Raw genomic sequence first — 922746 nt, 5'->3', positions numbered from 1 at the left:
TTTAAGTCATTGGGAATATATGTGAAATCACCACCCACTTCTTCGAAACCACATTCTTCCAAGTGTTTCTGAATTGCTGCGTAGCTCTTCGGATCACCATAGATGGTGATAGTTCCTTCTTCTTCATCTTCGTCGAACTCATCCTCTACATTATAGTCAATCAAATCCAGGATCAGTTCTTCCATATCCATTCCCTCTTTCTTCTTGAAAGTAAATACACATTTATGGTCGAACAAGAAAGCTAAGGAACCGGTAGTACCCAAGTTTCCACCGAATTTGTTGAATACTGAACGCACATCTGCTACGGTACGGGTAGTGTTGTCTGTCAATGTATCAACAAATACAGCTACTCCGTGAGGACCATATCCTTCGTAAGTCATACCTTTGTAGTCACTGGTATCTTTACCCATTGCATTCTTAATGGCGCGTTCAATGTTATCCTTCGGCATGTTTTCACGCTTACAAGTAGCGATCACACCACGTAGGGTCGGGTTATTTTCGGGTTCCGGACCACCTGCTTTTACAGCTATAGCGATTTGTTTACCCAGTCTTGTAAATGTTTTGGCCATGTGGCCCCATCTTTTCAGCTTTGTAGCTTTTCTATATTCAAATGCTCTTCCCATTGGATTGTAGTTTTATAATGGTTATTTTTATTATTATCTTAGTTTTGCACCTAGTTTGTTTTCTAGGTTAGCAATCAGTTTGGACATGATCTTGTCAATCTGTTTGTCGTTCAGTGTTGCGCTTTCATCCTGTAACAAGAAGCTCACTGCATAACTTTTTTTATCCGGTTCCAGATTCTTGCCTTCATAAACATCAAACAATTCTACTTCTTTCAGCAGTTTCTTTTCAGTCTCATAGGCTATTTTTTCGATTTCTGCAAACTGTATGTTCTTGTCAATCAACAAAGCCAAGTCACGTTTCACAGCCGGGAACTTGGAAAGTTCTTTAAAGTTGACTTTAGCCGACTTGATGGCTTTCATCAGTTCTTTCCAGTTGATTTCTGCATAATATACCTCATTGTCTATATCGAATGCTTTTTGAATCTTCTTGCTGATGATGCCGAAGGTGGCCAATAACTTGCCGCCACGTGTGTGTACGCTGATGGCTGTTGAATAGATATCGTTGGTCAGGTTACCGAATACCACGTTGCCGAAATTCAATCCCAAACGGGTAAAGATGTTCAGCACGTATGCTTTTAATTCGTAAACACTGCTGTTTTCATCGGGATGGGCCCATGAATTGCTGACGCGTTTGCCGGTTACCCACAATCCTAAATGATATTCTTCAGCATAAGCCGCAAGCACTTTTTCCGGGTTTTTCTTTTCTGCGTTATAAAAATAGCAGTTACCGAATTCAAAGAATTTCAAATCGGCGTTCTTGCGATTGGCATTGTGCTGGATGCTTTCCAAACCACCGAATAATAAAGTTTGACGCATCACGTTCAAATCGTTACTCAATGGGTTCATCAAGTAAACCAAATTTTCGTTCTTGTATGTTTCCAATCCTTCGTAATAGGAAGCGGCGGTCAGTGAATTGTTCAGTATTTCATTGAAACCACAACCTACCAGTTGCTCTGAAATCAGATTTTGTAATTTCTGGGAGTAATCCACTTCACCTTTGGTGGTCAGGCTGGATTTCAAGGTAGTAGGAATCTCCACATTATTATATCCGTAGATACGGAGAATGTCTTCTACTACATCGCAATCACGTTGCACATCCACACGATAGGGGGGAACTTGTAAAGTCAAGCCTCCGGGTGTTTCGTTCACAATCTTCATTTCAAGACTGGTGACAATGCTCTTTATGGTTTCCACTGGTATGGTTTTTCCTATCAGTGAGTGGACTTTCTCATAATTCAGCTCTACTGTAAAATCGGCTATCGGGGCAGGGTAGTTGTCTTTAATTTCAGAAGAAATAGTACCTCCTGCAAGTTCTTGAACCAGTAAAGCCGCTTCTTTCAATGCATAAATAGTTCCGTTGGGGTCAATACCACGTTCGAAACGGAAAGAAGAGTCTGTACTCAATCCATGGCGACGGGCTGTTTTACGTACCCAAGTCGGGTTGAAATAAGCGCTTTCCAAAAATACATCTACTGTCTGCTCGGTTGTTCCCGAATCCAGACCACCGAATACGCCGGCAATGCACATCGGTTCTTCTGTGTTGCATATCATCAGGTCCTTGTCGGATAATTTGCGTTCCACTTCGTCCAAAGTAACGAATGTAGTACCTTCGGCAACAGTCTTCACTACAATCTTACCACCTTTAATCTTATCTGCATCAAAACAGTGCAGGGGCTGGCCGTATGCGTGAAGGATGTAGTTGGTGATATCCACGATATTATTGATAGGACGTACTCCAATCAGGCGTAATTTGTTTTGCAGCCATTCGGGACTCTCTTTTACAGTTACCCCTTTTATGGAAACTCCGGCATAACGCGGACATGCTTCCGTATTCTCTACTTCAATGGCGATGTCCATATCATGGTTATCCACTTTAAACGCTTCTACAGACGGACGTTTTAAAGTGGCTTGTTTGCCGTTTTGAATCAGGTAGGCATACAGATCTCGGGCCACGCCGTAATGTGAGCAGGCGTCCGCACGGTTCGGGGTGATATCCACTTCCAGTACGTATTCGCTTTTGATATTGAAATAATCTTTAGCGGGAGTACCCGGAACAGCATCCGCCGGCAGTACGATGATACCTTCGTGGCTGTTTCCGATACCGATTTCGTCTTCGGCACAGATCATACCCATAGATTCAATTCCGCGGAGCTTTGATTTCTTGATGGTAAAACATTCTTCGCCATCGTATAGCTTGGTGCCCAATGTGGCAACCACCACTTTCTGTCCGGCAGCTACGTTAGCGGCTCCACAGACAATCTGTACCGGTTCGCCTTGTCCCAAATTCACAGTAGTAACATGCATGTGGTCTGAATTGGGATGAGGTTCGCAAGTCAGCACTTCGCCGATGACAATACCTTCCAGACCACCTTTAATTGTTTGGACTTCTTCTACGCCTCCGGTTTCCAAACCGATGGAAGTCAGCGCTTCGGCCACTTCATCCGGTGTCAAATCGAAGTTGACGTATTCTTTCAGCCAATTATAAGAGATATTCATATATGATATTTTTTATGTATTTCAAAATGACCTGCAAATTTAGTAATTATTTTCTTTTATCCTGTTATTTATCCATCACAGATTACTCAGATTAACACAGATTTTTCTTTGAGGGAAATAATCCGTGTTAATTCTGTGAGGGATAAATAAATGTCAGAACGGTAAAGGTCCTTCGGAAATAGGGGCTCCGAACGGATTATTGTCGGCAGGTGCGGCATCAGGAGATGGGGGAGGTACACTGTTGCCGCCACCGTTCATTTTGGAACGGATAATACCCGGTGCCTCACCCGGCATAGGCACGATAACATCATCGTCCGGATTCTGGAAGCGGGCGAATTCGCCACGGAAACGCAGCAGTACATCACCTACGGCACCGTTACGGTGCTTGGCGATAATGATTTCTGCCATACCGTGCAGGTCGTTCCCTTTTTCATCCGAGTAAATTTTATAGTATTCCGGGCGGTGGATAAAGCATACCATATCGGCATCCTGCTCAATAGCTCCGGATTCACGGAGGTCACTGAGCTGGGGACGTTTTCCGTCAATACCCTCACGACTTTCCACACCACGGTTCAGCTGGCTCAGTGCGATGATGGGGATGTTCAGTTCTTTGGCTAACCCCTTCAGTGAACGTGAAATGGTACTGACCTCTTCCTGACGGCTACCGAATGACATTCCGCTGGCATTCATTAACTGAAGGTAGTCAATGATAATGATTTTTACTCCATGCTCGCGTACAAGCCGTCGTGCTTTGGTGCGTAATTCAAAGACGGACAAGGATGGTGTGTCATCCACATACATCGGAGCATCGTATAATTCTTTTATTTTATAATCCAATTGTCCCCATTCATACGGAGCCAACTGGCCACTCTTGATTTTCTCACCCGGAATTTCGCACACGTTGACAATCATACGGTTGACCAACTGTACGTTGGACATTTCAAGAGAGAACAAAGCCACAGGGATTTTCGCATTTACCGCCATGTTCTTTGCCATGGAAAGCACAAAAGCCGTTTTACCCATAGCGGGGCGGGCGGCAATAATCACCAGGTCGGAATTTTGCCAGCCCGAGGTCATTTTGTCCAATGCATGGAAACCGCTTTCCAGACCACTCAGCCCGTCCGTTCGTGCCGCTGCTTTTTGAAGCATCTCATACGCTTCCTGAATGACAGGGTTGATTTGCGTATAATCCTTCTTCATGTTCTGTTGCGAGATTTCGAACAGTTTTCCTTCCGCTTCCTGCATCAGGTCGTCCACGTCTTGGGTTTCGTCGAAAGCCTTTGTCTGGATGTTGCTGGTAAAGGTAATCAGTTCGCGTGCAAGAAACTTCTGCGCGATGATACGTGCGTGATATTCTATGTGTGCGGAAGAGGCTACCTTGCCGCTTAGCTGTGTTATGTAAAAAGGACCGCCTGCATCTTCCAGTTCACCGGTGCTGCGTAATTGTTCGGCCACAGTCAAGATATCGACTGGTTGCTGGCGTAAAGCCAAAGAGGTAATAGCCGAATAAATAAGTTGGTGACGGCGTTCATAAAAAGATTCGGGACGAAGAATCTCACTTACTAATGAGTAAGCATCTTTTTCTATCATTAAGGCTCCCAATACAGCTTCCTCCAGCTCAGGTGCCTGGGGCTGTAAATGTCCGTATTCGTCAACAGGCTTTGCTTTCGAAGTTTTGGGAGTACGTGTCATTTTTCTCGTTTCTGCCATTGTCGTCTGTTTAAAGTAGGGCAAAGATAGAACTTTTTGCTGAGTTGGACACTCGTCCATTCCCAAAAATAATAAAAGAAATATGAACCTGAATCTACGGAGAAATGAACAATCTGGACAGTAAATGGTTTTTTTATATGGTAAAATGAAAAGTTTGTTCTATATTTGGCGCTCTGTCCGGATAAAAGATGGCGTGCATCTTTGTAGAACGGGCAACAATCTAACGAAACACACTAAAAATAACTATTTAAAGAACAGAATATGATTACATTTCCTAATGCAAAGATTAATTTGGGACTTAATATTGTAGAAAAGCGCCCGGATGGATACCACAATCTGGAAACCATATTTTATCCGATAAACCTGCAAGACGCTCTGGAAGTGACGCGGCGGGAAAACAATGACAAAGAATACACTTTACACATAAGCGGATCTCCTTTGGAGGGTGAACCCGAAGATAATCTGGTAGTAAAAGCCTATAAGTTATTAAAAAAAGACTATCCCGGACTGTTGCCGGTAGATATACACATGTACAAGCATATACCGGCGGGTGCCGGACTAGGTGGCGGATCATCAGATGCCGCTTGTATGATAAAGCTTCTGAATGATAAATTTTCATTGGGACTCAGTACGGAACGGATGGAGGAATATGCTGCAAAACTAGGGGCAGACTGTGCTTTTTTCATTCGGAACAAACCTGTTTTCGCTACCGGAATAGGGAATCTGTTCGAGCCTGTGGAATTGTCATTAAAGGGATACCACATAATTTTGATTAAACCTGATATCTTTGTGTCCACCCGGGATGCGTTTGCCGAAATAAAGCCTGTGCGTCCGGCTGTTTCTTTGAAAGAAATTGTAAAGCAACCTATAGAAACATGGAAAAGCAGTATGAAGAATGATTTTGAAGATAGTGTCTTCAAAAAGTTCCCTGAGATTGCTGCTATAAAAGATGAATTGTATGATTTGGGGGCAGTGTATGCTGCCATGAGTGGCTCTGGGTCTTCCGTCTATGGTATTTTCGAAGCACCGATAGAGAATGTGGAAGATAAATTCTGTGGATGTTTTTGCAGGCAGAGAGCGTTGGAATAGTGTGGCAGATCAGTGGTTAGTGATTAGTGGACTGCGCTGTCATGCCGCAGGTATTAACCACTAATCACTATAGTCTATCTTTTACATAGTGCCTTGAAATCACAATAGGTACATTTTTCTATGATTTCTGTTTGGGTAAATGATTTTTCCGGATTAAATATTTCTTCTAATAATCCTTGAAGTCGTTCACGGTATTCTTTTTCATATTTACTGAAATCTTCCACAGCCTCTTTGGGCTTTCGTGACTCGCCCATTTGTATAACGGGAGAATAGGTTTCTGTAGCGGCCCGATGAATATAGAGAAGGGCCGGAGCTATCTTCATCGTTGGTTGCTTGCGGCACATGATGGCGGCATACAGGAACGTTTGGAATACATAGTTGGAACGTTTCTTGTCTGGAATAAACAGAGATTCCACATGGGGTGGGGTGTCTGCATCGCCACCTGTCTTGTAGTCCACAATACGAAGTGTGCCATCCTTGCTGTCCATACGGTCAATAATTCCTCCGATACGTGATTTTATGACTCCTTTGGGTGTTTGTATGTCGATGGGTTCATCCACTTCCATTTCCGATGCAATAAAAGTGAAGGGAGCGTAACGTAAATCATTTTGTAAAAGTTGTTTTAAATATCTTGCAATAACGGCAGAGTTGATAAGTTGTACGCCGTTATATTCCGGTTTCTCGTTTTGCGGAACATTAAAGAATAATTTCTTGAATGCTGTATCCACATAATCTTGCAGCTTCACTTCATTGCGTAGCAACGTTTCCAATGCTTCCTTATTAATGACTTTGCCATGAGTGGTCAGGTCTTTATAAATATGTTCGGCTGCGTAATGGAAAATACTTCCGAATGTGGCGGAATCTATTTCTGCACTCACTTCATCGGGGGCGGAGAGGCCGGCTACATACCTATAATAAAATTTTAAAGGACAATCCAGATAATAATTCAAGGCTGATGGAGAAAATTTTGCTTTGGGATTGGCACGGACATCAAACAGGCTTTGCATCCGGCGCATGACATCCGGGGTCTTTTCTACAGTGATAGACGAGGTGCCTTGAGGGGACTGTCCGGCCTCCAGAAACTGACGTGTGATGGGGTGAGGCCATTCAATAAGGAATTGCAGCATGAAACGGCTCCATTCGCCGCGGTTCAGTCCGTCCGAACTGGTATTGTAAATTAAGGTAATCCTTTCTGCCCGTTGCAGCAGACGATAGAAATAGTATGCATATACGGCAATTTTATGCTCTATAGTAGTCATTCCGAAAGCTTTGCGCAGGTTGTAAGGAATAAAGGAAGAGTCTCCTCCCGATTTGGGAAGCTGCCCTTCATTGACCGATAGTAATACCAAGTGGCGGAAATCCAGGTTACGTGTTTCCAATACCCCCATGACCTGCATACCAATGGCCGGTTCGCCGTGGAATGGAATATTAGTCGTTGATAAGACCTTGACCAGCAATCGCCGGAATGTTTCGCTTTGTACGGTTAATTCATCTTCTTCTATCAGTGTGCGGAACCGGTTGATGGTGGTATAGGCTTTGAAAAGCGATTCCCGATAAAGTTGGTTGAATGCATCTGTGTCCTCGGTACCGGAAGTGTTTGCCTGGTAAATGCTTGCCACTTGCTGCAAAGTTTCGGACAGGCGTATGCACAGATTCAGGTTTCCGGAAAGCGGAGTGAAAAGCTGGGTAAGGAATTCATCTTTGCCCAATTCGCCGGGTAACGGATAGAAACGGTTGTTTCGGGTCAGTTCTTTCTCCAACAATTCGGCTTGACCGGTGAGTTGGCGGGTATAGGGGTGTTTTAACAGTGTAACAACTGATTGAAACGTGTAGCGGCCGCTTTTGAAATTAAATCCGTGGGTATGCAACTCCAGTAAGGCGATGAGGAAACTATATACAGGAGTTTGCGATAACGGAAATCCCATGGTGATATTGACATGTTTTACTTCTGCCGGCAATGAATGGAGGACCGGTTGAAGCAATGCTTCGTTACACAATACGACTGCGGTTTCCTTTTCCGGTGTAGTCAGATTGTTTCGTATCCATTGAGGCAGGTAACGGGCTTGTGCATTTTCAGTGGAAGATGCGATGTAGTGTACCTCTTTAGGTTTCGAGAGATTTTTGAATAACTCACCGGACAAAGGAGAAGGAAAGTCGCGTAAGTTCCGGCGGATAAACTCTCCGGCTTCATGGGTGACGGCTTGTCTGTTTTCCTTCATATAAAATTCGTCGTAATCCCAATAAAAAACAGCTTTTCCGGCATCTTTCAATTGGGTGAACAACGTATGTTCCACTTTGTTCAGCACATTAAATCCTACAAAAATATATTTCTCGTATGGAAGTTTGTCCACATCCAGATGCTCTATGACGTGACGGTACATCATTCCTTCGTAGGCAATGTTTTGAGAAGCTAAGGATTCACGGAACCCTTTGTAGATGTTCCCCAATACGTTCCATAAAGAGATAAACCGTTCTTTCAGCGCTGTTCTCCGTTCGATGGAGAAGTTCTGGAAGAACTGCCGGATAGCTTCTTCCTGCTCATCATCAATGAAGGTGTAGTCGTCCATTATGTTGCGCAGATCCTGTAAATTGGAAAACAGTTTGTCGGTATCCACTCTATTTTTGTCGGCATCGTCAAAATCACTGATCAGCATTTCTCCCCAAAAATAGAAATCATCCAGTGTTTCCGTACTTTGAGTTTCCCGTCGGAATATCTTATAAAGTTCGCATACCAGTTTTACCGGATCACCCACTTCCCATGGAGAAAGACTACGGAACAATTCGCTGATGCTGACGTATGCGGGCGACCAAATAGGTGAGTCCGACTCTTGGGCGAGATACTCATTAAAGAAAAGTCCGGCACGTTTGTTAGGAAAAACCACGGCTGTATGTGCCAGGTTTCCTTCCGTATGTTTATATAAATCGGCTGCTACCAGTTTCAAAAAGCTTTCCATTATTCTATTTCCTCCAGTTCGTTGTTAAATACATACCATAAATAGCCACGGATATGCTCATATCCCATGTCTGATAATAAATCCATATATTCTTTCACCTGCTTGTTGTAAGCCTTCCGCTTTTTACCGAATTTAAAGTCCACCACAATCACCTCTCCGTCTTTCATCATCACGCGGTCCGGACGGCGGGTTTGCAGGACTCCTTTTTCCCGATAAATAATGGCACACTCATTGTATAGTTCCCAGCGGCCCGAATACCATTCTTTGACCAGCGGATGCCTCAAAGCCCATTCGGTGAGTTTTCGTATTTGTTCCTCTTGTTGTGCCGACTCTATGATTCCTTCGAAACGCAGGCGTTCTATGGCGGGAGGCACATCGTCCGTGGTACGGATTACGGAGAATAGATTATGCAACAACTGTCCTTGCCGGATGTATTTGTCTTCCGTTTCCTCTTCTCCCCGGATAAATTCGGCAGAACGGTTGGACTGTTTGAATTCGATGTTGGTTTCCAGCGTTTCCAGATGGATAGGCAAACGTCGGGCTACAGTCAGCAGCTTGTTGCCGGACACTTGTTTTTCCTCTTCGTGAGATGAGAGATAGAGCGTTCCCAGTTCGTATATTTCTTCTCCGGTGGCATAGCTCTTTCCGGTCATGTCGGATAAGGCATTTCCTAACAATTCGGATACCGTTCCTTTCTGTTCCGCCTTTCCATATATAATCAAGTTCTTTTTGGCACGGGTAAATGCCACATAAAGCAGGTTCAGATTATCCACCCATAATTGCAAGCGTTCATTCAGGAACTCTTCCCGATAAATGGATTGCTGCATGGCTGTGGAATAGTTGATGGGAACAATGTCAAGATCGCTAAACGGAGCTTGCCGGGGAGCACACCATACCAGATGGTTGTAAGTCTCATTCTCCATTTTCCAGTCGCAGAAGGGTAGCAGTACGGTATGGTATTCCAAGCCTTTGGACTTGTGGATGGAGAGAATGCGAATTCCTTCCACCTCGCCGGAAGGGATGGTCTTGCTGCCTAGTTTTTCTTCCCAGTAGGTGATAAAAGCGGATAATTCGGAAGAATTGCTTTGCAAATATTCCGTCACGGCATCAAAGAAGGCGCACAGATAGGCATCCTGTTGTTTGATGCAGGACATCTGAAACAGATTGAAAAGTTTTTCCATCAGTTCATACAGTGGCATGAGGCGAAGCTGTTCCGCTTCTTTTATGAAATCGAATGGCAGATAATCATCTATTTCGTTCAGCAATAGAGTGTTGAGATCTATTCCTTTATGTAATACTTCATTCTGATAAGCAGCAGCCAGTTGCGCTTTGGCAATCCGGTTTCCGGGTTGTGACAAGTAGCGCAGGCTATCCATTATCATACATACCGCCAGTGAGGCATCCAGTCGGAATGCCTCATCGGATACGATTTTGTAAGAGGTGTTCTTGTCGAAGTAATCGGCTATTAAAGGAATGCTTCTGTTCTTGCGCACCAGGATGGCAATATCTTTCAGTTGCACGCCCTGCGCCACAAGCAGCTCCACTTCTTCTCCTAGGTGGTACAGGGTGTTTTCCATATAGGTCATGTCTTCCGTATCCGATAGAAATTCCACTTTGACATACCCTTTTCCGGGATCTTTGTATGTTTCCTGACACACGTCGTTGTAGGCTTCCTTCAGTTCCTTGCATTCCTTTTTTTGTTCTTCCTTATAAATGTTGTTCAACACCTCGCAGGCGGCTGTAAACACTTCGTTGTTGAAGTGAATGATGTTTGCAGCGCTCCGGCGGTTGGTGGTCAGTGTCTTTACTTTGACGGGAAAGGCTTCGATGTTTGTTTTCAGTCCGTTCAGTATGCCCCAGTCACCGTTTCTCCAGCGGTAGATGGATTGTTTCACGTCTCCTACAATCAAGCTGTCTGCTCCCTGAGACAAACCTTCGAGCAGCAACAGACGGAAATTGTCCCATTGCATACGCGAAGTATCCTGAAATTCATCAATCATTACGTTGCGTATGGTTGTTCCTATCTTTTCGAATACAAACGAGGAATCTCCTTCTTTTACCAGGTTATGAAGCAACGCGTTGGTATCCGACAGCAGGAAGCGATTGTTCTCATGGTTCAATTCGCGTACCTCTTCGTCTATATTGGCCAGCAGACGGATATTGTTTACGTGGCGCAGGGAGAGTTGGCAGGAATTGGCCAGCATATTGTTCCGGCTTCTATATTTTTCCGATTCATTCAGCAGGGGAATCAGTTCTTTTTCTGCCAGACCTAGGATAGCGTTGCGTATGGGGGAGGTTTTTTTCACCCATTCGTCGGGGCAGTCCAGACATTTTTCCACTGTTACATTGCGGACGCTGTCATCCAGTTTGCCCGATTGTAGTTTATTAAAATAGCCGGCTATACCTCGGGAACCGTTTTTCAAATCTTCTACTTTCACCCCGTTTGTATCCAATATTCCGAAGAATTGGTCGGCAAATCCTTTCATTTGTTCCTGCACCTCTTCCAAAATGGCTTGCAGCGTCTTGCGGTAATTCTTGATACAGTCTTTGTCCCGTAATTTTTCCCGTAGCCCATTTCCTTTTTCTATATATCCTTCATCGAAGATGTTTCGTCCGAAATTCTTTATCTCACCGGAAACATTCCACCTCTTGTCATCGGCAATTCTTTCTTCTATGTATTCCAACAGCCAATAGAGTACGGGAGATTGTCGGTCCAGCTTTTCTATCATGGAGTCCACGGCATCACTCAGTACCTCCATATTGTTCAGTTCGATATTCAGATTGGCACCCAATTCCAGCTCCCGTGCCAAATTGCGCATCACCGACTGGAAGAATGAGTCAATGGTTTCCACCCGGAAGCGGCTGTAATCGTGTATCATGTAGTGCAGTGCCGTACCGGCGGCTGTCCTTATGTCTTCTGGGGGCATTTCCAGTTCTTCTGTGATTTTCTGTAAATAGGGATCAGAATCCTTATCCTTTATCCATATTCCGTATAGCTGGCTCAGAATCCGCTCTTTCATTTCGGTAGTGGCCTTGTTGGTAAAAGTCACAGCCAGTATATTACGGTATGCCCGTGGGTTCTGTATCAGCAGCTTTATATATTCCACGGCCAGTGTGAATGTTTTTCCCGAACCGGCAGAGGCTTTATAAACTAATAATTCAGGAGAATGTTTCATTTTAAATAATTTGCTAATTTGCTAATGGCTGCGCTGTGTACCGGATGGTAATTGGCTGACACATTAGCACATTTTTATTTTTAATTAAAAACCAGTACAAAAACAGTGGCCTGTCCCTTTTCCTTGTAAGGCAGCAGGGTCAGTGTGCCACCGCTCAGCCTCATGATTTGTTTGCTTAGACTCAGTCCGATGCCGCTTCCTTCCTCTTTGGTCGTGAAGAAAGGTACAAAAATTTGTCCGGCTGCATCGGGAGGAATAGCGGGACCGTTGTTGGCTATCTCTATACGGATACTTTCTTGCGGATCACAATAAGCTTTCAAGGTGATCTTTCCGTCGGGAGCATTACCTATGGCTTGAATCGCATTTTTCAGCAGATTCGTAACCACTTGGGCTATCAGGTTCTCGTCGGCAAAGACTATCAGGTCTTCCCGGGCTTCGAGGATGGAAAGAGTGATGTTGGGGCATGGATGCTGGTGCTGTGCCAGTCGGATCATCCGTTCCAGGAAAGGACGGACATAGAACAGCGATGGTTCAGGTGATGGCAGTCGTGTCAGTTTGCGATAAGACATGACAAAATTTATCAATCCTTTACCTGTAGAGTGAATCGTTTCCAGCCCTTGTTTCATTTCTTCATTTTCTGCTCCGGGAAGAGCCAGTAGTGTTTCGCTGAGGGAAGTCACCGGAGTGAGTGAATTCATTATTTCATGAGTCAGTACGCGGGTGAGGCGTATCCATGAATCTATTTCCCGTTCATCCAGCTCCCGATTGATATCACTCAAGGCAATAATGCGGAGTTCCTCGTCTTTGATACGGATGCCGGACACCCGTAAGGCAAGATGTACTGTTCCCCGTTCTGTGTTGAACTGAATTTGCAGCTTGTCACCCGGAACTGCTTTTTCCAAAGCAATCATCAGTTCATCCGAGATGCGGGAGAGTTGTTTGACATGAGTCAAAACATCCAGCCCCAACAGATTCATGGCCTCTTTATTCTTTTGATAAACGGAGCCTTTGCTGTTCAGCACCACAATGCCGGTTTCTACAAAGTCCATGATGAGCTCATAATATTTCTCTCGTTGTGCCGTTTCCTGTTTTACATTGTACAAAATACGTGCGATGCGGTTCAGCATGACATTGACCATGGAAGAATCGCCAGGGGAGGCATGTTCATAAAAACGAACAGCGGGGTCGTCGTTTTCGATGGCGTCGAGCAGAAAGGCTATCTTCCGGGTATTAAAAGTGTACAGGCGGTAAAACCAGCCTATGGAAACAAGGAATGAAGGTACGGCTATGCATAGCCACAGCCAATTGCGCTGCTGGATTAGTAAGGTGCAGGCAATACCTAGGAACAGTACAGTGAAAAAACGGAAGAAGAATTGTTTCACAGCTTGATTATTTATTGTTTCGTTGATGCTTCTTTAGAGTCTGTTTAAAATTTGGTTGTAGTGAGGAAGGACATGAGAAAATGGTCATAATCCGAATTTTTTCATCTTGTTATAAAGCGTCTGACGGGTAATTCCCAACTGTGCCGCTACAGCTGAGAGGTTTCCGTTGCATTTCTCTATCGCCTTCTGAATCATTTGCAATTCCATCTCCTCCAGAGTTGAGACACTTGTTTCTGTCGCAGGAGCCGCTACTTTTCGGGGGAAATGAAAATGTTCCTCACTCAATATACCATCTTCATTGATAATGACCGCTTTCTCTACGGCATGTTCCAATTCGCGTATGTTTCCATACCACGGATATGTCCGTAACTTTTCTTGCGCATCGGTAGAAAGAAGGATATTTCCTTTGTCATATTGTTTGCAGAACCGGTCTATAAAGCGTTGGGCCAAAGGGATAATATCTTCTTTGCGTTCCCGCAGAGGGGGAATCTCGATGTGGATGGTATTGATGCGGTAAAGCAAATCCTCGCGGAATTTGCCTTTGGCCACCATCTCTTCCAAATCACAATTGGTGGCGCAAATCAAACGTATGTTGACCGGTATCGGTTCGTTGCTTCCTACTCGCACCACGCTTCGGCTTTGAATGGCGGTGAGTAGTTTGGATTGCAGGTGATAGGGCAGGTTGCCTATTTCGTCCAGAAACAAAGTCCCTTCATGGGCGGCTTCGAATTTACCTGCACGGTCGGTATGGGCATCGGTAAACGAGCCTTTTTTATGGCCGAACAGTTCGCTTTCGAACAGGGATTCGGTAATGGCACCCATATCCACCGTTATCATATCCCGTCGGTATCGGGCAGACAAAGCGTGTATTTCCCGTGCCAGCATTTCTTTTCCTGTGCCGTTCTCTCCTGTAATCAGAATATTGGCATCCGTTTGCGCCACTTTCTCTATCAGCGTCCGCAGTTGCTTCATGGCATTGCTTTCTCCCCAATACATAGAAGATACGGTTTTAGGGACTTCCGCTCTCTTCTTGTTCTTGGAGGAATTGCGGCAGGCAGACAGCAAGGTTTCTATCAGCCGGGCATTGTCCCAAGGCTTGACGATGAAGTCTGTTGCTCCTTCCTTGATGCCGCGCACTGCCAGGTCTATGTCAGCATAGGCTGTGAAAAGTACTACGGGCAGGGAGGGGTGTATTTTCTTTATCTCGTGTAACCAGTACAGACCTTCATTCCCGGTATTCAGTCCGCTGCTGAAATTCATATCCAGCAGCACTACTTGCGCGTTTTCTTCACGTAGCGCAGCGGGCAGTGTGATGGGTGAGGGCAGTGTGACGATATGTTCGAAATGATTTTTCAGCAATAGCTTTACTGCCGACAGCACTCCTTTGTTATCATCTACTACTATGATGGTTCCTTGTTTGCTCATAAATATCTTCTGTTCTTTTTCAGAAGAACAAAGATAACAATTTTCTCTCGTCAATCTTTTCTTTCAGAGAAAACTTTTCAAGTTCATGAATTGTTCTATTATAAAATAGCATTTCAAATGAAGACATTTATATTAAGCATAATTGTAACCATGATCACATCGGTAGCTGGTGCACAGCAAAAAAGTTTTTATGACTTTACGGTCAAGGCTATTGACGGGAAGGACTTGCCACTTTCCACGTTCAAAGGTAAGAAAGTATTGGTAGTCAATGTGGCATCTAAATGCGGTTTCACTCCCCAGTACGCCAAGTTGGAGGAATTGTATGAGAAATATGGAAAAGATGATTTTGTCGTTATCGGATTTCCTGCCAATAATTTCCTACATCAGGAACCCGGCACGAATGAAGAAATCAAGGAGTTTTGTACGTTGAATTATGGAGTTACTTTTCCTATGATGGCTAAAATATCTGTAAAGGGGAAAGATATAGCTCCCCTTTATCAATGGCTTACGCATAAAAGTGAAAACGGGGTTTCGGATGCTAAGATAGGGTGGAACTTTCATAAGTTTCTGATTGATGAAAATGGTAGATGGGTTGCCTCAATCGGCTCTACTACTAGTCCGCTTTCACAAGAAATTGTAGAATGGATTGAAGAATAAAATGACCAGAAGATAAATAATGCCATATTGTTATTGCACCAGCTTTCCGTTTTTCAGTTCCGACATCAGTTGACATTTAAAGAGACATCACTAAAAATAGCGGAATATATTTTCGTCCTATTTATTAAATTGCTATCTTTGCCACGTTTTCCACGCCGGTACTTCCGCAAGGAAGTTAGGGAGGTGGGAAATATACATATATAGAAAAGACGTTTACTTGACGTTTTGTTCTTGGCTCTACAGAACTTCGCAAATTCTAAAATCCAGCCAAAACAAAGCAACAGTAGGTGTCTGCGGGGTATGTTTATATCCTTGGTGCGCCTTTGCCGGTCAAAGGTGCATTCAAGTGTCATTATACATATCGGCGTGGGCTTCTGCGTTGCTCGTTCAGACTGGATTGGGCAATGCGAAGGCCTTGTAGGGCGGGACGAGTAACAGGTACAGATTCCCGCGCTTTTTTTATATATAGGTATTACAATTCTGATTTAACACATAAGAACCGTCCGGTTCGGGAATCTGCGGAAGGTCATTGGTTGACCCGACAGGCTGCATCTACATTGTGCGGATTCCCATCCTCCATTTGTTGAAATAGCTTTTCTCCGGTCAGCTTAATCACAAGAGGCCGATTCCTCTTGTATTTTACGAAACTTCTCGTAATTGATTGAATTACAGATAGATATCTGTAATTCAAAGCTCCATGACTATGTTCTCAAGTGAAAAAATGCAATGGTTTGCCATGCGTGCCACTTATCGCCGGGGGATGCAGATCAAGGCTTTGTTGGATAAAGAAGGAATCAACAATTTCATCCCCATGCGTTACGAAGTTCGTATAAGGAACGGGCGCAAGAGGCGTGAGCTGGTTCCCGTTATCAGTGATCTGATATTTGTTCATGCCGTCCAGTCCGAACTTCAGAAGGTGAAGTTTAAACTTCCGTATTTTCAATATATGATTGATATCCGCAACGGGCAGAAAATCATTGTGCCCGATGATCAGATGAGGCAGTTTATCGCTGTGGCTGGAACGTATGACGAGCATCTTATTTTTTTCAGTCCCGACGAGGTGAACTTACGGCGCGGTACGAAAGTCCGTATCACAGGTGGTGACTTCGAGGGCTACGAGGGGGTGTTTGTAAAGGTAAAAGGTGCTAGAGACCGTCGTGTGGTTATCAGTCTGCAAGGGGTGATAGCTATGGCCATGGCGACTATTTCGTCGGACTTAATAGAAGTGATAGAAGAGCCGAAGAAGAAATAATTTCATTTGCTACGTTAAACATTGTTATTCCCTGATTAATGGGAAAGTAAACGATCTGATTATATAAATCTTATATATAATAATGTGTAGAACCACATTTATGCCGTCAGGCATCCGGCTCCAGCAGCTGATTCAGAATCAGCATAAGGAAATCTTAGCCAGGGAAAAGAATAATGATAAATTCATTCATCTGTATGACATTGGTGCGTATTGGGCGGCCTTTGAGCGTTCCGCCTGTAGGTTGAGCGGCTTGTTTTCTGAAAATGAACTGACTTTGTTTTGTGTCCCGGATTGTGTGGAATATGTGGTGATGGCTTCCGTTCCTGCCGATGAGGCAGAGAGCTATTTCCGTGAGTACATCATTTTGCACGATGGAATTTACCGGAAAGTGTGGTCGGAGCATTCTTTGCTGATGGGGGATTATCGTCACTGGCATGAGACGGCTGTGAGGTCTGTTTTGTTGTAAAGAAAAGTATGCGGACTTCGTGGACCAAGTAAGTGGTGTTACTTTGCTTGGGAACATATCTTACTTTGTTTACGAAGATATCTTACTTTTTTTCAATGGAATATGGTCATTCGTCATGCTCTATAGGGAATACCCTGAAAAATCCTTCAAAAGCTTCAGCCTGCTCGCAAACGCCCTGTTCATGGGCATTCCGGCTGAAGGATTGGGTTCAGGAATCCTTCAGCTGGGGGTTGGAATGTTTCAGCCGAACTGATCTTCCTCCGATTCTTAGGGAATCGTTTTTCTGAAGGATATTTTCCGGCTGAAACATTTCGTGAGGTATATCCTTCAGCCGGAATGCCGACAGGCAGGGTGTTTGCGGAGTGGCTGAAAGATTTGAAGGAAAAGTAAGGCGTTTCGGCATGTAGATACCGTTATGGAAAAAACAACAGGTCAAATTTTTAAAAGCTCTTGTTCTTTTTTTTAAAGACCTTGTTCTTTTCGGAAAAGAACAGGACGTTTGAAAGGTTAGTAATGTGCGTGCCGGAAGATTAGTAATGTGTGGGGTGACACATTACTAATGTGTGGGCTGTAAGCTTAGTAATGTTACAGGTGGAAGATATATATCTTTCAAGTGATTTGAGTATATTAATAGAATCAGGATACATATTACGGGACTTGTCTATTATAGACATAATATTTTAATGTGCTTTTTTATAATTGAAAATGTCTGCTTTATCTCAGCAAAATAATAAAAGAATAGCTAAAAATACTCTATTACTTTATTTTCGTATGCTTTTCAGTATGGGAATAGGTTTGTTTACAAGTCGTATTGTACTTGAAAGTTTGGGAATAGAGGATTATGGCATATACAATCTTGTTGGTGGTATTGTTACAATATTTGCTTTCTTAAATTCGGCTATGATTGCAACTTCACAACGTTTTATTTCATATGAGTTAGGAAAGGGAAATTTACATAAACTTAAAGATGTTTTTTGTACGACTTTAACTATACACATAGCTATTGCGTTTATTATTGTTGTTTTATCGGAAGTAATAGGAGTTTGGTTCCTCAATACCAAACTGAATATTCCATCAGATAGAATGATGGCTGCCAATTGGACACTCCAATTATCTATATTCGTATTTGCTGTGAATGTAATCAGTGTTCCTTATAATGCTTCTATTGTGGCACACGAAAAAATGAGCGCATTTGCATATATTAGTATCTTCGAAGTTAGTTTGAAGTTAGCAATAGCCTATTTGCTGTTATTTATATCTTATGATAAATTGATTGTATATTCAATTTTGGTATTTTGCGTTGCATTGCTTTTACGTTCCTTATATTGCTTTTATTGTAAAAGGCATTTTGAGGAGTGTCATTATACTTTTAGCTTTAATATTGAACAATTTAGGGAAATGTTTGCCTTTGCTGGTTGGAGTTTGGTTGGGAATTTAGGATTTTCTTTTAAAGATCAATTATCTAATATTCTCTTGAATCTATTTTTTGGTACAGTTGTTAATGCTGCACGCGGAATATCAGTTCAGGTAGGTTCGCTAATAAATAGTTTTTCTGCTAATTTTATGATGGCGATGAATCCACAAATAACAAAATCGTATGCAGTAGGAGACTTATACAGATCTAAAGAGTTAGTATATGCAGGTTGTAGATTTTCATTTTATTTGTTAGCTGTCATTTCCCTGCCTATAATGATTAATATTACCTATATATTAAATTTATGGTTGGTAGAAGTTCCACAATATACGGATATTTTTCTGATATTAACGATTGTATGCAATCTTTTGTATGCTATATCTAGTCCATTAACAACAGCCATGCAAGCCACGGGAAGAATCAAATGGTTTCAAGTAATAATTTGTATTGTTATGCTGACAGAATTACCGATAGCTTATTTATTGTTATCAATTGGATATCCGCCATATTCAGTTCTCTATGCATCATTATTTGTTACATTATTGGGGGTACTTATTCGGATAGTTTTAATAAGTAGAATCTTGCCCATCTATGAAATTAGATACTATGTGACACATATTTTCAGCAAAAATATACTTATTGTGTTTATCACCTATTGTATAGCTTATATCTTACATAAAAAGATGGAACAGGATAGTTTTTTTACAGCTGTTCTTTCAAGTTTTATATTAGAACTTATTTTATTTTCTCTTGCCTATTTATGCGGTCTTTCATCAACAGAAAGATATGTGGTAAACCAAAAGTTAGTGACCATTTTAGAATCAAAGCGGAGAAAAAATAAACAAAAAAATATTTAGTTTGTATTAGTGCGTATGGAAATAGAAATTAATTATTCTTTTATAATACCTCATAGGAATGTACCACATCTTCTTCAACGATGTATTGATTCAATTCCCAAACGTGATGATATCCAAATAATTATAGTTGATGATAATAGTGATCCTAAGATCGTGAATTTTGAGTGTTTTCCAGGCTTAAATGAAAAATGTGTTGAGGTTTATTTTACAAAAGAAGGGAAGGGAGCGGGATATGCCAGGAATATAGGATTGACTTATGCAAAGGGAAAATGGTTTTTGTTTCCTGATGCAGATGATCATTATACAACAGATTTAATGAACGTTTTGGATAAATATGTGAATAGTAATTATGATATAATTTATTTTGCCTGTGATCATATCATAGAAAAGACCATGGAACATTGTGATAACATTATCTCTATACAAATAAAATCTTATCTAGAAGGACATAAAGACATGATAAATAATATACGGTATTATTTATGGGCTCCATGGAATAAAATGATAAAAAAGGAACTTATTTGTGAGGATGTAGAATTTGAGGAAATTGAAAAGGGAAATGATGCTTTATTTTCTGTAAGAGTTGGATATAGATCAACTAATATAAAAGTTATTAAAAATAAAATATATGTTTATTATACACGGGAAGGAAACATATCTACATCTAAACTAACATTTGATAAAATGTATAGTCTATTTACTAGTAGGTATAGAATTTACCAATATTTGTGCTATGGTAAAATAAGAAGATATAATACTGCACTTTGGAGTTGTTTCCGATTAGCTTTAAATAATAGGGATATTCTTTTTGCAATTTTTTTTGTGCTGTCAATTCCCTTGTATAGATTCAATCCTGTAAAAGAGAAAAAAAAGGCCTATTCTATGTTCCTAATAGACAATAAATAATAAAAGATGCCATCTGTTCTTCTATTCATCTACTTTTGTTTCGTTCTTCTTAAAGATGTGAAAAAAGGTATCATACAAATAGTTGTTATTTTGCAGATATTCATATATTTAACTCTGTGGAATACTAGTCTTCGCCTGATTTATCCGACATCTGTTGTGGCTATTTGTATTTTTGTTTATCGGAAATGCAGAAAAAGAAGATTAGTTATATATAGATCAAAAAAAGGAAAATATCCCATATCGTTAATTCTTATTTCAGTCTTAACTTCAATCAGCTATTTAATTTCTAATTATTTGGCATTATATCCTCCTGATAACATGCTGACCTTTGCTAACATATATTTCTTTTTCATTTTACCCGTGTTTTTATGGTATTCATTGGATTCTAGAAAATATATGATATATTGTTTGCAACTTCTTAGTGGATGTATGTTATTTGCCTGTGTTTATTCTATTATAGAAGTTCTTTTTAATAAGAATATTATTCAGGACGTATTGCTGAGCTTATTTGATGTACATGGATATATAGCCCAAGGTGCGGAAAGATATGGTTTTAAACGAAGTAATTCTATATTTTCTTATTATCAGCCTTTTGCTTTATATTGTTGTATGTGTTTTTATCTTTACTTTTTTTGTAGTCGGTATTATAATTATCCATTGAATAAAAATAAAGTAACAAAGCTATTATATTTCCTTCCATTATGCACTATTCTTACAGGGACTAGGGCTGGGTATGTTGCCATTCTTATTGGTATACTGCCTTATTTATTGAGTGTAAATATTTTTAGGTATAAAGTTTTTTATAGAATAGTAGGTGTGTTTTTAGTATCATGTTTGTTTTTTTGGAAATTCTATTTTACTCTTATTTATTCTACTTTATTTGCTAACAAAATGGACGTAGGTAGTAGCAGTGGTATGAGACTAGAGCAATGGGGATCTATTTTATGGGCTTTTGAGCAAAATGAATTATGGGGAAATGGGAGCTCATATTTGTGGAATGTTGCCACACAGAATAATTATGAAATATTAGGTGCTGAAAGTATTTGGTTTTCTTTATTGATAGATTATGGAATAATGGGTGGCTTAATGTTTATTTTTCTTGTATTAGTATGTTGTTTTTTGATTTATAAATGTCAGAAAACTGCTGTGCTTTTTCCTGTTATATATTTTGTTTTTTTATCTCTATCTGCTCCGATTGATGAAAATATAAATATTCTGATGACTTTTGTTGTTATCTTTTTAAGAATGGACTATTGGAGTCGAGATTCTGAATTAAAGTGGTGTAATATAGTTATATCATCTACTCATAGGTGAACAAATGGAAGTATTGAAATGAAATTTTTTGTTTTTGGTGGAGGATTAGGTAACCAACTTTTCCAGTATAGTTATTATAGATATTTGAAGAAGAAATATCCTTCAGAAAGAATTTTGGGAATATATCCTGATAGTTTAAAGGCACATAATGGGATAGAGATTGATAAATGGTTTGATATAGAATTACCTCCAACTTCTTATTTATATAATAAATTGGGCATTCTTCTATATCGTGTGAATCGCTTTTTATATAATCATGGCTATAGATTGTTATTTTGTAATAGGGTTTATCCTCAATCTATGAAACATTTTTTTCAATGGGGAGATTGGCAAGATTATTCTATTATAAAACAAATAAATATTTTTGAATTTCGCTCGGAACTTCCTATAGGAAAGGAAAACATGGAATTTCTTAAAAAAATGGAGACCTGTAATTCAATCTCAGTGCATATTCGTCGTGGCGATTATTTGAAAACAGATTTAATACATATTTATGGTGGTATATGTACATCGAAATATTATCGGGAAGCAATTAAATTCATGGAACAAGAGGTGGAAGAGCCGTTTTTTTTCTTTTTCTCTGATGATTGTTTATATGTGGAAACAGAATTTGCTGATATAAGAAATAAAATAATCATATCACATAATAGAGATGATCGCAGCTTCTTTGATATGTACCTGATGGCTCATGCTAAAAATATGATTTTGGCAAATAGTACCTTTTCATGTTGGGCAGCTTATTTAAATAGGACAGCAAAAATAATTATAACTCCAGACCGATGGGTGAATACTGATTTTTCAAAATTAGAAGCTTTGCCAAATGAATGGATAAAAATTCGTGTATAATTTATAGGTAATGTTCAAATGCTCTAAGTAACATATTAATAGGTTTTTATATTAAATATTCATTGTACAATTCAATATATGATAAAATTATCATCTATAACAGCGCATATATTAGATATTTGGCATCGCCGAAACAGCAGATCGTACATTGCTCATCTGCGTTCACTGGGTATAAGAATTGGTGATGGTTGCATTTTTAGAGATCCGCTGACTACGAGAATCGATGTTTCAAGGCCAGCCTTGGTTTCCATTGGTAGTAATGTTGATATGAATACATATTTCCAGATATTGACGCATGATTGGGCTAGCTTTGTTTTTAGGAATAAATATCATGATTTTGTGAATTCTTCAGGAAGAGTGGAAATAGGTTCGAATATTTATATTGGCACAAATGTCATTGTATTACGTGGTGTTACTATTGGTGATAACTGTGTTATAGGTGCTGGCAGTGTTGTAACACATGATATCCCTGCCAATAGTGTAGCGGTAGGAGCTCCTTGTCGTGTAGTGTGTTCATTAGATGAATATTATCAAAAACGGAAAGTCAAAGGATTGCAGGAAGCTGTGGAACATGTTAAGGCTTTTCAAAAGAATTTTGGTCGAGATCCTTTGCCTCATGAATTATATGAAGAATTCATCTATTTTGTAGATGCCTCAAATGTAGAGGAATATGAACGTCAAGGTGTGCCTGTTCGGTCTCAGTTAAGTATAGCTTATGGTGATTGGTTATCTACTCATAAGGCGAAATTTTCGTCTTATGATGATTTTATTCAATATGTAAATCAAAAAATGAATGAAACAGCCGAAAGTTAGTATAATAGTCCCTGTTTATAATGTGGAGAAATATCTTGATCGTTGCATGCAATCGCTTCTTGGGCAAACGCTGAAAGAATTAGAAATTATTCTAGTGGATGACGGTTCACCGGATAATAGTCCTGCATTATGTGATAATTATGAATCAGCGTCAGATAATTTGCATTGGCCGATTATCAAGGTGATTCATAAAATTAATGAAGGTCTTGGCTTTGCCCGTAATTCGGGGTTGGAGATAGCTACTGGTGAATATATAGCATTTCTGGATTCCGATGATTTTGTAGATGTGAATATGTATGAACAGTTATATTTAAAAGCAAAGGCCAAGGATATTGATGTTGTTTATTGTAATTGCAATATTTATAAAGATAAAAAGCATATTTATCCTCGAAAAGATGTAGAGGAGGAGGTTGTCTTCAGAGGGCGTGAAGCTGTTGATGATTTTTTGCTTGATATGATAGCTCCATTGCCTGAATATCATCATGATGTTCGCTATATGATGTCGGTGTGGCATGCTATATATCGTCATAGCATTTTTATGGAGCATAGAGTACAGTTTGTGTCTGAACGTGAATTTGTGAGCGAGGATATTATTTTTGATATTGATTTTCTTTCACATGTAAGGAGTGTATGTTATCTGCCTGATTGTTTGCACTATTATGTTGTAAATCCATATTCGCTTTCTCATACTTATGATGATGCCAAATACCATAAAATGGTAAATTTATCTCGGATAATAAAAGAGCGATTGGCAAAAATTTACTCTGAAGAGAAATATTATTTGCATTATCTTCGCTCGGTATTTTTTCTTCTTCGTAATACTGTAATGCGTATGGTGTTAGCTGGTGAAACAGATCAGAAGATCAAAAGAATATTAGAAGAAAAACTATATCAAGAATTATTGTCTAATTATCCTTATCAACGAATGGATTTAAAGCATAGAATAGTATTTTTTTTATTGAAATATAAATGCATTTTATTATTAAAGATGCTGTTTAAATCTGGTAAATCTTAGTCAGAACCCCAAATATTAATCAGCGAGATTTCCCTATTTATTAGGGTCTCTAATCAATTGAGGCTTATATATGGATCATAAATTGAAATATATATTAAAACATGATTGTGTATCTTTTGACATATTTGATACGTTAGTAAAAAGATATGTTTCCTTGCCTACAGATGTGTTTGATATAGTTGAATTGAGGTATAACAGTTTACATGGTACCAGTAATGAGAAAATAAGAGGTTTTAAGGAATTGAGGATAAATGCCGAACTTAAGGCTAGAAAAAAAATAATAGAAGAAGTTTCAATCGATGAAATTTATAATTTTATAGAATTTAGTCCAGCTATAAATGAAGAATTGAAAAACCTAGAATTGAAGACGGAGTACGAAGTTTGTATTCCCAATAAATCTATTGTCGGTCTTTTTAATGAATGCCTTAAGAATGGAAAAAAAGTAATAATAACATCAGATATGTATCTTCCTGAAGATATAATAAAGGATATTTTAAGTCATTGTGGCATTACAGGTTATGAAAAACTTTATCTTTCTTCATCTATAAAAAGAACTAAAAGAACAGGGGCTTTGTTTCGTTATATCTTAGATAAAGAAAATCTAAAACCTTGTCAATTAGTTCATATTGGAGACACACTAAAGTCTGATTTTATTAGACCAAAGATAATGGGTATACATACAACTATGATAACTCTTACAAAGTCAAAAGTAGATAATACAAGCTATTTATCCCTATTAAATAATGTCATTGATTATATGTGTCAAACAAAAGAGGATTATTTTAAATATTTGGGCTATAGATGTTTGGGCCCTTTATTATGGGGATATATTCATTGGCTAATTAAAAATTTTCAAAAAGAAGATCTTAATAAGATTTATTTTTTTGCTCGTGATGGGCTTATCATGAAAAAAGCATTCGATATTGTTAACAAAGATGAGAGGCTGAAAAGTTATTATCTAGAAGTATCGAGAAGGAGTTTGCGAGTACCCATTTTGTGGAATGATCCATCATTTATTAATTTATTGACCATGCTGTCACCTTCCAAAAGGATATCATTGAAGTCAATATTTGATGGAGTTGGATTAAATATTATTGATCATATAGCTTTAGTTAGAAAATATGGATATGATTTAAATTCTTATTTCTATAGAAATACCATATTGGAAGAAAATAGATTAATGCTTTTATATAATGAGTTGCAGAATGAGATTATTTTAAACTCAAAAAAAGAATTTGTCTTAATGTGTGAATATATGAAGCAAATGCACGTTGAAGGACGTTTTGCAGTTGTGGATATAGGGTGGTCAGGTGGTATGCAGAGATTTCTTCAAAAGTCACTGGGAATAATAGGTATAGAAAATGAAATTTTAGGTTATTATACAGGGGTAGCTGATTATTATAAACGAAATATGAATGATGGAAAACTATCATTACATGGATATTTGTTCGATTTTTATAATAATGTAAACAGTGTGGATAAACGAAGTCCGTTTGTTGGACTTTATGAAACATTGTTTTTAGAGCAAAAAGGATCTGTAAAAAACTATATTCGTGACAAAAATGAATGGCTTGTGGCAGAGAGATATGATTATGAATATCAAATGAATGGCGAATTACAAGAGGAGTATTATATTGTAGAAAAAATTCAGTCAGCAGCTCTAGATTTCATTAATGATATAGAAGCAATAGAGTTTGTAAAATATATTCCTTTCACTCCGGATGTGTTGTTTGCGAATTTAAAAGCAGTGGGATTATCTCCTTCTCGAAAGGATTTAAAGATGTTGGCAAAATTTAGATTTTTTGATGAGGGAGAGACTTTTTCATTAGTTTCTAGTAAGTCGTTTATTTATTATGTGTTTAATCCTCAATGTTTAAAAAATGATTTATTGTCTAGTAAATGGAAAATAGGTTTTTTAAAATGCTTGCTTAAAATTCCTTTTCCATACTTTAAACTTTATAAAATATTGAAAAACAGAAACTAAAATGACAAGAATACTTGTTGAGAATTTAAATGGTTTGGATCTAGGTGGCATAACTACTCATATATTCAATTATATTTCAGTCTTACAGCGAAGCAGTGATTATAAAATTGATATAGTGGTAACGGTACAAGAAAACAATGATGTTATAGATAAATTCAAGTCTCTAGGGTGTGGAATCATTCATTTGCCACATCGGCAGAAGCAATTATTTCGTTATATAATGGCATTATGTCGCATAATGTATAAAGGAAGTTATGACATTGTTCATATACATGGAAACAGTGCTACAGCTGTTTTGGAATTACAAATTGCAAAATGGTTAGGTATAAAGGCAAGAATTATACATAATCATTCTAGTTGTTGCCAACATAAAATTTTAAATAAATTATTGTTGCCTGGATATAGGCGTTCGTTCACTCAGGCTATAGCTTGTTCTATTGAAGCTGGTGAATGGCTTTATGGTGAAACACAATTTACTATTTTGCGTAATGCTATCAAAGTGGAACCTTTTATATTCAATGTAGATAAAAGAAAGACAATGCGGTGTGTCTTTGGTTTTAAAGATGATGAATATGTGGTAGGCCATATCGGTATATTCATGGAAGCAAAAAATCACTCCTTTCTTATTGAAGTGTTTGCCAAATATCATGCTTTACAGCCAAAGTCAAAATTATTGCTAATTGGTGATGGTGAACTGCGCCATCTTGTAGAAGCGGCAATAGATAAAAATAAAGTCAATGATTGTGTAATATTGGCTGGATTGCGTTCTGATATCTCAGATGTGTTACAAGCAATAGATATTTTTCTTTTTCCTTCTATTTATGAAGGTATGCCATTATCTGTGGTAGAAGCACAGGCATCAGGTCTACCATGCATTATTTCGGATGCTGTAACTAAAATGGTAAACATAGGTGAAGATGTAATTCAATTACCTTTAAGTAAAGGTGCTGACTATTGGGCGGAATATCTCGGTAATGTTAAATACGAATTGTCTCGTCAAGAACGTTGCGAAAGAAATACTGAACTTATCACTAAAGCGGGTTATAATATAGAAACGGAGGCGGAAAACCTCATGAAAATTTACAAAAACTTGTAGTATAAAATATGACATCCCTCTTAGTCAATCACATTTTGCAAACAGAGAAATGGACGTCTCCCGAACTTTTCGAAACGAAAAACAGAATTTACACCTTTCTCAACCCCGTATCTTACCTCATAGCTTTAGAAAACAAATCCCTATTTGAACAATTCGATGGTATTTTTGCCGATGGCTCTTTACTGGTTTCTGCCATAAGATTAGTATACGGAAAGCGAGTGACCAGACGTAGTTTTGATATGACCTCCCTTGCTCCCGAATTGTTGAATTACCTCATGGAAAGCCGTAAAACGCTCTATATCGTAGCCTCGGGTCAAGAACAAGTGGAGTGTTCTGTGAGGATATTTCAAGAGCAGTATCCGAAGTTACGCATTGCAGGGTTCAGGAACGGATATTTCTCTTCGGATGCTGAAATGAATAAGGAAGCTTCTCATATAGTCGAATTAAATCCGGATTTTCTGATAGTAGGTATGGGGGCCTTGATGCAGGAAAAGTTTCTGCTTAAGGTAAAAAAGATGGGTTACCAAGGCATCGGCTTTACGTGTGGTGGCTTTGTTCACCAAACGGCAATGAATAGGATGCACTATTATCCGGACTGGGTTGATAAGATGAATTTGCGTTTCGTTTATAGAATGTATAAGGAGAAACATACACGTACAAGATATCTGCAAGCTGCATTCTTGTTTCCGGTACGCTTTATCGGGGAAAGAATTTTCGGATGAAAGAGCAGACTTTGCTTATTGCCATGTAAATAATGGAGAATGGCAACAACAGGACGAAGATAGCAGTAGGAATAATTTTTCCGAGTATTTTTAATACATCTGTTTTCATGCTGCAAATATAAATTAAAATTCATAGAATAGTGAAATTAAGAACTCTAATATTTCTGGGGGGACTCTTTGGAGGAATGAATGTTATCAAAGGGCAGGCTTTTTATGGTACTACAGGACTACTTCATGCACCTACTGCCGTTATGCAGAAAGATAAAACCGTTATGCTGGGAGGAAATATGCTGGATGTAAATATACTTTCCCGATATTGGGTGAGAAGTGAATATCATCCCTATACCTATAACTATTATATAAATTGTACTCTGTTTCCTTGGCTGGAAGTAGCATATACTTGTACGTTGGTAAAGGGGATACATGGTTCTTCTTATTGGCCTCAGCAAACTTGGGGCAGGTTTACCAATCAGGACAGATCGTTTCATTTCCGGTTGAGGGCATGGAAAGAAGGCTGGTGGAAGGCTTGGACGCCTCAGGTAGTGATTGGTGCGAATGATCCGGGAAGCCATTCTTCAAATGGAGGTGGAGACATAGATTGGGGGGGCGGTGGTAGCGGAAACCACAATTACTTGACACGTTATTATCTGGCGGCAACGAAACATGTTGAATTTAGTGGAATAGGTACAGTGGGGGTTCATGTAGCTTGGGTTATCGGTAAAGCTATGAGTGATGTGCATTATAGCCGTCCTGCTGCAGGGGTAAACTTTCATTTTGGCATGAAGGGCGAAGGTTTCTGGCAGAAAGCTCTGAATGGATTTAATCTGATGGTGGAAGTGTGTCCCGGACATGCGGAAGATCTGCATACAGCAACTTATACTGTGAATGTGGGTGGAACTTATTCAATATGGAAAGACCATATCAATCTTATTGCTGAACTGAATGACGGTAAATATTTTAGCGGAGGTATATTCTTTAAATTACATCTCAAATAACTGACTTGATTTCTAGTGGATGAAGCATTATAAGAATAGCCGGAATCACTTGGAAAGAGTAGTTCTGGCTATTCTTATATAACGATATTTGTATGTCCTGTTTTTATTATCCTACAATGTATTTAGCATTCTTGCCGCTTATTTTACGAATGAATACCACAAGCAGCCACGATACGCCAAATGCCACGACTGCGGCAGCGGGAATTTGTAAAGGCACGGGAACACCGATATTGCGCATCAGGACTACACCCGGACCTGTGAAAAAATAATGTATCATATAGATGCCAAAACCACATACGGTCAAGTTTGCCAGCATACGCTGGATCAGTTCTGAGCGTACTTTTACTTTCTTGGCTATGAGGAAGAAAGGGATAGTCATCATAATCACATTCAAAGAATTATAGGTGAAGAACAGTTCTAACATTTCATCACTGCATTGTGGTAATGCGGTCATGTGGCGGAAACCGAAGAATGTGACCATGTAACCTGCCAGAAACATGGGGATACAGACCGACAGTGTCTTACTCCATGACCAGTCGTGGTTGCGCAGATAGTGTCCCAATAGCAAGTACCCGTTGAATCCGGCAAAATAATAGAGCATATTGAATGAGTTCCACGCACAGCCTCCCCAAATGTATGGGGATACGAACTGATAATAATAAGGTAACAAACCAGTTATTCCCCATGCGACAAGAAACCATAGTTTGGCTTTCTCCGAGGCCTTTTCTACCCATGCGGAGAAAATAGGAAGGTATAGATATAATCCGATAAGCAGATAGATATACCACATATGTACGTCTAATAAAGAGAAATTGAGAGGCATTTTTGCTATATAACCCAATGATACGTTGAGTGACTGACGGGCGGCTTCTTCACCGCTATAAGGGAAAAAGTCAAGAATTATTTCGGGATTAAGTCCCAGCAATCCTGTAAACCAAGGAAATAAATTATAAATGACACTCCAGATAAGGAACGGCCAAAATACACGGCTGATTCTTTTTTTGTAGAAAGCGGATATTTCGCCACGTACGGGAAGCAGCAATGCTCCTGTAATCATGACAAACAGTGGGACACACGGACGGAGAAAGGCTCCGTAGGCGGCTCCCCAGAATTTGATTTCATCAATGTTGGCTGGCGGTTCGCCGGGGTAAAAGTTGAACGGGTCTGCACTATGGCAGCAAACTACGGTGAACATGGCTACCAAACGAACGACATCCAGCCATACCACATGTTTTCTTGTGGTGTTCATAGCAATAGGTTGATTCATAATTTAATTTTTGATTTGACAGGCATAAAGGTACGCTTTCTCTGAGGATTATTTCTTGCTTTGGAACAAAAAATAAAAAGAACTATCCGCAATCATACTACGAAATGAGAATCCTCCCACTGCAAGAATCACAATCATTTGTCTTTCGCAGGGGGAGGAATTCTATTTTGGGTTAGAGGGTTATTTTAGTCCTCTGTTCTTCAACAAGGGATCAATACCGGGTTCTTTGCCGCGGAAATTGACATACATGTCCATCGCATCGTCAATGCAGCCGGGAGTGAGGATATATTTGCGGAACTTACCGGCCACTTCCTGATTGAAAATATCGCCCGTTTCCTTGTATGCCTCGTATGCGTCACAATCCAGCACTTCCGCCCAAATATAACTATAGTAACCGGCAGTATATCCACCACCCATGGTATGGTTGAAATAAGTGGTGCGGTAGCGTGACGGAATTTGTTTCAGCAATCCGCGCTTACCTAATGTTTCTGTTTCGAACTGCATAACGTCCATATCATTGGGAATTTCTTTTAATACATGATAATCCATATCCAGCAGGGAAGCAGCTAAATATTCAGCCGTAGCGAAGCCTTGTCCGTATTTGCCACTCTTGTCCATTTTTTCAACCAGTCCGGCAGGAATAACTTCACCTGTCTGATAATGTTTGGCATATACATTCAATACCTCCGGTTCAAAAGCCCAATGCTCATCTATCTGTGACGGCAGTTCTACAAAATCACGCGGAACACTAGCCACACCATAATAATGTACATCTTTGAAAAGATTATGTAAAGCATGTCCGAATTCGTGGAACAAGGTATTCGCTTCGTCTGCACTGAGCAAAGCGGGTTGTCCGGCTGCCGGTTTGGTAAAGTTGCATACCACGGTTACTACAGGAGCCACTTTCTTGCCGTCCTTGTAGGTCTGTGAACGATAGCTTCCGCACCATGCGCCACCTTTCTTGCTGGCACGCGGAAAGAAGTCCATATAGAGTACACCTAGATGAGAACCGTCTTTGTCCTTACATTCGAATGCCTGTGCATCGGGATGAGGGAGGGGAAGATTGTCCAGCTGGGTGAAAGTGATACCGTATAGTTTGTTGGCAACATAGAACACACCGTTACGTACGTTTTCCAGTTTCAGATAAGGACGTACCTGATTTTCATCCAAGTCGAATTTGGCTTTCTTGGCCCGGTCTGCATAATAACGCCAGTCCCAACCTTCGGCTGTGAAGGTTTTTCCGTCTTTCTTTATTTCGGCATTGATATCTGCCAGTTCTTCTTTGGCTTTGGACAGAGTAGGTGTCCAAATCTGGTCTAATAATTTATATACGGCATCCGGTGTTTTCGCCATACGTTCTTCCAGTGCAAAGGAAGCATAGTTTTCATATCCCATCAGCTTGGCTTTTTCCAGACGGGCTTTGAGCAGTTTGCGTACCACTTCCTTGTTGTCGTATTCATTTCCGTTATTTCCTCTGTTAATGTATCCTTTGAATATCTTTTCGCGCAGGTTTCGGTTGTCGGCATATTGCAGGAAAGGCATGACGCTGGGATTATGCAGGGTGAAAATCCATTTGCCTTCCATGCCTGCTTCTTTAGCTGTTTCGGCAGCACTGGCAATCAGGTTTTGGGGTAATCCGGCTAAGTCTTCTTCTTTGTCCACGATCAATTGGAAAGCATTGGTTTCCTTCTGCATATTTTGGCCGAAGGTGAGCTGCAACATGGAAATCTCACTATTTAATTCACGCAATTTTTTTTGACTTTCGGCATCCAGGTTGGCACCTCCACGTACAAAATCTTTATAGGTTTCTTCCAACAACTTCTTTTGCTCTTTGTCCAAATTGCCGGGATTTTCATAGACAGCTTTGATACGTGCAAAAAGTTTTTCATTTAAGGCGATGTCATCGCTGTGTTTTGATTGTAGTGGAGAGAGTTCACGGCTCAGTGCATCCATTTCATCATTGGTATTGGCGCTTTTCAGTCCGTAGAATACGGTGCTGACTTTACGAAGTAACGTTCCGCTTTGATCCAGTGCTGCAATGGTATTCTGGAAAGTGGCGGGTTCGGGGTTGTTTACTATAGCGTCAATCTCTTTCTGTTGTTCTTCCATGCCCTGCAAAAAGGCGGGTTTGTAATGTTCCATCTTGATTTGGTCGAAAGGAGGAACCTGGAAGGGAGTTGTGTACTCCGAAAGGAATGGATTTCCGGTAGGGGCTGCCTGTTTCCCTTGCGAACCGCAACCGCTTAATATGGCAACCGCACAGGCTGCCAAAAGAATGTGTTTCATAATAATTTGTTTTATATAGGTGATAATGCAAAGATAGTAAAATAAGGCAAATTCCAATAAGTTTGAAGCGTAGAACTATTTGTTTGTTTTTATAGTTTGTCTAATTATCATACATCATTGTCTAATAATTAGACAGACTGTTTCTTTTTGTTCTTTTGCAATATGTTGTTAATCAGTTGTTTGTTTGCGTGGCACGGTTTTAGCATTTCTATTATAGAGAACGAATTATAGAAACTTTAGTTTCTTATACACTTTATGGGAAGTAACGTTGTGAAACGGGACTTCTCTCTTTCAAAATAATAATGATTAAAAACACGAAATATGAAACAGATTTATTATGTCATTCAGGCTTTGATACATGGACGAAGTTCTAATATAATAAAAGTCGTCTCGTTAGGCTTGGGCCTGACTATGAGTATTTTGCTTTTCTCAAGAGTTGTGTATGAGCAGAGTTTTGATACTTGTTTTAAGGATCATGATAAATTATACCAATTGTGGAATATATGGACAGTAAATGGGGAACCTCTTCCTCCTAGTGAATATATTATCGGTGCAGCTGCCGGAGGCATACTGGATGCAATGCCGGAAATTGTGGAATCGGCGGCAAGTGCGGGGATATGGCCGGTATCATCACCTGTTTACAACGGAAGTGTCCGTTTTGATGATTTTAAAGTTGCTGCTGATTCATTGTTTTTTCAGACAATGGGTATTGAGGTCTTGAGTGGTGATCCGGTACGCGAATTGCAGCAAAAAGATGTAATTTTCCTGAGTAAAGATTTGGCGGATAAAATGTTTGGCGGTGAGAACCCGATTGGTAAAATAATTAGTTTCAATAAGGAAATTGAGTTGACAGTCAAAGGAACGTATGCTGCTTTACCTGAGAATTGTACTATGCGACCGAAGGCCGTCATTTCCTTGCCTTCTATCTGGAGCCGCCGGATAGGAAATTATTCATGGAACGGTGGGGACAGCTGGAAAGAATATATCCGGTTGAAGCAGGATATTGATTTGGATGAATTGAACAAGCGTATTGATATGGTAGTACAGCAACATATTCCCAGAAGTGATAAGTTTGGAATCACTGTCATGGCAAAACCTGTTCGGGATACGTACCGTGGATATGATGAAGTGAAAAGAATGCGTAATATTATGCTTATTTTAGGTATATCTATTTTGTTTATCACGACATTGAATTATGTGTTGATTTCTATTTCTTCATTGAGCCGGCGTGCCAAAAGTATTGGTGTTCATAAATGCAGCGGAGCGGGGACGGGTACTGTTTTTGGTATGTTTATGTGGGAAACAGGTATTATTATTTTGCTTTCATTGTTTTTGATGGTTTTTTTAATGTTTAATTTCCGGGAGTTTGTGGAAGATACTACAGCTGCTAAACTGGAGTCCCTTTTTGCGGTGGAACGTATTTGGGTGCCTTTGGGAGTGACTGCTGTCTTATTCCTCATTGGTGGTGTGCTGCCGGGACGAATTTTTTCAAAGATACCGGTCACACAGGTTTTCCGGCGTTATACAGAGGGTAAAAAAGGATGGAAACGTCCGTTATTGTTTATCCAATTTGCAGGAGTGGCTTTTATATGTGGATTGATGTGTGTAGTGATGCTCCAGTATCATTATGTTATTAATAAAGATCCGGGTTATAATCCTGAGCGGGTAGTGATTGGTATTAATAATGCACCGGATGCTGAAGCTCGGCTTGCTGCCCGTCACTTTTATGAAGGGCTTCCATACGTGGAAGCATTGACCTCAGCAACTAGCTATCCGTCTAATGGATATAGCGGGCAGATGATACCGGATGAGAAAGGAACGAGCCTTTTTTCCAGTCGCTATGATTTTACTCAGGAGAATTATGTCGCTTTTATGGGAATGGCCATACAGCAAGGGCGTGTACCGCGTGAATCCGGTGAGGTGGCTGTCAATGAGGAATTTGTGCGGAGAATGCATTGGGGAAAAGATGTTTTAGGTAAGAGTATTCAGACAGAAGAAGGACGTGTCAAAATAGTAGGTGTGATTAAAGATTTTAATATTGACGGATTCTACTCAGAGCTGAAACCATTTGTTCTGCACCATCATCCCAGAGATTTGGCTGATCTTGTTTATCTCCGTCTGAAGGAACCCTTTGGTGAGAATCTTCAGAAACTGAACCGTGATGCTGCCGAAGCTTTTCCGAATCAAACAGTCGGTTTTGAAAGCTTGGAACAAAAAATGGCGGATAGTTATAATTCCGTTCGTGTATTTCGTAATGCGACTTTATTGGCGGCAATTGCCATCTTGTTTATTACTTTGATGGGACTGATAGGCTATATTAATGATGAATTACAGCGACGTTCGAAAGAAATTGCTATTCGTAAAGTGAATGGAGCTGAGTCATTTGCGATATTGGAAATGTTGGTGCAAGATGTTCTTTGGATTTCTTTCCCGGCTGTAGTCGCAGGTACATTAGGAGCATGGTATGTAGGTGGTTTATGGATGGAACAGTTTGCTGTGACTGTAGGTTCGCTTGTTCCTTATTATGTATGTGTAGCTATTGTGGTCTTGATATTGATTGTCAGTTGTGTCATTTCCAAAACATGGCGCATTGCCAATGAGAATCCAGTAAAGAGTATTAAATCAGAATAAGGATCAATAGAACAAACAATTAAAATTTATTATTATGATACAGATTGAAAATTTAAGTAAGGTATTTCGTACTTCAGAAGTAGAAACAATTGCGTTGAATCATGTAAATATAGAGGTGAAAGAAGGAGAGTTTGTAGCTATTATGGGACCATCAGGTTGTGGAAAATCCACGTTGTTGAACATTCTCGGATTATTGGATAATCCTTCGGAGGGTAGTTATAAACTGATAGGAAAAGAGGTGGCCAATCTAAAAGAGAAGGAACGTACCCGTTTGCGCAAGGGTGTGATAGGTTTCGTGTTCCAGAGTTTTAATCTGATAGACGAACTGAATGTTTTTGAAAATGTGGAGTTACCGTTGACTTATCTTGGAATCAAGGCCAGTGAGCGTAAGGAGCGTGTTCTGGAAATTTTAAAGCGAATGAATTTGAGTCATCGTGCCAAGCATTTTCCGCAACAGCTTTCCGGTGGTCAACAACAGCGTGTGGCTATTGCCCGTGCTGTGGTTACTAATCCTAAATTGATCCTCGCCGATGAGCCTACTGGTAATTTGGACTCAAAGAACGGTGCTGAAGTAATGAATCTATTGACCGAACTTAACAAGGAGGGGACTAGTATTGTTATGGTAACTCACTCTCAGCATGATGCCGGATTTGCTCATCGTGTCATTCATTTGTTTGATGGTAGCGTAGTGGCGAACATTAAAGAATAATTAATGAAAGGAGGGTTGTTATGAAACAAATCTATTATGCAATACAATCGATATTACACGGCCGTGGAAGCAACGTGACGAAAGTCATATCGCTTTCATTAGGTCTGACTATTGGTATTTTGCTTTTTTCACAAATAGCATTTGAACTCAATTATGAGAAATGTTACCCTGAGGCCGACCGATTGGTATTGGTACGTGGAGGGGGAGAGAATGTGAAGACTGGAGAGAAAGGAGAAGGATATGATGATAGCTTGTTTGCTCCGATGGCAGAAGCGTTCCGCAGTGATTTGTCACAATGGATTGAAAATGCTACAGTCATTTTCAATTTTGAGACATTAAATGTATTCAAGGATGGTCATAAGCTGAAAGATGTAAATTACGCTTATGTAGATACTTGCTATTTCCGTACTTTCGGCATCAAAGTATTGAAAGGAAATCCTGAGGAATTACAAAGGGCGGGGAGTATATTTGTTTCTGAAACTTTTGTTCGTGATGCTTTTGGTGGGCAGGACCCTGTGGGACAAAAATTGTCCTTGGATAAACAGCATGAACTGACAGTCCGTGGTGTTTATCAGGATACTCCGGAAAATACTGCCTATCATTTTGATTTTGTAGCTCCCATTTATGCCGGAGGTGGCTATATAGGGGGTGGAACATGGGGACGTAATGACATTTATTATACTATTCTCCGTTTGCGCGATGGGGTGGACAGAGAAGAAATCAATCGTCAGATATACAAGGCTATGCAAAAATATTATCCTGATTCTGCTGATGATGAATGGAGAAGCTTTTATGATGCACAGCCATTGCCCGAAATTCATCTGGATGACTCAAATACCCGCACTCGCCTTTACATTTATGGTTTTTTGGGCTTTGCTATATTTTTTGTGGCGATCATGAACTATGTATTAGTAGCTATTGCTACCATGAGCCGCAGAGCAAAAAGCATAGGTGTGCATAAGTGTAGTGGTGCCAGTGCAATCAACATTTTCAGTATGTTCCTTTTTGAGACAGGGATTGTGGTATTAATTTCCGTTATAGTGGCCCTCTTTATTATTTTCAATACCAAAGATCTGATAGAAGATTTACTTTCGGTGCAGTTATCTTCACTCTTTACATTGGAAACTCTATGGGTTCCGATGCTCATTGTTTTTGTACTGTTCATGGTAGCCGGAGTGTTACCGGGAAGATTGTTTTCACGCATTCCTGTCACTCAAGTTTTTCGTCGTTACACAGATGGGAAAAAAGGGTGGAAGCGTTCTCTTTTATTTGTACAATTTATGGGAGTATCTTTTGTAATGGGGATTTTGTTAGTATCTTTGATGCAGTATCATCATTTGATTAATAGTGATATGGGTATCCGTACTCCAGGATTGGTGGAGGCGGAGACATGGATGTCACCCGAAGAAGCTGAGAATATGGTTAGCGATCTTCGTCGTCAACCCATGGTGGAAAATGCCACCCGTTCTATGCATGGGGTTCTGGGAGAGTATTGGACTCGTGGGCTGATTGATAATAGTGGCAAGAGAATAGAAACCTTGATGTATAATCCTTGTGATAAAAATTATGCTGAAACCATGGGGATTACTATTATTGAAGGGAAAGATATGCAGAATGAGGGGGATGTATTGGTCAACGAAGAAGTAGTGCGGCTGATGAAATGGACAGATGGGGCAGTAGGCAAACGATTGAATGATTTTGATAAAGCTGGCACCATTGTTGGTGTATTCCGTAATGTGCGCAATACGTCTTTTCTCTATAAGCAGTTTCCCGTAGCTTTAGTTTATAGTCATAATACTAGCCACACTTTTGATGTACGTTTAAGGCAGCCATACGATGAGAGTTTGAAAAAACTGAACGAATACATGGAGCAGGTGCATTCCACTAAGGCATTGGAATTTATTCCGATAGATACCATGCTGAAGGAAATCTATCGTAATGTATACCGTTTTCGTAATTCTGTATGGATTACTTCTACTTTTATTTTGCTTATTGTTGTTATGGGGTTGATAGGCTATGTGAATGATGAAACACAACGTCGCAGTAAGGAAATAGCCATCCGTAAGGTGAATGGTGCCGAAGCTTCGACTATTCTCCGGTTGCTGTCCCGTGATATATTGTATGTTGCTGTTCCATCGGTTTTGATAGGAATTGTTGTATCATACTTTACAGGAAAAGCCTGGTTGGATCAATTTGCCGAAACGATAGACATGAATGCGTTGTATTTTGTCGGAACAGCATTGGTGATTATCGCTCTGATAGTGGTGTGTGTCGTTGTTAGAGCTTGGCGTATCGCTAATGAGAATCCAGTAAATAGCATTAAGAGTGAGTAGTATATTGGGAAAAAGGAGAGCGGGATGATATGTGTTGGGTGTCATCCCGCTTTTTTCGAGGCTGTAATTTAAACTGTGTCAGCAAAGCAAACAAATAAAGTATTAACTTTGCTAACACAGTTTTTTTATGAGTGAAGAATTTGATTTTGAAAGGATCAAGAACAAGGCAATCGAGCAGCTCAAGGCTGGCAAGCCCTTGTTGGGTAAGGACGGAGCTTTTGCCCCGTTATTGGAGAGCATTTTAAATGCAGCTTTAGAAGGTGAGATGGATGCCCATCTTTCCGAGGATGAACGCATGAGTGGCAACCGTCGTAATGGCAAGATGCAGAAGCAGGTGCAAACTTCTATGGGTGAGGTGACCGTTTCTACCCCCCGTGATCGTAATTCCACCTTCGATCCTCAGTTTATAAAGAAGCGGGAGACCATTCTCGCGGAAGGTGTTGCTGACCGCATAATCGGCCTTTATGCCCTTGGTAATAGTACACGTGAAATAAGCGATTGGATGGAAGAGAATCTTGGTAACCGTGTGTCTGCCGAAACAATCAGTTCCATCACTGACCGGGTACTTCCGGAAATAAAAGCGTGGCGTTCGCGTAGCCTGGATTATATTTATCCGATAGTCTGGATGGATGCCATTCATTATAAAGTCATGGATGAGAGAGGCTGTGCCATTACCCATGCAATCTACAACGTATTGGCTATAGATAAGGACGGTCGTAAGGATTTGCTTGGGATGTACATCTCTAAGAATGAGGGGGCAAACTTCTGGTTGAATGTGCTGACCGATTTACAGAACCGTGGTGTACACGACATTCTCATAGCTTGTGTCGATGGTCTGAGGGGCTTCCCGGATGCCATCCAAAGCGTATTCCCTGATACCATAGTGCAACTTTGTATCGTCCATCAGATACGTAACTCCATCAAATACGTCGGCAGTAAACACCAGAAGGAGTTTCTTAAAGATCTGAAACGGGTTTACGGTGCAGTCAGCAAGGATGCCGCTGAAACGGAGCTTCTTGATTTAGATCAGAAATGGGGAGAGAAATATCCTATCGTCATCAAGTCGTGGCAGGACAACTGGGAAAAGCTCACTGAATACTTCCAGTTCACATCCGATATACGTCGTATGATTTATACGACGAATACCGTTGAAGGCTACCACCGGCAAATACGGAAAGTTACAAAAAACAAGGGTGTGTTCCCTAATGACACCGCCCTTGAGAAGCTTGTCTACCTCGCTTATCGCAACATACGCAAGAAATGGACTATGCCACTGGCTAATTGGGGCACCATTGCCCAACAACTGGCGATAAAGTTTGGAGATAGATTTAAGTTGTTGTAATTTTACGCTCGTCGGGAGTGCTGGTGCACCCCCTTGGCGCTGGCCGATCCCCGACCGATGAGCTTGAAAGAAAAACAGCGCATGACACAGTTTATTTTACGCCCCCCTTTTTTCTTTTTACCTGATTCCTGTGAAATTTACATTAATACCATCCAATGAGCCTTTTAAGAAGTTTCCGGCTAGCCATACATTTTCAAAATATGAAACGTCACTGGGACCGTAAACCATACGGATGCATGTCTGTGAACTGTTATCCCATCTCCATTCAAAATTGTACCTGTCTTCGGTTACATAGCCGTTCCGATGTTCTATTCGTATGATGTCTGTGCCTGTTCTATTTTCGTAAAAGTCTAGTCGTTGTGTGTAGTATTCACCGTCTTGTTCCCAAGTTTCCTGCCAGGTCCGGCTGCATAGTTCCCGAGTGGTTCTGTAATATATTTCGCTGTAATCATCATCATCGTACCAACTTTCTATGGATACTTCACAGGAGGTTAGGTTAACCATTATTATCAGTACAACTACCATTCCGAAGTATTTCAGTATTTTTGTTCTCATATCCGTTAATTTTAAAATTTGTTTTTCTTATGTCACAAAGATAAGTGGAGGGAATGATACAATAAACGGAATATTCCTATTTGTAAAGGAGAGTTTCCCTATTTGTAATAGGAAAATTCCTATGGTGAGGAGAGGGGAATAAGGTCTGTCTTATTTCTTTTACTATTAAACTGTAAGTTACAAAAAGAGGCTGTCCATTGGTGAAACAGCCCCGATAATTTCTGAAAAATGATAATAGGATATTTCTATATATTTTTAATTATCCTTGTTTGGGTATTATCTGCGTTTTTTTGAAGAAAGAAGTGGTGCTTCCTGTACTTGCTTCATTACTCTCAAGAGATTACCTCCCCAAATCTTCCTTAAGTCTTCTTCTGTATATCCTTTTTCAATCATTTTTATGGTCAGATTAATCAAGTCATTATCTCCATTGCATCCTTGCAAACCACCACCGCCGTCAAAGTCCGTACCTATTCCTACATGGTCTATGCCGGCTACTTTAATCATGTGGTCTAAATGTTCGACTGCATCACAAACGGATGCGGCTTTTGGGGTTTTATTGATATAGGTATCGAGGAGACATAACTGTGCCACTCCGCCATTTTTCGCTAGGGCACGGAGTTGTTCGTCTGTTAGATTACGGTCATGGTCGCATAAAGTCCTTGACGAGGAATGAGAGGCGATGATAGGTTGTGTACTATATTTTATAACATCCCAGAAAGTACCTTCACTGGCATGTGATATATCTATCATAATACCTAACCGGTTCATTTCCTTCACTACCTCACGACCAAACTGTGTCAGTCCTTGAGTAGCATCTTCCGTATGAGTGGACGAATGGCAAATATCGTTATCGTAAGAATGGCAGAGAGTTATATAATTGACTCCCATCTGTTTGTATTTTTTTATATTCTTGAGGTCCTTGCCGATGGCGTAACCATTCTCGATCCCTATAAAGAAAGCTTTCTTGCCTTCATTCTTTAAACGTACCAAATCCTTTTCCGTAAGGGCGATGCCACAAAAATCTTTGTATTTCGCTACTTCGTCATAAATGGATTGAATCAACAGGGTGGTGCTTTCTACGGCTTTTTGTGAAGATACGTCATCTCGTTTTCCCTGCCATATAAATGCGGCTAGAAACTGTGCATCCAATTTACCTTCCTCCATTTTTTGGATGCTGACCATGTTGTCTTTTCTCAAGCCTACGCTGTAACCGTTTTTAAACCAAAGAGGAGTATCTGTATGAGTGTCAATGGATAGAATACGGCTATGAATTTTTTTAGCTAGATGGAATGTATCAGCCTTGTTCACTAGGAATTTAAATAATTTATGCATGGTGGTATCTCCGGCTGCTGTAAATATTTCCGGATGAAATTGTACACCTATCATTTGTCGTATGGGATAAGCTTCTATAGCTTCCGCTATACTGTCGGGCGCCCAAGCCGTGATTTTGAATCCCGGTGCTAATTTCCGGATAGCCTGATGATGGAATGTATTGACTTGCAGCACTTCTTGTCCTGTAATTTCTGCCAACTTGCTTTCCTTTATGATGGATATCGGATGGGTGGGGGTAGTGCCGGATTCTTCTTGGCGATGGTTGACACTTGAGGAATGTTGTGTGGGCAGATCCTGATATAAAGTTCCACCGAAAGCTACATTCATTAATTGCAGTCCCCTGCAAATTCCTAATATGGGAATATTCCGGTCTGCGGCCATTTTTAGCACCATTAAGTCGAAGGTATCCCGGGCGGGGCTTACTTCTTCCAGTTTTTCATAAGGAAGGTCACCATAATATATCGGTTGGATATCTTCTCCACCTGTAAAGACAATTCCGTCCAGCTGGGATACAATTTGACGCAGTATCTCTACATTATCCGTTACAGGTATCATATAAGGAATTCCTCCAGAGAGAATGACTGACTGTACATATGCCGTGTTTACGGCTGTCCGTTTCGGACTTATATCTGTAGAAATTCCAATCAGGGGAGACCTTTTTATTCCGGGAATCAGTTCGGAATCCACTTTTTGATTCAATTGGACGAGTGCTTCGGGCAAAGGATTCTTTTGACTTTTTTGTGCTTGTACATGGCAACATCCCAAAGCTAATAGTAATACAAAGAGGCATTTGTTTTTCATATGAGTATAGATTTTGTCTTGTAGACAAATGTATAAACTATGTTTTTCTTAAAAAAATAAAATGCCATAAAAATAGAGTAGGAGGTACTTGTTCTAAGTATCTCCTACTTTTATATTCAGAAAATAATCAATTTATTTCATATCTTCCACAGCCGCCTGCGCCACTTTCATATACGATTATTCCCCAATAGGTTACATTGCCGGTGTATGTGAAGTGTATGCGCTTTGGTATGACTTTTTTCTAAAGCTGCTACTTTCTTAGCATTATTATTCTATCGCAGCTTGCGCCTCTCCAATACATATCTGTATTTCAACAAGATGCAATATTTGTGTATGTAATCTGTATGCATCTTGATACAATGCTTGGAACAGTTGCAATAGATATTAAGGATGAATGATTTGACCTCTCTGTAACGAGATGACGCATTCATTTAAATTTCAGTATTGTTTATTCCCTATCTTTCAATAGTTCAATAATCACGTCCTTATCCTTCAGGTTTGAATCAAGACGTAAAATCTGTGAGTTCAGACTCTCTATTTGCTCTTTCAGAAGCTTGATTGTTTCCCTCAGGTTCTCTGTTTCTTTCTTTTCGCTGGATAACTGCACGGCCAGTTCTGCATCACCTATCAGATTATTTGCATTACCGTCCAATGATACGGCTGCAAGGTGTGCCGAAATATGATGCTGTTTCGGACAGAAAAGGGAAAAGAAATTGAAGTCCAATGCTTCGCTGACTTTAATAAGCCTGCTTGTCTCCATTGTTTCCCTCTCTAATATTCGGTTTATGTGCTGCTGCGGTACACCGATTTTACGTCCAAGCTCAGATTTGCTCAATCCAAGCTCGTTGCGTCTTTTGTCGATAGCCTGACCTACATGCACGTGTTTTATGTCATTATCCATGCGATTCCTTCAATAAATACATCTTAAACAATAAATCATCAAACAAATATTTGGTTATATAAACCATTTTATGTTACTTTGTAGTGTAATCTATTCATTTGGTGATTACAAAGTTAAACATTAAATATTAAACATCCAACAATTATGTCTGAAAACTTAGAAAAAATCCGTCCGGCACTTGTTGCCCTTGAAGTAGGTGAATCCGTTTCATTCCCCATTTCACGTTTGAAAAGCGTCCGTACCCAGGCTTCAGAGCTTGGTGCCATCTACAACCGCCAGTTCAAGACCAGGACTGACAGGGAAAACCATATCATTACGGTCAAGCGAACAGTATAGAAACCAAATCAGGTTTATATGAAGATATTACAGTTTCTGGACCATCTTATACCATACGAAACATTCCTGAATGACCTCTCCTCCAGAATTGTCAGGCAATTGAAAGCCGACAAGGATGATCCTGAATTCATCAGCCAGAGGAAGGCATACGAACTGTTTGGCCGCAGGAATGTAGAACGGTGGAAACGTCAGGGAAAGGTGGTTTCCTATAAAAGACCCGGTAAGGTGGAATACCGCACGGCAGACCTCAGGCTTCTCCAGCGTACCACCCAGGACTATTTTGATGAAAGTCAGCCGAAACAGGCAGAAAAACCGGTCAAGAAAGATAAATGATAAACATATTATGGCTAATATTCTAATATTGATAAACTTTATTTGTTTAGTTTAGCCGTGATACTCTATGAAATATAAAGAAAGCAATTATAGTAGGTACAGGAATGTGCGTCAGTAACCTTTGTTCACCAGCTTATAGCTTTACCACTTAACGATAAAGCCGGACAGGTCTCTTTTATCGCACATTCATAATGATTTTATAATAATGAAAGAAATCAGACCAGCGTGCGATCCAAACGGTGTCTATTCAGTCAAGCGCACCTGTGCAGAACTCGGTATCAGCAACAAGACACTCAAAAAATACAGAGATAACGGATATATCCAACCGCTCAATCCTAATAATGTCAGCCGTCCGAAATACTCCGGCCAGTCAATAATCGATTGTTGGAATTTACTGAGGACGATATGATAAGCGAAACAACCATACAGAAAGTGAGGGAACTTGCCATAGAAGACGTACTCAGTCCTTATGTCAGACTGTCCAGAAAAGGTTCAACCCTGATGGGACTTTGTCCTTTTCATACTGAGAAGACCGGTTCCTTTGCCGTCACTCCCAGCAGGAATCTCTTCCACTGTTTCAGCTGTAACCGTGGTGGTGATTCCATTACGTTTATAATGGAAAAGGAAAACCTTTCCTTCAGTGCCGCAGTGGAATTTATTGCCAGAAACCATAATATTCCGGTAAAATACATCAGTGAAGAGCGCAGTGAGGAACAGATGTCCGAAGCCAGGCACAGGGAATCACTTCTGACAGTTCTCGATGCAGTCCAGACCTTCTTCCTACAAAATTTAAAAGCAACAGACAAGGAAGAGAGCCTTGATGCCAGGGCCTACGCATACGGCCGGTGGCATGAGGAGTTCTGTGCCTTTGCCGGAATAGGCTATGCACCGAAGGACGGTCAGGCCTTTATGGATTTTTGCAGAAACAAGGCTTTGAACGAAGAACTGCTGTACGAACTCGGTATGTTCAAGCGTGGTGAGGACGGAAACACATACGCCATGTTCCGCCAGCGTATCATGATTCCTGTGAGAAACAGATGGGGACGCATCATTGCCTATACAGCCAGATACATCGGAGACAATAGGAAAGCTCCCAAGTATATCAACTCGGCAACAAGCATGATTTACTCCAAGGGAGAAACAGTATTCGGTATTGACCGTGCCGCCAGACTGCGTGATGCCGACTATTATATCATTGTGGAAGGTGCTCCTGATGTACTGAGAATGCAGTCGATTGGATATGACAATACAGTAGCGTCACTTGGAACAGCCTGGAGTGACAGCCAGTTCGAGCAGCTGAAGAAGTATGTATCCTCACTCTGTTTCATTCCAGATTCAGATATTGCGGAGGGCAAGCCATACGGACCGGGATTTGAGGCGGTGATGACCAATGGGGCTGCAGCCATAAGAAAAGGATTCCATGTGACAGTAAGAGAACTTCCTTTCGCTGAAATACCGTCAGAAGCAGAAGGAGAAGTACAATATTCCAAGAATGATGCCGACAGCTATATCCGCAGCAGGGAAGATTATACTTCACTGCCTGAAAAGCATTTCATCATCTGGCTTGCACAGAAACGTTTCCTGGTAGCCAGTTCCATGGTAGAGGAAAGAAAGTGTGTAGCGGAAATAGCAGACCTGCTGCGTTATATAAAGGACCAGCTGGTGTATGACCAGTGCATAGAGCAGTTGTCCAGACTGTACGGCAAGGTAAAACTTTGGCGTGATGCAGTTACCCAGGCACGTGGAGAGGCCAGGAGAAGGAACGACAAGCCGGCGGCCATGAACGAGATGCAGCGTGAAGCTGAACTGCTGCGCCAGTTCGGACTGTTCGTGAGGGAAAACTGTTACTACTCCATCGGTGAAGATGATGATGAACCGTCAAGAATCTCCAACTTCATCATGGAACCACTATTCCATATCGAGGATGAGATAAACGGAACCAGAATCTTCCGTATGAGGAATATGTACAATGTATGCAGGGTCATAGAACTGAAAGAGTCGGAACTCTGCTCACTAAGCAACTTTCAGCAGAAGGTCGGCTCACTGGGCAATTATGTATGGCTCGCCAAGATAGACAAACTCAACCGTGTAAAGGAATACCTGTATTCAAAGACCGATACGGCAGAACGTATCAGAAAACTCGGCTGGAATGCGGCTGAAGGATTCTTCGCTTTCGGTAACGGAATATTTTTTGCAGGTACATTCAATACCGTTGATGATTTGGGTATAGTCCGTAGTATAAACGGCAAGGCCTTCTATATACCGGCCACTTCAAAAATATATCTTAACAACCCGGAGATATTCCAGTTTGAGAGACTTATGGTACATGAGAACCGCAACGGAATAAAGCTGTATGACTACGTAAAAAGACTGATGGAAGTGTTCGGTGAGAATGCAAGCGTAGCCTTCTGTTACCTGCTTGCCACCCTCTTCCGTGACATAATATTCAGACGTACCCGTCACTTCCCCATCCTGAATCTTTTCGGTGAAAAGGGAACCGGTAAAACAACCCTGGCTGTTTCCCTCCAGTCCTTTTTCCTGCACGGAGTAGATCCGCCCAATCTCGGTGTAACTTCCGTACCGGCCATGAACGATCGTGTATCACAGGCTGTCAATACACTTGCTGTGCTTGATGAATACAAGAATGACCTCGACATACGCAAGATAGCCTATCTGAAAGGACTCTGGGGCGGTGGCGGTCAGACCAAGAAGAATACAAACACAGACGGTATGGCAGCCCAGACCATTGTCACAACAGGTGTTGCCCTTTGCGGCCAGGACAAGCCTACTCAGGATATGGCACTCTATACCCGTGTCATTTTCCTTGCCTTTTCAAAGACATCATTCAACCAGAATGAGAAAAGGGCTTATGAAGACCTTGTATCAGTCTGCAATATGGGACTAACCCACCTCACCCTGGAGATATTGGGACACCGGGAACTGTTTGAGAAGAACTTTCCGGAAATATATTCCATCACCAAGCGTGAACTGGCTGCAAAACTGGAGAATGAAACCATCCATGACCGTATATTCGGTAACTGGGTTATTCCACTGGCCACCTTCAGGACACTGGAGACAGTCATTGACGTGCCTTTCAGCTATGCGGAACTGTTTGATACAGCAATCAAAGGAATACGAAATCAGAATGAACTGGCTCAGGAAAGTTCAGAGATAGCGGACTTCTGGAGTATGCTTCAGGGATTCCAGACTTCAGGGAAATGTATCGAGAAGGCACATTACCGTATAAGGTATATGAAATCCTTCCGTCCGTTGTCTGTCAAGGAAGATATAGAATTTAAGGAAGCACGTCCTATTCTCTATCTGAACACGGCAGCCGTAGCATCACTGTTCAACAGCCGGAATGCAGGTTCCACCTCCAACCGCTCGAACTGGTCCACTATCATGTCGTACCTGAAATCCCATACTTCATACCTTGGACTGAAACAGGACAGATTCACCATACTTCTGCCTAGCGGACTTCCTGACTATACCATTGACATTGTAAATGGTGAACAGGTAAAGAAGGTAAAGGTAAACCGACCGAAGGCACTGTGCTTTGATTATCTGCAGTTGAAGGAAACTTTTGGGCTGGATCTTGAAACTGAAGTGGTGGCTGAAGTACAGGACATGCAGGAAGAAGTGATAACAGAAATGCAACACACTTTCAAACAGAATGAATTTGATTTTACATAAATGATTAATCTGAACTCTGATGATGAAAGAAGTAAAGGGTTTAATACAAATCAAAAATATAATTGTAGTATTAAAAGACTTCTCCTAGTTTTTTTGGTGAAATCACCAAGTTCTTAGATAAAAAAGCATAAATATTTAGCAATTTTTAATGATAGAGTTGACTATTTGACGGGAACAAAGTATTTTTGTACATCAATAATTTTATAACCATATTACGATGGCAAATGCAGACCAAATATTATCTCTGATACGCAATCATTTAAACAATGATGATGCACAATTCAGAAAGGTTGCCTTACAGATTTCAGCTGTAGAGGCAAAGAATGGTCATGCTGTATTGGCGAGAACTATCCAGGAATTGTTAAGCCAGAAAAAGACCTCTTTTAGCAATTTAAAAATTATTCCACGCAATAAGGATGTTGACGATTTGTTGCTTCAGACTGAAACATATGACAGTTTGAATGATCTGGTTACAGATAAGTCTGTAAAGGAGAAGCTGGAAAGGGTAATAAAGGAATATACAAGAAGAGAAGAACTTCAGAAATATGGCCTTGCAAATCGCCGTAAGCTGTTACTCTATGGTATGTCTGGTACAGGTAAGACTATGACATCAGGGGTATTGGCAAAGGAACTTAATCTTCCTTTCTTTATTGTAAGAACAGAAAAGATTATCACTAAATTCATGGGTGAAACAGGTCAGAAACTTAGCCGTATCTTTGATTTTATAGATGAAGTTCCTGCCGTTTATCTCTTTGATGAGTTTGACGCTATAGGTGCACAACGTGGAATGGAAAATGAGGTCGGTGAACAACGCAGAATACTTAATACATTCCTGCAGTTGTTGGAGCGTGATTCTTCTGATAGTTTTATTGTTGCAGCTACAAATGCAATAGAGTCCATCGACAAGGCAATGTTCCGGCGTTTTGATGATGTCATTGAATACAGAATGCCGGATGCAGAACAACGTTTGTTGTTGTTGCGTGAATATTTATATACAGCAAAAAATCTGGATTTCTCTCAGGCTGAACCTTTATTTATGGGAATGAGCCATGCAGAGATAAAAATGGTATGCTCCGACATATTCAAAGAATCACTGTTAAATGATTTGCCTATAGATATGGAAATGGTGAAAATGATTGTTGACAAACGAAATCAACTGTGCCGTGAAATAGGTTGAATATGTAGGTAATATGCAAAAGAAACATTTTTTCTTAGGAAATAAGATAGCAGAAGATCGTTCTTTTACACCAAGAACCAGGTCTGTACAACCGCCAACCATGCCTGAAAGAAACAGACAGGAACATGCGGCTTATATAAAAGAAATTTATAATACAGCTATTGATAAGGCAATAGAAACTTTGTCACAACGGTCAGAAAGAGGATTACCTGTTGCAGATGGTGTTTATATGAACTTTGATATGGTTTCAGGTTTTGTTCCTCAGGCATTGGCAAAAAGAAGTGGAGCATCAATTCTAAAAATTTCAGAAGATAAAGGTGAAGGAAATGTTGATGTTACCATATATATCAAAAAAGAAAAAAAAGATTGGTTGGATAAAAAGGCTAATGAGTATGCAAATGAAGAAATTTGCACAATAAATGGAAACCCTAAGAATGCAACTCTTATTGAGCCCATCAATTCTATTGAACAAGCTGATATTCATAGTCTTTATACTTCTGCAGAAGATTTTGATATGCTACCAGATAATCACCTGCAGACATTTGAAATATGGGTAACTAAAGGTGATGATTATAATCTAGAGGAACTTACTAAAACTTTAGACAGTCTTGGCCTTATATCGGCTGGTAAAAATATCCTGGACTTTGACGGAGTTGCTGTTCTGCTAATCAAAGCAACAAAACAACAATTATGTGAGTTACCCTTATCTGTTGGTTATATAGAGGGAATACGTCCTTATAAACAGCCTTCAATACTTGTAAAATCCCACAATGAAAGCAGGGAGTGGAGTGAACTTATTAAAGATGAAATTGAGATTTCAATAAACAGTGACAGTGTAAGGGTCGGCTTGTTGGATTCGGGTGTAAACAATGCTCATGAATTGATAGCTCCATTCTTATCGGATGATATGATGAAAAGTGCAATAGGTGTTTCTGACACTATTGATCACAGCTTCCATGGAACGGACATGGCTGGCCTTATCCTATATGGTGATATGACAGATTTAATTTATGGGCATAAGAAATCTGTTGCAATTGAAAACAACTTGGCATCAGTGAAAATATATGAATCCGGATATGAAACTGATTCTGATTTTTATGGTGCTGTTATAGAGGATGCTATACAGCAAGCTCATGAAATGGGAGCATCTATACAATGTATGGCTGTTACTGATGACATTTCGTATGACTGCAAATCCACGTCAAGTTCTGCTGCTTTAGATGAAAGTATATACAATGGAGGGAATTGTGATCGTCTGGTAGTCGTTTCTGCGGGAAATATTGAAACTACAGAAATAGACGCTTCAGATTATATAGAATCGTGTAAAGCTAATGTTATTAAAAGTCCGGCACAAGCTTGGAATGCACTGACCGTAGGAGCTTATACTGAGAAGACTGTTGTTACTGATGATAGATATAAGCCTCTGGCTGCACCTGGAGGAATCTCTCCGATGTCAAGAACCTCCTGGAGTTGGAGAAATGGTCTTAATAAGCCCGAGATTGTTATGGAAGGCGGTAATGTAGCTGATCATCCTGTTCTGCAGACTACAACAACTCCTGATTTGAGCCTGATTTCGACCAGTGCAGATCTGGCAGAATCATTGGAACCATTTTATGCAACCAGTGCAGCCACAGCGTTGGCTGCACGTATGGCAGCAAAAATCAAGACAGTGAATCCTGATCTTTCTTTGTTGTCTGTACGTGGTATGATGGTACATTCTGCGAGATGGACTGAAGAAATGAAGCGTATAGGAAGTATCAATGATATCATGTCAATATGTGGTTATGGCATTCCAGATGAAAAAATTGCTTTATTTAGCAATGAAAGATATGCTACATACATCTTTGAAAATGAATTGATACCATATGTACGTAAAGATGGTTCAAATACATATAATCAACTGCATTTTTATGATCTCCCATGGCCTGTTGAATTACTTGAGCAGATGGGAGCAGAAAAAGTAAAGATAAGAATTACACTTTCCTATTATATAAAGCCTTCTCCTGGTTATGCCGGTAGAAGAAATAAATATCGTTATCCTTCAGCAACTTTGCATTTTGACTTGAAGAGTCCACATGAAAATGTTGAAGAATTTTTATGTAGAAGGAATAAGAATGAAGGAGATAAAACAACGGATAATGATACTCAAAGATGGACAATCAAGCAAAATCGCCGTGAACAAGGTACTGTTCAGTCGGACTGGTTTGAGTGTACAGCAGCTGAATTAGCAGGTTGTGGTCATATAGTTGTTTATCCAGGACCAGGTTGGTGGAAAGAGAGAAAACTGGCTAATGTTGACAATGTTATAAAGTATTCTCTAATAATATCTATAAAAACAAGTGAAACAGAAATATATAATGCTGTAGAGACTGAAATCAACAACAAGATAGGTATACCAATAATGCAGGAAGTATAAACCTATCATTTTAAGTTTAAATCATTGTTTTAAATATAATAGTTGCGGTTTGGATTACTCCAAACCGCTTTTGTTTAAAAAAGGAGTGGTTAGCTACCTGCAATGCCATCACTAACCATGAAGCTCCAAGCTTTAATCTTAGTTACTGTTTCCTTATCTATTGAATGGCATTAGCCAATTGTGCAGAATCAATGGAAAAGGCTAAAAGGGATTGGTACTACGAGTACCATGGGATAAAAGCTGAAATATCATGAATAACAGTCATGACCTTGCCTTTATCAACTCCCTTTCGTGATATCCATTGAATTATTAACTCTGTACTATCTTTTGCCAATGACATACTGCTTGCTGCAGGGATTCCAAGAATCCCTAGTACATCTAATCCTACAGATAACAAATTACTAATAACCTATCCTTTCGGACATTTGATTGTGGCATGAACCTTCACCAAAGGTTCTACTGCCTAAAAAAAAATTTTTCCCATTTTCTTCAGGATTAAAAATTTTGAGTTTTTAATTGTAGAGCTTAGCTCCATAGTGGCAAATGATGGTATCGAACCATAAACTTATGAGCTTTACCTGGACATTTACCATAGTTTTACTTAAAAGATTACAAAAATAGCGATTAATCTTAATATTGAATATTATTATTACCATATTTTTAAATTAAATACTTGTTCCCGGTATGTCGGTGGGGTTCCCGGTATGTCCAATTTCCTGAAACAGCTTAATACTTGGATTTTCCGCATCGGTAACTTTAACTTTCTAATTGAAATATAGGATTTCTCCATAGGTTCGTCAAGTTACAAGAAGCATGTAATGTAATCAAATGACGTACCCCCCCTATATCTTCTATCTTTTAATGTTGGAAATGTTGATTTATATAAGTTTTTTGTTTAAATAATCAGGATTGTACCATTGATACCTTCATTGTTATAGTTGTATTTTTGATAAAAAGATGTGTGGATTCTGATTGTATTTTTATCCGTATTGGATTAAACTTTATAGAAGTTTTATACGGTTAAATTTCTGATTGTCAAAATATTTTCGTATATTAGTATAGCAAAAAAGATTATAAACAAAGGTATAACAAATAAATCCTATGATTATGGCAAGAACATTTACTATTACCAGTTATGGCAAGACTAAGGAATATCCAGAGAGCCAGCGTAAGAAAATGATTAAGGAGTTTGAGACGGCTATGCTTTGCTGTGATGGCAGTGAAGCTGAACGTTACAGGAATATATATGGTGACCTGGTTGCCGGTGAGAAGGAGTGTATGGACACAGAACGTCCATTGAGTCCTGAGCTTGAAGCAATGATTGAGCGAATGTTTACTACTCAAAAGTAAAATTCTACAATTGCAGATTTCTATGTTGCATACCTGTTTCTGATACGTCCAATCTTCTGAAGCAGTTTCATTCTCAGCTTTTCCGGAAAAGTAATTTCCACCTTATCGCCAAGAGCCAGGATTTCATCCACCAGCTCGTCAGTAACAAGAAGTGTGTAATCAAATGACGTGAAAGTCCCCATATCATTCCTTTCTACCTGAGAATGGTGGAAAGGATGCTTCCTCAGATAATCGGCAAATGGACCGTAAGCCCTTAGAGTAACCTCTTCCGGCTTCTGTCCGGTCGGGGCTACAACACCAATGGAGTCCGAAAGACGTCTGGCAAGGGAAAATTTGTAGTCAGTATCAAATCTCTTGCCGCTAAGGTAAATTTTGGTCAGTGCATCAAGAGGAACGGTACAGAACTCTGATCCGTTCCTGTACCCGAGCAGATACCAGCGGTTATGGAACAGTTTCAAACCTTCCGGTCTGAAACGGCCTTCCACTTCATAGCCCTTGCCCTTGTCATTCGTGTAGAATATGTACAGTTCATGCCCATCGCTGATACATTCCGATATATCCGACAGGTATTCAATACCACCTGACATGTCAGGCAGTACAACACGATGGAACAGGCACGGACTGCTTTTCAGGGCCACATCAATGATACGGCTGTTGAACAACCAGTTCTGGCAGCTGTCACCGAGTATTTCATCCAGATTCTGGATATAGTATGTATAGTCCTTTCTGTTGCACGCAATAACTATATCAAAATTCTCCTCAATCATTTTCCGGTGATGATGGAATGTGCGCAGACTCAGCGGTTTTCCATTGTATAGGAAATGGTGCTTCCAAATATCACAAAGCCTTTCAAAAGTGACCTTTCTTTCCTGATAGACCGTATGCAGCAGCCAAATGTAGCGGTTGTAGATATTGTTCATAAAACTACCTCTTATAGCTTGTTTAACTATCTAAATATAAGCATTATAAATGAGATATGCAAGAAATTTGCATATCAGTTTTGTACAATATTTTCAATATAATCCGGACTGGGTTTCAGTACAGATTTACTATGTCCATGCCTTTCTTCAGTGCCTCCCTGCAGGTATAGAATGTCCCACCATAAGGCTTGCCGTCATAAAAGGCAATCACTCCACATGAATGCTCCAGCATGAAGTCATTGCGCCTTAGAAGACATCCTTTGAAATAGTATTCACTCAATACGATAACCCGGTCTGCCTGGGAAATTATTTTCTGATAACGTTCCTTTTCAATTGAAGGCCATCGGCAGTTCTGTCTTCTGAAAGGAACAACGGCAATTAGCCGTATATCCGGATACCTTCCCTTCAGTGAAAATACTGTTTCAGCGGCCATCAGGTCGAATCCCATGGCCATGCCTGAATAGAAGCAGGTTATACCCGATTTGCAGGCGACGGACACAGCTTCAACAAGCCGTGCCCTTATTTCATCCTGCCTTTCTACGGGAACAGTTCTGTGTCCCGTGAAAGCCAGTGACTTTGATTTTTCTGATAATATTCCGTTCATAGTTCTATACTTTATAATGGGTTCTTGCAAGGAAGATACCTTCAATGACATTCGCTCCGAGACTCTCCAGCTGATTCGCATATATACCGAAACTGATTCCGCGTGTTATTACATCATCGAAGACTATGACTGCCTTTCCTCTGAACCACTCTTCATCAAACTCGATGATGCTCACCTTTCTGATTTCCTTTTCAGCCTTACGGTTTTCATGAATAGCAAGTCTTTCTCCGCATACCCTTACATGGTCATATCCGTTTATTGCTCCGGTGAGTTCACATACCCTTTTGCAGAAGTCCATATACCGGATTTCATTCTTTCTTACCGATGATGCCGGAACCGGAATGAATACCAACTGTGAGCATCTGCTGCCGTGCTCTTCAATCATTCTTGCTGCCGTCATCTGTGCCACCGCTTCATGAGACCTTCCGTCCTTGAAGTCATAAACCAACTGTCTGTCGGCGATTTCCTTCTCGCCCACATTCTGAATACGTTTGGGAAAATACTTGCAGAACCATGTCTGTGGCTTTTCCAACTGCTTTCTGATGCTTTCGTCCATCTGTACCATACGCTCTGATTTTTTCCCTTCTGTCAGCAAGTTTTTCAGCTTGCCCGAAGGATATTTTTTGCAGTTCTCAGAAGCGCAGGTATTCAATAAGGCAAACTTCAAGGAAAGCTGAAAATACGCTTAACCCCGTTTGAGGAAGATTTTCAGCCCTGTGTTTGACGTTTGCAATGCCAGAGATACCTTTGCAAAAAAATATCTGCAGAGGCATGCTGAACAAACCTGTGGATGTAATGGTACATTAGGATAACCTGTATCCCTTTCGCATCAGATATTTTCAGATAATAAAATGCACCCGTTTCAGGGGTGACAGTGTTGACAGAAAGTATCTGTCAGTGTATCAGATACTTCATATAGAAATCATGCGTTGACAAACGTTGACAGGCGTAGCCATAATTTTCAGTCAGCTAAAAATCCATAGCCAAACGTTGACACATTATAATACCCTATTTTTTATAAGTAAAATAAGAAAGAATATAACATACTGTATTACAGAAACTTCCCAGACAGACTTTATACCGGATTTTCATTGGATTTGCTGTCAACGCTGTCAACCATCAAATATATGCCTTCCTGATTTCCGTAAAACAGATTCGTTATCAATCGCCTTACCCCAGCCGTATTGAATATGACAGGTAACACATAATCCATACAAATCCCACAATCTCCGGAATAATCCCATATTTGACGTATTGACAGCTAATAATCAGTTGTTTACCTTTACGGTATCCAATAAACGAAAAGATTAACCAGCATGAGATATAATGAAAGTCGTTCCGGAAAAGACATATTCAGTAAAGGAGGCAGCACGCTACCTGGGTGTTCACCGCTGTACCATCTATGCCTATATCCGTTATCTGGAAAAGCCGCTGGCTTTCCTGAAGATTCCTGATAAGGCAAAAAGGGTGTTCAGAGGAACTGACCTGATAGCCTACAAGGAAACCGGTCTGCCCAAACGTGGCCGCAAGCGTAAGAAACACCGTTAGTTCAGTCTGTCCCATGGAATGGTATCCAAAAGATTACATTTAGCATTCATAGCTGCAAGTTCAAGAGCCAGCAGCCTTGCCTTTAGCCTGACATCCTCCATGTCAGCCACGGCCTGAAGGAACTCCGACGGCTCCATTGCTCCTGACTGAATCATCCATTCCCTTGCACATTGTTCAGGAACAGCGGCACTGACGAAAGAGAATATTTCTTTTGCTATGCAGCCGGCTGTACCGTCACCGGCTTCAATGGTAAAGCAGAATGGTACACCGCTCGGAGTCTTCCTCTTGAAATTGAGAAACCGGATTCCATCCATGTCTTCCATAGAAACGCTCCACCCATGCCGGGCAGAAATATTAAAAATATTACGACAATTTTCCATTTACCATACAATTATAGTTTTGTTTTCATTTACCTGCTATAATAAGCAGCCGGTCTTGTCCGTGACGGATAGGACCGGCCACTTCTGTTTTCATACAGCCTATTCAAACCTTGCAAGAAAGTCCTGAAGCCTGCTGTCCTGAATCTGTTTCAGCGGAACCGGCTTAAAGTTCTGCTGCTGTCTTACCTGAAGCTTGCCAAGTCCCTGAGCACTCAGGTCAAGCTCCACATCCGAAAGCTCATTGAGGGAAACATACCCGTATTCATCCTCCATGAGTCCGACTACGATACCGAATAGAATCACATCATTATCCTCCCTGTTTCCTTCAAGGATAAACCACCTTACAGCACCAAGAGCAAAAACCGCACGGCAAACAGCCTCTTTTCCCTTGCCGTCCTGGGAATAGAGCGGATAACCCTCCAGAGCTTCCGCCAGTTGTGTCGTCATCAATCTGCACATATCAGTAAAAAATTAAAAGATTGTTTGATACTCATTCTTCATGCTCGCATAACATTTGAATTTTGAAGTTCCGATTCTTTTCCCTTTGGTAAAGCTCATTGAGCTTCATGGCCGGGAAAAACCGTTTTATGTGCATTTGTGACTGCGGACCAAAGGGAGAAAAAGACAAGTGTGAAGTCAGAGAATGCAGACGGAATACCCAAATTTTTGAGGCATGAGAAAATTTGCGGAAGGCTGCCGTCAAGTCCTCCGACTGAAAGCGCAAGCGTCACTTGGCGTTTCTCCAGTCCGCAGTACCTTTGCACATAAGAAACGGCTCCGGCTATGACGCACCAATGATTTCCTGATATTCAGTATTCAAAGATTTCTGAAGAGTATAGTATCCGTTTTCAGACAAACCACCGGTAACCGGTTGCCAATGTCAGAGCCTTTGAAGTGAAGAGTAGCGCAACTTTAAAGGCTCTGTCTTTGGCAACTGCCCTGATTTATCTGCATGATGGGATGAACCTATCGGCTGAAACTTGCCTGGTATTGTAGATACGAAGCAAGTCAGCCGGTAAGTTTCCGTAGTATAAGGCAAGTTGTTCCGGCATCGCATGAAATACGAACAGTCGGAACAGCTTGCCGGTATTTTAAGACGAGTATTCAGGGATATAGGACGTTCCGGCATTGCAAGCTTTAGCCTGCATCATCGGAACGGCCTGCTTGTTTTCGTTTTCAGACATGTTATCGATAATCAGTTGCCAATGTCATAGTCTTTGAAGTGAAGAGTAGCGCAACCTTAATGGTTCTGTCTTTGGCAACTGTCCTGATTTATCTGTATGGTTGTATAAACCTGTCGGCTGAAACTTGCCTGGTATTGTAGATACGAAGCAAGTCATCCGGTAGTTTTCACATTGAATAAATAAAGTACTTTGGTAATATTAAATTCAAGCAGAAGTTAGAAGATTTATAGTATTAAATTTTTTATTATTGGCAGAATTATATAAGTTTGCGTGTTAGTTTAATAAATAAAAGATATATGAGCAACCTTAATAGAATTAAAGTAGTTCTGGTAGAACAAAAAAAAACAGGTAAATGGTTGGCAGATCAGTTAGGAAAGTCTACGTGCACAGTAAGTAAGTGGTGTCAGAATACTACTCAACCAGATTTACTGACATTGGAACAAATTGCACAACTTTTAGAGGTTGATATTAGAGACCTGCTTGTTGGTACAAAACTAACAACCACATCAAAATATTGATGTTATGGCAAATACGTTCATTATAACTTGTTATGGCAAGACAAATACATATCCTGAAAGTCTGCAAAAAAAATGACCAAAGAGTTCAAAATGGATATGTTTTGCTGTGATGGTAGTTAGGCTAGAGATATAGTATATTTATCAAGATTAGACAGTTGGCGAGAAGGTGTGTATGGATACAGATCACTCGTTGACTCATGAACTTGAAACTATGCTTGCAAAAATGTTTGCTACTACGCAATATTAATGAACTATACAATGTATAAGTTGGCGTTTATGCCATAATTTTTTAGTATGTAAAATAAAGAAATAAATGAATCAAAATAAGAATTATAAGTTTATAGATTTATTTGCTGGAGCTGGTGGCTTGTCTGAAGGTTTTATTAGAGCTGGCTTTGAACCGATAGCTCATATAGAAATGGATCATTATGCATGTGATACCTTAAAAACACGTGCTGCGTACCATTACTTAAAAGCAAATAATAAACTATCAATATATGAACAATATTTAAGGACAAAGAAAGAAAAAACTGATGGCGCTTGGTTGTGGAATCAAGTGCCAAAAGAAGTTATTGACACAGTTATTCAAGAAGCAATAGGTAAAGAAACTATTGATGGGATTTTTAAAAAAGTTGATAGACTGTGCAAAGGCCAAAAGGTCGATATTATAATTGGAGGTCCCCCTTGTCAAGCATATTCGATTGCCGGACGAGCTAGACTAGGAAAAAAAATTGAAGATGATCCACGAAATGATTTATATAAATTTTATGTGGAATTTCTGAAGCGATACAGTCCGGAAATGTTTGTTTTTGAAAATGTTCTTGGAATTAAAACAGCCAAAAAAGGTGAACCGTTCAGAGACTTACAGAGACTGGTCAATGACCTTGGATATAAAATGGAACCGGTTGAACAAATTGCGTCTGAGCATGGTGTCTTACAAAAAAGACATAGGATTATCATTGTTGGTTGGAAAATAAATCGTTCAGGAAGCGATATTCCTACAACTTATAACTATCCAACCCTTGAAAAAGGAGATATGCCATATTCTATAATGAAGGATTTGTTTTGTGATCTTCCTGAAAGAAAAGCTGGAGAAGGTGAATTATGTGGTATTGTTGAATATACAAAACCCTTGGAGGAAATGGAGTATCTTAGGAAAACAGCAATAAGAGGTGTTCTTAATTTTACGACTCAACATATTGCAAGACCAACAAATGATAATGATAGGGAAATATATAGGCAAGCTGTATTGATGTGGAAAACAGGTAAAAGGCTTAATTATGCAAAACTCGATCCAGCCTTACAAAAACATAAAAATAAAGAATCTTTTTGTAATCGTTTTTGTGTCGTTGATCCCAATGGAGTTTGTCATACCGTTGTGGCTCACATTGCGATGGATGGACATTACTATATATATCCCAACGAAACTCCTACTTTAGAGAATGTTCGTTCAATAACAATAAGAGAAGCAGCTAGAATACAATCGTTTCCTGATGATTTCTTCTTTGAGGGAAGCCGAAGTGCAGCTTTTAAGCAAATAGGAAATGCTGTACCTGTTGTATTAGCAGAAAAAATTGGCCTGAAAATAAAAAAGTTATTGAAAAATGAGGATAGATTACGATAGTCTTAGAACTGCGAATGCAATACCATGTGCCGCTTCAATGATTGAAACATTTAGAGCAATAGGGTACAATATCGAAACTGCAGTAGCAGATATTATAGATAATTCAATATCTGCAAATGCGAAAAATGTGTGGGTCACAAGACATTGGCATGGAGATAAATCTTTCATAACAATTAAAGATGATGGATGCGGCATGAATAGTCAAGAAATAATTGATGCAATGCGTCCTGGAAGCCATAGCCCATTAGAAGAACGCTCTAAAACAGATCTTGGTAGATTTGGATTAGGTCTGAAAACAGCATCATTTTCACAATGTAGAAAATTAACTGTCCTTAGTAAAAAATCCGGATACCATAGTGCATACTGGACTTGGGACTTGGATTATGTAGCACAAACCAATGAATGGACTCTTTTACAATGGATTCCTGAATATTTGGACGAATCTGTAGATGATATTGAACATGGAACTCTTGTAATATGGTCAGATTTAGATAAAGTCGTTAGAAAAGGAACTTCCGAAAATGATATAAATGCAAAGGAAAAGTTTTCCAATTCTTTAGACCGTGTCCGTCAACATATTGCAATGACCTTTCACAGATTTCTTGAAGAAAAATCTTTAAAGATATTTTGGTGTGGTCATGAAATAGATCCTTGGAATCCCTTTTGTATAAGTGAATCTAAAACTCAGTCAAGACCTACAGAAGGAATCGTTGGAGGTATTAAATTGAAGGGATATGTATTGCCACATAAAAGTGCCTTTTCTTCAGAGAAGGCTTATAATGTGGCAGAAGGCATTAACGGCTGGCCAGCTCAACAAGGATTTTATGTATATAGAGGGAAACGTTTATTGTTAGCTGGGGATTGGCTTGGACTATTCAGAAAAGAAGAGCATTATAAATTAGTCCGCATTCAGGTAGATATTCCTAATACATTAGATAGTGAATGGCAGATTGATATTAAAAAATCAAAGGCGTATCCTCCTATACAATGCCAGAATCAACTTGAAGCATATGCAAAGGATGTGAGGAAAATAGGATGTGAGGTTTATCGTCATAGAGGAAAGATACTGAAACAACGTGCAGGTCAAAGTTTTCAGCCGCTGTGGAATGAGAAAAGGAAAGACAATAAATGGTCTTTTGTTATAAATCGAGATAATGCTATGATTCAGCAATTAAAAGATATGGCTCACACAGATTCCGATAAAGCCTTTAATTATTTATTACGTCTTATAGAGGAAACTATACCTGTTAAGACAATTTATATCAACGAAGCTAAAGGTGAAGAATCTCATAAAGAACCATTTGAAGGTTCAGATACTTCTGTAGTGAAAGATATGATTACAAGAATGTATCAGAATCTAATGGCTTCCAATATGACTTCAGAACAAGCTAAAGCATATATAATGACTATTGAGCCATTAAATTCATTTGAAGAACTCATTGAACAATTGTGATATGGAAGAATTATATAATAAAGCCTTAAATATTTGCCGTTTATTCATTGGTGCAATACCTGTTGTAACTGATGAACAGATTAATACCGCTATAGAGCAAGTCTCTTTTATGCCAGATTTTAAAATGTTGGATAAACACATATTAAAAAAGAAACTACTTGCCCATTATGGTGTAAGAATTCAAGATTTTCAAATATTGGAAGGAAACGACAGACGTTTACCTTGGCTTAAAGAATTTAAAGCAAATAAAATATCTAATTGGAACTTTTGGACAAGATACAAGTTATATCTTTCAGAGCAGAAAGGGTATGCTCCGGCAGTTATAAATCAATTAGATGAAATCACTGATAGAATATTAGATAACTTGTTTAATCCTCAACAAGTTAATATCTCAATAGATAAAAAAGGGCTTGTTGTAGGGCAAGTGCAGTCAGGGAAGACAGCAAATTATACAGGTTTGATTTGTAAAGCTGCTGATGCAGGTTTTAATTTTATCATCGTATTAGCAGGTATTCATAATAATCTAAGAAGTCAGACACAAAGTCGAATTGATGAAGGATTTTTAGGTTTTGATACACAATACGAGCGAGCATACTCAATAAACTCAACAACTAAGATAGGTGTTGGTCTTATTCCTGGATTTGATTCAGCAATTGCAAATTCATATACGACAAGTATTGATAAAGGAGACTTTAATAGTAGGGCTGCAAATACGGCTGGATTTAATTTTAATGCACCACAGCCTATTATCTTGGTTGTGAAAAAAAATGCATCTGTACTTAAACGTCTTTATAAATGGCTTTGTGCACAAACTTCTGGTAAGAAACAAATATCAAATAAATCTCTTTTGTTAATTGATGATGAAGCTGATAATGCGTCCATTAATACAAAAAAAGATAAGGATACAGATCCAACCGCCATAAATGATAATATTCGTAAGATTATACAACTGTTCAATCGCTCTGCATATGTAGGATATACAGCAACTCCATTTGCGAATATATTTATAGCACAGGACGAAACAGACTTATTTCCAAGGGACTTTATAATAAATTTGCCAGCTCCAGATAATTATATTGGGCCAAATAAGGTTTTTGGCACATATTCTGAAACTTCTGAAGAAGAGGATGATGTATTGCCTATTGTCATTCCTATTGATGATTATAAGGCTTTTATACCTGATGGACATAAAAAGGATGATAAAAAACCAACAAAAAGTGATATTCCTGAGTCTTTGAAGCTTGCTATTAAATGTTTTATTTTAACATGCGCAATTAGAAGAGCCAGAGGACAGGAGAACAAGCATAATTCCATGCTAATACATGTGTCAAGATATCAGGTTTGGCAAAATGAAATTCGGGATATTGTGAACGAACAGTTCAGGTACTATAAACAAGAAATAGAAGCTAATGATCCCGCTGTTTTAGCCGAGTTTCGGGCTTTATTAGAAGGAAATGTAAACGGGTGTCCATCGTATAAACAGATAACAGAAAAAATTAAGGGGTCTCCTTCTCTTTCAAAGATTGATCAGGACTTAACAGTTCATAAATGGGATGAAATAAAGCCATTATTATACCAAGCAGTTCAAAAAATTGAAGTAAAATCTATTAATGGTTCCTCTGGTGATGTTGTTGACTACCAATTAAATTCTAAAACCGGTATTTCAGTTATTGCAATTGGTGGAGATAAGTTATCTAGAGGCTTAACGTTAGAAGGTTTATCGGTAAGTTATTTTCTAAGAGCTTCGAAGATGTATGATACTCTTATGCAGATGGGAAGATGGTTTGGTTATCGTCCTAGCTATGTTGATTTGTGCCGTTTGTTTACTAGTAGCGAACTTAATGAATGGTATAGGCATATTGCTGTAGCTTCATCTGAGCTACTTGATGAATTTGATTATTTAGCGGAATCAAGAAGTACTCCAGAAACTTATGGTTTAAGAGTTCGTACTCATCCAGGTTGTCTTCAAATTACTGCTCTAAATAAAATGCGTAATTCACATGAAATTCAGGTATCATGGGCTGAAAGACTTATTGAAACATATCAGTTACCACTGAATGAGGATTTAAAGAATAAGAATCTTGTTGAAACAGATAATTTTCTCAGTAAGTTAGGTAAGCCTTTAATAAAAAACGAGAATTATCTGTGGACTAATGTTTCTCCGGTTGATGTCTGTGAGTATTTCAGTAATTTCAGTGTAGCTGAGGGACTTAGAAAAGTCAACATGGAGTTAATTTGTGAATATATTCAAGAATTAGTATCTAAAGGAGAACTTACAAAGTGGAGCGTTGTATTAATGAATAAGACAACACGGTCGAATGCTAGAGAAACTATAAAGAAGCATACTTTTTGTGGCTCTTATTCTGTATCATGTTTTAATCGTAGCCGTGCTGTAGATTCCAGCAATTATAAAACATACTTCATAAGAAAGAATCATATTGTCGGAAATCCTAGCGATGAATTAATAGATCTTGATGATGATTTATTAAATGAAGCTTTAAAAGAAACAATCGAACTTAATAAAAAGAAAGGGATTGAATGGAAACACACATATCCACAGCCAATAGTTGTTAGGTCGAAGTTTAGACCAATAAATCAACCGTTACTAATTATTTACCCACTTAATCCTGAATATGCAAATGTTAAGGATGAAAATGGTAATATTGTGCCAGGTACAACTATATTTACAGCGGAAGATGATCCTTTTGTCGGATTTGCCATTTCATTCCCTCACACCAATACAAATTGTGCAGTTTCATACAAGGTAAATATGGTGGCAGAGTATGCTGACATTGAAGATAATTTTGATAATGAAAACGACAACACATATGGCGACTAATATACCAATACAAGTAATATGGAATAGTCTGAAGTCAAATAAGACTTATGGTTTGGTCAAGCAATTGTATAACAGTAATTTAAGTGCAAATATATATGCAATATATAAGTATCCTGAAAATCTTCATGGTATAAGTGTGTCATTTAATCGTAATATAAAATTAGATATATCTTCATTTTCAGGACTAAAGGAGTTGGATATTTCAATAATAAATGATGCCTCATTACCACAGAATCAGATGTTATGCATACAGTTAATAGATTCAGGTAATTTGTTTGTTTTTGCTACCTTATGCGAAGATTTGATCTCATCTATTGGTAATATATCTGACGAAAAAATTTTAGTTAGGTCAATTCTTTGTCAATTAGAAAAATGGCGAAATCTTTTTGAATGTTCAAGAAAGAAAGAATTGTCAGAGAGTGAACAATTAGGACTTTTTGGAGAATTGACATTCTTGCAATATATGTTACAGGTTTTACCCACAAGACAGTTAGATGTTTTGCATACATGGATGGGAGTTGAGAAATCAAATAAAGATTTTCAGGGGAATGAGTGGGCAGTAGAAGTAAAGTCATCCATAAGCAGGAAAAATAAGGTGACGATAAATGGGGAAACTCAGTTGGATAGTAATATTTTTAAACACCTGATATTGTGCCATTATTCTATTGAGAGAAATAATGCCAATGGCTTAACATTACCTCAATTAATTGATGGAATTGAGAACTTGCTAAAATATGATCAAATGATTCTTAACTATTTTCGGGCAAGATTAATGTTGGCCGGGTATATGCCGGAAGACAGGACTAAATATGAATTAAGACACTATAATATAAAGAAAAGGGATTTTTATAGTGTGACATCAGATTTCCCAAGAATCGTTCAAGATGATTTAAGAAAGGGAGTACATGATGTAACATATACAATAATGCTTGATGTATGTGGGTCTTTTTTAATATCTGAAAATAAATTATTACAAATAATAAAGCAACTATGAATTTGTTAGATAAATTTTATTCATCATTTATGCAGGAGATTGTTTCCAGACAGCTTGCAAATGAAGATGGAGAAACTCAGGAACAGGCATTTACACGTTATGTCTTAGACCTATTATCAGAAGCTGGGGAGACAGAGAATGCAGCAGTAGCTTTTGATGAGAAAGCTTTGGGAACCTCGAAGCAACACAAAATCAATGGTTTTGCAATATCTGACAATTATGAAACCATTGATTTGTTTATATCTATCTATGAAGTAGAAGAGCAAGTATATACAGTTCAGAAAAGTGAAGTTACAAGAGCAGCAACTCGCATTACAAATTTTTTTAGAAAAGCTGTTTATGATGATTATGTTAATGAAGTAGCTGAATCTTCTGAAATATTTGAGTTTGCACATACTCTGGCTAATTATGGAGAATTAAAAGACAACTTAATTCGTGTAAATGTAAGTATATTAACTAATGGTGAATATAAAGGAGATATACCGGATAATACAGAAATATGTGGATATAAAATCTTTTATAGAGTTGTTGATATTAAATACATTTATCAGATTTCTGAAGAATCTCATGTTCCAATTGAAATTGACTTTAAGGAAGAAGGTTTTCTTGTTCCTTGTTTGCCAGCATCATCTGATAATGAAGATTATCAGTCTTTTATCGCCATCATTCCTGGTATTTGTTTAGCTAATTTATATGAGCGCTATGGTGCTAGATTGCTAGAACAGAATGTGCGTTCATTCTTACAATTTTCAGGAAAAATAAATAAAGGTATAAGAGATACTATAAAAAAAGAGCCACATATGTTTCTGGCATTCAACAATGGTCTGGCTGCTACTGCTGACCATATTGAATTGGATGAAGATAATAGATATATAACAAAAATCTCTAATCTTCAGATTGTTAATGGTGGACAGACAACAGCGTCTATTTATCATACATTCAAGAAAGATAAAGCAGATATATCTAAAATTTTTGTTCAGGCAAAAGTTTCTGTTATTAAACGGATTGAAGAGTATAGTAATATAGTATCTCGCATATCCCGGTATGCCAATACTCAGAATAAGGTAAATGATGCTGACTTTACTGCGAATAATCCGTATTTAGTTGCACTTGAGAAACTGTCCCGCTGTGTTTTGACTCCGAGAACCGAAAACTCAGTCAATCAAACATATTGGTTTTTTGAACGTGCAAGAGGTCAGTATAAGAATCTTCGTATGAAAGAAGGATTTACAAAAGTACGTCAAAAGGCTTTTGATCTTAAATATCCTAAAAATCAAATGTTTACTAAAGTTGAATTAGCTAAATATATTAATGCCTATTCTGAAGTGTATGAAGGTAAAAAGCTTGTTATTGGACCACATGTTGTTGTAAAAGGTAATGAGAAAAACTTCGCAAAGTTTATAAATAATAATTTACCAAGTGCACTTAGTAAAATTAATAATATATACTACGAGGATACTATTGCTAAAGCTATATTGTTTAGAGCCATGGATAAACTTTATGGTACAAAGAAATCTGAAACAAATATAGGCGAGTTAAAACAGGTTGTAGTACCATATACAATATCATTGCTTACTATTCTGACAAATAATCGTTTAAATCTTTATAAGATTTGGAAAGAGCAGTCAATTTCAGAGCAACTATCTTCTTTTTTATATGATTTAATGAAACAAGTAAATAATTTCATATTAAAGGAATCACCTGTTTCTCATTATATAGAATGGTCTAAGAAAGAAGAATGTTGGGAAAAGATTAAGCAGCATACTTGGGCCTATAATATATTAGACATAGAAAAAGATTTAGTTGATGATTCTCAACCGATAATTCGTAAGGAAATTTTTTTCGGAGACAAACAAGATAATACTGTAGAACATGATATGGAGATAATTACATCCATACCTCATCAGTTATGGTCTAAAATTTCAGAATGGGGGCGGGATACAGATAGTTTATCCATTAACTATCAATCTACAGCGATGGATATTGCACATAAACTTAAATTTAATCGTAAGTTTAGTGATAATGATCGGCAAAGAGCAATGGCTATTTATGATATAGTATGTGAAAAAAATATTGAATTATTATTAGAAGCAGACGAACTAGCAAATGTTGAAGCTCCACAGAAAACGCCAACAACTGAAGAAAGTCAAATACTTGAGCTCATAACTATTGAATTAGTTCAAAAGATGGTAGATTGGGATAGACGTAAACGGGTATTAAAGGATTGGCAATGGAAGGTTATGGATGATGTTGTCAAAGGAAAAAGGCAGCTTGATGACCGGATGAAATATGGCTTTTATTCCAATTTAAAGCGATTGCGTAGTAAAGGGTTTCCAGAATAAAAGTTTATGTTGACATGGTAATATGACATAATAATATTACTAGTACTTAGTACCTTGGATTAAAGATTATCAAGTTGTTGATAAATCAATATTTATCTAGATTGCTAGTATTATGGATGTCTACAGTAGTTAGTGTGATTTTAATAGAAGTATGTTTAAAAGATTCATGATAAGTAGATGTCAGATAGATTAACAAAAGAGCAAAGACATAAGAATATGTCTGCTATACATGGCAAGAATACAAAGCCGGAATTACTGGTCCGTAAGTTCTTGTTCAGCAGGGGCTTCCGCTACCGGCTGAACCATCCTCGTTTGCCAGGGCATCCTGATCTTGTATTACGGAAATACAGAACTGTAATATTTGTAAATGGATGTTTCTGGCATGGTCATGACGGATGCAAGTATTTTGTACTACCAAAAACAAACTCAGAGTTTTGGAAGGACAAAATCCAGAAAAATAAGGAACGTGATATTAAAGAGCAAAAAGAGCTGGCCTCTATGGGATGGCATTGTATTACAGTATGGGAATGCCAACTGAAACCAGCACTTCGTGAACAGACTTTTAAATCACTGGAGTATACGCTTAATCATATTTATCTTGAAGATCGTATAATAAAATCATACGCTATATTGGAGGAAGAAAAACAATTGGTAGCAGAGTCTAAAATAGACAGTTATCACTTATAAAAATTGAAAATTAAATAGACCCGAATTATGATAAAGAATTAAAAACACATGAAAGAGGATATTCTATCTACAGAAGAATATTTATCACAATTGGATGAAAGTAATGTGATTTTATTCTTCAAAGAACATATAGAGAATTTATGTCATACTGTATTTAAGTTGATACATCAGCTCAGATCTTATTGGAAGTATAATCAAAAGACTGTCTCAGAAAGTGACTGTATAGCGCAATGTATGCTGCAAATGGGATTGTTGAGAACTAAATCAATCTTAAATTTATTAAAAGGACAAAGTTTATTGGAAAATAGTAATTTACTTATTCAAGATATACCATCCATATTATCTGTCCTAAGAAGCTATTATGAATTATGCTTTACATTTCATAACATATTTATAACGCAACAAAGTGATGCTGAAAGAGAAATAGTTTTATCAATATGGGAAATTCGAGGTTTTCAGAACAGACAGGGACTTAATAATGTTCCAGAAGAGTATAAGGAGAAAGAAGCAAAGGAAAAAAATGAAATAGAAAATTTGAAAAATAAAGTGTCTGTACTTTTACTACAATTAAAAGTACCTGATAATGTAATTAAGGATTGTAAGAAGATTTTAGATTACAAAGGTACATCGTTAAAAGGATATTATTTTGTTAAGTCAAATGGTGAAATTACGGGCATAAAAGGCATTCATGTGGATAACGGAATCAATCAGATTATATGTGATGATGATGCTAAAAATCTATATAGGATTACATCATCTCATATACATTCATCATTTCTGAGTGTGTTGCAATTTGGTCAAATGTTCAATGATAATATAAATAGCTATGTTAAAACAATAATAAAATCTACATATATTCTTTTAGCAACCATCTTGTATGATTTCTGCTGTTATTCAAATGATGCACATATCATACTTAACCAGATAGATAAGGACGCATTTGAAATACTATCATACATCCTTAAAGAAAATAAACATGATTATATAAACTGCATTAGAAAATAAAATGGATAAACACGAAATTATAACACGACTAAATGAAATAACATCATACTTTTCATTTGGAAGAATTTTGGGATACATCTCTTTCTTTGAAACCGTGGGAATAGAAAGTCAATTAAAACATGGACAAGAGTCAAATCGTGATAGACTTCTTTCAACAGAGATAGACTTTTTATGTGGCCTTTGGTTGCAGAATGTTAATCTTGCGAAGAATTGGGATATTATTAAGGATGAGGAAATTCGTAAAGAAGTATATGGCTTAATGGATGATCTTCATAACCTATATAGAGATTCTCAGGATTTTGGTGATTTGTTTGTTGAAAATTACTTTTATGAAGGTGACCTTGCTTATAATTGGCAATATATAAAATTTGCAAAAGAAAAATACAATGAACAAATATTATCATTCAAATTGAGAGAAGAGTATGAGTTTGATACAACTGTAATTGAATCAACGTTCAATAAAATCATAACAACTCTAGAGAATCAAATAAGGAAACGAATTAATGAAAAACGGCGTAAGAATGAATATGTTTGTCCTTTAAATCTATTTACTATAAAACCGAACAAAATAAGAAAAATCTTCTCTCCAGAAGAGCAGAATATCTTAAAAAGAATGTCATACAAATTAGGAGATAAACTTCCGGATAAAATTTGTGATATAACAGACTACAATTATTTTAAACAATATCCAATAATTAAATTACCTGATGATAGAGGATTGTTCATTGTAAATACGAACTCTTTGGCTGCTGCAATTAATGAAACGCCATATTACTGGCTTTCAGAAGATAAGTCTTTTCATAAGAAATTAGCAGATTTAAGAGGAAGGACAGCGGAAGATATTGTATATAAGATCATTAAGAGAAGATTCCACATAAGTTCATACAATCACATCCTTATTAAAAGAAGTAAATCTTCAGATCCTATTACTGACATTGATGCTATGTTATGTAATAATGAAATGGGAATTGTTTTCCAGGTTAAGAGTAAAAGATTGACTGAATTATCAAAGCGAGGGTGCGTAACCTCAATCAAAGAAGATTATCAAAAGGCCGTTACAGAGGCATTCAATCAAGGCCTAAAATGTATAGAATGTCTTAATCATGCATCTGAATATTATTCATTAAGAAAAGCTGATATGACATTTGCCGAAAATCTCAAACTGCTTAATGTATGTATAACTCTAGATTCTTTTCCCGGCATGTCTTCATTGAATTATCTAAATCAGCCAAAGGACAGCAAGGTTCCGGTTATTGCTATGTCTGTTTATGAACTTGATATTATATTTTATCTATTTCAATCAGATTCTATTATGGATTATTTTAAATTCAGATCAAAATGCGCTCAGTATGGTATTTATGGGCTTAATGAGATTTACTATATAGGTGCTTACATAAGCGATTACCTTGGTGAAGGGATTAAACTTCAGGGAAATAAGATTTGTAGAGAATATGCTTTGTATGTAGACTATTTAGTAAAAAAAGCTAAGCACGGTAGCTATTGTAACAAAGATATTGATTGTGATATTCACAGTCTTGTAAATCAATACCCAATAAACTCTCCTATAACATGTAAGTAATGTAACGGAGCAAGCTATTACAGTTTGCTCCGCTTAATATTTACAATCCGATTTTCAGCTTCATAAAAGTGGAATTTCAAATGACCTGATTACACATTGCGCTTCCTTATCCATAATAAACCAGTATTCAGAGCAGTACGGTTTCCCGTCAGAATCAGTGGCTTCATATTCAACCTTCACTTTCCAACCGCTGAACGGCTTGCATTCCTGACTAATTTCATCACCTGTAGATTTCAGTTCACCGGAAAGCATCAGAGAACGGAGTACCGTCATGGCATCCATCTGACATTTCATCTGCCCTGACATCCCGTGACATTCTGAATCTGGATTATCAAAATCCGTATTCTCCATAAACCTGCGGCTGATTTTCATCATGGCCATAGAAAGAGCCATCTTCTCCTTCATTGTAACATACTCACGGCCAAATACAGAATCCGGTTTGCTGATACCGACAATCTTTACGGATTCCGGATTGTCCACCAAAGCCATCAGTGCCTTTCTGGCCATATCCTGTGCCTTATTCTCGCTGTTGTCGGAACAGCCGGTTCCCATTCCGAGCAGAACTGCCACTGCAGGCAGTATCAGTAGTTTCTTTCCCTGTTTCATATCTTTACGATTTGAAGTTTGTCCGGAGCAAGACCGAGGCGTTTGCGGTAAATGGAACCGTCCTCCCGGTACATCTCCAGTTCGGATGAAGTAATGTTCTTCTCACAAAGTTCCTTCGCCTCTTCCAGTGTCAGCTGATGGCCTCCTATATTCCTCCATATGGCGAATGAACACGGTGCTTCCTGATTGCTGTAGTTGGAACAGTTGAAAGCCCTTGTCCCCACACGTACCTCGCCGCTGCAGTGCGGACACCTGCCGATAACGGACTGCATATTGACTGCACCGTCATCAGCAAGTTCCAGCACTGTCGGGAAAGTCTTGCCATCCTTGGTGGAGAATCCGTCCAAAAGAATTCGGCGTTTCTCCAGAAATTCGGCAATCTCCCCGTCATTCATTTTCCGGTTGCCGATGATGGCATTGATGTTGAGCACACAAGAAGGATGCTCACCTGTGTTGTTTTCGCAGCGATACCCCTTACAGGTCTTCACCACGTTGCCGCCGCAGAACGGACAGCATCCTATAATCTTCTTTTCTGAATCCATATTCCTGATAAATTACAATGTTTGAATTAATTGAATGAGAACCCCCGGTTCCAGTCCGCAACGATTCCTCCTATGATGTTCTTGCCGGACATCACGCTTGCCCATCCTTCCGGGTCAAGAGAGAACCAGAGGTCGTTCCATGAGAGTGTGCGTACCTGCCATGCCAGGATAAAGAGGTCGGTATTGACAGCCTCCAGTCTGGTCAGTACCTCGTTTGCAATGTAGTACCGCTCGGAAGAACTGAGCAGGTTTACCTTGTGCTTCTCCTTGCTTCCGTCAGAACCGTCTGTGTCATAGCTTCCGGAAGTCACCAGCTGCTTCATGAACGGATAAAGCGCAGCCATCTGGGTTGCGGCATCAGCCAGCTCGTCCGAGACGATTGCAGCAATGGCCGTTCCCTTCAGGTTACTGCCGACCGATTTGAGCAGCAGGCTGCAGTTCTGAGGTATCTCCGTGGCCACCAGTTCCCCGGCACGCTTAATCTGATAGAGATTCTGCATGGCACCCTGTGCATTGGAAAGATATTCCAGCATCTTGTCCTCCACACTGTGTACCCTGTCGAGTGCAACCGTTACGGCAGTCTCGGCAGCAATGATTTTCTCGTGTGCCTTTTGGCGTTTGTCATAGATATTCTTCAGAGTGGAAGTCTGTGCAAAGACAGCACCCGTCAGAGTCGGGTCTGTCTGTTGTGCAAAAGTGTCCGTACCTTTCAGCATAAAAACCGCCAAAGCAGTCACTACCGTTATTCTTAACTTGATTCTGTTCATATCATTCAGATTTTACGTCCTTTATTCCTTTGTTCGCTCAGATTCTGTTCACGTTCCTCTTTGTGTGGTGAAATCACCGGCTCCATCGGCCTGTTCAGCAGGCAGTCGTTCCAGTCCTTGAAAACCTTCGGAGGAAGCCACTGTCCCATGCGGTACCGGATATTCAGCTGCCTGGCAACCTGAGCCAGTAGGGGACGCTCCATGTCAGGCTCGAATACCTTTCCTTTCGCTTCAATCCGGATACCGCCGTCAGTCCTGCTTATCTTCATCTGAATACCTTCCTGCAGAGCCATCATGCGCAGTCCGTATATCCTCCCGGCCAGGTCGTTGTCAAAACAGTCGAAGGCACGTGCATTAGGAAAGCGTTCCATGACTCCGGTTATCTGCCTGTCAGAGAATGTACCGCCCAGTGAAACCAGAGCCGCACTGTCCCCAATCTGTATCCGGTTCATCTGGTAGAAGGCCATGGCATCAAATGCAGATTCACAGAAGAACACGCTTCTTACATTGTCCGGACTGATACCCGAAGGAACAGCCACCCATGCCGAGGATGACGAATCCGTACCGGCAGCCTTCGACTTGTAACCGCCATGTCCTCTGATTTCATACCCCCTGACTTCATTTCCCTTTCCGTCAGTATATGGGAATCCGATATTGTAGCCTTCAAACTTTCCGTTGTTCCTGTCCCTTATAAGGGAAATAAAGGGTGAAAGAGCCGTTACGGTCGCTTTGGACAGTCCGCGCCGGGAAAACAGTCCCGGTATTTTACCTGTATCAACCGGCTTCACCTCATATCTGGAAACGTCAAACACACCGCATGATTTTCCTGCCGATTTAACATACTCCCTGTCCTCCCTGTATTCCGGTTCCGGCATGTTGGCAAAGCGTGCCATGACCTTGGCTATCTTCTGCCATTCATCCTTTCCCGAAACGGTAAAGGAAGACAGATTCTCACGTATGAGTGTCACCACATCGCCCTTGGAACCGTCACGGCGGAAGAAGGTCTGTGCCGCCTTGTCGTTCGGATGGCTGACAATCAGCGTATCCCTTTTGTTACCGCCTTCACCGAGTACTAGCTCGATGTAACGTCCGATACCGGCTTTCCTGTCCAGACGGTATCCCAGAGCATATGCAATGTCATCAATCCCCACACGGGATTTCATTTCCCTGAAATTAACCTTGTAGTCACTCATGCTTTCCGATTTAAGATGTTATACAGATTTCATATACCAAGTCCTGTACCGGCATTTCGGTTCCTACTCATCATAGTAATCTCCGGTTCGTATGTCTTCCGTGCCGTCATGTTCAGGAAAGCCTCCTTGTCCTTCCAGTCCGTAAGCTGGAAGAATGTTTTGGCCGTTTCCTTGGAAACCTTCTTCAGCCCCAGCTCCACACCATCGTATGACGCACGGATGGCATAGTCTCCGGAACGGGTCTTGACAATGGCCGCATTCTTGAAAGATTTCTCTTCGTCAGCACTCATTGAAGTCAGCGGGTCATTCTTTGCCAGATAAGGCTGTTCGCCGAGAGCCAGACGCTGTTTATCCACATGGTCAAGAATCAGGTCGGAAGCTTTGTTCACGTCAGCCATGACTGATACGATAAACTTCGGTTCCTGTTTCAGTACACCAATCCATGAGTCCAGATAGGCAGCCGAGTTGTCCGTTATCCTGGAATCAAAGCCCATGGAATGGCTGATCATGGCAGCCGTAAGTTCCGCCACCAGCTCCTCCTTGGCATATTTCGGGTCACCGAACCTGCCGCCCATCTCCCTGTTCAGACGCTCCGGTGTCATGGTGGAGTGAGTCATTTCATGGAGCATAGTAGAATAATACTCCATTCCACCACGGTAGGTTTCTTCCGGAGAATCACCGATATTGAACTGCGCCTTCATGGGCAGCACTACAATATCCTTTGAGGGAGAATAATAGGCACCGTTCTCACGCTTATCGGCACGTATCGGACATAGCCACTGCTGCGTCTCTACCATACGGTCGAGTGCGGCATGGGTGTACATACCTTCCGTATCCCGAAGTTCCGGAACCTTGAACCTGTCCATGAGCTTCTGCATCCTCTCCGGCTGTACTTCTGCCAGATTGGTCTGAGCCACATTGTACACCGGGAATGACTTGATGAAAGGAATGACATCCATATCCTTCTTCTCTTCCTTGCTCATTGCACGGTATTCCTCCGTGCTTATCCTCTTGCCGTGACTGTCCTTTATCATCATATCCCAGTACACTACCGGGAAGGCCTTTTCACCCCTCAGGACATGAGCCTTCAGGTTATGTGCCTGCTTGAAGGTCAGATATACCGGAAGCTGGTAGTTCATGGCTGCGGTATGCATCTGAAGAAAGAAGGAATTTGAACCGGAATAGTTGCGGCCACCCACATTCTGCGGCAGTCCGGCATAACCTGATGCGCCGCCAATCCATCCCTGTTTCCATCCGGTATCCTTCATCTGCTGCATACGCTCAATCATCATTGCAGCGAAGCGGTCTATGGCCGCCTGTCCGCTGTTTCCCTGAGAGTCAGTTCCAAATGCCATAGCTGTCGTCATCCATTACCTGACGGTCCATCTGCTCGATGTCCGTCTGTTCCACATAGAACTCAGCCGATTCATCCGAAGGGTCTGTACCGTGTGAACGGCACCATTCCAGATAATCATCTGCATTCTCACTGTCCATAACAAAGCGGAGGAAACCGATTTTGCCCTCCTGCAGAAGCTCCACAAGCTCCTCATGATTCTTTTTAGCTGACATATAACTTGTATTTTAGTTTTCTGATTATGTTACATTTTCATAGAAGCCGTTTTCTCCACCTTTGCGGTATTGGCGGCAAGCATACCGGTTATCTCCGTATTCAGATATTTGGCTGCAATCTGTTCCCTTGTGGCCGTCTTGGTCTTGAAAAGCGAATAGCCGTCATCGAAGGAGATTTCATGCCGGGAAGTCTGTCCTTTCTCTCCGAGGTCAACCGATACCTTCCACTTGTTGTCATTCCTGTCCTTGGCTACACGTACACCCTTGGGGTCAACACCTTCAGGAAGCTGATACTTCTCGTATGCGGATTTCAGATGCAGACGTTCCCCGAAGTTCTTTTCAATAAGCTGGTTTGGAGTGGCCACCCTGTCAAAGTAGGCATTCAGGTCCTGGCGTGAAGCCACGGCTGACATGTTCGTATCTCCAACCTGAACATAGAACTTGTATTTCCCAAAGTCAGGACGCTGCTCGTCCTTCTCCTTATAGACATTAAACTTGTTTACGGTTATAGAACCGTCTGGTCCTGCAATCTCCATTGGCATACGGAAGGCTTCCTCAGATACCTTCGGCATCAGCTTTGTCGGATAGTAGCGTTCCATCAGCTGCGGCACCGTCATTTCCTTGTTCTGATAGGCCGCAAGGTCGGCTGCTTCCATCTTCTGGGGTTTGAGCTGCTGTCCGTCAATCTTTGCGGTAAAGTACCAGTCGGCAGGATTGGTGGCACTCTGGTAGGCATGACCATGAGTAACCTTTTGACCGTTGGCCGTCACCATCTGCGGCTCACGGGGCTTGCGTTCCTGGGCTGTCTCCGTTTTCTGTTCGTCCTTCTTTTCGGTCTTTACCTCATTATCCGTCCCGGTCTCAGCTTTGGCCTTCGACTTCTTTTCCCTTGCAGGTTTTACATCGACAGTGTTCTCCACTGTTCTGTCAGGAACTTCCTGCGCACCCTGTTCCTTTTTCTTCTTTCCCATATCTGTATTGTTTTGAATGGTTCTGTCATTATTTTCAGCCTTGTCCTGTCTGGCCTTCTTCTTCAAAGGATTGTCCAAGGCATCACAGATTGCAACCCTTATTCCAGAACGTATTAGTCTGGGCAGATAAATGTCCAGTGCTGATTGAGGGAATGATGCAACCTTTACCGGTTTCTTGTAATCAGGCAGAATCCTATCTGCAATTTCGATGGCAAGCACTGCGGCAGCCTTTACGGCATCCTGCTTATAGAGTTCATAGAAACTGTTCCGTCTGAACAGTAGCATGGCATCCGGATGCTTCTTCTTCAGTTCGTTGAACTGCCGGATGATACCGTTATCATTATCTGAATCTGTCTTTGGGGCCATAAGAATCAGTATTAGAGTTTAAGGCTGTTTGCTTTTGTTTCCTTCCAGGATGGAGAGAGTGAAATGGCACGCTCAACGGACTGTTTGTCCACCACCTTCTGATACTCCCAACGGTTCTTGTCAGTCATGACAAGACCAAGATATTCAGGATGAATCTCGTCATAGCGGAGCTTCTGCTGTCTTTCCCATTCCTTCATGTCACCCTTGATAAGCTTGAATCCCTGTTGCTCCTTCAGGTCAATGCCGACTGAAACCTTCTCGCCGCCCACATTCAGTTCAACAGGTTTTCCCTCCCGTACCTGCTGCTTCTGCTGCATACCCAGTTCAATGTCGTTTACCTTCTCCATGTCCTTCAGACGCTGCTCCAGCTTGATGTCAGTGACACGCTTGTGAATGACGGATTTCGTTTCGGGATCAAGCTGCAGATACTGCTGAGTCTTTTCACCGTTCACATTGATCGCCTTCTGAATTACCTCACCTCTGGCCAGGCGTTCAGCCTCCTGCTGAGTGAGATTGAGAACCTTGTTGCGTTCCCGGTCCAGTTCGGCACGTACCGGATAGGCAATAAGAGCCGGAGCACCGTTTTTGTCTGTAGTCATCTGTAGCTTCATCGGCATGGTGATGATGCTGCCGTTCCTGGCGTTGATGGATACCTGCATGATGGGAGTCACTTCACCTGCCATCAGCTTCTCCTTCACTTCCATGGGTAAACTATCCGCCTTTTCACGGTCGATACCCAGTATTGCCAGTTTTTCGTATGGCAACAAACCGGACTGATTTCTGTTGTGCATTTCCATATTACTGTAATTAAGCTGTTATATTTGCGGTTCTAATCGCCTGAATGCCACAAATGTATTCACGGCAATCTCCTGAAAAAGAAATGCACAACACTATTCTGATTTCACTGCTGTTAATGCTGCTGCCGGTAAGCGTATCGGCACAGTTCTATACGATAACCAGAGATTCGGAAATTCTGCCAACAGAAAGACAAAAAGAGGCTTATAACCATGCTGGAAAGGATGTTACAGAAGGCAAAAAGAATAAGATGATGGTAAAGGATACCCTGATTGTCGGACCGGACAATAAGAAAAAATTGGAAAATATTAGCCGGAATAGTGACAAGAAAGCATCCCTAAAAACAGAACTGCAAAAGAAAACAGATGATATTACTAAATCAGAAAATCATTTTCCTGAACTTACCATCCCCAACCTTTATAAAGAAATCATAAGAAACGGAATCCTATATCCTAAAATCGTATTGGCTCAGGCTATACTGGAAACCGGATGGTTCCATTCTTCAGTATGCCGGAACAAACACAATCTTTTCGGACTTACCAATCCACGTACAGGGAAATACTATGAATTCAATCATTGGACGGAAAGTGTCCAGGCTTATTATACTAAAGTGCAATACAAGTATAAAGGGGGTAACTATCTGCTTTGGCTTGAAGAAATTGGGTATGCAGAAAATCCTATGTATAAAAAAGCCATATATTGTATACTAAAAAGCCTTTGAAATAAGTCAAAAGAATTTGCTGTTCTGATCGATATAAATAACTTTGTAAAAGGAATACAAATTTGATTATTATGAGTTTAGATATAGAGCAATTTCAAAAAAAAATAAATGAAGCTTCTCCATTAGAGGTACCATTCCTTTTAATGCAGTTAGAACAATATGACTGTGAATCTGCGCAGGATATGCTTGAACGAATCAATAAGGATTTTCAAAAAGAAGACATGATTAACAATGTGGTTACTCCTGTAATGACATCAATTGTTGACTCTTTATTAATGCTACCGATTTTTAAAGGATTTACACGTAAACTAGGTTTGAACGCAAACCGTGTGATGTTGGAATGTCGTACTTTTAATTATGACGGACAAGCAATATATCTATTGCCAGATACTTTTGTTGAAAATTACAACCAGGAAAATATCAACAAAAAATGGGGTATTAATAATCGCCCTAACTATAATCGAACGATATACGAAAATCCTAGCGAAATGGGGCGCTACAAGAAGAAAAGAGTTGAAGATGCTGGAACTGTTAAAAATTTAACGGATGAATATACAGGTGAAAAAAATATTACTGCTAAAAAGAATAACCCTGATTTGAGGAGGAATGATCCCAATAATTTGTATAATGCAGAAACTGACCATATTGTACCATTAAAGCAGATTTTTGATCAACTCCAAAATAATGCCGGTCTCAGTGATGGTGATATAAAACGAATTGCAAATTCAGAGGATAATTTGGCTATTACAGGACGAAGAATCAATAATCCTAAAAGAGACATGTCCAACAGCAAATTTATTGAGCAACAAGAAATACTAAAATCCCAAGGAAAAGATTATATTGAATTAACACCAGAGCAGAAGGCTAATATGATTAGAATGGAACAGGAAGCAAAACAGGCCTTGGAAAATGGTATAAATAAAACAGTTATTAAGAATCTATTGGGGCAGGGACAAGCTGATAGAGATAAACGGAAGGAATCATACCAGCAGAAAGAAAAAGAATTAGGGCGTAAATTAACTAAAGATGAGAGAGAAACATTAGACAAGGAACTGGCACATGGGAAAGCTTATGAAATTCATAAGGAGAACTTAGCAAATGCAGGTAATCAAACTATGATGTACGCAATGGGATCTGCTATTCTTTTTATGATAAAACCTCTTTATTTTGAAATGAAAGATTCCATACTAAATGGTTTTATAGAAGGCGTAAATGCTTACACCTATAAAGATGCATTCTCTATTCGGTTTGGTCGAGTTAAAGAGTATGTATGGAACCAGATTTCAGATCTCGGTAATGCATTCTCTTCCATAATGGATAATTTGAAGAATCTTATTTCTGCTATTCTTGAAGGAATTTTAGGAATGTTTGTTGGTATTTTCAAACATGCTTTTAGAATAATTAAGGAGGGAATTAAGATTATGATGCAATCTTACAGCGTACTATTTGGAGAAAATGCCAATAAATCTACACCGGCAGAAAAAGGTGATGCTATACTTAAAATTTTTGGAGCCAGCGCAGCAGCATTTTGTGGTATTTGGATTGATTCTATGCTCGAAAAATTACCTGTCATACCCGAAAGTTTACGAGGATCTATATCAACGTTGCTTTCTGGGTTAGCTTCGATGCTGGTATTTTATCTTTTAGATAAAGCTGATGTTTTTAATGTAAAAGCAGAAAAAAGAAATACAAGAATAAAAGAATTATTTGATGAAAGAATTAATGATATTCAGCAAGCCACAAATAACATGAATGAAATCGTTATTGAAAAAATGAGACAATACAGTCTTGAATCACGTCAGATTTTAAACAGATTTTCAGAAGCAATTGAAAACTCAGATTATTCAACAGCAAGCAAAGAAACTTTAGCCTTAGCAAGATTTTTAAAGATAGACTTGGGTTACAATAATTTTTATGAGTTTAACGAGCAAAGAAAAAAAGGAACTATAAATTGGGATATGTAATGAAAACAATAGATTCAGAAATTAGAAACATTATTAAATATACCGTATCGTCATCATATGCTTCAACGATTATCTTAAATAATGATAATGTAAAACTAATAATGAAGTATGGTAATAATGTGAATGACCTTAAGAAGGATAAGGATTTTCTTTCAAAGTCTATTCAAACGCAAAATTGGATTCTAGCTTCTATGTATCCGGGGGCTCGCTATATTAATTGTGTCCCCAATATACCTAATGCAATTTTAGATGTAGTATGGGATATTATTTCTGATTTTATTTTCCCTGGAAAGAAACTTGCGAAGATAAGAAAAAACATAACAGAATATATCAAAACAGCTAAAAAAGAATATATAAATTATGTTGAGAGCCATGAAAAGTATATCTGTGATGTCCAGGCACAAATAGATATAATAAATAAACGTAAACCTATTATGAAAGACTATATACTTCAGAAAGTGGTAAACAAACTATGTGAACTTGGTATAGATAGTCAGCTTGGTGATTACCCTATGGAGTTTATAGATTATAGAATATTCAAAATGAATGAGGAATTCAGTTATATAAATAAAGAATTCCAATTAATACAGAATGACCAATATGCACAAATATTGGAATATATTCCTATGATACCAGTATTCCCTTATATATTAACGCCAATTCTTGTGAAAAAGAAAATAAAACAATTAGAAGAAAAATTTTCTCAAATACAAAAACAATCAAGATTAGTATTTGAAAAGATGAATAGTGACAATCAAAAAATTAAAAATCTTTCAATAGCTTTAAATAATATTGCTAATATATACACAGATATTAATTCAAAGTTTATTCCAACTATTGAAAACATCCTAAACATAATTTCTGTAAAATATTATAACAATATTAAAGAAATACCTGATGACCTTTTATACTTATTACGAACTACTACTAAATTTCTTAAAGAATTGGCAGAACGTAGAATAATACCAAAAGGTAATTCAAGTGACATAGTAGATTCTGTTATAGAAGCAAGTAATGATATTTCTGTAACATATGAAAATTTAAGAAATGAATTTTATAAAGCTGCATAAATGATTGTTTCAATTCATTGATATAAATAATAGATGTACAGGGTAAAAAGCATAGAAACCATATTTAGCTATGCTTCCCTGCACAAATCCTCTTGTTCCATTATATACATAAAGAATCATGCAGGCCATTACAGCACCAATAACCCCATAGTGTATCACCAAAGCAAATGTGCAAAAAAATTGCATATCTCTGCTATATGTGAAAGAGTGACCATATCCATTAAAAAGATAAGAGGCAACAATTATCAGAATCCCTCTCCACTCATAATCCACTCCAAGCCATGAAGCGAGTCCGGCCATGCCAAGTGTCCAAAGAAATCCCAGTACCAGACTACGTTGCAGAAGATTTTCAAGAACCATGAGTGTGGCCAGGCCCAAAGCCAGTGTAAACATCACATTATATGTCCCGTCAGCACCATTCAGCAGATACCAGGGTATTTCACTGATTACGGCAAAGCCCAGCAGAGTAAAGAAATACCTGTACCTGCTTCTTGTATGGATAAATCCTTCTGCTATCAGGAAGGCAAACACAGGAAAAGCGATGCGCCCGATACAGCGCATCGTTTCGTATAATACGGTACCGTGCTCCAACAGATAGAGAGCAATATGGTCTATCACCATGGAAATCATGGCAATGACTTTCAGGGCACTGCCGCTAAGTCCGAATGCCGGTTTTAAGGTCATATTCATAAATTAAATATTTAACTGATACCGAGAAGTTCCTTTACCATATCCTCCACTTCCTGGTTCACACGCTTGAAGTTACGGTTGAGCAGGATTTCCTTCTCTTTGTCGTTCTTGAACTCATAGATTTTGGGTAGAGCCACATAGTGTTTTTCCTCGTCCTTAATCTTTTTCATATCAAAGTGTGTCTTGCAGAAATACTTGGTAGTCTTGAACTCTTCCGACTGCTCGATGTCAAAATGGTCAAGCATACTGTCATCAGTAGCCGTAAAGTCACGTGCAGCCTGCCCGGCCAGCCAGCCGGTAGCCATATCCGCAATCTTGGCTGCGGGAACCAGAAAGTCCATCTTCTCAGATATTGTGGTTGATACCTTGTGGTCATTGATGGAAATGGAGCGTGAAGTCTGCTTTGCCTTTCCGAATACATCATTCTGTGCCCACTCCAGCGTCTCCTTGTTACGTGCCGCACCCATGAAGATATTACCGCAGGTGGTGATAATCTTCTGCATACCGACCTTACCGTAGTCAGCTTCCAGCTGTGGAAGCTCCTGGAAACCTAAAGTTACGGCAACCTTGTTGGAACGAGCCGTACCGATAAGACGGTCTATCTTGTGAAAGTACAGTGTCGGAAGCTCGTCCACGATGATGCTCACCGGTATATTGCCCTTTGAGTTTACCCTTGTAATCAGTCGGTTCAGTACCAGGGCATTGAGCGAGCCGATAACCTGTTCCTTTTCCGGGTCATTGGCAATTACAAGATAACTCGGATTTACCCTGTCAGAAATCTTCAGGTCGAAATCATCCCCGGTGAATACCCAGTATGCTTCCGGAGATACAAGGCGTGCAGCATTCACACGTAGCGTACCGACCATACCTTCCAGCTGGTCATTCGCCTTGTTTTCGTAAGCACTCTTGAACGGAGCCATCAGTGAAGCAATCCTGTCATCCTGCATCAGGATATTGAATACCTGGTCGTATGGTCTTCCAAGAAATGAAAGCACATGCGGCATATCCGAGAACTCTCCGGTTACGGTATCCGGTTCCACCTCATTGCCATGCTCATCCTCATACCAGCACCTTTGAATCAGAATCTTCCTGCTGGTCCTGTCCTTATAGCTGTATCCGTTCAGGTCAACAAACATACGGTCCTCGTCAGTCGATACGTCATTGCCGTTCTCATCCACGAAATCAAGCACCACATTGCCGTCCTTGTCGATGGCATTGAAGTCATCCCAGTTGCGTATGACAATCTCCAGCTTCTTTCCCTCCAGTGATATGAAGCGTCTAAGCTTCTTCCCGTTCCTGAACCCGACCGGATGGAAGTTCACAAAGAAATATATGATGGCAGCCAGGAAGTTTTCCGCAGAGTTGGTAAAGAAAGCTTCCGAACCGCCCTTCTTCTCTCCACCTCCCTTGTTGAGTGAGGCCAAAAGAGTAGCCGCCGTTTCAGAAGCGGCAGCCAGATCCGGGATATATTTCCGCTGAATCGGATTGATACGGTTGGAGTATTCCACATCGGTAAAATTTACTATACGGAATCCGCAGTTCTGAGGCAGTTTACCGACTTTCCTGTTCTTGCAGTACTGATAGAAAAGCGTCTGTGCAAGTGTCGGAAACTTGAAGTCATATACCATCATGGCAAAGCCCTTTGCAGAGTGCTGCCTGATGAACGGGTCAATGATACCGAAAGACTTACCCGAACCCGGCGTACCCAGTACAATCGTACCACGGAACGGATTGATGATATTGATCCATCCTTTGTGCATCTTCTTTTTCCAGTAGTATATCATCGGAATGTTCACTGAGTAATCATTGCTGACCAGCGTTTCCGACTGCTGGAACGATTCGTTCTCAAAGTTGAAACGGTCCTCACCAACCTTATAGTTGTAATACTTGGCTATGCCGTCCAGTCCCTGATGCACCAGCATGGTACCCACCACCGAACATACCGCATACAGAAGACGGTTGGCAGGAAATCCCATCCAGTTGAATCCAAAACTCATGCCATGGAATACAAAACAAAGTCCTACAAGTGTCAGACCGGCCAGTACCGGATAGATGACCATTGTCCTTACATTGAACTTCAGGGACTTTTCAGCCTTTGTGCCGATACAGACAATACAGATGCATATCAGTTCGGTCACCTTGCATCCCGATACGGAATTGAATACCCTGAACCGTGCCAGCAGGTCGAGTACGAACTGAGTAACCCTGTTGTCTGCCGTAACAGGCAGGTTCATGATGATTTCAATAATCAGAAAGATATAGATGCAGCTCCTGAAGTAGTTGTACATCTGCTGCTGTTCCCTTGTCTCCTCAAATGCCATACGCCGTAAGATTTATATTGTCAGAAAGGAATCTTTATACCCAGCAGCAGACCGTTGCGAAAGGTATCCCCATGCAGGAAGTTCACATTGTTCTTCTGGATTATTGAAAACTCCAGTCCGCTGCGGAACACATAGCTGTATTCAAATCCGGCCTCCAGCCCGAAGAAGAACTTCTTCTGTACTGCACCAAACTGAGACCCCAGACGAAGGCGCATCATGCCGTTCTTGTACCGTGCCAGACGGTGCTTGTAAACCATACCTCCATCCCAGAAATATCCTTTCCAGAAATTGTGACATACCGGCTTCTGCCAGTGATTCCCGACCTCACCATATACTTCGACCGCATTTCCGTATGAAAGCGGATACTCATAACCCAAAGTGGCATTCAGCGTACTTGGAAAAAGGAATCCGGCATTGACGGAAACCTTTCCGGTCTGTGCCGATGCACCGATGGATGCAACCGAGCAAAACAGAATGAACAGAATCTTCTTCATGGCCTATCTTTTTATGGAATGATCAATATAATAGTAGGGGTAATAGTCGGCATCGTCCAGAATATCCGAGTCGAAACCGTCCGCATTGAGAATGTCCTCATACTCGATGGTGAGTACCACCACACGTCCGCTAATCTGGTTCTCGGAAATCTCCAGACGAAGCACCTTCTCTTCAGGGAAAGTCAGTTTCGGAATCACAAGCACGTTCCTGTAGTCCTTCCTGAACTTACTGGTGTTGTTCATGGAAAATACAGGAGTAAGCTCTATGGTCTGTGAGTTGGTTGCCTTTGTTTCCTTTTTGTCAGTAAGTTTTACCCTTATCTCCTCAATGTCGTATGCAATCCTGGTCCTGTTCTTCAGCGTATAGTCCAGAAAGAAATAGTCACCGATGGAATAGATATTGTTGATGTATGCCCTGATTCCGTTTTTGTCTGATACAATCTGGTTGAACTTTCTCCTGCTTCCATAGACAGCCCAGGCATATCGTGCAATCTCGGCCATCGGCATGGAAACCTCCGGATTGATATAGGACTGTGTCTCATTGTAGGATACATTGTAGATGGTAGAAGCATATTTGGGTGATTCGGTATATAGGATGTCATACTGGGCGATATGACGCTCACCGATAATGGTGAGTGTACCCAGCAGTTCATTTTCGCTGTAACCTTCAGACGATATGGAATCATTCTCCAGATAAGGCTTGATGCGGACTATATTGTCTGTACACTGGTTGCCTATAATTTTAGTAGTGGAAATATCCACCATTTTAATGTTCTCCGGCATTACAATGTGCGTGGTCACTTCCCGGTTGATGTATATCTTCTCGTTGGCCGACAGATGTACGGCTATGCCTGTGATAAGGCATATTATCAGAATAATTCTGGTTTTCATATTGGAATATTAAAATGTTACTATAATTTTCTTTGCTGTATTCAGATATATCAGCGTGCATCTTCCGAGTTTATCAGATAAACGATGGTATTGTACTTGATTTTTGCCTTGTTCTTTCTGATATTGGAAGATATGGCAGAAGTTGCAGAGTTATACATGTTCTGCAGTGACTGAAGTGCAATAGCTTCCGTGGAAATCCCAGTACCGTAACCGTCACTGGATTCAAAACTGATATTCTGTTGTACCGTATTGGAACCTGCATCCTTCATAAAATCTCTGAAAGCCGATTCAGGAACATAGAAGCCTTCCATACCGTCATTGTCAAAAACCGAAAGCTTAACCTTTATGAATCTGTCGCCGACAAGAATACTGGTTATGGAAGCCCTGACACGCTGCTGTCCGAAACCGGTTACCGTTCCATAGAGGTAAGTTCCCTTCTTTAGCCTTGTGCCGCTTACCGTCACATCATCCAGAAGCTTGAACCGCAGACGTGTACCTTCATGCGCCTTTGTAGTCTGGTCAATCATGGCACGTATCAGCTTGTTCTCGGCAAATTCATCCGGAGCAGTAACCGTATTGAACCTGTCGGCATTGGTGTCATCAGACTTGATTACCAGACTCGGACGGTTGCGTTCCCTTTCCTCCTGACGCACTTTAGCTATGGAATCAGCCTTGTGCTTTCTTTCCGCTTCTTCTGCTTCCGGGTTTTTGATACCCAGTCCGCTTTCAATGGCTTTCTGCCGTTCATAGCTCCTTCGCTGAATCTCTTCAAGGTCACGTGCAAACTCGTCCTGTGAGGAATATCCCATACCTCCGTAACCTGTTTCACTGTTTCCCGAAGGACCGTTTCCGTAAGCATATGCATTGATATGCTTTCTTGATTCGGCAAGGGAACGCTCCAGTTCTTCAAGTTCCCTCTGCTGCCGCTGTCTTTCAGCTTCAGCAGCATCCAGACGGTTCAATTCCTCCTCGCTGTACCCGTGTTCCAGTTCCTCCTTCTTCTGTTCTTCTTCTCCGATACCGCTGACAGCTGTGAAGGCATCCTCGTCACCGAAACGTCTGGACATCTCATACATCTTGTCTCCGGCTTCCTCTGCATTGGCCTGGGGAAGTTCCATGTTGATACGGTCTGTAGCTACCGTTCCGGCAGTCTCCTCACCGCCGGAGAAGGTCTGCATCACAAAGTATACCAGTGCGCACAGCGGAACGAATATGACCAGCGGAAAGATATACTTGGGCTGTTTGAAATTAATCTTAATCATGGGTTATCATTGTTTTTAATGGATTTGACTATATTTTCCAGCTGCCGGTATTTGAGGATGATCCGCAAGGAATCCTCACGGCTCTTTACAGGTATGGCAATCATGGAGTCCAGTTCATGATGCAGTAACTGTCCCTTTACCGTCATGTCCGTCAATGCACTGCGGTGAATGTCCTTGTTTGCCTGGATGGTACGGAATCCCTGAAACACCGGTTCCATATTGGTAATCGAACTGACATCCGGTTCACTCTGTTTCCCGTTGCCGGAATCTATGGCAAAAGTACTGACAAGTAGCAGAAGCAGCGTTCCCGCTACACCTGCGAATGTCGTTTTCGGATGTTTAGCCGCCCATCTGTTGGCCAGTCTGATTCTTGCGGCCAGACGGTATCTTGTTCCGATGACACCCAGTTTGGGCTGCAACCACGACCTGACAAGCAGATGTGTTTTCAGACGGCTTTCCTGTATCTTTTTTCTGAATGATTTCATAATATCCGTATATCAATAGTCCAAATCCCTGTTTTCAAGAGTCCTCCAGCCGGTAATGAGCAGACCGTGGGGATTGTTCCTTGTTCTCGGTACGGACTCGATGTAACCTGTTGTCACCATCGAGCGTCTGATATCCCTGGTCCTGCGCTTGATAAGCTGCGTACCGTAATAGGTAAACTTCCGTTCATGTTCGTCAAACTGAATGGAGTCACACATGATGGTACAGACAGCCGAAGAGGAAATGATGTCCGAGTAGAAACCGTTCTCGTCCATGGCCTGTTTCTGTTTCAGCGCAGTCCCGTCAGCCATATACATTGCTTTCCCTACCGTCCATTTGATATAGTCGTTGTCGGGCGGCAGATTGAAGAAATACTGGTGGAATAACTGTATGTGCGCCTTGGCCTCCATGGTGAAGTTGGCTTCCAGCCGTGCACGCTCGGCAAGAAACGGAATGTCTCCGTCAAGTACATAAATCTGCTGCCTTTCCTCATTGACAAGGGAAATGCAGCACCAGACCGTAAAGGCACAGATGACGGTGCAGCCTCCGATTACCGCAAATACCGTCATCATGGCCAGTCTGGTTTTCTGTGCAAGTGATTCGATAAGCATATAATGAAAGATTTTAAGTTATTTGACCAATGACCTGACAGCTGAACCCGTTCCTTTCATGGCAGAACCTGCCATACTTCCGGCCATACCACCTGCAGCCGAAGTGATGCCCATTGCAGCCGAACCGGCAACGGAACCCGTACCCGAACTTACACCTCCCGGAATCAGCCATGAAGCCACTTCAGGAACGAAGCGTATGATATAGGCACCCACGAGCATACCCATGGCATACATACAGTTGGAGCCTATTCCCTGCAGTCCCAGTGCGCCAATCTGTTCCCAGGAGTTTACCGAGCCATGAAGCAGATGGTCGTATGCCACCAGATCCTGCTGCAGGTTATAAAGAAGGATGAAGTCTATATAATAGATACACATGTAGGTCACGAATCCCCATAATGAGAGGGAAAGGAACTTGGACATCCATTGACTCCAGGCCGAGTTCCATGGCGGTGCCAGCGAGAGGGCAAACATGATCGGACAGAATATCATCATGATGGCCATGAAAATCCTCTGTGCCACGAGCATCCCGTAATACGACATCTGGAAAATCAGTTCCCCGACAAAGCGTATTACATCGTTTATCCATTCACTGACCTTCGTCTCAGCCGCCACGGCAGCCCTCTGGGCGTAGTTGTTGATGGTCGAGCCTAGATTCTCCACATTATATATCAGCTTGTCCCACCAGGCAGCATCCTGACCGATTTCGGCCACCTGCTTTGCCGTGGCTATGGAGTCCTGTACGGTTCTCAGCCTGTCGAGATATTCACTCTGTTTCTGTGCCACCTTCAGCTCGAAGGCCGCCACTTCCTTGTTCTTTGCCTTGGCCATAGCCCATGTAGCGGACTCCAGACTCTTTCCCGGAATCTGCAAAGCCGAGCATATCCATGAAGAGGATGAAATACACAGGGAAATGCCGATGATGCGCAACAGCTTCATGACATCCATACCACGCCTTCCGAGCATCATCATCCAGCATTCGTATGAACCGACACACAGGGCCAGGCACAGACCGAGAGCCTTTGCCATTGAAACGGCATCACCAAGAACAGCCACATTGGGAAATGTCTCCATGGCCGTCAGCAGCTTTTCCAGACTTTCGTCAATGGCCGGAAGTCCTATTGTCAGCGGAATAAACAATAAATCCATATCTTAAAATGTTATTTGTTTTTACTTGTTTTTCAATAATGCGTAGCGGCAACGGCACAAAGGTGTGCAGTCCTGTTGACCAGTTCTGCCATCCTGGATTTGGCTTCCTCATATGCCTTCTGCCGCTTGGCGTTCTCCAGTCCATAGCCGACACCGGTTTTGTGTATATAGGCTATATCCGCACAGAGTATCTCATTCTGGCGGCTCAGCTCGTCCACCTGATAGCGGAGCTTGCCGTCACTCTTCTGCATACAATAGAGCAGTCCGTCCGTGATACAGTCCTGCATACGGTTGAACTCGTCCTTGTAAGTGGCATACATCAGGTCAACATTTCTGTCAGCCTCCCTTGCCAGTTCTTCCTTATACAGTTCCTCGATATATTTGCGCTCACTCTCCACTTTTTTGATTTTCTGTCTCTGCGTCTCTTCGGCAGTCACACGCACCGGCATGATACGTTTTACATCAGACTTTGGTTCCTTGAAACGGACACGGAATCCGGAGTTGAACCAGTCCCATTTCCAGTACATTTCCGCACCTGAGTATTTCTTGTGCAGGAAAAAGTAATACCAGTCCGGAGCAAAATCCCACGGACCGTTCTCCATTGACTTCCACTGCTTCTGCTTTTCACTGTCACTGACTATGCTTTGAGCATTGGCAACAGTGACTGTACCTGAAACTGCCATACAGAACAGGCACAATAACATAATTCTAACCTGCATATCCCTGATTCCATTTGTTGATTACACGCTCAGCTATCTCATTCTTCACATTGGAGTTCAGTATCTCCCAGATATAGTCCGGCTTCCATCCGCAGTCCGTGACAAGGAAACAGTACAGATTGGCATTGTCTATGATGTACCTTGCCCTGTCGATGGAAGCCTTCAGTGTCATTACCAGATTCAGCTTCTCATCCATGGAAGCCTTCATCAGATTTATACCCGAAGCGGCCACGGTTGCATACAGTCTGTAGCAGTGTTGTATCTCCCTTGATATTGCTACGTTGGCATCGGCATAATACCAGGCCACGAAAGGCTTCTTCGATACATGGCTGAAAGTATTACCGGTAAAGTCCTTGTATTCCGTTACCAGCTGATACAGTGAGTTGGCCGTTGAAGAAATGGCACCGGCCAGCACCAGGTATGAATAGGCATTGTTCAGCCTTGTATCCAGAGTGGTCCGGACATCATTGAACTTTTCCGCACCCTTCTCAATGAGCGACTGCTCGCCATAGCTTGTGACCACTCTTGTCAGAGCCTTGTCCTCGTCCTTCTTTATGGCCTTGTGCAGGGCTATGAGTGCTTCGATGGTCGGCAGGTCTTTGGGTATGATGAAAGCAGAAGCCTTTACAGGCAGCAACAGCATTATAATACCGGCTGATATGATACTTATATTCCTGATTTTCATAACAAATTCATACATATGAAAGGTTAATAATTTGAAGCAACCAGTCCGTTCCAGTCCTGTACAAGATTTCCCACATGATTCTTCATGGTTACCACATTTGCCCATCCTTCAGGGTCAATGGCAAAGAAGAGGTCGTTTGCAGTGGCATACTGTGCCATCAGAACCATCCCTTCCACCTTGTAGCGTATCCTGTTCAGGTCAGTATAGATGCTGTTGGCCAGTGTCAGCCTTTCATACCTGTCCAGCAGGTTGTAGCCGTCATCCTTTTTTTCGGCAGTGGCCTGTCCCTGCAACGGATTGGGAATCCTGGCATTGTTCACGATATTGACGAAGTTGCCGACCAGCTGCTGTGTTTCCGCTACAAGATTGCCGAGTTCGTTCAGACAGAGCAATTTGTTTGAAAATTTGGCCTTGTTTACCGTGCTGACAAGTACCGGAACATTTCGCAGAATATCCAGAGCACACAGGCCTATTTCCTTATAATAAAGACTTTCAGTCCCGAAACCGGATATGTTCTCCATGCTCAGCTTGTATAGTTCCTTCATGGTAGCCATGCTTACCGTATAGAGTTCCACCTTCTGCTTCTTTGCTGCAATGGTATCCACACGCTGGTTGTGCTGTTCCTCGATAACTTTCTGTGAAGCGGTATTGGCCATGACAATCTTCAGACAGTTGCGGTCGAATACGATTCTCCATGCAGCAGACATATTGGCTGATGCCGATACCAGCAGTATAGCAATCAGCATAAATCTGAATTTTACCATAGTGACATAACTTTTTGATGTTGGTTGACTTTTCTTGCAAACTCCAGATACAGAAGCCCTCCGTCAGCCTTGCGGTCTTCCTCAATACGGGTGATGGCCTCCTGCAGCGTACCGTACCGGGCAAGATAAATCTTCAGTGCCTCCTTCTCGGTACGTTCTGTAGTATATGCCCAGTAACATTCCGGTGCTTCCTCCACACCATACACATCCGAGTGCTGTCCCCGGCAAATCCACACTTCTTTGAAGTAACTTCTTCCCTCATGGTTGTTCAGCGCATTGATGGTGAAAATCTGCTGACGCTGTATGTCAGTGAGTCCCAGAATGGCTGCAATATCCTCATACCTGTCCTTGAACTTGGTCTGGTCAAGCAGAATCTTCACATCCGAGTTGTTGATGATGGCCTCCTTCACAATAGGGGAATCAATCACGTCATTAAGCTCCTGAGTAACCACACCGGCTATTCCGTGGAACTTTCTGACGGTCTTATGTAGGCTAAGCACCCGGCGCCTTATCATATTTCTATGGCAGGTTTCCAAATGCTCGCCCCCGAACCGGACTTACACCTCTCAGCGTATCCGGCTCTCCACTAATTTCAGTCTATCTTTCCGTCATGTATCTTCTTATGACAACTCCTGCACACTGCAATCGTCTTGCGTTTGCGGGCAATCATGTGTCGTTCCCAGCTTTCCTTTCCCTGCAAGTTCTTTAGCTTCCTTACATGGTGCATAACAAGGTCGTCTGTCGCTCCACATAGTTCACACTCACGGGCTTTCAGCCTTTCAACAAGACTTGTCCGTCCCGCAGTATAAATTGTTCGTGGCATAGTGTCACATTCCGATTTATAGGTGGGTTTCTTTCGTTTGAAGCCACCATCGTAAAAGAATCTTTCCTTTACACCTGTTTTAGTCATGTGTTTTATGATAAACCTACCGTTCTTACGATATTTTTTGTTTACCTCACGTGTACGGCATTTATATTTGCCTGCAAACGTTTTGTACATGCTGTATTCCATGATGTACTTGAAATTATTCAAGGCATGGGCGCAGTTGTTGGCTATGGAGTAATAGTTATAGAAACCCACGATTTCTCGATTATAACTATCAAGGATTTCAAGGTCATCATTGAATATCAGTCCCGATTTACATTTCGGTTTCCATATTTCCTTTCCGTTACGGTTTGTCAGTTCTAAGACTCCCAAATTGAAAAGTTTTTTACGGACAGTTTCCATACTGACATTTAAGCAGACCCTTTTACCATAGGTTCTTCTTAATCTACCCCGTTTATCCCTTTTTTGGTCGTTGGACTTTCTTACAGTGATTTCATATCCGAGAAATTTGGCTGGTCTTTCCGTGTGAGTGACAAGTGTCTTTTCATCGGACAGCTCCAATGCCAGTTTATCAGCAAGGAAGTTTTTAATATCTTCCTTTATCTGTTGTGCATCTTGCTTGCTTCCGATAATTCCCACAAGAAAATCATCTGCATATCTTGCATATTTCATTCTTCTGTAATCGGCGTCCATTTCTTCGCCGTTGGGATATTTAGCCCGTCCTTTTTCTATTGCTTTCAGTTCAAGGATTAGCTTTGTCCTTTGCCTTTCATCTTTTACGGATTTCAATTTTCGCACAATACGTTTTCTTGCATTGCCAAAGTCCATACTTTCTCTACTGAATCTTCGTTTCTTCCCTTTGTCGAATTTGGCTATGTATTCCTTTATATACTTATCCAGCTTGTCAAGGTATATATTAGCCAATATCGGGCTGATGATACCCCCTTGCGGTGTGCCACTGTAAGTATTGTGGAATTGCCACTCCTCGACATATCCAGCTTTCAAAAACTTGCGTATCAGTCGGATGAATCGTTCATCCGCAATGCGCTCCGAGAGAATGTTTATCAATACATCATGGTTTATATTGTCAAAGAAGCCTTTTATATCTCCCTCTACAAACCATTTTGCACCGCTAAACTCCTTTTGGATATGAGTTAATGCAGTATGGCAGCTTCGATTGGGACGAAACCCATGCGAGGTATATTCAAAACTTCCCTCGTATATGGCTTCCAATACCATTCTTACCACTTCCTGTATCAACTTGTCATTGAAAGTCGGCACGCCAAGAGGTCTTTTCTTACCGTTTTTCTTCGGTATGTACACTCTCTTTGACGGTTGGGGTTGATACGTTTCGTCTTTTAACGTATCAATCAACTTTTCAATTCGTTTCAGGCTCATGTTGTCAATGGTCTGACCGTCCGAACCTTTAGTCATGTTACCTTCTTTAGCGTAAATACGCTGATAGGCAACATAGAACATTTCCTCATTGAACAAAATTCTGTAAAGACGTTCAAACTTATAGCTTGCATCCTTACTGTGTTCTGATAGACTGTTTAATACTCTTTCTGGACTTCTCATAATGTCTCTCACATTTTCCGTTAATTGTATTAATAATTAGCTGCTTCCCTTCGCCATGTACAAGGCGTTACCTTGCTCAAACTACTATGGAAGCTCCGTTACCACTCCGAATTTTCATAGGTCGAACCTAATAGCCTTTCGGCACTTCGGGATAGGTAATCCCCGTTTATCACATCGTAACTGTTGGCATGATAGATTGTCGGATACGACTTCCGTCCTTTACTCGCTTACTGCGGTTGTGTCGTGATAAGTTCTTGCTACATTCATACCTATTCACTGAAGTAGTATCACGATATGGCGGTTGATAGTTACCTTACGCCATAGCCTCAAGGGGGACCACTCAGACTATCGTTCAATCAATTCGGACTTTATCCTCATATCTATCTTTTCATCTCGCCATTCAGTCGCAGTTTGGTAACTAACTGACTTATGACTTTTCCGACATGCTACACTCCCTGCTCGGTTAAGTTTTCCCGAAACAGATAAGTCGGCTGATGATAGGTTATTTTCAAAGAACACGTTCCTAATCTCTTGCCAAAGAGATATTTACGATGCAATCTTTACGGGCGCACACAAATACTTTATATATTCTGCCATGGTAGGTGAAGCGATTGCCTTCCATGCCTCTTCAATGATAAGAGCCTTCCGTCCCTTCTTGATACGCATCTTCTGCAGGAACACGTCCATGATAATAAGCACCACAATCGGAAAAAGCACCGGATCATCCTTTATTTTATCTATTTCGAACACAATGAAACGCTCGTCAAACAGATTAATGTCGAGGTCGGAGTTCAGCGTCATCTCCAGTTCGCCGCCACGGTAGAACTGTTTCAGTATGGCCGCAAAGTCATGTATATTGAAACTGATTTTCTCTAGCTGTGTAATCTGCGGAATGCGCTCCAGGGCAAACTCATAGTAGGAATTGAACGATAGTTCCTGAACCTTCAGCCTGCGCTTCTGTTCCTCCATGTGGTCAATCTGCCTGTCTATCTTAATCAGCATGGAATTGTTATAAAGTTCCCTCTTATATTTTTCTATGATGGCAAGTGCACGTTCCTTTTCCGATTCTGTGGCCGCTTCATCATTAATCAGAGCAGTCAGTGAACGGCACTGTCGTATCAGCTTCAGACGGCGTACTTCAGAAGGCAGCAGCAGGGCACGGCTTTCAGCCTTCTCCTGAACCTCTTCCGTGTTTATCTGCCTGTCGATGTCCTCCATGCTGTGCGTGTACTGTTCATAGTCATCCTCCATCTTGGCGGCGACCAGCAGTTTCTGCCTCAATGCCTCACGCTCACTGTCACTGAACCCTTCAAAAGGATTGAAATAGGCCTCGTAATATTCTACGATGGTCTGGTTTATCAGCATGTCCTCAATCTTTGTTGGAAATGCGTTACCCTTGAATATCAGGAATATCAGCGATTTGAGAAAGTTCTTCTTCTCCCCGAAATTAAGCTCATATTCCTCCTTCGTGACCTTGAATGGATTCATGGAAATGGGCTTCTCCTTCGAGTAGGCTATGTATGTACCCTTGTAATATCCACATATGCCTTCGTATGAATCACCCGTATCCACCATGACCACATCCGTATTCTGTTCCAGAAGCTGACGTACCACATTGTTCATGTGGAACGACTTGCCGGAACCGGAAGGGCCGATACAGAAGAAGTTGGCATTGTCCGTCATTTTCTTCTTGCCTTCCTTGCCGGTAATGTCGATACATACAGGTAACCCCTGACGGTCGGTGTAGTATGTGGTCAGCGGTGTATCCTCAGACTCCTTCAGATGCTCCTTGAAGAAAAAGCACAGGGCAGCATCCGAAAGCGTCAGGAACAGGTCATAGTCCGGGTTGAAAGCATAGCCGTTACCGGGAAAACTGTCCATGAAAAGCTCCAGCTGATTGTAGGCTGTTCTTGACGGCATGATGCCGCACTCATACAGCTTTGTCTCCAGAAAGGAAGTTACAGGAGTTACTTTGTCAGGGGGACAGCTCACCAGAATGTTGAAGTTGCAGTACACAAGCATGGTACTGTCAACGGCCAGCCTGTCCAGCACTTCCTCAATGTCAGCCTTGGCAATACGGTTGCTCGGGTCCGGCATGGAACCGTGACGCTTCGCTTTGGCCTGAAGCTTACGCAGCAGCTTCCTCTGTCCTGGTATTTGAATGACCTGGTTGAACACCACACAGTCCGAGTAGGGGACGCCGGTAAGGAAAGAAAGCAGGTCTGTAGCAATTCCGTATCCGTTGATGTTCATCTGCGTGTACGGCTTTACCATGGAAGGCAGGTTTATCTCGTCAATATCCACCAGCGGATAGGAACGGATGATACGGTCACCAGTCCTGAGATATTCGTCCGAAGCCTTGAAGTTGGTCATTGAGAACGGTCCGTGCCGGAACTGGAATGCCATGAAACGGTGACAGTACTCGCTGACTTCCTCCTTGCCGAGCTTTCTGTGCCGGATATGCTTTTCGGTCAGAATATCATCCGTCTTTGATACCTTGGAATGGAAATCGAGCCATCTCTTCGGGTCGTACTGGATGAACTGGTTCTTCTGAGCCTCCTGGGTAAGGATAAGAAAAGTCCTTATCTCTGTGAACTCCCTTCCCTCGAAGTATCTGAAATAGCTCCTTGTCAGGAACTCCGCATCGTCCGGTACGTCATGATGATATGCCTGTCTGCACAGAATGTCCTGCTTCTGCAGTGCATATCCCTCACCGATGGTCTGAAGGATATTGGATAGCACGTCATGAAACAGCATGTACTGCTGCGCATCCGTACAGAGCTGCTGGACCGGATTGGTTATTTCGAAGATAACGGACGGCTCGCCTCTGGCCGAGAACAGCACGACATTGCCGTCCGTCTCCTCCAGCTGCGCATAGAGTCCGTCAAAAATTCTTTTCCTTTTGTGTGCCATACTGTATAAAGTGATTTACTGTTCTTTTCTCAGGCTTCTGTAGATATAGATGCCTCTTGCCCTTTTCTTGTTGTGGAGTCCTCCACGCTGCTTGATGTAGATGGTTATCAGTCCCACCAGTGCCATGACCATCATGGCTATGAAACCTGCAACCTTCCCCAAGGCGATTGAGAAACCGATGAAGCCTACGAATGATACGCCTATGGCTGCCGCTGCCAGAGTAAGGAAACGGCCGCGTATGCCCATAAACTCCAGCGGTTTCTGCAATCCCTTGAACACAGGGTATCCTTCCTGATTCATTGTCATGCCGGGTAAGGATTACTGGAAGAACAGCGGAAGAGCTTCCGAAAGTGCGATGAATGCGATACAGCCTCCGATGGTAAGCATGATGGTCTTCTTCACATCCTGGTCTCCGTTCTGCATCTTGAAATAGACGTTGAAGGCACCGACCAGGACGATAACGGCTGCAATGGCCTTCATCAGGTTCGATACCGGAGTCTGGTAGGAACTGACTTCCTGAGTGGCCTTGGTAAAACCAGCTGCACCCTTGCTTCCTGCCATTGCATTGGATGTGGAAATAACAAGTGCAATTGCCGCCACCACACACTTCTGTCCAAAACTTGAACCGATGAAACGTTCCGTAAGATTCCGGGCACTTTTCTTTATTATCTGCATTTCTGAATAATGTTAAATGATTTCATCGCCAAAGAAACAGATGTCACTAAAGGAACGGTATATAATATCAGGCATTCTCACAGCTGAAGATAACGGCACCGAGGTCACTTGTACCGGTCTCTGCCAGTCTGTTTATTTCCTGAATGATATTCTCAACCAGAATGCCGTCAGTCATGATGGCCTCCCGGTAAACGTGTCTGGAAGATTCTGATTTGGATGCAGATTTCTCTGTACCGTCAGAATCAGTATTTTCATTCTCAGGTTCGGGATTCCCTGTATTATTCTGTTCTGAACTTTCTTCTTTGGAATCAGGTTCATCCCGGTTTATTCTTATCGGTCTGAAGCTTCGTGCCTCTTCCGATATGTCAATGTCCTCTTCATTATGGCTGTCCTGCTCGGCATTCTGTGCGGCCTTTGCCCTCTGGAAGTCCATGAAAATCATTGCCGCATAGTAGAATACCATTGCCACGAAGAGAAGGAATACTATCTGTCCGTACTGCATGGCTGTTGTAATATGATGTTGGATGAAAAAGCGGAACAGTCCTCCGGAAACGGAAGGATATGCAGTCCCAGTCTGATACCCCGGCTTTCCAGACGTTCCCTGCGTTCCGTAGTGCCGGTATAATAAATCACGTTGTGTTCCTCACTGATGATGTATCCGTTTGACTTCATGTTTGAGCGCACCCTTACCTTCGCCCTGTTTGAAATGACACGGATACCGGTTATGGGTTCCAGTCCGAAGACGATACGCCGTCTTTCCCTCTTTACCATCTGGGTACGGATACGTGAGGAAATCAGGTGTTTCTCTTCACTGCTGCGTTTCAGTCCGAGTGCAGCGGCTATGCGTCCGACACTCATCCGGGTAATGCCGAGAGCTTTCCCTATCTCAGAGAAGGAACACTCCTGAAAGTGGTTCCTGATATAGTCGGCACGCTCCATCCATCTGGATTTGGCCATTTTTACAAGTCCAAGTTCACGGGCTTTCTGCTTGACGGTCGATTCGCTCAGATTAAGAACGGCAGCGGTATAGGCTGTGGTCTCTACCGGATACAGCTCGACAAGAGCGGCCAGCATCCTGTCAGTCCAGTCTGTCTTTTTCATATCCTACAGATTATAACTGTTAAACAAAGATTTCTTTTCCCTTCTGTATTCTGCCAGACGTAGCAGGTATGACTTGAAGAATGCCCTTACGATGGCATTCACCAGGTCAGAGCGACATCTGCCATGTATATCGCAGTCGTCCAGTGAATCCGCAAGGTCACGGTCAAGCTTGCAGACAAGCCTTTCAGTTTTGTCCGTTCCCGAACCGTCCGATTGAAGGAATTCCATGAAGTCATCCCAGCATCCTGTATCCGAAAAGGAAACAGCAGTATCCTTTTCCTGTGTTTCATTATTATTTTCTCTTTGCTCAACCTGTGTTTCTACGGTATCTTCCGTCAATATAAGTTCTGAATCATTGATGCCTCTTGTCAGGTCATCTATTTCCGGTATATCCTTACTCATAGTGCTATGGTTATTGAAGTTTACTGATTATTCTGGTTCTTTATTCTGATTTTCGTTACTGTCCTGTGAAGCTTCATCAGACTGCTGTGCCTTCTTTTTCTTCTTAGGTTTGGGATTCAGATTTTCCGTCAGCTGTATGCCTTTGAGTTCTTTTTCCCTTATCGGTTGAAGTGTATCGAAGATACTCTGATAGACCTTGTCAAAGACCGGTGTAACGATAGCGGCCTGCATATCCAGTGCCGCCATGGTGCTGAACCGTTCCATATCCGCACGTTTGGGAATCTTCGCAGTGACGTATCCATAGTTGGAGAAGGTATCCCTTGCATTGTCCCAGATAAGCAGTTCTGAACGCTTGCCGATTCTTCCGTCGTTCAAATTGGGAATGATGAAGAGTCTGGCCTTCATCCTTTCACCGACAGCTTTTTTCAGCCGGTCAACAAACATGAGGAAACTAGCCGTGGACGGAACGGTTATCAGATCATAGTGAAATGGAACAATAATGATATCCGAGTTGACGAATATGGGTATCAGCCCTTCCGCTTTCAGACTGCCGGGAGAATCCATAAGTACAACGTCGATTTCAGGATCGTTGTGCAGCTTCTCCATAAGGGAAGTCATCATCGCCTTGTCGTTGGCTTCATATGCCCATACCTCGTATGGCATTTCCTGTTCGCCATATTTTCTGATGTCAGCCTTACGGCATTTCATGATGGAGTGCTGGAAGTCGCAGTCAATCACTACAACCCTTACACCATTTGTCACCAGATAGTTGGCAAAGGTTACGCAAAGGGTAGTTTTTCCTACACCTCCTTTTTGATTGGCAAATGTCACTATAACCGGAGTCTGTATCATTTCAAGTATTGATTGATTTTGTGACAAATGTATTAACCAAGATTTTCAGGTAAGAAATGTGCAACACATTTGTGATTTGGGATGGATAAACCGGAATATTCAGATAGATGAAATTTGAATAGCATGTTTTATTTAACTATAAAAGTTACAATAGTACATTACATTGTACAATAGTTGTTTATGTCGTGTGATTTCGTGTAACAATACTCATACATTGTACAAATATAAACTTGTCACTTTTTGGACATTTAATTAACTTTGTACCCAAAATAAATAACAATGGATAAATTCATTAAAAATCTCATAGAAGGCAATAATTTCCCACCAAAAGGTTCTGTTGCTTTCACCTCTTCAGATCACGTAAGATTTCAAAATAATCAAGATATATCTGGCCATAACTATGGAGCAAACAGAAGATTAGTCATAGAAAAAAATATTGAAGATGGAGAAGGATATACAGTCACTATGTTTAACTTAGACGGTATACATCCTTTGTGGCAGAACAATATACAGATGTCTCCAAAACGTATGCGCATTACTAATGTTAGCGACAATATAGTTCAACTTCGTGGTTATGGGTATGATAGCATGGGAACTTCATTTGCGGATTATGGCGTAGTTTTACTTATTGAAAATGAAGAAATTATACGTGCTCAATTAAATATGTACGACCGAAACATAAGTATAGTTTATCTAAAATAAAATAATATGGCTGAATTAGATAGAACATTCACGGAAGAATTATTTACAGAGGTATTGGAGTCAACACCATGTATTATTGTATACTCTCAACAAGCCTTTGAGTGTAGCAAGAATTATCTTAAATCTACAACTCAGACAGCAAAAGAAATCTTCGAATCTATTCTTGGTGTCCATCAATGCAAAATTATTTATAAAGGAAAGAACAAGAAAGACTTTCGAAAATATCAGTTTATTATCGAAGAATTGAAGTTATCTATATATGTTACGCCAAGACAAAATCTAACTGAATTCTCGTTAAACTATATCTCAGACGAGGAATTTGTTGTCCCAACTGATTCTTCTGAATATAAGAGCATGAATCTGAAATTCATGGCTGAAGAATATATTAATCACAATCTAATGGATTTCCTCGATCGCAATGACCTTATGACATCATATCGTGAAATCAAGGATTTCTGTACTAGTCTTCTTTCCTTGAAAGAACCAGTAAGAGAGATAAATAGAGAACAATCTCGAAAAATGTGGAAAGCATATATTGATGGTGAAAGAGCTTTAAATACAGATAAGAAGGAATTATTTATTGTAGAAGAAGTCGGAAGCATAGAGAAAGAGCACTATAATGACCGCACGTATAATACATTAACATTAAAAGTTAAAGCTCCAACTCTTCAGGAAAGATTGACTTCAGCTATAAAAAGTGTTCAAGCTACAAAATACCGTAATCCTAATATAGATTTTGTAACAAATAATAAAGGAGAAATATCATTTGTCGGTTACGTTGATATAACAGAAGAAATTCTTGAAGAGTTATCAAATGTAGCTGCTGATAACTGCTATAAAGTAGCTGAAGATGTAAAGCATATTCTTTCTGGTAGTTTAACACTTAAGTCGTCAGAAAATCTTGATGATTTGTTGGAGAGTATAAATTCAAACCTAAATGATTATGATCCGAACTATAGCTATGCAGATGGGGTATATACCTTTAACAATGATAGTCAAGCGTTATATCTAGAAGAATTAATAAAATCTGATTATCCTGAAACATTGACAACTGAACGCAGGACTGTTATAGTCGCATCGTTTAAAAGCAACCAAAATATAGCTTCAATTATATCTGAGATTAAAGAAATGCCAGGAGTGATAGATGTACTTGATTCTGTTAGTGGTCAACTACTTATAAAAACTCAGGGAAAAAGTTATCTTAACTTTAACTCTCAAGCAATACAAAGTATAAGAATTGCTGCTTGCAGAGCTATCTTTACACCTACAGATTTTAGACCAGATGTGCAAATTGAAGGTCTTTCTGTAAGTGGGAATTCATATATTTTTACTTCTAATGATTCTTATTCTTTTTTCAACACTGCATACGAGATGCACCAGAAGGTTATTGCTGCATATGATAATAAGACCTTCATAAAAAAAGAATACGACTATGGCTGTTTTGTAATTCCGAATAAGGGATTGTTGCGTGAAATGCAGTTAAAATTTGTTTCTAACAAACGGATTAGAGTTAAAGCAGCATCAGGATTGGTTGAATTTTATCCAGCTGATTATAACAACTATATAGAATTACTTTCTCAAGTTCGCCAACATTGTGGTGAATCTTTAAGTATTCAAGAACCGGAATATCATCCTTCTGTTGCTATCAAATTATTAAGTGATGATATTAGCTATTGTAAGAAAGTTTATAAGGAGGTAGCGGAAAAAATAACTGAGATTGCTCCTTCTTTTACAGCCTCTTTTGAAAATGATGAAACATGTCAGGTTCTCAATTACACTATTGAGTATACTGAGTTGGAAGAATTAGCTTCATTTCATGATGCTATCAACTCTAGTATAACTTTATACCCATCTTTGCTTACAAATGAATATGATTTAAATGATGAAGGTAAAACTATATTGTCTTTTGAGTTTGACCATCAATTAAATATAAAATTTGAAAAGAATCTTAGAAATGGTTATATAAATGAGAACGTAAATCTCATCAAGGCTAATGAATATGATGCTATTAATGAAGCGATAGATTTGGCATATGAGGAAGAGTATCAGGATTATGATGAAATTAAAGAACTGAGAAATAACAGAACTCAAATGCTGAAAAATGCTTTGAAGCTAGGAAAATGCATTGGAAGAAAACTCAATAGTATTAAATTTGAAATTAGCTCAGAATTTATTGAATACATGGAGGATCGCAATGCCCAAGGACGAGTTGAGAGATTTATACATGTTGGAGACTACTTGCAATTTCCAATGGTTGGCAAATCTTCTGAGTTACAAAGATTGGCCGATTCAATGTTGCGAATTACCAATCCAAACCAGTTCTATCCACATTCAAAAACTAAAAGGATTCCTGCACCTGCTAATCCAAGATTATGTGACTTCCTATTTGATCCCAGATATGCAGGTGAATTTGATGAGAATCTTGAAGAGGTTAAGAAACGAATAACAGAAACAAAAATTGAAAAGTTCCTTAATGATAAGCAATTGGAGGCTGTAGCAAAAGCTGTTTCTGCTCCTGATATTGCAATTATTCAAGGCCCTCCTGGTACAGGTAAGACAACTGTTATTGCAGAGATTATATGGCAACAAATACTTAAGAAACCTGATTCGAAGATTCTTCTAACTTCACAAACTAACCTTGCAGTTGACAATGCTCTTGAAAGATTGCAGGGGCGTAGAGGTATTAGACCTGTACGAATCCAGAATGCATCAACGGAGAAAGAAATCGGAATAGAAGCAAAAAGGTACATGTTGGACTTTATGGAAGATTGGTGTATTAAACCAAGTGCTGAGAATGAAGACAATGGTACAAACATTTGGATAGACTCCATTCTTAAAGGCATGACAGATGATACTAAGTATGCATCTGTTATAAATCAATGGAAGAGGGATCTTACTGTCAGAGATCGCAATACAAGAGAGTATTTCTATGAAGCATATAAGAGTAATGTAAATCTTGTTGCTGCCACTTGTAGTATATGTGGCTCCAAACAACTTCAAGAAATATATAAATATTTGTTTGGTAACAATGAGAATGCTTTTGATGTTGTTATTATGGATGAAGCAAGTAAGGCTACACCATTGGAGATGTCTGTACCTATGGTATGGGGAAAGAAAATCATCATCATAGGTGACCATAAACAGCTTCCACCGATGATGAATGAAAATAACATCATAACATCCTTGAAAAAGGCAAATCAAAAAGTATTGGCAGAAACCATCGAAAGCTTCAAGGAGTCACAATTTGAAATATTATTTAGAACAGCATTCAAACTCAAACCATCAATAGTCGCAACTTTGGATACACAATACCGAATGCATAAAAAGATTATGGATACGATTGGTCATTTCTATAGTGAAGAACTTGAAGAAGGTCTGAAATGTGGACTTGCTGATGAAGACATGGATAATGAACAATATAATGCTAGAGGAAGTCGTTATCATGGACTTACTATTCCTGGGTTTATTGAACCACAAACACATGCTATTTGGGTTAATGTAAATACATATGAAAGCCAGCCGAGTGGCTCTACATCATATGTAAATTACGGTGAACTAGATGCTATTAAAACAGTCATTAAAGCCTTGCAAAAAGCAGACGGTTTCCAAAAGTTTATGGATTCTCAAGAAAAACCAGAAGATAAAGAAATAGGTATAATAACTTTCTATGGAGCACAATATGGTAAAATTAAAGAAATGTACAAGGATGGAAAAATTGACAAGTCACTTCCTTGTAGAATTAATGTAGTGGACAAGTTCCAAGGTATGGAGCGTAACATAATCATAATTTCAACCGTGAGAAGCAATAAAGAGAAGCATTACGGATTTGCTGAAGATATTAGGCGTATAAATGTCGGTTTCTCTCGTGCAAGAAGACTTCTAATTGTCATTGGGAATAGAGACTTCTTTAGAGAAAATGCTCATTATAAAAAATCAATTGATGAGATGGACCATTTTGATATTAAACAACTTCAACATTTGGTAAGATGAAACAAAATACATATAACAAGGGACGAAACAAAAATTTTACCCCAAAGTCTAAGAAGTTTAAGTCACAACCTCTAAAAGAGGATTTTGACAAAAAGGAAACTATTGAAGAGACGTTGGATCAACGCCTCAATAATGTCATTGATAAAAATAAAGCAATATCTGAACTCATTATCGGATATATACCATATACTATTAAATTTGTAGCTCAGTTATATAAAGGAGTTACAAACAAACCGGAAAAAATTTCAGCATTTGAGAAAGCCATTGTTGGAATAATTAGTATTGACGGACAAACATCACTTTCCAATATTGGCAAAATATTAGGATTGGATATAGAGCATGACATTGCTGAACAAAAGATGATTCGTAATGCTATTGACTCTATGATTCGATACAATCTTGTGACGGGCGACGAGTCCGCATATTTTATCACGGAACAGGGACAAGAATTTGCCTCTCATGGTGAGAGAATGAAATCATTTAGTTCCGATTTTGAACTTTGGTATTTAAATAATAATCATTCTTTTGCAGGATTACGTGACTGTATCCCATCTGATGATATTCAACTTATCAATGAATCAGATTTCTTAAAAGAGGAAGAATCTTTAACCCCTCTAAGCTTTGAAGAAATAAAAGCGCTTTCTGAGATACAAGCATCAAATATGCAGAGTTCAAAGGGAAGATTTATTCTTCAGAATGCAGACCCACAAAATCACAATTTTTATAAGTACGAATTGATAGTTTGTTTTGTTCAGAGCATTAGAACAAAACAAGTCAGGGCTATTGTTTATGACGATATTACACAGAGTGTTTTGCCTCAGTTATCTCAATTAATTGAAGATGATGGAGATTTAAAACAGACTTTGTTTTCCAAAATGCTTCAAGCTGCAAGTGAGAGTGAAGACCTTACGATTTACAATGATTTAGACCTTGCCAAGTCTGATCCTTTGGTAAAGGAAGATGTGGCAAATATTATTACGGCAGAAAAGAAACTTATTGAGCAAGAGGATAAGCAATCTATAGCAAATGAAGAAAATAAAAAGACAGAGGAGGTTAATTCTAATGACCTTTCAGAAAGGCTTCATAAACGTGCATTATATGATACTATTGCATTTGAATCCGAATTGCATAATATCTTCCAAACTGACAAACCTGATGAAATTTGGTTATCCAGTCCATGGGTAGCAGATGGTACATTTATGCGCAATAGGCTTCCTTTAATCAAGAATTATCTTAAACAAGGAGGTAAAGTATTCATATCATACTCTTCTCCAGATGAAGGGCTTGATAGCCACAAGGATAAAATGGTAGGAAACCAATCCCAAAAAGCACTTGAAACTTTGGAAACTGAATACGGTAGGCAGTTCTTTCATGTTGAGCTTCCTGCATTCCATAAGAAGAATGTTATTGAAGTAAAAAATGGTCAATGTGTATTGTTTACAGGGAGTTTTAACGTTCTATCATTTTCTGTGACACCTAAAAATATCACTCATGTTAGAACAGAAGAGATGTGTCTAGCTCATTATCAAGCTGCAATTAATCAATATCATTTATCAAAGAAACAATTTGCAGAAAAGTACATTGAAAAAGCATTGCAAGAGATTTCCAAATTGCCTTCAGGTGATGTACAAAACTACAAAAATGAGAAGATTGAGTATTTTAGAAAAGATGCTAACCTTGAGGAATTATTTATTGATTACGATAATATTCTTGAGGAACGTAGAGCACTGGCAAAATCTGAACTGCTTACAAAAGAGATAGAGGCATTAAAGAATGAAATTGAGAGTAAAATGTCAAATGGCCTATCTCAAAAAGAGGTTGGTTTTTATAGGGCAAAATTGTTTAAATTATCATCTGCATGTGATGGTTCTATCATAAGTGATGATATTCAAAATGTAATTATTCACTTACAGAAGCTAATTAATTCATCTACAATGAAGTCAAAGGTGAATAATGCAAGTGATTCATATAATCCTAAAAAGAAGAATGATGTAGGTAATACAGAATCCTATGATAGGATTTTATCTTTAACAATGTCCTTCTATGAACTAGAGCCCACAGATTCAATATCTATTATAAAACATCTCACAGCTCTCTTTTACTTGTCGTCATACGATAATGCTATAAAAGCAAATATTGGGGACAAGTGGAAGGATAAGTTGATTGCTTTATTGAGCAGCTCAGAATTAAGGAAACTATTCAAATACAACATATTAAAAGATAAACAAGAAGGAGCTTCTCGTGTATTTATAGCTATAGATGAAAAGTTGTATGCTTTTTATAATATCAGATTAGGTAATAAATTGGTAAAGCAATTGCTTCCAGATAAAATCTTTTTGAATAAAGATGATTACCATGATCCATTAAAAAATATTGAAGAATTGTTATTTTCATTATAATTATGTCAAGATTTGAATCATCTAGGTTTGTACGAAACCCTCAAATAATGAATGCTAATGTTTTAATGGCTGCATGTGAGACGTTAGGATGGAAGTATTCTTTGCAAAACAATATATTATTGGTTACTGAAGTTGGAAATGATTCTAACTTCAATGGTGAGTTTGCCTTGAGATTAGATGTGTCAACTAACGAGGTTACTTACAATACTTATTATATGCCAAATGCATATGTAAAAGTAGAAGAATTAAAGGAAAAGTTTCAAGAGCTCAATGCTGAATACTCGAAAAATGCTTTAATCTCTGAATTTGAAAAATACGGATTTACCTATAGATCGAATTATACTTTTACACCTACAGAAGAAGAAAGGTTTAGTTTTTATATGGAGGCAAAATCGTATGACCCACTAGAAGATGAACCTTTTGCCTCTATTAAATTTACTATACTAAAAGACGGGACCATTATAACAGATTCTGACTATTTACCAAATGATATAAACGAAAAGGCTCATGAAGCTATGGATATATTGGAGCAGCATTTAGGTAACAAACGTGTAATGACAAAAAAGCCTGTTCCTGCCAAATATTTAAGTAAAATGAAGCCTCGTAGAACAATTAATTTAAATCAAAATTCATAATAGTATGGAAGATGTTTTTCAGAAACTTATCCTAATGATTAGGGCATACTACCCTGTATTATATCTTCATAGTTACGAATACTACAGAACGAAACAAAAGATTAAAGGTATTGTAGAGCTGTTGCGTAGAGAAGGTAAGAAAGTAAATTACTATCAATGGGATTGTGTATATGGACTTGTTCAGATATTACCTGATAAAACAGAGAAAAGAATTGAGCGTATGCAAAACCCTCTTGAAGTGTTAGCTTATATTCTTAACTCAAAAAAGTCTGGGGAGAAAAATATATTTGTTCTTGATGATATAAATAATCATATTGAAAGGGATGAAGTTAAATTGATGTTCCGTAAAATTGCAGAAGCAACAAATAACAATACCCATGCAATTATTCTATCGTCAATTTACAGACTTCCTGCTGAATTGGAAAAGTATATTACTGTATTACAAATACCACTTCCTAAACGTAATGAATTGGGAGAAGTTTTGGATATAGTGGCGAAGCAGTCAAAAGTTGAACTCAAAACAAACCTAAGAAATAGACTGATAGATGCTGCGTTAGGAATGACATCAATGGAGGCAGATTTAGCTTACTGCCTTGCCTCTGTTAAGGATGGCTTTGACGATAAGTCTCCTTTTACTGTATCTTCTGAAAAGGAGCAGATTATTAGGAAATCGGGCATTTTGGATTACTTTCCCAAAAATGAAAGTCTAAAAGATGTCGGAGGTATGGAAAATTTAAAGGAGTGGCTTAAAAAAAGGCAGTTAGCATATGACAAGGAAGCTCGTGATTGGGGATTAAAAGAGCCTAAGGGCTTGCTTTTGTTGGGTGTCCCAGGATGCGGAAAGAGCTTAATAGCTAAAAGTATTGCTTCTAGTTGGAATATGCCTTTACTTCGGTTAGATGTAGGAAAAGTCTTTCAGGGTATTGTAGGGTCGAGTGAAGATAATATTCGAAAAGCAATTGCAACTGCCGAAGCTGTTGCTCCATGTGTATTATGGATTGACGAAATAGAAAAAGGTCTTAGCGGTGTACAATCAAGTGGAGCTACAGATGGTGGTGTGACTTCTAGAATATTTTCTACAATATTAACATGGATGCAGGAAAAGACAGCACCTGTATTCGTTGTGGCAACTGCTAATAATATTAATCAACTACCTCCAGAACTACTTAGAAAAGGCAGATTTGACGAAATCTTTTTTGTGGATCTTCCAAGTCAGAAAGAAAAAGAGAATATTTTTTCCATACATTTGCAAAAAAATCGTCAAAATGTATCTTCATTTGCTTTAGATATTTTAGCCCAAAAAGCTGAAGGATTTAATGGAGCAGAAATTGAAGAATGTGTAAAGGAAGCTATGTTTACTGCATATGTAGAATCACAAGAATCTAATATTGCTCCCAAATTACAGATGATACATATTTTGGATGCTATCAAAAATACCGTACCTCTTTCTAAGACTATGGAGAAACAGATAACTGATCTTAGAAAATTTGCTGTTTCAAGAGCTAAAAATGCTTCTAAAGAGATTGTCTTAGAAAATAGAATGGAAATGCCAATTCTGCTAACTCGTCCAGAATTGGAACTGGAACGCTCATTCGATTCGGGGTTTTCTGAGAAAGATAGTAAAAGTAACAATATATAATTAGGCGTTAACAAAACGTTGTCCCACCTCTTCCCATTCCGAACAGAGAAGTGAAATGCGTTTATGCTGATGGTACTGCAAATGCGGGAGAGTAAGTGAATGCCAGCCCGGAAGCAAACAGGGATGATAACATGTGATGCACTAACTATCAAATTTTACAGAATTATGTTCGATAAATTTTATTTTTTGAACAATGGTGATGTATAGTTTGAGCAGTCTCGCAACAAAGGGGCTGCTCCTAAAAAGACATCTCCTTTTGGGGAAGAGTTTTAGAAACAATTGGGTAAGCGACTCGCTGATTTAATTTGGGTATCAATTATGATACTTCTGATATCTCTTCTCTAAGCAGACCTCCTGAGCATGAGGGTAAAAGGCTCATTTATAATATATGCTTGAATTAGAACTAAAATAATACAGTAGTGATATCTGTGTATTATACCAATGGAAGTTGCTTTATACTTGACCTTCTATAGAAGGCTCTTGCCACGTATGGATATCAGTATCACTATCGCAATGAATATTTTTTGCGAACCATGGTCAACTTTAATATAATTGACATAATGAGGGAGATCAGATAAGTAACGTCTCTATGCTTTTGTTTGATTTGTTTAAAGAAATGAAATTAAATAAACTAATCAAAACAGATGGACGGATTTAATTTCTCAAATAATATTCCGTCTGAATTAGACGAAACTAACGACAGAGTAGTAAATCAATATAATATCGAAACTTAAACATAACATTATGTTATTTGGAAATAGGATTAGAGAACTCAGAGATAAGCAGGGCGTGTTGCAACGACAATTGGCAGCACTATTGGAGATAGACACACCTATGTTCAGTAAGATTGAACGAGGTGATAGGCGAGCAAAGCGTGAACAGGTGATTAAGCTTGCAGAATACTTGCATCAAGACGTGAAAGAGATGTTGACATTGTGGTTAGCAGATAAAGTTCTTGATGCGGTAGGCGCTGAAGATGAAATAAGTTATGATGCAATAACAGTTGCACAAAAACATGTCCAAAAGTAATGGGTTGAGTGGTAAGGTCTTTCCTATTGTCACTTAATATAATGTTATCTTTTTCATTGAATTACCATCATCGATATCATCATAGCTACCTTTCTGTCCAACTTCCCACTCACGTTTCTCGCTATGACTGCCACCACCTACATCACGCAGCTTGGTCTTGCCAGAGAAATGTGAAGTCGACTTTGTTTGTTGCTGGTATTTTTGCCGTTCAATTTGCTTCACAGACTGTTTCTTTAGCCGTTCAAGATTGAAGTTTTCTTCAGTAAGATTTATAATGATATGCTGCCCGAAATTTATGGCATAAGTTGTATCTTCCTCCTGACGGACAGTAAAACCTTCTTCATATAGTTTACTCCTGACGGATGAAATAGTTTCATCATTGAATATCTCACGTAGACGGTTCACTGCATCTGTGTAGTAGTGTGTTCTTTCCGGAGATATATCTACCAGATCTGTCCGGGAAACATTAAAAATTATACAAAGCAAATCCCGTTCAGCCTCAGTAGCCGGGTTGAACATTTCAACCATGTCTATACGGTTATTACGGTCGATAGCTTCTGCCATAAAAGGTTTCAACGATCGGCTTTGGCCATCAAAATAGATGATGCCTTTCTTGATATAGGCACGCTGTTTCTTGATTTTACTGTATATTTCACTCTGGGTAATTTTGGGGTTAAGTGTCAGTAATCGGTCAATATAGTCCTCTATCCGATTGAACCGCTCTTCAGGAGTAGTGAAGTCCAGGAGTTCCTCTACAGCCAGCACTCTTGCACCATGAATGACGGTCTTGTTTGCATGATCAACAAGCATATACCCGTATGGCGCATCCTTCTTGCCGAAGAATACAATGTCAATGCCGAACTTCGTTTTCAGTTCCTTCTGTAGTTCCTCCTTGTTGGAACTTACGTCACGGTACTTCTTTAATATACTTCTGAGCTGACGGCAACGTGTCCTTTCCCGATAACCGCTCTTGAAAAGACTTTCTATTTCAGTAAAAGGGATTTCCTTCTGAACCTTTCCACCATGCTTGACGAATACATTTCCATCTTTCTGATAGACTTCATATCCCATGGAAACCATTATAGACTTGAATTGGGCAAATGAAGAGAAAGTGTACTGCTTGGCCAAATTAATGTCATCTTCCGTTTTCTTCTTCCTGTCGTTACCAAGAATACGGTCAATGACTTCTTGAGAACGTCTGCGCTCATGACTGTGCTGAATCTTTCTTCCATCAGGTGCCACTCTTGAAGTGACAATATGAAGATGGGTATTCTCTGTGTCATAATGGGAGTAAACAAGCAATGGCTGACCGGATTCTCCGTATCCCATTTCCTTGAGATACTGGTGTGCAAAATCCAGCAACTCATCTTCCGACATTTCGTGACCTTTACATGATATGGCCACATGAAACTGCGGTTTCCTGATTCTGCTGTTCTGTGAACTGTACTTCTGGAGATAACCGACCAACTCACTTGGGGTAGGTTTGTGAAAAGTTCCGAGTGAACCGAAATTCTGAATCTCGATAAGCCGTGCAATACCTTTCGATACCTTATATTCATTGTAACCGACAGCATGGAAGTTCGTGCTTCCCGGTAATATGGTTGCTATCATATTGAATCTTTATTTATCAAGGTTTAAGTGACTGAGTAACCGAAATACTTCAAGCTCATTAATCTACGGTTACGCAATAATAATATCTGAAATGATTGAATATCGTGTAGTCTGCAATTCAGATTCTGACAGCTTTCTGTGTCAGAGAATCAAGGTCTTTCTTTATTCGGTTCAATGTTTCCTGAGTTTCAAGAATAACCGGTAACAGAACTTCCTGAATATAGCTGGGTGTGAGTAAACCGGCTACCGCAAGCTCATTGGCACGTTTAACCGACTGATTAAGGTTTCCTCCAGCCCAGGAAAGTTCATTCTGATATTTCCGGTAAAACAAACCCAAATCATTCATCAGTTCGAGCTGCCTTTTGGTACCAATATTTGAATACTCTGCCAATGCCGAGCGTATATAATGGCTCACAGATGAATAGGTGGCAGATTTCTCCTTAAACTGTTGTACTTCCTCCGGTGTCATTCTTACCTTGATGTACTTGTTTCTCTGATTCTTCATGCTTGAATACAAAGGTGGTTAGGTTTCCCGGACCATCTTTCGCCATGCGAAACAGCGGCCTGCCGCTCCGATGCGCCAGCATTCGGCAAGTTACTTTTGTGAGTACGAAACGGAGTTTTGTGGCCACAAAAGTACAACTTGCTTGGAAAACTCTGCACGTCAGAACAATACCTTCCGGGAATGATTATTACACCCAAATTTACCAGAGAAAGCCGTTGCAAACCGAAATCAACAACACAATTCTTTGGAGGCATATTCCTGTTAACCATGTGCTGTAGCATCCGGTTGTCTTGGAATATCCATATAGCGGAATATTGTTGTATAGAGTCCTAAAACTTATCAAACTAATTTTCGTGTATTCAGAAATAGATGCTATAAGTATTATTCAATTTTAGAACAATACGAATCTCAGTAATCAGAAAATAATGTTGCGATATATATGGTTTGATAAACCAAAGTTTCAAAAACACAGAAGATGTAGTTATCTGGGATAAATGGCTATTGTTCTCATAAAACCTATATCCAATATAATATGTAGTCCCGATACCATGATAGCATGATAAAAGTAACCTGCTTATCTAAGTTATTGGAATCCCAATAAAAGGGAAAATATAATTATGTAGCTAATTCAGCTGATGAAATGGCTATCAGGAAATCTTATTTTATCTGAACTGTATTGCAGAAACATTCAGGTAGAATAACCCTGTAATCAGAGTCTGAAGATACCTTGTTATCATGGTGATATAACACAGATAATCAGTAAAAAATCTACTCGAATAACAAGAAAATAGTGTTGTGCAATTTTCTGTATCTCATTGATTTTTAGTATATTTATATAATTAATAAGCTCTTATACTCATAAATATTACACATTATGTTTGAACTGCTGTTGATTATATATCTGCTGCCGGTACTTATTATCGGTATACTGCTCCTGAAGTTGATATTCTGGCTTTTGAGGATTGCCATACGTCTGGCTGTATGGCTGGTTAAGAAAACCTTTATACTTATATGGAAGCTCATCGTACTTGTCTTTGCTATAATTATAGGCCGTGAAATTATGCCCTGGAATCAACCGGACAAATAGAAAGAACCGCACCAATATGAGAAATGGTACGGTTCTGATAAAGATAAGTAGAATCCTCCCTTTGTGTTAATTGCTTGTTCAGTTTTGCCGATTACATGAAACCTTTTCCCTTGCTTCTTTCATATACAACTTCCTTCTTGGAATCACAATTCATAAGACGGAACTGAACCATACATCCGGTAGGAATATCCTTGGGTAACTGTTCAACCAGTCTGTCGATAACTTGGTCCACATTACTGAAACCAATGTCTGTTATTTCACCGATTACGTCACCTTTGAAATATGCACGGCCATAGATCATCATCTTCTTTGTGATGCGGAACATCTTGTCTGCCGGTGTCTCGAAGTCACGTGCCTTGCCTTGCTTGCTCTTCTTGCTGCTGAAGAAAATGAAGTCAATCACTTTGGCATTTAGTTCCCAGGCAGGAGTGAAGTCTATCTTAACATAGCCTCTTGTTATATTCAGTCCATGACTGTGATTCATGCCGAAAGCAACTTCATACAGATTGGCATCACAGTCATTTTGGGCAATTGTAGCCCATGTATGACGGAAAGTATAATAACAGTAGTAATCCTCCTTCTTCATTCCCATATCGGCACATATCTTTCTGATTCCAATGTTTACGTTGGCATTGAAACTGTCCGGATTGCTGTAACGTTTATGGAATTTGAAAAGATATTCATCATTCTCGTCTGAAAGATACTTGTCAAATGTGGCCTGAATGAACGGTTCCACACGCATTTCAATATAGGCTTCGTCTTTCCGGCTGTGCTTTGTCTTAGCTCTTTTATATCCGATAACTCCATCCTTATAGTTTTCTTTTTTAAGCTCAAAAATATCTACGGTGTTTATTCCGCCCAAACACAAGGATAGAAGTGCCACGTCTCTGCCCAGTTCCGGAAGAGAGGAAATCATTTTGGTTTCCGGTAGGGGACGATTGAAAAACTCTCTACACGCCTCTGCACTGATGGCTCTTTGAACTGTACTGTCAGATTTTGGAATGGATACTTTTAACCAAGGATTGTATTTGATTCGCATGATACCACGTTCTTCATCGTTCAGTTCTATAAGTGCCCTTTTGAATATCTGTCTTAAACAAGTAGGGTACATTTCTTTCGCCCTGTTCGTTAACGAAAGGCTATTAATCCATCTTGTCAAAACAGAAGATGACAAGTAGGTAAACATTACTCTGGTTGTTCCCAAATATCTTTCGAGGTGGTTTACAGCCAGGCGATAGTTTTTAGCATTACGTTCATGTCCTTCAGAGGCCATACGGTTAATGAATTTTGTAGCATAGTCACTAAAACATATTTCTTCATCTGAATGGATAAGGAATTCAATTAGTTCAGCAACAGAATAATTTGAGACATCCTTACGGTTTATCATATCGCTATAACGTAGGATTTCTCGTGAACAATATTCGTTGACCACAATATCCTTGATTTCGCCATTCTTGGTGATTTGCTTGTCCGTAATGAGTTTATCGGTTTTAATATAACCCATTCTTGAACGGTGGACAACACGAATGTACACTGGATAAAATCCGTCAGCTCTCTTTTTTCTTACGACTACTTTAAATGTTGCCATATCAGATTGATTTATAAGTTATTAAATGGTGTATGCGTTGGTGTATGCGCCACTGTTCAAAAGTGTATGCGTGGTGTATGCAAGTACCGTTTATTTGGCTCATTTTTTGCGGACAAATGCACGAACCGCCTAAAAACAACTTAGGCTGTAACGCCTGATAAACAGTTCGTTACAGCCTAAATCAAATATTATCCTATATTGCTTATGCTTCCTCAATAGCAGCCTGGGCAGCAGCAAGTCTGGCGATAGGTACGCGGAATGGAGAACAAGATACATAATTCAAACCAACTTTGTGACAGAATTTCACTGATGAAGGTTCACCACCATGTTCACCGCAGATACCGCATTTCAAATCAGGACGAACTGAACGACCTTTATCTACAGCCATTTCAATCAGCTGACCTACACCATTTTGATCGAGTACTTGGAACGGGTCTACTTTCAGAATCTTCTTTTCCAGATATACCGGCAAGAATGAAGCGATATCGTCACGGGAATAACCGAAGGTCATCTGAGTCAAGTCATTGGTACCGAATGAGAAGTATTCTGCACGGCTGGCAATGCGGTTGGCTGTCAATGCAGCACGCGGAATTTCAATCATGGTACCTACCTTGAACGGAATTTCCATACCTTCTTTTTCAAATAATGCTGCTGCTGCATCACGGATTACCTTTTCCTGAGCTTCGAATTCATACAGGATACCGGTCAAGGGAACCATAATTTCGGGATGCGGATCATATCCTTCTTTCTTCAGTTCAATTGCAGCACCTAGAATCGCTTGAGTCTGCATCTCTGTGATTTCGGGATAGGTGTTACCCAAACGACAGCCGCGGTGGCCTAACATCGGATTGTGTTCACACAGACTTTCCACACGTTTTTTGATTTCCTGTACAGTTACGCCCATTGCTTTAGCCATTTCTTCCTGACCTTTTGCATCGTGGGGAACGAACTCATGCAAAGGAGGATCGAGCAGACGAACATTAACCGGACATCCATCCATAGCCTTAAAGATGCCTTTGAAGTCGGCTTTCTGATAAGGAAGCAATTTGGCTAGAGCTTTTCTGCGTCCTTCTACATCCGGTGATAGGATCATTTCACGCATAGCGACAATCTTTTCAGCATCAAAGAACATGTGTTCTGTACGGCAAAGACCGATACCTGAAGCACCAAAGGCGCGAGCTACTTCCGCATCATGCGGAGTATCAGCGTTGGTGCGGACATTCAGCTTGGTGTATTTGTTGCAAAGATCCATCAATGCGGCGAAATCGCCTGAAACTTCGGCTGCTTTGGTTTCCACTTTACCTTTATATACTTCACCGGTAGTACCGTTCAGAGAGATGAAATCACCTTCTTTTAATGTAATACCTTCAATTTCTACGGTACGTGTCTTATAATCCACATTGATAGCACCAGCACCGGATACGCAGCATTTACCCATACCACGGGCCACAACTGCAGCGTGAGAAGTCATGCCGCCACGTGCGGTCAGGATGCCTTCGGCGACAGCCATACCTGCCAAGTCTTCCGGAGAAGTCTCTATACGTACCATTACTACTTTCTTACCATCGGCGGCCCATTTAGCTGCATCATCGGCGAAGAACACAATCTGACCGGTAGCAGCACCCGGAGAAGCGGGCAAACCACGAGTCAAAACTTTTGCTTCTTTCAAAGCTTTCTTATCGAACACAGGGTGGAGAAGTTCGTCTAATTTATTAGGTTCGCAACGCTCCAACGCTGTTTTTTCATCAATCATTCCCTGACGCAACAAGTCCATGGCGATTTTTACCATAGCTGCTCCGGTACGTTTACCGTTGCGAGTCTGCAAAAACCATAATTTCCCTTCCTGTACAGTAAATTCCATATCCTGCATATCGCGATAGTGGTTTTCCAATTTGGTCTGCAGGGCATCCAGTTCTTTGTAGATTTCCGGCATGGCTTCTTCCATAGAGGGATATTTGGCTATGCGTTCTTCTTCAGAAATACCGGCACGTTCTGCCCAACGCTGAGAACCGATTTTTGTGATTTGTTGCGGGGTACGGATACCGGCTACAACATCTTCACCTTGTGCGTTGATCAAATATTCGCCATTAAACAAATCCTCACCGTTACCAGCGTCACGAGAGAAGCAAACACCGGTAGCTGAAGTGTCACCCATGTTACCGAATACCATGGCTTGTACACTTACAGCAGTACCCCATTCGGCAGGAATACCTTCCATCTTGCGGTAAAGAATGGCGCGTTCGTTCATCCAACTACGGAATACAGCACAGATGGCACCCCAAAGTTGCTCGTATGCACAGGTCGGAAAATCTTGTCCGGTTTGTTCTTTTACAGCGACTTTAAAGCGTTTAACCAGTTCTTTAAGGTCTTCCACTTCTAATTCGTTGTCTAGCTTCACACCTTTTTCTTCCTTTACTTTTTCGATGATTTCCTCGAAAGGGTCGATGTCTTCCTTATTTACCGGCTTCATACCCAATACTACGTCACCATACATTTGTACGAAACGACGGTAAGAATCCCATGCGAAACGAGGACGTCCGGTCTTGCGGCTCAAGCCTTCCACCACTTCGTCATTTAAACCTAAATTAAGGATTGTATCCATCATTCCAGGCATGGAAGCACGAGCACCTGAACGTACGGAAACCAATAACGGATTTTCTATATCACCGAATTTAGAGTTCATCAGACTTTCAATGTTGGCGATGGCTTTCTCAACATCCGCTTTCAGCAGTTCTACTACTTTATCTCTACCTAACTCATAATATTCGCTACAAACTTCTGTGGTGATTGTAAATCCCGGAGGTACGGGAACACCGATTAGATTCATTTCAGCCAGGTTAGCGCCTTTTCCACCAAGCAGATTTCTCATATCTGCTTTTCCTTCAGCTTGTCCATTACCAAAGGTGTAAACTCTTTTTTTATCCATAATAATGTATTTAAAGTTAACTCGCTCAAAAAATGTAATCGCAAAACTATACATATTTTATTTATCTCCAAACTATTTACTGAAAAAAATTAGCAGAAATTGTAATTTCTACTTTACAATTTTAATATCTTTCGATTTATGGGGGTATATTCGGGGAAAATGCTTAAATTTGTCCCCAAATTAACTTATTCGGAAAAGTGGCTAGAAAGAAGAAAGAACTTCCATTATTAGAGAAGGTAACGATAACAGATGTAGCTGCCGAAGGAAAAGCTTTGGCGAAAGTGAATGACTTGGTAGTGTTTGTGCCTTATGTAGTACCCGGTGATGTGGTAGACTTGCAGGTAAAACGTAAGAAAAATCATTATGCAGAAGCTGTGGCAGTGAAATTCCATGAGTATTCTCCTGTGCGTGCAGTACCCTTCTGTCAGCATTATGGTGTATGTGGTGGTTGTAAGTGGCAGTGTCTGCCATACACAGAACAAATAAAGTATAAGCAAAAGCAGGTGACGGATAACCTGACCCGTATCGGCAAGATTGAATTGCCGGAAATTTCACCTATCATGGGGTCGGAAAAAACGGAATTTTATCGCAACAAATTGGAATTTACGTTTTCTAACAAACGTTGGCTGACAGAGGAAGAGGTAAAGGAAGATGTGAAGTACGATCAGATGAATGCCGTAGGTTTCCACATTCCCGGTGCATTTGACAAGGTGCTGGCTATAGACAAGTGCTGGTTACAGGATGATATCAGCAACCAGATACGCAATGCGATTCGTGACTATGCATACGAACACAATTATTCTTTCTTTAATCTGCGTTCTCAAGAAGGAATGCTTCGCAACTTGATGATTCGTACCTCAAGTACGGGTGAGCTTATGGTGTTGCTGCAATGCAAGATTGTAGAAGAGGGTGAATTGGATTTAATGAAGCGGTTACTGACTTTTGTTGCAGAACGTTTTCCGCAAATCACTTCCTTGTTATATGTAGTCAATAATAAGTGTAATGATACCATTAACGATCTGGATGTGATGGTGTTTAAAGGGAATGACCATATTTTTGAGGAAATGGAAGGCTTGCGATTCAAGATAGGAGCGAAATCATTTTATCAAACTAATTCCGGACAGGCGTATAATCTTTATAAGGTGGCCCGTAATTTTGCCGGATTGACTGGTAATGAGTTGGTGTATGATCTTTATACGGGGACTGGAACCATAGCCAACTTCGTTTCACGTCAGGCAAAGAAAGTGATTGGTATCGAATATGTGCCTGAAGCGATAGAAGATGCCAAAGTGAATTCGGCAATCAATGGCATTGACAATACCTTATTTTATGCCGGTGACATGAAGGATATCCTGACTCAAGAGTTCATCAGTCAACATGGTCGTCCTGATGTTATCATCACTGATCCTCCCCGTGCCGGAATGCACGATGATGTGATTAATACAATCCTTTTTGCTGAGCCTCAGCGGATTGTGTATGTTAGCTGTAATCCAGCCACTCAGGCACGTGATTTGTCTTTGTTAGATGCCAAATACAAGGTGATGGCCGTGCAACCCGTAGATATGTTCCCCCATACACATCATGTGGAAAATGTAGTGTTGCTGGAAAAAAGAGGATAATCCGAATGGCTCAATTATAAATTGTTTAAACAGTAAATAGAATTATGTCAAGAGGTAAAAAAAATGATTCCGGCAGACCAAAGGCGAAAAGCGTTGCCCGATATACTATATATAATGTGACGGAGTCCGCTGAGCTGATGGATTTCCTGATGCGGAAAATGGCGGGAATCAGTCGTAGCAAGGTAAAGGCGTTGCTTGCCAACCGTGTGATTTTGGTAGATAATGTGATTACTACTCAATATAACTTCGCGTTGAAACCAGGTATGAAAGTGCAGATGTCTAAGGCGAAGAATAACCGTGAGTTTAAACATCCGATGCTGAAACTGGTATACGAGGATGCTTATATCTTGGTGGTGGAGAAGAAGGAAGGGTTGCTTTCTGTCAGCACAGAACGTCAGAAGGAACGTACTGCACAACATATTTTGAATGAGTATGTAAAGCGCTCACATCGTTTCAACCGCGTATTTGTAGTACATCGTCTGGACCGTGAAACTTCGGGATTGATGATGTATGCCAAGGATGAAAAAACCCAGAATACTTTACGTGATAATTGGCATGATATTGTGACGGACCGTCGTTATGTGTCCATCGTTTCTGGTGATATGGAGAAGGATTACGGTACAGTAGAGTCTTGGTTGACCGACCGGAAATTGTATGTTAGTTCCAGTCCTGTGGATGATGGGGAAGGTAAGTTTGCGGTTACTCATTATAAAACAATAAAGCGAGCCAATGGATATTCTTTGGTGGAGTTGGATTTGGAAACAGGACGTAAGAATCAGATTCGTGTGCATATGTCGGATTTAGGTCATCCTGTTATTGGTGACCGGCGTTATGGCAGTGAGTGTGATCCTTTAGGACGATTGGCGTTACATGCCTTCAAGTTATGCTTCTATCATCCGGTAACCAGAGAGTTGATGGAGTTTGAAACTCCTTATCCTACGGCATTTAAAGGATTAATGCAGAAAAAATAAGAAGTTTCGTCTGTTAAAATTAAATAAAAGACGTCTTCGCTTTTATTTTGAGCAGAGATTGAGAATAAAAGTAAGACAATATCCATCCGTCTACATTTTGGTAGGTGGATGGATATTGTTGTTTTGGATATAATAAGATACTATCATACTGGGATAAAAAAATGATACCGACTTATCACAAGCCGGTATCACGAAAAAATAATCACTTTATTATTTTGTAATCATCCAGCTTTGTGCGCTCACAAAGCACGGGGAATAAAAAGTTATTTATATACTAACACTGTAAACAACTACTTTCACAAGCTATTGTTTACTTACCTAATAAAAGGTAGCTTAACAAATATCACTTAATGTTCATTTTTTTTGTTTGACCTTACAAAGGTAACACAAAAATTGAGAATTATACTATATAGTTCTAATAACGGATAATATTGCGGTAATTTAGGCGCTATTTAAGCCATTTATCTAACCAGTTAAAGAATGTGCGTTGCCATAACACTCCATTTTGCGGTTTCAAGACCCAATGATTCTCATCCGGATATAATAAAAGTTCGGCCGGAACACCGCGCAACACAGCCGCATTGAATGCCGACATACCTTGTGAAGCGAGAATTCTATAATCTTTTTCACCATGAATGCAGAGAATAGGAGTGTCCCATTTGTCAACGAAGCGATGGGGAGAGTTGGCAAAGGTACGTTGGGCTGTTGCATTGTTTTTGTCCCAATATGCACCACCCATATCCCAGTTGGCGAACCACATTTCTTCTGTCTCCAGATATTGCTGTTCCATATTGAATATACCATCGTGTGCAATAAATGCTTTAAAACGTTTGTTATGGTGTCCCGCCAGCCAATAGACGGAGAATCCGCCGAAGCTGGCACCTACGCATCCTAAACGGTCGGTATCTACATATGGTTCTTTCGAAATATCATCTATGGCGGATAAATAGTCTTTCATACATTGACCTCCGTAGTCACCGCTAATTTGTTCCAACCATTCCATGCCGAATCCGGGCAGACCGCGACGATTCGGAGCGATGATAATATAATCGTTGGCTGCCATAATCTGGAAGTTCCAGCGGTAGCTCCAGAATTGGCTAACGGGACTTTGTGGCCCACCTTCACAGAATAACAAAGTAGGATACTTCTTGTTTGCGTCAAAATTAGTGGGATAGATCACCCATGAGAGCATTTGCTTGCCGTCAGTAGTCTTGGTCCATCTTTCCTCTACTTTGCCCAATTTCAGTTGTTTAAAGATGTGGTCATTCTCGTGTGAGAGTTGTGCCACTTGTCCGTCGGCAGGAGTGAGAGTGTAGATTTCATCAGCAGCACTGATAGAATGACGTTTGGTAATTATTTTGTCGCCTGCCATGGCTACTGATCCGTAGTCATACATGCCGTCAGTCAGTTTTTTTATATCACCATTCAGATTGGTACTGTATACCATGCTGGTTCCATGCCATACACCGATAAAATACAGACTTTGTGAATCATAGTTCCAGCAGTAGTCATCTACGCCCGATTCGAAACTTTCGGTGACAAATGTCTTTTGGCCGTTATTCAAATTGTAGACGCACAGGCGGTTTCGGTCGCTTTCGTAACCATCGCGCTCCATGCTTTGCCATGCAATGTATTTGCCATCGGGACTGAATTTCGGATTAGTGTCATATCCTCTCATCTCATCTGTTCCATTCGAATCTTGTCCATTCAGTTTGCACAGGTTCAGTGTTGTGCCTTTTTCTATATTATATAGGTATATATCTGAGTCGGTAGATACTGCGTATGCCAATCCTTGCTTCTTTCGGCTGGTGTAAGCTATTTGTTTAGAGTCGTTGCTCCAAGCCAGTTGCTCGATACCTCCGAAAGGTTTCATTGGAGCTTCAAACGGTTCACCTTCCATGATATCGGTGGCTGCTCCCATCATGTCACCATTAAAATCAGCGATAAAAGGATGCGGAATACTTTCTACCCATTCGTCCCAATGTTTATACATCAGGTCGTTTACAATGATACCACTGGCTTTGGGTAGGTCAGGGTAGAGGTCTACGGTGCGTTGGCCGTATTTTATTTGTGAGATGAAAAGAATCTTTTTGCCGTCCGGTGAAAAAGAGAATCCTTCTATGTCTCCTTTGAAATCGGAAATAATACGGCGTTCCGTACCGTCAGGATTCATCTCCCAAATCTGGCTGCCACCACTTTCATTGCATAAGAATGCGATTTTTGTTCCGCCTTTTATCCATTGAGGTTCGCTTTCATTCCAGGCTGTTTGAGTAAGCAGGGTGTTGTTCTTTCCATCGGTATTCATTACGTAAATTACATGATGGCTTTTGTTCTCGGAAACACTATAATAGGCTACAGTGTAGGCTATCTTTTTGCCGTCGGGGGAAATACTCAGACTGCCTATACGTCCCATTGCCCACAGGGCTTCGGGGGTGAGACGGCCATCTTTGATGGTGATTTCTTGCTTACCTATAATGGGTTCGTAGCCCTGTCCTTTCTGCTTTACTTCGGTACAGGAAGAAGCTAGCATAAGTGCTGCTGCCATGATGGTTGCGCTTGATTTATTCATATCTAAAAATTGTTTTTGATGATTAATTGACTGCAAAAATACGTATAAAAGCCGGTGATGTGAAATGTTCCTGCATATTTGTTTTGTTTCTTTGTGTGCTTATGGATGGTATCTTTGCTGAGAGGAATAAATATAGAAGTAGCTATCGTATTATTACAGAACAGCGAAGACCGCTATTCTGTAATAATACGGCGGCCTTCGCTGTCTTTTTAAGGGAGTGTAAACTCGTTATTTTTTTCCTTTATTCATTCTTTCTTGTTGCAGACGCTCCTGCTCCTTTTGCAAAGCCTCCAGTTTGGCCATTAGTCCGCCACCACCTGGTTTGCCGCCATTCTTTTGGCTTTTCTTTTCTTTCCGTGCTTCCAGCATGGCAAGGAGTTTCTTTTCATCAGTTGTTTTGCGCAGAATCACCATAGTGAGGATACCAATCAGTCCGGAAATGAAGTAATAATAATTCAAACCGGAAGAATAACCGTTGAAGATGAAAATAAACATGACTGGCATGATATACATCATTAGTTTCATACCCGGCATTTGCTGTTGTCCCATATCCTGCTGTTTCATGGTGTACATGGTATTCAGAATATTAGTGATACTGAACAACAAACAGAAGAGGCTTAAATGATTGCCCAGCAAAGGAATGTTGGTTCCCCAGTTGATAATATCATCATAAGTGGATAAGTCCGGGGCCCATAAGAAACTTTGTTGACGCAACTCAATAGCGTTAGGCACGAAGAAGAATAAAGCCATGAATACCGGCATTTGTATCAGCATAGGCAAGCAACCTCCCATGGGGCTTACTCCGTATTTGCTGTAAAGTGCCATCGTTTCCTGTTGCTTTTTTAAAGCATCCTCTTTCTTGGGATATTTTGCATTAATCTCGTTGATATACGGTTTCAGGACGCGCATCTTGGCAGAAGACATATATGATTTGTAGGTAGCCGGATAAACTAACACTTTGACGATAATTGTCATCAGCAGCAATACGACACCCATGCTCAGTCCCCAACCCGAGAGCCAATCAAACAAATTAATAGTGAACCAGCGGTTTACCCAGCGGATAATGGGCCATCCCAAATAAACCAGATCTTCTAGTTCCAAGTCTTTTTGGGAAAGGCTTAGATCATTGCTGTTCAGCAAAGTCTTGAAATGGTTCGGACCGAAGTAGAACTGCATATTGGTAGACTGCTTTCCGGTAGGATCAAAGAAAGTTGTCATGTCTGCGGTATAGTTCTTCATATATCCGCTTCCTTCCTGTTGGGGGGTAGAGGTTAGGGAGGCTTTGTCAAAATCTTGATCGGCAATAAGTACGCTTGAGAAGAACTGATTTTTGAAAGCAATCCAGTCCAAACGATCAGTTACATCTTCTTTTGCTTCTTTCATTTCGTTCAGATAATCTGAACTTTTTTCTACTGGCTTGTAGGTGAGCGAGGTATAGCGCTGCTCGAAGCTGAAACCTTTTTCAAGTTGACGTGCCCGTTGACGCCAGTTTATATTGACAGTGTTCAGGGCAGGAGGGAAGAAATTCTGCATGCCATTTGCGCGAATTGTGAAATTCACCATGTAAGCATCCGGCAAAAGTTTGTAATCGAAATCTATATAGCCTCCATTGTTTGCTGCCAGACGCATGGTTACAGTGCTGTCTGTTACGTTGGTAGGCTGGAAATACATATCCTCGGTCAAAATGTTTTCATTCTTTCCTTCGAAAGCGAAATTCATGCCCGAATCTTTTTCATCAAACAGCATCAAAGGCTTGCCGTCCTGTCCATTATAGTCTTTTAATATGGCTGCACATACCCGTCCACCTTTATTGGTGAAAGTCAGTTTTACTACATTATTTTCCAGTGTCGTTAGCTGTTCCGCACCTTGGCTTGCGCCATAGAACATAGAGGTAGAGTCTAAATGCAATGTTGCATTCTGGCTCTGTGTCGTGGCAGCCTGTGCCTGTCGTTCGGCCTCTTTTTGGGCTATCGCCTGAATGGAATCCTGATAATGTTTGGCACGTGCCATTTCTTCCTGGCTAGGACGGTTGTAGATGCTGAAGCCTATCACAACTGCACCAATCAGGGCGAATCCCACTAAAGTGTTTTTGTCCATTTTTACTTGTTTACCTTATTATATTATAATTCTCGTTTCTTATTTGTCTATTGCCGCTTTGATAAATGACAGGAACAAAGGATGTGGTTTCAATACTGTACTGCTGTACTCGGGATGGAACTGGACTCCGATGAACCATTTTAATGTTGGAATTTCAATTATTTCCACTAAATCGGATTCTGGATTGGTACCCACACATTTCATACCCGCCTTTTCGTACTCCTGCTTATAGTCATTGTTGAATTCGTAGCGGTGACGGTGGCGTTCCTGTATATGTTCGCTTTTATAGGCTTCGAAAGTCTTTGAGTGTTGGTCAAGGATACATTCATAGGCCCCTAGGCGCATAGTGCCGCCCATGTTGGTAATAGCTTTCTGTTCTTCCATAATGTCTATCACGTTGTGTGGCGTTTTTTCATCCATTTCACGGCTATTGGCATCTGTATAACCTAGCACGTTACGGGCAAACTCAATAGCCATGCACTGCATACCTAGACAGATACCAAAAGTGGGTACATTGTGTGTACGTGCATATTTAATAGCGACGAACTTACCTTCTATGCCACGTTGTCCGAATCCTGGACAGATGATGATACCATCCATTTCCTTAATTTGCTCTTCTACATTGGCATCTGTCAGTTTCTCGCTATTGATGAAGTGGATATCCGCTTTACGGTCATTGTAAGTGGCTGCTTGTGACAAAGCTTCAAGGATAGATTTATATGCGTCTTGTAAATCGTATTTACCAACTAATCCAATTTTTACTTTTTTAGTTGCTTTGTGACGACGATCTAGAAAATCTCTCCATGGGCCGAGGGTTGGAGTTTCACCCACGGGCAATCCCATTTTTTGAAGGATGGTTACATCCAGTCCTTGTTCCTGCATACGCAAAGGTACTTCATAAATAGTGGGCATATCGATGGACTGCACCACAGCATTTTCATCTACGTTACAGAATAGAGCAACTTTCTTTTTCAAATTAGTGCTCAATTCGTGCTCGGTACGCAATACCAATATGTCTGGCTGAATACCTACGGATTGCAATTCTTTTACAGAGTGTTGGGTAGGTTTGGTCTTCAATTCGCCTGCTGCCGCCAGATAAGGAACATAAGTAAGGTGTACGCACAACGCATTACGTCCCATTTCCCATTTCAATTGGCGGATACTTTCCAAATAAGGAAGTGATTCAATATCACCTACAGTACCACCAATTTCGGTAATGACAAAATCAAATTTATATTTGCTTCCCAATAATTTTACATTGCGTTTGATCTCGTCGGTAATATGGGGGATAACCTGAATAGTTTTTCCCAAATAGTCACCGCGGCGTTCTTTGTCAATAACACTTTTGTAAATACGTCCTGTTGTAATGTTATTGGCTTTAGTTGTCTGGATGCCCAAAAAACGTTCGTAATGTCCCAAATCGAGGTCGGCTTCGTGTCCGTCTACCGTTACATAACATTCACCATGTTCATAAGGATTCAAAGTTCCCGGATCGATATTGATGTACGGATCGAACTTTTGAATTGTCACATTGTAGCCTCTGGCTTGCAGTAATTTACCTATTGATGATGAAATAATACCTTTACCTAATGAGGAGGCAACACCACCAGTTACGAAGATATACTTAGTTTCTCCCACTACTTAATATTTTTAAATGTTATTTTCTTAATTATCAATATCGCAATATTTATCAAAGTTGCAAAATTACAAAATCTTTTTCAATATCGTCGGATATGCTTTAAAAAATCATTTGATGAAATTGAATTTATCATTCGTTATTATATAAAGGAAACAGTTTTTTGGGAAAAGGAAAATTAAGTGTATTTTTGCACAAAACTAAAAATAGTATGAGAAAAAGTATATGTTTGACTATAGTGCTTGCTGTATTCTGTATGGGAGAGGCATCGGCACAGAAAGTAACCAAGACGAAAGAAGATCCGGCTGTGAAAGCCTTTTCTGATTCATTATCAGCTTTGAGCGCATCTTATTTTGCTTATTTCAGACTGTGGGATGATTTGAATATCCCGGCTCCCCGGTGGGTACGTCCTAATCCGGCTTTTTATAAGTTGTTTGTTCCGCCCACTTATTATGAAGCTCCTATAAAAGAAATTTTTGAAATAAAATGGAGTCCGGATACGAAAATAATGACGGCTGTTGATTCGCTGTATATGGGGAAACGCGACTCTGTATCTGCTGCTATATATCAGCTGCCCGATTTGGAAACCTTGGCCGCTGCAGACCGTTGGTCGAATAATATATTAAGGAATTATTATTTGCAATATCCGGGCAGACTGGTGAATAACGAACTTTATTTGGCCGACCTGAAACCACTGGAAAATAATCAGATAGTAAAAAGACCAAGGAAAGAGAAAATCAAAAGTTTCCTTCAACCGGAAACACCGGTGGAAAGCTTGACTACGGATAATGAATTGTTGGTGGTACGTCCTAACTTTTGGACGCATAAGGGGAATGGATATGTTCAGTTCACACAACATTATATTTCAGATAACTGGTATAAAGGTGGTGAAAGTACTAATGCGCTATTGTCTGGCTTGGTGCTGGAAGCTAATTTTGATGACCGCCAGCGTATAGAGTTTGAAAATAAGCTGGAAATAAAATTGGGTTTTGTTACAGCACCGTCAGATACAGTGCATAAATATAAGACGAATGCCGACTTGTTTCGTTTAAACAGTAAACTGGGTGTGAAAGCGTTCAAAAACTGGTATTATACTTTGGCGGGCGAGTTCAAGACCCAGTTTTTTGGGAATTATAAGACGAATACGAATGATATGATTTCTAATTTTCTGTCTCCCGCCCAATTGGATATAACCCTCGGTATGGACTTTAAGCAGAATAAGAAGAATTATTCATTGTCTTTGTTAGGATCTCCACTGGCGTATACTTTTATGTATATCAGTAATGATAAGATAACTGATCCGGGTGCTTTTAATGTGGATCCGGGGCATAAAACAGCAAATCTTTTCGGTTCGAAATTTACAGGTAATCTGACTTGGAAAATTATTCCCAGTATTGTGTGGGAATCTAAATTAGAGTACTTTACAACTTATGACACCGTAATTGCCAGTTGGGAAAATACATTCAATTTTGTATTGAACCGCTATTTGTCTACTAAGTTGTTTGTTCATGCGCGTTATGATGACGGTGTGACATTGACTGAGGATAACAAGAGTTATTTCCAGTTGCAGGAATTGCTTAGTTTTGGTTTGAATTATACTTGGTAAAGAGGAGAGTGTAAGTGATATTGATAGAAAATCAATAAAAACACGGATGCCGCAGAATACCAAATCCTGCGGCATCCGTGTTTTTATCTGAGAATGGTTTTCTATTTTATTTATGTTCATCCAGCAACGTTTGCACAATTCTTTCTGCAGTGTGTCCATCCCAGCGTTCCGGTAAAAGCCCCTTTTGCCATTCTCCTTTATTCAGCATGTCAAGGGCGTTTGCTAAGATTTCAGGGTCTTCCCCCACTAGCCGGTTTGTGCCGATTGTCACTGTTTCGGGATGTTCTGCATACGTACTTAATGTCATACAGGGGATTCCTAAAAAAGTAGCTTCTTCCGCTACGTTACCCGAATCTGTAATGAGACCCTGGGCATGGCTCACTAAATAACCGAATGACAAATAAGGTTGCGGTGGTAATATATATAACCTTTCAGAAGTAATATCTAAAACAGACAGCTTGTTTTTTACATACGTGTGGAGCGGTGCCACGATCGGCTTGTCTGTTTTTTCCAGTATAGTGCGGAAGATAGCTTTCAGTGCAGTATCATTGTTTAGCAATGAATGCTTGTTCAAGGTTAGCAAGAGGTATTCTTTTTCTTTCAGTCCCATAATAGAAAATGCTACCGGGCGCTGTAAGCGAGTACGGTTATAACGCAGCGTATCAATCAGAATGTTTCCTACAAAATGTACATGTGCTTGTTCGGTTCCTGTTTGATTCAGATTGCGGTTGGCTACCATTCCGGCCGTGAATAGATAATCAGACAAGCCATCTGTTATCATACTGTTTACTTCTTTTGGCATATCCATATCGAAAGAACGGGTTCCGGCCACTAGATGAGCAACTTTTATCCCCTTCTTTTTAGCCACGATAGAACACGCCATAGTAGGAGTTAGGTCATCCACTACAAGTACTACCTGTGCAGGATGTTGTTCCAGTTCGCGGGCGAAAGCTACCAATATACCTGCCATTCGCTGGAAAAAATCTGTATTATCCACATGCAGATACACATCGGGACGCGGCATATCTAGGTCTGTAAACAGAGAAGGTTCCAAACTTTTATCTTCGTCCGAACCTGTGTAGACCAGGCGGGCAGTGATATTTTTTCCTGCTGCCTTTGCAGCTTTGATAGCACGCATTAATGGGGCTATTTTCATGAAATTGGGACGTGCACCGGCGATAATTGTTACTTTCATCTTATTTTAAGCTATTTTCTGAACACAAAAATACATTTTCTTATCGAATTTATTCGTTACTTTGCAGACAAATAACAACCATTATGCTAACATTTGTTCAAGTTTTAGATTTTATAGGTACGTTTGCCTTTGCCATCAGCGGTATCAGATTGGCGTCTGCCAAACAGTTTGACTGGTTTGGTGCGTATGTAGTGGGTTTGGCGACGGCTATCGGAGGAGGTACTATCCGTGATGTGCTTCTAGATGTGACTCCGGGTTGGATGACTGACCCTATATATTTAATATGTACAGGACTTGCATTGTTTTGGGTAATTGCTTTCGGCAAGTATTTGATTCATATGCATAACACTTTCTTCCTGTTCGACAGCATCGGCCTGGCACTATTTACAGTAGTGGGGGTAGGTAAAAGTATTGCTCTCGGATATCCTTTTTGGGTAGCTATAATCATGGGTAGTATCACTGGGGCCGCAGGTGGTGTGCTCCGCGATGTTTTTATTAATGAAATTCCGCTTATTTTTCGTAAAGAAATTTATGCAATGGCCTGTGTGGTGGGGGGATTAGCCTATTGGATATGTGATCTGTTTGGTCTGGAAGCCTTTATTTGCCAGATAATAGGAGGTAGTACTGTGTTTTTGGCGCGTATTTTAGCTGTTAAATATAGCATCTGTTTACCAATTTTAAAGGGGGAACAACGCTAAACAGCACCTGAAAACTATCAAAATAGGGGGTAAAAACTGATAAATGACGGTTTTTACCCCCTATTTTAATAGTTTTTTCTTTGACACCTATTTAAAATGCGCTATCCTTGCATTACCGAGAGCATGGAAAAAGAATATGAACCTAAACTGAAAGATTTATGAATAGCGTTAGTTTTAAAAAGAACCTGCTGGGTGTGCAAGAAGAATTACTTCGGTTTGCATACAAACTCACAGCCGACCGTGAGGAGGCTAATGACCTGCTACAAGAAACTTCATTGAAAGCGCTGGATAATGAAGACAAGTATATCCCCGATACAAACTTTAAGGGATGGATGTATACCATTATGCGTAACATCTTTATAAACAATTATAGGAAAATAGTGCGTGACCAGACATTTGTGGACCATACAGACAATCTCTACCATTTAAGTATGTCTCAGGATTCCGGCTTTGATAGTACCGAGGGAGCTTATGACATGAAAGAAATACATCGTATAGTCGGCTTGCTTCCCAAAGAATACCGTATTCCATTCGCTATGCATGTGTCGGGATTCAAATATCGTGAGATTGCCGAAAAGTTGGGATTGCCGTTGGGTACTGTAAAAAGCAGAATCTTTTTTACCAGACAACGCTTGCAAGGGCAACTCCGTGATTTTGTATAATCCAAAGGGAAAAATTATCAAAAAGGTAGAGTGAAATTCTTTTGCTCTGCCTTTTTGTTTTTATTGGTTTACAATATGATATTAAACATGTTTTTGGAAGCTAAAAAATAGATTCGAATATTAACTTTATTTTTATTCATTTGTTATATTTGCAAAAGGACAAGACACCTTTAAATCAAGTAATAATTATGAAAAAAGAAATCAAATTCAGTTTGGTCTACCGCGATATGTGGCAGTCATCAGGGAAGTACCAGCCCAGAGCTGATCAGTTAGCCAAAATTGCTCCTCTAATCGTTGAAATGGGGTGTTTTGCCCGAGTGGAAACTAATGGAGGTGCTTTTGAACAAGTGAACTTACTGTATGGTGAGAATCCTAACAAGGCAGTGCGTACATTTACCAAACCTTTACGTGAGGCGGGTATTCAGACGCATATGTTGGACCGCGGTTTAAATGCATTGCGAATGTATCCTGTTCCAGCTGATGTACGTCGGTTGATGTATAAGGTAAAACATGCGCAAGGCGTGGATATTACTCGTATATTTTGTGGCTTGAATGAAGTTCGTAATATTATTCCTTCCATAAAATATGCTAAAGAAGCGGGGATGATTCCTCAAGCCACTCTTTGCATCACTTATTCTCCTGTACATACGGTGGATTATTATTCTTATATTGCTGACCAGTTAATAGAAGCGGGGGCACCCGAAATCTGTTTGAAAGATATGGCAGGTATCGGCCGTCCTGAAATGTTAGGGCAGTTGGTGAGAAACATCAAAGATAAACATCCTGAAGTCATTGTACAATATCATGGACATTCCGGTCCCGGGTTATCTATGGCATCTATTTTGGAAGTTTGTGAGAATGGTGCGGATATCATTGATGTCGCTATGGAGCCCTTATCATGGGGAAAAGTGCATCCTGACGTAATTTCTGTACAGGCTATGTTGAAAAATGCAGGTTTTCAGGTACCTGAAATCAATATGAAGGCTTATATGAAAGCACGTAGCATGACGCAGGAGTTTATTGATGATTTTTTGGGGTATTTTATTGATTCTACCAATAAGCACATGTCTTCCTTGCTGTTAGGTTGTGGACTTCCCGGTGGTATGATGGGATCTATGATGGCCGATTTGAAAGGTGTACATTCAGGTATAAATCTACTTTTGAAAGGACAGGGAAAGGAACCTATGAGTTTGGATGATTTGGTAGTGATGCTGTTTGAAGAAGTGGAATATGTATGGCCGAAATTGGGATATCCTCCTTTAGTAACACCGTTCAGCCAATATGTGAAGAATGTGGCTTTGATGAATGTCATGCAATTGGTGAAAGGAGAGGAGAGATGGACGATGATTGATAACCATACATGGGATATGATTCTGGGAAAAAGTGGAAAGTTGCCGGGTGCGTTGGCTCCTGAAATAATTGAACTGGCGAAAAGTAAAGGTTACGAGTTTACTGACGAGGATCCTCAGATGAACTATCCTGATGAGCTGGACAAGTACCGTAAGGAGATGGATGATAATGGCTGGGAATATGGTGAAGATGAGGAAGAGTTGTTTGAACTGGCTATGCATGACCGGCAATACCGTGATTATAAATCGGGTGTAGCCAAGAAACGTTTTATGGATGATTTACAACGTGCTCAGGATGCGGCTATGGTAAAAAGTGGCTTTGATGAGGAAACAATTCGAAAATATAAGCGTACTAAGGCTGATCCTATTATTGCGCCGGATAAGGGACAGATTTTATGGGAAGTTTCCGTGGAAGGTCCTTCTATAGCACCGTTTGTCGGACGGAAATACCAGCATGATGAAGTGTTTTGTTATATTTCCACTCCGTGGGGAGAGTATGAAAAGATCTTTGCTAATTTTACGGGACGCATTGTAGAAGTTTGCGCCCAACAGGGAGCTGTAGTTAATAAAGGTGATGTTATAGCTTATTTGGAAAGAACAGAGTTTACTGCATGATTTGAAGGTAAAATATAGTTTTTTTATCCGCTGTGGCAGGTTTGAATTTGTCATGGCGGATGTTTTTATCTTTTCATTCTTTTAAAATTTGCATTCATTCAGTTATGTGTTATCTTTGTTGCCATGCAGAAAAAACAGGTAGATAAGAAAAAATATATGAGAAAACTGTATTCGTGGTTGCTGGGAATAATTTTAGGAGTAATGCCCTGTATTGTTTCAGCATCAGAAAATGACAGTATAAAAGTCGAGAGTCTGCTTCAAAAAGCTGCCCGATTGCCGGCCGATAGCTGTAAGATATTGTTTTTTGCCCAAAATCTATTAGGAGTTCCATACGTAGCGAATACATTGGATGGGACAGATGAAGAAACCTTAGTTGTGCATTTGGATAAGGTGGATTGTACCACGTTAGTTGAAACAGTACTTGCATTGAGCCTTACTGATAAGTATGGGAAAAGTGACTTTGAAAGTTACAAAAAAGCGTTGCGGTGTATCCGCTATCGGAATGGGAAACAAGCCGGTTATGTCTCGCGTTTGCATTACTTCAGTGATTGGATTAAGGATAATGAACAAAAAGGAATTGTACATGAACGCACGGGGGAATTAGGGTTTGCTGCATCACAAGTTTTGAATTTGGATTTTATGTCCACACATTCTGACAGTTATCATCGGTTGAAAAATAATCCTTCCATGATATCCCAGATGATTGAAATAGAGAAAAAATGGAAAAATGTTCCTGTTTCTTATATTCCTAAAACAAGTCTGAATGTTTCTTCTGAGGAATTGGATATAAAGAATGGGGATATCATAGCGATTACCACCAATATAAAAGGGCTGGATGTGGTACATACAGGATTTGCTTGTTGGGTGGATGGTAAATTGCATTTGCTTCATGCTTCATCGGTCATGAAGAAAGTTATTCTAGATTCGCAGACTCTCTTTGAATACTCTAAAAATAAGAAAGCCCACACGGGGGTGCGGGTTATTTCTTTTTCTTCTTTGAAACCGTAGAAGGTGTATCTTGTTGGGGTGGAAATATAGGGACGCATTTCATAAGATAAAGGATCTTCTTTTGTCTTTTGAGCATGTAGTTGCCAGGTCTGCTTGAATTGAACTTGCGAGGATTGGGAAGGCTGGCTGCAATTAGTGCACATTCTTCCGGTGTCAGTTTGCTGGCATTCTTGTGAAAGTGTTCACGAGCTACTGCTTCGGCACCATAGATACCATTTCCCATTTCTATAGAGTTCAGATAGACTTCCATAATCCGTTCCTTATTCCAAAATAGTTCTATCAAAGTGGTGAAATACACTTCAAGTCCTTTTCTGATCCAAGAAGAAGCAGGCCACAAAAAAATGTTTTTGGCTGTCTGTTGGCTGATAGTACTGGCACCTCGAGGACGTTTTCGGTTCTTGTTTTCTTCTAAAGCTTTCTCTATTTCTTTGAAGTCAAAACCATTATGCTCGGCAAAGCGATTGTCTTCAGAAGCAATAACAGCCATAGGCAGATGAGGGGATATGTTTTCTTTAGGTATCCAAGAGTGTTTCCACTTTATATCTTCGCCATGAATGATTTGTTGGGTAGTTCGGATAAACATCAACGGGGTAAAGTAAACCGGAATAAAGCGTAAAACGATAACTGCGAGAATGGAAGAACCAAAGAAAAAAAGCAGCAGATTGCGAATGAATTTTAAAATCTTTTTTTTCATGCTTGTGTATTAAAATCAATTTCGGGCAGAAATAACCTGTCCGAAATTGATTTATTTTATATGTTATCCAAAGTTGTGACCGTTGGTTCGGGCGTATTGGATACGCTCTATGATAACGTCATTGATATCATTTCAGTGTACCTGCTTCCGCTTGCTGAATCATCTGTTGGCTGGCATACATATATACTTCTACACGACGATTCTGCTGGCGTCCTTCGGCTGTGTCATTATTACCTATCGGGTCTGCTTGACCCAAACCTTCTACAGACTTGATCTGAGAATTACTTACACCGCAACCTAGCAAATAACTAGCCACACTTTGAGCGCGTTCTTGTGACAGATTGAGGTTCTTTTGGATGCTTTGTTCGGCTGTACTGTTTCTCCAGCCCTGATTGTCTGTATATCCATAAATGGATACGTCCATATCTCTGTTCTGGTTCAATACGTTGTTTGCAAATTTACTTAAGGCTGATTTCGCTTGTGCACTCAAGGCTGCATTTCCTGTATTGAAGAGAATACCGGAATCAAAAGTAACTTTTACAGCCTGAAGACCGTTGTTATCTGTTACCTGTTCTACCTGTGCTCCTTGGATTTGAGCCGCTTCTTCTGCCGCTTTATCCATTTTTTTTCCAATTAACACGCCGGCGCCTGTACCTACTGCCGCACCTACTGCCGCACCAATAGCCGCACCTTTACCATGTCCGGCTATTCCGCCGATAATTGCTCCCAAAGCTGCGCCACCACCGCCACCGATCAGACCGCCTTTAGCGGTATTATTCATGTTACCACATCCACTGAATACTAGTGTTGCACTCAGTAATAAAGCCATAATTTTAGTCTTTTTCATAATCATGTTCATTTTAATATATTAATGACTTAATGCAAAAATTGTTCATTAAACAGCCTGATAATTTAAAGCTTTCTTCTTGATAAGTATAAACCAGATCAGACAAATAATTCCTTTCATAGTGCTAGTGATGCTTATGCTCCACCAAATACCCGGCAAACCCCAGCCCCATGATACAAACAATAATGCCATCGGGATGCGCAGATAGTTACAGGTGACACTGATTACGGCAGGAGGCATGGTGCGCCCCATTCCATAAAAAACGCCCTGTATGGTAATTTCCAGCATCATAAATAGTTGCGAGTATCCGTCGATACGTAGAAATACGCCACCGGTTTCATACGCCGCTTTTTCAGGAACAAAGATAGAAAATATTTCGTTTCCGTAACATATAAAAAGAAATGTGCAGAAAGATCCGAATATAAATGTCATCCATAAAGTGGTGCGATAGGCTTTCAGTACACGGGAGATTTGCCGTGCTGCATAGTTCTGAGCTACAAAAGCACTGAGAGCTGTAGAAAATCCTTGGGAGGTGTTCCAGGTGATAGCTTCGATTTGTCCTCCGGTAGTGAGTGCCATCAGCCCTAAATGACCACCTTGCTCTGTTGCGGTCCTTCCGAGAAACATATTGACGAAAGCGAATAATGTATTGAGTACCGCTACTGGTAATCCTATTTTCAAGATGTGGTGTGTATATTGTTTTTTTAGTGTAGTAAATAACCGAAAGTCATCCCATAATATTTTCTTTTGTTTCAATTGATAGATAAACAGTATGCATACCGTAGCTTCGGCCAGCCAAGTGGCAATTGCGGCTCCCGTAGTTCCCCAGTTTAAACCAAAGATAAAAAGAGGATCTAGTATCATATTTGTAATCAGTCCGATACCGTTAATGGAAAAAGGTATTTTGCTTCGTCCGGCGGCATTGAATATCCCTGTAAAGGCAGCTGATAAAAAGACGAATGGAAAGGCAGTTGCTATAATCCGTAGATATTCCACAGCCATCTTGGCTATATGAGGTTCCAGTTCATAGATACTGATAATAGGGGTGGCAAAGATAAATAACAATGCTCCCCAGCTTAATGATATAAGTAAGGACAAGGTAAGATTATGTGATGCGAACGCACGGGTAGCTTGTTCGTTTTGTGCCCCGATGGCTTGTCCTACGCTGACTTCCGAACCAACTTTGTTCAGCAGGGAGATAGATGTGGACATCCATGTAAGAATACCCACTGAACCTACAGCGGCTATTGCCTCACTTCCTATTCTTCCTACCCAGGCCATGTCGGTCAGGCTATATGCCATCTGTATGAATGAAGTGGCCATAATGGGCATTGCCAAAGTAAACAATTGCTTCAGGATAGGGCCTTGAGTCAGATTCTTAGTTCCTTTCATTCGTCATTAACGGATAAATTGTCTGCAAAGGTAGAAATTTATACTGATTTCTGTGGGGACTGCTGATAAAAATACTTTTCTATTACTCTTTTTAAATGGTCTGGATGTTTCATAAAAAAACTTTGAAGTTCTTGAAGAAGGATAAAGCTTTTTCAAAAAACTCCAAAGTTTTTTATGAGTATATTGATAGAAGTCGTTAATTAGTAAGCGAAAATAGGATATTTCTTCATTGTTTCGTTTACGCGTGCACGAACTTGTGCAATCACTTCTTCATTGTCTACGTTTGAAAGAACAGTTTCAATCATTTCGGCGATTTCCAACATCAAGTCTTCTTTTGCGCCACGAGTTGTGATGGCAGGAGTTCCCAAACGGATACCTGAAGTTTGGAAAGCAGAACGGCTGTCAAATGGGACCATATTCTTGTTTACAGTGATATCAGCAGCAACCAATGCTTTTTCTGCTACTTTGCCTGTCAGATCAGGGTATTTGGTGCGAAGGTCTACCAGCATGGAGTGGTTGTCTGTACCACCAGAAACGATCGTAAAACCACGGTCAATCAGAGCCTGTGCCAATACGGCTGCATTCTTTTTTACTTGTGTTTGATATTCTTTGTATTCCGGCTGTAAACATTCACCGAATGCAACAGCTTTGGCTGCAATGACATGTTCCAACGGACCACCTTGTATACCAGGGAATACAGCAGAATCCAAAAGTTGTGACATCATCTTGATTTCGCCTTTCGGAGTTTTCTTGCCCCATGGATTAGGGAAATCTTTGCCCATCATGATAACACCGCCACGAGGACCGCGAAGGGTCTTATGCGTTGTTGAAGTAACGATATGAGCGTATTTAACCGGATTATCCAGCAGTCCGGCAGCAATCAGACCTGCAGGATGAGCCATATCGATCATCAGGATAGCTCCTATTTTATCTGCGATTTCGCGCATACGTTTGTAGTCCCATTCACGAGAATATGCTGAACCGCCACCAATAATCATTTTCGGTTTTTCACGTAATGCGATTTCTTCCATCTGGTCGTAATCCACACGTCCTGTTTCCTTGTTCAGATTGTATTCACATGGAGTATAAATAATGCCGGATGTGTTAACCAATGAACCATGTGACAGGTGGCCACCATGAGCCAGATTTAATCCCATGAATTTATCACCCGGATTTAAAACGGCCAAGAATACGGCAGCATTAGCCTGTGCTCCTGAGTGAGGTTGTACGTTAGCCCATTCTGCGCCGAAGATTTGTTTCAGTCTGTCGATAGCGATTTGTTCGCTCTGGTCTACCACTTCGCAACCGCCATAGTAGCGCTTGCCGGGATACCCTTCAGCATACTTGTTGGTAAGGCAAGAACCCATAGCTTGCATTACTTGGTCACTAACAAAGTTTTCGGATGCGATCAGCTCGATACCTTTGAGCTGGCGTTGATGCTCTTTTTCGATAATGTCGAAAATCAAATCGTCTCTTTTCATTTCTTTTTATAATAAGTTTATGTGCGATATTCGATTCTGAGTTCACAAAGTTAAGTAATTTTAGAATATAAGGAAATTATTTAGAAGAAAATCTTTAGTGGAATTACAGAAAAAACACGTGTGACTTTCTTTTTGTCGTTTCATAGGAAGTCAAATGCCGGAAATAGTTGATCCTCAGTTCTATTCTTTGGTGGAAAACTCTTCAGAATGTAATATTATGATAGATGTCGGAATTCTTACGGAGGAGTATGACTGCTTAAAAAATAACTCCTAGAGAGAAACTTAATACATTGCGATGACGATTGATGAAGATACCTTTTTCCTGAAATATGACTCCATCTATATTCTTTTCGTAAGTGATTGATTTGGATATATTGGTTAGTCCGATTTCATACCGGAAATCGAAGAATATATTTGCAATATTCACGCCTAATCCGATAACGGAACTTATATTGATAGGGCGTAATTCTTCTTTTATGCCGGAATGCCCGAACCCTTCAAACTCTTCATCAGTCTTATGTTTCCATACATATTCTAATTTGGGGCCGATAAAAAGTGCCATGCCATAAGGACGGCTTTTTACAAAACTATAGCCATATAGTATAGGTAATTCCAAAGAATGAATTGTGCTGTTCAGTTTGGCAAACTCGGGAAGGGTATTTTCATTATTCTGATTCTTATTGAAAGCTATTTCACCTTTATAGACATTATACATCATTTCGGGTTGGATGAAGTGTCTTTTCATGTGTACCCGGAAAAATAGGGCGACGAAATAGCCTACCTTATAATTATTTTGCACATCTTCCATACGTTCTCCGTCTAATTCCAGCCTGCTGGTAAAGTACATGGAAGAATTGAAGCCTCCTTTTATTCCCACATTGATTTTAGGCTCTTCTTGCAAACCTTTCTTCTCTCCTCGTACCGGAACGGATAAGGTGAGGAGCAATAAAGCGATCAATAAAAGGAGTTTCTTCATGAGGTGTTTTTAGGCTTTTTCTTTGGTCCGCATCCTGTTCTTTTCTACAGACCAGCCGAACTTTCCGATTTTCGGTCCCAGTTCAAAATAGCCGCCATGAACATATACCAGCGGATTAGCTTGGGATAATTCGAATTTTCCTGTTTCTCCGTTCAGGTATTTGTCATCAGCTTTCACATTTACCACATCGGCAATAAACATATCATGAGATCCTAGTGAGATAATTTCTTTTACCCTACATTCTATACAGAGTGGAGATTCCTCAATAATAGGAGCATTGACTATTTTCGCTTTTCCCGGAGTCAGCTTCATTTCTTCGAATTTATTATAATCTTTGCCTGAACGCACTCCGCACCAGTCGGTGGCAAATGCCATCTCTTTAGTTGTAAGATTGATGACGAATTCCATGTTTCGTTTCAAGATGGGATAGGAATGACGCTCCGGACGTACGGATATATAACACATGGCGGGGTTGGTACAAATAGTACCTGCCCATGCCACTGTGATAATGTTATATTCTTCTTCCGTACTCCCACAACTGACCAATAGGGCCGGAAGAGGATAAATCATTGTTCCCGGTTTCCAGTCTTGTTTCATAATGATTAAATCAGCTTAATACCTTCCTTGCTTTGTTCCTTCTCGCAATAGTGGCATTTTAAAATGCCGTGTTCCTTGTCGATTACATGGAATAAAGTGATCATCGGTTCATTATTGGTGATACACTTGGGATTGGCACATTTTACAATGCCACGTAATTCCTGAGGCATCAGGACTTGTTTCTTTTCTACCACCTCATAGTCACGGATAATGTTCAGTTTCACATTCGGGGCTACTACGGAGAGGCGGCTTATTTCCTCATCAGTAAAAAAGCGGTCGGCCACCTTGATAATTCCTTTTTTACCTAGCTTTTTGCTCTCGAAGTTGTTTCCAATGGTTATGTTAGAGTCTGAATCCTGTAATCCCAATAGGGCGACTACAGTAAACAATTTATCGGAAGGTATATGGTCTATAACAGTGCCGTTTTTCAAAGCGGCTACCTGCAATGCTTGTTTATTATCGCTCATCTTCATTTTTGTTTTTTACTTTTTTGCATCTTCTATAACATCGTCCAAGGTTATGCCCAATACATCACAAAGGATGGCCTGGCGCGCATAAAGTCCGTTTTGTGCCTGCTGGAAATAGTAAGCTTTCGGATTCTCATCCACATCGTAAGCTATTTCGTTGACGCGGGGCAGAGGGTGCAGGATACGCAGATTGGGGCGGGTATGCTCCAGCATCTTATTCCTTAATATATATACATCTTTTACACGTTCATATTCCATCAGGTCGGTGAAACGTTCGCGCTGTACGCGGGTCATGTAAAGAATATCGGCATCTGCGATCGTTTCTTCGTTAAAGTCTGTATATTCTTTGTATTTAATATTGTGCTCCTTGCAGTATATTTTATATTCTTCCGGCATTTTCAGCTCTTCAGGAGCAATGAAGTGGAAAGTGGGATTGAAGTGACGCATAGCCATCAGCAGAGAATGGACGGTGCGTCCGTATTTCAAGTCGCCTACCAAATAAATGTTCAGATTCTCAAGCGTTCCCTGTGTTTTGTATATGGAGTAGAGGTCTAGCATAGTTTGTGACGGATGTTGATTAGCTCCGTCTCCGGCATTGACTATAGGTACCGGGGCAACTTCACTGGCATATCTTGCAGCACCTTCCAAAAAATGGCGCATTACAATAATGTCAGCGTAATTGCTTACCATCATGATCGTATCTTTTAATGTTTCTCCTTTTGAGGAACTGGTCACTTTAGGATCGGTAAATCCAATGACGCGTGCTCCCAATCTGTTTGCTGCGGTTTCAAAACTGAGTCGTGTACGGGTGGAGGGTTCGAAGAAAAGAGTGGCGACTACTCTGCCATCCAAAATTTTACGGTTAGGCTTCTTTTCAAACTCTTTTGCCATCTCCAGGAGGTAGAGGATTTTCTCTTTCGAGTGTTCGGCAATAGTAACTAAACTTCTATTTTCCATTTTGGCTTGTATTTATAATTACAACTTATACGGAGTGTAAAGGTATGAAAAAAAAATAAATGAGCGAAGATTTAAAAGATATTTCGTTGAACTTTGTTAGAAACACATTCTATCTCAAAGTTTTTCCTTACTTTTGCATCGTTAATTACTAGAAAACGTCATGAGGAAGAAATTTATATATGTGCTTTGGGCTCTTGTAGTCGGCATACTGTTGGTTATAGCGTTCATATTCACCGCGATAGCAAAAGGATGGATTGGATATGTCCCCCCCATTGAAGAGTTGGAAAATCCGAATTTAAAGTTTGCAACCGAGATTATATCCGATGATGGCAAGATGCTGGGCACTTGGTCACTTAGTAAGGAGAACCGCGTATTTGTGGGTTATGACCAGCTTTCACCGAATCTGATTCATGCACTGATTGCTACCGAAGATGAACGTTTTGCAGAACATTCCGGCATTGACGCCCGTGCGTTTATCCGCGCTTTGGTGAAACGGGGGGTGATGATGCAGAAGAATGCCGGTGGGGGTAGCACCATCACTCAGCAGTTGGCAAAGCAGTTCTATTCACCTACGGCGGATAATGTGATGGAGCGTTTGTTGCAGAAACCTATCGAATGGGTGATTGCTGTTCAGTTGGAACGTTATTATACAAAAGAAGAGATTCTGACCATGTATCTTAATAAATTTGATTTTCTGAATAATGCAGTCGGTATCAAGACAGCTGCCAATACATATTTTTCAAAAGAGCCGAAAGACCTGAGCATTGAGGAAGCGGCTACCTTGGTAGGTATGTGTAAGAATCCTTCACTTTATAATCCGAAACGTTTTAATGAACGTTCACGCGGACGTCGGAATGTTGTTCTTGACCAGATGCGCAAAGCAGGTTACCTGACTGATGCGGAAGCTGATTCATTAAAGGCATTGCCATTGGTCTTGAAATATCGTCGTGTAGATCATAAGGAAGGACTGGCTACTTACTTCCGCGAATATCTGCGTGGAGTGATGACGGCTAAAGAACCGAAAAAGAGTGACTACCGCGGATGGCAGATGCAGAAATATTATGAGGATTCATTGGCTTGGAAGACAAATCCTCTTTTCGGCTGGTGTGCTAAAAACAAGAAGAAAGATGGTACTAATTATAATATCTATACGGATGGTCTTAAGATTTATACCACTATCAACTCACGTATGCAAAAATATGCTGAGGAAGCTGTTTACGAACATGTGGCGCAGTATTTGCAACCCCGTTTCTTCAAGGAAAAACGGAAAAAGAAAACGGCTCCGTTTACGAATCAGCTGACAGAGGCAGAAGTGAATTCTATCATGACCAGGGCCATGAAGCAGACTGACCGTTATCGTATCATGAAAGAGGCAGGGTGTTCGGAAGCAGAAATAAAGAAAGCGTTCAATACTAAATATGAAATGTCCGTATTCTCATACGAGGGGGAAAAGGATACCATTATGACTCCGATGGATTCTTTGAAATACTATAAGTTCTTCCTTAGAGCGGGATTCATGTCTATGGATCCGTTGACCGGTCATGTAAAAGCATATGTGGGAGGACCCAACTATAATTATTTCCAGTATGATATGGCGATGGTAGGCCGTCGTCAGGTGGGTTCTACTATTAAACCTTATGTATATACTTTAGCTATGGAGAATGGTTTTTCTCCCTGTGACCAGGTGCGCCATGTAGAGCAGACCTTGATAGATGAAAATGGCCGTCCATGGTCACCGCGTAATGCCAGCAAGAAGCGTTACGGAGAGATGGTTACCATCAAATGGGGCTTGGCAAATTCTGATAACTGGGTAACGGCTTATTTGATGGGGAAACTGAATCCTTATCAGCTAGTTCGTCTGATTCATTCATTTGGTGTACAAAATAAACAGATAGATCCGGTGGTTTCACTTTGTTTAGGCCCTTGTGAGATTTCTGTAGGAGAAATGGTCAGTGCTTATTCGGCATTTGCTAATCGGGGTATTCGTACAGCGCCTGTTTTTGTAACCCGTATTGAGGATAATGAAGGAAATGTGTTGGCGAATTTCACTCCACAAATGGATGAGGTGATTAGTGAAACAAGTGCTTATAAAATGTTGGTCATGCTGCGTGCGGTCATCAATGAAGGTACGGGTGGGCGTGTACGCCGTCTATATGGTATTACTGCCGATATGGGAGGAAAGACAGGTACAACCAACCGTAATTCTGACGGTTGGTTCATGGGATTCACCCCTTCATTGGTATCTGGTGTATGGGTAGGTGGTGAAGAGCGTGATATTCACTTTGATACGATGGTGGACGGGCAGGGGGCTGCTATGGCACTTCCTATCTGGGGGCTTTATATGCAGAAAGTCTATAAGGACAAGAGCTTGGGATACTCTCAGGACGAGAAATTCAATATTCCTGATGACTTTGATCCTTGCAAGGATACTTTGATAGATGAAACTTCGGTAGAAGAAACCGGAGGATTGGACAATATATTTGAGTAATTAGAAGATTAGATTTATAAGTACAAAGTCTGTTTGCAAGAAGGAAAGCAAGCAGACTTTTTTCTATATATACTTTTATGAACTATTACTTTTCCTGTTCACACGGCAGTTTATATTATAGAAAATAATTTATGTAAAAATGGTGAAAATCCTTGTCCTTTCATCGAAAAATGCTATATTTACGAAAAGAAAATCTTTACCTTATAAAGATAGGAGGTAACTATGGATAGAGATGTAACCCTATATCAGATCACTAGCGTTATGGCCGAGAGAGTTTTTCAAAAGATAGACAACTTCAATAAAGGCCGTAGAGAAGATGCGGGATTTTATGCAATCAGTGTTTCCACTCCTTATCGTTCGTATTATGCTTTATGGCGTATATTTCCGGATAATACTTACTCTCCTCTGTTTATTCAGTCGTTGGCAGTTACATTTAATGATGCGGCAGAGCGTGCTTTTCAGTATTTGCAGAATTGCAATGTCCTGCTGAAAGTGAAGGATAACACTTTCTTTGAACCTTATTATGGTCTGTCCGAAGATATAGTTGCATTTGGGAAGTATCGTGGAAAAAGGTTGGCGGAAGTATATTATATTGATCCTAACTATGTGCTTTGGTTGGCACATAAGTTTGAAGCCCGTAACCCCAGAGACAAAAAGTTAGCAGTATTGGCAAAGGCTTTTGCCACAGTTCATTATGAAACGGTCATCAGAAAACATCATTTGCCGGCTGGGAGTCGTTTTATCGGTCAGCCGGGAGAAAGGCTGACCGATTTACATCTGGAAGTCCTGGGGACAAGATTACAACTAGATGCTTATAAAACGACTGGATACTATGTAGATCAGAGTGTACTTGCTGCTGATGCTGAATGGTAATCGTTATACTTTTATCATAAAGGCAGCTGCTTCCAGTATGTCACCGGAGATGCTGAGCTGCTATACAAAGAAAATCAATCCTCATGAAAGTCTATATATTAAATCGGCCAAAGTCCTTTCTCATTATGAGAGTAAAGGAATTAAATATACTCGCATAGGATACTTGAAATTTAAATAATGATCAGATTTGTTGGGATAGTGATGGTAAAATTACTGCCCTTGCCTTCTATAGAGGTTACGTTGATTTCTCCCTGCATGTGCTCAATGATGGTTTTGCAGATAGAAAGCCCTAAGCCTGCTCCCGGTTTGAATGAGTCCATTTTATAAAAACGTTCGAATATATGTGCGAGTTTCTCTTGTGGCATACCCATACCGGTATCTTTTACATAAATATCAATTGTACCGTTTTGCAATATCTTGCTTCCCAGCGTGATATGGCCATACATTGTAAATTTAATGGCATTGTTTATTAAATTATTAATCACCTGTTTGAATCGGGTGGTATCAATCATTATTTCAGTATCTTCTTCCGGTAATTCCAATCTGAATTCTATTTTGGAGGGAATATTCAATGACTGGCATTGATAAATCTCAGATAGAATTTGATGGAGCGATTGTTTTTGTATCTTGAATTCGATAGAATTGGATTCTATCTTTGACATATCAATGATATCCGAGATTAATACCAACAGTTGCTCACAGTTTTGATTGATGATGGAAACAAATTCTTTGCTTTCCTCGCCATCCATTTCTTCGCTGACAAGCAGATTTGAGAAACCTATTATAGCATTTAACGGAGTTCGAATTTCATGGCTCATGTTAGCAAGAAAGGCACTTTTCAATTTATCGCTTTGTTCTGCTTTGTCACGGGCAAACATCAGTTTCTCCTCTGCGTTTTTATGCTCCTGTATGCTTTGGCAGGCTCCGATTATTCTATAAGGAGCACCTTCTATTTGTTCCAGATATAAAGATTGTTCTTCAAACCATTCCCAACTGCCGTCACTCTGTTTCAGCCTGTAGGTAAATGCTTCGGTATTGAGATTTCCGGCTATTTGGTTAGTCAGAGCATTCATCAATGTATCGCGATCATCCGGATGCAGATAGGCTGCAAACTCTTCTTCGGTTAATGTATAGTCTTTGGTTGGTATATTAAGATACTTGAACCAACGCGCGTCAATAATCAGTTTCTTTTTTTCCATATCATAAAACCAAGGATAAATCTTTGTCAGGCTGAGTGCCATGTTTATGATATGCTGTTGGGTTAGTTCTCCTTCTATGTTACGGAAGGAGAGAATCATCTGAGAAAGTTTCTTTTTGGTGAATACACTGGCTATTCGTCTTTCAGCAATGAAACGTATGTTCTGCAATTCACTTTTTATGAAGGTTGCTTTGGGGAAGTCTATGATTTTCTCTTCGTGCTTTAACGCTTCAATCAGCTCGGGAATGATATTTTGATGGTTCCGTAAGATGGATATGATTTGGGAAATGTTTTCTCCTTTTATATCCCTATCTCCCAATTCCAATTCATGGATAGCCTCATCGTTGATGCGCTCGATAGTACCATTTGCATCCATAAATATAAGGGCGGATGGTAAGATATTCAATATCTGTTTGGATAAGACTAATTGTCCTTTTATATAACTCATACTTTCCATATTTCGGGCTTTATTGTTTTTTTCGGGGAATTCTGTATAGATATTGTGTACGTTTCTTCTTATTCTATCAGATTGGGAAAGACTTTTATTGTTCTGAACTTTCTAGGTGACATTCCGGTAATTCGTTTAAAGAAACGGGTGAATGAGGATGGAGTGGAAAAGTTCAGTTCATAACAAATTTCCTGAACCGTCAGATTGGTGGAGATAAGTAAAGCTTTAGCTTCGATAATAACATAATTATCAATCCAGTCTCCTGCCAGCTTTCCGGAAACTTCCTTGATAGTGGAAGATAAATATTTAGGGGTGAGACAAAGCTTTTCCGCATAAAAAGAGATATCTCTTTCTTTATAGTGATACGTTTCAACCATTTTCAAGAATCGCTTGAATATCTCTTCTTTATGCGGCATATTTCTTTTTTCAATTTCAATATGCTTCAGCAAAAGTTGGCATACTTCATAGAATGTGGCTTGTATCAAGTATTGTATAGTGAAGTTACGGAACATATTGTTCTGTTCGCTGATTTTTTTATAGAGCAGCACATGATATGCTTTCAATAAATCGGTTTCTGCGAGGCTTAAATCGGCACAAGGGTGGTTTTTCAAAGGAATCAAAAGAGAGGCCATTTTATAGAAATTATCACGGGTATCAAAATACTTATTGGATATCATGATGAGGTACGCTTTGTAATCATTACTGACTTCATAGTATTTTACTGTCTGATTAGGCATCATTACCAACAATGTATTTTGTTTGATAGTGTACTTTACCGAATCTATTTCTATTTCAGAAAAACCACTTAGACAAAGTATAAACGAAGTATAAGTTGTTTTGTATGAATGGTTATGGAACAAAGTACGGACGAGCTTGTTATAGGTGAACTCTTTCCCTGTATTATGGTAAATGATGAAATCATCGGAAAAGTAATCTGCATTAACGAAGAAATCAGTATTCCAAATATCTATGTCAGTATGTCCTTTTATCATTCTTGATGTTATTTACTGTAAAAGAATAAATAAAATGGGTACGAAACAACCTTATCCGACTATTTGCTAACTATAAGCGACATTAGGGAAATTATTAGTTTCGTAATGTCTGGAAAACAAATTCCCCCGCCTTTGGATTGGCGAGGGAACGTTTTTTATTATCCGTTTACCTTTTTATAATCGGCCAGGAATTTTTCTAATCCTATATCTGTCAATGGATGGTTTAGAAGGCCTTTAATGGCGGATAACGGGCAGGTTACTACATCTGCTCCCACTTCCGCACATTGTAATATATGTAAGGTGTTTCGGATGGAGGCGGCAAGAACTTGTGTCTTGTAGTCATAAGTTTGGTACAATTCTACAATTTGTGCAACCAGTCCTACACCGTCATTACAAATATCATCCAGTCTGCCGACAAATGGAGATACATAGGTAGCCCCCGCCTTTGCCGCAAGTAATGCCTATCCGGCAGAGAAAACCAGTGTACAATTAGTGCGGATTCCTTTATTACTGAAATATTTGATAGCTTTGATGCCGTCCTCAATACAAGGAACTTTTACTACAATGTGTGGGTTAAGGGCGGCAAGTTCTTCGCCTTCACGAATCATTCCTTCATAATCGGTAGCAATCACTTCGGCACTGACATCTCCATCCACTATATTACATATTTCAATGTAATGTTTATGTTGGTTCTCAACTCCTTTAATGCCTTCTTTGGCCATTAAAGACGGATTTGTGGTTACACCATCCAGTACGCCCAATGCATTTGCTTCGCGGATTTGTGCCAGGTTGGCTGTGTCAATAAAGAATTTCATAACTTTTTTCTTTTAGATAATTAAAAATCAGGTTAGCAACAGATTGCTAAGCTACTGATATTAACAATGATAAACAAGTAAATGTTCCGATTTATCTGTTATGAATTCTTTTTGTAGCTGAATACCGCCCAACCGTTCAAAGCGATGGCCATAAGGAACAAGGCGATAAATTGCATAATCAGGTCACTGAATCCGCTTCCTTTCAGGTAAACCATACGTGTTACCTGTATGAAGTACTTCAAAGGATTGGCAATGGTTATGGTTTGTGCCCATTCGGGCATACTGTTGATGGGAGTAAACAACCCGCTCATCAGCATGATGATAATCACAAAGAAAAACATGACAAACATGGCCTGCTGCATGGTTTGGGAATAGTTGGAAACTACCAGCCCCATGCCCGAGATAACGATAATGAATAATAATGCAAAGAAATAAAGCAGCCATAAATGACCGGCCGGAACCAGACCATAAACTAACCATGCCAGAATGATACCGATTGTGAGGATCAGTATGCCGGCTATCCAGTAAGGAATCAGCTTGGCCAGAATGAAAGTGAATTTGCTTACAGGAGTCACATTGATTTGTTCGATGGTTCCGAATTCTTTTTCACTCACAATATTAAGAGCAGGCAGAAAGCCGCATAACATCATCAACAATTGTGCCATCAGTGCCGGAACCATAAATACCTTATAATCCAGATAGGGGTTGAAACGTCCTTGGGTATCTATACTTATCACCGGGGAGGGAGAAATAGAGCCGGAATGGGAAGCCCGGATTTCAGTGGCATAGGCATTCACTATATTACTGAGGTAGGAACTTCCTAAAGTTCCTTTCGTTCCGTTTACGGTGTTGGCTGAAACCAGTACTTTTGCTACACCGGTTTTCAGCAAATCGCGTTCGAAGTGTGGCGGGATTTCCAAAATGAGGTCAGCATCTCCTTTTTCAATGCATTGCATCGCTTCCTGGTAACTGTTTGAAACATCTACCAGATGAAAATATTCGGAAGCTCCCACCTTCTGAACCAGTCGGGTGGAATAGGGACTGCGGTCATTATCCACTACGCTGAGATTCATATTCTTGATTTCAAAGTTTGCGGCCCAAGGCAACACCAGCAGGATGATGCAGGGAAATACGAGCAGTATCCGCGGAAGCATCGGGTTGCGCAGCAGTTGCTTGAATTCTTTTTCTAATAAATACTTTATCATATCTTCCGGAACTTATTCTAATCGTTTGTTAAACTTTTTTAGGCTGATGAGTAAAAGGACAACAGCCATCAGCATAAGTATACCCATTTCTCCCTGTGCATAACTGATACTCAATCCTTCAATCATGATTTTCTTGATTCCGACAATATACCATCTGGCAGGGATGACATTTGAAATCAGCTGTAAAGGAAGAGGCATATTCTCGATGGGGAATATCATGCCGGAAAGTAGAACGGTAGGCATCATCAGTACCATTCCCGAAAACAGCATGGCTTCCACTTGGGTACGGGCGATAGTGGAAACCAATAATCCCAACAGCAGAGATACTACGATGAAGATCCATGAGAGCAAAGCCAACGAAAAAAGACTGCCTGCTACCGGAACATGTAATACATAAACAGACAGCAGCAGAATTGTGACCAGATTGACGCATGACAGCACAAAGTAAGGTACCATTTTGGCTATAATCATCCATAGCGGACGTACGGGAGATACCAGCAATACTTCCATCGTACCGGTTTCTTTTTCACGGACAATAGAGATGGAAGTCATCATGGCGCATATCAACATTAAAATCAATCCCATTACTCCCGGCACAAAATTGTAGGCACTTTGCATACCCGGATTGTACAATAACTTTATTTGGGGGATAATCTGTATGGGTGATTGTTGTTGCATGATCCGGCTTTGCTGATAATCTGCAATAATATTGGATGCGTAAGAGGTCAGTATGGTAGCATTGTTGGGATCGGTGGCATCGGCTATCAGTTGTACTCGGGCTTTACCGGTATGCCGCAGATTGTTATCGAAACCGGCCTCAAACACAATGACCAGGTCTGAACTGCTTTTCCGGAGTGTTTCCTCTATCTCGTCGTTGTCATATAGCATCTTGTTGACATTGAAATAGTCACTGGCATCCAGTTTGTCGATGATTTGCCGGGTGGATACATCTTTTGAGAAATCCAGCACGGCTACTTTTACATTCTTTACTTCGGTGGTGATGGCAAAACCGAAAAGAATAATTTGTACGACAGGCATACCTAGTAATATCAGCATCGTCCGGCGGTCCCGGAAAATGTGATAGAATTCTTTTCGCACAAATGATATAAATTGTTTCATTCTCTTTTTCTCTATCTCTTTTTCAACTTCTTACGGCCTTGCGTGCCAATTGTCTGAATACTTCATCCATATCTTGGGCATGGAACCGTTCTTTTAACCGTTGTGGGGTGTCCAGCGCTTCGATTTTTCCATCCACCATCATTGAAATCCGGTTACAGTATTCCGCTTCATCCATATAGTGGGTGGTAACGAAGACGGTGATTCCCCGTTCTGCCGCCTGATAAATCAATTCCCAGAACTGCCGGCGTGTGGCAGGGTCTACCCCTCCTGTCGGTTCATCCAGAAAAACGATCTTCGGCTCATGGAAAATAGCTACCGAGAAAGCCAGCTTTTGTTTCCATCCCAAGGGAAGTGACCGAACCAATGTGTTTTTCTCATTCAAGAGTCCTAATTGTTCCAGCACCTTGTCTGTTTTCTCAGCGATCTCCTTGTCGCTCATTCCATAAATCCCTGCATATAGCCGGATGTTTTCCCATACTTTTAAATCTTCATACAGTGAGAACTTCTGGCTCATATATCCGATCTTCTTTTTAACCTGCTCGTATTGCGTGGCTATGTCAAAGCCCGCTACTGTACCTTTTCCCCCGGTAGGTTGTGATAAACCGCATAACATGCGCATGGCTGTTGTTTTTCCGGCGCCATTAGCACCTAGGAAACCAAAAATCTCTCCCTGTTTCACTTTGAATGAGATATGGTCCACTGCAGTGAAGTTGCCGAATTGTTTGGTCAAGCCTTCTACCTCTATGGCGTATCGTCCGGTGACTTGCGGTTCATTAAAAGACAGCCCTTCAGGAGAAAGGATCGAACTGAACTGTTGAAGAATACGGTCCGGAGTGTCAATGCCTTGAATCTTTCCTTCACGAATAAATGCAATACGGTCACAGCATTTCATCTCGTTCAGGTAAGGCGTTGCCGCAATGATGGTAAGACCTTCTTGTTTCAATTTCAGCAGCATGTCCCAGAACTCCTTTCTGGATACAGGGTCCACACCGGTGGTAGGTTCGTCCAAGAACAGAATGGAAGGCCTGTGAATCAGTGCACAACTCAGAGCCAGTTTTTGTTTCATACCGCCGGATAGTTTTCCGGCACGCCGGTGTTTGAAAGGTTCTATTTGTTGGTAGATATCCTTTACCAATGCGTAGTTCTCCCGGATAGTGGTATTGAAAAGCGTGGCAAAGAAAGTGAGATTCTCTTCTACGGACAAATCCTGGTATAAGGAAAAACGTCCCGGCATATATCCTGCCTGCCGGCGTATCTCTTTGTAATTCTTCACCACATCCTGCCCGCAGACTTCCGCTTTCCCTTCATCGGCTAGCACCAGTGTGGTGAGAATGCGGAAAAGAGTAGTCTTTCCTGCACCGTCCGGTCCGATAAGCCCGAAGATTTCTCCCGGTTTCACCTCAAAGCATACATCTTTCAGGGCTTGAACTTCACCGTAACTTTTGCTAACTCCTTTGACAGAAACGATATAATCCATTGTCTTATTTATTTCTTCATTTCTCCGTACATGCCTATCTTGATGTATCCGTCATTCTTTACTGCTATTTTTGTGGCGTATACCAGATTGGCGCGTTCGTCACGTGTCTGGATTGTTTTAGGGGTGAATTCCGATTTGTCTGAAATCCAGGTGATTGTCCCTTCGTATTCCCGGCGGTCATCTTCTCCTAAATCAGAAAACACTTTTACTTTATCTCCTAATTTCAGTTGAGATAATTGATCGGCGGTGATATAGGCGCGTAAAAAAAGATGTTGCACATCCGCCACTTTAAATAAAGGTTTTCCTTGCGTGGCCAGTTCCCCGGCTTCGGCATATTTGGCCAGTACTGTTCCGCAAATCGGACTGGTAATGTGACATTTGCGAAGCTGGTCATCCAGTTGGGCTACTTGTATTTCGTAGGCCGAGCTTTCTTCTGTGATACTGGCATTGCCGCGTTGAAGCGTAGAGATCTGTGCTTCCAACTGTTTTTTCAGAACGGCAATCTGGGAGTCAATATCATCTATTTGCTTTTGGGTGGCGGCATTTTCCTTCAGCAAGTTTTCTGTGCGTTTTCTTTCATATTCGGCTTTGCCGATTTGTTCTTTTGTGGCAGCTATCTGTTTATTGATGTCCGTGCTTTTGCTGGCTATCGCTTTACCGCTGGCCAGTAACTGCATCTTTTTTAAATAGAGTTGTAAGGTATCTATACACCCCACTTCTTCATCGGCCTTTAATAACTGTCCTTCTTCTATATTGAATTGCATGATCTTGCCATTGGCTTCGGAGGATACAATTACTTCGGTAGCTTCAAATGTGCCTGATGCATCATAGTCGCCTTTCTTGTTTCCGCAAGAGGATAAACCGAACAGAGTGGCGGCAAGCAAGATATATTTATTTGTTCTCATATTGGTTTGTTGTATATTTTAATTCGTAAATGGCTGATAATAAATGAATTTCATGCAGAATCTTATTCTGCCTGGCAATGTTCTCGGCTGTTACTTCACGTAGCATTTCTGTAACGGTCAGTGTTCCGTTGGCGACTTTTGCTTGGGCTGATTTTTTAATGTTGTTACGTAGGGTGATAATCTCCTCATCGTTCTTCATCAGTTCCGTCAGTTTTTTAATTTCACTGTTGTTTTGAGTGATTTCCAGATGAGTGTTAAACAAAAACGTTTCTTTCTGTACGTTCACATCTTGTTGATTCAGTATTAATTGGCGAGATTCATTCTTACGAGTATATAGGTTACTGAAGTTCCAGGAAAGGCGTACGCCTGCTACGTAATAGGCCGAAAATTCATTTTTCAGCATATTCAGTCCCGGGTTGCCGTATGCTCCTTGTACAAATACGCCTAACCTAGGCAGGTTCTTGGCGGTAAGTTGTTTACGTTGCGCCTCCAGTTGCTGATTCTGTGCCGCAAACAAGTTAAGTTCCGGACGTCGGATGAATTCTGCAGAATAGGCTTCTCCTTTATATAATAAGGCATTTACATCTGGTTTCTTTAGTGTGTTCCCGGTTAAAGGAGTAGGGTGGTTAATCATGATCTTCAACATCTCGCTGTAAGCACGATATGTGGCTTCCAGAGTATGACGTTGCTGTATGTTGTTCAATTGTTCCACTTTTACAGCATCCAAATCAGCTTGATTGGCAATACCATTCTTTACATACGCTGTAACGTTGTCATAATTCCTTTGTAATTCTTCCTGCATAAGCTGGTTTTGCTTCAATTGCTCTTTCAATAACAGGATACCAAAAAAAAGTTGGTTTACCCGTTCGTTGATGGCATACATGTCCACTTCCAGTTTCTGTTTGTCCACTTCGGATGTGGCACGGGTTACCTCTTTCCGTGCCCGGATGTTACCACCGTCCCATACTACTTGGTCCAGTTGCAGCATAGCCTGGTATTGATCCTTGCGCATACCGCGAATATCAATTCCGGGTAGGTCAACGGGTATTTCCGTTACATCCGATTGATAACTGGCTTTGGCGGATAATGAAACTTGCGGCAGATAACCCTTGTCAGCGTTAGAGATATTGTATTCTTTCGTCTTTTCAATCAGCCCGTATCGTTTAATCAGCGGATAATGTGCCCGGGCTTGCTGCTGACACTCTTCCAGCGTGAGTTCCTGTGCATTCAAACAAATGGGACTGATGCCAAGAAGAAAGGTTGTGAGAATGAATAACCTTTTCATTTTCTTAATCTGCTTAATATGATTTCTACATTTTCTTGTTTTCTGCGTTCCATATATTGATGATATTCTTCACCTTTTTCTTCGACAAACAATTGTATCAGTGGGTTTGCCACAAAGACGAAGATATTGAGTGAAATGGCGCTGACCATTAAATCTTCCGCTTTGACGGGGCGTACTGTGCCTTTCTTTATTTCCTCTTGCAGTGACCGGTCGAGCAGACTGATTGCTAACCGGAAATTAGGGAACAAGGTTTTACGGCAAATTTCTTTTCCGCATTCATTGGTCAGAATCTCCCTGTATATAAATAAAGGTAGTTCGGGATTAGCAGTCAAAAGGTCGAAGTGTGCTTCAATGAAACATTTTATTTTCTCCAAAAAAGGCAATGATTCATCTACACGAGAAAGGAATGTATCGGCCAGTTGCTTGGCTTTTTCTTCAAATACTTTGTTGAACAGATTCTCTTTTGTACGGAAATAATAATGCAGCATGGCATGGGTTACACCAGCCTCCTTAGCTATTTCTGTTGTCTTGCTTCCGGAGAATCCTTTCTTAAGGAATTCTTTTTCAGCGGCTTTTAGTATGGATTGTTCTGTATTGCTCGTTTCTTCTTTCATATTATCATATTTGTTTAACAGAGTTGTTAGTAAACGCAAATGTATAAGGAATCATTGGAAACAACAAACAGATGAAGTGAAAAAAATGTGTTCTTTAGTTTTTATTAAATGTTTTTTCAAGGAAGGCTAACCTCTTTTTCTTGGCAGGTTAAGGCTTTTTTCCCTGTTGTGTTCTATCTCCAAAGCTTATGGAGTTAACTCCAAAGGCTGCGGAGATAACTCCAAAGGTTATGGAGATAACTCCAAAGCCTATGGAGATAGAAATAGAACGGCCGGAAAGCCTTAGCCTTCCTGGTAGAAAGCCTTAGGTCTGCCAATGAAGATACTTAGCTGTTTTCCCACCTGTCAGGCTGGCCCTTTCAGTAACACTATCGTTTGCTGTAGGGGGATATGGAGGCGGGTTATCACAAGGTGAATAATAATTAATATATAAAAGGTATAAATTCTAAAAAAGCACAGACATTCCACGGCGGATATATTCTCTTTCCATATCTTCCGGTTTTAATATCTTATTGTCAAAGACCAGTAGGTCAATATCCAGTTTTACTACTCCTTGAGCCTTGTCTTCAGGAATCCGTCCGCAGCGTCGTTCCAATTCTTTAAACAAATCATGAACAGAATCGGGTGAAAGCGTTGTGCTGAATTTGGCCAGTTGATTGCTGAAAGGGGAGTGAAAGCCGCTGCCAACAGCTTCCGTTTCCATCATCTCGCCGAAATGAATATCAGGAAATGTGGCACGTAATGCTTCCCGTGCAACCGAGAGTTGCGCGTAACGGTTTGTATTAGAGCCCATACAAAGCAAACAATGGTGTTCGTCCATAACATTTATTGCATTAATGGTGCAAATGTATGAAATGTTTTTGTTACTTTTGCATGAATATATAAAAGAAATGGTACCATGAAATTTATTGGAATTATTCCTGCGAGATATGCCTCAACACGTTTTCCGGCCAAACCTTTGGCCATCTTGGGAGGCAAGCCTGTGATTCAGAGAGTCTATGAACAAGTAGCCGGTATATTGGATGAAGCATACGTAGCGACGGACGATGAACGCATTGAATCCGCCGTAAAAGCTTTTGGCGGAAAAGTGGTCATGACCTCCGTTCACCATAAAAGTGGCACAGACCGTTGTTATGAAGCGTATACCAAAGTAGGACAAGGATATGATGTGGTTGTAAATATTCAAGGTGATGAACCTTTTATTCAAAGATCACAGCTTGAAGCTGTGAAAGCTTGCTTTGAAGATTCGGCTACACAGATTGCGACTTTGGTGAAACCTTTCACTCCCGAAGACGGGTTTGAAGCTTTGGAGAATGTAAATTCTCCGAAAGTGGTGGTTAATAAGAATATGAATGCTTTGTATTTCAGCCGTTCCGTCATTCCTTTCCAACGTAACGCGGAGAAGGAAGGCTGGCTGAAAGAGCATACTTACTATAAACATATCGGTCTGTATGCTTATCGGGCCGATGTACTGAAAGAAATAACTTCGCTTCCACAATCTTCGCTGGAGCTGGCTGAATCGTTGGAGCAGCTTCGTTGGCTGGAAAATGGTTATACTATTAAGGTGGGAATCAGTGAAGTGGAGACAATAGGCATTGATACGCCTCAGGATCTGGCACGTGCCGAAGCATTTTTAAAACAGAGGGAGGGGAAGTAAATGCTGGACAGAACCACCCCACCGCCAATCCGCCAACTAAGCGAATTCAGTATAACCCGTCCTGACAGGAGGACGATGAAGAATGGGATGCCTCTGAATATCATTCATGCGGGAACCGAGGATGTTGTACGTTTTGATCTTCTGATAGGAGGCGGACAATGGAATCAGGAACAGCCGTTGCAGGCTATGTTCGCCAACAGGATGCTGCGTGAGGGAGCTGGAAATTTAACGTCTTCACAGATTGCGGAGCGATTGGATTATTACGGAGCCTGGCTGGAGTTATCTTCTTCCGTGAACTATGGATTCATAACACTTTACTCTCTGAATAAATATTTTGCCCGCACGCTGGCCGTCATATCCGAGATGATAAAGGCTCCTACGTTTCCGGCAAAGGAACTTTCCGTGGTGGCCGATACGAACAAACAGCAATTTCTGGTGAACAGCACCCGGGTGGAAATGATTGCCCGAAAGCAGTTGAATACAGCCTTGTTCGGTCCGGAGCATCCTTTCGGGCGCTATGCGGTAGCGGAGGATTATGACCGGATTACCCCGGAGGTGCTCCGTTCGTTTTATCGGAAATATTATCATTCGGGTAATTGTTCGGTATATATTTCGGGAAAGGTCACATCGGAAATTATCCGTTGTATAGAAGATAACTTGGGAAGTGGACAATGGGGGGAAGTGACGGAAAAAGCAAAGACAACGCTTGTTCCTCCGGTTACCACCAAAGAAAAGCGTATCTTTATAGAACGTGAGGATGCACTTCAAAGTTCCTTGAAAATGGGATGTTTCGTAATGGACCGTCATCATCCGGACTTTTTGAAGGCACGTGTCATGGTCACTTTGTTCGGAGGGTATTTCGGAAGCCGTCTGATGTCCAATATCCGTGAAGACAAGGGATATACATACGGTATCGGCGCAGGCATTGTGTCCTATCCGGGAACGGGAATACTGACTGTCAGTACCGAGGCGGCCAATGAATATGTGAATTCTATCATAACAGAAGTTTATCGGGAGATGGACAAATTGTGTAATGATCTCGTTCCTCAAGAAGAATTGGAAATGGTGAAGAACTATATGCTGGGCGATTTATGCCGGTCGTACGAGGGACCTTTTTCTTTGTCTGATGCCTGGATTTATATAGAAACGGCAGGGCTGGACGAACGCTTCTTTATCCGTTCGCTGGATGCCATCCGGGGAATCACCAGAGAAGAAATACGCATATTGGCTCAAAAGTATTTCTGCAAAGAAAACTTAATAGAGGTCATTGCGGGTAAAAAAGTGTAATAACCTATCATGTCCAAAGATAGAAAATCGTATCTTTGGCGTAAATCTTATCTATTATAAGTAACGAACCAATGAAGAAATACGTATATATATTATTGCTTTTGGCATCGGTCAGTACATTGGCCACCGCTCAGATAAAAATCGGGAATTATACTTTTAAAGACGGGGGCGAATATACCGGAGAGCTGAAAGGTAGAAAACCAAACGGTAAAGGAAAAACAATCTACAAGAACGGAAATACCTACGAAGGGGAATATATAAAAGGTAAACGCGAGGGGAACGGGACATATACGTTTCACGATGGAGAAAAGTATGTGGGGCAATGGTTCCAGGATCAGCAACACGGCAGCGGAACCTATTATTTTATGAATAATAACCGGTATGAAGGTATGTGGTTTGCCGACTATCAGCAGGGTGAAGGCACTATGTATTATTATAACGGAGATGTTTATATAGGTAACTGGTTTCAGGACAAACGTAGCGGAAAGGGTACTTATACCTGGAAAGCAGGAGCCAAATATGAGGGCGAATGGAAAGAAGACAAGAAAAACGGACAGGGCGTTATGGTATGGCCCGACCAGTCAAAATATGAAGGTGAGTGGAAAGATGACGCACGTGACGGAAAGGGGACATTTTACTATGTCAACGGTGACAAGTATGTGGGCGACTGGAAGGATGACGTGCAGCATGGTAAAGGTATTTATTACTTTAATAGCGGTGACCGTTACGAAGGTGACTACGTAAACGGTGAACGTACCGGGCAGGGAATTTATGTACACAAGAATGGCGACAAGTATGTAGGGCAGTTCAAGAACGGCGAGCAGCATGGGACCGGAACCTTTACATGGGCCAACGGTGCTGTGTATGAAGGGCAGTGGGTGAATAACCAGCGCAGCGGTAAAGGACACTATATCTGGGCGAACGGCGATGACTATGAAGGTGAATGGAAAAACAACATGGCCGACGGTGAAGGCACTTTGCGCACGGCTGACGGAACCAAATATAAGGGCCATTTCGTAAAAGGAAAGGAAGACGGCAAAGGCGTGCTTGAAGATAAGAACGGAGTACGCTATGACGGATTTTTCAAACAAGGGAAGAAACACGGCGCTTTTGTGGAGACTGACAAGAATGGAAATGTAATCCGTAAAGGTGTTTATAAGTTTGGAACGCTGGATGCGGAACAAAAATAAGAATATAATGTTGGATTTAGAGAAGATAACGTTGAAAGTACGTGAAATAGCACTCCGGGCGGGTGCTTTTCTTCGTAAAGAGCGTAGCGGTTTTGACCGTAGCAAGGTAGAGAAGAAAAATGCTCACGACTATGTATCGTATGTAGATAAAGAATCGGAACGCCGTATTGTGGCTCAACTTCGGGAATTGCTTCCCGAAGCAGGATTCATTGCCGAAGAAGGTTCGGGCAGCCTGACTACGGAAAACTATTGCTGGCTGGTAGACCCGCTGGACGGAACCACCAATTTTATCCATAATAATGCTCCTTATTGTGTGAGTATCGCCCTTCGTAGTAAAGAAGAACTGCTGGTTGGAGTGGTGTATGAAGTATGCCGCGATGAACTTTACTGGACTTATAAAGGAGCGCCTTCTTATCTGAACAACAAAGAAATACATGTATCAGATGTTTCTGATATGGACGAAGCGTTTGTGGCGTTAGGCTTTCCATACGATTCGCAAAAGTATAAGCCATTGGCGGAGCATATTGTGCACGAGTTGTATGGAAATGTGGGAGGTATGCGCCTGCAAGGAGCAGCTGCGGCAGAACTTTGCTATGTAGCTGCCGGTCGCTTTGAAGCCCGTATAGAAGGACTGCTGGGACCGTGGGATATTGCGGCCGGTTCGATAATCTTGATGAATGCCGGTGGAAAAGTGACAGATTACAGCGGAGGGGGAGATTTCTATTCCGGTCATGAAGTGTTGGCTACCAATGGAAAGCTGCATGATGGGTTTCTCAAGGTCTTGGGAAAAAAATAAATACTTCGCTTTTTTCTAGTTCGTTACAAATATATTTTGTAAGTTTGTCAAGTGAACACATGAACATAATGTAACATGGATGTATCTGTTATCTTTCAATTTTTAAAAAACCTGGCCACAAACAATAATCGGGAGTGGTTTCAGGAGCATAAGGATGAATATCTGAAAGCTCAAAAAGAGTTTGAGGAATTACTGACAGCAATCATCGCCCGTATTTCGTTGTTTGACGAAAGTATTGTCGGTATTCAAGCTAAGGACTGTACATACCGAATTTATCGTGACACGCGTTTTTCTAGTGATAAGACTCCTTATAAAATACACTTGGGCGGCTATATCAACGCCCGTGGAAAGAAATCAGAACATTGTGGATATTATGTTCATATAGAGCATGATAACTGTATGCTTGCTGGTGGAAGCTGGTGTCTGGAATCTAAAGTGCTGAAAGCTGTCCGCCAGTCCATTTATGACAACATAGATGAATACAGAGAAATTGTGGAAGATCCTGCGTTCAAGCAATACTTTCCTGTTATCGGAGAAAATCACTTAAAAACGGCTCCTAAAGGATTTCCGAAAGATTTTGAATATATTGATTATTTAAAATGTAAGGATTATACCTGTGCTTATATGGTGCCTGATGCGTTTTTCCTTGCCCCTGACCTGTTGGACAAAGTAGAGGATGTTTTCAAGCAACTGAAGCGTTTTGCTGATTTTACAAATTTCACAATAGACGACTTTGAATGATAAAAGCAATATTTTAACCATTAAAATGAAATAATTATGGTAGTAGACAGATTAGAAAACTTAGAAAAGTACGCTTCATTGAATCCTTTGTTCGCTAAAGCAATGGAATATCTGAAGGCTACAGACTTGAACGCTCAGGAATTAGGAAAAGTAAAATTACAGGGTGATGATCTGGTAGTAAACTTTTCTCAGACCAAGCCTAAAACTAAAGAAGAAGCAAAATTAGAAACTCATAATCAGTTTATTGATATACAGATTCCTCTGTCAGGGGTGGAAGTGATGGGTTATACAGCCCGTGAAGATCTTCCCGAAGCAGACTATGATGCAGATAAGGATATCTCGTTCTATCCGGGACTTGCCGAAAGCTATATTCCTGTAAAGCCGGGAATGTTTGCCATCTTTTTTCCACAGGATGCTCATGCTCCGGGAGTGTCTCCTGACGGCGTGAAAAAAGTGATCGTTAAAGTTTTGGTTTGAAAGAGAATAACTAACAAGTAATCATATTATGGAAAATACCACTCCTAAATTAGGCATAATAGAAAGTGATCCTTGGCTGGAACCGTATTCGGCAGCGATTGAAGGACGCCATCAGCATGCATTGGACAAAGAATTGGAACTGACCGGAGGCAAAGGAACTTTGTCGGACTTTGCCACCGGATATTTATATTTCGGCTTGCATCGTACCAGAAGAGGGTGGGTGTTCCGTGAATGGGCTCCGAATGCGAAGGAAATTTATCTTATCGGAGATTTCAACGACTGGAAAGAGCATGGCGATTATAGGATGTACCATGTAAAGAACTCTCCTGGCGTATGGGAGGTGGAATTACAAAGCGGTGCTATAAAGCATGGTGATTTGTATAAACTGAAAGTCCGTTGGAATGGCGGTGAAGGAGAACGTATACCAGCATGGGCTAACCGTGTGGTACAGGATGATCAGACAAAGATATTCAGCGCACAGGTTTGGGAGCCGGAGAATCCTTACCGGTTTAGAAAGAAGGTGTTCCGTGCAAAGACTGATCCTTTGATGATTTATGAATGTCATATCGGTATGGCTCAGGAAGAAGAAAGGGTAGGCACTTATAATGAGTTCCGTGAGAAAATATTGCCGCGTATAGCGGAAGCCGGATATAATTGTATTCAGATTATGGCTATTCAGGAGCATCCTTATTATGGGAGTTTCGGGTATCATGTTTCCAGCTTTTTCGCTCCGTCATCCCGTTTCGGTACACCGGATGAATTGAAGGAATTGATTGATACGGCGCATAGAATGGGAATTGCCGTCATTATGGATATTGTTCACTCTCATGCCGTGAAGAATGAAGTGGAGGGACTTGGCAATTTTGCCGGTGATCCTAATCAATACTTCTATCCGGGCGGCCGGCGTGAACATCCGGCATGGGATTCCTTATGCTTTGATTATGGTAAGAATGAAGTGATTCATTTCTTGCTGTCCAATTGTAAGTATTGGATGGATGAGTTCCGTTTTGACGGTTTTCGTTTTGACGGTGTGACATCTATGTTGTATTATAGCCACGGCTTGGGAGAGGCTTTCTGTAATTATGGGGATTACTTTAACGGGAATCAGGATGATAATGCGATTTGTTATTTGACATTGGCCAACAAGTTGATTCATCAGGTAAATTCCAAAGCGATTACCATTGCGGAAGAAGTTTCGGGTATGCCCGGGTTGGCAGCACCGATTCAAAATGGTGGATATGGGTTTGATTACCGTATGGCCATGAATATTCCGGATTATTGGATTAAAACAATCAAGGAGAAGATTGATGAAGACTGGAAACCGAGCAGCATGTTCTGGGAAGTGACCAACAGACGTAAGGACGAGAAGACTATTTCGTATGCCGAAAGCCATGACCAGGCATTGGTGGGCGATAAGACTATTATTTTCCGTCTGATAGATGCTGATATGTATTGGCATTTCCAGAAAGGGGATGAAAATTATACAGTGCATCGTGGCATCGCATTGCATAAGATGATTCGTTTGCTTACTGCCTCTACCATCAATGGAGGATATTTGAACTTTATGGGTAATGAATTCGGGCATCCCGAATGGATTGATTTTCCACGTGAAGGTAACGGATGGTCGCATAAATATGCCCGTCGTCAGTGGGGACTTTTTGATAATAAGAACCTGTGTTACCATTACTTGGGCGATTTTGATTCAGCTATGGTCCACCTCATTGAAAGTGTGAAAAATATTCAGGATACTCCAGTGATTGAGGTATGGCATAACGATGGTGACCAAGTGTTGGCTTACCGGCGTAAGAATTTGATTTTTGTATTTAATTTCAATCCTACCAAGTCATTTACAGACTATGGTTTCCTAGTGCCTGTCGGGGCGTATGATGTGGTACTGAATACGGATGCGACAGCTTTCGGAGGCAATGGTCTGGCTGATGACAGTATACGTCATTTCACTAATTTCGACCCTCTTTATAAGAAGGATAAAAAGGAATGGCTGAAACTGTATCTGCCTGCCCGTTCGGCTGTGGTATTGAAAAAAGTGAAAGAGTAATTTATGAGCAGCAACAACAGCTTATCCTATAAAAGAGCCGCCCGCATCCTCACGGTTGCGTGCGGTCTTCTTTTCTCTATTTTTAGTATTGTCTATCTTTTTGTGCTTCAGAAAGATGTCGTAGGTGCATTGCATTATTCATTGTCACAAGGAAAGACACATTATTCTCCGTTGGCAGGAGCTATCATCATTACAGTGGTTTTATTGGTATTCCGTTGGGGAATCAATGGATTGATGGGATTAAAAGGCCCTGTGCGAACACTTTCTTATTTCCCGTCTTGTCTGTTGCTGGGAGTGCTGACGGATGTGGACCGGACTATTTTCCACGGAGGAAACATAGAGGATAAATGGTTTTGGCTGCTGCCGTTGCTTTTGCTTATATATATAGGTGTGGTCTATACTTTACGGCGTGTGTTTCGTTCCTGGTTGAATCAAGAGGGTTCTATATTGGGCTTAATAAACTCTAACTTAGCAATTTTGACACTTTTATGCCTGATGACGGTAGGTATAGGAAATACGAATGTGAATTTTCATCATGAACTGGCTGTGGAGCAGGCTATCCGTAATCATCATTATGAAGCTGCACGGATGATAGGAGCAAAGTCTTTGGAAACAACCCGTACATTGACAGTGCTTAGAGCCTATGCTATGTCTTTGGAAGGTACCATGGGGGAGCATTTGTTTGAATACCCTCAATATTATGGTGCGGAAGGGCTTTTGTTTGCGCCTCATTCTCAGGAAACTTTGCGCTTGAATGCCGATAGCTTGTATGCTCATCTTGGTGTAAGACCACATGTTGCAGAAGAGACAGTAGACTTTTTGGCCCGTATCTGTCGTGATGAAATAGGTAGACATACCGCTTTGAATTATTATATGAGTGCATTGCTGCTGGATAAGAAATTGGATAAATTTGTATCGGCGGTTGATATGTATTGTTTCGAGCAAGATACATTGCCGCGTTATTATCGTGAGGCATTGGTGCTTTATAAACGGACTCATCCTGGATATGGAAGAGAAGTTAAAGACACGCTGATGGTGCGGCGTTTGGATGAGTTTCTTAACCGTCAGAAGGAATTTTCATCACCAGTGGAAGAGAAAAACCGTATGCGGCGGGAATATGGTGATACCTATTGGTGGTATTATCGTTATCAATAAGTTATTTTTATATTTTTCGACTCTATATTTTTGCTAAATCATTAGTACTTTCCCATGCTTTTTTACTAATTTTGCAAACTCTTAAAAAGGAAAAACAAAAATAACGATATAGCATGGCAGTAGAATTGAAAGAACTTACCAAAAGAAGCGAGAATTATTCTCAGTGGTATAATGACTTGGTGGTGAAGGCCGATTTGGCTGAACAATCACCTGTGCGTGGATGTATGGTTATCAAGCCTTACGGATACGCCATTTGGGAGAAAATGCAGCGTCAGTTGGACGATATGTTTAAGGAAACCGGTCACGTAAATGCCTATTTCCCGTTGCTTATCCCGAAATCTTACCTTAGCCGTGAAGCTGAGCACGTAGAAGGATTTGCCAAAGAGTGTGCTGTAGTTACTCACTATCGTCTGAAGAATGCAGAGGACGGTTCGGGTGTTATCGTAGATCCGGCTGCCAAACTGGAAGAAGAATTGATTATCCGCCCTACATCTGAAACAATCATTTGGAGTACATATAAGAACTGGATTAATTCCTATCGTGACCTGCCTATCTTGTGCAACCAATGGGCAAATGTTATGCGGTGGGAGATGCGTACCCGTTTGTTCCTGCGTACTGCGGAGTTCTTGTGGCAGGAAGGTCATACGGCTCATGCGACCCGCGAGGAAGCAGAAGCGGAAGCACAGAAAATGTTGCATGTGTATGGTGACTTCGCCGAGAAGTATATGGCTGTCCCGGTAATCAAAGGGGTAAAATCGGCTAATGAACGTTTCGCGGGTGCGTTGGATACTTACACCATCGAAGGTTTGATGCAGGATGGAAAGGCATTGCAATGTGGTACTTCTCACTTCTTGGGACAGAATTTTGCGAAAGCGTTCAATGTACAGTTTGTTGACAAAAACAATAAGCTGGATTATGTTTGGGCTACTTCCTGGGGAGTATCTACCCGTTTGATGGGTGCATTGATAATGACTCACTCTGATGATAACGGATTGGTGTTGCCACCACATTTGGCTCCTATTCAGGTAGTTATCGTTCCTATTTATAAGAATGATGAAATGCTGAAGAAGATTGATGCAAAAGTAGAAGGCATTGTCAACAAGTTGAAAGCAATGGGTATTTCTGTGAAATATGATAATGCAGACAATAAGCGTCCGGGATTCAAGTTTGCAGATTACGAACTGAAAGGTGTGCCTGTTCGCTTGGTAATGGGTGGCCGTGATCTTGAAAACAATACAATGGAAGTGATGCGTCGTGATACATTGGAAAAAGAAACTCGTTCTTGCGACGGAATCGAAGAATATGTACAACAATTGTTGGAGGATATTCAGAACAATATTTATCAGAAGGCATTGAACTATCGTAACGAACATATCGTGAAAGTGGATTCATACGATGATTTCAAGGAACAGATAGAGAAAGGTGGCTTTATTCTGGCTCATTGGGATGGAACCCCGGAAACGGAAGACCGGATTAAAGAGGATACCAAGGCAACAATTCGTTGTCTTCCTTTTGATGCTGATGAAGAGAGCCTGACTCCGGGCAAGTGTATGGTAACCGGAAAACCATCTGCTCGCCGTGTTCTCTTTGCGAGAGCATATTAAACTTCGACACATTTATTTTATTTTTAATACATTATGTGGAGTCGGCAGCAGTGAATGCTCCCGACTCTTTTTGTTTTAATGTGATGATTAATATAGAAAATATATCTATAAGTTTTGGTAATCTGACTCTTTTCAGAGGACTTGACCTGCAAGTTCATTACGGAGAAAGTGTATGCATTTGTGGTGGTTCCGGCAGTGGAAAATCTTCATTGCTGAAAGCTGTTTTGGGCTTTGTTCCTTTAAGTGAAGGGACAATAAGGGTGGACGGCACACTGCTGGCACCTAAGACGGCGGATCATATCCGAAAGAAAATAGCATGGATTCCCCAGGAGTTGGCTCTTCCTTTGGAATGGGTCAGTGAAATGGTGCGGATGCCTTTTGAACTGAAGGCAAATCGTGAGGCGGGATTCAGCAAAGAGCGGCTGATGGATTATTTCGTATCATTAGGATTGGAAGAGAAACTTTATGATAAACGGGTAAATGAAGTGTCGGGTGGTCAGCGTCAGCGTATCATGTTGGCAGTGACAGCCTTGCTTGACAAACCTTTACTGGTAGTGGACGAACCGACTTCGGCACTTGATCCGGAATCGTGTTTACGGGTGATTAACTTCTTTAAATCCTTATGCAGTAAAGGAATGACTATATTGTCTGTTTCGCATGACAAACAGTTTGCTGCCGGATGCGACAAGGTATTTACTTTATAATCTGACTGATGGGAACAATTGATATAGACTATGGCAGTTTGGGAGTAGGATTGCTGCTGATGCTTATTCCGGTTTATTTTTTATGGCGTTTCAAGACGGGCTTGCTTAAACCGGTTCTGATAGGCACAGTACGTATGATTATACAGTTGTTTTTGATTGGGGCTTATCTTCGTTTTCTGTTTGAATGGAACAATCCGTTTATTAATTTTTTGTGGGTGATCATCATGGTTGGGGTGGCTGCTGAAACGGCTTTGACGCGTACGCGGTTAAAACGCGGAATTTTGATGATTCCTATTTCTATCGGTTTTTTTGTAACAGTGGTGCTTGTCGGACTTTATTTCCTTGGCTTTGTATTAAAGTTGGATAACATCTTCAGTGCCCAGTATTTTATTCCGGTTTTTGGTATAATCATGGGGAATATGTTGGGAGTGAATGTGATAGGATTAAATACTTACTATGCCGGATTGCGTAGGGAACAGCAACTTTATTATTTTCTGTTGGGGAATGGCGCTACCCGTAATGAGGCGATAGCTCCATTTGTGCGTCAGGCTCTTATTAAAGCGTTCAGTCCGGGCATTGCCAATATGGCAGTAACAGGGCTTGTTGCATTGCCGGGAACTATGATTGGGCAGATATTGGGAGGAAGTTCGCCACATGTGGCTATCAAATATCAGATTATGATTGTAGTTATAACTGTGGTGGCATCTATGCTTTCACTAATGATGACCATTTTTCTGGCTTCACGGAAATCATTCGACAGTTATGGCCGGTTGTTACGAGTTCATAAGGATACCAAACGGAAGTAGGGTCTTTCCTTGCTTTGTATACATTATATATTTCTTTCAATAAAATAGAAAAACATGAATGAGCAAATTTGGAAATATATAGCAGAATTATCAACTCCCGGTTTCTTTGTCACTGCGGATATAATGTATGAAGGAGAGGAATTTCCTGTAGATATTAAAGCATTTATCATTGATAAACTAGCTTTGATAGAAACAGGAATATCAGCCCGCAAATTTACGTTTCATTCGGGCGGATGGCGTATTCATCTTACTTTTTTTCCGACAGACCGTGTTGTTGACGAACGTTATGCTTTGAAAAATAAAATGATAAAGTGGGGAAAGTATAAAAAATAGCTTGGTTGCTTTTTAAATTCAAATGGATTGATTATCTTTGCGATCAAATTTTCGCGAACGAATGAAAATTAAGGAAATAGTAAGTGCCCTTGAAAGGTTCGCGCCTCTGCCTTTGCAAGACGGATTTGATAATGCCGGATTGCAAGTTGGACTGACAGAAGCGGAAGCAACAGGGGCTTTGTTGTGTCTGGACGTTACTGAAGCTGTTGTGGATGAAGCTGTCATGTTGGGATACAACCTGATTATATCACATCATCCACTTATATTTAAAGGTTATAAATCTATTATTGGTCGGGATTACATTGAACGGTGTGTTTTGAAAGCCATTAAAAATGATATTGTCATTTATTCGGCACATACCAATCTGGATAATGCACCCGGAGGTGTCAATTATAAAATAGCTGAAAAGATAGGTCTCAGAAATGTACGCATATTAGACCCGAAAGAAGAATATTTATTGAAGCTTGTAACTTTTGTGCCGGATGCACAGGCTGATAGAGTGAGAAAAGCTTTATTTGAAGCCGGTTGTGGTTGCATAGGTAATTATGATTCATGCAGCTATAATTTGGAAGGTGAGGGGACTTTCCGTGCGCAGAAAGGAGCCAGTCCGTTCTGTGGAGAAATAGGCGAATTGCATAAGGAGTCCGAGGTGCGTATAGAAACGATTCTTCCGGCTTTTAAAAAGGCTATGGCGGTAAAAGCATTATTGGCAACACATCCTTATGAAGAACCGGTTTTTGATTTTTATCCGTTGAAAAATACTTGGACACAAGTAGGTTCGGGGGTGATCGGAGAATTGGAAGAACCTGAAACCGAACTGGATTTCTTGAAACGCATCAAGAAGACGTTCGAAGTGGGCTGTCTGCGACATACTCGTTTATCTGGTCGTTTGATACAGAAAGTAGCGTTATGCGGTGGTGCTGGAGCATTTTTATTGCCTAAAGCGGTAAGTGCCGATGCTGATGTATTTATCACGGGTGAAGTGAAATATCATGATTATTTCAATTACGAGAATAATATTCTGGTAGCTGAAGTAGGTCATTATGAGAGTGAGCAGTATACAAAAGAAATATTTTATTCAATCATGCAGGAGATGTTTCCGGAACTGGAAGTCCAGATAACCCGGGTAAATACAAATCCTATTAAATATTTGTAAGAAAAAACTATGGCTAGAGAAGCAAAGAAAGACCCGAGCGAATTAACAGTGGAAGAAAAGCTGAAGGCTTTGTATCAGTTGCAGACCATGTTGTCTGAAATCGATAAGATTAAGACCCTGAGAGGGGAACTTCCTCTTGAAGTTCAAGACCTTGAAGATGAGGTCGCCGGTTTGAGTACTCGTATCGAGAAAATTAAAGCTGATATCGAGGAACTGAAATCAAACATTGCGACTAAGAAAATTGAAATTGAGACAGCTAAGACTTCTGTTGAAAAATATAAAGCTCAGCAGGATAATGTGCGTAATAATCGCGAATATGATGTGTTGACAAAGGAAATTGAATTCCAGTCATTGGAAATCGAGCTTTGCGAGAAACGCATAAAGGAATATATTGCAGCGGAAAAAGCAAAGAGCGAGGAGATAGAGCACAGTAATCAAGACTTGGATGAAAGAAAGAAGGACTTGGAAGCGAAGAAATCCGAATTGGAAGAAATTGTTTCTGAAACCAAGCAGGAAGAAGAAAAGCTGAGAGAGAAAGCAAAAGTATTGGAAACAACTATCGAACCGCGTCTGTTGCAGGCGTTTAAACGTATCCGTAAAAATTCTCGAAATGGGTTGGGAATTGTGTATGTTCAGCGTGATGCATGTGGTGGTTGTTTTAACAAGATTCCGCCCCAGAAACAGCTTGATATCCGTATGCGTAAGAAAATTATCGTATGTGAATATTGTGGTCGTATCATGATTGATCCTGAATTGGCAGGTGTGATTGCTGAACAGCACTTGGAAACTGTCAAGAGATAATATCGCCTGAAGCAGTATCTTTTTCTTTGTGGAAAAAGAATTTCATCACATTCTGAGCAAGATCTTGTAAGGAGATGTTGCTTAGAATGTTTTTTATATATCTACAGTTCTGAATAGTGGGGAATCTCTGGTAGAAAAAGATATGTTTTTGTATTGTAATCAATATGGCAGCAGTAATGATTCAATCCGTTGCTGACAATCAGATAATCAACTTTCAGAACCATGTTATACCTGGTTATCTGATCAAATACTGTTTGTGTGATTTCTATATGTGGAGCTTTGTACTCCACAATCAGTTTGGCACTTAGATCTTTGTTGTAGAGCACAGTATCACAACGTTTTTTTGTTCCGTTTAAGTCTAGTTGTATTTCGTTGGCCAGTAATCCCTTCGGATATCCTTTATAATCCGTCAGGTAATGAACAAAATGTTGTCTTACCCATTCTTCCGGAGTAAGGGCGACATATCTCTTGCGGAGCATATCGAAAATAACATTTTTTCCATTTCGCTCCGCGATTTTAATTTCGTAGGATGGTAAGTTTAATGATAACATTTAGTAAATTTGCATAAGTGTAACTCGGTAATAACCGATGCAAAAATACAAAAGATTATGAAAACAAAAGAGGAAATTGTAGCAAACTGGCTTCCCCGCTACACAAAAAGAAGCTTGAATGATTTCGGAGAATACATCCTTCTGACCAATTTCAATAAATATGTGGAACTTTTTGCCGACAAATTTAATGTGCCGGTATTAGGACGTGATGCCAATATGACTTCGGCACATGCGGAAGGAATCACTATTATTAATTTTGGCATGGGAAGTCCCAATGCTGCTATCATTATGGATTTGCTAGGGGCCATCCAGCCTAAAGCATGTTTGTTTTTAGGTAAATGTGGGGGCATAGATAGGAAAAATAAGTTGGGAGATCTGATTCTGCCCATTGCAGCTATTCGTGGAGAAGGAACATCCAATGATTATTATCCGCCTGAGGTACCTGCGTTACCTGCATTTATGTTGCAGCGTGCCGTCTCGTCGGCTATCCGCGACCATGCCCGCGATTATTGGACCGGAACGGTATATACTACCAACCGCCGTATATGGGAGCATGATGAGGGGTTTAAAAAGTATCTCCTTAAAACGCGTGCCATGTGTGTGGATATGGAAACGGCTACGCTGTTTACTACCGGTTTTTACAATCATATTCCTACTGGAGCATTACTTCTGGTATCCGACCAGCCGATGATTCCTGAAGGGGTGAAGACGGAGAAAAGCGACAGTATTGTAACGCAGCAATATGTAGAGGAGCATGTGGAGATTGGTATTGCTTCATTACAAATGATTATTGAGGAAAAGAAAACAGTCAAGCACTTAAAATTTGACTGGTAATTTTACTGTGTATGGCAAAAGAAACAACATACGAAGAAATAGCCCGTGAACTGAAAAACCGTATCTATAAGCCTGTTTATTATCTAATGGGTGAAGAATCTTATTATATAGATCGGATATCTGAGTATATAGCACAAACGGTGTTAAATGAAAATGAAAAAGAATTCAATCAGACTATTGTCTATGGGGCTGATACAGATATCGCGACTGTTATCAATGCAGCCAAGCGTTATCCCATGATGTCCAAATATCAAGTTGTAATAGTAAAAGAAGCTCAGAATATAAAGAATATTGAAGAGCTTGCTTATTATCTCCAGAAACCTTTGGATTCTACAATTCTGGTGTTATGCCATAAACATGGTACATTGGATAGAAGAAAAAAATTGGCAGCTGAAATAGAGAAAGTAGGTGTCCTTTTCGAATCGAAAAAGATTAAGGATGCTCAGCTTCCTGGCTTTATATCTTCTTACTTGAAACGTCGTTCAGTAGAAATAGAGCCTAAGGCTTCAGAAATGATGGCGGAATTTGTTGGAGCAGATTTAAGCCGTATGGCCGGAGAGTTGGAAAAATTAATTATCACGCTTCCAAGAGAGCAAAAGCGGATTACTCCTGAACAAATAGAACGTAACATTGGCATAAGTAAGGATTATAATAATTTTGAACTTAGGAATGCTTTGGTGGCAAAGGATGTTTTCAAGGCTAATCAGATAATAAAATATTTTGAGGAGAACCCCAAAACAAATCCTTTGCAAATGACCTTGTCTGTGTTATTCAATTTCTTCTCTAATTTGATGCTTGCATATTATGCTCCTGATAAGTCAGAGCAGGGTATAGCCAATCAGCTGGGGCTTAAATCACCATGGCAATCTAAAGACTATATGGCTGCTATGAGAAAATATAGCGGAGTAAAGGTGATGCAAATTATTGGTGAGATTCGTTACTGTGATGCAAAATCAAAAGGAGTGGGTAATCCATCTTTGGAGGATGGAGATTTGCTGCGAGAACTTGTATACAAAATTCTTCATTAACTAACGAGGTCAAACAAGATTCCGCTATCCCGATGCTTTTGTTTTTTTAAGTGTCGGGATTCTTTTTATCCTTTCTCTTAGCAGAAATCCTGTTGATGACTCAATTGAGAATAATATTTTACATTCATACTTTTATTATTACCTCATTTAATGCTACAGTTATGTTTTTGTTCTCTATTTTTCTAGATGATGAGAGATGGATGATGAGAAAAATAGTATTAACTTGCTTATTCCTAGATTGATAGACCATTTTTCGCCTTCTTAGAATCGCGTATTTTAAAGGGAATGTCTGTTTGTACATGAATAATGGCAGTATTTAGCCTTTTCGGAGTAAAATGAATAAGAAGAATGGAAAGAATGCAGATGAAGCAAGTAAACAGCGACAATTTATTTTTTGTAAATTCATACGTTAGTTTAAATTTTGAATCCATACTTTGTTTTCTTATCGTGTATTCTATGATTCTCATTATCTTATGAATCCCATAAAGCGAAAATGGGCTAAAACTTGGATGGGGAGTTCTTGTCTTTACCATGAAAAATACATTGATACTTGTAAAATAGGAAAACAAAATATTCATAGGATCAAGCTGGAGCGTAAAACAGAGAAAATTCACTTTTAGAAATAATTATAATTTAATTTTGTAATCTTACATCTGTAAACTTTCCTAATACAGGAGATATTATAAGCTTTGCAGGTTTAACAATGAAAATAATACAAATGTAAACAAGGTAGTAGTCAAGAGTGAAGATTACATATATAAATGTATATGAATAATTATTTATCTCTTATTTTATTGCGATAATATGCTTGAAACCAGTGTTTTATATCTTGTCGATAAAGTGGTTAATAACTTGTATGCATTTTATTTACTTATATAATCATATTTATTTGTAAATATATCATTTTTGTTGTGTATATATTATAGATAATCAGTATTTTATATAGTCATGCATAAAGTGATAATTATAGTATTTTTAGGAGCGGTTTACGTGTGTAAATCTTAATTTATTTCCAATAATATACTCATACTTTACTTTTGTAAGATGTACATTTCCATATTGTAAATTTGCATTTATGAATTATATTAATTACTTTTGTATCTGTAAATTTTGCCTTATACTTTTGTAAATGAAGGAAAGAATCGCTCAAATAATCCAGAAAGAAGATATGACTGCAGCTCAATTTGCAGAGAAGATTGGAATTTCACCTTCCTCTCTTTCCCATATTCTTAGTGGTAGGAATAATCCTAGCTTGGAAGTCGTCATGAAAATACACAAAGCGTGTGACTATATCAGTTTAGACTGGTTACTCTATGGTGAAGGACAAATGGAAACGGATGTTGATTCAGACAATAACATTCATTATACGCCTTCTTTGTTTGATGAGAATTCATTATTTACGCCCGAACGTCCAGTTTCTCCGGAATATCGCAAGGAAAATGAGGTTAAAACACCACTTTATTCTCCTAAAGAGATTGTGCGTGAGGAAATTAAGTATGTGGAAATACCTGCCAAAAAAATCACTGAAATAAGAATATTCTTTGATAATGGGACTTATGAAACGTTCAAGCCTGAAAATTAGGGTGGGAATCCACTAAAATGCCGGTTAGCAGAATAAGATTTGGGTAAATTCGTGTATCTTTGCATAGAAAATGAATTTACCCAATTTTATTTCATGAAAAAATATATTTTAGACCTTGTGGTTACACAGAACATAAAATTGCATGCCAATTATGTTCTGATAAAATTGACTCATGCCAACCCATTGCCCGAGATGCTGCCGGGTCAGTTTGCTGAGATACGTATTGACGGTTCCAATACAACTTTTCTCCGCCGTCCTATTTCTATTAATTATGTGGATAAAACAACCAATGAAGTTTGGTTCCTGGTGCAATTAGTTGGCGATGGCACTCGCAAACTAGCCACTGTGAAACAAGGAGATATTGTTAATGTGGTGATGCCTCTCGGCAATGGATTTACAATGCCCCGGAATGTGACAAAGGTAAAGCCGCTACTGGTTGGCGGTGGTGTGGGTACCGCCCCGATGTTGATGCTCGGTGCTGAGTTAGTGAAAATGGGATGTACGCCTGCTTTCCTGCTAGGCGCACGTTCATCCAAAGATCTGTTGCAGCTGGAGTATTTTGAGAAATTAGGTAAGGTGTATACAACAACTGAAGATGGAAGTATGGGCGAGAAAGGCTATGTGACACAGCATAGCATCTTGCATACAGATCGGTTTGATATGATATACACCTGTGGTCCAAAACCCATGATGATTTCGGTAGCTAAATACGCCAAAGTTCATGGAATAGAATGTGAGGTTTCACTGGAAAATAGGATGGCTTGTGGTGTCGGTGCATGCTTATGCTGTGTGGAGAACACGGACGAAGGGCATTTGTGTGTTTGTAAAGAGGGTCCTGTATTTAATATAAAGAAACTATTATGGCAGATTTAAGTGTAAATATCGGCGATTTAAAGCTTTGTAACCCGGTTATGACAGCATCGGGTACCTTTGGATACGGAAAAGAATTTGAGGACTTTGTAGACCTCGAAAAAATTGGTGGCATCATTGTAAAAGGGACTACCCTTCATCATCGTGAGGGTAATCCTTACCCACGTATGGCAGAGACCCCTATGGGGATGCTTAATGCGGTAGGGTTACAGAATAAAGGGGTGGATTATTTTGTTGAACATATCTATCCACAGATAAGGGATATCCATACTAATATGATCGTTAATGTATCCGGATCTGCTGTAGAGGATTATGTGAAGACTGCCGAAATCATCAATGATCTGGATAATATTCCCGCTATAGAATTGAATATCTCATGCCCTAATGTAAAGCAGGGCGGTATGGCCTTCGGGGTTTCCGCATGCGGGTGTTCCGAGGTTGTAAAAGCTGTACGTAATGTGTATAAAAAGACGCTGATCGTAAAATTATCTCCCAATGTGACAGATATCACAGAAATAGCACGTGCGGCCGAGGCTTCCGGTGCGGACAGTGTATCTCTGATCAATACCCTGCTGGGGATGGCTGTCGATGCTGAAAAGCGTCGGCCTGTACTTTCCACTATTACCGGAGGCATGAGTGGTGCAGCTGTGAAACCAATCGCATTGCGTATGGTATGGCAAGTCGCTAAAGCAGTAAATATTCCTGTCATTGGACTAGGGGGTATCATGGGCTGGAAGGATGCTGTGGAGTTTATGTTGGCAGGTGCCACCGCAATACAGATAGGTACTGCCAACTTCATAGACCCAGCTATTACTGTCAAAGTTTCAGAAGGAATAAATGACTATTTGGAACGTCATGGATATACATCTGTAAAAGATATAATAGGCGCTTTAGAAATCTGAAAATTTTATCTTTTAAATTATAGCCCTGCGAGAGTGTAGATGAATAAATTGAAGCATTTCTTGCAGGGTCTTTTTTATAACCTTCTCTAGATAGAACGAGTATAAAAATGGTTGTTGTTACAACTTATTGCATGGGTATAAAATGATAACTTCAATTATTTTTTTTCGATGAAATGGCTTGTTTTTGAAAAAATGGAGTAGAAAAACACTTGAAAAAGCTTTATCAATATATAAGGAAAAGGAAGATGGACTTAGGTTATATTAAAGAGAGAACATCTTTTCAGGTATGATATAAACAAAAGCAAAGAGGTAAAAGCCATGTTCATCATAAGGCTTTTATCTCTTTATTTTTTATATATATTTTTTATTTTAGCAAATCGGGTCTTAGCCGCTGTGTTCTTTCTAATGACTGCTGAAGCTCCCATTCTTTAATCTTTGCCTCGTGTCCGGATAACAACACATCGGGAACTTGCCATCCTTTGTATTCTGCAGGACGGGTATATACAGGAGCTGCTAACAGATTATCTTGAAAAGAATCGGACAATGCCGATTGTTCGTCAGAAATGACCCCGGGAATAATACGAACTACGGCATCGGCGATAACGGCGGCAGCCAACTCCCCACCTGTCAAAACATAGTCACCGATACTGATTTCTTTCGTAATGAAATGTTCACGTATTCTATAGTCTATACCCTTAAAATGACCACATAGAATAATTAAATTCTTTGCGAGTGAAAGTGAGTTGGCCATCGGCTGGTTAAACTGTTCTCCATCTGGAGATGTAAATATAATTTCATCGTACTCGCGTTCTGCTTTCAAAGCTGAGATGCATCGGTCTATTGGTTCAATCTTCATCACCATACCGGCAAATCCACCGAAGGGATAATCATCTACTTTGCGATAACGGTCGTATGCATAATCGCGTAAATTATGTATATGTATTTCTGCAATTCCTTTTTTCTGCGCACGGCTCATGATAGAGCAGTTGAAGAAGCTTTCCAGCATCTCGGGTAAAACGGTAATGATGTCTATTCTCATATTCGGTTATTTTTTGCAAAAGTAGCAAATTCCTCTTTGCCGGAAGGTGTTTTTCATTCAAAAAATAGCTATTTTTGCGGGAAAACTACCTTTATATATATGACAGAAATAGAAAGAATAGACCAATTGCGCGAGGAGCTTCATCGACATAACTATAATTATTATGTATTGAATGCGCCTGAGATTACAGACCAGGAGTTTGACAAGCTGATGCGTGAACTTCAGGATCTGGAAGAAAAACATCCGGAACATAGAGATGAGAACTCGCCCAGTATGCGTGTGGGAAGTGATATAAACAAAAACTTCATGCAGGTGGTACATAAATATCCCATGCTTTCATTGACTAACACCTATTCGGAAACGGAAGTAACCGAGTTTTATGACAGGGTAAAGAAGTCCTTGAACGAAGATTTTGAGATTTGTTGTGAAATGAAATACGATGGTACTTCTATTTCGCTGACTTACGAGAACGGGAAATTGTTGCGTGCTGTGACGCGTGGTGATGGCGTGCAAGGAGATGATGTGACAGGCAATGTGAAGACCATCCGCAGTATCCCTTTGGTGTTGCATGGAAAGGGGTATCCTGAAGCATTTGAAATTCGTGGGGAGATTTTGATGCCTTGGGTGGTGTTTGAGGAATTGAACAAAGAACGAGAAGCCCGCGAAGAACCGTTGTTCGCTAATCCCCGCAACGCAGCTTCGGGAACATTGAAGTTGCAGAATTCTGCCATTGTGGCATCCCGCAAGCTGGATGCATACCTTTATTATTTGCTTGGAGATAATTTGCCGTGCGACGGTCATTATGAAAATTTGAAAGAAGCGGAGAAATGGGGATTTAAAATTTCTGATCTTACTCGCAAATGCAAAACATTGCAGGAAGTATTTGATTTCATCAAATACTGGGATGTGGAGCGTAAGAATCTGCCTGTAGCTACGGACGGAATAGTACTGAAAGTGAATTCTTTGCGACAGCAGCGTAATTTGGGTTTTACGGCAAAATCACCCCGATGGGCCATTGCATACAAGTTTCAGGCCGAACAGGCACTTACCCGTTTGAACAAGGTGACCTATCAAGTGGGAAGAACAGGTGCTGTGACTCCGGTGGCCAATCTGGATCCCGTACAGCTATCCGGAACCGTGGTAAAGCGTGCTTCGCTCCATAATGCAGACATCATAGAAGGGCTGGATTTGCATATCGGCGATATGGTTTATGTAGAAAAAGGGGGCGAGATTATTCCAAAAATTGTAGGTGTGGACAAGAACGCCCGTATTATGATAGGTGATAAAGTAAAGTTTATTACTTATTGCCCCGAGTGTGGCAGTAAATTGGTGCGCTATGAAGGTGAAGCTGCTTATTATTGTACCAATGATGCCGCTTGCCCCCCACAGATCAAGGGAAAAATAGAACATTTTATCAGCCGTAGGGCTATGGATATTGATGGACTCGGTCCGGAAACGGTAGATCAGTTTTACCAGGAAGGATTGATACGTGATGTTGCCGATCTGTATACTTTAAAAACATCGGATATCATCAACCTGGAACGTATGGGAGAAAAATCCGCCGAGAATATAATAAAAGGTATAGAGCAGTCCAAAGAAGTGCCGTTTGAAAGGGTGCTCTTTGCATTGGGTATCCGTTTTGTGGGTGAAACTGTGGCGAAGAAGGTGGCGAAATCCTTTAAGTCGATGGATGCTTTGGCAGACGCGAGTTTAGATGATTTGATTCATGTCGATGAAATCGGAGAAAAAATAGCACAGAGTATCTTGTTGTACTTTGCTAATCCGAAGAATCGTGACATTATAGAGCGTCTTCGTGTGGCGGGTGTGAGATTGGAAGCCGATGAGGAGGATACTTCGGGACACACTGACAAATTGGCAGGGAAATCTGTTGTGATTAGTGGGGTTTTCGCCCATCATTCGCGTGACGAATATAAGGAGTTAATTGAAAAGCATGGTGGTAAGAATGTGGGAAGTATTTCGTCCAAGACCAGCTTTGTTCTGGCGGGTGACAATATGGGGCCCAGTAAACTGGAGAAAGCGCAGAAACTGGGTGTGACCATTGTGAGCGAAGAGGAGTTTCTGCAAATGATAGAGTGACTTTTTAGCGAGTATAAACTAAAAATAGTGTGATTTTTATCGCTAAAAGAGAAAATATTCGTACTTTTGTAGGCTATTAAATAAGAATTTATAATTCATTTATGATACAGACAAGATTAAAAGGCATGGGAGTAGCGTTGATTACTCCTTTCAAGGAAGATGACAGCGTTGATTATGATGCGTTACTTCGTCTGGTTGATTACCAGCTTCAAAATGGAACAGATTTTTTGTGCGTGTTGGGAACCACGGCTGAAACCCCGACTTTGACTAAAGAAGAAAAAGACAAGATAAAACGTTTGATAATCGAAAGAGTGAATGGACGTATCCCTATTCTGCTGGGAGTTAGCAGCAACTGTACCCGTGCTGTTGTGGAAACGCTGAAAAATGATGATATGACAGGAGTTGATGCCGTACTTGTTGCTGTACCTTATTATAACAAACCTTCCCAGGAAGGTATTTACCAACACTATAAAGCGATTGCTGAAGCGACGGATCTTCCTGTGGTTCTTTATAATGTACCGGGACGTACCGGTGTGAACATGACTGCTGAGACCACCTTGCGTCTGGCACGCGATTTCAAGAATATTATCGCTATCAAGGAGGCATCGGGTAATATTACTCAGATGGATGATATCATCAAGAATAAACCGGCTAATTTTGATGTGATTTCGGGTGATGATGGTATTACATTTCCTTTGATTACTTTGGGTGCTGTAGGGGTTATCTCGGTTATCGGTAATGCATTTCCGCGTGAATTCAGTCGTATGACTCGTTTGGCATTACAGGGTGATTTTGCAAATGCATTGACTATTCATCATAGGTTTACGGAATTATTCAGCCTGTTGTTCGTAGATGGTAATCCTGCCGGGGTGAAGGCTATGTTGAATGTAATGGGGCTGATTGAAAATAAATTACGTTTGCCGCTTGTACCGACTCGTATCACAACATTTGAAAAGATGCGTGCTATTTTGGATGAATTGAAAATTAAATGCTGATAAAGGAATTTTTTTAATTAGATAAGACTGGTGTTTCGTCATTAAAAACACCAGTCTTTTTTTATGCCTGTCTGTTCGTTCTTTGATATATTATACCTGTAAGATTCTATATCTTTCACGCGTAACATTACTAATCTTTCACCTGATACATTAGTAACGTGTTACCCGACACGTTACTAACCTGTCGGTCTGTATGTTAGTAACCTTTGAAACGCCTTGTTTTTTAAAAAAGAACAAGCGCTTGTTTAAAGATGAACTGTTCTTTTCAGGTGTGTGAGAAGTTGTGTTGGTCGTCATTGTTTCGTTGGAGAAGGTGTAGGCGTGATTGGGGATAATTTCAATGCTTCCAAGAAGCGTTCCCAAGTTCTTCTAAACCATAATGCTTCTTTTTTATATGCTGCAAAGATATAAGAACGGAAAAATGGTAGACCTGTAGAAGCGCGGAGGTGCTTAACAGGGGATTTTCCCCCAAGAATTACAACTGAGCTATTTAAATTTAAAAAAAGAGAGAAAATACAAGAAAAGACCATCAGAAAAGATGGCCTTCTTTGTGATCGCGACAGGATTCAAACCTGTAACCGGCTGATCCGTAGTCAGCTACTCTATTCAGTTGAGCTACGCGACCATTGTTTAATATTTTTAGTAGTGACCGCGACAGGATTCAAACCTGTAACCGGCTGATCCGTAGTCAGCTACTCTATTCAGTTGAGCTACGCGGCCATTGCAAAACTAATCGAACTTCTTTTGGTAGTGACCGCGACAGGATTCAAACCTGTAACCGGCTGATCCGTAGTCAGCTACTCTATTCAGTTGAGCTACGCGGCCATTATTTATTGTTCTTTTGTTTTAACGGGTGCAAAGATACGGACTTTTTTTGAAAATGCAAGCGTTTTACTAAAACTTTTTTCTAAAAATTATTCGATGAAACGGGAGTTAAACAACTGCCAGCCCAGTGTTAAACCTACATTCCAATCGTTAGACGGTGAACTATAGTGGTTTACATAAGCACTGATAGAACCGAACGATAATTGAAAAACTAATGAGATTTCTCCAAGATATTCGAATTTTGTGAAAGCTTTCCCGTAATATGCTTGTCCATATTCATCTTTCTTAATAGGAAAGATGGGTACAAATCCATAAAATTCTCCGCGTAATTGAAAAGACTCGCTTAACTGGTAGATGGGCATGGCGCCGACTCCGGCATATTGATTAGCACGGAAAGCCTCATTATAGGTTACTTTGCTATGGGCTGTCGGAGTGAATTCTCCTGCCTGCATTAATGTAGCCGTATAATTATTGGAGAAATTTCGGGATGAGTAATACGCCTCTAGATACGCTCCCAAGGTAAACTTAGGACTTACCTTATGGTATGTTTCGTTCTGATATGAAACTTGAAGCCAGGATTGTACCTTTTTATAAGGCTCCGGTGTGTCTTTAGTCACTTTGGATGCACCTGATCTGAAATGTTCTGTGCCGGTGAAAATTTGTGCAGCCATTTTTTCACGACTTCCTTGTGTGGCAAACTGGCGGGCATTCAAGGTGCTTCCTTCCAATACGATAGAGCCTCCGAAGATAGAATAAGTGCTTTTATCATGTTTTGTCTCGCTGAAGTCGATGATATTGGTTTGGAAGTACCTGTCTTCCATACGGGCTATACCTACACCGAATTCAGCTTTCTTACGGCTTAGAAACGGTAATGACACCTTCAATTTTACAAACTCTTCTCTTTTCTTGTTGAAAGCCGGATTGTCTTTATTGGAAAAGAATTTGGCTTCTTTGAAATAATCGAAGGTGGAGATCGAGGCTATGAATTTATAAGATGTAGGCAGCTTGGTTGGAAAATCAATTCGTGCTGCAAGTTGCACATTATTGTAGACCCGACCTAACTGTCCGTCAAAATTAAATTCTTTTGAATAATAGTTCAAGTTTTGATAGGAAGCACCAAAATAGACTTGATTGGAGCCACTGGAAGACACGTTTCCACCGACACGAACGGAGAGATTGGCCTCCATTTTGACTTGGAGGTTCAAGTCGTAGGTTTGGTCTTTCTCATTATAAACGGCATGAGGAATGATTTCGGATATAATATTATCGGACAACAAACGGAAATATGCTCGTTTGATATCCTCCATAGTGAAAACATCGAGGTCGTTTTCATGGAACTCTTTTTGTATATATTGCTTTTGTCGTTCGTTGGCACCAGTTATATTTACTCTTTTGAAACGGAAATCCGGTAAATTGCTCTTATAGGCCAGTCGTTTAACTTTCACTTGTTCGGGGGTGATTCTTCGATGAATTCGGCTTTTTATGGAGTCCATCATTTCTATGGCACGTTTATAACCAATGTCATGCAACTCGTCAAAGCGCTGGAAGTCCATTAAATTGACATCATCATATTTAAAAGTCATGAGGATGCCGAGGGAATCGGGTAAAGAGTAATCTGTCTTTTGCATAATCATATTTTCCAGTTGCCCCATAATGTCACCTTCCTTGGGTTTGCCCGGATTGGCGGATACGGCACTTCCTATAATGATATCCGGATGGAAGGTGTCACGCATTACATTCACTGGAAAATTATTGTAAATGCCACCGTCGTATGCCAGTATCGAGTCTATTTCGATAGGCTTGAACATGGCAGGAAAACTCATGGAGGCACGTACGGCATCTCCCAGATCTCCTTTTTTCAATATCAGTGGTCTTTTGTTGTACACATCCGAAGCTATACAGCGGAAGGGAATATACAGGCTGTCAAAATTGGCCTTGCTTGCAGCTGTTGCCTGACCGAATAATTGCAGAAATACAATATTCATCTGAATGGGATCTACAATGCTGGTAGGCAAAAACTGAGGTTTGACATTCTTCAGCGAGTCTTTCAGGGAGATACGGATGTTGATAAATTCGGGTGTTGGAGGATTTTTCTTGAAATAATAGATGTATTTCTCTTCCACATTACCTGAATACCAGCGTTTGAAGTCATCGGATTTGAGTAAAGCCTCCATTTCATCGGGAGAATAGCCCATAGCATAAAGTGAACCGACAATGGCTCCCATGGATGTGCCTGCAATATAATCTATGGGGATACCGTTTTCTTCTAATGCGCGGATAATGCCGATATGGGTTAGGCCTTTGGCACCTCCTCCGCTCAGTACCAGTCCCACTTTCTGTGCATGGATGGGAGGAAGCAGTAAAAAGAGAAGAAAAAGTATATATAGATAATGTTTCATGGATGTCGAATCTTTGTATGTGTTGCTCCAAATATAGAAAGAAATCTTCGTTTCCAATCGTTTTTTAGAATAAAAAAGCGCCGGAAATGAACTTCCCGACGCTTTTGATAGCAAAATGTGATAGATTTGTTAAATCAGTTCGATACTGCGTTTTACAAAGTTTGTCAAAGCTTCGCCTTTCAACATATTATTTTGTAACAGAGCAAGGTCAATCAATTGGCGGATTACTTTGTTACCACCTGCGTATTCACCTAAAACAGCTTCTTTCTTGGTCTTTTCATCGGCCAACTTTTTCTCAACATCACTTAATTCATCTTTTTCTGCTTGAGGTATTTCATCGGCTTTTTTACCTTCCTGTGCTTTGTGAAGTTCGTCGTGACGTTTATTCAGACTGGTCATTTCAGTTTCGATAGGTTCAAGAGCAGCTTTACAAGAGTTGTCCGCATCATTCAAAACTTGTTTCACCAGTTTGTGGTCGACATTCAGAACCAAGTTAAACATATCCGGCATTTCTCCATAAAAACTCATACCTGCCTGGATATTGGCCATTTCTTTCATACGGCGCATATATTCGCTTTGGGTAATCATGATAGGAGTTCCTGTCTCGCCTAAAGATTGTGTTTCTACATTGAACTCCACTTTCTTCATCTGTGGCAACTGACTGCGGAATATGGAAGATAGAATATCGCGTTGGCCGGCTTCCAGACTGGCATCTTTGCGCTCTTCTTTAGCAATCAGGCGGTCAATTACATCACTGTCCACACGGGTGAAGCGGCTCTTTTCAAATTTTTGCTCAAGCATACTTACCATAGCTACATCCAGCTGACCATCCATTAACAATACGTTGTAGCCTTTGTTCTTGGCCGCATCAATGTAGCTGTATTGTTCGTCTGCATGGGTAGCATACAGATAAATCAAGTTGCCGTCCTTATCTGTTTGATTATCTTTGATCAAGCTTTGGTATTCTTCATAAGTATAATATTTGTCATCTGTGTCTTTCAGCAGAGCAAATTTATTAGCCTTTTCGTAGAACTCTTCTTGGGTTAACATGCCGTAGTTGATGAAAATTTTCAAATCATCCCATTTCTCCTCGAATTCTTTGCGGTCATTCTTAAAAATGGCTTGCAGGCGGTCTGATACTTTCTTAGAAATATAAGTGGAGATTTTCTTCACGTTGGAATCGCTCTGCAAGTAAGAACGGGATACGTTCAACGGGATGTCTGGTGAGTCAATCACTCCGTGTAACAGGGTCAGGAAGTCTGGAACAATACCTTCTACCGAGTCGGTGACATAGACCTGGTTACAGTAAAGTTGGATTTTGTTTTTTTGTAATTCAATGTTGCTCTTTACTTTCGGAAAGTACAGAATACCTGTCAGATTGAACGGATAATCCACATTCAGATGGATCCAGAACAAAGGTTCGTCTGCCATGGGATATAATTCCCGATAGAATTTCTTATAATCTTCGTCTTTCAGTTCTACCGGTTTGCGTGTCCATAAAGGATAGGTTTCGTTGATTACATTGTCTTCATTTGTTTCAACCTGCTTTCCATCTTTCCATTCTTTCTTTTTGCCGAATGCAATGGGGATAGGAAGGAAGCGGCAATATTTAGTCAGCAATGAAGAAATACGTGTTTCTTCCAGAAATTCTTTGCAGTCATCATCTATATAAAGGATAATATCCGATCCGCGGCTTTCTTTTTCAACATTTTCGATAGTAAACTCAGGGCTTCCGTCGCAAGTCCATTTCACAGCTTGTGCTCCTTCTTGGTGGGATTTTGTGATGATTTCCACTTTTTTGGCTACCATGAAGGCAGAATAGAATCCCAGACCAAAGTGTCCGATGATGGCATTGGCATCATCTTTATATTTTTCAAGGAAGTCGTTAGCGCCTGAAAAAGCTATCTGATTGATATATTTGTCGATCTCTTCGGCTGTAAGTCCGATACCCCGGTCGGAAATGGTGATGGTATCTTTTCCTAAACTTACTTTAATAGTAAGATCTCCCATCTCTCCTTTGAATTCACCTTTAGATGCAAGGGTTTTCAGTTTCTGTGTGGCATCTACTGCATTAGAAACTAATTCACGGAGGAATATTTCATGATCACTGTATAAGAACTTTTTGATGATGGGGAAAATGTTCTCAGTGGTTACCCCAATATTTCCTTTTTGCATACTATTTATGGTTTTAAGTTATTATGTTATATATACGTTTGAATTGTCTTTTTGTTGGATGATGGGCAAAAAAAATGCCAGATACAATGATATCTGACATTTTGTCTGTTATTTTTTGAAGAACTTTGGACTCTTTACTTTTCCACAGTCATGACAATGATGTCTTTTTCTTTGTCATAGCTTACCTTGATCGTGTCACCAGTCGCCATTTCTGATCCAAGTATCAGCTCGGAGATTCCATCCTCCAAATTGTTTTGGATGGCACGTTTTAATGGGCGTGCTCCGAACTGTACATCGTAACCTTTGGTGGCTACAAACTTTTTGGCATCTTCGTCGATAACAAGCTTATAACCAATGTGTTCCACACGACTGTAAAGACCCTTAAGTTCAATATCGATAATCCGAGTCAGTGCATTCAGGTCGAGTTGGTCGAAAGTTATTATTTCGTCCAGACGATTGATGAATTCGGGCGCAAAAGACTTATTCAAAGCTTTTGTAATCACGCTGCGCGAGTATTCTTTGTCATCTGTACGGATTTGGGCGGCAAATCCGATTCCTTTTCCGAATTCTTTAAGTTGGCGGGTTCCAATATTGGATGTCATGATAACTATGGTATTTTTAAAGTCTACAGTTCTGCCATAACTGTCAGTCAACCGACCTTCATCCATCACTTGCAACAGTATGTTGAATACATCGGGATGCGCTTTTTCAATTTCATCCAATAAAACGATGGAGTAGGGTTTACGTCTTACTTTCTCCGTCAGCTGTCCGCCTTCTTCATAACCTACATATCCGGGAGGTGCTCCTACCAGACGGGATACGGTGAATTTTTCCATATATTCACTCATGTCAATGCGGATAAGTGCATCTGCCGAACCGAACATTAGTTTCGCTAACTCCTTAGCCAGATGAGTCTTGCCGACACCTGTCGGACCTAGAAACATGAATGTACCAATCGGTTTATTAGGATCTTTCAGACCTACACGGCTTCTTTGAATAGCTTTTACCAGTGTGGCGATTGCTTTGTCTTGACCGATAACTTTAGAAAGCAGATCGTCTTTCATTCCTAATAATTTCATTCCTTCAGCCTGTGCCATTCTTTGCACAGGTACGCCTGACATCATGGAAACGACTTCGGCTATTTGTTCGTCATCTACCGTTTCCCGATTTTCCTTCAGGCTTTTTTCCCATTCTTCCTTCAGAGTATCAAGCTGGTTCGTATATTCTTTCTCTTTGTCACGATAACTGGCGGCTAGTTCGAAATTTTGTAACCTGACAGCTTCATTTTTAAGAGATTTCATCTCATCAATCAGTTTTTCCTGTTCTTCAATTTCTTTGGGAGCAGTGATATTAGTAAGATGTACGCGCGAACCGGCTTCATCTAAAGCATCTATCGCTTTATCAGGGAAGTTACGGTCTGTGATATATTGGTCTGTCAGTTTTACACAGGCTTCAAGGGCCGCATCTGTATAGTTCACATTATGATGATCCTCGTATTTATCTTTGATATTTTTCAAAATCTGAAGTGTTTCTTCTGCAGTTGTTGGTTCTACAATAACCTTTTGGAACCGGCGTTCCAATGCACCGTCTTTTTCAATATTTTGGCGGTATTCGTCCAATGTCGTCGCTCCGATGCATTGAATTTCACCTCTGGCCAATGCAGGTTTCAACATATTGGCTGCATCCATTGAGCCTGCTGCAGAACCTGCTCCCACAATAGTGTGGATTTCATCGATGAAAAGAATGATGTTAGGATTCTTCTTCAACTCGTTCAAAATGGAACGAATACGTTCCTCGAATTGTCCACGATATTTAGTGCCTGCGACAACGGCAGTCATATCAAGAGCTATCACGCGTTTATCAAATAAAATACGTGATACTTTCTTTTCCACAATCCGTAATGCAAGTCCCTCAACAATGGCAGATTTGCCGACTCCCGGTTCGCCAATCAAAATAGGGTTGTTCTTCTTGCGGCGGCTCAATATTTGTGCCAGTCGCTCTATTTCCTTCACCCGGCCAACTACAGGATCCAGTTTTCCTTCTTCGGCAGCTCTTGTCATATCTGTGCCAAAATTGTCGAGTACAGGAGTGTCATTAGCTGGCTTTTTTTGTGCCGGACGTGCCTGTTGTTGTGCTGCATTTGATTTATTGCTACTTGGATTCTGACGTATATCTTCGTCTTCATCCTCGTCCTCACTGAACCCCAGACCTGCATGGGGATCTGGCTGTAAAGTGAGTTTAATTTTTTCGTATGTTACGCCATTGCTTTCCAAGACGTGGAAAGCTGTATTATCCTTGACCTTCATAATTGCTAATAAAATATGTTCGGAGTCAGCTGCAATGTTTCTCAATAACTTAGCTTCCAGAATACATAACTTTAACACTTTGGATGCTTTGTCATTAAAGCTAATATTCTCGTCATAGGTGGTGTCATTTTCCACATTGTTTTTCACAATGGTTTCCAACTGATTTTTTATGTCCTGTAAGTTTATTTGTAAATTAAATAAGATCTCGATAGCTTTTCCTTCACCTTCACGTATCAGTCCCAACAACAAGTGTTCGGGACCAATATAGCTATTCCGCAGCCTGTTGGCTTCTTCCTTGCTATACATGATGATATCGGACACTCTTTGTGTAAATTGATTGTTCATAAATTTATCGTCCTCCTAAAGTATAGTGTTTATTTCCCAGTGTGCAAAGATACACATAATAACAATGCATACCATTGTTTTCTTATTTATATTAGCATAACAAAATGTATGCCAAGCTTTGACAGACTAAATGGATTAAACAAAAATAAGGGTTATAGCAAACTATTCACAAAGTAAATGAGAAGTGGGAGTGATAATCACTATATACTATAGAATAAGGTATAGGGATACTTTTTACTTATATAAGTAAAAACATTTAATGGACTTAACTTTTTTATGGGTTTTGTTTCGTATGTCGTATAAAAGTAGTACTTTAGCGTGGTTTTTGGTAAACCAAAAAGATGTATAATTAATATTTGTTTAAATGCTAGAACAAGACAGAATTATAAAGATTAACATCGAAGAGGAAATGAAGTCGTCGTACATTGATTACTCAATGTCAGTAATTGTTGCGCGCGCCCTCCCGGATGTTCGCGACGGCTTTAAACCGGTTCATAGACGTATCTTATATGGTATGATTGAGCTGGGTAATACCTCCGATAAAGCTTATAAGAAATCAGCAAGAATTGTAGGTGAAGTTTTGGGTAAATATCACCCGCATGGTGACTCTTCCGTGTATGGAGCTTTGGTCAGGATGGCTCAGGACTGGGCTATGAGATATCCGTTGGTAGATGGTCAAGGTAACTTCGGCTCTGTTGATGGTGACAGCCCTGCTGCCATGCGTTATACGGAAGCAAGATTAAAGAAAATAGGTGAAGAGATGATGCAGGATCTTTATAAGGAAACTGTTGATTTTCAGAATAATTTTGATGACACGTTGCAGGAACCTACTGTCATGCCGACACGGATTCCTAACTTGTTGGTAAATGGAGCATCCGGTATTGCAGTAGGTATGGCAACCAATATGCCTACTCATAATCTTTCTGAAGTAATCGATGCATGTATTGCTTACATTGATAATAATGATATTGATATTGAAGGACTTATGCAATATGTAAAAGCACCGGATTTCCCTACAGGTGGATATATATATGGTATAAGCGGGGTACGTGATGCTTACGAAACCGGACGTGGTAGAGTGGTGATGCGTGCTAAGGCTGAGATAGAAACTCATACTACACATGATAAGATCATAGTTAATGAAATTCCTTATAATGTAAATAAGAAGGAATTGATTGAAAATATCGCATCTTTAGTTAATGACAAGAAGATTGATGGTATTTCGTATGTAAATGATGAATCCGACCGTGAAGGTATGCGCATCGTTATTGATGTTAAACGTGATGCAAATGCTAGTGTGGTGCTGAACAAATTGTTCAAAATGACAGCTTTGCAAACTTCATTTGGCGTAAATAATATCGCTTTGGTCCATGGTCGCCCCAAAATGTTGAATCTGAAAGATTTAATCAGATATTTTGTAGAACATCGTCATGATGTGGTAATTCGTCGTACTCAGTATGATTTACGGAAGGCACAGGAGCGTGCTCATATTCTTGAAGGGTTGATTATAGCTTCTGATAATATTGATGAAGTTATCCGTATTATTCGTGCTGCAAAAACCCCTAATGATGCTATAGCAGGGTTAATAGAACGTTTTAATCTGAGTGAAATTCAGGCACGTGCTATTGTAGAAATGCGTTTGCGCCAATTAACAGGTCTGATGCAAGATCAGCTTCACGCAGAATATGAAGAAGTGATGAAACAGATTGCTTATTATGAAGAAATTCTTTCAAATGATGAACTTTGTAAAAAAGTAATCAAAGATGAGTTGATAGAAGTAAAAGAGAAATACGGGGATGCCCGTCGGTCTGAAATAGTTTATTCTTCAGAAGAATTTAATCCAGAAGATTTTTATGCTGATGATCAGATGGTTATCACGATATCCCATATGGGATATATCAAGCGTACTCCTTTATCAGAATTCCGTGCCCAAAATAGAGGTGGGGTAGGATCAAAAGGAAGTGAAACCCGTGATGAAGACTTTGTAGAGCATATTTATCCGGCTACAATGCACAATACTATGATGTTCTTCACTCAGAAAGGTAAGTGCTATTGGTTGAAAGTTTACGAAATTCCCGAAGGAACTAAAAATGCCAAAGGACGCGCTATTCAGAATTTGCTGAATATTGATTCCGATGATGTGGTTACAGCATATTTACGTGTGAAAAACCTTAATGATACCGAGTTTATTAATAGTCATTATGTGCTGTTCTGTACAAAGAATGGTGTCATTAAAAAGACTTTGTTGGAACAATACTCACGGCCTCGCCAGAATGGTGTTAATGCGATAACTATTCGTGAGGATGATAAAGTGATCGAAGTTCGTATGACTAACGGTGATAATGAAATCATTATTGCTAACCGTAATGGTCGTGCAATTCGCTTCCACGAAAGTGCGGTTCGTGTTATGGGACGTACGGCTACAGGAGTGCGTGGTATGACTTTGGATGAAGATGGTGGCGATGAAGTTATCGGTATGATTTGTATAAAAGATCCTGAAGCTGAATCAATCATGGTAGTTTCTGAACAAGGATACGGTAAACGTTCTGATATCGAAGATTATCGTAAAACCAATCGTGGCGGTAAGGGTGTAAAAACGTTGAATATTACAGATAAAACAGGTAAATTGGTGGCTATCAAGTCTGTTACAGATGGGAATGACTTGATGATTATTAATAAATCTGGTATAACAATTCGTTTGAAAGTCGCTGAGGTCCGCATTATGGGACGTGCAACGCAAGGTGTACGATTGATAAATTTGGAGAAACGTAATGACCAAATAGGTTCTGTATGTAAGGTGACATCTGAAGAAGAGGAGATTACAGATGAAAATTCAAATGCAGATTTTGAAAATATAACTGAAGGAGAGGGTGGTAGTATCACTAATCCAGATTTAATTGCCGAAGCAAATAGTGAAGAATAAAATAAATTGTATTATTAAATCCACAAAATCATGAGAAAAGTATTATTTACAGTGGCTTTATTGTTAACAGCTTGCTTTGTGTCTGCACAAGTAAGTGTTGTTAAGGAGGCTAAATCCTTGAAAAGCAAACCTGAAGAAGCTGCAAAAGCTATCGAACCGGCTTTAACTAATCCTGAAACTGCTAATGATCCGGAAACATGGAAATTAGCAGGAGATTTTCAGAAAGCAATTTATGATGAAGAAAACATGAAACTTTATTTACCTGGAGGCCAAGCAGATACAACTAAGCTTTATAACAGCTTAGCTAAGATGTATGACTTCTACTTGAAATGCGATGAAATAGAGCAGGCTAAAGTTCAAAGTGGCGAGTTAAAGAAACCCAAATTCAGAAAGAAGAATGCAGATGCTTTGAAGACTTTGCGTTTAAACCTGGTTAATGGTGGTGGTGATGCTTACAATAAAGGAGATTATGCTGATGCTTTAAAGTATTTTGGGTTATTTGTTGATGTAGTAAACGAACCTATGTTTGCTGATGATGATGAGTTGAAGACTGATACTTTGAATGCATTATATGCTTGCTATGCAACTTTAGCTGCTAATATGCTGAAAGATAATCAGGCTGTCATCAAATATGGTAATATAGGTAAGAATCATAAAGAAGAAGGTTATAGAGCATTAATGTGCTTGGCTGAAACATATGGTCAGAAAGAAGGTGGTGATTCTGCAAAATGGCTTGAAGTAATCAAAGAAGGTACTGAATTGTTCCCTAAGCAAGAATACTTTGTTGGTAATATTATGGATTATTACATTCAAAAAGGTATGGTTGATGAGGGTCTGGTTCAAATTAATAAATTGCTTGCTACGAGTGAAACTCCGTACTATCTTTATGTAAAAGGTATCTTATTATATGAGAAAAAGCAGTATGATGATGCAATTGCTACATTTAATAAAATTATTTCAAATAACGGAGATTTAGTTGCTGAAGCATATTCAAAGATTGGTGACTGTTATTTTTTCCCAGCTCAGATTATTGTTGAGGAAAATGCGAAGCTAGCTATTGATGATCCCAAATACAATGAAAACGAAAGTAAGATTAAAGAGTTGTATGAGAAAGCTAAACCATACTATGAGAAGGCAAAAGAATTAAAGCCTGACAATAAGGCTTTGTGGGGGAATTATTTGCTGAATATTTATTGGAAGTTAAATAGAGCTGAATATGATTCTTTGGAAAAAGAATTAGGATATTAATAAAAACACTGATTTTAAAATAATAAAGAGGTTGTGTTAAAATTCTGGCACAACCTCTCTTTTTATGCCAAAAGACTTTCCCAAGCCCGGGTTTTGTTATTACCTAAAGTTTTATGTATCTTTAAAAGTTTACCCATTACATACATCCGTTTACGAGAACCATTTTTGATATATAATCAATATTATGTTTAATTTATATTGATCTCTTTTTTATTGGGTAGATATTAATATGTTAAAGAGTAACAAAATATTGCGATTTGCTTGTGCTACCCTTCTTGATTCTTTATTTTATTACTAATATAGGTGTATTAGCATGAAATATCATTTTTCTTGCTATGCTAGGATTAAACAATCTAGCAAATATGTTTCGTTTATAGTTTGTGATACAAATTACGTCTATATTTTCTTCTTTTACATATTTGTCCAAATTGCTCAGTATGTTATCTTCTTTCACTACATTATAATGTAGTTCCAATTTTGAGTATTGTTTTTGAAAATAATCTTTAATACCTGCTAGTTTTATTTCATGCCATGCATCATTATCTGTACTTAAATGAACGAAGGAAACGGCAAAATGAAACGATTTAAAAACATTTATCAAGGAGTCAAAAGCTATTAGATCCCTTTGGTCAAAATTGGTCACAAAAGCTACTTTTTTTATGTCATTGAATGTTTTTAATGGTGTATGTTCTGGAATAGCATATACAAAGGATTGGCTTCTTTCTATGACTTCGGCCGTAACGCTGCCAATCAAGTCTATATCTTTTTGACTTCTTCCTCTTGTTCCCATTATAATTATCTGAGGATTATATTCTTTAGCATATCGTAAGATTTCTTCTTCGGGAATGCCATCACGCAAAATACAAGTATATTTTATATTGGGAAACTCTCCTGACTCAACTTTCTTTTTAATTGTATCGGAAAGTTTGTTCAACTCGTTGTGCACTGTTTCTATCATACTTTTTACAGATTCTTCTCTTTCGATCTGAAAATTGAAATTATCAGTTCCATAAGGAATTGTAGGCACATAAATAGGACTGAAATAAGCATGTAAAAGCACAACTTCTGAATTAATAGCATTAGCAAAAGAGAAACCAAATTGGCAGGCTTTAAGGGAATAGTTTGAAAAATCTACCGGGATAAGTACTTTTCTTTTTTCTTTGTTTTTTTCCGAGCTACTCTCCTTCCCTTTGATTATATCTTCTGAAAGCCATGCAGAACTTTCTATAATTTGCAAAGCATGGGGCAGATCGCTTTCTTTAATTCTTAGTCTTACCCCAGAAGATATAACAGGTTGAATAAGATTCACATTGTGAATGTACGCTTCAATTCCCTCATTCTCAAGCACATTCTTTAAAATCTGAGCTTTAGCGTAAGTGAGGATTGCTAAGGTTACCAATTTATCTTCCATAATTCTATATTTTAAGTGATTTTCAGGTTAAACAAAAAATCCCAATTGAATGTTGCAATTCAACCGGGATTTTATATTACACTTCTTGCGTTATTTTTTCTTCAGTTTCTCTCAATATTTGAAGGGCTTTTTCAAGAACTGTTGTATCATCTAGCATTACTAGTCCCCCATCTGGTCCCGGTTCCAAATGAATTCCAACACTTTTACCATTCTTGAAATTGTGTCCACCAAAAAAGTTACGTACAGTTTCTACGGTCATATTGAGTTCATCTGCGATTCTGTGCATACTCCCACTAGGTAATGAATCTTTGATTCTGCGCAGTTCATTAAATGTTATTGTTCTCATGATGTATTAAATTTAGTTATAAAAGTGAGTACTTAAATCATGGTATAAACTTAATCAAAAAAATGCATAAAACAAATCTTTTTGTGCTATTTTTGACTATATGTAAATTTATAATGGTTAATTTGCTGATTATAGATTGAGTGTATGAGTCACAATCATACCTGCTATAATAATGAAGAAATAAGTAGAAATGAGAATTATGTAGAATAAATTAATATCACTAATCAAATAACCGCTGGCAGTGTATTGATTAGAAATGCAACGTGGTTTATAAAAGATTTTTTTTTGAATAAATTTATAAAGGAGATAAATCAAATATCCTATGAAACAACCTTCTATAGCACCAAAAAGAATATCTCCCGGATAATGCACTCCTAAGTAGATTCTAGAATAGGAATTGAGTACGGCCCAAAAAAGAAGCATAAAAGTAAGAGATTTCCTTTTAATTAGTAAAGATAAAAAGACAGAAATAGCAAATGTGTTGGCAGCATGACTGGATATGAAGCCAAATCGTCCTCCTCTATATCCGTTTACAATATCAACCATATACATAATATTGGGGTCTTGTGTTGGACGGAAACGTGCGAAAAACGGTTTGCATAAACCAGAAGCTATTTGATCTGCTAAAGTTATGACTAAGGCAATCATAACGATAGTCAATAATGCTTCTTGAATTTTGTTATTTTTAATTATGATATATAACAGCATAGCAGCTACAGGTACCCATACAATTGTACTGGTAGCTACCCACATGAATCCGTCCCAAAATAAGGATTGGCTTCCGTTCAAATTCAGTAGTAATTCTTTATCTGCTGCTATGTACTGTTGTATATCCATTGATTATGTTTTAAATGATTTCAATAACATTGGTAGGTACCCATCCCACATTACCGTCTTCCAGTTTAATTTCTTTCCACTCCTTCATCGTATTATCTTTAATTATTACTTTCCTACCTTCATGAAGAATAAATAAGTCTGTTCCACTTTGGTTAGGAGTACTTTTGACTGTAACGCTAGGAGCCATTATAATAGCGTTATCATGATTAATTAATTCAGATTTTTGTTCTGAGGCAAATATATTTGCTAAAATGGTCACTAGAAAGAAAAAGATTGCTGAAATAAATCCTACTTTCTTCAAGACTACTCGTTTTCCGAAAATAAATAAAGACAGTGCCAATATCATCAGAATAAACATGATAATGCCTGTATGTGCCCATGCCTTTTCACTCATTGTATTAATAAGTGATTGAGTCCAGGTAACAAAAAACATTTTACTAGAAGGGATTACCTTGTCTACAGTTTTGCTTCGAGCCAGTTCTAGGTTGAAACGAATATCACTATTTCCTGGGTTTAGCAACAAGGCACGTTCGTAATTAAGGACAGCTTTGGCAATGTTATTCATTTTATAATAGCTGTTACCTAAATTATAATAAATATCGGAAGATTCCCCCTCGTTTTTTAATATATTCTCATACATCTCTACAGAAGCTGCAAAGTCGTTTCTTATATATGCACTATCGGCTTCTGTCTTTGTTGGGAAAGTTTGCACAGCAGCACTTTGTGGCATTTCTGTTTGGGCGGTAACCTGTGCAGAGTCTGATTCATTCTGTGCGTAGACTGTGACAAAACTTATCAGGAATATCAAAATGAAATATATTTTTGTCATTGTTATAATCTCCTTTGATTTAGTGTTTTATACTATTCTCCATTTTGCTGATGACCTCAACAGCCGAAGAATATACTTTATCCATAGCTTCATTCTGATTACCCGGAGCATAGCGGGCGAACTCGCATTCATTCAATGTTCCGATGAAATCTTTAATCAGTTCGGGGGCAACACCATATTTGGTCAATTCGTCCTCGATATTATCTTTAGACAATTGAGAAACCGGGATATTCAACTTATCACTGATGTATCCCCAAAGTGCTTTCAACACCTCATCATAGAATGCTTCTTGTTTGTTTTCAGCTAATAATCTGCCTGCATTTTTCATGCGTTTGGCAGCCACTTTATTCGCTTTTTTAGTACGTACTTTTGCTACATTTGCATTTTCAATAGCTTTTTTACGATAGACAATTACGAAAACAACGAAGAGAACCAATGGAATGATATACCATAGATAATATGTTGTTGAGCCAAAGAAGAAATCTCCCTTACGAGTTAAACTAGTTTCCCCCATTTTGATGTAACGGATGTCTTGTCCCAATACTTTCAAATCTTCCTTGTTGGTAAAGTCTGCAATAACTTGATCTGCATTTCCTGCACCTTTTTCCACTTTTAGGTTGTAAGCTTCTGTTTTTATTGTTTTATAGCTATTGCTTTTTAAGTCAAAATAGGAAAATTCGACAGGCGGAATAGTGAAATTGCCGGCATGTCTTGGAATTGCTAGATATTCTATCACCTTATTGCCTGACAAACCTTCGCGAGTTAATGTAAATTTATTGTCAATCTTGGGGTCGTATACTTCAAAATCCTTTGGGAAAGCTACTTCCGGAGTATTGACCAATTTCAAATTACCTGTACCAGAAATGACTAACTTAATGGTTACAGCATCATTTGTTTTCAGTTCTTTTGTACTTATAGACGAACTGATAGTAAACTCTCCTACTCCTCCGGAGAAATTAATTGGTTTGCCATCGGGCAATGCTTTTACGTTGATGGTCAGCTTAGGAGTAACAATGTTTTTCTTTACTTCCACATAGTTACTTCCACCATTAAAGAAAGCATCAAAAGGATCGTCTGAGGCAACTTGTTGAGCTATAACCCCTTCAAAGGTAATAGCCGGAATTTCTATTTTTCCCGATTGCTGGGGGAAAAGTACATACTGACTCCACACAGTAGTGTTATAGTTTCTTCCGTTATAATGTTCCAAAGAGAATGTCTTTTGTTGGGGAAGTTCCACTTCTTGTACATAAATGTTGGTTAGTTTAGGCATGTCACCACGCAGTTGGCGCAAGTTTACCAAAGTATAGACCTTGTATGTCAACAAGATGGCTTCCTGTTCATAAACAGTAGTCTTACTTGCTGTTGCGGTAATAAACAAATCTTGATTGGTTATTTTGCTTCCGGCAACCTGACTGCGTGAAGAAGTTCTTCCACCGCTATTGTTTCCACCTCCAACACCATTTGTTTGATCAGGCGGTAATACTTTGATTTGTACGGAATTTGAAGTTTTGTTTTGTCCGTCTGCCACAATAGTAGCACCAGGAATGGTGTAAGTTCCTTCTTTATCAGCCATCAAAATATAAGTAAAAGTAATGGAGCTGGTAGAAGTAACATTACCATTTATAATCTGTGTACTACTCTGCTGTGAACGGCTTGGTCCCATTAAGACATCGAACCCCTTGATATTAGGTGCACGAAAATCCCTGACTTTCTGAGTGTTGACCGTATAAGTCAGCCGGAACTGATCCCCGCTTACTACTACATCAGGCGCAGAAGCGGTAAACGTCACATTTCCGTCTGCCCATGCTCCGAGCACCGATGTTATTAATATGAATAAGAGAATTACTTTCCTCATTGCTATCTAATTATTTTTTTATTTGCCAAAATTAAGAAATTACCAGTCTTTATCCAACTTCTTTCCTTGAATTTGCAGTTGTTTTTTAACTTTATCTTGCACATTCTTTTCATCTTGCATCACAGCATTCAATAATTGTTGGGCATTTTCTTTGGACATTTCATCCTTATTTTGCTGCTGTTGTTGCTGATTTTGATTTTGTTGGTCTTTCTTATCCTGTTCTTGCTGGTCTTTGTTCTGATCCTTTTTGTCGTCTTTCTGATTTTGTTTTTGATCTTGATTCTTATCCTGATTCTGGTCTTGATTTTGCTGTTGGTCTTTCAACAGCTTTTGTGCCAAAGCCAAGTTGTAACGAGTTTCATCATCTTTCGGGTTATTCCGTAAAGATTCCTTATAAGCCTCTATACACTGTGGATACTGCTTGGACGACTGAAGGATAACTCCCATGTTATGATAAATCTGTGCTAGTTTATCTCTATCCTTTTCTACTTTTGAAGCAGATTCAAACTGTTCCATCGCTTCCTTTGCTTTTTGCTGCATCAAGAGCGAGTTTCCCAAATTGAACATAGCATCTGTTGATTTCGGGTTAATTTCCAATGCCTTACGATAATCTACCTCCGCTTTGATAAACAAACTGTCGTTATACAGCTTGTTTCCACTGCGCAGATAATCTCTTTCTGTTTTTTGGGCGAAGGCACAGCTTGCCACAAGTAAGAATAACAGAGTGATATAGGTTTTTTGTAACATAAGCATTCCTTATTTAAATAGTCTGACATTTTTGAAAAGCGGATTCTTCCGTTCCAAAATAAGCATTTCTACCACCAGCAGGATAAGCACCAGCCATGCCAAAGCCTGGAACTGTTCATCGAATTCAGTATAAACCTGACTTTCTACATCAGCTTTTGACAATTTAGCAATTTCATTGTTCAACACCTTTTCGGCAGAGTTGGTATTATCTACGCGGATATACATTCCATTGCCTGCCTTGGCTATTTCCTGGCACATTTGCTCATTCAAGCGGGTGACGATGACATTTCCATCTTTATCGCGACGAAAATTGTTGCTACCATTCTCAGCTGGAATTGGAGAACCATCCGGTGAACCTACCCCTAGTACAAATACCTGCATACCTTTTTCGGCTGCTTCCTGGGCTGCTTCTACTGCCCCACCTTCATGATTCTCACCATCGGTAATGACAATAATCGCACGTCCCACTCCTTCTTGTGGAGTAAAACTCTTCATTGCCAGGCGGATGGCCGTACCGATATCCGTACCTTGTGTGGTTATTAATGACGGGTTAATGGTTTCCAAAAACATCTTGGCAGAAACATAATCGCTTGTAATAGGCAATTGCGTGAAAGCATCACCTGCAAAAACAATCAATCCTACTTTATCATTATTGAACGTATCTACCAGTCTGGATATCAATTTCTTTGATTTGTCCAAACGACTGGGAGTCACATCTTCTGCCAGCATAGAGTTTGAAATGTCTAATGCAATAACAGCTTCCACTCCACTTCGTTTCACCGTTTCCATCTTTGAGCCGAACTGTGGACGGGCCAACATCAGTATAACCAATGTCAACGCAGCAAAAGTCAGCCAAAACTTGATGTCAGGACGATACTTGGAAATAGTCGGCATAAGCCCTTTCAGCAATGCCGGATCACCATATTTGCGAATATTTTGGCGGCGGTGATAATTGGAATACAAATACAGCGCCACCAAAAACGGCAATAGGATGAGTAAATATAAAAAGTTCGGGTCTGCAAATCGAAACATGACTTTCTTTTTTTAAGGTATTTTCTTTAATACTGAGTTACGCAACAAAAGTTCAAGCAAAATGCAGAAGAAAGCAATCCAGGCGAATACCTGATATTCTTCTTCGCGTTTGCTGAATTCTTTCACGTTCAACTTCGTTTTCTCCAGTTTGTCAATCTCCTGATAGACTTCCTTCAGCTTGGAATTGCTGGTGGCACGGAAATAATTTCCGTTCGTTGTACCTGCAATCTCGGTCAAAGTCTTTTCGTCTATCTCGACGGGGACATTCACATATTGCGTCCCTGCGTAGGTCTGCATCGGATAAGGAGCAGTTCCGTTTGTACCGACACCAATAGTGTAGATCCTGATTCCGAACTGTTTAGCTATCTCGGCTGCCGTCAGTGGAGAAATATCTCCACGGTTATTACTACCATCCGTCAGCAGAATAATCACTTTCGATTTAGCCTTGCTGTCCTTCAGACGGGTCACCGCATTGGCAATGCCCATACCGATGGCAGTACCATCTTCAATCAGTCCGCGCTGGGCGATATCGCCTTTAATGCTGTTGAACAGATTCAGCAGTACCCCATGGTCTACCGTTAGCGGACATTGGGTAAAACTCTCACCGGCAAAGATGGTCAGACCGATATTATCATTGGGGCGGCCGTTGATAAACTCGGAAGCTACTTGTTTGGCGGCTTCCAAGCGGTTGGGTTTCAAGTCTTCGGCCAACATACTGGTAGAAACGTCTACTGCTAGCATGATGTCGATTCCTTCTATTTCGGTATTCTGCCAATTGTCTGTGGTCTGAGGGCGTGCCAAGATCAGGATTACCATGATGATAGCCACCGTACGGAGTACGAACGGAGCATGCAGCAAGTAAATCTTCCAGCTTTTGGGTGCCTTCATGTACATGCGTGTGGTAGAAACCTGAAGCGTAGGCTCGGTTTTCTTCCGCTTCATGACGTACCATATTATATAAGGTATGAGCAGAATCAGCAGAAATAGATATTCAATATTTGCAAAAATCATTGTTCCTAGTATTTATTTGTTAAAACCAGAGGTTATATACACCACTCAGCACCTTATATAGAATTACCACAATCGCAATAACAATGATGCTGATGCTGCCCAGCAGAATCATTCTGCCCTGTTTGCTTCGCTTTTCCTCCACGGTGATTTCCGTAGGTTCGGGCTTTGCATTCGGGTCTGGTTCCACTTTTGTATTATTGATAAAGTCTACTGCGTTTACCAGATTCATATCGTTTTCATTCATCAACGGAGAATGTTTGGCGAATTTCACCAAGTCGGCAGTCTGGAACAAATACATCAAATCCTTGATAGACTCTTTGTCGTTGATTTCCTGTAGCTTATCAATAATTTCGGATGAAGTCATCTCCATAGCGTTAAAGCCGAATCGTTCTTCCATATAAGTACGGAGTACATCCGTCAGCTCGGTATAATAGGTCTTCGGATCGGCTGTACGCAAGGTTTTGTCTCCCTTGATACGCTCTATTTCCTTCAACGCCTGCTGGTGTGGCGGCAACTTCGGTTCAATCTTGATCTTCTTGATGATAGGCTTGTTATCTTTGTAGCGTACAAACAGGTAGTAAGCTAGTCCGCCCAAAGCAAGCATCAGCAAGGTAAGCCATACGATGGCCGATACGTCATCCCAGGTGATAGGTACTTCGCGAACGGTCTTCGGTCCGAAGAATTGTTCGGGATGCAGCGTATCTACCGGAATGGAATATACTTTTACGGCCAATGCTTTGGACCGGTAAGACTCTCCGTTTACCATCACCTCGAATGGGGGAAGATAGTAAAGTGCCGAGTCAAAAGAAGTTATTGTATATTCCTGTTTTATCAGCATACGCTTTCCATCGTTCAGCATCTGGGTATCAGGCTTGGCTATATCCAATATCTCCACTCCTTTTACCAATGTATCGCGTAGGAACGGAAGTTGCAGTTTTTGCTTGGCATCCATGCTGATTTCCAGCTTCACTTTAGCCTGTTCGCCAATGAGAAGTTGCAGCGAGTCAATGCTGGCGTCTACCGTAACCTGCTGTGCCTGTGCCTGTCCGGCTGTTATCAGCATAATTGCACAAACTCCAGCTTTCAAGAACTTTTTGCTAGTATTCAGTATATTCATATTCTTTAATTTCGTTTAGCAAATAAGTTAAGCAACGATTTCACATAATCCTGATCCGTGCGGATAGATACAGAGTCCACATTACTTTTAGTAAATGTTTCATTCAATACTCCCTGACGCTGTATCCACCAGTCATTATGTGCGCGACGCAAAGCTCGTGACGAGGTGTCAATCCATTGCTCGTGGCCGGTTTCGGCATCGCGTACTTTCATCAGTCCCACATCAGGTAACTCTGCCATGCGGCGGTCGTATACCTGAATAGCTACGATATCATGTTTCCGGTTGGCAATGGTCAAAGCATTGCGGAAGTCGTTTTCATCTATAAAGTCGCTTATCATAAAGGTGGTGCAACGTTTTTTGATTACGTTGGTCAGATATTCCACAGCCGTTTTTATATCTGTACGCTTGCTCTCGGGCTTGAAATCAAGCAGTTCACGGATGATATAAAGAATATGTTTACGGCCTTTTTTAGGCGGAATGAATTTCTCAATCCGGTCTGAAAAGAAAATAACTCCGATTTTATCGTTATTTTGAATGGCCGAGAATGCCAATGTAGCGGCAATCTCGGTCACCATATCCTTCTTCAACTGCTTCACCGTACCGAAATCCAAGCTGTTCGAAACATCAATCAAGAGCATAACCGTCAATTCGCGCTCTTCTTCAAACACCTTGACAAAAGGTTTGTTGTAGCGGGCGGTTACGTTCCAATCAATGTCACGTACGTCGTCACCATACTGATATTCACGTACTTCCGAGAATGACATACCTTTGCCCTTGAATGCAGAGTGATACTGTCCGGCAAAGATATTGTTCGAAAGTCCGCGTGTCTTGATTTCAATCTGGCGAACCCGTTTTAATAAATCACTTGTTTCCATACTGTTCGTACTATGTTGTTTATTTATCCGGCGCATCGGTTTCTGTTTTTTCTCCTATCGAGAATGGTTTTTCAAACGGATGCATTTGGTGTTCCACCCATGTGGGATGGTGGTCCCACATAGATGAAACGGGAGTTCCACATGGGTGGAATGACAGTCCCACCCATGTGGAACTCTGTACTCAACCTTTTGTTTCCAGGGTTTCTTCCTAATTGTCAAGCAATTAAGAACTGCCTCAGAACACAATCCTTAGGGTACTTCCACTTTATTCAGGATTTTGCTTACAATTTCATCAGAAGACATATTCATAGCCTCTGCTTCGTAAGTCAAGCCGATACGGTGGCGAAGCACATCGTGAGCAACTGCACGAACATCTTCGGGAATTACGTAACCACGACGTTTGATGAACGCATAACTGCGTGCTGCCAATGCCAAATTGATAGATGCACGCGGTGAACCACCGAAACCAATCATGTCTTTCAGTTCTTTCAAGTCATATTTTTCAGGGAAACGGGTTGCGAATACGATATCAGCGATGTATTGCTCTATCTTTTCGTCCAGATAGACTTGGCGCACCACTTTGCGGGCTTCCATAATATCTGTTGCTTTCAGAATGGGACGAACTTCGATTTTCTCTCCAGTAATATTTTGGCGGATGATTTTCTTTTCTTCTTCCAGTTTCGGATAGTCGATAATAACTTTCAGCATAAAACGGTCTACCTGGGCTTCGGGAAGCGGATAGGTACCTTCCTGTTCAATCGGGTTCTGAGTAGCCATTACAAGGAAAGGTTCGGGTAGCATAAAGGTTTCCTTGCTCAGTGTGACTTGACGTTCCTGCATGGCTTCCAGCAAAGCACTCTGTACTTTAGCCGGGGCACGGTTAATTTCATCGGCTAATACGAAATTTGCAAAAATCGGACCTTTCTTTGCTATGAATTGTTCGTCTTTCTGACTATAAATCATGGTACCGATAACGTCGGCGGGCAGCAAGTCTGGAGTAAACTGGATTCGGCTGTACTTGGCATCAATCAAAGATGCAAGCGTTTTGATCGCCAGAGTCTTTGCCAGACCCGGAACACCTTCCAACAGGATATGACCATCGGACAGTAAACCGATAAGTAATGATTCTACCAAATGTTTCTGACCTACAATAACCTGGTCCATACCAGTCATTAAGTTGGTTACGAACGCACTTTGTCTTTCAATTCGTTCGTTTAGTTCGCGAATGTCAATTGCTTCAGCCATAATTTTGTTTATTTAGTTGTTTCTTTATTGATCTAATAACGGGCTTGTAAATAGCCTTGTTCATTTAACGCAGCCAAAATTACGGTAATTAATTAACAGCGGCAACTAATTTTTATTAAAAAAGTAAAGTGCATCTCTACTTTTTAAAGGTTATTGGGCTAAAGAATTTTAAAATACAAAGATAAGGTTTGTAGAGTGAGAATATCAGTTGAGCGCACTTTTTTTACTTCTTGTATTTTGCCTGCTTTATTTAAGTCGAAAGCAGGCAAAATACAAGAAGTCTTATTTTTTAGGAGTTAATTCAGGAATACGCAGAGTAGTCCCTATGGGTACTCTGTCGGCATCTTTAATGATGTTTTTATTATGTTTCACGATATAGGGCCATAGCTTTTTTGTACCATAGAATTTCACAGCTAATTTTACCAGGCTCTCTCCTTCTCGTAATGTGTAATTAGTTTTAGTCCCTGTTATGTCATATTCTACAGTGTCGGCTAAAGTTTCTTTTTCAACATTTGCAGTTACAGCAACGCCAGAACTCTTTTTCGTACTAGGAGATACAGCCTGTTGTGATTGACTGATGGTTTCTTTTCTAGTAACATCCGTCCATATGTTTGCGGTATCTTTACCTTGCATTAATGAGTCATTAACCGGAATTGCAGGAATATCCTCTTCCAATTGTTCTTGGGTGTTTTTTATTGTAGCCGGCGATTGTAAATCCGAAGTTTTATCTGATTGCAAATACCAATATATGCCACCTGTGATGCAGACAATCAAAATGATAACAAGAATAATTCCCCGGGAAACTCTGTTCTTTTTCTCTCCTGAGATTTCTTGTGCTTCTGTTGTTTCCTCTATCTTCTGTTCTTTTTCAAAATTAGAAGTAACAGTTACCGTTTTTTCTGACGGGGTTGCCTCTTGTGGCACTATTATTTCCAAAGATGTTTTTTCTTCACAAGCTTTATGAGCAGCCAGTATGGCTGCATCGGCAATAGTCATAACTTCTTCTTGAGGTTTGTCTGTTACCTTGTTTCCTTCTATTGTTTCTGCTAAAGGAGAAACCGTTTGGGGAACAGCCGTTTCAACAACAATATCCTTTTCTGCTTCAGTGACAATATCTTCCGAGGCAATGGGATTCTCATTTGGAGAATCTTCTGTATTTTCCGTTTCTATGAGTTCAACCTCTTTAGCCGCAACTGTTTGTTTAGGCTTAGGCGCGTTTTCGTCAACGGTATCTTCCTCCTCTCCTTCTATTTCTGTTTCGGTATCTTCCAATTTGGTATTCTCATTTAATATAACCGTTTCAAAATGAGCAAATGGCTTATTTATTAAATCTTTCATGCTGGAATCCGGAGTAAAAGATATTTTTGTATGACCCTGTATTTCAATTCTTTCCCCCGTATTTACGTTTACACTTTCACGACTCTCCACCTCTGTGAGTTTAAACGTACCTAGTCCTTTAACCTTTACATACTTTTCAGTAGCTAGAGCTTCCTCTATCAGTTCAAACATTCCTTTGACAAAGATTTCAGCATCTTTTTTAGTCATGCTGTGTTTCTCAGCCAAAAGTTCGATGATATCTTGTATGGTTACTTTCTCGCTCATGATAATATTATAAATAAGGGCTATTTTATTTAAACTTTTCTTTTAAGGTTACACTGGGTTTGTAAGTCAGCACTAACTTGGGGGGAATCAGCATACGTTGTTGAGTAGCCGGGTTAATAGAAATTCTTTCCAATTTTTTCTTAACCTCAAACGTACCAAATCCCTGAATTACAATGTTGTTGCCATCTTGCAATTCTTGGGTCATAACACCAATGACTGAGGATACCAATTGTGATGTATCTTTATTTGTATATCCTAGTTTACGTGATAATTCAGATATAAATTCTTTGTTATTCAAAGCTTAAAGTGTTAATTTGGTTGCTATATTAGTAAAAAAACAAACATTATCCAAACTTTATATGGGAAAAAGCCTATAAAATGCTGGCGTATAGGTCAAAATCATCGGCGGCTGTAATTTTCACTTTATAGAATTCACCTATTTTTAAGTACTCGTCATCAGCTTTTATCAAGACCTCAGGATCTACCTCAGGAGAGTCAAACTGGGTTCTGCCTATGTAGTAATCTCCTTCCTTCCGGTCTATAATGACTTTGAATTCTTTACCTATTTTCGTTTGGCTCAGTTCGCCGGCTATTTCCTGCTGAAGTGCCATTAATTCATCCAAGCGCTGTTGTTTCACTTCATGAGAAATGGAATCTTCGTATTCTTTAGCGGCGAATGTTCCTTCTTCTTCTGAGTATGCAAAGGCCCCCATCCGGTCAAATCGTACTTTTTTGACGAATTCTTTTAATTCTTCAAAATCTTCTTCAGCCTCGCCGGGATGTCCTACCATTAATGTTGTACGTAAGTGAATACCGGGTACTTCCCGACGAAATTTTTCGATTAATTCGTAGGTTTCCGCTTTACTTACGTGTCGGCGCATTTTATTCAGCATATTGTCACTAATGTGTTGCAGGGCGATATCCATATATTTGCATACATTATCGTGTTCGCGCATAACACGGAATAATTCTTCCGGGAAATGCGCCGGATATGCATAGTGTAAACGTATCCATTCTACACCGGGAACATTAGCAATTCTTTCGATGAGTTCGGGCAATTTCTGACTTTTATATAGATCTACGCCGTAGTAAGTCAATTCTTGGGCTATAATTTGGAACTCCTTTACTCCTTCGGATACAAGTAGTTTCACTTCATCAATAATCTCCTCCATCGGACGTGAAATGTGGCGTCCTGTAATAATAGGAATGGCACAATAAGAACATTTACGGTCACAGCCTTCTGATATTTTCAGATAAGCATAGTGATGAGGAGTGGTTAATGTCCGTTCAATGGCAAATTCCGCCTTGTATGCTTTGCCTAAATCTGCCAGTAACTCATTCCAATTAAACTTACCATAGAATTTGTCTACTTGAGGAATTTCCAATGCCAATTCTTTTAGATATCTTTCTGAAAGGCAACCCATTACATATAGTTTTTTGAGTTTCCCTTCTTCTTTGGCCTGACAAAATTCCAATATCATATTGATCGATTCCTCTTTGGCATCGCCGATAAAACCACATGTATTAATAACTGCGATTTCTCCTTGCGGTTTATCGGAATCATGAGTTACTTTATAACCGTTTGCTTCCAGCTGACGCATCAGCTTTTCTGAGTCTACTAAGTTTTTGGAACACCCTAAGGTGATGATATCTATTGTGTTACGTTTCATTTATTATTCAGTCTCTCCAAATAGTGAGTCTACAAATTCTTTTTTGCGGAATACCTGCATGTCTTCAATACCTTCGCCCAATCCAATATATTTTACGGGAATTTTGAACTGCTCTGAGATGCCAATTACAACGCCCCCCTTGGCTGTTCCGTCCAATTTGGTAATTGCCATAGCAGTAACTTCTGTAGCCAAAGTAAACTGTTTTGCTTGTTCAAATGCGTTTTGACCGGTAGAACCGTCTAAAACCAGCAATACTTCGTGAGGTGCGTCCGCAACAACTTTCTTCATCACATTCTTGATTTTAGTAAGCTCGTTCATCAAACCTACTTTATTGTGAAGACGACCTGCGGTATCAATAATTACTACATCTGCATTATTAGCTACGGCAGAGCTTAAGGTATCAAAAGCTACGGATGCGGGATCTGATCCCATTTTCTGTTTAATAACAGGCACTCCTACTCTTTCTCCCCAAATATCCAATTGTTCTACGGCGGCAGCACGGAATGTATCAGCGGCACCCAAATAGACGGATTTGCCCGCCTTCTTAAATTGATATGCCAATTTGCCAATGGTTGTAGTTTTACCCACACCGTTTACACCTACCACCATGATGACATAGGGCTTCTTACCTTCCGGAACAGTGAAATCATCCGAATCCACCGTGTTATTTTCAGTCAATAATGCCGCTATCTCTTCACGGAGAATCTTGTTCAGTTCCTGAGTGTTTACATATTTATCTTTGGCAACTCTTTCTTCAATGCGTTTAATAATATTTAGAGTTGTTTCAACGCCTACATCCGAAGTAATAAGCACTTCTTCCAGATTATCCAATACTTCATCGTCTACTTTTGATTTACCAGCTACGGCACGGGCAATCTTACTAAATACACTTTCTTTGGTTTTGGACAATCCTTTGTCTAAAGTTTCCTTCTTTTCTTTCGAGAAAAAATTAAAAAATCCCATATTGGAGTCTGATTTATCTGTTTATGCTACAAAGATATAACTAATCTCTTACACGGACAAAAAAAAGTGTCACAATGATTGGTCATAATGTATTATGATGATAACATTGTGGTATAAAAAAAGTTCCTTCCATAATATATGAAAGGAACTTTCCATTAGTCTTCCGACTGAATTATTTCTTGAAAAAGTCTTGAACTTTTTCGTTAGGTACCATTTGCTCATCGAAGATGTAAGCTCCTGTTTTCGGAGATTTAACCATCTTGATAACCTTAGTATAAGAACGTCCTTCTTTACCTGTCTGAAGGGTTGCGACTGTTTTCTTTGCCATGGGTTATAATTATTTAATTTCTTTGTGAACTGTTACTCTTTTCAAAATAGGATTGTACTTCTTAAGTTCCAATCTTTCAGTGGTATTTTTTCTATTTTTTGTTGTAATGTAACGAGAAGTTCCCGGCATACCACTATCCTTCATTTCTGTGCATTCAAGGATTACCTGTACTCTATTACCTTTAGCCTTCTTTGCCATAGTCTATCTCTCCTTTTTAATTAACCAATAATTTTGATGCTTTTCCAATCACAATAGCCTTTGGTTACCGCTTCATTCAGCGCTGCATCCAAGCCTTTTTTATTAATCACACGTAAGCCGTTAGCGCAGATATTCAGGCTAATCCAGCAATCTTGTTCTACATAGTAGAATTTCTTAGTAAACAAGTTCACATCAAAAGTTCTTTTGGTTCTTCTCTTAGAGTGTGAAACATTGTTGCCAATCATGGCTTTCTTTCCGGTAATTTGACAAATCTTCGACATTGCTATCTTATTTTTATAGTTTTTTTCAATACTTATTTCAAACGGAGTGCAAAATAAGCACTTTTATTTGTATAAAACAAGAGTTTTTGCAAATAATTCTGCAATTACTGCTCATTTTCTTCGTTTTGGAACAACTTTCGGAGCAGTTGCAGTGCATTTTGGGTTGCATTTGCAATGTTTTTGTTTCTTCCTTCGTCGCCTTCCAATTTCAGTGTAATCACTTTGTCTTTACATCCGGCAGCAATCCAAATGGTACCTACCGGCTTGTCGGGGGTACCTCCTGTGGGCCCTGCGATACCTGAAGTTGCTACAGCACAATCAGAATTCATCGATTTCATCGCCCCTTTTACCATTTCGATAACGGTTTCTTCACTTACAGCCCCATGAGTTTCTAAAGTTCCGTGGTTTACCCCCAACAGATTTTCCTTTATTTCGTTGGAATAGGCGATAATTCCACCTTTAAAGAAGTGTGAACTTCCGGCAACGGCTGTAATAGCGGCCGCCACACTTCCTGCCGTGCAACTCTCGGCAGTAACGAGTGTCAGGCCTTCTCTCCAAAACAAATCGTTAATCTCTTTACTTAAAAATTTACCTTCTACTGACATGTTGAAAACGGTTTTTAAATATTTAAATAGTTACCCGTGAATAAGCGGGCTTGTCTATAGTGCAAAAATCATTGTCCAGGTACTTGTAATAACCGGTAATTGCGATCATTGCAGCATTATCCGTAGTAAAGCTGAACTTCGGGATATAGATATTCCAACCATATTTCCCGGCATGTTCGCGGAATGAGTTACGAAGCCCGTTATTGGCTGATACCCCTCCGGCTACTGCCACTTCATTTATTTTGAGATTTTTGGCTGCTTTTCTCAGCTTATCCATTAAAATATCTACAATAGTCGCTTCTAATGAAGCAGCCAAGTCGTTTTTATGATGCTCGATGAAATCGGGATCTTCTTTCAACCAGTCACGCAAAGAGTATAGGAAAGAAGTCTTTAGTCCACTGAAGCTATAGTTATAGTCCGGAATATGTGGTTTACTGAAAGTGAACGCTTTGGGATTGCCTTGACGTGCCAGTTTATCAATGATAGGACCTCCGGGATAACCTAAGCCCATTACTTTAGAACATTTGTCGATAGCTTCTCCTGCTGCATCGTCAATAGTTTGTCCCAAAACTTCCATATTATTATAGGCCTTTACCAATATTATCTGTGAGTTTCCTCCTGACACCAGCAGGCACAAGAAAGGGAATTTAGGTTGGTTGTTGTCTTCTTCCGATTCTTTAATGAAATGGGCTAACACATGGGCTTGCAGGTGGTTAACATCAATCATTGGTATATTTAATGAACGTGCGAAACCTTTCGCAAAAGATACTCCGACCAGTAATGATCCCATCAAGCCGGGTCCTCGGGTGAATGCAACGGCGCTTAGTTGCTCCTTGGTAACTCCTGCCCTTTTTAAGGCTTCGTGCACCACCGGTACAATGTTTTGTTGATGGGCACGTGACGCCAATTCGGGAACCACCCCTCCGTAAGCTTCGTGAACAGCCTGGCTGGACACTACGTTGGACAACAATACGCCATTCTTGATAACTGCGGCTGATGTGTCGTCACAGGAAGATTCTATACCTAATATAATTGTATCCATATTTCTATACCTTAATTATATATATTAATGTGTCAGAATTTCAAGTCCGTTATCTGTCATAACGAAAGTATGTTCCCACTGTGCAGACGGCTGTTCGTCTTCGGTGACTACAGTCCAGCCATCTTCCTCATCAATGAAGACTTCCCATGTTCCCATATTGATCATTGGTTCAATGGTAAAAACCATTCCCGGGACCAATAGCATACCAGTTCCTTTTTTTCCAAAATGTTCTACATCCGGTTCTTCATGAAACTCTATGCCTACTCCGTGTCCGCAGAGATCACGCACTACTGAGAATCCATTTTTTTTAGCATGTTTTTCAATGGTATGTCCTATGTCTCCCACAAAACCAAATGGTTTTGCAGCTTCCATGCCTATCTCCAAACATTCTTTAGCTACTCGTACCAGTTTCTCTTTCTGAGGTGTGGTTTTTCCAATGGTAAACATACGCGATGCGTCGGCATAATAACCATCAAGAATGGTAGTACAATCCACATTGATAATATCTCCTTCTTCCAGAATGTCGAATTCATTAGGAATACCGTGACAAACAACCTCATTGATAGAGGTGCAGCAACTTTTTGGAAAACCTTCATAGCCTAAGGTTGCAGGAATGCCGCCATGATCTTTAGTGTATTCATAAACTAGTTTGTCTATTTCCAATGTGCTCATGCCTGCATGGATCTCGCGTTCTACAAGGTCTAGCACTCCGGTATTGATAATACCGCTACGGCGTATTCCTTCAATCTGTTCTGGTGTCTTAATCAGTTCACGTGAAGGCACCAAATGACCTCTATCTTGATAATAGAGAACCTTTTTATCTAACTCTGTGAGTTCCATACCTTTGGGCACTCTCCAGTTTATTTTATTTCTTTTCATATCAAAGGATTAATTGACTTACAAAGTTAGAGGAAATATTTGTAAAAATGGCTCATCCGGCAATAAATATCTTCATAAAAAGAGAATTTACATGAAATTTGACAGAAACAAATGTTAAATAATCATGTCTTTTACATGAATTTTATGTAGGAGAGTCTATTTTATTTTAATAAAAGGTTATATTTACCGCAAAAAACTAAGCATTCTATTATTAACTTCTTTAATTGAACATCAAAATGGATAAACATCAAATTGGAGTAAACGCAGGAAAAGTTTGGAAACTGCTGAATGACAATAAACGGTGGAGTTATTGTGATTTAAAAAGAGCTTCAGAGTTGTCTGACAGAGATTTGAATGCAGCTATAGGTTGGCTGGCCAGAGAGAATAAAATAGACTTTGAATGTTCTAACGGAGACGATTGCCTGTTTCTGAGCGTCAATGTTTATATTGGCTGAATACGAGAAACAGATAATTATGTGGGGCCAAAACTTTCATAATTATCTGTTCTCTTTTTTTAATCAACTTTTCTAATCACTTTGGCTGGATTACCTACAGCAACGGAATTGTCGGGAATGTCTTTAGTTACGACACTTCCAGCTCCGATAATACAGCGATGACCTATTTTTACTCCGGGACAAAGAATAGCTCCTCCTCCTATCCAGCAATCTTCTCCGATAGTTACGGGATATGCATACTCTTTGGGTTCGCGTCGGGTTATGTAATCTACCGGATGATGTGGAGTATAGATCTGTACATTGGGTCCTATCAATGTATGTGCTCCTATGGTGATATATCCACCGTCTAAAAATGTACAGTTGGCATTCACAAAGACATGCTCTCCTAAGCGGATGCCGTGTCCATGATCACAGTAAAATGGTGGACAGATGACAGAAGTGGAAGGGATACCCGGCACTAATTCTTCCAGCACTTCCCTAAAACCATCATCGTATGTACTCATCATCCGTAATTGGGCCACTAGTTTTTTGGCGTGTATGAAACTGGCCTGTATTTCCGGTTTCTCCATATCGGCCAGCTGACTGTTACGCATTTTGTCTATCTCGTTCATAATTAAAGGGCTTTAAGATTTCGCCTCAAATGTAGGATTTGTTTTCCGTTCTGCCAAATATACACCACACAAGATAAGAAAACAGCCGGTAAGGGCTATCCAAGTTATCTTTTCATTAATAATGACCGCTGAAGTAAGAAGAGTTACCAAAGGGATGATATAAATATAGTTTGTACTTTTTACGGCTCCCAATTCCTTGACACATGCATTCCAGGCTATGAAGCAGAGCATGGAGGCGACAAATCCCAAAAAGAGAAGATTTCCAAACACGATGGGTTGCATCATCAAGACATTGTCCCAATTTAACGGACGGAATAAAAACATGGGCAGAATGGTCAGCACTCCGTAGAAGAATACTTTACGGGTAATGAATACGATAGAATAATGATTATCCAATTGTTTGAGAATAAGGCAATAAAATGCCCACATCAATGCAGCGGTCAGTGAAAGAATATCTCCCAAAGGATTAATTTTCAGAATGAAACTGCCGTTGAAAACAACTAGCCCCACTCCTATCAAAGCCATGATCGATCCGTAAACAAGATGGCGGGTGAAAGGTTCTTTTCTTCTGAACAAATAAGAAAGTAGTGTGGTCAGAACAGGTGATGTGCATACTATCAGAGACACGTTGGAGGCTAATGTGATACCGAGAGCCGTATTTTCAGTAATGAAATAAATAGTTCCTCCACATAATCCGGCCAATAAAAGTAACAATTCATCTTTTATTCTATTGGCAAATAGTTTTTTATAAGAAATACACCACATGCAAAGATAGGCCAGAGTGAAACGATAAAAGAAGATGTCGGAAGGACTTAATCCATGTTGGATTAGAATCTTAGTAGAAACAAAAGTAGTCCCCCAGATAGCTACAGTGATTATTGCCATTAAGTGATAGACGAACTTTGATTTGATTACATTCATAATTTATATGTGTTTTATTATGTTGCAAAGATAGGTTTTGTTTTCGAGAAACTTATCAAAATATATGGCATAGTTGAGCTGATACAAAGTTCGTTTGTTTTCTCACTTACCTTGGGCGCGGCCCTCAAGGTAAGTGAGATATTTCTATTTCTGGGGAATCCAGGAATCTACCAGCTCCTGATGTTCTTTTACCCATTTTTCCGCTCCTTCTTTTTCATTATATTCATTTTGTGATACATCATCCAGCAAGCTGCTGATTTCTTCGGTGCTCAGATGTATGTTTTCTATCAGTTTTACCACAAACGGGTGTTGCTCACCAAATCCTTTGCAGGCAATGGCTGTAATTGTTTCCGCTTTACCAAAAATGCCTTTCGGGTCTTCTAAAAATTTTAATTTAAAGCGGGTGAACATCCAATGGGGAGTCCATCCCGTCACCACAATCCATTGATGTTCGTCAATGGCTCTTTTTAGTACTGCGGTCATAGCCGGTCCGCTAGACTCCAGCAATTTGTAATCCAGATTGTATTTTTCTATGGCCATATCTGCAGCATGCATAATCCCTGCGCCGGCATCAATGCCGATAATCTCGCCTCCGAATTTTTCTTTGTTGGCATTTAATTGGTCAATAGAATGAATGTCCACATAATCGGGGACTACCAGACCGATACGGGCATCTGGATAGATCTTGCCTAAGATTTCCAGATTCTTTCCGTATTGTTTCATATAATCGGCCTGTGTGGCTGGTAACCAAGCATCCATCAGCAAATCTACTTTGCCACGGGCCATTGTTGCATAGATAGGAGCTGGATCAGCATTCTTTAAAATGACATGATAACCTTGTTGTTCAAGAATCACTTCCGTTAAATAGGTCAGAGCGATGCCATCGTCCCAGTTTATGTATCCAATGCTTATTGTCTTATCATCTTTTTTCCCGCTGCAAGAGGTAAGCAACAGGAGGAAAGACAAAAAATATAGTATTTTCTTCATGCTTATTTCCCTTTCTTTTGTTTTCCAAGTCCTTGTGTTATTCTATCCAGAATGATGGCTAGGATGACTACTGCGATACCGCCTTCGAAACCTAAACCTATTTTCATCTGCGTGATACCTTTCAATACGATTTCCCCTAACCCTCCGGCTGCAATCATAGCGGCAATGACCACCATGGAGAGCGACATTAGGATTGTCTGGTTTATACCGGTCATGATGGTGGGCAATGCCAGCGGTAATTGTACCTTGAATAATAATTGCATAGGTGTCGCACCAAAAGAGCGCGAAGCTTCTATAACATTCTTCGGTACTTGCTTGATACCCAGGCTGGTCAGACGCACTACGGGAGGCATGGCAAAAATAATGGTGGCAAAAGCTCCCGGAACGGTTCCCAGCCCGAAAAAGAGTACGGCAGGAATCAGATAGACGAAAGCAGGCATCGTTTGCATCAGGTCGAGGATAGGATGCAGAATTTTATCACATCGTTTGCTGTTTGCGCTCCATATTCCCAATGGAAGTCCCATGATAAGAGCGATGATGGTAGACGAAAGCACCAATGCTAAAGTCTGCATGGTTTCGTTCCAAAATCCCATTCCCCAAATCAGTAATAATCCTAAAATGGTAAAAATGCTGACTCCTTTTCCCGATTTATACCAAGCCAGGATGGCCAGCAATGCTATTGTTACATAAAAAGGTATCCACATCAATATGTTTTGGAACCCATCTATGAACCCGCCTATTCCAACATTGATGGCGTCGAAAAGAGGGGCAAAGTTTTCTGTGAGCCAGTTGATGGCTGTTTCTATATATTTTCCTATGTTTATCATAATTCGATAGCGTTTTGAATAAGTTCATTAATTTCTTCTTTATCTTTTCCGGTCATCTCTACTACGATGGACGATAGAGGAACCAAGCCTTTCAGTTCGCGTTCTTCATTTACCACATAAATGGGAGAATTGGTTTTCGTAATTAAGGGAAGCAGATCCTCAATCTTTGTGTCCTCCGTAACGGAATGTACTTCACTTTGTACGGCTTCCTTGATTGATTTTATACCTTTATGCCGAAGAATGGCGGCACTTTCCAATGTAATCTCTCCTATCAGCTTGTCATTTTCATCTATCACAGGAAGCACGGTAATATCTCTTTCTTTCATCTTTCTGATCAGAACCTCGGGACCTTCTTTACGCAGACGGGCTACGGCGGGACGGGTTATCATAATACTTCCTGCCGTTATGATTTTGCTCCGGTCCACATTTTCTACAAATCTTGCCACATAGTCATTGGCTGGTTCTGTTAAAATTTCTTCTGAAGTTCCGACTTGCACCACTTCTCCGTCTCTCATAATGGCAATGCGGTCACCCAGTTTAATTGCTTCGCTCAAATCATGCGTGATAAAGACGATGGTCTTTTTCATTTTGGATTGCAGCGCCAGCATTTCATCTTGCATTTGTACGCGGATCAATGGGTCCAAAGCGGAAAAGGCTTCATCCATCAGTAATATTTCCGGATCATTTGCCAAAGCGCGTGCCAACCCGACACGTTGCTGCATTCCGCCGGAAAGTTGTCCGACCATCTGATTCTGATGTCCTTTCAGCCCGACTATTTCCATACTCTTCATGGCTTTTTTCTCACGTTCTTGTTTGGGAACTCCTTGGAGTTCAAGACCGAATGCAATATTGCTTAAAACACTGCGATGAGGTAACAAACCAAAATTTTGGAACACCATAGCTATCTCCCGGCGACGCATTTCCAACAATTCCTTATCAGATGCGGCAGTAATATCTGTTCCATTAATCAGTACTTGTCCTTTTGTGGGTTTGATTAATCGGTTTATGCAGCGCAATAAAGTTGATTTGCCACTACCCGATAGCCCCATGATTACGAAGAACTCTCCTTCTTTGATTGTCAGATTGGCGTTTTTAACTGCTACAGTACAATTAGTCGCCTTTAAAATTTCATTTTTTCTTTTTCTTTCTTTCAACATCCGGAACGCTTTCTGCTTTTCCGGACCGAAAACAAGATATAAGTCTTTTATTTCTATTTTGTTCATAGTCTATAATAGTTTAAATTAATTAAGAATAGGGAGGAATTGACGGAAGTAAATTGAGATGTCATCCGGTATATTTAACGAAACAAAATATAAAAAGGTTCATTATAAGATGAGTTTAATTGATCAGTAAATATGTTTCTTACAGCTTGTTATTGTTTACTCCCTACGGGAGTGGTTCAGAAAATCCGAGATTAAAAAAGATAATCAGAAAGCGTTTTCTATAAAACAGAAATTAAGTATTATCCTTTTGTCGAGCGTTCATTTTATTCTATCTTTGTCCCGCAAAACAGAATAAATATATGGATAGTATTTTAATTATTGATGATGAACCGCAAATACGCAAACTTCTTTCGCGTATGATGGAATTGGAAGGTTACGAAGTATTCCAGGCAGCCGATTGCCAGTCTACATTGAAACAACTTAAGTTACATAATCCCCAAGTGGTGTTGTGTGATGTGTTTTTGCCGGACGGCAATGGAGTGGATATGGTTACAACCATCAAAAAACTCTATCCAGAATTGGAGGTGATACTTTTGACCGCCCACGGTAATATTCCGGATGGTGTGCAGGCAATCAAGAATGGAGCCTTTGATTATATCACCAAAGGGGATGATAATAATAAAATTATTCCGTTAATCAGCCGGGCTATGGCTCAGGCTAAAAAGAATGTAGGGGAAAAAGTGAAAACAGAAGAAACCCAAAGTTTCTCTTTTGACGCTATAAAAGGGAAGTCGGAGGGTATGCAACAAGCCGTAGCATTGGCCCGAAAGGTTTCGGCAACGGATGTTACAGTCTTGCTGACCGGAGAAACAGGCACGGGGAAAGAAGTCTTTGCACAAGCCATCCATCGCAACAGTCTTCGCAAAGAGAATGCTTTTGTGGCTGTAAACTGTTCTGCTTTTAGCAAAGATCTGCTTGAAAGCGAGATATTCGGTCATAAAGCCGGTTCGTTTACCGGAGCGATGAAAGATAAGAAGGGGCTGTTCGAAGTGGCCGATAACGGAACCATCTTTTTGGATGAAATAGGTGAAATGGCTTTCGAGCTGCAGGCCAAATTGCTTCGTGTGCTCGAAGCGGGAGAGTACATCAAGATAGGCGACACGAAACCGACGAAAGTGAATGTCCGCGTTATCTCCGCCACCAATCGGGACCTGAAAAAAGAAATAGAACAAGGTAATTTCCGTGAAGATCTTTATTATCGTCTTTCTGTTTTTCAGATACACCTCCCTCCTCTTCGTGAGCGCAAAGAAGACATCGAACTTTTGGCGGGAAGCTTTATCCAACTCTTTTCAAAAAAACTGGGGAAACAAGTGGAAGGGATGGCTCCGGAGTTCTTGAATGCTTTGAAAGCTGCCGACTGGAGAGGAAATATCCGTGAATTGCGAAACGTGATAGAACGCAGCATGATTGTCTGCGACAAACAGCTTACCTTACAAGATCTTCCTATTGAAATACAGAATACCCGACAGGAAGATTATTCCGGCAAGAATTATTCGGAGTTTGAACTGGCCGCTATGGAAAAACGTCATATTGCTAAAGTTCTGCAACATACTAAAGGAAACAAGACTGAGGCTTCACGTTTATTGAAAATAGGTTTGACTACTTTATATAGAAAAATAGAGGAATACGGTATTTAGTTATTGAGTACCATTGATTAAGCCGTTTCCTCCTTATGGCTAAGCCCACTCTTATGGTTTGCTGCTACAGTTTCTTCCGGTGGACTGTACGGAGCGATGCCGGCGACTATAGTATGTAACCGTAAGAATGGGCTTAACCATAAGGAAGAAAGAGCTTAGTATCAGGTATGAAAGACCATACGGTAGCGTTTCACAAGCTGGAACACTTACTACACTCTTCTGTCCGTCACAGTTTCAGCAAAGATGGAAATGGAATCGGTATAGTACGGATTTTAGAAATCCCCCGTGGCTTTCCTCAGCAAGACAGGAGCTCTCGATATACTTCAGCATCTTCTTCCGAGAAACAGCATACAATCACTTCTCCTTCATAGCCATGTGCCATTTCTTCCCCGATGGCATTCAATGCGATACGTGCCGCTTCTTCCTTGGGATAATGATATACGCCGGTACTGATACAGGGGAATGCAATGCTTTGGATGCCGTTTTCTCTCGCTAGTATAAAACTGGTACGATAACATGATGCAAGTTTTTCGGCTTCTCCATGCGTTCCCCCATGCCATACGGGCCCTACAGTATGAATTACTTTCCTGCATGGCAGGTTGTATGCATCGGTTATCTTGCTTTCCCCTGTCGGACAACCGCCCAATGTTTTGCATTCCGCTAACAACGCCGGACCTGCAGCCCGATGGATAGCTCCATCTACACCGCCACCACCCAGCAACGAACTGTTGGCTGCATTTACAATGGCGTCGACTTTTAAAGTAGTGATATCGGCTACGGTAACATTTATCTTTTTCATTTTTCCTTTCTGTTTTTCTGTATTAAAACCTCTATACAAAGCTATATAATAAATTGGGGAATTATGCAGTTTGGCAGCAAATAAATCAATTATTCTCCTGTTTTGATATCCTTCCCTTTTCATTTTGAAAAGATCTTCTTTTGCTCCCTCTTTTTTCTTGTTGTTATATCTGTATATAAATCAATTACTTATCTCCTGTTTGCCAGTAATGGCACACTATTGGCATATAGCGTGGCAGTTAACAATAGTATTAATTTAAAAAAAGGAATTATGGATTTATTTTCAATCGGATTTGCGGTTTGTACCTTGAGCGGCATAGCTTGCTTTTGGCTTTTCTTTAAATGTATAGACTGGTTCGAGAAGATCTAAAAAAAGAAAGGAGAAACAAGTTATGTACACAGCATTATTTGTAGTTAGTTTGATTATGTTCGGCTATATGATGTATGTTCTTATCAAGCCGGAGAAGTTTTAAAAAAGTAAGTTAAGAAATAAAGAGTTATGAATACTGAAGTTTTAGGTGTTATAGCGCAAATTGTCTTATTGATAGTGCTTAGCTATCCTTTGGGCAAATATATCGCTAAAGTTTATAAAGGTGAAAAGACTTGGTCGGATTTTATGAAGCCCGTTGAACGGGTTATGTTCAAACTGAGTGGTATCAATCCCAATGAGGAGATGAACTGGAAACAGTTTTTGAGAGCCTTGCTGGTGGTAAATCTATTTTGGTTCCTTTGGGGGATGGTACTGTTGGTTACACAAGGTGTGCTGCCGCTTAACCCGGATGGAAATGCCGGTCAGACTGCGCATCAGGCATTCAATACTTGTATCAGTTTCATGGTGAACTGTAACTTGCAACATTATAGCGGTGAAAGTGGGCTGACTTATTTTACTCAGCTATTCGTCATCATGCTCTTTCAGTTTATTACTGCCGCTACCGGTATGGCTGCCATGGCAGGTATAATGAAAGCGCTGGCTGCAAAGACTACTCAGACTATTGGCAATTTCTGGAACTATTTGGTATTAAGTTGTACCCGTGTCCTGTTGCCTCTTTCATTGATCGTAGGTTTTATCCTGATTGTGCAAGGCACTCCGATGGGCTTTGACGGAAAAATGAAGGTGACCACCATGGAAGGAACTACACAATATGTATCACAAGGCCCTACGGCGGCTATTGTCCCTATCAAACAATTGGGTACTAATGGGGGTGGTTATTTTGGTGTAAACTCTTCTCATCCCTTGGAGAACCCTACCTATTTTGCTAATATGGTGGAATGTTGGTCTATCCTTATCATACCTATGGCGATGGCATTTGCATTCGGTTTCTATCTGAAACGTAAAAAATTGGGTTATAGTATATATGGTGTCATGCTGTTTGCTTATCTGGTAGGAGTTTGTATCAATGTCAGTCAGGAGATGGGTGGTAATCCACGTATTGATGAGATGGGGATAGCGCAGGATAATGGCGCGATGGAAGGTAAAGAAATACGTTTGGGCTCGGCCGCCACTGCTTTGTGGAGTATTACTACTACGGTTACTTCCAATGGTTCTGTCAATGGTATGCACGATTCAACAATGCCGCTTTCGGGTATGATGGAAATGCTGAACATGCAGATCAACACATGGTTTGGCGGTGTAGGTGTGGGATGGATGAACTACTTTACATTTATTATTATCGCCGTGTTCATCAGTGGGTTGATGGTAGGCCGTACACCGGAGTTTCTTGGTCATAAAGTAGAAGCACGTGAAATGAAGATTGCTTCCATTGTAGCACTACTTCATCCGTTTATCATTTTAGTTGGTACAGCATTGGCTGCTTATCTGTTTGTTCATGCGCCTGCATTTGTGGAAAGTGAAGGTGGCTGGTTGAACAATCCCGGATATCATGGTCTGAGTGAAATGCTTTATGAATACACCTCGTGTGCCGCCAATAATGGTTCCGGTTTTGAAGGACTGGGTGATAACACATGGTTTTGGAACTACTCTTGTGGTATTGTGCTGATATTAGGACGTTTTGTCCCGATTGTAGGTCAAGTGGCCATAGCAGGTATTCTGGCTAAGAAAAAATTTATTCCCGAAAGCGCCGGCACATTGCAAACCGATACAGTGACATTCGGTGTGATGACATTTGCGGTTATTTTTATTGTTGCCGCACTATCATTCTTCCCGGTACATGCATTAAGCACTATTGCCGAGCACTTGAGTTTATAATTCTGATAACAGACAACGATATTAATAGAAGATATGAAAGATAATAAATCAGCTTCTTTATTTCAGAAGGAGCAAGTTATTGACAGCATAAAACAATCATTCGTGAAGTTGAATCCGCGAGTGATGATTAAGAATCCGATTATGTTCACGGTAGAGGTTTGTACAGCTATTATGTTCTTGGTGATGCTCTACTCTATCGTTAATGATTCACAAGGCTCATTTATTTATAATTTATGGGTTTTCGTAATTCTGTTCATCACCTTGTTATTTGCTAATTTTGCTGAAGCTATTGCCGAAGCGCGCGGAAAAGCACAAGCCGATAGCCTGAGGAAGACTCGTGAGGAGACTCCTGCCAAATTGATTGTGAACGGGACTTTGAAAACTGTCAGTAGTTCCCAGTTAAAGAAAGGTGATATTTTTGTATGTGAGGCAGGAGATGTTATTCCTGCCGATGGCGAGATCATCGAAGGACTGGCGTCTATTGACGAAAGTGCCATCACAGGCGAATCCGCTCCTGTAATCCGTGAAGCAGGCGGTGACAAGAGTTCAGTAACAGGAGGTACAAAAGTATTGTCCGATCAGATAAAAGTAATGGTAAGCACCCAGCCGGGTGAAAGTTTCTTGGATAAGATGATTGCATTGGTGGAAGGCGCATCCCGCCAGAAAACACCGAATGAAATTGCATTGACTATCCTGTTGGCAGCATTTACATTGGTCTTTGTCATTGTGTGTATCACCCTTAAACCGTTTGCCGATTATACGGGAACTGTCATTACCATTGCTTCTTTTCTGTCCTTGTTTGTCTGCCTCATTCCCACCACTATCGGAGGATTGCTTTCGGCTATCGGTATCGCCGGGATGGATCGTGCTCTGCGTGCCAACGTCATAACCAAATCGGGTAAAGCAGTGGAAACAGCCGGAGATATAGATACTTTGCTTCTTGATAAAACAGGAACAATAACTATAGGAAACCGTAAAGCTACTCGTTTTTATCCGGCTCAGGGAGTGGATGAACATGCTTTCATCGAAGCCTGCCTACTCTCATCTGTATCTGATGATACTCCGGAAGGTAAATCTATTATTGAACTGGGACGTGAATCGGGTTTACGGATGCGTAATTTGAATACCGATGGTGCTCATATGATAAAATTTACCGCCGAAACCAAATGCTCGGGTATTAACTTGAAGGATGGAACAGAAATCCGTAAAGGTGCATTTGATGCTATCCGCAAGATAGCTTTGTCTGCCGGAAACCCTTTCCCAAAAGAAACGGAAGATATCATTCAAACCATTACAAGTAATGGAGGTACTCCATTGGTGGTGAGTGTCAATAAGAAAATTGCCGGAGTTATAGAATTGCAGGATATCATAAAACCGGGTATTCAGGAACGTTTTGAACGTTTACGCAAGATGGGGGTAAAAACAGTCATGGTGACGGGAGATAACCCTTTGACCGCCAAATATATTGCAGAGAAAGCCGGAGTAGACGACTTCATAGCCGAAGCTAAACCGGAGGATAAGATGGAGTATATCAAGAAAGAGCAGGCTGCCGGCAAACTGGTTGCCATGATGGGTGACGGAACAAATGATGCTCCTGCCCTTGCCCAAGCTAATGTGGGGGTTGCCATGAATAGCGGTACACAGGCTGCCAAGGAAGCAGGGAATATGGTGGATTTGGATAATGATCCTACCAAGCTGATAGAAATTGTTGAGATAGGTAAACAATTGCTGATGACACGTGGTACACTGACCACTTTCTCCATAGCCAATGATGTGGCCAAATATTTTGCCATTGTTCCTGCATTGTTCATGCTTTCCATTCCAGAACTGGCTGCATTGAATATTATGGGGTTGCATAGCCCTGAGAGTGCTATCTTATCTGCAGTTATATTCAATGCCATCATTATTCCTATTCTGATTCCGCTGGCATTGAAAGGAGTTCAATACAAACCGATAGGAGCTTCCGCCTTGCTTCGTCGTAATCTTTTGATATATGGCATAGGTGGTGTTATTGCTCCTTTTGTGGGTATTAAATTAATAGATTTAGTAGTAGGATTATTCTTTTAACAAGTAAATAACAATGAAAAATTTTATAAAGTCATTCAGACTTACTTTAGTCTTTTGTGTGTTTTTCTCAGTATGCTATATACTAGTCTTATGGATTTTCGCTCAATTTGCCGGACCTAATTCCGGCAATGCCGAGGTTGTGGAACTTAACGGAAAAGTGGTAGGTGCAGCCAATGTGGGACAATTATTTACAGAAGATATCTATTTCTGGGGACGTCCTTCATGTGCTGGTGAAGGTTATGATGCGGCTAGTTCGGCCGGTAGCAATAAAGGTCCTACCAATGAGGAGTATCTGGCTGAAGTAGAAGCTCGGATTGATACATTTTTAAAGCATCATCCTTACTTGAGCCGTAAGGAAGTACCTGCCGAAATGGTAACAGCCAGCGGTTCCGGATTGGATCCTGACATCACTCCGGCCTGCGCATACGTGCAGGTACAACGTGTGGCTAAAGCTCGCGGAATGAGTGAGGAAACTGTAAAAGCTATTGTAGATAAAGCTGTGGAAAAACCGTTTATGGGCATGTTCGGTACAGAGAAGGTGAATGTGTTAAAACTGAATGCTGCTTTAGAAAAGGCAAAATAATAAAAATATATAGTCATTAAATTAGGAAGATGTGCGTCATGAAAAAGAGAAGTTTCCTGGATACCGAGAGCCTGTCGGCTCTAGAAGCTGTGGCTATCATTGTATTGTTCTTTGCTTTGATAACATGGATTCTTGATCTTTGACGTGCATCACCATTGAATGATGCATCTTGATTCAGAAAAACTCAAAATGGATATTTCCTTTCAGACAATAAGAAGGAAATAGTAGAAATATGTAAAACACGAATATTAATTAGTTTAATTTTTTAAGATGAAAAGGAATTTGAAAAAAGTGGTCTTGGTGTTGGCTTTACTGTTGCCTGGAGTGATAAAAGCACAAGAATTTAACGTAACGGCTAAGGCAGATTTTGTAAGTGATTACATTTGGCGTGGCGCTTACCAGAATTCAGGATTTTCTGTACAGCCTACATTAGGATTATCTTACGGCAACCTTTCTTTATCTGCTTGGGGGAGTCAGAGCCTGACCAAGACAGACGGTGCACAAGAGTTTGACATCAATTTAAGCTATACTATTGGCGGTTTAGGTATTACAGTAACCGACTATTGGTGGAATGGCATCACCATGCCCTACGGGGATTATAAACATGATCATCATTTTGAAGGAACATTAGCTTATAATTTCGGCGAGAACTTTCCTCTGACCTTGAGTTGGTCTACTATGTTTGCGGGAGGAGACGATAACAAAGACGGTGATCGTGCTTATTCCACTTATATCAATGCTTCTTATAATATTGCTTGCCCGGCAGAAATTACGCTCACTCCTTCCGTTGGTTTCACTCCTTGGAAAGGAATGTATGATGCTGATGGTGCTGCTTTTACAGATATTGCTTTAAAAGCTTCCAAGAACATTAATATTACAGATAATTTTTCTTTGCCTTTGTTTGTACAGGCTATTGTTTCGCCCTCATTTGACAAAACTTATCTGATAGCCGGATTAAGTATTGGGTTTTAAATGTGTGATTTTTTTGATGAAAAGGAGAAATGCTTTGCATTTCTCCTTTTTGTTGTATTAGAGTGACTTATCTTTTTTTTGATTCTTGCCAGATGTGGTATTTTTGTTCAAAGAGTTGCCACGTGGAGAATGGAATATGGCAAAAACTAAAGATAGTTTTGTATCTCTTTAATGTTATTCAACTTAATAAAGTGGGAGTGCGTTACTTCTCCTTCACATTGTTCGTGTGCCCAAGTGATATGATGAGGTACATAGGCTGCATAACCTCCGAGTTCCAATATGGGAATAATATCTGACTTTATTGAGTTTCCTATCATCAGTAAATTTTCTGCCTTACACCCTAAATTATCAAGCAATCTTTTATAATCCGCATTCTTCTTGTCGCTCATTATTTCTATGTGGCAAAAACATTCTTGTAGTCCGGACGCAGAAATCTTTCTTTTTTGATCGAACAGATCACCTTTGGTGGCCAATACTAATTTATAATTTTCGCACAAGGCTGATATGACTTCTTGCACACCGTCCAATAATATGATTGGCCTTTGCAGAAGTTCCTGGCCTGATCGGAGGATTTCTTTTACGAGATTGAGATCTCCTTCTCCATTAGTAACTTTGCAAATGGTTTCAATCATGCAAAGCAGCATTCCTTTCAGTCCATAACCATAGATATGCAGATTTTTTATTTCTGTTTTGAACAGTTCTTCTGATATGGAAGGAGCTGGTAAATATTTCCTCAGAAGATGACAAAATTTGTGTTCCAACTCTTGAAAATAAAGTTCATTTTCCCAAAGAGTGTCATCGGCATCAAAAGCGATAAATTCTATTTTATTTTTCATGTTTTATTATTAGAATAGGAAGAGGGAGCAATCATATCATAATGTATTGTTTTGTCCGTCTTTTAAGTTCTGTATAAATTCGGCAACATTTCGTCCATCCACCAAGCCATGGTGGACACTGATGGATATAGGGAGCAAAAGTTTCTTTTTTTCTTGTATCAGCTTACCTGTAGAAATTTTGGGTATAGAATCTCCTGTTTGAATTGAACCGGCATGTTTCATCTCGGAAAAGGCAAACCAAGGTAGAGCCGAATAACGGATGACATCTGCTCTTGCAGTGTCCTTGGAAAAAGAAAGTCCGGCACTGTTTTTTACTCTATGTATTTCCTTTTCTGCATTTTCAATAAATAAGGAAAGATCTGTGTCATACTCAAAAAATCCAAAGCCAAAAGTTCCGTCCTCTCTTCCGATAGTGGGCGAAATATTGATTTTATCATATTCTACTACTTCTCCGTTTTCTATACGTAATTTGAATGCAGTAGTTGCATTGATACATTTCAATAGGAAGTACACAGAATAAAGAAAAAAAGAAACCTCCATATTTTTACTTTGTTGATATACGCTTGTGAAATCAACAGTCGTAGTAATTCCCCAAAAAGGGTCATCGAGAGCCGAGAAGAATTTAAAATGCTCTTTTCTATTCCAATTGTCCAGGTTAATAACTCGCTTCATTTTCTATTTACTCTGTTTTTCTTTTATGTGTATTATTTCTGTTGCAACTATTTTAACGATAAAACATATTGTTGCAAATATACAAAAAGTATTTTAACAGAGATGTTCTTTGTTTGCTTTAAATCCATTTTATTATTTCCTGTTCTGTGCTAAAGTTAAGAATGGATAACAGCAACTATTTTAAAAGGTTATTCAGGACTGATAATCAACTATATGTCTATTTTTGTTTATAAGGGAAAGAATTCTATTAAATTCATAAGTCAGATTTTTGTATGGATAACAATTTAGGTGATAGAATTGGCAATAAAGTACAAATCGCTATAAGGATAAAATAATGTTTTATTTAATCAAAAACAAAAGCAACAAATACCTTGTCGGACGAATTGTTGCTTCTGTTTACTCAGGAAGGTCACATAACAAAAGAGTCTTGTAATTGAGTTTGCTTTATTACATCAAATTTCTCTGATGGAATATCTAGAAAGGCTTTGCACAGTGTCACTAATGCCTTTTCTCTATCTTGTTCCCGTACCAGCACTGAAAGATTGTGAGTGCTGCTACCGTATGAAATCATGCATACCGGCATTTCTTTCAGTGTTTCTATAATTCTGGCTTCCAACCCTGTATGCTTTTCCCAATTTAGATCTCCAATAACGCTGACCACAGACATTTCTGTTTCCATTCCTATTTCCGCATACTTATGTAATTCACGATATATCAGGCGTAATGTGTCGTTGCTACATTTCACAGCCAATGAAACACTTACATTAGAGGAAGTCGCTAAATAGACAGGAACCTTATATTTCTCGAACACATCAAATACTTTTCCAATAAATAGATAAGAAGTAAGAATCCCCAACGAACGAAGTTTGACAAAGACCACACCTCTGCGTGAAACAGCAGCTTTTACTTTTGTTCCTGTTTTTTCTGATGATATTCGTAATGTATCTTTCGGCGTTTTTATCAATACAATAGCCATACCGGCGGTGCGCGCCAGCGGAATACATTCCGGATGAAGCAATGCAATGCCGCTATCAATAAAATTCTCGGCTTCACCGTATGTAAGAGTTCGAGTATGTTCCATACCTCGGAAACAAATTTCATCAGAATGTAAGGATGTTATAATTTCATCCGCATGGAATACAGCCCCGATAACAGTGGCATAATACTCATTTCCTATTTGTGGGAAGAAATCCACTTCATCATATACATTTTTACACAAACGGCTTTGGGTAATAAGAATGTGAACATCGGGACAGTCTTTCATCAGTTCTTCTACATTCTTTTTCACATACTTTATATCCGGTTTTCGATCAAGCCCTAGTCGCATGAAATGACATGAGTTCAAGATGAAGTTCTTTTTTGTACATTCTTCTAAATAATGTGACAGAATAAGAGAGGATATCATTGCTCCGTGAGCCATGATCTCATGATCGTCAATGATGTTCAGATTTTCATTACATAAACGGGAAATTTGATCGATGTGTACTTTTATTTCTTTGGCAGCTTCTGCTTTCTGTATTTCGGAGGAAAGAAGATTGTCCAGCCAATTTCTACAATCATTCTCAAAATCCTGCAATTGACTCATAACCTCTTCGATATCGACATGGAATAAAGAAATAGAAACAGCTTGCAGCTTTTGGGCAATGCTGGTAAAAGTGTCGAGCACTATAATAGAACGTTCGTTCATGTTAATTACTTCAGTCCAATGTTTCAGTTCGGTGGCAGATTTAATATTTTCTAAATTATATACTTTCATTTTTTTATTGCATTTTATTCTTTTGGAGTTTCTTTTTCATTTTAACAGGCAAATTTCCATATTGGAAAGCTATGTTTTTACTAGTTTCATCTTTATTAGTTTGTTAATCAGTTATTTCTTATTGTTTGCTCGCTACCTTTTCTATAAGTTGATAGCGTTATACTCCATATAAATCAAAATCGATGCCATTACAAAAATTGCACTTTTATCTTTCAGCTATTTCATTTCCCATTTTAGAAAAAAGGCTTTCATATTGAAAAAGTATAAACTAATCAATAAACATATATCATGTTGATAATAAGATGTTTAAATTAGTGGTATGACTTTTGTCATCTAATTGAAAAAAAGAATTATATAAAAATGAAATTGTATATCATATCAAACAGACTGCCCGTGAAGGCTGTCGCAGAAAAAGATACCTTTGTTTTCTCACGTAGTGAAGGAGGTCTGACAACGGGACTAAATTCCCTACAGGGCAATTACGAGAAACATTGGGTGGGGTGGCCCGGAATCTGTACAGACAAAGAGGAAGAAAAACAGGATATCTGTCACCGGTTGGAGGAAATGAATCTCCATCCCATATTTTTATCCGATGAGCAATATAAGAACTATTATGAGGGATACAGTAACAGTACCCTGTGGCCTTTATGTCACTATTTCTTTGCCTATACATTATATAGAAAAAGTTTCTGGCAATCTTACCAAGAGGTTAACGCTTTGTTTTGTCGGGAAATTATCCGCCTTGTGGAACCGGATGATTGGGTCTGGGTACAAGATTATCAGTTGATGTTACTTCCGGAAATGCTTCGCCAAGAGCTTCCCCAGTTGCATATCGGTTATTTCCATCATATTCCGTTTCCATCTTATGAGTTATTCCGAATTCTACCTGAACGTGCCGAAATACTGAAAGGATTGTTAGGAGCCGATTTTATCGCATTTCATACACATGACTATATGCGTCATTTCATCAGTGCGGCCGAACGGGTACTCCATATAGATTTCAGTTTGGATGAAACCCGGATAGGCAGTCGCATTGTGCGCGTTGATGCACTTCCGATGGGGATAAATTATGACCTTTACCACAATGTGTCACAACAAAAAAATGTTTGGAAGGCTATAGAACGAACCCGTCTCTTGTTTGGCAAACATAAACTTATCCTATCGGTAGACCGTTTGGATTATAGTAAAGGTATTTTGCACCGCCTTTATGGATTTGCCTCTTTTTTGGAACACCATCCCGAATATCATGGCAAGGTAACACTGGCTATGGTCATAGTTCCTTCACGTGATCATGTAGGCAGTTATGCCGAATTGAAAACCCGGATTGACGAGGAAATAGGTTCTATCAACGGACGATATTCTACAATGAACTGGACTCCGGTCTGCTATTTTTATCATGGTTTTTCATTCGAAGAATTGGCTGCTATGTATTTTATAGCTGATATTGCATTAGTAACTCCTTTGCGTGACGGAATGAACTTGGTTGCCAAAGAGTATGTTGCTGTCAAGCAAGACAATCCCGGTGTATTGGTTTTAAGTGAAATGGCCGGTGCCGCTGTGGAACTGACCGACGCCTTGCTGGTTAATCCCAATGATACGGAGCAGATAGAAAATGCCATTTGCCGGGCATTGGAAATGCCGTTTGAAGAACAGCAAGAACGGATGCACCGTATGCAGTCTATTGTATCCGTACAGACTGTCAATAAATGGGCTGCCGATTTTGTAAATGAATGGCAGGAAGTGGCACACAAAAACAAAACCATGCTTTTTAAGAAAATAGGATCACAGAATATGCAGGAAATTCAGCATCAATACTTACATGCTAAAAAGCGTTTGATTTTGTTGGATTATGACGGGACACTGGTCCCTTTTCAGAAAAGGCCGGAAGATGCCTCTCCTACTCCACAATTGCTGGATACATTGCAGAAACTGACCGCCGACCCCTTGAATCATGTGGTAATAAACAGCGGACGTGACCATTTTACTTTAGAGAAGTGGTTGGGTGCACTGCCTCTTTCCTTTGCAGCCGAACATGGGGCCTTTTATAAAGAGAATGGTGTATGGCACAAGAATGTACACGGGCAGGAATGGAGCCCCGGATTGCTTTCTATATTAAAATTATTTGTCAGCAAGACTCCTCGCTCCCATCTTGAAGTCAAAGAAACGGCACTTGCCTGGCATTATCGTGAAGCCGATGCATGGTTGGGCAGATTACGTGCGCAACAGTTGGTCAATTCCTTGATATCTATTTGCTTGAAACAGAATTTGCAAATCATGCAGGGTAATAAGGTAATAGAAATAAAATCTCCCGAATTTACCAAAGGTTCAGAAGTAAACAGGCTTTTGCTTGCCACCCGATATGATTTTATCTTGGCAATAGGAGATGATACTACGGATGATGATATGTTTAAAGCCGTACCTGTTACTGCTGTGACTGTAAAGATTGGTACAGCATCCGAGAGTGCACGTTACAATCTGCCCGTACAGACAGACACCTTGCCGTTTTTACAACGGCTGACAGATGAAGGCATGGTGAAAGCAGCCTTGAAAAGTGGTTTGAAAGGGCAGTTATCATCGGCTATAGATTTTTTTAAACGGATAATAAACCACTAACATTACAAAAAAAATAACCATGGATAATTTGAATTACGGTGTAATCGGTAATTGCTGCACAGCCGCACTGATTTCCGAAAAAGGAAGTATTGAATGGCTATGTTTTCCAAATTTTGATTCACCTTCTATTTTTGCAGCTCTTCTAGATCGTGAAAAAGGCGGGACTTTTGGTTTTGAAGTTTCAGAAGACTATCACACCATCCAATCGTATGTTCCCCATACCAATATTCTTTCCACTACTTTTGTGTCAGAACAAGACGAATTTGCGGTAGTCGACTTTATGCCTTGTTATGAGTTATATGATAATAAGGAATATTATCGTCCAGCTGAGGTCTATCGTTATATCCGCTGGATTAAAGGTCGTCCTCGCATTAAAGTCAATTACCATCCGGCTCCCGATTATGCTCGTGGAAAAGCGTTTTTTAATGTAACTTCCCGGTATATTGAAACCTATTCTTCTTCTAACAACAAGGACAGACAATATCTGTATTCCTCTTTGCCGTTGCAAGGTATTGTAAACCATCAGGAATTTATATTAGAGAAAGATGAATTTTTTCTTCTTTCATACAATGAAAAGGTGATTCCTGTTGATATAGAGCGTGAGAAACTGGAGTATTGCCGCACGTTGGTTTATTGGTTGAACTGGACGGATCGTACAAGAAAGTTCACTATTTACAACGATATAATAGAGCGTAGCTTACTCACCCTGAAGATGATGTCCTTTTATAATGGCGCGGTATTAGCCTCTCTTACTACCAGCCTGCCCGAAGCTGTGGGAGAAGTACGCAATTGGGATTACCGTTTTTGTTGGTTGCGAGATGCCTCCATGTCCATAGAGACCCTTTTCAAAATAGGTCATGCCGATGCAGCCCGCAAATTCATGAAATTCATACAATCTACTTTTGTTGCCGAGCATGACACTTATCAAATAATGTATGGCATTCGTGGGGAAAGGAAATTGACTGAAGTTATACTCGACCATCTTTCAGGATATAAAAACTCCAAACCGGTGCGTATCGGCAATGATGCTTATCATCAAAGGCAGAATGATTCGTTCGGCTATTTGATGGATTTGATTTACCAATATTACCGGTTGATGCCAGGTACATTGGATGAAATAGAAGATATGTGGGAAATGGTGAAAAGCATTATGATGACTGTGGTGGAAGATTGGAGAAAGCCTGATAAAGGAATTTGGGAGATACGGGGTGAAGGACAGCATTTCGTTTCGTCCAAAGTGATGTGTTGGGTTGCTTTGGACAGAGGAGCCCGCATAGCTCGTATTCTGAATAAATATGAGAATAGCCGACGTTGGGAAGAAGAAGCTGATGCAATTAAAGCTGATGTTATGAGAAACGGCTGGAAGGAAGAAATACAAAGTTTTTCACAAGCATACGGCAATCTGGATTTGGATTCTTCTTTACTGTTAATGGAACCTTATGGATTTATAGATGCTGATGATATTCGTTATCATAAAACAGTGAAAGCCGTCAAGAAATCCCTGTTACACAAAGGGTTGATGTACCGTTATAATACTCATGATGATTTTGGCTGTCCTTCTTCGGCCTTTACCATCTGTACTTTCTGGCTGATCCGTGCACTTTATGTCATCGGGGAAAAAGACGAAGCACGCTGTCTGTTCGATGAAATTTTGCAATATTCAAACCATTTGGGTCTGTTCAGTGAAGATATTGATTTCGAAACAAAAGAACAATTGGGTAATTTCCCACAAGCTTATTCTCATCTGGCACTGGTAAATACTGCTGTGTTATTTGCAGAAGAAGATAAAAGGCTAATCTTTAAATAAGGAAAAGCCTTGCCGAAAAACAAAAAACAGAGAAACAGCATTTCCTATTCTAGGTGCTTTGGAGCCTGTTACAGCTTTATTCTTCGGAGTACTGATTTTTGGAGAGCAGCTGACACCGCGCATTATTCTGGGCATTTTGATGGTGATTACTGCCGTAACTCTAATTATAGGAGGAAAAACATTGCTGAAAAAAAGCAAGATTCGGTTAAGGCATACTGGCAAATAAGATCGGATTTTGTATCTTTGCCCTTGTAATTATAAATTTTCCACTATGAAAAAACAACTGATGCAATGGGCAGGAGTGGGAATGTGGATGGTATTTGGTCTGTCCGCATGTTCTCCTACAAAAACAGAAATCGGAAACCTGAATGTCATTCCGCAGCCCCAAGAAGTAAGTCAAGACATTCAAGCCCACCCTTTTGTTATTAATCCGCAAACCGGTATTGTCTATCCGGAAGGCAATGAAAAGTTGCAACGGACGGCAGAATTTTTAGCTTCTTATATTAAAGAGGCTACGGGAATTACCGTCCGGACAACAACTGAAGCCGTAAAGAAGAATTCCATAATCTTGGCGGTTGACAGTTCCATTACCAACAAAGAGGGGTATCAACTGGAGGTAACTTCTGAAAACATTCATTTGAATGGAGGAAGTGAGTCTGGGGTCTTTTATGGAATACAAACGCTCTATAAGGCTTTGCCATTGACCAAAAACAAACAGGTATCCGCTGCCATCCCGGTGGGAACTGTTAATGACTATCCTCGTTTCGGTTATCGCGGTTTTATGGTAGACGTGGGCCGCCATTATTTCCCGGTTTCTTATCTGAAACAAATCATTGATATGCTGGCATTGCACAATATCAATTATTTTCATTGGCATCTGACTGAAGACCAAGGTTGGAGAATTGAAATCAAGAAATATCCCAAACTTACGGAAATAGGTTCGATACGTCCACGTACGTTGATTGACCGTGAAACCCAGATCTATGATGAAACTCCTCATAGCGGTTTTTATACACAGGAAGAAGCAAAAGAGATTGTCAAGTATGCCGCTGACCGTTTTATTACTGTAATTCCCGAAGTTGACCTTCCGGGACATATGATGGGAGCTTTGGTTTCCTATCCGGAATTAGGTTGTACGGGAGGTCCATACGAGATTCCTTGTAAATGGGGGGTATTCCCTGATGTGCTTTGTGGAGGAAACGACCGGGCTTTACAGTTTGCTAAAGATGTATTGAATGAAATTATGGACATCTTTCCATCTCCTTATATCCATATTGGTGGGGATGAATGTCCGAAAGTACGTTGGGAAAAATGCCCTGCATGTCAAGCTAAAATTCGGGAACTGGGTTTGAAAGATACACCAAAACACAGCAAGGAGAATCAATTACAGACCTATTTCATGTCCGAGGTAGGCAAAGTTATTAATGACAGAGGGCGTAAAATGCTGGGCTGGGATGAGATGTTGGAGGGAGGATTGGCTCCAGGTGCCACAGTAATGTCATGGACTGGTGTCAAAGGTGGTATCGAAGCCGCCCGTCTGCACCATGATGCAATTATGACTCCTATTCAGTTTCTTTATTTCAGCAATCCTACTTACAATCGGATAAAAGGGACTAAAAGCCTTGAACGTGTCTATACATTTGAACCTGTTTCTAATGAATTGGCAGAGGATGAACGAAAATATATCATCGGTACTCAAGGATGTATCTGGACAGAATGGACGCGTGACAGTTTGAAGATGGAATGGCAAATTCTTCCTCGTATGGCTGCCTTGTCCGAGATTCAATGGACGGAACCGTTACATAAAAATTTCGACAGTTTTTTGAAACGTTTACCAGCTCTGCTGGCTATTTACCGGGATAGAGGTTATGATTTTCGTCAGGATATTTATGATGTGAACATTGATATCGTTCCGGCTCCCGATGAAGGAAAAGCCAAGATTGCTTTTCAGACTTTTGATGATGCGGAAATACATTATACATTGGATGGCAGCGTTCCCGATGTGCAATCCCCATTGTATACCGACACTATACAAGTGGATAAAGATGTTATCATACAAGCCATTGCAGTTCGTCCGCAGGGTACTAGTCAGATAAGTAAGGAGGAAATACATTTTAATGCAGCCACAATGAGACCGGTTACCTTGAATACCATTCCTCATAAATCATATACTTTTAAAGGAGGAAGTACCTTGATAGACGGATTATATGGGGATATGAATTATCGCTCAGGACGTTGGATTGGTTTCTACGGGACAGATATGAATGTGACCCTTGATTTACTTGAGCCTAAGGAAGTATCTTCAGTTTTTGTAAACACAATGTTGAACACAGGCGATGCTATCTTTGGTGCAACAGGTCTGAAGGTGGAAGTTTCTGAGGACGGGAAAAATTTCCGCAGGGTAGCCTCCGAAAATTTTCCCGTTGTGGAAAAAGGAACTAAAATGCAAAGCCGCAAAGACTCTGTTTCCTTTGATAAAGTAAAAGCCCGCTATATTAAAATCATAGCAGAAGTTACTCCGAAACTTCCCGCATGGCATTCCATGCCTGGCGAAAAAGCTTTTCTGTTTGTTGACGAAATAGGAGTGGAGTAAATTCGCCTTCGGAGCAATAGCTTTCTAAAGAACAAATACTAAACAAGAAACGGACATTCTGACAAAACAGATGTCCGTTTCCTTATCAATAACCCTTTCATGTATTTTCAAACTAGAAAGCTGTTCAAGAAAAAAATGGCGATAGAGTGAATCTCTATCGCCATCATGTGACATGGAATGTCTAATTCCTTATGCTTTAGGAAGTGCTTCTTTTACAACCATAGTACGGTTTACATATTCTGCACCGTTCAATTGCTTGATAGCTTCTTTAGCTTCGCCATCATTAGGCATTTCTACAAAAGCAAAACCTTTAGAACGACGTGTTTCACGATCAGTAATAAGTTTTACTGAAGCTACTGTTCCATACTCTTCCATTACACCTCTCAAATCACCTTCCCTAACATTATAGTTAAGGTTTCCAATATACAAATTCATAAAATAAAAATTGATAAATAAATAATTAAGTAAACTTTGAATTTAAAAATTTAGTTAGAAGAATAGAAACGGTTCAAGTGTGAGATGAATTGAGTCAATCGAAAAAACTATCTTTTTATATTCCGTTGTCAAAGGAACGATAAATAATTGGATTATCCACTATATTTCTCTTTTTATTTTGATATTTTTTTAACCGGTGACTCTTTTTATACTTTTTAGGCTTAAAGCAAGAGCCTTATATCATTCATATTCACTAATTTTGTATTAATAGCTAACTTATAACTAAGATTTATATGATATTGAATGAAAGAGAAAGCCGCCATGAACATGTTCTGCATGTGGCCCGACAAATGATGACAGCAGCGCGTACTGCTCCCAAAGGAAAAGGTGTTGATATTATTGAAATAGCCATGGTGACGGATGGTAATATCAATATTTTATCGGAAATGATGGTGAAAATGGTTGCGGAGCATGGAATGAAATTCTTCCTGCGCGATGCGGAAAATATTCTGAATGCAGAATGTGTCCTGTTAATAGGTACACACGAACAGGCGCAAGGATTGAATTGTGGTCATTGTGGATATGCCACTTGTGTGTCTCGCAAAGAAGGAGTGCCATGTGCTATCAATAGTGTTGATGTGGGCATTGCTATCGGATCAGCTTGTGCTACAGCAGCAGACAACAGGGTGGACACACGGGTCATGTTCTCGGCCGGATTAGCAGCACAGCGTCTGAACTGGCTGGAAGGATGCACCCAGGTTTATGCCATCCCTGTCAGCGCATCCTCTAAAAATCCTTTCTTTGACCGGAAACCTAAAGAATAAATTTCTCTACTACCGCGGCTACACCATCTTCTTCATTAGAAAGGGTGATGTAGTCGGCGTTTTGACGGACTATTTCTTGAGCATTGGCCATTGCTACCCCCAATCCGGCATATTGTATCATAGAAAGATCGTTAAAACCATCACCAACGGCAATCATTTCTTCTTTTGTCATACCGATTTCTTTTAACAATACGGCCAGTGATTGTGCTTTATCAATACCTTTAGGAACCAATTCCAAAAAATAAGGTTCGGAACGGAATACCCCCATACGATCTTTCAAATGTTCGTACATTTCTTTTTCAAGCACTGCAAGCCGCGTAGGTTCACCTACAATCAGACATTTGGCAATAGGAAATTTTATTGCCTCCAGAAAATGATCCACTTTCTTGGGAGTCATCACATTCAGAATAGCTTCTTTCAATACATATTCATCTTCCGGATATTCAGTCAATACATATTTTCCATCGTAAGTGACGATAGCAAAATGGTTGTCGGTGGCACATTTATACAGGTAAGGTAATATATCCGGATCGAGCACATTCTCGTACATCATCTCACCGGTTTTCCAGTCTATGATCTCACCTCCGTTATACGAAAGTATATAACCTTCGTATTTCTGCAGCTCTAAGATCTCAGCCAGTGGAGCCACACCGTATGTGGGACGTCCCGATGCCAAAACAATTTTTACTCCGCGCTTTTGCGCTTCGATAAGTGTACGACGTGTGTGTTCCGTTACCTCTTTCTTTTTATTGGTCAACGTTCCGTCTAGGTCTAAAACTAATAATTTATACTTCATATACTATTTAATGGAGTGCTTTTGCCAAATTCGCTGCAAATATAACGATTAAATTCATGGCTTTTTGCTACATTTGCTCAAAATAAACAAGAATCATGACAGAAATTTTATTAACCGTAATTATTATCCTGCTGATAATTAATATTGTAATCGCACTTACTAAAAACAATCGTCTGCAAACCGAACGTCTGGAAGGATTGCTACGCGAAGAAATGAAAGAAAACCGGGACGAACTGGGAAAAAATATTCGCGAACTTCGTAACGAACTGAATCAAACCTTGAATTATTCTATCCGTAATATGCAGGATACTTTGCATAAAAACCTGCTGACCGGTAATGAAATGCAACGGGAAAAATTTGAAGCAATGGGCAAGCAACAGGAAGCTTTGGTGAAAAGTACGGAAAAACGATTGGATGACATGCGGCAAATGGTAGAAGAAAAATTACAGAAAACATTGAATGAACGTATAGGACAATCCTTTGAGATAGTACGTTCGCAGCTGGAGAATGTACAAAAAGGATTGGGAGAGATGAAGGGTCTGGCACAGGATGTAGGAGGATTGAAAAAAGTTTTAAGTAATGTGAAGACACGGGGTACATTCGGAGAAGTACAATTAGGTGCCTTATTGGATCAGATGCTGAGTCCGGAACAATATGAGGCGAATGTCAAAACCAAGAAAAATGCAACGGAATTTGTGGAGTTCGCCATTAAACTTCCGGGAAAGGAAAATAATAATGATACTGTATATTTACCTGTGGATGCCAAATTTCCCAAAGATGTATATGAACAATATCAGGATGCATACGAAGCCGGAGATGCCGCATTGATTGAAACTTCATCCCGTCAACTGGAAATCACAATTAAAAAAATGGCAAAGGATATTCACGATAAATATGTAGACCCACCTTTTACAACAGATTTTGCCATTATGTTTCTGCCATTCGAAAACATCTATGCAGAAGTGATCCGCCGGACCGCGTTGGTGGAAATGTTGCAGAAAGACTGGAAGATAGTGGTTACAGGTCCTACCACCCTGGGAGCTATCCTGAATAGTTTGCAAATGGGATTCCGTACGCTGGCCATTCAAAAACGAACAAGCGAAGTATGGAATGTGTTAGGGGCAGTAAAGACCGAATTCGGAAAGTTTGGAGGATTGCTGGAAAAGGTACAGAAAAATCTACAGAATGCAGGAGACCAGTTAGAGGAAGTTATGGGGAAACGTACTCGTGCCATAGAACGTAAATTACGCCAGGTAGAAGCCCTTCCGGCAGAAGACAGCCAACGAATGTTGAGTTTGCCCGAACTGACTGATGATGAAGACGATGAATAAAAGGAGGATTTCAATATGAGCATGACGTGGGATTTTATTTTGAGATTGTTTGTGGCAGGCGCTTTGGGTACTGTTATTGGTCTGGATAGGGAATATCGTGCTAAAGAAGCCGGTTACCGTACCCATTTTCTAGTATCACTGGGAAGTGCTCTCATTATGATTGTATCACAATATGGTTTTATGGAAGTAGTGAAGATGGAGGGGATAGACTTGGACCCGAGTCGTGTGGCCGCACAGGTTGTCAGTGGTATCGGTTTTATTGGAGCGGGTACTATTATTTTTCAAAAACAAATCGTGCGCGGACTTACTACCGCTGCCGGAATTTGGGCTACTTCGGGCATCGGTCTGGCCATTGGAGCCGGTATGTACTGGCTGGGAATCTCAGCAACAATCCTTACGCTGATTGGTCTTGAGGCACTTAGCTATCTTTTTAAAAGTATAGGTATGAAAAGTTCCATGGTAGAGTTCTCTACAGACAATAAAGAAACACTGAACCGTATGGCCAAGAAATTCAATTCCAAGGAATACAATATTGTTTCCTATCAATTGGACGAAAAGAGGTTGGGAGAAGTAACAACCTATTATGTTACAATGGTTATAAAATCTAAGAAATACAATGATGAAGGTATGTTACTGACATTATTACAAGATTTTAGCGATATTACCGTTCACAGGTTGGAGTAAACTTTTCCGGCTTGGTTCAAAAGCAGCGAGGCTGTAATTTAAACTGTGTCAGCAAAGCAAACAAATAAAGTATTAACTTTGCTAACACAGTTTTTTTATGAGTGAAGAATTTGATTTTGAAAGGATCAAGAACAAGGCAATCGAGCAGCTCAAGGCTGGCAAGCCCTTGTTGGGTAAGGACGGAGCTTTTGCCCCGTTATTGGAGAGCATTTTAAATGCAGCTTTAGAAGGTGAGATGGATGCCCATCTTTCCGAGGATGAACGCATGAGTGGCAACCGTCGTAATGGCAAGATGCAGAAGCAGGTGCAAACTTCTATGGGTGAGGTGACCGTTTCTACCCCCCGTGATCGTAATTCCACCTTCGATCCTCAGTTTATAAAGAAGCGGGAGACCATTCTCGCGGAAGGTGTTGCTGACCGCATAATCGGCCTTTATGCCCTTGGTAATAGTACACGTGAAATAAGCGATTGGATGGAAGAGAATCTTGGTAACCGTGTGTCTGCCGAAACAATCAGTTCCATCACTGACCGGGTACTTCCGGAAATAAAAGCGTGGCGTTCGCGTAGCCTGGATTATATTTATCCGATAGTCTGGATGGATGCCATTCATTATAAAGTCATGGATGAGAGAGGCTGTGCCATTACCCATGCAATCTACAACGTATTGGCTATAGATAAGGACGGTCGTAAGGATTTGCTTGGGATGTACATCTCTAAGAATGAGGGGGCAAACTTCTGGTTGAATGTGCTGACCGATTTACAGAACCGTGGTGTACACGACATTCTCATAGCTTGTGTCGATGGTCTGAGGGGCTTCCCGGATGCCATCCAAAGCGTATTCCCTGATACCATAGTGCAACTTTGTATCGTCCATCAGATACGTAACTCCATCAAATACGTCGGCAGTAAACACCAGAAGGAGTTTCTTAAAGATCTGAAACGGGTTTACGGTGCAGTCAGCAAGGATGCCGCTGAAACGGAGCTTCTTGATTTAGATCAGAAATGGGGAGAGAAATATCCTATCGTCATCAAGTCGTGGCAGGACAACTGGGAAAAGCTCACTGAATACTTCCAGTTCACATCCGATATACGTCGTATGATTTATACGACGAATACCGTTGAAGGCTACCACCGGCAAATACGGAAAGTTACAAAAAACAAGGGTGTGTTCCCTAATGACACCGCCCTTGAGAAGCTTGTCTACCTCGCTTATCGCAACATACGCAAGAAATGGACTATGCCACTGGCTAATTGGGGCACCATTGCCCAACAACTGGCGATAAAGTTTGGAGATAGATTTAAGTTGTTGTAATTTTACGCTCGTCGGGAGTGCTGGTGCACCCCCTTGGCGCTGGCCGATCCCCGACCGATGAGCTTGAAAGAAAAACAGCGCATGACACAGTTTATTTTACGCCCCCAAAGCAGCGGGGGAGAGCTCTTATTGAAAGATTCTCTCCCCTGTGCTGTGATCATGCTTTTAATCGCATAACAAACATACTTCCTTCTCCCAGCTTACTGTCTACTGTAAGAGTACCATTATGGGCCTCGACAAAATCTCGGGAAATAGACAGGCCTAAACCGCTTCCTTGTACTTTAGTTCCGGGAACCCGGAAATAATGGTCAAAGATGCTTTTATGATAACGTGGATCAATCCCTTTCCCGAAATCCCGTACAAACATCTCAATGAATCCATCATCTGTTTGACGTGCCCCTATTACCACACGACCGTTTTCCGGTGAATACCGGATGGCATTGGAAAGAAGGTTGGTTAGAACCCAAGCTATCTTCTCACTGTCGACAAACAGTTTACCTATTTTGTCTTCAGGGTATTCCACTTCTATTTGAATATTAAATTTTTCAGCTTGTACACGATTGGCCTTTATTGCATATTCTATCAACTCTATAGGTTTGGTTATCTTAGGCTTCAACTGTAGTTTTCCTGATTCTACCTGGGTCATATTCAGCAACTCGCCGGTGATATTAAGCAGCCGTTCGCTATTTTCTTTGATACTGTTTGCCAAATCTTCCTGTTCTTCATTTAAAGCTCCGATACGCTGGTCTTCTAATAATTGCAGACTCATCATAATAGCCGAGATAGGAGTCTTCAATTCATGTGAGATTGTAGAGATAAACGTAGTCTTGGCCGAATCCAGTTCCTTAAATTCGGTTATATTCTTCAACATAATGACATATCCTTTTTTTTCCATAGTAACCCCATCTTTCCCCGGTTGGGAAATACTCATGTATTTTACTTGGAAAAAACTCTCTTTATTGTCCGCATAAATCTTCAGAGGTTCTTTCTTTTCTTTTTCCTTGTCTCTGACTGGTTCCCCAGGAATTTCCACCAATTCACGAATCAGGCGACGCAACAAATCATTGCGCAGGGAAATATCCTGTGCAGAGTGTTTAATAACTTCTTCACGCTTCAGGTTGATCACATTCAATGCTTCATCATTGATGAAAAGGATTTCCATATCATTATTTAAACCAATGATAGGCTCGTTGATACTGTTGATGATAGTCTCCATATACTTTTTAGATGCCATCATATCGGATAAAGCACTTGCATGATAATCTTCCAGACGTTTGGCCATGCGGTTGAAATTTTTAGATACTTCAGAAAATTCTTCACTATTGCTTAATTCCAAACGTTTTTTATAATTATGGTTCGCAATTTCCTGTATAGCGTTGGTCAATTCTTTAATAGGATTATCAATCGATGCAGGAAGACGCAGCCACATACCAATACCAATACATATACATGCGGCACCAACAACATATATCCACAATAAAGCCCGCTGTAATCCGGGACCTGCTGCCGGACTGTCAGGTTCCGTGGCGGTCAATATTTGCAAATTCACAACAGAAAGTACAACCAATAGTACAATCATTGCCACCAATACCCCTATGGCAAGGGTTAGTTTCGACTTTATATTCATAACTTTTATTTTTTATGCAAGTATAATCAAATCTATGTCTATTTCAGCTAAAGAGTTTAGAAATTTTCGATATTTGGAAAGACTGAATAATGCACCTGGCATTTTGAAAGTAGGATGCCCCATACAGACGGTTGTAATTCCACGTTGACGACAAGTTTTAATTATTTCTCCCATAATATCGGAAGATGAAACTTGGATAACTTCACCGCCTAACTCGGTAACCAGTTTAAAATGGTTAAGTAAATGCCGCTGTGTTGCCAATGGAATACGTTCCGTACTCTCGGCAGGTGTCTGTACATAGAGGGCAAAAAAGACCGTATTGTACCGGGAAGCAAGCCGTGCCGCTTTACGGATAATATGTCGGGGAGTCCGTTCATTACTACTGATACATGCCAAAAACTTCTCGTGCCGGATGCCCTTTTCACCTGTTACAATTTCATTTTCAACTTTCTTCTCGACTCGAAAGGCCACTTCTTTTAGTGCCAGTTCACGTAACTGAAGAATATTCTCTGTCTTAAAAAAATTATTCAGTGCCAACTGAATCTTTTCAGGACGATAGATTTTCCCGGCTTTCAACCGGTTTATCAGTTCTTCGGCGGTAAGGTCTATATTTACCACTTCATCCGCATCCTGCAGCACCTTATCCGGAATCCGTTCTTTAACTTCTATACCTGCTATACCTTTTACGTCCTCATTCAAACTTTCTATATGCTGGATGTTAACTGCAGAAATTACGTTTATACCGGCATCCAACAATTCCATTACATCTTGCCAACGTTTCTCATTCCGGCTGCCCTCGATATTGGTATGTGCCAATTCATCTACTATAACTAGTTCGGGATGTAACTGAAGAATGGCATCAAGATCCATTTCTTCCACTTCCTTACCTTTGTAAAATATCTTTTTCCGAGAGATAACAGGCAATCCTTCCAACATAGCAACGGTTCCTGCACGTCCGTGCGTTTCAATATAACCTATCTGTACATCTACCCCGTTCTCCAACATTTCGTGAGCTTCTTGCAGCATACGATAACTCTTCCCTACACCGGCTATCATTCCGATATAGATTTTAAACTTTCCACGCCGTGAACGTTTAATCAAATCTAAAAAATGCTGTACACTTTCTTCTCTGTCTTCCATTTGTTACTTTATCATATTAGTGTAAATATAACAATTTTCCGCATATTTAATATCAGTCCTTTTATAACAGACAAAGAATATACCAATAAAACAAACGGCTTAGTTACAATGCCATAAGCGTGTCATTAAAAACTAAAGCTTACCAAAATGAAAAGGAACTCTTTCAAAATGAAACACTTTCTTAATCACTATAATTATTGCTGTTAGATCCCCTAGAATAGTTTATTCCTGCTTTTCTAGCTTGTGTATGTTGAAATTGGCGGGCTATTTTATATTCACGTTCTCCTTTTAGTAATCTGTATCCAGTTTGTTTAAACCAAAAGCTAATATTATTTTCTATACATTGCCGACGAATGTCCAATACCCAGTCATAATTACATATGCGCGCTTCTTTACCTGATTCTCCACCTACCACAATCTGTTCTACCCATGTACCAAGTTCTCCCTTGAAGTTTATAGCGGACAACAATGGTTCACAGATAATGATTTTATGCTTTACAGGAGCTGCTTTATAAAGAGGAAGACGGTAATCCACTCTTTCTTGATTTTCCATGGTGCAACAAATGGTAACATTATCATACCCGTCCCCCCAATCCGGAGGCAGACATTGGCTGAGCCGGTCTATACGTTTAGTTATAAACAAGAAATGAAGATCGTATCGTTCCCGCATCATTTTCCATGCTTCTATACGCCATTCATCGGCTTCTTCTATCAGAAAATCAGAGGTAAAACAAGTATAGACGAGATTTCTGGAAGGGATCTTGTAAGTCTTATCCTTTTTCCGCCTCACGGGCAGATTGAATTGTCCGGTTTTGGTTATTATGGAACTGTCTTTCCCATGTTTACTATCTCCGCGATATACATAACAATGCCGGCAACCTGTACTTAGCTTATGGCAGCCATGCCAAGGATTCCATAGAGAAGACTCCGGACTTATTCTATTTTCCATTCTGTTTGAATAAAATTTATCATTTTATTATTGTCTGCAAAGTTAGCTAAAGTCTTTTCATCATTTACATAATTCATTCCTGAATTTCTTCAAAAAGAATGGGAGTGTTATAGTTAATGCAAATGGATTAATGTACCTTTGCCGATATAATCAATTAAGCCACTAACAAGAATAAATTTTATAATGTAGAGTATAAAACAAAAAACTTATTATATGAACACAGACGATAGAAAATGGGAGATTATTGAAAGTGAATATCTTATCCGCCGCCCTTGGCTGACCGCACGCCGTGATCGGGTTAAATTACCTACAGGAGTTGAAATTCCTGAATATTATATTTTGGAATATCCTGATTGGGTAAATGTAATTGCTATCACCAAAGAGGGTAAATTCGTATTAGTACGCCAATACCGTCACGGAATAAAAGAAACACGTTATGAAATTTGTGCCGGAGTTTGTGAAACCGGAGAAGAACCTTTGCTTTCTGCCCAACGCGAATTGTACGAAGAAACAGGGTATGGTAATGGAAATTGGACAAAACTTATGACCGTCTCTGCAAATGCCAGCACCATGACAAATATCACTCATTGTTATCTGGCTACGGAGGTAGAACGAATCTCCACCCAGCATTTGGAAGAAACTGAAGATTTGACAGTGCATTTGCTGAGTGAAGAAGAAATAAAAGCGTTGTTATTGAATGATGAAGTAAAACAATCATTGATGGCAGCACCGCTTTGGAAGTATTTTGCTTTATATTCTCATTCATAGTTCAATCACCCAAATACATTTTCAGGGAGGATTTTGCCCTCTCTGAAAATGTTTTTTGGCTTAAAGGATAAAGTAATCTAGAACCACTTTGCCCATAAAATATTGGACTTCTCCGGAGAATTGATTTTGACAGGTTATTCTAAATGTCTTTTTATCTGTTCCTTATCATTTCAACAAAGGTAATTGATTTAACATTTCTTTAATTCTGATAGCAATCCGTGGCATCGGTTCGGCAACGGTTAGACCTACTATTTCTTTTTCTTTGGCAATATCATTAATAACGCGGACCACTTCTGCCAATTTCATTCCATCGGGAACTACCCCTACGGCTGCTATAATTTCGGCAGGGTCGAGCACATCCATATCAAAATGAATTAACACGCGGGATGCTCCACATGATTTTAACCATTCATATATAGCATTACTATTTTGTGCTACATCTTCCGGAGTAAGATGTTTTATACCATATTGTTTCTGGCGGACTTTTATTTCATCACGTTCCCAATCACGCAATCCTACGAGCAGAATCTTTGAGGGGGCTATTTGGGCCGGTAGCTTGGAAAGGATTTCCTTGTCGCCTTTCCCCATGCAGGCAGTAACAGCCATGGCATGGAATCCGCTGTACATATCTCCGGGAAGTGTTATATCAGGATGGGCATCAATCCAAATCATTGCCACATCATCTTTATATTTCTCTGCAAGGTAGGTAAACGGAACGACACTGACAGAACATTCTCCTCCAAGAGTTACTATTTTATCAGGATCACTGATACGCAACAAGTCAAGAGCAGCTTTAGTCTGTTTCACAATAATGTCGCGGTCTAGTACACCGTCCTTTTTTCTACGTTCTGTAATTTCTGTTGAAATGGGAACTGTCAGTGTTTCTTGACTGCTGTCGGGAGCCAAGAAGTTAAGCAATTCTGCCCCTAAGAAGTATCCCTTTGATGCTGCTTCGGGATCTTTTATTTCAGTAATCCACCGAGCAATATCACCTCCTTGCCATTGCGGATAAATCAAACGAATTGTTTTTGTTTTCTTTTCCATACTTTGATTATTAATTGAATTTTTCTGTTGTGCATTAATAGAAATCACATTAACAGCCAGTAATATTATCAGAGATAACCACTTTTTCATTATATCATTATTATATATCCCATTATTCCTATATCTGAATCTGTCTGCAAATTTATAATTACCCGATGGTTTGCGCAAGTAGGGATAAATTAATCAGTATATGAATAATTTATCCCTATAACATGAAAAGAGTAGAAGCTATTCTTTCTATGTTATTTCAATATGATTAATTTTGCAGAAAAAAGAAGATTTATGTACAGAAAGAAAATACCTTTTGATATAAACTGCGGTGTGAAAATAGCGATGGAAGTGATTGGTGGAAAATGGAAAAGCTGCATTATTCAAGAATTGGACAAAGGCCCGAAGCGCCCGAGTGAACTTCATCGTTACTTTGATGATGCCAGCCCAAGGGTAATCAACCAACAACTGAAAGAACTGGAGATTCATGGCATGATACAGAAAAAGATTTTTTCGGAACTTCCTCCCCATACAGAATATTCCATTACAGAGCAAGGTAGAACACTGCTTCCCATTATTGAACAATTAGAAAAATGGGGAGATGGATTCCGACCGCAAATGAAGAAAATATTAGGAATGGAAGACTAAGTTCAACAAGATATGATTCTTTATCAATTCGGTTTTCTGATTGAAAATGAATTACTTTGTCAATTAGAAAACGTTTTAAAAAGAGGGTAATTAAAACTATTATCATAAAACAATTTAAAGCCTTATGGGCTGTAAAATTCCATTCATTAAAACGCCCACAAGAATATGCTTTGCTGCTCAATGTCTCATCTGTTTATCTGAATGAGGCGGTGAAAAAGACGACTGGGTATAAGTGCCTATGTACTGAAAAGCGCTTTAATGGAAATGCTTGATATATAAAAAAGCGAGTGCAGATACTCCTTGAACAGAATGTCTGCACTACTTGAATATGTTTTAGAAGGTCACTTTACTCTTCTTTCCACTAACCTTGAAAGGGATTTATTTTCTTTGCTATAAAAAATGCATATCCATAGTATTCTTTATACTTACTATATAATTCAGCTTCATGGCAGATGGATGCCATCAGTTTTTCAGCTGTTTTATTCCCTGCATACTTCTTGATAAACATTTCTTTGGCTTTGGCCTGCGGAACATAATAATGTTCTGTCCAGCAATTCTCCGGAAGAATGAACGTAGCAACGGGAATATATCCCGCTTTTTGTATTTGTACTACTTTATTAGGAATTGTATCTATTTCCGTGTAAGCATTCATCCAGAAATCATGAATCTCTGCCGGACGGTGATCGGTAAACCAGACACTTTCAGAAACGGCAAGGTATCCTCCCGGTTTCAAATAATTGCGCCACTCGTTCAATCCTCGTTCAAAACCGATATTATAAATAGCTCCTTCCGACCAAATCAAGTCTAGGGATTCTTTTTCAAAAGAAAGGGCATCCATTGAGCCGACTACACCTTTTACTCTATCCTGTAAATTTAACTTTTCGGCATTCCTGTTGAAGCATTCAATAAATTCCGGAAAGAAGTCGAGTCCTGTAATACTTCCCGGTGTATGTTGTGCCAATACCATTGTCTGACCTCCTGTCCCACAACCGAGATCGGCGATAAGGGATTGAACAGTGAGATTATTTATAAAGCTTAGTGCTTTTAAGGTTGCTTCGGGACTTCCGGGACCTTGCCGGTTTGTATTTAAAAAGAAATCACAGATTAAATTTACGTCGAACTCTTGGATTGTATTATGATTATTATCGTTATTCATTATTGTAAAACATTGAGGGCATACAATCCCATTATTTGTATGCGGATTAAAAGATCAATTATAAATAATATAAAATTGCTCTCAAAAGACATTCTGAGAGTAAAAACGACTGGACAATCTATTCTATAAAAACAGATTGTTTACGACACCAAATCCGATATATGAGTTTTTAACATATTGCAAAGATACATTTATTTTATTGAATTGTAAATAGATTATTCATAAAAAGAATTATTCTTCTGTCCGATTCATTGAAAGTGATAGAAAATAATGTTTAAATTTAGTAAGGATTTGATCGTTTCCACTCTTTTAAAACCCTATTTTACGTTTCAAATAAATCATATCTTTTAGTAAAACCCCATTGTCAATGATAGGATGATCGTAATTCTCCGTGAAAAAATCTTTTATACAATGAGAATATTCAAAACCGCAACTTTTATAAAATGCAAGAGTGCCGGGAACGTCTCCCGTTCCCACCATCATCTGAGTATATTCTTTTGAGTAATGGTTTATCAGGTAATTTATTAGTTTTCTACCATATCCTTGTCGTTGGGCACTAGGGGTAACCGCTATATTCTTCAATTCACAAATTTTCGGACCTTCTTTTGTTACAACACAAACAGCTTTTATCCCGTTATCTTCCAATACAAACAAGTCACCGCGCTCCAAATATCGGTCTATCATTATTTCCTGTTCATCCCCAAGCAATAATAAATCCAGATATTGCTTTTTATTTCTAGATATTTTAACGATGTGATAATCCATAATATTATATTTATGACATTCTTGTCTTTATTTTCATAGACAGTACAAAATAGCACTATTTTAACGATTCCTGGCATATCGGTAAATAGCAGCCGAAATATCAGAGATGATCTTAGTATTCGTTTCCATATTTTCTTTTGAGTCTTTGACAAATACGGCTACTACGTATCGGTTCCCATCAGGTAGAATTACAAAACCAATGTCATTGATGCCAATGTATTCCCCCCGTTCATTCTTATCGGAAGTTCCTGTCTTATGTCCTATCTTGACTTCACTTTCGGGAAGGGGAGCAGGTAGTCTGTCTTTACCTGTCTCACACTCTATCATAATATGTTTTAGAAAATTTGTATATTCATTTTTCATGGAATCTTGAGTCATAAAAAGTTCCAATAGATTGGCTGCTTCCATTGGTGTTGTCCAGTTTTTGTAACAATCATCCATGTCTTGATGCATCTCATCTTCGGTAGTAGTTATAGAAACATCGTTTATTCCCAATGAATGAATGTATTCATCCACCACGTTTACACCACCTATATAATCGAATAAAATATCACAGGCTACATTGTCACTTAACTGCATTGTATAAGCTAAAAGTTCACTAATCGGAAGTTCCAAATTACCTTGGGGATATTTATCACGCAAAGGGCTGTATGTATCCGGTTTGAAATACCTTTTATCAAGATATAGGGAAGTGGAAAGTGGAATATGCCGTTTTTGCAGGTAATCACATACAGCCAATGCCTGATGAAACTTATAAACGCTCATCATGGGATATTTTTCGGCATTATTTACGGCCAGCGTATCTTCTCCGTCTAGTATCAGAGCCACTCCTATAGTTGCTTTCTTATCTTTAATAATATGTCGAATCTCTGTTTTTAACGGTTCTAAAGGGTTTTGGGCCTTCCTCTGAATGCATCCACACAGTGCTCCACAGAATATACAGATATATAAGAGTTCTTTTTTTATTAAAGAACTAAAAGAAGACATGGGTTTACAAATCTTTATTATATTCATAGCTCTTCTTAAATAGTATTTTATCATTCTATAACTTTCATATCATCATGTCCGGTCGCAGGCAACCATACAGTGAGGATATCCTCCATTTTAATTTTCAAACTACAAGTATTGGTGCAAGGGTGACAACCTATATAAGTCACATTCATCAAACCCTTATCTATTAAAAGCTGTACTCTTTTTTCTTTATCATAAATAAGGCTTAATACACTGACAGCACCCGGATAAGTATGAAGTAACCTTTCCATGTCTTCTGCAGAAGCAAAAGAAAGATGTGGGCTGCCGATTTGCCTTGCAACATTTTTTGCCGATAGCTTCTTATCGGCAGGAAGCATTAACATAAAATATTCTTGCCTTTTGTTGCATAAGAACAGATTTTTGCATGAAGTACTGCCTAGTTTATATGCTATTTCACTTCCTTCTTTCATCGTTATTATAGGAGAATGTTCCAGCTTTTCATAACCGATGCCTAAACGGCTCAATAATTCAAAAATGGTATTCTGTACATAACCTTTATCCATAACTATGTTCTTTATATCTCTATCCATGCTATATTCTTGGATATATCTACAAATATAACAAAAAACAGAGAACAGCAGTGGGTGTGGAGCCAATGTAGTGTATGGCCTTTGTCATAGTCACCAACGAAATAACAGTAGGAAAAACAGCCAGTGAAATTGCGTTTACCCATAACAAGGGTGTAGGGATAAGCTGCAATCCCGTACAGAACTTCAATCGCACCACATAAACAGACAGACCGAAAAGCAGGACATAGAAAGTAAGCTTGGCTATAGGCATATCCTTCAGGGAAGAACGGTTTACACCAACTATATAGATAGCATAAGCTAAGGATGATAAAAAGACAAAAGTAATCCCGACCAAGCTGAGTGTCTGTCCTCCCGGACTTTTACAAAGCAAGGAAATTCCCACAAAGGCCAGCGCTATGGAAAACATAGTGACCGGCGATACTTTTTCCTTAAATACTACAGCCATAATAATAGCTACCAGTACCGGGTAGACAAACAATATGGTGGATGCGATACCGGCATCCATGTAGTTATAACTCATAAAGAGAAACAGGGAAGAGAATGAGAACAGCAACCCCATGATGCAAAGTGGCAGCACATCCGCTTTCTTAATGGCAAAAGATTGTTTCTGCATCTTCATCATGATACCTAGTACAACTATAGCCAGTGCATAGCGATAAAATAATACCGAGTCTACGCTCATTCCTGCACTATAAAGAGGAAGGGTGAACAGTGGGTTCATGCCGTAGCTGGCTGCTGCGATTGCCCCAAGGAGAAATCCTTTAGTCTTGTTGTTAATCATCGTTTTTATTACACGCTTTAAAATCGGCGCGAAATTAGATATTTGTTAGCAATAAACAAAGGAAAAGTGCTTTATTCTTTCAATCTAACATCTATTTATTTAGATTATACCTAATCAACAAATATAAAAGAATTTATATCACCTGTAGCTGCTGAAAAAATTATATGAAATGAACGGACACGGACAGAGAGGGAAAATGCAGGTTTGTTCTTCTGTCCGTGTTCTATATTGATCAGCTCAGTTTATGAATAACCAATCCCGAACGAAGTTTCGGTTCAAACCAAGTTGTTTTGGGCGGCATAATATTACCGGTATCGGCAATATCCATTAATTGTTTCATAGAAACAGGATAAAGGGCCAAAGCCACTTTCATTTCACCGCTGTCCACACGCTTCTTTAATTCCTCCAAGCCACGGATACCACCTACAAAGTCAATCCGTTTGTCGGAACGAAGATCCTTGATTCCCAATATTTCATCCAATATCAAGTTGGAAGAAATAGTCACGTCTAATACTCCGATAGGATCATTGTCATCGTATGTGCCCGGTTTTGCTGTCAAGCTGTACCATTTACCGTCCAGATAGAGAGAGAAATTGTGAAGAGCCTGCGGTTTATAAACCTCAATACCTTTCTCTTCTACTACAAAATTCTTGCTGACAGCGGTCAGGAATTGTTCCGGAGACAGCCCGTTCAAGTCTTTTACAACACGATTGTAATCAATAATAGTCAGCTGGTTGGCCGGGAAACATACAGCCATAAAGTAATTGTATTCCTCATTTCCCTGATGGTTTGCATTTTGCTGCGCTTTTTCGGCACCTACCAAGGCGGCAGCAGCCGAGCGATGATGGCCATCGGCAATATAAAGAGCCGGCATAGCTTTGAAAGCTTTTGTGATAGCTGTTATATCTTCTTCTTTGTCGATCACCCAGAATGAATGTCCGAAACCGTCACCCAGAGCGATAAAATCATATTCCGGCTGTTGTGAAGTATATTTCTTAACGATAGCATCTAATTCCGCATTATCCGGGTAAGCAAAGAATACCGGTTCTATATTGGCATTATTTACGCGGACATGTTTCATGCGGTCTTCCTCCTTATCACGACGGGTCAGTTCATGTTTTTTGATGACCCCGTTCATATAATCGGGAACATACGCTCCTACCACCAACCCATATTGGGTTTTGCCATTCATGGTTTGTGCATATACATAATAATTTTCTTTTCCGTCTTGCACCAACCAGCCCTTGTCCTGAAACATCTGGAAATTTTCGGCAGCCTTCTCATATACTTTAGGATCGTGTTCGTCTGTTCCGGCAGGGAAATCAATTTCCGGTTTAATAATATGATAAAGTGACTTTTCATTACCTTTCGCTTCCTCACGTGCTTCTTCAGAATTCAGTACGTCGTATGGGCGTGAAGCTACTTGTTCTACCAATTCTTTCGGAGGGCGGATGCCTTTGAAGGGTTTTATTATTGCCATAAAAATAAAGGTATTAGATTTTACTTGCAGGGGCGAATTGCATTCGCCCGAAAACATAAGCTATATGCATTCGGTCGGATTCAATCCGCCCCTGCGGTTATTGGATTACTTATTTACTCTGAACTTTTCACAACCATCTTTCAGGAAGCCTACAATTTGTCTGGCAGCAGCAATACCTGCGTTGATATTTGCTTCAGCCGTCTGGGCTCCCATCTTTTTCGGTGTAGAGAAATAGCGGCCGGCAAATTTTTCTGAGAACTCAGCATGGGCAACCGGCATGATATCAGTAACATACTTTAAGTCGGTTCGTTCTTCCATCAGTTTGATTAATTCCGCTTCATTGATCACTTCCTTACGGGCAGTATTTACCAATACTCCTCCTTTAGGCATCTTGTTAACCAATTCATAGTTGATGGAATTTTTAGTTTCAGCCGTAGCAGGAATATGCAGGGACACTACATTACAAGCAGCATACAGTTCCTCAGCAGAAGAAACAGCTTTCACACCATCTTTTTCAATTACTTCTTTCGGGCAGAAAGCGTCAAAAGCATAAATATCCATGCCAAAACCTTTAGCAATACGAGCCACATTGCGACCTACATTACCGTATGCATGGATACCTAACTTCTTGCCCATCAGTTCAGTACCCGAAGTCCCGTTATAGAAATTGCGGACAGCCATCACCATCATGCCAAAAGCCAGTTCGGCTACTGCATTGGAATTCTGTCCCGGAGTATTCATAACACATACATTGTGTGCCGTAGCAGCCGCCAAATCCACGTTATCATAACCTGCTCCTGCACGTACTACGATTTTCAGTTCTTTTGCCGCATCCAATACTTCGGCATCAATAATATCACTTCGGATAATGATGGCGTTAACGTCCTTTACAGCTTCCAGTAATTTGGCTTTTTCACCATATTTTTCCAGCAATACAAGTTCATAACCTGCTGCTTCTATTTCTTTACGGATACCGTCTACTGCAACTTTTGCAAACGGCTTGTCTGTTGCTACTAATACTTTCATGGTCTTATTGTATTAAAAAGATTCACCACAGATTAGCACGGATTATCACAGATTCCATTTATTGTTCCTATCTGTGTAATTCGTATAATCTGTGGTGAACATAATTATTAATGAAGTTTCTCAAATTCCTGCATGCAGTCAATCAAAGCCTGAACGCTTTCCTTCGGCATGGCGTTGTAGCAAGATGCACGGAAACCACCTACAGAACGGTGTCCCTTAATACCCACCATACCTCTTTCTGTGGCAAATTTCATGAAATCGGCTTCCAGCTCTTTGTATTCGTCATTCATCACAAAGCAAATGTTCATATAAGAACGGTCGGCTTTATCCGTTACTGTGCCACGGAACATTTTGTTACGGTCTATTTCAGCATACAACATGTCTGCTTTCTCTTTAGCACGTTTCTGCATTTCTGCTACACCACCGTTAGCTTTTATCCAGCGTAAAGTCTGCAAAGCGGCATAAATAGGAAGTACAGGAGGTGTGTTGAACATAGAGCCGCCGTCAATGTGAGTCTGATAATTCAGCATAGTAGGGATATAGCGTGATACCTTGCCCACAGCATCGTTCTTTACAATAACGAAAGTAACACCGGCTGGAGCCAAATTCTTCTGCGCACCGCCATAGATACAAATATATCTAGAAACGTCAATAGGACGAGAGAAAATATCAGATGACATATCAGCAATCATAGGAACCGGAGAATCCAGGTCTTCATGAAGTTCTGTTCCATAGATTGTGTTATTAGTTGTGACGTGGAAATAATCTGCATCAGCGGGAACCGTATAATCTTTGGGAATATAGGTATAGGTCGCTTCAGCGGAAGATGCTACTTCTACTACCTCACCGAAAGCCTTGGCTTCTTTCATCGCTTTCTTAGCCCATACGCCTGTATTCAGGTAAGCAGCTTTTTTTTCGAGGAAATTGAAAGGTATCATACAGAATTCCAAGCTGGCTCCACCTCCCAAGAATAGTACCGAGTACCCTTCCGGGATGTTCAACAGTTCCTTAAACAAAGCAACAGCTTCGTCTACTACAGGCTGAAAATCTTTAGCACGGTGACTGATTTCCATGATGGAAAGACCAGAACCATTAAAATCAAGAACGGCTTGTGCTGTTTTCTCAATTACCTCGCGAGGCAAGATAGATGGTCCCGCATTGAAATTATGCTTTTTCATTTGAAGTTTGTTTTGGTTATACAATTTGTTTATATCTTACATTGGGCGAAATTACACATTATTTTCAGTTTTCCAAAAAAATCGCTAATAAATTTACGAATTTCCGCATAATTTTCTTTCAAATTAGTTAAATCTGAATTTTTATGCTTTCATTTTGTAACTACATCCCTAGTAAACAATGATCTAAAGCATAAAAAAAATATCTTTTTGAATTATTCTTTAATCATTTCATTTCGAGAATTGACAAATTGTCATTATTTGGCTTCTTCAATAAGTGTTTTTATGCCCTTTATCTTCTCGTTTCGTATTAAATTCAAAGTTTGTTTTATCTTTTTGCGAGATACGGCTGCAAAAGAATAGTGGTCCTTTACATCAATCCGTCCTATTTCGTCTTTATTCAAGTTACCTTTTTTAAAGAGAAAGCCCACAATATCTATCTTATTGATTTTATCTTTTTTGCCTTTCCCTATATATAATGTTACGTATTCGGGCAAGGACGGCTTGGGAGGCACTTGGGGCAATATGAATTCTTCCGGCTCATCGGCTATATATCCGGGCAGTGTTTCTTCAGCATGAAGAATAACGTATGAATTTCCTTCGGCTTCCCAACGGGCGGTACGTCCGTTACGATGGATATAACCGTCCTCATTGGCAGGTAGATGATAATGTACCACGTTCTCTATTTCGGGGATATCCAGTCCGCGAGCGGCCAGATCGGTAGAAATAAGCACATGGCAACTTCCGTTGCGGAATTTATATAGGGAGCGTTCACGGTCATCCTGTTCCATGCCGCCATGAAAAATGCCACATTGAAACTTCTTGGATTGAAGATACTTTCCTACCCTTTCCACACTTTCACGGTGATTACAGAAAACCAATGTCGATTGGCTTCCCAAGGTACAAAGTAGTTTATACAAGGTTTCAAGTTTGTCTTTTTCCGGAGATAGTACCTTATATAAATGCAGTCGCTGGGTAAGCTGCTCTTCCGGATTTAAAAAATTCAATTTAATGGTCTTGTTCAGCCCCGTAAACTGCGGAATCTCTTCCGCATCGGTGGCCGACAACAGAAAACGGCGTTGCAGACCGGGTAACTGTCCTATGACAGTCGCCATCTCTTCCTGAAAACCGAATTCCAGACATTTATCAAATTCATCTATTATCAAAATGGAAACCGTGTCTGCATCAAAATTCTGTTTGGAAAGATGGTCATTCATACGGCCCGGTGTACCGATGATAACTGATGGCTGCACCCCTTTGATGGTACGGTGCTCTTCCATGGCAGGTCGTCCACCATAGCAACTTACAGCCTTGAATGGCGTATTCATGGATTTGAATACCTGATCTATTTGTAAAGCCAGCTCCCGGGAAGGAACCAGCACTATAGCCTGTACGCCTGTTATACCAGGCTTCAAACTCTGCACCAAAGGCAACAGATAAGCTAACGTCTTGCCGGATCCCGTAGGAGACAATAATATTAAGTCTTTTCCCTCTTTCCAAGCATCAATGGACGCCTCTTGCATCGGGTTCAGTCGCTCAATTTTCAAATTGGCTAGTATGTTCTCTATCATATTTATTTTCGTTTTATACAAAAGTAAAGAAAAAGCCCGATAAAAGTTCACTTTTACCGGGCTTATTTTCATTATTAATAAAAGGAGATCCTGATATTATCCTCCGAAGTTATCGTACATGATAGAAGAAGGTTCAACACCCAGACTATCCAGCATCTTAACGACTGCATTAGACATCGGACCGGGACCACACATGTAGTATTCAATATCTTCGGGAGCTTCGTGATCCTTCAGATAAGTTTCATACATCACATTGTGAACGAAACCTGCGGTATACTTCACGCCTGCTGCATCGGCTGCGGGATCCGGACGGTCCAAAGCCAGATGGAAGTGGAAGTTCGGGAAGTCTTTTTCCAATTGCTGGAAATCTTGCAGATAGAATACTTCATTCAATGCACGCGCACCATAGAAATAGTGAAGTTCACGGTCGGTAGTGTGCAGTGTCTTGGTCATGTGCATAATCTGCGCACGCAATGGAGCCATACCGGCACCACCACCTACCCAAATCATTTCCTTCTTAGAATCGAAGATCGGGTGGAAGTCTCCGTAAGGACCACTCATCGTTACCTTGTCACCCGGTTTCAGCGTGAAAATGTAAGATGAAGCGATACCCGGATTCACATCCATAAAGCCGGGACCCTGATCTTTCGGTTTGAACGGAGGAGTAGCGATACGTACTGTCAGCATGATACGGTCGCCCTCGGCAGGATAGTTGGCCATAGAGTAAGCACGGATTGTTTCTTCCGTATTCTTGCATTTCAAGCCGAACAGGCCGAATTTTTCCCATGCGGGCAGATACTCCGGACCGATAAGGTCTTTGTCAATATCCTTGTTGTAGTCCATTTCAAATTTAGGAATCTTAATCTGGGCGTATGAACCCGGAACAAAGTCCATGTGTTCACCTTTCGGCAAAGCCACAATAAACTCTTTGATGAAAGTGGCAACGTTCTTGTTGCTGATTACTTCGCATTCCCATTCCTTAACACCCATTACAGATTCATCAATCTTGATGCCCAGGTCTCCTTTTACTTTCACCTGGCAACCCAGACGCCAATGATCCTGTTGTTGTTTACGGCTGAAATGTCCTTTTTCAGAAGGAAGAATCTCACCACCGCCTTCTACAACCTGGCATTTACATTGACCGCAAGAACCTTTACCACCACAAGCCGATGACAGGTATATACCATTAACAGACAGGGTGTTCAGCAAAGTTGAACCTTGTTCTACTTCCAGTTCTTTCTCTCCATTGATAGTTATCTTTACTTTGCCGCTCGGAGTAAGATACTGCTTAGCTACCAGCAAAATAACAACGAGCAGAAGGATAATTCCAAGGAATACTCCAATACTAGCTAATATTAAATTCATATCCATTGTCTTATTCCTTTCCTTTTAGATTTTCAAACCAGAGAAACACATAAATGCCATTGCCATCAAACCTACAGTGATGAAAGTGATACCCAGACCTTTCAAAGGAGCGGGAACATCAGAGTAAGCCATTTTTTCACGGATAGCAGCCAGACCGATAATAGCCAGTGCCCAACCGATACCTGAGCCCAAAGCGTAAGTTGTTGCCTCGCCAATGTTGATGAAATGACGTTGCTGCATAAACAGTGAAGCACCCATGATAGCACAGTTTACAGCAATCAGCGGAAGGAAGATACCCAATGAAGCATAGAGTGACGGGCTGAAACGTTCAACCGCCATTTCCACCAACTGAACGATACCGGCGATAACGGCAATAAACAGGATAAAGCTCAAGAAACTGAGGTCTACTCCTTCTACCAGCGCATTAGGTGCCAGTACGTAATTTTCCAGCATATAGTTCACCGGCAAAGTTACAATCAACACGAAAGTAACGGCTGCACCCAGACCTACGGCTGTCTTTACGTTCTTCGATACTGCCAGGTAAGAACACATCCCCAGGAAGTATGCGAAAATCATATTGTCCACAAAGATGGACTTTACAAACAAACTTAAATATTCCATATTCTTTTCGTTTTATAGCGGGGATTAATTATTACTTTCCTGCAATTCTTTGTGTTTTGCACGTTGGTACCAGATGATACAAGCGCAGATAATCAACGCCATAGGAGGCATCAACATCAAGCCGTTGTTCAAGTAGCCCAAGTCATAAACAGCCTGCGGGATAACTTGGAAGCCGAACAGTGTACCTGCACCCAGCAGTTCACGGAAGAATGCCACGATAATCAGGATTTTGGCATAACCCAATCCGTTACCGATACCATCCAGGAATGATTCCCAAGGACCGTTCATCATAGCAAACGCTTCCAGACGTCCCATCAGGATACAGTTTGTAATAATCAAACCTACATATACAGAAAGCTGTACGCTTACATCGTATGCGAATGCTTTCAAAATTTCACTAACGATAGTCACCAATGCAGCAACAACCACCAACTGAACGATGATACGGATACGGTTGGGAATGGTGTTACGCAACAAGGAGATAACGAAGTTTGAGAAGGCTGTAATAATGGTTACAGAAAGCCCCATTACGATAGCCGGTTCCAACTGAGCCGTTACAGCCAGTGCAGAACAGATACCGAGCACCTGTACGGTGACAGGGTTATTCAAACCCAGCGGGGTTAAAAGAACTTCTCTATTCTTTTTAGAAAATAATGCGCTCATATTCTATTTACCCTCCTCTTATTTATTAGTTAAAAATGAATTGTACATGCTCAGGCAATCCTTAATCATCGCATCTACACCCTTAGAAGTGATAGTACCTCCTGAGATACCGTCTACCTGATAGTCAGGTTTTGCCACCTTGCCATGTTTCTCAACGCCTAAAGCTACAATACCGTTTTCCAACACATGTTTGCCAAGGAATTGGTCTTGAAACTTAACTGTCGTGATTTCCGCACCCAGACCCGGAGTCTCACCGGCGTGTGAGAAATAAACGCCATATACGGTGTCTTTATCTTGGTCTAATGCAATGTATCCCCATACAGGACCCCAAAGTCCGGCACCGTAAACAGGAAGGATGTATTTGGTCTGACCATCTACATTACATTCGAAAACGTGCAGACGGTTGTTTGCTATTTCACCCTTATAAGAAGTCTGGAACGCTCCGTCGTTAGGAGCCAATGTTCCGTCCGGCTGAACCAGCATGTCCTTAATCTCATATTTTGTAAATTCTGCATCGACATCCTTTACATCATAAACGTTCAGAGCAGCCAGAATTTGTTTCTTGGTGTCCATTTCCACGTTCTTATACTGTGTTTCTTTCAAAGAAGAAGAAACGAATGCCAGCAGGAATGCTACGACAACAACCATTATCGAAGCATAGATGATAGTATAACTATTACTATTGGTATTCATAATGTCCGATATTTTAGTTGTTAGTTGATTTTAATCTGTTTTCGCGGGCTGTGATGTTCTTCTGTACGATACAGTAGTCAATCAGCGGAGCGAAGATGTTCATCAGCAGGATGGCAAGCATCATACCTTCAGGATAACCCGGATTCAACACACGGATTACAATGGCCATCACACCGATCAGGAAACCATAGATAAACTTACCTTTTTCCGTACGTGCGGAAGTTACAGGGTCGGTAGCCATGAACACAGCACCGAAGCAGAAACCGCCCAATACGATGTGTTCGTACCAAGGCAACTGAGCCATCATGTTATCTGTAGAACCGAACACATTGAAGATCAATCCCATCACGATACCACCGGCAAAGACTGAGAACATCGTCTTCCAACTTGCCACACCTGTCCACAGCAGGATGATAGCGCCCAGTGCGATAGCGATAACGCTGGTTTCACCGATAGAACCCGGAATCAAACCTACAACCATATCCCACATGGTAGCGGGAGTACCGTTCACATTAATCAGTTCGCTTGCACCCGGAGCGGCTGTAGCAGCCTGTCCCAACATCGTAGCACCGGTAAAACCGTCCACTACCTGTCCGCCGCCAATGCCGAAAATGCTGTCAGTGCTTACCCAAACGGCATCACCGGACATCTTGGTAGGATAGGCGAAGAACAAGAAAGCACGGGTAATCAAAGCAGGGTTGAAGATATTCATACCTGTACCACCGAATACTTCCTTAGCGAAGATAACGGAGAACGCAGTAGCAACAGCCAGAATCCACAACGGACATTCCACAGGAACGATCATCGGGATCAACAGACCGGATACCAGGAAGCCTTCTTGAATTTCTTCATTCTTCCATTGTGCCACCACAAATTCGATTCCCAGACCTACTACGTATGATACAATAATCTTAGGCAGAACTGCCAGGAAACCATAAATAAACTTTTCAAAGAAACCTGCCTCCTGGCCTACTGCCAGAAAGTGCTGGTAACCTACGTTGTACATACCGAACAACAGGGCCGGTATCAACGCAATAACCACCATTGACATGATACGCTTGCTGTCAATCGCATCATGAATGTGAACTCCTGTTTTCGAAGTGCTGTTGGGTACGAACAAGAATGTTTCGAAACCGTCGAACACCGAACGAAACGCGTGGAGTTTGCCGCCCTCTTCAAAGTTTGGCTTTATCTTGTCGAGATAATTTCTTAACGCTTTCATTAACTTTTAATTCTTAGTTTTTAATTATTTAGCACATTTCCTTGCGAAGCATATCCAGACCTTGACGTACGATGCGTTGCAATTCCAATTTGGAAGAGTCAACAAATTCGCATACAGCGAAGTCTTCGGGAGCCACTTCGTAAATACCAAGTGCTTCCATGCGGTCAATATCGCCGGCAATGATAGCTTTAATTAAATATTCGGGGAAAATGCTCATCGGGAATACCTTGTCATATTCACCGGACATGATCATGTGACGTTCGCCACCTTTGATACGGGCATCCAGTGTATATTCCTTGTTACCGCACAACCAACTGAAATAACTGCGGTTGGCACTGTACTGATCGGTACGCGGCATGATAAAGCCCAAGAATTCGTGCTGGTCATCTCCTTCGGGAATTACAGTGAGGCTTGTAGCGTGTGCGCCCAGGAATCCGTTAGGTTTCACCAAAGTTCCGGTCAGCACGTTACCGTTAATGTAGCGTAAGTTTTTACCTCCGTTCACACGTCCTGCAAAAAGATCTGTCAGCAGGGCTCCTACTTTCAGCTTGCAATACGCCGGTTTCTTTACTTCCGAACCGGTCAGGGCGATAGTACGGGTAAGGTCTACGCGACCCGTGTTGAACAGACGTCCGATGAAGATCACTTCTTCCGCACGGAGCGTCCAAACAGTTTCGCCTTTGTTAATAGGACTGATGTGGTTAATCTGAACGCCTACGTTTCCGGCGGGGTTAGGACCGTCGAAGGCAGTTACAGTTACATTTTTGGCGTTGGTCAGTGCAGGACTCTTCTGCTCTACGCTGATATTCAGATACGTCTTTGCCATCTTTGCCAGTGCGTCCAGACCTGTCTGGAAATCTTTTTCCTGGCCTTTCAGAATAAATTCGAAATCAGCAGCCAATGGGTTAGTGTCAAATGCAGAAACGAAGATGCCTTTTGGTTGGGCATTCGGATCAGCCACCACGATGTATGGGCGCTGAATGATGAATGAAAAGAGTCCGGCTTCCAGCAGAGCAGCTTTTACCTGTTCTCCTGTCAGAGTTGAAACATCTTTCTTTCCAAACTCTTCATAGTCCTGCTCCTTTGCTGCTGCAATGGAGATGCTTAGGACTTTACGACGCTCGCCTCTCTCCACGCTGGTAACGACACCGCTTACCGGAGATACGAACTTCACTTCGGGGTGGTTCTTGTCAACAAACAATGTTCCCCCGGCCATCACATATTCCTGTTCCTTGACCACGACTTTCGGAGTCACGCCATGAAAATCATCGGGCACTATCGCATAGATGTCCGGCTGCTTCACGTCAAAGAACTCCTGAACGGGTTTTCCTTTCAGGTTGATGTTCAAGCCTTTGTGTAATTTAATCACATTTGCCATATTGGGTTATAAAAAATGGTTTTTAAATTTGAGCGCAAAAGTACAGAAAAAAAATGTGAAAAAAGAAAGAATTGGCGCTTATTATGGAAAAAATTCTGTAATAATAGAAACCTTTCTGAATGTATGTGCAAACTCAGGCAGATACTCACTTTTTTTTTAGAACACAAATGACGGGAATGGCATAAATTTATCTTGATTTTTAATTTATGTCATTCTCGTCATTTGTGTTTCATTCCGGAAACACTTACAGTTTGACGGTCTTCACTTTGCCGGGAATGATGGTCAGGTGTACCGTGCCGTTGTTTTCTATATCCACCTTCTGGTAGCAGGCTTCCACCATCACTTTCCCGTCCAGTGCCATCACCCCCCACCGGCAGGCGCTCTCTTCAAAAGCACAATAAACGCCCACAGGAGGAAGAATCTTTCTGTATTTGGGAGGAACGATGATACGTTCCCCCAGTTTCAAGCCCCATTTCATGCCCATACGGTACGGAAGGGCATCTCTTATCTCCTCCAGCCTCTTCCGCCTTTTCGCTTCCTCGTTCCTTCTCTTCTGCCGGTCCGTTTCCTCCGCCCGCTGTCCGGCTTCCTCTTTCAGCTTCTTTACAGCCGTGTCGAAGTCCTGCTCACCGGGTCTGGGAAGGTTAGTGGCAATGTACCGCTTCCTCTTTCCTTTTTCCACATGGTAATACCTTCCAGCCCCGTCCATCACCACGATGCTCCGGTCGGCCAGACGGCCGCAGCACCAATAAACTTCCTCGTCATCCCCTGCCAACAAGCAGGCGAACACATCAAACACCGTGGACCATACGGAATCCACCAGCTTGCAGGACTTCGGTACGCGATAATCCGGTATCTTCAAGTAATATTCATAAAAGCAGATGCTGTCTTTATGCAACCCGTTCATGGAGGCGTATGCTTTTTTTGTACGGCTATGGAAAGTCTCCCCTACCCTCAGCAATTCCACACCGCCGTAGGAAAACACCACCGGCTTCTCCCGGTAAGTGCGGCCTGTTTTCATGTCCATGTAGGAAACCGTGCCGGCAGTATCCGTAACAGCCAGCAGTTCCTCTTTCAGGAACTTCAATCTCCGACAATACCCGAGTATCATTTCCGGCTCCCCGGAGGCACTCACCACTCCTGCCTGTCCATCTTTCAAACGGACTGCCACACGGTTTCCCTGAATGTCAAAGACTTGCAGATAACGGGGAGACACTGTTATCTTGTTTCCACGCTTCAGCCCCCACAGGCTACTCCGCCGGTCGGGATAAGATTTCAAGGCGGCTTGTGATTCCTTTCCCTCTTCTGCTTCCTCCCGATTCCGGATGGCTTCCAGCAACCGGTCGTGAGTCATAACAATCTCCCATACCTCCTCCTGCCCGCCACTGTCCGTCAATGACAAAGCAGGCAGGTACAATCCGCCTTCCGTCCGTGCCCGGGACAGCGCGTTGCCAATCATCCGTCCCTCGAACATCGCCGCCCAGTCATGGTTCCGGGCAGGCAGACCGAAGATGCGGTACAGACCCACATTGTCTATCAGCATACAGGACTCCTTGTTTGCCGATCTCCTCAACCCACGTCCTACCTGTTGCAGGTATTTCGCCAGGGAAAGCGTGGGACGTGCCAGCTGCACGAACTCCACATCGGGACAGTCGAAGCCTTCGGAGAAGATATCCACATTGACCAGCACTTTAACCTTTCCCCGTCTGAAATCATCCACCAGTTCCTTGCGTTCCGAAGCCGGAGTCCTGCTGTCGATAGCAACAGACTCCAGCCCGTGTGCGCTATAACAAGCCGCTATCCGGCGGGCATGGGCGATGCTGACAGCATATACGATTCCTTTCTTTCCGTGGGCATATCGTTCCACGCTCTCATACAGCCGGCTGATACTTGTCTCCCGGTTCAGTACCTCGTTCATCTCCTTTACCTGGTAGTCCCCGTCCGCACCCCGTTTCTTCAGCGAGTCTATCAACCGCTGTTCCCTGCTGTTCGCACGGATGGACACATAGTCAAAGGATGACAACCACCCTTTTCCGATGAATTCCGCGACAGTCCACGAGGTGATCAGGCTGTCGAACAAGTCCATGAATCCCTTGCCGTTCAGCCGGCAGGGAGTGGCAGTCATGCCCAGTTTCCTTGCCTCCGGATATTTCTCCCAAAGTATCCGGTAGGTTTCCGCCAGGGCGTGATGCGCCTCGTCGATAACGATCAAGTCCGGTTCTTCGTACATATCCTTCCGGTTTCGTGACAACCACTGGATGGACATCACCCTCACCCTTCCGTCCTCTTTGCTCATCCCGTGCCGGGACACGGTTTCCTCTATCTGATCCACCAGCTCCCGGCGGTGCGCCACAATCCATACCCGGCTGCCGGAACCACGCAGGAATTCCCTCACTATGGCGGCCAGCAGATGCGTCTTTCCCGTACCGGTGGGCATCTGCACCATCACATTCCGATGAAACTCCCACTCCTCAAAGAGGCGGAGCTTCATCTCCTGCTGGTAATCACGAAGAGTGTCGTTTGGGTAATACATAAGCGGATGCCGGCCACCACCGGCAATAAACCCCCCATGGGGCGATGAACTACGTACAAATGGTCTATGATTCCCACAGCAACAGTGCGGATAATAAGAAAAATCATCCCGGCAAAGGCGTGGAACGTTCCGGCAAGGAGCCGGTACGAGCTTGTTTCCTCTCGTAGGACGAGGAAACGTTGATACGGAGGAAGATAAAAATTGAGAATTTAAAGATGGCAGTTCACACCGGCTCTCCCAAGCAGGGACAGTGGGGACAGCAGGGACAGACTCCAAATTTCTCACACACGCACGCGCGATATAATTAGGTGGGAAAATCATCTTTCCCCCTGCCTTCCCACAGGATTATGTCCGGCCGGAACTTCTGAAAAAAACGCACGACAGGGAGGATAACCGAAAGCACCGTCCTCCTTTGGGCAAACGTTTCACCAAATAAGAGGTACCGGTAAGTGTGGACGGCAAGGGAATATATCACCCAACTTATCCTCCCTTTATAGGTACACGCATACGTGTGTGAGGAAAAAAGGGGGTGTCCCCACTGTCCCCGTGTCCCCGTAAACTCCCTGCAATCCGCCAAGGGGTCAGAAGAGATCACGCCGCACGGACATGAAGTTATCTTTGCAATGTCCAAAGGAACTAGCCGCCACCCGTCACAAGATTACAAAAACTTTGGTACAAGATTCCGCGGATCTTGTACCAAGTTTCACCGGATATTGCAGCAGTGTGCACCTCTTTTCTTCGGACTCTATTTTTTTTCTATATTTTCATTCTTCTACTATCCACTTTTCGATATTGCGGGTTTCAGCGCTGAAGTTCACCCCTATTTTAAAGAGCTTCCGTCCGTTCGAAGCAAAAGGAAGCGCGTAATGCTTGTCATGAATCTGTTGCAAAGCCTCCTCGGCCGTGCCGTCCAGCTTGAATTCTATCACATAGATAAACTTGTCAGTTTGCAGGACAAGGTCAATGCGTCCTTTGCTTGTATGATATTTCACTTGGGTGTAAAAGCCGATAAGCTTGAATACGATGAAAAGCACATTCTCGTAATGTAGTTCCTGTTCGCGGATCGCTTCGTAGGTAGTATCCGCAAAAAAACTTTGCAGACGGAGGAAGAAGGAGTCATAATCACCGGAACGCACCTCACGGACAAATTTCTGAATCTCAAAGGGAGATTCCACCTTATTTACGTTCGCGTAAAAAGGGAGCAGGAAACGTACAAACCCCTCTTCCACTTCCCGGTTCGGAAAACCTAAACGGTACATTCCAAATTCTTTATCATATCCCTTTATAGTGAGGTATCCGCTCTGATAGAGCAGAGGAATAGGATTGGTGGATTCCGAATCTATACTGTTCAGCACCTGGGAGTCCATTTCCTCGTGGGCCATCCGTTCCAAGTCGTAATGATGCTTCTTCAGCAGTTTCACCAGATAGGTAGGAGTACCCGTCTCGAACCAATAATTGCCGAATTCCTTATATTTGAACGCATTGAGCAAACTAAACGGATTGTACATGCCGATGGAATGATGTGTAAAGTGATAGCCGTCATAATATGCTTTCAAATCGTCACAAAGCTTGTCGTATTCATCCACCAGAATGGCCACACGCCGCCCAGTCTTCTCGCAGGCACGCTGGATGATACCGGCAAAGCGCAGAGAGAAAGAGGTTTCGGACGGACGGGCTCCGTACAGGCTTTCCCAATATACCAGATTATCATTCAGAATCTTATCCAGACTCTCCGGAGTATCATACTTCTCGATGTTCAGATCCAGATGCAGAACAGGATATTTGATCCAATCCTTTTCCAGCTTCTCCATTGCCAGACCTTCAAACAACTCCTTCTTACCTTGAAAGTAAGCTTCCAAGGTAGAGATGAGAGGCTCTTTCCGAAACGTCGCGGACGGCTCAGGAAGTAGTAACTTCCGGTCTTTACCATCTGGTACACCAAGGCCGTTTTATCAATGAAATAACCGTCCCGACGGATTTTCTCGAAATTCTGGATTCCGATGGGATATATTTTATTGCTCATACATTTTTCAATGGTTTATCATGATATTTGCAAAGAAACAAAATCTATTCGTAAAATCCTAGTTGGGTATCTTTTTAACCACAGAGTTCAGCCAAGAAACAGCATCCTGCAATGTCAGAGTCGGATGCTTCTCCTACTAATACCACAGACACTTCCGGAAGCTATAGATATCACTTCACCATTCATTATCATTTTTTTTGCTGTAGCGTTCTGAATAAGTCTTTTTTCCGAATGAGCACTGCTTTATAAAGAAATTCGTGCACGCCGTTACAGCTTATCAATTTCTTCCGGCGAGAGTCCGGCAATCCGGACAATATCCGCTATGGAAAAGTCGTTGTCTTTCAGTTTACGGGCGATCTCCAAACGTCCCTTCAAACGTCCTTCCGCCTCTCCTTCCGCTTTTCCTATTACTTTTCTTTCCGCGACAGCCTGTTCACGGATATTATTTTCCACAATACGGCTCACGTTATAACGGTCCACCGCCTTATCATAAGCGATACGGTCACCCTCAGACAGGTGAGCCTTGGCGGCAAGGCGGTCAAGATGGCTGAAAACCTGTTCTTTCAGCGCATCGGGCATTCTGTTCCAGTTGTTCATATTCTTCAGTGTATACATTAGTTTATCGGATAAAGTAGAACATTCGGCCAGATCCTTCGTAAAATAAGGAAACTGGAGATAAATCTGACGAAAATTACGGTTCACCACACGGCCGCTGTCACGGTCGGAAAGCACCGTGTCGGTACGGAACTTACTTTCCAGACCAGCCTCCTTGAAATTCATCAGGAAAACACCGTACACGGCAGGAAGCCTGTAACGCAGACCGTAAGAGACCTCCTCCTCCATGAGCATAACGGAATCCCCCTCCAGAGGAGTATCGGGAACACGCACCTCACTGGAGGAAGGATTCTCCATCTGGCGGCTCACCGCACGGCACACATAATAAAGCGTACGGTCCAGAAAATGGCTGTGCCAACGGTTCTGCATCTCCACGATGATGTACTCGCCCGCAGAGGTACGGCAATAAAGGTCATAGATGATTCCCTTGTCGTGAATATTCTCTGAACGGTCCTCCTTGTCCAGGAACGTCAGGTCTTCAATGTGGTGCTCGCCGGACAGCAGTTCGTTAAGCAGGATTATCAGCAGGGCCTTGCTGGCAGGCTGGCCGAAGATGATCTTGAAGCCGAGATCCGTGAAAGGGTTTACAAAGCGGGATGACATAATAAAGATGATTTTATGGTTTCTGACCGCAAAGAAACGAATTCTATCCGGAAAATACTATGAATGAACGATTTTTATTATTTTAAATGGATTTTGAAATAAATGCCGCCGGAGAAGTATTTCCCGTCATTCAATTCGGCAATCAGGTTGATGTGGTCTTTCCATAGCTGGTAGTGTGCCCCGATGTTCACTGTGCGGGCATCGTATTCGGCCATTAAGTTCAGTCCGTTTAAGGCTTTTACCGCCAGGTTATCTTCCGGCAAGAGGTTGAATTTGAAATCCACCCCTGCGGCAGTTCTCCTGTAATGAGGAAACCAACAGGCACGGTAATCCACGTATGCGGCGTGAACACCCAGTGTCCCTACCCCGGTGAAACTGAAATGCTTGGTTGCCGCCAGATAATATCGTGTAAAATGATTGTTCTGCATACCGTCCTCATCGAACTTGATAGCCCCACCGCCGTAGGATTCGTGCGAGGCGGGATCATCCAGACCAAGGACTACCTGCGGAGTCCAGGGCTTCCACCAGCCTTCTTTCCACAACCGCAGACGGGCATTGAAGGCGCGGTCCTGATTGGTGTACTTTCCCCAAGACTGCTCCGGAAAATAAGTGGAGCCATGATTTGCATAATTGATGGTACAGGTGTATCCTACTTCGAGCCAAGGGAAGATGGTTATGTTCAGATAATAATTGAATGTGTATTTTATCTCATTGGTGGTGAGATACTGCAATGGGACAAGATGCAACACATTCCCGCCCACCATAAATGTTTTGTCTCTTTGCATCTCGGCAGTGGGGGCATGAAGAAGTCCCGTTGTGCCATATAATGCCTGTGCCTGACTCTGTAACGAGCTAATCGCAATAAGGCATATTAAAATTAATTGTATTTTTCTACCCATTATCCCTCTTCATCTCTTCCTTAATCAGTCTAGGTAAGGTCTTTATGAAATTCCAATATCGGGGAACATTTTTCTTCGGGTCTTCAAAAGCACGATGCAACCACTCCAGTTTAAGTTTCAACATCCAATCCGGAGCACGCTTTACATTTCCTACTCCTGCATTGAAATTGAATATAGCTCCAAAGCCAAACATCACTCCACGATGTAAATAAGGCTGTAAACGGTTCATGAACATTTCCTGTTTCGGAGCCCCCAAAGAAACCCAAATAATATCCGGTTTATCCTCATTTATCATCTGCGCAATGCCCTGATAGTCAAATTCATCCACTTTTCTGAAAGGCAAGGTCTCAAAACGCATATTTTTTATTTCTGGATCTATTTTTGAAAGATTATCTTTCAGTCCGGAAAGTACTTCCGGAGTATTACCCAAAAAGAACTGGCGATATCGGCACATCCGCACATATTTTATAAAAATATCAGCTCCTATATACGATTCTAAAGGCTTGTGATGAATATACCCCAATATTTTGGCAAGCACAGATCCATCACAATTATTGACTAAGGCTCCATTCAACACGTTCAAAAACTCAGGATTATTATTAGCAACAGTCAAATTATTGCTTTCAACCGAACAAACATATCCTACTGTTCCCTCTTCTATAGCGTTTTCTATGGTTTGCTCTAATTTTCTCTTATCGAACTCTAAACGGACATTAAAATATCTCTTCTCTTTCATAAAGCTACTCCTATAGTAATAAATTTCATCACCGAACAGGCTTGCAGGCTATGCCTGTAACCTGCCGGAATCAACAGATACGTCCCAGCCTTACAGATATACTTTTCATTAACTATCATCATAAGCCCTTCTCCTTCCATAAAATAATAGTGTTCATCCATGGTAGGATGCACATGAGTATCCACAAAATCACCTTTATGTAACTCTGTAATTGCTATTTGAGTAAGAGAAGAAGAAGTTTCCTGTGAAGAAAGAAGAACGGTTTTCAAACCGACATGATGGGAAGTAGAAACGGGAAGAATATCTGAAAATTCCTTTTGAATTATTGATTGCATCCGCTTTTTTCAATTTGGGATTTCACCCATTCATATTGCTGCCTCAAGCCATCCTCCAAAGCCACTTTAGGTTCCCAACCTAATATTGTTTTTGCTTTGGTATAGTCCGCGCTGCGTGCCTTGTCTCCTTCCGGCTTGGTCGTATCATAAACTATTTCAATATTCTTGCCGGATATTTTCACGATGGTCTCAGCTATCTCTTTAATGGAAGTACATACGGAAGGACCTATCTGAATATAACCATGCTCCCATCCCTTTTCCAAAGCCAGACAAAGAGCTTCAACAATATCATCCACATGGATGAAGGCACGTCCCTGCGAACCACTTCCCCATACATTGAACGGCTCTTTAGGATAGTTAACTGCTTTACGGATTAAAGCAGGAATCACCTGGCTTCTTTCTCCATAATCACAAGGAGAACCATATACATTATGAAACATCAAAGTACAACAGGGAATCCCCGTTTCCTTTTCTAAAAAACCAAGTTCAATCTGTCCCATCAATTTACTCCAACCATAAGCCGATTCAGGAAGAGCCGGAAAAAGTTCCTCTTCTTTTAAAGGAACCACATCCAAAGAATTCTGGCGTGTCAAAGGAAAGCTACAAGCCGTTCCTACGTATATCAATCCTTTTACACGGTCTTTTCCCGCTTTTCGTACAGAATTGAACACATGGGTATTGATTAGATTATTCAACCTGAACAATTCACCTTGATTGCCAAAAACGTAATCAATTCCGGCAACGATATCGGCCAAATGAATGACATAATCCACATTAAAAACAACACGGTCGCATTCATTTCCTACAGACAAATCAATGTTAAAGAAATGAGTATCCAAATCAATGACAGGCTTGCCCGTTTCATCATTCAAATACTCTAATTTACCGCGCCATAGATTATCTATAACATAGACATCATTACCTTCTTTTACAAGACGTTTTACTAAGTTGGAGCCTATCATGCCACAACCGCCTGTTACTAAAATTCTATTTCCCATTATTAACCTAAAAATTAAATAAGTATTTCATTACCAGCGAAATACTTTATAAAAATATTTCAAATAAAGTAAAATGATATACAGGTTTATATGCTATTAACCAATCATTCCCATCTAGTAAAATACCAATCATCCCGTGAATATAAACTCAGTGTATTTCTTGGTTTTCCAAATAGGGATGAATGTTATCATTCCACGACTCATTTTTGAATATATCATAATCTAGTTTACGAACATCACCAATGATTTTTGCAGGAACACCCGCCACAATAGCATATTGAGGAACACTTTTAGTAACTACACAATTAGGGGCGATAATAACATTATCATCAATGACAACGGGACCTTGTATGACAGCTCCAGGGCCTATATACACATGGTTACCTATTATCGGGGCATTTTTATAAGGACCTTGGCCCACTATCGAACAGTTGTTACCTATTTTCGTGTTTTCTCCAATACTTACATGCGGATTAATTAGCACCCCCATTCCTGCATGATTAAAAAAACTACCTTTCCCTATATTTGCTTTATATGGTATATTACAATTGTACACTATAAAAATAACCAACTGTATAAACTTAGGGAGAATAGGTATGTGATGAAGATATAGCCATCTGGCAATCCGATAAAAATGAATAGCATTAATCATGACAATAATCTATTAATAAAAGAAGTAAGTCCCCTATTTTATGACTTATAAATTGGTATATAATATTTTTCTACGATATAAACCCAATTAAACTTCTTTTTTAATTTGAAATTTGTAAAGCCTATCGAATTGACGAGTGTGATATCTTTGGATAATTTCATAAAAAGTTCTTCCAAATCATCTGAATTATTGAAATAAAATCCATTCACCTCTTCTTTGATTATATCTTCGGCAATACCAACTTTGCGCGTTAATATGCATTTACCTAATACAAAAGGCTCCACAATACACAAACCATAAGTCTCTACGTTTGTTGGAATAACAGCTACATTACATAACCTTTCTAATTCGCATAATGTATTCCGTGTACAATACCCCGGAAAATAAACTCTATCGGCAATACCTAAAGTCTTTGCCAATGATTTCATTTCATCTAATAATGGTCCATCACCTGGCAGAAAAAGAGAAGAATTTTGATCTTTACTTCTTACAATAAAATGAGCAAAAGCTTTAATTATCAAATCCTGATTTTTTCCTTTTCGAAATATTGCAGGAAATATCAAATGTAATCCCCTATCTGGTAAAGACAAAGGTTCTTTCATAAACAAATCAGGAACACCTATTGGAACTAAAAACATTTTATAGCTTAAAAATGAAAATTTCCGATATAGGAAATTGCAAGTATAAATAACCCTATTAGCCAACAAGAACAATAATATTCCAATAATTACGCGTGCAAAAAAAACTTTTTTAGGATCATTATGTCTATAGGCATGAATAGTATACGTTATTGACAGTCGCTTCCTGAACAGTAAAAAGAATCGGACTACTGATATCAACATCAATTGCCAATTAGTTTGCACATGTACATAATTTATTTCATTATTCTGTATATAAGAACTCAAAGCAAAAATATGTTTCCACATATTTTTGTGACGTTCAAGTCCCGATAATAAAATCATTGGAATACCGGCTTCTCGCATAGATTGTATTAAACCTGGTTCCAATTCTTTCGAACTAACCACAGCAAAAATGTCAACACCGGCTTTCTTCAAAGCAATAGCATGATCTACGTGGTAGCCTATTACCCCGACACTGCAATCCGTAAAAAGTAAAATTTTCATGAAATATTTATTTTGTTCTTGTTATCTATGAGATAAATGAAGACAGCTAAATAAGAAAGGACTAAAGGGCTGGTATATGCGTGTCCTCCATAACAGGCATGACCTATAAACATGAATAGCGCTATGACAGACCAATAATCCAAAATGTTATGTTTCTTAAAAAATCCCTTGATGCAGGAAAACAATTTCTTTATCGGAATATATAAAATAAAAAAAGAAAATATAATTCCAGATTGTCCTATTAAATCTATAGGGTCAACTTCTGCCTCTTTGGGAGCTTCAAAATGTAAGTAGCGTTGATTTTCTATTAAAAAAAGATTTCCTTTACCGAAAAACCAATCAAAGACATTAAAGTTGCCAATTGTCCGAACAGCAGCATCTATCAAACGGTCCCTTCCGGATGCAGATAAGAACACTTCCATTATATCTGCATATTTTCTTGACAAAAACGAGTCTTCTTGAATAATCGTAATTATTTTAATTACCAGAAAATTAAATATAACAAATAGAAAAAGCACTACTATGATTTTCAATGTGCGAGAACTTTTATAATCCTCAAAGTCCATGAACAATACACTTATTGCAAAAGAAAGTAATATAAATGCTGTGCCAAAAAAGCATGCCATACTACCAACCAAACAAGCTCCACCAGACATCACTAACGAAGCCAATAAATAATTATTATTTTTAGTTTTTTGAAAAGAATAGCATGCTAATATATTAAGTAATAGGATTGTCAATCCCACATCATTCATTGCCACAAAAAAACCTTTCGTCCCAAAAGTTTCATCCGTATAAGATCCATATCCCACCTTAAAAACAAAACAATAAATTAAGATAAAAGCAGCAATTACTCCATACCATATTGCAGACCTCACCACCTGAGTATAAGACGAGAAATACTTACACCCCAATAAAAGACTTATGACAAAATAAAAATTTAGAATTTTTATTAGCATCATAAATGTTCTACTTGAAAATCCCCCTATAATAAGTTGATAAACGGATAGGAAAACAGCTGATAAAAGTAAAACTTTAATATAATTGGAATATCTTGTGCGAAACAAGTAAAAACAAGAAAAGAGAATAATTATTCCACGATATAAAATCCCTAATAGACTATCTCCACTACCATCTGTTCCTTTCAGATAACCGTTAATTATATCTACTATTACAGGAAAGGTTAATAACAAAAAAGGAAATATCTTATTTAATCGTATATATATCATTATTTTACAAGAAATACTCAGGAGATAAATATCTCAATTTTTCCACATTAGATAACAATTTTATATCATCATCCAACTTCAACGATACACCAGAGAATAGAGACTTACCAGATCTTATGTATTCTTTTATAATATTGATGTCAACATTTCCATTTTTATCAAAAATCTTATAAGAATGACAATCTAAAGAATGAGCATAGGATTGCAACTTATTTGCAACAAACAATTCATCTCCTAACCATGAGTGATGATAGCCTTTTATACCATCCAAACACTTTACATTATTTAATAATTTTGACTGTTCACCCATTTTTCTCAAATAGTCTGAATCACCATAATAATACTTCCTGAGATAATCTCCTTTCACTATAAATATCCGATATGAATAATCAGAAGGACCACTCCAATTTGGACAAAACAAATTGAAATAAAACATTGTAAAATAGACTCTTATAGTAATTATACCATAATAATCCACCGCATTAATAATTTCATTCGCATACTTACTGTCAATAATTTCATCTATATCTGATAGAATTAACGTATCATCATCTTGATAATTACTATTCCACAACGAGTAGTTACGTGATACTCCATCATTATACCAAGCTGTGTCTCTTATAATTTTCTTCATCCAACGACTTATAGGATGAAGAAAAAAATGAGGAATGAATGCACGTGGCTTTTTATATAATTTTGATGCATCCATTGGGTGATAATAGACCTTTTCATTCCTATTATGAAAACAATGCTCGTGTAACTTATATTTAAACGACTTATCAAATTCGGTTACATGAATCTCGTCAACCCATTTACTTGCTTCTTCGATATTTAAATTAGCTATTAAATTTTCATTAAAAAACGGGCAACACAAAATTATTTTACTCATAAAATTAATATATAATATTATAAGCATCTATTAAAAATAGACACGGTTAATAATCAGATAGGCTCTGTTCACTAAACACCATATAGATCTTTGATCATCTTCTCTTTGTCGAACGAAGTTACCAAAGAGATATTATCGTCTTATGAAATTCCAAGAATATGAAAAATATCGTATACACCACACTTCAATATCGTATCGTGCTTCCATAAAGAAATAAGAATACATACCATAAAAATAAAACCAGTTATCTATTTAGATATATTCTTCTGAGCATTAGTGATTTTATCTAGATTTATATCCTATCCTTTAAAAGTTTATGCGTATCACACAGAATAGCAATAATAAATATGATCCAACAAATTATTAAAATAAAAAGCATCGTATTCAATCCATAATTATTCACAACATACGGAACAAATAAGAATACAATACAACTAAATAGTATATAACCGGTAATTAATATATTCAATCTATTAATAGCATTATGCAATAATGAAGCATTATCAAAGAGAAGCTTTGCCATAAAAAATAGCCCTATTAATATAAATAGAGATGAATGAGCCTCATATTCTGCTCCAGCAATTGCATGCATTATATAGTTTCTAAATAAGCTACACAGTAAAACAGTCAAACTAAATATGACAATTGTCGATATTAAACTTCTATTTATGATAATTTTACAATCTGAATATCTTCTTTTAAAAAAGTTGAGAGATAAAGAACTCCACATAGGATTAAATATGCTCTGATAAATCCCAGTAAGAAACATATATACCTTTTGAATAACATTTACATTAGCTGCAATAGAAAGTCCTAACATCGAACCGGAATAAACAGTAAGAACATTAGTAATAAAACTACTTGATAATTGTATACCTAGAAACTTTATACCTATAGGTAACATCATACACATATTAGAACAAATCTTACGATAAGATAAGTTCACTGAATACCATTTTCTTTTATGTATAAATAATAAAGTACCATACAATGACAATAGCATATTGCATATAAAATACAATATAGAAATAATATAAATTTCCACATGATTAACAGACAATAAAAATACAATAATAAAAGAGATAACTGCTTGAACTATTGATATAATAGAATAAAAATTAGTTTCCCCATAAGAAAAAAATAAAGGAGTTCCCAATCCAAAAGGTATTCCTAAAAGAAACACTATTTGTACGACTATAAAAATAGACCTTCCTTGTTCTTTTAATACTATATTATCTGTTTTAAAAAGTGTTTCATAGGGAATGTATGGACTAATAAAAATAATCAACACAGAGAAAATTATTGCAAAAAATAAGAATGAGAAGAATGCTGAATAAAAAAGCTCCTTAGACTTTAAGTCCCCTTCTGCACCATTCACTATCTCTTTACTTAATAAATTTCTCAATACATTTACAATACCAAAATCACCTGTCATGATAACCGCAGCTAAAGAAGTAATACTAGCCCATAATCCAAACTCTTCTTGTGTATAAAAACGAATAAGTATGAAAATAAGAAGAAAACGTAGTACACTAGCAATAGATGTTGCTATAAATATCCATGATATTCCCCTAAACAGTGGAGATGAGAAAGTTTTTCTATACATTATAATACAATATTAAAATACCAAGCTATTTTCTGCAAAATTTTATCCTTTATAGAATATTGCATTGGATGAATACTACTACTACTTTCTTTTCTGAAAAGGAGAGAAGCATCTATGTTTTCAATAATATGAGATATGATTGAAAACATGTTATATTTATTCATCACCATTTCTTTTGCCTCTGCAATAGCGCTTATAGAGTCTTCATACTTAGTAGAAGAAAGTATTGATTTTAATTGCATCAGGGTTGAATCAAAATTCAATATGTCAATAACATCCAAAGAAGATTTAGAAAAATAATCATGTATATTTGTGCACCCATAATAGACCGGATAACATCCAGCTATAAAACAATCGGCCAATTTTTCCGTCCAATAATTAGGATATGAACAATTTTCTATAACAATGGAATATTTGTATTGAGAAAGTATATCTAATTTATCAGAAATCGGGTTATACCCATTTCCATAAACATCTACTAAATTCGGATATTCTTTTAGAATTCGTTCTGCAAAACAAACCCTATTACGATGTCCTCTAGTAAAGGTTTTATTAGATGTAATTAAACAAAACTTATTCAAACGGGTAGATACTATTTTGCTATCTTTAAAATCTGAAAAGGTATGATATTTTTCACTATTACAAATGTGAGTGTTTTCTTGTAATCTACATCCTAACATCCATGGCAATAATGGAATAGAGGTTTCAGAAACTCCTTTTCTTATCAATTGCTCTTGACACCCATATATATGCCCAAACTGTTTTATGAATTTTTTATTATAAATCTTAACATACGGAGCTTCCCCTAAAAATAATATTCTCCTTTCTATCGGACATAGTGTTTTTATTTCCTCTTTTATACTATCAACAACTACAATATAATCATAATTGTCATTTTCTTGAAAAACAAATTCACAGTTTCCCCATACCGTTTTTTCTTGATTGGGAAACTGCCTCTGTATCGGAATGTTGAACGGTCCTGGAATATAAACTTTAATCATCTCATGTACAAATTGAGTAACCGTAAAATATATTTAGGAAAGAAATTAGTAAATGAATATTTATAAAAAAGGAATAAAACCTCTTTTCTATAGGGAATTCTTTTTGTCTTCAGCTGTAAATCACGTAGATAATTATAAATATTATAAAGACGCATATTTAATAATAAGCCTTTATCCTCCACGAGTGTTGCTAAATATTTTATCAATGATAAATATTGGGCAAATTCGTGATGTTGACTATCCTGATTAGGAGATATAAAATAATACATACAGCACTGAGGTAAATATGCGACCCCTCCACTATTAGCAATAGTGACAATAAATGAGCAATCACAATATTTTCCTCCTTTATTCCAATCCATTGAAATTCCAAAGACCTTTGACTTTCGATACATAAAAGAAGGAAAAGGGGCGATGCGACCTACAGCATATCTCTTTATTATTTCTTCACCGTTTTCAAAAGTATCTATATTCTGAGAAATAAACGCCTTCTTTTTCGTGTTCTTGCCTCTAACATTAAAATAGGCGTTGCAAGCCACTGCACACAAATTCTTATGAGTAAACAAATATTCATATAATGTGCTCACCATAGATGGTAACATTTCATCATCATCATGAAACAACATGAAATACTCAAATGAATTAGTCTTTAATATATAATTAAAATGTGCATTACTTGATGAACACTCTATGCCCCTTTTTTCATAACAGACTCTTCGATCTTTCCTTGTAATATCTTTTAATAATTCAGTAGTTTCATCATTATCAGAATTATCGGATACAATTATCTTTAAGTTACAATAATCCTGTTCTCTAACTGAATTTAAAGATCTTAGGATTACATCTGGTCTATTATGTGTTAATATATAAACACAAATTTCTTGATTCATATAATGTTTTTATTCGCAAACAAATAGTACTTTCAAATACATCAATGCCTGCAGGTATCTTGATATGAAAAAGATGGAAGCAACTCTTGAAAATGCCTGGATGATGCGTGCTCCGAAAGAATAGTCTATGGATTTATCCACCCTTAATTTTTAAGCTATATTCAATATGAAAGCGTACATTACTACAAATTCATCATTTTGAATGCTAAAAACTATAAGATTATAATACTAAGTTGGCTAATTTTCTTAAATATGCCTGTGAACCAGAAACGGAATAAAATTTATCATCAATAGCTATACGTTTAATTCGAGGATAATATGGTATTTCACTCCGTGAATACATATCATTTATAACTTCTATTATTGCAGAACCTACTCCACAGCTTTTTTGATGTTCTTCCAAGACGCAAATATCCGGATATTGTATTGCCAATTCATGCAGCTGTTCAATATTTAATGGTTTAACAAATGGAATGCTATAAACATCTGACAAATCATTAAATTCTCTTATACGATTGACTGCATAATCTAATATTGAGCCACTAACCAATAGAGCTTTATTTGCATTTGGCTTTCTAATAACAGGGATAAGGTCACCGATTTTTAAATTTTCAATCAATGATTGATGGACGATTACTTCACCCGCCTTTCCCAATCGTAAATACATGGGACCCTCATAATTGGCAGAAACAGTAGAGATGACCTGTGCTTCAACGGGGTCTCCAGGCGAACAAATCACCATATTAGGAATTGTGCGCATCATCCCCAATTCTTCTGTCGCATGATGTGATGCTCCTAAAGAACCATAAGCATATCCAGCACCCACTGAAACAATCTTCACATTCAAATTATGGTACGCGACGTCATAACGGATTTGTTCCATGCACCGTAATGTTGGAAAGTTTCCAATAGAATAGACGTAAACATTATATCCTTCTTTTGCCAATCCTGCAGCCACTCCAATCATATTCTGTTCTGCAATGCCTGCATTCAAAAAACGTTCTGGATATTTTTCCGCAAACATCTCTACCACACTATACCCCAAATCACCTACGATTAAAAATATCTTATCATTTATTGCAGCTTCTTCAACAAGCTGCTTAATAAACGCTGTCCTCATCCTTCAATCTCTTTTATCGCTTGTTTATACTGTTCTTCATCTGGTGACTTGTAATGCCATACCAAATTATTCTCCATAAAAGATACACCTTTTCCCTTTATAGTATTTGCTATTATAACTGTAGGTATATCTTTTTGATGTTTGAAAACATCAAAAGCACGCAACAATTCATCATGATCATGTCCGTCAATACTGATCACGTTCCAATTAAAAGCCTTCAATTTATCAATTAACGGTTCAAGACGTAGAACATCATTAGTATTACCAAAACTTTGAATCTTATTATAGTCAATAATGGCACACAGATTGGATAATTTATGATGCGCTCCAAAAAGAAAGGCTTCCCAATTTGATCCTTCATCCATTTCCCCATCACCTAAAATAACATAAGTATTGAAATTCTCTTTCTTTATTTTTGCACCTAACGCAATGCCACAAGCAATAGAGAATCCATGCCCCAAGCTACCTGCTGAAATTTCAATACCTGATACATGATGTGTTGTATGACATAAAAAAGAAGAACCGTCCTGTGCATAAGAATTAAGTTCACTTATGGGATAAAATCCCGCAAGTGCTAGGGCTGCATAGAACGATACACAAGCATGCCCTTTTGAAAGTAAACAGCGATCACGTTTTTCCCAATCAGGATTGTTTACATCATAATTAAGAACATCACTATAAAGTACAGCCAAAATATCGGCCATTGACAATGCTCCTCCTATATGAGAAGCATGGGCTTTATACACCATGGCAACAGAAATTTTTCGAATATTCTTTGCCATTTCTAAACTTTTCACACTCATCTTATTTTAATGATTCTATCGTATTATTTAATGCAAAATCAAAATCGGTATGAGGAATAGGGCCAAAAGAGTTTTCAAATTTCTCCACCCGTCCGTCCATCAACATAATCTGACCACCTGCATAGGGAATTGCACCGAAATTAAATTGAATATCAGCATGCATTTTTTCTTTTATACATCTCAATATATATCGGTTGCTATGCACTTCTTGAGGTTGACTTAAATTGTATATTCCGGATTTTCCTCTCGCTCCAAGTACAAGACATAAAGCTTTGGCAAAATCGAATGCATAGAGATATGAATATTGTTGATCGCCTTTAGTAGTATCAAATACTCTATCTCCACTTTTACATTTATCAATGACCAATTTTATTAATCCTCCTGTTTGTTTCTCACCAAACACTGTGAAAATCCTAATCCATTGCCATTCAATACCCTTAGATTTACAATATTTCTTTAAATATTCACTACACAACTTCTTTGCATAAGCATATTCTATTGATGGGCGCAACACATGATTTTCATCCACTGGACCATGATAAAAACCATATTCCGCTTGGCTACCAATAGCAATAATCTGTTTATAAGGATAAAGTTCGAACATCTGCACAGACATGGCCAAGCTTTCATTCTGAATTTCTCTACTATTTCGTGCAGCCCCTCTTACTCCACCCCATGCAGCATGAAGTAAAACATCTGGTTGAAAAGAATCTACCATCTCTTTCAAATTTGAATCCTCAAGGTTTACCCATCTTATTTTTTCTTCTACAAGTGGTTCAAACAGAGATTTAGATATAGTTCTCCGCAAACAAAGGACTTCGTGTCCTTCATTGACTGCAACATTCACAAAATGAAAGCCTAAAAAGCCAGTTGCGCCGGTAACAAAGATTTTCATTGTTTCAAGTATCTTTCTAGATGTTCTACACAGAGCTGATATACGTTCTCTACTTTATATTTCTTGTACCAATCTACGGTCAATGCAATACATTGCAGAATATTCATCCTTGGTTCCCAACCCAATTGAAATTTTGCCTTACTGATATCCAGCATCAGCAACTTTGCCTCATGCAAAGCATCCGGAGCAGAAAGGTCTTTCAATTCACCGCTTCCGTAATTCTCTATCACCATAGAGGCTACATCCCACACATTGGTGATGCTTTCAGCCTTCGGACCGAAATTCCATCCTTCGCAATATTTCACAGGTTCATTCCACATCTTTTGCGCAAGAAGCATATAGCCGCTAAGCGGTTCAAGCACATGTTGCCAGGGGCGGATTGCTTTAGGACTACGGATTTCTATTGGTTTGCCTGCCTCCAACGCCTTGATGCAATCGGGAATGATTCTATCCAAAGCCCAGTCGCCACCGCCTATCACATTTCCGGCTCTTACACTGGCAATGCTCTTGCCGTGTTTTTCATACGCTCCGGGTTGAAAGAAGCTCCGACGCCAGGAGGCTATGGCTATTTCAGCCGCACCTTTACTACTGGAATAAGGATCGTATCCGCCCATCGGTTCGTTCTCCCGATATCCCCAGATCTGTTCCCTGTTCTCGTAGCATTTATCGGTGGTTATCATCACGCCCACTTTTACACTGTCTGTAAAACGGATAGCTTCAAGAATATGGATAGTCCCCATCACGTTGGTCTGATAGGTCTCTACAGGAATGTCATAACTCAGACGTACCAAAGGCTGGGCTGCCAGATGGAACACAATCTCGGGCTGATACTGCCGGAAGATTTCTTTGATACGTTCACCGTCACGGATGTCGGCACGGATATCTGCCTTTATTCTCTGCCCGATACCGGAAAGCACAAAGTTGTCACGCTCCGTAAAAGGGTCTTGAGCCACACCGATAACTTCGGCGCCCAGCTCGTGCAGCCAGATGGAAAGCCAGCTACCTTTGAAACCGGTATGACCGGTGACAAGCACACGCTTCCCGCGATAGAAATCATGGAAAATGTCTATCATGTTGATTTTTATAAATAGAAATAGTTAAATGATTATTCTAATTTAGAACGTAAATCTTGGAAATAATCATGGAAAGTTGTCTGTATCTGATAAAAATCAGTTGTTCGTCTGGAAAGAATCATAGAAGCGAAATAAGAATCATCCTCCACATCTATCACTTCCGAGACAAATACCAGATCATCCAAGGAAGCATACCGTTTAAACCAGATTTTAAACTTCCGGTCACGAGCCGCCTGATCCTTGTCACTGGTATCACAAATATAAACTAATATATTGGAAGGGTTACGAAAAAATGAATGAACGATGGATGAAACTGTCCGCCCGATCTTCACATCCGTACCGATATGTATTCCGTTTCTTTTTTTTATAATAAACAACTGATAGGCACGCTGAATTCCTATATTTGTTTCTTCAATGAAACCGACAAGATATTCACTGCCGTCATCTGTTATGAAATAGACGGTGTCTTCTTTGTATGCAAAAACTTCATAAGGAGATGTCTCATTGATATGGACTAAAGAATATAGCATCAGCCGGGCAGCAGTTAGCTGAGGACATCGGTCAACTTTGCTATTTTAATACCCCGGTCTTTCAAATCGGACAAAGGACGACCCGCACGGATACAATCAGCAACCGCCTGCTTGTCTTCAATCATTCTCCGAAAGAACTTTTTTATATCGTCCTTGGTCTTGATTTCTTCCGCTATGTTCTTTTCCTTGTCCATTCTGTATCTTTTGTTTCTGCAAATAACGCTATTTATTTTTGATTATACAAACAATCCACGACTTTGTCACCAAACTTTCCAAGGAGCAGTTCCTTTGTCCCACATCTCATTCAGTTCCGTATTGTCTCGCAGGGTATCCATCGGCTTCCAGAATCCTGTATGGCGGTAGGCGTGCATCTTACCGTCTTTTGCCAATTGTTCCAGAGGCTTGCGCTCAAATATCACCGTGTCATCATTTTCCGGTATATAGTCGAACACTTCCGGCTCGCACACGAAATAGCCGGCATTGATCCAGTTGCGGTCACCGTCCGGTTTCTCCTGAAAGGACAAGACCTTGTCACTTTCCAGATCGATCTGCAGGGCTCCGAACTTGCCACCCGGCTTGTAGGCTGTCAGTGAAACGGCACAACCGGAGGCTTCATGTGCTTTGATGCTTTCCGCTATATTGATATCGGAAACGCCGTCTCCGTAGGTCAGCAGAAAACGCTCGTTGCCGATATATTTCTGTATGCGTTTCAGGCGGCCTCCGGTCTGGGTATGTAGCCCGGTATCTACCATGGTGACTTTCCAGTTCTCCGAATGGTTGTCGTGTATATTCACCGTATTGTTGGATAAATCTACCGTCATATCGCAATTATGACGGAAATAGTTGGCAAAATATTCTTTGATGACATATTGTTTGTAGCCGCAGCAGATGACGAATTCATTGATACCGTAGTGGCTGTAAGTTTTCATGATATGCCACAGGATGGGCTTTCCTCCGATTTCAACCATCGGTTTGGGTATCAGATTGGTGGCTTCGCTCAGACGTGTACCGAAACCACCGGCAAATAGTACCGCTTTCATGTCTTGTTTATTTTGAATTTTACTTATGAGAAGCTACAAACTCCTTGATGGTGGAGATCATGTATTGCAGCATTTCTTCCGTCATGCCCGGATAGACACCGATCCAGAAGGTATTGGTCATCACAAAGTCTGTATTTTTCAATTCACCGACAATGCGGAAACCTTTGCCGGTAGAGCGCATCTCATCGAATGCAGGATGTTTCACCAGATTGCCGGCAAAGAGATTACGGGTCTGGATTTTCTTGCTTTCCAGATATTCACTAAGCTGGTTACGGGTAAAACCGGCATCGGATTTTACTGATATGAGGAAGCCAAACCAACTGGGATCGGAGTTTTTTATCGGTTCGGGAAGTATCAGGCCTTCGGTTCCCTCCAGTCCTTCACGCAGTATCTTGAAATTGCGACGACGGGCTTCTACGATATAATCCAGTTTCTCAAGCTGGGCGCAACCGATAGCCGCCTGCATATCCGTCACTTTCAGATTAAAGCCAAAATGGCTATATACATATTTGTGGTCGTAACCTGCAGGCAGTTCACCAAACTTGCCTGTGAAACGGCATTTGCATGTATTATCCACACCGCCTATGCACCAGCAGTCGCGCCCCCAGTCACGGAAAGAACGGACTATCTTGTCTAGTTCGGCGTCATCTGTATAGACTGCACCGCCCTCGCCCATGGTCATGTGGTGGGGAGGATAAAACGAACTGGTTCCGATATGTCCCCATGTACCTGTCTTTTTCGTCACTCCGTCAATGGTATATTCAGATCCTAAGGCGTCACAATTGTCTTCTACCAGCCATAGTCCGTGTTTGTCACAGAATGCTTTGACTGCTTCAAGATTGAAAGGATTTCCCAATGAATGGGCGATCATTACGGCCTTTGTCTTGTCTGAAAAGGCTTCTTCCAGCCGGGTGACGTCAATATCGTACTCTGGAATCGTGATATCCACAAAAACAGGAACCGCACCATATTGTATAATAGGAGTTACCGTGGTAGGAAAGCCGCAAGCGACTGTGATTACTTCATCACCTTTCTTTATTCTCTTGTCTCCTAATTTTGGGGAAGTCAGTGTATAGAATGCCAATAGGTTGGCACTGGAACCGGAGTTGGTAAGCGCACAATGTTTTACCCCCAGCCATTTTGCCAGACGGGTTTCGAACTTATGGGCCCAAGGACCGGCAGTGAGCCAGAAATCGAGTGACGAGTCAACGAGGTTTACCATTTCTTCATCATTGAAGTAACGGCCGCCATAATTAACAAAGCTTTTGCCCGGCTCAAACACTTTTGAAGTTTTATGAACTTCGTTATAATATTCACGTGTCAACTGAAGTATTTGTCGCTTCAGTTCTTCTTTCTTACTCATACTAATTGGTATATATTCTATTATTGAAATAAGAGATAGATTTATAAAAACTAGTCCACTTTCTCGAACGGAAAAGCATGAAGATAGCTGATAGCTACCGTCATATTTCCAAAAGCGAACACTAACCTTGTATTGCGATGCAGCCGCATAATGCACCCCTCCTTACCATGAAAAATACCACCGGTAATGCGAATACGTTGCTTCTTCTGAAGATAAGCCTCCAAAGGACGGTTCAACAGTTCAATGTTGTAGGGCATGGATTCATATAGATAGATGAATTCCTCCATCTGACACTGGGGAATGACCGCAGCACGATGGGTAACGTAGTCCGTTACCAGATATTGGCGGGGGAGCATGGCAGACAAGATGCGCTGAAGTTGCTCCAAAGGAGCGCACACAAATAACCAACCGCTACTTTGTACTTCCTTTTCATCTGTCAGGGCATTGAGTTGTGAGGCAGAACCGGTGGAAAAGGCTTCCTTCACGATTCTGGCGGATTCACGGCGAGCAGCATACTCTTGTTTAGTATAATCACACTGTTCGAAACGTTTCCGATGACCTGCCTCGGTATAAGAAAATACTTTGAAACAGAAGTAACATTCCTCGGTTATCCCTTCCGAAGTACGGAGCTTTACTGCTTTTCTGCCACTGAAGACTGCAATATAACGCTTCAGTTCCTTATAGGAAAGATACATATAGTACCACGAGAGTTCAGGGTGTTCTTTCCCTATTCCAGCCTGTGGCTTGGTTACTGCATTTGACCCCGGGTCTGAAGCAGAAGCGATTGAACTGCAGAGCAGTAACTTAGGCGCTTCGCTCGTTATGTCTTGATTATCATTCGTTGTTCCCATCAAAACATTACATTTTATCATACCTTTATTTGAAAAAGAGGAACAGATTTGCTATCAGATATCCTCTATATTTTGGGGTTCTCTTCGTAAGAGAACCCCAAAGTCAAGTTAGATCTCTGATAATTGAATATTTACTGGTTTTGTCGTATGCTGTTTTTATAAACGAGATGCGCCTGTTTGCAACTTTTTCTTATTTTTCTAGAACAAAAAATTGCGTTTAAAGCAAATATGGGCTATATTTGCACAAAAATGGGGTTCTCTTACGAAGAGATTCCCATTTTTTATTATACCTAAATATGCAAGAAACACCTTTCTGCAAGCCCATTATACAATAACTCATCACTGCAACAAACCTATTTTCCCTATTATGTTTCTTTTTACAAGAGAGAAGTTAAAAAGAAGTAAAAATGGCAGACATACACAATGCCTTAGAATAAAAAACGGACTGTACAGTCTTTCTTTTCTGTACAGTCCACTTAAATTATATACAATGTAAAGAGATGACGCTTATTCTTCGTCAGCAAACATCGGGTCCCATGCCGGAAGACGGATAGGTTTCTGTTTTAAAATATCCAGTACCTTGGCAGGAACATATTTCTTTTCTGCCACTACACGGAACATATATTCATCAAACCACTTATCTGTCATGATAAGGTGTCCTCTGTATCCGCTGGCACTGCCCCAACTGTTTTCCACCATCCATTTTTTCGATTTTCCCGCTTTATCCAAGTCCACCGCCATCAAGGTCATAGCATGGCTGCTGCCACTGGAGAAAGTTTGGATACGTTGTTTCTTGTCCATGCCGAAGGTGGTTCCCATCAATGATTCGTAATCATAATTATCAGGATCTAACAGGCCACGTTTGCTGTCGAGGAACTTGCCTACATCGCAAGAAAAGTACATCATGGTACTGTCCTTGATGGAAGCAATGGCTATTTCTTTGATATCTTCTATCGGCAGATTGACGTAGGTCCAGTTTTTGCCATCATAACGGTGACGGTCAAAGTCTATTTCATAGCATTTATAGAATTCGCGGCTGGGGTCATTCATCAGCATCACGTAGTTGTTGGTCAGATCATTTCCCAAGAACTCTCTATAGAAAGATATCGGAGTGTATTCTTTCGCTTCTCCACCCTTCAGACTCCATGTAAAGGTGGAAACAGGTTCGCCAAGGGTCAACACCAGCATACGATAAACCGTTCCCAGCATTTCTGTCTTTTTCTTTTCCAGTTCGACCGGCTTCACTCCGGCAGCGGCAGCTTCTCGTAGTTGTAAACCAAATTCCTTCAGTTTTAATCCTATCAGGTTACTCATCTTTCCGGTATTCTCACTGCTGAAAGTTTCCACCATTGCACTCTTGGGGACCAGTCCGTATTTCTCTATAATATCCGAAACTCCTGTGAATTGTCCTCCATCGCTTAAAGGATGCTTGAACAGCCATTCCACCATTTTGTCGTCCATGGGCTTTCCACTGGTATCAATGATTCCCTGTAAGAATAAGTTTGCTTTTTCTAATTGGTCGTAGAAAAAACAATAGTTCTGTGAGAACTCCATCTCATCCAGTCCGTATTTGGCAATCATCTGGCTGCGGAGCACGTTCAGTCCGGTAAAAAGCCAGCAACGACCGGAAGATTGTTGGTCGGTTATCCCCTTGGATAGCACCTTGTGTGAAAATTCCGTATCAAAATCGGCACGGTTCTCTTGGTTCAATGCCAACGTGTTGATACTTGTTCCGCCTAAGGCGTTACGGATGGCTTTGTCGGCAGGGGTTGCCTTATAACTTTGTTTGATTTGATTCAGCATTTCACCTGAAATGCCTCCCTGCTGTGCCTGGGCTGTCAATGCAGCCGCAAACAGAAGAGCGAATGTGATGTGTTTCTTCATATTATTGTAAAAATATAAAATGATTTATTAGGGTGGATAAATGTACAAGTTATTTTTGAACCCTGCTAATCTTTCACGTGAAAGATATATAATCATCAGATCCTATCATTATTATGACAGGCCCGGCTGTTCTGCTTTTTTCTTTATCTTATATCCCAGTATAGCAATTGTGATACTCATCAAGGGACTGATGATGTTAAAGAAGGCGTAAGGCAGATACACAATGGTGGGAACACTAAGGATAGTAGCCTGTGTCATACCGCATGTATTCCAGGGTATCAATGGCGAAGTGACTGTAACAGAATCTTCCGTCGTACGGCTCAGCAGTTTGCTTTCATAACCGTTTGCACTATAGATGTCTTTAAACATATTACCCGTCAGGATAATGGATATATATTGATCTGCTGTAGCAAGATTCAGGAACAAGCCCGATGCAACTGTGGATGACACCATTCCTACCCGCTTTTTCGTAAAACGTACAAAGACAGAAGTGATACTGCCGAGCATTCCTCCGGCTGTCATCGCCCCTCCGAAACACATGGCGCAGATAATCAACCAGATGGTATTCATCATACCTGCCATTCCGCGAGTGGATATCAGTTCGTTTATTTCCGCATTACCGGTTTCCAATTGGGTTCCACCATAAAGCATTCCCATTCCTCCTTTGAACAAGGCGGCAATCCCTTCGGCTCCTTGTCCGGCGATTTCGCATAATAGTCCGGGCTGGAAAATCAAGGCAAAGACGGTAGCCAGAGCCGTAGAAACAAATAGAGTGATGATGGAAGGCACTTTACGTGCAATCAGTATCGCTGTGACAACGGGGACAATCATCAACCACCATGAAATATGGAACTTATCACTCAATATACGGGTGTATTCGGCGATATGACCGGTATCAGTAGCTTCATGTGACAATCCGGCTATGGTAAAGATTATCAAAGTGATGACAAGTGATGGAACGGTGGTAATCATCAAGTAACGGATGTGAGTGAACAGCGGTGTATCCGTTACGGAAGATGCCAGAATGGTGGTATCCGAAAGCGGAGAAACTTTATCACCAAAATAGGCTCCGGAGATAATCGCACCTGCAATCCAACCTTCACTGAAACCTTGCGCCTTCCCTATTCCCATCAGTGCGATGCCGATAGTGGCGATGGTAGTCCATGAACTGCCTGTCATGACAGATACTACCGCACAAATAATGCAAGTGGATACCAGGAAAAAATGAGGATGAATAACCTGTATGCCGTAATATATTAATGTAGGGACTACACCGCTGACCATCCATGCTCCGGACAAAGCTCCGATGATCAGCAAGATAATAAGTGCGGTACTTACCCCGGCTATATTATTGGTGATAGCCAGTTCGAAGTCCTTCCATGGACGATGGAATCCCGCCATACCTGTCAGCACACAAACTGCTGTAGCCACTAACAGACAGACTTGGCTGCCACCGGACAAGGCATCGCTTCCAAATGTACAGATAGTGACAAACAATAATAAAATAAGTACGAATACGGGTAAAAGGGATACTAACGGTGAAGGGATTTTGTTATCTTTCATTCTTTTTTTATTCATTTTTTTATTCAAAATGTAAATAGAACTATCAATTTAGTTTTCAGCGTGCAAAGTTCGGAATATTTTTTGAGTTCTAAAAGTCAATCGGCGGTATTTAAAGACTTTTTTTGTATTTGTAGGTAAACCTTTTTGCAAAGGGGACGTTATTAGTTCAAATTATAACCTAAAACTTAACAAATATGAATGAATTAGTTGGTGGCTTAGGCTACGCTGTAAAAAATTGGTGGATGTCCCTGTTGCTGGGCTTGCTCTACATTGCGGTAGCACTATGTTTATTGTTCGCTCCTGTGAGCAGTTATGTGGCACTGAGTGTCATCTTCAGTATCTCGATTCTGGTCAGTGGCATTCTGGAAATCTTTTTTGCTGCCGGAAACAAAAAAACAATCAGCAGTTGGGGATGGTATCTTGCCGGAGGTATTATTGATTTACTGATAGGTATTTATCTGGTATTCTATCCGTTGGTCAGCATGGAGCTGATTCCGTTTATTGTCGCTTTTTGGTTGATGTTCAGAGGGTTTACATTGTGTGGCTATTCCACAGATTTGAAACGCTATGGCACGAAGGACTGGGGATGGTATCTGGTGTTTGGCATTCTGGCCATTCTTTGCTCTATGGCTATCATCTGGCAACCCGGACTTGGCGCTGTCACCGTGCTCTACATGCTGTCCATCACTTTCCTTATTATCGGATGTTTCCGTGTCATTTTCTCCTTCGAGTTGAAAAGATTGCATAAAAACAAGTAAAAAAAATCGTTTATTTTGGGCTACGTCGTACGTTATTCGTATTTTTGTTAGCCCAAAATAAACAATGATTTCTAGTAAGAGTCTTAAGTACACTGTGCGTATTCTGCTAGGTACACTGATTGGTGTCTACCTGGGAATAATTGTGCTGCTGAACATACCGTATGTTCAGGGCAAATTATCTGTTTTTGTAACTAAGGAATTAAAAAACATACTGAATACGGAGGTTTCTATAGGACGGATTGATATGGGTTTGCTGAACCGCATCATTGTGGAAGATGTCCTTTTGCATGACCGGAAGAATCAGGAGATGCTGAAAGTAGCCCGCTTGTCGGCAAAATTCGATCTTCTTCCTTTACTGAACGGTAAAGTCACCATCAGCAGTGTCCAGCTTTTTGGATTTACGGTCAATTTGAACCGGGAAACTCCAGAATCTGCCCCTAATTTCCAGTTTGTGTTAGACGCTTTCGCATCCAAAGATACGGTTAAAACAAAATCTAATTTGGATTTACGAATTAATTCCGTGTTGATAAGGCGTGGCAGAGTGACATACGATATATTATCGGAACCGGAAACTCCCGGAAAGTTCAATGCCCATCATCTATCGGTAAAAAATCTCGCTGCGACGCTTTCACTGAAAGCATTGCGCAGCGACTCGTTGAATGCTGCCATCCGGCGAGTCAGCTTTGACGAACAATGTGGTTTTTCATTGCAGAAATTTGCCATGAAAGTTACAGCCAACAATAAACGTTTGGATATTAAGGATTTTGGTGTGGAACTTTCAAATACCGCTTTAAAGATAGATAGTCTGACCTTGAAGTATGACAGCCTGCTCGAATTGCCCCAAATGACAGAAAATGTAAGATACGATGGCTCTTTGAAGGCTTCAGTTATACTGAAAGATTTGGCTCCTTTTGTGCCTGCCTTGTCACGTTTTGAAGAACCGTTGGATCTAAATCTTGTTTTCTCCGGTCACGGCAAGCATTTGGACTGCCCCACCCTGCAGCTGGCTAACCACCACGGATTGATGATTGCAGGGGAAGCGGCCCTGAGTAACTGGGATGCAGGCATGGATATGTACATTTACGGCAAACTGGGTAACCTGATCATGACGAAAGAGGGCATAAACGTTCTGATGACGAACCTGACGGGAAAGGTTCCTCCCATTTTGCAACGTTTGGACTATATTCGTTTTAACGGGGAAGCGGCGGGCTATCTGCATGATCTCACACTGACAGGCTTGTTCTATACAGGGGCAGGCATGGTGAAAACGGACGTGATGATGAGCATTGATGAACAAAGCATGAGCAGAACCTATTCGGGTAGTGTGGCAAGTGCTGACCTGGATTTGGGAAAATTACTTAATCAGGAAAAGAAATTCGGCAAGGTGGATTTCAATGTGGAACTGAAAGGTTTCAACTATAAGAACCGGTATCCGGAGTCATACATCAAAGGAATCATATCTTCTTTTGAATATAGTCAATATCAATATGAAAATATCATGTTGGATGGCGTATATAAGGATGGAGGCTTTAACGGGCGCTTGTCCATGGACGACGCAAACGGTTCTGTCCAGATAGACGGTAATTTCAATGTTGCCAAAACAATCCCTGACTTTAATCTGAAGGCATCCGTAAAGAACCTGCGCCCCCACGACCTCCATTTGTCGGACAAATATGAGAATGCCAGTATATCGCTGGGACTCACGGCCGATTTCACCGGCAAATCCATTGACGACATGAACGGGCGTATTTCATTGGACAGCCTGCAATTAAACGCTCCCGATGAAAGAGGGTGTTTTCTTGACAATCTGACTATTACAGCCGGACAGGTAAGCGGTGAAAAAGAGTTGCGCATAAATTCATCCTTCATGACAGCAGTGATACGCGGTGACTATTCCTACCACACCATTCCGGCCAGCGTGGTAAAGACGGTACAACGCTATATTCCGTCCTTACTGACAATAAAGGATAATATGCCCGAGCCTCATAATAACTTCCAGTTTGATATCTGCTTGGAGAATACCGAAGTGCTATCCAAATTATTTCAGATTCCATTGGAATTATATTTGCCGGCATCTTTAAAAGGATATTTTAACGATGGCGAGGAGAAGTTGCACGTAGAAGGACATTTTCCGGAATTCAGATACAATGGAACACGTTATGATTCAGGCGTTTTATTTTGTGAGAATCCTTCCGACCGGTTCAAATGCTCACTGCGAGGCGGTATGTTAATGAAAAGTGGTGCAATGCTTAACTTCTCAGTGGAAGCCAATGCTAAAAACGATTATTTGGAAACAACAATTAACTGGGGAAACAATACTGATGTGACTTACGGTGGTAAATTTGCCGCCGATACCCGTTTCTTCAAAACGGAAGGCCCCCATCCTATTCTTCAGGCAGATATAAACATACAGCCCACAAAAGTAGTGCTAAATGATACGGTATGGAACATTCATCCTTCGCATATCGCCATAGATTCGGGACGCGTATTCATTAATAATTTCCTGTTTGAACATGAAGACCAATATTTAAGGATAGATGGTAAACTGACCAAGAAAGAAAGTGATTCCTGCCGGGTGGATTTGAGAAATATCAAGCTGGACTATGTACTGGATATCGTGCAGTTTGACGATGTAGAGTTTGGCGGACTTGTAACTGGAAAGGTTCATTTGAAAAGTGTTATGAAGAACCCCGTGATGCGAACCCGTCTAAATGTGCACAATTTCTGTCTGAACCGTTCTTTATTAGGAGAAGCCGATATTACAGGTGTATGGGATAAGGAATTGGGCGGAGTACGACTGGATGCCCAAATAGCGGAAAAAGGAATTTCCTCCACTCATGTGACAGGGTATGTCTCTCCCAAGTTAAAAGGTCTTGACCTGTTGATTCGGGCAGATAGTACGAATCTGGGATTCTTACAACCTTTTATAGAAGGAATTTTCAGTGAAATAAATGGTCGTGTCAACGGGAATGTCCGTTTATATGGTGATTTCAAGCATTTGGATCTGGAAGGTGAAGTGCGGGCCAAAATGGATGCTAAAATTGATGTGTTGAACACCTATTTCCAAATCCGGGATGACTCCATACATATATCTTCGGGCAGTCTGGATTTCAGGAATGTAAAAGTCTATGACCGTGAGGGACATGACGGACTGGTAAATGGTTATCTGCATCACACAAAGCTGAAAAATCTAATGTACCATTTCAATATACGAGGAAACAACCTGTTGATGTACAATACCTACGAAGCCGGGAATATGCCTTTTTACGGAAAAGTATATGGTACAGGAAATGTGGTGCTGGATGGTGGAAATAATGCGATGACAGTGGACGCTTCACTGACTACAGGCAGCAATACCAGCTTCACTTATATAACCGGAGTGACCACGGAAGCAGCGAGCAACCAGTTTATTACTTTTGTAGACAAAACTCCCAAGCGCATTCACGATGATGTGGAAACCGATCTTTACCACCACTCTAATGTGCGTAAGACTAAAGAGGAAGACGGACCTCCTATGGATCTCCGCATCAATATGTTGATAGAAGCAACTCCCAACGCTACCATGAAAATTATCATGGATCCTGTAGCGGGAGATAATATTACAGCAACCGGAAATGGAAATCTGCAAGTGAATTTTTTCAATAAAGGTGACTTTCGTATGTTTGGTAGTTATGTTATAGATCAAGGTATGTATAAACTAAGCATGCAGGAAGTAATACGCAAGGACTTTATCTTGAAATCGGGTGGTACGGTGACTTTCTCAGGTGATCCTTATCAAGCAAATCTTGATTTACAGGCGGTGTACACGGTTAATTCAGCTTCTTTAAGTGATTTGGTAGTAGATCCCTCGCGTAACCAAGGTACGGTGAAGGTAAACTGTCTGATGAATCTGACAGGAAATTTATCCAATCCGGATATTAAATTCGATTTGGAACTGCCCACTGTAAGCGAGGAAGACCGGGAATTGGTACGTAGTGCTACCAGTACGGAAGAACAAATGAATACACAGATTATTTATTTGCTGGGAATTGGTAAGTTCTACACCTATGATTATGCCAATAATGACCAATCCTCTAATGCGACCAGTTCTTTAGCCTTCAGTACACTTTCCGGTCAGCTGAATAATATGTTGTCCCAATGGATGGGCAATAAAAACTGGAACATAGGTGCCAACTTAAGCACCGGTGAAAAAGGTTGGACAGATGTGGAAGCAGAAGCTATGTTGTCCGGCAGGTTATTGAATAACAGGCTAATGATAAATGGAAACTTCGGCTATAAGGAGAATGTGATGGCAAATAGCAATTTCGTAGGAGACTTTGAAGCGATATGGTTATTGACAAAAAACGGAGATTTCCGTTTGAGAGGATATAATCAGACTAATGACCGCTATTTTACTAAATCTACCCTGACCACTCAAGGAGTAGGTCTCATGTATAAAAAAGATTTCAATACTTGGGACGAACTGTTCCGCTGGTTCTTATGGAAAAGAAGGAAAGGTTCGTTACAAAAACGAAGCGATGACTAATCAACCTATAAAGTTTATTTCATATCTTTGCGAAGTAAATTTAAAAATATGAATATGTCCTATTTACCTGCCGAATGGCATAAACAAAGTTTGATTCAACTAACGTGGCCCCATAAAGACACAGACTGGGCATGCATGTTGGAAGAAGTGAATACCTGTTTTCTTAAGATAGCTTATGAGGTTTTGAAACGTCAGAATTTGTTGATTGTGGCTCCAGACCCCGATTCCATAAGAAATAGTATAGATAATTATGGAGCTGATATCCAAAAACTCATCACATCAAAAATCAACACAAACGATACTTGGGCACGCGATCATGCTTTTATCACCTTGTTGAAAGAAGACGCTACTCCCCTACTACTGGATTTCTGTTTTAATGGTTGGGGAATGAAGTTTGCCGCAAATTATGATAACCAGATTAATAACGAACTATATTTTCACCATCCTGTTCTGAAAGGTGAATATGTTTTCTGCCGGAATTTTATTTTAGAAGGAGGTTCCATAGAAAGTGATGGGAAAGGAAGCCTGCTGACTACAGAGCAATGCTTGCTGGCTAAAAACAGAAATGAAATGAACCGACAGGAAGTGGAGGATTTTCTAAAAGAAACATTCAACTTAAAACAGGTCCTATGGTTGAAACATGGTTATCTGGCAGGTGATGATACAGACAGCCATGTGGACACATTGGCACGTTTCTGTCCGGATGATACCATTGTGTATGTAAAGTGCACCAATGAAAAAGATGAACACTATAAGGAACTGGCAATGATGGAAGAAGAACTAAAAGCGTTCCGTACTTTGAACGGCAGGCCATACCGCCTGCTTCCGCTGCCTATGGCGAGTGCTGTTTATGATGAGGAACATCATCGCTTGCCGGCAACTTATGCCAATTTCCTGATAATGAATGAAGCTGTACTCTATCCTACTTATGCTGATTTTGTAAATGATATGCGCGCTAAAGAAGTATTGGCGGAAGCATTTCCCGGAAGAGAAATAGTAGGTATTGACTGCACTGCTTTGATAAAGCAACATGGCTCGTTGCATTGCGTCACCATGCAATATCCCGAAGGTGTATATTAATAAATATATGTATGAAAAGAACGATTAAAATAGGAATTATCCAACAGACATGCACAAATGATATCCGTCATAATTTGAGCAAACTGCATCGCAATATAGAACAGGTGGCGGCGGCAGGTGCACAGCTGGTTGTATTGCAAGAGTTGCACAACACCTCTTACTTCTGTCAGACAGAAGATACGGATATGTTTGATTTGGCAGAACCGGTTCCCGGTCCTTCTACCGGTTTCTACAGTGAGTTGGCTGCCGGATACGGCATTGTACTGGTTACTTCGTTATTCGAGAAGCGTGCTCCGGGACTGTATCACAATACAGCCGTCGTTTTTGACAAAGATGGCAGTATAGCAGGAAAATACCGCAAAATGCATATTCCCGATGATCCCGCTTATTATGAGAAATTTTATTTTACTCCCGGTGACCTAGGATTTGAACCCATTCAGACGTCACTGGGAAAACTAGGTGTACAAGTCTGCTGGGACCAATGGTATCCCGAAGGTGCACGGCTGATGGCACTGAAAGGTGCTGAAATTCTTATATATCCTACAGCTATAGGTTGGGAAAGCACAGACACTCAAGAAGAGAAAATCCGGCAACTAGATGCATGGGTAACTGTGCAGCGTGGCCATGCCGTGGCAAACGGTCTGCCGGTTATCGCCGTGAACCGCGTAGGACATGAGCCCGATCCTTCCGGTCAGACAAATGGTATCCAATTTTGGGGTAATAGCTTCGTGGCAGGTCCTCAAGGAGAAATACTGGTACAAGCCAGCAATATGGATGAAGAAAATATGGTAGTGGAACTGGATATGACCCGTAGCGAGAATGTTCGTCGCTGGTGGCCTTTTCTCCGTGACCGGCGTATTGATAAGTTTGAAAATCTAACCCGACGCTTTATAGATTAAATACAAACGTTATCGTTATATAAATTCACATATTCGTTAAACAATTCATGGTTAAAGCTGTTTTAGTTATCAGAATATTCAAAAGATATTATTGATTTACTAAACAGCTTAATTATGAAAAAAGTATTATTTTTAGCCGCATTGTTACTCGTTTGCTTCAGCGGAGTAACAAATGCACAAACCAGAAAACAAAGAGAAGACGCTAAACGTGAAGCATGGAAGAAAGAACGTCAGGAAAAGAAAGCCTTGGAAGCTCAGCAGGACTCTGTATCCTACGTCCAAGCAATTAATGCTTTAAAAAACGGTTCTTTTGTATTAGAAGCTGATAACGTTGTATTCCGTAATGGAATAATGCGTTTTGTTTCCTCTAACACGAATTATGTGGAAGTAAACGATGGGCAAGGTATTATTCAGACCGCCTTTACTAATTTTGTGTATAACTGGAGCCCGAACGGCTTGGGAGGTGTCACGGTTCAGGGAAATGTGAACGGAATAAGTATGCGCCAGGATAAAGACGGTAATGTGTACTATAATTATGGAATTAATGGTATTGCCGTTTCGGCCACCGTTTCCATTGTACTGACTGGCGGAACCAATCAGGCTAGTGTTACTATAAATCCAAATTTCTCGGGCAACACGCTGACAATGAACGGGTATCTGGTTCCTTATAACGAAAGTAGTGTATTCCAAGGAACAACATGGTAATTCATTAAGAAGATATGATAAAAAGGAATGGGCATTTTCATCACCCATTCCTTTTTATTTATTATTACAGCATTGGAAATGTTTCTTGTCTGTTCATAACATTAACCGAGGTTGTGATTCCAATTCCAATAAAAACTTTTTAGCGGACAGTCCGCCTCCATATCCCGTCAGCGAGTGGTCACTACCGATCACACGATGGCAAGGTGCAAAGATTGATATGGAATTTGCACCATTAGCATTGGCTACCGCACGAACTGCTTGGGGCCTCCCGATATGCTTGGCCATTTCACCGTAAGAAATTGTTTTGCCGAACGGTATCTTTAGCAGTTCATTCCATACTGTTTTCTGAAAATCCGTGCCCACAAAAAGAAGCGGCACATTAAATTCTTTGCGTTGTCCTGCAAAATACTCGTTGAGTTGCTCTATTGCTTCTTCGATTATTTCTGACGTACTTATTTCAAATTCGGCACACAATATCCGCTTCAACCGTTGGTTCACACGATCGCAGTGTTTTTCCACCTGCCAGTCACACAGGCAGAGTTTTTCGCCAAACGAACCGAGCAGCAACACTCCGCAGGGTGATTTATAACGCTTTATCTTGATCGTATTTTTCTCTTTCATACGCTTGATTTTTATATGCTTCCTTCATTTGTTTGTAATCTGTTTCAGCTTATCGGACTACTTTAAATCAAAAAGATAAAGCGTAACGAATTAGCTGAAACAGTATTCGCTACGCTATGTTCGGATCCCCCGTTATCGGTCTTTTATACAAGACTCTATAAAAGCAGACAAAACTTACTTTTCCTCTTTTATATCAACGACCAGATTCAACTCATCCAATTGTGATTGATCCAAAGCAGCGGGAGCATCCAACATCACATCGCGCCCACTATTGTTTTTAGGGAATGCTATGCAGTCACGAATACTATCAAGTCCTGCAAACAAAGAAACCCAGCGATCAAGGCCATATGCCAAACCACCATGAGGAGGTGCTCCGTATTTGAATGCATTCATCAGGAAGCCGAATTGTTCCTGTGCTCTTTCCGGAGTAAAACCCAAAATCTCAAACATCTTGGCCTGTAATTGTGAATCATGGATACGAATTGAACCGCCTCCTACTTCCACACCATTTACTACCATATCGTAAGCATCGGCACGAACAGCAGCCGGATCTGTATCCAACAAAGGAATATCTTCTTCTTTCGGATGAGTGAACGGATGGTGCATGGCCATCAGACGGCCTTCTTCTTCACTCCACTCAAACATCGGGAAATCAACTACCCACAGACAAGCAAATTCATTCTTGTCACGTAGTCCCAGCTGACGTCCCACTTCCAGACGAAGTTCGCATAACTGCTTGCGAGTCTTCATGGCATCAGGACCGCTCAGAATCAGGATCAAGTCACCCGGCTTGGCACCGAACGCTTCCTTCATCTGCTGAAGGACTTCCTGTGAATAGAATTTGTCTACACTGGATTTTACATTGCCATCAGCTTCCACACGGGCGTAAACCATACCTTTCGCACCGATCTGAGGTCTCTTGACAAATTCGGTTAATTGGTCTAACTGTTTACGGGTATAACTTGCAGCCCCTTCCGCACAGATACCACCAATATATGCTGCATCATCAAAAACAGAGAAACCATGACCTTTCATGATATCCATCAACTCCACAAACTTCATGCCGAAACGCAAATCTGGTTTGTCACTACCATAATATTTCATGGCATCTGCCCATGTCATACGCAGAAACGGTTCGCTCAGTTCGACTCCACGTAACTCCTTGAACAAATGTTTTGCCATTCCTTCGAAAGTGGAAATAATATCTTCTTGTTCAACAAAGCTCATCTCACAGTCTATCTGAGTAAACTCAGGCTGACGATCTGCACGAAGATCTTCATCACGGAAACACTTTACAATCTGGAAGTAACGATCAAAGCCGGAAACCATCAGCAATTGCTTCAGTGTTTGCGGAGACTGCGGTAGTGCATAAAACTGTCCCGGGTTCATACGTGAAGGAACAACAAAATCACGAGCTCCTTCAGGAGTAGAACCTACCAACATAGGAGTTTCCACTTCCAGAAACCCTTTGCTGTCCAAATATCGACGCACCTCCATTGTCATTCTATGACGGAGTTCCAAATTTTTACGCACACAATTACGGCGTAAATCCAAATAACGGAATTTCATACGGATATCATCACCTCCGTCACTATTATCTTCTATCGTGAAAGGAGGAGTTACCGCTGAATTAAGTACATTCAATTCCGATACGATGATTTCAATTTCACCTGTGGGAATATTCATATTCTTATTTGAACGTTCGTTCACTTCACCGGTTATTTGAATAACAAATTCACGCCCCAAGTGATTGGCACGTTCACAAAGTTCGGCATTCACCGCTTCGTTGAATACCAATTGGGTAATACCGTAACGGTCACGAAGATCGACAAACGTCATCCCTCCCATTTTACGTGCACGCTGTACCCAACCTGCCAACGTTACACTTTTGCCTGCATCGGAAAGTCTGAGCTCTCCGCAAGTATGACTTCTGAACATATATTCTTTAATATTTAATCAAATGTTTGGCAAAGGTACGATATGTTTTTCATTGTACAAAACCGCCTACAAGAAAAAAAGTCCCGTAGCTGCATACCAACGGAACTTTTTTAATCCATACGGATGTATGGATCTCAACTCTTAAACATTTCAATGACATCTCTTAATTCTCCCGGGAATAGTTTGCCTGTTTTTTCCCACAATACCTTGTCCTTACGTTGGAGGACAAAGCTGGGGGCTATTTCTATTTCATAAGTATCGGCTACCTTCCGATTGACTTCTATATTGACTCTCACAATGTTAACCCGCTTTTCAAATTCATGTACCAACGGTTCAATCCATTCATAATGAGGAGACCAATCTGCATAGAACACCAGCAGCAACAATGAATCCGACCGTTTCGCCTCTTCAATTTGTTCAGTTATACCCATCACTGTATCCAACTTTAAATTACCCTCTACTCCCCAAACTGTTCACATCTGGATTCAACTCTTTTACCGCTGCTTTCACCTGTTTCTTGGTAGGCTTACCAGTATTGGACACTTGTTCAACAGGAAACCGCTGACCACTATTCGTCAGCTCATTCTTTTGTTCCATCTTTTTCTTTTTTTCTTTATCCATATCTTCTCATTTTTAAGGTTTATGCTAATAATGCAACAAAATAGATATAAAGATGGTTCACATAAAAAGTGAAAAAGGATGCCTGAGAATTATTCAGACATCCCTTTACTACTACATTTAAAACTACGTGAAATTGAGATTATTGTACTTTACGTTCGCAATAACGTTTGCATTGTGCACAAATATCATACCCCAGCATAGCTCCAAGAATAAAATCCTGCTCGGGTGACAGTTTGTTCAGTGGCTGAGTCACTAGGAAACGAATGGCATTAATGCATTCTTTTCTACCGAAAAACAGGTTTATCTTATCATTCCCCACAGGCTGGATTATGTAATTAATCTTTTGATTGGTCAGCCGTTTTACAGCAAAATCTTCATACTTCCTATTGGTAGTATAGAGTACCATCTGACGTACTCCTTTTTTAAATTCATAAATATGATTCAGAAATACTTTCAATTCTACCGGGTTAATGTCTGAAGCTATCATAAGGCAATTGTCAAAATTACAAGTTCTTCTTTATTTCTTCAATCCAATTGTTTATACGTTCTTCGGTCTTGCCACTTTCGTTCACGTCATCAAGAGCCAAACCTACAAATTTTCCATCGATTACCGCTATCGAAGATGAATATGAATACTCATCGGCAGGAACTGCTCCTACAAAAGTGCAACCGGAATTCTTTAACTGGTCATATATAACTCCCATACCGTCACAAAATGTATCACAATAGGACTCTGAATCTCCACAACCAAAGAGAGCAACGATTTTACCATTCAGATCTGCAGTCTTCACCGTTTTAATAGCATCATACCAATCGTCTTGCAATTCACCGTCCCCCCAAGTAGAAGTCCCTAATAATAAGATATCATAACCTCCCACTTTTTCTGTGGTAATTTTGCTTGCATCAATTACATCAACTGATGCCACACCTAATTTTTCAGCTATTGTCTGTGCGATGCTTTCACAAGTTCCAGTAGAGGAACCATAAATTATACCCATTTTTTTCATACAGCAAATCATTTAATTTGTTTGCTGCAAAGTAAAAGGTTTGAAAGAGATTCTGAAATACCTAGAAATAGTGATTTTAATAAAGTTCAAGAGACAGACAGTGTATAGAACTGATCTGCTTCTTGATATGTTTTTAGAACTGGTATGCAGTTCCGAAATTAATAATTCCTTGGTCAAAATCATCAATCAATTGGTATCCGAATTCAACATTCATAGTCCAGTTACGTCCCAAAGCGAGTTCCTCCCCGACTCCGAGACTAACCCCGATACGGAATTCACTATGGTTACCCCCATATTAACATGAACATGTTCTCCATCCCAGTCAACATCCAGATCATGCATATCAAACATCCAATTGGACATGGTCAGACCGAACAGCGGATAAAGTTTAACACTTTGAGCTACCCAACGTTTCTATCTTCCGTTTTTCAAGAACTTTGGCATCAATACACTATCTGCTTAATGATAAAACGACCGATTAAATATATCAGAATAGCGACAAATATATCCTTACCTACATCCATCCCAAAATCTACCATTTTTTCCAGTACCTGCTCAATTTCACTACCTGAGGCTGCATTCAATAATAACAAATTTATATTCCTGTTCGTTTAACAAATAAAAATTAATCAGCTTGTCACTGCCATATTGTAAATGTGCCAGCCCATCTTGATAGTATAGTTTTGCAATGTTTCAATAAATAAATCATCCGATATGTTTTTACATTTCCTAATAGTAGGAAATGTAAAGTTGCAAAGATATCATATATAATTGATAAAACTAAACTTGTCACTTAAAAGAGGGACCTAAGGCCTGTATTAAATATACGATTCCAAGACAATATAAATATACAATATTTAATTTTAATCATTCAGTAAAATTGTCGAAACATTGATGAAAGACCTTATACCAAGTGAAAAAAGGTACGGCATGAGATAAAACTAATCAAAAATATTCAGTAAGCAATGTAAAATCAGCCAACAAACTCACACTTAAAGTTCCATATTAGTTTACTTTTTTGTTTTTAGGCGTTTTTCGTAAATAAAATTTAAAAGCAAGAAAGAGAGAAATATCCTAACAAGAATATAGCTAAAGTACAAAACTTTCAGAGATTCACTCTACCTTTTTTGGGGGACAGAATTCGACATTTTTGAAGAAATATCGCAAGAATTCTAATGAGAGTAAACTTGGAAAATTTTATTCCGTTGACGAAGTAACTCACTTCCATTAAAAACATTACTTACATGCTGTACCACAGAAAGACAACCGATATATCATAATATCTTCTGATTTTTCTTCTAAATTTTACTTCATATCTTTCATACGGTTAATTCACTATATAATAACGAGATAGTAAACTGCTATAAGGGAAAACAATATTTTCCAAGTAAACATTTACAATATTTTTTTAAGATATTTGTAGACTCTGATAAAATCAATACCTTTGCATTTTCAATTTATGCATAAACAATGTCGAAATGCAAATTGAAATATTGCAGATAACAAAAAAATGACAAAGAAATATGAGACTTATAAAAGTGACAGGTGGGTTGGGAAATCAAATGTTTATTTATGCTTTTTATTTGCGGATGAAAAAGTACTATCCAAAGGTGCGCATAGACCTTTCGGACATGATGCATTATAAAGTGCACTACGGATATGAAATGCATCGTGTATTCAAGCTGCCCCATACAGAATTTTGTATAAACCAGCCTCTGAAAAAAATTATCGAATTTCTTTTCTTCAAAAAAATATATGAACGGAAACAAGCCCCCAATAGTTTAAGGGCTTTTGAAAAGAAATACTTTTGGCCTTTACTTTATTTTAAAGGGTTTTATCAGTCGGAACGTTTCTTTGCAGATATAAAGGATGAGGTCAGGGAAGCTTTCACTTTTGACAGAAGCAAAGCCAACAGTAGAAGTCTTGATATGCTTGACATTTTGGATAAGGATGAAAACGCAGTTTCTCTACACATTCGTCGTGGAGATTATTTGCAACCCAAACATTGGGCTACTACTGGAAGTGTATGCCAGTTACCTTACTATCAAAACGCAATAGCGGAAATGAGCAAAAGGGTTACCTCTCCGTCCTACTATATTTTTTCGGATGACATTGTTTGGGTAAGAGAAAATCTTCCATTGCAAAATGCGGTATATATTGATTGGAATACAGGTGAAGACAGTTGGCAGGATATGATGCTTATGAGTCATTGCAAGCATCACATCATCTGCAACAGTACATTCAGCTGGTGGGGAGCATGGTTAAATCCTAGTATAGACAAAACAGTAATTGTGCCTAGCCGTTGGTTTCAGTATTCCGAAACCCCGGATATCTATCCTACGGGATGGATAAAAGTGCCAGTGGATTAATATATAGAGCTCATAAGTACGCGTTATCTGAAAAACGGATTTTATTCGGTCAAGAGTATTAAAACCGTGAATTCCAATCAAAACATCGCTTTGCTTCAGAATACAAAAATACAGTAATGTATGCAAAAAATTGAAAGCAGACGGATTGAGTTGTGTATTCACAACAGTATGACGGTTACAGGAGTAGTTTTGAGATCCAACTAATCCCAAATCTTGGGTATATATTGGGAACTAATAACAAGCAAGACACAAAGAAGTCAAAATTATTATTTATAACTTATTTATTTTCCGAGTTGTTAATCAATGAAATGAAGTCCTCTTTGGAAGCAGGAGGAAGTATAGATTCGATTTTGCCACACAAATAAATGATAATTAAAAGTCGTTTTTTTATTGATCAAATGGAACGGTTGAACTGGAAGCAGTATAAAAATCAGTAGCCCCAACAGCTTCCATAAAACAGAGCACCTGCAAGATGTAGGAAGTGTAGTGGAGCAGTGTTTTTCTGTGGTACAAAGCACGCTTTTGTACGAGTTATACATCCACATGTACAAAATTATAGATACGTAGTGAGCCTAAAGGATACTTGCATCCCCCAATCCTTTGTACTCATCAGATGGGCAATTTTGACATCTTTTGGAAGTTCCTTCTCTATAATTTCGAGATAATCGTTTATTTCACCCACTACTTCATTGGCATTGGAACCTGCCGTTTGAAATATCATGCAAGTGGCTGCCGGATGCCCGTCTATCTGTCCGTTGATAACATAGTTTTGTGCACCCAGCTTAATGGTTGCCACATCTTTTAACCGGAGAACTTCTCCGTTGGGTAACGACCGGATAACCATGTTTCCAAACTCTTCGGTTTTTTCAAGCCGCCCTTTGTATTTCATTGTGTATTGGTGTACGTTTTTGGAATTTTCCTCCAACGAGCCGGTTGCGACCTCCAAACTCTGTTCTCCCAATAAAAAGGACTCCAATAACCGGAAAATCCCCGCCACCAATAAGGTGAAGCGGTGTATCCCACAAAATGGTAGGTACTGGTGTAATCCCAAGTCGGCCTTCTCCTTGCTTGCTGCACGACTGTAACCCCGTTCCTGCATGTTATGGTGACAGGTGTTCAAGATTTGTCAAGATATTGTAATATCTTATCTTGTCCGATAAACAGAATACTGTCTGCCAGATAATATGACCGGAACTGACTGAAATCCGTTTCCGGATCATAATCAGTCATTACGCGGTAGTCGGCATCCAGTTTATTCACTTCTTCATCTTTTTGGCAGGAGTATAGGGTTCCTGCCAGGAGCATGAATACCCCTATGTACAATTTAGCTGTCATACTTTTCTTGGTTAGTTTGTTTAATGATCAGAAAGTTGTTCCTTTAAATACGGAACTTTCCTTGAACGGAACCAGTTGCCCGTCCAATGTAACATTGAGAGAATTGAAATTGGGGATAATCGTTGCTGTGGCACGGTTGTCCGAAGGACTGAGTGTCACTGTAACTTGTGCCGATATACCATTTCCGGTGACATTCATGGAAAGACGGGTGATGCCTTTCTTGTCTGTTTCCATTTTCAATCCGGTCGGAGTGCCTTCCACTGTGATACCACCCACGCCGTTGGGACCGCCGCCTGATTGGAACGGTGAGATTTGCACGGTCGCTCTCCCGTCATGCAAGGCAATGAAGTTGGTGGTAGAATTTACATATCCATGTTCACCATGCTTTAGTGTCAGTTCGTCACTTTCCAGTACAAACTCTTTCCTTTGCAAAGCATTTTCGGCCTTTATATGGACAATCGAATCCATCAAGTGTCGTTCCTGTCTGGCTATTAAACGTGCATTCTCAATGAAATCTTTCCATTGTTGCAATTCACTTTTCTTTCCTTCCTGGGCATTGGCCTGTATCGCTCCTGTTATAAAAAGAAGGAGCAAGATTTTTTTAAAACATTTTGCTACCATATATCATCAAATATTAAATTGTTTACGGTAGCAAAAGTCGTCATTTCGGACAATTAGCTCTTGTCTGTAAATGTCAAAGCCATTTGCCTTTAGAAGTCTATGACCATAGAATATTTCAGGGTCACTGATTCCTGAACTCTTTTGGGGTCATTCCCACATACTGGTGGAATACGCGGGAGAAGAATGAAGGGTTCGGGTAATTCAATTTTTCCGATATTTCGGTAATACTGATGGTCGTTGAACGTAATAACAGCTTGGCTTCACGCATAATAAACTCAATTACCCAAAAATGAAAAGTCTGTCCAGTGGATTTCTTCAGTACACGCATCAGATACTTATCCGATATATATAATTTATCGGCGTAAAATGAAACAGACCGTTCTTTCTTGTAATGCTGATGGAGTAGAAAGAAGAAATGATCTGTCAATTCGTCTTGTCGTGTATTCGATACCGACACATTTTTACCGGAATATAACCTGCTGATTTCAAGAATAAAGGAAAACAGCAATCCTTTGGTAATGGCAATGTACTCATTGCTTTCCTGATAACGTTCAGCTATCAGGTCATAGTATTTCTTCACCAGTTGCCTCTCTTTATCTTTTAACTGTAAGCAAGGATTTTTTCCTACATATTCTGAAATATCTGCCTTTAGTAATAAAGGAAAATCCGAGAGGAATTCAAACTCGAACCAAAGATATTCAAGTAGCAAATCTTCTGTATGAGATATTTGTCTGACCAGATGGTTTGGATACAGATATATCAATGTCCCGGTATATATTAAATGGTTCTTCCCGTCAATTTCAATCATGGCTCCACCTTGTAAGACTATAGCGAGAAAAATCTTATTTGAGGGAGTACGTTCCGCTTCCTTTTCCGGAAATAATACGGATAAATGTCCGGTGGAAGGACATATTCCAAACTTGTTTGTCATATCTTTATTAATTGGCATCGAATATAATACAAGTAAGTTCATACAAATATAAAAGGATTTTACGGATTATTGTTTATCTGCTTGCAAATATCACGAAATGGACAATAACAAATTTGTCTCTCAGCTTCAAAGCCGTTTACAGGAGAAAGTCAGACTAAAATAGATTTCTCTAATCAACATTTGGTTACTATCCGGACAATCCAGACATGGAAATGGACAAAAGGATGTGACAGAATGTTATGAACTTTGCAGCAGAAAATAAAAGTATAAATAAATTATGATGAAAGAAACTTTAAACTCAAAACTGTATATCCTGGTTGTTATCGGGATTGTTTCAGCTTTTGGTCCGTTTGTGACCGACTTTTACCTGCCAGCCCTTCCGGTGCTGGCCGGATATTTTGATACTACGGCATCGCTCGTACAGCTTAGCCTGACTTTTAGTATGGTTGGACTGGCCGTCGGGCAGTTGGTTATCGGGCCGTTGAGTGACAAGTATGGACGTAAAAAAACATTAATGGCCTCCCTTGTCCTGTTTTGTATATCTACAATAGGTTGTTTATACGCTTCGGATATATATGTATTTATCTTCTTCCGATTACTACAAGGATTGTCCGGAGCCGGTGGAGTAGTTATTTCCAAATCCATCGCCACGGATCTCTACGAAGGGAGAGAGCTTACTCGCTTTTTTTCTATGCTTAGCTCCGTGCAAGGCATTGCCCCGGTTTGTGCCCCCGTATTGGGGGGTGTTTTATTGGAAGTGACTGACTGGAAAGGTATTTTCTGGATATTGGTATTGATAGGCATATTATTGATTATGGCATTGGCCTTTTTTAAAGAGTCCTTGAATAACGAGCAACAACATTGCGGTGTGTTTGCCACATTTCGGAATTATATACCTGTGTTTCAAAATGCTCAGTTTATGCGCTATGTATTGGTACAGGCGTTCGCTATGGGGGTAATGTTTACATATATTGCTGCTTCTCCCTTTATCTTTCAGGAGCATTTTAACATGTCCCCGCTGGCGTACAGCCTGTGTTTCGGTGCCAATGCGATAGCCATAATGCTGGGCAGTCTGACGGTTTCATTATTCCATGACGCAACCGATGCATTGCGTGTAGGTTCTATAGGATTCGGGATAATGAGTTTGTTTGTAGCCGCAGCTTTATTTTTCTCCACTTCCGTGTGGCCGGTGGAAGTATCGCTGTTTGTTTTTATGCTCTTCCTGGGAGTAATATTGCCCAGTTCTACAACACTTGCCCTTGATTTGGAGAGAAAGAACTCCGGAAACGCCTCTGCATTGCTTGGATTTTTGATGTTCCTGTTCGGTGGAGTGCTTTCTCCCTTGACCGGATTGGGAAATATGCTCTATACAACCGGAATTATCATCGTTGCTTGTTGCATCGGTACATGGTTTTGCAATCATATTGCAACCTCGCATATCGCTTTAAAGGTAACCAAACAATAAAGGAGATTCACAAATGAAAAATAAAATGATTCCAGACTATCCTATTATGTATAAGATGAATTTCACCAACGGGCGGCTTATGAAATTCCAATTTGATGATTTTTTATTCTTATATGTCTATTCGGGAGAAGGAACAATGTGTGTGTCAGGGATTAATCACCCGCTGAGCAAAGGATGCGGCTGGATATTGGCCCGTAACGAACATATTTCATTTCACACGAAGAGTTTCATGCAAGTAGTACATATCCACATATCGGAAGAGGCTGTAACAGAATATCTGTTACGTGCTACGTCTCCGGCTATGACAGATGCAGAAAATGAAGTGGAAAATGAAGATATAAATGTAATGACAGTAACCAATCATGTACTCCTTCAGGGTCTGATATCAGGCATTGAAGCCGGTGTTGATAATAATTTCCGGGCTAACCAACCATTGACTTATCTCAAGATACAGGAGTGCATAAATGTCCTGACCTATCTCCGTCCGGGATTACATAATTGGTTTTCTCGTATGAACAGCTTGCAGAGAATTAATTTGAAAGATTTCATGGAGTGTCACTATCAGGATAACCTGCCATTGGAACAACTGGCGCAGGCTTCTGGACGTAGCTTATCTACATTCCGCAGAGACTTCTTAAAAGTGTTTGGTACGACACTCGGAAAATGGTTGTTGACAAAGCGACTGGAAGAAGCTTATGTACTCATTAAAGAAAAGAAAATCAAGCCGTCAGAATTTCTATTGGATTTAGGATTTGAAAGTTTCTCACATTTCTCCCATAGTTTTAAGGCGTATTTTGGCATACAACCCTCCATTCTGTTAAAAGAAAGTATTGTGAAATAGAAATGAAATTTAAATAAAATATAAGTATATGGTATTGACCGCATTGCCCTTTTCTCTTAAGTATTGTTCAAAATTACGAAAGAATGTATAGGTAAGATCCTTGAAGTCCAGCCCGGAGCAAAAATCATGCAGGACCGCCAGTGTCGAGTGCAGGTTGTCCTTGGTGGACTGCTTCTTGTCCGAATTGTCAATGGCTGATTTGGCGAAAATGGAGAAGCTGACATTCACGGCACTTTTCTTTTTGACGGCATCTTTCAGTAAAGAGAGTGTGGCAGGTATTCCGCGTTTCCAATACCCCAACTCTATGCCTTGCAGATACAGGATGTATTCATAGAGCATTGCGTTCAACTCATTTGACTGGGGATGGTTAATGACTTGTACCCCTTCACGGCTCCAGCACTCTGGTTTGAGGTACACGTTTGTCTTCAGGTAGATTTTTCTTTGGTTTAAATAGGCTTCAACCTGTACAAGGGTCGTGCCTTGCCTGTTTAGTGTGTTCTGGCGGTTATATACAAGACGGTATCTGATTTTATCCATTTTTCTGCAAAGGTGCTATTTAATGCACAAACGACAAAAAAATGGAGTGCAAATTACCGACTTTCTATAAGAACATTACATGATCAAACAATGTTGTGTGAAGAATAGTATATGGTTGTTACAGTATAAAGGACGCAAAGAATATCCGCGTCCTTTATATATTTAAATTAAATAGAAATCTCAATTCCGATCCCAAGTACCGTCAGACTTGATTTTTTCAACATTGGAAACAAGGGAATTGTAATTGGTTTCCATGGTTGGAATAACCGCAGTCCATGCATTTTTATCGGCAGGACCGTAGTTTCCTCCGGTTGTGGTGTTCTTCTCGGCAAAATAAGTGGCCCAGCTTCCGCCTTCTGCCCAGGTTTTGCGGACCATCGGGTCTCCCCAGCGTTTTAGGTCGAACCAGCTGTGGCCTTCGTTGCAGAGATCAAATTTACGGTATGCTTTAAGCTCCTCCCAAAGACTGTCACCACTTTTTGTGCAGGTATAATCCGCATTATAAGGCTTGACGGTCTGCTCAAGAAGTGCGCGTACGGCCTGTTCGTTACCTAAACGGTACTGTGCCTCCGCCTCGTTATACATCATTTCAGCGGCACGGAAAATAGGAATACATCCGTCTCCTGTCCCGGATTTTACAATGAACTTGGTGGAGAGATAATAGAAGATTGTCGTGGTGCTGTATATGCGTCCGGCGAACTCCTTCTTCACACGGTTGTAGAAATCACCTTTGGTCACCTTACCCGAGCCGCTGACTTTGGAAACATCGCCCACTTCTTCCGGAGTCGGAATGGCATAAATGGCGAGCCGCTTGTCTGCGGGATCAATCGGATCTACTATCTGTTTGCTTATACATGGTGGATAAGTGCGGGATGCAGAACCGAGACAGCTGGCGCTCATATAGTTATAGAATGAATAGTAATGAACAGGCTGTGTGTCATCCTCGAACACCTCCCATATCCATTCTTGATTGGCTGTGTTGAATCCTGCCTTATACTCATCGGGAGTCATGATGGAGTAGTTCCTGCGAGCTTCCTGTGAATGGGTGATGACTGTCTGCCAGTCATTACGTATAAGAGCTGCCCGTGAATAGACGGCATGGGCCACATCAAGGTTCGCCATCCACCTCTTGTCCACATCGACAGGCCGATCGTATCCGCATGATGTGAAAAGGCTGATGGCCTCATCAAGGTCATGGTAGATCAGTTCGAATGTCTCCGCCATAGTGGAGCATGGCATTTCGTCATTGTTTACTGTGGTACGCAGTACAAGACCGCGCTGCAAGCCGTCTGCATCTGTCCATCTTCGACTGTACAGCTGTGAGAGCATGGTGTAGGAGTAGGCACGGTAGACCAGCGCCTGTGCCTTTATATAGTCCCATTTACGTTGCTCCGCCACGTTGGCAAGCCCCGTCTTGCAGTTGTCTAGAATCTGGTTAGCATTTCTGATGAGTTTGTAATAGTAGTACCATGTTACATGGATGTTGCTGTTCGTACTGCTGGTAAAATAGTTGCCTTTCGCGAGATTCTGCCAGCCGGTGTAGCTGCCTTTCTGTATCACATCTCCAGGATATTCGCCCTGATACGCATAAACAGTACCTTCTCCGTTGTACCCCTGTGTGCCCAGGTACTGTGTGCTCATGATCCGACCCAGTCCGTTCACGGCGTATTGTGCGGCATCGGCATTCTCAAAAATCACCTCGTCTGAAACGCTTGATTCCGGACTGAGTTCAAGATACGAATCTGAACAGGCTGCTGTACAGAAAAGCAGAATTGCCATTGAAACTATATTATATATCTTTTTCATCTTTCCAAATGTTAAATGGTTGCATTAATACCGAATGTGAAGACACGGGCCGGAACCAGATAGTTGCTCTGGCCGCCACCTATTCCCATCATGGGGTTCATACCTTTACGGGCCGACCAGAGGTGTATGTTCTCGGCCGAGAATAAGAAACGGACAGTGGAAAGGTTGACCTTTGCTGTCCATCTTTTCGGAAGAGTGTAACTTATATTTAGATTCTTAAAGCAAAGATAGTTACGGCTGACCAACCAGCGGTCACTTCCAGCATTATTGTCGGTACTGGTCAGATTATTGATCTCGGGATTGGTGTTGGGATTGATACGTCCATTGCCGTCCACAGCCTTGTTTGCCGCATAATATCCGGCATAGTTCGCCTCTGATGTAGTCTGGCCTGCTGCAATAGCAGCATTGTAGGCGTCATCATAGGCATTCTTGTAAGTGGTTATCATGGCATTGGACCTGTCGTTGATCCGCCAGGCGTTGTTGTACAGGTCCACATGGTAATTTCCGGCACTTTGTCCGGGTGTCATCAGGCTGGAATAAGGGCTGTCGTATATCTTTCCACCAAGCGAATAGGTGAACATTGCAGATATGTTGATGTTCTTCCAGCGTATGTTTGCCGAGAAGGAACCGTATGTGGTAGGAAGCGCGCTGCCTGCCCATTTCTTTTGGGCATAGGTGGTCTTGAGCACATAATATTTCCCGTTGATCAGCCTGTAGTTCTCGGGAGCAAGCTCGGTGGCTCCCTGGACGGGATTGCCGTTGGCGTCCCACATCAGTTCTCCTTCATCGTTGAGTTTCTGCTTGCCACCAAGCTGTGACCCGTCAGGAAGTACAATATAATAATCATTAAGATTTGCCTCGTAAAGCGACTGTCCATCCATCTCGTCCACTCCTGCCCAATGGTATGTATAGTAGTCATATCGTGACTTGCCTTCGGAGATGAGATAGCTGCCGGAAGTTATGCCGACAGGCAGGTCCTCCCTTTGTCCAAGCTTTCCTGATGGATCAATGGGATATACGGTTTTCTTTTTATTCTGTTCGGGAAGTTTGACGATCTTGTTCTTGGTGGTGGTAAGGTTTGCGGATACGCTGACAGTCCAATCCTTGCTCTTCACGATATCGAAATCAGCGGAGATCTCCCAGCCGCGGTTGGAGATTGTACCTATGTTCCTGTCTGTGGTTGATGTGGAGGAACCTGTGCTGGTACCTCCTGCTGAACTGGGGGCATATACGCTGAAAATAAGGTCCTTATTCCTTTTGTCAAAATATTCAACGGAGAGATTCAGCCGGTTGAACAGACGTCCTTCAACAGCTGCGCCCCATGATTCTCCGGTTTCCCAATGCAGGTCTCTTGCCGGATTCTGACTTACAACGTATGCCGGCTTGGAATTCTGGGTCCATGATCCGTAAAGGCCATAATATGCGTAGTAACCGGAGCCGGAATCATTACCTACCTGTCCCCAGCTTGCCCGCAACTTGCCCTGATTGAGCCATCTATATTTTTTCATAAACTCCTCGTTGCTGAAGACCCAGTTGGCACCCAGCGAACCGAAGTTTCCCCACCGTGATTCCTTTGCGAAACGGCTGGAACCGTCACGGCGGAATGAGGCTTCGATATTGTACCGGTTGTCATATCCATACTGTACGCGCGCCAGATAGGATTCAGTGCGGTAGCGGGTTTTGTATCCCGAGATACTTGCCATTTCAGAGAAGTTGGAAAGCGCATACCTGTTTGGAAAAGCCTCGTTGGTCTTGCTTGTATAGGTATAGTCATAACGATAGCTGTAGTTCTCGTGCCCAAGAAGGACTTCGATGTTATGTCTGTCATTATAGGTCATGTTCCAGCGCAGCTGCTCCTGTAGAGTCCAGTTCTTGTAGGTATAGAGGGTTTTGGCAAGAGCCCCGTTGCGACCCGAGATGGAACCGTCCTCGGAAACAGTACCACGTGCATCACCGATGACCGCATTCTCGTATTTGTAATAATCGCTGTTACGTGTGTTCACATTTGCTTTAAGGGTTGCGGTAAAGCCGTAGGGCAGCACGAGATCAAGATAACCTATCCCGTTGAGTGTATTGCGTATTGTCCGACTATCATTCAATTCCGACTCCCATATCACGTGGCGGTCACGGTTCTGATTGCGGGTTATGACCTCCTGAGGGTTTCCGTTCTGGTCGTAGATGATATAGCTTCCGCCGTCCCATTGCGGGTTTCCGGCACCGTCAAGCACATAATCCCCCTTATTCACCTGTATGGGGGTTCCGGCATTGTCATATACCGTTCCAGTTTCCGTATAGTGCGAGTGTACCGGGTAAATGGGAGCCATATAGCGGCAGAAATAGAAAGGATTGCTGTATGATGACGAGCCGTCCCCGACACCGTTTGACGTGTTCTGGAACTTCTGATGTGAGGCGTTGATGCTCATGCCGGCCCGTAACCATTTCACAGGTTTGATGTTGACAGCCATGCGTCCTGTCAGACGGTCAAACCCGGAATCTTTCATATATCCGTTCTCATCAAGATAGGAGAGTGAGAAGTAATAGTCGCTCTTGCTTGTAGCACCCGATCCCGAGAACTGGTATTCCGAACGATATCCTTTGCGTGTGGCCTGGTCAAACCAGTCCAAATCGCCGGCATACCCGTCAATGATAGAGGCGTCGGCAGCCATTTTCCCATCGAGGGTGAAAAGCTGGTCGTCTGGTTTGTTGAAGATGTTGACATAAAGTCTGTCGGGAATAAGTGTGCTGTTCACGGCATTTAAAATTGCCTGTTTGTCCGTACGGTCACCTCCGCCGTGTACGAATGCGTTGGCTGCGTTCTGGTATTCAACCTCCATGAACTGGAAGGGATTGGTACGCTCATATTCCGGCAGGGCACGTTCGTACCAGCCCTGGTTGGTCTTGAAATTGAACTGGATACGTTCACTCTTTGACTTTTTGGTTGTGATCAGAATCACTCCGTTTGAAGCCCGGTTGCCATAGAGTGCGGCCGAAGCGGCATCCTTCAGAATGGACATTGTTTCAATATCCTCCATATTAAGGTCAGAGATGTTTCCTCCGTACGGAACGCCGTCTATCACATAGAGGGGAGAGGTACTACCATTTACTGTGCCGATACCTCGGATAAGCACTGTGGGGTCACTTCCAGGCGAGCCGTAGTTGCCTGTGACCGTAATACCCGGTGTGGAGCCTTCAAGGGCTGAAGTGACGGATGTCACAGGACGTTTCAGGAGTTCCTCATTTCTGACCTGGGTGATGGCACCGGTAATCGAAGACTTTTTTTGCGTGCCGTAAGCGACAACAACAACTTCGTCAAGTGCCTGGCTCTCTGCCGTAAGCTCGATTGTCATTTCTCCGGGAGTGATAGCAACTTCGCGAGTTGTCATACCGACAAAAGAAACAGTGATTGTTTTGACATTGTCGGGGATTTCCAAGGAAAAATGACCTTCAATGTCAGTGATTGTCCCCTGTTTTGTACTTTTGACAAAAATGGACGCTCCCACGATGGGTTCCTTGTCAGACGAGTCTATAACCCGCCCCTTTACAATTTTTGCCATTACCGTTCCTGTCATAAGGAACAGGCATGCCAACAAGAACAACAAATGTTTTTTCATGGTCGTTTAATTTTTGAATATTTAAAACGGTTTGTTTTTGCTTCTCAAAGCTAATCAAATTTATATAATAAAAAAACATTTTGCTTAAAAAAATTAATTTGGGATAAAAATAATGTTCTGGAATGCTAATCCTTGGGTTGGAGCTATAGTTTTATAGACTAGATTGATTGTTAATGGATATTTTTGATAAGTCCAGCTTTGGTATACAAAGATTCAGAAGTAAAGACAAGCTCTAATTAGCCGGACTAGGGTTTGAGACAAAGGAGGTGAATTCTAAGTCTTCTTTATCATAATTTGAAATGAGTCCGTAATTTGCTAAAGCTATGCAAAATTTCTTATTGAATATCACCTTTTATTCATTTATGGTCATGGCATTGATGGTGCTCATGAGATAGACAACCGATTCCCGAATCTGTAAGTTTTCCGTTCAGATAGTCCGTTACAACATTCAAAATATTTCTGGAACATCCCCACAGATTCCCTTAAGATAAAATCCTTCAACTGTGTGCATGAATAGATACCAGAATTATCTATTTTGTCTAGTCTTTCCTGATTACTTATTGAGAAGATTACGCAATTTTGTATTTATCATTGCGGCATCCGAGCGTTTTACCACCTCTCCGTTCTTGAACTGGAAGAGATTATCTATGATAAACCGAATGATAATATAGCAAGTTTCCTGCTTATGGTAAACGGCCACTCTAATTTTATGTCTGCCATCCTTTAAAACTTTTGCTTTGAAAATTGTTAGTTTGAGAATTGCCATACTGATTAAAATTAAAGGATAAGTTTTGTATCCATTGATGAGCAAAAACTCCTTTTTTCAATCAATAAAATGAAGATTTTATAATAAAAAAAACTTTGAAAACAGCTTTAATATCACTGATTATCAAAGTCTTTTTCTTTTGTCGGGGTAGCGGGATTCGAACCCACGACCCCCTGCTCCCAAAGCAGGTGCGCTAACCGGACTGCGCTACACCCCGAATCTTTTTATTTTTTCAATTGCTCTGTTTCTCAAAAACGATGCAAAGGTACGACTTTTTTTTATATGTGCAAACGTTTGAAGTGATTTTTTTCCACTTTTTTTTCGTGTTATTATTTATTAAATTATAAATCAGCATATTAACTTCATTTTTTTCATCCGCAACAAAGAAATTTCAGTGTAAAACAACTCCCCTTCCCTATTTCACTACTTGCCGAGATACTTCCACCATGTAAATTCATAATTTGTTTGCATAAACTGAGTCCGATACCACTACCTGTCGACTTCGTTGTGAAAAAAGGAACAAAGATTTTATCCAAAACTTCAGGAAGAATACCACTACCATTATCACAGACAGAAAGGAAAAATAGATGTTTGTCTAAATCACAATGTGTACTAATAATAACTTCGGGATAGGTTTGCTCTACACAAGCCTCACCTGCATTCTTTAGTAAATTGATTAATACTTGTTCTATCTGTGAACGATCTAGCATCAGAATCGTTTCTGGGTTTTCTACTTTATATATATATTGTATGTTTTTATTAGGGAATAGTTTTTTCATATCACTCAACAACTCACCTATATTTACTGGAGCCAGTATCGGGACAGACAGACGAGAAAGTTTACGATAGTTTTCCACAAAATTCAGTAATCCTTTACTTCTTCTATGAATAGTCTGCATCCCTTGCAACATGATATTGTAATCTTTCTCATTCATACCATTTTGCACAGCACGCTCACTTAATGTTTCACTTAATGAAATAATGGGTGCAATGGAGTTCATTATTTCATGAGTAAGTACACGAATCAGCTTTTGCCATGCTTCCATTTCATTTTCCTCCAATACAGCATGGATATTCTTTAAATTAACTAACCGGAGTTCCGTACCATGTTGAGCGGAATATTCGGATACCGTAACAGCCAATTCTTGTAGAGTATCTCCTTTATGTATTCGTACTGTTTTAATTTCTCCAGGCTGTAATGACAGGATAATAGTAGGAAATTCAGAATTTAACAGAGCCAATTCCCTGACTGAATGAATACAATAGCCGCACAAATCCTGCATGGCGGCCCGGTTCATCCAATGTATATTGCACAGACTATCTACTACCAGCAAACTGCTGTCAACAGTATTCAATAATGTTTCATAATATTGATATCGCTCTTCATTCTCGGACAACCGAGTACGGAATTCAGCAACAACATTATTTATTTCTTGTGCCAATCGTTGTTCTGTACGAGTTTTGTGCTGGGTAGAAAAACTCAAAGAGAAATCTGCATAACGAATACCTTCTATCATTCGTGATATCATACGGGTCGTTTTATATTGCCACTGACAGATATAGATGATAATACTTGCCATAATCATCAGCGAAAATAACAAGCAAAAATAGAGTGAATGTTGATAAAACAGATATGCAGCTATAGCTACTACCCCCATCAGTAACATACAAGCTATCATCCGTAAAGTTTGTAAACGATTCATAAACCTAATTTTTCAAGTTTCCGATAAAGAGCGTAACGGGTAATCCCCAAATATTCCGCTGCACGACTCAAGTTTCCTTCGCTGCGCTTCATAGCACGTTCTATGGCATTGCGTTCTAATTGTTCCAAGTTCAGTATCTCATCCGTATTCACCCTCTTCTCGGGTTGTGGCTGCAACATGAAATTTGCAGGCTTTAACAATGGCGAGTCCGAAAGAATAATCGCCCGTTCTATGGCATGCTGTAATTCGCGTACATTACCCGGCCAATGGTAACGCATGAGTTTCTGCTTGGCTTCGCGGTTCAGTCCGTTTATCTCTTTCTTATATTTATGAGTATACCGTTGTAAGAAATAATCAGCCAATAAGAGCACATCCTCTCCCCTTTCCCGCAAGGGAGGAATGGCAATCTCGATCGTATTGATGCGATACAACAGATCTTGACGGAAATTGCCCTCCTCCACCAATTGTCGGATATTTACATTCGTTGCGCTTATCAACCGAACATCAATAGGAATTATATCCGTTGCTCCCAAACGTGAAATCTGCCGCTTTTCTATGGCTGTTAGCAATTTGGATTGCATAGGTAATGACAAATTCCCTATCTCATCCAAAAAAAGCGTTCCTCCTGATGCCACCTCCATACGTCCCGCTTTTGCTTTACGGGCATCTGTAAAAGCCCCTTTTTCATAGCCGAACAATTCACTTTCGAACAATGATTCTGGTATGCTCCCCAAGTCAATCGTTATAAAAGGACATTCACGACGAGGAGAAAAATAACGTAGAGAACGGGCCACCAAATCTTTACCGGTTCCATTTTCACCCAATATCAAAATATTAGCATCAGTATCCGATAATTTCCGAATAGTATCAAAAACCTCTCGCATAGGCGCTGAGTGCCCTATCATCTGAGGCATCTCTTCATCCTGCCCGCTCAATGCTACAACTTGTTCTTTCAGTTGCCTGACCTCTTTACGAGAATCACGAAGTTTGATAGCCGACGAAAGCGTAGCAAGTAGTTTTTCTTTTTCCCAAGGTTTGGGAATAAAGTCAATAGCTCCAGCCTTAATAGCCCGTACAGCTTTATCTGTATCTGCATAAGCAGTCATAAACAAGACAATAGCCTGCGGGTCTAATTTTAATATCTGTTCTAGACAATTGAACCCTTCCTGCCCGCTGATAGCATCCCGGCGGAAATTCATATCAAGCAGAATAACATCAGGTTGAAAAGTAGTCATAAAATGCTCAATACGAGTCGGTTGAGTAGTAACTTTTATTTTTTCTACGTAGGGTTCCAATAAAAGGTTTAGTGCAAAAAGCACGTCCTCATTATCATCTATAATCAATATTTTTCCTTTTGTATTCATTATTTTATCCTCATATACATTATTATACGAATAAAAGATTTTCTATCCGCTATTTTGCAAAGATATTGTTTTTTTTAGTGTGTTGTCTGTGCGAATACGCACTATTTTTGTGCGTATCCGCACAGAGACGTTTTTATTTTTTAGCCCACAAAATTCTGGTAAACAAAGAGATAAGATAATGGCACACTATTTGATTAGTCTATAATACTAATATATTAAGTTATGAAAAAAAAATCAATAATAGTTATCAGTTTATGCCTTGTAGCAAGCATAGTAATTCTATCCAGCAATAAGATCTATATGCTTTATATAGGTGACTGCCGTCAATTGTGGAAAGAAGCACAAACCCACTATGTCAATCGACAATATGAAAAAGCACGCGAGTTATTAGAAAAGATAGCTCGCATTGATACGGCCCATCATGCCCAATATCTGACAGGCGACATGTATTTAAAAGGCTTAGGAGGTGAAATTGATTATGATAAAGCTTTGAAACTTTTTCATCAATCGGCAACGGGCGGGAACACTTATGCTGAAAACAATATAGGTTTTATGTACACATATGGTTTGGGAGTCACTAAGGATTACAGCCAAGCATTCAAATGGTTGAACAAAGCTGCCACTCAAGGAAATCCAGAAGCTCAAATTGGTATGGGGAGCCTTTATAAAAATGGTTGGGGAGTACGTAAAGATTGTTACATTGCTATGACTTGGTACCTACGTTCTGTGGCTCATGGTAATACGGACGCCATGAACAATATCGGTTATTTATATAAAAACGGACTTGGGGTTCCCAAAGACTTTGAAGAAGCTTATTTTTGGTTTAAAAAAGCAGCAGATAAGAATAATCCGATAGCTCAATATAATATAGGAAATATGTATTGTTATGGCGAGGGAATGGAAAAAGATTTTGCTAAAGGAGCCAAGTGGCTGACTAAAGCTGCTTTACAGGGGAATGCTCCTGCACAATATAACCTGGGTCGCATGTATCAGTGGGGTAAAGGCGTAGAGAAAGACTTACAACAAGCCCGGTTCTGGTTCCAAAAAGCTATAGACAACGGTCATGAAAAAGCAAAGGAAGCATTAACCAAAATAAAAAGCGACTTATCCGAAAAAGACACTGAAGACTCGTTCCTGTTTCCCTAACTATAAGACAAAAATACTAATAGGTATAAAGACATAAAAAAACGAACATGAAACTATATTGTATTATAGCACTTTCCCTTCTGCTTCGCCCGGAAACAGCCGCAGCACAACAAGAAGAATTAATGACACTGAGTTTGCAACAAGCTATTGAAATAGCACAAGAAAACTCACCGGAAGCACAAGCTGCCCGTCATACCTATCGGGCAGCTTATTGGAACTACCGTTTTTTCCGGGCGAATTATCTTCCCTCCGTCACATTAACTTCATCTCCTACCCTGAATCGGGAGATAAACAAAATTACCCAACCGGATGGAACAAACCAATTTATCCAGCAAGACCAGTTAAGCACAGACCTCAGCCTTAAAATAAATCAAAATATATGGTTCACCGGTGGCAGCTTGTTTGTAAAAAGTACCACCCAACGCATTGATGAATTTGAAGATAATCATACAGCGTATAACACCCAACCCGTAGTAATAGGTTACGAACAGCAACTTTTTGGATATAACTCTTTAAAATGGGATCGTCGTATCGAACCCCTTCGCTACCGGGAAGCCCGTAAAGCATATGCAGAAGCATTGGAACTTGTAGCCTCAGAAACCAGCACTCTTTTCTTCAACTTGGCTACTGCACAAACCAATCTTGACATAGCTACCTACAACTATGCTTCTGCTGATACTTTATACAGATATGCCGAAGGAAGATATAATATAGGAACAATAACTGAAAACGAAATGCTACAGCTGGAAATAAACAAACTGACAGAAGAAACCAATATGATGAATGCCCGTATCGAAGTAGAGGACCAAATGCAAACACTCCGTTCCTTCCTTGGCATTAATCGGGAAATAAATTTACGAGTTGTTCCGGAAGACAGTATTCCTCAATTTGAAATCTCTTTACAAAAAGCATTACAACTGGCATTCAAAAACAGTCCCGACCCTGACACTTATAAACGCAAACAATTGGAAAGCCGCAGCGCATTAGCTTCTGCAAAAGCCAATGCGGGTTTGAAAGCTGACCTGTATGTACAATTCGGGCTTTCTCAAACCGGAAATAAATTTGCAGATTCTTACCGAAACCCCATGAATCAACAATATGCCAGTATTGGTATTTCTTTACCTATCCTAGATTGGGGTCGTGGAAAAGGACGCGTCCGTGTAGCTCGTTCCAATGTAGACTTAGTAGATACACAAGCTGAACAGGGAATGAAAGATTTTGAATTAAATGTATGTAAAATGGTCCGTCAGTTCAATCTTCAAGCATACCGTGTAGCAGTAGCCGCCAAGACGGACAAGACGGCCGACCGACGCCATGATGTAGCACGTCGGCTTTATATCTTGGGAAAATCGACAATCCTGGACCTCAATGCCGCCATTACAGAAAAAGATACCGCACGGAGAAATTATATAACAGCTTTGAAAACTTATTGGAGTCTGTATTATGGTCTTAGAAGTATGACGGGATATGATTTCCTCAGAAAAGCAGAGATTTCATGTACTATACCTAAACCTTAACTACACGACAGGTATAAATGACCTTTGTATTATCGCCATGCATTAAAAAAGAAATAAAAAAATTATATCAAAAAACATAAACTAATGGATATAAAAATTGAAAAGAAACCGTGGTACATCCGCTATCGCTACTATATGATAGCTGCACTGGCCTTTATTATCTTCCTTATCTATGTGATAAGCCTTTCATTAGGTCCTCGCAAACTGCGTATCGAAACAGACAACATTCAGATAGCCGAAGTAAAAGACGACAAATTTATGGAGTATGTAGATGTGGAAGGACTGGTGCAACCCATTCTTACCATCAAAGTAAATACTCGTGAGGGCGGCAGTGTAGACCGCATTGTTGGAGAAGAAGGGAATATGATGAAACAAGGTGACACCTTGTTGATATTGACTAATCCGGATCTGATTCGTTCCATTGAAGACCAACGTGACGAGTGGGAAAAACAACGAATCACTTATAAAGAGAAAGAGATAGAAATGGAACAAAAGAGTCTGACACTGAAGCAACAAACATTACAGGCACAATATGAAATGGAACGACTGCGCAAAAGCTTCGGATTGGACAAAGAGGAATTCAAAATGGGAATTAAGAGCAAGGCTGAGCTTCAAGTATCTGAAGATGAATATAAGTATAAACTGAAAAATACGGCATTACAAATGGAAAGTCTGAAACATGATTCATCCGTAACTCTTATCCGCAAAGAACTATTGAGAAATGATCTAGAACGTGAAAGCAAAAAACTGAAACGTGCGGAAGAACGGTTGGAAGACTTGATAGTAAAAGCTCCGATTGGCGGCCAACTAAGTTTTGTGAAAGTTACTCCCGGTCAACAGGTTGCTTCGGGAGAAAGTATAGCTGAAATAAAAGTGCTGGATCAATATAAAATTCATACTTCTTTAAGTGAATATTATATTGACCGCATCACAACAGGTCTTCCGGCTACCGTAAACTATCAAGGAAAACGCTACCCGCTGAAAATTACTAAAGTAGTTCCTGAGGTAAAAGACCGCATGTTTGATGTGGACTTGGTATTTACCGGAGAAATGCCCGAGAATGTCCGTGTAGGAAAGAGCTTCCGAGTACAAATAGAATTGGGCCAACCCGAACAAGCTATAGTTATCCCACGTGGAAACTTCTACCAGTCTACTGGAGGACAATGGATTTACAAAATAAACTCATCAAAAACAAAAGCTGTAAAAGTTCCATTGAACATAGGACGCCAAAACCCGCTTCAATATGAAATCACAGAAGGTTTACAGCCTGGAGAATTTGTAGTTATCACAGGATATGATACCTTTGGTGACGCGGAAGAATTAATATTAAAATAAAACATGCAAAATGAGAACTTTGAAATATGCCTGGCGCTTCTTAATGCGTTCTAAATCATATACTATCATTAATTTGCTGGGACTAGCATTCAGTCTGGCATGCAGCATCATCCTAATACGGTATATCCATAGGGAACTGACGGTGGATGCACATAGCGTAGATCCGGAACATATCATCATTCCGTTACGGGATATGGAAGGAAACATTCATCCGGGAAGTTTGCAACAAGATTGGACGGAAGCGGATTCTGTTTATATCCTTGACCATCAAATAGTGGAGCAATGCCGTCTCATGCTACAGCAACGAGACAATGTGGTATACGAGAACAGCAACTATGCAATGAATATAGCAGCTGTAGATTCCACTTTTTTTCACTTTTTCCACTATCCGATTGTGGCTGGCGAAGCTAGTTTAGAAGCTCCCAATGACGCCATTATCACCCAACACTATGCTCGTAATATATTTGGCAAAGAAAATCCGATAGGTAAAGTATTGGAATATTATGGTAAAAATATCACTATCAAGGGGGTGATCGGAGAATTGGACTGCAAATCATTACTTCAGTTCGATATACTAGTATCATACAGATTGATAGAACGCTGGCAACGTATGGATATATCACTGATGCGTATCCTCCCCGGAGTAAATCTAGACAAAATAAACAAAATCAGCAATGTGTACAGAAAAGATAAAAGAGGAAACAGAATACGTTGGAAGTTTATTGCTTGGAAAGATTTATACTGGGAAAATTCCATCGGTCACGATGACGATTACGATTCCATTATGCAATTCGGGAACCGTACGCACTTGTATATTCTTTCAGGAGTAACCATATTGCTATTATTGGTGGGTATATTGAATTTCATCAATATTTATATGGTATTTATGATGAAACGTTCTAAAGAATATGGAGTAAAAAAAGTGAGGCTGTAATTTAAACTGTGTCAGCAAAGCAAACAAATAAAGTATTAACTTTGCTAACACAGTTTTTTTATGAGTGAAGAATTTGATTTTGAAAGGATCAAGAACAAGGCAATCGAGCAGCTCAAGGCTGGCAAGCCCTTGTTGGGTAAGGACGGAGCTTTTGCCCCGTTATTGGAGAGCATTTTAAATGCAGCTTTAGAAGGTGAGATGGATGCCCATCTTTCCGAGGATGAACGCATGAGTGGCAACCGTCGTAATGGCAAGATGCAGAAGCAGGTGCAAACTTCTATGGGTGAGGTGACCGTTTCTACCCCCCGTGATCGTAATTCCACCTTCGATCCTCAGTTTATAAAGAAGCGGGAGACCATTCTCGCGGAAGGTGTTGCTGACCGCATAATCGGCCTTTATGCCCTTGGTAATAGTACACGTGAAATAAGCGATTGGATGGAAGAGAATCTTGGTAACCGTGTGTCTGCCGAAACAATCAGTTCCATCACTGACCGGGTACTTCCGGAAATAAAAGCGTGGCGTTCGCGTAGCCTGGATTATATTTATCCGATAGTCTGGATGGATGCCATTCATTATAAAGTCATGGATGAGAGAGGCTGTGCCATTACCCATGCAATCTACAACGTATTGGCTATAGATAAGGACGGTCGTAAGGATTTGCTTGGGATGTACATCTCTAAGAATGAGGGGGCAAACTTCTGGTTGAATGTGCTGACCGATTTACAGAACCGTGGTGTACACGACATTCTCATAGCTTGTGTCGATGGTCTGAGGGGCTTCCCGGATGCCATCCAAAGCGTATTCCCTGATACCATAGTGCAACTTTGTATCGTCCATCAGATACGTAACTCCATCAAATACGTCGGCAGTAAACACCAGAAGGAGTTTCTTAAAGATCTGAAACGGGTTTACGGTGCAGTCAGCAAGGATGCCGCTGAAACGGAGCTTCTTGATTTAGATCAGAAATGGGGAGAGAAATATCCTATCGTCATCAAGTCGTGGCAGGACAACTGGGAAAAGCTCACTGAATACTTCCAGTTCACATCCGATATACGTCGTATGATTTATACGACGAATACCGTTGAAGGCTACCACCGGCAAATACGGAAAGTTACAAAAAACAAGGGTGTGTTCCCTAATGACACCGCCCTTGAGAAGCTTGTCTACCTCGCTTATCGCAACATACGCAAGAAATGGACTATGCCACTGGCTAATTGGGGCACCATTGCCCAACAACTGGCGATAAAGTTTGGAGATAGATTTAAGTTGTTGTAATTTTACGCTCGTCGGGAGTGCTGGTGCACCCCCTTGGCGCTGGCCGATCCCCGACCGATGAGCTTGAAAGAAAAACAGCGCATGACACAGTTTATTTTACGCCCCCAAAAAAGTATTCGGCTTGCAGCGTCTGCCTTTGTTTTTACAAATATGGATGGAAAATCAGTTATTAGCCTTTGCCGCACTGCTAACCGCCTGGCTGTTGATAGAAGCAACCCAAGTACCAGTCAGCCGGTTGATGAATGAACAAATTAGCTATTCGGCATTCGACTGGAAATTGTCTTTGGGATTCATCATATTATTACCTTTAGTCACTTCTATTTATCCATACATCAGATACAATTATCTCCCTCCTATTGTATCTATTCGTTCAATAACATCAAACCGTCATGCTATCACTGTACGTATGACATTCCTTTTTTTCCAATACGTTATAACCATATTACTCCTTATCTTGTCATTTTACTTTGGCAAGCAACTGCATTTCCTGCTGAATACCTCTCCCGGATATCGGACAGAAAGAATTCTTAGAGCTGAGTTGTTACACGAGAACAAAAATTATCTGCGCTCTGAAACAGAAGAAAAGCGCAATGAGCGCTTTGCCCGCCAAGACCGTATCAAGCAACTATTAAACGAGTGTCCTCACATTGAAATGTGGATGAGTTCCCATTATTCTATATTAAGGGGAAGCTCTATCTGCATGTTGTTAAATGACCAAGATACCCGTCAACCCATGCTCACCCTATTTCCTTCCCCACAATTCTTCCAACTGTATGATTTGAAAGTACTGGAAGGAGAAATCCCCCAAAAATTTGAAGGTTGGAGTGACTATAAAATGGTACTAAACAAAGCAGCAATGAAAGCCATGGGCTATGCGCAACTAGAAGATGCTTTTGTACGCAGCGAATCTCCACTTTGGATTAGTGTCAGCGAAAAAGGAGAAATGGAAGAAGGTGGAACCAAACTTATGCCTGTAGTGGCTGTAATAGACGATTATTACCCAAGCCATCTCACTGAAGGAATAAAACCGATGGCATTTGTCGTGGGGCCCAGCAGTGGCAACAGCGATTTTTTGATTGCCGTCAACCCCGATAAAGAAAAAGAAGTCATAGAATATCTGAAGAAAACAGAGAAAGAAATATATAATACCGAAGACTTCACCTATACTTGGTTGACAGATGAAGTTCACAAACTTTATGCTCAGGACCGTCAAACAGCAAATATTTATTTCGTCTTTGCCTTGATAGCAATCATCATCTCCTGTTTGGGACTATTTGGATTATCCTTATTTGATATCCGACAACGTTATCGTGAAATTGCCATCCGCAAAGTAAATGGTGCAGGGATGAAAGACCTTTACCTGCTATTATTCCGCAAATATATCAAAGTAATAGGTTGTGCATTTGTATTGGCTGTTCCACTTGCCCATTACCTCATATATATGTATACACAGGATTTTGTGCTAAAAACACCTATAGGTATAGGGATTTATTTAGCAGTTCTAGCTATCATTTCCTTTATTTCATCAAGCACAGTAATTTGGCAAATACACAAAGCTGCTCAAATTGATCCCGCAAAAATTATAAGATCAGAATAAACACACATAAAATATGAAAACACTGAAATATTCCTGGCGCTTTTTAATGCGTTCTAAATCGTATACTATCATTAATTTGCTGGGACTGGCATGCAGTCTGGCATGCAGCATCATCTTGATGCGATATATCCATAGAGAACTGACAGTGGACACACATTGCATCGACAGGGAGCATGTGTATGCCATCTGTACCAATACAGAAGGCAACCGGGGACTAAGTGGACTGAAACAATATAACTATGATACCATTTCTATTGACAATCGTTTCGTAGAAGCTATGACCACCTATATTCCATTGGAAAAGGACTATGTCATTTCCGGTACCAACCGTATTCCGGCACGTTGCCTCGTTACCGACAGTGTCTTTTTTCAGTTATTTCATTATCCTATAGTGCAAGGAAAGCTATCTCTCACAACACCTCAGTCGGCATTATTAACGGAAAAATACGCCCGCAAGATTTTCGGTAATGAAAATCCTATAGGTAAAATACTACGTTATAGTAATGGCAAAGACATTACCATAGAAGGCATTGTAGGAGAACCTGAGTGTAAAACTACAATTAACTTTGATATCATCCTCTCTTCTAAATTATCCCAACATTGGGAAAGGATGAATACGGAGCTCTATCGTTTCCTACCCGGTACAGATATAAATGCCATAAATAAGACAGGTAGTGTTCCACGGTATATAAATGATCCTGAATATGACACTCGCACACATACTTTTTCTTTAATTTCTGTGAAGGATATTTACTGGGACGGTTCTTTAACTGACCGTGAACCTGCTATGTTTCTTTCGGGAAACCGTTCTCACTTAATCATTTTGTCGGGCGTATACCTGTTATTGCTCCTCACCGGCATCTTGAATTTTATTAATCTTTATCTGGTGGCATTATTACGTCGCGGAAAAGAATATGGATTGAAGAAAGTATTTGGCGTATGCGGCAGAACATTGTTTGCCAATATATGGATTGAAAATACATTACTAGTTCTGAGCGCCTTATTAGTATCTTGGCTTATTATTGAAATAATGTCTGCCCCTACTGAATATTTGTTCGACACTCACTTTTCTTATACGGCTTTCGACGGATGGCTTTCGGCAAGTATTTTATTATTGTTACCAGTAATAACTTCTATTTATCCATACATTAAATACAATTACACCTCCCCCATTCTTTCCATTCGCTCTATCGGTGCCCAAAGTCATTCCAAACATTTTCGTATGTTCTTTCTAGGGGCACAGTATATTATAACTTTTTTGTTAGTGGTACTTTCACTTTATTTTAATCGACAACTTGGAATGTTATTAAGTACCGAGCCGGGCTTTCGTACTAAAAACATAATGAATGTAAATTTAGTATATGAATCGAAAGATTTTAGCAGCTATACTTATGAAAGTATGCAACAACGCCGCCAACGTGTCATGCAATTGGATAATGAACTTAATGCATGCCCCTTTATTGAATTGTACGAACCTAGCTATGAGAATATCCTTACTCCTACCTTTGGTACAAATTATTTGAACAATAAAGGAGAAAAGGTGTTTCTAAATATTCATTACGCCACTCCTGCATTTTTCAAATTATATGATATAAAAGTAATTGAAGGTGAGATACCCGATATAAATAAAGAAGACCGGCGTACTGTTTTTGTTGTAAACAAAGCCGCACTGAAAGCATTAGGCTATACTTCAATCAATGGCGTTGGAGTGATTGAAGAAAATCAAAAAAAGGCTAATGCTAACGCTTCTCTTCAACCTATTGTTGCAGTAGTAGAGGATTATTTTGAAGGACATTTGACATCTGGAATCAAGCCTACTATCTATCCTGTCGGAGCACGGTTCAGTGGTGATCTCTATCAGATAGCTTATACACCCGGCAAAAAGAAAGAAGTGATTGATTTCTTACGTAATTTGGAATATAAACTCTATGGAAGTGAAGACTTTGAATATACTTTTCTGGAAGATGATATCAAAGCAATGTATACACAAGACCGCCAAACAGCCACGATTTATTCTATTTTTGCAAGTATAGCTATTATTATTTCCAGTCTTGGTTTGTTAGGGATTTCTCTTTTTGACATTCGCCAACGATATCGGGAAATAGCGATTCGTAAAGTGAACGGTGCAAGTGCCAAAGACCTTTACCGACTGTTATTCCGCAAATATATAACCGTTTTAATTATAGCATTTGTCATAGCTATTCCTTTGGCTTGTTATCTGATAAATACCTATACTCAGGATTTTGCAGTAAGGGCACCTGTCAGTATAGACATTTTTATCATATCATTGCTGTTGGTAATAATCATATCACTGGGCACCTTAGCATACCAAATACAAAAGGCGGCACATATTAATCCGACGAAAATCATGAAAACAGAATAATTTTATAAAACAACGGAAATATGTTAAGGCATTATATAAAAATGGCAATGCGCCACTTATTAAAATATAAGATACAAAATCTGATATCTATCGTAGGGCTATCTGTCGGGATATTATGTTTTAGTATCTGTCTTTATTGTAGCCGGTTCATCAGCGAAGTAGATTCTTGCTTTTCCAATAAGGAACGCATAGCAGACATAAATTTATGTACAACACGGGGAGATTTGTATTCTGGTATTCCGGCAACAACGATTGAAGAATTGCGTAAACTTAGATTCGATGAGGTTCAAGATTTTACCTTTACCGTTTATCCCCGAGAGCGGAGTTACAACGTAGAGATAAAAGAAGGGAAAGAATTACCATACGATCATTTGATGACAATGGAAGTAGACTCTCTTTTTAGGAAAGTATTCACTCCCCAAATACTACAGGGATCATGGGAAGTAGCCTCCAACACCCCCAATGCCATTATACTGACCCGCTCTTTAGCAAAAAAGATTTTCGGTGAGTCAGAAAATCCCATAGGCAAACGTATGATATTGACACAACGTCTTTTTACAGCACCGGATACCACTCCTCGTACTGGAGGCATAACCTATACCATTCAGGCCGTGATAGAAGATATTCCCCTGAATACCAGCCTGAGTTTTCTTGAGAAACTGGATATGCTAACTTTGAATGACAGTGAAGGAACATTGCAATTCAACGGTCGTGATAATATGACCGGAGGTTTTGGTTTTGCTCTGCTACGTCCAGGTAAAACAGCCCGAAAATTAGAAGCCCGTTTTCGCTCCATAAATATGAAGCACTACATGTATGACGAAGAAACAGCTATAACCGCCTCACCCTTTGGAGAGAAATTTTGGGATAAGTCCATCGCTCCTTATTTTGCAGGAATAACCATGATAGTAGGCCTGCTGATCTTACTGACCGGACTTCTTAATTTCTTCCATTTTCTTATGGGAACTTTCTTGAATCGTAACCGTGAATACGGGATACGCAAAGTTATGGGCAGTGGAAACCAGCGACTTTTTTACCAACTCTTTGTCCAGTCTGTCATCATTGCATTCATCGCTTTCTTGTTTACGTTCTGCTTGATTGAAATAATCAGCCCCTATTTGAATTTCAATTTATTTAATTATGTTCTTATCATTGAAAAGAACCTCTTGTTTATACAGACCACAGAGTATATGATATTCATCTTATTTTTATGTATGATATTATGCTTTATAACTGTATTGCGCATACATTACACATCTATCCAGACAGAGATTCATGGCAGTGAGATAAAACGTCATAAACATGGAATGCGAAATATACTGTTAGGTATCCAATTTTTTATATGCTGGATTTTCGTCGCATTTACCGTAGCTCTTTATATGCAAGCGGAAAAAACGGAATCTACCCTATTCAACACATTGACTGAAAAAGAAAAAGCCAATATACTAAGTTTCTCCATAGATTATATGTTTATGAAGAATGAAGAGAAACTGGCTTTAATAGAACGTATATCCAAATTTTCCGGTGTACAAGACAAATTATTGGCAGACATCAGTTATCTGAAAGGTATATCAGGTACTGGGATGCAAATGGAAAAAGGTAACCCGGAAAGCAGTTTTGAAGTAAATGTCATGAATGTTTCCACTAACTTCTTCCAATTCATGAACATACCTTTACTATCGGGACACACATTAAAAGCCAAAGAGGATTTGGTAGTAGACAAAACATGGGCGGAACGCCAGAAAAAAGATCCGTTAGGAACTATTTTATACAATTACTCGGAAAGCTATACCATTTGCGGTATATGTGGCGATTTTATCGCCAATGTATATAATCAAAGTCCTGGATTTGTATTCTTACCCAGCGACTTCAATTATTATGTAGGTCATTGCTATCTGAAATGCGAGCCGGGGAAAACGGCTGAAATAAAAAAAATGATAGAAAAAACATTGCAAGAAACACTTCCGGAAAGTATTCACCCTCAAGTCACTACATTGCAGGAGGATATATATGAAGCACAAGCAACAGAAAATAAATTGAAAGGGATTATCCTGTTCTTTTCTATCGTCAGCCTGCTCATTACCTTGTTGGGGGTTTATTCGACCATCACATTGGATACGGAACGCAGACAAAAGGAAGTAGCTATCCGGAAGGTAAATGGAGCAGGATTGAAACAGATTATTTTATTGTTTGCCCGCCTTTATATAAGACTGCTGACTGTTTCCGCAGTTATTGCATTTCCATTAATTTATATAGTCATACAAATGTGGAAAAAAGCATATATTGTATTCTTTAATGACGGTATCATATATTGGGCAGGAATTTTCATCGGAATAACATTTATTACGGCCCTCACGGTATTATTCCGTATTCTGAGAATAGCACGAATTAATCCGGCAGAAGTAATCAAGAACGAATGATAAGAAATAGATTCAACTATGATAAAACATTGTCTGAAAATAGCAATCAGGAACTTAGTAAAGTACAAAGTCCAATCGGCAGTCAGTATTCTAGGACTGGCTGTAGGATTTGTCTGTTTTTCATTATCCCTTTACTGGATACATTATGAAATGACATACGACCATTTCCGCCAGGATGCCGACCGTATCTATATGGTACGCACTAATGACGAATATACGGAAGGGAAAATTTCAACACGAGTTCCCTATTCTTTAGCCGCTTATTTGGCCCAGCACTTTCCGGATATAGCAGTTGCCGCCCCCTTTCATCTCATTTCTGAACGAATCAGCGTGAATGACAAATATCAGGATGCCGTTTTTTCATCAGCAGACAGTGCATGGATGAATCTGATGGATATCCGGATTATTAAGGGAAACCGTAACTTTATGCTCCCCAAAGATAATGCCGAAATAGCAATCACTGAAGAAGCTGCAAAAAAATGGTTCAGAACGGAAGACCCGATAGGAAAAGAGGTGAAAATGCTCAGACGTACCAAAAAAATTTGTGCCATTGTCCAAGCTGAAAACAGACATACCAATTTTCCTTTTGACTTTATAGGCAACCCAGAATTGGGAAAAACCTGGTGGTATATCACTTGGAGCATACTGATTAAGGTAAAGCCGGATACAGACATTGAAGAATTAGAATCAAAAATCAATGCCAACCTGCCTGCCGAACTGAAACAAGTGACATCGATCAGAAAAACCGGCATTGAACGGATTATACTTACTCCGCTTTCCAAACTACATTATGCAAAAGATTTCCGAGATGATAAAGAAGCTGGAATAACTTTTCAGTATATCATCTATTTTTCAATAGCCGGTATATTAATCATAACGTGTGCGTTAATCAATTATCTCACCTTATTTATTAACCGCATGAGAGTCCGTCAACGGGAAATGGCACTGCGAATGATACACGGTGCCAACATCCGCTCGCTTGTTTCTCTCTTAACTGTGGAATTTTTGCTTCTGTTGGCGTGTGCAGTTACTACCGGATTTCTGCTGATAGAAATATGCTTTCCATCTTTCATAGAACTTACAGGAATTGATACAGCAAAATCCTCTTTATACGGAGAAGCCTTTCTTTTCATCGGTTTGATCTCCCTAATTATATTGACTGCCATTATCGGACTTTTATATATACTATATCATCGTTCCCTACACCTCTCTTTGCGTTACAATACCGGAAGGAGTACCGGTACACAGTTACGTAGAGGAAGTATAGTTCTTCAATTGTTTGTCTGTTTGTCTTTTATAGGATGTACCGTGTTGATAAACCAACAATTGGATTACCTGCGTCACCGCGATTTAGGATTGAAAATTAAGAATCGGGGCAGCTTCTCTGTTATGGGAGACATGGATTATACTCCTTTAATAAGAAAAATAAAAGAACTTCCCATGATAACCGAAGTTATGCAACCTGACTATTACCCCATAGTATCACAACTGACAGCTATCGGACAATTTGACAATTGGGAGGGACTGGATATTCCTATTGATACGCCAGTTCCGGTTAAGTTATTTTTAGGGAAAGAAGATTTTTTCCGTTTTTACGATATCACCTTATTAGCCGGTGAATGGCTTGATGACCTATCTACTTATGAAGACATCATTATCAATGAATCACTGGCGCGCCGAATGGGATGGAGCCCACAAGAAGCCATCGGCAAACATATTATACAATCATACATTACCTATACAATTGTCGGCGTAGTGAAGGATTGCCATTATGGAGCACCGACTTTACCCATTCCCCATACAGGCTTTCTGGTTGGAGAACAAATGGGATTAATGCAGCGTTCTGCCGGTATCTTATTCAAATATAAAGAAGGAACGTGGAATGAATGTCGTAAAGCCCTTGAACACCTTTACCAGACCGAATGTTCTCCTGAGAATATCTTGCGTCTGAACAGTGAAGAAGAAGTATATAATAATTACCTGCGTTCCGAAGAAATGCTGACCCGGCTGCTTAGTTTCGCGTCTTTAGTATGTATTCTTACCGCCATGTTCGGCATTTATTCTTTAGTAACACTTACTTGCGAACAACGTCGTAAAGAAATTGCAATACGTAAAGTAAATGGAGCCACAGTATGGAGCATTCTATACCTGTTTTTCCGGGAATATCTAATCATGCTTTGTATTGCTGCACTGTTCGCTTTTCCAATCACATACGTCATTATCAAGCAATGGATATTAAACTATGTCCGGCAGGTCAGTATCAGTCCATTACCATTCATCCTTATTCTTATAGGGCTGGCTCTGACAGTCATAGCAGGAATCAGTTGGCGGGTATGGAAAGCAGCCAACGAGAATCCTGCAGAAGTAATCAAAAACGAATAACTTTTAAAATATAAGATTATGATCAAAACAGTAAACTTGCAGAAAATCTTCAAAACAGAAGAAGTCGAAACATGGGCATTGAACAATGTCAATCTAGAAATTAAAGCAGGCGAATTTGTAGCCATCATGGGACCATCCGGTTGTGGAAAGTCCACCCTGCTGAATATCCTCGGCCTTTTGGACAATCCTACGGGAGGCACTTACGAACTGAACGGAACAGACGTTTCCAAATTTACCGAAGCACAACGCACCAATTTACGTAAAGGAGTCATCGGATTCGTGTTCCAGAGCTTTAACCTGATTGATGAATTAAATGTATTCGAAAATATCGAATTACCCTTATTGTATATGGGAATTCCGGCGACAGAACGCAAACGTCGGGTAGAAGATGCCATGAACCGTATGGCTATTGCTCATCGAGTAAAACATTTCCCACAACAACTATCTGGCGGACAGCAACAACGTGTTGCAATAGCCCGTGCTGTAGTAGCAAATCCGAAACTGATTCTAGCAGATGAGCCTACCGGTAATCTGGATTCCAAGAACGGCAAGGAAGTAATGGAACTTTTGACCGAGCTGAATAAAGAAGGAACAACAATTGTTATGGTTACCCACTCCCAACACGATTCCGGCTATGCAGGAAGAACCATTAATTTGTTTGACGGACAGGTGGTGAATGAAATAAAAATATAAATTAATTTATCATTGAGGTGGTTTAACCACCTCAATGATAACAAAAGGATATTATAACAATGAACATCTTCTTAAACATCAAACTTATTGTCCGCAACTGGTGGCGGAACAAACTTTTTTTTCTGATTTCACTATTCAGTCTTACAGCTGGATTAGGATGCACCAATCTGCTTATGACTTTTTTTATCCATGAATATAATGTGGAAAAATATAATACCGACCGTAACCTCATTTATCTATTACGTCAAGACTCTCCAATGGAAGAAGGTATTAAAGTAGCCTACTCTACCTCAGACGCAGCCACACAGATAAAAGAAAAATATGCTGAAATTACAGATATTCTGCATGTGAACGGAATGTCTGGTAATCTTTGCAAATATAATGGAACAGATATCAAACAGTTTCTTTTTATCAGTGCCGACTCTACTTTAAATCAATTTTTCCCTTATACAACTTTAGAAGGCAGCCTGGAAGAAGTCCTCACGACCCCGGACAAAGTTGCTGTAAACAAAAGATTTGCTCACCGACTTTTCGGAAATCATTCCGGAATTGGAGAAATCCTGGAAATAATCAACGAAGAAGGACAAAGTAAAAGTTATAAAGTAGCAGCTATATTAGAAGATCGTCCACAATCTTTTCTGCATTTTGATTTGCTGACAGGACTATCCGACAAATCATGGGGAGGTCCCGTATTATTAAAACTACAACCAGGTGCATCTCCCTTAGCTTTACAGGAAAAAATTAAAAAAGACAAGATTCCAACTTTAGTACCGGATTCACAATATTATATTGATCCGATAAAAGAACTATACTTTAATACTGGAAAAGACAGTAAGCAGCAACAGTTGGCTTTCTTCCAACACTGTGACGTATTATTACTATATATCAGTCTGATTTCAGCCCTGCTTGTACTTATCATCGCTTGTTTCAACTATACAAATCTGACTCTCTCACGTATCATGCAGCAACTTAAAATGATACATATAGAGAAATTGATGGGAGCAAAATCAAAAGAAATCCGCAGTCAGTTATTTCTTGATGCAGCACTTACCGTTTTATTTGCATTCCTGTTATCATTATTGCTTATTAATGACATGCTGCCGTGGTTTAATGATCTGTTGTCTACCCACCTCTTCTTCTCTTTCTTTTTCAGCTGGCAAGTTCTACCTTTACTTTTATCCTTCATTTTCTTCATGGCTGTCATTCCCGGTCTGTATATCAGCCATAAACTCTCTCAACAGACTTTGAGCAAGTATCGGCAAACTTATACAGGAAGGAAAAAGCAACAATTTATATGGTTGCTTGTTACCATCCAGTTTATATTTTCAATCGGGTTAGTGTATGCAACCACTCTTACACAAAAACAAATGAATCTAATCAAATCCCGTGCATACCATTACGAAAATACAATAGAAATAGGAAATGGCACCCTTCCTCTGTTTCCGCTCTATCAGGAACTGAAACAAATGGATGGGATAGAGTCTATAAGTCTTTCCATGAGTTCTGTACTTTACTGTTGGCTTCGTGAGCTTCCTATCCGACAAACAGACGGTAGTATCCAACATAATTTTATAGCACACATCCCTACTGACACAGCTTTCTTCCAAACCATGCATATCCGACAAATTGCCGGAGTATCTCCCTCCCAAGCCTGTCGGGAATATACTCATCCGGCTTTTATCAATGAAAACCTTGCGCGTCTGCTGAACATAGATGTTTCCCACATAGGTCATAAACTAAATGAATTTGATGGATTCTCGGATTCATTAAGTATTATTGCAGGTATTTTCAAGAATTTCCCATTTAACTCCCTGGAAGAAGAAATCGGTGGTCAACAAATATCTATTGGAACAGAACAGGATTTAATTCAGAAAGGAACATTCATACAAATGAAACTCATTCCTGAATATTATAAAGAAACATTGGTATCTATTGAAAAATTATGGAAGGAAATGAATGGTGACAGAGGTTTCAAATATGTAGATATGCATAAAGAATTTATGTTGCGTAATAACAAAGTAATTATACTCTCCCGAATCCTTATCAGCTACTCATTTATTGCATTGGCCCTGACCTGTTTTGGCCTGTTCGGTATTTCATGGTACGCTGTACGTCATCGTACCCGTGAAATTGCAATCCGTAAAGTGCATGGTGCTTCCAATTGGGAAATAGTATGGTTACTAAACCGTTCTTTTCTATGGCAAATACTAGTAGCATACATCATCGCTATTCCGATAACGTGGTTATTAATGCAACATTGGCTGGAGCAATTTGCTTATCGAATTTCAGCCACACAATGGAATTTCCTGACTCCTATTCTTATTGTATTGGTAATTACAACCATTACGATAACAATACATAGTTATCTTAGTGCACGCACTAATCCGGTAAACAGCCTGAAAACTGAATAGCAAACGTCTATGTATATGTTCTTTTTTGCTGAAAAAGCACCAAACTTACAGAAATCACAACAAGGATTATGCCCAAAGCACTGTATGTAGTAAAGAGTTCATTGAATACAAATACCCCTACCAGGACTGCCGTAAGAGGTTCCAATGCACCCAATAAAGAAGTCAACGTCGGTCCTGCCAATTTTACAGCCTTCACCAACGTGATATTAGAGATCGCAGTTGCAGGAAGTGCCAGTCCCCCAATATAGAGCCAAGTGATTACATTGGTTTCCCAACGGACCCCCTTATCATAGAAAAGTCCTCCCAGCAAAAAGAGCAAGGCTCCCAACCCCATCACATAACAAGTTAATACCGTAGAATTAACTTCCACTGCTCTAGTTTTTCTTATACCTATTATATAACCGGCATAAGAGAAAACCGATATGCAGGCCGCTATCAATCCCACCATTCTATTTCCACCATTATATTCTATATTTCCGGAAGATAAGAAAGATGCTCCTACTAATGATAAAACGATAGCAGCGAAAGTCACAATAGACTTCTTTTCTCTAAAGAAAACGGCCATTGTTACTGCAACAGCCAGCGGATACATAAAATGGATAATAGAAGCAACACCACTTGCAATATTCTGATAAGCTATGACAAGACTGAACGAAGTAAGCGCACGCAGCAAGCTCAGTCCGAAAATTGTTTTAAAATTTTTATACCCTATATGAAAATCACATTTGGTAAGAAAAGCAAAAACAAGCAAGACAACTGTAGCAACTCCCCAACGATAAGTCAGCACTTCAAAAGAAGAATATCCAATAGCCAACAAGCTTATGGAAAAAAACGGTGCCAATCCGAAAGTCGCAGAAGACACTGCTGCATATAGAATACCTTTTATCCGATTCATGTCCTTTTCAAGTAAAACGGATACAAAGATAGACAATAATACATAATAAAAAACAGGTTGCCTTTACAAAGGCAACCTGTGATATCTTATTTTATGATTTCCAACTTCTTAAAGCACTTGGTCAGTTTATCCACAGCATAGTCAACTTGTTCCTTTGTATGAGTAGCCATCAAAGCAACACGCACCAAAGTATCTTGTGGTGCACAAGCTGGTGGAATAACAGGATTAATAAATATACCCTCGTCAAATGCCAGCTTAGTCACTTCGAATGTCTTGTCCGTATCACGAACATAAAGTGGAATGATCGGACTTTCAGTATCACCGATTTCAAAACCGGCCTGACGGAAACAATCCAAAGCATAATTTGTAATCTTCCACAAATTCTCACGACGTTCGGGCTCACTCTTAAGGATATGAAGTGCAGCACGTGCAGCAGCTGTTGCAGCAGGAGTATTACTTGCAGAGAATATATATGAGCGTGAGTTGTGACGCAACCAGTTGATTGTATCTTTATCCGCAGCAACAAAACCACCGATAGAAGCCAGTGACTTTGAGAATGTACCCATAATAACATCTACCTGATCTGTCAGTCCGAAGTGATCGCAGACTCCTCGCCCGTCACGACCGAACACACCCAAGCCATGTGCTTCATCCACCATGATACTTGCATTGTATTTGTCTTTCAAACGAACAATCTCAGGCAAGTTAGCCAAATCACCTTCCATAGAGAAAACCCCATCCACCACAATCAGTTTCACAGATTCCGGTTTACACTTCTGAAGTTCTTTCTCAAGGGCTTCCATATCATTGTGCTTGTATTTCAACTGGGTGGAGAAAGAAAGACGACGTCCGTCTACGATGGAAGCATGATCACGGTCATCGCAGATAATGTAGTCATTGCGGTCTGTCAGGCAAGATACCACACCTTCATTTACAGTAAAACCGGTAGAATAAACCAATGCATCATCTTTCCCTACGAATTCCGCCAATTCCTTTTCTAACTGAACGTGCAGATCAAGCGTACCATTCAAGAAGCGTGAACCTGCACAACCTGTACCATATTTACGGGTTGCAGCAATAGCTGCTTCGATAATCCGTTCATCGTAGGTTAACCCCATATATGAGTTGGAGCCAAACATCAGCACCTTTTTACCATCCATGATAACCTCTGTATCCTGATGGCTGTCTATCTCACGAAAATAAGGGTAAACGCCTCTTTCCATGTATAGTTGAGGCAATCTGAATTTACTTAACTTGTCTTGTAATAATCCCATATCCTATTGTATATGTAAGCCTCGTCGGCCTACTTTAAAATAATGTATATAAACTCACTAATACATTCTGTTTTCAAGGTGTTCCCGTCAAAACAGGCTGCAAAGATAGTAAATTCTACAACCGATTGTACTTTTTTTCAAAAAAATATTTAGGGACATCAAAACTTTTAGGATTTAGGGTAGTTATAAACAAAATGTATTACTTTTGCGTTTAATAAAGAGCTAAACTACCAAAGTAAAAGTATGACCACAAAAAAGAAAATTGTATTTGTCGTTAATCCTATCTCGGGGACACAGGGGAAAAGAGCCATATTAAAATGGATTGACGAACGTATAAACCGTACACTTTATGATTATACGATTGTCAAAACACAATATGCCGGCCATGCTGAAAAAATTGCGGCTGCAGCTGCCAAAGAGAAAGTAGATATAGTAGTAGCTATTGGAGGAGATGGAACTATAAACGAAATAGGACGTGCACTGATACATACGGATACAGCATTAGGTATTATACCTTGCGGGTCGGGAAACGGACTAGCGCGACATTTACAAATTCCTTTGGAGCCCAAGGCTGCTATTGACATTATAAATGAAAGTTCTGTTGCCTGTATTGATTACGGAAAAATAAACAACATACCTTTTTTCTGCACATGCGGAGTAGGTTTTGACGCATTTGTCAGCTTAAAGTTTGCTGATTCAGGCAAACGCGGACTACTAACCTATCTGGAAAATACCTTGCATGAGAGTCTGAGTTACAAACCTGAAACTTATGAAATAGAAAATGAAGAAGGAACGGTAAAATACAAAGCTTTCCTGATAGCCTGCGGCAATGCCTCCCAATATGGGAATAACGCATATATTGCTCCACAAGCCTCGTTAACCGATGGTTTGATGGATGTCACAATATTAGAGCCATTCACAGTGTTGGATGTTCCTTCTTTATCTTTTCAACTTTTCAACAAAACCATAGACCAAAACAGCCGGATCAAGACATTCCGTACTAAAAAGATTAAGATACATCGTTCAAAACCCGGAGTAATGCATTATGACGGAGATCCGATCATGGGAGGAAAGGATATTGAGGTAGAATTGATTCCACACGGACTCAACATCATTGTTTCTGATAAAAAAAAAGAGAACGAACCTTTTAGTCTCTTACAACAAATATCCGAAATATTCAGTGGTATGAAGCCTAAAGCTGAAACTTTTGCTTTCCGGCACAGCCATTTATTTGAGCTTAACAAAAGTTTATTGCGTCGTCTATCCAAAAAACAATAAAAAATATCTTTTTTCTGAACATCAGTAAAGACTCTGCCAAATAAAAACAGTTTCTTTGATGATGTTCAGAATAATCCACCCTCTACATTTTCAAATAAAATTCTTTAGTCAAGGCTATATATTCTTCACTATACACATGACGTGATAATTCGATGGTCAAATCGTCTGTAACACATTTATCCACAGAGAATTTGAAAGCAAGCAATACCCGTCTGGGTTCAGTTCCAGGTTTTGTATGAATTAAAGTCTGGTGTGAGAGATGTAATCCGTAACGAGTGGCAGCCATCAAAAAAGATTCTTTACCATCAGCAGGAATAATCACAGAAAAAACACCTTCGGAATGAAGCAAACGGGCGGCAGATTCTGCTAATTTATCAAAATCAAGAAGATCTGTATGCCGAGCGATATTACGCTGCCTTTCAGGGCATTTCAATGAATCGGTAAAATAAGGAGGATTGGAAACAATAACATCAAAGAGTGTTTCCGATGTAAAATGACAAATATCCTGCAACTCCACTTCTATCCTATCCTGCCACGGAGATGCCGCCACATTTCCACGAGCTTGTTCCACAGCATCCGCATCTATATCAACTGCTCTTATCTGGGCATTGCACCGCTGTGCCATCATCAAAGAAATCAATCCGGTCCCAGTACCAACATCTAAAATATTACGGGCAGAAACCACATCAACCCAAGCTCCCAATAAAACTCCGTCCGTACCAACCTTCATGGCACATCTATCATGATAAACAGTAAATTGCTTAAAAGAAAAATAAGGATTTGGCATACTATATTTATTAAATTAGCTGTCAAAAATAGAAAAATCCATTTAATTACTCCAATTATTAGGAAATATTTGATTTTTAAAACTCAATTAGTTCCCATGAATTTTCCTTATTCGACAAGGAATGATTAACTTTGTCCCCGTTTTGGGCATTGGGCTCAATTTAACACAAGAGGAATAAATTATGAAGAGGAATAAGAAAGAGGATATTTTGTTGAATACTGATAACGATGACATCTCTATGTTAGCTGAAATCCAAACGGATCCGGATGAAGTAACTGCTATGGAATTTAATAAAGAAATACCTGTTATGCCTTTACGCAACATGGTAATGTTTCCATCTGTAGTAATGCCTGTAACCATTGGACGCCCCAGCACATTGAAATTGGTAAATGCTGCATACAAGAAAAAACTTCCCATAGCGGTAGTTTGTCAGATACAGGGAGACATGGATGATCCTGGTTTTAATGATGTGTACCATGTAGGAGTTATTGGGAAGATTCTCCGTGTATTCGAAATGCCAGGTGGAAATACCACAGTAATTATGCAGTCAAACGGGCCCAAAGTACATTTGGACAGTATCACAAAAACATCTCCATATTTGAAAGGAATAGTGACTCCTATTCCAGAGGCAAATGACCAACTGGAAACGGACGAATTCAAAGCATTGATTGACACCTGCAAGGATTTGACGAGCAAGTTCATAGAGGCTTCCGAGAAGATGAGCCCGGATACTGTTTTTGCAATCAAGAACTTGGACAATCCGGAAATTTTGGTAAACTTTATTTGTGCAAACTTCCCTATTCCGGTAGAAGAAAAGATAAAATTGCTAAAAGCTGGCGATTTGCAAAGCCGCCTGTATATGCTGGTCAAGATCTTAAATCGTGAAGTACAATTGGCTGATATCAAACAAAGCATTCAAATGCGTACACGCGAAGATATTGACCGTCAGCAACGCGAATATTTCTTGCAGCAACAAATTAAAAACATACAGGATGAACTGGGTGCCGGACAGGAAGATGAGATAGATGAACTCCGCCAAAAAGGAAGAACCAAAAAATGGAGTTCGGAAATGGCAGAACTTTTTGAAAAAGAAGTTTCCAAATTGGAAAGGACAAATTCCCAATCACCAGATTTCAATGTGCAACTTACCTATTTGCAAACCCTGTTAGGATTACCTTGGAATGTCTTTACCACTGACAACCTGAATATAAGTAATGCCGAAAAGACATTGAACAAAGACCACTACGGACTAGAGAAAGTAAAGGAGCGTATCCTTGAACATTTAGCAGTGCTGAAACTAAAAGGTGATATGAAATCACCCATCATCTGCCTTTATGGTCCTCCGGGAGTCGGTAAAACTTCTTTAGGGCGTTCCATAGCGGCATCATTGAAACGTAAATATGTACGTATGTCATTGGGTGGTGTGCATGACGAAGCCGAGATCCGTGGCCATCGTAAAACTTATATCGGTGCCATGCCGGGCCGTATCATCAAAAGTTTGATAAAAGCCGAGTCCTCTAATCCGGTTATCATTTTGGACGAAATAGACAAACTGGGCAGTGACCACCGCGGAGATCCCAGTTCCGCTATGCTGGAAGTGCTTGACCCCGAACAGAACAACACTTTCCACGATAACTATTTGGATGTAGATTACGACTTGTCTAAAGTAATGTTCATCGCTACGGCAAACAATTTGAGCACCATCCCTCCTGCTCTGCTGGACCGTATGGAGTTGATAGAGGTCAGCGGATATATCACAGAAGAAAAAGTAGAAATAGCTCGCCGGCATCTTGTCCCCAAAGAACTGGAAGCCAACGGCATTAAAAAAGAATATGTGAAGTTCTCTAAAGCTGCCTTGGAATGTATTGTAGAAAATTATACTCGTGAAAGTGGGGTACGCGAACTTGAGAAGAAGATAAACAAGGTAATGCGTAAAATAGCGTTGGAATTTGCACGTGACGGCTATGAAGTGATGCATGAAATAAAACCTGCCGATGTACGCAAATACCTAGGCACGCCAGAATATAGCCGTGACAAATATCAAGGAAATGAATACGCCGGTGTTGTCACAGGGCTGGCGTGGACAGCTGTCGGAGGTGAGATCTTGTTTGTAGAAACCAGTTTGAGCAAAGGAAAAGGCGGTAAACTGACGTTGACCGGGAACTTGGGTGATGTAATGAAAGAATCGGCTATGCTGGCTTTGGAATATCTTAAGGCACATACCAAACTGCTGAATTTACAGGAGGATATCTTTGACAATTGGAATATCCACATCCATGTACCTGAAGGAGCTATCCCCAAAGATGGTCCGTCAGCCGGTATCACCATGGTGACGTCATTGGCATCCGCCCTCACCCAGCGTAAAGTAAAAGCAAACCTGGCAATGACAGGCGAGATCACATTACGTGGAAAAGTCCTGCCCGTAGGCGGTATCAAGGAAAAGATTCTAGCCGCCAAACGTGCCGGAATCAAAGACATCATTTTATGTGAGGAAAACCGCAAGAACATTGAAGAAATTCAGCCGATGTATCTAGAAGGACTGACATTCCATTATGTCACGGATATTAAGGAAGTATTGGCTTTAGCTCTCACCAATGAAAAAGTAAACGGTGCCATTGATTTTAATATTACCAATCAAAAAACAGAAGAAAAGAAATAAATATGACTTTTGACTTACAATATACAGACCCTAAATCGAATGCCCGTGCCGGATTGATAACGACTGACCACGGGCAAATAGAAACCCCCATCTTTATGCCTGTAGGCACATTGGGAACGGTGAAGGGCGTGCATTTGCATGAGTTGAAAGAGGACATTAAAGCGCAGATAATCCTAGGAAACACTTACCACCTGTATTTGCGACCGGGACTGGATATAATAGAACGTGCCGGAGGTCTGCATAAATTCAATGGTTTTGACCGTCCTATGCTGACTGATAGTGGTGGTTTTCAGGTATTCTCTTTATCAGGTATCCGCAAAATGAGAGAAGAAGGTGTGGAATTTCGCTCACATATAGACGGTTCGAAGCACTTGTTCACTCCTGAACGGGTGATGGACATTGAACGGACTATCGGTGCAGATATCATGATGGCTTTTGACGAATGTACTCCGGGAACCGCAGATTATGAATACGCAAAAAAATCAATGCAGCTTACCCATCGTTGGCTGGACCGTTGCATAAAACATTTCAACGAAACCGATCCCAAATATGGTTATCAACAGTCATTATTTCCCATAGTGCAAGGCTGTGTTTATCCCGACTTACGCAAACAATCAGCGGAATATATTGCCTCCAAGGGAGCTGACGGAAACGCCATCGGTGGCCTAGCCGTAGGTGAGCCAACCGAGAAAATGTACGAAATGATAGAGGTTGTCAATGAAATCTTACCCAAAGACAAGCCCCGCTATCTGATGGGAGTCGGTACACCGGTAAATATACTGGAGGGTATAGAACGCGGTGTAGATATGTTTGATTGTGTAATGCCGACCCGGAACGGACGCAATGGAATGTTGTTCACTAAAAACGGCATAATGAACATGCGCAACAAGAAATGGGAGGATGATTATTCTCCTATCGAGGCCGAAGGGGCATCGTATGTAGATACCATGTACAGCCGTGCTTACTTGCGCCATCTGTTCCACGCACAAGAACTGCTGGCCATGCAAATCGCTTCTATCCACAACTTGGCATTCTATCTGTGGCTAGCAGGCGAGGCCCGTAAACACATCATTGCAGGAGATTTCTCTACGTGGAAACCAATGATGGTAAAACGCTTATCTACAAGATTATAAATTACTAGAAATGAAGAATTGGTTCAAGACAAACACAGATTCATCCCCAAAGGATAAAAAATGGTGGAAGCCGAATATCAGTTGGCTGAAACTGGATAAATGGGTGAAAAGACTGGACATATATATCATTAAGAAGTTTCTGGGAACCTACTTTTTCGCTATTGCATTGATTATCTCCATTGCAGTAGTGTTTGACGTGAACGAAAATATAGACAGGTTTATCAATAATAAAGCTCCGCTGAAAGCGATTGTATTTGATTATTACATGAACTTCATCCCTTACTTCTCCAATCTGTTCAGCCCCTTGTTTGTCTTTATCGCTGTTATCTTCTTTACTTCCAAGCTGGCAGAAAACTCGGAAATCATTGCCATGTTCTCCACCGGAATGAGTTTTAAACGAATGATGCGGCCCTATATGATTTCGGCTGCAATCATTTCCGTTGTTACTTTCGGACTGGGAGCATACGTCATACCTAAGGGAAATGTAACCCGTTTGGATTTTGAGGACCGTTATAAGAAAAAAAAGAAACAGGAATATGTGCGGAATGTGCAACTGGAAGTAGACAGCGGAGTCATTGCCTACATAGAACGTTATGAAAATTATAATAAAACGGGATACCGCTTCTCCTTAGACAAGTTTGATGACAAGAAACTAGTTGCCCACCTTACTGCCCGAAGTGTCACTTATGATACAGCATCTGTACACAAATGGACAATCAAGAACTATATGATACGTGAGATGGAAGGTATGCGTGAAAAAATCACTCGTGGTGACCGTTTGGATACGATCATTAAAATGGAGCCTCAAGATTTCCTGATTATGAAAGGGCAGCAACAAACCATGACAAGCCCTGAACTGAAAGAATATATAGACAAGCAGAAAAGACGCGGGTTCGCCAACATAAAGGAATTTGAAATTGAATATTACCAACGTATAGCCATGTCCTTTGCCGCTTTTATCTTGACAACCATTGGTGTTTCCTTATCATCCAGAAAAATGAAAGGAGGAATGGGACTGCATTTAGGAGTAGGGTTAGCACTTAGCTTTTCATACATTTTGTTCCAAACAGTGTCAGCAACCTTTGCTGTCAACGGAAACACCCCTCCTATTATAGCGGTATGGATTCCTAATATACTTTACACATTTATTGCTATCTATTTATACAGAAAAGCTCCTAAATAATTATAGGAGCTTTTCTAGTTTTTGACGCCAATCCTCGCCGTTCTCCGGTTGCATCGTAATAAAGCCCAGTTCTTTACCAATAACAATATTGGCCGCACCGTCATCTACAAATATTGTTTCAGCCGGATTCAGTTTACTATCTTTTATCATATAGTTAAAGATGCCAGGATCCGGCTTGGTGGAACCGGCTTCGTAGGAAGTGTAAATCTTATCAACATAAGCGTCCAATGGCTTTCCCGCAGAAGTAAATGCATTACTCCTCGCCCATCCCATCACATAAGGATTGGTGTTGCTCAATATATATACCTTGTACTTCTTACGAAGCTCATTCAAGTAATCCAATTTATATTGCGGCACGTCCGTAACAAATCCTTTCCACCCATTTTCCACATCTTGATAAGTCAATTCTTTCCCACAAATTTTACTCAATTCACAGCGGAAAGTTTCAGCGTCCATGTTCCCATTTTCTACTTCCTGAAAAATCCCCTGCTGATGGTATTTCCCTAATAAACTGTCCGCTTCCCTCACTCCTATCCGCTCAAACGCCTTTACAGCCTGTTCACGGTCAAAGCTAATGATAACCCCGCCGAAATCAAACACAATATTCTTAATCTGTTTCATAACCTTTTTATTTATCCGCCGTAAAGGTAAGCATTTGATTGTGAATGATAAATGATGTAAGTCAATAAAATACCATATAGCAAAAAAAACCGTAGATTCCATTGAGAATCCACGGTAATTATTTTTGTTGTATTTTTCTTCCTTTCGGAAATGTTCTCTCAATTCAAATAAGAAGAGAGTTCGGATACGGTGATATCCTTGGCAACAATAACGCCATTTTCATCTAACAAAAAGTTCTTAAAGCCTCTTTTCAAGCGATAAGTCTGATATAGATCCGATGAAACACCAGCCAATTCCACAAAACAATTAGAAGTTGATATCTGGTCTTTTTTAATGGTTTCGTTAAATATCGACTTGTATTCATCAAATGAAACGGAAACCATTTCTACATTGTCGGCCTGCGCGATGGCATGATTCAAAGTAGCATTCTGCATCCTTGACAGAGCATCATAGCTGGCCCAAAAACTTAGCAGTACATATTTACCTCTTAAATCCTTCAAGTCAATCAACTGCTTTTCGCCACAGATAGTAAATGTAGGAGCCTTGTCTCCTATGGTCAAGCCTTCTGTCGGCGTGTTTTTCCCTACAAAAGAGAATGAAATCAAGGAACTAATAATTAATACAACAAAAATCCACTTTACATTTTTAATCATGTAATTCGATCTTAGTTAATACTATCCGAGACTGCCCTTAAACAGTGATTTCCACCCGGAACATTATCTTTAGTACTGATAATCAATACCATTTAAATTAGAAATCTGCGACAAAGGTAAGGAGTTTTGAAATCAACTCCAAGATTTTTTCTCAAAAAATATGTTATATAGCATAAAATCATCCTTTTCATCGAGAAAAAAGAATGCAGAAAATATAGCTGATAAGGATTTATTTACGTACTTTTGCAATATGTAAATAGCAACCACAAAGTATGAATAATAATACTGAACTTATTTTAATCAGAATTACCGGTCTTGATCGGCCGGGATTAACCGCTTCCATTACGGAGATTTTGTCAAAGTATGATGTTACCATTTTGGATATTGGCCAGGCCGATATTCATAGCACCCTGTCATTAGGCATTTTATTCAAAAGCCAGGAAAAAGATTCAGGTAATATCATGAAAGAGTTGCTATTTAAAGCTTCCGCATTAGGCATCAATATCCGTTTCTATCCCGTTACTGTGGAAGAATATGAGGAATGGGTAAATATGCAAGGCAAGAACCGGTACATCCTGACTTTACTGGGACGCAAGCTGACAGCCAAACAAATCGCAGCAGTCACAGGAATATTAGCGGAACAAGGTTTAAATATTGATGCTATCAAACGTCTTACAGGGCGTATTCCATTGGATGAGCGGAAAGCGAATGTACGGGCTTGTATCGAATTCTCCGTCCGTGGCACCCCCCACCAACGGGAAGAAATGCAACAGGCGTTAATGAAACTGAGCAGTGACCTGGAAATGGACTTTTCTTTCCAACTGGACAATATGTACCGACGTATGCGACGCTTGATTTGTTTCGATATGGATTCCACATTGATACAGACAGAGTGTATAGATGAATTAGCCGAACGCGCCGGTGTGGGTGACCAAGTACGAGAAATCACAGAACGAGCTATGCGTGGAGAAATTGATTTCATAGAAAGCTTCACAGAACGGGTGGCTTTGCTGAAAGGACTGGATGAAAGCGTAATGAAAGAAATCGCAGAAAACCTTCCCATCACCGAAGGTGTGGAACGTCTAATGTTCGTGTTGAAAAGATATGGTTACAAAATAGCCATCCTATCCGGTGGATTCACCTATTTTGGTAATTATCTGAAAGATAAATTCGGCATAGATTACGTATATGCCAATGAACTGGAAATAGTAAATGGCAAATTAACCGGAAGATATCTGGGAGATGTAGTTGACGGAAAACGTAAAGCCGAACTGCTGAAACTGATCGCTCAAGTAGAACGTGTGGACATAGCACAAACTATTGCTGTAGGAGATGGAGCGAATGACTTACCCATGTTGTCCGAAGCCGGCCTGGGTATAGCATTCCATGCAAAACCCAAAGTAGTGGCTAACGCACAACAGTCCATTAATACGATCGGATTGGACGGCGTCCTCTATTTCCTAGGTTTCAAGGACTCTTACCTGGAAGAACGCGGCAAACTCTAAAGAAAGAAGTAACTATATATATGAAATTTTCAGAACTAAATTTAGAAGAAGGGGTGCTTCAGGCATTAGATGCCATGAGATTTGAAGAATGCACTCCTGTACAAGAACATACCATACCGGTCATTCTTGAAGGAAAAGATTTGATCGGAGTGGCACAGACCGGAACCGGCAAGACTGCCGCATACCTTTTGCCCGTTCTTAATCAATTAAGCAAAGGCGGATATCCGGAAGATGCCATCAATTGTGTGATCATGTCACCCACACGCGAATTAGCGCAACAGATAGACCAGCAAATGGAAGGTTTCTCTTATTTTCTACCGGCATCCAGCGTAGCTGTTTACGGAGGAAACGATGGTGTGCGCTTCGAGCAAGAAAAGAAAGGTTTAACTTTGGGGGCCGATGTAGTCATTGCTACTCCGGGACGTCTGATAAGTCATCTCAGCCTAGGTTACGTAGACTTGTCTAAAGTTTCTTTCTTTATTCTTGATGAAGCGGACCGTATGCTGGATATGGGATTCTCGGATGACATTATGCAAATAGTGAAATATCTGCCGAAAGAACGTCAGACCATCATGTTCTCGGCCACTATGCCGGCTAAAATACAACAATTGGCAAAAACGATCTTAAACAATCCGGTAGAAATAAAATTAGCGGTCTCAAAACCTGCGGAAAAGATTATCCAAACGGCTTATATCTGTTATGAACGCCAGAAATTGGGAATTATTCAATCCCTGTTCCAGGATCAAACACCTGAACGGGTCATTATCTTTGCCTCTTCCAAATTGAAAGTAAAGGAGGTGACACAAGCATTCAAGCGGATGAAACTGAACGTAGGTGAAATGCATTCAGACTTGGAGCAGTCCCAGCGGGAACAGATTATGCGTGAATTCAAAAGTGGCAGAATCAATATCCTGATTGCTACCGATATTGTTTCGCGAGGAATAGACATTGACGATATTCGTTTGGTAATCAACTACGATGTACCACATGACAGCGAGGATTATGTACACCGCATCGGCCGTACAGCTCGTGCCAACCATGATGGTTGCGCCATTACTTTTGTCAGTGAGAAAGAGCAGACCCAATTCAAAGCTATTGAAAATTTCTTGGGTAGGAATATCTATAAAATCCCGGTTCCCGAGGAATTGGGAGAAGCGCCCGAATACAACCCGCGAAGTGGCGCCGGTCGTAGCAATCACAAAGGTGGCAGTTCCAGAAAACAAGGCAATTATAAGGGGAAAAAGAACGGTACGCCCAGTGCCAATAATAGAAGAAACACCCCAAAAGAATAGACGGAAGAGATGATATCTAAAAATCATTGGAGGAAGACGGACTTGTTTTCCTCCAATTTTATTTTATGAAGAAAGTCACTTCATGGCTCTCTGCAAAATAGATGCGGGGCAATCACAAACATCCATTATATGTATTGCTTGTAGGATATATAATCTTTCACCTGTAACATTACTAACCTTACAACCCACACATTAGTAACGTATGAGGTGACACGTTACTAACCTTCCGGTATGCACGTTACTAACCTTTCAAACGTCTTGTTCCTTTCAGAAAAGAACAAGGTCTTTAAAAAAAAGAACAAGACGTTTTCATTGAAAGAACAAGAGCTTTTTAAAATTTGACCTGTTGTTTCTTCCATAACGGCATCTACATGCCGAAACACCTTATTTTTCCTTCAGATCTTTCAGCTATTCCGCAAACGCCCTGCCCATCGGCATTCCGACTGAAGGATATGCATTGTGAAATGTTTCAGCCGAAAAATATCCTTCAGGAAAACCGATTCCCCAAGAATCGGAAGAACCACCAATCCGCCTGAAGGATTCCAATCTCCAGCTGAAGAATTCCCGAGCCCAATCCTTCAGCCGGAATACCGACAGGCAGGGCATTTGCGAGCAGACTGAAGCTTTTGAAGGATTTTTCGGGGTATTCTCTATAGAGCATGATAGCGACCAAATAGTAATCGCTAAACGAAAAAATGACATAGCCACGACTACCTTACCAACTCGAATGCAAGTCCTCCATCCTTGCCAGCAGTGATATTGACCATATAACAAGATGCGCCGTCAGGTACGCATACCGTGGCCTGATAATGATACCCTTTAGAATCGACGCCCATAAAATCCATATCCGACAATATAGCCCATTGCAAGAAATCATCCGGAACCACCCCCTTGAACATCTGCTTGGTGATATCTTTGGCATAAAGACTCTTCCTGCCTTCATACACGCAAATGTGTATGATATTGTCATAATATACATTATCCACCCCAAGTCCTTCCTCCGAAACTCCCGGACGCATTACTTTAATCTTTGACGGGTTAATGTACACATATCCGCGATAACGGACATTATCGTATGTCACCACCGAATCTTTCTTAATAACTTCGTTATAAACAGGGATTTCCCGAGTATGGATAAATGCCAGAGAATCATTCTCTGTATCAGACTTATGCAGACGTATCACATCTCCCACAGCCGAATGAAACCAAAAAATATGCTCCTCCTGCTTCTCAATCTTATAACCATTAGTCCGTGCACCATACGTAATCAACGAATCGCCTATAATTTTAAAAGCAACGGGAGCTGTAGCGGCATCTGCATAAAACAGGGTGTCGCCTTTCACCCTCAGTAATGCCGTTTCCGTATTATCGTCCAACCATATACCTTCCAACAAAGATTTTGCCTCCTTGTTCTCTTCCAGGGCGGATGCTTTTTGTTGCGGAGTTCCACAAGAAGACAGCGCAACAGCCAACATTATTATCGAAAAACGTTTGTACATGGTTATTCTCTCTATTTTATTTATCGACCGATGCAATGATAAACAAACCCCATTTCCTGTAGTTCGTCACCATCATAAATATTTCGTCCGTCAAGCACTACAGGCTGTTTCATCGCCTTCTTGATTACTCCCCAGGTAGGAAGACGGAACTCTTTCCACTCGGTTACCAGAATCAACGCATCCGCATCAAGAGCCGCATCATACATATCGTGCGCATAATAAACCGACTCTCCTATCCGGCGGCGGGACTCATCCATAGCAGCAGGATCGTATGCGCGGACATTGCAACCCGACTGTTTCAATTTCTCAATAAGTACCAAAGCCGGAGCCTCACGCATATCGTCCGTACCGGGCTTGAATGCAAGTCCCCACAAAGCCACTGTTTTGCCTTTCAAATCTCCATTGAATACCTTTACCAGTTTCTCGAACAAAATGCCTTTCTGATTCTCGTTCACATCTTCCACCGCTTTCAACACCTGCATGGAATAACCATTCTGCTCGGCAGTCTTAATCAACGCCTTCACATCTTTCGGGAAACAAGAGCCACCATAACCGCATCCCGGATACAAGAACTTACGCCCGATACGACTGTCGGAACCTATTCCGTCACGTACCATATTTACATCAGCTCCCACCAGTTCGCACAAGTTGGCAATATCGTTCATAAAGCTGATACGGGTGGCCAACATGGAGTTTGCCGCATATTTAGTCATCTCGGCAGAAGGAATATCCATGAAAATAACGCGGAAGTTAACCAGCATGAAAGGTTTATAGAGCTTGGTCATCAGTTTTTTAGCCCTTTCCGACTCTACGCCCACTACTACACGGTCCGGACTCATAAAGTCGTCGATAGCATTACCTTCTTTCAAAAATTCCGGATTAGAAGCCACATCGAAATCTATCGACTCCCCTCTTTTCTCCAATTCCTCTCGGATGACCGCTTTTACTTTTCGTGCCGTACCCACAGGCACCGTACTCTTGGTCACGACCAAGGTATATTTCTTCATATTAGCACCAATCGTCTTGGCAACTTCAAGCACATAACGCAAATCGGCACTTCCGTCTTCATCAGGAGGAGTGCCCACTGCACTGAACACAATATCCACATTGTCCAGACAACTCTCTAAAGAAGTGGTGAAATGAAGACGTCCAGCCTTTACATTACGCAAGACCATATCTTCCAATCCCGGTTCATAAATAGGAATAATACCCTGTTGCAGATTAGCAATCTTATCCGCATTTACATCTACACAAGTTACGTCTACGCCAGTTTCGGCAAAACATGTTCCGGTAACAAGTCCTACATACCCGGTCCCTACAATCGCTATATTCATTTTATTTAATTCGTTAGTCTAACTTTTTCGCTGCAAAATTACAATAAATTATGAGTGAGTTGTTATTTTCTTCCATAAAAGTTGCGCTGAAACGGAATAAAAATGCTAATTTTGCGATATGATTGAATTGGCTAGACATATAGAAATTCTGTTACTGGAAAATGACTGTGTGATTATTCCAGACTTTGGCGGTTTTATAGCGCACTATCAACCGGCACGGTATATCAAGGAGGAAAATCTTTATCTTCCCCCTGTACGTACTATTGGTTTCAATCCCCAATTGACTATAAACGATGGTTTATTAGCTCAATCGTATATGCAAGCTCATCACACCGATTTTCCTGATGCCACACGCATGATAGAAGAAGAAGTAGCCGGATTGAAAGAACAACTATACCAAAACGGATGTGCAGAAATGCATGGTATAGGGGTCTTACATTATAATATTCATAGCACATACGAGTTTCATCCCAATGAGGACGGTGCATTATCACCTACCTTATACGGACTTAGTTCGTTTTCTATCACCAGATTAGAATATCTTACTTCAACAACGTCTGCAACAACCAGAGAATTACTTCCCCAACAAGAAAAAAGAAAGAGAACAGTACGTTTCAAACGTCAGTGGATAGGAAATGCAGTAGCTGTGGCAATAGCTGTAGTCTTATTTTTCTTCTTGTCTGTTCCGGTAGAGAACACATATGTGGACAAAGGTAATTATGCTTCTTTAGGTACGGATGGTCTGTTTGACGCCATTCGTTCCCAATCTTTGGCAACGACCTTGATAACCGTTCCTTCCAGACCGCAGCAACCCAAGAAGACGAATATCAAAAATAATCAAAACACGTTGAAACCTGTAACTGTAAAAGTAGAAAAGGTAGGAAAAGCACAAGAAGCAGTACCCAAGAATGCTGTTGCAGCAAATTTGAACAGTACAGAACAGCCAGTTGCCAAGCCTGTCGCTGTAAGTAAACCTGCCCTTGAGAAGAAAGAAACAGCAACACCTTCGAGCAGTAAAAAAAATAATTATTATATCATCGTATCCAGTTTACCGACAGCCAATGACGCGCAGCAAGTACTTAATGAGTACAAGCAAAAAGGATATAAGGATGTAACAATCATAGAAGGTAACGGACGTTATCGCCTGTCTTTGTGCAACTTTGCAGATAAAGCCGCTGCTTATAAGAAATTAAATGAACTGAAACAAAATGATGCATTCAAGAATGCATGGATATTGAGTTCTAAATAAACAAGATTATTTTTTATGAAAAGAGTTTTGTGTCCCAAATGTGACAACTATATAACTTTTGATGAAACCAAATATACAGAAGGCCAGTCGTTGGTCTTTGTATGTGACCATTGTAAAAAACAATTCAGCATCCGTATCGGAAAGTCCAAACTGAAAGCAACCCGTAAAGAAGAAATATTGGACGAACAAGCCAATAAAGAGGATTTTGGAAGTATCGTAGTAGTAGAAAATGTATTCGGATACAAACAAGTATTACCCCTGATGGAAGGTGACAACCTGATAGGACGCAGAAGCAAAGGCACTGAAGTGGATATTCCCATCGAAACATCAGATCCGAGCATGGACAGACGGCATTGTATCATTAATGTGAAACGCAACAAACAAGGGGAAATCATTTATACCCTGCGTGATAATGACAGCATTACAGGAACATTTCTGATGAACGAGATTTTGGGGAACAAGGACCGGATACGAATCGAGGAAGGCGCTATCATCACATTAGGTGCGACTACGCTGATTCTGCGTGCCACCGAGAAGTAGAACAATGAAACGTATTATCTTAATCACAGGAGGCCAACGTTCGGGAAAAAGTTCATACGCGGAGAAATTGGCATTAAGCTTATCACCCACTCCCGTTTATATAGCTACTTCCCGTATTTGGGATGAAGAATTCCGCCAACGCGTTATCAAACATCAAGAAAGACGCGGATCGGAATGGACGAATATAGAAGAAGAAAAAGAACTAAGCCGCCATCAAGTAAAGGATAATGTAGTATTGATTGATTGTGTCACCTTATGGTGTACCAACTTTTTCTTTGATTTGGATGCGGATGTAGAGGCTGCATTACAGGCAGTCAAACAGGAGTTTGATAATTTTATCCGGCAAGATGCCACTTTTATTTTCGTAACCAATGAAATAGGTTCCGGAGCAGTATCCGAAAACGCCATTCAACGCCGCTTTACAGATTTACAGGGCTGGATGAATCAATATATAGCTTCAAAAGCAGACCAAGTATATTTGATGGTATCGGGAATTCCTGTTCCTATAAAATAATAAATACAATGAAAAACTTTCATATTGAGTATCCCGATGAAAGCTTTCGGGAGGCATTGATAGACAAAATCAACAATTTGACAAAGCCCAAAGGTTCATTGGGTGTTCTGGAAGATCTTGCATTGCAAATCGGATTAATCCAACAAACCCTCTCCCCTACATTAAGCCATCCGCACAACGTACTTTTTGCAGCCGATCATGGTATAGTAGAAGAAGGGGTAAGCAAGTCTCCCAAAGAAATCACTTGGCAACAACTAAGTAATTTTTTGCATGGAGGTGCCGGAGTTAATTTTTTATGCCGCCAACATGGTTTTAAGCTTGTATTAGTAGACTCAGGGGTCGATTACGATCTTCCTTACGAGAAAGGCATTATCAACTGTAGCGTAGGACGTGGCACGCACAGTTTTCTAAAAGGCCCCGCTATGAGTATGGAAGAAATGGAATTATGCCTGGAACGTGGAGCAAAGATAACGGATATGATTCATGCAGACGGTTGCAATGTGGTCAGCTTTGGCGAAATGGGTATTGGTAATACCTCCCCTTCTTCTATCTGGATGCATTTGCTGACAGGAATCTCATTAGAGCAATGTGTGGGTGCAGGAAGCGGACTGGATTCAGAAGGCATCCGTCATAAATATAATGTATTGAAACAATCGGTTAACCATTATACCGGTAACGGTTCCGTAAAAGATATCATCGCTTGGTTCGGAGGATATGAAATGGTTATGGCAATAGGCGGCATGCTCCGGGCAGCAGAATTAAGAATGATTATTCTAGTGGACGGCTTCATCATGACCAATTGCATTCTAGCCGCCTCAAAACTTCATCCGGAAGTTCTCTCGTATGCCATATTCGGACATCAGGGAGATGAAATCGGTCATAAACTAGTATTGGATGCCATGAAAGTGCGCCCTTTATTAAATTTAGGTCTCCGCTTGGGAGAAGGAACAGGAGCGATATGCGCTTATCCTATCGTCGTTTCCTCTGTAAACATGATGAATGAGATGGACAATTTCGCCCATGCCGCCATCACTAAATATTTTTAACCATGAAACTGCTTGCCTCCCTCATTTTTTTCACACGCCTTCCGTTTTGGAAAATAGCTAATGTACCACCTGTTTACTTTAAACGAGTAGTGGATTACTGGCCCTTTGTAGGATGGCTGACAGGAGGTATCATGGCAGGCACTCTATGGATCACTGCAGAATTTCTACCTGTACAGATAGCTGTGCTCATGGCGCTGGCCGCCCGGTTACTAGCAACGGGTGCTTTACACGAAGATGGATTGGCAGACTTCTGCGACGGCTTCGGGGGCGGTACATCACGTGACAAGATTCTGTCTATCATGAAGGATTCACATATCGGCACATACGGAGTGCTCGGATTATTATTCTATTATGGATTGATGTGGAATATACTCACCACACTTTCTGTACCCTTGGCATGTGCGGCCATACTAAGCGGAGATGCCTGGAGCAAGTTTTGTGCCGCACAAATCATCAACACGCTTCCATACGCCCGTAAAGAAGAAGAATCGAAAGCGAAGGTCATATATGACCGTATGAGTCCAGGTATTTTATTATCCGCTTTTATGGCCGGAACCCTGCCTATGCTTTTATTACTGGATAAAGGATACTGGTGGGCAGCCATCGCTCCTGCTATGATGTTCATCCTTTTAATGTCACTCATGCGCAGACGCCTGCAAGGATATACCGGTGATTGTTGCGGAGCGACTTTCCTATTATGTGAGTTTTCTTTTTATCTAACTATAAACTTAATCTATACAAACCTATGGTAATATACTTAATGCGTCATACTGCTGTTGATGTTCCGCAAGGTGTTTGTTACGGACAGACGGATGTACCCTTAAAGCCGACTTTTGAAACGGAGGCAACTCAAACGGCAGCCAATTTACAAGGTCTATCTTTTGATAAAGTTTATACCAGTCCGTTAACCCGTTGTGTACGCCTGGCTACCTTTTGCGGCTACCCGGATGCAGAACGGGACGACCGCTTGAAAGAACTAAACTTCGGAGATTGGGAAATGCATCGGTTCGATGAAATTGCCGACGCTAACTTGGAAAGATGGTATGCAGATTATCTGCATGTAAAAGCGACCAATGGAGAATCTTTTGAAGATCAATACCGGCGTGTTGCCGGTTTTCTAGACGAGCTTCGCCAAAAACCGTATGAACAAGTCGCGATCTTTGCTCATGGCGGCATTTTACTGAACGCACAAATTTATGCAGGTATCATTAAACCCGAAGAGGCATTTAGCGCACTCACTCCTTATGGAGGAATTGTCAAGATAAAATTATCGTGATGCAAGAACATATCGCTTATTTATTTGTTCTATTTATAAAGACAAATAAATATGCTTACTCATTTCCTAGATTTATTAGCTGTTGTTATAAGTGTGACAAGCCTTTTGATTGTCACATACGGAGCGTTGATAGGTATTATTTCTTTTTTGAAGAATGAAATACGACGCTTTACCGGAGGGTATTCCATTACCAATATACGAAAACTAAGAGCCACATTCGGAACTTATCTGCTTCTTGGCTTAGAATTCCTAATAGCTTCGGATATTTTGAAAACAGTATTGGAACCAACCTTGAATGAATTAGCCCTATTGGGAGGTATTGTTGTTTTAAGAACCATCCTGTCCGTGTTCCTCAATAAAGAGATAAAAGAATTGGAAAGTGAAGAAAAATAAAAAAGAGCGGCAAACGGGACTCGAACCCGCGACCCTCAGCTTGGGAAGCTGATGCTCTACCAACTGAGCTACTGCCGCATCTCTAAAACAGGAACAAAAGTAATATATATTTTTCAGCTGACCAAATATAAGCAAACAATATTTACTATAATCATCAAAATTTCTGCTCTTCTGTTTATATCGACAGCTTTATGCATATCCTGTGTATGGATAAGCCGATCCTTATCTCCAATAAAAGGTTTATAGACTATCTCTCCAAAATAAACATGAGGACCTCCAAAACGGCAATTCAAGATACCTGCTAAAGCAGACTCCGGATAACCTGAATTAGGACTTGCATGCCGGTTACCATATTTACCTACAAATCTCAGCAAACCGGGACGCCCCACAGACAAAACCATTAAAAGTGCGGTTAAACGAGCCGGAATATAGTTCGCCATATCATCAATATGTGCAGCGGCACAACCAAATTGCAAATAACGTTCGTTCTTATAGCCTACCATAGAATCAAGCGTATTAACCATTTTATAGGCAAGCATACCGGGAACTCCCAAAAGCAAATACCAAAACAGCGGAGCAATAACTCCGTCACTCAAATTTTCGGCCAACGTTTCCAAAGCAGCTATACGCACTTCCTGATCGGTCAGTTCTGAGGTATCACGCCCTACAATACGGGAAACCTGCTTTCTCCCCTCCTCTAAAGAACGGTCCGCAGCTAGAAAAACCTGTTTTACTTCTCTAATAAGTGTAGTCCCTGCTAAACAATAGAAAACAAGCACAGCGGAGAGGGCGATCCCCAACCAGCGATTCAACAAAAACAGATAATGCAATGCCAAAGCAGATCCTACATATACTAGCAAAATAAGCATAATAGCCGCCCCCCCTCCTTTCAACATCCGATGTGCCCCACAGTTCCATCGTTTCTCACAAAAAGAGATCAGCTTCCCGAATCCTACCACCGGATGCGGCAATCCTACCGGATCCCCAAGCAATTTATCTAATATCCATCCTACCAACAACGGAAGAATTAATACATATATGTCCATTTCTTTATACTTTCTACCAGTTTGTCATTTTCTTCCGGAGTTTGTGTAGCAATACGGAAGAAGTGTTCATTCAGCCCTTCAAAATTGGATGCGTCACGAATAAGGATACCCTGCTCTGTTGCCAGATATTCTTTCAAAGCCGCTGCCTTTCCCATACGCAATTGAACTAACATATAGTGAGTATCTGATGGCCAGATCTCCATTCCTCCTATTGAAAGTAAAGATTGAGCTAATCTCTCTTTTTCCTTCAACAACAAAGAGATATCTATATCATATTGAGAAGAAGACAATAAATAATGCCCGGCCTCTATAGCCAACTGATTAACAGACCAAGGCATCCGCTGTGTCCGAATTTCATGTAGCAGTTCTTTACATGCAGTGATATATCCTAAACGCAAGCCGGGCACGGCAAAACGTTTTGTCATGGAATGCAACAGGATAACATTCGGAAATTCCGCAGCCTCCCTGGCTGTAAGCAAAGCCTTCTGTGTAAAGAATTCATACGACTGATCCATGACAAAAATACGCTGCGGATTTTGTTTTATACAGGCTGTCAAGACTTCCTTCTCCCTGACCTCTCCAGTGGGATTATTAGGATTACATAACCATATCAACCTCCCCCTATCCGGCAAACGGTTCAAGTTATATATAGGAACCACTTTATGACCATGCAGACGACAAGCATCCGCATATTCGCTGAAAGTCGGCATCAAGATAGCCGAAATCTGATTCCTGAATGTCTGAGCTATTAAATAAATGGCTTCCGTAGCCCCATTGGTCACACAAACCTCTTCAGACGAAAGATGAAACCGTTTCGCCAAAACCTTTTCCAATGAATAAGGTTCCGGCTCGGGGTACGTACGGATACTTTCCATCTGCTGAAACAAATGTTGATGTAATCCGCTATGGTCTACATGATTATATACGTTTGAACTGAAATTTATCTTTATTGCTTTATACTTATAAGCATCATCACCATGTCCTTCAATCATTCCCACTCATTATTTGGTACAACAAAGGCAGATTGAGATGACTGCGTACATGCTCTGCCAATTTATCATATTGTTCTTCTTTATAAGTCCGGTAATCCAACACCGTATGACACTCCAGTTTTTCTGCGTATGGTTCCAGTAAATAATCTATAAATGCCTGATTATCCAATATTCCATGAATATAACTTCCCATACATTTTTGGTTTACAAAACAACCGTCCTCTCCACCGTCTTCCAGTTTATTCAAAGGAACTACAGACACCCCCGGAACCGGGCGGGTTTCTCCCATGTGTATTTCATATCCTTGGCAAGTTTCCGCATTCTCAAGAAAATGAAAATTCACCTGCCGTGTCACCTTCTCCCCTTGCATCGTAGTAATGACGGGAAGCAGTCCCAGTCCCGGCAATTGGCGGATCTCTCCCTCCACTCCTTCCGGATCGTGAATCTCAAGTCCCATCAATTGATATCCCCCACAAATTCCCATTACAGTAACCCCTTCCCTATGCGCACGCAGGACAGCTTGCGCCACCCCGTTCCGTCTCAACTCATACAAGTCATCCAAAGTGCTTTTGCTGCCAGGAAGCAGAATAATATCAGCTTTGGCCAGATCTTCCGTATTATTAGTATAATAAAGGTGCACTCGTTCATCCCGTTCCAATCTGTTGAAATCTGTAAAGTTTGAGAGATGACGCAACAGAACAACTGCTATGTTTATTTTGCCTTCCACTGCTTGCATCCGTTTATAGTCCAAGACTACGGAATCCTCTTCCTCAATATGTATATTTCTATAATAAGGTATTACTCCCAAGACAGGAATACCACATAAATCTTCCATCATCTTCACACCAGGCTCAAACAAACGGATATCCCCTCTGAATTTATTAATGATTATTCCTTTTATACGTTTCTTGTCCTCAGTAGTTTGTAACATGACCGAACCATAGACACTGGCAAATACTCCTCCCCGGTCAATATCAGCTACCAAAATCACATCCGCATCCGCATAACAGGCCATCGGCATATTCACCAAATCAGTATCCCGCAGATTTATTTCGGAAATGCTCCCTGCTCCCTCCATTACAATAGGGTTATAACGTGCGGCAAGACGGTCAAAGGCTGCGTTTACCTCTTGCCTCAGTTCTTCACGCCCCTCCTTGCGAAAATACTCAAAAGCGTTACGATTACCGATGGGACGACCGTTTAACACCACTTGCGAAGTATGATCGGAGCTGGGTTTCAATAACAGAGGATTCATGTCCGTGTGACAAGGAACTCCGGCAGCTTCAGCCTGTACAGCCTGTGCACGGCCTATTTCCAATCCTTCCGGAGTGGCATACGAATTCAATGCCATATTTTGTGCCTTGAAAGGTGCCGGTTGATAACCATCCTGTTTAAAAATGCGGCATAATGCGGCGGCAATAACACTTTTACCAACGTCACTACCTGTTCCCGCCAACATAATGGGGTGTAATTTCTTTTTCATCACTCTTTCTTTTTTCTTTTATAGGCAAAGGACTGCCACTTTTCTTCCGTCCAGTTCTGCTGTTGCATCTCATAACGGGCCATAACAAAAAATAAATCGGACAGCCGGTTGATAAACCGAAGTATGATTTCCGGTAACGGATCGTGTTTATGCAAAGTCCATAATCTCCGTTCTGCCCGACGTGCCACAGTCCTTGCAAATTGCAACTGTGCCGATACAGGTGTTCCTCCGGGAAGAATAAAATAACCATTATCCTCCATTTGTTCCATCAACTTGTCCATTGCCTCCTCACAAAAAGAGCATAAATTATCAGGCAAAATATTGGGATTCCCATCACGAAGGGCCGATGGTGTGGCCACATGGCTCATCACTACCATTATATTTTTCTGAATCGTAAAAAGCAAGGATTGCCATTCGTGCTCCTGCGGTAAAAGTGAACGTATTATTCCTATAACAGCATTCAATTCATCGATACATCCATTAGCCTCGATACGGATATCATCCTTAGGTATCCGTTCTCCACCATGAATCCCTGTCATGCCCTTATCCCCGGTACGTGTATAAATGCGCCTCATACTTCCCATAATTTTAATATATCCGTTTCTCCCCAATATAAATGGGTATACCCGGCTATCACATTTTTATATCTATAAAGCGGGGTACTCACTTCCATTCCTCTTGCCGTAAATTGTTTTGCTACAGAAGGCATAGCATCAGGAGCAACGACATTGGAATAATGAAATTCGTGCCCGCGAAGCTCCATCCCTTTATATTCTATACGGCGATATCCTAGATGAAGTCTGGCACCCACCATGGTACAATCCAAAGGCAAAATACCCGTCATGGCATATGCAGTCCCTCCTTGGCGGACTGTCAGGGAACGGGTGAGAAACATCATACCTCCACACTCGGCCAAAATCTTCCCCCCCTCCTCTGCATAGGTTCTTAATGCTTCCATTAACTTTTTGCGCCGATGCAGTTGACGGGCAAACAATTCCGGATATCCTCCGGGTAAATAAACCAAATCAGCATCCGGCAAATCACTACCATATACAGGACTGAAATAAGTAATGCTTCCTAGCGCAGACAAGCGGTCTATGTTTTCTCTATAGATAAAGTTGAAAGCCGGATCCCGCGCTATGGCTATCTTCATCTTTTTAGCAGAAGGAGCAAAACTTTCCACCCCTATCTCAGAACTATAAGGCAATGTATACCGACACGGGAAATTACGATGACAAATACTCAGCAGCTTATCCAAATCCACATATTTCTCAACCAATTCCGCAGCCTGTTCTATTAAGGTGTTCATGGAACGTTTGGCTGTCAATGTCAAACCCAAATGCCGGGATGGAATTTTCAACCCTTCTGTCATAGGCAGATATCCCAAACACTCTACTCCTGCATCAACACAAGCCTCACGTAAATAAGCGAAATGAGAAGGAGATGATACTTGATTGAAAACAATACCTGCAATCTTCACAGCCGGATTAAAATGCTTGAAACCATAAATTAACGGAGCCACAGAATAAGCTGTAGAACGCGCACTTACTATAAGCACTACAGGGATATTCAACAATCTGGCTATTTCAGCACTACTTCCCTGCATTCTTTGATAACCGTCGAACAATCCCATCACTCCTTCGGTTACACATACATCGGCTCCATCTCCATATTTATTATACAGATGTTGTACATGGGTATTTGATGCCATCCAAATATCCAAATTCACCGACTCATGGTCAGCAGCCAGCGTATGAAATTGTGTATCAATATAATCAGGACCACATTTAAAAGGCTGTACTCGCAGGCCTCGTTTGTGCAATGCCCGCAGCAACCCCATCGTAAAAGTCGTTTTTCCGCTTCCCGATGTAGCGGCCCCTATGAGTAATTGTGGCTTCATTCTTTAGTATTTCTTTTAAAAACGGATACAAAGATAGTGCAAATTGCAAATTATCGAAATTAGAATAACAGATTAATTCATAATTCCGACATATCAAGTAAATATCCTTAGAAAGCAATTAAAGTTTTATGGTTTATCAATTAAATAAGCTACCTTTGCAGTCATTTTGCCGGGATGACAGCTATAAAACGAAGCATCCTATCCCATAAAACCTACTCTAATATTTTGAAAGACAACTTTTTGAATTATAAAATTGATACTATAAATAATTAAACTAGATAATGAATTATGGAACTTTTTAGAAATCTCTTTGAAGGGTACCCTAATTTATGGGGCGGCGGAGTAGCACATTCCGTACTTATTCTTTCACTGGTCATTGCTTTCGGTATCATGTTAGGAAAAATAAAAGTGGCAGGTATCTCATTGGGAGTAACCTGGATACTTTTTGTAGGAATTGTATTCGGTCATTTCAATCTGAACCTGGACGAACATCTGTTGCATTTCTTAAAAGAGTTCGGTCTGATATTATTTGTCTACTCAGTCGGACTACAAGTGGGTCCCGGTTTCTTCTCAGCATTCAAAAAAGGAGGATTCACACTAAACCTGCTTGCCATGATGGTTGTATTTTTAGGTGTGACCATCACCATTATACTCCATTTCATAACAGGTGTCCCCATTACCACAATGGTAGGAATTCTTTCGGGTGCTGTAACAAATACCCCGGGACTAGGTGCCGCACAGCAAGCAAACAGTGATCTGAATGGTATAGACGCTCCCGAAATAGCACTGGGATATGCCGTAGCCTATCCACTGGGTGTAGTAGGATGTATTCTCTCCCTGCTGGCATTGAAATATATCCTGCGCATCAACACAAAAACCGAAGAAGCCGATGCGGAACGGGGATTGGGACATCTACAAGAACTGACCGTACGCCCTATCTCACTAGAAATACGCAATGAAGCCGTAGAAGGTAAAACAATAAAAGAAATCAAGCCATTGGTGAATCGTGATTTTGTGATTTCACGCATACGGCATTGTGACGGAGACAAACAAACAGAACTAGTGAACTCCACTACAGTATTTCACATGCACGATGAAATCCTTGTTATCGCCAATCCGATAGATGTAGAAGCTATCACTGTATTTTTTGGAAAACAAGTGAATGTGGAATGGGATTTCCAGAACAAACAACTTATTTCCAGAAAAATTCTGATCACCAAGCCTGAATTGAATGGCAAGACATTGGCTCAACTAAAAATCAGGAATAACTTCGGAGCAAGCATTACCCGTGTAAACCGTTCGGGTGTAGACCTTGTGGCCACTCCCAACCTGCAATTGCAAATGGGTGACCGGGTAAAGATTGTGGGTAGCGAACTGGCTGTAGCCCATGCCGAAAAGATTCTAGGTAATTCCATGAAACGTTTGAATCATCCCAACCTGATTCCTATTTTCTTAGGCATCGCATTAGGGTGTATTTTAGGAAGCACTCCTTTTTTATTCCCCGGTATCCCTCAACCGGTAAAACTGGGACTGGCAGGAGGCCCCCTTATTGTGTCCATCCTGATAAGCCGTTTCGGACCACATTATAAATTGATAACCTATACCACCATAAGTGCCAATTTGATGGTACGTGAAATCGGTATCTCACTTTTCCTTGCTTGCGTAGGATTAGGAGCCGGTAAAGGATTCATCGAAACAATTATTAACGAAGGCGGATATGTATGGATAGCATACGGCGCCATTATTACGCTGCTGCCTTTACTGATTGTAGGAATAATAGGACGATATGTTTATAAACTGAACTATTACACCTTGATCGGAGTATTGTCCGGAGCCACCACCAATCCGCCCGCATTAGCCTACTCCAATGATTTGACCTCTTGTGACGCTCCGGCAGTAGGTTATGCCACAGTTTATCCGCTCACCATGTTTTTACGTGTGCTTACAGCACAAATATTAATATTGGCGCTTGCCTGAAATCACTATCCGAATTATTGCAAATTCATATTGCCGTAGGAGTGAATCAAATTCACTTCTACGGTTCAAAATCCCCTCCTCTTTTCAATATTCTCTCCGTTTTAAGCAGTCATTTTTTCACTAATCTTAAAACATATATAAAATAATTGTCTACCTTTGCGCCCGGTTTGGTGATACAGATATTTTTTCTCTATCTGTATAAAAGGGAATTCGGTTGTGGAATCCGAAGCAGTGCCCGCTACTGTGAAACCCATTTGATGAAAAGCAACTCTCGCTATGCCACTGTTTCGAAAATGAAGAAATGGGAAGGCGCTTTTCAGGGTGAAGCCAGGAAACCTGCCAAATCAAAACATAGATAATCACGCTCTCCCGGGGTCAGGAAAGCCAATTATTAATTCTTAAATTCTTTCGATGAAAGTAAAATTATTATTGACAGCAATTACTTTAAGCTGTCTGGCTATTGACGTACTGGCACAAGTCAGTATCAGTGGAAAGATTGTGAGTGCCGATACCAACGAACCTGTAGTGGGGGCTAATATTCGTATTGACCAAAGCCTTTCAGGATGCACCACAAATGGTAAAGGCGAGTTTAATATCAACAATCTTCCTGATGGAAAACATGTATTAAGAATCACGCATGTCAGTTACACACCCAAATCTGTCACCACAAAAGGGGGTGAAAAAAATCTTCTTATCAAGCTACAAGACAGTTTTACCAATATAGGCCAGGTAGTAGTAACCGGAACAGGAACACACCACCGCATGACGGATAGTCCCGTGCCTGTTTCCGTTATCACCGCAAAGGATTTAAGTAATGCCAGTGTAACATCGCTGGACGAGGCCTTACAAAAGTTGACCCCATCTTTCTCAAGTATGACCAACGGTATGGGTACAACATTGAGTCTTAATGGATTGCCTGATGATTATTTCATTTTTCTGGAAAATGGCAAACGCCTGTATGGAGATGATACTTACGCCCGAATCAATGTTGCCAAAATCAAACGTATTGAAATATTGAACGGTGCCTCTTCCGCTCTTTACGGAACAAATGCTATCGGAGGAGTAATCAACATTATTACTGATGATGCAAAAAATGCTATCAATGTTTCCAGCGATACCCGTTATGCCAGTAAAGGACGTTTTACCCAGTCCGTAAACGCAGATGTCAATACCGGCAAGTTCGGCTCCTACACCTCTTACCGCCGTCAGCAGGCCGAGGGATGGCAACTGAATCCATACGAAGAGAACTCCAAAACTCATGAACTGGAAGAAACCGGGAAAGTAGCTTCTACAGGATTCTATGCAAATACTGTCAATCAAAAATTCACTTTTGATGCTACCGACAAACTCTCCTTTTATGCCCGCGGCGGATATTATGACAACAAGACACGCCGCCCTTATGAAGCATACGACTACAACATATTGCATGAAACCTTTAATTATGGTATTGGTACCCAATACATGATAAGTAAAGGGAATTATATTACCGCAGACTATTACGCCGATCATTTTTCTTCCTCTTATTGTTTTTTTAAAGACAATAAAACTTATAATGGAAAAGCAGGTGAAGAGCAAGTGCGCAAACGGACCCGCAATCACAATCTTAGCATAAAAGGTATCTTTAAATTAGGTGGCCGGCACAAACTTTCAGTCGGCACAGAATATATCGTTGATGTCTTGAAAAGTCAAACAGACAATATAGCTAAAGAAGATGCTTATACACTGGCCTTGTTTGCACAAGATGAAATAAAGTTACTGAGAAATCTACAGGCTTTGATCGGTGTACGTTACATTTATCATGAAAATTTCAAAAATCATGCCACTCCCAATGTAGCACTGATGTATAAACCCGGCAAATTCAATTTCCGTGCCTCCTATGCAGCAGGTTTCCGAACTCCTACCCTGTCTGAACTCTATGCCACTGACATAGCTAAAAAAAATGACAGGTTAACAATAGGCAATTTGGATTTAAAGCCGGAAAAGAATGATTATTTCTCATTGAGTGCAGAGTATGTACATGAGCGTTTTTCTGTATCAGTCAATGCTTTTTATAATAATATTCGTGACATGATAGATTATAATACGATTGCCACGGGAGATAAAGCTATGGAGCAATATGGTCATAAGGAAGTTCGTCAACGTGATAATATAGCGGAGGCTAAAGTATACGGAATCAATGTATCCGCCAATGCATACCTAGGTGCCGGGTTCAATTTAAGCGGAGGATATACTCATCTTAATACCCAAGACGTGGAATTGGAACAACCCATCGACAAAAGTATTAAAAACGCATACAATATCAATGCCCAATGGGCGCATTCATGGAAGATATATCGGTTGAACATAAATTTGAACGGTCGTATCAACAGCAAACGTTTCTCTAAAAGTTATGGCTATGCTCCCGACTATCAATTGTGGGATTTAAACACACGCCATTCTTTCAACTTAAAATCTGTAATCATAGAACCCGGATGTGGCATAGAAAACCTGTTCGATTATACGGATGATCGTCCTTATAACAGCAATTATGCAACTCTTACCCCCGGACGTTCATTCTATATCAGTTTGTCTTTAAAATTTAAAAGCTAAAAAAATCAAAGACTTATCGAAGATAATATAAAATAAACCTATATCTTTGCAACAGAATTAGTAATCGGGCTATCACATAGCCCGATGCAAGGGAATCCGGTGTAAATCCGGGGCTGTACCTGCAGCTGTAAATCCTCATTATGTTGATTGGATAGTCCAAAACCACTGTTTCATTTGAAGAAATGGGAAGGTTTCCAATCAGAGGAAAGCCAGAATACCTGCTAAGTCTGTTGAACAATAAACACCAAGCTTCCAGGATTAGAAGTATGTGTCCATTCGAACAAGCGTTTTCCAACGTCTATTCCTTTGTGGCATTCCTCTTTATCAGAGGGAAACTTGATGTTTTATTTTGCAAATTAAATAAAACACAATATGAGGTATTTACTTCCTGCTATTCTACTATTAGGTACACAAATTGCAAGTGCCCAAAGTATTCTCAAAGATAAAGACGATAAAGAATTGTCCGTATTACTGAATGAAGTGGTCATCACGGGTACAGGTACTGAACATTATCTGAAAGATGCTCCCGTACAGACTGAAGTAATAACCAGCAAAGCTTTGGAACAATATCAGGCACGCAGTATAGACGATTTGCTCAGTGGTCTTAGTCCTTCATTGACCTTTCATGATGGTGATATGGGGAGCCATATCCAACTAAACGGATTGAACAATGACTATATCCTGATCATGATAAATGGAAAAAGAATGAATGGCGATGTAGGAGGGCAAAACGACTTGAATCAATTAAATCCAGCTAATATAGAACGCATAGAGATTGTAAAAGGGGCCGCTTCTTCACTTTATGGCAGTGACGCAATAGCCGGAGTTATCAATATCATAACCAAACGTAACCGTGAAAAAATGGAGCTCACCAATACATCCCGCATAGGTGAATATGGTGATATACGTCAAAGTACCAGTTTCGGCTTTAATTATGGAAAGATAAAATCTGTAACCGGAATCAACTTCCGGCATACCGATGGCTGGCGGAATACAGACCTGCAGTGGGATCAGAATCAATTGAAATCCGGCTCTACTATGTTGACCGTAAACCGTTCTTCAAACTATACCCTGTCCGAGAACATTGAATGGCAAGTCAATCGCAAACTAGACCTCACTGCAGAAGGCACTTATTATGAGCGTTGGGTAATGCGTACACACGGTCCTTGGAAATATCAAGCCAACGATTTTTATTATCGCAACTATACATTTGCAGTAGGAAGTAAATATAAATTAGGAAAACGGAATTATCTGACTGCAGACCTCTCGTATGGCAGATACGGTTACTTCTATGACTATAAGCTAAACGAGCATACTGATTATTTTCTAGACAATGACCGCCATGAACGTATCACCTACTTTGCCGGTCAACGTATCAAACAAAGTATTCAGAAACAAATATTAGGCCAGGTAAAAAGTGTATTTTATCTTGGAGAGGACCATATTTTAAATGCAGGAATCGAATATCAGTACAATCATTTGGAATCACCTCATCACATTGACGGTGACCGCGCTTCCGTTTATACGTTGGCAGCTTATATACAGGAGGAATGGACAGCCAGAGAAAATCTGGTTCTGACTGCCGGGGTACGAGGAACACAACACAAGGAAACAGGATTGAATTTCAGTCCGAAAATATCAGGACTTTATAAACCCGGAGAACATATTAATTTGCGTGCTTCTTATGCTTTAGGCTACAAAGCACCCACTATTAAAGAACTTTATTATAATTATACCGGCGTTATCGGAGGCGGTGCCTTGACTGCATATCATGGCAACACAAATCTAAAAGCACAAACCTCACAATATGCTTCAATCGGTATCGAGTACGTAGGGCAAAAATTCCAAGCCAGTTTAACCGGATACATGAATTATCTTCACAACATGATTGAGTTGGTTGAAATTTCCGTAACTCCCGATGAAAAGTTTCTTGAAGTAGAAAAGAGCAAACAATATAAGAATCTGACAAAGGCACGTATTTATGGTATGGATTTCACCTTCAACTATCGTCCTGCAAAATCTCTCAGCCTTGCCGGCGGATATAGTTATGCTGATCCAAAAGCGCAATATCCTAACAAAGGTATAGATTATATGAAATATCTTCCTATTGATGCTACTTCCAGCCATAATGCAAATTTAAATGTCTTATGGCAACATTCATGGAAACTGTATCGTTTGGGTATCGGCATCTATGGCAGATATCAGTCTACACGCCGTTATATAAATGATAATAATGCCGACGGATTCCAAACTTGGCGTATCAACACAGCCCACTCATTATTAAAAATGAAACGGTGGTCATTAACGATGAATGCCGGGGTAGATAATGTATTTGACTATGTAGACCGTACTCCTTTCGGACGGAATCGTGCCACATCAACTCCCGGAAGAACTTTTTATGTCTCCGCCCTCATTAAATTCAAAAACAATTAATAACCAACAATTTATAAATTAATTTTTATTCGTATGAAACAATTCAAGTATTATCTGATGGCGGCTTTTGTTGCTGCCGCAACTTGCACAGGATTCAGTTCCTGTAGTGACAATGATGATGAAGAAAGTACTGTTAATCCTGCTGTGGATGTAGTAACCAGAACCAAGCAACACGACACAGCCATTTTGCTCTGTACTTTTGGCAGTACCTATAATGAGTCCCTTTCTGTTTATGATGATGTGATTGAGGATTTTAAAGCTAAATTCCCCAATACGGATATTTATATGTCATTTACTTCACGTACATGTATCGGACGTGTAGAAGCATCTACCGGCATAGCACGTTATGAATTGGACCAATGGTTGAAAGCAATAGGCGATGCAGGATACAAACGTGTGGCTGTACAATCATTGCATGTAATTCCAGGCGAAGAATATCTTTCATTAATGAATACTGATGTAAAAAAATACTTTATGATTCAATGGTATCCGCATATTGATGTATTGAAGGGTGCCAACCTTCTTTCCAGTGCAGAAGATACTAAAGATGTAGCAGAGATACTTTACAAACACTATGAGTCTAAATTAGCAGACAAGAACAACATCGTGCTTCTAATGGGACACGGTAATCCGGATGAGAATTACAATGCTAACAAAAAGTACTCTGACATGGAAAAAGCATTGCAGGAACTTGCTGCCAACAACAATATCTTTGTAGGTACTGTGGATTATGGTGACATGCTTTTCTTCCCGAAAGAAATAGAGGAAGAACCGGCTAATAGAATTCCTGTAGAAGGATTTGACAAAACCCAATATCCCGACTGTATGTACTCTAAGGTGATGAGCTATTGCGAAAAGAACGGCCTGAACCCATCAGAAGTAAATGTTTATCTTGCACCTTTCATGTCAATTGCCGGTGACCATGCCCACAACGACCTTTGGGGATTGGAAGCTATGGCCGAAGATGACGATGTAAGTAATGTGGAAATCAATACAAATGAATATAGCTGGCGTGAACGTTTGGAGAAATTAGGATTCAAAGTGGACAGAACATTCGAAAGCCACCCGATAGATCAAGCCGGAGCTGATCATGGTATTAAAGACGGATGTAATATGAAAGCCCTTGGCAGTTATCCTGAGATTCGCCAAATTTGGGTAAACCATTTATATGAAAACTGGAATGACGACAGTGCATGGGAGAATGGTGAAGACTATCAACCGGAAGCATAACCAACTTAATATATTTATCTGAAAAAGGCGGAATTTATTTCCGCCTTTTTCAGATACGCCAAAACCGATAGGTAATATCTTTCATCTCATCCCCGTATATCCGATAGAAATGCTGATTGGTATCAGGAGATTTCAAGCCACCCAATTTTTCAATATACGGTCCCAACTTTATATATTCAAAGTTCTGAACGGAAAGACCTTCCGGCAATTCATTCTTCCCCGAATACCAACCCACCTTTACCAAAGCGATAGACTGTCGGTGAAGAAATCCTGCCAACCTTTCCACTTCAAAGGGTTCGGCATCGCCTCCCATAAAACAGACGCAAGTCACCGCCTTTCCATACTTCTGTAAAAGATGCCCAAGACTTTCTTCCGTTAAAGATTCTCCTACATTTTCCAACAAATGAGGGCTATGACAGCCCTTGCACCTATTGGGACAGTTAGAGAGATTGATCGCCAGAGTGACTTCATCCGGAATTTCTTGAAATACGATGTCATAATCAACGTAACGGAGCATAATATCTTTGTGCAGCCTCCTTCTGCCTTGCCTGAGAAAAATTACTGATCCGCTTCATATACCCGATAACACGTGTCAGATAATCCACATTCCGACTATGACATTCAGGACATTCATGCAAGTATCTCTTATCAATATGCTTACATTCATTGCAAATGGTATTCGGTATATTAAATGTAAAGTAATTACAGCCTTCTATAGCAGCTACCCGAAGTAGTTGTCTGTACTGCTCCTTACTAAGATGTTCTTCCAAATTCATGTGCAAGGCCGAGCCTCCCGTTAAATGCTTTATATAGCGGCGTCCATGCAGACGGAATTTATCGACAACATTCAACGATTTGTCTTCTACAATATAGAAATAACTGTTATAACATTCTCGGAATGTTTGGAAGCCTGCTTCTTTATCCCATTTAGCGTGCTTCACTCCTACATTCTCAGCAGGAATCATTTCGCAATTAAACAAAACATCCTTTGTACGGTACTTCCTATTATATCGTTCAATCATTCCTAAAATCTCCTGAACAAATGCTTCATACTTAGGGTTATCATTGATTTCAATACCCATAAATTGCGCTGCTTCCACCAAACCATTAACACCGATAGTTAGATACTGACGGTTCATATTGATGTAACCAGCATCAAACAAAGGCAGCATACCTTTCGACTGCAACAATTTCAGATTCTCATTATAAGCCAACTGGACTTTGTGTACCAAATCAACCACTTCTTCCAAAAAAAACGGATAAAGTATACCGGATTTCACCGCATGCTGGATGCAACGGTTCAAATTAATAGTCAGCACACTTTTTGAGCCTGTAGAAACCCCACCTGCTCCCAAAGTATAGCTGAAACCATTGTCCTGTATCTCATTGCGAAGACGGCAGCAACTACTTAAAGAATCTGCATTATCACTCATATAAGTAAAGAAAGAATGACCTTCGGAATACATTTCAGCCGTAAAGTCACCATATTCCTTATCTAATACATCACCATCTTTAGTCAAAAGCGCCATTGTTTCTACAGGAAATGTTAAAACAGTACGTGTACGCTCTTTATTAAACCATTTCATGAAACGTTTCTGCAACCAACTTAGTGAATTCCAGTCAGGTTGGCTTCCATCGGGAAAAAAGAAGTTACCAAAAAGACTTTCAAAATAATATTTGTCATAGTAAGCTACATTCCAAAAGACGGCTTGAAAATTACGCGCCCCTGTAGGCTGGTTAATAGAATATACTATTTGCTCGAAACAGTCTGTAATGATTTTGTCTATTGTTCTTTGTTTGGTAGATAAATCAACAATCTTATCGGGATACTTATAATATTCCTGCCCATATTCCAAACCAATGAAATAATTCATATACATCAAAAACTCTGGAGTAGCACAGGCACCACTTAACATACTGGATACAATAAAAACCATATTGACAAATCCACCACAAAAAGATTTCAAGTTAGTAGGAGCCGTAGAGTTCCCTCCCACTGCTATCGTACCATTATTCAACCAAGGATACATAGTAATGCTGGCACAATAATTAGCCAGATTAGTTTCATCATTTTTATAAATAAAATGATGATTCAGAAGTTCCAAATAACGATCGGACAATTCCTTTCCATACATGTCTTTCAAACGGTCAGTCAACAGACGACGGTTGAGACGAATAAAATTTGATTTGGGTAACTCTCCTATCAGCGTAGCAATATTCTTATTCTCCACATTGGCATTCGCATCATATTTACTGCCGGTTGCCGGATTGGAAGCGTCACAATAGTCAAGCAAAAACTTCAGTTTATCTCTCACCTCACGATCCTCCAAATGTTTCTGACGATACAGCATATACGCCTTGGCAACACTGTAATAATGTTCAGCCATCAGGGCCACCTCCACCTGATTCTGGATTTCTTCCACATTCATTCCATCACTGACACTAACGCGACTCAATACAGTAGTAATCACATCCTGGGTAGCAAAACTTCCTACTGACAAAAATGCTTTGGCTATTGCATTTTTAATTTTATCAAGAGAGAAAGTTTCTTTTTTACCATCTCTCTTAATAATAAATACCTCTGAATTAATCATACTTATAAATTAAGGTTATACAAAACACACATTATTCAATATAAGTCTTTCACACACGACAATTCATGGAAACCAGTAATAAAAAGGATCAGTATGATTCGTTCTATCGCCTTTCACCCGAAAGCCATGAATGATATAAACAATAACGGCAGGTCTTCTGACTTGTTTCCGTTGTAACGCCTTCCCGGTTTTCACAATAACCAGTGGCTAAGAATGTCACAACACTTCCCCACACTATGGGAGGATAAAACTTACAGCTACGGGGATAGTTCCTGATTTGCACAGGATTCCCTTTTAATTCCGTTTCGCGCCAACGGCTAATCCGGAAACCGATATTACTGACAAAGTTAGGAATTAAATCAATAAAACAACTGGAAAAAGAAAAAAAACTTCAAGCAACACTTTTTTCATCTTTTCCGCTTCGTTTAATTATAAAATCCATTATCTTTGCCCCGAATTGGTTTCGGATAGTCTATCTGCTATTCGGATTAAAAGGGAATCGGGTGCAAATCCCGGACAGTCCCGCTGCTGTGAAGCTCTGCTGGAATCTTGAAAAATACCTTTGCCACTGATGTGACAATCCTCACATCGGGAAGGCTTCAAGATAAGGAGTCAGTCAGAAGACCTGCCATTCATTAAAGGCTGTTTTTACTCGTGGGATTAGGAAAGCAGTACGAAAGAAAATAAGAAAATAAAAAATTTACGGGAGGAATGCCTATGAAAAAGGTATGTCCACGTTGTGGTGCAACATTTGATTGTATGCACAATGATATTTTATCGTGTCATTGCGCAACTGTCCGACTGGATGCTCTGCAACGCACCTATTTAATGGAGAATTATTCCGATTGCCTGTGCCATGACTGCCTGAAAGCCGTCAAGGACAGTTTCTATGCCTGCGAAATTAACCCCCGTTATAATAAGAAGAAAAATGATAAAGAAAGTATTGATTGCAAACAGAGGTGAAATAGCCTTACGTGTAATGCGTTCCTGCCGAGAAATGGGCATACGGACCGTTGCTGTCTTTTCAGAAGCCGACCGCACTTCTCATCATGTGATGTATGCTGACGAGGCCTATCTTATAGGTCCTGCTATAGCCAGGGAAAGCTATTTAAATATAGAAAAAGTAATAGAGACTGCCAAACGATGCAAAGCCGATGCCATTCATCCCGGTTATGGTTTTTTGTCCGAGAATGCTGATTTTGCCCGCCGATGCAAAGAGGAGGGGATCATCTTTATCAGCCCTTCCGCCGAGACGATGGAAGCGATGGGTGACAAGATTGCCGCCCGTAAGCGTATGATTGCCGCAGGCGTTCCCGTGGTCCCCGGTACGGAACAACCGTTGCAAAGTGCCGAAGAGGCGGTACGTATCTGTAATGCAATAGGCTATCCTGTCATGCTGAAGGCTTCTATGGGAGGCGGCGGTAAAGGGATGAGGCTGATACACAGTGAAGACGAAGTGGTGGAGGCATATAACACCGCCCGTTCCGAGTCCATGTCTTCTTTCGGGGATGATACGGTTTATCTGGAAAAATTTGTGGAGGAACCCCATCATATAGAATTTCAAATTCTGGGTGACAATCATGGCAATGTAATCCATCTGTTTGACCGCGAGTGTTCTGTCCAGCGTCGCAACCAGAAGATTGTAGAGGAGAGCCCGTCTCCGTTCCTTACTCCGGAACTCCGCCAGGAGATGGGGGAAAAGGCAGTGGCTGCCGCCAGGGCGGTGAACTATTCGGGAGCCGGAACTATCGAGTTTCTGGTGGACAAGAACCGCGATTTCTATTTTCTGGAGATGAACACCCGTTTGCAGGTGGAGCATCCCATCACCGAAGAAGTGGTGGGCGTGGATCTGGTAAAAGAACAAATCCGTATAGCCAATAACGAGGTGCTGCACCTGAAGCAAGAAGAACTTTTCCAGCGCGGTCATGCCATCGAATGTCGTATCTGTGCGGAAGACACGGAGAACAACTTCATGCCTTCGCCGGGTATCATCAAACAGCTGACGGAGCCTAACGGCATCGGCGTACGCATTGACAGCTACGTTTACGAAGGTTACGAGATTCCCATCTATTACGACCCGATGATAGGCAAGCTGATTGTATGGGCTACGACCCGCCAATATGCCATAGAACGTATGCGCCGGGTACTTTACGAGTACAAGATTACGGGGCTGAAGACCAACCTCAGTTATCTGAAACGCATCATGCATACCCCCGACTTTGTAAAGGGTGAGTATAATACCTTGTTCATAGAGAAGAACTCGCGTATGCTGCTCCGTGGCAACGGTAATAATGAGGAGATTGAGAATATCGCCATGATCGCCTCTTATATTGACTATCTGATGAATCTGGAAGAGAACAAGAGTCCCCAGCTGTCTGATGCCCGTCCCATCAGCCGCTGGCGTGAGTTCGGCTTGCAGAAAGGAGTATTGAGAATCTGATTCTTCATTTAATTAAGCAAAAGTATGGAAATACATATTGGAGACCGCGTAGCCGATGTGACGTTGGTGAGCAAGGAAGGAAACAAGGTACAGTTTATGATTGACGGAAAACCGTATGATGTGGATATCGTTATGGCCGAGAACGGAAGCTGTTCCATCCTGCACGATGGCAATTCCTTCAATGCCGAACTGATCCGTGGGGAGGGTGGAAAGAGTTATGATGTGAATATGTTCTACCGTTCCTATCATGTGGACATAGTGGACACCCAGACCAAGTATCTGCGTATGAAAAAGGGCGGCGAGGAGAGACAGGATGACAAGATTGTAGCTCCCATGCCCGGAAAGGTTGTAAAAATTCCCGTCCGGAAAGGAGACCGTCTGTCATCCGGGGATATTGTGGTAGTGCTGGAGGCCATGAAGATGCAGAGCAACTACAAAGTGACCTCGGACTGCACGGTAAGGGATATCCTGGTCAATGAAGGGGATTCCGTCAATGCTAACCAGGTATTAATAGTATTGGATATAATAAAAGAAGATTGATCATGACAAGAGAAGAAATATACAGCCGGTTTAAAGAGCTGGACAAACGCGCGTCGCTGGGCGGCGGTGTGGACAAGATCGAGAAACAACACGCCCAAGGGAAGATGACCGCTCGCGAGCGTATCGGAATGTTGCTGGACAAAGGTACGTTCAATGAACTGGACAAGCTGGTGAACCACCGTTGTACCAACTTCGGCATGGAGAAGAAGCAGATTGCCGGAGATGGTATGGTCACCGGTTACGGAAAGATAGACGGCCGTCCGGTGTTTGTCTATGCATATGATTTTACCGCACATGGCGGCTCGCTGAGCGAGACCAATGCTGCCAAAATCGTGAAGGTGCAACAACTGGCTTTGAAGACGGGAGCTCCCGTTATCGCTTTGAACGATTCGGGAGGCGCACGCATCCAAGAAGGGGTGAACAGCCTTGCCGGATATGCCTCTATTTTCTATCAGAACACTATCGCCTCAGGTGTTATCCCGCAGATTTCCGCCATCTTGGGTCCTTGTGCCGGAGGAGCCTGCTACTCACCAGCACTAACCGATTTTATCTTTATGGTAAAAGAGAAGAGCCACATGTTCATCACCGGCCCGGATGTGGTGAAGACTGTGACTAACGAGGAGGTGGGCAAGGAAGAACTGGGCGGTGCCTATACCCACAGCAGCAAAAGCGGTGTGACCCATTTTATGTGCGACAATGAGGAGGAAACGCTGATGAGTATCCGTGAATTGCTGAGTTTCCTGCCTTCCAACAATATGGAGGATGCGCCGTTGGTTCCCTGCAACGATGACATCCATCGTCAGGTGGAGGCGTTGCAGACTGTCATTCCCGAAGATCCGAATATGCCTTATGATATAAAGGATATCATCGAACCGGTGCTGGATAACCAGTATTTCTTCGAGGTGATGCCTCACTTTGCTAAAAATGTGGTGGTGGGGTTCGGTCGCCTGGGAGGTCGTTCCGTAGGTATTGTTGCCAATCAGCCCGCCTGGCTGGCCGGCGTCCTTGACATTGACGCCAGTGACAAGGCTGCCCGTTTTATCCGTTTCTGCGACTGCTTTAACATTCCTCTGATCACTTTCGAGGATGTTCCCGGCTTCCTGCCCGGAACAATACAGGAACACAACGGCATCATCCGCCACGGTGCGAAGATAGTTTATGCATACGCCGAAGCTACAGTGCCCAAGGTAACTTTAATTACCCGTAAAGCTTACGGAGGTGCCTACATTGTCATGTCCAGCAAACCGACGGGAGCCGATGTGAACCTGGCTTATCCACAGGCGGAAATAGCCGTTATGGGAGCTGCGGGAGCTGTAAATATCCTCTATCGGAAATCCACTCCTGAAGAAAAACAAGAAATAATCAAAGATTACGAAGATAAATTCTCTAACCCTTATTGTGCGGCAGAACGCGGCTTGATTGATGAAGTGATTATGCCCCGTGACACCCGCTATAAACTCATTCAGGCTTTGGAAATGTGTCACAACAAAAACCAAAGCAATCCGCCTAAAAAGCACGGCAATATGCCGTTGTAATTGTTCAATGTGTGTGTATCCCCGCAGAAGTGATTTTTCCGGGGATACTTTTACCAACCCATATGATGGGAAATTTTAAATATAAAATGATGACTTAGTTAAAAATAAATATATTTCTTAATACTATGGAACTTCTTAAAAACCTCTTTGAAGGATATCCCAATCTTTGGGGCGGAGGTGTAGCACACTCCGTACTCATTCTGTCACTAGTTATCGCCTTTGGAATTATGCTGGGTAAAATAAAAATATCCGGCATCTCACTTGGTGTCACATGGATTCTTTTTGTCGGTATCGTATTCGGCCATTTCAATCTGAATCTGGATGAACACCTGCTACATTTTCTAAAAGAATTCGGTCTTATTTTGTTCGTCTATTCCATTGGTTTGCAGGTGGGTCCCGGTTTCTTCTCAGCCTTTAAGAAAGGAGGATTTACGCTGAACATGTTGGCTATGGGGGCTATTTTTATCAGTGTAGTCATTACTATCATTTTACATTTTACTACCGGAACTCCCATAACCACCATGGTCGGCATTCTCTCTGGTGCTGTTACCAATACTCCCGGCCTTGGTGCCGCCCAACAGGCAAATAGTGATTTAAATGGCATAGATGCACCGGAGATTGCGATGGGATATGCTGTTGCCTATCCCTTGGGGGTGGTTGGTGCCATTCTCTCATTGCTTGCACTGAAATACATTCTTAATATCAAAACATCACAAGAAGAAGCTGATGCCGAAAAAGGATTGGGACATTTACAGGAACTGACCGTACGCCCCGTTACATTAGAGATAAAAAATGAAGCAATACATGGGAAGACCATTAAGGAAATACGTCCTTTGGTAAACCGCAACTTCGTCATTTCGCGCATACGCCATCATGACGGACAACAGGAAGTGGAACTAGTAAATTCAGAAACGATATTACATATTGATGACAAGATTCTGGTTATCTCGAACCCTATTGACATTGAAGCGATTACAGTATTTTTTGGCAAACAGGTAGAAATGGAATGGGAACAGTTAAACAAGAAACTTATCTCACGCCGCATTTTGATAACAAAGCCTGAGTTAAATGGAAAAATGCTCTCACAACTTAAGATACGAAATAACTTCGGTGCGAGCATCACCCGTATCAACCGTTCAGGAGTAGACTTGGTAGCCTCCCCACATTTACAGTTGCAAATGGGCGACCGTGTAACTATAGTTGGTAGTGAACTTGCTGTCACTCATGCCGAAAAGGTTTTAGGAAACTCCATGAAGAGACTGAATCATCCCAATCTTATCCCCATTTTTTTCGGCATCGCATTAGGATGTATCTTGGGAAGTATTCCATTTATGTTTCCAGGTATTCCACAACCAGTAAAACTTGGTCTAGCAGGTGGACCGCTTATTGTATCCATTCTTATCAGTCGTTTCGGTCCTCAATATAAAATGATTACATACACCACGATGAGTGCTAACTTGATGATAAGAGAAATCGGGATTTCCTTATTCCTAGCTTGTGTAGGGTTGGGAGCCGGGAAAGATTTTATAGAGACAATTGTAAATGAAGGTGGATATATTTGGATTATGTATGGAGCTATTATTACGACCGTACCATTAATCATAACGGGGCTCATTGGGCGTTATGCCTGTAAATTAAACTATTATACCCTTATTGGTGTATTATCAGGAGCAAATACTAATCCGCCTGCCCTCGCCTATTCCAATGATCTGACTTCATGTGACGCTCCGGCCGTGGGATATGCCACCGTATATCCGCTTGCTATGTTCCTACGCGTACTTACGGCTCAATTATTGATACTCTCATTAGGTTAAACTTTAAAATTCTTTAAATATGTACCAACAAGAAACGATTACCAAAGAACTACATTTACAGTTAAGTGATGAAGATTTGGCACAGTTCGAACTTGATGCCAAAGAAACGGAACGCCTCGGACACATCGGCACCCACATGGATTGCTATATGGAAGCTCCCCGCTATAAAGAATATGTAACAGATGCCGTCGTGGTAGATTGTCGGAACGGACTACCAGCCGACGAATACTTTAATAACTTGGACATAGAAGGTAAAGCATTGGTTTTATATACCGGCAATATGGCAACCAACGACTATGCAACCAAAGACTTCTTTATGTTTGACATGAAGCTTAATTGGGACTCTCTGGCTGCATTACTTTATAACCATCCAAAGTTTATTCTTATTGACTCACATGGGTTAGGCATGTTTTCACAACACCGGTTATTCGATATGGAATGTGAGAAAAACGGTTGTTTTCTTATTATGTGCCTGATGCTTGAAGGAGAAGAAATATTGAATATAAAAAAATTAAAGATTGAAATTGACAAGGAAATGCCTTCCACTGGAAAGCCATGTCGTGTCTATGGATTCTAAAAAAAGAAAAACATAACTTCATTTAAATGGATAAGACAGCCGAAATTTTGATAGATGTCAGTGGATTTATTTCTGAATATTCCGCTCACACGATGGGATGTGGTGTACATACTTCACGAGTGATACGCAGTGCCAATCGCATTGGGGAATCATTCGGTTATATGGTAAAAATCAGTGTCATTCAGAAAAAGAAAAAACGAGATCGAAAAGCAAGTATATCAATTGGTTACTCATAACAATAGTAGCTGTGCTGCTTGGAAGCATGGTAGTAGAACTTGTCCAAAATGTTTAATACCATCCAACTTTTATAAATCATTTCTGATTTTTAAACTAACTCAATGCTGTAATAATTCCAATTTCCATTATCTTTGTTCCCGAATCGGTTCCGAATAGATGCCCTCTATCCGGATTAAAAGGGAATCGGGTGTAAATCCCGGACAGTCCCGCTGCTGTGAAACTCCGATAAAATTTCCGATATGTACCTATTGCCACTGCCTGACTCCACATAACGAGAACGCGGGAAGGCATCGGAAATGAGGAGCCAGTCAGAAGACCTGCCATTCATCAAAGGCCGTTTCTACTCGTGGGGTTAGGGAAGCGGTACGAAAAGATACAATAATTCATACCAACAGCATCTCATGCAAATAATTAAAAGGAATGGGGCAACAGAATCCTACGACAGAGAAAAAATAGCCGTTGCCATACGGAAAAGCTTTGCCAGTACCCAAAAAGAAATAACAGATGAAGCTGTCTACACCATAGTAGACGAAGTGGAACTATTTCTGCATCAAAACGAAGCAAATCGTAGTGTAGAACGCATTCAGGACGAAGTGGAACGTAGTTTGATGGAACATGGCTTTTATGCAGAAGCCAAAAACTATATACTTTACCGTTGGCAACGCACAGAAAGAAGAAAAGCTCTTAGCCAAATCATTACAGGAACCGGTGATGATACTATATCAAATATACTAAAAGAGATACAAAAAGACTTCTCCGGGAAGGAATATAGTCTAACCCTTCTCGCAGAGAAATTCACAAGTTTCTGTAAACCGGATATGACACCCGGGGAACGGTTGGCGGCACTTGTCAAAGCGGCTGTAGAACTGACGACACAAGAAACTCCCGATTGGGAATTCATTGCGGCGCGTCTGCTGAATTTCCGATTAACAAAAAAACTGGCCGAACAGGCGGAAGCTGCCGGCATCTTTTCATTTTATGATAAATTACGTTACCTCACCGATGAGGGTTTGTATGGTAATTATATCTTAGCCTCCTATACTCCACAAGAGATAGAAACGGCAGCTGGCTTCATGTGTCCTGAACGTGACAAGCTTTTCAATTATTCAGGACTGGATCTGCTTGCCAAGCGTTATCTGATCCGTACCCGTTCACACGAGCCTATAGAATCTGTGCAGGAAATGTATTTAGGGATTGCCCTTCATCTCGCTATGCCCGAAAAACAGGACAGACTGCAATGGGTAAAAAAGTTCTATGATATATTAAGTCGTTTGGAAGTCACAATGGCCACTCCTACCCTGGCAAATGCCCGAAAACCTTATCACCAGTTATCCAGTTGCTTCATTGATACAGTGCCCGATAGTCTGGAAGGCATTTACCGCAGTTTAGACAATTTTGCGATGGTAAGCAAATTTGGAGGAGGAATGGGAATGTATTTTGGCAAAATTCGTGCCGCAGGTGGAAACATACGCGGATTCAAAGGTGTGGCCGGAGGTGTAATCCGATGGATGAAACTGGTGAATGACACTGCTGTAGCCGTTGACCAGTTAGGTATGCGTCAGGGAGCCGTAGCCGTCTATCTGGATGTATGGCACAAAGACTTGCCTGAGTTTCTGCAACTCCGGACTAATAATGGAGATGACCGGATGAAAGCGCACGACATCTTCCCTGCCGTATGCTATCCGGACTTATTCTGGCGTATGGCGAAACAGGATTTAAACCAGCAATGGTATTTATTCTGTCCCAATGAAATAATGACCGTCAAAGGATACTGTCTGGAAGACTACTACGGAAAGGAATGGGAACAGAAATACATGGATTGCGTAAATGACTCCCGACTCTCCAAGCGCTGTATGAGCATCAAAGATATCGTCAGACTGGTACTACGTTCGGCTGTAGAAACAGGTACTCCCTTTACATTCAATCGTGACACCGTGAACCGTGCCAATCCCAATGCACACCGGGGGATCATTTATTGCTCCAATCTTTGCACGGAAATAGCACAAAACATGTCCTCCATTGAAACAGTCTCTACAGAGATATGTACGGAAGATGGTGATACAGTGGTAGTCAAAACTATCCGGCCCGGAGACTTTGTGGTATGTAATCTTGCCAGCCTTTCATTAGGACATTTGCCCTTGGAAGATGAAAAACAAATGAAAGAAAAGGTGGCAACTGTAGTACGGGCATTGGATAATGTGATTGAACTGAACTTTTATCCGATTCCTTTCGCTCAGATTACCAATCATCGCTACCGCAGTATCGGCTTGGGAGTCAGCGGTTATCATCATGCTCTTGCTGTTCGCGGTATTCGTTGGGAAAGCGAGGAACATCTCAATTTTATGGATAAAGTTTTCGAACGTATCAACTATGCTGCTATAGCAGCAAGTAGCGAACTGGCAAAAGAAAAAGGATCCTATCATTATTTTGAAGGTAGCGACTGGCAGACCGGAGCTTATTTTATAAAACGGGGCTATAATTCGCCAGAATGGAAAGCATTGGCTGTAAAAGTTTCCACACAAGGAATGAGAAATGCCTATCTTCTTGCCATTGCCCCCACCAGCAGCACCAGTATCATTGCCGGAACCACTGCCGGAACAGATCCGGTAATGAAACGTTTCTTCTTGGAAGAAAAGAAAGGAGCCATGCTGCCACGTGTTGCACCGGCATTGTCCGATAAGACCTATTGGATATATAAAAGTGCTTATCTGATAGATCAGACATGGAGTATCCGTGCCGCAGGGATCCGGCAGTTACATATAGACCAGGCGCAAAGTCTGAATCTATACATTACCAATGAATTTACCCTGAGACAAGTATTAAACCTGTATTTGCTGGCATGGGAATGTGGCGTAAAAACAATATATTATGTCCGTAGCAAATCGTTGGAAGTAGAAGAATGTGAAAGCTGTGCCTCCTGATCTTTTCGTAAACACTCCAGTACTGAATTGTCATGCTAAAACATTCCTTGTAGGGGCGCAATACTTGCGCCCCTACAAGGAATGAATAACAAATTTATTTTTAATATACAGCCTTGAGTTAGCAGTAAAACAAGAAGACAGAATATAAAACAACAATAAATCATGAATACAATAAAATTAAAAAAGAATGCCCTTTTCAATCCTGAGGGAGATACCGACCTCCGGCACAGAAGAATGATTGGAGGAAACACCACCAATTTGAATGATTTCAATAATATGCGCTATAAATGGGTTAGTGACTGGTATCGTCAGGCTATGAATAATTTTTGGATTCCCGAAGAAATCAATCTCACCCAAGATACCAAGGATTATCCTCACCTGGACCAAGCAGAACGCACCGCCTATGATAAAATCCTGAGTTTTTTAGTGTTCCTTGATTCTTTACAAAGCAATAATCTGCCCACCATCAGCGAATACATCACAGCCAATGAAGTTAATCTATGCCTCCATATCCAAGCCTTTCAGGAATGTGTACACAGCCAAAGCTACAGTTACATGCTGGATTCTATCTGTAGCCCCGAAAAGCGTAACGAGATCCTTTACCAATGGAAAACAGACGAACACCTGCTGAAAAGAAATACTTTTATAGGCAATTGCTATAACGAATTCCAGGAAAGTCAGGATGGATTCACATTGATGAAAACCCTTATCGCCAATTATATATTGGAAGGAATCTATTTCTATAGCGGATTCATGTTTTTCTATAACTTGAGCCGTAATGGAAAAATGTCAGGTTCCGCACAAGAAATCCGATATATCAATCGAGATGAAAACACGCATCTGTGGTTATTCCGCAACATTATTCTGGAATTAAAGAAAGAAGAACCGGATTTATTCACTCCCGATAAAGTAAAAATATATGAATACATGATGCGTGAGGGGGTCAAGCAGGAAATAGAATGGGGACAATATGTGATAGGAGACAATATACAGGGACTCAACCGGAAAATGATAGAAGATTATATTCAATATTTAGGCAATCTCCGTTGGAGTAGTTTAGGTTTTGGCCCTCTGTACGAAGAAAACCATAAAGAGCCGGAAAGCATGCACTGGGTATCTCAATATTCTAATGCCAATATGGTAAAGACTGATTTTTTTGAAGCAAAGAGTACGGCTTATGCCAAAAGTACAGCTTTGGAAGATGACTTATAACCCATTTACAAAATATATTTTGCTCCGCATCTTAAACCCATTAAGATACGGAGCAATAAATGGCCTGACAGAAACATTTCCATTAAAGACTATCAATAAACAGCTGCCGCCACCTCTTTCACATTCTCCACCGCACCCACTGTATAAAAATGTATTCCCGGAACTCCATATGCTATCAGTTCCCGGCATTGATTGACACACCACTCTATGCCTAATGCACGCGCTTCTTTATCATCCTTGCATTTTATTGCTTCCACGACCAGTTCCTGTGGTAAATCCACATTGAACGTTTTGGGAATAACGCTAAGCTGTGATAGTTTGGAAAAAGGTTTGATACCCGGTACGATAGGAACATTAATCCCCTCTTTTCTTGCACGCTCCACGAAGGCAACGTATTTTTGGTTATCATAAAACATTTGTGTCACTACATAATCGGCTCCGGCTTCCACTTTCTTTTTTAACCAATATAAATCTTGTTCTATATTAGGAGATTCCTCATGCTTCTCCGGATAACCTGCCACACCATAACGAAAAGGAGTTAAAGGAGCCTGAATAGGTGTTCCATCAATAAATTTTCCTTCATTAAAAGCATTAATCTGCTCTTCCAACTCCAAAGCATGGGCATAACCGTTTTTCTCGGGAACAAAAGAAGATTCATCTTTTGCCTTGTCTCCCCGGAGTACCAACAGATTAGTAATACCTAAAAATTGCAAATCAAGCAATATATATTCCGTGTCTTCACGTGAAAACCCACTGCACAAAATATGCGGCACAACAGTGATATCATATTTATTATGTATAGCCGCAGCCACCGCCACCGTACCCGGACGCCGCCGATAACGATTACGTTCATATAAACCACCCCCCAACTCGCGATACACATATTCGCTGCGATGAGTGGTAATGTTGACATAAAGAGGATCAAATTCCCGTAATGTATCTATTGTAGCATATAGTTTTTCAATTCCAGTACCTTTCAACGGTGGAAGAACCTCGAAAGAAAATGCTGTTTTCTTTTCCTTATTTATCAACTCAGCAATACCCATCTTTTTTGACCTTTTTACTTATTAATTCCGATAAATCCATATAGCGGATAGTTATATAGGAGATTTATCTTTATATTAATCACATTTCAGATTTATTTCTCCACAAAGATAGGAATAGCAGATTTTACATCCAATAAAGCATTCCAATTTAGATAATTATTCTAAATAAAGTGTATCAAAAGAATTATTATCTAAAATAACCTGTTCGAAAGCCCTATAATAGGTTATTTATTCTATGACGCAAATTGCCGGGAGAGGAGCGCTATCCGTCCTCTCCCGGCAATGATATATACAAATTAAAAACTCAATTTCACTCCGGCAAAGTAAGAACGTGGCATACCCGGCCCATAAATATAACCGGAATCACGTTTTGCCCCCCGGTCAAAATCACTTTGATACGCATTAAAAATATTATGTACTCCGGCATTTACTTGCATGGTTATGCCTTTATACAAATTGAAGTCATAACCGGCTTTCAGATTCAATTCAAAGAAATCAGGTGTATTCACTGCAATGTCCTTATCAATAAAACCAGCTTTATGCTCTACCATCATACTACCGGTATAAGTACCGGACAATGCAATAGTCATCGGTACGAAAGGGTTGTATGACAAAGTGAAATATCCATAAGTATCCGGAGTACGGAACATTTTTTTCTCCATCGGCACCGTTTCATCATCACTCCATGCACGTGCCTGCTTGTATTCAGCTTTCTGCATGGTAACGCCGGCCTGCAATTGAAGTAAGGAACGATAAGCAATCTTTCCTTCCAAAGTCAAACCATACACTTTGGCTCCCTTCTCGTTATACCGTTCATTGATAATAATACCGTCACGCTCCCCTATCTGGCGTAAGGCAAATACATCGGAAAGCAAAGTATAAAAACCTTCTATAAGCAAGTTTCCTTGGAAATCTCCCCAACGATGATACAAATCTCCCGATACGCTCAGACTTTGTGATTTTTCTTCTGTCAAGTCTTTTGCCAGTTCAATCATAGACACTGTCCCACCTACATTTTCTATATGTAAATCTTCATCAAAAGCCTGAGGCGCACGGAATCCGAAAGAATAACTGGCACGCAGGTTCATATTCTCGGTCGGATTGTAACGAAGATTAGCACGCGGACTAAAGATCACATGATCCACCATATTATGTTTGTCCAAACGTCCTCCAAGTAAAAAACTCCATTGCTTATTCTTCCATTCATTTTGGAAAAATGCACTGGCTATACGGACTTCTTGTCTGGTATAACGGTTATATCCCCACATATCATCCGTCAAGTTATCCTGGTTATATTCCAAACCTCCGGTAAAATCGGCAGGCATAAAAAAGCATTTATCAAAACTATAGATATACTGCGATCCTGTGACCCAGGTAAAATCCGTGGTCGCGCCATACGCATTCACATCTTGTCCTCCACCATAATAACTGTCACGTCCTGTATGCTGTGCAGAGGCATATACACTCAGCCGCTGTTTCTCATCAGGAGAGAAATAATCAAATTTCGCTCCCCCGCTATTGATAGTATGCTGCAATTGTTCGGCTATATCCGCTTCATGGGGAGGACGGTTCAACTTATTCCCGCCACGACGGAACTCACTGAGATGATGATATTCAAAAGTCAGTTTTGAATACGTGCTTGTTTTAATAAAAGAACGAAAACCTACTGTCTGATTTTTCAGTTTTGGCAATTCGGTATATCCATCTCCGTCACTGTCATAACCGCTTCTTTCTCTGTTCTGTCCAAAAATATACAATCCTGCTTTATGATTATCAGTCACTAATGAAGCGTTCAGTGTCGTATTATTGTCCCAAGAAGAAGTACCTCCTATACCTGTCAGGGTATGTGTCAATTGTCCTGAATTCCGTACAGGCTCCTTAGTGATAATATTAATGGTTCCCGCAATGGCTGAAGAGCCGAACAATGCCGAACCTCCTCCGCGCATCACTTCTACACGCTCAATCATATTGGCAGGTATCTGTTCCAATCCATATACACCGGCCAAAGCACTGAATATAGGACGCGAGTCGATCAATATCTGCGTATAAGGGCCATCCAACCCATTGATACGTACTTGTTGGAAACCACAGTTCTGACAATTATTTTCCACACGCACTCCGGGTTGGAAATTCAGCCCTTGCGACAATGTAGAGGAATTTGTATTCTCAAATACTTTCACATCCATTACGTTTACCAAAGTAGGTGCCATACGGCGGGTGGTCTCACTACGATTGGCAGACACCACTACTCCATCCAACGCTATCAGATCCTCTTCTATCTCGAAGTTCTCCTCCAAAGTTTTCCCTTTTCTTAAAGTTACTTTCCGGCTGACTGTCTTATAACCGACAGCACTTACCTCCATGGTAAATTCTCCTTCAGGCAGATTTTTAAGAAAATAGTGTCCACTGGCGTCAGTCATAGTCCCTATGGTAGTCCCTTTCAGCGATACACTGATAAAAGAGAGGTGTTCTTTCGTACTCTCATCTAATACATGTCCTATAATATTTGCATCAGACTTATTCAATTCATTGGCGTGCGCAGCCAGTGACGAGAGTAAAAAGCATACTACTCCCATCAAGAAAAAAATGTATTTCTTCATGTGTTCTTGTTCTGTTTATTTATGAATAAAAGGATAGCGGTCAGAAGAACGAATCCGTATGCACATAATGGCAACGGAAAACATTCTACTAACGTGAAAATTCTTTATTTAATAAACAACAGGAGGCGCACGCAAATAAATGCCGCAACAAGCTTTTGCCAGTTTAATGTGTTCTACAATCGGAGTAGCCAGCAAGCATAGCAATACTAATAAGATTGATGCGGAAAATGGTGTGAGCAAACTATCGGAAGCAGCGAAAGAAGAGAGGAAGAAAATTGTTTCCAATTCCACCTCCGTATGTTGATGCTCCCCTTTAAACGGATGCGAATGTACGATGATTACCCCATTTACCACATGCGAGTGAGTAAAAAGGGTGATCCCTCCCAAATAGGCAATAAATATCAGCGGAAGGAAGAGCTTTAGAATATGAATCAAATATTTCTTCATCGTAACGGGGACAAAGATAGAACTATTTCCAATAGCAGTCAATACCTATTAATAGTAGTTATGGATTTAAAATCGGAAACAAGCCTCTCATCCTGCCAAAGAAAATGCCCATTCGTCCTTAGTTGTCCCTTCCTTATATATTAAGAAGCCTATAAATCAGTATCAAACATCACAAAAATGTTTCTTTTATTTTCAGAATCCCAAAAGATTTTAAAATAAAACCCTACCTTTGCATCAGATTTGGTGATGTAAGTACTTTCCGTATTTGCATAAAAGGGAATTCGGTTATAGAATCCGAAGCAGTGCCCGCTACTGTGAAGCCCGTCCAATGAAAAGCAACTCTCGCCATGCCACTGTTTCCTTTGTAAGAAATGGGAAGGCGCTTTTCAGGGTGAAGCCAGGAAACCTGCCAAGTCTGAACATAGATAATTCACGCTTTCCCGGGGCCAGGAAAGCTAATTATTAATTCTTAAATTATTTCGATGAAAAAGAAATGTTTACTGACAGCCTTATTCGGCAGCATGGTGGTGTGTGCATCCGCCCAGATATCGTTAAGTGGAAAAGTAGTGGATGCCCGTACAGGAAAGCCGGTGGAAGGCGCTAACGTACGTTTGGAACAAACTACAATAGGATGTGCTACCAATCCTAAAGGAGAATTTTTGTTGAAAGACATCAAAGAGGGGACGTATACCCTGCGTACCAGTTGCCTGAATTATGCTCCTGTTACTCAGAAAGTCAGTCAAAGTCAAAAAGAAATGGTGATAAGGCTGAAAGGTACCACTTTCAACATGGATCAGGTAGTGGTAACCGGAACCGGAACTCACCACAAGCTGAAAGACAGCCCTGTACCCGTAGAGGTCATTTCCCAACGTGACCTGCAAAATGCCAATCCATCCAGTTTCCAGGATGCTTTGGTGAAACTAGTTCCCTCTATCTCGGTGCAAACCACCGCTATGGGAACAACCCTATACGTAAACGGACTGCCTGATAAATACCTCCTCGTATTAATTAACGGTAAAAAAGTAGCCGGAGATATTTCGGGGTCTATAGATTACGACCGGATCAATATGGATGCCGTAAAACGTATTGAAGTATTAAAAGGAGCATCTTCCGCCCTTTATGGCAGTGACGCCATCGCAGGAGTAATCAATATCATTACCGATGATCCTAAATCTGCATTGAATGTATCTTCCAATACCCGTGTAAGTTCTCACGGACGAATTTCAGAATCAGTCAACGCAGACGCCAATGATGGAAAATTATCCGCACACTTGAACTATAATTACCGCACTTCGGATGGATGGCAACTGAATCCGTATGAGGAAAGCAAGGGAGAACTGGTGGAAACCACAAAGAAACCGGTCTATAAAAATCATTCGCATAATGTGAGCCAAACCTTGAGCTACGCAGCCACAGAGCGTTTAAGTCTTCATTTAAACGGTAATCTTTTTATCAGCGAAAACGACCGTACCGGAGCTTACGATTACAACAACCGGCATCAGTCCTATACAGTGGGTGGAACAGCCAAATATCTGTTGGCTAAGCGGGCTTCATATATAGAAGGGAATATAAGCACCACCAATTTCCGTTCTTTTTATGACTATATAAATGATGCAAAAACGCATAAAACCGGTGATGAAGTCCTCAGTAAAGACCAGACTTACACCAATGCCAATCTAAAAGGTGTATTCAAAACTCACGAGAACAATACACTTTTTACCGGACTGGACTATGTATTCGAAGGCTTGGAGCCGACTGAAACCAGCAAGATGCTGAATAATGAATACCAAAGTGTTTATACACTGGCAGCATACGTACAGGACGAAGTAAAACTACTGGATGCAATCAGCGTAGTGGCAGGTATACGATATGCCTATAATGAAAAGTTTAAAAGCCAGTTCACGCCCAAACTATCCTTGATGTACCAATATTCAGGACTGAATGTACGTGCATCTTACGCTGCCGGATTCCGTTCACCTACCTTGCAACAAATGTATGCCGTTTCTGAAAGCCGTGGACAAATCACTGTCGGAGACCCTGGCCTGGACCCGGAAAAGAGCAATTTCTATAATTTGAATATAGAATACAATCATCGCTTGTTCTCCATTGCCGCTTCCATTTATCAGAATGACCTGAAAGACAAGATCGAAGCGGAAGATATAGGAACAACACCCGAAGATATTGAAAACGGTATCACTCGCAGACGCCAGTACCGTAATATAGAAAAGGCACGTGTGAAAGGCTTTGACATAGGTTTTTCAGTCCGTCCCTTCACAGGCTTCATGTTCGGAGCAAACTATATTTACACGGACGGGCGCAACCGTACAGAAGACATCCGTTTGGAAAGAACAGTACGTCACTCGGGTAATTTCAATGCCAGTTGGCGAAAAACATGGAATGATTATACATTCAATATTGCAATCAACGGACGCTATCAAGGTACACGCTGGTCTAAAACTTACGGTGACGCCCCCGCCCACCAGCTTTGGGATATCAACACACGCCATTCATTCAATTTAAAATCTGTTGCTCTGGAACCCGCCGTCGGAGTTGAAAACATTTTCAATTACACAGATGACCGTCCTTATAACAGTAATTATGCAACTCTGACACCGGGACGCTCTTTCTATGTCAGTCTGCTGGTTCGTTTCAAGCAATAAAACTATTTTTAGCATGGCTTCTAAAACCAGACTTGTCTATCTGCTCATAACAACTTTCTGCCTGGCAGGTTGCGGCTATAAAAGCCGCAACCCAGTGAGTGAAAACGGGCTATCTTCCGCAGATACCATACAAACAGCCTTGGCCCCCCGTTATGCCAAAGGCTTCAAAATAACTGTTCGTCCGGATGGAGTAAAGCTTCTGTACATCTCGGAGCCGAACAATAACCATGCAATACCCGAACTTTTCGCCTTAGTTCCTAAAGGAACAAAAGCCGAGATACCCGATGGCTATACCGTTATTCCGACTCCGACAGACAGAGTAATCTGCATGACCACGCCGCAACTGGCAGGTTTTACCGGTCTGAATGCTTATGACAAAGTGGTAGCGACAAGTACCACCCGCCGGATGCAGAATAAGGAATGGCTTGCCCGATTAAAAGACGGACGGGTGAAAAAGATAGGAATGGAAGGAAACTTTGATACGGAAATTATCATTGCATCCCAACCCGATATCATTTTCGTATCTCCCAACCGCCGGGGAGGGTATGAAGTGATGAAAGGGCTGAACATCCCTCTGGTCCCCTATTGGGCATTCAAGGAAACATCACCATTGGGGCTGTCCGAATGGATCAAGGTAGCAGGTATGTTTATCGGTAAAGAGGAAGAGGCATGCCAATTATTTGCACAAATGGAACAACGCTATAACCTATTGAAAGCCAAAGTTTCCAATGTAAAACAGCGTCCCAGTGTATTCAGCGGAGAAATGAGAAGAGGTACCTGGTATGTACCCGGAGGACAAAGTTTCTATGCCCGCTTGTTCGCCGACGCAGGGGCCGATTACTTTATGAAGGATAATCCTGAAACAGGAGGTGTACTCATGGATTTTGAAACCGTATACGCCAAAGGATATAATGCCGGCTACTGGAGAGTGATGAATGGTTATAAAGGAGAATTCTCTTATGAAGCATTAAAAGCTTCCAATCCACAATATGCTGATTTTCGGGCTTTTAAAGAAAAGAAAGTTATTTATTGCAATCTGGAATGGATACCTTTGTATGAGAATCTTCCCCTCTCACCCGATGTTCTTCTGAGTGACATGATAAAAGCTTTTCACCCGGAACTACTTCCCGATTATCATCCTGTGTTTTATTCGCTTCTGGAAAAAGAATAAGTATTCCAGTTCTCATACTTATGGTAACAAACAGTTTTAATCCGGCTTATCTATTTCACTATTACAAAAATGGCTGAAGTCTTGAACTTCAGCCATTCCGTAAAACGGTTATCCTAATATACCGGCAATATCCTCCGCCATCTGCTTGTCAGTCAACCTGTTGGCTTTCATCAGCTCATCCAGATTATAGCGGTCTGCAAATTCTTTACGAAGTCCGTAATTCAGCACCCGCATTTCAGAATTACCATAATAACGCGCTATCTTCTCGCCGAATCCTCCATCCAGCACCCCGTCTTCCAACGTTACGACAATACGATGCCCCACTTTCAACTCTTCCAGCATCGGTTCGTCAAGCCCTGTTATGTAACGGGGATTAATCAAAGTAGCCTCAACACCCGACTCTTCCCGGAGCTTATTCTTCAAAGCCTGTCCCAAATCATAGAAAGCACCCAATGCAAGAATAGCGACAGTTTCTCCCCTGGCTGTCATTTTGTAGCGGTTTAACTCGCTATAATCCGTGTCAAACTCTTCCTTACGATGCACCACTGCCGCTCCCGGCACACGGATAGCAACGGGATATTCCGTCTGGCGGACAGCCCATTCCAACATAGCAAAATACTCTTCGGAACACGTAGGAGCCAGATAAACCATATTCGGGATGTTGCTGATAAGCGGAATATCGAAGAAACCCAGATGAGTCACATCGTTCATTCCGGCTACTGTCCCCATAAACACAGTGATCACCGCCGGATTTCCATTGATACACAAATCCTGAGACAACTGGTCATAGCAACGCTGGACAAAAGTACTGTAAACCCCGTACACCGGACGTCCGCCACCGGCAGCGATACCCGATGCCAATGCCACGGCATGTTCCTCGGCAATACCTACATCCACAAACTGACGCCCTGCCTGTTTCCGGCGTTCAGGAGTAAAACCTATCACAGTAGGAGTACCCGAGCTGATGGCAACAACCGTGTGGTCCTCCTTCATCTTCTCCAACAAAAACTTCCCGGTCAGGCTATGGTAATCCTCCATACCGCTGCAATCCACCTTCGGCTTACCCGTTTCCAGATCGAAAGGCATCTCCCAATGAAATTCCTCCCGGTCGGCTTCTGCCGGAGCGTATCCCTTTCCTTTCTGTGTGTGAATATGAACCACTGTGGGACGTGATGTATCTTTCACCTTGGCAAAAGCCGCAATCAAAGACGGAATATCATTCCCCTCTCCCACATAAAGATAATCCAACCCCAGAGAACGGAAGAAATTACAGGACGACCGTCCCTCCGTATCGCGCAGTTCCTTCAGGTTCTGATAGAGCCCACCGTGGTTTTCGGCAATGGACATTTCATTATCATTAACCACTATAATAAGGTTGGTTCCCATTTCTCCCGCATTACTCAGACCTTCATAAGCTTCCCCGCCGCTGAGCGATCCATCCCCTATCACGGCAATGATATTCTCGTATCCGCCTTTCAGATCTCTGGCTTTGGCAAGACCGCAAGCCAGACTGACAGAGGTGGAAGTATGGCCGATAGTGAAAAAATCGTGCCCGCTTTCCCGGGGATTGGTGTATCCGGACACCACATCATAATCCTCCGGATTCAGGAAAGCATCCTTACGCCCGGTCAGCATCTTATGTGTATAACTTTGATGGGATACATCATATACCATCTTATCCGTCGGTGAATTGAATACATAGTGCAATGCTATTGTAGCCTCCACCATTCCCAGATTAGGTCCCACATGCCCTCCGTGAGCACTTAACTTGGTCAATAATGCATTGCGGACTTCACCGGCCAACTGTCTTAACTGTTCCGCAGAAAACCGTTTTATGTCTTGCGGAGAATTTACTTGTTCAATATACATCGTTCTACCTATTTAAATGATTTCATCTGTTGTCTTACTTCATTCCGATGCGAACAAAGCCGCTTTCACTTCACAATGCAAAGATAAGCCAGCCCCCATTCATTCTTTGTAGATAAATTACAGATAGAATTACCATTTTTACAGAAAGGAACTGTATCACAAAAACATGGTATTGCAACCCGGTTATCAATTCTGCGAGAGCCGGTAATCACTGGGGGCGACACCTGTTATTTTCTTGAAAAGCACACTGAAGCACTGCACATTAGGATAGCCTAACTTCCGTGCCACAGCAGCAGGCGTATGACCGTCCTGCAACAACATGTGCCTGGCTATATCCAGCCGCTTCAGTTGAAAATATTCCTCCAAAGTCTTGCCGGTTTCAAATCTCAGCAGATCATTGAAGTAAGCGACAGACAAATCAAGCTCTCCCGCCATATAGCCGGATGTGGGCAACTTGCCGCCCTGCAATCTTCCGGATGCGATATATTCCACAAACAAACGTTCCATGTTTTCCAAAAGAGCCTTGTTCTTATTCTCACGGGTAATAAACTGACGTTCATAATACCGGGTGCAATAATCCAACAGAAGTTCTATATGCCGGGAAAGAATAATACTGCTATGAGTATCAATGGGATGATGCAACTCATCCTCTATATTCGAGAGGCAACACGTCACTTTCTCTGTCTCACGCCGTGAAAGATGCAGCGCTTCTTCCTTGCGATAATGGAAAAAGGTATAATTTTTAATATGATTCTTCAGTGAGGTGCGGAACAACAGGTCAGGATGAAATGCCAAAAGATATCCTTTATCCGGCAACGTATTCTCCTTACTCATACGAAAGATCTCGCCGGGAGTGAGAAACACCATGGTAGCATTGGAGTAATCATAATATTTCCGTCCGCAGCAGCAACAACCGCTCGGACAATCCTCAATCAGCAAGACAGCATAGAATTCAAATTTCACCGCATCCTCTTCCAATGAAGGATTCTCCAGATTGATGATGCTCACCTGCGGATGCAATGTCTTGCAACCCAGACAGCGATTACATTCATATACAGTCCTCAAGTCCAACATAGTCTCTTTCATTGCTTGTTAAAACAGGATACTATAAAGGAAGGTTTTGTGTACGATATTCATTCGGTGTACAGCCCACACGCTTCTTGAACAACCGGCAGAAATGCTGCGGATATTGAAATCCCAGTGAATAAGCTACCCTGCTGACGGTTTCTCTCCTGTCGGACATCCGTTCTTTCGCCAGTTCTATCACTTTTTCCTGAATATATTCCTGTGGGGTCTTGCCGGTTTCCTTCTTGAACATATCCCCGAAGTAGTTGGATGAAAGGCACAGTTTGTCAGCAAAGTATTTCACGGTAGGCAATCCGTCACGCTCGGCAAGTTCGCCCTCAAAATAATCGTCAAGCAACCCTTCAAAGCGTGTCAACACATCACGGTTCGAATGACTGCGGGTGGCGAACTGACGTTCATAAAAACGCATACAGTAATTAAGAAGCAGTTCTATATAGTTTACCAGCAAGGTCTTACTATGCTTGTCCACCCCCCGTTCCAGTTCCATACGGATAATCTTCAGGCAATCTGTCATAATATTGCGCTCATCTTCCGAAAGGTGCAGCGCCTCGCTCACTTCATACGAAAAGAAAGTATATTTCTTTATTGTTTTTCCAAGCGTAGTCCCCCGTAACAAATCCGGATGAAAAAGAATTCCAAGCACATTCAACTGCACACGGTCGGTGGTCAATGTGGTTTCCGTTGTTTGTCCCGGAGCAAAACATACTACGGTTCCTTCCTGATAGTCATAACTCCGACGCCCGTACTTGATATCACAAGCTTTCTCCAATTTCAGATAAAGTGCATAAACACCATAGTTCCAGTGCACATAGTCCATCTGCCGGGTAGCCTTGTTCAAATCAATGACACTGACCAACGGATTCAGTGTTTCAAGTCCGTATAGACTGTTATATTGGTCCACACTGTCTAAATTTAATATTTTATCCATCATTCTAACTTGTTTAATGCCTGCTAAAATATAGCTTTTTCAGTTATTTGAATAATACGGTTACAAAAATAGGAGGTTATCCGGACAAGGTTATAACCCCAATTACGGATTATTTTACCTTAGTTACTGAATCTTATCCCATCCGGGAATAAAAAGAAGAGCCGGAATGTTCCTGCCGGACTACCCCTCCATATTATATGGCAGAATCTGTAATTAAGGTTAGGATACCCGTAATTTATCTACAAAGAACCCAAGCAAATATACCTAAATTTGCAACATCATAAAATATTAAAACGTATATTTGAACCAAATAACATCAATCGTATGAAAAGACTCGGATTATTTATGACGGTAATCATGATACTGTGTATTACCGTAAACGCACAGAAACAGAGCAACAGAACATTAGTAGCTTACTTCTCGGCAACAGGTACAACAGAGAAAGCTGCCAAACAGGTAGCGGAGGTGACAGGCGGAGCCCTCTACGAAATACAACCTGCAAAGAAATATACCTCCGCCGACCTGGACTGGCACGACAAATCCTCGCGCAGCAGTGTGGAAATGGCAGACGCCCTGTCACGTCCCGCATTGCGTTCCCAGCCCAAAAACTTGGCAACCTATGATACCATCTATATCGGTTTCCCCATTTGGTGGAACCTGGCTCCAAGAATCATCAACAGTTTTATAGAAAAAGGTGATTTCACAGGCAAGATCCTCATTCCATTCGCTACCTCGGGTGGAAGCCGCATTTCTAACGCCGAACAAGAATTAAAGAAAGCCTATCCCAACCTGAACTGGCAGAAAGGCAGGCTGATGAACGGTGCTACCAAAGAAGAGATTAAACAATGGACTAAAAAATAAATAGTATGAGAAAGAATTTAGGAGCAAAACCTTTTACCTATCCGCAACCGGTATTTATCATCGCCGCATACGATGAAAACGGTATTCCCAATGCCATGAATGCGGCTTGGGGCGGTATCAGTGAAATGAATGAAATCAGTATTTGTATCAGTGAAGGTCACAAGACAACGGCCAACATTCTGAAACGCAAAGCATTCACAGTGAGCATGGCAGAAGCCGGGCAAATCATCGCTTGCGATTATGTAGGCATTGTTTCGGGCAACAAGGTTCCGGACAAATTCGCCCGTGCGGGATTCCATGCCACCCGGTCGGAGTTTGTGGATGCCCCGCTGATTGATGAATTATCCGTAGCTGTGGAATGCAAGCTGAAGGATTACAATCCCGAAACCTGTATCCTGCGCGGCGAAATAGTCAATGTAAGTGTAGATGAACGTGCACTGGATAAGAATGGAAAAGTGGATGCCTCCAAAGTTATTCCCGTCATCTTCGACCCGTTCAATAATGATTATCTGAAAGTAGGAGAAAAAGTGGGTAATGCTTTCTCGGATGGCAAGGCCTTAAAATAACGGAATCCGATATGATACAAACAGCGGAGGCAGTTTTTTCCATACAGGACAAACTCCGGCAAACCGATTCCTAAGCTCTCACATCTTTGTGACTAAGCCTTTTTGAACGTATGATTTCTATCTCCCAAGCTTGCGGAGTTAAATCCATAGCCTTTGGAGTTATCTCCATAAGCTTTGGAGTTAACTCCAAAGGCTATGGAGATAGAAATCAGAGGTTTAAAAAGGGTTAAGTGCAGGAATAAAAAGGCTTAACCATCCCCATAGTGCCCCCCAATGATTCCGCCAACATTTTTTCTTCAAACTTATCTATCAGCAAATCTCTATTATTTTTAGTTCCTGTTTAAATTTTCACCGGCAATATCCTCTGCTTTGCCGGCTTCCCGATTACGGCACATTCTGAATGATGCCTTATTCATTATTAAGCCTGATAAAAAAAGATTTCTATAATTATAGCAAGAAAAGACTTGTTTCTCCCGTTCAAATAAGTAACTTTGTACGGTTAAGTTTGGCTCCTCATGCCAGCTATCACTTTCAGTCCGTCTATGTAAAAGCCTGAAAGCAAGATGAAGGAACTACTGTCAGGACAGCGTATTGTCATTCAGAGGATTATATTGACTGAAAGCACTGAAGGAAACTTTTAAATTAGATTTCCGGAGAGGAATAATTATATAATAAAAAATGAAAAAGGCCCAATTAATCGTAGCCGGCATTGGTCCCGGCTCACCTGAAGATATGACTCCCGCTGTAATACAAGCAGTAAAAAACAGCGATGTAGTAATCGGCTATAAATACTATTTCCAGTTTATCAAGCCCTACCTGGAACCGGGCACCGAATGTATAGACACCGGAATGAAACGTGAAAAAGCACGTGCCGAACAGGCTTTCGAGCTGGCGGAACAAGGAAAGACTGTATGCGTTATCAGCTCGGGAGATGCCGGAATTTATGGCATGGCTCCGCTGGTTTACGAAATGAAACGCGAGCGTGGCAGCCGGGTAGAAATAGAAGTATTGCCGGGTATCAGTGCTTTTCAGAAAGCGGCTTCCCTGTTAGGAGCACCCATCGGTCACGATTTCTGTGTGATTTCTCTCTCCGACCTCATGACGCCATGGGACCGGATTGAAAAACGCATCCATGCAGCCGCAACGGCAGATTTCGTAACGGCAGTCTATAATCCCAAAAGCGAAGGGCGGTATTGGCAACTCTACAGATTAAAAGAAATTTTTCTGAAAGAGCGTGAAGCCGAAACCCCGGTAGGCTTTGTGCGTCAGGCCGGACGTAAGGAAGAAACTGTGACAATCACCACTTTGCAAGAATTCGATCCCGAACAGGTGGATATGTTTACAGTGGTATTGATTGGCAACTCCCAGTCTTATTATCGGGAATGGAAATTAATCACTCCGCGTGGTTATTACCGGGAAAAGACCACCGATGCGACAGGAATCGGTCAGGAAATTATGATAAACAGTTTCCGTACTATTGAGAAAGAATTGAAAAATAAAAATATTCCTTCGGATCACAAATGGGCGTTACTGCATGCCATCCATACCACAGCCGATTTCGAGATGGAAAACATATTGCATGTAGATCCTCTTGCCGTAGAATGTCTGTATAAAATATTGAATGAAGGAAAAGTACGTACAATTATTACGGATGTGACGATGGCTGCCGCGGGCATCCGTAAAGGTGCTTTGGAACGGATGGGCATCGGGGTGAAATGCTATCTGGGTGACGAACGCGCGGCAGCATTGGCAAAAGAAAAAGGAATCACCCGTACACAGGCCGGTATACGTATGGCAGCAGAGGAACATCCGGAAGCTTTATATGTATTCGGTAATGCCCCTACAGCATTGATGGAACTGTGTGACCTGATACGGAAAGAAAAAGCGCATCCATGCGGTATCATCGCTGCTCCGGTGGGCTTTGTGCACGTTTGCGAAAGCAAACACATGGTGAAACCTTTCAGCCACATCCCCAAACTGATAGTAGAAGGACGCAAAGGGGGAAGCAATCTGGCAGCGACTCTGGTAAATGCCATCCTTACTTTTGATGATGCGGAACAACTGAAACCGGGAAGAGATGTATAAGTCCATGCAAACATTCTATATAATAGGTATAAGCGATGACCGGAATCAATTTCTTTCTCCTGAAATCCGGAACTTGGTTTCTCAAGGGAAAGTCTTCTCGGGAGGAAAACGTCATCATGAATTGGTACACGCTTATTTGCCGGAAGATGCCGTATGGATAGACATCACCGTCCCGCTGGATGCGGTATTCTCCCGTTACGAGGAACATCCCGAAATAATTGTTTTCGCTTCAGGCGACCCGTTGTTTTTCGGCTTCGCCAATACCGTCATGAGAAAACTCCCGTCGGCAAAGATTATCTTATTCCCCACCTTCAACTCGCTGCAAATGCTGGCACACCGTATATTGCTCCCCTATCAGGAGATGCAGACCTTGTCGCTGACCGGACGTCCTTGGGATGCATTCGACTCTGCTTTAATCAGAGGAGATAAACTGATAGGCGTGTTGACCGACCGGGAAAAGACACCTGCCACCATTGCCGCCCGGATGCTGGAGTATGGATATGACAACTACCGCATGACCGTGGGGGAAGCATTAGGCAATGGCGAGGAAGAATCTGTACGTACATTCTCTTTAGAGGAAGCCTCCCAATCTGCTTTCCGCTTTCCCAATTGCCTGATACTGCAAAGAAACAAGGTGCATCCCCGTCCGTTCGGAATTCCCGAAAGTGAATTTCATTTGTTGAACGGACGCAACAAAATGATTACCAAAATGCCTGTCCGCTTGCTTACTCTCAGTATGCTGACATTAAGGGAAAAGAAATCATTCTGGGACATCGGTTTCTGCACCGGTTCCGTTTCCATAGAAGCCAAACTCCAATTTCCGGAGCTGAAAGTGACAGCATTCGAACAGCGTACGGAAGGTAAAGAGTTAATGGAACGCAACAGTCGTAAATTCGGCACGCCCGGCATTACAACCGTCATGGGTGATTTTCTGGAAACGGAACTCGGCGGGCTTCCCGCCCCCGATGCCGTATTTATAGGTGGTCATGGAGGAAAAATGATAGAGATTCTACAAAAAATCAAAGAAGTGCTGTTGCCTGACGGAGTCATTGTATTCAATTCGGTTTCGGAAGAGAGCAAGGCCCTGTTCACAAAAGGTATAACACAAATCAACAAGAAGGTAACACAGTGTACCCGTATTGCTGTGGATACCTTTAATCCGATAGAGATAATGAGAGCGGAATAAATGATTTAAAACAGATAACAAATGAAAGCAATCATACTGATATCAGAAGCCAGCCTGCCGTTGGCAAAAACACTACAAAGAGAGTTGCCGGATACCCTTATTTATACCAAAAACGAATGCGAAGGCTGTATTTCCATCACATCCTGCCATCGGTTCATAGAGGAGCATTTCAATGACTTCGACAGCATCATCTTTATTGGTGCCATGGGAATCTGTGTACGCAGCATTGCAGGATGCATAAAAAACAAATATAAAGATCCGGCAGTGGTCTGTGTGGACAGTACAGGGCGCTTTGTCATTTCAGTACTTTCCGGGCATGTGGGGGGAGCCAATGAACTGACCCGCCATATTGCCGCCATTACAGGAGGAGAAGCTGTGATTACCACCCAAAGTGACAATGCCGGGTTATGGGCACTGGATACGCTAGCTGAAAAATATGACTGGAAAATAACTGTTCCTCATGCAGAAATGAACAGACTGGTCACACTTTTTGTCAACCGGGAACCAACGGTGCTGCTGCTCGATATAAAGGATAAAGGTACGGAGTATCTGGAACGCACACTTCCCGCACACGTAAAAGTGTTCTATCATTTCGAAGACATACCCCAATCGGAATTCAAGTTGATTATTGCTGTTACACCTTATATATATAGTGCGGAGATTCCCATGCTCTGCTTCCATCCCGCTGTCCTCCACTTGGGAATAGGTTGCCGGAAACAATGCGATCCTTCGGGCATTGCGGAATACATAGAAGCCGTGATGCACAGACAAGGTTTGTGTCCGTTCTCTCTCGCCTCCCTCAATACCATCGAACTGAAAAAAGACGAGCCTCTGCTGGAAATCCTCCACCGGCGATGGGCCGATACGGAAACCCATATTTATCCTGCGGAAGAACTGAAAGATATCACAGTCCCCCATCCGTCTGAAAAGGCATTCGAAGTGACAGGCGTCTATGGAGTGGCCGAAAGCACAGCCTTGAAAAGCAGCGGTGAAGGAACACTTGTATTGGAAAAACAAAAGGGCATGCTGACAGAAGGAAATCACTTCACTTTTGCCATAGCCATCAGTGCGACAGCCATGCGTGGCGGACATATAGAGATCGTGGGTGCAGGTCCCGGTGATCCCGAACTGATTTCGGTACGCGGAAAACGAATGTTGGAGAAAGCGGACCTTGTTCTGTATGCCGGAAGTCTTGTTCCCCGCGAATTGACCTTTTATGCTAAAGAAGGAGCGACTGTACGCAGTTCCGCCAGTATGGATTTGGAGGAACAGTTCGCCTTGATGAAAAAGTTTTATGATAAAGGATTGTTTATTGTACGCTTGCACACGGGAGACCCTTGCATTTATGGAGCCATCCAGGAACAAATGGCTTTCTTCGACCGCTACAAGATGAGTTATCATATCACTCCGGGGATCTCCTCGTTCCAAGCGGCTGCGGCAGCATTGAGGTCACAGTTTACCATCCCTGAAAAAGTACAAAGTATAATCCTCACCCGTGGGGAAGGCCGTACTCCGATGCCCAAAAAAGAACAATTACATAAATTGGCGCAATCGCAAAGTACAATGTGCATTTATTTAAGTGCGGGCATTGTGGAACAGGTACAGGAAGAGCTGATGCAGGCATACCCTCCCGAAACTCCGGTTGCCGCCTGTTATAAGCTGACTTGGAAAGAAGAAAAGATTTATCGCGGAGAGTTGAAGGATTTGGCTAAGATAGTACGTGACAATAACCTGACGCAGACTACCTTATTGGTAGTAGGCGAAGCAATAGACAACCGGAAAGGTCTGTCCCGGCTCTATGCGCACGAGTTCAAACACTTGTTCAGAAAGTAAAAAAAGAATCATTCACATCCAGCCTATGATACTGATTTTAGGAGGAACCACCGAAGGACGCACCGCCGTGAAAGTTGCCGATGAAGCCGGAAAGCCCTACTTCTACTCTACCAAAGGAGAATGGCAGGAGATACAATGCAAGCACGGCATCCGTATCACCGGAGGAATGAACACGGAGAAAATGGAAAGTTTCTGCCGCCAAAACGACATCCGTTTATTGGTGGATGCTGCCCACCCGTTTGCCTCCCAACTCCACCGGACTGTGGATGAAACAAGCCGGACACTACATCTTCCTGTCATACGTTTTGAAAGGAAGTATCCTCCACGCACCGAAAACATCATCTGGTGTGAAGACTATACAGATGCCATTTACCAGTTAGAGAAAGCAGGAACCGATCATCTGCTGGCACTGACCGGAGTACAGACCATCGGGAAGTTACGCCCTTATTGGGAGAAACATACCTGTTGGTTCCGCGTACTGGAACGGGAAACTTCCATCACATTAGCCCAAGAACAAGGCTTCCCGAAAGGAAATCTGGTATTCTATCATGCCGGAGAATCCGAAGCTCTTTTATTAGAGACACTACATCCACAAGCCATTCTGACCAAGGAAAGCGGAGAATCCGGAGGATTTTCGGAGAAAGTGAAAGCGGCACAGGCTGCAAAAATCCCGGTCTTTGCTATAAAACGCCCTCCCCTTCCCCGGCATTTCATGATCGTTACCGGTGAATATGGATTGAGAAAACAGATAGAAAAGAACATCCCTGCTTTTTACCCGTTGAGAAGCGGCTATACCACAGGGGCCTGCGCTACTGCAGCTGCAAAAGCAGCATTGACGGCTCTGATTTTAGGGGAAGAACAGAAAATGATATCCTTCCGCCTTCCCGATGACGAGGAAATGACCTTACCGGTATCCCATACAGAAATAGAAAAGAACAGTGCCACCTGCACCGTTGTTAAAGATGCGGGAGATGATCCGGATGTCACTCACGGCGCATCCATTGTGGTAACGGTAAGTTTTAGCAATCACCCGGACATCCGTTTCCTGCAAGGTGAAGGAGTGGGACGAGTCACCCTTCCGGGGCTGGGATTGGAAATCGGGGAACCCGCCATCAATCGCATCCCCCGACAAATGATAATGAAAGAATTATCGGCGCTTTATGATAAAGGGCTGGATATTACCATTTCCGTTCCCGGAGGAAAAGAGTTGGCACAACGTACTTTCAATCCTAAACTAGGAATTGTGGATGGCATTTCCATAATTGGAACTTCGGGCATTGTCCGTCCTTTTTCTTCAGAAGCTTTTGTCGAGGCTATCCGCAGGGAAGTGGAGGTTTGTGTGGCTGTGGGCTCATCCAGACTCATCATTAATTCGGGAGCAAAAAGCGAACGTTTTGTGAAGAAGGAGTATCCGGGGTTACCTGCTCAGGCTTTTGTACATTATGGAAATTTTATCGGGGAGACACTCAAGATAGCTGCCAAGCTTAAGGTTCCATTGGTTACTTTAGGCATTATGATAGGCAAAGCGGTGAAACTGGCCGAAGGAAATCTGGACACACATAGTAAGAAAGTAGTGATGAATAAAGAATTCCTAAAACAAGTGGCAATGGAAGCCGGATGCTCTCCGGATGTTGAAAGCATGATAGAAAGGTTGACATTAGCCCGTGAATTATGGACATTGCTGTCTGAAGAAGACTGCGGAAAGTTCTTTCCGTGTTTGTTGGAACATTGTTTTGCACATTGCGTCCCCTTGTTGCCCGAAGGAAAATTAACAATCCTCTTGATTGATGAAGAAGGGAATATTCCTTTCAGGATACAATAACTGATTATTTAAACGCTGCTAAACGGAAGCTAATATAGCAGTGACTTGTTCTAACAATTCCTCTATGGTATCTACCTTTATCGTCCTCCCGGCTACCGGGTGGATAATATATCCATTGGTAGTCATATCTCCCGTTTCAATATAAAAATCGGACTCAACACGCCGGCTTGCCAGAATACCATTCCGCTGCAAAGCTTTCCGTACCATCGCATACTTATTCCCATGTCCCACCAGACGGACTTCTTTTTCAAACTCATTGTCAATGCGGAACAGTCCGGTTTCCATATCAAAAACAATACCCTTACGAGAGAAAAAATTACTCAGGCATCCGTCTATGGAAAGATCTTCAGGAGTTCCTATAGTCACTCCATTGGCTTTATCCATCAGCCAAATCTTATCAGCAATCTGCAAAGCTAACTCTAAATCATGGGTGGAAAGAAAAATCGTCTTGTTGGTAGAACGTGACAAATGATGAAGCAATTGCATAATCTCCACTTTACTGGGGAAATCAAGAAAAGCAGTCGGCTCATCCAGAAAAATCACCGGGGTTTCCTGTGCCAACGCCTTTGCGATCATTACTTTCTGACGCTCACCGTCACTCAAAGTATGTACCATCCGGTATTTCAAATCCTCAATCCTTACCAACGCAATGGCATCGTTTACTGTTTTCTTGTCCTCCTTGCTTAAATTTCCCCAGAAACCGGTATAAGGACTGCGCCCCATACCCACCAGTTCTTCTACGGTCATGTTCCGCAGGCTGCATTTTTCGGTCAATACCACTCCGATAACTGTCGCCAACTGTTTATCGGTGTAATCCGTCAGTTTCTTTCCCATTATTTCTATCTCTCCTCCTACAGCCGGCTGAAAGGCAGACAAAGTACGCAATAAAGTAGATTTCCCTACTCCATTCGCACCCAAAAGACAAGTCAGTTCCCCACTGCGGATAGTAGCATCAATGTCCTTCGCTACAATCTTGGTCCCCCCCTTACCGGGGTAACCGGTAGTCAGTTTCCGAATATGTATAGTTTCTTGATTCATCATTACTCATTCATTTCATTGCGACGTTTATTGAATAAAACCGACATCACTACCGGAGCGCCTACCAAAGCCGTCACCGAATTTACCGGCAATGCACCTTCGAAACCGGGCATACGGGCAATCAAATTACATACCAATGCCAATGACGCACCTGCCAGTAAAGAAGCAGGCATCAGAATACGATGATCGGATGTGCGGAACATTCCCCTGCAAAGATGCGGAACGGCCAGCCCCAGAAAAATAATCGGACCGCAATATGCGGTAACAATAGCTACCAATACTCCCGAACAAGTAATGACAAGCAGACGGGCACGTTTTATATTCAATCCGAGATTCCGTGCGTATGCATCTCCCAGCAACAAAAGATTCAATGTTTTCACAAGCAGGAAGGAAAGTGGCAACAATACCACCATGATACATATAAATAAAGTCATCTGATCTCCCGATACACGGGCAAAACTTCCCAGCCCCCAAATGACATATGCACGAATATCCTCCTCCACACTGAAAAATTTCAGCACACCGATCACCGCATTGGCTATATAACCAATCATCACACCGATAATCAGCAAAGTAACATTGCCCCTTACTTTTTGGGAAACGAAAACAATAAGTGCCATAATGGAAAGTGAACCTGCAATAGCTGCTATGGTAAGGGCTATTTCCCCCATAAAGCCTAGCTTGCTCAAAGCAACGCCACCCAAACTACCCGAAAGAAGCACCACAAAAGCAACTCCCATACTGGCTCCCGAACTGATGCCCAGTACCGACGGACCGGCCAAAGGATTGCGAAAAACAGTCTGCATCTGTAAACCGCTGACAGAGAGCCCCGCCCCCGCCACCAATGCGGTAAGCGCCTGTGGTACCCGTGATTTCCAAATAATATTTTGCCAGATAACAGACTCATTCCCTGTTCCCCAAAGGATATTCCACACAGCACGAAGCGGTATGGAAACAGAACCTAATACCAGATTCAGGAAGAAAAACAAAAAAATAGAAGCCATAATTAACAGCATATAAAATGCAACAGGTCGTTTCATATACTATTTTTCTATTTAAGCAATTCATAATATCCCGGTTGGTGGCCGGACAAAAGCTGCGGATGAAAGATTTGAATCAAATCTGCCAAAACAACTTCCGGTTCTGTAGGCATACTCTCATAAAAAGGTTTTTCACGCATGTTACAATAAATCACCCCTTTCTCTTTGTATGCTTTAAAATCAACATAACGGGCATCTTCTTCTTTCAACGTGTTATAAGAAAATTTTCCTTGATAGCTATTCACAATACGCCAATAATCGGCACCGGCCGCTTGGCTGTAGACTGTTTCAAAATCGAGGGTGACCCCTCCAGACCGTTCATCGTCTTTCAAAAAATAATCGGCACCGGCATCTTTAAACAATTGTGCGAGAAAACTCCTCCCTCCTACAGCATACCAATTGCCGCCCCGCAATTCCCCACTGAATACTACCGGGCGTTTTGTCACCCGGCCGGTCAGTTCCTTCAGCTCGTTATATCTTTTCTTAATAGCGGCAAACTGCTCATTAGCTTTATCTTCTTTTCCCAATAACAAGCCCACAAACTTTATCCATTCAGCCTGTCCCAAAGGAGTCATTTCCTTATATCCCAAATGCGGCATCAAAGGAATGCCTACCTCTTTCAAAGCATCGTATCCCCCTCGTTTAAAAGGAGAGATCAAAATCAAATCCGGGTTTACACTCATAATCACCTCATTATCGAAATTCCCTTCAATACCTATCTTATGAATGCTTCCTTCTTTCAAACGATCATTTATTTTCTTGTTAAACAAATGGCGTGTACTGGTGATACCCACCACTGCATCCAGCTCTTCCAACTTGATAAAATTGGAAAGTTGCAGGGAAGTCATGCAGATAACGCTTCGTATGGGAGTTTCAATAACTGTATAATCCGCAGGTATGTTTTCCGCTTCCACACCTCTTGGCACCAAAGCATAATGAAAAGACTGACTTTCTTTATTCTGAGGGTCCTGAATGTCAAGCAGACAAGCCTGATCCGTATAAGTTATTTTAAACCCTTGGGCATATTCCGGAATAATCTTCACAATAGAAGAATCTGTCAATGTCTTATGTTCCAAATTCCCGGAACCCTGTTTGTGCTTACTTTGGCAGGCTGTAACAGTCAATAATAACAAGAGCCCCGAAGCCAATATTAGTTTTTTCATGTTCTTTTCTGTTTTTCAGCCAACAAAGGTAATCAATTCTCTTGCTTTATACAGAATTTTTCAGCACTTTTGCGTGCTTAAAAACTGTAAATACCCACAAAAGATGAGTCATCCGATCTATTTTGTTTCTTTAGGACCCGGTGATGCCGAACTGATTACATTAAAATCATTGCATGCTTTACAACAAGCAGACATAATATATTGTCCATCAACGGTTCGGGAACCAGATAAAATTTTGTCACGTGCCGCCACCCTGTTACATAAGCTAGACATCAAAGGAGATATACACCTATTCTCACTCCCGATGAGCAAAGACAGGACAAAAGCAATCAAAGTCTATCGGCAACTTTTCGAAAAAATGAGGCTGGAACAAAAAGCAGGAAAACGGTTGGCGGTAGCAGTAGAAGGCGATGCGGGAATTTACGCCTCCGTTCACTATGTACTGGATCTCCTCGAAGAAAATGGAATCCCCGTAGAGCAACTTCCCGGTATTCCTTCATTCATCGCTGCGGAAGCTGCCGCAAAACTACATCTCATCAGCCAAAAAGAAAGACTGGTCATTATTCCGGGCAATATTACTTCGGATGAACTGGACATGTATCTTAGCCATCATCATGTGCCGGTTATCATGAAATTATCTCAATGTGCGGATATAGTACAGGATTACATGGAGTCCCACCCCCAATACAGTTATCATTATTTTGAAAATATATCGACAGCCGAAGAATATCATTCTTCCCATCAGGCGGAACTGAAAAGAAGAGTATTTCCTTATTTTTCCCTAATGATCATCTTTAACGAACAGATACGGAAGGACAATAGTTCAAAATAGCGTTCAGAATACCTTCAATATTTACATCATCTTTCTTGATAACTAAAAAATTGTGGTACATTCCTTCTTTCCGGTAACGGATCACAATCGACTTGAGTTTACCAGACTTTGTGTACTCCTTTTCTATCTCTGTGATGTTTTGCAAAGGAAAAACATGCTGAGGCTTCATCCCTCTTATAGCTAAGGTAAAAGAATCAGGAGTAATAGTATAAACAGACAATAACCTTACCCCCATTATCAGCAGAGAAGGAGTCAAGACCAGCAAAGATGCATATCTTCCATGCGCTATAAAAAGGCATGTACACGCCACCAACATAATAGCAATAACCGTCCAAACCCATAAAGGATAGCTGGGTCTGAATTCTTGTTTCTCCATAGGCCACATCTATTTTGTATAGTTACAAAAATAGGGAGATTCAGTTTAATAACCCAAATCTCCCTCAAGGAATTTATAAACTATTTCTAACAATTAATCTAGAGAATACCCTTTACTGTTTCCAGCATACCCTTTTCTTGAATAGAGTCAAGATCAGCTTTCACAGCTGCGGTCAAACCCGGAATGTTGTTCAAGTTCTCACCCCAAATAGATTCTGCAGCCAACACGCCTTCCGCCACTTTCTGAGTGCAGCCTGTAGCCCAAAGTTCTTTCAGCAGATTCATGATTTCAGGAGCATCGTTCGGAACAATCTCAGCACCGTCAGCACGAACACCACCTTTATAATAAGTGATGATAGCCGCCAGTCCCAATACCAAGCCTTTAGGCAACTCACCCTTACGTTCCAGATAAACTTTCAAACCCGGGAGGTCGCGAGTCTCATATTTAGGAAATGAATTCAGCATGATAGAAGTCACCTGGTGATCAACAAACGGATTGTTGAAACGCTCCAAAACATCTTCCGCAAACTTCTTCAATTCTTCTTTCGGCAGGTTCAGGGTTTCCATCAACTCATCGAACATAACTTTATGAATGTATTTACCTACCACTTCATGCTCGCAAGCCTCGCGCACAATGTTGATTCCAGACAGATAGGCTACCGGAGACAGCACTGTGTGAGGACCGTTCAACAAAGTAACTTTTCTTTCGTGATAAGGAGCTTCAGACGGAACAAACAATACATTCAAACCGGCCTTGTCGGCAGGGAATTCCTTGGCGATCTCCTGCGGAGCTTCAATTACCCACAAATGGAAGATTTCTGCCTGTACCACCAGATTGTCATCATACTGCAATTTTTCTTTAATAGCAGCGATATCTTTGCGGGGGAATCCCGGTACAATACGGTCTACCAAAGTAGCGTAGACACCACAAGCTTCCTCAAACCATTGCTTGAAGTCTTCACCCAGGTTCCACAATTCAATATATTGATAGATGGTTTCTTTCAGTTTATGACCGTTCAGGAAAATCAATTCGCAAGGGAAGATTATTAAACCTTTGCTCTTATCGCCATTGAACGTTTTATAACGGTGATACAACAACTGAGTCAGTTTGCCCGGATAAGATGAAGCAGGGGCATCATCCAGCTTGCAGGCAGGATCAAAAGCGATACCGGCCTCTGTCGTATTAGAGATAACAAAACGCATTTCCGGCTGTTCCGCCAATTTCATAAATTCATCATTCTGAGAATAAGGATTCAAAGCACGGCTGATCACATCAATTTTTGTCAGGCTGTTTACCACCTGTCCCTTATCCAAACCTTGCAAGTTTACATGATACAGACAATCTTGTGCGTTCAACATGTCAACCATGCCTTTTTCAATAGGTTGAACCACCACCACACTGCTGTTGAAATCAGTTTTTTCGTTCATGTTGTAGATAATCCAATCCACAAACGCACGAAGAAAGTTACCCTCACCAAATTGAATGATTCTTTCGGGACGTTGAGTCTTTGCTGCTGTCTCCTTGTTTAATGCTTTCATATTTTTAATTATATTATGTGTTTATCCATACCTGTACTTATCGAAGACGAATCAGATTTTATTGTGTACTCATAGTATTCATGCTTTCTCTTAAACGGTAATATATATTTAAGTTTTTATATATCATCATTGATCCAAGCATTTAAAATCTTTAAATCTTCGCCGCAAAGATACAAATAATTTTGTTATTCCAAATAAAATTTCTACTTTCGTGTTCGATAACGGTTAATAAATCTAAAGAGATGCTCTTTGACATCTTTTTTAGAATGAGTTTTTACTGAAAGTCAAAATAAACAACAATTATATAGATATAAAAAGACTACTTATGAAAAACTTTATGGATGAAAACTTCCTGCTTCAGACAGAAACTGCGCAGAAGTTGTATCATGAACATGCGGCTAAAATGCCTATTATCGATTACCACTGCCACCTGATTCCCCAGATGGTTGCTGACGACTATCAGTTTAAGTCACTGACAGAAATCTGGTTGGGTGGAGACCACTATAAATGGCGTGCCATGCGTACCAACGGTGTGGACGAGCGTTATTGTACCGGTAAAGACACCACAGACTGGGAAAAATTCGAAAAATGGGCGGAAACAGTTCCTTATACCTTCCGCAACCCATTATACCATTGGACTCATTTGGAATTGAAAACCGCATTTGGAATCAATAAAGTATTGAATCCGAAAACAGCCCGCGAGATTTTTGATGAATGTAATGAAAAGCTTGCCAAACCGGAATACTCCGCACGAGGCATGATGCGTCGTTATCATGTGGAAACCGTTTGTACAACCGATGATCCAGTAGATTCATTGGAATATCACATCAAAACCCGTGAAAGCGGATTCGAAATTAAAATGCTTCCCACTTGGCGTCCAGACAAGGCTATGGCAGTAGAAGTTCCTGCTGATTTCCGTGCTTATATGGAAAAATTGTCTGCTGTAAGCGGTGTCACGATCTCTTCTTTCGATGACATGGTAACTGCTTTGCGGAAACGTCATGACTTCTTTGCTGAACAAGGTTGTAAATTGTCTGACCACGGAATTGAAGAGTTTTATGCTGAAGACTATACTGATGCTGAAATCAATGCTATATTTAATAAAGTATATGGTGGTACAGAACTGACCAAGGAAGAAATTCTGAAATTCAAATCAGCCATGCTGATCGTATTTGGGGAAATGGATTGGGAAAAAGGCTGGACCCAGCAGTTCCACTATGGAGCAATCCGCAACAACAACACCAAGATGTTCAAACTTCTGGGACCTGATACTGGTTTCGATTCAATCGGTGAGTTTACCACCGCCAAAGCGATGGCAAAATTCCTTGACCGCCTGAATACAGAAGGAAAACTGGCCAAAACTATCCTTTACAACTTGAATCCTTGCGCCAATGAAGTAATTGCTACCATGTTAGGCAACTTCCAGGACGGTACAATTCCAGGCAAAATTCAATTCGGTTCTGGATGGTGGTTCCTCGATCAGAAAGACGGTATGGAAAAACAGATGAACGCACTGTCATTGTTAGGCTTGTTGAGCCGCTTCGTAGGTATGCTGACAGATTCTCGTTCATTCCTGTCTTATCCGCGTCACGAATATTTCCGTCGTACTTTGTGCAACTTGCTGGGTAATGATGTGGAAAACGGCGAAATCCCTGCTTGCGAAATAGAACGCGTCAATCAGATGGTGGAAGATATCTGCTATAATAATGCCAAGAAGTTCTTCCAATTTTGACAACCGTCAGAGTGCTGAATATAAATAAATGAGGATGGAACAAATGTGTCTGCAAAAGTTTTCACTTTTTGTTCCATCCTCATTCCAGTTATAGCAATTCTTCTATAGCCTCCGTTATTTCCTTGTCGGTCTTTCCCATGCCATATCCTCGAATGACTTTCCGTATAATCCGTTCTTTATCCAAAATAAAAAAGTACGGAGCCGCCCCACCCGTCCGGTAATCTTCTATCACTTTATCATCTCCATCCAAAAACATATAATTCAATTCCTTTCTCTTTGCATAATTCTGAAGTGAATGCATCCGGCTCCAACTTTCAATGGCTACCAATTCAAAATCTTCTTCTTGGTACTTTCTTTTCAGTTCTTTCAGAAAAGGGATAGAAGCCTGGCAAGCTCCGCAACCTATTCCTGTTATATTTACCAAGATGACCTTACTTTTCAAATCACTCAATGACACGGGACTCTCCTTTATATCATTCAATGTCCATTCTGGTGCTTTCTTACCCGTCAGATTAGCGGCCATATTCCTGGAAGGAACGCCATAATCATATTTTTTTGTTTCATAACCTTGCGGAACATAATCGAAAACATCAAACCTGTCAATTGTTTCTTTGTTTATTTCCACATTACAGCAAGTTTCCACCGATATATTATGGGACATCGCTCTCCGTTTCTTATAAGGCAAACCATTCGACTTGTGAATCCACAGTTCATAAATAGAGGTCGGCTCTACATAAAAAGGAGGTGGAGGCATGTGATAAGCTTTACCAAAGAACTCCACTTGTGTATTTTCGTTTATGACAAGTTTAAAATGAAAATAATCCCCACAGTCTTCCAATGTGGTGGCTATGCTGTCTTCTGTTTCCAAAGCATACCTGACAATATTTTTGCAATAATTAAAGAAAGGTGGGGACAACGGTCTGACAGGTAACGGCCTGGTGGTAAAATTATCGATTTTTATTTCCTTGACAGCATGATTCACCAACACACGTACTTCACCATTATAACCGAATTGGAACTCTTTACCATCATCTGTTCCCAAATTCACAAAACTTGCCCCTATCGTAGAATCTGCCGGATTATCGAACTCTTTCACCATATATTTTCTAATACTGGAAGGAATTGTATCACCAGGATTCCAGACTTCGCCCTCTACTTTATACGTTGCTGACTTAATCTGCTCTAAATTATCCAACACCTTTTTCAAATACTCTCTCTTGTCATCTTGGCCATTCACCACATACACCGGCAATAACAAGAGAAAAAATAAAACAGCTTTTGTTCTCATACGTTTCTTGCTTTTATTGATTCGCAAAATATTTTGTTGACGCAAAGAAGAAGAAAAGCCTGTATCTCTGCAAAATATTTATCTGAACTCTTTCTGAATTTTCTCCTTTTTCAGAAAAAGATCAGATAAAACACCTGTTTTTTCCTTAACGTTATTTACTTTTGCATTCAAAATTCATACGATGAAAAGGGCAAAAACACACATTATCTTATTTATGGCAGTCACCACCACCGTTCTATATACTGTTTATATCGCTTTTCATAATAGTACCGAACGAGTAAACACCCAAATAGACCACGCTTTCAAATCCGCCATTACGGAAGATTACAATGAAAGACTTTCCTATATCAGCTATTATCATCCCGAACCTACAAACTGGGATATAAAGATGTATACTATCGCTCCCAGCCTACATCAAAAAGTAAAAAGCTACACCATAAGAACCAGACAAGGAAAAACAATCTATACCTTTAAAGACAGCCTGGACGAGCAGACCGCCAAACGTATGCTGAACCAATACATTCTATCCCAACTAAAACCCATAAAGCCCGATGAATTAAATGCAACCTTTAGAAAGATATTATCCGATCATGACATAACCGGCAGGACCGGAACTATTTATTATAACAAATCCATTTCCCAACACAGTGACCAAAGTTCTGCAATTCCCCGAACGGCATACAATACTCCCCGATACATAGTAGATATCACCCAAAACATCAAGGTACAAGCATGGGTAAACTATGACTTCAAAACCATTTTACGACACATAGACAACACTCTCTTTTGGCTCATCGGACAATTGATGATTCTTATTTTCATACTCATTTTTCTTAAAAAGGAAAAGGATACTCAAACACTCCTTACTCTTATGAACATAGACATGGAGAAACAAGAGTTGTATATAGGAAACAAAAAGTGCAACATTCAGAAATTAGACCTCACTTTACTAAATATGCTTTATGAAAAAGCAGGAACTTGCGTAAGTCGTGAAGAAATAAAAAAGAGTCTCTGGCCTACGGATGATAATGCCAATGAAAAAATAGATGCACACATCAAATCAATCCGGAAAGTTTTAAAAGAATTCCAAGAATATAAATTAATAACAGTCAGAGGAAAGGGTTATTATCTACGTATTCCATAATCCAGATTCCAGGCATTCTTTTAAAACAATATCCGCTAAATCATCTTTCTGAAAAAGCCTGTTTCTATTTTATTTCCTCCTTTTTTTATGTATATTTGCGGCTCTTTTAACACAAAAAACGTGGGGATTCACTAGAATTGGGAGAGCAACAAAATGAAAATCAAATTTATAAGTCTCGCAAGCGGAAGTAGCGGCAACTGCTATTTTCTCGGAACAGACAGATATGGCATATTGGTGGATGCAGGCATTGGCATCCGTACAATAAAAAAAACATTAAAAGAACTTGGAATCGGACTGGATATTATCCGGGCAGTATTCATAACACACGATCATGCCGACCACATCAAAGCAGTAGGGCATTTAGGAGAGAAATTTGGAATTCCTGTTTACTCTACTCCGGAAGTACATGCAGGAATCAACAAAAGTTATTGCATGACCGAGAAATTATCGACCTGCGTACACTACCTGCACAAAGGTGAGACAATGGAATTGGAAGATTTCGCAATTACTGCCTTTGAAGTGCCTCACGACGGAACTGACAATGTTGGCTATTGCATAAATATAGACGGTAAAATATTTTCTTTCCTTACTGACTTGGGGCATATCACTCCCACTGCCGCCGAATATATATGCAAAGCAAACTATTTGGTATTGGAAGCGAATTACGATGAAGAGATGTTGAAAATGGGACCTTATCCCCAATATTTAAAAGAACGTATTGCCGGGCCTAATGGACACATGAGTAACCGCGAAACCGCCGATTTTTTGGCAGAAAATATCAATGAAAGTCTTAAATATATTTGGCTTTGTCATCTTAGCAAAGACAATAATCACCCCGAACTGGCATATAAGACAGTAGAACTCTCACTACGAAACAAAGGGATTATCGTTGGCAAAGATGTGCAAGTCATTGCCTTAAAGCGGAATACGCCTTCAGATATTTATGAGTTTGAATAAATTTCGATGAAAAGGTGAAAAAATGATGCAAAATGTTGGATGTTTAAAAGAAAACACCTACCTTTGCAACCGCAAATCAGAAAAGAATGCACTCTTAGCTCAGTTGGTAGAGCAACTGACTCTTAATCAGTGGGTCCAGGGTTCGAATCCCTGAGGGTGTACAAAAGAAAAAATAGTTTGTATTTTGCACTCTTAGCTCAGCTGGTAGAGCAATTGACTCTTAATCAATGGGTCCAGGGTTCGAGTCCCTGAGGGTGTACGGAAAAATAGTTTGCATTTTGCACTCTTAGCTCAGTTGGTAGAGCAACTGACTCTTAATCAGTGGGTCCAGGGTTCGAATCCCTGAGGGTGTACGAAAGGAGTAACAAAAGTTATTCCTTTTTTGTTATAAGTCCATCAAACAAAAGCGGCTACCCCTCCCGGGCCACCGCTTTAAAATACAAATGAGCGTACAGCCATCAATGACTGCACAAGGAAAATCAGTTATCTTATATTTTTAATAATTCGCTAAGTCTGCTCAAAACTCCCATATCCAAATCCTTTAACTCAATAACATTTAATGTATCTGTAATATAAAGGTCATTGCCTAAAAATAAATATTTTGCATGGAATATCCTATTATTATAAGAGAAATCCAAAGCTATCTCTCTGTCATTCTTTTTATTGCATAATTCTTTAATTCTATTTATAACATACGATTTTTCCATAACAAATAATATTACAGCACTTTTTTACAATTAATCTGCTACAAAGATAAAAAACACCTTATTAAACTTCACATTATTTATAGAAAAGTTATGTGAAAGTTATTAACAATTTTATTAAATTCAACCCATTAAATGGACAATTAAAACAATATCAGCAATCCATCTGAGTTCTATTTATCCTATATACATACCCTTTTGGCTTTTTCATCATTATAGCATAAACTTAAACAATAGAAATCTACAAGCAAGCATCTCCTACCGGAATGTCAAGTTTCTCTAAAGGGGAACGTATAAAAGATATATCTAAAAATAGTTCTTGAACAGACTGAAAATATTTAAGAGAAAAAATCAAGAAGATTGGAAATGAAATAGCTTCCTTAACAACAAAGCAGAGAACAACAAGGATTTAATTCACATAATACAATCCAAACAGGCAACCTTCCAGCTGCCTGTTATACTTCTATTTATCTTTAACATCTCCCTTTATAGGAGTCAGAGTTATTTTAGCCCCCTCAACCATCGGAGTTAATATATCAAAAATAACCTGTTTGTATTCAGATAAAGCAATACTCAATAATAGCTCCTCTTTTCTTATTTTATCCGCCAAAGCATTATTATCCTTTTTATATGATTGATCCTGCATATACAGCCGGTAAGTCTTATAGTTCTCATAAAATGCAGAAATCGACCGGAACAAACGGCCATAATTTTCCTTCAGATTCTGACGGTCATTCTCGTTGAAGTAATTTCCCGGATTAGAAACAAACACTGTATCTTGAACAGAAACCACAGGCTGTGATACCACAGGCAGAGAATCTACCGGCATCTTCTGATCCAAGTAGCCCAGCACCGCTTTTATCTCATTCTCATTAACTAAGTCTTTCAAGATTTTCAATGAGGTATCATAATACTTCATCACTTCATTCGCATTCTCCACACTCATGCTACTGCTATCCATAACATGACTACTCTTGGAACCACCGGAACAAGAGGACATGGAGAGGGCGCAAAGAAATACACCATACAATAATAAATTCTTCTTCATACTGTCAGTATTAAATTATAATACCTTGATAACAATATGAAATGCTAATTGCTCACGCTCCTGCCCCGTTTTTTTCCAAATTGCTCTTAATTTTCTCTAACAAATAAAGACATCCCTGCATTTTAGGATTTTCGTAACATACATAGGCCTGCTCAAACAGCATATCTACCGTATCCTTTAAATTAGGAGTAAAAGCAGCCTTATCTATCTGCATTGTTGGAGGAAGTGATTGAGAATCAAACCATTTTTTCAACTCATTAACCTCCTCCTCAGTATATGTTCTCTTTCTTTCTTTCATCATATTATATATTTTTCTTTAAAATGGATAACCTACTGCAAAGTGAAAAGCAAAATCACGGCTAAAGCGCGGTCGGATAACAGGATATCGTTTTTTACCTGTTTCCACAGGATTTATGGCCTTCATGCCACCATCAAAACGCAAAATCAAATAATCCAGATCAAAACGGATTCCCAAACCGTATGCTACAGCTATCTGTTTATAAAACTCGTTAAATTTGAATAAACCACCTTCCTGTCCGGAGTCATCACGAATAGTCCAGATATTACCGGCATCCACAAAAGCCGCTCCATTCAATTTCCAAAACAAATGAGTACGATATTCTATATTCAAGTCCAATTTAATATCACCAGCCTGATTGATAAAGTCCATTCTCCCATCCTCACTACCTTTATAAACACCAGGCCCCAAAGAACGCACAGACCACCCACGTACACTGTTCGCGCCACCGGAAAAATATCTCTTTTCAAAAGGAAGCATTTTGGAGTTACCATACGGATAGGCCACCCCCACTCCTATATGAAACACAAATGAGTTACGCGGATCTATCATGAAATTCTTTGCAAAATCAAAATCTGCTTTCACATATTGAGCAAAAGGAATATTTGCCAGCACATAATCTTCTCCATCTTTCGGATTAGGGTGAACCAATTTGGAAGCAACATATAGTAAATTACCAGCCTCTTCAATATTGGCACGAATAGAATAGGAATTTTTAGTAGGTGTACGCATCATGGCGTTTCCTGCACTGTTATAGGTAAAGCTGTACCCTGTACGCACAACAAGCTGATTTTCATAACTGGCTTTCAAAGCTGAATTCCTCAGACTCATGCTGTCCAAATATTCCTGAAAAGCCGATGACTTTCTAGGCATATATACATAATTGACATCTACCAAATCCAAACGGTGTTGCATACGTTTCCTGTCAGTCCATTTATAACTCCATGAAGCAGAAGCCAGTGTACGCGAGAATTCCGGACGAACTTGCGATGTGAACTTTAAGCCGACCTCTGAAGTAGCTCTAATTTTCTTTTTAAAATTCGATGATAGAAAAGGAAACATGAACTGAGGGAAATTCAAGCTGCTTTCTATCCCATACTCCATGTAATTATCATTCACATAATCCTGTGAAGCCACCCCCAATCCCGTAATGGCCTCATAAGCGCCACGTACTTTCATCATAAAAGTTTCGGAACCTTTGAATACATTGCGGTGCTGAAAAGAAACCGAGGCAGCCGCTCCCAAGTCACCAGCCGAATTAGTTCCTTCTACTTCAAACGCCATGGATTTATTTTTGTTCTTCGCCAAAAATACGTACGCGTCCAGTTGCGTACCATTTTCTCCATTCACTTCACGAAAACGAATATTAGAGTATTTCAAGGCACGCAAACGCCCCAGATTGGAATAGGTGTTTTGCACATCCTGTTCACTATACAGTTCTCCCGGACGGATACGATTGAAATCAACCAACACTTGCGGACGGAGAAAAGCCTTTCCCTTGTAATACATACTATATCCTTTGTATCGCAAAGAGTCAAATTCTTCCAAAGTTCCTTCCTGCACCGACATGATTTCATCATCCGCCAGAAAGTTCACCTCCCCCACCTTGTATTGTCTATGCTTCCGCGGCAAATCTTCTTTTCTACGCTGATAAGGAAGTAATCGTAGAGTCAAATCCACCAAATAGGTATTTCTAGCCGTATCCGCCTGATAGACCAAAAAATCCTTGTTGAACTTATAATACCCCTTATTTTGCAATAATTTGGTAATCCGCTGCCGTTCAGTATCCAGCACATTCACATCAAACAACATACCGGGCGCCAACAAACTTTGGGCAGAGTCCTGCCGCATGTAGTTACTGATAACCAAATCATCTATATCATACACCACATGACGTACCCTATAAGGATGCCCGGCATGAATACGGTAAGCCAATTTTAATTTGTTCTTCTTCGTTTTTTTATCCAAGTGCACAGTAGCCCCCATATACCCCATATTACGTACCGCTTTCTCTATTTCCTCCTGGGATTTCAGGGCAACAGATTCATCATAGATTACCGGAGCATCACCAATCTTCCTAAAAAAACGATTAATCCATTTAGTGGAGTCCACGCCTGAGACGCAATAAGTGCGCATAGGTATCTTAACCAAATTAAACCATTTGGCATTAGGATTCTGACGAATATATGAATTGAATAGTGACGGCTTCACCTCTTTCGTCTCAGATACAATCCTGACCTCATCCAATAAATATTTATCCTCAGGAATAAATTCACTGACCGAACACGAGGTGCATAGTGCTATAATAAATGTGCATATATATGGGCGTGCGCTTTTCTTCATACAAATCCGTAACCTTCGCAAATTTATCTACAAAGATAGATATTAATTGAAAATATCTTCTTAGCTTTGCTCCAAATATTTGTTATTAAATAGAAATTATCATGCTGAGCAAAAACAAAATAAAATATATCCGTTCGTTGGAACTGAAAAAAAAACGCAAAGAAGAACAAGTTTTTGTGGCCGAAGGACATAAATTGGTAGGCGATTTATTAGGCTACTTCCCCTGCAAGTTACTGATTGCCACTTCCAATTGGCTGAAAATAAACCACCCTGTCACGGCCAACGAAATTATTGAAGTAACACAAGAAGAGTTGTCACGTGCCAGCCTTCAAAAGACCCCCCAAGAGGTATTGGCCGTTTTTGTACAACCTTCTTATGATTTAAATCCGGAAGTTATTAAAAGTTCTCTATGCCTGGCGTTGGACGATGTACAAGATCCCGGAAATCTGGGAACCATTATCCGCTTGGCAGACTGGTTTGGCATTGAGCATATCTTCTGCTCGGCAGGGACAGTAGATGTGTATAACCCCAAAACCGTACAGGCAACCATGGGGGCATTGGCTAGAGTAAAAGTTCATTACTGTTCTTTACCACAGCTTATTGAAAGCCTGGCCGATATTCCTGTATACGGCACTTTTTTAAGCGGGAACATTATTTATGCAGAATCCCTATCGGCTCATGGATTGATTGTCATGGGAAACGAAGGAAAAGGAGTAAGTCCTGAAGTAGAGAAGCTGATAAACAAGAAGTTATACATTCCCAATTATCCTCAAGAACGGGAAACCTCCGAATCATTGAATGTGGCAATTGCCACAGCAGTGGTTTGCTCGGAGTTCAGAAGACGTTTATTACCTTAAAATTCATATTTCCATCGGCATATCCAATAATTTCTGAATGAGAAATACTACAGCTCTACCCAAAGCATACATTATAAGCGTACCAGTCTGCTTCCTGCTGTAAACTCCTTTCCCGGCAAATCAAAATCAGCTATATGCCATGCATATACAGGTTGCTCAAGTTCTGTTTCCAGCATGGCACGGTGCAGGAAATCAACAAATTTCTCTCCGGAACAAATATCCAACTCATACATCGGAGAAATAATAATCACTCCGCCTATCCATTGTGTCGCACTAATCTCCTCCTTCAATGGAAAATATGCACGCACTCTATCGCTATCTTCCAACTCCACTACATATTTAGAATAACAGCCATCTGCCGAAACATAAAGATAATGACAAGCAAAACGTCTCATACCCACAAAAAATAATTAATTTCTGCGCTTGATTCTCTGAGGACGATCTGGGTGAGAATGATCTGCCGCATTATTCTCCTTCATCTCACGTGGATTCATACGGACGGGAACATTTTTCCTGATATCCACCGATTGAATCGAATCTGCTTTTTTCTCTGTTACCATCGAATCTGTTCCAACACGCCGTTCCACAGCCAAACTATCCTTTCCGGCAACTGTCATTGTATCTACCGGTTCATGATAACGGGTCAAAGTAATATTATTGATAATCAGTCCCGGCTTATTCGTTGACGAATCACTATCCATATAGTAAATAAATCCGTTCACACTCTTGATGGCAAAAGCAGAATCAGGCTTTATATACAAGGTCTGCACACCAGAACACGTGATATCCTTCACACGTCCCACCACAGAATCATTATCAAACAAAATATTGAACCCCATAGTGGCTCTCCGTTCTCCTTCCGAAAGGAATATATAATCAGCCGACCACAGGAAAGCATCCTTTGCTTTGAAATTACTATCAGCGGGAATCTCAAAAGTCACCTTATTCGCCAACGGAACATCTGTCAGCCAATAAAGTTTACGGTCATACCATACATCCACAGTATCTCCCGGCAACGATACAGCCGGTTTATTCTCACGCAATGCCAGTAACTCCTGCATGTGTTTTTTTTCACTGCGGAAGCGCTCCCCCAGCTTTTTATAGAGGCTGGCAAGTTCCTCTGTGTGACGTGTGTACCACACCATGGACGAATCGAATTCAGCTTCAGTAATATGATGCTTCTCGAAAACATAGTTCTTATATGCTTCCTTTTGATAATTATCAGAATAACTCAGATTATTGCCCATGGAGATACTTAAATGATAATCGTACAAGATATTCTCCATCCTGTCCGGCTGGATAATATTTTCAGGCACTTGCTTACCACACCCCACCATAAAAGCCGCACCCAGCAGCCACACCCAAGTAATATTCTTGCGACGCATCATTTATTCTTTAATTTCTTCTGCTGACGGGTGAATATTCTTATTCAGATATTTACCGTAAAATAACAACAACGCCACAATACCGCAACTGATGGCGGCATCGGCAAAATTAAATATCGGACTGAAAAATATGAAATGTTCCCCTCCTATTCCCGGTATCCATTCGGGCCAGTTGGTTTCAATAATGGGAAAATAGAACATATCCACCACTTTACCATGTAACCATTCCGAATACCCTTCACCTACCGGAACAAAAGAAGCGATGGTACTATGAGTACTTTCATTAAAAATAACTCCATAGAACACACTGTCTATAATATTACCGATAGCCCCTGCCAAAATTAAAGAGATACATACAATATAACCAGTCTTATAATTCTGTTTCACGATTTTTGCCAGATACCAGATAATCAATCCCACAGCTACAATACGGAAGGTAGTAAGGAATAACTTTCCAAATATTTCCATACCGAAAGCCATGCCGTTATTTTCTGTAAAATAGATATAAAACCAATCTGTTATGCGGATACTCTCATGCCAGTACATATTGGTCTTTACCAATATCTTTATTATCTGGTCGATAATCAGAATTCCAAAGACAATAAGAACAGAGAGCTGCCCCTTGGTGAGTAGTTTCTTCATTTATTAAATTGAAAATTAATTAATGGTTAATGATTAGCGGTTAATACTGTAACATGACAGTGAAACTCATTAACTATTAATCACTAACCATTAACCACTATTTTATTTCTTTCCTTCGTTCTTTGCCTCAATGCTCAGTGTTGCATGAGGTACTGCACGAAGCCTTTCCTTCGGAATCAACTTACCGGTTTCACGGCAAATACCATAAGTTTTATTTTCGATACGTATCAGTGCCGCCTGCAATCCTTGGATAAACTTCAGCTGACGTGCCGCCAACCGGGTTGTTTCTTCTTTAGACAATGTATTAGCACCTTCTTCCAAAACTTTATAAGTAGGGGAAGTATCGTCCGTATCATTACCGTCCTTATTCATGATACTACTTTTCAGTCTATCATAGTCGCGCTGAGCCAATTCCAGTTTTTCCATGATAATAGCACGGAATTCCTCAAGTTCCGCATCTGAATATCTAGTTTTTTCAGCCATATAACTTAGTTTTAAAAGGTTAATTATTCTTTTACGACACTCACATAAAGTGAGAAATCATCAAAATTTAATTCTGTACCGTTCTTCATTTCATCCACTAATTCCAAGGAGTTAGCAAGAACTTGGTTACAAATATAAGTATTATATTCATTTACCGCATCATCGGTTTGAGGATTTTTAGATAATGCCACTTTTATTTTGTCTGTTATCTCAAAACCACTACTCTTACGGATATTCTGTATACGGTTTACCAACTCACGGGCAACCCCCTCACGACGCAGTTCTTCGGTTACGGTAACCTCCAAAGCCACAGTCAGTTTGCCTTCATTGGCAACCAGCCATCCCGGAATATCCTCACTGAAGATCTCCACATCCGTTGTTTCGATAACCGTTTCCGCACCATCAAGCATAAAGGTATATTTACCATTTTTCTCCAATTCGGCAATAGCTTCTTGCGACATTCCGGCTACGGCTGCGGCAACAGCTTTCATCTGTTTGCCGAATTTCGGACCCAGTTTTTTAAAGTCACATTTCACCTTTTTCACCAATACGCCTGCAGCTCCGTCTACAAACTTGATTTCTTTCACATTCACTTCGTTCATAATCAAGTCTTTTACGGCTTCGATGTGCATTTTCTGCTCTTCGTCCACCACCGGAACCATGATACACTGCAACGGCTGGCGCACTTTGATATTGACTTTACGGCGCAATGCCAATACCATAGAAGTAACATCCTGAGCCATCTGCATACGCGCTTCCAGTTCTCCGTCTATCAATGCCTCATTACATTCCGGGAACTTGGCCAAGTGTACAGAAACCACGGTGTCACGACCTGTAACGGCAATCAAATCTGTATACAAACGGTCGGCATAGAACGGAGCGACAGGTGCCATCAGCCTAGCCACTGTTTCAAGACAAGTGTACAATGTCTGATAAGCGGACAGCTTATCCTGTGACATAGCATTACCCCAGAAACGTTTACGGTTCAAGCGCACGTACCAGTTACTCAAATTATCATTTACGAAGTCTGTAATCAGACGTCCTGCCTTGGTCGGTTCGTAATCGTTGTAACAAGCGTCCACGTTCTTCACCAATGAATTCAGAACAGACAGAATCCAACGGTCTATCTCGGGACGTTCATTTACCGGCACTTCTGCTTCCTGATAAGCGAAACCATCCACATTGGCATAAAGTGCAAAGAACGAATAGGTATTATATAAGGTACCGAAGAATTTACGACGAACCTCATCCACCCCATCGGTATCAAATTTCAAGTTATCCCACGGAGAAGAATTGGTAATCATGTACCAACGCAAAGGATCGGAGCCATACTGTTCGATAGCGCCAAACGGATCCACCGCATTGCCCAGACGTTTTGACATTTTGTTTCCGTTCTTATCCAAAACCAAGCCATTAGAGATTACGTTCTTGTAAGCCACACTGTCGAATACCATCGTAGCGATAGCATGTAGCGTAAAGAACCAGCCACGGGTCTGATCCACCCCTTCTGCAATGAAATCCGCAGGATAATAAGTACGGTTGTCCACAATTTCCTTATTTTCGAACGGATAGTGCAACTGCGCGTAAGGCATCGCACCGGAGTCGAACCACACATCAATCAAGTCGGCCTCACGTTTCATCGGCTTGCCACTTTCAGACACCAAGATGATATCATCCACATACGGACGGTGAAGGTCTATCTTATCATAGTTCTCCCCGTTATATTCGCCCGGAACAAAACCTTTTTCCTTATAAGGATTGGCGGTCATAAATCCGGCAGCTATTGATTTTTCTATTTCATTATACAATTCCTCTACAGAACCGATACAAAGCTCTTCTCCCTCTTCACTGCGCCAGATAGGCAGCGGAGTCCCCCAATAACGAGAACGGCTCAAATTCCAGTCATTCAAGTTTTCCAACCACTTGCCGAAACGGCCTGTCCCGGTAGATTCCGGTTTCCAGTTGATAGTCTTGTTCAGTTCCATCATGCGCTCTTTGGCTGCGGTAGATCGGATGAACCAACTGTCCAGCGGATAGTAGAGCACCGGTTTGTCAGTACGCCAGCAGTGCGGATAATTGTGCACATGCTTTTCTATCTTGAACGCCTTGTTGCCGGCTTTCATCATCATACAGATATAGATATCGAGTGATTCGGCGGCGGCAGCAGCTTTTTCATCGTACTTGCCATCTACAGTAAACTGAGGATCGTAAGCATTCTTCACCCACCGACCCTGATATTCCTTATATTTCTCTACGTCCACACATTCCTTTACGAAAGTCTCGTCCAGTTCGTCCAACAGATAGAATTTACCAGTCAGATCCACCATAGGACGGGTTTCACCCTTCTTGTTTATCATGAACAGAGAAGGAATACCTGCCGCACGTGCTACAAAAGCATCGTCCGCACCGAATGTCGGAGCGATATGTACGATACCCGTACCATCTTCGGTAGTTACATAGTCACCGAGAATGACACGGAATGCCTGACCGGCCGCTTCTTGCCATTTTCCGTTTTCATCTACCGTCACCGGTTTCACCCAAGGAATAAGCTGTTCGTATTCCATGCCTACCAGATCCGGTCCTTTATATTCACCCACTACTTTGAACGGAATCAGTTTGTCACCCGGCTTATAGTCTTCCAAGGCAAGTTCTTCCGCTTTCTTGTTAAAGTGAGTATAGAGCAAGGCTTTTGCCAATACTACAGTCATCTTTTCTCCGGTATATCCGTTGTAAGTCTGCACGGCCACATAGTCTATTTTCGGTCCTACGCACAATGCCGTATTCGAAGGCAATGTCCACGGAGTAGTTGTCCACGCCAGAAAATAAGGAGTTCCCCATTCCGCCATCTCGGGTTTCGGATTCTTCATCTTGAACTGTCCTACCACAGTGATGTCTTTCACATCACGGTAACAGCCCGGCTGGTTCAACTCGTGCGAGCTCAATCCTGTTCCGGCAGCCGGAGAGTAAGGCTGGATGGTGTAACCTTTATACAGCAGACCTTTGTTATAAAGCTGCTTCAAAAGCCACCACAACGTTTCAATATAGCGGTTGTCATAAGTGATGTATGGATTCTCCAAGTCCACCCAGTAACCCATCTTATGAGTAAGGTCTGTCCACTCTTTGGTAAACTTCATCACGTCCTTACGGCAAGCCGCGTTGTACTCGGCAACAGAAATGGTCTTTCCGATATCCTCCTTGGTGATATGCAATGCTTTTTCCACACCCAGTTCCACAGGCAGTCCGTGAGTATCCCATCCGGCCTTGCGTTTTACCTGGAACCCTTTCATGGTTTTATAGCGGCAGAAAGTATCTTTAATGGTACGTGCCATCACGTGGTGAATACCCGGCATACCATTAGCCGAGGGAGGTCCTTCGTAAAACACGAAAGAAGGACATCCTTCACGTTCTGTCATACTCTTGGCGAAAACATCGTTTTCATCCCACTTCTTCAGCACATCTTTATTGACCTGTGATAGGTTGAGTTGCGAGTGTTCAGCAAATTTCTTACTCATAATTTTATATCGTTTTCTTGTATTCTCTAACTAAAAGGCAATACCTTCCAAAAATTAAGGTGCAAATTTACAAGAAAATTAGATAGATAGAAAGTTTTGATGCTTGTTTTTTTAATCAGATAACGGATACTGTTTCAGAATAACTACATAAAACATGGAAAAAGTCCCTGTTTTTATCAAAATTAATAGCAATAAGAACCGGTTCTTATTTATTGCAATCTTTTCCGGTATGCCGAGGTATTTTCCCCCGTCATATTCTTAAAGAAGCGGCTGAAAGTACCCACACTTTCAAAGCCCAAAATCACCGATATTTCTTTGATGCTATGCGAGGTATGCAGCAACAGCCGTTTCGCTTCGGTCACCACTCGTTCTTGTATAATCTTCAAAGGGGAAGGCATACCGTATGCGGCAAATAAATTGGAAAGCGTCTTGGGAGAACGATGCAACAAAGCAGCATATGCCTGTACCTGCTTTTTCTCCTTGAAATGATTGTCCACCAACACATAATAACGCTGGATGATGTCAAAACCTTTTTCATTAACCGGAAAACCGGACAACTGCTTACGGGCCAGCCGGGTACACAGAATGATGAAACGTTTCAGCAGCAGGCGGAGCATTTCTCCCTGCAGGTTATCCCGCAGAATGTATTCGGTAACCATTCTGTCCACCACCTCGTGCAACAGTTCGGAGTCGGTTATCGGGAGCCGCAGATGCACTATGCCGGAAGTTCCGCTAAACAGCACTCCGCTGCACGACACTTCTTTCTCATGCTTGTAAATGCCGTAAAAATTCTCGTTGAAAAGAAGAGCAAGATACCTGCCCGATACATTCTTGAACTCCGTGCGGTGAAGATTACTCACAGAGATGATTTCATCCTGCTCCATCTCTATTTCCACATGGTCTACTATCAATGTCAGTTTGCCTTCCTGGACCCATATAAACTTATACAGACTACCATTGTCACAGATGACCCTGTCTGTGTGAAACGCTTCAGTCAGTATCATCGTTTCCTGCAAAGATGTATCGTATGCGTAATTCATCATGGCTAAACTGTTTTGTGCATTTCTTTCTGCTGGTTTATACAAAGATAGTGATTTTCACTTATATTAAGCCACCCTATTTTTGCATAGTCTAGAAACAATATACACTATTAACCTTCTGATTTACAACACATAGCATATAGCACAATGTAAAGAGAAGGCAAAGTATCAGAAAGAAAAAAGGAATTTTTGCCATCATTTTAGGAAATCTAGCTATGATATAACCCTACAGGGAATTCGGCAACCATTAAAATAAGCGTATCTTTGTACCAAGAGATTTCCTTCTATAATCTAGACGAAAAAGAACACTTGATTCTTTTAACCTGAACTTTGGACTTTGATTTTCTCCCAATAAGGATTTCTCTCATAATAAATTCAGATTTTATCCCGCCGGGAGGCAAGATAAGGTCATGCAAAAAAATCTCCCAAAAAAGAAGAGGGTGTCCACCATTGAAACGGACACCCTCTATTATGTGTATAACCTACATTGCCGGAAACCATTTATTTCGCTGTTTCCTCCATCGTGTTTGCAGGTTTCTCAATACCTTCGCTTGTAGCACGTTCCTCCATACGCTGGATACGTGCGTCAAGATCGGGATGAGTAGAGAACAACTGATTCAGCTTGCTGCTTTTCTGTGCTCCTGCCTCTTCTTGCAATTTTTTCAATTTCTGGAATGATAATGCCATCGCCCAAGGATTCTTACCTGCTTTCTTCAGAAACTCGTAACCATAATCATCGGCGGCGCGTTCCTGTTTTTGTGAATAAGTAGCATTAACCAATGCCTCTCCCAAGTCACCCAACTGGGAATCTGTCAGGGCAGCCGCTTTTCCTCCTTGTGATGAAATACCATCTTTCAATGCCGATGTCAGCAATGCGGTACGGAAACCGTTCTTTGAGTCTTTGTGTGCCACATGACCTACCTCATGGCCTATTACTCCCAACAACTCTTCATCTGTCATGATATCCATCAGTGAAGAAAACACACGCACGCTGCCGTCGGCACAAGCAAACGCGTTTACATCAATCACATAATATACTTTGAAATTCAGCGGCATCCCTTCCACTTCGGTCAACCCTTCAGTCAGTTTTTTCAAACGGACAGTATACGGATCATCGTCCGCACAAACCTGATTATGCTTATCCATCCAGTCAATGTACTCCTTTACATACTCTGCCATCTGCTCATCGGTCAAAGTCACCGCCTTTGCAGCCTTTACGGCTCCCCCCACTGCCTTCTTCAAATTAAACTGGGCCATTACAGGAGTTACCCCCGCCAAACATAACAACATGACGGTCACCTTTAATAATGCTTTTTTCATTTTTGTGTGTTTTAGATTAAACGCTTCATTTTATTTTTTTAAGAAATGGTGCAAAAGAACAAATTTTTATTCTATCTACCAATCTTTACAAGAATATTTTTACCACCATCCCGCTTCAAGCACACGCCGGAAAGTGAAAAGCCACCGCGAATACACTTCGCGATGGCCCTTACCCATTTTATATACACCTTTAAACAAAATGATACTCACGCCCTAATTCACTAACCCCTTGCGGGCATGAGCTGATCTTTTTCTTATTTATTTGCGCGGGCTTCTGCAATGTAGCCTAATGCCTCTTTACATTTTGCAGTTACATACGCCCAGTCTTCTGCAGCTACCTTGTCGCCAGGGAACAATTTAGAACCCATACCTACACAGAACACACCTGCCTTAATCCAAGAAGTCAGATTTTCCTGAGTCGGCTCCACACCACCGGTCACCATCAGTTTAGACCAAGGCATCGGAGCCAGCAAACCTTTAACCAATTTTGCTCCCAATACATCACCCGGGAATATTTTGCAAAGATCACAACCTACTTCCTGAGCGAAACCCACCTCGGACACGCTTCCGCATCCCGGAGTATAAGCCACCAAACGACGGTTGCACACTTTAGCGATTTCTGGATTAAACAACGGACCTACCACAAAGCAAGCGCCTAGCTGCAAGTAAAGAGCAGCAGTAGCAGGATCAACGATAGAACCTACTCCCATAGCCATTTCAGGACATTCCTTTGCCGCGTATTTCACAACTTCCGCGAATACTTCATGAGCAAAGTCACCACGGTTTGTAAATTCAAATGCACGAACTCCGCCATCATAACAAGCTTTCACCACTTTCTTTGCCACTTCTGCATCTTTATGGTAGAACACAGGAACCATTCCGGTTGAACCAATCTTGTTCAACACTGCTATTTTATCAAAACGAGCCATAATTTCATATTTTAGTTTAAATGAAAGATTGGAACACAAATGATACAAATAAAATATGTATCAAAAATTTGCGTTATTTGCGTCATTCATGTTCCTTATAAAAAACAAATTTAGCGTTGTACACGTCCGCTGGCATCGCCACCGGCCAATGCTTCCACTTCGTCTACAGATACCAAATTGAAGTCACCGTTGATAGTATGCTTCAAAGCAGAAGCGGCAACAGCGAATTCAAGGGCGGCACCTTGATTCGGTTTAGTCAGCAGACCATGAATGATACCTCCGGAGAATGAGTCGCCACCACCTACACGGTCAATAATCGGGTTGATGTCATAGCGTTTTGATTCATAAAATTCTTCTCCGTTGTAAATCATAGCCTTCCAACCGTTATGAGTAGCCGAGAATGATTCACGCAAGGTAGACACTACATATTTAAAGCCGAATTCCTTTGCCATAGCCTTAAAGATTCCTTTGTAACCTTCCGCATTGGTTTCACCGGCTTCCACATTCGCTTCCGGTTTGAATCCCAGACAAAGTTCAGCATCTTCTTCGTTACCTATACATACATCTACATACTGCATCAACGGTTTCATGATAGACTGTGCTTTTTCTTTTGTCCACAGTTTCTTGCGGAAATTCAAGTCAACAGACACAGTAACACCATGACGTTTTGCAGCTTCACAAGCCAGCTTGGTCAGTTCAGCAGCCTTGTCAGAAATAGCCGGAGTGATACCTGACCAATGGAACCAGTCCGCACCTTCCATGATAGCATCAAAATCGAAATCGCAAGGATCGGCTTCGGCGATAGCCGAGTGGGCACGGTCATAAATTACTTTGCTAGGACGCATGGAAGCTCCTGTTTCCAGATAATAGATACCTACGCGGTCGCCACCACGACTGATGAAATCGGTCTTCACACCATATTTACGCAATGCATTCACAGCAGACTGTCCTATTTCGTGTTTCGGCAATTTGGTTACGAAATAAGCTTCGTGACCGTAGTTCGCGCAGCTCACCGCTACGTTCGCTTCACCACCGCCATAAACAACATCAAATGAATCCGACTGTACAAAACGTGTGTTTCCCGGAGTTGACAATCTCAACATAATTTCACCTAAGGTTACTACTTTTCCCATAATTTCGTGATTTTAAATTGTTATATATTTATTCGTTTAACTTCTAATCCAATTAAATTACTGGTTTACACACTTATAGACGAATCACATCATAACCTTGTACTCAACGGAGCACTCAAATAATTCATCCGTGTGCGTGCACAAAGGTACTATTTATTTTTTTAAAACCAAAAATTGTTATATATTTGTGTCGAAAAAAAATAAATTATTAGTGTGTACGAGCACAATATATATAATAAGGTATGAATAAACTGCCCGAAAGAATCAGAATTAAGGATATCGCCCGCCTGGCAGATGTATCAGTCGGCACAGTGGACCGTGTATTGCATGGCCGCACAGGAGTATCCGAAGCCAGCCGGAAACGGGTGGAAGAAATATTGAAGCAACTGGACTATCAGCCCAATATGTATGCCAGCGCTTTGGCGTCCAACAAAAAGTATCTGTTCGTCTGCCTGCTGCCACAGCACAAGGAAGGCGATTACTGGACCGATGTGGAGATGGGGATGAAAAGAGCCGTAGAGACTTTTTCTGATTTCCACATCACCCTGTCCGTGGTGTACTATGACCAATATGAATATTCCTCCTTCATCAACGCCGGTGAGGACATACTGAGAAAAGAGCCGGACGGCGTATTGCTTGCCCCCACTATTCCTGAAATGACGGCCAGATTTACCAACAAATTACAAGAACGGGAAATACCTTATATATTTATAGACTCCAATGTGGACAGTCTGAACCCACTGGCATTCTTCGGGCAGAAATCCGATCAAAGCGGATACTTTGCCGCCCGCATGGCCATGATGCTGGGAGAATGTCCCAAGGAAATTGTTATCTTCAGACAAATCAACGAAGGACGCCTGGGATCGAACCAGCAGGAAAACCGTGAAAAAGGATTCAGAAAATATATGCAGGAGCATTTTCCCGACTGCAAGATAGTGGAACTGAATCTCTATGCCAAGCGCCCGGACGAGGACGAGGCACTGATGAACCGCTTCTTCCAGGAGAACCCACAGATTACGTGCGGCATCACGTTCAACTCGAAAGTATACATTGTAGGCGAATATCTCATCGGACACAATATGAAAAATTTCAAACTGATTGGGTACGATTTGTTACGCCGGAACGTCTCTTGTCTGAAAGAGGGTGCTGTAGATTTCCTGATCGCGCAGCAACCTACCGCACAAGGATACAGCGGCGTAGAGAGCCTGTGCAATCACCTGATATTCAAAAAAGAGGTGAAGCAATGTAACTATATGCCTATCACCCTGCTTGCGGTGGAGAATGTGGATTTCTATCTGGACGCACATAAAAAGTAAATCTAATAACTAAAAATAGAAATGGAAACAAAGTATTTGAAAATTAATCCGGCTGATAACGTAGTGGTGGCTATCTCGGATTTAAAAGCAGGCGAAACCATCACGGTAGATGGTCATGTCATCACTTTGAAAGAAGACGTGCCCGCCGGCCATAAGGTGACACTGAAAGATTTCGCCCAGGGCGAGAACATCATCAAGTATGGCTACCCCATCGGCCATGCCCTGACCGCCGTGGAACAAGGACACTGGATTAACGAAAATCAGATAAAGACTAATCTTGCCGGTCTGTTGGATTATACCTACAATCCGGTCAGCGTAGACCTCAATATCCCGAAGAAAGACTTGACGTTCAAAGGATACCGCCGCAAGAACGGTGATGTGGGGATCCGTAACGAGGTATGGATTATCCCTACCGTGGGTTGTGTAAATGGCATCATCGGCCAACTGGCCGAAGCGTTACGCCGCGAAACCAACGGTGAAGGCGTGGACGCCATCATGGCTTTTCCTCACAACTATGGCTGTTCGCAGTTGGGTGATGACCACGAGAATACCAAGAAAATTCTCCGCGACATGATTCTGCATCCCAATGCAGGAGCCGTACTGATTGTCAGTCTGGGTTGCGAGAACAACCAGCCGGATGTTTTCCGCGAGTTTTTGGGTGATTATGACACAGACCGCGTGAAATTTATGGTAACTCAAAAAGTGGGGGATGAATTTGAAGAAGGCATGAAGATTCTGCGTGAGCTGTATGCCAAAGCCAAAGCCGATGTACGCGAGGACGTTCCTCTGTCTGAATTACGTGTAGGTTTGAAATGCGGTGGTTCGGACGGTTTCTCAGGGATCACCGCCAATCCGTTGCTGGGCATGTTCTCTGACTTCCTGATTGCTCAAGGTGGTACTTCGGTACTGACAGAGGTTCCCGAAATGTTTGGTGCGGAAACGATCCTGATGAACCGCTGCCGCACTAAGGAGTTGTTCGAACAGACCGTACATCTGATTAATGATTTTAAGGAATATTTCCTGTCACACGGCGAACCTGTGGGCGAAAATCCGTCACCAGGCAACAAGGCAGGTGGTATCTCCACCTTGGAAGACAAAGCGCTGGGATGTACCCAGAAATGCGGCAAGGCATACGTTGACGGCGTTATGGGCTATGGTGACCGCCTGAAAGTGAAAGGTTTGAACTTGCTTTCCGCACCGGGTAATGATTTAGTAGCGGCTACCGCCCTCGCCTCTTGCGGTTGTCACATGGTGCTCTTCACTACCGGCCGCGGTACTCCGTTCGGTACGTTTGTTCCCACCATGAAGATCTCCACCAACTCCACTCTGGCTAAAAACAAACCGGGATGGATTGATTTCAATGCCGGAGTCATCGTAGAAAACGAACCGATGGAAAAGACTTGCGAGCGTTTTATAGACTATATCATCCGGGTTGCCAGCGGAGAACCGGTAAATAATGAGAAGAAGAATTATCGTGAAATCGCTATCTTCAAGACAGGCGTGACACTATAATCCAATCTTATACTCAACTTTCCCAATACCCTTACAGCCCTGCCTTTCTTATTACGAAGGTGGGGCTGTGACCTTTTTCTCGCATATATTGTTATAAAACAAGTCTTTTTGTAACTTTGCACCTCATTTTATAAAATACAAATTCATGAACGGTGAAAAATTAACCCCAATAACAAATAAACCCAGCTTATGGGCACTCAGTCCATTACTGGTATTTCTATGCCTGTATCTGGTGACATCTATCATCGTAGATGATTTTTATAAAATCCCCATCACGGTTGCTTTCATGGCATCTTCGGTTTATGCAGTATGCATCACCAAAGGACTGAGCCTGAACGAGCGCATGCTGCAATATTCCATCGGCGCAGCCAACAAGAATATCATGCTGATGATCTGGATTTTCATCCTGGCAGGCGCATTCGCCCAAAGCGCCAAAGATATCGGGGCCATTGATGCAACCGTGAATCTTACGCTTCTTCTTCTACCAGACCATCTGCTGCTGGCAGGCATCTTCCTGGCCGCCTGTTTCATCTCGCTCTCCATCGGAACCTCGGTAGGAACCATCGTGGCATTAGTCCCCGTGGTAGCAGGCATTGCGGATAAAACCGATATGAACCTGGCCTTCATGGCGGGTATCGTGGTGGGAGGAGCCTTCTTCGGCGACAACCTTTCGTTCATTTCGGATACTACTATCGCCGCCACCCGCACCCAAGGATGCGCCATGCGTGACAAGTTCCGGGTGAACTTCATGATAGCCCTTCCGGCCGCCCTGATGGTTTTCGGCTACTACATCTTCAGGGGAATGGACGTGATGACCACCCATGACATCCAGTCGGTGGAATGGATCAAAGTCCTCCCCTATCTGGTTGTGCTGGGAACCGCCATAGCAGGGATGAATGTAGCACTCGTACTGATACTGGGCATCGCCACAACGGGAGTGATCGGCCTGCTCACAGGCAGTATCAGCCTATTCGACTGGCTTGGCTCCATGGGCACAGGAATCACCGGAATGGGCGAACTCATCATCATCACCCTGATGGCAGGCGGCATGCTGGAACTGATCCGCTTTAACGGCGGAGTGGACTATATTATCCAAAAACTGACCAAACATGTCAACAGCAAACGCGGAGCCGAACTTTGCATCGCAGCTTTGGTGAGCATCGCCAATTTCTGTACAGCCAACAATACGATAGCCATCATCACAGTGGGACCATTGGCCAACGACATCGCTACCCGTTACAGGGTGGACAAACGCAAGAGTGCAAGTATCCTGGATACTTTCTCGTGTGTCATCCAGGGTATCATCCCTTACGGAGCGCAAATGCTGATTGCCGCCAAGCTGGCTTCCCTTTCTCCTCTGAGCATCATCGAATACTTGTATTATCCGGTAGCTATCGGAGTATTTGCTCTGCTGAGCATTTTTTTGAGATATCCCAAACGATACTCGTGAAAACAAGGGCAGGCGGTTATATTCCGCCACCGACAGCCCGGCTGAATCCATCTGCAACATCCAGACGATGAAGGCGAAAGATATATAATCTTACAGCTGTAAGATATAGCATCTTGCACGTGTAAGATCTATATCTGTTCTCCGTAGTTAACGGCGGATACTTAGTGGTCAATAACTCTCAGCAATCCATGTGACGCGTAGTTTTTCTTGGGTGGTCCAATTCCCCTTTCTTCCAGAACCGACATCATACGCGCTGTAGCCGCCTGAGTCCGGACGGGGAAAGCCTCATTGATATAGCGTTTCCACCGAGGTGTAAATTCTATGTTTCTGAAAAGTTCAGCAACAACAGCAATTTTTCCGTCGACGTCGATGTTTCTTTGTATGATGTTTACATCATCTTTCTTTTTCTTCTCTTCTCTATTCTTTTCTTCTCTTATAAAGTTTTGCTTAACGCTTGCTTGTGAACACTCATTAACACATTCATTATCAATATATTGAATCGTATTTTCGGCTATATTTTCATCATCACTTTTTTCAATCGTATTTTTCATGCATTTTGCACCGTTTTCCTTATTGTTTGCTTCGTCATCCGCTTCTTTATCTGCTGCCACCAGCACAGTAGAAGTGATTACTTTTTCAGCTATTTGCGCAGTCTTTTTCTTGCTGCTTCTTCCGCCTTTGCTACCGGCGGCTGCACGTTGCTCCGAAAGCTTATTCTGATAACCCATCACCTCATCTAGATACAGGCATCGGAAATATCCGTCCTCCGTTATGACGAACAAGTTAAAGTCTTTAATGAGATGCTGCAAATTTTCCACTGTAGCCCCCCATTGTTCAGCCAACAAATCCAACTCGTTAAAATCGTGTTTGTATTCCTGTTGCCTTCGCAGGAACAATATCATTTGAATATATAATCCTATTCCCATGCATTTCATTTCGGCATTCAGCTTCATCATTTTGTAATCTGACATCAAGCTGCAATTCAGCCGGATAAACTGTTCGGTGTAATCCATTCCTTTGGTGTGTTAGTATATAAATAGATTACAAAGAAACAAAAAATATCAATAGGGTGTATAGATAATTGCCACCAATTATGACATTATCTTCATTTTTATCTCAAACAAATATAAACGACTAGTATACAAACACTTACACAGCATATTCAATTCAATAAAAAAGTATAATTCTCAAGAAAAGATAAAGTTCTTCTCCCCTGCAATTAATGAATATTTTTTATCGCCAGAATTCGGAGATAAATTCCCAATAAATGATCCTATATTAAAAGACACGCTATATCCGTCCAAAGGTAACAGAAGAAGATTTATGAATATTTATTTTGAAAATATACATAAAAGAATTATCTTTGCACCGCAAATGAATCAATGATATGAACCAATTACAAACTACATACAGCATACATCACCTTACATCGGGAAATACCCCCCTGTGTAATCACTTCATTGTGCATGTACATTGGTTCAGCGGATTTGTTTAGATTTCCACTCACACGTAATTTATTACCAAACTTTCATCCTACCCACACACGTGCCCGATGAAAGATATATTGCATGATGGTTCTCATTCGGTGAGAGCATCGAGTTGTATATGTTTTACTAAAAAAATGATTGCTATGTTTACTATTATATCTATCATGTTTGTTGGTATCGGTATAGGATATGTATTGCGCAACTTACAGTTTTTACAAAAGATAGAAAAGAGTACCTCACTCACTATCTTCCTGCTGCTGTTTGTTTTGGGAATCTCTATCGGTTCCAACAGCTTAATCATTAACAATTTAGGCAGATTCGGATGGCAGGCGGCTATATTGGCTACATTAAGTATTTTGGGCAGTATGCTAGCTTCCTTCCTGGTATTTCATCTGTTTTTTAAGAAAGGAGGCAAACAATGAAAGGCAGTTTGGTTGTTGTCGCATTTTTTTGTGCAGGATGTATGATTGGAGCTGTCAATAATTTCCAGTATGACATGCACTCTGTTTCCATGTATGTGCTTTATGCACTGATGCTCCAAGTAGGAATCAGCATAGGCAGCAATAAGAAATTGAAAGAACTGATTAAAAGCTTACGGCTGAAAATGCTCCTGGTACCGATGGCTACCATTGCGGGAACCTTGCTTTTCTCGGCACTTGCCAGTCTGCTATTAAGCCAATGGAGTGTATTCGACTGTATGGCGGTGGGTAGCGGCTTTGCCTATTATTCGCTTTCCTCCATCCTGATCACACAGTTCAAGGAACCGTCTATCGGGTTACAACTGGCCACCGAATTGGGAACCATTGCATTACTGGCCAATATTTTCCGGGAAATGATGGCCTTACTCGGCGCTCCGCTCATACGGAAATACTTTGGACAGCTGGCCCCTATCTCGGCTGCCGGAGTGAACTCGATGGATGTATTGCTGCCATCCATCACACGCTATTCGGGAAAAGACATGATTCCCTTAGCCATATTCCACGGAATACTGATTGACATGAGCGTTCCTGTTTTCGTATCTTTTTTCTGTAATTTAACGTAAGCCTGAGGATTCGCGCTAAATTACAAAAAAGGAAGCCCGCTTGCAAATCAAGCGGGCTTCCTTTTTTAATCTATATAAGGCAGGAGTTATTTCGCAACCTTTTCCAATTTCTTCATGATAGAGAAGATAAACAATGCAGAAAGCAAACAGCATACGATCAATACACTCCATACCATCCACAACTGCATATCACCCCACAAATAACCGATGATAGCCACCAGATAGTTACCGATAGCAGTAGCTACGAACCAAAGTCCCATCATAGCACCTTTATACTTAGGAGGAGCTACTTTGGAAACAAACGAGATACCCATCGGTGACAGGAACAATTCAGCAAAAGTCAATACCAGATAAGTTGAAATCAGCCAGTTGGGTGAAACCAATGCACTTTCGGCAATACCGTTCGCTTCTACTTCTGCAGGAGTAGGCAGACCGAATGAGCCGAATGCCAGCAACATGAAACCTACTGCGGCAATCACCATACCGATACCGATTTTACGCGGAGCTGATGGTTCTTTTCCTTTCTTTGCCAACGAACCGAATACAGCCAGTGATACCGGAGTCAGAGCTACTACGAAGAAGGGATTAAACTGTTGGAAAATCTGAGGAAGAATAGGCAATGTAGGGTCCATAGTACCATAATTGACTCCTAAAATGACAAGAGCCAGGGTAGCAATAACGCCTGAAATCAATTTGCCCTTGCCTGTCTTGGACTGGAACAATGAGAAACCTGCATAAACGGTTACAATGAGAAGAGCCAGATTCCATACACTGAAGCCAAGGCGGTCCAGACCGGTTACCTCATGTGCCGTATAGTCACGGGCGAAGAAAGTCATGGTAAGACCGTTCTGATGGAATGCCATCCAGAAGAAAATTACCACCGCGAATACCAGCAGCAAAGCAACGATACGTTCTTTAGTCTGTGCGGGAGTCAGCTCTTCTTCGTGTACATTGGCCGGTTTAGCCTGCTTGGAGTTGTAATCGGCATGTTTGAATGTAGAACGGAAAATAACATAAATAGCCATAGAGGCAACCAGTGAAATACAAGCTACACCGAAACCATAGTTATAAGCTTCAGACAATTTATCAATATAGGTAGTACAGAAATCGGCCATACTTCCTGTGAAATTCTGTGCGCTCTGCATGGCAGTCAGTGTGGCCTCACCTTCAGCCGTTATCGTACCATCAAGGAACTGGTGTGCCAAAGAAGGTATCTGGGGTACATAGCTGAAACCTGCTTTGCCCAACACATAGTTGGTCATGGCAGTAGCGGCAGTCGGAGCGAACAGGGCGCCGATGTTGATTGCCATATAGAACAAACTGAAAGCGGTATCACGTTTCGCACTATACTCGGGAGCATCATACAGATTACCTACCATTACTTGCAGATTTCCCTTGAAAAGTCCGGTTCCCAAAGCAATCAGGGCAAGAGCGCCGAACATGGAATACAATCCGATATTAGTTGCCATCGGGATAGCCAGCAAGACATAACCGGCAAACATGATAACGATACCGGTAGTAACCATCTTGCCATAACCGAATTTATCAGCCAGAATACCTCCGATCAGCGGCATGAAATACACTCCTGCCAGGAAACTGGCAAAGATTGTTGACGTCGTGGCGGCTGTAAAGCCGAATTTCGCTTGCAAGAAGAGAGTGAAAATAGCAAGCATGGTGTAATAACCAAAGCGTTCGCCGGTATTGGCGAGAGCTAATGCGTATAAGCCTTTAGGCTGTCCTTCAAACATAGTTGATAAAGATTTAATTAATAGTTAGTATTCTTTTTTGCAAAGATATAACTTTTAGTCTATCTGAAAAAAAAAGAGCCACAAATGTGACTCTTTTTGGCATATTTATTCGGTGAAAAGGGAACATATCTCTGCTTTCGTTTCTTTTATCAAGTCATCGGGAGCTATTTTTATCTGTAATCCGCGGATACCGGCACTGATATAAATAAATGGAAATGTGATGCAAGTCTCGTGTATATAGGTGGGGAAATGTTTTTTCATGCCGATGGGAGAACATCCTCCCCGGATATATCCTGTTAGGGGAAGCAACTCTTTCATGGGGATCAGGTCGCATTTCTTGTTACCTGAGACTTTTGCCACCATTTTTAAATCTACCTCGTGCTCGCCGGGTATGACACAGACAAAATATCCTGATTTATCCCCATGAAGCACCAAAGTCTTGAAGACTTGTTCTATGTTCTCGCCCAAACTGGCGGCAACGTGAACGGCGCTGAGGTCATTCTCGTCTACTTCGTATGGAATAAGCTCGTATGCTATCTTGGCTTTATCAAGCAGACGGGCTACGTTGGTTTTAGCTATCTTCTCTTTCATTGCTGGTATGCCGGTTAATTTTCCAATTCTTCTTTTATAAACTTCGGGGTATATCCTTTTTTGCTTTCGGCCACTTCCTCGGGAGTTCCGGCCGCAAGTACCTGTCCTCCGCCCCGTCCGCCTTCGGGACCCATATCGATGATGTAATCCGCCAGTTTGATAACGTCCAGGTTATGTTCGATAACCAGAACGGTATTGCCTTTTTCCACCAGTTTGTTCAGTACATTCATCAGCACACGGATATCTTCGAAATGAAGCCCGGTAGTAGGCTCATCCAGAATATACATCGTTTTTCCGGTATCACGCTTGGACAGTTCCGTAGCCAGTTTCACACGCTGGCTCTCTCCGCCCGACAAGGTGGTGGAAGGCTGTCCCAGTTTAATATATCCCAACCCCACCTCTTGCAGCACTTTGATTTTATTCAGAATCTGAGGCACATTCTCAAAGAACTCTACAGCACGATTGATGGTCATGTCCAGTACATCGGCTATGGATTTACCCTTATAGCGCACTTCCAGCGTCTCGCGGTTGTATCGTTTGCCGTGACAAACCTCGCAAGGCACTAGCACATCGGGCAGGAAATTCATTTCGATGGTCTTGTATCCGTTACCACCGCAAGCCTCGCAGCGTCCTCCGGTTACATTGAACGAGAAACGCCCCGGCTTATAGCCACGGATCTTCGCTTCGGGCAGACCGACAAACAGATTCCGGATATCCGAGAATACCCCTGTATAGGTGGCCGGATTGGAACGCGGTGTCCTACCCAGCGGTGACTGGTCCACATTCACCACCTTATCTATATAGTCCAGTCCCTCCACACTGTCATAGGGCAGAGGTTCCTGCAAAGAACGGTAGAAATGCTGTGACAGGATGGGCTGCAAGGTATCGTTTATCAGCGTGGATTTACCACTGCCGGACACCCCTGTGACACAAATGAGTTTTCCCAAAGGAAATTCCACATCCACATTCTTCAGGTTGTTCCCCTTCGCCCCTCTCAGCCATAAGGATTTCCCGTTACCGGGGCGGCGTTCGGCCGGTATCTCTATCTTCATCTGTCCGTTTAAATACTTAGAGGTAAGCGTTCCTGTCTGAAGCATTTGTTTCGGAGTCCCCTGAAACACTACCTCGCCTCCCAGGCGGCCCGCCTTCGGTCCCATATCAACCACATAGTCTGCCGCCAGCATCATATCCTTGTCATGCTCCACCACGATGACAGAGTTACCTGTGTCACGCAACTTCTTCAAAGAGTTGATAAGGCGGAGGTTGTCCCGTTGGTGTAATCCGATACTCGGTTCATCCAGAATATAAAGCACGTTCACCAGCTGGGAGCCGATTTGAGTTGCCAGACGGATGCGCTGGCTCTCGCCTCCCGAAAGGGATACCGAGGTGCGGTTCAGTGAAAGATAATCCAGTCCCACATCCAACAGAAACTTAAGACGGGTACGGATCTCCTTCAAAATCTCGGCGGCAATCATGCGCTGCTTGTCTTCCAAAAAAGAATCGACCTGTTGCAACCAGTCATACAGTTCGTTAATATCCATGCTTGCCAGTTCATAAATGTTCTTGTCATGGATACGGAAATGCAACGCCTCCTTGTTCAGACGCGCGCCCTTGCATTCGGGACAAACATCGGTCTTGGCAAACTGTTCCGCCCACTTCTGAGCAGTGGCCGACGCATCTTTCTCCTGCATCATCTGGATGTACTTCACAATCCCTTCATAAGTTACAAAGTAATCGGAAGAGGTATGAATTAAGGTGCTCTTTATCTTGATACGCTCATCCGAGCCATAGAGTATTTCGTCTATCGCATCATCCGGCATATCCTTGACCGGCGTCTTGATCGTAAAATCATATTTTTCAAGCAACGCCTCTATCTGCCAGAAAATCATGGCATTTTTATATTTGCCCAAAGGCACGATGGCTCCTTCGTAAATGGAAAGATTCCTGTCGGGAATCACTTTGTCCACATCAATCAGATTCACATACCCCAGCCCCTTACAACGGGGGCAAGCTCCCTGCGGAGAGTTAAACGAAAAATTATGAGGAGCAGGTTCTTTATAAGACAGTCCGGTAACAGGACACATCAACCGCTTGCTGTAATGGCGCACCTCCCGGGTATCGGCGTCATAAATCATAATCAGCCCCTCACCCTGCTGCATGGCAGTGGCAACGCTCTGTTTCAGCCGTTTGTCATCCTTTTCCGATACGACCAACTTATCTATCACAACTTCTATATCATGATTTTTATAACGGTCCAGCTTCATGCCGTGTACAATCTCGCGCACCTCGCCGTCCACGCGGACATACAGATAACCTTTCTTGCGCACTTGCTCGAAAAGTTCTTTGTAATGTCCCTTACGGGTACGTACCAACGGGGCAAGCATAAATATCTTCTTACCCTGATAATCCCGGTGAATCAGGCCGATGATCTGTTCCTCGGTATATTTCACCATTTTCTCTCCCGAAAGATAAGAATAAGCAACTCCTGCACGGGCATAGAGCAAACGGAGATAATCGTATATCTCTGTCGTAGTCCCCACGGTAGAGCGGGGATTCTTGTTTGTCGTTTTCTGTTCGATGGAAATTACCGGACTGAGTCCTGTAATCTTATCCACATCCGGCCGCTCCAACCCTCCCAGGAAATTACGGGCGTATGCGGAAAAGGTCTCAATGTATCTCCGCTGCCCTTCGGCGAAGATGGTATCGAATGCCAAGGACGATTTACCGCTTCCGCTCAATCCGGTTATCACCGTCAGGCTGTTCCGTGGAATTTCAACATCTATATCTTTCAAGTTATGTACACGGGCACCGTATACATTAATCAGTTCTTTTTCTTCACTCATAGTCTTCTTACTCTGCGTAATCTTTGCAAAATTAATGCTTCCCGACGAAATATTTAATTAAAAAGCCTAATAATATTTTCTATTCTTTCTATATAATGTGAATAAAACAGTTTTTTTTGTACTTTTGCCACTCAGTTTAATCAACACACTGCAAATGAAATTTATTCGAGCATTATATCTTATCGCAGCCTTGTCTGCCAGCAGCACCGGAATGATGGCTCAAATACAGTCTTCCGGCTATTTCCTGCACACCATCACCAAAGGGCAAAGTCTTTATTCCATAGCCAGCATGTATAATGTCACTACCGGTGACATCGTTAAAATGAACCCCGGCAGTGACCAGAAAATTAAAACCGGTGAAACATTGAAGATTCCACAAAAGAACAGCGGAACGGAACAGCAGATGTTCCATACCATCCAGTCGGGTGAAACCTTGTACAAGCTGACACAACGCTATGGAGTAACCGCACAACGCATCTGCCAGGCAAATCCCGGGCTGAGCGCGGAGAATTTCCGTATCGGACAGGTTATCGTAATTCCCGCCAAAGTAACGGACAGCGAGGAGATAATTATGAACGAGGTGAAAGCTGCACAGACTACCAAGCCGGTCACCACTTCCACCCCACTGAAACCCAATTGCAGGGACATGCATAAAGTGGAACGCAAGGAAACCATATTCAGCATCAGCCGCCTGTATGGCATCACAGAAGCCGAACTGATTGCCGCCAATCCTGAACTGCGTACCGAAAAACTGAAAAAAGGAAAGTTCCTTTGTATTCCATATCCTAAGGATACAAAGACCGAAACACCTGTGAATAATACGCCTGCCGTAATTCCCACGGATGACCAGCTGTTTAATGAAAGCAAGAAGGAGGCACGCAAAATATCTACCATCAAAGCTGCCGTAATGCTGCCATTCATGACAGACGGTAAGGGCAACCGTGACGAACAGACACGTATGGTGGAATACTATGAAGGCTTCCTGATGGCAGTAGACAGCTTGAAGGAAAAAGGAGTATCCATCGACCTGTACTCATACGACACCCATAACAATACTTCTTCCATCAAGAACATTCTGGATAGAAGTGAATTGAAGAGCATGGATATTATCTTCGGCCCAGCTTATCCCGACCAGGTGAAACCGGTTGCAGAATTTGCCAAGAAAAACAATATCCGGCTGGTAGTACCTTTTACCTCCAAAGGGAATGAAGTTTTCAACAATCCCGCCATCTATCAGATAAATACTCCCCAATCTTATTTATATTCGGAAGTTTATGAGCATTTTACCCGCAAGTTTACAACCGCCAATGTTATCTTCCTGGATGCAGAAGATGGTGATAAAGACAAAGTGGATTTTATAAAAGGGCTGAAAGAGGAGTTAAAAAACAAACGCATTCCTTTTACCGAATTAAAAGGGGAAAATATTACTCCGGAATCATTGAAAGCCGCGATGAACCATAGTATGGATAATGTATTCATCCCGACTTCCGGCACCAACGTGGCATTGATAAAACTGTTACCACAACTGATTGTGACCTCCCGTGACAATCCCGACTACCGTATGCAGTTATTCGGCTATCCGGAATGGCAGACCTATACCAACGACCATCTGGCCAGTTTCTATGAACTGGACACCTATTTCTATTCTTCGTTTTACACAAACAATTTATTTCCGGAAGCCGTTCAGTTCTCATCGGCTTACCGCAAATGGTACAGCAAGGATATGCTCAACTCATTCCCTAAATATGGTATGCTGGGATTCGATACAGGATATTTCTTCCTGAAGGGCCTGTCCCAATACGGCAACAAACTGGAAGACAAACTGGACAAGGTGGCTGTCACCCCTATCCAGACCGGATTTAAATTTGAACGCGTAAACAACTGGGGTGGATTTATCAATCGCAAAGTGTTCTTCGTTCATTTTACCAAGGACTTTGAACTGATTAAACTTGATTTTGAATAATGGAAAAGTATAAGAAATTCGGGCTGCTTGTACTGACATTGCTCTTTGCATTGCCGGCAGCTGCACAGTTGGGTGAAGAACGTCATAATTTTGCCGTCGGCATCAATGGTGGTCTGAACATGAGTTCCGTCAGTTTCAACCCGAAAATCAAACTGAACACCTTGAACACCATGTCTATGGGGGTTACCATGAGATATATGTCCGAGAAATATTTCAAGATGATGTGTGGCGTACAAATGGAAATAAACTATTCACAACGCGGATGGGACGAAAAGATAGAAGACGATTCCGGCAATTCTTACAGCCGTACCATGAATTATCTGGAAATCCCTTTCATGGCACATCTGGCATTCGGCAAGGATGCATTGAACCGGGGAGTGAAGGTCTTTTTCAATGCAGGACCACAAATCGGCTTTTTCCTGGGTGACAACGAAAAGATAAACTGGACTACTTCTACAACAAGACCGGAACACGGTAAAGAGGTAGAGAATAAATTCGATTATGGTATCACAGCCGGCGCCGGTCTGGAAGTAAGTACCGGTATCGGACATTTCCTGCTGGAAGGACGTTACTACATGGGATTGAGCGACTTTTACAAGAATTCGAAAAGAGATTTTTTCGAAAGATCAGCCCATTCATTCATAGGCATACGGCTGAGTTATCTGATAGATATTACTAAATAAAAAAAGATTTTATTCTGCAAATAGTCCGCGTTCCACTCTCTCTCATAACAACAAAAGCCTGCAAGATGGATCTTGCAGGCTTTTTATATCATAATATTCCCTCAGCTTACCTCAAACGGTCGTATGCTTTAACCAATACCTCATCCTTACCAATGGCGCGGATGGCAAGCCAATTCAAAATGATGGCAACCAACGGCAGACATACAGTCCATGAAAGAGAAAATGTCATTGACTCTTCTTTCAACATAAAAATAAAAGTGACCAATGTGGCATAATACCCGATCAACAAAATGGTGCTGAAAATAGTCAGACGAATTTGCAACATGCGTTTTTTAAACAAGAAGATAGTGCCGAAAGCAAGAACCGCAACAACCAGCAAAATCACAAACAAGGCCCATGGAGCATAATCTTTAGTACCATCCGCCATAGTAAGACACAGATTTGTTAAAGCGGAAACACTATAATCACTTCCTATGTATGAACCTACGGGACTACACAGGCAAATAATAATCAAGATGGTAACAACAAGTAAATAAACAGATTGAATGCGTTGTATCATAGTCTCTTTAATTTTAATCATACAACCTATCATTCTAAACGCAGTGAAAAACCTGAAAACACAAAGTGAATGGTTATCAGATTCTTCACTGCGTTCAGCATAACAGGGCTAATATAATGTGAGGTGCATCAAAATGTACCACAGATTACTCAGATTGATACAGTTTCCACACGAAATGACTCATGTATCAAAATAGAACGATCTGTGTAATCTGTGGTAAAGACCTTTTGCACAACCCCCAATGAAAAATCACTGTAGTTTCTCTTTTTCTTTAGCAGGATTACGGAAATAAACCTTGCCTTCTTCATATTCCTGAGCAGCGATCAATGTCGGTTTCGGAAGCTTTTCGTAATAACGTGAGATCTCGATCTGCTCTCTATTTTCAAAGACTTCTTCCAGGTTATCGTTGTATGAGGCAAACTCCTGCAATTTCTTTGAAAGATCATTCTTCATCTCAACACTAATCTGGTTGGCGCGTTTGCCAATGATAGCAACAGTTTCATAAATGTTACCTGTGTCTGCACATAAATCCATCATGTCACGGGTAACAGTATTACTTGGAGCGTTTGTCTTTTTGTAATCCATAATTTCTTATTTAGTTTTATTCATTAAATTCTTTTACATACTTATTGGCATCCTTGTAGATGCTCTCCACTTCTTTAGTATACTTGCTGTCAGGAAATTCGTTCTTGAAAGAATAATATTCATCTATCGTCTCACGCATACGCTCTTCTTTCTTTTCCTCCACACTCGCTTTCGCCATATCATATTTAGCACGCAAGACCAAGATAGAAAGATCTTCGCGCATCTTGGTATAAGGATAGTCTTTCAAAGCATTCTGAGCCGTAACGATACAAGACAAATAATTGTTACCGGTAGTACTATAAGTACTGTTTCCTGTATAAGAACCCAAATCATAATACAATTTCGCAGCCAGATAGTCTTTCATCACCAGCTTGTCCTGCAAATCAAAAATCATTTGCTGTGCATCCTGCCGACGGCTACTGGTTGGGAAATATTCCATAAACATCTGCAACTCCTGAATAGCTTTATAGGTGCTCGACTGGTCCAAACGAGGTTCCGGAGTATCCAAGAACAATGCTTTTCCTGAAAAATATCTGGCCTGTTCCGTATAGACCCCACGCGGATAAGTATTATAATAAGTGGTGAAATAATGCGAAGCTGTGATGAAGTCACCCTGATTATAGTAGGTCATACCCAACATATAAAGTGATTCCTCAGCCTTATCCGTTCCCTTCATGATGGTAATCAATTCCTCCAGAATGGTGGCCGCCTTAGTATTCTGCCCTTTGCCAAAGTAACTTTTGGCCGCTTCGTACTTGTATTCGTAGTCCGTGCTTTTTAAAACTTTGTTATACTCTCCACAAGACGTTAGAACCGTACCGGAGACAAGAGCTATAATGATATATTTTTTCATCTTATTCAAATAATTGCGCAAATTTACGCCTTTCCACCGAATAATGCAATATTTCCATGTTTTTAAATGCTAAAAAGTCGACAAGAGTCTATTTTTTAGAGATGAATAGATAATATTTAAGGAAATAACTGTATTTTTACATCTCATTAAACTAAACATACTATTTATGAATTTTGAATTGATTTCCGAATACCAACCCACCGGCGACCAACCGGAAGCTATCGCCCAGCTAACCGAGGGAGTGCTGGAAAGAGTCCCCGCACAAACTTTATTGGGGGTTACCGGGTCCGGCAAGACTTTCACGATTGCAAATGTAATTAAAAACATCAATAAACCCACCTTGATATTAAGCCATAACAAAACATTGGCGGCCCAGTTATACGGAGAGTTCAAGAGTTTTTTTCCCAACAATGCAGTGGAATACTATGTATCTTATTATGACTATTACCAGCCGGAAGCATACCTGCCGTCCAGCGACACCTATATAGAAAAGGATCTGGCCATTAATGAAGAGATTGACAAATTGCGGCTGGCTGCCACCTCTGCCCTGCTGTCGGGACGGAAGGACGTGGTGGTGGTGTCTTCCGTGTCCTGCATCTACGGTATGGGGAACCCGTCGGATTTCTATAATAATGTAATTGAGATAAAAAAAGGCAAACTGCTGGACAGAAATGTATTTTTACGCCGTTTGGTGGACAGCCTGTATGTGCGTAACGATATAGAGCTGAATCGCGGGAATTTCCGCGTAAAAGGTGACACGGTAGACATTTACCTGGCATATAGCGACAATCTCCTCCGGGTTATGTTTTGGGACGACGAAATTGATGCCATTGAAGAGATCGACCCTGTTTCGGGAATCCGTCTGGCTACTTTTGATGAATACAAAATTTATCCGGCCAATCTTTTTATGACCACCAAAGAGAGCCAGTTGAGAGCTATTCATCAGATTGAGGACGACTTGACGAAAGAGGTGGCCAAATTCGAGGAGGAAGGAAAAATGTATGAGGCGAAACGACTCTATGAGCGCGTGACATACGATATGGAGATGATTCGCGAACTGGGACACTGTTCGGGCATAGAAAATTATTCCCGCTACTTTGACGGGCGTAATGCAGGTACCCGTCCTTACTGTCTGCTGGACTTTTTTCCGGATGATTTCCTGATTGTAATAGACGAAAGCCATGTCAGCGTACCGCAAATACGTGCCATGTATGGTGGTGACCGGGCCAGAAAAACCAATTTGGTGGAATATGGTTTCCGGATGGAGTCGGCTTTTGACAACCGCCCTCTAAAATTTGAAGAGTTCAAGGAACTGGCCAAGCAAGTGATTTATGTCAGTGCTACACCTGCCGATTATGAATTGGTGGAAAGTGAAGGCATTATCGTTGAACAGGTTATCCGTCCTACCGGACTGCTGGACCCGGTAATTGAAGTACGCCCCAGTCTGAATCAGATTGATGACCTGATGGAAGAGATACAGCAACGCATCGAGAAAGAAGAACGTGTACTGGTGACCACGCTCACCAAACGCATGGCAGAAGAATTGACCGAATATCTGCTGCGCAATGACATCCGCTGCAACTACATCCACAGCGATGTGGACACTTTGGAACGCGTTAAGATTATGGATGAATTACGTCAGGGCGTTTATGATGTACTGGTGGGTGTGAACTTGCTTCGTGAAGGTCTGGACTTGCCCGAAGTGTCTTTGGTCGCCATTCTGGATGCAGACAAAGAAGGGTTCCTCCGTTCCCACCGTTCGCTGACCCAGACAGCAGGACGCGCCGCCCGCAATATCAATGGAAAAGTAATCATGTATGCAGACCGCATGACGGACAGCATGAAAAAAACGATAGACGAAACCAACCGTCGTCGCGAAAAACAGCTGGCATATAACGAAGAGCATGGAATCACCCCCAAACAAATACAGCGTGCGCGTAATGCTGCCTTGTTGGGCAACAACAGCAACGAAGCGGCGGGAACCACTCAAGGCTCCAAGGCATATATTGAGCCATCTTCCAATACAATGGCTGCCGACCCGATTGTTCAGTATATGACCAAGCCACAGATGGAGAAAACGATAGAACGTACCCGGAAACTGATGCAGGAAGCTGCCAAGAAGCTGGAATTTATAGAAGCTGCACAGTATAGGGATGAATTGCTGAAACTGGAAGATATGATGAAAGAGAGATGGGGGTAGGCTTGTCTCCCGATAAGATAGCACGGATATATCGGTGAGTTCCGGGAAAAGTAGGGTCCCCTACTTACCCTACTTTTTTCAGAACCGTACCATTAATTCCATAACAAACTTGTCTTGTTCAGACTCCTTTGCCAAAGAAAGTTTATCATAAAAATATTTTTCATAATTAAGACGCAAATCCGCTTGAAAAGCCTTTCCAAAGCTTAACGTCACACCTCCAGTCACACGCTGGCGGGAATAATCGGTAATGTAAAGTTTACCATCCTCATCCGCATTACCGTTACTATGATCTCCCATACTGTCATAACGTCCTAAAAATGAAATTTTCTGAAACAGACCTTTCTTGATAAACAAGTCGTAATTGACAAAGGCGTTGAAAGCATGTACATCATCAAATGAGTTTTTCGCATAAGTTTTATAAAGGTATTCGGCTTCTATATGCCAATTATCAAACTCGTAGTAAGTACCGATATCATACATATAGATGCTGATTTTATCGGGATGTATTTTCTGGGTACTCAAAGTCAAGTTATAATTTTTCCACGGCATCAATTGAAGCTTAACAGAATAATTCAACGTGTTGTGCCACTCTTTCTGATTGGTGAGTCCGGAGCCGTTGAACAGTCCGCCCTCCAGTTTCAACGGCAGTCCCTCCTTTAAAGAGAAAGCTCCGGTAGCCCCCACATCACGCACATTCCCCACCTGTTTGGCTATGAACGAACGGTTGGCAAAATATTGTTGGTGGGGAGATCGATGAGCGTCTATGGTGAAAGGCACACGCATCTGTCCTAGTGTGACATTCCATGTATCATTGGGGACAAAGCGGGCATATGCATCCAGCATCTTGATACTTCCCTCATCGGACAAGTCTATTTCAGCTTTATAAGCGATTACCGGAAGAACCTTCCCGTCCAGACTGACACGGGCGTTACGTACTTGGAACCGTTGCATTCCGTTAGTGGTTTGAAGTTCATATTTACCGCGGATCGTTCCATGTACTTCCGGCAAATATTCTTTAGGAATAGTCAGCTGTGCGGAAGCAGTTGCAATACTCAGCATTGTAAAAGCAGACGCTACAAGTGTATTTCTCATTTTTATTAATGTGACTTTCTTTGTTTACGGCTGCAAAGATATAGGTTCGGTATATCTGTAACATTTCATTCATATTACAAATATGTTTCATTTGATATGGGGAATACATTTTACAGCCACATTCCGTATGCTTCTCATCTGCTGTGAACGCAGTGAATATGACCAAAAGAATATATCGACGTACCGACAGAGTTATTCAATAATACGGGCAGTTTCCACCTTCTCCAGACGTGCACGGAGTTTTCCCATCATGGATTTACGTATCCGGAGCCTCATCAGGCAATCCATATCATACGATTGCTCCAAGATGGCAGGCTCGTCCTCTTTCACAATGCGCATGATATCATTCATAAAAGGATATTCAAAGGATACGGTGATTTCTTCATCCACTGTTCTTTCCACTATATCAGCAGCAGCTATTGCTTCGGCAGCGGCGGCCTTGTAAGCGACAATCAGTCCGCTGGTTCCCAATTTTATACCTCCAAAGTAACGGACTACTATAACAAGGATATCCGTCAACTCATTGGAATTTATTTGCCCCAAAATAGGCTTTCCTGCGGTACCCGAAGGCTCTCCGTTATCATTTGCTCTGAAATCCTTCCTTTCATGCCCCAGCATATAAGCGTAACACACATGACGGGCATCGTAATATTTCTTCTGATACGCGTCAAGATGCTGCTTTATTTCCTCTATGGTACGTACCGGAATGGCAATAGCTATAAATTTACTCCGTTTCTCCGTATATATGCCTTCGGCAATGTCTGTAATGGTTTTATAAGTATCTTCTTGTATCATGGGTTTCAGAAATCATAAATCTTTAATTATAACTCACAGAATCTGTCTGGCAATCCATGCACACGCCTCAGCATCAGCCAGCGCATGATGGTGATTCTCCAATTCAAAACCAAAAAAACCGGCCACTGTATGTAACTGGTGGTTTCTCAACCCTTTCAGCTTCCGGGAAGCCTGATAGGTACAATAAAAGTCATAATCAGGATAATCCATACAATAAGTACGGAACACAGTTTTCAAACATCTCTCATCAAAGGCTTTGTTATGCGCAACTAGCGGAAGCCCCTCTATTTTAGGGGCAACCTGTTTCCATACTTCTGAAAAAACAGGAGCATGGGCAGTATCTTCCTGTGTCAATCCATGAATACGGGTGTTCCAATACAAATAGTAATCCGGTTCAGGATGGACGAGGCTGTAGAACCGATCGGCTATCTCACCATTTCTCACAATAACCACACCCACACTACATATGCTGGTACGTTCATTATTTGCCGTCTCGAAGTCTATTGCTGCAAAATTATCCATACTTTTTTCGTTACACAGACAAAGGTACGACAAAAAAGCGATATACAAAATTCTTTTTTCCGGTACAATTTCTTATCTTTGAAACCTCAGCAGCAAAATAGACCAATATCTGTGACAATCAGCACTTGTAAAAGCTGAAAGATTAAACCATCTTTGCACTGTTTTTGTTTTTTAACTTAGACTAGATTTATAGTAAGATGAAAAAGATGAAATTCTCTACCTTGTTAATAGCAGCAGGGTTACTTTGTATCTCCGTTCACATAACAGCCCAACCACACTCCCGAAAGAAGGTGGGTATAGTTCTCAGTGGCGGAGGAGCCAAAGGAATGGCACATATAGGTGCTTTAAAGGTCATAGAAAAAGCCGGCATTCCCATAGATTATGTAGTAGGAACCAGCATGGGATCAATCATAGGCGGACTTTACTCCATCGGTTATACTCCCGAACAATTAGACAGCATGGTTCGCCGGCAAGACTGGACTTTTCTGCTGAGTGACAAAATACCACGCAGTGAACAAAATATGGCGGAACGGGAGGCCGCTGAAAAGTATGTATTCTCTCTTCCATTCGGAAAAGATGCCAAAACACAAGCCATAGGAGGATTGATAAAGGGACAAAACTTGGCAAACCTGTTCAGCGAGCTGACCGTAGGATATCATGATTCCATCGATTTCAACAAGTTGCCTATTCCCTTCGCCTGTGTTTCCGAGAATATTGTAAATGGCAACGAGGTAAATTTTCATAAGGGTGTACTGGCTACGGCCATGAGGGCTAGTATGGCCATACCGGGAGTATTCACTCCAGTCCGGCTGGACAGTATGGTTCTAGTGGATGGAGGTGTGGTAAATAACTACCCTGTAAATGTTGCGCGTGCCATGGGGGCGGATATTATTATAGGAGTAGACGTACAAAGTGACTTGAAGCCTGCCAACGAACTGAATAGCGCCGGCAGTATTTTGGGGCAGCTCATCAACTTGATGGGATTACAGCTTTATAAAAAGAACCTGGAAGAGACCAATGCTTATATCAAGGTGAATGTGGAAGGATATTCAGCTGCCAGCTTCACACCTAATGCAGTGGATACACTGATCCGCCGGGGAGAAGAAGCGGCACTGGCACAAGAAGGTGCTTTAATGAAGCTGAAGCAGGAACTGGGTCTGGACAGCACCTATATGCCGAAACCTCTTCCCAGCTATCCGTACTCCCCCAGCCGCAAAGTGTATATAAAAGAAATCACTTTCGACGGGCTGGACGAGAAAGACAAGCGATGGCTGTTGAAACGCTGTGATTTAAAGGAGGATTCTGAAATAAGCATCCGCCGCATAGAAGAAGCAACGGCCATATTGTGTTCTAACCTGGAATATTCCAGCGCCACTTATAATCTGCCCGAAGCCCCCGGCGGAGGCTATAATTTACATTTCCTTCTAAGCAAGAAATATGAGAATAAACTAAACGTAGGGATTCGTTTTGATTCGGAAGAAACAGCCAGTCTGCTGATTAATGTCACCAGCAATTTCCGGGGAAAAGTACCCACTACGCTGTCTTTGACAGGACGACTGGGAAAACGTTATGCCGCGCGCATAGATTATGGATTTGAACCGGCTCCTTTGAAGAATATCGGGCTGGCATATATGTTTCAATACAATGATATTAATTTCTATCGTTATGGAGATAAGTCACATAACTCCACTTTCCGCTACCATTTGGGGGAACTGTCATTCTCGGATGTATGGTACAAGAATGTGCGTTTTGCTATCGGATTAAGGTATGAATTGTATGACTATGACAAATTTTTATACCAGGAAGGCAATCAGGGTTTTGACGTAGGAACAGAACACTTCTTCAGTTATTTCGCACAAATGCATTACGAGACTTTCGACAAGGCGTACTTCCCAACCAAAGGCATATCGGCAAGAGCCTCTTATTCGCTTTATACCGACAACTTTACCGGATATGACGGCCATGCCCCTTTTTCAGCCATAAAAGGTTATTGCCAGGGAGTGATCCCTGTTACACGCAGATTCTCCATACTGCCTGCCATTTACGGCCGATTCCTGATAGGAAAAGATATTCCATATTCCAAACTTAATGCAATGGGTGGAGATGTGCAAGGACGCTTCCTGCAACAACAACTACCGTTTGTGGGAATAAACAATGTGGAATTAATGAGAAATACGCTACTGATAGGAAGCATGAAATTCCGCCAACGGATGGGAAGTGTACATTATCTGACGCTAACGGGAAATTATGCGCTGAGTGCAAGCAAGCTGAGGTATCTGTTGGAACAGGATACCATGTTCGGCTGCGGTATCGGCTACGGTTTGGATAGTATGTTCGGGCCCTTAGAGGCATCACTGAACTATGCAAACCGAGCCAATAAAGTGAGTATGTACGTCAATCTAGGATTTAAGTTTTGATTCCTCGTTGATAACCGCCATCATACCTTCTATCTGAGCCAAAGCCATCATACGGCCATGAAACGAATAGCCCGGGTTGTATCCTTTGCCGGCATCATCCAGCATCATGCGCCCATGATCCACACGCATCGGGACACCCGGACGCTCTTTCTCAAAAATACGGATCAACTCTATCACATGAGCACGCCCTCCCAAATGAGATGCTTCTATAAAATTCCCGTTGGGAAATGCATTGGTACTGCGCAAATGTACAAAATGAGTACGGTGCGCAAACATACGTGCCAACGAAGGTACGTTGTTATGCAATCCGGCACTGAGCGAACCGGCGCAGAATGTCAGCCCGTTATGCGAGTTATCAACCGCATGGAGGAGCCAGGTGATATCTTCCTCACTGGTCACAATACGCGGCAAGCCCAATACCTGGAAAGGGGGATCGTCCGGATGAATGCACATATTTATGCCATATTCATCACACACCGGCATGACAGCCTGCAAGAAATAACGTAAGTTTTCACGCAGGGCATCACGGTCTATCCCATCATACAAAGACAAAAGACGGCGGAATATGGCTACCGGATGCCGGTCTCCCTCCTTTATATTACCATTTACAAATCCCTGCGTCTTGACTATAATGGTATCGACCAATTCGTTTTTCTCGGTTTCGGTTATAGTCTTATCCAATTCACGCACCTGTTGTAATTCCGAATCGGTATAGTCTTTCTCCGCCCCTTCACGCTGAAGAATCATACAATCAAAATAAGCGAACCGGATCTTGTCAAAGTACAAAGAACTGGTCCCGTCCTCCCAAGGATGTTCCAAATCGGTACGTATCCAATCAATGACGGGCATGAAATTATAGCATACGGTCTTGATACCCGCTTTACCTAAGTTGGCCAGACTTACTTTGTAGTTTTCTATCAATTGACCCCGTTCAGGACCGGCATATTTGATAGCTTCACTTACCGGCAGGCTTTCTACCACCGACCAGCGCAATTGGTGAGATTCAATGTAATCTTTTAAACTCTTAATAGCTTCCAAAGTCCATATTTCACCATTAGGTACATCATGAAGGGCGGTCACAATTCCTTCCACCCCGATTTGTCTAAGCATGGGAAGCGTTATCTTATCTTTCCTCCCAAACCATCTCCATGTCTTTTCCATTCGTATTATGTGTTTTAGTCTGTACGACAAAGTCTTTATTAATCTTCTTTGAGCCTTTTTCTATTGATGTATAATCATTGCAGAGCGTGCCGGTACCATAAGTTCAGCACCTGAAACCTGTCCCAGGCCTTTCATGTTTATTTTGCCATCCTTACAGATTACAGTGTATTTACCCGACGGAATGTCCAACTTGACAGGCTCTGCACGGCTGTTCAAAGCTACGATGATATTTTTCCATGAGTCACCATTTGCATTGTCTTTCAAGATAAAGGCAACCACATTCGTATTTTTTACAGGTAAAAACTCCAATTGCCTACGTACCATATCAGCATCCCCCATACGGAAAGCGGGATGTGCTTTACGCATGGCTATTAAACCTTTCACATATTCGAACACATCTTTATGCACGGTCTTATTTTTCCAATCTATCGTATTAATACTGTCGGGACTATTATAAGAATTATGAACTCCCTTCTTGTCACGCATCATCTCATCCCCTGCAAATATAAACGGTACTCCTTGTGAAGTAAAGACAAATGTTTCCGCTAACTTCTGCAAAGCTGCCAGTTCCTCTACCGAAGCATCTGGCATGGTAGCTTTCAGACGATCGGCAAGACACATGTCATCGTGACAACTTACATAACTTATCATCTGGGTAGGTTGTAACGCCCAAGGTTTCTTACTATAATTCACAGAATCACTTATAACCTGCGGATGTTCGATTGCTCCCACAACTCCAAATTTGATACTCATTTCGTGTCCCGGCTCCCCTACTAGAAAAGCTCCTTTGGTATCATCATCCCAACTACCTCGCAAACCATCACGCATTTCATCTGAGAAAGCGGCGATACGAGGCATCTTTTCCACATTGGCTTTCATTGCCAGTTTGTCTGCTTCTAATTGAGGAGAACTGGCAGCCCATCCTTCACCATACATGAAAATAGACGGATCTATTTTATCAATAGCCGCACGTATCTCATTCATGGTTTCAATATCATGTATCCCCATCAAGTCAAAACGAAAGCCGTCTATGTGATATTCATTAATCCAATATAGAATAGACTCTATCATATATTTACGCATCATGGCGCGGTCGCTTGCCGTTTCATTTCCACATCCCGAACCATTTGCCCATTGTCCGTCCTTCGTCTGGCGATAGAAATAACCGGGAACCGTACGTTCGAAATTGCTTTCGTCTGTATTGAAAGTGTGATTATACACCACATCAAGCACCACCCTGATTCCCGCCTTATGTAAAGCTTGTACCATTTGTTTGAATTCCCTGATACGAACATCGGGTTTATAAGGATCTGTAGAATAAGAGCCGTCAGGCACATTGTAATTTTGCGGATCATACCCCCAATTATATTGGGCCTTGTCCAGTTTTGTTTCATCCACCGAGGCATAATCATACGACGGCAATAAATGTACGTGGGTAATTCCCAGTTCTTTCAGATGGTCAATACCTGTCTTCTCGCCTGAAGAACTGATAGTACCCTGCTCTGTCAAAGCCAGGAACTTGCCTTTATTTTGAATTCCAGAAACAGAATCCAAAGAGAAATCGCGATGATGCATTTCATAAACCATAATATCAGCATAATTCTTCAAAGGAGGACGCACATCGTTCTCCCATCCTTCCGGATCTGTAGAACGAAGATCAAGCACAGCTGCCCGTTTACCATTTACCCCTACGGCTTTTGCCATAATTCCCGGAGTGTCTCCTAACCATTTCCCGTTCACCTTCACATTAAAGGTATAGAATTTACCCTTCAGGTCCTCTTTTATTGAAATAGTCCAGGTACCATTCTCTCCCATCTCCATCGGAAAAGTATTAGAAGCTGAACCTTCATTACCCGATTCAAATAAAAGGACACGCACCTCTTCCGCTGTAGGAGCCCAAAGTGAAAACTTTGTTTCGGCAGGTGAGTACTCCATTTCAGTCAGCGCATCTTCACGGACAGGATATTCATCAAACGAATTATATTCTTTTTTCACAGACTGACAACTAATAGTAGTAGAAACAATTGATGCCCAAATAACATGTCTCACATTCATAATCTTATCTTTTTATTTTATCAGGATTCTTATTTATAAAATCTTTCCAGCCGGAATATTCTTTAGTCAATGTCGGTCTGCCCATTTGCAAATAATGACAATAAGCAGCCGCCAACCCATCTGTTGCATCCATAAAAGGCAGCATATCACTCTCTGGTATATGTAACATCCTCTTCAACATATCAGCGACCTGTTCCTTGCTGGCTTGCCCATTACCGGTTATCGCCATCTTTATCTTCAACGGCGCATATTCTGTTATAGGAATATCACGGCTCAAAGCAGCAGCCATAGCCACCCCCTGTGCCCGCCCTAATTTTAACATCGACTGCACATTTTTCCCAAAAAAAGGTGCCTCAATTGCTAATTCATCAGGTAAATAGGCTTCTATTATACCAACCACCCGTTCAAAAATACGGCGCAGTTTTAAATAATGATCACCATATTTACGAAGATCAATGACCCCCATAGTCATTACCTGCGGTTTAGTACCTACTACTTTCAGCAGACCATACCCCATTATGGTTGTTCCAGGATCTATACCCAGAATGATTTTCTCTTTTACCGGCTGAATCACTTAATTACCTCCATCAAAGTGGGAAAGCCAACCACCTTATCTTTAAATATCTTCATCATTTCCTCATTCAGATGCATCCCCTGCTGAGTATGCCAGCGGTGTAAGGCCGCTGTATCTTCCACCTCCCATTGCAATGAAAAACATTCTGAATCCTGCTCTTTATGACTAAGGATGTGCGTAAGACGGGGATTTTGCAATATTCCCGTTTTTTCCACTTCGGGAATGTAGCTTTCACTAAGCCAAATGACAAAATTACGCGCATCGTCAATACCTGTTTGATAAGTTGTATTATAAATTAACATATTTATAGTCTTTAAGTTAAAAAAGACCTGCTCCGCAGACCTTCATTTTCTCATTAAAAAGTGGAGCATGCGAGACTCGAACTCGCCACCTTTAGACTGCCAGTATGAATTCTGATCTGCGCTTACTATACTGACAAGCAGAAGGTTATCTACCCATTCAAAATCCTCCAAGATTCGTTTTAGTAAAAATCATCTTGATTTTCTATTTTATTCATTATTTTCCCTGTTCTAACGTCCAAATACTAAAAAGCCGCTCAACTCACTACTATAATTGAACGACCATAAACATTCAAGGGATTTCCTTTTCATACATTAACCAAAATTGTAAGGCATCAGAGAGCACAGACCAGCCAACCACTTTTTGTTGCCAGACTAAAACCTAATGCGTCCATAATACCCTCAATTTCCAATGAAAAGTACACTATAGATTTGCGAGCCATTTCTTGCCAGACTTGGTATTAAGCCAAACAGCTATAATAGAACCTATCACAGCCATTACCGCAAATAAAGATATTAATGCTTCCATATAATTACTGTTTTATTATTTTATAACCTATGTATGAAATATATAGGTAACAAAAATACCTATAAGTATAAGTACCCAATTTTCTACTTTTTCTTGTTGTGTCGCAACAGAAACAACACTTCCTACCACTAATGCAGTAAAAGATATTTTTGCTAAATCATAAAAGAACTTACCAAGCGTTTCCCGACTTGTTTTCTCTTTTTCTTTAACTTCCTTCTTTACTTCCTGTTGTTCACTCCAACTTCCCATTCAAATTAAGATTTATTGCAAATATACGAAAATCAAACAATAAACAATAACATAAACCATTTATTTAACACACTTCACCCTTCGGCAAATTGGCCTGATTATGGCCAAAATATTGTCCATCGATTATATATCTATAGTGCACCTAATAACACATTATCTACATGCTGCTTTATTCGTGTGATTCTTTCAGATATAAACATCTTTACAGACATGTTGTTGGCAAAGGGAGGGAGTAATATCAGACTTTTTAAAGATGAAACAAGTTTTTATGTTTACATTTATAAAAGTACATGGTCACGAACTAATATTGAAGTGTTCTCTGATAATCATAGTAAATTTTATTTCACAGACGTGACAGATCAAATCAGTATATCAGATTTGGAAGAAATCTCTATATCTTGAAAAATATAGCGGTTTATTCAGATATTTATTACCTTTGCACTGCACATGGCGTTGTGCATATCAGGATCGGGTGGAACCGGCTTGTACCGGACCATCCGTTTTTTTATACCCAAGATACGGTTCACCAATTATCCCAATAATTACTATACCATTTCACTCTATATTTATAGATACTTCCGTTATAATTATATAATTTCTGAACACAACAGATATTAGGATTACCGATTACAACTAATATACAATTACGGACATATTCTAATTCTGAATCTTCTCTTAGTAAGTACATTCCACTATATTGCATAGAGCCTAATTCGTCTTGGGAATCTATATTTCTAGCATCTCTGAATCTTAACCATGTATCATTTATTCCTATCAGTCCCCCCAGATCGCCAACAGGCAGAAATTCTTGTTTAAATTCCTACCTGTATGAGCGAACTGTTTATGATCACTGTTAATAATTCTAGCATTATTCTATATCCCTGACGCAACGGTAACCAGCATAGCCCGCATCACCATAACCCAACCACTCATTGTTATAACCAATACTCATCAATCCCAGAAATCCTGTATCAGTTGCCTGTCCTGAACCATTCTCGTTATAATAACAGCAATACCCATACACTGTATAACTTCCATTTCCGTCAAGTCCTGAATTTATAGAAAATCTGGTGCGGCAATGAATGGAGGCCCGATAACGATTCTTCCAATCATGACCAAACATGTTTCCCTCACATTCTTTCTTATAAATAAACGTGTCATTGTAATCATAGGTATTTTCACCCACTTGTGCGCCTGTCTTTCTCAAGAGTTCAGGAGCGGCCACCACGATCAATGCCAGCTCGCGCTGGTTAGGCAGACGCCATGACGCACTGGTCTGAACGGAACTTACCTTACTGTCTTGTTCCACATAACTGGCAGCTTCTGTTATCCAGGCATCCTTGGCATCCTTTGCTGTAGAGGTTATAAACGGATAATATTTTTTAGAAGAACTTTCCTTCACAATCAAGCCATGTCCACCACAATAATCCTGTCTGACTTTTCCATACAAGAAATCACTTGATACCTGCAGAACCTTTGGAACCCTGTTTATGACGCTGCGCTCATTGTGGGGCGCCAGTTCCCTTGACGTGAACCCCCTCAATGCGATAGACGAAAGGTTCATTGTAATGGTCTTTGTCGTATTGTCATATTCATAATATCTATCAGGGAAAATGGTATGGCTTGTATTCCGTTTCGCAGCCTGGGTAATGCCAAGATTGCGGGCACATCGGATATTCCCCCGTTCCCGTTTGTGTTCGCCACCGAAACTGCATCCCTGCTCGCTCCAGACAAGACGGCTGCTCCGGCCCGAATTCGTGTGTATCCGGGCAACCGGATTCTCAGACGTCTTACCCGCCAGCAGTGTTTCAATGTCTTCCGGACACAGGACCGCCTCCGTAGGAAGTGCAGGTTCCGCTATCCACATGCCGATAATCTGGTCCCTCGCACATACGTACCATCGTATCTCATTCTCTTCCAACGTGCCACTACCGTCCAGGTCACGGTTACGGCCGGCCCACGCCTTATAAGAATACTGCCCATCATAAGACAATGTGGTATACCCGCCTTCCTTTTTATAACTGCCGTCATTCTGCAACAGATACCCGTTCTTTTTCCAGTTTACATAACCATATCCGTTTGCGCCACACTGTGCCAACGTATTTCCACGGCCGTCCTTGTCAGGATTCTCTGATAATGATAAATCCTGGTCGAACCGTTCACTGCAATACAACCCGCCCGTCTCGTCAACACTCTCCATCCCGTACACATTACCCTCAAAGTTGTCAAGGTCATAGAAGCAGGCGATGGAACGCTGGCTGACGGAATATACAGCGTCGGCAAGGATACTCTGCTGATCCTTACTATACTGCAAGGAGGTTGCCAGGGTAAACACGCGGTCATCGGCATTGACAAACTCGTTCAGCCTGACATTTCCCTTATTGACTGGATTTTCTTCGTAATAATACTCGTCTACAAAACAGGTGTAATATGCACCCTCTCCATTTTCATTCCAGACTTCCTGCAGGACTTCAAATACATTCTGTGTTTCCTTCGGATCATATATGGCCAGTTCCCCTTTTGTATCCTGTTTTTGGAATTTGACCCATCCGAGATAGGGCATAAGGATCTCTTTTGCTCTTAAATTTGCATCATCAGCTCCCTTTTGGGGATAGTACATCTCGCCAACCGTTCCGAAGGGAGTTTTGCAATATATATAGATACCCTGCTCAAGCACGCTCCTTCTTATATTCATCTCCACCGCCTCATAGTGCGCGTCCACACGGACCTTGGAGCCTTTACGAAACACCACGCCCTCGGCACCCGGCTGATTCTCCCGGTTTGTCTCAACCTCGGCTATAATCTCGTCCACACCATTGACCGTCACGGTATATTTGTAATAATGGTCACGTTCAACATCAAAGTTATTAAAATTGCCATCAGAGAAATCCCCCAGATGGATGGTGTATTTCACGTCCGCCTCCACTTCCATCCCTTTATTATCTTTTCCCTTGAAATGTCCTGTCACCTCCACATAGGTGGTGTTCTCCGGAGCATTTTCGAACTGATAATGTGATTCATGGCCCTCCTGGGTTTCTTTAAGATTTATTCCGCTGGAACCCTTTTTTATTTTCTCACGGTCATGGAAAGAAGTTATACCGGTTGCCTGTGTTCTTGCCATATTCTCCGGAACATAGACCAGAAAAGAGTTGGGAGTCTGGGGGTTAAAAGGAGTCTGCTCCCCGTCAGTCACACCTATTTTATCTGTCCTGTCTTGGCTGAATTTGGGGGATACCCACTCGGCCACATGACGGAACTGATAGCTACGGGGGGTGAAGGTCACTCCCTCCTTGGACTTGAAAGTGAAACTGATCTTGGCCATCAGGCGTTTCAGAAGGAAAGGATTATTTATTGAGTCTATTCTTGTTTCTGTGCCTGTAGCATCATCCATATAAGTGACAGTACCATCCTCGCCAATCCTGCATGCCGCAGTACTGTTATTCACGGAGCCTGCCAGCGGCAGGTAACCGTCCGTCATGTTGAAGTTGCCCGTCCATGTGGGACGGACCGCCTGAAAGAATTTTTCCTGATCGGTAAGTCCTTTAAGCTCCTCCTCCGATTGCATGCTGGGAAAATACTTGAGGAAGGAGCCTGTCACATTTCCCAACAGATAGATATACACATCACCCGGATAGGCATAGAAGTTCAGTCTTCCCTCATTTCCTTCTCCTGTCCAAAAGCCGTCTTCCTCATTATTGACCGTCCCTTCATTGGAGTTCAGGAATATCCTGTATCCCAGTAGCTTGTTCTGGCTCTGGTCCTTACCCTTATTCTCATACATGAACAGCATGATCCTGCCCAGACGGGAGTCCTCGGTGCCAGCCGCACGGGTGACAATATCCGATCTGATGCCGCCGCTGACACTGAACGGAAGGCTCACCCTCACAGTCTTGCCGCGGTCCACGCCACCGGCAGCACCGCAGCCAGCCGGCATCGGTATCTCGTCCGTGCAGGAGAGGCAAAGGAACGGCACCAACATCGTCAATATGTATCTTGATATACCTTTCATAAAAATTGCCATATATAAATGTTCTTGTTAATCAAAACTAATGCCAGGATTCTCGACCTCCGTCCAGTCTCCGACTTTCCACCATGTTCTAGTGGCCGTATACCCATCCAAGGGGATGACAAGGAACACCTTGACAAACATGTTGGGTTTGACCGCTGGAAGTGTGACATAATCCATATGGGACTCCTCCTTGTCCGCCCCCGTATCACTGTTTTCATGGCTGTGGTGCAGAATCTTCATATAATACCCGTCACCTTCCACCCCACTGGCGACATTCTTATCCGATTTGTAAGGATTTGCAAACAGGTAGACCGCCTTTCCGGGAAGCCACTGGTACTCTTTCTTTCCATCCGTATTATCGTCCGGAGCCTTGTTGTTCCATCTTCTGGTTATCTTGTTGATGTGAAGTTGTGCGATTTCATCCGGGTTGGATGGTGTATCCTCAAAGCCGCAACGTAGGATCGGCAGACCGTTCTTCTGATATGGGGAGTCGGAAGTGTCGCCTTTATCACTTTCCCTATGGGCTATCTCACTACTTTCCAACGCCGGAGCATCTTGGGGAAACAGATATCCTTTCGTCGGGATGTTGTACAGATATACTCCGCGCCCGATATACAGGTCACCTTCACCGATGCCGCCTTTGGCGAAATAAAGTTCCATCTTGCCCACGGAACGCCGCAGGGGAAGTGTCAGGTTTTCCGTCTCCTTCGTTATGACAACCTCCTGTTTCACAGCCATGGGAAGAATGGAACTTGAGTACTTCTTCCCGGTCTCGTCTTTCGCGGCCGGATCCCCTTCGGTCAGCTTGCTCTCAGGAAGCCCACTGAATGTCAACTCCAACAGTTCCCGCTGTGTTATCTCCTTGTCGTCCGTCCAGACATATCTCCCGGTTTCAGAATCATAAACAGCGGCCGGCAGGGATTTCAGCCCTTCTGCACTCCCCTCATTGGCTATGGCGTAAAACAAACACGTATGGCCGTCGGCGGGAATCGTGTGTCTGGAGAACCCCAATCTTATATTAAAAGACTTCTCCGTCACATTCTTATCAGAAAGATCCGCATGGTGATAACCTGTCAGGCTGCCATCACTCCCGTCAAAGACATAGACCCTGACCGTTCTGATCAGGTTCTCATTGTTCCCTTCGTCGCTTTCCATGCCTTCATCCGCACCCTCTTCCGTACGGGTGGTAAAGGTCAGACTGACCGTCACACGGCCGTCATCGCCCGCATCCCCCGTATGCTCCTCCTGTATGCAGGACGGCAAGAAAGGAATAATGCAGGCAAGGCATATATATTTAAGTCCGTTCATACTCATATCCGCTTATTCGAAACCAACATCAGGATAGACATCCTCCACCCCCCATTGGGGAACGGTGATTGTCACATTCGCATTCCTCTCCCTGAATTCTATCCGCATGGAAAGCTCGGCCTCCTGCTTGGTTATGTCCACCTCTGGGTGCCTCTTTAGGAAATCCGCGACATCGACCGTATAGAAAGGCTCCGTACCCGCCCCGCTGTAAAGCGCTATCTCAGCCGGATGGTTCCCGTCCAACCGGAAGGTACAGAGTTTTCCCACATACATGTCCTGTGCGCCCTCCCTCCCGACTTCAGGATGGTAGGTGCGTCTCTGGGGGCAGATCCGGTTGTCGAAGAACACACGGCACGGCATGTTGTGCAGGCGGATATCCGGTTCACCGCCGTCTTTTCCATACTCCGTCGTTCCGTACCCTTTCACCTCGACATAGACCTTCAAATGGGAGGAGTTAAAATCAACGGTGTCCTTCAGAGACTTCCCGTCCTCCACCCTGAACCGCAAGTCGCCATGATACAGCGGGTCATTGCCGGTGAGCATGCTCTCGTCATTCATGAAGTAGCCGGGATGGGCGAAGAACATCATATGAAAGTCACAGGTGGTCAGATCACTCACCTGTGTACGCTCGCCCGCATTCCCAAGGCAGACCACCGTATAATTGCCCGCAGGCAGGTCAATGGAAACGCCATGCCTCGCCCTCAGGGCTTCCGCGTCAATCTCCAGCGTGCTCACAAGACGTTCCCCGCTGTCAAAGACGTACATGTCGACACATGAGATCCTCTCTGTCAGCAGGTCGGTGTCACCGTCTCCCGTATACCGGAAATACAGGAACTGCGTAGTTTCCTCCGGAGGGTTGGGAGGAACCGGCTTGTCAGGATGGCCCGGGCAGTCATGAAGGTCGTCCAGCACACAGCCTGAAAGGAGTGACAGCAGACAAATACCGGTGAACAGTTTCTTTTTCAGCATCTTTCTTCTTCGTTTCAGGTTAAAGCGGCGACCGGCATGACAGCCGGCAACCGCGGATTATAAATCGTAGGATATCGGATTAGTGGAAATCAGGATAAACAGTTGTAATAGTCCATTTCCTGACTGTCACTTTCACATACACCACCTTCTGGTCCTTGTCCCATACACCCGGAACAGTCTCATTGAACAGGTAGTCAAACTGGTAGATTTTGCCGGCCTGAGGTTCCACAACTGTACCCCCATCTTCTTTATCTTTAAAGTTCGCGGTGACAACAAAAGATTTCTTTGCACTATCACTTTCCTTTTGTGCTTCAACCCATACCCTGACATTGGCTATCTCACCCTTGGGGAAGAAGTTATAGGCAAAAGTTCGAGATTCATTCTGAGTTTGTGTTTCAGCAGTTGCACCCACATATTTTGTGACAGAACCCGATGATACATCGCCAGAAGTTAATGTTATCCCATTGGAGGCGCCTATCATGTCATAAGACCAGCCCCATGATGCATTCTCACCGCCACAGAATTTGTAACCTCCCTCTGGAACAGAAGCATGTTCAGGATCGTAAATCAAACCGTCTGGATTTGATGTAGTATTGGTCATCATCTGAGTAGTATAATCTTTTCCTAAAGTACCCATGTTATAATAATCCACCATGCCGATACCCTTGACGGTCACTGAGGTGTACAGATGCTCTGTCGGAGTGCCTGCTGTACCTTCATCTTGCTTGTTGAATACACATCCTAATGATTTTATCTCAACACGTGAGATGATGGGAGTTATGTCAACATGTGCCTCATATACATCATAATCATTGTCTTCCGGAGCTTTTTCACCTACCTTGGTCATCGGAGCGTCACCATGCAAGGTCACACAGGCTTTGGTTGTTTCATCAGTGCCTGTTCCTGCCACATTCTGGCTGCTCAAAGGAATCTGAAAATCTGTCACCCCTGAAATAGGCTGGTTTTCCACCACCTTTCCCTCAATGTCTGTTTTCTCTTTTAAATTTTGGTAGTTGCCTATCACCATGACCTTGTCGGCTTTATGGCCGACAACAAATCTATATCCATCACCAGATTCAGGGTCAACAAGTGCCTTCCATTTCTTGTCGTCAGCACTTGTTATTTCTTCTATATCCGTGATATTTCCTCCATCCTGATAGAATATTACAGCGACATCACTTACGGTAACTGTATGATTGCCGCCTTCAGTCGGAGCATCCGTAGAGCGTCCGTTCACAGCGGAGGCGGAAATACCCTCCAGTTTCATATACACGGCTTTCGGAGTGCCATTCTCGTCACTACCGCCAAGAGACTCATCATTGCTGCAGGCAAACAAAGCCATGGATGCCAGCGCAGCCAAACTTAACTGTTTTAGATTCATAATGTAACAATTTTAGATTAATAAATAAGTTGTCTGATTTTTGTTATGTCATAAACTGTAGATAACCGACAATGATATTCTGGTGACACCCCAGTAGTTTTTGGAGCCTTCACCAAGCCTGCCCCCGCATATGGAACATCCGTACTCGTCATAGTCAAAACGGGTGTATCCGAGCCCAAGACCGGCCTCCATGCGCCAATTGCGGCTTAGAAACCACTGGTATCCGTAGCCGACACCGCACCCGTAGAACCACCCCTGCCTGTAATGCTCCCTGAGCGCATGATCCCCAAAGCCCACATGGCCCAGGTTCATCTGGCCGCCGTGGAGGTGCACACCGACATAATGCCCCTTGAAGGCGGAGCCGAACCAGTAGCGGCCTTCCGGCTGCACAAGCCAGTGTTTCCACTTCCTGTCACCGCCCAGCTTCCAACCGTTGTAACTGCCCGAAAGGTCAAGACTCCAACGACGGCCCAAACGGCACTCCGAACCGATATTTATAGTGGCGGTGGCGTCATAAAGAAGATTCGTCTTTATCTGAACGTTCTGACCGCACAAGTCAGTGCAGACGAACAGCAGGGCCGCAAGAAACAGCCTGTTCACAATTCCATTATTCATTCTTCCCAAGATGTTAGATCAGGTTTTAACATTGTTAAATCCCGAGTGTTACCAAGTACATTTTTTATTCTTTCTTTTACAAAAGAAGTTATTCAAAAAAGTAATTACAATATCTTTTATGTTAAAATCAAACCGGAATTTCCACAATATTCTCCCTTTTATCTGGAAATACTTTTAAAAGAACGGAAAAACCGGAATAAAATCATTTTTTACTATACGTACGGGCTCTCATGGGAGAAGAAACAGAAGAAATGGGTAAATGTAAAAAATGGCCTATTTATAACATTTAAATTATTTTTAATTATTAAATCCTTTATTATAATATAATATTGCTGTAAGAACATGAAAAACAGGAAATCAAACGGGTATTATACGGTTAGTTATCAGCAAATTGATATTTTACACCCTTATATCATCGTCCGGTATGGATACAGCCTTCAGAATGGTACTAATTATTCACAAATGTATTTTTTTTGTAATAAAATGCCGTTTTAGAATACCATCATGTCGGAAACGGGGAGTATGCGGATAACCGGTATGAAAAGGCGAGAGTTATCAGGGAACAATCCTCTTATATATCCTACTCAATGAATCGGTATCAAGTTCATCCATATTTATTATATAAAGGTATCCGTCATCATACACCTTGTGAAAGTGAGGGTGCATTTTTGTAGACTAAAAATTTTGCCGTTTGAGACAGAGAATACATCTTTGCAGAAAAATGGATAAAATCAGATACCGTCTTGTATATAACCGCCAAAAGAAACTGAATAAACAGGGCACAGCCTTTGTACAAATTGAAGCCTATTTGAACCAGAGGAAAATCTATCTGAAGACAAATGTGTACCTCAAACCGGAGTGCTGGAGCCGTGAAGGGGCACAAGTCATTAACCATCCCCAGTCAAATGAGTTGAACGCAATGCTCTATGAATACATCCTGTATCTGCAAGGTATAGAGTTAGGATATTGGAAGCGTGGAATACCTGCCACACTCTCTTTGCTGAAAGATGCCGTCAAAAAGAAAAGTGCCGTGAATATCAGCTTTTCCATTTTCGCCAAATCAGCCATTGACAATTCGGACAAGAAGCAGTCCACCAAGGATAACCTGCATACGACACTGGCGGTCCTGCATGATTTCCGCTCCGGGCTGGACTTCAAGGATCTTACCTATACATTCCTTCGTGATTTTGAACAATACCTGAAAGAAAAGGGCAATGCGGTCAATACGATAGCCAAGCACATGAGACAGCTCCGTACCTTGGTCAATGAGGCAATCAACCAAGGATACATGCACGCGAACGCTTATCCCTTTCGGAAATACAAAATCAAGCAGGAGAAGGGCAGACATGAGTTTCTTATCCCGGACGAGTTGAAGAAGTTGGAAACGGTTGAGGTGGAAGAGGAATCCATGCGCCACGTGCTCGATGCTTTCCTATTCTGCTGTTATACCGGCTTGCGTTATTCTGATTTCTGCCAGCTCACACCTGAGAATTTTATCAGGATAAACGGCAAGAGGTGGCTGTACTTCAAATCCGTCAAGACAGGGGTGGAAATCCGTCTGCCGTTGCATTTGCTTTTTGAAAGCAGGGCATTGGGCATTCTTGACCGCTATCCGGATAGCGGCAGTCTTGCAGCCCTGCCTTGCAACTCGGAGGTGAACAGGCAGCTTCGAAAGCTGGCCGGATTGTGTGGTATCAAAAAGCGGATAACCTATCATGTGAGCCGTCATACCTGTGCTACCCTGCTGATCCATCAGGGAGTTGCGATTACAACAGTCCAGAAGCTACTCGGACATACTTCCGTCAAGACCACACAGATTTATTCAGAGATACTTTCCAGCACCATAGTACGTGACTTGAAAAACGCTCAAAGGAAAAGGAGAAAAGTAAAGATATTTCCCGATAAAAGTTTGAGAACATCTGATTTTATAGATAACCGGTAGATTTCATGAATCCTATTTATTTTCTATTAAATTGTGATTCTTTAAGTTTTTCGGATGATCAGAATATTATTCCTGATTATTTTTTCAATATGGATTGAATATGGAATAGTTTTCACTATCTTTGCAGAGTAACCAGGAGCTTGATGGCAATAAATATTGTCATCAGGCTCTTTTTTTATTGTCATATCGTGGCAATGGATTTAAGTAATTCTGCAACAATGACGCAAGTAAATAGACATATCTTTGAAGTTGTATTATAATCAGATAAACAATAGACGAAATGGAATTAAACGACTGGTTGGCTATAATCGGAGCTTTCGGGGGATTGGAGGCTGTCCGCTGGGGTGTCACGTTCTGGGTGAACCACAAGACGAACGCACGGAAGGAGGATGCGTCCGCCGATTCGATGGAGGATGAGAACAAGCGTAAGCAGGTTGACTGGCTGGAAGAACGCATCGCCCAGCGTGACGCCAAGATTGATGCGTTATACGTTGAGCTTCGTAATGAACAGTCTGATAAGCTGGCATGGATTCATAAGTGCCACGAGCTGGAACTGCAATTGAAAGATGCCGAGCATAACCGTTGTGACAGGCCTGACAGCGAATGCGGTCGTCGTATTCCACCACGCAGGACTACATTAATTAAAGATAAGGAGGAAAAGAAAAATGGCTGATGTGAAAAAACTTGCACCGTTTATCCTGAAGTGGGAAGGCGGTTTTGTAAATGACCCGGACGATTTAGGAGGGGCTACCAATATGGGTGTGACCATTGGAACTTATGAAGCGTATTGCCGAAAGAAAGGCTATCCCAAGCCTACGGTTGAAAGATTGAAAAACATCACGAAAGAGGAATAAACGGAGATTTTGAAAACCATGTATTGGGACAGGTGGAAAGCTGACGAAATTAAATCCCAATCCATAGCTGATATCCTTGTCGATTGGATCTGGGCAAGCGAAATGCACGGTATCAAAATACCGCATGATTTGGTTGGCGTGATTCCTGATGGCATTGTCGGGCCTAAGACACTCGCTGCAGTAAATTCCCGTAATCCACGTGAACTGTTTGATCAGATCAAGATTGCAGGGTTTGATTTCATCGAGGATATATGCCGGGAACGCCCTGCAAATAACAAGTTCAAACGGGGCTGGATGAACCACCGTATAAATGATATCTCTTATGTTGGCTAAGGTTATGAACTGGGTAAGCCGGCACATATTACTGGCTCTCTTTATGTGCCTGTTTCTTCTGTTGTCATGCGGTAGCTCGCATAAGGCTATCAAATCCGACACAGAAGTAATCAGCAAGGATAGCGCCAGTGAAACTGTCAACATCGTACACGAATCAACCACCTCTTTGAGCGAACTCATTACCACTAATGGCAGCTACGTGATTAATTTCGGATTTATGATACAAGAAAGCCGCCCGACAGTCTTACCGGGAAACCTCCGTTACTGGCTGACGGTCATGTAGAAGGTAATTTCAACAAGAAGGAGGATAAACAGACGGTGGTAGCCGATACTACAAATGTCAAAGCTGATAAGGAAGCCACTTCCATCAAACATGAAAAAACTAAGACTGAAGAGGTAAAGAAGAAAAAAGAATCCACATTACTTAAGCAAATAGGCTTTGCTTGTATTTGTGTAACTGTTTTGCTTGTTGTCATGTTGTTGCGCCAATATTTTTGGCGCAACAGACAATCTTCATCATAAGACTTTAAATTTATAAATTTGAATTTCCCCGGCTCGTGATGAATCGGGGCGTTTTATTAAGAAACTTGGTTGCATCTATTTTTTGCAAAATCACTTTTATTTTTGCCTGTAAACATACATTTATTCAAAATAAAATATTACACTTTGCAGTGTGCAACTGGAAAGATAATATTTCCATACATATCAATATTGTCTGAAACTTTTAAAAATAAATATTATCCCTATGAGGACGATTGCCTGTGAAGGTTATTGTCCTTTTTTATTATTGCATTTTCTTGTTTTTGTAGACAACAAAATGTATATTTGCCATACCCATTTGGATGGGATAATAAGTATTTTATTTTTAAAAAGTTTACAACATCAATTTATTGTTATTTAATTATCAATCTGATGAAGAAAATGCCTTTAATCAGATTAGAACCATCGAAGAAGATGGTAAATTGTGGTTTTGTGCCACTGATGTTGCAAGAGTATTAGGTTATGTAAATCCCAGAGATGCAATTATAAGATATTGTAAATCAATGGGAGTCGTGATTCGCGCCCCCCTACAACTAGTGGCATTCAAAAAATGAAATACATCAATGAGGGTAATGTATATCGGCTTATATCCCGTTCTCAATTGCCAAATGCAGAAAAATTTGAGTCATGGCTATTCGATGAAGTTGTCCCTTCTATCAGGGAAAAAGGTTATTACGGTATAACTGATAGAGGCACTCTTCCTGAATTTATCAAAAGGTACAAAGACAATATCCACATGATTCCATCTAACTATTTCTTTGTTATTTCAGAATTATATGTGAGGCTTTATGCAGAACTTGAAAAAGTCGGCTATGCTATACCAGATAAAGGGGCGCATGGTAAAACTATGATGCCTGACGGTTCTGTTGGTAAATTGTTCGCTCGCTTCATGAGAGAGAATAACTCCGAACTGTGGAACCAGCACAAAACATACAAACACCATTTCCCTGACGGAAGGGTTGTTGATGTGCTTATGTATCCTATAGATGCACTTCCGATGTTTATAAGATATGTCAATGAGCGTTGGCTTTATGAAAACGCAGAAAAGTATTTCAAAGAAAGAGATCCACTTGCCTTAGATTACCTTCCTAAACTTTTGGAATCTAAAAAGAAATCGGCTTAATAAATGAAACGGCACATTATACCATCCAATAACGTGCCGTATGTTTTATTTTCACGATCTTTGCCATCGTAGAAGTCCAACCTTGTTATATAAGGTTTGCCCCGATTCATCACGAGCCGGGATTATTTTTTTTAATACAATTTTCCAATTGGATTATACAATCAACTGATAAAGAATAGAATTTTGCGTATCTTTGTTCTGTGATTTTGGAGTAGAAGCCAAATCTCATAACAAAAGTTTATCCCCGGTTCTTCCGGGGATTTTTTATTTCACTTTTTACAACCAAAGCATACATTCCCTTACCTAACTATTGCCCAATTGTATCCAACCAAATTTCAATAATTATGCAGCTTATCTATTATTTTTCAATAAAACCTATAGGGAGATTTTGGGACATGCCTGTCTTATAATAAAGAATCCGAATATATGTATATGTTCTTTTTAATTATTTTTTAGGGCATTATTTTATATCGGATTTTGCAAAATGCTCTAATATTGTGTGTCAATTTAGCAAGGAGCATACACTGAACCTCAGTCTTTATGTGAGATTGAGGTTTTGTTAAGACAAAAGAGAATTGTTAAATATTTAAATAAATATATATTAAACCAAATCGTTTGTTTATGAAAAAAGTCTTTTATATTGTGATTGTATTTATTATGGTTTTAATTGGTCTCTTTACTCTTATGTTTGTTTCATTTGATTAAAGCACAAAGTATCTGTCGAATAATTTATGAATGAAGGCAGCTGAATAAGCTGCCTTTTTCCTATCTTTTCATCATCATTATATAATCTCTCACCCCTATGCTTTATTGAAATTTTCCTATTTTGTTTTTTGTAAAGTCATATAAAATACCCATCTTTGCATTGCGTTACATATTTTGTTTAGTGTCGAGATTCCGACCGTTAAGCTACGGACAACATACATGCCCGTAGCTTCTTCATATACGGTTCCGACCCCCGGTGTTGTATGCTTAATGGCTACACTGTATCCCGACATTAAAGATATGTAACGCAACGGGAAAGCGGAACCGTTTTCTTTTTCCGCAGACTAACGCAATTGCATATGTCAAAATTAGCCCCAACTGCTCATCAACTATCTAAAAAGTTTATAGGCTATGGACACTATGAACTTACAATTTCTTCCTCTGAGGGCACAAAAACGATTGTCACAAGAAATATGGACTTGATAGAACGGCTAAACTCAGAGATAGACAAAGAAAAAGAGGAAGCGACTGCCGAAGCAATCGCTCTAGTTCTTGAATCCTCACTTTAGATTATCTAAAATCTTTCTTATGGCTTCATCAGCATGTTTTCTCATAATTCTGACATAATTAAAGATCGGTCTATTGGATTTCATGCTTTGGCCTATACAATACTCCAACGTTTCCAATGGTATGCCCAGTTCAAAACCATGTTGGACAAAGGATTTCCGGGCTGAATAATATACGACATGCGATTCTACCTCCAGCCTCTCCCCTAACCTTATAATTTCTTTTGTTACATAGTTACGAAAATTAGGATAAGAGTATTTATAACCAAAATCAAGCTTTCCATTACGCCCCATCCATCTTTTGATAATCGGTTTTGCTTCCTCAGGAATAGTGAAGCTGATCTTCATATCACCTTTCTTTGTGTTTTTGGATTTTTCACGTACATATTCCATAATTTTCGCATCTTTGAAATTGTATTGCATCAAGTCCATCAGATTGATACCTCCTAGATAATACGAAAGCATGAACACATCCCTGGCAACACGCTGAGACTTCTTTTTTATCTCCGCATCCCTTATCTTCTTTACGTCAGCTACCGAGATATCACGCTCTTTGGGCATTCCTGCTGGTCTTTCATAATATTCAAAAGGATGCGTGTCATATGATACCTTCTTATCCCTTATTGCTTGATTGATTATTGCCTTCAAATGTGCCATGTGCATACCACAAGTAACAGGAGCCAGCCTTCGGACATTCTTTAGATAAATATCAAAGTCCTTTATGGTCCGGGGAGTAATTCCATCAAGCATTATATCATATTTGACAAACTCAATGAAGTAATCACTCGCCCTTTGATATAAGGTCCTTCTCCCCTCTTTAATCAAATTCTGCATATAGTCAGCCGAAGCGACACTATAAGAGATGGCTCCCTGCTTTACCGAGGACAAGTATTCGACAAGTTGGGTACAAGTATAGGATGATGTATTTATCTTATCCAGGGCATCCTGATATGAATTAAGTATTCCACGTAATTTAGCATTGACATGTGCGGCATCAGGAACACCTACCACCTGCCCTCCTTTAAAATTAGCAGTATTATCTATTTCAAATCGGGTAACGATGTATCTTGTTTCCTGTTTATGACCAATTGCGATACGAATTCTGTGTTTGCCGTTTTTCAGCACCTTGGCCGGAACAACGGCGGCTTTAAGAGTTGTCATAATTGTTCTGGATTCGTTTTAGACAAGTTCTTTTTGCCAAAAGTGGCACAAACTGTCTTTTTTTTATCCAAAAACGAAAGCTGGAGAAGCTTAAGAAAACACAAACCCCTCTGAAACAGAGAGGTTTGTAATGTGGAGCATGCGAGACTCGAACTCGCCACCTTTAGACTGCCAGTCTAACGCTCTAGCCAGATGAGCTAATACCCCGCGAAATAATAACAATGCAAAGATACATAGAAAATCAATACTACAAAGCTTTTGAGAAAGTTTTTTTCATGTGAACAAAAAATTTTATTTATCACTTTTGCATCAAAGAGTTACTGTTGCGTAAAATTGTTAACCAATAGTTGACCAAGTTTAATAGCACATAATAAGCAAATAGCCCCGACTTATCACAAGTCAGGGCTACCTAAATTTATAAATTTAAAGTTTTTATGAAAAATCATTGTTGTATCAATGCCTGTACACCATCGGCACAACAATAATCACAATAGTTACATAAACACACGTTCTAACTTAATTGTTCAAACAACATAAATTCTTTTTCCTTTTATGTTTTCCATATTACACAAAGGACAAAGGGAAAAACATTCAATGGATCTGCTACTCAATCACCGGAAACAGAGAAGAACCAAAGGAATCTAACAAGACTTCAATGGCAAATATATTATAGACAAAAAATCACTATAAATTTATGTAACTAACCTCTGTTTATACAGAAGACTTCATTGGTGAGTTTACGATGTATTCAGCTAATGAATAACAACTATATGTCAAAAATGTACAGAATGGAAAGAAAAATTATACTGAAGCATCTTATAAAAAAGAATCATCGCTCAATCGGATGAAACCTGACATTATCCATATCAGCCCGGCAAAAAGCATGAAGGGAGAAATATACCGGAAATTCCTAGAAGAGAAAGAAATATTTATGTCCGCCAATAACGAACTCACCATAAATATAATCAAGGGTTGTATTTGACAACTCTGTGATTGACTAGGCAAAAAGAGGTGTAAAAGTTGTCTTAAACCTCCTCTATCGGCTTGGACCAAACTTCCTCTTTCGTTTCTTTACACATTACGGAAATAGTTCCTCCAACAAAATCCTTCACATATCCTTTGCGTTCAGCCAACATATCTTCAGCCATTCTAATAGCCTTAGCCTTATCCTTCAATGAAAATCCTTTATTAGCAAAATCAGTACCTTCTTTAAAATATATATCATAAGTTTCCATGGTATCATCTTTTTTAAATTCGAGTGGCAAAGATAAAATCTACAATTATTATGTACAAGAGATTTCTTAATTATTTTTCGAATATCGTCAAGAAACAATTTAACTAAAAAAAATCCCGACTTATCACAAGCCGGGAATTCATGTAAAAGCACTATTATAAATATACTAACTATTTCAAAATTTTACCATCTTCACCTAAGAACAATGTCTGTTCATGAGCATCACTTGTTAACACATTAATTTTATAAATACGGCTTCCATCAATGCCATAGGTCATAAAAGCCTGCTTTATCATAGCACCTTCCAGTGCAAGCCTGTCCATCACAGCTTCCGGCAAATCATTCATATAGATTTCTGAAAAAACCAATTTCTTAGATTGTTGAGGCTTTTCCACTACCGGAACCTCTACCGGAGCCGCTTGAGCAAAAGAAACAGACACGCCTAAAGTCATTACTAATACCAATGTTACTAATACCTTTTTCATAATTACTTTGTTTTTTATTCATTTTTACCGATAGCAATAAAACAAGAAACGTGCCATAAATCTGCGTTTCTCAATACTTCATTAAAAATCAAGCATATACATATTTACATATCCATTTTTAGAAGTGTAGATACCTGTTGACAACACTACAAAAGTGTGGAAAAAGTCCACAAAATCAGATTTTATACCAGCGAACAAAAAGTATAACCAAGCTGTTTTATCAACCTCATCAAAACATTTAAATGACCATGAAGAAAAGATACTATTCTATATGTGTGATATTATGGGTACTGATCACCACCTTGTCTGCTACCTCTCCCACTACATTTCATATAGCACTGAAAAAGATATATCCGCATGCCATGAACGTAAGTTGGAGCCAACAAGGGAATTATTATGTAGCCTCTTTTACTCAAAATGGTTTTGAAAAAAAAGTATGGATGAACGGTAATGCCCAATGGGTGATGACTAATACCAATTTACAAACTACAGATCAACTGGCACCTAATGTATATAATGATTTTACATTGAGTCCATACGCCATGTGGACTGCCACCAATGTAAATCTCATAGAATTTCCTAAACGAACCACTCTGTACGTAATTACTGTTAACCTAAACAATTCGTCGGCCACCAAACAATTATTCTACACTCTGAATGGCAGGCTAGTGCAAACACGAGACGTAAGTTATATCAATCCTACATTATCCCCCGGAATTTTTAATTTCTAATAGCTATGACACTAAACATTTCACCCCGGTTATTTGTTATTATATACATAAAATAACAAATACCATTATGACTGAACAGATAACCAACATTCCCGACAAAGGAAATAAAAAAAGAATAGTCATTGTCGGAGGAGGATTTGGCGGGTTAAAGATTGCACGCAAACTGAAAAGACAACACTACCAAGTTGTGTTATTGGATAAAAACAACTACCATCTTTTCCAGCCGTTACTTTACCAAGTAGCCACATCAGGCATCGAACCCAGTGCTATTTCATTCCCATTCCGCAAGATATTCAAAGGATACAAAGACTTTCATATCCGCATATGTGAAGTACAACAAGTACATCCTGAAGAACAACAAGTCACCACTTCCATCGGCAGTCTAAGCTACGACTATCTGATTATATCTACCGGATGCTATACCAATTATTTCGGCAACAACGAAATAGCTAAACGCACCATGTCCCTCAAGACCACAGCAGAAGCCTTGCATAATCGTAACCAAGTACTTGAAAGCTTTGAAAAAGCATTGAACACTAATGACTCCAAAAAGCGGGAGCAACTGATGACCTTCATTATAGTCGGCGCAGGAGCAACTGGTATTGAACTGGCAGGGGCACTAGCCGAAATGCGTAAATTCATCCTTCCGCACGATTATCCCGATCTAGACACCAGTACGATGAGAATCATATTAATAGATGGTGGTCCACGCTTGCTTTCCGCCTTCTCCCCCCAATCTTCCGAAGAAGTAAAAAAATACCTCACTCATTTGGGAGTAGAAATATTATTGAACCAACAAGTAAAAAATTACGAGAATAATATGTTAGTACTGGATGACGGGAATTTTATAGAATCAGCCAACGTTTACTGGGTAGCAGGCGTAAAAGCAAACAGTCTAGCAGGCCTTCCTGCCGAATGCTATGGTCCAGGCAACCGTTTGAGAGTGAATGAACACAATCAGATACAAGACTTTAAAAATATATTTGCTATAGGTGACACCGCACTAATGATTTCAGAAGAGTATCCTAAAGGACATCCGCAAGTTGTACAGCCTGCCATACAGCAAGCCATGAACTTAATAAAGAATCTGAGAAATATCGAAAAGGGCCAGCCGCTCATCCCTTTTAAATATTATAATAAAGGGTCTATGGCAACCATCGGGAGAAATAATGCAGTGGTAGAATTGCAAAAGATACGTTTCAGTGGATTTCCCGCATGGGCAGTATGGCTATTTATACACTTGATGAGCATAGTGGGGGTAAAAAACCGTTTATTTATTTTTATAGATTGGATGTGGAGTTATTTCACCTACGACCCATCCCTGCGACTTATCATCAAACCACAGCCTTCTAAAGAAGAGACAGAAAATAAAAGCAACGATAAATAAAGCTTCTTTATCGAGAAATCCCATAATTATAGAAACAATTTTCGAACTTGCCCGACTATCATTGAAACAAAGAGTATATCATGGTATCGGGCAAGGTAAACTCTTATTCTGGCAATTATAGCAACTATACTCCTTCATAGGACACGTCAACAATTGGCAAACGATTATAAACTAGCATTTTAAAGTAAAGGGATGAAAGGATCTACATTTTCAGGACGTTAAATTAATGTAAAAAACTGTTTCATTTCCCATCCCCCTTACCTCATTTTACTACTTTTGCGCACACTCAGCCTATAAATGTGCAAAAGTTATCATGGAACTAGAACAGAGTTTTATTGCTCTTATCGAGCAAAGTATAAAAACAAATTGGTATTTAAACGCTCTTACAGACTATAAAGGCATCACATTGCAATACAGAGATGTGGCCCGTAAAATAGAGAAAATACATATCTTGCTGGAAAATGCCGGCATTGAAAAGGGAGATAAAATAGCCATTTGCGGGCGTAATAGCGCTCATTGGACAGTAACTTACCTTGCCGTCATCACCTATGGTGCCGTAGTTGTACCTATTCTACATGAATTCAAAGCCGACCAGGTACACAATATTGTAAACCACTCTGAATCCCGCCTGTTGTTCGTAGGCGATCAGATATGGGAGAACTTGAATGAAGCAGCTATGCCTCATTTGGAAGGTATCATAGAATTGAAAGATTTTGGCGTACCCGTATCCCGTTCGGAAAAACTAGCTTATGCCCGCGACCATCTGAATGAGATATTCGGACACAAATTCCCCTGCCGATTCCGTCCTGATGATATTTCTTATGAAAAAGAAAAATCAGAAGACCTAGCCATCATTAATTACACTTCAGGTACTACCGGATATTCCAAAGGCGTGATGCTGCCCTATCGCAGCATACTCTCCAACGTACTCTACTGTAAAGAAAAAATAGGTCTGAAAGCAGGTGACAGCGTCGTATCCATGTTACCTTTGGGGCACGTATTCGGCATGACTTTCGATTTTCTTTACGGTTTCACAGCAGGCGCCCATCTATGGTTTCTTACCCGTATGCCATCACCCAAAATCATAGCCGAATCATTTGCGGAAATCCGCCCGCGCGTTATAGCCTGCGTACCACTGATTGTGGAAAAAATATTCAAGAAAAATATTCTTCCCAAAGTAGACAACAAATTAGGTAAACTGCTATTACATGTTCCCATCATCAGTGATAAGATAAAAGAACTTATCAAGCAGAAGGCGATGGAGGTTTTCGGCGGAAATTTCATCGAAATCATCATCGGAGGTGCTCCTTTCAATGCCGAAGTAGAAGCCTTTCTAAAAATGATAGATTTCCCATACACCATTGCATACGGAATGACTGAATGTGGTCCCATCATCTGCCATAGTCATTGGACAGAACTGAAATTGGCATCTTGCGGAAAAGTTGCCGCACGTATGGAAGCCAAAGTACTGTCTCCCAACCCATCAGCCATTGCGGGTGAACTGGTATGCCGTGGAGCCAACCTGATGTTGGGCTATTATAAGAACGAGGAAGCGACACGGCAAGTCATTGACACTGAAGGATGGTTGCATACAGGTGATATGGCGACAATAGATGAAGACGGAAATGTTTTCATCAAAGGACGTTGCAAAAACCTGTTACTCACTTCTTCCGGACAAAACATTTATCCGGAAGAAATAGAGTCCAAGCTAAACAATATGCCATACGTATCAGAGTCACTGATTATTCTGCAACAAGATAAACTGGTGGGCCTAATCTATCCGGATTCCGATGATGCTTTTGCTCACGGCTTGAACCAATCAGACCTTGTACGAGTAATGGAAGAAAATCGCCTTGAACTGAACAAACAATTACCGGCATTTTCCCAAATAGCCCGCTTCAAGCTATATCCTGAGGAATTTGAAAAAACAGCCAAGAAAAGTATCAAGCGCTTCTTGTACCAAGATATAAAAGAATAAATCAAGGATGTATCAAAAGTAAAATGGCGTATCATTTTGCTAGTAGGAGCTAGGTTCACCCTAAAATGGTTTGCTTATGCATTTGGGCAGACAAACCCTGCCCCTACAGCTGACGACATGATAGCACGATCGGACTTTTGATACACTCACACCCCGTATGTATAAGGGTACACATACGGTATTATTTACATATCCTATTTACAAAAGTTCAGATAATTCGTTCTGCACACGTCCTGCCACTTCTTCCATAGGCACTTCACACCCCAATTCTTTCTGTAATGAAGTAACCCCTTTATCCATGAATCCACAAGGATGGATATAACTGAAATAACGCAAATCCGTATTTACATTCAGCGCCAATCCATGCATTGTCACAAAATGACTGCTTCTCACTCCTATTGCACAGATTTTCCGTTCCTGCGGAGTTCCCGTTGCCAGCCATACTCCGGTTGCTCCCTTCACTCGCCCAGCCTCGATGCCATAAGATGCGCAGACCCTGATCACCGCTTCTTCCAACACATGAATATATTCCTTCAACCCCAAATGATAATCCTCCAAATTCAAGATAGGATAACAAACCAATTGTCCGGGACCATGATAAGTAATATCCCCTCCTCGATCAATATGATAAAGGGTGGCACCAATCATTTTCAATTGCGCCTCCCCCAACAACATATTCGTCTCCTTTCCACTCTTGCCTAATGTATAGACATGCGAATGTTCTACAAAGATAATTCTATTTTCATACGTTTTTCCCACTTGTTTAGCTTCCACCACGGCATTAAATAATTCCGTCTGCCGCTCCCAAGCCTCAGAGTAGGGAACTAATCCCCAATTTTCAATTTTCATGATACCTCCCAGTTTTAAATGTAAAATAGGATAGGGTTCGCCCGATGCGTCTTTTGCATCCCTGCCAATAACCCGAAATCCAAAATGGCTATAAAAGCCGGACGCTTTCTTATTCTGTTCGTTTACATCGACATAACGTACATGGCAATGTTCCAAAGCATAACGCATCAATTGTTTTCCTATTCCCGTACCTATGGCACGCGGGTGAACAAAGAGCATTTCAAGCATAGTTCCATTAATGCCCATGAATCCTTCTATACCAGCATTGTCACGAATCATGTAAAGCGGCATACTATGAAGATAAACACTCCATACCAGTGGTTTTAACTTCTGAATATATGCTTCAGGTATGAAATGATGAGTAGCACGCACCGAAGCTTCCCATAAACAGGTCAATTCATCAAAGTCATCGGGTGTAGGTTGAATAATTTGATACATATTACTTTTTTCTGCAAAGGTGGGATAATTATTGTATATTTGCAACCCCAATCAAAAGAAAGAATATGTTGTCGTACATCAATGATTTTCCAATGGAGTTCCGCAACTATATCGCAAGTAAAATTATCCCACAATACGCTGATTTTGACAAAGCACATCGTGTAGATCATGTATTGAAAGTTATAGCAGAAAGCCTCAAATTGTCTCAATATTATGACGTAAACCGCATGATGGTGTATGTTATTGCCTCCTACCATGATCTGGGACTCTGTGAGGGACGAGAGTTCCATCATCTCATTTCAGGGAAAATACTATGGGCGGACAAGAAATTAAGGAAATGGTTCCCTGAAGAGCATATTTTGATTATGAAAGAGGCAGTAGAAGATCACCGTGCATCCAACAAGCATGTCCCTCGTAGCATTTATGGCAAAATTGTAGCGGAGGCCGACCGTATTATTGATCCGGACATTACCTTGAGACGGACGGTACAATATGGTCTTTCCAACTATCCCGAGCTAGACAAAGAAAAACAATACATACGTTTTCTGGCACATCTGAAAGAAAAGTATGCTGAAGGTGGTTATTTAAGATTATGGATACCTCAATCAGCCAATGCTGTACATCTGCAAGAATTACGACAACTGATAGCCGATGAGGAAGAACTTCATAAAGTATTTGAAAAGATCTATTCACAGGAAACAGAAACGATACAGAATTTAGAAAATATCCATATATTTGTGATAGTCTGAAGTATTTTATATGACTATCAGTAATTTATATGAAACTCGCATGAGAACGGGCAACGGATAAGAAAAAGGCAAACTGTTTAGAACCACCATATTCCTCATGCTTTCAAATAACTCTTTATCTGTCTGCAAAAATAATACTTTTCCCGTGAATACCTAAATTTTTCGGGCATAATATCGCCTTGCAATGCCATAACAAACTAAGCGGTTCAGAATGGCAGGACATCATTGACTAACCAACGTTTCGGGCAAATAATTATAAAATAAGAGGACAGCTAAAAGCTGTCCTCATACCCTGATGGCAACTTTTGGTCGCCAGACACCTCGACCTCCCCATATATAAAAGAAAATTGTGGAGAGTCAGGGAGTTGCTTCTTTAAAAGGGCTGTGCTTGTGCACCTTCTTGCAATTTCAATGTTTTAGGATTTATCCGTTCAAAATTACTATTTCTCCATTCAATATGCAAATATTTAGGCATAAAATTGGTACGCTTGCCTAAAATATATCTTTCTCCTTCATATTCAATACCAAAGATAATCCCATTCCCTTTCCGATAAAGACCAACCAATTGTGGAGCACCTCCTACTGTTGGACTTTCATAGTCTTTTATGGTTTTTGCTACACAATGAAAACAAAAACGACTTGTACCTTCATTCGGATTACGTTCCCTCATTAATTGTTCTTCGACATCTTTAAAATTGCTTTTGCCACTTCCTCCAGTATACACTATCTGAGATTTGTTTGGTAGTCTTATTTCTTCACAACTAATATTACCTTTATCGCTTTTGATTTCACCTAAATGAAAATTATAATACGATTCTCTTGAAGCAAATAAAATCGAAAAGGATGGTTTAGGATTAGGATAATTCATGAGTGACGATTCAATTTCGGTTCTAACAGATGATAATTTTTTCAAGAAATTGTAATCTGTTTGCTCGAAAAATAAACCACAATCTATTTTATATATTATTCGCTCAAGAGTATGAAGGGGAAATAACACATCTCCACAATAAGCAAAAATATAAGGATGTTGGAGGGAACAAAAGACTTTCATTCCTTCATCGTATCTTGGAGATGATTTTGTATTTCCCCATGAGAAACGACTATCGGCAGCAAAATATATAGAAGATATTTGACCTCCACTTTTTTTGCAATCAACACCTATCCATGCAGCAATTAACGTCATTTTTGTGTATCCAAATTTTATCTAATATAGCAAGCTAATCGATTCATAGAATATAATTTACCGTAATGCAAAAATAACATTTTCCTGTGATTACTGGAATTTTCTGGGTATAATTTCACGGTAATTTCAAAAATAATCCATATCGGGCATAACCGCCATACCGTAGCCGAGTCCCCGTAACTCACAGGCAAAGGTAACTCGTGTTCTTTCGTACAAGCAAGGTCAAGCCCTTCGGGTGCCGTGGAAAAATCATCCTCGCCCCGGAGGGCTTCGGTATTTTTCCCGCCAACCTTGCATGTACGGAACACGAGCTTTTAAAGCCTGTAGTTACGGGAACTCCGGCCCCGAAAGCCGGACTGACAAAAATCAAATGTTATGTTACAGAAGGCAAAGAACAAGTACAGTATCGAAACGCTCAAGGAACGGAACGTTTCATACGACCATGAACACAGGCTGACACAGGAAGACGTGGATATGGCCAACCGTTATGTGGAACTCATCGAGCGGACACGTTCGGAAATGACACCCCAGGTCGGTGACAGGCTGGTTTATGTGAGCCGCCATGGTGATCATTACCCCTATGCCCTTATAGACGATGAAAGGAATGGTTCGCTTTCCGTATGCGAGCAGCCGTATGTACCTTTCGTGTGGCCGACAGCGGGAAGTATCCGTCTGAGTGTCAGCGGAGGTGCTTTCCATTCCATAGACCCTAAAGAGCTGAAGTTTGTAAAGTGGACGGAAGGCTCATTCAAGGATTGGGGACATTGTGGAGCATGTGGTAACGGTTCGGTGTCATTCACAGCGAACGTCCCCTTGTGGTCCTATCATGAACCCGAACCGCTGTATGGAGATTTCACGACAGAAACCTACCGCCGTTTTTACCTGCACAAAAGAAAGGAATCGGAAGAAGGCAACCTCTATCAGGGTTATGATGCCGCCTTCCAGGATGAAGCCGGGTTCCAACAGTTCTTGGAAGATTACGAAGGAACGGTGTTCCAAGGCAATTGGGAGCGACAAATCGTGGTATGGTGCTTCCACCGTGAATATGTGTTCCTGCCACTATCGGAATGGGAAAAGATTGATGCCCCGGCGGTGGAGCGAAGACTCGATTTCCATCCCGAACGGGTGAAGATTGTCAAGGACATGGAACGGCACATCACCTATTTCCACCGAATCAAACCGCAAAATTCCTAACACTTAAAATCCAACAGATATGCAGACAACAACATTCAAGACCGGTGGCGCTCCCGACCTGCTTTCCGGTATCCTGAGCGTGGAAGTGAGAAATGAGGATAAGATTACGGAACAAGACCGCCAGTTTTGCCAAAACCAGCAGGACATGCTTTACAAGACACTTGACCAGATAGACCGCTGGTACGCCATCTTCAAGGAAGAGGCGGAACAGTACCGGGTGGAACGGCACTTTTCTTATAATGACAACGGCAAGGTTTCCATGCGTGACTTCTATTCCTTTAATAACGGAAAGGACGATTACTCGCACAACGAGTTCAAGCCGTTCGATATCCTCAATGACCTGGTGGACAAGAACCGCAACGCCAACGCGAATTTTGCCAACCGCATCATCGCCTACTTCAACAGGACATACAACGTATCGGTACCGGAACAAAGGATAGACGAAAGGACGCTCCGCATGGGCTTCCGTCCGGTCTATGAAACATACGTGGACGCGGTTATCGAACATTTGGGCGGCAAGAGTTTCCGGGAAACGGCGGTGGAAGAGCTGCTTGCCAGAGTTTCCAAAGCAGTCAGGCCTTCCTGCTGGAGCAAGGTCAAGCCGGAATTGAAGAAGGACAAGATTGTCTTTCCAGAAATCATCCGCTTCGACGATTATTATATGCAATACCACCAACGGTGCAAAATCAATTACAACTACGGTGGAGAACTGGAAACCCTATGCGCGGGTATCGCCTACGGAGCAGATGATGTACTGTGCGGCAATTCTAAAATGATTATCCATTTCGATGGCAACGATGTATCCGTCAATGACTGGTACGACCTCACGACCACCAACGCCGAACAGGTCAGGTTCTACAAGAACGGGCGTATAGATGTCAAGTTCAAGGACAGTACGGCAGCCGAGAGCTGTTTCAAACGTCTCCGCCTGAATGAAATCACGTTACAAGAGAACTGACCATGAGAAGAATTTCACAACACCCCGTAAGGCATCCTTGCGGGGTGTTTTCATTTCCAACCGTAAACAACAGATAAAACCATGTATGCCATCATACCCCAACAGATACCGCATGACAGGCGGGCCGAGGTCAACGAAAAGATACTTTTCTCCATAGACTCCGGCAAGGACCTTATACCGGCGGAAAGCATCTACAACTGTTATACCGGCATCGGCGGGTTGCACAACCTGCGGCAGTCCGACTTTGCCAACTACAACGAGTATGCGGAGGCGAAGAAGGAGTTCGAGATGGGACAGTTCTTCACCCCGCATGAAGTGTGCAGGGATATGGCGGATATGTTGTCCCCGACCTCTTCCGAGATGATACTCGACATGTGCTGCGGCATGGGCAATTTCTTCAACCACCTGCCGAACCGGCACAACGTCTACGGCTTTGACATCGACGGCAAGGCGGTGGCCGTCGCAAAGTATCTCTATCCGGACGCCCATATCGAGAAATGCGACATCCGCCAATACGATCCGGAGCAACGCTTCGACATCATCATCGGCAACCCTCCTTTCAATCTCAAGTTCGACTACAAATTATCACAGGAATATTATCTGGACAAAGCCTACGACGTGCTTAACCCGGCAGGCATCCTGATGGTCATTGTACCCTGCTCGTTCATGCAAAGCGAGTTCTGGGAAAAGACCCGGGTCGCGAATGTCAACGACAACTTTTCCTTTATCGGCCAGACAAGACTGAACCCGGCTGCCTTCTCCTCTGTCGGGGTACACAACTTCCATACGAAAATCATGGTATTCCTGCGCAAGTCGCTGCATATCGAAATGCAGGCCTACAACGCGGAGGAGTTCATCTCCATGACTGAGTTGAAAGATCGCATCCATGAGGCAAGGCAGATGAAGCACAGGCTGCGCCTCGACCTGATGCGCGAGACCAACCGGATCGACAAGGAGGAACTGGAAGTGTTCGAGTACAAGCTCGCCAAGTACATGTACGAGTTGAAAGCCCACACCAAGCTGAACAGGCACATTGACAAGGCGGAAGCGTTGGTCACGAAATTCCGCAACCAGAAGCCGCCTGAAAGTGCCACACAAGAGCAGATAAAGCAATGGGAGAAGAAGCAGCTGACCACGGGTAAGGTGCTCGGTATCATCCGCAGGTATATCACCATGCAGAATGTAGTACCGCGCAAGGAGGTCGCCCTGGTGAAAACCTCCTACGGGTTCAAACTGAAACAATACGCCCCACGGCTGTTGGATAAGGTACCGCACAAGGCGGCAGGCATCAACGACCTTGTCCTGGAACGTTCCGTACTGCCCATGCCGGAATTTCCGACAGAGGAGAATATGCGGCAGATACGTGCGGCAGAAAAGCTGATACGCAAGAAGCGCAGGCAATACGAAATCCAGAACCGGCCGTTTGCCGACATGAAGCCCGACCCGCACCTGGCCGAATACCTCGACCGCACGACCTTCATCAACAAGGACGGAGACACTTGCGAGTTCACCCCGCTCCAGAAGCACGACCTGAACCTTGTCTTACAGAAACGCCATGCGCTGCTGAACTGGCAGCAAGGCTCCGGCAAGACGGCGGCAGTCTACCACCGCGCCAAATACCTGCTCAAATTCCGTAAGGTACGCAATGTGGTGATACTGGCTCCGGCCATCGCCACCAACATGACATGGATACCCTTCCTGGCCATGAACTGGGAAAAGTTCCGTGTAGTACGGAGCAATGCCGACCTTGAAACGGTACCGGATGGCGTGTTTCTCATCCTTTCCACCTCCATGCTCTCCAAACTGAAACGCGGGATGGCCGGATTTGTCAGACGCACGTCCGGGAAAATCTGCCTGGTTTTCGACGAATCCGATGAGATTACCAACCCGTCCTCACAGCGGACAAGGCATATACTCAGCCTCTTCCGCCGTCTCAAATACAAGATACTCGACACGGGCACGACCACGCGTAACAATATCGCGGAGCTTTACAGCCAGTTCGAGTTGCTTTACAACAACTCCGTCAATATGATTTGCTGGTGTGACCGGATATATCACGAGAACAAGGACAAGGAGATAGAGGAAGACCGGAATCCGCACTACGGCGAGCCGTTCCCCGCCTTCAGGGGACATGTGCTTTTCCGTGCCTGCCACTGTCCCGGAAAATCCACCGTGTTCGGCATCGAGAAGCAGAACCAGGACGTGTACAACAAGGAGGAACTGGCTGAACTTATCGGCAAGACCATCATCACCCGCAAGTTCAGGGACTTTGCCGGAGAGAAGTACAGGATACGCACCCACACCGTCAGTCCGTCCGAAGGCGAGCACGAGGTTTACCGTGTCATCATCGAGGAGTTCTGCCGTATCTGCGAACTGTATTACAACAGTACGGGAGACACGAGGAAGGATGCCGGACTAAGACTCATGCGGCAGATCAAGCTGCTTATAAAGGCCTGCTCCGTACCGCACCTGATAGAGGGCTACCGGGGAGACGGTATCCCGAACAAGACAAGATACATCGAGAGGCTGATACGGAGGATTCCCGGCAAGGTGGCTGTGGGCTGTACCTCCATCGCTTCATTCGACCTGTACGAGAGCCACCTTCGCGAACGCTTTCCGGAACGTCCGCTGTTCGTGGTCAAGGGCGACGTGGCGTTCAAGAAACGGCAGGGCATCGTGACCGAATTCGACTCCACCGTAAACGGCATACTGGTCTGCACGCAGCAGAGCCTGAGCAGTTCGGTGAACATCCCCACCTGCAACGACGTGATACTGGAATCGCTCCAATGGAACATCCCGAAGATGGAACAGTTCTACTTCCGTTTCATACGCCTCGACTCCAAGGATCTGAAGGACGTGCATTACGTCACCTACAAGGATTCCGTGGAGCAGAACCTGATGGCGCTGGTACTTACCAAGGAACGGCTGAACGAGTTCATCAAGAGCGGCGAGGTGAAGGAGCAGTCGGAAATCTTTGAGGAATTCGACGTCACTATGTCCGTCATCGAGAGCCTGCTGGTCAGGGAACGTGACATGGAGGGCAAGATACACATCAGCTGGGGAAGCCAGCGTATAACAAGCTAAAAGTGAAAAAACATGAGTAACCGCAGATTCCATTCCACAGGCAAAGGTAGCCCGCACCCTTATCGGCAGTGCAAGGTCACGCCGCAAGCGGTTTCCGGAGAAATCATCCTCGCCGGAGGCTCCGGTATTTCCCCGGAAAACCCTGCACAGCCGGGGCGCGGACCTTTGAGAGCCTGTGGAATGAAATCCCCGGTTCCGCATCATTAACTATAACAGAAAGATTATGGACCTGAATCAGGCAGAAGTGGCAGTGACCACGCAGCATCTCATGGACATCCGGCAGGAAAGGGACAACCTGCTGCAAATGTCCGATTTCGGCGACATGGGGGAATTCCTTTGCACCTGCTCCGACCTCTTCCCCGAAGAGGAGGCACCGGAATACAGGTACACGAGATGGGAGGAAATCCCGGATACGCTTATCAACCGGAAATGGCTCTGTCCCAACTTTTTCGAGATAAGGGAGGCGATGGAACAGCTGGAGGAGCCCGACAAGGGCTGTTTTTTCGACTGGTGCGCCCGTTGCGGGCACGACATCGGTACGGAAGATCCCCACCTGCTGGTAGCGCACTACCTGGAACTTTTCGGGAGTACAGCCTATATAGACGATGAACCCTGCCCGGACAGCGGGGATGACAGCCTGCTCTATTTTCCGGGCATATCAGGCAACCGCTTCGACACGGGCATTCCCCGTTTCGAGGTATTCGATGACAATTACGATTAAAAATTACACGCTTATGAACATCAATTTTCTCGGACCGGTATTCCCGACGGACTGCTTCACGCAGATGGCCTTCGTGGAGATCCTGAACATCATCCTGACCTCGAACAACATCATGGATGTGAACAGGAGGCTTATCGGAAGGAACGTCAATCCCGCTTTCGGCTCCCTGTCGGGACATTTCCGCTGGTCCTACTCGGACAACCATTTCACGCTGTGGCAGCGCATGGAGTACAATTCGCCCGTCTGCTTCAGACAGCGCATATTCAGCATCCATTTCGGTATGCTGGCAAGCCGCGACAGAGAAAAGGACAGTTTAACATTCAACTGACGAGGAATATGGATAGAATAACGATAGAAAACAAGGAAATCGCCATGATGGCTTTCGACAGGCTGCGCAGGGAAAACAAGATGGACTCCGCATTACGGCTTGCCCGGTGCCTGTTACGGGACACAGGCATATCGCTCGGCATCGGTGAAATCGACTGGGACATCGACACGGCAATACGGCAGTGCGGTGGAGAACCGAGGACGGGCTACAGGTACACGGCGCATTTCCATTTCAACCGGAAGACGGAGATGGAAAAGGACAAATACGACAGGATAGTGAAAGAGCTGTATGGATAGGAAATCACAAGGAGGCGGCCGGAAAGCCGCTTCCGTCACTTATAACGGTATGTACGGGAAAAAGAACCCTGCCGTACACAGGTAAAGACAGATGGAAGAACAGAAAACGCTTACATTGGATTTCGTTAAATCCCTCATGGAGCAGTCCTACACGCTGGTATGGACGGATTATAACGACAACCTCGACAACCACCTTGACATCATCCGGCAATGTCTGGATAAGCGGAATTGCGAGTGCCTATGGGAAAACACGGATGAATGGTACAGTGACGCGGAATGGGAGTCCGTCCGTGACATAATCATAGAATTGAAGGATGAATGTACCGAATCCTATGGCTTTGACGAGGAAGAGGTAGATGACTTCTTTGAGGAACACGACGAGGAAATCCGGGACGAGATTTATCGCCGGAATGACTCGGATGTACTGAAAGAGCTGATAAAGAACACGGACGACATCCCCATCCGTGTGGAGGTGCTTTCCGACTACGACTGCATCAATTCCAACTGGTTCGAGTCGCAAGGCGGCTACCGTTACGATGAATCTTACTTCGGGGACATGGTAGACAGCCTGAACCTCAATCCGTCGAAAGTGAAGAAACAGCTGACGGGACACGGCTACAAGGTTTACGGGCGTTTCCCGAACCGGAAATCCAGGGATGGCAAGGAACAGGTATCCTACGAACAATTCTACGAGGAACTTGTCAACTCCTGCTGCGGGGCGAACCTGCTGACCTACATCAGCAGGGTAAGCCTGAAAGAGCTGTACGATGCCAACTTCTCCCTGAAAGAGGTCATTATTCCCAAAGGGAACTGTTGCGGGCTGTTCAGTTCCATGTATGGTGGCGGAAGCCTTCTTGAAATGGAACTGAAACTGGATGTGAGATTGAAACTGGAGGTCAAAGGCTGCAACGGTTTCCGTTTCCGCCTGGACGATGAACGCTCCAAGTATGACTGCTCCGTACAGCATGTATATGGCGTGGACGACTCCTTCTTCGGAAATGCAGTCGGTTTGGTCGCCAATCAAACCGCTTGATTAACAACATCTAAATATTTAAGAATATGAATACAGAATTTGCCATTATCCTCCATGGAGGAAAAGAATATCTCTGTCATAAGAATGGGGAATGTTTCGTCGACGTGTCCTGCCCGATGAGGGCATTCACTGCCGGAGAGGATGATTTTGAAATCGTGAAATGCAACCGTCCGTTTTCCGGCAGGACTTTCCTGTATCAGGACCTTCATTTGTCAGTTGTGCCGGAAATGTACTACAACGGCTGGTTGGCATTATGCCTGAAAGAACCGGAGACAGACGAGCTATACACGGTCCTGACGGTCAATCTGGAGAATGACCATGCATTCGCATTGCCGGACAGGGCGTTCATAGACATCAACAACAATCCTGACGCCATGGAGTTCCTCCTGTCAAACCACCTGGCGGAAGATACCGGTTACAGACGCCGGAGCGGTTGGGTGAGCTACCCGATGGTCACGCTTAATCTGCCGGAACTTTACAGGCTCAATCCGCCTGCCTTTGGCAGGATGTTGAATGTCCGGTGATTCACCGGAGCAATGAATCGAGTATCAATAATCAAAATATGAAATTATGAACAAGTATGATGTAAAAGTAAGGTATGCCTTCGAGGGTACCTACACGGTAGCGGCTGACGACCGCGATGAAGCAAAAAGAATGGTGTCCGAGGACTGCGGACTGGTTCTGGGTGGTAATATCCACACTACACTCAATGATGAAGAGGTGGACTGGAATTTCGGAATACACCCCGACATGCAGCTCCTTTCCGTGATCCGAAGAAACGGAAAAGAATCTCCGGCATCTATCGACTTCAGCGGCAGAATCGAGGAGCTGCGCGAGGATATTATCAATGGGATACGGCAGTTACTCCATGCCCACTGCATGACTGAGATACGGTTCTCTGAAGATGATGGATACGACCCGGTCTGGGTGATATGGTTCAGTAAGAACGGTGACCCGTATGAATGTATGGTAACAGGACTTCGGGTAACGGAAAACAGCCTGACCGTTCTTGCCGAGGAGAAGGAAAGCGGTGACAAAGTGGAGTGTTACAGCCCGTTTGAACTCGGTACGAGAAACATCGACTGGCTTCACGGGATGTATGATGCCGTATGGTGGCAATTGGAAAGCGAAGATGATGTTGAACCTGAAATTGAAGAATCATGAAATACCATGCGGAAAATGCGGTCTCCAGCTTCTTCCATTATATGTGGAACGTCTGGAGCATAGAGGAATGCAAGGTCGTGTTCGGCGATATGTACCGGCACTTCTGGGACAAATGGAACGCACAGGCGGAAAAATCCATCTATGGTGCGGCGGAACGATTTTACATGGAACTTTCGGAAGACAACCGGAGGTTACTGGCGAAACGTGCCGTCTTGATATGTGACGAATGACGCTTCAGGAACAGGAATATGAACATTGAAAAGCAAACATTATGCAAGGAAACATTATCAATCTAATCTGTAACTCATGCAGTTGCAACAAGGTGGAAGCACAGGAATATCTGAATTCCGAACTTCAATACCTGCACGAATTGCAGGACGCGGACGATTTGAGGGAAAACGATATAGAGGCTGCTTGCAGCAATCTCGGTCTTGACCCCGACTATCAGGAATACTTTATCCAACGCCTCGCGGGGGCATAAAAACTAACGGTTATGGCTTATTTTCAAAACATACACAGCCTGGCGGACTTGAAGAAGGAGTACCGCCGTCTGGCATTGCAGCACCACCCGGACAAGGGTGGTGACACTGCCGTCATGCAGCAGGTGAACATCGAGTTTGAAAGACTTTTTGAGAAGTGGAAGGACTGTACGGGGGTGTCCGGCAGCTCCACCGGATATGAATACGACTATTCCGGGGCCACAGCCAAGGAATACACCGAGTACGTGTATAACGAATACCGTTGGAAAGGCCGAAACTACAAGGGGCAACACGCCCCCGAAATTGTGGAGCTGGTCCGTGCGTGGCTCAAGGAAACATATCCCAAATACAAGTTCTCCGTCAGGCGGGAGAACTACCATTCCATCTATATCAAACTGATGAGCGCGGACTTTGAGGCGTTCACCAAAGAGTCCGGCAAGGTGCAGGACAACATCAACCACTATAACATTGAAAGGAATCCCGACCTTACGGACCGTGCCAGGGAAGTGATGATGAATGTCTGCGACTTTGTCATGTCGTACAATTTCGATGACAGCGACGCAATGACGGATTATTTCCATACCAATTTCTACCTGACATTGGGCATAGGCAGTTACAGGCAACCCTACAAGGTGGAACTGCCTAAACTGCAAACCGGAGAACAACAGCCGGAAGCATTCAGGCATCCCGAAGGAGCTGTCCACAAAGCCATACGGCAGGCATTGGGCAAGGCACGGTTCGACTTTTCCGAAAGCCTGAGACACTCCGGGAAACTGGTTCTCGGGGAGGACACCTACGGGTCGCAAGGCGAGCATTACTTCTGGCCGAAACAATATTCCAGTGCCAAGACCGCACAAAAGCGGATCGACAAGCTGTCGGAGGCAGGGATGCAGTGCAGGCTGACCGGTTACAACGGAGGGTGCATAGAACTTCTGGGGTACACTCCCGAAACGGAAGCAAGGCTGGAGCAGGAACGGCAGGAGTTTATCACCGCCTATAAACAATGGCAGGCAGGACAGGTACAAACCAACTAAAAAACTTATGAAATATGTACAAACTGTCAAAACATGAATGACTTATGAAAGCAAAAGTATTGAAATACAAATCTGACGGGAACACCGTCATTGCTCCTTATATGGAACTGGAAGCGTATGCTGAAAATGTGTATACCTCGCTATCGGCAAAGAACGAGTACGGGAACGAAGATGACGACTGCTTCCATGTGGTCTGCAAGATTGAAAACGTGTATTTCTCCTGCGGACAATATTCACGGAGAACCCTTGGCAAAGAAGGCCATAGGGAAGAAGCCGCCGGTTATTGCAGGAACTGGATTACGAATACGCTTCGGGACGCGGAAAACGGGAACTATATCACCCTTTTGTCCATCCGTGTCTTTGAAGGACTCGGACTCGATACGGCTCCTTTGCTGCAAGCCCGTGAAGCGTACCGGAAAAAGCAGGAACAAAGGAGGCGGGAACAGAGGGAGAAAGAGGACGAGAAGCGCAGGCTGGAGGAAGCAAAATGGCAACAGACCCTTGATGAAGGGAAACAAAAGTTCCTGGACGGGGATGAGATTACAGCGGATATTTTTCTTGAGATTACCAAGCGGGACGGCTTTGAAATCCATATCCGGACCAAAGGCACGTTGGCCCACCATGTGAAAGGACTGTATAAATCCGGACGTATCCGTTATAGCAAGCAACGCGGCTGCCGTACTCCTGATTTCTCCGGCTGCCACAAGGCTATTGCCGCTTACCTGAAGTTCCTGGAACCGTTTTCCGAAGCATAATCCATCCCGGTATGGCACAGGAACGGATAGATGACTGGTGGGGATACGCCAAAGAGCTGGCACGGGCCGAGCGGGAATTACAGATCGAACGCTGGGTATATATTTCCATCGAATACAAGGATGAAGCCGGCAATCCAGTCCGGCTTCATTCGTATGACCTTCCACGGGATCTGCATGAACGCCATCGCTGGGTAATCCGCTGGCGTGAAGCCCGGTTGCAGTGCCTGTACCCCAAAAGGCAAATCAATACCTATTACAGCTATTATGACAAGCGCACCGGATTGAGGACAGACTTCAACTCCTGTCTGATGAAACTGGCCGCGGCCAAAGCACAGATAAGCATCGCGAGGCGGAAGGAAACGAAGTATATCGAATACCAGAGGCGGAACAACCTTTTCTTTGACGAAGAGAGTGATGAAGAGCTGATGAAATTCCGGATCAAGCTACAAACCAGACAGGAGAATTATACCATGCTGTCGGAGAGAATACGGAATGCGGTACAGGCACACAGGACCGTCTGCCTTTCAGAAGAGAATCATATACAATCAGAAACATAATCATACAATCCGATATGAAAAATTCAGAATTGATAAAGTTGTTGAAAACAAAAGGCTATAAAAGAGTGACCCTTGAAACAGACAACGGCGAGCCGAATACATTCTATTCTTACCGCCGTGGACTGCATATAAACGCCACGGGCAATCTCTCTTTTCATATCGTACCTCCATCGCAAAGCCTTGGGTTGGGACGGTTTGCCGTTTGTGCGGTCAGGGACGGGGCGGGTTTCCAGACCGGGACGGATTGCCCGGAACTGTTTTTCCGGCGCCTGCTCTCCTTCCTGCAAGGAGAGACAAGCGAGGAGGAAATGATACGGGATACTGCCCGGTAAACAGAGGGGATGGTCTGACACGGGACTGTTCCCGCCATAAAAACGGAGACCGCCCCCAATGATTCATAAGGACATGGGTGTATATTTTATTTCCCACCCTGCAAAGGTAGTCCCATGCCCCGTGTACCCTGCAAGGTCAGGCCCCTTCGGGGTTGGCCGAAAGAAAATCATCCTCGCCGGGGCTGCGGTATTTTCTTTCGCCAAACCTTGCCGGATACGGGCACAGGACAGTCAGGCAGGCGAGAAATAAAAAATACCGGCTCCCGGAGCCGGGCGTGTTTAACAGATAAAATATAAAAGTCATGAAAATCCTGAATGAAGAACATCTCGAGAATGTAAAGCGCTATGCCGAATCCATCGGCGACACCTCACTCCAAAAATGTCTGGACCGGTTGAAGAGCTGGGAGGAAAATCCCGACTGTCCCAGTGAAATATCACTCTACTATGACCATGCCCCGTACTCGTTCGGCTTCACGCAACGTTATCCCGACGGAAGAACCGGCATCGTGGGCGGACTGCTCTATCACGGAATACCGGACAGGTCGTTTGCGGTAACATTGCAGCCGTTCCACGGGTGGCAGATACATACCTGACCGGAACAACGGTAACAACAAGGAATCATATAGTATTAACTTTATAAATTTCAAGATTATGACAAATTTGGCAGTATTGGAAAAGCAACAGCAGTTTGACTTCCAGAAGAACGGAATTGAAGTGATGGACTTCGAGACGCTTCAGCGTACCTACAAGGAGAACGACATCTACAACAACCCTGTCCAGGGCATCTACCATTACCAGGTCATCCAGCGCATGATGGATATCTGCGGGAAGTACAATCTCGACTACGAGGTGGAGGAAATCTTCGCCGCGCAGAACAGGAACAAGACACAGCCCGGCGTAAGCATACTCCCGCAGGTGGAACAGACCCACGGGGAGAAGGCGGTGGAAGCGCATATACTCCGCCGCATCTTCACCACCATCCGTATCAAGGACTGGGAGACCGACGAGCTGACGACCACGCTTGTCGTCGCCTACCATCAGGACGGGGTGCAGGCGGCGATAGGTCCCTGCGTGAAAATCTGCCATAACCAATGCATCCTTTCCCCCGAGCGGAGCGTATGCAACTACGGAAAGAAGAAGGTGTCGATGGAAGAGGTGTTCGACACCGTGGACGGCTGGATGGCGAATTTCGAGGTGAACATGAACGAGGACATCGAACGGATACAGAGGTTGAAACGCAGGATTGTCTCCCTGGAGGAAATATACATGTACATAGGCCTGCTGACGGCATTGCGTGTCTCCCACGACAGTGCGGACCGGAACCTCTCATCCTCCGTGGAAACCTATCCCCTGAACCAGGGACAGATATCGCAGTTCGCGGAAGAGGTGCTGAAGTTGGCCATGACCAAGGAACGGATTACCGCCTGGGACCTCTACAATGTAGCGACAGAGATATACAAGCCCGGGAAGACGGACTTTCCGGCCCTTATCCCGCAGAACGGGGCGATGGCGGAACTTCTGCTGTCCCACCTGCCGAAGGAGGTGGAGACCGTGGAAGCCGTTCCGGTGGGTTGAACCGGAGGCGGAATGAAATATTCATGCTATTTTTGCAGAGATATGAATCATATAATAATAATTCAGGCAGGCGTTCCCGGCGGACGCCTGTCCCCACAATATAAATCATAAGTATGGCTTGGAAAAAAACAACTATCAATATAGACGGCCGGACAATGGAAGTCCCGGCACCGGAAATCATATCCGCAAGCCGGAGCACCGACATCCCCGCATTCTATGCGGACTGGTTCTTCCACCGGCTCGAAACCGGATATTCCGTATGGAACAACCCCTTCAACGGGCAAAAGAGCTATGTATCCTACCGGAACACACGATTCATCGTCTTCTGGTCGAAGAACCCGAAACCGCTGCTTCCCTACCTGCCCGTCCTGAAAGAGAGAGGCATCGGATGCTATATCCAGTTCACGCTGAACGACTACGGGGAGGACGGACTGGAAACCGGCGTGCCGCCGTTGGAGGAACGTATCGAAACATTCAAGGCCCTTTCCGAAACATTGGGAAAGGAGGCGGTCATCTGGCGGTTCGACCCGCTGGTACTCACGGACAGCATCTCCATAGATACCCTGTTGGAAAAGGTCGGACGTATCGGAACGGAAATACACGGCTTCACGGAGAAACTGGTTTTCAGTTTCGCGGACATATCCTCTTACAGGAAGGTCAAGGCCAATATGGACGGCAGCGGCATCCCGTACCGGGAATGGGACAAGGTGGCGATGGAGGAGTTCGCCGGTAAACTGTCCCGGATGAACCATAACAAGGGATGGAACCTGGAACTGGCCACCTGCGGCGAGAATCTGGACCTCGGGAAATATAGGATATCACGTAACCGCTGCATAGACGGCGACCTGATAACCCGTCTGGCATGGAGGGACAAGAACCTGATGGCGGCGTTGGGAACAAGTATCCAAGAAATGCCGTCTTCGGGATTTGCTGACATGGATGACCTGCCTTACGGTGCGGTTCTGCTACCCGGCAACAGGTATTTCATCAGCAGCCACAGGAAAGACCCGGGCCAGCGTGCCGCCTGCGGCTGTATGACCGCCAAGGATATCGGGGAGTACAACACTTGCCCCCATCTTTGTGAATACTGCTATGCCAACACGAGCAAGGAGGCGGCAACAGCCAACTGGAGGATGCACCGGCAGAATCCGACGGCAGAAACGATAACCGGAAGATAAGGACACAAACGAGGCTGTCTCAAAATAGAATTGCAAAAGTAAAAATCTTACAGATTAAAACTTAGAAATAAAAAATCTCCTGCTTTAGCCCTTGTTTACTTCAATTATAGGACTAAAAGCAGGAGATTTTCATATTGTAACTTATAAATTATAAGTAAGTCTATCTCTGTTTTTTATTTTGAGACAGCCTCTTCCTTCACTTTTCAAAAAGCAGCATGTATTCCGCTTTTCTTTTTCGCTCGATACTCGGTATCACTTTCCCCTTGTAGCACCTGAAAGAGACATACTCGTCATAAATGTCCCTGTCACCGGCTTCCAACTTTTGAATCAGCCTGCTTTTGGGTATTTTTCCATAGCCGACCAGACGGTAATAACCGACATTGTAACTTAATGTGGCGACCAACAGGGCATCCTTTCCAAAACGGCTGCACATCCTACACAGTTTCCTCAAATCAGCCCTTAACAAGGAGTCCGCCTGCGCCTTGCTCATACCCGGCGTGAATGTCTCTCCCTGCAATAATTTGTGACCATATCCCACATACGGCAGATGGTTCCCATGCCAGCCTTCATGGCGTTTGATGCACTCAACAGCCAGATTGAACTTATCGTTTTTTTCCTTCACCGGATTTTCCGCCTGTAAAGCCATTCCCGGGAAAAAGACCACGGCCAGGATTACAAACAGTTTCGCTTCTATTCTCATAGGCCGCACGGGGTTATTGTCTGACAACAGTTACCGGAACCCCTTTCCCTGTGGAAACCACGGCTGTATCCTCGTCTTCCGTCTCGTTATTGAAACTGAACGCCAGTTGGAACAGCTGCGCGGGCTCGCTGTTGTCCTCGAAATAGATGTCAATGCTCTGCTGGTCCTCGCATTCGGAAGTGTAGTACAGCCGGAATACCTCCCTGTCAAGCGGATAGCGGTCATTGGGCAGCAACACCATCCCGTCATCCATGCGGAGCGTACCCTTACCGTCAGGCTGGAAGTAACGGATCGTGTACCGGGCATCGGAAAACCTCCCCTCGCGCTTGAGGCCGCACCGTATTTCCACGGTCTCGCCCTTTACTATACGGGTAGGTACGGGCATCGTCTCCACCGTGAAGGGATACCCCTGCTGCACATCCAGTTCATTGTCACAGGACACCAGGGCCACTGCCACCAATGCCACGAGCATTGCCGAAAAAATAGAGGCAAATGCGTTCAATTTATTTTTCTTCTTCATAATTCATTGTCGTTTTAATGGTTGTTGTTTCTATTATTCCAGAATCCCGTCCTTGTGTTGCAGGTATTCGTTCAGGTCCTTGAATCCCTTGTACAAGGCGGAACAGTCCTCTATCTTGTTGCCGTAGCGTTTGCGGAGAGCTTCCAGCGTCCTGCGTCCCGCCTCGTCCCGGTCCAGGTAGCAGTTGACCCGTTCGTACCTGTCAAGAACACCATACGAGCGTTCCAGCAGGGCCACCGAATTCAGCACGAGGTAGTCATCACCGCATCCCAGCCCGAGCATCATCCACGAGAGATAGTCGATGAAACCCTCGAAAAGATTGCAGGTATCCGAGCTGTTGTCTATCAGCGAGATGTCCTTTGGCGAAATACTGCCCTTGAACATGCGGGTACGGAGTTCGTACCCGCCGCTGACGTTCTTGAAACCGATGGCGAAATACCGCTTGCCGTGCAAGGTATATCTTACTTCCTCACAGTTGAACAATGCCACGTCGCTGCAAATGCCGCGCTCTTTCAGGTAGTTGAGCAGGACTTTGTTATACAACGGGCCGAAGCGGACTTTTACAAAGCAACTCTCCTCGTCGGGATCGGTTTCGGGGCGTTTCTCCTTCGGACGGAAAACGGTCGCTGGCGCAATACCTCCAAACACCTCCGAAATGAATCCGGCCTGCTCCTTGAAATCGCTGCTGCCTGTAAACTCTCCCGCGAGGCTGAAAATGTCCCCGCCACGCCCGATACCGAAGTCCTGCCATACATTTTTCAGGATGTTCACCCGAAACGACGGCGTCCGTTCCTCCCGGTAAGGGGCGGAATACCACCACTCGTTTCCTTTCCGGGATGTCGGCTCATGCCCCATCCGTGCCAGAAAATCCGTGATGGGAATCCTTCTTGTTTCCTCTATGTTCATAAGCCTTAATCTTTTAATCAATCATAAACCTTACACCCAGACCGAATTGTGTGGTGAGCACGGATAACGAGCCACCCCACAGGGCACGTTCCCGAATACTGGCAAGCAGCACGATACGGTCCGTGATATAGGTCTCAAGCTCCAATGTTATCGCCCCGCCATAGACAAAAGCGTCCTTGGCAAGCAGCCTGGAACCGTCATACAGCATCCTGTCACCCCAATTCACGGTCTCGTAACCGGCCAGGGCCGATCCGCCGATGGAAAGGAACAGTGTCTTGGACGGGTCGGACAGGAATTTCAGGTAGTAACCGCCTTCGGCAGTGAACTGCGCACGCGGGACGGATATGTTCCGGTATTCGTAATTCTTCAGCAGATATTCCGCGCCGATGATCCAGCGGTTGGCTTTCTTTGTATATCCCGATACCGCGAATCCCGCATAGTGGTTCAAGGGGGATTTCGAGCCGTCCGCAAATCCGCCCCGCAGCTCCACGCCCTTCATGCCGGGGAGACAGCGTTGGGCGTATGCCTGCCCTGAGAACAGGGCAAGCGACACGACCGTTACTAACATACAAATGACTTTACGCATGGCTACTTCACTTTTAGTTCGTTGATGACTCTGGCTCTCACAATATCCTCGCTCTCCACGGTGAACGACTGGTGACGACCGCCGCTTTTCTCGTTCAGTTCGACGACCAGCACCTTGTCGGCCGGGATGGTGAACTTGTCGAAGGTGAACACGGTACGCTCATCCTTATTTCCGGCCACCATAGTGGCGTAATTGTGCGCTCTTAGAGGAAAGATTATCTGTTCCTGAATGGCTGTACGCTTCATGATTTTTTTGTCCACGATTTTGAACGTCACGAAATCCACCTCGAAAGGCACATTGGATTGGTTGCGTATCTGCGTGTGGAAATAAAGCAGCCCGTTATGGGTGTAAATCCCGCGCAGGAGGTATTGGATACCGAAAGCCTTGCTGCCGATGTGCTTGACATGGCGCTTGTTCTCCTTGTGGATACTACGGTTTATCAGCTGCACGAGCTTGGGCGATTCACTGCCCAGCTCCTTCAGATAGATATCAAGGGCGTTGTTCGGTCGGTTCACCTTGCTGCCGTCATGGATGAAATCCTTCATCTCGATGTTCAGCAGCAGCGGCTCATCCGAATACTTGACATTGAACGTGTAGAAACTGCCGCTTTCGGTGATGACCGACATGTTCGTCTCATCACGGAAATTCCTGACTACAGATTTTACACGGATGACATTCTCCGCACCGTCAGCCTTGCCTGCCACAAGATTAGGCGAACCAAGATCCACATAACGCACAGCCGATGGGAATATGATGTGCGTGGTCTTGTCGTATGTCACTTCCAGTCCATACGGGGGAACCATCCTGTCAAAGGTGAGCTTCCGGGTCAGGCCGTGATAGAGGTCGCCATCCACCTGCCCGGGATAAATGTCCGCTTCCAGCGCGGCATCCTTGGTGACTGCCGATGTCGAATCGGCTGCATTCTGTGCGTAAGCACTCACTACGCCCGCCATAAGGGCAAGCATTACAAAAAACTTTTTCATACTTCTTGAATTTTTAATGGGTTATTGTTATCGGTTGTCATTCTGGTAAAGCATCAGGGTATAGCCGGACTTGAGGTGTACCTTTTCCTCGCGCATCTTCCGGGAAATGTACTGCGACACTCCCTGAATGGCACCCTTGCCGAGTTCGGACAGCAGCTGGTCGCCGGCGGACTGGTTGGTGATGGATATGCTCGTGCCGAGGTTCTGTCCCAGATTGGCCGCCACCTCCTTGACGGCATTCGCCTCCATCGAGCCGGGAATGAAGACGCCTTCCTGCCCGTCGTTGTCATACACGGCAAGCTCCACGGGGATGATAGTGCCGTCGTGTTCCACTTGCACAATTCCGATTCCGAGCCTTTCGCCCTGTATGCGTCCCTCTCCCGTGACAAGGGAGTTGCGCGGAAGGATGTACCTGCCGACACGCATCGGTTCCAGGAGTCTCAGCTGTAACTCGTAACTTTGCCGCATCACTTTTTCGTAACATTAAATATTTCACTTTACGAAAACTATATTTATGTAGAAAATGGATGCAAAAAAGATTACAGAAGACTACCACGACTGGCATAACATTGCCGAACTTCGACTTCTTGGCTTGAGCCGTTCTCAAATAGCAAAGAAGCTGCAACTTCCTCCCGGCAGAGTCATGCGGCTTTCCCGATTAAATGTTGATGAGCTTCTTCAACATGGCAATCGTCCGCGCCCTTCTTATTCCTGCCGTCTCGATCCTTATGAGGAGTCAGTTAAGCATTTGCTGATAACCTGTCCTTATTATTCTTCCACCCAGATTCATGAATATCTAAAGGAGAATAATCCCTCTTTTCCAAAAGTCTGTGAAAAGACTGTTTTCAATTACGTAAAAAAAATACGTAAAAGATACGATATACCTGCAAGAGTATAATTTTTTGCAGCAACAATCTTTTGTTCAGAATTCAATAAGAATCTGAACTGCATCCTTATTACCGAAATTTAAATAAAAGACATTATGAAATCCGTTATTTCAGACAATAAGATTATTCCATTCCTGCCTTGTTATAAAAGGACATCACAGTTGCATGAAACCAAAGTTAGTGATCTGAAAACTGTATATGGATGTAATGGATATGCGGTTTATGATTATATAGAAAATGAGATATTCCGTACAGGAAATCATTCATTGTATTGGTGTAAGAATATGCTTTGCAGAGTAGCGGACTATTGGGCACTCTCTCCGGAAGAAGTGGAGAAAATCGTGGAGTATTGTATTCAGGTTGACTTGTTCAATGCTGAGTTGTATACCAAGTATCATATTCTTACATCCGCAGAAATCAGGCAACAGTATAATAATGCCGGTTTCTTCATGGCTGTCAATTCATAATCACTAATCCGAAAATACTATGTTGATAAGATGTGAAATGTTAAAAAAACTGGCAAACGCTTTTATAGAGGTAGCCAAAGAGGAGAACCTGCCTGTAAATATCACAATGGGCAGGTCTTATACAGACTCCGGCGGTTCCAGACAAGTTGGTATTATTCTTGAATTTGACAGTTGGAACTCGAAAATCATCAATGATAAATTAGCTGACACCATCAACAGAATCTTCGAACTTAAATAATATATAATAGAAAGGGAGCAATATGGAAATATTAACGGCCCTGCAATGGGCTAAAAAGGGTTTTATCCCCAATGAGGGGGCCAAAGGTACAAAACAATGGACTAACAGCTTTTACTCTGCCAAAGCTGTCTATTTCAAAGACAGTGAGGTCCATGAAGATAAGGACACTGCCAAAGCCATCCTTTTTGCCAAAAGGAAGGAGTACCGGGATGTAGCCAAGAAACGGAAAGAGAAAAGAATAAAAAATGCTGCATACCGAGAGAAAATGAAAACCCAGTGGCAATGGTTACAGGAGGGAAGAATACCTAACGATAATGCCAGATGGGAAGTTGGAGAGGAGCTGAATAAGATGTTTTGTACATGTGCTTACGGAAGCAACTACTGTTATTGCCATGAGAGATATACTCATGAGCCTAAAAATGATGAAGAGATGCAAAAAGCCATTTTTGATTTTTAACAGAAATAACTGGGTATGACTATAAACAGAGTAAAAAAGAAGTTTTGCTCAATAACTAATAACAGGAACAGATATGAGTAAAAAAAGAACAATGCAAATAGACGTAATCGAGGAAGTAAAAGGAACTCAATTCATGCAATGCAAACTGTATATAGATGGCAATGCGAGTGTTATTCTTATGAATAAAATCGATTATGAAAGGCTGTTAAGCGATAGTTTTTTTGTGCGTGATGGTAAAAATCGGGATTCAGCCGGAGTGTTAACTACTACTAACACTTTCATCGAAAAAGATTAATATTTAAAACGATATAGGTATGAATATAGATACTGAATTTAACGTAGGAGATAGCGTATGCTATCTGAGCGGGGATAACATTATCCATACAAGTATAAGCAAAATAATTATCGAAATATCCTATACTGATGATAGTTTTCTTATGGTTTATAAGCTGTCAGATGGGCTAAGTGTGCCCAGAAACAATTATCCACAATGGGGAAAAAGACTTTTTAGAGATAAGGATAGTTTAATGAGATATTTATCAGAATCGTAACGGAACAATGGACTAACAGGCAAGTCACCGCATTGTATGCAGGCTGGTGATACAGGTTCGAATCCTGTTTGTTTCACACTGAAAAAAATTCTTAAAACGTATAATTATGGGAAGAATTGCCAGAAAAGGCTTTGAGTACTACAGGGCCGAAACGGACCGGTTCCGTGACATCAAGATCCGCAAGCTGAGAAAGGAACACAGCTGTGCCGGTTATGCGATATACCAGTATGTCCTGAATGAGATCTACCGTGTGGAAGGCTGTTATATCCGTTTCACACAGGACGAGCTGTTCGATTGTGCGGAATACTGGAACATGAGGGAAGAGGAGGTTCTCCGGATCATCAACTATTGTACGGAAACGGGGCTGTTCAATGCCGGAATCTGGAAACAGTACGGCATTCTGACAGGGCACTCCATCCAGATCCGATATGTGTCCATGTGTCACGCGGCCAAGCGCAAGACAGTCATTCCGGAAGAAATAAATCTTCTTTCCGAAGAAAAATCCTCCTTCCCGGTTTCCCGGGCACAGCTTCCTGTGGAAGCGGCGTCCGTTCCGATCTGTGGATCTGTGGCAGTCACCTCTGTTCCCTTCACGGAACCTTCAGAAGCGCCCGTTCCTTTGAAAGAGGGGATTCTTCCGGAAAAAACCGGATTTATTCCGGAAGAATCCGTGAATATTCCGGAAGCTTACAATATAAAGGAAAGAAAAGAAAACATATCATCCTCAAGCTCCTTTACATCCGTTCAGGAAAAGACGGATGAGGAGGACAATTCCATCCGGACTTTAAAATCCGATCTGGAATACCTGAACCTGAAGGATGACCAGATCCGCTGGGCGTGCATTCTGAAAGCCCGTTATCCGGCCATGCCCCTGGAGTACGCCATAGCCGCCGTCAAGGACAGCATCCGTAACGGTGACTACCGTTACAGTGTGGGCGGCTGCCTCACTCCGCTGATAGAGAACTATATCCGCAAGTACAACGCTGAATGTTCAGGAGAAAAGAGGCAGGACGGTTTCCGTGCCGCCCTTGAGCGTCTAGGCATTTCTCCGGCACAGCAGCATGAGATCCTGCATCTGTCCGCGGACTCCCCCCGTGTGCTGGAAGCCGCCTTGAAGGAAATCGAGCGCAGCAACGGGCGCATCAGGAGCCCGCTATGTTTTCTCAGGAGCAGGCTGACGTCCGTCCGGACCGCATGATATTTTGACATTAGTTAGTATGTGAAAGAACATTCCATCCTGCCGTCCCGCTGTGAAGCCGGTGCGGCAGGAACTTAAAAAAAACGAAAGATTATGAAATCACAGGAAGCCAATGCGATCCCCTTGCGGGAGATACTGGAAAAATACGGTCATGAACCGGTCAGGTCCTACCACGGCTATCTCATGTACAGCTCCCCTTTCAGAAATGAGGAGACTCCCAGTTTCATGGTGAACCTGCACACGAACAAATGGAAGGATTTCGGTGAGGACAGCTCGGGAGGTGTGGCTGACCTGGTCATGCGTCTGGAACGGTGCGATTTTCACTCCGCCATGCGGCGGATTGAAAAAAGCGACCTGTCCGCCCCGTCCGACCCCCTCCCTGTTCCGACTTCCGCCGGGGATGCCGGCACCAGCCCCAGACTGACTGTCGACAATATCAATCCCCTGACCAACAGGATGCTTCTGGAATACATGGGCCGGCGTGGAATTGATGCGGACATTGCAAAGGCATATTGCAAGGAAGCATACTACCATTTCAGCGGAAGGAAGGACAGGCGCTGTTTCGCCGTAGCTTTCCCCAATGACAAGGGAGGCATGGAGCTCAGGAATCCGATATTCAAGGGATGTGCCGGAGTAAAAGCCGTCACCTGTCTTGACAATGGAGGCGACCGTTGTGCCGTTTTCGAGGGATTCATGGATTTTCTCAGCTATCTCCAGTATGCCAGGGAACATCCCGGACTGCCGCCAATGAATTTCTGCATCCTGAACTCCACGGCCATGGCCGGCAGGTCCGGAGAGTTCCTTTCCCGGCACCGGCTGGTACATGCCTTTCTGGACAACGACAAGGCAGGCATGGACGCCCTGGAGAAACTGGAGGGGAATCTTGGGAAGGATACGGTACTGGTCAATGAGTCCGTCCGGCTGTATCCCCGGCATAACGATTTCAACGAGTTCCTGCAAGCCTGTAAAAAAAAAGCAATGACTGCAGGAAATGAGATGTAATACAGCAAACAATATGAAAGAAGTATCAGAAAAGATAACGGAAAGAATCCGCAAGCTTATCCGGCTCAAAGAATCCGCCACACAGATCGGATCTGAAGGTGAAGCCCATGCGGCGGCAGCGGCGGTACACCGCCTGCTTATGGAATACAACCTCTCCCTGCTTGATCTTGCCGGTGAGAATCCACAAAACCGGCTGACAGCCTGCGAATCTGACAGAATCAGCTACAAGGATGCGGCCGGCAATATCTGGAAACGGGACCTGATGAGGGTCTTATGTGAATACAATTACTGCAAGATGCTGCTCTACGCGGGCACAACCCATATGGTGGTAATCGGGACAGAGGAAAATGCGGCAACTGTCATTGCGCTCTTTGACTACCTGCGTAAAACCTTCAGACGTCTGTCCGAAGAGAAGTATTCCGGGTATGCGCAAGGCAGACGCGGTTACTGGAGAACCGCCAAAGGTAAGAAGGACTATATCCGGTCTTATCTGGAAGGCTGCATACCCGGTTTACGCATGCAGCTGGAGAAGTCCGGGCAGACGCCGCAGGAAACCGGCCTCATGATCTGTCACCAAAAACTGATAGGCGACTATATGGGCAGGTTCAGGCTTGTCAGAAGAAAGCCTGTGGCGAACAGGCATAAGACGAACCACAAGGCTTATATGACCGGAGTTGATGACGGCCGCCATATAAGTCTGAGCAGGCAATTGAAGGATAATACTCTTTTTTAAAAGGATAAGAACATGGGCTTTGTCAACAGACTGATCACATGGATCATGGACCGGCTTTCCGTGGAGGTCGATCCGGATGCCGAATGGTTTTAGCAGATCGTGAAAAGGATGGTTGCGGTTCATCCCCGTTCACTTGATTAAAAACACATAAACGAAAAAAATATGGAGATAAAAGGAAAAGTACTTACCCTCTTTCCGGTCAAGGAAGGAGTCGGAAAGACATCGGGCACTCCGTGGAAGTCCCGTGAGTTTGTGATAGAAACGCAAGACCAGTATCCGAAGAGGATCTGCCTGCAAGTGATGAATGACAACATGGACCGTTTTCCCATGGAGGAGGGTATGGAGGTCAGTGTCAAATTTGACATTTCCGCCCGTGAATGGGACGGCCGTTACTTCAACACGCTGACGGCATGGGACATCACCGTGCTGAATTCCCGGCCGTCCAATCAGGAAGGAGAAAACAGATGAGAAAGAAATTCTTTTTTCTGGGGATATTGTTGGGCGTCTGCCTGGCATCCCCGGCCCAGTTCTATTCCGCACGTACCAACCTGATAGGGCTGGCAACGGGCAACATCAACCTGGAGGGGTCCATGACGCTGAACCGCCGATGGTCGCTTCATCTACCGGTCCAGTACAATCCCTTCGTCTTTAAGGATAACCGCCAGTTCCGCAACCTGACTGTCATGCCGGGCGTGCGCTACTGGTTCGTGGAGTCCTACTCCAATTTTTTTGTCGGGATGAACACCCTGGCAAGCGGCTATTCGATCGGCAGGATATGGAACAAGAAACGCTATGAGGGAGAAGGCTACGGCATCGGCCTCTCCATCGGCAAGGCCTACCCCCTGTCAAAAACATGGAACATAGAATGGGAACTCGGCGGCGCCGCGGTCTGGGCGAGGTACAACGAATACCGTTGCCGGGAATGCGGCGCCTTCCTGGGCAGAAAACACGGATGGTATCTGATACCTTCACGTGTGGCGTTGAACATGATATATCTTTTCTAAATGTACGGTCCTATGAAAAAAAGAAACATACCTGTAATCCTTTTACTTCCACTGCTGTCCTTATCCTGTTCCCTGTCCCACAAGATGGAAAGGAGCATCAGCAAGGTCGGTCTCTCACAGGCCGGCAAGCGGCCTGCACCGGACACGACATGCTATTCCGTTCCCGAAAAAATCACCTGGAAGGACAGTTCGGGAGTGGAACATATTGTCACCATGGCCGAACGTGACAGCGTTACGGGTGAAGAGATGACCGTGTTGCAGCTGGACGAGGTGACCATTGTCGCGCGTAACAGGAACATCCCCGAGCGTGCCGGGAAAGTGAATCTGGATTTTGTCGTGACCGTTCCGGGCAGGCTGATAGATGACAAATGGCAGGTACAGCTGACCCCTGTGGCCTACAAGCGTGGCAGACGCATAGAACTGGAGAGGATCTTCCTGTCCGGCGCCGACTTCGTCAAGCGGCAGAAAAAAGGATACGCGCAGTACCAGGCCTTCATAAACAGCATCATCCCGGATTCCGCCTATCTGAAAGAGATGTTCGACATGAAAGGCTACCGCCGTGCCATGGCCGAGCTGGAGGAGGAGTTCTACCAGGCATGGAAGCATGACTATATCGCCCGCGAGGAATGGATTGACTGGACTGAGAGATGGAACCGCCGTTACCAGCACTTCAACGCGAAGATGGAACGGAACCGCATGGCCATCGCCGGCCACAACACCATCCTGTCCGTACTTCCCGCCTACTGGCTCCGCCGTGACCTGGACACCACGCTGATTCCGTCCCGCTACCGCATGTTCTCGGAAGGCACCCCTCTGAAGGTACGCAGGGTGACGCCGGAAGATTCGGCGCGTATAGCGGAGAGATACTTCGATTACAAGCGCATTGCGGAGAACGAACGCAAACGTGACGCGGTGTCACGCAAATATGAGGAGCTGGTTCGTTTCCCTTACCAGGCCGCCCGTCTGGATACGGTCATCAGGAACAGGAACAATACCTTCAGCTATTATTACCGGCAGGAGATGGATGTTACCGATAACACGAAACGTATTGACCTGACAGTAGACGGAAGGATACTTGCCGTCAATGGCAGTTCCGCCAATTTACCGTCCTCGGATACCATTACCTATTATATAAGCAGTATGGTGCAGTTCCTGGACCATGCGCCCCGGTACAGGAAGGAGAAGATATACCGCAAGGCCACGGCCAATACGACCGCCTATATCAATTATCCGGCAGGCAGATACCTGTTTGACGAGGAATACGGGAACAACCGTTCCGAAATAGACAAAGTCCTGGAAGCGATCAACAAGCTGACCTATACCGGTGAGTTGGTGATGGACAGTATTGACATGACCGCCACCGCATCCCCGGAAGGCAGCGCGGCCGCGAACCGTATCCTGTCCAGGCAGCGTGCCGTTGCCTTGAAGGAGTACCTGTCCGGAAGGACGGATGACAGGACCGGCATCGACACCCTGATCCGTCCCCGGTGGATTGGCGAGGACTGGCAGCTTCTTGTCCGCAAGGTACAACAGGATACGGAAATGGATGACAGGTCAGCCGTTCTGGATATCATGTCCTCCGTAAAGGATCCGGACGCAAGGGAGGCCGGGATCCGGAAACGTTTTCCGGATGCCTACAAGCATATCAGGGAGAACTATTATCCTCTGGCACGTGCGGTGAACTTCGCATTCTACCTGCACCGCCGGGATATGATAGAGGAATTCAAATACACCACCGTCCTTGACTCGGCCTACATGCACGGTCTTGACCTGATGGAGGACAGGCAGTACAAGGACGCGCTGGTGATACTGTCGGACTATAACGACTACAACACGGCCATCTGCCTGATGTCACTGGGCTATGATGCACGGGCTGCCGGAATATTGGAATCCCTGCCGGAAAGTTCCAATGTGTGCTACCTGCTGTCCATCCTGTACAGCCGTCTGAAAGACGACGGCAAAGCCGTGTCCTCCTTCATGCGCTCACTGGAACTGGACGGTTCCAAAGCCTATCGCGGTCGTCTTGATCCGGAAATCAACCGGCTGATAACAACGTATAATTTAAACCTGTCGCAATATGAATAAAATAGTAAGAATTCTGCCCGGCATATTCCTGTCCCTGCTGTCACTTTCCTCTTGTGACGGCCTGTTCACCGAGGATTGTATCTACAAAGGATACCTGCACGCCCGTAACGGGTTCCATCACCCTTCCGATATGGGCACACCGGAACAGGCGGAGATGAACCTGATGGTTTTTCCGCTGACCGGTAACGGCGTGGCGGAATATGACAATCTTTCCATTCCTTTTAATGGAAGCGGTGATGCGTATGGGACCTTGCATATCGGGAGTTACGAGTTTCTCGCCTGCAACAAGGATGTCAACATCCTGGAGGATGCGGGCTCCGCCGCCACCGTCCGCTTGCGTGTTCCGACGGAACAGGGAAAGATCACGGCGGAGCAGGGATACGCGTATTCCTCTTCCGTGACCGGTACGGTCATGACTGACGACACCCTGCACGTCACCTGCGAGAGCAAACTGATGGTGCAGCGGATTGTCTTCAACATCACGGTGACGAATACGGGAATCCTGGAATATACCGGAATCACCGCCGAACTTGACGGCGTGACCACAAGCCGGTATGTACGTACAAGGGAAAAGGGAAGCGGTTTCGCCACCCTGCCTTTCACCGTCTCCCCTGAAAAGGAGAATTTCTTCCGGAAGGAAGTGCTGGTGTTCGGCATCAATAGCGGGGTGAGCAATGTCATCCGTCTTCATCTGGACGGGGACATGCCCGTGGATGCGGATCTTGACCTGAGTGATGTGTTCAAGGACTTCACCGCTGACGGTATCAGTGTGGACATCACCGTCCGCGTATCCCCGTCCCTACATACCGCATCCGCTTCCATCGAGGACTGGCAGAATGTGGAATGGGGCCAGGGAATAATTACTTATTAATACTGTTTTTTTATCATCAATTTAAAATTTTACAAAATGAAGAAAATGTTTTTGTTCGCAGCGTGTCTTGCCGTATTGGCATGCAGCTGTTCCGAGAATGAAGAAGGAACCGTCAAGGATGTCCGTGCCTCCTTGAAAATCAACGCCAACATCGGTGCTCCCGCTGTTTCCCGCGCGGAAAAGACCGCCTGGGAAGCCGGTGACAAGCTGGGTCTTTATGTCTGCAACGGTACTTTGGGCACTCCGTACAACCAGAATGCCGTCTATACCAACACCCCTTTCACCTATTCAGCTGCCGGATGGACTTCGGAAGAGATCCTGCTGGATGAGAACGAGGCGACGGTGTTCGCTTATTATCCGTATGATGCCACGCTGACCACCCCCTCCGCCCTTCCGGTGGACATCACCACCCAGACGGACCATCTGTACGGACAGGGCGACACCAAGGCGAGCATCCTGAACCGTAATGTGAACATCACGATGAAACATGCCCTTTCACAGGTCGTATTCCGCATGAAGAAAACGGAAGGATACAGACAGGAAGGCATCCTTACCGGAATCACACTGAAGAATGTCGGTTCCGCCACTCCGTTGTATACCCGTGCCACTATGGATATTTCAACAGGTTCCCTGACAAAAACGACGGCAGGCAATGTGGAATTCAGCGCCGGCGCCACTCTGACAGACAAGGCCGTATCCTTTTCATCCATTGTCGTTCCGGTTGATGCGACAGCGGGCAAGGATATGCAGGCCGTGTTCACCATTGACGGAAAGCAGCTGCGATTCACCTTCCCGGCCGGAACGAAATGGGAACGCTCTTACCGTAATATCTACGACATCGTACTGGGGAATAACGGTCTGGTCATCGGCGGTGCCGATGGCAGCGGTGTGACCATCGAACCCTGGACAGACGATGTGAAAGGTGAAATCCAGCTTGTACCTGTAATCTGACTTTAAGGGGCGGGAAGCCTTTCTTCCCGCCCTGTTACAAACCATATCGGGGCTGCCAATCCCCCATAATCAGACAAAACGATGAAAATGAAGAATATTTTAAACAGCCTTTTCCCCTGGCTGGCCGTAACAACCCTCCTGTCCCTGCAGGGCTGTGAGAATGAGGAAGGCACCGCAATCCACAGCCGTGATACCGTGTCCTTTGAAATTGACGCAGGGGGAGCACGGGCAACCGAGACAACGTTTGAGACCGGGGATGCCATCGGCGTCTATGCGGCAGTACGCATGTCATCAGCGCCTGCAACCTTGAAAACGTCCGGAAACTATGCGGACAACAAGCGGTTCGTCTGGAACGGCTCGCAGTTCGTGGCGGACGGGGACGCCAACGAAATAGCCGCCGGCTATGAAACGGATTATTATGCCTATTACCCCTACAGGGAAGACATGGGCAATCCGTTGGATTATGATTTCAGCATACAGGGGGACCAGCGGGAAGGCATCACGCTTTCCGACTTCATGTATGCGGCCAACAGGAGCGGAACAACCGATAAGGTCATAACGCTCGCCTTCTCCCACCGGCTGTCCCGGCTGCAGGTCACTTATACGCCGGAAGCGGGAGAGGCACTTTCCGGCGTGACCATCCAAAGGGCCAAGGCTACAGCCAATATCAACCTGGGAACCGGCACCGCCAATACCCTTGGAGCCACCTCGGATATACGGATGTATAATGACGGCGGCACATTCACTGCGGTCATTCCGGCGCAGGACCGGGATGCCGACGGTACATTCCTTACCCTTTTATTTGCCGACGGCACAAAAAAGGACTACACCCTTACGGCAAAGAAAGAATTCCTTGCGGGGCATACTACCGTAATTCCGTTCATGGGCAAAGAGCTGCAGTATACCTTTACCGTCAGTCCGGAAACCATCGGCAGCGGCTATTCCGGCGGCATCTATAACTACGAAACGGTTTCAAACAAATATTATTCAATAAACGGGAAGCCATTGCCCGGCACTGAGAGTCCATTGGATTACACGGTTTCAACGACAGACGTCTGGATAACCCCGGACAAGGCGGGCAAAACAATAAAGGTGGCGGAAAACCTGAATACCGCTCCCCGAAACGGCAAGGTCCTGTTTACCCAGGCAGAATCCGGAAGGACTTACATCCTGCCGGTACAACAGTCCTCCGCTACCACGCGGCAGACCTTGCAAATCAGCACAACTGCGGGAAACATACCCGCTGCCGGAGGAAACAAGGCTGTCACAGCCGTTCTCAGCACTTATTATAACGACCACCGGGATCCTGATAAAAAAGAAAATGTAACGGTTTCCCTCAGTGGAACCGGGACGGGATTCAGCCTGTCCGGGAATCAGGTCCTGGCTGTCAACAATACTACGACAAATGCCAGAAGTATTACCGTAAAAGGCAGTTACAACGGCATAACATCGGATAACAGCCTGACCATAACACAGGATGCCGGTGCAAAACAATACGCATCCTGGAGCGACTGGAGTGTAACCGTATCGGCCAATCCGGAAACGGTTGCAAACACGGGAGGTACATCCGTCATCACGGCCGATGCAGCCCGTACCCGTGCGTGGACGTGGAACGGTGTCGGCGGTTCAGGAGGTACGGAAACAGACAGGGCCACACCGTCATTGTCGGCAGCCGGCAGCGGATTCAGCCTGTCCGGAACAACACTGACAGCAGGCAACAACACAACAACATCTGAAAGATCCTGTACAGTCACGGCAACCCATGCCGGTAAATCAGCGACCTGTACAGTCAAGCAGCCGGCCGGAACAACCGGTTACGGAGATTGGAAAGTAAACATATCCGCCAGTCCGACCACTATCGCGGCCGCCGGAGGAACGTCAACGCTGACCTGCTCGGCTGCGCGTGACGTATATACCAATGGGGTAAAGACCGGTACGGAAACCGCCACACCTGTCATCTCGGGCAGTGCAGCCGGATTCAGCCTGTCCGGAAAAACAGTCAGCGCCGGCAACAACACCTCAACAAGCACGCGAAGTATAACATATACGGCAACCCATGCCGGTAAATCAGCCAGCTGTACGATCACCCAGTCTGCAGGAAACAGGCAATATGCGTCATGGAGTGCCTGGAACGTGACAGTGTCAGCCAATCCGGCCACGATAGCCGCAAGCGGAGGCACATCCTCCATCAGCGCGGCGGCAACCCGTACCCGCACATGGACGTGGAACGGTGTCAGCGGTTCCGGCGGTACGGAAACAGACAGGGCCACACCGTCATTGTCGGCAGCCGGCAGCGGATTCAGCCTGTCCGGAACAACACTGACAGCAGGCAACAACACAACAGCGTCTGAAAGGTCCTGCACAGTCACGGCCACTTCAAACGGCAGGTCGGCCGCCTGTACGGTCAGACAGTCCGCCGGCAGTCAGACAACGGAGTACGGCAACTGGACCACGGGCTCATTGTCAGTGTCCGCCAGCCCGTCCGGTATCGGCTCATCCGGAGGCACAAGCCGCCTGAGTGCGACAGCATCACAAAGCCGTCCGAAATACACGAAGTGGAACGGCATAACAACAGGCACCACCACAGAATACCGGAGTGTGGATGTGAGCTCATCCGCCTCATGGTCAGGAAGCGCGTCGGGCTTCAGCCGGAGCGGCACGACTGTCACAGTGGCGGCCAATGGCAGCACTTCATCCCGCAATTGTACCTATACGGCAAGTTACGGAGGAAAATCAGGCCATGTGACAATCCATCAGGATGGAAAGCCCGCCGATGTAATCACCTACGGGTACATATTCACGCTCAGAGCCGTCAGCGGTGATGACGTCGTCTCCACCGGGGGAACCGTCACCTACAGTGTCACCTCACAGAAGATCACATACACCAACGGCAGCGAAACCTCCCGCAGCAATATCGGCTGGTCGGCTTCCGCCAACGTGTCCTGGATCAGTGCCGGCACAAACTCGGCAACCGTCAGTGAAAACCCGACAACTTCCGACCGTAGCGGCACGATTACGCTGACCCAGAACGAAAGCGGAAGGAAACTGTCAATCACTGTATACCAGGACAGAAAGGTATCGGTGGACATAAACTAAAAACTATAAATATGGATAAACCATTCAATCATCTCATTATTTGTCTGACGTTTGTAATGCCGGTTGCAGCCCTCAGCGGCTGCTCCGGCCCTAACGACAGTCCGGAGCAGGACGCCGTCATGTCCATCAGCTCCTGCACGGCACGTGGTGATGACGGGCAGGAAATGTCCGTCAGCGAGTTCGGCATGTTTGTAACGGATACGGCGGGAAACCTGTATCCGGACAACATCCGAGTCCTCAACCGGTCCGGGAAATGGACATTCGCGGAGATTTCCCTGTCGGACGGGGATAAAGGCATATATGCGTATTATCCTTACAACCCGTCCTTCAGCGGCGGAAAGATGGGCCTGGACGCAAGGAGCCAGACAGACTATCTGTATTCGGAAAGGACCATGGTGTCCGGGAACGCACCCTCCGCCTCCATCACCCTGTATCATCTTCTTTCGAAGGTGACTTTCAGAATGCCCGCCGCCGTCACCGCGGTCAGAGTGGCGGATTACAGCTACTCCGCTTCGTACAGTCTTCTGACGGGCTCACTGGAGATAAAACCGGAAAAAGGCACAATATCCTCCGGGACAGGAAGCCTGCTGCTCTATCCCGGTGACAGTCCGGCCATGCACGTGGCGCTGGTGGCCGGCGGACATCCATACGACTTCGTCATGCCGGCGGCGGCATTCCGATCCGGAAAGGAATATGTCTACACTTTGAAAACCGCCGGAAACGGGGTGGAGATAGAGGACATCACCATCACCGGCTGGCAGCCCGGAGGCAATTATGAAGGAACAATAACTGAAAAAGAACAAGAAAGGCAATGAAAAAGAAAATTTATACTTTATCCGTCCTGCTGGCGGCGGTTCTTCCGGCAGGGGCACAATCCATCAAAAGTGACATCAACACCGTCCTGAACGACATCGCACTGCCGGTTTTCCTCGGTGTGATGGTCATGGCGCTTGCCGTAGGCATAGGAAAGAACTGGAGACTCATCAATGACGAGAACAGCGAGGGCAACAAGAAACAGGGATGGATGAACGTCGCCTACATGGTCGGCTATGTCCTTATCGCGGTGACCGTCATCAGCTTCTGCGTGGGCAAGATAGCCGGTGTCAGCTTCTCAATCTGACCGCCATGGAGTACAAGGTGCGCAAAGGGATCGAGAACCCGTGCAAGATACACGGGCTGCTGGTACGCGACTTCTATCTGTTGCTCGGTTACGGCGGATTCGCCGTGGCCGTGCTCCTGCTGAACGTCAAGAGCTGGCTGGAGGACGGTACGACAGGCGGTGAAATGCTTTTCATATTCGTATTGCTTGTCGGATGTGGTCTGTTGTTGGCAAGGAAGTTCTATAAGAATGCCTCAAGGAAGAAGTACAGGCCGCCGCATTGGGAGAAGACGGTTACAAACCGTGATGTGAGAAATGCTTTAATGAAAAAACAGATAAACTATTGACAGTATGGAAAGTGTTAGAAACTGGCTGGAACAAACAATCGGAATGCCAATTGATTATATATGCATCATTATCATGGGGATGCTGACACTGCATGTTTTGATAAGAATTGCCATACATGGGAACATGGAGTTCTTAAAAAAGTATGGCAAGAGTGGCAATGATACCGAAAAAAAAATCAATGATCCCTCTAAAGAAAGGAACGACTCATCGTCTGCATGATTCAACTTTTTTTTTAAGGAGCTGCCAACAGTGTTTGCCCCCCAATGTAATCTTACCCAAACAAATCTTTGCAAACAGGAGAAGAATACTAAAGTAGGCAACACTTGAATATAGCACAAGAAACCTTGTCCAATAACAGGCCAAAGAAATCTGTATTCCTTTACTTTCGATCAGATAAAGGTAAATCAACTCCCCAAAAGCGAGAACAGGAATCGGAACGAATACAGCATATGGAGGTGGTTGTACCGGACAGGAAACAAGAGTGGTTAAACTGAGATATGCTCCGGCAGTTCCCGTAGCCAACATCAGTTGTACGACAAAAGTATAGCTACTGAAAGATGATATATACATAAACAAAAACGGATACACAATAATAGTGCAGGCGGCAAGGGAAACAATAGTATACCGTATGCCCCTTTCCATTTTTTGGTAGATATCTCCCAATTCATTTAACATATCATAAGACAGATCAAGTTAGACAATAATAGTGTTTGATTCCTGTGCAAAGATACAAATAACAACCGAATGGATAAAAAATAAACAAACAATAAGAAAATGGCAAACGAAGGATATTCCATACTGGATGTCATCAATGACGAATACGGTGTCATCCTTACCAGAAACGGCTGCGTGTCTGTAGCGTTCCGCATGTACAATCCGGAATGTTACAGCCTGCACCGTACCGACCTGGAGGAGCGCAACGCGCGTCTCTACCAGGCGTTCAAACACCTGCCCTCCGGCAGCTTCGTGCACAAGCAGGACGTGTTCCTTAAAAGGGAGTACGTTCATGAGCTGGAAGGGGACAGCTTCATCGACAAGGCGGAACAGAGGCATTTCTCCGGCCGTGAGTATCTGGAACATGACTGTCTTCTGATATTCACCCTGTCCGGCCTGTCCTCCCTGGCAGCCTCGTACAATGCCAACCCGTTCTCCTACCGGGAGAGGCTGCATGTGTCCGACCGGGAGAAACTCACCGAATTTCTGGAGGGGGTGAACTCCGCCATTGGTGTGATAAACAGTATCAGGGACACCCGTCTGGAAAGGATGGCCGCCGCCAGCCTGAGGGAGTATGTCATCCGGTACATCAACTTCTTCCCCCGGGCTGACTGCGACCGTGACATCCATTTCTCCGGAGAGATCACCGTCGACCGGGAGAAAGCGCGTTGCTATACCGTCTGTGACGGTGACTATCTGCCTGACCGCACCGTCAGAAGCGATGTGGAGGACACCACACTGCCCGTGTCCGGATGCAGCCTGTACATGGCGGAACTGGAAGGCCTGGGCGTGCACCTGCACTGCAACCATGCGGTCAACCAGATCCTCTATTTCGAGGGCTCGGAGAAACTTTATGAAGAGTTCTCCCGCCGTGTGGCGGTCTACCGCACCAACAAGGGATGGGACAGGGCCATGCTGGAGCCGAAGGCGGACGAGCTCGAGAACATGCAGAAGGAGATCATGGAGGAGAGGCAGCTCCTCTGCCGTGCCAATTTTTCCGTCATGATATGGGATGACAGCCCGGAACTGCTGGACCGGGCCGAGAAGAAACTGCGGGAATACCTGACCGTCTCGGACTTCAAATTCTATATACCGTCCTACGAGCATCTGGCCAACATATACCTGGCTTCGGTTCCCGGACAGGAGAAAGGGCTTGACAGCGGCTTCCTGTTCCTGACCCCGCTTTCCCTCGCGCTCTGTCTGTTCATCAACTACACGACATTCACCCCGGATGAGGAAGGGGTGTATTTCAATGACCGTATTTATCAGATACCTTTGAAAAAGGATATCTGGGACGCGAAGAAAAAACGCATACCGGCCCGCAACGGCATCGTGGTGGCATCCACCGGCGGCGGCAAGTCCGTGCTGACACTGAATATCGTGCAGCAGCTCATCGAGCAGGGCTATATCGTGGTGGTGGTGGAGTTCGGGTACTCTTTCGGACAGCTCTGCAAGCTTTATCCTGAAATCTCGCTGCATGTGGACTATGACGGGGAGACACCGCTGGGTCTGAATCCCTTCGATCTGGAGGGCTGTTCCCTTGACAACAACAAGATAGAGGTGCTATCGGGTATCGTGCAGCGTTTCTGGCGCCGCATGTTCGGGAAGGACGAGGAGGAGCAGTCCGTAGCCCTCACAAAATTCATCCAGGATTATTACGCCACCTGCCTGCCACCCCATTCCTTTCCCTCTTTCTACCGCCACGTGACGGAGCATTATGAGGATATTTGCCGGCGGAAGGACGTAGACCCCAATTATTTTGACCTGTCCTCCTTCCGCCTCATATGCAGCGAGTTCCTTCCCGGTGAACGGTATGCCAATGTATGCAGGACCGAAGGAGTGCCCGATTTCGGGAACAGGCGGCTGGTCGTGTTCGAGCTGACGCAGATCAAACAGGACAAGTTCCTCTCCGACCTGGTCATGGCCCTGATCTTCGACGTGATTCATGACAAGATCCTTTCCGACCGGACCAGAAGGGGAATGATCATTTTTGACGAGTATGCCGAAACGGCGCAGATGAAGTCCAGAGGCGAGGATATCAGCATACATTCCGCAGTCGCCTTCTGCTACCAGAAGATACGCAAGGAGAACGGTGCGGTGATGACCATCGTCCAGAGTCCCGACCAGCTTCCCGATGACGAATTTACCAAAGGCATGATCACCAATACCCAGCTGCTGTACATCCTTCCCACAACGGATGTGGTATACAGGGCCGTGGAGAAAAGGTTCGAGATGGGGGGCGACCCCGCCCAGTGCAACATGATGCGGTCCATCCGCAACGACTTTTCCGGGGAGCGTCCGCATTCCGAGTGCTTCATCCGCTTCACCGGCGGCCAGGGGAGGTATGCGGTGGTGGTGCGCAACGAACTGAGCCGGGAGAAGTTCCTCGCCTTCCAGACCGACGGGGAGACATGGGCTGAGATTGACGGCTATTCCAGGACCATGCCGATGGAGGAAGCGATAGGCAGATACATGGAGAGACACCCGTCAAAGGACAGGAAATGAAAGGAGACCGTATGGAAAAAGGATTAAAGGGATACAGGCCGCTTCTGCTTCTGCTCCTGTGCGGCGGAATGACCTTGAAGGCTGCCGCACAGGCGGCGATTACCGACCCTCTCAACACCGCCCAGAGCACACTGACCGCGGGAAATACCGCAGCAACGGTGAAACAGGTGACGGAATCGGTGAACAGGCTCCAGACCGCCCTGGACTATGTCCAGAAGGTGTCCGCCACCGTCAGACGCGCACGGATGTTCACGGACCTGATAGACCGGCAGAACCGGTTGAACAGCAACTGCCTCAGGACGCTGGAAGAGGCGGAGAAGATGGACATGAAGGGGCTGCCGGGCATCACTTCGGCCGTGCAGGACGTGGTGGCGAACAACGCCGCCATCATCTCCCTGACCATGGACATACTCGGCAGTGACCTGAAAATGAACGACAGCGGACGGATAAAGCATCTGAGGAAGTGTCTGGAAAAGCTGAGGGAGCAGGAGGCGGGACTGTCCGCCATCCGTCAGACCATCTCCCGTACACGGACAATCAGACGGAATTTGGGACTTGTAACAAAATAGGAATCAGAACAAAGGAGGAATATCATGAGATTGCTTTCAATTTTTTTCTTTTTTACAGGAATGTCGCTGCATTGCGTGACGGCGGGAGCCCAGTGGGTGGTCACCGACCCCGGCAATACGGCACAGGGAATCATCAATGCCGCCAATACGGCCAGTACGGTGAAGCAGACGGTGGAACAGGTGAACAGGCTCCAGACCGCCCTGGACTATGTCCAGAAGGTGTCCGCCACCGTCAGACGCGCACGGATGTTCACGGACCTGATAGACCGGCAGAACCGGTTGAACAGCAACTGCCTCAGGACGCTGGAAGAGGCGGAGAAGATGGACATGAAGGGGCTGCCGGGCATCACTTCGGCCGTGCAGGACGTGGTGGCGAACAACGCCGCCATTATCTCCCTGACCGGGGATATACTCAGCAGTGACCTGAAAATGAACGACAGCGAACGGATGGAGCAGCTCGACGGATGTCTTCAGGAAGTCCGTCGCCAGGAGGCTTCACTGGGCACCATCAGACAGATCATGTCACATACGCGTACCATCAGACGGAATTTGGGACTTGTAACGGAATAGGAATATGGCATCAATAACAGAAATATCGGTCGAGCATATCCACAATGCTTATGAAAGTATCCGGGGGAACATCGCCGTGGAAGCCTTCTATGCGGTAGTGACGGGATTCATGGCTGTCACGCTCATCCACCGTCTGTATACGGTATACCGGGAGGTGCAGTCCAACGAGGACGGCACGCCCACCATGAAGGATTACATGAACCTGGTGTGGCAGTATGTATTCTGTATAGCCGCCGTCGCACTGTTCCCCGTGCTGCTGGAAGCCCTGGAAACGGTGTTCGGCAAACTGATGGACGATCTGCAGGCCGGATTCGGCGGAAAGGTCTATGATGTGGCCGACCTGTTCCAGAAGCCGATAATCGCACAGTTCGAGAAACAGTTCAGCGACATGTCGGTAATGGACGTTGCCGGCGTGTTGCTCAATCCGGTCGGCAGTTCGTTCGATTATCTGCTGGCGTATGTGGCCGGCGTCATAGCCGCCCCTTTCTACATGTACGCGCAGACCCTGTTCATAGTCGGCAGATACATGTTCCTGCTCCTGCTGGAACTTATATCCCCTGTGGCGATAGCCTGTTTCTACAACGAGAGTACCCGGACGTATTTCCATACGTGGTGCAAGAACCTGCTGGTCTGTTATCTGATGGTACCGGCCTTCATCCTTGCCAGCAAGTTTTCGGACGCCATCGTCAGCGAGTATGTCATGAACACCTCGTGGAATGTCGTCCTGCAGGTGTTGTTTTCCCTTGCGTTGAAACTGTCCCTGCTGGCGATTGTGAGAGGCAGGATCCATAACCTTTTTTAAAACAACGGAAGAATATGAAAATGGATATAAAGAATATGGTGAGGGACTTCGCCTCACTGGGAGAGGCCAAGAAGCGGTCCTCCGTCTATGTCAAGGCGGTCAGCCTGTTGTGTGCGGCCATCGTCGCCCTGGTGCTGTTCTTCATGAACATGACCGTCCGCGGAGTGACGGACAGGATCCTTGTCGTGAATACCGGCGGAGAGTTCCTGCAATTGAAGTCCATGGAAACGGACAAGTTATACGAGACCCTGTTGAAGGCCCACTGCAACGCGGTGGCCTATTATGTAAACTCTTTCGACAGGATGAGCATCTCCGGAAACCAGGCGCAGGCCGTGTTTCTGGTGGAGAAATCCGAGCTGAACGCCATCTGGAACAAATACCTGAACGACCGCGCCTATGCCGACGCGGCGGACAGGGGTGTCATCTACAAGTGCGTGTTTGAGAAGCTGCACAGGGTCGGGATACGTGATGACGGTTACAACGTGCTGTTCACCTCCATCCTGTCCATCCATGATGCCGGCGGGGTCAAACGTATAAGGATATACAGCCGGGGCGACGCCATACGCACCACCCCGTCCTATCCGGAGAATGTGACAGGCTTCTTCTTCCGGAACTATACACAGGAATACGAGCTGTTGGACACCTCGGATGGAAACAAAGAAAGAAATTGAATAAAACAGAAGAACATGAAGAAGACTCAAGTAATCATTGTCAGCGTGTTCGGGTTACTTGTCCTTCTTGTCATCTGGACAATCTCCGCGATGAAAGGAAAGGAAGAGAATCAGAACACCGTCCGTCTTAGCACGGACAACAAGGATGTGACCATTACGGATGTGAAGGCCCAGCTCGAGCGTACCCCCCTGCGCAAGCAGGCGGAGGGACAGGGCGGGGACAATCCGGTGGACATAGAGCGTATGCGTCAACTCATCATCAACAGTGAGATGCCGCCGGAAGAGGAATACGGGCGGAAGGCGGATACCGCCTCCTATATCCTTCCCACACAAGAGAACCTGGACAGTATCACCCGTGAACTGCGGAAGAAGAAAAAAAGGAAACAGGAGAAAAAGAAGGTGGAGAAGAAGGAAGAGACAAAGGAAGCCCCTGAGGCAAGGACAAGATTCAACACGGTCGCCTTGCACAAGAGCAGCAGGCGGAACGCCATCCGCGCGTACGTGCATTCCGACCAGGTCGTGATGGCCGGATCCACGCTGAAGATGCGTCTGGGTGAGGACTGTCTCACCGATGACGGCCGTCGGGTGAGGAAGGACTCGCCGGTGTACGGGGAAGTGAGGAAGATAGACGGCGAAAGGGTCATTGTGGAGATCAGGACAGTCAATGTGGGCGGCAATATCCTTCCGTTTAAAAAAGAAGTATATTCTTCTGACGCAATGGAAGGTATCTATGTACCGGGGAACGCAAAGGCGGAAATCAACAAGGATGCCACGGCCGGGGCGGTGGACGGGACAAATCCGCAGATAACCGGAGGCCTGGACATGGGCAGCCAGCTTATTGCCGGAGGCGTGAACGGTGTGGTGAACGCCACCAAGCAGGCCGCAAGCAAGAATATCAAGAAAGTGAAGGTCACCATCAAAACCAACTATGCCGTGTTTCTGATGGAGAAAAAAGAACCGGGGGAAAGCTGACCGGAAACGGCATATTGAAACATTAAAATAAAGATATGAAAGACAGCAGGACAATAACAGGTGACCTCATGGAGGAGGGAGTATTTGTATGGTGTGTATTCATGCCGGACGGAAAGGCCTCCTTGCATATGAACAGTGAACAGTATCCGGACAGTAGGACACACTCCCGTGGAAGGTTGTTGTCCCCTGATGTATCCGTACTGCATGAAATCCTCACACCGGATGATGCTGACAGGTTTCTTTCCCTTCCTGAATACGGGATTTCGATACGGATCAGGATGCGTGTCCGTTATCCGGGAACAGACGACACGGAAGTGGAACAGTCGGAATATGAACCGGAGGCATGCTTTCCGGCATGGCTCGTCCTGAAAGACGGACGGACCGGACTGTATCTTCATGAACCGGCTGACGGCCGCTGCCTTATTCCGGACATGAACGGTCTGCCGGGACTTCCCGGATTGAAGCCGGATGATGCACCCGTAAGGGTTGAACTGCTCATACCCCAGTCACACTGGATTTTCGACCTGGTCGATCCGGCACTGTTGAAGACCGGCAGCTGCTCCGGACGTTTAAAGCCGTGCCTACAAGAACATCCGACGCTCAAAAAGTGAAGTGCCTGTAAACTATTATAAACGGACCCGGGAAGTGACAATAACGAATGATAATTAAAAGAACTGTACGAAATGGAAGAATTCCTATCGAAAGACGGCTCTGTGACCATCTTGCTTTTCTGCTTTCTTCTCACCCTTACCATTGTTTTCCACATTTTGGGGTTTTGGAAAAGTTACCGTGAATATTCAAGGAAACAGGAAGAGGGCAATCGGAAGATGAACCGGACAAATGTCAAAGGGACAGACAATCAAATAGCAAACGTTAAGAATGCCGGACAGGAAATTCATCACGAATCAAATTCTAAAGCCGGATGCAAAGATAAACATCAAACTATTAAAATATAATTTATCAAGATATGAGACAAAACAGAATTTACATCACAGGGATACTTCTCCTGTTTGCTTTTTTATCAGGAAGAGCCCAGCAGCCCCGTATTGACGAGCTGGAGTGCAGAAACCTGAAGATCGGTTATGAGAAGACGCTCCATATGATATTCCCCACTCCCGTGAAATACCTGAACATGGGGGATGAGAACATCATAGGGGAAGTCATACAGGTATGTCCGTCCGTCATCCGGCTGAAATCAACGGTAAGGGATTTCAAAGGAGAGACCAACCTGTCGGTTGTTACGGAGGACAGCAGGTATTACACCTATTGCATATCCTTCGACGAGGGAGCGCAGGCTGTCTACAAGGAGGGCGGTACCATGCCGGAAACGGCGGTTCTTCCGGTTTCTGACGAGAAACTGACCCATGTGATCTATCCGGAAAAAATCGTGTATGTCGATTTCGGAAACACCACCGTACAGGTGGAGAAAGCGGAGAATGTGAACAATATTGTCGCACTCAGGGCCGTGTCGCCGTTTGCCCTGCAGACCAACCTTACAGCCATCACCGAAAGCGGCAGGTTCTATACGTTTGACCTGCGGTATGCGCCCGGATGTGAGAGATTTTCCTTCATTGTGGACAAACAGGACACCAAAAAGAAGCAGGTGGCCATACTGGAGGGAAGAGAGCGGAATACCCGGCAGAAAGCACTGCTTGAAAAAGAGATATCACGGAGGCCGAAGCTGCTGACCAATATCAGGGACGAGGTGGCCGGCATGAGATTCTGCGTGACCAATATCTTTGTGGACAATGATATCCTGCTGTTCCGCTTCGGGCTGCACAACCGTTCCCAGATCGGCTATACCATAGACTTCATCCGTTTTTATATACAGGATGCGAAAAAACGGAAAAAGACCGCCGTCCAGCAGCTGGAGCAGCAGCCCCTCTTCTCTTTCAACCGTCCGGAGGAGGTGGCTGCGCTTTCCTCATGTGACTTTACGGTCGCCCTTCCGAAATTCACCATACCGGACAAGAAGGTGCTCATCATAGAGATACAGGAGAGAAACGGGGGAAGACATTTCTATTACAAATTGAAGAACAAACAGCTGATCAATGCGGAGATACTGTTCCCGGAGATTGTAGGAAAACCATAAAGAATACCACATGATAACGAAACTAGTTCTGTTCCTATGCCTCTTCTGTCCGGTACCTGATAAGGAAAGGGCCATATTGGAGGACGCACTCTCCCGGTGTTCCAGTCTTGAGCGCATCGGGGAGATCATGGACATCGTGGAGAGGCATCATCTGGAATACAGGATACCGGTACATCCCCCTGTACACCGGTTCCACCGTATCAGTTCCGCCTACGGATGGAGGAGCGACCCGGTTACCGGACAGCGCAGGTTCCATTCAGGAGTGGATATTGCGGCGGAACTTGCATCGACCGTGCATGCCGCAGCTGATGGAAAAGTCATATACTCAGGAAGAAAGGGAGGATATGGATACTGTGTGATGATACGCCATGCCTATGGTTTTGTGACCCTGTACGGGCACTTGTCCGCCTGTTATGTTCCGGAAGGTGAAGAGGTCAGGAGTGGCAAAGTGATCGGATTCATCGGATCAAGCGGAAAAAGCACGGGAAACCATCTGCATTATGAGGTGAGAAAGTACGGAAGGCCGGTCAGGCCATACATCAGAAAAAGAAGAGGATTATGAGAATACTGGACTACATGGAAAGATTACAGACACTGACCCGTCTGCTGAAAAAAGAACATACAGGAAGTGCCGCAAAAATAGCGAAGGAAATGGGCGTACATCGCAATACAATCATTAATTACTTCTTAGAGCTCCGGGCCATGGGTGCAGAGATTGAATATGACAATGAACGAAATACATATTATTTCAAGAAATCTTTTGATATCCAACTGAAAATTAAAATTTAGTGAAGGGCAGCACAAAAAGGTTGTGCTGCTTCCCACTTACATTTGCATATTAAAAACTATCAAAATACAATTTATGAAAACAAATCATTTACATTACATTGTGCTGCTGGCAACCATCTTCTTAGGCTGCTCATGCAGTGAAGAAATTGAAAAAGAGCTCACAACCGGAAAGACCGCGGTGACTATCGAGGTTGACGGAGAAGAGGATGCGGACTCACGTACCGTATCGTTTATCGGTGGTACCGCTTATGGAGAGGGACTTTATGATGGTAAAGAAAGACCCACGGTAGGTGCTGAAGCCTCTGACGGATATGAGATAGACTATTTCTACGGGGGACCGTCAGATGAACCCCAAAAGTACAATTATACAGGCAGTGGAAGTTCTGTATCATATCAAGTTTTTCTGAATGGCAAGGATCATAAATTCAAGTGCAAGTTCAAGGAAAAGAAACGTACTTTGACCCTGACTGCCAATCCGACCTCCGGAGGAACTGTTACCGGAGGGGGAACATACAAAGTAAAAACCAATATCCCCATCACCGCTGTTGCAAAATCCGGATACACATTTTCCGGATGGACTGTGACTAAAGGAGATGCAAAAATTATGAATGCCTCCTCAGCCAGTACCACTGTGCAGTTGCAAAGTTCGAACAGTACTTTGCAGGCGAACTTTTCAAAAGCCGGTAAAACGTTCTATTTCTCCATCCGGACAGGAAGAGGCAAACTGGATGTCTTTGATGAACGTGGTGAAACCACATTGCTGCCATCTGCTTCAGAAATAGTATTGAATCTTTCACCGGATGATGAAAACTTGGAACGAGGTGGTTACCTGATATCTCCAGAGCCGGAATCCGGTTGGAAATATGGAGAGGATGAATGGTATGTGAATGGCAACGGGATACCCTCCGGACAATATGGTCAATATTTATTTACGTACAATGATTACAGCCGTTATCCTGATGGAAGCAGATTCGTATACGATTTCAAAGCGGACAATCCTATAAAGGTGACTATACAGACTGGCATGTGGAGTAACAATTCTTTCTCCTTGTATACGCACGGTGATTTCAGAATTGGCTTTTCTGCTACCGGTCTGAGTTCCGGTCAGCAAACCCGTGAGTTCTCATATGGAGACCGGGTAACAATATATGCGGATGGTGCGGATTATGCCGTGCCGGGAGAAGGTGACCGCTGGAGATATAACTATCTGAGAGGTTTCTTTACTACCGGATGGCAGGCTTTGGACGATCTTGGGGAATACTCCCAGACATCAGCCGGTTCATATTCATTTACAGCGACAAAGGATATAACTATTAACATTGTATTCATGTCCACTATCAGATAAAATACAAGGGCTGTCTTAAAAAAATGACTTGACAGCCTCTTGTTATAATAGCCTTTATCTTGTCATACAAAATAAAAAAGAACTTGTAACAGAAGTTAATGTGCAACAGATTTTGGTTTTACGCACAAAATAGGCAGAATTCCTGCCTATTTTTATAAGTGTGGAAACATTCTACATCAGACCACACTATATGAGGATTATTTCCATTTTTTACATAATAAAAAAATAACAATTAACTGATAATCAGAATAAATATTCTTTTGGCATGGGAATTGCCTTATCATTATCGTAAAACAATAACCATTAAAAATATAAGATTATGAAAAAATTTTTTGTTGCAGTAGCATTGGTAATGGGATTAGGAACAACAGTGGCATTTGCCGAAAATTTGACTTCAGGTGTTGAAACAGTCATGGCAGTAAATGACTTCACCCCTATTGAAGTGAAAGACCTTCCGGCAGCGGTAACGGAAGCAATCGCCAAAAATTTTGCGGAATCAACCGTCAAGGAAGCGGCGGTGGAAGCGGCAGAGGATGGCAGCAAGACCTATCAGGTTGTTCTGACAGACAAGGAGGGAGCTGAAAGTACGGTGTTCTTCAATGAGAAAGGTGAAATACTGAAATAATATATTTTGCGTCTTTCTTGATAAAGAACTGAATTTGCCCTCATAAGAAGAGAACAGTTCTTATCAAAAGATACAGGGTCTTTATAAATAATTTCATTCATAAAGATTGTCGTTTTTTACTAATATTGAACCGTTTTTACAGGAGCAACTGTCCGAGATGAACAGTTGCTCTTTTTAATTTTTATGTTGCCGTTCATAACTGCCAGTACATTGTGAAAATCTATTTTAAGTATCCAATAGTTTGGCAGAGAAAGATGAGGTGTCAAAACACTGACATAACCTCATCTGTAATGCGAAATTAAATCAAAAAATATACCTATAGTTTCCAATTACCTTATCAACTTTGCCAACATTTGAAATAGGTTCATTGGAGCAAACAGTGACACCATCCACAACCAAAGTGAATGATTTTTCTTTGCTGGTCATGCTCTCAGACACCTCACCGTTATATCTGTCATAACTATCCAATCGTGATGCCGGAGATCCCGATGTGACTGCAAAGGTATAATTTTCCTCCCAAGAGTCGTAATTTCCTCTATCATCTTCCCGTTCTGTGATTTCAACACCATAAACAGTGTAAGTCGCTGAATGACCTGAGGTAACAGAAACAGATCTGGTTAATTGTCCCATTAAAACTTCATCTTTGAAAGAGACATTTATAATCGTAACAGATTGTTTAAAGTTCGCCTGCAAAGTACTGTTCGGACTGTCAGAATGTAATATTAGATTTCTGAAATGTCATCATTGGATGATTTTACATTTCTAACAAATTCCATCCCCCTGATAAAATTCTCCGTGAGATTCTTTTTTTCCTCTATTTCCTGTTCCATCCGTTTTATGGATGTCCGGAAGAAAAAATCTATCAGAAATTCATCTGTACGCTCTTTTTTGATATATTTTAAGGCGGTGATATATTCCTCTCTCTGCGAACCGGGGATTATCAGCAGCGGCTGTTCTTTTTTGAGCAATATAAAATTGGACATCAGACGTCCCAGACGACCGTTTCCGTCCCGGAAGGGATGCAGATATTCATAAAATCCATGAAATCTTGCCGCGATGATCATCGGATGGATCTTCCCGGAGTCCAGGACCTGCTGGGTGCTTTGTAACAGGCGGGGGACCTGCTTTATCAGCTGCTCATGGTCCCCAAATATCGTATCACCGGCACACATGTCCACTGTTGTATATTCTCCCGGGTTGGACGGTATTTCATCGTATTGGGTCTTGTAAGAGAGGGTATGTTCCGTCAGCAGCCGGTGGGTTTCCTTCAGGAGTTCCTCGGTCAGCGGCCTGTCCAAATTCTTCAGAAGATATTCATAAGCCTGGAAATGATCCAGGATTTCAAATGCCTCCAGCAAGGTCTTGCCTTTGGGGATCATGCCCAGCCCTTTTTCTTTCAAGGTGCGGGTCTCGTCCACTGAAAAACTGTTCCCCTCTATAGCACAGCTATGCGCCGAGAATAGAATTTCATTGTATTCTATAAAATCTTTCCTGCTCAGCTTCTCAGATACAAGTTCCTTGTACCGGTTCACTAAAATATCATATCGGGAAATCAACTTGTCCTCCATATCAGTACCATTTTTTGCAAAGATACTAAATCTGACCAATATACCCCTGCATTCTATATGTAATTCCTTGATAAAAGTGTGATATCATTACTTTCCCCGCCCTACTGGTAGAACAATGGTAGAAAATAGAAAAAACATAACAAAACTCAAGATAAAACACCGGAACGGAGCGATTGCAAGACCGTCTGCCCATACTTTTTCTCCTTCAAAAGGGTGGAGAAAACATTTTCTACCGGAGTTCTACCCAAATACCGGGTGTTCCAGGAACACTATGGACACATCCCTCTTATTTGTCTTGTTTTTTCAGCCATGTAATAAACAAGCCGGAATCCTTCAGAAAAAGGCATTCCAGCTTGTTCACATTGCACATACCGGCTGTCATTATCATAAACCGCACTATTCCAAACATCAATACTAACAGCCAAATTTATTACAAGGAGCGTAAAGAAGATCTTGAAATCTTTCTATACGGTTCTCCTGTAAATCGGTACATTGACTATCATGTCTTATCTTTTTTCTTTAGGAAGAATGGGGCCTGTTATCGTCTTTTACCAACTTTGGGGTATAATGCCTAAGTAATTAAACGCTTCATCCATTTTTGCAGACTCGGAACCCGGATAGTTCCGGTTGAACAGGTATTCTGTGTCACACCGCAAAAGCTTCCACTCACAGCTTCCTTCTTCCCGATAATACAAATGGGCTATCGGAGTGCAATAACCAACACCGCTAACAGGATCTCTTGGATTTGCTCGCTGAATCGGGAACTTGCAGGATACTATCCCTTTCCAAAAACGTACTCCTGCCGCTATGTCAACAGTGCAGCTTCCCAGTTCATCGCGCCATTCATAGTCATCAATCTTGTTCTCCTTTTTATCACTCGGTCTGTAGGAGTTGGATTCCAGTTTGAACTCCCTCTCCCATACAACCTTTACAGTCCCTTTCATGGCTTTCCTGCTTTTGTTTGAAAGCGTATAGACTATATTGAACCAGTCATTATCAGGAACAGGATATGCCAGAAACGTATTGCATTTCTGATTCTCTAATGTTATCATCCGAAGTGCCGGCATATCAGTGGCCGGTCTCACCTCATACATCCATTCCCCATCATTGGAATTCTGATCGTATCCGTAAGGCTTGAACCAGGCTGACTCCCCGTTCTTTTTGAACAGCACTGCCAGCCGGTATGTCCCCGGCACGGCCTGCACATAACAATACTTGCAGTATCCGTCCCATGCACCGTTTCCGCATTTGATATCAAACGGCTGGTACTGTTCCACAATCCTGTCCCCATCCATCAGCACGAACCGTGCCTGTCCGGCGAAGTCTTCCCCACCTCCACGGTTTCTATACCGCAAAAAGAATCCCCAGACCTTACCCTCACCGGTATAGGTGTCATAGCCATAGAACGTATAATTCGGCCATATATAAATCCTGTCCGTCCCGCAATCCCTCATGACAATCCGGTCGGTCTTTCCGAAAGTGCTCCAATACTCCTCATCCATCGGCACATGGTCCACGTCCACCTCACAGTTATAACCGGATTTCATATTCAGAGTGTAAGTATAGATCATGCCGGGATTCCACACATGGGTAGGCGGCAGGGCATAGGTAAAATCCCTCCCGTCCACATGTACATTGACAGTGATACCCTCAGCCGTACCCACAGGCATCAGGATTGCCTCCACATATACCGGAGAGGCATCGTCCAGTGTGTAGTTCCCTCCGGCCTTATATTCTCCGGGCTGTCCTGTCGGAAGGAGCTTTCCGGACGTGACATCCATGGACGCAGACAGCCTTACACCTCCAAAAGTGACCGCATCCACCCTCCCGTCACCTGTATAATCATTCTTTTTTATCAGGATCCTGACCAGGGAGAGAGCATGCTTCATCACAAGGACCGCGCTCGGCTTCTCAACGCTTACCCCTCCTTCTCCATACATATAATCCTCCTGTGTCGTGATGTCCACAGGTATGGCGGTCATGTCCGTATATTGTACATTATAAGGATAATAGGCGGACACTTTCTGCTCAGCCGTCACCTCCACCTGTTTTCCGGCTTTCCACCGCCTGCCGTCAAAAGTGAAGGGTATGTTCACATCCCCTGCAGCTGTCACTCCCAGGCAATGCCCCTCCTTCCAGTTCTCCACCACGGCCCTCTGTTCCTGCATGTTCTCGATGATAGGGGCGATGCCGATGTACACCTTTCCCGTATCCGGCTCTTCCGGGTTTCCGGGATTTTCCGGCTCCATTACGGGAGGAACCGGGTCCGGCAGTGGTTCCTCATCCCGGCAGGAACATGTCATGCACGCCATGACCGCCATCAACAAATATCCGAATGTCTTCATTTTCTTCAATTTTATGTTCTTTATTCTTTCTCCACTCTCTCGAAGAATTCCCGTATAGCCTGTGCTATGACCTGCTTCTCCTTCATTCCAGCGTCAACAGCGTATTTCTTCACCTTGCGGTGCAGTTCCAACGGATACTCCAGTGAGGTTCTGGCCAGTGCTTCCCCTTTCTTCCCCTCCTCCGGAGTGGAGTGTGTGGGACGGTTTGGTGTTCCGCCCTGCAGAATCTCGTCAATTCCAATAAATTTTCCCATATTCTTTATTTACTTTTATTTGTTGTCAACCATATTCAATCTGGACAGGATCTCCCGGGTAAGGGACCGGTAGTCCGCCGCTCCACTGCTGTTCCTGCTGTAAGATACGACATCCGTCTTTCTGCTCATGGACTCTGCCACCCTGATGGAACGGCTGATGACCGTGGAAAAGACCGTTTCCCCGTACTGTTTCCGCATCGCTTCCAATATCTCCGCATGCAATGTAGTCCTTCTGTCATACTGTGTCACCAGCATGCCGAGCAGGTTCAGTCCCCTGTTGATCTTCCTCTGTATTACAGCAACCGTATCCAGGATGGAAACCAGACCATATAAAGAAGCCACTTCCGGCTGCACCGGTATAATCAGATCGGTGGCGGCCACAAGCGCGTTGACCGTGATCAGTCCGACAGCCGGCGGGCAGTCAAGAAGCACAAAATCGTACCCTCCATCCGTTCTGGCAGCCAGTTCTTTAAGGAAATTTTCCCTCCCGTATTCGTTCTGCAGAAGATACTCCGCATCCGCCATTTTCCTGCATGACGGGCACAGGGATATATTCTCCTGCAACCGTATCCATGGAAGCCGCGTTTCCTTGCCATCCACCGCACCCTGCAAAGCCGAGAAAACCGTTTCTTCCGGATCTGTCACCCCCAAAGCCGCGGTCAGAGTGGCTTGCGGATCCAAATCAGCAAGAAGGACCTTGTATCCTTTTCGTGCCAGTTCGAACCCCACATTGGTAGTGGTAGTAGTCTTGCCAACTCCACCCTTCTGATTATGGACTGCTATAATTTTCACCATATCTATTTGTTTTTTAGTGTGTTACGAAGTTAAGGAAAATAATTCTCTTTTCCAATATTTTGATGTTTTAATGCTTTGATATTTATATATTTTAACACTAAAATATTTTGATACCATGATCTCCCATAACGAAGGAACTTTCATTTCTTTTTTCAAAGGAAGACGGATCATACCGGGAGCCGCGGAAGGCTCTATAATGAACTTCATCCCAGGCCTCCTTTCACACAAAGCCGCAATGCCACCATGAACCAGGACAGACAAATCAGAGCAGGAACCTGTGATACGAAAGATGCGCATATTAATGCAGAGAAAACAAAAGAGGCATGACCAAGCAGCAGGACCTGGCGGTTGGATACGCCCTCTTCAAGTACAGAAGAAAAGAATTGGTTTTTACGATTCAGCCATAATTGAATAGCTGAAGATTTGCTTGCGATATTTATGTCGGGAGCAAAAATAGAAACTGTTTGTTTCATAACTGTAATGGTATTTGGCATTTTAGGCAGAAAAAAGAACGGCTGCCATTTCCCGTGTCGCCAAACACCATCACAGTCACTGCCAGAGCAGAATTGTAAATCGGGAAAGACAGCCGTAGCTTAGTATCTTTATCATTTTCATAAACTCATGAAAATGGTTATATATAGGCATAAAAAAAGCCCGACTATTTGTGAGCAATTAATCGCTGCCCAGCGACAATGAAACACATTGAATGGTATTTGGCACTGCAAATATACGAATAATACATTAAACTGCCAAAGAAAGAAAAGGAAAGCTCTCTTTTTTTGTAGAAATATAGATACAGCACAAAAAGGTTGTGCTGGTCCGCTTTTACATTTGTCCCATCAATTATAAAAAATACACAATGGAAGAAATGGAATTGATACACAAGGTGGAAAACGGGGAATTGGACATGCTTGGTTATGTCATGCTCAACCCGGAATTGAAGGAACCGTTTTCGGACTATGCCCGGGGCAATGGTATCACCTGTCCCACAGCAGCGGATGCGGTGCGTTTTTTGAAGGAATACGAGGAAAGGCTTTATCAGGAACTGCTGCCATGAACGGGAAGGTACTGGAAAGATATGCGGAACTGATGATTGACAAGATCAGGCAGATGTCCGCCGGTGAATGGCAGAAGCCCTGGTTCACCCCCCGTACCGGCCTGCCACAGAACATATCAGGACGTCCGTACAACAGCATGAACCGTCTTATGCTCTACATGGAGATGGACAGGATGGGATACACCCTCCCGGTATTCATGACCTTCCGTCAGCTGAAGGATGAGAACCTGATGGTCATAAAAGGATCGCACGCCCTTCCCGTGACTTTTTACGATATCACCGTGAAGCATAAGACGACGGGAGAAAAAATCAGCTTCGATGATTACAAAAGCCTCCCGGAACTTCAGAAGCAGGAATATAAGGTGACTCCCTTCATGAAACATTTCTATGTATTCAACATAGACCAGACGGATTTCAAGGAAAAATATCCGGAGCGGTATGAGGGCATGAGGGTCAGATTCTCCGGTCCTGCCGTAGCGGACAACGTAAAAGGAAATAGGAACCCCTGGCTGGATAAAATGATAAAGGAACAGAAATGGCTCTGTCCCATAGAACTGAAGGTGCAGGACAGGGCATATTACAGCCCGTCCAAAGACAGGATCGTTCTTCCGACTCCGGGACAATTCAAGGACATGGAATCATTCCAGATGACCGCCCTTCACGAAATGGCCCACTCCACCGGGCATTCCTCACGACTGGACCGCGGCCTGCATCACCCGTTCGGAACGTGCGGATATGCCCGGGAGGAAATCATCGCCGAATTCACAGCTGCCGTCACAGGCAGGGATCTGGGAATAGCCGTAACTCCGAGAAAGGAGAACGCACAGTATCTGAAAAGCTGGCTGTCAAATTTGAAGGAGGACCCCGGCTATGTCATGAGTGTGTTACGGGAGGCCGGCAAGGCATCCGCCATGATAGAGGAAAGTGTGGAAAAACAGCACACCCTGGCAGACACATCCGCCAGGGAAGAGGACATATCCCCACTTCCCATAAAAGAAGAAGGAAACAATGAAACGGTCTCTTCCGGCATTCTCGATATGTATGACCGCTCGAAAGAACAATATCCGGATGCAATGGCCCTCATCCGTGTGGGGGATGAATACAAGGCATATAATCAGGATGCGGAAAGACTCCATGAGGTACTTGGCGTATGCGCAAGGAAAGCGGTGTCGGAAAAAGACGGCACGCCGGTCATGACAGCCTCGTTCCGTCACGTCGATCTGGATACGCATCTCCGTAGTATAATCAAGGCAGGCAGCAAAGTCGCAATCAACCATTATGAGAAAGCAGCCGCGCCGGACAAGAGCATGACGCCCCCTCTTCTTTTCAAGGGCGGCCGTCGTGAGATAGAGATCACATCCGAAGGCGCGGTCATACGTACCAACGGGAACCAATATGACGCGACCGGCATATTGAAGGGGCTGGAAAAAGCCGGAATAGATGTCAGGAACATATCCGGCAGCCAATGGGAAAGCATGTTACGGGGCCGGGGAACCGTCCTGAACCCTGCAAAACAGAAAATGCTGTTCTCTATCCGGAAACAGCCCTCCGGCTACGGTGTGCGCATAGCGGACATCAGCGGAAAAATTTCCTCATCAGTTCAAAGAGAATTATGATAACCAAACGCTGAGCCACCGGCATGACGGGCATACATATATGAGAATAACAGATTTTTTTATAAGACGTGCCCAGCTCAGAGAACTGGGAAAAAACCCGCAATTGATCACCGCGGTCGAGAATCCGTCAGAGAAGATGCAGCTGGCCGCCGTCCGGCAGAATCCGGATCTGGTTTCGGTTCTGGACAATCCTACGGAAGAGGTACAGCTGGCCGCTGTCAGACAAAAGGCGGACTGTCTGCTCCAGCTCCGTGAGCCGACAGAAAAGGTCTGTCTGGCCGCCATAGCCGAAAATCCGGAAATGATACGCTATATCCATGAACCCACGGAAAAGATGCAGCTGCTGGTCGTCAGACGGAATCCGGAAATGATCACCCTTCTGGAAAATCCATGCGAGAGGGCGCAGCTGCTGGCTGTGATGGCGGATTCCGGGCTGATCACCGCCATCGGCAGCCCTTCCGCAAACACGCAGCTCTCCGTTGTCAGGAAGGACCCGCATCTCATCCGGGAGATAAGCGTACCCGACTGGAAGGCCCAGCTGTATGCGGTCGGACAGGATCCGGAACTGATAAGGTTTATCAGCGAACCGGCGGAAAAAGTACAGCTGTCCGTCCTTAACGGGGACGCCTCCCTGATAAGACTCGTGAGAACCCCCACGGAAAAGGCACAGATGCTGGCCGTTGGCAGAAATTCCTCCCTGATAGGCCATATCAGGAATCCCACGGAGAAAGTCCAGCTGATGGCGGTGCATGACAGTCCGGCAAACATCCTGAGGATAAAGAACCCGTCCCGGCAGGCATGCCTGTCATGTCTCGGTTCCGTCATGCCCGGAGGAACCGCAGGCATCCATTTCAAGGAAGACATTTCAGAAGCGGTAAAGAATCTTTTTACCAGGCTCGGGGAAATAGAGGAGAGATATGGAGAGCTTATGCGGGATGCCGGGCATATGGACACCTACGATGCCAGATACGAAGCGACGGAAAAGGCGGAAGCCTACCGTACAAGAAAAATTTCCGCGGCAGTCGGCGCGTTCAGGAAAGAGGCGGTCCTGGAAACTTCCGCTGTTCCGGAAAAGACTGTTGTCGTGGAGAAAACGGAAGCAACGGAAGCGCAACCATCCTCCGGAGAAATGAGGTTCAAGGGCGGCCGCCGTGAACTGACAATAAGGAACGGAAGTGCGGTGCTCCGTACCAACGGGGAGAGTTTTGACGCGACGGATATCCTGAAAGACATGAGGGCCCACGGGGTTGACATAGGCAGGGTATCCGGAAAGGCCATGAGCGAGATGTTGAAAGGTAACAAGACCGCTTTGCCCGGAGCATCGGGAAACTCGGTGTTCGCTATTGTCAAGGGACCGGCGGGCTACGGTCTGAAGGCCTTCCAGATCGCCAAACAGATTCATTCGGCTGCCGCTCAGGAAATATGATTATGATTCAAAGACAGAAGAAAAGAGAAGTATAAAGATGAGAAAAAATATATTGAAAAGATTGATTGACAATCTGTCCGGAGCAGATTTGCGGAGGGTGAGTAAAGATCCGATGGAGATAATGGGCATGGAACATCCGTCCGAGGCAGCCCAGCTGTATGTTGTCAGACAGAATCCGGAGATGATACAATTCATCGGCGCGCCGTCTGAAAAGGTACAGCTGGAGGTGGTCAGAAAGGATGCCTCCCTGATCATGCTTCTTGATGCGCCATCCGAGAAGGTACAGCTGGAAGCGGTCAGGAAGGATACAGGAGTGTTCCTGTATATCAACAAACCGACGGAAAAGGTAAAGTCCGAGGTGCTGAAGAGTGACAGCGGACAGATCATCTATATGGATAACCCGTCCGGAAACCTCCAGATGCAGGCTGTGGAGAGTGACTGCGGCTCCATCATATTCATTGAACATCCCACCGAGAAGGTTCAGATAAGGGCTGTCACGGCCGATCCGGAGCTTTTCATTTATATCGGATCCCCGACGGAAAAGGTCAGGTATGCGGCGGTCAGCGCATGTGCGGACAATATCATGTATATATCCAGACCATCTGAAAAACTACAGATAAGTGCGGTGTCACAAGATTGTGAGACGGTCAGATATATAGAGGAACCCTGCGAGAAGGCGGTGATTGTCGCCCTGAAAGAAAATCCGGGACTGTTCATGTACATCCATAATTCCTCCCCATCCAGGGTGATCACAACCCTGGTTGAAAAGGATATGGAGAAAAAGAGAGAGGCGGGAAAACAGGAGAAGGTATAAGAGGCCGGAACTCCTCTTTTCTGAAATGAGGCTGCGAACCGACAGCCTCATTTTGTAGATATGAAATCTTTTTTTCTTTCCTAAAAAGAGAATCTCTCTCTGATTATAGGATAAAACGTATGTTTGCAGAAATAATTTCTGTTATCTGTACCACATTATAATGGTATATAATAAAATGGAGCTATCTACTTTAATCTTGCCAACAGATTTGGCAGAAACCTCCTAAGTTGTTAGACAACCCCTGCCACATTATTGTTCTGTTCAAACGGCAACTCTATACCAAATTATTGACTCTATTATCAAAATTCTCTTTTTCCTTATTCAATTCATTCTGCAAAGGTACAATCGTCTTATTGTAATATTCAACCAACTCATTTTGTTTGTCTATGTGGAAATACTCTACATAATAATTCATTAAATCATCCGCAGAAATAGTAAGTTTAGACGTACCATCTGCAAGTTCGTTAACAATCCGTTTTCTTATAGCGTTTAAATATATGTTGTAAAATTGAACATTTATGGGATATTTGGGATTATTTTTCGGTGTAAGTATAATACACAAATTGCTTGCTATAAACTTTCCATTTACATAATGGCTTCTCCCTAACAAGATATTAACTCTTCCCCTTTAGAGTGTGCTCTTAAAGGTTACAAGCATATTTTTGACTTATTGTTTTGAAATTATTGATTAACAATTATTTATAGATACTTTCTCTTAATTCAGATGAGCTTTTGGACTAAAACTTGACCATCCTTAAAGGCAAAAAGAAGAGTCGTATCATTCTCACAACAGAGTTTGATACGGCTCTTTTAGGTCTTGTAGTCACAATCTGTAACTTTTCGGAGAGGTCATTTTAGTTTTGACACATTCATATTGGATAGAGATTAAGTCGGACAGGAAAAAATGTTCATCTTTCAAGGAATGGAACTTACTTATCTTTTGTTTAGTTCTATGAAGTTTTTCGATATTAGAACCGGGCTACCTCATAGAATTTAAAGAAATAGTAGAACGCAACCTTGTGCCATTTAGTCAATTCCTTATCGCCGGCAAACAAGAAGGACAGCGTTCACTTGTCAATACCTGTGTAATTGCTCAGGTGCTTGCTACGCAACCCCAAGCGTTCCATTTTGGACTTGATACTTTTAATGGTTAAATTATCAATGTCCTTTCTGTCAAAATTGACAGCGGAAATAGTCAGTTTTCAGTCATCAGGAATCTCACCTTTGAACATTTCACGGGCACCTTCCATCAGCTCCTTTTTGGTAAGAAGGATGTTGCCCACCATGTCTTTTTGCTCTATACGAACAATCAGACGTTTATCACTATATGATACAATCTCAACAACAATATGCGCCATACAGCGGTTCAGATAATCGGTTATACCGGAATTATTGGTGACTTATAATTGTTACAAATATTTCTAACATTGTCAGGAACAGAGATTTCCGGCAGTGCTCTCTTTGTTTCCTTCTGTAAAACTTCTGGTTATCCTTCGTTCAACCTTTTCCTGTTCCCTGAATTTTGTCTTGGATATGGAATTGTAAATTGTCACTTCATTTATATTCGCATATGTTTCTGTTGTGCGAGCAGTGGAATTATCAATCTTTTTTATTCTAGAAAACTTTTATAATCTCCTTAGACATAGGAGGTTTGAAAAAAAGACAAAAATTGAAGTAATAACTTGGTAACCGCGTCTATTTTTACATTCTGCTGTTAGTTGCTTAAGCGCTATTCTTCCTACAAATCGTGACACATCCGGCAAATACCAGCCTGAAGTCCATGATTGTCAAATGGATGAAACGGTCTTTGATAAAATAAAGTGGATTACCAGGTTGGGGTTTAACTAATATTTTATAAATTTGCAAACGTTTTTGAATATGTAAAATAATATGAAAGCTTATTTGAGCATTAAACGAATTTTTCTTTTTACTGTCCTTCTCCTCGGCAGTTCTGTAGGCAGGTGCCAAATTTATAAATACATAGGACTGGAAGACGGTCTGAGCAATCAGAAAATATATCATATCCAAAAAGACCGAAGGGGGTATATGTGGTTTCTAACCCAGGAAGGGATAGACCGTTATGACGGAAAGCGCATCAAGCATTACAATTTCTCAGATGACAGCATGAAGCTGGACTCACGGATTGCCTTGAACTGGCTTTATATGGACAGCAAGGACGTGCTGTGGGTAATCGGTCAGAAAGGCCGTGTTTTCCAGTATGATTCACAACATGATAAATTCGAACTGGCTTATGTACATCCGGAGCTGGTCAGAAACAAGTCACAGGCATTTCTGAATTACGGTTATCTGGACAAGAATGACCGTATTTGGTTATGCTATAAAGACAGCATCGCATGGTATGACATCCGTACCGGAAATACTCTACATATGCCGACACCGATCAATAGTGAAATAGCCGCCATAGAACAGACGGATGACAACCATTTCTTTATCGGTACAGTAAACGGCCTGTTCTATGCTGAGGTAGAAAAGGGGAGGCTAAACAGAATGTCTGACAAAGCTGTGGAAAGTATCCGCACATCAGTACATGAACTCTATTACCATGCTGTTTCAAAACAACTGTTTGTGGGAAACTATAAGGAGGGAATACTTGTATATGACGTGGGAAAGACAGGAAAAATCATCCCTTGCCAATTACCCAATAATGTAGAGATAAACCGGATTGTCGCCCTGAACGATCATGAACTTCTGGTAGCTACGGGTGGCAGAGGTGTATATAAACTGGATGTGAACACATGTATGAGCGAGCCCTATATAACAGCTGATTATAATAGTTATAATGGAATGAACGGAAACAATATCAATGATATTTATGTGGACGAGGAGGAACGCATCTGGCTTGCCAATTATCCTACCGGCATCACCATCCGAAACAACCGTTATGGAAGTTATGATTTGATAAGACACTCCATCGGCAACAGCCTTTCACTGGTGAACGATCAGGTCCATGATGTACTGGAGGACAGTGACGGTGACCTTTGGTTTGCAACCAGCAATGGTATCAGCCTTTATCAGACCGATACCAAAGAATGGCAATCATTCCTCAGTTCCTTTGAATCGGTACCGGACAATGAGAACCATATCTTTTTGACGCTGTGTGAGGTTTCTCCCGGTGTGATATGGGCCGGCGGTTTTATGTCAGGCATTTGCAAGATAGAAAAAAGGAAAGGATTTAAGATTGGTCATATTGCCCCTGCCACTATTGCGGGAGTGCGTCCCGACCAATATATATTTGACATCAAGAAAGATTCGGACGGTGATGTCTGGTCCGGCGGATATTATCATTTGAAGCGTATCAATCTTGAAACAGGAAGTGTGCGTCTGTATCCGGGAGTAAGCTCCATCACTACCATTCTGGAAAAAAATGTCCGACAGATGTGGATCGGCACAAGAATGGGGCTCTACCGGCTTGACAAGAAATCGGGAGACTATCAGTATGTTAACCTGCCTGTTGAGTCCCCCTATATATGCTCTTTGTACCAGAGAGACGGCAACGTCCTGTATATCGGTACTCGCGGAGCCGGATTGCTTGTATATGACATCGGCAAAAAGAAGTTCATCCACCAGTACCGTACAGACAACTGTGCGTTGATTTCCGACAATATCTATACAATTCTTCCGCGTCAGGACGGGAGTCTCCTCATGGGCACGGAAAACGGAATAACCATTTATTCTCCCTCAAAACATACCTTCCGCAACTGGACACGGGAACAAGGGTTGATGAGTGTTAATTTTAATGTCGGCTCTGCCACAACCTACAGTAAAAACACACTTGTTTTTGGTGGGAATAACGGGGCTGTCAGATTCCCGATAGACATACAGATACCGGAGCCGCATTACTCACGTCTGTTACTGCGCGATTTCATGATAGCCTATCATCCCGTTTATCCGGGCGACGAGGGTTCTCCGCTGGAAAAGGACATTGACGAAACTGACCGGCTGGAACTGACCTACAGACAAAACTCTTTTTCCCTTGATGTAGTTTCCATTAATTATGACTATCCTTCCAACATCCTTTATTCATGGAAGATTGACGGTTTTCATAAAGAATGGAGTCGCCCGAGCCTGGACAACCGGATTGTTGTAAGAAACCTGCCTCCGGGCAGTTACACATTGCAGATTCGTGCCATATCCAATGAGGAGAAGTACAAGACCTATGAGACACGGAACATTCAGATTGTCATAACGCCTCCGGCATGGGCCAGTGTATGGGCTATGGCCGGCTATGCAATTCTGTTGGTGCTGGTTATGGCTGTCATATTCCGTATCATTACACTGCACAAACAGAAGAAGGTTTCGGATGAAAAGACCCGTTTTTTCATTAATACGGCCCATGATATACGTACTCCGCTCACATTAATAAAGGCTCCGCTGGAGGAAGCCATAGAAAACCGTATGGTGAATGAACAGGCATTGCCGCATATGAACACGGCCCTTAAGAATGTGAATGCATTACTTCAGCTAACGACCAACCTGATAAATTTCGAACGGGTGGACGTCTACTCCTCCACCCTTTATATATCTGAATATGAGCTGAATTCCTATATGGATAATATTTGTGCCACTTTCCGCAAATATGCCGAGCTGAAACATGTTGATTTTATTTACGAAAGTAACTTTGACTATCTGAATGTGTGGTTTGACAGTGACAAGATGGGATCCATACTGAAGAATGTCCTGTCAAATGCATTGAAGTATACACCTGAAGGCGGAAGTATCCGCATTTATGCCCGCGAGGAAGGAAACTCTTGGAGCATCGAAGTGAAAGATACCGGAATCGGCATTCCCTCATGTGAACAGAAAAAATTGTTCAGGAATTGTTTTCGGGGTAGTAATGTCATCAACCTGAAAGTGACAGGTAGCGGAATCGGTCTAATGTTAGTATACAAACTGGTCAGGCTGCATAAAGGCAGAATTCAGATTCAAAGCACAGAACATCAAGGAACATGTGTGCTGGTTGTTTTTCCGAAAGGGAACAGCCATCTGCACAAAGTAAAGTTTATCTCTCCCAGGACACCTTATGAATGTCCTGAGGCTATCATGCCTGGTGGCGCGTCAGGGTTACCATCCGTGGAAATATCTCAAGAGAGGTCTTTACAACGTGTCCTGATAGTAGAGGACAATGATGACTTGCGCAATTATCTTATTGACATGTTCAAAACGGATTATTATACCCAGTCCTGTCCGAATGGAAAAGAGGCGCTTGCCATAATACGGGAATTCAACCCGGTTCTTGTCATATCCGACATAATGATGCCCGAACTGGGCGGGGACAAACTCTGTTCGACCATAAAAGGCGATCTTGAAACATCCCATATTCCGGTCATTTTGTTGACTGCATTGGGAGATGAGAAAAATATGCTTGAAGGACTGGCAATCGGAGCGGACGCTTATATTACCAAACCTTTCAGTGTGGGGATACTCAAGGCAACGGTCAAAAACATACTTACAAATCGTGCTTTGCTCCGCCAGTTTTATAATTGTATTGAAGATAAAGAACAAAATCTTCCAGTTAATTGCACCGGTACGCTGGATTGGAAATTCATAGCTTCCGTCAAGGAATGCATAGAGGATAACATGGGAAGTCCGGACTTCAATGTAGACTTGCTCAGCAGCCGGCATCACATGAGCCGTACCAGTTTTTTTAACAAATTGAAGGCACTGACCGGTTATGCTCCGGCCGATTATATCCGGATGATACGTCTGCAACATGCCGCACAGTTGCTGAAACAGGGCGAACATACGGTAACGGAAATTGCTGACATGGTTGGGTTCTCGGATGCAAAATACTTCCGTGAAGTGTTTAAGAAATATTATAATGTAAGCCCGAGCAAATTTAATAAAAAGTCAGAAAATTGACGGTTGACAAGCCACTGGTATGAAGCCCCTGTGTCTCAAATATGCTATTCTTCCTCAGGTCTAATCTTCCCGGCGGAAATGATGCGCAAGACACATAGGGCCAATTCCAATAGGGTTACGGGGGTATTTTGTCTAATTCATTCCAATTATCAGATATCTACCCTTTCCTGTGTTTTTCTACTGCCATAAGCACCGGCAGCACAGCACAATACAGCACCAAACAATATAGCGAAGAATGAAATCAGGGCAGACCGCGCAGCTGCATCCGTTGCCTTATCGGCAGCTACCAAAGCCTTATGTTTGATCTCCTTCCATTCCTGTGCCGCCTTTTGTAGACTAGCTTCCAAATTGTCTATCTGTTTTGCGGCTTCCAAACGTGTATTGTCTATCAGATTCATATACTGCTCAACCATTTTATCTGCTTCCGGCTTAGACAGATTGGTATTGTTGGCTATCGCTTTGGCCAGATCATTCCGATCTATATTCTGGTTAAGTTTTTCCGTACGTTGTTTCAAACGTTTCAAAAAGTCATTCACTGTTTCATCCGCTTCTTGAGGAGAAGCAACAATTGTCTTTATGGACTTGCTCAGATCCTCTTTTACCTCCTCCAATTGTTTTTTCAGATAGTCCGGATGCAATTCTTTCACATCACTTTTGGCAAGTGCGGTACGAATATTTTGCGGCATGTCCCCTTCTTTCAGGACTGTGTTGAAATCAATCTTGCCAAATAATTCCTTTGCCTCCTCAGATAATGCGGAAACTCCACTTCCAACAGCATCGCCCGCTCCGGATAAGACACTACCTGTGACGGATGAAACGGCTCCCAGTGCATTCGCTGTCATTTTCGCTGTGCCTACCGCCAAAAAAATACCTAGTATTACAGCAACAATCAACGTGGTAGCCCAAACTAGAAATCCGTGTATTATCCCATCCATACCAGCAAGCTTTCCAGCTACAAAGCCACCGGCAGTCATGCCGGCAACCAGAATGACTGCAGAACCAATCCCTACCGCAGTACCTATGCCCGAAGCGGGATGTTCGGATAACGGATTAAGCATAAATAATCCGATACTTGAGTTTAATATGGACAGCAGTACGGATATCGCCAATACGGTCATGACACCTCCCAACACACTACCCCAGGACACTCTGCCCTTCAGCTCTGCAAAACTTAATTTTTTCATAATTGTCAGGTTTTTAATTAATACTATAATTGATTCCTCATAAAAAAACAACGATAAAAGAAAATTTGTTTGATTTATATTTGTCATTACAATAAATATTTGTGTTAAAAAGCGCATGAATATATAAAGTTATATTTGAAAGACTTATATATAAATTAAAGAGCCATATACCTTAATATACAAAATCTCATTTTATAGCTAACATGGAGTTTTTACGCTTTTGATGCTTCTAAACAGATATTAAATTTCCTCCGATTTTTCGAACTATCCTTTTTTACAAACTGTTTTCTAACAAAGTACAATGACAAAGCAATTTATTATCTTGTATACAATCATAACTATACAACTGATAATATACCGTGTGTGACATTTTATTGTATTACCATTAATTTATTTTTAATTATGAAAAGATCTGTCTTTGCTTTAGCATTAAGCATGGGTATCTTTACCATGCATGCACAAAATGATCGTACCGCTCTTGAAGGCACACGTCCGGGTGACAACTGGTCTATTGAACTGAAAACCGGTGCCGTGACTCCTCTTACCCACAGTGCGTTCTTCAAAAATGTCCGTCCGGCTTTCGGAGTCGGGATCGGAAAACAACTTACTCCCATTTTCGGTTTGGGCATTCAAGGCATGGGGTATGTAAATACCACGGCCAGCAAGACCGCATTTGACGCTTCCGAAGTGAGCGTGTTCGGCAAAGTCAATCTGATGAACCTTTTCGGAAGCTATACAGGCGAACCGCGCATCTTTGAAATCGAAGCCTTGACAGGTATCGGATGGCTGCATTACTATCAGAACGGCCCCGGCGATACAAACTCCTGGTCAACACGCCTGGGCCTGAATCTGAATTTTAACCTGGGTGAAGAGAAAGCATGGACGTTCGGCATCAAACCGGCAGTTGTATACGATATGCAGGGAGATTTTAATCGAAAAAAAAGTCGTTTCAACGCCAATAATGCGGCTTTTGAACTGACTGCCGGATTAACCTATCATTTCATGTGTAGCAACGGTACGCACCATTTCACAACCATGAAACCGTATGACCCGGTAGAAATCGGAGAACTGAATGACGCGGTGAACAACCTGCGGTCACAATTGAACGACAAGGACATGCAGCTGAACAATGCCATGCAGCAGGCAAATAATCTGCAAAGAGAATTGGCTGACTGCAGAACTCAGGCTGCCAACATAGAAACTGTGGTGAAGACCAACCGCATTCCTGAGTCAATCATTACCTTCAGACAAGGGAAATCGGTAGTTGATGCCTCCCAACTCCCCAATGTGGAGCGTGTGGCCACTTACATGAAAAAGCATCCTGAAGCCAGGGTTATCATCAAAGGATATGCTTCTCCCGAAGGCAACCTCGCTTTCAATAAGAAACTGGCAAACGCACGTGCTGAGTCCGTAAAGACCATCCTTGTAAAAAGATACAAGATCAGTGATACCCGCATCACTGCTGAAGGACAGGGAATCGGTGACATGTTCTCGGAGCCGGACTGGAACCGCGTCAGCATTTGTACCATCGAAGAAGGTAAATAACCTTCAAATACGAGTGGAAAATAAATTCTAATAAGATAACTTTTCTATTTTCATCCCCCTCATTTTCCCGTTTTTCAGCAGGAAGTGAGGGGATAATAACAAAATATTATGGACTTACACTCAGGATTACCCTATTGGATCATCAGAAATTCCCTATGGGACTATTTCCATCCTTTGGAAAAGGATCTGTCGACAGATGTCGTCATTGTAGGTTCCGGCATAACGGGAGCCTTGATGGCACACGAATTGTGCCATGCCGGAATAAAATGCTGCATAGTTGACAAACGCAGCATTGCAACCGGAAGTTCCGCAGCAAGCACCGCACTGCTGCAATATGAAATTGACGTTCCTCTTTGTCGGATGGCAAAAATCATCGGCGAGGAAAATGCTGCGACGGCTTACCATGCCTGCCTGCAATCCATTTCTGATATAAAAAGAGTACTGGAAGAAACGGGAGTCAATGCCGGTTTCGAACAACTGCCCAGCCTCTTTTATGCCAGTAGTGCGGCGGATAACAAACTTTTGGAACAAGAACATGAAATACGGCAAAAACATAAGTTGCCGGTCAATCTGCTCGAGAAGAAGAAAATTAGAGAGGAATATAAGGTAAAGACACCCGGCAATGCCCTGATAAATGAGGCATCCGCACAAATGGATGCTTATAGGGCGGCAACCGGACTGTTAGCTTACCATATAAAGGAAAGCGGACTGAAAGTTTTTACCCATACCTCAATAAAAGAGTGTATAGAAACATCTGACGGCTGTATCATGACAACAGACAGAGGACATAAAATTAAATGCGGATATGTAATCATAGCCACGGGATTTGAGGCCGGACAATTCCTTCCTCAGAAAATCATGGATCTGACCTCTACCTATGCACTCGTATCGCATCCGGTAGCTTCCGAACACCTGTGGCCGACACATTGCCTGATTTGGGAAACAGCCGATCCGTATCTATACATCCGCACAACCGATAAAAACCGGATCATCGTAGGTGGTGAGGACGAAAAGTTCAGTGACCCGCAGCGCCGGGATTCATTACTCAGAAAGAAAACCCGTATCTTGGAAAGGAAGGTCAGAAAACTATTCCCCGACCTCCCTTTCGAAACGGAAATGGTATGGTGTGGCACATTTAGTACCACCAAGGACGGACTACCCTTCATCGGCAACTGGCCTGACAAGGAACGAATGTTTTTCGATTTGGGATATGGGGGAAACGGAATTACTTTCAGCATGATCGGAGCACAAATAATCTGCCGTCAGCTACAAGGTATGAAAGATGAACGCAGCGGTATTTTCGGCTACGAAAGAATCGAAAAATATTGGTAAAGGCAAGAAATGCACCGATCACTGTCAATGACCGGTGCGTTTCTTTGTATCGGGATATCACTGTACAATTAATATAAACAGTTATGCAACCATCAATACCTTTCGATACCTGTTCCCAACCACTGTGCCATACGGGGCTTACCATAAAAATAATAAAACAGCAATCCTACCCAACTGGTGAAAACCACCAATACGATGGCTATCAGTTTCCTCTCTGCCGGTGCATGAATGCGCCATATTTCCAAAGCGGCCCTGATAGTCAGCACCAGTCCAACAATCCATATTACGAATCCAACCATAATTTATTCACATGTAAGGTTTACTACTGGCAAAATAATAAATTACAAAAATCAGCCAAGTTTTTTACTTGCTTCCTTTTTAATTTCATTATATCCTTTCTTTATTTCCTTTTGAGCCTTCTCAGCCCCTTGCTTGACATCTTTCTTTGTATCTTTCCATGCATCCTTTACTGCATCAGCGCTGTCTTCTGCCTTATCGGAAATTTTGTCTGCGGCATCATTGATGTCTTTTTTCACTTTTTCCACCTGGTACTTTGCCCGGTCCTGTTCTCTTTTGTCACGACAGGACGTGAAGGACACCACAAACGTCAATACAAAAACTATTAATAATATTTTTTTCATATTCATACTGTTTTAATGATTAAAAGACTGTCCGGAAACCGGATTCCCGGACAGTCCATACAAATTTCAAGGTTCTAAGTTCTTACTTCTTCTCTGCTTTCTTGCATGAGGCAGAAGACTTACATTCTTGGGCATGGGCACTCTTTTTTGTGCTCTTTGCCTCTTCCTGTTTCTTTTCTGTTTTCTTGGTCATAATTAAAATGGTTTATGGTTAATAATTACAACGGATTTAAACCGATGTTCTTTTCAAATCACTGATACTTGCACCAAGACATCTCCTTCTTGGGAGTAGACGCCAGCACCTGCCCGCTACGCTCCTTGGACAATTGTGCTTCTTTTCTGGCAATCTCTTTTTCCGACCGGTCGGTACCTTCCGGTTTTCGATCCAGCAATCCATCCGTGCTTCTCACTTCTTCAAGTGGTTGTTCTATATATTGCCACTGTTCCTTTAGCTGCGTGCTCTCCCCTTCATTCCAAGGTCCACGAGCGTCATCGCCTTTCGACAGATCAAAATATAAATTGCTGTATTTGGGAGATGTTTGAAATACTCCAGGCGGGAAATTGGGCTGAATTGTTTCCAAAGCAGCCTCAAACTGCTGGTAATGTGTCACTTCACGAGTCATGAGAAAACCAAGCGTTTCCTTTACCAAAGGATCGTCCGTCAACTGGAGAAGATTTTCATAGCCTATTTTGGCGCGTGCCTCTCCTGCCATGTTGGAACGAAGATCCACCGTCAATTCTGCCGTAGCAGACACATAGGTGGCACACCAAGGATTTCCGTTACTGTCTGTCAAAGCCGGACTGCCGGGGGCTCCTACCAAAAATTGTGGATTGGTGAATGCCTGATGGATCAGGTCCTCTTTAGCAGACTTACCGCTCATCATCGTGCGGAGCGGCGTATCTTCAAGCGCATTCTTCATTTCTCCATTCACCGGTCCCAAAAGCATCTGAATCGTGGCCCCTACAATCTCCAGATGTCCGAACTCTTCTGTGGCAATATCCATCAACATATCATATTTATCAGGGAATGGATTGTGACAACTGAAAGCCTGCACAAAATATTGCAAGGCGGATTTCAATTCTCCATTCGCACCGCCGAATGCTTCAAGCATCACACGTGCAAAACGCGGATCGGGTTGTGAAACCCGGGCGTTGAACTGCAAATCTTTTACATGATAAAACATAATCTTTTCAATTTAAAGTCAATAATTCAGGTTTATTCAGGTGAGTCTTCCATACACCCGCCCAGTTTATACAACTCAAATTCATACTTCCTTATGTAGGAACAGTCTGCATCACATATCTTTTTTTGATCCGCCCTGCTGCCGGCAGACGGCATGCACCTGTTTCCAAACAATCTGCCACAACGAAGCCTGTATGCCTCGAGAGCTTTCTTTTTCTCCTCGTTACAGCCTTCAGCGTATGCCAACAGGCACATCCGGTACAGTTGTTCATAATTTTCCCATCTGCCATTGGACGGCAATTGACGTTTCAAATGTTCCTTCCATTTCATAAGCGTATGAGTTATTAGCAAGTTATCTGTTCCGATTTATTTCTTAGCTTCGGAAGCCATTGCATGCATTTTGTTCTTAAAATCGTCTGTTTTCTCAGCAAGGCCGAATGCCTTGTCGGCCATCTTATCCGCTACGGTCTTTCCAGCATCCACCGCTTTTTCTTTGGCTTCATCCAACATGTCTTCCGCCTGGCCGGTTATCTTATGAAAGGTGTCACATACTTTTTCCTTCAGTTTCTTGGCTTTTGAAGTACGTGAAAAACGGTAAGCCAAAGCACCGATGACCGAACCTACTCCCAGACCGATCCATAAACTAGAATTTCTATTTTCCATAATCAAGTTGTTTTTAAATGGTTAAAATAATTAAAGGTCAATTCTCTTTTTGTTATTAAACAATGAAACAATCCACAACAAAACGACAGCTCCTACAATTGAAGTTATCAGACTGCCCAACAGACCTGTCGTTGCGATTCCCAGCAGACCGAACACCCATCCACCCAAAACACCGCCGACAACACCTACCAGCAGATTAGTAAACAGGCCAAAGCCGCCGCCCCGCATAAATTTGCCAGCAACGAATCCGGCAAGAATTCCGATAATAATGTACCATAGAAAATACATAGGCTGATTTTTTTAAGTTATACACTCGGTTTAGAATTTACATGTAAATATAGAAATTGATATATCATCACTTTATCCGTCCGGGGGAGTTTGAAAATAAACAAGCTATTGCCCTGATGACAGGACTGACTACCAGTCTGGCCCGCAAATCAAAACTTAAACTTTTCATGGCTATAAATTCTAATAATGAAACAATCCTGATATTTTACTATCTCAAAACAATGCGGTTTTAATCAGTTACAACAATCCGAACCCCATATACCCCATTTTTCATAAACTGGCAATTCGGCATACAACCAACTCTAACCCATGTCATATACTGAGAAACAAAGCATTAAAAAAATAGTTCAGGATATAAAAACGGAATTAACATCATTTTCTACTTTATGAAAAAATAAAAAAAGAGCACTCATATTAGTACAAACATTCCATACGTATGTAACTATATATAGCAAACAAATGTAGCCAAACATTTGTTGTTTGCTTCAAGGGGGGGGGACCCTTCTTTAAAAAAAAACATTTTATTAACTAAATGCTTTAATTATGAAAAATTTAATTTTACTGGCCATGATTACACTGGCATCAGTGGGCATGAATGCCCAAACAGTAAAAGGAGAAGGCTCCTTAATGGGAAATGTCGGTTATCAGACCAATTATGAAAGATTCGGTCTGGGAGTACAGGGACGCTATGCGATAGCAAATAATCTTCGGATTGCTCCGGATGTAACTTTCTACTTTCCTAAAGACAAAATTACCGGTCTGGATGTAAATGTGAATTTCCATTATGTATTCAACTTTAAAGAAGACGGACAGGGATTTTCTGTCTATCCTCTTGCAGGCATCGGTATGCAAAACAATTTCTATGGAAAAAAGAGTGTGGAAACAAACGGACAAGAAGTGGAAATAGACCGGAGTAACTCTACCAAATTCGCCTTCAACTTGGGAGGAGGTATCACATTGCCTATTTCCGAACGCAGTTATCTGAATGCTGAAGCGAAGTTTATGTTTGCCAAAGATGACAATGCATCAATTATGCTGGGATATGGGTATCGTTTCTAAAAAAGGCAGGATATCCTAGTCTATTTTTTTATTCTTTCAGGCATGGATTAAATGGATTCCCACGTTTCTACAATTTTATGTTACGTTTGGCCATATGGCTCCATGCCTGAAGACGCTTGAAGAATATATCCAAAAGCCCTTTTAATCTTGTCAGTTACTTCTCCACGATATCCGGCATCTGCCAAGACTACTTTGATATTACAACAGAGTTCCCTAAGACATCTTACCAGCAGATAAGCCGCCTTGCTATCATGCACACAAGCAATCGTCACCATGACAGCAACTAGAAAACCATTTTTATCTACCACTACATGACTTTTGACTCCTTTTACTTTCTTGTTGCCGTCAATGCCGTTAAGAGAACGGTTATCACCCCAAAGTACACTTTGACTGTCCATAATACCCAGGCTTGCTTCTGCTTTTTGTCCCATTTTTACACGTACTTTTTCTCATAAGTTATTCAATAACAAATCAAATTCGCCTAAAGAAGACCATTTGCGATAGTAGTAGTGAACCAACTCCTAAGGAGCAAAACTAGAAGGGAGTATACGCCACTGACAATCTGTTTTCACTATATAGAAAATAACATTCCATATTTCACGCAAATCATATTTTCGTTTCCTTTCTTGTAGGTTCAAGATTTTCTTGATAACTTACCACTGTGTTTCTTCTAAATCCGTCGAATACATAATTATTTGAAGCTTGGTAACTAAAAATAATCATTTTCCCGGAAAGCAGAAACACACTTGAACCGAATGATATTCTATATTTTTTTAATTATCAAATCAAATACGTTCTATTATTTGTGATTTGATACCATAAAGTTCCCATAAAAAGTAATCGACAAGTATCGTCATTAGAGTCAATGATACGAAAAATAGAAGTTGACACATAAAAATGTCGATAAAAGAAGTATACGTAGTCGTAATTGACGTTTTGCTCACTTTTTTGTGGCGAATTGCAACATTTAACCTTCTTGGTCAATTATATTCTCTAAATATACTTATCTTTGTAACCATGTAATGGATATATAATAATATGGAGCGCAAATTACTGAATCGAATCAAAGTCGTTCTCGCAGAGAAAAACAAGAGCAATAAATGGCTCTCGGAACAATTGGATAAGGATCCTGCCATAATTTCTAAATGGGTTACAAATACAACGCAGCCCAATGTTGAGATGCTGATCCAAATAGCAAAAGTTCTGGATGTGTCTGTGGATGACTTGCTGAGAACTGAATGAATAAATTTATGGGAGAAGCAAAACTATATAAGTACTTGGATTTTAACGGTGGGTTGATGATGCTGCATTATGGCAATCTTCAATTCACTAACGCTACGCAATTAAATGACCCGTTTGATTGCCATCCCTCGTTAATTGATTTTTCCGATGTTCCGAAAGAAGCATGTGGAGGATGGACTCCGGAAATAATTGAAGAATTGAGAAGAGATCCATTTCGTAGAACCAGAGAAGAGGCATGGATATGTAGTCTTTCTAAGATATATGATTCAATTTTGATGTGGAGCTATTACAGCAAGCATAAAGGTATTTGCATCGGTCTGGATATGGAGAAAGTTAGAAAGTATCTTTCTCGTATATATGGCAATGTCATGATCGGCTGCTCGGAAGTGGAGGTACAATATAAAGATATTGTAGAGAAGCCCGATTATTTCAGGGATGCAAAAGACTTTTTCCATTATCAAATATCTACAAAAGCAAAGGCATGGGAACATGAACAAGAGGTCAGATTGTTTATTTTAAATCCTTCTCCCGCATATATGGCATTATTGCCAGGGCAAAATGACGATAAAGGTCCAATTGATTGGAAAGAAGTAAGAGCATTCCCCGAAATTGGAGGAGAGTGTTTCGAATCCGTTTATCTGGGAATCAATATGGATGTCGAAGAAAAATCAAAAATAATCCGTGTTGCCCGAAAGCTGAATCCCGACATTAAGATTTTCCAAATGGAGATTGATGCAAATGCTTTTAGGTTAAACACCAAACTAATAGAGTAAATACGATGGCCAAGAAACAAACAAAAATAACAAAGGAGGAGACCTTAGAAACCATACTTTTCAACTGCCGCAACAGTTTGAGAGGACGTGCTGCCATGACCGACAAGCGCGATTTATTGCTGACTCTTGTGTTCTTGAAATTCATAGGGGAACGGTTCAAGCAGCAAAAGGATAAAATCAGGCACGAGATTGTGGAGGTTCAAGGCATTCACGACGAGGCTTTTGTTGAAATGCAGCTGTCCCGTCCCAATCAGTATATGCAGGACGGCGTGTTCTTCCTGACAGATGAGACGTTCTGGGACAAGCTTATTCTTACGGCTCCTACCGGTATGGCCATCGCTTTCGATACAGCCATAAAGACGTTGGACGACAATGAGCCTAAACTCAAAAATGCCCTGCCGCAGCAGATTTTCACGAAAACGGCCCTTGAACTGGGGGTTTTGAAAAGCGTGGTGGACGAGATTAACAAGATAGATCCCAAGAAGTTCACTGATCACGATCTTATAGGACGTGTATATGAATATTTCTTGCAGGCTTTCTCGATCAATGCCGACAAGGAGGAAGGTGAGTTCTACACGCCGCATTCTATCGTAGAACTTATCGCCTCACTTATTGAGCCGTTCGACGGTACGGTCTATGACCCTTGCTGTGGGTCAGGCGGTATGTTCGTGCAGGCAACCAAGTTCATTGAAGCACATGGCGGTAACACCAAAGCGGTCAACGTGTATGGGCAGGAATCCGAACCGGCGACCTATCGTCTGGCAAAGATGAATCTGGCTATTCGCGGTATATCCTACCATTTGGGAGACAAAGCGGTATCTACCTTCTCCGACGACCAGCATAAAGACCTCAAATTCGACTACATCATGGCAAATCCGCCATTCAATTTGAAGAAATATGCCGAGTATGGAGAATTTGAGACGGCCCCCCGCTGGAAAGGTTATGGCGTTCCGCCGGCCAGCAATGCCAACTACGCATGGATTCTCCATATCCTGAACAAACTGGATGTCAATCACGGAATTGCAGGATTCCTGCTAGCCAATGGGGCATTGGACGACAGCGACACGCTCGAAATACGTAAACGGTTGATTGAAAACGACAAAATCGAGGCTATCATCGTTCTGCCGCGCAACATGTTCTATTCAACCGATATATCCGTTACGTTATGGATTCTAAACAACAACAAGAAAGGTGGCCCCTGGCATGGCAGACAACTGCGTAACCGAACGGGTGAGATTCTGTTTATTGACCTGCGCACATGGAATAGCAACATATACGAAAAGAAATATGTTCGCCTGACAGAAACAGAAATCAGCCGGGTTTGCCAAATCTATTTCAATTGGCAGACTGAAAATTTCGCCGAGTATGCCGAGCCTGAGTTATACTATGCCGCTCATCGTGACGAAATCCAACAGAAAGGATATTCGCTTGTACCCTCCAGATATATCGAGTTTATCGACCGCGATACGGAAATTGATTATAAATCGGCCCTCACCGAAATGAGCCATAAGTTTGACGAGCTTAAGAAAAGATGGGATGCTAATGAAGCCGAACTCGTGAATGCCTTCAAAATTTTGGGATATGGAAAAGAATAAGCAACAGACTGACATAATAACTGATAATTTCGTTTCCGACATCAGAACCATCATAGAACAAGGACGGAAACAAGCTTATGCCGCAACTGGTCAAATAGCCATTATGACTTATTGGAACATTGGACGGCGTATCGTGGAAGAAGAACAGCAGGGGGCAAGCAGGGCGGCATACGGACAAAAGCTTATTCCGGCTCTTGCTGTCAGACTTGCTGCTGAATACGGAACCGGCTATGGTAAGCGTAACTTGGCATATTACCGAAAGTTCTATTTGGAATTCAAGGATGTAGAAATTTTGCACACGCGTGTGCAAAATCTTACCTGGTCACATGTCCGCAGGCTTCTTTCCGTCAGCAATACGCAAGCAAGGGAATGGTATCTTAAGACAGCGGCTGAAGATATGTGGAGCGTAGATGATCTTGACAGGAATATCTCCACCCAATATTATGAACGACGGCTTGCGGCTCAAAGAGAGAGTTCAACTCTGCCAGTACCTTATGCCGGTCAAACAGATCCGTTGGAATATATAAAGAATCCAATGGTGGCCGAATTTATGGGTTTCCGTCGGGACACCAGCTATTCCGAATCGGAACTGGAACAGGCATTAATCGACAATCTCGAAAAGTTCATTATGGAACTCGGACGTGGATTCGCTTTTGTGGAAAGGCAACAGCATATTGTGACCGATACGGCTGATTTTTACATCGACCTTGTATTTTATAACTACAAGATGAAGCGGTTTGTCATCTTTGAACTAAAAACCCATAAGCTGACTCATCAGGACATCGGACAATTGGATATGTACATCCGTATGTACGATGATTTGGTCAAAGGAGATGATGACAATCCGACCATCGGTGTGTTACTCTGCACGGATACGGACAACACCATAGCAAAATATTCTGTATTGCATGACAGCGATCAGATTTTTGCCGCCAAGTATATGACATACATGCCTACCGAGGAAGAACTGCGCCGGGAGATTGAGCAGCAGAAACGCTTCTTTATGGAACAGCACGAAAAAGAGGAGGAGTGATATGGAAAGTAACTGTGTAAAATGGGTTCGGCTCAGGGATTATATATCTCAAAGGCGAGAAAACAACTCTTCATTAAAATATGGTGTTGATCTTATCGAAGGAGTGAATAGCGATGGTGAATTCCAACCGACAAAGGCGATTACTGACAATATCAATCTAAAGCCATACAAGGTTGTTAGACATGGTGATATTGTTTATAACTGTAGATATGAAATCTTTTTTTCTTTCCTAAAAAGAGAATCTCTCTCTGATTATAGGATAAAACGTATGTTTGCAGAAATAATTTCTGTTATCTGTACCACATTATAATGGTATATAATAAAATGGAGCTATCTACTTTAATCTTGCCAACAGATTTGGCAGAAACCTCCTAAGTTGTTAGACAACCCCTGCCACATTATTGTTCTGTTCAAACGGCAACTCTATACCAAATTATTGACTCTATTATCAAAATTCTCTTTTTCCTTATTCAATTCATTCTGCAAAGGTACAATCGTCTTATTGTAATACTCAACCAATTCATTTTGTTTGTCTATGTGGAAATACTCTACCCTCATTTCCGCAACCTACTGTTAGAATCAAAGGGATGAAAACAAAAGTAACTGAAACGGCAACGCAAGTGAACGGACATGCTCCGGAATATACAATCAGAGAAATAATCTACACCATAAACCTCATTGAAAATCTGAATGGAAAAATCAGAAAGAATACAAACTCTCAATATTTCTCTGTAACCTATTTATAACATCATCTTAACTATTTCGCAATGGCAATTCATGATATTTGCACACGCTTAAGCAAATAAATTAAAATTAAAAAAAACAAAATGAAAAAAATTAGTTTCTTGCTTGTGTACTTACTAACCAGCGTTATTGTATGTGCACAGCATAAGAAAATCAGCGGCACAATTACAGGAACTCAGAATGAGACCATTATTGGTGCTACTGTGTTAGAAAAAGGTACTACAAACGGTGTGGTGACGGACATCGATGGAAAATTCAGTATCCAGTTAACCAATGATAACGCAACGTTGGTAATTAGCTATATCGGCTATAAGACACAAGAAATAAAGCCTCAGGGCAATACGCTTTCTATCCAAATGGACGAAGTTTCTGAACAATTGAATGAGGTTATCGTGATTGGTTATGGTACTACCACAGTGAAGAGCAACACTGGTTCTATCTCTTCTGTAAAAGCAGATGACATTATGAATTACCCTTCTGCTAACTTTGCCAATTCTTTGGCGGGTAAAGCTACTGGTATTCAAGTTATCCAATCATCAGGAACCCCTGGTAGTGCTCCCCAAATCAGAGTGCGGGGTATCGGTACATTGACTGCAGGGAGCAACCCTTTAATTGTTGTTGATGGTTTCCCCTTGTCAGAGGGTTCTACCATTAACAGCATCAATCCCAACTCTATCGAGTCTATAGAAATCCTGAAAGATGCCGCTTCAACCGCCATCTATGGTTCAAGAGGTGCTAACGGTATCATCATGATAACAACAAAATCAGGCAGAAACGGCAAACCGTCAGTAACTGTTTCTGCCAGCTATGGTGTTCAAACTCGCTCAGACAGAGTGAAGTTGGTAGATGCCTACGACTACGCCCAGTTCTTAAAAGAAGCAAGAAATACCGGTTATGTAAACAAGGACCCCCAAAATAGAAGCGAAAGCGATAATAACACTGTTAGAAAGCAAAAGGGTGCCTCCAAGCGTGAGCTGATTCCTGACTATATCGTTCCCTATCTGAATGGTGAGCAAGGCCTTACCAATACTGATTGGTACGATGAGATATTCCGCACAGCCCCGATTCAAGACTATAATATTGCTGTAGCTGGAGGTTCGGAGAAAGCATCATATTCATTCTCTGGTGGCTACCTTAAACAAGAGGGTATTCTTCTTGGTTCGGATATGGACAAATTCTCAGCCAATGTCAATCTGCGCTTCAATCCCTCCAATTATATAACAATGGGCCTGTCAATGTCTCCTTCATACACTCGCACGAATTCATTCAGTTCAAGTGGCACTTGGGGCGGTTCATTGATTGGTTTGGCATCTATCAGCTATCCTTTCTTCTCTCCCTACAATGAAGATGGCAGCTACGCTATTTCAACTCAGATTAACGCCAACAAAGAAGCAGATGGTGCACTCTGCGAAAACCCGCTGGCCTGGGCTACCATGATTACCAATAATCAAAAGCGCGCTCGCCTATTTGGTAACTTCTACACAGAGGTTAAACTGCTGGACCAGTTGAAATATAAAATCAATCTGGGTACCGACTATGAGTCTGCTCATTACAACTACTTTAACCCTTCTTCCATCGGTGCTTATCGCGTACCTGCTCCCAAACCCACTGAAGCATCGAGGAATACTACAGAATCTCTCAACTACATCATCGAGAATACTCTGTCGTACAACCAATCCTTTCTCAACAATGCTCATAACTTTCAGGTACTGTTAGGACAATCTTATCAAAAAGAAGAATATGAAGGTTTGAAAGTAGTGGCTTCAGGCTTTACTGATGACTCTATCGAGAACATTGCCGGTGGTAGCAGTTTTAAAGTGACTCCCTCACAATACAATTGGGCCATGACATCCTACTTTGGGCGTATCAACTACAACTTCCGCAATAAGTATATGTTGAACACCTCTGTTCGATGGGATGGTTCATCACGATTCGGTGCAAACAGCAAATGGGGATTTTTCCCTGCAGTATCTGCAGCATGGCTTATCTCAGGTGAAGACTTTTTGAGCAACAATCAAACAGTGGAATATGCAAAAATGCGTTTGAGCTGGGGTAAATCGGGTAATAACCAAATTCCCAACTACGGTGCCTTGGCTCTAATGGGAAGCGCAGACTATGTAACAGATGGTTCTATCGCATCCGGCTCAATCATTGGTGACTCACCTAATCCGGATCTTTCTTGGGAAATGACTTCCACTTGGAATATTGGTTTCGATGTTACATTGATGAAGTATCTCGACCTGAGTGCTGATTTTTATATTGCCAACACACAAGATCTTCTGCTGAATGTGCCCGTTCCTCAACAGAGTGGTTACACAACATCCTTGCAGAATATTGGTGAAGTACGTAACACAGGATTCGAAGTAAGGCTTGCAACAGCTAAAGATATCCGCCTGGGTGCCGTAGATTGGAACTCAAACCTCAGTTTATCAGTCAACAAAGATAAAGTGCTGGCACTGGCACCTGGACAAACTCAGATCATCTCAGGAAACAATATCACTAAAATCGGTAATTCTATCGGTGAATTGTATGGCTATGAAGTAATCGGTGTCTATAAGTCGGATGCCGATTTCCAAAAATACCCCTATATGGCCGGCACTCAGATCGGAGACTACATCATAGCTGACCTGAACGGTGACAATGAGATTAACGCTGACGATAAGAAGAGTTTTGGATCGCCTGCCGCTAAAGCCGTGATTGGATTCAACAACACTTTTCGCTACAAGGACTTCGAACTCACCTTTGATATTTACAGTGAACTTGGCAAAAAAAAGAACAGCGGAACACTCCAGTCACTTGAATGTGGTGAAGGCTTCATGATGGTAACTCAAGACTACTTTGACAACCGTTATCATCCTGTGAACAATCCAGAGGGTACAATGGCTACTCCCAACATGGGTAACTACTCTAATGCCCGTAAAGCTACTGCTGCTTCAAACATCTATTTCAAGGATGCGTCTTATGCATTGCTTCGAAACTTGAAGTTGGCATATAACCTGCCTTCCGCTCTGCTTGGTAAAGTAGGTATCAATAAGGCTCAAGTATATGTGTTAGGCAATAACTTATTCATGTTGACCGGTTATAAAGGATTCAACATTGATGCTGAAGGTTCCAATATATTGGAACAAGGCAACGAAAAATATGTATATCCTGTTCCTAGAACCATCTCTGTAGGTGTTAATATCAACTTTTAATTCATAGACAACAATGAACTATAAATATATATTTCTCTCAGCTGCCCTTTGCGCACTGACTGCCAGTTGCTCAGAAAGTCTGCTGGATCTGAGCCCTGAAACCAACAATGTACTCAACAATTATTATAAAAACGAAGAGCAAATCAACAAAGGTGTCAATGCAGCCTATGCCTGTCTTCAGTATAGCGGTCAATATGGAATTGCCAACCATGTACTTGGCGAACTTCCCTCAGACAATACTTGGGACGAGGTTCCGGCTAATGATGGAGGTAACTATGGTCAGCTTGATGAATTCAATATGACTTCATCCAACACGATTATCGCTGATTCCTGGAAACATAACTATATAGGCATTCAGCAATGTAATATCATCCTTAACCGAGTGGATGGAGTTGATATGACTGAAAATAACCGAAGTGTAGTTAAAGGAGAGATCAAATTCCTCAGAGCTTTGATGTATTTCAATTTGGTCCGTATCTTTGGCGATGTTCCCTTGGTGACTAAAGAAACGGAAAATGTTAACGACTATTTTGGTCAAGGACGCACAAATAAAAGTGAGGTTTATCAGCAGATTATTTCCGATTTGAAAGAGGCTACAGAGATGCTTCCCCTTACAGCGAGCCTACAAGGCCATGCTACCAAAGGAGCGGCCGAAGGACTTCTTGGTAAAGTCTATCTTACGATGGGAAACTATTCCGAAGCCAAAATAGAGCTTCTCAAAGTGGTGAACAGCGGTCAATACGCACTGTTAGATGATCCTAACGACATCTTCGATACAGAAAATGAAGGTAACCGCGAGATTATCTTTGATGTGCAGTATCAGTCTGGGCTCAATGGAAACTCAGAAGGAAGCAATGCTTTTATGATGTTCAGTCCTTCAGGTTCCGTGAGCGGTGCTAAAGGTCATAACTTGCCCACTCGGGAAGTGTACAATCTGTTTGCAGACAATGATAAGCGAAAAACAGCTTATTTCCGCTTGACCGAAGTACATGTGGCAACTAATAAGTTGAAGCAGACCTCGAATGTAGTAAAAGATAGCGGCAGCAATGTAGTAGTACTGAGATATGCTGATGTTCTGCTGATGCTTGCAGAATGCTATGCACAAACAGGTGATATTGAGGCCGCACTCACCTGCCTGAACGATGTGAAATCTAGAGCTGGCATTGACGAAGTGGAAATCTCAGACAGCAACGCTTTATTAGACGAGATTGCCCTTGAACGTCGTAAAGAGTTAGTATGCGAAGGTCATCGTTGGTTTGACCTGATTCGTACAGGAAAAGCCATCGAAGTGATGAAAGCCCATTTTGCCAACACTACCGGCTATAATGGCGTAAGTTTGAACGAGAATAACCTAGTACAGCCCGTACCTCTGTCACAGATTGATACCGATTCAAGCATCAAGCAGAACAAAGGCTATATTTAATATTACTCATCAGTATGAAGAATTTATGTCTAATTGCATTAACCTTGGGCCTAATGGCCCAAGTATTCCCTTCAAGAGCTCAAGCACTATACGAGGAAGGGAAGGTCAGCGTTATCTCTCATCGTGGAGACTGGCGTAATACACCAGAAAACTCTATTCGAGCCATCCAAAACTGTATTGACCTAGGTGTGAATATGGTGGAAATCGATATCAAAAAAACCAAAGATAACGAGCTGATTCTGCTTCATGATAAAACCCTCGACCGAACCACAACCGGCAAGGGACTCCCCCAAGATTATACTTTGGCTGAAATCAAACAAATGAGGCTCAGGAATGGAGCCGGTGTAGCTACTAGTCATCAGATCCCGACTTTAGAAGAAGCTATGATAGTTGCCAAGGGCAAGATTTGGGTAAACATCGATAAGGGATATGACTATTTCGATTTGGTAGAAAAAGTCCTTGAAAAAACCGGTACTACACAGCAGGTACTCATCAAAGCCGGACTTCCCTATCAGAAGGTGGTGGCTGAGAATAAAGCGGTATTGGATAAGCTATTCTTTATGCCTATCATTGATATGGCCAATCCTGATGCTATGACCATGGTGGAAGAATACATCAAAAACATGCAACCCAAAGCATTTGAAGTGTGTTTTACCCAAATAGACCAAGCACTTCAGAATGTTCTCGACCGCATTCAAAAATCTGGAAGCAAAGTGTGGATCAACACTCTTTGGCCCTCTCTTTGCGCCGGTTTGAATGATGACAGAGCCGTGGAAGAGAACCAACAAGATTCCATTTGGGGAAAGGTTATTGAAATGGGAGCTTCTTTTATCCAAACCGATCGCCCTAAAGAGCTTGTCAATTATCTTCGTAACCAAGGGAAGAGTGTCAACACCGCCGGATATATCCGCAAAAAGCTGATGGATAGAGACCAGCATTATGTACATGTCGTGTCTCACCGTGGAGATTGGAAACAATTCCCTGAGAATTCTTTGGATGCCATCAACAGCATTATTCAAATGGGTGGCGATGTAGTTGAAATCGATGTACAACGCACTAAAGACGGTCAACTCATCCTCATGCATGACGAAAGGCTGGATCGTACCACCAATGGTAAAGGGCTGATAGCAGAGACGACATTCGCTGATATTCAAAAACTCTTTCTGAAAGATCATAATGGCAACGTAACTCAGCATAAGGTGCCAACACTGAAAGAAGTATTGTTGATGTCCAAAGGACGCATCATGCTGAATCTTGATAAGGCGGACAGATTCTTTGAACAAGTAGTGGCTTTGCTGCAAGAAACAGGCACTACAGATATTGCCATCTTGAAAGGATTGCAATCTATCGAGGAAATCAACAATAGACTTGGTGTCCATTTAGATTCAATCATCTTTATGCCAATGGTACGTATGGACAATGATGATGCTGAACAACGCATCACCTCGTTCGTAAATGAAATGGCTCCCGTTGTCTTCGAAGTAGGCTATCAAAAGTCTGACAATCCCTTACCTCTGAAAGCCAAGAAGTTGGTAGCCCGCAAATCTCTCTTATGGTATAACTCCCTGAAAGGACGAAACGGCAACCATGACGATGTTGTTTCAAAGGCAGATCCTGATGCTGGCTATGGCTACCTCATTGACAAATTAGGAGCACGCATGATTCAGACTGATGAACCGGCCAGGCTTATTGAATACTTACGTTCACGCGATCTGCACTAATACAACTAATGCAAATGCACATAGGAGGTGTGTCAAAATGCTGACACATCCTCTTTTTTATGACGATGGCTCTTTTCGGAATAAAGATTGTATCCGCTAATTTTTGCAAATAGATGGTGATTGTAACAGAAAAAGATGTATCCTGTTTAAGAGAGCAAACCGCACCGTCAGTTTTGAAATGTCTGCTAAACAACTCACGAGAATACAGTTCACCTTTAATGGAAACATCTTTGAACGTGCGTAGTTTTCTAATAACGGCATCGCCAAAGTTCAGAGTATCACGCAGGAACTTTATTGTCGCCATTTCTTCTCCGTCCGTAGAAAAGACTCGAAATCGTTGATGAACGTGAGCTGTAACTCTTTCACACACTTGTAGGTGTGTGACAAGAGCTCCCGAATGTGCTTGCAAACGGTTATGTAACGCTGGAACGTACCCTTTGCCCTGTTGTATCCCACTTTCTTGGCGAACTCGGCATTGTGTTGTTCAAAGAGTTTCAACAGTATTTCCTGTTTGACCTTATACTGAAATAAATATCTTTTCTACCTGTCGGCGAACAAAGAATTTACATCCACTTCTGCGTCTTCCATCCCAAGCACCCTCTCGATATCTTTCAGTATTCTGGTATAATTGTCAGATATTTCCTTCTCCGTCCTGAACGCGACTACCGGCAGCGGTTCCTCCTCCAGTTCGAACAACCTGAACTTCTTCCTGAAATGTCCTTTGATATTGGAACGGTTTCCCATTCCGATAAATTCCCCCGGTTCCAATGAAGCGAAGTCCTTCGATTCATATATCTCTTCCTTCTGTGTGCTGATGGTCACGCTGGAATTACGGCCGCCACCGCTGCTGCCGGAACTGGTGGACTTCTTCTCCTTCTCGTATTTCCCGAAAAAGAGAGGGTAATATTTCAATGCCTCCACATCCTGTGTGCGGCCCAGGAAGATATTTCCGAAATTCGCCTCGATGGACGACCTGTCCAGTTTGCTGTACAGTTTCTCCAGCTTGGCTCCGGACTGGGTGAGCAGCAGGAACGCCGCCCCGTACTCGCGCAGGACGGAAGGCAGCTTCTCGAAGTCACGCACCTTGAAGGTGGTCATCTCGTCCAGGATAAATACAAAGGGGACCCTGTTCTCCATGGAGAACGAGCGCGAGGCGATACTCATTACCATGGCGATGACGGGGGATATCACCGACTCCGTTGCATAGTTGTTGCTGATTGCAAAAAGTTTCGGATGTTCAGGATCAATCAGATTGAAGTCGAAGTCATTCCCTGTCAGCACATAGCATATGTTCTCATTGGTGGCCAGCTTCGCCACATAGTTGCTGAGAGTGGACACATAGGAGGCCTGTGTTTTCTCACTGCCTTCCGCCTTGAGGTACGCCCCCGCCATCATGGCGCTGATATCGTTCAGCTTCAGGAATTCCTGAAGCTGTCCCGTATCGGCCTTCATCACGAAGTTGACGATATGCGGCAGCGTGCAGCATTCCGGGAACTCGTCCCAAAGCCTGTACGCCACGCCGTTCAGGATGCCAAGCGCGCCCGTATACCATTCGTCCTGTTTGGATGTGGGCGGCATCAACGCGCCCAGTACGTCCTCCATCAGCTGCATGAGCATCGTCCTGTCCTTTATATTCCTCCTGTCCAGCGGATTGAAGCGGTAAGTCCGGTTCATGTCCATGAAATTTACATAATAGAACTCATGGGGGTATCCGTGTTTCCTGATCAGGTTGTATGCAGTCCGGGTATAGTCAAAATCCTTGAAGTCATAGATGAAACCGGCGAATCCGGACCTGATGTACTGCTCCATCAGCGGTTTGCCTATGGATTTGGTCTTGCCGGAACCGGCTCCTCCATAGACAAGGAAATTGGAGAACCAGTAATAATATCTGATAATTGTCCCGTCCGTGGCGTGAAGGGAGAGCAGGGCTTTTCCGCCCTTTCCGCTTTCTGTCCCTCCTTTGAAAGAAAGACGAAGAAGTACGGAAACGACACCCGTAAGCAGGAACCACCACCCGTCCGGGATGGTGGCATGTGCGACAGCTGTTTCTGCAAGTATCAACAGCAGGAACAGGACATGTGACATCCGGGATTTTCCCGGAAACAGACAGCTGGCAATGCCGCCGCCAAAAAGCAGGGCTGCCAGTTTCATAATAAACATATGATCCATATTCATAAATTGATTTAGATTTTTCCAGTAAACGCATCCTTTACCAGTCTTTTAGCTTCCGCTATGAGAGCCTGTTTCGGATTCACCATGAAACGGAACATCCGGTAAGACACATCCAGCATCTTCCTCTCGTTTCTGAATTCTTTCTGCAGGATGGCGGATTTGGCCATGCTCATCGCCTCGTTCTTTCCCGGAACATAATGGTAGGTGTGTTCCCTGCCGTCCTCGTAATACTTGTGTGTGGCCTTGTAACCATACATACTGATGAACCGGTCCGCACACCGGGATTTCCACTCCATGTGTTCGAAGCCCACCATGACTTTCTTACCGTTTAGTTCATTAAATGAACCTTTGCTTCTTGCTAATGGTGAAAGTCTTACTGTTTGTGTCACATCGTTCCGTGACACGATGATATGTACATGAAGCTGTAGCCCGGGTTTCCTGTCCCCTGACTTTGCCTGTCCCTCCTTCACTTCCTCATCACTGTTCCTGTAGTGGCGTTCCGTTTCCACCCTCCCAAAATAAACAAGATCCTTTCCTGATTTTATCTTCTCTCTGCGAAAATTCTCCGCATACAGGTCCATACAGTTCCGGGAGTAATTCTTCAACTCATGAATGACTTTTTCCTGTTCCTCCACGGTGAGCTGTTCAAATTCCGTCACCTGCTTTCCTGTAACCTTCCGGATCAGATGAGCCGCTTCATCCTGTGAGGGATTGATGGACAGCATATAGAATTTATCATCTCCTTTCATCAGCTTCTTATGGTTGCTGTCAATCTTTTGCATGACCGTCACCGGTGGTACATAATCCTCCTCATGGGAGAAGAAAGTGTCATAATAAGGTTTGTCTTCAAGACTTTCCTTCAACAGATATTCCACCAGTGCCCGGCACCTATCCTTGTTGTCGCATACACAGGGTGTGTTGACCGGTTTATGTACCTTTACAAACATTCCACCTGGATTTAGTTCTGATAATAATCATAAGGTTCCTATTGAAATTTCTTGAATACAGATTCATGTATGATACTGCATTTTTTTCAACTCACCGCCTGTCGTCCTCTGTTCCTTCATGGTGACAGCCCGAACTTCATAATCCCCTTTCAGATAATTCGCCGGACTATATGGACACTTCATTCTGTAAAGGATTGCTGGAAATATGGTAGAATATGCCATTCTTTTTTTTGATTGTTGCCAGCCTTCCGCATAAACCACATTGGCGCCATATAATATTTTCTTGTGAAAAAAAAATATCATACTTTCTCTGTTCAAACTGTATTTCCACTTCGGATGAGCCGGTACAGGACGGGCCATTACCTGTTTTATGAGCATATTTCCTTTACTTTATATAACAACATTTCCAGATAAACCGGTGCGACAAAATAATCTGTTCCTTTTTCCGCCTTCTTGAAGTTCTTCTGGTCGAAAGCGTTTTCCAGCAGCCTGACAACCTGTCCCAATTTGTTTCTACCTACCACGTCAGGAGCACTTGCTTTTTTCAAGCGTTCCACTTCCGCTTTCAGTTGGGTGACCTGTTTGTCTGCCTGTTTCAGCAGATCATCACTGTGCGCTTCCGATGCAGGAAGCAGCTTGTCAATCTTATCTTTTTCTATGGCACGGATGATTTTGATGATCCGTTCGATTCCCTGAAGTTCCAGTGTCTTGAACTTCCCGTTGATTGATGTTCGGGGATCCACCCCATTCCGCTCAAAGTAGGACAGCATTGTCTCAATGAATTCACTGGCCGACACGCTTCCTTTCATTTCGTCCAGATGCTGTTTCACATCTATGGATACACGAATGGTTTTTGTAATTTTTGTTTGCATAATCTTGAATCTTTCTGCAAATGTAAGGGCGGACCAGCACAACCTTTTTGTACTGCCTCCATATTATTTTCTGTAGATTTTTCGCCTACACTGTAAAGAACTGACAATCAGTTATATATAAAAATATGTAGATTTTATATAGACAATACAATTACTTGATTATCAACATAAAAAAGCTAAAATCTACAGAAAAAGTAGACTATTTGTCTACAAAAAAATCATAATCAATTGACAATCACGGCTCTGCGTGATTTGGTTCATGGCTTTGCCTGAACCCTGCTTGCTCTTCCTTATTATTTTTTCGATGAAAAAATGGAATTTCTCGGGCAGGGCCCTTTCCAAAGAAAAGAGAAAAGACCATGCGGAATGAAATGAATATAAAAAATATGTGACAGAAAAACGGATATATATTATGTCCATACAGGAACAAACTGCAAGGTCATATGGCAGATACGGATGTGCGCCGGATTTCAGGTCTTGAAAGACACGGAGAAATCCGGAAAGGCACTGGCATTGCCATTTTGTAAGAGGTTCCTTCGGAAGCTATCGGCAAGTGGCCGGTGGACAAACCGGAAGACAATACGGCAGACTTTATTAAACCGATTCTGAAAATCAAGAAAAGTACAATATCTGTGCATAATCTTCCCGAAAAAAAGAAAATGAACAATACCTGACAGTCAATACTTATGGGTTGCCGATAGAAATGCGCATGAACATTCCTGTCCATGAACGAATAAAAATATAGGTAATCTGAAAATGATGGCGGAGAACCGGACATGCCTGGTAGCGTCAAGAAGGAACAAAAAGAAGCGGCAGGATTATTTTGAATCGTCCTCTTTTTCCACGAATCCGATAGGTATACATTCTAAATTGCCGTGTCACTTTTTTTTAATATCCATTCAATATATATATCCATCCAATACTTAATGTCAATACATTAAAGTGTTTTAATATTAAAACATTAAAATATCAAAATGTTGAAATATTAAAACTTTAGTCATAAATACCTGTACATGAAGTCATGCAGGTGTTGTTTTATGATATTTATTTACCCATACATGTTATATTATCATCAAAAATATCAGACACCTAATTCTGTAACCCACACTTGATCTTATGTGGAAAATCAATGGATATTCTTTTTTTCAAAGGAATGCTGACGGTTCAATTTAAAAACATTTTAATATCAGAATATTTTAATTTTTAAATTGTTTGATATTTTAAAATTAAAATATTACAACATTAAAATATTAATACGGACAGGTATGGAGTTGTAATCCGTATCTTTGCCCCATGTCCTTTTAGAAAAAGGAAATATGCCATCATGCCTCCTAAAAATGTCTATATTTGCGTTTCAATAATATAAATGATATGGACAGAACTAAGGACGCATGCAGATACCAATCAAACAACAGAGTCATCATGTGGTACAAAATAAGAGAATTATATTCAAAAGGATTTAACAAAAGTCAGATTGCGTTCCAGCTTGGTCTGCATAGAAGTACGGTGCGCCGGTACTTGAAAATGGATGAGGACACATTGACTGCAAAATTGCAGCATCGCAGGCGATATCCCCGCATACTTGACAAATACGAAAGTTATGTCTGTGACGTTCTTTCCCAGTACAGGTTCCTGTCCGCCTCCCAGATTCATGACTGGATGAAGGAACAGTATCCTGATCTTCCTGTTGTCTGCGGGAAAACCGTATACAATTTTGTGGAAACTGTACGTCGTAAGTATAATCTGGACAAGGAGGGGCTTTCCAAACGTGTTTATGAGAAAATGCCGGATACCCCTTACGGGGAATATGCCCAGATGGATTTCGGAGAAAGCCGTATGCCCACATACAGGAACGACTTTGTCAAAGTTTATTTTTTTGTCATGGTGATGAGCCGTTCCAGGCAGAAGTTCGTGTATTTTTCCTGTACGCCTTTCACATCAGCCCTGGCCGTATATGCCCATGAACTGGCTTTCGCATATTTCGGAGGGAAGCCAAGAAGGATAATCTATGACCAGGACAAAGTCCTGCTGGTCAGAGAAAACCTGGGTGACCTCATATTGACAAGAACATTCCGTGCCTTTGTCAACGAGCAGCATTTCCAGCCCGTGTTCTGCCGTCCTGCTGATCCGGAAAGCAAGGGAAAAGTGGAAAATGTGGTCAAATATGTCAAGCGTAACTTTCTTGCCGGACGGACATTTAACAGCCTGGAAGTCCTTAACACCGAGGTCCTGCAATGGCTGGAAAAAACAGGAAACGGCAAGATACATGGAACCACACGCCTGGTTCCGGCTGAGGAATTTGAGATTGAACGGAAATATCTGTTGCCATACTATGGAGAACCGGTGCCCCCCAAAGACGAGCCGAAAGAGTATCATGTCCGCAAGGACAATACGGTACGGTACCGGACCAACTACTACAGCGTGCCCTCCGGCACCTATAAAAATCGGAACACCGTTGTATGGCTACTTGAGAATAACGGACATATCGAGCTGTACGACAAAGAGAGCGGTAAACTCATATGCAGGCATGAGTTGTGTCCCGGAAAAGGGAAAAATGTATGTGACAAAAGACATCATAAGGACAAGACACGGAGTGTGAATGACTTGCAGGTCCGGATCCGAAAGCGGACGGAAGATGACCCCACCGTTATTCTGTGGCTCCGGAATCTGGAAAGGGAAAAGCCGCGTTATTACAGAGACAATATGAAACTGCTGCTTCATGTTATATCCGAATACGGCAAAGAAACAGTGATCGCAGCCCTGCGGACCTGTCTGGAAAAAAACATATACAACAGCCTTTCCGTGCAGGAAATATCCGGCTCAATTCACAGGAGTAAGGACAATATGAACGGGATGACTTTCCAAGCTCCGACATCCATTCCGGAAACAGCGGACTGTCATCCTGAAAAAACAGATATAAACCAATATAACAAGTTTTTTGAATGATACAAAGTGAAAAATTGAAAGCACACGCCAAACGTCTGCGGCTTTACAACATTGCAAACCGCATGGACAGCATTCTGCATCATGCACAGGAAGAAAAACCGACCTACCCGGAATTCCTGTCCCTGGTATTAGGCACCGAAGTTGAGATGAAAGAGAGGAAAGACTACGAGAGACGCCTTGTTGCGGCACGTCTGCCCCGAAAACATGATCTTGACGAATACGACTACAATTTTTATGAGGGCATAGACCGCCGGCAGATGAAGGAGCTTCGTGAACTGGTATGGCTCCGTGAAGCTTATAACCTGATCCTGATGGGACCATCAGGGACTGGAAAAACATTTCTGGCAGCCGGTCTTGTCTTTGATGCGGTCAAGGCCGGTTACAAGGCATACCTGATGACAATGGAGGATATCGTAAATTGTCTCAGACTTAAAGACATCTCAACTCCGGCCATGATGACTTATAACAAGATTCTGCGCGCACAGCTGCTGGCAATAGATGATATCATGCTGTTTCCTGTGAAAAGAGAGGAAGCAACTGCCTTCTTCAACCTGATAAACACCCTACATGAGAAGACATCCATCATCATTACAACCAACAAGGCACCTACAGAATGGGTAGAAACATTGAATGATGAAATCCTTGCCAGCGCTCTGCTTGACAGGCTGCTTTATCGATGTGAAGTCATCAAGTTCACCGGTAGTAGCTACCGGTTAGAAAACAGGCAGACGATTTTCAAACGAGAAACGAACTTATGAAACCTTAGTTACTGGTGTATTCTGTGGCATATTTAACTTTTCTAAAAAAAGGCACAAGAAAATTTGCAAATTACACTCAGCCTTACACTCCGGCCGCTTGTGACGGTCTGGTCGCCATGCACACAGGCACGGATGGTGTTCCTCGTATGCCCGTCTGCGGTTTTCCCCACCGCTGTATGAAATCCGGAGTTCCCGCCCCGCGCCAACCTTGCCAGCAGTACGGAGTCGCTGGCCGGTTGCGGAAGCGACGAGACCACCGGAGTGGAAACCTGCCCCACGGGAACGGCTTTCGCTTTCCGGTTATTGGTTTCACCCTCTTCCTTCTTCGCGGATTCGTCACCGGGCATATATTTGGCAGCCAGCTCGTATGATTTCTCCAACAACGCCACTTGGTCATCGTAGGTCATCTGCGCGGGCTGTTGTCGCGCCGCTTCCTGCCGCAACTGCTCCACCTCGGCTTTCAACGCCTCCTTTTCAGGATCTTCCACCGGTTGTTGGTAAAAGTTACCGAGTGTGGCATTGATGTCGTTGTAGGCGGATGTGGACGAGGAAAAGGCTTCGCTTCTGCCATTACCACTGCCACGATAAGACGTGCCGCCGCTTTCAGGCTCCTTGTCCGGTGATATTTCCATGACAGCCCCGGCAGCTTCGTCCTGACCGTGCCCGTCTGCAAGCGCGGAGAAATCCTCCAGCGTGCGCATCTTCTCCGCCTGCCTGCGTTTCATGTCCGCCTGCTCGTAGGCGGCAATCTTGTCGGCCTCGATACCCGCCCCTCTCGGGTCGGGCAGTTCGGAATTGAACCCGGCACTCTTCTCTTTCTCCTGCCTGTCCTTCTTCGAGGGAGCGAAAATCAGCCACATGCAGCCGATGAACAGGAGGAACATCCCGGCGAAAACCAGGTATTTCCTGATTTCCTGCCTTTGTTTCAATTTGTTCGCATCATTACTCATTGTTTCATTTGTTGAATTGGTTAAAAAAATCTTCCATCTCGCGGATTTTCCTCTCCGGAAGTGTGTCCGCCGGGACAAAGTCCGGGATATCCAACGGGGCTATCTCGATGACCTCCCGTTTTGCATCCTCGCGTCCGATGTCGTATATGGCGCAGAAAATCATGTAGAAATTCCCCAAAGCGAACAGGACTGCCATCACGACGATGGTCATCATTCTCTTTTCAGGGCTCAGCCCGGCGCAGATGCCGCGCAATTTCTCTCCGGCCAAATCCCTGATTTTTATAAACATCTTTCTCATACATTCAAAAATTTAACGGTCATACACTCTTATATCCCTGTTCTCCACCACGCGGAAGGCTTCGAGAATGAAGCCGTGTGGGTTGTTGTCGCTGCGGGTGGAGTTGAGCAGCCTGCCCCGCGTGACGAGGCTGCGCTCCGTCACGCTCTTCTCCCTGATGATGGAAAGCCGGGCATACGCCACCACCTCATACGGGTAGGCGTTGAAATCACATTTCACGCTGTCAATCCCGATACGCTGGCTCATGTTGCCGGAAATAATCCTATTGTAGTAGCCTTGCTCTGCCAAATCCCGGTAATGGGAGTACGCGGAGCGGTCGCTCAGGAACATGGCCCGCCTGATATTGCCCTCGATTGCATCCTTGTCGGGAGAGAGCGAGAAAAACAGCTCGTGGAAGCGCCGGACATGCTCCCTGGCCTCCACGGGTCGGTTCTGTTCCAAGTCCTGGGAAAGGGCCAGCATGAGAGACTTCCCCTCATCCAGCACATAGATTTTCTGCCTCTGCGCCTCGGCGAAGCCGTATGCCTTCCACACGGAGAATCCCACAAGCAGGGTACACGCGCAGAGATAGACGATACCGAACAGGCGCAGGTGCCTGAAACTGGTCTCGATGTTTTTTAATGATTTGAATTCCATTCTGTAATTGTTTTTAAGATGGTTACTTCTTGATAAGCCTTCCGGCTATATTGCCTATTGCCGCCCCGGCTGCGCCCGCCGCCACGGAACCGGTCTTGGACGCCAGCTGGGTCACGTTCTTGCCGTAGTTGCCCGCGCCTCCTCCGGCCTGTACAATCCAGTTCGCCACTGTCGGGATGGTGAAATACCCGATAATGCCGATAATCAGGAAAGTGATGTAAACACCGTTCGAGCCGTCCGGAATAAAATTCGGATCGGAAAGCTGCTCGATGTCCTGCTGAAGCATCAACACCTGTATCTTGGCCAGCACGCTGCTGAAAAGGTCACTGACCGGAAGCCACAGGTAAATACTGATGTAGCGGACGAACCACTGGCTGAGAGAGGCTTGAAAGCCGTCCCAGCAGGATATGGCGAACGAGACGGGTCCCAGTATCGAAAGTACGACCAGGAAGAATGTCCTGAGCGTGTCGATGACAAGCGCCGCCGCGTTGAACATGAGTTCCAGCAGTTCACGGAAGAAATTCTGCACCGCCTTCTTCATGTTGTACATCGCGCGGTCCACGTACATCCCGCAGGCCTCTATCGCATCCAGCGCACCCAGTTCGTCCAGCTTGTTGTCGAAAGCCTCCTTATCGACCAGGTAGGCTGTTTCGGGGTTACGCTTCATCGCCTCGATATCCAGCCTGTCCTTCTGCGCCCGGTACTCGTTCATGTCGAAGGTCTGCGATTCCAGTATCGTATGCGTCCCTTTCACGATGGGTGACAGGATACTGTTCAGCGTGCCCAGCACAACGGTCGGAAAAAACATGATGCAGAGTCCCAAGGCGAACGGACGGAGAAGCGGGAAGACATCCACGGGTTCCGCCCTTGCCAATGACTGCCATACGCGGTAGGCCACGTAGAAGAGGGCACCCAGCCCCGCGATTCCTTTCGCCACGCCCGTCATCTGCGAGCATAGCGGCATCATATCCGTGTAGAGGTTTTGCAGGATCTGATGCAGGTTGTCGAAATTTGTTGCCAATAATACCATAAGCGGATCGGATTGGGGTTACCAGTAACGTTCGCTGGGTGAGCCGTAAAGGGCCATCACGCGGTCCAGGTCGTTCCGCTTCCTGGCTCTCAGATAGGAAACACCGATGTTCTTGTTCGTATAATACTGCACCAAGCTACGGTATTGCAGCATGTCGGTATAGCAGCGGTCGATGATATCCATCCGTTCCTTGTCGTTCATCGAGAGCCCGTTCTCGTTGACTACCGTCTTCAGGTCGTTCAGCAGGTGTGAGCTCTCCTCCAGCAGCTTCGTGTAACCGAGCGCGATGGCACTCAACTCTTCCGCCGTGAAATAGGGATCGCCCAGCATACGCTCGAAATTAATCACGTAGATGTCCGTGATGTCGCCGACCATGAGGATGGTCTGCTGCACCTTGCGCGCGTCGCGGACAAGGTTCTTGACCTTGCGCAGGCCGTCATAATATTCCTTGCCCTGCTTGTAAATCTTCACGGTCTCCTGAAAATTATTGAGCATGTTGCCTGCGGTGGAAGACGTGTGAACGATGTTCTTGGCGGCATTGATGATGCCCTGGGCAAGATTGCCGGGGTCGCTCACGACCCATTGCGCTTTCGCTGTGAGACTGATGAAGAAACAGCCCATACACAGCGTGAGGATTTTCTTTTTCATGATGTTTCTGTTTTAATTGGTGAATAAAAATCTGTTGAAAGTCAAAGTCCCATTTTTCGCCCTTTGGACGGCGGGTTACGGAGGATAGGCTTGTGTACCGGTCTCGGACGGTCTACCTCTGCCACTTTTTCTTTCCCGTGTCTGAGGGATGCGAAGAACTCGTCAGCATACGGTCTGCGGCTGGTAACCCGGACTAATCTGTCATCCAGTTCTTTGTAGGCTTTCTGTGCCTGACGGGATTGTTCTTCCGGGGCTGCGGTCTTGTCAATACCGTATTTGATCAGAAAATCCGGTTGCACATTGATAAGGTCGTTTGAAGCATCCGGTGACACGGCGATACGCCCCAATTTGTCAAGCTCCCGGTCAAGTCCCTCAAGATAGAAGTCCGGTAGACGGACTCCGGGGATATTCTCGACCGCCTTTTCAGCCGCCGCGCACATCTCGACTTCTATACGGGGAATGTTCATCCTGACATCAGGCTCAATGCAGCAGTCATCCCTGTCCATCAGATAGCTTTCGAGCCATTCATAGGTACTGCATTTGTCCTCAATGCCATAGCGCAGCTTGACGTAGGTCGATGGCACCATGCTGTGTGAGGCGAGTTCGCATAGTTCAGATACATCCCGGCCCTTTCTCTGGAAGTCCAATATTCTTATTGCGGACATTACTTCACTATGTGGCGGGCGTTCAATTCTATCCATCGGATATTTCGTACATCCCCAATCACGCATAACGGTGTACATTGCGAGCAAACCATGCACTGATGTGGCTTCCCGTGGTGGGATATCCGTCAGTTGAGAGCCGTGTTTCGCCATAAATGGAGTATCCGTCAATACATCCATCATATCCACGGATTCCTTCTTCATCGTTGATGTGGGAGAATCGAAGGGTTCGGATTTCGCTATCAGCAGGGCGATCTGTTCAATAGCTTTTTCCGAATGACTGTACTCCCGGATAAGCTTTACAAGTTCCCCGTGATTGTACACACTGGCAAGACGCTTGGCTTTTTGAGCAATCTCCTGCAATTCCCGGTAGTCCGGTTCCCGGAAGCGACCGACAATCCGATGTCTTATCCATTCGGTAAATTTCATGTCTTTCTTGATTTTTGAATGTTACTTACTGTTACGTTTGCTCTCTGCGAGCTGCCTTATTGCAAGCTCTATGTTGCCGCCCAGCTTTTCTGCAAGCCGCATGAGTTCAAGTTTCTCGCTCTCCTCGGTCGTGTAGCAATAGTACTCCTCAAGCGATACCTCCGTGGCATAGACCGCTGATTGTGTACCGCCCAGACCGATCCAGACTTCCTTGTATTTTCGGGAAGGGTTGTTCGCCATGTTGATGGAAAGTATCTGCGCCCGCTCCTTATCGGTCAGGCCGAGCAACGCCTGTATCTCATCGAACTTGTTGACATATTTCCGTTGGTCAAGAAGAATCTTACAATCGCTGTTGTTGATGATGGTCCCCTTGACAATCGGTGACGAGACGATATCCTCGATCTCTTGCGTGACGACGACAGCCTCGCCGAAGAATTTTCGGACCGTCTTGAAGAGATACCGCAGATATTCCGCCATGCCCTCCTTGCTGATGGCTTTCCATGCTTCTTCCAGCAGTATCATCTTGCGGATTCCCTTCAACTTCCTCATTTTGTTAATGAAGGTTTCCATGATGATAATGGTTACAATCGGAAACAAGACCTTGTTGTCCTTGATATTGTCCAACTCGAAGACAATGAACCGTTTACCAAGCAAATCAAGCTGTTTGTCGGAATTGAGCAGGTAGTCATACTCGCCTCCACGATAGTAAGGTTCAAGCACATTGAGAAAGTTGAACACGTCGAAATCCTTCTCGCGGGTGCGCTTTGCTTTCAGGATGTCCTGGTACTCGTCACGGATGAATTCGTAAAAACTATTGAACGAGGGCCTGATGCTCCTGTCCTTGCGGATATTCTCCAAAAAGAGGTTCACGGCATTGGAAAGCGCCACCTCTTCGGCACGTGTCGGCGGCTCGTCGTCACGTTTCCAAAGGGTGAGGATAAGCGTCTTGATGGATTCCTTTTTCTCAATATCGAACACCCCGTCCTCCACGTAGAAAGGATTGAAGGCTATCGGGTTATTCTCCTCGTAGGTGAAGTAGATGCCGTCCTCGCCGTGCGTCCGGGCATGGATAAGGTTGCACAGTCCCTGATAGGAATTGCCGGTATCCACCAGAAGCACGTGGGTCCCCTGTTCATAATATTGGCGCACCATGTGGTTGGTGAAGAATGACTTGCCGGAGCCGGAGGGTCCGAGGATGAATTTGTTGCGGTTGGTAATCGTACCGTTCCTCATCGGCAGGTCGGAAATGTCCAGATGGACGGGCTTGCCCGTCAGCCGGTCCACCATGCGGATACCGAAAGGCGAAAGCGAATCCTTGTAGGAGGTTTCCCCGATGAACAGGCACAATGCCTGCTCGATGAAGGTGTAAAAACTCTCCTCGAACGGGAAATCACCCGCATTGCCGGGTATGGCCGCCCAGAACAGGGTCGGCACGTCCACCGTGTTATGGCGCGGCTTGGCCTCCATCAATGCCAGCTGGCTGCCGACATCGTTCTTGACACGCTTCAGCTTCTCCCGGTCATCGCTCCATGCCATGACATTGCAGTGCGCGCGGATGGAGGTCAGCCCCTTGCTGTGCGCCTCGTTCAGGTATTCCTCGATCCACTCGCGGTTAATCTGGTTGGAACGGCTGTAACGGGAAAGCGAGTGCATGTTCCTCGCCGTCTGCTCGAACTTGCGCAGGTTCTCCGCCGAATCGTCGATGAAGAGGTACTGGTTCACGACATGGTTGCACGTGAGCAGGATGCCTATCGGCGCGGCGAAGGAGAGCCGGCAGTCGCTGCGGTCGGTGGAGAGCCGTTCGTAACGGCAGTCCGTGGTGACATTCGAGGGCAGGTCTTCCGGGTCGGAAAGGGTGTGCAGGCAGAGGTAGTTGTCGCCTATCCTCATCTCCCCGGTACCGAGTGTCAGGTCCTGCAAGCAGGCGGTGTCCTCCTGCGAGAGCGAGAAATACTTCTCGATGATTCCCGCCGAGGTGTCCGTCCCGGTAATCTCCCCGTCCGTCAGGCGTACCATGCGGAGCAGGCCGCTGTCGTTGACGATGCGCTCGAACTGTTCGCAGCACTCCATGAAACGGGTGACGGTCTCCTTGTCCGTCATCTCCTTCGGAATGATGAAGCTCCGCGTGAGGGCGTTGTAACTGCTCGTCGTGCGGCTGCGTTCCCTGCTCGTTTTGGTAAGGAACAGGTAGCAGGTGTGCTGCAAATACGGTCGCTCGTTGAAATGCCGCTCGAAACTGCGGCTGAGAAAACTCAGGTCATCCTTGCAGATATCGGGACGGTAGCTTTCCTCGATGAAGAAGTCCTGCTTGTGAACGATGCTGTAGTTCGGCAGCACCTTGACCGCCTTGGCCCATGTCGAATGGACGGCCTCGTATTCCGCCTGCGTGAGCGTGAAGAGTTCGGGCAGCTCCACCCTGTAGGCCACGGTGACGTCCGCGTCCTTGCTGATGATGCATCCGTGCTCCACGGCCAGCAGCGGAAACTTGCTTTCCAGCGTAGTTGTTTTCATTACGTTTCTCATACTTTTCTTTTTTTGGAGGTTGGAGAAATCAACCGAAGGAATTTCCTCCGGTTGATGATGTAGCGGGGATGGCTGCGCAGAGCTTGGAGTTTCATAAGCCCCCATTCGCCGTACTTCGTGTTCATGCGGAAAGTGGCCCAGACAAGCACCAAAGCGGAAACGACACCGAAACCGATGCAGACCCACTGGCCAATGCCCGCCATATACATGATGACGAACACCACGAACAGGGCGAGCAGCCCGCCTGCGAAGATGAACAGGTACTGGCTTTTGAGCCCTTTGAATTCCGGACTGCGGCCTATCCCCTTGTTGATACTAAATTTCGCCATGGTATTCCGTTTTTTCTAAAAATGCAGTGCAGTCCACTTCATTCCCCCATATGTCCCAGCCGGTACGCGGCCTGCGGGCGAACAATTCCAGCTTCCGGGCATCCGGATACAAGCGTTCAATGATTCCGTAACTGATTTCCGGCTTCCGGCTGTGCCCGGCAGCCTTTTCCTCGAATACCGTCGTTATGGAACCTCTTGCATCCAAAGCCACCGGAGTGAACTTCCCGTGATAAAAAAACAGGAGGTATTCGTGCGAAAAACGCACTGAGAAGCAGGGGGCAATTCCGTTTCCTTTATTCCAGACCAGACGGGCGTGCAGACGATAGCCCAGTTCTGCCATCATGCTCTCACTTTCATGCAGGAATTTGTCGATGGTCCACAGAAAGAACAGATGGTCATTCACGGCCTGGTCCATAAATCCGGCATGGATATCCTTGATTTCGGACATGGCCAGTGTCGGGTAATCCAACTTCCTGCCCTGCAAAGGCCGGCATTTACGGATTCCGCCTTTCGTCTGTTTCCAGGGCGGATCCGACAGAATCAGATTGTATTTTTCCATGAGGCTGCAACTTTAGAGGAAGAACGAGCGCAGGATAGTCGCGGCGACAATCAAAAAAATACAGGCGCCAAACCAGCTGGCGGCCGTCTTGCTCGTGTCGGGGTCGCCTGACGAGAACTTGGAGTATACCTTAACTCCTCCGATCAGGCCGATGACAGCTCCGACGGCGTAAATCAACTTGGTACCCGGATCGAAGTAGGAAGTGACCATGTTGGTGGCTTCCGTAATCCCGCCGATACCGTTACCCTGGGCGAAAGCCCCGACTGTCGCAAGCAGCATGGAAGCTGCCAAAAAAAATCTTTTTTTCATGTGTCGAAAAATTTAATTGGTGAGACAAAAAATCATTTCGACGGCGAATATATAGTGTTTAATTCGTTGATTTACAAACCTTACGACCTGTGACACCGTATGTCATCACGTTGCACTGGCAAGGGTTTTCAAGATGACGGAAAATGGGTTCCAGGCAGCGGACAACAGGTAAAAGTATAAGTGGAGAACCGGTCCTTCATTTCTCCCCGGCAAAGGTAGTCCCGTGTCCCGGCGGCTTGTGCAAGGCGACCCTTCGGGTTGGTTGCCCGTGGAAAAATCATCCTCGCACGCTGCGGTATTTTTCCATGGCAAGCCTTGCACAAGCCCGGACAGGGACGGAACGGCCGGCAAGAAATAAAAGACCGTCCAAATTGCACGGTATATGTCAAATGAAAAACAAAAGATTATCATGGAAACAGGAAACAGTCTGGCAGCGGCATTCACGGGACACCGGAAGGAACGTATGCTGCAAGGAGGCGGAAACAACCCGCGATTGACAGGGGAAATACGAAACGCGGTATTGCATGAGGTTGTCGAACTATACAAGAAAGGCTATCGCGTCTTTTACACCGGCATGGCCTGCGGGTTCGACATGACGGCGGCGGAAGCCGTGTTGCAGGCAAGGGAGGAATATGGGGATATCATGCTTGTGGCGGCGGTGCCATTCAGGAAACAGCCCTTGTGGTTCGACGCGGAAGACCGGTTGTTATATGCCCGTCTGCTGGAAAAGGCGGACAGGGTGGTCATGGTTTCCGAGAATTACCACAAGGGATGTTACCTGCGCAGGGACGAATACATGGTACGCAAGGCGGATATTGTCATAGCCTATTGGGATCTCGTACCGGAGGGAGGCACGTTCTATACGGTAAGCAAGGCATTGACAAGCGGCAAGCCTGTCATCAACATCCATGAAATGATGAAGTGCCGGCAGCTTGTCCGTATCGGATAAAAAGTTCGAGTCAGAACGGTATGCGTCAAACGGAATCATGAACAAAGGGCGGCCATGAAACAAGAAACCGGATTGTGGCATTTGTGTAGCTTATGCAAATTAACACAATCCGGGAAACAAGTCGGAATGGACACACAGGATATATTAAGAAACTATAACTTGAGCGTCTGGGGAAAACCGGTATTTTTGTCTCTATAAATCAATACGGTAGTATACTGAGAGGCGGTATCCGATATCCGGAAGCGACTCACAATGATATGTACCGCCTTGTGTATCGGATAATAATGTTGAATCAAAAACCATGAACCATGAATGAAAACTGGCCTGAGATTGTAGCGGATTTGTCACCCTATCTTAAACCGGAAGCGGTAAAGGGGGATTATCTGCGGGATATAGGATATTGCCTGAGGTATCTCGGATGGAAGAAAACCAACGGGACAATGGTGTTCCGGGATGTGAAGCCTTCCGGCGGGGACGGTTCCGGACAGCCCGATATCCTGCTGTGTAAAAAAGGCAAGGACGGCGTTCCCTCGCCGGCTCTTCCTGTTGTAATAGAATTACCGGACCGGGAACCGTCCGGACGGCTGGCACTGTCAATGCGGCTGTTGAAGCTTGATATCGGCTTATATATAGGAAAAAATATCAGATTGTATTATCAGGCTCCCGGTTACAAGGATGAACCGGTCTGCGTATTCACGGCGGACTTTCAGAAAGATGACATGAACGGAAGCGCCATTTGTGACCTGCTTCTTTATGACAGCTTCAGTCCGGACAAGATGGTCGATTTTGTAACGGATGCCTTACGCAGGTTATAGGCCACTTCAATATTAAAAGTCATTTTTATTCACTATTGAATAAAAATGACTTTTAATAAGATATAGTTTTACTCCCCAGGGTAAATTATATCGGAATCCGTTTCCTGCTGTTTCTTACGCTCCTCCTTTTTCTCTTTTTGAAGTTTCTTCCTGACTTCCATTTCCTTCATAATCTGTTTCAGCGGCTTGACCGTTTCAGGTTCCTCACGCTTGAACCGCTTGAAATAGATGTGCTCTATAAACTGGGGAAGCGGAGTTTTCCACGGTTCCTGCTTATAATTGTCTATCTTTCCGAGCTTGTCGGGGTTAAGTCCCAATTCATTTATTATGTAAAGATGTTAATCTTAAAGATAATCATATTGTCTTACGTGATAACAAGAATGGCAGGGATCGTATAGTGCCAATTTCAGATTCTCTTGCTATCGTTTATGAAGAATACCTAAAGCATAGCGAACAATATCGCATCAACTACAATTCGGAGCGCTTTTTTATAAAACCAAATGGAAAGCCTTTCGGTAGTGAAGCTGCCTATAAATGGTTTAGAAAATTGATATATGAAGCTGGGATCTCCTATCAAGGTAGGGGCATCGGACCAAGACTGCATGGTTTCCGGCATACGTTTAGCGTACACACACTTGCCTCAATGGCAGAAAATGGGTTGGATATGTATTATTCTTTACCTATTCTATCTGCTTACCTCGGACACCAGTCTGTTGCATCAACTGACAAGTACGTAAGATTAACAGCAGAAATGTTTCCGTTAATACTTCAGAAAACCAATGAGTTATTTCCTTATTTATTCCCCGAAATTTATAAACGATAAGAATATGAAACCAACAGATTTTGCTAAAAAGCTCACTGATTTTCTATCCAAATACCTTCCCTGTGAACGAGGTCTGAGCACAAATACCATAGAATCGTATAAAACAACCTTTATATTGTTCATTACTTTTATGGAAGAAAAGAAAAATATAGCAGTTAATAAATTAGCAATAAAAAACATCACTAAAGAAAATATTATTGCTTTTTTAGAATGGTTACAATCTGAAAGACATTGTAGTACTGCTACGAGAAATGTACGTCTTGCAGCATTACATTCCTTCTTCCGGTACCTTCAATATGAAATGCCAGAAAACCTGAATGAATGGCAGCAAATATTGTCTATCAAGGCAAAAAAAAACATCAAGAAGAATGTCAACTATCTAACTGTCGATGGTATTCAACTTTTGTTGCAACAACCAGATCAGTCAACTAAAAAAGGCAGACGTGATTTAGCAATGCTGTCTTTAATGTACGATTGTGCAGCCAGAGTACAAGAAATCATCGATTTAACACCGGCTATGATACGCTTGACAAAGCCTTATACGATAAAAGTTATTGGAAAAGGTAATAAACCAAGAATAGTACCGTTAATGGAGAAACAGGTTATCCATTTGAAACGATATTTGGTAGAGAATAAATTACTTGAAAGCCATGCAAATTTCAGTCCACTTTTTTCCAATAGCCGCAATGAAAAGTTCACAAGGCAAGGGATTGCAAATATTTTACAAACTTATGCCAACGCTGCGAGGGTTAAGGATTCGACATTAATCCCTAAACTATCTCCACATTCTCTAAGGCATTCAAAAGCGATGCATCTTTTGCAAGCTGGTGTCAATTTGGTTTATATCCGTGATATTCTCGGACATGAATCTGTTCTGACTACCGAAATCTATGCAAGAACTGATTCTAAACAAAAGCGGGAAGCAATAGAAAACGCCTATGTAGATGTAATTAACAAGGAATCTCCAATATGGGTTGGAAACGATAATCTATTAGATTGGTTGAAAAACTTCAAGTAATTATCTGAACTAATAGCAATAATAAAACAGCCACTTTCCTAAAATGAAAGTAGCTGTTTATGTTTCCTATATGCCATTTATGGATCAATCCTCCCAGAATAGACTTAAAGCAGAATTTTTATGAGTGATGCAATGTTCATAGAATTTTCTTTGTAGATCTTCATCTTTAACGTATTTGAAACAATCTATAGCCCAGACTTGCTCCGTTCGAAAAACCTCTGCAATATGATTATTATTAAAATAATCTCCCATTACTGTGTTTCGTGGTACGATTTTGTCATTAATCATCCATTTGAAGGGAAAATCCTCACTTGAATAGGACCATCTTATAATATTATTTTCTGCATATACTATTAAGAGAGGATAATTTCCAATATCTGCAAATCGCAAAGCACAAGCTGTTCTACTTATTTTATATTCAGCCCTCAAGTAATCTATCACCTCAATGCCGAATTTCTTATTCCCAATGTCTTTGCGAAAACGTTCTTCAGGCATTAATAAGCAGGCGGCAAAATAATCAGCTTCACGTTCAATAGAAAAATATTGAGCTTTATTGGTAAGAGATGGATGTGGTTCTAATAATCCATTTTTCAAACCAATTCTATGTGTGTCAATAAAATAATGACCGAGTTCGTGTGCTAAAGTAAATCTTCCTCTATCTGTATCGGCTCGGTTACCATTGTATGTATTAATATGAATATAAAACTTCCCATTATCATAAATAGTCATTCCATCAAAAGTATTACTTTCGTAGTTATCATAAAATACATCTAAGTTCTCATCAGCGACAATCTTTTCAAGCGGCGTTATTTTTTCATCGAACTGTAAAGCAATATATTCTGCTAATTTCCTAATTTTTAATCTATTATTCTTCGCTATCATTGTTCTTGCGATGCTTTTTAGTCATTTTATCAAGAATATGTTTAGAAACTTCTTGCCCTTTTCTTGCAACCATTCTCAATCCTTCTATTTCATTTTTCAGTTCATCAGTTTTTTCGATATGAAGCACTTTTGTACCGCAAGAACAAATTTTCCCTTCAACTATGGACTTCGCATCAATTGAAATGTCTTTTAATTTGAAGTCATAATCAGCATACAATTTATCAAACCTTGCAAGTTCCAATTCATTTGTTGGAAATAAAAATCCGGTAGAACGGAACCACTCTTCCAAATTCTGATTGTTGATTTTATGTTTATTATCTGTTCCCATTAACTTTGTTTATATAATTATTGACAAGATCGGTTGCCTCTTTTCTATATACTCTGATGGAAGCTTGTGTCAACTCCAATTGTTCTTGTAACTTATTACTTACAGAACGTGGAATGTTTTTATCTTTATCTGGTTTGTATGCTAAATAAGTGAAATAGATTATTCTATGTTTTGGTGAAAGCCCTTGTAGTGCCCTTTCCAGAAAACTTAAATTCTCTTTTAATTCCTTTTGTTTCTCAAGATCCTCTGGAGCATGCACCTTAATAAGTCCGTCCACATCATTAATTAGTGACAAATCTTCCTCTTTTGTAGGCTGAGCGCAAGTGTCCCTATTCTTAAAAAGCAATATTTGGGTGAATAATATTTTATACATCCATAAAAGAATGGCCTTATCAACATTTTTAGTATTTGCTTTTTTCATATTAAAAGTATGAGCGTTTTTCCATACTTTATCAAAAGTACATGTTGCTGCTAAAAAAGCAATAGCTTCATTATATTCAAATTTAGAACATAGGACCTCGGATTTTTGCAATATATCTCGTTGATATCGAGCTTGGAATACATAGAATGCCATTTCTGCCTCATTGGGAAATTCATCTTTGAATGAGATATATTCCAACAATTCAGAACCAACCATACTTTCAAAATCTATCTTTTCTGTCATTACGTCACTTTTCATATATATACTAAAAGCGTTACTAACGGAATTGGTATATTGTTGAAGGGGATACCAATTATTCTGCAAATATAGATATATATTATAGAATAACGGGATTTTATCCTAACGGAATTTGTATATAATAAAATGGTGGTGAATAAAATAGATACAGAATGAGCGTAACAAACATTACTATTAAAAAACAGAATCTCCTATGGGCAGTCTCTGGTGGGAGATGTGAATATGAAGGATGCAATAGGATATTGTATACAGATATATTGACAAAGAAAAAATATAATAGCGCCTATATTGCCCACATAGTAGCGGACAAACCAGATGGTCCAAGAGGTGATACTGTACGTTCCAAACTACTTTGTGATGACATAAGCAATTTGATGCTATTATGTAATGAGCATCATAATTTAATAGATAAAGTGGACGTAGAAGGGCATCCTGAATCTCGGTTATTAGTTATGAAACATCAACATGAAGAACGTATTAGACGAATAACGGACATAGCCCCCAATATGTCCAGTGAAATAATCTTATATGGAGCGAATATAGGGAGTAACAATTCTCCCTTATCTTACCAATCTGCATGTGAAGCATTGTTATATGATTATTATCCGGCAAGCGATAATGCCATAGAATTAAGGATGAAGAATGTGCCGTTTACGGATGATACTGACACTTATTGGGTGATAGAAGAAGCTAATCTTTGTGAACAGTTTAAGCTACAAATAAAGCCACGATTGATGCAAGGAAATACTGATCATTATTCTGTATTTGCACTCGCACCGCAGCCACTACTTATAAAATTGGGAGTTTTATTGAACGATTTGAATGATGTAAAAGTATATCAAAGACACAGAGAACCTTTTACGTGGAAGTGGCAGTCGATGATATCCAATGATATAGAATATATTCTACATGAACCTGCTAATAAAACGAAAATTCCCGTACTCGTATTTAGTTTGAGTGCAACAGTGACACATGATAGAATACAAAAGGCTCTTGGAAAAAATACAAGTATATGGGAAATCACAATAAGTGGTACACCTAACAATGATTTCTTAAAAACAGAAGCATTATTATCTGATTTTCGTCGTACGGTCAGAAATGCTTTTGACAAAATCAAATTCCATCATGGTTGTACAGAATTACATGTTTTTCCAGCTATGCCAGTCTCCGCATCTGTTGAATTGGGTAGAGTGTGGATGCCTAAAGTTGATATGCCTATGGCAATCTATGATGCGAATAAGTTAAAAAATGATTTTTATAAGACAATAATAATTAAATAAACAGATATGCTGACACAAGAAGAAAAAAAGCAATTCAGTGAAATTTTAGAAACACTCGGCGAAACATTGGACATCACGGAAACCCAATATAACACCGCAGTTAGTAGTTATGGTGCAGTAGGTGAATGGCTGGCAAAGCCTGAATCATCGCTTGCTCCATATAAACCGGTCGTTCGCCCGCAAGGTTCATTCATGCTTGGAACAATGATCAAACCCATTTGTGAAGATGATGATTTGGATATTGACTTAGTGTGTGAACTAACAGGCAAAAATCCACAGTGGACACAATATCATCTCAAACAAGTGGTCGGAAATCGACTTAAAGCAAACGAGACTTACAAAAATATGCTTGATAGAGAAGGACGAAGATGTTGGACATTGATGTATTCTGATAGTGCCAATTATCATATGGATATACTTCCGAGCCTTGTTTGTAGTGGATATAATATTGTACTTGAAAAAGCCTTTTCGGATACAGCATTGGAGAAAGATTACGAATCATTAGCAATACGTATAACAGATAATAAACAAAACAACTATTATACCGACACGATTGCTGAAAACTGGATGAAAAGCAACCCCTTCGGTTATGGTAGATGGTTTTTCAATGCAGCTAATGTTGTCTCATTACGTAAATCCATAATGTTGGCGGAAGCTGTAAGTCCTGTTCCGAAATATAATAAAGAGAAGTTACCACTTCAGCGGGTTGTTCAAATTCTGAAACGACATCGTGATATGATGTTTGACGGAGATGAAGATAAACCGATATCCATTATTATTACAACTTTAGCTTCAAGGGCATACAACAAAGAAACGTCTATCATAGATGCATTGACGAATGTGAGTACCAATATGCGGAATTATATCGAGAGTCGCTATGACTCAAGCATAGGCAGAACTATTAAATGGATTCCAAATCCGGTGAATCCCGAAGAGAACTTTGCTGACAAATGGGTAGAACATCCGCAGCGAGAAAAGAACTTTTATAAGTGGCTCAATCAGGTTGAACAAGACATTCAAACTATAGTTCAACAACGGGGATTGCATAATATTTCTGAATCTATGGGAAAACCATTTGGCGAAAAAATTGTAACAAAGGTTTTTTCAGCATTGGGTAGGAAAAATTTTAATCTTCGGGAAAATGGAGTATTAAAAATGGCAATAGGTACAGGGATTCTTAGTACAGTTGGTAGTGTCACTGCTGCTGCACACAATTTTCATGGTAATGATTAAAAAACAAGAAATTTCACTAATGATACAAGCTCTTAAGCTTCAGTCTTACTTCCCTGATTCTAAATATTCAATTAGGTTAAATACTCTTGTTTGGAAAGGTCATATACAACCAACCTGCTTAAGCCCCAAATATCTGATTAAAGTTGTTTACCACCGGGAAAGCCATCCTAATGTCTATGTTTTAGCTCCAAAACCTTTGACATTAGCCAAAGGGGAAACGAGACTTAAGCATGTGTATAACACAGAAAAACAACACCTGTGTATATATTATAAAAGGGCAAAAGAATGGGATGAGTCTCAATTTATTGCAGATACAATTATTCCTTGGACAAGTGAATGGTTACTTCATTATGAAATCTGGGTTGCCACAGGTATTTGGCATGGTGGTGGAATACATTAAAACTATAAAAATATGAATAATAAAATTTTAGCTGTTATTTTTTCTTCGTTATTGCTGGTGTCGTGTGCCTCAATACCCAAAGAAGCCGTAACCCTGTCGAAAACGATAGGCTCGGATTTGCAAATTTTGCATAATTCTCAGCGTAATATGGTACAACTATATTATAACGGAATAAAGCATAACATAAATGCTTTCATCGACGATGTGTATGCTCCGTTTATCATCCATCATGTTTTAGAAATAGAGCTAAATAAGCATAAAAGAGGCGAATCGTCAATATACGGAATTATAGAAAATGCCGGGAAAAAGGGTGGTAAAGATGAGACGGAAGAAGCCTTGAATGTTATGTTGGAATTTCAAGAGGCAGCAAATCGACAGATAAATATGAAAAAAAATGAATTGCTTTCTCCTATACTACAGCAAGAAAGAGAAGTATTGAGTGCAATAGACCAATCCTATCAAAATACGATATATGCCAATACAACTCTAACTGCTTATCTTGTATCAGTTCGTAAAATCAAAGAAAGCCAAAACGAAGCACTTTCCATTGCTGGTCTTAATGGTTTAGATACTACAGTTACCAATCAATTGGTCGAGTTATCAAGTTTTGTAGATGTGATTCTTGACAAAGGGGAAAAGATTAACATTAAAAGTGACAAAGCCCAACAGCAAATCGAAGATATAGCAAATAAAATCAAAGAATTAACTAATAAAATAACAAAATGAAAACAAACAGATTTTCTGAATCATTTGCCAATGCAGATGCAGTGTTTAACGGCATGTATAGTTCTGAACTAAGACAGTTAAAAGGATTATCAAAGGAGGAAATTAATGCAATCGTACCTGCATCAAACAGTATGCAAACCTATCAAGCATTAGTGGAAGTTGTAGAGAAAGCCTCTAAAGATAATTTGGCACAAGCCCAACTTATATCGAAAATAAAAAGTTTAGGTACTTCAGCGATTAAATTAGCCAAGAAAATCCCTGGCTGGGCTACATTGTTTTAATATTAAACAGGTATAAGAAAATTCGCTATTTAAGAACTATTTTTGACAGGAATCAATCCACCTGTATTGTTTGGATTGGAAATATAACTTTAAGGTAATGGCTAAAAAAGTTACAGGTAAAGCCGCTGCCAGTGCCGCTTCAAAAGTATTAAGAGACGGACGGACAAGTGCTGCAAGTAAAACTGCTGCAGCAAGCGCACTTTCTCAAAGAGAAAAAGGGGGAAAGAGAAAATAAGCAGTAAAAGCAAAGAGCGTAGTGCTTTTTTGAACTATGCTCTTTCTTAATATTTTCCTTTTTTCGTGGACGTTAAATCGAACTACTTCATAAAACCTATGTATATCTGTAGTCTTGTTTTATATTAATATGAATTATAATGGAAAGTATGTCTAATTATGGGTATTGATACGACGCTATTTATCACCAATTAGTAGCCTGAACTTTACATAATTTATAAGTTTCCATAACGCGGGTCATCTGCACTTATTTGTCGGAAAGGCGGTGACGTTTTTGCGCCACTATCCATTTTTCCAATATCGCTTTTGTCACTGCCATAATCATTCATTTTTGCAAAGATAAGAAGCCTGCCATACAATAAGGCATGAATATCCGAATTTTATCTAATGGAATCTTTTAAAAGTAAAAAAGGGCACACCGATATCACATCGCCATGCCCTAAAAACTATGACAGCAAAAAGACACAATTAAACGAATTTATCTATATTGAAAGTTTCCATTTTCCTGGATGTGGCCTTTCGTTTTGAAAGCGGTCTGCCCGATTCATCCAGACATTCGCTTACCAACCGGTTCACCTTTTCCTGGTTGCTCAATTTGTCTGTAAGAAAAGAGAGTATAACCGTGTCCTGCATCTTATGATGTATGGTAGTGGCAGCACGGATAGCCTTCTGTTCATCCGGATTTTCAGACATCAGCACCTCCGCCACATTGTTTATGTCCTCGAAAGTCATGGCTGTATCAAAATCCGGGTCAGGCTCGGCATCTACAGGAGACATCAACTCTTCTTTCTCCTCCCTGGTCAGCCCCCTGTCCTCCTGCGCCACATCATCCGGACGGATCTCCTCATCTTCTTCTATGGGTTCTTTTTTCATGGGTTCGGAACGGATGGGAGTTTTTCTTGCCACTTCCGGGTCTTCCAAATAGACAATCTTTGTCTTTCCGATCACGTCATCACCAGCGGGAGACAACGCAGTTGCCTTTGGCTTGTCTTGTGGTGTGGCTGTTTCTGTTACAGATTTCCCACGTATTGCCTTTTTGCGGGCATTACGAGCCTTTCGCCTCGTACGTTCCTTGCGATGTTTCCATAGCCTGATACGGACAATCCGCATCAAATGGTAAACTTTCTCCCATCTGCCATACATTTGCCGGTTGAAGATGAATATCCACAAGTGCCATAATATAAAAGTCACGCATGTAATTTTTACTGTAAAATAGAGTGCCGTTTCCATAATCATAAAGGTTGGGTGATACATTTCGTGTACAATTCGGACATTTCATTCTCATATCTTTTCAGATGCTCATCTATAATCTTGCTTATATAGCCGGACATGGATGCATCCGGAGCGACGACCGCCAGAAAGCGTTTGATATGGGTATGGCTGTCCCTGTCTATATAAACCTGTATACGGCTGGCAATAGGATAATTATCCAGATAGGTCGCTCTGTATGCGGCGATTCCTAAATGTTTTGTTATTGGACTATTGGCAAGTTTCTCTATGACAATCGGTGAAACACTCTCTTGTCCATTGACAGGTTTAACTTCATCAACTGCTTCAACAGAAGTAACCTGAGCCGTTACCCTGTTTCTTTTGTTTTTACAAACTTTCCTGCAAATGAACAACCCGAATCTGTATAAGGTATAAATGGAGCAGGCAATGGCTGCAAATTGAAAAATAATCTGTGTCATGATTAAAATGGTTTTAATGGTTTGTAATATTCCTTGTTGTATAGTTCATTGATTTCTTCCCAATGTTGTTGGATATGGTCCACGAGGATATTGCTTATATACCCCGATATGCTCATATCCGGAGCAATGACCGGAAGGATACGCTTGATACATTCGGCCACTTCCCGGTTTATATAGACATGGGAACGGTTGGATGCAGGTATATTGACCAGATACCTTTCCTTATAGCCACCCGCTTCCTCTTTCTTTTTCCGTGTCTTTGCAGAAACCGCTTTCTCTGGTGAGGGGCCGGCGGTTTCTGTGACGGGAGGGGCTTCCGTTTCCAGCTGTTCCGCATCTTCTTCAGCGGGCTTCTCCCTGCCGAAGACAGGAATATCCCCGACAATGATATTCTTGAGGATATCCTCATTCACTTCCACTTTTTTCTTTGTCATGAGTGTACAAGTTTAAGTTTGACTATAAGTTCTTCTGCCAGTTCTGCCAATCCGCTTCCTTCCAGTTGCTTGGCTGGAGGAGGCAGCAGGGTGCAGCGGAAAAAATCACGTTTTGCATGGGTGATTTCTTTTTCGTAGCGGCATAAATCGGGAAGTTTGGTGTCAAGGACAGTCAGATGCAGTTCCCTCATGACCTCCGCATAAGATTTGTATATTTCCACGTTGGTACGTTTTTTCAGCTTGTTCCAAAAGAAGATGATATCCTTGAGCGGCACATCTTTCGTGTTCTTGACATAATCAAGAACCGTCGTGGAAAATGCGAGCGTGCTCTGCATGATGATAAGGTCGGGAGTGGTGGGAGTCAGGACATAATCCATATTGACGATGGTACGGAATACCCCGGTGGATTCTACCGTTCCGGGCAAATCCACAAAAATCAGGTCATAGTCACCGCTTGCAGCAAGCTCGTCCGCAGCCTCTCTTGCCTTTTCCGAAGTCGCTCCCACAATCGGATAAGCTTTCTTTGGTACGCGATTCCATTGCTGCTGTAACAATTGCTGAAAATAGGCACTGTTGGTAATGGCTTTTTTGTCCCGTTCTCTCATGCGCACAAGGCTGTGCTGTGGAGAATCACAATCAATGATTGCCACGTTCAGGTTTTTCTCGAAATGGAGGTAGCTGGAAAGCACTACCGTCAAGGCCGATTTCCCGACCCCTCCCTTTTGGTTGCTGACTGCAACGAATAAAGGTTCTTTGCTCATAATCTTTTCTTTTTATGGGTTATTGAATATATATCTGTTTCATCCGTCAATCCGTGAACGCTTCTTTCCGACCGACCACGGTATGCTTCATCCGCTATTCCGACCGGTAACGTGTCCGTTATCGCATTCTTCCGTTAATGGTCGGTCTGTTGGTCATGACATTCCGATAACTGTCATATCCGACATTGCTTCCACTATCCGGACCGATAACGGAAGCATCAGACAATATGACCATTATACCGTTATCGGAAGCTCGGTTTCATCCGTTCACGCTGCAAATAAAAGGGTATTTTTTCATACCGGCATCATGTTTCAGGGGAGGTGACGACCTGTGTCATCATTTGTCATCACGTTGCATATAACTTACTATTTCACAGCAATATATACTGCCATAACTTTGCACCGACAACGAAACGGATACCGCCGCGGGGCTTTCCCGAAGCCGAAGAATGAGGCTGAAGGGTCAAACACAATTTGACGGAAGGAGAATTCATGTTCAAGCGAACATAGCAAGTTGTGTTTTGGGCCGCCCGAAATGATTCGGGCATCCCAAAACAACTTGCCGCTCGCCTGACGGCTCGGGGAGGATTCACTCCAAAGTCGTGAATCCGGGACGGAAAATCAGAAACAGAAAATATCAACGCGTATGGAAGAAAACAAGAAGAAAAACTTAAAGAAAAGCGTGGGCCGGAAGCCCAAGCCGGACCCTGCCGTGTTCCGTTACGGCATCAAGCTGAACGCCCAGGAGAACGGGCAGTTCGAGCTGCTGTTTGCAAAATCAGGACTCAAACAACGGGCACGGTTTATCAAGTCAATGCTCTTTGGCCGCGAAATCAAGGTCGTGAAAATAGACAAGGCGACGATGGACTACTACATCCGCCTGACCAATTTCTACCACCAGTTCCAGAGCATCGGCAACAATTACAACCAGACAGTGAGAACCGTCAAGACCAACTTCGGGGAGAAACGTGCTTTCGTTCTGCTCCGCAATCTGGAAAAGGCTACGATAGACTTGGTACTGTTGAGCAAGCGGATTATCCTGCTGACCCGCGAGTTCGAGGAGGAGTACCTTATAAAAAGAAAAAGGGAGGGGGAATGACATGGTGGCCAAAATCAACAGGGGTGTTTCGCTCTACGGGGCGATTACCTACAACCAGCAGAAAGTGAACGATGCCACCGCGCGTATCATTTCGGGAAACCGTATGATTACCGATATGACAGGCAGTCCGGAGCGTGTCATGCAACAGACCCTTTGGGCATTTGACAACTACCTGCTTGCCAACCGAAATACGGAAAAGCCGGTGCTGCATATCTCCCTGAACCCTTCGGTGGATGACCGCCTCACGGACGGCCAATTCGCGGAACTGGCAAAGGAATACATGCAGAGAATGGGCTACGGCGACCAGCCTTATATTGTATATGTACACGAGGACATAGGCCGGAGGCATATCCATATCGTCTCCACCTGCGTGAACGAGAAAGGGGAAAAGATAGACGACGCCTACGAGTGGAACCGCTCGATGAAAGCCTGCCGGGAGCTGGAAAGGAAATTCGGGCTGAAACAGGTGGAGGACAAGCGGAAAGAGTTGCTGGAACCCTACCTGAAGAAAGCAGACTACCAAAGCGGCGATGTGAAACAGCAAGTCTCCAACATCGTCAAAAGCGTGTTCGGAACCTACCGTTTCCAGTCTTTCGGAGAATACAGTGCCTTGCTTTCCAGCTTCAATATCGAGGTGAAACAGGTGAAAGGCAAATTTAACGGGACACCTTACAACGGGATTGTCTATACCATGACTGACGATACGGGAAAACCGGTATGCACGCCCGTCAAGTCCTCCCTTATCGGAAAACGCTACGGCTATGAAGGGCTGGAAAAGCGCATCGGGTTCAATGCCCGTGAATACAAGGCAAAAAAATGGCAGCCGAAGATACGGAACGAGGTGGCGCTTGCCATGCACGGATGCCGGGGCAACAGGGAGGACTTCATCCGCCTTTTGAATGGGCGTGGAATAGATGCGGTATTCCGCGAGAACGACGAGGGACGCATTTACGGCGCGACCTTCATCGACCACCGGAACCGGGAGGTGTACAACGGCTCACGGCTCGGCAAGGAGTTTTCCGCCAATGCCTTCGAGCAGCTGTTCAACAGTCCGGTCAATACTCCAGATTTGGATGCTCCCGTGCCTGATTCCAGCCGACAAGAAAGTTTCTCTTCTGAAATGGAAAGCTCCATCGAACAGGCTTTCGGAATCTTCGATATTTGTATCAACGGTCCCGACCCGCAGGAAGAGGCGCTTGCCCGCAGGCTGCAACGCAAGAAGAAAAAGAAACGCCGCTCCCGTGGAATATCCTGATTACTGATTTTACAAACCATTAAAATTATATCATTATGCAACAAGAAGATGATTTGAGAGGACTGGCCAAGGTCATGGAGTTCATGCGTGCCATATCCATCGTGTTTATTGTTATCCACGTCTACTGGTACTGCTACCGGTCATTCGTGGATATGGGTATCAACATCGGAGTAGTAGACAGGATACTCCTTAATTTCCAGAGGACGGCGGGGCTTTTCAGCAACCTGCTCATCACAAAAGTATTTGCCGTCATATTCCTCGCCCTCTCATGCCTGGGCACAAAAGGCGTGAAGAACCAAAAGATGACATGGAGAAAGATATACGCCTCTTTTCTTGCCGGGTTGGTGCTGTTCTTTATGAACTGGTGGATGCTCGACTTACCGTTCAGCCCGATGGTCAATGCCGCCTTATACACGGCAACGCTTACTGCCGGGTATATCCTGCTGCTGATGTCGGGCGTATGGATAAGCCGGATGCTGAAACACAACCTCATGGAAGATGTGTTCAACACCGGCAACGAGAGTTTCATGCAGGAGACACGGCTCATGGAGAACGAGTATTCCGTGAACCTGCCGACAAAGTTCGTTTATCAAGGCAAGGAATGGGACGGATGGATTAATGTTGTAAATGTTTTTCGTGCGTCCATCGTGCTTGGAACTCCCGGCTCGGGCAAGAGCTACGCGGTGGTAAATAATTACATCAAACAGCAGATTTCCAAAGGATTCGCATTATATCTGTATGATTACAAATTCGATGACCTCTCTGTCATAGCCTATAACGAGCTATTGAAGAACCTGGACAAATACAAAGTCAGACCGGAGTTCTATGTGATAAATTTCGACGACCCGAGGCGCAGTCACCGGTGTAATCCCATCAACCCGAAATTCATGGTGGATATCAGCGATGCTTACGAATCGGCATACACCATACTCTTAAATTTGAACAAGACCTGGATACAGAAACAGGGTGATTTCTTCGTGGAGTCCCCGATAATCCTCCTCGCGGCTATTATATGGTACTTACGGTGCGCCCATAAGGCAGTGTAATAAATATCTATTTAGCAATAGATTAGGTTAGAGTTCTATGAAAATAAGACCTACTGTCATCCGACTTATCCCAGAGGGAAACCCGAGGGGGAGTGTAGCATGTCGGAGAAGCCATAAGTCAGCCAACTGCCACGCTGCGACTGAATGGCAAGACAGAAAGACGGACATGAGGATGAAGCCTGAACTGGTTGAACAACAATCCAGTGGCACATACCAGGGCTGTGGCGGAAGGCAGTTACCAACGCCATATCGCATGTACCCCAGCAAGTGTTTAGGTTGTATGGGGCAAAGAACTGACTGCGACACGTCTGCAATAAGCAGATTAACGGACGAACGTTGCATCCGACAGTCTGTCATGCTTGTTATTACACCCGCTAAATGGGGATTGCCTAAACCGAAACGCCGAAAGGCTATAGAAGTCGTTCTTGAATATTCGGCATGGCAACGGAGCTTCCGTAGTAGTCCGAGCAGGGTAATGCCCTGCACATGGCGAAGGGAAGCAGTTATATAATCAATATAATCAAAGGAAAATGTGAGAGACATTATGAGAAATCCAAAGAATGTATTGAACAACTTAGTGAAACACAGCAATGTATCGGGCTATAAGTTCGAACGGTTGTATCGTATTCTATTCAATGAACAGATGTTCTATACCGCCTACCAGCGAATCTATGCCAAACAGGGCAATATGACCGCTGGGACAGACGGCAAGACAGTTGACGAAATGAGTATTCAGAGAATAGAAAATCTAATCTCCAAGCTTAGAGACGAAAGTTACAAACCCAACCCAGCCAAAAGGGTCTATATCCCTAAGAAGAACGGAAAGAAACGCCCGTTGGGCATCCCGTCTTTTGAAGACAAGTTGGTGCAGGAAGTGGTACACATGATACTGGAAGCCATATACGAGGGAAGTTTTGAAAATACCTCACATGGATTCAGACCACGTAGGAGTTGCCAGACTGCATTAACCCAAATTCAAGATACGTTTCTCGGAACAAAATGGTTTATAGAGGGGGACATAAAAGGCTTCTTCGACAACATAGACCATAACGTTCTGATTGGCATACTCGAAGAACGCATAGCGGACGGGAGGTTCATAAGGCTCATCCGTAAATTTCTGAACGCTGGGTATATTGAAAATTGGAAATACAGACACACGTACAGTGGAACTCCGCAAGGCGGCATCATTAGTCCCATACTGGCTAATATTTACCTTGACAAGTTCGACAAGTACATGGAGGTATACGCCCAATCTTTCAATAAAGGCGCAAGCAGAAGATTGGATAAGGATTACCGTCGGATTAAAGACCGTAAGAACAAGCTGGAAAAGAAACTGAAATCCGAAACCGATACAAAGGTACGGAAAGACCTTATTGATAAAATCAAAGGGTATTACCGACAGATGCAACAAATGCCTTGTGTCATGGAAATGGATGAAGAGTACAGACGGTTGAAATATGTCAGATACGCAGACGATTTCTTGATTGGGGTTGTCGGCAGCCATGAAGAATGTGGGCAAATCAAAGCGAATATCACACAATTCATGAAAGATAAGCTAAAACTTGAACTGTCGGCAGAGAAAACGCTTATAACCCAAGCACAAGAAAAAGCTAAATTTCTGGGATATGAAATAACCGTACGCAACTCCAAAGCCACCAAGAGAGATAAGAATGGAGTGCTCAAAAGAATGTTCAACCGCAAGGTTGTACTTCTACTCCCGAGAGAGGTGGTCAAGAACAAGTTGATTGACTACAAAGCCATGAGGGTTATACAAACCAATGGCAAGGAGGATTGGAAGCCAAAGGCACGCAGTTATATGATGAACCGCAAACCGGAGGATATTGTAGCCCAATTCAATAAGGAGATAAGAGGATTCTACAATTATTACTCGATAGCGAACAATGTATCTACTCTTTGCAAAAGGTTCGGTTATATTATGGAATACAGTATGTACAAAAGCATCGCCAAAAAGCAAAGCAGCAGTGTACGGAAGATTAAAAAGAAATACTCGAAAGACAAAGACTTTGTAATCAGTTACACGGATGCAAAAGGGCAATGCAAATGCCGTGTGTTCTATAATGAGGGTTTCAAGAGAAAAGACGCTCAATGTGATGCTAAATGCGACATAATGCCAAACACCAATTTTCTGCCAGCCTCAAGTCTTGTTGAGAGACTAAAGGCGGAACAGTGCGAGGTATGCGGAGCGCATGGCAAAACGGTGATGCACCATGTTCGTGCCTTGAAAGACTTGACAGGCAAGAACGAATGGGAACGCATCATGCTCAAAATGCACCGTAAAACATTGGCAGTCTGTCCAGAATGTAATGCTAAAATACATGGCAATGTATAACACTAAGTTGAATTATAACGGAGAGCCGTGTACATGGAGACATGTAAGCACGGTTCGGGGGCAGGCTCTCGGAAACCTACCGCAGAAATGCGGCAAGGCGCCGAGTGCCGAGCCTACCATCTATCAGGACGGCAAATACTGTACGTTCCCTCACGCGATAGAATTTCTGAACAAACCTTATGCCGATATTTTCACCATTCTGGCCTCATACCCGTCCTTGGAAAACTATCTTTCCCCCTTTATGGATGCATGGCAATCCGGAGCCCAAGATCAGCTCCAAGGCCAGATAGCATCGGCAAAAATCCCGCTTTCGAGGATGATTTCCCCGCAACTTTACTGGGTGATGACAGGCGATGATTTTACATTGGATCTGAACAATCCCGAACATCCCAAAATCTTGTGTGTCGGCAACAATCCAGACAGACAGAACATCTATTCCGCCGCCCTCGGACTGTACAACAGTCGTATCGTTAAGTTGGTAAATAAAAAGGGGCAGCTCAAATCTTCCATCATCATAGACGAGCTTCCCACGATTTATTTTCGCGGTATCGACAACCTCATTGCCACCGCCCGAAGCAACAAGGTGGCGGTCTGCCTCGGTTTTCAGGACTTCTCGCAACTGACACGTGACTACGGTGAAAAAGAGGCGAAGGTAATCCAAAATACAGTCGGCAATATTTTCTCAGGTCAGGTCGTGGGTGAAACGGCCAAGAACCTTTCGGAACGCTTCGGAAAGATACTCCAGCAGCGGCAGTCCCTCTCCATCAACAGGCAGGACACTTCCACCTCCATCAACACGCAGATGGACTCCCTCATTCCTGCATCGAAAATCGCCAACCTCTCGCAGGGTACGTTCGTGGGAAGCGTGGCGGACAACTTCGGGGAAGAGATAGACCAGAAGATTTTCCATGCCCGTATCATTGTCGATAGCGAAAAGGTGGCGGCGGAAACCAAAGCCTACAAGAAAATACCGATTATCAATGAGTTTAAGGATGCCGACGGTAACGACATCATGCAACAGCAGATAGACCGGAACTATTCCCGAATCAAGGAGGACGTGGTTCGGATAATAGAGGATGAAAAGGAAAGGATATCCAATGACCCTGATCTGAAACACCTGATTCCGCAGGAAGAAAACGACAAGGAAAATGAATAGCAATTGAAAGGCCGCTTTTTTATTTCAGCCTGCAAAGGTCGTCCCGTGCCTTTTGGATTGAGCAAGGCCGGGCCCTTGCGGGTTTTCGGGAAAATCTTCCGCGCTCCGCTTGCGGTATTTTCCCGAAAAGCCTTGCACAATCCGGCACGGAACGGTGAGGCAGGCAAGAAATAAAATACCGGCTTGCCGGTCAGAAATGTTTAACGACTAAAAAACAAGTTATGAGCAAGACAAGAGTAGTCAATATCCGCAAGGAATCCTGTGACGTTTACATAGGAAGAGCGGGACATGGGAAAGACGGTTATTTCGGAAACCCGTTCAGGCTGGAAGCGACAATGGCAAGAGGCAGTACGCTGGAGAGTTACAGAAAGTATTTTTACCATCGTTTAAGTACGGATGAAGAGTTCCGCGGACGGATTGAAGAATTGCAGGGCAAGACGCTGGGATGTTTCTGCAAGCCGAATCCTTGTCATGGGGACATCATAAAGGAATATCTGAATCGTATGGAGGGACGTACCGATGAAATAGGTATAGAAAAGACCTACTGGAAAGGAGTGGCGTACCCGGTCAGGGAAATCCAGGCCGGCAATGGCACATTCAGGGTATCTGTGGAAAGACTGCGTGACGAGTTGGTGAACGATATGCGTAACGGCATTTATGAGGCAATGGAAGCGAATGAAGAGATTGACGGTTACTGCACTGACGAGGAATTATGCACACTGACCGATGATGCCCTGTACAAAATGTGCTGCTGAAATATAATAGGATTCAAACAATAAAAACATAAAGGACATGAAAAAGAGAAGCAACTTCACACCTATGAAAAGGTTCCATGAGATTCTTGACAATTATGGTCTGAAACTGATGGAAGTGGGAACCAACCACCTGAGAGTATTCCTTGGCAACCGGAAACTGTTCGACTATTACCCGTTGCGGATGAAACTGTTCGATTACCGGCAGTGGCAACAGCTGACCTATCCGTCGGTCATGGACGGTACGGACAAATGGGAAACGGAATTGGACAGTATCATCAACAAACTTATGGTATTACCGCAGTAAACATCGGCATTATGATTGAAAGTGGCAGACAGACGCTCGCTTGGGACAATATTCCCGAATGGGCGATTTTCGCATTGGAGTACGGCATAGAGGAAGAATTATTTTTGACGAATGAGGATCTGGAGATGATAAGCCGGTTCACCGGCGAGAATTTCCCGGACGGCTACACGATGAGCGTGGACTGGGAATCATGCAGTGAATTCAACCCGCGTCCGGCATTCGGGAAACCGTGCAAAACGTACAAGGTAACTTTTATAACATCATAAATCAGCTTGAAATGAGAAAGATAACATTAAGCGAATACAATTCCATCCCGAAAGATTATCGCGGGATTTGGACCGTGGAGCGTTGGGATCTGCCGAATTGGGCGGAGATACGGGAGAAGCACATGGGAAAGCGCACCATGATGGTATATGACAAGGGAACGTGCCTATTAGTGGAGGGACTCGGGTTTGAGGTTGTAGACGACAGTGCTTGGAAAAAGCCGGATGAAGTCAAGAAGGAAATAGGCGGTCACTACTTGAAATTCTACAGCGAACAAGGGCGTGAACCTCATTACGCGGATTGCATCATCCGATGGAGCGACACATTGGAGACGGAGGAAATGCGGATTGCACTGGCTATGGATTCCGACACGGAAAAGGACGATGGGATATTCTTCTACTGCGACAGCCTGGAAGATTTGAAATCACTGGCTGACAAGGGTCAGGAGGATTTTACCATAGCCGGATGCCTCTGTTTCAGGATATACGAAGATTTATTATAAACTTAAAAAACATACGGAAATGAGAATCAAATGTCAGGAACATTACGAAAAGACCGTCAGGTATGCGGAGAGCATCGGTGACGAAACGTTGAACAAATGTATCGAACGCCTCAAACAATGGGAAACCAACTCCAACGGCAGGTATGAAATAGAATTATATACCGATTTCGCACCATATTCATTCGGTTTCGCGGAAGTGGAACAAGATGGAACAAGAGGTATTGTCGGAGGGTTGCTCTATCATGGCAATCCTGACCAGTCATTGGCCGTAATGATTGGAGGACCGTTTCACGGTTGGAGCATACATACCTGAATCAGGTTGTATCATACACACTTTTTTCACTCATTATTTTGTCGCTGACTGTAGTCAGCAGAGTCGGAACGCTAAAATCCGTATATAGGGAATTAAATCGCATATTTTGAGAATTTTCCGTAAAATTCGAACTTTAAATCCTTATATGGTAAATTTAGGAACGACAATTTCCAATGACAAGTTTTGCCCTGCCGATTTGAGAGTTAAGCCACAGGGAACTTACAATAACATGCCCTCCTTATCTTTGAGGAAGTCAATCACATTGATTATTGATATACCATCTTCATTCACATAAGATGGCGTCAACCCTCCCACAATAACGATTTTAGGAAATCCATCTTTGATATGACAGAGAGAATTGGTCTCTTGAGCGATTTTCTCTTGGGTAGGCATATCAAGTGCGGATTGGATATAAATACGCTTATTACCCCTGTTACAGATAAAGTCCACTTCCAACAACTTTCGTATTTTCTTTCCCTCATTATTCATTTGCCGCACCTCCACTTGTCCGACATCGACAGAATACCCTCTGATTCGAAGCTCGTTATAGATGATGTTCTCCATAAGGTGTCCACCGTCAATCTGCCTGTAATTCAAACGTGCATTACGCAATCCGACATCTTCAAAATAATATTTTGACGGTGTATTGATGTAATGCTTTCCCTTGATATCGTACCGGATGGCCTTTTCCAACATAAACGCATCTTGTAACATACCGAGATAATTCTGTATGGTTGTATCTGAAATACTATGACCTTTTACCGATTTGAATGTATTTTCAAGATTTGTCGGATTGGTAAGGCATCCTATATTAGAAGCGATGATGTCTATAAGCTCACTTAAATCATCATCATTTCTAATACCGTAACGATCTTTAATGTCACGGATATACGTGCCCTTGAATAATGATTTCAGATACTTTTCCTTTTCCTCCTTGCTTGAAAAGGATACGACCTGCGGCATGCCGCCATAAATCATGAAATCTTGTAACGCGGAGAGTTCGCTATCGTACTGTCCGGCCTCAAGGAATTCAGAAAAACTAAGAGGGTGAACTCTGATTTCATACCCGCGACCGCGGAATTCGGTGATCACATCGCTGGATAACATACGGCTGTTGCTGCCGGTCACGTATACATCCGCATTTTTTATTTTCAGATAGCTGTTAAGCACATCTTCAAACTCTGAAACCATTTGAATTTCATCCAATAGTATGTAATACATTCCATTGTCTGTCATGTGGTTGTCAATGTAATCCAACAATACATCCGGGTTCCTGAGTCGTTTGCTGCGCCGGTTTTCCAAATCCACTTGAATAATATGTTCTTCATCAACGCCACTTTCCAGTAACGATTGTTTGAACAATTCAAACAGAAGATAAGATTTGCCACAACGACGCACTCCGGTAATGATTTTGATCATTCCGTTGTGCATGACACTTTTCAGTTCTTGTAAGTATTTGTCTCTTGGTATAATCATGTCGCAAAAGTAGTGAAAATTATCGATACTCCGAATGTCGTACTGGAGAAAATTGGGAAAAGTCCCATATTTCTCCAACAGGATAACCATCCATGAGCTTGTTCATATTCTTCCATAAACAGCTATCCTTAGTGCCGCTTCACTCACTAAGTCCCCCGGAGAAGATAACTCGGAGGGCGATACCTTCCACGTTCAGGCCCCCGGTTTTCGCGCAAAAAATTCCCTGCGGTAATTTTTCACCCGAAAAAACGTTCCGGTATCACCGTCCGAGTTGGAGAAAAGGCCGGGACTTAGCAAGCGAAGCGACCTACGACGCATAGAACAAGGTCAAAACAAAATCGGGCGGCGGTATTTTACCTCTTTGAGCCGTCCCAATGGGGACATCAGTCCGACCGGCAATTTCTTTTTCCCTCTGCCGCCTGTCCTATAAGGAATACAAGGAAACGGGGACTAAAGCAGCTCGCTCTCAACTCTGCATAATACAGGCTTCTTTTTTGGAGGTGGCTTTTCCTTCTTTCCGCCCTCCTGCCTCGGTTCGGCCTTTTCCCCGTCTTTCGGCAATCCGTTCTTTTGCGTTTACCTTCCGTTTCTGTCCGTTTGGGTTTTCGCATTGTCACCCCTGTGGTGAAACGTGGTGACAAGTGATGAAATGTGTAGTACAACTAATTACAAAACAATTATTTATCAAAATTCATGCTATATATTTGCCATGACAAATTCAGTTATCAACTCTAAAAAACCAAAGTTATGGCAAAGAAAAATGAAAGTGACGAACCTCCGAAACCGCAAGTGGCCGAGAACGAGCAGATGAGCGACATCGTATTCATCCTCGACAAGATGGAACTGCTTTTACAGGCGGTGTCGAAAATCGGCAAGGACGGGAAGTACAGTACCGTCCCGGCGGACAAGGAACACCGGAACTCTTTCCTTAAAATCGACCGGTACGCCAGCATGTTCGAGAATTTCCTGAAGAACTTCTGGAGCCAGCTCAAAGACCCGACACGTTTCGGTATTTTCTCCGTCAAGGAGGATAAGCTGGAAGACCCGGAGGTCAGGCAGGCCATCGAAGACATAGCCGCGGGAAAGCAGACAAAAGCCGTGGAGGACTTTCTCAAGAAATACGAGATCGTCCCACGCGACAAGGAAAACCAAAGTATGAACAATCAAAATCAAGAAGAAATGGCAAAGAAAAATGAAACACAGCAGCAGGGTGCCCAGGGTGACGGCACGCAGCAGCCCAAGTACCGCTACAACGAATCCATGATCAACTGGGAAGAGCTGAAGAACTACGGCCTCTCCCGCGAGTACCTCATGGAACGTGGATTACTCGACCAGATGCTCAAGGGGTACAAGACCAACCAGCTCGTGCCCATCAGCATGAACTTCGGTTCCGCCGTCTTGCGCACGGACGCCCGGCTTTCGTTCCAGCAGTCCGTGGGAGGTCCCATCGTGCTGGGTATCCACGGCATCCGCCAGAAACCCGAGCTCGACCGCCCGTATTTCGGGCACATCTTTTCTGACGAGGACAAAAAGAACCTGCTTGAAACGGGCAACATGGGACGTGTGGTAGAACTGAAAAACCGTAGCGGCGAGTACATCCCTTCCTTCATCAGCATCGACAAGCTCACCAACGAGGTGGTGGCCATGCGTGCGGAGAATGTCTTCATCCCGAGGGAAATCAAGGGTGTGGAGCTGACACAGCAGGAACAGAACGACCTGCGAGAAGGCAAGAAGGTTTTCATCGAGGGGATGATTTCCAACGGCGGCAAGGAGTTCGACGCCCACATCCAGGTCAATGCCGAGCGCAGGGGCATCGAATACATCTTTGATAACGACAAGCTCTTCAACCGCCATTCATTGGGTGGCGTGGAACTCACCCAGAAGCAGATCGAGGATCTCAATGCGGGCAAGGCCATCTTCGTGGAGGGGATGGAGCGCAAGGACGGCGAGCTGTTCTCCTCGTATGTCAAGCTGGACGAGGCCACGGGCAAACCCGCCTACTCGCGTTACAATCCCGATTCCCCGGAGGGGGCGCGTGAAATCTACATCCCGAATGAGATCGGCGGTGTGAAAGTCACCCCGGAGGAGCAACAGCAACTACGCGAGGGCAAGATCATCTTCCTCAATGACATGGTGAACCGCAAGGGCGAGGAGTTCTCCTCCTTCATCAAGGCGGATCTGGAGACGGGACGCCTGAGCTACTCACGCACGCCGGACGGCTTCGAGCAGCGTGCCGAGTTCAAGATACCGGCAAAGGTATGGGACGTGGAGCTGAACCGGAAACAGCGTGCCGACCTCCAGAGCGGCAAGGCGGTGCTCGTCGAGGGCATCAAGGGCTACGACGGCAAGACCATCTCGCAGTACGTCAAGGCGAACTTCAACCAGGGCAGGCTGGACTTCTACAACGAGAATCCGGACCGCAAGCGTGACGCCTCGCAGCGCAACGTGGTGGCGAACGCCCGGAAGCAGGGACAGGAACAGAACAGCCGCAAGTCCAAAGGCGCGGGCATAGCCTGAGCGTGAATCAAATGAATGTAAAATCCAAAAGAATCAGAAATATGAACATGAACGATAATGGCAACACGCCTTTCAAGGCGGAAGACGTGAACTGGGATGAACTTGCGGGAATCGGTATCCTGAAGGACGAATTGGAGATGTCGGGGGAGCTTGACACGCTGCTCAAGGGAGAGAAGACGAAAGTGATGTCACTCAGCCTCGTGCTTCTCGGGGTGGACGTGGTGATGGACGCCACCCTCCAGCTGGTGCGCAAGGACGGCGGGGCACTGATTGAAATTCTCGGCATCAAGCCGTTGGCATAGCAGCCGCCTGCCAATCCTACAAGTAAAGAATGTCAAACCGCCGTTTCCCGTTTTCCGGTTCCGGTAACGGGGAACGGCTTAATTTTTATCCGAATATGAAAGCAATCATAGCAGAAAAAATGAGTGTCGGCCTGGATATAGCCCGTGTAGTCGGGGCTACCGACAAGAAGGACGGCTACTGTACCGGCAACGGCTATATGGTCACATGGGCGATGGGACATCTCCTGTCACTTGCCATGCCGGGCGCATACGGCTACACGAAGACCTGTGCCGAAGACCTTCCGATGCTGCCGGACCCGTTCCGCCTGATACCCCGCCAGGTCAGGACGGACAAGGGCATGGTGACGGACCTCGCCGCCGCCAAACAACTGAAAGTCATTGACAGCGTGCTTGCACAGTGCGAAAGCATCATCGTGGCGACCGACTGTGCCCGCGAAGGGGAACTTATCTTCCGCCGGATCTATTCCTACCTGGGCTACACCAAGCCGTTCAAGCGCCTGTGGATCTCCTCGCTCACCGACGAGGCCATCCGCGAGGGCATGGCGAACCTCCGGGACGGCAAGGATTACGACAGCCTGTATGCCGCCGCCGATTGCCGGGCAAAGTCGGATTGGCTGGTGGGGATGAATTCCAGTCGCGCGTTGGCGATAGTCTCCGGCTCGGCGAACAATTCCATCGGGCGCGTGCAGACCCCGACACTCTCCATGATTTGTGCCCGTTTCAAGGAGAACCGGAGTTTCGTGTCCACCCCTTACTGGCAGCTGCACCTTACATTGAAGCAGCGGGACGCACACCGCATGTTCTTCCACACGGAAGAGTTCAAGGAGAAAGGAACGGCAGAAGCGGCATATAAACAAATCACTTCCGGTTCTTTGGTGACAATCACCAAGGTGGAGCGTAAGAAAACACTCCAGCAGTCTCCGTTGCTATATGACCTGACTGCACTCCAGAAGGATTGCAACATCCATTACGACCTGACGGCGGACAGGACACTCTCCATCGCACAATCGTTATATGAGAAAAAACTGATTTCCTACCCGAGAACAGGAAGCCGTCATATCCCGGAGGATGTCATGCGGCATATTCCTTCCCTGCTGGAGAAAATCGCCGTACTGCCGGAATTCAGGGAATACGGGCAGTCCTTTGATCTTTCCGACCTGAACACCCGCAGCGTGGACGGCACGAAAGTGACCGACCACCATGCCCTGATTGTCACGGGCATCGTACCCGAAGGTCTGTCCGAGGCGGAATCTACCGTCTACACCCTGATAGCCGGCAGGATGCTGGAATCATTCTCCCCGCCCTGCGAGAAAGAACTGCTGGTCATGGAATGTACCTGCGAGGGCATGGGGTTCCGCTCCCGTTCCTCCGCCATCGTCAAACCGGGTTGGCGCGGTGTCTTTGCCAGAAAAGAGGACCGGGACAAGGACGAACCGGACCGGGACAGTGGAACGGCGGAGTTTACCGAAGGCGAGGCCGTGCCGGTCATGGGACACGGGGTGGCGCAGAAAAAGACCCTGCCCAAACCGCTGTACACGGAAGCCACCCTGCTGGGGGCTATGGAGACCTGCGGGAAAAACATCATGGACGAACTGGCAAAGGAAGCCATCAAGGACTTGGGCATAGGTACGCCTGCCACCCGTGCCGCCATCATCACCACCCTGATCAAGCGGGACTATATCTCCCGTTCCGGCAAGAGCATCGTCCCGACCGAGAAAGGGATGTATATCTACGAGGCGGTGAAGGGGATGAGCGTGGCCGATGTGGAATTGACGGGAAGCTGGGAGAAGGCCCTGTTGCAGATAGAGGGACATACACTTGATGCGGAGGCATTCATGCAGTCCATCCGCGATTATACCTGCAAGGTGACAGACGAGATACTGCGCTTGGATTTTCCGGCAATGCAGGAGAAGGTGTTCACCTGCCCCAAGTGCAAGACGGGGAAAATCATCCTCCGTTCCAAAGTGGCCAAGTGTGACCGGGACGGGTGCGGACTGCTGGTGTTCCGCCGTATCCTGAACAAGGAACTGACTGACAGCCATCTGGAACAGCTCTTCTCGTCCGGAAGCACCCGACTCATCAAGGGATTCAAGGGAAAGAAAGGCGTGCCGTTCGATGCCGCCATCACCTTCGATACGGAGTACAACCCGGTATTCTCGTTCCCGAAAGCCGGGAACGGAAAGAAGAGATAATGCCGTCATTCCAATTCCCGGGCAAAGGTAGCGTACCGCCGTTTTCCACCTGCAAGGTCGGGCCCTTCGGGTTTCGGGGAAAATCATCCTCGCGCCGCTCCGGTATTTTCCCCCGAAAACCTTGCCTGTGGAGGCGGTCCGCCTCCCGGCCCTTGAAATTGGAAACGACTGTTTCACCTGTAAATAATAGAACGTCATGAAAACAAGAGAATGTATCGAAAGGATAAAAGCGAACAGATGGGTACGGATCATCGCGTTAGGCCTCACCGCCTTCATCGTGTTCAGTTATATGTATTCACGGGGAGTATCCCCCGTGTGGGTCGCGGTAAGCATCGTATGCTTCCAGGGATTCTTCAAGTTCCTGTATCGGATTGCCTGTCTCCTGGTAGCGGCGGCCATACTTTTCTGCATATTCAGTTTTCTGGTATTCTGATAATATAATTTTCAGCCATGAACCGGAGATGCCATACAAATCCCATAACACCTCACGGAACGGAGCTGTCCATCACGGACGGCTCTTTTTGTTTCCCATGTTTTATGAATCCGGAAGTGAAGGGAATAGATATAAAAAGGAAAAGGGATGAAGAATACAGGCTTGGCATACCGGGAACTACCGGGCAAAGTTGGCAAATGCTTCTTTTCGGACAGCAAGGTCGAGCCTTGCGGTTTCGGGAAAAATCATCCTCACTGCGCTGCGGTATTTTTCCCGAAAACCTTGCCTTACCGGAAGCATTTACCGCCGGCCCTTGTAGTTCAACGGGCTGCCAAAGCCCGAGTATTCACAATTAAAATAAATAGTCATGAACCAAGCATTTGTCACAAGCGCGCCGCCGGCTCCCATGAGGATGCCCATGCCCGTAACAAGAAGAAAGAGAACCGTGGAACCCGAACCGGCTGTCAGGTTCCCGCCACGGGGGACGACCGGACCGGTACACGTTTCCACCTTGTTGAACCCCATTCTGGAAATATGCCACCATCCCGACAGGAACAGGTTGCTGGCGGAATTATTCAGTGAAATGTAAACTTCAATAATAACCTTTAATACATCAAGATTATGTTTTTTACAGCAATCCACCAAATGATGACCGAAGGCGTGGACCTCACCCTCGTCATCCGCAAAGCGAACGGGCAACTGACAGTTTCCACATTGCCGAAGTCTAACGGGCTGAAAGACGAAGCCCAGAACCACCTTGTCCCCCTGACCGTCAGCGGACTGCCGCAGGAGTTGGACGCAGGATTCCTGCAAGCCGTCGCACGGCCGATACAGAAAGCGGCGGGCCTGATTTCCAACATGGCGCAATTCGAGGCGCAAGCGGAGAAAGCCGCGTCCGAGAGCAAGGCGGCCAAGGAAGCCAAGTCGAAGGAGACGAAGGAGGAAAAGGAGAAGCGCGAGAAGTATGAGAAACATTTCAAGAAGGCGGAGGAACTGATTGCCGCCGGCAACCACAAGGATGTCGTCACTTCACTCGGACAGGCGCGCCTCTATGCCAAACCGCAGGACCAGAAGAAGATTGACGGGATGGTGGCGGAACAGACTAAGGCGATGAACAAGGGCAGCCTGTTCGAACTGATGGAAGAACCGGCACCGCAACCGCAGGCACAACCGACTGCCGCGCCGGCCCGGCAGCCGCAACCGGCTCCACAATATCCTCCACAACCGCAGAAACCGATGGCGGCACAAGTACCCGGCGAGCAACAGAGGCCGGTTGCAGCACCACAGCAACAGCAGACGATGTGGCCGCCGCAGCAACCTCCACAGGGACCGGCACAATATTACGCCCCGCCACAGCCGCAACCATATGCGGGACAGCAACCCGCACCGCAGCAGGCACCGCAACCGGTATACGGGAACCCGCATTGGCAGGAGCAGGTGCAGGCGCCGGAAGAACTGTACCCGCATTACGATGCCGGACAGGAAGGACCGGCTTACCGTCCGGAGGACTACGAGGGATATCCCGATTTCCCACAGTCCATGTTAGAACCCCATGTCCCACATTATCAAAATCAAACAGTCTAAGATTATGGCACTCGAAATTACAGGAATGACACGCTCATTCACATTCAAGAAGAACAATGGAATGGTCACGCTCGATGATCCCAACCCGTCGGACAGTCCCGAAATGGTCATGAGTTATTACTCCAATTTCTACCCGGAGCTGACAACGGCAACAGTACACGGACCGGTCATCAAGGACGATAAGGCCGTGTACGAGTTCACAACCACCATCGGGGTAAAAGGATAGAGAGCATGAAGAAGAACAACAACAGGAAAAAGGATAATAAAAAAAAGAAGTCATGTGTACCATTGGACGAACACCGGTTGGAACGGCTGGCAAAGCTCGTCATCAGCCAGACGCAAAGGAATGTACAGTACGGCGTGAACAGGGAAGAACGGATTGCGGCTCCAAGCGGGGCCGTAATTCTTTTCTAAGCACGGCCTTGACACCGCTGGCACAGAAAAGTCTTACCGTAGATTGCTACGACGATTGCGAATGTGACAAGATAAATGTAATCACGCGGGGAAACTACGAGTTCCTGCGTGATTCATATTTCAAGTACGCTTTGTTACTGCAAAAGGAAGCCGTGCATACACCGGGGAAAAGTATAGGGGAAGGCATCGCCAGGCTATACGATGAGATGGATACGCTTATCGGGGACAATCTGTATGTCAATATCGAGCAAGAGGACGGCAGGCTGTTCTTCCGACTGTGGAAATGTCACAAATGGGGAAGCTTCACGCTGTATTATTTTCCGGTAAAATTCCTGGAAACGCTCAATCCTGTTTTGAGGAGGATTGCCGTCACATTCCTCCACAATCTGATGGAAGCCAACGACATCGGCATCTTTTGGGAGAACGATGATACGGATTTCATGTTTGAAATGCTCTCGGAAGATGACGGCAACGACCCGGAAGATTGGAAGGACCGCATGAAATTGCTGGCTTCCTATCAGGATGGGAAAATAGGCAGGCTGCTCAAAAGGGTAGAATCGAAATCTTACTATAAGAACCTGCCGAAAGCGCTTGAGTCATATACTCCCCGGAACGGGTTTGAACAGCCTTTGGTCGATATGATGAAACGGGGCCTCCCGTTCCTGACACCCGAACGGGGCATCATGCAATACGGGTATGACGCCTTCTACTCGGAAGAGCCGGATTTTCATCCGATGTACCTGTACCAGCAGATAAGCATCATATATGATACCGGAGATATTGTTACGGAGTATCTTGTCGACTATTACAATTCCTGTAGCAGGGAAACCTACGATATTATTCCGGTAACGACCTGCGACTTGTCACCCGACACCGAAGAACTGTTCCAGATGGACGATTACCCGGAACGGTTCTTCCGGTGGGCGGACGAATTCATAACTCTAATCAGTTGAACCATGTTGGAAACGAATGAACTTACAAAGAAACTGAGGGCGCTGCTCCATCCCAAGGCGGCGTTGATTGCCTATTCCGGTGAGGATGACAGCTATGAAGGCAGCTATTTTATAGAGGTCAGGGACATAGACGAGAACGGCATGATGAGCGAAGGCCGCCCCGTTACGGTGGAATTCATGAACGAGCTGGTACGCGGCTATTCCGAAAGGCACAGTACCACGCCATACGGCAGGATTCCGTCCAATATGCTGTGGTGCGATCCCCGGAAGGGCAACGAGAAATATGTCTGGTACAATCCACCGCAGAAGCGGATGATGTTCTTCAGGGAAAGCCTCAAAATCGCAAACGCGGAATACAACCTGCCGGGAATCATCTATGTGGCCGGAGAAAGTTGGCTGAATATCTATGCCTGCAAGGACAAGAAGCTGACGGAAAAGACGGAACTCTATGCCGCGCCGTTCTTCAACGTGACGAGGGCGAGCGTCTGTCTGGGCTCCGCAAAAATAGAGAAGCCGAAAGACCTGACCTACACGAACCTGCTGGAGTATTGGGAAAAGAAATTCTGGCTGACGGAGTTTTCCCATCTGGGAGGCGAAGGCAACCCGACTAAATCCAACCTGGTACTGGTAACGAAAGCTGCAAAGGACAAGCCTTTCGACCTTGATGAACTGAAGCTTCTGAATAACCTGAAACTGAAAGATATATTGAAATGAAAAGAGTACATTACATAGACAACTATCTGATCAACCCGCAACATCCGGTGACGGTGAACCTCATCGGAGCGGGAGGAACCGGTTCGCAGGTGCTGACCTGCCTGGCAAGGCTGGACGTGACCCTGCGGGCACTCGGGCATCCGGGACTGTTCGTGACACTCTATGACCCGGACATCGTGACGGAATCCAATATCGGCCGCCAGCTGTTCGGGTATTCCGACATGGGGCTGAACAAGGCGCAATGCCTCGTTACCCGCATCAACAATTTCTTCGGCAATGACTGGAAAGCTTTGCCGGATATTTTCCCGACCGTGCTGAAAGATGCCAGACGGGACGACATGGCGAATATCATCGTTACTTGTACCGACAACATCAAGTCACGGCTCGACTTGTGGAACATATTGAAAGCAATTCCTGCCTCGAATTACCACAATCACGAGACACCGCTGTATTGGATGGATTTCGGGAATACGCAGACGACCGGGCAGGTTGTTTTAGGAACCATTCCCAAGAAGATAAAACAGCCCGCCTCCCAACTGTATGAGACTGTCGGCTCTTTGAAAGTCATCACCCGGTTCGTGAGGTACGCAAGGGTGAAAGAGGAGGATTCGGGACCGAGCTGTTCCTTGGCGGAGGCGTTGGAAAAACAAGACCTGTTTATCAACTCCACACTAGCACAACTTGGCAGTAATATCTTGTGGAAGATGTTCCGTAATGGGATGATTGAACATCACGGGCTGTTTCTAAATCTGGAAACGATGAAGATGAATTCTATAAGAGTTTGATTTATTGCTATAAAAATAGCAAACCCATTGGCAGGGTTAAATATGCGTTAATTTAATTCCGCCAACAGGTTTATATTTACCTTTTCGATCAAAAACTTATTTTGCTACGTCATATTTTACACCTTTAGCTTTCCATCGCTTCAAAAAGGGTTCAAGAGCATGAAGAAACCTATTGTAATCTTTATGGCTTTTATCTGTCCATCCTGCTTCAGAATACGCAGCTATGCGAGGATATATTTTGAGATTCATACTTTCTACTGTTGGAATGAATTCTCCCCACATTTGGCAGCCTAGTCCCAAGATTCTCTTTTTTTGATCATCTGTCAGACCTTCGGGTATGGGATCGAAAAAGTATGATTTCTTCAAGGGGATTTGTTCGTAGCTGTAATCCAGATAGGTGGAATTATGATAAGAGTTTACCACATCATATCCCTTTTCAATGGTTCGCCTAATTAATGCCGTATCGCCTTTCCAAAAATGGACAATAGTCCCTTTGGCAAGTTTTATATTTTTAGCATCAGCATCGGATTCCTCTTTCTGATAACTATGTACCCTATCTCCTGTTATTTCATTCCAACCCATCATACGACGGCTTTTCCCTGCCAGCAGATTCGACATATTATTGGTAAAGTAAACCTGTAACTCTGCCGGAGCTTTCAGGCCGTTTTTTGTCATATAAGACCGAACGTATGGAGACTCATTCCAATGATTGTACCGTACTTCATCGCCCCCAATATGGAATACAGGAGACGGAAAAAGAGGAATCATTTCATCTATAACATCTTCGAAGAATTGAATAACTTTAGGATCAGCGACATTAAAGACATCGTATTTAACACCAAAATTGGTTGGTACTTTTATTTCTTTTCCACTTGTCCCTAACCATGGATAAGCAGCAATAGCAGCACAAGCATGTCCGGGCATATTTACTTCGGGTACAACCATGATATGGCGTTTAGCAGCATATTCGACCACCTCTTTAATTTCTTCTTGTGTATAGAAGCCTCCGTGAGGTTTGCCGTCGAAAATATTACTCCCAAATTTATGTATTTCAGATGAATCACGATAGGCTCCGATTTCAGTCAGTTTCGGATATTTTTTGATTTCAATGCGCCACCCTTGATCATTAGTTAATCCCCAATGAAAAACGTTTAACTTCAATTCTGCCATTTCATCTAAAAGGTCGAAAACGACTTCCTTGCCTTTGAAATAGCGTCCTTCATCAAGCATGAAAGCGCGCCATGAAAATGCTGGATAATCGGTAACGATTGCTTTTTGGACTATCCATTTACCTTCTTTCTTTTGTATAATCTGACGTAAAGTCTGAATACCATTGAATATTCCGATTACGGAATTGGCTTTTATCGTTATTTTATCATCTATACCCATTATATAACCTTCTTTTTTATCCGGCAAAATGGAAGTATCTAACTTGAGTATAATGTTTCCGCTTTCGCTTCCTGGTTTCATTTTCGTATTAATAGAAAAGTTAACAGAAAGGTATGATTGCAATAGCTCTGCTTCATTAGCTAATTCTTCAGTATAAGCTATTGACAAGTTGTTTTTCAATTTAGTGAATCCAGAAGTATATTCAATGCTCACGGGGTGAGGAATAAGAAGATATTCTTCAATAGCTGGTTGTTTGCCACAACAACAAAAGAACAGCAGACATATTAATGATAAGAGATATGATTTCATAAATTTGAATATATATTATTGATTAGACTTATATTTTACAGGAATAAGATAATGTTTCCTTTCCAAATCAAATTCCAGCATTAACTGATCCACAAGTAATTCTTCATCTAAAGCATAGATACGTATAGTGTGCTCACCTGCTTCCGGTATATTGGCTTCTGTAATTGTCAATGACTGATTACGCAATACATTTTCTGCCCATTTATCTGACAAAAACTCTGCTGAAGTAGAAACTTCTATTGGCTTTTGATTATCAATAACAATGGCATATCTCATCTCTGAATTTCCATGAACGGGATGCATAGGAATGGTTCCAACTTTGATTTTCACATTACCTTTGCTTGTAGTAGATACTTTATATTCAAGATGAGGCTGTTTCAAGTCTATTTTCTTAGATGGTTGCAAACGTACTGTTCTTCCACTATGTCCCAATCCTTCTATAACTTCAGTCTGGAGATTATTTATAAAATCACATGCATTTAGAGCAATCATACGATCACCTTCAACGGATGATCCTGCCGTTACAGATAATGCAGGCATTTTTGGTATAGCAGGATTGTTAGTTGGGCACAATACTTTTTTAGGAAGATCAGGTAAAACAGGCTGTTGGAAAACCGGCAAATCTCGCGGCTTCATATCCATCATCAAATCCCACTTCCCACTCTGCATATCCTTATTGTATGTGTAATCTAAAGCAGTGATCTCGTTGTAAGCATCTGTAGCTAATCGGGCATAATATCCGGCAAGTTCTACGTTATTTTCCGCAGACAAACGTGATTTCTGTGCATACAATATCTTACGGCTCATCGCTGAACTGGCTGCAACCTGATAATGTATTAATTGGAAATAAGCAGGTTTTAATTCATTTGGAATTTCATTTTCAAATATTTCTTCCGATAGTAGTGTAATTGAATTAAACGCCTGAATACGGCGTTCCATTTCATCGCCAAAATGTACTGGTGAAAGCTCCGAATCTTTTACGGGTTGTAAACCCTGACGATTAGTAGGATTCTGACGACGTAACTCCCAATCTTCGACTTTATTCCAAGCCATGTGTTCAGGTTTACGATGTCCGGAAAGATGATAATATTGTTTCATGATCCGGTTTATTTTATCAGTCGCTTTACCTTTAAATGTTGTATGTAGCCATTCTCTTTGATGCGCGTAAATCTTATCTCCGGCAAATGCATCTATATTCCATGCCATATCAAGAAAGAACTCTGTCAAATATTCATTCGGTTTAATATCTCCTACATTAAGAATCCACATACGGCGTGCATTGTTATCCCACGCACGCTTCATTTCAGTGTAGATTAAAGCTGGTTGAGTGGAACCCAGCCATAGATAATCGTGAGGTTTTCCCCAATAAGAGACGTGATAGTAAACCCCTCCACCGCCCGAACGTTTTTGTTCTTCGGGATCACTAAGACGCATAATATAACCATGATTATCATCGCACCAAACCAAGGTAATATCTTCAGGAAGCTCTACACCTGCATCATAGGCTTTTAGAACCTCTTTATAAGGAATAAATGCTTGTGGAATACTTGAAACATCTCCCTTACCACTATTTTTAAGCAGTTCTCTTTGAGCATTTATAACTTCCTGTAATATTTTAGCTTCGTCTTCAATGGTCTTAACTCCTTGCATACGTCCGTCATGTATACCTCGCATTCCCATAGTAAAAATGTTTTCGGTTTTGGAAACATCTGCCAAGCGTTCGTTCCAGTAAGAGAGCACATTTTCACGATTAGTAAGAAAGTTATAAGAACCATATTTTGCATTATCCCATTCTCCCGTATTTGTCCGCATCATCGGTTCGCAATGTGAAGTTCCCATTATGATACCGTATTTATCGGAAACATCTTTATTTCCTTCGGTGAAATAGAATGGAACAGTACATTCGTGCATGGCAGGCCAAAGGGTGTTGGCACGAAGTCGGAGTAATAATTCGCATATCTTTGCATACGTTTTTGGTCCGATAGCTCCTTTTACTGGAGTCGGTTCAAAAGTTCGAGTACTCCATGGCATCAACGCCCAATCTTCATCATTGAGGAAGATCCCTCTGTATTGTACAGATGGAGCATGCACCTTTTCATCAGTCATGATTGTAACATTCTCTTTCTTGTCAGGAACGACATCTGCCCACCACACCCAAGGCGAAATTCCCATTTGACGAGATAGTTCGAGTATCCCATAGGCTACTCCACGAGGATTACTCCCTAAAATGAACAAATAATTATCTCCATTAGATTCAACCGCTTGTATTTTATAAGCATCCCATTTTCCTGCCAGATCAGCGATTTCAAGCTTAAAACGGTCTACCAATTCTTTAATATCAGGTTCCTGATCGGGAATACCGACAACTATTGTGTTGTTATTCAGTTCATTATTTAACGAGAATGGTTGATCGCAGATTAGTTTCGAGTCACTTATCAACATATCGATAGCGGTGTTGACGACTTTTTCATTTCCTTGGTAGTAAACAGCACCTGCTTTGTTGTTCGATATCAGATTAAACTTTTGCTGTGCATATATAGTTTGCCCCAAAAGGATAATTATTAAAGGAATAATGCTTCTTTTCATACTTATCTGATCTATTTTAATTATTGATTAATCTGTATATTCTGAGTTTGTACCCATTCAAAAGTTTCCCCTGTGATCGGAATAATTTTTGTCTGTTTCAAATGGATACCATCTAAGTGCCGTCCATAAATACCATTTTCGGAATGTATCTCTACATTTCTGAAATATATATTTTTTACATAATTCTCCGGTCTACCACATAGGTACATACCGAATCCATATTTTTTTGAAATAGTTATGTTTTCATACCATGCGTCGCGTATAGTCGGCATATTTTCGTCTACTTCCTTGCGAACAGTATAGTCAGGATTTTCAATACCGTAATATTGGTCAATACAAATAGCCCCTCTAAACCACATATTATCGTGATGAATAGAGTCGGTGTGTACAATATTCTTAAATGTTATATTTTCTATAACACCTCCTCTCCCCCAAGGTGCTTTCAACTGTGATACACAAGCGGTATTTTCGTAAAAGCAATTATTTACTAAAACATTCCTTACGTTCCCGGCCATTTCACTTCCGACTACAACACCAAATCCCCCGAGAAACTTACAATCAAATAATTTTACATTATCTGTCGATTTGGCGACTCGTCTTCCATCATTGTCTCTTCCTGATTTAATGGACACATTATCATCTTGCGATGAGATTGTCGTATTATAAACAACGATATCTTTAGAAGAGTCGATCGTTAATCCATCGCCATTATGGATTTTATATTTACGCCCTGTTTCCGGATCAAAGCGAGTGTTGATATATACGTCTTTAATAGTAACGCCCATACAGTAAATAAAATGAACTCCCCATGCCGGAGATTGTAAAAAAGTAACTCCTTCCAGACATATATTTTCTCCATTCATCAGGCTTAATATTCGTCCCCGGTACCCTAATCCTTCTTTTTTCTGCTGGTTAATTAGATTTTCTCCATTGGCATCTATAATTCCTTTTCCTCGAATAGAAAATTCTTGAATACCACCAGATAGTAAAGTTCCCCCGTTTATCAGGGATGCATATTGACTACCCTCAATTCCTTCAAAACGGGATCTTACTATCGGGTAATGCGCTAAGTCAGAACTGCCTTTTAGAATAGCACCTTCTTCAATATAGAGAGTCATATAACTTTTAAAGAAAAGTGCTCCCGTGAGATATACTCCTTTGGGAACCACAACAATGCCTTGTTTGTTACAGGCGTCAATAGCCTGCTGAATAGCTTTTGTGTCAAGTGATTTTCCATCTCCAACTGCACCGAAATCTTTAATATTGAAATATTTTGGTGATAGGCTTGTTCTGACATATAGTAAGTTACTATTATATATGACTTTATTTTTTTTATTTTGCAACTTCACTTGGAAATGATAAGAAGAATCAGAAGGTAAATTTTTTACATCATAATAAGTCATTGCAGTTGTATCCAAAAGCTTTCCATTACAATAGATTGAATAGTGATGATCATCATCTGTTTTACCCCCTTCTCCCCACAGCAACGATACTGATTGAGACGTTGTTGAACCCGGAGCCGTCGATAATCGTATCGCGTAATGTGTCGGTTCTCCGGCAAATACCGGAATTAAAGAATTAAGAATAAGTATAAATACGAGAATATGAATACCTTTCATGTCGCTTATAATTTAATTAGTGAATTTTAATGTCTATTGTATCACCAAACGGGTTGAAATCGAAAATCAAATAGTTGTTTTTTTCTTTAACTTTTAATTCTTTTCCATTTTGGTGTACTATTATTTTCGTATGGTTACTATTTTTCTTCACTACCATCGTGAGTGGTTCGGTAAACAATCGTGAGTCAAGCGCTAATCGAGGAGTAATTTGAATATTCGATTCGTATTTTGCGACATCCAGTTGTACGTTGTTCCGAGCCTTTGTATAGGCTGACACTTTCTCAAATGTATCGACCCATATTCTGTCTTCCTGTTTTTTTACTCTGCGAAAATGTTCCCACAGTATTTCTGAATCGGAAAAAGCATCGTATCCATAAGTCATACCGTGCAACATCCCGATACTCCACTCACCCGAAATAAGTAAGTCCTTTATCCATTTATCTAACGATTCTACTGTTGAACCGGATTTCTCTCCGCCTATTCCAAACTGACGAGTGCGAGTGCCTACTCTTCCTTCTGAAGCCATACAAATGATTTCTTCATTGAAAGAATTGCCCGGATAACAAAACGAAAGGGGCTTTTTTCCGATATTGGCTAATATGATACTATCGTTCTTCCCAATTTCAGTACGTACTTCTTCTGTTGACAGATTTTTTAAATTGGGATGGGACCAACTGTGATTTCCGATTTCATGTCCGTTGTCTGACATTTCTTTCATCTGTTTCCATGTCATACGTGGCTTACCTTGTTGTGCTTCCTTTTCTTCAATGATTTTTCCGCACACATAAAAAGTACCCTTGAAACCTACTTTTTCCATTTCAGGAAAAACCAATGTATAATGCTCTTTTAGCCCATCATCAAATGTATAGCAGACGGCACACGTTTTATTGTCTTTATAATCGGCGACATAAACATCCGGATCGTGATAACGGACGAAAGGGACCAATGCGGGAACAACCTTTACCACTTCTCGTACAGCTATTTCCGCAACCACCTTTCCACCGTAAATATTAAGGTGGGTATTATCTATTTTCCCGTCGGGATGCGCGTCATATACACCTGCGGGTATCCACATATAGAGTTTTGTCGATTCTTCCGGGCCTAATTGCGTTACTAAATCATGAGTCAGACGAGTCATATCGACAAATGGAACATTCATTTCTTTCGCAACCCTGCGTGGTGCAACAACGTATTCACCATGTGTATCAACCAGTATATCTCCCTCTGTTTCATAGCGGTCCTTGCGCTCGCCCACATAACCTGATGGCGGGTAGTTTCGACGTACAATAGAATTAAATAATACAGGATAAGCCCCTTTGGCACGGGTTTCCCGAATGAATTTTCGTAAATTTTCATCAAAAGAGCCTCCGGGAACTGTATGCAGTTCTTTAGTTGTTTTCTCATCGTTATGCCCGAATTGTATGAATACATAGTCTCCCTTTTTCAATCGTGATAAGACTTTATCCCAACGCCCTTCATTGATAAAACTTAAAGTGCTTCGACCGCTTGATGCATGATTTTCGATTTTTACATTGGCTTCTGTCAGGAAACAGGGTAACATTTGTGCCCATCCTCGTCCCTGATAACCATTTTGAGTATTATAGTCTGCCATTGTCGAGTCGCCAATGGTAAAAATGGTAATAGGTTGGGTGTCAACTGTAGTGAATGCCGACAATATTAACAACAAGAATGTAGCAGGGATTAAAAATGTATATTTCATGTCCTAAACTATTAATTTAAAGTTTCAGATACAAAATTACAACCGTAGTATTTAAAGCAGTTGAATATATCTGTCGAATATGGATAACAAATTCGTCAAAAAGAAAAAAAACAATCAAAAAGAAAGCATTACAAGGATTTTTAATTCATTATTTTATCTCTTCAACAACTTTTTCGGCAATGATTCTCTGTCCGGAGGGAACCATGTGTACACCATCAGGAGCATAGTGATTAAAAATCTTCTGTAGAGGATGATAAATATCTATTACTTGGAAGTTTTTTTGTTTTGCAATCCTTTTCAATTCCGGAACAAGCAAAGATAAACGCTCGTTTCCTCCCTGATATTTATATTCAACGTCAGTAGAACGCATAGGCGGTGGTGTGATAAATATAAGCTTCGGATTAGAGTTTTTGATTAATTGATGCGTTTTGATTTTCTGAAGAAGTTTTTCAAAATTAGCAATTACTTCATCCTGCTTTTCTGAAAATTCATTTTTGGCATCGTTGGTTCCCAGACAGACAATCACATAATCATATTTATCTTGTCCGATTTTATGTTTTGCTTCATTTAGGAAATCATCTATGTTTCTCAATGCGTTCAATTCTTTGTTGCCAAGGTTATCGAAGCCAATGGTTCGTCCGGAACGTGAATTATTGACAATACGAGCATTGGGCATCATCATCTTCAATTGGTCTACCCAACCGCCTTTATTTTGACCATTTGAATCACCAATCGTCAGGATATTATATTTCGTTGATGCTATATAGCTATGAGGCAACAATGCCAGTGCTTGTGGTATTTGTTCATGCCCTCCTTCAAATACAGTCAACCGGATATTTTGGTACTGACGGGTCAAATGCACAGGTCTGTTAAAGATTACACTGTTTACTTTGTGTAAAGGGTTCATCCGTTTGGTTACTAAATCAATCACTTTTTTTTCGGAAATTAGATCAGAATCCGAATTTGCTTTCTTCATAATATCATCAAGATTAGAAATATTGTATTTCAAATCTCCTACTAAGCGATTATACATATTGATTGAGTGGGTAATAGGAACAGAACCTATGTATCCATCATGTATACCGGTGTAAATATAGAACTGAGAGTTTTCGCGCTTTTCTTTCGGGAATTTTTGCCACAATGGGGAACGTCGCAATGCCTCTTCCCGATTGTAAACAGTATCAACCGATACGGATTTTACAATATCATCGGCATATTTTTGTTTTCGGCCTACGGATTCCCAATACCAGGCATCTATATCAGATATAGGAACCCAGGCAGAAAACGATTTAACAGGATATTGAATATTCATATATGCGTATAAAGTCGCAAGTCCACCTCCTGAAACGCCAATTATATGGACTTCTTGAGGATCCGCATTCGTATGTTTTAGTGCAAAATCAATAGCATCTTCTATGTCAGACAGTACCAATGTGCTACATGTCGCTTCCGGTTTATTATTTGCTCCCCTAAAATCCGGATGGATATAATTCCAATCACGTGCCATTACGTCATTTACCAGTGGGTCTTTTTGAGTATAATCGCCACTCCATGTATGAAGACTGACTATTAACGGTTTGCGGATTTTACTTTTCGTTTTGTATACAAAAGCTTTCTGAATTTTGCAATCAGTTGATGAGATTATTTCAACTTCTTGCAATTCCTGACTCGGTTTATTCTTTGTCGTATTATCCCACAAAGGTTCTGTTTGAGCAAAGAACTCAGAAGTATTTCCTAGAAAAAACAAAAGAGATAAAAAGAATAATCGATTCATGGATAGAAATTTATTAAGATTATTTATTGTTGTTTTTTGCCCGTGTTACTTCTGAAGGAGAGTATCCATATTCATTCTTAAAACATGTACGGAAATAGCTCATAGTATTAAATCCACTCATATAAGCCGCCTCTGAGACATTGTAATCACCCGTTTGAAGCAATTGCATACTTCTTCTCAAACGTATTTTGCGAATATATTCATTTACGGTAATGCCAGTTAATGCTTTGATTTTCCGATACATGGTGGAGTGACTCATTCCTATCTGTTGTGTAAGAAAAATAATATCCAGTTTCTCATCATTGATATTTTCCTCGATAATTTCGGTTGTTTTTTTCAGAAAAGCCTCATCCAGATTACTTAACTTTAAGGGTTCTTCTATAAAAATAGCAGACTCTGTTTCGCTACCAGTCAATGACGAATCAGTTATTCGTTTTGCCAAACGTGCTCGTGATTCGAGCAAATTCAGCATGCGTGTACGCAGCAGTTTTGCACTGAATGGCTTGGTCAGGTAAGAGTCTGCTCCACTCTCATATCCTTCCTCCTTGTCTTGCATCGAATCTTTAGCTGTTAACAAGATTACGGGTATATGGCTGGTGCGTATATCCTCCTTTATAGCACGGCATAATTGGATTCCATCCATCTGCGGCATCATTATATCGCTGACTATTATATTGGGGATGGTTGACAAGGCTATTTCGAGTCCTTCTTTTCCATTGCTTCCTTCCAATACTTTGTATTCGGTATTAAATGATGAAACAATATATTTTCGTATGTCCTCATTGTCCTCTATGACGAGAAGCAGCAGACGATTGTCTTGCTCGCTGTCTTCTTCAGCCATGTCGACGACTTCGGAAGCAGACGCAACCTCCTTGTGCATAGCATCCGGATAGTCATAATCGGCAAGTATCCGGAAGGTAAAGGTGGTACCTTTACCGACAACGCTCTTAACTTCCAACATCCCTTGATGGAGGGTGGCCAATGATTTTACCAATGCCAATCCTATTCCTGTACCGGATGCCTGATACTTCCCTTTTCCTTGATAGTATCGTTCAAAGATATGGGGCAGTTCATCCGGTTCGATGCCGCACCCCGTATCGGAAACAGAGATAATTGCATAGTTGCCGCTTGTTTCATTGCCGCAAGAAAGTGATATTATAATTTCTCCGTGATGTGTGTATTTTATGGCATTGGACAGTAAGTTGTTTAGAATAGTCGTTATGATTTCCGGGTCATAGTAAATTTGAATCGGAAGCTCACCTGTTTTTATCTGTATCTTTACATCGGGGTTGCAATTCAGCTCTTTATAGCGGAGGCCGATCTCAGTCACGAGTCCCGTTAAATTTCCTTTGCAGACAATCAGCTGCCGGTGATTGGTTTCTGTTTTACGGAATTCCAGCAGCTGATTGATAAGATTTAGCAATCTCATCGCACTGCCGTGAATGGAGTTGATCTTGCTCCTGTAAACTTCCGGGATTTTCTTGTCGTCGGCCAAGTCTTCAAGCGGCCCTATGATAAGGGTCAGAGGTGTACGCAGTTCATGGGTGATGTTTGTATAAAACTGCAAACGCTCATTGTTGAGGTTCTGCTCATTCAAACTGTGTTGCTTTTCGATTTCTTGGAGGCTTTTGAGCTTTAATTTTCTCTGATAGGACAGAATGTAGAAAATTATAATTATGCATGCGAGCAAGATATAAAAGAACCACGCATACCAAGTGAACCAGAAGGGAGGATGAATGTGTATATTGAGTGAGACCATACGGCTTTCATCCCATACTTGATTTTTCAGACGAGCCTTTACCCTGAAAGTATATTTACCGGGAGGTATATTACGAAAGACAGCCGTGTTTTCTCCATTCGATTTAACCCAATTTTTATAGAAGCCTTCCAATATATAGGCATATTCCACTTGTTTGCTCTGCGCATAATCGGGGACTGCAAAGGATATGGAAAAAGAATTTTCATGATGGCTGAAGTTTATTTCTTCTTCCGTTATGGGAATAATGTTTTCAATATTCACATTATCTTTACTTACGGATATTTCTTTGCATTCTATAAGCTGAATTGGAGCTATGGATTGCTTTTTCAAGACAAATGCCGGATTGAAATAGGATACACCGTTTAATGAACCGAAATAGGCAGTGCCATCGGCAGACAGACAAGATGAGCCTTCTATGAAATTTCCAGCCGGTATGCCATCGTTATGGTCATAGTTACTGAATGTTTTTTCTTCTTTGTTCCATAATGAAATACCCTGATTAGTGCTCAGCCAGATATTTCCGGCTTCATCTTCCAGAATAGAGCGCACGAAACAATCTTCAAGTCCTTCCTCCTTTCCGTACATTTCAAAATGATCCGGGTCTTTTGTATCTTCTACATATCCTATGCCATTTCGGGTAGCTATCCAAATGCCTCCCTTGGAATCCATATAAAGACTGTTGACTGCATTGGAGAAAAAGCCATTCTCGGCATTTAGCCTGTGCACCAGTTCATGGTTATAATTGAATATAGACACACCGGAATTATTTGTACCGATCCATACTTTTCCTTGGCGGTCGTGGGCTATGCCATAAACAGATTGATTCACCAATTGACTGATAATCTTCTCTTCCCTGTGTATTTTGCCGTTCCGGTAAGTATAAAGTCCGTATTCGACTCCTATCCACATTGTGCCGTCAGTCGCTTCTTTGATGGTAAAAACATCTACGTGCTCTATACCCAGATCAATACGATGCACCTTTCCTGTATTTGAATCAAATTCCAATAGGCCGTCGTCAAATGTTCCCAGCAGAATTATTCCCTGACGATTGCCGCAAAGAGTAAAAACCTGAGTATAAGGTCTTGACTGGTATTGGGATATATTGATTGAGCGCAGCAACTGATTATTTTTAAATATACTGACTTCATTCTCTCCTCCAACCCATACCTTCCCTTCACTGTCTGCATAGACTCCCCATACCTGTTTGTTTTTAATTTTGTTGTTTACAGTTCGAATATATGGAAGTATTTTGAAGAGAGGTTCTGTATGGCTTATAAAATCCAGCCCACTGCTGTAATTCCCTATCCAGATGTTGCCAAAAGAGTCTTGCAGCAGACTGCGAATATTTCCCGAAGAAAGATTTGTGCCTGAACTTGTGGCCGTGATATTGTTGAAACGTACGCTATCCGTATTGCTCAGGTTGAGATTGTATAAATCAAGTATGCTTATCCCCCCTATATCACTGGCAATCCAGACAGTGGCATCATCCATTTGCTTGATATCATAGATATGGTCGGCAATGATTGAATTCGGATTCTTTTCGTCATGCTTAAATGATTGGAACTCTCCTTTTTCCGGTTGGAAAAGTGCCAGTCCCTGATTGGTTCCAACCCATGTATTCCCCATGTGGTCAACACAAATGGAATATACGCTATTACCCGGCAGGCTGGAAGAATTGTCAGGCTCATTCTTATAATGGAGAGCCGATAAATCCTTTGCGTTTATAATTGTCAACCCATCCAATGAATGTCCTACGTAAATCTTTCCATGTCCGTCATCAAAAATACACCAATTAGAATTTTTAAGTTCCGGAATGCTTTCATTTGTGTAGCTTGTGAATTTCATTGTTTTTTTGTTGCAATGCAGAATTCCATTGTAATGAGTAGCTATCCAAATGGCCGTGTCACCGGCAAGTGACATACTCACTATGTTATTAAGATGAATATTGTCTTGCATGCCATAATGGGTGAATTTGTAAGTAGAACAATCAAGTACAGTTAAATCCGAACGTGTCCCAATCCACAATAGATTATTTTGTTCATCATATAATAATGTATTTATAGCATCTGTCTTCAACTCCGAGTTAGTGCTTGTATAGCGTGTGAATTGACATCCATCAAAACGATTTAATCCGGCTTCAGTAGCAATCCATATAAATCCTTGTCTGTCTTGTGCTACATCTTTTACATAGTTGTTCGAAAGGCCGTTTGTTATATTGAGATTGCTCATGGAGAGGGAAAGAACAGCATATCCCTGTCCTAAATGAAATAGTAGTAATAGAATGATAAACAGTCTTTTTTGCATAATCTCTTTTTTTTGTTACACCTCAACAACAAAAATAATATATATATTGATAATTCTCCAAAATTAGGAGATTTATCAGAAATAGGGGGATAACAAATTCGTCAAAAAGAGATTCTATTTTGAAACTCCAATAAAATTATCATCGGCTTTTATTATAAAAATGGATTTAGCAAACAGGCGGTCTTTGACGGAATACAGGCGGTCTTACTGAATGTGAACCTTTATTTTTGCACTGTGCAATTACTAAAAATTACACTAAATAAATTAAATTAAAAACATGAGAAACATGAATTACACATTGAAAAACAATCACGCTTCACCCAGAAATGTGAAAACAGGTGGAGGTGGGTTATGGAAGAAGATATCCTTCCTGATGCTCTGTTTGTTGGTAACTGTTCAAATAACGGCCCAGCATAGGCCTGTTTCAGGAGCAGTTATTGACGGAAATGGCGAACCGATTATTGGCGCCAATGTAATTGAAGTTGGTACCTCCAATGGAGTTATTACCGATATAAATGGTAACTATTCCTTGTCGGTTTCCTCATCCAATGCGAAACTACAGGTATCCTACATCGGGTACATCACCCAGGAATCGACGGTAAAAGGAAGTATCCTTAATTTCACGTTGAAAGAAGACACACAAACACTGGACGAGGTGGTTGTTGTGGGGTTTGGTACTCAAAAGAAAGTAAATCTTACTGGAGCAGTGGGTATAGCCACAGCTAAAGAAATTGAATCACGTCCGGTAACATCGGCTACCCAGGCATTGCAAGGATTAGTACCAGGTCTGAAAATTGCAACAAACTCTGGGCAGCTGGAAAAAGATATGAGTATATCTGTGCGTGGAACAGGTACTATCGATGACGGTTCAAAAGGTTCACCCCTTATACTAATAGATGGTATGGAAGGTGACATCAATACTATTAATCCACAGGATATCGAAAATATCTCCGTTTTGAAAGATGCCGCCGCCTCGTCCATTTACGGTTCGCGTGCACCTTTCGGAGTTATACTAGTAACTACAAAGAAAGGATCGAAAGGGAAAATGTCGGTTAACTACAACAATAGCTTTCGTATCAGTAGTCCTATGAACCTGCCTAAAGGAATGGATTCGTACACCTTTGCCAACATGATGAACGAAGCTGCACGTAATCAGGGAGTTAATCCTGATTATACAGATGAAGTAATGCAAAAAATGTTGGATTACCAATCGGGAAAGCTACAATATGGATTGGATGCTGTTGCTGATGGCTCGAAATGGGAAGACCGTTGGACCAAAGGTTACGCCAATACCGACATCTGGGATGCAATGTATAAAGATCAGGTTTTCTCACAAGAGCACAATATAAGCTTACAAGGTGGTACCAGTAAAGTCACCTATTATGCATCTTTCAACATTCTGGACCAAGGTGGCTTACTAAATTTCGGAAAAGAATCAATGACCCGCTACAATGTCAATGCAAAGATAAGCACTCAGATTACCAATTGGCTTAAATTCAACTATAGTCAGCGCTTCACCCGTCGGGATGAAATCAGACCTACGTCTTTTTATGGGGATGACAATGATACAAATAGTTTTTGGGGAAATCTGGGACGTACGAACTGGCCTAATATGCCCATATATGATAGAAACGGGCATATTAATCACGATCAGATCCGTCAGTTAGTAGAAGGCGGTGAACGAACTGTGCAACGTGATCGTAACTACTACCAAGGCTCGTTTATTATAGAACCGATAAAAAATTGGGTTACAAATATAGAGTTAAATTATAGTATTAATGAGATTAGCACCAAAGCGTCTACTACCGAATATTATAATTACAATCCGGAAGGAGAAAAAATCGTAACTAATAATATCCACTCCCGGTTGAAAGAAAACGACCAAAAGGAAAACTACTGGGGATTGAATATCTACAGTACTTACAATCACACTTTTGCTGAAAAGCATAACTTCAAAATCATGGGAGGTTTTCAGGCAGAAGAATGGAATTATCACTATTTTGACGTAACCAAATACGGCTTAATCACTGAAGATCTATTAGAATTCGACTTAACATCTGGACTAGATGCAACGGGTAAAGAAATTGCCACCGAAGTAACTGGAAACAGCAAGGATTGGGCTACAGCCGGATTTTTTGGACGTTTGAATTACGATTATCAAGGTCGCTACCTGACCGAAGTCAACCTACGCTATGATGGTTCATCACGCTTCCGCCGTGGAAGTCGTTGGCAATGGTCCCCCTCCTTCTCATTAGGATGGAATATAGCACAGGAAAAATTCTTTGAACCCCTTAACAGTGTTGTGGATCAGCTGAAGCTTCGTTTCTCATACGGAGAGTTAGGGAATCAGAATACAACAAATTATTATCCAACGTATCGGAAGATGAAACTTGAAGCCGGAAAAGGTGACTGGATTCAGGGAGGAGTAAGGCCAAACACGGCTGAAGTGGAAGAATTGATTAGTTCTACGCTTACTTGGGAATCCGTGCGCTCGTATGATATTGGTTTGGATTTTGCTCTATTCAACAACCGTTTATCGGGTTCGTTCGACTATTTCAAACGCTATACCAAAGGTATGGTAGGCCCTGCACCACAGCTACCGGTAACCTTGGGGCTTAATCCTCCAAAGACTAATAACTGTGATTTACAGACACGTGGTTGGGAAGTATCACTCACCTGGCGAGATCGTTTGAACAACGGGTTAGGATATGGAATTACAGCTACACTTTCAGATCAAACAACTTACATTGATAGCTATCCGGGAAACAAAACCGGTTCTATTGATCAGTATATGAAAGGTAAGAAAATTGGGCTGATTTGGGGATATGAAACTATAGGTATTGCCAAATCGCAGGAAGAAATGGACACGCATCTAGCATCACTGCCAAAAGGTGGACAAAACGATCTTGGTACACAATGGGCAGCCGGAGATATTATGTATAAAGACCGCAATGGAGACGGAAAAATCAGCGAAGGCTCACGTACTTGGGAAGATCATGGTGATTTAAAAATCCTAGGCGACAAAAACCCGCATTATTTTTATGGTATCGACCTAACTGCCGATTGGAAAGGGATCGACCTTCGGTGCTTCTTGCAAGGAGTAATGCAACAGGACTTCTGGCCAGGGGGCTCATCATATTTTTGGGGTGTTCTTGGAGGAAAGAGTAAATGGCATACTATCGGACTGGAAGAACATAACGATTATTTTCGTGCTAACCCTGTGGGTCTGGTTGGGTATGAGATTCCTGCTAATCTGGATTCATATTATCCTCGTCCTATTTTTTCATCAAGTTCGGATGGAACATCCTATGGGGCAAAAAACCAGAAAACACAATCACGCTACATGCAGAATGCTGGTTATTTACGTCTAAAGAACTTACAAATAGGCTATACATTACCCTCAACCTGGATGCAGAAAGTCGGCATGTCTAAATGCCGTATTTATGTTTCAGGCGAAAACCTACTGACATTCACTTCATTATCAAGCATTTTCGATCCAGAAACTTGTACCGGAGGGTGGTATGGCAATGCCTATCCGCTATCAAGAACATGGTCATTCGGCTTAAGTATAACACTTTAATATCTATCAACAAATGAAAAAGTATATTCAGATTATAATCATTGTGCTGGTAACTACTATTTTCGCATCGTGCGAAGACTTTCTTGACCGAGAACCGTTAGCCAACCTATCGCCAGAAACATATTTCACAGATGTAACCCACCTTCAAGCATATGCAGATAAATATTATGTAGATATATTCCCTAGCGTATCTGGAAACTCTTACGGGATTTATGGCAAAGACGATGGAACAGATAATCAGATTTCGGCCACTCCTCCAAACCGATTCACTGAAGGAGAATGGAGAGTGCCGCAAAAAGAAGATGATGATAAAATTTCCATAAATTGGTCTTTCAAAACTATCTATAGGCTGAACTTCTTTTTTGCCAATGTATTACCTAAATATGGTGATGATATAAACGGTACGAAAAACACAATTACCGGAAATTTACCAGATATTAAGCATTATATTGGTGAAATGTATTTCCTGAGAGCACTGGAATATTTTAACCGCTATCAGAAATTTGGCGATTTCCCAATCATCGAAGAACCACTTGAAGACGATATGGCCATACTGACAGAAGCGAGCAGACGTTTCCCACGTAACGAAGTAGCCCGCTTTATTCTTTCTGATCTAGACAAAGCGGCCGAATACATGAAAGATAAGGAAATGGCAACAACCCGTATAAATCGAGATGTAGCATTGCTGTTAAAATCGCGTGTTGCTTTATTTGAAGGAACGTGGTTGAAGTATTTCAAGGGAACGGCCTTTGTGCCTAAAGGTGAAGGATGGCCAGGGAAATCTAAGGATTATAATGCTAATTATCAATTCCCAAGCGGAAGTATTGATAACGAAATCGATTGGTTTCTGGAGCAAGCGATGAATGCATCTAAAGAAGTCGCGGAATTATATAAAGGTAACCTGACTCAAAATACGGGAATATTGCCACAAACAAAGGATGAATTGAAAGCATTAAACCCTTATTTCGCCATGTTCTCAAGCGACGATCTTTCAGGAGTAAAAGAGGTATTGTTGTGGAGACAATATGTGCAAGGATTAGGTAGCGGACATGATCTAGGACTATCAACCAATCAGGGAAATCACGGTATAGGTGTAACTCGTGGTTATGTACAAAACTTTCTGATGTCCGACGGAACTCCTGTTTATACACATGGAACATATGCTCATGGAGACGGCTATTATAGAGGGGATGGAGAGATAGCCAATGTACGTATTAACAGAGACTCCCGTTTATCCTTATTCTTGAAAGAACCCGGACAACTTTATTGCATCGAAACAAGTGTAAGCATCCCGACCAACGCATGGAAAGATGAGCCTTACCCTAAAATCACTGAAGGAGCGGGACAATATCAGTATACCACTGGTTATGCATTACGCAAAGGTGGGAAATGGGATAGCAAATACCTTGTACAGAATAAAGATTACTCTTCGTTCCCTATCTATCGGGCAGCAGAAGCCTTGCTTAATTATATGGAGGCCAGTTATGAAAAGAATAGTACTCTGGACGCTACTGCACGTGAATACTGGCAACTCCTGCGGCGCCGCGCACTGGTAAGTGACGATATTGACAAAACTATCGCAGCTACCGATATGAGTAAAGAGGCGGAAAACGACTGGGGAGCTTATTCGGCAAATAATATACTGGCAGACGCGACATTATATAATATCCGTCGGGAACGCCGCAGTGAATACATCTCAGAAGGTCTACGCTACATGGATCTATGTCGTTGGAGAGCTATGGATCAGTTAATCACCAAGCCCTACATTCCTGAAGGAATACATTTGTGGAATACACCTATGGAAAATTGGTATAATAATTTGATTGGCGATGGTTCATCAAAAGCAAATGTGTCATCCAAAGAAGATAGTGAATACCTACGTCCATTAAGAAAAACTACATCACAAGCAGGGTACAACGGTTTTACCTGGAAAATGGCTCACTACCTACATCCTATACGGATAGATCAGTTATTAGTTACTTCACCGGACGGACAATCGCCGGAAAGTTCATCCATTTATCAAAATCCCTACTGGCCAACAGAGGCAAATCAACCAGCAGAAAAATAAATGTGCATGTTGGATTTCCAGGATAGAATTTTTAAGGTTGATTAGGTAGGTGCTTCCTCTCCTTTCGGAGAGGAAGCGCTATTATTTATAAATTATTTAACGGGATTTTTTATATAGAAATAGAATATGAAGGAATTAAGTAAAAAAACAGTAAAACGAATAATACGTCCCGAACGTATTATTCAATTTGGATAAGGAAATTTTCTACGTGCTTTTGCAGACTGGATGATAGGAGAAATGAACCGATTAACAGACCTCAATAGCAGTGTAGTTGTGGTACAACCCATAGAACAGGGTATGGTAGACCTGTTGAATAAGCAGGATTGTTTGTATCATGTAAACCTTTAGGGGCTGGAAAAAGGAGAAAAAGTAAACAGCCTAAAAATGATCGATGTGATTAGCCGGGCATTAAATCCCTATCAGGATTTTGATGCATACCTTAAACTGGCTGAACAACCGGAAATGCGGTTTGTGATTTCCAACACTACGGAGGCTGGCATTGTATTCGATCCTAAATGTAATTTAGATGATAAACCGGCTTCCTCTTATCCAGGGAAACTGACTCAGTTACTCTATCACCGTTTTAAAACATTCAATGGCGATAAAGCAAAAGGTCTTATCATCCTTCCCTGCGAATTAGTATTCCATAACGGTCAGAGGCTGAAAGAAGCTATCTCTCAATATATCGACTTATGGGAGTTAGGCGATGAATTTGAAGACTGGTTAAATGAAGCATGTCCGGTATATTCCACGTTGGTTGACCGGATCGTTCCGAGTTTTCCAAAAAAAAGAGATTGATGCCATTAAAGAAAAATTGCAATATAACGACAATCTGGTAGTACAGGCTGAGGTCTTTCATTTGTGGGTTATTGAAGGTCCCGCTTCATTGGCAGAAGAGTTTCCTGCCGATAAAGCCGGTTTAAATGTGCTTTTCGTTCCTATGTGGAAACTTTATCGAAGGTAAGTGATATAAAGGTCAGTCCTTTCGATGATAGCAGCCTTCGCTGTCGATATGATTTTTGCCGACAATGGTTGTCGGCTTTCTGATCACGGTATTGAAGAGTTCTATGCTGAGGGCTATACTGATGATGAAATTAAGTCTATTTCCAATAAGGTGTATGGAAGAAAAATCCTTAAATTCAAATCAGCAATGTTGACTATTTTCAGGGAAATAGATCGGGAAAAAGGCTGGGTACAACGTCTCATTATGGGGCAATACGTAACAATAACACCCGCATGTTTAAGAAACTTGGCCCGGATACAGGCTTTGATTCTATTGGCGAATTCAATACCGCAAAGTTGCTGTCTCGCTTCCTTGATCATCTCAATAACAATGCAAACTAACAAAAACAATTCTCTATAATCTGAATCCGTATGCCAACGAAGTGATTGCTACTATGCTTGGAAATTTTTAGGATGGAATAACCCCTGGTAAGATTCAATTCAGTTCCGGCTGGTGGTTTCTCGATCAGAAAAATGGGATGGGAAAACAAATGAATGCTCTATCATTACTTGGTCTTTTGAGTCGTTTTGTCGGAATGTTGATCGATTCTCGGGGTTTCCTTTCTTATCCGCGTCATGAATATTTCCGACGTACACTCTGTAATCTTCTGGGCAATGATATAGAAAATGGTGAGCTTCCGGCAAGTGAACTGCCTTTTATCGCTCAAGTGATTGAAAATATTAGTTATTACAACACAAAGAATTATTTCCAATTCAAATAAGTACTAACTCTCTGAGAACAAAAATAGGAGGAACGCTTACCGCTCCTCCTATTTGATTTATAATGTATTTAATTTATTTATTCTTCAAAAATCTGTCAAGTTCTTTAAGCGCATCGGCATTCTGTTCATCGAAAGTAATATTTTCTGCTACGATATTTTCCACATTCTCTACATGCTTCAGACTATCTACCAATACACCGACATGGATGTTCCTTAATTCTATATCTTTTACCGGTAATTTATGATCACCTTTTAAATCGTAAATCATCTTAGCCGACTTACAATCGATATCAATCATATGAATATTTTCAATACGTGTGATACGTTCTTCATAGGTAGGAACCAATGTCCTCCATTGGTATAATACGTTCATGTCTATTTCCATGACACGTAATGTAGCTCCGGTTTTTATTTTCTCCATATATACATTTTCGACAAATGCACCACGACGATGGTTCGTTTTAATGAAGAATAATCGGTGTACATTGTTAGGAGCCTCACAATCGTGCATGTAAATATTACGAACGCCGCCCGAAATTTCACTACCGACTCCCAATAAAGTTTGTCCGGCTAAAACCAAACAATTACGTACTACAATATTTTCCGTTGGTGTGTTCAATCTCCATGCATCTTGATTACGTCCCGATTTAATAACAACAGCATCGTCCCCCTGTTCAAATACACAGTCTTCAATAAGGAAATTGCGTGTCATCTCCAAATCAATACCATCATTATTGTGCCCCATCGCTTTAACATTCAGATTACGAGCGATACCACCGTCTACCAGATACATGTGGATTGTCCAAAATGGACTTTCTTCGATATGGAAACCGTCAAGTAAAACATTTTTGCAACGATTGAATTGAATGAGATGTGGACGAAGATTATTTTCACCTTTAGCCATCTGACGTTGCTCAACAGGCACATCCGTCGATGCCATTGTATAGAGTTCTTTCAATGCTTCCATATGTGCCGGAGGGCGTTTGAACCATACTTTCCACAATCCCATGTGTGGTTTTAATAACCCTTTTCCGGTTATAGCAATGTTTTCACACTCAAATGCATAAAGGAGAGGTGAATAGTTATAACATTCCATACCTTCCCATGACGTCATCACTGCGGGTAAGTAGTCTGCCGGATCATCAGTGAAACGAACAATTGCATTTTCCGCTAAATGAAGGTTTACATTACTTTTGAAATGGATAGATCCCGTAAGCCATTCCCCTGCCGGAATTACAACACGCCCGCCTCCAGCTTTATTGCATGCATCAATTGCTTTAGCAATAGCTTCGGTGTTTTTTTGTTTTCCTCCTTCGACAGCACCATAGTCTACAATCGAAAAGTCTCTTTCAGGAAATATGCATTCCTTAATAGGCTCCATTGGAAAAGGAGCTTGCACTTGCACCGACTTAAAGGTAACCCCTTGCGTATTACAAGAAGAAAATAAGATACAAGAAAGGATTACAAGGTATAAGTGATATACCAATAACTTTTTTTTCATGATAATTTTAAATTTAATTTATAGTAATTCCATTTGTTACCATTAGACTTTATATGCATGCAAATATATGAGGTGTATAGCAAATCAGAGGTAACAGATTCATCATATAGCGATTCATATTATGCAAAGGGTAAAAATATACGGAAATTCTACAACCCGACGAATTTATTCCCCCTAAATGCTTAATATGTGGCTGTCGGTATAGTACAATCCAACTACTTTTGCACAGAAACTCAATTTTGTGGCTATACTTAAGAATATACTGAATTCGTAATATCAGAAACATACATATTTGATATAAAATGAAAAGTAAAGAAAGAAAAAACATTTGGAGCCAACGCATGCTATTCGTCATGTTGATTATGGTTATGGCAGGACCATCGGTTTTTGCTCAAAAAGGTAAAAAGAAACAGTTAAAAAACCAACATGTCATCTCTTATGTAGATACCAGTCTGGACGGTTCTCAGAAATATGTACTTCGTGTAGATGGAAAACCTTTCTACATGACAAATGTACAAGTAAGAATGGATTTAATGCGTCATTCCGAAAAATGGCCAGCAAAGGCACGTGAAGAAATGATTGCTGCTTTAGCTTCTGATGGATTCAACACAGTATCCATTCCGGTACACTGGTATGAAGTTGAGCCGGAGAAAGACCGATTCGATTGGACCATTCTGGACGAATACCTCTCTCTGATGAATAAATATAATATGAAAATGGAAATGCTTTGGTTTGGGACAAACAGTGGAGGCCATGTACAGTGGTTGAGTCGTTCGAAAACAGAACCGGTGCATCTACGCACTCCTGACTATGTACTCTATGCACCCTCCTATGGTGCTCCTAACTGGTCTGACCGAAAAGTAGAAGGTTTCAGTGAAACGGCAAGTGAATTTACTATTCGTGAAACACCTTATTCCATGGATTTGGAAGATAATCGACTGCGAGATAGGGAGACATATGTGCTGGGAGCGGTCATGGCGCATATTGCCGAATGGGATAAAAACAACGGTACCAAACATCCGTTAATTGGGGTACAGATCGGGAATGAAGTAACAGGAATGCACAAACCTTATAGTAATGAAACGGTTAATTCATACTTGAGTCATGTTGCCAGTGCAGTTAAAAACTCTGATTATGTGGTGTGGACACGTACCAACTGCGTATTCTGGGAAATATATCCTCGTGTATTCGAAAACGAAAGATTACGTAATACACCCGAAGGCACAAACATCGATTTTGTAGGGATTGACACATATAGTCATCATTTCCCGTCGTCCGAATCATTCATCACCAGCATGCGAAGCAATGTTCCCTATGATGGTAAAAACTACCGTATGATTATGGAAACAAACTCGGAACGTCCGTATTCCGCACAAATGCACCTAGCGGCACTTTCTGGTAACAATGCATTCAATTATTACGATGCTTCGGGGCTATATATTCGAGAAGGTAATGGTGTGAAAGTAAATGCTGCCCATATAGAAGATGTGCGTTTAGTAAATAAAATATTAAGAAGTGCTCCAACCGACATTGCTCTCAATGCTAACGGGTACGGACTGTTTGTTCACAACTGGAAGGGTACCGATTCAGATTTATCAGTAAGCAATGAAGGGATAGGATTTACACCTTCATATCCAACTTCACAAGGTATTAGTATCATCCGTAGTAAAAATGAAATTCTGTTGATGAGTACCAAAGGTGGTGCATTCACCATTCCGGCCGGAATTAAAATTACTGAGGCTACCTATGGTCGGTTCAACGATGAAAACCAATGGGACGTCGAGGGGAAGATGGATTTCAACACATCCGAAAATAGGCAACCAATTGTTTTAGAAATTGGAAAAGGAACGACCATTCGTCTTGTGTGTGATAATACCGGAAAAATTGATGCTAAAACTTATCAAGCCGAATTTGCTGATGCATGTGTTGCCGGGAAAATATTATCTGAAGATGAAGGAATAGGTTTTGCAGGTAACGGTTACGTCAAGTTTCCTTCAGTAAGAGGAGCATATGTCCAATTCAATCATGTTGATGGTCAATCCGGCGGAGAGAGAACCATTCGTATCCGGTATTCGTATGGTGGTGATAAAGAGCCGAAGCTTATTATTAGAGTAAATGGAGAGCAATCCATAGTGCGATTGAAACCCACAGGTTCGTATAATAATTACCAATATGCCACATTGAAAGTAAACCTGAAAAGTGGAACAAACAATGAGGTCAGAGTGGAATCGGATAGTAACGTGACGCGCATTAATCGTGCAGCTTATTACTTGAGCGATTGTCACATTGATGAGATGCAGGTCTATTGATTTGTATTATTGGAACATCCATAAATAAGCTAAGTATGAAATATATTATATTAGGGGTAATGCTCCTTTGCATGAATCATGTAACAGCGCAAGATAAAGTCCGATTAAAAGAAAAATTCGACTTCGACTGGAAGTTCATTCTGGACGACAAGAAAGAATATGCACAAAAGAGCTTTATTGATACTCATTGGGAAAATATACAAGTTCCTCACGATTGGAGTATAAAATTAAAGTTCGACAAATCAGTAGGTGGAGCATCTGCCTTCATCCCCGGAGGTATAGGATGGTATAGGAAGAGTTTCACAGTTCCTACATCTTATCAAGATAAAAAGGTATCAATTCTATTTGATGGTATTATGCATCAAAGCGATGTTTATATAAACGGACATCACCTTGGATTTCATCCTTACGGATATAGTAGCATTGAGTACGATTTAACACCATATCTGAAATTCAATGAAGAAAACGTTATTGCTGTGCGTGTAGACCGTACCGGAAAAAGTGCCCGTTGGTACACCGGCTCGGGTATCTACCGCCATGTGTGGTTACAAGTAGTCAATCCGATACATGTGTCCACCTATGGAACATATATTACCACTCCTTCCGTTTCAATTGAAAAAGCTGATGTAAAGATTGTAACTACCTTAAAAAATGATGATGTAAAAGAACAAAATGTGAGTGTTTCTCATCGTGTTTTGAACACATCAGGCAAGGAAATAGCAAAAAGTAAGGTGGGAAAAATTATACTGAACAGAAACGATTCAACAAACATAGAGCAATCATTCTCTCTCTCGAAACCTGAACTTTGGTCAATTGAGACGCCTGTTCTATACACGATGGAAACAACAGTAAAAGTCGGGAATAAAGTAGTCGATGTTTATGCCACACCTTTTGGTGTCCGTACAATTAAGTTCGATAAAGACAAAGGTTTTTTTCTAAATGGTAAACATATAAAATTAAAAGGTCTGTGTTTACATCAGGATGCCGGTAGTATGGGGGTCGCTGTCCCCGACAAGGTAGATGAACGGCGGTTGAAAATCCTAAAAGAATATGGTTGTAATGCCATACGCTGTGCTCATAATCAGCCGACACCAGAATTTCTGGATATGTGCGATCGTATGGGGTTTGTTGTAATTGACGAAGCATTCGATAAATGGAGATCAGGTTATTATGAGAAACATTATGATGAATGGTGGAAGAAAGATCTTGGTAATATGATTATCCGGGATCGAAATCACCCGTCTATTATCCTGTGGAGTTATGGAAATGAAGTGGCGGAAGCTTGCTGGGATGATTTGTCAGTCACAGTTCCTCGTGCTAAAATGATGCAGGAATTTGTACAAAAATTAGAACCTACCCGTCCTGCAACAATGGCAGTTCAAAATAAACATAAAACAGAATTTGCAGGAGTAGCTGAAGTGATTGGTTACAATTATCTTGAGGCTCGTATGCTTTCAGAAAAGAAAGAATATTCGGAACGCATTTGTCTTGTATCCGAAGAATTACCCTATTTTAGTGGTGAAGAAGGGAACTTCCGCAGTTATACTCCTTATAACCCCTGGAATATTGTAGCGGAAAATGATTTTATTGCCGGAGGCTTTATCTGGTCTGGCGTTGATTATCTTGGCGAAGCTGTATGGCCCAGCAAAGGTTGGCCTAATGGGCTGTTCGATGTATGTATGAACGAAAAACCCCGTGCTATTTATCATCGTGCAATGTGGAATGACAAACCGGTAGTAGGATTATCCGTTATTGATGCATCGTTAGACTTAGACCCGGGACGTGACCTATGGCAATGGCTAAGAATGGCTTCGCATTGGAATTTTCCCGATAGTTATATCGGGCAGATTATGGAACTACGAACAACAACTAACTGTGAGAGTGTAGAACTTTTTTACAATGATAAATCGATGGGTAGGCAAAAGACCGCTGACTTTACCAACAATACCATTATTTGGTATTTGCCATACAATCCCGGCAAATTGGAAGCAAAGGGTTATAATGGAGATAAAGAAGTTGCTTCTTATTCTATTGTAACAACAAAAGCGACGTCAAAAGCCGTTATCATTCCCGACCGTACCATTCTAAGGGCTGATGGAGAAGATATTTGTCATATTGCTATTCACCTTGAAGATGAAGATGGCAACCTTGTACAAACTGATGACCGTAAATTGACTGTTACTGTAGATGGAGAAGGGAAATTTCTCGCTCTTGATAATGGTGATGTGCGTCGATTGAAACACGATAGATTCTGGACTAAAGAACTAGACACATATTTTGGTAAAGCGTTGATTGTGGTACAATCAACTCGCAAAGCAGGAAAAATGAAGATAAATATTCAGATGGAAGGACGTAATGAGCCTTACGTGGTGGAAATCGTAAGTAGATAAACATTACTTATCCTTTCAGAAATTCAACCACACCTATTGCTAATTGAGGAGTATGCGTAGGTGTGGTTGTGTATTTATTATATATGAATTTACTATGCGAAAATAAATGTTACCACTACACTGCCAACCCATACCAGCTACTCCAAAATATGCTATTTTTTCTAACCCGTTGACAGAATTAAAACGTAAAAAAATGTATAGAAAGTTGTACGTATTATTAATATTTAGCAAATTAGAAGTGACCAAACTATTGATTTACAATCATCGTATGTACAGCCTATATACAATATTCGCAAAATTTCTTGACATATATAAGCCAGTATCCGGTAATTTAGTCAATGAATCAGGAAATGTACCAAGAAGAGGAGTTGTTTCCGGATTCTCAGACCTTGAAGTTGTAGCATTGAATATGGCCTCAGAAGCTATCGGTATTGATAGTGAGTCATTACTGTTTGCAAAATTGCAGGAGTGTAGAAATAGAATACCCAATCTTATATCCCGCAGGCAATACAATGACCGACGTAAAATCACTTCATCCTTGTGTAATAAACTGCGTGATAGAATGGCTGATGAGATAGATGGAGGTGAAGGCTGTTTCTGCATTGATTCAAAGCCTATAGAAGTATGCCGTCCGTCTCGTTCCAAACGTTGCAGCATGGGGAAGAAGGATTTTGAAAAGGCACCGTCAATCGGTTACTGCGCATCGCAAGGAATGTATTATTACGGATATAACCTGCATGTAGTCTGTGGGTTAAGTGGAGTCATCCACTCCTTTGACCTTACCAAGGTAAGCGTACATGATATTCATTACCTAAAGGATGTAAAGATTGACTACAGTAATTGCACATTAATTGGTGGCAGAGGATATATAAGCACACAGGTATAATTGGATTTGTTTGAGACAGCCCATATCAGGCTGGAAGTGCCATACAGAGCCAACCAGAAAGACCGGAAAGCGACATTTCCGACTTTCATGAAAGCCAGGAAAGGGATAGAGACACTATTTTCACAACTTTGTGACTAATTCATGATTACGAGAAATTACGCAAAAGGCACTGACAGATTGTTTACTCGGATTATCGGGAAGGTTAGCGTACTTACAATCTTGCAATATATTAACTATAAAAATGGCACACCCATTGGCAGAGTTAAATATACGCTAATTCAATTCCGCCAACGGGTTGTATTTATTATTTATTTAAGTTCTTCTCTTTAATACAAAATGATTATAAGAAACTCACATGCGAATCGTGCATAGAGTTAGTTTTAATTGTGAAATAAATACAGATAAGAATAATGCAATCATTAAAATGAAATTACTACTTCAACATAGAATACTTTTAGGCTACATTATATTGATAGCAGTCATTGGAAGTATGGCTGCTATCATGTTCCATGAGCGAAACAGAGTTGATAAGATTGAAGAGGATATGATTGAGATTCGTGAGGCAAATCAAACCATAAACGCGGCCCACCGGCATATTACAGTCCTTGCCACTTTGGGAGAATCTGCCATTACATGGGACGAGGAAGATTACAAAAGGTATCGGTTGCGACGGCAGAAAGTTGATAGCCTTTTATTGTCTCTACAGGGAAACTATAAAGAATTTACTCCGTCCGAACCTATTGACACGCTCCGTCTTTTATTGGCAAATAAAGAAAAACATCTGTTCAATACCATGCAGGCATTCCAACGGCAGGACAGTCTGTTGCAGGAACAAGAGCCTGCCATTGTTGAGCAGGCAAAAGGAGTCCGCTCTGTCACCCGTAAGAAGAAAGGCATTGCAGGATTCTTTGGAGCCAAGGAAACCATACAGGTTCCACTTCCTTCCAACCCGCTTCATTCCTTGAATGAGCAGCTGATCTCGCGCCAGCAGCAGATAAATAATTATACGGACAGCCTGCGCATTCAAAACAGGGAGTTAAACCGTAAACTATATGCATTGATTCAATATTTGGACGAGCAGTCACAGAAGGCGTTTCTGAGCAAGGAGTCGCATGTTAAGGAATCATACGAACGCTCGGTAGTAATCGTGACCGGGTTGATTGTAAGTGCCATCATCCTTCTAATAATATCTTATTTGATTATCCAACGTGATATCCGGGAAAAGGAGAAAAACCGTAAGCGGTTGGAAGATACAATAAAGCAGAATATCTCATTGCTGGAAATGCGTAAAAATATTATCCTGACCATATCACATGATATTCGTGCCCCGTTGAACGTCATAGGTGGCAGCGCCGAGCTGGCAATGGATACCCGCGATAAGAAACGCAGGGACAACCATCTGAACAATATAAAAATAGTATGCCGACATATTACTCACCTGCTTAACAACCTGTTGGATGTATATCGCCTGAACGAGGCCAAGGAAACACGGAACGATGTCCCTTTCAACCTGGATGACTTGTTGGGGCGTACCGTTTCCGGTTTCTCCCATATAGTAAACAACAAAGGCATTCTGTTTGATCATCAATTCGATAATACCGGTGTAAAACTTCTCGGTGATATGGACCGCATCGCACAAATCGTAGACAACCTGTTGACTAATGCCGTCAAGTTTACAGAATCCGGCACAATCAGCTTCAATGCCCGTTATGGTGATGGACACTTATACTTAGAGGTAAAGGATACCGGAATAGGCATGAATGAAATCATGTTATCTCGTATATTTCGTCCGTTTGAACGGCTTGCGTCCGAAACGAATACCGACGGTTTTGGATTGGGGCTGCCGATAACGAAAGGACTCGTTGACTTGCTTGGCGGAACAATAACAGTTTCAAGCAAAGCCGGTAGTGGCAGTACTTTCTGTGTAACCTTGCCCTTGCCTACGACGGATAAGTTGATAGAAGATGAAAACATTATATCCCCACACTCCGATAATCTTCCTCAAAACATTTTGGTCATTGACGATGATCCGATGCTTTTGAATATAGTAAAAGAAATGCTGGAACGTAACGGGGTCAATTGTAAAACCTGCGCTACCGCTAAGGAAGTGGTAAAGGCGATGCGTAACCAAGACTATGACCTATTGTTGTCGGACATACAAATGCCGGGTACAAACGGATTTGATTTGCTGGCCCTGTTGCGCAACTCGAATATAGGCAACTCCCACACGATACCCGTTATCGCCATGACAGCACGTGGAGACAGGGACAAGGAGGCCTTCCTGAATACAGGCTTCACCGATTGTATCTATAAGCCATTCTCATCCTCGGAACTGCTCAGCCTTATTTCCGCCATAAAAAAGCAACAAGCGGATGAAAAGCCGGGAATTGATTTCAGCACCATGCTGTCAGAAGCCAGCGATGGCATGACGCTGCTTCGTTCTTTCGTTGCCCAATCGGAAAAAGACCGGGAGGAACTCGAAAGTGCAATGAAAAGCAACGACCGGATGAAAATGCGTGAAGCGGCACACCGTATGCAACCGTCGTGGGACTTGTTGCATACAGGCGATAGGCTAATGGCATACCGCACCTTATTGAAGGACGGCACGCAAGACGACGGTGCGATCAAAGAACAGACCCGGCAGATTATAAATTATACCTCCACGCTTATCGCGGAAGCGGAGGAAGAAATAAAAAGGCAAATGAATGAAACGGAAGATACTGATAGTTGAAGACAACATGAGCCTGTCGCAAATGCAAAAGGACTGGTTCTCCCAGGCCGGCTATGACGTAATGACAGCCATGAGCGAGCCGATAGCCCGCGCATTGATACGCAAGACGCAATTCGACCTGATATTGTCGGATGTGCGTTTGCCGGAAGGGGACGGAATCTCCCTTCTGAAATGGTTGCATAAAGAGAGAAAGGACATCCCGTTTATTATCACCACCGAATACGTATCCGTGCCGGATGTGGTATATACCATCAAACTGGGAGCCATGGATTACCTGCCCAAGCCTGTACACAGGGAACACCTGCTGGAACTGGCGGAGGAAGTGTTCCGTCCGATAGCCACGGTACGGAAGAAAGAGAAAACGCTGTTCCACCGCACAAGCCCCGGAATACTGCAAGTGGAGAAATTCGCCAGGCTGGTCGCTCCGTCCGACATGTCCGTGATGATACTCGGTGCCAACGGGACCGGAAAGGAATCGGTGGCGCAGACCATCCACTGCAACAGCGACCGCTGGAATACCCCTTTCATCGCGGTCAACTGCGGGGCATTGCCGCGTGGACTGGCCGCCTCCTTGTTTTTCGGTCACGAGAAAGGGGCGTTCACCGGTGCCGACACTGCCAAGAACGGCTATTTCGACATGGCGAAAGGCGGAACACTATTCCTGGATGAGATAGGTACCATGTCGTATGAGCTCCAATCCCTGTTGCTTCGGGTGTTACAAGAAAACACCTACACCCCGATAGGGAGCGGCAGGGAACGGACCGCGGACGTGAGGGTGATTGCCGCCACGAATGAGGACCTGCCAAAGGCCATTAAGGAAGGGCGGTTCAGGGAAGACCTGTACCACCGTTTGAATGAGTTTGAAATCAGGCAGCCTTCATTGGCGGAATGTCCGGAAGACATCCTGCCTTTGGCGGAGTTCTTCCGTGAGCGTTTCTCAAAGGAGTTGAAACGGGAAACGCGGGGATTCACGAATGATGCCAAACGGGAACTGCTCTCCTATTCATGGCCGGGCAACGTGCGCGAATTACAAAATAGAATCAAACGTGCCGTACTTGTCGCGGAGACACCGATGCTTGACGTGGACGGGGTGAATATCGGAATTCATCCGGATGAAGATGTCCCGACGGCATCTCCGGTTCTGCCCCTGAAAGATGAAGCCTTGGAGAAAGAGAGCATTATAAGGGCTCTCAAAGCCTGTAACGGACGCAGGGAACAGGCCGCCGCGTTGCTGAATATCAACCCGGCAACATTGTACAGGAAAATAAAGAAATACGGACTGAAATGAATTTGGCAATTGCAATTTGTGGAAATGTCACTGAATATGTGTACATTTGCAACCAAATAACGAAAGAGACGGTATATTGCCCATGAGGCAGTTGCCGACTATTATAACATAAGAGCGCAAGCTTCTCGGACAGAAATCTGGTAAATCGACGTTAAAGGAGAATGATTGCGTAATGCTTATGCTATGCTCCGGCATAGCGTGGTGTTACGTGTTCTCCTTTAGGCTTACCAGAGCCTCTGTCTGAGTGCGTGGCAACCACGCTTTTTCTTTTTAGACAGCGGGCATGGCGAGAATACAGGCAGTAACGGCGATGACACTGGACGGCTTTCTGCCGGACAACGACAATGTGTCAATGCAATGGGTGATAAACCATAAAAACGGTTTTCCCCGTTGGCGGGAACGCTGTTCCGCCTTTATATTGCCCCATTCCATCCTGGAACTGCTTTGTGAGAAAGACCGCAGGGACGATTCCTTCACCTACCTTGCCGAAATCCGTGACTTTGAATCATTGGAACTGCTCCGGGGGCTCTTTCATTATAATCTTGTCGATGAACTGATTGTTTACCTGCTGCCGTATTCCATCGGTCAAGGAATTTCCATACTGAACATTTACCCTGCCCAGCAATGGCAGTTGCATAAAACAGCCTCTTTTTCCAACGGCATCTGTCGTTTAATCTATCGCAAACCTCGCAAAAAGTAACTCGCATTTTGCGAAAAAGCCTTGCATCTTGCAAGATTTTATTTAACTCCGATTTTACCTTGATATTTTTTATTCCGTTGTATCTCAATGGAATACCTATGCCGTTCCGTGAAATCCGGTGACATTGGTACGCCGTTGGCCTATATCATTATATAACCTGTTGCGCGACAAGGTGTAACCAATCAATTATTTACACTAAAAAAACAGATTATAATATGATACAGATAGACCGTGAAACTTTCCAGGTGATGCTTCATCAGATTATGGAGAGGTTCGACAGGATAGACCGTACACTGGAACGGATGAACAAGCTGAAGGAGTGTCTGGAAGGCGACACGCTTTTGGACAACTACGACCTTTGCCAGCTGCTCGGCGTCACCAAACGCACGCTGGCGCGTTATCGCCAGAAAAGATACGTAACCTATTATATGATTGACGGGAGAACCTATTACAAGGCCTCCGAGGTGGAAGCCTTCCTCAATCAGAAGGGGAAAGCGTTGCCTGCAAAACTGAAAAAGCGGATGGATGTGCAACTCAAAAACGATTGATTATGGAAATAGTATGTATAGACAAACAGACGTTTGACGAACTGCGGGCACGTTTCTGTAAGTTGGAGGAAAAGATGGCAGGAGTATGCCGGCCGATGGAAGACTCCGGTTTGAAAAACTGGATCGACAACCAGGAGGTATGCGGGATATTGCGCATATCGAAAAAGACTCTTCAGGTGTACCGTGACAAGGGAATCCTGCCGTTCTCGCGTATCAAGCACAAGATTTTCTTCAAGCCGGAAGACGTGAAAAAATTGTTGGAATCGAATTATCACCCCTTAAAAAGAAAATCATGAGCTATCATTTCTTAGAGCGGAAAGACCCGCGTGTGGATGTCCTGTTTCAGGGACTTGAAAATATGGAACGGTTAATCGCAGCAATGGAGGATGCTCCAAAATCCGTATTTCATGGCGAACGCTTCCTCACGGATGAGGAACTCTCCAAAATACTGAGGGTCAGCAGGCGGACATTGCAGGAATACCGCACTCTCGGCGTGATCCCTTATTACCTTGTACAAGGCAAGGCTCTCTACAAGGAGTCTGATATCCAAAAAATATTGGAAGATGCCTATAAACGGTGCAGGGAAGATATGAGGTGGGTATAATAAAATGTGATAAAACGGAGAAACGGTTTGTCGATGGAATATGCGTTTCTCCGCTTTCTTATTTTCATGTAGTGCGTGCTATCCTTTTCCTGTTCTTTCCGACAGTGAAGTCTTCTTCACAAAGTTTGGCTGTTGCGTTGAACCCGTTTGCCTTCAAAACTTTCATATCCTCATCCACCTTCTTGTCCGTCACCTGCGCGTAAAGCTGTGTGGTGGAAATCGACATGTGTCCCATCATACGGCTGACCGTTTCTATCGGAACGCCGAGCGATAGCGTGACATGGGTCCCGAAATTATGCCGGGCTTGGTGGAAGGTCAAATCGAAACCGTACACATTCCCCAGTTCCCGTGTCAGCATGATAAAATATCCCCGGGCATAAAGATTGAACACCTTGTCCCCCTGTCGTTGGTCACGGTATTTCTCAATAATCCGCAAAGGTATATCCAGCAGGCGGACAGAGGAAGGCGTATCTGTCTTTTGCCGGCATATATGAATCCACCACGAACCGTCATCGGCTCGTGTGATATCACTCGTAGTCAGCCTTTTCAGGTCCGCGTAAGCCAGCCCCGTGAAAGTGGAGAAAATGAACATGTCCCTCACGAATTGCAGCTGCGGTTTCTCCACGGAAGTTTCCATAAGTTTTTTGAGGTCCTCCAGCTTCATGTGGCGGCTCTTCCGTCTTGGTAACGCGGGGTGGAGGCGACAATACGGGTCACGGCGAAGCGTTCCCTGACTGACAGCACGTCTAGTCATCTTCTTCAGTCTGTACAGATGTTCATGGACAGTTTTGGGCTTCATGCCGCAATCCTTGCAAAGGAAAAGTTCAAAGTCATCGTAAAAAGGCTTGTCAAGACTGCGCAAAGTGATATCTTCCACACCCTTTTTATCCTTTACAAAAGCGGCCAGATGCTTGTACGACCTCAGGTAAGAGGCGTGGGTCTCCTTGATCCGATCCGTCCCGATCCGTTTCTTGAACTCCTCGTTATGCTCCCTGAACAGCGCCAGCAGAGTGAGCGGTTTCTGGCCGATGCCCATTACGGCATTCTTCACCAGCTCCGCCGTGATGAATCCCAGACTGTTTTTAATCCTGTCGTAATGTCCGGTGATTTCTTTTGTCAATCCGTCTATGGCACGATTGACGATAACAGCATTCTCGCTGCGTCCATTGGCGCATCCCTTTTCCGGATTCCAGATGGAAGGATTGACGGACACTTTTGTGCCTATCTGTTCCCATTCGGCATCAATGCTCACTTTGCATAACAACTGGCAAGTCCCGTCCTTGCGTATTTTGGTACGGTTGATATAAAACAGTATCGCGAACGTGCTGCGATGCCTGATATTGCTTTCTGTATTTTCTGTTTTCTTTCTCATATCGTTGATTTTAAGTTGTTCTTCAAATGACTACGGAGAAGCGTTCAGCGATTCTCTCGTCCAGTATCCGTGTGTCGGCATTTATCTTGTCGTCAGTAACTTTGGCGTAAATCTGGGTCGTTTCAATCTGGCTGTGCCCCAGCATCTTGCTGACCGTTTCAAGAGGCACTCCATGCCCGAGCGTGATTTCCGTCGCGTAGGTATGCCTTCCGGCATGGAATACCAACGGACAGTCTATTTGGCAGAGCCGGGCGATATGTTTCAGGTTGTAATTCATCACGCTGTTGGAATACATCGGAAACAGCCTCCCGTCCGGTGCCGTGTCCCTGTATTTCTCTATGATGCACAATGGCAAATCCAGCAGGGGAATCTCAAATTCAATCCCCGTCTTCTTTCGAGAGCTTCTGATCCACCAGGTACCGTCGTCTGCAAGTGACAGATGCTCTTTCGAGAGAAGTCGCATGTCACCGTATGGGATACCGGTGTAGCATGAAAAAAGGAACATATCCCGTATCAGGTAGAGTTTTGGCTTATGGAGGGGCGTGGTCATAATCCGTTGCAGCTCCTCGGATGTGAGATACCTCTTTTTCTGTTTCGGACGCACGGGTTCATAGCCGGCAAACGGGTAAACGGTGATGATACCGTCTGCAATGGCTTCACCGACGATGATTTTCAGTTGCACGGTCAGGTTGATGATTGTCCCCGGTGCGAGATGGCAATCAGTCCGCAGATGTAAATCATAATCGTCTATGAAAGAACGGTTCAATGCCGAAAACGGGATGTCCGACAAGTTGTACTTTTCCAGCAGGAACCTCTCCACATGGTTGTAAGCATTGCGATAGCTTCGCAAACTGCCTTCGGTCCGGTTTACGCCCACCCGTTTTGCGAAGTTTTCGATAAACGTGCGGAAATAGCCCAATAGTGTTGCCTGTTCTCCCGCCATGCCCAGCAGCAGACTTTTGACATCCCCTGCTGTCACACCGTCCCGGACTGCTGACAGTTCCGCATAGACACCCAACGCCATTGCGCGTATCTCGTCCAGGCGGTTGTTGATTTCTTTTGCTTTTACGCTTTTGCCCGAAGCACGTCCGGAATGCCACATCGACTGCGGCACACGGAGCTTCGCGCTGAAAGCCGCCTCAGAATACTTGCCGACATTCAACCTTGCCATTACGGGACACATCCCGTCGGCATCCGCCTCGCTCTTTTTGAGGTAGAACGACACCTTTACATTCACTTGATTCATAACCCTTTAATTCGTTTACAAAATTACCGGATATCGGGCAAATGAACAGCATGACGAATATGGCGGAATATGGAAAGAAGCCCCATACAGCACTTGCAGAACGTATATTTTTCCCGTTGACGAAAAAAATGTTACCTTTGCAAAGGCAAAATATGAGTGGAACAGCGTTCTTTACGATGATGACAGGGATAATAAACAAGGAGAGAAAAAGGTCTTTTTCCGCACCTTTTGCAACTTCAAATCGGCAACGGATAAGTAGCAATTTATTCTCTTAACTCCTTCCGAACAGGTCAAAACCCCTCAGTGGACGAATATAGAGCAAACCTGCTTATCTCCCTTTATTTCCAACAGTTTGCATTATTCCAGCGAAATCCATCCGTATATGAGCGAGTTTCCATATATTTGTCCGGAACAAAAAAAATAACAGTATATGAAAAAGCTGGTTCTATCCATTTCTATGTTTCTGATTGCCGCTACTACCTTTGCGCAGTCCGAAGTGGTAACAGATAGTATTCCGCCCATTTCATTGGATGGTTACAAGAATTTTAACGGATTTATGCTGGATATGGGTTCCATGATTGTGGCCCCTCCCCCTCTGATAGCCCCGCAACTTTATTATCAGCCTTACAACAATAATACAATTGCGAATTACAATGAAATATTCCGTCCCAATATGAATATCATTTATGACAGAGGGTCTTACAACCATGTATTTACCCCCATGTATCCGGGAATGGGAATCTATGGATTCGGAACAATGTCAATGCCTCCTACCTTACAAAGTGCAACCTTTAAATTGAAAAACGGATTACACATAACCACATACGGTGAATATGACGCTGACGGGAACAAAGTACGAAATCCAAGCGCATTGCCTTGGGAAAGAAATAATTTCAATGGAGCTTTCGAAATGAAATCAGAAAATGGGAACTTCGGAATACGAATAGAAGTACAAAGAGGGAGAAACAATCCTTTTTAAATTATAAACTAAAAAATGGAAAAATGAAAAGCAGCCATGCAAAACAAAATCTCCGCACGGCTGCTTTTTTATTTATTTTTAATTCAATCACAACTTTCTCCAATTCAGACTCAAGCTGTTCAACACTACACTGACAGAACTACATGCCATGGCAGCACTGGCAATCATCGGGTTAAGCAAAATACCATATAGTGGGAACAGAATACCTGCCGCCACTGGAATGCCTATCAAATTATAGATAAATGCCCAAAAAAGATTCTGATGGATCAACCGTACAGTTTTATAGGAAAGCTTAAAAGCTTTGGGTAACAACAACAAATCCGAAGTCATTAACGTAACCATCGCTACATCCATGGCAATATCTGTACCTTTACCCATCGCAATACTTACATTGGCACGGGCCAACGCCTGCGAGTCATTAATGCCATCGCCTACCATAGCTACGACTCTTCCTTCAGCCTGTAACTCTTTAATAACATTCTCCTTATCGGCCGGCAAAGCATCCGAAATAAAACGATTCGCATCAATTTCTCCGGCCACATTCTGTGCAGTAAGATGACCGTCACCGGTCAACAATACAATATACTTTCCACTCTCCTTCAATTGTTTGACCGCTTGTCTGGAAGTATCTTTTATTTTATCACTAATAGCGATAACCGCCAGCAATGTATTTCCCTCGCCAAAATAGACCAAACTCTTGCCACTCTTCTCATAATCCTCCACCATCCCTTTCAACAAGTCGGAAATTCCCGCTCCAAAATCTTTCAGTAACCGATGGCTTCCTGCCCAAAAAGTTTTATTTCCACGGGTCACCACAATCCCCCGTCCTGTCCGGCTCTCAAAAGAATCAATGATTGCCGGCTTCTCACCTTCCTTTTTCAAAGCCTCGACAATAGCCAAAGCCAACGGATGTTCCGATTTCAATTCAGCAGCATACAGAATTCCCTTATGCTCGTTCTGCCATCCGGCATCATGCAACCAGCCGGTCACCACAGGGCGCCCTTCAGTTACAGTACCCGTTTTATCAAGTACCACTGTATCCACTTTCCGCATCTGCTCCAAAGCTACTGCATCCTTTATTAAAATATGTGATTCGGCCCCTTTACCAATTCCTACCATCAATGCAGTTGGAGTAGCAAGTCCCAAGGCACACGGACAGGCAATAACCAAAACAGACACTGCTGAAAGCATAGCGTAGGAAAAGTCATCCGCTCCACCTGCCACTATCCAAATAAAGAAAGTAAAAACAGCCACAGCAAGAACAACAGGAACAAAAACCGCTGTCACTTTATCCACAATACGCTGGACCGGAGCTTTAGACCCCTGTGCTTCCTGCACCATGCGGATAATCTGTGCCAACACCGTATTTTTTCCCACCTTTTGAGCAGTCATAATAAATGCACCATTCTGATTGATAGTGCCAGCCAGCACCTTATCACCCTGCTTTTTCTCTACAGGAATAGGTTCACCGCTTATCATGCTCTCATCTATAAAGGTATTTCCTCCGACAATGACTCCATCCACCGGAATTTGCTCGCCGGGACGGACGCTCACCTTATCGCCGACCTGGAGGTCGGCGATCAAGATATCCTCTTCCCTGCCGTCTTTCACCACACGGGCCGTCCGAGGTTGTAATCCCATCAGTTTACGAATAGCTGTGGAAGTTTTTCCTTTTGCTTTCTCTTCCATCAGTTTGCCAACCAATACGAAAGCTATTATAACAGTGGCAGCTTCATAATATACATGAGGTTCCAATCCGCGGCTGTACCAAAATTCGGGATAGAACGTATTAAACAAACTGAACAAAAATGCGATGGAGGTGCTAAGTGCCACCAACGTATCCATATTACTGGTACGCTGAAGCGTCTGTTTCCAGGCATTCATATAGAAAGAACGCCCCGAATATAAAATAACAGGAAGTGAAAGCAACAGCATCCACCAGTTTACTCCCGGAACATTCATCAGAAACATCCCCAAAACAGCTACCGGTAAAGCAAAAATCCAAGCAACGATAGTCTTCCGCTTCAACAGTCCGTAATAAGATTGCTCCGCTTCCTCTTGCTCCTGTACAGAGTTATCCTCATCTATTATCAAATCAAAACCTATTTTCATCACAGCCTCTTTCAGTTGTTGCGGAGACACAATATCCGGATTATAAGTCACCGTCAAAGTAGCCGTCGCCAAATTAACCGATGCATTTTCCACGCCTTCTTGCTTCCTTACAATTTTCTCCACGTTGCCGGCACATGCCGCACAATGCATTCCCGTAACGGGATATAGTTTTTTTGTCATATCGTTCATATTCATTTCTTTACTTATTTATTATAGCTTATCAACGGACAAATTTAGCAAAAAGTTCATGCAATCTTGTTGCAAACAGATAAATATATTTTCGCTTTTTAGATGGACATTTCACGAAGTTATTCTATATTTGTGGAGAAAGTTAGGATAAGTAATCCATGCAAATAAACAAAAAGTTATGAAAAAAAGAAATCTCGTATTGTCTGTTATGGCAACTTGCCTTGTATCCTGCTTTTTATTATCGGGATGTAATGGACAAAAACAAATTGATAGTGAAACAGTGAAAACTGTAAAGGTGGAAGAACAAGCCCATTTACAAGATGACACAGTCTCTCCCACCTGTCAGATTACTATTGATTATAGTTATTTAGCAAAATCTGATGCTGCGGATAGCATAGTACAACGCATCAACCGCACCATACAAGCCCACATTTTGGGAAAAGAATATACCCGGATGAATCCGGAAGTCGCTGTAGATTCTTTTAAAAATACCTACATTAACAACTACCGCAAAGATGTGAACGAGTTCTATCAGGAAGATATAAAAAATGGAACTCCCAAAGACGAACTTCCCACATGGTACAATTATGAATACGGACTGACCACCTATTTCAGCGAAGGCAAAGAAGGCATTCTGAATTTCATTGCAGAAACTTTTGAATATACAGGCGGAGCACATCCCAACTCATGGAACAAATGGATGAACTTCGAAAAAAATACCGGCAAACTACTTGCTTTGAAAGATGTATTTATGGCAGGGTCGGAAAAACCGATAAGTGACATGCTGCTGGAAGAACTGATAACAGAAATGGCTACCCGTTTGGAAGACAGCTCCATTACCTCACTGGAAGGACTTCAGAATGCAGGCATCTTGAATTCTACCAATATGTATGTACCCGACAATTTCTTGTTAGAAAAGGAAAAAGTATCTTTCCTGTATAACAAATATGATATCGCTCCCTATGCTGTAGGAATCATCACCCTTTCTTTACCCTACACATCGGTAGAAAAATATATGATACATTAAATAACGATTTTAAGTATAGAATGGAATTAATACTGAAATATTTCCCTAACCTCAGCGAACAGCAGAAAACACAGTTTGCCGCATTGTATGATTTATACACGGATTGGAATAGCAAAATCAATGTAATCTCACGCAAGGATATCGCTAATCTGTACGAGCATCATGTATTGCACTCGCTAGGCATAGCCAAAGTGATAAACTTCACCCCTGATACCCAAATTATGGACTTGGGCACAGGGGGCGGTTTCCCAGGTATCCCTTTGGCCATCTTATTCCCTGAAGTCCAATTTCATCTGGTGGACAGTATCGGAAAGAAAGTGAAAGTAGCTACAGAAGTAGCCAATGCTATCGGACTGAAGAATGTCACTTTCCGTCATTGCCGCGCCGAAGAAGAAAAAAGAAAATTCGACTTCGTAGTAAGTCGTGCTGTCATGCCTTTGGGCGATTTAATAAAAATTATCCGTAAAAACATCAGACAAGAACAGCATAATGTCCTACCCAACGGGCTGATTTGCCTGAAAGGCGGAGAGTTGGAACAAGAAACAATGCCCGTGAAGCACAAAACAATGCTTTATGATCTGAAAGATGAATTCACAGAAGATTTTTTTAAAACTAAGAAAGTGGTTTATGTAACCATCAACGGTTAATAACTATAGATAAAAGAACAATGAAAATAAAGAAATTTGAATTCAATATGTTTCCGGTAAACTGCTATGTGTTATCGGACGAAACGAAGGAAGCCGCCATTATTGATGCCGGTTGCTTTTATGAAGAAGAAAAGCAAGCCTTAAAAAGATATATTGACAGCAATAACCTGACAGTGAAACATTTATTGAATACGCACCTCCATCTGGACCATATTTTCGGCAACCCATTCCTGTTACAAGAATACGGACTAAAAGCCGAAGCAAATCAAGCGGATGAATTTTGGCTGGAACAAGCCCCGGCACAATCACGTATGTTTGGCTTCCAATTGCCCGAAGCACCCGTGCCATTAGGAAAATATATCTTTGATGGAGATATCATTACTTTCGGCAATACCCAACTGGAAGCTATCCATGTGCCGGGTCATTCGCCGGGAAGTATTGTTTATTACTGCAAAGAAGACCACTGTATCTTCAGCGGTGATGTATTGTTCCAAGGAAGTATAGGACGTGCAGACCTTACAGGAGGTAATTTCGACGAACTTCGCGAACATATATGCAGTCGTTTGTTTGTACTTCCCCCCGACACGGTAGTCTATCCTGGTCATGGAGACCCGACCACTGTGGGAGCAGAAAAAGCGAACAACCCTTTTTTCCGATAAGATAAAACTTAAAATTTAACTTATATACTACTACCATGAAAACAGATTTATTAGCAGACCGACATATCGGTATACAGGAAGAAGACCTTCCCGTTATGTTGGAAAAGATTGGCGTAAAGAGTCTTGATGAACTGATTAACAAAACAATTCCGTCCAAAATCCGTTTGAAAGAACCTCTGCCACTGGCTGCTCCCATGACGGAACGGGAGTTTGCAGAGCACATTACCGAACTAGCTTCACAAAACAAGATTTATACCTCCTATATAGGTATGGGTTGGTATGATAGTATTACTCCGGCGGTCATTCAACGCAATGTATTCGAGAATCCTGTGTGGTACACCTCGTACACTCCTTATCAAACCGAAGTTTCACAAGGACGTTTAGAAGCATTGATGAACTTCCAGACTGTCATATCCGACCTCACAGCCATGCCATTGGCAAACTGCTCATTGCTGGATGAATCTACCGCCGCTGCCGAAGCCGCCACCATGATGCATGGACTTCGCACCCGCGACCAACAAAAAAGCGGAGCCAATGTATTGTTTGTGGATGAAGAGATTTTCCCACAGAATCTGGCAGTCATCCAAACCCGCGCCCTTCCGCAAGGCATGAAGATCCAAGTAGGAAATTACAAGGAATTGGTATTTACTCCGGAAATTTTTGCCTGCATCCTGCAATACCCCAATGCCAGCGGTAACGTAGAAGACTATCGTGAGTTTGTGGAAAAGGCACATGCTGCCCATTGTAAAGTAGCCGTGGATGCTGATATCATGAGTTTGGCATTATTAGTTCCTCCCGGCGAATGGGGAGCAGATATCGTATTCGGAAGTACCCAGCGCCTGGGTATCCCCTTGTTCTACGGAGGTCCGTCCGCAGCCTACTTCGCTACACGTGACGAATATAAACGCAATATGCCGGGACGTATCATCGGCTGGTCTAAAGACAAATATGGCAAACTGGCCTACCGTATGGCTTTACAGACCCGTGAGCAACATATTAAACGCGAAAAAGCAACTTCCAACATCTGCACCGCACAGGCATTACTGGCTACAATGGCCGGCTTCTATGCCGTTTATCATGGACAGGAAGGTATCAAAAATATAGCAAAACGCATTCATAGCATTACCACCTGGTTGAACAAAGCCCTAACCCGCTTGGGATATGTACAGCATAATGAATTATTCTTTGACACCCTGCGTTTCAGTCTGCCCGACCATGTTTCGGCTCAGAAGCTGCGTACCATCGCATTGAGTAAAGAAGTAAACCTCCGTTACTATGATAATGGCGATGTAGGTTTCAGCATTGATGAAACCACCGACCCGAAAGATGTAAACCTGTTACTTTCCATCTTCTCCATTGCTGCCGAAGAAACCGTTCAAGAAGTGACAGACATTCCCGAAGCATCCTCACTGAACCGTGAACTACGCCGCCGTACTTCCTTCCTCACCCATGAGGTATTCAACAAGTATCATACTGAAACCGAAATGATGCGTTATATCAAACGTTTGGAACGTAAAGATATCTCATTAGCACATTCCATGATTTCATTGGGTTCTTGTACCATGAAACTGAATGCCGCTTCGGAAATGCTCCCACTCAGCAACTTAGGCTGGATGGCTATACACCCGTTAGCACCTGAGGATCAAACAAAAGGCTATCAGACACTACTTAATAACCTAAGCGAGCAGTTGAAGGTTATTACCGGATTTGCAGGAATCACTTTGCAACCTAATTCAGGTGCAGCAGGAGAGTATACAGGACTTCGCATCATCCGCGCTTATCTGGAAAGTATCGGACAGGGACACCGCAACAAGATATTAATTCCGGCATCAGCCCACGGTACGAATCCGGCTTCAGCCATTCAATGCGGATATACCACGGTGACTTGCGCCTGTGACGATAAAGGTAATGTAGACGTAGAAGATTTACGTGCAAAAGCAGAAGCCAACAAGGATGATCTGGCTGCATTAATGATTACCTATCCGTCCACTCATGGTATCTTTGAACCGGAAATTGCAGAAATTTGTAAAATTATTCATAAATGCGGAGCACAGGTTTACATGGATGGTGCAAATATGAATGCACAGGTAGGTCTGACCAATCCGGGTACCATCGGTGCTGATGTATGCCATTTGAATCTGCATAAGACTTTTGCCAGCCCTCACGGTGGTGGCGGTCCCGGTGTAGGTCCCGTTTGTGTAGCCGAACATCTGGTCCCGTTCCTTCCAGGACATCAAGTTTGGGGTAACAGTGCCAATCAGGTTTCTTCAGCTCCATACGGTAGCGCAGGAATCCTGCCTATTACTTACGGTTATATTTGCATGATGGGCGCCGAAGGTCTGACCAATGCCACCAAGACTGCCATTCTGAGCGCCAATTATCTGGCAGCCTGCTTCAAGGATACCTACGGTATTGTATATACCGGTGCTACGGGCTTTGTGGGCCATGAAATGATTTTAGATTGCCGCTATCTGCATGACGAAACCGGTATCAGCGAAAATGACATCGCCAAGCGTCTGATGGACTATGGCTATCATGCGCCCACCCTTTCTTTCCCGGTTCATGGAACATTGATGATTGAACCGACTGAAAGTGAAAGTTTATGGGAACTGGATAATTTCGTCACTGTGATGCAAACCATCTGGCAGGAAATTCAAGAAGTGAAGAATGGCAGTGCCGATAAAGAAGATAATGTATTGGTCAACGCCCCGCATCCTGAATATGAAGTGGTGGCCAATGAATGGAATCACAGCTACAGCCGCGAGAAAGCCGCTTATCCTATCGAATCGGTACGTGATAACAAATTCTGGATCAATGTAGCCCGGGTAGATAATACATTAGGTGACCGCAAACTGTTGCCTACCCGTTATGGTAAGTTTGAATAAAAAAGCATTGTACTAAAAAGAAGAAGAGAGGATCAAAACTCAGTTTTTGAAAATATGAATTTATAATTTGAAATTTGAGCATCCTAAAAAACTAAAGAAAGGGCCGTATCATTAGTCAATACAGAGCTTGATACGACCCTTTTAAGTTTATAATTACTATCTGTAACTTTTCGGAGCTGTCATTTTAGTTTTGACACACCTCCTCCCTCTTTTCAGGAACTATCCTTTTACTTTATCCACAGTAGGAGCAGCTTGAATTCTATAGTCGTCCGAACACATAATATCAGTATCCTAATTCATAAGGCTGTTCTACAGCCGGAACCCCGTCAGACATCCATTCAGGCATTGCTTCTTTTTTCAGATAATGATTAAAGAACTGGAACATACGTTTTTGAAAATCTATTTTGTTGGCAATCTTTGTCGGCCAATGCGGTTCGCCTGTATAGTTCAGCATCCAACAAGGCTTTCCAAGACGTTTCATTGCCACAAAATATTCTATTCCCTGATACCAGGGCACATGTCCGTCAGCATCATTATGCATAATTAAAACAGGTGTTTGTACCTTGTCCATCGTGAACAGAGCAGAGTTTTCCAAATAACGCAACGGAGTACTCCAAGGCGTACCGGCCAGACGGCTCTGAGTATGTTCATACTGGAACGAGCGCGCCAGCCCCGATCCCCAACGGATACCTCCGTAGGCACTGAACATATTGACCACCGGAGCACCTGACTCAATAGCCGCAAACAAATCAGTACGTGTAGCCAGATAAGCCACTTGATAACCGCCCCAACTATGTCCCTGCGCACCTATGGCTTTCTCGTCAATATAACCTTTGCCTATCAGCATGGCAACCCCCGGCATCAGACAGTTATAGCAACTCTCACCCGGATAACCGTCTACATAACGTATGTCCGGATTGAACACAATATACCCGTTACTGTTATAAAAATGATAATCAATGGTAGACCGATGCGGTTCCGGCATCCGGTAATTAAACAGAGTTTCTGAATTTCGCTCATAGAAACTCACAATCATCGGGTATTTCTTGGCCGGATCAAAATTAGCAGGCTTGTACACCACCCCTTCCAACTTACGACCATCTAAAGATATCCACGAAACCAATTCAGCAGTTCCCCACAAATAGTCTTTCTGTTGGTCAATGCCATGAGTCAACCGAATAGATTTCTTGAAATCGAGTGTAGCATAATGAAGGTCAGGATATTGCTCAAAACTTTCCATCGTATAGATTACATGGTCTGTATTTTTCGCCTTATAAATACTGCGTAACATATAGTTACCCGCTATCAATTCTTTGGGAGAAGCAGCGGTGGAAAAACGAGCCTTGTAATACCCGTTCCCTTTGGTCACTTCGTTAAAGCCTTTCAACAACTGTGGCTTGTTCAGGTCAACCACACGCTCCTCCTTATCCAGTTTTACCAAACGATATGAAATCCGGTTCTTACGTCCATTCATCGTCAGATTGACAGGTTCCTTCATGGCATCCGGATCGAATTTCCAAATATCATAACGGTCATAAATTAAAAGGGACTCATCCCGTTCCGTCCATCCGGCAGTTCCATGTGCGTTCGGATAGTCAGGTACATCATTCTCTTCATCCCATGCGAGGAAAGAAACAGGGGTAGTCAACTGAACCTTTTTCCCATCTGCCATAGAAAGAGTATACCAACAACTGTCTGTTTCAGCATACCAATACGCATACTTGCCTTGTGGTGAAAGACGGTATCTGCCATAATCCGCCGATGCCAGTAATTTACGGCTGCCATCTTCCAAAGACACAGTGTAATAATCACTGCGTGTCCGCCCTTCCCACATGGAGGACAATGAATAAGGACGCGAAGTGGAAAGCAATGCCAACGGGGCATCTCCTTCATCTCCCAACAAAATCTGAGATAACTCCTCATCTGCCAGCTGACAAATACGACCACTATTTATATGATAAACCGCTTGATAGCTTCTTTTCAGCTCTTTCTCCTTATTATAATTCTGTACAGTATATTGCACCGGCTCGTCCCAACTCCACACCTGCACATTGGGACGGTTCTCCGCCAATTGCAACGTATCCTTTTGTCTAGGCTCAGGCGATGTGCCAAAAAACAACCGGGAAGCACTCTTCGAAAATTGTAATTTCCCATGCTCACTAATCACCCATCCTTTCGGAAGAGCCTGATTGCCACGTGCCACAACTTCTGTTGCCGGTGCTCCCTGCTGTGACAGCCACAAGCTCATGGCTTTATAACAAGAATTTTTCTGTGCACAATATAAGAAAGCCAAGTTTGCTCCATCTTCATCAAAAGTTACCTGTTTAAACACCCCGTCACCTTCTTTTATCAGCGTCTTCACACCTGTTTCCGTATTCAGAAGATACAATCCCGGCTTTTCCTCTGCTTTATCACCTGCGGTTATATAATAAAGCATTCCGCTTTTCTCCGCAAAGTTGAAAGCTTTCACAGCAGGAGCCTCATACCGAGTACTGAGGTTTGCATTCAACGGTTGAACATACAAAGTCGAGTCTTTCCTTCCCTTCTGAAAAGCAACCCAGTCCACCTTCTCTGCCAGTTTGAATGTTTTCAGTGAATCAATCACTTCCCTGTCGCCCAAAAGCGAATAAATAACCAATGCATCCATCGGCAACTTATCTTTCTTTGTTTTCTTTATTTTCAGAGAATCCACTATCATCTTGCCGGGTTTCTGCGACACAACCAAATAGTCGGAAGAGGCCGAGAAAAGAAAACGGTCTGCCCGCGGGAAAGTGGCAAGTTCCTTCCCTTGTGCATCATACAAATTCACCACAGCATCCCCTTCCCAAGGTTCCATCTTGCATGCCACCCACTTTCCATTATCAGAAATAGATTGCCCGCTGATACGCTGCCAAGCAACTAAATTGTCTACTGTGAGACTTTTCGAGGCTGTCTGCGCCATAACAGGCGACAGATTCCCTATGCATAGGACAAGAGCCAGATACTTTACATGTTTCATATCCATTTTGTCGTTACTGATTAGTTCAATTTTTATAAAGGCTTATCTTTCTCATATTCCGTTTTATCTTCGGCCGCAACCAAATTTAATTCTCTACCGCTCTCTCCATACGAAACTGCATGACGTACTGCGAAATATTCCAAGAACAAATGGTTCAGCGTAAACAATAACCTATTCAGGTTCTCATTTCTGACAGAAGGTTTTGTATTCCTACTACGAATCCGAGACATGCATTTACGGCGTTGTTCGGGAGTCAAGACATCTGCCATCTATCCACTTTTTAGATAATGCAAATATATAAAAAACGGATAAAAGTCTGATTCTAAACAATAATTTTGTACTTTTACTGCCATATATAATCCATATACATTCAACACCAAACAATAAAAGCCATGACAGCAAGAAACAAAGTTCTAACCATCATGGGTATTATTATACTCATGGGGGTTATCTCAATAGGATTCTTTGTATTTCCAATCGGAATTTCCATGTGCGCCATTACAGGCTTATGCTATGGCTGCAAATATAAAGACAAGTTGTTTATCAGATGGTCATCTGTAGGATTGGTAATAGGCATCGGACTTTCCATTTACACTTGGTGTTTAATCTCGTCAATGTAACACAGTATAAGTTCAGTAAAAAAAGAGGGGTTACGACAACCCCTCTATTTCACCATTCACGATATCAATATGCAATGCTTGCGGTTCCTTCGGCAATCCCGGCATACGCATTATTTCTCCGGCAATGACTACCAGCATCTCAGCTCCGGCATTCATCACAATATCTTGTACATGGAATTCAAAGTTATCTACCGCACCGTAAATTTTGGGGTCGGTAGAGAATGAATACTGCGTCTTGGCAATACAGATAGGGAAATCTCCATATCCCAATTCTACAATATGTTTCAGTTTCTTACGGGCGGCGGCACTATAGGTAATGATACTGGCCCCATACAAGTTACAAGCCACCTTCGATATTTTAGTTTCTACACTATCCTCATCATCATAGGCATATTGCAAAGGCTCGGAAGGTTGTTCCTCAATGGTTTTCACAACCAGTTCCGCCAATTCTACTGCCCCTTCGCCACCATCAGTAAAGGCATTGTTTACGGCAAATCCCACTCCTTTCTTCTCGCAATGGGTACGGATATAATCCACTTCTTCCTCCGAATCATCTCCATAACGGTTGAACGCAACCACAACCGTCTGACCGAAATATTTCAGATTACGCAGATGTTTGTCCATATTGGCTATACCTTGTTTCAAAGCTTCCAGATTGGGTTCCTTTATCTTATCCTGTGATACGCCGCCATGCATTTTCAACGCACGGGCAGTAACCACCAGTACGGTCAATTTAGGTGTAATACCCGCCTTACGGCACTTGATATCATAAAACTTCTCCGCTCCCAAGTCAGCCCCGAATCCGGCTTCGGTAATGGTATAATCACTGAAAGTCATTGCCATCTTGGTTGCCAGAATAGAGTTACAACCATGAGCAATATTGGCAAACGGACCACCGTGCACAAAAGCGGCGGTATGCTCCGTAGTCTGTACCAGATTAGGAGAAAGAGCATCCTTCAAAAGAACCGTGATGGCTCCGGCAACTCCCAAATCTTTTACTGTAAAAGGCTTATTATCGTATGTAAAGCCCAACAATATATTCTCAATTCGGCGACGCAAGTCCTTTTCATCCTTAGCCAAACACAAAATAGCCATAATTTCGGAGGCCGGAGTTATGTCAAAACCTGATTCCTGAGTGATTCCGTTGGTCTTCGGCCCCAGCCCTGTGACAATATAACGCAATGAACGGTCATTCACATCAAGCACACGACGCCACAACACTTCCTTCAATCCGAAACCATTATCACGATTCTGATAAAGGTAATTGTCCAACAAGGCCGAAATCATATTGTGAGCAGAAGTGATGGCATGAAAATCACCTGTAAAATGAAGATTAATCTTATCCATTGGCAAAACCTGGGCGTATCCTCCTCCGGCAGCTCCCCCTTTCATTCCGAAACAGGGACCCAATGACGGTTCGCGCAAGGCAACAATTGTTTTCTTTCCTATTTTATTCAGTCCCAAAGCCAATCCGATAGAAACAGTGGTCTTACCAATACCGGCTTTGGTAGGAGTGATAGCAGTAACTAGAATAAGGTTACTCTGCTGCACCTTTTCTTCATCTATCTGACTTTCATCTACCTTGGCAATATAGCGCCCGTAGTTACTGATGTGCTCTACAGGAATACCGGTTTCCCGAGCCACCTGTTTAATTTTGACCAGCTCAATGCTGCGTGCTATTTCAATGTCCGTTTTCATCTTTTTACTAAATTTAGGCGGCAAAGGTAATATATTTCCTTAACTTTGCTTTGGTTTCATATAACAAAATAATATAAGGAATAAGCAAATGAACAATTTTGTATTTTATAGCCCTACCAAGTTTGTGTTTGGTAAGGATACAGAAGGACAAACCGGAACTCTTGCTAAAAAGTATAACGCCCGAAAGGTGATGATTGTTTACGGCGGAGGCTCTATTATTCGTAGCGGATTACTGCAACGCATAGAAGAGTCATTGCAACAGGCCGGAGTGGAATATGTAAAACTAGGAGGTATACAGCCTAATCCTACTGACCCGAAAGTGTACGAAGGCATCGAACTGGCCCGCAAAGAAGGCGTGGACTTTATGCTTCCCGTGGGGGGAGGTTCCGTTATTGACACCGCAAAAGCCATTGCGGCAGGAGTGCCCTACGAAGGTGATTTTTGGGATTTCTATATAGGAAAAGCCAAAGTGAAGAAGGCCTTAAAAGTGGGTGTGGTACTTACTATTCCCGCTGCCGGTAGCGAAGGTTCGGGCAATACGGTGATTACCAAACTGGAAGGTCTGCAGAAACTAAGTTTGCGTGTACCGGAATTACTACGGCCCGTTTTTGCTGTGATGAATCCGGAATTGACCTATACCCTTCCCCCTTATCAGACAGCTTGTGGCATTGCCGATATGATGGTACACATTATGGAACGTTATTTTACCAACACTCCCGATGTAGAAATCAGTGACCGGCTGTGTGAAGGGACTTTGATGACTATCATCAAAGAAGCATATAAAGTGAAGCAGGACCCGAACGATTACGAAGCACGCGCCAATATCATGTGGTGTGGAACAATTGCTCATAACGGTACTTGCGGAGTAGGTTGTGAGGAAGACTGGGCGTCACATTTTCTGGAACATGAAATCAGTGCTGTATATAATGTGACGCATGGGGCAGGACTGGCAGTTATCGTACCTGCATGGATGACATTCATGGCAGAACATAATCCGAAGAAGATTGCCCAGTTTGCAAACCGCGTTTTCGGAGTTCCCGAAAATGAGGATTTGGAAGAGATGGCACTTGCCGGTGTATCACGATTGAAACATTTTTTCAGATACATAGGCTTACCGGTCAATTTCAAAGAACTAGGTATAGAACATCCTGACATTGAACTGCTGGTAAAAAAACTACATGAAAACAAGGGAGAATGGGTAGGCAATTATGTGAAGCTGAACAAAGAATATAGTAAAGAGATATTCGAACTAGCCTGCAAATAACCCACACAACTAAACAGTTCTAAAACATAGGCACCCGGTTTATCAGTCTTTACCGTAAAGTTCCTAAAGTATTCTATTTTCCAGATGCGATGGCACGGATATCTTTATTCTAACTACGTTATTCGTGTCAACCGCATCTGAAAAATATAGCATCATACAAGCGACAGAAACTCCATACAACGACCTCCTTCTTACTAATTTACGCCTCAGCATTTTCCACCTTTTACTTCACTATTTATATGCTTTTTAGCATAAAACGCTAGGTTTTTCCAACCTTTTGGAGTAACTTCGCCGGACTTTTTTGAAAAAAACAATGTATATATTCCGGTCAATTCACGAAATTATAAATACGATTTTTGTAGCTAAAGGGCTGTTGGTAGAGATGTTTGAGAAGAGAAAAGTACACAGTTTTCGATACTCGGATGCACTCACCCTATTGAAAGAAGACGAAAACCGTTTAAAAATACTCATCGAAAAGGAAATCATACACCAAAACGGAAACTTTGTGGAACTGGATACCCGATTCCTTGATTTCTTCGAACTGCTGCTGGAAGCAAACGAGGAAATCAACACTGCTACCGTAGAGGAAAACATAGAGTATCTGCACGAACTGATGGACTACTACCTGAAGGAAAAGATCCAGTCGCGCAAGGAAAGTTATGTACGCAATATCAAGATTACCTTTCAGAAACTGGCACGTGTAACGATACGGAACATTATCAATCTTCAACACAATATTGATAATGCTTTCAAACACGAACCTACGTACCAGATAAAAATAGCCAAACTGCAAAATCTGGACAAAAAGCGAATCAACATCCAGCGGTTGATAGACTCTACCGAACATCTGATTCTGCACGAAGAACGAGATTTCTTCCGCCAGGCCACTGATGAGGAGCTGACTCGCATTTTGCTCGAACTGCGACAGGAACTGCAACTATCAGCCCACAGTCTGATTCGTGCCCAACAGGATATCATCAATTATCTGAACCAGATAAAGAACCAGGTGATACTGGTAGAAAAGATACGAAAAGTAAAATATCTGCAAGACCAGTTCGAGCTGCGTGCCCGAAGCAACCTGTCCGAAATCATGGAACGGGAGCGTTCCCTCCTGCTGGAAGGCAGTCCGCAAGCATCGTTCAAACTGTCGCCTGCCTATCTGGCCAGTGACGAAGCACGTCCCATCATTCTGAAAGTTATCAGCAATCAGAAGTACCGTGAAATTGTGCGGAAAAATGAAGCCGGGGCTTTCAGTGAAGAAGACTTGAGAGCACAGGCCATGTATGAAGAAGTGATTAATCTGGACGAAGTAGTGACCGCCTTTGTGCAGTCGGGAGCAGAAGCCCGTTGGAAAGGAGAACCGGTCAACGACCTTTTCTCTTTTCTGTTGCAGTATCACTTCCATCGCGAAGTGGACGAAAAGGAACGCACCACGTTCTTCTGTCAGATTGTCTCACTTTACGAAAACCAACTGGAAATCCGGAACGAGTTCGGACTCCACAATCAATATGAATACGCTAAAATATATCCACTCTGAGAATTATGGATTTAAATATACAAATACCCGATAATACCGCGTCCATCTTTGAATACCTGCAGAAAGGACTGTTCATCAGTTCCAACAGCACCAGTGAAGAAGTACGCGATATGTATAATGAAATAGATGAGAATTACGAGCCCCTCTATCAGTATTTTTCACAGATAAACTATACGCTGGAACGTGGAAACGAATATTTCTTCTTCTCGCGTATAGAACCTAAAGCCACACTGGAACAAAAAATCATGCGTGCCTATTACTGGATAGATGTGCTCGACTTTTTCAAAACTTACGATGAAACTTTCGGTCCCGGATTCCGCTTCCAGCCCGAACAGATATTGGTGGAAACCAACATTAACATGCTGCTCCAGAACAAACTGGACGGTATGCGGAAACACTTCTCGGACAAGGACATCCGCAAGGAAGTACTGGAAAACATGATACGCCAGCTCACCAAAGACTCGTTTCTGGAACAAGAAAACGAGAAAACGAATACGTATAAGGTGATGAGTGCCTGGCATTATCTGGAAAGACTGATTGAAAGTATCAACATTTACGACGAAACCGAAGATGAGAAACCTGAGTAGAATAATCTTTATCAATAGTGCGAATATCCCTTATTCGGACGATATTTATCTGGACGGAAACGTTCACTTCATCGGCACGCAGGGAGTAGGGAAAAGTACCATTCTGCGTGCTATCCTTTTCTTTTATAATGCCGACACGCAACGGCTGGGCATTTCGGTGGAAAAACAGAATTACACGGATTACTATTTCCCCTACTCCAACTCGTACATTGTCTACGAAGTGGCAACAGAGAACGGTGCGTTCTGTATTCTGAATTTCAAATCGATGAACCGTGTATGTTACCGCTTCATCCACTCTCCTTACCGCAAAGAATTCTTTATAGACGAGAACCGGGTGGCCTATAGCGAGAGCGACCGCGTGCGTGCCGTGCTGGACCAATATGGCATAGAATATTCACGCATCATCTATACCTACGACGAGTATCGGAACATTCTGTATGGAAACAGTACAAGTCCTGAGTTCAGCCGGTACTCGCTGATGGAGAGCAAGCAATACCAGAATATTCCGCGCACTATACAGAACGTGTTGCTGAATTCGAAACTGGATGCTGAATTTATCAAGAGAACAATCATTTCTTCTCTGAACGAAGATGAAACGGCCATCGACCTGAACAGTTACAAGGAGCATCTGAAAAACTTTGAGACTCGTCTGAAGGACATCGAAGAATTTCAGAAACGGGAAACCCGGAAACAAGCTAGGGAAATCACGCTATTATCCCAACAAACCTCCCAACTGCAAGGCGGACTGGTGCAGAACTGCCGCGAACTGGTCACCGCTTTCCGCAAAGCCGAAAGTATCCTTCCCCAATGGAAAGAGAAACAAGACCGCGCAGATGCCGGCAAGGGAAAACTGATGCGCCGGAAACAGGAGCTTCAAGATGAATCGCGCAAGCGCAGCGACAAGTTACAGGAAGCCCTGGCAGTGCTGAACAACGAATTGCAAAAGGCATTAGGCAAAGAAAAGGACTATCAGAAAAAGAACATAGAAGAGATTATAGAACGTTCTTCCAAGAAAGAAGAATGGAAGAACCGGCAGGTGGGATTGCTGGAAGAACAACGCATCCTCACCTCACAATATATGGAAATCTCCACCAAGTATAAATCACTGATTCAGACTCTGGACGAGCAATGGAACAAGATTCATGAAGCAAAAATCAAGCAACTGGACACGTTAAACAATACGTACAACGAGCGTCTGGAAGAGGCTCGCAAGGAATACCAGCGCTTCACCGATTCCCTTTATCAGGAATTTGAAACCCTGTCACAACAGCTCCATCCGCTGAAAGCCGAGAAACTGAGTGAACTGAATGCCATGGATTATCAGATAAAACTATGCAGAAAGGAAATTTTCTTTGAGGAAGAGCAGCAGGAATTGAAAGCGCGCATCCAGAACTATGCCAACTTTCACACGGAACGAAAAAACCGTATCGCCCAAGCGCAGCTCACCATCAAGGAACTGACCATGACTTGGGAAGAGGAACAGCAGAAACAGTTGAAAGAAAAAGACTTGACCTTGCAGAAACTGCAACAGGAAATGCTGCAACTGCGTCCTCGTATAGACGAATTACAAGCTTTTCTGAACAACAGCAAAGACACCTTGCAAGGCTGGCTGAAAGAAAACAAAAAAGGATGGGAAGAGAACATCGGCAAACTGTGTGATGAAAGTATTTTATGGCAACGGGGACTTTTCCCGCAAAGTACCATTGAAGGGGGGAACTCATTCTATGGCATTTCCATAAATTTAGACAGCATCCATCGTCCCATCAAGTCTATAGACGACTACATAGCCGAGAAAGAAAACGGTGAAAAGCGTCTGGAAGAAATCACTGCCGCCATGCAACGCCTGCAAACTGAAAAGGAAGAAGTGCAGGAGCAGCTGAAACGCAAATACCAACCGCAGATAAAGGAGCAAAAAAATCTCATCAGCCAAATAGAGTATGAACTGGAACAATTGGAACGCCAATACCAGCAGGATATGCTCGACTTGGAAGAATGGAAAAAGAAAGCCAATGAGGAACGGAACGCCAAAATAAACCAATTGGAAAACGAGAAGCGCAAACGGGCTGCCGAACTGGAAGGAATAAACAACAAACTAAAAAACCTGAACAAGGAGAAAACAGAGAAACTGGATAGCCTGAAACAGGAATGGAACAAGCAACAACAGGCTCTTGCCACCGAAAAAAAGACACAGGCGGAAATTATCGGAAAGGAAGAAAAAGAAGAACAACGAAGAATCTCCTCCATCAAAGCTGAATATGAAGCAGATATGCAAAAAGAGCTTCACTCGCAGGGGGCGGATACCGAACGTTTGCAAGATATTGCCAACCAACTGGCTCAACTGGATAAAGAACTTTCTTTCATTAAGGAAAATGCGACACTGGTCATCGAATATCAGAAAGATAAACGGGACTTGATAGACCGTATCCCCGGATGGCAACGGGAACACGACGAACAGAAACGTCTGCTCCAGCAGGAACGGGAAACGCTGAGAGCGGAAACATCTTCCCTGCAAGAAAAAATAGACCTTCTGAACAAAGAACTGGAAGAAGCGGAAGAAAATGTAAGGGAATTGCAAAAGAACTTGGAAGCCTACAGTAAGATTTCGGCATACGACTGGTACAAACCGCATCAGGATATATTCCATTCTGAAACCGCACAGACCATACAAACCACCAAGACTTGTATGGAGCTGATTGACGAACTAACCCGCCAAGCCAACCAATTCACACAGGTACAAAGCAAGCTCCGCAAGGAAGTGAACCTTTTCACCGGACATTTTGATGAGGACAACACTTTCAAGTTCCGCGTAAAGTTCAACGAGGACTGGGAATATGTACGCTTTGCCGACGAGCTGCACGACTTTGTGGAAGAGAACCGCATAGACGAGTACATCCGTCGCATTAACAATGAACATTGGGATACCTTCAAACGTATCAGTATGGATACCTCCATGCTGACTTCATCAGAAGATGATATTCAAGATGTGATCCGTGAAATCAATAAAGGTTTCGCTACCTGCAACTTTGTAGGAGTTATCCAGCGCATTGAAATGAAAGTGGAAGAGAGCAGCAACCGCGTAGTGAATATTCTACGTGAGATACAGAAATATTACCATGATTACGGCTATGACCTCTCACCGGAAACCAACCTGTTTTCCTCTGCCAAGAAGCAATTGGTAAAAGAAGAAGCGATCACTTTGCTGCGTACCTTTATCAAGGAAATACATGCCTACCGCTACGACAGCATCCGCCTGTATGATTCCTTCGAATTGCGTTTCCGCATTGTGGAGAACGGCAATGATACCGGATTTATCGAGAAGATAGCCAATGTGGGGTCGGAAGGAACCGACATTCTGGTAAAAGCGATGATAAACATCATGTTGCTGAATGTGTTCAAGGAAGGGGCGTCACGCAAATTCAAAGATTTCAAATTGCACTGTATGATGGATGAAATAGGCAAACTGCATCCCAACAACATCAGCGGCATCCTGAAATTTGCCAATGACCGGAACATTATCCTTATCAACGGTTCGCCTACCGAACTGAACCGTGATGCGTATAAGCACGTTTACCTGCTTACCAAAGGAACACAGAACAAGACCCGCATTGCACGATTAATCTCAGATAAACAGCTATAAAAGCCAGTAACAACGATCTGTATATATCTATATTATAATGCACAATCTCTCAAAAAAAAATTGTGCATTATTCTTTTTCCGTGAACATTCTTCTTCTTTGATAATTAAAGGTTATAGGCTATAAGAATTTTAATTCGGTGTATCCCAATCTAAAGTTGTTATTTTGTACGACACTTTTAAACACCATAAAAAAATAAATTATGATAAGCGAAAAAAGAAGCAGTATGCTCCATGGGGTACTCTTGATCACCCTGTTCTCATGTGCGGCCTTTTATATAGGCGAAATGAACTTTGTAAAAGAGTTATCATTCAGTCCCATGATTGTCGGTATTATTTTAGGTATGTTATATGCTAACAGCCTCCGGAATAATTTGCCTGAGACATGGGTCCCCGGTATCCAGTTTTGTTCTAAACGAATCTTGCGTATCGGAATCATTCTTTACGGTTTCAGATTAACTTTTCAAGATGTGCTTGCAGTGGGCTTGCCCGCTATTTTTATTGACACAATTATAGTAACAACAACTATTCTAGGGGGTATCCTGATAGGACGAATGTTGAAAATGGACCGGGGCATCGCACTGCTCACTTCCATCGGCAGTGGTATTTGCGGTGCGGCAGCTATACTAGGCGCTGAATCGACCATTCAAACCAAACCCTATAAAACAGCCGTGGCTGTTTCCACTGTTGTTATTTTTGGAACTATATCCATGTTCATTTATCCTATATTATATCATAATGGCACATTCGTACTTTCTGCCAATGAAATGGGTATATTCACCGGAGCGACCTTGCATGAGGTAGCGCACACAGTAGGTGCCGGCAACGCAATGGGCAAAGAAATTTCCGATGTCGCCATTATCGTAAAAATGATTCGTGTAATGATGCTGGTTCCCGTTCTGCTCATTACCAGCTTCATGGTATCCCAACCGGCAATTAAAGCCGGAGAACAAAATGGAAGTATGAAAAAAGTCTCCATTCCTTGGTTTGCTATCGGTTTTCTGGCTGTCATCGGTTTCAATTCTTTCGATTTGCTGCCGCAAAGCCTGACTGCCTTTATCAACAATGTAGATACTTTCCTGCTGACAATGGCCATGACTGCCTTGGGTGCGGAAACCAGTATCGACAAATTCCGGAAGGCCGGAGCAAAGCCCTTTGTCCTTGCCTCGATTCTCTATATATGGCTGATAGCCGGCGGATACTTTCTGGTGAAATATATGGCGCCTATATTTATGTAAAAACAATCTGTAATAACCTATAAGCAGAAAATAATAAATCATTTCATTTCAGGTATATTTTACATGTACCTGCTACGGTTGGGGTGGGGAACTTGTGAAAGTCTTCCACCTTTTTGGAGCAAAGATAAGGATAAAAAATGATAGTTAGAGCGGATTGGAGCAAGAAGGTTGTAAACAAGGGCTTTAGAGAGGAATGGATTGCGCTGTCGCAGCCAAACCGAAGTCATCGGAAAGCCAACTGAAATCGGAGTTGCGTTACTATCCCGTTACTCTGTTCCGAATGGCAACGATGGTTTTGAGAGGGTTTCAAAGCACTGAAATACAAGCTCTATTCGCCTTGTTTCGCTTGCAAATATAGCCGGATTTCCGAAATTCGGGCAGAGGGAGGCGAAAAAAGTTCTATTTCGGGTGCGATTGCGTTGATATGCTGCGATTTGCGTGTCGAAGAACAGCTCTGCAAGAAATAATTTTGTAACCAAAAAATTGTAGAGTAATGAGATCGACATTCAAAGTTTTGTTTTATCTGAAACGCAATGCCCCGAAAAAGAACGGGCTTATTCCGGTCATGTGCCGTATTACCGTAAACGGCAAAATCGCTCAATTCAGTTGCAAATTGGACGTGGAGGAGAAATCGTGGAACGTAAAGTCAGGCCGTGTTTCCGGTCGCAGCATCGTGGCGCAGGAGGCCAACCGGATGTTGGATAAGATTCGTGTGGGTATCGATCGTGCCTATCAGCAGATCAGCGACCGCGACAACTACGTTACCGCCGAGAAAGTCCGCAATGCCTATTTAGGTTTGGGTATGAACCACGAGACGCTGCTCGCCATATTCCGCCAGCACAACGAAGATTACGAGAAGCAGGTCGGCAAACTCAAAAGCCTGCGCAGCTATTGGAAATACTGCGTCGTGTACAAACATCTCTCGGAGTTCGTCGAAAAGCGGTACAAGGTCAGCGACATTGCGCTCAAAGAGCTTACTCCGGCATTCATCACGGACTTCGAGTTGTTCCTGCGAGTGGAAAAGAACCACTGCAACAACACGGTCTGGTCGTATATGATGCCGTTTCGGAAGATTATCTATATGGCCGTCAATAACGGCTTGTTGCAACGCGATCCGTTTTTCGCGTACAGCATCACCAAAGAGGAGACCAAACGGGGCTTTCTGACCCAAGACGAAATTACACTCCTAATCAATGGTACATTCAAGAAGAAAAGCTATGAATTGATTCGTGATTTGTTCATCTTCTGCATCTTTACGGGATTGAGTTGGACGGATATGGCGAACCTTACCGAAACGAACCTGCAAACTTCGTTCGACGGACATTTGTGGTTGAATACCAAGCGTCAGAAAACGGGTGTCGAAACGAATATCCGACTGTTGGACGTCGCCAAGCATATCATCGAGAAGTACCGCGATATGGCGCCCGACGGAAAACTCCTGCCCGTTCCATGCTACAATAATTGTAAAAACAGCATTAAGGCCATAGCGAAGAGATGCGGCATCGAGAAAAACGTCACGTGGCACATGAGCCGCCATACCTATGCCACGACAGTCTGCCTGTCGAACGACGTACCTATCGAAACGCTCTCGAAGATGTTGGGCCACCGTAGCATCCGCACGACGCAAATCTATGCGAAGATTACGGCGGAGAAAATGAGCCGCGATATGGAGAAACTCGCGCAGCGCATCGAGCAGATGGAGAGCTTTATTTGTCAAGCGATTTAATGAACTTAAAAAAACAGAATACGATGAAAAGAGAAATAATCACGATAGACGAGTACGGCAGATTGGATATACCGACCGATATCGCCGCTATATGGATGACGGAAGCGGAAATAGTCGAATTGTTCGGCACGACCGCCGGAGCGGTACATACGGGTATCAAAGCCATCTTCAAAGAAAACGCCCTGTACGACTACGATGTCTGCAAATGTATTCGTCTGGACAGCGGCAACAGCGCGGACGTGTATAATATGGAGGTCGTCGTAGCCCTTGCGTTCCGGCTGAATACCTACCCTGCGTCTGTTTTCAGAAAGTGGTTGGTAAGGACAGCTACTACACCCCGACGCACGACACCTCCGATTGTCATTCGATATAAGGACGGGCTTCCGAATTGAACCGGACAAACAAGGAAACGGGCAGGCTGCGACACCTGCCCGTTTTCGTTTTCAGAGAATTGCCTTGCAGTAGTTTTCCGCGAGCATCTTCTCGATGTCGGATTCCCGATAGAGGACTTTGCCGCCGAACACGATATAGGGTATCTTGCGGTCGGTACGATACTCCTGCAAGGTGCGGCGGCTGACTTTCAGCAGGGCGATCACCTCCTTGTCGGTCATATACCGTTCTCCTCCGAGCGGCGGATGAAAACCATCCGTGAGCGTATCTACCTCTTTCGCGCATCTCTTCAAAGCGTGCAACGCCGACGCTATGCGTCCATCCTCCGACGTGATTACGTTACTGTCATTCATCTTTTCTGTGGATTTAGTGGTTGGTAAAAATAAATATTAGCCGGAGCCATCCCTGAACTGCCCGGCTATGGGCATGAGCCTCTCTATCTCTTGCGGCTTGTAATAGAATTTCCGGTTGATTTGCGTACAGCCGATTGTGCGATTATCCCGCAGGGATTGCAGCGTGCGGGGGCTTATGCGCAGCAGGCGGCATACCTCCTCCCCGTCGAGCCACTTTTGCATTTGCTTGTCATTGCAACGGCGACATAACGCACCGACTTTCCCCGTCAGCGTCTCCACACCGGAAAGGAGCGCTTCAAAGGTCTTCTTTTCGATAATTACTACTTCCATATACCATGTTTTGAGTTCGGGGCAAATGTAGCCAAACCTGCGCTTGCTGCCTCCGTTTTCGCTTTCGTGGCAGCTTGTGGCGTCCGTTTGGCACAATTTGGCGTCGTGCTGGTCGCATACTGAAACTGTTCTTACCGACAATAGCAGGTATGTTGCCCGTTTTTATTTTCAGTTGCTGCGAATAACTTTACCCGTAAATCTTTGTATATAGATTGGCCTATATTCGGACACCCTTAAATCCATACGACGATACGACAGTAAATCCGTAAATCTGTACGACACCGCTTCTCTATGGAATTGTTTCCTTAATGTATTGTAGATTTCACTCCGTAAGAAAGCACACAAGTAAATCCGTAGAATTTCAACATACGGAAACGAGAAATTCCGATTCATACCGCACGGAGTGCTTTATGTTCATCGGAACATAGCAAGGTGTGTATCGAGTTACTCGATACCTTTTGAGTTACTCTCAAAAGCCTTGCCTTGACGGGGAGCAATCGCCCCTCCGAAGTCGGGCGATTAGAGCGAAAGAACGATAGTGTCAAGAGATACCAAAGCGGCGTCGATGAACTTCCTGAACGCGCAGGAACGCATACCCAAGCTCGTGGAGCAGTACAAGGCGCAGAACGTAACCTACGAACGGGACATTCCGATTTTACAGGAAACGGTCGGCGGCGTATGGAAGAAGGAGGATGAGTTGAAGGCACTGAAAGCGGAGGTCGCGGCGTTGGAGAGAAAGATACAGCTCACGCTCGCACCGCCCGCACCCGAAGCCGGGCAGGAACAGACCGACGGCGTGCAGCAGGAGGTAGTCAGACGCGGTACGGATACCGATTCGGACGATTTTATCCGCAGCCATGTCCTCGTCGTGAGGCCGGATATGCAGCGGGAAACTTCGCACCATCAGGGAATGAAAATGTAGAAAAATACTTCCTGCCCCTTATTTATCCAGCCGGAGCATTCGATATGTTCCGGCTGTTTCTGTTCCCGAACAACGGTTCGGGACGGGATAATCGTTAAAAGATGAAATATTCCATCTCCATTATTTTAATGGTTCGACTAATTCATGAGAATATTTAGATGTTTAAGAAAAGTAAAAACGTCTTTTGAAGAAAGTTTTTGAGGATAAAAAGTGCTATCTTTGCGTAACAGGATGATTGACAATTTTTGAATAACAGATTTATAATAGTTGCCTTATGGACGCAGGTATAATCGTTTACGACTACATGGACACCTTTTTCTGCTGCATGGTGGAAAAGGACAAATGGTGCGAGGAGATGGTTTCGGAGCACATGTTGGTATATCTCTGTTCCGGAGAACTGGAACTGATAGCTCCCGAAAAGAAATATCATCTGAAAAAGGGAGACGCTTTTTTTGTCAAGCGTAATCATCTGGTACGGAAGGTCAAACAGCCTTCCAAAGACGGGGAACCTTTCAAGGGGCTGTTCCTGCAACTCAAAATGCCGTTTCTGAAACGGATGCTGGGTGAACACCGGATAACCGTACCGTTGGTAAGTAATCCCGCCACGGCAAGATCCACTTACGTCATGTTGGATAAGCACCCTTTCCTGAACGGGCTTTTCACCTCGTTGGAACAGTATTTCGATGCCCGCCAATATCCATCGAAAGAGTTGATGGAAGCCAAATTGCAGGAGGCGGTTTTCACCCTGTTACAGCTCAAACCGGATTTGGGGCAGGTCCTGTTCGATTTTACAGAGCCGTGGAAAATCAATCTGGAGGAGTTCATGAACAAGAACTATAAATGCGACCTGACCGTAGAAGAGTTCGCGCATTATACAGGGCGTAGCCTCTCGACGTTCAAAAAGGATTTCGCACAGGTTTTCCACCTCACCCCGAGCCGCTGGATAGTGAAGCGGCGTTTGGAAGAGGCCAGGAACTTGATGGACAAGTTGGGACGCAAGCCTGCCGACGTCTATCTGGAAGTAGGGTTCAAGAACCTGTCGCACTTCTCCACCGCCTTCAAGAAAGAATACGGTTTCCCACCATCAGCCATCCCGACAACTGTCTTGTCGTAAAAAGACTTTTCAACAAAGTATAAGTGACGTTTGGGAAAAACAGCCGCATTGGCATTCCCGCTAATTTTGCATCATCGGATCGTAACAAGATTCGGTGATGTTTTTTTATGGTGTCAAGCATGATGAAAATCGAGAAGAAAATGATACAATCTACCATACATAATGCAGACGAACTGGAACAGCTGGTCGTGCGATGTGGATTCCTGCCTTTCTTCAGAAACTCCATATCCGGATTCTCCATAGAGGAATGTACGCCTCCCGGACTTTGGTTCGAGGACGGTGTGGATGGCCCGTGGGAGTGGAAAGGACCTGTTATCCGGAATTGGACTTGCACTTACGGAAAATTTTTCTGCGGTAAAGCCGGGTTTGTCAGTATGGAATGGTTTCCCGACTTTGCGAATTACCGCCGCTCGAAGTTCAGTTTCGATTGCACTCCTCTTGACAAGAACGGCAGGAACAGGGAGAAAACGGTCTATGACACGGTAGTCGGGCACGAATCGTTGCTGTCAAAAGAGATAAAGTCCTTATGTGGATTCCGTAAACCGAAGACTATTTGTACGAATCCTATGGAGCGACTGTTCACAAAAACGAAAGGCAGCATACCGGAAGAAAGTTTTGAAACGGTTTTGACCCGGTTACAGATGGCTACGCTCATTGTCGTAGCGGATTTCGAGTATCAGCTTGACAGGCACGGGCAACCATACGGATGGGGCATTGCTCGCTACACCACCCCCGAAGCCTTGTTCGGTGACGGGATTGCCTTGCCTGACCGTACACCGGAAGAATCCAAGGCACGTATTCTCTGTCACTTACGTCAGATTCTCCCATCGGCAACGGAAGAACGGTTACTAAAATTTATCGGATAACTCTAAAACACAATATACGATATGTCACATGACTGTTTTATTTCAGCACCTTACATCTTTAATGAGAAAATGATGGAAAGGTTCCGGCGAGCGGGAGATTTGACGATGCAGTATAATCAGACCAGCGAAGGGCAACAGGAAATCCGTCAGAGTATTCTTGCACAGCTTCTTGGAAAACAAGGGAAAGACGTGCTGATTATCCCCGCCTTCCGTTGCCAGTATGGATCGAATATCATACTTGAAGATAGTGTAATCGTCAATTTCAATTGTACGTTTATGGACAACACGACTATCCATGTCGGACACCATACCCTGGTAGGCCCCAATTGCAGCCTCTATACGGTTAATCATGCAATTGATGCGGACGAGCGTGAGAAAGGGTTATGCGTAGATAAGCCTATTCATATAGGCAGCCGGGTATGGCTGGGTGGAAATGTAGTGATAATGCCGGGCATCAACATTGGTAACGATTCTGTCATCGGTGCCGGAAGTGTCGTCACAAAGGACATTCCAAATGGAGTGATTGCAGCCGGTAACCCTTGCCGTGTCCTCCGTCCCATAGATGTAAAAGACCGATTGTTATAACAAACAAGAATATTGCGAGTGTATGGATGTCTCCAAAGATATAATCGGCTGTATCTCAAAGGTACAAGTAAAAATCAACGGTTTGCGTCAGGAACGGTTTTCTTGTTCGCAGGCTACTTTCATCGGAATATGCCGGACCGTCGGCTGTAATCAGACGGACGAAGAACTGATGGCATTGTCCGCCGGTTTTCGTGGCGGTATGGGATGTTCCTATAACGAGGGTTCATGCGGGGCATTCGCTGCGGGTATCATGGCTTTGGGGATGTTTCTGCCGAAGGACAACGCGAAGGCTGTCGCATTGTCGAAAGAGCTGTTCAACCATTTCAAGAAACGGTACGGAACGGTCATTTGCGGCAACATTGTTTATAGAAACGGTTTTGTCGAATGCACGGACTGCTGCCTTTGCGTCGGAAAAAAGGTCGTCGAACTTTTATACCGAGAAAAAGTCCCGACTCTGAAATCGCTTACAAAATAATAATAGTTCAACATCAAATAGTATCAACATGAAAGAAGAAAGGAATTTTTTACAAAATGCAAGGCGGATCGTTTCTGCCGTGTATCTGCTGTGTTCCCTGTCTATCGGCGGGGTGACGGCCGGTTGTTCCGAAGAAAACGCTTCGGAAATGCCGGATAATGACAACAACGTTTCCGTAAACGATCTGGGTGCCATGAGTCCGGAAAAGGCACTGGAGTACATGAAAAAGACGGAAAACCTGGTAATCGTTGACGTGGCTACCCGTTCGTGGTACGCGAAAGAACATTTCGAGGGTGCCATCAACATCCCCATCGAGAATATCTCCCCGGATGAAGCGGAAAAACTCTATCTCGATATTCCGGCAGGGCGTCCTGTCATACTGCATTGCCGTTTGGGAATGGTCGTTCCCGGTGCTTACCGCACGCTCAAAAAACTGCGTCCGGACATTCCGGAAATCTCCTATATCGACGGGACTCCGTTGTTCGGCGAATACAATGAATGGAAACAGGAACAAGATAGAGACAACAGCGTCGTAGCGGGCGAGAAGTTTCTGGGCGGACTTACCCCATCGGAAGCATTGGAGTATATGAAAAGCACTCCTAACCTGTATATCATCGATGTCCGCGAACCGGAATGGTACGAGGGTTACACCCAGTTTGTCGGTAACGTGCATATACCGCGCTCCAAGCTGCCGGCACGTTACAAGGAAATCCCCGCCGACCGTCCGGTCATACTCAACTGCGGGGCAGGTGTGCAGTCTCCACGCGCTTACGAGTTCCTGAAAGAGGCAAACGCGGACGTGCTGCAACTTTCCTACATCGACGGGGTTCCGTTGTTCAGTGCCTATAACGGATGGGTAGGACAACAGCAGAGAAAATGACGTTTTAGAAAAGCCGGAAAAGACGTTTGGAAAAACCATTGCAAGCTCAAATGCCTGTAAATTTGCAATATAATACAAAAAGAGAATGAAAAAGAAGTTAATAATCCCTGCCGCCGGACTGCTTGCGGCGGCTCTTTATCCGATGACTGCCCATGGTTCCGAAACCAAGGACGGGACAGCGGAGAAAACAACCGTAACGAATATGGAAAGCGAACTGACAAGAAAGGCAAATGAAATCATCACGAAGCTGCGCGAGGAAGGCTACTCCTGCTCGCAGGCCACGTTCCTCGGCCTGTGCCGTGCACTGGGCAGCGAACTGACGGACAAACAACTGAAAGCCCTCTCCGCCGGATTCCGGGGAGGCATCGGGAAAACGTATGAGGACGGTACCTGCGGCGCACTCACGGCTGGTGTCATGGCACTCGGCATGTACACGCCGGACGACAACGACAAGGGCATCGCCCTGGCCGGTGAGTTGTTCAAGCACTTCAAGGATACTTACGGAACGGTGAAATGCGGCGACATCGTGGGGCAGTTCCAGTTCACCCGGTGTACGGGATGCTGCCTCTGCATCGCCCGGAAAGCGGTGGAACTCCTGCAACGTGAGCAGGTGGAGCTTCCGCAACCGGAGACTGTGACATGGAATGAAGCCGTGCAATCAAAAACACAAGAATGATGAAAGAGATAGAGAAACTCCGTAGTGGGGAATATTACCGCATGGACGATGCGGAAATCGCGGAGATACAGACCCGTGCCATCGTTCTTTGCCAGCAGTTCAATTCCCTGCCGGTGACAGCCGGAGAGGAAAGGGACAAGCTGCTGCGCCGACTCTTCAGTTCTGCCGGACAGAACCTCAGTGTCAAGCCCGGTTTCCTGTGCGACCTGGGCGTGAACATCCAGGTGGGCGACGGTTTCCTGACCAACTACAACGTGACCATCCTCGACATGGCGCCCGTCCGCATCGGCAACAACGTGTGGCTCGGTCCGAATGTGGGTCTGTATGCCGTGGCGCATCCGATGGAAGCGGCAGGCAGGGAACGGCGGCTGGGCATCGCCAAGCCGATAACCATAGGCGACAACGTCTGGATAGGTGGGAACTCGGTCGTGCTGATGGGCGTGACTATCGGGCGTAACGCAGTCATCGGCGCGGGTTCGGTCGTTACGCGCGATATACCGGACAATGCGGTGGCTGCCGGAAATCCGGCAAAGGTCATCCGATACGTAGATAATGATAATGTATAACAGGACACCTCATGAAGAACGTCTGTAAGATAGGTCTCATCGGGCCGTTGGTGCTGTTCGGCTGCTTCCGCCCCCTCGGGGTGAAGGGGCAACCGGTTTCCGTACAAGATACGCTCAACCTCCGGAATACCGCTTCCAAAGAAGTCGGGAACAGGAATGTCATGCTGAACGCTTCGGATGCGACCAAGCCGAGGGAAGTCAATATCGGTCTTCCCGGAACTACCGGAGGAACGGAGATAATGGAAGACGGACTGCCGGTCTCCTATTATTTCTGGCCTTACATGTCGTACATGAACTGGCGGGGCGGGGTTTCCTATAAGAAAAGCGCACTGATGTCCTTGAGTGAATCGGCTCTGCTCAGCGGGAATGTCGGCTATACACTGAACAGCGAGACCCGTTTGGGGGCAGACAGGACGGAAGCGCACCTGGACTACACGCTGAACCACTTCGGCTCCCAGAAGTTTGATGTGGGCATAGCGGGGAAAATAGCGGAAGGCTGGTACTACAGCATCGGTTCTTTCCAGAATTTCGACCCGGGCAGCAACCGTCTGGAATTCGCCAGATACCAGGACCGTACCCAAATCTATAAGGCCGCGCTGACGCACCGGTGGAACGAAGGCAGAGGAGAAGTATCGCTGCTGCTGAAACATGCCGACAACATCTATATCCGGGATTCCAAAGGCCCTTTCATCTACGTGGGCGACGGCAGTGTCAGGCTCATGGAAGGGTTTGACCTAGGGAAAGACTCCTATATGCCGTCCGACGGACTGATTACTTATCAGGATGTCGTGACGGGAGAAATCCGGACGGGAAACCTCCATGATATGAACCACTCCCATGGCAATGAGATAGGGCTGGCGGGCAAATACCAGTCCGATGATGGAGGACTGCTGAAATACAGTCTGCGCTACAAGCGTGCCAGGTCCAACTGGACGAGCAACGGACTGGCCGGATTATCCTACGTCGATAATGAGACCGGATATGCCACCCCGGACGGGAGTCCATACGAAGGAAACGTGCAAAGCCGCTACAGCCTTTATTACCGGGGAGCGGTGAGCGACATACTGGGAACGCTGGAGTATAACCGCAGCCTGGCCGGACACGACCTGCGCATCGGCCTCAACCAATGGCACAACCGGGTGGAGATGAAGACCATGACCAGCAACTGGGCGCATACGGTCGAGGCAAATCCGCAGCACCTGTCATACAACGGCCTTTCATTCTGGGGCTTCAACACCGGAGCGGAATACTACGACGGGCGCGAGAACAAACTCTCCCTGTATGCCTCCGACGACTGGCAGATACGGAAGGACCTGTCACTCTCATACGGCATCCGACTGGAATATTACCACATAGACGGACATTCTCCCATGAACCCGACAACGGACGACCGTTACAACGACCGTTCGGAAGGATTCAACCTGGCCAAGGAAGGAGTGAAGCTGACGGCTTTCAACTACAACTGGTTCAACCCCATTGCCACAGCCGGCCTCCATTATGCCCTGTCCGGAAGTTTCGGCCTGACGGCGGATTATCTTTTCAACAGGCAGCATCCCCGTCTGGAGGACTTTGCCGGACAGGACTACGCCAACCTCGCTCCCGTGGATGTACAGTTGGGACGGTTCGGGGTCTATTACCGCAACGGTTGGGTGAATCTGGTCTCCACCCTGTCCTACATCCGCAAGACGAACTATAAATCACGCTCCCAGTTCACGGCCAACATCGATGGAGTGGACGAGACACGTACCGCCTCCATCAATTACGACATCGCAACGACAGGGTGGACCACCGATGTGGTGCTTACCCCTTTCAAGGGTTTCCAGCTGCATTACCTGCTCACCTGGCAGAAGCCCCGGTACAGGAACTTTGACACGACACTCACCTTCAGCGACGGGACTCCCCACGATTTCAGTTTCAGCGGCCGCAAAGTGACCGGTGTTTCCGAGCTGCTGATGGAAATCGACCCTTCTTACAGCATAGACAGGTGGCGTTTCTGGCTCAGCTTCCGCTATTTCAGCAAGCAATACATCAACAAGCCGAACACCCTGTACTTCAATCCGCGCTGGGAAACATTCGGAGGCATCGACTACCGCCTGAACAGTCACATTTCGCTGTCGGCGAACGTTGTCAATTTCCTCAACCAGAAAGGGGCAAGCGGTTCCATCGCGGCAGCCGACCTTGTGACAGAGCCGTCCATGTACCGGGACTACCTGATGTCGGGTTCTTTCATCCGTCCCTTTACGACGGAACTGTCAGTGAAGATGAACTTCTGAACAGGAAATACGGATAAATAATAAGCATAAAATATGGATAATAGAGTAACAACCATGAACAAGGATTTTGAATTGACAAACGGTGTGCGGATACCGTCCGTAGGTTTCGGCACCTGGCAGACTCCGGACGGTGAGACGGCCATAGAAGCCGTGCAATGCGCCATCCGAGCAGGCTACCGCCACATAGACACAGCCGCAGTATACGGAAACGAGCAGGGCGTGGGCGAAGGAATCGCCCGCAGCGGCATCGCCCGTGAGGAGATTTTTGTCACGAGCAAGGTGTGGAACACGGAAAGAGGGTACGACACCACGCTACGTGCATTCCACCGCACGCTGGCCGACCTCTGTCTGGACTATCTCGACCTCTACCTGATACATTGGCCAGCCACGGAACACCGGTTCGCCGACTGGCGGCAAATCAATGCGGACACCTGGCGTGCCATGGAAACGCTTTATAACGAAGGGAAGATACGGGCCATCGGGGTCAGCAACTTTCTTCCGCACCATCTGGAGGCGTTGCTCGACCGTGCCACCGTCAAGCCGATGGTGAACCAGATAGAGTTCCATCCCGGCTTCATGCAACGGGAGTGTACGGACTTCTGCCGTGCGAACGGAATTTTGGTAGAAGCCTGGTCGCCGCTCGGCACGGGACGTATGCTGACTAACGAGACCCTGAAAGGCATAGCAGCCCGATACGGAAAGTCGGTCGCCCGACTCTGCATCCGCTGGGCGTTGCAGCACGGCGTACTTCCGCTTCCCAAATCGGTCACTCCGGAACGCATCCGCGAAAACCTCGACGTCTTCGGTTTCGAGATTTCGGACACGGACATGCAGACCATCGACCGCATGGCGTATTGCGGAGGTTCGGGACTTGACCCCGATGAGATAGATTTCTAAACAAATAAGGTAATAACAACGATTAAAAATCAGAAACCATGTACAATTTTCAATTTTTCATGCCCACAAAAGTCCTCTTCGGCGCAGGGCAACTGAAGAACCTCCATCTGGAACAGATGCCCGGCAGGAAGGCCCTTATCGTAACGTCCAACGGACAAAGTACGAAAAAATACGGCTATCTGGCCGCTGTAGAACGGGAACTCGACCTGGCTCATGTCGAACACGTCCTTTTCGACGGCATTCGCCCGAATCCGACCCGAGAGAATGTGATGGATGCCGCCCGGAAAGCCCGGGAGAACGGTTGTGACTTTGTAGTAGCGTTGGGTGGCGGTTCGGTAATGGATGCAGGCAAGTGTATCGCCCTGATGATGGTCAATGACGGCGACCTTTGGGATTATGCTTTCTCGGCAAAAGGCGGACATAAAGCGTTCTCGCACCCCAGCGCACCGCTGGTTGCCATAACGACCAGCGCGGGGACGGGTTCGGAGGTGGATATGTTTTCCGTCATCTCGAACGATGAGCTGGAAGAAAAGACGGGAGTGTTCGACGTTTCGATGTTCCCGGCCATTTCCATCGTAGATTCCGACCTGATGATGAGCGTACCGCCCAAGTTCACCGCCTATCAAGGCATGGACGCTTTCTTCCATGCCGCCGAAAGCGTTATCAACAAGAACGAACACCCGATGGGCGAGATGTTCGCCCTGAAAGCCATCGAACTGATTGCGAAGTACCTGCCGATTGCCTATAAAGACGGTTCTGACAAGGAGGCACGGGCACAGATGGCACTTGCCAACTCCCTGGCCGGATTCTACATGCTCTGCACCTCGCAGCACACGATGGAACACGTCATGGGGTCCTACCATAGCGACCTGGCACACGGGGCAGGACTGATTATGATCAGCCACGAGTATTTCGATTTCTTCGCCGAACGCAAGGCGGCCGAGGAACCGATGAAGAAGATGGCCCGGGCAATGGGCGTGGAAAATCCGCAAAGCGGTAAGGATTTCATCGCGGCACTCGATGCGCTGCTTGATTCCATCGACTGCAAGGACTTGAAGATGAGTGATGCCGGAATTACCCGGGAAGAAATCAAAAGCTGGCCGAAACGTATCCATGAGGTGCTTGGCGGCGACATCACAGCCGACCCGCTTTCGCTCAGCGACGAGGATTATCTCGGTATTTATGAACGGTCATTCAAATAGCACGAAGTATTAACGTAAAAACGAAGAACAGAATGAAAAAGACAGCAATCATCCTGTCCGCCCTCCTGATAGGAGCGGTAACAGGAATACAGGCACAGACAGACAAGAGTCCGGTAAAGTCAAAAGGGTTCGTCGCGATGGACAAGCAAGGCATCCTGCAACCCTACGAGTTTGAACGCCGTGCGGTGGGCGATCATGACATCCTGATCGAAATCATGTATTCGGGTATCTGCCACAGTGACATCCATCAGGCACGCTCCGAGTGGGGTGAAAGCATCTACCCGATGGTGCCGGGGCACGAAATCGCCGGACGGGTGGCAGCGGTTGGCAAGGACGTGACCAAATTCAAGGTAGGCGATATGGCCGGTGTGGGCTGTATGGTAAACTCCTGCGGTGAATGCGAACATTGCCGCAATGGAGAAGAGCAATATTGCGACAACGGCAAGACCGTCTATACCTATAACTCCCGCGAATGGGACGGTACACCGACCTTGGGAGGCTATTCCAATAACATCGTCGTGACGGAGGATTTCGCGCTGAAAATCCCCGAAGGAGCAGACATGAAGCGTATCGCCCCGCTACTCTGCGCCGGTGCCACGACTTACTCTCCGTTACGGTTCACAGGCGTAAAAAAGGGAGACAAGATAGCCGTCGCTGGGTTCGGTGGACTGGGACATTTGGCCGTACAGTATGCCGTATCGTTCGGTGCGGAAGTCACGGTGTTCGACATCAGTGATGAGAAACGTGCCGATGCCCTTCGCATGGGTGCCATGCGGTATGTAAATGTGAACAATCCCGCAGAGATGAAAGAACTCGGCAACAGTTTCCGTGTCATCATCAGCACGATACCCACAAACTTCGACGTGGAGCAATACGTGAACATGCTGAAGGTGGACGGCGAGTTGGTACTTATCGGTATGCCCTCGCACGACCAGCTCCCCATGCTGAACGTCGAGGCCCTGCGTATGCGCAAGAAGGTGATGGGCACGCTCATCGCCGGCATTCCCGAAACTCAGGAGATGCTGGACTATTCGGTGGCGCATAATATCTACCCCGAAGTGGAAATGCTGGAAGCGGATGCCGAAGCCATCAACCGGGCCTACCGGAACGTGGTGGACGGGAAAGTGAAGTTCCGCTATGTGATAGACATGGGAACGCTACGCTGAATGGGATTGATTGGTCATATGGAGAAAATGGACATATGACCAATCTCAACGAATACAAAAAAAACAATACGGAATGAAGTGTTTTTTGTCAAGAGCCGTGTACTCTATTCTGCTGTGTTTCGTCGCTTTTGAGCTTCGGGCACAGCAGGTAGATACTATTGGCGTTTTCAGTCCGTCAATGAACAAGACGGTGAAAAATGTCGTCATCCTGCCTGCTGTTTACGACAAGTCGGAATCTTTGCCCGTACTTTACCTGCTGCATGGATACAGCAAAGACTACCGTGCCTGGCTGGACATACAGCCGGAGCTGCCGCAGCTGGCAAACCGATATGAAATGATAATCGTTTGTCCCGACGGTGAAAATTCATGGTATTGGGACAGTCCGGTCAATTCTCAGGTACGCTATGAAACGTACATATCTAAAGAGCTTGTCGGTTATATGGACAGTCATTATAAAACCATTCCCGATAAAAGGGGACGTGCCATCTCAGGCTTCAGCATGGGAGGACATGGAGCTTTTTGGATAGCGATACGCCACCAGGATTTGTTCGGAGCCTGTGGCTCGACGAGCGGTGGTGTAGACATACGGCCTTTCGCAGAACATTGGGAAATGAAAGAGCAACTTGGCGATTATTACACAAACAGTGAACGATGGGATGTCTATACGGTCATGAACCAACTGCATCTGATAAAGCCAGGATTGGCCATCATTTTCGACTGTGGTACAGAAGATTTCTTCCATGAAGCCAACGAACGGCTTCACAGGGAATTGTCGTACCGGTATATTGAACATGATTACATTTCCCGTCCGGGCATTCACGACTATGCCTATTGGAGAAAGTCAATTACCTATCATTTGCAGTTCTTCTCTGACTATTTTGAATGTAATGATACTTATGAAATAGAATTGAACTACTAAGCATATTATAATGAAGAAAATCTTTTCAACCGTTTCTTTACTGGTGGTAACAACAGTAGTGAGTGCCCAAGTGCAGGATGTATCCGACACAACATTCATAAACCGGACCTATTCTATTGACGAGGTGGTGGTGACGGGCGCACGCCACCGGACCGACGTGCGCCACCTCTCACAGACCGTCTCGGTAGTGAACCGCAACAAACTTGAACAGGCCATGCAGCCCTCGTTGCTTCCGGTACTTACCGAGCAGGTGCCGGGCTTGTTCACCACTTCGCGCGGCGTGATGGGCTATGGCGTCTCGAACGGCGCGGCGGGCGGTATTTCGCTGCGCGGACTGAGCGGCGGCAATGCCCGGCTGATGGTGCTGATAGACGGACATCCGCAATATGCCGGCATCTTCGGACACCCCATATCCGATGCCTACCAGACGCTGCTGGCCGACCGCGTGGAGGTGTTGCGCGGTCCGGCGTCCGTACTCTACGGGTCGAACGCTATGGGCGGCGTAGTGAATATCGTTACCCGCAGGATGCACGAGGACGGCGTGCGGACCGACCTGCATACCGGCTACGGCTCCTACAACACGCTGGAGACGGAGCTGACCAACCGTATTCGTAAAGGTCGCTTTTCGAGTGTCGTCAGCGGCTCGTACAACCGCACGGACGGACACCGTGCCGATATGAACTTCGAGCAGTACGGCGGCTATGCCGCGCTGGGTTATGAGCCGACCGACAGCTGGCGCGTGCGGGCCGATGCGAATATAACCCATTTCAACGCATCGTACCCCGGCCCCGTGTCGGCCCCGCTGTTGGACGGCGACCAGCGCATCACACGGGGGATGACCTCGCTGGCTGTGGAGAATGACTACGAAAAAACCTCCGGTGCGTTGAGCTTCTTCTACAACTGGGGCGACCATTGGATCAATGACGGCTACACGCCCTCCGCCGGAGAGGGGCCGCAGGACGACCGCTTCAATTCGTTCGACGATATGATGGGCCTTTCGCTCTACCAGAGCACGCGCTTTTTCAAAGGCAACCGGATTACCTTCGGCTTCGACTGGTTCCGCTACGGGGGACATGCGTGGAGCGAGTACGTGAACGGCGACCGCGCCGGCACGAGCAGCGACATGGTGGATAAGCATGAGAACGAAGTGGCGGGCTACATGGATTTCCGCCAGGATTTCGGACGGTGGCTCACGCTGAATGCCGGGCTGCGCATCGACCATCATTCGCGCGTAGGCACGGAGTGGGTGCCGCAGGCGGGGTTGGCGTTTCACCTGCCGCACGCCATCGAGCTGAAAGCCTCGGCATCGAAAGGCTTCCGCTATCCGATTCTCCGCGAGATGTACATGTTCCCGCCGCAGAACCCCGACCTGCAACCTGAATCGATGTGGAACTACGAGCTGGCTTTCTCGCAGCAGCTGCTTGACGGCCGTCTGCGATACGGCATCAACCTCTTCTACATCGACGGCAAGAACCTCATCCAGGCCCTGCCCAACCCCGGCGGCAGCGGCATGCTGAACCAGAATTCAGGCAAGATAGACAATACGGGCGTGGAGGTGCAGGCGGCCTACCGCATCAGCCCCGACTGGTCGGCGGATGCCAACTACAGCTTCCTGCACATGGAGAACCCGGTCATCGCCGCCCCCGAACACAAGCTCTATGCCGGGGCGAACTTCTCAAAAGGCCGCTGGAGGGTTTCAAGCGGGTTGCAGTATATTGCCGGATTGTACACCGCTGTCGGCGAAACGGAGATCACGGAGAATTTCGTGTTGTGGAACCTGCGGGCCTCGTTCCGGGCGGCGAAGTGGCTCGACATCTGGGCGCGGGGCGAGAACCTGCTGGCGCAGAAATACGAAATCAATGCCGGATACCCGATGCCGAGGGCGACGGTAATGGCCGGAGTGAACCTGAATTTCTAACATCAATACTTTTTTTAACATGAACAGATTTTTTGCAACCGTATTGGCATCCGCAATGATACTTACGTGTACAGGATGTGCCAATGCACAAAAGAAAAACGGACAGGAAGAAAACGCTTCGCTGCCCAAAGTGTACTACATCAAGGAAATCTCATCCGAGAATCTGGTGAAGATTTACGAGGTGCTCGGACGGAAAGCCGAAGGCAAGGTGGCCGTGAAGCTATCCACCGGCGAGCCGGGCAACAATAACTACCTCAATCCGAATCTCATCAAAGCGTTGGTGCAAAAAGTGAACGGCACGATAGTGGAATGCAACACTGCCTACGGCGGAGGACGTGACAACACGGAAAATCACCTGAAGGCAGCCGCCGACCACGGTTTCACCGCCATCGCCCCGGTGGACATCATGGATGCGGAAGGAGAGACGGCACTTCCGGTAGAAGGCGGCAAACACCTGAAAGAGGATTATGTAGGGAAAAATTTCCTGAACTATGACTTCGTGATGGTACTTTCCCATTTCAAGGGACATCCGATGGCGGGATTCGGAGGAGCGTTGAAGAACATTTCCATCGGCATCGCCTCGTCTGCCGGAAAGGCATATATCCATTCCGCCGGAAAGACCAAAGATGTGGTGGAAGTGTGGAAAGACGTGCCGCATCAGGACATTTTCCAGGAATCGATGGCCGAAGCCTCGAAAGCCGTCATCGACCATACAGGCGACCGCATCTTATATATCAACGTGGCCAACAACCTTTCGGTGGACTGTGACTGCGTGGCTACTCCCGAAGACCCTAAGATGGGCGACATCGGCATCCTCGCCTCGCTCGACCCAGTTGCACTGGACCGTGCCTGCATCGACATGGTACGTGCCTCGGAAGACCACGGCAAAATCCATCTGATAGAACGCATCGACTCACGCAACGGGATGCACAATCTGGAATATGCCGAGCAGTTGGGATTGGGAAGCCAAAAATATGAATTGATAACATTGGATTGAAGCTAAAATCATGGAAACAACTATATAACTCTATTTTCATATAGTAACGCGGAAATCTATTGAGTATCCTCGCTATCATCCATATGTAAATAGCGTTATGCACCAGAGTACTGTGCGCTTCGCCCTATATCCTCTACCAGTTGTTTCGGCTCGTTTCTCTGGCATTATATAATAATGAACGGCGGTATGTCATGCGGATGGTCGGAGGCGGCTATGCGATGTTCGGATTGGGGGTGCTGGTCAGCTACTTTCTGATTTTTCCGCTGACATTCCGCTTCCTGGGAACCTATCAGGAGAGGGGCGAGGTGGATAATCTCATCACGCTCGATTCGTATATCTCGACGCTGGCGACGATGTGTCTGGCAATGGGCCTCGTCTTCGAGATACCGATTTTCGCGTGGCTGTTCGCCAAGTTGGGATTTCTTTCGGCAGATTTCATGCGCCGCTATCGGAAACATGCCATCGTGATTATCCTTGTGGTCGCTGCCATTATTACACCGACATCGGACGTGTTCACGCTTTCGCTTGTCGCGTTGCCTATGTGGATACTGTATGAAGTGAGCATATGGATTGTAAAAAATTCAAAGGTTGATGAGAATGTTATTGCAGCATAAGATATTTGTAGGTTATTTCTTTTCAGTGGCGATCATCGGGATTATGGTCGCCATTCTGTTTTATGAACAGAGCCGTATAAAAGAGATTGCGGCAAACTCTGTTGAAATAAACGACATTCGTCAAAATGTAACCGTCGCCCACCGTGAGATTACGGAACTCGCCACCTTGGGTGAGAGCGTCATAGGCTGGGACGAGGAGGATAGCCGTGCCTACCGCACCCAACGGCTCCGCCTCGACAGCCTACTGCTCACGCTCCGTCGGGAGTGCGTCCGTTTCGTGCGCCCCGAACAGGTCGATACGCTGCGAATGCTGCTGGCGGCCAAAGAGACGCACCTGCTGCGCATCATGCAGAGCGTCCGCCAGCGGGAGGAGATGGACAGCCTGATCGCCCACAGGCTGCCGACCGCTGTCGCCAGCGCCGTCAAGCCCCGCATAGAGGTACGGCGCAAAAAAGGCATCGCGGGCTTCTTCGGCAAGAAAGACACGATACGGGTATATCCGCCGTCGAACAACCTGCACGCTCTGAACAGCCAGATAAATACTTTGCGGGATACGCCGACCTTTGATTTCAACAATCCGGTGGACAGCCTGCGTCGGCAAAACAGACAGTTGAACCGCGAACTGTCGGCGCTTATCTCCCTGCTGGACGGGCAGGCACAGATGGCTTTCGACTTCCGGGAAAAACGAATAGCCGACATGAGGCAGATCTCTTTCCGCATACTCTCCTGCGTGCTGGGCGTAGCGATTCTGCTGCTTGCCCTCTCGTATATCATCATCCAACGGGACATCCGGCGTCGGGAGGCCGGAGAGCGCAAGTTGAAAGAGATTATCGGGCAGAACCGCGACCTGCTGGATATGCGCAAGAAAATCATCCTGACGATTTCCCACGACATACGCGCCCCGTTGAGCATCATCAACGGTAGCGCGGAGCTGGCGATGGACACGCGCGACCGCAAGAGACGCAACAGCCATCTGGCCAATATCGGCATATTGTGCAAGCATATCCTGCACCTGCTGAACAACCTCTTGGACGTGTACCGTCTCAACGAGGCGAAGGAGACCCGCAACGACACCCCTTTCCGGCTTTCCGACCTGCTGGAACGCATCGCGGCGGGATTCACCCGTGCTGCCAACGACAAAGGGCTTCTTTTTCAGTGCGATTTCGGGGGCACGGACGTTACGGTCTGCGGCGACAGCGACCGCATCGAGCAGATCGCGGACAACCTGCTCTCGAACGCCGTCAAGTTCACCGGGGCGGGAAGCGTCGGCTTCACCGCCCGTTATAAGGACGGTACGCTCCTGCTGACCGTCGAAGACACGGGTATCGGCATGAGCGAAGAAACGGCGGCACGCATCTTCGACCCGTTCGAGCGTTCGGCTCCCGACACGAACGCCGAAGGTTTCGGCTTGGGGTTGTCGATCACGAAAGGGCTGGTCGGGCTGCTGGACGGGGAAATTACCGTCGCCAGCGAGGTCGGCAAGGGCAGCACGTTCCGCGTGTCGCTCCCCCTGCCGCTGACGGACGAGACGGTGGAGAGCGAGGTGCGGGTTTCCAATCCCGCCGCACGTCTTCCGCAGCGTGTCCTCGCCATCGACGACGACCCGTTGCAGCTCGAAATCGTCAGGGAGATGCTCGAACGCAACGGTGTCTCCTGCACGACCTGCGGGAATACCCGTGCGCTGGTCGGGGAGATGCGCAAAGCGGACTACGACCTGCTCCTGTCGGATATACAGATGGCCGGAACGAACGGTTTCGAGCTGCTGGAACTGCTGCGCAACTCCAATATAGGCAATTCGCGCACGATTCCGGTCGTCGCCATGACCGCACGGGGCGACAAGGAACGGGAGGCTTTCGCCTCCGCCGGATTCGCCGCCTGCATCTACAAGCCGTTCTCGATGCACGAACTGCTCGACCTTATCGCCTCCGTGGTGAGCGGTACGAAACCGGAAGAGGTATCTGCGGATTTTGCCTCTCTCACGGCTGGGGTAAGGGATAAAAAGAAACTGCTTCGGACGTTCATCGAAGCCTCCCGCAAGGACATCGAACAGCTCCGCAAGGCGGGCAACGACCGTGAAGGATTGCGAGAGATTATCCACCGTATGCTGCCGATGTGGGAGCTGTTGCAAACGGACGACCTGCTGCACGCCTACCGGGATGTGCTGCATGACGACAAGGAGGACGACGGGGAGGTCGGGGAATATACGCGGCGGGTCATAGAGCATACCGCCCTGCTGATCGCGGAAGCGGAAAACGAAATGAAAAGACTGACGAATGAAACGGAAGATATTGATAGTCGAAGATAACGTCGGCCTGTCGCAGATGCAGAAAGACTGGCTGCTGCAAGCCGGGTACGAGGTAACGACGGCCATCGACGAGCCTGCGGCACGGCGACTGCTCCGCAGGACGGCTTTCGATTTGATCCTCTCGGACGTGCGGCTGCCCGAAGGGGACGGCATCTCCCTCTTGGAATGGACGCGCGAGGAGAGGATGACGACCCCGTATATCGTCATGACGGAGTACGCAACGGTGTCCGATGCGGTACGTGCCATCCGTTCGGGCGCGAAAGACTACCTGCCCAAGCCCGTACACAAGGAGCGGCTGCTGGAAATGGCCGACGAGATACTGCGCCCGCTTTCGACCGTGCAGCGGGAGGAGAAGGTGCTGTTCCGACGCCGCAGCGCACAAGCCCGCCACGTGGAACGGCTCGCCGCGCTGGTCGCGCCGTCGGATATGTCGGTCTTGATTCTCGGTGCGAACGGGACGGGCAAGGAATCCGTCGCCCGCAACATCCATCGGTCGAGCGAACGGCGGAACATGCCGTTCGTGGCCGTAAACTGCGGCGTGCTGCCCAAAGAACTCGCCCCGTCCCTCTTTTTCGGCCATGTCAAGGGAGCGTTCACGGGAGCCGACGCGAGCAGGGAGGGATACTTCGGCATGGCCGAGGGCGGCACGCTGTTTCTGGACGAAATCGGTACGATGCCCTATGAAATACAGGCCATGCTGCTGCGGGTATTGCAGGAAAACACCTACCTGCCCGTCGGCGGCAGACGGGAGTGGAAAACGGACGTGCGGATCGTCGCAGCCACGAATGAGGATTTGCAGAAAGCCATCAAAAATGGCCGTTTTCGGGAGGACTTGTATCACCGATTGAACGAGTTTGAAATCCGGCTGCCGCTCCTTTCGGAGTGCCCCGACGACATCCTGCCGCTCGCGGAGTTCTTTCGGGAGCGCTACTCGAAAGAGTTGCGGCGCGAAACATGCGGGTTCACGGAGAAAGCCGCCGAACAGTTGCTCGCCTACGCATGACCGGGCAACGTGCGGGAGTTGCAGAACAAGGTCAAACGGGCGGTGCTGCTGGCCGAAGGCGGCATCGTCCGTGTAGAGGACATGGGACTGGAAGCTCTCGAACCGACAAGCGACGCGGATCATTCGCTGGCCATCCGGGATGAGGCGGGCGAGAAACGCCGTATCGTCGAAGCCCTGAAACGGTGTGGCGGCAACCGCACGGAGGCGGCAAAACTGCTGCGCATCGACCGCGCTACCCTCTACCGTAAAATGAGAAAATACGGACTAAATGAATAATTAACGTTTGCTTGTTTTGTAGATTCCAAGAAAATCTCTACATTTGCATAGAGTTGTTCGACGAGATGCAAAGCGCAGCAGTTCAGCGCAGTTACACGGTCGCCAAATCGTTACCGACAACTTTCTTAATCTCCACTCCGCGCTGTCGTTCAGACAGATAGGTAAAAGTTTCTTATCCTCCACAAAGAAAAGACCAGCTTTCATTCCTGCAATATTCATATTGGAGTTATCCAAACAACCGGACAAAGAACAAATTTACATCCACATTTCTCCATACAAAGAGAATAACATTAAGCATATTTGTGTAATTTCGCCCAGCAATAAAACGACAAACAAATACGCGCTATGATATTTAACCAGACTGAAAAGGAAGAGAAAGCCTATCTCATGGATATTATTGCTTTACTAGCTGCCAATATCGAACAGATGGATAAGGCCATTGAAGATAAATCCAAAGACGTAATGGAGCACAAACTCTACTTGTGGGAAAATCTGTCCGAACTGGACCGCGCCGAGAAAAGTGCGGTCCGGCAGATAGTCACCCAACAAGTAGCAGCCAGTGAGTCCTTGGTCGAGAAAAAGAAACGTTATCGCAAAATGATGGCCATTCCCTATTTCGGGCGCATCGACTTTCAAGAAAAAGGGCAACCCGAAGTCCTGCCATTATATATAGGTATCCACTCATTTTTCAATCCTCCCACCAATGAAAATCTGATACACGACTGGCGTGCCCCCATCTCCAGCATGTTCTATGATTATGAATTAGGAGAAGCACATTTCGACGCCCCCTCGGGAGAAGTGAAAGGTAACATCCGTCTGAAACGCCAGTATCGCATCCGTGACGGAAAAATGGAATTCATGCTGGAAAGTTCACTGAATATTCAAGATGACATCCTTCAGAAAGAATTGAGTGGAAACTCCGATGACCGGATGAAGAATATAGTCGCCACCATCCAACGGGAACAGAATAAAATTATCCGTAATGATACATCGAACACCCTGATTATTCAGGGAGTAGCCGGTTCAGGAAAAACATCCATCGCCTTGCACCGTGTAGCCTATCTGCTATATCGGCACAAAGGGGAAATCACGTCCAATGATATCCTGATCATTTCCCCCAATAAAGTATTTGCCGATTACATCTCGAACGTACTTCCCGAATTGGGAGAAGAAAAAATTGAAGAATGCGGCTTTGAGGAATTAATGCTCAAAATACTGGATAACAAGTATAAAATACAAACCTTCTTTGAACAGGTGGCCGAAATACTGGACAAAGAGGAAGAAAATTTTATAGAACGTATCCGATTCAAATCCACCACCGAGTTTATCCAGCAGATGGATAAATACATTCTATATTTAGAACAAAACGCATTTCGGCCAACCGACCTGAAAGCAGGACGTATCCCTATCCCTGCCGAGTACCTGAAAGAACGTTTCGCGGCATGGCACCGCCTGCCCATGCGCAGCCGTTTCCAACCAATGGCAGAAGAAATTGCCCGCGAACTGACTTTCACCTATCACCAAGAGCCGATGGGAAAAATACAGATACGGCAGTTGGGTAATGAACTGAAAAAGATGTTCAACAATAAAGACCTTGACTTGTACAAGGGATTTTATGACTGGCTGGGAAAACCGGAAATGTTCAAACAGGGTAAAAACCGGAAATTGGAATATGCGGATGTAGCCCCATTACTTTATTTGAAACTGGCCCTGGAAGATAATAAAACCATGTATGGCATCAAGCATCTGCTGGTAGACGAAATGCAGGACTATACTCCGATACAATACAAAGTTCTGGCTAAATTATTCCCTTGCCGGAAAACAATATTGGGAGATGCAAAGCAATCAGTAAATCCATACAGTTCCACCACCTGCGAACAGATCCAACGTGTATTAGTCGGCTCGGAAGTGATGAAGCTTTGTAAAAGTTATCGCTCCACGTATGAAATCACAGAGTTTGCCCAACGCATTGCCAAGAACGAGGAACTGGAAGCTATAGAGCGTCATGGAGAGGAACCGGCAGTCGCCTTGCTTCCCACAGAAAAGAAAGAGATAGAATGGATAGAAAACCTCATCACCTCTTTCCTGAAAGGAGCTGATGTATCCATGGGTATAATATGCAAAACCGTAAAACAAGCGGACAAGTTGTATGCAGCCATCAATCATTTGTCTGATAAGATCTGTTTGCTGACAGAAGAAAGTGTAGCTTTTGTCAATGGGGTGGTCATTACTACAGCCCACATGGCAAAGGGACTGGAATTTGACGAAGTGATTGTTCCATTTGTAACTGATAAAGACTATAGAACAGAAATAGACCGCAGCATGTTATATGTAGCCTGTACTCGTGCTATGCATAAACTTTATATTTCCGCATCGGGTAATATAAGTACATTTCTATCATAAGCATTGTCAAAACATCATCCATTGCAGGAATGGAATGAAATCCATCCCTACAGTGGACGAGCAAGTCTGCAAAAGGGTATTCCTCCATAAGGAACGCGTAGCTTTGTAATCTGATTCATCCTTAAAAGATCTTATCCATATCTCTAAACCTTTCCTGCCGTATGGTTAAAGGTTTTCTTCCTGTTTGTTTTATCTCCGCAAGTCTTTGGAGTTAACTCCATAGCCTTGGGAGTTAACTCCAAAGCTTATGGAGATAGAATACATCCGTATAAAAAGGCTTAATCAGGGAAGAGAAGAGGTTTATGCAGCAGGACTGGATGCAATATGTTGTTATTACAAGCCGCTTCCAATGTACGAATCATAAAGACAAAATCTTTTTTTCCCTTTCCAAATCATTTTCATTCAATTGGGGAGACGGAACCATGCAGGTACGGATACAATCTCCCTCCTGACAAGTATAGCCATAATACTTCTTTTGTAATTCTGTCAACTTATCAAGTGGAACCAGCTCCCCTTTCAGTTCCAAGAATTCCTCCATGTCTGTACTATCCCCTTGCTTTACAAACAAGATACGACGCGCTATCGGATTCCTGTTGTAATCCAGACTAAGATACAAACCTTTAAGGAACGGCGGAAAATCATACATCGGCAATTGCAGATAAATACTGAACAAAGCCATTTGCGGTGACTCACGCTCATTAAAGAAAATATACCCGTTCTGATGATTATTGAATAACCCCACTCCCCGATGAGTTGTATTATAGGCACTCATGTGAGTCACCTTCACATACGTATTATCTTCGGAAGCCTCTATCAGATAGGGTTCCACTTTAAGGCATTGGCACGAAGAAGAAAGACTATAGCTCAGATAACTTCCGCTATAATTATAAACTTCCTGCACGGAACGTTGCATCTCGGCAGTCATCATCTCCATAAAAGGATTGGTCTTTGCCTCACCATTGGCAGGTTCCAAACTGAAAAGCAACTCTTTGGTACTTGCCAAATTGCCCAACAGACGTTTTTTTGACACATTATTGACCTGCGCCAAAGCCAAATCTAATGAATCTTCTTCAGAATGTCCTTGTTTCAATGAGGTTACATAAGTGGGCAGAACGCTGGAATAAAGAGCAGACAAGACACTGGGAGCCATATCTACATAATCTGCTATCTCCTTCATTTTCAAACCATTGTTACGGAGATATTCTATTCTTCGGTATATTTCTATCAAATCATTCATTGTTCTCTTCTTCTTTATTGAATTTGCAAAATACAAGTTTTTATATGAACATACAATGACATATACATTACATTAATGTTACATCATACAACAGGTGGAATATGAAAAATATTAATCATAAAGATTCATTTTTTCTCTCTCGAAAGGCTCCTACTTTTGCTTCCGGAAACAGCAATCCAAGGATACGAGGAATGAGGTTTCTACAAAGAAAAGAAGCAAAACAATTAGTCAATATCAATTATTATAATGGAAGCAAAAAGCGAAACAAACAAACAGATATCCAGTTTCCTGTTTATTCTGTGGGCAGGAGGGGCGGCACTACTGTCATACTCACTGGTGTATGCCCTGCGCAAACCTTTTACAGCTGCCACCTTTGACGGAATGGATTTCTTCGGGATGGATTATAAAGTAGCCACTACCATCATGCAGATTTTCGGCTACCTTATTTCAAAGTTCTTTGCCATCAAGATTGTTTCAGAATTGAAACGCGAAAACCGGTTGAAATTCATGATATTCTCCGTGGCCCTTGCAGAACTCGCTTTAGTCTTCTTCGGATTACTCCCCCAACCCTTTAATGTGTTTGCCCTATTCTTCAACGGACTGGCATTAGGATGCATGTGGGGAGTCATCTTCAGTTTCATAGAAGGACGCAAAGTTACCGATATATTGGCCAGCTTGCTGGGGGTAAGTATGGCGGTGAGCTCAGGAATGGCTAAATCTATGGGATTGTTTGTAGTCAATACATTTGGTGTCACAGAATTCTGGATGCCCGCCCTGATAGGTGGTTTAGCCTTCCCGCTCCTTATCCTCATGGGGTGGTCGCTCAACAAGTTGCCACAACCCACAGATGAAGACCGCGCTCTCCGTTCGGAACGCGTCACTTTGAACGGAGAGCAACGCAGACAACTGTTCAAAAGTTATATGCCCTTGCTGATCATGCTGTTCTTCGCCAATCTGTTTATCACTATTTTACGTGATATAAAAGAAGATTTTCTGGTCAATATCATTGATGTCAGCACTATTTCTTCTTGGTTGTTCGCACAAGTGGACGGTATGGTGACGCTGATTATTTTGGGAATCTTTGCCATGATGTCGTTAATAAACAGCAACTACAGAGTATTGCAGGTGCTTCTGGCTATGGTTATTGGTGGAGCGGGCACTATCAGCTATCTGGCTTTTAATTATGATGCATTGCAACTGCCTACCCTTTACTGGCTGTTCCTCCAAAGTCTGAGCCTGTACATCGTTTATCTTAGTTTCCAAACTCTGTTCTTCGAGCGCTTCATTGCCTGCTTCAAGATTAAAGGAAATGTGGGATTCTTCATTGCCACCATCGACTTTATCGGATATACAGGAACTGTCTGTGTACTGCTGTTCAAGGAATTTTGCAGCCCGGATATCAATTGGATGGAGTTTTATAATCAGTTCTCAGGATGGGTAGGCATTGTGTGCAGCATTGCATTCATCGGTTCAGCCATCTATCTGATGCAACGGTATAAATTGGAAAAACAGCTGAGAAAAGAAGAAAAAAATAAAAAGATCATCGTTTCACCGATGGCGTTAACCAACTTAAAGGAAACAGCAGAAAACATCTGTAACCCATAACATAAAAATAAAAGTATAACTAAATAAACAACAAACAAGAAGATGAAGAAAATTGAGTGTATTATTATGGACTGGGCCGGAACGGCTGTAGACTATGGATGCTTCGCTCCGGTAGCCGCTTTCCTGAAAGCTTTTGCTGAGAAAGGACTGACAGTGACAATGGAAGAAGCACGAGGCCCCATGGGTATGACCAAAATAGACCATATCCGTGAATTATTCAAGTTACCAAGTGTGACGGAGCAATTCAAACAAAACTATAACCGCAACTGGACTGAGGAAGATGTGGTATCCATATACAAAGAATTCGAGAAACACTTGTTCGCCTCCCTGGAAGAATATACGACTCCTATTCCCGGTGTAATCGAAGTAATCGAGAAACTGAAAAGGGACGGTATCAAGATAGGTTCCACCACCGGATATACTACTGCCATGATGGACATTGTGCTGCCCGGTGCCGCCGCCCATGGCTATACCACAGACAACTGTGTGACTTCCAACAACCTTCCGGCAGGACGTCCGCAACCCTACATGATTTACCAGAACATGATTGATCTGGCCATACCTTCCGTTCAAAGCGTAATAAAATATGGTGATACGATAGCCGATATCAAAGAAGGTGTGAATGCCGGTGTATGGACTGTCGGTGTGATTCTGGGCAGCAACGAAATGGGACTCACCCAAGAGGAAACCGGAAAACTGCCTGCAGAAGAATTGAACAGACGCATGGCAGCAGTCAGAAAACGTATGTATATGGCAGGTGCGCATTATGTAGTAAACACCATTGCCGAACTTCCCGAAATTATTGAAATTATTAACCATAAAATGAATTAAATGATTATGAGACCATACTTACTTTTAACCCCCGGCCCTTTAACCACTTCTGAAAGCGTAAAAACAGCCATGATGACCGACTGGTGCACATGGGATGAAGACTACAATGTTCACATCGTAGAGGAAATACGTAAAGGATTAGTACAACTGGCTACACGAAAAACAGATGACTACACCAGCATCCTGATGCAGGGAAGCGGTACTTATTGTGTAGAGGCGACCTTAGGAAGTGTGATTACGCCCAAACACAAATTATTGATTCTGAGCAACGGTGCATACGGAGACCGCATGGGAAACATTGCAGAATATCATGGAATGAACTATGATATGCTAGCCTTTGATGAAACAGAACAAGTATCTGTGGAGTATGTGGATGATTATCTGGCACACAATGCAGAAATCACTCATGTGGCAGTGGTACATTGCGAAACTACAACCGGTATCCTGAACCCGTTAAAGGAAATAGCCCACATGGTAAAGATGCATGGTAAAAAACTGATAGTGGATGCAATGAGCAGCTTTGGCGGCGTACCATTGGATGTAGAGGAATTAGGTATCGACTTTATGATCAGTAGTGCCAACAAATGTATTCAGGGAGTTCCCGGCTTTGGTTTCATCATTGCACGTAAATCCGAATTACAATATTGTAAAGGAGTATCAAAGAGTCTTTCTTTGGACATCTACGACCAATGGGATGCGATGGAGAAAGGACATGGAAAATGGCGCTTCACCTCTCCTACACATGTAGTGCGTGCCTTTAAACAAGCCATGGACGAACTGGCAGCCGAAGGCGGTGTGGAAGCCCGGCATGCACGCTACTGCCGTAATCATGATGTGCTGGTAGAAGGTATGCGATCATTGGGATTCAAGACCTTACTGAAAGATGAAGTCCAATCCCCTATCATCACTTCCTTCCTTTATCCTGACAAGGAGTTCGATTTCAAGGAATTCTATCATCAATTGAAAGAAAAAGGATTCGTTATCTATCCGGGAAAGATTTCTCAAGCAGATACTTTCCGCATCGGAAACATCGGTGATGTGTTCCCCGAAGATTTCAGCAGATTGATTGAAGCTATCAAGACCGTCGCAAAATAAAAAATAAATATAGCTTTATGACTCGGGCGCAATGATTGCGCCCGAATTTGTTTTTACCCTTCTTCCATTACAAGATCATTTGGAACCGGAGCTGCAAGACACTGAAATTCTTATCACTAATCTCCTTTATATGCTTTCCCGGCATCACCCAGCTATAAGCCAGCTTCATCCCTATATGCTTATTCATGTAATAATTCATGCCCAATGAAAAATCCTTTTGAGCCCCTCCCCATACACCGGCTTCCTCATTATTCATATCAAGCATATTAAACCTTCCACACAGCTCCAATGCCCGCCCCACAGGTCTGCCCGGACAAGCCAATGCTTCATCATACCCATATTGCCTGCCTGTCAACAACCAGGAGCATTGCACATATCCGCCATGTCCTGTATAATTTGTGAAATTCTGTTCACGCTTCACCATAGTTCGTATATACTCCCCTTGCAAAAAGAACCTCTGATGAGCGATCATTAATTCCAACCCTTGTTTCAACTGGTACTTTGCATGATCTACCTTGGCGTAAATAAGATTCCGGTTATCAATAGTGCTCACCCCCGGAGATTTATAAATAAACGTATTCTCGTCTTCATCTCCCGGCAACGCGCTATCCGGAGTACGATACACCACCGCTGCACCTATGTGTAACAATTTTCCCTCTTCGTTTACAGGGCGATATACCAAACGACCGTCTATGGCATACCCTTGTGAAACATTTTTCACATTACCCAGGTCACTGTCTGTAAAGAAACCGCCGGAAGCATAATAATGTTTTCCATTGTAGGTATAGGAGGTTCCCATCCTCCTGCTATTGGTCAAAGCCAGCACGATTCCCGGCGACTGATGAAAACGAAGGTCGTACGTACTACATAACATGTCCAATGTAAAAGGTTCATAGAATTGTCCCACCTGAATAATATGCTTGCCCGAAGTATAAGCAGCAAAGGCATCCTTTATGGAAACTTTATTCCCTACATAACCTACCTCCATCTTCATACTCCAGTTCTGATAGGTCGCTTTCACCCCCAACCGCAAGTCATTAAACTCCGTACCGTTACCAAACAGGTTGTCATTCTTTAAATAAACGCCACCATCCATAAGCATACGTCCGGTCAGTTTACATTTCAAATCCCCGGCAACCGGGTGTTGCGCACGGGTAACTAAAGCAGCAGAGGGGAATAACAGGCACATCAATGCTTTAACATAAGTCATTCTTTTCATTTTCTTCTTCTATTTTTACTTTATAGCAAAAATAAAAGGAATGACCTATACTAAAAATGAATAACCATTAATTTGATTATGAAGTTATTAGGTCCACACAAGCAGCAATATTCATTTCATATTTATGTAACAGGAATGTAACTTACATTTCCCAATAACGTTCACAAAGATTCAAATATTCCATTTCAGGCTTGTTGCCAAACACCAATCCGAAGAAAGAAGTCTTCCTCCGCTTAATCACTTTTACCTGTTCCATTAAATCACGGGATAAAGGCGGCATCTCGAAATCTGAGATCAATACGATATCCGATTCACGGAAGTCATTTCCGTTGATGATATGCGCAGCTTCCCGAAGAGCCGGCTCTATATCCGTTCCACCGTCAAAACGTTTATTCAGAAACTCCGCCAACTTGGGCATATCCCGCCCCAAATCTTCAATCAATAACGACACAGCCTCATCCGAGAAATTGATGACATAACATTTCCGATGGGTTTTCTCCGTCAGTTGCGCTATAGCCAGAATAGCCGATTTGGACAAGATCTCTCTGTCTCCCTGCATGGAGCCGGAAGTATCTACACAGATGATATAAGGTCCTTGTCCCGAAACCTTATGCTTGTCATCCTTTACCTGTTCCGTTACCTTGGACTGGTAATCGAACAGTTGCAATCTCTTTTCGGCATATCGTTCCATAAATACGGCACGCAGCGCATCATCAGCCAGATAACAATACTCGATGGGCAACAAACTATTCAGGTCATTTCCCAAAGTCACCCCTGTGATATCACTATGCGGAGAGTGTCTGATCAGCCTCTTTTTATCTACCCCCGACAAAGAATCGTATTTTTGTTGGTCCCGATGCTTCTTGCCCAGCAAACGCGCCAATTGTTGGATAGCCGGATTGCGCTTCATCACTGTTTCATACGGAAGTATCCTCCGGTACAAATCAGGATAATTATGAAGCAGCCACTCCATGCGCGAGCCCAACAGTTTGTTACCCGATTCCTTTCCTTGTTTCCGGATCAACAAATCAAAACCTTCACATAAACTGTTTATATGCATGTACTGATAGTCATACTCTTTGCGGGTAAGCAACTGATGCCATTTATCCAAAAAAAACTCCTTGGTCCGGGTTCCCTCTCCTTTCCATAAAGAAGCATTCTCCAACAGGCTGATATAATAGTCAATATTCAGTTCCGCCAGTTCATACCTCTTTTTGAAAGCACCGCGCATCTGCTTCAAATATTGCAAAAATGCCATATCCGGCAGATGTTCCGAAGAGTAGAAAGCCTCCCACTCCGGAGTGTAGCGGGAATAATATTCCTGCAAAGAAGGTATGGTACGCCGATAGTACATCAACACTTTCTCTTCCAGTTCACGTTGACGCACCACCCCGTTGCTTACATCCTCCTCGTATGCTTTGAATGTCCTATCTTTCAGTTCCTGAGAATAGATTATCTTCAGATCTCTCAACCTTATATTCCTGGTTCTCTTTTCGGTACGCATCTGCCATTTCGTTCAAATCATTCTTATATCGGTCTATGGTATTCTTCTGGTGGCGAAGCATCCTCCGCATGGAAGCCCGCTGCTTTTCGCTGAGAAATAAATGCTTCTCATAATATTCCGTTTCCGCATCCAGCAGCCCGGACCAATCCTTCTCCACTCTGTCCAACGCTTCGGCCACCGATTTATATTTGGTTCCGAAATCCTCCTGCTCGGGTTCGGGTGGCGGTGGAGGACAATCCTCATAGCACATCAAGTGATATTCATAATTATTGATATAAATGGAACGAAGCCCTTTTTTCAGCGTATATATTTTATTACGCGGAACTTTGGCATGGAGTATGGAATCATATTTCTTCAGAATACAGCAGTTGGCCTTATATTTATCCTTATGCAAATAAAATAATTTACCGGTCTGATCCAGATGTTGATAGTCGGCTGCAAAAATAAGGAGGCGCTCTTTCATCCGGACGCCCTCTACCTGGTAATAGTAAGTATCAATGACCTGTATGCCCGGATCGTTCACTTCACGCAAACTGTGTTCGGACGATTGTCGGTCTTTCAGTTCTTCAATGTCCTGTTCCAGCCCTTTTATATTCAGCAGATAGCCTTCGGCACTTTTCTGAATGGCAGCGTTCACCATCTCCTCTGCCGCCTCCATCTGATCCATCTCACTCCAAAGGCAATAGGACAGCAATGTACAATCCGAAAGGCGGATAGTGTCCGATCCATTCAGGAAAGCGGAAGCTTTCAGCAGCTTCACCATTTTCTTCCACCGACGGTCCGACACATACAGAGGAGACGACACACCCCCCTCATTTTGTATCTGGAGGTTATATTGCTCTATCCGGTCCTTCAAGGCATGAATCACTTCGAAAATAGAGTAATGGATTTTAATGGCAGCCATCTCCTTTTCCCACCGGATGTATTCCTCATCGGTGATCTGCAGTTGCTCGTCCACCACCGGTTCCGTTTCATCCGTAGAGGAAATCATCCGGTCAAATTCTCCCATATCCTCAATGCCTCCCACCAGACAGCGAATCAGGAAACGATCCCACAAGGCCTCCAGTCCTTGTCCTTGGGCGGGCAGTTCATTGGAAGCGGCAATCAGTCCCTTCAGTGGAACATGAATGGAGAACTGTCCGTTACGGTATATTTTTTCATTGATAATGGTGAGCAATGCATTCTGAATGGCCGGTCCAGCTTTCCATATCTCGTCCAGGAAAGCAATGGTGGCAGAAGGCAGATAGCCATCGACAATACGCTCATACGTATCTTCGTCTTTCAGTTTGGAAATGGAGACAGGGCCGAATATTTCGTCCGGCGTACTGAATCGTGACATCAGATATTCAAATGCGGAAGCGTTGCGGAATGCCAGTTTCAGCCGGCGTCCTACCATACTTTTTGCTACTCCCGGAGGGCCTAAAAGGAAAATACTTTCTCCTGCCACAGCCGAAAGCAGAGCAAGAGCGACAATATGTTCTTTCTCAAAAACCCTTTCATTCAGTTGTTGTAACAGAGATGCTATACGAGGTTTCAATGTATTCATAAAAATTATCGACTAATGATGATCAACTAGTGGCGTATTAACCACCAATCACTCCTTGTTTCTTATGCAAAGATCTGAAAAAAGGATGTATTTCTTATTAGAATGTATTTTTTCTTTTGCTGAATTACTGTTTTTTTCATGATAGATTGGATAAGTTACAGTGACAAGGTTTATATCTTACACAAACATTTAGTATTTTCTCCACTAAATTGCCTACCTTTGCAACTTCAACAACAAACAATGATTCCAAATGAAAACAAACTTGCTTTCACCCGATAAAGACCCGATGGGAGCTGCCATCGCCGATTATTTCAACCACCGCAAAGCAGATAAGTTACGTGTATTTTCCTCACAGTTCGAGGAAGACGAAATACCCATGAATCAATTATTCCGCCCTTATGACGAAATGCCGGAACTGGAACAGATTGCCTTACAAATAGCCGAAGGAAATATTCTGGACGTAGGAGCCGGAAGCGGCTGCCATGCACTGGCCTTGCAAGAGATGGGAAAAGAGGTATGCGCTATCGATATTTCCCCGCTTTCAGTAGAGGTGATGGAAAAAAGAGGGGTAAAGAATGTCCGTCAGATAAATCTTTTCGATACACATTTTCTAGAAACATTCGATACAATCATCATGCTGATGAACGGATCGGGCATTATCGGGAAGTTGGAAAATATGGCAGCTTTCTTTCAAAAGATGAAACAACTGCTTCGCCCCGGGGGATGTATCTTGATGGATTCCAGTGATCTCCGTTATCTTTTTAAAGATGAGGACGGGAGTTTCCTGATTGATCTGGCAGGAGATTATTATGGTGAAATAGATTTCCGGATGCAATACAAAAATATAAAAGGAGATTCTTTCGACTGGCTTTATGTCGATTTTCAGACACTCAGCCTGTATGCTGCCGGGAATGGATTCGAGGCGGAGCTTATTAAAGAGGGGGAGCACTATGATTATTTAACCCGCCTTCGATGGAAGGGATGACACTTATAGAAGGATTCCGATAAACTTGTCGTATGATTTTCAAATTCTTGGGGCAAGATGCCTGCGTATCTTGCCCCAAGAAAAAAATTAGGCCATTGAACCGCCTACTATATCCAACAGTTCATTGGTAATAGCCTGCTGACGACTCTTGTTGTACATCACCGTCAGATCCTGCAACAAATCATTCGCATTGTCTGTAGCAATCTGCATAGCCATGGTGCGGGCGGCATGTTCGGAAGCATTCGAATCCAGTAATACCGTGAACATCTTCATACAGAACATCTTCGGGAGCAATTCCTCCATCACCACATTTACAGACGGTTCCACAATATAATCGGGTATCCTGCCTTTGTCCTTCTCTTTCTTCTCTTGTGTCAAGTCTATCGGAAGATAAGTTTCACGCGTCAGGACCTGTACTGCTGTAGAACGAAAATGGTTGTACAGCAACTCCACCTTGTCTATGTCACGATGCAGAAAGCGCCTCATCAAGTCCTCTGCCAAGGCGGAAGCTTCCTGATAAGAAGGTTTATCCGCCATATGCTGGAAATCGCCTTCGGCCTTGAATCCCAATTTCTTCACACCTTCCGCTACCTTTCTGCCTACCGGATACAAAAGCACATTCTCCATACCCAGGGACTTGTATTCATCCAGAATAACCGTCAGATGCCTGATAATATTTGCATTGAACCCGCCACACAGACTGGTATTGGAGGCAAACACGACGATTGCCACACGCTTCACTTCACGTTTCACAATGAAAGGAGACTCCACCTCACTACCCGCACTCAGAAAATTGGTCAGGATGTGATTCAGCCTTCGTTCGTAAGGAAGCATGTTTTCTATGGCAGCCTGCGCCTTATGCAACTTGGCAGAGGCTACCATCTTCATAGCCGAAGTAATTTTCCGCGTATTATTTACTGAGGCTATTCTTCCTTTTACTTCTTTCAGTGATGCCATGACTATTCGTTCACTTTAAATGGTTGAGCCGTATCAGCTGCTACTTTCTCTATAATTGCAGTTACATCATCATTTATCACACCGCTTGACAATACATCAAGTACATCTTTCTGATGGTCGGCACGCATCATTTCTAGGAATGATTTCTGGAAATCCTGCACCTTATGCAAGGGTACATCACGCAGCAAACTATGTGTACCACAATAAAGAATGGCTATTTGTTCTCCGACAGGCATCGGACTGTACTGCGGCTGTATCAGCAACTGGTTGTTCTTACGTCCCCGGTCGATAGCCATTGCCGTTACAGGATCCATATCACTGCTGAACTTGGAGAAAGCCTCCAGTTCGCGATATTGTGCCTGATCTATCTTCAATGTACCTGCCACCTTCTTCATGCTCTTGATCTGGGCACTACCTCCCACACGGGATACGGAAATACCCACATTGATAGCCGGACGGAAACCCTGGTTGAACAAATCGGTTTCAAGGAATATCTGACCGTCTGTAATGGAAATGACATTGGTTGGAATATACGCGGAAACATCACCTGCCTGTGTTTCAATAATAGGCAATGCGGTCAGTGAACCACCTGCCTTTACCTTGCCTTTCAAGCTGGGTGGAAGGTCATTCATTTGTTCGGCCACTTCCTGCTGGTTGATAATCTTTGCCGCACGCTCCAACAATCGTGAATGCAGATAGAAGATATCACCCGGATATGCCTCACGACCGGAGGGACGACGCAGAATCAAGGATACTTCACGATAGGCTACGGCTTGCTTTGACAAGTCATCATACACAACCAAGGCATCCCGGCCTGTGTCACGGAAATACTCTCCGATAGCCGCTCCGGCAAACGGAGCAAAATACTGCAATGCAGCCGGATCGGCAGCAGTGGCAGCTACCACTATGGTATAATCCATCGCACCGCGTTCACGCAGCGTATTCACCAGACTTGCTACAGTGGAACCCTTCTGACCAATGGCTACATAAATACAATATACAGGTTTTCCCGCTTCATAGTTGGATTTCTGATTCAAAATCGTATCTATAGCGATAGAGGTTTTTCCGGTCTGACGGTCCCCGATAATCAACTCACGTTGTCCACGCCCGATAGGAATCATAGCATCCACAGACTTCAGCCCTGTCTGCAAAGGCTGGTTCACAGGCTGACGGAAGATCACTCCGGGAGCTTTACGTTCCAAAGGCATTTCGCACAGTTCCCCGCCAATTTGTCCACGGCCATCCAATGGTACGCCTAACGGATCGATAACACGCCCTAACATACCTTCGCCCACATTAATAGAAGCAATGCGTTTGGTACGTTTCACCACCATTCCTTCCTTAATCTGATCAGTAGGACCTAGCAATACCGCACCTACATTGTCCTCCTCCAGATTCATCACGATAGCCATGATACCGTTTTCAAACTCCAGCAACTCATTAGCTTCCGCGTTGCGCAAACCGTAAATACGTGCCACACCATCGCTCACCTGCAGCACATTCCCCACCTCATCAAATTGCAGGTGGGTGTTGATGCCTTTCAGTTGCTGAAGTAAAACTTCGGATACTTCGCTGGGTTTTATATTTTCAGACATAATCTTTTTACATTAAAAATTGAAAATTAAAAATTAAAGCCCGACCAGGTATTAACCTTAAGTTAAAAACTAAAAGAAACAAACTGATATTACTTTTATTTTCTAACTTATAATTTTTAATTTTATACTATTCTTCTATTTTTAGCTATAAACTGTTGCTTTACCCGTTTTATCTGGTTAGCTACGCTCGCATCCAATCTGTAAGTTCCGATTTCAAAGATAAAACCACCTTCCAGTTTCGGATCTATTTTGGTTTTGAACTCTACAGTTCCATGAGTTTTCTCTACGACCAATGCCCGTATGCGGTTGACTACCTCTTCCGCCACCGGACAAACAGTCGTGATTTTACCGACGCTGATATTCTTCTGTTTCCGATAAAGGTCAATGTATGACATAATCATAAACTGCAAGAATTTCTCTCTTCGTTCCTCCAGTACCAATTCCACAAAGCGTTTCAATTCTTCGCTCACCTTACCTCCTCCGGCAGCTTCGCAAATCAGTTTCAACTTTGTTTCAGCAGGCAATACAGGATTATCCAATGCCTGTCGAAGTTCGGGGATTCTCGAGAAACTATCTGCCAATATTCCGGCTTCCTCATAAACAGTATCCTCTGTCCCCTTTTCGTCGGCATAGGCCAGCAAAGCCTTAGCATAACGCATTGAAATGACTCCTATATACATAACAATCAGTCTTTAGAAACAGTTAATTCATCCAGCAAACGGTCAATCATTTCCATTTGTTCTTTCTCATCATCGAGGTTCTTGCGCAAAACCTTCTCAGCAATGTCGACAGACAGCACAGCTACTTGGCGGCGAATGTCGCTGATAGCGCTGTCTTTTTCTGCCTGAATCTGCTTTTTCGCTTCATCCAGCAGTTTCTGTCCTTCAACCTGAGCCTGTGTTTTGGCTTCCTTCAGAATACGTTCGCGGGTTGCGACCGCTTCATTCAGGATGCGCGCCTGCTCCTCGTGAGCCTTAGCCAATATCATTTCACTGTCTGCTTTAATATTAGCCAATTGCTCATTGGCTTCACGTGCAGCAAGCAGTGACTTGTCTATATATTGTTTTCGCTCATCCACCATTCTGGTGATCACCGGAAAACCGTATTTTGCAAGAATGACAAAAACGATACCGAAAACGATGACCATCCAGAATAACAGACCGCTATCAGGTGTTAATAATGACATGCTACATTAATTATAAGAACAAAGTTAATAAACAAACAATAATGGCGATCAGCGCCACACCTTCTACCAGCGCGGCGATAATAATCATATTCATACGGATATCTCCTGCCGCCTCCGGCTGACGGGCAATTGCCTCCATGGCAGAACCACCGATTTTACCGATACCGATACCTGCACCGATTACTGCAATAGCTGCTCCAAGTGCAGCACCTAATTTCCCTAAACCTGCCGCAGCAGCGGACTGTAATAAAACTGCTAGTAACATAATAGTTTGTTTTTTGAATTAATTATTTAATTTATTTTATTTCTTTTTCTTCACGCATCTCTTCTGTACGGGACAACCCGATAAAGACCGCGGACAACATGGTAAATACGTATGCTTGAATAAATGCGACCAATAATTCCAGCGCAGTCATAAAGATTCCGAATGCCACCGCAACAAATCCCATGGAACCATTAATCAGAGGTCCCATATTCGCTGTAATAAAAATGATGGATATCAAACTGAGAATAGCAGCATGACCGGCCATCATATTGGCAAACAAACGAATCATCAATGCAAATGGCTTCGTAAAGATTCCGAAAATCTCAATAATCGGCATCATCGGGAACGGAGCCTTTAACCACCAAGGAACATCAGGCCATAGAATCTCTTTCCAATATTCCTTGTTCCCCCATAGATTCACAGCCAGGAACGTACAGATAGCCAGCACAAAGGTAACGGCAATATTACCTGTAATATTCGCACCGCCGGGGAAGAAAGGAATCAATCCCATCAGATTATTGATCAGGATAAAGAAGAAAGCCGTCAGCAGATAAGGTGCATAACGCTTATAATCCTTACCGATACAACCCTTTATCACATCATCATTGATTGCCAGGATACAAGCTTCCATCATGCCCACCATTCCTTTAGGAGCTTCCTTTTCTACTGGATGTTTTTTGTACCAACGGGCACAACTCAACACTAGAATCACCAGAATGGCACTATTGACAAACAACCCGGTAACATTCTTTGTAATAGAGATATCCAAAGGTTTTACTTCGTTACCGCTAGCATCCTTTTCCACTATCTTACCTTTATATTCACCGTCTTTAGCAATGTACAGTCCTTCATACTCTCCGTTTCCTTCCTCAAACTTAGAAGAAAGAAAAGCGTGCCATCCTGTACTGCTTTTTACGATTACCGGCAGTGGTATAGCTATAGGTGTATCTCCTATGTCAGTGATATGCCATTCATACGAATCACCTATATGTCCGAAAACGATTTCATTTACGTCTACCTGCTGCTCTTTATAGTCAGTATCCGACTCTTCCCGGGCATTGGCTCCTTGCAGAAAAGCGATCAGCAACATTAAAACCGTTCCTATATATCGTAAACTTCTCATATTACTTATACTTGTACCTATTACTTTTATGTTTTATCTCAAAATGAAAAAAGAAGCGGGTTTCAAAAATCAGAAAGATAATATAGAATACCATGTAAGTTCCTATAAATGACAGAACTTGATGTGCCACCGCCACTGCATAGACGGACATAATCAAGATGCTCAACATCATCTTCGTCACTTTCGCCACCAAGTAAACCGCCACCATTTTTTGCGGACTTACCCGATAACAGTACCCGAACATAAATATGTAAAAAAGGCCGAAAAGATAAAAAAATATCGGTATGGAGGGATACCAGGCAAAATAATACCTAGGCAACAAGGTGTGAAATACCAAGGCTCCTCCCCAACTCAACACAACCATTAATATGGTCAACGATATGATAAATTTTCTCTTTACGGCTAACAAAGACATAATTATGTATTAGATTTCCACACAGGCCGAAACTATATTGTCCCTTACCTCAACGAACCCACTCGATATTCCAATTGATTTCTCTAATCCATCCTCTGTATATTTTATCTCCCCCTTTATCAATGACGATATCAACGGAGCATGGTCATGCAGGACAGAGAAAGAGCCTGATTCTCCCGGTAATATCACAATGTCCACTTTACCGTCAAACAATGTACTTTCCGGAGAAACCACTATCAAATGAAGATCTTCATGATGTTCCATACTTACTCTTATTTCTTATGGCTGGCAGCATCCAGCAACTTCTTTCCTTTTTCTATTGCTTCCTCTATCGTTCCCACATTCAGAAATGCCTGCTCGGGCAGGTAATCCACCTCACCGTCCAGAATCATCTTGAATCCCTTAATGGTATCTTCAATAGAAACCATGACACCTGGAACACCTGTAAACTGTTCGGCCACAGCAAAAGGTTGTGACAGGAAACGCTGCACCCGACGCGCACGGTTTACAGTCTGACGATCTTCATCGCTCAATTCGTCCATACCCAGAATAGAAATGATATCTTGCAACTCCTTGTTACGCTGCAAAATCTGCTTTACACGCTGAGCCACATCATAGTGCTCCTGCCCTACAATCAGCGGGTCAAGAATACGTGAGGTTGATTCCAACGGATCTACAGCCGGATAAATACCCAGTTCGGTAATTTTACGGCTCAATACGGTTGTTGCATCCAAGTGAGTAAATGTAGTAGCAGGCGCAGGGTCTGTCAAGTCATCAGCAGGTACATACACAGCCTGTACCGAGGTGATAGAACCATTCTTGGTAGAAGTGATACGTTCCTGCATCTGTCCCATTTCTGTTGCCAGTGTTGGTTGGTACCCCACGGCTGACGGCATACGACCCAATAAAGCCGAAACCTCGGAACCTGCCTGAGTGAAACGGAATATATTGTCGATAAAGAACAAAATATCACGTGGTCCGTTGCTGTCACCGTTTTTGCGGTCACGGAAAGATTCGGCAACGGTCAACCCCGAAAGAGCAATGGAAGAACGTGCGCCGGGAGGCTCGTTCATCTGTCCGTACACCAATGTAGCCTGTGACTTTTCAACTTCATTATAGTCTACTTTGGAAAGGTCCCAATGGCCTTCTTCCATACTTTTCTTAAATTCTTCTCCGTAGCGGATTACACCAGATTCAATCATTTCACGCAACAGGTCGTTACCTTCACGTGTACGTTCACCGACTCCGGCAAAAACGGAAAAGCCGTTATGTTTCTTGGCAATGTTATTAATCAGCTCCATAATAAGCACGGTCTTGCCTACACCGGCTCCCCCAAACAATCCGATTTTACCACCCTTTGAATAAGGTTCCAGCAAATCAATAACCTTAATACCTGTGAAGAGTACTTCCTGCACAGTAGACAGCTCATCAAACTTAGGGGGTTCACGGTGAATGGGAAACGCCCCTTCCTTACTCAGCGGGCGCATACCGTCCACAGCCTCACCTACTACGTTCATCAACCGGCCTTTAATCTGATTACCAACCGGCATAGTAATAGGATGTCCTGTCGGAATTACTTCCATACCACGTTGCAAACCGTCCGTACTATCCATAGCTACAGTACGCACTGTGTCTTCACCAATGTGTTGTTGAACTTCCACGACTAAAATTCTGCCGTCATTGCGTTTGATAGTCAATGCATCATGGATGCTTGGAAGAAGCAGATCGGTGTCGATGCCTTTGCCCTCAAAATACACATCGACTACCGGTCCGATAACTTGTGAAATATGTCCAATAATCTGTGACATAAGCTTCTATTTACTTTTATTTGATAATTTACCTTTTCTATATTAACAAATATCGCAGGTTTTTTGTTTACCTACATTTTGCTTTATATGCGCAGCAAAGGTAAAGATTATCTCAGTAGATTGAACTTAAGCTAACATTTTTTACACATCAAAACGACATAATTCCACTAAAAGAAGAAAAAAAGAACATTTGCGCTACTTTTTGTGCATTCCTTCACGAGATAACTGTTTACTTAAATTAGCAATTCCCAAGGCGACCACCGCTGTTACCGTAGCTGCATGCTCTTGGTATTCTGGTATATTCTTCGTATAAAGATCACGTTCCGTATGCCATATTTCCCCATAAGAGAAATTATATCCTTTTATGTCTTGTGTATTGAAACCAAAAGTAGGCACTCCTTCCACTGCAAAAACACTGGCATCCGTACCACCGCTTTGAGTAGGACGTTTAAAAGGTTTCGCTACCTTTACTTCAAACGGATAATCCGCACGGATTTCTTTCACAGGCTTGCACACTTCCACAAAATCATCATACATAGCCTGAGGAACGGAGATTCCCACCGGAGGAGTCGGTCCTCCGTCCCGATTGAATAGATTAGCAATCTTTCCTAACTCTTTAGCGTGAGTCTTGACATAAGATTTTGCGCCCAACAAACCAAATTCCTCTCCAGCAAAAGCCACAAACAATATAGTACGTTTAGGTTTTGCACCGGAAAGTGCAATCATACGGGCAGCCTCCATCATAGGACCAATACCTGTACCGCAGTCTATACCACCGGTTGCCACATCATAAGAATCAAGATGTCCGCTTATAATAACATATTCATCCGGATATTTAGTACCTTTAATGGATGCTACGACATTATGATATTTCACAGGACCTAGTTTGAAATGATTACGAATATCAAATTCCAGCCAGAAGTTCCGGCGTTCTTTCACCATCTGCTTGATGATTTTGTATTGATGTTCATCCAATTTGATGTCACAGACTTCGGGCAAATTATCAAACGTAGTATGGGGATCATTTAATAAAGCACGATCATACAAAGCACGTAAAGGTACAGGTGCCGACTGAATAAAGCCAAGTGCTCCTGCCTCACACATTTCTTTATAAAATAGTCCCGGCATTTCACGCAAAGGCTTCATGGCATGTTTGGTTCCTTTGCTCCAATTCTCTTCCATCAAGGCAGCATTCTGCTTTTCTATTTCTATATTTTCAGCTTTGATAGCAGCTCTCAACGAATCTCCTTTAGCAGAACGGTCAACAGGCCAACCTACATTTTCACCTGAAATCAACACCCAAGCGCCTTTCAACTGATGTTTCATGCGGTCTAGTTCTTCTTGAGTACGGGGCTCTATCAAAACATGCCCGCGTTGCAGACCTTTAGTACCTGAAGTGTAGGATGGAGTGACAAAATGCAAATCCATCGCCTGATCTCCCCCGATTAAACGTCCGAACCATGGACCACGGTTAAAACCTACCGGCAGTTCCCCAGCTTCTTCCAAGCGTACGTCAATACCCCACCGTTTATATTCACGCATCATCCACTCGGCTGCATTCTCATATGCATCCGAGCCAATAACTCTTCCCCCAAAACGATTGGTGAGAATATCCAACTGATGCATTACCCGGTTATCAGTTTGACCCGTTTCAATGATTTTCTTTACGGCGGCAGGTTGGGCAAAAGTAGTCCCTGCATACAAAGAAGCAGCTATTATAGCTGCCATGCACATTTTGTTCATCATGGTATTTCTGTTTGTTAGTTGTTAACGATTACAAATATATAGCAAATTTTGGAACTTCAACTATTAATTTCCAACAATTTATCAGAGAAAAGCGAATATTTTTGAAGCCGTACAACACAAACAGTATTAAAATGAAAGCTTATTCAGCTTTCATTTCTTTCTCAAGGCTTTTGGCATACAGATTGTCAATGATACCATCAGACAGTCCAATGACCGGAACATAAATATATTCTGCATGCACTACTTCTGCAATTTTCAGAAAAATTTCCGCAGCAGGCACAATTACATCGGCACGGTCTTGCTTTAGACTGAATGCCTCTACCCTTTCCTCCGGAGTCAGCGGTTTCAACACATCATAGACTGTTTGCAACGAACTGACCGGCAAACGTTGCAACTTCTTATCCTTCTTATCTGCCAGGCGGAACAACTTATTAATATTCCCACCCGATCCGATGATATTGATCGCGGCAACACCTTCCGTCACTTTCATAAGCTCTTCTTCCATTTGCTGCCAAGTTCCTTCTTTAACAGCATTACTCAGCATACGCACCGTACCGATGTTGTAAGACACCGACCATACCAACTCACCGTTAGTCAACAGATTAATCTCTGTACTGCCACCACCCACATCCACATACATATAATTACCCAGACGGTCTTCCATACACTCTATATGATTATTATAAATCATTCGAGCCTCTTCCTGACCATCAATTATCTCAATGCGGATACCTGTATCCTTTTCGATTTTCTTGATTATCGTCCTCCCGTTACGCGCGTCCCGCATAGCCGAAGTAGCACATGCCCTGTAATCATCCACATCATAAATTTTCATCAACTGACGGAAAGCCTTCATCAAACGTCTCAGCTTATCCGCTTTCTTCTCGGACAATTCACCTATGGAGAAAACATCGAACCCTAGTCGTAGGGGTACGCGAAGCATCATCACTTTTTTAATTTTTTTCTCCTGCACAGCCTCCCTGTCAATGCTTTTTATCAAAAGGCGCACAGCGTTAGAACCAATATCAATAGCAGCATAATTCACTTTTCCCATCTTAATCCTTTATTCTGTTTTCATTTAAATAATATTTGTATAATTCCTCCTGCGAACGGAAAGCTGTCTTATCTTCCGATATCCAAGGACGATTCTCTCCTGTTCCGTCCACCACCCGTCCTTGCAGAGTATCTTTCAAACCATATTCCACTACCCGCTTCAAGTCTGCCTTTATTTCCGGATCGTAAACGGGAGCAATCACTTCCACCCTGTTATCCAAATTGCGCGGCATCCAGTCAGCCGAACCAATGAACATTTTCTCATCACCACCATTGGCAAAAATAAAAATACGCGAATGTTCCAGATAACGGTCTATGATGCCATTGATACGAATTGTATCACTCACTCCCGGCACTCCCGTAATCAGTGAACAATTACCACGAACCAGCAAGTCTATCCGAACACCATGCGAAGATGCTTCATACAATTTCTTCACCATTACCGGATCAGTAATATGATTAATCTTTATCAAAATGTAAGCAGGTTTTCCGGCCTGCTTGTTCTTAATTTCTTCATTAATAAGACGGCTAAATTTTTGCTTCATCTCATTAGGAGATACCAACAGTTCTTTGAAGCGAACGGGAGAATAAGGGCGTTCTATAAAATCAAAGACCAAACTCACGTCACGCGTCACATTCTTAGCAGCCGTCATCAACATATAATCAGTGTACATACGGGCGTTACCTTCATGAAAGTTTCCTGTACTGATACAAGCTATATCCGCACCTGTTTTCATGGATATATAGGTAATCTTAGAGTGTACCTTCAGTCCCTCCACCCCAAATATCACACGGATACCGGCATCCTGCATTTTCTTTGACCAATCTATATTGGAAGCCTCGTCAAAACGTGCCAGCAATTCAATAACTACTGTTACTTTCTTTCCATTGCGTGCCGCATTAATCAATGCTTTTACCACTTTCGAATCTTTAGCCAAACGATAGAGGGTTGTCTTGATACTTTTTACTTCTTTATTAATCGCCGCTTCCTGCAATATACGGATATAAGAATCGAAACTATGATAAGGCACATGAATAAAACGATCTTTCCTACGAATCAGCTCCAACATACCAACGTTACCCGAAAGCTCATTTTTCAAAACAGGAGTCCATTCAGGGTATTTCAAATCTTTCCGGCCACAGTCTGGAAAACGCATCAGGTCCTTATGGTTATGATATTTTCCACCGCCCAATACTGTATCCAACTTATCCAGATTCAACTTGTTCATGACACGTTTTAAAAGATCTTTAGGCATACTGGCATCATAAATAACCCGTAAAGGCTCACCTCGTTTGCGACTCTTTACTCCTTTAGAAATTTTCTGCATCATTCCGTTACGCAGATCATTGTCTATCTCCATCTCCGCATCTTTGGTAAACTTGAAAGCATACGCTTCAAAATGTTTATAGTTCATACCATGAAATATCAATGGTAAACAATAGCGTACCACATCATCCAAATACATCAGGTAATTTTTACCATCCTTATCCGGCAGACGGATAAAACGCCCTGCCTGTGCTACAGGCAGCTCTATAATTGCATATTCTCCAACTTTATGTCCTTCTTTCCTCATCTTTACAGCCAAAAAGATATTTTCATCCGCTTCGTTACCCAGTTGTTTTACTGATTTCAGCCAGACAGGACTAATAAACCCATTCAGCCGTTGTTGATAAAAAGAATCGACAAATAACTGTTGTTCCTCATCCAGTTGTACATGATTGACTAAACAAATATTTTCTTTCTCCAATTCTGCCGTTACCTGCTTGATCGCACCTTCATATTCTTTAGAGTACCTGTTGTTCAGTTTATTTATCTGTCTAATCAGTTTCAATGCTTCTTCCCGTTCAGAATGCGCCGCTTTATCTTCGCACTCGGCCACCCGGCTTTGAGTAGCTACACGTACTCTGAAAAATTCATCCAAATTATTAGAGTAAATTCCTAAAAAGCTCAACCGTTCCAGTATAGGAACACGTTCTTTCATGGCTTCCTGCAAAATGCGACGATTAAAATACATCCAACTGATATCTCTCGGCAGATAATATTTATCTTCCTTTTTCTTCTTCTCCATACGGTTTTAATATTTTTAGCAAAAATACGTCATACACATTACAATAACATGTCAATATAACTACAAATCAATAACAATAAAAAAGTCACAGCCGACGCATACAGCCATGACTTAAAGAGAGTTTTTATAAGAAAATCAAATAAACTCTTCAACCAAATACATCTCATTAAATAAAACTTGTTGATAATTGGAAGAATCACTCTCTAACAAATTCAACAAAGTATATTCAGCTCCACGTACCCAATACACAAAATCACGATTGGGGTGGTAATCTTTCGCAAATTCCAGCAACTGTTGCAAATTAAAATCTGAGGAAATGATACCCGCACCGCTTTTTTCGGCATCATATGCATTACAGTCCTGTTCTATATGAGCAGGAACCATCAGAATAGGTTTGCCTAAATACATGGCCTCGCACACCGATTCAAATCCGGCAGTACTGGCATAAGCCTTACATCCCGCCATCTGCCTCAAAAATTCCACATCATCCAGTTGATAAAAGCTCAATGTATTGTCCACTCTCTTCACCGGTTCCTCCTCCCACTTGTCCCAAAAGAAACGAAGCGGTATCCCGGGATGTTGCCTGTGCCATTTCATTACATTTTCACTGAAACCCGCATTAACCATATAGCCATGTATATAGTCACCGGAATAAGGTTCATGTAAAGTCACTTCCCTACGCAACAAGGGAGGAATCACACGGATATGATTCTGAGGATCATCGTTCATGTGACGAAAAGAAAGAGCCAAACGTTCCTTCGCCCCCAAGCTGGTCAATACGGTAAAAAACTTCAAAAGAGCCAAGCTTACTTTATCAGCCTTTGGAAATTCAAAACTTTTATGCAAGAACAGATATTGATGCCCTATACAGATTTGCGGAACAGAGGGACGGAACAGGAAATAAGTCAGTCCGGTCAGCAATTCATAGAAATTGATAACCCTATCCGCACCACTGTCCTCAATACGCTGACGAATGTAGTTAATGCTATTGATATACACAGGAAGTTTCACTAGATTATACGCCACGCTCCGCATCAAACTCACCCGTTTGTTAGCTGGTGTAGGCAGAAAATTAGGACTGACAAAACGTTTTACCGGAGCATGGATATTACGATTGAAAAATCCCGGCAAGCGGCGCGAACTACTTTTACCTACCAGTACTTCCACTACTTCGTGACCGTTCCGGCGCAATATTTCCTCCAACGTAATGGCTTGAGTAAGATGTCCTCTCCCCTCACCCTGTACTATAAATAAAAATTTCATGAGGCTGTATGTATTAGGGTAAACTCTTTATTTTCTTCATTCTCATCAGCTAGTACATGATGGTATTCCATGATATTCCAATTCCCGTCCGCATCCTCAGTCAGTGCCGAAAGGCTTTCTACCCAATCGCCCGAATTCAGATAATGAATACCATCATAATAGGTATTAGCCGGATGATGGATATGACCACAAATCACTCCGTCACATTTACGTACACGTGCAAACTCCACCAATACTTTCTCAAAGTCCGATATATAGGAAACAGCCGACTTTACTTTTTGTTTGACGGCCTGTGACAGAGAATAATACGGTTTCCCCCGCTTAGTACGATATTGGTTATAAAAGCGGTTCACCCATAAGAGGAATGTATAACCTGCATCGCCCAACCGGGCTAACCATTTCATCTGCGTAGTAACCCGGTCGAATATATCGCCATGTGTCACATAATAACGCTTTCCATGTGTTTCAAGGATGTATTCTTTGACGATTTTTACGTTATAGAATGTCATAGGGACCAAGCTGTCCAGAAAATCATCGTGGTTGCCACACACATAAATTACTTCAGTACCGAAGTTCTCCATCATCTTCATGATAACCTTAAAGAAATCAGTATGTTTTGCTTGCCACCTCTTAGTACCTGCCTTACGCAAATGCCAACCATCTATAATGTCTCCGTTCAATATCAGACGGTCACAATTGACAGATTTCAGAAAGTTACTGACTTCAATTGTTTTGGAATGAGAGGTTCCCAGATGGATATCCGATAAAACCACTGTAGGATAATACGTTCTTAGATGCATATCTTTATTATTAAAACTATGCAAATATCCATGTTATCTATTACAAGATCGTGTCGGCAGAATTACTATGCTATTAAAATCAATAAAAAAGACAGGCCGTTTCTTCATGGAACAAGAAACGGCCTGCAAAGCTTCAGTTTATTCACATAAACCACACTTCAGATCTATAACTAATAATTAATTGTCAATATCAATCACATTGAACTGCATATCAAACTTTATCTCCCAACCATTAGAAAGTTTCACTTCATAATCATACTTGTCCCTCTCGATCTTGAGCATCTTGGCATCGGGATAATTCGTAGTGACGTACTTCTTTATCGCGTCAGGAACCACAGCGACAGGTACAGCGCTGTATTTGCAATTCACTTCTGTCCAAACCCCTTTCTTATCGAATTCCAATTTGTCTCCATTGGTAAAAATCACATCATAGCTTTTATCAAACCAGTCTGTTTCCATTTTAGCCATCGCCACCTTGTTATTGGGGAAATGAGTTTTGATAAAAGTTTGTGCAGTCTGAGGCAATTGGTTTACTTGAATAGGTTTGTCATCATCCGCCCATACCACTGTTTGCAACGTAAATAAGCACACTAACAATAATAATACCTTTTTCATAATCGTCATTTTTTTTATTTGGTTCTACATTCTGTTTTCTGATGCAAATATGAAGGGAGATTCTGAAAAGAATTTGAAATTCTGAAAAAAACACGATTTTTTTTCATTGATTATGAGTGGATGTATAAAGTATAAAACAATGCTCCCCACTCTTATATTCATAGCAAAGCCTGAGAGCCTGCATTTTACATATCGTATCTGCTATTGCCAAGCCTAGACCGGTTGAGCCTTCTTTTTTCTTTCCTTGATAAAAACGCTCAAAAATACGCTGGGCATCCAGTGGTTGTGCCGCCCCTGTATTGCAAAACATCACACTGTGGGGAGTAATGACAATCCGGATGTGTCCACCGTCTATATTGTGTACAAAAGCATTCTTCAACAAATTGGTAAGCAACACCACTGCCAGTGTCTCATTTATCGTAAGATAGAAAATACCTTCTTCCTCTACACTTGTTATGATCTCACGATATTGATACACTTCTTTATAGTCCTCCAAATATTGCCTCAATAATTTATTCACTTCTACTTGGGTAGTATCCATAAATTGACCGTTCTCTATCTTCGAAAGCAATAACAAAGACTTGTTCAGCTTCGTTATATGCTCCAAAGTCTGATGGGTTTTCATCAACTCCTCCAATTGGCTTTCTGAAAGATTTTCATCCTCCATCAGCATCTCCAACCGATTACGACAAATAGCTAGTGGTGTCTGCATCTCATGAGATGCATTACCAATAAATTGTTTTTGCTGTTCGAACATCTGCTCACTGCGCTCTGCATAACGAACAGCCGCCTCATTCAATTTTCTGAATTCTGAAACCCGGGTATTATTTTGTAAAGGCTCGTTTCCTTTACCGATACGATATTTATCCAACCAATGAAGCAATACATAAAGAGGACGCATATTTCGATAAAACACCCACACATTAATAACAATTATAGTCAGTAATAAAGCTATATAAAGAAAAATCATCCAACCTGCCATAGCATCTTTCAAATCATCTTTTTCTATAGAAGGGGTCGCTACCGTCAATTCAAAAAACTTTTCGCCATCATCCTTAAAAATGGTAGTAAGGATTCGTGCAGGTTCAGTTTCATCTTTTTCGGGAATATAAACCATAGAATCCTTATAAAGGATATCATCACGAGATCCTGCATATTCCTTTGTCACTTCACGCAGGAAATACTGATTGTTGGAAGCTGTATTTTTAGAAGGAAGCTCCTCTCCCGCCAATGCACGTATGATGATAATTTCAGAATAATCTTCCAATGAGTCATCCACTTCATCATTCACCTCATCCATTACAGTAAAATAGAAAAGGATGGCCCAGCCAGTCAATAAAACCGACAACACTAACGATATACGGATAATGACATAATAAATCAATTTCATTTATTCCACTACCATTTTATATCCAAAACCATAAACAGCCTTCAGTTCAGGAGTAGCTCCTGCCTCTTTCAACCTCTTTCGTAAATTCTTTATTTGGGCATAGATAAAATCAAAATTATCGACTTGATCTATATGGTCGCCCCATACGGATTCGGCAAGTGTGTTTTTATTAACCAATCTGCCGGGACGGTTCATAAAATAAACCAGAATATCATATTCCTTACGGTTCAGTTCAATCTTTTTTCCAGCTACGGTCACCCCATATTTATCGGGAAAAATTTCTATATTTCCGTATTTGATACTATTTTCCCCACCTTGCTGATGACGGCGTATCACACTTTTGATACGTGCATTCAGTTCCACCAAATGAAAAGGTTTAGGCAGATAATCATCAGCTCCGAGATCCAATCCTAGCACTTTGTCTTCTATAGAATCTTTGGCTGAAAGAATGATAACATTTTCCCGTTTATGCATTTTTTTTAACTTTTCCAACAAATCCAAGCCACTCCCATCCGGCAACATAATATCCAGCAAAATACAGTCATAATCATAATCCTCTATCTTTTGTAATGCAGTACGGTAATCGGCAGCAATTTCCACCACATAACGCTCCTTTTCCAATGAACGCTGAGTCACTTCACGCAAATTAGCATCGTCTTCTACTAATAGTATTTTCATAAGTCCAACTTTTGGTTCTTAAAGACAAAGAAACAAGATAATTCTGAAAAAACACTGAAATAAGAAAAAAAACGAAGTAACCATACAATTTTTTCCATCAACCAACCAATAAACAACAAATATCAAACTGAAAAACGTTATCAACAATACAATCAGCCCCCTGCATCTACCACAACAAGATGCAAGGGGCCACACACAACTCTCTCTAATCAAACCCTAATTATTTGATTTCCATTTGAGAAAAATCCATTTGGCTCAAACCTACTGGTGACGGTGTTTCTTTTAAATCAAAAGTGACTTCCTTCTCACCATTTTTAGCCGAGTTTATTTTTACCTTTATACCCTTTGTTTCCGATGTTATTTCCAAAGAATTCAAATTAAAGGATACCGCACCGTTTCTCCAATAACCAGTAGTATCAGCATACGTATTGTAACGATATTCTAAATGAATATAGCCATCCTGGTCGGGCGTAATTGTAGTGTTCTTTACCAAACTAACCAAATGTTTCATTTTAGAAGGCATATTCTGATTAAAAATAATATTTAAATAACCACCACTAATCCACATATTACCTTCAAATATATCTACAGGATCATTGCCAAACGTTTCTTCATTCTCTGCTGTTAACTCCTCTATAGGTTTAGTTAGAATTTCCTTTATATTCAACACTTTGACTGAACAATCATATCCTTCCGGATAATTATCATACAGAGGATTGAAATAAAGAATAACTCGTTGTCCATCTATCGGGGAATACCAAAAATAATCAGTAGTTGCAGGCCAAATTTGTCCCCATCTGTCACCGGTAAAGTCATATACATGGGCACCTTTCACATTTACAGTAGCCCAATCCACTGCCACATCACCAAGAGAGTAGCCATCACCATCATCACATGATTGGAAAGTGACTCCCATAACTACTAGGAATGCTAATAATAAAAGGTTCAACTTTTTCATAACCATAATGTATTAATCTATTTTCTACTCTTAAAAGTAAAAAAGAGATCAAATACTGCATTTCATCCATTAATATTAACTTATTTTCAGTAAAAGACTTGTAGAAAAACTAGATTCATTAAGAAAAAAATAGAAACTTCCCGATTCGTCACGAACCGGGAAGCTTAAAACTGAGTTATATACAGATTTTCCCATTCAGGGGGAACATGGCTTTTCTATCAGCTTTTCACCCTTGTTTTGTTAAGGTAAATGGTTATATATTTAAAAGTTTAGTTTTTAGCGTATTATGTTAATTCACATAACAAAAAATATACCACGGGGCATAGTACCATTCAATACACTAAAAATCAACAGAATAATCATTTTTTTATTTTCCACATTATGTGGAAATACCACAATTTCATTCCACAATTTTGTAGAATTAATCCCCGTTTTTAAAATATATCTTTATCTTTGTAGAATTGATTACTCACTAAACAATATAATTACTATGAAAAAAAGACATTACGGAATGCTCTCATTGGCATTTACTTCATGCTTGGCTGTTCATGCGGAAAATAAAAATCAAAACACAGACAAGCCCAATGTCATCTTCATTTATGCTGATGATTTAGGATATGGTGACTTGGAGTGTTATGGAGCAAAAAACGTACAAACTCCAAATGTCAACCGTCTGGCATCCGAAGGGATACGATTTATCAACGCACACGCCACTGCCGCTACCAGTACCCCATCCAGATATTCCATGCTGACCGGAGAATATGCATGGCGTAAACCCGGAACAGATGTAGCTGCAGGCAATGCAGGAATGATTATACGCCCCGAGCAGTATACTATGGCAGATATGTTTAAAAGCTCCGGATATGCCACAGGAGCATTTGGCAAATGGCATTTAGGATTAGGTGATAAAACTGCACAACAAGACTGGAATGCCCCTCTCTCCGCTTCTCTAGGTGATTTGGGGTTTGACTATTCCTATATCATGGCAGCCACAGCCGACCGGGTTCCCTGTGTATTTATCGAGAATGGTCAAGTAGCCAATTATGATCCTTCAGCTCCGATAGAAGTAAGCTATATAAAAAATTTCCCCGGTGAACCTACCGGAAAAGACAATCCTGAACTTTTATATAATCTGAAGCCGAGCCACGGTCATGATATGTCTATCGTGAACGGCATCAGCCGAATCGGTTATATGAAAGGAGGTGGCAAAGCATTATGGAAAGATGAAAATATAGCCGATTCCATTACCGCACATGCAGTTGATTTTATCAAACAACATAAAGACGAGCCTTTCTTTATGTATTTCGCCACTAATGATGTGCATGTTCCCCGTTTTCCACACAATCGCTTCCGTGGTAAAAACAAGATGGGACTGCGCGGTGATGCTATCGCACAATTTGACTGGAGTGTAGGTCAGTTACTCGAGGCCCTCGATAAAATGGGATTGACCCAGAACACATTAATTATTCTTTCCAGCGACAATGGACCGGTAGTAGACGACGGATACGATGACAAGGCAGAAGAGCTACTGAACGGGCACGAACCTGCCGGTAACCTGAGAGGTGGAAAATACAGTGCATTTGAAGGGGGTACCCGTGTTCCTGTAATTGTACACTGGCCTAAAGCTATCAACAAGCCGGAAGTCAGCGATGTGCTTATTTCACAAATAGACTGGTTGGCATCACTGGCTTCTTTGGTAGATGCCCGTATTCCGAAAGGAAGTGCTCCCGACAGCTACAATCGGTTAGCAAATTTATTAGGACAAGACAAAACAGACCGCCCATGGGTTATTGAACAGGCATCCAATCACACCCTATCCGTGCGTACTAAAGATTGGAAATTTATTGAAGGCAGCGATGGTCCTAAAATGATTCCTTGGGGGCCAAAAATTGAAACTGGTTATTTAGGTATTCCCCAGTTATATGATATGAAACAAGCAGGGGAAAAAGTGAATTTAGCGACTGAACATCCCGAAAAAGTATTCGAATTACAACAAATATTAAGAAAAGTACGAGATAAAAGTATTCAGATGAAGTAACATGTTGAATACACACCAACCAAATATTTCCCAAAGGGTGAATCAAGACAAAAGAATCACATAAAGGGTCTTGAATTCACCCTCTTTTTTAATCAAGAGAATTTCAAAATAGTCCTCATTTCAAAAGAACCAATCCTTATAGACAAGGATCCTTTTCTTTCTTTAAAGTCAAAGTTTTTATCTGAAAACAACTTGAACACTTTCACAAGAATGGGTTACACATAAAAACTCTCAAAGATACAAGACACGTTTTCCACTTAAAAAAAGAAATCTCAAATTATTTCTTTATTTTCCCTTCATTCACCAGTTCAGACAGCGCCCTAGCCAATGACGGACGAGTAACTCCCAGCTTCTGCGCCACCTCCTGCTGATTATGAATAGCAGAATGTGTTTCTAGATATTTCAACAAACGAGTCTTTAAATTCAACAAAGCAAACTCATTCAATTTCCTGCTTAAAAAGACACTCCTGTCCGAAATATCCTTCAAAAAATTCTGCATCATCAATGGATGCAAACGCATAAATTCTAAAAATCGTTCTTTACCTATTATAAAAACCTCACAAAGTCCTATTGCTTCTACATTAACGGGAAAACGATTTTCAGTGGCAAAAATAAAAGCCGAGGCCAGCAAGTTAGGAGCTCCAATTTCTTCTACCGTCAGTTCTTTCCCTTCATCATTTATCATTCCCGCCCGTACCCTTCCCGATGCAAGAATGTACAGCCCTTTACATAAGTCACCTTGCCGGGCAATGATATCACCCGGTTCAAAGTGTTTCAAACTATTCGGAAGTCCGAATAGTAAAGCAACCAATTCTTCTTCTTTCATTCCCTGAAAAGGAGCTATCTGCAATAATCCTGTCAGTTCCATCCTACTTTCTTTTAACTGTTATTTGTATCCGCTGTAACATATGGTACAACTTAAAAGACGAAAACCATGTACTTTTGCACAAAAGTAATAGAAATCATTAAAATGAGAAAAGATATGGAGAATAACATGTTTTGTTTCCAATGTCAGGAAACAGCCAAAGGTTTCGGTTGCACCTTAAAAGGTGTTTGTGGAAAAAATGCAACTACAGCACGTACTATGGATTTATTGCTTTTTGTAGTACGAGGAATTTCTGTTGTGGCAGATCAATTGCGCCAACATTCCCTCCCCGTTAAAAAAGATGTGGACAATTTTATTGTAGACGCCTTATTCTGTACCATTACCAATGCCAATTTCGACGACGAAAGCATTATGAAACGCATTGACAAAGGATTAGTAATACGTAATGACCTTAAACATCAAGCTTTTGCCAAGGATATTCCTCTGCCGGAAGCCGATGAGTTAAATTGGAAAGGCAGTCACGATGAATATGATGCAAAAGCCGCAACAGTCGGAGTTTTGCGTGAAAAAAACGAGGACCTACGCTCTTTAAAAGAACTGATTATGTATGGTCTAAAGGGAATGGCTGCTTATCTGGAACATGCCATGAGGTTAGGACATAATGACGAAAGTATTCATCGTTTCATGCAGAACACCATCGCACAAATTACAACAAAATCTTTATCGGCAGATGAACTGACTGTATTAGCACTGAGAACAGGTGAAATAGGCGTTCGAACAATGGCTTTGCTCGACAAAGCAAATACTTCCAGTTATGGCAATCCAGAAATTACCCGTGTAAATATCGGAACTGGTACCCGACCCGGTATTCTGATAAGCGGACATGACCTGCATGATCTGGAAGAATTGTTGGAACAAACCAAGGATAGCGGCGTGGACGTATATACTCACGGTGAAATGCTTCCTGCACATTACTATCCGGCATTTAAAAAATATACACATTTTGTAGGAAACTATGGAAATGCCTGGTGGAAACAACGGGAGGAGTTTACCTCGTTCAATGGTCCTATCCTGTTCACAACCAACTGCATCGTTCCTCCTCTGCCCAATGCCACTTATAAAGAACGCATGTTTACCACTAATTCTACCGGATATCCCGGTTGCAAGCATATTACAGCAGATGAGAAAGGACATAAGGACTATACTGAAATAATAGAAACAGCCAAACAATGTGCCGCACCGACAGAAATAGAACATGGAGAAATCATGGGTGGTTTTGCCCATAATCAGGTATTTCAACTAGCAGACAAGGTAGTAGAAGCGGTAAAGAGCGGAGCTATCCGTAAGTTCATCGTCATGGCAGGTTGTGACGGGCGTATGCGCAGTCGTGATTACTACACCACTTTTGCCGAGATGCTCCCCAAAGACACAGTCATTTTGACTGCGGGATGTGCTAAATATCGTTATAACAAACTAGGGTTAGGTGACATTAATGGCATTCCGCGTGTTTTAGATGCAGGACAATGTAACGATAGCTATTCATTGGCAGTCATCGCCCTCAAACTGAAGGAAGTATTCGGGCTACATGACATCAATGAACTGCCCATTGTTTACAATATCGCCTGGTATGAACAGAAAGCGGTAATCGTATTGCTGGCATTACTCAGTTTGGGAATAAAAGAGATTCATCTCGGTCCCACCTTACCCGCATTCCTCTCGCCCAACGTGACGAAAGTACTAGTCGAGAACTTTGGAGTAAGCGGTATCGGTACAGTAGAAAGTGATATGAAAAAATTAGGATTAATGAACGAATAAACGGAATAATTATGAAACAGAAAAATTACAATTCATGTACAGTCGGACAAATTGTAGCCGGCAACTTTGATACAACCAAAGTATTCTCCCGTTACCATATTGATTTTTGCTGCCATGGCAATACTCCGTTTGCAGAAGCCTGCCGGAACCGCGGTATTGATCCCGAAGCAGTAGCACGTGAATTAAATGAATTACAAGAGAATACGGTTAGTAATGCTCCTGACTTTGCCGGATGGCCCATCGATTTATTAATAGACTACGTATTGAAAATACACCATCGGGGAATCCGTGCCAAAGGTCCGCAAATAGAAGCATTATTAGCCAAAGTAACCGAAGCGCATTCAAAGAATCATCCAGAGTTATTGCAAGTCCAAGCACTGTTCCGCGACTCGCTTCTTGATTTGGAAAATCATTTATCAAAAGAAGAGAATGTATTATTTCCTTATGTTTATGAAATGTTCCAAGCCAAAGAGGAAGGTTTGAAAGTAGCTAAATTCCATTGCGGCACCATTCTATATCCCATCGAAGTGATGGAAGATGAACATAATCACGAAGGAGAACGTTTTGAAAAAATCTCTTCATTAACCAATGGATTCACCGCCCCTGAAGATGCTTGTGCCAGCTTCCGCTTGGTTTTACAACAATTGAAACAATTTGAAGAGGCATTACATGAACATATCCACCTGGAAAACAATATCATTTTTCCCAGAGCATTAGAATTGGAAAAGGAGGAAGCCATCTGATAACTACACAATGACACTTCCATTTACAAAAGTGCCCAAAGTGAAATAATACAAAAATCACTTTGGGCATCTTCATGTATTATAACCCACGCTCCACTATATAATCTTGTCCCTGTTCTGTCATCAAGTCATATTCATACACCTTATACAAAGCAGGGTATTGCGGGTTTATCTCCTTGGAAATCAAAGGCTCTTTGATCTCTGCCTGCATATAATATTCATTCGGGTTCTTACCTTTTGCCTCTTTTAATCCAACCCCACGCAAAGGAACATACGAACGTAAACGTAAATTACCTCCCAAACGGGAATGAATCTTCGCTTTATCCAGCTGCACGCCATTCCAGTTCATATCCACCACAAATCCTCCACGGGCAACCAATCCTTGCACACTTCCTGTGGCCCAGGCATCCGGAAGAGCCGGAAGCAAATGTACAGCTCCGTCATGGCTCTGCAACAACATTTCAGCCACACCGGCAGTATAGCCAAAGTTGCCGTCAATCTGGAAAGGCGGATGAGCATCAAACAGATTAGGATAAGTCCGTCCTTGCGGATAAGCTTCTTTCACTTCATCTCCAGGCAGCAGCTTCAACATATTATTAATAATCCGGAACGCATGATTACCGTCCAGCAAACGGGCCCACAGATTAACTTTCCAGCCAATGGACCAACCGGTAGCTTCGTCGCCACGCTGTAACAACGTATTTTTAGCTGCCTGGAAAAGTAAAGGATGAGTGTAAGGAGATATCTGATTACTAGGGAACAATCCATATACATGAGAAATATGGCGATGCTTGTCATTCGGATTATCTAAATCTTCCAGCCATTCTTGTAACTGATTGTATTTCCCGATCTGCATCGGGGCCAGACGATTTAACATAGACCGCAAAGAATCTTGATAAGAAGCGGACATTTTCAGAATTCTTGATGCATGCAATGCATTGCTAAGCACATCGAAAATTATCTGATTATCCATAGTACAACCTGCTACAATCGTTGAAGCTTTTTTAGTATCCTCTCCCGAAGGTCCATGTTCCGGAGACATGGACGGAGCAGTCACCATCCAACCGTATTCAGGATGTTCAATTAAATAATCAAGATAAAAATCAGCAGCTCCTTTTAATGCCGGATAGGCTTCGGAAAGAAACAGCTTGTCCCCACTATATAAATAATGCTGCCACAAGTGGGTAGTCAACCAAGCACCTCCCATGGGCCATGTACCATAAAACGCTTTATCCACCGGACCGGTGGCACGCCATATATCTGTATTGTGATGAGCCACCCATCCGTTGCATCCATACATAGTCCGTGCCGTTTCCCTGCCGGTAACTGATAATTCTTTCACCATTTCGAACAAGGGCTGGTGTGTTTCACTCAGATTGGTCACTTCAGCCGGCCAATAATTCATTTCCGTATTAATATTGATGGTATATTTTCCATCCCATGGAGCAGCCAGTTTATTATTCCATATACCTTGCAAATTGGCAGGCTGACCTCCCGGCTGGGAGGAGGAAATAAGCAAATAACGTCCATACTGAAAAAGCAACACCGCCAAAGAAACATCCTTACCCTCATTGAACAGTTCGATGCGTTTGACAGTTTCCAGCTTAGCCCGCTCACTGGTTCCCAAATCCAATCTTACACGGTCAAACTGCTCTTTATAAAGAGCTATATGCTCCTGTAAAACCTGACTATAAGGGCGTCCCAATGCCAGAGACAGATATCCAGACGCTTTTTTACTCTCATTGCCACTTATATCGTGATAATTAATAAAATTCGTACCCGATGAAACATACAGAGTAACACTGTCCGCTCCTTCCACTGTAATGTTTTGGTCATCAATTTTCACCTTACCCCCATCCACATCAGCCTGCGTCTGTGTTTCCATACGAATCAATCCTTTCACTCCCTCATGATCCCTACCCTTTCCAGTCAGAACCAATTTTTTTCCTTTCCTGCTGACTTTATGTTCCAATGGCGACACATATCCGACCTTAAAATTCAGTTTCCCCGGCCGGTCTGCTGTCAAACGGACCACTATCACCTTATCAGGAAATGATGCAAAAACTTCACGTTGAAAAGTCACGCCATCCACTTTATAGCGAGTAGTAGCCACCGCACGTTCCAAATCCAGATCACGATAATAATCAGTTACCTTTTCATGTCCGGGAGCTTCTATAATCAAACTGCCGATTGTCTGATAGGGCATACCATGTTTCCCGGCATAAAAATTATCTTGAATCAAGTTTTGAGCCTCCATGTTTTTTCCGGCAAAAATCAGTTCACGCACTTGGGGCAGACTTTTCAATGCTTCCGGCCTGTCATTCCGGTAAGGACTGCCTCCCCACATGGTTTCATCGTTGAGTTGAAGTTCTTCACGGGCCGTTCCGCCATATACCATCGCTCCCATCCGGGAATTGCCGACCGGAAGCGCTTCCACCCACGTTCCGGCAGGTTGCTTATACCACAATTTCAGATCACCCGCCTGAATAGATAACGAAAAAGACAATAAAATGCCTGCTAATAATGAATAAGTTTTCATGGTCAATAGATATTGTATAATGTACAAATATAATTCTATTAACCATACAAACGAAAAGACAGAGGCATTTTATTGTCTAAAAAACAATTATGATAAAGAAAAGACCAAATATTACAACTCCTCCCTATCTGATAATCATATTCCTATTCAGCATCCACTCTGAGAGGTTCTTCTTTTCCATATCTACTTGGACTCACTTTAAAATGTTTCTTGAATACTTCACGGAAATATTTACCATCACAAAAGCCAGTCATTTCTGCCACTTCTGATACGGACTTTCCACCCTCTTTCAACAATTCCGCCGCACGGTTTAAGCGTATCAGCCGGATATAATCTGCCGGCGCCTGTCCTGTCAATGCTTTCAATTTATTATAAAAACTGGAGCGACTCATGTTTTGCAATGAACAAAGCGAATCTACAGTAAAATCAGGATCATCCAAATTATCCTCCACGTTTTTACGCACCCCCGATATAAATTTCCAATCAAGGGCATTTAAACAATTTTTTCCTACCGGCTCTTCCAATATTTCTGCGGCCATATTCAAAGAGCCATATTTTTCGCGCAGCAATGCTCTATTTGCAAGCAGATTAGCAATTCTCGCTCTCAGGATTTTCAAATTAAAAGGTTTGGTAATATAATCGTCCGCCCCTACTTTCAACCCTTCCAGAATATTCCGTTCGTCCCCCAACGCCGTTAACAACAAAATGGGAATATGAGACGTTTCTATATCACCTTTTATAGTCACACACAATTCATCCCCTCCCATTTCGGGCATCATAATATCCGACAAGATAAGTTCCGGCCAAAACTCCTTCACAATGATGCATGCTTCTTTTCCATTACAACAAGCCTGCACATTATATATATCCGAAAGAGAATCTATCAGGTAAGTCCGCAATTCATCATTATCTTCCACTACTAAAATGCGTGGTAAAGCACCATTATCAACAATTTCAGAAGATTTCCCAGAATGATCTGCAACCGCAATCTCATCCATCCTTCCTTTCTTCATTTCCCGTTCAGGCTCAATCTGAATACATTTACGCAAATGTTCCCGCCCCTTTAAAAAAGTTACCTTTATAGTAGTACCCTGATGTTCCACACTTTTTACCTCTATTTCACCACCGTGCAGACGTATCAGTTTTCGTGTCAGCATGAGCCCGATGCCACTCCCTGTGATTTTCGAATTAATAGCGTTTACTCCACGAAAATGCATCTTGAACAATTTATTATGTTCTTTAGATGATATTCCGATACCTGTATCTTTCACTTCCAGTTTCCAAGTATCCTTATTCTCCTGCACCGAAACACGAACCATACCATATTCAGGTGTATATTTCATCGCATTCGAGATCAGATTTTTCAAAATAGAATCCATCTTCTCTTTATCAAACCATACTTCCAGTCCTTCCTCCACATTACAGTCGCAGGTAAAATCCAAATGTTTAAAAGCAGCATAAGAACGGAAAGTATCACAAACATCCTGTAAATAAGATTTCAAGTCATATTGAGCAATAAACAACTCAGAAGAATAAACATCCGTCCGTTCAAAATTTATCAAATTAGTAGTCAGCCGCAACAGTACATCTACATTCCTTAAGGCAATCTTCATCCTTTTCTTTCCACGGTCACTAAAACTTTCTTTCTCAAACAATTCCTCCAAAGGGGCTTTTATCAATGTAAGCGGTGTACGGATATCATGAGCCGTATTGATAAAAAAGCGAGTTTTCTCATCTGATATTTTTTTTTGCTTCTTTAAATTCAAGACACGATAAATAATAACAAATAGGGATAACGCAAGAATCACATACCCTAATATAGCCCAAAAACTCAACCACAAAGGACGGGCTATCATAATTGTCAGTACACGTTCTTCAAAAACCAATTGTTGTTCCTCTTTGGAAACAGCCCGGATGCGCAACGTGTATTTACCGGGATCCAAACTTGTATAACGTATGAGATTAGAAGTTCCCGGCTGGCTCCATTCATTGTAAAATCCATCCAATTTCCATGAAAACAACACATTAGAGGGATAATCATAATTAATAGAAGATAATACCAAAGAAAAAGTATTCTGATCATAATTCAGCTTTAAGACCTGCGTTTCATTTATATCTTTTTCCAATGGAGAATCTTCATCTCCAGGATAAACCGGCTGATAAGATATCTGAAAATCGCTTAATATCATTTTTTTGTAAACATAAGTAGGGAATCTCAATTTTTCCGGAAATTCAACAGCACCATCCGTACTCCCCAGAACAAAACCTCCATTCCTGCATAATGTACCGGAAGACGGATTAAAACATGCCGACAAAAGTCCCTGCTCGCTGGTCCGATTGTGAAAAGTTTTATCTTTTATCTGAAAACTAGTAATTCCATCCTCCGTACTCATAATGATACATCCATCCATTTCAGGTAAAATGGTATATATATTATTAGAAACCAATGCACAATTACCTGTATAATAATGTACAAAATTTTTATTACGATGATCATAAGTCAGTACTCCCGAACCATTCGTTCCTATATATAACAACCCATCAGCCGACTGATACAGTGTATTGATATAGCTAGACTCTACAGGCATTGCGATATATTGATAATCGCCGGAATCTCTATCCAGCAGATAAAGCCCTGCAACTGTACCAATCCACATGTGGCGACTATCTTTTTCCGCAATAGCGGTTATCGAGCTTACCCCCGGATACAAACGGACACTATTATCCTTTAGATCAAAGCACTTCAAATTATAGAATCCTCCCGACCATATATATCCCTGCGAATCCTTTATCATACCACGAATATATTTATCCGGCTGCATATTTATAGAAGTAAGCAAAAAAGGAGAGAAATATTCTACAGACAAACTCTCTTTATTAATTTTATACAAACCGGAGGTATATCCCCCCGCCCATATTATTCCAGGAGAAACCTCACATAAAGTAATGAAAATATGATTTTTATCCTTCAAATGATGATCAGTAGAGCTTAAAAACGAGTGCCACTTTTTAGTTTGTCTGTTATAAAGGCTGATTCCGTTACTGGTTCCAAACCACAAATCTCCATCACTATCCTCAATGACAGAATGTACCTGGTCGTTTACCAACGACTGCTGGTTCCCAATAGAATGTTTTATCCAATAATAATTTTTATACCGATTATCCACTATCGTAACTCCTGTCGGATAATTAGCCAGCCAAATACGTTTTTCTTCATCAATATAAACAACATTAATATTGTTTCCGTTCATTGTATTATTGCTTTCATAATCAGCAGTAATATAAGGATGTGTAACACATGTATTCACATCCACTTTATGTATTCCCATCCCTTCCGTAGCAATCAGCAGTTCTTTCTCATTCAAAGGACAGATTCTGGTAATATTTACATCACTCAAATCAATAGAGGAACGGACAATCTGGCGAGTGTTCATATCAAAAGCAAAAATACCTTCCTCAAAGGTTCCGACAAATAATTTTTGAGATGCCGAATGAAAATACAATTCATTCACTTGTGAACTGATATCACACAAAGATTCTATCGGAATAACTCTCAATGCATTATTTTTCAATTCCGTAAAGCGTATTCCCCTTTCAGTCGCAATGAAAAAATGGCTGCTATCTACTTGTTCTACCATTTGTACATTTCCATGCATCACGTTAGCTACCTTACGGATACCAGTATCCTTTATATTATAAAGTACAATAGAGTCCTTGCCGCACAACCATATATTATCACTATGATCCATATACCCACACGTAACCCCTTCTGAGGCATCGGACAATTTATACACTACCTTGAACCGGTCATATAATTCATCATAGTAAAAGACACCTCCTTTCTTGCTAATCACCCATAAACGCCCCTCATCTCCTTTATATAACCACCCAAGATAAATAGAGGAGGTCAAACTTTTACTTTCATCCAGCAACTTATAGTGCCTTATTTCCTTACCATCATAGCGGTCCATGCCCTCATTAGTCAAAAACCACATATACCCTTTAGAATCTTTCTGGATATCAAATATCCTACGGTTACTGAGTCCATCCTCTATCCCTATATATTTATATGTCTGCGCAAAAGAGATTAAAGGAATAAACATCAATACGAAACTAATGTTTTTCATTTCAAAAATGTGCGTGTGTTATCTACAAATATCTACGTTAATGTAATAGACTACAAAATTAATAAAGAATTACATCAAAACAAAAAAAACAGATATTTTTCACAAGCTATTTTTTATATAACTCTCTTATTTCTACTATAAAGGACCATAATTCCTATTTTCTATCCTTAAAAAGAACAAGGGAAATACCTATATGATATTTTACATATTGTAACCGATTTTATTCATAAAACAAGCTATCAACCAACATAATCATTTCGTTTTGCGATTTATCAAAGCTTCACGACATACCAGTTCTTTATGAATCTGATACAGACGAATGTTCAATAACCCTGACATACTTCGCAGAAACGCTATATCCCGCTTCACTTCAAACAAATAAAAAAGCCCTGATTCCGTTAAGAATCAGAGCTTTTCCTAATTTTTCTTTCTTGAGAAGCGGTGCGTACGGGACTCGAACCCGTGACCCCATGCGTGACAGGCATGTATTCTAACCAACTGAACTAACGCACCAAATTTCATTTTTCTTATACTGCGTCTCTCTCGATTGCGGTTGCAAAGGTACGCAAAATTTCGATATCCGCAAGCATTTTACGAATATTTTCTTGAACTTTTTCACATCAACTCTGATAATAAGCCATTTAAGATACAAGAAAAATAAAAATACAAAAAAAAGAGAGCACTTCATGTATTTTTTAAATATAATATGTATATTAGTAGTGTAAATAAAAGGAAACGCAACTATGGATATGCATGTTTTTCAAGTAGAATCAAATAAAGTACTTCCACAACAGGGAAGCATCCTTATATCCTCCCCTTTCATGAACGACTACCACTTTACAAGAGCAGTCGTGCTTCTTATCGAGCATAATGACGAGGGAAGTATGGGTATTATCATGAATAAAGATTTCCGTTACCACATTCTGCTCAATGACCTCATCCCCGAATTGGAATTCGCACAGCGGGTCCCGGTGTATAAAGGCGGGCCGGTGAGCCGGGAGACAATTTTTTTCCTGCATACGCTAAAAGATCTGGAAGGCGCACTGCCTCTAGGAAACGGACTTTATCTGAATGGTGATTTCAATGCCGTGCAACAATATATACTGGACGGGAAGCCCATTGAAGGAGTGATCCGTTTCTTTGCCGGTTACGCGGGATGGGATCATGGACAACTTGCCAAAGAAATAAAAGAAAACTCATGGCTCATAGGAAAAGCCGGGAAAGAAACGTTGCTCAACCAGCACTTCCGCGACTTATGGCATACCAGTTTGAACGAAATGGGAGGGAAATACGCCATTTGGGCCCGCTATCCCCAATACCCCTCCCTCAACTGAGATTCAGCTTCTGGACAACCAGCACATCTGTATATCCACCGCCAAACGTATGCGCCCACTCTTTCAATACCGCACTCTCTTTGTACCCGCACGCCGCAAAGAGCCTGCGGGAAGGAAGGTTTTCCACAGCGATATAGGCAAACAACTGATGAATTCCCAGATAACGGAAACAGTGTTCTTCCAGCAAAGCCAGGGCATTACGCCCTATCCCCTGCCTGCGACAGGATTTATCCACCATAATCCCCACCTCGGCCCGGTTGTGCAAAGGGTCAAATGAACATACATCCACCATCCCCACCACCTGCCGGTTCCCGTTTTCTATCATCAGGCGTAACTGGCGGTCGGCAAACAAATCATTCTGGGTCTGCTCTATGTACTGCTTCAACTGAAAACGCGAATACGGGCCTGTGGTATTGCTCATTTCCCACACATCCGTAGCATTCTCAAAACGGAACATGACTTCCAAGTCTTCCGGCTCCGGCGCACGGAGCCTTATCCCGTTCCCTTGAAAATGCCGGTCACTCATCATAAAGCAGGCTCCTCATTCTCCTCTTTTACCAAATCCAGCTCATCCAGCATCCGCTTGCGGGTAGGGACACAGAACAGGGAAGAGATCAGCGCCATCATGGCACACAATACACCCGTGTTGTTCAGAGTCAGATAATAAAATGACAAGTTCACCAATACGGGAACCACCAGCATCCCTGTCCTTATCTCACTCCAGCGACGATAACTTCTCAAGGCTTCCGGCAATGAACGCTGTTTCACATTCTTCACCAAGGAAAGGCTGAACAGCCGGAGCGATAAAGGAATCAACCCCACCGCCAATAAAATTCCTACCGTCTGCAAGACATAATCCATACGGACATCGCCCGCGTAAGCCCCCTCGGTCATCACCCCTGTTTCATAAAGAGCCACCAGGAGCAAAGGCAACACCCATACCGCCACATATTCTATCTGCAAGTATCGCAGCAATTGTTTTATCTTCTTTTCCATCTCTTTCTGTTTTTCCCAGTTTATGCCGTTCCCGTAAACAAAGTACGATTTATGATGGAACGTCCCAACGTCACTTCATCCGTATATTCCAACTCATCCCCGATAGAGATACCACGCGCTATCACACTCAGCTTCACGTCCATGCCGTCCAGCTTGCGCGAGATATAGAAATTCGTCGTGTCCCCCTCCATCGTCGAGCTCAAGGCAAGGATCACTTCCTTCACCTCACCGCCTTTCACCCGTTCCACCAGACTTTCTATCTGCAGATCGGAAGGGCCTATGCCATCCATGGGCGAGATGACTCCCCCCAGGACATGGTACAGCCCCCTGTACTGCTGCGTGGCTTCCACCGCCATCACATCACGGATACTCTCCACCACACAGATCGTGGAAGCGTCCCGCGCCGGATTGGAACAGATACGGCAAGTTTCCGTGTCCGATATATTATGGCACACTTTACAATATTTCACTTCATGTTTCAAGGTAATCATCGCATTACCAAACGCCTCTACCACAGCTGTATCCTGTCTGAGCAGATGCAATACCAGCCGCATGGCGGTCTTGCGTCCCACACCCGGCAACTTGGCAAACTCTCCTACCGCTTTTTCCAGCAGCATGGACGGATATTGTTGGTTCATCAGTTATTTTGTATTATAATGGGTGCAAACTTACGCAATTTCAGCGATTTTGAGTACATTTGCACTCAAAAAAATAAAATGAACGGAATTTATATTCTGCTGACCATACTGCTCTATTTCGGAATGCTGCTGCTTGTAGCCCGCCTTACCGGCCGTCATTCCGATAATGACGCGTTCTTTCGCGGCAACCGCCGTTCTCCCTGGTATATTGTTTCTTTCGGAATGATCGGAGCCTCCCTTTCAGGAGTTACCTTCGTTTCCGTCCCGGGTATGGTACGCGGCATCGACATGACCTATATGCAGACCTGTTTCGGTTTCTTCATAGGCTATCTCATCATCGCCCACGTTCTGCTGCCGCTTTATTACAGGTTGAACCTGACATCCATCTACACTTATCTGGGAGACCGGATCGGAAAACACGCTTATAAGACGGGAGCCTCTTTTTTCCTTCTGTCCAAAATCATCGGAGCCGCAGCACGCCTCTATCTGGTATGCCTTATCCTCCAGCATTATGTATTCGACGCCTTTCATATTCCTTTCGCCGCCACGGTGATAGGGATTGTCTTACTGATCTGGCTATACACCCGCCGCAGCGGCATACGCACGATTGTGTGGACGGACAGCTTGCAGACACTCTGCCTGCTGCTGGCGCTGGGATTAATACTTTATGAGGTTTCCGGCCAACTGAATCTGGATTTTTCGGGACTGGTACATGCCATCCAGGAAAATGAACACAGCCGTATCTTTGTTTTTGACGACTGGCACAGCAAACAGAACTTCTTCAAGCAGTTTTTCAGCGGCATCTTCATCACGATTGTCATGACAGGGCTGGATCAGGATATGATGCAAAAGAACCTGTCGTGCAAGAACCTGCATGAAGCCCAAAAGAACATGTATTGCTACGGCATCTCATTCGTTCCGGTCAATTTCCTGTTCCTGTCACTCGGAATCCTGCTGTTATTGTTCGCCTCGCAACTGAACATCCCCCTGCCGGCAGCCGGGGATGAGATACTGCCCTTGTTTGCGGCGGAAGGCCATCTGGGATTCGCCGTACTGATATTCTTTACCATCGGCATCATTGCAGCCGCCTTTTCCAGCGCCGATTCGGCATTGACCGCCCTCACCACCAGCTTCTGTATAGACATAGCGGGCATAAGCCATTTGTCCGGCAAAGAAGCGGAAAGACGGAGGAAGCTCGTGCACTTCTGCATATCAGTCCTCTTTATCGGATTCATCCTGCTGTTCAAGGCAGTAAACAACAAGAGTGTCATTGACGCTATCTATACCATCGCCTCGTACACTTACGGCCCGTTATTGGGGCTGTTTGCATTCGGGCTGTTCACCCCAATGCGGCCGCGCGACCGTTTTGTTCCTTACATAGCCATCGCCTCGCCGCTATTATGCTATGCCATAGACCGGCTGGTGTTCACCTCCACCGGCTATCAGTTTGGCTATGAAATGTTAATGTTTAACGGCTTCCTGACTTTTATGGGGCTGACGTGTTTAAGTATAAAAACAAAGAATTATGGAAATACTCAGTGCAGAATTTGTAGTAAGTAACACAAAAGTAGAGAAATGCCCGCAGGACAACCTGCCCGAATATGCATTTATCGGCCGTTCAAATGTAGGTAAATCGAGTCTGATAAATATGTTGACCAAACGTCCCAAACTGGCTATGACTTCCTCCACTCCGGGGAAGACTTTGCTGATCAATCACTTTCTGATCAATAAAGAATGGTATCTGGTAGATTTACCGGGATACGGATATGCCTCCCGGGGCAAGAAACAGGTAGAAAAGATACAGCAGATTATCGAGGATTATATCCTGGAACGCGAGCAAATGACCAATCTGTTTGTATTGATAGACTGCCGTCTGGAACCTCAGAAAATAGACTTGGAATTCATGGAATGGCTGGGAGAAAATGGAGTACCCTTCTCTATCATCTTCACCAAAGCCGACAAGCTGACCAATGGCAAGGTTAAGGATAATGTAAACAAATATCTGAAAAAACTGACAGAACAGTGGGAAGAACTCCCTCCTCATTTCGTATCCTCCTCTGAAAAGAAAACAGGCAGACAGGAGATTCTGGATTATATTGACAGCATTAACCGGTCGCTTAAGGCATAGTGTTAAATTACCTAGTGATGACTATTTAGAATGCAAATGACGCAAATGACACAAATTTATCCCGGTTCCTATTTGTGCCATTTGCACTCCGTTCCGGCAGACGCTCAGAGTTTTATGGTCTTTACCTTACCCGGAATCACCGTCAGATGCACCGTACCGTTGCATTCTATATCCACCTTCTGGTATCTGGCCTCCACCACCACTTTTCCGTCCAGAGCCATTATTCCCCATTGGCAGGCGTTTTCCTCGTAAGCGCAATAATAGCCCACAGGAGGCAGAATCTTCCTGTATTTGGGAGGCACAATGATACGTTCCCCCAGTTTCAAGCCCCATTTCATCCCCATCCGGAAAGGCAATGCATCCCTGATCTCTTCCAACCTTTTCAGCCTTTTCTGTTCCTCTTCCTGCAATTGTTTCCGTTGAGCTATCCCGGCACGCCGCCCGGCTTCTTCCTTCAGACGTTCCATCACCGTATGGAAATCTTCCTCGCCCGGCTGGGGAGCGTTACAGGCTATATACCGCTTTTCCTTCCCTTTTTCCACATGATAATAATTCCCGTTCCCGTCCATCACCACAATGCTCCGGTCCGCCAGACGGCCACAGCACCAATACACTTCCTCCTCATCCCCTGCCAGCACACAAGCGAAAACATCAAACAAGGTAGTCCAGACAGGATCCACCAGTTGGCAGTCCTTCGGAACACGGTAATCCGGTATCTTCAGATAAAAATCATAAAAGTAGATGCCGTTCTGATCCACCCCGCGCATGGTGACATACGGTTTTCCGGTACGGCTGAAAAAGAACTCTCCCACCTTCAGCAGCTCCACACCGCCGTATGGCAATTCCATACAGCCGAATGACAACACCACGGGTTTCTCCCGATAGGTTCTGTTTACCTTCAGGTCGATGTAAGATTCATTGCCCGCACAGTCTGTCACGACAAGCAAATCCTCCTTCATGAACTTCATTTTCCGGCAGAGGTCCAGCTGTATTCCGGACTGTCCGGTCTCATTCACCACACCTGCCCGGTTATTCCCGAATCTCACTGCCGCCCAGTCTCCACAAATATCAAACACTTCCGGATACCGGGGCCTTACCGTCATCCTCTCCCCGCGCCTCAATCCCCAAAGCCCGCTTTGTCTGTCATAATAACTTTTCAAAACGGGCTGTCCTTCTTTCTCTGTTGCGGAATCCCTCCGGTTTGTAAGGAAGTCCATCAGCCGGTCGTGCGTTATCACCACCTCCAGTTCATCCTCCCGCTGCCTTTCATCTTCCGGCAGCGGGCCGGATACGGACAGCCTGCCCGTTTCCGTCCGTGCCCGGGACAGCGCGTTGCCAATCATCCGTCCCTCGAACATCGCCGCCCAGTCATGGTTCCGGGCAGGCAAACCGAAGATGCGGTACAGACCCACATTGTCTATCAGCATACAGGACGCCTTGTTTGCCGATCTCCTCAACCCACGTCCTACCTGTTGCAGGTATTTCGCCAGGGAAAGCGTGGGACGTGCCAGCTGCACGAATTCCACATCGGGACAGTCGAAACCTTCGGAGAAGATATCCACATTGACCAGCACTTTAACCTTTCCCCGTCTGAAATCATCCACCAGTTCCTTGCGTTCCGAAGCCGGAGTCCTGCTGTCGATAGCAACAGACTCCAGCCCGTGTGCGCTATAACAAGCCGCTATCCGGCGGGCATGGGCGATGCTGACAGCATATACAATTCCTTTCTTTCCGTGGGCATATCGTTCCACGCTCTCATACAGCCGGCCGATACTTGTCTCCCGGTTCAGTACCTCGTTCATCTCCTTTACCTGGTAGTCCCCGTCCGCACCCCGTTTCTTCAGCGAATCTATCAACCGCTGTTCCCTGCTGTTCGCACGGATGGACACATAGTCAAAGGATGACAACCAACCCTTTCCGATGAATTCCGCGACAGTCCACGAAGTGATCAGGCTGTCGAACAAGTCCGTGAATCCCTTGCCGTTCAGCCGGCAGGGAGTGGCAGTCATGCCCAGTTTCCTTGCCTCCGGATATTTCTCCCAAAGTATCCGGTAGGTTTCCGCCAGAGCGTGATGCGCCTCGTCGATAACGATCAAGTCCGGTTCTTCGTACATATCCTTCCGGTTTCGTGACAACCACTGGATGGACATCACCCTCACCCTTCCGTCCTCTTTGCTCATCCCGTGCCGGGACACGGTTTCCTCTATCTGATCCACCAGCTCCCGGCGGTGCGCCACGATCCATACCCGGCTGCCGGAACCACGCAGGAATTCCCTTACTATGGCGGCCAGCAGATGCGTCTTGCCCGTACCGGTGGGCATCTGTACCATCACATTCCGATGAAACTCCCACTCCTCAAAGAGGCGGAGCTTCATCTCCTGCTGGTAATCACGAAGACAATCGTTCATGCAATACATTATGCGGATGCCGGTCGCTACCGGCAACAAAAAAGGGAAGGCCACATGCATCATTGCATGCAGCCTATAGTAAATATTCTATTCTTTACAGATTAATTCTTATCGGTGATTTATATAATCCCCCAAGGTGTGTTTCTCCACATCAAAATTGATCCCTACCTTCACCACTTGCAATCCACTGAGGAAAAAGCGTTCGGGATACGCACTTCCACATCGACATACATCCCGAACAGGGAAAAGATGATGTAGAACAGTTGCTGTAATGTCCCTCATAATTCGTGTTATCACAATACGGAACAGTAGAAAGGAATTCCCGAAGAAGACGCAAGGCACCGTCCATATCTCCCCCGGCTATCGCAAGATACATACGGGCAATAGTCATATTGCCTTTCAGCGTGTTATGGACCAAATGTCCCGCTATATCCCCCTATCGGAACTTCAACACATCCTCATTATCTCCCTCACTTTTCCTTTCCACTCCCCCAGTTCACGTTCCGCCTCCCGTGACAGCGGCGGATTGACATACCTGTAAAACTCGATACGCCTCTCATAGTGTTCTTCTATAACCGCCTTCACCTCGAAAAAAAGAAGAAGCGTCATGTTATTTTTTTTCTTCCAGGCTGGTAAAAAAGCCATTAGCCACATGGAGCTTACGCTCCAACTCCCGTCTGTGCAGATTCAACTGGCCCAGACGTTTCACTACCTCGGCAGCCAATTGCCGGGCCTGATCAACAGGATTCAAATGTTCCATCGGATTAAATCGTATTTTTTATATGAATAATCATTTATATGTCCCCGTTCAGGACAAAAACACACGTATCTCAGTTATTATATCGAACTTTGTAACATTGAAAATCAATAACCTGATTCATAAATATCAGGGCTTGCAAATTTAATAAATAAAAACGAATGAACCAATTTAAAATGTCACTGTTTCTGCCACCTATATCACCGGTAAAGGACAGTACCACCGGACGAATCATCCAGCCGCCCACCTTAACGCCCTACAAGGAAATAACCTTACAGGAAGTGTACAAACTTATCACATCCAGCGAACGCCTGAAGACACTGACCGAGACCGTGCGCCGGGCAACGGAAAACGGGGATGAAAAAGTCTATCGTATGCTCAAGCAACAGACGCTACCCTACGTTACTCCCTGCGGCGTTTTTTCCTACCGTAAAAGCGACAGCCTGACCGGACCGTCGGGCTTGATTGTGGTGGACATAGACCACCTTGATTCCCGTCGGGAAGCGGAAAAGCTGAAAAGACAATTGTTCGACGACCTCCTCCTGCGCCCTGTACTGGCATTCACCAGCCCCAGCGGACACGGAGTAAAAGCGTTCATCCCCTACGACCTGGCACGCATACCCGACACCAAACAAAATACCTCCGAAAACATCCACTGGGCGATGAACTACGTACAAGCAATCTATGATTTCCACAGCAGCCACCCGGACAGGGAAGATAAAAAAACAAACCATTCCGGCAAAGGCGTGGACCGTTCCGGCAAGGACTTGGTACGGGCCTGTTTCCTCTCGTATGACGAGGAAGCATTGATACGCCGGGAAATTTAAAACGAATAGAAAAACATACTCAAAAGAATGCCGGACAAAATTTAAACAGGCACTCAAAAAATAACAAATATCATGAACATGAACAATCCTTTAGAAAACTTGCGGCAGCTGACCGAAGCTGTCCGCATGGCAGGCGCAGACATTGCCCCTACCTATATTGAATATGTACAACTGGCTTTCGCCATCGCAAACGATTGCGGAGAAGCGGGACGCAATGATTTCCTCTCCCTCTGCTCCCTTTCCTCCAAATACGACGAAAAAAATGCACAAGCACTGTTCTCGAACGCGCTTCATGCCGATAAAGAAGATATACATCTGGGAACCGTATTCCATCTGGCCGGACAATGCGGAGTGAAGATTTCCGGCAGCGCCGACTTCCACAAGGCAGGGACAATGGGGACAGCAGGGACAACCCCGGATTTTCCACACACGTGCGCGCGATATAATAAGGTGGAAAATGACGTTTCCGATGATACCGACGAGGAGGAACAGCTCACCGAAGGCTCCGAGCCTTATTCCCCCCTGCCTACCTTTCCACAGGACTATGTGTGGCCGGAGCTGCTGGAGAAAATCATCTCCTTCGGTAAAAAGCCCGAACAGCGTGATGTGTTGCTCCTGGGAGCGTTTACCGTACTGGGTGCCTCCCTCTCCCACGTAGTGCGGTGCCAGTACGGCCGGAAGTGGCAGGCCCCCTGTATGCAGACTTTCATCGTGGCCCCGTCCGCCGCAGGAAAAAGTGCATTGACGTGGGTGCGGCTCCTCATCGAACCTATACACGACAAGATACGAAACGAGGTGAAAGAGGCGATGAAAACTTACCGCCGGGAAAAGGCGGCCTACGATTCTCTGGGCAAGGAACGGAGAAATCAGGAAGCTCCCGTATTGCCTCCCAACCGAATGTTCCTCATACCGGGAAACAACACCGGAACAGGCATCCTGCAAAATATCATGGATTCCAACGGAACGGGCCTCATCTGCGAAAGTGAGGCGGACACCGTATCCACCGCCATAGGGACCGAATACGGAAACTGGAGCGACACGCTGCGCAAGGCGTTCGACCACGACCGCCTGTCCTACAACCGGCGTACCGACCGCGAATATCAGGAGGTGAGCAGAAGCTACCTCTCCGTGTTGCTCTCGGGTACGCCCGCACAAGTAAAGCCCCTGATCCCCATGGCGGAGAACGGTCTGTTCTCCCGCCAGAACTTTTATTATATGCCACGCATCACCCAATGGGCGGACCAGTTTGGCGAGGATGAGGTGGATGTGGACGAGGAATTCCGCCTGATGGGCAACGAATGGAAAAACACGCTGGACGAGCTGACGCTTCGGGGATTGTTTACCCTGAAGCTGACCCATGCCCAGCATAAACAGTTCAACTTCCTGTTCGACAAACTGTTCCATCGTTCCGGCAAGATCAACGGAGACGAGATGGGCAGTTCCGTCATCCGTCTTGCCGTCAATGCGTGCCGCATGATGTCGATAGTCGCCATCCTGCGAAGCCTGGAAGATTCTTCTCTGGTGAAACCTGACGCGCATATTTCTTCCGATAATCTGAAGGACCGTATCATCCCACGCTGGAACATGGTGATTACAGACGATGATTTTCATGCCGTGCTTGCCTTGGTGGAGCCGCTTTATCTGCACGCCACCCATGTTCTTTCGTTTCTGTCCTCCTCCGTTATCAAGCGCCGGAGCACGGCGGACAAGAATATGCTCTTTGCCGAAATGGAGGACGAGTTTACCCGCCGGCTGCTGCTGGAAAAAGCGCACGACAGGAGGATACCTGAATCCACCGCGCTTACCTGGCTCAAACGGCTCACCAAACAGGGGGCGCTGGTAAGTGTGGACGGCAAGGGGACGTATCACAAGAACTGACCCGGCTTTCTATATGTACACGTATGTGTGTGTGAGGAAAAAAGGGGGTGTCCCCACTGTCCCTGTGTCCCTGTCGCTGCTCCGTGCGGCTGTTGTTCCCGGATAGCAAAAATCGTTTATGGCAGTTTATTTGGATTGTTCAGAAAACTCCGGATAAACTTTATTATCATCTATCAAACTCACGTTAAATAAGAAACCATTCATGAATAAGACCGAAACAGCCCTTCTCTATTTTCCGGACAGTACGCCGAAAGTAGCCGTGCGTCATCTGATGCGCTGGATCGCCCAGTGCGCACCGTTACTCCACGCCCTGGAAACCACGGGATACCATCCCTGCCAGAAATCCTTCACCTGCCGCCAGTTGCAACTCGTCTACCTCCACCTGGGAGAACCGTGATTCCCCCTGAAATCTGCCACAGACTGTCCGAGAACTCTTCCTCTCTCTCTGAGACGTGGATTACGCGGAAAGAATAAAGAGGGAACCGTGAAATCCGCGCCTGAAGTCACCACATGACGCAAGCGCTGACCGAGTTCCCGGACAGTCTCCCCAAAGGGTCAAAAGGGGTCGGAAGGGGTCACGCCGCACGGACGTGAGGTTATCTTTGCAGTGTCAGAAGGAAGAAGCCGCAACCCGGCACAAGATTACAAAAATCCTGGTACAAGATTCCGCGGATCTTGCCCCAAGTTTCACCGGATGCCGCAGCAGTGTGCGCCTTGCTCCTACCTGACACTTTTCCGATAATAATAACCCTTTAAAAACAAAAACGATGATCAACTACAGTATCTCACTCCGTGCCAATCCCAGTGACCAGGATGCTCCCAAGAAGGCTTATGCCAACGCCCAGTACTCAGAAATCATGACACTGGACAAGTTTGCCGAGCATATCTCGACCCACGGCTCCAAATACAACCGTGCCGACATCCAGGCGGTCCTGATCCAAGCGGTGGACTGTATGCGGGAGCAGCTTCTGGCAGGACAACGCATCCAGATGGGCGATCTGGGCACTTTCTCCATTCATATCAACAGCATGGGAGCCGAATCACTGGAAACATACAATCCCGCCATCCATGTGGAAGACCTGAACGTGCGCTGGAAAGCCGGAACCCGTTTCCTCAGCTTGCTGAAAGACAGCGTATTCAACCTGGTCCCTACCCGAAAGGCCGCCAAGCTGGTGGTTAAAGCCCTGAAAGCGGGGAAAAACACTGTGGACTTGACGGGAGAGGCTTCCGGACCAGATGACAAGACGGAAGAAAACGCCTGAACTTTCCGGACTTCTGAAGTCTGATAGTATTTTGTCTTTTTGAGATGAACCTGTTGTTCTGAACAAAGTGAAGAATCTGAATGCAATCATTTTTATGCCCACAGATTCCTCGTCTTTGTCCGGAATGACAGAAAAAAACAAATCCTTTAAAACAAATATTCCTATGAACAATTCAAAGAAAATCACCTGGAAGCAAATTCTGCACGCCATTATCCAAGCTGCCATAGCAGCGCTCACCGCCTTGGGCGTAACCAGTTGCACCACTCTCTTTTAAAAAGCCCCTGACCCATCGCATGACACTTTTTAATTCTTAATTCCCTATTTCAATTCAACCATGATTCAAGAAACTTTCCCTATGATAATCGGTGAGGAAGAGATTCCGAACGAACGTGCTCTCCTCACTCAGGAGGACGGCCCGATGATGGCATCCTCCGCTTCCGTGAAATATATCGTCATTCATTGCAGCGCCACACGCTCCACCCGGGATTACACCGCCGAGCAACTGCTCCGTGACCACAAAACGCGAGGTTTCCGCACGGTGGGGTATCATTTTTATATCCGTCGTGACGGAAGTGTGACCCAGCACCGCAAGCTTCTGGAAGTGGGTGCACACTGCCGCCCCTGGAACCGTTGCAGCATAGGTATCTGTTATGAGGGCGGTCTGGATGCGGACGGACGTCCGACAGATACCCGGACACCGGAACAGACGGAACAATTTATTTTGTTGCTGATGCGGATGGTGAAAATCTTTCCCGGTGTCCGGATAAGGGGACACAGGGATATGCCGGGAAGTATCCCGAAGGCTTGTCCGTGTTTCGATGCGGAGGGGGTGTTCGGGTACTTGGAGAGATAATAAAGAAAATGGCAATCACCATGCAGTTTCTTCTTTGGGGGAAGCTGCATGGAGAATGCCCTTACGTATGATTTGTTTTTCTTTGTAGAAAGGTTTTACAATAATAAATTTACTCAATCTACAGACTACCATACTAATCGTATACGATAGCCCTATAGAGAACCGACATTGACATCATTCTAATTTACCCTACCCACCATTCATCTTTCTACAAAACAGAAGCAAATCACCTAGCAGTACAATCGTGCACACCGTTACAGCTTATCAATTTCTTCCGCCGAAAGTCCGGCAACCCGGACAATATCCGCTATGGAAAAACCGTTCTCTTTCAGTTTACGGGCGATCTCCAAACGTCCCTTCAAACGTCCTTCCGCCTCTCCTTCCGCTTTTCCTATTGCTTTTCCTATTGCTTTTCCTTCCGCGACAGCCTGTTCACGGATATCATTTTCCACAATACGGCTCACGTTATAACGGTCCACCGCCTTATCATAAGCGATACGGTCACTCTCAGACAGGTGAGCCTTGGCGGCAAGGCGGTCAAGATGGCTGAAAACCTGTTCTTTCAGCGCATCGGGCATTCTGTTCCAGTTGTTCATATTCTTCAGTGCATACATTAGTTTATCGGATAAAGTAGAACATTCGTCCAGTTCCTTCGTAAAATAAGGAAACTGGAGATAAATCTGACGGAAATTCCGGTTCACCACACGACCGCTGTCCCGGTCGGAAACCACCGTGTCGGTACGGAACTTGCTTTCCAGACCATCCTCCTTGAAATTCATCAGGAAAACGCCGTACACAGCAGGAAGCCTGTAACGGAGACCGTAAGAAGCCTCTTCTTCCCTGAGCAGGCCGCAATCCCCCTCCAACGGAGTGTCGGGAACACATACCTCTTTAGAGGACGGATTCTCCATCTGGCGGCTCACCGCACGGCACACATAATAAAGCGTACGGTCCAGGAAATGGCTATGCCAACGATTCTGCATCTCCACTATGATGTACTCGCTCGTAGAGGTACGGCAGTAAAGGTCATAGATGATACCCTTGTCGTGAATATTCTCCGAACGGTCCTCCTTGTCCAGAAACGTCAGGTCTTCAATGTGATGCTCACCCGACAGCAGTTCGTTAAGCAGGATTATCAGCAGGGCCTTGCTGGCAGGCTGGCCGAAGATTATCTTGAAGCCGAGATCCGTGAAAGGGTTTACAAAGCGGGATGACATAATAAAGATGATTTTATGGTTTCTGACCGCAAAGAAACGAATTCTATCTGGAAATTCCTATGAATGAGCGCTTTTTATTATTTTAAATGAATTTTGAAGACTAAGCCACCGGAAAAGTACTTGCAACGGTTCAGTTTTACTACGGCGTTGATGTAGTCTTTCCAGAAGCTGTACTCCATACCAAGATTTACCTGATACTTCGCCCCGTCAGGGTCAAAAGTCAAATCCTCCTTCACATCCGTATAACCGGGAACCACTTCTGCCATTAAATTAACACCATTAAGGGCTTTATGCACCCAAGAATCACTGTCCTTCAAATGAAACCGGAAATTCACACCCATAGCCGGATTATTCAACTTGTTATCAAAACGGTTGCTGTATATCCATGACAGGTGTGCACCTAATATACCCACATTCTCAAAATAAAAATGTTTGGTTATGGCCAGATAATAGCGGTTAAGAAAACCATTACCATAATTTAATTCTGAAGGTTTGGACAGCGATCCTCCATTCCATGAATCACCTATCACATCATTCGCCCCGAGAACTATCTGGGGGGTCCATTCTTTCCACCAGCCTTCTTTCCACACTCTAAGCCGAAAATGAAAGGAACGGTCCTGATTAATAAATTTACCATACGTAGAAGGAACCCAATAGCCCGAACGATTACCATAATCCACAGGAACAGCTTTATGACCGATACACAGATAACCTGCCTCCAACCATGGGAAAATAGTTATGTTTATGTAGTAATTCCATGTATCATACCACCAACGGGGAACGGTAGCGTGATGATTCAGCCAGTTACCACCTGCCATAAAGGTTTTATCACGCTGCATGTCGGCAGTGGGCATGTTCATCAAACCCGTTGTACCGTAGTTTATCTGAGAGTTTGCTGATAAAGAAATAAACAATCCTGCTATAACACACCCTTTTTTATAATCCCAAATCATTATAAACTTTTTCTATGGTCCACTTAACCTTTTCCATTGTAAAATTCTTAACTACACGATCGTGAGCATTCTCTGCATAGTATACCCGTAAAGAATTATTCACCAATAGTGTATCTACTGCTTTTGCATATTCCAATGAATTTGAATTTTCCACTTCAAGCCCCGTTATCCGATCAAGACTGACCCAATTCACTCCGGATCCTTCAATTGTAAATGTCACTGGCACACATCTACAATACATTGCTTCTGCCAAAGCTAAACCAAAAGCTTCATTTTTCGTAATGGAAGGGAAAGCAAAAACATCTGCCGCATGTAAATAATATTTCAATTGCAAATCACTAATACGTCCCAAAAAAATTACTCGTTCTGAAATGCATGATTGCTTTAACTGTTCCGTCAAAGGACCGTTTCCCGCAATCAAAATCCGACAGTCTTCCTTAATATGCTTTTCTGCATCCAACAAATACCGTAAACCCTTATATTCTACATGCCGACCTATAAAAAAGACAAGTTTCTTACCACCATATTTCCACTTTATTTCCTCCACCTTGCTTTCCTCTTCTTTTTTCAAATCCAAGCGAGTTATATCAATAGTATTAGGAATTACGACAACCTTACTCCGATAGTTTTTCAATATTTTAGACGCATCTCGATAATTGGGACTTGTAACAGAAACTATATTCGCACGCTTCAAAAGTGCAGTTTCAACAGGCTTCACTAACGGGTATATATATATCTGCTTTGTTATATCCAAATGCCAATGTAACAACAACTTTGTGCTTGCAGGCAAGACTAATAACAAATAAAAAGCTATAAGAGGATTTGGATGATGAAATAAAACCAAATCAGGTTTCCATATCTCTATCATATTCTTTAATCTCTTATAATAAGAAAAAGACAAAGACTGACTAGCTATTTTTCCAAAACATCCTATCCTTAAGACTTGTATCCCATTCACTTCAGAGCCAATAGTATCCACACCATCGTTAAAACAGATTATTCTGCTTTCATACTCGGGAAAAGCTTCTGCAATGTATTGGCATACCCCTTCTGTACCGCCAACAAAAGGATAATAATATTTTGAAACATGAAGAATCTTTTTCATATCTCACTTTTTAAAAATTTGAATCATATAACTTAGTAATATTTTCCAAATGAGTTTCCATAGAATAATTTTCTCTTAGCGAATATTCAAATGCTTGTTGAGACATACGAGCCAAGTCCTCCATTTTCATTTTTTCCATACAAACTATTTTATCTTTTAAAGATTCCAAACTTCCTATTTGAAATATAAACCCTGTTTCACCATCTATTATCTGCTCAGCAGCGGCATTTTTATCAGGTACAATACAAGGAATACCACACGATTGCATCTCCGCAACAGAAAGGCCAAAAGTTTCATACCATTTAGAAGGAAAAATAAATGCTTTTGCCATTTTTATATAATTTTCTTTTTCCACACCTGTTACCCAACCGATAAACTTTATCATTGGATATTTCTTTTTATAGGTATCTAATAAATAACCATCCCCCAGCACATATCCCTCCAAGCCTAATTGAGAAACAGCCTCACAAAACAAATCAATTCCTTTCTCTAAAGACAGACGAGCTACAAATAAATATGCATTATTATTTTCCACATGGATTCGTTCAAACAAAGGTAGCAAAGCAACTGGATTGTTCACCCTGAATAATAAAGCTTTCTTGTTTGGATAATATTTCTTGAAAATAGAAGTAGACAGATCAGAAATAGATAAAAAAAGAGTACCATCAATTTGATAAAGCATCTTGTTTTGTATCACTTGCCTTATGCATCTCCATATTTTTTGTATATACCCCCGTGCATCACAATTACAAAATATGCAAGATAACCCCAGAGGATTTTTCGTGCAAATTTTATTGTGCGGATAATCATAAAATCCTCCATTAGGACAGTACAAAAAAAAATCATGTAAAGTAACAACTGTTTTAAATCCTTGTTTCTTTGTAACAGAAAAAAGAGAAGAAGAAAGCCCCTTACTCCATGCATGAAAATGAATAATTGTTTCTGTCCTATTTAATGTTCTCAGCAATTTCTCAAAAACGACTTTTGCTTTCACATTCCATACACCTTGAATTATAGCTCTCATTCTATTAGGATCATGTAAAATGTCATACTGATTGAGACATACAACTTCTATTCCTTGTTTTGCAAGATTTTCGTCAACCGGTCCCACTGCTGTAAACAAAATTACTCTATACCCTTTTGCTAGTAAACCTATAGCTGAAGAAATAGCTACCTGTCCCGCACCACCATTTACAAAAGAAAAATCATTTACAACAACTATTGTTTTAAATTTCATTGATTTGTAATAGAAAGTTTTTGATTATGAAGATTTTTCCAAGGAGATAAGAAATAATAAACGAAATGGAAAAAAGCAGTCCCATAAAGTGTATAATTCCCTCCTTTTATTAAATATGAAATAAAAAACACTAATAAACAGAGACTTATTATATTGTTTTTATTATAAAACTTCACCAAAAAAAGAACATAAATACATAGTCCTATTATTCCAAATTCAGAATATAACCGAGCAAACATCGAATAAGCATCATCTTTATTCAAACCATATAAGTAATAATCCGATTTATACAGATGTTCATAATTTTGCGCATGAGTTCCTAAACCAGTTCCTACCATACGGAATGGAGCATTAAACGCAACCCAATAATTTGTTAAAGATGCATAAGAGCTAGCATTTAGACGTTCAAAATATTCAGGATCTGCATCTTTACTTATCGATAGTGTTTGCTTCATTTTAAGTTCTATTGTTGCGACTTTAGGATCTTTAAAGAAACGTTTTTCAGAAAACACATTCAAATTAGAAATAATCCAAAACCCTCCAAATGCAACAATTACAACAAGTAAATACTTAAAACATTTAAAAAGCTGATTAATTTTTAGAAGTAGAATAATTGTAATAGTCACAAAAGAACTTGTAGTAAATGTAAGAATAAAAGCAGTCAAAATAACTAGCGATTTTTTTTTATTCTTTAGATAATAGCCTTTAGATAAAACAACATACGCAGTTGCTGGAATAGATATAGCGGCAAAATTACCTGGCTCCATTAAAATGGCATGTAACCTCCCTGAATTTTGAGTGACAAAACCATCTATAGTATATGGAAAAAGATCTTTTCCGGTCATAGACATTATTACAAACTGTACTATTCCTAATAAAGATAACCAATAAACTAAATCTCTATATTTATTAAACCATTCATTTACTCCTTTATGACAATAATGATAAATTTGATAATAGCAGAAAAACATCGTTGTCAATAATATAATTTGTTGAATAAATTTAAACATATCATATCCTGTTAATAAGATCATCAACGATGAATGAGAAAATACAAGTCCCCCTATCAATATCCATCTACGACTGACATAAATTTTTTGTATTTGATAAATTATAAAAATTGTTTGTATCATCAGAATTGCAGGTTCAGTGTATCTACCTGCAACAATACTAATCAATGATAACCAGATGAATAAGCCTAATAATTTATCTCTAGTAAAGAATGTCATCTGTCGTTTTTTTACAACTAAACAATGCAGTAAAATCATCAATATAATTATAATAATGAAGAATATAAAAAATTCATGGATTCTTTGCGCAATATATTTATTTCTGATTGAATTATATCATAATCTAGAGTGTCTTTTAACAAGTAATCTAAATTCTCTTTACTAGTTACTAGACGCCTTTCTATTTTTAACGTATCCAATAATGATTCAATCCTACCATTTGTCGATTTTTTGATACTTTGAGGATCAAAACGATAAAAAGGGAATAAGGATTTATGAAAAATAATTGAAAAAGCGCTACAATGGAATGAATCTGTACAAATATATTGAGCATGATATATCAAATTTAAAAATTGCAAAGGACCAAGATTTGGAACTATATAATCTCCAAAGTTAAAATCATAGCTATTAATACCATCACTATGAGGTATATTGACAATCTTACAATTTGTTTTCTTTTTTAGATTTTCTGCAAATATTCTTTCAATTCTTCTATTTCCTAAATAGTAACAGAATATATAATTGCCTGAAATTAAAGGTTGTTCACCGACTAAATCTAGCCACTCGTTCTTTTCCAATAGAAAAGTAGGATCCAAAACCTGTTTTGCTGTCTTATTTGTCAAATTTGAAACGATATCTATACCTTGTTTTTCTCGAACACTAATAAAATCAAAACGTTTCAAAAAAGAAGAAGTTTTAATTGCAGCTTCTCCTGAAATCGATGAAACTCCAAAACTTGATGCGTATGATATTTTCGGAATATACTCAGGAACAATATTTAGTGTATAATAGTCTTTACCTAAACTTATAGGATTCCATACTTGATCGCTACCAACTAAAGCGAAATCACACTCAGAAACATATTCCAATAATCTTTCACGTGTACTGATTCTTTCACTCAAGGAAAGATAATCATGTACAAAACGACTAAAGGTCTTCTTTCTTGATACATCAAACAAATAGAAATCCCGATCTACATATTTATAAAGCTCTCGAAATATAGAATTAATCTTAGCCTCTAGCAAGTTCTTATTAAAAATTCGAAGAACTTGAGAAATTATTTCTTTTTTATTATAATTTATAATTGGAGCATAATATCCTTTATTAAATAACACACGTTGCAAAGCATACGATTGTAGCATACTTCCATAATTAAAAACATCAAAGACAGAAAACAAAGCTATTTTTTTCTGCTTTTTGTTAATATCTAAACATTCCATCTCATTTTCTTTACAGCTAATCCCACACATCCTCTAAATAATAAATAATAATTATATAACATAGCCACTGTCTTATGAGTTTTTCTAATCCTAAATGTTTCCCATTGACATAAATAAGAAAAACTCAAACCTCCCCCCTGCATTTGAATGACTGGAGTTGGATAGAATACAACATCCAAAAATTCACCATTACGAACCAACAACTCATAATCTGCACAAATTCTATAAGATATATCAAATAAACCATTTTTCGTAAAAAGGTTTCTATTATGTAATATAGACCCATGAGACAAACACATATTCTTTTTCAATTTTTTCCAAGAATATCTTTCTCCACGTATCATCAAAAGCTTTCCTGTTATATCGACATAACGACTTTGCGCTGAAACAATACTTACATCATGAGATAATGACAAAGCATAATTCACATATTCTATCAATGAGTTATCTAAATAAAAGTCATCTGCACCAAGAAATTGAATATATTTCCCTGTCACCAACTTCAAAGCTTTATTCCAAGCATCATAAACACCGTTATCCTTTTCCGAAATGAGCACATCAATTAAAGAACTATAATCACGAATTATATCCAAGGTATGATCTGTAGATGCTCCATCCACTATCACCAATTCTATTTCATTAGTTTTCTGATAAACAATGCTATCCAAACAACGTTTAATCGTTTTTTCTGCATTATACGTTGCTATCACAATTGAAATTATCTTTTGCATTCTACTATATCATTCATTATTTCACTAAAACGACTTCTAAAACATTCCAGCGTAAAATGCTGTTGTGCATATATATAACTGTCCTTACTTAATTTGCTTACCTTCTCTAGATCATACTGCTGTACTTCCTGAATTTTACTTATAACATTTTCCAATTTACAATTTTCAAATTCCAAAATAGAAGAATGTGAATTATATCCTGTTTCTTTACTAACAATAGGTATCAATCCATATAACATACAAGTAGCTATTCCAGACATCATTCCTTCTGAACAAGAAGCAGACAAAACAAACATATTTTTTCTAACCACTTCTTCAATAAAAGTATCACTCAGAACATTTACCGGAGAATGAACTCTTATATTTTGTGTTAAAAGGGGTTTAATAATTTTTATTTCTGACAAAGGAATACCATATATATTCAGTGTACACTCCGGCAATTGCCTAAAAGCATCAACCAACACATCCAATCCTTTGTGAATAATCCCTTGACTTCCAAACCATACAAAAGAATTTCTATATTTTTTTTATGTGCAAAGCATCATATTGAAATGTCTTATTAAAAAGACCATTTACATTTATTTGATATACGCTCCTAAAATAGGAACGCATTGAATGAATATTGTATTCACTATTTATAACAATGGCATCATCTGATATTTCAAATTGTTCTTTATCAAAATATCCTTTTCTGACAATTGCGGAAGTTGTAGATAAATGAGGATGCCTTTGTCTAAAATATTCTACTCGTTCTTTATATTTTCGTTCAACCACTTCCGGATTATTCTCGGTTATAAATAATATAGATTGCCTACATTGTCCTCTTTTAACGAGCTCAGTATACACCTTTCCAAATCCTAGTATATAATCATATTGTTTACCTGATAATTGAACTATAGCGTGCTTATCATTACAATCACAGATATCAATAGAGAAATTCATATCAATCAACACCTTTATCATTTGGTTGATATGTAAAAACAAGGGATGATATATATCACCTTTTCCATAATCTATATGTAATGGAGATACATAACATAATAAAATCCGTTTTTGGGATCCAAGCAAATCATGATTAAGATATAAGATAGTATTTCCAAGTATAGTACTGCAAGTTTTCTGTATATTCTTATTTTGACGTATACACTCCTTTTTCCCTATTGATTTTACAATTTCACTAAATCTCATTTTATTACAACATTATCTATTTTTAATCCTTGCAATATCACACTACTAATATTCCAATCATTTTTTTTCTTCTTCAAATTCACTATCTTATGAACTAGCCTAAAAATGTTTTTTTTGACAAAGTTTTGTTTATATAGCATTTTATTTTCTCCTATAAAGGAAACAAGAGGTTCGTACTTTATTTTTAAGCAATGATGAAAACAATATATAGGAAGCAGATATTCTGCAAAATGTCCCAAAATACGCCTCGCTCTAGAGTAACTAGAAAAACGAATATACTTCTCACATTCAAAAAGAATAGAAAACTGCCATTCAGCAAATTCATCAAATATTTTTTTTGAACATACAAACATATTGAAAGCTATATCCATATTATTATATAGGTATGCTAATACAGATTTTTTATATTCTGGATATAATTTCTCTATCACTTGACATAATATAGCAACATCTTCCTCTATTGCAGCCCGATACAACTTCTGTTCTATAGAATATGGATAATAGATGGGTTCAGGTAATATTATATCATATTTTTGTAATAGGGGAATCACATTGTCTTCTGTGTACTTAGTTTTAAAATATCTCCGATAATGACACAAACCAATATATTCCACATCTTTCAAGTTTTTCCATGCCCAATATTGAGCAGTAAGTTCACAATATATCGGATTCTTCTCACTGATATTATCACCCGTATCATCTCCCTGAAAGCCTAAATCGCAATGTGAAAGAACTTTCCCGACTTGAATCGGTATATAAACATTATCGCTATAAACTTTATCCGGTTTGTGGGTCACCACTAAAATTTTTGTTTTACATTCTTCCATCATACCCCCAGCTATTTTTCCCTCTCCACTGATTTAATATTTTCTTTATTTTATCCTTTAATGTCCAATCAACCCAACTTCCTGCACAACAATGAATAGCAACAGAATCTTGGGTGGCCAAATTAGGATGACCCGCAAAAACCGCTGACGGAAGAATCAACATTCCATTATTTATCTTTTGCAAGATATCTTTATATAGAAACCCATACTTAACAGCTATCCTAGCCAATCTATAAGGTGCTATTATTTTGTTATTTAAAGTACCATTCGGCAAAATAAAAGAAGCATTCTCATAATAGGTCATACAATCCTTCAAATATGGATGTCCTGCTACTCCTCCTAAAATAGCAGCTTGAATTCCTAATGATGGAACAAATTCTAAATTACTATTCAACAGAAATCCATATTCATCAACATATTGCTTCTTTATCGTATCAAAAGTTGAAGTATCACATTCAATGGAAGAAAAAAAATCATAATCCAAATATTCATCCAAGTTTCCACGAAGTAAAACGTCACTATCAAGATATATTCCACCCTCAGTATAAAGAGCATACAATCTTATATAATCAGCGGCAAAAGCCCACTTCTTTAAAGAACAAGCCTCCTTCACAAATCTTACCGTATTCACATCGAAATTATCCATATTCCAACATTTTATCTCATAATCCGGTAAAAAAACTCTCCACGATTCTATGCATTTTCCTATCTTTGATGGAAATGCATCATTGCTAAGCCAACAAAAATGTAATTTTTTAGGTATCATTTATTCCTTCTTATATATTTTCGTATATTCAACTTCAAATTAAACAAGCACTTTTATTGTAAGTATATGCTATCTCCGGGCAACCAACTATATCCATATCCTTTACTTAATTTTCCTTAATATGACTTTTAAACGATGATGAAATTGCAATGCCAGATTAAACAAATACCAATAATTACTCAAAGCAAGATTATAGGTAATCAACTGATATAAACCTGCTTTATTTCTCCACTCTTTAAAAAAACGAGATTTATACCGATTCGCTTCCGGATACATTTGAAAGTATATTTTCCTATTATCTCTTTCCACATTCACAAGACACAAGTATTTTATTTTTAGCATAGTGTATGCCATTTCATAATCATAGCCTACAATGTCATTTTTTTTCATAAAACTAATTGAATAATCAATCATACGACAAAAGCCATCCAGACATTGTCGGTTCATCGGTTTATGGCAAATAGACTGACTATTATATTGTATATAATTATATAGTGGTTGAGGTATATATTCTATTTTGTCTGCCAAATAAAAGCATTGAAGCATAAATATATAATCCTCCCCATAATCGATCCCAGCTACATAATCTATTTCCTTTATCAAAGAATATCTTATTAATTTATTCCACCTAGCACAATGCTCGACTTTTAATACTTCCCCTAATAATTTTTTTTTAGATATTGATAAATCATCTTTTTCATAAACTCTTTTATTTTCATATATGCGCCAGAAGTCTACTCCTACAATATCAGCATCTGTTTCTACAGCTTTATTATACATTTTTTCTATCATGTCAGTCTCTAGATAGTCGTCACTGTCTATTTGTAAGATATATTCTCCTGTAGCATATTTCAAAGCCTCATTTCTAGTAAAAGCTATACCCTTATTTTTTTTATTATTGATTATTTTAATTAGTTGCTTTCTTGACTCCGATAAATTCTCCAATACTTTGTCTATCACTATCATACTCCTATCCAAAGTACAATCATTTACAATAATCACCTCTATCTCCTCCTGTAAGGTCTGATTCAATACAGAAAGAATACAACGTTCCACATATTTTTCCACATTATAAACAGGTATTAACACACTGATTTTAGGAGTCTTTAATTTTGCCAACATTTTTTTTGCATTTTATTAATTGAAAAATCCGTTTGCTAAAAGTCCTAAAATTCCTGTCGAACATTTGGAAAACACATAAACTAAATAACCCATAGAGAAGTAATATTTTTAAAGAAAGAACTACCCAATCCATAAAATTTCCGCATGACAAGTCCATGTATTCGAGAAGGAAACGGGAAATACCCCAAGAGATAATCACCAAACACATTATCCTGCCAATTAAAAACAAATAACTCCATACAGGTCTTTTAAAACCACAACTATATAAAAAATAAGGTTTCCAACAACAAATGACCAACAACAAACTTATTAATACTCCTGTTATGATGCCAGATAATCCATAATAATATCCCAATAAAACAGACAATCCCAAACTTAATGCCGCTTCAATAGCAGGTGCATAAATATCTTGGAATAGCCCATAAGCAGCAATAAAAGCATCATTTGTGCGCGTCATAGTGATAAAAGCATAAATAATCAATAAAGTAAAAGAAGTAGAATCTAGCAAATATTCCTTTCCTATCCAAAGAGACATAAAGGAATGAGATAAATAGAACAAACAAAAACAAATTACAGAAGCAATCCAATAACGACTTACTGTGTATTCCTTATAAAAAGATAATATTTTCTTTTTATTTCCTTCTGCCACTAAATTTCCTATCCCAGCATTCATCCCATTGACCATAGAAGTAACTATCATGGATGTACTCACAACCAATAGCATATAATTCCCATAAATAGCAACAACTGTCAACGATAGAAAAGCATAAATAATCAATGGACTAGTTTGCCCCAACACATAAGACGCAAATTTATGAAAGAACAGTTGTTTTGTTTTTTTCATTATCACAGAGTGTTTTCGAGATAACATTTTCCCTTTTGATAAATCCGGATGAAGCCAAGGAAAACTCCGATGTATCGTTTTCTTTAAAAACAGGCAAGTGACAACAGACATCAACAATTCAATTACCAACCAATAAATATAGCCTTGATGAAAATAACCAATACCAACAATCTGCATCAATAGTTTCAATGCTCGAAAGCCTTGTACATTATAATTTATCTTATATTCCTGCTGGTCAGCACTTAATACTATCTGCTGATAATTAATAATATAACCCAACATGGCAGCCAATAACAGAACACCAAATGAACCATATGCATACCATAACGGTAATTCCATCTTAGTGAATATCCATGGAAAGAAGCACATTAAAACAGCACCACCTGCTAATATTATATAAGCAATACGCCTATAAAGCCAACCTTGAACGGCAACTATCTCATTTATCGTTTCATAATCCTTTTGAAACAGAGGAGTATACAATGTGTATGAAATGGCAGCACTTATACCTAGTTCTGCCAAATTAAGAAATCCAAGCAAGTTCGTTGCTGTTGTATTCAATCCTAAGACTTCCGCGCCTAAACAATCAATAAGAATCTTACGCGAAAAGAATCCAAGAACTAAAACTAGAACACTAAAAAATAAAGAAACACGAGCATTTCTAATACTCTGTACTGTGCGATTCATTTCTGACATTAGTCGCTAGTGTCCAATTTTAACGTATAGTTCAAGGAAAGCCGCCATAAGGCGATTTCCTAATACAATAACATCAAAAAGGATATTGATTTTTAAGATTTATTGTTAGTTCAATCGATAGTCAAGGACAATAAATGTTCATAATCCTTACGTCCTTTAACAATCTCCCTGAAAAATCTCTTGAAATAATCCCACACCCTGCATCTTGTATATTGAGATGATGGTATGTATACCACCGAGACGCGGGCTATCCTGTCACTTCCCCCAAAATAACGAGTCCTTCCGCTCACCAACCAAGGGGTGGATAAAACGTTCGACAATGGAATTGTTGATTGAATAAGAACTATCATTCAAATAAGCAAATACATCATTTTTGAAATGACTGCTCACTTAGATTTTGATATTGTTATCTCTAAAGGCAATCCGGTAGCTTGTGATATCACTTCGGGAGAGCCCCCAAACGAAGAAAATTCTCAGCATCCTCCAATTTACCTTTCTCTATACCTTCGGCTATACTTTTCGCCAGACCTTTACGCTCAGCGGTTCTTACCACATTGACAAGATCACGGTACACTTTCAGACTCTCTTCGTAACTACGCTGTTCCACAGGATTGTAACGGGCTATCTCAGCCGTGGAAAACGCTTTCTCGAATATCCTGCTCTGAAGTTGGCAGGGCATTTGTCCAATACCTTCATGTGGCAAAGAAGTCATGAATTTCTGTTTCTATTTTTAACTCCGATCACAAAGGAATAAATTAATTTCCTTAATTCCCATTGTTTGAAAGAAAAATTAGCTACCGATAAACCATTATTCCACCTTCTCAAACGGAAAAGCCTGAAGATAACTAATAGCCACCGTCATATTACCAAAAGCAAACACCAGCTTGGTATTCCGATGCAGACGCATGATACACCCCTCCTTCCCTTGAAAGACACCACCTGTAATACGTATCTTCTGCTTTTTCTGAATATACTCCTCAAGAGGCTTATCCATCAGTTCAATGTTATAAGGCATGGATTCATACAGATAAATAAATTCTTCCATCTGTCTATGGGGAATAACAGCCACGCTATAGGAATTGCGGTCTTTTGCAAGATACTGCCGGGGGAACAGATGGGTAAGGATGAAATTCAATTCATCCAACGGGGCACATACAAACAGATAACCATCACCCGTGATTTCCTTTTCATCCGTCAAAGCGTTCAACTTCTGTACAGAGCCTGTCGCGAACGCCTCCTTTACAGCAAAGGCAGACTCCCGACGGGCCGCATATTCTTCCTTGCTATAAGGACACCGCTCAAAACGTCTTTTATGGTCAGCAGAGGTATATGAAAACACTTTGAAGCAGAAATATCTTTCTTCCTTTATGCCAGACCGGGTATTAATCATCACAGCCCTCCTGCCGGTAAAGATTTCGATATAGCGTTTCAACTCTCTGTTGCGCAGGAACATATAATACCACTTGTGATCAGGATATTCTTTCTCTTCCCCCGTCTGTGACGTGGTTATCAGATCTGACCCCTGGTCTGGGCAGGAAGCGATTGAACTGCATGGCAGTAACCTAGGCGCTTTACCCGTTATGTTTTGATTCTGCGGAAAGGAGTATTCAGTACCCAAATCCGCATCATTACAGATTTGCATCAAAACATAAATTATTTATCATTTGTACTTCTAAAATGAAGGCTTGTTGAAGCTTCATTTTTGGGGTTCTCTTAGTAAGAGAACCCCATTTGGCTGCAAAAGTAGCTATAATTCCCAAGAAATGGAAATCTTTTGTTGTTTTAAAATGCTTTTAACAAGAAATGTATGAGAATTGTTCGTAAAAGGTTATGAATTACGATGTGTATGTTTCACATTATCAATAAATTAAATAAAAATGGGGTTCTCTTACTAAGAGAACCCCATTTTTTATAAAACGAACCATGCTATCAAACAGCTGATATTCAGATTTATTACACTTGTTCATGATAAAAAATAAATTATCCCAAATTAGATATCACACGAAGTCACACAGTATTTCCTAATTGCACAATCCTTTAGATCAGCATTCTGCATATTTCTATATCTCCCCATACAAAATCATTCAATATTTTGTATCTATCACCAACAAGGCATATTTTGATTACTTTGCCGAATATTGAATATTCCCCCAGCTCTTATGTTAGGATTTTAAAAATATTTCTCCAAAAATAATCTGATTTTATCCAAACCAATAAAATATTCAGGCTGTAGATGACAGCCTGAATGAAACTTCCCCTACAACCCTCTTAAAATAATCTGATTGGCTCTGTCTATCTGTGAAGTGGAGATGGATGCCAGATAAATATGAGTGGTCTTTTCATTATCGTGCCCCAACCCCTCGCGGATGATGTCTGTAGACACCTTCCTGTCCTGCGCTATGCTGGCCCAGCTATGGCGCGCCACATAGAAAGTCAACGGCGCCTTTAATTCCAGCCGCAAGCCTATTTTATTCAAGCCACGTCCTATCTGCTTGGCCCTCAATTTATATTGCTTGCGGTCATTTATATCACAATACCGCAAGATAGGCAGCAGGTACTCGGAACTGTCATCCTTGTATTTATCCACAATCTCCTGCATCAGTTCCTCCCACAGAATAGTCAGCCGCTGCCCGGTCTTTTTCCGGCTATACGTCAGAATTCCATTCTGGAGATTACTTTTCTTCAAATGCGCCATATCAATAAACGACATACCCCGAGTATAGAAACTGAAAAGAAAAATATCTCTTGCCTGTTCCAGTTGGGGTTCGATGGATAAATCAAGCTCCTTTATCATTTTGATGATTTTAAAGGGAACAGCCCGTTTTACAGTCTTGTCTATGCCGGTATAGACATGTTTGAAAGGTTTCTTGTCGGTGGTATAGCCTTGCTCTACAGCCAGGTTATACACACTTCGCCAGATTCTCATATAATAGGAAGTACTGTTCTTTACCAAGCCTTTCTCTTTCAGATAGGCTTCATACATCTCCATCAGTTCCGAATCAAAAGCTTCAAAACTCAGATCCTCATTCTTTCTGAATTGGATAAAGCTGTTCATTGTCGAGGTATAGCCTTCTGCCGTCCGTCCCCTTTTCTGCCGCTCCAGTTTATTGATACATCGTTGCATGAAGTTGAACACACTCTCTACAGAAGGGATTTTCCGGAAAGAAGCCACGATATCATCAATGGTGTATTCCACACCGGTCCGCTCCAGATCATTGATAATACCTTGTAACCGCGTCATCTCCCAATTCGTCTGGTCACGTATCAGCAGAAGACGCGCTTTACATTCAGACTGTGTTGAAATAAGCAGACTGCCGGTGGAGTCGTTCCACTCGGAAGGCATGATCCGATAAGAAGTCTTGATGAGCCGTGTCAGTCTGTAATGAATAATTTGATAACTTAATACGCCCTTTTTTCCTTTTACGCTCGATGGGCGGAATTTCAATTTAATGGATGCCATATTTCTTTTCTATATTATGGTTTTGTTATTCAAAACGAATATAGCAATATGGCATCAGGTACACTGTTGCACCTCCGGTTATTCTACCCTTCTATCTCGCTCAGTTCCAACCAGCGCATGGTCTTTTCATCAATCAAATCATTCAGTTCCGGCAACCGTTTGGATTTCTCCGTCAGTTCCTCCACTCCCAGCGTACCGCTGCAAAGGGCGGCTTCTATATCGGCCTTCTCCTGCTCCAGCCCGGCTATTTCTTGTTCCAGCTGCTCGAACTCTTTCTTTTCCTTGAAAGACATTTTCCGCTTGTCATTCAAGCGCACGCGGGCGGTCTTTTCCTCCTTCGGCTTCTCCGCCTCTTTCTCGCGCTGCTCTTTCGCCTCGCGCCAGTCACGATAATCGGAGTAGTTACCCGGAAAATCACGAATGTCTCCCTGTCCCTTGAATACCAGCAAGTGATCTACCACCTTGTCCATGAAATAACGGTCGTGGCTTACTACGATTACACAGCCCTTGAAGTTCTGCAAATATTCTTCCAATACCTGAAGGGTGATGATATCGAGATCGTTGGTAGGCTCATCCAGCACCAGGAAGTTGGGATTACGCATCAGCACCGTACACAGGTACAGGCGGCGGCGTTCTCCCCCACTCAGTTTATATACATAACTATGCTGTGTTTCGGGGGTAAACAGAAAATGTTGCAGGAACTGGGATGCGGTCAGCTTCTTGCCATTTCCCAATTCGATGACTTCGGCAATATCCTGCACCACGTCGATGACCTTCATTTGCTCATCAAACTTCAGGCCGTCCTGAGAATAGTATCCGAAACGGACTGTCTCACCGATATCCAGTGTTCCACTGTCCGGCTTCTGTTCGCCCATCAGTATTTTAATGAACGTGGACTTTCCCGTACCATTGTTTCCCACGATGCCCATCTTCTCATAACGGGCAAAGATATACGAGAAATCTTCCAGAATCTTCAAATCACCGAAACGCTTGTACAGATGATCCGCCTCAAAAATCTTGGAGCCGATGTAAGAGGCTTTCATATCCAGTTTCACATTGCCATCGTTGAAACGCTGCTTCGCCACTTTCTCCAGTTCGTAGAAAGCTTCTTCCCGATAACGCGCTTTATGTCCGCGTGCCTGAGGCATACGGCGCATCCACTCCAGTTCTGTGCGGTACAAGTTATTGGCACGGGCTATTTCGGCATTGGTCGCCTCGATACGCTCCTGCCTCTTTTCCAAGTAATAGCTGTAGTTCCCTTTATATGAATAAACCTGCTGATTGTCTATCTCGATAATTTCAGAGCAGACGCGGTCCAGGAAATAACGGTCGTGCGTCACCATGAGCAGACTGATGTTTCCCCGGCCGAGATACCCCTCCAGCCACTCCGTCATATCCAGATCAAGATGGTTGGTAGGCTCGTCCAAAATCAGGAAATCGGGCTCGGTTATCAGCACATTCGCCAAAGCCACCCGTTTCAACTGACCTCCGGAAAGATGTTTGATCTGCTGGCTGAAATCCCGGATTTTTAATTGAGAAAGGATTTGTTTCGCCTTCCGTTCATAATCCCATGCCTTTTCGTGCTCCATCCGTGCCAACAGCTCTTCCAGTCCCGGATTGCCTTCGGTTTCCATGCAGCTTTCATATTCTTTGATGAGTTCCACCGTGCTGTTTCCGTGATAGAAACAGGCTTCGAGCACGGTCAGTTCCTCAGGATAATGGGGGTCCTGTTCCAGATAACCTACACGCAGATCACGACGGAAAACAATACTTCCTTCATCATATCCTTCCTTACCTGCTATAATATTAAGCAAGGTAGTCTTGCCTGTACCGTTCTTGGCTATCAAGCCGATGCGTTGTCCTTCGGCCACTCCAAATGAAATTTCCCGGAACAATACCAAGTCACCGAATGACTTGGTAAGTCCGTCTACTTGCATATATGGGGTCATTATTTGTCTATTTATTTAAATCATCCAGCACAGCTTCCGCCTCGCGCTTTATTTTCCTGAATTCAGATTTAAGATCACAGGGAAGTTTCCTTTTAGCTTTTTCCCAAATCAATGCCGCCGGGTTCAAAACCATCTCCGAGTGCACAAACTGCAAGGCGGGATATTCTTTCTGATCCTCTATCACAGTCACCCATTCCATACCTTCCATCTCGTTCACCAGAATCGTCCCGAAAGCGATACCGAAATTCTCCCAAGCCATGCGCTGCTGCGCCTGGAAACGTCCGCTATCCATCACTTGCTGCATACTGTCAAGATCCGCTTCCGATGAAGTGAAATCCTTGGTCAATTGTTTTTTTATGGTAGTGGAAGCCCATTCAAAAGCCGCATTCACTTCCCCTATTTCCAGCACACGGATAGGGATAATTTCACGTGGATAATTCACTCCTTCCTTACGAAGCTGCAAAGACTTGATTATCTCTTCAGCAGGGTGTTTATCACCTCCTTTAGGTACGGTAAAAGAACATTCCAAAGAGAGATTACCTGCACCTGTCACCCAGATATGAGTGGTGTACCAGGCTCCTTCCTCTTGAAAAGTTTCCGCACTGTAGGCACAATCCCATTCGCCCACTTTCACCAAAGTGGAAGAAGGATTTTCTTTTAACTCGTATGCGATGCATTGCTGACCATAATCAACCCCTTCATCCTTATAAGCCGATATGCGGAAGTTCCCTGTCCACCGATCGGGATCATAAAATAAAAAGCTTTCTTCTGTATCTTCAAACTCGTGCCAGTTCATGGGATATTCCAATGAGAACCAGCCACCGGGAGAAATGTATTTCATAGTCTCTATCTTTTAAATTCATTACTAACGGAAACGATTGTTTTATTTCACCGGCAATATCTCAATCCAGTAATCATCCGGATCATTGATGAAATACAACCCCATTGCTGTATTTTCAAAACAAACACATCCCATTTCTTTATGGAACTTACGTACTTCGTCATAATCACCTTCCACACGCAGGCACAGATGGCTTTCGTTCTCACCCAATTCGTATGGTTGGCTATGGTCACGCAACCAGGTCAGTTCCAACAAAAAGTTGCTGTGGTCATCGGCCATATAGACCAATACGAACGAACCGTCCGAAGCCTCTTTGCGGTGAGACTCATGCAATCCTAATGCTGTTTCATAAAACTTGATACTCTTATCCAGATCAGTTACATTGATATTAAAATGATCAAATCTTCCTTTTACTTTCATATCATGCCATTCTTTTGTTATTCAATATTTATTTTTTGACCGCTATGCGTCAATGACTCAAAATGCACTCCATGTGCTTCGGCAAAGTCGCAGAAAGCATTCGCCTTTGCATACTCCGGTGTGAAATGCATGGGTACAAAGATATGAGTTTTTATTTTTGTCACAAACTGTTCGGCTCCCCGCATATATTCTTTTCCCAAACGTGGGTCTACCGGAAACATAGCCACATCCACTTCATGCGTATAAGTATAAAGATCATCCAGCTCATGCAGAAAATTCTTCTCGGCTCCTTTCCATTCTGTTTCGGTACTCTCGTCCATCCAATGCCAGTTGTTCAAATCTCCTGCATGGAAAATCTTTTTTCCATCTGCCTGAAGCAGAAAGGAAACTCCCACATCCGTGGAACCGAAAGCACGCACAGTTAATGTTTCATCCTTATATTCCTCACCTTTTTTCAGCCAAACAGCATCCTCTTTTTGCGCCCTGCGATGACGCAAAATATCTTTCGAGAAAATAAAGATGATATCCGGTCGGATTTCACGCCATTGCAAGACTGCTTTGTTAAAATGATCGGGATGAAAATGACTGGCCAGAACATATAGTTTTCCGGGTCGCCGCAATAGTTCGCTGTGCACGATTCCTTCCGGCATCCCGTTCCCCGGCTCTCTGAAAACTCCATCCATCAGCCGGTTTAAATCTGACTGTGCCTGCCCATCCTCTGAATCACGGTAATAATCCATAATTACAGTAAAGCCATCGCCCAACAAGGCGAATCCACTGTGATATATATAAATAAGTTCCATATCTATACAACAAATTTATTTACCGATAGGTTGTACCTGCGCACGAGTCTTTTTATCGATTTCCAGAAACATATAATTCACTTTGCCCGAATGTATCAGGGAATCATTCTCCTGATATTTCCTGGTAGCATATTCTTTTGATTTCTCATAGGTCAGCTTCGACATCTGGTTCTGGGATTTGCCCACCATGGTAGAGTCCAACTTTTCGTCCGGAAAGAAATCATCCAGATTCACATCTCCGATCATAGTGGTTTCCAAGAAATTCATATTCTTATGCGACTTGTCTGTATAATATCCCACAAACATGTGTCCCGGTATACGCACTAGAATAGGATTGATATTGATAGCTTTCAGTAACGAAGCCAGCAACACACTGCCGTCCACACAGTTAATCTGAGAAGACTCCAGCGCATCATCCAAAGTACGGACGCGCTGTGTATAAACCACATTGGATGACAAACTGGTATTAGTTGTGGAACTATATTTAAAGTTTCGTTTCTGCAATACATTCCACAATGCATAAACCTGCTTGTCCACATTCTCTTCCTGATTGGCATTACCCTGATATCCCAGGAAACGGTTTACAATACGCGTGTCCAGGGCTTCACGCAATAATTTGTCAATCTGAGGATGCTCCTCGTTGACATAAGCCGCAAAAAACTCTCCCGTATCATGAAACTTCATTTTGTTATCCACATATCCCAAAGGGCATTCATTAATACTGCGCATTGAGATTGTCTTGAGCCGCTGTGGCAGTTCTTTTCCATTCAATTCTGCCTTGACGGAAATACTAACGGGCACTGCCTGATTATTATCACGCAAAGCCTGATAGTTCCATATAATATCCGGAAAAACCAGATATTCTTTTCCTGCCTTGGGTAAAATGAATTCAGATACAGACTGAGAGAAGAAAGGGGTTTCGGCCACTTCTATACGCAGTTTGCTATTGGCATAGCTGTTTTTCAAACGGATGGCAATACAGGATTTAGGATTACCGATATAATCAGAATCAGCCGGAACAATTAAATTGGCATCTGTTGTTGCAGTAGAGAGTATGGTTGAAGGGAAAATATTGCCACCTAACTGGTCGGTAATTTCAAATCCGGTTTTAAAAGGCTCATACCGATAGACGAAGACTGAAAACGCCATGACCAGTATAGCAGATAATATTAATGTGGACCATTGCCACTTGTTCAGTTGTTTCATACTCCACCTTTCTACGCTATCTGTTAGTTATTTGTTGTTATGGTTCCTCATCCACCATGACTCACTACGGATTACACAGATTTGCACAGATTCAATATCAAACAATTGATTTTAATAGAAAGGATCTGTGCCAATCCATGTAATCTGTGGTGAAAAACTCATTATCTCACAGCAATGCTCTCGATTTCCACCAATGCACCTTTCGGCAAAGCTTTAACAGCTACGGCAGAACGAGCAGGAAAATCGCCATCAAAATACTTGGCATAAACAGCGTTCATTTCAGCAAACAAAGACATATCTGCCAAAAATACGGTTGTTTTTACGATATTAGCAGTAGTCAGACCAACTTCTGCCAATACATTCTTGATATTCTCAAAAACCTGGGTAGTCTGTTCAGTCACTCCGCCCGGAACAAATTCACCTGTAGCAGGATCAACAGGAATCTGACCTGAAAGGAATACCATACCATTCACTTCAACAGCTTGACTGTAAGGACCTATAGCAGCAGGAGCCTTTTCTGTAAAAATCACTTTTTTCATCTTTTCTCTATTTAATAGTTAAGTAAAATCAAATTTGACGGGCTAAATTAGTGTTTTTTTTGCTATCTCATGCAGATTCCACTGAACAATCTGATCTCTTTTTACGTTCATTTAACATCAGGCTTTTGATAGACAGAAAGGATGTTTCCGAGTGTCGGATTTTTTATTAAATTCATTAAATTCGGCAAAAAATCTTTCGCAGTATGCATCAGATTAAAAAAAAATGTCTACTTTTGTCCACGGTAAATACGTCAGACCCTATCCGGGAAAGTCTATTTACTTCCTGATAACAATCAAAAACAAATCAATCCCATAATCGTAATTATGAGTGCATCCTCCTTTAACACATGTTGTGCAGATCGTACTCCTTAATTATACCATTAAAAATATTAAAAGAAATATATTACTAATAACTATACTCTATGTATAACATTATTCAATTAAACGACAAAGACTTGTCGGAATTACAATCTATTGCCAAAGAGTTGGGTATCAAGAAAACAGATTCTCTAAAAAAAGAAGATCTGGTTTATAGAATTCTAGACGAGCAAGCCATAGTCGGAGCAACCAAAAAAGTAGCGGCAGAAAAAGCCAATGAAGGTCAGCCACGCAAAAGATCACGTATCAACGTCAAAAAAGAAGGTGACAAAGTCTACACTGCTACCAAAGACAAAGCACAGAAACTGGAAGCCAACACCCCACAACCTGCCACAGCAGCCGAGACTGTAAAAGAAGCTGCTCCTGTAGCGGTAACACCACAAGAAGAACCTGTAGCTGAAACAAGCGCAGAAGAAAAAACACCTAAGAAAAGAGGACGTAAACCGGGTAGCAAAAAAGTAACTGCCAAAACTGAGGAACAACCTGCAACGGAAGTTAAAGAAACAGTAAAAAAAGAAGTAAAGGCTGAAACTGAAGCACCTGCAAAACCTGCTCCCCAAAAAGCCAAAAAAGAAGAAGCACCTGCTGTTCCTAAAGAAAAAGAAGTAATTCTTCCGGAACTTGAATTCGGCAGCGAAGCGGATGACTTTATCCCTATCGAGGATCTTCCTTCAGAAAAAATAGAATTGCCAACCGAATTATTCGGTAAATTTGAGGCTACCAAAGTAGAAACTCCGGCACCAGCTCCGGCACAGCCTGCCCCCCAAAAATTCCAACCTCGCCAACAGCGCGATCAAAATCAGAAATATAACAATCCGCGCAATAACAATTACAATAACCCACGTCCGGCAAATAACAATATGATAGCGGATGGAGAGGCATCTGTAAATGTTCCCCAGCAACAAGAACGTAAACAGGTTGAAAAGCCTTACGAGTTTGAAGGTATCCTGACGGGTACAGGGGTATTGGAAATTATGCCTGACGGATATGGTTTCCTCCGTTCATCTGATTATAATTATCTTTCTTCACCGGATGATATTTACGTTTCACAGTCACAAATTAAATTATTTGGTCTGAAGACCGGAGACGTAGTGGAAGGTTCTATCCGCCCGCCAAAAGAAGGTGAAAAATATTTCCCGCTAGTAAAGGTTGAAAAGATAAACGGTTTGGATCCCGGATTGGTACGCGACCGTGTGCCATTCGATCACTTGACCCCATTATTCCCTGACGAAAAGTTCAAACTTTGCAGGGGAGGATACAGTGATAATCTTTCTGCCCGTGTGGTAGACATGTTCTCACCTATCGGTAAAGGCCAGCGTGCACTGATTGTCGCTCAGCCCAAAACCGGTAAGACCATCCTGATGAAGGATATTGCCAATGCAATTGCAGCCAACCATCCGGAAACTTACATGATCATGTTGCTTATCGACGAACGTCCCGAAGAAGTAACAGACATGGCACGCAGCGTAAATGCTGAAGTTATCGCCTCTACTTTTGATGAACCGGCAGAACGCCATGTAAAAATTGCAGGTATCGTGTTGGAAAAAGCAAAACGCATGGTAGAATGTGGTCATGACGTAGTAATCTTCTTGGACTCCATTACCCGACTGGCACGTGCGTACAACACTGTTTCCCCTGCTTCCGGTAAGGTATTATCAGGTGGTGTGGACGCTAATGCCCTGCATAAGCCCAAACGTTTCTTCGGTGCAGCCCGTAACATTGAAGGCGGTGGTTCACTGACTATTATTGCAACCGCACTGATTGATACCGGTTCTAAGATGGATGAAGTAATCTTTGAAGAATTCAAGGGTACAGGTAATATGGAACTTCAGTTGGACCGCAACTTGAGCAACAAACGTATTTTCCCGGCAGTAAATATTGTAGCATCAAGTACTCGTCGCGACGACTTGTTGCTTGACAAAACTACATTGGACCGTATGTGGATTCTCCGCAAGTATCTGGCAGACATGAATCCTATCGAAGCAATGGATTTTGTAAAGAGCCGCTTGGAGAATACCAAGGACAACGAAGAGTTCCTGATGAGCATGAATTCATAAAGAACAGACTATTTTTCCTATATAAAAGACACAGGCTGTACCTTTTCATCAAGGTATAGCCTGTGTCTTTTATATAGGAAGATAATAAAACTTGGGTACAAAAGCAAATGCTCTCCGTCTGATTAAAAAGACCTTTAAATCCGGAGAACCCATGAAAACAACATTTATTTGCTTTATAGCATTTTTCAGTTATACCTTTAATTTAATTGCAGGAGATATTTACATTTCCCCTCGCGGCGACGACAAGGCTGCCGGCACACGCCAACATCCTCTTCAAACATTGGAGCAGGCTATAAAACAGGCACGTGAATGGAGAAGACTGCAAATGCCCGAAACAGCAGGAGGTATAAATATCATACTAGAGGAAGGAATATATCCACAATATAAAAGTCTGTTCATCCGGCCCGAAGATAGCGGAACAACAGACTCTCCCACTCTCATTACAGCTGCTCCCGGCGCTCGTGTAATCCTAAGCGGAGGAATGCCTGTAACAGACTGGAAACAAGGATGTGGAGATGACAGAATACCTCCATCCATAAGAAAAAAGATATGGGTGGCAGAAGCTCCTCATATAGGAAACAGAATATTGGAAACCCGTCAAATGTGGATAAATGGAGTAAAAGCACAACGGGCTTCCCAATTTCCGGACGGTGTGATGGAACGCATGATTGATTTCAATCCGGAAGAGGAAACAATTACTATCCCTACTCCACAAACAGCAGGTCTGACTACTGCTTCACAACTGGAAATGATTGTTCACCAACGTTGGGCCATCGCCATACTGAGAGTAGAGGAAATGCTTACCCAAGGAGCAAAAACAATTGTCCGTTTTCATGATCCCGAAAGCCGGTTGGAGTTTGCCCATCCCTGGCCTCAACCTGTCATCGACGGAGAAAAAGGAAATTCCTCTTTTTGTCTGGTCAACGCTTTGGAACTATTGGACCAACCCGGAGAATGGTATCAGGATTATCCCTCCGGACGCATTTACTATTACCCACGTCCTCACGAAGACATGACGAAGGCACAAGTCATTATTCCGGCTTTAGAAACTTTACTAACTATAAGCGGAACATTGGAACGCCCTGTAAGGAATATACATTTCCAAAATATATCTTTCGAGCATACCTCATGGATGCGCCCATCTTATCAAGGGCACGTTACATTGCAAGGAGGACTCCATCTATTGGACGCTTACAAGCTAAGCATCCCCGGATTACCCGAAAAAGCCGAACTGGAAAACCAGGCATGGATAGACAGACCCGAGGCAGCAATACAGATAAAATGCGGTAATAACATCAATTTCAACCATTGCACATTTCAGCACTTGGCAGCTACGGGAGTAGATTATGAACGCGCCGTATCGGCTTCCACCGTTGAAAACTGCCATTTCACTGATATAGGTGGAACAGCCTTATTAGTAGGTACTTTTCCCCACGAAGGATTTGAAACACATGTACCTTACAAACCCTTTCATGAACAGGAATTATGTACGGGAATCACGATACGGAATAACTTGATAGAGGAAGTGACAAATGAAGATTGGGGATGCGTAGGTATCGGTGCCGGATATGTAAAGAATATCCACATAGTACATAATGAGGTATGCCACGTCAATTATTCAGGTATCTGTGTGGGATGGGGATGGACGTTACTGGAAAGCGGAATGAGTGGGAACCGGATTGAGGCTAATTACGTCCACCATTTCGCCCGAAGACTATATGATGCCGGTGGACTCTATACCCTTTCCAACCAACCAGGCTCTGTAATACGTAATAACCGGATTGAACATTTAACGGATGCTCCATACGCTACTAATGACCGTGCGTTTTACATCTATTTTGATGAAGCGACAGATGGCTATACCGTAGAAAACAACTGGTGCCCATCCCAGCGTTTCGATTCCAACCGGCCGGGGCCTCATAATGTGTGGAAGAAGAATGGTCCGCAAGTAGATAAAAGTATAAAACAAAAGGCGGGCAGACTCCCCCTAAAGTGCCTTACACCACTACAAGGGAGCATTGAATCCACCCGAATACAGAAGGAAAACAATCAAGAATAATTATAAAACAATATAACAAAAGGAAATGAAACCAACTAATTACCACTTATTCGATTTTCTGGACTTTGATCCTGATCTGTCAAGAGACGAATCATTATGGAAAGCATACAAGCCCACCGCAGTCTATGAAAAAGATGGAGATATCTGCATAAGTGTCCCCTTCCAAAAGCAAGTGCTCTCTAACGATATGGCACCCGATACTGCATTCCCCCGTGAAGAATATACGCTGGTCATCCGTCAATATACCTCAGGCATCACCCGGCTCTTTATCGGATTCGGTGAAGAAAGCATGACGGATCAATCAGAAATGCTTCAATTCAGCGACCGGATAAAGAAACTTCCTTTGCAAGTAACACAAGTAGAAGGTGAATGGATTATCTCCACCCAAGACGGAATACAACGGGCACTTATCAATATAAAGCCTCCGGTATTAGACCGTTGGAGCGAACTCCTGCCCGATCCTCAAGAAACATTGGATCTTCGCCTTTACCCTGACGGCAAACGTGAAATCCGCCTGGCTGCCTACGACCACTTCTCCCCTCCCCGTTACGATGCGCTGCCATTGGCTTTCTGCAAACGAAACGGAATGAAGGAACGTGCCACTCTTTCCTTTGAATCAAAGCCTGATGAATGTTTTGCCGGAACAGGGGAACGCTTCGCAAAAATGGACTTAAGCGGACAAACTTTCTTCTTAAAGAATCAGGATGGCCAAGGTGTAAACAACCGCCGTACTTATAAGAATATTCCTTTCTACCTCTCCAGCCGGATGTATGGAACATTCTATCATACCTGCGCCCATAGTAAACTGTCATTGGCAGGACAATCCACCCGCTCGGTACAGTTTCTGAGCGATCAGGCCATGCTGGACGTCTTCATCATAGCAGGTAATACTATGGAAGAAATCCTCCGGGGCTACCGGGATCTGACCGGATATCCTTCTATGCCTCCCCTCTGGAGCTTTGGCATCTGGATGAGCCGCATGACTTATTTCAGTGCTGATGAAGTAAATGAGATATGCGACCGGATGCGTGCCGAGCATTACCCCTGCGATGTAATCCATCTGGACACCGGCTGGTTCAAGACCGACTGGCTGTGCGAATGGAAATTCAACGAAGAACGCTTTCCCGATCCCAAAGGGTTCATCCAAGGCCTGAAGAAAAAAGGATACCGCGTATCCTTATGGCAACTCCCCTACGTGGCCGAAAACGCCGAACAGATAGACGAAGCACGCAAAAACGATTATATAGCTCCGCTAACAAAGAAACAAGATTCGGAAGGTTCCAATTTCTCCGCTTTGGACTATGCCGGAACCATTGACTTCACTTATCCCAAAGCAACCGAATGGTATAAAGAACTGCTGAAGAATCTGCTGGATATGGGCGTGACCTGTATCAAAACCGATTTTGGAGAAAACATCCACATGGATGCTCTCTATAAAGGCATGAAACCCGAATTGCTGAACAACCTGTATGCATTGCTTTATCAGAAAGCCGCTTATGAAATCACAAAAGACGTTACCGGTGACGGCATTGTATGGGCACGCTCGGCATGGGCAGGATGCCAGCGCTATCCGCTGCATTGGGGAGGTGACTCATGCAGTTCATGGGATGGGATGGCAGGCTCACTGAAAGGCGGCTTACATTTCGGACTCTCCGGATTTGCATTCTGGAGCCATGATGTTCCGGGATTCCATACATTACCTAACTTCATGAACTCTGTAGTAGCCGATGATGTATACATGCGCTGGACACAATTCGGCGTATTCTCCTCACACATCCGCTATCACGGAACAAACAAACGTGAGCCGTGGCATTATCCGGCTATTGCTCCGATAATAAAAAAATGGTGGAAATTACGCTATACACTTATACCTTATATTATAGCACAAAGTCGGAAAGCTATCTCAAGCGGAGCACCTCTCTTGCAAGCTCTGATTTTTCATCACCCTGAAGACAAGCTGTGCTGGCACATCGACGATGAGTACTATTTCGGTAACGACTTCCTGGTAGCTCCGGTCATGAACAGTGAAAACCGCCGTGACGTCTATCTGCCCGAAGGACAATGGGTGAATTTCTTCACCGGTGAAGTGCTGGAAGGAGGACGTTGGTTAAAAGACCTGGATGTCCCCTTGGACGAAATGCCCGTATATGTACGTCAGGGAGCGACTATTCCTGTTTACCCGGATGAGGTGGAGTGTACGGATGAGATGGATTTAAGTAAGAGCGTTGAATTGCACATTGACAATCATTTTAAAGGAATATTTAAAGACTAACGAAAATGGAAACTTGGAAAACAAATTTAGAAGAAACAAAAAAGCGATATATAGATTGGTGGAATCATAAAGGAATCATACTGAATATGTGGGAACACTTCCAAAAGGGAGTGAAGCCCCACGCAGATATTCCAGCACCGGCTCCGGCGAAAGATTTGAATCAAAAATGGTTCGACCCACAATGGCGTGCAGAATATCTGGATTGGTACGTAGCGCACAGCAGCCTGAAAGCAGATATCCTGCCGGTTGCCAATACCCAGTTAGGCCCCGGTTCACTGGCAGCTATTTTAGGAGGCGTATTCGAAGGAGGAGAAGATACAATCTGGATTCATCCTGATCCGGATTTCAACGATGAAATTGTTTTCAATCCCGAGCACCCTAACTGGATTCTGCATAAGGAATTACTGAAAGCATGCAAAGCGAAGGCAAACGGTCATTATTACGTAGGAATGCCCGATCTGATGGAAGGCCTGGATGTGTTGGCCGCACTGAAAGGTACGGATAAAGTGTTGCTGGATACTGTAATGCAACCCGAAGTACTGGAACAGCAGATGCAACAGATTAATGACATCTACTTCAAGGTGTTCGATGAACTTTACGATATCATCCGTGAAGGGGATGAAATGGCCTTCTGCTATTTTTCTTCATGGGCTCCCGGTAAAATGAGCAAATTACAAAGCGATATTTCTACCATGATCAGCGAAGATGATTATCGTCGTTTTGTACAACCCTTTATCCGCGAACAATGTCAAAAGATAGACTATACCTTGTATCATCTGGACGGCGTAGGCGCCATGCATCACCTGCCCGCCCTTCTCGAAATTGAAGAGCTGAACGCCATTCAATGGACTCCGGGAGTGGGTGAGCCACAAGGAGGATCACCTAAATGGTATGACCTTTACAAGAAAATCCTTGCCGGTGGAAAGAGTATCATGGCATGTTGGGTAACTTTGGATGAACTGAAACCTTTGTTGGACAACATCGGAGCGGATGGTGTGCACCTGGAAATGGATTTTCATAATGAACAAGAAGTGGAACAAGCCATGCGCATTGTCGAAGAATACTCCTCTTCATCACCTGCCGCATCCAAAGAAAGCCTTTCGAAAGAGGAAGACGCTGCAACGAAACAAGAAACAATTATAATCAAAAGTCCCGAAGCCACCGAAGATGAAGCTCTAAAACCTTTGTTCAACGCCATTGTGGACGGAAAGCTGGAACCGGCCGTAGAAGTAACCAAAAAGGCCATAGCCGAAGGCATACAACCCCAAGAAATTATCAATAATTACATGATAAAAGCTATGGGGGAAGTAGGACAACGCTTCCAAGATGGAAAAGCGTTTGTTCCCCAACTGCTGATGGCAGGACGCGCCATGAAGGGAGCTTTGGAACTTCTGAAACCTTTATTGCAGGGAAGTGCAGCAACTACCATAGGCAAGGTAGTCATCGGAACTGTCAAAGGTGATCTGCATGATATCGGTAAAAACCTGGTGGCATCCATGCTTGAAGGTTGCGGCTTTGAAGTCATTAACATAGGTATCGACGTATCTTGTGACAAGTTCGTGGAAGAGGTCAAGAAAAACAAGGCAGATATCTTGTGTATGAGTGCTTTGCTGACAACAACCATGACTTATATGCAGGATGTCATCAACGCCCTGGAAGCAGCCGGTATCCGTAATCAAGTGAAAGTGATGATAGGCGGCGCTCCCGTAAGCCAGGGATTCGCCGATGAAATAGGTGCGGACGGGTATAGCGACAATGCCAATACGGCCGTAGCGGTAGCCAAGGAACTGATGGGGCTTCATAAATAAACGGAATATTCATCTTAATCTGATACATGAATTATGCACGCTAATTATTTAGATACATTAGATTGGGGCATTCTTATTGCCTACTTTCTGATTCTTATAGGCATCGGCATATGGGCCAGTCTGAAACGCAAAAAAGGCAGTAGCCTTTTTCTTGCCGAGCGTTCCCTGAAGTGGCATCACATCGGTTTCTCCATGTGGGGAACCAATGTGGGCCCTTCCATGCTGATAGCCTCCGCCAGTGCCGGATTTACCACCGGTATCGTTTCAGGTAATTATGCCTGGTATGCGTTTGTTTTCATCTGCTTGCTGGCTTTTGTCTTTGCCCCTCGTTACTTAGGAGCACGTATCACCACCTTGCCGGAGTTCATGGGGCGGCGTTTCGGACAGTCCACCCGCAACATTCTTGCCTGGTACACCATTGTGACAATCCTTATCTCGTGGCTTGCCCTGACCTTATTCGCCGGAGGTATCCTTATCCGTCAGGTTTTCGATATTCCCATGTGGCAGTCAGCATTAATCCTGCTCGTTATCTCCGCATTCTTCACCATGGCCGGAGGGCTGAAAGCGGTAGCCTATACCAATGTATTCCAAATGCTTCTGCTTATTTTCGTATCGGCCACGCTTACTATAGCAGGTCTTTACAAAGTGGGTGGCGTCAGCGCATTGGCCGAAGCGGTTCCGGCCGATTACTGGAACCTGTTCCGCCCGAATGACGATCCCGCCTTCCCGTGGCTGCCCATTATTCTGGGGTATCCCATCATGGGAGTCTGGTTCTGGTGCACAGACCAATCCATGGTACAGCCTGTATTGGCTGCTAAGAATCTGAAAGAAGGCCAAATGGGTGCCAACTTCACCGGCTGGTTGAAGATACTGGATGTTCCTCTCTATATCCTTCCGGGTATCATCTGTCTGGCACTCTACCCGGGCTTGAAGAACCCCGATGAAGCCTACATGACTATGGTCACTAACTTATTTCCTGTAGGCATGGTGGGGTTGGTACTCGCCGTATTGACCGCCGCACTGATCAGCACTGTCGGCTCTGCCCTGAATGCGCTGAGTACCGTCTTCACGATGGATATCTATGTCAAGAAATTCAGACCGCTTGCCAGCCAGAAAGAGATCATCCGTACAGGGCATGTGGTTACAATGGCGGGAGCACTGATTTCGGTGATCATCACCATTGCCATAGACAGTATCAAAGGATTGAATCTGTTTAATGTATTCCAATCGGTACTGGGATTTATCGCACCGCCTATGGCGGCTGTTTTCCTGTTCGGCATCTTCTGGAAACGAACTACCACGATGGCTGCCAACATGGCATTGACATTTGGTACGGCGTTCAGCATGGGAGTGGGCATTCTCTATTTATGGGTATTTCCTGCAGAAAAATATACAGCATGGCCTCACTTCATGATGCTGTCTTTCTACCTGTTCGTTGTCATCAGCGCAGGCATGATTTTGGTATCCTTATTGGATAAACGCCGGCAAGAATGTACATTAAACATGAAGAAAGTCATGGAGAAACCGGCCAAATCGGTTATCCTTGCATGGACGCTACTGACTATTATCATGATCGGGCTTTATCTATTCTTCAATGGGCATTAAAAGAAGGTGCAGAAGGCTGAAAAGATTGTATTTTTATATGCCTACGTTTGGTATTCCACTCGGGTAGTGAGGCAGTCCCACCCCGGTGAAATTGCAGTTCCACCCCGGTGGGACTGGAGTTTCACCAGGGTGGAACATCAGATGAAAGTAGCTGTTACAGCAGATGGGGACAGCTGTTATAACCTGTCTTGATAGGACAGGAGATTCATTAAGATTGCAACAAATTGTAAAATCAATGAGATTAATAACAACATCTAGCCATTTGGGACTCTGATTTTTGTAGCCATCCTATTATCCCCGCTGCTTCCGCCTGTAACATCTATCGTACGTACAGAGACCGCAAGTATATTCCAGTTTACGGACACTATCCCCCAGTCCTATTACTCCACTGACCGATTTTATAGGAAGCATCAAACTGGAATCTGTCAACCGGATGCCACAAGGTTCCGCTGAAGGAAATAAGGGAAATAATTTCTTTTGCTCCGACACATGCCAGCCGCAATATCCGGGACTGAAACGATTCGTATGCCTCCACCCTCTGTCGTGAATGTATTCATCCAATGCAATTTCCATACAATCCGCAGTCTTCTCGGCTATGATACTTCCTATGGCATCCGCTATATAAACCTTTACCATATCCCCCTCTTGTTGCAACGTATGCTGGAACTTTTCAAAACCAGTTCCGGCAGTCGCGGCAAAGAAAGCGAAGGATTCCGAACCACGCAGTTGCCGGGTTATTATTTTACCTATACTGAAACTAGTTTTACCGACAGTAAGCAAATCTTTTGTTTCATCCAAATCTCCACCGGATATGAAAAAACAAAAACGGGGAGAAGTTACTGCCTCAACCCGTCCAAGCACCCCACGGACTTCTTTTTCTACTGCTTCGTCGGGTACAGCATCTGCATATCCCATCGTCTCATAGATTTCGGACAATGAGATAGGCAGATCAGCAAAAGAAAGTTCTTTTTCAAGCATTATTGAATTCATTTAATGCGGCAAAGAATGCATCAATATTTTCAGAAGGTGTATGAGGCGGTGTATCACATCCGCTGGAGAGCACGAAGTTGGGATAGGACTTGGTAGCCCCCAACAGGTCGAGTGTGGCTTTCTTCATCACCTCCGGAGTAGCCGCCTTGAACAAACTCACCGGATCAAGATTTCCCATTGCAAGAGAATCCGCAGGTACTTCTTTCAGAGCTTCGACCATATCTATTTTATTTCCAAAATGATAAGCGGCAGCTCCTGTAGCTACCATTGCCTTAGTACAATGACCGGTATTTCCACAATTATGCAGAATGACTGTGAAGTGATCGTCTTGCACTTTCTCTACTATCTCCTTAATGAAAACAGACGAGTATTGCCGGCAATCCTCATCAGACAAGAGTCCGGCAGCCGGCTCGGCCATCACTACCCCATTCACCCCTGTAGCCTTCAGTGCCATACAGTAACGGAGAATGAAATCCGAACATTTCTTCAACAACGAATTCGCCGCTTCCGGATTGATATAAATAAGCATCATGATTTCAGACATATCATACAAACGTCCTGCCAATGAGTAAGGGCCGATGCAACCGGCAAAGACAGGTCTGTCCGTTATTGTCTTGGCTGCCAACATATTTGCTTTCAGATACTGGGGGACTCTTCCTTTATTCAAAGCAGGAATGTTCAGTTTTTCAATATCCTCCTCATTAGCAAGAAGACGCCCCACTACACTGGGAACCTCATTTTCGGGGAAGACAATCTCCGCTCCGAAAGCCTCGGCTTCTACCGTCAAATCCATAATCACGGTTGCGGCGGCTGTGGGATATTTCTCACTCAATGCCTTGATGGCGTTGTAATGCACTTGTCCGTCAGTAACCGCATCACGCACCGTTTTCCCTATCATCTCTATGCCCGGATGGGTCATGATGGGCATAGCCACCACTTCTTTCTTTTGGATAATTTCGTTTATCCACTCTTTCATATTCAGTTTACTCATGGTCTTTTATTCTTTATTTATTCTGTTATTGCAAAAGTAAGTCTTTTCTTTGATAATCTGCTGTTCCCTTTGCTCTTTCTCATTCAAAAAAACGGTATAAATCCCGTTACAATACTACAGGAATTTACACCGTTTTTCATCTTATAGACTTATGGCAATTTATGCAAAAGATGACGATAATATGTTTCAACATCTTTCCAATGGTAGAAAGGAGCAATATCCGTTTCTAGAGGGATGGTAACTTCTTTCTCACAATGCATGAACTTCACCAGTATATCGTCAGAAGCTTTTTTTCTGAAGAAAACCAACTGAACGTTTGCCGCCATCGGAGTGACCTTGAAATTACACCATGCCTGATAAAATTTATCGGGATCCGTTTCGGCTTTCCACATATCGCCCAATTGGAGCAACGCTACCAAGGGAATGATATTTCCATCGTGCCCAAAACGTAATGTCGCCGTATGGGTCCCGGACCTGATTGCCTCATCGGCCGAATCCAATATATTTTCAAGCAATGACCGGGCACTGGCCGTCATTATTCCACCATTGGCAGGTGCAGGTCCGTCACATACATAATTATAATAATTGCAAACTTGCCAAAGATCAAATAATTCATCTTTCTGAAATACATCATAAAGACTCACCTCTATCTCTACATTCTGCAAATCTGAAGCAATCCAATAAAGTCCCCACATCAATTCATCAGGATTCACATTCTTACGGATATAGTCAGGACTATTAAATAAAGAAGTGACCAAACGATCGGGACGAGTATGGCTTTCTTTAAACTTTCTATATTCCTCATACCAAGGTCCCTGATGAGAAACAAATTTCACAGCTTCCGGCGTATGATAATTCATATATTTCATATACTTGGCACAAGCTTCGCGCCGGATCTGCAATGCCGGATTGAGTTCTTTCAACCGTTCACAAAAGGCATCCATACTCAATACACATCGCAACACCACGGTAGAGCGTGCAGACAGAGCAGGAGATCCCTTGAATACCTCGGGATAGTTCTGAAACATTCTTTCGGCTATCCCCCGGTGTTGCCTCACACCCAAAGGGGTCAAATCTCCCCCATGTCCCTCGGCATCTTCCCACACCAACGCCATTCTTTTGCGAACATCTTCTCCCAAAGCGGTCAAAACTCCAGCTTGATGTGCCTTCTCGAAAATATCAACCACTGTTTTATAATCCTGTTCCGATTGAATCCACCTTGAACCGTGTCGTGCATAATGACTGATATAAAACGGTTTATACCCTTTAGGCGGAGGAGTCGCGATAGCTTCCTTTACGGGATAAGCATAGTACACTCCTCCCGTCCGGGCTATATCTTCCAATATAGCCTCACGGGTGGACTGAGCAAAACCATTCAGATGAATTCCACACAAACAGACAGACAGGACAATATATTTAAAAAGCGCCATCGTTTTCATGCTTATTAATTATATCCCTCGTTCTGACCAAATTCATCCGGATTCAAGATAGAGTCCAGAAACATCTGAGGAATAGGACGCCATGCATGATGCGGTTGAATCAATGGAATGTCCGGATTATGAGCTTTCACATATTCTACTAATTTTCCGGTTCTTTTCAAATCAAACCAGCGCATGAATTCGCCGCAATACTCACGTGCTCTTTCTTCCAAAATAAAGTCGATCGTCATCTTGTCCACTCCTACCTCCATTTCAGCTTCCTTGCCCGGTACAGCCGCACGTCTGCGTATGTCATTGATACGTGCTTTAGCTATCTCCTTATTTCCTCCGGACTTCATTATCTCACATTCGGCAACAATGAAATACATTTCGGGCAAACGCATGGTAATCACATCATTTGCACCTACCTGCGAATTGGTAGGCAAGCCTTTGTTTTCAAAATTCGCATCTTCGTACTTTAGCAATGTCGGGAAGTGAATGTTAAAGTTGGCACTCTTGCTGACACTTCCATCGGCTGCATAGGTATCATCAATATCGACGACAGCATATGGCAAGTTACGTTTGCCAGCAATCTTCTTCTTGGTGAAAAGTAGCGCTGTTTCTCCCGGCTGAATAACCTGACCAATCATAGATGACGGTTTTTCAAAATAGTCCAACTGATCCTTAGTCCAGGCATAAGCTTGGGGTGTATTCAGTTTATACTCTTCACGGAACCAAGCATTATAACGAGCATCTATATCCTCATTATACAATTCCAATAAATAACGGGTAGGCATCATCGCCATACTACCCGACTTGGCATTCTTATCATTTCCATATTCATAATCCTGTACCATACCTGCTCTTGCCGAATAACTGGCATGGAAATACATATGCATACGGTTCGGGTTTTTAGCCTGCATATTCAATGATGACTCAGTAGAGTGGGTCACAACGAACATAGCCTCTTTATTCGTTTTATTATTATCCGGATCAAAAACTTCGGCAGGTGTATTATACAAAGACACCTTCAATGCGCTCTGGTTATCAATCACATATTGAGCCGCATCCTCAGCGATTTTATAATATTTATCTTTGTCTGCCTGACTGTCACAATAGGAAACCCGTGTCAGTGCGATGCGCGCTAACAAGCCGTATGCTGCTTTTGAGGTCGCACGACCTACATCTTTAACAGGATAAGGATCAACGGGCAGATTATCCACCGCATTTTGCGCATCAGTCAGCATTAAATCATATAAATCTTCATAGCTGCTGCGATAACAATTCATTGAAAGACTTTCGGCAGAAGTTTCTTTGGTCCTAAGATCCACGTTACCGTAAATTTCAACCAAATGCCAATAAGCGTAAGCACGCATGAAACTTAATTCACCAAAACGGATATCTCTCAGTTTCTTGTCTTTGAATTCCACTTGGTCAATCCGTTCCAAACCGGCATTACAGTCGTTTATAATTTCATACAGACGATTCCACGTGTTCTTAATCTGACCAACCGAAGCCGTCAATTCTTCATATTTAGACATCTGACGACCATAACCGCAATTGGCAATATTGATCCAAAGATCGCCACCACCGTTCAGCAATAACACAAAATCTTCACGTCCATAAAACTGACCGCCCCAAAAAGCATAAGCCGAATTGACAAGGGCCTCAAAACCGGCCTGTTCTTTGTACACGTTATCCGGGGTACTTCCGGCAGGATTGTATTCCTCCAAATCACATGATTGCATGCCCAATAACAGAGCAGCACATGCTACAAACATATATTTTTTACCGTATTTCATAATAGTTATTTCTTTTTTATCTGTTAGAAATCAAGATTCAAACCAAATATAAACTGACGCTGCAACGGAGCTTTTGCTGACCCTCCGCGTTCTGCATCGTAATCCTGAATCAAATGATTCTTGGCAAAAGAGAAGAGATTATTGGCGGTGACATATGCACGAAGTTTGGACACGCCCAATTTTGAAGTCAACGATTTGGGGAATGTATACCCCAGTGATACAGTCTTGATCTTCCAATACGAACCATCAATGTAATTCAAAGTCTGATAACCCAGATAGTTATAGAAATTGGTCTGAGCCGGTCGCGGAAAATCATTGGACGGATTCTCCGGCGTCCAATAGTTCAAGTAAGCAGGGAAGTTACCTTTTCCCTGAGGATCATAAGAACCGGTCAGCTCATAATCAATCATCTGCCCCCAACGAGCGATAATATATACGTTCAAATCAAAGTTCTTATAACTAAAGTTGTTGTTGAATCCACCTGTCCATTTCGGTGACTGGCTACCCAGGTAAGTTTCATCCTTATCATCAATAATATAGTCACCATTCAAGTCTCTCAGTTTGATATCACCCGGTTTGAAGGGTTGTGTCTTCTTTGAATCTTTAAAATATTTAGCTGCTTCTTCAGCCTCATTTTCCTGCCAGATTCCCTCATTAATAAAATGATAGAATGATTTCAAAGGACGTCCAATCAACAAACTAGTCGTAATATGCGAATCTGATCCAATGATGTCTTTGCCATCAATCAGATCGGTAATCTCTTCATGATTGGCAGCAAAGGTAAGAGTGGAGTTCCATTTAAAGTTTTTGTTATCCACATTGACGGTATTTACCGATACTTCAATACCACGGTTCATGGTTGCACCGATATTTTGATACATCTTGAACGGAGTTGCGTTACTACCACCCATAGAAGTAGGCAAAGTACGGGGCAACAGGATATCAGTAGTCTTTGTCTGGTATAAATCGACAACAGCCGAAATACGGTTATTGAACAAACCGATATCAAAACCCAGATCCCAGGTATTGGACATCTCCCAGCCTACATTCTCATTACCTACATATTCATTGTATATATAATAGGTATAGCCATTATCCTGGAAAGCAGAGTTGGTTTTCGGAGTCAAGCCCGACTGAGTTCCGTAGGCCATGATACCCGAGTTACCTGTCTTACCCCAACTTAAGCGCAACTTCAAGTTGCTCAGAGCTTCCACATTCTTCATGAACGCTTCATCACTAATGCGCCATGCAGCAGCTACAGAAGGGAAACTTGCCCATTTATTACCTTTAGACAAACGTGAGTTACCATCCCAACGATTAGAAACCGTCAACATATAACGGCCTTTATAACTATAGTTGAAGCGCAAAGCATACGAGAAAGTCTGGTGCTGTATATAATCCGATCCAATGACATAAGAGCTTTTGTCATTGGCACCCAGATTATGCCATAAGTATGAATCAACCAACTGGCCCTCTCCTTGCGCATTCACTGATGTATATTTGGATTGTGTCCACGAAGTCAATGCAGTGGCACCAAAAGTATGATCTTTGACGGTTTTGTTATAACTGATAATATTATCCCAATTCACAAAACTCTTTTCGGAAGATTTGATTTTGGACAGTGACGTTGAATTCTGTCCCAAACGGTCAATAGAACTGGCCCCTTCAAAATCCTGCTTACGATAAAAAGCATAATTGGTTCCTAAATTAGAACGGAAAGTCAATCCTTCAACAGGAGTAAAATCCAAATACCCATTAGCTATCAAATTTGTTTTCAGCACATGATGTCTTGCAGCCACTTCAGATGCCTCATCCACCAACGGACTCACCTGTCCATTCTTTCCTAATGGATATTCTACCACTTTACCGTCTTCATCGTATGCTTTACCAAGAGGCGCATTAGTAGCAGCGCGCCATAGCACATTCTCGGCACGCTCATCTTGTGCATAATGAGTGACCTGTGTAGTAGCTCCTACTTTTACGGTCTTGCCTAACTTGTGCTCAATGTTCATACGCAAGTTGTACTTATCCATTTTATCATTTTTGAAAGAACCCTTTTCCTGATAATATCCGGCAGACAACATCGCGGTGGTCTTTTCCGTACCTCCTGACGCTGTAACCTGATGGCTTTGAACAAGCCCTGTATGAAGCACCTCATCTATCCAGTCAGTCCACTCACCGTTCTGAATGGCCTGCCATTCCTCCACAGTGAAAAGTTTCTGGTCATCGGCGGTAGAATTCCACTGACCGCCAGTACGAGCAGCTTCACGACGCACCTGCATATAGTCTTCCCCACTCAGCATATCAGGATATTGCGCCCACCCGTTTACACCAAAATAACCATTATAAGAAAACTTTGTTTTGCCTTGCGCACCTTTCTTGGTTGTTATAATGATTACCCCATTAGCACCTTGTGAACCATAAATTGCCGTAGAAGAAGCATCCTTCAACACCTCAATAGACTCAATATCAGCCGGAGCAATATCCGAGAAATCACCTCCCTGCATACCATCAATGATAAACAGCGGAGCATTGGCAACATTGTTACCAAACTCATCTTTCACATCGGACAGTGAACGCTGGCCGCGAATATTAATGGTTACACCCGAAGTAGCCTTACCTGAATTACGTACAATATCCAAACCCGGAACCTGCCCCTGCAATGCTTCCATGGCATTAGATGCCGGTGATTTTACAATATCAGCCGCCTTCACTGAAGCAATAGAACCTGTAAGGTCACGTTTCTTCATCACGCCATAACCTACAACGACTACTTCATCCAAAGCCTGCGTATCGGCCTCCATTTTAATGTTCAGCTGATTGCTTTTTCCCACCGTTATATCCTGTGTCTTATATCCTATATAAGATATGACAAGAATATTCTTACCTGAAGGAACTTCCAAAGAATAATTACCGTCAAAATCGGTAATCGTACCCACCGTTGTACCTTTCACCAGTACGGATACACCAATTAACGGTTCCCCTGTGTCATCTATGATTTTACCTGTGACAGTACGTCCTTGCTGGACAGACTGAACCAATTCACCGGCAACAGGGTCACTTGCATTTGCATAAGAAAATGCAGACGGCATACATAATGCTGCCGATAACCCTAAAATAATGGGAGTACGTCTGATATTACTTTCCCAATTTTGTTTCGGACTTTTTTTCATGCTTTTCATTTCTGTTATAATAGTTAACAAGATTTATTTTATTATATCTATTCAAATGACGCATATAAAAAACTCCTGTACTCAAGATTAATTATAAAAATACGTTAAATAAAAAGTATATTTTCTTTCATTTAGTATTTCTTTTTAACCGAATCACAAATCTAAATTTATAAATGCCTGATTTTAGCCGATAAGATTCTAATATAGGCAAGCCCCATGAATTATCTCCCCCAACTTCCATTCGTGCACAATTTATACTTACTGTAGTGTTACTATGAGGCTTCAATTCAAAGCCATGTTCCGATTATTTATAAGAACATAATAGATTATATAGAAACCACCTACATCATCTTTATATACACAAAGACAGAACATCCCGATAATCAAAAGACCAAAGGTCTCATCATATTAACAAATAAAAAAAGGGGGATTTTCCGAAATGGAAATATCCCCCTTTTATGTCATTATCAAAAAGCTATATTAATAACCATTAGTACCGTATTCAGCAGAGTTCTCTATCTGATTTAAGAATGTATATGAGATAGGACGTAAATAATTCTTCTGGCTAAAATTTGCGGCAGCACGAGGATTATATTTAGGCAATCGAGTTTCAAAAGCTTTATGTCGTTTCAGTAAAGCCCAACGGGTAAACTCACCACACAATTCACGAGCATATTCATCCAACACATCATCCTCTGTGGCAGTAGTCAATTTCATATTAGCTTCGAAATCAGCTTCATTACGACAAGCACGCTTACGAAGAACATTCAAATACTCAGCTGCTTTTGCACCATTTCCCAAACGTTCTTCCGCTTCAGCCGCAATCAAATACACTTCAGCCATACGCATAATAAACATGTCGCCAGTTTTGCATTGCAAATTACTTCCATAAAAACCTCCCTCGAAATTAAAATTAAACTTATTCAATGAAGGAAATAAAGTATAGGTATTTGTCTGCTGGGCATCAATAAATGTTTCCTTGTATTTACCATCTGCTGCAAACAAATCATCAATATTCACACAAATATATCCTCGCTTTGCTTTTTCAGCAGCACTCAAATACTCTTTTGATAAATAAACGATAAAACGATCTTCATCCTCTGCTAATGGATAAGGATTCACATAAGGATTCTTCACTTTAACCAACTTATTGACATCACCAGAATATTCTCCTTTAGGCCAAACACTGGCAACATATTGATTACCACCATTAGAACCTAGATTAATAGCATTAACATCAACATATGGATATATCTTCTTTCCTACAAATTTAGAATCAATGCCATATTTAGTGCACAAATCTTCAGTTAATGTAATTGTTGCATTCTTATCATCGTATGTGCGCCATCCAGCCTGTACCATGGAGAACAGAGAAAAAGCTGTTGTAAATGAGTTTTCCCAACGTTTATCATAACGTGCATCAAAACAGTCCACTAAATATTTAGAAGGTGCATAATAATTATTATTCACACGACCATAGAAGTAATTTTGCTTACTGCCCACAGGATAAATATCACTCAATTTATTAGGATCACAGAATGTGAAAGTAAATAATTTATTCGCTCCATACGAACCATATGTAAAAGCATCAGTTCCTGCCTGGGGTCCCGAAGCTATAAACAAAGCTTCTTTATTGTTACGATTATTACTTTGTGCCCATACATCTTCAACATCATCATACAAATATGCATTATAAGAAGCCATATTGGCAATCAAGTCTTCTGCAACTTCTTTAGCACGCTGCCAATAAGAAACACCATTTTCGCTTAAACCTTCACCTGCTCCCTGCGCATAAGCTCTGGCCAACAAACCTAAAGCAGCTTTCTTTGTTACCCGGGCATAGTTACCATCCATAGGAGTTGTATTCAAGTCAGCAGCAGCTTCTTGCAAATCAGTTATAATAAGATTGTAAATTTCCTCCTGTGACGAACGAGTGGGATTCATTATTTTGGTATCTGTTGACTCTGTAGTTACTAACGTCACATTGCCATAATTGGTCACAAGTACCAAATAATAATAAGCACGCAAACACTTTGCTTCAGCTACTACAACTTTCAGTACATTCTTATCTCCCTCAGTTACATCTGCTGCACGATTTATCACTGCATTACAAGTATTAATACAAGCATAAGCTTGAGAAAACAGTTTGTCTGTAGCATTAGTACTAGTAGTCAACCCTTCATAATAGAACAATTGCTGCAATGTTGTTTTATTATTTTGAGTGAGCCATAAATCTGTACCGGTTTCCGCTACAGCCAAATAATCGGAAGCAGAAAACATTTGGTCATAAAGTGGAGAATAGCAATAAGTACCCAAATTTTTCAAGCCTTCTACAGTTTTTAACTCTCCTTCTCCAGATGTATCACTAGGATTATACTCATCCAAAGAGCATGAGTACATAGCTGCTGCTGTGCAAATGGCTAAAGCCATATTATATAATGATCTTTTCATCTTTTTTGTCTTTAATGTTTTTGTTAGAATGAAACATTCACACCAAATACCAGTTGCTTGGATAATGGGTACTTCAAAGCACCATTCATTTCAGGATCATAATCTTTCAACAAATGACTTTTAGCAACGGTCAATGGGTTAGTAATAGTAGCATATAAACGGCATTTGCTGATGCCGGCATTTTTCAACAAACGTTCCGGGAAGGTATATCCTAAAGTAATATTCTTTATTTTAAAGAATGAACCATCTACATAATTCAAACTACCATATCCTATATAACTTTTCGTTTCACGATTAGCATTTAATGCCGGAAAATCATTTGAAGGATTAGATTCCGTCCAATAGTTAAAATAAGTAGGGAAATTACCCTTACCTGTTGAATCATACCAACCTAACATTTCATAATTAATCATCTGCCCCCAACGGAAATAAGCATAAATAGTCAAATCAAAATTCTTGTATGTGAATGAATTTTGGAAACCCATCGTCCATTTGGGAGCATTATGACCTAATACTTGCGAATCAGCGTCACTATAAGTATATTTATTATCTTTAGTATAATAGATAATATCTCCATTCTTGTCAGTCAAAGGCTGACCATCATCCCCTACTTTATAGAATTTACCATCGGCTTCCTTAATCATTCCTGGCACATTGATTTTAATATCACCAGGAGCACAACCAAATGCTGCTGCATCTGTTTCTTCACCCAACTGCCACATACCGTCGATTTTTGGAGCATAGAATGAATTTACAGGATAACCTATAGACAAGTAATAGTCTTCATTCTTAACATGGTCTGCCGTACCGCCTATTAATGATTTGACTTTTTCATTATTCAAAGTGAAAGTCAAAGCAGAAGTCCATGTAAATTCTTTATTAACAATATTACGTGTATTCAATGTTAATTCCAAACCATGATTCTGTGTCTTTGCAATGTTCTTGCTCATATAATATAACTTAGAAGCATTGTACGCACCATTGACAACTGGTAAATTCTGCTTCCAAATTACACCATCCGTATTTGTTATATAATAATCAGCACTTAAATCAATACGGTTATTGAAGAAAGATGCATCCAAACCAATATTCCAGTTATGAGATCTTTCCCAAGTTAAATCAGCATTAGCTACATTCTCTGAAAATTTATAGCTGTTTGTTTTTTGACCGCCCAAACTATAATATCCATCCAATTCTACAGTTGCAACAGAAGAATAGGGATCAATAGATGCTGCACCAGTCACACCATAACCCAAACGAAGTTTCAAATTATTCATCCAATTACTGGTCCCTTGCATAAATTTCTCATCCGATATTCTCCACCCTAAAGATACAGCCGGGAAAGTACTCCATTTGTTACCTTTTGCCAGTCTTGAAGATCCATCTTGACGAACCGATGCAGAAAATAAATACTTACCTAAATACGAATAATTGATACGTCCTACCAAACCTAACCCTTTAGACATGGTATAATTAGAATAAACAATTCCCGTACCATCCATGTTATGCCATAAGTACGAATTATTCTTTATATTATCCTGCTTTTGCCAAGACTTATCCGTTTGATTATGTTCCCAAGAGGTAACTGCTGTTACAGTAAATTCATGGTCTTTCTTGATATTAAAATTATAAGTGAAAATGTTTTCCCATTTATAATTATAGCTTCTGTTCTGATCAATCTGAGCATAAACACTAGCAGAAGTACCAGAAGCATTAGGACCATCTGATGCATAATATTGATAGGAACCAATACCTTGGAAATAATTCTTTTTATCGTACCCTAAACTAGCGTTCAACCGTGACTGGATAGTCATTCCTTTAAAGGGACGAATCTCAATATAAGGATTTAAAAACAGCTTGAAATTTTGATTGTTATCACGGTATACACTTTTATCTTGATTCAATAATAAATTAATAGTATTTCCATCACCGGGAACCGGAGTTACATTGATACTTCCATCTTCATTGTAAACGGTTCCCAAAGGAACAGACACTAATGAATTAATAAATCTGGAATATGCTTTATTTCTATAGACATAAGATCCTTGCATATTCACACCAACACTTAACCATTTTTTTATTTCATGGTCAATACGCATATTGGTAGAATATACTTTATAGTTATCGCCTGTAAATTGTCCCTGCTCATCAGAGAAGTTTAAAGAGAAATATGCTTTTGTTTTTTCTGTACCTCCTGAAACCGATAAGCTATAATTTTGTGTAACGCCAGTCTGCAACAGTTCATCAGCCCAGTCTATATATTGTCCGTTCAAATGTGCCTTATAAGCTTCGGGCGAAGAAAATAATGCCTCATCCGTAGAATATGTTCCAGCAATTTGATTTGCTTCACGAAGTACATTGATATAACTATCACCACTACGCATCTCAGGAACCGTGGCCCATCCGTTGAAACCGACATAGGCATTCAAATTGATATTAATTTTTCCTGCTTTACCACTTTTAGTAGTAATTATAATAACACCATTGGCACCTGCCGCACCATAAACAGCTGTCGAAGAAGCATCTTTCAAAACTTCAATAGACTCAATATCATTAGGATTCAATGTAGAATAATCACCCGGCATACCATCAATAATAAACATAGGATCACCGCTAGCTGTAAATGAACGAGTTCCACGCAATTGCAATTTAGGTCCTTCACCCGGTTGCCCTGAGGCCTGAGTTATATCCAACCCTGCAACACGTCCTTGAAGTGCTTGCATAGGATTAGTAGCAGGTGTCAAAGTTATATCCTCATTTTTAACGGAAGAAACAGCACCAGTCAAATCCCGTTTCTTAACAGCACCATAACCAATAACTACCACTTCTTCCAAAGCCTGAGTATCCGGTTCCATCTTAATAGTGATCTGGGTGTTCTTACCTATGGTCACAGTCTGAGTTTTATAACCGATATAGGATACCTCAAGCATCCCCTTACCTGTAGGAATATCTAAAACGAAATTTCCATCAAAATCGGTAATCGTTCCGACAGTACTTTGCCCTTTCACTATCACGGACACACCAATCAACGGTTCTCCTGTTTCATCCACTATTGTACCTTTAACTGTATGCGTTTGCAAAACAGACTGCACCGACTCACTGTCCATTCTGCCACCAGCATTTGCATACGAAAAAGCAGCTGGCATACATAATGCAGCTGACAGTCCCAAAACTATAGGAGTACGTCTGATGCCGTAACTCAAAGTCTGATTCGGACATTTCTTCATGTCTTTTCTCATTTTTCTATGGTTAACAAATTAATTAATAATCCATATTATTTATCTCTAATGTAGTAAAAATACGATGTTTTAGTTTTCTTTCTTCAGATAAAGTCATTACTTCCATTGCTTCATCAGAAACCAATAATACATTCTTGGCCTCTTCAAATACTTTCAGCAGTTCTGCGTGCTCCTTTAAAAGCTTATCCCAATGAAAAGCTGATTCAGGAGCATCATCCAGAACATACTTGATAAAGTCGTCATCCTTCAAAAAGTCTTCTACCTTGCTATACACCTTTTTTGTATCCACGTTACAATCATTTTCCATTATGACGGATAGTGGTTCAAAGTTGTACTCACCTGGAAACTTAAAATATTATCCTACCAATTCCCTTAATCTTGTAATACCCCTATGCATCAAATTTCGTACCGACTGGTAATTCATATCCATAATGGTACAAATATCTTCATATTTCTTCTCTTCTATATAATATAAGGTAAGTGCCTCACGTTGGCGCGGAGATAATTGAGCCAACAAATGTTTTACTTTTATATTTTCAAAACAACTTTTTTCCTTTTCCAAATATGTATGTTCTACATCATCACCTGCTGCAACGGGATTCAGTTCCTCAACAGCCGTTTCCGACATGAACATCCGTCTGCGAAGTTCATCGCATAACTTATTTTTCAAGGAAATGAGGAGGTATGATTTGAAGTTGTCAATGATACCCAATTCGGCCTTCTTTGTATACAATTTTACAAAGACATCATGAATGCAGTCCTTCAACAATTCTTTGTCAGTAGTTAACTTACATCCATAATTAAATAGAAGATTAATATGCATATCATATAATGTAGAGAATGCACTTACATCTCCCGATTGGAAAGCGGTTACCAAGCAAGCTGTCTTATCATTTAAGTTTTGTTCCATCACAGTATACTAATTATAGGTTGTTTTGATGATGATGCAAAACTAGGGAGGATACGCTACTTTTTTAGGTAATATTTGATTATTGGACCGAAAAAACAGATAACCTGCTGAAAAACATATATGCTAAATATTACAGATTTTCATTAAAAAGGAGAACCAAAATAAATCCGGTTCTCCTTCCATGTACTAAATTCTATGAAACCAATAAATACAATCTTTGTTTTTTTCTGCTTTAAGCATATATACATCTTTAATATTCAACCGTTTAGCAATCACTGTTATTGCTCCGGTCTTCGGATCAACAGACTTCAATATGTATTTTCCAGGTGATAAATGAACAGGAATATCTGTTGCAGAATGGGAATAAATGATACTTCCAATACCAGATTTTACCAATTTCTGATACTTATTTGTACCAGTATCCTCCATATCCATAGCAGCCGCATCAGTTAAAAAGCTTTCATCAGCAACTGGAACAACCGGGCAAGACCCACTTGCCATGAAGACAGCCCAAGCCATATCCGGATAATTCTGCGCATAGTAAGTAACCGCTTTTTCCGGGAACTTCTTACGATATTCACTCACCGCCCGATAAGCTTCATCAAAAGTAACCTTACCTACTTTCATTTTACGGGCATGCTGACGGGGAGCCAAGTTCTTTCCACCTTCGGGAGCATAAAGACCATCCACTTTATAGTGCCAGTAACGAATATCAATAATGTCAACTAATTTCGCACGCTGCGTATCATTCAGAATGGCATCTTGAACATCCTTTGTCGCACTTAACGCCACAGTTGCTTTCTTACCGGTTTCTTTCTCCCACTCTCCTATCACATCCAGCCAGAATTGTACAAAATGCAACGGACCGGTAAACTCCGCACTGATCAGTTGTACCACATTTGCATCATCGGCAAAATTATCCAAGCATTGGCGAATATACTTTCTATGAAGCTCACGACGTACAGGATGACTGATATCATAAAACATATCCGCTACAAAGATACGTTTGTCACCGGCAAAAGGAACAGGTTCAGGCATATCGGTCTGATTGATATTATTGGCCGACCGCCAAGGACAGTCTACCCAATGTGCTCCCGCTTCCAAGATATTATGCTGGAAGTAATTCTCATGGAAAAGCAAAAGACCTTTTTCCGCCCCTTTTTCGGCAAACTGCTTCAACCGGTTCCAATACCATGCATTGGGACGGTTCAAATCATACTTGCTCAATCCTTCCCAAGCAGTACCTTTTCCACTGCGGGCAAACGGTTGTTCGTAGAATGGTCCCCACACATCTCCATCACGACGACGGACGCGCTCATGATCGTCACGACGACGCTCATACCACAAACCGTAATTATGATCTAAAACCAAAATCTGATTCTTCACCATATAATTCACCGTAGAATCAATTCTATCTGTCAGCCCAAGTCCTTCGCGTCCCGGCACGAAACGGGTAACATGTGGCTTGGCTTTAGACAAGAAGCTGGTCCTCAGTTTCCCATTCCACCAAGGAACCTCCTGTCTGCCGCCTACCAGTAACCGGCCATCCACCTGCATACGCCCATTAATAATGGCAAACAGATGATCCTTTTTGTCCTTATATATAGGTGTATTAAACTTTAAATGTTCTAAAGATTTCAGCTTCCCGGAAGACACACAGGCTGTATAGGGTGCTTCCTCAATCCATTTTTGCATAGTAAGACGGGGAGTATAAGCTTCCTTTGCCATCTCCATTGCCGCTTCTACGGTAGGACTGCTGGTTGCGTTGGTAGCCCTGGGAAGAATACGTGCCTGGTCAGAACAATCTTTATTCAAACGTGCCGCCAACTGTGCATAAAACAAGCTGCGGGGATGTACGTGATTATTTGATTCCGCCCATTGGCCGTCACCCGAGAATTGCGCCCAACAACCGTATGCACGGTTTACCGCATCTCTTGCCGGTGAATAACACTCTATCCCGGCAGCTGTACATTGCCAGAAAAGACTGTTGCCTGTATTCCAACCGGCACCATTTTTATCCTGTCCCAAATTCTTAAATACCAAATCATGGCCATCAATGTTTACCACATCAAATAATAATCCACAGGCCCAGGAATCAATAGAACCGCTGAATCCTAACGACTCTTCCGAATCACACTGTACAAAAGCATTCGGACCTGCCGCACAAAATCCGGCTGAGAAATCATGAATACCCTGTTTAGAATAACAACGCTGAAAAAGTGTCTGCTGCCCCATAGTATAAAATGTACTGCGACGCATTCCACCTATCTCTGAAACAGGTTCTGTGGATACACAATCTTCTACAGTTGTTTTAGAACCGGTACGCTGTATAATCACAGCACTTCCTGCAAAGTGCTTAAAATTTACCCTGCGTACCCAACAGTTTTCGGCATTTTCTATAGATACCCCCGTCCAGCAATGATCCTCATCTTTAGGATACTTCTTATTATAGTCAGAAGCCAATGTCAGATTCTCCAAACCTGCTTCTGCGATTCTGCCCGGCCAACTATAACGTAACACTTTGACAGTTCCCCATTTATTATCCAAAGCCATTGTCAAAGGAGCATCCAAAGTCAATTGGTTTCCATCCGCCTTACTTACTGACCTATCCCAAACCAAATCCATCTCTCCTTCTTTCCAGCCCAAAGCAGAAATACCTCCGCCAAAAATATCACAACCGACAGAAGCAATCCATTCTTTCGTAGAGGGGCGGACAATCCGGACCCGCTCTCCGGAAACCAGCTGTACATTATTGGTTACCTGAAAAGTACAAGTATTTACAGGAACGTATGATGTCAGTACATCCAAGGTATCCGTAACAGCCAAATCATTCCGTCCTTCAATATAAAGCAAAGCCCCTCTGTCCACTCCCTTTTTCAACAATACGGTCTGTTCCCTGTCACTGCCGCGCAGCACGACTCCCGACACAGAGATACGCAAGCTCTCATTCAATTCAAAAGTTCCTTTATCCAACAAAACAGCCCCACGAAAACCATTTTTATCCAAAGCCAATGAAGATACATAGTCAATGGCACGCTGGATACGAGAGGAATTATCTCCAGGCTGCCATGAAACAAAAACGGCATTCGCCACATCAGGTATAGGCTGTTCCGAATTATGGTAACCGCAAGAAGAATAATCTAGAATACGGTTTCCACGTTCATCAGTCACATAAGTCAGTTTTTCGTCCTTCACCTGTAAAGGAAAGGTTTGCGCAGAAATCCGCGCAAACCCCAAACTTAAAAATCCCAATAATAATAACTTATAATTCATTTTACATCAAGCTTTTACGTTTTGCCAAAGTATCGTGATTGTTCTTTACTTCCGTCCAATCCACTTTCTTTGCAGGATCTATGCCATTAATGTATTTTTCAATGTTAGTATACCCGTCACCATTACAATCTTTCACCGCATCACCCGGATCATTAGGATTGAGTCCGTATCTCACCTCCCAGGCATCCGGCATACCATCACCATCCGTATCAACCACAGGAGTACCTTTATATTCGGGCAAACCACCCACCTGACGAGGATCTGTAATGATACCTTGTTTATAAGAATCAACAGGAAGACGTCTTTTCACATAAGGACTAACGAATTCAGGAGCGTCTTTCACATAAATAGCTTTCCCTGTCTTCACCGTCTTTATCACACGGGTATCCACCGCATCTCTTTTAGGGAAAGTAGCCCCGGCATTTTCCAATACATAATTATAGGCAGTTTTGGCATCCATAATAGTCACATGGGGCATTGAGAAAGGCTCGTTTACACGAATTTGATCTGTAAACTTCCCTGCGTCCGGCATATCGTATACCTGCACGCCGCCATCCCAATTATTCTTTGTCACACGCGCATTGCCTTCCACTACATTTCCGGCAACATACGCTTTACCAAAAGTATCCGGTTTCTTCTTGTCACGGCTCGATTCGGGTTTCACAATCCGGTAGGCAATCGGCTTATCTTTCGGAGTGATAGGACCCGGTTTAAAATAATTATTAATAATATTCAAACGGCTGGTTTCATCTCCTCCGTCAACAGAACGGTTCCACCAATTAAAAGTCACATTGTTTACCAGATTAAAATCCTCATTCATGCCAATGGAACAGTTACGGCTGATATTGGATGCGAACAAGTTACGGCAAAACATACTGTTATGCCCACCTATAGTCGCCCCGAAAGCATGATTGTAACAATCCAAAGCTTCCGAGAAAATAGAGTTCTGAATAGTTATGTTGACAGTAGGAAGCTTCAAACCATGTCCTGTGGAATCACGATGGTATACATGGCGATAAAGAGACATATTCTCATCCAGCCCCCAGCTGCCGGAGCAATGATCGATAATAACATTACCCACACAGTTACCTCCCAAAGCATCATCCCGGAAGAACACATCCTGCGCCCCCCGACGGAAACGCATATGGCGGATAATAATATCATGCGTATCAAGCAAGAAAGAAGCCCCTGTTACACAAACTCCATCCCCCGGAGCTGTCTGACCTGCAATAGTGATATACGGAGCACGGACGTTTATAGGGGTTTTCAGCCGGATAACACCCGAAACATTGAACACAACAATACGCGCACCACCGGTCTCACATGCCTCACGCAACGTTCCGGGCCCACTGTCAGCCAGCGAATTGACCACAATTACTTTTCCTCCACGTCCACCGGGAGTATAGGCCCCTCCCCCTTCTGCCCCGGGAAAGGCAGGTATGTTGCTCTTTATTAAATCCTCAGGTTTGGATGCCCATGGTTTATAAGGACGTCCTTGAGTAGCCTCAGACATTACTACAGGTAATGCTTTCGCCCATGCCTCATCCGATTTCCGGTCTATTTCCTTTTGTTGTTGTTCTCCTCTGATTTTTACCGAATCAGGAATTACAGGATACTGTGCCGCCACAGGCAACACACATGCAGTCAATGCTGCCACTGCAAATAGTTTCTTTAGTTGATTCATTTGGTTGCTAAATTATTATTTTTTCTATAACTTCATAACATAATACTCTGCTTTTAACATGATTCAAACACACATTGCGAATATTTCTATATCAAAGACGGAACAGAAAGCTTGTTGTACTCTCTATCCACACATAAAAAAGAGCTTGACACCGTTTTACCGGGCAAGCTCCTTTTTCTGCTTTTCAATAAACATTAATTTATATCTTTCCTCCACGTGCCTTGATACGTTCATACCAAGCCTTACGTTCTTTCACTAAATCATATCCCCGCTTAGAGAGGTAATTATTAATCCGGCCTTTGTATTTACCGAAAGCAGCATGTTTCTTATTTGAATTTTCAGCATCCATGGCAAATTCACGGGCTTCAACAAGCCATGCCATAATCTGCGCTTTCTCTTCTTCTTTCAAGGTAGGAATCATGTCAACCGTAGCTTTATAAGTTACCATTACCACACCATAAGTCATGCCATCTTTCACTGCATCTATCTGCTTGGCATCCAAATAAAGCGAAAGATCGGCCGGGAAAGCGAAATGAGTGCGGTAAAGTGCCGCATCCTTTTCAGCTTCGGCAGCTTTAACGGCTTCTTGTTTCGCATCGCCCGTCAGGGTTTCTTTTGCCAGCTTCACTTTGGTATCGCGCGTTTCGTATATGTCATTCAGTTTAAAATAACGGTTGGCTATGATAGTTGTCACTTCACGGGCGGCAACGGTATCTGTCAATTCCAGTTTATCTACAATCTTCTGCGAACGTTTCACAATAGATTCCACGTAAGCCGGATCGCGGCCTTCACGGTCCAAATCCACTGCTCCGGCGGTAATGACTACCGCCATGAGCAACAGAAACATTATACCTAACTTTTGTATCATATCCTGTCTTCTTTCCTCCGTTTATTACATCAACTTTCCTTTAGAAGCCAATGTATCATAATTGTTTCTCAAATCAGACCAGTCAATACAATTTCTAGTGCTGATACCATTAATATATTTCTCAATATTTGTATAGCCGTCACCGGTACAGTCCTTATTAGCATCCGAAGGATCATTAGGATTCAAGCCATTTGCCTTTTCCCATTCATCGGGCATGCCGTCACCATCTGTATCCACATACGGAGTTCCTTTGTATTCCGGATAACCACCCATCTGGCGGATATCGGTAATGATACCTTGCTTATAAGAATCTTTCGGCAAGCGGCGATATTTAAACTGTCCGTCTTCTCCCATTGATTTAGGAGCCAGTCCGGTCAAATCACCGTTAGCATCTTTGGCCATCTTTTTATCATAATATGGAATACCTGTTCTCACTTCCTCTATAATACGCTCATCCACGATGTCACGGCAAGGAATGTTGGCACCTGCATTTTTCAGTACAAAATCGTATGCATCATGTGCAGAAGTAATGCGGATGTATGGCATTTCAAAAGGACGGTTGCTACGCATATTCTCCGTATATCCCTCTGTATTCGGCTGAGTTTCAATCTGGATACCACCTGCCCAGTTATCTTCTGTAATGGCAGGATAACCTTCCATAATATTGCCATCGGCATAAACACGGCCATATACTTTATGATCCAATTTGCTTCGTCCTGCTTCGGGTTTCAGGATGCGATGCCCCACAGGAGTATCTTTCGGAGTGGCCGGTCCCGGTTTATAATAGTTGTTGATCATATTGAACATAGCAGTATAATCGCCACCGTCCGAAGAACGATGTACCCAGTTGAACACTACATTGTTTACAAAATTGAAAACACCATTCCAACCGATGGAAGGATTACGTCCCGAATTACTTGCCCACAGGTTACGCATAAATGCACAATTCTCACCCCCTAAAGTGCTGCCGAATGCATGATTGTAAGTATCCAGTGCTTTTGCCGAGATAGTATTCTGTATGGTAACATTTACGGTAGGCAGTTTCAGATCTTTTGATTCATATTGTCCTTCGCTGGGATCGTACATATGGCGATAGAAAGAGATGTTCTCATCCAATCCCCAAGTACAAGAGCAATGGTCAATCATGATATTTCCAATCGGGTTGCCTCCGAAAGAATCGTCACGATGCCAGACTTTTGTTTCGCCACGGCGGAAACGCATGTGGCGTACCACTACATCATGCGTGTCTACCCAAAAAGACTCTCCGGCAATACATACCCCGTCACCCGGAGCTGTCTGTCCTGCAATAGTGACGTATGGAGCCCGGACGATAATGGGAGATTCCAATTTAATAATACCTGAAACATTGAAGACAATGATACGTGCTCCACCTGTCTCACAAGCCTCACGGAAAGAACCGGGACCACGATCATTCAAATTAGTCACGGTAATCACCTTACCGCCACGACCGCCGAAACTGTACATACCTCCTCCTTCAGCACCGGGGAAAGCAGGAATTCGTGCCTGCGGCAAATCGTATGGACGGGAAGCCCACGAAATATACGGACGACCTTCTCTCGCTTCTTTCTGTACAACAGGCAATGCTTTTGCCCAGGCTTCGTCAGAGCGGCGACGTTCTTCACTCATCATTTTCTGGTAGGCTTGCTTCGCCTCCTCAGTCAACTGGGGATACTGAGCTCTTGCTACAGGAACAATAAAAGTAGCCATACACAGTCCTAAAAACAATTTTCTTTTCATACTTTATTCTTAAAAAATTATATCTGTGCTATAAGTAAGTTGGAATTTATATTCCGTTCTCTTTTTCTTAACAATTATCTTTTTCAAGACGTGCCCTTCGGGGATATGTACTCAAAAAAGTTCACATTTTCTCTCTTCTTATTCGCGCTTCTAAAACGTATTCAGAAATATGCGAAAAAACTTATGAGAAGTTTCTTTGAGTCTTGTTACAAAATTCAGAGAAATTTGCTACAAGTTGCTCCCTACCTATATTGACTCATATATCACAATTGTACGAAACGCACACACGTTAACACTTTTCGATAAAGAGTAATAAGAATATTACAATTCTAATGTATTTGACATCTTTATTTTAAAGATATTTATTATTCAACAAAAACCTGAATACGAAATGGACGTCCTTCTCCCTCATCTGTAGTTATCCATATAAAAGTATCCGTCATAAACCCAGAAGCTCTCCTAAAATTAATCCTATAACAAGAACAATCCACCTTGAAATCTTCAATTTCCGCAAAAGACTTTTCTTCTATTCTTACAGCATACTGAGGATTATTTTCAATATTATCATATCTGTTTACAAATGGCTCATAAGAGTAATTCATATCATAAGTAGGATATTGACTATCAAAATTTCCTCCAGTTTCCCAATCAATATAATGATCCCCTATAGTTGAAGACGCTTGCCATTGTAATGTTCCAGTCATCGGACTAGGAGGTCCACTAGTAAAGTAAGTCTTAAGCGTTTTCAATGTTTGACCAAACTTATCTACAACATATCCTTCCACATCATATCTTATTCCTGCACCTTTCTTAGTATTAAGAATTTCAATATGCTGTCCTTTATAAGTCCTAACAACCTTAGTTACTGTAGTATCCTCATCACTTAAAGATGGTTCGACATAATTTGATGTAACTACCCATTCCATATCAAATGGTTCAGGAACACTATAAGAAATGGGACAAGAATCCTTAAAATGACTTCCGTAAATTTCTTCTTTAACTTCACTAAGCTTATTCATCATCAAAGCCAAATAAGCATCAACCAAGCCATGTCCTATTTTATCATGAGTATTTTGGGGTAATTCCCTACAAGCATTAACCATATTCCAATACACTTTAGAGACTGTAGCTTCAGGATCTAAAGATAGTAATAATGCCGCAATACCTGAAATCATAGGTGCAGCCAAAGAAGTTCCACTCAAAACATCATATTCCCCATTTAATATTGTTGTCAATACATTTACTCCCGGCGCAACAAAATCCAGATTTTTTCCATAATTTGCATCGGAAGCATGCACACCATTTCTGTCAATAGATCCAACAGCTATTACCCCTTCAATATTTGCAGGATATCCCACACTAGATTGTCCTTGATTACCACTAGCGGCAACAACAACACACCCTTTCCCATTTCGTCCTTTTGTCAAAGCATTTTTTATTGCATCAGTCATTTTATCATCAGGATCACATGTCAAAGACATATTAATCACATCTGCTCCATTTTGCCACGCCCAATTTATAGCATTCACCATTTGAGAGTATTTCACACTCCCGTCAAGGTCTAAACTAATAGGCATTATTTCAACGTTAGGTGCTATTCCAACAATACCTATTCCATTATTACGTACAGCACCTATAACTCCAGCACAACACGTCCCATGCTTATCATAAATTCTACTAGGTGAAGTACCAGTCATCGCATCATAACTTAACGATGATATATTATTACTTAAATCCGGATGCGTTTTATCAACTCCTGTGTCTATAATGGCTACTTTTATTTTTTTACCATCTGCCCAATCCCATGCTTTTAAAGCATTAACGTCAATATTATTAGAATTTGACAACCCCCATTGTTGGGAAAAACCTGGATCATTGTATAGAATACTTCGAGAGCCAATGGCTAAATCAGAAACTGTTCCTTTTTCTAATTTGGGTACATTTATCCTTATATACTTTTCTTCTTGCTCCTCACTTTGCAATATCTCATCTTGAATACAAGACGAGAATGAAAACAAACTAACCAAAGCAAAGAAAATCCATTCTTTATTTTTTTTCATAATATTAATTTATTGTTTAATAATCAGTATCCACAGAGCTATACTATTTCATTATCAACAAAGAAGCTCTGTGGACACCAATAATTCTCAAAATCCGAATAAAATATCGGAAAGAAACATTCGCCTATTTCTAACCACTTTCATTCATTTTTTCTTTTTACTTCAAAGGATCAAATGTTCCTTCACTACCATAATAATCCTCCCAATTCATATTCTGATATAAATAAGGAGATTGTTTCATTACACTTTCTTTCAGACCTATAAAATAATATTTATTCAAAAAAGTAATTTCAAAACGTGGTGTAGAAGTACCATCTATCTGATCATTTTCATGCCGTACCAAATTTGTGTCATAGAATTTATCCAATTTTTCAATTTGCAACATAAATTCCTCATCTGAAGAACTAGGATCCAAACCGATACCAGCACGAGTAACCTTTGAAGCGTCATAAGCTTTACTATCAGGATTAAAAACATCATAATCCTGTCCTGCTTTTGTTTCGGTATACACAGATGGCTTCACCGCTAAGAACATGCCATGACGACGTTTTCCATTCAGAGGCTCCACGCCTAGTCGGGTACATGTTCCAAAATCATCATTCCACAACATCCAACGACGCATATCATCAAAGCGTTTTCCTTCATAAGCCAATTCTATCTGACGCTCATACAATATAGCAGAAAACAACTTATCACGATCTGCTTTTAACTCAGCAACCGCCAATCCACAATCACCTGTATAACCTACTCTTTCACGAATATCCTTCAACAATTCAACAGCATCATCTTTCTTACCAATACCACAAGCCGATTCGGCTAAATTCAAAACGACCTCGGCAAAACGAATTTCCATATATGGAGTAGCACTTAAATTGAATTTATTTGCATTATCCCATTGTGCCTCAGGATTTGTACGTTTACGCACAAATATACCAGAATTGACATCCCCTGAATATTGAGCAGAATTACCAGGTTTCCCACTTTCAAAAGAATCTTCATCTTTATACCATTGATAATTCCACAATGTATAACCATTGTCCATCTTATAAGGCCAAACTACTCCATTAAAAGCAAACGTACGGTAAAAACGAGGATCCCTGTTCTTATAGAATTTCAGTTCATCATATTCAAATACACTTTCCCCCGGTTTCTTACCATCTGCCATTGGAAACAAATCAACCATTTCAGCTGTAGCGGCCATTCCACCACCTCCTAAGAGCTCTTTAGGACGAGCCATCTGCTCCCAACTATTGTTCTTTTTATAATCATTAGTCAAAGTATTGAACAAAGTGACCATTACCGCCTCACTACTTTGAATCTGGCAGAACATTTTTTCCCAGTTTTCAGCACGGTTGCCTTTTCCATCAGCCAATCCAAATCCATTCTGGATTAACAAATCATAAGCAGCTTTATTAGCATCATAAGCAGCCTGCCATCTTACCTGATCATCATTGCGATTGAATAGTGGGCTAGCATAGGCTAATAATAAACGTCCCTTTAACGCTGCTGCCGCACCTGAAGTGATACGTCCCCAATTACTATTGTCCCATTTTCCTGGTAACATGGCTATGGCCTTATCCAAATCTTCGCAAATGAAATCAATACAATCAGCCGTTGAACTACGCTGCACTTCCAGTTCATCTTTAGAAGATCCATCACCTAAAATAGCATTTTGAGCCGTAGTTACAATAGGAACTCCACCATACATCATAACCAACCGAGTATAAATCCAAGCCCGCCAAAAATAAATCTGTCCTTTCAACTTGTTTCTATCTGCCTCTCCTAATGCCCCTTTGTCAATATTATCTAGAAAAATATTACATTCACGTATACGTGACCATGGTCCATCCGTATTTTTATTATAAAAATAGTCAGGAACATTCGAACTCAAAATTTCAGCCAACTGAGTAAAAGTAGTAGAACCTGCGTATTCTTCTGTCGATTGAGAAAAAGCATCGGCACGTCCTGTACAAGGGTTAGAATGACCAACTCCCGATGCAGTTGTTGGCAAACAAAGACCATAAACAAAATCAACTTTTCCAGTAGCTAATGCTATATCATCATAGATTTCTTCATTAAAACCATTATAATCTTTTTTATCTTGCAGAAACTGGTCACTACATGAAGTCATAGCAGCCAATGCCATTGCAAAAAAAGCATATCTCAATATCTTTTTCATATTTTTAATCAGAATGAAATATTAACACCTAACGAAACATTTCTCAAAGTAGGATAAGCCCCATACACACTCAACGGATCACAAAAATTCTCCGGATACGGATTAAAGAAACTTAATAAATTAGTACCAGTCAAAGTAAAACGGCATCCCTCAATATTTATCTTCTTCACCCAATCGGATGGTAATTTATACCCTATCGTCAATGTCTTTAAAGTCATACGTAATGAATTGACCCTCCAAAAATTAGAAGTTTCATTATTCACAGAAAAGCCCATATTAGGATATTTGGCATCAAGATTCTGATATGCAACAATATTACCTTGATCATCAACTACATCTTCCGGAACAAACACATCATTCCAAAATACAGGAGCATTTATATAATTCAGTTTCTTAGTACTCATATCTCTTGCAGCAGACGGTATTTCAGCCCATCCACCCCACGAGGCACTAAGTTGTGCACTTAAACTTAAACCTTTCCAGTCACCACCAAAGTTTAAGCTAAATCCATAAGGATTACTATTTTTCTTACTCAAACGTATTCTATCGTTTGAATCAATAATACCATCAGCTGCCTCCCAACTTCCATCAGGATTCTGTTTACCTCTAACATCACGATAAATCAACATACCGGGCTTTATTTGTTCAGGATTCAGTCCCATATATTTTGTGACATTATTTTTTGTCACAAACTCATCAATCTCTTGTTGGGTACGGAACATACCTATACAATCGTATCCCCACTTACCCATATCAGTCGGACCACCTTTATATATATCACCCAGACCTATAATATCCGGCCAATCGTGTTTACGGTATTTAGTACCTGTAAATGCTGTATTCAATTTTACAAAATAGTTAATATCACCTACTCTATCTCTCCATCCAAAAGAAAGTTCCACGCCATAAGCATCTATGGCATCATAATTTTCAGCTGCCAATGCGCCACCAATGGTCACAGGAACCAATCCGTCTCTTTGAACTAACATTTCTGTATTCTTATCCAAATACGCATCTAAACCAAATGACAATCTACCATTCAAAAATCTAGTATCAATACCGAAATTGAATTTATAACTTTTATCCCAATGAACATCAGCATTAGGAGCCGCACCCATTTTCAATCCCATACCTACAGGGTTTTGCTCATTTGTACCAAAAACAGCTCCTTTATTTGCCTGATATGAGTAATTCTGACGCCACAACCATGCTTTAGTGTTATCCTTACCTAGCATACCTACCGAACCTCTGACTTTCAAATATTCAAGCCATTGTATTTTTTCTTTAAACCAATTTTCTTCAGATACCACCCAACCCAATGATAAAGAAGGGAATACCCCCCAGTAATTACTAGGTGCAAATTTAGTAGAGGCATCTGAACGAACAAGGAATTCCATCATATAACGATCATTATATGAATAGTTCACACGCCCAATATAAGACAACAATCCAGACTCAGAACGTTCTGTCAATCCATCCATTTTGCCTGTTGCCGTATTCCATTCACCATTATTTACTTCTAACGGATCTTCCCTATAATAGCGTACATACTCATAATTCCTTTCTGAGCGTTCAACAGAAAACAAAGCTCCTATCGTATGTTTGCCAAAAGTACGATTATAGTTTGCAACAAAGTTCAACTGGTAGCTATCCGTACGATTCATGGTCCTCCAAATCTGATTTCCATTTTTAACTGTTGTTTCTTGCAAATTAGATTCATTAGTCAAATCATCACCTATATATAAGTGATTACCTGATCCCCCACGTGTTTTGAAAGAATAAGCAGTATATTTGGAACCGACACGACTATTTTTATCTGTACTTATACTTTTAGAATAAGACATTTTCAGTTTAAGTCCTTTCAGTGTTTTATTCCAGTCAAAGTCATATTCCACAGAAGCATTCAAACGCATATTTTGAGGATCATTCTTTGATATATTACCTAACTCTTCTAATGCATAATAATTATATTGCTGGATGTTATTTTGCTGACTGTTGGAAAATCCATAACGTAATAACGGCAAGCCATCTATATATGCCGGAATATAGCGAGGTGTCAATAATAATGTATTATAGTCATTTTCATCGTTTTCCCCTCCGACCTTATTAAAGGTCTTTTCATTTTTTCCATAATCTCCCGAAGCTTGCAAACCTACTTTAAAATGAGATGCCAGTTTAACATCCACACCAGCACGATAATTCCAACGTTCATAGTCCAAGGTTCCCAAATTACCACTTTGAGTATAATATGAAACACCAGCAAAATAAGTTGCTTTTTGTGTTCCACCACTTAAATTAAGATTATGCTTCATACTAAAAGCACCTTTCCAAGCATCATCCAACCAATCATAATTTATATTACGCATCGCTTCTAACTCGTCAGCTTGGAAAAGGTCTGTTTTATGATTTTTTATCTCATCATTGCCATTAGCAGCAGCAATAGCATTATAGAACAATCCATAATGATATGAATCCATCATTTTGGGACGAGCTATTTCATCATTATAGCCAAATTGCCCACTATAGGATATACGAGGATCACCTTCTTTGCCACGCTTGGTTTTCACCAATATGGCACCTTGTCCACCACGAGCACCATAAACAGAAGCTGCAGCATCTTTCAATACTGATATATTTTCCACCTCACTAGGATCCAAGTTATTAAATGTTGTTGCATCCACAATAAAATCATCAACAACATAAATAGGATTTGTATCTCCACCATCTTTAGACAAAGTCATTGGCTGACGAATCGATAAACTAGCAGCAGCACCAGGACGAGTCTGGCCACCACTAACACTCAAACCTGTCACCATGCCTTGTAAAGCCGCTCCCAAATTTCCTACTGGCAAATCTTCTATTTCTTTTGGATTTACAGTAGAGATTGCACCAGTAACATTTTTAGCCTTTTGAGTACCGTAACCAACAATGACCACCTCATCCAGAATTTTGGAATCTTCCTTCAGCACCACTCTAAAGTCTTTTCCTTGTTTCGGAGCAATCGTTTGCGGCACATACCCCACAAATGAAATGACAACCTTCTTGCCCGAAGGGACTTGCAAAGCAAATTTTCCGTCAAAATCAGTAATGGTACCGTTTGTAGTTCCTTCCACCACCACACTGGCACCAATCACCGGTTCACCAGTTTCATCAACCACCTGTCCGGTGACAGTTTTAGTCTGTTGCACCGACTGGGATATAGGGAATCCTGTCTCAGCGGATACTCCCTGAACAGAAACTCCTGTCAGAAACAGACTGAGACAGACCACTTGTGTCAAGTTGCCAATCTTGTCCAGCTTCTGAAGAAATGCATTTTCATTCTCCATAGAATCTTTTTTAAAATTAAAATATTATCTTATTTTTCTTGTTGAAATATCTGTTTCAGATAAGCGACATTCGTCCCGAAGTTTTTCTTTACATTCCGGACTTCATCCTTATTCCGTGACCGTTCAATGACCAGCCATCCGCTCCACCCCATCTTATCAAGGGTATGCTTTACGGCATTCATATCCAGACGGGTATTATAAGGAAGAGTAACCCCGTCTGTATCCGTACAATGTATCTGACAAATCCGATCCTTTCCCAGTTTTTTCAACTCTTTACAGAGGTCGCGTCCATTTTCCAACGCATTTTGAAAACTATAATAAATCTTTATACCTTTCGAATTAATTTCTTTCAACAGTTTTATATCCTCTCCAGCGTCCAAAGAAGTACGGATACCTATCACTACTCCATCTTTCACTGCCATTTCTCCCACTTCGTGCAAACGGCTTACCAACTCCTGACGTGCATCACCCGCTACTGTCCAGTCCTCTTTTATACCACCTAACGGAAGGAAAGCTACTTGGGCCCCCATCACCTTCATCGTATTCAAACAATCCTGCACTAAAGCTTTATAATTATGATGAGTCAAGAAAGATTGTCCAAAGAATCCGGACATCGCCACAGAAGGGACTTCAATATGTTGTTCCTGTGCTGTTTCTTTAAATAATTTACAGAAATGGGGTTGGTGGAACTTATTATCAAAAGTATCCCGTTTTCCCAAGCCTCCCATGTCCATTTCTATGCCATCACCTCCTAGTTCCTTCATTAATTGAAAAGAACCGATCTTCTGGCGTTTTAGCATCATCCAGTCACACGCAGCTATTTTATAGCGTTGTTTTCCCTCTGAATTCTGTGCTCCCAAAGGCAGTAACATAAACAGGAGCATAATTAAACTGATAATTTTTTTCACATTCATCATAATCTAGTTATTGTTTAGAATTAAGACGAATCACAAAAAAGTATGTAATCACTAAATCTTAATAAAGTCCAAAAATAATTTAGTGAATAAACAAGACAATCCCGCAAACACAATGCTCGCTTGCATCTGTTTACGGGATTCCTGCTTTATAAGATCAAGAAATCAACCTTTACGCCATTCATTCATATATTCCCTCGGAGTCTGATCATATTTCTTACGAAAACATTTACTGAAATAACCGGAATCCTTGAAGCCTACGGCAAAAGCTATTTCTGAAATACTCATATCCGAATTTTTAATCAACTCTATTGATTTATTCAGACGAATTTCTTTCACTAAATCCACCGGAGCAAACCCGGTCAGACTCTTTAACTTCTTAAAGAAAGCCGAGCGACTCAGCCCGATAGTTGATGCTATAGTATCTATATTAAAATCACTATTATCCAAATTCTCTTCTATAACCTGATGAATCTTTTCAATGAACTGCACATCTTTCTTCACTAGGAACTGTTCGTATGTATCCTGTTCCTCCTTATGTTCTTCGGGCTGCTGCCATACACGTTCACGGAACAATTTACGTTCATTCAGCAACTGTTCGATACGTGCCACCAAATAGTCTTTGCTGAAAGGTTTGATGATATAGGCATTCGCTCCCATGCTTATCGCTTTGGTCTTCGCTTCATCATTACCTTTCGCCGTCAGGATAATCACCGGAATATGACTGATTTGGAAATCTTTACGGATGCGTTGCAACATCTCTATTCCATCCATATTCGGCATCATCTGGTCGGTGACTACCATGTCGGGATGATAGAGATGTACTTTCTTCAGCCCCTCCACACCATCATTGGCCATATAAATATTGAATTTATCTTCCAATTGCAACTTCAACATATTACATAAATCCTTATTATCTTCTACAATCAGCACGGTAGGCAAAGACGAATCGACAGGCTGTTCTTTCTCCTCCTCGCTTTCCTTGCCGGCAGAAGCAGAAACAGATTCAGTTTCAGGAACACTCACCGTTTCCCCGCCCATATAAAAATCGACTTCCGACGGTTTGTAATGCTCCTTACCCAGTTGCAATTCAATGGTAAAGACTGCCCCTTTCCCTTCAGGGCTCTCTGCATAGATTTCCCCATGATGCAGACTGATAATTTCCTTAGATAAAGCCAATCCGATGCCCGTTCCCTGATAATAAGCGCCACGTGCATTGTCAGCCTGCGAGAAACGCTCGAAGATTTCGGAAAGCTTGCTTTGGGGAATACCCACACCGCTATCTTCCACCCGTACATAACAATGCTTGTCATCATCCGACACTCCCATCGTGACATAAATATTCCCCCCGGCAGGAGTGAACTTGAACGCATTGGAGATTATGTTGCGGATTACGATGGCCACTTTCTCCTTATCCGCCCATACCATGATATCCTCACCGGCCAGCTGGAACGTGAAGCTGACTTCATTTTCTTCGGCCATCACCCTGAATTCTTTCTCAAAAGAGTCTACCATCTCATTCAGGTTGAACAACGACACATGCAGACGCATTTTTCCGTTCTGTATTTTACGGAAATCCAATATCTGATTGACCAGTTGCAGCATCTGCTTGGTATTCTTTTCCATCAGATCCACGTATTGCATTCCTTTCTGAGATAGTTTTTCTTTCTCTTTCAACTCCTGAATAGGCCCTTGGATCAGAGTCAGCGGAGTACGCAACTCATGCGAGATATTGGTAAAGAACTTGATTTTCAATTCGGACAATTTTTGTTCGATATACACATCATTTTTCACCTTAATCATGAAAAGAGATAATTTTATAGCCACCAGCAATAAGGCTACAGCTATAATCATATAGATAACATACGCCCACCAACTGGCCCACCAAGGCGGCAGAATGACAACGGTCAACTCACGGAAAGATTCCAAACCGGGATTTGCCTCATCCAGTGTCTGTACTCTGAAAAGATACTTGCCGGGAGGAACATTGGTATAGGACGCTATACGGTTCTTCCCGTTATAGTGCCATTCTTTTTCATATCCTTCCAAAATATATTTGTAAGACACACGGTTCTGATTATTATAGTTCAACGCCGCAAACTCTAAAGTAAACATGGACTGGTTATGATTCAATGTAATCCTGTCTGTATAGGTAATGGACCGGTCAATAATAGGATGGTCCGTATAGCTGCGTATGTCCCGGTTTGATATCTGACATCCTACAATAAATGTGTTATAATCAAATCTTTGCGTTTCCAGTTTATCGGGAGAAAAGGTCAAGATACCCTCTTTACACCCCAGCCAAAGTTCCCCGTCCAGCGTTTTCAATGTGGTGCTTTCTTCCATCACAACCGGGGGAAAGCCATCGTATTTGTCATAGTTACGCACCTGGCTTGTCGCCCTGTCAAAACAAGAGAGTCCTTTTTCCGTAGCAAGCCAAAGGAAACCGTTATCATCTTCTATAATAGACATCACCACATCATTATTCAATCCGTCTTCCCAGCCATACGATTTAAATGAAAGCTTATGCGTTTCCTCATCATATCCCGACAATTTGCTCAATCCTCCACCAAACACGCATACCCATATCTGAGAGAACTCGTCTTTATAAAGCGCGTACACATCGCTATCGGCATAATTTACCCGGTTGGCACCACGGTAGGTTTCAAAATCAATCTGCTCCACTGAGGCAAAGTTGTTTTTAAAAGACATCAGCCCGTCCATCGTACCTACCCACATACGCCCGTCATTATCCTCTATCATATTCCTCACTTCCATATAAAGGCCATACGTAGGATAATTCTTGAATCCGTTATATTTATTCTTAAAAGTGACTTCCCCATTTTCCTCACAAAGCAGATTCAATCCTCCGTCCAAAGTACCCACCCAGATACGTTTCTTTTCATCCTGATAAGTGAAATACACATCATTCCCGCTGATTGACGACAAATCAGACAAATTATGCAGATAACGTTTAAAACGGAAACCACCTGCAGTTTTCTCATCAGGAACAGCTTTCACCAATCCGTCGCCTTTGGTAGAGAACCAAAGGTTTCCTTTGTCGTCTTCCATGATGTGATATACATTACCTATATGCTCGTCACCTGTCGAAAAAACATGTTTGGTTACACCGTTCCGGTCCATCCGATAAACACTCTGCCAACGGGTGCCCACCCAGATATCGCCACTTTTTGATTGGAAAAGGGCTCTTACCCCTGTCGCATAATTTTCCTGACCGGCTGATTGCGGAGACAACGAAAGCAGATTGAATTGCTTCTTGGGGAAATTCATGCAATACACCCCTTCATCGGCAGAGGAAAGCCACAATACCCCGTCATTATCCAACATCAGATGATAAAACTGCTGATTTGTCCTATCATTAGAAAGTTGTTTCAATTTATTGATATAAACCATCTCCGCATGTTCCCTGTCGAACAACCAGGCCTCTCCTGCCGGAGACAGGAAAAAAAGCCCTCTTTCGCCGGCATCTTCCGAATACAGGGTGGTTATCTTGCCGAACATGGTAAACGGAAACCGTTTTGCAGTATGGTTCAACGGATCATAATAAATCAGCGCCTTCTCATTTTCGTGAAACCATATTTTATCATACTGGTCTATGAATGCATGAGTTACCATAGCGTCATTCATTTCAGTATTTATCTTTTGCAACCTGCGCTCAGCCAAATCATATTCGTATGTGCCTTGTCCGGCCACACTGAGATAGACATAACCTGCCGGAGTAACCAGCAAATTGCTGATCGCACCTTTTATTTCGGAAAGTACATACCGGTTTACCAAACCGGTCCTCACATCGATACTGTAAAAAATACCCGCACGATCTCCGACCCATACCTTCCTGCCATCCTCAAAAAAACTGGTAAAACTATCCTTGTCACCGGAATTAATCTTACTGGTTATAAAATCGGCAGGCCGGGATGCCAATTCCGATCCTTTATGCACGGCGGCTACCTTATAATCAGTTCCTATCCAACTGATATATTCCTCCGTCTCACACAGGACATGGTGTTTCAGTGTATAATCATGCTTGTTTATCTCGTTCCGAGAGTCGAACAGAATCTTGATAGTTACCTGCCCTTTTTCATCTACCCCGGCCAATAACAGATTTTTATCTTTAGTCAGCAACAACACATCCCCCTCGGCCGTATTTTGTAATTTTATCACCTGGATATTCTCCGAATAGTTCTTCATGTCATCATAAACAGCATGAAAACATTCGGTCACTTTATTGAAGACATATAACTTACGGTCAATGGTCTTTACCCATATATACCCGTTTTTATCCTCGACTATGCGCTGGATCTTACGTGGCGGCACATCCGAATCGTGCTCCTGTTTATTGAATGTTTTAAACTTCACTCCATCGAAACAACATAAGCCATACCAGGTTCCGAACCAGATAAAGCCATCTCTGTCTTTCAAGGTACAGTTTACCGTATTATTAGGAAGCCCTTGATCTACAGAATAATGTTCCACAATCATATTCACATTATATGACCACAGAGGAAAGCTTGTCAGGCAACAAAGTATAATAAGTATATATTTCTTCATAAGTATTTAGTTTTCTTCAAACCGAGGTCAAAGATAAGAAAAAAATCCGTTGGTACTTAAATTGAAATTAGTTAAATACCAATTATTGGTTAGATTGGAACGAGATAAATCCGCGTTCTATCTATATTACTTCTCCGTACCGAATTCAGTTTGCTGTCTCTCCACCTCCATCAATACTTTTTGCCTTTCCTCTTCTGTCAGCACAACTTTCCCCGCCATTCTTTCTGTTCTAACAGGGCTTCCGGCTAGTCCTGCTCCAACTGATTGAGAATCCGTCTCCTCCTCCGTATAACAGAAAGGCAGTTCTGACGGAATACTTTCTAATTCTATTTCCGTAGCAACCGGCGCATTCGTTCCTTCAAACTGCACATGGGCCTTCACCTTTATTTTGCCGGGCTTGCGGGTAGAACGGATCAATACGGGAGCAGAGCCAAACTCCACCGTGCGCGGATTGGCATTGATAGAGGCATCCCCTATAATTCGTCCTTCACCTTCTACAGTAAATACGATATTTTCTTTGGCCAGACGGCGCACATTACCGCTATCATCCGTCACTTCGGCCACCACTACGATAAAATCCGAACCGTCTGCCACCAATTGTTTTCCTTCCGTATCCACATACATACGCAACTTCGTGCTGCGACGTGACGGCATCCGCTTATAAGTGCAAACCACTTTACCGTCTATAATTCCCTCTGCCACCATATTTACTTTCTGCCAGTTTTTTTGCTTATAACTATACTCGCGTGCTTCCCAGAAATCCCATACATCCTTGAATATCACCGGGGCATTAGGCATATGTCCCTGCGCATGAACTACCGGAAGCGTCCAGCTCTCAGTATCGTCATAGACAGAGAGACGAACCGAATCACAATTACTGAACACCACCACATCGGCATCCGAGAAAGGAGACATCTCATGGGCGATAAACACCATAGGGCCACATTCCGCTACAGGATGCTTCAATGTCGCGGCAGACTGGCTGCGAAAAGCATAATAAGCGTATTTAGGCTGCCGGAACGCATCATAAATGCCCCCGAAATACGGATCGGGATGATACCCCCGCTGATGATCAAAAGGATGCCATTGCGCCCCACCGATAAACTGTCCTGTAGTGTGGTACATTTCATCATAACTCTTTGATAATGACAACGCCTGCACCAGCAACGGGCGTTCCCCCCAGCTACGGCTGGCACGGTTATTATTATTATGTGCATACCAGTCATCCACATTCTCGCCAAACTCACGAGTAAAAATACATTGTTCCGGACGGTCTGCCTTCTCATCATCTCCCGGCCATCCGTACACCACATCATAGTTTTCCGCCACTCCTTTCGAATGAACATCGGCTGCCGCTACAGGGCGTCCGGGATAAGGAAACTCCTCCCGTGTAATCCGTAATGCCTCCAGTGCGAAATCGCGCGGATAAGGCGTTTCATTCAAAATAGGCTCCCACATCAGCACACTGGGATGATTGCGGTCCCGGCGTATCATCTCACGGGTATTCCGATGTACCAGCTTTGCGAACTCCGGATTTTTATTCCAATATTGCCATCCCGGAGTAGCCACAATAACAAACAGCCCCATTTCGTCACAAGCATCCATGAATGCCGGATCTTGCGGATAATGAGCTACACGGATAATGGTACATCCTGCATCACGCAAGCGTTTGGCATCCCTCCACTGCTGGCTGTTGGGCAGCGCATTACCCACGTATGCAAAATCCTGATGACGGTTCGCGCCGACCAATTGACCAAAAGGCTTGCCATTCAACCAAAAGCCATCCTTACCTTTAAATTCCGCTTTGCGGATCCCCACACGTGTCACTCCCCCATCCAAAACTTCATGTCCGGCTTTGACACGAGATTGTATCCTATACAAATAAGGTGAGTCAGGAGACCATAACTTAGGATTGCGAACTGCAAACTGTTGCCGCACCGTCTTCGATTCCCCTGCTTGCAGCTTCACCTGTTGCGAAACCCGTTTTACGGGAACATCGCCGGCATCCGCCAAAACCGTCTCCACGGCTACGGTACGCGTCTGCTTTCCACTGTTATGCACTTCCGTATCCACGTACACTTCCGCTTTTTTCCCGCTTATATTGTCAAAATGCACAAAAACTCCGCCTCCGGCCACCTTATCGGCCTCCAAGGCATCTGTAATAGCTACACTTGATTTTCCTATCATCCACACATCCCGGTAAATTCCTCCATGATAAGCGAAATCCAAGGTATATTGACGTTTTCCCGGAGGAAAATTCTTATCATCACTATTATCCGTCATCACTGCCAGCAAGCAACTGTCTCCGGGCTGTACCCCCTGTTCCGTCAGTTGCACAGTGAAAGGAAGGTATCCTCCCAAGTGCTCTTGCACCCTCTTGCCATTTAAATAAATCACCTGTTTTCCCATAGCTCCCTCAAAATGAAGCGACACCTCTTTTCCTTTCATATCTTGAGGAATCACAAAATGTTTCCGGTACCATGCCACACCCTGATAGTTACGGCAACCGCTTGCCTCGGCAGGCATCAGTTCCACAGTATGCGGAGCAGACACTACTTGCCAAGATGTATCATCAAAACGTACGGCTTCCGCGCCTTTTATGTCTCCACGATGAAAGCGCCATCCGGGATTGAAATTATATACTATTCTTCCGCTACCGGATAAAGGGATGAATCCGGCTACAGAGGTCTCCATTTGAGCTTGTGCCAACACAGGCAACAGGCACACAAGTAAAATAAACAGTTTCTTCATAATTATTACACTATCTGGGAAAAGAGACGGACCGGCTGTCCGTTTGTACCCGTTCCCTTTGAAAAAAGGTCTTGTTGTTTTTGAAAAAGATCCAGACATTTAAAAAAAAGGTCCTGATGTTTGGCGTCAAAGACAAGGTTCTTTTAAAAAAACGTCAAGGTCTTTTTATACAAAGAACAGGTCTTTGGAAGGGAATGACAAGGTCTTTTCACAAGGCCTTCCAAGGCTCAAGGCTCAAAGGCTCACCTAAGCGGTATTTAAGCCCAAAACAAGCTTCAAGAAACCCATACATATACTGATTTTCAATTTATTACAATAAAAAGACGAAAACAAGACTATATTCTGAAAAATAAATGAATAATATAATGACACCCAGGCACACACGGATACATCCGACATTTACCGGAAAGCAAAATGTATAAATAAAAGAAATTTCTATTGACATCATCACTTGGTCATTCCGGGCATCGTGAAAAATCCGGAAGCACCCCATATCCATTGATCCGGCCTATTATGAATCAAACCCGGCAAAAAAACAAGCCTGGTCAAACCAAACACAAATTCCATAAAACGACAGACAAAGTCAAGACAATCCTGAACTTCCCAAAGACCAAAGAATAATATTCAATCCGCACGTCTTGTTTTAGTAAACAATCTGTAAAACAAACATTTACACATCTACCAAGGTTTAAAATACCGCATAAGTGAGCCTTGAGCCTTGTGAGCCCTGGAAACGCATCGGACCGACTCTTTTTCTTTGCAGAAATACACCCGATTTATACGATAAACCCATACCTTTTTTATACCTTTGCCCCCCAAAAGAAAACAACAAACATGGAACTATTCAATAAAATGATTGCCGCAGCCCTGAAGGTTTCCGTACATCAAGTAGACAATACATTATCTCTACTGGGCGGGGGAGCTACCATCCCTTTCATAAGCCGATACCGGAAAGAGGCAACCGGAGGGCTGGACGAAGTACAAATAGGCGAAATTAAAGACAGAAATGACAAGTTGTGTGAACTGGCCAAACGAAAAGAAACCATTCTTTCTACCATAGAAGAACAAGGCAAACTAACAGAAGAATTGCGCAAACGCATTGAACAAAGTTGGGATGCCACCGAAGTGGAAGACATATATCTGCCCTATAAGCCGAAACGTAAGACCCGCGCCGAAGCGGCACGGCAAAAAGGACTGGAACCGCTTGCCACCTTACTGTTATTGCAACGCGAAAACCATCTGGACAGCCGTCTCCCCGCTTTTGTGAAAGGAGATGTGAAAGACGAAGAGGATGCACTGAAAGGCGCGCGCGACATCATAGCCGAACAAGTGAGCGAGGACGAGCGTGCCCGCAACCAACTGCGCAACCAATTTTCCCGACAAGCCGTCATCACCTCCAAAGTGGTGAAAGGCAAAGAGGAAGAAGCCGCCAAATACCGCGATTATTTCGATTTCAGCGAACCTTTGAAACGCTGTTCCTCCCACCGTCTGCTGGCTATCCGCCGGGGAGAGTCGGAAGGCCTGTTGAAAGTAAGTATAAGCCCCGATGACGAAGAGTGCGCCGGACGGCTGGAACAAATGTATGTCCGTGGCAACAATGAATGCAGCCGCCAGGTAGGCGAGGCAGTACGTGATGCGTACAAGCGGCTTCTGAAGCCTTCCATCGAAACCGAATTTTCAGCCTTGAGCAAGGAGAAAGCCGACGAGGAGGCAATCCGCGTCTTCGCCGGAAACCTGAGACAGCTTCTGTTGGCTCCCCCTTTAGGACAGAAACGGGTCATGGGAGTTGATCCCGGCTACCGTACCGGATGTAAAATAGTCTGTCTGGATGCCCAAGGCTCTTTGCTGCACAATGAAACCATTTATCCGCATCCGCCCAAGAGTGAATACTCACAGGCAGCCCGCAGCATCGTGAAATTGGTAGAACAATATCAGATAGAGGCAATCGCCATAGGTAATGGCACCGCCAGCCGTGAGACAGAACAATTCATCACTTCACAACGCTATGACCGTGAATTGCAAGTATTTGTAGTAAGCGAGGATGGGGCATCCATTTACTCGGCCTCGAAAACCGCCCGAGACGAGTTCCCTGAATACGACGTGACCGTGCGTGGAGCCGTATCCATAGGCCGCCGGTTGATGGATCCGCTGGCCGAACTGGTGAAAATAGACGCCAAATCTATCGGAGTGGGACAATACCAGCATGATGTGGACCAGACTTTATTGAAGAAATCATTGGACCAGACGGTGGAAAGTTGTGTGAACCTGGTAGGTGTGAACCTCAATACCGCCAGCCGTCATCTGCTGACTTATATATCGGGGCTAGGTCCTGCCTTGGCTCAAAACATTGTGGATTACCGCACCGAGAACGGGCCTTTCAGTTCACGCAAGGAGTTATTAAAAGTACCCCGGATGGGAGCGAAAGCGTTTGAACAATGCGCAGGGTTCCTGCGTATCCCACAAGCGAAGAATCCGCTGGACAACTCGGCCGTGCATCCCGAAAGCTATCCCATAGTGGAGCAGATAGCCAAAGACCTGAGCTGCACCGTGGACGAACTGATAAAGAGCAAAGAACTACGCAGCCGGATTGATATCAAGAAGTATGTCACCCCGACAGTGGGGCTTCCCACCCTGACAGACATCATACAGGAATTGGACAAGCCGGGACGCGACCCACGGCAACAAATCCAAGTTTTTGAATTTGACAAGAATGTAAAGACCATAGAGGATTTGACTGAAGGAATGGAACTGCCCGGCATTGTGAACAATATTACCAACTTCGGTTGCTTTGTAGATATAGGAATCAAAGAGAAGGGTCTGGTGCACGTATCACAACTGGCCGACAAATTTGTGAGCGACCCCACCACCGTAGTCAGCATCCATCAGCATGTACGGGTGAAAGTGATGAGCATAGACCTAGAGCGCAAGCGCATCCAGCTCACTATGAAAGGATTGAATCAATAATTGCAACAAGGTAAAAAAGAATATGGAAGAAGATATAGAAACCTGCGGGTGGTTCGTTTTTTATAAGGATCAGCTGCTGATAGAGAAAAAGAACGGAATGTACACCATACCTTTCGGAACAGAGCCTCCCATGCCTGTTCCGGTGGGAAGCACTATCCACACCATCGGAGAGATAGAGGGACACACTGCCAAAACTTTCTCCGTACACGCCCCGGTGCCCGGCTGCGAAAATGACCGCCACCTGATGATGGATCTCCGGAGTTCATACGACGTATTGCCTTGGGAAGAGTACAATGTGGGTGGCAAAGCCTTCCAGATACTGAATTGGGACAAGAACAGCCGCTATTGCCCCATGTGCGGCGTGCCTACCGTACAGATTTCTCCAATTGCTAAAAAATGCCCCCAATGTCGTCAGGAAATTTATCCGCGCATCTCTCCTGCCATCATTGTATTGATACGCCGGGGAGACAGCATACTGCTGGTCCACGCCCGCAACTTCCGGGGAACTTTCAACGGTTTGGTAGCCGGCTTTCTTGAACCGGGCGAGACTTTGGAGGAGTGTGTGTACCGCGAGGTACTGGAAGAAACAGGACTCCATATCAAAAACCTGAAATATTTCGGCAGCCAGCCGTGGCCTTATCCCAGCGGAATCATGATAGGCTTCACCGCCGATTATGAAAGCGGAAACATCAAATTACAACAAGAAGAACTGAATGCCGGCGCTTTCTATACCAAAGACAATTTGCCGGAGATACCCAAAAAGCTGAGTCTGGCAAGAAAATTGATTGATGCGTGGCTGGAGGAAAAGAATCATTTATAGAACGAGATGAGTCATGTTCCATCCATAAATACCTATTTATCGCTTGCAGAACTTAAAAATGTACTATCTTTGCAATATGGAATGGTTAAATAGCTTATTTTTTGAACACACGCCTTTACAGGCGGTTGTAATCCTCTCGATTATCATTGCTGTGGGGCTCGGTTTAGGTAAGATCCACCTGTTTGGCATTTCATTGGGAGTTACCTTCGTCTTTTTTGCCGGTATTCTGGCCGGACACTTGGGATTCTCAATCGACTCGAATATGCTGAATTACGCCGAGAGTTTCGGTCTTGTGCTTTTTGTATACGAACTAGGATTGCAGGTAGGTCCCGGCTTTTTCAGTTCATTCCGTAAAGGCGGTGTACAGCTCAATATGCTGGGCATGGGCGTTATTCTGACAGGTACGGTCATGACGGTGCTTTTCAGCAAACTGGGAGACATACCGATGAGCGATATGGTAGGCATCCTTTGTGGAGCCACCACCAATACTCCCGCTTTGGGGGCCGCCCAACAGACTTTAAAACAAATGGGGGAACCCGCCAGTGGCGCAGCGTTAAGTTGCGCCGTAACCTATCCGCTGGGAGTGGTAGGTGTTATTCTGGCCATGTTGCTGGTACGCAAATTATTTGTTCGTCCCTCAGATATCGACATTCACGAACACGAGGACACCAATCAGACATTCATAGCCACCTTCAAAGTGCACAATCCCGCCATTTTCAATAAAAGCATAAAAGAAGTAGCTTTATTAAGCTATCCTAAATTTGTTATCTCCCGTTTATGGCGGGAAGGCACGGTAAGTATCCCCACTTCAGAAAAAATCCTGAAAGAGAATGACCGTCTGCTGGTTATCACCACCGAAAAGGACGCTCCCTCGCTCACGATTCTTTTCGGCGAACAGGAAAGCCAGGATTGGAATAAAGAAGACATCGACTGGAATGCCATAGACAGCCAATTGATTTCCAAACATATCGTTATCAGCCGCCCCGAAATAAACGGGAAAAAACTAGGCTCTTTACGTCTGCGCAACAGCTATGGCATCAACATCAGCCGTGTGATGCGCAGCGGGGTACAACTACTTGCCACACCGGGGCTGATCCTCCAACTGGGCGACCGGCTGACCGTGGTGGGAGAAGCCAAAGCCATAGAGAATGTGGAAAAAGTATTAGGCAATGCGGTTAAAACGCTGAAGGATCCTAATCTTGCCGCCATTTTTATAGGTATTGTACTGGGATTGATACTAGGCTCCATCCCTATCGCCATCCCCGGCATCAGCACTCCCGTTAAATTAGGCCTGGCAGGCGGACCTATCGTAGTAGGAATTCTTATCGGATGCTTTGGTCCCCGTTTCCACCTCATCACTTATACCACCCGGAGTGCCAACCTGATGCTGCGCGGTATCGGGTTATCCCTCTATCTGGCTTGCCTGGGACTAGATGCAGGTGCACATTTCTTCGAGACAGTGATGCGCCCCGAAGGAGCCATCTGGATAGCTATAGGCTTCGCCATCACCTTTATCCCGGTAGTCATCATGGCATTAGTGGCCCTCCGCATGACCCGCCTCGACTTCGGAAGCACCTGTGGTATGCTGTGTGGAAGCATGGCAAACCCTATGGCATTGAACTATGCCAATGACACGTTACCCGGTGATAATCCGGCGGTGAGTTATGCCACCGTATATCCGCTGTCCATGTTCAGCCGGGTCATTATAGCCCAATTAATACTCATGTTTTTTATATAATTTCCAGCCATGAACGCTTATAATTCAATCACCCCGGAAACCATACAGAAAGATATGCGATACCTGCAACTGCTGTCGCATAGTTTCCCCACTATAGCCGATGCCAGTACGGAAATAATCAACCTGGAAGCTATTCTGAATCTGCCTAAAGGTACAGAACATTTCCTTGCCGACCTGCACGGAGAGTACGAGGCATTCCAGCATGTATTGCGGAATGCTTCCGGGGCCATCAAAAGAAAAGTAAATGAAATATTCGGGAATACCCTGCGCGAGAACGAAAAAAAAGAACTATGTACGCTGATTTATTATCCGGAACAAAAACTGGATCTGGTAAAAGCAGTGGAAACGGACCTAGACGACTGGTATGTCATCACGTTGAACCAGTTGGTACGTGTATGCCAGAATGTATCCTCCAAATACACCCGTTCCAAAGTGCGGAAATCACTTCCCAAAGAATTCTCGTATATCATTCAGGAATTGTTGCACGAAAACTCAATGGTTCCCAACAAGCAGGCGTATATTAACGTCATCATCAGCACCATCATTTCTACCCGCCGCGCCGATGACTTTATCATTGCCTTATGCAACCTCATCCAACGGCTCACCATAGACACACTGCATGTGCTGGGTGATATATTCGACCGTGGTCCCGCCCCCCACCGCATTATGGACATATTATGCGATTATCATAATTTCGATGTACAATGGGGAAACCATGACATTTTATGGATGGGAGCCGCAGCCGGCAACGACTGCTGTATGGCAAACGTGCTACGCCTGGCCATGCGTTATGGCAACCTTGCCGCCTTGGAGGATGGATATGGCATCAACCTTCTGCCCTTGGCCACCTTTGCCATGGAAACATACGCAGACGATCCCTGCACCCTATTCGGACCGAAAGTAGAGAAAGAAGACTGTACTTACAATGCCAAGACACTGCGCATGATAGGCCAGATGCACAAAGCAATCAGTGTTATCCAGTTCAAGCTGGAAGCAGAGATTATCAGGCGCCGCCCCGATTTCGAGATGGACGACCGTATGCTGCTACACCGTATAGATTTTGAGCGTAAGACTATCACAATGCCCAATGGAAAAGAATATGAACTGAAAGACAGCTTTCTTCCTACGGTAAATCCTGCCGATCCTTATAAGCTGACAGACGAAGAACGGGAGATTATGAACAAACTCCATCGTTCGTTTGTCAGCAGTGAGAAATTGAAAAAACATATCCGCTGCCTGTTCCGTTACGGATGTATGTACACGGTGAGCAACTCAAATCTGCTGTTCCACGCCTCCATACCCCTGAATGCCGACGGTACGCTGAAAGATGTGTCCATAGCCGGAAAAATGTACAAAGGAAAAGCCTTGCTGGAAAAGGTAGGGCACTTGATCCGTACCGCCTTCTTCGCTGAGGAAGACAACGAGGACAGACCCTTTGCCGTAGACTATGTATGGTACTTGTGGTGTGGCAAAGACTCCCCTGCTTTCGACAAAGACAAAATGGCTACTTTTGAACGTTACTTTTTAAAAGAGAAAGAGTTACACAAGGAAGTAAAAGGTCACTATTACAGCCTGCGCAATGAAGAAAAAGTATGTGATATGCTGCTGGACGAGTTCGGAGTGATAGGAACACACCGCCATATCATCAACGGACATGTACCCGTAAAAACCATCCAAGGTGAGAATCCGATAAAAGCAAACGGCAAGATGATGGTCATAGACGGAGGATTCTCTAAAGCGTATCATTCGGAAACCGGAATTGCCGGATATACACTGGTATACCATTCGCGCGGATTCCAACTGGTACAGCACGAACCGTTCACCTCAATGCAAAAAGCCATTGAAGAAGGGCAGGATATCAAATCGAGCACCCAGATAGTAGAAATGAGCACCCAACGCATGATGGTAAAGGACACTGACAAAGGACGGGAACTGGTGACACAGATTAACGATTTAAAGAAATTGCTGGTGGCTTACCGGACAGGACTTATCAAGGAGAAATCTATATAAAAGATTATCCGCAATCATACCACCGGATAATAAAGAAGGTTTATTGCCCTATGATTGCGGATACAAAAATTAAAGCCCGTATCAGACTCACGTCTACCGGGCTTTTGGATTACCGAACAAAAATATCGTTATACAATCTTGTTCATCGCCGAATCGGGAAAAACCACCGTCGGCTTGAACGATTTAGCTTCCTCAAAATCCATCATGGCGTATGACATGATAATTACAATGTCACCCACCTGTACCTTCCTGGCAGCAGCCCCATTCAGACAAATACATCCCGAACCGCGCTCACCCTTAATAATATAAGTTTCAAACCTCTCGCCGTTATTATTATCCACAATGTGCACTTTCTCACCGGCAATCATGTTGGCGGCATCCATCAAGTCCTCGTCAATCGTAATACTACCCATGTAGTTCAAATTGGCTTCCGTTACACGGACACAATGCAGTTTCGATTTTAATACCTCAATCATCATAATTCTAATGGTTAACGATCACTATCCCTTATATTTTATATTATCTATCAAACGTACCTCTCCGCAAAATACCGTAATGCAACCTACTGCATAATCCGTATCTTCCCAATCCGTTATTTTCTGAAGCGTAGTGCCATCTACTATTTCAAAATATTCCAAACGCAAACCCGGAGCGGCAGCAATCGCATCCTCTACAAACTTCTGAGTCTCAGCGACCGGATGAGATTTTGCAAAAGTACAACTTTTAAATAAAGTTTGCGAAATATTCAGCGCATACTCTCTTTCCACCGCAGAAAGCCGTGCATTGCGGCTGCTCAATGCCAGCCCGTCTTCCTCACGCACAATAGGACAACCTACAATTTCCAGTCCGTTGAACCCTATCTGTTTCACCATTTCACGAATAATAGCCAATTGCTGGAAGTCTTTCTCGCCGAAATAAGCACGGGTAGGGTTTACAATCATAAACAGCTTGCTCACTATCTGGCATACTCCATTAAAATGTCCTGGACGGAAACGGCCTTCCATCACTGTGTCCAGCGGCGCATAACTGAACTGCCGGGTATCAGGCTCAGGATAAATCTCTTCTACAGACGGAGCAAAAACAAAAGCCGCTCCTACTTTTTCCAACAATTCACAATCGGCATCCAATGTACGCGGATATTTTGCCAAGTCATTTTTGTCGTTAAACTGGGTAGGATTTACAAAATCACTTACCACCACTACATCATTTTCTGCAACAGCACGTTTCACCAACGAAGCGTGTCCGGCATGGAGTGCACCCATTGTAGGCACCAGACCTATTGTCTTTCCCTCACTGCGCAGGGCATCCAGCTCTGACTGAAGCTCTTTGATTGTTTGAACTAACTTCATCTTTTTATCTCTTTTGTTTGAGTAGTTTCATTTAAAACGGCTGCAAAGTAAACCATTATTTGGGAGATAACGAAGAAAAAAAGAATTTTAATTAATGATGAGTGGTTAGTAATAAGTGGTTAATACCTTGCAGATATGACGCAATAAGCCCTCTTCAGCTACCGGCCAGCCACTTGTTCTTTCCCATTTTTCACCTAATTCCGCAAGGCATTGACCATTAACCGCCAATCACTAACCACTAATTACCAGCCACTTAACATATCATAAGGAATTATTATTCCTCGTTTCTTGCCACTCTCATCTATTTTTTTTATATCTTTGCAAAATGATTATGAGCAACAAAAAGTTAAGATGAAGGCAAATAAAGTTTTATTTATTACACAAGAGATTACCCCTTACGTTCCCGAATCCGAAATGGCAAACATGGGAAGATTTCTTCCTCAGGCTATTCAGGAAAAAGGCAGAGAAATCAGAACTTTTATGCCAAAATGGGGCAATGTCAATGAGCGCAGAAACCAATTACACGAAGTCATCCGCCTGTCCGGCATGAATTTAATCATAGACGATACGGACCATCCGCTGATTATCAAGGTAGCATCTATCCAAGCTGCACGTATGCAGGTTTACTTCATTGACAATGACGACTATTTCCAGCACCGCCAAATGGTAGCTGACGAAAATGGTGTAGAATACAAAGACAATGACGAACGTGCTATTTTTTATGCACGCGGCGTATTGGAAACGGTAAAGAAATTACGCTGGTGTCCGGACATTATCCATTGTCAAGGGTGGATGAGTGCATTTGTGCCCCTTTATATTAAGAAGGCTTATCAAGATGAGCCGTCATTCAGAGACTCCAAAGTAGTATTTTCGGTGTTTGAGGATGAATTCAAATCGAACTGCGAAGGTAATCTGACTGAAAAACTCATGCTGAAAGGCATTGAAAAGAATGATGTGGAAAGCATCGTCAAATCTCCGGCAAATTACGAGGAACTGTGCAAACTGGCCATTGCCTACTCTGATGGTGTGATACAAAACAGCGAGAAAGTGAATGAGAATGTCATGAAGTTCGCCCGTGAATCGGGTGTGCCTGTGCTCGACTATCAGCCTGCCGATACCTATGTAGATGCTTTCAATAAGTTCTATGACAAAGTATGGGGGTTTGAAAAGAAATAACTCACTAAGAATAATAAAGATGAAAATCAAATACTTATGCGCATTGTTGTTGGCAGCACTGATTTATAGTTGCGATGATTCAACAACCGGCATCGGGACCGATCTTATCCCCGGTGGAGATAAGATTCCGGCAAATACAGACAGTTATGAGTTTACCACCAAATCTCTGTTGGCCGACTCCGTTTATGCACGTACCAGTACTGCATATTTAGGACGATATACCGATGAGCAATTTGGAGAATTTACTGCCGATTTTATAGCACAGTTCACCTGTATGGACAACTTCAAATTTGAAGAAAATATAACAGATATCACAGGTCTTAGTCTATTTTTACAATATTCTACTTTTTTCGGTGATTCTTTAAACGGTATGCGTTTACAAGTTGATACGCTAAACAAGGTTATTGCAGAAAAAGACATAAACACTTTTTATACAAGTGTAAATCCTTCGGATTATTATAATAAACAAGCTAAACCTATCGCCTTAAAAGCATATTCTGCCGTTGGTCCTTCTGCAATGGACGACACTTACTCTGGCACTAGGGTAATAACCCAAGCCGTCAAATTACCTAAAGAATTAGGAGAATTCATGTATAACAAGTACAAAGAAGACAAAAATTATTATAAAGACGCTAGTGCTTTTATCAAAAATGTATTAAAAGGTATTTACGTACAATCCACTCATGGAGATGGTACTATTTTGTATATAAACAATATAACGCTTCGCCTATATTATGACCTCATGCTGGAAAGTTCTTCAGGAAAAAAAGATTCCCTATCCTCTAGATTTTATGATTTTGCCGCAACCAAGGAAGTAATACAAGCCAACCACTTTAAGAATGACAACAGACTTAATGACTTAGTTGAAAATCCCAATCGTACTTATATAAAAAGCCCTGCAGGTATTTTCACCGAAGCAATTTTCCCCATTGCAGAAATTTACAGCGAGCACAAAAATGACACTCTAAACGGTGTGAATGTATCATTTACCCGTTATAACGAAGAGGAGTCCAAATATCCAATGAATATACCTCAATATGTATTGATGGTTAGAAAACAGGATATGTTCTCATTTTTTGAGGAAAACAAGATCACTGATAACAAAACATCTTTTTTAAGTCAATATAGCAGTAGTAATAATACATACACTTTTACTAACATTGCCCCTTTAATTACTTATTGTATTGAAGAGCGGAAAAGAGAGATAATAGCATCAGGAGGAAATCCTAATAAAGAGGAAGACTGGAAGAAATGGGAGTCCGAGAATCCAGATTGGAATAAAGTTGTATTAATTCCTGTTAAAGTAGAAAGTAACTCAAACAATGAAGTGGTTGCTATATCCAATAGTTTAGACATGGAAAGTGCGGCACTAAAAGGAGGCACAAACGAAAAAAACAAATTAAAGATGCAAATTTTCTATACAACATTTTAAGAATGAAAACATTATAATTAACAATAAGAGTAAATGCCATTATTTTCGCAAATAATGGCATTTACTCTTCAAACATATACAATTTTCGGAAAGTTCCATCTCATCAAGACAACACATATAAATCTTATTATTTTGTCTTCTCCAAAAGGAAGCTTGTTTTCATAAAAAAAAGAATCAAAATTATTTTATTTTCTACAATAAAATCCATATATTTGAAAGTGCTTATTTATTAACCAATAAAAAATAATAGTTATGAAAAATTTAGCAAGCTTTTTATTGAGCGTGATGCTCATATGCTTTAGTGCATGTAGCAACAATGATGATTTAGTGGAAGTTAGACAACAAGTCACACCACTTAAAAATTTAGCCCGATCTACCACATTTAATTACCAAGGAAAAAATTACACCTCGGAATTCAATTACACAAATGATTCTTCTATTGTTTACATAGACAAAGAAGTTCAAAAAACGGCAGAAAAACTTGATCAAAACCCTATCCTTGTTACATTTTTCAATGCCGGAATAATTACTTACTATGATAACGAAAGTGAATTTAACAAAACACTAAACATTAACACAAAAACAACAAGAGCAAGTAGACTTGCAGCCGAAGCTACATTTTATAAAGATACAAATTACAACGGAGCTGAATTAAAAATAGGCGCAGGTAATTATCCTGATTTAAATAGCTATAGCTTTGATAATTGTATTAGTTCTTTCAAAGCATCAACAACCAGTCCCGGTTTTCCAACCTCAGCAGTAACAGTAAGATTATATGCAGACAAAAATTATGGTGGGCGTACATATGCATTCTTAATAGCAGACGGTCCCGGATGGAATAACACCTATACTAAAGATGTTCCTAATTTAGGAGATTATGGTCTTAATGACAATGTTTCTTCCGTCAAAATAGGCTATTAATAAGAAGCACTAAAAACGCAAAAAGGAAAGAAAATAAAACCATAATTAATATATGAATTATTAGGAATATTCAGTAAATCATATAAAATTAGCCAACTAATTCATACTTACAGTATTGCGAATTAGTTGGCTTTTTTGTATCTTTAAATATTCCCCCAAAAATACGGTTTGACGGCCAAGACGGGGGGGGGAAATATCCCAATTAAGATATGGCGAAGATACAAAAGATTTCAGAAATTCATCCTACTTTGGGTTTTACAGAATTCGATATTCTGGAAAAATATCGTAAGAGTTTTCATGAGAGTAAACTTGGCAGCCTTCATTCGGTGTTTCCGTTTGAGAGCATAGCTAAAGAGATAGGCCTTTCACAATCTCACTTGGGGTGGAGGAACAGTTTCAGTCCTTCCGCAAAGATAGCCCTTATGGTACTGAAGGCTTAGCTTACACCGGATTCTCTGATAGGTTACTGGTAGAACATCTTAACGGAAACATACACTATCAGTTGTTCTGTGGTATCATGATAGCCCCGTCCTGCCCTATAACGAACTACAAGATAATCAGTGCTGTCCGTAATGAGATTGCATCCCGTCTTGACATTGACTTCCTTCAGGGAATCCTTGCCTCACACTGGAAGCCTTATCTTGAGAACCTTCACGTGTGTATGACCGATATCACATGTTATGAAAGTCATATGCGTTTTCCTACGGACATGAAGCTCCTTTGGGAAAGGATCGAATGGCTCTATCGGCATATCTGCCAGCATTGTAGAGATCTTGGTATAAGACGTCCCCGTAACAAATATACGGATATTGCGGTATCCTATCTGTCCTATTGCAAGAAAAGAAAGAGGAAGGTCTCAAGGACAAGGATGCTGAAATGTCGCATGATTAGACTCCTGGAAAAACTCATCATACAACGGGATGACATTCACAGAGAATACGGCTCTTCACTCACATATACACAGGATTATCAGAAACGGCTTTCCATAATCAGAAAGGTTCTTGTACAGGAAAAGGAACTCTTTGAAGGTAGGAAAATCAGTGACCGTATTGTCTGTATTGACCGTTATTACGTACGCCCTATCGTAAGGGGCAAGGAGACAAAATCTGTCGAGTTCGGTGCAAAGGTTAATAATATACAGATAGACGGAATCTCGTTTATTGAGACATCTCTTTCAAGGCATTCAATGAGGGCATACGTCTAAAAGATTGTATCCGTATACATCAGAAGTTGATGAATGTAAGGGTAAGGTGTGTGGCTACTGATTCCATATACGCCAATAATGCCAACAGGAAGTTCTGTACAAAATATGGAATATCCACATCCTTTGTGCGCAAGGGAAGAGCGGCAAAAAATGAGCCTTTGAGGAAGGTGCTTAGAAGTGAACTCTCAAAAGAAAGGGCCACCCGGCTTGAAGGGAGCTTCGGTACTCAAAAGCAACATTACTCGCTCGCAAGGATAAAGGCACGGAACAGGAAGACGGAAATCCTGTGGATTTTCTTCGGAATACATACGGCAAATGCCATACTGATGATTGAAAAGATCAGGAACAGAACGGTGAAAGCAGCATGATATGAGTTTACTGAAAGAATCAGAAGAGGTCATCAAACTTCTTCCGGAACTTCATAGCTTGCCCGATAAGAGTATATTAGAATATAGAGAAAAATGACAATAAAAATGGCATATGAAGTGATTATACTCTATCATCTTCATATGCCATTGTATTTTACAGGGACATTTACTGAATATCTCCCTTTCACGGACCCTACCGGCTTATTTATGTTTATGAGAATCTCCTATTCTCTAGAAAGGCAAATCATCCTTCTCGTCTGTCGCGGCAAAGTCTACCGGCGCAGCGGGAGCAGCATTCATGGGAGGAAACGGAGCATCCGGCGCAACAGGCCCCTGGGCACCCACACGCTCTACTTTCCACGCACGGATACTGTTGAACCAACGCCCATTCCACTCGCGGGCATCCACATCAAAAAACACATTCAACTCTTCACCTGCCTGAATATTAAATTGCGCTATCTTATCTGCTCCAAATACGTCAAAACACATTTTTTTAGGATATTGATCATGCGTTTCAATTACGTATTCTTGTACTTTCCATTCATTTCCTGTCTTTGAAACTCCTCCTCTCGGTTCGAGGACTGCTATTACTTTTCCTGCTAATTCCATATTACGTTATTTAAATTCGCCACGAAAGTACACTTTTCCTTGCGAGTAAACTAATTTTTTCGCCATTTTTTGCGCTTGAACCATAATCTTTTCGTAACTTTGGCAGTTAAATGAATGTAGAGATATAGAATATAAATATAATAATATAAAACTATGAAGTTCATCGTTTCAAGTACTGGATTATTCAGTCATTTACAAGCTATTAGCCGAGTTATCAACTCTAAAAATTCGTTACCTATTCTTGATTGTTTTTTGATGGAACTAACTGACGGAACGCTGTCTCTCACTGCTTCTGACAGCGAAACGACCCTGTCCACTTCACTGGAAGTAAATGAAAGTGACGGTGACGGACGCTTTGCCGTTTCTTCAAAAACCATACTCGAAGCCCTGAAAGAAATACCCGAACAACCACTTACTTTCCTGGTAAATACTGAAAACCTGGAAATCACCGTACAATATCAGAATGGTAAATACAGCCTGATGGGACAAAATGCCGACGAATATCCACAAGCTCCCGCATTAGGCGCAAATGCGGTACACGTAACGATGGGCGCTCCGGTGATGCTGGCTGGTATCAACCGTTCTTTATTCGCTACTGCCGATGATGAGTTACGTCCGGTAATGAATGGTATTTATTTTGATATCACTACCGAAGACATCACTTTCGTAGCCTCAGACGGGCACAAATTAGTACGCAATAAAACATTTGTGGCACATGGCGATGAAAAAGCCGCTTTCATTCTGCCCAAGAAGCCGGCAACCCTGTTGAAGAACCTGTTACCGAAAGAACAAGGAGATGTGCAAATTGATTTTGACGACCGTAACGCTACGTTTACATTAGAAAACTACAGTATGATATGCCGTCTTATCGAAGGACGCTATCCAAACTATAACTCAGTAATTCCGCAGGATAATCCTCACAAGGCCACCATTGACCGCATGACGCTGATCAGTGCGCTCCGCCGTGTATCTGTATTCTCATCGCAAGCAAGCAGTTTGATAAAACTCCGCCTCAGTGAAAATCAGATCCAGATCTCCGCACAAGACATTGATTTCTCCACCTCAGCAGAAGAAACACTGACTTGCCAATATACAGGAAGTCCCATGAGCATCGGCTTTAAATCAACATTCCTGATTGATATTTTAAACAATATCTCAGCACAGGAAATACTTTTCGAACTGGCTGATCCTTCACGTGCGGGCGTTATTGTCCCTGTAGAGCAGGAAGAGAACGAAGACCTGCTGATGCTGCTGATGCCTATGATGCTGAACGACTAAAAACGACACGCCACCATGTGGTGGAAAAACAATATATAATACAAGCTGAAAATGAAATTGAACTTGAAGAATCCTATTGTTTTTTTCGATTTGGAAACAACGGGAACAAATATAAACACAGACAGAATAGTGGAAATATGCTATCTGAAGGTGTATCCAAACGGCAACGAAGAAACGAAGACCATGCGTATCAATCCGGAAATGCACATTCCCGAACAATCCTCTGCTATCCACGGTATTTATGACGCAGATGTGGCAGACTGCCCTACCTTCAAGGAAGTGGCAAAAGAGATAGCCCGGGACATTGAGGGATGTGACCTGGCCGGTTTCAATTCCAATCGTTTCGACATTCCGGTTTTGGCTGAGGAGTTCCTGCGCGCAGGAGTAGACATTGACATGATGAAACGAAAATTCATTGACGTGCAGGTAATTTATCACAAACTGGAACAGCGTACCCTGTCTGCCGCCTATAAATTCTATTGCGGCAAGAATCTGGAAGATGCCCATACAGCCGAAGCCGATACACGCGCCACATACGAAGTACTGAAATCTCAATTGGACCGCTATCCGGAAGAACTGCAAAATGATATGGCATTTCTAGCCGAATACTCAAGTTTCAACAAGAATGTAGATTTCGCCGGACGCATTGTTTATGATGACAAAGGCGTGGAAGTATTTAATTTTGGGAAATACAAAGGAATGTCTGTCAGCGAAGTGTTACAAAAAGATCCGGGCTACTACAGCTGGATACTGAACGGTGATTTTACGCTGAACACGAAAAACGTACTGACAAAAATCAGACTACGTGAATCGGGAATGATGAAATGAGTATGAAAGGAAAAAAAATCGTACTAGGTATAACCGGAAGTATAGCCGCCTATAAAGCGGCTATACTCATTCGCGGACTTATTAAGAAGGGAGCGGAAGTACAAGTTGTGATTACCCCCGCAGGCAAAGAATTCATCACACCTATCACTTTATCTGCATTAACAAGTAAACCTGTTATCAGCGAGTTTTTTGCTCAACGTGACGGAACATGGAACAGTCACGTTGATTTGGGACTATGGGCGGATGCCATGATTATCGCTCCGGCTACCGCATCCACTATTGGTAAAATGGCCAACGGAATAGCGGACAATATGCTGATCACGACTTATCTGTCAATGAAAGCTCCCGTATTCGTAGCTCCGGCAATGGATCTGGATATGTTCGCACACCCTTCCACCCGGAAGAATCTGGACACGCTCCGTTCTTACGGAAATCACATTATAGAACCGGCAGAAGGGGAGCTAGCAAGCCATCTGGTAGGAAAAGGCAGAATGGAAGAACCGGAAAAAATAGTGGAAATACTGGAAGCTTTCTTTGCCAAACAACAAGACATGGCCGGAAAGAAAGTAGTCATTACCGCCGGTCCAACTTACGAAAAAATAGATCCGGTACGCTTTATCGGCAATTATTCTTCAGGAAAAATGGGATTCGCACTTGCCGAAGAATGCGCTTCACGTGGAGCGGAAGTATCACTAATCAGCGGACCGGTAACGATTCAGGCCCATCACCCTAACATCCGCCGCATAGATGTGGAAAGTGCTGGAGAAATGTACGAAGCCGCCATCCGCGAGTTTCCTACAGCTTCGGCTGGCATCCTGTGTGCGGCAGTGGCCGACTTTACCCCGGAAACCGTATCCGGTCATAAAATCAAAAGAGAGAAAGATAATCTAATACTGCAACTGAAACCCACACAAGACATTGCCGCCGCACTGGGAAGCCAGAAAAAGGACGGACAAATATTAGTGGGATTTGCTTTGGAAACAAATGATGAAACAAAAAATGCACAAGGAAAACTGGAACGTAAGAACCTTGATTTCATTGTACTGAACTCATTGAACGACCAAGGAGCAGGGTTTCGTTGTGATACCAACAAAATAACGATTATAGACCGTCAAGGAGTAACTCCTTATCCGCTGAAAAGCAAACAGGAAGTAGCAAGAGATATTATTGACAGACTGGTAAATAATAAATAATTTCTTAATTTGCCACGTTGTCAATGTGCTAATTACCATGCGGAATACAGCGCAACAAATTAGCAAATTGACAAACCAGCAAATTATTAAAAAGGAGCAAGAATATGCTGCAATCTATCTATATACAAAATTATGCATTGATTGATACATTGGATATCAGTTTCACCCCCGGTTTCTCTGTCATCACCGGAGAGACCGGCGCCGGTAAATCGATTATTCTAGGCGCTATCGGCTTGTTACTGGGACAACGGGCCGATATCAAAGCTATCAAGAAAGGCGCCAATAAATGTATTGTAGAAGCACGTTTCAACATCTCCGCCTATCAGATGGAGCCTTTCTTTACCCAAAGAGATTTGGAATATGATCCGAATGAATGTATTATCCGCCGCGAGTTATATGCATCGGGCAAAAGCCGCGCATTCATAAACGACACGCCGGCCTCATTGGCGCAGATGAAGGAACTGGGCGAGAAACTGATAGATGTACATAGCCAGCATCAAAACCTGTTGCTCAACAGTGAGGGATTCCAATTGAATGTATTGGATATCCTGGCACAAAATGACAACGAACTTTCAGCATACAAAAATATTTATACCGAGTACAAGAACGTATGCAAACAGCTGGCCGATTTCATAACACAAGCCGAGCAAAGCCGGAAGGATGAAGATTACATCCGGTTCCAACTGGAACAGCTGGATGATGCAAACCTTCAGGAAGGAGAACAAACCGAACTGGAACAGGAAGCCGAAACTTTGAGTCATGCCGAAGAAATAAAAGCGGGCTTGTACAAAGTGGACCAAATAATGTCTTCGGAAGATGCCAGCCTGTTGTCCGCTACCAAAGAATGTATGCAAACCCTGCATAACATAGCGAGAGTGTACACACGTGCCCAGGAATGGATAGGGCGTTTAGACAGTTGTTACATAGAGCTGAAAGATCTGTCGCATGAAATAGCAGGCGCACAGGAGGAAGTGGAGTTCAACCCCACCCGTCTGGATTATGTAAATGAACGCCTGAACTTAATCTACTCTCTGCAACAGAAACATCACGTACAAACAATAGAGGAATTGATAGCTGTGCAAACCGACTACCATGAGAAGCTGAACGCCATCACTTCTTTTGACGACCGTATAGCAGAACTTACCGCCCAAAAAGAAACGCTATATGACAAAGTGATAAAGCAAGCCGCTGTGCTGACAAAGCTTCGTTCCCAATCGGGTAAGAACATTGAGAAACAGATGCAAAGCCTGCTGGTTCCTCTCGGTATGCCCAATGTGCGCTTTGTGGTGGAACTGAATCCGCGCAAGGAACCGGACAGTAAAGGGATGGACAGTGTGACATTCCTGTTTTCGGCCAACAAGAATGGAACATTACAAAATGTAGCTTCCGTAGCATCGGGCGGTGAGATTGCCCGTGTCATGCTTTCGCTGAAAGCCATGATAGCCGGAGCTGTGAAACTGCCTACTATCATCTTTGATGAAATAGACACTGGAGTTTCCGGTTCCATCGCCGAGAAAATGGCACTCATCATGCAGGAAATGGGAAAACAAAACCGTCAGGTCATCAGTATCACCCATCTGCCCCAAATTGCAGCACGCGGCATCACTCATTATAAAGTATATAAGGAAGATACGGAAACAGGCACCAACAGCTACATCCGCCGCTTGACTGATGAAGAAAGAGTAAAAGAAATAGCCAATATGCTAAGTGGAGCTACCTTGACAGAGGCAGCCCTGAACAATGCAAAGGCGCTGATAAGTGGCTAGTGCCAAGTGATTTATGGACTGTCATATTGCAGACATTAATCACTTACCACTAACCACCTGTCACTAACCATTAACCACTAATTAGACATGTTAGAAAAGAATGAAATGATTTTCGGTGTACGCGCTGTTATTGAAGCCATACAAGCCGGAAGAGAGATAGATAAAGTATTGGTGAAGAAAGATATACAGAGCGAACTGTCCAAAGAACTGTTTGCCTGTTTGAAAAATACCCTCATCCCTGTTCAGCGTGTACCCGTGGAGCGTATTAACCGTATCACCCGGAAAAACCATCAGGGAGTTGTAGCATTCATCTCCTCTGTCACCTACCAGAAAACAGAAAATCTGGTACCTTTCTTGTTTGAAGAAGGAAAAACACCCTTATTCGTCATGCTGGATGGAATTACCGATGTACGTAACTTCGGAGCCATTGCCCGTACCTGCGAATGTGCCGGTGCAGATGCCATTATTATTCCCTCGAAAAACAGTGTCAGTGTCAATGCTGACGCAATGAAAACATCCGCAGGAGCTCTGCACACTCTTCCCGTATGTCGCGAACAAAGTTTGACTAATACCATCAAGTATCTGAAAGACTGCGGATTCAAGATTGTAGCAGCTACGGAAAAAGGGGATTATGATTACACCAAAGCAAACTATAAAGACCCTGTATGTATCATTATGGGAGCCGAGGACACAGGTGTTCCCTACGAGCACCTTTCTCTGTGCGATGAATGGATCAAAATACCGTTAATGGGTAAAATAGAATCACTGAACGTATCGGTTGCCGCAGGTATTCTGATTTATGAAGCTGTAAAACAACGCGGCTTCACAGAAGACAAGACGGCATCCGCTTTATAAAATACCGTATCATCGTTAACAAACAATTAACTATATCATGAAGAAAGTACTTTTGATATTGGCATGCGGCATAGCTACCCAGCTAAGTTATGCACAAGCAACCCCAAAGTGGGCCGACAAAGCTAAAAAAGCCGTTTTTTCCATCGTTACATACGATAAAGATAACAAAATCAAGAATACAGGAAATGGATTCTATATCAATGAAAATGGAACGGCATTATCTGATTACACCCTGTTTGAAGGAGCCGAACGCGCAGTAATCATTAACGCGGACAGTAAAGAATTACCTGTATTGCGTATCTTGGGAGCCAACTCCATGTATGACATCGTAAAATTTAATACTGAAGCCGATAAAAAGACCATAGCATTAAAATCGGCATCACAGCCGGCATCAGTAGGTGAAACAGTCTATCTGCTACCCTACTCGACTCAAAAAGCGGCAACCTGCCAGACAGGGACCGTCACCAAAGTAGACACCATTGGCGACAAGGCATATTATTATACACTGGCAATGACAACCAACGAAAAAACCGTAAGTTGCCCTATTATGAATGCCAATGGAGAAGTATTAGGTTTAATCCAAAAAAACGCATCGGATGAGGCCAAGGAAAGTTATGCCATCGGAGCTACATACGGTGCCTCACTGAGCATCACCGCCCTTTCTTTGAACGACATGTCACTGAATAAAATCGGCATCAAAAAAGGACTGCCCGAAACAGAAGACCAAGCACTGGTGTACCTGTTCATGGCATCTTCACAACAAAATCAGAACGAATATATCACCACATTAAACGATTTTCTGGAACAATATCCCAACAGCGCAGACGGATATATACGCCGTGCCACTACTTATATGGGATTTAGTGATGATGAACACAACGCTTTGGCAGATGCTGACCTGAAGAAAGCACTGGAAGTGACTACCAACAAGAGTGAGACGCAATATAATATCGCTAAATTAATTTATTCGTACATCATCTCTTTAGGTGACAAGAAACCATACGGTGACTGGAGTTACGACAAAGCTCTCTCCATCATTCATGATGCCATGCAAGCCGACAACCAACCCATTTACACACAATTGGAGGGAGATATTCTGTTTGCTATGAAGAAATATCCTGAGGCATACGCCGCTTATGAGAAAGTGAACCAGTCTTCCATAGCCTCTGCCGCTACATTTTACTCGGCAGCCAAAACCAAACAACTGATTGAAGGAACAGATATGAACGAGGTTATTGCCTTGATGGATAGTGCTGTGGCACGTTTCACCAAGCCTTATACATCGGAAGCTGCTCCTTATTTCTATGAACGGGCAGAAATAAAAGCCCAGACAGGTAAATACCGTGAAGCGGTAATAGATTATGATACTTTTTATGATGCTATCGGTGGACGGGTTACAGCCGCCTTTTATCTGCAACGCGAACAGGCGGAAATACAATGTAAGATGTATCAGCAAGCTATCAATGACATTAATAAAGCAGTAGAAATGACTCCTGAGGATGTAGCCATGTGGGTGGAAAAAGGTTCGGTGCATCTACGTGTAGGGCAACATAACGAAGCAATAGAAGCATTGGAAAAGGCTATCTCTTTAGACCCGAAAGCCGCAGCCGCATACCGCATGCTGGGATACTGCCAGATACAATTAAAGAAAAACAAAGAAGCCTGTGCAAACTTTGCCAAAGCAAAAGAACTGGGCGATGAAGTGGTAGACGGACTGATACAGAAGTATTGCAAATAATACCGGAAAGCTCCATCCAAAATCCGCGAATCTTGCTACGTGATTTCTGAAATCTTGTTGCATGATTCGCGGATTTTTGCTACAAGATTTCAGGGAGCATTCCCTGCCATTCATGAAAAAGCAGGAAAGGAAAAAATTCTACTTATCCCACAACTGCTGTATAATCAGTACCCGTTTCGTATCTTCCGTCACCCGGAAACGGTCATCGCTACGCTCTCCTACCAGCCATACAATCTGGCCTGCAGAGCAAACCACATATTGATTTTCTTTCTGGAAAAGAGAAAACTTACGATCTGTCAGATAATCGCTGATCTTCTTTTTCCCTTTCATTCCGAAAGGAACAAATTTATCCCCCTGCCGCCATTTACGCACCGTGAGAGGTAGCACCACCTTGTCTGCATCCAAACAGGCCGTATCCTTATTCTTAGGGATGACAAAGTCTGGCATTATTTCCTGCGTTTCCATTGCAAGCCGGAACGGGGGCACATTTTCCTCCACTTCCTCATCCGCCAGCTTCCTCCTGCGAATAATCAACTCCGTCCTGTCGCGCAGTACCTCCCATCCGGCAGAAACAAACCTTTTTCCCGACTGGGCAGACAAACTGCGGAATACATCTCCTGCCTGGACAGAATTGAAACCTAACGGATGAAGAATCTCAAACAGCAAAGCCGCCGGAGCACTCTCTTCCATCAAACGAGAAATAAGAATATGACCGGACTTTTCCATCACCCTTTCTTTTCCTGCCTCTATCTCCTTATTATATATAAGAGAAACATCAGTCAGACGCCTTGATGTTTCAGCTATACTTTCACTGACAGAAGGATTCAGCTCACGCAACATCGGAAGAATATTCAGACGGATTTTATTACGCATATATTCATCTTGCAAATTGGTACTGTCTGTAACATAACCTTGACGCAAACAACGCAAATAATCCAAAATATCCTGACGGCTCACCTCCAACAAAGGCCGTACAATGCAGCCGTTATGCGGACTAATACCTTTCAAGCCATTGATTCCCGCGCCACGTATCAAATTCAATAAAAAAGTTTCCACACTATCGTCCCGGTGATGGGCTACGGCAATAACAGCCCCCCCCCTCTCCTTACGCAGTTGTTCGAACCAATCATAGCGCATTTCGCGAGCCGCCATCTCAATAGAAACATGATGCCTCGAAGCATAAGTGACCGTATCAAAATGAGTAACATGCAAAGCCACTCCTAATCCTTTACACAACTCATTGACAAACCTTTCATCTCTATCGGATTCCTCACCACGAAGGTGAAAATTACAATGGGCAGCCTCACAATGATACCCTAAAACAAGCAAGACACGCAACAAAGCTACCGAATCTGCCCCGCCACTCAATGCCACTAACACCTTATCATGCAAGGTGAAAAGTTGTTTCTCCTCTATATACTTCTGAATATTCCAATGAAACATGGCACAAAGATAAGAGTTCTGCAAGACAAAAACAAAGTGCCCGTTCTTTATTTAAAAACAATCTAAATAATTTGCATACTTCTAAGTAATAACTTATCTTTGCAAAAAATTTAAAACAAAATGCGTTTATCCGAATTAAGAACAGGAGAAAAAGGCGTAATAGTCAAGGTTTTAGGCCACGGTGGTTTCCGCAAGCGAATCGTTGAAATGGGTTTTATTAAAGGAAAAACCGTAGAGGTAATCTTGAACGCCCCTTTGAAAGACCCTATAAAATACAGACTACTAGGTTACGAGATCTCCCTCCGAAGACAAGAGGCAGATATGATTGAGGTGGTAAGCGAGCAGGAAGCACGCACGATGCAAAACCCTTACCATGGTTCCATAACAGAAGATGTACCCGTGCCCGAATCAGAACTGGTGGCACTGGCAAAAGGCAAACGCCGTACAATCAATGTAGCCTTAGTAGGTAATCCCAATTGTGGAAAGACTTCGCTATTCAATATTGCATCTGGCGCCCACGAACATGTAGGAAACTACAGTGGTGTGACAGTAGATGCCAAGGAAGGTTTTTTCGACTTCCAAGGTTATCATTTCCGTATTGTAGATTTACCCGGAACCTATTCTCTTTCAGCCTATACTCCGGAAGAACTTTATGTACGCAAACATATCATTGAAGAAACTCCGGATGTAATTATCAATGTGGTAGACTCTTCTAACTTGGAACGTAATTTCTATCTTACCACCCAATTGATTGATATGAATGTGCGTATGGTTATCGCCTTGAATATGTACGATGAGCTGGAAGCCAGCGGAAATAAATTGGATTATACCCAATTAAGCCAGCTGATCGGGGTGCCTATGGTACCTACTGTCTGCCGACGGGGAGAAGGTGTAGACAAACTGTTCCATGTTATCATCGGTATTTACGAAGGAGGAGATTTCCTGTCACAAAAGGGCGAAATACGTTCTGAAATTCTGGAAGACCTGAGAGACTGGCACAAAACCTACGTACCCGACCACGAATTCGGAAGCCACAAAGAAGAGGAAGATGCCCGCCCACGCGGATATATGCGTCATATTCATATTAACCACGGTCCTGAACTGGAGCGCAGTATCGAAGAAGTCAAGAAAGCAATCAGTCAAAACGAAGACATACGCCATAAATATTCCACCCGCTTCCTATCCATCAAATTACTGGAAAACGATAGGGAAATAGAAAATTTCATCTCTACACTGCCTAATGGCAAAGAAATCATAGCGATACGCAACAAGGAAACATTACGTATCCGTAAAGTGATGAACGAAGACAGCGAGCAAGCTATTACGGATGCTAAATATGGTTTTATCACCGGAGCTTTGAAAGAAACATTCACCGACAATCATTTGGAAAAAGAACAAACGACCCGCGTGATAGACAGTATTGTGACACATCGCATTTGGGGATATCCTATTTTTTTCCTGTTTCTTTATATCATGTTTGAGGGAACCTTTGTTTTGGGTGACTATCCTATGCAAGGTATTGAATGGCTAGTAGACCAATTAGGCAACCTGATACGAAACAATATGGCTGAAGGTCCTTTGAAAGACTTACTGATAGATGGTATTATCGGTGGAGTGGGCGGTGTTATCGTTTTCCTGCCGAATATCCTCATATTATACTTTTTTATTTCTATATTGGAAGATTCGGGGTATATGGCACGCGCCGCATTTATCATGGATAAAATAATGCACCGGATGGGACTGCATGGCAAGTCCTTTATCCCACTGATTATGGGATTCGGTTGTAATGTACCTGCCATAATGGCAACACGTACTATAGAAGATCGAAAGTCCAGACTAATCACCATGTTGGTGAATCCTTTAATGTCCTGTAGTGCGCGTCTTCCCATATATTTAGTTATGATAGGTGCTTTTTTCCCTAACTGCGCCAGCTTTATGTTACTTTGTATCTATACAGCAGGTATTTTATTAGCAGTAATAATGGCCCGTATTTTCAGTAAATTTCTAGTGAAAGGAGAAGATTCTCCATTTGTGATGGAACTCCCCCCCTATCGTATGCCTACTTCTAAAAGTATCATGCGTCATACATGGGAAAAAGGAGCACAATATCTGAAAAAGATGGGAGGCATTATCATGATTGCCTCAATTATTATTTGGTTTCTAGGGTATTATCCACGGCATGATACTCATGAAAGCGTAGCCGAACAACAAGAAAATTCATATATCGGACAAATAGGCAAAGCAATAGAGCCTGTTATCAAACCGCTAGGATTTGACTGGAAGTTAGGAATCGGACTTATTTCAGGTGTAGGCGCTAAAGAATTGGTAGTAAGTACACTAGGAGTATTATACACAAATGAAGGAGATGTGGAAAATGTGAATCTTTCTGACCGTATTCCCATTACTCCACTGGTTGCATTAGCTTACATGTTGTTTGTATTGATCTACTTCCCCTGTATTGCCACTTTCGCAGCAATCAAGCAAGAATCCGGCAGTTGGAAATGGGCCATATTCGCAGCAGGATACACCACTGGATTGGCTTGGCTTGTTGCATTTACCGTATTCCAAATAGGAAGTATTATCATTTAATAAACCTAAACCTAAAATTATTTGTTTATCAAGCATGGAATTACAACAAATTATAGTTATTGCAATCGTATGCCTCTGTACAATATGGATAAGTATACGTATCTTTCAGTATTTCAAGTGCATAAAGAACAATAGCAATCCGTGTGAATGCTGTAATTCTGATTGCGCCATGAAGTCTATGCACAACAAGCCAAAGTGCGGTTGCGAAAAAAATGCAGAAAAGTGAGAAAAAAATAGCAAAATATTTGCAGATTAAAAAAAATGTCGTACCTTTGCAACCGCAATCGAGAAACAAAGATTGATAACAATAAGGTTCCTTGGATGAGTGGCTTAGTCAGCGGTCTGCAAAACCGTGTACGGCGGTTCGAATCCGCCAGGAACCTCCTCATCACTTCAAAAATAAATATGCAAAAGGGAATAATCCATAGATTATTCCCTTTTGCATATAATATATAAAAAGCAACGCCTTCAATTACTCAAAAGTATTCCTATTTACACCTACATTCAAAAGGTTTCTCGGCTCAGTTTGAAAAAGAACCTGGAATTATTTCTCTATTCCGAAGATTAAGGAGCGAGTCTTTCTATTTTCCAAACACCATCAGATTGAAGCATATAGAGAAAACGATCATGCAAACGATTTACCCTACCCTGCCAGAATTCAACACGAACAGGCATAACAGCAAAGCCTCCCCAGTATTCAGGGCGATCTATCTCTTTCCCTATCCAGCGCGTGGTTTCTTTCACAAAATCACGAATAAGTTGTATCCTGCTTTCTATCGGTTCGCTTTGAGGAGAAATACGGGCGCCAATACGACTCTTGTAAGGCCTTTTTCTAAAATATTCATCTGATTCCTGTGGAGATACTTTAGCCGCAATACCTTCTATATGAATTTGCCTTTCCAGTTCATGCCATACAAACGATATAGAGATAGATGGGTTATGAGCCAGATGTTTACCCTTGCGACTTCCATAGTTAGTATAAAAAATAAATTTGCCATCATGCAAATCTTTCAACAACACAGTCCGTATTGCCGGTTTCCCTTCCGGAGAAACAGTACCTACCAACATAGCCGTAGGCTCATTTACCTCCGCATCTATCGCTTCTTGCAGCCACTTTGTAAAAAGGACAAGTGGATTATCAGGAAGATCACTCCTTTTGAGACCACCCTTTGTATATTCCCTCCTGATTGTCGCCAAATCAGCCTTCATTATTTTTTCTTTAACTCTTAACCTATATTCTTTCATTAACACTTAAATATTCTTTACTCAATAAATTCCCCAAAAGACCATATCAAAATGGACACCATACCTCACATAAGTATGAAAACAATCTTCTAAAAGAAAAGGTTTAGCAATTTCTCACCGCTATGCATAATTGAAGAAGGACTTATTTTCATTTTTTTGAAATACAAAATCTTTTTGCAAACCATACATTTTCAATCATTCCACTACACACATTTTTCTGTAATACAAGAAGATATATTTTTGATAGATTTAATTTTCATAGACAATACTAGCTACAACAGAAGACAAATTATCCTTTTTTATTGCAAAATCACCCTACAATAAGAACTAAAGCCTACACTTGTTTGTTAAATAGAAAAATAAGAATAGCAAAACGACTTGCTACCAATGCACAAACTATTTAATTAAATAATGATTGACTGTTTATGAAAATCTTATTAATAGGAGAGTATAGCAATATACATTGGACTTTAGCAAAAGCCTTAAGAAATATGGGACATAGAGTCGATGTATTATCCCACAGCAATTTATGGCTAAACAACTCTGACTATCTCTATCCCAACCGGTCATCAATCCGTTGGGGAGTTCTTAAAAACACGTTCAATTTACTGAAAACCCTTCCCCAACTCAGAGGATATGATGTGGTACAACTTGTCAACCCTTACTTTTTAGAATTAAAACCCGAACTGCTTCAGTACGTATTCCAATATCTTAAAAAGAACAACAAGAAGATATTTTTAGGAGGGTTTGAATATGATTTTTACTGGATTTACATGTGCTTAAATAAAAACGCTCTCCGATATAATGATTTTTATGCCAATGGCACTTTTCGTGACACCATTGACAACAAAATGGCAATTATAAATTGGATGCATGGATTCAGAGGAAAATTAAACCGTATCATCGCGAACAATTGTAATGGAATCATCACCAGTCTTTACGAATCCTATCTAGCCTACCAACCCTATTTCTCTGGAAAAACCAAATACATTCCTTTCCCGATAGAATCATTGCCTCACCCACAAATCCCTTTTAAAAAAATAGAAAAAGTAAAATTCTATATCAGTCTAAAACATCATCGTGAAGAATGGAAGGGAAAAGACGAACTTTATAGCGCCCTCTATAAATTATATTACAGACATCCATCTGCATGCGAAATCAAACAAACCGTTTTCACTCCGTATGATGAATGTGAACATTTTATGGACGGGTGCGATGTAATGTTAGATCAGCTTTATTCTTATTCTCCGGGATTAAATGCATTATACGCCATGAGCAAAGGAATTGTAGTGGTGGGAGGTGCAGAAGAGGAACATTACAACTTATTAGGCGAAGACAGACTTCGCCCTATCATCAACGTACGCCCCGAAGGAAATGACATTTATAACAAACTAGAGAGTTTATTAGCCAATACAAATAAAATTTCTCAATTATCCGCCGACAGCATTGAATATATTAAAAAACACCATTGTCCAATAAAGGTGGCTAAAGAATGTTTGGATTTTTGGGAGAAAAATTAATTCCACCTATTAACACTTCACTATCAGCACCTTATTATTTCCATCAAAAAATATATCTAAAAAAAAGAGCAAAAGGTTTGCATATTTCAATTTATCCCCTTATCTTTGCACCGCGTTTGAGAGATAACGCTTCTGATAAGAAGGAAGTTTGGGTGAGTGGCTGAAACCACCAGTTTGCTAAACTGACGTACGGGTAACCGTACCGGGGGTTCGAATCCCCCAGCTTCCGCGAATAAGTCGTAAATTAATTTTACGACTTATTTTTTATATTCATTTTTCAACAGTTTGCTGTCAAGGCTTTCGGGAGGAAGAGTAAAGGTGCTTTTTAGGGGTCAACGTAAAAACCTGAGGGATTCATAGATTAAGCATAAATTTTAGTCAGTCTGAATAGAAAGAAAGTCCTGTCCTTTACTCCTCTGAACTGTGTTCTGAAGTCCTTGATTTTGGCATTGAACGATTCGGAAGCTGCGTTGGTGGAACGCCTGTCGAAAAAGTTGACGATTTCCAGATAATGTGTCTGTATGGAACGTATTACCCTTCCGAACGCAAGAAAGCCGGACTTTTCAACTTCGTCATACCATCTGGCAAGTCTTGTCAGAGCGGTGTCCTTGTGCTTGCACTGGTGATATATCAACCCGAGCCTCATGGAAAGATAGTATGCCTTCTTCAGGTCGGGATATTCCCTGAAGAGGATACCGGCACGTATGCGTTGGGATTCAGTCCATAATGACTCTTTTTTATACAGCAGATAGATACTGCGGGCGAGCAATTGCTTGCGCGAATCCCCGTTCTCAAAGGTCGGGGCATGGTATATCTTCCCGCACGCCTTTGCGTATGCGATCTGTATTGATTCCTTGTCCAAAGCCTCCCAGCGTGCCTTCACGCGCATTTCCTGTAAAGCTTCAAAAGCCAGCTTCTGCACATGGAAACGGTCAGTAACACGGCGTGCCGCAGGAAAGCAGACACGGGCGATCTGTTCCATATTAGGAGCCATATCCATAGTGATTTCCCTTACCTGAAACCGTCTGCGCCGGGAGAGACGGAGCAATACGGAGGTGACACTCCTTACATCTGTACCTTTTACAATGGCGATGATGCTGCCTGAACGGCCTGTCTTTTCCTTGTTTATGAGGATAGTATAGAGCTCACCACGCGAAAGGCAGACTTCATCTATACCCACATAGGCCCCTATATTCTTCTCAAAGAGAAGCCAGTCCCCGGCATGAGGAAGAGACTCCCATTTCAGATAACCGCTCAAGTGGTTGCGGTATTGACGTTCAAGAAGCTCACCGTCCACACCGAACAGGGTTCCCAGCAGCTTACAACTGACAGGAAGCGTATCAATATAATTCTTTTAAAAAAGACGCAAACTCATGCGTCATACGGCTGCCTTCCGCTACCAGTTTCCAGTTACGGCTTACGTAACGCCCCTCGTCTTTCAAAATCCACCGGCGCCGGCGGATATTCAGGAAAAGATTCTTGCCACGGATGGGGAAGTCCCGGACTACTACAGGGTCGTAGAAGCCTTTGCTTTCCACTTTGACAGTCGAATATTCACCGGGAAGCTCATTTTTCTCTTCCAGGTAAATCACGATTTCACTACTGCTTTCCTTTACATCGGAAATGTTGAAATAATCCAAGGTACCTTCGGGAAGAAGGAGACGGTAACCGTTAGTTTCCATAATCGCTGATGATTCGTTTGTTTCACACAAAGATAGGATTTTATCGGATATACCCCTCAGGATTTTACGTTGACCCCTTTTTAGACTTTCAATTTTACTACATAAAACATATGATACTTCTTCATAGAAATTAAATTCCGATTTATAATAGTAATAGCATAAAAAAAATCATTTTTTATTTTGCAGATTAAAAACAAACTTCTAACTTTGCACCGTCTTAGAAAAAGAATTAAGACTAACTGATGGCGGTATCGTCTAGTGGCCTAGGACGCAGCCCTCTCACGGCTGAAACTCGGGTTCGATTCCCGGTTCCGCTACTTTTAGAAGCTAATTGGTTTATTGCCACCAATTAGCTTTATTTTTTATGGAATTGTTATAAAGAGTCCTTATTGTTTTTTCATTTATTGACCACTTTATACTTAAAAATGCACAAGTATTCGCATTATACCTACTAATAGTGATGCATAGCTCACAAAAAAGGAGTACCTTTGCAGCCCTAAATCTCTTAATAATGGAATAACAGTATGGAAATGAACAAAGTTTTTAAGGATGGATTGTGGAGTAAGGAAATTAATGTTTCAGACTTCGTACATACCAACATTACCCCTTATGAGGGCGATGCCTCATTTCTGGCAGGCCCCACAGAGCGAACTAAAAAAGTGTGGAACGAATGCCTCAAGGCACTAGAAGAAGAACGTGCCAATAACGGAGTTCGTTCCCTTGATAATGTAACAGTATCTACCATCACCTCACATAAAGCAGGATACATTGACCGTGAAAACGAACTGATTGTAGGTCTTCAAACGGATGAACTTTTGCGCCGTGCCATCAAACCTTATGGTGGTATCAAAGTCGTAGAAAAAGCCTGCCATGAAAACGGTGTGGAAGTAGATGAAAAAGTAAAGGATATCTTTACTCATTATCGCAAAACCCATAATGATGGCGTATTTGATGCTTACACCGAAGAAATCCGCTCTTTCCGTTCACTCGGTTTCCTGACCGGTCTGCCCGATAATTATGCACGCGGGCGTATCATCGGTGACTACCGCCGTTTGGCACTGTATGGTATCGACCGACTGATTGAAGCAAAACAAGAAGATTTGCACAATATCACCAGTCCGATGACCGATGCCCGTATCCGCCTGCGCGAAGAAGTAGCCGAACAAATCAAAGCACTGAAAGAAATAAAGATATTGGGTGAATATTACGGACTCGACTTGGGTCGTCCCGCTACTAATGCACAAGAAGCTGTTCAGTGGGTTTATATGGCATATCTTGCTGCCGTGAAAGAACAAGATGGAGCAGCTATGTCATTGGGCAACGTTTCTTCATTCCTGGATATCTATATTCAATATGATTTGGATCATGGTAAAATTGACGAGTCATTTGCGCAGGAACTGGTAGACCAGTTCATTATCAAGTTGCGTATGGTCCGTCATCTGCGTATGCAATCATACAACGATATCTTTGCAGGTGATCCCACCTGGGTAACCGAGTCTATCGGCGGACGCTTCAACGACGGACGTACCAAGGTTACAAAAACTTCCTTCCGTTTCTTGCAGACACTATACAATCTGGGTCCGTCACCCGAACCTAATATGACTGTACTGTGGAGTCCGGAATTGCCGGAAGGTTTCAAAGAATTCTGTGCACAAGTTTCTATCGACACTTCTTCTATACAATACGAAAACGACACGCTGATGCGCGAAGTACGTAACTGTGATGATTATGGTATCGCCTGCTGCGTTTCTTATCAGGCTATCGGCAAACAAATCCAGTTCTTCGGAGCACGTTGCAATCTGGCTAAAGCCCTATTGCTGGCTATCAATGGCGGACGTTGTGAGAATACAGGAACTGTAATGGTGAAAGATATTCCTGTATTGACAGGGGACTTGCTGAACTTTGAAGAAGTATGGTCTAATTATAAGAAAGTATTAATGCAAATTGCACGTGTGTATAATGATGCGATGAATATCATTCACTATATGCACGATAAATATTATTATGAAAAGGCTCAAATGGCATTCATTGATACCGATCCACGTATCAATCTGGCATATGGCGTAGCCGGTCTGTCCATTGCCATTGACTCATTGTCTGCCATCAAATACGGCAAAGTACGTGCCAAACGTAATGATATAGGTTTGACCGAAGGCTTTGATATTGAAAATGCATATCCTTGCTTCGGTAATGATGATGACCGCGTAGACCACTTAGGGGTAGATTTGGTTTATTTCTTCAGTGAAGAATTAAAGAAACATCCGGTATACAAAAATGCCCGCCCTACCCTGTCACTGCTGACTATCACCTCCAATGTAATGTACGGCAAGAAAACAGGTGCCACTCCTGATGGTCGTGCCAAAGGAGTGGCTTTCGCTCCGGGTGCCAACCCGATGCACGGACGTGACAAGAACGGTGCCATCGCCTCATTGAGTTCTGTAGCCAAACTACGCTATCGTGATGCCCAGGACGGCATCAGTAACACGTTCTCTATCGTACCAAAATCACTAGGGGTAGACCAGGAAACCCGTATAGAGAACCTGGTAACCATGATGGACGGTTATTTCACCAAAGGAGCACATCATCTGAATGTAAATGTGCTGAACCGTGAAATGTTGGAAGATGCAATGGAACATCCTGAAAAATACCCGCAACTAACCATCCGCGTATCAGGTTATGCCGTAAACTTCATCAAATTGAGCCGTGAACATCAGCTGGAAGTAATCAGCCGTTCTTTCCACGAAAGAATGTAACATCACATATACATTCATCGTAGGGGCGGGTTTTAAACCTGCCCTTACCAGTTTAAAGACAAACCATTATGATCAGAGTCCATTCTTACGAGTCAATGGGGACGTTTGACGGTCCCGGTTTACGCTTAGTCGTATTTTTACAAGGATGCAATTTCCGATGCCTCTATTGTGCCAACCCCGACACAATTGACACCAAAGGTGAAAGTACGGAAACAACAATAGACGAAATTGTGCGTATGGCCGTCAGCCAAAAAGCTTTTTTCGGTAAAAAAGGAGGTGTGACTTTCAGCGGCGGCGAGCCTACATTGCAAGCAAAAGCACTGATTCCGTTATTCCAGCGATTAAAAGAACAAAGCATCCACATCTGTATAGATACCAACGGCAGTATATGGAATGAAGAAGTAAAGGAACTGCTACAATGGACAGACCTCGTATTATTAGACATCAAGGAATTTAATAATGTGCGCCATCGGCAACTGACAGAACGCAGCAACGAACAAACCATACGTACCGCCGGATGGCTTGAAAAAAACGGAAAGCCTTTTTGGTTGCGCTATGTATTAGTTCCAGGCTATAGTTCCTTTGAGGAAGATATACGGGCATTAGGAGAACACTTCAAGAATTATCAAATGATTCAAAGAATAGAAATACTACCTTATCATACATTAGGCGTACACAAATATGAAGCCATGGGAAAAGAATACAAACTAAACGGAATAAAAGAAAATACTCTAAAACAATTGGAAACAGCCAAAACGTTATTTGGTGAATATTTCAATACCGTATATTTAAATTAAAAATATACTGAAGACAAGATGTTGCTATAAATCAATGGAAATATTTCATCATTTCAATAAAATTATCTAATTTCGCATCTAAAACATAAATTATTATAAATATGAAAAGACTACTATTACTCTGCCTAACTTACATTATGTGTGTAGGCAACCATCAGATGGCTGCTCAAGACTCTTCTGAAAGTCCTGGTATTTTTAATTCATTAGCTGTAGGCGTCAGTGCAAGTACCACAGGTATAGGTATTGATGTAGCCAGTCCTATAGGAAGTTACTTGGCTGTACGTGCAGGAGTTTCTTTTATGCCGAACTTTACTTATTCTACAGATGTGGATGTAGATATTGAAGGTTCTTATGAAGGAAATATACCTACCAGCATAGATGTAGAAGGAGGAATGGGACGTACTGCCGGTGAAATATTGCTGAATGTATATCCTTTCAAATCATCCAGTTTTTTTGTATGCGGTGGTGCTTATTTCGGAGGAGGAAAACTCATCAAGATTAAAGGGCACAGCGATGAGTTGGCAGAACTGATTAAAGAAGGACAAGAAGTAGGTATTGAAATCGGAAACTATCGTATACCTGTAGATCAGAACGGAAATATATCTGGTGGTTTGAAGGTTTCTTCATTCCGTCCTTATCTTGGACTAGGTTTCGGAAGAGCGATTCCTAAGAAACGAATTGGCTTCATGTTCGAAATGGGTGTGCAATTCCATAACACTCCCAAAGTATATACCAATAACGGAGATTTGTCTGATTTAACAGCAGAAGCTGATAATGATTTCACTGATATCATAGACAAACTTACTGTCTATCCGGTACTTAAGTTCCGTTTGTGTGGCAAAATATTCTAATAATATTCTATAAAATAAAAGGAGATGAGCCCTATAATTTTCGCCTCATCTCCTTTTTATATATAAGAAACAATACACTTATATCAGCACCACCATCACATCACGTGCCCCATGAGCACCCATTACCAAAGCCTGCTCAATATCAGCCGTCTTTGACGGACCGGAAATAAAGGTTCCGAAGCCATATTCGCCTGTATCAATCAGTTTATATGCTTCATGCATATTGTTCACAATCTTATTCTTGTTTAGAAGAATAACCAATTTTTCGGCAATAAAATAAATGGCACGCTGCTTTACATCCTGTTCTATCCATACCGCACCATTCTCCGCAACCCCAATCTTTCCATCTATAACGGCCAAATCCGTCCCATTCAGTTCTGCAGGGTCTTCCACATCATCGGGATTAAATGTCGCACATGTAATAGTCTTCAGATTAGAAGCGATGCGTTTGGCTCCAGGATAAGCCTTTTTAATGAAATCATTCACGTCCTCCTCTTTCTCCAAAAGAATGGCTTCCCCTCCTACCTGCTTCATGATGAGATAAAACTGTTCCACCTTACTGGGATAAGTTAATGCCATATCTTCCAATGGCTTTAAATCCGGTTTCTCATATTTTACATGTGTAGCACGCCGGATGCTCTGCAATATATCTTCTCTGCTGCTCATAATTACTTCACTTTACCTTTCTTCCACATTTCATTGAAACTCTCCTTAGCAAATTTCGGCATCTCACGCCCTTTTCCCCAGTCATTCAATCCGTTATAGATAAGAAAACGTGGCATTCCGTTTACCAATGGCGCCCATTTTAATGCCATATTGAATATCAAAGGGCGATTCATCATGAATTCCATACCACCGGACATTACCCTTTTCATCCGGTCTGCCTTACCCAATTTATCCAAATCCTGACGCCACAGATAGATCTGCTCCGCCAAATCCACCTTAGCCGGACACACAAACGAACAGGAATAACACAAAGAACAAGCCGACACATTGTCATAATAATGCAACGGCGCCTTCAACATTCCCAGGTTAATCCCGATAGGGCCGGGAATAAAATAAGTATAAGAGTACCCCCCACTACGTCTATATACAGGACATGTATTCATACAGGCTCCACAACGGATACAATTCAAAGTTTTGATATGCTTTTGGTCGGCCAATATCTTACTACGTCCGTTATCTACAATAATAATGTGAAGCTCCCCACCCTCTCTAGGCTTTCGGTAATGAGAAGTATATGTAGTAATGGGTTGTCCTGTAGCCGAACGGGCCAACAAGCGGGTGAACACTCCTAAAGATTCACGGTCCGGCACAATTTTTTCCATACCAAAAGCTGCAATCTGTAATTTAGGCTGGGAAGTACCCATATCCGCATTTCCTTCATTGGTACATACCACAATCTCACCAGTAGAAGCTACAGCAAAGTTAGCACCTGTCATAGCCGCCTCAGCATGAATAAATTTCTGACGGAGATTCTTCCGGGCTGCATGTGTAAGGTAAGTAGGGTCAAAATTTCCTTTCTCCGTACCCATCTCTCGCTCGAAAAGCTCACCTACCTGTTCACGTTTGATATGAATAGCGGGTAATACAATATGGCTTGGCTTCAGATGCATCAATTGCAAGATACGCTCTCCCAAGTCACTTTCTACCACTTCAATTCCTTTGTTTTCCAAAAAAGGGTTGAGTTCGCATTCCTCGGCCAACATGGATTTGCTTTTTATAAAATGCTTCACTCCGTGCTGGTTCAGAATATTGTAGACAATATTACAATACTCATCCGCGTCCTTTGCCCAATAGACATGGGCTCCATTAGCACGCGCATTGTTTTCAAACTCCACCAATAATTCATCCAAATGGCTGTTACTATATAGTTTAGTAGCACATGCCATATTACGCAATTCCTCCCATTCGGGAACTTCTTTACTCAGTCTGTCACGCTTTGCCCTAACCAGCCAAAGTGTTTCGTCATGCCATGCGGCCTGTTTCTTGTTTTTCAGAAACTCCGCAGCCGCTTTTGAATGTTTCGTACTCATAATCCTGCCGCTAAGATTTCAACAATGTGCAATGTCTTGATAGGAAGTTTGTCACGGGCAATGATGCCATTCTGATGCATCAGGCACGAACTGTCGGCCCCCACAATGTATTCAGCACCGGTAGCGATATGACGCATCACCTTGTCATGCCCCATCTGCACGGAAACCGCATCTTCCTCTACGGCAAACATACCGCCGAAACCGCAACATTCGTCTTTACGTTCCGGTTCCACAACTTCCACTCCTTCTACCAAAGAGAGCAAATCACGCAGTTTGCTGAAATAAGGAATATTAAGTTCGCTGGCAGAAGAAAGTTTCATCAATCTCACTCCATGACAACTGTTTTGCAGACTCACTTTATGTGGAAACTTGGCTTTCAACGAAGAAGGTCTGACGATATCATGAATAAACTCACAGATATCATATATCTTACCTTCGCTGGCGCACCGATGTTTGTCTTCTTTCAACAAACGACTGTAGTTATCACGCACAAAAACGACGCAACTGGCCGAAGGACCTACTATATAATCGTAATTCTTAAACTGTTCGTCAAAATGGCGGGCTAAATCTACCGCTTTATTCTCGAAACCTGCATTCGCCATCGGTTGACCGCAACAAGTCTGGTTGAGAGGATAATCCACGTCCACTCCCAGACTTTTCAGCAGCTTGTACGAGGCTATCCCCACCTGCGGATATACCGCATTGATATAACAAGGAATAAATAAACCTACTTTCATTGTCATTAGTTAATATGTGTCCTATACTAAATAACAAAGTTAGAGGATATTTGTTAAGAAAACAACGAGATTTCTAACGAATAATGAAGCGGAATAGGTAAAAAAACATAATATTGTGGGTAAAAGCCTTACTAATAAAAAAGCACTCCCCGCGAATCACTTCGCAGGGAGTGCTTTTAACTAATAACTAACTTTGTGGTTTACGTAATTTCTATATGACTAACTTATAGTGCAAAGATAGAGGTTAGAGGCCACATCCACAATCACTTCATTTAGGTATTCTATCTTATTCCACTCACTATTTATAGGTATTATAAGTTCATCTTCACCTCGCTTAGTTCAACCAGTTTATTTACGATAGCGTAAATAGTCAATCCGGCAGGTGAATGTATCTGTAGCTTGCGCGCAATATTCCGGCGGTGAGTTATCACCGTATGAATGGAGAGGAACAGTTTTTCCGCCGTTTCCTTATTTGTCATTCCACGTACCACGCAACAAATAATTTCTTTCTCACGCTGGCTCAACGTTTCCTGTTCGCCATCCGTCTCATCCACACCAAGATTCATCAGATCTACTAACTTTTTATTTAAAACTTCGATGTCATCATACAGCGCTATACTCTCATCGTAACCCTTCAACAAATTTGTATCTGTGACTGAACACAGCAAAGAAACGCACTTGGTAGATGCCTGTGGATAGTTCGATTTAAACTCGTCCACGTTAAACCATCCTCCGAAAGTAGGATTTATAATTAGAATATCCGGCTGATGTCCCTGCATACAATTCTGCAGTCCTTCAAGAGAAGTTATTTCCACCGGCTGTATTGTAAGATCAGGCATGCGCTTCAGCACAGCCACAAGTCCGCTACGCACAATGACTGACGTTTCGGCCACCGCAACGTGCACAGGTTCTGTCCGTTTCATTTCCCCTCCTTTTCTAGCCTAAGTACAGCAGGCACAAACAAGTAGTCCTCTACGCGGCAATGGGATGCCAAATCTTGTTCACAACTGAATATGTCGAATAATACGGCGTTCAACAAATGGTTATTTCCTTTTGCCGGATAATATTTAATAATGATGTTTTTTAGCTCAGTCAGTGTCGCATCTATCTGATCATGCCTGCGGGCAAACTGTGAGATACGGAATCCTCCCGTTTCTCGTCCTGCCATCAGATTCTCTACGTAGGTAAACACATTCATATCTTCATAATCCATGTGTTTACGCACTTCTCCGGCATACTGATCAAAAAATTTCAAAATGAGAAATGCAACCTCACTTTCCGTGGAACAATCTATAGCTTCTATCAGTTTACGACGTATAGTAGGCAGACAGAAATCAAGGAAATAATGATGTGCCTGTTTTAAATAATTCATCAATGAAGGCATAGAAATGTCCTTCACATCGTCCTCCATCCGGTCGCTATCTTCAATCATGAAGTTCACCACCGCAAGAAAAGTACGACAATCCACTCCATTTTCACGGCACACCTCCTGTACAGTCTTGTCTCCAAACCCCAACGAAAGATCAAAACGGCTCATTACCTGTAGCAATGTATAGTTATCACAGATAAGATAACTCATTTTGTCCGTCGGAGTATATTTACTTGTTTTATACATAGTTATGTTTTTTGTTTCTCTTTATGGCCGCAAAGTTACGGAAAATCACTAGGGTTATCAATCACTATAAATAGGTATTTTTTCTTGTACCCCATAATTCCCGTTCAACTAGCCAATGACAGTCTTCTAATTACACATTAATATATAGCCGTTAAGATAAGTGGCAAGAATCAACCACAAAAGATAAGGAACAAAAAGGTATGCCGAAGATTTCTTCACCGGATAACTTTCTATCATATAATAAACAACAAGCACATCCAGCACCAAAATGTTTGCAAAACCTAGCAACGGACTCCGGAGATAAAAGAAGAAAATGCTCCATGTAAAATTAAACAAGAGCTGGAACCCGAATAATCTGATAATCATTTGTCGTCTTATTGTCCACATATGCCAAATCAACCCGATAGAAATTCCCATGCACAGATAGATAAGGCTCCAAGCAATGGGAAAAGCCATATCAGGTGGTGTAAGAGAAGGTTTGTCCAATGTAGGATACCAGTTGAGTATGGCCTCCGACTGAAAATAAGAAGCAGTACAGCCTACACCAAAACAGATGAGTATGGCAATCAGTATGGGAATTATTTTTTTCATAAGGAGAATTATTTCTATTTATACTATGATTAACAAACCAATCTCTGGATTTGTTGCAGAAACAGAACACTTCTCCCATACAGGTATCTAAAAAACGTGCTCCCATTCGTTCGCTTACGATGGGAGCACTTACAACACAAAAACTAAACTAGACTTAACTAAACTATTCTATTAAGAAGTTTCACAACTTCCCTTGTCTATGCCGCAAATATAAAAAGATTATTTCTTTTTAGCAAAAGGATATCGACAAAATATCAACTTTTATCGTTCAAATATCAACTTTTTCAAACAGAATGACTATTTAAGTACATCTGTAACTCCTGTTTATAACTATCGGAAATCGGAATATACTCCTTACCGAAAACAATCCGCCCCCGGTCAACCACCTTGATTTTACTCTTTTGCACTATAAACGAGCGATGTACGCGAATGAAACGACTAGAAGGAAGCTTCTCTTCCATAGCTTTCATACTGACAAGTGACAAGATAGCTTTCGGCTCATCCTCCACATGTATTTTAATATAATCCTTCAACCCTTCTATATATAGTATTCGGTCTAAAGCAATTCGGAGCAATTTATAATCACTTTTTACATATATACAATCATCCGCCTCATCAGCATCAACACCATTATCTGCCTTCTGTTTCAGTTCATACCATTGCACCGCTTTATTCACCGATTGCAAAAAATCGACATAGCTGATAGGTTTCAACAAATAGTCCAAGGCATTGACTTTATAACTATCCAAGGCATACTGTCCGAATGCAGTAGTAAAAATAATCCTTGTTTCGGGACTGACCATGCGTGAAAACTCCAAACCGTTCAACTCGGGCATTTGAATATCAAGGAACAAGACATGTACCTCCTCGCGGAGAGGAATTTCTGTCATAGCTTGCACCGCGCTGGAATACCTCCCTACCAACCGGAGAAAAGAAGTTTTTTCCACATAGCTTCTCAGCAATTCCAAAGCCAGCGGCTCATCATCTACAATAGCACAATTCAGTATCATAAGCTTTTAGTCTGTATAGTTAATATAGAAGAATATACCTGTCCGTTCTCACTGATCCCTTTTATCCATTCGTAATGTCCCGGATAAATCAGTTCCAACCGTTTGCTTACCTGTTCCAGCCCCACCCCGCTTCCACTTTTATCTTGCCCAGACTTCGGATGATTGCTGTTAAGGATCTCACATCTCACCGTACCATCCGTATGCCCGGAGATAGAAATACTGATAAAACTGTCTACCGTGGGGCTGATGCCATGCTTGAACGCATTTTCTATCAGTGATATGAAAATAAGGGGAGCGATCTGCAACGCACCTCCGGAGTCTACCTCCAAATTCACACTTACTTCTACCTGCTGTGGCAGACGGATACGCATCAAAGCTACATAATTACGGATAAAGTCCAATTCTTTTTCAAGTGGGACAAAAGTCTGCTGATTGTCATAGAGCACATGCCGTAACAATTTGCTCAGTTCCTGTACCGCCTCCTGCGCCTTGTCACTGTTAAAAGCAATCAAGGCATAAATATTATTTAATGTATTGAGCAGAAAATGAGGGTTCAGCTGGTTCTTCAAGTTTTTCAGCTCCGCTTCCGTCTTTTGCCTCTCAGCTTCTATCAAACGCTCTTCCGCCTGACGCCAACGCAGACTGGTACGAATGGCCGCACCCAACCCGGCGACGAATATCATCATCCCCATATCCCGCGCATAGAATATCCATCGAGGTGGAATATGACGCGCAAATTCAGGAGGCGGAGGCGTACTTATACTTTCCAGAAATACATGAAGAAGCACACTCAGGCAGAGTATCAGCACGGCATTGCTCAGAATATACTTACGCATTTCATCCGTGAACATATAGCGGGGAACCAGCCACAAGTAATTGACATAGAAGATAACGAAATAGCACAGAGGAACACAACTGTGCCGCAAGAATTGGGCCAGGTTAAAGCCGCTTCCCCGGTCCATAAAGACCAACGGGAAGCCAAATATGAGCAGCCAACTGACGATATGGATGCTCAGTTCCAAAAAACGTCGCTGTGAAAATAATTGTTTCATATAGGCAAAGATAAGAAAGATTAGGTTAGAAATAAGATTTCTACGGCTCTTATTCTGTTATTCATACGTTCAAGTTTGGCTTCCCACAGCTATGGGCCGCGCTCTTCACAGTTATGGAGAGCGCAACCCATAGTTATGAGGAGCGCTCTCCACAACCGTGGGGAGGCAAACCCGAACGTATGTTCCGGCATTTCTCTCCATACAGAAAACCTTTTCCGCCCTTATTCATAACGCAAAGCGTCTATCGGGTCAAGGTCTGCGGCCTTCTTTGCCGGATACCATCCGAAGAACACACCAGTAACGGTACATACCAGAAAGGAGAGCAACACGCTCCAAGGTTGGATAAACACAGGCCAATGCGCTATTGCCTTAATCATAAAGCTGGCTCCGCAACCTATAATCACTCCTATCAAGCCACCCGTAATACTGATCAGGATAGCCTCTATCAAAAACTGGCTCAGAATATCGACCCCTCGTGCCCCGACCGACATGCGCAGACCGATCTCACGGGTACGTTCTGTTACAGACACATACATGATATTCATGATACCAATACCTCCGACTACCAGAGAGATGCCGGCAATACAAGCCAGCAAAGTGGTCATCAGGTCCGTTGTGGTGTTGAGCATACTGCTCAATTCCTGCTGGGTGCGGATGGTAAAGTCGTCAGCGTCCGTTTCTTTCAGCTTATGTTCACGGCGCAGGATGGTCGTTATCTCATCTACTGCTTCCTCGGTCATTTCTTCTGTCAGAGCCGAAGCAAAAATTCCACTTAGGTAAGTCTGTGCCAGCAGTCGTTTCATCACCGTGCTATAAGGAGCCAGTACCACATCGTCCTGGTCCATGCCCATCGAGTTATACCCTTTTGATTTCAGCACACCGATTACCCGGAAAGGAATTTGGTTACAACGAATCACTTTCCCTATCGGATCCGATCCGTCGGGAAAAAGATTATCGACAATGGTCTTGCCAATGACACAGACCTTGGCTGCCGTACGGATATCATTCTCGGTAAACATCTCCCCCTGTTCCACGGTGAGCTGGCGTATGGTAAGATAATCCATACTTACACCACTCACCGAAGACGGGTAGTTGTTGGCTCCCGCAACAAGTTGCCCCGAAGAAGAAACGTTGGGACTGATGCCGGAGAGATAAGTACACTCTTCGCTCAACTTTTCATAATTTTCCAGTTTCAGTGTCTGCATGGCCGAAGGGTCTTGGCGGACCCCTCCACGCATCTCTGCTCCCGGATGAATCATAATCATGTTTGACCCCATCTCCGAGATTTGTTGCTGGATGCTCTTTTTCGAGCCCTGACCGATGGCAAGCATAGCAATGACTGATGCCACACCGATGATGATCCCCAACATGGTGAGGAAAGCGCGGAGCTTGTTGTTGGCAAGGGCCCGGAGAGCTATTTTAAATAGATTTGTTCCGTTCATAATGATTCTTTTTTATGGTTAGTCCTCGTCATTCTTGGGCAAGGCAGCCAGTGCGGCAGCGGCCGAAAGGATCTGAGGATTGACGGTATCTTCCACTACATGCCCGTCACGCAAGCGGATATTACGGCTGCTATACTGGGCTATTTCGGGATTGTGAGTGACAAAAATAAGCGTACGGCCTTCGGCGTGCAACTTTTGGAAAAGTACCAGAATCTCGAAAGAGGTACGGGTATCCAGATTACCGGTCGCTTCATCAGCCAAAATAACGGCAGGATTATTCACCAAGGCACGGGCAATGGCCACACGTTGCATCTGTCCGCCGGACATCTGATTGGATTTATGTTCCAGACGGTCACCCAGTCCCACAGCTATCAGTGATTCAATGGCACGTTTCCGTCTTTCGGAAGCCGATACGGACGAGTTATACATCAAGGGCAACTCCACATTCTCTACGGCAGTCGTCTTAGGCAACAGATTATAGTTCTGAAATACGAAACCTATTTTACGATTACGCAACACAGCCCTCTGAGGTTTGCTCATGGTACGCACGGACACACCATCCAACAGGTATTCACCACTGGTAGGGGTATCAAGACATCCCAAAGTATTCAGCAGAGTGGACTTGCCGGAACCGGAAGTACCCATGATCGTAACAAACTCTCCCTCGTAGATGGTAAAAGAGATGCCACGCAGGGCGTGGACGGTTTCATCGCCTACCTGGAAGTTCCGTTTTATATTTTGTAATTCGATTATCTTTTTCATGTGATTTATTCTTTCAATGTAAACGGAAGCATTACCTTTTATTACTTGTTCTTTTTCTTATTGCTTCCCGGAGGACCTGGCATGAACGGACTTCTTTCACCTTCTCCGGCAGACGGTTCTTCCATTCCAGGCATAGCACCTTTCACTACCGTTTCTGTCACTACCGGTGTATTTTCAGTGATGCCACTCACAATCTCTGTCTTGCTGCCATCAGTAATACCTATTTTTACAGGATGGGCGGTAAAGGCATTGTTATCCAGTGTCCACACTTTATGACTGCTCTGGCAATCGTTTATCTTACGGCCTCCCACTATGTCCTTGTTGGGAGTAAAGCGCAAAGCCTTGTTGGGAACGGTCAACACATTATCCTTGGTCAATGTATAAATGGTAGCGTTGGCGGTAAGACGCGGTTTCAGTTTCAAATCAGGATTATCAGCTGTTATCACTACCTCATAAGTAACTACAGTGGTGCTGGTGGTTGTTGAAGAGCTGCTGCTCGTGCTGTTCGTGCTCCCCAAACGAATCTGTCTGACTACTCCTTCGAACACATCGTCGGGATAAGCATCCACGGTAAAGGTTACACGGGCTCCTTCCTCCACCCCGGCAATATCGGCTTCATCCACATCGGCCACCACTTGCATCTTGGTCAAGTCGGCAGCGATGGTGAACAGTGTCGGAGTCTCGAAACCGGATGCTACGGTCTGTCCTTCTTCCACATCACGGCTGGTCACCACTCCATCAATGGGCGAGGTGATGGTTGCGTATGACAGGTTACGCTCAGCCTTTGCCAGAGCCGCCTTGCTTTGCTCCAATGCACTTTGGGCACGTTGGAAATTATAAACCGTTTCTTCATAGTCCGTATCGCTGATTAATTGCTTCTCGTGCAGCTTACGGTTACGGTCGTATAATTTCTTCTGATAGTCGTACTCTGCCTTATTGCCGTCATAGGTGGCCTTTGCCGACTGAAGTTCACTTTGCAATGTCACTTTATCCATCTCGGCTATCAATTCTCCTTTCTTTACCACGGAGTTGTAATCCACATAAATCTTATCAATGATACCGGATACCTGCGTACCCACTTCCACCTCTGTCACCGGCTCTATGGTTCCGGTAGCAGTGATGAAATTGCTGACATTGCCTTTCGTTACAGCTTCCGTTGCGAAATCGACCGTACTTTTCCCCTCCGGTCCGCCAAGCATCCAGAAACCGCCTGCCACGACCACTACGGCTACTGCTGTAGTAAGGATAATTTTCTTCTTTTCCATAATATAATATGTATAGCGTTATGATTATAATTTTATATCCTGACCTGCATAGAAGTTCAGTAAAGTCCGGTCCAGGATAGCCATATATTTGGCCTGGATACGTTGCTGCTGTGCACTGAGCAGGTTATTTTTCTCGGTAAGCAACTCTACGGTATTCTTCATTCCCAAATTGAACTGCTCGCTGACCATCTCGTAACTGGCCTGGCTACTTTTCAGTTTGCTTTCGGCCGCCGCATATTGCTCTTGAGCGTTAGTAGCGTCCAGCCACAGACTTTCTATATTCTTATAGAGTTCCTTTTGTTTGTTTATCAGATCGAGCAGACTACTGTCATATTGCAAGCGTGCCTTCTGTACGGCACTTTTATTCTGGCGGTTATCAAAAATCGGAATATTTATGTTCAATCCTATCATATTGTTCCAGCCATACTTCATTTGTTTGCTCCAGCTATTGTCACTGGCACTGTTTGTCATACTCCCCGTAGATGCACTCAGACTGATGGTAGGGAGATAGCCAGCTTTAGCCACTGATATATCCAGTTTGGAATTCTCGATGCTCAACTTGCTGCTTTGGATTTCCGGACGTGATGCCAAAGCCTGCTGATAAACATCCTCCTGAGCAGGCAGCGGTTGCAAGACATGCTCATCGGCGAGTTCGGGAAGAACCAAATCCATTTCTTCCGCACCGTCCAGTTCCAACAACTGCTTCAACTGCAATTTATAGTCGCGCAAGGAGCTTTCGGAGGTCACCAACTGATATTTGTCACTGCTTACTTGTGATTCCAACTGCGCCAAATCGGCCTTCGAAATACTCCCTTCCTGAAAGAGCTCTTTGCCCCTGTCGTATGTGGCCTGGCTCACCTGTAAGGTATTCCGGTTAATCTTCACCGACTCGTCGGCATAAAGTATCTGGATGAATATTTGTGCAATCTGCTCTTGCAGAGAGTTCTCCGTTTCGGTTACGGCAAGCCCTGCTATCTGCTGACTAGTCCTCCTCTGCTTGATCGTATTCAAGCGTTTGTTACCGTTCCACAAGGTCCACTGCGCGTTCAGACCATAGTTTCCATTATAAGTGGTTTTACTATCACTACTGATGATCTCCGTTCCGCTTACCGTGTTACTGGTTTCCTGATACGGACGGTTCGTCACATTCTGTCCTGTGCTGAACGACAGACTGGGAAAGAGGGCGGCTTTGGCGGTTTTCACATCTACCGAGCTCTCTTCCAATGAGATTTTATCCTGCTGCAATTGGATATTTTTCTCCAATGCATAGTCAATGCAGTCGTCCAGCGTCCATTTTTTGGCTTCTTGGGCGGAAACCGAAGTAACCGCGGCCAAAATCATTGCGAAATATACTACTCGTTGTCTCATCCTTTTTACTATTTAATTTGTTGATACAAAAGTAGAGGACCGTGATATTTTTAGCAATAAATATAGATTTGCGGAAGATTTCTATGGACAAAAACTTGCTTTTTACCGATAAAGTGTTTTTCTTTGTAATTATTACAACTTTAAGATAAATTTATGAATGATTCTTTGTTAACACGCATCTGGATATTCTATCGCGACGGCTTTCGCGAGATGACCTTGGGACGTACCCTCTGGGCGATTATTCTTATCAAATTATTCATCATGTTCTTTATTCTGAAACTTTTCTTTTTCCCCTCCTTCCTTGGCGGCAAGACAACGGAAGAGAAACAACAGTATGTAGGTGAAGAGTTAATAGAACGGGCAAATCCATAAACATTTAAATAAATCAGAAAGTTATGTTTGAAAACATTGACACTTCGTTAATTGACTGGTCAAGAGCGCAGTTTGCTTTGACGGCCATGTATCACTGGCTTTTCGTGCCTCTCACTTTGGGATTGGCTGTGATAATGGGGCTCATGGAGACCTTTTATGTGACAACAGGTAAGGAATTCTGGAAGAACACAGCCAAGTTTTGGATGAAACTGTTTGGAATCAATTTCGCCGTAGGTGTCGCCACCGGTCTGATTCTGGAATTTGAGTTCGGAACCAACTGGAGTAACTATTCCTGGTTTGTGGGAGATATTTTCGGAGCCCCACTGGCCATCGAAGGAATTCTGGCATTCTTTATGGAAGCCACTTTCATTGCCGTTATGTTCTTCGGCTGGAACAAAGTGAGCAAGCGTTTCCACCTGGCATCCACCTGGCTCACCGGACTGGGAGCAACAATCTCCGCCTGGTGGATTCTAGTCGCCAATGCCTGGATGCAATATCCTGTAGGAATGGCTTTCAATCCCGAAACAGTAAGAAATGAAATGGTGAACTTTGCAGCTGTCGCCCTCTCTCCCATGGCTGTCGCCAAGTTCTTCCACACAGTGTTAAGCAGCTGGATACTGGGAGCCGTTTTTGTAGTAGGAATAAGTTGTTGGTATTTATTGCGCAACCGTCAGAAGGAGTTCGCTCTGAGCAGCATTAAAGTTGCCGCCGCCGTAGGTCTGTTCGCTTCTCTCGTCACTGCATGGACGGGTGATATTTCGGGAGTACAGGTAGCCAAAGTACAGCCTATGAAAATGGCCGCCGCCGAAGGATTACACGATGGTGGAAACGGAGTGCCCTTCACCATTGTAGGAGATTTGAAAATCCCCAAAATGCTTTCCATTCTTGCCACTCACGACATAGACGGCTATGTCCCGGGTATCAACAATCTGCTGGAAGGTGGTTATCAGATGCCCGACGGTACAACGGCTTTATCGGCCGAAGAGAAAATTAAACGCGGACAGATTGCCATCGCCGCTCTGGATGCATTCCGCAAAGCGCATAAGGCAGGTGACGAAGCAAGCGCCGCCGTAGCTCGCAAGACATTGGACGAAAACGTGAAATATTTTGGTTACGGATATATCAAGGACCCCACCCATCTGGTTCCTAATGTGGAACTTACTTTCTGGTCATTCCGGGTCATGGTGGGACTGGGAGGTTATTTCATCCTGTTCTTTATCATCGTATTGATTGTATCGAAAAAAGAGAAACTGGCCGATATGCGATGGCTGCAACGGGTGGCTTTGTGGACTATTCCGTTAGCCTACATCGGTAGTCAGGCAGGCTGGGTGGTAGCCGAGGTAGGGCGCCAGCCATGGGCTATACAGGATATGCTGCCCGTAGGAGCAGCCATCTCCAAGTTACAGACAGGGTCTGTACAACTTACTTTCTTTATTTTCCTTCTGTTGTTCACCGTTCTGCTCTTTGCAGAAATAGGTATTATGCTGAAGGCTATCAAGAAAGGGCCGGAGGGAATCAAGAATTGAGAACTAAGGTTTCTTCAGTTCTATCTTTCAATATTCAATTCTCCATTTTTAAATTAGAACATTATGGACTATATATTTTTACAAAATTATTGGTGGTTCCTGGTATCGTTACTGGGAGCCCTGTTGGTGTTCCTGCTCTTTGTACAGGGTGGTAATTCCTTATTGTTCACGCTGGGACGCAATGACGAAGAACGTGCCTTGCTGGTAAACTCCACAGGACGCAAGTGGGAGTTTACTTTTACCACTTTAGTCACTTTCGGGGGCGCTTTCTTCGCTTCTTTCCCACTGTTCTACAGTACCAGCTTCGGCGGTGCTTACTGGTTGTGGATGATTATTCTTTTCAGTTTCGTATTGCAGGCTGTCTCATACGAGTTCCAATCCAAGCTGGGCAATCTGCTGGGCAAACGCACTTACCAATGGTTTCTGGTTATAAACGGCATTGTGGGTCCGTTGTTGCTGGGAGGAGCCGTGGCTACTTTCTTTACCGGCTCCAATTTCCTGGTTAATAAAGGCAACATGGGCAATGAACTGATGCCTGTCATCAGCAGTTGGGCCAACGGATGGCACGGACTGGATGCGCTGACTAATCCTTGGAATCTGGTCTTGGGATTCGCCGTATTCTTCCTGGCCCGTCTTTTGGGTAATCTTTATTTTATCAATAACATCCGGGATAAAGACTTGATTCCCCGTTGCCGCCGTCAGCTTATAACCGATGCGATTCCTTTCCTTATCCTGTTTCTGGCTTTCGTTATCCGCACTTTATTAGCCGACGGTTTCGCTGTAAATCCCGAAACAAAGGAAATTTATATGGAACCTTACAAGTATTTCCTCAATCTGATGGATATACCCCTATTGCTGGTATTGTTCCTCATCGGAGTGGTCGGGGTTCTTTGGGGCATTGGAAAAGCTGTATTCAGCAAGACTGCCACCAATGGTATCTGGTTTGCCGGTCCCGGTGTCGTGCTCACTGTATTAGCTTTATTACTTTGCGCAGGATATAATAATACAGCTTACTACCCGTCTACAGCCGATTTACAAAGTTCGCTGACTTTGGCCAACAGTTGCTCCAGCGAGTTTACCCTACGCACCATGGCATACGTTTCCATTCTGGTACCTTTCGTTCTGGCCTATATCATTTATGCTTGGCGTGCCATAGACCGCAAGCCCATTACCGCAAAGGAACTGGAACAAGACGGACACGCCTATTAAAGAGTCTTAATGGATTATAGTGAAGGCATCCTGTTTTGCAAATAGCTGTAAACAGGATGCCTTTCTATGTTAAATAACATTGTTTCAACCTATAAAATGAAGAGAATATCTTGCAAATTTCCGAAATATCCGTACCTTTGCATTGTGTTTTTCATAGTATTAGATTTAAGGTTAACAAAGGTTGGAGCAAGGCGTTGCTCCTTTTTTTATATCTATAGGACACATAGCGTCCATAGTTGATTCATTTCCCATCTAGAAAGTTATTTTCGTTTAAACTCTTCATCTAAAAGAAATATTATGATACAAGTGATGCATACAGTTGCGGATTACGTGCATGATGCCAGATATAGGATGCCGGATAGACCTCTTCCTTATTTTTATCAAGGATTTCTTTCAGAATACTGCATTTGTTCTCGCCCGTCACCAGAAAACAGGTATGCCGGGCTTCTATCAAAGGACGTCCCGTCATGCATATACGCACTGTTTTATTATAAGGATTGACGGACACCTCATACGGTTCCCCGGCGGTAAGAAGTCCCTGATGGTCGGGGAAAATGGATGATGTATGCCCGTCCTCTCCTATCCCTAATAATACAAAATCAAAAACAGGCACACCGTCCATGGTCGGAACGGTGGTCTTGACTATGGAAGAATACTGTTTGGCTTCTTCTTCGGGAGCGCCCTCACCCACAATACGGTAGTAATGACTGGCAGGAATACCTACCTTGCCAAGCAGCAGACGATGGGCCAAGCCAAAGTTGCTCTGATCATCGCCAGGTGGCACGCAACGCTCGTCCACCCAATAGAAATAAATACGGGGCCAAGGGGTATATGCGGCATATTCACGCTCCCAAACCTCAAAAAGTGTGGCAGGAGTAGTTCCTCCGGAAAGAGCAATGGTAAAAGGCCGTTCAGGCTCTTTATCCATCGCTTCCAATATATGAGTTATCAAGGCTTGCGACGCTTGTACAGGCGACGCATACAAGTTATGGTCAATCATCTTATTCACTATTTATTACTCAGAGTTTGCTGTTTAAATTTACTATTCACAGATGACGACTTACAATTTACAGTATAAATTGGAATGTGTCAGATTCTTGCACGGGTTTGTCCATTCGGCATGACTGCGGTTGATCAACACATCCGCTTCTTTTGGTCCCCATGTTCCTGCAGGATACCCATAAAGAGGAGTTTCGGGATGCTTCTTCCAATAATCCAGAATCTTGTCAAAGTAAGTCCAGCTCTCGTCCACGGCATCGGAACGGGTAAAAAGTGTAGGATCACCCGCCAGACTGTCTTCCAACAGGCGTACGTACGCATCCCCCGTTTCCTGATCGTGCTGGTCATAGCTGAAATCCATCTCCATGGTTCCCATATAGAAACCGGCACCAGGTTCTTTCATGGCTATGCGCTGAAGAATTCCCTCGTCGGGCTGAATACGGATAATCAGTTCCTCACCTTTATACAAGCCCTCCTTCATTTGAAACATCTGCATAGGGGCCGGTTTGAAATGAATCACAATTTCGGTCACCTTGGTAGGCATCTGCTTGCCGGTACGGATATAAAAAGGTACTCCCTGCCAACGCCAGTTGTCCACATACAGGCACATCGCCACGTAGGTATCCGTACGGGAATCAGGATGAACATTCTTTTCTTCACGATAACCGATACGGTCGTCACCGGCAATATATTGTCCGCGGACAACGTTATCACGGATATACTCATCAGTCAGCGGACGAAGGGACTGATAGACTTTGATCACCTCGTTACGAAAACCATTCTTGTCAAACTTGGCAGGCGGTTCCATGGCAGTAATGGCAAGCAACTGCATCAGGTGGTTCTGTACCATATCACGCAGAGCTCCCGCTCCGTCATAATACCCTCCGCGAGTACCTATACCCATATTTTCCACCGCAGTGATTTCCACATGATCTATATAGTTACGGTTCCATATCGGTTCGTAAATGGTACTTCCAAAACGGGTCACCATAATATTCTGTACCGTTTCCTTGCCTAGGAAATGATCGATACGGTAAATATCCTCTTCTTTAAAATAAGCGGCATAGATCTTATTCAGTTTCTGAGCAGAAGCAAGGTCGTATCCAAAAGGCTTCTCGACAATGATACGCTTTAATCCGGGCTTTTTCAGCAAGCCCGCATCATGCAGATATTTCGGAATCAGTTCATAAAGCAATGGCGGAGTGGCCAGGTAGAATAAATAATTCCCATTATTCTCATATTGAGGTGAAAGCTCCTTCAGACGGTCATTCAGCAGAGAATAAGTGGTTTCGTCCGCCGGGTCCATGGACTGATAATGGACAGTAGAGAGAAAATCGTCCAATGTTTCCATCTCTTCTTTTGTAAGAGAACCGGACTTTATCAGTTCTTCTTTCAAATAAGCACGATAGGTTTCGTCCGTATATGCAGTACGGGCACAGCCGATAATGGCAAAATGCTCGGGGAAGCGTTTCCCGTTATGTATCTTTATCAGGGCAGGCATCAGTTTGCGCCGGGTTAAATCACCGGATGCACCGAAGATGACCAAAAATAAACTATGTGGTAAACTCATGATTCTTTCTTTTAAAAATGAATGTATAATGCTTTGTGTTGCGACGTATCAATAGTTGTCTTCCCAATGTTCGTGGAAAAATTCCCCCCGTGGACTGTCCACACGCTCGAAGGTATGAGCTCCGAAATAATCACGCATCGCCTGAATCATATTAGCCGGGGAATGGTTGGTGGTCAGACCCAGAAAATAATTCAACGCTGCGGAAAGTACAGGTACGGGCAATCCTTCTTTCAACATGACGCCGATGTATTTCTTCCACGCGGGCAGGGCTTCCGTTACTTCCCGTCCGAAATGCTCGTCCAGCAACAGATGCGACAATCCCGGCGCACGGCGATAGGCCTCGGCAATGTCGTTCAAGAAAGCGGAACGGATAATGCATCCGGCACGCCACAACAGGGCGATGGTGGAAAGATCCAATTTCCAGCCATATTGCTCACTGGCAGTGCGCATCAGAGCAAACCCTTGCGCATAACCTATCAGACGGGCGGCATACAAGGTACTCTCCAATCCGGCCACCGTATCCTGATAATTATATACCGGATGATTCTCCACATGCATATAATGCTGGGACATCAGCACACGCAAGTTCTTCTCCGCCGACAGATTACGGGCAAAAACAGCTTCGGCAATCACGTCCAGCGGCGTATTGAGTTGCAGAGAGTTAATGACACTCCAACGACCCGTTCCTTTTTGCCCGGCAGCATCCAGAATGTTGTCGAGCAAATAACCGCCTCCTTGTTCTTTATGACGCAGAATGGCTGAAGTAATCTCTATCAGGTAACTGTGCAGGCGTCCTTTGTTCCATTGTTCAAAAATATCCGCCATCTGTTCGTTCTTCAATGCCAGCAGATGCTTCATGGCGAAATAACTTTCAGCTATCAACTGCATATCCCCATATTCTATGCCATTGTGCACCATCTTCACATAGTGGCCTGCCCCACCGGGCCCCACCCATTCGCAACACGGAGTGCCGTCCTCGGCTTTTGCCGCAATACTTTTCAGCATCGGCTGAATGACCGGCCATGCCTCTTGCGCACCACCAGGCATGATGGACGCTCCATGCAGAGCACCCTCCTCACCTCCTGAGATACCGCAACCTACAAAGTACATTCCTTTATCATAAAGTTCCTTCACACGACGTTCCGTATCTTCATAATAAGAGTTCCCTCCATCAATGAGGATATCGCCCTTATCCAGTAAAGGAAGCAGCTTACCCATCAGTTCATCGACAGCCGGACCTGCCTGTACCATCAAGAGGATGACACGCGGAGCTTTCAGCGCTTCGACAAAATCCGTCAGTTCATTACTGCCTATGATACCTTTTCCTTTGGCACGGTTTGCTATAAAGTTATCTACTACATTTTCTTCTTTTCCGGGAACGGTACGGTTCCATACTACGACCTTCCATCCCTTGTCAGCGAGATTCAGAGCAAGGTTCTGCCCCATCACGCCTAATCCGATTAATCCTATATCTGCCTTTTCCATAAATTGTTCTTTTTATATTTAACAATTTAATAGGTAATTTGTTCAATAATTCTATCTTTGCAATTTGAACAATAGCACATTATCATGAAGAGGTTAAAAATCGGCTTATTAGCCCGGATTATCATCGCCATCGCATTGGGTATAGGATTCGGAAACGTTCTTCCCGGCGAACTGGTGAGAGTATTTGTGACTTTCAACGGGATCTTCAGCGAGTTCCTGGGTTTCATCATTCCGTTGATTATTCTCGGGCTGGTCACTCCCGCCATTGCCGATATCGGCAAGGAGGCGGGAAAGATGCTGGTAATCACAACGTTGGTGGCATACGGCGCCACTTTGTTCTCCGGATTCCTGTCTTATTTCACCGGAGTGACTTTATTCCCTTCCATGATCGCTCCGGGAGCACCGATAGAACAAATCAGTGAAGCGCATGACATTTCTCCGTTCTTCACCGTAGGCATTCCTCCGGTGATGAATGTGATGACTTCCTTGATCCTGGCCTTCACGCTAGGTCTGGGCATCGCACATCTGGATAGTACAGCGCTGAAAAACGTATGTAACGATTTCAAAGAAATCATAGTCAAGACCATCCAGACGGTGATTCTGCCCCTGCTGCCTATCTATATATTCGGTATATTCCTGAATATGACTCATTCCGGACAGGTATATAACATTCTGATGGTATTCATTAAAATTATCGGAGTAATTTTCCTGCTTCACATCTTCCTGCTGGTTTTTCAATATACCATTGCAGCGCTGTTTGTGCACCGGAACCCGTTCAAACTACTGGGAAAGATGATGCCTGCCTATTTCACAGCATTGGGCACACAGTCATCGGCGGCCACCATTCCGGTGACTTTGCGGCAGACCATCAAGAATGGGGTTACGGAGGATATAGCCGGATTTGTCATTCCGCTATGCGCCACAATTCATCTGTCGGGAAGCACGCTGAAGATTGTCGCTTGCGCACTGGCACTGATGATTATGCAAGGAATGCCTTTTGATTTCCCCATGTTTGCAGGATTTATCTTTATGCTGGGAATTACAATGGTAGCCGCACCTGGAGTACCGGGAGGAGCCATCATGGCTGCATTGGGGATCCTGTCTTCCATGCTGGGATTCGGAGAAAGTGAACAGGCTTTGATGATAGCACTTTACATTGCCATGGATAGTTTCGGCACTGCTTGCAATGTGACGGGCGATGGGGCTATCGCATTGATTATTGATAAGTTTTTCGGGAAGAAAAACCACCGGCCTATACAATAGAAAAAGCATTATCGAACTAAATAAGGCCAGAAAGAAAAAGATATTTTTAGAAACAGGGCAGTAACAAGTTGACATTTTTTCATTATCTTTGTTACTATAAAATAGAGAAAGGAGAAAAATCATGCGAAGAACCGAAATTGTAGATATGATACGCAGTATCCTCCACAAAGTAGCACCAAATGCCCAAATCATACTTTATGGATCGGAAGCTCGCGGAGAGGCTCGCCCAGACAGTGATATCGATCTGCTTATTCTTGTAGACGAGCCACAGCTTACTCCAGAATACGAGCAGGAAATTATCCGTCCGCTTTATGAACTGGAAGTAAAATCGGGAGTTATTATCAGCCCAATGATTATGCTGCGCAGATTATGGGAGAACCGTCCCTTTCAGACTCCGTTTTCGCTGAACGTAATGAATGAAGGGATAGTGTTATGAAGCAGGAACTATCTATCCCCCGAGCACCGCGTTGCCTTGATTCAATACCGTATTGAACGAGTGTATAAGACTTTGAAAGAAGCTGACTATATGCGTGTGGGAAATTATTTTAACGCCGCCATCAACCGCCTTTATTATACCTGCTTTTATGCAGCCATCGGTTTGTTAAATAGCTAAGGGAATCGAGGCAGGCACCCACAATGGAGTAAAAATAATGTTGTCCTATCACTTTGTGCGCACGGAAATACTGAGTCTGGAACATGGCAGCACATTCAGCAACTTGTTTGACAAACGGCACAGTGGAGACTACGAAGACTTTGCCTATTGCGATGCCGCATTGGTAGATTATCTCAGACCACGTGCCGAAGCTTTCATCAAATCGGTAGAAAGTCTGGCTCAAGAATAAATGGATCGCTCCCAAACAAAAACAAACATATTCTTTCTGCCCTTCCATCGTCTTCATCCTGCCATTACGCTATCTCCAAGAGGAGGTAACGCAATGCAGAATAACAAACAAAAAAGGAAAACATGAGCTAGAATACAGGCATCTGCCAAATGAATCCCACTGACACACGATGGGTACTGAAATTGTCCTCACCCAATGCCTTCGCACGATCGGTATATTTATAGGAACGCCCCACATATGCCAGGAAGAAGTGCAGATTGCTCTCCATCGGATAAAATTCTATTCCTCCTGCATATCCCCATGCCGTGCGATATTTACCTTTTTCCACTTCATCGCTTGCCTTATAAACGGAAGCCGTTTCATACATTCCTTTTGCAAACAAGTTCCACTTCGGGGCAAAACGATAATTCACATGCAACACATAGGACATATATTCGGCATTAAAAGCATTGTGTGCCTGATTATCAGTTCCTACTATACTAGTTATAATCCCTTTACGGTCTACCCCTTCACGAGAATACATCCAGTCAAAATAGGCGTGCCATTTAGGGCTGAAATTAAACTCATTACCCAAAGCATAATAATACATCTTCTCGCCTTTCGTTTCGTTCATGACAGAGGCAGACCAACGGGTTTTGGAAACATCCAGAAAATTACCATTCCAGTTCAAGGTATAAACCAACGGCAGTTTGGTACGTTCCAAATCCCCATACATCTCCTCGGACGGCCCGTTCAGGCTGTTCAATACCTGAAATTGTATCTGCTGATAAGGATTATAGTTGTATGCCACATTCAAACCGGTCATGAAGTTACTCATGTGCTCTATCATGTCACTATATTCGTAAATATCAATCGGATTCAAATCAAATTCTATACCACCATACGAGGCACATTGCTTTCCGGCGAAAAATGAGAACTTATTTAATTTGATGCCTACTCCCGCCCAATCTATGCTGGTAGGTACATTATCTATATTGCCGGAACCATCGTTACCCCGATTCAGACGCTGACGGTAACGATAGCTCAACCAGTCATTGATATCTCCCTTCATCTCGATACGGAGTTGCTTCATTTCGAATGCGCCCCGATCAAATCCGGAGTCGTTCCATTTCATATTGAAATCACCGTGCATATTAAGATAGAGATTGAACTTGTCCGTTTTCTTCTTGATACCGGTGACTTCTTCAAACAGGCTTTTGTCACCGGCCATGAAATCACTTCCGGAAGATTGGGCATATAAAGGGTAAGTGCCTGAGACAGCAAAGGCTGTCAGGCATACTAACATTATTCTTTTCATAAGTCAAAGTTTTAGGTTGTAATGTATTCTCTTTTTTCTTTTATGCGCACAAAAGAAAAAGAGATAAAAAGAAAAAGTGCCGGATGGACTAGTATACGTTGAAGTATTCCTGAATTTTCTTCCAGTCTTTTGTCTTAGTCAACGCCAGCATCAACAACACACGTGCCTTCTGAGGGTTCAACTCCTGTGAGGCCACAAATTGGTATTTATTATCATCCACCTCAGCATCCAATGTAGTCGGTCCGGTAGGAACACGGCTGGAACGCACTACCAAAATACCTTGTTGACGGGCCTTTTCCAACATCGGAAACAAATTCTGATGAATGTTGCCATTCCCCACACCGGCATGAACAATACCCTGATACCCATTATTCAAGAAAGGAGTCATGATATCAGCTTCTACATTGGAATAACTGTAAACGATACCTACTTTCGGCAACTTGTCAAGGTGGGTTACATCAAAATCGGAACCGGTGGTATGGCGTTTCAAAGATTCCATATTATAGAAAACCTTACCATTCAATACATATCCCAACGCACCGGAGTTAGGGGACTGGAAAGTCTGTACATCCACCGTATTGGTCTTCATGGCTCCGTGAGCTCCCAAAATCAAACCATTCATAGCAATTACGACACCTTTTCCCCGTGATTCCCTGGCGGCGGCAGTGACTACTGCATTATACAAGTTCAGCGGTCCGTCCGCACTCATGGCCGTAGAGGGGCGCATGGCTCCTACCAATACAACAGGCTTGTCACTCTTCACAGTCAAGTTCAGGAAAAAGGCGGTTTCTTCCATCGTGTCAGTCCCGTGGGTAATCACGATACCGTCCACATCTCCACGGCTGAAAAGCTCGTTGATACGCTTGGCCAACGTCAGCCATACGGCATCATTCATGTCCTGAGAGCCGATTTTTACAATCTGTTCCCCGGTCACATTGGCTATTTTGTTCACTTCGGGAACCGCTTCCAGCAATGTGCTGATAGCCACCTGTCCGGCAGTATAATTTGTTTTAGTAGCCGAAGCGCCTGTTCCGGCAATAGTCCCTCCTGTAGCCAATATATGGATATTAGGCTTTTGGGCGACAGCAGCCAATGTGGTACATACCAGCATTGCCGCCATAAGGCTGAGTTTTCTTAATCCGTTCATAATCTTTTCAAGTTTAGGTTTTATTACTATAATAATTATTTGGAAATTTTGTTCACACACAGAGGAAGAAGATGCGCCGATGATATATATGTGCACATCGAATCATTATAAATGTTACAGGCAGAAGATTACTCATGTTACAGATGAAAGATTACTCATCTTCAAGCCTGACCGCACCTATCCCTTTCCTTTCTAGAATACCTGTATCAGCAGCAGGCCTACCACAATAGAAACAAGGGTAGCCACCATTCCGGGCATCATAAACGAATGGTTCAGAATCCATTTTCCAATACCCGTTGTTCCTGTACGGTCAAAGTTGATGGCTGCCACCACCGTAGGATAATTAGGGATAAAGAAATATCCGTTGACGGCAGGGAACAAAGCAATCAGCATCATCGGAGAAATACCCAGTGCTATTCCTAACGGTACAATAGCACGCACCGTAGCAGCCTGGCTATAAAGTAAAATAGACATGACAAACAATGCCAGACCGAACAGCCAGGGCATTTGACGCACAATCCCTTCAATAGAACCTGTCAGTTCCGTAATGTTTCCATTGATGAACGTATCCCCCATCCATGCAATACCAAAAATAGCGATTACCGCCTGCATTCCGGCAGGAAACACGCTGCCTTGTGTAGCCTTGATTCCATCCGTACGTGAAATGATAAGAATAATAGCTGCCGCACACAACATCAAGATCTCAATAATAGAAGGCATATCCAAAGCCGCACCGTTGAACACAGGACGCATAGCAGGGATAGAGCCGAATAATACAATCAGCAGTGTGGCAGCAATAAAGATAATCACCGAGATGCGAGCGTGAAACATATTCTTCACATCGTTCAGTTCCACATGTTTTGTATCAATCATTCCGGCTTCCAGACGGCGCAGGTATTCAGGATCTTCCAACAACTCCTTGCCGACCTTTTTTGAAAGGAAAGCACCGACCAGCACACCGATTAATGTAGCAGGAATGGTAATCTTCAGAATATCAAACAAAGTAATGTCAAATCCTGTCAGCAGGCCCAGCAACGCTACGGTAGCGGCAGAGATAGGGCTGGCGGTAATAGCCTGTTGCGAGGCGATAACGGCAATGCCTAAAGGACGCTCAGGACGAATTTTAGTTTCCGTAGCTACCTCGGCTATGACAGGAAGCACAGAGTAGGCCACATGCCCTGTACCTGCGACAAAAGTAAACAGATAAGTAACCAACGGGCTCAGGATAGTCACCTGCGAAGGGTTACGGCGCAACAGCCGTTCCGCCAACTTCACCATATAGTCCAGTCCGCCGGCAGCCTGCATACAAGAGGCGGCAGAGATAACGGCGACAATCATCAACATCACATCAATAGGGGGAGCGGTAGGCTGAAGTCCGAAGACAAAAGTCAATATGGCAAGGCCTACACCTCCCATCACTCCCAATCCGATACCTCCCAAACGGGCACCTACAATAATAGCGACAAGTACAAATAGCAATTGCAATAACATGGTTTTTATCCGTTTATAAATATACAATTTTAATTCCGAGAACAAAGATAGACCATTTCTGTTCTACAAACCTTAAAATTTCTAAGAATTTTTCCTTTTTTCACTACTTTCCCCCTAAAACATTCAATAAAAGTTAGTTGTTTTGTATAATGAATAATGTGCAAATTATTAAATTATTATATATGAACAGAATTTGCAACCTTTTTGGAATAAAGTATCCCATCATACAGGGAGGAATGGTATGGTGTAGCGGTTGGAGACTGGCCTCCGCAGTAAGTAATGCCGGAGGGCTGGGACTGATAGGAGCAGGCTCCATGCATCCCGAAACCTTGCGCGAGCACATACGGAAATGCAAAGCGGCGACAGACAAGCCTTTCGGAGTAAACATTCCGCTGATGTATCCCGAAATAGACATCCTTATCAATATGGTAATAGAAGAGGGTGTGAGAATCGTCTTCACCTCTGCCGGAAATCCAAAGACTTGGACAGAACACCTGCATGAGCACGGCATCATTGTGGCCCATGTAGTGGCAAGCACCAAGTTTGCCGCCAAATGCGAAGAAGCAGGCGTAGACGCCATCGTAGCCGAAGGATTCGAAGCAGGAGGACATAACGGACGGGAGGAAACGACCACCCTATGTCTTATTCCAGCCGTCAGACAGATTACCACTGTGCCGTTGATGGCTGCCGGAGGTATCGGATCGGGAGAAAGTATACTAGCCGCTATGGCATTGGGGGCCGACGGAGTGCAGATAGGCACGCGCTTCGCATTAACCGAAGAGAGTTCCGCTCATTTCACATTCAAAGACCGATGCCTGCGACTGAACGAAGGAGATACCCAACTGACATTGAAACAGCTCTCTCCCGTCCGGCTGGTCAAAAATGATTTCTTCAAACAAGTGGAAGAAGCGGAAAGCCGTGGCGCGACAACGGATGAACTACGCACTTTGTTAGGAAAAGGACGTGCAAAAAAGGGAATCTTTGAAGGAGATTTATTCGAAGGGGAACTGGAAATAGGACAAGTCGCATCCTGCATACATAAATTACAGACGGTGGATGAAGTGATGAAAGAACTGGTGGAAGATTTCAATGCCGCATTAAACAGGGTCAATGAGTTGCAAAGACTTATCTGATGGTGCGGACAATGAAACGATCAAAAAAACCGGAGAATGAATCAAAAACAAGATGAACATTCTAAAGATTACAGATTGTAACCGACAAATACATAAAAGTGGATGTGTCCAAATTCAGTTTTTGGAAATATGAACTTATAATCTGAAATTTGAGCATCCTAAAAGACTAAGAAAGGGTCGTATCATTACTCCATACAGAGCTTGATACGACCCTTTTAAGTGTTATAATTACTATCTGTAACCTTCAGGAGCAGTCATTTTTGTTTTGACACGCCTAATGCATAAAATTAAGTTATTCTACTTACACCTTCTCTTATTAAACAAATTAGCACTCAGGAATCCCACCAAAAATATCAGCAACGTTCCGAATACGATAGCCAGATTAGCATGTACAAAAGGGGATATCACAATCCAACAAACCAGAATTACCCCACAAACGACTCCCAGTACCGCATCAAAATTACGTGCCTTCCTCGAAATATACCCCAGTAGAAACAGTCCCAACATGCCTCCGCTGAAAATAGACGCCAACGCCCACCAAGCATCTAGCGCACTTTGCACACTCATAAAGGCAAAGGCCACCAGAATTCCTGCCACTCCTACTCCCACACTAGAGAGTTTCAGCACCAACATCCGTTCCCTGTTTCCGGCATGTTTGCGGAAACGCTGGTAATAATCCGTCAGAATGATGGTAGACGAACTAGTGACACTGGTCGCAATGGTACTCATACCTGCGGCAAAGATAGAAGCAATCAGCAGGCCTGTCAACCCCACCGGCAACTCATTGACTATAAAGAACGGAAAGACATAATCCGCCCCCACTCCGTCGGGCAAGACCCCCGGATGCACTTTATAGAACGCATACAGCCCGGTCCCTATCATAAAGAAGACAGCCGAAACGGGAATAAACAAATATCCTCCGAACAAGGCCGAGAACTTAGCCTCCTTCTCATTCTTCGCCGTATGATAACGTTGCACATAACTCTGGTCTATACCATAGTTCTGCAAATTGGTAAATACGCCATAAATCAGGCACACCCAAAAAGTGGACTCACTTAAACTGCTTCCAAAACTTCCCAAGCTGAATTTTCCATCTTCCATGGCGATGGAGAAAGTCTGTGCCGGACCTTCGGGCATGTCAAAAAGCAAGATAAACATACATACCAGCGCACCGCCAATCAGAATAATCCCCTGTATGGCCTCTGTCCAAATGACAGCTTTCATGCCGCCCAGCATGGAATAAAGTACAATAGCCACACTGGTCACAATAATGATGGTCTGGATATTCCATCCCAACAATACATTCATGGGCAATGCCAACAAATACAGAATAGAGCCTGTACGTGCAATCTGGGTGAGCAGATAACAGGACGAGGCATATATACGAGCCCAAGGGCCGAAGCGGTTTTCCAGGAAACTATAAGCCGATATACTGTCCTGGCTTCGGTAAAAAGGCACGAAGTAACGAGCCGCAAAATAAGAAGCTATAGGGATAGACAGGCTGAATACAAACGCATTCCAATCTCCCGAAAAAGCCTTTCCCGGATATCCCAAATAACTGATACTGCTGACATACGTGGCAAAGATGGACATCCCCACCACCCAGCCGGGCAAGCTTCTGCCGGCAGAAGTGAACTCCTCGGAAGTACCTTTCTTCTTAAAGAAAGAACAACCGAAGGCCACGACTCCGCCGGTAAACAGCAAAAAGACGATTATATCAATGATATGCATACAGACCGAGCATTTAAGGTTTCAACTCCGGACAAAAAGGGAGTGCCTCCAACGCCTTGCGTATCTTCTCGCGTTCCGGAGCATTGAAGCGATGGAAAGGAGCCGCAACAAAATCATCACAAACGCCCAATAAAGACAACGCGCATTTCAATCCCTTCAGATAACTGGAACCATGCTGGCCCACAGTATAAATACTGCTGCTTATCTGCATCACCAGGGGTTGAAGACGGCTCACCGTTTCCATGTCACGTGCCAAGGCGGCATTATACAGGTCTACATACAATTCCGGAAACATATTGGCACCTCCATTGATACCTCCGTGTCCACCCAGTAACACACACTCGGCCGTAATTTCCTCCGGTCCCACCAGCATGGCGAAATCCGGTCGGTCCTTCATGGCATACATCACGGACTGGAAATAAACGGCATTGGCCGAACTATCCTTGAATCCCACTACCTGAGGGTTACGGGCAATGCGCTGTATCGTAGCCGGAGCAAAATTCACTTTTGTATGCGACGGCATATTATATAAGAAGATAGGCAACGGCAACTGAGGGATAAGGTCTTCATAAAATTCGGCCAGTTCAGGCTGCCCCGGAGCAAAATAGTAAGGGGGAGCGGAAACTACGGCTGAAGCACCACACTCGGCCCCCACATGTGCCAGATGAATACTTTCTACAATTGATGTATCGGAAATACAAACCAGAACCGGAAGTCTTCCGGCATTGATACGGCAAGTTTCCTTTATCATTTCATGGCGGAGCCGGTAACTGATGCTCTGCGCCTCTCCAGTGGTACCCAGTATAAATAATCCGTGCACTCCTCCTTTTATCAGTCGTTCTATCAATCTTTCCAAACCGTCAATATCCAGTTTGTCATTATCCAGTAACGGAGTCACTAAAGGAGGAATAATGCCTGTCATAGGCTTTTTTAATGTGTTTTCCATGATTCGTTTTCTTTAAAAAATTTCAATGCTATATTTATGAAACGAACAGTAGAATTATTTGTACTCAGTCCAACACCCCGGCTTGTCCGGAAAGCGACAGGGCACTATCGTTTAACCTGTCGTCTTCCGTCTGCCCGGAACGTACCTTTTGAAAAAGAACTTTTAATTCCGCTTCAAGAAAAGAGAGTTAGTTATACATGCGGGCAACTCTTCCTGATAATGTGTCACCATAATCATGGTCTTGTCCTTACGACGGCAGAAAGTTTCTATCACATCTTTCACCAACCGGCGGTTGTACAAGTCCAACCCATGCAAAGGCTCGTCCAAAATAAGCAACTCAGGATCCTTCACAAAAGCACGAGCCAACAACACCAGACGCTGCTCGCCACTGGACAACTGCAAGAAATTCCGGTCTTTCAAATTTGCAATACCAAAAATATCCATCCACCATTCACAAGCCACCATCTGCTCGGGACGCGGACGTTTGTACAACCCCACAGAATCATGTAGCCCGCTTGCCACAATATCTATGGCAGGAAGGTTCTTCAGATAAGCGCGATGCATCTCAGGACTGACATATCCTATATGCTTCTTTATCTCCCAAATACTTTCTCCGGAACCGCGTTTTCTGCCGAACAAGGTAATATCACAAGCATAACTCTGCGGATTATCTGCACAGACCAGACTCAGCAACGTAGACTTTCCTGAACCGTTCTCTCCACTCAAAGCCCATTTCTCGCCACATTTCACTGTCCAGTCCAAATCTTTCAAAATGGTACGCTCGCCATAACGGATGCTTACCTTGTTCAAATCGACTACGTGCTCGGTGTGATACAAATCACCGCCGTAAGGCAAATTCAGAATCCGTGCCTCCTTTTCTTCGGAAAGCATCCGTTCCGGTATCGGCTTACGGACCGCCAAATATTCCTGCAAAGTCATCTTTTTACCACACACCCTGTCTTCCACAGGAATAACATGAGTGATAAAAGCAGGAATATCATCGGACTTAGACAAGATAAGGATTACCTGCAAATGGGTTACTTTAGTCAGTTCACCCAACAATGTATGAAGCAGGTCCCTCGTCTTCGCATCCAGTCCGATAAAGGGATTATCCATAATCAGTACACGCGGATTACTCAGCAAAGTCTTTGTCAGTTGAAACTTACGTAACTCACCACTGGAAAGCAGAATGATATGTTTATCCAGCATCCTCTCCATGCCAAACAGTTCATACAAAGCCTTTTCCAGGCCTGAATCGGTCGCTTCGGGCAACAAATCACGTACCAGTGGAGTTTCATCCAAATCATGAGCATTCCACCGTTGCTGATAATAGTAATTTCCATCGGCATCTCCGTATGAATCACGGAAAGCAATATACTTTATATTCTCGTATGCCATCTTCGAAGGAGAGGGAGAGAAATCATATTTCACTTCGTTCATCAACAACGGCCACCGACCTGTAATCGTATCTACCAATATACTTTTTCCTGCCCCGTTTCTTCCCACAACAGCTATATGTTCTCCGGCGGCAAGTGTCATATTCACCGGTTCCTTCATCCGGTACAGCGGATGGCGGGTCACACCATTTTCTATCGCAATAATATTCTGCATTACAAATCTCTTTTTTATCCAACAGGATGCAAAGGTAACAAAATAATATAGCAATGCGATAATATATTATCATTTTGTTACATCGATCATCCACCTTAATTATATACGATACCGATTATACAACACTGAATAACCAACAAAATATTACCTAAACTATATGTTCCATAACAGAGTACAGACTTAATGAATTACAATTAAAAAGAATATAACTAGACTTTTATTTCAGTTTGAAAGAAAAACGCCTAAAATAGCTTTCTATTTATCATTAGAATAAAAATAAATAAGAATATAGATAGCACCATTGTTTATAAAACATCAAAAAGATATATATTTGCACCAAAATAAGACAAAAGGAAATAATAACAGAAGAAGTTATAGACAAAATGGCAACAACAATCAAGTTCACGAAGATGCAGGGAGCAGGTAATGACTATATATACGTAAACACCCTGAGACACCCCATAGCAGACCCCGTGAGAACTTCCATCAAATGGAGTTCTTGTCACACGGGGATCGGTTCCGACGGGCTGGTATTGATTGGAAAATCAACCAAAGCGGATTTCAGTATGCGCATATTCAATGCAGATGGTTCTGAAGCTATGATGTGTGGCAACGCCTCCAGATGTATAGGAAAGTATGTATATGACAACAAATTGACTCAAAAGGAAGTCATCACGCTGGAAACGCTCTCAGGAATCAAGATCCTAAAACTGCATACGGAGAACGGGCTGGTAGAAGAAGTAACAGTAGACATGGATCTTCCCCTGCTTACCAACTCCAGACAAATAAATACCCCGGACGGCAAAATGTTGGCAAAAACAATCACAGTAGATGGAAAAGAATACAAAGGAACATTTGTTTGTATGGGAAATCCACATTTAGTAATTTTCATAGATGATATAAAAAATGTAAATTTGCCGGCAATAGGGCCGAAACTGGAGAATCATCCGCTTTTTCCCGAACGAACAAATGTAGAATTCGTTGAAGTATTGCCGGACGGTTCCTTAAGGATGAGAGTCTGGGAAAGAGGCTCGGGCATCACCATGGCATGCGGAACAGGAGCTTGTGCCACTGCCGTAGCCGCATACCTGAACCACAAGGCCGGAAGAAAATCACGGGTAAGAATGGATGGTGGTGATTTACAAGTCCATTGGAACGAAACAGACGGACATGTGTACATGACAGGTCCCGCAGTAAAAGTTTTCGATGGTGAGATAGAAATTTAACAGGAATAAGAAATCAGTAAAGACAAACTATAAAACAACAGCAATTATGGCATTAGTAAACGAACATTTTTTAAAACTGCCCAACAATTACCTGTTTTCGGACATTGCCAAGAAAGTAAATGCATTCAAAGTTTCCCATCCCCAAAAAGACCTCATCCGTCTGGGCATCGGAGACATGACACAACCATTGCCCCAAGCATCCATAGAAGCCATGCACAAAGCGGTGGACGAACTGGCAAGCAAAGAAACCTTCCGTGGATACGGTCCCGAGCAAGGATATGATTTTCTAATCGACGCCATCTTGAAAAACGATTATGCCTCACGCGGAGTACATTTGGAATCCGGCGAGATATTCGTCAGTGACGGCGCCAAAAGCGATACGGGAAATATAGGGGACATCCTCCGCCACGATAACAGCATCGGTGTGACAGACCCTATTTATCCGGTATATATCGACTCTAACGTCATGTGCGGACGAGCAGGAGTGCTGGAAAACGGAAGATGGAGCAACGTGGTCTATCTGCCCTGCCTGAGTGAAAACAATTTCATTCCCGCTATCCCCGACCGCAGAATAGACATTTTATATCTATGTTACCCCAACAACCCCACCGGTACGGTTATCAGTAAAGCAGAATTGAAGAAATGGGTGAATTACGCACTGGAGAACGACACATTGATTCTTTATGACGCAGCCTACGAAGCCTACATTCAAGACCCCGACATCCCCCACTCCATTTACGAGATAAAAGGAGCCAAAAAGGTAGCCATAGAGTTCCGCAGCTTCTCCAAAACCGCCGGCTTTACCGGAGTGCGTTGCGGCTACACCGTAGTACCCAAGGAGCTGACCGCCGCCACATTGGAAGGAAAACGCATCCCGCTGAACCGGTTGTGGAACCGTCGCCAATGCACTAAGTTCAACGGAACCTCGTACATTACCCAGCGCGGTGCGGAGGCCATTTACAGCCCTGAAGGAAAGGAACAGATAAAAGCCACCATCCACTATTATATGACCAACGCCCGCATCATGAAAGAAGGACTGGAAAGCACCGGACTAAAAGTATTCGGCGGTGAGAACGCACCTTATTTATGGGTGAAGGCTCCCCGAGGAATCAGCTCGTGGAAGTTCTTTGAACAAATGCTGTACGAAGCCAATGTGGTAGGTACTCCCGGAGTAGGATTCGGTCCCAGTGGAGAAGGTTACATACGGCTGACCGCCTTCGGCGAACGCGCGGACTGTGAAGAGGCAATGAAACGAATCAGGCGATGGATATTATAAACAACATTTATCACATAACAAGCACAAACCATTACAAGAAAAACAAATACATACGAGATATAACAAACTCACTATTATGAATTTAAAAGGTAAAAAGCAATGAAAAAGAGTTTTAGAAAAACAACATTTCTGTCGGCCTTGGCAATAGCTGTTCCGGCAATGGGCATGGCGCAGGACAAAGTAGAAGCCAGCGTAGGAGCCGACTTTGTAAGCGGATACATCTGGCGTGGTCAGGATTTGGGGGGTGTCAGTATCCAACCCACGTTGTCAGTTTCTTACAAAGGGTTCTCATTGTCTGCATGGGGAACAACAGGTATCGAAAAAGAAGATACAAAAGAGATTGACCTCACATTAGGCTACACCACAGGAGGGTTCAGTATCTCCGTCACAGATTACTGGTTCAATGGAGGACCGGGGTATTTCCATTACGGCTCACACAATACCAACCATACCTTCGAGGCACAGATAGGTTATGACTTCGGACCGCTGGCCTTGAACTGGTATACCAATTTCGCCGGAACCGACGGAGTGAATAACGAAGGAGACAGAGCCTATTCTTCCTACATCTCGGCTACCGTACCTTTCACACTGGCAGGACTGGAATGGACAGCGGAAATAGGAGCGACTCCGTGGGCCACAGACTTTTACAACTATTCCGAAGACCCTGTATGCAACGGTTCCAACGGTTTCGCCGTATGCGACATCAGCCTGGGAGCCGCCAAGGAGATAAGAATCACCGATTCATTTTCCGTTCCAGCTTTTGCAAAAGTCACCGTAAACCCACGCACTGAAGGGGCTTATTTCGTTTTCGGGCTAAGTTTTTAATCATAAAGAGCATAAATACAAGGATAACAACAAGGTATCAGTTTTTTAGAAGGTAAAAAGATTACATTATATACAAAATACAAATACAACAATGAAAAAAATTGAAGCTATTATCCGTAAGACCAAATTCGAGGACGTAAAAGAAGCGTTGCTCGAAGCCGAAATCGAATGGTTTTCCTATTACGATGTAAGAGGCATTGGCAAAACACGTCAAGGACGCATTTACCGTGGAGTGGTTTATGACACCAGTTCCATTGAGAGAATCCTGGTTTCCATTGTAGTCCGCGAAAAGAATGTGGACAAAACCATTCATGCCATTCTCAAGGCTGCTCATACCGGCGAGATCGGTGACGGACGTATCTTCGTCATACCCGTTGAAGATGCCATCCGCATCCGTACAGGAGAACGTGGAGATATTGCCTTGTACAATGCAGAACAAGAGAAATAACTCATTACACACCCCGGTCAAAACTACTCTACAAAGTAAAAATCATACTACAACTTAAGCGAAAAAATTATGGATACAACTAATAGAAAAGGTATGGAAAAACTATACCTGAAAAGACTCTTTATACTTTTATTTCTGTTCCCAGCCAGCCTTTGGGCACAAGACGCACTATCGGAAACTCCTGTCAGGAGCACGGACACAGAAGCCATCAATGAAATTGTAACCGGTCTGAATACTGTATGGATGCTGCTGGCAGCCATGCTGGTATTCTTCATGCAACCGGGATTCGCTTTGGTGGAAGCTGGATTTATCCGCACCAAGAATACCGCCAACGTACTGATGAAGAATCTGATTGACTTTATGTTCGGCTCCATCCTCTTCTGGTTCATCGGTTTCGGATTGATGTTCGGTGTGGGAGGTTTCGTAGGCACGCCACATTTTTTCAACCTTGACATAATGGACAAAGTCATTGACAACGGACTACCCATTGAAGGGTTTCTGATCTTCCAAACCGTATTCTGTGCCACTGCAGCAACCATCGTATCAGGAGCTATGGCAGAACGTACTAAATTCTCCATGTACTTGGTATACACCATCTTCATCAGCGTACTGATTTATCCGGTATCAGGACACTGGACGTGGGGTGGCGGATGGCTGATGAATGGTGAAGAAAATTCTTTTATGACAAACATATTCGGAACCACCTTCCATGACTTCGCCGGTTCCACTGTCGTTCACTCAGTAGGCGGGTGGATTGCCCTGGTAGGTGCTGCCGTTCTAGGACCGCGTATCGGTAAATATGGTAAAGATGGCAGGTCTAAGGCTATCCCGGGACATAGCTTGACATTGGCTTGCCTGGGTGTATTCATTCTTTGGTTCGGTTGGTTTGGTTTTAATCCGGGTTCTCAACTGGCAGCAGCTACCGGTACTGATCAGACAGTTATCTCTCACGTATTCCTGACCACTAACCTGGCAGCATGCGCCGGTGGCTTCTTCGCTTTGACAGCAAGCTGGATAAAATATGGAAAACCTTCTTTGTCATTAACATTAAACGGTGTATTGGCAGGACTGGTCGGAGTCACCGCCGGATGTGATCTCGTTTCCCCCTTCGGAGCAGTCATGATCGGTGCCATCTGCGGCATCGTCATGATTTTCTCGGTAGACTTCATTGACCACATATTGAAAATAGACGATCCGGTCGGAGCCTCCTCTGTACATGGTGTTTGTGGTTGCCTCGGTACCATTCTTACCGGACTTTTCGCCACCGAAGAAGGACTGCTCTATGGTGGTGGTTACAACTTCCTGCTAGCACAACTGTTCGGTACAACAGTAGTAGGTTGCTGGGCAGCAGGTATGGGATACCTCATCTTCAAGGGATTGGACAAGATTCATGGTTTGCGCGTCCCGAACAGAATTGAAGAAGAAGGGCTCGACATTTATGAACATGGCGAATCTGCATACAACTAAAAGTCATTTTGAATCAAAATAATAAAGAGAAAATCATTCACTCTAAATAAATTAACAACTAAACAAATTTAGGTATTATGTCAAAATTAAGATTCCGAGTAGTTGAAACAGCTTTCAAGAAGAAAGCAGCAACAGTAGAAACACCTGCCCAAAGGCCCGGTGAATACTTTGCCAAGTATGTATTCAACCGTGAAAAAATGTTCAAATACCTGCCTAGCAATGTCTATGCCAAACTGACAGATGCTATGGACAATGGCGCTCCTTTGGACCGCAGCATCGCCGACGAAGTAGCCGCAGGCATGAAACGCTGGGCAACCGAACTGGGAGTAACCCACTATACCCACTGGTTCCAGCCGCTGACCGAAGGAACCGCCGAAAAACATGACGCGTTTGTAGAACACGACGGCAAGGGCGGAATGATGGAAGAATTCTCCGGCAAACTACTTGTACAGCAGGAACCCGATGCTTCCAGTTTCCCTAATGGCGGTATCCGCAATACCTTCGAGGCACGTGGCTACAGTGCATGGGACCCCTCCTCCCCCGTATTCGTAGTAGACGACACCCTGTGCATCCCCACCGTATTTATCGCCTACACCGGCGAGTCCCTCGACTACAAGGCCCCTCTGTTGAAAGCGTTAAGTGCTGTAAATAAAGCAGCAGTTGATGTCTGCCATTATTTTAATCCCGAAGTAAAGAAAGTAATGGCCTATTTAGGATGGGAACAAGAATACTTTCTAGTAGACGAAGGCCTGTACGCCGCACGCCCCGACCTATTACTGACCGGACGTACCCTGATGGGACACGAAGCCAGCAAAAACCAACAGTTGGAAGACCATTACTTCGGGGCCATCCCTACCCGTGTGGCAGCTTTCATGAAAGACCTGGAAATCCAAGCATTGGAACTGGGCATCCCCGTAAAGACCCGCCACAACGAAGTGGCTCCCAACCAATTCGAACTGGCTCCCATTTTCGAAGAATGTAATCTGGCCGTAGATCACAATATGCTCATCATGTCACTAATGCGCAAAGTAGCCCGTAATCATGGTTTCCGTCTGCTGCTACACGAAAAGCCATTCAAGGGAGTTAACGGATCAGGCAAGCACAACAACTGGTCATTAGGTACAGATACCGGTATCCTGCTGATGGCTCCCGGAAAGACAGCCGAAGACAACCTGCGTTTCATTACTTTTGTCGTCAATACCCTGATGGCAGTTTACCACCATAACGGATTGCTGAAGGCTTCCATCATGAGTGCCACCAATGCACATCGTCTGGGAGCCAACGAGGCACCTCCCGCCATCATCTCTTCTTTTTTGGGCAAACAGCTGACACAAGTGCTGGATCACATGGAAGAAAGTGCAAATGATGACCTTATTTCGCTGGCTGGCAAACAGGGAATGAAGCTGGATATCCCTCAGATTCCCGAATTGCTGATTGATAACACTGACCGCAACCGCACCTCTCCTTTCGCCTTTACAGGCAATCGCTTTGAATTCCGTGCCGTAGGTTCGGAAGCCAACTGTGCCAGTGCCATGATTGCACTGAACACGGCGGTGGCGCACCAGTTGACAAGATTCAAAAAGGATGTGGATGCATTGATTGAAAAGGGAGAGCCAAAAATCTCCGCCATCGTGGAAATCATCCGCCAATACATCAAGGAATGCAAACCTATCCGGTTCGATGGCAACGGTTACTCAGACGAATGGAAAGCTGAGGCTGCCAAACGCGGTCTGGACTGCGAAACCAGTTGTCCGCTGATATTCGACAATTACCTGAAACCCGAAAGCATCGCCATGTTCGAAGCAACAGGCGTCATGACGCGCAAAGAGCTGGAAGCCCGCAACGAAGTGAAGTGGGAAATGTACACAAAAAAAATCCAGATCGAGGCTCGTGTTCTCGGTGACCTAGCTATGAATCACATTATTCCCGTGGCTACCGAATACCAGAGCAAACTGATTGACAATGTATATAAAATGAAAGAATTATTCCCTGCAGAAAAAGCGTCCCGACTATCTGCCGAGAATATGAAACTTATTGAAGAGATTGCAGAACGCACCATCTTCATCACCGAGCATGTGGAAGCCATGGTGGAAGCACGTAAGGTGGCTAACAAGATAGAAAGTGAACGGGAGAAAGCAATCGCCTATCATGACACTATCGCCCCCATGCTGGAAGAGATACGTTATCACATTGACAAGCTGGAACTGATTGTTGACAATCAGATGTGGACATTACCTAAATACAGAGAATTGCTTTTTATTAGATAATTGCCCGAAATTATCTATTTCTTTTGTTGGTTGTTTTAAGTTTGCATGACAGGCTTTGTTGCGAAACAAGGCCTGTCTTTTTATTAGGTAGACACATCATAAACAAGAAAGATGAATTACAAGCAAGGCACCTTCACAAATGCTGTATCCGGGAAATGCTTCTCTATATAACGACAAATATAAGCCTCTGTATCTGCCTGAATGATTTTATCTTCTCCTTCGGGAAACAGATTGTACATCACTGTATGAAGCTTTATCCCTCTCCGTTCTATAGCCTCAAAACTCAATAATGTATGGTTGATACTTCCCAATCGTCCCGAAGTAACAAAAACTAAGGGGTAACCCGATTCCTGAATATAGTCTATAGTCAGGTTCTCCTCTGTCAACGGCACCATCAGCCCCCCGGCTCCTTCCACTAAAACAGCATCATAGCGCTCACTCAGCACCTCCGTGGCATGCTTTATTTTATCAAAATCAATGGTGCGGTTATCTATTCGTGAAGCCAAATGGGGAGAAGCCGGATAAGAAAATATTTCAGGTTTGGTAAGTCCCTGCTCATCCTCAGGCAAATACTCCGTCCCCATCAGACGACGATGCAACTCAATATCCTCCGAATAACCTTCCGGATTTCCTGTCTGTATGAATTTTTGAGTAATAGTACGACATCCTTGTTTGTTCCAAAGATGTGCCAGATAGGCCGTGGCATAACTTTTACCAATATTTGTATCAATACCACTTACGAAAAATACATTCTGTTTCATGATTCTTTTTATTTCTATTGTCTTTTCTTTGCAATAATATAAATAGGATGATAAGTCAAAGTCACCGAACGACCATCACTGAACAAACGGGCATACTTGTCACAGAAATCCTGCAAATTCCTTTTAGTCCACGCTTGTTGCCTGACAGCAGCCACCCCGGTATGTTTCAAGTGATAAAGCACTTCGAGCGGAGTGCCAAAAGTCAGACAGATACGTTCCTCATGAGCCTTCACAATCTCATAGTGTATGCGCAGTGCTTCTTCTAACTCCTCTAAAGAACGATAGTGAAGACCGCTGCCGGTAACCGATGCAACTTCTTTCAGATTATCCCTGCCGAACGTAGTAAAAGCAAAATATCCTTTCTGCTTCAACAAAGTATTACAACGTTCAAAAAACAGCTCGGGAGAAACAAACCACTGTAATGCCGAGCATGATACAATCAAATCCTGTCCTTTTGGAAAAGGAAGGGACTCGGCATCCCCTGCCAGAAAGATAGCCCGCCCGCTTCCCAACAAATCGGTGAAACAAGTACTCATCTCCTGACAAATATCATTCAACACCAGTTTTTCAGGATGGAGGGTTTCCATCAGCCTGCGGGTAAGAAAGCCCGTCCCGCTACCAATTTCCAATATCCGGCCGCACGGACGGGGCAAATAATGATTTAGCATATCACTCATGCGGTATGCAATCTGCTTTTGAACCACCGCCTCACGGTTATAACTCTCTACAGCGCGGGAAAAGCGACGGGTTATCAATTGCTTATTAATCATACGTTTTCATTTTAAATGACAGACGGGCATAGCAAATCTCTCATTATTTCTTCTGAATAATGAGGAATATCATACTCTGCCACTTCCGTCCCGGTCCATGCATTTCTTTGGTTGACCGCCGTAAAAATCAAATCATTCTTGCCTATAACAGCCCGTTCCCATGCAAAACTGGGAACAGCGCAAGATTTTACCTGTTCTCCAATCCTCCGAAGCTCTTCTTGCAGTTCCTCTACCGCACGTTGCGGACGTTTCAACAAGAATGTTTCCAGATTCTCCTTTTTCAAACACATTCTGCGGATAAACTTTTCCAGCGTAACCTCATTCAAGCCTTCCAGTGTTCCTTCAAAAACTTGCTGCGAAATACCTTTCAAATCATCGACAGGAGTTACCGTGCCATTTAAAGCAACACTCTCACAAATGGGCAAGTCCATATCCTGCAATACCATAGACGCGGCCCATACTCCCATAGACCAGGCTATCAGACGAATCTCCTGATAACCCTGCAACAGCGTGAAATCAAAATCCAGCGAACGATAATCATAACAAACCAACAGATCGCTATTTCCGGAGCAATAATCCATGAAAGGACATTCATCCATTCCCCAACCGGCAAAAAAAAGTGTCAATCGGGGAAAATAATTTTGTTGTATAAAATAATGTTTCATATCAATTCTATCAGACTTTTTATTTCTTCTTCAGTAATATCCGCTGTCAACGAAAAACGGATACGCGATGTTCCTTCGGGCACAGTAGGAGGACGCACCGGCAACGCATAAAAACCTTTACGCTGCAAGAAATCGGCCTTTAACACCGTATCACCGCTATCGCCTATCGTCATTGGCAGAATATGGCTGGTAGAAGGACAAGCGTAGCCTTTCTTTACCAACGCGTCTTTCAAAAGAGAGGATATCTTCTTCAACCTTTCCCTCCGGAAGCTGAAACTGTTCAAATGCTCCAGGATAAAGAATGTCCATAGCAAGTTGACAGGAGGAAGAGCCGTTGTAAATATGAATGTACGCATTTTATTGACCAAATAATCACGGATGGTCTTCGAACAAACAATATAGCCTCCTACCGAGGCTAACGCTTTACCAAAAGTTCCACATAAGAAATCGATGTCAGCCACACAATCCTGTTCTTCCGCACACCCCAGGCCATGCATCCCCCGCACCCCTACAGCATGCGCTTCATCCACATACAGCAATACATTATCATATTGTTGCTTCAAAGTGACCAAACGACGGAGATCGGCCTCATCACCGTCCATACTGAAAATACTTTCGGTTACAATAATTATTCTATCATACCCGGCATGATTGGAAACCAGCAACTGTTCCAATTGTTCGTACCGGTTATGCCGGTATCGGATACACTTGGCCGCCGATAAACGAATGCCGTCAATAATACTGGCATGTACCAGTTTATCGGCAAGGATCAATGTACGAGTATCGCTCACTGCAGGAAGAATACCGGCATTCATGTGATAACCACTATTAAAAACCAACGCGCTTTCCTTCCGATACAGTCGGGCAAGCAAATCCTCTATCTGAACATAGATATCAAAATTTCCTGTCAGCAGCCGAGAGGATGAAGAGGAAGGAAGAAAGGTGTCGGGAATAAGACTTTGCAAGAATTCCGTACGTAATGGCAGATAAGCAGCCAATCCCAGATAATCGTTGGATGAAAGGTTAAGCATCACTTTTCCATTCACCTCCACCTCTCTTCCCAAATGACGGATAACAGGCAACTTACGAAGATTACTTTTATTTCCAAGCAGGGCTAATTCCCTTTCCCAATCTGTTAATGAATTCATTTTTTCTATTTCTCTCAGTACTATCACTTATTCTTTTAATTCTCTTACTATCTTCACCAGTGAATGCGTCAATTTGCTCAATTCTCCAGGCTGAATTATAAAAGGCGGCATGATATACACCAGTTTTCCAAAAGGACGTACCCATACCCCTTCTTCAACAAAACGACGTTGCATGAAAGCCATATCTACCGGTTTCTTCACTTCAATAACCCCGATAGCTCCCAATACACGCACATCAGCCACTTGTGGCAAGAAAGCAGCAGGGGCCAGCTCCCTCTTCAACTGTGATTCAATGGCCTTTACCTTTTCCTCCCAACTATAGGAAAGCAATAATTCCACGGATGCTTTCGCTACGGCACAAGCCAACGGATTTCCCATAAAAGTAGGGCCGTGCATAAAGACTCCCGGATAACCGCCGGAAATTGTATCAGCCACATCATCACTGGCAAGGACAGCAGAGAAAGTCATGTATCCACCGGTCAGTGCCTTGCCTATGCACATGATATCGGGCTGGACACCCGCATGCTCCCAAGCAAACAGTTTCCCCGTCCTTCCGAAACCTGTCGCTATCTCATCAAAGATTAACAACAGCCGATATTGCCTGCAAAGTTTCTCTGCCTGGCGTAAAAACTCAGGATGATAAAAACGCATTCCGCCCGCCCCTTGTACAATAGGTTCCAGAATCAATGCGGCCATCTCTTCATGATGCTGTTCCAATATTTCCCTCAAGGGCTCTATATCCTCTTCATACCAGATTCCGTCAAAGCGCGACCGGGGAGCAGGAACAAAATAACGCACAGGCAATGTAGGGCCAAAAATATGATGCATACCGGTCACCGGATCACAAACAGACATGGCATTCCACGTATCTCCATGATATCCGGACTGAATAGTTACAAAATTATTTTTCTTTTCCTTCCCTTGCGCATACCAATATTGCACGGCCATTTTCAATGCCACTTCCACCGCAACCGAACCGGAGTCAGCATAAAATATTTTCTGCATACGGGGAGGAACAATCTTCAACAACAACCTGCCTAATTCGATGGCCGGATCGTGTGTCAGTCCGCCGAACATGACATGGCTCATACGGTCTATCTGTTCCTTGAGCGCTTGGTTCAATACCGGATGATTGTATCCATGTACCATGCACCACCACGAAGACATCCCTTCTATCAAACATCTTCCGTCCTCCAATTCTATATATACTCCATCCGCCCGTCTTACTTTATAAGTGGGCAGCGGATGAGTAGTCGATGTATAAGGATGCCATAAATGCTCCCTGTCAAAATTTTCCATATATTACTTCCTTATTGTTATAATAACTTTATAATGTATCAAAGCGAATACCCGGCCTCTTCTATCAATATTTTATCTTCTGATACTTTTGAACCTAATGTAGTCAGCAAATCTCCCACAATGGCAGAATTAATACCGATATACAATGCTTTCTTTACAGCTTCCACACTCATCAGTGAACGCCCTCCGGCAAAACGAAGAAATGCTGTGGGATTGATAAAACGGAATAAAGCGATGGTTGTCAGAATCTCCACCTCTGCAAGACGATCCATTTTTTCCAATGGAGTGCCGGGTATAGGCTGCAACAGGTTTATAGGAATAGACTGTACTTCCAATTCCCTCAGTGTAAAAGCAAACTCAATACGCTGTTCCATTGTTTCGCCCATGCCGATGATTCCTCCGCTGCATACATCCATCCCCACCCTGCGTGCTGCCTGCAACGTTTCTAATTTCTGTTCTTGTGTATGAGTAGAACATAGAGATGAAAAATAAGAGGGAGCCGTTTCCAGATTACAATGATAACGGGTGATGCCTGCCTTAAACAGCCGTCTCAATTCCGCCTCATCCAGCAATCCTAAAGAAGCGCATAACTGAATATGCGAATGCGCACGCATGTATTCTGTTGTCTCACATAGCCGGTTCAAGTTCCGGCTACCCGGTTTCCTGCCGCTGGTCACCAAAGAAAAACGGGATACTCCCTGCGCTTCGTTATACAAAGCATGGCGCAGACATTCTTCCTTCCCAACCAAATCATAAACATCCACTTTTGTTTCATAATGTGCAGACTGTGCGCACCATTTACAATTCTCAGGACATTTACCGGATTTAGCATTGATGATGGAACACATATCGAATTTCCGGGAAGCCCAGACCTGTGTTATCTCATGAGCTGCATCATACAAATCCTGTTTCTCTGCCTTGCAGGACAGCCAACAGGCTTCTTCTACGGTAATCTTCTCACCGCCCAGCACTTTGTTTCTTATTTCATTCAGCATCATATACAGTTCATATTAAGACAAAAAAGCCGAAAAGATGCATGGCACATCTTTCCGGCAAACAATATTTATTCAAATAAAAAAGACAAATCACATCAGCCACCTGTGGTTGAGGCAGTTGGATCCGAAGCATTTGCAACATAGATTCAACAGGGGGCATTCCTTCTTCATATTCCTCTCCAGCATCCTCTTTCCGTGCGGAAGAGCAAACAGAGAATGCCGTGCAAACATTTGCCTGTTTACCCAACGATACATCGGCAATCTCCTTTTTCAGGTTACCAATAGTTACACATTTGCCCAAACTATAAAATATAGCGTACTTCTTCCGGTTCCAATAGCGGAAACGTATCGTATGTTTATTCTGGCACAATTGTTTCATATTTTTTCGTATCTGAGATTGGCAAAGGTAAATAAAATATTCAATGCAGCAAACTTTTATATAGAAAAACACCGTTCCGCCTCTTCCAACCTTAAAACCAGTTTTCCGAAAGCACAACGGTGAATTCTTAAGTCCTTTATACTATTTCTGTTATTCTTCTTTCTTCGAAGCAGCTTTCTTGGCAACCGGCTTCTTTGCCGCCGCTTTCTTTGCCGCCGCCGGTTTCTTGGCAGCAGGTTCTTTCTTTACGGCAGAAGCCTTCTTGCCTTCAGCTTTCTCCAGTTTAGCCTGCAATCTCTCCACTTCCTTGTTCAAAGCCACCAATTCCTCGCCCTGGTTCTTAATGGTAGTAAGCAACGAATTTAATTCTTCGTTATCCATATCCACCGGATACAACGAATTGACACGACTTATAAAATCACCCAAAATATTCATGTAGTTGGTGAAAGCATCATACGGAGAATCATAAATTCCACGATTCAACCAAATACCGGTATTCTTAGTGGTCATGAAGCGGAAATTATTACTTGCCTGCAAATAATCCCAATCCTGCTTAATACGGCGATCATCGCACAAATGAACACGTTCTGCCACACTATAAAGTTTATTGAAAGCCTCACGCTGCATCACATTGCCTAACCACGGACTGATATCGCGTTCCTCGTCTACCCATGACATAGGATAAGGAACATCCACCTGATCCACAGATTTCAGTTTGGTAATGATATCGGTCGGAGTAGAGAAAGTAACCCCTCTTTCTTTTGCGCAGACAGGCAGTGCTTTCATAAATTCCAGAATATTGGAAGACAATGGCTGGGCGATACCCAAAGCAGAAAGTTCCATGAAAATATTGATAACCTGTTCCTCCTCCGGCAAAGCTGCAATCCAATCTATATATTTGTCGGCAAACAACGGATATTCATTCCATTCGGAATTAGAGAAACGCAGACTGATGTCATCAGACAATTTGAAATCGCGAAGCAATAACTTCAAGTTCGGATTCATGGCGCAATGATACAGATAGTGCGGACTCTTCCAACCCAAAATATGTTTTGCACCTTCAGTCAACATACCTTTAAAGCCCATATCAGCTATCGTAGCGCCAATATCATTCGAATAAATCAAGCTGGAGTTACGGAATACTTTCGGCTCCTTGCCAAATATTTGTTTAATCTTGGTACGCATACGTTCCACTTCTTCGCGGAAACAATCTTCATTAGCCAATGAGGAAAGACCGTGAGAATAAGGTTCGCACAAGAATTCGCAACATCCGGTCTCATTCAACTGATGCAACAACTCGATTACACCAGGCGCATGCACTTCCAACTGTTCCAGCGCCACACCCGAGATAGACAAAGCCACCTTGAAAGTATCACCGTGATTCTTTGCCATTTCAATCAACGCACTCAGCGCAGGAATATACGAGCGTTCGGCTATATCACTGATGCCGCGCTCATTTTCATAATCATCATAATAATAATGGTCACGGCCTATATCAAAACAGCGATAGCGTTTCAGATGGATAATTTGATGTATTTCAAAATAAAGACATATTGTTTTCATATCCTAGTTATTGTTTTATTATTTACCATAGTTTTTTAACACCTGCTCATAGAGGGCACGGATTCTCAAGCCGACTTTCTCCCATGTAATGCCATCCACTTCTTTCTTTCCTTCTTCCTGCAGATATTGGAAAAGAGAAGGATTCGTACAAATTGAATAGATGGCATCGGCCATTGCGTTGATATCCCAATAATCGGTCTTGATTACTTTATCCAAAATTTCACCGCAACCCGATTGTTTTGAGATGATAGAAGGAGTTCCGCACTGCATAGCCTCCAAAGGAGCAATACCAAAAGGTTCTGACACAGAAGGCATTACGAATACATCACTGTTTTTATATGCTTCATAAACCTGACGCCCACGCTGGAACCCCGGGAAGTGAAAACGGTCTGCAATACCTCGTTCCGCAGCCAGATTGATCATGGCATCCAGCATGTCTCCCGATCCTGCCATTACAAAACGGATATTACGGGTACGCTTCAAGACCAATGCGGCGGCTTCCACAAAATACTCGGGTCCTTTCTGCATCGTGATACGCCCCAGGAAAGTCACCACTTTTTCTTTCGAATGATCAGGACGAGGAATGTCCAGCAAATCTTGCGAAAGCGGATAAACGGCATTGTGCATGGCAAAACATTTGCGCGGGTCTTGATGATATTGGTGAATAACTGTCTGACGGGTCAGCTCGGACACACACATAATACAGTCGGCATGATCCATGCCATTCTTTTCCATAGCATATACCGTAGGATTCACCTTACCGCGCGAACGGTCAAAATCAGTAGCATGCACATGGATACACAAAGGTTTGCCACTTACCAGCTTGGCATGCACACCAGCCGGATAAGTCAGCCAGTCGTGCGCATGGATAATATCAAATTCTTGCTGGCGCGCAACCACCCCTGCAATAATAGAAAAATTATTGATCTCATCATGAAGGTTTCCCGGATAGCCGCCGGCAAACTCCATACACCCCAGGTCATTGACGTGCATGTACGAGAAATCAGAATAGATATGATCACGGAAAGCATAATACTGTTCCGGAGTCGAAGTCGAAAGACGTGACTTTAAGTAATCGTAATTCACATCACGCCACACAATGGGCACTTGGTTCATGCCTATAATGTTCAGAAACTTTTCTTCGTCGCCGCAAGGTTTGGGCAAACAGAAGGTTGTTTCCATATCACCTTGCAGGCTCAAACCTTTTGTTATACCGTAAGATGCTACAGCAAGACCACCATATATTTTGGGAGGAAATTCCCATCCAAACATTAATACTTTCATACAGGTCCCTCCTTTCAATAATTGTATTTACTCAATAAATATAATACTCGCAATATCTCTGCCACATTCATAGCGAATGATACAGCTCCACGACCTTTGAAAGGCGGGTTACCATCAAACAGTTCAGGTATAGAGCCAATACAATGAGAAGTCATTTCGTCTTCGTAGCCTATCAGCTGACGCTCCACAAATCCTATACCACTCATCTTATAAATACGAAGGTAAGCTTCAAAATAGAAGCCTGCCAGCCAGGGCCATGCGGTACCTTGATGATAAGCATAATCACGCTGCATCTGAGGACCTACATAATTTGGGTTGTAACCACCACTCTTCGGGCTGAGCGAACGGAGCCCTTTCGGGGTAAGCAGTTCTTTGGTCACAATGTCCAACACCCCTTTCTTCTGACGGGCATCAAGCGGAGAATAGTCGAATGCTACAGTAAATATCATGTTCGGACGCACGCTCCAGTCCATCATATTGCCATCCACATAATCCAGTAAATAACCATACTCATTCAAGAAAGTATCCACGAAAGCCTTCCCCGTCTTTTCTGCCAATACATTTAACGCATCAGCCAAATTATTGTTTCCACCTTCGCTCAATAGTTCACTTGTAAAGCGTAAAGCATTATACCACAAAGCATTAATTTCTACGATATAGCCTGTACGAGGAATCACAGGGCGTCCGTTTGCGGTAGAATTCATCCATGTGATAGCCTTTTCTGTGCCGTTGGCATATAGCAGACCATTGGAATGCAAGAAAAGATTCGGATGATTCTCCCGGCGAAGGTACTCCATAATGTCTTGCAACAATGTACCATATTTCTCACGGCATTGGTCGCGCGACACCATCTTGGCATATTGCTGGATACACCACACCGCCCAAAGCAAAACATCAGGATGCTCCATTTCGTACACTTTAACATCATCAGGCTCATCATTAATAAAGTCATGAATTGCCTTGCGGGCCGTTTCCATCACCATTTCAAACTTAGCCACTTCATCAATCGCCAATGTCAGTCCCGGCAGGGAAATAAACATATCGCGCGCACGGCATTTAAACCACGGATATCCTGCCAGAATATAAAACTCATTTCCTTGTTTATTCAAGAACTGATGAGCAGCATTTATCAGACAGTGCTGGAAATTATCACGTGGAGTACGTTCTTCCACCTCTTCTTCAAAGGTTCTCTTTAATGTACGGGTACTGGCCTCGGACACACCTCCTGAAAAGACGATGCTTTCACCTTTCTTTATGTCCACTTCAAAATAACCCGGGACGTACAAATCTTCATTAAAATCATATCCTCTCTCCTGCTCTTTGGGATACTCAATTCCCCGATACCAATCCGGCTGATAGTGGAATTCGTTCTTCTTGTTCAATTGCATATATAATTCGGGATAGCCCGGATACATGCATGTCTTAATTCCATTATCCACCTCCTGATAGTCACGACTGGCTTGTGCGTTCTCATGAGTATACTGACGGACACTGCGGAAAGCCAGAAACGGACGCAAACGCAACGTAGTGGCCGAATGTGCCTCCAACAAAGTATAACGGATTAAAATTCTATTTTCATGATGAACGAAAAGCTTTTCCTTCTTCAGAATCACACCACCTACCCGATATATAGTGGTAGGAACTTTCTCACACTCGAATTCCCGGATATACTTGTGTCCCCTTGGGCTGTAATTGTCGCCCTGATACTTATGAAGTCCCAGATTAAATTCAGCGCCGTGTTGTATCACTGTTTCATCCAACGACGATAGCAATACATGGTTTTCATCATCCAGTTCAGGCACCGGAATGACAAGCAATCCATGATATTTTCTCGTATTGCAATCAACAATGGTTGTACAATGGTAAGCCCCTGAACGGTTTGTGCGGAGAATTTCTTTCGGTAATGATTCCCCGAGGTTCGTCATAAGAGTCTTGTCAAATCGTAAGTAACTCATAGTTGTTATTTTAAGGTTATAAATCAAATTTCCATATCAATTTATGTCACATATTATTTTTGTATGCAACGCTCAAAATTAGTAATTAAATGGATAAAGCAAAATTAAATAGCAAAATATTTTTCATTTTTCGCTCAAATATCCGTAGTATTGCACAGAAATCAGCATAATTATGACAAAATGAAACTTGAAATTCAAAAAATTCTATTGGCTTTTGCTCTTCCGTTATTACTTCTTTTCATTCTGTACACCCTGCGTACAATGGAAAGTGTCATGAATTGGGATTTTATCACCTGGGGCATATATCCCAGAGAAACCAAAGGAATAATGGGGATTTTCACTTCTCCATTGATACACGCTGATTGGGGACATTTATTTGCGAACACTTTTCCTCTTCTTTTTTTATTATGGTGTCTGCTCTACTTTTATCGTGATTTGGGCATTGGTATACTTTTTTTCATCTGGATAGTCAGTGGAATACTTACATTTATAATAGGCAAGCCGGGATGGCATATAGGTGCCAGCAGTATAATTTATTCACTCGCCTTTTTTCTGTTCTTCAGTGGCATTCTCCGCAAACACGTCCCTTTAGTAGCCCTGTCGTTGCTTGTCACTTTTCTATATGGCAGTCTGGTATGGAACATGTTCCCGCAGTTCGCCTCCTCCACCACTTCTTGGGAGGGACACTTGGGGGGCGCGGCGGCCGGAATAGCCGCAGCCATATTGTTCAGACACAAAGGCCCCCAACAACCGGAACTTTTCATTGACGAGGAAGAGGAAGACAACAGCAGTCATCCGGAAAACGAAGAAGTCATTACGAATCCGGACCAAGAAAAAAAGAATGACTAAATCAATCTTTCCGCCACCATGAAGTTCAAAGGGCCGGAAGGGCTGAAAGAAGCAATAACCCGCTAACGGAATTAAATGAATGTTCATATCCTCCCTATTGTATAAGTCTTTTCTATCTTCAGATTAAACCTTTTTATACAGATATATTCTATCTCCATAGCCTTTGGAGTTATCTCCCAAGACTATGGAGTTAACTCCAAAGCCTATGGAGATAACTCCAAAGGCTTGCGGAGATAAAACAAGCAGGAAGAAAAACCTTAACCACACGGCAGGAAAGGGTTAGGGATACAAACAAGATCTTTTAAGGATGAATCTGATTACAAGGCTATGCACTCTTTACAGAGAAAAATCCCCTAACACCCTTCTTTTAAAAAGGTAAAAAAGCATGTGGCAAGAAGATATGCATCTGGCCATATGTGGAAAGACTAAAACAGACTATTATTTTGCCATCTTAAATTTTAATGCATCATTTTACAACTGAAAAACAGGGTAATAAACCTTTCCGGACAGCATCATTCAAGCTTTAATACCTACTCATTACCAATTTTCATAAAATAATACCCATTTTTAGGTATTGCCCACCCTTTTAACCTCCCATAACTTTGCACCGATTTAAAATTATAAAAATTAAAGCAAAAATGAAAAGAAAGGTTTTATTGTTCTCATTATGCTTGTCGGCCTGTCTTGCAAACAGTTATGCAGAAAAAGCAATAAGTATAGATAAGGATAACACAGAGAAAACTACGGAGGAAGAACCTAAAAAAAAATCCCGGCTAACATTGGGAGGTTACGGAGAAGCAGTGTACACACGTAACTTTTATAGTGACAATATGTACCGCTATTCTAAAGCAGACAGTTACAAAGACTCTGACGGACACGGACGCGTAGACTTACCTCATGTAGTAATCATGATTGGCTACGATTTCGGAAAAGGATGGAGCATGGGTAGTGAAATAGAGTTTGAACACGGAGGAACAGAATCGGCTATAGAAGTAGAAGACGAAGAAGCCGGAGAATTTGAAAAAGAAATAGAACGTGGGGGTGAAGTGGCTTTGGAGCAGTTCTGGATTCAGAAATCTTTTTGCTCGGGCTTCAATATCCGCGCAGGGCACATCATCGTGCCGATAGGACAAATAAACAACGCCCATCTTCCCACTCAGTTCTTTACAGTATATCGTCCTGAAGGTGAAAACACAATAATGCCTTGCACATGGCATGAAACCGGTCTTAGTGTATGGGGGCGTATAGGTGACTGGCGTTATGAGGCAATGGTTATTCCCGCATTGAATGCTAATATGTTCAATCATAGCGGATGGATTCATGATGGTTCTGCATCAGCCTATGAATTTAAAGTAGCCAACAATCTGGCAGGAGCGGCACGTATCGACAATTACTCTGTCAAAGGATTGCGTATGGGAATAAGCGGCTATATAGGTAACAGTTTCCAAAACGACATTATTAAAGATGAAAAATCCACCAAATATAAAGATGTGAAAGGAACAGTGGTCATAGGTGCATTCGACTTTGATTATAATGATCATAACTGGGTAGTACGCGGCAATTTTGATTATGGCCATTTGGGAGACGCTGATCTGATCTCCACTCACAACAAAAGCCAAGACAATAGCACACAGTCCCCTTATCCTCACACAGCCGTGGGCAAGACAGCCATTGCCGCCGGAATCGAGGCAGGATATGATATTTTTTCTCAAGTAAAGAAAATGAGAGACAATGGTAAAAAACTATATGTATTTGGACGATATGAATACTATGACTCATATCATAAGGCTGCTAAAGGTTTCAGCAAATATGAATGGACTAAAAAACAACGCATGGCCGTCGGTTTGAACTACTATCCTATGAAAGACATCGTAGTAAAAGCCGAATACTCAAAACGCTTCTTGAAAAGCCAGTATAATAACGAACCCTCTTTTTCATTGGGCATAGCTTATGCAGGATTTTTCATTAAATAAACCCGATTATTCATTTTTTAAAATTAAATAGGTATGAAAAGTTTGTTAAAATTCCCCTTACTTGTTGCTGTAGCAACAATGATGAGTTGCAGTTTCAGCGCATGCAGTGATAACGATGATCCGACTCCGGATACCGGTACGTCCGAAACAGATGCAAAATTCGAAGCAATCGCAAAACAGTATCTTGATCACACGGTATATGTTACTTACAAGAACCTGGCTGATGAAACCGAACAGCTAGTAAAAGATTTACAAGCATTAAAAAGCAGCAAGACTGATGCAAATGTAAAAGCTACCTGCGAAACCTTCCTTGAAGCACGTGCATGGTGGGAAAAGAGTGAAGCTTTCCTGTATGGGGCAGCTACCGATTTCGGTATCGACCCGCATATTGACTCATGGCCTTTGGACTTGGACGGATTACAGACCGCACTGAAAAATACGGAACAGGTAGAAGCAATGGGTGGTGAAGACGGAGATATTTATGCCGGCGAGAAATTGGGTAATTCTTTATTAGGATTTCATGGTATTGAATACATCCTTTTCGAAGATGGTAGCCCCAAATCAGTTTCTAAAATCAGTGACTTACATCTGACTTACGCCGTAGCTGTAGCTGGTGATTTGCGTAACCGTTGCTGGCAGCTGGAACTTTCATGGAGAGGCGAAAGTGCTGTCAATGCCGACCGTGTCGCTAAAGTCGCAAATGAGTTAGAACTGCCTTACACTGTAAACAGTGGTGAATATTCTTATGGTGAGAATATGCTGAATGCAGGAAAAGCAGGTAGTACATACGCCAGCTGGACATTGGCCATGCAAGCTATCATTGACGGCTGCAAGACTATCGCAGATGAAGTAGGAACTTCTAAAATAGGAAAACCTTATAGCGGAGAAGACCCTGCTTATATAGAATCACCATACAGTCACAAGTCCATTCTAGACTTTTATGACAACATCATCAGTATTCAGAATGCTTACATGGGCGGTATAGAAAATGAACGTGACGAAACCAACTCACTACACAACTATATTGCCGGAGTAGATAAAGAACTGGATACAAAAGTTGTAAATGCCATAAACAATGCTCTGACCAAAATCAATGCCATGGCAGCTCCATTTGTAAACAATATTAAAGATCCAAGTGCAGGTGAAGCAATTAAAGCTTGTCAGGATCTTGATGCCATATTGTCTGATGTTAAAACAGTTTTAAGAAACAATTAAAAAGAACTGTTTACCCCAATGACCACAAAGGATCTGCAAGAGGGTGTCCGGAAAAGGTCTATTGTACTATCTTTTGCTGTAGATGGTGATTTTACATTCGCTCCAAGCACCGGCTTTGTGCTGCCGGATGTCCCCTCTACAACAGACATGATAGTGAAAAAGACCGGGGGAGGACAACCTTATGTAGATTCTTTGGTATATAAATTTGAAAAGTAACTAACTTTAAACATTCTTATATGAATAAGTTATTTAAAATACACTGGCTTGCTGCTCTATGCGGCCTTACAATGCTCTCGCTAACAGCCTGTAATGACGATGACAATCCGGAAAACAAATCTCCGGAAGTCAATCCTGATATCAACGTAAATGTAGAGACCTATGCAGGCGGAGAATTGGGTACAACCTTCAACAATTCCGCTTCTGCTTATGAAGATCCTACTCCTGCAACGGAAAATGCAGGTATGACCGACAAATTCAAATATGGGGAATATTTCTTTGAACGTTCTTATACGCAGAATTCCAAACCTTTCAATGGTTTGGGACCGCTTTATATCCGCAATTCATGTATGAACTGCCACCCCGGATACGGTCATGGCAAACGGGTAGACCGTTATCGTGCTGATGACTGGGGAAATGGATATCTACTTGTTGTGACCGATGGAAAGGATAACTACCTAAGTTCTTTAACGGGAATGCCTCAAACCAAAGCTGTAGCCCCTTTCAAAGCACCAATAGATGAAGATAAGATAAAAATAGACTGGCTGCCTTACACAGACGAATGGGGAAATAAATTTCCTGACGGAGAAACATACAGTCTGATCTATCCGGAAGTGACTATTCCTCAAGATGCATACTACGTACCTTTGGAGGCTACTTATAATCAAGTTGTCACCCCTGTCAACTACTCTGATGTAGTAGTTTTGCTGGAATCTACCATTGGTATCTACGGAACCGGATTACTAGATGCCATTCCCGATGATTCGTTGAAAGCAGAATATGCACGTCAGGAAAAAGCAGGTGTAAAATTGAATCCAGCCATCTTCGCAAACGGAGAGTGGACTTCACTCTATAAGGGACTTACAGGTAAACAATATCCCAAACGTTATACTTACGCTTTGACCAGATCTTCCATACAGGATGGTCCCGGTGCCAATGCAATCTGGAACATCACCAATGTTACCCGTAGTGACCGCCGTTATCACTACATGACTGACACGTATGCCAAAACAGCCTCCAAAGACCCGGATGTACAAAAAGATTTTTATAACTATTTCCCTGAATGGAAACAGACCGGTAATGTAGAACAAGATATATACAACTATCTGATGAATAAGGAACTTCCGGTGGAAATGACAGACGAAGATTATGTAAACTTCATGATATGGCACAGAGGACTGGCAGTTCCTGCCGCACGGAATCTGGATGACGAAACAGTTCAGAGAGGTCACAAATTATTCCGTGAAATAGGCTGTGCTACCTGCCATCGTCCGTCATGGACTACAGGAGACGATAATTATCCCGATCCGAACGGATACTTCAAAGATGGTGACAGCCGTCTGCCACGCTATCCACACCAAACTATCTGGCCATATTCAGATATGGTTCAACACCGCCTGGAAATGAAGAACAATATCCGCACGGGATGGTGCCGTACCACTCCTCTTTGGGGACGCGGACTTTCCTTAATCTGTGCCGGACACAGCGACCGTTTGCATGACTGTCGTGCACGTAATGTCATTGAAGCCATTATGTGGCATGGAGCTTCAAATAGTGACGCACGCTGGAGCATTGACAAGTTCCGCGAACTCAGTAAAGAAGATCGTGACGCCATCGTCAAATTTATTGATGCCATTTAAGCAATGAAACAGATTGTCTCCCTCCTGAATCCTATCACCAATAATATGACAGGACATTCAGGGGGATGAGACAAATTCAAGATTCACCTTCTGGTTATCTTTCAGAAAATTATAACTACATGAAATTATTAAAACGAACTGCCTTCAGTCTGCTAGGCATATTACTTCTGATTCTTACTATAGCTACTATATTGGAAAAAATATATGGTACGGACTTTGTAAACGAGTATATCTACAGTTCCGTACCTTTTGTCATTTTATGGGGAGTAACCGCAATTACTTCCTTATTATACATCATAAAAAGCAAACTGCATCGTCAGCCTGTTATTTTTTTGCTTCATCTTTCTCTTCTCTTTATATTGGCAGGGGCATTCACCACATGGATATATGGAGAACAAGGCACTATGCGTGTCCGCCAAGGAGAACAACAGACCTCTTTCACCGATTCCAAAGGAATTTCCCACCAGCTACCTTTCAGCATCACACTAAACCAATTTGAAATTATTTATTACAAAGGAACCTTGGCTCCAATGGACTTTATCAGTCATATTTCAGTAGCAGACAAAGACTGCCACCGCCAGATACAGGGGAAGGTTTCCATGAATCATATATTTTCATACCAGCACTATCGCTTTTATCAATCAGGCTACAGTGAAGATAATGAAGGAAGCGTATTTAGTGTATCTCATGATCCTTATGGCATAGGAATCACTTATGCAGGATATACTTTATTGCTACTTTCCACCGTTTTCTTTTTCTTCAGCCCGCAAAGTCGGTTCCGCCAACTGCTGAAAAGCCCTTTGCTACACAGAAGCTTGACAGTCATCTTGCTTTTATTCGCATTCAGTCTCAACAGTAATTTTCTCAAAGCAAACAGTCCATCCCCCAAGGTGCTTCCGCGCGAAGTAGCCGAACATTTTGGAGATTTATATATTTTATACAACAACCGTATCTGTCCTTTACAAACCTTTGCCCGTGATTTTACAGTCAAACTTTACGGTAGTTCCTCATATAAAGGACTGACACCAGAAGAAGTACTTACCGGATGGCTGTTTTATTATGACAGTTGGAAAAATGAACCAATTATACGAATCAAGAGTAATGAAGCCCGTAAATTACTGGAAATAGAAGGGAATTACGCCAGGCTGAAAGACTATATCAGTACCATTAATGAATACAAGCTGGAAAAAATGATGAACCATATCCGTTCAGGAGAACAGGTGACTGACAAACGAGGCATAGAAGAAGCTGATGAGAAATTCAATATCATCAATTTAGTATGTACCGGTGCCATGATGAAAATATTCCCTTGTCGCAATATAGCCGGAAAGACATTGGAATGGTATTCGCAAAGCGACCAATTACCTCAAGATATGGATAATGACAAATGGGTATTCATTCGTAAATCTATGAGTTATGTAAACGAAATGATTGTGATGAAAAAGTACAATGATGCCTGCCTGTTATTAGAAAAAATCAAGAAATACCAGCAGAAAGAGTGTGACGGACTGCTTCCTGCAGATAATAAATTCAAGGCTGAGAAAATATATAATCAATTTGATTATAGCAAATCTGTCGCCATGGCATGTATTTGCATCGGCCTGATATGTTTTATCTATTATTGCCATTGCATGGCATCGCAAAAGAGAACAAGCCGGAAGGCAATCATAATATTGAATATTTTGCTATGGATTGTTTTTACCTATTTGTCGGCTGCTATCTGCCTGCGTGGTTATGTGAGCAATCATCTGCCATTGTCCAACGGCTTCGAAACCATGCAGTTCATGGCATGGTGTACGCTATTGCTCACTTTTCTGCTACAACGTAAATTCGCAATGTTGCTCCCTTTCGGTTTCCTGCTTTGCGGACTTACGCTGATGGTATCCATGCTGGGAGAATCAAACCCACAAATCACACAACTGATGCCGGTTCTGCAATCTCCATTATTGAGTATCCACGTAGTAGTTATCATGATCGCTTATTCGCTGCTGGCATTTATCATGCTGAATGGTGTAACAGCGGTCATACTCCACCAATCACAGAAAGAATGCAAAGAACAAATAGAACGATTGCAGATAATAAGCCAAATAATTCTTTATCCGGCAATTTTCTTACTCGCTATCGGTATTTTCATTGGTGCTGTATGGGCAAACGTATCATGGGGACGCTATTGGGGATGGGATCCTAAAGAAGTATGGGCCTTAATCACCATGCTGGTATATGCCTTGGCACTGCATCCGAGATCACTGCCATGGTTTCATCGCACCATGTTTTTTCATGTTTTCTGTATAACTGCTTTTATAACAGTACTGATTACTTACTTCGGAGTGAATTTTCTGTTAGGAGGAATGCATAGCTACGCAAACGGATAGCCCTCATCCATCAATGAAAAGCTATCCTTTCCGAAACAAATAGAAACCAACTTGGACAAAGAACCTGAAACACTATAAAAAAAGGAAATTACCCCATAAAAGAAGCACTCCCCGCGAATCACTTCGCAGGGAGACTACTAACTAATAACTAACTTGTGGTTTACGTAATTTTTATATGACTTATTTACAATGCAAAGATAAGGTTTGCCATCTGTCTGTGCAATCGCATGATATAGGTATTCTGGACAGTCAGACATCCCTATTTATAGCTATAATAAACGAAAGTAGAAAAGGTATCTATCAAAATCATTATTTGTAGGTATTGTCTGAGATTATTAAATGTTGCAATTTTGCCAAAAAGAATTTATCTTATTATACCGTAACCATTGATGTGGAGTTCTCTCTATTATTATTTCTCTGTAATGTTAGTCACAAAAGAGAGACTATAAAACCTTGTTCCAGGGAAGCATACCTTCGGAACAACAAAAAGTCCGGACTTGGGAAAGCCCGGACCTTTATTTTATATCCATCAATACAAGATATTAATACACCTCTACCTTTGCAGCAACAGCCTTGCATTTGTCACGCAGAGCGTCCAAGTCACTGCCATTAGGAGCATAACAAACCACAACCCCCATACGGCGATTCAATTTTGTATAAGGTTTACCAAAAATACGGAGATAAGTATTTGTCTCCTTACAAACTTCTTCCTCACCACGATAACGGGGAGCTTCCTTGCTGGCAATAGGAGAAAGAATCACTGCACTGGCCCCTATGCGTTCTTGTGTAATTTCAGGAATAGGAAGTCCTAACACCGCCCGCAGATGCAACTCAAACTCATTTAAATTCTGAGTACCTGCCAAAGTCACCATTCCGGTATCATGCGGACGGGGAGAAAGCTCGGAGAAATAAACTCCGTTTTCATGACTCAAGAAAAATTCAACTCCCCAGATTCCCGCACCAGTCAGAGCTGCCGTTACCTTATCAGCCATACGTTGCGCTTCCTTCAAATGTTCGGGATCAATATGTGCCGGTTGGAAACTTTCTCTATAATCTCCTCCTTTCTGTACATGTCCGATAGGCGGACAGAACAAAGTAGGACCGTTTTTCTGAGTGACGGTGAGCAAAGTTATCTCACTATCGAACTGAATAAACTCCTCAATGATCAATTCTTTAATATCTCCACGACTGCCTTCACACCCATAATGCCATGCCTGTTCCAACTCATCTGCGCTCTTGACCAAAGACTGGCCTTTGCCGGATGAAGACATCAAAGGCTTCACCACACAAGGAAAACCAATCTCTCTTGCGGCCTCCCTCAATTCTTCCAAAGACTTGGCATAGAAATATTTGGCTGTCTTTAATCCTAATTCCTTAGCTGCCAAATCACGAATAGCCTTACGGTTCATCGTGAAATTCACAGCACGGGCACTCGGCACTACTTGGATACCTTCCTGTTCCAAATGATACAGACGTTCGGTACGGATAGCTTCAATTTCAGGCACAATTATATCCGGCTTGTGTTTGGCTACCACAGCATCCAATGCATCACCGTCAAGCATACTGAACACTTCAAATTCATCAGCCACCTGCATGGCCGGAGCACCTGCGTAAGAGTCGCAAGCAATAACATACTGCCCTTTACGTTTTGCCGCAATGACGAATTCTTTACCTAATTCGCCGGAACCCAGCAATAAAATCTTCTTAGTCATAGTATTTACATATGTTTGATATTCCTTACAAAAAACGGAGAGTTGAGAACAAGACACCTCTTGATTCCCAACTTTCCATCTGCAAAGATAGTGTATTTTATAAACTATACGATATCATTGAAGCAATATTTGGATCATTCAGTACAAAGAAAACACCCACTCCCAAAGCGATGAGCCACAATACGATAAATATAATTTTGGTTACAATGGACATGGGTTGCCAACCTCCAAAATGACGCATCAGCATGTGTATCAGTCCTATAATAGGAATACCGATAACCAGAATACCTGCAACGGACATAGCGACAGTCAACCCCGGAGAGCTACCCACCGTAGCCCAATTAACTGCAGGCAGCACCTCATAAAGCACTGCCGGCAATGCAGCAATCAGCCCCGTAGCCGCCATCAGCAATGCAAAAAAGACAATCAATAATACAAACAATACAGGCGCACAGCAAATAGCAATGAAAACAAGCAGGAATTTGATAAGGAACCCCGCCACAGACACAATCCCCTCCCCTATCTTTTGCAAGATACTTCTAGGACGATCTGAGCGTACATAATCATTCACTTTTTCAAATCCGTCTGTTACAGTCTTGCCTATATTCTCCACATTAATAGCAGCCCCCTTCATGGCGAGTTTCTCGGGGGCGGTATGCGCCATAGGAATAATAATCCACGCTATGATATAAGCCAATATCACCCCATGAACAAAGAAGCCAAGAACCAATAGAATGATACGTACCCAAGTAACATCCCATCCCATATAAGCGGCCAATCCGGAAGCCACACCACCCAGCACTTTATTGTCCGGATCACGAAACAGACGGCGTACAGTGGTCCCTTTTGCCTTTTCCGAACCGGATGTTTCTCCATTCCCTTCACCAGAGAGTTCTTCAGGTTTACCCATCCGGGCTATGATTTCTTCCACATCCTCAATGGTAATAACCTGTTTGCCCTCATTCAAACGGTCAGCAAACAGTTCAGATATGCGTAATTCCATATCATGTACAATCTCCTCCGCACCTTCCTCACGACGAAAGTGAATGCGTAAATTAGCTAAATAATTATCCAACAAGTGGTAAGCGTCTTCGTCTATATGATAAACGGTACCTCCTAAATTTATGGTTAAAGTCTTTTTCATTGTATCCTGTTTTTAATTGTTTTTTAAATGATTCACTGTATTCGTCAACTCCTCCCAAGCAGTCTCCAATCCGCTAAGGAATATTTCACCCTGAGGAGTGAGATTATAATATTTACGAGGTGGTCCCTGAGTAGACTCTACCCATTCGTATGAGAGCAGGTCATCGTTTTTCAGCCGGGTAAGCAGCGGATAAAGCGTCCCTTCTACTACAATGAGCCGGGCTTCTTTCAATTTTTGAATGATATCCGAAGCATATGACGGCTCTTTGTGCAACAACAATAAAATGCAGTATTCCAGCATTCCTTTGCGCATCTGAGATCGTACATTGTCTACATTCATAATTTATAATACTTTGTTTGGCACAAATATATGTATTATATCAGTACCTTGTATTGCATAGTTCTATTATTTTGCATAAATTAATATTTAAACAAGTAAAAGAAAGGAAGTCCCCTTTTTTTTGTTGTAAAAAGTTTATCTTTGTCTCTCGTTATAACCCTAAAAAGATATAAAGATCATGTTTACCATACAAAAAGCGACAACCAATGATATTCAGTTGATTAACGAGATGGCTCAGATTGTATTTCCGGCCACCTACCAGGAAATTCTTTCAAAAGAACAATTGGATTACATGATGGACTGGATGTACTCTCCGAAAAATCTGCGTAAACAAATAGAAGAAGAAGGGCACATCTATTACATAGCTTACAAAGATGGAGAAGCTGCCGGATATGTTTCCATACAGCCCGAAGGAGAACATTTATTTCATCTGCAGAAAATCTATGTACTTCCTCGTTTTCAAGGTTGCCGGTTGGGCAAAGCACTATTTGAGCAGGCCGTCAAAGCAATTAAAGAAATCCATCCCGGACCTTGCGAAATGCACTTGAATGTAAACCGTAACAATAAGGCTTTACAATTCTACCAACATTTAGGAATGGAAAAAGTTGCAGAAGGAGATTTCTATATAGGCAACGGATATTATATGAACGATTATATCATGGGACTGAAAATCTAACCCTATCTTACAAAAACAAAATGGACGAATATCGTATCAACGGATTGACCATAAAAGAAAATTTGCTGCAACTGGCAGAAAATGGAAATAAAAAGTTCACCGAATCGCTGCATCCGGGAATAGAAAATGTATTGGGTATCCGCATCCCTGCCCTAAGGCGGTTAGGAGCACAAATTGCCAAAGATGACTGGGAGAGTTATCTACAGACTGCGGATACTTATTATATGGAAGAACGTATGTTGCAAGGTATGGTAATAAGCAATCTGAAAATGAAAGACATAGAAGCATATCTTTCACTGGTTGCCCGGTTTGTTACCATCATCAACAGTTGGTCTGTTTGTGACACTTTTGACTTTTACGGCAAACAACGGTTTGTTGACAAGAACAAGAAAAGGGTCTGGCTATTTTTGGAAAACTGGATGAAATCCGACAAAGAATATGAGATACGTTTCGGAGTAGTAATGGCAATGGCTCATTATATTGACGAAGAGTATATAAACAACGTATTGCAATGGATGGACCGGATCAGTCACGAAGGATATTATGTGAAGATGGCTGTAGCATGGGCTTTATCCGTATGTTATGTCAAATTTCCTCAAAAGACGGTGAACTATCTGAAGGAAAATCATTTAGATGACTTTACCTACAATAAAGCGCTACAAAAAATCATAGAATCTTATCGGGTAAGCACGGAGGACAAAGAAATCATCCGCAGCATGAAAAGAAAAAACAAATAATGTTCATTATTTACCGCAAAGAGGATTTGAATCCTTCCGAAAGAAATTCACCATTCATATTCGGAAAGATTCAAACTGCTCCAGCAGCTATTAATAATTGGGAAAAGTTATTCCTCCCAAACCAAATAAGCTGAAACCAGCCAATGATTCAATTTATTGCCATCCACCTGTTGTGCCTCAGGGATACTTACCTTAAAAGAATGTTTACCGGCCGGCAAGTCACCAATAACAGCCTCCTCAGGCATCACATCGCTACCCGGACACCAATTGGAACGGGATAAATCTGAAGAAGCCAAAGGTTCTTCAATCTCTTTTGTCGTATAACCCTTATCACCTATATATGCGGCAACTCGTGGTATCAGCCATACTCCCGTAGCTGGGTTAAAACGGCGGAAAGAAGCACAGTCGTCACGCCAAGGAATGAAATTCAACACCTCCTTGCCATCAACAGACACAATGTTTCGTTTCTCCACAAACTCATCTCCGCCACTATGCCCCCCGTGACCTGTAACAATATACTTCAAACGAACATTCTTGGCAGCTTTCGACATATCAAAATCCATCACCACATCTTTGCGTGAGAAAATATCCGGATAAGTCTGTCCGATATAATACACCGTATTCATCAAAGGCTTCACACGGCGCTCCGGCATCACGTCGCAAGTGATCTTACTCTCCTTCACGTCCAATTCCATGCTGGCCACATACCCCTCGGCAGTCCATGTATCAATATAAATTCCCACGTATGCCTCTCTCTCCAATGCCGGATAAAGATCGGTAATATCCTGCACCCAAGTCACACTCTTTTCCCATTTCGGGATATATACAGGACGTCTCTTGCTGCTCAAAGAATCATTATCCGAACTATAATACCCCACACCGAACGGGGTCATAAAACGCATCAGTTCAAGGGTAGGCACATAATCCTTACCCGGAACAATACCAATCATTTTTTCATATTTGGCACTGTCTACCGCAGGAAACGCCCTCTTGCCTTCGGCTATATTCATCAGATTGATCACCGATTCTTTGGGAAGCACAAAACAAGAGCCAGATTTATCCCAACGGTCACCATTGGAAGCTACAGTTACTTTCAGGGTAACATCCACATCTCTTTTGTAATCGGGCAAGGTTATTTTCTTTAAAATAATACGCCCGTTTACCAGACGGATCACTCCGTCAGCATTGGCAGGAGTATAATTAGGAAAAGAGTCGGGACGAAAACAAACAGGGGTCTTGTCGAATACTTGAATATGAGTATTTCCCAATGCCGGTAATTCTTTGTGATTTGCGGCATCGGCCGGCATCATAAAAGTTGCCGCCACAGCCAGTGGAGCAATAAAGGTCAGCAGGTTCATTCTTTTTAATTATAGGTTAGTAATCAAGGGTATATAAATTAATTTCACAAAAAAACTACACGGATTTACACAAATCTTCCGATCTGTATAAATCCATGTAATCTACAATAAAAAGGGGTTATTGATGCTGTTCACGCAACAAATCATTCACAGTCTTCACCGGATTAAAGGTACTCAACGGCACTTCAACGAAAACAGTGTTCCAGTCACTCATCGCACCATTCCACAAGCCCGGAAGTTCCAATGCTTTCAGTTCTCTACCGTTCTTTGATTTATAAGAGATAAAACCTGTAGCCTTATCCACATACTTCACCAAGTCGAATTTGTTTCCTTTATAATCTCGTACCGCACACACCAAATCCACCGGATTAAAGTGAGTACCTTTCTCGAACATCTCTTTCTTGGCCGGATCATTCATGTCAATCTGAGAACTTTCCAAAATTTGCAGTGAAACAGTACCATCCGCATTATAAGCCAGGAACGGGCCGCCTCCCGGTTCACCCACATTCTTCACCATACCGCATACACGCATCGGACGGTTTAACTTCTTACGCAGATAAATAACCAAATCGGCATCTTCCAGATCCTTGATATCCGGTTTGCGGCAACATAAAGTCTGCTGTAAGAAACGAATGATCTCTTCCAGCTGCGCATGTGTATATTTACCGCCATCCAGCAATTCCAAATATTCAAATACCTGCTTCTGCAGAGTAACCAGTACCCCCGCAATCAGCTTTTTATACGTAACAGTATCCTCTTTCAAGCGATCGGGCACCACATTATCTATATTCTTGATAAAGATAACATCGGCATCCAGGTCATTCAGATTCTCAATCAGCGCGCCATGCCCTCCCGGACGGAACAACAGTTTGCCTTTATCGCGGAAAGGTTTGTTCTCCATATCGGCAGCAACCGTATCCGTACTCGGTTTCTGTTCAGAAAATGACACATCATATTCTACTCCATACTTCTTTGCATAAACGGCAACCTTCTCTTCCACCAGCTTTGTGAACAATTCACGATGTTCCGTAGAAACGGTGAAATGCACATTCACTTTTCCGGTTCTGCCTGCCGCATACAACGCGCCTTCCACCAAATGTTCTTCCAGCGGCGTACGCACACCATCCGCATACCGATGGAATTTCAACAACCCCTTCGGTAATGCCCCATAGTTCAAGCCGGCAGCTTCCAGCAGATTGGCTACTATAGGTTTATAATCCTTCCCGGCCATCAAAGCATCAATATTCTTTCCTGTATTATCCATACAAGCCGCATTCAAGTCATTGTAGAATGCGAAGCTATGAATATGGTCGAAAAATTTCTTTTCGAAATCTGTCTTCGGAGTATTGTAATCAGCCCCCAGGAATTCGAACAAATTCTTGAACATGCGGCTGGCAGCACCAGAGGCGGGTACAAACTTCACGATGGTTTTCTCACCTTCCTTATATGTATCCCATGCTTCCAAATAATTTTTCATTTCAATTTCGGCGGGAGCCATGATTCCCTTTTCAACAGAAGCGGCCGCATCCAGCTTCAAAAATGGGAAACCCTTTTCAAAGCAAGCCAGTTGTTCTGCAATCTGCTGCTCGGAAATTCCTTTTTTCACTAATAAGTCTTTGTCTTCAGGTGTTAACATAAGTACATGATTTTATATGGTTTAAATAAATTGTTACCTTATTCTTTCACTATTAATTGCCCAAAAATACAAAAAAATGCGAGAACACTACCTAATAAATAAAGAAAAAAACTACCTTTACCCTCGAAAAGATTTCACGTGTTATGGAAGAAAAAGCATTTTTCACAGCCAAAGAGCGTGAGCAACTGTTCGCCCTCTATAAACGATTGCTGCAATTATCCGGCGACACCTTGCAGAAGGGTGATTGCCATAAGTTAAAAATACACCTCATAAAAGCAGTTGCCGAAGGTAACCTGCCACGAAATTGTTTCGGGATGAATCCTATCATCAAAGATATGCAGACCGCCGTCATCGTGGCCGAAGAAATTGGGATGAAACGGGCTTCCATCCTGGGGATCATGCTGCACGAATCGGTAAAGAACCATTTATGCACCTTAGCATCTGTACAACAGGAATATGGAGAGGATGTAGCGGGGATCATACGCGGTCTTGTGAAAATCAATGAGCTATACTCCAAAAGCCCTACCATAGAATCGGAAAATTTCCGCAACCTGCTACTCTCTTTTGCCGAAGACATGCGTGTTATTCTGATCATCATTGCAGACCGCGTGAACCTGATGAGACAGATAAAGGAGACTCCCAATATAGAAGCACGCACCCAAGTAGCCAACGAAGCTGCCTATCTGTACGCACCGCTGGCACATAAGCTGGGGCTATACAAACTGAAATCGGAACTGGAAGACCTTTCCTTGAAATATACCGAACACGACGTATATTATCATATAAAGGACAAACTGAACGAAACGAAAGCCTCCCGTGACAAATACATAGCCGCCTTTATCGAACCGATACAGCACAAGCTGGAAGAAGCAGGATTAAAGTTCCACATGAAAGGGCGTACCAAGTCCATCCATTCCATCTATCAGAAAATGAAGAAACAGAAATGTCCCTTCGAAGGAGTATATGACTTGTTTGCCATCCGAATCATTCTGGACTCTCCCGTCGACAAGGAAAAACAAGAATGCTGGCAGGTATATTCCATTGTGACCGATATGTATATGCCCAATCCCAAACGTCTGCGCGACTGGCTCTCCGTACCCAAAAGTAACGGATACGAATCCTTACACACCACTGTAATGGGGCCTGAAGGCAAATGGGTGGAAGTACAGATACGCACCGAACGCATGGACGAGATAGCAGAACGTGGTCTGGCAGCCCACTGGCGTTACAAAGGCGTAAAAGGAGAAAGCGGTTTAGATGAATGGCTGACCTCCATCCGGGAAACACTGGAGAACGCCGACAGTGACCTGGAAGTGATGGACCAGTTCAAACTGGAATTATACGAAGACGAAGTATTCGTATTCACCCCCAAAGGTGACTTGTACAAGATGCCGAAAGGAGCGACCGTACTGGACTTTGCCTTCGCCATCCATAGCAAACTGGGTTCCAAGTGTATCGGAGCAAAGGTGAACGGAAAGAACGCACAATTAAAGCAAACGCTGAACAGCGGCGACCAAGTAGAAGTCATGACTTCAAACACCCAGACACCCAAACGCGACTGGCTGAACATCGTCACCACTTCGAAGGCAAGAACCAAAATACGCCAGGCCATCAAAGAGATAGAAGCCCGCCAGACAGAGTTCGCCAAAGAGACCATAGAACGTAAATTCAAGAACCGCAAGCTGGAATACGACGAAGCAGTGATGATGCGCCTGATAAAAAAGCTGGGATACAAAACCGTAACCGAGTTCTACCAGGACATAGCCAACGAGACAAGAGATGCGAACGACATCATCGAAAAATACCTGGAACTGAAGAAAAAGGAAACGGAAAACCGGGAAGATATTGTCTATCGCAGCGCCGAGAATTTCAGCATGCAGACAGCACAGGATGACAAGACCTTCAAAGAGGACGTGCTGGTCATTGATCAGAATTTGAAAGGACTGGACTTCAAATTAGCCAAATGCTGTAACCCTATCTATGGCGATGATGTATTCGGGTTTGTAACCATCAGCGGAGGAATCAAAATACACCGTACCGACTGCCC

General features: G+C 42.5%; 763 protein-coding genes, 14 tRNA genes, 1 rRNA gene, 30 pseudogenes and 6 riboswitches (2 of these 814 cut by a window edge). Of the genes and pseudogenes, 388 read left to right on the top strand and 420 right to left on the bottom strand.

Going from position 1 to position 922746, the window contains the following annotated elements; all coding sequences use genetic code 11:
- From GKD17_RS12350 to dnaB, 3 genes are all read right to left on the bottom strand, one after another.
- Positions 1-623, bottom strand: partial view of a YebC/PmpR family DNA-binding transcriptional regulator gene (locus GKD17_RS12350; RefSeq protein ID WP_005839937.1) — the 5' portion only. The gene continues 118 nt to the left of window position 1, outside the view; the window shows 623 of its 741 coding nt (coding positions 1-623); it begins with the start codon at positions 621-623; its stop codon lies off the left edge, out of view.
- Between the two features lie 33 nt (positions 624-656).
- On the bottom strand, positions 657-3119 hold the full coding sequence (gene pheT, locus GKD17_RS12345; protein ID WP_007835125.1) for a phenylalanine--tRNA ligase subunit beta: 2463 nt from the start codon (positions 3117-3119) through the stop codon (positions 657-659).
- 153 nt (positions 3120-3272) lie between these two features.
- Positions 3273-4829 (bottom strand): replicative DNA helicase, encoded by a 1557-nt coding sequence (dnaB, locus tag GKD17_RS12340; protein WP_032936175.1) that lies wholly within the window; start codon positions 4827-4829, stop codon positions 3273-3275.
- 261 nt (positions 4830-5090) lie between these two features.
- Here dnaB and ispE point away from each other — a divergent pair, with 261 nt between their 5' ends.
- On the top strand, positions 5091-5918 hold the full coding sequence (gene ispE, locus GKD17_RS12335; protein ID WP_007835127.1) for a 4-(cytidine 5'-diphospho)-2-C-methyl-D-erythritol kinase: 828 nt from the start codon (positions 5091-5093) through the stop codon (positions 5916-5918).
- Positions 5919-5992: 74 nt separating this feature from the next.
- On the opposite strand, the gene GKD17_RS12330 is transcribed toward ispE, so the two are convergent.
- The 4 genes from GKD17_RS12330 to GKD17_RS12315 form a co-directional block, all read right to left on the bottom strand.
- Positions 5993-8872 (bottom strand): PD-(D/E)XK nuclease family protein, encoded by a 2880-nt coding sequence (locus GKD17_RS12330; protein WP_007835128.1) that lies wholly within the window; start codon positions 8870-8872, stop codon positions 5993-5995.
- Entirely contained in the window at positions 8872-12048 is a 3177-nt protein-coding gene (locus GKD17_RS12325; protein WP_007835129.1) for a UvrD-helicase domain-containing protein, read from the bottom strand. Before GKD17_RS12325 ends, GKD17_RS12330 begins: the two co-directional genes overlap by 1 nt.
- An 80-nt stretch (positions 12049-12128) precedes the next feature.
- On the bottom strand, positions 12129-13430 hold the full coding sequence (locus GKD17_RS12320) for a sensor histidine kinase (protein WP_007835131.1): 1302 nt from the start codon (positions 13428-13430) through the stop codon (positions 12129-12131).
- An 84-nt stretch (positions 13431-13514) separates the two neighbouring features.
- Positions 13515-14855 (bottom strand): sigma-54-dependent transcriptional regulator, encoded by a 1341-nt coding sequence (locus GKD17_RS12315; protein WP_007835133.1) that lies wholly within the window; start codon positions 14853-14855, stop codon positions 13515-13517.
- Between the two features lie 117 nt (positions 14856-14972).
- Between GKD17_RS12315 and GKD17_RS12310 the strand changes: the two genes are divergently transcribed.
- The 13 genes from GKD17_RS12310 (at position 14973) to GKD17_RS12250 (ending at position 29192) form a co-directional block, all read left to right on the top strand.
- The gene (locus GKD17_RS12310) at positions 14973-15512 is read left to right on the top strand and encodes a glutathione peroxidase (RefSeq protein WP_007843221.1); all 540 of its coding nucleotides are present in this window, start codon (positions 14973-14975) and stop codon (positions 15510-15512) included.
- 703 nt (positions 15513-16215) lie between these two features.
- Positions 16216-16764: a UpxY family transcription antiterminator gene (locus tag GKD17_RS12305; protein ID WP_032936303.1), complete on the top strand. Its 549-nt coding sequence runs from the start codon at positions 16216-16218 to the stop codon at positions 16762-16764.
- A gap of 82 nt (positions 16765-16846) precedes the next feature.
- Positions 16847-17230, top strand: a complete 384-nt coding sequence (locus GKD17_RS12300; protein WP_008654669.1) for a hypothetical protein — start codon at positions 16847-16849, stop codon at positions 17228-17230.
- 705 nt (positions 17231-17935) lie between these two features.
- Complete coding sequence (locus GKD17_RS12295; RefSeq protein ID WP_007835146.1) at positions 17936-19501, top strand: lipopolysaccharide biosynthesis protein; 1566 nt, start codon at positions 17936-17938, stop codon at positions 19499-19501.
- Between the two features lie 15 nt (positions 19502-19516).
- Positions 19517-20407: a glycosyltransferase family 2 protein gene (locus GKD17_RS12290; protein ID WP_007835148.1), complete on the top strand. Its 891-nt coding sequence runs from the start codon at positions 19517-19519 to the stop codon at positions 20405-20407.
- A gap of 57 nt (positions 20408-20464) precedes the next feature.
- On the top strand, positions 20465-21721 hold the full coding sequence (locus tag GKD17_RS12285; RefSeq protein ID WP_227191494.1) for an O-antigen ligase family protein: 1257 nt from the start codon (positions 20465-20467) through the stop codon (positions 21719-21721).
- 18 nt (positions 21722-21739) lie between these two features.
- Positions 21740-22567, top strand: coding sequence for an alpha-1,2-fucosyltransferase (locus GKD17_RS12280; RefSeq protein WP_007835151.1), 828 nt, complete (start codon positions 21740-21742; stop codon positions 22565-22567).
- A 78-nt stretch (positions 22568-22645) separates the two neighbouring features.
- On the top strand, positions 22646-23380 hold the full coding sequence (locus tag GKD17_RS12275) for an acyltransferase (protein ID WP_007835154.1): 735 nt from the start codon (positions 22646-22648) through the stop codon (positions 23378-23380).
- Positions 23361-24395 carry a glycosyltransferase gene (locus GKD17_RS12270; protein WP_007835155.1) on the top strand — a complete coding sequence of 345 codons (1035 nt, stop codon included), beginning with the start codon at positions 23361-23363 and terminating at the stop codon, positions 24393-24395. Before GKD17_RS12275 ends, GKD17_RS12270 begins: the two co-directional genes overlap by 20 nt.
- A 70-nt stretch (positions 24396-24465) precedes the next feature.
- Complete coding sequence (locus GKD17_RS12265; RefSeq protein WP_007835156.1) at positions 24466-26379, top strand: HAD family hydrolase; 1914 nt, start codon at positions 24466-24468, stop codon at positions 26377-26379.
- 1 nt (position 26380) lies between these two features.
- Positions 26381-27475 (top strand): glycosyltransferase, encoded by a 1095-nt coding sequence (locus GKD17_RS12260; protein WP_007835159.1) that lies wholly within the window; start codon positions 26381-26383, stop codon positions 27473-27475.
- A gap of 8 nt (positions 27476-27483) precedes the next feature.
- Entirely contained in the window at positions 27484-28197 is a 714-nt protein-coding gene (locus GKD17_RS12255) for a WecB/TagA/CpsF family glycosyltransferase (RefSeq protein ID WP_007835160.1), read from the top strand.
- A gap of 185 nt (positions 28198-28382) precedes the next feature.
- Positions 28383-29192, top strand: a complete 810-nt coding sequence (locus GKD17_RS12250; protein WP_050553491.1) for a YjbH domain-containing protein — start codon at positions 28383-28385, stop codon at positions 29190-29192.
- A gap of 106 nt (positions 29193-29298) precedes the next feature.
- Here GKD17_RS12250 and GKD17_RS12245 read toward each other — a convergent pair whose 3' ends face one another.
- Complete coding sequence (locus GKD17_RS12245; protein ID WP_007835165.1) at positions 29299-30459, bottom strand: acyltransferase; 1161 nt, start codon at positions 30457-30459, stop codon at positions 29299-29301.
- A 180-nt stretch (positions 30460-30639) separates the two neighbouring features.
- Positions 30640-32745, bottom strand: coding sequence for a M3 family metallopeptidase (locus GKD17_RS12240; protein WP_007835166.1), 2106 nt, complete (start codon positions 32743-32745; stop codon positions 30640-30642).
- A 321-nt stretch (positions 32746-33066) separates the two neighbouring features.
- Here GKD17_RS12240 and GKD17_RS12235 point away from each other — a divergent pair, with 321 nt between their 5' ends.
- The 4 genes from GKD17_RS12235 to GKD17_RS12220 all read left to right on the top strand — a co-directional run bounded on the left by GKD17_RS12235 (position 33067) and on the right by GKD17_RS12220 (position 39760).
- The gene (locus tag GKD17_RS12235) at positions 33067-35376 is read left to right on the top strand and encodes an ABC transporter permease (RefSeq protein ID WP_007835167.1); all 2310 of its coding nucleotides are present in this window, start codon (positions 33067-33069) and stop codon (positions 35374-35376) included.
- Positions 35377-35410: 34 nt separating this feature from the next.
- Positions 35411-36085: an ABC transporter ATP-binding protein gene (locus GKD17_RS12230; RefSeq protein ID WP_007835169.1), complete on the top strand. Its 675-nt coding sequence runs from the start codon at positions 35411-35413 to the stop codon at positions 36083-36085.
- 20 nt (positions 36086-36105) lie between these two features.
- Positions 36106-38418: an ABC transporter permease gene (locus GKD17_RS12225; RefSeq protein WP_007835171.1), complete on the top strand. Its 2313-nt coding sequence runs from the start codon at positions 36106-36108 to the stop codon at positions 38416-38418.
- Positions 38419-38545: 127 nt separating this feature from the next.
- The gene (locus GKD17_RS12220; RefSeq protein ID WP_007839275.1) at positions 38546-39760 is read left to right on the top strand and encodes an IS256 family transposase; all 1215 of its coding nucleotides are present in this window, start codon (positions 38546-38548) and stop codon (positions 39758-39760) included.
- 117 nt (positions 39761-39877) lie between these two features.
- Here GKD17_RS12220 and GKD17_RS12215 read toward each other — a convergent pair whose 3' ends face one another.
- The 3 genes from GKD17_RS12215 to GKD17_RS12205 form a co-directional block, all read right to left on the bottom strand.
- A complete protein-coding gene (locus GKD17_RS12215) occupies positions 39878-40315 on the bottom strand; it encodes a hypothetical protein (protein ID WP_007835173.1) in 438 nt (145 codons plus the stop codon).
- A gap of 276 nt (positions 40316-40591) precedes the next feature.
- Positions 40592-42448, bottom strand: a complete 1857-nt coding sequence (locus tag GKD17_RS12210) for a gamma-glutamyl-gamma-aminobutyrate hydrolase family protein (RefSeq protein WP_007835174.1) — start codon at positions 42446-42448, stop codon at positions 40592-40594.
- 448 nt (positions 42449-42896) lie between these two features.
- A complete protein-coding gene (locus GKD17_RS12205; RefSeq protein ID WP_007835175.1) occupies positions 42897-43349 on the bottom strand; it encodes a helix-turn-helix domain-containing protein in 453 nt (150 codons plus the stop codon).
- 144 nt (positions 43350-43493) lie between these two features.
- Here GKD17_RS12205 and GKD17_RS12200 point away from each other — a divergent pair, with 144 nt between their 5' ends.
- The 7 genes from GKD17_RS12200 (at position 43494) to GKD17_RS12175 (ending at position 52654) form a co-directional block, all read left to right on the top strand.
- Positions 43494-43685: a hypothetical protein gene (locus tag GKD17_RS12200; RefSeq protein ID WP_007835177.1), complete on the top strand. Its 192-nt coding sequence runs from the start codon at positions 43494-43496 to the stop codon at positions 43683-43685.
- A gap of 18 nt (positions 43686-43703) precedes the next feature.
- A complete protein-coding gene (locus tag GKD17_RS12195; RefSeq protein WP_005815676.1) occupies positions 43704-44018 on the top strand; it encodes a hypothetical protein in 315 nt (104 codons plus the stop codon).
- Positions 44019-44223: 205 nt separating this feature from the next.
- On the top strand, positions 44224-44427 hold the full coding sequence (locus GKD17_RS23290) for a hypothetical protein (protein WP_080549527.1): 204 nt from the start codon (positions 44224-44226) through the stop codon (positions 44425-44427).
- Positions 44424-47711, top strand: coding sequence for a DNA primase (locus GKD17_RS12190; protein ID WP_032936309.1), 3288 nt, complete (start codon positions 44424-44426; stop codon positions 47709-47711). The genes GKD17_RS23290 and GKD17_RS12190 overlap by 4 nt, the downstream gene beginning before the upstream one ends.
- 217 nt (positions 47712-47928) lie before the next feature.
- Complete coding sequence (locus tag GKD17_RS12185; RefSeq protein ID WP_005815670.1) at positions 47929-48888, top strand: AAA family ATPase; 960 nt, start codon at positions 47929-47931, stop codon at positions 48886-48888.
- Positions 48889-48901: 13 nt separating this feature from the next.
- Positions 48902-51304, top strand: a complete 2403-nt coding sequence (locus GKD17_RS12180; protein WP_007835182.1) for a S8 family peptidase — start codon at positions 48902-48904, stop codon at positions 51302-51304.
- 1107 nt (positions 51305-52411) lie between these two features.
- On the top strand, positions 52412-52654 hold the full coding sequence (locus GKD17_RS12175) for a hypothetical protein (RefSeq protein WP_229084558.1): 243 nt from the start codon (positions 52412-52414) through the stop codon (positions 52652-52654).
- Between the two features lie 20 nt (positions 52655-52674).
- Here GKD17_RS12175 and GKD17_RS12170 read toward each other — a convergent pair whose 3' ends face one another.
- From GKD17_RS12170 to GKD17_RS12160, 3 genes are all read right to left on the bottom strand, one after another.
- Positions 52675-53574 carry a helix-turn-helix transcriptional regulator gene (locus tag GKD17_RS12170; protein WP_007835185.1) on the bottom strand — a complete coding sequence of 300 codons (900 nt, stop codon included), beginning with the start codon at positions 53572-53574 and terminating at the stop codon, positions 52675-52677.
- A 115-nt stretch (positions 53575-53689) separates the two neighbouring features.
- On the bottom strand, positions 53690-54178 hold the full coding sequence (locus GKD17_RS12165) for an SLOG family protein (RefSeq protein WP_007835186.1): 489 nt from the start codon (positions 54176-54178) through the stop codon (positions 53690-53692).
- A 4-nt stretch (positions 54179-54182) separates the two neighbouring features.
- Complete coding sequence (locus GKD17_RS12160; protein WP_032936312.1) at positions 54183-54743, bottom strand: PDDEXK family nuclease; 561 nt, start codon at positions 54741-54743, stop codon at positions 54183-54185.
- Between the two features lie 761 nt (positions 54744-55504).
- Here GKD17_RS12160 and GKD17_RS12155 point away from each other — a divergent pair.
- Positions 55505-55726, top strand: a complete 222-nt coding sequence (locus tag GKD17_RS12155; protein WP_007835189.1) for a helix-turn-helix domain-containing protein — start codon at positions 55505-55507, stop codon at positions 55724-55726.
- On the opposite strand, the gene GKD17_RS12150 is transcribed toward GKD17_RS12155, so the two are convergent.
- Both GKD17_RS12150 and GKD17_RS12145 read right to left on the bottom strand, forming a co-directional pair.
- Positions 55723-56106, bottom strand: a complete 384-nt coding sequence (locus GKD17_RS12150) for a hypothetical protein (protein WP_007835190.1) — start codon at positions 56104-56106, stop codon at positions 55723-55725. The two genes, GKD17_RS12155 and GKD17_RS12150, sit on opposite strands and share 4 nt — an antisense overlap.
- Before the next feature lie 99 nt (positions 56107-56205).
- On the bottom strand, positions 56206-56565 hold the full coding sequence (locus tag GKD17_RS12145; protein ID WP_032936187.1) for a DUF2958 domain-containing protein: 360 nt from the start codon (positions 56563-56565) through the stop codon (positions 56206-56208).
- Between the two features lie 1021 nt (positions 56566-57586).
- Here GKD17_RS12145 and GKD17_RS12140 point away from each other — a divergent pair.
- The 9 genes from GKD17_RS12140 (at position 57587) to GKD17_RS12100 (ending at position 70331) form a co-directional block, all read left to right on the top strand.
- The gene (locus GKD17_RS12140) at positions 57587-57808 is read left to right on the top strand and encodes a helix-turn-helix transcriptional regulator (protein ID WP_007835193.1); all 222 of its coding nucleotides are present in this window, start codon (positions 57587-57589) and stop codon (positions 57806-57808) included.
- Between the two features lie 313 nt (positions 57809-58121).
- On the top strand, positions 58122-59432 hold the full coding sequence (locus GKD17_RS12135; RefSeq protein WP_007835194.1) for a DNA cytosine methyltransferase: 1311 nt from the start codon (positions 58122-58124) through the stop codon (positions 59430-59432).
- Positions 59413-60885 carry an ATP-binding protein gene (locus GKD17_RS12130; RefSeq protein WP_007835195.1) on the top strand — a complete coding sequence of 491 codons (1473 nt, stop codon included), beginning with the start codon at positions 59413-59415 and terminating at the stop codon, positions 60883-60885. The genes GKD17_RS12135 and GKD17_RS12130 overlap by 20 nt, the downstream gene beginning before the upstream one ends.
- Position 60886: 1 nt before the next feature.
- Positions 60887-63724, top strand: coding sequence for a Z1 domain-containing protein (locus GKD17_RS12125; protein WP_007835197.1), 2838 nt, complete (start codon positions 60887-60889; stop codon positions 63722-63724).
- Positions 63696-64718 (top strand): PD-(D/E)XK motif protein, encoded by a 1023-nt coding sequence (locus tag GKD17_RS12120; RefSeq protein WP_032936315.1) that lies wholly within the window; start codon positions 63696-63698, stop codon positions 64716-64718. Before GKD17_RS12125 ends, GKD17_RS12120 begins: the two co-directional genes overlap by 29 nt.
- Entirely contained in the window at positions 64715-67060 is a 2346-nt protein-coding gene (locus GKD17_RS12115) for an AIPR family protein (RefSeq protein WP_007835202.1), read from the top strand. Before GKD17_RS12120 ends, GKD17_RS12115 begins: the two co-directional genes overlap by 4 nt.
- A 177-nt stretch (positions 67061-67237) precedes the next feature.
- A complete protein-coding gene (locus GKD17_RS12110; protein ID WP_007835204.1) occupies positions 67238-67747 on the top strand; it encodes a very short patch repair endonuclease in 510 nt (169 codons plus the stop codon).
- 48 nt (positions 67748-67795) lie between these two features.
- Positions 67796-68752, top strand: a complete 957-nt coding sequence (locus GKD17_RS12105; protein ID WP_007835205.1) for a DUF5677 domain-containing protein — start codon at positions 67796-67798, stop codon at positions 68750-68752.
- Position 68753: 1 nt separating this feature from the next.
- The gene (locus GKD17_RS12100; RefSeq protein ID WP_007835207.1) at positions 68754-70331 is read left to right on the top strand and encodes a hypothetical protein; all 1578 of its coding nucleotides are present in this window, start codon (positions 68754-68756) and stop codon (positions 70329-70331) included.
- A gap of 60 nt (positions 70332-70391) precedes the next feature.
- Here GKD17_RS12100 and GKD17_RS12095 read toward each other — a convergent pair whose 3' ends face one another.
- Genes GKD17_RS12095 through GKD17_RS12060 form a run of 8 tightly spaced genes read right to left on the bottom strand, consistent with a single transcriptional unit; the run spans position 70392 to position 77142 of the window.
- A complete protein-coding gene (locus GKD17_RS12095) occupies positions 70392-70937 on the bottom strand; it encodes a hypothetical protein (protein ID WP_007835209.1) in 546 nt (181 codons plus the stop codon).
- Positions 70934-71479: a topoisomerase C-terminal repeat-containing protein gene (locus GKD17_RS12090; protein WP_007835216.1), complete on the bottom strand. Its 546-nt coding sequence runs from the start codon at positions 71477-71479 to the stop codon at positions 70934-70936. Before GKD17_RS12090 ends, GKD17_RS12095 begins: the two co-directional genes overlap by 4 nt.
- Before the next feature lie 26 nt (positions 71480-71505).
- Positions 71506-72246 carry a hypothetical protein gene (locus GKD17_RS12085; RefSeq protein ID WP_007835219.1) on the bottom strand — a complete coding sequence of 247 codons (741 nt, stop codon included), beginning with the start codon at positions 72244-72246 and terminating at the stop codon, positions 71506-71508.
- 5 nt (positions 72247-72251) lie between these two features.
- Complete coding sequence (locus GKD17_RS12080) at positions 72252-73439, bottom strand: toprim domain-containing protein (RefSeq protein WP_007835220.1); 1188 nt, start codon at positions 73437-73439, stop codon at positions 72252-72254.
- 29 nt (positions 73440-73468) lie between these two features.
- Positions 73469-74794 carry an ArdC family protein gene (locus GKD17_RS12075; RefSeq protein WP_007835222.1) on the bottom strand — a complete coding sequence of 442 codons (1326 nt, stop codon included), beginning with the start codon at positions 74792-74794 and terminating at the stop codon, positions 73469-73471.
- Positions 74778-75008 carry a hypothetical protein gene (locus GKD17_RS12070; protein ID WP_007835224.1) on the bottom strand — a complete coding sequence of 77 codons (231 nt, stop codon included), beginning with the start codon at positions 75006-75008 and terminating at the stop codon, positions 74778-74780. Before GKD17_RS12070 ends, GKD17_RS12075 begins: the two co-directional genes overlap by 17 nt.
- Before the next feature lie 29 nt (positions 75009-75037).
- Complete coding sequence (locus GKD17_RS12065; RefSeq protein WP_007835226.1) at positions 75038-76345, bottom strand: MutS N-terminal domain-containing protein; 1308 nt, start codon at positions 76343-76345, stop codon at positions 75038-75040.
- A gap of 11 nt (positions 76346-76356) precedes the next feature.
- Positions 76357-77142 (bottom strand): DUF4099 domain-containing protein, encoded by a 786-nt coding sequence (locus tag GKD17_RS12060; protein WP_007835228.1) that lies wholly within the window; start codon positions 77140-77142, stop codon positions 76357-76359.
- A gap of 83 nt (positions 77143-77225) precedes the next feature.
- Here GKD17_RS12060 and GKD17_RS12055 point away from each other — a divergent pair, with 83 nt between their 5' ends.
- From GKD17_RS12055 to GKD17_RS12045, 3 genes are all read left to right on the top strand, one after another.
- Complete coding sequence (locus GKD17_RS12055; RefSeq protein ID WP_032936195.1) at positions 77226-77861, top strand: glucosaminidase domain-containing protein; 636 nt, start codon at positions 77226-77228, stop codon at positions 77859-77861.
- 71 nt (positions 77862-77932) lie between these two features.
- The gene (locus tag GKD17_RS12050) at positions 77933-79825 is read left to right on the top strand and encodes a hypothetical protein (protein WP_007835232.1); all 1893 of its coding nucleotides are present in this window, start codon (positions 77933-77935) and stop codon (positions 79823-79825) included.
- Positions 79825-80895, top strand: a complete 1071-nt coding sequence (locus GKD17_RS12045; protein ID WP_007835233.1) for a hypothetical protein — start codon at positions 79825-79827, stop codon at positions 80893-80895. Before GKD17_RS12050 ends, GKD17_RS12045 begins: the two co-directional genes overlap by 1 nt.
- Before the next feature lie 9 nt (positions 80896-80904).
- On the opposite strand, the gene GKD17_RS12040 is transcribed toward GKD17_RS12045, so the two are convergent.
- From GKD17_RS12040 to GKD17_RS11945, 20 genes and pseudogenes are all read right to left on the bottom strand, one after another.
- The gene (locus GKD17_RS12040) at positions 80905-81585 is read right to left on the bottom strand and encodes a TraX family protein (RefSeq protein ID WP_007835235.1); all 681 of its coding nucleotides are present in this window, start codon (positions 81583-81585) and stop codon (positions 80905-80907) included.
- An 11-nt stretch (positions 81586-81596) separates the two neighbouring features.
- Positions 81597-83906, bottom strand: a complete 2310-nt coding sequence (locus GKD17_RS12035) for a type IV secretory system conjugative DNA transfer family protein (protein ID WP_007835237.1) — start codon at positions 83904-83906, stop codon at positions 81597-81599.
- A gap of 20 nt (positions 83907-83926) precedes the next feature.
- Positions 83927-84400, bottom strand: a complete 474-nt coding sequence (locus GKD17_RS12030; RefSeq protein ID WP_007835239.1) for a hypothetical protein — start codon at positions 84398-84400, stop codon at positions 83927-83929.
- A gap of 3 nt (positions 84401-84403) precedes the next feature.
- A complete protein-coding gene (gene traN, locus GKD17_RS12025) occupies positions 84404-85291 on the bottom strand; it encodes a conjugative transposon protein TraN (protein ID WP_007835248.1) in 888 nt (295 codons plus the stop codon).
- 50 nt (positions 85292-85341) lie between these two features.
- Positions 85342-86553 (bottom strand): conjugative transposon protein TraM, encoded by a 1212-nt coding sequence (locus tag GKD17_RS12020; protein ID WP_007835250.1) that lies wholly within the window; start codon positions 86551-86553, stop codon positions 85342-85344.
- Entirely contained in the window at positions 86550-87038 is a 489-nt protein-coding gene (locus tag GKD17_RS12015) for a hypothetical protein (RefSeq protein WP_007835260.1), read from the bottom strand. Before GKD17_RS12015 ends, GKD17_RS12020 begins: the two co-directional genes overlap by 4 nt.
- Positions 87039-87050: 12 nt before the next feature.
- Positions 87051-87647, bottom strand: a complete 597-nt coding sequence (gene traK / locus GKD17_RS12010; protein ID WP_005649285.1) for a conjugative transposon protein TraK — start codon at positions 87645-87647, stop codon at positions 87051-87053.
- Between the two features lie 18 nt (positions 87648-87665).
- Positions 87666-88793: a membrane protein gene (locus GKD17_RS12005; RefSeq protein WP_007835262.1), complete on the bottom strand. Its 1128-nt coding sequence runs from the start codon at positions 88791-88793 to the stop codon at positions 87666-87668.
- 32 nt (positions 88794-88825) lie between these two features.
- On the bottom strand, positions 88826-89476 hold the full coding sequence (locus GKD17_RS12000) for a DUF5045 domain-containing protein (RefSeq protein WP_007835264.1): 651 nt from the start codon (positions 89474-89476) through the stop codon (positions 88826-88828).
- A gap of 25 nt (positions 89477-89501) precedes the next feature.
- Positions 89502-90155 (bottom strand): hypothetical protein, encoded by a 654-nt coding sequence (locus GKD17_RS11995; protein ID WP_032936321.1) that lies wholly within the window; start codon positions 90153-90155, stop codon positions 89502-89504.
- Between the two features lie 65 nt (positions 90156-90220).
- The gene (locus GKD17_RS11990; protein WP_007835267.1) at positions 90221-90961 is read right to left on the bottom strand and encodes a hypothetical protein; all 741 of its coding nucleotides are present in this window, start codon (positions 90959-90961) and stop codon (positions 90221-90223) included.
- Positions 90955-91452: pseudogene (locus tag GKD17_RS11985) on the bottom strand (TraG/VirB4 family ATPase); the annotation flags it as partial. The gene GKD17_RS11990 and the pseudogene GKD17_RS11985, both read right to left, overlap by 7 nt.
- A 101-nt stretch (positions 91453-91553) precedes the next feature.
- Positions 91554-93365 carry a reverse transcriptase/maturase family protein gene (locus GKD17_RS11980; RefSeq protein ID WP_007839225.1) on the bottom strand — a complete coding sequence of 604 codons (1812 nt, stop codon included), beginning with the start codon at positions 93363-93365 and terminating at the stop codon, positions 91554-91556.
- Positions 93366-93911: 546 nt separating this feature from the next.
- A complete protein-coding gene (locus GKD17_RS11975; protein WP_170272830.1) occupies positions 93912-96278 on the bottom strand; it encodes a TraG/VirB4 family ATPase in 2367 nt (788 codons plus the stop codon).
- A 15-nt stretch (positions 96279-96293) separates the two neighbouring features.
- On the bottom strand, positions 96294-96584 hold the full coding sequence (locus tag GKD17_RS11970; RefSeq protein ID WP_005649295.1) for a hypothetical protein: 291 nt from the start codon (positions 96582-96584) through the stop codon (positions 96294-96296).
- 12 nt (positions 96585-96596) lie between these two features.
- Entirely contained in the window at positions 96597-96953 is a 357-nt protein-coding gene (locus GKD17_RS11965) for a DUF4134 domain-containing protein (RefSeq protein WP_007835272.1), read from the bottom strand.
- Positions 96954-97020: 67 nt separating this feature from the next.
- The gene (locus GKD17_RS11960; protein ID WP_007835274.1) at positions 97021-97455 is read right to left on the bottom strand and encodes a hypothetical protein; all 435 of its coding nucleotides are present in this window, start codon (positions 97453-97455) and stop codon (positions 97021-97023) included.
- Positions 97437-98054: a hypothetical protein gene (locus tag GKD17_RS11955; RefSeq protein WP_007835276.1), complete on the bottom strand. Its 618-nt coding sequence runs from the start codon at positions 98052-98054 to the stop codon at positions 97437-97439. The genes GKD17_RS11960 and GKD17_RS11955 overlap by 19 nt, the downstream gene beginning before the upstream one ends.
- A 3-nt stretch (positions 98055-98057) precedes the next feature.
- A complete protein-coding gene (locus tag GKD17_RS11950; protein ID WP_007835278.1) occupies positions 98058-98456 on the bottom strand; it encodes a hypothetical protein in 399 nt (132 codons plus the stop codon).
- Between the two features lie 27 nt (positions 98457-98483).
- Complete coding sequence (locus GKD17_RS11945; RefSeq protein WP_007835280.1) at positions 98484-99308, bottom strand: ParA family protein; 825 nt, start codon at positions 99306-99308, stop codon at positions 98484-98486.
- Between the two features lie 279 nt (positions 99309-99587).
- On the opposite strand from GKD17_RS11945, the gene GKD17_RS11940 reads away from it, so the two are divergent.
- The 7 genes from GKD17_RS11940 (at position 99588) to GKD17_RS11910 (ending at position 109702) form a co-directional block, all read left to right on the top strand.
- Complete coding sequence (locus tag GKD17_RS11940) at positions 99588-100010, top strand: hypothetical protein (protein WP_007835281.1); 423 nt, start codon at positions 99588-99590, stop codon at positions 100008-100010.
- Positions 100011-100016: 6 nt separating this feature from the next.
- Positions 100017-104000 carry an AAA domain-containing protein gene (locus GKD17_RS11935; RefSeq protein ID WP_007835283.1) on the top strand — a complete coding sequence of 1328 codons (3984 nt, stop codon included), beginning with the start codon at positions 100017-100019 and terminating at the stop codon, positions 103998-104000.
- Positions 103997-106399, top strand: a complete 2403-nt coding sequence (locus GKD17_RS11930; RefSeq protein ID WP_007835285.1) for a phospholipase D-like domain-containing protein — start codon at positions 103997-103999, stop codon at positions 106397-106399. Before GKD17_RS11935 ends, GKD17_RS11930 begins: the two co-directional genes overlap by 4 nt.
- Positions 106400-106446: 47 nt before the next feature.
- Positions 106447-107034, top strand: coding sequence for a hypothetical protein (locus GKD17_RS11925; protein ID WP_007835286.1), 588 nt, complete (start codon positions 106447-106449; stop codon positions 107032-107034).
- A 4-nt stretch (positions 107035-107038) separates the two neighbouring features.
- Entirely contained in the window at positions 107039-108673 is a 1635-nt protein-coding gene (locus tag GKD17_RS11920) for an AAA family ATPase (RefSeq protein WP_007835287.1), read from the top strand.
- Positions 108674-108781: ribosomal RNA gene (gene rrf, locus GKD17_RS11915) — 5S ribosomal RNA — on the top strand.
- Positions 108782-109417: 636 nt separating this feature from the next.
- The gene (locus GKD17_RS11910; RefSeq protein ID WP_007835288.1) at positions 109418-109702 is read left to right on the top strand and encodes a helix-turn-helix domain-containing protein; all 285 of its coding nucleotides are present in this window, start codon (positions 109418-109420) and stop codon (positions 109700-109702) included.
- Between the two features lie 33 nt (positions 109703-109735).
- Here GKD17_RS11910 and GKD17_RS11905 read toward each other — a convergent pair whose 3' ends face one another.
- Both GKD17_RS11905 and GKD17_RS11900 read right to left on the bottom strand, forming a co-directional pair.
- Complete coding sequence (locus GKD17_RS11905; protein WP_007835289.1) at positions 109736-111313, bottom strand: relaxase/mobilization nuclease domain-containing protein; 1578 nt, start codon at positions 111311-111313, stop codon at positions 109736-109738.
- 118 nt (positions 111314-111431) lie between these two features.
- The gene (locus GKD17_RS11900; RefSeq protein ID WP_007835290.1) at positions 111432-111818 is read right to left on the bottom strand and encodes a plasmid mobilization protein; all 387 of its coding nucleotides are present in this window, start codon (positions 111816-111818) and stop codon (positions 111432-111434) included.
- Between the two features lie 874 nt (positions 111819-112692).
- Here GKD17_RS11900 and GKD17_RS11895 point away from each other — a divergent pair.
- The gene (locus GKD17_RS11895; protein ID WP_032936213.1) at positions 112693-112905 is read left to right on the top strand and encodes a hypothetical protein; all 213 of its coding nucleotides are present in this window, start codon (positions 112693-112695) and stop codon (positions 112903-112905) included.
- A gap of 91 nt (positions 112906-112996) precedes the next feature.
- Here the strand turns inward: GKD17_RS11895 and GKD17_RS11890 are convergent, their stop codons facing one another.
- Both GKD17_RS11890 and ppdK read right to left on the bottom strand, forming a co-directional pair.
- Positions 112997-114493 carry a tyrosine-type recombinase/integrase gene (locus GKD17_RS11890; protein WP_007835294.1) on the bottom strand — a complete coding sequence of 499 codons (1497 nt, stop codon included), beginning with the start codon at positions 114491-114493 and terminating at the stop codon, positions 112997-112999.
- Positions 114494-114695: 202 nt separating this feature from the next.
- Positions 114696-117419 (bottom strand): pyruvate, phosphate dikinase, encoded by a 2724-nt coding sequence (gene ppdK, locus GKD17_RS11885; protein WP_032936215.1) that lies wholly within the window; start codon positions 117417-117419, stop codon positions 114696-114698.
- A gap of 197 nt (positions 117420-117616) precedes the next feature.
- Here ppdK and rlmD point away from each other — a divergent pair, with 197 nt between their 5' ends.
- Positions 117617-119038, top strand: a complete 1422-nt coding sequence (gene rlmD / locus GKD17_RS11880) for a 23S rRNA (uracil(1939)-C(5))-methyltransferase RlmD (RefSeq protein ID WP_007835296.1) — start codon at positions 117617-117619, stop codon at positions 119036-119038.
- Positions 119039-119082: 44 nt separating this feature from the next.
- Positions 119083-120009: an RluA family pseudouridine synthase gene (locus GKD17_RS11875; protein ID WP_007835297.1), complete on the top strand. Its 927-nt coding sequence runs from the start codon at positions 119083-119085 to the stop codon at positions 120007-120009.
- A 448-nt stretch (positions 120010-120457) separates the two neighbouring features.
- Here the strand turns inward: GKD17_RS11875 and GKD17_RS11870 are convergent, their stop codons facing one another.
- The 3 genes from GKD17_RS11870 to GKD17_RS11860 form a co-directional block, all read right to left on the bottom strand.
- A complete protein-coding gene (locus GKD17_RS11870) occupies positions 120458-122578 on the bottom strand; it encodes a S9 family peptidase (RefSeq protein WP_007835298.1) in 2121 nt (706 codons plus the stop codon).
- 228 nt (positions 122579-122806) lie between these two features.
- Positions 122807-124675 (bottom strand): membrane protein insertase YidC, encoded by a 1869-nt coding sequence (gene yidC, locus GKD17_RS11865; protein WP_007835299.1) that lies wholly within the window; start codon positions 124673-124675, stop codon positions 122807-122809.
- Positions 124676-124714: 39 nt separating this feature from the next.
- Positions 124715-126313 (bottom strand): CTP synthase, encoded by a 1599-nt coding sequence (locus GKD17_RS11860; protein WP_007835301.1) that lies wholly within the window; start codon positions 126311-126313, stop codon positions 124715-124717.
- Between the two features lie 209 nt (positions 126314-126522).
- Here GKD17_RS11860 and GKD17_RS11855 point away from each other — a divergent pair, with 209 nt between their 5' ends.
- Positions 126523-127917 carry a DUF3078 domain-containing protein gene (locus GKD17_RS11855; RefSeq protein WP_008673888.1) on the top strand — a complete coding sequence of 465 codons (1395 nt, stop codon included), beginning with the start codon at positions 126523-126525 and terminating at the stop codon, positions 127915-127917.
- 106 nt (positions 127918-128023) lie between these two features.
- On the opposite strand, the gene GKD17_RS11850 is transcribed toward GKD17_RS11855, so the two are convergent.
- Complete coding sequence (locus GKD17_RS11850) at positions 128024-129112, bottom strand: UDP-N-acetyl glucosamine 2-epimerase (RefSeq protein WP_007835305.1); 1089 nt, start codon at positions 129110-129112, stop codon at positions 128024-128026.
- An 83-nt stretch (positions 129113-129195) separates the two neighbouring features.
- Between GKD17_RS11850 and GKD17_RS11845 the strand changes: the two genes are divergently transcribed.
- The 4 genes from GKD17_RS11845 (at position 129196) to GKD17_RS11830 (ending at position 133444) form a co-directional block, all read left to right on the top strand.
- On the top strand, positions 129196-129810 hold the full coding sequence (locus tag GKD17_RS11845) for a trimeric intracellular cation channel family protein (RefSeq protein WP_005841975.1): 615 nt from the start codon (positions 129196-129198) through the stop codon (positions 129808-129810).
- 158 nt (positions 129811-129968) lie between these two features.
- Positions 129969-130472, top strand: coding sequence for an RNA polymerase sigma factor (locus tag GKD17_RS11840; RefSeq protein WP_007835310.1), 504 nt, complete (start codon positions 129969-129971; stop codon positions 130470-130472).
- A gap of 188 nt (positions 130473-130660) precedes the next feature.
- Positions 130661-132436, top strand: a complete 1776-nt coding sequence (locus tag GKD17_RS11835; RefSeq protein WP_007835312.1) for a biotin/lipoyl-binding protein — start codon at positions 130661-130663, stop codon at positions 132434-132436.
- A 123-nt stretch (positions 132437-132559) separates the two neighbouring features.
- Positions 132560-133444: an N-acetylmuramoyl-L-alanine amidase-like domain-containing protein gene (locus GKD17_RS11830; RefSeq protein WP_007835314.1), complete on the top strand. Its 885-nt coding sequence runs from the start codon at positions 132560-132562 to the stop codon at positions 133442-133444.
- On the opposite strand, the gene mtgA is transcribed toward GKD17_RS11830, so the two are convergent.
- From mtgA to pyrB, 8 genes are all read right to left on the bottom strand, one after another.
- The gene (mtgA, locus tag GKD17_RS11825; RefSeq protein ID WP_007835315.1) at positions 133416-134138 is read right to left on the bottom strand and encodes a monofunctional biosynthetic peptidoglycan transglycosylase; all 723 of its coding nucleotides are present in this window, start codon (positions 134136-134138) and stop codon (positions 133416-133418) included. The genes GKD17_RS11830 and mtgA overlap by 29 nt on opposite strands.
- A gap of 127 nt (positions 134139-134265) precedes the next feature.
- On the bottom strand, positions 134266-134985 hold the full coding sequence (locus GKD17_RS11820; RefSeq protein WP_005852557.1) for an OmpA family protein: 720 nt from the start codon (positions 134983-134985) through the stop codon (positions 134266-134268).
- Between the two features lie 48 nt (positions 134986-135033).
- Entirely contained in the window at positions 135034-136377 is a 1344-nt protein-coding gene (locus tag GKD17_RS11815) for an MATE family efflux transporter (RefSeq protein ID WP_007835316.1), read from the bottom strand.
- Between the two features lie 200 nt (positions 136378-136577).
- Positions 136578-137858, bottom strand: coding sequence for a serine hydroxymethyltransferase (gene glyA / locus GKD17_RS11810; protein WP_007835317.1), 1281 nt, complete (start codon positions 137856-137858; stop codon positions 136578-136580).
- Between the two features lie 256 nt (positions 137859-138114).
- The gene (locus GKD17_RS11805) at positions 138115-138834 is read right to left on the bottom strand and encodes a porin family protein (RefSeq protein ID WP_007835319.1); all 720 of its coding nucleotides are present in this window, start codon (positions 138832-138834) and stop codon (positions 138115-138117) included.
- A gap of 9 nt (positions 138835-138843) precedes the next feature.
- Complete coding sequence (locus tag GKD17_RS11800) at positions 138844-139431, bottom strand: flavin reductase family protein (RefSeq protein WP_007835320.1); 588 nt, start codon at positions 139429-139431, stop codon at positions 138844-138846.
- Positions 139432-139436: 5 nt separating this feature from the next.
- Positions 139437-139904, bottom strand: coding sequence for an aspartate carbamoyltransferase regulatory subunit (gene pyrI / locus GKD17_RS11795; RefSeq protein WP_007835323.1), 468 nt, complete (start codon positions 139902-139904; stop codon positions 139437-139439).
- 9 nt (positions 139905-139913) lie between these two features.
- Positions 139914-140855, bottom strand: a complete 942-nt coding sequence (gene pyrB, locus GKD17_RS11790; RefSeq protein ID WP_007835325.1) for an aspartate carbamoyltransferase — start codon at positions 140853-140855, stop codon at positions 139914-139916.
- 160 nt (positions 140856-141015) lie between these two features.
- On the opposite strand from pyrB, the gene GKD17_RS11785 reads away from it, so the two are divergent.
- Both GKD17_RS11785 and GKD17_RS11780 read left to right on the top strand, forming a co-directional pair.
- On the top strand, positions 141016-143343 hold the full coding sequence (locus GKD17_RS11785; protein WP_007835327.1) for a transglycosylase domain-containing protein: 2328 nt from the start codon (positions 141016-141018) through the stop codon (positions 143341-143343).
- Positions 143344-143565: 222 nt separating this feature from the next.
- Positions 143566-144394, top strand: a pseudogene (locus GKD17_RS11780) (exodeoxyribonuclease X C-terminal domain-containing protein).
- Here the strand turns inward: GKD17_RS11780 and GKD17_RS11775 are convergent.
- The 10 genes and pseudogenes from GKD17_RS11775 to GKD17_RS11730 form a co-directional block, all read right to left on the bottom strand.
- The gene (locus tag GKD17_RS11775) at positions 144387-145871 is read right to left on the bottom strand and encodes a sensor histidine kinase (protein ID WP_007835333.1); all 1485 of its coding nucleotides are present in this window, start codon (positions 145869-145871) and stop codon (positions 144387-144389) included. The pseudogene GKD17_RS11780 and the gene GKD17_RS11775 sit on opposite strands and share 8 nt — an antisense overlap.
- A 59-nt stretch (positions 145872-145930) precedes the next feature.
- Entirely contained in the window at positions 145931-146854 is a 924-nt protein-coding gene (locus GKD17_RS11770) for a helix-turn-helix domain-containing protein (protein ID WP_007835334.1), read from the bottom strand.
- A gap of 158 nt (positions 146855-147012) precedes the next feature.
- Positions 147013-147669 (bottom strand): annotated as a pseudogene (gene fsa / locus GKD17_RS11765) (fructose-6-phosphate aldolase).
- A gap of 98 nt (positions 147670-147767) precedes the next feature.
- Entirely contained in the window at positions 147768-148874 is a 1107-nt protein-coding gene (locus GKD17_RS11760; protein ID WP_007835342.1) for an ABC transporter permease, read from the bottom strand.
- 12 nt (positions 148875-148886) lie between these two features.
- Complete coding sequence (locus GKD17_RS11755) at positions 148887-149993, bottom strand: ABC transporter permease (RefSeq protein WP_007835344.1); 1107 nt, start codon at positions 149991-149993, stop codon at positions 148887-148889.
- A gap of 22 nt (positions 149994-150015) precedes the next feature.
- The gene (locus tag GKD17_RS11750) at positions 150016-151470 is read right to left on the bottom strand and encodes an ATP-binding cassette domain-containing protein (RefSeq protein ID WP_007835346.1); all 1455 of its coding nucleotides are present in this window, start codon (positions 151468-151470) and stop codon (positions 150016-150018) included.
- A gap of 8 nt (positions 151471-151478) precedes the next feature.
- A complete protein-coding gene (locus GKD17_RS11745) occupies positions 151479-152375 on the bottom strand; it encodes an HlyD family secretion protein (protein WP_007835348.1) in 897 nt (298 codons plus the stop codon).
- Complete coding sequence (locus GKD17_RS11740; RefSeq protein WP_007835350.1) at positions 152362-153660, bottom strand: TolC family protein; 1299 nt, start codon at positions 153658-153660, stop codon at positions 152362-152364. Before GKD17_RS11740 ends, GKD17_RS11745 begins: the two co-directional genes overlap by 14 nt.
- Complete coding sequence (locus GKD17_RS11735) at positions 153657-154274, bottom strand: TetR/AcrR family transcriptional regulator (RefSeq protein WP_007835352.1); 618 nt, start codon at positions 154272-154274, stop codon at positions 153657-153659. The genes GKD17_RS11740 and GKD17_RS11735 overlap by 4 nt, the downstream gene beginning before the upstream one ends.
- A gap of 445 nt (positions 154275-154719) precedes the next feature.
- Entirely contained in the window at positions 154720-155094 is a 375-nt protein-coding gene (locus GKD17_RS11730; protein ID WP_007843034.1) for a 2-amino-4-hydroxy-6-hydroxymethyldihydropteridine diphosphokinase, read from the bottom strand.
- Positions 155095-155172: 78 nt separating this feature from the next.
- Here GKD17_RS11730 and kdsB point away from each other — a divergent pair, with 78 nt between their 5' ends.
- From kdsB to GKD17_RS11660, 14 genes are all read left to right on the top strand, one after another.
- On the top strand, positions 155173-155931 hold the full coding sequence (kdsB, locus tag GKD17_RS11725; RefSeq protein WP_007835361.1) for a 3-deoxy-manno-octulosonate cytidylyltransferase: 759 nt from the start codon (positions 155173-155175) through the stop codon (positions 155929-155931).
- Positions 155932-157218, top strand: coding sequence for a M16 family metallopeptidase (locus tag GKD17_RS11720; RefSeq protein WP_007835363.1), 1287 nt, complete (start codon positions 155932-155934; stop codon positions 157216-157218). It abuts the gene before it with no gap.
- A gap of 71 nt (positions 157219-157289) precedes the next feature.
- Positions 157290-158408 (top strand): phosphatidylinositol-4-phosphate 5-kinase, encoded by a 1119-nt coding sequence (locus tag GKD17_RS11715; protein WP_007835364.1) that lies wholly within the window; start codon positions 157290-157292, stop codon positions 158406-158408.
- Positions 158409-158415: 7 nt separating this feature from the next.
- On the top strand, positions 158416-159204 hold the full coding sequence (locus GKD17_RS11710) for an inositol monophosphatase family protein (RefSeq protein WP_007849196.1): 789 nt from the start codon (positions 158416-158418) through the stop codon (positions 159202-159204).
- 75 nt (positions 159205-159279) lie between these two features.
- Positions 159280-159945 carry a DUF2461 domain-containing protein gene (locus GKD17_RS11705; protein ID WP_007835366.1) on the top strand — a complete coding sequence of 222 codons (666 nt, stop codon included), beginning with the start codon at positions 159280-159282 and terminating at the stop codon, positions 159943-159945.
- 36 nt (positions 159946-159981) lie between these two features.
- Positions 159982-160422, top strand: coding sequence for a YhcH/YjgK/YiaL family protein (locus tag GKD17_RS11700; protein ID WP_007835367.1), 441 nt, complete (start codon positions 159982-159984; stop codon positions 160420-160422).
- A 28-nt stretch (positions 160423-160450) separates the two neighbouring features.
- Complete coding sequence (locus GKD17_RS11695; RefSeq protein ID WP_007835368.1) at positions 160451-162478, top strand: alpha amylase C-terminal domain-containing protein; 2028 nt, start codon at positions 160451-160453, stop codon at positions 162476-162478.
- A 3-nt stretch (positions 162479-162481) separates the two neighbouring features.
- A complete protein-coding gene (locus GKD17_RS11690) occupies positions 162482-163633 on the top strand; it encodes a DUF6057 family protein (RefSeq protein ID WP_007835369.1) in 1152 nt (383 codons plus the stop codon).
- 113 nt (positions 163634-163746) lie between these two features.
- On the top strand, positions 163747-165237 hold the full coding sequence (proS, locus tag GKD17_RS11685; protein ID WP_007835370.1) for a proline--tRNA ligase: 1491 nt from the start codon (positions 163747-163749) through the stop codon (positions 165235-165237).
- 83 nt (positions 165238-165320) lie between these two features.
- On the top strand, positions 165321-165941 hold the full coding sequence (locus GKD17_RS11680; protein ID WP_032936220.1) for an ATP-binding cassette domain-containing protein: 621 nt from the start codon (positions 165321-165323) through the stop codon (positions 165939-165941).
- 8 nt (positions 165942-165949) lie between these two features.
- Positions 165950-166747, top strand: coding sequence for an ABC transporter permease (locus tag GKD17_RS11675; protein WP_007835372.1), 798 nt, complete (start codon positions 165950-165952; stop codon positions 166745-166747).
- A gap of 54 nt (positions 166748-166801) precedes the next feature.
- Entirely contained in the window at positions 166802-167080 is a 279-nt protein-coding gene (locus GKD17_RS11670) for a hypothetical protein (protein WP_005842035.1), read from the top strand.
- A gap of 61 nt (positions 167081-167141) precedes the next feature.
- Complete coding sequence (locus GKD17_RS11665; RefSeq protein ID WP_007835373.1) at positions 167142-168236, top strand: Nif3-like dinuclear metal center hexameric protein; 1095 nt, start codon at positions 167142-167144, stop codon at positions 168234-168236.
- Between the two features lie 9 nt (positions 168237-168245).
- Complete coding sequence (locus GKD17_RS11660; RefSeq protein WP_005842031.1) at positions 168246-169037, top strand: zinc ribbon domain-containing protein; 792 nt, start codon at positions 168246-168248, stop codon at positions 169035-169037.
- Between the two features lie 101 nt (positions 169038-169138).
- On the opposite strand, the gene GKD17_RS11655 is transcribed toward GKD17_RS11660, so the two are convergent.
- Positions 169139-169588, bottom strand: a complete 450-nt coding sequence (locus GKD17_RS11655; protein ID WP_005842029.1) for a type I restriction enzyme HsdR N-terminal domain-containing protein — start codon at positions 169586-169588, stop codon at positions 169139-169141.
- 57 nt (positions 169589-169645) lie between these two features.
- Between GKD17_RS11655 and GKD17_RS11650 the strand changes: the two genes are divergently transcribed.
- From GKD17_RS11650 to GKD17_RS11630, 5 genes are all read left to right on the top strand, one after another.
- Complete coding sequence (locus GKD17_RS11650) at positions 169646-170422, top strand: AMP nucleosidase (protein WP_007835374.1); 777 nt, start codon at positions 169646-169648, stop codon at positions 170420-170422.
- A gap of 11 nt (positions 170423-170433) precedes the next feature.
- Positions 170434-171450, top strand: a complete 1017-nt coding sequence (gene holA, locus GKD17_RS11645; RefSeq protein WP_007835375.1) for a DNA polymerase III subunit delta — start codon at positions 170434-170436, stop codon at positions 171448-171450.
- Positions 171451-172618: 1168 nt separating this feature from the next.
- The gene (locus GKD17_RS11640) at positions 172619-173032 is read left to right on the top strand and encodes a helix-turn-helix domain-containing protein (protein WP_007843012.1); all 414 of its coding nucleotides are present in this window, start codon (positions 172619-172621) and stop codon (positions 173030-173032) included.
- 93 nt (positions 173033-173125) lie between these two features.
- Positions 173126-173905: a dihydroorotate dehydrogenase electron transfer subunit gene (locus tag GKD17_RS11635; protein WP_007835378.1), complete on the top strand. Its 780-nt coding sequence runs from the start codon at positions 173126-173128 to the stop codon at positions 173903-173905.
- Positions 173893-174804, top strand: a complete 912-nt coding sequence (locus tag GKD17_RS11630; RefSeq protein ID WP_007835379.1) for a dihydroorotate dehydrogenase — start codon at positions 173893-173895, stop codon at positions 174802-174804. The genes GKD17_RS11635 and GKD17_RS11630 overlap by 13 nt, the downstream gene beginning before the upstream one ends.
- 364 nt (positions 174805-175168) lie before the next feature.
- Here the strand turns inward: GKD17_RS11630 and trmD are convergent, their stop codons facing one another.
- Entirely contained in the window at positions 175169-175843 is a 675-nt protein-coding gene (trmD, locus tag GKD17_RS11625; RefSeq protein ID WP_007835380.1) for a tRNA (guanosine(37)-N1)-methyltransferase TrmD, read from the bottom strand.
- 99 nt (positions 175844-175942) lie between these two features.
- Between trmD and ligA the strand changes: the two genes are divergently transcribed.
- Positions 175943-177940: an NAD-dependent DNA ligase LigA gene (gene ligA, locus GKD17_RS11620; RefSeq protein WP_007835381.1), complete on the top strand. Its 1998-nt coding sequence runs from the start codon at positions 175943-175945 to the stop codon at positions 177938-177940.
- Between the two features lie 101 nt (positions 177941-178041).
- A complete protein-coding gene (dapA, locus tag GKD17_RS11615) occupies positions 178042-178935 on the top strand; it encodes a 4-hydroxy-tetrahydrodipicolinate synthase (RefSeq protein WP_007835384.1) in 894 nt (297 codons plus the stop codon).
- A gap of 551 nt (positions 178936-179486) precedes the next feature.
- Here dapA and GKD17_RS11610 read toward each other — a convergent pair.
- The 6 genes from GKD17_RS11610 to GKD17_RS11585 all read right to left on the bottom strand — a co-directional run bounded on the left by GKD17_RS11610 (position 179487) and on the right by GKD17_RS11585 (position 186985).
- Positions 179487-179560: transfer RNA gene (locus GKD17_RS11610), tRNA-Arg, on the bottom strand.
- A 21-nt stretch (positions 179561-179581) separates the two neighbouring features.
- Positions 179582-179655: transfer RNA gene (locus tag GKD17_RS11605), tRNA-Arg, on the bottom strand.
- 31 nt (positions 179656-179686) lie between these two features.
- Positions 179687-179760, bottom strand: a tRNA-Arg gene (locus tag GKD17_RS11600).
- Between the two features lie 89 nt (positions 179761-179849).
- Complete coding sequence (locus GKD17_RS11595) at positions 179850-182159, bottom strand: patatin-like phospholipase family protein (protein WP_007835390.1); 2310 nt, start codon at positions 182157-182159, stop codon at positions 179850-179852.
- Between the two features lie 129 nt (positions 182160-182288).
- On the bottom strand, positions 182289-184334 hold the full coding sequence (htpG, locus tag GKD17_RS11590; RefSeq protein WP_007835391.1) for a molecular chaperone HtpG: 2046 nt from the start codon (positions 184332-184334) through the stop codon (positions 182289-182291).
- Positions 184335-184468: 134 nt separating this feature from the next.
- Complete coding sequence (locus GKD17_RS11585; RefSeq protein WP_007835392.1) at positions 184469-186985, bottom strand: ATP-dependent Clp protease ATP-binding subunit; 2517 nt, start codon at positions 186983-186985, stop codon at positions 184469-184471.
- Positions 186986-187349: 364 nt separating this feature from the next.
- On the opposite strand from GKD17_RS11585, the gene gyrA reads away from it, so the two are divergent.
- Positions 187350-189908: a DNA gyrase subunit A gene (gene gyrA, locus GKD17_RS11580; RefSeq protein ID WP_007835393.1), complete on the top strand. Its 2559-nt coding sequence runs from the start codon at positions 187350-187352 to the stop codon at positions 189906-189908.
- A 30-nt stretch (positions 189909-189938) separates the two neighbouring features.
- Positions 189939-191156 carry a tetratricopeptide repeat protein gene (locus tag GKD17_RS11575; protein WP_007835394.1) on the top strand — a complete coding sequence of 406 codons (1218 nt, stop codon included), beginning with the start codon at positions 189939-189941 and terminating at the stop codon, positions 191154-191156.
- A 283-nt stretch (positions 191157-191439) separates the two neighbouring features.
- Here GKD17_RS11575 and GKD17_RS11570 read toward each other — a convergent pair whose 3' ends face one another.
- The 21 genes from GKD17_RS11570 to map all read right to left on the bottom strand — a co-directional run bounded on the left by GKD17_RS11570 (position 191440) and on the right by map (position 210029).
- Positions 191440-192567: a universal stress protein gene (locus GKD17_RS11570; RefSeq protein ID WP_007835396.1), complete on the bottom strand. Its 1128-nt coding sequence runs from the start codon at positions 192565-192567 to the stop codon at positions 191440-191442.
- 76 nt (positions 192568-192643) lie between these two features.
- Positions 192644-192913, bottom strand: a complete 270-nt coding sequence (locus GKD17_RS11565; protein ID WP_007835398.1) for a hypothetical protein — start codon at positions 192911-192913, stop codon at positions 192644-192646.
- 129 nt (positions 192914-193042) lie between these two features.
- Positions 193043-193750, bottom strand: a complete 708-nt coding sequence (locus GKD17_RS11560) for a phosphatase PAP2 family protein (protein ID WP_007835400.1) — start codon at positions 193748-193750, stop codon at positions 193043-193045.
- A 10-nt stretch (positions 193751-193760) separates the two neighbouring features.
- Positions 193761-194579: a tetratricopeptide repeat protein gene (locus tag GKD17_RS11555; protein WP_005841327.1), complete on the bottom strand. Its 819-nt coding sequence runs from the start codon at positions 194577-194579 to the stop codon at positions 193761-193763.
- A gap of 19 nt (positions 194580-194598) precedes the next feature.
- Complete coding sequence (locus GKD17_RS11550; RefSeq protein ID WP_007835402.1) at positions 194599-196434, bottom strand: BatD family protein; 1836 nt, start codon at positions 196432-196434, stop codon at positions 194599-194601.
- Between the two features lie 39 nt (positions 196435-196473).
- A complete protein-coding gene (locus GKD17_RS11545) occupies positions 196474-197181 on the bottom strand; it encodes a tetratricopeptide repeat protein (protein ID WP_007842993.1) in 708 nt (235 codons plus the stop codon).
- Positions 197182-197190: 9 nt separating this feature from the next.
- Positions 197191-198213 carry a VWA domain-containing protein gene (locus GKD17_RS11540; protein WP_007835406.1) on the bottom strand — a complete coding sequence of 341 codons (1023 nt, stop codon included), beginning with the start codon at positions 198211-198213 and terminating at the stop codon, positions 197191-197193.
- Positions 198214-198225: 12 nt separating this feature from the next.
- Complete coding sequence (locus GKD17_RS11535) at positions 198226-199224, bottom strand: vWA domain-containing protein (protein WP_007835408.1); 999 nt, start codon at positions 199222-199224, stop codon at positions 198226-198228.
- A gap of 19 nt (positions 199225-199243) precedes the next feature.
- Complete coding sequence (locus GKD17_RS11530; RefSeq protein WP_007835411.1) at positions 199244-200341, bottom strand: BatD family protein; 1098 nt, start codon at positions 200339-200341, stop codon at positions 199244-199246.
- A gap of 5 nt (positions 200342-200346) precedes the next feature.
- Complete coding sequence (locus GKD17_RS11525) at positions 200347-201216, bottom strand: DUF58 domain-containing protein (protein WP_007835413.1); 870 nt, start codon at positions 201214-201216, stop codon at positions 200347-200349.
- Between the two features lie 249 nt (positions 201217-201465).
- Positions 201466-202461, bottom strand: a complete 996-nt coding sequence (locus GKD17_RS11520) for an AAA family ATPase (protein WP_005841303.1) — start codon at positions 202459-202461, stop codon at positions 201466-201468.
- A 282-nt stretch (positions 202462-202743) separates the two neighbouring features.
- Positions 202744-204063 (bottom strand): HU family DNA-binding protein, encoded by a 1320-nt coding sequence (locus tag GKD17_RS11515; RefSeq protein WP_007835422.1) that lies wholly within the window; start codon positions 204061-204063, stop codon positions 202744-202746.
- Positions 204064-204088: 25 nt separating this feature from the next.
- The gene (locus GKD17_RS11510) at positions 204089-204361 is read right to left on the bottom strand and encodes an HU family DNA-binding protein (protein ID WP_007842988.1); all 273 of its coding nucleotides are present in this window, start codon (positions 204359-204361) and stop codon (positions 204089-204091) included.
- Between the two features lie 73 nt (positions 204362-204434).
- Positions 204435-205733 carry a 30S ribosomal protein S12 methylthiotransferase RimO gene (rimO, locus tag GKD17_RS11505; protein ID WP_007835426.1) on the bottom strand — a complete coding sequence of 433 codons (1299 nt, stop codon included), beginning with the start codon at positions 205731-205733 and terminating at the stop codon, positions 204435-204437.
- Between the two features lie 3 nt (positions 205734-205736).
- On the bottom strand, positions 205737-206696 hold the full coding sequence (ftsY, locus tag GKD17_RS11500) for a signal recognition particle-docking protein FtsY (RefSeq protein WP_007835429.1): 960 nt from the start codon (positions 206694-206696) through the stop codon (positions 205737-205739).
- Between the two features lie 172 nt (positions 206697-206868).
- Positions 206869-207024, bottom strand: coding sequence for a DUF4295 domain-containing protein (locus tag GKD17_RS11495; protein WP_005841293.1), 156 nt, complete (start codon positions 207022-207024; stop codon positions 206869-206871).
- A 9-nt stretch (positions 207025-207033) separates the two neighbouring features.
- Complete coding sequence (gene rpmG, locus GKD17_RS11490) at positions 207034-207222, bottom strand: 50S ribosomal protein L33 (RefSeq protein WP_005841291.1); 189 nt, start codon at positions 207220-207222, stop codon at positions 207034-207036.
- Positions 207223-207242: 20 nt separating this feature from the next.
- Positions 207243-207503, bottom strand: a complete 261-nt coding sequence (gene rpmB / locus GKD17_RS11485; RefSeq protein WP_005841284.1) for a 50S ribosomal protein L28 — start codon at positions 207501-207503, stop codon at positions 207243-207245.
- 104 nt (positions 207504-207607) lie between these two features.
- The gene (locus GKD17_RS11480) at positions 207608-208108 is read right to left on the bottom strand and encodes a CinA family protein (protein ID WP_007835431.1); all 501 of its coding nucleotides are present in this window, start codon (positions 208106-208108) and stop codon (positions 207608-207610) included.
- 22 nt (positions 208109-208130) lie between these two features.
- Positions 208131-209150 (bottom strand): tRNA (adenosine(37)-N6)-threonylcarbamoyltransferase complex transferase subunit TsaD, encoded by a 1020-nt coding sequence (gene tsaD, locus GKD17_RS11475; RefSeq protein ID WP_007835432.1) that lies wholly within the window; start codon positions 209148-209150, stop codon positions 208131-208133.
- A gap of 24 nt (positions 209151-209174) precedes the next feature.
- Positions 209175-210029: a type I methionyl aminopeptidase gene (map, locus tag GKD17_RS11470; protein ID WP_007835433.1), complete on the bottom strand. Its 855-nt coding sequence runs from the start codon at positions 210027-210029 to the stop codon at positions 209175-209177.
- Between the two features lie 236 nt (positions 210030-210265).
- Between map and GKD17_RS11465 the strand changes: the two genes are divergently transcribed.
- Positions 210266-210484 carry a winged helix-turn-helix domain-containing protein gene (locus GKD17_RS11465; RefSeq protein ID WP_005841264.1) on the top strand — a complete coding sequence of 73 codons (219 nt, stop codon included), beginning with the start codon at positions 210266-210268 and terminating at the stop codon, positions 210482-210484.
- A 59-nt stretch (positions 210485-210543) separates the two neighbouring features.
- On the opposite strand, the gene GKD17_RS11460 is transcribed toward GKD17_RS11465, so the two are convergent.
- The 5 genes from GKD17_RS11460 to GKD17_RS11440 form a co-directional block, all read right to left on the bottom strand.
- Complete coding sequence (locus GKD17_RS11460) at positions 210544-211095, bottom strand: sugar O-acetyltransferase (protein WP_005841261.1); 552 nt, start codon at positions 211093-211095, stop codon at positions 210544-210546.
- A gap of 12 nt (positions 211096-211107) precedes the next feature.
- Positions 211108-212016: a DMT family transporter gene (locus GKD17_RS11455; RefSeq protein ID WP_007835434.1), complete on the bottom strand. Its 909-nt coding sequence runs from the start codon at positions 212014-212016 to the stop codon at positions 211108-211110.
- A 144-nt stretch (positions 212017-212160) separates the two neighbouring features.
- Positions 212161-213003: a glycine betaine ABC transporter substrate-binding protein gene (locus GKD17_RS11450; RefSeq protein ID WP_007835436.1), complete on the bottom strand. Its 843-nt coding sequence runs from the start codon at positions 213001-213003 to the stop codon at positions 212161-212163.
- Between the two features lie 2 nt (positions 213004-213005).
- Positions 213006-213830, bottom strand: a complete 825-nt coding sequence (locus GKD17_RS11445) for an ABC transporter permease (RefSeq protein ID WP_007835442.1) — start codon at positions 213828-213830, stop codon at positions 213006-213008.
- Entirely contained in the window at positions 213827-215053 is a 1227-nt protein-coding gene (locus GKD17_RS11440; RefSeq protein ID WP_007835444.1) for a quaternary amine ABC transporter ATP-binding protein, read from the bottom strand. The genes GKD17_RS11445 and GKD17_RS11440 overlap by 4 nt, the downstream gene beginning before the upstream one ends.
- A 299-nt stretch (positions 215054-215352) precedes the next feature.
- Here GKD17_RS11440 and GKD17_RS11435 point away from each other — a divergent pair, with 299 nt between their 5' ends.
- Positions 215353-216690 (top strand): sigma-54-dependent transcriptional regulator, encoded by a 1338-nt coding sequence (locus tag GKD17_RS11435; RefSeq protein WP_007835445.1) that lies wholly within the window; start codon positions 215353-215355, stop codon positions 216688-216690.
- A gap of 295 nt (positions 216691-216985) precedes the next feature.
- Here the strand turns inward: GKD17_RS11435 and GKD17_RS11430 are convergent, their stop codons facing one another.
- Complete coding sequence (locus GKD17_RS11430; protein ID WP_007835448.1) at positions 216986-217612, bottom strand: O-acetyl-ADP-ribose deacetylase; 627 nt, start codon at positions 217610-217612, stop codon at positions 216986-216988.
- 268 nt (positions 217613-217880) lie between these two features.
- On the opposite strand from GKD17_RS11430, the gene GKD17_RS23755 reads away from it, so the two are divergent.
- The 5 genes from GKD17_RS23755 (at position 217881) to GKD17_RS11405 (ending at position 223316) form a co-directional block, all read left to right on the top strand.
- A complete protein-coding gene (locus GKD17_RS23755) occupies positions 217881-217961 on the top strand; it encodes a potassium-transporting ATPase subunit F (RefSeq protein WP_074783379.1) in 81 nt (26 codons plus the stop codon).
- Between the two features lie 26 nt (positions 217962-217987).
- On the top strand, positions 217988-219694 hold the full coding sequence (kdpA, locus tag GKD17_RS11420) for a potassium-transporting ATPase subunit KdpA (RefSeq protein WP_007835455.1): 1707 nt from the start codon (positions 217988-217990) through the stop codon (positions 219692-219694).
- 33 nt (positions 219695-219727) lie between these two features.
- Positions 219728-221761 (top strand): potassium-transporting ATPase subunit KdpB, encoded by a 2034-nt coding sequence (gene kdpB, locus GKD17_RS11415; RefSeq protein WP_007835457.1) that lies wholly within the window; start codon positions 219728-219730, stop codon positions 221759-221761.
- A gap of 13 nt (positions 221762-221774) precedes the next feature.
- Positions 221775-222344 (top strand): K(+)-transporting ATPase subunit C, encoded by a 570-nt coding sequence (locus tag GKD17_RS11410; protein ID WP_007835459.1) that lies wholly within the window; start codon positions 221775-221777, stop codon positions 222342-222344.
- A gap of 270 nt (positions 222345-222614) precedes the next feature.
- Positions 222615-223316 carry a hypothetical protein gene (locus GKD17_RS11405; protein WP_007835461.1) on the top strand — a complete coding sequence of 234 codons (702 nt, stop codon included), beginning with the start codon at positions 222615-222617 and terminating at the stop codon, positions 223314-223316.
- Between the two features lie 146 nt (positions 223317-223462).
- On the opposite strand, the gene GKD17_RS11400 is transcribed toward GKD17_RS11405, so the two are convergent.
- The 3 genes from GKD17_RS11400 to GKD17_RS11390 form a co-directional block, all read right to left on the bottom strand.
- Positions 223463-224152, bottom strand: coding sequence for an HAD family hydrolase (locus GKD17_RS11400; protein ID WP_007835463.1), 690 nt, complete (start codon positions 224150-224152; stop codon positions 223463-223465).
- A 36-nt stretch (positions 224153-224188) separates the two neighbouring features.
- Positions 224189-224824: a chloramphenicol acetyltransferase gene (locus GKD17_RS11395; protein WP_007835464.1), complete on the bottom strand. Its 636-nt coding sequence runs from the start codon at positions 224822-224824 to the stop codon at positions 224189-224191.
- Between the two features lie 409 nt (positions 224825-225233).
- Complete coding sequence (locus GKD17_RS11390) at positions 225234-226580, bottom strand: ACT domain-containing protein (RefSeq protein ID WP_007835465.1); 1347 nt, start codon at positions 226578-226580, stop codon at positions 225234-225236.
- A gap of 360 nt (positions 226581-226940) precedes the next feature.
- On the opposite strand from GKD17_RS11390, the gene GKD17_RS11385 reads away from it, so the two are divergent.
- The 4 genes and pseudogenes from GKD17_RS11385 to GKD17_RS11370 all read left to right on the top strand — a co-directional run bounded on the left by GKD17_RS11385 (position 226941) and on the right by GKD17_RS11370 (position 233593).
- A complete protein-coding gene (locus GKD17_RS11385) occupies positions 226941-229193 on the top strand; it encodes a bifunctional alpha,alpha-trehalose-phosphate synthase (UDP-forming)/trehalose-phosphatase (protein WP_007835466.1) in 2253 nt (750 codons plus the stop codon).
- Positions 229194-229212: 19 nt separating this feature from the next.
- Positions 229213-231000, top strand: coding sequence for a glycoside hydrolase family 15 protein (locus tag GKD17_RS11380; RefSeq protein WP_007835468.1), 1788 nt, complete (start codon positions 229213-229215; stop codon positions 230998-231000).
- 34 nt (positions 231001-231034) lie between these two features.
- A pseudogene (locus tag GKD17_RS11375) lies at positions 231035-231226 on the top strand (EamA family transporter); the annotation flags it as partial.
- Between the two features lie 45 nt (positions 231227-231271).
- Entirely contained in the window at positions 231272-233593 is a 2322-nt protein-coding gene (locus GKD17_RS11370) for a glycoside hydrolase family 20 protein (protein ID WP_007835471.1), read from the top strand.
- Positions 233594-233782: 189 nt separating this feature from the next.
- On the opposite strand, the gene GKD17_RS11365 is transcribed toward GKD17_RS11370, so the two are convergent.
- Positions 233783-234028: an RNA recognition motif domain-containing protein gene (locus GKD17_RS11365; protein ID WP_007835472.1), complete on the bottom strand. Its 246-nt coding sequence runs from the start codon at positions 234026-234028 to the stop codon at positions 233783-233785.
- A 293-nt stretch (positions 234029-234321) separates the two neighbouring features.
- Here GKD17_RS11365 and GKD17_RS11360 point away from each other — a divergent pair, with 293 nt between their 5' ends.
- A complete protein-coding gene (locus GKD17_RS11360; protein WP_007835473.1) occupies positions 234322-234852 on the top strand; it encodes a ferredoxin domain-containing protein in 531 nt (176 codons plus the stop codon).
- On the opposite strand, the gene GKD17_RS11355 is transcribed toward GKD17_RS11360, so the two are convergent.
- A complete protein-coding gene (locus tag GKD17_RS11355) occupies positions 234842-235648 on the bottom strand; it encodes a Cof-type HAD-IIB family hydrolase (protein ID WP_007835474.1) in 807 nt (268 codons plus the stop codon). The two genes, GKD17_RS11360 and GKD17_RS11355, sit on opposite strands and share 11 nt — an antisense overlap.
- Before the next feature lie 95 nt (positions 235649-235743).
- Here GKD17_RS11355 and GKD17_RS11350 point away from each other — a divergent pair, with 95 nt between their 5' ends.
- The 3 genes from GKD17_RS11350 (at position 235744) to GKD17_RS11340 (ending at position 238975) form a co-directional block, all read left to right on the top strand.
- Entirely contained in the window at positions 235744-236979 is a 1236-nt protein-coding gene (locus tag GKD17_RS11350; protein ID WP_007835475.1) for a DNA recombination protein RmuC, read from the top strand.
- A 15-nt stretch (positions 236980-236994) separates the two neighbouring features.
- Positions 236995-237663 (top strand): MgtC/SapB family protein, encoded by a 669-nt coding sequence (locus GKD17_RS11345; protein WP_007835476.1) that lies wholly within the window; start codon positions 236995-236997, stop codon positions 237661-237663.
- A gap of 97 nt (positions 237664-237760) precedes the next feature.
- On the top strand, positions 237761-238975 hold the full coding sequence (locus tag GKD17_RS11340; RefSeq protein ID WP_007839275.1) for an IS256 family transposase: 1215 nt from the start codon (positions 237761-237763) through the stop codon (positions 238973-238975).
- A gap of 157 nt (positions 238976-239132) precedes the next feature.
- On the opposite strand, the gene GKD17_RS11335 is transcribed toward GKD17_RS11340, so the two are convergent.
- From GKD17_RS11335 to GKD17_RS11325, 3 genes are all read right to left on the bottom strand, one after another.
- On the bottom strand, positions 239133-240602 hold the full coding sequence (locus tag GKD17_RS11335) for a sensor histidine kinase (RefSeq protein WP_007835477.1): 1470 nt from the start codon (positions 240600-240602) through the stop codon (positions 239133-239135).
- Positions 240603-240614: 12 nt separating this feature from the next.
- Positions 240615-241742 carry a hypothetical protein gene (locus tag GKD17_RS11330; protein ID WP_007835478.1) on the bottom strand — a complete coding sequence of 376 codons (1128 nt, stop codon included), beginning with the start codon at positions 241740-241742 and terminating at the stop codon, positions 240615-240617.
- A 181-nt stretch (positions 241743-241923) separates the two neighbouring features.
- On the bottom strand, positions 241924-242691 hold the full coding sequence (locus GKD17_RS11325; protein WP_007835479.1) for a DUF5131 family protein: 768 nt from the start codon (positions 242689-242691) through the stop codon (positions 241924-241926).
- Positions 242692-242904: 213 nt separating this feature from the next.
- Here GKD17_RS11325 and GKD17_RS11320 point away from each other — a divergent pair, with 213 nt between their 5' ends.
- The gene (locus GKD17_RS11320; protein ID WP_007835480.1) at positions 242905-243459 is read left to right on the top strand and encodes an NUDIX hydrolase; all 555 of its coding nucleotides are present in this window, start codon (positions 242905-242907) and stop codon (positions 243457-243459) included.
- Between the two features lie 165 nt (positions 243460-243624).
- Here the strand turns inward: GKD17_RS11320 and GKD17_RS11315 are convergent, their stop codons facing one another.
- A complete protein-coding gene (locus GKD17_RS11315) occupies positions 243625-244593 on the bottom strand; it encodes an arginase family protein (RefSeq protein WP_007835481.1) in 969 nt (322 codons plus the stop codon).
- Between the two features lie 192 nt (positions 244594-244785).
- Here GKD17_RS11315 and GKD17_RS11310 point away from each other — a divergent pair, with 192 nt between their 5' ends.
- Positions 244786-245139 carry a winged helix-turn-helix transcriptional regulator gene (locus GKD17_RS11310; RefSeq protein ID WP_008654769.1) on the top strand — a complete coding sequence of 118 codons (354 nt, stop codon included), beginning with the start codon at positions 244786-244788 and terminating at the stop codon, positions 245137-245139.
- Positions 245140-245500: 361 nt separating this feature from the next.
- Here GKD17_RS11310 and GKD17_RS11305 read toward each other — a convergent pair whose 3' ends face one another.
- The 16 genes and pseudogenes from GKD17_RS11305 to GKD17_RS11230 form a co-directional block, all read right to left on the bottom strand.
- On the bottom strand, positions 245501-246295 hold the full coding sequence (locus GKD17_RS11305; RefSeq protein WP_007835484.1) for a class I SAM-dependent methyltransferase: 795 nt from the start codon (positions 246293-246295) through the stop codon (positions 245501-245503).
- A 309-nt stretch (positions 246296-246604) separates the two neighbouring features.
- Positions 246605-247060, bottom strand: coding sequence for a GNAT family N-acetyltransferase (locus GKD17_RS11300; protein ID WP_007835485.1), 456 nt, complete (start codon positions 247058-247060; stop codon positions 246605-246607).
- A gap of 60 nt (positions 247061-247120) precedes the next feature.
- A complete protein-coding gene (bla, locus tag GKD17_RS11295) occupies positions 247121-248026 on the bottom strand; it encodes a class A beta-lactamase, subclass A2 (protein WP_063674276.1) in 906 nt (301 codons plus the stop codon).
- Positions 248027-248097: 71 nt separating this feature from the next.
- The gene (locus GKD17_RS11290; protein WP_007842971.1) at positions 248098-248595 is read right to left on the bottom strand and encodes a prolyl-tRNA synthetase associated domain-containing protein; all 498 of its coding nucleotides are present in this window, start codon (positions 248593-248595) and stop codon (positions 248098-248100) included.
- A 67-nt stretch (positions 248596-248662) separates the two neighbouring features.
- Positions 248663-249403: pseudogene (locus GKD17_RS11285) on the bottom strand (DMT family transporter); the annotation flags it as partial.
- Positions 249404-249635: 232 nt separating this feature from the next.
- Positions 249636-250883 (bottom strand): DUF1015 domain-containing protein, encoded by a 1248-nt coding sequence (locus GKD17_RS11280; RefSeq protein WP_032936232.1) that lies wholly within the window; start codon positions 250881-250883, stop codon positions 249636-249638.
- A gap of 105 nt (positions 250884-250988) precedes the next feature.
- Positions 250989-251909, bottom strand: a complete 921-nt coding sequence (locus tag GKD17_RS11275) for an NAD(P)-dependent oxidoreductase (protein ID WP_007835490.1) — start codon at positions 251907-251909, stop codon at positions 250989-250991.
- 107 nt (positions 251910-252016) lie between these two features.
- Complete coding sequence (gene serC, locus GKD17_RS11270) at positions 252017-253087, bottom strand: 3-phosphoserine/phosphohydroxythreonine transaminase (protein ID WP_007835491.1); 1071 nt, start codon at positions 253085-253087, stop codon at positions 252017-252019.
- A 254-nt stretch (positions 253088-253341) separates the two neighbouring features.
- Positions 253342-254655, bottom strand: coding sequence for a DEAD/DEAH box helicase (locus GKD17_RS11265; RefSeq protein WP_007842955.1), 1314 nt, complete (start codon positions 254653-254655; stop codon positions 253342-253344).
- 96 nt (positions 254656-254751) lie between these two features.
- Positions 254752-256026 carry an NADH:ubiquinone reductase (Na(+)-transporting) subunit F gene (nqrF, locus tag GKD17_RS11260; RefSeq protein WP_007835493.1) on the bottom strand — a complete coding sequence of 425 codons (1275 nt, stop codon included), beginning with the start codon at positions 256024-256026 and terminating at the stop codon, positions 254752-254754.
- A gap of 18 nt (positions 256027-256044) precedes the next feature.
- Positions 256045-256641 carry an NADH:ubiquinone reductase (Na(+)-transporting) subunit E gene (nqrE, locus tag GKD17_RS11255; protein ID WP_007835494.1) on the bottom strand — a complete coding sequence of 199 codons (597 nt, stop codon included), beginning with the start codon at positions 256639-256641 and terminating at the stop codon, positions 256045-256047.
- A gap of 24 nt (positions 256642-256665) precedes the next feature.
- Positions 256666-257304 (bottom strand): NADH:ubiquinone reductase (Na(+)-transporting) subunit D, encoded by a 639-nt coding sequence (locus GKD17_RS11250; RefSeq protein WP_005843523.1) that lies wholly within the window; start codon positions 257302-257304, stop codon positions 256666-256668.
- Between the two features lie 18 nt (positions 257305-257322).
- Entirely contained in the window at positions 257323-257997 is a 675-nt protein-coding gene (locus GKD17_RS11245) for a Na(+)-translocating NADH-quinone reductase subunit C (protein WP_007835495.1), read from the bottom strand.
- 13 nt (positions 257998-258010) lie between these two features.
- Positions 258011-259219 (bottom strand): NADH:ubiquinone reductase (Na(+)-transporting) subunit B, encoded by a 1209-nt coding sequence (locus GKD17_RS11240; protein ID WP_005843519.1) that lies wholly within the window; start codon positions 259217-259219, stop codon positions 258011-258013.
- Positions 259220-259247: 28 nt separating this feature from the next.
- Positions 259248-260597, bottom strand: coding sequence for a Na(+)-translocating NADH-quinone reductase subunit A (locus GKD17_RS11235; RefSeq protein ID WP_007835496.1), 1350 nt, complete (start codon positions 260595-260597; stop codon positions 259248-259250).
- 244 nt (positions 260598-260841) lie between these two features.
- The gene (locus GKD17_RS11230) at positions 260842-263130 is read right to left on the bottom strand and encodes a DEAD/DEAH box helicase (RefSeq protein WP_170272829.1); all 2289 of its coding nucleotides are present in this window, start codon (positions 263128-263130) and stop codon (positions 260842-260844) included.
- Between the two features lie 44 nt (positions 263131-263174).
- On the opposite strand from GKD17_RS11230, the gene GKD17_RS23285 reads away from it, so the two are divergent.
- Positions 263175-263297, top strand: a complete 123-nt coding sequence (locus GKD17_RS23285) for a hypothetical protein (RefSeq protein WP_008673954.1) — start codon at positions 263175-263177, stop codon at positions 263295-263297.
- Between the two features lie 597 nt (positions 263298-263894).
- Here GKD17_RS23285 and GKD17_RS11225 read toward each other — a convergent pair.
- The 24 genes and pseudogenes from GKD17_RS11225 to GKD17_RS11110 form a co-directional block, all read right to left on the bottom strand.
- Positions 263895-265153: pseudogene (locus tag GKD17_RS11225) on the bottom strand (AAA family ATPase).
- A 267-nt stretch (positions 265154-265420) separates the two neighbouring features.
- On the bottom strand, positions 265421-266371 hold the full coding sequence (locus GKD17_RS11220) for a PD-(D/E)XK nuclease family transposase (RefSeq protein ID WP_007835501.1): 951 nt from the start codon (positions 266369-266371) through the stop codon (positions 265421-265423).
- 77 nt (positions 266372-266448) lie between these two features.
- The gene (locus tag GKD17_RS11215; RefSeq protein ID WP_007835502.1) at positions 266449-267270 is read right to left on the bottom strand and encodes a YjbH domain-containing protein; all 822 of its coding nucleotides are present in this window, start codon (positions 267268-267270) and stop codon (positions 266449-266451) included.
- A complete protein-coding gene (locus GKD17_RS11210) occupies positions 267263-268006 on the bottom strand; it encodes a WecB/TagA/CpsF family glycosyltransferase (protein WP_007835503.1) in 744 nt (247 codons plus the stop codon). The genes GKD17_RS11215 and GKD17_RS11210 overlap by 8 nt, the downstream gene beginning before the upstream one ends.
- Positions 268003-268341: a cupin domain-containing protein gene (locus GKD17_RS11205; protein WP_007835504.1), complete on the bottom strand. Its 339-nt coding sequence runs from the start codon at positions 268339-268341 to the stop codon at positions 268003-268005. The genes GKD17_RS11210 and GKD17_RS11205 overlap by 4 nt, the downstream gene beginning before the upstream one ends.
- A complete protein-coding gene (locus GKD17_RS11200; protein ID WP_007835505.1) occupies positions 268329-269339 on the bottom strand; it encodes an NAD-dependent epimerase/dehydratase family protein in 1011 nt (336 codons plus the stop codon). The genes GKD17_RS11205 and GKD17_RS11200 overlap by 13 nt, the downstream gene beginning before the upstream one ends.
- Positions 269340-269487: 148 nt before the next feature.
- On the bottom strand, positions 269488-269991 hold the full coding sequence (locus tag GKD17_RS11195; protein WP_007835508.1) for a serine O-acetyltransferase: 504 nt from the start codon (positions 269989-269991) through the stop codon (positions 269488-269490).
- A gap of 38 nt (positions 269992-270029) precedes the next feature.
- On the bottom strand, positions 270030-271115 hold the full coding sequence (locus GKD17_RS11190) for a glycosyltransferase (protein ID WP_007835510.1): 1086 nt from the start codon (positions 271113-271115) through the stop codon (positions 270030-270032).
- Entirely contained in the window at positions 271112-272344 is a 1233-nt protein-coding gene (locus GKD17_RS11185) for an O-antigen ligase family protein (RefSeq protein WP_007835512.1), read from the bottom strand. The genes GKD17_RS11190 and GKD17_RS11185 overlap by 4 nt, the downstream gene beginning before the upstream one ends.
- Before the next feature lie 4 nt (positions 272345-272348).
- Positions 272349-273233, bottom strand: a complete 885-nt coding sequence (locus GKD17_RS11180) for a hypothetical protein (RefSeq protein WP_007849035.1) — start codon at positions 273231-273233, stop codon at positions 272349-272351.
- Between the two features lie 292 nt (positions 273234-273525).
- Positions 273526-274839, bottom strand: a complete 1314-nt coding sequence (locus tag GKD17_RS11175; protein ID WP_007835516.1) for a lipopolysaccharide biosynthesis protein — start codon at positions 274837-274839, stop codon at positions 273526-273528.
- The gene (locus GKD17_RS11170; protein ID WP_007835519.1) at positions 274839-275840 is read right to left on the bottom strand and encodes a glycosyltransferase family 10 domain-containing protein; all 1002 of its coding nucleotides are present in this window, start codon (positions 275838-275840) and stop codon (positions 274839-274841) included. The genes GKD17_RS11175 and GKD17_RS11170 overlap by 1 nt, the downstream gene beginning before the upstream one ends.
- On the bottom strand, positions 275837-276730 hold the full coding sequence (locus GKD17_RS11165) for a glycosyltransferase family A protein (RefSeq protein WP_007835520.1): 894 nt from the start codon (positions 276728-276730) through the stop codon (positions 275837-275839). Before GKD17_RS11165 ends, GKD17_RS11170 begins: the two co-directional genes overlap by 4 nt.
- Before the next feature lie 220 nt (positions 276731-276950).
- On the bottom strand, positions 276951-277850 hold the full coding sequence (locus GKD17_RS11160) for a transketolase family protein (protein WP_007835526.1): 900 nt from the start codon (positions 277848-277850) through the stop codon (positions 276951-276953).
- Complete coding sequence (locus GKD17_RS11155) at positions 277847-278653, bottom strand: transketolase (RefSeq protein WP_007835528.1); 807 nt, start codon at positions 278651-278653, stop codon at positions 277847-277849. Before GKD17_RS11155 ends, GKD17_RS11160 begins: the two co-directional genes overlap by 4 nt.
- A gap of 1 nt (position 278654) precedes the next feature.
- Positions 278655-279548: an NAD-dependent epimerase/dehydratase family protein gene (locus GKD17_RS11150; protein WP_007835530.1), complete on the bottom strand. Its 894-nt coding sequence runs from the start codon at positions 279546-279548 to the stop codon at positions 278655-278657.
- On the bottom strand, positions 279545-280621 hold the full coding sequence (gene rfbG / locus GKD17_RS11145) for a CDP-glucose 4,6-dehydratase (RefSeq protein WP_007835535.1): 1077 nt from the start codon (positions 280619-280621) through the stop codon (positions 279545-279547). The genes GKD17_RS11150 and rfbG overlap by 4 nt, the downstream gene beginning before the upstream one ends.
- A gap of 32 nt (positions 280622-280653) precedes the next feature.
- Positions 280654-281151 (bottom strand): DUF6169 family protein, encoded by a 498-nt coding sequence (locus GKD17_RS11140; protein WP_007835537.1) that lies wholly within the window; start codon positions 281149-281151, stop codon positions 280654-280656.
- Between the two features lie 14 nt (positions 281152-281165).
- The gene (locus tag GKD17_RS11135) at positions 281166-281345 is read right to left on the bottom strand and encodes a hypothetical protein (protein ID WP_007835539.1); all 180 of its coding nucleotides are present in this window, start codon (positions 281343-281345) and stop codon (positions 281166-281168) included.
- A gap of 66 nt (positions 281346-281411) precedes the next feature.
- Positions 281412-282191 (bottom strand): glucose-1-phosphate cytidylyltransferase, encoded by a 780-nt coding sequence (rfbF, locus tag GKD17_RS11130; protein WP_007835541.1) that lies wholly within the window; start codon positions 282189-282191, stop codon positions 281412-281414.
- A 19-nt stretch (positions 282192-282210) separates the two neighbouring features.
- Positions 282211-283554, bottom strand: coding sequence for a lipopolysaccharide biosynthesis protein RfbH (rfbH, locus tag GKD17_RS11125; RefSeq protein WP_007835542.1), 1344 nt, complete (start codon positions 283552-283554; stop codon positions 282211-282213).
- A gap of 50 nt (positions 283555-283604) precedes the next feature.
- Positions 283605-284426: a hypothetical protein gene (locus GKD17_RS11120; RefSeq protein WP_007835543.1), complete on the bottom strand. Its 822-nt coding sequence runs from the start codon at positions 284424-284426 to the stop codon at positions 283605-283607.
- Between the two features lie 486 nt (positions 284427-284912).
- Positions 284913-286289 carry a C1 family peptidase gene (locus tag GKD17_RS11115; protein ID WP_007835544.1) on the bottom strand — a complete coding sequence of 459 codons (1377 nt, stop codon included), beginning with the start codon at positions 286287-286289 and terminating at the stop codon, positions 284913-284915.
- 111 nt (positions 286290-286400) lie between these two features.
- Entirely contained in the window at positions 286401-287852 is a 1452-nt protein-coding gene (locus GKD17_RS11110; RefSeq protein WP_032936336.1) for a Na+/H+ antiporter NhaC family protein, read from the bottom strand.
- A gap of 194 nt (positions 287853-288046) precedes the next feature.
- Here GKD17_RS11110 and GKD17_RS11105 point away from each other — a divergent pair, with 194 nt between their 5' ends.
- From GKD17_RS11105 to GKD17_RS11085, 5 genes are all read left to right on the top strand, one after another.
- Entirely contained in the window at positions 288047-288610 is a 564-nt protein-coding gene (locus tag GKD17_RS11105) for an HdeD family acid-resistance protein (protein WP_007835551.1), read from the top strand.
- A gap of 64 nt (positions 288611-288674) precedes the next feature.
- A complete protein-coding gene (locus tag GKD17_RS11100; protein ID WP_007835553.1) occupies positions 288675-293135 on the top strand; it encodes a translocation/assembly module TamB domain-containing protein in 4461 nt (1486 codons plus the stop codon).
- A 54-nt stretch (positions 293136-293189) separates the two neighbouring features.
- On the top strand, positions 293190-294215 hold the full coding sequence (locus tag GKD17_RS11095) for an agmatine deiminase family protein (RefSeq protein ID WP_007851722.1): 1026 nt from the start codon (positions 293190-293192) through the stop codon (positions 294213-294215).
- A gap of 11 nt (positions 294216-294226) precedes the next feature.
- Positions 294227-295114 (top strand): carbon-nitrogen hydrolase, encoded by an 888-nt coding sequence (locus tag GKD17_RS11090; protein WP_007835572.1) that lies wholly within the window; start codon positions 294227-294229, stop codon positions 295112-295114.
- A 114-nt stretch (positions 295115-295228) separates the two neighbouring features.
- Positions 295229-295819 (top strand): DUF4251 domain-containing protein, encoded by a 591-nt coding sequence (locus GKD17_RS11085; protein ID WP_005843495.1) that lies wholly within the window; start codon positions 295229-295231, stop codon positions 295817-295819.
- A 93-nt stretch (positions 295820-295912) separates the two neighbouring features.
- Here the strand turns inward: GKD17_RS11085 and GKD17_RS11080 are convergent, their stop codons facing one another.
- The 6 genes from GKD17_RS11080 to fldA all read right to left on the bottom strand — a co-directional run bounded on the left by GKD17_RS11080 (position 295913) and on the right by fldA (position 300006).
- On the bottom strand, positions 295913-296440 hold the full coding sequence (locus GKD17_RS11080) for a methylated-DNA--[protein]-cysteine S-methyltransferase (RefSeq protein WP_007835574.1): 528 nt from the start codon (positions 296438-296440) through the stop codon (positions 295913-295915).
- Between the two features lie 174 nt (positions 296441-296614).
- Positions 296615-298378, bottom strand: coding sequence for an aspartate--tRNA ligase (gene aspS / locus GKD17_RS11075; RefSeq protein WP_007835575.1), 1764 nt, complete (start codon positions 298376-298378; stop codon positions 296615-296617).
- Positions 298379-298512: 134 nt separating this feature from the next.
- The gene (locus GKD17_RS11070) at positions 298513-298809 is read right to left on the bottom strand and encodes a thioredoxin family protein (protein ID WP_007835578.1); all 297 of its coding nucleotides are present in this window, start codon (positions 298807-298809) and stop codon (positions 298513-298515) included.
- A 19-nt stretch (positions 298810-298828) separates the two neighbouring features.
- Positions 298829-298999, bottom strand: a complete 171-nt coding sequence (locus tag GKD17_RS11065) for a hypothetical protein (RefSeq protein WP_007835579.1) — start codon at positions 298997-298999, stop codon at positions 298829-298831.
- Between the two features lie 139 nt (positions 299000-299138).
- Positions 299139-299486: a DUF2023 family protein gene (locus tag GKD17_RS11060; RefSeq protein WP_007835580.1), complete on the bottom strand. Its 348-nt coding sequence runs from the start codon at positions 299484-299486 to the stop codon at positions 299139-299141.
- A gap of 16 nt (positions 299487-299502) precedes the next feature.
- Complete coding sequence (fldA, locus tag GKD17_RS11055) at positions 299503-300006, bottom strand: flavodoxin FldA (protein ID WP_007835581.1); 504 nt, start codon at positions 300004-300006, stop codon at positions 299503-299505.
- A gap of 1523 nt (positions 300007-301529) precedes the next feature.
- On the opposite strand from fldA, the gene GKD17_RS11050 reads away from it, so the two are divergent.
- Positions 301530-302375, top strand: coding sequence for an alpha-1,2-fucosyltransferase (locus tag GKD17_RS11050; protein WP_007835585.1), 846 nt, complete (start codon positions 301530-301532; stop codon positions 302373-302375).
- A 553-nt stretch (positions 302376-302928) separates the two neighbouring features.
- Here GKD17_RS11050 and GKD17_RS11045 read toward each other — a convergent pair.
- From GKD17_RS11045 to GKD17_RS11030, 4 genes are all read right to left on the bottom strand, one after another.
- Positions 302929-303495, bottom strand: coding sequence for an efflux RND transporter permease subunit (locus tag GKD17_RS11045; protein WP_227191489.1), 567 nt, complete (start codon positions 303493-303495; stop codon positions 302929-302931).
- On the bottom strand, positions 303492-303710 hold the full coding sequence (locus tag GKD17_RS11040; protein WP_007835591.1) for a DUF4136 domain-containing protein: 219 nt from the start codon (positions 303708-303710) through the stop codon (positions 303492-303494). Before GKD17_RS11040 ends, GKD17_RS11045 begins: the two co-directional genes overlap by 4 nt.
- A gap of 27 nt (positions 303711-303737) precedes the next feature.
- Positions 303738-304331, bottom strand: a complete 594-nt coding sequence (locus GKD17_RS11035; protein WP_007835594.1) for a DUF4251 domain-containing protein — start codon at positions 304329-304331, stop codon at positions 303738-303740.
- A 121-nt stretch (positions 304332-304452) separates the two neighbouring features.
- The gene (locus GKD17_RS11030) at positions 304453-305304 is read right to left on the bottom strand and encodes an AraC family transcriptional regulator (protein WP_007848977.1); all 852 of its coding nucleotides are present in this window, start codon (positions 305302-305304) and stop codon (positions 304453-304455) included.
- A gap of 235 nt (positions 305305-305539) precedes the next feature.
- Here GKD17_RS11030 and GKD17_RS11025 point away from each other — a divergent pair, with 235 nt between their 5' ends.
- Together GKD17_RS11025 and GKD17_RS11020 are read left to right on the top strand one after the other, a co-directional pair.
- Positions 305540-306727: a multidrug effflux MFS transporter gene (locus tag GKD17_RS11025; RefSeq protein ID WP_007835598.1), complete on the top strand. Its 1188-nt coding sequence runs from the start codon at positions 305540-305542 to the stop codon at positions 306725-306727.
- Between the two features lie 13 nt (positions 306728-306740).
- Positions 306741-307568 carry a helix-turn-helix transcriptional regulator gene (locus GKD17_RS11020; RefSeq protein ID WP_007835599.1) on the top strand — a complete coding sequence of 276 codons (828 nt, stop codon included), beginning with the start codon at positions 306741-306743 and terminating at the stop codon, positions 307566-307568.
- A gap of 27 nt (positions 307569-307595) precedes the next feature.
- On the opposite strand, the pseudogene GKD17_RS11015 reads toward GKD17_RS11020, so the two are convergent.
- The 8 genes and pseudogenes from GKD17_RS11015 to GKD17_RS10990 all read right to left on the bottom strand — a co-directional run.
- A pseudogene (locus GKD17_RS11015) lies at positions 307596-308105 on the bottom strand (phage integrase SAM-like domain-containing protein); the annotation flags it as partial.
- Between the two features lie 180 nt (positions 308106-308285).
- Entirely contained in the window at positions 308286-309911 is a 1626-nt protein-coding gene (locus GKD17_RS11010) for a RagB/SusD family nutrient uptake outer membrane protein (protein WP_007835606.1), read from the bottom strand.
- A gap of 11 nt (positions 309912-309922) precedes the next feature.
- Entirely contained in the window at positions 309923-313522 is a 3600-nt protein-coding gene (locus GKD17_RS11005; RefSeq protein WP_007835608.1) for a SusC/RagA family TonB-linked outer membrane protein, read from the bottom strand.
- 356 nt (positions 313523-313878) lie between these two features.
- Positions 313879-313992 (bottom strand): annotated as a pseudogene (locus GKD17_RS23590) (DUF134 domain-containing protein); the annotation flags it as partial.
- An 83-nt stretch (positions 313993-314075) separates the two neighbouring features.
- Positions 314076-314288: a hypothetical protein gene (locus tag GKD17_RS23750; RefSeq protein WP_007835612.1), complete on the bottom strand. Its 213-nt coding sequence runs from the start codon at positions 314286-314288 to the stop codon at positions 314076-314078.
- Positions 314289-314430: 142 nt separating this feature from the next.
- Positions 314431-314505, bottom strand: a tRNA-Pro gene (locus GKD17_RS11000).
- Positions 314506-314659: 154 nt separating this feature from the next.
- Positions 314660-315991, bottom strand: a complete 1332-nt coding sequence (locus GKD17_RS10995; protein WP_007835614.1) for a sensor histidine kinase — start codon at positions 315989-315991, stop codon at positions 314660-314662.
- Positions 315988-317355 (bottom strand): sigma-54-dependent transcriptional regulator, encoded by a 1368-nt coding sequence (locus GKD17_RS10990; RefSeq protein ID WP_007835616.1) that lies wholly within the window; start codon positions 317353-317355, stop codon positions 315988-315990. Before GKD17_RS10990 ends, GKD17_RS10995 begins: the two co-directional genes overlap by 4 nt.
- 222 nt (positions 317356-317577) lie before the next feature.
- Here GKD17_RS10990 and GKD17_RS10985 point away from each other — a divergent pair, with 222 nt between their 5' ends.
- From GKD17_RS10985 to GKD17_RS10935, 11 genes and pseudogenes are all read left to right on the top strand, one after another.
- Positions 317578-318501, top strand: a complete 924-nt coding sequence (locus tag GKD17_RS10985; protein ID WP_007835618.1) for a tetratricopeptide repeat protein — start codon at positions 317578-317580, stop codon at positions 318499-318501.
- 47 nt (positions 318502-318548) lie between these two features.
- A complete protein-coding gene (locus GKD17_RS10980) occupies positions 318549-320018 on the top strand; it encodes a TolC family protein (protein WP_007835620.1) in 1470 nt (489 codons plus the stop codon).
- 84 nt (positions 320019-320102) lie between these two features.
- The gene (locus GKD17_RS10975) at positions 320103-321353 is read left to right on the top strand and encodes an efflux RND transporter periplasmic adaptor subunit (protein WP_007835622.1); all 1251 of its coding nucleotides are present in this window, start codon (positions 320103-320105) and stop codon (positions 321351-321353) included.
- Between the two features lie 10 nt (positions 321354-321363).
- Positions 321364-322278: pseudogene (locus GKD17_RS10970) on the top strand (ABC transporter permease); the annotation flags it as partial.
- 69 nt (positions 322279-322347) lie between these two features.
- On the top strand, positions 322348-323562 hold the full coding sequence (locus GKD17_RS10965; protein WP_007839275.1) for an IS256 family transposase: 1215 nt from the start codon (positions 322348-322350) through the stop codon (positions 323560-323562).
- Between the two features lie 97 nt (positions 323563-323659).
- A pseudogene (locus GKD17_RS10960) lies at positions 323660-325159 on the top strand (ABC transporter permease); the annotation flags it as partial.
- Between the two features lie 13 nt (positions 325160-325172).
- Complete coding sequence (locus tag GKD17_RS10955) at positions 325173-327542, top strand: ABC transporter permease (RefSeq protein WP_032936249.1); 2370 nt, start codon at positions 325173-325175, stop codon at positions 327540-327542.
- Positions 327543-327562: 20 nt separating this feature from the next.
- Positions 327563-329962 carry an ABC transporter permease gene (locus tag GKD17_RS10950; RefSeq protein ID WP_007835629.1) on the top strand — a complete coding sequence of 800 codons (2400 nt, stop codon included), beginning with the start codon at positions 327563-327565 and terminating at the stop codon, positions 329960-329962.
- 18 nt (positions 329963-329980) lie between these two features.
- Positions 329981-332344 (top strand): ABC transporter permease, encoded by a 2364-nt coding sequence (locus GKD17_RS10945; protein WP_007835630.1) that lies wholly within the window; start codon positions 329981-329983, stop codon positions 332342-332344.
- Between the two features lie 18 nt (positions 332345-332362).
- Positions 332363-333037, top strand: a complete 675-nt coding sequence (locus GKD17_RS10940; RefSeq protein ID WP_007835631.1) for an ABC transporter ATP-binding protein — start codon at positions 332363-332365, stop codon at positions 333035-333037.
- Positions 333038-333096: 59 nt separating this feature from the next.
- A complete protein-coding gene (locus GKD17_RS10935) occupies positions 333097-335448 on the top strand; it encodes an ABC transporter permease (RefSeq protein ID WP_007835632.1) in 2352 nt (783 codons plus the stop codon).
- Between the two features lie 7 nt (positions 335449-335455).
- Here the strand turns inward: GKD17_RS10935 and GKD17_RS10930 are convergent, their stop codons facing one another.
- Together GKD17_RS10930 and spt are read right to left on the bottom strand one after the other, a co-directional pair.
- Complete coding sequence (locus GKD17_RS10930; RefSeq protein ID WP_007835633.1) at positions 335456-336343, bottom strand: DMT family transporter; 888 nt, start codon at positions 336341-336343, stop codon at positions 335456-335458.
- An 86-nt stretch (positions 336344-336429) separates the two neighbouring features.
- Positions 336430-337617 carry a serine palmitoyltransferase gene (gene spt, locus GKD17_RS10925; protein WP_007835634.1) on the bottom strand — a complete coding sequence of 396 codons (1188 nt, stop codon included), beginning with the start codon at positions 337615-337617 and terminating at the stop codon, positions 336430-336432.
- 243 nt (positions 337618-337860) lie between these two features.
- Between spt and GKD17_RS10920 the strand changes: the two genes are divergently transcribed.
- A complete protein-coding gene (locus GKD17_RS10920; RefSeq protein WP_007835635.1) occupies positions 337861-338895 on the top strand; it encodes a diacylglycerol/lipid kinase family protein in 1035 nt (344 codons plus the stop codon).
- Positions 338896-338977: 82 nt separating this feature from the next.
- Here the strand turns inward: GKD17_RS10920 and GKD17_RS10915 are convergent, their stop codons facing one another.
- On the bottom strand, positions 338978-339682 hold the full coding sequence (locus tag GKD17_RS10915) for a tRNA1(Val) (adenine(37)-N6)-methyltransferase (RefSeq protein WP_007835636.1): 705 nt from the start codon (positions 339680-339682) through the stop codon (positions 338978-338980).
- 181 nt (positions 339683-339863) lie between these two features.
- On the opposite strand from GKD17_RS10915, the gene lon reads away from it, so the two are divergent.
- Genes lon through GKD17_RS10900 form a run of 3 tightly spaced genes read left to right on the top strand, consistent with a single transcriptional unit; the run spans position 339864 to position 344657 of the window.
- On the top strand, positions 339864-342341 hold the full coding sequence (gene lon, locus GKD17_RS10910; protein WP_007835637.1) for an endopeptidase La: 2478 nt from the start codon (positions 339864-339866) through the stop codon (positions 342339-342341).
- A 2-nt stretch (positions 342342-342343) separates the two neighbouring features.
- A complete protein-coding gene (gene tgt / locus GKD17_RS10905) occupies positions 342344-343474 on the top strand; it encodes a tRNA guanosine(34) transglycosylase Tgt (protein WP_005842281.1) in 1131 nt (376 codons plus the stop codon).
- A 10-nt stretch (positions 343475-343484) separates the two neighbouring features.
- Positions 343485-344657, top strand: a complete 1173-nt coding sequence (locus GKD17_RS10900; RefSeq protein ID WP_005842283.1) for an LptF/LptG family permease — start codon at positions 343485-343487, stop codon at positions 344655-344657.
- Here GKD17_RS10900 and GKD17_RS10895 read toward each other — a convergent pair whose 3' ends face one another.
- Both GKD17_RS10895 and GKD17_RS10890 read right to left on the bottom strand, forming a co-directional pair.
- A complete protein-coding gene (locus GKD17_RS10895; RefSeq protein WP_007848929.1) occupies positions 344658-345278 on the bottom strand; it encodes an HAD family hydrolase in 621 nt (206 codons plus the stop codon).
- A 158-nt stretch (positions 345279-345436) separates the two neighbouring features.
- Positions 345437-345931, bottom strand: a complete 495-nt coding sequence (locus GKD17_RS10890; protein ID WP_007835640.1) for a TlpA family protein disulfide reductase — start codon at positions 345929-345931, stop codon at positions 345437-345439.
- Positions 345932-346203: 272 nt separating this feature from the next.
- Between GKD17_RS10890 and serB the strand changes: the two genes are divergently transcribed.
- Positions 346204-347436, top strand: coding sequence for a phosphoserine phosphatase SerB (serB, locus tag GKD17_RS10885; RefSeq protein WP_007835642.1), 1233 nt, complete (start codon positions 346204-346206; stop codon positions 347434-347436).
- Between the two features lie 20 nt (positions 347437-347456).
- On the top strand, positions 347457-348728 hold the full coding sequence (locus GKD17_RS10880) for a DEAD/DEAH box helicase (RefSeq protein ID WP_007835643.1): 1272 nt from the start codon (positions 347457-347459) through the stop codon (positions 348726-348728).
- 408 nt (positions 348729-349136) lie between these two features.
- On the opposite strand, the gene GKD17_RS10875 is transcribed toward GKD17_RS10880, so the two are convergent.
- The 3 genes from GKD17_RS10875 to GKD17_RS10865 are packed head-to-tail and all read right to left on the bottom strand — an operon-like array spanning position 349137 to position 351561.
- Entirely contained in the window at positions 349137-349430 is a 294-nt protein-coding gene (locus tag GKD17_RS10875; RefSeq protein WP_164496732.1) for a hypothetical protein, read from the bottom strand.
- An 8-nt stretch (positions 349431-349438) separates the two neighbouring features.
- A complete protein-coding gene (locus tag GKD17_RS10870; protein WP_007848920.1) occupies positions 349439-350227 on the bottom strand; it encodes a DUF4738 domain-containing protein in 789 nt (262 codons plus the stop codon).
- 20 nt (positions 350228-350247) lie between these two features.
- Positions 350248-351561, bottom strand: coding sequence for a UDP-glucose dehydrogenase family protein (locus tag GKD17_RS10865; protein WP_007835657.1), 1314 nt, complete (start codon positions 351559-351561; stop codon positions 350248-350250).
- A 118-nt stretch (positions 351562-351679) separates the two neighbouring features.
- Between GKD17_RS10865 and GKD17_RS10860 the strand changes: the two genes are divergently transcribed.
- Genes GKD17_RS10860 through GKD17_RS10830 form a run of 7 tightly spaced genes read left to right on the top strand, consistent with a single transcriptional unit; the run spans position 351680 to position 356579 of the window.
- Positions 351680-352810, top strand: a complete 1131-nt coding sequence (locus GKD17_RS10860; protein WP_007835663.1) for an HU domain-containing protein — start codon at positions 351680-351682, stop codon at positions 352808-352810.
- Between the two features lie 15 nt (positions 352811-352825).
- Entirely contained in the window at positions 352826-353350 is a 525-nt protein-coding gene (locus GKD17_RS10855) for an FHA domain-containing protein (RefSeq protein WP_007835665.1), read from the top strand.
- 4 nt (positions 353351-353354) lie between these two features.
- Positions 353355-353864: a bifunctional adenosylcobinamide kinase/adenosylcobinamide-phosphate guanylyltransferase gene (gene cobU, locus GKD17_RS10850; RefSeq protein WP_007835671.1), complete on the top strand. Its 510-nt coding sequence runs from the start codon at positions 353355-353357 to the stop codon at positions 353862-353864.
- Between the two features lie 8 nt (positions 353865-353872).
- Complete coding sequence (gene cobT / locus GKD17_RS10845) at positions 353873-354910, top strand: nicotinate-nucleotide--dimethylbenzimidazole phosphoribosyltransferase (protein ID WP_007835676.1); 1038 nt, start codon at positions 353873-353875, stop codon at positions 354908-354910.
- 2 nt (positions 354911-354912) lie between these two features.
- Entirely contained in the window at positions 354913-355662 is a 750-nt protein-coding gene (locus GKD17_RS10840) for an adenosylcobinamide-GDP ribazoletransferase (RefSeq protein WP_007835678.1), read from the top strand.
- Positions 355656-356186: an alpha-ribazole phosphatase gene (gene cobC, locus GKD17_RS10835; RefSeq protein ID WP_007835680.1), complete on the top strand. Its 531-nt coding sequence runs from the start codon at positions 355656-355658 to the stop codon at positions 356184-356186. Before GKD17_RS10840 ends, cobC begins: the two co-directional genes overlap by 7 nt.
- Positions 356187-356237: 51 nt before the next feature.
- Complete coding sequence (locus GKD17_RS10830; protein WP_007835682.1) at positions 356238-356579, top strand: DUF1622 domain-containing protein; 342 nt, start codon at positions 356238-356240, stop codon at positions 356577-356579.
- 5 nt (positions 356580-356584) lie between these two features.
- Here GKD17_RS10830 and GKD17_RS10825 read toward each other — a convergent pair.
- The 6 genes from GKD17_RS10825 to GKD17_RS10800 all read right to left on the bottom strand — a co-directional run bounded on the left by GKD17_RS10825 (position 356585) and on the right by GKD17_RS10800 (position 362000).
- Positions 356585-356657, bottom strand: a tRNA-Gly gene (locus GKD17_RS10825).
- A gap of 35 nt (positions 356658-356692) precedes the next feature.
- Entirely contained in the window at positions 356693-357625 is a 933-nt protein-coding gene (cbiB, locus tag GKD17_RS10820; RefSeq protein ID WP_007835684.1) for an adenosylcobinamide-phosphate synthase CbiB, read from the bottom strand.
- On the bottom strand, positions 357607-358617 hold the full coding sequence (locus tag GKD17_RS10815; RefSeq protein WP_007835685.1) for a threonine-phosphate decarboxylase: 1011 nt from the start codon (positions 358615-358617) through the stop codon (positions 357607-357609). The genes cbiB and GKD17_RS10815 overlap by 19 nt, the downstream gene beginning before the upstream one ends.
- Positions 358610-360100: a cobyric acid synthase gene (locus GKD17_RS10810; protein WP_007835686.1), complete on the bottom strand. Its 1491-nt coding sequence runs from the start codon at positions 360098-360100 to the stop codon at positions 358610-358612. Before GKD17_RS10810 ends, GKD17_RS10815 begins: the two co-directional genes overlap by 8 nt.
- On the bottom strand, positions 360100-360675 hold the full coding sequence (locus GKD17_RS10805) for a cob(I)yrinic acid a,c-diamide adenosyltransferase (RefSeq protein WP_007835687.1): 576 nt from the start codon (positions 360673-360675) through the stop codon (positions 360100-360102). Before GKD17_RS10805 ends, GKD17_RS10810 begins: the two co-directional genes overlap by 1 nt.
- Complete coding sequence (locus GKD17_RS10800; RefSeq protein ID WP_007835688.1) at positions 360672-362000, bottom strand: cobyrinate a,c-diamide synthase; 1329 nt, start codon at positions 361998-362000, stop codon at positions 360672-360674. The genes GKD17_RS10805 and GKD17_RS10800 overlap by 4 nt, the downstream gene beginning before the upstream one ends.
- A gap of 288 nt (positions 362001-362288) precedes the next feature.
- Between GKD17_RS10800 and GKD17_RS10795 the strand changes: the two genes are divergently transcribed.
- From GKD17_RS10795 to GKD17_RS10780, 4 genes are all read left to right on the top strand, one after another.
- Complete coding sequence (locus GKD17_RS10795) at positions 362289-363977, top strand: putative transporter (protein ID WP_007835690.1); 1689 nt, start codon at positions 362289-362291, stop codon at positions 363975-363977.
- Between the two features lie 151 nt (positions 363978-364128).
- Positions 364129-364335, top strand: a riboswitch (cobalamin riboswitch).
- A gap of 53 nt (positions 364336-364388) precedes the next feature.
- The gene (locus GKD17_RS10790) at positions 364389-366566 is read left to right on the top strand and encodes a TonB-dependent receptor (protein WP_007835692.1); all 2178 of its coding nucleotides are present in this window, start codon (positions 364389-364391) and stop codon (positions 366564-366566) included.
- 41 nt (positions 366567-366607) lie between these two features.
- Positions 366608-366806, top strand: a riboswitch (cobalamin riboswitch).
- Between the two features lie 132 nt (positions 366807-366938).
- A complete protein-coding gene (locus tag GKD17_RS10785; RefSeq protein WP_007835693.1) occupies positions 366939-368999 on the top strand; it encodes a TonB-dependent receptor plug domain-containing protein in 2061 nt (686 codons plus the stop codon).
- 33 nt (positions 369000-369032) lie between these two features.
- Positions 369033-370229: a sirohydrochlorin cobaltochelatase gene (locus tag GKD17_RS10780; RefSeq protein WP_007835694.1), complete on the top strand. Its 1197-nt coding sequence runs from the start codon at positions 369033-369035 to the stop codon at positions 370227-370229.
- 49 nt (positions 370230-370278) lie between these two features.
- Here GKD17_RS10780 and nrdG read toward each other — a convergent pair whose 3' ends face one another.
- Together nrdG and nrdD are read right to left on the bottom strand one after the other, a co-directional pair.
- Positions 370279-370746 (bottom strand): anaerobic ribonucleoside-triphosphate reductase activating protein, encoded by a 468-nt coding sequence (gene nrdG / locus GKD17_RS10775; RefSeq protein WP_005846488.1) that lies wholly within the window; start codon positions 370744-370746, stop codon positions 370279-370281.
- Entirely contained in the window at positions 370730-372823 is a 2094-nt protein-coding gene (nrdD, locus tag GKD17_RS10770; RefSeq protein ID WP_005846490.1) for an anaerobic ribonucleoside-triphosphate reductase, read from the bottom strand. The genes nrdG and nrdD overlap by 17 nt, the downstream gene beginning before the upstream one ends.
- 130 nt (positions 372824-372953) lie before the next feature.
- Positions 372954-373172, bottom strand: a riboswitch (cobalamin riboswitch).
- Positions 373173-373264: 92 nt separating this feature from the next.
- Positions 373265-373470: riboswitch (cobalamin riboswitch) on the top strand.
- A gap of 64 nt (positions 373471-373534) precedes the next feature.
- Between nrdD and GKD17_RS10765 the strand changes: the two genes are divergently transcribed.
- The 9 genes from GKD17_RS10765 to GKD17_RS10725 all read left to right on the top strand — a co-directional run bounded on the left by GKD17_RS10765 (position 373535) and on the right by GKD17_RS10725 (position 384099).
- Positions 373535-373786, top strand: coding sequence for a cysteine-rich CWC family protein (locus tag GKD17_RS10765; RefSeq protein ID WP_005846492.1), 252 nt, complete (start codon positions 373535-373537; stop codon positions 373784-373786).
- Positions 373752-375263 carry an acetyl-CoA carboxylase biotin carboxylase subunit gene (gene accC / locus GKD17_RS10760; RefSeq protein ID WP_132140460.1) on the top strand — a complete coding sequence of 504 codons (1512 nt, stop codon included), beginning with the start codon at positions 373752-373754 and terminating at the stop codon, positions 375261-375263. Before GKD17_RS10765 ends, accC begins: the two co-directional genes overlap by 35 nt.
- Positions 375264-375287: 24 nt before the next feature.
- Positions 375288-375803 (top strand): acyl-CoA carboxylase biotin carboxyl carrier protein subunit, encoded by a 516-nt coding sequence (locus GKD17_RS10755; protein ID WP_005845446.1) that lies wholly within the window; start codon positions 375288-375290, stop codon positions 375801-375803.
- Between the two features lie 2 nt (positions 375804-375805).
- A complete protein-coding gene (locus GKD17_RS10750) occupies positions 375806-377338 on the top strand; it encodes an acyl-CoA carboxylase subunit beta (RefSeq protein WP_170272822.1) in 1533 nt (510 codons plus the stop codon).
- 125 nt (positions 377339-377463) lie between these two features.
- Positions 377464-379152, top strand: coding sequence for a putative transporter (locus tag GKD17_RS10745; protein ID WP_007835703.1), 1689 nt, complete (start codon positions 377464-377466; stop codon positions 379150-379152).
- A gap of 19 nt (positions 379153-379171) precedes the next feature.
- Positions 379172-379729 (top strand): cyclase family protein, encoded by a 558-nt coding sequence (locus GKD17_RS10740; protein WP_005846505.1) that lies wholly within the window; start codon positions 379172-379174, stop codon positions 379727-379729.
- A 26-nt stretch (positions 379730-379755) separates the two neighbouring features.
- Positions 379756-379965: a hypothetical protein gene (locus tag GKD17_RS10735; protein ID WP_007835705.1), complete on the top strand. Its 210-nt coding sequence runs from the start codon at positions 379756-379758 to the stop codon at positions 379963-379965.
- 126 nt (positions 379966-380091) lie between these two features.
- Positions 380092-380305, top strand: a riboswitch (cobalamin riboswitch).
- Positions 380306-380367: 62 nt separating this feature from the next.
- Complete coding sequence (locus GKD17_RS10730; RefSeq protein WP_007835706.1) at positions 380368-382887, top strand: ribonucleoside-diphosphate reductase subunit alpha; 2520 nt, start codon at positions 380368-380370, stop codon at positions 382885-382887.
- Between the two features lie 162 nt (positions 382888-383049).
- Positions 383050-384099 (top strand): ribonucleotide-diphosphate reductase subunit beta, encoded by a 1050-nt coding sequence (locus GKD17_RS10725; protein ID WP_007835707.1) that lies wholly within the window; start codon positions 383050-383052, stop codon positions 384097-384099.
- 92 nt (positions 384100-384191) lie between these two features.
- On the opposite strand, the gene metF is transcribed toward GKD17_RS10725, so the two are convergent.
- The 3 genes from metF to GKD17_RS10710 form a co-directional block, all read right to left on the bottom strand.
- Positions 384192-385145: a methylenetetrahydrofolate reductase [NAD(P)H] gene (gene metF / locus GKD17_RS10720; protein ID WP_007835708.1), complete on the bottom strand. Its 954-nt coding sequence runs from the start codon at positions 385143-385145 to the stop codon at positions 384192-384194.
- A gap of 296 nt (positions 385146-385441) precedes the next feature.
- On the bottom strand, positions 385442-387745 hold the full coding sequence (locus GKD17_RS10715; RefSeq protein ID WP_007835709.1) for a TonB-dependent receptor: 2304 nt from the start codon (positions 387743-387745) through the stop codon (positions 385442-385444).
- 108 nt (positions 387746-387853) lie between these two features.
- A complete protein-coding gene (locus tag GKD17_RS10710; RefSeq protein WP_032936259.1) occupies positions 387854-388234 on the bottom strand; it encodes a hypothetical protein in 381 nt (126 codons plus the stop codon).
- 182 nt (positions 388235-388416) lie between these two features.
- A riboswitch (cobalamin riboswitch) is annotated at positions 388417-388620 on the top strand.
- A gap of 54 nt (positions 388621-388674) precedes the next feature.
- Here GKD17_RS10710 and GKD17_RS10705 point away from each other — a divergent pair.
- Positions 388675-390852, top strand: coding sequence for a TonB-dependent receptor (locus tag GKD17_RS10705; RefSeq protein WP_007835715.1), 2178 nt, complete (start codon positions 388675-388677; stop codon positions 390850-390852).
- Between the two features lie 13 nt (positions 390853-390865).
- Positions 390866-392023, top strand: coding sequence for an ABC transporter substrate-binding protein (locus GKD17_RS10700; protein ID WP_007835716.1), 1158 nt, complete (start codon positions 390866-390868; stop codon positions 392021-392023).
- 108 nt (positions 392024-392131) lie between these two features.
- On the opposite strand, the gene GKD17_RS10695 is transcribed toward GKD17_RS10700, so the two are convergent.
- The 3 genes from GKD17_RS10695 to GKD17_RS10685 all read right to left on the bottom strand — a co-directional run bounded on the left by GKD17_RS10695 (position 392132) and on the right by GKD17_RS10685 (position 395906).
- Complete coding sequence (locus GKD17_RS10695; protein WP_007835717.1) at positions 392132-393892, bottom strand: 1-deoxy-D-xylulose-5-phosphate synthase; 1761 nt, start codon at positions 393890-393892, stop codon at positions 392132-392134.
- A gap of 186 nt (positions 393893-394078) precedes the next feature.
- On the bottom strand, positions 394079-394966 hold the full coding sequence (locus GKD17_RS10690) for a helix-turn-helix domain-containing protein (protein WP_007844227.1): 888 nt from the start codon (positions 394964-394966) through the stop codon (positions 394079-394081).
- Positions 394967-394997: 31 nt separating this feature from the next.
- Entirely contained in the window at positions 394998-395906 is a 909-nt protein-coding gene (locus GKD17_RS10685; protein WP_007844226.1) for a helix-turn-helix domain-containing protein, read from the bottom strand.
- Positions 395907-396230: 324 nt separating this feature from the next.
- Between GKD17_RS10685 and GKD17_RS10680 the strand changes: the two genes are divergently transcribed.
- The 6 genes from GKD17_RS10680 (at position 396231) to cbiD (ending at position 404259) form a co-directional block, all read left to right on the top strand.
- Positions 396231-396767 (top strand): flavodoxin, encoded by a 537-nt coding sequence (locus GKD17_RS10680; protein ID WP_007835722.1) that lies wholly within the window; start codon positions 396231-396233, stop codon positions 396765-396767.
- A 5-nt stretch (positions 396768-396772) separates the two neighbouring features.
- Complete coding sequence (locus GKD17_RS10675; protein ID WP_007835729.1) at positions 396773-397333, top strand: flavin reductase family protein; 561 nt, start codon at positions 396773-396775, stop codon at positions 397331-397333.
- A gap of 678 nt (positions 397334-398011) precedes the next feature.
- Positions 398012-399418, top strand: a complete 1407-nt coding sequence (gene cobJ, locus GKD17_RS10670; RefSeq protein WP_007835733.1) for a precorrin-3B C(17)-methyltransferase — start codon at positions 398012-398014, stop codon at positions 399416-399418.
- A gap of 4 nt (positions 399419-399422) precedes the next feature.
- A complete protein-coding gene (locus tag GKD17_RS10665) occupies positions 399423-400604 on the top strand; it encodes a bifunctional cobalt-precorrin-7 (C(5))-methyltransferase/cobalt-precorrin-6B (C(15))-methyltransferase (protein WP_007844222.1) in 1182 nt (393 codons plus the stop codon).
- 21 nt (positions 400605-400625) lie between these two features.
- Complete coding sequence (gene cobM, locus GKD17_RS10660; RefSeq protein ID WP_007835737.1) at positions 400626-402437, top strand: precorrin-4 C(11)-methyltransferase; 1812 nt, start codon at positions 400626-400628, stop codon at positions 402435-402437.
- A 25-nt stretch (positions 402438-402462) separates the two neighbouring features.
- Positions 402463-404259: a cobalt-precorrin-5B (C(1))-methyltransferase CbiD gene (gene cbiD, locus GKD17_RS10655; protein WP_007835739.1), complete on the top strand. Its 1797-nt coding sequence runs from the start codon at positions 402463-402465 to the stop codon at positions 404257-404259.
- An 18-nt stretch (positions 404260-404277) separates the two neighbouring features.
- Here the strand turns inward: cbiD and GKD17_RS10650 are convergent, their stop codons facing one another.
- From GKD17_RS10650 to GKD17_RS10640, 3 genes are read right to left on the bottom strand one after another with little or no spacing between them, the layout of a single operon-like run.
- On the bottom strand, positions 404278-405297 hold the full coding sequence (locus GKD17_RS10650) for an ABC transporter ATP-binding protein (RefSeq protein ID WP_032936339.1): 1020 nt from the start codon (positions 405295-405297) through the stop codon (positions 404278-404280).
- Between the two features lie 2 nt (positions 405298-405299).
- The gene (locus GKD17_RS10645) at positions 405300-406337 is read right to left on the bottom strand and encodes an iron ABC transporter permease (RefSeq protein ID WP_005853279.1); all 1038 of its coding nucleotides are present in this window, start codon (positions 406335-406337) and stop codon (positions 405300-405302) included.
- Between the two features lie 11 nt (positions 406338-406348).
- Positions 406349-407500: an ABC transporter substrate-binding protein gene (locus tag GKD17_RS10640; RefSeq protein ID WP_007835758.1), complete on the bottom strand. Its 1152-nt coding sequence runs from the start codon at positions 407498-407500 to the stop codon at positions 406349-406351.
- A gap of 103 nt (positions 407501-407603) precedes the next feature.
- On the opposite strand from GKD17_RS10640, the gene GKD17_RS10635 reads away from it, so the two are divergent.
- Complete coding sequence (locus tag GKD17_RS10635) at positions 407604-408332, top strand: precorrin-2 C(20)-methyltransferase (protein ID WP_007844208.1); 729 nt, start codon at positions 407604-407606, stop codon at positions 408330-408332.
- Here GKD17_RS10635 and GKD17_RS10630 read toward each other — a convergent pair.
- Together GKD17_RS10630 and GKD17_RS10625 are read right to left on the bottom strand one after the other, a co-directional pair.
- Positions 408295-408708 carry a hypothetical protein gene (locus tag GKD17_RS10630; RefSeq protein ID WP_007844200.1) on the bottom strand — a complete coding sequence of 138 codons (414 nt, stop codon included), beginning with the start codon at positions 408706-408708 and terminating at the stop codon, positions 408295-408297. The two genes, GKD17_RS10635 and GKD17_RS10630, sit on opposite strands and share 38 nt — an antisense overlap.
- A 98-nt stretch (positions 408709-408806) precedes the next feature.
- Complete coding sequence (locus tag GKD17_RS10625) at positions 408807-410246, bottom strand: tagaturonate reductase (RefSeq protein ID WP_007835760.1); 1440 nt, start codon at positions 410244-410246, stop codon at positions 408807-408809.
- 325 nt (positions 410247-410571) lie between these two features.
- Between GKD17_RS10625 and uxaC the strand changes: the two genes are divergently transcribed.
- Positions 410572-411978 (top strand): glucuronate isomerase, encoded by a 1407-nt coding sequence (gene uxaC / locus GKD17_RS10620; RefSeq protein ID WP_007835761.1) that lies wholly within the window; start codon positions 410572-410574, stop codon positions 411976-411978.
- An 88-nt stretch (positions 411979-412066) separates the two neighbouring features.
- Here the strand turns inward: uxaC and GKD17_RS10615 are convergent, their stop codons facing one another.
- A complete protein-coding gene (locus tag GKD17_RS10615; RefSeq protein ID WP_007835763.1) occupies positions 412067-413266 on the bottom strand; it encodes a peroxiredoxin family protein in 1200 nt (399 codons plus the stop codon).
- Positions 413267-413447: 181 nt separating this feature from the next.
- Here GKD17_RS10615 and GKD17_RS10610 point away from each other — a divergent pair, with 181 nt between their 5' ends.
- The 5 genes from GKD17_RS10610 (at position 413448) to GKD17_RS10590 (ending at position 415720) form a co-directional block, all read left to right on the top strand.
- A complete protein-coding gene (locus GKD17_RS10610) occupies positions 413448-414410 on the top strand; it encodes a winged helix-turn-helix domain-containing protein (RefSeq protein ID WP_007835765.1) in 963 nt (320 codons plus the stop codon).
- 153 nt (positions 414411-414563) lie between these two features.
- Positions 414564-415367 (top strand): MBL fold metallo-hydrolase, encoded by an 804-nt coding sequence (locus GKD17_RS10605; RefSeq protein ID WP_007835774.1) that lies wholly within the window; start codon positions 414564-414566, stop codon positions 415365-415367.
- An 88-nt stretch (positions 415368-415455) separates the two neighbouring features.
- A tRNA-Lys gene (locus GKD17_RS10600) sits at positions 415456-415528 on the top strand.
- Positions 415529-415553: 25 nt separating this feature from the next.
- Positions 415554-415626: transfer RNA gene (locus GKD17_RS10595), tRNA-Lys, on the top strand.
- Between the two features lie 21 nt (positions 415627-415647).
- Positions 415648-415720: transfer RNA gene (locus GKD17_RS10590), tRNA-Lys, on the top strand.
- Positions 415721-415855: 135 nt separating this feature from the next.
- Here GKD17_RS10590 and GKD17_RS10585 read toward each other — a convergent pair.
- The 4 genes from GKD17_RS10585 to tamL all read right to left on the bottom strand — a co-directional run bounded on the left by GKD17_RS10585 (position 415856) and on the right by tamL (position 419760).
- Positions 415856-416074, bottom strand: coding sequence for a hypothetical protein (locus GKD17_RS10585; RefSeq protein WP_007835775.1), 219 nt, complete (start codon positions 416072-416074; stop codon positions 415856-415858).
- 460 nt (positions 416075-416534) lie between these two features.
- Positions 416535-417119, bottom strand: coding sequence for a DUF6845 domain-containing protein (locus GKD17_RS10580; protein WP_007844193.1), 585 nt, complete (start codon positions 417117-417119; stop codon positions 416535-416537).
- A 52-nt stretch (positions 417120-417171) separates the two neighbouring features.
- Entirely contained in the window at positions 417172-417420 is a 249-nt protein-coding gene (locus tag GKD17_RS10575) for a DUF6965 family protein (RefSeq protein WP_007835778.1), read from the bottom strand.
- A gap of 15 nt (positions 417421-417435) precedes the next feature.
- On the bottom strand, positions 417436-419760 hold the full coding sequence (tamL, locus tag GKD17_RS10570) for a translocation and assembly module lipoprotein TamL (protein WP_007835780.1): 2325 nt from the start codon (positions 419758-419760) through the stop codon (positions 417436-417438).
- Between the two features lie 101 nt (positions 419761-419861).
- On the opposite strand from tamL, the gene GKD17_RS10565 reads away from it, so the two are divergent.
- Positions 419862-420617, top strand: a complete 756-nt coding sequence (locus tag GKD17_RS10565) for an RNA methyltransferase (protein ID WP_007835781.1) — start codon at positions 419862-419864, stop codon at positions 420615-420617.
- A gap of 71 nt (positions 420618-420688) precedes the next feature.
- On the opposite strand, the gene GKD17_RS10560 is transcribed toward GKD17_RS10565, so the two are convergent.
- The 9 genes from GKD17_RS10560 to GKD17_RS10520 all read right to left on the bottom strand — a co-directional run bounded on the left by GKD17_RS10560 (position 420689) and on the right by GKD17_RS10520 (position 431061).
- Complete coding sequence (locus GKD17_RS10560; protein ID WP_007835783.1) at positions 420689-421012, bottom strand: hypothetical protein; 324 nt, start codon at positions 421010-421012, stop codon at positions 420689-420691.
- Between the two features lie 15 nt (positions 421013-421027).
- Entirely contained in the window at positions 421028-422002 is a 975-nt protein-coding gene (locus GKD17_RS10555) for a DUF4296 domain-containing protein (protein WP_007852075.1), read from the bottom strand.
- 3 nt (positions 422003-422005) lie between these two features.
- The gene (locus GKD17_RS10550) at positions 422006-422644 is read right to left on the bottom strand and encodes a lipoprotein signal peptidase (protein ID WP_007835786.1); all 639 of its coding nucleotides are present in this window, start codon (positions 422642-422644) and stop codon (positions 422006-422008) included.
- A 102-nt stretch (positions 422645-422746) separates the two neighbouring features.
- Positions 422747-423127 (bottom strand): TraR/DksA family transcriptional regulator, encoded by a 381-nt coding sequence (locus GKD17_RS10545; protein ID WP_007835788.1) that lies wholly within the window; start codon positions 423125-423127, stop codon positions 422747-422749.
- Positions 423128-423150: 23 nt separating this feature from the next.
- Positions 423151-426639 carry an isoleucine--tRNA ligase gene (ileS, locus tag GKD17_RS10540; RefSeq protein WP_007835790.1) on the bottom strand — a complete coding sequence of 1163 codons (3489 nt, stop codon included), beginning with the start codon at positions 426637-426639 and terminating at the stop codon, positions 423151-423153.
- Between the two features lie 209 nt (positions 426640-426848).
- Positions 426849-427682, bottom strand: a complete 834-nt coding sequence (locus GKD17_RS10535) for a helix-turn-helix domain-containing protein (protein WP_007835792.1) — start codon at positions 427680-427682, stop codon at positions 426849-426851.
- A gap of 498 nt (positions 427683-428180) precedes the next feature.
- A complete protein-coding gene (locus GKD17_RS10530) occupies positions 428181-428999 on the bottom strand; it encodes a M48 family metallopeptidase (RefSeq protein WP_007835794.1) in 819 nt (272 codons plus the stop codon).
- 254 nt (positions 429000-429253) lie between these two features.
- Positions 429254-429928, bottom strand: coding sequence for a bifunctional 4-hydroxy-2-oxoglutarate aldolase/2-dehydro-3-deoxy-phosphogluconate aldolase (locus tag GKD17_RS10525; RefSeq protein ID WP_007835796.1), 675 nt, complete (start codon positions 429926-429928; stop codon positions 429254-429256).
- A gap of 110 nt (positions 429929-430038) precedes the next feature.
- Positions 430039-431061: a sugar kinase gene (locus GKD17_RS10520; protein WP_007835803.1), complete on the bottom strand. Its 1023-nt coding sequence runs from the start codon at positions 431059-431061 to the stop codon at positions 430039-430041.
- Positions 431062-431303: 242 nt separating this feature from the next.
- Between GKD17_RS10520 and GKD17_RS10515 the strand changes: the two genes are divergently transcribed.
- The 3 genes from GKD17_RS10515 to GKD17_RS10505 all read left to right on the top strand — a co-directional run bounded on the left by GKD17_RS10515 (position 431304) and on the right by GKD17_RS10505 (position 435339).
- Entirely contained in the window at positions 431304-432377 is a 1074-nt protein-coding gene (locus GKD17_RS10515; RefSeq protein WP_007835804.1) for a LacI family DNA-binding transcriptional regulator, read from the top strand.
- 21 nt (positions 432378-432398) lie between these two features.
- On the top strand, positions 432399-433889 hold the full coding sequence (locus GKD17_RS10510; protein ID WP_007835805.1) for a UxaA family hydrolase: 1491 nt from the start codon (positions 432399-432401) through the stop codon (positions 433887-433889).
- Between the two features lie 145 nt (positions 433890-434034).
- Positions 434035-435339 (top strand): Na+/H+ antiporter NhaC family protein, encoded by a 1305-nt coding sequence (locus GKD17_RS10505; protein WP_007835806.1) that lies wholly within the window; start codon positions 434035-434037, stop codon positions 435337-435339.
- Positions 435340-435500: 161 nt separating this feature from the next.
- Here GKD17_RS10505 and GKD17_RS10500 read toward each other — a convergent pair whose 3' ends face one another.
- The gene (locus GKD17_RS10500) at positions 435501-436352 is read right to left on the bottom strand and encodes a DUF4373 domain-containing protein (protein ID WP_007835807.1); all 852 of its coding nucleotides are present in this window, start codon (positions 436350-436352) and stop codon (positions 435501-435503) included.
- A 617-nt stretch (positions 436353-436969) separates the two neighbouring features.
- On the opposite strand from GKD17_RS10500, the gene GKD17_RS10495 reads away from it, so the two are divergent.
- Both GKD17_RS10495 and GKD17_RS10490 read left to right on the top strand, forming a co-directional pair.
- Entirely contained in the window at positions 436970-437248 is a 279-nt protein-coding gene (locus GKD17_RS10495; protein WP_005846617.1) for a LysO family transporter, read from the top strand.
- Entirely contained in the window at positions 437245-437868 is a 624-nt protein-coding gene (locus GKD17_RS10490) for a LysO family transporter (protein WP_007835813.1), read from the top strand. Before GKD17_RS10495 ends, GKD17_RS10490 begins: the two co-directional genes overlap by 4 nt.
- Positions 437869-437954: 86 nt before the next feature.
- Here GKD17_RS10490 and GKD17_RS10485 read toward each other — a convergent pair whose 3' ends face one another.
- The 3 genes from GKD17_RS10485 to uvrA form a co-directional block, all read right to left on the bottom strand.
- Positions 437955-439616: a peptide MFS transporter gene (locus GKD17_RS10485; protein ID WP_007835816.1), complete on the bottom strand. Its 1662-nt coding sequence runs from the start codon at positions 439614-439616 to the stop codon at positions 437955-437957.
- Positions 439617-439721: 105 nt separating this feature from the next.
- Positions 439722-440207 (bottom strand): Cys-tRNA(Pro) deacylase, encoded by a 486-nt coding sequence (ybaK, locus tag GKD17_RS10480; protein ID WP_007835817.1) that lies wholly within the window; start codon positions 440205-440207, stop codon positions 439722-439724.
- 14 nt (positions 440208-440221) lie between these two features.
- Positions 440222-443050, bottom strand: coding sequence for an excinuclease ABC subunit UvrA (gene uvrA / locus GKD17_RS10475; RefSeq protein WP_007835818.1), 2829 nt, complete (start codon positions 443048-443050; stop codon positions 440222-440224).
- A 154-nt stretch (positions 443051-443204) separates the two neighbouring features.
- Here uvrA and GKD17_RS10470 point away from each other — a divergent pair, with 154 nt between their 5' ends.
- Positions 443205-445013 (top strand): PBP1 and LysM peptidoglycan-binding domain-containing protein, encoded by a 1809-nt coding sequence (locus GKD17_RS10470; RefSeq protein ID WP_032936263.1) that lies wholly within the window; start codon positions 443205-443207, stop codon positions 445011-445013.
- A complete protein-coding gene (locus GKD17_RS10465; protein ID WP_007835820.1) occupies positions 445013-445696 on the top strand; it encodes a porin family protein in 684 nt (227 codons plus the stop codon). The genes GKD17_RS10470 and GKD17_RS10465 overlap by 1 nt, the downstream gene beginning before the upstream one ends.
- A gap of 106 nt (positions 445697-445802) precedes the next feature.
- Here GKD17_RS10465 and GKD17_RS10460 read toward each other — a convergent pair whose 3' ends face one another.
- From GKD17_RS10460 to GKD17_RS10450, 3 genes are all read right to left on the bottom strand, one after another.
- A complete protein-coding gene (locus tag GKD17_RS10460) occupies positions 445803-446255 on the bottom strand; it encodes a DUF4293 domain-containing protein (protein ID WP_007844149.1) in 453 nt (150 codons plus the stop codon).
- Between the two features lie 249 nt (positions 446256-446504).
- The gene (locus GKD17_RS10455) at positions 446505-446840 is read right to left on the bottom strand and encodes a DNA-directed RNA polymerase subunit omega (protein ID WP_005846636.1); all 336 of its coding nucleotides are present in this window, start codon (positions 446838-446840) and stop codon (positions 446505-446507) included.
- 16 nt (positions 446841-446856) lie between these two features.
- Entirely contained in the window at positions 446857-447693 is an 837-nt protein-coding gene (locus tag GKD17_RS10450) for an outer membrane protein assembly factor BamD (RefSeq protein WP_005853238.1), read from the bottom strand.
- A 166-nt stretch (positions 447694-447859) separates the two neighbouring features.
- Between GKD17_RS10450 and uvrB the strand changes: the two genes are divergently transcribed.
- The gene (gene uvrB, locus GKD17_RS10445) at positions 447860-449893 is read left to right on the top strand and encodes an excinuclease ABC subunit UvrB (RefSeq protein ID WP_007835822.1); all 2034 of its coding nucleotides are present in this window, start codon (positions 447860-447862) and stop codon (positions 449891-449893) included.
- Between the two features lie 78 nt (positions 449894-449971).
- On the opposite strand, the gene GKD17_RS10440 is transcribed toward uvrB, so the two are convergent.
- From GKD17_RS10440 to GKD17_RS10430, 3 genes are all read right to left on the bottom strand, one after another.
- A complete protein-coding gene (locus GKD17_RS10440) occupies positions 449972-450985 on the bottom strand; it encodes a porin (protein ID WP_007835823.1) in 1014 nt (337 codons plus the stop codon).
- Positions 450986-451177: 192 nt separating this feature from the next.
- Positions 451178-451780 (bottom strand): IMPACT family protein, encoded by a 603-nt coding sequence (locus GKD17_RS10435; RefSeq protein ID WP_007835825.1) that lies wholly within the window; start codon positions 451778-451780, stop codon positions 451178-451180.
- 33 nt (positions 451781-451813) lie between these two features.
- Positions 451814-452302 (bottom strand): 3'-5' exonuclease, encoded by a 489-nt coding sequence (locus GKD17_RS10430; RefSeq protein WP_007835834.1) that lies wholly within the window; start codon positions 452300-452302, stop codon positions 451814-451816.
- A 197-nt stretch (positions 452303-452499) separates the two neighbouring features.
- On the opposite strand from GKD17_RS10430, the gene GKD17_RS10425 reads away from it, so the two are divergent.
- Positions 452500-454719, top strand: coding sequence for a patatin-like phospholipase family protein (locus tag GKD17_RS10425; protein ID WP_007835836.1), 2220 nt, complete (start codon positions 452500-452502; stop codon positions 454717-454719).
- Here the strand turns inward: GKD17_RS10425 and uxuA are convergent.
- From uxuA to GKD17_RS10375, 10 genes are all read right to left on the bottom strand, one after another.
- A complete protein-coding gene (uxuA, locus tag GKD17_RS10420) occupies positions 454702-455880 on the bottom strand; it encodes a mannonate dehydratase (protein ID WP_007835838.1) in 1179 nt (392 codons plus the stop codon). The genes GKD17_RS10425 and uxuA overlap by 18 nt on opposite strands.
- A 60-nt stretch (positions 455881-455940) precedes the next feature.
- Positions 455941-457935 carry a type I pullulanase gene (gene pulA / locus GKD17_RS10415; protein ID WP_007835840.1) on the bottom strand — a complete coding sequence of 665 codons (1995 nt, stop codon included), beginning with the start codon at positions 457933-457935 and terminating at the stop codon, positions 455941-455943.
- 4 nt (positions 457936-457939) lie between these two features.
- Complete coding sequence (ruvC, locus tag GKD17_RS10410; protein WP_005846654.1) at positions 457940-458509, bottom strand: crossover junction endodeoxyribonuclease RuvC; 570 nt, start codon at positions 458507-458509, stop codon at positions 457940-457942.
- Positions 458506-458811 (bottom strand): DUF4286 family protein, encoded by a 306-nt coding sequence (locus GKD17_RS10405; RefSeq protein WP_005846656.1) that lies wholly within the window; start codon positions 458809-458811, stop codon positions 458506-458508. Before GKD17_RS10405 ends, ruvC begins: the two co-directional genes overlap by 4 nt.
- Positions 458812-459364: 553 nt before the next feature.
- The gene (locus tag GKD17_RS10400) at positions 459365-459586 is read right to left on the bottom strand and encodes a DUF6722 family protein (RefSeq protein ID WP_007835844.1); all 222 of its coding nucleotides are present in this window, start codon (positions 459584-459586) and stop codon (positions 459365-459367) included.
- An 868-nt stretch (positions 459587-460454) separates the two neighbouring features.
- Complete coding sequence (locus GKD17_RS10395; RefSeq protein ID WP_235778236.1) at positions 460455-463595, bottom strand: DUF4906 domain-containing protein; 3141 nt, start codon at positions 463593-463595, stop codon at positions 460455-460457.
- A 27-nt stretch (positions 463596-463622) separates the two neighbouring features.
- The gene (locus GKD17_RS10390) at positions 463623-464903 is read right to left on the bottom strand and encodes a fimbrial protein (protein ID WP_032936342.1); all 1281 of its coding nucleotides are present in this window, start codon (positions 464901-464903) and stop codon (positions 463623-463625) included.
- Between the two features lie 12 nt (positions 464904-464915).
- A complete protein-coding gene (locus GKD17_RS10385; RefSeq protein WP_007835856.1) occupies positions 464916-465872 on the bottom strand; it encodes a FimB/Mfa2 family fimbrial subunit in 957 nt (318 codons plus the stop codon).
- Between the two features lie 79 nt (positions 465873-465951).
- Positions 465952-467253 (bottom strand): hypothetical protein, encoded by a 1302-nt coding sequence (locus GKD17_RS10380; protein ID WP_007835858.1) that lies wholly within the window; start codon positions 467251-467253, stop codon positions 465952-465954.
- Positions 467254-467301: 48 nt separating this feature from the next.
- Positions 467302-467868, bottom strand: coding sequence for a DUF3575 domain-containing protein (locus tag GKD17_RS10375; RefSeq protein WP_007852110.1), 567 nt, complete (start codon positions 467866-467868; stop codon positions 467302-467304).
- A 721-nt stretch (positions 467869-468589) separates the two neighbouring features.
- Between GKD17_RS10375 and GKD17_RS10370 the strand changes: the two genes are divergently transcribed.
- The 7 genes and pseudogenes from GKD17_RS10370 (at position 468590) to GKD17_RS10345 (ending at position 473934) form a co-directional block, all read left to right on the top strand.
- The gene (locus tag GKD17_RS10370) at positions 468590-469810 is read left to right on the top strand and encodes a site-specific integrase (RefSeq protein ID WP_170272828.1); all 1221 of its coding nucleotides are present in this window, start codon (positions 468590-468592) and stop codon (positions 469808-469810) included.
- Positions 469811-470090: 280 nt separating this feature from the next.
- On the top strand, positions 470091-470483 hold the full coding sequence (locus GKD17_RS10365) for a hypothetical protein (protein WP_007835868.1): 393 nt from the start codon (positions 470091-470093) through the stop codon (positions 470481-470483).
- Positions 470476-470997, top strand: a pseudogene (locus tag GKD17_RS10360) (glycoside hydrolase family 108 protein). The gene GKD17_RS10365 and the pseudogene GKD17_RS10360 overlap by 8 nt, the downstream one beginning before the upstream one ends.
- Positions 470987-471519, top strand: a pseudogene (locus GKD17_RS23585) (hypothetical protein). Before GKD17_RS10360 ends, GKD17_RS23585 begins: the two co-directional pseudogenes overlap by 11 nt.
- 368 nt (positions 471520-471887) lie before the next feature.
- The gene (locus GKD17_RS23580) at positions 471888-472091 is read left to right on the top strand and encodes a BRO family protein (RefSeq protein WP_007835882.1); all 204 of its coding nucleotides are present in this window, start codon (positions 471888-471890) and stop codon (positions 472089-472091) included.
- Positions 472088-472660, top strand: a complete 573-nt coding sequence (locus GKD17_RS10350) for a BRO-N domain-containing protein (protein WP_007835884.1) — start codon at positions 472088-472090, stop codon at positions 472658-472660. Before GKD17_RS23580 ends, GKD17_RS10350 begins: the two co-directional genes overlap by 4 nt.
- 1064 nt (positions 472661-473724) lie before the next feature.
- Positions 473725-473934 carry a hypothetical protein gene (locus GKD17_RS10345; RefSeq protein WP_007835890.1) on the top strand — a complete coding sequence of 70 codons (210 nt, stop codon included), beginning with the start codon at positions 473725-473727 and terminating at the stop codon, positions 473932-473934.
- Here GKD17_RS10345 and GKD17_RS10340 read toward each other — a convergent pair.
- From GKD17_RS10340 to GKD17_RS10325, 4 genes are all read right to left on the bottom strand, one after another.
- Positions 473926-475092 (bottom strand): tyrosine-type recombinase/integrase, encoded by a 1167-nt coding sequence (locus tag GKD17_RS10340; protein ID WP_007835892.1) that lies wholly within the window; start codon positions 475090-475092, stop codon positions 473926-473928. The genes GKD17_RS10345 and GKD17_RS10340 overlap by 9 nt on opposite strands.
- A gap of 133 nt (positions 475093-475225) precedes the next feature.
- Positions 475226-475299 (bottom strand) — tRNA-Ala (locus GKD17_RS10335).
- 818 nt (positions 475300-476117) lie between these two features.
- Positions 476118-476327, bottom strand: a complete 210-nt coding sequence (locus GKD17_RS10330; RefSeq protein WP_007844115.1) for a hypothetical protein — start codon at positions 476325-476327, stop codon at positions 476118-476120.
- A 169-nt stretch (positions 476328-476496) separates the two neighbouring features.
- Entirely contained in the window at positions 476497-476811 is a 315-nt protein-coding gene (locus GKD17_RS10325; protein WP_007835905.1) for a hypothetical protein, read from the bottom strand.
- Positions 476812-477059: 248 nt separating this feature from the next.
- Here GKD17_RS10325 and GKD17_RS10320 point away from each other — a divergent pair, with 248 nt between their 5' ends.
- The 3 genes from GKD17_RS10320 (at position 477060) to GKD17_RS10310 (ending at position 480907) form a co-directional block, all read left to right on the top strand.
- Complete coding sequence (locus tag GKD17_RS10320) at positions 477060-477542, top strand: PepSY-like domain-containing protein (protein WP_007844114.1); 483 nt, start codon at positions 477060-477062, stop codon at positions 477540-477542.
- Between the two features lie 67 nt (positions 477543-477609).
- A complete protein-coding gene (locus tag GKD17_RS10315) occupies positions 477610-478929 on the top strand; it encodes an NAD(P)/FAD-dependent oxidoreductase (protein ID WP_007835908.1) in 1320 nt (439 codons plus the stop codon).
- Positions 478930-479242: 313 nt separating this feature from the next.
- Positions 479243-480907 carry a long-chain fatty acid--CoA ligase gene (locus GKD17_RS10310; protein ID WP_007835910.1) on the top strand — a complete coding sequence of 555 codons (1665 nt, stop codon included), beginning with the start codon at positions 479243-479245 and terminating at the stop codon, positions 480905-480907.
- A gap of 198 nt (positions 480908-481105) precedes the next feature.
- On the opposite strand, the gene lipB is transcribed toward GKD17_RS10310, so the two are convergent.
- Both lipB and GKD17_RS23260 read right to left on the bottom strand, forming a co-directional pair.
- On the bottom strand, positions 481106-481756 hold the full coding sequence (lipB, locus tag GKD17_RS23265; RefSeq protein ID WP_032936345.1) for a lipoyl(octanoyl) transferase LipB: 651 nt from the start codon (positions 481754-481756) through the stop codon (positions 481106-481108).
- A 114-nt stretch (positions 481757-481870) separates the two neighbouring features.
- Positions 481871-482002, bottom strand: a pseudogene (locus tag GKD17_RS23260) (GNAT family N-acetyltransferase); the annotation flags it as partial.
- A 257-nt stretch (positions 482003-482259) separates the two neighbouring features.
- On the opposite strand from GKD17_RS23260, the gene GKD17_RS10300 reads away from it, so the two are divergent.
- Complete coding sequence (locus GKD17_RS10300; protein WP_007835912.1) at positions 482260-482943, top strand: HD domain-containing protein; 684 nt, start codon at positions 482260-482262, stop codon at positions 482941-482943.
- Between the two features lie 373 nt (positions 482944-483316).
- Here GKD17_RS10300 and GKD17_RS10295 read toward each other — a convergent pair whose 3' ends face one another.
- A complete protein-coding gene (locus GKD17_RS10295) occupies positions 483317-484126 on the bottom strand; it encodes a hypothetical protein (RefSeq protein WP_007835916.1) in 810 nt (269 codons plus the stop codon).
- Positions 484127-484501: 375 nt separating this feature from the next.
- Between GKD17_RS10295 and GKD17_RS10290 the strand changes: the two genes are divergently transcribed.
- The 18 genes and pseudogenes from GKD17_RS10290 (at position 484502) to GKD17_RS10205 (ending at position 498814) form a co-directional block, all read left to right on the top strand.
- On the top strand, positions 484502-485320 hold the full coding sequence (locus GKD17_RS10290; RefSeq protein ID WP_007835920.1) for a DUF4121 family protein: 819 nt from the start codon (positions 484502-484504) through the stop codon (positions 485318-485320).
- 19 nt (positions 485321-485339) lie between these two features.
- Entirely contained in the window at positions 485340-486278 is a 939-nt protein-coding gene (locus GKD17_RS10285; protein ID WP_007835923.1) for a hypothetical protein, read from the top strand.
- Between the two features lie 81 nt (positions 486279-486359).
- Complete coding sequence (locus GKD17_RS10280) at positions 486360-489362, top strand: N-6 DNA methylase (RefSeq protein WP_007835925.1); 3003 nt, start codon at positions 486360-486362, stop codon at positions 489360-489362.
- A gap of 223 nt (positions 489363-489585) precedes the next feature.
- Positions 489586-490083 carry a hypothetical protein gene (locus GKD17_RS10275; protein ID WP_007835932.1) on the top strand — a complete coding sequence of 166 codons (498 nt, stop codon included), beginning with the start codon at positions 489586-489588 and terminating at the stop codon, positions 490081-490083.
- A gap of 13 nt (positions 490084-490096) precedes the next feature.
- Positions 490097-490411: a hypothetical protein gene (locus GKD17_RS10270; RefSeq protein ID WP_007835933.1), complete on the top strand. Its 315-nt coding sequence runs from the start codon at positions 490097-490099 to the stop codon at positions 490409-490411.
- Between the two features lie 8 nt (positions 490412-490419).
- Positions 490420-490707 carry a hypothetical protein gene (locus tag GKD17_RS10265; protein WP_032936271.1) on the top strand — a complete coding sequence of 96 codons (288 nt, stop codon included), beginning with the start codon at positions 490420-490422 and terminating at the stop codon, positions 490705-490707.
- A gap of 91 nt (positions 490708-490798) precedes the next feature.
- Positions 490799-491740, top strand: a complete 942-nt coding sequence (locus GKD17_RS10260; protein ID WP_007835935.1) for a hypothetical protein — start codon at positions 490799-490801, stop codon at positions 491738-491740.
- A gap of 26 nt (positions 491741-491766) precedes the next feature.
- Positions 491767-492264 carry a DUF4313 domain-containing protein gene (locus GKD17_RS10255; RefSeq protein ID WP_007835936.1) on the top strand — a complete coding sequence of 166 codons (498 nt, stop codon included), beginning with the start codon at positions 491767-491769 and terminating at the stop codon, positions 492262-492264.
- 46 nt (positions 492265-492310) lie between these two features.
- Positions 492311-492904 carry a hypothetical protein gene (locus GKD17_RS10250; RefSeq protein ID WP_007835937.1) on the top strand — a complete coding sequence of 198 codons (594 nt, stop codon included), beginning with the start codon at positions 492311-492313 and terminating at the stop codon, positions 492902-492904.
- Positions 492901-493128: pseudogene (locus tag GKD17_RS10245) on the top strand (hypothetical protein); the annotation flags it as partial. The gene GKD17_RS10250 and the pseudogene GKD17_RS10245, both read left to right, overlap by 4 nt.
- Before the next feature lie 47 nt (positions 493129-493175).
- Entirely contained in the window at positions 493176-493385 is a 210-nt protein-coding gene (locus tag GKD17_RS10240) for a hypothetical protein (RefSeq protein ID WP_007835945.1), read from the top strand.
- 12 nt (positions 493386-493397) lie between these two features.
- On the top strand, positions 493398-494417 hold the full coding sequence (locus GKD17_RS10235; RefSeq protein WP_007835950.1) for an LPD29 domain-containing protein: 1020 nt from the start codon (positions 493398-493400) through the stop codon (positions 494415-494417).
- A gap of 44 nt (positions 494418-494461) precedes the next feature.
- Complete coding sequence (locus GKD17_RS10230) at positions 494462-495172, top strand: hypothetical protein (protein ID WP_007835952.1); 711 nt, start codon at positions 494462-494464, stop codon at positions 495170-495172.
- An 11-nt stretch (positions 495173-495183) separates the two neighbouring features.
- The gene (locus tag GKD17_RS10225; protein WP_007835953.1) at positions 495184-495729 is read left to right on the top strand and encodes a hypothetical protein; all 546 of its coding nucleotides are present in this window, start codon (positions 495184-495186) and stop codon (positions 495727-495729) included.
- A 14-nt stretch (positions 495730-495743) separates the two neighbouring features.
- Positions 495744-496061: a hypothetical protein gene (locus GKD17_RS10220; RefSeq protein ID WP_007835954.1), complete on the top strand. Its 318-nt coding sequence runs from the start codon at positions 495744-495746 to the stop codon at positions 496059-496061.
- A 302-nt stretch (positions 496062-496363) separates the two neighbouring features.
- Positions 496364-496654, top strand: coding sequence for a DUF4120 family protein (locus GKD17_RS10215; RefSeq protein ID WP_007835956.1), 291 nt, complete (start codon positions 496364-496366; stop codon positions 496652-496654).
- Positions 496655-496712: 58 nt separating this feature from the next.
- Positions 496713-497636 carry a hypothetical protein gene (locus tag GKD17_RS10210; protein WP_007835957.1) on the top strand — a complete coding sequence of 308 codons (924 nt, stop codon included), beginning with the start codon at positions 496713-496715 and terminating at the stop codon, positions 497634-497636.
- A gap of 113 nt (positions 497637-497749) precedes the next feature.
- Complete coding sequence (locus GKD17_RS10205; protein WP_007835958.1) at positions 497750-498814, top strand: DUF1848 domain-containing protein; 1065 nt, start codon at positions 497750-497752, stop codon at positions 498812-498814.
- Between the two features lie 196 nt (positions 498815-499010).
- Here the strand turns inward: GKD17_RS10205 and GKD17_RS10200 are convergent, their stop codons facing one another.
- From GKD17_RS10200 to traM (GKD17_RS10175), 6 genes and pseudogenes are all read right to left on the bottom strand, one after another.
- On the bottom strand, positions 499011-499514 hold the full coding sequence (locus tag GKD17_RS10200) for a glycoside hydrolase family protein (protein WP_007835967.1): 504 nt from the start codon (positions 499512-499514) through the stop codon (positions 499011-499013).
- A gap of 13 nt (positions 499515-499527) precedes the next feature.
- On the bottom strand, positions 499528-499986 hold the full coding sequence (locus GKD17_RS10195; protein ID WP_235778241.1) for a DUF3872 domain-containing protein: 459 nt from the start codon (positions 499984-499986) through the stop codon (positions 499528-499530).
- 81 nt (positions 499987-500067) lie between these two features.
- Complete coding sequence (locus GKD17_RS10190; RefSeq protein ID WP_007835971.1) at positions 500068-500940, bottom strand: toprim domain-containing protein; 873 nt, start codon at positions 500938-500940, stop codon at positions 500068-500070.
- A 13-nt stretch (positions 500941-500953) separates the two neighbouring features.
- A complete protein-coding gene (locus GKD17_RS10185) occupies positions 500954-501526 on the bottom strand; it encodes a conjugal transfer protein TraO (protein ID WP_032936283.1) in 573 nt (190 codons plus the stop codon).
- Between the two features lie 2 nt (positions 501527-501528).
- A complete protein-coding gene (gene traN / locus GKD17_RS10180; protein WP_007835974.1) occupies positions 501529-502509 on the bottom strand; it encodes a conjugative transposon protein TraN in 981 nt (326 codons plus the stop codon).
- Between the two features lie 27 nt (positions 502510-502536).
- Positions 502537-502959, bottom strand: a pseudogene (gene traM / locus GKD17_RS10175) (conjugative transposon protein TraM); the annotation flags it as partial.
- 73 nt (positions 502960-503032) lie between these two features.
- Between traM (GKD17_RS10175) and GKD17_RS10170 the strand changes: the two are divergent.
- The 33 genes from GKD17_RS10170 to GKD17_RS10015 all read left to right on the top strand — a co-directional run bounded on the left by GKD17_RS10170 (position 503033) and on the right by GKD17_RS10015 (position 529150).
- Positions 503033-503407 (top strand): hypothetical protein, encoded by a 375-nt coding sequence (locus GKD17_RS10170; RefSeq protein WP_007839242.1) that lies wholly within the window; start codon positions 503033-503035, stop codon positions 503405-503407.
- A gap of 84 nt (positions 503408-503491) precedes the next feature.
- Complete coding sequence (locus GKD17_RS10165; RefSeq protein WP_007839240.1) at positions 503492-503863, top strand: DUF4373 domain-containing protein; 372 nt, start codon at positions 503492-503494, stop codon at positions 503861-503863.
- 19 nt (positions 503864-503882) lie between these two features.
- Complete coding sequence (locus GKD17_RS10160) at positions 503883-504101, top strand: hypothetical protein (protein WP_005811483.1); 219 nt, start codon at positions 503883-503885, stop codon at positions 504099-504101.
- A 22-nt stretch (positions 504102-504123) separates the two neighbouring features.
- Positions 504124-504558, top strand: a complete 435-nt coding sequence (locus GKD17_RS10155; protein ID WP_007839263.1) for a hypothetical protein — start codon at positions 504124-504126, stop codon at positions 504556-504558.
- Positions 504559-504631: 73 nt separating this feature from the next.
- On the top strand, positions 504632-504853 hold the full coding sequence (locus GKD17_RS10150; RefSeq protein ID WP_007839261.1) for a hypothetical protein: 222 nt from the start codon (positions 504632-504634) through the stop codon (positions 504851-504853).
- Between the two features lie 19 nt (positions 504854-504872).
- Complete coding sequence (locus GKD17_RS23575) at positions 504873-505109, top strand: hypothetical protein (protein WP_007835985.1); 237 nt, start codon at positions 504873-504875, stop codon at positions 505107-505109.
- 1 nt (position 505110) lies between these two features.
- Positions 505111-505185, top strand: a tRNA-Thr gene (locus GKD17_RS10145).
- Positions 505186-505215: 30 nt separating this feature from the next.
- A complete protein-coding gene (locus GKD17_RS10140) occupies positions 505216-506307 on the top strand; it encodes a DUF4373 domain-containing protein (RefSeq protein ID WP_007835987.1) in 1092 nt (363 codons plus the stop codon).
- Between the two features lie 93 nt (positions 506308-506400).
- The gene (locus GKD17_RS10135; RefSeq protein WP_007835988.1) at positions 506401-507309 is read left to right on the top strand and encodes a toprim domain-containing protein; all 909 of its coding nucleotides are present in this window, start codon (positions 506401-506403) and stop codon (positions 507307-507309) included.
- 13 nt (positions 507310-507322) lie between these two features.
- The gene (locus GKD17_RS10130; protein ID WP_007845664.1) at positions 507323-508042 is read left to right on the top strand and encodes a DUF2786 domain-containing protein; all 720 of its coding nucleotides are present in this window, start codon (positions 507323-507325) and stop codon (positions 508040-508042) included.
- Positions 508043-508204: 162 nt separating this feature from the next.
- Entirely contained in the window at positions 508205-508510 is a 306-nt protein-coding gene (locus GKD17_RS10125; protein ID WP_007839659.1) for a DUF3127 domain-containing protein, read from the top strand.
- Positions 508507-509046: a DUF3575 domain-containing protein gene (locus tag GKD17_RS10120; RefSeq protein ID WP_007835993.1), complete on the top strand. Its 540-nt coding sequence runs from the start codon at positions 508507-508509 to the stop codon at positions 509044-509046. The genes GKD17_RS10125 and GKD17_RS10120 overlap by 4 nt, the downstream gene beginning before the upstream one ends.
- Positions 509047-509058: 12 nt before the next feature.
- Positions 509059-511131, top strand: coding sequence for a hypothetical protein (locus GKD17_RS10115; RefSeq protein ID WP_008669872.1), 2073 nt, complete (start codon positions 509059-509061; stop codon positions 511129-511131).
- Positions 511124-512002: a hypothetical protein gene (locus GKD17_RS10110; RefSeq protein ID WP_008781681.1), complete on the top strand. Its 879-nt coding sequence runs from the start codon at positions 511124-511126 to the stop codon at positions 512000-512002. Before GKD17_RS10115 ends, GKD17_RS10110 begins: the two co-directional genes overlap by 8 nt.
- Before the next feature lie 36 nt (positions 512003-512038).
- A complete protein-coding gene (locus GKD17_RS10105; RefSeq protein ID WP_038608662.1) occupies positions 512039-512953 on the top strand; it encodes a fimbrillin family protein in 915 nt (304 codons plus the stop codon).
- 81 nt (positions 512954-513034) lie between these two features.
- Positions 513035-516049, top strand: a complete 3015-nt coding sequence (locus tag GKD17_RS10100; protein WP_032951625.1) for a fimbrillin family protein — start codon at positions 513035-513037, stop codon at positions 516047-516049.
- 11 nt (positions 516050-516060) lie between these two features.
- The gene (locus GKD17_RS10095; RefSeq protein WP_007836005.1) at positions 516061-516864 is read left to right on the top strand and encodes a fimbrillin family protein; all 804 of its coding nucleotides are present in this window, start codon (positions 516061-516063) and stop codon (positions 516862-516864) included.
- Positions 516861-517169: a hypothetical protein gene (locus GKD17_RS10090; RefSeq protein WP_007836006.1), complete on the top strand. Its 309-nt coding sequence runs from the start codon at positions 516861-516863 to the stop codon at positions 517167-517169. The genes GKD17_RS10095 and GKD17_RS10090 overlap by 4 nt, the downstream gene beginning before the upstream one ends.
- A 5-nt stretch (positions 517170-517174) precedes the next feature.
- A complete protein-coding gene (locus GKD17_RS10085) occupies positions 517175-517495 on the top strand; it encodes a hypothetical protein (protein ID WP_008781678.1) in 321 nt (106 codons plus the stop codon).
- A gap of 4 nt (positions 517496-517499) precedes the next feature.
- Complete coding sequence (locus tag GKD17_RS10080; RefSeq protein WP_007836008.1) at positions 517500-517715, top strand: hypothetical protein; 216 nt, start codon at positions 517500-517502, stop codon at positions 517713-517715.
- A gap of 555 nt (positions 517716-518270) precedes the next feature.
- The gene (locus GKD17_RS10075; RefSeq protein ID WP_038608669.1) at positions 518271-520715 is read left to right on the top strand and encodes a TraG/VirB4 family ATPase; all 2445 of its coding nucleotides are present in this window, start codon (positions 518271-518273) and stop codon (positions 520713-520715) included.
- A gap of 245 nt (positions 520716-520960) precedes the next feature.
- Positions 520961-521284 carry a hypothetical protein gene (locus GKD17_RS23255; protein WP_227194034.1) on the top strand — a complete coding sequence of 108 codons (324 nt, stop codon included), beginning with the start codon at positions 520961-520963 and terminating at the stop codon, positions 521282-521284.
- Between the two features lie 24 nt (positions 521285-521308).
- Positions 521309-521854, top strand: a complete 546-nt coding sequence (locus GKD17_RS10065) for a DUF4141 domain-containing protein (RefSeq protein WP_008781675.1) — start codon at positions 521309-521311, stop codon at positions 521852-521854.
- Positions 521855-521858: 4 nt separating this feature from the next.
- Complete coding sequence (locus tag GKD17_RS10060) at positions 521859-522656, top strand: type IV secretion system protein (protein ID WP_008781674.1); 798 nt, start codon at positions 521859-521861, stop codon at positions 522654-522656.
- A gap of 14 nt (positions 522657-522670) precedes the next feature.
- On the top strand, positions 522671-523327 hold the full coding sequence (locus GKD17_RS10055) for a hypothetical protein (RefSeq protein WP_007839678.1): 657 nt from the start codon (positions 522671-522673) through the stop codon (positions 523325-523327).
- A gap of 15 nt (positions 523328-523342) precedes the next feature.
- Complete coding sequence (traM, locus tag GKD17_RS10050) at positions 523343-524299, top strand: conjugative transposon protein TraM (protein ID WP_007836042.1); 957 nt, start codon at positions 523343-523345, stop codon at positions 524297-524299.
- A gap of 35 nt (positions 524300-524334) precedes the next feature.
- Positions 524335-524910, top strand: coding sequence for a hypothetical protein (locus GKD17_RS10045; protein WP_008656149.1), 576 nt, complete (start codon positions 524335-524337; stop codon positions 524908-524910).
- Between the two features lie 72 nt (positions 524911-524982).
- A complete protein-coding gene (locus GKD17_RS10040) occupies positions 524983-525255 on the top strand; it encodes a hypothetical protein (protein ID WP_007839209.1) in 273 nt (90 codons plus the stop codon).
- An 11-nt stretch (positions 525256-525266) separates the two neighbouring features.
- Complete coding sequence (traN, locus tag GKD17_RS10035; RefSeq protein ID WP_008656150.1) at positions 525267-526391, top strand: conjugative transposon protein TraN; 1125 nt, start codon at positions 525267-525269, stop codon at positions 526389-526391.
- Between the two features lie 10 nt (positions 526392-526401).
- Complete coding sequence (locus GKD17_RS10030; RefSeq protein ID WP_007836045.1) at positions 526402-526953, top strand: M23 family metallopeptidase; 552 nt, start codon at positions 526402-526404, stop codon at positions 526951-526953.
- Positions 526950-527180 (top strand): HTH domain-containing protein, encoded by a 231-nt coding sequence (locus GKD17_RS10025; RefSeq protein ID WP_007839681.1) that lies wholly within the window; start codon positions 526950-526952, stop codon positions 527178-527180. Before GKD17_RS10030 ends, GKD17_RS10025 begins: the two co-directional genes overlap by 4 nt.
- A 73-nt stretch (positions 527181-527253) precedes the next feature.
- Positions 527254-528525 carry an InlB B-repeat-containing protein gene (locus GKD17_RS23250; protein ID WP_221415202.1) on the top strand — a complete coding sequence of 424 codons (1272 nt, stop codon included), beginning with the start codon at positions 527254-527256 and terminating at the stop codon, positions 528523-528525.
- Between the two features lie 319 nt (positions 528526-528844).
- Complete coding sequence (locus GKD17_RS10015; RefSeq protein WP_005841735.1) at positions 528845-529150, top strand: hypothetical protein; 306 nt, start codon at positions 528845-528847, stop codon at positions 529148-529150.
- A gap of 303 nt (positions 529151-529453) precedes the next feature.
- Here GKD17_RS10015 and GKD17_RS10010 read toward each other — a convergent pair whose 3' ends face one another.
- The 6 genes from GKD17_RS10010 to GKD17_RS09985 form a co-directional block, all read right to left on the bottom strand.
- Complete coding sequence (locus GKD17_RS10010) at positions 529454-529780, bottom strand: hypothetical protein (protein ID WP_008656153.1); 327 nt, start codon at positions 529778-529780, stop codon at positions 529454-529456.
- Positions 529781-529872: 92 nt separating this feature from the next.
- Positions 529873-530718 (bottom strand): Fic family protein, encoded by an 846-nt coding sequence (locus tag GKD17_RS10005; RefSeq protein ID WP_005841739.1) that lies wholly within the window; start codon positions 530716-530718, stop codon positions 529873-529875.
- 548 nt (positions 530719-531266) lie between these two features.
- The gene (locus GKD17_RS10000) at positions 531267-533063 is read right to left on the bottom strand and encodes a fimbrillin family protein (RefSeq protein WP_032951623.1); all 1797 of its coding nucleotides are present in this window, start codon (positions 533061-533063) and stop codon (positions 531267-531269) included.
- 20 nt (positions 533064-533083) lie between these two features.
- Positions 533084-533317 (bottom strand): hypothetical protein, encoded by a 234-nt coding sequence (locus GKD17_RS09995; protein WP_007836052.1) that lies wholly within the window; start codon positions 533315-533317, stop codon positions 533084-533086.
- Positions 533318-533332: 15 nt separating this feature from the next.
- On the bottom strand, positions 533333-534112 hold the full coding sequence (locus GKD17_RS09990) for a ParA family protein (protein WP_008781669.1): 780 nt from the start codon (positions 534110-534112) through the stop codon (positions 533333-533335).
- A 203-nt stretch (positions 534113-534315) separates the two neighbouring features.
- Positions 534316-534585: a hypothetical protein gene (locus GKD17_RS09985; RefSeq protein ID WP_008656157.1), complete on the bottom strand. Its 270-nt coding sequence runs from the start codon at positions 534583-534585 to the stop codon at positions 534316-534318.
- Positions 534586-534971: 386 nt separating this feature from the next.
- On the opposite strand from GKD17_RS09985, the gene GKD17_RS09980 reads away from it, so the two are divergent.
- From GKD17_RS09980 to GKD17_RS09965, 4 genes are read left to right on the top strand one after another with little or no spacing between them, the layout of a single operon-like run.
- Positions 534972-535169 carry a hypothetical protein gene (locus tag GKD17_RS09980; protein ID WP_005841751.1) on the top strand — a complete coding sequence of 66 codons (198 nt, stop codon included), beginning with the start codon at positions 534972-534974 and terminating at the stop codon, positions 535167-535169.
- Positions 535166-536785, top strand: a complete 1620-nt coding sequence (locus tag GKD17_RS09975) for a zincin-like metallopeptidase domain-containing protein (RefSeq protein ID WP_008781665.1) — start codon at positions 535166-535168, stop codon at positions 536783-536785. Before GKD17_RS09980 ends, GKD17_RS09975 begins: the two co-directional genes overlap by 4 nt.
- A 40-nt stretch (positions 536786-536825) precedes the next feature.
- Positions 536826-538211 carry a hypothetical protein gene (locus GKD17_RS09970; protein WP_008656160.1) on the top strand — a complete coding sequence of 462 codons (1386 nt, stop codon included), beginning with the start codon at positions 536826-536828 and terminating at the stop codon, positions 538209-538211.
- Positions 538212-538248: 37 nt separating this feature from the next.
- Positions 538249-539025, top strand: a complete 777-nt coding sequence (locus tag GKD17_RS09965) for a hypothetical protein (RefSeq protein ID WP_008656161.1) — start codon at positions 538249-538251, stop codon at positions 539023-539025.
- A gap of 274 nt (positions 539026-539299) precedes the next feature.
- On the opposite strand, the gene GKD17_RS09960 is transcribed toward GKD17_RS09965, so the two are convergent.
- Positions 539300-539440, bottom strand: a complete 141-nt coding sequence (locus GKD17_RS09960; protein WP_157443240.1) for a hypothetical protein — start codon at positions 539438-539440, stop codon at positions 539300-539302.
- A 787-nt stretch (positions 539441-540227) separates the two neighbouring features.
- Positions 540228-540383 (bottom strand): hypothetical protein, encoded by a 156-nt coding sequence (locus tag GKD17_RS09955; RefSeq protein WP_007838774.1) that lies wholly within the window; start codon positions 540381-540383, stop codon positions 540228-540230.
- 532 nt (positions 540384-540915) lie between these two features.
- On the opposite strand from GKD17_RS09955, the gene GKD17_RS09950 reads away from it, so the two are divergent.
- Entirely contained in the window at positions 540916-544905 is a 3990-nt protein-coding gene (locus GKD17_RS09950; protein ID WP_008656167.1) for a hybrid sensor histidine kinase/response regulator transcription factor, read from the top strand.
- 149 nt (positions 544906-545054) lie between these two features.
- Here GKD17_RS09950 and GKD17_RS09945 read toward each other — a convergent pair whose 3' ends face one another.
- Positions 545055-546089 (bottom strand): hypothetical protein, encoded by a 1035-nt coding sequence (locus GKD17_RS09945; protein ID WP_032936609.1) that lies wholly within the window; start codon positions 546087-546089, stop codon positions 545055-545057.
- 402 nt (positions 546090-546491) lie between these two features.
- On the opposite strand from GKD17_RS09945, the gene GKD17_RS09940 reads away from it, so the two are divergent.
- Positions 546492-547634: an OmpA family protein gene (locus GKD17_RS09940; RefSeq protein WP_007838770.1), complete on the top strand. Its 1143-nt coding sequence runs from the start codon at positions 546492-546494 to the stop codon at positions 547632-547634.
- Positions 547635-547742: 108 nt separating this feature from the next.
- The gene (locus tag GKD17_RS09935) at positions 547743-548966 is read left to right on the top strand and encodes an NAD(P)/FAD-dependent oxidoreductase (RefSeq protein WP_007838769.1); all 1224 of its coding nucleotides are present in this window, start codon (positions 547743-547745) and stop codon (positions 548964-548966) included.
- A gap of 92 nt (positions 548967-549058) precedes the next feature.
- Here GKD17_RS09935 and GKD17_RS09930 read toward each other — a convergent pair whose 3' ends face one another.
- The 6 genes from GKD17_RS09930 to GKD17_RS09905 all read right to left on the bottom strand — a co-directional run bounded on the left by GKD17_RS09930 (position 549059) and on the right by GKD17_RS09905 (position 551741).
- A complete protein-coding gene (locus GKD17_RS09930) occupies positions 549059-549265 on the bottom strand; it encodes a hypothetical protein (protein WP_005682952.1) in 207 nt (68 codons plus the stop codon).
- Between the two features lie 51 nt (positions 549266-549316).
- Positions 549317-549607 (bottom strand): hypothetical protein, encoded by a 291-nt coding sequence (locus tag GKD17_RS09925; protein ID WP_005682951.1) that lies wholly within the window; start codon positions 549605-549607, stop codon positions 549317-549319.
- Positions 549608-549858: 251 nt separating this feature from the next.
- Positions 549859-550791, bottom strand: a complete 933-nt coding sequence (locus GKD17_RS09920) for a manganese catalase family protein (RefSeq protein WP_005682949.1) — start codon at positions 550789-550791, stop codon at positions 549859-549861.
- A gap of 32 nt (positions 550792-550823) precedes the next feature.
- The gene (locus tag GKD17_RS09915; protein ID WP_005682948.1) at positions 550824-551120 is read right to left on the bottom strand and encodes a hypothetical protein; all 297 of its coding nucleotides are present in this window, start codon (positions 551118-551120) and stop codon (positions 550824-550826) included.
- A 36-nt stretch (positions 551121-551156) separates the two neighbouring features.
- Complete coding sequence (locus GKD17_RS09910; RefSeq protein WP_007838767.1) at positions 551157-551453, bottom strand: YtxH domain-containing protein; 297 nt, start codon at positions 551451-551453, stop codon at positions 551157-551159.
- A gap of 30 nt (positions 551454-551483) precedes the next feature.
- Positions 551484-551741, bottom strand: coding sequence for a GlsB/YeaQ/YmgE family stress response membrane protein (locus tag GKD17_RS09905; protein ID WP_007838765.1), 258 nt, complete (start codon positions 551739-551741; stop codon positions 551484-551486).
- 543 nt (positions 551742-552284) lie between these two features.
- Between GKD17_RS09905 and GKD17_RS09900 the strand changes: the two genes are divergently transcribed.
- Entirely contained in the window at positions 552285-552800 is a 516-nt protein-coding gene (locus tag GKD17_RS09900) for an outer membrane protein (RefSeq protein WP_005682944.1), read from the top strand.
- An 80-nt stretch (positions 552801-552880) separates the two neighbouring features.
- On the opposite strand, the gene GKD17_RS23245 is transcribed toward GKD17_RS09900, so the two are convergent.
- Positions 552881-553231 (bottom strand): transposase, encoded by a 351-nt coding sequence (locus GKD17_RS23245; RefSeq protein WP_005682942.1) that lies wholly within the window; start codon positions 553229-553231, stop codon positions 552881-552883.
- A gap of 90 nt (positions 553232-553321) precedes the next feature.
- Positions 553322-553405, bottom strand: coding sequence for a hypothetical protein (locus GKD17_RS23240; protein WP_232284600.1), 84 nt, complete (start codon positions 553403-553405; stop codon positions 553322-553324).
- A gap of 433 nt (positions 553406-553838) precedes the next feature.
- Here GKD17_RS23240 and GKD17_RS09890 point away from each other — a divergent pair, with 433 nt between their 5' ends.
- From GKD17_RS09890 to GKD17_RS09870, 5 genes are read left to right on the top strand one after another with little or no spacing between them, the layout of a single operon-like run.
- On the top strand, positions 553839-554042 hold the full coding sequence (locus tag GKD17_RS09890) for a helix-turn-helix transcriptional regulator (RefSeq protein ID WP_007838759.1): 204 nt from the start codon (positions 553839-553841) through the stop codon (positions 554040-554042).
- Positions 554043-554050: 8 nt separating this feature from the next.
- A complete protein-coding gene (locus tag GKD17_RS23235) occupies positions 554051-554815 on the top strand; it encodes a DUF2971 domain-containing protein (protein WP_008781658.1) in 765 nt (254 codons plus the stop codon).
- Positions 554816-554820: 5 nt separating this feature from the next.
- The gene (locus GKD17_RS09880; protein WP_007838757.1) at positions 554821-556410 is read left to right on the top strand and encodes a class I SAM-dependent DNA methyltransferase; all 1590 of its coding nucleotides are present in this window, start codon (positions 554821-554823) and stop codon (positions 556408-556410) included.
- On the top strand, positions 556397-557443 hold the full coding sequence (locus GKD17_RS09875) for a PDDEXK nuclease domain-containing protein (RefSeq protein WP_008656185.1): 1047 nt from the start codon (positions 556397-556399) through the stop codon (positions 557441-557443). Before GKD17_RS09880 ends, GKD17_RS09875 begins: the two co-directional genes overlap by 14 nt.
- Before the next feature lies 1 nt (position 557444).
- On the top strand, positions 557445-557753 hold the full coding sequence (locus GKD17_RS09870) for a hypothetical protein (protein ID WP_032951618.1): 309 nt from the start codon (positions 557445-557447) through the stop codon (positions 557751-557753).
- Positions 557754-557866: 113 nt separating this feature from the next.
- On the opposite strand, the gene GKD17_RS23230 is transcribed toward GKD17_RS09870, so the two are convergent.
- Positions 557867-558001: a hypothetical protein gene (locus tag GKD17_RS23230; protein WP_255323901.1), complete on the bottom strand. Its 135-nt coding sequence runs from the start codon at positions 557999-558001 to the stop codon at positions 557867-557869.
- Between the two features lie 29 nt (positions 558002-558030).
- Between GKD17_RS23230 and GKD17_RS09865 the strand changes: the two genes are divergently transcribed.
- The 5 genes and pseudogenes from GKD17_RS09865 to GKD17_RS23740 all read left to right on the top strand — a co-directional run bounded on the left by GKD17_RS09865 (position 558031) and on the right by GKD17_RS23740 (position 564525).
- The gene (locus GKD17_RS09865; protein WP_008656189.1) at positions 558031-558189 is read left to right on the top strand and encodes a hypothetical protein; all 159 of its coding nucleotides are present in this window, start codon (positions 558031-558033) and stop codon (positions 558187-558189) included.
- Positions 558190-558270: 81 nt separating this feature from the next.
- On the top strand, positions 558271-561381 hold the full coding sequence (locus tag GKD17_RS09860) for a SusC/RagA family TonB-linked outer membrane protein (protein WP_007838752.1): 3111 nt from the start codon (positions 558271-558273) through the stop codon (positions 561379-561381).
- 13 nt (positions 561382-561394) lie between these two features.
- Positions 561395-562804 (top strand): RagB/SusD family nutrient uptake outer membrane protein, encoded by a 1410-nt coding sequence (locus GKD17_RS09855; protein ID WP_007838751.1) that lies wholly within the window; start codon positions 561395-561397, stop codon positions 562802-562804.
- Between the two features lie 14 nt (positions 562805-562818).
- A pseudogene (locus tag GKD17_RS23745) lies at positions 562819-563682 on the top strand (glycerophosphodiester phosphodiesterase family protein); the annotation flags it as partial.
- A gap of 42 nt (positions 563683-563724) precedes the next feature.
- Positions 563725-564525, top strand: coding sequence for a glycerophosphodiester phosphodiesterase family protein (locus GKD17_RS23740; protein WP_370867225.1), 801 nt, complete (start codon positions 563725-563727; stop codon positions 564523-564525).
- 297 nt (positions 564526-564822) lie between these two features.
- Here the strand turns inward: GKD17_RS23740 and GKD17_RS09845 are convergent.
- The 5 genes and pseudogenes from GKD17_RS09845 to GKD17_RS09825 all read right to left on the bottom strand — a co-directional run.
- A pseudogene (locus tag GKD17_RS09845) lies at positions 564823-565041 on the bottom strand (phage integrase SAM-like domain-containing protein); the annotation flags it as partial.
- Positions 565042-565065: 24 nt separating this feature from the next.
- Positions 565066-566694, bottom strand: coding sequence for a type IV secretory system conjugative DNA transfer family protein (locus GKD17_RS09840; RefSeq protein ID WP_032941051.1), 1629 nt, complete (start codon positions 566692-566694; stop codon positions 565066-565068).
- Positions 566695-566708: 14 nt separating this feature from the next.
- Positions 566709-567644 carry a DUF5712 family protein gene (locus tag GKD17_RS09835; RefSeq protein WP_008656193.1) on the bottom strand — a complete coding sequence of 312 codons (936 nt, stop codon included), beginning with the start codon at positions 567642-567644 and terminating at the stop codon, positions 566709-566711.
- Positions 567645-567707: 63 nt separating this feature from the next.
- Positions 567708-568022, bottom strand: coding sequence for a hypothetical protein (locus tag GKD17_RS23225; protein WP_008781655.1), 315 nt, complete (start codon positions 568020-568022; stop codon positions 567708-567710).
- Entirely contained in the window at positions 568013-568516 is a 504-nt protein-coding gene (locus tag GKD17_RS09825; RefSeq protein WP_007838746.1) for a BfmA/BtgA family mobilization protein, read from the bottom strand. Before GKD17_RS09825 ends, GKD17_RS23225 begins: the two co-directional genes overlap by 10 nt.
- A gap of 1371 nt (positions 568517-569887) precedes the next feature.
- Here GKD17_RS09825 and istA point away from each other — a divergent pair.
- Both istA and istB read left to right on the top strand, forming a co-directional pair.
- The gene (gene istA, locus GKD17_RS09820; RefSeq protein WP_008656195.1) at positions 569888-571462 is read left to right on the top strand and encodes an IS21 family transposase; all 1575 of its coding nucleotides are present in this window, start codon (positions 569888-569890) and stop codon (positions 571460-571462) included.
- Positions 571459-572220: an IS21-like element helper ATPase IstB gene (istB, locus tag GKD17_RS09815; protein ID WP_008656196.1), complete on the top strand. Its 762-nt coding sequence runs from the start codon at positions 571459-571461 to the stop codon at positions 572218-572220. Before istA ends, istB begins: the two co-directional genes overlap by 4 nt.
- Before the next feature lie 68 nt (positions 572221-572288).
- Here istB and traM (GKD17_RS09810) read toward each other — a convergent pair.
- From traM (GKD17_RS09810) to GKD17_RS09765, 10 genes and pseudogenes are all read right to left on the bottom strand, one after another.
- Positions 572289-573170, bottom strand: a pseudogene (gene traM, locus GKD17_RS09810) (conjugative transposon protein TraM); the annotation flags it as partial.
- A 4-nt stretch (positions 573171-573174) separates the two neighbouring features.
- Positions 573175-573468, bottom strand: a complete 294-nt coding sequence (locus GKD17_RS09805) for a TraL conjugative transposon family protein (RefSeq protein ID WP_007838733.1) — start codon at positions 573466-573468, stop codon at positions 573175-573177.
- A 12-nt stretch (positions 573469-573480) separates the two neighbouring features.
- Positions 573481-574104 carry a conjugative transposon protein TraK gene (gene traK, locus GKD17_RS09800; RefSeq protein WP_080549554.1) on the bottom strand — a complete coding sequence of 208 codons (624 nt, stop codon included), beginning with the start codon at positions 574102-574104 and terminating at the stop codon, positions 573481-573483.
- 22 nt (positions 574105-574126) lie between these two features.
- On the bottom strand, positions 574127-575134 hold the full coding sequence (traJ, locus tag GKD17_RS09795) for a conjugative transposon protein TraJ (RefSeq protein ID WP_007838731.1): 1008 nt from the start codon (positions 575132-575134) through the stop codon (positions 574127-574129).
- 18 nt (positions 575135-575152) lie between these two features.
- Complete coding sequence (locus GKD17_RS09790; RefSeq protein ID WP_007838730.1) at positions 575153-575782, bottom strand: DUF4141 domain-containing protein; 630 nt, start codon at positions 575780-575782, stop codon at positions 575153-575155.
- A 41-nt stretch (positions 575783-575823) separates the two neighbouring features.
- A complete protein-coding gene (locus GKD17_RS09785; protein WP_007838729.1) occupies positions 575824-576873 on the bottom strand; it encodes a hypothetical protein in 1050 nt (349 codons plus the stop codon).
- Between the two features lie 21 nt (positions 576874-576894).
- Positions 576895-579396 (bottom strand): TraG family conjugative transposon ATPase, encoded by a 2502-nt coding sequence (locus GKD17_RS09780; protein WP_032936597.1) that lies wholly within the window; start codon positions 579394-579396, stop codon positions 576895-576897.
- Positions 579393-579725 carry a DUF4133 domain-containing protein gene (locus GKD17_RS09775; protein WP_007838725.1) on the bottom strand — a complete coding sequence of 111 codons (333 nt, stop codon included), beginning with the start codon at positions 579723-579725 and terminating at the stop codon, positions 579393-579395. Before GKD17_RS09775 ends, GKD17_RS09780 begins: the two co-directional genes overlap by 4 nt.
- Entirely contained in the window at positions 579712-580284 is a 573-nt protein-coding gene (locus GKD17_RS09770; RefSeq protein ID WP_007838723.1) for an MT-A70 family methyltransferase, read from the bottom strand. The genes GKD17_RS09775 and GKD17_RS09770 overlap by 14 nt, the downstream gene beginning before the upstream one ends.
- A gap of 12 nt (positions 580285-580296) precedes the next feature.
- Entirely contained in the window at positions 580297-580593 is a 297-nt protein-coding gene (locus GKD17_RS09765) for a DUF4134 domain-containing protein (RefSeq protein WP_007838721.1), read from the bottom strand.
- A gap of 382 nt (positions 580594-580975) precedes the next feature.
- Here GKD17_RS09765 and GKD17_RS09760 point away from each other — a divergent pair, with 382 nt between their 5' ends.
- Positions 580976-581542: an SLOG family protein gene (locus GKD17_RS09760; protein WP_007838719.1), complete on the top strand. Its 567-nt coding sequence runs from the start codon at positions 580976-580978 to the stop codon at positions 581540-581542.
- Between the two features lie 308 nt (positions 581543-581850).
- Positions 581851-582357, top strand: coding sequence for a hypothetical protein (locus tag GKD17_RS09755; protein ID WP_007838717.1), 507 nt, complete (start codon positions 581851-581853; stop codon positions 582355-582357).
- 68 nt (positions 582358-582425) lie between these two features.
- On the opposite strand, the pseudogene GKD17_RS09750 reads toward GKD17_RS09755, so the two are convergent.
- A pseudogene (locus GKD17_RS09750) lies at positions 582426-582677 on the bottom strand (hypothetical protein); the annotation flags it as partial.
- On the opposite strand from GKD17_RS09750, the gene GKD17_RS23735 reads away from it, so the two are divergent.
- Both GKD17_RS23735 and GKD17_RS09740 read left to right on the top strand, forming a co-directional pair.
- Positions 582674-583180 carry a tyrosine-type recombinase/integrase gene (locus tag GKD17_RS23735; protein WP_080549553.1) on the top strand — a complete coding sequence of 169 codons (507 nt, stop codon included), beginning with the start codon at positions 582674-582676 and terminating at the stop codon, positions 583178-583180. The pseudogene GKD17_RS09750 and the gene GKD17_RS23735 overlap by 4 nt on opposite strands.
- A 4-nt stretch (positions 583181-583184) precedes the next feature.
- Entirely contained in the window at positions 583185-584198 is a 1014-nt protein-coding gene (locus GKD17_RS09740) for a site-specific integrase (RefSeq protein WP_032936794.1), read from the top strand.
- An 84-nt stretch (positions 584199-584282) separates the two neighbouring features.
- On the opposite strand, the gene GKD17_RS09735 is transcribed toward GKD17_RS09740, so the two are convergent.
- Genes GKD17_RS09735 through GKD17_RS09725 form a run of 3 tightly spaced genes read right to left on the bottom strand, consistent with a single transcriptional unit; the run spans position 584283 to position 586087 of the window.
- The gene (locus GKD17_RS09735; RefSeq protein WP_007838711.1) at positions 584283-585080 is read right to left on the bottom strand and encodes an ImmA/IrrE family metallo-endopeptidase; all 798 of its coding nucleotides are present in this window, start codon (positions 585078-585080) and stop codon (positions 584283-584285) included.
- Positions 585064-585408, bottom strand: a complete 345-nt coding sequence (locus GKD17_RS09730) for a hypothetical protein (protein WP_007838709.1) — start codon at positions 585406-585408, stop codon at positions 585064-585066. The genes GKD17_RS09735 and GKD17_RS09730 overlap by 17 nt, the downstream gene beginning before the upstream one ends.
- Complete coding sequence (locus GKD17_RS09725) at positions 585395-586087, bottom strand: hypothetical protein (protein WP_007838708.1); 693 nt, start codon at positions 586085-586087, stop codon at positions 585395-585397. Before GKD17_RS09725 ends, GKD17_RS09730 begins: the two co-directional genes overlap by 14 nt.
- Positions 586088-586239: 152 nt before the next feature.
- Between GKD17_RS09725 and GKD17_RS09720 the strand changes: the two genes are divergently transcribed.
- The 6 genes from GKD17_RS09720 (at position 586240) to GKD17_RS09695 (ending at position 590242) form a co-directional block, all read left to right on the top strand.
- Complete coding sequence (locus tag GKD17_RS09720) at positions 586240-587367, top strand: SAVED domain-containing protein (protein WP_007838707.1); 1128 nt, start codon at positions 586240-586242, stop codon at positions 587365-587367.
- Positions 587368-587373: 6 nt separating this feature from the next.
- Entirely contained in the window at positions 587374-588600 is a 1227-nt protein-coding gene (locus GKD17_RS09715) for a nucleotidyltransferase domain-containing protein (protein WP_007838706.1), read from the top strand.
- Positions 588593-589000, top strand: a complete 408-nt coding sequence (locus GKD17_RS09710; protein ID WP_032936786.1) for a hypothetical protein — start codon at positions 588593-588595, stop codon at positions 588998-589000. The genes GKD17_RS09715 and GKD17_RS09710 overlap by 8 nt, the downstream gene beginning before the upstream one ends.
- Positions 589001-589012: 12 nt before the next feature.
- Complete coding sequence (locus GKD17_RS09705; RefSeq protein WP_007838702.1) at positions 589013-589726, top strand: hypothetical protein; 714 nt, start codon at positions 589013-589015, stop codon at positions 589724-589726.
- Complete coding sequence (locus tag GKD17_RS09700; RefSeq protein WP_007838701.1) at positions 589723-590007, top strand: hypothetical protein; 285 nt, start codon at positions 589723-589725, stop codon at positions 590005-590007. Before GKD17_RS09705 ends, GKD17_RS09700 begins: the two co-directional genes overlap by 4 nt.
- Positions 590008-590104: 97 nt before the next feature.
- Positions 590105-590242 (top strand): hypothetical protein, encoded by a 138-nt coding sequence (locus GKD17_RS09695; RefSeq protein ID WP_007838700.1) that lies wholly within the window; start codon positions 590105-590107, stop codon positions 590240-590242.
- Positions 590243-590709: 467 nt separating this feature from the next.
- On the opposite strand, the gene GKD17_RS09690 is transcribed toward GKD17_RS09695, so the two are convergent.
- The 4 genes from GKD17_RS09690 to GKD17_RS09675 are packed head-to-tail and all read right to left on the bottom strand — an operon-like array spanning position 590710 to position 593124.
- Positions 590710-591471 carry a DUF4122 family protein gene (locus tag GKD17_RS09690; RefSeq protein ID WP_032936782.1) on the bottom strand — a complete coding sequence of 254 codons (762 nt, stop codon included), beginning with the start codon at positions 591469-591471 and terminating at the stop codon, positions 590710-590712.
- Between the two features lie 2 nt (positions 591472-591473).
- Complete coding sequence (locus GKD17_RS09685; RefSeq protein ID WP_007838698.1) at positions 591474-591929, bottom strand: DUF3408 domain-containing protein; 456 nt, start codon at positions 591927-591929, stop codon at positions 591474-591476.
- A 2-nt stretch (positions 591930-591931) separates the two neighbouring features.
- Positions 591932-592363 (bottom strand): DUF3408 domain-containing protein, encoded by a 432-nt coding sequence (locus GKD17_RS09680; RefSeq protein ID WP_007838697.1) that lies wholly within the window; start codon positions 592361-592363, stop codon positions 591932-591934.
- On the bottom strand, positions 592360-593124 hold the full coding sequence (locus GKD17_RS09675) for a ParA family protein (RefSeq protein ID WP_007838696.1): 765 nt from the start codon (positions 593122-593124) through the stop codon (positions 592360-592362). Before GKD17_RS09675 ends, GKD17_RS09680 begins: the two co-directional genes overlap by 4 nt.
- A 646-nt stretch (positions 593125-593770) precedes the next feature.
- Between GKD17_RS09675 and mobA the strand changes: the two genes are divergently transcribed.
- The 10 genes and pseudogenes from mobA to GKD17_RS09625 all read left to right on the top strand — a co-directional run bounded on the left by mobA (position 593771) and on the right by GKD17_RS09625 (position 602168).
- Complete coding sequence (mobA, locus tag GKD17_RS09670; protein ID WP_007838692.1) at positions 593771-594223, top strand: conjugal transfer protein MobA; 453 nt, start codon at positions 593771-593773, stop codon at positions 594221-594223.
- A 1-nt stretch (position 594224) separates the two neighbouring features.
- Positions 594225-595478 (top strand): conjugal transfer protein MobB, encoded by a 1254-nt coding sequence (gene mobB / locus GKD17_RS09665; protein ID WP_007838691.1) that lies wholly within the window; start codon positions 594225-594227, stop codon positions 595476-595478.
- 35 nt (positions 595479-595513) lie between these two features.
- Positions 595514-596503, top strand: a pseudogene (locus GKD17_RS09660) (YWFCY domain-containing protein); the annotation flags it as partial.
- 565 nt (positions 596504-597068) lie between these two features.
- A complete protein-coding gene (locus GKD17_RS09655) occupies positions 597069-598874 on the top strand; it encodes a reverse transcriptase domain-containing protein (protein WP_007839264.1) in 1806 nt (601 codons plus the stop codon).
- 118 nt (positions 598875-598992) lie between these two features.
- A pseudogene (locus GKD17_RS09650) lies at positions 598993-600030 on the top strand (TraM recognition domain-containing protein); the annotation flags it as partial.
- A gap of 221 nt (positions 600031-600251) precedes the next feature.
- A complete protein-coding gene (locus tag GKD17_RS09645) occupies positions 600252-600785 on the top strand; it encodes a DUF4326 domain-containing protein (protein WP_007838687.1) in 534 nt (177 codons plus the stop codon).
- Between the two features lie 37 nt (positions 600786-600822).
- Positions 600823-601089, top strand: coding sequence for a hypothetical protein (locus GKD17_RS09640; protein WP_007838686.1), 267 nt, complete (start codon positions 600823-600825; stop codon positions 601087-601089).
- 11 nt (positions 601090-601100) lie between these two features.
- Positions 601101-601355 (top strand): DUF6926 domain-containing protein, encoded by a 255-nt coding sequence (locus GKD17_RS09635; RefSeq protein ID WP_007838684.1) that lies wholly within the window; start codon positions 601101-601103, stop codon positions 601353-601355.
- A gap of 11 nt (positions 601356-601366) precedes the next feature.
- Positions 601367-601855: a hypothetical protein gene (locus tag GKD17_RS09630; RefSeq protein WP_007838682.1), complete on the top strand. Its 489-nt coding sequence runs from the start codon at positions 601367-601369 to the stop codon at positions 601853-601855.
- A gap of 19 nt (positions 601856-601874) precedes the next feature.
- Positions 601875-602168 (top strand): DUF4120 family protein, encoded by a 294-nt coding sequence (locus GKD17_RS09625; protein ID WP_007838681.1) that lies wholly within the window; start codon positions 601875-601877, stop codon positions 602166-602168.
- Between the two features lie 219 nt (positions 602169-602387).
- Here the strand turns inward: GKD17_RS09625 and GKD17_RS09620 are convergent, their stop codons facing one another.
- Positions 602388-603644 (bottom strand): ATP-binding protein, encoded by a 1257-nt coding sequence (locus GKD17_RS09620; RefSeq protein ID WP_032936778.1) that lies wholly within the window; start codon positions 603642-603644, stop codon positions 602388-602390.
- A gap of 747 nt (positions 603645-604391) precedes the next feature.
- Between GKD17_RS09620 and GKD17_RS09615 the strand changes: the two genes are divergently transcribed.
- The 10 genes from GKD17_RS09615 (at position 604392) to GKD17_RS09570 (ending at position 613538) form a co-directional block, all read left to right on the top strand.
- Complete coding sequence (locus GKD17_RS09615) at positions 604392-606161, top strand: DUF3945 domain-containing protein (protein WP_007838679.1); 1770 nt, start codon at positions 604392-604394, stop codon at positions 606159-606161.
- 41 nt (positions 606162-606202) lie between these two features.
- Positions 606203-606463, top strand: coding sequence for a DUF4099 domain-containing protein (locus GKD17_RS09610; RefSeq protein ID WP_032936775.1), 261 nt, complete (start codon positions 606203-606205; stop codon positions 606461-606463).
- Between the two features lie 95 nt (positions 606464-606558).
- Positions 606559-608655 carry a type IA DNA topoisomerase gene (locus GKD17_RS09605; RefSeq protein ID WP_007838676.1) on the top strand — a complete coding sequence of 699 codons (2097 nt, stop codon included), beginning with the start codon at positions 606559-606561 and terminating at the stop codon, positions 608653-608655.
- A 196-nt stretch (positions 608656-608851) separates the two neighbouring features.
- On the top strand, positions 608852-609088 hold the full coding sequence (locus GKD17_RS09600; RefSeq protein WP_080549551.1) for a hypothetical protein: 237 nt from the start codon (positions 608852-608854) through the stop codon (positions 609086-609088).
- Between the two features lie 367 nt (positions 609089-609455).
- Positions 609456-609677, top strand: coding sequence for a hypothetical protein (locus GKD17_RS09595; RefSeq protein WP_080549560.1), 222 nt, complete (start codon positions 609456-609458; stop codon positions 609675-609677).
- 32 nt (positions 609678-609709) lie between these two features.
- Positions 609710-610672 carry a PRTRC system protein E gene (locus tag GKD17_RS09590; RefSeq protein WP_007838672.1) on the top strand — a complete coding sequence of 321 codons (963 nt, stop codon included), beginning with the start codon at positions 609710-609712 and terminating at the stop codon, positions 610670-610672.
- Between the two features lie 4 nt (positions 610673-610676).
- The gene (locus tag GKD17_RS09585) at positions 610677-610898 is read left to right on the top strand and encodes a PRTRC system protein C (protein ID WP_032936582.1); all 222 of its coding nucleotides are present in this window, start codon (positions 610677-610679) and stop codon (positions 610896-610898) included.
- A gap of 52 nt (positions 610899-610950) precedes the next feature.
- Complete coding sequence (locus GKD17_RS09580; protein ID WP_007838670.1) at positions 610951-612039, top strand: hypothetical protein; 1089 nt, start codon at positions 610951-610953, stop codon at positions 612037-612039.
- A gap of 3 nt (positions 612040-612042) precedes the next feature.
- Complete coding sequence (locus tag GKD17_RS09575; RefSeq protein WP_007838668.1) at positions 612043-612753, top strand: prokaryotic E2 ligase family D protein; 711 nt, start codon at positions 612043-612045, stop codon at positions 612751-612753.
- Positions 612750-613538 carry a PRTRC system ThiF family protein gene (locus GKD17_RS09570; RefSeq protein WP_007838666.1) on the top strand — a complete coding sequence of 263 codons (789 nt, stop codon included), beginning with the start codon at positions 612750-612752 and terminating at the stop codon, positions 613536-613538. Before GKD17_RS09575 ends, GKD17_RS09570 begins: the two co-directional genes overlap by 4 nt.
- A gap of 96 nt (positions 613539-613634) precedes the next feature.
- Here GKD17_RS09570 and GKD17_RS09565 read toward each other — a convergent pair whose 3' ends face one another.
- From GKD17_RS09565 to GKD17_RS09540, 6 genes are all read right to left on the bottom strand, one after another.
- Positions 613635-615236, bottom strand: a complete 1602-nt coding sequence (locus GKD17_RS09565; protein WP_007838665.1) for a beta-N-acetylhexosaminidase — start codon at positions 615234-615236, stop codon at positions 613635-613637.
- A gap of 15 nt (positions 615237-615251) precedes the next feature.
- Positions 615252-617822 (bottom strand): glycosyl hydrolase 115 family protein, encoded by a 2571-nt coding sequence (locus tag GKD17_RS09560; RefSeq protein WP_007838664.1) that lies wholly within the window; start codon positions 617820-617822, stop codon positions 615252-615254.
- Positions 617823-617842: 20 nt separating this feature from the next.
- Positions 617843-619441 (bottom strand): glycoside hydrolase family 28 protein, encoded by a 1599-nt coding sequence (locus GKD17_RS09555; RefSeq protein ID WP_007838663.1) that lies wholly within the window; start codon positions 619439-619441, stop codon positions 617843-617845.
- 16 nt (positions 619442-619457) lie between these two features.
- Positions 619458-621161: a polysaccharide deacetylase family protein gene (locus tag GKD17_RS09550; RefSeq protein ID WP_007838662.1), complete on the bottom strand. Its 1704-nt coding sequence runs from the start codon at positions 621159-621161 to the stop codon at positions 619458-619460.
- A gap of 148 nt (positions 621162-621309) precedes the next feature.
- Positions 621310-622935: an SGNH/GDSL hydrolase family protein gene (locus tag GKD17_RS09545; RefSeq protein ID WP_007838661.1), complete on the bottom strand. Its 1626-nt coding sequence runs from the start codon at positions 622933-622935 to the stop codon at positions 621310-621312.
- Between the two features lie 19 nt (positions 622936-622954).
- A complete protein-coding gene (locus tag GKD17_RS09540) occupies positions 622955-626998 on the bottom strand; it encodes a two-component regulator propeller domain-containing protein (RefSeq protein ID WP_007838660.1) in 4044 nt (1347 codons plus the stop codon).
- A 277-nt stretch (positions 626999-627275) separates the two neighbouring features.
- Between GKD17_RS09540 and GKD17_RS09535 the strand changes: the two genes are divergently transcribed.
- The 4 genes and pseudogenes from GKD17_RS09535 to GKD17_RS23850 form a co-directional block, all read left to right on the top strand.
- Complete coding sequence (locus tag GKD17_RS09535; protein WP_007838659.1) at positions 627276-630578, top strand: SusC/RagA family TonB-linked outer membrane protein; 3303 nt, start codon at positions 627276-627278, stop codon at positions 630576-630578.
- Between the two features lie 13 nt (positions 630579-630591).
- Positions 630592-632646 (top strand): RagB/SusD family nutrient uptake outer membrane protein, encoded by a 2055-nt coding sequence (locus tag GKD17_RS09530; RefSeq protein WP_007838658.1) that lies wholly within the window; start codon positions 630592-630594, stop codon positions 632644-632646.
- Between the two features lie 126 nt (positions 632647-632772).
- A pseudogene (locus tag GKD17_RS09525) lies at positions 632773-633586 on the top strand (tagaturonate reductase); the annotation flags it as partial.
- A pseudogene (locus GKD17_RS23850) lies at positions 633577-634370 on the top strand (glucuronate isomerase); the annotation flags it as partial. The pseudogenes GKD17_RS09525 and GKD17_RS23850, both read left to right, overlap by 10 nt.
- 73 nt (positions 634371-634443) lie before the next feature.
- Here GKD17_RS23850 and GKD17_RS09515 read toward each other — a convergent pair.
- Complete coding sequence (locus GKD17_RS09515; RefSeq protein WP_007838651.1) at positions 634444-635871, bottom strand: alpha-d-galacturonidase; 1428 nt, start codon at positions 635869-635871, stop codon at positions 634444-634446.
- A 302-nt stretch (positions 635872-636173) separates the two neighbouring features.
- On the opposite strand from GKD17_RS09515, the gene GKD17_RS09510 reads away from it, so the two are divergent.
- From GKD17_RS09510 to GKD17_RS09470, 9 genes and pseudogenes are all read left to right on the top strand, one after another.
- Positions 636174-638180: a DUF4978 domain-containing protein gene (locus tag GKD17_RS09510; RefSeq protein WP_007838650.1), complete on the top strand. Its 2007-nt coding sequence runs from the start codon at positions 636174-636176 to the stop codon at positions 638178-638180.
- A gap of 35 nt (positions 638181-638215) precedes the next feature.
- On the top strand, positions 638216-640570 hold the full coding sequence (locus tag GKD17_RS09505) for a sugar-binding domain-containing protein (RefSeq protein ID WP_007838649.1): 2355 nt from the start codon (positions 638216-638218) through the stop codon (positions 640568-640570).
- Positions 640571-640763: 193 nt separating this feature from the next.
- Positions 640764-641786: pseudogene (locus GKD17_RS09500) on the top strand (IS982 family transposase).
- A 94-nt stretch (positions 641787-641880) separates the two neighbouring features.
- Positions 641881-644187 (top strand): ATP-binding protein, encoded by a 2307-nt coding sequence (locus tag GKD17_RS09495; RefSeq protein WP_032936580.1) that lies wholly within the window; start codon positions 641881-641883, stop codon positions 644185-644187.
- On the top strand, positions 644162-645475 hold the full coding sequence (locus GKD17_RS09490) for a sigma-54-dependent transcriptional regulator (RefSeq protein WP_007838643.1): 1314 nt from the start codon (positions 644162-644164) through the stop codon (positions 645473-645475). The genes GKD17_RS09495 and GKD17_RS09490 overlap by 26 nt, the downstream gene beginning before the upstream one ends.
- A 283-nt stretch (positions 645476-645758) precedes the next feature.
- Positions 645759-646175, top strand: coding sequence for a hypothetical protein (locus GKD17_RS09485; RefSeq protein WP_007838642.1), 417 nt, complete (start codon positions 645759-645761; stop codon positions 646173-646175).
- A 215-nt stretch (positions 646176-646390) separates the two neighbouring features.
- Positions 646391-646723 (top strand): helix-turn-helix domain-containing protein, encoded by a 333-nt coding sequence (locus tag GKD17_RS09480; RefSeq protein ID WP_007838641.1) that lies wholly within the window; start codon positions 646391-646393, stop codon positions 646721-646723.
- A gap of 2 nt (positions 646724-646725) precedes the next feature.
- Complete coding sequence (locus tag GKD17_RS09475) at positions 646726-647019, top strand: helix-turn-helix domain-containing protein (RefSeq protein ID WP_007838640.1); 294 nt, start codon at positions 646726-646728, stop codon at positions 647017-647019.
- A complete protein-coding gene (locus tag GKD17_RS09470) occupies positions 647016-647327 on the top strand; it encodes a helix-turn-helix domain-containing protein (protein WP_007838639.1) in 312 nt (103 codons plus the stop codon). Before GKD17_RS09475 ends, GKD17_RS09470 begins: the two co-directional genes overlap by 4 nt.
- A 64-nt stretch (positions 647328-647391) precedes the next feature.
- Here the strand turns inward: GKD17_RS09470 and GKD17_RS09465 are convergent, their stop codons facing one another.
- Together GKD17_RS09465 and GKD17_RS09460 are read right to left on the bottom strand one after the other, a co-directional pair.
- On the bottom strand, positions 647392-648699 hold the full coding sequence (locus GKD17_RS09465) for a site-specific integrase (RefSeq protein WP_007838638.1): 1308 nt from the start codon (positions 648697-648699) through the stop codon (positions 647392-647394).
- A 22-nt stretch (positions 648700-648721) separates the two neighbouring features.
- Positions 648722-649945: a site-specific integrase gene (locus tag GKD17_RS09460; protein ID WP_007838637.1), complete on the bottom strand. Its 1224-nt coding sequence runs from the start codon at positions 649943-649945 to the stop codon at positions 648722-648724.
- Between the two features lie 430 nt (positions 649946-650375).
- Here GKD17_RS09460 and GKD17_RS09455 point away from each other — a divergent pair, with 430 nt between their 5' ends.
- On the top strand, positions 650376-650924 hold the full coding sequence (locus GKD17_RS09455; RefSeq protein WP_007838635.1) for a hypothetical protein: 549 nt from the start codon (positions 650376-650378) through the stop codon (positions 650922-650924).
- Between the two features lie 87 nt (positions 650925-651011).
- Here GKD17_RS09455 and GKD17_RS09450 read toward each other — a convergent pair whose 3' ends face one another.
- Positions 651012-653225 carry a heavy metal translocating P-type ATPase gene (locus tag GKD17_RS09450; RefSeq protein ID WP_080549559.1) on the bottom strand — a complete coding sequence of 738 codons (2214 nt, stop codon included), beginning with the start codon at positions 653223-653225 and terminating at the stop codon, positions 651012-651014.
- Between the two features lie 178 nt (positions 653226-653403).
- Between GKD17_RS09450 and GKD17_RS09445 the strand changes: the two genes are divergently transcribed.
- The 4 genes from GKD17_RS09445 to gcvP are packed head-to-tail and all read left to right on the top strand — an operon-like array spanning position 653404 to position 658443.
- The gene (locus GKD17_RS09445; RefSeq protein ID WP_007838633.1) at positions 653404-654252 is read left to right on the top strand and encodes a DUF3298 and DUF4163 domain-containing protein; all 849 of its coding nucleotides are present in this window, start codon (positions 653404-653406) and stop codon (positions 654250-654252) included.
- Positions 654253-654272: 20 nt separating this feature from the next.
- Positions 654273-654899 (top strand): 16S rRNA (guanine(527)-N(7))-methyltransferase RsmG, encoded by a 627-nt coding sequence (gene rsmG / locus GKD17_RS09440; protein ID WP_007838632.1) that lies wholly within the window; start codon positions 654273-654275, stop codon positions 654897-654899.
- A 20-nt stretch (positions 654900-654919) separates the two neighbouring features.
- On the top strand, positions 654920-655558 hold the full coding sequence (locus tag GKD17_RS09435; RefSeq protein ID WP_007838631.1) for an MBL fold metallo-hydrolase: 639 nt from the start codon (positions 654920-654922) through the stop codon (positions 655556-655558).
- A gap of 35 nt (positions 655559-655593) precedes the next feature.
- Positions 655594-658443, top strand: a complete 2850-nt coding sequence (gene gcvP, locus GKD17_RS09430) for an aminomethyl-transferring glycine dehydrogenase (RefSeq protein ID WP_007838629.1) — start codon at positions 655594-655596, stop codon at positions 658441-658443.
- A gap of 283 nt (positions 658444-658726) precedes the next feature.
- Here the strand turns inward: gcvP and GKD17_RS09425 are convergent, their stop codons facing one another.
- Both GKD17_RS09425 and GKD17_RS09420 read right to left on the bottom strand, forming a co-directional pair.
- A complete protein-coding gene (locus GKD17_RS09425; protein WP_008652098.1) occupies positions 658727-661441 on the bottom strand; it encodes an alpha/beta hydrolase family protein in 2715 nt (904 codons plus the stop codon).
- Positions 661442-661473: 32 nt separating this feature from the next.
- Positions 661474-661710, bottom strand: a complete 237-nt coding sequence (locus tag GKD17_RS09420) for a PDDEXK family nuclease (protein ID WP_007838626.1) — start codon at positions 661708-661710, stop codon at positions 661474-661476.
- 123 nt (positions 661711-661833) lie between these two features.
- Between GKD17_RS09420 and GKD17_RS09415 the strand changes: the two genes are divergently transcribed.
- Positions 661834-662061 carry a hypothetical protein gene (locus GKD17_RS09415; protein ID WP_007850037.1) on the top strand — a complete coding sequence of 76 codons (228 nt, stop codon included), beginning with the start codon at positions 661834-661836 and terminating at the stop codon, positions 662059-662061.
- 30 nt (positions 662062-662091) lie between these two features.
- On the opposite strand, the gene GKD17_RS09410 is transcribed toward GKD17_RS09415, so the two are convergent.
- The gene (locus tag GKD17_RS09410; RefSeq protein WP_007838623.1) at positions 662092-663759 is read right to left on the bottom strand and encodes a formate--tetrahydrofolate ligase; all 1668 of its coding nucleotides are present in this window, start codon (positions 663757-663759) and stop codon (positions 662092-662094) included.
- A gap of 88 nt (positions 663760-663847) precedes the next feature.
- On the opposite strand from GKD17_RS09410, the gene GKD17_RS09405 reads away from it, so the two are divergent.
- The 7 genes from GKD17_RS09405 (at position 663848) to GKD17_RS09375 (ending at position 674137) form a co-directional block, all read left to right on the top strand.
- Positions 663848-665023, top strand: coding sequence for an iron-containing alcohol dehydrogenase (locus GKD17_RS09405; RefSeq protein ID WP_007838621.1), 1176 nt, complete (start codon positions 663848-663850; stop codon positions 665021-665023).
- Between the two features lie 313 nt (positions 665024-665336).
- The gene (locus GKD17_RS09400; protein ID WP_007838619.1) at positions 665337-666560 is read left to right on the top strand and encodes a hypothetical protein; all 1224 of its coding nucleotides are present in this window, start codon (positions 665337-665339) and stop codon (positions 666558-666560) included.
- Positions 666561-666565: 5 nt separating this feature from the next.
- Positions 666566-667147: a condensin complex protein MksE gene (locus GKD17_RS09395; protein WP_007838618.1), complete on the top strand. Its 582-nt coding sequence runs from the start codon at positions 666566-666568 to the stop codon at positions 667145-667147.
- Positions 667131-670784: an ATP-binding protein gene (locus tag GKD17_RS09390; RefSeq protein ID WP_007838617.1), complete on the top strand. Its 3654-nt coding sequence runs from the start codon at positions 667131-667133 to the stop codon at positions 670782-670784. Before GKD17_RS09395 ends, GKD17_RS09390 begins: the two co-directional genes overlap by 17 nt.
- Positions 670785-670984: 200 nt before the next feature.
- Positions 670985-672019 carry a YeiH family protein gene (locus GKD17_RS09385; protein ID WP_007838616.1) on the top strand — a complete coding sequence of 345 codons (1035 nt, stop codon included), beginning with the start codon at positions 670985-670987 and terminating at the stop codon, positions 672017-672019.
- A 493-nt stretch (positions 672020-672512) separates the two neighbouring features.
- A complete protein-coding gene (locus GKD17_RS09380; RefSeq protein WP_007838615.1) occupies positions 672513-673745 on the top strand; it encodes a site-specific integrase in 1233 nt (410 codons plus the stop codon).
- A 23-nt stretch (positions 673746-673768) separates the two neighbouring features.
- Positions 673769-674137, top strand: a complete 369-nt coding sequence (locus GKD17_RS09375; RefSeq protein WP_032936753.1) for a hypothetical protein — start codon at positions 673769-673771, stop codon at positions 674135-674137.
- Positions 674138-674188: 51 nt separating this feature from the next.
- On the opposite strand, the gene GKD17_RS09370 is transcribed toward GKD17_RS09375, so the two are convergent.
- Positions 674189-674488 carry a helix-turn-helix domain-containing protein gene (locus tag GKD17_RS09370; RefSeq protein ID WP_007838613.1) on the bottom strand — a complete coding sequence of 100 codons (300 nt, stop codon included), beginning with the start codon at positions 674486-674488 and terminating at the stop codon, positions 674189-674191.
- A gap of 36 nt (positions 674489-674524) precedes the next feature.
- The gene (locus GKD17_RS09365; RefSeq protein ID WP_007838612.1) at positions 674525-674818 is read right to left on the bottom strand and encodes a helix-turn-helix domain-containing protein; all 294 of its coding nucleotides are present in this window, start codon (positions 674816-674818) and stop codon (positions 674525-674527) included.
- Between the two features lie 547 nt (positions 674819-675365).
- On the opposite strand from GKD17_RS09365, the pseudogene GKD17_RS09360 reads away from it, so the two are divergent.
- From GKD17_RS09360 to GKD17_RS09270, 19 genes and pseudogenes are all read left to right on the top strand, one after another.
- A pseudogene (locus tag GKD17_RS09360) lies at positions 675366-675740 on the top strand (hypothetical protein); the annotation flags it as partial.
- A 274-nt stretch (positions 675741-676014) separates the two neighbouring features.
- A complete protein-coding gene (locus GKD17_RS09355) occupies positions 676015-676854 on the top strand; it encodes a helix-turn-helix domain-containing protein (RefSeq protein WP_007838610.1) in 840 nt (279 codons plus the stop codon).
- Positions 676855-676973: 119 nt separating this feature from the next.
- A complete protein-coding gene (locus tag GKD17_RS09350; protein ID WP_007838609.1) occupies positions 676974-677720 on the top strand; it encodes an AlkZ-related protein in 747 nt (248 codons plus the stop codon).
- Positions 677721-677741: 21 nt separating this feature from the next.
- Positions 677742-678305 carry a sugar O-acetyltransferase gene (locus GKD17_RS09345; protein ID WP_007838607.1) on the top strand — a complete coding sequence of 188 codons (564 nt, stop codon included), beginning with the start codon at positions 677742-677744 and terminating at the stop codon, positions 678303-678305.
- A 22-nt stretch (positions 678306-678327) separates the two neighbouring features.
- Positions 678328-678780 (top strand): C-GCAxxG-C-C family protein, encoded by a 453-nt coding sequence (locus tag GKD17_RS09340; protein WP_007838602.1) that lies wholly within the window; start codon positions 678328-678330, stop codon positions 678778-678780.
- A 28-nt stretch (positions 678781-678808) separates the two neighbouring features.
- Positions 678809-679660 carry a rhodanese-like domain-containing protein gene (locus GKD17_RS09335; RefSeq protein WP_007838601.1) on the top strand — a complete coding sequence of 284 codons (852 nt, stop codon included), beginning with the start codon at positions 678809-678811 and terminating at the stop codon, positions 679658-679660.
- Positions 679661-679745: 85 nt separating this feature from the next.
- Positions 679746-680336, top strand: coding sequence for a C-GCAxxG-C-C family protein (locus GKD17_RS09330; protein ID WP_007838600.1), 591 nt, complete (start codon positions 679746-679748; stop codon positions 680334-680336).
- On the top strand, positions 680333-680902 hold the full coding sequence (locus GKD17_RS09325; protein ID WP_007838599.1) for a sugar O-acetyltransferase: 570 nt from the start codon (positions 680333-680335) through the stop codon (positions 680900-680902). The genes GKD17_RS09330 and GKD17_RS09325 overlap by 4 nt, the downstream gene beginning before the upstream one ends.
- Before the next feature lie 11 nt (positions 680903-680913).
- Positions 680914-683175, top strand: a complete 2262-nt coding sequence (locus GKD17_RS09320; protein WP_007838598.1) for a TonB-dependent receptor — start codon at positions 680914-680916, stop codon at positions 683173-683175.
- Between the two features lie 33 nt (positions 683176-683208).
- Positions 683209-684072, top strand: coding sequence for an aldo/keto reductase (locus GKD17_RS09315; RefSeq protein ID WP_007838597.1), 864 nt, complete (start codon positions 683209-683211; stop codon positions 684070-684072).
- 38 nt (positions 684073-684110) lie between these two features.
- Positions 684111-685274: an iron-containing alcohol dehydrogenase gene (locus GKD17_RS09310; protein WP_007838596.1), complete on the top strand. Its 1164-nt coding sequence runs from the start codon at positions 684111-684113 to the stop codon at positions 685272-685274.
- A 32-nt stretch (positions 685275-685306) separates the two neighbouring features.
- A complete protein-coding gene (locus tag GKD17_RS09305; RefSeq protein WP_007838595.1) occupies positions 685307-686440 on the top strand; it encodes an NAD(P)-dependent alcohol dehydrogenase in 1134 nt (377 codons plus the stop codon).
- A gap of 73 nt (positions 686441-686513) precedes the next feature.
- Positions 686514-687359 (top strand): alpha/beta hydrolase, encoded by an 846-nt coding sequence (locus GKD17_RS09300; RefSeq protein ID WP_032936572.1) that lies wholly within the window; start codon positions 686514-686516, stop codon positions 687357-687359.
- Positions 687360-687369: 10 nt separating this feature from the next.
- Positions 687370-689277, top strand: coding sequence for a TonB-dependent receptor (locus tag GKD17_RS09295; RefSeq protein WP_032936570.1), 1908 nt, complete (start codon positions 687370-687372; stop codon positions 689275-689277).
- A gap of 19 nt (positions 689278-689296) precedes the next feature.
- Positions 689297-690274 (top strand): DUF362 domain-containing protein, encoded by a 978-nt coding sequence (locus GKD17_RS09290; RefSeq protein WP_007838591.1) that lies wholly within the window; start codon positions 689297-689299, stop codon positions 690272-690274.
- A gap of 92 nt (positions 690275-690366) precedes the next feature.
- Positions 690367-690888, top strand: a pseudogene (gene tatC / locus GKD17_RS09285) (twin-arginine translocase subunit TatC); the annotation flags it as partial.
- A complete protein-coding gene (locus GKD17_RS09280) occupies positions 690866-693193 on the top strand; it encodes a hybrid sensor histidine kinase/response regulator (protein WP_050764907.1) in 2328 nt (775 codons plus the stop codon). The pseudogene tatC and the gene GKD17_RS09280, both read left to right, overlap by 23 nt.
- A pseudogene (locus tag GKD17_RS09275) lies at positions 693162-694472 on the top strand (sigma-54-dependent transcriptional regulator). The gene GKD17_RS09280 and the pseudogene GKD17_RS09275 overlap by 32 nt, the downstream one beginning before the upstream one ends.
- Positions 694473-694817: 345 nt before the next feature.
- The gene (locus GKD17_RS09270; protein ID WP_007838578.1) at positions 694818-696875 is read left to right on the top strand and encodes a HelD family protein; all 2058 of its coding nucleotides are present in this window, start codon (positions 694818-694820) and stop codon (positions 696873-696875) included.
- A 358-nt stretch (positions 696876-697233) separates the two neighbouring features.
- Here GKD17_RS09270 and GKD17_RS09260 read toward each other — a convergent pair whose 3' ends face one another.
- Positions 697234-698112 carry a hypothetical protein gene (locus tag GKD17_RS09260; RefSeq protein WP_007838576.1) on the bottom strand — a complete coding sequence of 293 codons (879 nt, stop codon included), beginning with the start codon at positions 698110-698112 and terminating at the stop codon, positions 697234-697236.
- Between the two features lie 246 nt (positions 698113-698358).
- Between GKD17_RS09260 and GKD17_RS09255 the strand changes: the two genes are divergently transcribed.
- Genes GKD17_RS09255 through GKD17_RS09245 form a run of 3 tightly spaced genes read left to right on the top strand, consistent with a single transcriptional unit; the run spans position 698359 to position 701643 of the window.
- Positions 698359-699717: a DUF5690 family protein gene (locus GKD17_RS09255; RefSeq protein ID WP_007838575.1), complete on the top strand. Its 1359-nt coding sequence runs from the start codon at positions 698359-698361 to the stop codon at positions 699715-699717.
- A 42-nt stretch (positions 699718-699759) separates the two neighbouring features.
- On the top strand, positions 699760-700548 hold the full coding sequence (phnX, locus tag GKD17_RS09250; RefSeq protein WP_007838574.1) for a phosphonoacetaldehyde hydrolase: 789 nt from the start codon (positions 699760-699762) through the stop codon (positions 700546-700548).
- A 6-nt stretch (positions 700549-700554) separates the two neighbouring features.
- A complete protein-coding gene (locus GKD17_RS09245) occupies positions 700555-701643 on the top strand; it encodes a 2-aminoethylphosphonate--pyruvate transaminase (RefSeq protein WP_007844090.1) in 1089 nt (362 codons plus the stop codon).
- Positions 701644-701710: 67 nt separating this feature from the next.
- On the opposite strand, the gene GKD17_RS09240 is transcribed toward GKD17_RS09245, so the two are convergent.
- The 3 genes from GKD17_RS09240 to GKD17_RS09230 all read right to left on the bottom strand — a co-directional run bounded on the left by GKD17_RS09240 (position 701711) and on the right by GKD17_RS09230 (position 705912).
- Complete coding sequence (locus GKD17_RS09240) at positions 701711-702862, bottom strand: OprO/OprP family phosphate-selective porin (protein WP_007838572.1); 1152 nt, start codon at positions 702860-702862, stop codon at positions 701711-701713.
- A 142-nt stretch (positions 702863-703004) separates the two neighbouring features.
- On the bottom strand, positions 703005-704366 hold the full coding sequence (locus tag GKD17_RS09235) for a vWA domain-containing protein (RefSeq protein WP_032936568.1): 1362 nt from the start codon (positions 704364-704366) through the stop codon (positions 703005-703007).
- Complete coding sequence (locus tag GKD17_RS09230; RefSeq protein WP_007838568.1) at positions 704290-705912, bottom strand: AAA family ATPase; 1623 nt, start codon at positions 705910-705912, stop codon at positions 704290-704292. The genes GKD17_RS09235 and GKD17_RS09230 overlap by 77 nt, the downstream gene beginning before the upstream one ends.
- A gap of 250 nt (positions 705913-706162) precedes the next feature.
- On the opposite strand from GKD17_RS09230, the gene GKD17_RS09225 reads away from it, so the two are divergent.
- The gene (locus tag GKD17_RS09225; protein WP_007838564.1) at positions 706163-706897 is read left to right on the top strand and encodes a class I SAM-dependent methyltransferase; all 735 of its coding nucleotides are present in this window, start codon (positions 706163-706165) and stop codon (positions 706895-706897) included.
- A gap of 87 nt (positions 706898-706984) precedes the next feature.
- Here GKD17_RS09225 and GKD17_RS09220 read toward each other — a convergent pair whose 3' ends face one another.
- From GKD17_RS09220 to GKD17_RS09135, 18 genes are all read right to left on the bottom strand, one after another.
- Complete coding sequence (locus tag GKD17_RS09220; RefSeq protein ID WP_007838562.1) at positions 706985-707854, bottom strand: F0F1 ATP synthase subunit gamma; 870 nt, start codon at positions 707852-707854, stop codon at positions 706985-706987.
- 2 nt (positions 707855-707856) lie between these two features.
- Positions 707857-709449, bottom strand: coding sequence for a F0F1 ATP synthase subunit alpha (gene atpA, locus GKD17_RS09215; RefSeq protein ID WP_007838560.1), 1593 nt, complete (start codon positions 709447-709449; stop codon positions 707857-707859).
- A gap of 122 nt (positions 709450-709571) precedes the next feature.
- Positions 709572-710129 carry a F0F1 ATP synthase subunit delta gene (locus GKD17_RS09210; protein ID WP_005846833.1) on the bottom strand — a complete coding sequence of 186 codons (558 nt, stop codon included), beginning with the start codon at positions 710127-710129 and terminating at the stop codon, positions 709572-709574.
- A gap of 5 nt (positions 710130-710134) precedes the next feature.
- The gene (gene atpF / locus GKD17_RS09205) at positions 710135-710635 is read right to left on the bottom strand and encodes a F0F1 ATP synthase subunit B (protein ID WP_005846830.1); all 501 of its coding nucleotides are present in this window, start codon (positions 710633-710635) and stop codon (positions 710135-710137) included.
- A 10-nt stretch (positions 710636-710645) separates the two neighbouring features.
- Positions 710646-710900, bottom strand: coding sequence for an ATP synthase F0 subunit C (atpE, locus tag GKD17_RS09200; RefSeq protein ID WP_005846828.1), 255 nt, complete (start codon positions 710898-710900; stop codon positions 710646-710648).
- Between the two features lie 31 nt (positions 710901-710931).
- Positions 710932-712023, bottom strand: a complete 1092-nt coding sequence (gene atpB / locus GKD17_RS09195) for a F0F1 ATP synthase subunit A (RefSeq protein WP_007850063.1) — start codon at positions 712021-712023, stop codon at positions 710932-710934.
- Position 712024: 1 nt separating this feature from the next.
- Positions 712025-712267, bottom strand: coding sequence for a hypothetical protein (locus tag GKD17_RS23210; protein ID WP_229045443.1), 243 nt, complete (start codon positions 712265-712267; stop codon positions 712025-712027).
- Between the two features lie 180 nt (positions 712268-712447).
- The gene (locus GKD17_RS09185) at positions 712448-712702 is read right to left on the bottom strand and encodes a F0F1 ATP synthase subunit epsilon (RefSeq protein WP_007838555.1); all 255 of its coding nucleotides are present in this window, start codon (positions 712700-712702) and stop codon (positions 712448-712450) included.
- Positions 712703-712710: 8 nt separating this feature from the next.
- The gene (gene atpD, locus GKD17_RS09180) at positions 712711-714246 is read right to left on the bottom strand and encodes a F0F1 ATP synthase subunit beta (RefSeq protein WP_005846820.1); all 1536 of its coding nucleotides are present in this window, start codon (positions 714244-714246) and stop codon (positions 712711-712713) included.
- Positions 714247-714441: 195 nt separating this feature from the next.
- Positions 714442-715989 carry a M28 family peptidase gene (locus GKD17_RS09175; RefSeq protein WP_007844075.1) on the bottom strand — a complete coding sequence of 516 codons (1548 nt, stop codon included), beginning with the start codon at positions 715987-715989 and terminating at the stop codon, positions 714442-714444.
- A 142-nt stretch (positions 715990-716131) separates the two neighbouring features.
- A complete protein-coding gene (locus tag GKD17_RS09170; RefSeq protein ID WP_005846815.1) occupies positions 716132-717046 on the bottom strand; it encodes a Ppx/GppA phosphatase family protein in 915 nt (304 codons plus the stop codon).
- A gap of 1 nt (position 717047) precedes the next feature.
- On the bottom strand, positions 717048-719114 hold the full coding sequence (locus GKD17_RS09165; RefSeq protein WP_005846813.1) for an RNA degradosome polyphosphate kinase: 2067 nt from the start codon (positions 719112-719114) through the stop codon (positions 717048-717050).
- Between the two features lie 135 nt (positions 719115-719249).
- The gene (locus GKD17_RS09160; protein WP_007838549.1) at positions 719250-720377 is read right to left on the bottom strand and encodes a glycosyltransferase family protein; all 1128 of its coding nucleotides are present in this window, start codon (positions 720375-720377) and stop codon (positions 719250-719252) included.
- Positions 720374-721177 carry a UDP-2,3-diacylglucosamine diphosphatase gene (locus GKD17_RS09155; RefSeq protein ID WP_007838548.1) on the bottom strand — a complete coding sequence of 268 codons (804 nt, stop codon included), beginning with the start codon at positions 721175-721177 and terminating at the stop codon, positions 720374-720376. Before GKD17_RS09155 ends, GKD17_RS09160 begins: the two co-directional genes overlap by 4 nt.
- A 177-nt stretch (positions 721178-721354) precedes the next feature.
- Positions 721355-721792: a PepSY-like domain-containing protein gene (locus GKD17_RS09150; RefSeq protein ID WP_007844073.1), complete on the bottom strand. Its 438-nt coding sequence runs from the start codon at positions 721790-721792 to the stop codon at positions 721355-721357.
- A 103-nt stretch (positions 721793-721895) separates the two neighbouring features.
- On the bottom strand, positions 721896-723182 hold the full coding sequence (locus GKD17_RS09145; protein WP_007838546.1) for a sensor histidine kinase: 1287 nt from the start codon (positions 723180-723182) through the stop codon (positions 721896-721898).
- Entirely contained in the window at positions 723183-723860 is a 678-nt protein-coding gene (locus tag GKD17_RS09140; RefSeq protein ID WP_007838545.1) for a response regulator transcription factor, read from the bottom strand. It abuts the gene before it with no gap.
- 220 nt (positions 723861-724080) lie between these two features.
- A complete protein-coding gene (locus GKD17_RS09135; RefSeq protein ID WP_007844071.1) occupies positions 724081-724818 on the bottom strand; it encodes a NigD1/NigD2 family lipoprotein in 738 nt (245 codons plus the stop codon).
- A 490-nt stretch (positions 724819-725308) separates the two neighbouring features.
- Here GKD17_RS09135 and GKD17_RS09130 point away from each other — a divergent pair, with 490 nt between their 5' ends.
- Complete coding sequence (locus tag GKD17_RS09130) at positions 725309-726856, top strand: sulfatase family protein (protein WP_032943217.1); 1548 nt, start codon at positions 725309-725311, stop codon at positions 726854-726856.
- Positions 726857-727133: 277 nt separating this feature from the next.
- Here the strand turns inward: GKD17_RS09130 and GKD17_RS09125 are convergent, their stop codons facing one another.
- A complete protein-coding gene (locus GKD17_RS09125; RefSeq protein ID WP_007838539.1) occupies positions 727134-727724 on the bottom strand; it encodes a Crp/Fnr family transcriptional regulator in 591 nt (196 codons plus the stop codon).
- Between the two features lie 114 nt (positions 727725-727838).
- Here GKD17_RS09125 and hcp point away from each other — a divergent pair, with 114 nt between their 5' ends.
- Both hcp and ric read left to right on the top strand, forming a co-directional pair.
- A complete protein-coding gene (hcp, locus tag GKD17_RS09120; protein WP_007844068.1) occupies positions 727839-729497 on the top strand; it encodes a hydroxylamine reductase in 1659 nt (552 codons plus the stop codon).
- Between the two features lie 11 nt (positions 729498-729508).
- A complete protein-coding gene (gene ric, locus GKD17_RS09115) occupies positions 729509-730240 on the top strand; it encodes an iron-sulfur cluster repair di-iron protein (protein ID WP_007838537.1) in 732 nt (243 codons plus the stop codon).
- Between the two features lie 79 nt (positions 730241-730319).
- On the opposite strand, the gene GKD17_RS09110 is transcribed toward ric, so the two are convergent.
- From GKD17_RS09110 to GKD17_RS09100, 3 genes are all read right to left on the bottom strand, one after another.
- Positions 730320-732779 carry a glycoside hydrolase family 95 protein gene (locus GKD17_RS09110; protein ID WP_007838536.1) on the bottom strand — a complete coding sequence of 820 codons (2460 nt, stop codon included), beginning with the start codon at positions 732777-732779 and terminating at the stop codon, positions 730320-730322.
- Positions 732780-732922: 143 nt separating this feature from the next.
- On the bottom strand, positions 732923-736906 hold the full coding sequence (locus GKD17_RS09105) for a hybrid sensor histidine kinase/response regulator transcription factor (RefSeq protein WP_007838534.1): 3984 nt from the start codon (positions 736904-736906) through the stop codon (positions 732923-732925).
- A 439-nt stretch (positions 736907-737345) separates the two neighbouring features.
- Positions 737346-737419, bottom strand: a tRNA-Asp gene (locus GKD17_RS09100).
- A 230-nt stretch (positions 737420-737649) separates the two neighbouring features.
- Here GKD17_RS09100 and GKD17_RS09095 point away from each other — a divergent pair.
- Positions 737650-738240, top strand: coding sequence for a YqgE/AlgH family protein (locus tag GKD17_RS09095; protein WP_005846781.1), 591 nt, complete (start codon positions 737650-737652; stop codon positions 738238-738240).
- Here the strand turns inward: GKD17_RS09095 and GKD17_RS09090 are convergent.
- The 3 genes from GKD17_RS09090 to recR are packed head-to-tail and all read right to left on the bottom strand — an operon-like array spanning position 738233 to position 739874.
- Positions 738233-738769, bottom strand: a complete 537-nt coding sequence (locus GKD17_RS09090; protein ID WP_007838529.1) for a GNAT family N-acetyltransferase — start codon at positions 738767-738769, stop codon at positions 738233-738235. The genes GKD17_RS09095 and GKD17_RS09090 overlap by 8 nt on opposite strands.
- Entirely contained in the window at positions 738766-739236 is a 471-nt protein-coding gene (locus GKD17_RS09085) for a hypothetical protein (protein WP_007838527.1), read from the bottom strand. Before GKD17_RS09085 ends, GKD17_RS09090 begins: the two co-directional genes overlap by 4 nt.
- Before the next feature lie 20 nt (positions 739237-739256).
- Positions 739257-739874, bottom strand: a complete 618-nt coding sequence (recR, locus tag GKD17_RS09080) for a recombination mediator RecR (protein ID WP_005846775.1) — start codon at positions 739872-739874, stop codon at positions 739257-739259.
- Positions 739875-739952: 78 nt separating this feature from the next.
- Here recR and GKD17_RS09075 point away from each other — a divergent pair, with 78 nt between their 5' ends.
- Entirely contained in the window at positions 739953-741434 is a 1482-nt protein-coding gene (locus GKD17_RS09075) for a sodium:solute symporter (protein WP_032936566.1), read from the top strand.
- Positions 741400-742002, top strand: coding sequence for a ribosome biogenesis GTP-binding protein YihA/YsxC (yihA, locus tag GKD17_RS09070; RefSeq protein WP_007838519.1), 603 nt, complete (start codon positions 741400-741402; stop codon positions 742000-742002). The genes GKD17_RS09075 and yihA overlap by 35 nt, the downstream gene beginning before the upstream one ends.
- Before the next feature lie 104 nt (positions 742003-742106).
- Here the strand turns inward: yihA and GKD17_RS09065 are convergent, their stop codons facing one another.
- The 3 genes and pseudogenes from GKD17_RS09065 to GKD17_RS09055 all read right to left on the bottom strand — a co-directional run bounded on the left by GKD17_RS09065 (position 742107) and on the right by GKD17_RS09055 (position 745170).
- Positions 742107-744470, bottom strand: a complete 2364-nt coding sequence (locus tag GKD17_RS09065) for a DEAD/DEAH box helicase (RefSeq protein WP_257219843.1) — start codon at positions 744468-744470, stop codon at positions 742107-742109.
- A gap of 48 nt (positions 744471-744518) precedes the next feature.
- A pseudogene (locus tag GKD17_RS23205) lies at positions 744519-744840 on the bottom strand (AAA family ATPase); the annotation flags it as partial.
- A 180-nt stretch (positions 744841-745020) separates the two neighbouring features.
- On the bottom strand, positions 745021-745170 hold the full coding sequence (locus tag GKD17_RS09055; protein ID WP_005847786.1) for a hypothetical protein: 150 nt from the start codon (positions 745168-745170) through the stop codon (positions 745021-745023).
- Positions 745171-745328: 158 nt separating this feature from the next.
- Between GKD17_RS09055 and GKD17_RS09050 the strand changes: the two genes are divergently transcribed.
- The 6 genes from GKD17_RS09050 (at position 745329) to GKD17_RS09025 (ending at position 749987) form a co-directional block, all read left to right on the top strand.
- Positions 745329-745994, top strand: coding sequence for a BT4734/BF3469 family protein (locus GKD17_RS09050; RefSeq protein WP_007838514.1), 666 nt, complete (start codon positions 745329-745331; stop codon positions 745992-745994).
- Between the two features lie 72 nt (positions 745995-746066).
- The gene (locus GKD17_RS09045; protein ID WP_007838513.1) at positions 746067-747872 is read left to right on the top strand and encodes a DUF3987 domain-containing protein; all 1806 of its coding nucleotides are present in this window, start codon (positions 746067-746069) and stop codon (positions 747870-747872) included.
- A 202-nt stretch (positions 747873-748074) separates the two neighbouring features.
- The gene (locus GKD17_RS09040) at positions 748075-748269 is read left to right on the top strand and encodes a DUF4248 domain-containing protein (RefSeq protein WP_007838512.1); all 195 of its coding nucleotides are present in this window, start codon (positions 748075-748077) and stop codon (positions 748267-748269) included.
- A 370-nt stretch (positions 748270-748639) separates the two neighbouring features.
- A complete protein-coding gene (locus tag GKD17_RS09035) occupies positions 748640-749134 on the top strand; it encodes an HU family DNA-binding protein (protein WP_005846750.1) in 495 nt (164 codons plus the stop codon).
- 163 nt (positions 749135-749297) lie between these two features.
- Positions 749298-749408: a smalltalk protein gene (locus GKD17_RS09030; protein WP_007852218.1), complete on the top strand. Its 111-nt coding sequence runs from the start codon at positions 749298-749300 to the stop codon at positions 749406-749408.
- Between the two features lie 60 nt (positions 749409-749468).
- Positions 749469-749987 carry an N-acetylmuramoyl-L-alanine amidase gene (locus tag GKD17_RS09025; protein ID WP_007838508.1) on the top strand — a complete coding sequence of 173 codons (519 nt, stop codon included), beginning with the start codon at positions 749469-749471 and terminating at the stop codon, positions 749985-749987.
- A gap of 254 nt (positions 749988-750241) precedes the next feature.
- Here the strand turns inward: GKD17_RS09025 and GKD17_RS09020 are convergent, their stop codons facing one another.
- From GKD17_RS09020 to GKD17_RS08915, 22 genes are all read right to left on the bottom strand, one after another.
- A complete protein-coding gene (locus GKD17_RS09020) occupies positions 750242-751204 on the bottom strand; it encodes a PD-(D/E)XK nuclease family transposase (protein WP_032936564.1) in 963 nt (320 codons plus the stop codon).
- A gap of 77 nt (positions 751205-751281) precedes the next feature.
- Positions 751282-752157, bottom strand: a complete 876-nt coding sequence (locus GKD17_RS09015) for a YjbH domain-containing protein (RefSeq protein WP_007838505.1) — start codon at positions 752155-752157, stop codon at positions 751282-751284.
- Positions 752141-753262 (bottom strand): glycosyltransferase, encoded by a 1122-nt coding sequence (locus tag GKD17_RS09010; RefSeq protein WP_007838504.1) that lies wholly within the window; start codon positions 753260-753262, stop codon positions 752141-752143. The genes GKD17_RS09015 and GKD17_RS09010 overlap by 17 nt, the downstream gene beginning before the upstream one ends.
- A gap of 10 nt (positions 753263-753272) precedes the next feature.
- Positions 753273-754499, bottom strand: a complete 1227-nt coding sequence (locus GKD17_RS09005) for a glycosyltransferase family 4 protein (protein WP_007838502.1) — start codon at positions 754497-754499, stop codon at positions 753273-753275.
- Positions 754496-755728, bottom strand: coding sequence for a hypothetical protein (locus GKD17_RS09000; RefSeq protein ID WP_050764905.1), 1233 nt, complete (start codon positions 755726-755728; stop codon positions 754496-754498). The genes GKD17_RS09005 and GKD17_RS09000 overlap by 4 nt, the downstream gene beginning before the upstream one ends.
- 47 nt (positions 755729-755775) lie before the next feature.
- Positions 755776-756948: a polysaccharide pyruvyl transferase family protein gene (locus GKD17_RS08995; RefSeq protein WP_007838499.1), complete on the bottom strand. Its 1173-nt coding sequence runs from the start codon at positions 756946-756948 to the stop codon at positions 755776-755778.
- Complete coding sequence (locus GKD17_RS08990; protein ID WP_007838497.1) at positions 756936-757679, bottom strand: glycosyltransferase family 2 protein; 744 nt, start codon at positions 757677-757679, stop codon at positions 756936-756938. Before GKD17_RS08990 ends, GKD17_RS08995 begins: the two co-directional genes overlap by 13 nt.
- Positions 757667-758143: a hypothetical protein gene (locus tag GKD17_RS08985; RefSeq protein ID WP_007838495.1), complete on the bottom strand. Its 477-nt coding sequence runs from the start codon at positions 758141-758143 to the stop codon at positions 757667-757669. The genes GKD17_RS08990 and GKD17_RS08985 overlap by 13 nt, the downstream gene beginning before the upstream one ends.
- A 52-nt stretch (positions 758144-758195) precedes the next feature.
- A complete protein-coding gene (locus GKD17_RS08980; RefSeq protein WP_007838493.1) occupies positions 758196-758867 on the bottom strand; it encodes a hypothetical protein in 672 nt (223 codons plus the stop codon).
- Complete coding sequence (locus tag GKD17_RS08975; RefSeq protein ID WP_007838491.1) at positions 758864-759697, bottom strand: DUF4422 domain-containing protein; 834 nt, start codon at positions 759695-759697, stop codon at positions 758864-758866. Before GKD17_RS08975 ends, GKD17_RS08980 begins: the two co-directional genes overlap by 4 nt.
- On the bottom strand, positions 759681-760460 hold the full coding sequence (locus GKD17_RS08970) for a glycosyltransferase family 32 protein (RefSeq protein WP_007838489.1): 780 nt from the start codon (positions 760458-760460) through the stop codon (positions 759681-759683). Before GKD17_RS08970 ends, GKD17_RS08975 begins: the two co-directional genes overlap by 17 nt.
- 102 nt (positions 760461-760562) lie before the next feature.
- Positions 760563-761582, bottom strand: a complete 1020-nt coding sequence (locus tag GKD17_RS08965) for a glycosyltransferase family 2 protein (protein ID WP_007838487.1) — start codon at positions 761580-761582, stop codon at positions 760563-760565.
- The gene (locus tag GKD17_RS08960; protein ID WP_257229929.1) at positions 761557-763113 is read right to left on the bottom strand and encodes a lipopolysaccharide biosynthesis protein; all 1557 of its coding nucleotides are present in this window, start codon (positions 763111-763113) and stop codon (positions 761557-761559) included. Before GKD17_RS08960 ends, GKD17_RS08965 begins: the two co-directional genes overlap by 26 nt.
- Before the next feature lie 448 nt (positions 763114-763561).
- On the bottom strand, positions 763562-763834 hold the full coding sequence (locus tag GKD17_RS08955; protein ID WP_007838483.1) for a hypothetical protein: 273 nt from the start codon (positions 763832-763834) through the stop codon (positions 763562-763564).
- 96 nt (positions 763835-763930) lie between these two features.
- Positions 763931-764764 carry a hypothetical protein gene (locus GKD17_RS08950; protein ID WP_007838481.1) on the bottom strand — a complete coding sequence of 278 codons (834 nt, stop codon included), beginning with the start codon at positions 764762-764764 and terminating at the stop codon, positions 763931-763933.
- Between the two features lie 615 nt (positions 764765-765379).
- Positions 765380-766582 (bottom strand): tyrosine-type recombinase/integrase, encoded by a 1203-nt coding sequence (locus GKD17_RS08945; RefSeq protein ID WP_007838476.1) that lies wholly within the window; start codon positions 766580-766582, stop codon positions 765380-765382.
- Positions 766583-766665: 83 nt separating this feature from the next.
- On the bottom strand, positions 766666-768531 hold the full coding sequence (locus GKD17_RS08940; RefSeq protein WP_032936562.1) for an ABC-F family ATP-binding cassette domain-containing protein: 1866 nt from the start codon (positions 768529-768531) through the stop codon (positions 766666-766668).
- Positions 768532-768538: 7 nt separating this feature from the next.
- Entirely contained in the window at positions 768539-769372 is an 834-nt protein-coding gene (locus GKD17_RS08935; protein WP_007838474.1) for a DUF3805 domain-containing protein, read from the bottom strand.
- A gap of 42 nt (positions 769373-769414) precedes the next feature.
- The gene (locus GKD17_RS08930) at positions 769415-769792 is read right to left on the bottom strand and encodes a VOC family protein (RefSeq protein WP_007838473.1); all 378 of its coding nucleotides are present in this window, start codon (positions 769790-769792) and stop codon (positions 769415-769417) included.
- 17 nt (positions 769793-769809) lie between these two features.
- Positions 769810-770595 (bottom strand): MBL fold metallo-hydrolase, encoded by a 786-nt coding sequence (locus GKD17_RS08925; protein WP_007838472.1) that lies wholly within the window; start codon positions 770593-770595, stop codon positions 769810-769812.
- A 15-nt stretch (positions 770596-770610) separates the two neighbouring features.
- Positions 770611-771801: a hypothetical protein gene (locus tag GKD17_RS08920; protein ID WP_007838471.1), complete on the bottom strand. Its 1191-nt coding sequence runs from the start codon at positions 771799-771801 to the stop codon at positions 770611-770613.
- Positions 771802-771962: 161 nt separating this feature from the next.
- Positions 771963-772340, bottom strand: coding sequence for a RidA family protein (locus tag GKD17_RS08915; protein ID WP_007838469.1), 378 nt, complete (start codon positions 772338-772340; stop codon positions 771963-771965).
- Between the two features lie 422 nt (positions 772341-772762).
- Between GKD17_RS08915 and rho the strand changes: the two genes are divergently transcribed.
- From rho to GKD17_RS08890, 5 genes are all read left to right on the top strand, one after another.
- Positions 772763-774775: a transcription termination factor Rho gene (gene rho / locus GKD17_RS08910; protein WP_007838467.1), complete on the top strand. Its 2013-nt coding sequence runs from the start codon at positions 772763-772765 to the stop codon at positions 774773-774775.
- A gap of 151 nt (positions 774776-774926) precedes the next feature.
- Positions 774927-776834 (top strand): right-handed parallel beta-helix repeat-containing protein, encoded by a 1908-nt coding sequence (locus GKD17_RS08905; RefSeq protein WP_032936719.1) that lies wholly within the window; start codon positions 774927-774929, stop codon positions 776832-776834.
- A gap of 25 nt (positions 776835-776859) precedes the next feature.
- Positions 776860-779106, top strand: coding sequence for a glycoside hydrolase family 31 protein (locus GKD17_RS08900; protein WP_007838465.1), 2247 nt, complete (start codon positions 776860-776862; stop codon positions 779104-779106).
- A gap of 5 nt (positions 779107-779111) precedes the next feature.
- Complete coding sequence (locus GKD17_RS08895; protein ID WP_007838464.1) at positions 779112-780914, top strand: corrinoid protein; 1803 nt, start codon at positions 779112-779114, stop codon at positions 780912-780914.
- A gap of 33 nt (positions 780915-780947) precedes the next feature.
- Positions 780948-782519 (top strand): sodium:solute symporter, encoded by a 1572-nt coding sequence (locus GKD17_RS08890; protein ID WP_007838463.1) that lies wholly within the window; start codon positions 780948-780950, stop codon positions 782517-782519.
- 291 nt (positions 782520-782810) lie between these two features.
- Here GKD17_RS08890 and GKD17_RS08885 read toward each other — a convergent pair whose 3' ends face one another.
- The 20 genes from GKD17_RS08885 to GKD17_RS08790 form a co-directional block, all read right to left on the bottom strand.
- Entirely contained in the window at positions 782811-783497 is a 687-nt protein-coding gene (locus tag GKD17_RS08885) for a vitamin B12 dependent-methionine synthase activation domain-containing protein (RefSeq protein WP_007844869.1), read from the bottom strand.
- Positions 783490-784500 (bottom strand): methylcobamide--CoM methyltransferase, encoded by a 1011-nt coding sequence (locus GKD17_RS08880; protein ID WP_007838460.1) that lies wholly within the window; start codon positions 784498-784500, stop codon positions 783490-783492. Before GKD17_RS08880 ends, GKD17_RS08885 begins: the two co-directional genes overlap by 8 nt.
- A 149-nt stretch (positions 784501-784649) precedes the next feature.
- On the bottom strand, positions 784650-785930 hold the full coding sequence (locus GKD17_RS08875; protein ID WP_007843986.1) for a histidine-type phosphatase: 1281 nt from the start codon (positions 785928-785930) through the stop codon (positions 784650-784652).
- A gap of 14 nt (positions 785931-785944) precedes the next feature.
- Positions 785945-787720, bottom strand: a complete 1776-nt coding sequence (locus GKD17_RS08870) for a RagB/SusD family nutrient uptake outer membrane protein (protein WP_007838456.1) — start codon at positions 787718-787720, stop codon at positions 785945-785947.
- Between the two features lie 23 nt (positions 787721-787743).
- Complete coding sequence (locus GKD17_RS08865; protein WP_007838453.1) at positions 787744-790902, bottom strand: SusC/RagA family TonB-linked outer membrane protein; 3159 nt, start codon at positions 790900-790902, stop codon at positions 787744-787746.
- A 118-nt stretch (positions 790903-791020) separates the two neighbouring features.
- A complete protein-coding gene (locus tag GKD17_RS23720) occupies positions 791021-791134 on the bottom strand; it encodes a hypothetical protein (RefSeq protein WP_371741506.1) in 114 nt (37 codons plus the stop codon).
- A 239-nt stretch (positions 791135-791373) separates the two neighbouring features.
- Entirely contained in the window at positions 791374-793344 is a 1971-nt protein-coding gene (locus GKD17_RS08855; protein WP_007843984.1) for a RagB/SusD family nutrient uptake outer membrane protein, read from the bottom strand.
- A 23-nt stretch (positions 793345-793367) separates the two neighbouring features.
- Entirely contained in the window at positions 793368-796571 is a 3204-nt protein-coding gene (locus GKD17_RS08850; RefSeq protein ID WP_007843982.1) for a SusC/RagA family TonB-linked outer membrane protein, read from the bottom strand.
- 34 nt (positions 796572-796605) lie between these two features.
- Positions 796606-796890, bottom strand: a complete 285-nt coding sequence (locus GKD17_RS08845) for a hypothetical protein (protein WP_007838448.1) — start codon at positions 796888-796890, stop codon at positions 796606-796608.
- A 48-nt stretch (positions 796891-796938) separates the two neighbouring features.
- On the bottom strand, positions 796939-797493 hold the full coding sequence (locus GKD17_RS08840; RefSeq protein WP_007838446.1) for an RNA polymerase sigma factor: 555 nt from the start codon (positions 797491-797493) through the stop codon (positions 796939-796941).
- Between the two features lie 186 nt (positions 797494-797679).
- A complete protein-coding gene (locus GKD17_RS08835; protein ID WP_007838444.1) occupies positions 797680-800766 on the bottom strand; it encodes a DUF6298 domain-containing protein in 3087 nt (1028 codons plus the stop codon).
- A 1-nt stretch (position 800767) separates the two neighbouring features.
- On the bottom strand, positions 800768-802450 hold the full coding sequence (locus GKD17_RS08830; RefSeq protein ID WP_007838442.1) for a hypothetical protein: 1683 nt from the start codon (positions 802448-802450) through the stop codon (positions 800768-800770).
- Positions 802451-802649: 199 nt separating this feature from the next.
- Positions 802650-803318, bottom strand: a complete 669-nt coding sequence (locus GKD17_RS08825) for a DUF3826 domain-containing protein (RefSeq protein WP_007838441.1) — start codon at positions 803316-803318, stop codon at positions 802650-802652.
- Positions 803319-803342: 24 nt separating this feature from the next.
- Positions 803343-805076 (bottom strand): thrombospondin type 3 repeat-containing protein, encoded by a 1734-nt coding sequence (locus GKD17_RS08820; protein ID WP_007838440.1) that lies wholly within the window; start codon positions 805074-805076, stop codon positions 803343-803345.
- A gap of 365 nt (positions 805077-805441) precedes the next feature.
- Entirely contained in the window at positions 805442-807136 is a 1695-nt protein-coding gene (locus GKD17_RS08815; protein ID WP_007838439.1) for a S8 family peptidase, read from the bottom strand.
- A 157-nt stretch (positions 807137-807293) separates the two neighbouring features.
- On the bottom strand, positions 807294-809315 hold the full coding sequence (locus tag GKD17_RS08810) for a RagB/SusD family nutrient uptake outer membrane protein (RefSeq protein ID WP_007838438.1): 2022 nt from the start codon (positions 809313-809315) through the stop codon (positions 807294-807296).
- Positions 809316-809323: 8 nt separating this feature from the next.
- Positions 809324-812641: a SusC/RagA family TonB-linked outer membrane protein gene (locus GKD17_RS08805; protein WP_007838437.1), complete on the bottom strand. Its 3318-nt coding sequence runs from the start codon at positions 812639-812641 to the stop codon at positions 809324-809326.
- A 29-nt stretch (positions 812642-812670) separates the two neighbouring features.
- The gene (locus GKD17_RS08800; protein WP_032936718.1) at positions 812671-813555 is read right to left on the bottom strand and encodes a sugar phosphate isomerase/epimerase family protein; all 885 of its coding nucleotides are present in this window, start codon (positions 813553-813555) and stop codon (positions 812671-812673) included.
- Between the two features lie 165 nt (positions 813556-813720).
- Positions 813721-818124, bottom strand: a complete 4404-nt coding sequence (locus GKD17_RS08795; protein WP_007843971.1) for a hybrid sensor histidine kinase/response regulator transcription factor — start codon at positions 818122-818124, stop codon at positions 813721-813723.
- Between the two features lie 126 nt (positions 818125-818250).
- The gene (locus GKD17_RS08790; protein WP_007838431.1) at positions 818251-820875 is read right to left on the bottom strand and encodes a glycoside hydrolase family 2 protein; all 2625 of its coding nucleotides are present in this window, start codon (positions 820873-820875) and stop codon (positions 818251-818253) included.
- Positions 820876-821709: 834 nt separating this feature from the next.
- Between GKD17_RS08790 and GKD17_RS08785 the strand changes: the two genes are divergently transcribed.
- The 4 genes from GKD17_RS08785 (at position 821710) to GKD17_RS08770 (ending at position 828407) form a co-directional block, all read left to right on the top strand.
- Positions 821710-823839 (top strand): Tex family protein, encoded by a 2130-nt coding sequence (locus GKD17_RS08785; RefSeq protein WP_007843968.1) that lies wholly within the window; start codon positions 821710-821712, stop codon positions 823837-823839.
- A 22-nt stretch (positions 823840-823861) separates the two neighbouring features.
- Positions 823862-824659, top strand: coding sequence for an NAD(+) diphosphatase (gene nudC / locus GKD17_RS08780; RefSeq protein ID WP_007838418.1), 798 nt, complete (start codon positions 823862-823864; stop codon positions 824657-824659).
- Positions 824660-824735: 76 nt separating this feature from the next.
- The gene (locus GKD17_RS08775) at positions 824736-826397 is read left to right on the top strand and encodes a putative transporter (protein WP_007838416.1); all 1662 of its coding nucleotides are present in this window, start codon (positions 824736-824738) and stop codon (positions 826395-826397) included.
- A gap of 9 nt (positions 826398-826406) precedes the next feature.
- Entirely contained in the window at positions 826407-828407 is a 2001-nt protein-coding gene (locus GKD17_RS08770; protein WP_007838415.1) for a fructose-bisphosphatase class III, read from the top strand.
- Between the two features lie 128 nt (positions 828408-828535).
- On the opposite strand, the gene panD is transcribed toward GKD17_RS08770, so the two are convergent.
- Together panD and panC are read right to left on the bottom strand one after the other, a co-directional pair.
- Positions 828536-828886: an aspartate 1-decarboxylase gene (gene panD / locus GKD17_RS08765; RefSeq protein WP_005843461.1), complete on the bottom strand. Its 351-nt coding sequence runs from the start codon at positions 828884-828886 to the stop codon at positions 828536-828538.
- A 21-nt stretch (positions 828887-828907) separates the two neighbouring features.
- Entirely contained in the window at positions 828908-829756 is an 849-nt protein-coding gene (panC, locus tag GKD17_RS08760; RefSeq protein WP_005843459.1) for a pantoate--beta-alanine ligase, read from the bottom strand.
- Positions 829757-830107: 351 nt separating this feature from the next.
- Between panC and GKD17_RS08755 the strand changes: the two genes are divergently transcribed.
- The 4 genes and pseudogenes from GKD17_RS08755 to GKD17_RS08740 all read left to right on the top strand — a co-directional run bounded on the left by GKD17_RS08755 (position 830108) and on the right by GKD17_RS08740 (position 834857).
- Complete coding sequence (locus GKD17_RS08755) at positions 830108-830932, top strand: glycogen/starch synthase (protein ID WP_032936557.1); 825 nt, start codon at positions 830108-830110, stop codon at positions 830930-830932.
- A gap of 19 nt (positions 830933-830951) precedes the next feature.
- Positions 830952-832364 carry a DUF4270 domain-containing protein gene (locus GKD17_RS08750; RefSeq protein ID WP_007843966.1) on the top strand — a complete coding sequence of 471 codons (1413 nt, stop codon included), beginning with the start codon at positions 830952-830954 and terminating at the stop codon, positions 832362-832364.
- 252 nt (positions 832365-832616) lie between these two features.
- Complete coding sequence (locus tag GKD17_RS08745) at positions 832617-833285, top strand: hypothetical protein (protein WP_007838411.1); 669 nt, start codon at positions 832617-832619, stop codon at positions 833283-833285.
- A gap of 209 nt (positions 833286-833494) precedes the next feature.
- A pseudogene (locus tag GKD17_RS08740) lies at positions 833495-834857 on the top strand (transposase).
- 231 nt (positions 834858-835088) lie between these two features.
- On the opposite strand, the gene GKD17_RS08735 reads toward GKD17_RS08740, so the two are convergent.
- Entirely contained in the window at positions 835089-835466 is a 378-nt protein-coding gene (locus tag GKD17_RS08735) for a DUF3127 domain-containing protein (protein ID WP_005843453.1), read from the bottom strand.
- Between the two features lie 153 nt (positions 835467-835619).
- On the opposite strand from GKD17_RS08735, the gene dnaN reads away from it, so the two are divergent.
- The 6 genes from dnaN to GKD17_RS08705 all read left to right on the top strand — a co-directional run bounded on the left by dnaN (position 835620) and on the right by GKD17_RS08705 (position 843124).
- On the top strand, positions 835620-836744 hold the full coding sequence (gene dnaN, locus GKD17_RS08730) for a DNA polymerase III subunit beta (RefSeq protein ID WP_007843965.1): 1125 nt from the start codon (positions 835620-835622) through the stop codon (positions 836742-836744).
- Positions 836745-836795: 51 nt separating this feature from the next.
- Positions 836796-837572, top strand: a complete 777-nt coding sequence (locus GKD17_RS08725) for a 3'-5' exonuclease (RefSeq protein WP_005843449.1) — start codon at positions 836796-836798, stop codon at positions 837570-837572.
- Positions 837569-838765, top strand: coding sequence for a bifunctional phosphopantothenoylcysteine decarboxylase/phosphopantothenate--cysteine ligase CoaBC (coaBC, locus tag GKD17_RS08720; protein WP_007838405.1), 1197 nt, complete (start codon positions 837569-837571; stop codon positions 838763-838765). Before GKD17_RS08725 ends, coaBC begins: the two co-directional genes overlap by 4 nt.
- Positions 838766-838869: 104 nt before the next feature.
- On the top strand, positions 838870-840531 hold the full coding sequence (gene recN, locus GKD17_RS08715; protein ID WP_007838403.1) for a DNA repair protein RecN: 1662 nt from the start codon (positions 838870-838872) through the stop codon (positions 840529-840531).
- Between the two features lie 87 nt (positions 840532-840618).
- The gene (gene rlmB / locus GKD17_RS08710; RefSeq protein WP_007838402.1) at positions 840619-841386 is read left to right on the top strand and encodes a 23S rRNA (guanosine(2251)-2'-O)-methyltransferase RlmB; all 768 of its coding nucleotides are present in this window, start codon (positions 840619-840621) and stop codon (positions 841384-841386) included.
- A gap of 37 nt (positions 841387-841423) precedes the next feature.
- Positions 841424-843124: a serine protease gene (locus GKD17_RS08705; RefSeq protein ID WP_007838400.1), complete on the top strand. Its 1701-nt coding sequence runs from the start codon at positions 841424-841426 to the stop codon at positions 843122-843124.
- Between the two features lie 138 nt (positions 843125-843262).
- On the opposite strand, the gene tilS is transcribed toward GKD17_RS08705, so the two are convergent.
- Positions 843263-844567 carry a tRNA lysidine(34) synthetase TilS gene (tilS, locus tag GKD17_RS08700; protein WP_007838398.1) on the bottom strand — a complete coding sequence of 435 codons (1305 nt, stop codon included), beginning with the start codon at positions 844565-844567 and terminating at the stop codon, positions 843263-843265.
- A 120-nt stretch (positions 844568-844687) separates the two neighbouring features.
- Here tilS and feoB point away from each other — a divergent pair, with 120 nt between their 5' ends.
- Both feoB and GKD17_RS08690 read left to right on the top strand, forming a co-directional pair.
- The gene (gene feoB / locus GKD17_RS08695) at positions 844688-847156 is read left to right on the top strand and encodes a ferrous iron transport protein B (RefSeq protein ID WP_007838395.1); all 2469 of its coding nucleotides are present in this window, start codon (positions 844688-844690) and stop codon (positions 847154-847156) included.
- Positions 847157-847467: 311 nt separating this feature from the next.
- Positions 847468-847539: transfer RNA gene (locus tag GKD17_RS08690), tRNA-Cys, on the top strand.
- 181 nt (positions 847540-847720) lie between these two features.
- On the opposite strand, the gene pdxH is transcribed toward GKD17_RS08690, so the two are convergent.
- Complete coding sequence (gene pdxH / locus GKD17_RS08685; protein WP_032933918.1) at positions 847721-848365, bottom strand: pyridoxamine 5'-phosphate oxidase; 645 nt, start codon at positions 848363-848365, stop codon at positions 847721-847723.
- Positions 848366-848826: 461 nt separating this feature from the next.
- On the opposite strand from pdxH, the gene GKD17_RS08680 reads away from it, so the two are divergent.
- The gene (locus tag GKD17_RS08680) at positions 848827-849921 is read left to right on the top strand and encodes a glycosyltransferase (protein WP_007838387.1); all 1095 of its coding nucleotides are present in this window, start codon (positions 848827-848829) and stop codon (positions 849919-849921) included.
- 142 nt (positions 849922-850063) lie between these two features.
- Positions 850064-850150, top strand: a tRNA-Ser gene (locus GKD17_RS08675).
- Positions 850151-850282: 132 nt separating this feature from the next.
- Here GKD17_RS08675 and GKD17_RS08670 read toward each other — a convergent pair.
- Together GKD17_RS08670 and GKD17_RS08665 are read right to left on the bottom strand one after the other, a co-directional pair.
- Complete coding sequence (locus tag GKD17_RS08670) at positions 850283-851236, bottom strand: ISAon1 family transposase (RefSeq protein ID WP_229103367.1); 954 nt, start codon at positions 851234-851236, stop codon at positions 850283-850285.
- 25 nt (positions 851237-851261) lie between these two features.
- Complete coding sequence (locus GKD17_RS08665; RefSeq protein WP_007843962.1) at positions 851262-851603, bottom strand: ISAon1 family transposase N-terminal region protein; 342 nt, start codon at positions 851601-851603, stop codon at positions 851262-851264.
- A gap of 244 nt (positions 851604-851847) precedes the next feature.
- Here GKD17_RS08665 and GKD17_RS08660 point away from each other — a divergent pair.
- From GKD17_RS08660 to GKD17_RS08645, 4 genes are all read left to right on the top strand, one after another.
- A tRNA-Glu gene (locus GKD17_RS08660) sits at positions 851848-851920 on the top strand.
- Between the two features lie 207 nt (positions 851921-852127).
- Entirely contained in the window at positions 852128-854356 is a 2229-nt protein-coding gene (gene pflB, locus GKD17_RS08655) for a formate C-acetyltransferase (RefSeq protein ID WP_007838384.1), read from the top strand.
- Between the two features lie 68 nt (positions 854357-854424).
- A complete protein-coding gene (gene pflA, locus GKD17_RS08650; protein ID WP_032936553.1) occupies positions 854425-855153 on the top strand; it encodes a pyruvate formate-lyase-activating protein in 729 nt (242 codons plus the stop codon).
- A gap of 101 nt (positions 855154-855254) precedes the next feature.
- The gene (locus GKD17_RS08645) at positions 855255-856004 is read left to right on the top strand and encodes a hypothetical protein (protein WP_007843958.1); all 750 of its coding nucleotides are present in this window, start codon (positions 855255-855257) and stop codon (positions 856002-856004) included.
- 78 nt (positions 856005-856082) lie between these two features.
- Here the strand turns inward: GKD17_RS08645 and GKD17_RS08640 are convergent, their stop codons facing one another.
- The 12 genes from GKD17_RS08640 to GKD17_RS08585 form a co-directional block, all read right to left on the bottom strand.
- Complete coding sequence (locus GKD17_RS08640; protein WP_007838379.1) at positions 856083-856670, bottom strand: LutC/YkgG family protein; 588 nt, start codon at positions 856668-856670, stop codon at positions 856083-856085.
- Between the two features lie 2 nt (positions 856671-856672).
- Positions 856673-858040 carry a lactate utilization protein B gene (locus GKD17_RS08635; protein WP_007838377.1) on the bottom strand — a complete coding sequence of 456 codons (1368 nt, stop codon included), beginning with the start codon at positions 858038-858040 and terminating at the stop codon, positions 856673-856675.
- Positions 858037-858777: a (Fe-S)-binding protein gene (locus tag GKD17_RS08630; RefSeq protein WP_007838375.1), complete on the bottom strand. Its 741-nt coding sequence runs from the start codon at positions 858775-858777 to the stop codon at positions 858037-858039. Before GKD17_RS08630 ends, GKD17_RS08635 begins: the two co-directional genes overlap by 4 nt.
- 311 nt (positions 858778-859088) lie before the next feature.
- On the bottom strand, positions 859089-859700 hold the full coding sequence (locus GKD17_RS08625) for a response regulator transcription factor (RefSeq protein ID WP_007838373.1): 612 nt from the start codon (positions 859698-859700) through the stop codon (positions 859089-859091).
- Positions 859697-860392 carry a hemerythrin domain-containing protein gene (locus tag GKD17_RS08620; protein ID WP_007838372.1) on the bottom strand — a complete coding sequence of 232 codons (696 nt, stop codon included), beginning with the start codon at positions 860390-860392 and terminating at the stop codon, positions 859697-859699. The genes GKD17_RS08625 and GKD17_RS08620 overlap by 4 nt, the downstream gene beginning before the upstream one ends.
- A 126-nt stretch (positions 860393-860518) precedes the next feature.
- Complete coding sequence (locus GKD17_RS08615; RefSeq protein WP_007838367.1) at positions 860519-860983, bottom strand: TspO/MBR family protein; 465 nt, start codon at positions 860981-860983, stop codon at positions 860519-860521.
- 284 nt (positions 860984-861267) lie between these two features.
- Complete coding sequence (locus GKD17_RS08610; protein ID WP_007838363.1) at positions 861268-861993, bottom strand: LytR/AlgR family response regulator transcription factor; 726 nt, start codon at positions 861991-861993, stop codon at positions 861268-861270.
- Positions 861990-863045 carry a sensor histidine kinase gene (locus GKD17_RS08605; protein WP_032936550.1) on the bottom strand — a complete coding sequence of 352 codons (1056 nt, stop codon included), beginning with the start codon at positions 863043-863045 and terminating at the stop codon, positions 861990-861992. The genes GKD17_RS08610 and GKD17_RS08605 overlap by 4 nt, the downstream gene beginning before the upstream one ends.
- 221 nt (positions 863046-863266) lie before the next feature.
- The gene (locus GKD17_RS08600) at positions 863267-864487 is read right to left on the bottom strand and encodes an ABC transporter permease (RefSeq protein ID WP_007838356.1); all 1221 of its coding nucleotides are present in this window, start codon (positions 864485-864487) and stop codon (positions 863267-863269) included.
- An 18-nt stretch (positions 864488-864505) separates the two neighbouring features.
- Positions 864506-865249, bottom strand: coding sequence for an ABC transporter ATP-binding protein (locus GKD17_RS08595; RefSeq protein ID WP_007838354.1), 744 nt, complete (start codon positions 865247-865249; stop codon positions 864506-864508).
- 41 nt (positions 865250-865290) lie between these two features.
- Positions 865291-866514, bottom strand: a complete 1224-nt coding sequence (locus GKD17_RS08590) for an efflux RND transporter periplasmic adaptor subunit (protein WP_007838348.1) — start codon at positions 866512-866514, stop codon at positions 865291-865293.
- A 24-nt stretch (positions 866515-866538) separates the two neighbouring features.
- On the bottom strand, positions 866539-867882 hold the full coding sequence (locus GKD17_RS08585; protein WP_007838347.1) for a TolC family protein: 1344 nt from the start codon (positions 867880-867882) through the stop codon (positions 866539-866541).
- A gap of 153 nt (positions 867883-868035) precedes the next feature.
- Here GKD17_RS08585 and GKD17_RS08580 point away from each other — a divergent pair, with 153 nt between their 5' ends.
- The 3 genes from GKD17_RS08580 (at position 868036) to cydB (ending at position 870989) form a co-directional block, all read left to right on the top strand.
- Positions 868036-868254: a DUF4492 domain-containing protein gene (locus GKD17_RS08580; protein ID WP_007838346.1), complete on the top strand. Its 219-nt coding sequence runs from the start codon at positions 868036-868038 to the stop codon at positions 868252-868254.
- A 23-nt stretch (positions 868255-868277) separates the two neighbouring features.
- A complete protein-coding gene (locus GKD17_RS08575) occupies positions 868278-869780 on the top strand; it encodes a cytochrome ubiquinol oxidase subunit I (RefSeq protein WP_007838345.1) in 1503 nt (500 codons plus the stop codon).
- A gap of 63 nt (positions 869781-869843) precedes the next feature.
- A complete protein-coding gene (gene cydB / locus GKD17_RS08570; RefSeq protein ID WP_007838344.1) occupies positions 869844-870989 on the top strand; it encodes a cytochrome d ubiquinol oxidase subunit II in 1146 nt (381 codons plus the stop codon).
- Between the two features lie 295 nt (positions 870990-871284).
- Here cydB and pgl read toward each other — a convergent pair whose 3' ends face one another.
- From pgl to gnd, 3 genes are read right to left on the bottom strand one after another with little or no spacing between them, the layout of a single operon-like run.
- Positions 871285-871989: a 6-phosphogluconolactonase gene (pgl, locus tag GKD17_RS08565; RefSeq protein ID WP_007838343.1), complete on the bottom strand. Its 705-nt coding sequence runs from the start codon at positions 871987-871989 to the stop codon at positions 871285-871287.
- A 60-nt stretch (positions 871990-872049) separates the two neighbouring features.
- A complete protein-coding gene (gene zwf / locus GKD17_RS08560; protein WP_007838342.1) occupies positions 872050-873558 on the bottom strand; it encodes a glucose-6-phosphate dehydrogenase in 1509 nt (502 codons plus the stop codon).
- 48 nt (positions 873559-873606) lie between these two features.
- A complete protein-coding gene (gene gnd, locus GKD17_RS08555; RefSeq protein WP_007838341.1) occupies positions 873607-875043 on the bottom strand; it encodes a decarboxylating NADP(+)-dependent phosphogluconate dehydrogenase in 1437 nt (478 codons plus the stop codon).
- An 84-nt stretch (positions 875044-875127) separates the two neighbouring features.
- Between gnd and GKD17_RS08550 the strand changes: the two genes are divergently transcribed.
- The 3 genes from GKD17_RS08550 (at position 875128) to GKD17_RS23715 (ending at position 877148) form a co-directional block, all read left to right on the top strand.
- A complete protein-coding gene (locus GKD17_RS08550; RefSeq protein WP_007838340.1) occupies positions 875128-876306 on the top strand; it encodes a dicarboxylate/amino acid:cation symporter in 1179 nt (392 codons plus the stop codon).
- A gap of 121 nt (positions 876307-876427) precedes the next feature.
- Positions 876428-876742 carry a nucleotidyltransferase domain-containing protein gene (locus GKD17_RS08545; RefSeq protein WP_007838333.1) on the top strand — a complete coding sequence of 105 codons (315 nt, stop codon included), beginning with the start codon at positions 876428-876430 and terminating at the stop codon, positions 876740-876742.
- A 214-nt stretch (positions 876743-876956) separates the two neighbouring features.
- Entirely contained in the window at positions 876957-877148 is a 192-nt protein-coding gene (locus GKD17_RS23715; RefSeq protein ID WP_007843932.1) for a hypothetical protein, read from the top strand.
- Positions 877149-877275: 127 nt separating this feature from the next.
- On the opposite strand, the gene GKD17_RS08535 is transcribed toward GKD17_RS23715, so the two are convergent.
- The 3 genes from GKD17_RS08535 to GKD17_RS08525 form a co-directional block, all read right to left on the bottom strand.
- On the bottom strand, positions 877276-878445 hold the full coding sequence (locus GKD17_RS08535) for a porin (RefSeq protein WP_007838328.1): 1170 nt from the start codon (positions 878443-878445) through the stop codon (positions 877276-877278).
- Positions 878446-878533: 88 nt separating this feature from the next.
- Entirely contained in the window at positions 878534-879592 is a 1059-nt protein-coding gene (ansB, locus tag GKD17_RS08530; RefSeq protein ID WP_007843930.1) for an L-asparaginase 2, read from the bottom strand.
- A gap of 192 nt (positions 879593-879784) precedes the next feature.
- Positions 879785-881083 (bottom strand): anaerobic C4-dicarboxylate transporter family protein, encoded by a 1299-nt coding sequence (locus tag GKD17_RS08525; RefSeq protein ID WP_007838326.1) that lies wholly within the window; start codon positions 881081-881083, stop codon positions 879785-879787.
- Positions 881084-881265: 182 nt separating this feature from the next.
- On the opposite strand from GKD17_RS08525, the gene GKD17_RS08520 reads away from it, so the two are divergent.
- Positions 881266-882216, top strand: a complete 951-nt coding sequence (locus tag GKD17_RS08520; protein WP_007844929.1) for an NAD(P)H-dependent flavin oxidoreductase — start codon at positions 881266-881268, stop codon at positions 882214-882216.
- Between the two features lie 297 nt (positions 882217-882513).
- Here the strand turns inward: GKD17_RS08520 and GKD17_RS08515 are convergent, their stop codons facing one another.
- From GKD17_RS08515 to GKD17_RS08505, 3 genes are all read right to left on the bottom strand, one after another.
- Entirely contained in the window at positions 882514-883947 is a 1434-nt protein-coding gene (locus GKD17_RS08515) for a sodium:solute symporter family protein (protein WP_007838324.1), read from the bottom strand.
- Between the two features lie 13 nt (positions 883948-883960).
- Positions 883961-884893, bottom strand: coding sequence for a dihydrodipicolinate synthase family protein (locus tag GKD17_RS08510; RefSeq protein ID WP_007838323.1), 933 nt, complete (start codon positions 884891-884893; stop codon positions 883961-883963).
- A 162-nt stretch (positions 884894-885055) separates the two neighbouring features.
- Positions 885056-886504, bottom strand: coding sequence for an ATP-binding cassette domain-containing protein (locus tag GKD17_RS08505; RefSeq protein ID WP_007838322.1), 1449 nt, complete (start codon positions 886502-886504; stop codon positions 885056-885058).
- Between the two features lie 383 nt (positions 886505-886887).
- Here GKD17_RS08505 and dapF point away from each other — a divergent pair, with 383 nt between their 5' ends.
- The 6 genes from dapF to GKD17_RS08475 all read left to right on the top strand — a co-directional run bounded on the left by dapF (position 886888) and on the right by GKD17_RS08475 (position 894013).
- Complete coding sequence (gene dapF / locus GKD17_RS08500) at positions 886888-887730, top strand: diaminopimelate epimerase (RefSeq protein ID WP_007838320.1); 843 nt, start codon at positions 886888-886890, stop codon at positions 887728-887730.
- Between the two features lie 46 nt (positions 887731-887776).
- The gene (locus tag GKD17_RS08495; RefSeq protein WP_007838319.1) at positions 887777-889006 is read left to right on the top strand and encodes an LL-diaminopimelate aminotransferase; all 1230 of its coding nucleotides are present in this window, start codon (positions 887777-887779) and stop codon (positions 889004-889006) included.
- 99 nt (positions 889007-889105) lie between these two features.
- Positions 889106-889831 carry a hypothetical protein gene (locus GKD17_RS08490; protein ID WP_007838318.1) on the top strand — a complete coding sequence of 242 codons (726 nt, stop codon included), beginning with the start codon at positions 889106-889108 and terminating at the stop codon, positions 889829-889831.
- A gap of 91 nt (positions 889832-889922) precedes the next feature.
- Positions 889923-890279 (top strand): P-II family nitrogen regulator, encoded by a 357-nt coding sequence (locus tag GKD17_RS08485; protein WP_007838317.1) that lies wholly within the window; start codon positions 889923-889925, stop codon positions 890277-890279.
- A gap of 69 nt (positions 890280-890348) precedes the next feature.
- On the top strand, positions 890349-891746 hold the full coding sequence (locus tag GKD17_RS08480) for an ammonium transporter (RefSeq protein WP_007838316.1): 1398 nt from the start codon (positions 890349-890351) through the stop codon (positions 891744-891746).
- 77 nt (positions 891747-891823) lie between these two features.
- On the top strand, positions 891824-894013 hold the full coding sequence (locus GKD17_RS08475; RefSeq protein ID WP_007838315.1) for a glutamine synthetase III family protein: 2190 nt from the start codon (positions 891824-891826) through the stop codon (positions 894011-894013).
- 116 nt (positions 894014-894129) lie between these two features.
- Here GKD17_RS08475 and bioD read toward each other — a convergent pair whose 3' ends face one another.
- The 9 genes and pseudogenes from bioD to GKD17_RS08425 form a co-directional block, all read right to left on the bottom strand.
- A complete protein-coding gene (bioD, locus tag GKD17_RS08470) occupies positions 894130-894774 on the bottom strand; it encodes a dethiobiotin synthase (RefSeq protein ID WP_007838314.1) in 645 nt (214 codons plus the stop codon).
- 14 nt (positions 894775-894788) lie between these two features.
- Positions 894789-895544 (bottom strand): malonyl-ACP O-methyltransferase BioC, encoded by a 756-nt coding sequence (bioC, locus tag GKD17_RS08465; protein WP_007838313.1) that lies wholly within the window; start codon positions 895542-895544, stop codon positions 894789-894791.
- A gap of 11 nt (positions 895545-895555) precedes the next feature.
- On the bottom strand, positions 895556-896209 hold the full coding sequence (locus GKD17_RS08460) for a DUF452 family protein (protein ID WP_007838311.1): 654 nt from the start codon (positions 896207-896209) through the stop codon (positions 895556-895558).
- Complete coding sequence (locus GKD17_RS08455) at positions 896206-897357, bottom strand: 8-amino-7-oxononanoate synthase (RefSeq protein ID WP_032936542.1); 1152 nt, start codon at positions 897355-897357, stop codon at positions 896206-896208. The genes GKD17_RS08460 and GKD17_RS08455 overlap by 4 nt, the downstream gene beginning before the upstream one ends.
- Before the next feature lie 27 nt (positions 897358-897384).
- Positions 897385-899654: pseudogene (bioA, locus tag GKD17_RS23830) on the bottom strand (adenosylmethionine--8-amino-7-oxononanoate transaminase).
- 7 nt (positions 899655-899661) lie between these two features.
- The gene (locus GKD17_RS08440) at positions 899662-900030 is read right to left on the bottom strand and encodes a hypothetical protein (protein ID WP_007838301.1); all 369 of its coding nucleotides are present in this window, start codon (positions 900028-900030) and stop codon (positions 899662-899664) included.
- Positions 900031-900180: 150 nt separating this feature from the next.
- Positions 900181-901593, bottom strand: a complete 1413-nt coding sequence (locus tag GKD17_RS08435; protein ID WP_007838299.1) for a glycoside hydrolase family 57 protein — start codon at positions 901591-901593, stop codon at positions 900181-900183.
- 18 nt (positions 901594-901611) lie between these two features.
- Positions 901612-902877 (bottom strand): glycosyltransferase, encoded by a 1266-nt coding sequence (locus GKD17_RS08430; RefSeq protein WP_007838297.1) that lies wholly within the window; start codon positions 902875-902877, stop codon positions 901612-901614.
- Between the two features lie 14 nt (positions 902878-902891).
- Positions 902892-904832, bottom strand: a complete 1941-nt coding sequence (locus GKD17_RS08425; RefSeq protein ID WP_007838296.1) for a glycogen debranching enzyme N-terminal domain-containing protein — start codon at positions 904830-904832, stop codon at positions 902892-902894.
- 180 nt (positions 904833-905012) lie between these two features.
- Between GKD17_RS08425 and GKD17_RS08420 the strand changes: the two genes are divergently transcribed.
- The 6 genes from GKD17_RS08420 (at position 905013) to GKD17_RS23555 (ending at position 913097) form a co-directional block, all read left to right on the top strand.
- Positions 905013-905681: a rhomboid family intramembrane serine protease gene (locus tag GKD17_RS08420; RefSeq protein ID WP_007838294.1), complete on the top strand. Its 669-nt coding sequence runs from the start codon at positions 905013-905015 to the stop codon at positions 905679-905681.
- Positions 905682-906319: 638 nt separating this feature from the next.
- Positions 906320-907654 carry a hypothetical protein gene (locus GKD17_RS08415; RefSeq protein ID WP_007838291.1) on the top strand — a complete coding sequence of 445 codons (1335 nt, stop codon included), beginning with the start codon at positions 906320-906322 and terminating at the stop codon, positions 907652-907654.
- 33 nt (positions 907655-907687) lie between these two features.
- Positions 907688-908869, top strand: a complete 1182-nt coding sequence (locus GKD17_RS08410; RefSeq protein WP_007838290.1) for an imelysin family protein — start codon at positions 907688-907690, stop codon at positions 908867-908869.
- Positions 908870-908887: 18 nt separating this feature from the next.
- Complete coding sequence (locus tag GKD17_RS08405) at positions 908888-909085, top strand: hypothetical protein (protein ID WP_005843339.1); 198 nt, start codon at positions 908888-908890, stop codon at positions 909083-909085.
- Between the two features lie 20 nt (positions 909086-909105).
- Positions 909106-910725: a di-heme oxidoredictase family protein gene (locus GKD17_RS08400; RefSeq protein ID WP_007838287.1), complete on the top strand. Its 1620-nt coding sequence runs from the start codon at positions 909106-909108 to the stop codon at positions 910723-910725.
- Positions 910726-910844: 119 nt separating this feature from the next.
- Positions 910845-913097 (top strand): cytochrome c biogenesis protein, encoded by a 2253-nt coding sequence (locus GKD17_RS23555; protein ID WP_007852401.1) that lies wholly within the window; start codon positions 910845-910847, stop codon positions 913095-913097.
- Between the two features lie 542 nt (positions 913098-913639).
- On the opposite strand, the gene purT is transcribed toward GKD17_RS23555, so the two are convergent.
- From purT to GKD17_RS08380, 3 genes are all read right to left on the bottom strand, one after another.
- On the bottom strand, positions 913640-914809 hold the full coding sequence (gene purT, locus GKD17_RS08390) for a formate-dependent phosphoribosylglycinamide formyltransferase (RefSeq protein ID WP_007838280.1): 1170 nt from the start codon (positions 914807-914809) through the stop codon (positions 913640-913642).
- A gap of 97 nt (positions 914810-914906) precedes the next feature.
- The gene (locus GKD17_RS08385; RefSeq protein ID WP_007838279.1) at positions 914907-915953 is read right to left on the bottom strand and encodes a PspC domain-containing protein; all 1047 of its coding nucleotides are present in this window, start codon (positions 915951-915953) and stop codon (positions 914907-914909) included.
- Positions 915954-915965: 12 nt separating this feature from the next.
- Positions 915966-916292, bottom strand: coding sequence for a PadR family transcriptional regulator (locus GKD17_RS08380; RefSeq protein WP_007838276.1), 327 nt, complete (start codon positions 916290-916292; stop codon positions 915966-915968).
- A 178-nt stretch (positions 916293-916470) separates the two neighbouring features.
- On the opposite strand from GKD17_RS08380, the gene GKD17_RS08375 reads away from it, so the two are divergent.
- Entirely contained in the window at positions 916471-916968 is a 498-nt protein-coding gene (locus tag GKD17_RS08375) for a GNAT family N-acetyltransferase (RefSeq protein WP_007838265.1), read from the top strand.
- A gap of 20 nt (positions 916969-916988) precedes the next feature.
- The gene (locus GKD17_RS08370; RefSeq protein ID WP_007838264.1) at positions 916989-917705 is read left to right on the top strand and encodes a DNA alkylation repair protein; all 717 of its coding nucleotides are present in this window, start codon (positions 916989-916991) and stop codon (positions 917703-917705) included.
- A 107-nt stretch (positions 917706-917812) separates the two neighbouring features.
- On the opposite strand, the gene GKD17_RS08365 is transcribed toward GKD17_RS08370, so the two are convergent.
- Positions 917813-919063, bottom strand: coding sequence for a PNGase F N-terminal domain-containing protein (locus tag GKD17_RS08365; RefSeq protein ID WP_007838262.1), 1251 nt, complete (start codon positions 919061-919063; stop codon positions 917813-917815).
- A gap of 118 nt (positions 919064-919181) precedes the next feature.
- Entirely contained in the window at positions 919182-920699 is a 1518-nt protein-coding gene (locus GKD17_RS08360) for a DUF4301 family protein (protein WP_007838261.1), read from the bottom strand.
- A gap of 143 nt (positions 920700-920842) precedes the next feature.
- Between GKD17_RS08360 and GKD17_RS08355 the strand changes: the two genes are divergently transcribed.
- Positions 920843-922746, top strand: partial view of a RelA/SpoT family protein gene (locus GKD17_RS08355; RefSeq protein ID WP_005843316.1) — the 5' portion only. 310 nt of this gene lie beyond the right edge of the window; the window shows 1904 of its 2214 coding nt (coding positions 1-1904); its start codon is at positions 920843-920845; the stop codon falls past the right edge of the window.

The organism is Phocaeicola dorei, assembly GCF_013009555.1.
Lineage (GTDB): Bacteria > Bacteroidota > Bacteroidia > Bacteroidales > Bacteroidaceae > Phocaeicola > Phocaeicola dorei.
The sequence above is the reverse complement of the archived record's forward strand: the minus strand, read 5'-3'. Positions and strand labels throughout refer to the sequence as shown.

What these genes read in the sequence shown, in the direction of transcription:
- pheT (WP_007835125.1), bottom strand. Translation starts at nt 3,119, where the DNA reads ATGAATATCTCTTATAATTGGCTGAAAGAATACGTCAACTTCGATTTG.
- dnaB (WP_032936175.1), bottom strand. Translation starts at nt 4,829, where the DNA reads ATGGCAGAAACGAGAAAAATGACACGTACTCCCAAAACTTCGAAAGCA.
- ispE (WP_007835127.1), top strand. Translation starts at nt 5,091, where the DNA reads ATGATTACATTTCCTAATGCAAAGATTAATTTGGGACTTAATATTGTA.
- GKD17_RS12330 (WP_007835128.1), bottom strand. Translation starts at nt 8,872, where the DNA reads ATGGAAAGCTTTTTGAAACTGGTAGCAGCCGATTTATATAAACATACG.
- GKD17_RS12325 (WP_007835129.1), bottom strand. Translation starts at nt 12,048, where the DNA reads ATGAAACATTCTCCTGAATTATTAGTTTATAAAGCCTCTGCCGGTTCG.
- GKD17_RS12315 (WP_007835133.1), bottom strand. Translation starts at nt 14,855, where the DNA reads ATGAGCAAACAAGGAACCATCATAGTAGTAGATGATAACAAAGGAGTG.
- GKD17_RS12310 (WP_007843221.1), top strand. Translation starts at nt 14,973, where the DNA reads ATGAAGACATTTATATTAAGCATAATTGTAACCATGATCACATCGGTA.
- GKD17_RS12305 (WP_032936303.1), top strand. Translation starts at nt 16,216, where the DNA reads ATGTTCTCAAGTGAAAAAATGCAATGGTTTGCCATGCGTGCCACTTAT.
- GKD17_RS12300 (WP_008654669.1), top strand. Translation starts at nt 16,847, where the DNA reads ATGTGTAGAACCACATTTATGCCGTCAGGCATCCGGCTCCAGCAGCTG.
- GKD17_RS12295 (WP_007835146.1), top strand. Translation starts at nt 17,936, where the DNA reads ATGTCTGCTTTATCTCAGCAAAATAATAAAAGAATAGCTAAAAATACT.
- GKD17_RS12290 (WP_007835148.1), top strand. Translation starts at nt 19,517, where the DNA reads ATGGAAATAGAAATTAATTATTCTTTTATAATACCTCATAGGAATGTA.
- GKD17_RS12280 (WP_007835151.1), top strand. Translation starts at nt 21,740, where the DNA reads ATGAAATTTTTTGTTTTTGGTGGAGGATTAGGTAACCAACTTTTCCAG.
- GKD17_RS12275 (WP_007835154.1), top strand. Translation starts at nt 22,646, where the DNA reads ATGATAAAATTATCATCTATAACAGCGCATATATTAGATATTTGGCAT.
- GKD17_RS12270 (WP_007835155.1), top strand. Translation starts at nt 23,361, where the DNA reads ATGAAACAGCCGAAAGTTAGTATAATAGTCCCTGTTTATAATGTGGAG.
- GKD17_RS12265 (WP_007835156.1), top strand. Translation starts at nt 24,466, where the DNA reads ATGGATCATAAATTGAAATATATATTAAAACATGATTGTGTATCTTTT.
- GKD17_RS12260 (WP_007835159.1), top strand. Translation starts at nt 26,381, where the DNA reads ATGACAAGAATACTTGTTGAGAATTTAAATGGTTTGGATCTAGGTGGC.
- GKD17_RS12255 (WP_007835160.1), top strand. Translation starts at nt 27,484, where the DNA reads ATGACATCCCTCTTAGTCAATCACATTTTGCAAACAGAGAAATGGACG.
- GKD17_RS12250 (WP_050553491.1), top strand. Translation starts at nt 28,383, where the DNA reads ATGAATGTTATCAAAGGGCAGGCTTTTTATGGTACTACAGGACTACTT.
- GKD17_RS12245 (WP_007835165.1), bottom strand. Translation starts at nt 30,459, where the DNA reads ATGAATCAACCTATTGCTATGAACACCACAAGAAAACATGTGGTATGG.
- GKD17_RS12240 (WP_007835166.1), bottom strand. Translation starts at nt 32,745, where the DNA reads ATGAAACACATTCTTTTGGCAGCCTGTGCGGTTGCCATATTAAGCGGT.
- GKD17_RS12235 (WP_007835167.1), top strand. Translation starts at nt 33,067, where the DNA reads ATGAAACAGATTTATTATGTCATTCAGGCTTTGATACATGGACGAAGT.
- GKD17_RS12230 (WP_007835169.1), top strand. Translation starts at nt 35,411, where the DNA reads ATGATACAGATTGAAAATTTAAGTAAGGTATTTCGTACTTCAGAAGTA.
- GKD17_RS12225 (WP_007835171.1), top strand. Translation starts at nt 36,106, where the DNA reads ATGAAACAAATCTATTATGCAATACAATCGATATTACACGGCCGTGGA.
- GKD17_RS12220 (WP_007839275.1), top strand. Translation starts at nt 38,546, where the DNA reads ATGAGTGAAGAATTTGATTTTGAAAGGATCAAGAACAAGGCAATCGAG.
- GKD17_RS12215 (WP_007835173.1), bottom strand. Translation starts at nt 40,315, where the DNA reads ATGAGAACAAAAATACTGAAATACTTCGGAATGGTAGTTGTACTGATA.
- GKD17_RS12210 (WP_007835174.1), bottom strand. Translation starts at nt 42,448, where the DNA reads ATGAAAAACAAATGCCTCTTTGTATTACTATTAGCTTTGGGATGTTGC.
- GKD17_RS12205 (WP_007835175.1), bottom strand. Translation starts at nt 43,349, where the DNA reads ATGGATAATGACATAAAACACGTGCATGTAGGTCAGGCTATCGACAAA.
- GKD17_RS12200 (WP_007835177.1), top strand. Translation starts at nt 43,494, where the DNA reads ATGTCTGAAAACTTAGAAAAAATCCGTCCGGCACTTGTTGCCCTTGAA.
- GKD17_RS12195 (WP_005815676.1), top strand. Translation starts at nt 43,704, where the DNA reads ATGAAGATATTACAGTTTCTGGACCATCTTATACCATACGAAACATTC.
- GKD17_RS23290 (WP_080549527.1), top strand. Translation starts at nt 44,224, where the DNA reads ATGAAAGAAATCAGACCAGCGTGCGATCCAAACGGTGTCTATTCAGTC.
- GKD17_RS12190 (WP_032936309.1), top strand. Translation starts at nt 44,424, where the DNA reads ATGATAAGCGAAACAACCATACAGAAAGTGAGGGAACTTGCCATAGAA.
- GKD17_RS12185 (WP_005815670.1), top strand. Translation starts at nt 47,929, where the DNA reads ATGGCAAATGCAGACCAAATATTATCTCTGATACGCAATCATTTAAAC.
- GKD17_RS12180 (WP_007835182.1), top strand. Translation starts at nt 48,902, where the DNA reads ATGCAAAAGAAACATTTTTTCTTAGGAAATAAGATAGCAGAAGATCGT.
- GKD17_RS12175 (WP_229084558.1), top strand. Translation starts at nt 52,412, where the DNA reads ATGGCAAGAACATTTACTATTACCAGTTATGGCAAGACTAAGGAATAT.
- GKD17_RS12170 (WP_007835185.1), bottom strand. Translation starts at nt 53,574, where the DNA reads ATGAACAATATCTACAACCGCTACATTTGGCTGCTGCATACGGTCTAT.
- GKD17_RS12165 (WP_007835186.1), bottom strand. Translation starts at nt 54,178, where the DNA reads ATGAACGGAATATTATCAGAAAAATCAAAGTCACTGGCTTTCACGGGA.
- GKD17_RS12160 (WP_032936312.1), bottom strand. Translation starts at nt 54,743, where the DNA reads ATGGTACAGATGGACGAAAGCATCAGAAAGCAGTTGGAAAAGCCACAG.
- GKD17_RS12155 (WP_007835189.1), top strand. Translation starts at nt 55,505, where the DNA reads ATGAAAGTCGTTCCGGAAAAGACATATTCAGTAAAGGAGGCAGCACGC.
- GKD17_RS12150 (WP_007835190.1), bottom strand. Translation starts at nt 56,106, where the DNA reads ATGGAAAATTGTCGTAATATTTTTAATATTTCTGCCCGGCATGGGTGG.
- GKD17_RS12145 (WP_032936187.1), bottom strand. Translation starts at nt 56,565, where the DNA reads ATGTGCAGATTGATGACGACACAACTGGCGGAAGCTCTGGAGGGTTAT.
- GKD17_RS12140 (WP_007835193.1), top strand. Translation starts at nt 57,587, where the DNA reads ATGAGCAACCTTAATAGAATTAAAGTAGTTCTGGTAGAACAAAAAAAA.
- GKD17_RS12135 (WP_007835194.1), top strand. Translation starts at nt 58,122, where the DNA reads ATGAATCAAAATAAGAATTATAAGTTTATAGATTTATTTGCTGGAGCT.
- GKD17_RS12130 (WP_007835195.1), top strand. Translation starts at nt 59,413, where the DNA reads ATGAGGATAGATTACGATAGTCTTAGAACTGCGAATGCAATACCATGT.
- GKD17_RS12125 (WP_007835197.1), top strand. Translation starts at nt 60,887, where the DNA reads ATGGAAGAATTATATAATAAAGCCTTAAATATTTGCCGTTTATTCATT.
- GKD17_RS12120 (WP_032936315.1), top strand. Translation starts at nt 63,696, where the DNA reads ATGAAAACGACAACACATATGGCGACTAATATACCAATACAAGTAATA.
- GKD17_RS12115 (WP_007835202.1), top strand. Translation starts at nt 64,715, where the DNA reads ATGAATTTGTTAGATAAATTTTATTCATCATTTATGCAGGAGATTGTT.
- GKD17_RS12110 (WP_007835204.1), top strand. Translation starts at nt 67,238, where the DNA reads ATGTCAGATAGATTAACAAAAGAGCAAAGACATAAGAATATGTCTGCT.
- GKD17_RS12105 (WP_007835205.1), top strand. Translation starts at nt 67,796, where the DNA reads ATGAAAGAGGATATTCTATCTACAGAAGAATATTTATCACAATTGGAT.
- GKD17_RS12100 (WP_007835207.1), top strand. Translation starts at nt 68,754, where the DNA reads ATGGATAAACACGAAATTATAACACGACTAAATGAAATAACATCATAC.
- GKD17_RS12095 (WP_007835209.1), bottom strand. Translation starts at nt 70,937, where the DNA reads ATGAAACAGGGAAAGAAACTACTGATACTGCCTGCAGTGGCAGTTCTG.
- GKD17_RS12090 (WP_007835216.1), bottom strand. Translation starts at nt 71,479, where the DNA reads ATGGATTCAGAAAAGAAGATTATAGGATGCTGTCCGTTCTGCGGCGGC.
- GKD17_RS12085 (WP_007835219.1), bottom strand. Translation starts at nt 72,246, where the DNA reads ATGAACAGAATCAAGTTAAGAATAACGGTAGTGACTGCTTTGGCGGTT.
- GKD17_RS12080 (WP_007835220.1), bottom strand. Translation starts at nt 73,439, where the DNA reads ATGAGTGACTACAAGGTTAATTTCAGGGAAATGAAATCCCGTGTGGGG.
- GKD17_RS12075 (WP_007835222.1), bottom strand. Translation starts at nt 74,794, where the DNA reads ATGGCATTTGGAACTGACTCTCAGGGAAACAGCGGACAGGCGGCCATA.
- GKD17_RS12070 (WP_007835224.1), bottom strand. Translation starts at nt 75,008, where the DNA reads ATGTCAGCTAAAAAGAATCATGAGGAGCTTGTGGAGCTTCTGCAGGAG.
- GKD17_RS12065 (WP_007835226.1), bottom strand. Translation starts at nt 76,345, where the DNA reads ATGGCCCCAAAGACAGATTCAGATAATGATAACGGTATCATCCGGCAG.
- GKD17_RS12060 (WP_007835228.1), bottom strand. Translation starts at nt 77,142, where the DNA reads ATGGAAATGCACAACAGAAATCAGTCCGGTTTGTTGCCATACGAAAAA.
- GKD17_RS12055 (WP_032936195.1), top strand. Translation starts at nt 77,226, where the DNA reads ATGCACAACACTATTCTGATTTCACTGCTGTTAATGCTGCTGCCGGTA.
- GKD17_RS12050 (WP_007835232.1), top strand. Translation starts at nt 77,933, where the DNA reads ATGAGTTTAGATATAGAGCAATTTCAAAAAAAAATAAATGAAGCTTCT.
- GKD17_RS12045 (WP_007835233.1), top strand. Translation starts at nt 79,825, where the DNA reads ATGAAAACAATAGATTCAGAAATTAGAAACATTATTAAATATACCGTA.
- GKD17_RS12040 (WP_007835235.1), bottom strand. Translation starts at nt 81,585, where the DNA reads ATGAATATGACCTTAAAACCGGCATTCGGACTTAGCGGCAGTGCCCTG.
- GKD17_RS12035 (WP_007835237.1), bottom strand. Translation starts at nt 83,906, where the DNA reads ATGGCATTTGAGGAGACAAGGGAACAGCAGCAGATGTACAACTACTTC.
- GKD17_RS12030 (WP_007835239.1), bottom strand. Translation starts at nt 84,400, where the DNA reads ATGAAGAAGATTCTGTTCATTCTGTTTTGCTCGGTTGCATCCATCGGT.
- traN (WP_007835248.1), bottom strand. Translation starts at nt 85,291, where the DNA reads ATGAAAACCAGAATTATTCTGATAATATGCCTTATCACAGGCATAGCC.
- GKD17_RS12020 (WP_007835250.1), bottom strand. Translation starts at nt 86,553, where the DNA reads ATGATTAAGATTAATTTCAAACAGCCCAAGTATATCTTTCCGCTGGTC.
- GKD17_RS12015 (WP_007835260.1), bottom strand. Translation starts at nt 87,038, where the DNA reads ATGAAATCATTCAGAAAAAAGATACAGGAAAGCCGTCTGAAAACACAT.
- traK (WP_005649285.1), bottom strand. Translation starts at nt 87,647, where the DNA reads ATGCTTATCGAATCACTTGCACAGAAAACCAGACTGGCCATGATGACG.
- GKD17_RS12005 (WP_007835262.1), bottom strand. Translation starts at nt 88,793, where the DNA reads ATGGATTTATTGTTTATTCCGCTGACAATAGGACTTCCGGCCATTGAC.
- GKD17_RS12000 (WP_007835264.1), bottom strand. Translation starts at nt 89,476, where the DNA reads ATGGCAGTTTCAGGTACAGTCACTGTTGCCAATGCTCAAAGCATAGTC.
- GKD17_RS11995 (WP_032936321.1), bottom strand. Translation starts at nt 90,155, where the DNA reads ATGCTGTTGCTGCCTGTAAAGGCTTCTGCTTTCATCATACCCAAAGAC.
- GKD17_RS11990 (WP_007835267.1), bottom strand. Translation starts at nt 90,961, where the DNA reads ATGGTAAAATTCAGATTTATGCTGATTGCTATACTGCTGGTATCGGCA.
- GKD17_RS11980 (WP_007839225.1), bottom strand. Translation starts at nt 93,365, where the DNA reads ATGAGAAGTCCAGAAAGAGTATTAAACAGTCTATCAGAACACAGTAAG.
- GKD17_RS11975 (WP_170272830.1), bottom strand. Translation starts at nt 96,278, where the DNA reads ATGGCACACAAAAGGAAAAGAATTTTTGACGGACTCTATGCGCAGCTG.
- GKD17_RS11970 (WP_005649295.1), bottom strand. Translation starts at nt 96,584, where the DNA reads ATGACAATGAATCAGGAAGGATACCCTGTGTTCAAGGGATTGCAGAAA.
- GKD17_RS11965 (WP_007835272.1), bottom strand. Translation starts at nt 96,953, where the DNA reads ATGCAGATAATAAAGAAAAGTGCCCGGAATCTTACGGAACGTTTCATC.
- GKD17_RS11960 (WP_007835274.1), bottom strand. Translation starts at nt 97,455, where the DNA reads ATGCAGTACGGACAGATAGTATTCCTTCTCTTCGTGGCAATGGTATTC.
- GKD17_RS11955 (WP_007835276.1), bottom strand. Translation starts at nt 98,054, where the DNA reads ATGAAAAAGACAGACTGGACTGACAGGATGCTGGCCGCTCTTGTCGAG.
- GKD17_RS11950 (WP_007835278.1), bottom strand. Translation starts at nt 98,456, where the DNA reads ATGAGTAAGGATATACCGGAAATAGATGACCTGACAAGAGGCATCAAT.
- GKD17_RS11945 (WP_007835280.1), bottom strand. Translation starts at nt 99,308, where the DNA reads ATGATACAGACTCCGGTTATAGTGACATTTGCCAATCAAAAAGGAGGT.
- GKD17_RS11940 (WP_007835281.1), top strand. Translation starts at nt 99,588, where the DNA reads ATGGATAAATTCATTAAAAATCTCATAGAAGGCAATAATTTCCCACCA.
- GKD17_RS11935 (WP_007835283.1), top strand. Translation starts at nt 100,017, where the DNA reads ATGGCTGAATTAGATAGAACATTCACGGAAGAATTATTTACAGAGGTA.
- GKD17_RS11930 (WP_007835285.1), top strand. Translation starts at nt 103,997, where the DNA reads ATGAAACAAAATACATATAACAAGGGACGAAACAAAAATTTTACCCCA.
- GKD17_RS11925 (WP_007835286.1), top strand. Translation starts at nt 106,447, where the DNA reads ATGAATGCTAATGTTTTAATGGCTGCATGTGAGACGTTAGGATGGAAG.
- GKD17_RS11920 (WP_007835287.1), top strand. Translation starts at nt 107,039, where the DNA reads ATGGAAGATGTTTTTCAGAAACTTATCCTAATGATTAGGGCATACTAC.
- GKD17_RS11910 (WP_007835288.1), top strand. Translation starts at nt 109,418, where the DNA reads ATGTTATTTGGAAATAGGATTAGAGAACTCAGAGATAAGCAGGGCGTG.
- GKD17_RS11905 (WP_007835289.1), bottom strand. Translation starts at nt 111,313, where the DNA reads ATGATAGCAACCATATTACCGGGAAGCACGAACTTCCATGCTGTCGGT.
- GKD17_RS11900 (WP_007835290.1), bottom strand. Translation starts at nt 111,818, where the DNA reads ATGAAGAATCAGAGAAACAAGTACATCAAGGTAAGAATGACACCGGAG.
- GKD17_RS11895 (WP_032936213.1), top strand. Translation starts at nt 112,693, where the DNA reads ATGTTTGAACTGCTGTTGATTATATATCTGCTGCCGGTACTTATTATC.
- GKD17_RS11890 (WP_007835294.1), bottom strand. Translation starts at nt 114,493, where the DNA reads ATGGCAACATTTAAAGTAGTCGTAAGAAAAAAGAGAGCTGACGGATTT.
- ppdK (WP_032936215.1), bottom strand. Translation starts at nt 117,419, where the DNA reads ATGGATAAAAAAAGAGTTTACACCTTTGGTAATGGACAAGCTGAAGGA.
- GKD17_RS11875 (WP_007835297.1), top strand. Translation starts at nt 119,083, where the DNA reads ATGTCAAGAGGTAAAAAAAATGATTCCGGCAGACCAAAGGCGAAAAGC.
- GKD17_RS11870 (WP_007835298.1), bottom strand. Translation starts at nt 122,578, where the DNA reads ATGAATAAATCAAGCGCAACCATCATGGCAGCAGCACTTATGCTAGCT.
- yidC (WP_007835299.1), bottom strand. Translation starts at nt 124,675, where the DNA reads ATGGACAAAAACACTTTAGTGGGATTCGCCCTGATTGGTGCAGTTGTG.
- GKD17_RS11855 (WP_008673888.1), top strand. Translation starts at nt 126,523, where the DNA reads ATGAGAAAAAGTATATGTTTGACTATAGTGCTTGCTGTATTCTGTATG.
- GKD17_RS11850 (WP_007835305.1), bottom strand. Translation starts at nt 129,112, where the DNA reads ATGAAAGTAACAATTATCGCCGGTGCACGTCCCAATTTCATGAAAATA.
- GKD17_RS11845 (WP_005841975.1), top strand. Translation starts at nt 129,196, where the DNA reads ATGCTAACATTTGTTCAAGTTTTAGATTTTATAGGTACGTTTGCCTTT.
- GKD17_RS11840 (WP_007835310.1), top strand. Translation starts at nt 129,969, where the DNA reads ATGAATAGCGTTAGTTTTAAAAAGAACCTGCTGGGTGTGCAAGAAGAA.
- GKD17_RS11835 (WP_007835312.1), top strand. Translation starts at nt 130,661, where the DNA reads ATGAAAAAAGAAATCAAATTCAGTTTGGTCTACCGCGATATGTGGCAG.
- GKD17_RS11830 (WP_007835314.1), top strand. Translation starts at nt 132,560, where the DNA reads ATGCAGAAAAAACAGGTAGATAAGAAAAAATATATGAGAAAACTGTAT.
- mtgA (WP_007835315.1), bottom strand. Translation starts at nt 134,138, where the DNA reads ATGAAAAAAAAGATTTTAAAATTCATTCGCAATCTGCTGCTTTTTTTC.
- GKD17_RS11820 (WP_005852557.1), bottom strand. Translation starts at nt 134,985, where the DNA reads ATGAAAAAGACTAAAATTATGGCTTTATTACTGAGTGCAACACTAGTA.
- GKD17_RS11815 (WP_007835316.1), bottom strand. Translation starts at nt 136,377, where the DNA reads ATGAAAGGAACTAAGAATCTGACTCAAGGCCCTATCCTGAAGCAATTG.
- glyA (WP_007835317.1), bottom strand. Translation starts at nt 137,858, where the DNA reads ATGAAAAGAGACGATTTGATTTTCGACATTATCGAAAAAGAGCATCAA.
- GKD17_RS11805 (WP_007835319.1), bottom strand. Translation starts at nt 138,834, where the DNA reads ATGAAGAAACTCCTTTTATTGATCGCTTTATTGCTCCTCACCTTATCC.
- GKD17_RS11800 (WP_007835320.1), bottom strand. Translation starts at nt 139,431, where the DNA reads ATGAAACAAGACTGGAAACCGGGAACAATGATTTATCCTCTTCCGGCC.
- pyrI (WP_007835323.1), bottom strand. Translation starts at nt 139,904, where the DNA reads ATGAAGATGAGCGATAATAAACAAGCATTGCAGGTAGCCGCTTTGAAA.
- pyrB (WP_007835325.1), bottom strand. Translation starts at nt 140,855, where the DNA reads ATGGAAAATAGAAGTTTAGTTACTATTGCCGAACACTCGAAAGAGAAA.
- GKD17_RS11785 (WP_007835327.1), top strand. Translation starts at nt 141,016, where the DNA reads ATGAGGAAGAAATTTATATATGTGCTTTGGGCTCTTGTAGTCGGCATA.
- GKD17_RS11775 (WP_007835333.1), bottom strand. Translation starts at nt 145,871, where the DNA reads ATGGAAAGTATGAGTTATATAAAAGGACAATTAGTCTTATCCAAACAG.
- GKD17_RS11770 (WP_007835334.1), bottom strand. Translation starts at nt 146,854, where the DNA reads ATGATAAAAGGACATACTGACATAGATATTTGGAATACTGATTTCTTC.
- GKD17_RS11760 (WP_007835342.1), bottom strand. Translation starts at nt 148,874, where the DNA reads ATGATAAAGTATTTATTAGAAAAAGAATTCAAGCAACTGCTGCGCAAC.
- GKD17_RS11755 (WP_007835344.1), bottom strand. Translation starts at nt 149,993, where the DNA reads ATGAAACAATTTATATCATTTGTGCGAAAAGAATTCTATCACATTTTC.
- GKD17_RS11750 (WP_007835346.1), bottom strand. Translation starts at nt 151,470, where the DNA reads ATGGATTATATCGTTTCTGTCAAAGGAGTTAGCAAAAGTTACGGTGAA.
- GKD17_RS11745 (WP_007835348.1), bottom strand. Translation starts at nt 152,375, where the DNA reads ATGAGAACAAATAAATATATCTTGCTTGCCGCCACTCTGTTCGGTTTA.
- GKD17_RS11740 (WP_007835350.1), bottom strand. Translation starts at nt 153,660, where the DNA reads ATGAAAAGGTTATTCATTCTCACAACCTTTCTTCTTGGCATCAGTCCC.
- GKD17_RS11735 (WP_007835352.1), bottom strand. Translation starts at nt 154,274, where the DNA reads ATGAAAGAAGAAACGAGCAATACAGAACAATCCATACTAAAAGCCGCT.
- GKD17_RS11730 (WP_007843034.1), bottom strand. Translation starts at nt 155,094, where the DNA reads ATGGACGAACACCATTGTTTGCTTTGTATGGGCTCTAATACAAACCGT.
- kdsB (WP_007835361.1), top strand. Translation starts at nt 155,173, where the DNA reads ATGAAATTTATTGGAATTATTCCTGCGAGATATGCCTCAACACGTTTT.
- GKD17_RS11720 (WP_007835363.1), top strand. Translation starts at nt 155,932, where the DNA reads ATGCTGGACAGAACCACCCCACCGCCAATCCGCCAACTAAGCGAATTC.
- GKD17_RS11715 (WP_007835364.1), top strand. Translation starts at nt 157,290, where the DNA reads ATGAAGAAATACGTATATATATTATTGCTTTTGGCATCGGTCAGTACA.
- GKD17_RS11710 (WP_007849196.1), top strand. Translation starts at nt 158,416, where the DNA reads ATGTTGGATTTAGAGAAGATAACGTTGAAAGTACGTGAAATAGCACTC.
- GKD17_RS11705 (WP_007835366.1), top strand. Translation starts at nt 159,280, where the DNA reads ATGGATGTATCTGTTATCTTTCAATTTTTAAAAAACCTGGCCACAAAC.
- GKD17_RS11700 (WP_007835367.1), top strand. Translation starts at nt 159,982, where the DNA reads ATGGTAGTAGACAGATTAGAAAACTTAGAAAAGTACGCTTCATTGAAT.
- GKD17_RS11695 (WP_007835368.1), top strand. Translation starts at nt 160,451, where the DNA reads ATGGAAAATACCACTCCTAAATTAGGCATAATAGAAAGTGATCCTTGG.
- GKD17_RS11690 (WP_007835369.1), top strand. Translation starts at nt 162,482, where the DNA reads ATGAGCAGCAACAACAGCTTATCCTATAAAAGAGCCGCCCGCATCCTC.
- proS (WP_007835370.1), top strand. Translation starts at nt 163,747, where the DNA reads ATGGCAGTAGAATTGAAAGAACTTACCAAAAGAAGCGAGAATTATTCT.
- GKD17_RS11680 (WP_032936220.1), top strand. Translation starts at nt 165,321, where the DNA reads ATGATTAATATAGAAAATATATCTATAAGTTTTGGTAATCTGACTCTT.
- GKD17_RS11675 (WP_007835372.1), top strand. Translation starts at nt 165,950, where the DNA reads ATGGGAACAATTGATATAGACTATGGCAGTTTGGGAGTAGGATTGCTG.
- GKD17_RS11670 (WP_005842035.1), top strand. Translation starts at nt 166,802, where the DNA reads ATGAATGAGCAAATTTGGAAATATATAGCAGAATTATCAACTCCCGGT.
- GKD17_RS11665 (WP_007835373.1), top strand. Translation starts at nt 167,142, where the DNA reads ATGAAAATTAAGGAAATAGTAAGTGCCCTTGAAAGGTTCGCGCCTCTG.
- GKD17_RS11660 (WP_005842031.1), top strand. Translation starts at nt 168,246, where the DNA reads ATGGCTAGAGAAGCAAAGAAAGACCCGAGCGAATTAACAGTGGAAGAA.
- GKD17_RS11655 (WP_005842029.1), bottom strand. Translation starts at nt 169,588, where the DNA reads ATGTTATCATTAAACTTACCATCCTACGAAATTAAAATCGCGGAGCGA.
- GKD17_RS11650 (WP_007835374.1), top strand. Translation starts at nt 169,646, where the DNA reads ATGAAAACAAAAGAGGAAATTGTAGCAAACTGGCTTCCCCGCTACACA.
- holA (WP_007835375.1), top strand. Translation starts at nt 170,434, where the DNA reads ATGGCAAAAGAAACAACATACGAAGAAATAGCCCGTGAACTGAAAAAC.
- GKD17_RS11640 (WP_007843012.1), top strand. Translation starts at nt 172,619, where the DNA reads ATGACTGCAGCTCAATTTGCAGAGAAGATTGGAATTTCACCTTCCTCT.
- GKD17_RS11635 (WP_007835378.1), top strand. Translation starts at nt 173,126, where the DNA reads ATGAAAAAATATATTTTAGACCTTGTGGTTACACAGAACATAAAATTG.
- GKD17_RS11630 (WP_007835379.1), top strand. Translation starts at nt 173,893, where the DNA reads ATGGCAGATTTAAGTGTAAATATCGGCGATTTAAAGCTTTGTAACCCG.
- trmD (WP_007835380.1), bottom strand. Translation starts at nt 175,843, where the DNA reads ATGAGAATAGACATCATTACCGTTTTACCCGAGATGCTGGAAAGCTTC.
- ligA (WP_007835381.1), top strand. Translation starts at nt 175,943, where the DNA reads ATGACAGAAATAGAAAGAATAGACCAATTGCGCGAGGAGCTTCATCGA.
- dapA (WP_007835384.1), top strand. Translation starts at nt 178,042, where the DNA reads ATGATACAGACAAGATTAAAAGGCATGGGAGTAGCGTTGATTACTCCT.
- GKD17_RS11595 (WP_007835390.1), bottom strand. Translation starts at nt 182,159, where the DNA reads ATGAAACATTATCTATATATACTTTTTCTTCTCTTTTTACTGCTTCCT.
- htpG (WP_007835391.1), bottom strand. Translation starts at nt 184,334, where the DNA reads ATGCAAAAAGGAAATATTGGGGTAACCACTGAGAACATTTTCCCCATC.
- GKD17_RS11585 (WP_007835392.1), bottom strand. Translation starts at nt 186,985, where the DNA reads ATGAACAATCAATTTACACAAAGAGTGTCCGATATCATCATGTATAGC.
- gyrA (WP_007835393.1), top strand. Translation starts at nt 187,350, where the DNA reads ATGCTAGAACAAGACAGAATTATAAAGATTAACATCGAAGAGGAAATG.
- GKD17_RS11575 (WP_007835394.1), top strand. Translation starts at nt 189,939, where the DNA reads ATGAGAAAAGTATTATTTACAGTGGCTTTATTGTTAACAGCTTGCTTT.
- GKD17_RS11570 (WP_007835396.1), bottom strand. Translation starts at nt 192,567, where the DNA reads ATGGAAGATAAATTGGTAACCTTAGCAATCCTCACTTACGCTAAAGCT.
- GKD17_RS11565 (WP_007835398.1), bottom strand. Translation starts at nt 192,913, where the DNA reads ATGAGAACAATAACATTTAATGAACTGCGCAGAATCAAAGATTCATTA.
- GKD17_RS11560 (WP_007835400.1), bottom strand. Translation starts at nt 193,750, where the DNA reads ATGGATATACAACAGTACATAGCAGCAGATAAAGAATTACTACTGAAT.
- GKD17_RS11555 (WP_005841327.1), bottom strand. Translation starts at nt 194,579, where the DNA reads ATGACAAAAATATATTTCATTTTGATATTCCTGATAAGTTTTGTCACA.
- GKD17_RS11550 (WP_007835402.1), bottom strand. Translation starts at nt 196,434, where the DNA reads ATGAGGAAAGTAATTCTCTTATTCATATTAATAACATCGGTGCTCGGA.
- GKD17_RS11545 (WP_007842993.1), bottom strand. Translation starts at nt 197,181, where the DNA reads ATGTTACAAAAAACCTATATCACTCTGTTATTCTTACTTGTGGCAAGC.
- GKD17_RS11540 (WP_007835406.1), bottom strand. Translation starts at nt 198,213, where the DNA reads ATGTTTCGATTTGCAGACCCGAACTTTTTATATTTACTCATCCTATTG.
- GKD17_RS11535 (WP_007835408.1), bottom strand. Translation starts at nt 199,224, where the DNA reads ATGATTTTTGCAAATATTGAATATCTATTTCTGCTGATTCTGCTCATA.
- GKD17_RS11530 (WP_007835411.1), bottom strand. Translation starts at nt 200,341, where the DNA reads ATGAATATACTGAATACTAGCAAAAAGTTCTTGAAAGCTGGAGTTTGT.
- GKD17_RS11525 (WP_007835413.1), bottom strand. Translation starts at nt 201,216, where the DNA reads ATGGAAACAAGTGATTTATTAAAACGGGTTCGCCAGATTGAAATCAAG.
- GKD17_RS11520 (WP_005841303.1), bottom strand. Translation starts at nt 202,461, where the DNA reads ATGGCTGAAGCAATTGACATTCGCGAACTAAACGAACGAATTGAAAGA.
- GKD17_RS11515 (WP_007835422.1), bottom strand. Translation starts at nt 204,063, where the DNA reads ATGAGCGAGAAAGTAACCATACAAGATATCATCGAACTTTTGGCTGAG.
- rimO (WP_007835426.1), bottom strand. Translation starts at nt 205,733, where the DNA reads ATGAAACGTAACACAATAGATATCATCACCTTAGGGTGTTCCAAAAAC.
- ftsY (WP_007835429.1), bottom strand. Translation starts at nt 206,696, where the DNA reads ATGGGATTTTTTAATTTTTTCTCGAAAGAAAAGAAGGAAACTTTAGAC.
- GKD17_RS11495 (WP_005841293.1), bottom strand. Translation starts at nt 207,024, where the DNA reads ATGGCAAAGAAAACAGTCGCAACCCTTCAGACAGGTAAAGAAGGACGT.
- rpmG (WP_005841291.1), bottom strand. Translation starts at nt 207,222, where the DNA reads ATGGCAAAGAAGGCTAAAGGTAATAGAGTACAGGTAATCCTTGAATGC.
- rpmB (WP_005841284.1), bottom strand. Translation starts at nt 207,503, where the DNA reads ATGTCGAAGATTTGTCAAATTACCGGAAAGAAAGCCATGATTGGCAAC.
- GKD17_RS11480 (WP_007835431.1), bottom strand. Translation starts at nt 208,108, where the DNA reads ATGTCAGTAGAAGGTAAATTTTTAAGTAAAGAGATTAACGATTTGTTT.
- tsaD (WP_007835432.1), bottom strand. Translation starts at nt 209,150, where the DNA reads ATGGATACAATTATATTAGGTATAGAATCTTCCTGTGACGACACATCA.
- map (WP_007835433.1), bottom strand. Translation starts at nt 210,029, where the DNA reads ATGAAAAGAAATAAAATAAACTGGAGAGTGCCCAAAGGTATGGAACTC.
- GKD17_RS11465 (WP_005841264.1), top strand. Translation starts at nt 210,266, where the DNA reads ATGGATAAACATCAAATTGGAGTAAACGCAGGAAAAGTTTGGAAACTG.
- GKD17_RS11460 (WP_005841261.1), bottom strand. Translation starts at nt 211,095, where the DNA reads ATGAACGAGATAGACAAAATGCGTAACAGTCAGCTGGCCGATATGGAG.
- GKD17_RS11455 (WP_007835434.1), bottom strand. Translation starts at nt 212,016, where the DNA reads ATGAATGTAATCAAATCAAAGTTCGTCTATCACTTAATGGCAATAATC.
- GKD17_RS11450 (WP_007835436.1), bottom strand. Translation starts at nt 213,003, where the DNA reads ATGAAGAAAATACTATATTTTTTGTCTTTCCTCCTGTTGCTTACCTCT.
- GKD17_RS11445 (WP_007835442.1), bottom strand. Translation starts at nt 213,830, where the DNA reads ATGATAAACATAGGAAAATATATAGAAACAGCCATCAACTGGCTCACA.
- GKD17_RS11440 (WP_007835444.1), bottom strand. Translation starts at nt 215,053, where the DNA reads ATGAACAAAATAGAAATAAAAGACTTATATCTTGTTTTCGGTCCGGAA.
- GKD17_RS11435 (WP_007835445.1), top strand. Translation starts at nt 215,353, where the DNA reads ATGGATAGTATTTTAATTATTGATGATGAACCGCAAATACGCAAACTT.
- GKD17_RS11430 (WP_007835448.1), bottom strand. Translation starts at nt 217,612, where the DNA reads ATGAAAAGGGAAGGATATCAAAACAGGAGAATAATTGATTTATTTGCT.
- GKD17_RS23755 (WP_074783379.1), top strand. Translation starts at nt 217,881, where the DNA reads ATGTACACAGCATTATTTGTAGTTAGTTTGATTATGTTCGGCTATATG.
- kdpA (WP_007835455.1), top strand. Translation starts at nt 217,988, where the DNA reads ATGAATACTGAAGTTTTAGGTGTTATAGCGCAAATTGTCTTATTGATA.
- kdpB (WP_007835457.1), top strand. Translation starts at nt 219,728, where the DNA reads ATGAAAGATAATAAATCAGCTTCTTTATTTCAGAAGGAGCAAGTTATT.
- GKD17_RS11410 (WP_007835459.1), top strand. Translation starts at nt 221,775, where the DNA reads ATGAAAAATTTTATAAAGTCATTCAGACTTACTTTAGTCTTTTGTGTG.
- GKD17_RS11405 (WP_007835461.1), top strand. Translation starts at nt 222,615, where the DNA reads ATGAAAAGGAATTTGAAAAAAGTGGTCTTGGTGTTGGCTTTACTGTTG.
- GKD17_RS11400 (WP_007835463.1), bottom strand. Translation starts at nt 224,152, where the DNA reads ATGAAAAATAAAATAGAATTTATCGCTTTTGATGCCGATGACACTCTT.
- GKD17_RS11395 (WP_007835464.1), bottom strand. Translation starts at nt 224,824, where the DNA reads ATGAAGCGAGTTATTAACCTGGACAATTGGAATAGAAAAGAGCATTTT.
- GKD17_RS11390 (WP_007835465.1), bottom strand. Translation starts at nt 226,580, where the DNA reads ATGAAAGTATATAATTTAGAAAATATTAAATCTGCCACCGAACTGAAA.
- GKD17_RS11385 (WP_007835466.1), top strand. Translation starts at nt 226,941, where the DNA reads ATGAAATTGTATATCATATCAAACAGACTGCCCGTGAAGGCTGTCGCA.
- GKD17_RS11380 (WP_007835468.1), top strand. Translation starts at nt 229,213, where the DNA reads ATGGATAATTTGAATTACGGTGTAATCGGTAATTGCTGCACAGCCGCA.
- GKD17_RS11370 (WP_007835471.1), top strand. Translation starts at nt 231,272, where the DNA reads ATGAAAAAACAACTGATGCAATGGGCAGGAGTGGGAATGTGGATGGTA.
- GKD17_RS11365 (WP_007835472.1), bottom strand. Translation starts at nt 234,028, where the DNA reads ATGAATTTGTATATTGGAAACCTTAACTATAATGTTAGGGAAGGTGAT.
- GKD17_RS11360 (WP_007835473.1), top strand. Translation starts at nt 234,322, where the DNA reads ATGATATTGAATGAAAGAGAAAGCCGCCATGAACATGTTCTGCATGTG.
- GKD17_RS11355 (WP_007835474.1), bottom strand. Translation starts at nt 235,648, where the DNA reads ATGAAGTATAAATTATTAGTTTTAGACCTAGACGGAACGTTGACCAAT.
- GKD17_RS11350 (WP_007835475.1), top strand. Translation starts at nt 235,744, where the DNA reads ATGACAGAAATTTTATTAACCGTAATTATTATCCTGCTGATAATTAAT.
- GKD17_RS11345 (WP_007835476.1), top strand. Translation starts at nt 236,995, where the DNA reads ATGAGCATGACGTGGGATTTTATTTTGAGATTGTTTGTGGCAGGCGCT.
- GKD17_RS11340 (WP_007839275.1), top strand. Translation starts at nt 237,761, where the DNA reads ATGAGTGAAGAATTTGATTTTGAAAGGATCAAGAACAAGGCAATCGAG.
- GKD17_RS11335 (WP_007835477.1), bottom strand. Translation starts at nt 240,602, where the DNA reads ATGAATATAAAGTCGAAACTAACCCTTGCCATAGGGGTATTGGTGGCA.
- GKD17_RS11330 (WP_007835478.1), bottom strand. Translation starts at nt 241,742, where the DNA reads ATGGAAGACAGAGAAGAAAGTGTACAGCATTTTTTAGATTTGATTAAA.
- GKD17_RS11325 (WP_007835479.1), bottom strand. Translation starts at nt 242,691, where the DNA reads ATGGAAAATAGAATAAGTCCGGAGTCTTCTCTATGGAATCCTTGGCAT.
- GKD17_RS11320 (WP_007835480.1), top strand. Translation starts at nt 242,905, where the DNA reads ATGAACACAGACGATAGAAAATGGGAGATTATTGAAAGTGAATATCTT.
- GKD17_RS11315 (WP_007835481.1), bottom strand. Translation starts at nt 244,593, where the DNA reads ATGAAAAAGTGGTTATCTCTGATAATATTACTGGCTGTTAATGTGATT.
- GKD17_RS11310 (WP_008654769.1), top strand. Translation starts at nt 244,786, where the DNA reads ATGTACAGAAAGAAAATACCTTTTGATATAAACTGCGGTGTGAAAATA.
- GKD17_RS11305 (WP_007835484.1), bottom strand. Translation starts at nt 246,295, where the DNA reads ATGAATAACGATAATAATCATAATACAATCCAAGAGTTCGACGTAAAT.
- GKD17_RS11300 (WP_007835485.1), bottom strand. Translation starts at nt 247,060, where the DNA reads ATGGATTATCACATCGTTAAAATATCTAGAAATAAAAAGCAATATCTG.
- GKD17_RS11290 (WP_007842971.1), bottom strand. Translation starts at nt 248,595, where the DNA reads ATGGATAAAGGTTATGTACAGAATACCATTTTTGAATTATTGAGCCGT.
- GKD17_RS11280 (WP_032936232.1), bottom strand. Translation starts at nt 250,883, where the DNA reads ATGGCAATAATAAAACCCTTCAAAGGCATCCGCCCTCCGAAAGAATTG.
- GKD17_RS11275 (WP_007835490.1), bottom strand. Translation starts at nt 251,909, where the DNA reads ATGAAAGTATTAGTAGCAACAGACAAGCCGTTTGCAAAAGTTGCAGTA.
- serC (WP_007835491.1), bottom strand. Translation starts at nt 253,087, where the DNA reads ATGAAAAAGCATAATTTCAATGCGGGACCATCTATCTTGCCTCGCGAG.
- GKD17_RS11265 (WP_007842955.1), bottom strand. Translation starts at nt 254,655, where the DNA reads ATGATAGAGAACATACTAGCCAATTTGAAAATTGAGCGACTGAACCCG.
- nqrF (WP_007835493.1), bottom strand. Translation starts at nt 256,026, where the DNA reads ATGGATATGAATTTAATATTAGCTAGTATTGGAGTATTCCTTGGAATT.
- nqrE (WP_007835494.1), bottom strand. Translation starts at nt 256,641, where the DNA reads ATGGAATATTTAAGTTTGTTTGTAAAGTCCATCTTTGTGGACAATATG.
- GKD17_RS11250 (WP_005843523.1), bottom strand. Translation starts at nt 257,304, where the DNA reads ATGAGCGCATTATTTTCTAAAAAGAATAGAGAAGTTCTTTTAACCCCG.
- GKD17_RS11245 (WP_007835495.1), bottom strand. Translation starts at nt 257,997, where the DNA reads ATGAATACCAATAGTAATAGTTATACTATCATCTATGCTTCGATAATG.
- GKD17_RS11240 (WP_005843519.1), bottom strand. Translation starts at nt 259,219, where the DNA reads ATGAAAGCGTTAAGAAATTATCTCGACAAGATAAAGCCAAACTTTGAA.
- GKD17_RS11235 (WP_007835496.1), bottom strand. Translation starts at nt 260,597, where the DNA reads ATGGCAAATGTGATTAAATTACACAAAGGCTTGAACATCAACCTGAAA.
- GKD17_RS11230 (WP_170272829.1), bottom strand. Translation starts at nt 263,130, where the DNA reads ATGTATTACCCAAACGACACTCTTCGTGATTACCAGCAGGAGATGAAG.
- GKD17_RS23285 (WP_008673954.1), top strand. Translation starts at nt 263,175, where the DNA reads ATGAACTACGTACAAATGGTCTATGATTCCCACAGCAACAGTGCGGAT.
- GKD17_RS11220 (WP_007835501.1), bottom strand. Translation starts at nt 266,371, where the DNA reads ATGTCATCCCGCTTTGTAAACCCTTTCACGGATCTCGGCTTCAAGATC.
- GKD17_RS11215 (WP_007835502.1), bottom strand. Translation starts at nt 267,270, where the DNA reads ATGGGTAGAAAAATACAATTAATTTTAATATGCCTTATTGCGATTAGC.
- GKD17_RS11210 (WP_007835503.1), bottom strand. Translation starts at nt 268,006, where the DNA reads ATGAAAGAGAAGAGATATTTTAATGTCCGTTTAGAGTTCGATAAGAGA.
- GKD17_RS11205 (WP_007835504.1), bottom strand. Translation starts at nt 268,341, where the DNA reads ATGCAATCAATAATTCAAAAGGAATTTTCAGATATTCTTCCCGTTTCT.
- GKD17_RS11200 (WP_007835505.1), bottom strand. Translation starts at nt 269,339, where the DNA reads ATGGGAAATAGAATTTTAGTAACAGGCGGTTGTGGCATGATAGGCTCC.
- GKD17_RS11195 (WP_007835508.1), bottom strand. Translation starts at nt 269,991, where the DNA reads ATGATTAATGCTATTCATTTTTATCGGATTGCCAGATGGCTATATCTT.
- GKD17_RS11190 (WP_007835510.1), bottom strand. Translation starts at nt 271,115, where the DNA reads ATGAAAATTTTACTTTTTACGGATTGCAGTGTCGGGGTAATAGGCTAC.
- GKD17_RS11185 (WP_007835512.1), bottom strand. Translation starts at nt 272,344, where the DNA reads ATGATATATATACGATTAAATAAGATATTTCCTTTTTTGTTATTAACC.
- GKD17_RS11180 (WP_007849035.1), bottom strand. Translation starts at nt 273,233, where the DNA reads ATGAGTAAAATAATTTTGTGTTGCCCGTTTTTTAATGAAAATTTAATA.
- GKD17_RS11175 (WP_007835516.1), bottom strand. Translation starts at nt 274,839, where the DNA reads ATGTATAGAAAAACTTTCTCATCTCCACTGTTTAGGGGAATATCATGG.
- GKD17_RS11170 (WP_007835519.1), bottom strand. Translation starts at nt 275,840, where the DNA reads ATGATTAAAGTTTATATTCCAGGACCGTTCAACATTCCGATACAGAGG.
- GKD17_RS11165 (WP_007835520.1), bottom strand. Translation starts at nt 276,730, where the DNA reads ATGAATCAAGAAATTTGTGTTTATATATTAACACATAATAGACCAGAT.
- GKD17_RS11160 (WP_007835526.1), bottom strand. Translation starts at nt 277,850, where the DNA reads ATGAGGACAGCGTTTATTAAGCAGCTTGTTGAAGAAGCTGCAATAAAT.
- GKD17_RS11155 (WP_007835528.1), bottom strand. Translation starts at nt 278,653, where the DNA reads ATGAGTGTGAAAAGTTTAGAAATGGCAAAGAATATTCGAAAAATTTCT.
- GKD17_RS11150 (WP_007835530.1), bottom strand. Translation starts at nt 279,548, where the DNA reads ATGAAAATCTTTGTTACCGGCGCAACTGGCTTTTTAGGCTTTCATTTT.
- rfbG (WP_007835535.1), bottom strand. Translation starts at nt 280,621, where the DNA reads ATGATAGACATTTTCCATGATTTCTATCGCGGGAAGCGTGTGCTTGTC.
- GKD17_RS11140 (WP_007835537.1), bottom strand. Translation starts at nt 281,151, where the DNA reads ATGCTATATTCTTTAGTCCATATCAATGAGACATCTCCTTATGAAGTT.
- GKD17_RS11135 (WP_007835539.1), bottom strand. Translation starts at nt 281,345, where the DNA reads ATGGACAAGGAAAAGAACATAGCGGAAGAAATCAAGACCAAGGACGAT.
- rfbF (WP_007835541.1), bottom strand. Translation starts at nt 282,191, where the DNA reads ATGAAAGCGGTACTATTTGCCGGTGGTTTCGGTACACGTCTGAGCGAA.
- rfbH (WP_007835542.1), bottom strand. Translation starts at nt 283,554, where the DNA reads ATGAGTAAGAAAGAAGAACTGAAGCGACAAATACTTCAGTTGACACGT.
- GKD17_RS11120 (WP_007835543.1), bottom strand. Translation starts at nt 284,426, where the DNA reads ATGATAAAATGTAATGTTTTGATGGGAACAACGAATGATAATCAAGAC.
- GKD17_RS11115 (WP_007835544.1), bottom strand. Translation starts at nt 286,289, where the DNA reads ATGAAGAAACACATCACATTCGCTCTTCTGTTTGCGGCTGCATTGACA.
- GKD17_RS11110 (WP_032936336.1), bottom strand. Translation starts at nt 287,852, where the DNA reads ATGAAAGATAACAAAATCCCTTCACCGTTAGTATCCCTTTTACCCGTA.
- GKD17_RS11105 (WP_007835551.1), top strand. Translation starts at nt 288,047, where the DNA reads ATGAATGAATTAGTTGGTGGCTTAGGCTACGCTGTAAAAAATTGGTGG.
- GKD17_RS11100 (WP_007835553.1), top strand. Translation starts at nt 288,675, where the DNA reads ATGATTTCTAGTAAGAGTCTTAAGTACACTGTGCGTATTCTGCTAGGT.
- GKD17_RS11095 (WP_007851722.1), top strand. Translation starts at nt 293,190, where the DNA reads ATGTCCTATTTACCTGCCGAATGGCATAAACAAAGTTTGATTCAACTA.
- GKD17_RS11090 (WP_007835572.1), top strand. Translation starts at nt 294,227, where the DNA reads ATGAAAAGAACGATTAAAATAGGAATTATCCAACAGACATGCACAAAT.
- GKD17_RS11085 (WP_005843495.1), top strand. Translation starts at nt 295,229, where the DNA reads ATGAAAAAAGTATTATTTTTAGCCGCATTGTTACTCGTTTGCTTCAGC.
- GKD17_RS11080 (WP_007835574.1), bottom strand. Translation starts at nt 296,440, where the DNA reads ATGAAAGAGAAAAATACGATCAAGATAAAGCGTTATAAATCACCCTGC.
- aspS (WP_007835575.1), bottom strand. Translation starts at nt 298,378, where the DNA reads ATGTTCAGAAGTCATACTTGCGGAGAGCTCAGACTTTCCGATGCAGGC.
- GKD17_RS11070 (WP_007835578.1), bottom strand. Translation starts at nt 298,809, where the DNA reads ATGGGTATAACTGAACAAATTGAAGAGGCGAAACGGTCGGATTCATTG.
- GKD17_RS11065 (WP_007835579.1), bottom strand. Translation starts at nt 298,999, where the DNA reads ATGGATAAAGAAAAAAAGAAAAAGATGGAACAAAAGAATGAGCTGACG.
- GKD17_RS11060 (WP_007835580.1), bottom strand. Translation starts at nt 299,486, where the DNA reads ATGATAGCTTCAGACATTAACCCGGTAGAATTGAAAGTATTTCTGAAT.
- fldA (WP_007835581.1), bottom strand. Translation starts at nt 300,006, where the DNA reads ATGAAAAAAATGGGTATAATTTATGGTTCCTCTACTGGAACTTGTGAA.
- GKD17_RS11050 (WP_007835585.1), top strand. Translation starts at nt 301,530, where the DNA reads ATGAGACTTATAAAAGTGACAGGTGGGTTGGGAAATCAAATGTTTATT.
- GKD17_RS11040 (WP_007835591.1), bottom strand. Translation starts at nt 303,710, where the DNA reads ATGACAGCTAAATTGTACATAGGGGTATTCATGCTCCTGGCAGGAACC.
- GKD17_RS11035 (WP_007835594.1), bottom strand. Translation starts at nt 304,331, where the DNA reads ATGGTAGCAAAATGTTTTAAAAAAATCTTGCTCCTTCTTTTTATAACA.
- GKD17_RS11030 (WP_007848977.1), bottom strand. Translation starts at nt 305,304, where the DNA reads ATGAACTTACTTGTATTATATTCGATGCCAATTAATAAAGATATGACA.
- GKD17_RS11025 (WP_007835598.1), top strand. Translation starts at nt 305,540, where the DNA reads ATGATGAAAGAAACTTTAAACTCAAAACTGTATATCCTGGTTGTTATC.
- GKD17_RS11020 (WP_007835599.1), top strand. Translation starts at nt 306,741, where the DNA reads ATGAAAAATAAAATGATTCCAGACTATCCTATTATGTATAAGATGAAT.
- GKD17_RS11010 (WP_007835606.1), bottom strand. Translation starts at nt 309,911, where the DNA reads ATGAAAAAGATATATAATATAGTTTCAATGGCAATTCTGCTTTTCTGT.
- GKD17_RS11005 (WP_007835608.1), bottom strand. Translation starts at nt 313,522, where the DNA reads ATGAAAAAACATTTGTTGTTCTTGTTGGCATGCCTGTTCCTTATGACA.
- GKD17_RS23750 (WP_007835612.1), bottom strand. Translation starts at nt 314,288, where the DNA reads ATGGCAATTCTCAAACTAACAATTTTCAAAGCAAAAGTTTTAAAGGAT.
- GKD17_RS10995 (WP_007835614.1), bottom strand. Translation starts at nt 315,991, where the DNA reads ATGAATCGTTTACAAACTTTACGGATGATAGCTTGTATGTTACTGATG.
- GKD17_RS10990 (WP_007835616.1), bottom strand. Translation starts at nt 317,355, where the DNA reads ATGAATACAAAAGGAAAAATATTGATTATAGATGATAATGAGGACGTG.
- GKD17_RS10985 (WP_007835618.1), top strand. Translation starts at nt 317,578, where the DNA reads ATGAAAAAAAAATCAATAATAGTTATCAGTTTATGCCTTGTAGCAAGC.
- GKD17_RS10980 (WP_007835620.1), top strand. Translation starts at nt 318,549, where the DNA reads ATGAAACTATATTGTATTATAGCACTTTCCCTTCTGCTTCGCCCGGAA.
- GKD17_RS10975 (WP_007835622.1), top strand. Translation starts at nt 320,103, where the DNA reads ATGGATATAAAAATTGAAAAGAAACCGTGGTACATCCGCTATCGCTAC.
- GKD17_RS10965 (WP_007839275.1), top strand. Translation starts at nt 322,348, where the DNA reads ATGAGTGAAGAATTTGATTTTGAAAGGATCAAGAACAAGGCAATCGAG.
- GKD17_RS10955 (WP_032936249.1), top strand. Translation starts at nt 325,173, where the DNA reads ATGAAAACACTGAAATATTCCTGGCGCTTTTTAATGCGTTCTAAATCG.
- GKD17_RS10950 (WP_007835629.1), top strand. Translation starts at nt 327,563, where the DNA reads ATGTTAAGGCATTATATAAAAATGGCAATGCGCCACTTATTAAAATAT.
- GKD17_RS10945 (WP_007835630.1), top strand. Translation starts at nt 329,981, where the DNA reads ATGATAAAACATTGTCTGAAAATAGCAATCAGGAACTTAGTAAAGTAC.
- GKD17_RS10940 (WP_007835631.1), top strand. Translation starts at nt 332,363, where the DNA reads ATGATCAAAACAGTAAACTTGCAGAAAATCTTCAAAACAGAAGAAGTC.
- GKD17_RS10935 (WP_007835632.1), top strand. Translation starts at nt 333,097, where the DNA reads ATGAACATCTTCTTAAACATCAAACTTATTGTCCGCAACTGGTGGCGG.
- GKD17_RS10930 (WP_007835633.1), bottom strand. Translation starts at nt 336,343, where the DNA reads ATGAATCGGATAAAAGGTATTCTATATGCAGCAGTGTCTTCTGCGACT.
- spt (WP_007835634.1), bottom strand. Translation starts at nt 337,617, where the DNA reads ATGGGATTATTACAAGACAAGTTAAGTAAATTCAGATTGCCTCAACTA.
- GKD17_RS10920 (WP_007835635.1), top strand. Translation starts at nt 337,861, where the DNA reads ATGACCACAAAAAAGAAAATTGTATTTGTCGTTAATCCTATCTCGGGG.
- GKD17_RS10915 (WP_007835636.1), bottom strand. Translation starts at nt 339,682, where the DNA reads ATGCCAAATCCTTATTTTTCTTTTAAGCAATTTACTGTTTATCATGAT.
- lon (WP_007835637.1), top strand. Translation starts at nt 339,864, where the DNA reads ATGAAGAGGAATAAGAAAGAGGATATTTTGTTGAATACTGATAACGAT.
- tgt (WP_005842281.1), top strand. Translation starts at nt 342,344, where the DNA reads ATGACTTTTGACTTACAATATACAGACCCTAAATCGAATGCCCGTGCC.
- GKD17_RS10900 (WP_005842283.1), top strand. Translation starts at nt 343,485, where the DNA reads ATGAAGAATTGGTTCAAGACAAACACAGATTCATCCCCAAAGGATAAA.
- GKD17_RS10895 (WP_007848929.1), bottom strand. Translation starts at nt 345,278, where the DNA reads ATGAAACAGATTAAGAATATTGTGTTTGATTTCGGCGGGGTTATCATT.
- GKD17_RS10890 (WP_007835640.1), bottom strand. Translation starts at nt 345,931, where the DNA reads ATGATTAAAAATGTAAAGTGGATTTTTGTTGTATTAATTATTAGTTCC.
- serB (WP_007835642.1), top strand. Translation starts at nt 346,204, where the DNA reads ATGAATAATAATACTGAACTTATTTTAATCAGAATTACCGGTCTTGAT.
- GKD17_RS10880 (WP_007835643.1), top strand. Translation starts at nt 347,457, where the DNA reads ATGAAATTTTCAGAACTAAATTTAGAAGAAGGGGTGCTTCAGGCATTA.
- GKD17_RS10875 (WP_164496732.1), bottom strand. Translation starts at nt 349,430, where the DNA reads ATGTCATTTTTTCGTTTAGCGATTACTATTTGGTCGCTATCATGCTCT.
- GKD17_RS10870 (WP_007848920.1), bottom strand. Translation starts at nt 350,227, where the DNA reads ATGTACAAACGTTTTTCGATAATAATGTTGGCTGTTGCGCTGTCTTCT.
- GKD17_RS10865 (WP_007835657.1), bottom strand. Translation starts at nt 351,561, where the DNA reads ATGAATATAGCGATTGTAGGGACCGGGTATGTAGGACTTGTTACCGGA.
- GKD17_RS10860 (WP_007835663.1), top strand. Translation starts at nt 351,680, where the DNA reads ATGATTGAATTGGCTAGACATATAGAAATTCTGTTACTGGAAAATGAC.
- GKD17_RS10855 (WP_007835665.1), top strand. Translation starts at nt 352,826, where the DNA reads ATGAAAAGAGTTTTGTGTCCCAAATGTGACAACTATATAACTTTTGAT.
- cobU (WP_007835671.1), top strand. Translation starts at nt 353,355, where the DNA reads ATGAAACGTATTATCTTAATCACAGGAGGCCAACGTTCGGGAAAAAGT.
- cobT (WP_007835676.1), top strand. Translation starts at nt 353,873, where the DNA reads ATGAAAAACTTTCATATTGAGTATCCCGATGAAAGCTTTCGGGAGGCA.
- GKD17_RS10840 (WP_007835678.1), top strand. Translation starts at nt 354,913, where the DNA reads ATGAAACTGCTTGCCTCCCTCATTTTTTTCACACGCCTTCCGTTTTGG.
- cobC (WP_007835680.1), top strand. Translation starts at nt 355,656, where the DNA reads ATGGTAATATACTTAATGCGTCATACTGCTGTTGATGTTCCGCAAGGT.
- GKD17_RS10830 (WP_007835682.1), top strand. Translation starts at nt 356,238, where the DNA reads ATGCTTACTCATTTCCTAGATTTATTAGCTGTTGTTATAAGTGTGACA.
- cbiB (WP_007835684.1), bottom strand. Translation starts at nt 357,625, where the DNA reads ATGGACATATATGTATTAATTCTTCCGTTGTTGGTAGGATGGATATTA.
- GKD17_RS10815 (WP_007835685.1), bottom strand. Translation starts at nt 358,617, where the DNA reads ATGATTGAAGGACATGGTGATGATGCTTATAAGTATAAAGCAATAAAG.
- GKD17_RS10810 (WP_007835686.1), bottom strand. Translation starts at nt 360,100, where the DNA reads ATGAAAAAGAAATTACACCCCATTATGTTGGCGGGAACAGGTAGTGAC.
- GKD17_RS10805 (WP_007835687.1), bottom strand. Translation starts at nt 360,675, where the DNA reads ATGAGGCGCATTTATACACGTACCGGGGATAAGGGCATGACAGGGATT.
- GKD17_RS10800 (WP_007835688.1), bottom strand. Translation starts at nt 362,000, where the DNA reads ATGAAGCCACAATTACTCATAGGGGCCGCTACATCGGGAAGCGGAAAA.
- GKD17_RS10795 (WP_007835690.1), top strand. Translation starts at nt 362,289, where the DNA reads ATGGAACTTTTTAGAAATCTCTTTGAAGGGTACCCTAATTTATGGGGC.
- GKD17_RS10790 (WP_007835692.1), top strand. Translation starts at nt 364,389, where the DNA reads ATGAAAGTAAAATTATTATTGACAGCAATTACTTTAAGCTGTCTGGCT.
- GKD17_RS10785 (WP_007835693.1), top strand. Translation starts at nt 366,939, where the DNA reads ATGAGGTATTTACTTCCTGCTATTCTACTATTAGGTACACAAATTGCA.
- GKD17_RS10780 (WP_007835694.1), top strand. Translation starts at nt 369,033, where the DNA reads ATGAAACAATTCAAGTATTATCTGATGGCGGCTTTTGTTGCTGCCGCA.
- nrdG (WP_005846488.1), bottom strand. Translation starts at nt 370,746, where the DNA reads ATGCTCCGTTACGTTGATTATGACATCGTATTTCAAGAAATTCCGGAT.
- nrdD (WP_005846490.1), bottom strand. Translation starts at nt 372,823, where the DNA reads ATGATTAATTCAGAGGTATTTATTATTAAGAGAGATGGTAAAAAAGAA.
- GKD17_RS10765 (WP_005846492.1), top strand. Translation starts at nt 373,535, where the DNA reads ATGCCTATGAAAAAGGTATGTCCACGTTGTGGTGCAACATTTGATTGT.
- accC (WP_132140460.1), top strand. Translation starts at nt 373,752, where the DNA reads ATGATAAAGAAAGTATTGATTGCAAACAGAGGTGAAATAGCCTTACGT.
- GKD17_RS10755 (WP_005845446.1), top strand. Translation starts at nt 375,288, where the DNA reads ATGGAAATACATATTGGAGACCGCGTAGCCGATGTGACGTTGGTGAGC.
- GKD17_RS10750 (WP_170272822.1), top strand. Translation starts at nt 375,806, where the DNA reads ATGACAAGAGAAGAAATATACAGCCGGTTTAAAGAGCTGGACAAACGC.
- GKD17_RS10745 (WP_007835703.1), top strand. Translation starts at nt 377,464, where the DNA reads ATGGAACTTCTTAAAAACCTCTTTGAAGGATATCCCAATCTTTGGGGC.
- GKD17_RS10740 (WP_005846505.1), top strand. Translation starts at nt 379,172, where the DNA reads ATGTACCAACAAGAAACGATTACCAAAGAACTACATTTACAGTTAAGT.
- GKD17_RS10735 (WP_007835705.1), top strand. Translation starts at nt 379,756, where the DNA reads ATGGATAAGACAGCCGAAATTTTGATAGATGTCAGTGGATTTATTTCT.
- GKD17_RS10730 (WP_007835706.1), top strand. Translation starts at nt 380,368, where the DNA reads ATGCAAATAATTAAAAGGAATGGGGCAACAGAATCCTACGACAGAGAA.
- GKD17_RS10725 (WP_007835707.1), top strand. Translation starts at nt 383,050, where the DNA reads ATGAATACAATAAAATTAAAAAAGAATGCCCTTTTCAATCCTGAGGGA.
- metF (WP_007835708.1), bottom strand. Translation starts at nt 385,145, where the DNA reads ATGGGTATTGCTGAGTTGATAAATAAGGAAAAGAAAACAGCATTTTCT.
- GKD17_RS10715 (WP_007835709.1), bottom strand. Translation starts at nt 387,745, where the DNA reads ATGAAGAAATACATTTTTTTCTTGATGGGAGTAGTATGCTTTTTACTC.
- GKD17_RS10705 (WP_007835715.1), top strand. Translation starts at nt 388,675, where the DNA reads ATGAAAAAGAAATGTTTACTGACAGCCTTATTCGGCAGCATGGTGGTG.
- GKD17_RS10700 (WP_007835716.1), top strand. Translation starts at nt 390,866, where the DNA reads ATGGCTTCTAAAACCAGACTTGTCTATCTGCTCATAACAACTTTCTGC.
- GKD17_RS10695 (WP_007835717.1), bottom strand. Translation starts at nt 393,892, where the DNA reads ATGTATATTGAACAAGTAAATTCTCCGCAAGACATAAAACGGTTTTCT.
- GKD17_RS10690 (WP_007844227.1), bottom strand. Translation starts at nt 394,966, where the DNA reads ATGTTGGACTTGAGGACTGTATATGAATGTAATCGCTGTCTGGGTTGC.
- GKD17_RS10685 (WP_007844226.1), bottom strand. Translation starts at nt 395,906, where the DNA reads ATGGATAAAATATTAAATTTAGACAGTGTGGACCAATATAACAGTCTA.
- GKD17_RS10680 (WP_007835722.1), top strand. Translation starts at nt 396,231, where the DNA reads ATGAAAAGACTCGGATTATTTATGACGGTAATCATGATACTGTGTATT.
- GKD17_RS10675 (WP_007835729.1), top strand. Translation starts at nt 396,773, where the DNA reads ATGAGAAAGAATTTAGGAGCAAAACCTTTTACCTATCCGCAACCGGTA.
- cobJ (WP_007835733.1), top strand. Translation starts at nt 398,012, where the DNA reads ATGAAAAAGGCCCAATTAATCGTAGCCGGCATTGGTCCCGGCTCACCT.
- GKD17_RS10665 (WP_007844222.1), top strand. Translation starts at nt 399,423, where the DNA reads ATGCAAACATTCTATATAATAGGTATAAGCGATGACCGGAATCAATTT.
- cobM (WP_007835737.1), top strand. Translation starts at nt 400,626, where the DNA reads ATGAAAGCAATCATACTGATATCAGAAGCCAGCCTGCCGTTGGCAAAA.
- cbiD (WP_007835739.1), top strand. Translation starts at nt 402,463, where the DNA reads ATGATACTGATTTTAGGAGGAACCACCGAAGGACGCACCGCCGTGAAA.
- GKD17_RS10650 (WP_032936339.1), bottom strand. Translation starts at nt 405,297, where the DNA reads ATGAATCAAGAAACTATACATATTCGGAAACTGACTACCGGTTACCCC.
- GKD17_RS10645 (WP_005853279.1), bottom strand. Translation starts at nt 406,337, where the DNA reads ATGAAACGACCTGTTGCATTTTATATGCTGTTAATTATGGCTTCTATT.
- GKD17_RS10640 (WP_007835758.1), bottom strand. Translation starts at nt 407,500, where the DNA reads ATGAAAAAACTAATATTGGCTTCGGGGCTCTTGTTATTATTGACTGTT.
- GKD17_RS10635 (WP_007844208.1), top strand. Translation starts at nt 407,604, where the DNA reads ATGAGTCATCCGATCTATTTTGTTTCTTTAGGACCCGGTGATGCCGAA.
- GKD17_RS10630 (WP_007844200.1), bottom strand. Translation starts at nt 408,708, where the DNA reads ATGGAGAAACAAGAATTCAGACCCAGCTATCCTTTATGGGTTTGGACG.
- GKD17_RS10625 (WP_007835760.1), bottom strand. Translation starts at nt 410,246, where the DNA reads ATGAAAGCATTAAACAAGGAGACAGCAGCAAAGACTCAACGTCCCGAA.
- uxaC (WP_007835761.1), top strand. Translation starts at nt 410,572, where the DNA reads ATGAAAAACTTTATGGATGAAAACTTCCTGCTTCAGACAGAAACTGCG.
- GKD17_RS10615 (WP_007835763.1), bottom strand. Translation starts at nt 413,266, where the DNA reads ATGAGAACAAAAGCTGTTTTATTTTTTCTCTTGTTATTGCCGGTGTAT.
- GKD17_RS10610 (WP_007835765.1), top strand. Translation starts at nt 413,448, where the DNA reads ATGAAAAGGGCAAAAACACACATTATCTTATTTATGGCAGTCACCACC.
- GKD17_RS10605 (WP_007835774.1), top strand. Translation starts at nt 414,564, where the DNA reads ATGAAAATCAAATTTATAAGTCTCGCAAGCGGAAGTAGCGGCAACTGC.
- GKD17_RS10585 (WP_007835775.1), bottom strand. Translation starts at nt 416,074, where the DNA reads ATGGAAAAATCGTATGTTATAAATAGAATTAAAGAATTATGCAATAAA.
- GKD17_RS10580 (WP_007844193.1), bottom strand. Translation starts at nt 417,119, where the DNA reads ATGAAGAAGAATTTATTATTGTATGGTGTATTTCTTTGCGCCCTCTCC.
- GKD17_RS10575 (WP_007835778.1), bottom strand. Translation starts at nt 417,420, where the DNA reads ATGATGAAAGAAAGAAAGAGAACATATACTGAGGAGGAGGTTAATGAG.
- tamL (WP_007835780.1), bottom strand. Translation starts at nt 419,760, where the DNA reads ATGAAGAAAAGCGCACGCCCATATATATGCACATTTATTATAGCACTA.
- GKD17_RS10565 (WP_007835781.1), top strand. Translation starts at nt 419,862, where the DNA reads ATGCTGAGCAAAAACAAAATAAAATATATCCGTTCGTTGGAACTGAAA.
- GKD17_RS10560 (WP_007835783.1), bottom strand. Translation starts at nt 421,012, where the DNA reads ATGAGACGTTTTGCTTGTCATTATCTTTATGTTTCGGCAGATGGCTGT.
- GKD17_RS10555 (WP_007852075.1), bottom strand. Translation starts at nt 422,002, where the DNA reads ATGCGTCGCAAGAATATTACTTGGGTGTGGCTGCTGGGTGCGGCTTTT.
- GKD17_RS10550 (WP_007835786.1), bottom strand. Translation starts at nt 422,644, where the DNA reads ATGAAGAAACTACTCACCAAGGGGCAGCTCTCTGTTCTTATTGTCTTT.
- GKD17_RS10545 (WP_007835788.1), bottom strand. Translation starts at nt 423,127, where the DNA reads ATGGCTGAAAAAACTAGATATTCAGATGCGGAACTTGAGGAATTCCGT.
- ileS (WP_007835790.1), bottom strand. Translation starts at nt 426,639, where the DNA reads ATGAGTAAGAAATTTGCTGAACACTCGCAACTCAACCTATCACAGGTC.
- GKD17_RS10535 (WP_007835792.1), bottom strand. Translation starts at nt 427,682, where the DNA reads ATGATGAATTACGCATACGATACATCTTTGCAGGAAACGATGATACTG.
- GKD17_RS10530 (WP_007835794.1), bottom strand. Translation starts at nt 428,999, where the DNA reads ATGAAAAAAGCATTATTAAAGGTGACCGTCATGTTGTTATGTTTGGCG.
- GKD17_RS10525 (WP_007835796.1), bottom strand. Translation starts at nt 429,928, where the DNA reads ATGGCTCGTTTTGATAAAATAGCAGTGTTGAACAAGATTGGTTCAACC.
- GKD17_RS10520 (WP_007835803.1), bottom strand. Translation starts at nt 431,061, where the DNA reads ATGGGAAAAGTAGTAACCTTAGGTGAAATTATGTTGAGATTGTCAACT.
- GKD17_RS10515 (WP_007835804.1), top strand. Translation starts at nt 431,304, where the DNA reads ATGAATAAACTGCCCGAAAGAATCAGAATTAAGGATATCGCCCGCCTG.
- GKD17_RS10510 (WP_007835805.1), top strand. Translation starts at nt 432,399, where the DNA reads ATGGAAACAAAGTATTTGAAAATTAATCCGGCTGATAACGTAGTGGTG.
- GKD17_RS10505 (WP_007835806.1), top strand. Translation starts at nt 434,035, where the DNA reads ATGAACGGTGAAAAATTAACCCCAATAACAAATAAACCCAGCTTATGG.
- GKD17_RS10500 (WP_007835807.1), bottom strand. Translation starts at nt 436,352, where the DNA reads ATGGATTACACCGAACAGTTTATCCGGCTGAATTGCAGCTTGATGTCA.
- GKD17_RS10495 (WP_005846617.1), top strand. Translation starts at nt 436,970, where the DNA reads ATGTTTACTATTATATCTATCATGTTTGTTGGTATCGGTATAGGATAT.
- GKD17_RS10490 (WP_007835813.1), top strand. Translation starts at nt 437,245, where the DNA reads ATGAAAGGCAGTTTGGTTGTTGTCGCATTTTTTTGTGCAGGATGTATG.
- GKD17_RS10485 (WP_007835816.1), bottom strand. Translation starts at nt 439,616, where the DNA reads ATGTTTGAAGGACAGCCTAAAGGCTTATACGCATTAGCTCTCGCCAAT.
- ybaK (WP_007835817.1), bottom strand. Translation starts at nt 440,207, where the DNA reads ATGAAAGAGAAGATAGCTAAAACCAACGTAGCCCGTCTGCTTGATAAA.
- uvrA (WP_007835818.1), bottom strand. Translation starts at nt 443,050, where the DNA reads ATGAGTGAAGAAAAAGAACTGATTAATGTATACGGTGCCCGTGTACAT.
- GKD17_RS10470 (WP_032936263.1), top strand. Translation starts at nt 443,205, where the DNA reads ATGAAATTTATTCGAGCATTATATCTTATCGCAGCCTTGTCTGCCAGC.
- GKD17_RS10465 (WP_007835820.1), top strand. Translation starts at nt 445,013, where the DNA reads ATGGAAAAGTATAAGAAATTCGGGCTGCTTGTACTGACATTGCTCTTT.
- GKD17_RS10460 (WP_007844149.1), bottom strand. Translation starts at nt 446,255, where the DNA reads ATGATACAACGCATTCAATCTGTTTATTTACTTGTTGTTACCATCTTG.
- GKD17_RS10455 (WP_005846636.1), bottom strand. Translation starts at nt 446,840, where the DNA reads ATGGATTACAAAAAGACAAACGCTCCAAGTAATACTGTTACCCGTGAC.
- GKD17_RS10450 (WP_005853238.1), bottom strand. Translation starts at nt 447,693, where the DNA reads ATGAAAAAATATATCATTATAGCTCTTGTCTCCGGTACGGTTCTAACG.
- uvrB (WP_007835822.1), top strand. Translation starts at nt 447,860, where the DNA reads ATGAATTTTGAATTGATTTCCGAATACCAACCCACCGGCGACCAACCG.
- GKD17_RS10440 (WP_007835823.1), bottom strand. Translation starts at nt 450,985, where the DNA reads ATGAGAAATACACTTGTAGCGTCTGCTTTTACAATGCTGAGTATTGCA.
- GKD17_RS10435 (WP_007835825.1), bottom strand. Translation starts at nt 451,780, where the DNA reads ATGATACAAGAAGATACTTATAAAACCATTACAGACATTGCCGAAGGC.
- GKD17_RS10430 (WP_007835834.1), bottom strand. Translation starts at nt 452,302, where the DNA reads ATGGATAATTTTGCAGCAATAGACTTCGAGACGGCAAATAATGAACGT.
- GKD17_RS10425 (WP_007835836.1), top strand. Translation starts at nt 452,500, where the DNA reads ATGAAAAAGATGAAATTCTCTACCTTGTTAATAGCAGCAGGGTTACTT.
- uxuA (WP_007835838.1), bottom strand. Translation starts at nt 455,880, where the DNA reads ATGGAAAAGACATGGAGATGGTTTGGGAGGAAAGATAAGATAACGCTT.
- pulA (WP_007835840.1), bottom strand. Translation starts at nt 457,935, where the DNA reads ATGAATGTGAGACATGTTATTTGGGCATCAATTGTTTCTACTACTATT.
- GKD17_RS10405 (WP_005846656.1), bottom strand. Translation starts at nt 458,811, where the DNA reads ATGTTAATTTATAATACAACTTATCAAACAGGTATTGACGATGCGCGT.
- GKD17_RS10400 (WP_007835844.1), bottom strand. Translation starts at nt 459,586, where the DNA reads ATGGGAAGTTGGAGTGAACAACAGGAAGTAAAGAAGGAAGTTAAAGAA.
- GKD17_RS10395 (WP_235778236.1), bottom strand. Translation starts at nt 463,595, where the DNA reads ATGAAAGGTATATCAAGATACATATTGACGATGTTGGTGCCGTTCCTT.
- GKD17_RS10390 (WP_032936342.1), bottom strand. Translation starts at nt 464,903, where the DNA reads ATGAACGGACTTAAATATATATGCCTTGCCTGCATTATTCCTTTCTTG.
- GKD17_RS10385 (WP_007835856.1), bottom strand. Translation starts at nt 465,872, where the DNA reads ATGCTGAAAAAGAAACTGTTCACCGGTATTTGTCTGCTGTCACTCCTT.
- GKD17_RS10380 (WP_007835858.1), bottom strand. Translation starts at nt 467,253, where the DNA reads ATGAATCTAAAACAGTTAAGTTTGGCTGCGCTGGCATCCATGGCTTTG.
- GKD17_RS10375 (WP_007852110.1), bottom strand. Translation starts at nt 467,868, where the DNA reads ATGAATAATGGAATTGTGAACAGGCTGTTTCTTGCGGCCCTGCTGTTC.
- GKD17_RS10370 (WP_170272828.1), top strand. Translation starts at nt 468,590, where the DNA reads ATGGATAAAATCAGATACCGTCTTGTATATAACCGCCAAAAGAAACTG.
- GKD17_RS10365 (WP_007835868.1), top strand. Translation starts at nt 470,091, where the DNA reads ATGGAATTAAACGACTGGTTGGCTATAATCGGAGCTTTCGGGGGATTG.
- GKD17_RS10350 (WP_007835884.1), top strand. Translation starts at nt 472,088, where the DNA reads ATGAAATACATCAATGAGGGTAATGTATATCGGCTTATATCCCGTTCT.
- GKD17_RS10345 (WP_007835890.1), top strand. Translation starts at nt 473,725, where the DNA reads ATGTCAAAATTAGCCCCAACTGCTCATCAACTATCTAAAAAGTTTATA.
- GKD17_RS10340 (WP_007835892.1), bottom strand. Translation starts at nt 475,092, where the DNA reads ATGACAACTCTTAAAGCCGCCGTTGTTCCGGCCAAGGTGCTGAAAAAC.
- GKD17_RS10330 (WP_007844115.1), bottom strand. Translation starts at nt 476,327, where the DNA reads ATGGAAACTTATGATATATATTTTAAAGAAGGTACTGATTTTGCTAAT.
- GKD17_RS10325 (WP_007835905.1), bottom strand. Translation starts at nt 476,811, where the DNA reads ATGAAAAAGGTATTAGTAACATTGGTATTAGTAATGACTTTAGGCGTG.
- GKD17_RS10320 (WP_007844114.1), top strand. Translation starts at nt 477,060, where the DNA reads ATGAAGAAAAGATACTATTCTATATGTGTGATATTATGGGTACTGATC.
- GKD17_RS10315 (WP_007835908.1), top strand. Translation starts at nt 477,610, where the DNA reads ATGACTGAACAGATAACCAACATTCCCGACAAAGGAAATAAAAAAAGA.
- GKD17_RS10310 (WP_007835910.1), top strand. Translation starts at nt 479,243, where the DNA reads ATGGAACTAGAACAGAGTTTTATTGCTCTTATCGAGCAAAGTATAAAA.
- lipB (WP_032936345.1), bottom strand. Translation starts at nt 481,756, where the DNA reads ATGAAAATTGAAAATTGGGGATTAGTTCCCTACTCTGAGGCTTGGGAG.
- GKD17_RS10300 (WP_007835912.1), top strand. Translation starts at nt 482,260, where the DNA reads ATGTTGTCGTACATCAATGATTTTCCAATGGAGTTCCGCAACTATATC.
- GKD17_RS10295 (WP_007835916.1), bottom strand. Translation starts at nt 484,126, where the DNA reads ATGACGTTAATTGCTGCATGGATAGGTGTTGATTGCAAAAAAAGTGGA.
- GKD17_RS10290 (WP_007835920.1), top strand. Translation starts at nt 484,502, where the DNA reads ATGTTACAGAAGGCAAAGAACAAGTACAGTATCGAAACGCTCAAGGAA.
- GKD17_RS10285 (WP_007835923.1), top strand. Translation starts at nt 485,340, where the DNA reads ATGCAGACAACAACATTCAAGACCGGTGGCGCTCCCGACCTGCTTTCC.
- GKD17_RS10280 (WP_007835925.1), top strand. Translation starts at nt 486,360, where the DNA reads ATGTATGCCATCATACCCCAACAGATACCGCATGACAGGCGGGCCGAG.
- GKD17_RS10275 (WP_007835932.1), top strand. Translation starts at nt 489,586, where the DNA reads ATGGACCTGAATCAGGCAGAAGTGGCAGTGACCACGCAGCATCTCATG.
- GKD17_RS10270 (WP_007835933.1), top strand. Translation starts at nt 490,097, where the DNA reads ATGAACATCAATTTTCTCGGACCGGTATTCCCGACGGACTGCTTCACG.
- GKD17_RS10265 (WP_032936271.1), top strand. Translation starts at nt 490,420, where the DNA reads ATGGATAGAATAACGATAGAAAACAAGGAAATCGCCATGATGGCTTTC.
- GKD17_RS10260 (WP_007835935.1), top strand. Translation starts at nt 490,799, where the DNA reads ATGGAAGAACAGAAAACGCTTACATTGGATTTCGTTAAATCCCTCATG.
- GKD17_RS10255 (WP_007835936.1), top strand. Translation starts at nt 491,767, where the DNA reads ATGAATACAGAATTTGCCATTATCCTCCATGGAGGAAAAGAATATCTC.
- GKD17_RS10250 (WP_007835937.1), top strand. Translation starts at nt 492,311, where the DNA reads ATGAACAAGTATGATGTAAAAGTAAGGTATGCCTTCGAGGGTACCTAC.
- GKD17_RS10240 (WP_007835945.1), top strand. Translation starts at nt 493,176, where the DNA reads ATGCAAGGAAACATTATCAATCTAATCTGTAACTCATGCAGTTGCAAC.
- GKD17_RS10235 (WP_007835950.1), top strand. Translation starts at nt 493,398, where the DNA reads ATGGCTTATTTTCAAAACATACACAGCCTGGCGGACTTGAAGAAGGAG.
- GKD17_RS10230 (WP_007835952.1), top strand. Translation starts at nt 494,462, where the DNA reads ATGAAAGCAAAAGTATTGAAATACAAATCTGACGGGAACACCGTCATT.
- GKD17_RS10225 (WP_007835953.1), top strand. Translation starts at nt 495,184, where the DNA reads ATGGCACAGGAACGGATAGATGACTGGTGGGGATACGCCAAAGAGCTG.
- GKD17_RS10220 (WP_007835954.1), top strand. Translation starts at nt 495,744, where the DNA reads ATGAAAAATTCAGAATTGATAAAGTTGTTGAAAACAAAAGGCTATAAA.
- GKD17_RS10215 (WP_007835956.1), top strand. Translation starts at nt 496,364, where the DNA reads ATGAAAATCCTGAATGAAGAACATCTCGAGAATGTAAAGCGCTATGCC.
- GKD17_RS10210 (WP_007835957.1), top strand. Translation starts at nt 496,713, where the DNA reads ATGACAAATTTGGCAGTATTGGAAAAGCAACAGCAGTTTGACTTCCAG.
- GKD17_RS10205 (WP_007835958.1), top strand. Translation starts at nt 497,750, where the DNA reads ATGGCTTGGAAAAAAACAACTATCAATATAGACGGCCGGACAATGGAA.
- GKD17_RS10200 (WP_007835967.1), bottom strand. Translation starts at nt 499,514, where the DNA reads ATGAGAATAGAAGCGAAACTGTTTGTAATCCTGGCCGTGGTCTTTTTC.
- GKD17_RS10195 (WP_235778241.1), bottom strand. Translation starts at nt 499,986, where the DNA reads ATGCTCGTGGCATTGGTGGCAGTGGCCCTGGTGTCCTGTGACAATGAA.
- GKD17_RS10190 (WP_007835971.1), bottom strand. Translation starts at nt 500,940, where the DNA reads ATGAACATAGAGGAAACAAGAAGGATTCCCATCACGGATTTTCTGGCA.
- GKD17_RS10185 (WP_032936283.1), bottom strand. Translation starts at nt 501,526, where the DNA reads ATGCGTAAAGTCATTTGTATGTTAGTAACGGTCGTGTCGCTTGCCCTG.
- traN (WP_007835974.1), bottom strand. Translation starts at nt 502,509, where the DNA reads ATGAAAAAGTTTTTTGTAATGCTTGCCCTTATGGCGGGCGTAGTGAGT.
- GKD17_RS10170 (WP_007839242.1), top strand. Translation starts at nt 503,033, where the DNA reads ATGGATGCAAAAAAGATTACAGAAGACTACCACGACTGGCATAACATT.
- GKD17_RS10165 (WP_007839240.1), top strand. Translation starts at nt 503,492, where the DNA reads ATGAAATCCGTTATTTCAGACAATAAGATTATTCCATTCCTGCCTTGT.
- GKD17_RS10160 (WP_005811483.1), top strand. Translation starts at nt 503,883, where the DNA reads ATGTTGATAAGATGTGAAATGTTAAAAAAACTGGCAAACGCTTTTATA.
- GKD17_RS10155 (WP_007839263.1), top strand. Translation starts at nt 504,124, where the DNA reads ATGGAAATATTAACGGCCCTGCAATGGGCTAAAAAGGGTTTTATCCCC.
- GKD17_RS10150 (WP_007839261.1), top strand. Translation starts at nt 504,632, where the DNA reads ATGAGTAAAAAAAGAACAATGCAAATAGACGTAATCGAGGAAGTAAAA.
- GKD17_RS23575 (WP_007835985.1), top strand. Translation starts at nt 504,873, where the DNA reads ATGAATATAGATACTGAATTTAACGTAGGAGATAGCGTATGCTATCTG.
- GKD17_RS10140 (WP_007835987.1), top strand. Translation starts at nt 505,216, where the DNA reads ATGGGAAGAATTGCCAGAAAAGGCTTTGAGTACTACAGGGCCGAAACG.
- GKD17_RS10135 (WP_007835988.1), top strand. Translation starts at nt 506,401, where the DNA reads ATGAAATCACAGGAAGCCAATGCGATCCCCTTGCGGGAGATACTGGAA.
- GKD17_RS10130 (WP_007845664.1), top strand. Translation starts at nt 507,323, where the DNA reads ATGAAAGAAGTATCAGAAAAGATAACGGAAAGAATCCGCAAGCTTATC.
- GKD17_RS10125 (WP_007839659.1), top strand. Translation starts at nt 508,205, where the DNA reads ATGGAGATAAAAGGAAAAGTACTTACCCTCTTTCCGGTCAAGGAAGGA.
- GKD17_RS10120 (WP_007835993.1), top strand. Translation starts at nt 508,507, where the DNA reads ATGAGAAAGAAATTCTTTTTTCTGGGGATATTGTTGGGCGTCTGCCTG.
- GKD17_RS10115 (WP_008669872.1), top strand. Translation starts at nt 509,059, where the DNA reads ATGAAAAAAAGAAACATACCTGTAATCCTTTTACTTCCACTGCTGTCC.
- GKD17_RS10110 (WP_008781681.1), top strand. Translation starts at nt 511,124, where the DNA reads ATGAATAAAATAGTAAGAATTCTGCCCGGCATATTCCTGTCCCTGCTG.
- GKD17_RS10105 (WP_038608662.1), top strand. Translation starts at nt 512,039, where the DNA reads ATGAAGAAAATGTTTTTGTTCGCAGCGTGTCTTGCCGTATTGGCATGC.
- GKD17_RS10100 (WP_032951625.1), top strand. Translation starts at nt 513,035, where the DNA reads ATGAAAATGAAGAATATTTTAAACAGCCTTTTCCCCTGGCTGGCCGTA.
- GKD17_RS10095 (WP_007836005.1), top strand. Translation starts at nt 516,061, where the DNA reads ATGGATAAACCATTCAATCATCTCATTATTTGTCTGACGTTTGTAATG.
- GKD17_RS10090 (WP_007836006.1), top strand. Translation starts at nt 516,861, where the DNA reads ATGAAAAAGAAAATTTATACTTTATCCGTCCTGCTGGCGGCGGTTCTT.
- GKD17_RS10085 (WP_008781678.1), top strand. Translation starts at nt 517,175, where the DNA reads ATGGAGTACAAGGTGCGCAAAGGGATCGAGAACCCGTGCAAGATACAC.
- GKD17_RS10080 (WP_007836008.1), top strand. Translation starts at nt 517,500, where the DNA reads ATGGAAAGTGTTAGAAACTGGCTGGAACAAACAATCGGAATGCCAATT.
- GKD17_RS10075 (WP_038608669.1), top strand. Translation starts at nt 518,271, where the DNA reads ATGGCAAACGAAGGATATTCCATACTGGATGTCATCAATGACGAATAC.
- GKD17_RS23255 (WP_227194034.1), top strand. Translation starts at nt 520,961, where the DNA reads ATGTTCACGGACCTGATAGACCGGCAGAACCGGTTGAACAGCAACTGC.
- GKD17_RS10065 (WP_008781675.1), top strand. Translation starts at nt 521,309, where the DNA reads ATGAGATTGCTTTCAATTTTTTTCTTTTTTACAGGAATGTCGCTGCAT.
- GKD17_RS10060 (WP_008781674.1), top strand. Translation starts at nt 521,859, where the DNA reads ATGGCATCAATAACAGAAATATCGGTCGAGCATATCCACAATGCTTAT.
- GKD17_RS10055 (WP_007839678.1), top strand. Translation starts at nt 522,671, where the DNA reads ATGAAAATGGATATAAAGAATATGGTGAGGGACTTCGCCTCACTGGGA.
- traM (WP_007836042.1), top strand. Translation starts at nt 523,343, where the DNA reads ATGAAGAAGACTCAAGTAATCATTGTCAGCGTGTTCGGGTTACTTGTC.
- GKD17_RS10045 (WP_008656149.1), top strand. Translation starts at nt 524,335, where the DNA reads ATGAAAGACAGCAGGACAATAACAGGTGACCTCATGGAGGAGGGAGTA.
- GKD17_RS10040 (WP_007839209.1), top strand. Translation starts at nt 524,983, where the DNA reads ATGGAAGAATTCCTATCGAAAGACGGCTCTGTGACCATCTTGCTTTTC.
- traN (WP_008656150.1), top strand. Translation starts at nt 525,267, where the DNA reads ATGAGACAAAACAGAATTTACATCACAGGGATACTTCTCCTGTTTGCT.
- GKD17_RS10030 (WP_007836045.1), top strand. Translation starts at nt 526,402, where the DNA reads ATGATAACGAAACTAGTTCTGTTCCTATGCCTCTTCTGTCCGGTACCT.
- GKD17_RS10025 (WP_007839681.1), top strand. Translation starts at nt 526,950, where the DNA reads ATGAGAATACTGGACTACATGGAAAGATTACAGACACTGACCCGTCTG.
- GKD17_RS23250 (WP_221415202.1), top strand. Translation starts at nt 527,254, where the DNA reads ATGAAAACAAATCATTTACATTACATTGTGCTGCTGGCAACCATCTTC.
- GKD17_RS10015 (WP_005841735.1), top strand. Translation starts at nt 528,845, where the DNA reads ATGAAAAAATTTTTTGTTGCAGTAGCATTGGTAATGGGATTAGGAACA.
- GKD17_RS10010 (WP_008656153.1), bottom strand. Translation starts at nt 529,780, where the DNA reads ATGGGACAATTAACCAGATCTGTTTCTGTTACCTCAGGTCATTCAGCG.
- GKD17_RS10005 (WP_005841739.1), bottom strand. Translation starts at nt 530,718, where the DNA reads ATGGAGGACAAGTTGATTTCCCGATATGATATTTTAGTGAACCGGTAC.
- GKD17_RS10000 (WP_032951623.1), bottom strand. Translation starts at nt 533,063, where the DNA reads ATGAAGACATTCGGATATTTGTTGATGGCGGTCATGGCGTGCATGACA.
- GKD17_RS09995 (WP_007836052.1), bottom strand. Translation starts at nt 533,317, where the DNA reads ATGGGAAAATTTATTGGAATTGACGAGATTCTGCAGGGCGGAACACCA.
- GKD17_RS09990 (WP_008781669.1), bottom strand. Translation starts at nt 534,112, where the DNA reads ATGGTGAAAATTATAGCAGTCCATAATCAGAAGGGTGGAGTTGGCAAG.
- GKD17_RS09985 (WP_008656157.1), bottom strand. Translation starts at nt 534,585, where the DNA reads ATGAAACAAACAGTTTCTATTTTTGCTCCCGACATAAATATCGCAAGC.
- GKD17_RS09980 (WP_005841751.1), top strand. Translation starts at nt 534,972, where the DNA reads ATGGAAGAAATGGAATTGATACACAAGGTGGAAAACGGGGAATTGGAC.
- GKD17_RS09975 (WP_008781665.1), top strand. Translation starts at nt 535,166, where the DNA reads ATGAACGGGAAGGTACTGGAAAGATATGCGGAACTGATGATTGACAAG.
- GKD17_RS09970 (WP_008656160.1), top strand. Translation starts at nt 536,826, where the DNA reads ATGAGAATAACAGATTTTTTTATAAGACGTGCCCAGCTCAGAGAACTG.
- GKD17_RS09965 (WP_008656161.1), top strand. Translation starts at nt 538,249, where the DNA reads ATGAGAAAAAATATATTGAAAAGATTGATTGACAATCTGTCCGGAGCA.
- GKD17_RS09960 (WP_157443240.1), bottom strand. Translation starts at nt 539,440, where the DNA reads ATGAATTATTATGTAGAGTATTTCCACATAGACAAACAAAATGAGTTG.
- GKD17_RS09955 (WP_007838774.1), bottom strand. Translation starts at nt 540,383, where the DNA reads ATGGCGCATATTGTTGTTGAGATTGTATCATATAGTGATAAACGTCTG.
- GKD17_RS09950 (WP_008656167.1), top strand. Translation starts at nt 540,916, where the DNA reads ATGAAAGCTTATTTGAGCATTAAACGAATTTTTCTTTTTACTGTCCTT.
- GKD17_RS09945 (WP_032936609.1), bottom strand. Translation starts at nt 546,089, where the DNA reads ATGAAAAAATTAAGTTTTGCAGAGCTGAAGGGCAGAGTGTCCTGGGGT.
- GKD17_RS09940 (WP_007838770.1), top strand. Translation starts at nt 546,492, where the DNA reads ATGAAAAGATCTGTCTTTGCTTTAGCATTAAGCATGGGTATCTTTACC.
- GKD17_RS09935 (WP_007838769.1), top strand. Translation starts at nt 547,743, where the DNA reads ATGGACTTACACTCAGGATTACCCTATTGGATCATCAGAAATTCCCTA.
- GKD17_RS09930 (WP_005682952.1), bottom strand. Translation starts at nt 549,265, where the DNA reads ATGGTTGGATTCGTAATATGGATTGTTGGACTGGTGCTGACTATCAGG.
- GKD17_RS09925 (WP_005682951.1), bottom strand. Translation starts at nt 549,607, where the DNA reads ATGAAAAAAATATTATTAATAGTTTTTGTATTGACGTTTGTGGTGTCC.
- GKD17_RS09920 (WP_005682949.1), bottom strand. Translation starts at nt 550,791, where the DNA reads ATGTTTTATCATGTAAAAGATTTGCAGTTCAACGCCCGGGTTTCACAA.
- GKD17_RS09915 (WP_005682948.1), bottom strand. Translation starts at nt 551,120, where the DNA reads ATGAAATGGAAGGAACATTTGAAACGTCAATTGCCGTCCAATGGCAGA.
- GKD17_RS09910 (WP_007838767.1), bottom strand. Translation starts at nt 551,453, where the DNA reads ATGGAAAATAGAAATTCTAGTTTATGGATCGGTCTGGGAGTAGGTTCG.
- GKD17_RS09905 (WP_007838765.1), bottom strand. Translation starts at nt 551,741, where the DNA reads ATGTATTTTCTATGGTACATTATTATCGGAATTCTTGCCGGATTCGTT.
- GKD17_RS09900 (WP_005682944.1), top strand. Translation starts at nt 552,285, where the DNA reads ATGAAAAATTTAATTTTACTGGCCATGATTACACTGGCATCAGTGGGC.
- GKD17_RS23245 (WP_005682942.1), bottom strand. Translation starts at nt 553,231, where the DNA reads ATGGGACAAAAAGCAGAAGCAAGCCTGGGTATTATGGACAGTCAAAGT.
- GKD17_RS09890 (WP_007838759.1), top strand. Translation starts at nt 553,839, where the DNA reads ATGGAGCGCAAATTACTGAATCGAATCAAAGTCGTTCTCGCAGAGAAA.
- GKD17_RS23235 (WP_008781658.1), top strand. Translation starts at nt 554,051, where the DNA reads ATGGGAGAAGCAAAACTATATAAGTACTTGGATTTTAACGGTGGGTTG.
- GKD17_RS09880 (WP_007838757.1), top strand. Translation starts at nt 554,821, where the DNA reads ATGGCCAAGAAACAAACAAAAATAACAAAGGAGGAGACCTTAGAAACC.
- GKD17_RS09875 (WP_008656185.1), top strand. Translation starts at nt 556,397, where the DNA reads ATGGAAAAGAATAAGCAACAGACTGACATAATAACTGATAATTTCGTT.
- GKD17_RS09870 (WP_032951618.1), top strand. Translation starts at nt 557,445, where the DNA reads ATGGAAAGTAACTGTGTAAAATGGGTTCGGCTCAGGGATTATATATCT.
- GKD17_RS23230 (WP_255323901.1), bottom strand. Translation starts at nt 558,001, where the DNA reads ATGAGGGTAGAGTATTTCCACATAGACAAACAAAATGAATTGGTTGAG.
- GKD17_RS09865 (WP_008656189.1), top strand. Translation starts at nt 558,031, where the DNA reads ATGAAAACAAAAGTAACTGAAACGGCAACGCAAGTGAACGGACATGCT.
- GKD17_RS09860 (WP_007838752.1), top strand. Translation starts at nt 558,271, where the DNA reads ATGAAAAAAATTAGTTTCTTGCTTGTGTACTTACTAACCAGCGTTATT.
- GKD17_RS09855 (WP_007838751.1), top strand. Translation starts at nt 561,395, where the DNA reads ATGAACTATAAATATATATTTCTCTCAGCTGCCCTTTGCGCACTGACT.
- GKD17_RS23740 (WP_370867225.1), top strand. Translation starts at nt 563,725, where the DNA reads ATGGATAGAGACCAGCATTATGTACATGTCGTGTCTCACCGTGGAGAT.
- GKD17_RS09840 (WP_032941051.1), bottom strand. Translation starts at nt 566,694, where the DNA reads ATGGATCATATGTTTATTATGAAACTGGCAGCCCTGCTTTTTGGCGGC.
- GKD17_RS09835 (WP_008656193.1), bottom strand. Translation starts at nt 567,644, where the DNA reads ATGTTTGTAAAGGTACATAAACCGGTCAACACACCCTGTGTATGCGAC.
- GKD17_RS23225 (WP_008781655.1), bottom strand. Translation starts at nt 568,022, where the DNA reads ATGCTCATAAAACAGGTAATGGCCCGTCCTGTACCGGCTCATCCGAAG.
- GKD17_RS09825 (WP_007838746.1), bottom strand. Translation starts at nt 568,516, where the DNA reads ATGCAAACAAAAATTACAAAAACCATTCGTGTATCCATAGATGTGAAA.
- istA (WP_008656195.1), top strand. Translation starts at nt 569,888, where the DNA reads ATGGACAGAACTAAGGACGCATGCAGATACCAATCAAACAACAGAGTC.
- istB (WP_008656196.1), top strand. Translation starts at nt 571,459, where the DNA reads ATGATACAAAGTGAAAAATTGAAAGCACACGCCAAACGTCTGCGGCTT.
- GKD17_RS09805 (WP_007838733.1), bottom strand. Translation starts at nt 573,468, where the DNA reads ATGAGAAAGATGTTTATAAAAATCAGGGATTTGGCCGGAGAGAAATTG.
- traK (WP_080549554.1), bottom strand. Translation starts at nt 574,104, where the DNA reads ATGGAATTCAAATCATTAAAAAACATCGAGACCAGTTTCAGGCACCTG.
- traJ (WP_007838731.1), bottom strand. Translation starts at nt 575,134, where the DNA reads ATGGTATTATTGGCAACAAATTTCGACAACCTGCATCAGATCCTGCAA.
- GKD17_RS09790 (WP_007838730.1), bottom strand. Translation starts at nt 575,782, where the DNA reads ATGAAAAAGAAAATCCTCACGCTGTGTATGGGCTGTTTCTTCATCAGT.
- GKD17_RS09785 (WP_007838729.1), bottom strand. Translation starts at nt 576,873, where the DNA reads ATGAAATTTACCGAATGGATAAGACATCGGATTGTCGGTCGCTTCCGG.
- GKD17_RS09780 (WP_032936597.1), bottom strand. Translation starts at nt 579,396, where the DNA reads ATGAGAAACGTAATGAAAACAACTACGCTGGAAAGCAAGTTTCCGCTG.
- GKD17_RS09775 (WP_007838725.1), bottom strand. Translation starts at nt 579,725, where the DNA reads ATGGCGAAATTTAGTATCAACAAGGGGATAGGCCGCAGTCCGGAATTC.
- GKD17_RS09770 (WP_007838723.1), bottom strand. Translation starts at nt 580,284, where the DNA reads ATGGAAAAATACAATCTGATTCTGTCGGATCCGCCCTGGAAACAGACG.
- GKD17_RS09765 (WP_007838721.1), bottom strand. Translation starts at nt 580,593, where the DNA reads ATGAAAAAAAGATTTTTTTTGGCAGCTTCCATGCTGCTTGCGACAGTC.
- GKD17_RS09760 (WP_007838719.1), top strand. Translation starts at nt 580,976, where the DNA reads ATGTCAAATGAAAAACAAAAGATTATCATGGAAACAGGAAACAGTCTG.
- GKD17_RS09755 (WP_007838717.1), top strand. Translation starts at nt 581,851, where the DNA reads ATGAATGAAAACTGGCCTGAGATTGTAGCGGATTTGTCACCCTATCTT.
- GKD17_RS09740 (WP_032936794.1), top strand. Translation starts at nt 583,185, where the DNA reads ATGAAACCAACAGATTTTGCTAAAAAGCTCACTGATTTTCTATCCAAA.
- GKD17_RS09735 (WP_007838711.1), bottom strand. Translation starts at nt 585,080, where the DNA reads ATGATAGCGAAGAATAATAGATTAAAAATTAGGAAATTAGCAGAATAT.
- GKD17_RS09730 (WP_007838709.1), bottom strand. Translation starts at nt 585,408, where the DNA reads ATGGGAACAGATAATAAACATAAAATCAACAATCAGAATTTGGAAGAG.
- GKD17_RS09725 (WP_007838708.1), bottom strand. Translation starts at nt 586,087, where the DNA reads ATGAAAAGTGACGTAATGACAGAAAAGATAGATTTTGAAAGTATGGTT.
- GKD17_RS09720 (WP_007838707.1), top strand. Translation starts at nt 586,240, where the DNA reads ATGAGCGTAACAAACATTACTATTAAAAAACAGAATCTCCTATGGGCA.
- GKD17_RS09715 (WP_007838706.1), top strand. Translation starts at nt 587,374, where the DNA reads ATGCTGACACAAGAAGAAAAAAAGCAATTCAGTGAAATTTTAGAAACA.
- GKD17_RS09710 (WP_032936786.1), top strand. Translation starts at nt 588,593, where the DNA reads ATGATTAAAAAACAAGAAATTTCACTAATGATACAAGCTCTTAAGCTT.
- GKD17_RS09705 (WP_007838702.1), top strand. Translation starts at nt 589,013, where the DNA reads ATGAATAATAAAATTTTAGCTGTTATTTTTTCTTCGTTATTGCTGGTG.
- GKD17_RS09700 (WP_007838701.1), top strand. Translation starts at nt 589,723, where the DNA reads ATGAAAACAAACAGATTTTCTGAATCATTTGCCAATGCAGATGCAGTG.
- GKD17_RS09695 (WP_007838700.1), top strand. Translation starts at nt 590,105, where the DNA reads ATGGCTAAAAAAGTTACAGGTAAAGCCGCTGCCAGTGCCGCTTCAAAA.
- GKD17_RS09690 (WP_032936782.1), bottom strand. Translation starts at nt 591,471, where the DNA reads ATGGAAACGGCACTCTATTTTACAGTAAAAATTACATGCGTGACTTTT.
- GKD17_RS09685 (WP_007838698.1), bottom strand. Translation starts at nt 591,929, where the DNA reads ATGACACAGATTATTTTTCAATTTGCAGCCATTGCCTGCTCCATTTAT.
- GKD17_RS09680 (WP_007838697.1), bottom strand. Translation starts at nt 592,363, where the DNA reads ATGACAAAGAAAAAAGTGGAAGTGAATGAGGATATCCTCAAGAATATC.
- GKD17_RS09675 (WP_007838696.1), bottom strand. Translation starts at nt 593,124, where the DNA reads ATGAGCAAAGAACCTTTATTCGTTGCAGTCAGCAACCAAAAGGGAGGG.
- mobA (WP_007838692.1), top strand. Translation starts at nt 593,771, where the DNA reads ATGGAAGAAAACAAGAAGAAAAACTTAAAGAAAAGCGTGGGCCGGAAG.
- mobB (WP_007838691.1), top strand. Translation starts at nt 594,225, where the DNA reads ATGGTGGCCAAAATCAACAGGGGTGTTTCGCTCTACGGGGCGATTACC.
- GKD17_RS09655 (WP_007839264.1), top strand. Translation starts at nt 597,069, where the DNA reads ATGAGAAATCCAAAGAATGTATTGAACAACTTAGTGAAACACAGCAAT.
- GKD17_RS09645 (WP_007838687.1), top strand. Translation starts at nt 600,252, where the DNA reads ATGAGCAAGACAAGAGTAGTCAATATCCGCAAGGAATCCTGTGACGTT.
- GKD17_RS09640 (WP_007838686.1), top strand. Translation starts at nt 600,823, where the DNA reads ATGAAAAAGAGAAGCAACTTCACACCTATGAAAAGGTTCCATGAGATT.
- GKD17_RS09635 (WP_007838684.1), top strand. Translation starts at nt 601,101, where the DNA reads ATGATTGAAAGTGGCAGACAGACGCTCGCTTGGGACAATATTCCCGAA.
- GKD17_RS09630 (WP_007838682.1), top strand. Translation starts at nt 601,367, where the DNA reads ATGAGAAAGATAACATTAAGCGAATACAATTCCATCCCGAAAGATTAT.
- GKD17_RS09625 (WP_007838681.1), top strand. Translation starts at nt 601,875, where the DNA reads ATGAGAATCAAATGTCAGGAACATTACGAAAAGACCGTCAGGTATGCG.
- GKD17_RS09620 (WP_032936778.1), bottom strand. Translation starts at nt 603,644, where the DNA reads ATGATTATACCAAGAGACAAATACTTACAAGAACTGAAAAGTGTCATG.
- GKD17_RS09615 (WP_007838679.1), top strand. Translation starts at nt 604,392, where the DNA reads ATGGCAAAGAAAAATGAAAGTGACGAACCTCCGAAACCGCAAGTGGCC.
- GKD17_RS09610 (WP_032936775.1), top strand. Translation starts at nt 606,203, where the DNA reads ATGAACATGAACGATAATGGCAACACGCCTTTCAAGGCGGAAGACGTG.
- GKD17_RS09605 (WP_007838676.1), top strand. Translation starts at nt 606,559, where the DNA reads ATGAAAGCAATCATAGCAGAAAAAATGAGTGTCGGCCTGGATATAGCC.
- GKD17_RS09600 (WP_080549551.1), top strand. Translation starts at nt 608,852, where the DNA reads ATGAAAACAAGAGAATGTATCGAAAGGATAAAAGCGAACAGATGGGTA.
- GKD17_RS09595 (WP_080549560.1), top strand. Translation starts at nt 609,456, where the DNA reads ATGAACCAAGCATTTGTCACAAGCGCGCCGCCGGCTCCCATGAGGATG.
- GKD17_RS09590 (WP_007838672.1), top strand. Translation starts at nt 609,710, where the DNA reads ATGTTTTTTACAGCAATCCACCAAATGATGACCGAAGGCGTGGACCTC.
- GKD17_RS09585 (WP_032936582.1), top strand. Translation starts at nt 610,677, where the DNA reads ATGGCACTCGAAATTACAGGAATGACACGCTCATTCACATTCAAGAAG.
- GKD17_RS09580 (WP_007838670.1), top strand. Translation starts at nt 610,951, where the DNA reads ATGTGTACCATTGGACGAACACCGGTTGGAACGGCTGGCAAAGCTCGT.
- GKD17_RS09575 (WP_007838668.1), top strand. Translation starts at nt 612,043, where the DNA reads ATGTTGGAAACGAATGAACTTACAAAGAAACTGAGGGCGCTGCTCCAT.
- GKD17_RS09570 (WP_007838666.1), top strand. Translation starts at nt 612,750, where the DNA reads ATGAAAAGAGTACATTACATAGACAACTATCTGATCAACCCGCAACAT.
- GKD17_RS09565 (WP_007838665.1), bottom strand. Translation starts at nt 615,236, where the DNA reads ATGAAATCATATCTCTTATCATTAATATGTCTGCTGTTCTTTTGTTGT.
- GKD17_RS09560 (WP_007838664.1), bottom strand. Translation starts at nt 617,822, where the DNA reads ATGAAAAGAAGCATTATTCCTTTAATAATTATCCTTTTGGGGCAAACT.
- GKD17_RS09555 (WP_007838663.1), bottom strand. Translation starts at nt 619,441, where the DNA reads ATGAAAGGTATTCATATTCTCGTATTTATACTTATTCTTAATTCTTTA.
- GKD17_RS09550 (WP_007838662.1), bottom strand. Translation starts at nt 621,161, where the DNA reads ATGAAATATACATTTTTAATCCCTGCTACATTCTTGTTGTTAATATTG.
- GKD17_RS09545 (WP_007838661.1), bottom strand. Translation starts at nt 622,935, where the DNA reads ATGAATCGATTATTCTTTTTATCTCTTTTGTTTTTTCTAGGAAATACT.
- GKD17_RS09540 (WP_007838660.1), bottom strand. Translation starts at nt 626,998, where the DNA reads ATGCAAAAAAGACTGTTTATCATTCTATTACTACTATTTCATTTAGGA.
- GKD17_RS09535 (WP_007838659.1), top strand. Translation starts at nt 627,276, where the DNA reads ATGAGAAACATGAATTACACATTGAAAAACAATCACGCTTCACCCAGA.
- GKD17_RS09530 (WP_007838658.1), top strand. Translation starts at nt 630,592, where the DNA reads ATGAAAAAGTATATTCAGATTATAATCATTGTGCTGGTAACTACTATT.
- GKD17_RS09515 (WP_007838651.1), bottom strand. Translation starts at nt 635,871, where the DNA reads ATGAAAAAAAAGTTATTGGTATATCACTTATACCTTGTAATCCTTTCT.
- GKD17_RS09510 (WP_007838650.1), top strand. Translation starts at nt 636,174, where the DNA reads ATGAAAAGTAAAGAAAGAAAAAACATTTGGAGCCAACGCATGCTATTC.
- GKD17_RS09505 (WP_007838649.1), top strand. Translation starts at nt 638,216, where the DNA reads ATGAAATATATTATATTAGGGGTAATGCTCCTTTGCATGAATCATGTA.
- GKD17_RS09495 (WP_032936580.1), top strand. Translation starts at nt 641,881, where the DNA reads ATGAAATTACTACTTCAACATAGAATACTTTTAGGCTACATTATATTG.
- GKD17_RS09490 (WP_007838643.1), top strand. Translation starts at nt 644,162, where the DNA reads ATGAAACGGAAGATACTGATAGTTGAAGACAACATGAGCCTGTCGCAA.
- GKD17_RS09485 (WP_007838642.1), top strand. Translation starts at nt 645,759, where the DNA reads ATGGCGAGAATACAGGCAGTAACGGCGATGACACTGGACGGCTTTCTG.
- GKD17_RS09480 (WP_007838641.1), top strand. Translation starts at nt 646,391, where the DNA reads ATGATACAGATAGACCGTGAAACTTTCCAGGTGATGCTTCATCAGATT.
- GKD17_RS09475 (WP_007838640.1), top strand. Translation starts at nt 646,726, where the DNA reads ATGGAAATAGTATGTATAGACAAACAGACGTTTGACGAACTGCGGGCA.
- GKD17_RS09470 (WP_007838639.1), top strand. Translation starts at nt 647,016, where the DNA reads ATGAGCTATCATTTCTTAGAGCGGAAAGACCCGCGTGTGGATGTCCTG.
- GKD17_RS09465 (WP_007838638.1), bottom strand. Translation starts at nt 648,699, where the DNA reads ATGAGAAAGAAAACAGAAAATACAGAAAGCAATATCAGGCATCGCAGC.
- GKD17_RS09460 (WP_007838637.1), bottom strand. Translation starts at nt 649,945, where the DNA reads ATGAATCAAGTGAATGTAAAGGTGTCGTTCTACCTCAAAAAGAGCGAG.
- GKD17_RS09455 (WP_007838635.1), top strand. Translation starts at nt 650,376, where the DNA reads ATGAAAAAGCTGGTTCTATCCATTTCTATGTTTCTGATTGCCGCTACT.
- GKD17_RS09450 (WP_080549559.1), bottom strand. Translation starts at nt 653,225, where the DNA reads ATGAACGATATGACAAAAAAACTATATCCCGTTACGGGAATGCATTGT.
- GKD17_RS09445 (WP_007838633.1), top strand. Translation starts at nt 653,404, where the DNA reads ATGAAAAAAAGAAATCTCGTATTGTCTGTTATGGCAACTTGCCTTGTA.
- rsmG (WP_007838632.1), top strand. Translation starts at nt 654,273, where the DNA reads ATGGAATTAATACTGAAATATTTCCCTAACCTCAGCGAACAGCAGAAA.
- GKD17_RS09435 (WP_007838631.1), top strand. Translation starts at nt 654,920, where the DNA reads ATGAAAATAAAGAAATTTGAATTCAATATGTTTCCGGTAAACTGCTAT.
- gcvP (WP_007838629.1), top strand. Translation starts at nt 655,594, where the DNA reads ATGAAAACAGATTTATTAGCAGACCGACATATCGGTATACAGGAAGAA.
- GKD17_RS09425 (WP_008652098.1), bottom strand. Translation starts at nt 661,441, where the DNA reads ATGAAACATGTAAAGTATCTGGCTCTTGTCCTATGCATAGGGAATCTG.
- GKD17_RS09420 (WP_007838626.1), bottom strand. Translation starts at nt 661,710, where the DNA reads ATGGCAGATGTCTTGACTCCCGAACAACGCCGTAAATGCATGTCTCGG.
- GKD17_RS09415 (WP_007850037.1), top strand. Translation starts at nt 661,834, where the DNA reads ATGACAGCAAGAAACAAAGTTCTAACCATCATGGGTATTATTATACTC.
- GKD17_RS09410 (WP_007838623.1), bottom strand. Translation starts at nt 663,759, where the DNA reads ATGAAAACGGACATTGAAATAGCACGCAGCATTGAGCTGGTCAAAATT.
- GKD17_RS09405 (WP_007838621.1), top strand. Translation starts at nt 663,848, where the DNA reads ATGAACAATTTTGTATTTTATAGCCCTACCAAGTTTGTGTTTGGTAAG.
- GKD17_RS09400 (WP_007838619.1), top strand. Translation starts at nt 665,337, where the DNA reads ATGTATATATTCCGGTCAATTCACGAAATTATAAATACGATTTTTGTA.
- GKD17_RS09395 (WP_007838618.1), top strand. Translation starts at nt 666,566, where the DNA reads ATGGATTTAAATATACAAATACCCGATAATACCGCGTCCATCTTTGAA.
- GKD17_RS09390 (WP_007838617.1), top strand. Translation starts at nt 667,131, where the DNA reads ATGAGAAACCTGAGTAGAATAATCTTTATCAATAGTGCGAATATCCCT.
- GKD17_RS09385 (WP_007838616.1), top strand. Translation starts at nt 670,985, where the DNA reads ATGATAAGCGAAAAAAGAAGCAGTATGCTCCATGGGGTACTCTTGATC.
- GKD17_RS09380 (WP_007838615.1), top strand. Translation starts at nt 672,513, where the DNA reads ATGAGATCGACATTCAAAGTTTTGTTTTATCTGAAACGCAATGCCCCG.
- GKD17_RS09375 (WP_032936753.1), top strand. Translation starts at nt 673,769, where the DNA reads ATGAAAAGAGAAATAATCACGATAGACGAGTACGGCAGATTGGATATA.
- GKD17_RS09370 (WP_007838613.1), bottom strand. Translation starts at nt 674,488, where the DNA reads ATGAATGACAGTAACGTAATCACGTCGGAGGATGGACGCATAGCGTCG.
- GKD17_RS09365 (WP_007838612.1), bottom strand. Translation starts at nt 674,818, where the DNA reads ATGGAAGTAGTAATTATCGAAAAGAAGACCTTTGAAGCGCTCCTTTCC.
- GKD17_RS09355 (WP_007838610.1), top strand. Translation starts at nt 676,015, where the DNA reads ATGGACGCAGGTATAATCGTTTACGACTACATGGACACCTTTTTCTGC.
- GKD17_RS09350 (WP_007838609.1), top strand. Translation starts at nt 676,974, where the DNA reads ATGATGAAAATCGAGAAGAAAATGATACAATCTACCATACATAATGCA.
- GKD17_RS09345 (WP_007838607.1), top strand. Translation starts at nt 677,742, where the DNA reads ATGTCACATGACTGTTTTATTTCAGCACCTTACATCTTTAATGAGAAA.
- GKD17_RS09340 (WP_007838602.1), top strand. Translation starts at nt 678,328, where the DNA reads ATGGATGTCTCCAAAGATATAATCGGCTGTATCTCAAAGGTACAAGTA.
- GKD17_RS09335 (WP_007838601.1), top strand. Translation starts at nt 678,809, where the DNA reads ATGAAAGAAGAAAGGAATTTTTTACAAAATGCAAGGCGGATCGTTTCT.
- GKD17_RS09330 (WP_007838600.1), top strand. Translation starts at nt 679,746, where the DNA reads ATGAAAAAGAAGTTAATAATCCCTGCCGCCGGACTGCTTGCGGCGGCT.
- GKD17_RS09325 (WP_007838599.1), top strand. Translation starts at nt 680,333, where the DNA reads ATGATGAAAGAGATAGAGAAACTCCGTAGTGGGGAATATTACCGCATG.
- GKD17_RS09320 (WP_007838598.1), top strand. Translation starts at nt 680,914, where the DNA reads ATGAAGAACGTCTGTAAGATAGGTCTCATCGGGCCGTTGGTGCTGTTC.
- GKD17_RS09315 (WP_007838597.1), top strand. Translation starts at nt 683,209, where the DNA reads ATGGATAATAGAGTAACAACCATGAACAAGGATTTTGAATTGACAAAC.
- GKD17_RS09310 (WP_007838596.1), top strand. Translation starts at nt 684,111, where the DNA reads ATGTACAATTTTCAATTTTTCATGCCCACAAAAGTCCTCTTCGGCGCA.
- GKD17_RS09305 (WP_007838595.1), top strand. Translation starts at nt 685,307, where the DNA reads ATGAAAAAGACAGCAATCATCCTGTCCGCCCTCCTGATAGGAGCGGTA.
- GKD17_RS09300 (WP_032936572.1), top strand. Translation starts at nt 686,514, where the DNA reads ATGAAGTGTTTTTTGTCAAGAGCCGTGTACTCTATTCTGCTGTGTTTC.
- GKD17_RS09295 (WP_032936570.1), top strand. Translation starts at nt 687,370, where the DNA reads ATGAAGAAAATCTTTTCAACCGTTTCTTTACTGGTGGTAACAACAGTA.
- GKD17_RS09290 (WP_007838591.1), top strand. Translation starts at nt 689,297, where the DNA reads ATGAACAGATTTTTTGCAACCGTATTGGCATCCGCAATGATACTTACG.
- GKD17_RS09280 (WP_050764907.1), top strand. Translation starts at nt 690,866, where the DNA reads ATGAGAATGTTATTGCAGCATAAGATATTTGTAGGTTATTTCTTTTCA.
- GKD17_RS09270 (WP_007838578.1), top strand. Translation starts at nt 694,818, where the DNA reads ATGATATTTAACCAGACTGAAAAGGAAGAGAAAGCCTATCTCATGGAT.
- GKD17_RS09260 (WP_007838576.1), bottom strand. Translation starts at nt 698,112, where the DNA reads ATGAATGATTTGATAGAAATATACCGAAGAATAGAATATCTCCGTAAC.
- GKD17_RS09255 (WP_007838575.1), top strand. Translation starts at nt 698,359, where the DNA reads ATGGAAGCAAAAAGCGAAACAAACAAACAGATATCCAGTTTCCTGTTT.
- phnX (WP_007838574.1), top strand. Translation starts at nt 699,760, where the DNA reads ATGAAGAAAATTGAGTGTATTATTATGGACTGGGCCGGAACGGCTGTA.
- GKD17_RS09245 (WP_007844090.1), top strand. Translation starts at nt 700,555, where the DNA reads ATGAGACCATACTTACTTTTAACCCCCGGCCCTTTAACCACTTCTGAA.
- GKD17_RS09240 (WP_007838572.1), bottom strand. Translation starts at nt 702,862, where the DNA reads ATGAAAAGAATGACTTATGTTAAAGCATTGATGTGCCTGTTATTCCCC.
- GKD17_RS09235 (WP_032936568.1), bottom strand. Translation starts at nt 704,366, where the DNA reads ATGCGTACCGAAAAGAGAACCAGGAATATAAGGTTGAGAGATCTGAAG.
- GKD17_RS09230 (WP_007838568.1), bottom strand. Translation starts at nt 705,912, where the DNA reads ATGAATACATTGAAACCTCGTATAGCATCTCTGTTACAACAACTGAAT.
- GKD17_RS09225 (WP_007838564.1), top strand. Translation starts at nt 706,163, where the DNA reads ATGAAAACAAACTTGCTTTCACCCGATAAAGACCCGATGGGAGCTGCC.
- GKD17_RS09220 (WP_007838562.1), bottom strand. Translation starts at nt 707,854, where the DNA reads ATGGCATCACTGAAAGAAGTAAAAGGAAGAATAGCCTCAGTAAATAAT.
- atpA (WP_007838560.1), bottom strand. Translation starts at nt 709,449, where the DNA reads ATGTCTGAAAATATAAAACCCAGCGAAGTATCCGAAGTTTTACTTCAG.
- GKD17_RS09210 (WP_005846833.1), bottom strand. Translation starts at nt 710,129, where the DNA reads ATGTATATAGGAGTCATTTCAATGCGTTATGCTAAGGCTTTGCTGGCC.
- atpF (WP_005846830.1), bottom strand. Translation starts at nt 710,635, where the DNA reads ATGTCATTATTAACACCTGATAGCGGTCTGTTATTCTGGATGGTCATC.
- atpE (WP_005846828.1), bottom strand. Translation starts at nt 710,900, where the DNA reads ATGTTACTAGCAGTTTTATTACAGTCCGCTGCTGCGGCAGGTTTAGGG.
- atpB (WP_007850063.1), bottom strand. Translation starts at nt 712,023, where the DNA reads ATGAGAAGTTTACGATATATAGGAACGGTTTTAATGTTGCTGATCGCT.
- GKD17_RS23210 (WP_229045443.1), bottom strand. Translation starts at nt 712,267, where the DNA reads ATGTTCGGGTACTGTTATCGGGTAAGTCCGCAAAAAATGGTGGCGGTT.
- GKD17_RS09185 (WP_007838555.1), bottom strand. Translation starts at nt 712,702, where the DNA reads ATGGAACATCATGAAGATCTTCATTTGATAGTGGTTTCTCCGGAAAGT.
- atpD (WP_005846820.1), bottom strand. Translation starts at nt 714,246, where the DNA reads ATGTCACAGATTATTGGACATATTTCACAAGTTATCGGACCGGTAGTC.
- GKD17_RS09175 (WP_007844075.1), bottom strand. Translation starts at nt 715,989, where the DNA reads ATGAACAAAATGTGCATGGCAGCTATAATAGCTGCTTCTTTGTATGCA.
- GKD17_RS09170 (WP_005846815.1), bottom strand. Translation starts at nt 717,046, where the DNA reads ATGGGAAAAGTGAATTATGCTGCTATTGATATTGGTTCTAACGCTGTG.
- GKD17_RS09165 (WP_005846813.1), bottom strand. Translation starts at nt 719,114, where the DNA reads ATGGAGAAGAAGAAAAAGGAAGATAAATATTATCTGCCGAGAGATATC.
- GKD17_RS09160 (WP_007838549.1), bottom strand. Translation starts at nt 720,377, where the DNA reads ATGAAATTTTTATTTATAGTACAGGGTGAGGGGAGAGGACATCTTACT.
- GKD17_RS09155 (WP_007838548.1), bottom strand. Translation starts at nt 721,177, where the DNA reads ATGCATCTAAGAACGTATTATCCTACAGTGGTTTTATCGGATATCCAT.
- GKD17_RS09150 (WP_007844073.1), bottom strand. Translation starts at nt 721,792, where the DNA reads ATGAAAAAGGTATTATTATTGTTAGTGTGCTTATTTACGTTGCAAACA.
- GKD17_RS09145 (WP_007838546.1), bottom strand. Translation starts at nt 723,182, where the DNA reads ATGAAATTGATTTATTATGTCATTATCCGTATATCGTTAGTGTTGTCG.
- GKD17_RS09140 (WP_007838545.1), bottom strand. Translation starts at nt 723,860, where the DNA reads ATGAAAATACTATTAGTAGAAGACGATGCTAATTTGCGTGAAGTGACT.
- GKD17_RS09135 (WP_007844071.1), bottom strand. Translation starts at nt 724,818, where the DNA reads ATGAAAAAGTTGAACCTTTTATTATTAGCATTCCTAGTAGTTATGGGA.
- GKD17_RS09130 (WP_032943217.1), top strand. Translation starts at nt 725,309, where the DNA reads ATGAAAAAAAGACATTACGGAATGCTCTCATTGGCATTTACTTCATGC.
- GKD17_RS09125 (WP_007838539.1), bottom strand. Translation starts at nt 727,724, where the DNA reads ATGGAACTGACAGGATTATTGCAGATAGCTCCTTTTCAGGGAATGAAA.
- hcp (WP_007844068.1), top strand. Translation starts at nt 727,839, where the DNA reads ATGGAGAATAACATGTTTTGTTTCCAATGTCAGGAAACAGCCAAAGGT.
- ric (WP_007838537.1), top strand. Translation starts at nt 729,509, where the DNA reads ATGAAACAGAAAAATTACAATTCATGTACAGTCGGACAAATTGTAGCC.
- GKD17_RS09110 (WP_007838536.1), bottom strand. Translation starts at nt 732,779, where the DNA reads ATGAAAACTTATTCATTATTAGCAGGCATTTTATTGTCTTTTTCGTTA.
- GKD17_RS09105 (WP_007838534.1), bottom strand. Translation starts at nt 736,906, where the DNA reads ATGAAAAACATTAGTTTCGTATTGATGTTTATTCCTTTAATCTCTTTT.
- GKD17_RS09095 (WP_005846781.1), top strand. Translation starts at nt 737,650, where the DNA reads ATGGATATGCATGTTTTTCAAGTAGAATCAAATAAAGTACTTCCACAA.
- GKD17_RS09090 (WP_007838529.1), bottom strand. Translation starts at nt 738,769, where the DNA reads ATGATGAGTGACCGGCATTTTCAAGGGAACGGGATAAGGCTCCGTGCG.
- GKD17_RS09085 (WP_007838527.1), bottom strand. Translation starts at nt 739,236, where the DNA reads ATGGAAAAGAAGATAAAACAATTGCTGCGATACTTGCAGATAGAATAT.
- recR (WP_005846775.1), bottom strand. Translation starts at nt 739,874, where the DNA reads ATGAACCAACAATATCCGTCCATGCTGCTGGAAAAAGCGGTAGGAGAG.
- GKD17_RS09075 (WP_032936566.1), top strand. Translation starts at nt 739,953, where the DNA reads ATGAACGGAATTTATATTCTGCTGACCATACTGCTCTATTTCGGAATG.
- yihA (WP_007838519.1), top strand. Translation starts at nt 741,400, where the DNA reads ATGGAAATACTCAGTGCAGAATTTGTAGTAAGTAACACAAAAGTAGAG.
- GKD17_RS09065 (WP_257219843.1), bottom strand. Translation starts at nt 744,470, where the DNA reads ATGCATGTGGCCTTCCCTTTTTTGTTGCCGGTAGCGACCGGCATCCGC.
- GKD17_RS09055 (WP_005847786.1), bottom strand. Translation starts at nt 745,170, where the DNA reads ATGGAACATTTGAATCCTGTTGATCAGGCCCGGCAATTGGCTGCCGAG.
- GKD17_RS09050 (WP_007838514.1), top strand. Translation starts at nt 745,329, where the DNA reads ATGAACCAATTTAAAATGTCACTGTTTCTGCCACCTATATCACCGGTA.
- GKD17_RS09045 (WP_007838513.1), top strand. Translation starts at nt 746,067, where the DNA reads ATGAACATGAACAATCCTTTAGAAAACTTGCGGCAGCTGACCGAAGCT.
- GKD17_RS09040 (WP_007838512.1), top strand. Translation starts at nt 748,075, where the DNA reads ATGAATAAGACCGAAACAGCCCTTCTCTATTTTCCGGACAGTACGCCG.
- GKD17_RS09035 (WP_005846750.1), top strand. Translation starts at nt 748,640, where the DNA reads ATGATCAACTACAGTATCTCACTCCGTGCCAATCCCAGTGACCAGGAT.
- GKD17_RS09030 (WP_007852218.1), top strand. Translation starts at nt 749,298, where the DNA reads ATGAACAATTCAAAGAAAATCACCTGGAAGCAAATTCTGCACGCCATT.
- GKD17_RS09025 (WP_007838508.1), top strand. Translation starts at nt 749,469, where the DNA reads ATGATTCAAGAAACTTTCCCTATGATAATCGGTGAGGAAGAGATTCCG.
- GKD17_RS09020 (WP_032936564.1), bottom strand. Translation starts at nt 751,204, where the DNA reads ATGTCATCCCGCTTTGTAAACCCTTTCACGGATCTCGGCTTCAAGATA.
- GKD17_RS09015 (WP_007838505.1), bottom strand. Translation starts at nt 752,157, where the DNA reads ATGATTTGGGATTATAAAAAAGGGTGTGTTATAGCAGGATTGTTTATT.
- GKD17_RS09010 (WP_007838504.1), bottom strand. Translation starts at nt 753,262, where the DNA reads ATGAAAAAGATTCTTCATGTTTCAAAATATTATTATCCTTTTGTTGGC.
- GKD17_RS09005 (WP_007838502.1), bottom strand. Translation starts at nt 754,499, where the DNA reads ATGAAATTTAAAACAATAGTTGTTGTAAATGATTTTTCTTTTGTAAAT.
- GKD17_RS09000 (WP_050764905.1), bottom strand. Translation starts at nt 755,728, where the DNA reads ATGACATTCTTTACTAGAGATAAATTATTAGGCTTATTCATCTGGTTA.
- GKD17_RS08995 (WP_007838499.1), bottom strand. Translation starts at nt 756,948, where the DNA reads ATGGAATGTTTAGATATTAACAAAAAGCAGAAAAAAATAGCTTTGTTT.
- GKD17_RS08990 (WP_007838497.1), bottom strand. Translation starts at nt 757,679, where the DNA reads ATGCAAAAGATAATTTCAATTGTGATAGCAACGTATAATGCAGAAAAA.
- GKD17_RS08980 (WP_007838493.1), bottom strand. Translation starts at nt 758,867, where the DNA reads ATGAGATTTAGTGAAATTGTAAAATCAATAGGGAAAAAGGAGTGTATA.
- GKD17_RS08975 (WP_007838491.1), bottom strand. Translation starts at nt 759,697, where the DNA reads ATGATGGAAGAATGTAAAACAAAAATTTTAGTGGTGACCCACAAACCG.
- GKD17_RS08970 (WP_007838489.1), bottom strand. Translation starts at nt 760,460, where the DNA reads ATGATACCTAAAAAATTACATTTTTGTTGGCTTAGCAATGATGCATTT.
- GKD17_RS08965 (WP_007838487.1), bottom strand. Translation starts at nt 761,582, where the DNA reads ATGTTGGCAAAATTAAAGACTCCTAAAATCAGTGTGTTAATACCTGTT.
- GKD17_RS08960 (WP_257229929.1), bottom strand. Translation starts at nt 763,113, where the DNA reads ATGAATCGCACAGTACAGAGTATTAGAAATGCTCGTGTTTCTTTATTT.
- GKD17_RS08955 (WP_007838483.1), bottom strand. Translation starts at nt 763,834, where the DNA reads ATGACTTCTTTGCCACATGAAGGTATTGGACAAATGCCCTGCCAACTT.
- GKD17_RS08950 (WP_007838481.1), bottom strand. Translation starts at nt 764,764, where the DNA reads ATGCAAATCTGTAATGATGCGGATTTGGGTACTGAATACTCCTTTCCG.
- GKD17_RS08945 (WP_007838476.1), bottom strand. Translation starts at nt 766,582, where the DNA reads ATGGCATCCATTAAATTGAAATTCCGCCCATCGAGCGTAAAAGGAAAA.
- GKD17_RS08940 (WP_032936562.1), bottom strand. Translation starts at nt 768,531, where the DNA reads ATGACCCCATATATGCAAGTAGACGGACTTACCAAGTCATTCGGTGAC.
- GKD17_RS08935 (WP_007838474.1), bottom strand. Translation starts at nt 769,372, where the DNA reads ATGAAATACATTTCTCCCGGTGGCTGGTTCTCATTGGAATATCCCATG.
- GKD17_RS08930 (WP_007838473.1), bottom strand. Translation starts at nt 769,792, where the DNA reads ATGAAAGTAAAAGGAAGATTTGATCATTTTAATATCAATGTAACTGAT.
- GKD17_RS08925 (WP_007838472.1), bottom strand. Translation starts at nt 770,595, where the DNA reads ATGGAACTTATTTATATATATCACAGTGGATTCGCCTTGTTGGGCGAT.
- GKD17_RS08920 (WP_007838471.1), bottom strand. Translation starts at nt 771,801, where the DNA reads ATGAAACAACTGAACAAGTGGCAATGGTCCACATTAATATTATCTGCT.
- GKD17_RS08915 (WP_007838469.1), bottom strand. Translation starts at nt 772,340, where the DNA reads ATGAAAAAAGTGATTTTTACAGAAAAGGCTCCTGCTGCTATAGGTCCT.
- rho (WP_007838467.1), top strand. Translation starts at nt 772,763, where the DNA reads ATGTATAACATTATTCAATTAAACGACAAAGACTTGTCGGAATTACAA.
- GKD17_RS08905 (WP_032936719.1), top strand. Translation starts at nt 774,927, where the DNA reads ATGAAAACAACATTTATTTGCTTTATAGCATTTTTCAGTTATACCTTT.
- GKD17_RS08900 (WP_007838465.1), top strand. Translation starts at nt 776,860, where the DNA reads ATGAAACCAACTAATTACCACTTATTCGATTTTCTGGACTTTGATCCT.
- GKD17_RS08895 (WP_007838464.1), top strand. Translation starts at nt 779,112, where the DNA reads ATGGAAACTTGGAAAACAAATTTAGAAGAAACAAAAAAGCGATATATA.
- GKD17_RS08890 (WP_007838463.1), top strand. Translation starts at nt 780,948, where the DNA reads ATGCACGCTAATTATTTAGATACATTAGATTGGGGCATTCTTATTGCC.
- GKD17_RS08885 (WP_007844869.1), bottom strand. Translation starts at nt 783,497, where the DNA reads ATGCTTGAAAAAGAACTTTCTTTTGCTGATCTGCCTATCTCATTGTCC.
- GKD17_RS08880 (WP_007838460.1), bottom strand. Translation starts at nt 784,500, where the DNA reads ATGAGTAAACTGAATATGAAAGAGTGGATAAACGAAATTATCCAAAAG.
- GKD17_RS08875 (WP_007843986.1), bottom strand. Translation starts at nt 785,930, where the DNA reads ATGGCGCTTTTTAAATATATTGTCCTGTCTGTCTGTTTGTGTGGAATT.
- GKD17_RS08870 (WP_007838456.1), bottom strand. Translation starts at nt 787,720, where the DNA reads ATGAAATACGGTAAAAAATATATGTTTGTAGCATGTGCTGCTCTGTTA.
- GKD17_RS08865 (WP_007838453.1), bottom strand. Translation starts at nt 790,902, where the DNA reads ATGAAAAGCATGAAAAAAAGTCCGAAACAAAATTGGGAAAGTAATATC.
- GKD17_RS23720 (WP_371741506.1), bottom strand. Translation starts at nt 791,134, where the DNA reads ATGGAAGTTGGGGGAGATAATTCATGGGGCTTGCCTATATTAGAATCT.
- GKD17_RS08855 (WP_007843984.1), bottom strand. Translation starts at nt 793,344, where the DNA reads ATGAAAAGATCATTATATAATATGGCTTTAGCCATTTGCACAGCAGCA.
- GKD17_RS08850 (WP_007843982.1), bottom strand. Translation starts at nt 796,571, where the DNA reads ATGAAGAAATGTCCGAATCAGACTTTGAGTTACGGCATCAGACGTACT.
- GKD17_RS08845 (WP_007838448.1), bottom strand. Translation starts at nt 796,890, where the DNA reads ATGGAAAATGATTGTAACGTGGATACAAAAAAGGTGTATAGCAAGGTA.
- GKD17_RS08840 (WP_007838446.1), bottom strand. Translation starts at nt 797,493, where the DNA reads ATGGAACAAAACTTAAATGATAAGACAGCTTGCTTGGTAACCGCTTTC.
- GKD17_RS08835 (WP_007838444.1), bottom strand. Translation starts at nt 800,766, where the DNA reads ATGAATTATAAGTTATTATTATTGGGATTTTTAAGTTTGGGGTTTGCG.
- GKD17_RS08830 (WP_007838442.1), bottom strand. Translation starts at nt 802,450, where the DNA reads ATGAATCAACTAAAGAAACTATTTGCAGTGGCAGCATTGACTGCATGT.
- GKD17_RS08825 (WP_007838441.1), bottom strand. Translation starts at nt 803,318, where the DNA reads ATGATACAAAAGTTAGGTATAATGTTTCTGTTGCTCATGGCGGTAGTC.
- GKD17_RS08820 (WP_007838440.1), bottom strand. Translation starts at nt 805,076, where the DNA reads ATGAAAAGAAAATTGTTTTTAGGACTGTGTATGGCTACTTTTATTGTT.
- GKD17_RS08815 (WP_007838439.1), bottom strand. Translation starts at nt 807,136, where the DNA reads ATGAAAAAAAATAAAGAATGGATTTTCTTTGCTTTGGTTAGTTTGTTT.
- GKD17_RS08810 (WP_007838438.1), bottom strand. Translation starts at nt 809,315, where the DNA reads ATGAAAAAGATATTGAGATATGCTTTTTTTGCAATGGCATTGGCTGCT.
- GKD17_RS08805 (WP_007838437.1), bottom strand. Translation starts at nt 812,641, where the DNA reads ATGGAGAATGAAAATGCATTTCTTCAGAAGCTGGACAAGATTGGCAAC.
- GKD17_RS08800 (WP_032936718.1), bottom strand. Translation starts at nt 813,555, where the DNA reads ATGAATGTGAAAAAAATTATCAGTTTAATTATGCTCCTGTTTATGTTA.
- GKD17_RS08795 (WP_007843971.1), bottom strand. Translation starts at nt 818,124, where the DNA reads ATGAAGAAATATATACTTATTATACTTTGTTGCCTGACAAGCTTTCCT.
- GKD17_RS08790 (WP_007838431.1), bottom strand. Translation starts at nt 820,875, where the DNA reads ATGAAGAAACTGTTTATTTTACTTGTGTGCCTGTTGCCTGTGTTGGCA.
- GKD17_RS08785 (WP_007843968.1), top strand. Translation starts at nt 821,710, where the DNA reads ATGGAACTATTCAATAAAATGATTGCCGCAGCCCTGAAGGTTTCCGTA.
- nudC (WP_007838418.1), top strand. Translation starts at nt 823,862, where the DNA reads ATGGAAGAAGATATAGAAACCTGCGGGTGGTTCGTTTTTTATAAGGAT.
- GKD17_RS08775 (WP_007838416.1), top strand. Translation starts at nt 824,736, where the DNA reads ATGGAATGGTTAAATAGCTTATTTTTTGAACACACGCCTTTACAGGCG.
- GKD17_RS08770 (WP_007838415.1), top strand. Translation starts at nt 826,407, where the DNA reads ATGAACGCTTATAATTCAATCACCCCGGAAACCATACAGAAAGATATG.
- panD (WP_005843461.1), bottom strand. Translation starts at nt 828,886, where the DNA reads ATGATGATTGAGGTATTAAAATCGAAACTGCATTGTGTCCGTGTAACG.
- panC (WP_005843459.1), bottom strand. Translation starts at nt 829,756, where the DNA reads ATGAAGTTAGTTCAAACAATCAAAGAGCTTCAGTCAGAGCTGGATGCC.
- GKD17_RS08755 (WP_032936557.1), top strand. Translation starts at nt 830,108, where the DNA reads ATGAAGGCAAATAAAGTTTTATTTATTACACAAGAGATTACCCCTTAC.
- GKD17_RS08750 (WP_007843966.1), top strand. Translation starts at nt 830,952, where the DNA reads ATGAAAATCAAATACTTATGCGCATTGTTGTTGGCAGCACTGATTTAT.
- GKD17_RS08745 (WP_007838411.1), top strand. Translation starts at nt 832,617, where the DNA reads ATGAAAAATTTAGCAAGCTTTTTATTGAGCGTGATGCTCATATGCTTT.
- GKD17_RS08735 (WP_005843453.1), bottom strand. Translation starts at nt 835,466, where the DNA reads ATGGAATTAGCAGGAAAAGTAATAGCAGTCCTCGAACCGAGAGGAGGA.
- dnaN (WP_007843965.1), top strand. Translation starts at nt 835,620, where the DNA reads ATGAAGTTCATCGTTTCAAGTACTGGATTATTCAGTCATTTACAAGCT.
- GKD17_RS08725 (WP_005843449.1), top strand. Translation starts at nt 836,796, where the DNA reads ATGAAATTGAACTTGAAGAATCCTATTGTTTTTTTCGATTTGGAAACA.
- coaBC (WP_007838405.1), top strand. Translation starts at nt 837,569, where the DNA reads ATGAGTATGAAAGGAAAAAAAATCGTACTAGGTATAACCGGAAGTATA.
- recN (WP_007838403.1), top strand. Translation starts at nt 838,870, where the DNA reads ATGCTGCAATCTATCTATATACAAAATTATGCATTGATTGATACATTG.
- rlmB (WP_007838402.1), top strand. Translation starts at nt 840,619, where the DNA reads ATGTTAGAAAAGAATGAAATGATTTTCGGTGTACGCGCTGTTATTGAA.
- GKD17_RS08705 (WP_007838400.1), top strand. Translation starts at nt 841,424, where the DNA reads ATGAAGAAAGTACTTTTGATATTGGCATGCGGCATAGCTACCCAGCTA.
- tilS (WP_007838398.1), bottom strand. Translation starts at nt 844,567, where the DNA reads ATGTTTCATTGGAATATTCAGAAGTATATAGAGGAGAAACAACTTTTC.
- feoB (WP_007838395.1), top strand. Translation starts at nt 844,688, where the DNA reads ATGCGTTTATCCGAATTAAGAACAGGAGAAAAAGGCGTAATAGTCAAG.
- pdxH (WP_032933918.1), bottom strand. Translation starts at nt 848,365, where the DNA reads ATGAAGGCTGATTTGGCGACAATCAGGAGGGAATATACAAAGGGTGGT.
- GKD17_RS08680 (WP_007838387.1), top strand. Translation starts at nt 848,827, where the DNA reads ATGAAAATCTTATTAATAGGAGAGTATAGCAATATACATTGGACTTTA.
- GKD17_RS08665 (WP_007843962.1), bottom strand. Translation starts at nt 851,603, where the DNA reads ATGGAAACTAACGGTTACCGTCTCCTTCTTCCCGAAGGTACCTTGGAT.
- pflB (WP_007838384.1), top strand. Translation starts at nt 852,128, where the DNA reads ATGGAAATGAACAAAGTTTTTAAGGATGGATTGTGGAGTAAGGAAATT.
- pflA (WP_032936553.1), top strand. Translation starts at nt 854,425, where the DNA reads ATGATCAGAGTCCATTCTTACGAGTCAATGGGGACGTTTGACGGTCCC.
- GKD17_RS08645 (WP_007843958.1), top strand. Translation starts at nt 855,255, where the DNA reads ATGAAAAGACTACTATTACTCTGCCTAACTTACATTATGTGTGTAGGC.
- GKD17_RS08640 (WP_007838379.1), bottom strand. Translation starts at nt 856,670, where the DNA reads ATGAGCAGCAGAGAAGATATATTGCAGAGCATCCGGCGTGCTACACAT.
- GKD17_RS08635 (WP_007838377.1), bottom strand. Translation starts at nt 858,040, where the DNA reads ATGAGTACGAAACATTCAAAAGCGGCTGCGGAGTTTCTGAAAAACAAG.
- GKD17_RS08630 (WP_007838375.1), bottom strand. Translation starts at nt 858,777, where the DNA reads ATGAAAGTAGGTTTATTTATTCCTTGTTATATCAATGCGGTATATCCG.
- GKD17_RS08625 (WP_007838373.1), bottom strand. Translation starts at nt 859,700, where the DNA reads ATGAAACGGACAGAACCTGTGCACGTTGCGGTGGCCGAAACGTCAGTC.
- GKD17_RS08620 (WP_007838372.1), bottom strand. Translation starts at nt 860,392, where the DNA reads ATGTATAAAACAAGTAAATATACTCCGACGGACAAAATGAGTTATCTT.
- GKD17_RS08615 (WP_007838367.1), bottom strand. Translation starts at nt 860,983, where the DNA reads ATGAAAAAAATAATTCCCATACTGATTGCCATACTCATCTGTTTTGGT.
- GKD17_RS08610 (WP_007838363.1), bottom strand. Translation starts at nt 861,993, where the DNA reads ATGATACTGAATTGTGCTATTGTAGATGATGAGCCGCTGGCTTTGGAA.
- GKD17_RS08605 (WP_032936550.1), bottom strand. Translation starts at nt 863,045, where the DNA reads ATGAAACAATTATTTTCACAGCGACGTTTTTTGGAACTGAGCATCCAT.
- GKD17_RS08600 (WP_007838356.1), bottom strand. Translation starts at nt 864,487, where the DNA reads ATGAACGGAACAAATCTATTTAAAATAGCTCTCCGGGCCCTTGCCAAC.
- GKD17_RS08595 (WP_007838354.1), bottom strand. Translation starts at nt 865,249, where the DNA reads ATGAAAAAGATAATCGAATTACAAAATATAAAACGGAACTTCCAGGTA.
- GKD17_RS08590 (WP_007838348.1), bottom strand. Translation starts at nt 866,514, where the DNA reads ATGGAAAAGAAGAAAATTATCCTTACTACAGCAGTAGCCGTAGTGGTC.
- GKD17_RS08585 (WP_007838347.1), bottom strand. Translation starts at nt 867,882, where the DNA reads ATGAGACAACGAGTAGTATATTTCGCAATGATTTTGGCCGCGGTTACT.
- GKD17_RS08580 (WP_007838346.1), top strand. Translation starts at nt 868,036, where the DNA reads ATGAATGATTCTTTGTTAACACGCATCTGGATATTCTATCGCGACGGC.
- GKD17_RS08575 (WP_007838345.1), top strand. Translation starts at nt 868,278, where the DNA reads ATGTTTGAAAACATTGACACTTCGTTAATTGACTGGTCAAGAGCGCAG.
- cydB (WP_007838344.1), top strand. Translation starts at nt 869,844, where the DNA reads ATGGACTATATATTTTTACAAAATTATTGGTGGTTCCTGGTATCGTTA.
- pgl (WP_007838343.1), bottom strand. Translation starts at nt 871,989, where the DNA reads ATGATTGACCATAACTTGTATGCGTCGCCTGTACAAGCGTCGCAAGCC.
- zwf (WP_007838342.1), bottom strand. Translation starts at nt 873,558, where the DNA reads ATGAGTTTACCACATAGTTTATTTTTGGTCATCTTCGGTGCATCCGGT.
- gnd (WP_007838341.1), bottom strand. Translation starts at nt 875,043, where the DNA reads ATGGAAAAGGCAGATATAGGATTAATCGGATTAGGCGTGATGGGGCAG.
- GKD17_RS08550 (WP_007838340.1), top strand. Translation starts at nt 875,128, where the DNA reads ATGAAGAGGTTAAAAATCGGCTTATTAGCCCGGATTATCATCGCCATC.
- GKD17_RS08545 (WP_007838333.1), top strand. Translation starts at nt 876,428, where the DNA reads ATGCGAAGAACCGAAATTGTAGATATGATACGCAGTATCCTCCACAAA.
- GKD17_RS23715 (WP_007843932.1), top strand. Translation starts at nt 876,957, where the DNA reads ATGTTGTCCTATCACTTTGTGCGCACGGAAATACTGAGTCTGGAACAT.
- GKD17_RS08535 (WP_007838328.1), bottom strand. Translation starts at nt 878,445, where the DNA reads ATGAAAAGAATAATGTTAGTATGCCTGACAGCCTTTGCTGTCTCAGGC.
- ansB (WP_007843930.1), bottom strand. Translation starts at nt 879,592, where the DNA reads ATGAACGGATTAAGAAAACTCAGCCTTATGGCGGCAATGCTGGTATGT.
- GKD17_RS08525 (WP_007838326.1), bottom strand. Translation starts at nt 881,083, where the DNA reads ATGTTATTGCAATTGCTATTTGTACTTGTCGCTATTATTGTAGGTGCC.
- GKD17_RS08520 (WP_007844929.1), top strand. Translation starts at nt 881,266, where the DNA reads ATGAACAGAATTTGCAACCTTTTTGGAATAAAGTATCCCATCATACAG.
- GKD17_RS08515 (WP_007838324.1), bottom strand. Translation starts at nt 883,947, where the DNA reads ATGCATATCATTGATATAATCGTCTTTTTGCTGTTTACCGGCGGAGTC.
- GKD17_RS08510 (WP_007838323.1), bottom strand. Translation starts at nt 884,893, where the DNA reads ATGGAAAACACATTAAAAAAGCCTATGACAGGCATTATTCCTCCTTTA.
- GKD17_RS08505 (WP_007838322.1), bottom strand. Translation starts at nt 886,504, where the DNA reads ATGCAGAATATTATTGCGATAGAAAATGGTGTGACCCGCCATCCGCTG.
- dapF (WP_007838320.1), top strand. Translation starts at nt 886,888, where the DNA reads ATGGCAACAACAATCAAGTTCACGAAGATGCAGGGAGCAGGTAATGAC.
- GKD17_RS08495 (WP_007838319.1), top strand. Translation starts at nt 887,777, where the DNA reads ATGGCATTAGTAAACGAACATTTTTTAAAACTGCCCAACAATTACCTG.
- GKD17_RS08490 (WP_007838318.1), top strand. Translation starts at nt 889,106, where the DNA reads ATGAAAAAGAGTTTTAGAAAAACAACATTTCTGTCGGCCTTGGCAATA.
- GKD17_RS08485 (WP_007838317.1), top strand. Translation starts at nt 889,923, where the DNA reads ATGAAAAAAATTGAAGCTATTATCCGTAAGACCAAATTCGAGGACGTA.
- GKD17_RS08480 (WP_007838316.1), top strand. Translation starts at nt 890,349, where the DNA reads ATGGATACAACTAATAGAAAAGGTATGGAAAAACTATACCTGAAAAGA.
- GKD17_RS08475 (WP_007838315.1), top strand. Translation starts at nt 891,824, where the DNA reads ATGTCAAAATTAAGATTCCGAGTAGTTGAAACAGCTTTCAAGAAGAAA.
- bioD (WP_007838314.1), bottom strand. Translation starts at nt 894,774, where the DNA reads ATGAAACAGAATGTATTTTTCGTAAGTGGTATTGATACAAATATTGGT.
- bioC (WP_007838313.1), bottom strand. Translation starts at nt 895,544, where the DNA reads ATGATTAATAAGCAATTGATAACCCGTCGCTTTTCCCGCGCTGTAGAG.
- GKD17_RS08460 (WP_007838311.1), bottom strand. Translation starts at nt 896,209, where the DNA reads ATGAAACATTATTTTATACAACAAAATTATTTTCCCCGATTGACACTT.
- GKD17_RS08455 (WP_032936542.1), bottom strand. Translation starts at nt 897,357, where the DNA reads ATGAATTCATTAACAGATTGGGAAAGGGAATTAGCCCTGCTTGGAAAT.
- GKD17_RS08440 (WP_007838301.1), bottom strand. Translation starts at nt 900,030, where the DNA reads ATGAAACAATTGTGCCAGAATAAACATACGATACGTTTCCGCTATTGG.
- GKD17_RS08435 (WP_007838299.1), bottom strand. Translation starts at nt 901,593, where the DNA reads ATGAAAACAATATGTCTTTATTTTGAAATACATCAAATTATCCATCTG.
- GKD17_RS08430 (WP_007838297.1), bottom strand. Translation starts at nt 902,877, where the DNA reads ATGAAAGTATTAATGTTTGGATGGGAATTTCCTCCCAAAATATATGGT.
- GKD17_RS08425 (WP_007838296.1), bottom strand. Translation starts at nt 904,832, where the DNA reads ATGAGTTACTTACGATTTGACAAGACTCTTATGACGAACCTCGGGGAA.
- GKD17_RS08420 (WP_007838294.1), top strand. Translation starts at nt 905,013, where the DNA reads ATGAAACTTGAAATTCAAAAAATTCTATTGGCTTTTGCTCTTCCGTTA.
- GKD17_RS08415 (WP_007838291.1), top strand. Translation starts at nt 906,320, where the DNA reads ATGAAAAGAAAGGTTTTATTGTTCTCATTATGCTTGTCGGCCTGTCTT.
- GKD17_RS08410 (WP_007838290.1), top strand. Translation starts at nt 907,688, where the DNA reads ATGAAAAGTTTGTTAAAATTCCCCTTACTTGTTGCTGTAGCAACAATG.
- GKD17_RS08405 (WP_005843339.1), top strand. Translation starts at nt 908,888, where the DNA reads ATGACCACAAAGGATCTGCAAGAGGGTGTCCGGAAAAGGTCTATTGTA.
- GKD17_RS08400 (WP_007838287.1), top strand. Translation starts at nt 909,106, where the DNA reads ATGAATAAGTTATTTAAAATACACTGGCTTGCTGCTCTATGCGGCCTT.
- GKD17_RS23555 (WP_007852401.1), top strand. Translation starts at nt 910,845, where the DNA reads ATGAAATTATTAAAACGAACTGCCTTCAGTCTGCTAGGCATATTACTT.
- purT (WP_007838280.1), bottom strand. Translation starts at nt 914,809, where the DNA reads ATGACTAAGAAGATTTTATTGCTGGGTTCCGGCGAATTAGGTAAAGAA.
- GKD17_RS08385 (WP_007838279.1), bottom strand. Translation starts at nt 915,953, where the DNA reads ATGAAAAAGACTTTAACCATAAATTTAGGAGGTACCGTTTATCATATA.
- GKD17_RS08380 (WP_007838276.1), bottom strand. Translation starts at nt 916,292, where the DNA reads ATGAATGTAGACAATGTACGATCTCAGATGCGCAAAGGAATGCTGGAA.
- GKD17_RS08375 (WP_007838265.1), top strand. Translation starts at nt 916,471, where the DNA reads ATGTTTACCATACAAAAAGCGACAACCAATGATATTCAGTTGATTAAC.
- GKD17_RS08370 (WP_007838264.1), top strand. Translation starts at nt 916,989, where the DNA reads ATGGACGAATATCGTATCAACGGATTGACCATAAAAGAAAATTTGCTG.
- GKD17_RS08365 (WP_007838262.1), bottom strand. Translation starts at nt 919,063, where the DNA reads ATGAACCTGCTGACCTTTATTGCTCCACTGGCTGTGGCGGCAACTTTT.
- GKD17_RS08360 (WP_007838261.1), bottom strand. Translation starts at nt 920,699, where the DNA reads ATGTTAACACCTGAAGACAAAGACTTATTAGTGAAAAAAGGAATTTCC.